Annotated in this window: 700 protein-coding genes, 3 tRNA genes, 3 pseudogenes and 1 riboswitch (2 of these 707 only partly in view); of the genes and pseudogenes, 281 read left to right on the top strand and 425 right to left on the bottom strand. The window is 48.1% G+C overall.

The features are described from left to right. Together D0C16_RS23750 and D0C16_RS23745 are read right to left on the bottom strand one after the other, a co-directional pair. Positions 1-453: the start of a discoidin domain-containing protein gene (locus D0C16_RS23750; protein WP_151034714.1), read on the bottom strand. Its footprint begins 1,812 nt before the window's first position; 453 of the gene's 2,265 nt are visible here — the first part of the coding sequence; the start codon lies at positions 451-453; its stop codon lies beyond the left edge, outside the window. 329 nt (positions 454-782) lie between these two features. After that, the gene (locus D0C16_RS23745) at positions 783-2,564 is read right to left on the bottom strand and encodes a cellulase family glycosylhydrolase (protein ID WP_225318837.1); all 1,782 of its coding nucleotides are present in this window, start codon (positions 2,562-2,564) and stop codon (positions 783-785) included. 396 nt (positions 2,565-2,960) lie between these two features. Here D0C16_RS23745 and D0C16_RS23740 point away from each other — a divergent pair, with 396 nt between their 5' ends. Both D0C16_RS23740 and D0C16_RS23735 read left to right on the top strand, forming a co-directional pair. Continuing rightward, positions 2,961-4,124, top strand: coding sequence for a helix-turn-helix domain-containing protein (locus D0C16_RS23740; RefSeq protein WP_151034713.1), 1,164 nt, complete (start codon positions 2,961-2,963; stop codon positions 4,122-4,124). A gap of 12 nt (positions 4,125-4,136) precedes the next feature. Next, positions 4,137-4,613 carry a hypothetical protein gene (locus D0C16_RS23735; protein ID WP_151034712.1) on the top strand — a complete coding sequence of 159 codons (477 nt, stop codon included), beginning with the start codon at positions 4,137-4,139 and terminating at the stop codon, positions 4,611-4,613. 89 nt (positions 4,614-4,702) lie between these two features. Here D0C16_RS23735 and D0C16_RS23730 read toward each other — a convergent pair whose 3' ends face one another. The 7 genes from D0C16_RS23730 to D0C16_RS23700 form a co-directional block, all read right to left on the bottom strand. Next, positions 4,703-5,824, bottom strand: a complete 1,122-nt coding sequence (locus tag D0C16_RS23730) for an SGNH/GDSL hydrolase family protein (RefSeq protein ID WP_151034711.1) — start codon at positions 5,822-5,824, stop codon at positions 4,703-4,705. A gap of 35 nt (positions 5,825-5,859) precedes the next feature. Then, positions 5,860-6,387 (bottom strand): hypothetical protein, encoded by a 528-nt coding sequence (locus D0C16_RS23725; protein ID WP_151034710.1) that lies wholly within the window; start codon positions 6,385-6,387, stop codon positions 5,860-5,862. 180 nt (positions 6,388-6,567) lie between these two features. Further along, positions 6,568-10,944, bottom strand: coding sequence for a glycosyl hydrolase (locus tag D0C16_RS23720; RefSeq protein ID WP_151034709.1), 4,377 nt, complete (start codon positions 10,942-10,944; stop codon positions 6,568-6,570). Between the two features lie 270 nt (positions 10,945-11,214). Further along, a complete protein-coding gene (locus tag D0C16_RS23715; RefSeq protein WP_151034708.1) occupies positions 11,215-12,159 on the bottom strand; it encodes a hypothetical protein in 945 nt (314 codons plus the stop codon). Further along, positions 12,146-12,490: a PadR family transcriptional regulator gene (locus D0C16_RS23710; protein WP_151034707.1), complete on the bottom strand. Its 345-nt coding sequence runs from the start codon at positions 12,488-12,490 to the stop codon at positions 12,146-12,148. The genes D0C16_RS23715 and D0C16_RS23710 overlap by 14 nt, the downstream gene beginning before the upstream one ends. 175 nt (positions 12,491-12,665) lie before the next feature. Continuing rightward, positions 12,666-14,825, bottom strand: a complete 2,160-nt coding sequence (locus D0C16_RS23705) for a TonB-dependent receptor (protein WP_191968611.1) — start codon at positions 14,823-14,825, stop codon at positions 12,666-12,668. A 60-nt stretch (positions 14,826-14,885) separates the two neighbouring features. Continuing rightward, positions 14,886-15,521, bottom strand: coding sequence for a response regulator (locus tag D0C16_RS23700; RefSeq protein WP_191968610.1), 636 nt, complete (start codon positions 15,519-15,521; stop codon positions 14,886-14,888). A gap of 448 nt (positions 15,522-15,969) precedes the next feature. Here D0C16_RS23700 and D0C16_RS23695 point away from each other — a divergent pair, with 448 nt between their 5' ends. The 3 genes from D0C16_RS23695 (at position 15,970) to D0C16_RS23685 (ending at position 19,823) form a co-directional block, all read left to right on the top strand. After that, on the top strand, positions 15,970-16,590 hold the full coding sequence (locus tag D0C16_RS23695) for a GNAT family N-acetyltransferase (RefSeq protein ID WP_151034704.1): 621 nt from the start codon (positions 15,970-15,972) through the stop codon (positions 16,588-16,590). 3 nt (positions 16,591-16,593) lie between these two features. Then, positions 16,594-18,684 (top strand): sensor histidine kinase, encoded by a 2,091-nt coding sequence (locus D0C16_RS23690; RefSeq protein WP_151034703.1) that lies wholly within the window; start codon positions 16,594-16,596, stop codon positions 18,682-18,684. Positions 18,685-18,845: 161 nt separating this feature from the next. Continuing rightward, positions 18,846-19,823 (top strand): response regulator, encoded by a 978-nt coding sequence (locus D0C16_RS23685; RefSeq protein WP_191968609.1) that lies wholly within the window; start codon positions 18,846-18,848, stop codon positions 19,821-19,823. Between the two features lie 47 nt (positions 19,824-19,870). Here D0C16_RS23685 and D0C16_RS23680 read toward each other — a convergent pair whose 3' ends face one another. Continuing rightward, positions 19,871-20,308: an AraC family transcriptional regulator gene (locus D0C16_RS23680; RefSeq protein ID WP_151034701.1), complete on the bottom strand. Its 438-nt coding sequence runs from the start codon at positions 20,306-20,308 to the stop codon at positions 19,871-19,873. Between the two features lie 437 nt (positions 20,309-20,745). Between D0C16_RS23680 and D0C16_RS23675 the strand changes: the two genes are divergently transcribed. From D0C16_RS23675 to D0C16_RS23665, 3 genes are all read left to right on the top strand, one after another. Next, positions 20,746-23,799, top strand: coding sequence for an FAD-binding and (Fe-S)-binding domain-containing protein (locus D0C16_RS23675; RefSeq protein WP_151034700.1), 3,054 nt, complete (start codon positions 20,746-20,748; stop codon positions 23,797-23,799). Positions 23,800-23,882: 83 nt separating this feature from the next. Beyond that, positions 23,883-26,456 (top strand): DUF349 domain-containing protein, encoded by a 2,574-nt coding sequence (locus D0C16_RS23670; protein WP_151034699.1) that lies wholly within the window; start codon positions 23,883-23,885, stop codon positions 26,454-26,456. A gap of 696 nt (positions 26,457-27,152) precedes the next feature. Next, on the top strand, positions 27,153-27,872 hold the full coding sequence (locus D0C16_RS23665; RefSeq protein ID WP_225318836.1) for a GntR family transcriptional regulator: 720 nt from the start codon (positions 27,153-27,155) through the stop codon (positions 27,870-27,872). Positions 27,873-27,908: 36 nt separating this feature from the next. Here the strand turns inward: D0C16_RS23665 and D0C16_RS23660 are convergent, their stop codons facing one another. Genes D0C16_RS23660 through D0C16_RS23650 form a run of 3 tightly spaced genes read right to left on the bottom strand, consistent with a single transcriptional unit; the run spans position 27,909 to position 29,188 of the window. After that, complete coding sequence (locus tag D0C16_RS23660; RefSeq protein WP_151034698.1) at positions 27,909-28,100, bottom strand: DUF4177 domain-containing protein; 192 nt, start codon at positions 28,098-28,100, stop codon at positions 27,909-27,911. After that, complete coding sequence (locus D0C16_RS23655; RefSeq protein WP_151034697.1) at positions 28,097-28,315, bottom strand: hypothetical protein; 219 nt, start codon at positions 28,313-28,315, stop codon at positions 28,097-28,099. The genes D0C16_RS23660 and D0C16_RS23655 overlap by 4 nt, the downstream gene beginning before the upstream one ends. A 12-nt stretch (positions 28,316-28,327) precedes the next feature. Continuing rightward, the gene (locus D0C16_RS23650; protein ID WP_151034696.1) at positions 28,328-29,188 is read right to left on the bottom strand and encodes an SPFH domain-containing protein; all 861 of its coding nucleotides are present in this window, start codon (positions 29,186-29,188) and stop codon (positions 28,328-28,330) included. A gap of 234 nt (positions 29,189-29,422) precedes the next feature. Between D0C16_RS23650 and D0C16_RS23645 the strand changes: the two genes are divergently transcribed. From D0C16_RS23645 to D0C16_RS23630, 4 genes are all read left to right on the top strand, one after another. After that, the gene (locus D0C16_RS23645) at positions 29,423-30,544 is read left to right on the top strand and encodes a sensor histidine kinase (protein ID WP_225318835.1); all 1,122 of its coding nucleotides are present in this window, start codon (positions 29,423-29,425) and stop codon (positions 30,542-30,544) included. A 5-nt stretch (positions 30,545-30,549) separates the two neighbouring features. After that, positions 30,550-31,146 (top strand): DNA-binding response regulator, encoded by a 597-nt coding sequence (locus D0C16_RS23640; protein WP_151034695.1) that lies wholly within the window; start codon positions 30,550-30,552, stop codon positions 31,144-31,146. Between the two features lie 214 nt (positions 31,147-31,360). Then, positions 31,361-31,669: a DUF485 domain-containing protein gene (locus tag D0C16_RS23635; protein WP_151034694.1), complete on the top strand. Its 309-nt coding sequence runs from the start codon at positions 31,361-31,363 to the stop codon at positions 31,667-31,669. After that, entirely contained in the window at positions 31,669-33,306 is a 1,638-nt protein-coding gene (locus D0C16_RS23630; RefSeq protein WP_151034693.1) for a cation acetate symporter, read from the top strand. The genes D0C16_RS23635 and D0C16_RS23630 overlap by 1 nt, the downstream gene beginning before the upstream one ends. A 112-nt stretch (positions 33,307-33,418) precedes the next feature. On the opposite strand, the gene D0C16_RS23625 is transcribed toward D0C16_RS23630, so the two are convergent. Together D0C16_RS23625 and D0C16_RS23620 are read right to left on the bottom strand one after the other, a co-directional pair. After that, complete coding sequence (locus D0C16_RS23625) at positions 33,419-34,426, bottom strand: glycoside hydrolase family 16 protein (protein ID WP_225318834.1); 1,008 nt, start codon at positions 34,424-34,426, stop codon at positions 33,419-33,421. Positions 34,427-34,571: 145 nt separating this feature from the next. Beyond that, the gene (locus tag D0C16_RS23620) at positions 34,572-35,237 is read right to left on the bottom strand and encodes a pseudouridine synthase (RefSeq protein ID WP_151034692.1); all 666 of its coding nucleotides are present in this window, start codon (positions 35,235-35,237) and stop codon (positions 34,572-34,574) included. A gap of 254 nt (positions 35,238-35,491) precedes the next feature. On the opposite strand from D0C16_RS23620, the gene D0C16_RS23615 reads away from it, so the two are divergent. Both D0C16_RS23615 and D0C16_RS23610 read left to right on the top strand, forming a co-directional pair. Next, positions 35,492-37,156 (top strand): nitrite/sulfite reductase, encoded by a 1,665-nt coding sequence (locus D0C16_RS23615; RefSeq protein WP_151034691.1) that lies wholly within the window; start codon positions 35,492-35,494, stop codon positions 37,154-37,156. After that, complete coding sequence (locus D0C16_RS23610) at positions 37,140-37,643, top strand: DUF934 domain-containing protein (protein WP_151034690.1); 504 nt, start codon at positions 37,140-37,142, stop codon at positions 37,641-37,643. The genes D0C16_RS23615 and D0C16_RS23610 overlap by 17 nt, the downstream gene beginning before the upstream one ends. A 75-nt stretch (positions 37,644-37,718) precedes the next feature. Here D0C16_RS23610 and D0C16_RS23605 read toward each other — a convergent pair whose 3' ends face one another. From D0C16_RS23605 to D0C16_RS23565, 9 genes are all read right to left on the bottom strand, one after another. Continuing rightward, entirely contained in the window at positions 37,719-38,201 is a 483-nt protein-coding gene (locus D0C16_RS23605; protein ID WP_151034689.1) for a hypothetical protein, read from the bottom strand. A gap of 101 nt (positions 38,202-38,302) precedes the next feature. Continuing rightward, positions 38,303-39,292, bottom strand: coding sequence for a porin (locus D0C16_RS23600; RefSeq protein ID WP_151034688.1), 990 nt, complete (start codon positions 39,290-39,292; stop codon positions 38,303-38,305). A 298-nt stretch (positions 39,293-39,590) separates the two neighbouring features. Next, a complete protein-coding gene (locus D0C16_RS23595) occupies positions 39,591-40,331 on the bottom strand; it encodes a DUF2063 domain-containing protein (RefSeq protein WP_151034687.1) in 741 nt (246 codons plus the stop codon). Continuing rightward, positions 40,328-41,167 (bottom strand): DUF692 domain-containing protein, encoded by an 840-nt coding sequence (locus tag D0C16_RS23590; RefSeq protein ID WP_151034686.1) that lies wholly within the window; start codon positions 41,165-41,167, stop codon positions 40,328-40,330. Before D0C16_RS23590 ends, D0C16_RS23595 begins: the two co-directional genes overlap by 4 nt. A gap of 5 nt (positions 41,168-41,172) precedes the next feature. Then, positions 41,173-41,535, bottom strand: coding sequence for a hypothetical protein (locus tag D0C16_RS23585; RefSeq protein WP_151034685.1), 363 nt, complete (start codon positions 41,533-41,535; stop codon positions 41,173-41,175). A 249-nt stretch (positions 41,536-41,784) separates the two neighbouring features. Then, the gene (gene hrpA, locus D0C16_RS23580) at positions 41,785-45,747 is read right to left on the bottom strand and encodes an ATP-dependent RNA helicase HrpA (RefSeq protein ID WP_151034684.1); all 3,963 of its coding nucleotides are present in this window, start codon (positions 45,745-45,747) and stop codon (positions 41,785-41,787) included. Between the two features lie 324 nt (positions 45,748-46,071). Further along, positions 46,072-46,809 carry a hypothetical protein gene (locus D0C16_RS23575; protein WP_151034683.1) on the bottom strand — a complete coding sequence of 246 codons (738 nt, stop codon included), beginning with the start codon at positions 46,807-46,809 and terminating at the stop codon, positions 46,072-46,074. 115 nt (positions 46,810-46,924) lie between these two features. Then, on the bottom strand, positions 46,925-48,784 hold the full coding sequence (locus tag D0C16_RS23570; protein ID WP_151034682.1) for an ATP-binding protein: 1,860 nt from the start codon (positions 48,782-48,784) through the stop codon (positions 46,925-46,927). Positions 48,785-48,973: 189 nt separating this feature from the next. Beyond that, positions 48,974-50,257 carry a hemolysin family protein gene (locus tag D0C16_RS23565; protein WP_151034681.1) on the bottom strand — a complete coding sequence of 428 codons (1,284 nt, stop codon included), beginning with the start codon at positions 50,255-50,257 and terminating at the stop codon, positions 48,974-48,976. A 214-nt stretch (positions 50,258-50,471) separates the two neighbouring features. Between D0C16_RS23565 and D0C16_RS23560 the strand changes: the two genes are divergently transcribed. The 4 genes from D0C16_RS23560 to D0C16_RS23545 all read left to right on the top strand — a co-directional run bounded on the left by D0C16_RS23560 (position 50,472) and on the right by D0C16_RS23545 (position 53,225). Further along, on the top strand, positions 50,472-51,296 hold the full coding sequence (locus tag D0C16_RS23560) for a PEP-CTERM/exosortase system-associated acyltransferase (RefSeq protein ID WP_151034680.1): 825 nt from the start codon (positions 50,472-50,474) through the stop codon (positions 51,294-51,296). Positions 51,297-51,402: 106 nt separating this feature from the next. Beyond that, positions 51,403-52,041, top strand: a complete 639-nt coding sequence (locus D0C16_RS23555; protein WP_151034679.1) for an energy transducer TonB — start codon at positions 51,403-51,405, stop codon at positions 52,039-52,041. Positions 52,042-52,091: 50 nt separating this feature from the next. Continuing rightward, complete coding sequence (locus tag D0C16_RS23550; protein ID WP_151034678.1) at positions 52,092-52,808, top strand: MotA/TolQ/ExbB proton channel family protein; 717 nt, start codon at positions 52,092-52,094, stop codon at positions 52,806-52,808. 3 nt (positions 52,809-52,811) lie between these two features. After that, on the top strand, positions 52,812-53,225 hold the full coding sequence (locus tag D0C16_RS23545; RefSeq protein WP_151034677.1) for a biopolymer transporter ExbD: 414 nt from the start codon (positions 52,812-52,814) through the stop codon (positions 53,223-53,225). Positions 53,226-53,271: 46 nt separating this feature from the next. On the opposite strand, the gene D0C16_RS23540 is transcribed toward D0C16_RS23545, so the two are convergent. Then, positions 53,272-53,937, bottom strand: a complete 666-nt coding sequence (locus tag D0C16_RS23540; protein ID WP_151034676.1) for a glutathione S-transferase family protein — start codon at positions 53,935-53,937, stop codon at positions 53,272-53,274. A 132-nt stretch (positions 53,938-54,069) separates the two neighbouring features. On the opposite strand from D0C16_RS23540, the gene D0C16_RS23535 reads away from it, so the two are divergent. Together D0C16_RS23535 and D0C16_RS23530 are read left to right on the top strand one after the other, a co-directional pair. Then, positions 54,070-54,618 (top strand): TetR/AcrR family transcriptional regulator, encoded by a 549-nt coding sequence (locus tag D0C16_RS23535; protein ID WP_151034675.1) that lies wholly within the window; start codon positions 54,070-54,072, stop codon positions 54,616-54,618. A 50-nt stretch (positions 54,619-54,668) separates the two neighbouring features. Next, positions 54,669-55,955 (top strand): MATE family efflux transporter, encoded by a 1,287-nt coding sequence (locus D0C16_RS23530; protein ID WP_225318833.1) that lies wholly within the window; start codon positions 54,669-54,671, stop codon positions 55,953-55,955. On the opposite strand, the gene D0C16_RS23525 is transcribed toward D0C16_RS23530, so the two are convergent. Further along, on the bottom strand, positions 55,952-56,281 hold the full coding sequence (locus D0C16_RS23525) for a type 1 pili tip component (RefSeq protein WP_151034673.1): 330 nt from the start codon (positions 56,279-56,281) through the stop codon (positions 55,952-55,954). The two genes, D0C16_RS23530 and D0C16_RS23525, sit on opposite strands and share 4 nt — an antisense overlap. A 165-nt stretch (positions 56,282-56,446) precedes the next feature. Beyond that, the gene (locus D0C16_RS23520; RefSeq protein WP_151034672.1) at positions 56,447-57,463 is read right to left on the bottom strand and encodes a transporter; all 1,017 of its coding nucleotides are present in this window, start codon (positions 57,461-57,463) and stop codon (positions 56,447-56,449) included. A 251-nt stretch (positions 57,464-57,714) separates the two neighbouring features. Between D0C16_RS23520 and D0C16_RS24285 the strand changes: the two genes are divergently transcribed. The 4 genes from D0C16_RS24285 to D0C16_RS23505 all read left to right on the top strand — a co-directional run bounded on the left by D0C16_RS24285 (position 57,715) and on the right by D0C16_RS23505 (position 59,775). Then, positions 57,715-57,861 carry a hypothetical protein gene (locus D0C16_RS24285; protein ID WP_191968608.1) on the top strand — a complete coding sequence of 49 codons (147 nt, stop codon included), beginning with the start codon at positions 57,715-57,717 and terminating at the stop codon, positions 57,859-57,861. 47 nt (positions 57,862-57,908) lie between these two features. Then, positions 57,909-58,277: a hypothetical protein gene (locus D0C16_RS23515; RefSeq protein ID WP_151034671.1), complete on the top strand. Its 369-nt coding sequence runs from the start codon at positions 57,909-57,911 to the stop codon at positions 58,275-58,277. 83 nt (positions 58,278-58,360) lie between these two features. Then, positions 58,361-59,170, top strand: coding sequence for a polysaccharide deacetylase family protein (locus D0C16_RS23510; RefSeq protein WP_151034670.1), 810 nt, complete (start codon positions 58,361-58,363; stop codon positions 59,168-59,170). 188 nt (positions 59,171-59,358) lie between these two features. Beyond that, positions 59,359-59,775, top strand: a complete 417-nt coding sequence (locus D0C16_RS23505; RefSeq protein ID WP_151034669.1) for a cupin domain-containing protein — start codon at positions 59,359-59,361, stop codon at positions 59,773-59,775. 4 nt (positions 59,776-59,779) lie between these two features. On the opposite strand, the gene D0C16_RS23500 is transcribed toward D0C16_RS23505, so the two are convergent. Further along, positions 59,780-61,309, bottom strand: a complete 1,530-nt coding sequence (locus D0C16_RS23500) for a hypothetical protein (protein ID WP_151034668.1) — start codon at positions 61,307-61,309, stop codon at positions 59,780-59,782. Between the two features lie 256 nt (positions 61,310-61,565). Between D0C16_RS23500 and D0C16_RS23495 the strand changes: the two genes are divergently transcribed. From D0C16_RS23495 to D0C16_RS23485, 3 genes are all read left to right on the top strand, one after another. Further along, positions 61,566-62,174, top strand: coding sequence for a hypothetical protein (locus D0C16_RS23495; RefSeq protein WP_151034667.1), 609 nt, complete (start codon positions 61,566-61,568; stop codon positions 62,172-62,174). An 83-nt stretch (positions 62,175-62,257) separates the two neighbouring features. Continuing rightward, entirely contained in the window at positions 62,258-63,793 is a 1,536-nt protein-coding gene (locus D0C16_RS23490) for a PepSY domain-containing protein (RefSeq protein ID WP_191968607.1), read from the top strand. Positions 63,794-63,851: 58 nt separating this feature from the next. Further along, entirely contained in the window at positions 63,852-65,948 is a 2,097-nt protein-coding gene (locus tag D0C16_RS23485; RefSeq protein WP_151034665.1) for a TonB-dependent siderophore receptor, read from the top strand. A gap of 22 nt (positions 65,949-65,970) precedes the next feature. On the opposite strand, the gene D0C16_RS23480 is transcribed toward D0C16_RS23485, so the two are convergent. Next, positions 65,971-67,503 (bottom strand): amidohydrolase family protein, encoded by a 1,533-nt coding sequence (locus D0C16_RS23480; protein ID WP_191968606.1) that lies wholly within the window; start codon positions 67,501-67,503, stop codon positions 65,971-65,973. A gap of 146 nt (positions 67,504-67,649) precedes the next feature. Here D0C16_RS23480 and D0C16_RS23475 point away from each other — a divergent pair, with 146 nt between their 5' ends. Further along, positions 67,650-68,702 (top strand): helix-turn-helix domain-containing protein, encoded by a 1,053-nt coding sequence (locus tag D0C16_RS23475; RefSeq protein ID WP_151034663.1) that lies wholly within the window; start codon positions 67,650-67,652, stop codon positions 68,700-68,702. A 14-nt stretch (positions 68,703-68,716) separates the two neighbouring features. On the opposite strand, the gene rlmE is transcribed toward D0C16_RS23475, so the two are convergent. Together rlmE and D0C16_RS23465 are read right to left on the bottom strand one after the other, a co-directional pair. Beyond that, positions 68,717-69,337, bottom strand: a complete 621-nt coding sequence (gene rlmE / locus D0C16_RS23470; protein ID WP_151034662.1) for a 23S rRNA (uridine(2552)-2'-O)-methyltransferase RlmE — start codon at positions 69,335-69,337, stop codon at positions 68,717-68,719. A 151-nt stretch (positions 69,338-69,488) separates the two neighbouring features. Further along, entirely contained in the window at positions 69,489-71,990 is a 2,502-nt protein-coding gene (locus D0C16_RS23465; RefSeq protein ID WP_151034661.1) for an esterase-like activity of phytase family protein, read from the bottom strand. A 180-nt stretch (positions 71,991-72,170) separates the two neighbouring features. Between D0C16_RS23465 and D0C16_RS23460 the strand changes: the two genes are divergently transcribed. The 4 genes from D0C16_RS23460 to D0C16_RS23445 all read left to right on the top strand — a co-directional run bounded on the left by D0C16_RS23460 (position 72,171) and on the right by D0C16_RS23445 (position 78,846). Next, on the top strand, positions 72,171-73,151 hold the full coding sequence (locus tag D0C16_RS23460) for a M28 family peptidase (protein WP_151034660.1): 981 nt from the start codon (positions 72,171-72,173) through the stop codon (positions 73,149-73,151). A gap of 121 nt (positions 73,152-73,272) precedes the next feature. Then, entirely contained in the window at positions 73,273-74,892 is a 1,620-nt protein-coding gene (locus D0C16_RS23455; RefSeq protein WP_151034659.1) for an NAD(P)/FAD-dependent oxidoreductase, read from the top strand. A gap of 217 nt (positions 74,893-75,109) precedes the next feature. After that, on the top strand, positions 75,110-77,989 hold the full coding sequence (locus D0C16_RS23450) for an endo-1,4-beta-xylanase (RefSeq protein WP_151034658.1): 2,880 nt from the start codon (positions 75,110-75,112) through the stop codon (positions 77,987-77,989). 134 nt (positions 77,990-78,123) lie between these two features. Continuing rightward, positions 78,124-78,846 carry an RNA methyltransferase gene (locus tag D0C16_RS23445; protein WP_151034657.1) on the top strand — a complete coding sequence of 241 codons (723 nt, stop codon included), beginning with the start codon at positions 78,124-78,126 and terminating at the stop codon, positions 78,844-78,846. Positions 78,847-78,910: 64 nt separating this feature from the next. Here the strand turns inward: D0C16_RS23445 and D0C16_RS23440 are convergent, their stop codons facing one another. Beyond that, the gene (locus tag D0C16_RS23440) at positions 78,911-79,723 is read right to left on the bottom strand and encodes a hypothetical protein (protein ID WP_151034656.1); all 813 of its coding nucleotides are present in this window, start codon (positions 79,721-79,723) and stop codon (positions 78,911-78,913) included. Between the two features lie 194 nt (positions 79,724-79,917). Here D0C16_RS23440 and D0C16_RS23435 point away from each other — a divergent pair, with 194 nt between their 5' ends. Together D0C16_RS23435 and D0C16_RS23430 are read left to right on the top strand one after the other, a co-directional pair. Then, entirely contained in the window at positions 79,918-80,286 is a 369-nt protein-coding gene (locus tag D0C16_RS23435) for a BlaI/MecI/CopY family transcriptional regulator (protein ID WP_151034655.1), read from the top strand. A 2-nt stretch (positions 80,287-80,288) separates the two neighbouring features. Next, complete coding sequence (locus D0C16_RS23430) at positions 80,289-81,497, top strand: M56 family metallopeptidase (RefSeq protein ID WP_151034654.1); 1,209 nt, start codon at positions 80,289-80,291, stop codon at positions 81,495-81,497. Positions 81,498-81,563: 66 nt separating this feature from the next. Here D0C16_RS23430 and D0C16_RS23425 read toward each other — a convergent pair whose 3' ends face one another. From D0C16_RS23425 to D0C16_RS23405, 5 genes are all read right to left on the bottom strand, one after another. Then, complete coding sequence (locus D0C16_RS23425; protein ID WP_151034653.1) at positions 81,564-82,433, bottom strand: alpha/beta hydrolase; 870 nt, start codon at positions 82,431-82,433, stop codon at positions 81,564-81,566. A gap of 18 nt (positions 82,434-82,451) precedes the next feature. Beyond that, positions 82,452-83,372 carry a polysaccharide deacetylase family protein gene (locus D0C16_RS23420; protein ID WP_225318832.1) on the bottom strand — a complete coding sequence of 307 codons (921 nt, stop codon included), beginning with the start codon at positions 83,370-83,372 and terminating at the stop codon, positions 82,452-82,454. A gap of 124 nt (positions 83,373-83,496) precedes the next feature. After that, positions 83,497-84,993 (bottom strand): SpoVR family protein, encoded by a 1,497-nt coding sequence (locus D0C16_RS23415; RefSeq protein WP_151034652.1) that lies wholly within the window; start codon positions 84,991-84,993, stop codon positions 83,497-83,499. After that, positions 84,990-86,264 (bottom strand): YeaH/YhbH family protein, encoded by a 1,275-nt coding sequence (locus D0C16_RS23410; RefSeq protein ID WP_151034651.1) that lies wholly within the window; start codon positions 86,262-86,264, stop codon positions 84,990-84,992. The genes D0C16_RS23415 and D0C16_RS23410 overlap by 4 nt, the downstream gene beginning before the upstream one ends. Positions 86,265-86,381: 117 nt before the next feature. Then, a complete protein-coding gene (locus D0C16_RS23405) occupies positions 86,382-88,304 on the bottom strand; it encodes a PrkA family serine protein kinase (RefSeq protein WP_151034650.1) in 1,923 nt (640 codons plus the stop codon). A 288-nt stretch (positions 88,305-88,592) separates the two neighbouring features. Between D0C16_RS23405 and aat the strand changes: the two genes are divergently transcribed. The 3 genes from aat (at position 88,593) to infA (ending at position 90,433) form a co-directional block, all read left to right on the top strand. Next, entirely contained in the window at positions 88,593-89,306 is a 714-nt protein-coding gene (gene aat / locus D0C16_RS23400; protein ID WP_151034649.1) for a leucyl/phenylalanyl-tRNA--protein transferase, read from the top strand. 21 nt (positions 89,307-89,327) lie between these two features. Continuing rightward, positions 89,328-90,035, top strand: coding sequence for an arginyltransferase (locus D0C16_RS23395; RefSeq protein ID WP_151034648.1), 708 nt, complete (start codon positions 89,328-89,330; stop codon positions 90,033-90,035). 179 nt (positions 90,036-90,214) lie between these two features. Next, positions 90,215-90,433, top strand: a complete 219-nt coding sequence (gene infA, locus D0C16_RS23390; protein WP_039916411.1) for a translation initiation factor IF-1 — start codon at positions 90,215-90,217, stop codon at positions 90,431-90,433. Between the two features lie 96 nt (positions 90,434-90,529). Here the strand turns inward: infA and clpA are convergent, their stop codons facing one another. Beyond that, positions 90,530-92,827, bottom strand: a complete 2,298-nt coding sequence (clpA, locus tag D0C16_RS23385; RefSeq protein ID WP_151034647.1) for an ATP-dependent Clp protease ATP-binding subunit ClpA — start codon at positions 92,825-92,827, stop codon at positions 90,530-90,532. 44 nt (positions 92,828-92,871) lie between these two features. Further along, the gene (gene clpS / locus D0C16_RS23380; protein ID WP_151034646.1) at positions 92,872-93,243 is read right to left on the bottom strand and encodes an ATP-dependent Clp protease adapter ClpS; all 372 of its coding nucleotides are present in this window, start codon (positions 93,241-93,243) and stop codon (positions 92,872-92,874) included. A 354-nt stretch (positions 93,244-93,597) separates the two neighbouring features. Here clpS and cspD point away from each other — a divergent pair, with 354 nt between their 5' ends. Beyond that, entirely contained in the window at positions 93,598-93,849 is a 252-nt protein-coding gene (gene cspD, locus D0C16_RS23375) for a cold shock domain-containing protein CspD (protein ID WP_151034645.1), read from the top strand. Between the two features lie 95 nt (positions 93,850-93,944). Here the strand turns inward: cspD and D0C16_RS23370 are convergent, their stop codons facing one another. Continuing rightward, a complete protein-coding gene (locus D0C16_RS23370) occupies positions 93,945-96,170 on the bottom strand; it encodes an NADP-dependent isocitrate dehydrogenase (RefSeq protein WP_151034644.1) in 2,226 nt (741 codons plus the stop codon). A gap of 231 nt (positions 96,171-96,401) precedes the next feature. On the opposite strand from D0C16_RS23370, the pseudogene D0C16_RS23365 reads away from it, so the two are divergent. After that, positions 96,402-96,953, top strand: a pseudogene (locus D0C16_RS23365) (pseudouridine synthase); the annotation flags it as partial. Positions 96,954-97,326: 373 nt separating this feature from the next. Here the strand turns inward: D0C16_RS23365 and D0C16_RS23360 are convergent. The 6 genes from D0C16_RS23360 to cysM all read right to left on the bottom strand — a co-directional run bounded on the left by D0C16_RS23360 (position 97,327) and on the right by cysM (position 105,878). Continuing rightward, positions 97,327-98,586 (bottom strand): HD-GYP domain-containing protein, encoded by a 1,260-nt coding sequence (locus tag D0C16_RS23360; RefSeq protein WP_151034643.1) that lies wholly within the window; start codon positions 98,584-98,586, stop codon positions 97,327-97,329. A 225-nt stretch (positions 98,587-98,811) separates the two neighbouring features. After that, on the bottom strand, positions 98,812-99,609 hold the full coding sequence (gene mazG, locus D0C16_RS23355) for a nucleoside triphosphate pyrophosphohydrolase (RefSeq protein WP_151035085.1): 798 nt from the start codon (positions 99,607-99,609) through the stop codon (positions 98,812-98,814). A gap of 22 nt (positions 99,610-99,631) precedes the next feature. Then, a complete protein-coding gene (gene relA, locus D0C16_RS23350; protein WP_151034642.1) occupies positions 99,632-101,872 on the bottom strand; it encodes a GTP diphosphokinase in 2,241 nt (746 codons plus the stop codon). A gap of 90 nt (positions 101,873-101,962) precedes the next feature. Continuing rightward, positions 101,963-103,462 (bottom strand): 23S rRNA (uracil(1939)-C(5))-methyltransferase RlmD, encoded by a 1,500-nt coding sequence (gene rlmD / locus D0C16_RS23345; protein ID WP_151034641.1) that lies wholly within the window; start codon positions 103,460-103,462, stop codon positions 101,963-101,965. Positions 103,463-103,510: 48 nt separating this feature from the next. Continuing rightward, the gene (locus tag D0C16_RS23340) at positions 103,511-104,935 is read right to left on the bottom strand and encodes a CotH kinase family protein (protein WP_151034640.1); all 1,425 of its coding nucleotides are present in this window, start codon (positions 104,933-104,935) and stop codon (positions 103,511-103,513) included. Between the two features lie 52 nt (positions 104,936-104,987). Continuing rightward, complete coding sequence (gene cysM, locus D0C16_RS23335; protein ID WP_151034639.1) at positions 104,988-105,878, bottom strand: cysteine synthase CysM; 891 nt, start codon at positions 105,876-105,878, stop codon at positions 104,988-104,990. A 185-nt stretch (positions 105,879-106,063) separates the two neighbouring features. Between cysM and D0C16_RS23330 the strand changes: the two genes are divergently transcribed. Then, positions 106,064-108,868, top strand: coding sequence for a response regulator (locus D0C16_RS23330; protein ID WP_151034638.1), 2,805 nt, complete (start codon positions 106,064-106,066; stop codon positions 108,866-108,868). A gap of 3 nt (positions 108,869-108,871) precedes the next feature. On the opposite strand, the gene recO is transcribed toward D0C16_RS23330, so the two are convergent. Genes recO through lepA form a run of 6 tightly spaced genes read right to left on the bottom strand, consistent with a single transcriptional unit; the run spans position 108,872 to position 114,439 of the window. Next, complete coding sequence (gene recO / locus D0C16_RS23325; protein ID WP_151034637.1) at positions 108,872-109,579, bottom strand: DNA repair protein RecO; 708 nt, start codon at positions 109,577-109,579, stop codon at positions 108,872-108,874. A 19-nt stretch (positions 109,580-109,598) separates the two neighbouring features. After that, the gene (gene era, locus D0C16_RS23320) at positions 109,599-110,516 is read right to left on the bottom strand and encodes a GTPase Era (protein WP_151034636.1); all 918 of its coding nucleotides are present in this window, start codon (positions 110,514-110,516) and stop codon (positions 109,599-109,601) included. A 59-nt stretch (positions 110,517-110,575) separates the two neighbouring features. Further along, the gene (rnc, locus tag D0C16_RS23315; RefSeq protein WP_151034635.1) at positions 110,576-111,256 is read right to left on the bottom strand and encodes a ribonuclease III; all 681 of its coding nucleotides are present in this window, start codon (positions 111,254-111,256) and stop codon (positions 110,576-110,578) included. A gap of 3 nt (positions 111,257-111,259) precedes the next feature. Further along, positions 111,260-111,694, bottom strand: coding sequence for a DUF4845 domain-containing protein (locus D0C16_RS23310; RefSeq protein ID WP_151034634.1), 435 nt, complete (start codon positions 111,692-111,694; stop codon positions 111,260-111,262). A gap of 53 nt (positions 111,695-111,747) precedes the next feature. Then, positions 111,748-112,596, bottom strand: coding sequence for a signal peptidase I (lepB, locus tag D0C16_RS23305; protein WP_151034633.1), 849 nt, complete (start codon positions 112,594-112,596; stop codon positions 111,748-111,750). A gap of 43 nt (positions 112,597-112,639) precedes the next feature. Then, the gene (lepA, locus tag D0C16_RS23300) at positions 112,640-114,439 is read right to left on the bottom strand and encodes a translation elongation factor 4 (protein ID WP_151034632.1); all 1,800 of its coding nucleotides are present in this window, start codon (positions 114,437-114,439) and stop codon (positions 112,640-112,642) included. 292 nt (positions 114,440-114,731) lie between these two features. On the opposite strand from lepA, the gene D0C16_RS23295 reads away from it, so the two are divergent. From D0C16_RS23295 to D0C16_RS23275, 5 genes are all read left to right on the top strand, one after another. Next, positions 114,732-116,027 carry a hypothetical protein gene (locus D0C16_RS23295; RefSeq protein WP_151034631.1) on the top strand — a complete coding sequence of 432 codons (1,296 nt, stop codon included), beginning with the start codon at positions 114,732-114,734 and terminating at the stop codon, positions 116,025-116,027. A 221-nt stretch (positions 116,028-116,248) separates the two neighbouring features. Then, positions 116,249-116,938 (top strand): hypothetical protein, encoded by a 690-nt coding sequence (locus tag D0C16_RS23290; protein ID WP_151034630.1) that lies wholly within the window; start codon positions 116,249-116,251, stop codon positions 116,936-116,938. A gap of 121 nt (positions 116,939-117,059) precedes the next feature. Next, entirely contained in the window at positions 117,060-117,683 is a 624-nt protein-coding gene (locus D0C16_RS23285; RefSeq protein ID WP_151034629.1) for a DUF4412 domain-containing protein, read from the top strand. A 30-nt stretch (positions 117,684-117,713) separates the two neighbouring features. After that, on the top strand, positions 117,714-118,976 hold the full coding sequence (locus D0C16_RS23280) for a hypothetical protein (RefSeq protein WP_151034628.1): 1,263 nt from the start codon (positions 117,714-117,716) through the stop codon (positions 118,974-118,976). Positions 118,977-118,979: 3 nt separating this feature from the next. After that, on the top strand, positions 118,980-121,274 hold the full coding sequence (locus tag D0C16_RS23275; RefSeq protein ID WP_151034627.1) for a hypothetical protein: 2,295 nt from the start codon (positions 118,980-118,982) through the stop codon (positions 121,272-121,274). Positions 121,275-121,367: 93 nt separating this feature from the next. Here D0C16_RS23275 and D0C16_RS23270 read toward each other — a convergent pair whose 3' ends face one another. Both D0C16_RS23270 and D0C16_RS23265 read right to left on the bottom strand, forming a co-directional pair. Further along, entirely contained in the window at positions 121,368-122,777 is a 1,410-nt protein-coding gene (locus D0C16_RS23270) for a DegQ family serine endoprotease (protein WP_151034626.1), read from the bottom strand. 194 nt (positions 122,778-122,971) lie between these two features. Continuing rightward, positions 122,972-124,006, bottom strand: coding sequence for an OmpA family protein (locus D0C16_RS23265; protein WP_151034625.1), 1,035 nt, complete (start codon positions 124,004-124,006; stop codon positions 122,972-122,974). Positions 124,007-124,190: 184 nt separating this feature from the next. Between D0C16_RS23265 and pyrC the strand changes: the two genes are divergently transcribed. From pyrC to D0C16_RS23250, 3 genes are read left to right on the top strand one after another with little or no spacing between them, the layout of a single operon-like run. Then, positions 124,191-125,228 carry a dihydroorotase gene (pyrC, locus tag D0C16_RS23260; protein WP_151034624.1) on the top strand — a complete coding sequence of 346 codons (1,038 nt, stop codon included), beginning with the start codon at positions 124,191-124,193 and terminating at the stop codon, positions 125,226-125,228. Positions 125,229-125,237: 9 nt separating this feature from the next. Next, complete coding sequence (gene rnt / locus D0C16_RS23255; RefSeq protein WP_151034623.1) at positions 125,238-125,909, top strand: ribonuclease T; 672 nt, start codon at positions 125,238-125,240, stop codon at positions 125,907-125,909. 23 nt (positions 125,910-125,932) lie between these two features. Then, complete coding sequence (locus D0C16_RS23250) at positions 125,933-126,328, top strand: MmcQ/YjbR family DNA-binding protein (RefSeq protein ID WP_151034622.1); 396 nt, start codon at positions 125,933-125,935, stop codon at positions 126,326-126,328. 55 nt (positions 126,329-126,383) lie between these two features. On the opposite strand, the gene D0C16_RS23245 is transcribed toward D0C16_RS23250, so the two are convergent. Continuing rightward, positions 126,384-126,857, bottom strand: coding sequence for a MaoC/PaaZ C-terminal domain-containing protein (locus tag D0C16_RS23245; RefSeq protein WP_151034621.1), 474 nt, complete (start codon positions 126,855-126,857; stop codon positions 126,384-126,386). A 179-nt stretch (positions 126,858-127,036) separates the two neighbouring features. On the opposite strand from D0C16_RS23245, the gene D0C16_RS23240 reads away from it, so the two are divergent. Continuing rightward, positions 127,037-127,861 (top strand): universal stress protein, encoded by an 825-nt coding sequence (locus D0C16_RS23240; RefSeq protein WP_151034620.1) that lies wholly within the window; start codon positions 127,037-127,039, stop codon positions 127,859-127,861. 153 nt (positions 127,862-128,014) lie between these two features. On the opposite strand, the gene D0C16_RS23235 is transcribed toward D0C16_RS23240, so the two are convergent. The 17 genes from D0C16_RS23235 to sbcB form a co-directional block, all read right to left on the bottom strand. Then, the gene (locus D0C16_RS23235) at positions 128,015-129,829 is read right to left on the bottom strand and encodes a glycosyl hydrolase family 18 protein (protein WP_151034619.1); all 1,815 of its coding nucleotides are present in this window, start codon (positions 129,827-129,829) and stop codon (positions 128,015-128,017) included. A 630-nt stretch (positions 129,830-130,459) separates the two neighbouring features. Next, on the bottom strand, positions 130,460-131,263 hold the full coding sequence (gene djlA, locus D0C16_RS23230) for a co-chaperone DjlA (RefSeq protein WP_151034618.1): 804 nt from the start codon (positions 131,261-131,263) through the stop codon (positions 130,460-130,462). Between the two features lie 24 nt (positions 131,264-131,287). After that, complete coding sequence (locus D0C16_RS23225) at positions 131,288-132,907, bottom strand: YdiU family protein (protein ID WP_151034617.1); 1,620 nt, start codon at positions 132,905-132,907, stop codon at positions 131,288-131,290. Then, a complete protein-coding gene (gene gloA, locus D0C16_RS23220; protein WP_151034616.1) occupies positions 132,907-133,290 on the bottom strand; it encodes a lactoylglutathione lyase in 384 nt (127 codons plus the stop codon). The genes D0C16_RS23225 and gloA overlap by 1 nt, the downstream gene beginning before the upstream one ends. A 72-nt stretch (positions 133,291-133,362) precedes the next feature. Then, complete coding sequence (locus D0C16_RS23215; RefSeq protein WP_151034614.1) at positions 133,363-135,081, bottom strand: hypothetical protein; 1,719 nt, start codon at positions 135,079-135,081, stop codon at positions 133,363-133,365. Positions 135,082-135,223: 142 nt separating this feature from the next. After that, positions 135,224-136,114: a sulfite exporter TauE/SafE family protein gene (locus D0C16_RS23210; protein ID WP_151034612.1), complete on the bottom strand. Its 891-nt coding sequence runs from the start codon at positions 136,112-136,114 to the stop codon at positions 135,224-135,226. 2 nt (positions 136,115-136,116) lie between these two features. Beyond that, positions 136,117-136,377 carry a cbb3-type cytochrome oxidase assembly protein CcoS gene (gene ccoS, locus D0C16_RS23205; RefSeq protein ID WP_151034610.1) on the bottom strand — a complete coding sequence of 87 codons (261 nt, stop codon included), beginning with the start codon at positions 136,375-136,377 and terminating at the stop codon, positions 136,117-136,119. A 5-nt stretch (positions 136,378-136,382) separates the two neighbouring features. Next, positions 136,383-138,800, bottom strand: a complete 2,418-nt coding sequence (locus D0C16_RS23200) for a heavy metal translocating P-type ATPase (RefSeq protein ID WP_191968605.1) — start codon at positions 138,798-138,800, stop codon at positions 136,383-136,385. 31 nt (positions 138,801-138,831) lie between these two features. Further along, positions 138,832-139,380 carry a FixH family protein gene (locus tag D0C16_RS23195; RefSeq protein ID WP_151034608.1) on the bottom strand — a complete coding sequence of 183 codons (549 nt, stop codon included), beginning with the start codon at positions 139,378-139,380 and terminating at the stop codon, positions 138,832-138,834. A 53-nt stretch (positions 139,381-139,433) separates the two neighbouring features. Further along, the gene (gene ccoG / locus D0C16_RS23190; RefSeq protein WP_151034606.1) at positions 139,434-140,834 is read right to left on the bottom strand and encodes a cytochrome c oxidase accessory protein CcoG; all 1,401 of its coding nucleotides are present in this window, start codon (positions 140,832-140,834) and stop codon (positions 139,434-139,436) included. 105 nt (positions 140,835-140,939) lie between these two features. Next, positions 140,940-141,842 carry a cytochrome-c oxidase, cbb3-type subunit III gene (gene ccoP / locus D0C16_RS23185; RefSeq protein WP_191968604.1) on the bottom strand — a complete coding sequence of 301 codons (903 nt, stop codon included), beginning with the start codon at positions 141,840-141,842 and terminating at the stop codon, positions 140,940-140,942. A gap of 23 nt (positions 141,843-141,865) precedes the next feature. Next, positions 141,866-142,063 carry a cbb3-type cytochrome c oxidase subunit 3 gene (locus D0C16_RS23180; protein WP_151034604.1) on the bottom strand — a complete coding sequence of 66 codons (198 nt, stop codon included), beginning with the start codon at positions 142,061-142,063 and terminating at the stop codon, positions 141,866-141,868. Further along, positions 142,063-142,635: a cytochrome-c oxidase, cbb3-type subunit II gene (ccoO, locus tag D0C16_RS23175; RefSeq protein ID WP_255482124.1), complete on the bottom strand. Its 573-nt coding sequence runs from the start codon at positions 142,633-142,635 to the stop codon at positions 142,063-142,065. The genes D0C16_RS23180 and ccoO overlap by 1 nt, the downstream gene beginning before the upstream one ends. Positions 142,636-142,684: 49 nt before the next feature. Next, on the bottom strand, positions 142,685-144,139 hold the full coding sequence (ccoN, locus tag D0C16_RS23170) for a cytochrome-c oxidase, cbb3-type subunit I (RefSeq protein ID WP_151034601.1): 1,455 nt from the start codon (positions 144,137-144,139) through the stop codon (positions 142,685-142,687). A 253-nt stretch (positions 144,140-144,392) separates the two neighbouring features. Continuing rightward, positions 144,393-145,610 carry an argininosuccinate synthase gene (locus D0C16_RS23165; RefSeq protein ID WP_151034599.1) on the bottom strand — a complete coding sequence of 406 codons (1,218 nt, stop codon included), beginning with the start codon at positions 145,608-145,610 and terminating at the stop codon, positions 144,393-144,395. A 230-nt stretch (positions 145,611-145,840) separates the two neighbouring features. Continuing rightward, positions 145,841-147,736, bottom strand: coding sequence for a methyl-accepting chemotaxis protein (locus D0C16_RS23160; RefSeq protein WP_191968603.1), 1,896 nt, complete (start codon positions 147,734-147,736; stop codon positions 145,841-145,843). Between the two features lie 141 nt (positions 147,737-147,877). Continuing rightward, a complete protein-coding gene (gene sbcB / locus D0C16_RS23155; RefSeq protein WP_151034595.1) occupies positions 147,878-149,356 on the bottom strand; it encodes an exodeoxyribonuclease I in 1,479 nt (492 codons plus the stop codon). Between the two features lie 189 nt (positions 149,357-149,545). Between sbcB and can the strand changes: the two genes are divergently transcribed. After that, entirely contained in the window at positions 149,546-150,175 is a 630-nt protein-coding gene (gene can, locus D0C16_RS23150; protein WP_151034593.1) for a carbonate dehydratase, read from the top strand. A 21-nt stretch (positions 150,176-150,196) separates the two neighbouring features. Here can and D0C16_RS23145 read toward each other — a convergent pair whose 3' ends face one another. Beyond that, positions 150,197-150,553, bottom strand: a complete 357-nt coding sequence (locus D0C16_RS23145) for a 4a-hydroxytetrahydrobiopterin dehydratase (RefSeq protein WP_151034592.1) — start codon at positions 150,551-150,553, stop codon at positions 150,197-150,199. A gap of 134 nt (positions 150,554-150,687) precedes the next feature. Here D0C16_RS23145 and D0C16_RS23140 point away from each other — a divergent pair, with 134 nt between their 5' ends. Beyond that, the gene (locus D0C16_RS23140; protein ID WP_191968602.1) at positions 150,688-152,574 is read left to right on the top strand and encodes an ATP-binding protein; all 1,887 of its coding nucleotides are present in this window, start codon (positions 150,688-150,690) and stop codon (positions 152,572-152,574) included. A gap of 178 nt (positions 152,575-152,752) precedes the next feature. Beyond that, positions 152,753-155,020, top strand: a complete 2,268-nt coding sequence (locus D0C16_RS23135) for a PAS domain S-box protein (RefSeq protein WP_151034588.1) — start codon at positions 152,753-152,755, stop codon at positions 155,018-155,020. A gap of 26 nt (positions 155,021-155,046) precedes the next feature. On the opposite strand, the gene D0C16_RS23130 is transcribed toward D0C16_RS23135, so the two are convergent. The 18 genes from D0C16_RS23130 to D0C16_RS23045 all read right to left on the bottom strand — a co-directional run bounded on the left by D0C16_RS23130 (position 155,047) and on the right by D0C16_RS23045 (position 175,176). Then, positions 155,047-156,114 (bottom strand): chemotaxis response regulator protein-glutamate methylesterase, encoded by a 1,068-nt coding sequence (locus D0C16_RS23130; RefSeq protein WP_151034586.1) that lies wholly within the window; start codon positions 156,112-156,114, stop codon positions 155,047-155,049. 32 nt (positions 156,115-156,146) lie between these two features. Then, on the bottom strand, positions 156,147-156,758 hold the full coding sequence (cheD, locus tag D0C16_RS23125) for a chemoreceptor glutamine deamidase CheD (protein ID WP_225318831.1): 612 nt from the start codon (positions 156,756-156,758) through the stop codon (positions 156,147-156,149). Continuing rightward, the gene (locus tag D0C16_RS23120; protein WP_225318830.1) at positions 156,748-157,602 is read right to left on the bottom strand and encodes a CheR family methyltransferase; all 855 of its coding nucleotides are present in this window, start codon (positions 157,600-157,602) and stop codon (positions 156,748-156,750) included. The genes cheD and D0C16_RS23120 overlap by 11 nt, the downstream gene beginning before the upstream one ends. Positions 157,603-157,671: 69 nt before the next feature. Further along, positions 157,672-161,148 carry a methyl-accepting chemotaxis protein gene (locus tag D0C16_RS24700; RefSeq protein ID WP_151034584.1) on the bottom strand — a complete coding sequence of 1,159 codons (3,477 nt, stop codon included), beginning with the start codon at positions 161,146-161,148 and terminating at the stop codon, positions 157,672-157,674. Between the two features lie 4 nt (positions 161,149-161,152). Further along, positions 161,153-161,638: a chemotaxis protein CheW gene (locus D0C16_RS23110; protein WP_151034583.1), complete on the bottom strand. Its 486-nt coding sequence runs from the start codon at positions 161,636-161,638 to the stop codon at positions 161,153-161,155. A 33-nt stretch (positions 161,639-161,671) separates the two neighbouring features. Further along, a complete protein-coding gene (locus D0C16_RS23105) occupies positions 161,672-163,732 on the bottom strand; it encodes a chemotaxis protein CheA (protein WP_151034581.1) in 2,061 nt (686 codons plus the stop codon). 56 nt (positions 163,733-163,788) lie between these two features. Then, positions 163,789-164,154 (bottom strand): response regulator, encoded by a 366-nt coding sequence (locus D0C16_RS23100; protein WP_151034579.1) that lies wholly within the window; start codon positions 164,152-164,154, stop codon positions 163,789-163,791. Between the two features lie 24 nt (positions 164,155-164,178). Beyond that, positions 164,179-165,894 carry a fused response regulator/phosphatase gene (locus tag D0C16_RS23095; protein WP_151034577.1) on the bottom strand — a complete coding sequence of 572 codons (1,716 nt, stop codon included), beginning with the start codon at positions 165,892-165,894 and terminating at the stop codon, positions 164,179-164,181. A 12-nt stretch (positions 165,895-165,906) separates the two neighbouring features. Further along, positions 165,907-166,188 carry an STAS domain-containing protein gene (locus tag D0C16_RS23090; RefSeq protein WP_151034575.1) on the bottom strand — a complete coding sequence of 94 codons (282 nt, stop codon included), beginning with the start codon at positions 166,186-166,188 and terminating at the stop codon, positions 165,907-165,909. Between the two features lie 31 nt (positions 166,189-166,219). Beyond that, on the bottom strand, positions 166,220-166,498 hold the full coding sequence (locus tag D0C16_RS23085) for an STAS domain-containing protein (RefSeq protein WP_151034573.1): 279 nt from the start codon (positions 166,496-166,498) through the stop codon (positions 166,220-166,222). 29 nt (positions 166,499-166,527) lie between these two features. Further along, entirely contained in the window at positions 166,528-167,664 is a 1,137-nt protein-coding gene (locus D0C16_RS24585; protein ID WP_225319065.1) for a methyl-accepting chemotaxis protein, read from the bottom strand. 294 nt (positions 167,665-167,958) lie between these two features. Then, the gene (locus D0C16_RS23075; RefSeq protein ID WP_151034571.1) at positions 167,959-169,479 is read right to left on the bottom strand and encodes a fumarate hydratase; all 1,521 of its coding nucleotides are present in this window, start codon (positions 169,477-169,479) and stop codon (positions 167,959-167,961) included. Positions 169,480-169,558: 79 nt separating this feature from the next. Beyond that, the gene (locus tag D0C16_RS23070; protein WP_225318829.1) at positions 169,559-170,341 is read right to left on the bottom strand and encodes a hypothetical protein; all 783 of its coding nucleotides are present in this window, start codon (positions 170,339-170,341) and stop codon (positions 169,559-169,561) included. 164 nt (positions 170,342-170,505) lie between these two features. Next, the gene (locus D0C16_RS23065) at positions 170,506-171,090 is read right to left on the bottom strand and encodes a superoxide dismutase (protein ID WP_151034569.1); all 585 of its coding nucleotides are present in this window, start codon (positions 171,088-171,090) and stop codon (positions 170,506-170,508) included. Between the two features lie 185 nt (positions 171,091-171,275). Further along, complete coding sequence (groL, locus tag D0C16_RS23060; protein WP_151034567.1) at positions 171,276-172,919, bottom strand: chaperonin GroEL; 1,644 nt, start codon at positions 172,917-172,919, stop codon at positions 171,276-171,278. A gap of 92 nt (positions 172,920-173,011) precedes the next feature. Further along, entirely contained in the window at positions 173,012-173,302 is a 291-nt protein-coding gene (locus D0C16_RS23055) for a co-chaperone GroES (RefSeq protein ID WP_039916494.1), read from the bottom strand. 233 nt (positions 173,303-173,535) lie between these two features. Continuing rightward, entirely contained in the window at positions 173,536-174,078 is a 543-nt protein-coding gene (locus tag D0C16_RS23050; protein ID WP_151034566.1) for an FxsA family protein, read from the bottom strand. Positions 174,079-174,114: 36 nt separating this feature from the next. After that, on the bottom strand, positions 174,115-175,176 hold the full coding sequence (locus D0C16_RS23045; RefSeq protein ID WP_151034564.1) for a DUF481 domain-containing protein: 1,062 nt from the start codon (positions 175,174-175,176) through the stop codon (positions 174,115-174,117). Positions 175,177-175,291: 115 nt separating this feature from the next. Here D0C16_RS23045 and D0C16_RS23040 point away from each other — a divergent pair, with 115 nt between their 5' ends. Both D0C16_RS23040 and D0C16_RS23035 read left to right on the top strand, forming a co-directional pair. Next, complete coding sequence (locus D0C16_RS23040) at positions 175,292-175,648, top strand: MGMT family protein (protein ID WP_151034563.1); 357 nt, start codon at positions 175,292-175,294, stop codon at positions 175,646-175,648. 23 nt (positions 175,649-175,671) lie between these two features. Beyond that, on the top strand, positions 175,672-176,976 hold the full coding sequence (locus tag D0C16_RS23035) for an MFS transporter (RefSeq protein ID WP_151034561.1): 1,305 nt from the start codon (positions 175,672-175,674) through the stop codon (positions 176,974-176,976). Positions 176,977-177,155: 179 nt separating this feature from the next. On the opposite strand, the gene D0C16_RS23030 is transcribed toward D0C16_RS23035, so the two are convergent. The 5 genes from D0C16_RS23030 to D0C16_RS23010 all read right to left on the bottom strand — a co-directional run bounded on the left by D0C16_RS23030 (position 177,156) and on the right by D0C16_RS23010 (position 183,634). Continuing rightward, positions 177,156-177,638, bottom strand: a complete 483-nt coding sequence (locus tag D0C16_RS23030) for a YajQ family cyclic di-GMP-binding protein (RefSeq protein WP_151034559.1) — start codon at positions 177,636-177,638, stop codon at positions 177,156-177,158. 61 nt (positions 177,639-177,699) lie between these two features. Further along, positions 177,700-178,680, bottom strand: coding sequence for a regulatory signaling modulator protein AmpE (ampE, locus tag D0C16_RS23025; protein WP_151034557.1), 981 nt, complete (start codon positions 178,678-178,680; stop codon positions 177,700-177,702). Between the two features lie 36 nt (positions 178,681-178,716). Continuing rightward, a complete protein-coding gene (gene ampD / locus D0C16_RS23020) occupies positions 178,717-179,286 on the bottom strand; it encodes a 1,6-anhydro-N-acetylmuramyl-L-alanine amidase AmpD (RefSeq protein WP_151034555.1) in 570 nt (189 codons plus the stop codon). 58 nt (positions 179,287-179,344) lie between these two features. After that, on the bottom strand, positions 179,345-180,826 hold the full coding sequence (locus D0C16_RS23015) for an AAA family ATPase (RefSeq protein ID WP_151034554.1): 1,482 nt from the start codon (positions 180,824-180,826) through the stop codon (positions 179,345-179,347). Positions 180,827-180,925: 99 nt separating this feature from the next. Then, positions 180,926-183,634 carry a glycoside hydrolase family 3 protein gene (locus tag D0C16_RS23010; RefSeq protein WP_151034552.1) on the bottom strand — a complete coding sequence of 903 codons (2,709 nt, stop codon included), beginning with the start codon at positions 183,632-183,634 and terminating at the stop codon, positions 180,926-180,928. Positions 183,635-183,768: 134 nt separating this feature from the next. On the opposite strand from D0C16_RS23010, the gene coq7 reads away from it, so the two are divergent. Next, positions 183,769-184,413 (top strand): 2-polyprenyl-3-methyl-6-methoxy-1,4-benzoquinone monooxygenase, encoded by a 645-nt coding sequence (coq7, locus tag D0C16_RS23005; protein WP_151034550.1) that lies wholly within the window; start codon positions 183,769-183,771, stop codon positions 184,411-184,413. A gap of 59 nt (positions 184,414-184,472) precedes the next feature. Here the strand turns inward: coq7 and D0C16_RS23000 are convergent, their stop codons facing one another. Then, positions 184,473-184,892, bottom strand: coding sequence for an OsmC family protein (locus D0C16_RS23000; RefSeq protein WP_151034549.1), 420 nt, complete (start codon positions 184,890-184,892; stop codon positions 184,473-184,475). 278 nt (positions 184,893-185,170) lie between these two features. Here D0C16_RS23000 and crp point away from each other — a divergent pair, with 278 nt between their 5' ends. Further along, positions 185,171-185,806: a cAMP-activated global transcriptional regulator CRP gene (gene crp / locus D0C16_RS22995; RefSeq protein ID WP_151034547.1), complete on the top strand. Its 636-nt coding sequence runs from the start codon at positions 185,171-185,173 to the stop codon at positions 185,804-185,806. Between the two features lie 76 nt (positions 185,807-185,882). On the opposite strand, the gene trpC is transcribed toward crp, so the two are convergent. The 5 genes from trpC to rpe all read right to left on the bottom strand — a co-directional run bounded on the left by trpC (position 185,883) and on the right by rpe (position 190,945). Further along, positions 185,883-186,680, bottom strand: a complete 798-nt coding sequence (gene trpC, locus D0C16_RS22990) for an indole-3-glycerol phosphate synthase TrpC (RefSeq protein WP_191968601.1) — start codon at positions 186,678-186,680, stop codon at positions 185,883-185,885. A 46-nt stretch (positions 186,681-186,726) separates the two neighbouring features. Further along, positions 186,727-187,758, bottom strand: coding sequence for an anthranilate phosphoribosyltransferase (gene trpD / locus D0C16_RS22985; RefSeq protein ID WP_151034543.1), 1,032 nt, complete (start codon positions 187,756-187,758; stop codon positions 186,727-186,729). A gap of 109 nt (positions 187,759-187,867) precedes the next feature. After that, positions 187,868-188,449: an aminodeoxychorismate/anthranilate synthase component II gene (locus D0C16_RS22980; RefSeq protein WP_151034541.1), complete on the bottom strand. Its 582-nt coding sequence runs from the start codon at positions 188,447-188,449 to the stop codon at positions 187,868-187,870. Further along, a complete protein-coding gene (gene trpE, locus D0C16_RS22975) occupies positions 188,446-189,939 on the bottom strand; it encodes an anthranilate synthase component I (protein ID WP_151034539.1) in 1,494 nt (497 codons plus the stop codon). Before trpE ends, D0C16_RS22980 begins: the two co-directional genes overlap by 4 nt. A gap of 322 nt (positions 189,940-190,261) precedes the next feature. Continuing rightward, positions 190,262-190,945 (bottom strand): ribulose-phosphate 3-epimerase, encoded by a 684-nt coding sequence (gene rpe, locus D0C16_RS22970; RefSeq protein WP_151034537.1) that lies wholly within the window; start codon positions 190,943-190,945, stop codon positions 190,262-190,264. Positions 190,946-191,164: 219 nt separating this feature from the next. Here rpe and D0C16_RS22965 point away from each other — a divergent pair, with 219 nt between their 5' ends. Then, positions 191,165-192,187: a DUF3530 family protein gene (locus tag D0C16_RS22965; protein ID WP_255482122.1), complete on the top strand. Its 1,023-nt coding sequence runs from the start codon at positions 191,165-191,167 to the stop codon at positions 192,185-192,187. 350 nt (positions 192,188-192,537) lie between these two features. Here the strand turns inward: D0C16_RS22965 and D0C16_RS22960 are convergent, their stop codons facing one another. Beyond that, positions 192,538-193,272, bottom strand: coding sequence for a tRNA-uridine aminocarboxypropyltransferase (locus tag D0C16_RS22960; RefSeq protein ID WP_151035079.1), 735 nt, complete (start codon positions 193,270-193,272; stop codon positions 192,538-192,540). A 268-nt stretch (positions 193,273-193,540) separates the two neighbouring features. Here D0C16_RS22960 and D0C16_RS22955 point away from each other — a divergent pair, with 268 nt between their 5' ends. The 7 genes from D0C16_RS22955 (at position 193,541) to dapE (ending at position 206,260) form a co-directional block, all read left to right on the top strand. Continuing rightward, a complete protein-coding gene (locus tag D0C16_RS22955) occupies positions 193,541-196,060 on the top strand; it encodes a hypothetical protein (RefSeq protein ID WP_151034534.1) in 2,520 nt (839 codons plus the stop codon). A 12-nt stretch (positions 196,061-196,072) separates the two neighbouring features. Further along, positions 196,073-197,950: a GMC family oxidoreductase gene (locus D0C16_RS22950; protein ID WP_151034532.1), complete on the top strand. Its 1,878-nt coding sequence runs from the start codon at positions 196,073-196,075 to the stop codon at positions 197,948-197,950. Between the two features lie 67 nt (positions 197,951-198,017). Continuing rightward, on the top strand, positions 198,018-200,564 hold the full coding sequence (locus tag D0C16_RS22945; protein ID WP_151034531.1) for a hypothetical protein: 2,547 nt from the start codon (positions 198,018-198,020) through the stop codon (positions 200,562-200,564). 50 nt (positions 200,565-200,614) lie between these two features. Further along, positions 200,615-202,294 carry a hypothetical protein gene (locus D0C16_RS22940; RefSeq protein ID WP_225318828.1) on the top strand — a complete coding sequence of 560 codons (1,680 nt, stop codon included), beginning with the start codon at positions 200,615-200,617 and terminating at the stop codon, positions 202,292-202,294. A 51-nt stretch (positions 202,295-202,345) separates the two neighbouring features. Then, the gene (locus tag D0C16_RS22935) at positions 202,346-203,611 is read left to right on the top strand and encodes a hypothetical protein (RefSeq protein ID WP_151034529.1); all 1,266 of its coding nucleotides are present in this window, start codon (positions 202,346-202,348) and stop codon (positions 203,609-203,611) included. Between the two features lie 2 nt (positions 203,612-203,613). Further along, positions 203,614-204,969 carry a hypothetical protein gene (locus D0C16_RS22930; RefSeq protein ID WP_191968600.1) on the top strand — a complete coding sequence of 452 codons (1,356 nt, stop codon included), beginning with the start codon at positions 203,614-203,616 and terminating at the stop codon, positions 204,967-204,969. Positions 204,970-205,105: 136 nt separating this feature from the next. Continuing rightward, complete coding sequence (gene dapE, locus D0C16_RS22925; protein WP_151034527.1) at positions 205,106-206,260, top strand: succinyl-diaminopimelate desuccinylase; 1,155 nt, start codon at positions 205,106-205,108, stop codon at positions 206,258-206,260. A gap of 84 nt (positions 206,261-206,344) precedes the next feature. On the opposite strand, the gene D0C16_RS22920 is transcribed toward dapE, so the two are convergent. Beyond that, positions 206,345-207,892 carry a leucine-rich repeat domain-containing protein gene (locus D0C16_RS22920; RefSeq protein ID WP_151034525.1) on the bottom strand — a complete coding sequence of 516 codons (1,548 nt, stop codon included), beginning with the start codon at positions 207,890-207,892 and terminating at the stop codon, positions 206,345-206,347. A gap of 440 nt (positions 207,893-208,332) precedes the next feature. On the opposite strand from D0C16_RS22920, the gene D0C16_RS22915 reads away from it, so the two are divergent. Further along, on the top strand, positions 208,333-210,069 hold the full coding sequence (locus D0C16_RS22915; RefSeq protein WP_191968599.1) for an FAD-binding oxidoreductase: 1,737 nt from the start codon (positions 208,333-208,335) through the stop codon (positions 210,067-210,069). 135 nt (positions 210,070-210,204) lie between these two features. Here D0C16_RS22915 and D0C16_RS22910 read toward each other — a convergent pair whose 3' ends face one another. Continuing rightward, positions 210,205-210,831, bottom strand: coding sequence for a methyltransferase (locus D0C16_RS22910; RefSeq protein WP_151034522.1), 627 nt, complete (start codon positions 210,829-210,831; stop codon positions 210,205-210,207). 744 nt (positions 210,832-211,575) lie between these two features. Here D0C16_RS22910 and D0C16_RS22905 point away from each other — a divergent pair. From D0C16_RS22905 to D0C16_RS22895, 3 genes are read left to right on the top strand one after another with little or no spacing between them, the layout of a single operon-like run. Continuing rightward, entirely contained in the window at positions 211,576-212,784 is a 1,209-nt protein-coding gene (locus D0C16_RS22905; protein WP_151034521.1) for an RtcB family protein, read from the top strand. Positions 212,785-212,794: 10 nt separating this feature from the next. Then, entirely contained in the window at positions 212,795-213,730 is a 936-nt protein-coding gene (locus tag D0C16_RS22900; protein ID WP_151034519.1) for a hypothetical protein, read from the top strand. A gap of 13 nt (positions 213,731-213,743) precedes the next feature. Beyond that, on the top strand, positions 213,744-213,941 hold the full coding sequence (locus tag D0C16_RS22895; RefSeq protein WP_151034518.1) for a hypothetical protein: 198 nt from the start codon (positions 213,744-213,746) through the stop codon (positions 213,939-213,941). Here D0C16_RS22895 and D0C16_RS22890 read toward each other — a convergent pair. Next, the gene (locus D0C16_RS22890; protein ID WP_151034516.1) at positions 213,927-214,511 is read right to left on the bottom strand and encodes a hypothetical protein; all 585 of its coding nucleotides are present in this window, start codon (positions 214,509-214,511) and stop codon (positions 213,927-213,929) included. The two genes, D0C16_RS22895 and D0C16_RS22890, sit on opposite strands and share 15 nt — an antisense overlap. Before the next feature lie 292 nt (positions 214,512-214,803). Between D0C16_RS22890 and D0C16_RS22885 the strand changes: the two genes are divergently transcribed. From D0C16_RS22885 to D0C16_RS22860, 6 genes are all read left to right on the top strand, one after another. After that, a complete protein-coding gene (locus D0C16_RS22885) occupies positions 214,804-215,532 on the top strand; it encodes a DUF1461 domain-containing protein (RefSeq protein WP_151034515.1) in 729 nt (242 codons plus the stop codon). Between the two features lie 176 nt (positions 215,533-215,708). Beyond that, complete coding sequence (locus D0C16_RS22880) at positions 215,709-216,881, top strand: glycoside hydrolase family 5 protein (RefSeq protein WP_225318827.1); 1,173 nt, start codon at positions 215,709-215,711, stop codon at positions 216,879-216,881. Positions 216,882-217,109: 228 nt separating this feature from the next. Continuing rightward, positions 217,110-217,994, top strand: a complete 885-nt coding sequence (locus tag D0C16_RS22875) for a DUF6662 family protein (RefSeq protein WP_151034514.1) — start codon at positions 217,110-217,112, stop codon at positions 217,992-217,994. A gap of 65 nt (positions 217,995-218,059) precedes the next feature. Then, positions 218,060-218,611 (top strand): FMN-binding protein, encoded by a 552-nt coding sequence (locus tag D0C16_RS22870; RefSeq protein ID WP_151034513.1) that lies wholly within the window; start codon positions 218,060-218,062, stop codon positions 218,609-218,611. A 5-nt stretch (positions 218,612-218,616) separates the two neighbouring features. Further along, the gene (locus D0C16_RS22865; RefSeq protein WP_151034511.1) at positions 218,617-219,477 is read left to right on the top strand and encodes an FAD:protein FMN transferase; all 861 of its coding nucleotides are present in this window, start codon (positions 218,617-218,619) and stop codon (positions 219,475-219,477) included. Between the two features lie 33 nt (positions 219,478-219,510). Further along, positions 219,511-219,957: a hypothetical protein gene (locus tag D0C16_RS22860; RefSeq protein ID WP_151034510.1), complete on the top strand. Its 447-nt coding sequence runs from the start codon at positions 219,511-219,513 to the stop codon at positions 219,955-219,957. Positions 219,958-219,961: 4 nt separating this feature from the next. On the opposite strand, the gene D0C16_RS22855 is transcribed toward D0C16_RS22860, so the two are convergent. From D0C16_RS22855 to D0C16_RS22830, 6 genes are all read right to left on the bottom strand, one after another. Then, complete coding sequence (locus D0C16_RS22855; protein ID WP_151034508.1) at positions 219,962-220,462, bottom strand: VOC family protein; 501 nt, start codon at positions 220,460-220,462, stop codon at positions 219,962-219,964. A 77-nt stretch (positions 220,463-220,539) separates the two neighbouring features. Beyond that, positions 220,540-220,803, bottom strand: a complete 264-nt coding sequence (locus tag D0C16_RS22850; protein ID WP_151034507.1) for a hypothetical protein — start codon at positions 220,801-220,803, stop codon at positions 220,540-220,542. Between the two features lie 30 nt (positions 220,804-220,833). Further along, entirely contained in the window at positions 220,834-222,363 is a 1,530-nt protein-coding gene (locus D0C16_RS22845; RefSeq protein WP_151034506.1) for a C25 family cysteine peptidase, read from the bottom strand. Between the two features lie 36 nt (positions 222,364-222,399). After that, complete coding sequence (locus D0C16_RS22840; protein ID WP_151034504.1) at positions 222,400-223,179, bottom strand: alpha/beta fold hydrolase; 780 nt, start codon at positions 223,177-223,179, stop codon at positions 222,400-222,402. Between the two features lie 280 nt (positions 223,180-223,459). Beyond that, positions 223,460-225,121, bottom strand: coding sequence for a cellulose binding domain-containing protein (locus tag D0C16_RS22835; RefSeq protein WP_151034503.1), 1,662 nt, complete (start codon positions 225,119-225,121; stop codon positions 223,460-223,462). A gap of 416 nt (positions 225,122-225,537) precedes the next feature. Then, a complete protein-coding gene (locus D0C16_RS22830; protein ID WP_151034502.1) occupies positions 225,538-226,701 on the bottom strand; it encodes a lytic polysaccharide monooxygenase in 1,164 nt (387 codons plus the stop codon). Positions 226,702-227,121: 420 nt separating this feature from the next. On the opposite strand from D0C16_RS22830, the gene D0C16_RS22825 reads away from it, so the two are divergent. Further along, positions 227,122-227,871, top strand: a complete 750-nt coding sequence (locus D0C16_RS22825; RefSeq protein ID WP_151034500.1) for a hypothetical protein — start codon at positions 227,122-227,124, stop codon at positions 227,869-227,871. Between the two features lie 28 nt (positions 227,872-227,899). On the opposite strand, the gene D0C16_RS22820 is transcribed toward D0C16_RS22825, so the two are convergent. The 6 genes from D0C16_RS22820 to D0C16_RS22795 all read right to left on the bottom strand — a co-directional run bounded on the left by D0C16_RS22820 (position 227,900) and on the right by D0C16_RS22795 (position 233,352). After that, positions 227,900-228,973: a Gfo/Idh/MocA family oxidoreductase gene (locus D0C16_RS22820; RefSeq protein WP_225318826.1), complete on the bottom strand. Its 1,074-nt coding sequence runs from the start codon at positions 228,971-228,973 to the stop codon at positions 227,900-227,902. Continuing rightward, the gene (locus D0C16_RS22815) at positions 228,954-229,463 is read right to left on the bottom strand and encodes a DUF4442 domain-containing protein (protein ID WP_151034499.1); all 510 of its coding nucleotides are present in this window, start codon (positions 229,461-229,463) and stop codon (positions 228,954-228,956) included. The genes D0C16_RS22820 and D0C16_RS22815 overlap by 20 nt, the downstream gene beginning before the upstream one ends. Before the next feature lie 249 nt (positions 229,464-229,712). Beyond that, complete coding sequence (locus D0C16_RS22810; protein ID WP_225318825.1) at positions 229,713-230,510, bottom strand: ABC transporter ATP-binding protein; 798 nt, start codon at positions 230,508-230,510, stop codon at positions 229,713-229,715. Further along, a complete protein-coding gene (locus D0C16_RS22805) occupies positions 230,510-231,511 on the bottom strand; it encodes an iron ABC transporter permease (protein ID WP_225318824.1) in 1,002 nt (333 codons plus the stop codon). Before D0C16_RS22805 ends, D0C16_RS22810 begins: the two co-directional genes overlap by 1 nt. Positions 231,512-231,593: 82 nt before the next feature. Next, on the bottom strand, positions 231,594-232,430 hold the full coding sequence (locus D0C16_RS22800) for an ABC transporter substrate-binding protein (RefSeq protein ID WP_151034498.1): 837 nt from the start codon (positions 232,428-232,430) through the stop codon (positions 231,594-231,596). A 10-nt stretch (positions 232,431-232,440) separates the two neighbouring features. Further along, positions 232,441-233,352 carry an ROK family protein gene (locus D0C16_RS22795; protein ID WP_151034496.1) on the bottom strand — a complete coding sequence of 304 codons (912 nt, stop codon included), beginning with the start codon at positions 233,350-233,352 and terminating at the stop codon, positions 232,441-232,443. Between the two features lie 197 nt (positions 233,353-233,549). Here D0C16_RS22795 and D0C16_RS22790 point away from each other — a divergent pair, with 197 nt between their 5' ends. Genes D0C16_RS22790 through D0C16_RS22780 form a run of 3 tightly spaced genes read left to right on the top strand, consistent with a single transcriptional unit; the run spans position 233,550 to position 235,203 of the window. Beyond that, on the top strand, positions 233,550-233,936 hold the full coding sequence (locus tag D0C16_RS22790; RefSeq protein WP_151034495.1) for a PilZ domain-containing protein: 387 nt from the start codon (positions 233,550-233,552) through the stop codon (positions 233,934-233,936). 45 nt (positions 233,937-233,981) lie between these two features. Then, positions 233,982-234,353, top strand: coding sequence for a PilZ domain-containing protein (locus D0C16_RS22785; protein WP_151034494.1), 372 nt, complete (start codon positions 233,982-233,984; stop codon positions 234,351-234,353). A gap of 13 nt (positions 234,354-234,366) precedes the next feature. Next, complete coding sequence (locus D0C16_RS22780) at positions 234,367-235,203, top strand: ABC transporter substrate-binding protein (protein ID WP_151034492.1); 837 nt, start codon at positions 234,367-234,369, stop codon at positions 235,201-235,203. 19 nt (positions 235,204-235,222) lie between these two features. Here D0C16_RS22780 and radA read toward each other — a convergent pair whose 3' ends face one another. The 3 genes from radA to D0C16_RS22765 all read right to left on the bottom strand — a co-directional run bounded on the left by radA (position 235,223) and on the right by D0C16_RS22765 (position 240,146). Beyond that, on the bottom strand, positions 235,223-236,593 hold the full coding sequence (radA, locus tag D0C16_RS22775) for a DNA repair protein RadA (RefSeq protein ID WP_151034491.1): 1,371 nt from the start codon (positions 236,591-236,593) through the stop codon (positions 235,223-235,225). Positions 236,594-236,689: 96 nt separating this feature from the next. After that, positions 236,690-237,610 (bottom strand): PDC sensor domain-containing protein, encoded by a 921-nt coding sequence (locus D0C16_RS22770; RefSeq protein ID WP_151034490.1) that lies wholly within the window; start codon positions 237,608-237,610, stop codon positions 236,690-236,692. 184 nt (positions 237,611-237,794) lie between these two features. Continuing rightward, complete coding sequence (locus D0C16_RS22765) at positions 237,795-240,146, bottom strand: hypothetical protein (protein ID WP_151034489.1); 2,352 nt, start codon at positions 240,144-240,146, stop codon at positions 237,795-237,797. A 502-nt stretch (positions 240,147-240,648) separates the two neighbouring features. On the opposite strand from D0C16_RS22765, the gene D0C16_RS22760 reads away from it, so the two are divergent. Next, positions 240,649-242,013 carry a sigma 54-interacting transcriptional regulator gene (locus tag D0C16_RS22760; protein ID WP_225318823.1) on the top strand — a complete coding sequence of 455 codons (1,365 nt, stop codon included), beginning with the start codon at positions 240,649-240,651 and terminating at the stop codon, positions 242,011-242,013. On the opposite strand, the gene D0C16_RS22755 is transcribed toward D0C16_RS22760, so the two are convergent. Genes D0C16_RS22755 through D0C16_RS22725 form a run of 7 tightly spaced genes read right to left on the bottom strand, consistent with a single transcriptional unit; the run spans position 242,010 to position 249,958 of the window. Then, the gene (locus D0C16_RS22755; protein WP_225318822.1) at positions 242,010-242,786 is read right to left on the bottom strand and encodes an amidohydrolase family protein; all 777 of its coding nucleotides are present in this window, start codon (positions 242,784-242,786) and stop codon (positions 242,010-242,012) included. The two genes, D0C16_RS22760 and D0C16_RS22755, sit on opposite strands and share 4 nt — an antisense overlap. 2 nt (positions 242,787-242,788) lie before the next feature. Continuing rightward, positions 242,789-244,027: a peptidoglycan-binding protein gene (locus D0C16_RS22750; protein WP_151034486.1), complete on the bottom strand. Its 1,239-nt coding sequence runs from the start codon at positions 244,025-244,027 to the stop codon at positions 242,789-242,791. A gap of 28 nt (positions 244,028-244,055) precedes the next feature. Continuing rightward, positions 244,056-245,150 carry an aminotransferase class I/II-fold pyridoxal phosphate-dependent enzyme gene (locus D0C16_RS22745; protein WP_151034484.1) on the bottom strand — a complete coding sequence of 365 codons (1,095 nt, stop codon included), beginning with the start codon at positions 245,148-245,150 and terminating at the stop codon, positions 244,056-244,058. A 12-nt stretch (positions 245,151-245,162) separates the two neighbouring features. Next, complete coding sequence (locus D0C16_RS22740) at positions 245,163-247,280, bottom strand: hypothetical protein (RefSeq protein WP_151034482.1); 2,118 nt, start codon at positions 247,278-247,280, stop codon at positions 245,163-245,165. A 1-nt stretch (position 247,281) separates the two neighbouring features. Then, complete coding sequence (locus D0C16_RS22735; RefSeq protein WP_225318821.1) at positions 247,282-248,637, bottom strand: hypothetical protein; 1,356 nt, start codon at positions 248,635-248,637, stop codon at positions 247,282-247,284. Between the two features lie 5 nt (positions 248,638-248,642). Next, positions 248,643-249,299: a hypothetical protein gene (locus D0C16_RS22730; protein ID WP_151034481.1), complete on the bottom strand. Its 657-nt coding sequence runs from the start codon at positions 249,297-249,299 to the stop codon at positions 248,643-248,645. Between the two features lie 14 nt (positions 249,300-249,313). Then, on the bottom strand, positions 249,314-249,958 hold the full coding sequence (locus D0C16_RS22725; protein WP_151034479.1) for a hypothetical protein: 645 nt from the start codon (positions 249,956-249,958) through the stop codon (positions 249,314-249,316). 451 nt (positions 249,959-250,409) lie between these two features. Between D0C16_RS22725 and D0C16_RS22720 the strand changes: the two genes are divergently transcribed. Then, positions 250,410-252,077, top strand: coding sequence for a VRR-NUC domain-containing protein (locus D0C16_RS22720; RefSeq protein WP_191968598.1), 1,668 nt, complete (start codon positions 250,410-250,412; stop codon positions 252,075-252,077). Further along, positions 252,061-254,355 carry an ATP-dependent DNA helicase gene (locus D0C16_RS22715; protein ID WP_151034476.1) on the top strand — a complete coding sequence of 765 codons (2,295 nt, stop codon included), beginning with the start codon at positions 252,061-252,063 and terminating at the stop codon, positions 254,353-254,355. The genes D0C16_RS22720 and D0C16_RS22715 overlap by 17 nt, the downstream gene beginning before the upstream one ends. Positions 254,356-254,569: 214 nt before the next feature. Here D0C16_RS22715 and D0C16_RS22710 read toward each other — a convergent pair whose 3' ends face one another. The 25 genes from D0C16_RS22710 to fliQ all read right to left on the bottom strand — a co-directional run bounded on the left by D0C16_RS22710 (position 254,570) and on the right by fliQ (position 275,036). Beyond that, positions 254,570-255,142, bottom strand: coding sequence for a lipopolysaccharide assembly protein LapB (locus D0C16_RS22710; protein ID WP_151034474.1), 573 nt, complete (start codon positions 255,140-255,142; stop codon positions 254,570-254,572). A gap of 16 nt (positions 255,143-255,158) precedes the next feature. Beyond that, positions 255,159-255,899 (bottom strand): flagellar type III secretion system pore protein FliP, encoded by a 741-nt coding sequence (gene fliP, locus D0C16_RS22705; protein WP_151034472.1) that lies wholly within the window; start codon positions 255,897-255,899, stop codon positions 255,159-255,161. 32 nt (positions 255,900-255,931) lie between these two features. Further along, entirely contained in the window at positions 255,932-256,342 is a 411-nt protein-coding gene (locus D0C16_RS22700; RefSeq protein WP_151034470.1) for a hypothetical protein, read from the bottom strand. 4 nt (positions 256,343-256,346) lie between these two features. Further along, positions 256,347-256,655 carry a FliM/FliN family flagellar motor switch protein gene (locus D0C16_RS22695; RefSeq protein WP_225318820.1) on the bottom strand — a complete coding sequence of 103 codons (309 nt, stop codon included), beginning with the start codon at positions 256,653-256,655 and terminating at the stop codon, positions 256,347-256,349. Between the two features lie 18 nt (positions 256,656-256,673). Next, positions 256,674-257,477: a FliM/FliN family flagellar motor C-terminal domain-containing protein gene (locus D0C16_RS22690; protein ID WP_151034467.1), complete on the bottom strand. Its 804-nt coding sequence runs from the start codon at positions 257,475-257,477 to the stop codon at positions 256,674-256,676. 2 nt (positions 257,478-257,479) lie between these two features. Then, the gene (gene flgF, locus D0C16_RS22685) at positions 257,480-259,459 is read right to left on the bottom strand and encodes a flagellar basal-body rod protein FlgF (protein WP_151034465.1); all 1,980 of its coding nucleotides are present in this window, start codon (positions 259,457-259,459) and stop codon (positions 257,480-257,482) included. 32 nt (positions 259,460-259,491) lie between these two features. Continuing rightward, complete coding sequence (locus tag D0C16_RS22680) at positions 259,492-259,914, bottom strand: flagellar hook capping FlgD N-terminal domain-containing protein (RefSeq protein WP_151034464.1); 423 nt, start codon at positions 259,912-259,914, stop codon at positions 259,492-259,494. Between the two features lie 33 nt (positions 259,915-259,947). After that, entirely contained in the window at positions 259,948-260,739 is a 792-nt protein-coding gene (locus D0C16_RS22675) for a hypothetical protein (protein ID WP_151034462.1), read from the bottom strand. A gap of 2 nt (positions 260,740-260,741) precedes the next feature. After that, entirely contained in the window at positions 260,742-261,200 is a 459-nt protein-coding gene (locus D0C16_RS22670; protein WP_151034460.1) for a hypothetical protein, read from the bottom strand. Positions 261,201-261,234: 34 nt separating this feature from the next. Continuing rightward, positions 261,235-262,545, bottom strand: coding sequence for a FliI/YscN family ATPase (locus D0C16_RS22665; RefSeq protein ID WP_151034458.1), 1,311 nt, complete (start codon positions 262,543-262,545; stop codon positions 261,235-261,237). Then, complete coding sequence (locus D0C16_RS22660) at positions 262,542-263,354, bottom strand: FliH/SctL family protein (RefSeq protein ID WP_151034457.1); 813 nt, start codon at positions 263,352-263,354, stop codon at positions 262,542-262,544. Before D0C16_RS22660 ends, D0C16_RS22665 begins: the two co-directional genes overlap by 4 nt. Then, positions 263,354-263,851 (bottom strand): hypothetical protein, encoded by a 498-nt coding sequence (locus D0C16_RS22655; RefSeq protein WP_151034455.1) that lies wholly within the window; start codon positions 263,849-263,851, stop codon positions 263,354-263,356. The genes D0C16_RS22660 and D0C16_RS22655 overlap by 1 nt, the downstream gene beginning before the upstream one ends. A 12-nt stretch (positions 263,852-263,863) precedes the next feature. After that, entirely contained in the window at positions 263,864-265,264 is a 1,401-nt protein-coding gene (gene fliF / locus D0C16_RS22650; RefSeq protein ID WP_151034454.1) for a flagellar basal-body MS-ring/collar protein FliF, read from the bottom strand. Between the two features lie 91 nt (positions 265,265-265,355). Continuing rightward, positions 265,356-265,646: a flagellar hook-basal body complex protein FliE gene (fliE, locus tag D0C16_RS22645; RefSeq protein WP_191968597.1), complete on the bottom strand. Its 291-nt coding sequence runs from the start codon at positions 265,644-265,646 to the stop codon at positions 265,356-265,358. Between the two features lie 5 nt (positions 265,647-265,651). Then, positions 265,652-266,062: a flagellar basal body rod protein FlgC gene (gene flgC / locus D0C16_RS22640; protein ID WP_151034451.1), complete on the bottom strand. Its 411-nt coding sequence runs from the start codon at positions 266,060-266,062 to the stop codon at positions 265,652-265,654. After that, positions 266,062-266,442, bottom strand: a complete 381-nt coding sequence (locus tag D0C16_RS22635; protein WP_151034449.1) for a hypothetical protein — start codon at positions 266,440-266,442, stop codon at positions 266,062-266,064. Before D0C16_RS22635 ends, flgC begins: the two co-directional genes overlap by 1 nt. A 15-nt stretch (positions 266,443-266,457) precedes the next feature. Continuing rightward, positions 266,458-267,612 (bottom strand): flagellar basal body P-ring protein FlgI, encoded by a 1,155-nt coding sequence (locus D0C16_RS22630; protein WP_151034447.1) that lies wholly within the window; start codon positions 267,610-267,612, stop codon positions 266,458-266,460. Continuing rightward, positions 267,593-268,204 (bottom strand): flagellar basal body L-ring protein FlgH, encoded by a 612-nt coding sequence (locus tag D0C16_RS22625; RefSeq protein ID WP_151034445.1) that lies wholly within the window; start codon positions 268,202-268,204, stop codon positions 267,593-267,595. The genes D0C16_RS22630 and D0C16_RS22625 overlap by 20 nt, the downstream gene beginning before the upstream one ends. Positions 268,205-268,222: 18 nt before the next feature. Next, the gene (gene flgA, locus D0C16_RS22620) at positions 268,223-269,245 is read right to left on the bottom strand and encodes a flagellar basal body P-ring formation chaperone FlgA (protein ID WP_151034444.1); all 1,023 of its coding nucleotides are present in this window, start codon (positions 269,243-269,245) and stop codon (positions 268,223-268,225) included. Positions 269,246-269,276: 31 nt separating this feature from the next. Further along, a complete protein-coding gene (flgG, locus tag D0C16_RS22615; RefSeq protein ID WP_151034442.1) occupies positions 269,277-270,047 on the bottom strand; it encodes a flagellar basal-body rod protein FlgG in 771 nt (256 codons plus the stop codon). A gap of 11 nt (positions 270,048-270,058) precedes the next feature. Further along, complete coding sequence (locus D0C16_RS22610) at positions 270,059-270,784, bottom strand: flagellar hook-basal body protein (protein ID WP_151034440.1); 726 nt, start codon at positions 270,782-270,784, stop codon at positions 270,059-270,061. Positions 270,785-270,827: 43 nt separating this feature from the next. After that, positions 270,828-272,879 (bottom strand): flagellar biosynthesis protein FlhA, encoded by a 2,052-nt coding sequence (locus D0C16_RS22605; protein ID WP_151034434.1) that lies wholly within the window; start codon positions 272,877-272,879, stop codon positions 270,828-270,830. 3 nt (positions 272,880-272,882) lie between these two features. After that, complete coding sequence (locus tag D0C16_RS22600) at positions 272,883-273,971, bottom strand: flagellar biosynthesis protein FlhB (RefSeq protein WP_151034433.1); 1,089 nt, start codon at positions 273,969-273,971, stop codon at positions 272,883-272,885. Between the two features lies 1 nt (position 273,972). Beyond that, on the bottom strand, positions 273,973-274,734 hold the full coding sequence (locus D0C16_RS22595; protein ID WP_151034432.1) for a flagellar biosynthetic protein FliR: 762 nt from the start codon (positions 274,732-274,734) through the stop codon (positions 273,973-273,975). 32 nt (positions 274,735-274,766) lie between these two features. Next, positions 274,767-275,036, bottom strand: a complete 270-nt coding sequence (fliQ, locus tag D0C16_RS22590) for a flagellar biosynthesis protein FliQ (RefSeq protein WP_151034431.1) — start codon at positions 275,034-275,036, stop codon at positions 274,767-274,769. 195 nt (positions 275,037-275,231) lie between these two features. On the opposite strand from fliQ, the gene D0C16_RS22585 reads away from it, so the two are divergent. Next, a complete protein-coding gene (locus D0C16_RS22585) occupies positions 275,232-275,765 on the top strand; it encodes a M48 family metallopeptidase (RefSeq protein WP_151034430.1) in 534 nt (177 codons plus the stop codon). A 3-nt stretch (positions 275,766-275,768) separates the two neighbouring features. Further along, positions 275,769-276,932 (top strand): tetratricopeptide repeat protein, encoded by a 1,164-nt coding sequence (locus D0C16_RS22580; protein ID WP_151034429.1) that lies wholly within the window; start codon positions 275,769-275,771, stop codon positions 276,930-276,932. Here D0C16_RS22580 and D0C16_RS22575 read toward each other — a convergent pair. The 9 genes from D0C16_RS22575 to D0C16_RS24580 all read right to left on the bottom strand — a co-directional run bounded on the left by D0C16_RS22575 (position 276,897) and on the right by D0C16_RS24580 (position 358,636). Then, positions 276,897-278,282, bottom strand: a complete 1,386-nt coding sequence (locus tag D0C16_RS22575) for a tetratricopeptide repeat-containing glycosyltransferase family protein (RefSeq protein WP_151034428.1) — start codon at positions 278,280-278,282, stop codon at positions 276,897-276,899. The genes D0C16_RS22580 and D0C16_RS22575 overlap by 36 nt on opposite strands. Positions 278,283-278,367: 85 nt before the next feature. Next, positions 278,368-278,688, bottom strand: coding sequence for a hypothetical protein (locus D0C16_RS22570; protein ID WP_151034427.1), 321 nt, complete (start codon positions 278,686-278,688; stop codon positions 278,368-278,370). A 76-nt stretch (positions 278,689-278,764) separates the two neighbouring features. After that, positions 278,765-279,217 (bottom strand): hypothetical protein, encoded by a 453-nt coding sequence (locus D0C16_RS22565; protein ID WP_151034426.1) that lies wholly within the window; start codon positions 279,215-279,217, stop codon positions 278,765-278,767. 299 nt (positions 279,218-279,516) lie between these two features. Then, a complete protein-coding gene (locus D0C16_RS22560) occupies positions 279,517-279,840 on the bottom strand; it encodes a hypothetical protein (protein WP_151034425.1) in 324 nt (107 codons plus the stop codon). 19 nt (positions 279,841-279,859) lie between these two features. After that, entirely contained in the window at positions 279,860-320,566 is a 40,707-nt protein-coding gene (locus tag D0C16_RS22555) for a calcium-binding protein (protein ID WP_151034424.1), read from the bottom strand. Positions 320,567-320,876: 310 nt separating this feature from the next. Continuing rightward, positions 320,877-321,197 (bottom strand): hypothetical protein, encoded by a 321-nt coding sequence (locus D0C16_RS22550; protein WP_151034423.1) that lies wholly within the window; start codon positions 321,195-321,197, stop codon positions 320,877-320,879. Positions 321,198-321,241: 44 nt separating this feature from the next. Further along, positions 321,242-322,078, bottom strand: a complete 837-nt coding sequence (locus D0C16_RS22545; RefSeq protein WP_151034422.1) for an ADP-ribosylglycohydrolase family protein — start codon at positions 322,076-322,078, stop codon at positions 321,242-321,244. Next, a complete protein-coding gene (locus tag D0C16_RS22540) occupies positions 322,068-322,784 on the bottom strand; it encodes a hypothetical protein (RefSeq protein ID WP_151034421.1) in 717 nt (238 codons plus the stop codon). The genes D0C16_RS22545 and D0C16_RS22540 overlap by 11 nt, the downstream gene beginning before the upstream one ends. Further along, positions 322,784-358,636: a calcium-binding protein gene (locus D0C16_RS24580; protein WP_151034420.1), complete on the bottom strand. Its 35,853-nt coding sequence runs from the start codon at positions 358,634-358,636 to the stop codon at positions 322,784-322,786. The genes D0C16_RS22540 and D0C16_RS24580 overlap by 1 nt, the downstream gene beginning before the upstream one ends. A 310-nt stretch (positions 358,637-358,946) precedes the next feature. Between D0C16_RS24580 and mutS the strand changes: the two genes are divergently transcribed. From mutS to D0C16_RS22520, 3 genes are all read left to right on the top strand, one after another. After that, the gene (gene mutS / locus D0C16_RS22530; protein ID WP_151034419.1) at positions 358,947-361,610 is read left to right on the top strand and encodes a DNA mismatch repair protein MutS; all 2,664 of its coding nucleotides are present in this window, start codon (positions 358,947-358,949) and stop codon (positions 361,608-361,610) included. 229 nt (positions 361,611-361,839) lie between these two features. Continuing rightward, positions 361,840-362,163, top strand: coding sequence for a ferredoxin FdxA (fdxA, locus tag D0C16_RS22525; RefSeq protein WP_151034418.1), 324 nt, complete (start codon positions 361,840-361,842; stop codon positions 362,161-362,163). 228 nt (positions 362,164-362,391) lie between these two features. Continuing rightward, positions 362,392-362,700: a PilZ domain-containing protein gene (locus tag D0C16_RS22520; RefSeq protein ID WP_151034417.1), complete on the top strand. Its 309-nt coding sequence runs from the start codon at positions 362,392-362,394 to the stop codon at positions 362,698-362,700. A 64-nt stretch (positions 362,701-362,764) separates the two neighbouring features. Here the strand turns inward: D0C16_RS22520 and D0C16_RS22515 are convergent, their stop codons facing one another. Continuing rightward, entirely contained in the window at positions 362,765-363,502 is a 738-nt protein-coding gene (locus tag D0C16_RS22515; RefSeq protein WP_151034416.1) for a VacJ family lipoprotein, read from the bottom strand. Between the two features lie 321 nt (positions 363,503-363,823). Here D0C16_RS22515 and D0C16_RS22510 point away from each other — a divergent pair, with 321 nt between their 5' ends. After that, a complete protein-coding gene (locus D0C16_RS22510) occupies positions 363,824-365,497 on the top strand; it encodes a hypothetical protein (protein WP_151034415.1) in 1,674 nt (557 codons plus the stop codon). Positions 365,498-365,601: 104 nt separating this feature from the next. Further along, positions 365,602-368,304, top strand: a complete 2,703-nt coding sequence (locus D0C16_RS22505; RefSeq protein ID WP_151034414.1) for a TonB-dependent receptor domain-containing protein — start codon at positions 365,602-365,604, stop codon at positions 368,302-368,304. 128 nt (positions 368,305-368,432) lie between these two features. Here the strand turns inward: D0C16_RS22505 and parE are convergent, their stop codons facing one another. From parE to D0C16_RS22465, 8 genes are all read right to left on the bottom strand, one after another. Continuing rightward, positions 368,433-370,322: a DNA topoisomerase IV subunit B gene (parE, locus tag D0C16_RS22500; RefSeq protein ID WP_151034413.1), complete on the bottom strand. Its 1,890-nt coding sequence runs from the start codon at positions 370,320-370,322 to the stop codon at positions 368,433-368,435. Positions 370,323-370,390: 68 nt separating this feature from the next. Further along, entirely contained in the window at positions 370,391-370,972 is a 582-nt protein-coding gene (locus D0C16_RS22495) for a YqiA/YcfP family alpha/beta fold hydrolase (protein ID WP_151034412.1), read from the bottom strand. An 8-nt stretch (positions 370,973-370,980) separates the two neighbouring features. Then, the gene (cpdA, locus tag D0C16_RS22490; RefSeq protein ID WP_151034411.1) at positions 370,981-371,763 is read right to left on the bottom strand and encodes a 3',5'-cyclic-AMP phosphodiesterase; all 783 of its coding nucleotides are present in this window, start codon (positions 371,761-371,763) and stop codon (positions 370,981-370,983) included. Between the two features lie 222 nt (positions 371,764-371,985). Then, on the bottom strand, positions 371,986-372,474 hold the full coding sequence (locus D0C16_RS22485; RefSeq protein ID WP_151034410.1) for a DUF1249 domain-containing protein: 489 nt from the start codon (positions 372,472-372,474) through the stop codon (positions 371,986-371,988). A 136-nt stretch (positions 372,475-372,610) separates the two neighbouring features. After that, positions 372,611-373,225: an NUDIX domain-containing protein gene (locus tag D0C16_RS22480; RefSeq protein WP_151034409.1), complete on the bottom strand. Its 615-nt coding sequence runs from the start codon at positions 373,223-373,225 to the stop codon at positions 372,611-372,613. 87 nt (positions 373,226-373,312) lie between these two features. Further along, a complete protein-coding gene (gene thiC / locus D0C16_RS22475; RefSeq protein ID WP_151034408.1) occupies positions 373,313-375,223 on the bottom strand; it encodes a phosphomethylpyrimidine synthase ThiC in 1,911 nt (636 codons plus the stop codon). A gap of 110 nt (positions 375,224-375,333) precedes the next feature. Beyond that, positions 375,334-376,146 carry a bifunctional hydroxymethylpyrimidine kinase/phosphomethylpyrimidine kinase gene (gene thiD / locus D0C16_RS22470; protein WP_151034407.1) on the bottom strand — a complete coding sequence of 271 codons (813 nt, stop codon included), beginning with the start codon at positions 376,144-376,146 and terminating at the stop codon, positions 375,334-375,336. 62 nt (positions 376,147-376,208) lie between these two features. Further along, a riboswitch (TPP riboswitch) is annotated at positions 376,209-376,307 on the bottom strand. Positions 376,308-376,448: 141 nt separating this feature from the next. Beyond that, positions 376,449-377,684, bottom strand: a complete 1,236-nt coding sequence (locus D0C16_RS22465; protein ID WP_151034406.1) for a sodium:proton antiporter — start codon at positions 377,682-377,684, stop codon at positions 376,449-376,451. A 666-nt stretch (positions 377,685-378,350) separates the two neighbouring features. Between D0C16_RS22465 and D0C16_RS22460 the strand changes: the two genes are divergently transcribed. From D0C16_RS22460 to D0C16_RS22450, 3 genes are all read left to right on the top strand, one after another. Beyond that, a complete protein-coding gene (locus D0C16_RS22460) occupies positions 378,351-379,715 on the top strand; it encodes a TolC family outer membrane protein (protein ID WP_151034405.1) in 1,365 nt (454 codons plus the stop codon). 151 nt (positions 379,716-379,866) lie between these two features. Beyond that, on the top strand, positions 379,867-381,042 hold the full coding sequence (locus tag D0C16_RS22455) for a glycoside hydrolase family 26 protein (protein WP_191968596.1): 1,176 nt from the start codon (positions 379,867-379,869) through the stop codon (positions 381,040-381,042). Between the two features lie 275 nt (positions 381,043-381,317). After that, a complete protein-coding gene (locus D0C16_RS22450) occupies positions 381,318-382,271 on the top strand; it encodes a pectate lyase (protein WP_151034403.1) in 954 nt (317 codons plus the stop codon). Between the two features lie 132 nt (positions 382,272-382,403). On the opposite strand, the gene waaA is transcribed toward D0C16_RS22450, so the two are convergent. Next, a complete protein-coding gene (gene waaA / locus D0C16_RS22445; RefSeq protein ID WP_151034402.1) occupies positions 382,404-383,681 on the bottom strand; it encodes a lipid IV(A) 3-deoxy-D-manno-octulosonic acid transferase in 1,278 nt (425 codons plus the stop codon). Positions 383,682-383,861: 180 nt separating this feature from the next. On the opposite strand from waaA, the gene D0C16_RS24815 reads away from it, so the two are divergent. Then, positions 383,862-384,260, top strand: a complete 399-nt coding sequence (locus tag D0C16_RS24815) for an MAPEG family protein (protein WP_151034401.1) — start codon at positions 383,862-383,864, stop codon at positions 384,258-384,260. An 11-nt stretch (positions 384,261-384,271) separates the two neighbouring features. Here D0C16_RS24815 and D0C16_RS22435 read toward each other — a convergent pair whose 3' ends face one another. Beyond that, on the bottom strand, positions 384,272-385,006 hold the full coding sequence (locus tag D0C16_RS22435) for a lipopolysaccharide assembly protein LapB (protein ID WP_151034400.1): 735 nt from the start codon (positions 385,004-385,006) through the stop codon (positions 384,272-384,274). A 244-nt stretch (positions 385,007-385,250) separates the two neighbouring features. Here D0C16_RS22435 and D0C16_RS22430 point away from each other — a divergent pair, with 244 nt between their 5' ends. From D0C16_RS22430 to purD, 12 genes and pseudogenes are all read left to right on the top strand, one after another. Further along, positions 385,251-387,074 carry a protein-disulfide reductase DsbD gene (locus tag D0C16_RS22430; RefSeq protein ID WP_151034399.1) on the top strand — a complete coding sequence of 608 codons (1,824 nt, stop codon included), beginning with the start codon at positions 385,251-385,253 and terminating at the stop codon, positions 387,072-387,074. A gap of 342 nt (positions 387,075-387,416) precedes the next feature. Further along, positions 387,417-387,854: a type II 3-dehydroquinate dehydratase gene (gene aroQ / locus D0C16_RS22425; protein ID WP_151034398.1), complete on the top strand. Its 438-nt coding sequence runs from the start codon at positions 387,417-387,419 to the stop codon at positions 387,852-387,854. Between the two features lie 63 nt (positions 387,855-387,917). Beyond that, positions 387,918-388,388, top strand: coding sequence for an acetyl-CoA carboxylase biotin carboxyl carrier protein (gene accB / locus D0C16_RS22420; RefSeq protein ID WP_151034397.1), 471 nt, complete (start codon positions 387,918-387,920; stop codon positions 388,386-388,388). A 26-nt stretch (positions 388,389-388,414) separates the two neighbouring features. Further along, entirely contained in the window at positions 388,415-389,755 is a 1,341-nt protein-coding gene (gene accC / locus D0C16_RS22415) for an acetyl-CoA carboxylase biotin carboxylase subunit (protein WP_151034396.1), read from the top strand. A gap of 172 nt (positions 389,756-389,927) precedes the next feature. Continuing rightward, positions 389,928-390,812: a 50S ribosomal protein L11 methyltransferase gene (prmA, locus tag D0C16_RS22410; protein ID WP_151034395.1), complete on the top strand. Its 885-nt coding sequence runs from the start codon at positions 389,928-389,930 to the stop codon at positions 390,810-390,812. A gap of 144 nt (positions 390,813-390,956) precedes the next feature. Then, positions 390,957-391,037, top strand: a pseudogene (locus D0C16_RS24810) (MJ0042-type zinc finger domain-containing protein); the annotation flags it as partial. Positions 391,038-391,070: 33 nt separating this feature from the next. Further along, positions 391,071-392,648, top strand: a complete 1,578-nt coding sequence (locus D0C16_RS22405) for a DUF3426 domain-containing protein (protein WP_255481955.1) — start codon at positions 391,071-391,073, stop codon at positions 392,646-392,648. 70 nt (positions 392,649-392,718) lie between these two features. After that, entirely contained in the window at positions 392,719-393,669 is a 951-nt protein-coding gene (locus D0C16_RS22400) for a transporter substrate-binding domain-containing protein (protein ID WP_225318819.1), read from the top strand. Positions 393,670-393,947: 278 nt separating this feature from the next. After that, on the top strand, positions 393,948-394,886 hold the full coding sequence (dusB, locus tag D0C16_RS22395) for a tRNA dihydrouridine synthase DusB (RefSeq protein ID WP_255482118.1): 939 nt from the start codon (positions 393,948-393,950) through the stop codon (positions 394,884-394,886). After that, positions 394,883-395,176, top strand: a complete 294-nt coding sequence (fis, locus tag D0C16_RS22390; protein WP_151034392.1) for a DNA-binding transcriptional regulator Fis — start codon at positions 394,883-394,885, stop codon at positions 395,174-395,176. The genes dusB and fis overlap by 4 nt, the downstream gene beginning before the upstream one ends. A 144-nt stretch (positions 395,177-395,320) precedes the next feature. Further along, positions 395,321-396,898 carry a bifunctional phosphoribosylaminoimidazolecarboxamide formyltransferase/IMP cyclohydrolase gene (purH, locus tag D0C16_RS22385; protein WP_151034391.1) on the top strand — a complete coding sequence of 526 codons (1,578 nt, stop codon included), beginning with the start codon at positions 395,321-395,323 and terminating at the stop codon, positions 396,896-396,898. Positions 396,899-397,059: 161 nt separating this feature from the next. Beyond that, a complete protein-coding gene (gene purD / locus D0C16_RS22380) occupies positions 397,060-398,346 on the top strand; it encodes a phosphoribosylamine--glycine ligase (protein ID WP_151034390.1) in 1,287 nt (428 codons plus the stop codon). 88 nt (positions 398,347-398,434) lie between these two features. Here the strand turns inward: purD and D0C16_RS22375 are convergent, their stop codons facing one another. From D0C16_RS22375 to D0C16_RS22365, 3 genes are all read right to left on the bottom strand, one after another. Further along, positions 398,435-399,970: a beta-N-acetylhexosaminidase gene (locus D0C16_RS22375; RefSeq protein WP_151034389.1), complete on the bottom strand. Its 1,536-nt coding sequence runs from the start codon at positions 399,968-399,970 to the stop codon at positions 398,435-398,437. A 192-nt stretch (positions 399,971-400,162) separates the two neighbouring features. After that, a complete protein-coding gene (locus D0C16_RS22370; RefSeq protein WP_151034388.1) occupies positions 400,163-401,260 on the bottom strand; it encodes a hypothetical protein in 1,098 nt (365 codons plus the stop codon). Between the two features lie 40 nt (positions 401,261-401,300). Continuing rightward, positions 401,301-402,164: a hypothetical protein gene (locus tag D0C16_RS22365; protein ID WP_151034387.1), complete on the bottom strand. Its 864-nt coding sequence runs from the start codon at positions 402,162-402,164 to the stop codon at positions 401,301-401,303. A gap of 170 nt (positions 402,165-402,334) precedes the next feature. Between D0C16_RS22365 and D0C16_RS22360 the strand changes: the two genes are divergently transcribed. Continuing rightward, positions 402,335-403,279: a histone deacetylase family protein gene (locus tag D0C16_RS22360; RefSeq protein ID WP_151034386.1), complete on the top strand. Its 945-nt coding sequence runs from the start codon at positions 402,335-402,337 to the stop codon at positions 403,277-403,279. Between the two features lie 293 nt (positions 403,280-403,572). Next, the gene (locus tag D0C16_RS22355) at positions 403,573-404,424 is read left to right on the top strand and encodes a GTP-binding protein (RefSeq protein WP_151034385.1); all 852 of its coding nucleotides are present in this window, start codon (positions 403,573-403,575) and stop codon (positions 404,422-404,424) included. A gap of 128 nt (positions 404,425-404,552) precedes the next feature. Here D0C16_RS22355 and D0C16_RS22350 read toward each other — a convergent pair whose 3' ends face one another. From D0C16_RS22350 to D0C16_RS22335, 4 genes are all read right to left on the bottom strand, one after another. After that, a complete protein-coding gene (locus tag D0C16_RS22350) occupies positions 404,553-405,401 on the bottom strand; it encodes an ABC transporter substrate-binding protein (RefSeq protein ID WP_151034384.1) in 849 nt (282 codons plus the stop codon). Positions 405,402-405,444: 43 nt separating this feature from the next. Next, on the bottom strand, positions 405,445-407,934 hold the full coding sequence (locus D0C16_RS22345; RefSeq protein WP_151034383.1) for a bifunctional acetate--CoA ligase family protein/GNAT family N-acetyltransferase: 2,490 nt from the start codon (positions 407,932-407,934) through the stop codon (positions 405,445-405,447). A 46-nt stretch (positions 407,935-407,980) separates the two neighbouring features. Further along, a complete protein-coding gene (locus tag D0C16_RS22340) occupies positions 407,981-409,153 on the bottom strand; it encodes a PilT/PilU family type 4a pilus ATPase (RefSeq protein WP_151034382.1) in 1,173 nt (390 codons plus the stop codon). 69 nt (positions 409,154-409,222) lie between these two features. Beyond that, on the bottom strand, positions 409,223-409,573 hold the full coding sequence (locus tag D0C16_RS22335; protein WP_151034381.1) for a RidA family protein: 351 nt from the start codon (positions 409,571-409,573) through the stop codon (positions 409,223-409,225). A gap of 101 nt (positions 409,574-409,674) precedes the next feature. Between D0C16_RS22335 and D0C16_RS22330 the strand changes: the two genes are divergently transcribed. From D0C16_RS22330 to D0C16_RS22320, 3 genes are all read left to right on the top strand, one after another. After that, entirely contained in the window at positions 409,675-410,694 is a 1,020-nt protein-coding gene (locus D0C16_RS22330; protein WP_151034380.1) for a nucleoid-associated protein, read from the top strand. 155 nt (positions 410,695-410,849) lie between these two features. Beyond that, entirely contained in the window at positions 410,850-411,440 is a 591-nt protein-coding gene (locus D0C16_RS22325) for a TetR/AcrR family transcriptional regulator (protein WP_151034379.1), read from the top strand. A gap of 210 nt (positions 411,441-411,650) precedes the next feature. Then, positions 411,651-412,805 carry a lipid A deacylase LpxR family protein gene (locus tag D0C16_RS22320; RefSeq protein ID WP_225318818.1) on the top strand — a complete coding sequence of 385 codons (1,155 nt, stop codon included), beginning with the start codon at positions 411,651-411,653 and terminating at the stop codon, positions 412,803-412,805. A gap of 57 nt (positions 412,806-412,862) precedes the next feature. Here D0C16_RS22320 and D0C16_RS22315 read toward each other — a convergent pair whose 3' ends face one another. The 10 genes from D0C16_RS22315 to ruvA form a co-directional block, all read right to left on the bottom strand. After that, the gene (locus tag D0C16_RS22315; protein ID WP_151034377.1) at positions 412,863-414,107 is read right to left on the bottom strand and encodes a hypothetical protein; all 1,245 of its coding nucleotides are present in this window, start codon (positions 414,105-414,107) and stop codon (positions 412,863-412,865) included. A 542-nt stretch (positions 414,108-414,649) separates the two neighbouring features. After that, positions 414,650-415,378: a YbgF trimerization domain-containing protein gene (locus tag D0C16_RS22310; protein WP_191968595.1), complete on the bottom strand. Its 729-nt coding sequence runs from the start codon at positions 415,376-415,378 to the stop codon at positions 414,650-414,652. A 14-nt stretch (positions 415,379-415,392) separates the two neighbouring features. Further along, positions 415,393-415,857 carry a peptidoglycan-associated lipoprotein Pal gene (pal, locus tag D0C16_RS22305; protein WP_151034376.1) on the bottom strand — a complete coding sequence of 155 codons (465 nt, stop codon included), beginning with the start codon at positions 415,855-415,857 and terminating at the stop codon, positions 415,393-415,395. A 45-nt stretch (positions 415,858-415,902) separates the two neighbouring features. Beyond that, entirely contained in the window at positions 415,903-417,153 is a 1,251-nt protein-coding gene (gene tolB, locus D0C16_RS22300; RefSeq protein WP_225319063.1) for a Tol-Pal system beta propeller repeat protein TolB, read from the bottom strand. A 26-nt stretch (positions 417,154-417,179) separates the two neighbouring features. Continuing rightward, the gene (gene tolA, locus D0C16_RS22295; RefSeq protein ID WP_255481953.1) at positions 417,180-417,800 is read right to left on the bottom strand and encodes a cell envelope integrity protein TolA; all 621 of its coding nucleotides are present in this window, start codon (positions 417,798-417,800) and stop codon (positions 417,180-417,182) included. Positions 417,801-418,027: 227 nt separating this feature from the next. Beyond that, complete coding sequence (gene tolR / locus D0C16_RS22290) at positions 418,028-418,456, bottom strand: protein TolR (RefSeq protein WP_151034373.1); 429 nt, start codon at positions 418,454-418,456, stop codon at positions 418,028-418,030. A gap of 38 nt (positions 418,457-418,494) precedes the next feature. After that, complete coding sequence (tolQ, locus tag D0C16_RS22285) at positions 418,495-419,181, bottom strand: protein TolQ (RefSeq protein ID WP_151034372.1); 687 nt, start codon at positions 419,179-419,181, stop codon at positions 418,495-418,497. Between the two features lie 8 nt (positions 419,182-419,189). Next, on the bottom strand, positions 419,190-419,609 hold the full coding sequence (gene ybgC / locus D0C16_RS22280; RefSeq protein WP_151034371.1) for a tol-pal system-associated acyl-CoA thioesterase: 420 nt from the start codon (positions 419,607-419,609) through the stop codon (positions 419,190-419,192). Positions 419,610-419,636: 27 nt separating this feature from the next. Then, positions 419,637-420,662 (bottom strand): Holliday junction branch migration DNA helicase RuvB, encoded by a 1,026-nt coding sequence (gene ruvB, locus D0C16_RS22275; protein ID WP_151034370.1) that lies wholly within the window; start codon positions 420,660-420,662, stop codon positions 419,637-419,639. A gap of 54 nt (positions 420,663-420,716) precedes the next feature. Beyond that, the gene (gene ruvA / locus D0C16_RS22270) at positions 420,717-421,331 is read right to left on the bottom strand and encodes a Holliday junction branch migration protein RuvA (protein ID WP_151034369.1); all 615 of its coding nucleotides are present in this window, start codon (positions 421,329-421,331) and stop codon (positions 420,717-420,719) included. Between the two features lie 218 nt (positions 421,332-421,549). Here ruvA and putA point away from each other — a divergent pair, with 218 nt between their 5' ends. Next, the gene (gene putA, locus D0C16_RS22265) at positions 421,550-424,714 is read left to right on the top strand and encodes a bifunctional proline dehydrogenase/L-glutamate gamma-semialdehyde dehydrogenase PutA (protein WP_151034368.1); all 3,165 of its coding nucleotides are present in this window, start codon (positions 421,550-421,552) and stop codon (positions 424,712-424,714) included. A gap of 29 nt (positions 424,715-424,743) precedes the next feature. Further along, a complete protein-coding gene (locus D0C16_RS22260) occupies positions 424,744-425,331 on the top strand; it encodes a hypothetical protein (protein WP_151034367.1) in 588 nt (195 codons plus the stop codon). A 13-nt stretch (positions 425,332-425,344) separates the two neighbouring features. Here the strand turns inward: D0C16_RS22260 and ruvC are convergent, their stop codons facing one another. The 8 genes from ruvC to D0C16_RS22220 form a co-directional block, all read right to left on the bottom strand. Next, complete coding sequence (gene ruvC / locus D0C16_RS22255; protein ID WP_151034366.1) at positions 425,345-425,866, bottom strand: crossover junction endodeoxyribonuclease RuvC; 522 nt, start codon at positions 425,864-425,866, stop codon at positions 425,345-425,347. Positions 425,867-425,983: 117 nt separating this feature from the next. Beyond that, entirely contained in the window at positions 425,984-426,586 is a 603-nt protein-coding gene (locus D0C16_RS22250) for a helix-turn-helix transcriptional regulator (RefSeq protein ID WP_151034365.1), read from the bottom strand. A 107-nt stretch (positions 426,587-426,693) separates the two neighbouring features. Beyond that, on the bottom strand, positions 426,694-427,437 hold the full coding sequence (locus tag D0C16_RS22245; RefSeq protein ID WP_151034364.1) for a YebC/PmpR family DNA-binding transcriptional regulator: 744 nt from the start codon (positions 427,435-427,437) through the stop codon (positions 426,694-426,696). Positions 427,438-427,523: 86 nt separating this feature from the next. Continuing rightward, entirely contained in the window at positions 427,524-429,332 is a 1,809-nt protein-coding gene (gene aspS, locus D0C16_RS22240; protein ID WP_151034363.1) for an aspartate--tRNA ligase, read from the bottom strand. Positions 429,333-429,383: 51 nt separating this feature from the next. Continuing rightward, complete coding sequence (locus tag D0C16_RS22235) at positions 429,384-429,638, bottom strand: FmdB family zinc ribbon protein (RefSeq protein WP_151034362.1); 255 nt, start codon at positions 429,636-429,638, stop codon at positions 429,384-429,386. A gap of 141 nt (positions 429,639-429,779) precedes the next feature. Beyond that, on the bottom strand, positions 429,780-430,472 hold the full coding sequence (gene mtgA, locus D0C16_RS22230; RefSeq protein ID WP_151034361.1) for a monofunctional biosynthetic peptidoglycan transglycosylase: 693 nt from the start codon (positions 430,470-430,472) through the stop codon (positions 429,780-429,782). A 9-nt stretch (positions 430,473-430,481) separates the two neighbouring features. Further along, entirely contained in the window at positions 430,482-430,949 is a 468-nt protein-coding gene (locus D0C16_RS22225; protein ID WP_151034360.1) for a DUF4124 domain-containing protein, read from the bottom strand. A 14-nt stretch (positions 430,950-430,963) separates the two neighbouring features. Beyond that, positions 430,964-431,269 carry a Rieske (2Fe-2S) protein gene (locus D0C16_RS22220; RefSeq protein ID WP_151034359.1) on the bottom strand — a complete coding sequence of 102 codons (306 nt, stop codon included), beginning with the start codon at positions 431,267-431,269 and terminating at the stop codon, positions 430,964-430,966. Between the two features lie 289 nt (positions 431,270-431,558). On the opposite strand from D0C16_RS22220, the gene D0C16_RS22215 reads away from it, so the two are divergent. Then, positions 431,559-432,896, top strand: coding sequence for a flavohemoglobin expression-modulating QEGLA motif protein (locus D0C16_RS22215; protein WP_151034358.1), 1,338 nt, complete (start codon positions 431,559-431,561; stop codon positions 432,894-432,896). 9 nt (positions 432,897-432,905) lie between these two features. Next, entirely contained in the window at positions 432,906-433,298 is a 393-nt protein-coding gene (locus D0C16_RS22210) for a hypothetical protein (RefSeq protein ID WP_151034357.1), read from the top strand. Between the two features lie 23 nt (positions 433,299-433,321). Here D0C16_RS22210 and D0C16_RS22205 read toward each other — a convergent pair whose 3' ends face one another. Further along, positions 433,322-433,708, bottom strand: a complete 387-nt coding sequence (locus D0C16_RS22205; RefSeq protein WP_151034356.1) for a hypothetical protein — start codon at positions 433,706-433,708, stop codon at positions 433,322-433,324. A 418-nt stretch (positions 433,709-434,126) separates the two neighbouring features. Between D0C16_RS22205 and D0C16_RS22200 the strand changes: the two genes are divergently transcribed. Next, positions 434,127-436,073, top strand: a complete 1,947-nt coding sequence (locus D0C16_RS22200; protein WP_225318817.1) for a di-heme-cytochrome C peroxidase — start codon at positions 434,127-434,129, stop codon at positions 436,071-436,073. Positions 436,074-436,397: 324 nt separating this feature from the next. Further along, positions 436,398-438,671, top strand: a complete 2,274-nt coding sequence (locus tag D0C16_RS22195; protein WP_151034355.1) for an FG-GAP repeat protein — start codon at positions 436,398-436,400, stop codon at positions 438,669-438,671. Positions 438,672-438,758: 87 nt separating this feature from the next. On the opposite strand, the gene tilS is transcribed toward D0C16_RS22195, so the two are convergent. Next, positions 438,759-440,045 (bottom strand): tRNA lysidine(34) synthetase TilS, encoded by a 1,287-nt coding sequence (gene tilS, locus D0C16_RS22190; RefSeq protein WP_151034354.1) that lies wholly within the window; start codon positions 440,043-440,045, stop codon positions 438,759-438,761. 26 nt (positions 440,046-440,071) lie between these two features. Here tilS and D0C16_RS22185 point away from each other — a divergent pair, with 26 nt between their 5' ends. Both D0C16_RS22185 and greB read left to right on the top strand, forming a co-directional pair. After that, the gene (locus tag D0C16_RS22185; protein WP_225318816.1) at positions 440,072-442,003 is read left to right on the top strand and encodes a S9 family peptidase; all 1,932 of its coding nucleotides are present in this window, start codon (positions 440,072-440,074) and stop codon (positions 442,001-442,003) included. Further along, on the top strand, positions 442,003-442,515 hold the full coding sequence (greB, locus tag D0C16_RS22180) for a transcription elongation factor GreB (RefSeq protein WP_151034353.1): 513 nt from the start codon (positions 442,003-442,005) through the stop codon (positions 442,513-442,515). Before D0C16_RS22185 ends, greB begins: the two co-directional genes overlap by 1 nt. 52 nt (positions 442,516-442,567) lie before the next feature. Here the strand turns inward: greB and D0C16_RS22175 are convergent, their stop codons facing one another. Next, positions 442,568-442,927, bottom strand: coding sequence for a DUF4870 domain-containing protein (locus D0C16_RS22175; RefSeq protein ID WP_151034352.1), 360 nt, complete (start codon positions 442,925-442,927; stop codon positions 442,568-442,570). A 235-nt stretch (positions 442,928-443,162) separates the two neighbouring features. On the opposite strand from D0C16_RS22175, the gene metG reads away from it, so the two are divergent. The 13 genes from metG to D0C16_RS22110 all read left to right on the top strand — a co-directional run bounded on the left by metG (position 443,163) and on the right by D0C16_RS22110 (position 461,313). Further along, positions 443,163-445,187, top strand: a complete 2,025-nt coding sequence (gene metG, locus D0C16_RS22170; RefSeq protein WP_151034351.1) for a methionine--tRNA ligase — start codon at positions 443,163-443,165, stop codon at positions 445,185-445,187. A 287-nt stretch (positions 445,188-445,474) separates the two neighbouring features. Further along, a complete protein-coding gene (rsxA, locus tag D0C16_RS22165; protein WP_151034350.1) occupies positions 445,475-446,065 on the top strand; it encodes an electron transport complex subunit RsxA in 591 nt (196 codons plus the stop codon). Between the two features lie 17 nt (positions 446,066-446,082). Continuing rightward, on the top strand, positions 446,083-446,763 hold the full coding sequence (gene rsxB, locus D0C16_RS22160) for an electron transport complex subunit RsxB (RefSeq protein ID WP_151034349.1): 681 nt from the start codon (positions 446,083-446,085) through the stop codon (positions 446,761-446,763). Next, positions 446,764-449,145 carry an electron transport complex subunit RsxC gene (gene rsxC, locus D0C16_RS22155; protein ID WP_151034348.1) on the top strand — a complete coding sequence of 794 codons (2,382 nt, stop codon included), beginning with the start codon at positions 446,764-446,766 and terminating at the stop codon, positions 449,143-449,145. Next, the gene (gene rsxD, locus D0C16_RS22150; RefSeq protein ID WP_151034347.1) at positions 449,145-450,215 is read left to right on the top strand and encodes an electron transport complex subunit RsxD; all 1,071 of its coding nucleotides are present in this window, start codon (positions 449,145-449,147) and stop codon (positions 450,213-450,215) included. Before rsxC ends, rsxD begins: the two co-directional genes overlap by 1 nt. Before the next feature lie 12 nt (positions 450,216-450,227). Next, positions 450,228-450,893 (top strand): electron transport complex subunit RsxG, encoded by a 666-nt coding sequence (gene rsxG, locus D0C16_RS22145; RefSeq protein ID WP_151034346.1) that lies wholly within the window; start codon positions 450,228-450,230, stop codon positions 450,891-450,893. 13 nt (positions 450,894-450,906) lie between these two features. Next, positions 450,907-451,623, top strand: coding sequence for an electron transport complex subunit E (locus D0C16_RS22140; RefSeq protein ID WP_151034345.1), 717 nt, complete (start codon positions 450,907-450,909; stop codon positions 451,621-451,623). 120 nt (positions 451,624-451,743) lie between these two features. Then, on the top strand, positions 451,744-452,574 hold the full coding sequence (locus D0C16_RS22135) for a mechanosensitive ion channel family protein (RefSeq protein WP_151034344.1): 831 nt from the start codon (positions 451,744-451,746) through the stop codon (positions 452,572-452,574). A 173-nt stretch (positions 452,575-452,747) separates the two neighbouring features. Then, entirely contained in the window at positions 452,748-453,467 is a 720-nt protein-coding gene (locus D0C16_RS22130; protein ID WP_151034343.1) for a peptidase, read from the top strand. A 260-nt stretch (positions 453,468-453,727) separates the two neighbouring features. After that, entirely contained in the window at positions 453,728-457,150 is a 3,423-nt protein-coding gene (locus D0C16_RS22125; RefSeq protein WP_151034342.1) for a DUF2126 domain-containing protein, read from the top strand. Between the two features lie 120 nt (positions 457,151-457,270). After that, positions 457,271-459,820 (top strand): circularly permuted type 2 ATP-grasp protein, encoded by a 2,550-nt coding sequence (locus D0C16_RS22120; protein ID WP_151034341.1) that lies wholly within the window; start codon positions 457,271-457,273, stop codon positions 459,818-459,820. Further along, the gene (locus tag D0C16_RS22115; RefSeq protein ID WP_151034340.1) at positions 459,817-460,719 is read left to right on the top strand and encodes a transglutaminase family protein; all 903 of its coding nucleotides are present in this window, start codon (positions 459,817-459,819) and stop codon (positions 460,717-460,719) included. Before D0C16_RS22120 ends, D0C16_RS22115 begins: the two co-directional genes overlap by 4 nt. Before the next feature lie 21 nt (positions 460,720-460,740). Beyond that, positions 460,741-461,313, top strand: coding sequence for a flavin reductase family protein (locus tag D0C16_RS22110; protein WP_225318815.1), 573 nt, complete (start codon positions 460,741-460,743; stop codon positions 461,311-461,313). Between the two features lie 150 nt (positions 461,314-461,463). On the opposite strand, the gene D0C16_RS22105 is transcribed toward D0C16_RS22110, so the two are convergent. From D0C16_RS22105 to D0C16_RS22080, 6 genes are all read right to left on the bottom strand, one after another. Beyond that, entirely contained in the window at positions 461,464-461,724 is a 261-nt protein-coding gene (locus D0C16_RS22105) for a type II toxin-antitoxin system RelE/ParE family toxin (RefSeq protein ID WP_255481951.1), read from the bottom strand. Positions 461,725-461,731: 7 nt separating this feature from the next. After that, positions 461,732-462,010, bottom strand: coding sequence for a type II toxin-antitoxin system ParD family antitoxin (locus D0C16_RS22100; RefSeq protein ID WP_151034337.1), 279 nt, complete (start codon positions 462,008-462,010; stop codon positions 461,732-461,734). 275 nt (positions 462,011-462,285) lie between these two features. Further along, on the bottom strand, positions 462,286-463,542 hold the full coding sequence (locus tag D0C16_RS22095; RefSeq protein WP_151034336.1) for a PHB depolymerase family esterase: 1,257 nt from the start codon (positions 463,540-463,542) through the stop codon (positions 462,286-462,288). Continuing rightward, positions 463,539-464,156 (bottom strand): hypothetical protein, encoded by a 618-nt coding sequence (locus tag D0C16_RS22090; RefSeq protein WP_151034335.1) that lies wholly within the window; start codon positions 464,154-464,156, stop codon positions 463,539-463,541. Before D0C16_RS22090 ends, D0C16_RS22095 begins: the two co-directional genes overlap by 4 nt. Positions 464,157-464,612: 456 nt before the next feature. Further along, entirely contained in the window at positions 464,613-464,825 is a 213-nt protein-coding gene (locus D0C16_RS22085; protein WP_151034334.1) for a hypothetical protein, read from the bottom strand. Positions 464,826-464,839: 14 nt separating this feature from the next. Next, positions 464,840-465,238 (bottom strand): hypothetical protein, encoded by a 399-nt coding sequence (locus D0C16_RS22080; RefSeq protein WP_151034333.1) that lies wholly within the window; start codon positions 465,236-465,238, stop codon positions 464,840-464,842. 36 nt (positions 465,239-465,274) lie between these two features. On the opposite strand from D0C16_RS22080, the gene D0C16_RS22075 reads away from it, so the two are divergent. Beyond that, positions 465,275-466,434 (top strand): IS3 family transposase gene (locus tag D0C16_RS22075; RefSeq protein WP_225318661.1). Its coding sequence is split into 2 segments (ribosomal slippage): positions 465,275-465,530 and positions 465,530-466,434, totalling 1,161 coding nucleotides; the frame shifts between segments, so codons are not numbered across the junction. Here D0C16_RS22075 and D0C16_RS22070 read toward each other — a convergent pair. The 3 genes from D0C16_RS22070 to D0C16_RS22060 form a co-directional block, all read right to left on the bottom strand. Further along, positions 466,431-470,570, bottom strand: a complete 4,140-nt coding sequence (locus D0C16_RS22070) for a DUF637 domain-containing protein (RefSeq protein WP_151034332.1) — start codon at positions 470,568-470,570, stop codon at positions 466,431-466,433. The genes D0C16_RS22075 and D0C16_RS22070 overlap by 4 nt on opposite strands. A 17-nt stretch (positions 470,571-470,587) precedes the next feature. Further along, positions 470,588-476,404 (bottom strand): Ig-like domain-containing protein, encoded by a 5,817-nt coding sequence (locus tag D0C16_RS22065; protein ID WP_191968594.1) that lies wholly within the window; start codon positions 476,402-476,404, stop codon positions 470,588-470,590. 203 nt (positions 476,405-476,607) lie between these two features. Next, positions 476,608-477,585: a hypothetical protein gene (locus tag D0C16_RS22060; RefSeq protein ID WP_151034330.1), complete on the bottom strand. Its 978-nt coding sequence runs from the start codon at positions 477,583-477,585 to the stop codon at positions 476,608-476,610. A 346-nt stretch (positions 477,586-477,931) separates the two neighbouring features. On the opposite strand from D0C16_RS22060, the gene D0C16_RS22055 reads away from it, so the two are divergent. Beyond that, positions 477,932-479,140 carry an IS256 family transposase gene (locus D0C16_RS22055; RefSeq protein ID WP_151034329.1) on the top strand — a complete coding sequence of 403 codons (1,209 nt, stop codon included), beginning with the start codon at positions 477,932-477,934 and terminating at the stop codon, positions 479,138-479,140. An 83-nt stretch (positions 479,141-479,223) separates the two neighbouring features. Here the strand turns inward: D0C16_RS22055 and miaE are convergent, their stop codons facing one another. The 4 genes from miaE to D0C16_RS22035 form a co-directional block, all read right to left on the bottom strand. Next, positions 479,224-479,475, bottom strand: a complete 252-nt coding sequence (miaE, locus tag D0C16_RS22050) for a tRNA isopentenyl-2-thiomethyl-A-37 hydroxylase MiaE (RefSeq protein ID WP_225318814.1) — start codon at positions 479,473-479,475, stop codon at positions 479,224-479,226. A 129-nt stretch (positions 479,476-479,604) separates the two neighbouring features. Beyond that, the gene (locus tag D0C16_RS22045; protein ID WP_151034328.1) at positions 479,605-480,573 is read right to left on the bottom strand and encodes an alpha-E domain-containing protein; all 969 of its coding nucleotides are present in this window, start codon (positions 480,571-480,573) and stop codon (positions 479,605-479,607) included. A 3-nt stretch (positions 480,574-480,576) separates the two neighbouring features. Beyond that, a complete protein-coding gene (locus D0C16_RS22040; RefSeq protein WP_151035068.1) occupies positions 480,577-482,022 on the bottom strand; it encodes a circularly permuted type 2 ATP-grasp protein in 1,446 nt (481 codons plus the stop codon). 338 nt (positions 482,023-482,360) lie between these two features. Further along, complete coding sequence (locus D0C16_RS22035; RefSeq protein ID WP_151034327.1) at positions 482,361-482,975, bottom strand: 2OG-Fe(II) oxygenase; 615 nt, start codon at positions 482,973-482,975, stop codon at positions 482,361-482,363. A 156-nt stretch (positions 482,976-483,131) separates the two neighbouring features. Here D0C16_RS22035 and hemN point away from each other — a divergent pair, with 156 nt between their 5' ends. Next, positions 483,132-484,532: an oxygen-independent coproporphyrinogen III oxidase gene (gene hemN, locus D0C16_RS22030; protein WP_151034326.1), complete on the top strand. Its 1,401-nt coding sequence runs from the start codon at positions 483,132-483,134 to the stop codon at positions 484,530-484,532. Between the two features lie 25 nt (positions 484,533-484,557). On the opposite strand, the gene D0C16_RS22025 is transcribed toward hemN, so the two are convergent. The 3 genes from D0C16_RS22025 to D0C16_RS22015 all read right to left on the bottom strand — a co-directional run bounded on the left by D0C16_RS22025 (position 484,558) and on the right by D0C16_RS22015 (position 488,183). Continuing rightward, on the bottom strand, positions 484,558-485,478 hold the full coding sequence (locus tag D0C16_RS22025; RefSeq protein WP_151034325.1) for an ROK family protein: 921 nt from the start codon (positions 485,476-485,478) through the stop codon (positions 484,558-484,560). Positions 485,479-485,949: 471 nt separating this feature from the next. Further along, positions 485,950-486,936: a family 43 glycosylhydrolase gene (locus tag D0C16_RS22020; protein WP_191968593.1), complete on the bottom strand. Its 987-nt coding sequence runs from the start codon at positions 486,934-486,936 to the stop codon at positions 485,950-485,952. 47 nt (positions 486,937-486,983) lie between these two features. Continuing rightward, positions 486,984-488,183: an ROK family transcriptional regulator gene (locus D0C16_RS22015; protein ID WP_191968592.1), complete on the bottom strand. Its 1,200-nt coding sequence runs from the start codon at positions 488,181-488,183 to the stop codon at positions 486,984-486,986. 213 nt (positions 488,184-488,396) lie between these two features. Between D0C16_RS22015 and D0C16_RS22010 the strand changes: the two genes are divergently transcribed. Next, positions 488,397-489,545, top strand: coding sequence for a sugar MFS transporter (locus tag D0C16_RS22010; RefSeq protein WP_151035067.1), 1,149 nt, complete (start codon positions 488,397-488,399; stop codon positions 489,543-489,545). On the opposite strand, the gene D0C16_RS22005 is transcribed toward D0C16_RS22010, so the two are convergent. The 5 genes from D0C16_RS22005 to D0C16_RS21985 form a co-directional block, all read right to left on the bottom strand. Beyond that, complete coding sequence (locus D0C16_RS22005) at positions 489,546-490,364, bottom strand: class I SAM-dependent methyltransferase (RefSeq protein WP_225318813.1); 819 nt, start codon at positions 490,362-490,364, stop codon at positions 489,546-489,548. 60 nt (positions 490,365-490,424) lie between these two features. Further along, a complete protein-coding gene (locus D0C16_RS22000; RefSeq protein ID WP_151034321.1) occupies positions 490,425-491,078 on the bottom strand; it encodes an energy transducer TonB in 654 nt (217 codons plus the stop codon). 93 nt (positions 491,079-491,171) lie between these two features. Continuing rightward, entirely contained in the window at positions 491,172-492,731 is a 1,560-nt protein-coding gene (locus D0C16_RS21995; RefSeq protein ID WP_151034320.1) for a M56 family metallopeptidase, read from the bottom strand. A 51-nt stretch (positions 492,732-492,782) separates the two neighbouring features. Further along, positions 492,783-493,202, bottom strand: coding sequence for a BlaI/MecI/CopY family transcriptional regulator (locus D0C16_RS21990; RefSeq protein WP_151034319.1), 420 nt, complete (start codon positions 493,200-493,202; stop codon positions 492,783-492,785). A gap of 211 nt (positions 493,203-493,413) precedes the next feature. Then, positions 493,414-494,070 (bottom strand): OmpA family protein, encoded by a 657-nt coding sequence (locus D0C16_RS21985; RefSeq protein ID WP_151034318.1) that lies wholly within the window; start codon positions 494,068-494,070, stop codon positions 493,414-493,416. A gap of 280 nt (positions 494,071-494,350) precedes the next feature. Between D0C16_RS21985 and D0C16_RS21980 the strand changes: the two genes are divergently transcribed. Beyond that, complete coding sequence (locus D0C16_RS21980) at positions 494,351-494,875, top strand: leucine-rich repeat domain-containing protein (RefSeq protein WP_151034317.1); 525 nt, start codon at positions 494,351-494,353, stop codon at positions 494,873-494,875. A gap of 53 nt (positions 494,876-494,928) precedes the next feature. Here D0C16_RS21980 and D0C16_RS21975 read toward each other — a convergent pair whose 3' ends face one another. The 8 genes from D0C16_RS21975 to D0C16_RS21940 all read right to left on the bottom strand — a co-directional run bounded on the left by D0C16_RS21975 (position 494,929) and on the right by D0C16_RS21940 (position 500,620). Beyond that, complete coding sequence (locus tag D0C16_RS21975) at positions 494,929-495,204, bottom strand: PilZ domain-containing protein (protein ID WP_151034316.1); 276 nt, start codon at positions 495,202-495,204, stop codon at positions 494,929-494,931. Positions 495,205-495,367: 163 nt separating this feature from the next. Next, positions 495,368-496,078: a phosphoribosylaminoimidazolesuccinocarboxamide synthase gene (gene purC / locus D0C16_RS21970; RefSeq protein ID WP_151034315.1), complete on the bottom strand. Its 711-nt coding sequence runs from the start codon at positions 496,076-496,078 to the stop codon at positions 495,368-495,370. A 33-nt stretch (positions 496,079-496,111) separates the two neighbouring features. Further along, complete coding sequence (locus D0C16_RS21965) at positions 496,112-496,882, bottom strand: MBL fold metallo-hydrolase (protein WP_151034314.1); 771 nt, start codon at positions 496,880-496,882, stop codon at positions 496,112-496,114. Next, on the bottom strand, positions 496,882-498,090 hold the full coding sequence (bamC, locus tag D0C16_RS21960) for an outer membrane protein assembly factor BamC (RefSeq protein WP_225318812.1): 1,209 nt from the start codon (positions 498,088-498,090) through the stop codon (positions 496,882-496,884). Before bamC ends, D0C16_RS21965 begins: the two co-directional genes overlap by 1 nt. 33 nt (positions 498,091-498,123) lie before the next feature. After that, on the bottom strand, positions 498,124-498,996 hold the full coding sequence (gene dapA, locus D0C16_RS21955) for a 4-hydroxy-tetrahydrodipicolinate synthase (protein WP_151034313.1): 873 nt from the start codon (positions 498,994-498,996) through the stop codon (positions 498,124-498,126). Between the two features lie 131 nt (positions 498,997-499,127). Next, positions 499,128-500,183, bottom strand: a complete 1,056-nt coding sequence (gene nadA / locus D0C16_RS21950; RefSeq protein WP_151034312.1) for a quinolinate synthase NadA — start codon at positions 500,181-500,183, stop codon at positions 499,128-499,130. A gap of 240 nt (positions 500,184-500,423) precedes the next feature. Continuing rightward, positions 500,424-500,499: transfer RNA gene (locus tag D0C16_RS21945), tRNA-Lys, on the bottom strand. Positions 500,500-500,544: 45 nt separating this feature from the next. Further along, positions 500,545-500,620: transfer RNA gene (locus D0C16_RS21940), tRNA-Lys, on the bottom strand. 379 nt (positions 500,621-500,999) lie between these two features. On the opposite strand from D0C16_RS21940, the gene D0C16_RS21935 reads away from it, so the two are divergent. Continuing rightward, positions 501,000-504,884: an EAL domain-containing protein gene (locus tag D0C16_RS21935; RefSeq protein WP_151034311.1), complete on the top strand. Its 3,885-nt coding sequence runs from the start codon at positions 501,000-501,002 to the stop codon at positions 504,882-504,884. 6 nt (positions 504,885-504,890) lie between these two features. Here the strand turns inward: D0C16_RS21935 and queC are convergent, their stop codons facing one another. Together queC and queE are read right to left on the bottom strand one after the other, a co-directional pair. Further along, a complete protein-coding gene (gene queC, locus D0C16_RS21930; protein WP_151035065.1) occupies positions 504,891-505,568 on the bottom strand; it encodes a 7-cyano-7-deazaguanine synthase QueC in 678 nt (225 codons plus the stop codon). A 93-nt stretch (positions 505,569-505,661) separates the two neighbouring features. Continuing rightward, positions 505,662-506,312 (bottom strand): 7-carboxy-7-deazaguanine synthase QueE, encoded by a 651-nt coding sequence (gene queE, locus D0C16_RS21925; RefSeq protein WP_151034310.1) that lies wholly within the window; start codon positions 506,310-506,312, stop codon positions 505,662-505,664. 154 nt (positions 506,313-506,466) lie between these two features. Between queE and D0C16_RS21920 the strand changes: the two genes are divergently transcribed. Further along, entirely contained in the window at positions 506,467-506,859 is a 393-nt protein-coding gene (locus D0C16_RS21920) for a hypothetical protein (RefSeq protein ID WP_225318811.1), read from the top strand. A gap of 271 nt (positions 506,860-507,130) precedes the next feature. Next, positions 507,131-507,466, top strand: coding sequence for a hypothetical protein (locus D0C16_RS21915; protein ID WP_151034309.1), 336 nt, complete (start codon positions 507,131-507,133; stop codon positions 507,464-507,466). Positions 507,467-507,553: 87 nt separating this feature from the next. On the opposite strand, the gene corA is transcribed toward D0C16_RS21915, so the two are convergent. After that, the gene (corA, locus tag D0C16_RS21910; RefSeq protein WP_151034308.1) at positions 507,554-508,510 is read right to left on the bottom strand and encodes a magnesium/cobalt transporter CorA; all 957 of its coding nucleotides are present in this window, start codon (positions 508,508-508,510) and stop codon (positions 507,554-507,556) included. 198 nt (positions 508,511-508,708) lie between these two features. On the opposite strand from corA, the gene D0C16_RS21905 reads away from it, so the two are divergent. Beyond that, the gene (locus D0C16_RS21905; protein WP_151034307.1) at positions 508,709-509,014 is read left to right on the top strand and encodes a hypothetical protein; all 306 of its coding nucleotides are present in this window, start codon (positions 508,709-508,711) and stop codon (positions 509,012-509,014) included. Positions 509,015-509,101: 87 nt separating this feature from the next. Here the strand turns inward: D0C16_RS21905 and grxD are convergent, their stop codons facing one another. Further along, entirely contained in the window at positions 509,102-509,419 is a 318-nt protein-coding gene (gene grxD, locus D0C16_RS21900) for a Grx4 family monothiol glutaredoxin (protein WP_151034306.1), read from the bottom strand. 52 nt (positions 509,420-509,471) lie between these two features. Continuing rightward, the gene (locus tag D0C16_RS24655) at positions 509,472-509,600 is read right to left on the bottom strand and encodes a hypothetical protein (RefSeq protein WP_255481950.1); all 129 of its coding nucleotides are present in this window, start codon (positions 509,598-509,600) and stop codon (positions 509,472-509,474) included. Positions 509,601-509,653: 53 nt separating this feature from the next. Between D0C16_RS24655 and D0C16_RS21895 the strand changes: the two genes are divergently transcribed. The 3 genes from D0C16_RS21895 to D0C16_RS21885 all read left to right on the top strand — a co-directional run bounded on the left by D0C16_RS21895 (position 509,654) and on the right by D0C16_RS21885 (position 512,939). Further along, positions 509,654-511,180 (top strand): ATP-binding protein, encoded by a 1,527-nt coding sequence (locus D0C16_RS21895; protein WP_151034305.1) that lies wholly within the window; start codon positions 509,654-509,656, stop codon positions 511,178-511,180. Beyond that, positions 511,177-511,839, top strand: coding sequence for a response regulator (locus tag D0C16_RS21890; RefSeq protein ID WP_151034304.1), 663 nt, complete (start codon positions 511,177-511,179; stop codon positions 511,837-511,839). Before D0C16_RS21895 ends, D0C16_RS21890 begins: the two co-directional genes overlap by 4 nt. A 224-nt stretch (positions 511,840-512,063) precedes the next feature. After that, positions 512,064-512,939, top strand: a complete 876-nt coding sequence (locus D0C16_RS21885; protein WP_225318810.1) for a protocatechuate dioxygenase — start codon at positions 512,064-512,066, stop codon at positions 512,937-512,939. Positions 512,940-513,025: 86 nt separating this feature from the next. Here D0C16_RS21885 and D0C16_RS21880 read toward each other — a convergent pair whose 3' ends face one another. From D0C16_RS21880 to D0C16_RS21865, 4 genes are all read right to left on the bottom strand, one after another. After that, positions 513,026-514,624, bottom strand: coding sequence for a methyl-accepting chemotaxis protein (locus D0C16_RS21880; protein ID WP_151034303.1), 1,599 nt, complete (start codon positions 514,622-514,624; stop codon positions 513,026-513,028). 49 nt (positions 514,625-514,673) lie between these two features. Continuing rightward, positions 514,674-515,792 (bottom strand): carbohydrate porin, encoded by a 1,119-nt coding sequence (locus D0C16_RS21875; RefSeq protein WP_151034302.1) that lies wholly within the window; start codon positions 515,790-515,792, stop codon positions 514,674-514,676. A gap of 155 nt (positions 515,793-515,947) precedes the next feature. Next, positions 515,948-518,365, bottom strand: coding sequence for an ATP-dependent helicase HrpB (gene hrpB / locus D0C16_RS21870; RefSeq protein ID WP_151034301.1), 2,418 nt, complete (start codon positions 518,363-518,365; stop codon positions 515,948-515,950). Between the two features lie 36 nt (positions 518,366-518,401). Next, positions 518,402-520,474 (bottom strand): TonB-dependent receptor domain-containing protein, encoded by a 2,073-nt coding sequence (locus D0C16_RS21865; RefSeq protein WP_151034300.1) that lies wholly within the window; start codon positions 520,472-520,474, stop codon positions 518,402-518,404. 160 nt (positions 520,475-520,634) lie between these two features. Between D0C16_RS21865 and D0C16_RS21860 the strand changes: the two genes are divergently transcribed. The 4 genes from D0C16_RS21860 to D0C16_RS21845 all read left to right on the top strand — a co-directional run bounded on the left by D0C16_RS21860 (position 520,635) and on the right by D0C16_RS21845 (position 526,266). Further along, positions 520,635-523,064, top strand: coding sequence for a response regulator (locus D0C16_RS21860; protein WP_191968591.1), 2,430 nt, complete (start codon positions 520,635-520,637; stop codon positions 523,062-523,064). A gap of 207 nt (positions 523,065-523,271) precedes the next feature. After that, the gene (locus D0C16_RS21855) at positions 523,272-524,441 is read left to right on the top strand and encodes an aspartate aminotransferase family protein (RefSeq protein ID WP_225319062.1); all 1,170 of its coding nucleotides are present in this window, start codon (positions 523,272-523,274) and stop codon (positions 524,439-524,441) included. Positions 524,442-524,490: 49 nt separating this feature from the next. Next, positions 524,491-525,408, top strand: a complete 918-nt coding sequence (argF, locus tag D0C16_RS21850) for an ornithine carbamoyltransferase (protein WP_151034297.1) — start codon at positions 524,491-524,493, stop codon at positions 525,406-525,408. Positions 525,409-525,786: 378 nt separating this feature from the next. After that, positions 525,787-526,266, top strand: a complete 480-nt coding sequence (locus tag D0C16_RS21845; protein ID WP_151034296.1) for a hypothetical protein — start codon at positions 525,787-525,789, stop codon at positions 526,264-526,266. A gap of 102 nt (positions 526,267-526,368) precedes the next feature. On the opposite strand, the gene D0C16_RS21840 is transcribed toward D0C16_RS21845, so the two are convergent. From D0C16_RS21840 to D0C16_RS21825, 4 genes are all read right to left on the bottom strand, one after another. Beyond that, positions 526,369-527,427 (bottom strand): hypothetical protein, encoded by a 1,059-nt coding sequence (locus tag D0C16_RS21840; RefSeq protein ID WP_151034295.1) that lies wholly within the window; start codon positions 527,425-527,427, stop codon positions 526,369-526,371. 207 nt (positions 527,428-527,634) lie between these two features. After that, a complete protein-coding gene (locus D0C16_RS21835) occupies positions 527,635-528,420 on the bottom strand; it encodes a lytic transglycosylase domain-containing protein (RefSeq protein ID WP_225318809.1) in 786 nt (261 codons plus the stop codon). Positions 528,421-528,643: 223 nt separating this feature from the next. After that, the gene (locus D0C16_RS21830) at positions 528,644-529,189 is read right to left on the bottom strand and encodes a DUF4114 domain-containing protein (protein ID WP_151034294.1); all 546 of its coding nucleotides are present in this window, start codon (positions 529,187-529,189) and stop codon (positions 528,644-528,646) included. A gap of 150 nt (positions 529,190-529,339) precedes the next feature. Further along, entirely contained in the window at positions 529,340-529,741 is a 402-nt protein-coding gene (locus D0C16_RS21825; protein ID WP_151035061.1) for an SMI1/KNR4 family protein, read from the bottom strand. Positions 529,742-530,147: 406 nt separating this feature from the next. Here D0C16_RS21825 and D0C16_RS21820 point away from each other — a divergent pair, with 406 nt between their 5' ends. Further along, complete coding sequence (locus D0C16_RS21820; protein WP_151034293.1) at positions 530,148-530,336, top strand: hypothetical protein; 189 nt, start codon at positions 530,148-530,150, stop codon at positions 530,334-530,336. A gap of 94 nt (positions 530,337-530,430) precedes the next feature. Then, a complete protein-coding gene (locus tag D0C16_RS21815; protein ID WP_225318807.1) occupies positions 530,431-531,102 on the top strand; it encodes a cellulose binding domain-containing protein in 672 nt (223 codons plus the stop codon). Between the two features lie 89 nt (positions 531,103-531,191). Here the strand turns inward: D0C16_RS21815 and D0C16_RS21810 are convergent, their stop codons facing one another. From D0C16_RS21810 to D0C16_RS21775, 8 genes are all read right to left on the bottom strand, one after another. Then, on the bottom strand, positions 531,192-531,434 hold the full coding sequence (locus D0C16_RS21810; protein ID WP_151034292.1) for a hypothetical protein: 243 nt from the start codon (positions 531,432-531,434) through the stop codon (positions 531,192-531,194). Between the two features lie 101 nt (positions 531,435-531,535). After that, positions 531,536-533,917, bottom strand: a complete 2,382-nt coding sequence (locus D0C16_RS21805; RefSeq protein ID WP_151034291.1) for a DNA polymerase II — start codon at positions 533,915-533,917, stop codon at positions 531,536-531,538. A gap of 73 nt (positions 533,918-533,990) precedes the next feature. Next, positions 533,991-534,377 carry a DUF1801 domain-containing protein gene (locus D0C16_RS21800; RefSeq protein WP_151034290.1) on the bottom strand — a complete coding sequence of 129 codons (387 nt, stop codon included), beginning with the start codon at positions 534,375-534,377 and terminating at the stop codon, positions 533,991-533,993. Positions 534,378-534,441: 64 nt separating this feature from the next. Beyond that, the gene (locus D0C16_RS21795) at positions 534,442-536,190 is read right to left on the bottom strand and encodes a M2 family metallopeptidase (RefSeq protein ID WP_191968590.1); all 1,749 of its coding nucleotides are present in this window, start codon (positions 536,188-536,190) and stop codon (positions 534,442-534,444) included. A 134-nt stretch (positions 536,191-536,324) separates the two neighbouring features. Then, the gene (locus D0C16_RS21790; protein WP_151034288.1) at positions 536,325-538,100 is read right to left on the bottom strand and encodes a peptide MFS transporter; all 1,776 of its coding nucleotides are present in this window, start codon (positions 538,098-538,100) and stop codon (positions 536,325-536,327) included. 188 nt (positions 538,101-538,288) lie between these two features. Beyond that, complete coding sequence (locus D0C16_RS21785; protein ID WP_151034287.1) at positions 538,289-541,180, bottom strand: TonB-dependent receptor domain-containing protein; 2,892 nt, start codon at positions 541,178-541,180, stop codon at positions 538,289-538,291. A 479-nt stretch (positions 541,181-541,659) separates the two neighbouring features. Further along, positions 541,660-542,445, bottom strand: coding sequence for a TIGR01458 family HAD-type hydrolase (locus D0C16_RS21780; protein ID WP_151034286.1), 786 nt, complete (start codon positions 542,443-542,445; stop codon positions 541,660-541,662). Positions 542,446-542,503: 58 nt separating this feature from the next. Then, a complete protein-coding gene (locus tag D0C16_RS21775) occupies positions 542,504-543,070 on the bottom strand; it encodes a TetR/AcrR family transcriptional regulator (RefSeq protein WP_151034285.1) in 567 nt (188 codons plus the stop codon). A 138-nt stretch (positions 543,071-543,208) separates the two neighbouring features. On the opposite strand from D0C16_RS21775, the gene fabF reads away from it, so the two are divergent. Both fabF and hisC read left to right on the top strand, forming a co-directional pair. Further along, positions 543,209-544,483, top strand: coding sequence for a beta-ketoacyl-ACP synthase II (fabF, locus tag D0C16_RS21770; protein WP_151034284.1), 1,275 nt, complete (start codon positions 543,209-543,211; stop codon positions 544,481-544,483). Between the two features lie 60 nt (positions 544,484-544,543). Further along, on the top strand, positions 544,544-545,596 hold the full coding sequence (gene hisC, locus D0C16_RS21765) for a histidinol-phosphate transaminase (RefSeq protein ID WP_151034283.1): 1,053 nt from the start codon (positions 544,544-544,546) through the stop codon (positions 545,594-545,596). 70 nt (positions 545,597-545,666) lie between these two features. Here the strand turns inward: hisC and D0C16_RS21760 are convergent, their stop codons facing one another. After that, positions 545,667-546,347 (bottom strand): STAS domain-containing protein, encoded by a 681-nt coding sequence (locus D0C16_RS21760; protein WP_151034282.1) that lies wholly within the window; start codon positions 546,345-546,347, stop codon positions 545,667-545,669. Positions 546,348-546,731: 384 nt separating this feature from the next. Between D0C16_RS21760 and D0C16_RS21755 the strand changes: the two genes are divergently transcribed. Further along, a complete protein-coding gene (locus tag D0C16_RS21755; protein ID WP_151034281.1) occupies positions 546,732-549,050 on the top strand; it encodes a bifunctional diguanylate cyclase/phosphodiesterase in 2,319 nt (772 codons plus the stop codon). 48 nt (positions 549,051-549,098) lie between these two features. Here the strand turns inward: D0C16_RS21755 and rimK are convergent, their stop codons facing one another. Continuing rightward, complete coding sequence (rimK, locus tag D0C16_RS21750; RefSeq protein WP_151034280.1) at positions 549,099-550,004, bottom strand: 30S ribosomal protein S6--L-glutamate ligase; 906 nt, start codon at positions 550,002-550,004, stop codon at positions 549,099-549,101. A gap of 40 nt (positions 550,005-550,044) precedes the next feature. After that, positions 550,045-550,509: an ATP-dependent zinc protease gene (locus D0C16_RS21745; RefSeq protein ID WP_151034279.1), complete on the bottom strand. Its 465-nt coding sequence runs from the start codon at positions 550,507-550,509 to the stop codon at positions 550,045-550,047. A 233-nt stretch (positions 550,510-550,742) separates the two neighbouring features. On the opposite strand from D0C16_RS21745, the gene D0C16_RS21740 reads away from it, so the two are divergent. Both D0C16_RS21740 and D0C16_RS21735 read left to right on the top strand, forming a co-directional pair. Beyond that, positions 550,743-550,952 (top strand): PA3496 family putative envelope integrity protein, encoded by a 210-nt coding sequence (locus tag D0C16_RS21740; RefSeq protein ID WP_151034278.1) that lies wholly within the window; start codon positions 550,743-550,745, stop codon positions 550,950-550,952. 325 nt (positions 550,953-551,277) lie between these two features. Then, the gene (locus D0C16_RS21735) at positions 551,278-552,588 is read left to right on the top strand and encodes a GGDEF domain-containing protein (protein WP_151034277.1); all 1,311 of its coding nucleotides are present in this window, start codon (positions 551,278-551,280) and stop codon (positions 552,586-552,588) included. 7 nt (positions 552,589-552,595) lie between these two features. Here the strand turns inward: D0C16_RS21735 and D0C16_RS21730 are convergent, their stop codons facing one another. Continuing rightward, positions 552,596-553,519 carry a hypothetical protein gene (locus D0C16_RS21730; protein ID WP_151034276.1) on the bottom strand — a complete coding sequence of 308 codons (924 nt, stop codon included), beginning with the start codon at positions 553,517-553,519 and terminating at the stop codon, positions 552,596-552,598. Positions 553,520-553,763: 244 nt separating this feature from the next. Between D0C16_RS21730 and D0C16_RS21725 the strand changes: the two genes are divergently transcribed. Continuing rightward, positions 553,764-554,558 (top strand): DUF6748 domain-containing protein, encoded by a 795-nt coding sequence (locus tag D0C16_RS21725; RefSeq protein ID WP_151034275.1) that lies wholly within the window; start codon positions 553,764-553,766, stop codon positions 554,556-554,558. Positions 554,559-554,627: 69 nt separating this feature from the next. On the opposite strand, the gene D0C16_RS21720 is transcribed toward D0C16_RS21725, so the two are convergent. Continuing rightward, positions 554,628-555,995 carry a deoxyguanosinetriphosphate triphosphohydrolase gene (locus tag D0C16_RS21720; protein ID WP_191968589.1) on the bottom strand — a complete coding sequence of 456 codons (1,368 nt, stop codon included), beginning with the start codon at positions 555,993-555,995 and terminating at the stop codon, positions 554,628-554,630. 159 nt (positions 555,996-556,154) lie between these two features. Between D0C16_RS21720 and D0C16_RS21715 the strand changes: the two genes are divergently transcribed. The 11 genes from D0C16_RS21715 (at position 556,155) to D0C16_RS21665 (ending at position 572,204) form a co-directional block, all read left to right on the top strand. Then, positions 556,155-556,508, top strand: a complete 354-nt coding sequence (locus D0C16_RS21715) for a RebB family R body protein (protein ID WP_151034274.1) — start codon at positions 556,155-556,157, stop codon at positions 556,506-556,508. Position 556,509: 1 nt separating this feature from the next. Continuing rightward, positions 556,510-556,812 carry a hypothetical protein gene (locus D0C16_RS21710; RefSeq protein WP_151034273.1) on the top strand — a complete coding sequence of 101 codons (303 nt, stop codon included), beginning with the start codon at positions 556,510-556,512 and terminating at the stop codon, positions 556,810-556,812. A gap of 377 nt (positions 556,813-557,189) precedes the next feature. Continuing rightward, entirely contained in the window at positions 557,190-558,998 is a 1,809-nt protein-coding gene (gene atzF, locus D0C16_RS21705) for an allophanate hydrolase (protein WP_151034272.1), read from the top strand. A gap of 187 nt (positions 558,999-559,185) precedes the next feature. Continuing rightward, positions 559,186-562,824: an urea carboxylase gene (uca, locus tag D0C16_RS21700; protein WP_151034271.1), complete on the top strand. Its 3,639-nt coding sequence runs from the start codon at positions 559,186-559,188 to the stop codon at positions 562,822-562,824. Between the two features lie 130 nt (positions 562,825-562,954). Then, positions 562,955-563,668, top strand: a complete 714-nt coding sequence (locus D0C16_RS21695) for a GntR family transcriptional regulator (RefSeq protein WP_151034270.1) — start codon at positions 562,955-562,957, stop codon at positions 563,666-563,668. A gap of 276 nt (positions 563,669-563,944) precedes the next feature. Beyond that, the gene (urtA, locus tag D0C16_RS21690) at positions 563,945-565,240 is read left to right on the top strand and encodes an urea ABC transporter substrate-binding protein (RefSeq protein ID WP_151034269.1); all 1,296 of its coding nucleotides are present in this window, start codon (positions 563,945-563,947) and stop codon (positions 565,238-565,240) included. A gap of 163 nt (positions 565,241-565,403) precedes the next feature. Beyond that, a complete protein-coding gene (gene urtB, locus D0C16_RS21685) occupies positions 565,404-567,083 on the top strand; it encodes an urea ABC transporter permease subunit UrtB (protein WP_225318806.1) in 1,680 nt (559 codons plus the stop codon). 263 nt (positions 567,084-567,346) lie between these two features. Next, positions 567,347-568,552: an urea ABC transporter permease subunit UrtC gene (urtC, locus tag D0C16_RS21680; protein WP_225318805.1), complete on the top strand. Its 1,206-nt coding sequence runs from the start codon at positions 567,347-567,349 to the stop codon at positions 568,550-568,552. Then, entirely contained in the window at positions 568,552-569,364 is an 813-nt protein-coding gene (urtD, locus tag D0C16_RS21675; RefSeq protein ID WP_151034268.1) for an urea ABC transporter ATP-binding protein UrtD, read from the top strand. Before urtC (D0C16_RS21680) ends, urtD (D0C16_RS21675) begins: the two co-directional genes overlap by 1 nt. A gap of 41 nt (positions 569,365-569,405) precedes the next feature. Further along, on the top strand, positions 569,406-570,101 hold the full coding sequence (gene urtE / locus D0C16_RS21670) for an urea ABC transporter ATP-binding subunit UrtE (RefSeq protein WP_151034267.1): 696 nt from the start codon (positions 569,406-569,408) through the stop codon (positions 570,099-570,101). Between the two features lie 333 nt (positions 570,102-570,434). Beyond that, positions 570,435-572,204, top strand: coding sequence for a hypothetical protein (locus D0C16_RS21665; protein ID WP_151034266.1), 1,770 nt, complete (start codon positions 570,435-570,437; stop codon positions 572,202-572,204). 16 nt (positions 572,205-572,220) lie between these two features. Here the strand turns inward: D0C16_RS21665 and D0C16_RS21660 are convergent, their stop codons facing one another. From D0C16_RS21660 to rhlB, 7 genes are all read right to left on the bottom strand, one after another. Next, positions 572,221-573,096 (bottom strand): LysR family transcriptional regulator, encoded by an 876-nt coding sequence (locus D0C16_RS21660; protein ID WP_151034265.1) that lies wholly within the window; start codon positions 573,094-573,096, stop codon positions 572,221-572,223. Positions 573,097-573,139: 43 nt separating this feature from the next. Further along, entirely contained in the window at positions 573,140-573,658 is a 519-nt protein-coding gene (locus D0C16_RS21655) for a DUF2938 family protein (RefSeq protein ID WP_151034264.1), read from the bottom strand. A gap of 43 nt (positions 573,659-573,701) precedes the next feature. Further along, positions 573,702-573,926 carry a DUF2798 domain-containing protein gene (locus D0C16_RS21650; protein WP_151034263.1) on the bottom strand — a complete coding sequence of 75 codons (225 nt, stop codon included), beginning with the start codon at positions 573,924-573,926 and terminating at the stop codon, positions 573,702-573,704. Positions 573,927-574,087: 161 nt separating this feature from the next. Then, entirely contained in the window at positions 574,088-575,344 is a 1,257-nt protein-coding gene (locus tag D0C16_RS21645; protein ID WP_151034262.1) for a response regulator, read from the bottom strand. A gap of 103 nt (positions 575,345-575,447) precedes the next feature. Then, positions 575,448-576,257 carry a class III extradiol ring-cleavage dioxygenase gene (locus D0C16_RS21640; RefSeq protein ID WP_191968588.1) on the bottom strand — a complete coding sequence of 270 codons (810 nt, stop codon included), beginning with the start codon at positions 576,255-576,257 and terminating at the stop codon, positions 575,448-575,450. Positions 576,258-576,325: 68 nt separating this feature from the next. After that, the gene (locus D0C16_RS21635) at positions 576,326-577,204 is read right to left on the bottom strand and encodes a DMT family transporter (RefSeq protein WP_151034261.1); all 879 of its coding nucleotides are present in this window, start codon (positions 577,202-577,204) and stop codon (positions 576,326-576,328) included. Positions 577,205-577,288: 84 nt separating this feature from the next. Then, complete coding sequence (gene rhlB / locus D0C16_RS21630) at positions 577,289-578,878, bottom strand: ATP-dependent RNA helicase RhlB (RefSeq protein ID WP_370458226.1); 1,590 nt, start codon at positions 578,876-578,878, stop codon at positions 577,289-577,291. 193 nt (positions 578,879-579,071) lie between these two features. On the opposite strand from rhlB, the gene D0C16_RS21625 reads away from it, so the two are divergent. Further along, a complete protein-coding gene (locus tag D0C16_RS21625) occupies positions 579,072-579,761 on the top strand; it encodes a type 1 glutamine amidotransferase (protein ID WP_151034259.1) in 690 nt (229 codons plus the stop codon). Between the two features lie 36 nt (positions 579,762-579,797). Here D0C16_RS21625 and D0C16_RS21620 read toward each other — a convergent pair whose 3' ends face one another. Together D0C16_RS21620 and D0C16_RS21615 are read right to left on the bottom strand one after the other, a co-directional pair. Continuing rightward, positions 579,798-580,493, bottom strand: a complete 696-nt coding sequence (locus D0C16_RS21620) for a VIT family protein (RefSeq protein ID WP_151034258.1) — start codon at positions 580,491-580,493, stop codon at positions 579,798-579,800. A gap of 37 nt (positions 580,494-580,530) precedes the next feature. Beyond that, positions 580,531-581,082 carry a cytochrome b gene (locus tag D0C16_RS21615; RefSeq protein WP_151034257.1) on the bottom strand — a complete coding sequence of 184 codons (552 nt, stop codon included), beginning with the start codon at positions 581,080-581,082 and terminating at the stop codon, positions 580,531-580,533. 350 nt (positions 581,083-581,432) lie between these two features. On the opposite strand from D0C16_RS21615, the gene D0C16_RS21610 reads away from it, so the two are divergent. Continuing rightward, a complete protein-coding gene (locus D0C16_RS21610) occupies positions 581,433-582,047 on the top strand; it encodes a TetR/AcrR family transcriptional regulator (RefSeq protein WP_151034256.1) in 615 nt (204 codons plus the stop codon). A 5-nt stretch (positions 582,048-582,052) separates the two neighbouring features. Here D0C16_RS21610 and D0C16_RS21605 read toward each other — a convergent pair whose 3' ends face one another. The 3 genes from D0C16_RS21605 to D0C16_RS21595 all read right to left on the bottom strand — a co-directional run bounded on the left by D0C16_RS21605 (position 582,053) and on the right by D0C16_RS21595 (position 584,125). Further along, the gene (locus D0C16_RS21605; RefSeq protein WP_151034255.1) at positions 582,053-582,421 is read right to left on the bottom strand and encodes a zinc ribbon domain-containing protein; all 369 of its coding nucleotides are present in this window, start codon (positions 582,419-582,421) and stop codon (positions 582,053-582,055) included. Positions 582,422-582,650: 229 nt separating this feature from the next. Next, positions 582,651-583,880, bottom strand: a complete 1,230-nt coding sequence (gene fmdA / locus D0C16_RS21600; protein ID WP_151034254.1) for a formamidase — start codon at positions 583,878-583,880, stop codon at positions 582,651-582,653. Between the two features lie 32 nt (positions 583,881-583,912). Further along, on the bottom strand, positions 583,913-584,125 hold the full coding sequence (locus tag D0C16_RS21595) for a hypothetical protein (protein WP_151034253.1): 213 nt from the start codon (positions 584,123-584,125) through the stop codon (positions 583,913-583,915). Here D0C16_RS21595 and D0C16_RS21590 point away from each other — a divergent pair. Further along, positions 584,119-584,448, top strand: a complete 330-nt coding sequence (locus tag D0C16_RS21590) for a hypothetical protein (RefSeq protein ID WP_151034252.1) — start codon at positions 584,119-584,121, stop codon at positions 584,446-584,448. The genes D0C16_RS21595 and D0C16_RS21590 overlap by 7 nt on opposite strands. Before the next feature lie 132 nt (positions 584,449-584,580). Here D0C16_RS21590 and urtE (D0C16_RS21585) read toward each other — a convergent pair whose 3' ends face one another. The 5 genes from urtE (D0C16_RS21585) to urtA (D0C16_RS21565) all read right to left on the bottom strand — a co-directional run bounded on the left by urtE (D0C16_RS21585) (position 584,581) and on the right by urtA (D0C16_RS21565) (position 589,673). Further along, positions 584,581-585,270, bottom strand: coding sequence for an urea ABC transporter ATP-binding subunit UrtE (gene urtE / locus D0C16_RS21585; RefSeq protein WP_151034251.1), 690 nt, complete (start codon positions 585,268-585,270; stop codon positions 584,581-584,583). Between the two features lie 41 nt (positions 585,271-585,311). Further along, on the bottom strand, positions 585,312-586,058 hold the full coding sequence (urtD, locus tag D0C16_RS21580; RefSeq protein ID WP_151034250.1) for an urea ABC transporter ATP-binding protein UrtD: 747 nt from the start codon (positions 586,056-586,058) through the stop codon (positions 585,312-585,314). Then, complete coding sequence (gene urtC / locus D0C16_RS21575; RefSeq protein ID WP_225318804.1) at positions 586,051-587,265, bottom strand: urea ABC transporter permease subunit UrtC; 1,215 nt, start codon at positions 587,263-587,265, stop codon at positions 586,051-586,053. Before urtC (D0C16_RS21575) ends, urtD (D0C16_RS21580) begins: the two co-directional genes overlap by 8 nt. Positions 587,266-587,280: 15 nt before the next feature. Further along, positions 587,281-588,207: an urea ABC transporter permease subunit UrtB gene (urtB, locus tag D0C16_RS21570; protein ID WP_151034249.1), complete on the bottom strand. Its 927-nt coding sequence runs from the start codon at positions 588,205-588,207 to the stop codon at positions 587,281-587,283. Positions 588,208-588,422: 215 nt separating this feature from the next. Beyond that, complete coding sequence (gene urtA / locus D0C16_RS21565; RefSeq protein WP_225319061.1) at positions 588,423-589,673, bottom strand: urea ABC transporter substrate-binding protein; 1,251 nt, start codon at positions 589,671-589,673, stop codon at positions 588,423-588,425. 421 nt (positions 589,674-590,094) lie between these two features. On the opposite strand from urtA (D0C16_RS21565), the gene D0C16_RS21560 reads away from it, so the two are divergent. The 3 genes from D0C16_RS21560 (at position 590,095) to D0C16_RS21550 (ending at position 595,605) form a co-directional block, all read left to right on the top strand. Continuing rightward, entirely contained in the window at positions 590,095-593,547 is a 3,453-nt protein-coding gene (locus D0C16_RS21560) for an ATP-binding protein (protein ID WP_151034248.1), read from the top strand. A 24-nt stretch (positions 593,548-593,571) separates the two neighbouring features. Next, the gene (locus D0C16_RS21555; protein WP_151034247.1) at positions 593,572-594,483 is read left to right on the top strand and encodes a response regulator; all 912 of its coding nucleotides are present in this window, start codon (positions 593,572-593,574) and stop codon (positions 594,481-594,483) included. 222 nt (positions 594,484-594,705) lie between these two features. After that, positions 594,706-595,605, top strand: coding sequence for an aspartyl/asparaginyl beta-hydroxylase domain-containing protein (locus D0C16_RS21550; RefSeq protein WP_151034246.1), 900 nt, complete (start codon positions 594,706-594,708; stop codon positions 595,603-595,605). 99 nt (positions 595,606-595,704) lie between these two features. On the opposite strand, the gene D0C16_RS21545 is transcribed toward D0C16_RS21550, so the two are convergent. Next, positions 595,705-596,253: a pyridoxamine 5'-phosphate oxidase family protein gene (locus D0C16_RS21545; protein WP_151034245.1), complete on the bottom strand. Its 549-nt coding sequence runs from the start codon at positions 596,251-596,253 to the stop codon at positions 595,705-595,707. 274 nt (positions 596,254-596,527) lie between these two features. On the opposite strand from D0C16_RS21545, the gene D0C16_RS21540 reads away from it, so the two are divergent. Both D0C16_RS21540 and D0C16_RS21535 read left to right on the top strand, forming a co-directional pair. Beyond that, positions 596,528-599,887 carry a glycosyl hydrolase gene (locus D0C16_RS21540; RefSeq protein WP_151034244.1) on the top strand — a complete coding sequence of 1,120 codons (3,360 nt, stop codon included), beginning with the start codon at positions 596,528-596,530 and terminating at the stop codon, positions 599,885-599,887. A 95-nt stretch (positions 599,888-599,982) separates the two neighbouring features. Then, positions 599,983-600,531 carry a PEP-CTERM sorting domain-containing protein gene (locus tag D0C16_RS21535; protein ID WP_151034243.1) on the top strand — a complete coding sequence of 183 codons (549 nt, stop codon included), beginning with the start codon at positions 599,983-599,985 and terminating at the stop codon, positions 600,529-600,531. 48 nt (positions 600,532-600,579) lie between these two features. Here D0C16_RS21535 and D0C16_RS21530 read toward each other — a convergent pair whose 3' ends face one another. The 5 genes from D0C16_RS21530 to D0C16_RS21510 all read right to left on the bottom strand — a co-directional run bounded on the left by D0C16_RS21530 (position 600,580) and on the right by D0C16_RS21510 (position 604,478). After that, positions 600,580-601,098, bottom strand: a complete 519-nt coding sequence (locus D0C16_RS21530; protein ID WP_151034242.1) for a DUF2059 domain-containing protein — start codon at positions 601,096-601,098, stop codon at positions 600,580-600,582. A 43-nt stretch (positions 601,099-601,141) separates the two neighbouring features. Beyond that, positions 601,142-601,606: a CPBP family intramembrane glutamic endopeptidase gene (locus tag D0C16_RS21525; RefSeq protein ID WP_191968587.1), complete on the bottom strand. Its 465-nt coding sequence runs from the start codon at positions 601,604-601,606 to the stop codon at positions 601,142-601,144. Positions 601,607-601,828: 222 nt separating this feature from the next. Further along, entirely contained in the window at positions 601,829-602,974 is a 1,146-nt protein-coding gene (locus D0C16_RS21520) for a retropepsin-like aspartic protease (RefSeq protein WP_151034240.1), read from the bottom strand. A 52-nt stretch (positions 602,975-603,026) separates the two neighbouring features. Beyond that, a complete protein-coding gene (locus D0C16_RS21515) occupies positions 603,027-603,509 on the bottom strand; it encodes a glutathione peroxidase (RefSeq protein WP_151034239.1) in 483 nt (160 codons plus the stop codon). Positions 603,510-603,665: 156 nt separating this feature from the next. Then, positions 603,666-604,478, bottom strand: a complete 813-nt coding sequence (locus D0C16_RS21510) for a DUF1080 domain-containing protein (RefSeq protein ID WP_151034238.1) — start codon at positions 604,476-604,478, stop codon at positions 603,666-603,668. A gap of 52 nt (positions 604,479-604,530) precedes the next feature. Here D0C16_RS21510 and D0C16_RS24115 point away from each other — a divergent pair, with 52 nt between their 5' ends. From D0C16_RS24115 to D0C16_RS21495, 4 genes are all read left to right on the top strand, one after another. Then, entirely contained in the window at positions 604,531-604,701 is a 171-nt protein-coding gene (locus D0C16_RS24115) for a hypothetical protein (RefSeq protein ID WP_191968586.1), read from the top strand. 225 nt (positions 604,702-604,926) lie between these two features. Then, on the top strand, positions 604,927-606,249 hold the full coding sequence (locus D0C16_RS21505) for a CmpA/NrtA family ABC transporter substrate-binding protein (protein WP_151034237.1): 1,323 nt from the start codon (positions 604,927-604,929) through the stop codon (positions 606,247-606,249). Between the two features lie 12 nt (positions 606,250-606,261). Beyond that, positions 606,262-607,122: a nitrate ABC transporter permease gene (gene ntrB, locus D0C16_RS21500; protein ID WP_151034236.1), complete on the top strand. Its 861-nt coding sequence runs from the start codon at positions 606,262-606,264 to the stop codon at positions 607,120-607,122. 159 nt (positions 607,123-607,281) lie between these two features. Continuing rightward, positions 607,282-607,788: a DUF3833 domain-containing protein gene (locus D0C16_RS21495; RefSeq protein WP_151034235.1), complete on the top strand. Its 507-nt coding sequence runs from the start codon at positions 607,282-607,284 to the stop codon at positions 607,786-607,788. Between the two features lie 8 nt (positions 607,789-607,796). Here the strand turns inward: D0C16_RS21495 and D0C16_RS21490 are convergent, their stop codons facing one another. After that, on the bottom strand, positions 607,797-608,957 hold the full coding sequence (locus tag D0C16_RS21490) for a tetratricopeptide repeat protein (RefSeq protein WP_151034234.1): 1,161 nt from the start codon (positions 608,955-608,957) through the stop codon (positions 607,797-607,799). Positions 608,958-609,473: 516 nt separating this feature from the next. Between D0C16_RS21490 and D0C16_RS21485 the strand changes: the two genes are divergently transcribed. The 5 genes from D0C16_RS21485 (at position 609,474) to D0C16_RS21465 (ending at position 617,606) form a co-directional block, all read left to right on the top strand. Then, positions 609,474-610,859: a CmpA/NrtA family ABC transporter substrate-binding protein gene (locus D0C16_RS21485; RefSeq protein ID WP_151035056.1), complete on the top strand. Its 1,386-nt coding sequence runs from the start codon at positions 609,474-609,476 to the stop codon at positions 610,857-610,859. 74 nt (positions 610,860-610,933) lie between these two features. Then, entirely contained in the window at positions 610,934-611,911 is a 978-nt protein-coding gene (locus D0C16_RS21480) for an ABC transporter permease (protein WP_151034233.1), read from the top strand. A gap of 83 nt (positions 611,912-611,994) precedes the next feature. Continuing rightward, on the top strand, positions 611,995-612,855 hold the full coding sequence (locus D0C16_RS21475; protein WP_151034232.1) for an ABC transporter ATP-binding protein: 861 nt from the start codon (positions 611,995-611,997) through the stop codon (positions 612,853-612,855). A gap of 294 nt (positions 612,856-613,149) precedes the next feature. Beyond that, a complete protein-coding gene (locus D0C16_RS21470; RefSeq protein ID WP_151034231.1) occupies positions 613,150-614,964 on the top strand; it encodes a thiamine pyrophosphate-binding protein in 1,815 nt (604 codons plus the stop codon). 116 nt (positions 614,965-615,080) lie between these two features. After that, the gene (locus D0C16_RS21465; RefSeq protein WP_225318801.1) at positions 615,081-617,606 is read left to right on the top strand and encodes an EAL domain-containing protein; all 2,526 of its coding nucleotides are present in this window, start codon (positions 615,081-615,083) and stop codon (positions 617,604-617,606) included. 69 nt (positions 617,607-617,675) lie between these two features. Here the strand turns inward: D0C16_RS21465 and D0C16_RS21460 are convergent, their stop codons facing one another. From D0C16_RS21460 to D0C16_RS21425, 8 genes are all read right to left on the bottom strand, one after another. Further along, positions 617,676-618,398, bottom strand: coding sequence for an SDR family NAD(P)-dependent oxidoreductase (locus tag D0C16_RS21460; RefSeq protein WP_151034230.1), 723 nt, complete (start codon positions 618,396-618,398; stop codon positions 617,676-617,678). Positions 618,399-618,428: 30 nt separating this feature from the next. Beyond that, entirely contained in the window at positions 618,429-619,289 is an 861-nt protein-coding gene (locus tag D0C16_RS21455) for a hypothetical protein (RefSeq protein ID WP_151034229.1), read from the bottom strand. Continuing rightward, positions 619,273-620,091, bottom strand: coding sequence for a citrate/2-methylcitrate synthase (locus tag D0C16_RS21450; RefSeq protein WP_151034228.1), 819 nt, complete (start codon positions 620,089-620,091; stop codon positions 619,273-619,275). The genes D0C16_RS21455 and D0C16_RS21450 overlap by 17 nt, the downstream gene beginning before the upstream one ends. A 15-nt stretch (positions 620,092-620,106) precedes the next feature. Beyond that, entirely contained in the window at positions 620,107-622,263 is a 2,157-nt protein-coding gene (locus D0C16_RS21445) for a TonB-dependent siderophore receptor (RefSeq protein ID WP_151034227.1), read from the bottom strand. A gap of 220 nt (positions 622,264-622,483) precedes the next feature. Beyond that, positions 622,484-624,814, bottom strand: a complete 2,331-nt coding sequence (locus D0C16_RS21440; protein WP_151034226.1) for a YfiR/HmsC family protein — start codon at positions 624,812-624,814, stop codon at positions 622,484-622,486. A 225-nt stretch (positions 624,815-625,039) separates the two neighbouring features. Continuing rightward, the gene (locus D0C16_RS21435; protein WP_225318800.1) at positions 625,040-626,557 is read right to left on the bottom strand and encodes a hypothetical protein; all 1,518 of its coding nucleotides are present in this window, start codon (positions 626,555-626,557) and stop codon (positions 625,040-625,042) included. Positions 626,558-626,631: 74 nt separating this feature from the next. Then, on the bottom strand, positions 626,632-627,567 hold the full coding sequence (locus D0C16_RS21430; RefSeq protein WP_225318799.1) for a hypothetical protein: 936 nt from the start codon (positions 627,565-627,567) through the stop codon (positions 626,632-626,634). Between the two features lie 39 nt (positions 627,568-627,606). Continuing rightward, the gene (locus tag D0C16_RS21425; protein WP_225318798.1) at positions 627,607-628,026 is read right to left on the bottom strand and encodes a VOC family protein; all 420 of its coding nucleotides are present in this window, start codon (positions 628,024-628,026) and stop codon (positions 627,607-627,609) included. Positions 628,027-628,084: 58 nt separating this feature from the next. Between D0C16_RS21425 and D0C16_RS21420 the strand changes: the two genes are divergently transcribed. Then, positions 628,085-628,309 (top strand): hypothetical protein, encoded by a 225-nt coding sequence (locus tag D0C16_RS21420; RefSeq protein ID WP_151034225.1) that lies wholly within the window; start codon positions 628,085-628,087, stop codon positions 628,307-628,309. Here D0C16_RS21420 and D0C16_RS21415 read toward each other — a convergent pair. From D0C16_RS21415 to ppc, 17 genes are all read right to left on the bottom strand, one after another. Then, positions 628,279-629,502, bottom strand: coding sequence for an EAL domain-containing protein (locus D0C16_RS21415; RefSeq protein WP_151034224.1), 1,224 nt, complete (start codon positions 629,500-629,502; stop codon positions 628,279-628,281). The two genes, D0C16_RS21420 and D0C16_RS21415, sit on opposite strands and share 31 nt — an antisense overlap. Next, on the bottom strand, positions 629,499-630,545 hold the full coding sequence (locus D0C16_RS21410; protein WP_151034223.1) for a chemotaxis response regulator protein-glutamate methylesterase: 1,047 nt from the start codon (positions 630,543-630,545) through the stop codon (positions 629,499-629,501). Before D0C16_RS21410 ends, D0C16_RS21415 begins: the two co-directional genes overlap by 4 nt. Positions 630,546-630,622: 77 nt before the next feature. Continuing rightward, entirely contained in the window at positions 630,623-631,120 is a 498-nt protein-coding gene (locus D0C16_RS21405; protein ID WP_151034222.1) for a chemotaxis protein CheD, read from the bottom strand. Positions 631,121-631,123: 3 nt separating this feature from the next. Next, positions 631,124-631,945, bottom strand: a complete 822-nt coding sequence (locus tag D0C16_RS21400; protein ID WP_151034221.1) for a protein-glutamate O-methyltransferase CheR — start codon at positions 631,943-631,945, stop codon at positions 631,124-631,126. Positions 631,946-632,002: 57 nt separating this feature from the next. Next, on the bottom strand, positions 632,003-633,634 hold the full coding sequence (locus tag D0C16_RS21395; RefSeq protein ID WP_225318797.1) for a methyl-accepting chemotaxis protein: 1,632 nt from the start codon (positions 633,632-633,634) through the stop codon (positions 632,003-632,005). Between the two features lie 61 nt (positions 633,635-633,695). After that, positions 633,696-635,363, bottom strand: a complete 1,668-nt coding sequence (locus D0C16_RS21390; RefSeq protein WP_191968585.1) for a methyl-accepting chemotaxis protein — start codon at positions 635,361-635,363, stop codon at positions 633,696-633,698. Between the two features lie 27 nt (positions 635,364-635,390). Then, the gene (locus D0C16_RS21385) at positions 635,391-635,900 is read right to left on the bottom strand and encodes a chemotaxis protein CheW (protein WP_151034219.1); all 510 of its coding nucleotides are present in this window, start codon (positions 635,898-635,900) and stop codon (positions 635,391-635,393) included. Beyond that, a complete protein-coding gene (locus D0C16_RS21380) occupies positions 635,897-638,098 on the bottom strand; it encodes a chemotaxis protein CheA (RefSeq protein ID WP_151034218.1) in 2,202 nt (733 codons plus the stop codon). Before D0C16_RS21380 ends, D0C16_RS21385 begins: the two co-directional genes overlap by 4 nt. A gap of 12 nt (positions 638,099-638,110) precedes the next feature. Beyond that, a complete protein-coding gene (locus tag D0C16_RS21375) occupies positions 638,111-638,410 on the bottom strand; it encodes a lipid asymmetry maintenance protein MlaB (RefSeq protein WP_151034217.1) in 300 nt (99 codons plus the stop codon). A 28-nt stretch (positions 638,411-638,438) separates the two neighbouring features. Then, positions 638,439-638,801, bottom strand: a complete 363-nt coding sequence (locus D0C16_RS21370) for a response regulator (protein ID WP_151034216.1) — start codon at positions 638,799-638,801, stop codon at positions 638,439-638,441. A gap of 9 nt (positions 638,802-638,810) precedes the next feature. Further along, on the bottom strand, positions 638,811-640,037 hold the full coding sequence (locus tag D0C16_RS24695) for a methyl-accepting chemotaxis protein (RefSeq protein ID WP_151034215.1): 1,227 nt from the start codon (positions 640,035-640,037) through the stop codon (positions 638,811-638,813). Positions 640,038-640,302: 265 nt separating this feature from the next. Beyond that, entirely contained in the window at positions 640,303-642,477 is a 2,175-nt protein-coding gene (locus D0C16_RS21360) for a hypothetical protein (protein WP_151034214.1), read from the bottom strand. 18 nt (positions 642,478-642,495) lie between these two features. After that, complete coding sequence (locus D0C16_RS21355) at positions 642,496-643,116, bottom strand: PilW family protein (protein ID WP_151034213.1); 621 nt, start codon at positions 643,114-643,116, stop codon at positions 642,496-642,498. Between the two features lie 28 nt (positions 643,117-643,144). Next, positions 643,145-643,633 (bottom strand): hypothetical protein, encoded by a 489-nt coding sequence (locus tag D0C16_RS21350; RefSeq protein WP_151034212.1) that lies wholly within the window; start codon positions 643,631-643,633, stop codon positions 643,145-643,147. Next, positions 643,611-644,090 (bottom strand): prepilin-type N-terminal cleavage/methylation domain-containing protein, encoded by a 480-nt coding sequence (locus tag D0C16_RS21345; RefSeq protein ID WP_225319060.1) that lies wholly within the window; start codon positions 644,088-644,090, stop codon positions 643,611-643,613. The genes D0C16_RS21350 and D0C16_RS21345 overlap by 23 nt, the downstream gene beginning before the upstream one ends. Then, the gene (locus D0C16_RS21340) at positions 644,087-644,545 is read right to left on the bottom strand and encodes a type IV pilin protein (protein WP_151034210.1); all 459 of its coding nucleotides are present in this window, start codon (positions 644,543-644,545) and stop codon (positions 644,087-644,089) included. The genes D0C16_RS21345 and D0C16_RS21340 overlap by 4 nt, the downstream gene beginning before the upstream one ends. Positions 644,546-645,016: 471 nt before the next feature. Beyond that, positions 645,017-647,632: a phosphoenolpyruvate carboxylase gene (gene ppc, locus D0C16_RS21335; RefSeq protein ID WP_151034209.1), complete on the bottom strand. Its 2,616-nt coding sequence runs from the start codon at positions 647,630-647,632 to the stop codon at positions 645,017-645,019. Between the two features lie 780 nt (positions 647,633-648,412). On the opposite strand from ppc, the gene D0C16_RS21330 reads away from it, so the two are divergent. Then, the gene (locus tag D0C16_RS21330) at positions 648,413-649,591 is read left to right on the top strand and encodes a lytic polysaccharide monooxygenase (RefSeq protein WP_225318796.1); all 1,179 of its coding nucleotides are present in this window, start codon (positions 648,413-648,415) and stop codon (positions 649,589-649,591) included. A gap of 50 nt (positions 649,592-649,641) precedes the next feature. Here D0C16_RS21330 and D0C16_RS21325 read toward each other — a convergent pair whose 3' ends face one another. Beyond that, the gene (locus D0C16_RS21325; RefSeq protein ID WP_151034208.1) at positions 649,642-650,388 is read right to left on the bottom strand and encodes a glutamine amidotransferase; all 747 of its coding nucleotides are present in this window, start codon (positions 650,386-650,388) and stop codon (positions 649,642-649,644) included. A gap of 108 nt (positions 650,389-650,496) precedes the next feature. Between D0C16_RS21325 and creB the strand changes: the two genes are divergently transcribed. From creB to D0C16_RS21300, 5 genes are all read left to right on the top strand, one after another. Next, complete coding sequence (gene creB / locus D0C16_RS21320; protein WP_151034207.1) at positions 650,497-651,237, top strand: two-component system response regulator CreB; 741 nt, start codon at positions 650,497-650,499, stop codon at positions 651,235-651,237. Positions 651,238-651,255: 18 nt separating this feature from the next. After that, positions 651,256-652,689: a two-component system sensor histidine kinase CreC gene (gene creC / locus D0C16_RS21315; RefSeq protein WP_151034206.1), complete on the top strand. Its 1,434-nt coding sequence runs from the start codon at positions 651,256-651,258 to the stop codon at positions 652,687-652,689. Positions 652,690-652,781: 92 nt separating this feature from the next. Further along, positions 652,782-654,125 carry a cell envelope integrity protein CreD gene (creD, locus tag D0C16_RS21310; RefSeq protein WP_151034205.1) on the top strand — a complete coding sequence of 448 codons (1,344 nt, stop codon included), beginning with the start codon at positions 652,782-652,784 and terminating at the stop codon, positions 654,123-654,125. Further along, a complete protein-coding gene (locus tag D0C16_RS21305) occupies positions 654,122-654,520 on the top strand; it encodes a VanZ family protein (RefSeq protein WP_151034204.1) in 399 nt (132 codons plus the stop codon). The genes creD and D0C16_RS21305 overlap by 4 nt, the downstream gene beginning before the upstream one ends. Further along, positions 654,513-654,776: a hypothetical protein gene (locus D0C16_RS21300; protein WP_151034203.1), complete on the top strand. Its 264-nt coding sequence runs from the start codon at positions 654,513-654,515 to the stop codon at positions 654,774-654,776. Before D0C16_RS21305 ends, D0C16_RS21300 begins: the two co-directional genes overlap by 8 nt. Positions 654,777-654,942: 166 nt before the next feature. Here the strand turns inward: D0C16_RS21300 and D0C16_RS24110 are convergent, their stop codons facing one another. The 3 genes from D0C16_RS24110 to D0C16_RS21290 form a co-directional block, all read right to left on the bottom strand. After that, complete coding sequence (locus tag D0C16_RS24110; protein WP_191968584.1) at positions 654,943-655,104, bottom strand: hypothetical protein; 162 nt, start codon at positions 655,102-655,104, stop codon at positions 654,943-654,945. Between the two features lie 45 nt (positions 655,105-655,149). Continuing rightward, on the bottom strand, positions 655,150-655,623 hold the full coding sequence (locus tag D0C16_RS21295; protein WP_151034202.1) for a tetratricopeptide repeat protein: 474 nt from the start codon (positions 655,621-655,623) through the stop codon (positions 655,150-655,152). Positions 655,624-655,684: 61 nt separating this feature from the next. After that, positions 655,685-656,590, bottom strand: a complete 906-nt coding sequence (locus D0C16_RS21290; protein ID WP_151034201.1) for a LysR family transcriptional regulator — start codon at positions 656,588-656,590, stop codon at positions 655,685-655,687. A gap of 164 nt (positions 656,591-656,754) precedes the next feature. On the opposite strand from D0C16_RS21290, the gene D0C16_RS21285 reads away from it, so the two are divergent. Then, entirely contained in the window at positions 656,755-658,008 is a 1,254-nt protein-coding gene (locus D0C16_RS21285; RefSeq protein WP_191968583.1) for an acyltransferase family protein, read from the top strand. 84 nt (positions 658,009-658,092) lie between these two features. Here the strand turns inward: D0C16_RS21285 and D0C16_RS21280 are convergent, their stop codons facing one another. Together D0C16_RS21280 and D0C16_RS21275 are read right to left on the bottom strand one after the other, a co-directional pair. Continuing rightward, entirely contained in the window at positions 658,093-662,268 is a 4,176-nt protein-coding gene (locus D0C16_RS21280; protein WP_151034199.1) for a bifunctional nitrate reductase/sulfite reductase flavoprotein subunit alpha, read from the bottom strand. A 340-nt stretch (positions 662,269-662,608) separates the two neighbouring features. Continuing rightward, positions 662,609-664,294, bottom strand: a complete 1,686-nt coding sequence (locus tag D0C16_RS21275) for a methyl-accepting chemotaxis protein (RefSeq protein WP_225318795.1) — start codon at positions 664,292-664,294, stop codon at positions 662,609-662,611. A gap of 198 nt (positions 664,295-664,492) precedes the next feature. Here D0C16_RS21275 and D0C16_RS21270 point away from each other — a divergent pair, with 198 nt between their 5' ends. Together D0C16_RS21270 and D0C16_RS21265 are read left to right on the top strand one after the other, a co-directional pair. Further along, the gene (locus D0C16_RS21270; RefSeq protein WP_225318794.1) at positions 664,493-666,352 is read left to right on the top strand and encodes a hypothetical protein; all 1,860 of its coding nucleotides are present in this window, start codon (positions 664,493-664,495) and stop codon (positions 666,350-666,352) included. A gap of 304 nt (positions 666,353-666,656) precedes the next feature. Further along, positions 666,657-668,759 carry an EAL domain-containing protein gene (locus D0C16_RS21265; RefSeq protein WP_151034198.1) on the top strand — a complete coding sequence of 701 codons (2,103 nt, stop codon included), beginning with the start codon at positions 666,657-666,659 and terminating at the stop codon, positions 668,757-668,759. Between the two features lie 157 nt (positions 668,760-668,916). On the opposite strand, the gene serB is transcribed toward D0C16_RS21265, so the two are convergent. After that, positions 668,917-670,143 (bottom strand): phosphoserine phosphatase SerB, encoded by a 1,227-nt coding sequence (gene serB, locus D0C16_RS21260; RefSeq protein WP_151034197.1) that lies wholly within the window; start codon positions 670,141-670,143, stop codon positions 668,917-668,919. 279 nt (positions 670,144-670,422) lie between these two features. Here serB and D0C16_RS21255 point away from each other — a divergent pair, with 279 nt between their 5' ends. Next, positions 670,423-671,571 (top strand): hypothetical protein, encoded by a 1,149-nt coding sequence (locus D0C16_RS21255; RefSeq protein WP_151034196.1) that lies wholly within the window; start codon positions 670,423-670,425, stop codon positions 671,569-671,571. Positions 671,572-671,678: 107 nt separating this feature from the next. After that, entirely contained in the window at positions 671,679-673,409 is a 1,731-nt protein-coding gene (locus tag D0C16_RS21250; RefSeq protein WP_151034195.1) for a lysophospholipid acyltransferase family protein, read from the top strand. Between the two features lie 16 nt (positions 673,410-673,425). Here the strand turns inward: D0C16_RS21250 and D0C16_RS21245 are convergent, their stop codons facing one another. Continuing rightward, on the bottom strand, positions 673,426-674,331 hold the full coding sequence (locus tag D0C16_RS21245) for a hypothetical protein (protein WP_225318793.1): 906 nt from the start codon (positions 674,329-674,331) through the stop codon (positions 673,426-673,428). A gap of 105 nt (positions 674,332-674,436) precedes the next feature. Here D0C16_RS21245 and mpl point away from each other — a divergent pair, with 105 nt between their 5' ends. The 11 genes from mpl to D0C16_RS21190 all read left to right on the top strand — a co-directional run bounded on the left by mpl (position 674,437) and on the right by D0C16_RS21190 (position 683,196). After that, the gene (gene mpl, locus D0C16_RS21240; protein WP_151034194.1) at positions 674,437-675,858 is read left to right on the top strand and encodes a UDP-N-acetylmuramate:L-alanyl-gamma-D-glutamyl-meso-diaminopimelate ligase; all 1,422 of its coding nucleotides are present in this window, start codon (positions 674,437-674,439) and stop codon (positions 675,856-675,858) included. A gap of 32 nt (positions 675,859-675,890) precedes the next feature. Next, positions 675,891-676,172, top strand: a complete 282-nt coding sequence (locus tag D0C16_RS21235) for a hypothetical protein (RefSeq protein ID WP_151034193.1) — start codon at positions 675,891-675,893, stop codon at positions 676,170-676,172. A 28-nt stretch (positions 676,173-676,200) separates the two neighbouring features. Continuing rightward, positions 676,201-676,860 (top strand): hypothetical protein, encoded by a 660-nt coding sequence (locus D0C16_RS21230; protein ID WP_151034192.1) that lies wholly within the window; start codon positions 676,201-676,203, stop codon positions 676,858-676,860. A 1-nt stretch (position 676,861) separates the two neighbouring features. Further along, positions 676,862-677,371: a DUF2269 family protein gene (locus D0C16_RS21225; RefSeq protein ID WP_151034191.1), complete on the top strand. Its 510-nt coding sequence runs from the start codon at positions 676,862-676,864 to the stop codon at positions 677,369-677,371. A gap of 52 nt (positions 677,372-677,423) precedes the next feature. Then, positions 677,424-678,041: a flavin prenyltransferase UbiX gene (locus D0C16_RS21220; RefSeq protein WP_151034190.1), complete on the top strand. Its 618-nt coding sequence runs from the start codon at positions 677,424-677,426 to the stop codon at positions 678,039-678,041. 165 nt (positions 678,042-678,206) lie between these two features. Further along, the gene (locus D0C16_RS21215) at positions 678,207-680,570 is read left to right on the top strand and encodes a PAS domain-containing hybrid sensor histidine kinase/response regulator (protein WP_151034189.1); all 2,364 of its coding nucleotides are present in this window, start codon (positions 678,207-678,209) and stop codon (positions 680,568-680,570) included. A 67-nt stretch (positions 680,571-680,637) separates the two neighbouring features. Then, positions 680,638-681,534 carry a hydroxymethylglutaryl-CoA lyase gene (locus D0C16_RS21210; protein WP_151034188.1) on the top strand — a complete coding sequence of 299 codons (897 nt, stop codon included), beginning with the start codon at positions 680,638-680,640 and terminating at the stop codon, positions 681,532-681,534. Positions 681,535-681,644: 110 nt separating this feature from the next. Further along, positions 681,645-681,947 carry a DUF2288 family protein gene (locus tag D0C16_RS21205; protein WP_151034187.1) on the top strand — a complete coding sequence of 101 codons (303 nt, stop codon included), beginning with the start codon at positions 681,645-681,647 and terminating at the stop codon, positions 681,945-681,947. After that, positions 681,908-682,396, top strand: coding sequence for a GNAT family N-acetyltransferase (locus D0C16_RS21200; protein ID WP_225318792.1), 489 nt, complete (start codon positions 681,908-681,910; stop codon positions 682,394-682,396). Before D0C16_RS21205 ends, D0C16_RS21200 begins: the two co-directional genes overlap by 40 nt. Positions 682,397-682,458: 62 nt before the next feature. After that, on the top strand, positions 682,459-682,872 hold the full coding sequence (locus tag D0C16_RS21195) for a DUF6524 family protein (protein ID WP_151034185.1): 414 nt from the start codon (positions 682,459-682,461) through the stop codon (positions 682,870-682,872). A gap of 18 nt (positions 682,873-682,890) precedes the next feature. Continuing rightward, complete coding sequence (locus D0C16_RS21190) at positions 682,891-683,196, top strand: hypothetical protein (protein ID WP_151034184.1); 306 nt, start codon at positions 682,891-682,893, stop codon at positions 683,194-683,196. Between the two features lie 52 nt (positions 683,197-683,248). On the opposite strand, the gene D0C16_RS21185 is transcribed toward D0C16_RS21190, so the two are convergent. From D0C16_RS21185 to rpsF, 21 genes are all read right to left on the bottom strand, one after another. After that, on the bottom strand, positions 683,249-684,145 hold the full coding sequence (locus D0C16_RS21185; RefSeq protein ID WP_151034183.1) for an alpha/beta hydrolase: 897 nt from the start codon (positions 684,143-684,145) through the stop codon (positions 683,249-683,251). Positions 684,146-684,340: 195 nt separating this feature from the next. Further along, positions 684,341-684,580, bottom strand: a complete 240-nt coding sequence (locus D0C16_RS21180; protein ID WP_151034182.1) for a hypothetical protein — start codon at positions 684,578-684,580, stop codon at positions 684,341-684,343. 17 nt (positions 684,581-684,597) lie between these two features. Then, positions 684,598-685,137 (bottom strand): hypothetical protein, encoded by a 540-nt coding sequence (locus D0C16_RS21175; RefSeq protein WP_151034181.1) that lies wholly within the window; start codon positions 685,135-685,137, stop codon positions 684,598-684,600. Between the two features lie 47 nt (positions 685,138-685,184). Beyond that, entirely contained in the window at positions 685,185-685,871 is a 687-nt protein-coding gene (locus tag D0C16_RS21170) for a phospholipase D-like domain-containing protein (RefSeq protein WP_151034180.1), read from the bottom strand. 8 nt (positions 685,872-685,879) lie between these two features. After that, on the bottom strand, positions 685,880-686,437 hold the full coding sequence (locus D0C16_RS21165; RefSeq protein WP_151034179.1) for a rhomboid family intramembrane serine protease: 558 nt from the start codon (positions 686,435-686,437) through the stop codon (positions 685,880-685,882). Between the two features lie 29 nt (positions 686,438-686,466). After that, entirely contained in the window at positions 686,467-691,803 is a 5,337-nt protein-coding gene (locus D0C16_RS21160) for a DNA repair ATPase (protein ID WP_151034178.1), read from the bottom strand. Between the two features lie 207 nt (positions 691,804-692,010). Next, entirely contained in the window at positions 692,011-694,002 is a 1,992-nt protein-coding gene (locus D0C16_RS21155; protein ID WP_151034177.1) for a flotillin family protein, read from the bottom strand. Between the two features lie 32 nt (positions 694,003-694,034). Next, on the bottom strand, positions 694,035-694,709 hold the full coding sequence (locus tag D0C16_RS21150; protein ID WP_151034176.1) for a DUF1449 domain-containing protein: 675 nt from the start codon (positions 694,707-694,709) through the stop codon (positions 694,035-694,037). A 55-nt stretch (positions 694,710-694,764) separates the two neighbouring features. After that, the gene (locus tag D0C16_RS21145; RefSeq protein WP_151034175.1) at positions 694,765-695,460 is read right to left on the bottom strand and encodes a PspA/IM30 family protein; all 696 of its coding nucleotides are present in this window, start codon (positions 695,458-695,460) and stop codon (positions 694,765-694,767) included. A gap of 51 nt (positions 695,461-695,511) precedes the next feature. After that, a complete protein-coding gene (locus tag D0C16_RS21140) occupies positions 695,512-696,141 on the bottom strand; it encodes a YjfI family protein (RefSeq protein ID WP_151034174.1) in 630 nt (209 codons plus the stop codon). A 198-nt stretch (positions 696,142-696,339) separates the two neighbouring features. Continuing rightward, positions 696,340-696,921: a DNA endonuclease SmrA gene (gene smrA, locus D0C16_RS21135; RefSeq protein WP_151034173.1), complete on the bottom strand. Its 582-nt coding sequence runs from the start codon at positions 696,919-696,921 to the stop codon at positions 696,340-696,342. 116 nt (positions 696,922-697,037) lie between these two features. Beyond that, positions 697,038-698,546 (bottom strand): TolB family protein, encoded by a 1,509-nt coding sequence (locus tag D0C16_RS21130; protein ID WP_151034172.1) that lies wholly within the window; start codon positions 698,544-698,546, stop codon positions 697,038-697,040. A 235-nt stretch (positions 698,547-698,781) separates the two neighbouring features. Beyond that, complete coding sequence (gene acs / locus D0C16_RS21125; protein WP_151034171.1) at positions 698,782-700,719, bottom strand: acetate--CoA ligase; 1,938 nt, start codon at positions 700,717-700,719, stop codon at positions 698,782-698,784. 235 nt (positions 700,720-700,954) lie between these two features. Further along, positions 700,955-701,173 carry a hypothetical protein gene (locus tag D0C16_RS21120; RefSeq protein ID WP_151034170.1) on the bottom strand — a complete coding sequence of 73 codons (219 nt, stop codon included), beginning with the start codon at positions 701,171-701,173 and terminating at the stop codon, positions 700,955-700,957. An 84-nt stretch (positions 701,174-701,257) separates the two neighbouring features. Beyond that, complete coding sequence (gene panD / locus D0C16_RS21115; protein ID WP_151034169.1) at positions 701,258-701,638, bottom strand: aspartate 1-decarboxylase; 381 nt, start codon at positions 701,636-701,638, stop codon at positions 701,258-701,260. A gap of 35 nt (positions 701,639-701,673) precedes the next feature. After that, positions 701,674-702,528, bottom strand: coding sequence for a pantoate--beta-alanine ligase (gene panC, locus D0C16_RS21110; RefSeq protein WP_151034168.1), 855 nt, complete (start codon positions 702,526-702,528; stop codon positions 701,674-701,676). Positions 702,529-702,642: 114 nt separating this feature from the next. Continuing rightward, positions 702,643-703,152, bottom strand: coding sequence for an MOSC domain-containing protein (locus D0C16_RS21105; protein WP_151034167.1), 510 nt, complete (start codon positions 703,150-703,152; stop codon positions 702,643-702,645). After that, positions 703,152-704,558 (bottom strand): replicative DNA helicase, encoded by a 1,407-nt coding sequence (gene dnaB / locus D0C16_RS21100; RefSeq protein WP_151034166.1) that lies wholly within the window; start codon positions 704,556-704,558, stop codon positions 703,152-703,154. The genes D0C16_RS21105 and dnaB overlap by 1 nt, the downstream gene beginning before the upstream one ends. Before the next feature lie 139 nt (positions 704,559-704,697). Further along, positions 704,698-705,144: a 50S ribosomal protein L9 gene (gene rplI, locus D0C16_RS21095; protein WP_151034165.1), complete on the bottom strand. Its 447-nt coding sequence runs from the start codon at positions 705,142-705,144 to the stop codon at positions 704,698-704,700. Positions 705,145-705,156: 12 nt separating this feature from the next. Further along, positions 705,157-705,384, bottom strand: a complete 228-nt coding sequence (gene rpsR, locus D0C16_RS21090) for a 30S ribosomal protein S18 (RefSeq protein WP_039917252.1) — start codon at positions 705,382-705,384, stop codon at positions 705,157-705,159. A 2-nt stretch (positions 705,385-705,386) separates the two neighbouring features. Further along, positions 705,387-705,830 carry a 30S ribosomal protein S6 gene (rpsF, locus tag D0C16_RS21085; protein WP_151034164.1) on the bottom strand — a complete coding sequence of 148 codons (444 nt, stop codon included), beginning with the start codon at positions 705,828-705,830 and terminating at the stop codon, positions 705,387-705,389. Between the two features lie 457 nt (positions 705,831-706,287). Here rpsF and D0C16_RS21080 point away from each other — a divergent pair, with 457 nt between their 5' ends. The 3 genes from D0C16_RS21080 to D0C16_RS21070 all read left to right on the top strand — a co-directional run bounded on the left by D0C16_RS21080 (position 706,288) and on the right by D0C16_RS21070 (position 710,464). Beyond that, positions 706,288-707,679 (top strand): cellulase family glycosylhydrolase, encoded by a 1,392-nt coding sequence (locus D0C16_RS21080; RefSeq protein ID WP_151034163.1) that lies wholly within the window; start codon positions 706,288-706,290, stop codon positions 707,677-707,679. Positions 707,680-707,956: 277 nt separating this feature from the next. Next, on the top strand, positions 707,957-709,807 hold the full coding sequence (locus tag D0C16_RS21075) for a carbohydrate-binding protein (protein WP_151034162.1): 1,851 nt from the start codon (positions 707,957-707,959) through the stop codon (positions 709,805-709,807). A gap of 156 nt (positions 709,808-709,963) precedes the next feature. Further along, positions 709,964-710,464 (top strand): hypothetical protein, encoded by a 501-nt coding sequence (locus tag D0C16_RS21070; protein WP_151034161.1) that lies wholly within the window; start codon positions 709,964-709,966, stop codon positions 710,462-710,464. Here the strand turns inward: D0C16_RS21070 and D0C16_RS21065 are convergent. After that, positions 710,457-711,629 (bottom strand): AraC family transcriptional regulator, encoded by a 1,173-nt coding sequence (locus D0C16_RS21065; RefSeq protein WP_151034160.1) that lies wholly within the window; start codon positions 711,627-711,629, stop codon positions 710,457-710,459. The genes D0C16_RS21070 and D0C16_RS21065 overlap by 8 nt on opposite strands. Before the next feature lie 308 nt (positions 711,630-711,937). On the opposite strand from D0C16_RS21065, the gene D0C16_RS21060 reads away from it, so the two are divergent. The 8 genes from D0C16_RS21060 (at position 711,938) to D0C16_RS24550 (ending at position 723,659) form a co-directional block, all read left to right on the top strand. Then, positions 711,938-715,183, top strand: a complete 3,246-nt coding sequence (locus D0C16_RS21060) for a discoidin domain-containing protein (RefSeq protein WP_225318791.1) — start codon at positions 711,938-711,940, stop codon at positions 715,181-715,183. 263 nt (positions 715,184-715,446) lie between these two features. Further along, the gene (locus D0C16_RS21055) at positions 715,447-719,046 is read left to right on the top strand and encodes a discoidin domain-containing protein (RefSeq protein ID WP_151034159.1); all 3,600 of its coding nucleotides are present in this window, start codon (positions 715,447-715,449) and stop codon (positions 719,044-719,046) included. 336 nt (positions 719,047-719,382) lie between these two features. After that, on the top strand, positions 719,383-720,009 hold the full coding sequence (locus D0C16_RS21050) for a PEP-CTERM sorting domain-containing protein (RefSeq protein WP_151034158.1): 627 nt from the start codon (positions 719,383-719,385) through the stop codon (positions 720,007-720,009). Between the two features lie 351 nt (positions 720,010-720,360). After that, complete coding sequence (locus D0C16_RS21045) at positions 720,361-721,470, top strand: AAA family ATPase (protein ID WP_151034157.1); 1,110 nt, start codon at positions 720,361-720,363, stop codon at positions 721,468-721,470. Beyond that, on the top strand, positions 721,464-722,060 hold the full coding sequence (locus tag D0C16_RS21040) for a DUF4276 family protein (protein WP_151034156.1): 597 nt from the start codon (positions 721,464-721,466) through the stop codon (positions 722,058-722,060). The genes D0C16_RS21045 and D0C16_RS21040 overlap by 7 nt, the downstream gene beginning before the upstream one ends. A gap of 159 nt (positions 722,061-722,219) precedes the next feature. Continuing rightward, positions 722,220-722,906, top strand: coding sequence for a hypothetical protein (locus D0C16_RS21035; protein WP_151034155.1), 687 nt, complete (start codon positions 722,220-722,222; stop codon positions 722,904-722,906). Between the two features lie 11 nt (positions 722,907-722,917). After that, positions 722,918-723,295: a GFA family protein gene (locus tag D0C16_RS21030; protein WP_151034154.1), complete on the top strand. Its 378-nt coding sequence runs from the start codon at positions 722,918-722,920 to the stop codon at positions 723,293-723,295. A gap of 103 nt (positions 723,296-723,398) precedes the next feature. After that, positions 723,399-723,659, top strand: coding sequence for a hypothetical protein (locus D0C16_RS24550; protein WP_225318790.1), 261 nt, complete (start codon positions 723,399-723,401; stop codon positions 723,657-723,659). A 305-nt stretch (positions 723,660-723,964) separates the two neighbouring features. On the opposite strand, the gene D0C16_RS21020 is transcribed toward D0C16_RS24550, so the two are convergent. Beyond that, positions 723,965-724,903: a hypothetical protein gene (locus D0C16_RS21020; protein ID WP_151034153.1), complete on the bottom strand. Its 939-nt coding sequence runs from the start codon at positions 724,901-724,903 to the stop codon at positions 723,965-723,967. Positions 724,904-725,221: 318 nt separating this feature from the next. Here D0C16_RS21020 and D0C16_RS21015 point away from each other — a divergent pair, with 318 nt between their 5' ends. Both D0C16_RS21015 and D0C16_RS21010 read left to right on the top strand, forming a co-directional pair. Next, positions 725,222-725,551 carry a hypothetical protein gene (locus tag D0C16_RS21015; protein WP_151034152.1) on the top strand — a complete coding sequence of 110 codons (330 nt, stop codon included), beginning with the start codon at positions 725,222-725,224 and terminating at the stop codon, positions 725,549-725,551. 16 nt (positions 725,552-725,567) lie between these two features. Next, positions 725,568-725,945: a GFA family protein gene (locus D0C16_RS21010; protein ID WP_151034151.1), complete on the top strand. Its 378-nt coding sequence runs from the start codon at positions 725,568-725,570 to the stop codon at positions 725,943-725,945. 128 nt (positions 725,946-726,073) lie between these two features. Here the strand turns inward: D0C16_RS21010 and D0C16_RS21005 are convergent, their stop codons facing one another. From D0C16_RS21005 to D0C16_RS20990, 4 genes are all read right to left on the bottom strand, one after another. After that, positions 726,074-726,268 (bottom strand): hypothetical protein, encoded by a 195-nt coding sequence (locus D0C16_RS21005; protein WP_151034150.1) that lies wholly within the window; start codon positions 726,266-726,268, stop codon positions 726,074-726,076. 105 nt (positions 726,269-726,373) lie between these two features. Then, positions 726,374-727,480 carry a hypothetical protein gene (locus D0C16_RS21000; protein WP_151034149.1) on the bottom strand — a complete coding sequence of 369 codons (1,107 nt, stop codon included), beginning with the start codon at positions 727,478-727,480 and terminating at the stop codon, positions 726,374-726,376. Between the two features lie 2 nt (positions 727,481-727,482). Then, complete coding sequence (locus D0C16_RS20995; RefSeq protein WP_151034148.1) at positions 727,483-728,616, bottom strand: SPFH domain-containing protein; 1,134 nt, start codon at positions 728,614-728,616, stop codon at positions 727,483-727,485. A gap of 155 nt (positions 728,617-728,771) precedes the next feature. Further along, positions 728,772-729,176 carry a thioesterase family protein gene (locus D0C16_RS20990; RefSeq protein WP_151034147.1) on the bottom strand — a complete coding sequence of 135 codons (405 nt, stop codon included), beginning with the start codon at positions 729,174-729,176 and terminating at the stop codon, positions 728,772-728,774. A gap of 202 nt (positions 729,177-729,378) precedes the next feature. On the opposite strand from D0C16_RS20990, the gene D0C16_RS20985 reads away from it, so the two are divergent. Then, positions 729,379-732,312 carry a DUF748 domain-containing protein gene (locus D0C16_RS20985; RefSeq protein WP_151034146.1) on the top strand — a complete coding sequence of 978 codons (2,934 nt, stop codon included), beginning with the start codon at positions 729,379-729,381 and terminating at the stop codon, positions 732,310-732,312. Positions 732,313-732,377: 65 nt separating this feature from the next. On the opposite strand, the gene D0C16_RS20980 is transcribed toward D0C16_RS20985, so the two are convergent. Beyond that, on the bottom strand, positions 732,378-733,400 hold the full coding sequence (locus tag D0C16_RS20980) for a DUF6748 domain-containing protein (RefSeq protein WP_151034145.1): 1,023 nt from the start codon (positions 733,398-733,400) through the stop codon (positions 732,378-732,380). Positions 733,401-733,699: 299 nt separating this feature from the next. On the opposite strand from D0C16_RS20980, the gene D0C16_RS20975 reads away from it, so the two are divergent. Both D0C16_RS20975 and D0C16_RS20970 read left to right on the top strand, forming a co-directional pair. Continuing rightward, positions 733,700-734,185, top strand: a complete 486-nt coding sequence (locus tag D0C16_RS20975; protein ID WP_151034144.1) for an arsinothricin resistance N-acetyltransferase ArsN1 family B — start codon at positions 733,700-733,702, stop codon at positions 734,183-734,185. Between the two features lie 68 nt (positions 734,186-734,253). After that, positions 734,254-734,802, top strand: a complete 549-nt coding sequence (locus tag D0C16_RS20970; RefSeq protein WP_151034143.1) for an META domain-containing protein — start codon at positions 734,254-734,256, stop codon at positions 734,800-734,802. 71 nt (positions 734,803-734,873) lie between these two features. Here D0C16_RS20970 and D0C16_RS20965 read toward each other — a convergent pair whose 3' ends face one another. The 4 genes from D0C16_RS20965 to D0C16_RS20950 form a co-directional block, all read right to left on the bottom strand. Beyond that, positions 734,874-735,998, bottom strand: coding sequence for a helix-turn-helix domain-containing protein (locus D0C16_RS20965; protein WP_151034142.1), 1,125 nt, complete (start codon positions 735,996-735,998; stop codon positions 734,874-734,876). Positions 735,999-736,134: 136 nt separating this feature from the next. Further along, positions 736,135-736,314: a DUF3012 domain-containing protein gene (locus D0C16_RS20960; RefSeq protein WP_151034141.1), complete on the bottom strand. Its 180-nt coding sequence runs from the start codon at positions 736,312-736,314 to the stop codon at positions 736,135-736,137. A gap of 165 nt (positions 736,315-736,479) precedes the next feature. Next, the gene (locus D0C16_RS20955) at positions 736,480-738,147 is read right to left on the bottom strand and encodes a chitinase (protein WP_191968582.1); all 1,668 of its coding nucleotides are present in this window, start codon (positions 738,145-738,147) and stop codon (positions 736,480-736,482) included. A gap of 515 nt (positions 738,148-738,662) precedes the next feature. Then, positions 738,663-739,574, bottom strand: a complete 912-nt coding sequence (locus tag D0C16_RS20950) for a LysR family transcriptional regulator (RefSeq protein WP_191968581.1) — start codon at positions 739,572-739,574, stop codon at positions 738,663-738,665. A 118-nt stretch (positions 739,575-739,692) separates the two neighbouring features. Here D0C16_RS20950 and D0C16_RS20945 point away from each other — a divergent pair, with 118 nt between their 5' ends. Beyond that, entirely contained in the window at positions 739,693-740,298 is a 606-nt protein-coding gene (locus tag D0C16_RS20945; RefSeq protein WP_151034139.1) for a hypothetical protein, read from the top strand. A gap of 72 nt (positions 740,299-740,370) precedes the next feature. Continuing rightward, the gene (locus tag D0C16_RS20940) at positions 740,371-740,796 is read left to right on the top strand and encodes a DUF2141 domain-containing protein (protein WP_151034138.1); all 426 of its coding nucleotides are present in this window, start codon (positions 740,371-740,373) and stop codon (positions 740,794-740,796) included. A gap of 95 nt (positions 740,797-740,891) precedes the next feature. Here D0C16_RS20940 and rlmB read toward each other — a convergent pair whose 3' ends face one another. Beyond that, the gene (gene rlmB, locus D0C16_RS20935; RefSeq protein ID WP_151034137.1) at positions 740,892-741,635 is read right to left on the bottom strand and encodes a 23S rRNA (guanosine(2251)-2'-O)-methyltransferase RlmB; all 744 of its coding nucleotides are present in this window, start codon (positions 741,633-741,635) and stop codon (positions 740,892-740,894) included. Positions 741,636-741,801: 166 nt separating this feature from the next. Beyond that, positions 741,802-745,002 (bottom strand): ribonuclease R, encoded by a 3,201-nt coding sequence (rnr, locus tag D0C16_RS20925; protein ID WP_370458193.1) that lies wholly within the window; start codon positions 745,000-745,002, stop codon positions 741,802-741,804. Positions 745,003-745,163: 161 nt separating this feature from the next. Between rnr and D0C16_RS20920 the strand changes: the two genes are divergently transcribed. The 5 genes from D0C16_RS20920 to D0C16_RS20900 all read left to right on the top strand — a co-directional run bounded on the left by D0C16_RS20920 (position 745,164) and on the right by D0C16_RS20900 (position 748,566). Continuing rightward, positions 745,164-745,249: transfer RNA gene (locus tag D0C16_RS20920), tRNA-Leu, on the top strand. Positions 745,250-745,434: 185 nt separating this feature from the next. After that, on the top strand, positions 745,435-746,712 hold the full coding sequence (locus D0C16_RS20915) for a DUF3696 domain-containing protein (RefSeq protein ID WP_151034136.1): 1,278 nt from the start codon (positions 745,435-745,437) through the stop codon (positions 746,710-746,712). Positions 746,713-746,715: 3 nt separating this feature from the next. After that, positions 746,716-747,234, top strand: coding sequence for a hypothetical protein (locus D0C16_RS20910; RefSeq protein ID WP_151034135.1), 519 nt, complete (start codon positions 746,716-746,718; stop codon positions 747,232-747,234). Next, the gene (locus D0C16_RS20905; RefSeq protein WP_151034134.1) at positions 747,231-747,914 is read left to right on the top strand and encodes an RNA ligase family protein; all 684 of its coding nucleotides are present in this window, start codon (positions 747,231-747,233) and stop codon (positions 747,912-747,914) included. The genes D0C16_RS20910 and D0C16_RS20905 overlap by 4 nt, the downstream gene beginning before the upstream one ends. Positions 747,915-748,248: 334 nt before the next feature. After that, complete coding sequence (locus tag D0C16_RS20900; protein ID WP_151034133.1) at positions 748,249-748,566, top strand: hypothetical protein; 318 nt, start codon at positions 748,249-748,251, stop codon at positions 748,564-748,566. Positions 748,567-748,623: 57 nt separating this feature from the next. Here the strand turns inward: D0C16_RS20900 and D0C16_RS20895 are convergent, their stop codons facing one another. From D0C16_RS20895 to D0C16_RS20865, 7 genes are all read right to left on the bottom strand, one after another. After that, the gene (locus D0C16_RS20895) at positions 748,624-750,687 is read right to left on the bottom strand and encodes a TonB-dependent receptor (protein WP_151034132.1); all 2,064 of its coding nucleotides are present in this window, start codon (positions 750,685-750,687) and stop codon (positions 748,624-748,626) included. A gap of 10 nt (positions 750,688-750,697) precedes the next feature. After that, the gene (locus D0C16_RS20890) at positions 750,698-751,810 is read right to left on the bottom strand and encodes a HupE/UreJ family protein (protein WP_225318789.1); all 1,113 of its coding nucleotides are present in this window, start codon (positions 751,808-751,810) and stop codon (positions 750,698-750,700) included. Beyond that, complete coding sequence (locus D0C16_RS20885) at positions 751,810-752,928, bottom strand: lipopolysaccharide assembly protein LapB (RefSeq protein ID WP_151034131.1); 1,119 nt, start codon at positions 752,926-752,928, stop codon at positions 751,810-751,812. Before D0C16_RS20885 ends, D0C16_RS20890 begins: the two co-directional genes overlap by 1 nt. A gap of 99 nt (positions 752,929-753,027) precedes the next feature. Then, on the bottom strand, positions 753,028-753,528 hold the full coding sequence (locus D0C16_RS20880; protein WP_151034130.1) for an Ig-like domain-containing protein: 501 nt from the start codon (positions 753,526-753,528) through the stop codon (positions 753,028-753,030). A gap of 7 nt (positions 753,529-753,535) precedes the next feature. Further along, positions 753,536-755,125 carry a DUF4331 domain-containing protein gene (locus D0C16_RS20875; RefSeq protein ID WP_151034129.1) on the bottom strand — a complete coding sequence of 530 codons (1,590 nt, stop codon included), beginning with the start codon at positions 755,123-755,125 and terminating at the stop codon, positions 753,536-753,538. A 250-nt stretch (positions 755,126-755,375) separates the two neighbouring features. Beyond that, a complete protein-coding gene (locus D0C16_RS20870) occupies positions 755,376-756,086 on the bottom strand; it encodes an anti-sigma factor domain-containing protein (RefSeq protein ID WP_151034128.1) in 711 nt (236 codons plus the stop codon). Continuing rightward, positions 756,083-756,625 carry a sigma-70 family RNA polymerase sigma factor gene (locus D0C16_RS20865; RefSeq protein ID WP_151034127.1) on the bottom strand — a complete coding sequence of 181 codons (543 nt, stop codon included), beginning with the start codon at positions 756,623-756,625 and terminating at the stop codon, positions 756,083-756,085. The genes D0C16_RS20870 and D0C16_RS20865 overlap by 4 nt, the downstream gene beginning before the upstream one ends. Before the next feature lie 428 nt (positions 756,626-757,053). On the opposite strand from D0C16_RS20865, the gene D0C16_RS20860 reads away from it, so the two are divergent. After that, positions 757,054-758,670, top strand: a complete 1,617-nt coding sequence (locus tag D0C16_RS20860) for a hypothetical protein (protein ID WP_151034126.1) — start codon at positions 757,054-757,056, stop codon at positions 758,668-758,670. A 70-nt stretch (positions 758,671-758,740) separates the two neighbouring features. On the opposite strand, the gene D0C16_RS20855 is transcribed toward D0C16_RS20860, so the two are convergent. The 5 genes from D0C16_RS20855 to D0C16_RS20835 form a co-directional block, all read right to left on the bottom strand. Next, complete coding sequence (locus D0C16_RS20855) at positions 758,741-760,330, bottom strand: right-handed parallel beta-helix repeat-containing protein (RefSeq protein WP_151034125.1); 1,590 nt, start codon at positions 760,328-760,330, stop codon at positions 758,741-758,743. A 307-nt stretch (positions 760,331-760,637) separates the two neighbouring features. Next, positions 760,638-760,979, bottom strand: a complete 342-nt coding sequence (locus D0C16_RS20850) for a hypothetical protein (protein WP_151034124.1) — start codon at positions 760,977-760,979, stop codon at positions 760,638-760,640. A gap of 146 nt (positions 760,980-761,125) precedes the next feature. After that, complete coding sequence (locus D0C16_RS20845; protein WP_191968580.1) at positions 761,126-762,532, bottom strand: P-loop NTPase fold protein; 1,407 nt, start codon at positions 762,530-762,532, stop codon at positions 761,126-761,128. A gap of 162 nt (positions 762,533-762,694) precedes the next feature. Beyond that, positions 762,695-763,438: an NYN domain-containing protein gene (locus D0C16_RS20840; protein ID WP_151034122.1), complete on the bottom strand. Its 744-nt coding sequence runs from the start codon at positions 763,436-763,438 to the stop codon at positions 762,695-762,697. A 108-nt stretch (positions 763,439-763,546) separates the two neighbouring features. Then, the gene (locus D0C16_RS20835) at positions 763,547-765,766 is read right to left on the bottom strand and encodes a hypothetical protein (RefSeq protein WP_151034121.1); all 2,220 of its coding nucleotides are present in this window, start codon (positions 765,764-765,766) and stop codon (positions 763,547-763,549) included. A gap of 409 nt (positions 765,767-766,175) precedes the next feature. Here D0C16_RS20835 and D0C16_RS20830 point away from each other — a divergent pair, with 409 nt between their 5' ends. Then, positions 766,176-766,784 carry a PEP-CTERM sorting domain-containing protein gene (locus D0C16_RS20830; RefSeq protein WP_151034120.1) on the top strand — a complete coding sequence of 203 codons (609 nt, stop codon included), beginning with the start codon at positions 766,176-766,178 and terminating at the stop codon, positions 766,782-766,784. Then, positions 766,781-768,595, top strand: a complete 1,815-nt coding sequence (locus D0C16_RS20825) for a bifunctional UDP-sugar hydrolase/5'-nucleotidase (protein ID WP_151034119.1) — start codon at positions 766,781-766,783, stop codon at positions 768,593-768,595. Before D0C16_RS20830 ends, D0C16_RS20825 begins: the two co-directional genes overlap by 4 nt. 111 nt (positions 768,596-768,706) lie before the next feature. Here D0C16_RS20825 and D0C16_RS20820 read toward each other — a convergent pair whose 3' ends face one another. Further along, complete coding sequence (locus D0C16_RS20820; RefSeq protein ID WP_225318788.1) at positions 768,707-769,594, bottom strand: hypothetical protein; 888 nt, start codon at positions 769,592-769,594, stop codon at positions 768,707-768,709. 166 nt (positions 769,595-769,760) lie between these two features. Between D0C16_RS20820 and djlA (D0C16_RS20815) the strand changes: the two genes are divergently transcribed. Beyond that, on the top strand, positions 769,761-770,540 hold the full coding sequence (djlA, locus tag D0C16_RS20815; protein ID WP_151034118.1) for a co-chaperone DjlA: 780 nt from the start codon (positions 769,761-769,763) through the stop codon (positions 770,538-770,540). 17 nt (positions 770,541-770,557) lie between these two features. Here the strand turns inward: djlA (D0C16_RS20815) and D0C16_RS20810 are convergent, their stop codons facing one another. The 3 genes from D0C16_RS20810 to D0C16_RS20800 all read right to left on the bottom strand — a co-directional run bounded on the left by D0C16_RS20810 (position 770,558) and on the right by D0C16_RS20800 (position 776,071). Next, positions 770,558-771,637, bottom strand: a complete 1,080-nt coding sequence (locus D0C16_RS20810; RefSeq protein ID WP_151034117.1) for an amidohydrolase family protein — start codon at positions 771,635-771,637, stop codon at positions 770,558-770,560. Between the two features lie 66 nt (positions 771,638-771,703). Further along, a complete protein-coding gene (rhlP, locus tag D0C16_RS20805; protein ID WP_225318787.1) occupies positions 771,704-772,576 on the bottom strand; it encodes a rhombotarget lipoprotein in 873 nt (290 codons plus the stop codon). Between the two features lie 12 nt (positions 772,577-772,588). After that, positions 772,589-776,071, bottom strand: a complete 3,483-nt coding sequence (locus D0C16_RS20800) for an acyl-[ACP]--phospholipid O-acyltransferase (protein WP_151034115.1) — start codon at positions 776,069-776,071, stop codon at positions 772,589-772,591. Between the two features lie 260 nt (positions 776,072-776,331). Here D0C16_RS20800 and D0C16_RS20795 point away from each other — a divergent pair, with 260 nt between their 5' ends. Then, positions 776,332-777,066 carry a helix-turn-helix transcriptional regulator gene (locus tag D0C16_RS20795; protein ID WP_151034114.1) on the top strand — a complete coding sequence of 245 codons (735 nt, stop codon included), beginning with the start codon at positions 776,332-776,334 and terminating at the stop codon, positions 777,064-777,066. Positions 777,067-777,313: 247 nt separating this feature from the next. On the opposite strand, the gene D0C16_RS20790 is transcribed toward D0C16_RS20795, so the two are convergent. From D0C16_RS20790 to D0C16_RS24105, 4 genes are all read right to left on the bottom strand, one after another. Further along, a complete protein-coding gene (locus D0C16_RS20790; protein WP_151034113.1) occupies positions 777,314-778,042 on the bottom strand; it encodes a Crp/Fnr family transcriptional regulator in 729 nt (242 codons plus the stop codon). Between the two features lie 338 nt (positions 778,043-778,380). Further along, positions 778,381-778,752: a BON domain-containing protein gene (locus tag D0C16_RS20785; RefSeq protein WP_151034112.1), complete on the bottom strand. Its 372-nt coding sequence runs from the start codon at positions 778,750-778,752 to the stop codon at positions 778,381-778,383. Between the two features lie 80 nt (positions 778,753-778,832). After that, positions 778,833-779,069, bottom strand: a complete 237-nt coding sequence (locus tag D0C16_RS20780; RefSeq protein WP_151034111.1) for a hypothetical protein — start codon at positions 779,067-779,069, stop codon at positions 778,833-778,835. A 252-nt stretch (positions 779,070-779,321) separates the two neighbouring features. Continuing rightward, positions 779,322-779,489 carry a hypothetical protein gene (locus D0C16_RS24105; RefSeq protein WP_191968579.1) on the bottom strand — a complete coding sequence of 56 codons (168 nt, stop codon included), beginning with the start codon at positions 779,487-779,489 and terminating at the stop codon, positions 779,322-779,324. 122 nt (positions 779,490-779,611) lie between these two features. On the opposite strand from D0C16_RS24105, the gene D0C16_RS20775 reads away from it, so the two are divergent. The 3 genes from D0C16_RS20775 to D0C16_RS20765 all read left to right on the top strand — a co-directional run bounded on the left by D0C16_RS20775 (position 779,612) and on the right by D0C16_RS20765 (position 781,726). Further along, entirely contained in the window at positions 779,612-779,995 is a 384-nt protein-coding gene (locus D0C16_RS20775; protein ID WP_151034110.1) for a hypothetical protein, read from the top strand. Between the two features lie 137 nt (positions 779,996-780,132). After that, positions 780,133-781,092 (top strand): DUF692 family multinuclear iron-containing protein, encoded by a 960-nt coding sequence (locus D0C16_RS20770; RefSeq protein ID WP_151034109.1) that lies wholly within the window; start codon positions 780,133-780,135, stop codon positions 781,090-781,092. Then, a complete protein-coding gene (locus tag D0C16_RS20765; RefSeq protein ID WP_151034108.1) occupies positions 781,079-781,726 on the top strand; it encodes a hypothetical protein in 648 nt (215 codons plus the stop codon). Before D0C16_RS20770 ends, D0C16_RS20765 begins: the two co-directional genes overlap by 14 nt. A gap of 53 nt (positions 781,727-781,779) precedes the next feature. Here D0C16_RS20765 and D0C16_RS20760 read toward each other — a convergent pair whose 3' ends face one another. Then, positions 781,780-783,807, bottom strand: coding sequence for an acyltransferase family protein (locus D0C16_RS20760; RefSeq protein WP_191968578.1), 2,028 nt, complete (start codon positions 783,805-783,807; stop codon positions 781,780-781,782). Positions 783,808-784,096: 289 nt separating this feature from the next. After that, a complete protein-coding gene (locus D0C16_RS20755; protein WP_191968577.1) occupies positions 784,097-786,352 on the bottom strand; it encodes a cellulase family glycosylhydrolase in 2,256 nt (751 codons plus the stop codon). A 621-nt stretch (positions 786,353-786,973) separates the two neighbouring features. On the opposite strand from D0C16_RS20755, the gene D0C16_RS20750 reads away from it, so the two are divergent. The 5 genes from D0C16_RS20750 (at position 786,974) to D0C16_RS20730 (ending at position 796,668) form a co-directional block, all read left to right on the top strand. Next, the gene (locus D0C16_RS20750) at positions 786,974-788,149 is read left to right on the top strand and encodes an MdtA/MuxA family multidrug efflux RND transporter periplasmic adaptor subunit (RefSeq protein WP_151034106.1); all 1,176 of its coding nucleotides are present in this window, start codon (positions 786,974-786,976) and stop codon (positions 788,147-788,149) included. Positions 788,150-788,157: 8 nt separating this feature from the next. Continuing rightward, positions 788,158-791,232 carry a multidrug efflux RND transporter permease subunit gene (locus D0C16_RS20745; RefSeq protein ID WP_151034105.1) on the top strand — a complete coding sequence of 1,025 codons (3,075 nt, stop codon included), beginning with the start codon at positions 788,158-788,160 and terminating at the stop codon, positions 791,230-791,232. Next, positions 791,229-794,315, top strand: coding sequence for an efflux RND transporter permease subunit (locus tag D0C16_RS20740; protein ID WP_151034104.1), 3,087 nt, complete (start codon positions 791,229-791,231; stop codon positions 794,313-794,315). Before D0C16_RS20745 ends, D0C16_RS20740 begins: the two co-directional genes overlap by 4 nt. 56 nt (positions 794,316-794,371) lie before the next feature. Continuing rightward, positions 794,372-794,566: an AbrB family transcriptional regulator gene (locus D0C16_RS20735; protein WP_151034103.1), complete on the top strand. Its 195-nt coding sequence runs from the start codon at positions 794,372-794,374 to the stop codon at positions 794,564-794,566. Positions 794,567-794,790: 224 nt separating this feature from the next. Beyond that, positions 794,791-796,668 carry a glycoside hydrolase family 2 protein gene (locus D0C16_RS20730; RefSeq protein WP_151034102.1) on the top strand — a complete coding sequence of 626 codons (1,878 nt, stop codon included), beginning with the start codon at positions 794,791-794,793 and terminating at the stop codon, positions 796,666-796,668. Positions 796,669-796,720: 52 nt separating this feature from the next. On the opposite strand, the gene D0C16_RS24100 is transcribed toward D0C16_RS20730, so the two are convergent. Continuing rightward, a complete protein-coding gene (locus D0C16_RS24100; RefSeq protein ID WP_191968576.1) occupies positions 796,721-796,894 on the bottom strand; it encodes a hypothetical protein in 174 nt (57 codons plus the stop codon). Positions 796,895-797,242: 348 nt separating this feature from the next. Between D0C16_RS24100 and D0C16_RS20725 the strand changes: the two genes are divergently transcribed. Both D0C16_RS20725 and D0C16_RS20720 read left to right on the top strand, forming a co-directional pair. Further along, a complete protein-coding gene (locus D0C16_RS20725) occupies positions 797,243-800,053 on the top strand; it encodes an EAL domain-containing protein (protein ID WP_151034101.1) in 2,811 nt (936 codons plus the stop codon). A 106-nt stretch (positions 800,054-800,159) separates the two neighbouring features. Further along, complete coding sequence (locus D0C16_RS20720; RefSeq protein ID WP_151034100.1) at positions 800,160-800,870, top strand: FadR/GntR family transcriptional regulator; 711 nt, start codon at positions 800,160-800,162, stop codon at positions 800,868-800,870. A gap of 53 nt (positions 800,871-800,923) precedes the next feature. Here D0C16_RS20720 and D0C16_RS20715 read toward each other — a convergent pair whose 3' ends face one another. The 4 genes from D0C16_RS20715 to D0C16_RS20700 form a co-directional block, all read right to left on the bottom strand. Next, the gene (locus tag D0C16_RS20715) at positions 800,924-801,391 is read right to left on the bottom strand and encodes a hypothetical protein (protein WP_151034099.1); all 468 of its coding nucleotides are present in this window, start codon (positions 801,389-801,391) and stop codon (positions 800,924-800,926) included. A gap of 194 nt (positions 801,392-801,585) precedes the next feature. Continuing rightward, positions 801,586-803,529 (bottom strand): family 43 glycosylhydrolase, encoded by a 1,944-nt coding sequence (locus tag D0C16_RS20710; RefSeq protein ID WP_151034098.1) that lies wholly within the window; start codon positions 803,527-803,529, stop codon positions 801,586-801,588. A gap of 32 nt (positions 803,530-803,561) precedes the next feature. Continuing rightward, positions 803,562-805,502 carry a glycoside hydrolase family 97 protein gene (locus D0C16_RS20705; RefSeq protein WP_151034097.1) on the bottom strand — a complete coding sequence of 647 codons (1,941 nt, stop codon included), beginning with the start codon at positions 805,500-805,502 and terminating at the stop codon, positions 803,562-803,564. Positions 805,503-805,629: 127 nt separating this feature from the next. Continuing rightward, positions 805,630-806,994, bottom strand: a complete 1,365-nt coding sequence (locus D0C16_RS20700; RefSeq protein ID WP_151034096.1) for a family 43 glycosylhydrolase — start codon at positions 806,992-806,994, stop codon at positions 805,630-805,632. 209 nt (positions 806,995-807,203) lie between these two features. On the opposite strand from D0C16_RS20700, the gene D0C16_RS20695 reads away from it, so the two are divergent. Beyond that, positions 807,204-807,440 (top strand): type II toxin-antitoxin system Phd/YefM family antitoxin, encoded by a 237-nt coding sequence (locus tag D0C16_RS20695; RefSeq protein ID WP_151034095.1) that lies wholly within the window; start codon positions 807,204-807,206, stop codon positions 807,438-807,440. Further along, on the top strand, positions 807,440-807,826 hold the full coding sequence (locus tag D0C16_RS20690) for a type II toxin-antitoxin system VapC family toxin (RefSeq protein WP_151034094.1): 387 nt from the start codon (positions 807,440-807,442) through the stop codon (positions 807,824-807,826). The genes D0C16_RS20695 and D0C16_RS20690 overlap by 1 nt, the downstream gene beginning before the upstream one ends. A gap of 49 nt (positions 807,827-807,875) precedes the next feature. On the opposite strand, the gene D0C16_RS20685 is transcribed toward D0C16_RS20690, so the two are convergent. Continuing rightward, positions 807,876-808,943 (bottom strand): aldose epimerase family protein, encoded by a 1,068-nt coding sequence (locus D0C16_RS20685; RefSeq protein ID WP_151034093.1) that lies wholly within the window; start codon positions 808,941-808,943, stop codon positions 807,876-807,878. Between the two features lie 109 nt (positions 808,944-809,052). Next, positions 809,053-810,090: a family 43 glycosylhydrolase gene (locus tag D0C16_RS20680; protein WP_225318786.1), complete on the bottom strand. Its 1,038-nt coding sequence runs from the start codon at positions 810,088-810,090 to the stop codon at positions 809,053-809,055. Between the two features lie 138 nt (positions 810,091-810,228). On the opposite strand from D0C16_RS20680, the gene D0C16_RS20675 reads away from it, so the two are divergent. Next, positions 810,229-811,290: an arabinan endo-1,5-alpha-L-arabinosidase gene (locus D0C16_RS20675; protein WP_151034091.1), complete on the top strand. Its 1,062-nt coding sequence runs from the start codon at positions 810,229-810,231 to the stop codon at positions 811,288-811,290. 108 nt (positions 811,291-811,398) lie between these two features. Here the strand turns inward: D0C16_RS20675 and D0C16_RS20670 are convergent, their stop codons facing one another. Beyond that, the gene (locus D0C16_RS20670; protein ID WP_151034090.1) at positions 811,399-811,701 is read right to left on the bottom strand and encodes a hypothetical protein; all 303 of its coding nucleotides are present in this window, start codon (positions 811,699-811,701) and stop codon (positions 811,399-811,401) included. 261 nt (positions 811,702-811,962) lie between these two features. Between D0C16_RS20670 and D0C16_RS20665 the strand changes: the two genes are divergently transcribed. Next, positions 811,963-812,529 carry a TetR/AcrR family transcriptional regulator gene (locus tag D0C16_RS20665; RefSeq protein WP_151034089.1) on the top strand — a complete coding sequence of 189 codons (567 nt, stop codon included), beginning with the start codon at positions 811,963-811,965 and terminating at the stop codon, positions 812,527-812,529. A gap of 149 nt (positions 812,530-812,678) precedes the next feature. Here D0C16_RS20665 and D0C16_RS20660 read toward each other — a convergent pair whose 3' ends face one another. The 17 genes from D0C16_RS20660 to D0C16_RS20580 form a co-directional block, all read right to left on the bottom strand. Next, positions 812,679-813,275 (bottom strand): hypothetical protein, encoded by a 597-nt coding sequence (locus tag D0C16_RS20660; protein ID WP_151034088.1) that lies wholly within the window; start codon positions 813,273-813,275, stop codon positions 812,679-812,681. 77 nt (positions 813,276-813,352) lie between these two features. Next, positions 813,353-815,704 (bottom strand): LamG-like jellyroll fold domain-containing protein, encoded by a 2,352-nt coding sequence (locus tag D0C16_RS24690; protein ID WP_304487099.1) that lies wholly within the window; start codon positions 815,702-815,704, stop codon positions 813,353-813,355. Between the two features lie 209 nt (positions 815,705-815,913). Further along, the gene (locus D0C16_RS20650; protein ID WP_151034087.1) at positions 815,914-818,298 is read right to left on the bottom strand and encodes a glycoside hydrolase family 127 protein; all 2,385 of its coding nucleotides are present in this window, start codon (positions 818,296-818,298) and stop codon (positions 815,914-815,916) included. Positions 818,299-818,327: 29 nt separating this feature from the next. Next, on the bottom strand, positions 818,328-819,794 hold the full coding sequence (locus tag D0C16_RS20645; RefSeq protein ID WP_191968575.1) for a family 43 glycosylhydrolase: 1,467 nt from the start codon (positions 819,792-819,794) through the stop codon (positions 818,328-818,330). Between the two features lie 133 nt (positions 819,795-819,927). Continuing rightward, positions 819,928-822,702 (bottom strand): TonB-dependent receptor, encoded by a 2,775-nt coding sequence (locus tag D0C16_RS20640; protein ID WP_151034085.1) that lies wholly within the window; start codon positions 822,700-822,702, stop codon positions 819,928-819,930. 603 nt (positions 822,703-823,305) lie between these two features. Beyond that, positions 823,306-826,119, bottom strand: coding sequence for a TonB-dependent receptor (locus tag D0C16_RS20635; protein ID WP_151034084.1), 2,814 nt, complete (start codon positions 826,117-826,119; stop codon positions 823,306-823,308). Between the two features lie 101 nt (positions 826,120-826,220). Next, the gene (locus D0C16_RS20630) at positions 826,221-829,619 is read right to left on the bottom strand and encodes a LamG-like jellyroll fold domain-containing protein (protein ID WP_151034083.1); all 3,399 of its coding nucleotides are present in this window, start codon (positions 829,617-829,619) and stop codon (positions 826,221-826,223) included. 264 nt (positions 829,620-829,883) lie between these two features. Further along, positions 829,884-830,489, bottom strand: a complete 606-nt coding sequence (locus D0C16_RS20625; protein ID WP_151034082.1) for a DUF998 domain-containing protein — start codon at positions 830,487-830,489, stop codon at positions 829,884-829,886. A gap of 298 nt (positions 830,490-830,787) precedes the next feature. Further along, positions 830,788-831,387, bottom strand: a complete 600-nt coding sequence (locus D0C16_RS20620; protein WP_151034081.1) for a hypothetical protein — start codon at positions 831,385-831,387, stop codon at positions 830,788-830,790. 134 nt (positions 831,388-831,521) lie between these two features. Beyond that, positions 831,522-832,490 carry a glycoside hydrolase family 43 protein gene (locus D0C16_RS20615; RefSeq protein WP_191968574.1) on the bottom strand — a complete coding sequence of 323 codons (969 nt, stop codon included), beginning with the start codon at positions 832,488-832,490 and terminating at the stop codon, positions 831,522-831,524. Between the two features lie 188 nt (positions 832,491-832,678). Then, positions 832,679-834,043: an MFS transporter gene (locus D0C16_RS20610; RefSeq protein ID WP_151034079.1), complete on the bottom strand. Its 1,365-nt coding sequence runs from the start codon at positions 834,041-834,043 to the stop codon at positions 832,679-832,681. Positions 834,044-834,213: 170 nt separating this feature from the next. Continuing rightward, the gene (locus D0C16_RS20605) at positions 834,214-834,813 is read right to left on the bottom strand and encodes a beta-phosphoglucomutase family hydrolase (protein ID WP_151034078.1); all 600 of its coding nucleotides are present in this window, start codon (positions 834,811-834,813) and stop codon (positions 834,214-834,216) included. 70 nt (positions 834,814-834,883) lie between these two features. Continuing rightward, the gene (locus D0C16_RS20600; RefSeq protein ID WP_191968573.1) at positions 834,884-836,470 is read right to left on the bottom strand and encodes a DUF6351 family protein; all 1,587 of its coding nucleotides are present in this window, start codon (positions 836,468-836,470) and stop codon (positions 834,884-834,886) included. Between the two features lie 241 nt (positions 836,471-836,711). Continuing rightward, positions 836,712-838,214 carry an L-arabinose isomerase gene (araA, locus tag D0C16_RS20595; RefSeq protein ID WP_151034076.1) on the bottom strand — a complete coding sequence of 501 codons (1,503 nt, stop codon included), beginning with the start codon at positions 838,212-838,214 and terminating at the stop codon, positions 836,712-836,714. 207 nt (positions 838,215-838,421) lie between these two features. Further along, positions 838,422-839,114 carry an L-ribulose-5-phosphate 4-epimerase gene (locus D0C16_RS20590; protein WP_151034075.1) on the bottom strand — a complete coding sequence of 231 codons (693 nt, stop codon included), beginning with the start codon at positions 839,112-839,114 and terminating at the stop codon, positions 838,422-838,424. After that, entirely contained in the window at positions 839,111-840,781 is a 1,671-nt protein-coding gene (locus D0C16_RS20585; RefSeq protein ID WP_151034074.1) for a ribulokinase, read from the bottom strand. Before D0C16_RS20585 ends, D0C16_RS20590 begins: the two co-directional genes overlap by 4 nt. Before the next feature lie 190 nt (positions 840,782-840,971). Continuing rightward, a complete protein-coding gene (locus D0C16_RS20580) occupies positions 840,972-841,940 on the bottom strand; it encodes a glycoside hydrolase family 43 protein (RefSeq protein WP_151034073.1) in 969 nt (322 codons plus the stop codon). A 293-nt stretch (positions 841,941-842,233) separates the two neighbouring features. Here D0C16_RS20580 and D0C16_RS20575 point away from each other — a divergent pair, with 293 nt between their 5' ends. The 9 genes from D0C16_RS20575 (at position 842,234) to D0C16_RS20535 (ending at position 853,406) form a co-directional block, all read left to right on the top strand. Then, positions 842,234-843,988 carry an IlvD/Edd family dehydratase gene (locus D0C16_RS20575; protein ID WP_151034072.1) on the top strand — a complete coding sequence of 585 codons (1,755 nt, stop codon included), beginning with the start codon at positions 842,234-842,236 and terminating at the stop codon, positions 843,986-843,988. 11 nt (positions 843,989-843,999) lie between these two features. Continuing rightward, positions 844,000-844,770 carry an SDR family NAD(P)-dependent oxidoreductase gene (locus D0C16_RS20570; RefSeq protein ID WP_151034071.1) on the top strand — a complete coding sequence of 257 codons (771 nt, stop codon included), beginning with the start codon at positions 844,000-844,002 and terminating at the stop codon, positions 844,768-844,770. A 77-nt stretch (positions 844,771-844,847) separates the two neighbouring features. Further along, entirely contained in the window at positions 844,848-845,792 is a 945-nt protein-coding gene (locus tag D0C16_RS20565; protein ID WP_151034070.1) for an ABC transporter substrate-binding protein, read from the top strand. Positions 845,793-845,951: 159 nt separating this feature from the next. Next, positions 845,952-847,448, top strand: a complete 1,497-nt coding sequence (locus D0C16_RS20560; RefSeq protein WP_151034069.1) for a sugar ABC transporter ATP-binding protein — start codon at positions 845,952-845,954, stop codon at positions 847,446-847,448. Positions 847,449-847,463: 15 nt separating this feature from the next. After that, positions 847,464-848,504, top strand: coding sequence for an ABC transporter permease (locus tag D0C16_RS20555; protein ID WP_225318785.1), 1,041 nt, complete (start codon positions 847,464-847,466; stop codon positions 848,502-848,504). Next, entirely contained in the window at positions 848,497-849,453 is a 957-nt protein-coding gene (yjfF, locus tag D0C16_RS20550; protein WP_151034068.1) for a galactofuranose ABC transporter, permease protein YjfF, read from the top strand. Before D0C16_RS20555 ends, yjfF begins: the two co-directional genes overlap by 8 nt. 224 nt (positions 849,454-849,677) lie before the next feature. Beyond that, the gene (locus tag D0C16_RS20545) at positions 849,678-851,549 is read left to right on the top strand and encodes an AAA family ATPase (RefSeq protein ID WP_151034067.1); all 1,872 of its coding nucleotides are present in this window, start codon (positions 849,678-849,680) and stop codon (positions 851,547-851,549) included. Positions 851,550-851,552: 3 nt separating this feature from the next. Further along, complete coding sequence (locus tag D0C16_RS20540; RefSeq protein ID WP_151034066.1) at positions 851,553-852,197, top strand: glutathione S-transferase family protein; 645 nt, start codon at positions 851,553-851,555, stop codon at positions 852,195-852,197. A 309-nt stretch (positions 852,198-852,506) separates the two neighbouring features. Further along, positions 852,507-853,406, top strand: a complete 900-nt coding sequence (locus tag D0C16_RS20535) for a hypothetical protein (RefSeq protein ID WP_151034065.1) — start codon at positions 852,507-852,509, stop codon at positions 853,404-853,406. Here the strand turns inward: D0C16_RS20535 and D0C16_RS20530 are convergent. The 6 genes from D0C16_RS20530 to D0C16_RS20505 all read right to left on the bottom strand — a co-directional run bounded on the left by D0C16_RS20530 (position 853,403) and on the right by D0C16_RS20505 (position 867,224). Beyond that, entirely contained in the window at positions 853,403-854,419 is a 1,017-nt protein-coding gene (locus D0C16_RS20530; protein ID WP_225318784.1) for a LacI family DNA-binding transcriptional regulator, read from the bottom strand. The two genes, D0C16_RS20535 and D0C16_RS20530, sit on opposite strands and share 4 nt — an antisense overlap. Before the next feature lie 127 nt (positions 854,420-854,546). Then, the gene (locus tag D0C16_RS20525; RefSeq protein ID WP_191968572.1) at positions 854,547-858,155 is read right to left on the bottom strand and encodes a sugar-binding protein; all 3,609 of its coding nucleotides are present in this window, start codon (positions 858,153-858,155) and stop codon (positions 854,547-854,549) included. Positions 858,156-858,555: 400 nt separating this feature from the next. Further along, positions 858,556-860,577, bottom strand: coding sequence for a glycoside hydrolase family 97 protein (locus tag D0C16_RS20520; protein WP_151034063.1), 2,022 nt, complete (start codon positions 860,575-860,577; stop codon positions 858,556-858,558). Between the two features lie 298 nt (positions 860,578-860,875). Beyond that, positions 860,876-862,387: a tryptophan halogenase family protein gene (locus D0C16_RS20515; RefSeq protein ID WP_151034062.1), complete on the bottom strand. Its 1,512-nt coding sequence runs from the start codon at positions 862,385-862,387 to the stop codon at positions 860,876-860,878. Between the two features lie 57 nt (positions 862,388-862,444). Beyond that, positions 862,445-863,950 (bottom strand): tryptophan halogenase family protein, encoded by a 1,506-nt coding sequence (locus D0C16_RS20510; protein ID WP_151034061.1) that lies wholly within the window; start codon positions 863,948-863,950, stop codon positions 862,445-862,447. Positions 863,951-864,083: 133 nt separating this feature from the next. Continuing rightward, complete coding sequence (locus D0C16_RS20505; RefSeq protein WP_151034060.1) at positions 864,084-867,224, bottom strand: TonB-dependent receptor; 3,141 nt, start codon at positions 867,222-867,224, stop codon at positions 864,084-864,086. A gap of 497 nt (positions 867,225-867,721) precedes the next feature. Here D0C16_RS20505 and D0C16_RS20500 point away from each other — a divergent pair, with 497 nt between their 5' ends. After that, entirely contained in the window at positions 867,722-869,212 is a 1,491-nt protein-coding gene (locus tag D0C16_RS20500) for an MFS transporter (RefSeq protein ID WP_151034059.1), read from the top strand. 16 nt (positions 869,213-869,228) lie between these two features. After that, on the top strand, positions 869,229-870,473 hold the full coding sequence (locus D0C16_RS20495) for an RNA polymerase sigma factor (protein ID WP_151034058.1): 1,245 nt from the start codon (positions 869,229-869,231) through the stop codon (positions 870,471-870,473). Between the two features lie 27 nt (positions 870,474-870,500). Here the strand turns inward: D0C16_RS20495 and D0C16_RS20490 are convergent, their stop codons facing one another. The 7 genes from D0C16_RS20490 to D0C16_RS20460 all read right to left on the bottom strand — a co-directional run bounded on the left by D0C16_RS20490 (position 870,501) and on the right by D0C16_RS20460 (position 875,437). After that, on the bottom strand, positions 870,501-870,917 hold the full coding sequence (locus D0C16_RS20490; protein WP_151034057.1) for an MAPEG family protein: 417 nt from the start codon (positions 870,915-870,917) through the stop codon (positions 870,501-870,503). A gap of 42 nt (positions 870,918-870,959) precedes the next feature. After that, positions 870,960-871,307: a GFA family protein gene (locus D0C16_RS20485; protein WP_151034056.1), complete on the bottom strand. Its 348-nt coding sequence runs from the start codon at positions 871,305-871,307 to the stop codon at positions 870,960-870,962. 129 nt (positions 871,308-871,436) lie between these two features. Next, positions 871,437-871,853: an NUDIX hydrolase gene (locus tag D0C16_RS20480; protein ID WP_225318783.1), complete on the bottom strand. Its 417-nt coding sequence runs from the start codon at positions 871,851-871,853 to the stop codon at positions 871,437-871,439. Between the two features lie 7 nt (positions 871,854-871,860). Continuing rightward, positions 871,861-872,406 (bottom strand): DUF4256 domain-containing protein, encoded by a 546-nt coding sequence (locus D0C16_RS20475; RefSeq protein WP_151034055.1) that lies wholly within the window; start codon positions 872,404-872,406, stop codon positions 871,861-871,863. Between the two features lie 32 nt (positions 872,407-872,438). Then, positions 872,439-872,855 carry a GNAT family N-acetyltransferase gene (locus D0C16_RS20470; RefSeq protein WP_151034054.1) on the bottom strand — a complete coding sequence of 139 codons (417 nt, stop codon included), beginning with the start codon at positions 872,853-872,855 and terminating at the stop codon, positions 872,439-872,441. A gap of 29 nt (positions 872,856-872,884) precedes the next feature. Next, positions 872,885-873,583: a tetratricopeptide repeat protein gene (locus tag D0C16_RS20465; protein ID WP_151034053.1), complete on the bottom strand. Its 699-nt coding sequence runs from the start codon at positions 873,581-873,583 to the stop codon at positions 872,885-872,887. Between the two features lie 51 nt (positions 873,584-873,634). Then, positions 873,635-875,437, bottom strand: a complete 1,803-nt coding sequence (locus tag D0C16_RS20460) for a cation:proton antiporter (protein WP_151034052.1) — start codon at positions 875,435-875,437, stop codon at positions 873,635-873,637. Positions 875,438-875,668: 231 nt separating this feature from the next. Between D0C16_RS20460 and D0C16_RS20455 the strand changes: the two genes are divergently transcribed. Genes D0C16_RS20455 through D0C16_RS20440 form a run of 4 tightly spaced genes read left to right on the top strand, consistent with a single transcriptional unit; the run spans position 875,669 to position 877,414 of the window. Then, positions 875,669-876,034 carry a DUF1428 domain-containing protein gene (locus D0C16_RS20455; protein ID WP_151034051.1) on the top strand — a complete coding sequence of 122 codons (366 nt, stop codon included), beginning with the start codon at positions 875,669-875,671 and terminating at the stop codon, positions 876,032-876,034. A 40-nt stretch (positions 876,035-876,074) separates the two neighbouring features. After that, positions 876,075-876,485 carry a VOC family protein gene (locus D0C16_RS20450; RefSeq protein ID WP_225318782.1) on the top strand — a complete coding sequence of 137 codons (411 nt, stop codon included), beginning with the start codon at positions 876,075-876,077 and terminating at the stop codon, positions 876,483-876,485. Between the two features lie 34 nt (positions 876,486-876,519). Further along, entirely contained in the window at positions 876,520-876,906 is a 387-nt protein-coding gene (locus D0C16_RS20445) for a YciI family protein (RefSeq protein ID WP_151034050.1), read from the top strand. Further along, the gene (locus tag D0C16_RS20440; RefSeq protein ID WP_151034049.1) at positions 876,878-877,414 is read left to right on the top strand and encodes a GyrI-like domain-containing protein; all 537 of its coding nucleotides are present in this window, start codon (positions 876,878-876,880) and stop codon (positions 877,412-877,414) included. Before D0C16_RS20445 ends, D0C16_RS20440 begins: the two co-directional genes overlap by 29 nt. Here D0C16_RS20440 and D0C16_RS20435 read toward each other — a convergent pair. The 3 genes from D0C16_RS20435 to D0C16_RS20425 all read right to left on the bottom strand — a co-directional run bounded on the left by D0C16_RS20435 (position 877,393) and on the right by D0C16_RS20425 (position 882,208). Further along, positions 877,393-877,794, bottom strand: coding sequence for a VOC family protein (locus tag D0C16_RS20435; RefSeq protein WP_151034048.1), 402 nt, complete (start codon positions 877,792-877,794; stop codon positions 877,393-877,395). The genes D0C16_RS20440 and D0C16_RS20435 overlap by 22 nt on opposite strands. A 93-nt stretch (positions 877,795-877,887) precedes the next feature. Beyond that, positions 877,888-880,089 (bottom strand): hypothetical protein, encoded by a 2,202-nt coding sequence (locus D0C16_RS20430; RefSeq protein ID WP_151034047.1) that lies wholly within the window; start codon positions 880,087-880,089, stop codon positions 877,888-877,890. 181 nt (positions 880,090-880,270) lie between these two features. Then, positions 880,271-882,208 (bottom strand): murein L,D-transpeptidase, encoded by a 1,938-nt coding sequence (locus tag D0C16_RS20425; protein ID WP_225318781.1) that lies wholly within the window; start codon positions 882,206-882,208, stop codon positions 880,271-880,273. 342 nt (positions 882,209-882,550) lie between these two features. On the opposite strand from D0C16_RS20425, the gene D0C16_RS20420 reads away from it, so the two are divergent. The 4 genes from D0C16_RS20420 to D0C16_RS20405 all read left to right on the top strand — a co-directional run bounded on the left by D0C16_RS20420 (position 882,551) and on the right by D0C16_RS20405 (position 889,889). Further along, a complete protein-coding gene (locus tag D0C16_RS20420) occupies positions 882,551-883,324 on the top strand; it encodes a murein L,D-transpeptidase catalytic domain family protein (RefSeq protein ID WP_151034045.1) in 774 nt (257 codons plus the stop codon). Between the two features lie 265 nt (positions 883,325-883,589). Next, positions 883,590-884,384 (top strand): DUF1080 domain-containing protein, encoded by a 795-nt coding sequence (locus D0C16_RS20415; RefSeq protein WP_151034044.1) that lies wholly within the window; start codon positions 883,590-883,592, stop codon positions 884,382-884,384. 110 nt (positions 884,385-884,494) lie between these two features. Next, positions 884,495-887,767: a cytochrome c gene (locus D0C16_RS20410; RefSeq protein ID WP_191968571.1), complete on the top strand. Its 3,273-nt coding sequence runs from the start codon at positions 884,495-884,497 to the stop codon at positions 887,765-887,767. Positions 887,768-888,026: 259 nt separating this feature from the next. Next, positions 888,027-889,889 (top strand): TonB-dependent siderophore receptor, encoded by a 1,863-nt coding sequence (locus tag D0C16_RS20405; RefSeq protein WP_151034043.1) that lies wholly within the window; start codon positions 888,027-888,029, stop codon positions 889,887-889,889. A 155-nt stretch (positions 889,890-890,044) separates the two neighbouring features. On the opposite strand, the gene D0C16_RS20400 is transcribed toward D0C16_RS20405, so the two are convergent. Then, entirely contained in the window at positions 890,045-890,659 is a 615-nt protein-coding gene (locus tag D0C16_RS20400) for a hypothetical protein (protein WP_151034042.1), read from the bottom strand. Between the two features lie 287 nt (positions 890,660-890,946). Between D0C16_RS20400 and D0C16_RS20395 the strand changes: the two genes are divergently transcribed. Further along, positions 890,947-891,678: a hypothetical protein gene (locus D0C16_RS20395; protein ID WP_151034041.1), complete on the top strand. Its 732-nt coding sequence runs from the start codon at positions 890,947-890,949 to the stop codon at positions 891,676-891,678. A gap of 11 nt (positions 891,679-891,689) precedes the next feature. Beyond that, positions 891,690-892,676 carry a hypothetical protein gene (locus D0C16_RS20390; protein WP_151034040.1) on the top strand — a complete coding sequence of 329 codons (987 nt, stop codon included), beginning with the start codon at positions 891,690-891,692 and terminating at the stop codon, positions 892,674-892,676. Positions 892,677-892,736: 60 nt separating this feature from the next. Here D0C16_RS20390 and D0C16_RS20385 read toward each other — a convergent pair whose 3' ends face one another. The 5 genes from D0C16_RS20385 to D0C16_RS20365 form a co-directional block, all read right to left on the bottom strand. Next, positions 892,737-893,501: an arylamine N-acetyltransferase gene (locus D0C16_RS20385; protein WP_151034039.1), complete on the bottom strand. Its 765-nt coding sequence runs from the start codon at positions 893,499-893,501 to the stop codon at positions 892,737-892,739. A gap of 65 nt (positions 893,502-893,566) precedes the next feature. Further along, positions 893,567-895,162 carry a S41 family peptidase gene (locus D0C16_RS20380; RefSeq protein ID WP_151034038.1) on the bottom strand — a complete coding sequence of 532 codons (1,596 nt, stop codon included), beginning with the start codon at positions 895,160-895,162 and terminating at the stop codon, positions 893,567-893,569. Between the two features lie 102 nt (positions 895,163-895,264). After that, complete coding sequence (locus tag D0C16_RS20375; RefSeq protein WP_151034037.1) at positions 895,265-897,724, bottom strand: glycoside hydrolase family 3 N-terminal domain-containing protein; 2,460 nt, start codon at positions 897,722-897,724, stop codon at positions 895,265-895,267. Between the two features lie 257 nt (positions 897,725-897,981). Next, positions 897,982-899,313: a xylose isomerase gene (gene xylA / locus D0C16_RS20370; RefSeq protein WP_151034036.1), complete on the bottom strand. Its 1,332-nt coding sequence runs from the start codon at positions 899,311-899,313 to the stop codon at positions 897,982-897,984. A 74-nt stretch (positions 899,314-899,387) separates the two neighbouring features. After that, positions 899,388-900,872: a xylulokinase gene (locus D0C16_RS20365; protein ID WP_151034035.1), complete on the bottom strand. Its 1,485-nt coding sequence runs from the start codon at positions 900,870-900,872 to the stop codon at positions 899,388-899,390. A gap of 456 nt (positions 900,873-901,328) precedes the next feature. Here D0C16_RS20365 and D0C16_RS20360 point away from each other — a divergent pair, with 456 nt between their 5' ends. The 10 genes from D0C16_RS20360 to D0C16_RS20315 all read left to right on the top strand — a co-directional run bounded on the left by D0C16_RS20360 (position 901,329) and on the right by D0C16_RS20315 (position 914,915). Continuing rightward, positions 901,329-902,060 (top strand): NUDIX domain-containing protein, encoded by a 732-nt coding sequence (locus tag D0C16_RS20360; protein WP_370458192.1) that lies wholly within the window; start codon positions 901,329-901,331, stop codon positions 902,058-902,060. A 244-nt stretch (positions 902,061-902,304) separates the two neighbouring features. Continuing rightward, positions 902,305-903,717, top strand: a complete 1,413-nt coding sequence (locus D0C16_RS20355; RefSeq protein ID WP_151034034.1) for a sugar porter family MFS transporter — start codon at positions 902,305-902,307, stop codon at positions 903,715-903,717. 172 nt (positions 903,718-903,889) lie between these two features. After that, the gene (locus D0C16_RS20350) at positions 903,890-904,969 is read left to right on the top strand and encodes an acyltransferase (RefSeq protein ID WP_151034033.1); all 1,080 of its coding nucleotides are present in this window, start codon (positions 903,890-903,892) and stop codon (positions 904,967-904,969) included. Positions 904,970-905,040: 71 nt separating this feature from the next. Then, positions 905,041-906,849, top strand: a complete 1,809-nt coding sequence (locus D0C16_RS20345; protein ID WP_151034032.1) for an endo-1,4-beta-xylanase — start codon at positions 905,041-905,043, stop codon at positions 906,847-906,849. Between the two features lie 86 nt (positions 906,850-906,935). Next, entirely contained in the window at positions 906,936-908,591 is a 1,656-nt protein-coding gene (locus D0C16_RS20340; RefSeq protein WP_151034031.1) for a glycoside hydrolase family 43 protein, read from the top strand. Continuing rightward, positions 908,591-911,458, top strand: coding sequence for a glycosyl hydrolase 115 family protein (locus D0C16_RS20335; protein ID WP_151034030.1), 2,868 nt, complete (start codon positions 908,591-908,593; stop codon positions 911,456-911,458). Before D0C16_RS20340 ends, D0C16_RS20335 begins: the two co-directional genes overlap by 1 nt. 111 nt (positions 911,459-911,569) lie before the next feature. Continuing rightward, positions 911,570-912,778, top strand: coding sequence for a D-mannonate dehydratase ManD (manD, locus tag D0C16_RS20330; RefSeq protein ID WP_151034029.1), 1,209 nt, complete (start codon positions 911,570-911,572; stop codon positions 912,776-912,778). A gap of 142 nt (positions 912,779-912,920) precedes the next feature. Then, entirely contained in the window at positions 912,921-914,045 is a 1,125-nt protein-coding gene (locus D0C16_RS20325) for a family 43 glycosylhydrolase (RefSeq protein ID WP_151034028.1), read from the top strand. Between the two features lie 373 nt (positions 914,046-914,418). Then, positions 914,419-914,610 carry a hypothetical protein gene (locus tag D0C16_RS20320; RefSeq protein WP_151034027.1) on the top strand — a complete coding sequence of 64 codons (192 nt, stop codon included), beginning with the start codon at positions 914,419-914,421 and terminating at the stop codon, positions 914,608-914,610. Continuing rightward, positions 914,607-914,915 (top strand): type II toxin-antitoxin system RelE/ParE family toxin, encoded by a 309-nt coding sequence (locus D0C16_RS20315; RefSeq protein ID WP_151034026.1) that lies wholly within the window; start codon positions 914,607-914,609, stop codon positions 914,913-914,915. The genes D0C16_RS20320 and D0C16_RS20315 overlap by 4 nt, the downstream gene beginning before the upstream one ends. A 348-nt stretch (positions 914,916-915,263) precedes the next feature. On the opposite strand, the gene D0C16_RS20310 is transcribed toward D0C16_RS20315, so the two are convergent. The 4 genes and pseudogenes from D0C16_RS20310 to D0C16_RS24525 form a co-directional block, all read right to left on the bottom strand. After that, entirely contained in the window at positions 915,264-915,683 is a 420-nt protein-coding gene (locus D0C16_RS20310) for a hypothetical protein (RefSeq protein ID WP_151034025.1), read from the bottom strand. A 2-nt stretch (positions 915,684-915,685) separates the two neighbouring features. Then, a complete protein-coding gene (locus D0C16_RS24535; protein WP_225318780.1) occupies positions 915,686-916,408 on the bottom strand; it encodes a hypothetical protein in 723 nt (240 codons plus the stop codon). A gap of 111 nt (positions 916,409-916,519) precedes the next feature. Beyond that, positions 916,520-916,633 (bottom strand): annotated as a pseudogene (locus D0C16_RS24530) (RHS repeat-associated core domain-containing protein); the annotation flags it as partial. Between the two features lie 69 nt (positions 916,634-916,702). Beyond that, the gene (locus D0C16_RS24525) at positions 916,703-917,152 is read right to left on the bottom strand and encodes a hypothetical protein (protein WP_225318779.1); all 450 of its coding nucleotides are present in this window, start codon (positions 917,150-917,152) and stop codon (positions 916,703-916,705) included. Positions 917,153-917,228: 76 nt separating this feature from the next. Here D0C16_RS24525 and D0C16_RS20300 point away from each other — a divergent pair, with 76 nt between their 5' ends. Further along, on the top strand, positions 917,229-917,414 hold the full coding sequence (locus D0C16_RS20300) for a hypothetical protein (RefSeq protein WP_151034024.1): 186 nt from the start codon (positions 917,229-917,231) through the stop codon (positions 917,412-917,414). A gap of 95 nt (positions 917,415-917,509) precedes the next feature. Further along, complete coding sequence (locus D0C16_RS20295; RefSeq protein ID WP_191968570.1) at positions 917,510-917,707, top strand: type II toxin-antitoxin system RelE/ParE family toxin; 198 nt, start codon at positions 917,510-917,512, stop codon at positions 917,705-917,707. A gap of 85 nt (positions 917,708-917,792) precedes the next feature. Here D0C16_RS20295 and D0C16_RS20290 read toward each other — a convergent pair whose 3' ends face one another. Both D0C16_RS20290 and D0C16_RS20285 read right to left on the bottom strand, forming a co-directional pair. Then, positions 917,793-918,263, bottom strand: a complete 471-nt coding sequence (locus D0C16_RS20290; protein ID WP_151034022.1) for an STY0301 family protein — start codon at positions 918,261-918,263, stop codon at positions 917,793-917,795. Positions 918,264-918,269: 6 nt separating this feature from the next. Then, positions 918,270-918,626, bottom strand: coding sequence for a BPSL0067 family protein (locus D0C16_RS20285; RefSeq protein WP_191968569.1), 357 nt, complete (start codon positions 918,624-918,626; stop codon positions 918,270-918,272). A gap of 472 nt (positions 918,627-919,098) precedes the next feature. Between D0C16_RS20285 and D0C16_RS20275 the strand changes: the two genes are divergently transcribed. Next, positions 919,099-919,740, top strand: coding sequence for a putative glycoside hydrolase (locus D0C16_RS20275; protein WP_225318778.1), 642 nt, complete (start codon positions 919,099-919,101; stop codon positions 919,738-919,740). 95 nt (positions 919,741-919,835) lie between these two features. Here the strand turns inward: D0C16_RS20275 and D0C16_RS20270 are convergent, their stop codons facing one another. The 3 genes in view from D0C16_RS20270 to D0C16_RS20260 are tightly spaced (at most 38 nt apart) and all read right to left on the bottom strand, a layout consistent with a single transcriptional unit that may run on beyond the window. Further along, a complete protein-coding gene (locus tag D0C16_RS20270; RefSeq protein WP_151034020.1) occupies positions 919,836-920,522 on the bottom strand; it encodes a DUF6445 family protein in 687 nt (228 codons plus the stop codon). A 38-nt stretch (positions 920,523-920,560) separates the two neighbouring features. Then, positions 920,561-922,081, bottom strand: coding sequence for a tryptophan halogenase family protein (locus tag D0C16_RS20265; RefSeq protein ID WP_151034019.1), 1,521 nt, complete (start codon positions 922,079-922,081; stop codon positions 920,561-920,563). A 17-nt stretch (positions 922,082-922,098) separates the two neighbouring features. Beyond that, positions 922,099-922,746, bottom strand: the 3' portion of a protein-coding gene (locus tag D0C16_RS20260; protein ID WP_151034018.1) for a tryptophan 7-halogenase. The gene runs 705 nt beyond the window's last position; the window shows 648 of its 1,353 coding nt (coding positions 706-1,353); its start codon lies off the right edge, out of view; the stop codon is at positions 922,099-922,101.

Here is a 922,746-nt window from a genome sequence, read left to right as displayed (position 1 = left end):
AATTTCATTGGGCATCATCCAGAACGCAAATCCTTGCCCTTTGTATTTCACATCCTTTGCCCAAACACGCGCTTCAATTTTGTAACCTGGGCCGAAAGCGACTTTGCCAGCCGTGTTAATGCGGCCGCTGGTGTAATCCTTATCGATATAAAATTCCTTGCGGGTGGTAATAGCCAAGGCACCACCATCGGCACCAGCAATACCTTGTTTAATGCTGATATTTTCCGGGCGTTCAGTAGCGCGGTCCAATTGCCCTGTACCCCAATCACCATTGATGCCAGTGCCAGTTTCAATATTCCAGGCATTCGGGTCTAACTGGGAGCCGTTAAATTCATCACTCCAAATAAGCGTTTGCGCATTCGCGGCACTACTCATTACGAGAGTAACTGCCAATGACAAAAAATGGCGAGAGTATTTTCTAAAGCGGGTCGAGTTGAGCGTGGAATTATTCATATTATGTTCCTGCTGTGGTTATTAAGCTTGCGGGAATCACAGTTCCCGATAAGAAACTGCGCTGCCGTTACGCTTCGATAATCGGTTAACTATCGAATCGAAAAAATTGTGCAAGCAAATCCGTGACAACAGGTTCTACCAAACGCAAAGAACCAAAAAATAGGCGTTCGTTTAATCAACTGCAGGCATACGACCAAAATAATTTGAATTGAATCACGCAATAAATGAGTTGGTGCGCAAAAAATATTTTAGATAAAAAAGGGAGCCATAAGGCTCCCGAGGGGATAGCTAAATCGGAAAACGATTCGCTACAGCACGAGAAAAAAGCATCAAGGGTGTAACACTAACGAATGGAGATTATACGCTCCTGATTTTGAGTAAAACCGTAACCTGTTAGCACCTTGTAACAATTTTACACTCGAAATTGTTACTGATTGATAATTTTGTGATGCAGGTACATTTACGTCTGCATTTAAATTTTGATTGTTCACACTCACACTCATTTTCCCGTCGCCATTTGGCGCTTTAACAACCGCTGCGAGTTCATAAGTGCCAGCTTTATCCACCTGCACCGTATAATCCAACCATTCACCGGCTTCAAAATGAGTTACCACATAGGATTTTTTTGTCGCATCGAATTCAATATCTACACCTTCATTGCGATAAGTCGTGCCACGGTTCCAGAGCGTACGCTCTTTACCAGTCGATACGTGATAATTGGCAGAGTCAACATCCCAGTAGGCAACGCCACTGCGACCCATATCAAAATCCACAGCTAATACTGTGCCGCCGGACTTTTTAATGCGGTGATTTTTAAAGGGCACGCTGGTATAGGAATAAGGTTGACGAAACATGGCATCAATCACTTCCGGGTGGAACTGATTTTTCTCGAACCGAATATCCTCCGCTAATTGCAGCAATGCTTTTTTTGCAACAGCGGCGCTGGGTTTCTCACCCTTACCCGTTAAATAGTCAACCACTTTCCAATAATCTGCATTGGGTTTTATTTCGAGAGGATTATTAAACCCAAGTTTTTTCAACGGCCACCAGGCCCAGCCAATTCCCTGGGACTCCACCAATTGAATTGCATCAGTAAACCAGAGGTTGGAATTTTCGCCTGATTCCCCCAACCAGATGGGCATATTGTATTTTTCGCGCAGCGCCAAATGGCCGCTGATATCGCCAACAGTGTTGTTGTTCCAATATTTATGGAAACTCAGCACCAGGTTTTTGTTTGCCTCGGCGTTATCCGACAAAGGCAGCACCCCGGAATAATTATTGCCCCAGCAATTGCCTTCGATAATGACGATGTGTTTGTTATCCACTTCACGAATAGCCTGGGTCACATCCTGCAATAACTTTTTCAGCGGTGCATTTTTGGTTTCTTTACAACCATTTTTATCCGCTGCATTTTCAAAGCCCCAGTTGGGCTCATTGATAATGTCGTAAGCTCCAACAGTGGGTTCATTGGCATAACGCTGTGCAAGCTTGCGCCAGAGGGCGATCATTTTTTGCTGGTTGGCTTCACTCTGCCAGAGTGAGGGCAGGTTTGGATTGCGATCAGAAATGGCGAAATCATTACCCTGCCCGCCCGGTGCTGCATGCAAATCCAGAATCACATACATATTATTCGCCTTGGCCCAGGCGATTAATTGATCAGTCATGACAAAGCCCTGGTCCAGCCAGGTGTTTTGACCAACCACAGGTTCCTGCTCAATCGGCAAGGTATAAAGATTGAAATGCATTGGCAGGCGCACTGAGTTAAAGCCCCATTGCGCCATTGCATCTATATCCGCCTTGGTAGTGTGGTTGGCAAGCCAGGCGTTATAAAATTCGTCGCTTGCGGCTTTGCCAGCCAACGCTTCAAATTTTGCACGTATTACATGTTGCTGCCCCAGATTCCCCAACTTGAGCATGTAACCTTCTTGCAGCATCCAGCCGCCCAACCCCATTCCGCGCAGTAGGACTTTGTCGCCCTGCTCATTCACAATAAAGTGACCATCTGCACGCAAGAAACTTGGAGCACCGGTATTGCCACTACTTAGGCCGGCAACGAGGCTTGCCGCAACAAACATAAACGTTTGAACAACACGAGACCTAATCGATTTCACGGAAAACCTCTTATCTGATTTATTGTGTTTTCAGATGAACTATCGGAAGCACAGCGATAGATGCACATAGAATTTTATGTGCCCAGTGTAGGTATTTACGGGTGGTTATGCGTTCGAATAACCGCTACGCGAACGCTATTGGCTCCCAGTTTTGTCATACTGCATCTTCAGAAACGGGAACTGAGGCAAAAAATAAATGCATAAACAAGGAGTTAGCAAATTTGCAGGAAAATCATCCAGCCTGTAAAGAATTGTCATAGTCCTATGTGAATGCGCAATAATAGCTTGTTGGTTTGTGCGGCAATTTTTTATGCAGGCGAAGCGATTGCTCTATACTCGGTTACGCCAGTCTTTGAAATCCAACTATAACGATAACTAACCCAATCACCGGTCAACATGAACGAAACAATTTTTAATATCCACGATTTGGTCCTGATGATGACCGCCGTGCAATGCGCCTGCTTTGCAATACTGCTACTGGTCACCAATCCACCTGCCAATAAAAGTAATTATTTCCTGGCCGCCTTTTTATTAGCCCATGCATTTATACCCGTCCATGAGTTAGTGCTCTGGGGCGCTGATTTTAAAATGATTGCACTGGAGCATTATCCGCGTTTGTTTTTGTGGATTGGTTTCGGGTTCTATGTGGATGCAGCGCTACTCTATTTCTATATAAAGTCATTGGTGTATGACGATTTTACCTTGCATAAACGCGATGGATTACATCTATTACCCTTGGGATTGTTCGCCGTTTTTCTGGGGCTGACCTTTTACACTCACAGCCTGGAAGAGCGCGTCATGCTGATTGATGACGATATTTATATGTACAGCCCCGGCTATTTGATCATGGACTTTTTATGCAAAGCCATGCGTATTGGTTATTGCGTGGCCAGCCTGTTTTTGATTGCGAAATATCGCGACCAGTTAAAAACCACGCATTCCAATATTGAACGGGTAGATATTCGCTGGCTGATTGGGTTGGTGATTGGCTTCCTGATTATCGCCACCACTGAGGCTACCCTCGCCTGCACCAAGATTCTGCACTTATTTATTCCTTTTCACCCCCACTGGTTTGAAGTGATTGGGCTGACGGGTTACTACGTTGTCTTCGTTCTGGTATTAGTGCTGGTATTTACCAGCATGCGCTACTTCTCCGGCTTTATTGCCGTAAAACAAAAGGACGACTCCAAAAAGCCGGTGGAAGAAAAGCTGCTTAACACCGGTTTTGCCGAACGTATCGACAGCGCCATGCGCGAACATAAGCCCTATTTGGAACCGGATTTAACCTTGGACATGCTGGCCGAAACCCTGAATATTCCTGCGCGCGATTTATCGCTGGTGTTCAACCGCCACTTCGATAGCAACTTCTATGAATTTGTAAATCGCTACCGCATCGAAGAAGCACAAAAAATGCTCGCCGACCCTAAACACAAATCCAAAACCATAACGCACATCTACCTGGATGCGGGCTTTAACAGCAAATCGGTATTCAATACTTTCTTTAAAAAACACGTGGGCAAAACTCCTTCCGAATACCGACAGGAGCATTTGCCGCAATAGTTCGGGAAAAATATGACAAGAACACACTTACACTATGAAATAACCAATGCCGATATTGGGCACGAATTTGTAAAACTTGGCATAGTTATACCCCTGAGTTTTATGGTGGTGGGCGGAGCTATTATGTATTACGGTAAGGGCTCTATAGACCCTGCAGCCCGCTATTTTGTCCCTGGTATGGTTATTATTGGATTTCTTCTTTTACAAGGTATTGCCTGGTGGCATTTTCGTCACCCCAATTACCACGAATTCACAATTACTGATGAACGAGTCGAACACCGCACCCAAACGGGAGGCTTCAACCTCCTGCTATCCGATATTCAAAAAATAGTAACCTCACGGGTTATCGGCAGTAACAGCTCACGAATTGATTACTTCCTAAAAACCAAGACTGGGGAACGCTTTTCCATCCCAAAACTTCATAAATTACCGGATGGAAAAATTATTAAAATACTCTTGGAAGTGAATCCGTCGATTTTAAAAGAGTAGTAACAACAGGTAATCAATAGCTACTACTCTCATCCAAAAAACGGGTTAGCTCGTCATAGGGCACACATGACCAAGGTTGAGGGAAGCTACTAGTTCCCACTCCAGAGTTCGGGTTTAGAACTTATAAAATCAACCAGCTGCTGGCTCACTGACTGATGATCTTTTGCAGATGGGTGCCATTGGCAAGCAGTTAGTTCCATAGGTTCAAGCTTCAACAAGTGCACGCGGGTTTGGGCATTGGATTTCAACTGTTCCACGACTTTATTATGCTGCTGAAGCATTTCATCCGAAGGAGCATGGGGCACCAACAAGACCAAGCTTGCCTGTGGGTGCTGTTTGCGTAAGCCTAGAATGAATGACGTGTAGCTTTTTACAAAATCTTGCTGTAACTCCTCACGATTTTTCCATTTTTCGCCCGGATTCAAGGGTGTGGCAAAATCATTTCCCCCAAGCTCTAACACAATAATATTCGGTGACCAGACGTTTGCGTATTTAATGGTTTTATTGCCAACAAATGTGTACTGATAAAACCGCCGGAAATTTTCATCGGGAAAGGCGCCATTATAATTACGCACCACACCACTACCAGAAATCGCATTGATTTGATAATCAGCATTAAAGTGTTTTGCCGTCAGTGCACCAAATGCCTGATGAGTGTTGGTTGTACTGAAAATTTCGTCGTATTTACATTGACGACTCACTGACAAATTAGCATAACCAACAGAGAATGAATCACCAATAAATTCTATTTTTCGTTGCCGGGGCTCGGGCTGCAACAGGGCCGCTTTGGCAGGAACATAAAACCCTTCAAATGTCCCGGTTGCCATAGGCGTTTCTGTACGTTTTTCCAAGCGAACTTTGTGTGGCCCCTTGCCTAGATTTTTCAGTGAGTGAGTGATCTTTCCCGGCCTGGTCAATACTACGGGCTCTTTGTCATCAATGATTAGGCTAAGGATATTGTTAGCATCATTCAACCTGACATCCAGTTCTGATCCAGTAAACTCCGCTTCAAAATAAACACCGGGCCAGGAATAGGTGTAACTTGTTAACTGGTTCTTTTTTTCCACTAGCACGCGGCCACTGTAGTGCACAGGCAAGGCGTAAGAATCCGGTTGGGAGGCAGCGACATCGGCAAACACTCCACCTGAAAACACTATTCCTGCTATTATCGCCCGGATGTTAAATACTTTTCTTGTCAATAGACTCTGCACAGCTCCCTCCAACTACTACAGTGATTTAGTTTTTATTACTTGTTAATTTGCACAATTGCATTTTCACCGGCCTTTAGCGAAACCCGCTTCATCAACGCACCGCCATCATCTACCCCAACTTCATTTTTCCAGATAATAAAAAAGATCACGTAATATTCACCTGCGGGTAAATCCTTAAACGAGAACTGGTTTTTCTCATCACACTGGGATTTCCTGACCAGCTCATGGTATTCCTTGGGGTCCGGGGTGAATTTTGGCGGGTTATTTTTCATTAACACTTTCCCTAAAGAATTATTGCCATAGATTTTCAGAATACGCTCATTGGAATAATCAGCCACGGGCAAGAGTTCCACACCAAAACCGGAACAACCTTTTTGTTCCTTTTCATTTAATTGCAGAAATGCTGCACCGCTAATGCTGGAATTTCCGTTGGATTGAATCCATTTTATTTCGTCGGCATTGAATTGGCTTTTTACTGGAACAAGGTCTGCGGCTTGCGTATTAATGGTCAATAATGCAATAAGTGTTGCGGCAACTGTTGCGAGTGCAGTGGGTGATTTCATTATTTTTTCCTTTGGTCGTTGTGATATCTCATAAGCATGTTGGGGTTCGCAAGCGCAGCCTGCGCGGCCCGCCCCAACCTACAAAAGTAATGGGGTAAGGTCAACAAGTGATAATAAAAAGCCGCGTAAAGTTTCCTTTACGCGGCTCAACCAACATCAATACATCGAGGTTAATTCAAATTAATAAACTTCAAAATCCCACAGCGATATTCCGTAACCATTAGCCCGGGTGACGCCGAGGATACGTACATAACGTCCGGTGCCGGAAACAGCTTGATCATCCACATCACCATCGCTGTTAAGCTCTGATTTTATTGTAGTCCAATTAGTTGCATCATTAGAAACCTGGATGTTGTAAGCCTTCGCATAAGCGCCCTCCCATTTTAATTTCACGCGACTAATGGTTTTGCTGCTGCCAAGATCGACGTAAATCCATTGATTATCGATAAATTGACTGCTCCAACGAGTTGCGGAGTTTCCATCCACGGCCTGAGCTGCAGAGTTACCGCCCCACTCGTCTGACGACGCAACTGCAGTGCGGTTCAACGCGAGGTTCACATTGCCGGCTACGCTGCTGGCAACAGAACTGCTCAGTGCACTGCTGGAACTTTTTACCGAAGAAGATGCAGCAGAACTAGAAGTAACAGCGAAATTATTCACCTGGAAATCATAGAGTGAATAACCGTAGCCAGTGCCACGCTCGGTGCCATACACACGCACAAAACGACCAGTACCAGCCACATTCAACACTTCACGACCACCAACACCCGTGGAAGTTTGGTAGACAGTGGTCCAACTGGTGCCACTGGTAGACGTTTGAATGGAATAACTTTTTCCATAAGCGGCTTCCCACTGCAATACGATTTGGTTGAAGCTGCGGTTCGCACCCAAGTCCACCATAATCCATTGCGGATCGGCAGAAATGCTGGCCCAGCGTGTTGTTGCGCTGGCATCAGTCGCGTTCACCGCTGCCCAGGCTTCGCCTTCGGTTGTTGATGCAACGGTTGGGCGATTCAATGCGAGGTTTCCAAATGGAGTTACTACAACGCTGCTGGTTGAACTTGCAACAGACGACGAGGATCTGGAAGAAGTTACTGCAACACTGGATGAACTAACCACTGACGAGCTTCTCAGCGACGAAGTAGTAGCAACACTGCTGGAACTTCTGGGTGAAGACGATGGTGCAACACTGGAACTGCTTGCAGAAGCCGCACTGAACTTCACCCAGTTCAAATTAATTGCCTGATTAAATACCAAACGCAATTTGTGCGCACCAGCAGTTAATGAGAGTTGTGAATTTACCGTTGCCCAGGTTTGCAATCCGCCAGTTGATGAAACATTGATTACTGCTTTTTGCACACCATCCACCAACACATTGATAGTACCCGATGCTTCGCTCGCAATGCGCAAACTCACATCGTAATTCGCAGCAGCCCCAGTCAGGTTATACTCCACCCACTCACCAGCAGCTACATCGCTCAGGTTTAGAAATCCCGACACGTCTTTGGTTTCTTCTACGCGAACTCCATTACGGGTTGCGTAATTTTCTGCTTGCACTAACTTCGGCAAGGTATGAACGCTGGCATCACCATGCACTGGCATATTGACATATATATTGCCGAGTTCAGCCAATACACCGGACTGACGATAATCAAATAGACCGTTAAATGGATGACCATTGCGACGACCGGTAAACCATGCGTATCGTTGCATATCCGCATTGTTTTCAAATGAATCCACCACTTGAATCAGCATGCGTTTTTGATCATCCAATGTTTTTACCGTTTCCCATGCGGAGAATTCGGTCATCCAGATTGGCTTGCCGTATTTTTTAAATTCATTCACGTACCACTCAACGCCATTTACATCGGGCATGTATGCGTGAATGGAAATCGCATCCACTTTACAGGTTGGGCAAAGACGGAAGAAATCATCGAAGTAATCGAACGGACTGTAATAAGTTGTCCCGTTTTCAGTGACGCAGTTGCCGCAATAGTTCATCGCCACACTCACAATTTTTAGCCCAAACTCATTGGCGATAGCTTCCAAACGCGGCCATTGTGCAACGGCTTGCGACGGCGTCATGTTTGCTTGATCGATAAAGTTGGGTTCGTTAAACGCGAGGATATATTTCACATCCGGATGCGCGGCGATGTAAGTGCGCATAGCCTGGTCGTTGAAGTTTCCGTTCCATGCCATGGGCACAAATTCAACACCATATTGTTGGTAAACATCTTTCACTGCCAAATCCGGGCTGTGGCTCCAGTTGTACCACCAGCTAATACCTTTGGAAATTACCGCTAAGTCTTCTACCGAATGAGTGCCGTAACCCAAACCGCGCTTTTTACTTTTGCCAGCTTTGCCGAAATCTTTATCGACAAAAATTACCGTTTTTGCGGTTGAATTTAATTCTCCGTCGCTCACCGTCAGTGTGACATGATAAGAGCCTTCGCTAGTGTAAGTGTGATTTGCAGTTGCACCGGTGCCGGTTGTGCCATCACCAAAATCCCAACTGTAGGTTAATGCATCACCGTTGACGTCAACCGATTTTGTACCATCAAAGGTAACCATTGCAGGTGCTATACCGCCCATGATGGAAGTTTTTACTGCTGCTGATGGAGCGCGATTGACGACAGTACCGTTAGTGCCAGGATCTTTCGCTGCTTGACCGCCAGAAAGATAAACATCATCAATACTGATGCCTGCAGTTTCACCGCCGCCAAGCACTTGCAGCAATTGGCGCACATCAAATAAATCCAGATCCTTCGCAAGTTCACTCACGGGGATTTGAATTTCATGCCATTGCCCATCACGCATAAAGCCGTAAGGGTCATTACCCGCTTTGAAGTTAATCCACTTCTGGCCAATCCCATTCAATGGGCCACTTTTGAAACCGATTTGGAAATCACCCGTGTGGGTAGTTTTCAGCGAGAAATGTAATTTCGCATTGGGGTTATCAAACGCGGTAAGGTTAAATCCATCGCGCGCGGTCAAGCCCATTCCGTACCAGCCTTTGCCAGTAGATTTCAAATGCAACGCAGAATTACCCTCTTTATTGGCACCGCTTTCGAGTGTGAGCGTGTTGTCCCACAGGAATAAATCGCCGCTCACACCAAACGCAAATTCGCCCGCGTTTTTGTGATCGGGTGTTTCAGTATAAATACCGAAATTGCCAAACTCCGGTGCTTGCAATGGGATGCTTTCAGTTAAATAAATATTGTCGAACGCAATTTCCATGGTTGCTGCGGGTGCAGGGCCAAACACACTGAAAAAAGTTTTGATGGTTTCAAAATCCAGGTTGCCAAATTTGCTCAATGGAATTGCTACGTGATGCCAGTTGCCGTCGCGCACCAAACCGTATTGATCGCCACCTTCATTGAAATCCACTTTACCGTCGCCACCGGACGTGCTCGCCATGCCAATGCTGAAACTGCTGGTGGAACTGGTTTTGATATCCAGGTGCAAATAGCCGTGTTTGTAATTGCGCATGTTGTAGTCTTTGTGGACCAACCCCATACCCCACCAGTTGCCCGGTGCAATCGAATAGGCCAATGCGCCGCTGCCTTCAGAAGGTGAGGTGGCGATATTGGTCATATTGTTCCACACGTAAAGGCTGGTGCGATCACCCCAATTCAATTCGTTTAATACCGGAGTAGTTTCTGTACTCACGCCGAAATTGCCGCTGGGCAGATCGTCGCTCGCGACTTTCAACTCAGTGTTAGCATTCGCGTAAAGGCGAACGTAATCCACGTACATTTTGCCGGGGAAAGGTGCGGTGATTTGCGCGGGGTCGGTGATCTCGACAAAGTTAAAGCCACCAACAGCCAGATTCAAAATAATCGACGCCGGATTATCGCGGAATTCCGACATGTTGGGGTCGGTGATGTCCATGGTGAAATACGCGTTACCATCCACACTGATGGTTACTTTGCTCGGCGTCCAATCCAGTTTGTAAGTGTGGTAATCCTCATAAAGATTCACTGGCAATGTTGTTGATGCTGAGCTATCCGCCTGCAGCCAGGTACTCCAGGTTCCCGCTTCATGCCACCAATGCATAGCACCGGAAACGGATTTGTTGACAGTGCCATTGGTTTGCGCGGCTTTATAACCCGCTTCAAGAATGTCCCACTCACCGGACTTTGGCCAACCATCCAAACCAAAGTTGGTGCCGAGCATCCAAAACGCTGGCCAGAGACCATTGTCCATGCGCGGCAATTTAATACGCGCTTCCAGGGTGCCGTATTTAAAAGCCATACGTCCGTTGGTGTGCAAACGCGCGGAGGTAAATTGTTTACCTTCATAGGATTCGCGCTTGGCTTCGATGACGAGTTTGCCATCTTCTATATAAGCGTTTTCACTGCGCGCCGTGTAGTACTGAAGTTCGCCATTGCCGTTGCCATCGCCGCCGACTTTGTATGACCAGATTGAGTTATCGATTCGCGTCCCGTTGAATTCGTCTGCCCAGAGGGGCGTTTGTGCATAGCTATTGCTGGCTGTTGCCAAACCAACACCCAGAGCAAACATGCCCGGTGTTAATAACCGCATGGGAGTTTTCATGGTGATACCTGTTTATGGTTATTGGATTGCTTTTATTAGTGGTTCTCTCTGCTCGACCAGTCTTGCAAACTGATTCGATGCGGTGAGTTTCTCTCCAATTTCCACTACAGGCGTTCGACTAGCGGGATCGTTGAAATTATTTCGCGTTTGGCTGGTTTGCAGTATCCGAACACCGCAAACCAGCGCGCCACAAAGGTTTCGCTTTATTATCTTGCATGTCCCACTTTATGCTTTTGTTACTTCCATCACGTGTTTTTTCATCATCATCTATTAACGCGAAAGCTGCCAGGCACGATATACACTCCAGCCCGCCATAAAGATCAACCATATCCCAACCCAGAACAACCCGGTACTGATGACGCCATTGCCAATTTTTAATACTTCCAAATGCGTTGTTGCACTGGCGGTATCCACCACGATAGGTGTCAAACGGCTTACCAATAATAACGGTATGGCGATGGCGACATTAATCGCGGCCTCTAGCAGCAAGCTCGGAATAGTCCAGTAGCGGTAAATCAGCTTCCATAAACCAAAAACCAGCGAGACGATCAAGATTATCGACAGTATTGGCACCCATTGCTGCACCGGCTCCGCAAAAACGATTGTCAGGTTAGCCAGTTGGCCCGACGGTATCCACAGGGCGTAATTCAGTAACAGCAAGGCAAACAAATCCGAAGCAAAATCGACACTTTGCTCACAGGCGCTGATTCTTTGCCAAGGGCGCGTTACCGGCGGCAATTTTTCCGGGGCCCAACATTGATAGGGATCGAAGTAGGCCTTGCCACCGACCGGATTACTCAGTAGGTAAAAAACACCCGTGACCGAGGCAAACATAATCAACGTCTTGGAGAGCATCTCGTAGAAAAAATTGGCTATCGCCAAATCTCCACTATTCAGCAGATGAATGCCAAATTGAATCAGCGCCAGGATAAATACCAGAATCAACCCGAAATGTAGCGCTTGCTTATACAGCGGAAACAACTCCGCACTGACAAGCTGCTGGCCCGTTAAAAAACTCCCCGCTACTTTTTGCGGGTGGCCAAGTTCTTTCAGCACCGCCGATACCTCAGCTTCAGAGACATCACGCCCCTGCTCTTCCGCAATGGCTTCCAGCTTATCGAGAATATTCGCGCGCAGTTCGCGGGTAATTTCATCGCGACGACTTTCCGGTAATGCTTGCGCGACGGCATTCATATAACGATCAATCAGCTCCATTTCCCGCCTCCAGTATTTTGCTCACGTGATTGTTTAACTGCAGCCACTCGGCACTCAGGCTTTCCAGCAAACCCGCGCCTTCCGGGGACAATTGGTAGTAGCGGCGCTCACGCCCTTCCCCTAATTGCCATTCACTGGTTAATAGCCCCTGGTCTGCCAGCCGACGCACCAATGGGTAAAGCGTGCCTTCATCGATATCCAAACCCTCATCCTGCAGTTGCTTGCGCAGGGAGTAGCCATAGTGCGGCTTGCGCAAAGATCCCAAAACCGCCAGGACTAAAATCCCCCGTCGCAATTCCTGCCTAAGCTTTTCAAATTGTTCATCCGACATACTGTGCTCCACATACTATGCAATACACAGTATTTACTATGCGCCACACAGTAAAAATTTGCAACGAGTTTTTAGGCTATTTTTTATTCTAACGATAAGTGCTTGATATGAAAGAGAAAACCCGGACAGCAAGGCGGCCCGGGCTTCATGAATTGAACATCAGGAAAAGGCGAGATTAGTTAAAGGAATAACGAACTTCCAAACCATAGGTTCGCGGTGACGTGTACACACCGCGCGGAACCCCAAAAAACGAAACCGACTTCTGGCGCAAATCGACTTCATCTGTTAGGTTTTTTACCCACAGTGATATATCCCAATCCACGTCCAGCGTTAATCCCAAACGAGCATTAACAATATCGCGGCTGGGAATTGCATTGGCGTCGGTATTGTTGGGATTTGAGAAATAATCATCGGTATAACTGTAATCCAAGTGAACATAGAGTTCAGCTCGTTTCACAATCGACCGGGAATAATCCAGAGCAACAAAATAGTTATTCTCCGGCGCATAGGGCAAATAGTTATGATCATAATCTATGCCTATACCACCCCCATTTTTAAACTCGTCGAACCTTGCTTTCGTCAGCGCAGTACTAAAGCTCATCGCAAGATGCTTGGTAAGCTGAGCACTCATATCCAACTCAACACCCTGACTCGTTACCTCTCCAGCATTGGTTAACGATAAAATCGTACCACTTCCAGTTTGGGTGGGCACAAATTGGAAGACCTGATAGTCATCGAACCTGGCATGGAATACAGAAGCATTTAGAGTCAAACGCTGATCAAAAAATGCGGATTTCACACCCAACTCATAATTAACAGCATATTCCGGGTCAAACTGGAAATTTTCCAGGGTGGAGAGGAAGTCCGCATTCCACCCCCCGCTTTTATAACCGCGCGCAACGCTGGAATAAAACAATACATCCGACGTATATTGAAAATTAAGGCCTAACTTGGGCAGCCACTCATTAAAAGTTTGCTGATCGCGCAGATGATCAACATTGATCGACAACCCTGTTGTATCAATGCTTGAATAATCGATATCTTTCGTTTCATTAATGTAGCGCGTCCCCGCCGTCAGGCTCCAGCGCGAATTAAAATAATAATTACCATGCAGGTAAAATGAGGCGGACTCTACTCCGGCCGTCGCAGGTGTTTTGGTACTGGTATTGGGTTTTGGACGAAATACCGCACCAGTTATTGCTTGCCGATTCGTGGAAATATTTTGATCAAGCAAATACAACCCAAGAACATAATCGAAGGATTCACTTTTAGGCGAAGTCAAACGAACTTCCTGACTTAACTGATCGTTTTTTTCATCCATCTTGCTGATAGCAACATCCAGCGGGGAATAGTCTTCCTCACTCAGCTCACTAAATGCGTTATCGCGAAGCCCGGTAATCGAGGTCCACTGAAACGAGTCTGACGTCTCATAAACAGCATTAATAGTTGCGCCTTTTAACTCGCGGCGTTCATATTCTTCCGCATTGTGCGCAACACTAAGCGGCTGCGGAGCCAGTGTAAAACCATTGAATAAGCCGTTCCCCAAAGCCTCTGAATTGGTCGCATCCTTATCATCTTTCAGATAATCAAACCCCAAGTCCAAAGTAAGGCGCTCTACCCCTAAATAACGCAGCTTCAGCTTCGCCGTATCGCGGTTAACTCCTTGTATATATTGATCGAGCGTCTGATTGTAGATATAACCGTCCTGCTCGGTGGTAGACAGCAACAGACTGGTAAACAGATTGTCTGTTAAGGGTATATTTACAGAGCCCGTAAGCGAGGAAAAATCGAAATTGCCCGCATTAACATTCAGGCCAGCCTTAAATGTGTCCTCAGGCTGCTGAGTAATAATATTAATGGATCCAGCCAACGCGTTGGTTCCTGCAAGCGTCCCTTGCGGGCCACGCAAAACCTCTACGCGTACGGCGTCCTGCAAGGCCTGGTCAAAACTTCGCGAACGCCCTACCAACACACCATCGATATACACAGCCACACGCGCGTTGGTCCCAATATTCCGCGCATAGTCACCTACGCCACGAATCGTAATTTCTCCACGCGAACTTCGATCACCGCTGCCGAAATTCAATGAAGGAATTGCAGTTTCCAGTGATGTCAGCGAATTTGCCCCAAGCTGTTCGAGCGTCGCTTTGTTATAGATACCGATTGCCAGTGGGGTGTTCTGCACCTGTTCTTCTCGCATTTGTGCAGTAACAACAACTTCTTCCAGTGCCGGGGTTGGCTGAGACCAAACCAAAGTAGATGACAGCGAACCAACCACCACCCCCGTCCAGCCAAGATTTGCGGAGGACAATATTTTTTTAATTGTTATACACATGAACAGTTTAAACCCCCAATTCAACATTCCCTGTCGTTTAAATAAAGAATTGGCGAGATGTTACGCATTAAGTGAATGAGTTCGCAATAGCTTTTGCAAACTCTTTAGTGAAAGCGGTTTTTCTAGAAAATCGGTAAATCCCATCGCCAATAACCCGGACCGGTTCACCCCAATAGGCAAACTGGTCAGACCGAAGATTATGGTTTGATTGCTGATGCGTGGGCGCAATGCAACTGTGGCTTGCTCGCCATTCATTTTAGGCATATGCAAATCCATCAGAATCAGATCGTAATGCTTCTGCTCACACATCGTGATCGCCTCTAAACCATTTTTGGCAAAATCAACCTCATAGACCGGCGAAAGCAAGCGTTCGCCTATATCGCGATGAACAACCTCATCATCTACCAGAAGAATGGTTTTTATTGCCGCAGTCCTACCCGAAGCACCACCGGCACCTGAAGAACCATCTGCTTCCGGATCATTTGTCGAAAAATTATTGGTTTGATGCACCAATGACGCCGATAAAAGGTTTATTTTCTTTTGAACCACCTTCAAGTTCGACAACATAATTTCAGGCGCCGCCAATAACGCTTCGCGCAGCTTTTCTCCAGCAGGTAAGGAATGACATAGATCAGGAGACGACTCCAAGACTTTGATAATCAGAGGTAAATGATCCACCAACAGTTCGGCTTTCATTTTCGCAACTAACAGCGGCGTTGCAATGTCATGAAACAAGGTTTCGACATTATCGATATTTTTCTGCGCATTTTGTATGTCTGACATTGAGTATGAATCCGAAATCCAAGTAATTAAAAAACCTTATAGCGCCTGCCGCACTTTAACAACCGCAACCCGACACATAGAACTCTTTCTCAAACTGTCGATTATGAACTTACACATGATAGTTAGAAATGCATACTCCAAAAATTGACGAAAGTCAGAATCTTAGGCGCCATAGGTGCATCTAAATCAACAGTTACAAAAGTGTTGTTTTAGGTCGCATATTTTTTAAGCATAATGGAGTTTGACGCCAAATCAAAAAACCCGGCGCCACACAAATGTTACTTTGTCGCTTAAGGCATCCACGAATGCTTGTCTATAGCGGCTTTCACGCAATTTAACCCAAACAAAAAAGAGGTGTCCCATGTTAAATACCGCTATCCAAACCCAAGCCACAATTCAACAAAATGATTACTATAGTGTTATTGCAAGAGGCCCCATGCTCGACCGCGTGTACGGGATGCGTTACAGAAGCTATAGTGCCGAAGGATACATTGAAGAAAATTCGTCGCTTAAGTTTATTGACGAATACGATGATAAACCTAACAGTATCTGCTTTCTGGCTTACCAGGGAAGCAAAGCAATAGGCTCGATGCGCGCCTGCGTATACAATCCATCCCAAAAGGATCTGATGATTCCGGTTATGGAAGTGTTCGATAAAGAACTACGGGACAATGTTGGTTATGATAATGTTTTCGTAGAAATGAACAAATTTGTTATAGACCCGACGTTTCAACGTAAAGGGGGGATGCAGGCCAGATTAATGCTCATGGGCTCTGTACTTAACGAATCGCTAGCGAAGCAGGCCACATCCGTGGTTGTCGCTGTTAGACCTGAACATATCCGCTTTTATCAGCTTTTTGGCGCCAAGGTAATCTCGGACATTAAATCTTATCCACACCTGAGTTTCAAAACTGTATTAATGGTGTGCACTGAACTGGATGCCGCTGACAAATTGTTGAGAACCAAGTTAAGAGCTGCCTGATAAATGATTCAATACCTTATTACAGCTATTATCGATATTGTTGTTGGAATGCTAGCAATATCAAAAAAAGATAACCCCGCAGCAAAAGCTCTGGGCTTAACTATTTGCTGCTTGGGTTTTTGGTCGCTGGAACTTTATTTTTTAACATCCATAGGGAGTATGGATGTGCTGCAGCCGCTGTTTCACATAACCAGATGGGGAATGTTTTTAGCCCCATCATTCTTTACGCTTTTAACCTGGCGTTTACTCGGTAGTAGATCTCGCTCATTTAGGAACCTGATTGTCATTCCAAGTTTCATTATGAGCGTCAGCTTATCTCTCGGGAACGCTATTATAGCCCCATCAGAGTTGGCTCCGACTGATGGAGGCTATTTGCCCAAACCGGATCTAATTTATTACGCATTTGGGGGCTATTTTATTTGGTGCTTTTTCAGCTCATTGGTATTTGTTGCCGTCTCCTATAAAACCGCACTAAGCAGAGAGAAGCAGCGACTCAAGTGGGTATTGATTACACTACTAGTGTGTTTCTTTATTGGCATTCTTTTAATTCAGACCATGCCACATAATTATTATTTATCAAAATTTATGGGGCCAATATCAAATATCGTTTTTGTCGCGTTTCTTTTTTACTCGACAATTCAACACAATCTGATGGATTTTCGACTTGCGCTCAGCGTTGGCCTCACTAAGGCCATTTTACTCGGCTTTTTTGTATGGTTGTACTTCGTAGTGACTTCAGTCGTTGGAGACCACACTGAATCCAATGGCGGCATCCTTGTTCTACTGATGTTTGTAGCCTTAATTCTCGAAGCCTATCCGAGGCTGCTGAAGTGGATCCTACCCAGTGCAAAAAAAATATTGGTAAAAAACGGGTACGATTTTGACCAAGTAAAAGCTGAAACTGAAATTGATCTTAAAAATTCCATTAGTTTTTCCATGCTAATAGATGTTCTTGATCATTTGTTTTTGAAAGTTATCAAGACGAACAACTACAAGGTACTAATGATTCAAAAAGAGGGAGAGCAATTCAATAATGAAGGCAATCTTCGTTCACATGAAGCCTCCTTTGGAACCATCAGTCACGATACTGCTCTGGTCACCTATTGCCGGACGCAGACCCAACTGATTCTCGCAGACGAAATGCCGGACACCCTTCAGGAAGAAATGAAAAAGCTAAATGCTTCTCTCTGCATACCAATCGCGTCCGGCAATGAGGCACCCGCCATTTTAATGGTGGGAGACCCCACAAATTTCACTTACTATCGTTATGAAGATCTGAAAATTTTTGAATGGCTCAAATCTGAACTCGGGCAAGTGCTTAGTCGACTAATAAGGCTAAACCACATGCAAGAACAGCTGGGTGAAGCAAAAAAAACCCTTTCAATGCTTAGCTTGATGAACCATTATCATCACGACATCAAAGTCCCCTTCGCGATCATAGACGGGGTATTATCAAACGATATTTATGACCGCGACAAACAACGTGACATAGTGCTTGAGCAGGTTGAGCGAGGCTCAAAACTTATCGCCACCATGGCCAGTATATTGGGTGGCAAGCATAAGCGCAGAATTCATCCGTGCTCTCTGGAATCTCTGATTCAGGATTGTCTCTACCTACTTGAAAAATCATTCGATAACGTCACATATGAGTTTGGCGCAGTCCAGAAAGTGAATGGCGATGCAGAGGACTTAAAGATCCTCTTTATTAATTTGATTAAAAATGCAGCAGAAGCGCGCCGAGATAACACCGACCTAACTCTGACAATTAAATCATGGGAAAACGATGAGAAAGTTTTTTTCTCCATACAAGACAGCGGCATAGGGATGTCCGAGCAACAGCTAGCCAACCTATGGGAGCCTGGGTTTAGCGCCAAAAAGCTGGGTAATGGCATTGGCATGCAGGCAGTAAAACGCATAATCAACGAACATAATGCCCAGATAGAAGTTAGTAGCGAACTAAACGAAGGGTCAAAATTTACGCTTACCTTCCTGAAGTCCCGCCTTGTAGACGAGTCACTGTCCGGAGAACAGACAAAGGATGAGTTAGCAGAAAGACGGGCCAGTTATGCCGCTGAAAAGCGGTTCAATCAATAATCACCGCATTTTAGACAATTCATTCCTGGAGAGAGAGTTATCATTATTGCAGCTGCGACTCCACACGTTGCTGCAATTGGCATACAATGGCAAGACTAACCAGAATTAATCGACCTCATATGTGCAATGAATATGACGTCATAGCTTGTGGGATAACCAGCGTGAAATCAAAAATTCCTCTTTACTATTATCCAACACAGGTTGTATTTGTCGATGATAATCCGGAATTCCTGGACGCATTATCTTTGACGTTTTCGCATGAATTCAATGTTAAAGTCTTCGACAACACTGATTCAGCTCTAACCTATATCAACGAGGCTCAGCGCGAGGCGAAACTCATCGCCGATGAAGACAAACCCAAGCTGCAAGGAGATTCAGATGCCTGGGTGAAGCGCGTCTTGACCCACCAGAATATTAAGCGCTTTGATGAACTTCGTGTTCAGGAAGTATCAGTACTCGTAGTCGACTATTCTATGCCAACAATGAATGGTATCGATTTTTGCGAAAAGATTAAAAACTCAAGTATAAAAAAAATATTGTTAACAGGTTATGCCACTCCTGCCGAGGCCGTGAGAGCCTTTAACAACAATACTATTCATTATTATCTAAAGAAGAATAGTGAGAACATGCAGCAAGAACTAAAGGAAGCTATTCAGCAACTGCAACACGCCTATTTCAACGAACTTTCCAGCAGCCTGAAAGCAGAGGCGATAGATAGCGGCACTCCATTTTTTGCAGACCCTCAACTTGCTTACTATTTTGAACAAGCCTGCACTAAGCTGGAGGTTGTCGAGCATTATTTTTTATCCAACCCATCTCGGTTCGAGCTGCGCGCAAAAGATGGAAGCACTCACTGCTGTGTTATCTATACGGAAGAAGATATGGAGGAGCACACGCAAATACTCGTTGAAGAAGGTGCGCCTGCAGACTTGCATACAGCAATTGCGTCAAGAAAATTTGTTCCTTTATTTCACACCGAAGATGGTTTCTACGAACCTCGCATGCCAAATGCGAAAACGTCGATTCACCCATCCACACTCATCCAAGGTGCTGTGAACTACTATTGCGCAGTGATTGCAGACAAGACAGCTACCACCCCACAAAACATTGATACCCCGACTAAAGGGTTACTGCATTAAACACTAGAAAATCGATAGCCGGAGAGATCCATCTCTCTGGCGTTCAATTAAACGTGATCGCGGAACATTTTGCGGAAAGAACTGGGAGACAACCCGGTCCAACGCTTGAATGCGTTGGTGAAGCTAGTACGATCAGAGAAATCAAGCGCACGCGACACCAGATCCACACTCATGTTATCGTCAATCAAATACTTGATCGCATAATTAAAACGAAGATCGTCGCGCAATTGTGCAAAATTGGTATTTTGGCTTTGTAGACGGCGCTGCAGCGTACGCTTGGTGAGGTGTAAATCAGACGCGACTTGCTCGATAGTCAATTCGGTGCGCCCGACTCGCTGATGCAACGCATCCATTACCCGAGCTGAAACCCCTTCACAGTGGGGAATTCGTGCAAGAACCAAATATTCTTCGTAAGACCCTATTGCTACCTGCCCTGGTTCACCATTAATTAGAGCGTTCCCATAGTTGCGTTGTAATTGAATCATTTAAGCCGCTCCTTACATTACTAGGTAGATGTAAAAATATATCTAGACAATCCCTGCAGCACATACCGAATTTTCAAGTCTCTAAAATGGTGCATACTGCGCTTGCAGCGATCATAACATAATCATTTTGGGCCAGTCTCTAGCTACTTAAACATCCAACGTTAATTACCAACGGCAATAACAGCCCACCCAAACAGTAACCTCCTTGCTAATATTCCTTCACCGCATAATTCAGCCGCAGATATGAAAATATGGTTATAGGCGAGCGCTTTTTTTGGCTAATATTGCACCTAAATCAACAAAAATCAGCACCATTACCAGTTGTCATGCCAGCACCAAAATCGGAGACCAATCACTTTATCCAGAGGGACTTTGACAGCACAACGGAGTAGAATGCGCGCAACTTTTCTTTTGTAATTTACCGGTTATTCAGCCCCATGATTCCACGTATCGACCAGACCTCCCCAGTCCAGGCCTTGTACCTGGATTTTATCAATGCCTTGCGCGATTCAGGCTTTACCGGTGACCTCAACCCGGACTACGCCAACCGCACAGTCCTCGCAACGGATAACTCCATCTATCAGGTATTGCCCCAAGGCGTACTCTACCCGCGCGACACTGCCGACTTGGTGCGTATTGCCCAGCTCAGCCAACAATCGCAATTCCAGTCAGTGGTTCTTAGCCCGCGCGGCGGCGGCACTGGTACCAATGGTCAGTCGCTGACCGACGGGCTGGTGGTAGATACCTCCAAATACATGAACCAAATTCTGGAAATTAATGCCGAAGAGCGTTGGGTGCGAGTGCAATGTGGCGTGGTCAAAGACCAGCTCAATGCCGCCATCAAACCCTACGGACTTTTTTTTGCCCCAGAGCTATCTACCAGTAATCGCGCAACAATTGGGGGCATGATCAATACCGATGCATCAGGCCAAGGCTCCTGCCGCTACGGTAAAACTCGCGACCATGTACTGGAACTTACCAGCGTATTACTGGATGGCAGCATCTGGACGTCGCACGCACTGACTGAAAATGAGCTGGAAAATATTTGGAAGCGCGATGATCGCGTCGGGGAAGTTCACCGTTTAGTAGATGCTATTCAGCGCGAGCATCACGCACTGATTGAACAAAAATTTCCAAAACTAAATCGCTGTCTCACTGGGTATGATTTGGCTCATATCCGCGATGAGCAAGGCCACTTTAACCTCAATAATATTTTGTGTGGCAGCGAGGGAACACTCGGCTTTATTACTGAAGCCAAAATTAATTTATTGCCCATCCCAAAGTTCAGTGCGCTGCTTAACGTTAATTACCGCGATTTCAATGCCGCCTTGCGCGATGCGACAAAACTGATGGAAGCAAACCCCACTTCCATTGAAACCGTGGACTCCAAAGTGCTTAACCTTGCAATGAACGACATTGTCTGGCACAGCGTTGCTGAATTTTTTCCGGCACCAACGAGCGGTGAAAAAATTCAGGGGATTAATTTGGTGGAATATACAGCTGACTCGGATGACGAATTAAAATCCGCGGTAAAAATACTGACCGATTTACTCGACCAGAATTCACTGAATACTACTACTGGCCGCATTAGCTATTCGATAGCATGGGGAAGCGATGCAGTGAATAAAATTTGGGGAATGCGCAAAAAGGCAGTAGGCCTGCTCGGAAACGTGGAAGGAGAAGTTCGCCCGGTTCCATTTGTAGAGGACACGGCAGTACCACCAGAAAATCTTGCGGATTTTATTTTTGAATTCCGTGCAGTATTGGATGAACACAAACTAACGTATGGCATGTTTGGCCACGTGGATGCCGGTGTACTGCACGTGCGCCCAGCGCTGGACATGAAAGATCCAGAACAAGAAAAAATGGTGCGAGTAATCACCGATAAAGTTGTTACGCTCACTCAAAAATACAATGGATTACTTTGGGGCGAGCACGGCAAGGGGGTTCGCTCTGAATACGCACCAGCCTTTTTCGGTGAGCTCTACCCGCAAATCCAGCGTATCAAAGCAGCATTTGATCCGCACAATCAATTAAACCCTGGAAAAATAGCGACTCCAGCTGCAAATATTGCGCTGTCAAAAATTGATGGCGTAGCGACACGCGGCCAGCAGGACCGCAAAATAATTGCACAAGTCTGGGAAGGCTATAGTGAAGGCATGCACTGCAATGGCAATGGCCTTTGTTACAACTGGAACCCCAACGATGCCATGTGCCCAAGTTGGAAAGGAACTCGCGAACGCAAGCACTCGCCCAAAGGACGCGCATCGCTAATGCGCGAATGGCTCAAACAAATGAGTGAGCGCGGGGTAAATGCACTGGATGAGAGCAAAAAATTAAAGCGCGCTAGCTTTATCTTTAATTTGCCTGCGCGTGTAATCAATACCATTGGTAAGCGCAAAGGTGAATACGACTTCTCACACGAAGTACACGAATCCATGAGTGGCTGCCTTGCATGCAAATCTTGTGTGGGTCAGTGCCCAATAAAAGTAGACGTGCCCGAATTTCGCGCAAAATTTTTAGAGCTCTACTACAGCCGCTATTTGCGCCCGCTGAAAGATTACTTCATCGGCGGCTTGGAATTTATGATCCCCACCCTTGCCAAAATGCCATGGGCTTATAATCTGGTGATGAAGCCGCAATTTATGCAACGTTTCATGGCGCGATTCGTGGGCATGGTGGACAGCCCTCTACTCAGCGGCATCAGTTTACACAAAGCGGCAGAAAAATTAGGAGTAAACTACGCAACACTCGAGAATATTGCGCAATTAAGCCCCACCGAAAAAAACAATGCCGTCATTTTGGTTCAGGATGCATTTACCAGCTACTTTGAAACGCCATTGGTAATAGACACACTCAGCTTGTTGAAAAAGCTCGGTTTTGTACCCCTGCTCGCTCCGTTTAAACCAAATGGAAAGCCACTACAAGTGCACGGCTTCTTAAAAGCATTTGCCAAAGCTGCCGACGCTAACGCAACGCAACTAAATGGAATAGCATCGTCAGGCATTCCGCTCGTAGGTATTGAACCGGCGATGACATTGGCATATCGAGCTGAATACAAAAAGGTGTTAGGCGATAACGCACCTAAAGTGCTGTTAATTCAAGAGTGGCTCGCAAAACAAGGGGAGCAACTTAATGAAAAATCGCGCGACTTTAAAACAGCCAACTTCTCTCTGCTGGCCCACTGTACCGAAAAAACCAATGCAGTCAGCTCTGTTAAAGACTGGCAAACAGTTTTCAGCAAACTCGGTCAACAATTAAAAGTTATTGAAACCGGCTGCTGCGGTATGGCAGGCACCTATGGCCATGAAAGCAGCAATGTTGAAACATCTAAAAAAATCTATGCATTATCATGGGCACAAGTCATTAATAACCCAGCTAATGCTGGCCATCTGACGGCAACTGGATACTCTTGTCGCAGCCAGACTAAACGTATTGATAATGTAAAGTTACCTCACCCGGTACAAGTGCTATTACAACAAGCAGTATAGTGATTTAATAATTAGCTTCACTTTCTATGAAAGCCGCTGTAGCCCAGAGGCTTTCCAACTTCAATGAACGACGAGCCACGACGATGAAATTACTACGCAAATTATTTGGTGCAAAACCCAAGGTTGAACCTATCAAGGCAGCCCCCCTGCCCGTCGCCGAAGTAAAACCACCCAAGCCGGTTATTACGCTGGATATAGTGGAACACACCAGTGACGAACAGGAATTGCTGAAATTGGCCCTGGAGGGGGCCACTAGTCAATTGCGTCAAGCTGCAGCAGAAAAATTACACAGTCGTGAACTTTTGGAGCAAGCCGCCAAGGCGGTCAAAACCAAAGACAAAAATGTTTTTAAGATTATTAAGAGCAAGTTGGAAAAGTTCAAAACCGAAGATGCCCAGCAAGCCGAGCTGGAATCAACAGCAATACGCATCTGCGAAAAGCTGGAAAAACATTCCCACCTAGAAGCTGATGCGCTATTCAAAGCAAAACTTACTGTATTGCAAAATGAATGGGCAACGCTCCCGAACACTTCCACATCGACTTATCAGCGCTTCACTCAAGCACTGGCTGCCTGCGAAGCAAAAATTGCTGCGCGTGCACAAGCAATTGCCGACGAAGAAGAAAAGCAAACACTGGATCAACAAGCGCAACAGCTAGCGACGGATGCACTGCACAATCTCAAACAATTGTCCGCGAGCATTTATCGCCACGCAAACATTGATGATTTACTGAACGCTAATTATGAACTGAAAATTCAAGAGCTCAGCAATGCAGTTCGCTTAGCTGCCAATCGTCAATTGCCTTTGGATAAACTCGCCAAAGAGTTTGAACATCGCAAACAGCAAACATTGAATTTGATTGACCAAATCAAAACGTCGGGCACTATTACTGAGCTGAATCAATCATTGGAAAAAATTACCGATGCAGCTCTGGTTAAGCAAGCACAGCATAAATTACACCAATTTATAAAGTCTGCTAACGAACTGAGTGACGATATCCCTGAAGCTTTAGAAGAAGCTAAAAATAAAATAAGCGCATTTCTTTCCGAGAAAAATCAGGCAGAGCAAGTAGCGAAAGATGCGCTACGCGAATTTAGCGAGTTGGCACGAAAAGGTTTATGGGCAGCAGAGCAAGGTTTTGTACGTAAAGCACGCGCCATCCAGAAAGAGCTAAACGAAAAGCGTGAGCAGCTCTCCAATCCACAAGGACTGCCCAAATCGATACAAGCAAAACTGGAAGATTTCGAAGCGCAACTGGTTAAACTTGGCGACTGGCATGAGTTTGCGGTAACCCCTAAAAAGGAAGCACTGATTGAACAAATGCGCACACTCGCGAACACCACTATTAATCCGGAGAACCTCGCCACCAAGATTCACGATTTGCAGGATAGCTGGAAAGAAGTCAGCAAGGGCGCACAGCAGCAAGATGATGATCTCTGGCAACAATTCCAGCAAGCATCTGCCGTCGCCTACGCGCCCTGCAAAGATTTTTTTGAGGCACAAGCTGCCGCACGAGAAGCCAACCTTACCAAGCGACGCGAACTGGTGAACCAACTGCACCAATATCTTGCAGGTTACGATTTTACGAATGCTGTTTGGAAAGATGTTGAGCAGACATTAAAAACGGCGCGCGCCGAATGGCAAAATTATTGGCCAGTACCGCGTAAAGCCGGCAATGACTTACAGAAAGAATTTGAAGGCCTGATGGAACAATTGTTCGGGAAGATTACCCACGAATATGAAACCAACAAAAATGCCAAGCAACAATTAATTGACCAAGCTGCCACTCTATGCAACAGCGAAGAGCCGCGCGCCGCGGCCGAACAAATTAAGCAATTACAAACCCAGTGGAAAAATATTGGCAAAAGCTGGCCGCGCGAAGAACACCAACTGTGGCAAGAATTCCGTACACATTGCGACGCTATCTTTGCCAAACGCAACCAGGTATTTGAAGCCGCTAAAGAGCAACGCCAAGCCGTTGTTACTAACGCCGAAGCAATCATTGAGCGATTACGTCAGTTTGCTGAACAAACACTCGAACACATTAACAGCGCCAAAGACGAAATCGAACAATTGAAAAGTGACTTCAATACGCTAGAACTCCCCAAAGAGTCTAACAGACCACTGCAGCAAAAATTTACTAGCGCGATAAATGCAATTGCTGCACAACGAGATAGCGCCCGCCATCAAGCAGAAGCGCAAAGCTGGACTGACTTGTTCGCAATATTGGATGGCATACGCGACTATGAAATCGCACGTATCAGTGGCAAAACCACCGATTCACTCGCCAGTCAAAAGGAAGCACTGCAACAACGAATTGAGCAGGTAGTGCGTTGGCCCTCTGGCACGCAGCAAGCTGTTCAACAACGCCTTACGAAAGCCGATTCACTCAGTGCAGAAGAACAGCAACGTAATGATAACTTATTGCGTATTCTCACGATTCGCGCTGAAATTTTGGCAGGAATAGAAAGCCCGGAATCAGACAAGTCTGTGCGAATGAATTATCAGGTTCAACAGTTGCAGCAAGGTCTCGGACAAAGGGACTCGCAATTCGAACCCTTGCTGCTTGAGTGGATTGGGTTAGGCGGTGTAGAACAAGCAACCTACACAGCCTTGCTAGCCCGCTTTAACCAAGCTCGCCAGAAAGGCACAAAATAACTTTTCCGGAAGTACAAACAAAAAGCGGGTCCGCCTAATGGGGACCCGCTTTTTTTACCTCAGCAAAACCAGTGGTAATTATTTGAATTCAGGGCGCATAAATATAGGGTGTGGCAACGCCGATCTGGATAAAAAAGCAGCCCAATCGGGCTGCTCAAACGGAGAGGTCAAAAATGTACAGGGAGAACTACAAGCTCAAAAAAACTGGCGGAAAAATCCGCCAGAATAAGGTCAAACACAACCCCTGTTTACTGCCTCATCGGCGACGATTCAGTAAACATTGAAACAATCCTACCTCTTGCATACTAGTGGGTCAAGCTTTTTGTCAAAATGACTTTAAGATTTTTTAGGGCATTTTGCGGATGATTTTAGTTTTATCTATAAGCATAAATTCCCTCGGCCTGGCATATGATTTAACATATAGCTTGCCTGCTTTCCCACCTTCATAAAGCCCTGGCAGTAGCTATGCTGTATATAAATATACTCAGCACATGCTGATAAATAGGGGAGCTGCATAACCCGCTAGCGCTAAGTTAATTGATGACGCTTGATGATTTGCCGCTTTACGAGGCTGATCGTTACTACGGATTATCAACAAATAGCCTTTGAGCCGCTTACAAGGCACAATGAACCTCAAGACGCTAACGGCAACAGCCCAATGACTTTGCAGTCTTCATGTACTGAAGGAGATTTAACGTGGCTAAACAGCCAATTCTTAATATGCGCCCGGAATCCAAGGGTTTATCCTATGATCGCCCAGCGGCAAGCCAGATTTTTGGTTTTGTGCGCGATGCCATCATCAGTATGGAACTGTTACCCGGGCAAATGATTTCCGAGACTGCTCTGGCCCAGCAGTTTGGCGTAAGCCGTACGCCAGTACGCGAAGCCCTCATACAGCTGTCCAATATAGGTTTTGTAGAAGTGCTGCCGCAACGCGGAACCTACGTAACCAAATTCAGCATGGACAAAATTCTGGAAGCTCGTTTTATTCGCGAAGCCCTGGAAGTTGCCGTAGTCACGCAATTAGCAGCAGCGGCTGATGAAGCAACCCGCCTGGAAGCTGTGGATGCGTGCGAAAAAATTATTGAAGCGCAGAAAACAGCAGCAGCAGAAGACAACGCACTGGCATTCCAGAACCTGGATGATGAATTCCATCAAACCCTGGCCAGCTTTACGCTTTACCCACGCGTAGCGACATTCATCGAAGCCGAAAAGGCCCATATGGATAGAGTGCGCAACTTGAGCTTGCATGTGAGCGGACAATATAAGCGCGTACTCAACCAGCACGCAGCGATTATTAAAGCGATAAAAGCTGGCTCAGCAGAAAAATCAGCGGCGGCCATGAGTGTTCATTTGAAGGATGTGTACAACATTCTGGAAGTCATTCCGCAAGAACACCCGGAATATTTTGTGTAGAACACTAAAAGAACAGCAACATTGTTGCTGTTCTTTTTATAAGGCACGTTTAAAAACAGCAATAAACTTACTCGAATGCGTAAAGCCTGGCTTTGAGTTTGTTAAAACCAACTCCCACCCCTCGCGCCCAAGTAAATTCAGTTTTTGATTAAACTTATCCGAGTTAAATCCACCCAAAAAAGTAACACAATCCTCAAAGCTTACCGTTTTATATTCCCAGCGGGTCATGATTCCTCCTGATTGATATCACCATCATCGAGTGCTTGCATTTCTACATCCGTCACGACTTTCTGAATTAATTTTACCCGGCCGCTTTTTACCAGCGCGTCGCGCAATACGAATTCGATTTGAGCATTCAAGCTGCGCAAGTCATCGTCTGCCCAACGCTGCATGGCGGCGATGACTTGTTCGTTAATTCGTAGAGGAAAGGATTTTTTAGTCACAGCAGAAACCTGTTAGGAATAAATGGTGCCAGTATTAATCACCGGCTTTGCCTGCTGATCACCGCAGAGCACAACTAGCAAATTACTAACCATTGCCGCTTTTCGCTCTGCATCGAGTTCAACGACTTCCTGGGCTTTTAATTGCTCCAGCGCATCGCTCACCATACCCACCGCGCCTTGCACGATAATTTTGCGCGCTGCCAATACCGCGCTCGCTTGCTGGCGCTGCAACATTGCCTGCGCTATCTCCGGTGCGTAGGCTAGATGACTCAAGCGCGCTTCGAGCACATCCACACCTGCTTTTTGCAGGCGATCCTGCACTTCATTTTTTAATTTTTGAGCAATCGAGTTGGGATCGCTGCGCAAGGACAAACGCTCATCTTCCGCGTCCTGCTCGTAGGGATAAGTCGTTGCCAGATTGCGTAGCGCCGCCTCACTTTGAATAGTGACATAGTTTTCATAGTCATCCACCTCAAAAACCGCTTCAGCAGTATCCACCACTTTCCATACAACCACGGCCGCAATTTCAATCGGGTTACCATTTGCATCATTTACTTTCAAACGCCCCGATTCAAAATTGCGCACACGCAAACTCACGGAGCGCTTACTGTAGAGAGGGTTGGCCCAACGCAACCCGGTGTTGCGATCAGTTCCCGCATACTGTCCAAATAGTTGCAGCACCTTGCCCTGATTTGGATGAACCATGTAAAAGCCAAACCAGCAAATGAACACCAATATCGCTATCAGTATCGCGGCTATTTTGAGGAAGCCAGGCAACACAAATACTGCAGCTGCACTAAGCACTTGCGACAGCAGCAGGACCGCTAACATCAGGTAACCTGAACCGCTACGCGCTTCAACTTCATGGATCATGGGAAACTCCTTGCATGCGTAATTGATATCATTTAGATATCAATTTATATCACCATTGCCAGTTTGTAAACCGTCCGTTGACATTTGTCACAGCAGACTGATGACTTTATCCGCTAGAAGAAAGCGCTCCTGTCACAGAGACTATCCAGTAAAAGTTAAATGGATAGGGGGACTTACACCCCCAAAAAGCTCATAATTAGCACACCCCTAACACTGGAAAGCGGGTCATCCCCCATGAATAACCGCCATTTCGATGAAACCACCACACTGGGTAATCAGTGCATACAATCGATTAACTCGGTGAAATCCCGTATCTGGCTGGTTTTCAGTCTCTATTATTTTATCCCTCTGATTTACATGCCCTATGACAGGATGAAATTTGGCTTGTTGATTCTGATCTATATCGTCTTTCTCGCGCTTTACGAACTGGCAATAAGAACCAGTGCACACAATGTCTGGCGCCCTATTCTGGGCATAATCCTGTTAAGTGCCATAGCAACGCCTCTAACCCCCGGCAGCGGTACGTTTTTTAGTTACATAGGTTTCTTGCTGGGATTTTTTTGCCGCCCGAAACAATGGCTAGTATGTACCGGACTGTTGATAGGCCTGATCGTCGCCCTGCACTTTTTGAATGACTATGCATTCCACTTTTTTGCTTTCAGCGCAATCACAGGCTTGATCACCATTGGCATAGTGGGGTTCACCGAGCGAGTGCGTTACGACTCACGCCTCAGCCAACAAAAAAGTCGAGAAGAGGTAGAGCAACTGGCGATTATTGCCGAGCGCGAACGCATCGCCCGCGACTTGCACGATATTCTGGGTCACACCTTATCCAGCATTGCGCTAAAAGCCGAACTTGCCGAAAAATTGCTCGCACAGGAAAAGCTTGACGGCGCCAAGCAGCACCTATCTGAATTGCATCAAATTGCGCGCAATAGCTTGAGCCTTGTACGTCAAACTGTATCCGGCTATAAACATCGCGGCCTTTCGGGCGAAGTAATGGAATTGTGCGAGCGCTTGCGCCAAAAAGGTTTCATCGTTGAGCTTAACGGCGAAATTCCGCAATTATCCCCGCGTGCAGAAACCGCAGTCATCCTTGCACTAACCGAACTAACTACCAACATTTTACGTCACAGCAAAGGCGATCACTGTCAAATCGAGTTCAGCAAATATTGCGATAAAATCCAGGTAAAAATGCGTGATAACGGCGCAGTCACTGCCTTAACGCCGGGCAATGGTTTACGCGGAATACAGGAACGGCTACAAACAATTGCCGGTGAAATGCAATCGTCCGTTCACAAAGGTTGCGAATTTATTATTTCCTTGCCTAGTCGCGAACTACAACAAAGGTCCTAGTGTTCATGAAAATTTTACTCGCCGAAGACCAATCTATGGTTCGTGGTGCGCTGGCTGCTTTGCTAGCAATGGAAACCGGTTTTGAAATTACCCAGGCAGAAGATGGCGATCGAGCCTGGTTGCTCATGAAACAAAATAGCTACGATATTTTATTAACCGATATTGAAATGCCGGGCCGCTCCGGCCTGGAATTGGCCCAATGGGTACTGCAACAAAAGTTGCCGACTAAAACCATCATCATTACCACCTTTGGACGCTCTGGGTACATTCGCCGCGCCATCGACATGGGCGTAGCGGGATTCCTGTTAAAAGATGCACCTTCAGATCAATTAATTGAGGCCATCCACAAAGTAATGGATGGCAAACGAGTGATTGATGGTGAATTGGCGATGATGGCACTGGGTGAATCTGACCCACTCAATGACAAAGAACGTCGCGCATTGCGCCTGGCCGCAGAGGGCAAAACCACGGCGGAAATTGCCACCGTGCTCTGTTTATCTGAAGGGACTGTGCGTAATTATTTGTCGGAAGCTATTGCGAAGCTACACGCCGTTAACCGGGTCGATGCTGCACGTATTGCCCGGCAAAAAGGCTGGATCTAATCCAGCCGCAACAAAAGCCGATAAAATCACACCGCTACGTATTCCTGTTGCCTCTGTCCGGCTGCTAGAATCCCCGCACCGCGCTAAGCCGCGGCACCAACAGCGATAACTAAAAATACAAAAAATGCGGAGCTATCCTGCCAACAGACGCGGGCCGCCCGACACACGACCCAATATTACCTGCACTAAAACCCAATAAAGAACAGGGAAACCTATGAACCATACTGAGACTATCCGGCAGTGGCCGGAGTACGCGGCCCTGACCCGCGCACGCAAGAAAATCATGTGGCCGCTCTCTATCATTACGATTGCCGCTTATTTTGTCCTTATCCTCGCTATTGCATTCAACCCTCACTCACTCGGCAATCCAGTCGGTAACGGCGTGACCTCTATAGGTATCATGCTGGGGTTGGGAATTATTCTGCTGTGCTTTGTGGTGACCGGCATTTACGTCTATTACGCCAATCGCGTCCTTGAGCCTCTGAACCAGGCCATCCTTAAAAAAGCGGAGGCGCTGAAGTGATGACTATTTTTGCTCGCCTGTTGGTATTGCTAATTGCAACCACCAGTCTCCCCGCGTTAGCGCAAACTAAGAGCATGGCTCCCGGTTCCGCAATCCTGATGTTTATATTCTTTGTGATGCTGACATTAGGAATTACCATCTGGGCCTCCAAACGCACTAAAACAACTAAAGATTTCTACGCGGCCGGAGGAGGAATCGGCGGCGTCCAAAACGGGTTAGCAATCGCCGGTGACTACATGTCAGCTGCTTCATTTCTTGGCATCGCCGGTTTGGTATATATGTCAGGGTTCGATGGCTTAATTTATGCCATTGGATTTTTAGTCGGCTGGCCAATTGTGCTGTTGCTGATTGCCGAGCCGTTGCGCAATTTAGGTAAATATACCTTTGCCGATGTTGCCTCTTTCCGCTTACAACAAAAACCGATTCGCATATTGGCAGCCAGCGGCTCGCTGGTTACGGTAATTTTTTATTTAATTGCGCAGATGGTAGGCGCAGGAAAATTAATTGAATTGCTGTTTGGCATGCAATATGAAGTAGCTGTCGTGATTGTCGGCGTGCTCATGACCTTTTATGTCACCTTCGGTGGCATGCTCGCCACCACCTGGGTGCAATTGATTAAAGCTATTTTACTACTCTCAGGCGCCACCCTTATGGCGATACTGGTGATGGTGCAATTTGGTTTCAGTTTTGAAAACCTGTTTGCAGAAGCGGTTAAAGTGCATGCGAAAGGCACAGCGATTATGGCCCCTGGCACTTTGGTTGCAGATCCCATATCTGCCATTTCTTTAGGGATGGCACTGATGTTTGGCACCGCCGGTCTACCGCATATTTTGATGCGCTTCTTCACCGTGCGCGATGCCGTGCAAGCGCGCCGCTCAGTATTTTACGCTACCGGTTTTATCGGCTATTTCTATATTCTTACGTTCATCATTGGTTTTGGTGCAATCGTGTTGCTCGCCGCCCATCCGGAATATTTTAGCAACGGCGCATTGATTGGTGGCACCAATATGGCGGCTATTCGCTTGTCGCAAGCTGTGGGTGGCGACATGCTGCTCGGATTTATTTCTGCTGTTGCCTTTGCCACTATTCTCGCCGTGGTTTCCGGTTTAACACTTGCAGGTTCCAGCGCAATTTCTCACGATCTCTACGCAACCTTGATACTGAAAGGCGAACGCAACGAAGAAAAAGAAATGCGTGCATCGCGGATTGCTACTATCGTCCTTGGCGTTATTGCCGTACTGCTCGGAATTGTTTTTGAAAACCAAAACGTCGCCTTTATGGTGGGCTTGGCCTTCTGCGTTGCAGCCAGCGCGAACTTCCCGATTTTGTTACTCAGTATGTATTGGCGCAAACTCACTACTCGTGGGGCTGTGGTCGGCGGCTCATTGGGCCTGCTGACAGCCGTAGTGCTGGTTTTTATCGGCCCTACCGTTTGGGTGGATGCTCTCGGCAATAAAGAAGCAATATTCCCCTTCAAGTACCCGGCAATTTTTTCCATCAGCATCGCCTTTATTGGCATCTGGGTTTTCTCACTGCTGGATAATTCAGCCACAGCCAAAGCGGAGCAAGCTGCCTTTGATGCGCAATTTGTTCGCTCGCAAACTGGCATAGGTGCAGCAGACGCTAGCGAACACTAATCGTTACATTCAAGCGCTCATAAAAAAGCCCCGCGCATTTTCACTACCATGCGCGGGGCTTTTTATTTACTGCTTCTCTTATTTACTACTTCATTTTTTATTTACAAAGTAGTTATAAACCGCAAGGTGATGGTAGCGGTGGATTTTGCTCTTTCACGCCATCCAGGTACGCGACTTTATTACTGCGATAGCCAGCAACCAGCGCTTCAACTTCTGCCGTCGATAAGGCGACGCCCTCGCGGAAAAATACCCAATCAATATCTTCCTGATATTCACGCAGCTCTGGTGAATCTACCGGGCCTTGCGAACCATCTGCGCCTTTCGGCATAAACCACAAATTAAAGTTGATGGACATAAAATCCTCCGGATACACCGCACTGGTATGCTCGGCAAATAATTGTCCATCCACATAATAAATAACCTTGTTGTCCGCCACGGTTAGCACCAGTGTGTGCCAGCCTGCATAGCTGCCCGCTTTGCGAGTATATTCATTGACCTTGGTCCAGGGCTCTAACTGAAAGGTATCCCAGCTGGTGGTCCACAGTGCGGGCACAGTGTTTTCGCCCCAGCCGCCATTAGGAAGATATTCAAAATCCGTTTCGCTGTAGTTTTTATCCATCGGCGCTTTTAGCGGGCTGATCGCATAAAACGTTTGGATAACTTCGTCGCCGTCGGGACCATAACTTGGTTCGTCGCGGAAAAATATGCGCGCGGCATAGGTACCTTCCCGATATTTGCGCGCATGGCAGAACTGGGTGTGGCGAGTGTTTTCCCCAGTACCGCCCGTCACTGAACTCATGCGAATTGCGCCGTTCTCTGCGCCGCTAATATCCTGGTGAAACGACAAGCCCTCGGCCGACCAGGTAGCACCTTTTATGCCCGGGTGACCGGTCTCGGTTCTAACCTTCCAGCCATTGTTATAAAAGCCGACCACATCCGCATAACTGAAATCGTCAAAGAAAACAGGTACCGACGCTACTGGCGCGGGTGCAGCTTGCACTGGCTGCGGATTGGCAGTTTCCGGCTGCGCGCTATCAGATTTTTTCTCACCCGAATCACAGCCGGTAAAACCGATACTTGCTGCAACAACGCTGGTAAGCAGAATTATTTTTGTATTCATTGCCTTTCTCCCTCTTTATCGCTCTGGCGATTGTGTTTGGAGGCGCTATTCTCGCGCATCAGACAACGTTGTCAAACTGATTTTATCTTTCTCATAAAACCTTAACTGGAATTTACATAGTCATCTAAAAATGGTTGGGCTTGAATTAAAAATCAGCTTCAGCAGCGATAAAAACTTGTTCCCCGGTGGTTGGATGAGTGAACTGCAAATCCCGCGCGTGAAGCAACAGTCGCGTTGCCGAGTGCGAATAGGTTCCGCCATAAAACTCACATCCAAGAATCGGGTGCCCAAGTGCCTGCAAATGCAAACGCAATTGATGTGAACGGCCCGTAATTGGATGCAGTAACACCCGCGTAGTATTCGCACTGGTATCGCGTTCTAACACCTTAAATTCTGTTACTGAGGGCTTACCAGTGTCATGGCAGATTTTGTATTTAGGGCCCTCACCTGCCGCGATCGGTAAATCAATAACGCCTTCATCCTGTTCCACCAACCCGGCAACTACCGCCAGATAATGCTTGCTCACCGCGCGCGCCTGGAACTGTTTGCTGATATGCGATAAAGCCGGCTTATTCAACGGAATCACCATAACGCCAGAGGTATCGAAATCCAGACGATGCACTATGGCCGCAGACGGGTAATCCATCTCCAAACGACTAATCACCGAATCGCGATTTTGCGGATGGCGACCGGGCACACTGAGCAAGCGCGTCGGCTTGTTGATAAGAAGAAAATCCACGTCTACCCGCAGGATTTTCAGATCCGCAGTACAAGGAGGAAGTACATATAATTGGTCGATATCGGCATGCATAAGCGAAATAGTTAATAGATAGAAAAAAAATCAATATGGGCATGATACCAGCCCCAAGCCAATAAATTCGCGCATCATAACCTTGCGGAACAAGCTTAGGCCCAAAGGGTTATTCACATCCGCGAAGACGACTGTTATCGTGCCGGCGCAAAACTCGCCGGAGAGCGGCTTTTCCTGTATCCTGCGCGCCTTAATTTCCAGCCTACTGCGCCATTCCGTGATGGCCTTTTTCTTATAGATAGGTATCTAGCTCCATGTATATCTACGACGAGTACGACAATAGCATCCTGCGTCAGCGCGTTGCTCAATTCCGCGGCCAAACCGAGCGCTTTCTGGCCGGGGAATTACCGCCCGAACAATTCCTGCCACTGCGTTTACAGAATGGCCTTTATGTTCAACGCCTGGCCCCCATGCTGCGAATTAACGTGCCCTACGGCATGATTAACTCCACCCAAATCCGTAAGCTGGCCCATATTGCCCGTCACTACGACAAAGGCTATTGCCACGTTAGTACCCGTCAGAACATCCAGTACAACTGGCCAGATCTGACCGAAGTGCCTGATATTCTTTCAGAGCTTGCGGATGTCGGCATGCACGGTACCCAGTCCAGCGGTAACTGTATCCGCAATACTACCTCTGACCAATTTGCCGGCACAGCACCCGATGAAATTGTGGACCCACGCCCCTACTGCGAAATTATTCGCCAGTGGTCCAGCTTCCACCCGGAGTTTGCCTTCCTGCCACGTAAATTCAAAATTGCAGTAACAGGTTCGACACAAGATCGCGCTGCGGTGCAAGTGCATGATATCGGCCTGCAAATATTGCTGAATGAAAAAGGCGAAGTCGGTTTTCAAGTTTATGTCGGTGGCGGCCTGGGCCGCACTCCTTGTATTGGCTCCGCCATTCGCGATTTCTTGCCAGAAGAAGATTTATTGTCTTACCTGGAAGCTATCCTGCGCGTATACAACCTCTACGGTCGCCGCGATAACAAATACAAAGCCCGTATTAAAATTCTGGTGCGCGCACTGACGCCGGAAGTCTTCGCACAAAAAGTTGAAGCTGAATGGCAATACTTGAAAGATGGCTACAACAAATTAACTCGCGATGAAATCGAGCGTGCCAAAGGCTTCTTCACTGCACCCGCCTACGACACTATTGATAATGCTGCGGCACAAGCTGCGGTAAACGCACAAGCGAGTGAGAGCGTTGCGTTCGGCAAGTGGCTACAACGCAACGTGCGCGAGCACAAAGTTCCCGGATATGCTGCGGTGACTTTATCGCTGAAACCAACTGGTGTTGCGCCTGGCGATATTACTGATTCCCAGTTGGAAATCATCGCCAACCTGGCTGATGAATTCAGCTTTGGTGAAGCACGCACTACGCATGAACAAAATATCGTGCTGGCTGACGTGAAGAAAACTGAATTATTTACACTCTGGCAAAAAGCCAAAGCGGCCGGTTTTGCAACGCCCAATATCGGCACCATTACCGATATTATTTGCTGTCCCGGCGGTGACTTCTGCTCACTGGCTAACGCGAAATCCATTCCAATTGCTGAAGCCATTCAACGTCAATTTGAAGACCTGGATTATGTTTATGACCTGGGCGATATCGACCTGAATATTTCCGGTTGTATGAATGCCTGTGGCCATCACCATGTCGGCCACATTGGTATTTTGGGCGTGGATAAAGCGGGTAAAGAGTTTTATCAAGTGCAGTTAGGCGGTAACGCCAGTAACGACGCTTCGCTGGGCGATGTACTTGGCCCATCATTCAGTGCGGAAGATATGCCAACCGTTATCCAGAAATTGGTAGATGTATATCTCGCCAACCGCACCGCTGAAGAATTATTTATCGATACCTACCGCCGTATAGGCGCAGCTCCCTTCAAGGAGAAAGTTTATGCCAAAGCTAATTAAAGACGGCTTGATTGTCGAAAACACCTGGACATTGATCGCTAAACCAGAAGGCGAAGCCGCTGCTGCAGAAGTTCCTGCGGGTCAGGTCATTATTCCCGTTAGTGTTTGGCTCGCCCAAAAGGAAACACTGCAAACACGCACTGATATTGGTGTATGGCTGGACAGCGATGAAAGCGCCGAGTTAATAGGTGCAGAGGCGAATCGCTTCCCGGTGATCGGCGTTAACTTTCCGCTGTTTATGGATGGCCGCGCTTTTTCCAGCGCGCGCCTGCTGCGCGAGCGCTATGGCTTCACTGGCGAACTGCGTGCCGTTGGCAATTTTATCCGCGACCAACTTTGCTACTTGCGCCGCTGCGGTGTTAATGCGTTTGCCTTTGCCAATCCTGAAATAAATCTGGATGAAGCGGCAAAATCATTGCAAGACCTGCAGGAATATTATCAAGCTGCTGTAGATCAACCACTGCCGCTCTTTAGGCGTCGGGCTTGATAGCCAACACAGAAATAAAAAAAAACGCCGCTTTATAGCGGCGTTTTTATTTATACAATTTATTCAGACTAAGGGCTAGTCACAGCGAAAGGTTAATGCCAATTCGATTCGTCCCATCGCCAAACCACGGTAATGCTCACCAATAATCGCAAAACCATTACCACACTTTTCCAACGCCTTTGGTAATAATTGTGCACGCGCCACGGGCAGATTAGCCCACTGATCTACTTCTACGCGCAACATAAAATTCTGTTCAACTTTCTGTTTAGATGTGCGCAAGCCTTGTGCAGAAGCTTCTTGTGTTGCAGGCGCATCTTGTGTGGTTGGAGCGGTAGTATTTTTTTCTGCACCAGTAGTCTCCAGTACAGCACCCTCTTCTCCTTTTTTAAACGCTTTCTGCAAAAACCCGTTCAGTCCTTCGTTGGAATAATCGCAATCTTGCTGGTTCACATTCATCGAGTCGGCTGCATCCACAGCTGCTTCACAGTTTTTTTTAGCTGCTTCACTGGCTTCTACTGAAAATGCTACCAACAACAGGCAAAACGCAAGAGATTTCATGGATCACTCCTGAATATCGTTAACAATAAAATATCATTTCCCAAAATAACAAAGGGTGCTTACGCACCCTTTGCTTACAAATTGCAATTCGCAGTCACGAATTAGAATTTGAAATCCACACCAACACCACCGTAAGTATCATCACGATAGGTGTCAACAGTTGGTTCAGTAGCGTCATTCATGCCATTTTCAACTGAAGTGAAGTAACCGTACAAAGTGGCATTTTTGGTCATTTTGTAATCCACACCAACGCTCGCGGCTTCGCCATCGATCCATCTTACGTCAGAGTCACCAAATTGACCTTTTACGGCCCACTTGTCGGTCAGGTTCCAGAGGATAGAAACCAACGCACCGTCTTCATCGTAGCCGGTATTGTCGTTTTCGTATTGCTCAGCCAACGCACCTAATTGCACAGGGCCCAAAGTCAAACGAGCGACAGCGCGAACCAGGCTAATACCATCAGCTTCTACGTCCTGATCAGTTGCGATAGCCCCGTAGAATACCGGGCTGGTATAGCTGAAAGATACAGACGCGCCATTGGTTGGAGTACCCGCTTGTTTGAAGGTACCGTCGTTTTCTTCAGAGGTGTAGGCAGCAGCAATTGCGAAACCGCCGAAAGTTGGGGTTACGTATTGCACGATGTTGCTTACGCGGTTTTCACCTTTGAAGATGTTGGTAATATCGCCTTCCAGATCATTGAACAGGTCAATTTTTTCCTGAGCAACTTTAGTTGGGGTATCAAAGTGACCGCCCATAATGGTACCAGCTACACCTTGCAGACCCAGAAAAATATTACGTTGGCCGAAAGTTTGTGAACCGTTGGTACCGTCATCCACTTCAGTTTGGTATTCAAACTGGTAAATCACTTTCAACTTCGAATTAACTTCTTCACCACCCTTTACACCGATGCGCGAAGCGTTGCTCAGTAACTCTACTTTGCTGCCATCAGCCTGATTGCCGTTAGCAGTTGAATAACTAGCTTCGTCGGTGCTTTGCAGGGAAACGTTGGCTTTACCGTATACGACTACGTCAGCAACAGCTGCCAGCGGGAACAGAGAAGCGAGGGTCACGGCTAATAATGTTTTTTTCATGGAGTTGTCTCCTTGATTGTGTGTGTGTGATGCATAGAGCATCGGTGAGTCAGGTGTTTCGAATTTAAAGATTACATTTATGTGTCTTTCGGGTTGCCATTGTGTGACTGGATGATTACAGAAATATGACAACCGGAGTGTCTTATTGACGGGGCAAGATTATATAAAGAAATGAATGGCTGTACTGTGATAAATCCTAGCTTTAAATCAAAAATTCACACTTTTTGCACTATTTTTGCGCCTTAAATCGTATTTAAGGCACTTATATCATCCATAAAAGTGCAAATGAGGATACATATTACTCAAAATGACTGATAACGCTATCTTTATAAAGACCTTCCAACAACAAAACTGCCTGTTTTTTAAGCAAATCAAAATCGGAATGCTGTAACTCTCGGGCAATGGTTTGCAGTTGAGCGATTAAAGGTTGATCAACCGATTGCAATAAAAACAACAAGCGCGCTGTCAGTGGATTAGCTGCAACAAAACAAACCTTGTCATTGCGATTACGGTAAACCAACAAATGTGTTACTTCCGGCGTCAAATTGGCGTGGGTCGCAGAGACTTTCTGTACCGGGTTTTGGTAACTGAGGCAGACCGCCACTGGTGAGACTCGCGGGCGAGAGTCATCAAGATCCTTTGGCCAGACACCCGCCTCGGGAATGACCTCAGTACTTACATCCAATGCCAGCTCAATCCATTCGTAATGTACCAACTCCAGTAAATACTCAGGGTCGCCTTCCTGCAGTCCACGCTCCTGCAGCAAATATTGCACAAACTCGTCACTGAGCTGTAAAAAATAGGGAGTCTGGCAATAGTGATGTGCGATAAAGCTGCGGATTAATCTGTGCCATGCATCATCCGTTAGAATTGAGCGAGTAACAGGAAATACATTAGCAATAAAATTCTCAATATTGTTGTAAATCAAATCGCGATAAATATGCAAACGACGTTCTTCCACTTGCATGGGCGCCGGGCTCGCTTCCGGTGATCGCAAATAACGCGCGAGCTCCAGTTGAGTGTGTTGGAAACTTTTCATAAGACACTCTGCTGGCGAATTTTAATTTCATTGAGTTCTGCCAACAATTCAGGCAGCGGCGGGATATTAAAATCGCGCTCCAACAGTGTTGGTTTCACGCCAAATAAGTCGTAGGTTTTTTCCAACAATTGCCACACCGGATGAATCACCGGTGCACCGTGAGTGTCTACGCGCAAATCTTCCGCCTCTTCATAATGCCCGGCGATATGTACGTAAGCCGTGCGCTCACCGGGAAGACTGGCAAGAAACTCATAGGGATCATACTTGTGGTTGATGCTGTTAACGTAAATATTATTTACATCCAGCAAGAGCGCACAATCGGCCTTTTTCACCACGGCATTAATGAATTCGCTTTCACTCATTTCCTGCTGTGGAGCGTAATAGTAGGAAGAGTTTTCGATAGCAATGCGCTGCCCTAAAATGTCCTGCGCCCGCAAAATGCGTTCAGCCACATATTCAACGGCTTCTTCAGTAAAGGGAATAGGCAACAAATCGTATAACTGGCCCTGATCACTGCAATAGCTCAGATGCTCACTGTAATAGCGAATACCGTGCTCACGCATTAATTGTTTGATCGAATGCAAGAGGTCAGTGTTTAAGGGTGCGGGGGAACCGATAGAAAGGGATAATCCATGGCAGACAAAAGGAAAACGCTCTGTGTAGGCCCGCAACTGTTTTGCTAAACGGCCGCCAACCTGAATCCAGTTTTCTGGAGCAACCTCCATAAACTGAATATCGCTAGTGTTCAAATCTGCCAAGGTTTTCATTAGCGTCCGGCGCAAGCCAAGGCCTGCACCGGAAACAGCTGCTGAATAATTGCCAGCTGCATCAGCCATAAAGATTACTCAGCTTTTTTCTCTTCTTTTTTATCGGCGCCGCATTTAGCTTCACCACACTTATGCTCGCCTTCTGCCTTTTTATCAGCGCCGCACTTGTGTTCACCTTCAGCTTTTTTATCAGCGCCGCACTTGGCTTCGCCGCACTTATGCTCACCATCAGCTTTTTTGTCGGAGCCGCATTTTGCTTCACCGCACTTGTGTTCGCCTTCAGTTTTAGTCGCGCTGTTATCAGCCAAGGTGTAACCTGCTTGCAGTTGAGTTGCGCTAAAGGTGGTATCTGCAGCGGACGCTACCGGAGCCAAGGCGGCGGAAGCAACGAACGCAGCACCAATCATTGCGGACAGGTTAGAAATTTTATTATTCATGGAAAAACTCCTTTCGTTCAATAGTTACAGGGTGATAGAAAATGTCATCGGATTTTTGTACCACTAAAGCAAACTGATATTAACCGCATTACCTACTAAATAGCTGGGCCTTGCTCACAAGCTTGCCACACCTACCCTCGCCCAGTTCGCTGTTGGTGACTTATAGACTAGCCTCATTTGACTTTGTTACAACACCAACACATATTTACCCTATTATTTATCTCAGCCTAATTTTTCGCCGGCTATTGGCTACCCTTGGGCTTGTAAAAGAGCTTGCTCCCACTGCTTATCCAAGCGTTTGTCGGATACTGGCACCTGGGTCTTCAAGGTCTGGGCGAATAAGGAGATGCGCAGTTCTTCCACCCACCAACGGTATTCCATCAGCTCCGACAACTGCCCAAGGCGATAATCACCTTCCTTCGCCAGATAATCTGCGAGGCGCTGCCAATGCGGTGCGACCTCTGCCAGCTGCAACTTATCTTTCTGGGAATTTAACGCCGCCTTCTCCAGCCGTTGCTGGATGCCGCGCATATATTTGGGATACTGCTGCAACCATTGCGACGGTGTCTTGTATACCAAACCAGGGTAATAGAGCTGCGCCAGCTGTTGATTGATGTCACCAATGGTATACGCGAGCACCAACATATTTTTTTGTTGTTTAAGCTGCTTTTTAATCTCGACCAACAGTTTCAAACTGGTAATTAATTGATTCGCCAGCTCTTGCGCGTGGGAAATTAATTTATCTTTGATCGTTTGCAATAAAGACTCAAACAACGATTTTTCGCGCGGCAATTGCTGTTGATCGGCAAAAGCTAGTTGTTTGATAGCTGCCATAATTAAATCATCAACCACCTGATCACGGCTGCCAATTCCTGCCAAGGTCAGCGCAACCTCCTGCCCTTTTAATAATTCTTTGTGTAAATATTTAACAGTTTGCCCAAGGGATAAATACGTTAAGCGTGTTAAGCCGCGTTGAGTAAAATCCAAGGCTTGCAAAGGATTATCCAGCACCTGCAAGGCCACACTGGAATTTTTATCCACCAGTGCGGGATAAGCACGAATACTGATTCCACCACGTGGCAACTGTATAGCCTGTGGCAGTTCATCAAAATCCCAGGCAGTAATACCATCGCGTTCAATATCGGTTGCTGCCGACTGGATATTTTGCTGCACTTTTTCACGATACTTTTCGCGTAGCGGATTCAACTCGCGGCCACTCGCAATTACTTTGCCTTTGTCATCTACTACATGGATATTAAAGCGATAGTAATCATCCACATTGGTTTCCAACCAGGCTTCTTTCGGAATATCCACGCCCGTAAGGCGTTTTAATTGTACCCCCATGGCTTCGCTGAGCGGTTTATTGTCAGGCGTAATTACAGCCAACAATTTATCCACCAAATCCGGCACAGGTACAAAATGTTTGCGCAGGTTTTTAGGCAGGGATTTAATCAAGCCGATGCATTTATCGCGCAACATACCCGGTACTAACCATTCGAGCCGCTGCTCGGGCACTTGATGGAGGACGCTCATAGGTACGTGGATACTCACACCATCAAATGCATGCTTGGGTTCAAAATGATAACTCAGCGGAAACACCATGCCACGCCATTCCAGCTCATTGGGGAATTGCGCTTCGGTGATCTCACCCGCACCGTGCCGCATTAATGTTTCTCGCGTGATATACAGCAATTGCGGGTTGGTTTGCTCCGCTTTTTTTCGCCAGGATTCAAACCCGGCGAGATTTACCACATCAGATGGAATTCGATCGTTATAAAAATCAAAAATAACCTGTTCATCCACCACTATATCGCGCCGGCGAGACTTTGCTTCCAACGCTTCCAACTGCAGTAACAATTGCTGTTGATGCGTATAAAAATCCGTGAAGCCTGCTTGCTGCTGCAAATGTTTGCGCTTGGGGTGCTGCGCGTACTGGCCTTCCACCAAGGCTGCGCGAATAAATACTTCTCGCGCTTGCGCTGCATCTATATGGCTGTAGTTAACCGATTTTTTCTCAACAATCGTTAAACCATAAAGCGTAATTTTTTCGTAGGCCATTACCTGGCCTGCGCGCGAGTCATAATGAGGTTCGAAATGTTGCCGCTTGATCAAATGCTCTGCTGCACCAATCACCCACTCAGGTTCAATTTTCGCTACTGTGTGCGCAAATAATTTGGAGGTTTCAATTAACTCTGCCGCCATCATCCACTTGGGCGTTTTCTTCGCTAGCGACGAGCCGGGGAAAATCGCAAATTTGCGATTACGCGCCCCTAAATATTCACGCTCTTCGTGATTGAATCCCAAATTTCCCAACAAGCCGGTCAGAAGCGCTTTATGAATAGATTCGTAATTCGCAGGCTCGCTATTAATGCGAAAACCCAAATCCTTTATCGCCACGCACAACTGGTGGTGCACATCGCGCCATTCGCGCAAACGCAAGTAAGATAGAAATTCTTTTTTGCAGAGTTTGCGCAGCTGATTTTGTGAGAGTTCCTGACGCTGGGTTTCAAAATAATCCCACAGGCTGACATAACCAAGGAAATCCGAATGCTCGGACCAAAAACGGCGATGCATTTGATCAGCGGCCTGTTGCTTTTCCACCGGCCGTTCGCGCGGGTCCTGCACCGACAACGCGCTAACAATGATTAATAGCTCGCGAATACAGGATTGCTCCTGCGCCGCCAACATCATGCGCGCCAGGCGCGGGTCCAACGGCAGTTTGGCCAACTGCTGGCCCACCGGCGTTAACTGGTTTTTGCTGTTAACCGCGTGCAGCTCTTCCAGCAATTTAAACCCATCGCTAATCAGGCGATGATCAGGTGCATCAATAAATGGGAATTTATGAATATCGCCCATGCGCAATTGCAGCATTTGTAAAATTACGGCGGCAAGGTTGGTGCGCAGAATTTCAGCATCGGTAAACTCAGGGCGGGACTTAAAATCGTCCTCGCTGTACAAGCGAATACAAATACCTTCCGCCACACGCCCGCAGCGACCCTTGCGCTGATTCGCGCTCGCCTGCGAAACCGGCTCTATCGGCAAGCGCTGCACTTTAGTGCGATAGGAGTAGCGACTGATACGCGCAAACCCCGGGTCAATGACATAGCGAATACCCGGTACGGTGATCGAGGTTTCGGCTACGTTGGTAGCCAATACAATACGGCGGCCGGTGTGAGGCGCAAACACTTTTTGTTGCTCCGCCAAACTCAGACGCGCGTAAAACGGAATGACTTCCATATGGGCAAATTGGGCTTTGCGCAACGCATCGGCGGCTTCGCGAATTTCGCGCTCACCACTTAAAAACACCAGGATATCGCCACCGCGCACACCCGAACCGGTTTTTTCATGCAGCTCGATTTCGCGCACCGCATCGACAATCGCCGCATATTGATCCGGCTCGGCATCTTCACCCTCACTGTTTTCAAATTCGTAGAGCGGGCGATACCAGACATCCACCGGATAGGTGCGACCGGAGACTTCGATAATCGGCGCATTGTTAAAATGCTGCGAGAAGCGCTCCAGATCGATAGTGGCCGAGGTGATAATTAATTTTAAATCCGGGCGCTTGGCCAACAGCTGCTTTAAATAGCCGAGTAGAAAATCGATATTCAGACTGCGCTCATGGGCTTCGTCGATAATCAGCGTATCGTACTTATTTAAAAACGGATCATGCTGGATTTCTGCCAACAAAATACCATCGGTCATCACCTTGATCAGGGTGTTTTCATTGGATTGATCACTGAACCTGACCTGATAACCCACCTTTTCACCGAGTGTGGTTTTTAATTCTTCGGCGATGCGATTGGCAACAGTATTGGCGGCAATTCGGCGCGGCTGGGTGTGACCGATCAAGCCCTTAACACCGCGACCAATACTTAAACAAATTTTCGGAATCTGGGTCGTTTTACCGGAACCGGTTTCACCGGCGAGCACTACCACCTGATTAGCGGCAATAATTTGCGCAATCTCTTCACGCTTTTCGCACACCGGTAACGCAGGGAATTCAATATCAGCAGGAACAAGCTCTTGACGGCGCATAACTTCGGCTTGCGAATGCGCAAGCTGTTGTTGCCATTTTTCCAGCGCTTGATCAAAAGGCTTCTCGGCACGCGCGAGCTTTTCGATCTCGCTTAATCGGCGAACCAACTTGTGATAATCGCGCCCCATTACCTGGGTAACGGATTGCTTGTAACTTGACCAGGGATTAGACATATCAACTCGACTTGCTGCGCCGATACCAAACATTGATCCAGCGCTATAACAGGGACTCAACTGGCCGTGGATGATAGGTAACACAGCCGGCCCCTGCAAGTCAGTTTTTGTAGCGCGGGCCCCATACGTTTGGACACTCTGGACAGCCTGCACCTCCCCAAGACATTAATAGGATGACGGTGGGTCCGACGCCTGCAATAAAATACCGCGACCAATAAAAAAGCCGTGACTGGTTTTCCAGCCACGGCTGCTTTTGGTATACACAATCACTTACTCCACAAAATTTTCACAAATCCCTTACCAGCCTCGTCCTTATAATGCGGCTTATTGCAACCAGGCCACGCGCACTGAGTCTTGCTGTGAAGTTTCAATACCTTTTTCCCAACAGCTAAACATAGCTTCGAACCCCTGAAAAATATCATCAATCATCTGCTCCATTTGCGAACTACGTATAGTGCCTTCCGCTCGCGCTGCTTTTTTTGTCTTCGGCTCCGCGGAGTCCAGCCAGCTACCCATAGTGTGCTCAGATTCTTTGTCGTAATGATGCTCCCCAAAATACACCAACTGTTGATAGACACCCATACGCTTGGTCAGTACATTCAAGCTTTCAATAAACGCGGCAAATGCGGCTTCCAGGCACTCGATAATTACCAGTTTTTCTTGCGCATTTTTGCAGTTGTTTATCAGCACAATAATGTCGTAGATTTGACGACGAATCGCCGCATTCTGTGGTGCCCATATTAAATGCAAGCTATCAGAAAATTTTTCTCCTCCCCAGGCGCTATCCGGCAATTCCAGAGTCTCCAAATCATGCAAAAACCACAACCAATGGTCGCTATCTTCGGTGCAATGTTCGTTCAGCAGAAATTCGGTTTGATTACTGGGAAAGGGAACGCGCAAATACTCCAACAAATCCCTGAAACCCAACACGAAAAAGCTCATGAGCGGCACAAATGAAAAAATGGATTTATCAGGATATTCGGAGTTGCGTAGATGCTGACAAAAAGAATGCTCAGCCAAATGGTTTTTATGTTGTTCAATAGCAGCAAATACTTTATTCATTGGAATGACTCCTTATTAGTTATTGAAAGTGCGTCAATTTTTTGAACAAAAATCAACCCACAAGTCCCTAACTGCAAGACTCTTTCCAACTTATCGATTAAATTTGTAAAAAAGTTTATGCATTCGCCGCAACCCCCAAATCACCCAATGCATTTTTAAATTCATCAAAGTGATAAGGCTTACGCAAATAGGCATCAGCCCCCACGCGCATCGCTTTGGCTTCATCATCGCCAAAGGTAAATGCACTAATAACCAATACCGGAACCTTGTCGCCGCCCTTGCGAATTTTTTCTACCAACTCGAGACCGTTAGCATCAGGAAGCTGCACATCCATCAGGATACACGTCAGATTATTTTTATAGCGTTGATACAGTGTCATTGCCTGGGCACCATCCTCTGCCATGCAAAAATCAACTCCCAGCTTTTTTAACATCCCGCTAATAACCATGCGATTAACCGGGTTGTCTTCCACGACCAATACCAAGGGTCCGGCACGATTTATCTCATCGTCGATATCTACAACTGCTGGTTGAGGCAAGCTCCCTTTTTTCGACGGATCATCTCGCCGCGCATTTTCTGCAGCAATCGACGGTGTGACATATTTTCCACTAACGATGCCCACCGGAATTTCACATTCAACACGCATTCCCCGACCCGGCGAGGACGCTAAATGAATTTGACCGGACATCAACGTAATCAATTCACTTACAATGCTTAACCCCAAGCCCATACCGCAATGAATGGATTGCGCATCGCGTTTAAAGGATTGCATCAAGGTTTCTAAACAATCAGCGGACATACCCACGCCGTCATCAGTCACTTCGATGCGCAACCGGGATGTCACGGAATCTAGATGCAGGCCAATCGTTACTGAGTGGCCTTCACTGTGCTTTAAGGCATTATCAATAATGTTTAAACAAATTTGGCGCACTTTGAGCGCATCAACGTAAATCCATTGCTGATGACTCTCATGGTACTGATTTATTAGACGCACATTCCCCACACCGGCGGACGCGTAATGATCGAATAAATCGTTAATCAGTTGCTGGATAGAAATCGCTTTGGGGTAGAGCTTTACTTTCCCAGATTCCAATTGGGATATGGTCAACACGTTGTCGACCATATTCAACAGCTCGTTGCTGGAGCTGCGCACATGACGAGCGAGCTCCTCCTGATTGGCAGTAAGCTCCGTCCCCAGTAATAAATCGTTCAACCCCATGATTCCATTAATCGGCGTGCGAAAATGATGGCTGACGTTCGCCAGAAAAACCGTTTTAGCACGCGACGATTGCTCGGTAATCACCAACGCCTGCTCCAGTTCATGGGCTGTTTTTTGATGGCTGGCAACCTCATCACGCAACTGGCGCGTTAATTCATCTGCCAGGAAATTATTGATGATGCACGGCAATAGCACGCCAAATAACATGCTAGTCGCAATAACCAGGGTGTAACCAAATACCGCAGCTTCGGGAATCGGGCGTAAAAATGGATAATCAATAAAATGTAAGCCATTGATTAACAGGACTATGGCAAAAACACGCACCAGTGTATTGGCTTGTTTATTTTTCAGTATTTGCAGCGCATAGCTGATTTGCGGCGCCGCCACTGCAATCGCAGTGGCCAATGCGAGCTGCGCAAAACTTCCCCCGGCAACATAAATTGCAAGCGTGACTATGAGCGCAAGACCAAAAATGAACCAATAGCTACGAAACGAAAAAGGCTGATGAGCAACCAAGGCAAGAATGCGACATAAAAACCAAGTAGTAATAATGTACGAAGAAAAAGCCAGGACGGTACCGAGTGTGGAATTTAACAACGCCCCTTGCGCCGCAATATTCAAAAGCGTACTGCACCAAACCCCTACCAATAGACCAAAAATTGCCTTGCGATAAATAACCCACAAAGCGACGGCCACAAAACCGTTGAGTAGTAGTAACAGCGGGTAAACCCACAATAATGTTTCTAATGGCCCCACGCCTGATTCCCCCGATATAGTTAGGGGAATTCTAGCAGCTGATTCAACAAACCATGGCTAACGAAGAACAAAAAACTCCCGATGAGGGACGAGCTAGAAACTAATATTCAGCGACGTGACCAATATCACAGGTGAATTAAGCGCCAATGCATTTCACAATGACGCTCGCAAGTGAAAAAAGTGATTTTTTTATTCTTCTTCTGAAAGTTGGCTAGCTAGAACTTTATCTACGCGACGACCATCCATATCCACAATTTCGAATTCCCAACCTTTTAATTGGATTTTGTCGCCCGTTGCCGGCACACGCCCCATGATCAACATCATTAAACCATTGAGCGTTTGATAACTACTCTCTTCCGGCAAATCATCAATGTGCAAGCAATCTTTAAAATCGACAATAGAGAGCATACCATCCAGCAGCAGCGAGCCATCATCGCGACGTACGATATAGGCGTCCTCACCTTCCTCGCCAATAAATTCGCCCGTCAACGCCTCCAATAAATCTTGCAACGTCACCAAGCCACGCAACTCGCCATACTCATCGACGACGAAAACCATTTGGGTCCGCGAGCGTCGAAAAAAATCCAGTAGCTCCATGGCGGTGAGGCTCTCAGGCACCGCCTGACATGGCTTGGCAAGTTCAGCGAGATTCACTTTGTCACCACGAATAGCCGCCGCCAATAATTCTTTTGCGTTAATTACGCCGATTAAATTGTCGTTTTGTTTCGTGCACACCGGAAAACGTGAGTGCGGTGATTGCATTACACGTTGATAGTTCTCTTCAACCGTCAGCGCAGTGTCCAGATACACCATATCGGAGCGCGGCACCATCAACGACACTATGTTGCGATCTTCCAGGCGCAACACGTTTTTCACCATAGTGTGTTCTTGCTGCTCCAGAATTCCGGTGCTGGAGCCTTCATCGAGAATCGCGTGGATATCCTCTTCTGTAACCTGCTGGTTTTGATTGTGGTGAAAACCCAATACCCGCATGAGCGCACGCGTCGATCCAGACAATAAACGAACAAACGGTTTAGTCGCGAGCGCAAGCAATTGCATCGGTTTTGCCATAATGCATGCAATACGCTCCGCACTCAGCTGGCCAATTCGCTTAGGGACCAGTTCACCCACCACTATCGACAAATACGTCACTACTACAACAACCAAAACAGTAGCGAAGTTATCGCTAAGATGGGGGGGAACTCCAATACTTTGTAACCAAATAGAGAAAGGTTCAGCGAGAATTTTTTCTCCGTAAATACCATTCAAAAGACTTATTGACGTAATGCCAATTTGTACAGTGGAAAGAAATTGCGTGGGGTCTTCAGCGAGCTTTAGCGCGATTTGCGCCGAGTTGCTGCCTTTATCCGCAAGAATTTGGAGACGGGATTTTTTGGCAGTAACAATGGCGATTTCCGACATGGCAAACAAGCCATTGAGCAGAATCAAACCCAACAATATAAAAATTTCCATGAATTCCTGGGGACTTCATCAACAAGGGACGCCGAGTATAACATCTTGATGTGACAGGCAAAGACCCTGGTGCTCTTAAGCGACAGCCTGAATAAGGCGAACTTTTGATAGAAATAAATGATCCGCCAGCATTGGTAAGCCCCGACTAGACTCTAGAGGTGTGTTTAAAAGACAAATCTTTACCATCCCCAAGGATTAATAGGACGAGGGATTTATGAAAGCACTTCGCACGCCAGACCAACGCCCCCAGTCTGCCAGCAGCGAACCGCTGGCAACCAATACCGCTAGCCGCTTCCAGCTCGCCAGCGACGAAGCACTGCTCATCGCCAATCACTTTGCCCAATATCTGCAGCCGAGCATCGCGACCAACTACCATTTGAAACGTGAGGTCTACGCACTCCGTCATCAGGTCTATTGCGAGGAATTGCACTTTGAAGAGGAAAAACCGGATCAGATAGAAACGGATGAATTCGATGAGCGCGCGATTCACTGCTGTATTCGTCACCTCAGCTCGCAAAACCTGGCGGGGACACTGCGCCTGATTACTAGCAATTCGCTTACCGAGCAGTTACCAATCCAACAATTTTGCGGCCAGGCGCTAACGAACAGCGACCTGCACCCGGATCGGTTCTTACCGCGGGAAATCTGCGAAATCTCCCGTCTGGCAGTACCCGCAAGCTTTCGTAAACGTCAGGTCGACCAATTTGAGGGCGGTGCCACCGGTGCAATCAATGAAGCCAGTTTTTCCGCTCAGGAACTGCGCTTCTTTCCTTATATCGCAATTAGCTTGTACATGTCCGCCATTGCTATGACTTATCGAACACGCCGTTTCCATGTGTTTGTGATGATGGAGCCACGCCTGGCTCGCAGCCTGAGTTTTGTCGGCATCTACTTTCAACCCATAGGGCCGGTAATCGAATACCACGGAAAGCGCGCGCCCTATTACATAGACTCACGTCAGATTAAACCCGGCCTATCACCCGGCTACCGCAAACTGCTGGGGATTATCCAGAACGCGCTTTTTTATCCGCCTGCGTGAAAAGAGCGAATACCAACGGAATCTTGATTGCATTTGATAATGAGAGGAATTACTATTAGAGAAATTTTCAACATTATTTCACACTTCCGGCTTTTCCTTACCCAGCATGCTATCCAAAAACGCGTCTCTCTCCTCACTTCTGCTTGTGATAGGTCTGCATGCCGGCATTCTTGCCGCCGTGGTTATGGCGCGCACCGAGCCAAAACCGATTGAAGTGGTAGTGCCTACTATTCAAGGGGCCATTGTTATGGCCGCACCTGAAGAACCATCACCACCTCCACCGCCTGAGCCTCCGCCACCACCCCCGCCGGAACCAAAGCCGGTGCCGAAGCCTAAACCCTTACCTAAGGCACCGCCATCCGAGCGCGCCGTAAAAGCACCCGAGCCGCCACCGCCGCCGCCCGTTGAAACACCGGCCGAACCACAAAAGCCCGCTGAGCCACGGCCAGCACCGGTATTACCACCGAATGCGGATGCTAGCGAACTCAACAACCCGGCCCCCGGATATCCCGACATATCCCGCCGATTAGGTGAAAAAGGGACTGTGACCCTGGAGATACTGGTAAAAGCCGATGGCAGCGTCGGTGAGGTAAAAATCAAGGAATCAAGCGGCTTCAAGCGATTGGACATGGCTGCCGTTAATGCCATAAAACGCTGGCGATTTATCCCTGCCAGCCAGGCAGGAATCGCCATCGACTACCGGTACGAAATTCCCTTTGAGTTCGGCATTCGCCCGCCCAAATAAATTATCGCTACAACAACTATTTCACTGAACAACAAAACAACGAGGTTGTTATGGATTCACCCTACGGAATTACCGCCCTCTGGGCACAAGGCGATGCCTTAATTAAAGGCGTGGCTGTTATCTTGTTAGCTATGTCCATCGCCAGTTGGTGGGTGATAGTCGTGCGCGCCTGGGGCTTGTTGCGTTTGCGTAAATCTGCACAGGGTTTAAATGATTTCTGGCACGCACAAAGCTTTGCAGAAGGCTTGCGGACACTGGGCGAAGATCGCGCGACACCTTTCCGCCACTTAGCAGAAGAAGGTCAAGCGGCGCTGGATCACCACAGTAATCACAAAACAGATTTGCACGGTCACCTGCCACTGGGCGAATGGTTAACGGCGTGTTTGCGCGGCTCTATCGACGAAAGCGCCGAACGCTTGCAGCGTGGACTCGCTATTCTTGCCTCCGTTGGGTCTACTGCACCCTTCGTCGGTTTGTTCGGTACTGTATGGGGGATTTATCACGCGCTGGTTGGTATTGGCGTAAGCGGCCAAGCCAGTATTGATAAAGTTGCCGGCCCGGTGGGTGAAGCCTTAATCATGACGGCGTTTGGTTTAGCGGTAGCCATTCCCGCCGTGTTGGGTTACAACGCCCTCACGCGTACCAACAAGGGCGTACTCAATAAGTTGAACCGTTTTGCGCATCAATTGCATGCCTACTTTATTACCGGCAGCCCACTGCAAAATAAAAATACCATTACCAAACTCACTCCGCGTAAAGAGGGTTAAGCCATGGCGTTTGGTGGTGGACTCGACGACGATACCGAAGTCATGAATGAAATTAACATGACGCCCCTGGTGGATGTTATGTTGGTATTACTGATTATTTTTATTATTACCGTACCGGTGTTAACCCATTCGGTAAAAGTGGATTTGCCGCGTGAAGACAACACGCCAAATGAAATCAAACCGGAAACCGTAAATTTAGCAGTCAATGCTGAAGGCACTATTTTTTGGAACGACACACAAATCGCTTACGAAGAGTTGGAAGCTCGCCTCAGCGCTGAAGCGGGTAAAAAACCGCAACCGGAAGTGCATATTCGCGGCGATAAAGCGGCTGCCTATGAACACGTGATAAAAACCATGGCTGCGGTCCAGCGAGCCGGAATTTTAAAATTAGGCTTTGTAACAGAACCCGGTAACTAGCCGGGTTGTGTTTTTCAGAACTCGCATATCTGCACTAATGTTCACCTTAACGAACGATTGGGATGAATACATTTTTTGCCGTCGGGCGCGCCAGAATTTGCGCCGCATAATTGCGCAACACACTTCCATTTTTTACCAAATCAGCATTGTTTGGCCCACCAATAAGATACGTCAGGGCCGGTGCCAGCATTATATCGGCCAGGGTAAATTGGCCCCCAACCAAAAATTCTCGCTCACCTAATTGCCGCTCAAGAACGTCAACAAGGTTAAGTACAGCGGGGATTGACGCAGTCACTACATCCATACGCACGCTGTTGTTTTCACCTTTGGGAAATAAAAATTCCAACAAATAATCGCGTACGATGACTTTATCGACATAGGCGGTGATAGCTGCACACCACTGATCCACTTGTGCTTTTTGCCAGGGGTCTGACGTTTGCAAACGCGCCTGATTGTAGGTGTTATCCAAATAGCGACAAATACTTTGGGTTTCGTAAAGCACTCGCCCATCGTCTAACAATACCGGCATTTTCATAAATGGATTCAAGGGTTTTATCGCCTGGCTACCCATTCGGTATTCCTGACCATTTACCACCGGACCCAAGGTGTAATTCAGGCCAATTTCTTCACAACAAAATTGCACTACGCGAGTAAACGCACTGAACTGCACACCAACAATATGCAGTGAATGATTCATCTGTAGCTGATTCATAAATAGCTCCTATTAAGCTCCTTGGTAATTCACGTAAGAATGCCTGGCCAGCCTTGGCAATCATCTGCCCCCGCTATAATATGATCAAGAACATATTTTGATTATTGTTATCGCTCGTGGAGAGGCGACACTATGGCTTGGAAAGAATCCCATAAGCTCGAATCGCGTCAACGCATACTGGCCGCTGCTGCTGAATTATTTACTCGAAAAGGGTTTAATCAAGTTGGAATAGATGAAGTAATGCTCGCTGCCGGCATGACACGCGGCGCTTTCTACGCGCATTTCAATTCAAAAATTGAGTTATATGAAGAAGCTATATTGAGTGCAGGCATAGCCGCTGCACAGCGCTTTAGTGAAGATACCAATCATCTGGATCACATTGTCGATAGCTATTTGAGTGAAGCGCACCTGCATTCTCCCGACATTCGCTGTCCACTCGCGTGTTTGGTCAGTGATGTCGCGCACGACGATGAACGGGTCAAGCAAATCTATACTCGCCTGTTTAAAGGCTTTACACATCACCTGAACAAAAAAGATCGCAGCGACCCCAACACTGTTCTGTTGCAATCCGTGTTAATGATTGGCGGCCTGGCGTTGGCGCGCAGCTTGACAGACCAAACTCTCGCCAAAAAAATTCTGCACCTCAGCGGACGAGCGGCAAAGACAATTCACGCACAATAAACAACTGACAAATCTAATTCATGAACGAGTCGACAATTACACACAGGGGCATGATACGCCTGGCCGTGCCGATAATTCTTGCCAATATGGCGGTGCCGCTGTTGGGGTTAGTAGATACCGCTGTCATCGGCCACACCGGCGATACCAGTAACCTGGGGGCAATTGCATTAGGTTCACTGGTATTTAATTTCGTGTATTGGGCCTTTGGCTTTTTGCGCATGAGCACTACGGGTTTTACCGCACAGGCTGCCGGTGCGGGAAATCACCGGGAGGTTACTGCCGTGTTTGGTCGGGCATTATTGACGGGCGGATGCATCGGCCTGCTACTAATAGCGCTGCAAGTTCCGCTAATTCACACGGCCCTCTGGCTACTGAATGGCAGCGATGCGGTGGAAAGCCAAGTAAAAATCTATTGGGATATTCGCATCTGGGCCGCACCAGCCACACTCGCCACCTATGCCATAATGGGCACCTTGATTGGACTGGGAAAAACCAGACAGTTACTCTGGTTGCAGCTTTTTTTAAACGGCATAAATTTGCTGCTGGATGTTTTGTTTGTAGTAGGTTTTGATTGGGGTGTCCGTGGAATTGCCTGGGGAACACTCGTCGCCGAATGGAGCTGTGCCATTGCCGGTTTATTTATGGTATTTACTCTATTGAGTAAACCCAATGAGCCAGTCTGGAATTGGTCATCAGTATTAAATCGCGCGGCCTTGATGAAAACGCTCAGCACCAATGCCGATATTATGTGGCGTACCCTGTTTTTATTGAGCGGGTTTGCCTATTTTGCCAATCAGGGCGCAGGCTTTGGTGATACCACGCTCGCCGCCAACCATATTCTGCTGCAATTTATCGCTTTCTCTGCATTTTTTCTGGATGGTTTTGCATTCGCACTGGAGTCGCTGGTAGGAAAAGCGATAGGCGCGCGCAATCAACCATTTTTCAATCGCGCGATCACCGTATCCAGTCAAATAGCCGCCTGCACCGCATTATGCTTAATGTTGCTAATTGCATTTGGTGGTACTGCGGCAATCAGCAATTTAACCAGCATTAGCGCGATACACACAACCGCCAGCACTTACCTACCCTATGCAGCTATTTATGTGCTGGTTTCATTTGCGGCGTTTCAACTGGATGGAATTTTTATTGGCGCTATGCGCAGCAGGGAGATGCGTAATGCATCATTTTTCTCATTGCTAATTTTTATTGCGTGCGCTTTGGGGATGAGCCGACTCTGGGGCAATCACGGATTATGGATCGCCTTTATCGTTTACGTCGTCGCACGGGCGGCAACCCTGGCTTATTACTACGCCGGGTTGCGCCGGCAATTAGATTAATTGGTTAATTTATGCTGTGCCAAATACTTTTTAGCCAATGTCAGGTAGCGCGGTGTGGGGCCAACATCTTCATAAATTGCATCGCCCAGCTCATCTGTTGCGACCACTTTAGTGCCCTGGATATAAGGAAAGCTAGCCTCCAATTGACCCAGTGCAGCGGACAATAATTCGCTAATGATTTGTTCTTTGGAACGCTTTGGATACATTTCCGCCAAGGCATCCAATTTTGATGCGTCCTCCACTGTCAAACGGACATGGTAAGTCTCTTTGGTTAAATTACCATGCGCATGGTTTTCCCAATGCTCAACCAATTGTTTTAAATACATAATCACCTCGACATGATTAACTCACCCTTCGGTTTCAGTGTAGCCAAACATTTCCCAACGGCGTGCTAAAAATGGGTTGAGAATTATAAAAATGTGATTCGCAATTGATTTTATATAACGCACAAACTCACGCTGCGTCATTGTTATGAACTTATCAACTACAGCTTAGGAATTGCGCTTTTTAAATACCAACCAGGCGGCAAAACTGGTGCCACTTAATATCAAGCCCGCCACTAGCCAAAACCCGTGTGCCGATTCAGCCAGTGGAATTCCACCCACATTCATTCCCATCAAGCCAGCTGTAATATTGATGGGCAAGGCCAACACAGTCACGATGGTTAACACGTAAAGGCTGCGATTGTTTTGTTCATTTACATGCGCCGCCAATTCTTCCTGCAATAATTTAATTCGCTCTTGTAGTGCGTTCATATCGCGCAACACCACGGTGAATTCCTCCGTAGACTGGCGTAATTCTTGCCGATCCACGTCATCTATCCACGCCGGAGGAAGCTGTAACATACGAAACAAGGATGCAGGTTCCGGAGCAAGAAATCGCTGCAGTCGCACCAGCAAACGCCGCAAACCACCCAGCTCTGCGCGAGTAACACCAAGCTTACCCAAGAGCAAACGGTCCTCGCCCTGATCAACTCGCTGGGTAACACTGCGCAATATATCCACCAGCACACTCTCTTGTTGATGCAACAATCGCACTAATAATTCGATAGGTGAACGGATGATCTGCCCGTGCTTTACCGCTTCACGCAAAGCGTCAATTGAGCGCAGGGGCTTGGCGCGCGCGGAAATAACCAGGCGCGGATGAACACTCAACCAAAGGGTGGCAATTTCGGACGCCTCGAGGGAAAAGTCGTAATGAAAATCGTTGATTACTGCCAGTAGTGATGACTCAACCAATTCAATGCGAGTGGAGTGTGAGTCCTCGTGCAAGGTGTCAAAAAACTCATCCGGCAAATTGCCATGTGCGTGCATCCATTTAAGTGAGCCCGTATGCGCGAGATTGAAATGAAGCCACAAGAAACCTGCACCCCTCTCTACGTCAGTGAGACTTAGCCAATCACGCGCCTGATTACTATCCAATTCTCGCGCCGGCCCGTCCGGTGTTATCAGGAATCCACAAATTACTCCATGCTGATCGGTACCATAATTCGCAAACGGATTGGCCATACTCACTCCATCATCAGTGTCATCATAGACAGAAATAATATGCTCGAATTATTAAGATAGTTAGCAACAATTACTCCACCCATGAATAGCGTTGCCGTTGCCACCAAAAGTCAGGGGAATATCTCACACGTTTTATGTGCGACTGCGTACAGCCTTGCCAAATCTGGATACTTATACTGAATGAACATTCCCCAATCACGCCATCGATGGAAATGGGAGAACAGGTTGTAGTAACCACAAGGAGCGAGACTATGAACGTTTTACAACGCCTTTCCAACCAACTGAGACTCTTGGCAGACTCAGACACCGCATCCTGGATTTTGGTCTACGCAATCACGGCCCTGTCGCTGAGTGTTTCCATCGCACTACTCAATTCTGCAAACTACTTTTCGATCTAACACACAACCGTTATAGTCTCCCGAGTTTTGACTCGGGAAGACCAACTATGAATGACAACTTAGATCTGGGTAATATAGGTATTACTGACCTGGATAACGAAACACGCAAGCTAATCCGTGACACCCATACGGAATCCGACGATAACAGTGAGCGCATCCGCAAGCTGGAAAGCAAACTCACCAACCTATCGCTAGTCACCGAAGCCCTCTGGACACTGCTGAACAAGCGCACCAAGTTGACCAATGAAGACCTGGCAGCCAGCATCCAGGAGGTTATACAAACGCGCCGCACCCGCGAGGAGAGCAAGCTCACCTGCGTAAAGTGCAAGATGCAAAACTCCATCAACCACAAAAAATGTATGTACTGCGGAGGTGAGCTACTGGGCCACACCGAAAAGAGTTTATTTAATTTTTGAAAATACGCTGGCCGGGTGTTATCGGGTTGACTAGTATCCTAGAACCAAAAATCACAATAACCTTAACTGCCGAGTTAACCCCTATGAAGCTAAAAACTCTCTCCCTGGCGATGGGCCTGATGTTTGGACTAAGCACCCAAGTCAATGCGGCCGATACCGCTTTCAAATGGCCCAACGGTGCCAAAGCAGCGGTAAACCTGGCCTATGACGATGCACTGGACAGCCAACTGGATAACGCTATCCCGACGCTGAACAAATACAAGCTCAAAGGTACTTTTTACCTGAACGTGGTCAGCCCCACGCTGAATACCCGCTTGGAAGAATGGCGCAAAGCCGCTAAAGAAGGGCATGAATTGGGCAACCACAGCATTTTCCACCAATGCTCTAAAAGCAGCCCGGGGCGCGACTGGGTAGCAGCAGACCGCGATTTGGATAAAGTCAGCGTCACTCAAATGCAAGATCAGGTAAAAGTGACCAACTCGTTTTTACATGCAATAGACGGCAAAACCGAGCGCACCTATACCCCACCCTGCATAGATTTGAATGCCGGCGGTGCTAACTACGTTGATGGTTTAAAAAGTGAATTTGTTGCTTTTAAAGCCATGGGCGGTGGCGTCACCCCGGATATGAAAACACTGGATCCATATCGCGTAGGCGTAGACTTCCCAAATAACGTTACCGGTGCGCAGTTAATTGCAATAGTTAAGGACGCCGCCGCCAAAGGCACTATGGCGAACTTCACCTTCCACGGCGTTGGCGGAGATCACCTGGTCACTTCCAAAGAAGCGCACGACGAACTGCTGAAATATCTTGCTGACAATAAAGATATCTACTGGACCGACACGTTCGTCAACATCATGAAATATGTAAAAGAGCAACAAGCCAAAAAATAACAGCGCAAAAAACGTTAACCACCAAATAGCCCGGCAGTGACCGGGCTATTTTTTGCGCCGCATATTTTCTGTCATAGCCTTGTGGCTAGATAATCAACAATCACCATCCAATATTTTCATATACATTGACGGTGGTAGTTGATTAACTAACATCAACGATTGAGAACAAACAACCTGAGGGAATAACTATGTCTTCCGAAAATCGCACCCCCGTGGTGTTGGCGCCGGGCGCCGGGCGCGCTTATAACATGGGAAGAATATTCGCATCGTTCAAAGCCGATGGCGATGAAACGGCGGGCGCTTACTCAATTTCAGAGTGGTGGCTGGAAGCTTACACCACTGGCCCCGGCGCACACGCCCATAGCGAGGATGATGTGTTTTATGTGCTGGAAGGAACTATGAGTTTTTTGCTCGGCGATAAATGGGTAGATGCGCCCAAGGGTTCTTTTGTAATTGCCCCCGGAGGAATAACACACGACTTTGAAAATCGAGGCCCGGTACGTGCCGGTGTACTGAATTTTTCAGCGCCCGGAAATTTTGAACAACATATGCCGCAAATTGTTGCCTGGTTTAATGAGCACCCTCCTGGTGATACCGGACGCTAACATCTTAAAATGAAATATTTTTTGTATCCGCCAGCAATTCATTAATCGCAATAAATTGTTTGTTGGCGTTTAACGCCAACAACTCCTCAGTAAAATGCTTTAATTTGTGATCAGAGAATTCGTCAGTGTCCGTATCGACTAACTTATAATTGTGAAACACACTCACTGTTTTGCTCGCCTCCAAATTCTGTTCCAGCAGCAAGTTGTTAACCCTGTCCTCTGTCATGGACAGGGTGCGTGTAACATTTCCAGAGCGATGTTCAGTGATGTAACGATAATCAGGGTTACTGATCTCGCGATTTTCAATGTCAAAGATGCCTTCAAAGCGATTATTTACTAATTCAAAACTGGATTCCTGTTTGATCAAGGTCGTATCAGCATAAGACTCCACACGTGTTTGCTGTTCCAGCGTTAACTTCAGCATAGCGGCTTGCGCGTAGAATTCGTGATTATGAACAACCTTCGAACTAATACTCGCGGTAAAATCAGGCAAGCCTGAATCGAACGAGGCGCGAGTCGCGTCAATCGCAGTATCCGTTTCCAACGTTTTAGGGACGTAAAGGAATTGATCAAACATGGACGAAAATGCATCCAAAATAAAACGCCGCGATTTATTGTCCATATTGGCATCATCCGTTGCCTGGCGAATGATCTCAAGGTAAGGCTCAAGCGCATTGGCATTTGCGTTACTGCTCTCCGCCAATGTATGCAGGTCGGTAGTAATATCCACCTTATAACCACGCACATCACTCGCGCTCAAGGTTTGCGTTTGTGTCTGCTCGTTTACTTTGAATTCGTAGCTATGCTCGACAAAAGTATCCCTGGGTGCCGGGCGCTTCAGTGTAAAGCTAAAACTGCTAATGACGCTGGTATCTATGTCTTTCAAATTGCGCAGTTGCGTGGTATCCGTCCGAAAAAATTCATCGCCCATTTGCCCCAATTTTTCCGCGAGTTCCCCAAGGGCCTTTTGTTCAGCATCTCTCAGTGAACCATCCACCTTAAACGAAAACTCCAATGTACTGCCAATAACGCCAATATTTCTACGCAACAACTCAATGTGAATTTGATCGCCGTCTTTAGTCTTAACACTCAAGCGCACAGACTGATTATCCGATGTTGGCTGTAAGCCAAAATTCGGGGAAGAACTCTTTACTGCCTGTTCTTGCGTTACCTGCAAGCGCCGCGCTTCATTGCGGAATTCTGTTGTTTCACGACTCAGTGCAGCTATCTGACCAAAAACACTACTGATGGATAGCGTGGCCTTTTTCGCACTGGCCGCGTTGAGCGAACTCAGTAGATTGTTTGAAAGAGATAAGGCTGCTTGCCCTTTGGCTTTATTGTCACGCAGCCCACTGATAAATACCGGAGCCTGATCATAAGTGACTGGCATTTCTCGCGCCTGGAAGCTGATCTGATCATTCGCGGCTGGTGTAATGGTAGCAGTAATGCCTGCCTCATTCGCGTCCGCGGGCTTCACAGAGGTCGATTGTGCAGAAGCGGGTGCAACAAAGGTAGGGGTCGCAGTAACTTGCATATCAAATCTCCGTGGCCTATTTCATCCAGCGTTTCACTGCTAATAACTATCGTTTATCGGCCGGGATTAAAAATAGTTGAGCGCCATAGCAAGACTCCACGCAATAACCAAGCTGCCCCCCATCTTTTTTAATATAAGAAATATTCTCATTGGATAGTGTTTTTCATTGACTAGCACAGACATACAAATGATAATTACTATCAAATGATTATTTCACTCGTAAAATGACTTACAACCAACCCGAGAGGATCTGCCCATGAGCTCCTGGTTCTTATCCAACCTCAACCCTTGGCCCTTAATCCTGGGGCTGGCAGTCATGATAATTGGCATCGCATTGCTCTACCGCGCTTGGCAAAAGCCCGCGCGCAACTGGTCATTGATTAGCTTGGGCTGGATTGCCCTGTTACTGGTGCATTGGCCATTGGGCATAGCGCTAAGTCTGGATCGCGGTTGGGCAATAGCTGCCATTTTGCCGGGTTTTATCGCCCTACTCTGGATTGCCATGACTACACCATGGCGTGACTGGAATATTCAGGGGCGCCAAAAGCCGGTACGCACAGCCAATTCACCTGCAGTGCCTGCCAGCACCCGGGTCAATCAAACCGGTCAGGTGCTATTACAGATACTCGTCGTGGGATTGCTGTCATTCGCTGCAGCCATTGGTGTCGCTCTCGCCCTTTTTTCTTTACTCGAAGGCAGTGTGATCAATCGCACTGTGTTTGCAGCCCTGCTGGTAATGGTGCTTTGGCCTGCGTTGATGGTGTGGAGCAAAGCCAACGACTCACTGCTCAAGCCCGCCATGTATTTTGCAGGAATTACCTTGGGTGGATTGTTATTTACACCGGTATTTTTTTTAACCCGCTGATTGGCAGGCAGTGAATCAATTGCCATTAGTAAACAAAAAATTAGCGCACGGCCGGCTAAACAATATTTCGAGAGAAAGCAACTGTGTCAAAGTTATTTAAGTTATCTGCTAACACTGTACGCGCTAGTCTTAACGCACACTCAGGATTGGGATTGTTTATTGCGGCGTTACTTTATTTAGTCTGTATAACCGGCGTTATATCCGTTTTTTATCCCGATTTTGAGCGCTGGGAACAGCCGCAGATTCACGAGACAACACACGCAGATCCAATCGCAATTCAGAAGGGATTGGAGAATTTGCTCGACTGGCATAAACAACATAATCCGGATGCAAAACCCTTTGAAGATATTTGGGTTGGACTCCCCACTGTTGAAATGCCACGTTTTAGTGTCGGCGGCCATATCGACGTGATTGAAGCGCAGTTTTTTGTGAATACCGATGGCACACTCGGTGAAAAAGTAGATCACGAATGGACTCACTTTTTAGTGAAACTCCATTACGCCCTCACCATTCCCGGCATTTGGGGCATGGTAGTGGTTGGTGTAATCGGGATGGTTCTGGTCGGCATGATTATCAGCGGAATTGCTGCGCATCCAACTATTTTCAAGAATGCTTTTTCCTTGCGTATTAATCGTGGCCAGCGCCAACAGCAAGTAGATTTGCATAACCGTATAGGCGTGTGGAGTACACCCTTTATGTTGGCCATCGCCATTACCGGTGCACTGATTGGTTTGTCGCAAATTATTTTATTCGTTTTCGCCAGCAGCTTTTTTAAAGGTGACACGACAAAAATTACCAGCGAACTGTATTTACCTCACCCCGAAGCAACTAATGTTGCCGCGCCGTTTATGAATGTGGCGCCAATTTTGGAAAAATTTACGCGCGAACATCCCGATTTACTGCCCTACTATTTCAGCATTCATTTTCCCGAAACTACCGCCCAAACGGTGGAGCTGGGCGCTTATTTGCCCGACCGCTTAGTTTGGTACGACGCGTTTCAATTTAATCTGCACGGCGAACAAATAAAACACCTCAACTGGCCCGATGGCGATATCGGCATGCAAATTTATGCATCCACCTATCGCCTTCATTTCGGCCATTTCGGCGGCTTACCGGTAAAAATGTTGTACGCCATTCTAGGCCTAGGCATGTGTTTTATGTGTGCGACCGGTATGAATATCTGGTTTCGTCGTCAGCAACAAGCAGGCAATACCTATCCGAAATTGGAACGAAGCTGGCTCGCTGTTGTGTGGGGATTCCCGTTAGCCATTGCGATCAGTTTACTGGTGGACGTCTGGTGGTCAACGCAATTGGTCGCCGTTTTCTGGGGCAGCAGTTTACTCATTTTTATTGCAGCGTTAGCCATCACTAATCGCCAAATACTTTCGATAAGTTTACGCCTTGCGCTTATCGCGAGCATCGTGCTGATCCTGGTTATCCACGTTATTAAATTTGGCAGCAATTCATTCAGTGACGCCAGTTTATTGATCAATATTTTATTTGTTATTGCCGTAGCACTGCTGGGATTGGGGCTAGGACTGGGATCGACGTTAAATCGCCGTTCATTATCAAAGGAACAAGAAAACGCAGTGACTGAAATGCCTTCCGTTGCGGATTAAGCCTCCGATTTATTGTTGCAATTAACCCCCCTTAAAAACCACTGTTTAGAGACTCATTATGCAATTCAAAGCATTTGCCCTGGCACCACTGTGCCTTGCCATTAGTGTGGCAACCCAAGCACAGGATAGCGCCGCAAAAAAGAAACCAGCAGCAAAAAAAGCGGAATACGCCGTTGAAGAAGTATTTATCACCGGTGTGCGCGACAATCGCACCAGCAAGGGCGCCACTGGCTTGGATCTCACACTCAAAGAAACACCGCAGTCCATCAGCGTCATCTCGCGCGAATTAATGAATGATTTCGGTGTTAACAACCTAAATGATGCGTTGAAGCTTGCTACCGGTATTCAGGTGGAAGCCTGGGAAACCAACCGTACCAATTACATGTCGCGCGGTTTTGAAATTAAGAACACTCAGATCGACGGCGTAGGCATGCCCAACAGCTGGGGTATCGTCACTGGCGAAATGGATACCTTCGCCTACGAAAAGCTGGAAGTTATTCGCGGCGCTAACGGTTTATTAACCGGCGTCGGCAATTCATCCGGCACCATCAATTATGTACGCAAGCGCCCCACCAATGAACAGGAAGGCAGCCTTGGCGTGAGTGCAGGTTCATTTGATTTCCGTCGCGTACAAGCGGATTACTCAACACCATTTACCGAATCTGGTGAATGGGCAGGCCGGGTAGTCGTTGCCGCCGAAGATAAAGATTCCTGGTTGCGCGGCTACGAAAATGACCGCGTCTTTTTGTACGGTGTTGTCGATGGGCAGCTCACGGAAAACTCTACCTTGACGACCGGCTTTTCCCATCAGAAAAATGAATCCAAGGGTAATATGTGGGGCGCGTTGGTATTGACCTACACCGATGGCACCCAGGCAGAATTCCCGCGCGACAGTTCAACGGCGCAAAGCTGGACTATGTGGGACACACGCAATGACAGTGCATTTGTAGAGTATGTTTACAATTTCTCCAACAGCTGGAATGCAAAAGCCACTTATAACTACCGCGAATCCGAAAGCATGGACAAATTATTTTATGTGATTGGATCTATCGATAAAGAAACCGGCTTGGGCTTAATGGGTTGGCCAGGTAATTGGCCAGATGAAAATAAAGAAGATCTGGTTGATCTCGCTTTAAATGGTACCTTCGATTTAGGCGGGCGCGAACATCAACTGGTTTTAGGTTATAGCTACAGCGATAGCGAATACTATTCGTCGCAACGCCCCCACGCGGCAACCGAACCCGCTGCCGGGCCATTGCCAGTATTTCCCTATGACTGGGACGCAATCCCGGAACCTCAGTGGGGCGCTAAAATATTGCAAGGCGCAACCTTCCAAAATCTGGAACGTGTTTATGGTTCAGTTAAATTAAGCCTCACTGATTCGCTCACCGGTATATTGGGCTTTAACCAAGCGGAATATTCGCGTGACGGACAAAGCTATGGCGCACCTTTTGATCAAACAGAGCGCGAACTTAGTCCGTATGTTGGGCTGACGTACGACATTACCGACAGTGTATTGGTTTACGCAAGTTACTCGGATATTTACCAGCCACAAGATCAAAAAGATTTTAATGAGCAATATCTGGCCCCTTCGCAAGGCGTTAATTACGAAGTTGGCGTGCGCTGGGAACTGACTGAAAACCTGATGGCAACACTCGCGCGCTTTAAAGCCGATCAAAAAGACCTGGGCACTTACGCTGGGCTCAACGACAAAGGTCAATATTATTACGCGGGTGTAGATGTTTATTCTGAAGGTACCGAGCTGGAATTGATTGGCAGTTTCACCGAATATGACCAGTTAGTTTTAGGTTTAACGTCGCTCGATCTTGAAGGCGAAAGCGGACAAGACATTTATAAATGGGTACCGCGCGAGACGGCGAATATCACTTACTCGTCACAACTACCGAGTTTTCCTGCATGGCGATTAGGTGCCGGTATTCGCTACCAATCCGATATCCAGAAAGACGGCACCCTGCTTAAACAATCCAGTTACACCACTATTAATTTATTCGCCGCGTGGGATGTTACTGATGCATTTGATATCCAGCTTAATGCCAATAACATCACCGATGAAAAATATCTGACCTCGCTGTACAACGTCGGCTACTACAGTGCACCAGCAAATTTTGCCATTGGTGCAAATTACAAGTTCTAACTACCAAACTATGCCAGAGTCTTCACGACTCTGGTGTTGTATGCACCTTGATAAATTTCAAGTTTTGCGCCGACAAGCTTTCGCGCGAAATAGGTTCGCCGCGCAAAATGACCCAGTTAATCGCATCGTAAGCAGTAATATCTTGCAGGGGATTTTTACCAAGCAGTAATAAATCTGCCTGCTTGTGCGTCGCTATGCTGCCAATCTCCCGCTCCAGGCCCAAACGTTTAGCGTTGCCAATAGTCAATGCTTTAAACAAATCCACTAGCGGGATTCCCATTGCTTGCCACCGATCCATTTCCATTCGACCATTCAAACCAGGAAACTGGGTATAAATTGGACCGCTTGGGGTGTCGCTGCCGAATATCAATAACGCATGTTGGTTTAGCGGCTGGCTTACTTGCTGGACACGGGTTAGTAGTGGTTGATAAACCGTTTTTATTTGCTGGTATTTTTGTTCGTCTGTCAGTGACGCGGTTTCACCCAGGTAACTGCCAATCTCATTTTTCATCCACTGCCCCGCTGGCGTTTGATACCAGTCAATTAATTTCCCGGGCATATAATGGCGCAGGCTGGGCTGGTGAAAAAAAGCGGGGTTCAACAACTCCTGCTCCCCGTAAATAACCTGCACTGAAGGCTGCACGGCAATCTTTGCGTCAATCAAGCGCTGTGCAATCCGTTGCAACTCACCCGGCGTTGTCGCTGGTTGCGCATTCCATAAACCATGCACCAACATATCCACGCCGGTTGCCAAAGCAAACTCGTAAGACTCCAGCGAATTGCCGTGCAGAAAAACTGGTAGCTGCTTTTTATGCGCTTCAGCCACCAGCTCACGCACTATGGCTTCACTGGGAACGGGTAAGTTTCTGACCTTGCCAAAGCCTTTTTCATAAAAAATTTTCGCGCAGCGCGCGCCGTCCTTTTGCATGGCTTCGATTAGATGGGCAGGCGTGTGCGCAGCTGGGTCTGCCAACTCCGTCGAAGGATGCGCATGGCGGTCATGTAAAAAATAACGCGCCACATCCACCTTTTGTAACGCCTCTTCAGGAATTACTGCTATAGGATAACCCTTGGGAATGGGCACCGGCGCACAATAATGAGCACGAGGAGCGAGGGGCTGCTGGTTCCAGCTGTCGATAAACGCTTTGGTATTTACTAGATCCAGCAGCGTGGTAAACCCGGCATAAAGGTAACTTTTTGGGATTTGTGCCAACGCCTCCTGATAAAAATCCGAATGCGCTAACTCACCATCAGGAACCCCCGGCACGCCGCGCAAGTGAACATGGCTATCAATCAAGCCGGGAATCAAATACTGCCCGTGCCCATCGATTACCTTATCAGCCGTAAACTCCCGGGTTCCAATCGCTTGAATTTTGCCGTGACGGATCAATACGTTCTGTGGTTTTTTGCTCAGTGTTGCGTCGGCATTCACCAGAGTGACAGCACGAATAACGAGCGATTCAGAATCATGGTTATTGGCTTGCGCCCTCACAGAGAAGAGATTAATCAGACTGCAAACAAGTAAAACGAGGTGACTGCTTTTCAGTTTCGTCATTTCCGGCTCCATCAATTAAACACAATGTTGATGCGGATTTTGGTAATAAACCCTAGGGATAACGACCTGAAACGCGATTGAGGACCCGAAAATAGGTAAAATCGACTCAAATCCACCAAAAAACTACCTTGTGCTTGGGAATCGGCATGCAAGAAAGCCTTATACACATTTATTTATCGGCCGCGATTCTGTGTTTGTTGTTGGCCCTGGGTTTTTTAATTTCACCCAAATTGCAAACCCGGCCCTCCCGTTTGCTGGGTATTAACTACGGACTTTATGCATTGCAGAATTTTTTGGCGGTGCTGATCCTGAGTTTTGGATGGGAGCTGGCGATACTTTTAAGGGCCACCATCGCCATGGCTCTGGGTCCGGCGATTTACTTTTATTACGCGAGCCTGGTGGGCGAAATGCGTTCAGCAAAAATCCGCATCCTGCATTTTTTGCCCGCACTCTTTGTACTTGTGCTCTGGTTATCGAAAGCGCCCCTGCTTTGGACAATTGATTATTTCATTATTGGCAGTTTCACACTCTACCTGGTCGTGGTGATTCGTTTGCTAATAGGTGCCAGGGTTCGCTTGGCCCCACTCGGACAATTGGCCGATTCCGCCTATCGGTGGTTGTTTGTACTTGGGGTATTGATCGCTATTAATCTGGTTGTGGAAGTTAGCGCATATGTGGAAATACGCCATGGTACTAATCCCTCCAACTCTATTTCTGTTTTAATTGGCTCGTCGATTTTTTTACTTTTCCATATCGTCACCCTGTTAATGGTGATTATTCGTGCCCCATTATTGGAATGGATGCACGCATTGCAAGACCTGCGCTCTAGCAAAGTAAAAAATCTGGGGGAGGATGAAGCCAAAGCCATTTTCGAACGTTGGGAGCGTGTCGTTATGGAACGACAACTCTATAAACAGGAAGGTGGTATTACGCTGGATCAGGCGGGTCGAATCCTGGTGATTCCCGCCCGTCAAATATCCCAGGCGATTAACCGCATCTATGGCGGCAGCTTCTCTCAATACCTCAATGATTGCAGAGTGAAAGCGGCGCAGAAATTATTAATCGAAGCGGAACAAATGCCCATCACCACACTTATGCTGGAAGCGGGATTCAGCACCAAATCCAACTTCAACAAAGAGTTTCAGCGGGTCACTGGTGTTTCACCCAGTGAATACCGCAAGCAACAGCAAGAACAATAAATTAGTGTAATTTTTTATTGCTTAAAGCCTTTGCCCACCACATAAACCTCACGCGAGCGCGGGCGTGACGCGGCAGGCTTGCGAATTAATACTTTTTCAAAAGACGTTTTTACCTCTTTGATGTATTCATCGCTGCCTTCACCCTGAAATACCTTGGCAACGAAATCGCCTTTGGGCTTTAACACGCGACGTGCCATGTCGAGGGCGAGTTCAACAAGGTACATAGACGAGGCTTGATCGACCGCATCTACGCCGCTGATATTCGGAGCCATATCAGAGATAACTACATCCGCTTTGCGCTCACCGAGTTTTTCCATAATCTGGTCGAATACAGCTTCTTCGGTGAAATCACCCTGAATAAAATCCACGTGCTCCAACGAATCCATCGGCAGAATATCCGAGGCGACTACCCTGCCCTTTACCCCCACCAAACGCCCGGCAATTTGCGACCAACTGCCCGGCGCCGAACCCAGATCCACGACCAATGCACCGGGGCGAATCAATTTATCCTTATCGTTCAGCTCGATCAGCTTATACGCCGCGCGCGCGCGATAGCCGTCAATCTGCGCTTTTTTAACATAAGGATCATTGACGTGTTCGTCCAACCAACGGTTACTACTTTTGGATCTGGCCATGGAGTAAAACTCAATAGAGAAGCGGAAAACCACAGCATTGTAAGGGGTTGATAGCGATAAAACAAAAAGCATCGCGTTATAACCATATTTTCCGAATCCAATAAAAAAGGGGAGCCGAAGCTCCCCCTAACTCACGCAACACAAACTGTTATTAGAACAACTTACCCAGATTAATCAGCTGGGTTTCACCGCTGTGGTCATTCACGCCGTCGTTGTCGGTCACTATGTAGACATAGCCATTTGCCATAACCGCGGTGCCTTCTACTTTTTCCAACAGCGGACCGGTAGTGCCGCCCAACACTGGTTTAATGTCTTTGATCAGGGTTTTGGTAATGGTTTGACCGTCGGTCACCGCCTGCAAATTAATTTTGTACAGGCGCTTGATGGATGCATCCGGGCCGCCGCGGTTATCGCGCTCCAGCACCATAAATTCACCATTGCCCAATGAAGTGATTTCCGACAGACCTACCCAACCACCCGCATATTGCGAGTTATAGGCATCCAGCGGATAAAACACAAACTTCCAGGTTTTGCTGGCCAGGTCATAAATACCAATGCGCGGATTGGTTTCAGCACCCCAGGCGCGTTGGAAGGCGAGATACAAACTGTTGTTGTATTCGGCAATACCTTCAAAACCATTATTGGTTTGCAACGCATTTACGGTGGTTGGCAACCCAATAACTGATTGAATTACTCCGAACGCATCGGTTTTAAAAATCAGGTTGCTGGATTTTGCGTCCGCCGCCGCGCCAGAGCCTTCCGATGCAATCCAAAAGCCGCCATCACTCGCTTTCGCCAAACCTTCAGGGTCAAGGTTTACCGATTTATCCGCATTGATCATTGCTGCTAATTCCGCATTGGAAAAGCTTGGTAAACCCGCATTAATTCCTGAATTTGCAAAAACGTTGTTGCTATCCCAAATTTTTGTTTCGCCCACAATCAACGCGGGCTTACTGCTAACGTCCAGTGTGAAAATTCGATTCTGACCAAAGAAACTGTCTTCGATGGAATAAAGCGTGTTGGTATTGTAAGCATCCACCGACAACGCCGAGAGCGCGCTCCAGGGAATTGGGTTGCCATCCGGGCGATTAATAGATTGCACCGTTGGATATTTCTGCGCTTGCGTGTTGTACGAATAAATATTAATGCCGGCGCGAATGGCGACGTTGCGCAAATCGCTCTCAGACGCAACCACTAACAAATTGCGCGCAGGAATTGCCAAACCACCTTCTGGTGCTGCAGTAGCTGGTAAGGCTTGCTTAAACACAGGTTTTTTCGGATCAGCCAAGTCGTACACAAAAATCAAGCTGGAACGCTCGGAATTTACAAACAGGAAACGTTCGTTACCAAACACGCCCAACTCAATATTTTCCGGCTCGTTGCCTTTAGCATCGGAACGACGATCTTGATAGTGGCCAAAGCGAATTGCCAGGTCATCCAATTCGGAACCTGAATCCCAAACCACCTCGCCCATTTTGTTAAATACCGTGAACCCACGTGTACCACCATTCAAATCGCCTTCGTTGGCAGTCGCAAAATAATCAGTGTTAATCCAACTCACGCCGTCCGGCTCACGCAAGCGCGCTTTCTGTACTTCCACTGGTTTAATAACTGCCGGGCGATCATCAGTTAAATCCACATTGACGAGGTCGACACTACCGGCACTGAAGTGACGAATGACTTCACCAGTCGCTAGATTGATTAACGCAATGTGATTATTTTCCTGCAGCGTTACCACCGCAATATTGTCAGCGTTGATGTCGACATATTCCGGCTCCGGGTCAGACGGATAAAGTGCAGCAATTCCCGTTAAATTTACGTCGCGCGTGGTCCATGCGCTTGGCGCTGCTGCGGTCAAATCCACGATCACTAATTTGCCCGCTGGCAATTGTGGAGGAACACCGCCATTTAAACTTTCATCGCGTTCGTTTTCGATCACAACCAACGCATATTTCCCATCGGGGCTGACTGCTACAGAATCCGGTTGACCACCAAGATTAATGCTATGAACCAGAGTCTTGGTTGCTATATCAACAATTGCCAATTTGCCAGATACGTTAACGAAATCCGCTGAGGTATTTACGGCAACCAGAGCATTCGCACCTTTCACAGCAATAGACGTTGGCTCGCCACCCATCGCGAGCACACCAGTTGCTTTGGGTTGCGCGGGGTTGGCGATATTAACAAAACCGATTTGGTTTTTAGGGCTATCGGTATACACCAGAGTCATACCATCGGTACTTGCCGCTACAATTTCTGCCGCGGTAACATCATTGGTATTACAAGTTGCATTAATTTGCATACAACTGGGCAGAGTCGCCACGCGATTAAAATTCATCTGCGTATTGATTACACTTTTATCGCACTGGTACGTGGTTTGGGAAACTTCAGTAGATTGCAGAGTATTGTCGTTGTTGGCATCCACACCACTTTCAATTTTCACTCCACCTTTAAAACACTGGGCATTGCCGGCGGCAAGTACCGTTTGACTCAGTAAACTTTTTGCACCGTTAGAACCATTAGCGCCATTGCTGCCATTAGTGCCGTTAGTACCATTGGTGCCATTTTTACCATCGTCACCACCACAGGCGGTCATCAATATTGGCAAGCTCGCCACTAGCATCAGTGGCAATAGTTTTCGTGTAAATTGCATGGGTTTGTCCTTCAAAAAGGTTGATTACGAAGACAGAAGCCCGCAAGGATGGTGACGATTTGTGACGGGAAGATTGCTATTGGATGAAGCTTTGATGACAATCCATGGCCATTTAGCAGCAGGTGGACTTGATGCTTAGTTAAGACCAACAAAATACAGCTTTATTACAACGGAGAAATAATGGTTAGGCTCGCTAAATCTTTGTTACGAATTTTATTAGTTCTCGGGGCAATAATTTTTTTACTTTGGCTGGCAATTGCCCGTCCCGCTTTTACGAAATCCACTACAGATGAAACTCTCTCATTTATAAACCCTGAAGACCTTAAGCGTAGGGTTATTTTTCTTAGCCAAAATGCTATTCCACGGGATAGTGAAAACCCAAACAATTTAAACGCAACGGCTGAGTATATAAAGACCCAACTTGAACAATACTCAACCAGCGTCAACTATCAAACCTATCAGGTAGAGAACACAGACTTCAAAAATGTTATTGCAGAATTTGGCCCTAATACAACGGAAGTAATTGTTATTGGTGCTCACTACGATGCCTACGGCGAACACCCCGCTGCCGATGATAATGCCAGCGGTGTGGCAGGCTTAATTGAACTGGGGAAATTATTGCAAGGAGCAAATCTAACACACAAAGTTCAGTTGGTTGCCTACACACTGGAAGAGCCACCTTATTTTGATTCCGAATTCATGGGTAGTTTTGTGCATGCAGCATCGCTGCGTAAAAATAACCTGAACGTAAAACTAATGATTTCGTTAGAAATGATTGGCTACTTTTCAGAGCAACCAAACTCCCAATCATTTCCCATTCCTCTGCTGAATTTGTTTTATCCCAACAGGGGAAATTTTATTGCCATAGTGGATCAATTATTGGCTAACCAGGCTACTCCGTTAAAAGCGGCTATCAATAAATACACCGATCTGGATGCCTATTCTATTAATGCTCCCAGCCAGGTCACTGGTATAGATTTCTCAGACCATAGGAATTATTGGTTTCATGGCTACCCGGCAGTCATGGTGACCGATACCTCTTTCTATAGAAATAGTCACTATCATCACGCCAGCGACACTTATGAAAAGCTTGATTATGAGCAAATGGCCCGGGTAGTTTATGGTGTTTTCAAGTACATCCAGACATTAGACAACCAATAGTTATGCCCCTCACGATTAAGAATACCTCCCGATAAAACAGAGTGGATCACCTGCGTAATCCCGCGTAAAATGCGCGGGCTTCCAACCCCCTTTGCCGGAAAGTCACCGGCCAGGAGCTAATATGATCCGCATTAACGAACTCCAGCTGCCGCTGGATCACCCCGCTGACGACCTGCGTAAAGCCATAGTCCAGCGCTTGAAAATTAAAGATTCCGATCTGCTCGAATTCACCGTGTTTAAACGCAGCTACGATGCGCGCAAAAAAAACAGTGAAATCACTTTTGTTTATATCATCGACCTGCAAGTAAATAATGAAGAAAAAATTCTGCAGCGTTTTGCCGATGATAAAAATATCCGCCCCGCTCCCGATACTAATTACTACCCGGTTGCTCAGGCACCAGACAATTTAACCGAACGCCCACTAGTAATCGGCTTTGGTCCCTGCGGTTTATTTGCTGCACTGACGCTCGCGCAAATGGGCTTTAAACCCATTGTATTAGAACGCGGTAAAGATGTTCGCCGCCGCACCAAAGATACCTGGGCCTTATGGCGCAACAAAGTATTAACACCGGAATCCAACGTGCAATTTGGGGAAGGTGGTGCGGGTTTATTTTCCGATGGAAAACTTTACAGCCAAATCAAAGACCCGAAATTTTACGGTCGCAAAGTGATGTACGAATTTGTACGCGCTGGTGCGCCGGAAGAAATTATGTATGTGAGCAAACCGCATATTGGTACCTTTCGCTTAACCGGCGTAGTGTCCACCATGCGCGAAGAAATTAAAGCGCTCGGTGGTGAAGTGCGTTTTGAAAACAAGGTCAGTGATTTTATTATCGAGGACGGACGTATTCAGGGCGTTTGCCTCGCTGACGGTAGCGAACTTCGCAGCCGCTATGTCGTGCTGGCACTGGGCCACAGCTCGCGCGATACTTTTCGCAAATTACATGAACGCGGCGTTTTTGTGGAAGCAAAACCCTTCGCGGTGGGCTTTCGCATCGAACACCCGCAATCATTAATTGATCACGCGCGCTTGGGTAAATACGCAGGTCACCCGGAGCTAGGCGCGGCGGATTACAAACTGGTTTATCACGCGAAAAATGGTCGCGCGGTTTATAGTTTTTGTATGTGCCCGGGCGGTACTGTGGTTGCGGCGACATCGGAACCGGAACGCGTAGTCACCAATGGTATGAGCCAATACTCACGCAACGAGCGCAATGCGAACGCGGGCATTGTCGTGGGCATTGATCCAGAAAAAGATTTCCCCGGCGGCCCCCTCGCCGGTGTCGAGCTGCAGGAAAAACTGGAATCGCGCGCGTATGAGTTAGGCGGTAAAGATTACTGCGCACCGGGACAACTTGTCGGCGATTTTATTCGCGGCAAACCTTCCAAGGAATTCGGCGAAGTGGAGCCCTCTTACAAGCCAGGGGTAAAACTCGGCGATCTTGCGCCTTCCCTCCCCGATTACGCAATTGAAGCCATTCGCGAAGCCCTGCCGGAATTCGGCAAACAAATTCGCGGATTCGATCGCAAAGACGCGGTGTTAACCGGTATCGAAACCCGTACCTCATCGCCCGTGCGCATTACGCGCGACTACGAGACACTGCAAAGCCTCAACACTCGCGGCCTCTACCCGGCTGGCGAAGGTGCGGGTTACGCAGGCGGCATTTTGTCAGCGGGTGTAGATGGGATCAAAGTCGCTGAAGCCTTGGCCAAGGCAATGCTGGCGGACTTGGGCGGCTAATTTTCCGCCCTTATAACCTGTCACCTAAATATTTAATCCTACAAGTACTATAAGTGCTATTGATTTCAATAGCACTTGCCTACTAGTATGAATGACCATAAGGTTATTTGTGCTGTCTTTCCCGTGCTACCGCTCCTGGCTTTCTCGCTGCTCCCCCGTACGGTCAAAGGAAATAACCCTGGCTCTACCCAATAATTAATAAAATTCGGAGACTGACATGTCCAACAAATTGCTCCCGCTCGGATACGCGGTGGGCCTGCTCGCTTTTAGCTCAGGCCTCGCTGCACAAACCACTAACCCCGGCAATTGCGGCTACACCGTAAATTCCGGACTTTACGCTACCTGGCCCAACCCAACGTCCTATCAGGGCTGGTCCGCCGTGGCGAACAAAACTGGCGAAGTTGCCAAAAGCTTCCAGATATTACTGGATGTAGGCAACACCAGTATTCGCGATGGCTATCAAGCCGAGTACAGTCCCACTGAGGGCGGTTATCTGGTTAACTCGCCTTCATATCTGCAATACCAAACTATTCGCTCGGGCAAAGAATACAAATTTGGTTACATAGGCACAGGTACCTATACGGGAGCAACCGGTTATGTGATTGCGATCAACGGCAAAGCCTGTGATACCGATGCGCCCACCATCAGTTTGAGTGCAAACAAAAAATTATTTACCAGCAACGCCAACATCACACTCGACGCACAAGCAAACGATAACGTTGCGGTACGCAAAGTCGTGTTTGAAGTCAATGGCAAAGTAATCGGCCAGGTTACCAAAGCGCCCTTCACCCTGAGCATTCCGGTCACGAGCACTGACAATGGGCGCCAGGTTTATACCGCCACGGCCTATGACCCCAGCGGCAACAAAACCGCCTCTAATTCGGTGCGCGTATTTACCGCCATTGGCAACCGCTTCTTGGGCTCCGCCGTGGACAAAGCCGCAGAGTTCGATGACCTCCCGTTCTATTTCGATCAACTTACTCCGGGCAACGCCGGCAAATGGGGCAGCGTAGAAGCCACACGTGATGTAATGAAATGGGAAGAGTTGGACAAGGCCTATAACTTTGCCAAAACCAACGGTATGCGCTTCAAAATGCACACCTTGATTTGGGGCCAACAAGCGCCCGCATGGATTACCAGTTTACCGGCCGAAGAACAACTCGCCGAAATTGACGAGTGGATGGCGGAAGTGGCTGCGCGTTATCCGGACTTGGATATGATCGACGTTGTAAACGAGCCACTCCACGCACCGGCCGGTTATCGCAATGCGCTGGGTGGCGCAGGTGTCACCGGCTGGGATTGGGTCATTAAATCCTTTGAAATGGCCCGCAAGCATTTCCCCAATTCGCAGTTGCTGTTGAACGATTATCAAATCCTGATTATGGAATCTTTCACTCAGGACTATTTGAAAATCATTAAAGTGCTACAAGAGCGCGATCTGATCGACGGCATAGGTTTGCAATCTCACTTCCTTGAGCGCGCTGAAAATAGCGTGGTGAAGAAAAATCTGGAAACACTCGCCGCGACAGGTTTGCCAATTTACATTTCTGAATTCGATTTGAATTTCAAAAATGATGCGCAACACGCAAATCGCGTGCGCGATCTGTTCACCATCTTCTGGGATAACCCATCGGTGGTTGGCGTTACCCACTGGGGCCATTTACAAGGTTACATGTGGCGAGAAAATGCTTATTTGATTCGCACCAATAAAACCCTGCGTCCCGGTTTTGAATGGATGCTCTGCTATGTTGCCGGTGGCACCAATTGCGCCGTGCCTTACTATGTTCCAGCCGGTTGGAGCGGCGATGCGAGCGGCATCACCTTGCAAGCCGAAGAATATGATGAGGGCCAAGGCATAATCGCTTCGGGCGACACAGTTTCCTACACCGATAAAGGCGACTGGATTGCCTTCAAAAAAGTGAATTTCCAAAGCGCTTGGGATCAACTCAGCATCACCTATCTGAAAGGTAACGCAGACGTGGGTTCAGTCTCGTTCCATTTGGATAGTTTGGATGCAGCGCCCTTAGTAGAAAAAGAATTGGAATCCAGCGGCGGATGGGGCACTGCGAAAACCCTGACCATGCCATGGCCAGCAGTGAGTGGCCAACACGACGTTTACATTAAATTTAATAATGTCTACGGCGTAGCCAACCTGGATGCAGTGAAATTCCACGCTCCACTAGCCGGCAATGGTTTTGGCCCGAACCTGATCCCCAACGGCAATTTTGAAAGCGGCAGCGCCAGCGGTTGGTTTAGCTGGAATGGCACCATCACCGCCGATACCGCGCTGGCTCATAACGGCAGCTACGCACTGAAACTGAGTAACCGTAACGGCAACGGTCCAGCCGCTTACAGTTTGACCTCGCTGGTTAGCGCAGGGAATAAATATTCAGTGAAACTCTGGGCCAGTATCGCCGGCGCCGCATCGGCCAATATCAACGTCACCAGCAAAATTGGTTGTGCAGGTACTGACACTTACAGCTGGTTGGTAAGCCCGGTAACTGTCAACAATGGTCAATGGGTCGAGTTGTCCGGCGACTTGAATGTGCCCAACTGTGCGCTGACAGACGTGTTGATTTTTGCCGAAGGCCCTGCCGGTGGCATTGATATTTATCTGGACGATGTATCAGTGCGCCAATATGTGAGCAGCAATTTGGTAAGCAACGGCGGCTTTGAAGCGGGCAATGTGAGCGGATGGTCTTCCTGGAATGGAACCGTCGCGGCAAGCACCGAATTTGTAAAATCCGGCACCTACAGTTTGAAATTGAGTAATCGCAGTGGCAACGGCCCAGCGGCATACAACAATTTGAAACCCTTGCTGGAAGCCGGTAAAACCTATTCAGTCAGCATGGCCGTAAGTATTCAAGGTGCAGCAACTGCACCGGTGAATATCACTCGCAAACTCACTTGCGGTAGCAATACCACGTACAGTTGGGTCGCCAACACGGGTGCAGTTACTGAAGGCGCATGGACAACCCTGACCGGCGATTTGGTGATTCCTGCTGACTGTGTGATCAATGACTTTCTGATTTACGCCGAAGGCCCTGCTGGCGGCATTAATATGTTTATCGACGACGTAGTGGTTACTGCTAAATAGTTGTTCGACACCCGAACAAAAAACCCGGTGGAAGTGAAATTCCACCGGGTTTTTTGTTTATGGGCGCACCGATGCTAGAATACACCACTCAATTTACACACCCGCCGCATTCACCCGCAAGATCCCAGGCCGCCATGAAAATCGACGACATAAAAAAACTTCACCAAAAAAAATACCGTTCAGAGTTCGGGCATTTTCTGGTGGAAGGTGAACATTTAATACTGGAGCTAGAGAAAGCAGCGACGAGCAATCCTCTGTTAGCAAAGAGTGAAATATACGCTACCGAAAACTTTCACAACTTTCCCAGCCCTTTTAAAACACACCTAGTCAGCGAAAAGCAGATGGCGCAGATGTCAGACACAAAAACACCCCAGGGGATAGTTGCTGTCGTTCCGATTTTGCCCAAAGTGCCAACGCAAATCGGCAATCAAAAAACGATTTACCTTTACGAAGTTCAAGACCCAGGCAACCTGGGCACCATTCTGCGCAGCCTCGGATGGTTTGGAAATTTTCGCTGCCTCCTCAGCCCGGGTTCTGTTGACCCTTACAACCCCAAGGTAGTGCGCTCCAGCATGGGTGCGATTTTTCACGTACCTATGGAGTTGGATGTTCCATTAGCGGTATTAGCGCAACAATTTAAAACCATTGGTAGTCTGGATATGAATGGAAAACCACTCAGTGATGCCAGTTTTAAAAATTGTGATTGCTATGTGTTTGGCAACGAAGCGCGCGGTGTTCCGCGCGAAGAACTGCAAAAAATGGAGGCACAAGCCTTTACGATTAGTGGATGCGGAGCCATTGAATCCCTAAACCTGGCTTCCGCAGTGAACATGTGTGTTTACGAATTGATGCGCTAAGCGGATAAAGGCCGAACTCGACATACACCAGCGAATACAACGTTAGTGTATAGATCAAACCAGGTTAGAAATCGTAACCGACCGCAAACCGGTAACCGATATTTTGAACAACCAAATTAGAATTTTTTGTTCCGTCATAAACATAATTGCAACTGGACTCACAAATGCCGCCCTCTCGTACGCGCTGCTCGAAGGAAACCTTGGTGTCATCGCCAAAATCAAAATAGTTGGTTTGCCTACCAATATCTAAATACAAATTTTTAGTCGGGTAGAAACGTAAATACACCATATGACTAGCTGAATCTGTGCTGCCATCATAAAAAGTACGCGCACTACTCGCATTCAAACTTAAACGGCTAAACATAACCCAGCGAAAATTAAAGCTCGCACCCGCACCCAATTTATCAAAATCTATGTCCAATGCTTTATGAGCAGAGCGGTACTCGCTATCCAACTGGATCAATGACAACTCGGGAGAAAAATCAATTTGCATGCGTCCGTTAGCATCCAACTTGAATACATGACGCAATGAAGACCGACGAATATCGTAGGAAGCAGCAACCTCGCCCACACCTATCATTTGATACTCAGGCTTATCAGGAAGCCTAGTGTTTCGAATTCTCGCTTCCCCATTCCCCTGCTCCCCAACTGCCGAGCTGACAAAGAGCTTATCGTCAACATTCACGTGCAGGATTTCCAATTGGGTGGCACTACGCCCTGATTTATGATGATGATTTAGCTGCAGTACTCGAGTGTCGGTTGGATTTTCGTAAATATCCAAATCCTGGACACTGCGAGAATTGCCTCCCCAACTACAACCGCCTGCCACCACTGCAAAACAACCTAAAAATACCAATCTCGACTTTTTTAAATCCATTTCGCCTTCCTAAACCTGATAGTAAATTCCGAAGCGGCAGGATATAGGAAACCGGATTAACTCTTCAACACCCAACTAGAATGCGGCGCACATATGAACTATTTTCACTACCCACTTGAAACTACGAAACACTTCGTATAAGTTATTACGAAGAACTACGTAGTAATGGGTATTACTCTTTTTTGGAAGAAAATATGTCAATAACCCCCACCCCGGCTGAATTGGAAATATTGCAAGTACTTTGGCTATTACAAGAAGCCAAAGTACAGACGGTCAACGATAAACTGAGTGAAATCAAACCTGTTGGTTATACAACCACCCTAAAAACCATGCAGATAATGGAACAGAAAGGTTTATTAGGGCGCGAGAAGGATGGCAAAAGCCACATTTATTTTCCGTTAATAGCACAGGCCGACACACAAAGCTCCATGCTGGAAAAATTGTTGCAAAGTGCATTTGGCGGTTCCAAATCGCAATTGGTAATGCATTTGCTTGGCAATAAAAAGGTATCCAAAAAAGAGCTTAATGAAATAAAAGCATTTCTGGATAATATGGATAAATAGCCATGGAAAACGTTGTGCAATTCATGCAGCAAGATTGGATTAACTCGCTTGGCTGGATGCTATTGCACTCTCTATGGCAACACGCCCTAATCGCTTTATCTTGCGCACTAATACTAGCCTGCTACCGGCACGCGAGTGCAAATACTCGTTATCTGGCTGCATTGGCAAGCCTACTGCTAGCGTTATTTACCAGCGCAACTACTTTTTACAGCTACCAAAAAAACAGCACCAACATTGTAATTCACCCAACCCTGGCCGATGAGCCATTATCTCAAATTGAAAACTCCCTACACTGGGGGTTCGTTGATTTTATTAACACTTACATTAACAACATTGCCTTTATTTGGATGCTGGTTGTTGCTGCCATTGGAATTAAGATACTAGTCGATTATCGCTACAGCCAATACTTAAAAAACGACAACCTGACAACAACACCAGAAAAATGGAACTCAATATTCATGGGGCTTGCAAGAACGATTGGCATCTCACGCTCAATTGAACTTCGCATTTCATTGATTACCATTTCCCCTTGCGTTATCGGCCACATCAAACCTGTGGTACTACTCCCTATGAAACTACTGTTATGCATGAGCCAAGAACAAATAGAAGCGATTTTGTTGCATGAACTTGCCCATATCCGCCGCCAGGATTACCTGCTGGGAATAATACAAACACTGATAAAAACCCTCTTCTTTTTCAATCCCTTTTTACTATGGATTTCTTCTCAAATCGATAAGGAACGTGAACATGCCTGTGACGATATTGCTGTAACCATAAATCAAAACCCCATGTTGTTTGCCAATACACTGAAGGAGCTTGCTGAAATGAATACCAATAAAAAAATTGCAATGAATATCAATCACAAAAATTTACTGCTGCAGCGTGTTACTCGCCTGTTTAAAACACAAAAAAACGAATCCGCCATGAAAGCAGGTTCGACAACTGGTCTCGCCATTTTACTCAGCGGGCTATTAATCGCCATTTGTGCCAATGCAACACCAGACAAAATCGATAATAAAATCATCTCCCTTGATGTTGCCAAAATTTCTGCACATGAGGTGATGAAAGAAGTTAATAAGAAATGCGGCACCGCTGAAGTGCTCGCAAAAGCAGATAACGATGAAATAACACTTGTACTGGAAGATATAAGCTGCAAGGATGCAATTAAGCTATTGAAGGACTTTGCCGCAGGTGCCCCAGAATCGCTGTAAACCACAGGCAAGGCATGTATATGTGATGCATACACATACCTTGCACCTGCGCACAACAAAAACCATCTATTTTTTTAACGGGATCGTAGCCACAAGGCCCTTGGATAATAAACCGGGAAACACGCTGTGGTGATTCTCATTGGCTAAAACCTCAACCTTCAAGTTCAATCCTTTATAGTTACGTAAGCGCAATTGCTTTTCCATATCGTGCAAGTCCTTTACCATAGGGTAATAATCGTTTTCCAGCTCACCGACAAACATGGAGACATTTACCGGTAGTTGCGTATGGAATTTCGCGTACTCCTTTTCCATGCTGAACATCACCCGATTGTCGTACCACAACGAAGGACTACCAATGATGTAATCAGTAAAGAGCTCCGGTTTTGTAAAAAGGATATAGGCACCTAACAAACCACCAAATGAATGCCCTACGAACACTTTCTTTTTAGTATCGATACGATATTTTTGCTGCACCAACGGAATGACCTGAGTCTCAATAAAATCCACATACTCCTTGGCGTGACCAGATGCTAATCGACTAGCACTGGAATATCCGCTTTTTTCTATCGGCGAATAGGTAGGGGTATAGTCACGTGTGCGACTAATGCTGCGATCTTCACCTTTTGCGTAAGATATACCCACTACTACCGCTTCCTGTACTACAGCACCGCCCATTAACGCCATTGCACCAGTTGTGACTGGAAATGCGAAACGCGAATCGTTAACCAAAATTAAGGGGTAATTAGTTTTTGAATCGGCATAAGACTGTGGAACTTGAACATAAAGCTCGTAATCTTTATTGTTACTATTCGCATGAACACTCAGAGTTTCAAATTTGGGATATCCAAATGGAGGAAGCTCTGCTGCGATTACTTGACTCGTAAATCCAACTACGCTCATGAAAAGCGGCAAGACATAATCTATTCTTAAGAACATTTAATTCCCTTATTACGATTATTTATTTTCTATAATTCCGGCAGAGATAAACGCCTGATTGAGATAAGTTTCATTTTCTGAAGGATGGCGCAATTCTGCTTCGGGAACACCTTTACTATTAGCAATTGCCGCTACCCTGCCCTGCTTATGAAAGGCAACCGCAGGAAAGCTTTTCGCAATAGGGTCTTTGTAAGCTTGTTGCGGGGAAATAATCTTCCAGCCTTTGCTGCGCAAATGTTGAATCAAATCGCCAACGAATAGAGCAGCCGCATCATTTTCATGCAGCAGCAATACATGCCGTGGTGATCGTTTTAAGGATTTTTTTGCAATTGCATCGTAAAATTCAATCGATTCATACAGACTTTTTACATAAAAGTCCCGCGCCTTTTCATAATTTATGGTTTTCTTTTCTTCCGCCGCTTTGGTAATTAGCGAGCTGATATACCAATCAAAATTATCGATAGTCACGTAGCCATCTTTGTACCCCAACTCCCTAAGTAAATTTTGCAACTGATTAATCTCAGTAAGATCTTTACCGTAATGAAGAAAGGGAAATCGATGGTAATTCAGGACATTAGCAAAGGGTTTCAAAGCCAGATGCGCTTTATAGGCATCCTGCGCATAGGCATTTACGCCTAGTTGATTGGCAGACTGATGGGTAAAGCTATGGCTCGCCAAATGGAAGCCCGCATCAGTGTACTGCGTTAGACGCCCTGCTGTTTGCGGGTTTATATAATCGGCTTTAACAAAGAATAATGCATCGGGCACATCGGCGAGCTTCAGAGCTGCAATTAACTTCTGTGTACGCTCCGCACCCGTCATTAACACTGAATCAGGCGTCGGAGCATCGTCAAAGGTTAGCGAGATTTCGCGGGCAAAACAAATCGATGAAATAACGGCACTCAGCAAGATTAAAAAACGAACAATTACAATCTTCATACAACTTCCTGATTATTATACGATCCATCCTTCAGGCAATAACCCAAAAGAAAACGGGAGCATGTTACAGCAATAAGCTGACATTACTCCCGTGGTATAGTTCACTATCTTTTAATAGATGCAATCAGGGGTGCTTGGGCGGACAATGGTAGCTTTGTTTAATCTCGTCACCATCCACCGAATGCAAATGAACATCAAAGCCCCATAAACGGTGCAAGTGTTTTAAGACTTCCTCGGTGGATTCACCCAGCGGACGGCGATTGTGCATGTAGTGATGCAGAGTCAACGAGCGATCTCCGCGCACCTCTACTTTGTAGACTTGAATATTGGGTTCGCGATTCCCCAGGTTATATTGACCAGCCAGATTTTCACGCAGTTTGCGAAAGCCGCGTTCATTGTGGATTGCATCGACACGAATTTTTTCCTGCTGATCGTCATCAACTATGCTGAACAGTTTTAAATCGCGCATAACTTTAGGGGACAAAAACTGCAGGATAAAACTTTCATCTTTAAAGTTTTTCATCGCGAACTGCAGCGTTTCTTTCCAATTAGAGCCAGCAATTTCTGGAAACCAGGTACGGTCTTCATCGGTAGGATTTTCACACATCCGACGAATGTCACTCATGATCGAAAAACCCAAGGTGTAAGGGTTAATACCGCTAAAATAAGGGTGATCATAAGCAGGTTGAGCAATGACGCCGGTGTGCGACTGCAAAAACTCCATGATAAAGCCATCCGTCACATAACCGCGCGCATGCAGCTCATTCAGTAGCGTGTAATGCCAAAAAGTTGCCCAACCTTCATTCATCACCTGGGTTTGGCGCTGCGGATAAAAATACTGGGCAATTTTGCGCACAATACGGATTACTTCCCGCTGCCATGGTTCCAAAAGGGGTGAATTTTTTTCCAGGAAATAGAGAATGTTTTCCTGCGGCTCTTGAGGGAAACGGGGTTCATTTTTATGTGCATCGGCGTTGGCCGACTTAGGAATAGTTCGCCACAGATCATTTACATGTTTGCGCAAATACTCCTCTCGCTCACTCTGGCGCCGCTCTTCTTCCTGAGCAGAAATAGGATAAGGACGTTTGTATCTATCCACGCCGTAATTCATTAACGCGTGACAGGAATCCAAAATATCTTCAACCGCGCTAATGCCGTAACGTTCTTCGCATTTACTGATATAGTTTTTCGCGAACACCAGATAATCGATAATCGAACTTGCATCCGTCCAGGTGCGGAATAAATAATTACCTTTAAAAAACGAGTTATGCCCATAGCACGCATGAGCGATGACCAGCGTTTGCATGGTCATGGTATTTTCTTCCATTAAATACGCAATACAGGGGTTGGAGTTGATTACAATTTCATATGCCAACCCCATTTGCCCGCGTTTGTAGGAATGCTCAGTACTCAGCAACTGTTTCCCGTACGACCAATGACTATAACCTATAGGCATTCCCACCGATGAATAGGCATCCATCATTTGCTCGGAACTAATCACTTCAATTTGATTGGGGTAGGTATCCAAACCAAACTCTTCCGCCAAACCAGCAAGAACTTGATCCACTTCGCGAATCAAATCAAAGTTCCATTCAGAGGTGGTAAACAGTGGATTTTTCATGCGACCTTCTTATGGAATAGCTCACGGAATACCGGATAAATATCGCCCACACCGCGAATATGCTGTAGTGCAAAACTCTCGGGAAATTGCTCTTGAATCGTTTCGTAAACGCTCCACAATGCCTGATGCTCATTGTTGGTAATTTCTATATAAGAAAAATACTGGCAACTAGGCAGGAGCTCATCCACTAAAATATCGCGGCACACATCAGAGTCTTCACCCCAGTTATCACCGTCGGAAGCCTGGGCGCCATAGATATTCCATTGCTCTGGCGAATAGCGATCTTTGATAATTTCTTGCATCAAGCGCAACGCACTGGATACCACCGTACCGCCAGTCTCGCGCGAATGGAAAAACTCATCTTCATCCACTTCTTTCGCACTGGTGTGATGACGAATAAATACGATTTCTGTTTTTTCGTAATTGCGTTGCAGGAATAAATAAAGAAGGATGAAAAAGCGTTTGGCGATGTCTTTGGTGGCCTGGTCCATTGAACCGGAAACATCCATAATGCAAAACATGACGGCCTTAGAGCGCGGCACTGGTTGCTTGATCATCAAATTGTATTTGAGATCGAAAGTGTCCAACCATGGCACTTTACTGATGGAACGCTCCAGCTTGGCGATCGCCGCAAGCAATTCGTTGTAACGTGCCGAATCGCGCTTTGCCTCCGGAGATTTTTCCAACTCAGCTAACTCTTCTTGCAAGGCCTGTAATTGTCTACGTTTGCCACCGGTCAACGCCAAGCGCCGCATATTGGCAGAACGTAAGGAGCGCACAATATTAATTCGACCCGGCTGCCCCTCGTTGGCAATACCACCGCGCACGGTTTTAAACTCTTCCAAACCCGACAATTGGCGCTTGATCAAATTGGGTAGTTCAAGCCCATCGAACATAAAGTCCAAAAATTCTTCTTGTGAAAGTGTGAATGAAAAGTCATCCATTCCTTCACCGGAATCACTGGCTTTACCGCCGCCGCCCTGCCCCTCGCCACCTTGTGGCCGCGCTATTTTATCGCCTTCCGAGAAATGCTTGTTACCCGGCAGCACGCGCTCATTAAGCCCCCCCTGACCGTGATGAATAATAGGTTCACTAATATCACGCCCGGGAATACTGACCTTACCACCTTTATCAATGTCGGTAATTGAGCGTTCATTAACCGCATCGGATACCGCTTTCTGAATTTGGTGGCGATAACGCCGCAAAAAGCGCTGGCGGTTTACAGCGCTTTTGTTTTTGGCATTGAGACGTCGATCAATTATGTAACTCATAACCCAACCTTAACTTTTTATAAAGCAATAGTGTTTCAGGTTACCTTTGTACTGCCCTTACCTTTCACTTAAACGTTTTGCGTTTTTTCGCTAAGCCCTCTCAGGTTAATTCATCGTTTACTGGGATTTTCTTACCCTCAAATACCATTCAGAAAGCAAGCGCACTTGCTTTTCAGTGTACCCACGCTCCACCATACGCTGGACAAAATCATGATGCTTTTTCTTGTCTTGTACAGACGCCTTGGCGTTAAACGATATCACTGGCAACAAGTCCTCGGTATTTGAGAACATTTTCTTCTCAATCACTATGCGCAATTTTTCATAGCCGCGCCAATCAGGATTTTTTCCCGCATTGCTCGCCTTGGCACGCAACACAAAGTTGACAATCTCATTGCGAAAATCTTTGGGATTACTAATACCCGCCGGCTTCTCAATTTTCTCCAGTTCATCATTGAGCGAAGAGCGATTGAGTATTTCTCCCGTTTCCGGATCGCGATACTCCTGATCCTGAATCCAGAAATCCGCATAAGTCACGTAGCGATCAAAAATGTTTTGACCATATTCTGCATAGGATTCCAGATACGCGGTTTGGATTTCTTTACCAATAAAGTCCACATATTTAGGCGAAATGAATTCTTTTAAGGCATTCAGGTATTTATCCTGCACCTCTTTGGGGAATTGTTCCTGCTCGATTTGTTGTTCCAGCACATACATCAGGTGTACGGGGTTAGCGGCGATTTCAGTTGGATCAAAGTTAAATACCTTGGATAAAATTTTGAACGAGAATCGCGTTGACAGTCCATTCATTCCTTCATCCACACCAGCCGCATCTTTATATTCTTGCAAGGACTTTGCACGTGGATCCGTATCTTTCAGGTTTTCACCATCATAGATACGCATTTTAGAGTAGATGTTGGAGTTTTCTGGTTCTTTAATACGCGATAACACGGAAAATTGCGCAAGCATTCGCAATGTGTCCGGCGCACAAGGTGCCTTGGACAAGGAAGAGTGTTGCAGCAATTTTTCGTAGATTTTCATTTCCTCGGTAACCCGTAAACAGTAAGGCACCTTGACGATGTAAACACGGTCAATAAATGCTTCATTGTTTTTGTTGTTGCGGAAGTTTTGCCATTCAGACTCGTTAGAGTGCGCAAGAATGATCCCGTCGAACGGAATTGCTCCCAAGCCTTCCGTACTATTGAAATTCCCCTCCTGCGTTGCCGTTAACAACGGGTGCAACACCTTGATGGGAGCCTTGAACATCTCTACGAATTCCATTAACCCCTGGTTAGCGCGACACAGGCCACCACTAAAGCTATAAGCATCTGGGTCGTTTTGTGGAAACTCTTCCAATTGACGAATATCAACCTTACCCACTAGCGAGGAAATATCCTGATTATTTTCATCACCCGGTTCAGTTTTGGTAATCGCTATCTGGTTCAGTATGGAAGGAAAAACCTTTACCACTTTGAACTGGGTAATATCACCCCGAAACTCTTGTAAACGTTTTGCCGCCCAAGGTGACATGATAGATTTAATGTAGCGGGGAGGAATGCCATAGTCTTCCTGCAGGATTTTGCCATCTTCTTCCGGATTAAATAGCCCTAATGGCGATTCAAATACCGGTGAGCCTTTGATGCAATAGATCGGCATTTTTTCCATCAATGTTTTTAGCATCTCCGCCAGTGATGATTTACCGCCACCTACCGGCCCTAAGAGATAAAGAATTTGTTTCTTTTCCTCCAGTCCCTGTGCAGCATGTTTGAAAAACGACACAATTTGCTGGATCGATTCTTCCATACCATAAAACTCGCCAAACGCTTTGTACCGTTTGATGATTTTATTGGAAAAAATTCTACTGAGGCGAGGATCTTGAGAAGTATCAACCAACTCCGGGTCACCAATGGCCATCAACATACGTTCTGCAGCCGAGGCATAAACACTGGGGTCTTTTTTGCAGAGTTCGAGATACTCCTTAATCGTTAACTCTTCCTGCTGGGTAGCTTCAAAACGTTCGCGATAATGACTGAATATACTCATAATCTACCTCGGGTTAGCGATTAAAGCGGTAAGCACAGATCAATAAGACAGCAATTAATTCAAGTTATTCCCACTTTGGAAAATGCGGTAGCTCGTTATCCCTAAGCATAGCCCTAAATTTCTCAAGTATTAAAAGTAATAACAATTAATTGACTGATTTCTCGTTAAGCTTTTACACTCAAAAAACGCGCCAAGTAATGCATCTATTTATGTAAATTTTTGCGCTACACTGGGTAATCATCAAATTCACAGAGGCCAAACGCCTTTAGGCTTACGTTTTATAAATTCATGATTTCTATCCCTTGGCTCAGTACTGACAATCTGCAATTTCCACCTCCCGTGTACGCACTGGAAGACCCCAATGGATTGTTAGCTGTTGGTGGAGATCTTTCCCCGGAACGGATACTTGCGGCTTATCACCAGGGAATTTTTCCGTGGTTCAATCCGGGTGATCCGATTTTGTGGTGGAGCCCCAGCCCGCGCACAGTGATTTATCCAGAACAACTCCATATTTCCAAAAGTCTGCGCAAATTGCTGCGCAAAGAAATTTATCGTGTAACCTTTGATAATTGTTTTGAAAATGTTATGCGCGCTTGCGCGGGACCACGCGACTACGCCGATGGAACCTGGATTAGCGAGGAAATTATCGCTGGCTACACTGCCCTGCATCATCGCGGCTTTGCGCACTCCGTTGAAGTCTGGCAGGAAAATCAATTAGTTGGCGGACTTTATGGGATGGCGTTAGGGCGGGTATTTTTCGGCGAGTCCATGTTTAGTCGTGCGGACAACGCTTCCAAATTCGGTTTTGCTCATTTGGTCAGGCAATTACGCCAGTGGGATTTCCAGCTGATCGATTGTCAAGTCGCCAACGATCACTTATTTAGTTTGGGCGCAGTCGAAATTCCCCGTGAAGAGTTTCAAAAAATACTGGTAAACTTTGTTCATCAGCCGAGTGTGTCTTCCCAACCCTGGTCAACTTTGGCAATTACCCCTTGGGAATAACCGGATTTGCGCGAGGCGGTCATGTCCGACTTATCAACATTAAAATTATTTGCCACTCAGCCACACCCCTGCAGTTATCTGGATGGGCAGGAAGCCACTACGGTTTTTGTCGATCCGGATGCGAAAATAGATCCATCGCTTTACACCCAATTATCACAGTTGGGATTTCGTCGCAGTGGAGCCCACTTGTATCGTCCGCAGTGCTTGCGTTGCCAGGCCTGTGTTTCCTGCCGAATTCCCGTTAAATTATTTAGACCCAATCGCACTCAACGTCGGTGTTTACAGCGCAATAACGATTTAGCGCTACATATCACCTATAACATCAATACCGTTGAGCATTACAACCTCTATGCGCGATACATCGAAGGGCGCCATCAGGATGGCGATATGTATCCTCCATCCGAGGAGCAATATAAAGCGTTTCTCACCAGCGAATGGGGCATTACCCAATACATAGAACTGCGTCACGAAGGCAGGTTGATAGGTCTTTCTGTTTGCGATCAATTGGGGGATGGTTTATCAGCCGTCTATACCTTTTACGATCCCGCCGAAGAGCATCGCAGCCTGGGCAAGTTCGCAATTCTGGCGCAGATAGACAAAGCACGAACCATGGATCTGGATTACCTCTATTTAGGATACTGGATTAAGGATTGTGAGAAGATGAACTATAAAACCCAGTATCGCCCCCTGGAACTGCTCGTAAACCGTCGCTGGATGCGGCTTAACTGAGCAATTAAATCCTCATTTTCACCAATACAGGCCGAAAGCAGCGGCAAAACCCGCTTTTCTACCTTATTCCACTTGGCGGCTCTGGTTAATTAAGGCACAATTCACGCCTATTTTTTTACCCCCCTCTATTACCTTGCCGTGATAGACAAGAACTATTGAAACCCTGAGGAAGCTGCCGCATGGCAAAAGACGATTGCATTGAATTTGACGGTGAAGTGGTTGATACCCTCCCCAACACCACCTTTCGCGTAAAACTGGAAAATGGACATGTGGTAATTGCCCACATCTCTGGCAAGATGCGCAAAAACTACATCCGCATTCTGACAGGAGATAAGGTCAAGGTTGAGATGACTCCCTATGACCTGACCAAAGGCCGAATTACCTATCGCGCCCGCTAATACCCAGAACTTCTCGCTTCCAAAAAAGCAGTTACGCAAAAACAAAAAGCCGCACTCACGTGCGGCTTTTGCGTTCTAACAATGACAACAATTTAATCAGGCTGGCTGCGCAGCCTGCTTGGCTTTGACCTCGATAGTGATTTTATCCTCTATCGGATCAACATCTACATCTACTGTTCCACCACCACTAGATAAGGTTCCGAAAAGGATCTCCTCCGCCAGGGGCTTTTTAAGCTTGTCTTGAATTAAGCGAGCCATTGGGCGGGCTCCCATTTTCACATCATAACCATGAATCGCCAGCCACTCACGAGCTTCATCACTAATTTCCAGAGTGACATGCTTATCATCCAGCTGGGTCTGTAACTCCATCAGGAACTTGTCAACCACAGTTTTAATGGTATTCAACGTCAGAGAAGCAAACTGCACAATCGCATCCAGACGGTTGCGGAATTCAGGCGTAAACATTTTCTTGATAGCTTCCATACCGTCAGTAGCGTGATCCTGATGAGTGAAACCTATCGAGGCACGACTCATCACCTCCGCACCGGCGTTAGTAGTCATAATCAAAATTACGTTGCGGAAATCCGCCTTGCGCCCATTGTTGTCAGTAAGGGTGCCGTGATCCATAACCTGCAACAGCAAGTTGAAAACCTCTGGATGCGCCTTCTCAATCTCATCCAGCAACAAAACGCAGTGCGGTTGCTTGGTGATTGCATCCGTTAACAATCCACCCTGATCAAACCCCACATAACCAGGAGGCGCACCAATCAAGCGCGATACCGTGTGACGCTCCATATATTCAGACATATCAAAGCGTACCAACTCCATCCCCATGCATTTAGCAAGTTGACGACAAACTTCCGTTTTACCTACGCCCGTAGGACCAGCAAACAGGAAGGAGCCAATTGGCTTTTCTGCCGAACCCAGCCCTGCTCGTGACAATTTGATGGCTGTGGCCAAGGTGTCAATTGCCTCATCCTGGCCAAACACAGTCATCTTCAAATTCTGATCAAGTTTGCGCAATTGCTCTTTATCAGAAGAAGACACACTTTTTGGAGGTATGCGCGCAATTTTGGCAACCACATTTTCTACATCAGTAACACCAATCGTTTTCTTACGTTTGCTTGGCGCAAGCAATTGTTGGTACGCCCCTGCTTCATCAATTACATCAATCGCCTTGTCCGGTAAGAAACGGTCATTGATATAGCGCTCGGCCAGTTCCGCGGCTGCACGCAAAGCGGCATCGGTGTAACGCAAGTTGTGATGCTTTTCAAAACGGCTCTTAAGCCCTTTGAGAATCTGATAGGTTTCATCGACTGTTGGCTCATTCACATCCACCTTCTGGAAGCGGCGAGAGAGCGCACGATCTTTATCAAAAATTCCGCGGAATTCCTGATAGGTCGTGGAGCCCATACAGCGAATTTCGCCGGATGATAGCAATGGTTTCAACAAGTTAGAGGCATCCATCACACCGCCCGATGCAGCACCGGCACCAATAATGGTATGAATTTCATCGATAAATAAAATCGAATTTTTTTGCTTCTTCAGTTCATTTAACAAGCTTTTGAAACGCTTTTCGAAGTCGCCACGATACTTGGTCCCAGCTAACAAAGCCCCCATATCCAACGAAAATACAATGCTGTCTGCCAGGGATTCAGGAACATCACCATCAACGATACGTTTGGCCAACCCCTCTGCAATCGCCGTTTTTCCTACACCCGACTCCCCAACCAGCAAAGGGTTGTTTTTACGGCGGCGAGAGAGAATCTGGCAAACGCGCTCCACCTCAAACTCGCGCCCCACTAACGGATCGATCCGCCCTTGCATCGCTGCTTCATTGAGATTGGTAGCAAAATTTTCCAACGGACTTTGTGCGGCGGATTCGCCTGTAGCAGATTCCTCGTCCTGCCCTTCTTGCGAATTATGGTGATGATCACTGCTGTGATCATTATTGCCAGCCACTTTGTGAATACCGTGAGTGATGAAGTTGACCACATCTATTCGGGCAATGCTTTGTTGTTTCAGGTAATAAACGGCCTGGCTTTCTTGCTCACTAAAGATAGCCACCAATACATTTGCACCAGTAACTTCTTGTTTGCCGGAAGATTGAACATGGAATACTGCGCGTTGCAGTACGCGCTGGAACCCGAGTGTTGGCTGGGTTTCACGCTCGCTGTCATTTTCAGGGATAAGTGGAGTGGTGGAATCGACAAACTCGATTAATTCTTTGCGTAAACTAATTAAATCAGCACCGCAAGCGCGTAATACATTTGCCGCCGAATCATTATCGATGAGCGCGAGTAACAAATGCTCAACGGTCATGAATTCGTGTCGCTTGGAGCGCGCACCTTTGAAAGCAAGATTTAAGGTTACTTCCAGATCTTTACTTAACATTGCGCCTACCCTCTTCTAACCAACAAAAATAACTTCTTTACGACTTACTGCTCATCTTCAACCGCTTCAATTTCACATAACAGCGGATGTTGATTCTCTCTTGCATATTGATTCACTTGCGCCGCTTTAGTTTCAGCAATATCACGAGTATAGATACCACAAACTGCTTTGCCGTGAACATGTACCGTTAACATCACATGGGTAGCTTTTTCGCGCGACATGGAAAAAAACACTTCCAAAATTTCCACCACGAAATCCATGGGTGTGTAGTCATCATTCAGTAATACCACCTTGTACATAGGTGGCCGCTTTAACTTGGGTTTTGATGTTACTACAGCAAGACCGCCATCCGATTCATCGGCAGAATTGTCATCATCTTTACCTAAGGTTAGTTGAAGCTTGTGGAGATTGCCCATAGAGATTTAATACAAAATAAAAAATGATTGGATGTTTAAACGTATTGTAACCCATCGGCATAACAAGCCCTAATCCATCCCAATCGACGCAAATACAGGATAAATGCTTGACTTTGGGTCAATTGTTGGATAAAAAAAGAGCGCCGATGCACATTAATACGGCACTTTGCTTAGATTGGGGCACTTATCGCAAATAACAATAAAATACTTGGCCGCTTAAAAGCATAAGTTAAATGCACTAGTCCCTCTAGGTAAATCTCTCGTCCATGACCCCGAGCAATTGCAGTACTTGGGACAATAATAACGACAGTGATGTTTTTCAAGGGCATCACTCGGGCAGAAGGATTCCAAATCATGCCAACAGGCACAGTCAAATGGTTTAATAACGCAAAAGGTTACGGCTTTATTCTTGCGGATGAAGGCGGTGAGGACTTATTTGCACACTATTCAGCCATAACCATGGAGGGTTATAAGACCCTCAAGGCGGGCCAACAGGTAACTTTCGAGATAACTAAAGGGGATAAAGGGCTCCACGCAGTCAATATCTCTGCACCAGCCAATGCCAGCCCGCAATTTAGCGAACGAACAAACCCTATTCCTGCGTGAAATAGCGCCTCAACGTAATTAATATGCAAAAAAAAGCCTCTCGTGTTTCCACCAGAGGCTTTTTGTAGAGCAATCCGACTAAGGCTGAACTTTGCTTAGCTCAAGCTTGCCAATGCGGCGTTAAAGGTTGCACTTGGACGCATGGCCGCCGATGTTTTTGCAAAATCCGGGTGATAGTAACCACCTAACTCCACAGTCTTACCGCCCGCTGCAATCAATTCAGCAACAATCTTGGTTTCATTCTCGGTCAAGGTCTTGGCCAATGGAGCAAATTGCGCCGCTAGCGCAGCATCGTCAGTTTGAGCTGCAAGAGTCTGGGCCCAATAGAGCGCAAGATAGAAATGACTACCGCGGTTATCAAACTCACCTACCGCACGGCCTGGCGACTTATTGTTGTCGAGGAACAAACCATTCGCCTGATCCAGCGCTTTAGCCAGCACTTTAGCTTTGGCATTGCCGGTAATGTTGCCGTAGTGATCCAACGACTCCGCAAGGGCCAGGAACTCACCGAGGGAATCCCAACGCAGGTGACCTTCTTCCACAAACTGCTGTACGTGCTTGGGTGCAGATCCACCAGCGCCAGTCTCAAACAGACCACCACCATTCATCAGTGGAACGATCGAGAGCATTTTTGCAGAGGTTCCCAATTCCATAATCGGGAACAAATCGGTCAAATAATCACGCAGCACGTTGCCGGTCACGGAAATAGTGTCTTTACCTTCACGGATACGATCCAACGAGAATTGGGTCGCCTCTTCCGGGGTTTTGATATGGATTTCCAAACCGCTAGTGTCGTGATTTTTCAGGTAAGTATTTACCTTGGCAATCAACTGCGCATCATGCGCACGCGCGGGGTTCAACCAGAATACTGCAGGAGTGTTAGAGGCGCGAGCACGGTTAACAGCCAGCTTTACCCAATCCTGGATTGGAGCATCTTTTACTTGGCACATACGCCAAATATCGCCCTGCTCCACCGCTTGCTCCAACAAAACTTTACCAGTGGCATCAACTACGCGCACAACGCCATCTGCGGGGATTTGGAAAGTTTTATCGTGTGAGCCGTATTCTTCAGCGGCTTGCGCCATCAAACCTACGTTAGGCACGCTACCCATGGTTTTTGGATCGAAAGCACCGTGCTTTTTACAGTCATCAATAACGACCTGATAAACACCCGCGTAACAACGATCTGGAATACAAGCTTTGGTGTCCTGCAGTTTGCCTTCGGCATTCCACATTTTGCCTGAATCGCGAATCATCGCCGGCATGGAGGCATCAACAATCACGTCACTTGGAACATGGAGGTTAGTAATACCCTTATCGGAATTTACCATTGCTAATTGTGGACGGGTTGCATAAAGCGCTTTAATGTCCGCTTCAATTTCTGCTTGCTTGTCCGCTGGCAAAGATTTGATCTTGGTATAAAGATCACCAATTCCGTTATTTACATCTACAGCCAGCTCGGCCAGAACAGCAGCGTGTTTCTCCAGCACTGGAGCGTAATAAACGGACACGAAATGGCCAAAGATAATTGGGTCGGACACTTTCATCATGGTCGCTTTCAGGTGAATTGAAAGCAACACGCCAGTATTTTTAGCATCTTCAATTTGTGCAGCAATGTATGTACGCAAGGCTTTTTTGCTCAGAACCGAAGCGTCGATAATTTCGCCTGCCTGAACTTTGGTAGTTTCTTTCAGCACTTTGGTGCTGCCATCTTTACCCACCAGTTCGATTTTGACAGTGCCGGCTTCAGCAACAGTGGTAGATTTTTCGCTACCGAAGAAATCGTTGGCATCCATGTGAGCAACATGGGATTTGGAATCTGCAGCCCAAGCACCCATTTTGTGGGGGTTTTTACGCGCGTAATTTTTTACCGACAAAGGCGCACGACGGTCAGAGTTACCTTCACGCAGAACCGGGTTTACCGCTGAACCTTTGATTTTATCGTAGCGGGATTTTGCATCTTTTTCCGCGTCATTCGTTGGGTTTTCCGGGTAATCTGGCAGGTTGTAACCTTGGGATTGCAATTCTTTAATCGCCGCTTTCAACTGCGGAATAGACGCACTGATATTTGGCAGCTTAATAATGTTCGCTTCTGGCGTGGTCGCTAATTGACCTAACTCCGCCAGATGGTCACCGATACGCTGTGCATCGGTTAGGCGCTCAGGGAAGGCGGCAATGATGCGGCCTGACAGAGAAATATCGCGGGTTTCAATCACTACACCGGAAGACTTGGTGTATGCCTGAACAATCGGCAAGAGGGAATAAGTGGCAAGAGCGGGGGCTTCGTCGGTTTGGGTGTAGATAATTTTTGAATCTGTCATTTAAAGATGGCTCCATCAATTCATGCGGCTCGGCCTTGTGAGCTCTACCATTTACGAGTATGAAAATTTAGAAAAAGAGCCCCGCCACAGGGAACAACTACCCCTTGCCAGAGCGTCGGCGATTCTACACCTAAGGCGGCGTTTATGCATGGGTTATGTTGCTTTGGCGATAAGGCCAATCTCGGATAAAATCCCGCTTTTGTTAGCCCCTGATTTTGGTATCTGTGTGTTATGGCCTCACTAATTCTGTTCAATAAACCTTTTGGCGTGCTCTCCCAATTCACCGATGGCGAGGGGCGCCCAACGTTGAAGGACTATATCAAGATTCCCCATGTATACCCGGCGGGGCGCCTGGATCACGATTCAGAGGGATTATTACTTTTAACTGATGACGGTCAGTTGCAACATCACATTGCTCATCCAGCACACAAACTGCCTAAATCTTATTGGGTTCAGGTAGAGGGCGCCCCAAATAGTTATGCACTCACCAAGTTACGCCAAGGCGTGGAACTCAACGATGGAATGACGCAACCCGCCGAGGTGCGTTTGATTCCCCCGCCGAAACTATGGGAGCGGAACCCACCCATTCGTGAACGAGCCAATATACCCACCCAGTGGATGGAAGTTGTGATTACGGAGGGACGTAACCGCCAGGTACGCCGAATGACTGCTGCCGTAGGCCACCCGACCCTGCGTCTTGTAAGGGTAAAAATCGGCAACTGGACACTTGAAGGTATTGAGCAAGGTAAATACAAAGTCGAAACCATTCATTTACCTAAAACATCAGCCACTCAACACGTTCGTCCTAAACAAAGTCAGTCGCAAAAGCAGGCAGATAAAATCAGTAAAGGGGCGTCCACAGGCCGCGGTATCAATGCCTCTCAAAAAATGACTGACAATCAGGGAAGCAAGAAATCAGGAGGGCAAAATCAAGCGGCAACAACTCCTGCGCGCAATAAGGTGGCAACCAAGGACACACAAGCTAAATCGCCAACCAAAACACCTAACACAACAAACCAAACACTAGTGATTCAAAAACCAAAACGAAAAATTACACTCACCCCCAAGTAATTTTTACACCTGCATCTCCTCCCCCCAAAATTAAAGGCGCCAATTGCGCCTCTAATTTTTTCAAATGAACTCCAATTAACGTGAGCTAACCATAAGTAAAGGTCAAGCCTTTCTCCCGGTAATCGCGTAGACGTATCCCATGAGTCCCATCGCACAATGCACGTTTAATTAAGTGGGTTTTATCAAGGGTTTTTTGCTCGACATCCACAAGATTAAGGATCAATTCCTTTTCCAACGGCTTATTCAAATCTTTAACCACAATAATTTTAGGCAAATGACGATAGCGGTAGTTGGTTTCCAGAACGATTCCCACCAATCCATTGATGAGCTCAACAATACTACCGGGAGGATAAAGGCCGACGCATTTAATGAACTCGAGAGCGAGACGCTCATCAAAATGCTTACCGCGTTCATCAAAAATTCGTTTGAGCGCATCGGTTCCTGGAATCGCACGCGAATAACAGCGATCCCCCGTCATTGCATCATAAGCATCAACAATAGCGATAATTCGCGCAAAATCAGAAATACCTGCAGCCTTCAGCTTTCGCGGATAGCCGGAACCATCAACACGTTCATGGTGGCTGTAGGCAACGTCTACCGTTGCATTGGGAATACCCGGTGACGACATCAACAAGTTGCGACCATGCACAGTATGGGCCTTGATGATATTAAATTCTTTATCAGTCAGTTCTTCACGCTTGTTAAGCACATTCGAGGGAACACGCATCTTGCCTACGTCGTGTAATAACCCGCACAAGCCTAATTTTTCCAGCTCCGACTCACTCATGCCTAAGTGACGGCCAAAAGCAATCGAGAGAATGCACACGTTGAGGCAATGCTCGGACGTATATTCATCCTCATTGCGCATACGCGACATCCAGATAAGAGCGTCCGGGTTCCGCAATATACTACCCACACAATCTTTAACCGTTGACTTTGCTTGTTCTGTATTAACCACCCCTCCAAGGCGGGCATCATCTAGCAGGGATTTGGTAAGCTTTTTAGCTTCGCGAAAAACCCCTAAAGCAGCTTGATGCTCCTTTTGGGCGTCGATTTTGTTGATGTAGGATTTAACTTTCGGAATGGGAGGACCAGCGACACCCCGCTCCTCCGGGGGAATCCACTCTTCGCGCACCGCATCTATCCAGACATGTTCAGAGTATTCCGCTACGGCGTCTATATCATCCAGGCTTTCAATCATAAAGCCTTGCATCAGAAACGGTGTTTCCTGCCAGTCGCGATCAAGCCTGGACACAAACATGCCTATTTTCAGCTCTGAGATGTGGATTTTGATAGTACTCAGACGCTTATCCACATAGCCCGGCTTTACTTCTTGCCGATCCAAAGAAACCTCACTTTGCTGTTGTTATTATTACTGCGGAGCGCCGTATATTAAGAAAGAAATGATGCGTAAATCACTCATCGATGGTTGAATCATAGCTGCTTTTGAAAGCGTTAACATTAAACAAAAAGCTATCAAAAAAAAACGTTTTATTACTTTATGCTAACTTAAGCGACAACAATTCAACTAATGAATTGGTGTAAAAATGGGTTTTTACAGGGAAAAACATCAAGAGATTTTAGCCAAATCCCATAGCCGGTTCATTTCATGAATAGAGGTTTCCTCCAGGGGTTGGCCCACACTTTTTTCAATAAAATGAAAGCGATACTCAAACTTCTGATTGGCGAGGCGCAAGGCCTGCTCCGGATCAATTTTCATATAACGCGCTATATTCACCGCCGCAAACAACAGATCACCCAGCTCCTCCTCCAGAGCTTGCCGGTCTCCCGAGTCCAACTCTGCCTCAACTTCCAGTAATTCTTCCCGCACCTTGGCAATGGGACCGTAAACATCATCCCAATCAAAGCCTACACTAGCCGCCCGCTTTTGAAGTTTCGCCGCACGACTTAGCGCTGGCAGGTTCAATGGAATATCGGCCAACAACCCTTGCACCCCTTTGGCTTCACGCTCCTGTTGCTTGATAGCCTCCCAGCGAGCTTTTACATCGCCCGGCAAGGTGTTGCGATTATCGACACGGCTTTGCAAGGTACCCTCAGGAAACACATGAGGATGGCGGCGGATTAGTTTAGCCGCCAGATCCGACACAACTCCCTCAAATTCAAAGCGGTCTTCTTCTTTACCGAGCTGGCTATAAAAGACAACTTGAAACAGTAAATCTCCCAGCTCTTCTTTCAAATGAACGAAGTCCTGCTTTTCTATTGCATCCACAACTTCATAAGCCTCTTCAAGCGTAGAAGGAGCGATGCTAGCGTAATCCTGTTTGATATCCCAAGGACAACCAGATTCCGGATCTCGGAGGCGCGCCATCAAATACAGCAAATCATCCAGGGAATATTGTGCGGTCATAATTAAGGTAAGAGCCAAAAAGTTAATGCTTGCGCCGGGCAGAGGCGATGTTAGGCAGCTGATTGAGTTTGGTGAGTATGCGACTTAGTTCGTCGAAGCTGCGAATCTCGACCGTCACCTGCATGTCTACCGTATTTTTGCGCTTATCCGATAAGGTTTGCAACGCAATAATATTGATGCGCTCCTGATCCAGTAGCGTAGTAATATCCTTCAACAAGCCGTAACGATCATAAGCCTCAATCACTACATCTACCGAATAGAAGCTTTGTGGTGCATCACCCCACTCCACCTTAATAATGCGCTGGGGTTCGTCGGTTTGCAGCTGCAAAATATTGGAACAATCCTGGCGGTGAATGGATACCCCTTTTCCCAGCGTTATATAGCCGGTAATTGCATCACCGGGTACCGGGTTACAACAGTGGGCAATCTGGGTAAGCAAGTTACCCACACCTTCGATATAAAAATCAGAATCTTTTTTCGGGCGCGGTGTTTTGGCCTTGAAGGGAATTAGTGGCTGTTGCGGATCAGCCTCATCCAATTGTTTCTGGGCGGCATTTAATACCTGCCCAACACCGATATCACTAGCCCCCACTGCTGCGTATAAATCATCGAGCGAGTTAAAACGCAGTTTTTTCGCCAGCTCTTCAAAATCCAGATCCAGCAATGCCAAACGTTTGAACTCACGATCCAGCAGCGCTTGACCTTCGGCGATATTTTTATCGCGCGCCTGCTGCTTAAACCAATGTTGGATTTTGGCGCGAGCGCGCGGTGTATTCACATAGCCAAGCGCAGCGTTAAGCCAATCGCGACTGGGCGATTCCAATTTGCCGGTGAGGATTTCCACCTGATCAGCATTTGTCAATTGATAGTTGAGAGGCACTATGCGGTTATTAACCTTGGCGCCGCGGCAGCGATGGCCGACATCTGTATGGATTTTGTAGGCGAAATCGAGTGGCGTTGCAGTACGAGGCAAATCCACTACATGGCCTTCCGGCGTGAATACGTAGATACGATCCTGATTGACGGAGCGCAGATCTTCCTGCAGTTGCGCGCTGTCACCGCCAAGTTCTTCATGCCACTCCAGTACTTGACGCAACCAGGATATTTTTTGCTCGTAGGCATCCTGTGTGGATTTGGTATCTGTGCCCTTATAGCGCCAGTGGGCGCAAACTCCCAGCTCCGACTCCTCATGCATTTCATGGGTGCGAATCTGGATTTCCAAAACCTTGTTTTCCGGGCCCCAAACCGCCGTATGCAGCGAGCGATAGCCATTTTCTTTGGGTGAGGCGATATAGTCATCAAATTCGTGGGGGATGTTGCGCCATAAGCTATGAACAATACCGAGCACGGTATAGCAATCGCGAATACTCGGCACCAGGATGCGCACGGCGCGTATATCGTAGACTTGGGAAAAGGGAATTCCCTTGCGCTGCATCTTCCGCCAAATGCTGTAGATATGCTTCGCGCGGCCGCCAACAGTACCTTCAATATCGGCCTTTTTTAATTCGCCACGCAAGAGATTGAGCAAATTGTCGATATATTCCTGGCGAGCCAGCCGACGCTCATCCAGCAACTTGGCAATACGTTTGTAATCATCCGGTTGCAGATACCGGAAAGACAAGTCTTCCAACTCCCACTTGATATGCCCAATTCCTAATCGATGGGCCAGCGGAGCGTATATATCGGCCACCTCACGCGAGACCTGACGTCGGCGATCGGGCTCTGCATTTTTGACCGAACGAATAGCGCAGGTGCGCTCAGCCAGTTTAATCAGCGCAATACGCACATCATCCACCATGGCCACCAACATCTTGCGGATTTTCTCCGCCTGTTCAGTGGCTTGGGAACCAAGTACCTTTTCCTCTTCATTGCGCTGGTAGCTAATTGCCGCCATACGCAGTACGCCTTTGACCAGTTTACCAACAGTTTCGCCAAACTCTTCCTGAACATCTTTCAGGGTAATTTTGTGCTCGCGTACAGCGCGGTAGAGAATCGCAGCGACCAATGCATCCTGGTCTAACTGCAAATCAGCGAGGATTTCAGCCATTTCCAGGCCGATCCGAAAACAGGAAAACTCCTCCCCCCAGTTATGATCGTCATCTGCATGAATATCGACTAACGACAGGCTTTTTTCCGCCGCGCGACGAAGTTCGGCGCGATTGGTTTCCACCTGCAAGTGGGAGTGGTTGAGCCGGTCGATCCAGGCATCTATATCGACCTTGCCGTCAGCGGCTATGGGGTGATCTGCTCTGACTTTAACCATAACGTCTACTTCAACAATTCGGGGTTGTTTTATTGTTTTGTTGTAAATCGTGTCGCCAAAAATAGCAATTTAGCCGACACAATAAGCCCATCACTTAAGCAAAAACAACGCCATTGACTCTACATGGCTGGTGTGGGGGAACATGTCCAATACTCCGGCGGCATCCAATTGATAGCCAGCTTCGGCCAAAATTGCGGCATCACGCGCCAAGGTCGCCGGGTTGCAACTCACGTAGACAATTCGCTTGGGCGAAAGTTGCTTGGTTGCGACCCACTGCTTGATGGCGGTGACCACCTCTTTTGCACCATCACGGGGCGGATCGAGCAAAATTGCTGCAATTTCATGCTCTTTTCCACCAGCCAGCCGTTGCCACTGAGTATGGGTCATATCAGCGAGGTTCGCGGCAATAAATTTTGCATTGGCGATACCCAGTCGCTCGGCATTTTCACGCCCCCGCACCACCATGGACTCCACCGCTTCAATGCCAATTACCTCATGACAAACCCGCGCCATTGGTAAGGTAAAGTTTCCTATGCCGCAAAACAAATCCAATACTCGCTCATGGGGTTTCAAATTTAAAAGCGCGAGCGCCTGTGCCACCATCTCTTCATTTACACGAGGATTCACCTGCGTAAAGTCTTGTGGATGAAAACTCAGCGGCAAATCACCCAAACGATAATTCATTCGTGGATTACAGCTATTTGCATCCAGGTCGGTAAGCCCAATATTGCCGTTAGGCTCCAGCCACACGTTGCACAAATAGGCTTGCGCAAATTGCGCGAGGCTTTGCAAATCTTGTTCAGTTAATTTTTTGGTGTGACGCACAATAACCGCAGATTCATCGCCGCCGCGCACCAATTCGATATGCGTCACTGCTTTCGCGGAGCGCAATTGCTCCAGCCAATGTTGCAATGGTGTGATCAGTACATTTAATTCCGGAGCCAGCACCAAACAATTCTGAATTGCCGCAATCGTTTTGCTTTGCTGCTGACGAAATCCGAGGCTGACACTATCATCATTTTCATACCAAACACCCAAGCGCGCACGGGTGCGATACCCACTATCCGCAACACGCACCGCAGCGAGAATACGTTTTGGCGTTACCTTGCCCCAATGCTGTAACTGCTGCTCCAGCGCCTGTTGCTTCAAGTTAATTTGCGCTTCAGGTTTAACATGCTGCAACTGACAACCGCCACACTCGTGATAATGCACACAAGGCGGCTCAATACGATCGTTAGATGATTCAATTATCTGGTCGACACGCGCCTCGACAAAACGTGGATGCTCCTCTACCAAACGCGCACTGACACGCTCACCAGGCAAAGCACCTTGAATGAAAAGTGTTTTACCATCCAAATTTGTTAAACCGCGACCATCGTGGCTCCAACGTTCAATGGTGAACTCGCCTAAACGCTTATTAATTTGCGGCAGAATTTTTTCTGCCGCGCGCGGAGCATTCATACGTGGAGTGTCATCGCGCACATAGACAGGCTCGCCAATTTTCTTGGGGCGTGGCTTTTTGCCGAGCAAATTACCACCCTTCCCGCTACCACTTTTACCACTACCACCTTTATTCGAGCGATTTGTCATTGATTTGTCTCAGTGCATCGATTTACAACATTGCGATTCAGTTATGCGCTACTTATTGAACTGCGTATCCATCCATTGATATCTTTCGCGCTGCCAGCGAATCATTTCTTTAACTTCCGCCTCATAGCTGCCCGTACCACCATGACTACCATGCAAAATCCATTGCGCAAAATCAGTCACTGACCAGATCGAATAATTTTTTACCTGTTGCTTCTCTAACCAGGTCGCACGGGCATCCGCATAAACAAACAGCAATTCAAACTTTCCTTCTGCTTTCAGCGCATTCCAACGCGCTTTTACTTTTGCCTCAAATGCTGGATCTTCAAACAAGCGTTTGAACCAAGTACTTTCCCGAATGCGCCAACCGTAGGTTTTATCCACATCGGAATACCCGGCATTGCCAAACGCGAGGTCAAAATCCCATACGGGACCAAAAAACAATTTTCCGCCACGCTTTTTATAAACATAAGCGCTGGCTGTTGCACCGTCCGGATTTTTAAAAAGTTCATTAATGATGTAGTAGTTAATCACGGAATCCACATCGATATAGGCCGCATAACCTTTGTTTACATCTTTAAAGTCACTGCCAAACAAAGCGGATTCAGTATCAGCAAAATAGGTTGAAATATAGTCGCGTTGGGCGGCCCACGCTGGATCAAGTAACGTCTCAGGGCTCTGTAAACAGAAGGGATCCATGCCGTGGTTTGAATCTATACAAAAATCTATTTTTCGATTCAGATTTTCTCCATTCACACAAAACGATTCCCATGTATTCCCAATGCAATAGTTTTTGTGATATCGAAAATCGATTTCCATTAAATAGCCACCGGTAATTTTCTCGGCATCGGTGTCCGTTACCTTCATTTCCGGAATATTCACACGGTCTTTTGCTATACGAATATGCTCCACCAACTGATAGACACCCTGATAAACGCCATTCAGGTTCACCTCCACGTACTGCGCGCGCGGGGTATATTCCATCCCCAGGCTCTTGCTAAACATAAAGGTGATGTCATTTCGCATCAGGGTTTTGTCCGCATAATTTGCCAACAACACCCAGTGTTTACTCGCTGGCATTCCCAACAAAGATGTGGAATTGGCTAGCTTCAATCGATAAGGTTTTTTCGGCCAGCTCCAGGTAGAGTTGCCACGCCCTCGAATTTCAAGCGTACCGGAACTTTGCTCTACCCCTTCACCATTTAGGGTGAACTGACCGGTGAGATAATTCTCTTTAGAAACAATAGGCGCTGCGCCATCCGTCGTTAACGAAAGCGTGGGTAAAGTCTCCGTTGTTCCTTTAGGAAAATCTGCAGGTATCGCAAGGCTGCTGGAGCTGGAAGACATAACAGATTGCGAAGAACTACTCGATTGAGTATTTCCACCTTTATTATCTCCACCGCCAGAACCCGATCCACCACAGGCGCCCAGTGATATTGCTAAAACCATTACCTTAATCCGCGTAACGACCGACATAAAAGCTCCTGCTTGTTTATTGTTAGTTGATTTTTACCGCTGTATATTTAGTTCAAACGTTAAATAACCCGGAAGACAAATAGCGATCCCCGCGATCGCAAATAATCGCCACAATCACCGCGTTCTCTACCTGCTGACTTAACTCCAGCGCCGCTGCAACAGCACCACCAGAAGAAACGCCGCAAAAAATACCCTCCTTGCGCGCCAGCTCGCGCATGGTATCTTCCGCCAGTCGCTGAGGCATACTTACTATGCCATCCACACGATCGCGCTCATAAATTTTGGGAAGATACGCTTCAGGCCAACGGCGAATACCCGGAATTTGCGCACCATCGGAAGGCTGCAAGCCAACAATCTGAATCGCAGGATTTTTTTCCTTTAAAAATCGCGAAGTCCCCATGATGGTGCCGGTGGTACCCATGGAGCTGACAAAATGGGTAATACGGCCTTCAGTTTGCTGCCAAATTTCCGGACCGGTAGTGGTGTAATGCGCAAGCGGATTGTCTGGATTACCAAATTGATCAAGCACCTTGCCCTTCCCGTCTGCTTGCATTTGCAAAGCCAGATCGCGGGCCCCTTCCATTCCCGACTCTTTGGAAACCAAAATTAGCTCTGCACCGTAAGCTGCCATAGACGCCTTGCGCTCGGCTGTGGAATTATCCGGCATGATTAAAATCATGCGGTAGCCTTTAATGGCTGCAACCATCGCCAGTGCAATGCCAGTGTTGCCACTGGTAGCCTCGATTAAGGTGTCACCCGGTTTAATGTCACCGCGCAGTTCAGCGCGAGAAATCATCGATAGCGCCGGGCGATCTTTTACCGACCCGGCCGGATTATTCCCCTCGAGCTTGACCAAAACTTTATTGCTGGTAGTGCCGGGTAAACGCTGCAAGCGCACCAACGGAGTATTACCGACATACGCGTCAATCGTGGGAAAATCCATAAATGCCTCAGTGGGGATATTCGAATGGCTGGCAGGTTGCGCAGGCGCGCTGGAGGCGGCTATTCTACCTGTGATCGCACGCCCTGCGAACACCTGGCACGCATCCGCTTGGGACTTTATTCCTGCCAGTTACTCTATTCATCACACGCAACTAATCAGAAGAACAAGGAACAAGGCCGCTTGCCATGAATAAACGCAACAGTATCAAGTCCGATGTGTGGCGCCTGATTTTTATTCCATCCATCAGCATCATCATTTTTATTGCCATCAGCCTCACGTATTTGTGTATTTCGCAAATCAATAAGTTTATCGATTTGCGCGGCAGCATACTCGCGCAAAAAACTGCACACTTGTTGCACAAACCTATTTCCGACAGCAACCGTGAGTTAACCCAACATATTCTCGACGCCTCCTTGGAAGAGCCCTACATTCGCGCTATCCACGCCTATTACGCGGACAAAGATCAAAGTTTTCACAGCGGTCCGCAATTTATGGAAACCCGTGATTCCGGCGAGCCAAATATGGAACAGCCACTGGAGCGTAAAACCTATCGCACCTTGCGTTTCTCCCACCCACTGGTAAATCTGGAAAATAAAAACCCTATCGGCTGGGTAGAAATTGAATTACTGGCAGCGCCTTATGCAGTCGTCCGCTATGAAGCAATCGTGTTGACCATTGCATTAACAACCTTGTGTTTGATCATCGGTGCCTATTTTGCCATTTCACTCTATTACCGCATCACCGATCCGCTTGATCACATTAAAAATGTGGTGCATGCACTCGCACGAGGCCGCTTGAATGAACGGGTCGTACAACAAAATTCCAATGAGTTTCTCGGACTTGCTGAAGCCATCAATACAATGGCGGATTACATGGAAGCAGCGCAAGCCGATATGCAGGGGCACATTGACCACGCCATTGAAGACTTACGCGAGACGCTGGAGACCATTGAAATCCAAAACGTAGAGTTGGATCTTGCACGTAAAGAAGCCCTTGAGGCGAGCCGGGTCAAATCAGAATTTCTTGCCAACACCAGTCACGAAATTCGCACACCGCTAAATGGCATTCTCGGATTCATTAACCTCGCACTTAAAACAGAATTAAATGAACAGCAGCGCGAATACATGGAAACCATTCGTGACTCAGCGCAAAACCTGTTAACTGTGATTAACGGCATTCTCGATTTTTCCAAGATTGAATCCGGCAAGCTCACACTGGATTATGCCCCCCTACCGATTCGTCAGAGCGTTGATGAAGTGCTGCACATTTTGGCACCCGACGCCCATGAAAAAAATCTTGAATTGGTGAACTACGTTGAAGCAAACATTCCCAAGAATTTATTGGGCGATGCGTTGAGATTCAAACAAGTCCTTTCCAATTTATTAACCAATGCCATCAAATACAGTAATAGCGGCAACATAGTCGTGGATATCAGTATCCTGCAGCGCCAGGAAACCCAAATCACCTTGAAAATTTGTGTTAGTGACGAAGGAATCGGTTTAAGCCGCGAAGAACAGGATCAATTATTTAGCCCGTTTAACCAAGCTGACAGCTCCATTACCCGCGAACACGAAGGCACAGGGTTGGGACTCGCCATCTGTAAAGGCCTAGTGGAGCGTATGCATGGCGAAATTGGCGTAGTCAGTGAGCCGGAAAAAGGCTCTACCTTTTGGTTTACCGCGCGTATGGGTATCGACAAACGGCAACCGTCCCTAAGCCAACTTGCCAACCTGAGTGATTACCGCATTTTATTGTGTGGGGAAAATCCTGCTTCGCTAAAACAGATCGACAACCTTTTGCGCGAATGGAATGGCAACACACAAAACATTCCTGCAATTCACGATTGCTTTCCAATACTACGGAACGCCCGCAACGCCAACAACAATTTTGATTTATTGATTCTGGATATTGCCCCCAACGAACGGAAAATCCCCCCCGTACTGCTGCACAATCTCGCCGAACAGCTGCACATGGAATTTAACTGTACATTGATCGCATGCTGCACGCCTGCGCATCAGCGTTTATTCCGCAATCATTCCGATAAATCACGCGTATTGTTTATTAACAAACCCATTGCCTACGATGCATTGCTGCAAACGCTCGGACGACAACTCGATTTACACATTAAAGATATGCGCGAACAAGATGAAGATTTACTGCAACCGAGCATTTCAGTGCTACTGGTAGATGACAACCCTGCCAACTTACAACTCGCATCAGAATTGTTGCGAGGCTTAAATACCCAAGTCACTCAAGCAAGTAGTGGCCCAATGGCCATAGAGGCCTGCGAGCAACATGAATTCGATGTAATTTTTATGGATATCCAAATGCCAGGCATGGATGGTATGGAAGCAACGCGTCATATTCGCACATTGGAAGAGGGAAAACGGCGCACGCCTATCATTGCGTTAACGGCGCACACGATTACCGAACAGAAAGCCGAATTGCTGATTGCCGGCATGGATGACTGCATCAGCAAACCGGTAAATGAAAATCAGCTTGCCCATATCATCAATCGCTGGAACAGTTTGTCGGGCAAAAAAGAAATTGTGATTCAACCGGAAGAAAAAACCAGCGCACCTGTGCGCGAAACCATTCCCACAGAAGACCTGACCGGCTCGGTCGACATCCAATTGTGTCTCAAACTTGCCAATCACAAACCCGCACTCGCGCGCGATATGCTGAGGATGCTGCTCGCCGGATTGGAATCAGAGAAATCGCAAATTCAACAAGCGTTGGCCGCCGAAGAGTTTGAGGAGCTGGGTGAACTGGTTCATCGACTCTACGGCAGCAGTTGCTATTGTGGAGTACCACGCTTGAAACACATCAGCGGACTGCTGGATAAATTATTCCAAAGCAAACAATTTGAACAGGCGCGCAGTGCTATGCCTGCCCTCAACCACGCGCTGGATGATTTACTCAATTGGGGCAGGGATAAAAATATCGATGCGCTCTTTGGCCTGGAACCCAGTGAGGCACCTACCAGCTAAATACTAACCCGCTGGTTGCCGGAATAATTCGCGGCTATGCAAAGGCTTGCTGCCCAATAGAGGCCTGAGCATGCGTCGCGTTAGTTGCTTCGCAGCCTGGCGCGTCAACGGCGCCGAATAATCACCCTGCGCGATTGCCAGCAACCACTCCCCTTTAATCAACAAGTTTTCAGGAATATCAGGGGCAGCAGCATAAAAGCCTTCTTGAATATGACACTCATAGAAGTCTTGAATTTCAATGGCGCAGCCGCTGCGCACATCGTGAGTAAAATCCAGCGCGTAACCCAATTCCTCCAACAATCGAAACTCAAATCCACGCAATAAAGGTTCTATTTCGACTTCCAATTGTAAGGCATTCAGGCTTTGCTCATAGGCGTAAAATAATCCGTTATGTCTATCCATCTCTGGCAACAAACGCACCAGCAACTCATTCAGATAAAACGCAGAATATAAGTGATTGCCTTTTAGGCTGAGGAAGTGATTGTCTGACTCAAAACTGGTCAGCAATTTCATATCTGTTTTGCCTTGCCAGCACACGAGCAAGCGACTGAACGGATTTAGCAATTGACGCTTGGGGGTTTTCGTTTTACGCACGCCACGCGCCACTGCAGTGACGCGCCCGAAATCCGGCGTGAGCAAATCAACTAATAAACTGGTGTCGCGGTAAGGGCGCGTGTGCAATATGTAGGCTGGCTGCAAATCGACACGCATAATAGGTTACAGACAAGAATTAAAAATCGTTATAGCCAAGACTGCGTAACGCACGCTCATCATCTGACCAGCCAGATTTTACTTTCACCCACAATTTGAGCATGATTTTCATCTCAAACAATTTTTCCATATCGATACGTGCTTCAGTACCAATGAGTTTGATACGTGCACCCTTGTCACCAATCAGGATTTTTTTCTGGCCATCGCGCTCCACCAGAATTAACGCAGAAATATTGAGCAAATTACCTTCTTGCTTAAACTCTTCAATTTCCACCGCCATTTCATAGGGCAATTCATCGCCCAATTGTCGCGTAATTTTTTCACGCACAATCTCTGCTGCCATAAAGCGCGAACTGCGATCGGTAATCTGATCTTCAGGATACATATGTATCCCTTCGGGCAACCGCTCAATAATCAACTGCTCCAGACGCTCCAGGTTGTTATTGCGCAATGCAGAAATTGGAACAATTTCCGCCACCTTTAGTTTTTCTGCCAGCTGCTGTAAATGCGGCAACAGCGTCTCTTTATCTTCTATTTGATCAACTTTATTAACTGCCAGAATTACCGGGCTGTTAATATTTTGCAGCTTCTCCGCTACCGCTTCATCCTCTTCCGTCCAGATAAAACGATCCACCACAAACACCACAACATCAACGTCTTTCATCGCCGTGGTTGCCGCGCGATTCATATAGCGATTAATTGCTTTTTGTTGCCCTAAATGCAAGCCTGGGGTATCGACGAAAATGATTTGCACATCGCCTTCAGTCTTAATCCCAACCACAGCATTGCGAGTAGTTTGGGGCTTGCGCGACGTAATACTGATTTTTTGCCCTAGCATGTGGTTAAGCAGGGTCGATTTACCTACATTAGGGCGGCCAACAATAGCTACATAACCGCAGCGCGTATCGGTGTTGTCAGTATCAGAGTCAAAATTCATAAAAAATTACTACAGAAAATAAAAAGAAAGTGAATCGAAAAAGCGAAACAGGCAGGTATCTAGTCGAGCTTTAACTGCTTAAGCATCAAGAGTGCGCACTGCTTTTCCGCTTCACGGCGGCTAGAGGCTGATGCTTGGGTCGGTTTTTTGGCCAGTACAACCCGGCACTCAATCGTAAATACCTGGGCATGCCCTTCCCCGCCAATATTGATTACAGCATATTCCGGTAAAGGCTGGCGCTGGGCTTGTAAATATTCCTGTAGACGCGACTTGGCATCCTTGGCGCTGGTATCAATGCCAATTGCATCCAGACGCGAGGCAAACCAGCTCAACACCCGCTCACGGCACACATCAAGACCACGCTCGGTATAAATTGCGCCGATTATGGCCTCTACGCTATCGGCAAGAATAGAATCGCGACTTCTGCCTCCCGACTTTTGCTCGCCCTCTCCCAGAATCAGGCAATCGCCCATTTCAAATTCTCGAGCCAGTTCAGCGAGAGTTTCACCTTTTACCAATTGCGACCGCAAGCGGCTCAACTGCCCTTCACGTACGTCCGGAAAACGACTGAACAAGGCATCGCCAATGATAAAATTTAAGATGGAATCGCCCAGGAATTCCAAACGCTCGTTATTGGTTGCGCCATGGCTGCGGTGGGTTAGCGCCAGTTGTAGCTGACGCTGATTTTCAAATTGATAGCCTAGACGTTGCTCCAGGCGTTGATATTTAAGATTTTGCACAAATTACTTGGTAGTTAGTGTGGCTGCTGGTTTGCAACATTGGGCGGGATTAGTGCTGTCCAAATGATTCTTAAAGCCTAAAATTAAATCAATGTTGTACATCAACGTAACACGCGTCTCATAGTCAACGGTGACCATTGCCTTTTCCGCTTCGCGCTCTATTTTAATATTTTTTGTGGGACCTTCACTGCGCACATTGTTAATCATATAGAAGTTATTGAGTTTTTTAATAATTTCAGCATCACTCATCTCTTCCAGCTTTTCTCCGCCAGAGACCAACGAACGCAATGCCGACTCGACGTAACGATTTTCCGCATACAACGGAACTACTTTGAACGCAAAAAGCAAAAAAAACCCGGCGATAGCTGCAACCAAAGCGAACTGCAACATCCCCATACCACGCTGGTGCCTGAATCTCTTAAGCTGAACAGTTTTCATCAATTTGGACTCCACAAGAGAAGATACGACTGCTTTTACGCTAGCACAAAAATCTACTTGATAACGCCAACATGATCAAACGAAGGAACACTGAAGAACTTATCCCAGTGCATCCACACAGCAAACGCTTTACCAACGATCGCATTTTCAGAAACCACACCCCAGTCGCGACTATCCAGACTATTATCGCGATTATCGCCCATCATGAAATAGTGCCCCTCAGGCACTACCCAGGAACCGCGCACGCTTAACGGACCAGGCTGGAAATGTTTGAACGCGGTAAAGGTTTTATCGTCAATGGTTTCTTTCACCATACGCAAATAAGGCGCACCCGCCGGCAACTCAGCAACCAGCTTTTCCTCGATAACCTTACCGTTAATCGTCAACACATGGTTGATGTAAGAGATATGATCGCCGGGAACACCAATCACGCGCTTAATGTAATAAGTGGTAGGCGCATGGGGTGGGAAAAACACCATCACATCACCACGCTGAGGCTTGCTGACCGGGATAAGCTGGGTATTGGTAATAGGTTCGCGAATACCATAAGCAAATTTATTGACCAGAATAAAATCACCCACTTCCAGAGTTGGAATCATGGAGCCAGAGGGGATCTGGAAAGGCTCAACCAAAAAAGAGCGTAAAAAGAAAACGATAAACAGTACCGGGAAAAATGATTTCGCATACTCAACCAATACCGGCTCACGCGCAGCGACACTTTTGGCATCTTCATAGGCCATCTTCTGCTGTTCAGTCTCCAGCGCCATGCCAGTGAACTGTTTATCAACGGCAGCGACTTTTTCCTTGCGGGGACGCGCTAAGACCAACGCATCAAATAGCCACACCAGACCAGTGACCAACACAGCCAAAGTGAGAATCAGCGGGAGATTAATACTGCTCATCAAGTTTCCTTAGGTTGCCAGTTAATTAGGTGCGTAGAACTTTTTAGCTATCTATTTTCAGCACCGCGAAGAAAGCGGCTTGTGGAATCTCCACATTACCGACTTGCTTCATACGTTTTTTACCCGCTTTTTGTTTTTCCAACAGCTTCTTCTTACGGGTTGCATCGCCGCCGTAACATTTTGCCAATACGTCTTTACGCAAAGCTTTAACGGTTGAGCGTGCCACTACCTGGCCACCAATTGCAGCCTGAATCGCCACATCAAACATTTGTCGCGGAATGAGTTCTTTCATTTTTTCAACCAATTGGCGACCCATGTTCTGGGCTTTATCGCGATGCACAATAATCGCCAATGCATCCACCTTATCGCCATTGATCAATACGTCCAAACGCACCAACTTCGCACTTTGGAAACGCACAAAGTTATAATCCAGAGAGGCAAAACCGCGGCTAACTGATTTCAAACGATCGAAGAAATCCGTCACCACTTCGTTCATTGGTAATTCGTACTTTACCGACACCTGAGAACCGGTAAATTGCAGATCCTTTTGTACACCACGCTTTTCAATACACAGTGTGATGACGTTACCCAAGTGCTCCTGTGGTACCAGGATATTGGCCTCCACAATTGGCTCGCGCATATCGCCGATACTGCCGGGATCAGGCAACTTGGACGGGTTGTCCACATAAATAGTTTCACCCTTCGTGGTTTCAATTTCATAAACCACGGTTGGCGCGGTGGTAATCAGATCCAGATCGTATTCACGCTCCAGGCGCTCCTGAATAATCTCCATGTGCAGCATTCCGAGGAAGCCACAACGGAAACCAAAACCCAACGCGTCTGAACTCTCTGGCTCATAGAACAGCGAGGCATCATTCAAGGTAAGCTTGGCCAGGGCTTCGCGGAAATCTTCAAAGTCATCGGAACTAACCGGGAACATACCCGCATAAACTTGCGGCTTGATCTTCTGGAACCCCGCCAAGGCTTCCACATCTGCCGTTTGCGCATGGGTAAGAGTGTCGCCCACCGGGGCACCGTGAATGTCTTTAATACCGGCAACCACAAAGCCTACTTCACCAGCCTTCAGCTCTTTTAATTGCAGAGGCTTGGGCGTGAATACGCCGAGGCCATCGACCAACTGAGGCTTGCCAATGGTTTTGGCGATAATTTTATCTTTGATTTTCAAGGTGCCTTGCATTACCCGCACGAGCGACACTACCCCGAGGTAGTTATCAAACCAGGAGTCGATAATCAGTGCTTGTAAAGGGGCATCTACATCACCCTTGGGTGCAGGTACCAGACGCACCAGCTCTTCCAGTACATCTTCCATACCCAGGCCAGACTTCGCAGAACAACGCACGGCCTCCATTGCATCCAGACCAATAATGTCTTCAATTTCCTGGGCGACACGCTCTGGTTCCGCTTGGGGCAGATCCATTTTGTTCAGAACCGGAATAACCTCCAGCCCTTGCTCAATGGCGGTATAACAGTTGGCGACCGACTGGGCCTCTACCCCTTGGGCAGCATCCACAACCAGCAAGGCACCCTCACAGGCCGCCAAAGAGCGAGACACTTCATACGTGAAGTCCACATGGCCAGGGGTATCAATGAAGTTAAGCTGATAGGTTTTGCCGTCACGTGCCTTGTAGTTCAACGTCACACTGTGGGCTTTAATGGTAATGCCGCGCTCGCGCTCCAAGTCCATGGAATCAAGCACTTGCGCTTCCATTTCACGATCACTCAGGCCACCGCACATCTGAATGAAGCGGTCAGCAATGGTGGATTTACCGTGGTCAATGTGGGCGATAATGGAAAAATTGCGGATATGGCTCAGGTCAGTCACAGGTGCTTAACTACTTTAACGAAGTTGGATTTGGATCCCCGAAACCGGGGGGCGAAAAGATTGGGCGGCATTCTAGCCTATATGCCCCATCGGGTACACATATCCCCCCTCAAGGCACTAAGCAAATCACGCGCATCCGTGCCCATCCTAGAAAAATAACCTTGAAATGTCGCTACCGCGCCTTACACTAGCGGCGGCACGTTAATCTACGGTTAAGACAACTCCAACTACATTAGCGCCCAGACTTCATCCTATATAAAAACCAATCCCCACTGTTACAAGGATTTTCGCCATGCGCAAATACACATTCCCCTCACTGCTACCTATTGCCTTTATTTCTACTCTTGCCTTCAGCACCGCCCAGGTAAACGCTTTCGACCTTTTGGACAAAGCCAATAAACTTGTAGAAGAAAAAAATAAGCTCACCAAAACCGTAAACGACACCCTCAAGGGCGACACCAGTACGCCTGACGATAGCAGTGTTGAAGGAGCTGAAGACAGCGAATTGCTGGATAAATACCCACGCAGCCAGCTCATTGCATACAACCAAAATGATTTGACCCGAACCGTGTTACCCCTGTCTGCCAACTTGCCCAGTGATCGCACCAGCTTCCGCAAACTAAAACTATCAGGCGAACAAAAAGTTTATATCTACTCTGTACCCGCAGCGGTTTCTAACTCATACCTCAAAGTATTCAATACGCTTAAACGCAATGCAGCCGATGCAAATTTTGAAATTCTTTGGCAATGTGATTCTGCCGAGCAAAATTGTGGGCAGTACCTTGCAAAACAAGCCATTTATGAAGAGCGCGGCGAAGACGCGAGCGATATTTATCACGACCTGACTGACTTATACAATCTGGATGACGATACGGATTTTGCCATGCTCACAGCGCGCACCAAAGTCAGAGGTAAACCGTATTTTTTGTTTATGCTGGTGAATAAATACAGCAGCTCAAAGCCAGTCACCTATTCATTTGAACTGGTACAAGCAGATGATCCACTTAAAGGCCAAAACAATACTGCCCATCAGGATGAGGGCGAAAACAACTCCGCCTCCACCACTGCACCAACCAAAGGCAATTTACTGCAAGTAAAGTTTCCCGGGAGCAAGTTAATCGCAAAACACAATAACGACCTAACCAGAGTCGTTCTTCCGCTTTCGGCAAACCTCGCCAACGGAAAACGTAGCGAGTTCAAAAAATTAAAACTTACCGGTGAACAGTACGTCAATATCTATTCCGTCCCTGACAACGTGAGCAAGTCCTATTTAAAAACCTACTCCACACTTAAACAACAACTACAAGCGCAAGGTGTAAAAGTGCTATGGCAATGCGACTCTGCAGAAAAAAACTGTGGGGTGCAGTTAGCCAGACAAGCGATTTATGAAGAGCGGGGTGAAGATGCAAGTGATATTTATCGCCAACTGGCCGATTTATATAACGTTGACCGGGGGGCAGATTTTGCCATGCTGACAGGAACACTCGGCAGCAAAGGAAAAGAAGAATATGTATATGTCAATGTGGTTAAGTTTAAAAATAAAACCGTTAACTATTCTCTGGAACTAATAAAACCGGAAAGCATATAAATTTTTGCCTAAAACAAAAAAATCGACTAAGGGCGCGTAAAGCGCCCTTAGTTTTTGGGGCGTCCAACAGGGAAAATACCCTCTACGCACAATTTTTTACAGACCTCTTCCCGCCGCTTTTGCACAATAGCACCGCTGTTTTGTATTTAAGGATTCAGACTCCCTTTAACCTAGAATCCTACTAACAATTTCAATACCCATTCTCAATGGAACCTGAGACCATGAACCATTCACGCTATAACATCTACACCCTGATTCACAAAGGATTGAGAGCAAGCCTGTGCCAAAACCTCGTTGATTTAGGAAAACTCGACGACACCGATGCAGAGGCAGTTGCACACCAATTGGAGATCACAGGAAGCCTGTTAAATTTTTGTCGCGACCACCTTGAACACGAAAACAATTTTATTCACCCGGTTATTCAATCGCCGGATAAAAACCCGTTGCAAACTATTGATGATCATTACGAACACGAAACAGTGATTGATGAGTTACAGCATAAGATCGCGCTTATTAAGAACTTGCACAGCACAGATAGAACCAAAGCATTAGAATCTTTTTATGGTTCATTCTCTTTATTTGTTGCAGAAAACTTTACCCATATGCGCGTTGAAGAAACCCACAACGTGGAGCTGCTGTGGAAATACTTTAGCGATGAAGAAATTCATTCGATTGAGCAAAAGCTGGTTGCGTCACTCACCCCTGAGGAAAACCTACGCTGCTTATTAATGATTCTACCGAACATTACACACATGGAGCGCACAACTTTTTTACAAGGGTTCCGCCACGCAGCTCCCGCAGATGTATTTAATGGCACGCTCGCCATGCTTAAACCGTTACTCACTGGCAAAGATTGGTTGAAATTGACTACCGGTTTACACCTGGATCTACAAACGCCCACTACCGCCTGATTTTTCGCTTTGCATTTCTTTCTGCTTTTACCTGTGGGGCCATCGATGCCAGATGCCCACAGGCCTTTTTTCGCGGAAATTTGAGCCATAGCTATTCAAACCCCATAAATGGAATTCGATTATGAAAAAACTCACCTATATCCTCACCCTATTTTTCGCCATGATGCCCGGCCTGATTTTTTCCAACCCCAGTTCTGCCGACACCATACCTGCACCGGACACGGAATACTCTGGTGTACGCACTGTTGTTACCGCCGAAGGCAGCTTTACCCAAACAGTGCACCACTCACATGGCAAGGAACGCAATGAAATGCAAATGCAAATGCAAGGCATGAGTATGGCGACCATTTCACGTCCGGATAAAAAAGTGGCCTGGCAATTAATGCCAATGCAAAAAATGTATATGGAAGTGGATTTAAAAAATGCTAACAAGATGTCTGGCAATGCACCTGATGATGTCACTATTGAAAAAGTGGGCAGCGAAGTTTTGGATGGCATTACTACCACCAAATACAAACTGGTAATGAAAGACAAAAGTGCTGGCGGATTTATCTGGTTATCACCGGAAAACATTCCATTAAAAATGGATTTCCTGAGCAAAGAGGGCAACAACAAAAGCCGCGTGACCATGAGTTTGAAAAATTTAAAAGTGGAACCGCAGGACGCCGCGCTCTTTGAATTGCCCCAAGGCTACCAACCCATGCCCAGCATGGGCAATATGATGAAAAACCTGCGCCCGCAATAATCAGCAAATCCATTACACGGAGTTTAAACAATGAAACGTATCGTTAATACCGGTTTGGCATGGCTACTTTTTGCGGCACCACTCGGTTATGCCGATTGCGCAGCTGACCTAAGCGTCGCGGACGCACAAAAAGCCTACAAAGATGGAACCACCCTGGAAGCCCAGGGACAGCTATGGGATGCAATCAACAAATATGAAATTGCGCAGGGCTACGTGTGTGAGGATGGCGGCAACCCGATCGCTAAACAAGCATTAAGCAAAGCCATCGCATTAGGCAGTAAACAAGGTGCATTACAAGAACAAAAAGGAAACTTATTCAAGGATGGAAAGGCGGCAGGAGCTTTTCAATGGTATGAGAAAGGCGCTAAATTTTCCTCAGCCGATAAAGTCTTAATCGCCGCGCTGAAAAAAAATCCTACCGATATACAATTATCTGCTTTCGCGCAGGAACATTTTAAAAATCGCGCCGACGAATCATTTAAAAGCAATCGCCAAACGGCATTGGAATTGGCTGGCGACTACACGCTGGACGCAGCCTTCGACCCTTATGTCGTGAGCTTACCACCGAGCAACATTGCACGGCTGTTGGATAGCTATCAGGCCGTACTACCGGACGCCTACTTGCAATCCCTTGCGAAATTGGAACAACAAAACGATGCGATTAAACCGGGCGATATCGCAGCGGCAATGAACGTGCAGCAAGCCGCCACCCAATTTCAAAAACAATGGAAAACTGATCGCATCGAAGACATTGAAGATCTATTTAGTGATGCGCAGGCCTGGACCCAACAAATCCGCGATTACAAACAAGCTGAAGCTTTGCGCTCAAAGATCGATCAGGCACGCTTGTCGCACGCAGACAGACTGAGCAAATCTTACAACAGCACAGTAAAGCTTTTGGAGAGTGCTTTTTTGTTCTATCGCCAGTTGGATAAAGAAGCGCAACTCAAAGCGCTGGAGCAAAAGGCCAGCGCTTATGCCGATCAAGCAATGGCAGCAGCGCACTATGAACGCGCCGGTAATCTCTACCGATTGATTAACGATTATGAGAAGGAACAACAAGCGCGCGCCAAGCTGGATGAACAAACTGAACAACTAGCCAAAGATGCGCAAATGGGTTCAGCAGCACAAATTGCTGAGATGCAAAAAATGTATAGCGATCCGAAAAAAATTCAGGAACTGCAAAAACAAGCACAAGAAATGCAAAAGCAAATACAAGCACAGCAACACAAAGGCACGTCTACTGAATATCAAAAAGAAACTGACGACCTGGAAGATGAATTAGGGTTGTAATTTATGATCAAAAAATTAGAAGGAAACTTTGGCGCGTTTTTATCGCTCTTGATGAGCGCGCCTTTTTTTGCCCACGCCAACGAAGTACCGGAACCGGTTTACGCCAACGTGAAAATGGAGGGATATCCCTACGAAGGTGAGAACTGCGAAGGGGGGGACTGGACCCTGAACTGGAAAGGTCCGGTTCACGTGGAGCCCGGCCCAATCGCGGATCTCTTAATGAGCTACACCGCATTCGATACCAGTCATCCTGGCCAGCGCCCTATTCCCTCAGTTATTTTTAATAGTAAACAAGTTATTTGCCGCGATAACGACGGCAAGGTTGTGATGACCGCTAAAGTCAATCAAAAAAATTCCAATAAAGTTCAGCTTACCGTGAGTCTTGCACAAAACGCAGCCTACAATTCGCCCGCATTTATTTTTTCCGCCGATGAAATGGGTGTGTGCAAGGTCGATGCGAATGGCGCGAGTTTTGATTACCCCAACGTAATGGCCAGCATTCATACCGGTATGCTCAACGCTATTACGCCAGCACTGGATATCACGCTCGCTGATTTACAAAAGGGTTTCAATAAAACCTATCAGTTTGATGGCACAGTCATTGGAATTCCTCCAATGTGTATGGGCGGGCACCTAAAGCGCGGCAGTGTCAATTTACGCTACAAATCAGGCACCGAAGACCCAACAGTTGCCATGGATGCCTGCCTGCATCTGGCAAAAGATGAAATCAAGGAAATTATTGCGCAGGGCTCGCCCGCCAATGGAACCTATCAATTTACCTCCAATCCCGCCGACACTCTTGCAATTGTCAGCCAGCAAAAAAACACGGCTAAAATTCACGGCAAAACGCCTGGTAAAGGCGAAGTCAGCGTCGAATATAGGTACCAGGGAAAAACCGCTAGCACCACAGTCGCCGGCAGTGTTGTTGAGTTAGTGAGCGTCAATAACGGCGGCAACATTCCCAAATTAGGACTTTATGATGTCAACGGAAAAAAAGTTGGCACTACTTATAACTTCCCACTGAAACTCAACCCGCTCGATGGCTATGTACAAATGACATTGGAAAACGATGTACTTGCCAGTGTGGCTAATACCGCCAGCAATATTCAGATCCAACCGTTTAAGCTGGGCAAAACCCTAATGCAGGCTAAAACCCTGTGCGGTAGTAAAATTGGCAGCCCAATTCCGATTGAAATAGTTCGCTGCGATGACGAAGTGCAAAAGCAATTGCAGACAAAAAAAGAAGAGCACAAACGCCGACTCGACACCTTGGTCTCACGTATCACCAGTATGTTAGCCGACACAGAATTCCAGCGCGCTAGCACTGAAATTCGCGACACAACAAAAGACATGGCCATTAAGACCGGCGAATCCATTATTAACACTCTCACTTTTGGCAGAACCAAACAGGTAGAATTTGCCAAAGCAAAAGGCATCTTGTTGAGCAAAGATATTATCGTAAACGCGCAACGTTTGGATGTTGTGGGAAATGTGTGGGATGCATATAACACGGTCAACGATGCTTACACCACTTACACAGAAACACCAAAAGATGTGAACGCCCATATTAAATATGCGGTAGGTGCCGCTGTGCTGGCGGGGCGAAACTCCGCCATAGCATTGGGGAAAACTTACGGAGAGTCCTATCTGGCAGCCAAAAAATTCGGTACTGACTTGGGAATTATTGCCGGTGTTGCCGATCAACTTGCGGAACTGGAACCCCAGCATGACAAACTCATTAAAGAGTACATTCACATCAGTGATCACCTCGCCTTTTGTGAAAAGTCTCCACCCCCTAAACCGGAAGAGCCAACGCCACCAAAACCTACACCGACTGAAGACGACGAAACAGATATTCCAATAGAAGAGTTACCAGCGGAAGAAATTCCCGTGGAAGAAGAGCCAAAACCCGAAGAACCTAAAGAGCCACCGAAAGTGGAAGATCCGCCCAAAAAAACCTACGGTTTAGCCTGTCGCATTCAGGATTTAAAAGCACCGGGAACCGCGCAGCACTTACGTGAATTGAAACAACTGTATCAAGCGCAACAACAATCGTTGGAAAAAGCACAGGCAACGCTCAAAGTTTGGCAAACGGCTTTGGAAAAAATGGAAAAAGCCGCTGCAGGAACTGAAGCAGAATTTGTGGCTGAACTACCCGTATTCAAACAAGCACAGGATCAATTTTTATTACAAACAGCGCAACATGGCTATAGCAGTTTGGAGTTTATGCAAGAAACAGATGAGTGCCCTGAGCGCTTACAAATAAAACTCGATCAAGTTAGGGCTCGCTACAATTGATCGATTTTCTGTAGCAGCGCAATTAAATGCTATTTCCATTAAAAAAAACGCCGGCATTTCAGCCGGCGTTTTTCATGTGGCTTTACGGTTAACTTACTTAATAACAATCGACCTGAATACCGGACGATTTTGACGGTAGAAACGAACAGCCTGGGGCTCATTTTTAGGTAGACCTTTTACTACCTTATTGTAATCGCCAACGGATTTAACATCGCTAAATGCCAATTGCGTAATTACATCTCCCGGTTGTAGACCAGCGTCGGCGGCCGGACTATCGGGTTTAACATCCTGCACTATCACACCAGTTTCCGCACCACCACGAGTACTTCGATCCAAGGGCGCGACTACCAACCCCAAAACATCCACCGAATTTTCTATAGGCGCATTGGCTGGGCGCTCAACCGCCTCATCGGGCGATACAGGCAAGGTACCTACGGTTACATTGAGTGTCTGCTCTTTACCTTTGCGCACAATCACAACCGGCACTTTGGATTTAGGTGCAGTCCTGCCAACCAAATAGGGCAAGTCGGAAGAAGTGTGCACATCATTGCCATTAAATTTAATAATCAAATCACCATCTTTCAGGCCCGATTTCGCAGCGGGACCGTCCGGATCAGCTTCACTAATTAATGCACCCATGGGTTTATCAATTCCCAACGAGCTAGCCAAATTTTTGTCTACATCCTGAATCATCACTCCCAACCAGCCGCGATCTACACGTCCTTTATCTTTTAACTGGGCAACCACATCAACCGCCAGAGACGATGGAATCGCAAACGACAGCCCCACCGAGCCGCCGCTGGGTGAATAAATTTGCGAGTTAATACCTACGACTTCGCCATCCATATTAAATAGTGGGCCACCAGAATTGCCGGGGTTAATGGCTACGTCTGTTTGAATAAAAGGTACATAGTTACTTTCCGTATGCGCCGATGGAATGCTACGCCCAATCGCGCTCACTATGCCCGCCGTTGCGGAATAATCCAGACCAAAGGGAGAGCCGATTGCTACTACCCACTGCCCTACTTTTAACTTTTCATCGCTCGCTAATGAGAGCGTAGGCAAATTTTTCGCTTCAATTTTTAATAACGCCAAATCCGACCGCTCATCACTACCAATCAGTTTGGCGGTAAACTCGCGCTGGTCATTCAGAATCACGGTAATACTATCCATTTGATCAACTACGTGATCATTGGTTAACACATACCCATCATTGGAAATAATAAAGCCTGAACCGAGTGAGCCGCGATCGCGCGGTGCCTGGCGACGCTCCAATAGCTCGCGGAAAATATCGGGCAACCCTTGCATGTTGGGCGGCAGCTGTTGCTGATCCATCCGTGCCACAGAAGCCTTGGACGTTGCGGTAATTTTCACCACCGCCGGGGAATGCTTTTCAATCAGCTGCGTGAAATCTGGCAGCTCAGCCGCAACACTGGAAATAGACATAAATACCAGACTGAGAACAGCAATAGTGTTCGTCCACTGGCGGGTCAATACTTGCATAGTTAACTCCTTGATCAGTAATTCGCTGGCCGCACCCACCAGGATGCAGCACACACTCGCAACATGAGACTAAACGAAAACTAAAAAATTCCACCCGAATCGTAAAATCCGGGTTAAGAATAATTTGGGAATTGTGGTTAAAAAATGCAAGCCCTAGCGAATAATTCTCACTACGCAGGGATTCTCTGTAAGGGCTATCGGGGCAAGCCTATATCCGGCTGCTTGCCTGATGAAAGGTTTTGTTGCTCAGTTAGCTTTTCCAGTTCCGCGGGGTTGATGCCAGGGTCCGCTTGTTCTGTCGCTGCTTTTGCCGCTTTTTCGGCAGCGGCTTTTTGCTCTGCCTCTTTAATAACAGCGATTTTTTTCTCCATTTCTTTCCGGGTTTGCTCGCTTTCCAACCGCACCGTCACGCGGCGATTTTTCGCTTGCCCCGCTTTGTTCTGGTTGTTGGCGATTGGAAATTTATCGCCATGCCAACGGGTAGTAATCTGATCCGCCGCAATTCCCTTTTCAATCAGATAACTCGTGACAAACTCCGCCTGCCGCTGGGATAAAGCATCGCTCTCTTCCGGTTTGGGTAACTTATCACTGTGAGCATCAATAATTATCCCAAGCACCTTTTGATCCGCTTTCATATAACGGACAATTTTATCCAGTTCAGTTTTTGCCGCTGAACTCAAATCATCGGCCTCCCGGGCATAGCTCAACTGCGTCCGCGATAATTGTTCGAAGGTATAGGGAATAAGATTTTTGACGCAGGTTTTGTAGTTGGCAAAAGCCGCACTGAAATTGCGTGCCGCGAGGCCAACCCGCAGATTGCTGCCACTAAACATCACATTGGTGCCCTGCTCCAAGCTGGCGGTGATGGTCGCGATCTGGGCCCCGCTGACCTTAAGTGATTGACCACTGGCCTGGGCCTGGCCGAGGTTATTGGAGGCGGCATCAGTGCGCCACACCGGGGGCACCGCCTCTACCCGTACAGTACCCTCACCAAAAGCCTGGGCTTTAGCTTTCAACTCCAACACCTCTGCGCTGCCAGCCTTGCGCACCAAACGCGCGCTGCCAAACGCCGCTATCTCATGGGCAAGACTACAGGCAAAAGCACCAGATTGCGCACTCCACTGCGAATCGGCGAACGCGGTGATATAGGTTTGAGCAGTGGCAGAAGCGGCCAGCACACTGGAAACCAGCAGTGTCAGCGGTAAATAAACTCGGGAAACCAAACGCATGTCACCATCCACCTACAAACAATTAGCAAGGCCATTAATCGCCGTGCGTTAGAAAGGATTCTCCGAGTATAGCCACCCTTACCTAAAACGCGCGCATCCGATAAGGCTGCGGAGCCTGCCTGATTTTGGTAGCATGCCGCCACATTCGCCTGTTTTGATTTACTGCTACGGAATCCCTCACCCCATGACCCAGCAATTAACCCTGCTCCGCCCCGATGATTGGCATATCCACCTGCGCGACGGCGCGGTTCTGACTCGCACCGTAGGCGACGCTGCTGCCCAGTTTGCTCGCGCGATAGTGATGCCCAACCTCGTACCGCCGGTAATGAATACCGAACAAGCCCTTGCCTACAAAGCGCGCATCCAGGCAGCTCGCCCGGCCGGTAACCACTTTGAGCCGCTAATGGTGCTCTACCTGACTGACAATACCGACCCGGCCGAAATCGCCAAAGCTAAAGCGGCCGGTATCACTGCCTGCAAACTTTACCCAGCCGGCGCCACCACCAATTCCGCATCGGGCGTAACGGACTTGAAAAAAATCTACCCGGTGTTGGAAGCCATGGAAAAAGTCGGTATGCATTTTTTACTGCACGGCGAAGTGACTGATTCTTCGATCGACATTTTTGATCGTGAAAAAGAATTTCTCGATCGCACCTTTAGTCAGGTGGTTAAAAATTTCCCATCATTGAAAATGGTGCTGGAACACATCACCACTGCAGACGCCGCCGAGTTTGTTGCAGCCGCACCCGCAAACGTTGCCGCAACGATTACCGCACATCACCTGCTGTATAACCGCAACCATATGCTGGCTGGCGGTATCCGCCCGCATTATTACTGCTTGCCAATTTTAAAACGCGGCACCCATCAGCAAGCACTGATCAAGGCGGCCACCAGCGGTAGCCCTAAATTCTTTTTAGGCACAGATTCTGCACCACACGCCAAAGACAAAAAAGAAGCGGCCTGTGGTTGCGCCGGCAGTTACACCGCCTATGCCGCCATTGAGCTTTACGCGGAGGCCTTTGAAGATGCCAATGCACTGGATAAACTCGAAGGGTTTGCGAGCCATTTCGGTGCAGACTTTTATGGTTTACCGCGCAATACCGATACCATTACATTGGTGAAAAAAGAATGGCAGGTGCCTGATACGCTGACCTTTAATGAGCAGCCGTTAGTGCCCTTGCGTGCAGGTGAAACTTTACGTTGGCAGTTGCAAACTGCTTAAGGGATAGCTGTGAATCCACCTGAAAATACCCGCGACCCCAACTCACCTCTGGCACAACGTTTTCGCGGTTTTTTGCCAGTGATTGTCGATGTGGAAACTGGCGGTTTTAATTCGCAAACCGATGCACTGCTGGAAATTGCTGCTGTCACCATTCGCATGGATGAAGATGGCAATGTGCATCGCCATGAAACCTTTGCCTTTCATGTGGAGCCATTTGAGGGCGCCAACATCGAACAGGCCGCGCTGGATTTTACCGGCATAGACCTGGATGATCCCGATCGCTTAGCCGAACCGGAATTAATGGTGATGACCGATTTGCTCACGGCAGTGCGCCGCTCGGTAAAAGAAAACGGCTGCACGCGCGCGGTGATTGTCGGCCATAACGCGCACTTTGATTTGAATTTTGTTAACGCCGTGATTGAGCGCTGTAATATCAAGCGCAGCCCCTTTCATCCGTTCTCAGTATTCGACACCGCAACGCTTTCTGGCCTCGCTTTTGGTCAAACAGTATTGGCCAAAGCCTGTCAGGTAGCGGGAATTGAATTCAGCAATTCTGCCGCCCACTCAGCAGCATACGATGCTGAAAAAACCGCCGATTTATTTTGCCTGATTGTTAACCGCTGGAAAGAATTGGGCGGTTGGTTACCCAGTGAAGATGAAGGTGATGAAGAGGCGGAATAATTCGCCCACTCACATTCCCCGGAATGGATTTCATGGCATTTAACATTAAACAATATCTGCTCAATAAACCCGAGGCCATCGAGGATTTTCCCTTTGGCCCCGAGGTCGCCGTATACAAAGTGCGCGGGAAAATGTTTGCGCTGATGAGCTCGGAAAACCAAACAGCTGACGCAAAAAATAGAGAAACACGCATCAACTTAAAATGCGATCCGATAGAAGCCGAGCAATTACGCATGGTGTTCGATGCCGTTATTCCCGGTTACCACATGAATAAAAAACATTGGAATACCGTGATCATTAACGGTTCAATTCCCGACGGGGAAGTGAAGCGTATGATTGATAACTCCTATAAGCTGGTGGTAAAAGGCTTGGGGAAAACGGTGGCCAATTTGTTATTGGCAATGGAAAAGGACCGCTAACTATTCACTCGCTATAGCTCGCGATCCTGATACGATTTTCATCAACATCGATCGACTAATTAAATCCTATCGATGGCAAACTACCTGGTTCAATGGAAAGCTTTTCTGCCGGCGCAATTACCTCCGCAACACCTTTCGCAATTAACTTTCCATCCTGATTGTGTGCTTCGCAATCCAGAGTTACCAATTTCACACGCTCCTTAATTTCGGCAACCGTTAACGTCACAGTAACTGTATCGCCAATTTTCACCGGATATTTAAAACTCAAACTCTGGCTGCGGTAGACCGAGCCAGGTCCCGGCAAGCGCGTGGCTATCACTGCAGACACCAATGCGCCAGTCCACATACCATGCCCGATAGGCTCACCGAAAGGTGTGGTCGCCGCGTAGGTTTTATCCAGATGCACTGGATTCACGTCACCCGAACAGGCGGCAAACAGGATGACATCCCGCTCGGTTAAGGTCTTGCTGTAACTGGCAGTGTGGCCCACAGCTATCTCGGTAATTGGGCAATTTTCAAGCAAACTCATAGACTTATCCTTTGGGGCTTGTAAAAAAGGCGTACAGTTTAATCCATATCAACTGCTTTTATCCCTTTCCGACCAGCCCGCAAGGGAAACCCGCTGTAAAAACCGACGAGGGGTTGCTATGCTAGGCCCAGCTTGAAAATAACTACCTAAAACTTGTTAGGGAACCTGTAGGAGCCTGTATGTCCAAGTCACAAAAGTTGTTTGTCGTTGTAGACCCCAACGATACCCACCACATCGCCCTTGAGCGTGCGATTATTGTTGCCTCCTTGATGCAAGGTACCAAACCAAAAGTTCACGCCTTTGTGGCGGTGGATGGCGATGCGGTAGATACCCGTTCGGTAAACGACCATTTATTCCGCGACCTAACCTGGTTCGAACAAAATATTAAAAGCCCGCTGGCTAACGCCGGAATCGAATACACTCTGGAAGTTTCCTGGTCATCCGAATGGCAAAAATCCATTATGGAATCCGCCAAGCGTTTCGACGCTGATTTAATTTATTTGCCAGTGCACGCAAGTTCCAATAGCAACAGCCGCTTTTTCTTCACTGAATCCAAATGGGAATTGTTGAAAGGCGCTTACTGCCCGGTAGTGTTAATTCGTCCAGGTGCAAAAGCACAACGCAAAGTAATTTTGGCTGCCGTGAACTTCCAGGCACAACGCGATGTGCAAATTGAATTGAACAAAAAGATTTTGGCTTCCGCAAAATTCTATGCCGAAACCTACGGTGCAGACTTGCATGTTATTAACGGCTACCTGGATTCCATGAGCTATCCAGATCGCGGCAAACTGGTGAGTGAAACCGGCCTGCCCAATGACAAAATTCATGTAGAAAACGGCTATACCTCCGATGTAGTTTCTGCACTGGCTGAAAAAATTGGTGCAGACCTGATTGTGATGGGCACCCTTGGTCAAAATGGTATGACCAAAACCCGTCGCGGTAACACTGCCGAGCGCTTGATCGCTGCGGTTGATACCGATGTGATGGTATTGAACCACGAATAATTTTTTGTAGTGGTTCCTGAAAAAAACGGCGATGATTTCATCGCCGTTTTTTTATGCCAATTGATCCAGGATTACCGTTTTTATAGCCACAAAAAATAAAAATCCGGCAGCGATTCACTGCCGGATTTTTTTACTGCGAAATCTACAACAGTATTAACGCATCGAGTTACCAATCACGCGAATTAATTCCCCGTCTGCGGTATCGCCGCTCAACTCCCAAAAGAAAGTACCCGCCAGACCTTGTTGATGGACGTAGTCCATTTTTCCAACCAGCGTTTGCGGAGTGTCATAACTCCACCAGTTATTACCGCAGAATGCGTAAGCACTTCCACCCACTGTGCCGGTTGCCGGGCATTTTGATTTCAATACTTTGTAATCATCGATACCCGCTTCATAAGTGCCCGCGGCTGCACCGGTTGCAGAACCACCAGGCGCTGCCTGTGTTACACCCGTCCAACCCCGACCATAGAAACCAACACCTAACAGGATTTTGCTGGCGGGAATACCTTTGGATTTCAGTAATTGAATCGCATTGTCAGAGTTGTAGCCGGCAATAGGAATTCCCGCATAGTCGTAAAGTGCAGAGTGCGGCGCGGTTGGTCCGGTTTTATCCCAGGCGCCGAAGAAGTCGTAAGTCATAGGCATATAGAAATCGAGATACTGCGCAGCGCCAGCGTAATCTGCTGCATTAATTTTTGCAGTACCGGCACCAATCGCGGAAGTGATCAAAGCGCTGCTACCGAAACGCGCACGCAGTGCCTGAATCAAATTTTTATAACCGGAGAAGCCGCTGGTAGTATCGCATTTCAAACCGCATTCGTTCGGGTATTCCCAATCAATATCAATACCATCGAACACATCAGCCCAACGCGCATCTTCAACCAATGCATAGCAAGACTCGGCAAATGCCACCGGATTTTGCGCCGCTTGTGGGAACCCCTCAGACCAGGTCCAACCACCGAACGACCAAATGACTTTTAAATTTGGATTCAGTTTTTTCAGTTTACGCAACTGGTTGAAGTTACCACGCAAAGGTTGATCCCAAGCATCAGCAACACCGTCGACGCTGCCCGCCGCATCATACGCTTTATCGTAAGCTGCGTAAGAATCGCCAATTGTACACTTACCGTTTTGCACATTACCGAATGAATAAAGAATGTGTGTCAATTGCGCCGCAGAGCCGCTAGTCGCAATATTTTTCACATGATAGTTTCGGCCATAAATGCCCCACTCGGCAAAATATCCAACCACTTTTTTACCGCCCACGGCGGAGATAGAACTTGAACTGCTCGACATCGGGGTGCTGGATTTTGAACTCGCCAATGAGCTAACCGCTGAGCTGGCAACCGAACTATTCACAGAAGTCGCACCTGAACTTGCAGCAGAACTTTTTATCGAACTTGAACTGACCGCAGCAGAACTGACAACAGCTGAACTCGCAACAGAAGAGCCTGTACCGCAAGCACCTTTGTTGACCCATACATCATAAGCACCGGAATTATTTAGCGGGTCTTGCCCCTGTGTCCACCATTTAGCCTGATAGAGAGAACCGCTGCGGCTGACTTGCGCATTGCCAGAATAGGCAGAAGTAGTGTTCCATTCAGCTACACCATTACACCCCGCCGTTGGCGTTGCGCTGGAAGTTGCCACTGATGACGCAACAGAACTTTTTACTGAACTAACGGCCGCACTACTGGTTGGCGTTGACGACGTGCCAGTACCGGAACACGCGCCCAGGCTGGACCAGGCATTATTCCAGGCCCAACCTACACCCGGTTCATAAGGCCCTCCGACCGAGCACCAACCACCGACGGTACAGGAATAAGCAGTACCGCCATTTTGTACGACGGCGCCGGTTGCGTAAGTACCTTGTTGATAGTTGGCAACACCTGCACAATTGTACGCGTGCGCTTGTGTAGCCATTAATCCCGCAGTTGATAACAGCATTATTAGTTTGAGCGATTTCATTGGATTTTCCTCGGAATCGTTTTAATTTTTCATCTCACTAAACCGACCATACTTTTTAATCGTATGTTTCCGGTTCAGTCTCCCAGTGTTTTAACAGCGCCTTGTACGTCATAGTTGGCAACTGCATCTTCCCGCGTCCATCTGTTGTTATTTGTTCCGCTCCTAACCAGTAACTCCGGTTTTTCGCGCACTTTTCGCAAGCGTGGCTTTTTTCAGGCAATAGCAGCCCCTGAGCGAATACCCTGAAAAAGTGCTAGAAATTTAGAAAAAAACAGTACGCGCCCCGTGCGTGCACAGGGTTGAATCTGATCCTGAATGGAAATTGGAATGGGCGAGCTACAGCCAGTACAGGAGAACCTGCCACAGGATGAAGTCCCCAGCGTCGCTCCTTGGTTGAACGGTTGTTCTTATCGTTAATTTATGTAAAACCAGAAAACGATTTAAAAATACATCCACATGGACAACGTTGTCAATAATTTATCAGAAAAATGTTTTGCGCGTCACACTGATAGTTTAGAGCTGGCTTTTTGACATCGACCAAAGCGAGGACCGCTTATAAATAATTGGCGGAAACTCCAGTAAATTTAACCGGGGTCTCACTTATTATTTATAAGCAGCGGGAAGAACAAATTATTGACGGGATTTTTTTATCAGATCATACGCTGCCTGAATTTCCTGCGAGCGCTCGGTTGCGGCTTTGATCATATCTTCAGGCATCCCCTGCCCGATCAGCTTATCCGGATGATATTCGCTCATGAGCTTGCGATAGGCTTTTTTCAGTTCTGCATCGGTCGCGGTCTTCTCAACACCCAAAGCTTCATAAGCCAGCGTTAATTCGTCAGCGCGAATCGGCTGCTGATACCCGCCAGACTGGTAACCGCTCTGCTCGCGATTAAACGCATTTTGTGCATTCAGCATGCGCAGCAACTGCTCAAAGGCAAAGCGCGAAAAGCCCAAGCGATCGGCAACCTGACGTAACACCTGGGCTTCCTGCTCATCCAGCTCGCCGTCGGCCATTGCCAGATTCACCAAGTTTACCAACAACATATTGTTCAAATTACCGCTGGCACTGCAGATGCGCTTGTAGTCGGCCAGCGCTGAATCCAAATTAAATTCTGTTGTAGCACCCACTTTGAATAAGCGAATGGCTTCGCGGCGATGGTCAGCACTCAGACCCATTTTTGTCATGAGCGATTCAGTTAGCTGAACTTCAGTTTCACTGACCCGACCATCCGCTTTGGCCAAATGACCCGATACGGTAAAGACCGTTGTAAAAAAGCTCTCCTGAATCGCATGCAATTGCGCCGGGGGAATTTTCGGGGCCGTACGACGCGGCTTATCAATAAAATAGTGCCCTAGTATTGCACCAAGTATCGCGGTAAATGGATTAAGCAAAGCCAAACCTATGGCGAAACCAATAATTTTTCCAATCATAATGTGCTACTGCAAAAGAAATTATCAGGAACTACAGGATAACATGGAGCAGCCCGCTTTATGCCGTGCCCACTCCGGGCGTTTGGCGAAATAATGCTGATAGTCAGGCTGCTCAGCGTAAGGGTTACGCAAAATCTGCAGCAACTTTTCTACCTCAGAAAAATCACCTTGCGTCGCTTTATCAATAGCCTGCTGCGCTAAATAGTTGCGCAATACATATTTCGGGTTAACCGCATTCATGCGCTCACATTTTTGCGTATGGGTGTTGCCGCTTAACACATAATCCTGCTGTAAACGGGCGGCATATAAGCGCAACCAATCTGCCCATTGCGTTTCCGCCCGTGCATCGACTACGGAATAAAAGCTGTCGCGCACAATATCAACACATTGACTATTTGCGTAATGAGAAATGTCATCAGCATTGAGTTGCGCAAGCGCGCGATAAAATATAGTCATATCGGTTTCCACTAATTGGAAACAAGCCAATAACTGCTTATTGAGTGCCTGATCCTGCATTGGATCAAATTGGCTCAAGCCAAGTTTGGCCGCCACATCCCGTTGCGCACAGTGCTCGTATTCCGCGCGATAATTTTCCAGCGCAGCTTGCAGTGGCTCCACTTCATCAATCAATGGATAGATGGCATTTGCCAACTGCGCAAGATTCCACAGGGCTACGCGCGGCTGGCTGCCATAGCGATAGCGACGCCCTTGAGCGTCGGTTGTGTTGGGCGTCCAATCTTGATCATAACCTTCCAACCAACCGTAAGGACCGTAATCAATGGTCAATCCAAGGACAGACATGTTGTCGGTATTCATTACGCCGTGCACAAAGCCCACACGCATCCAATGCGCCATTAACTGTGCGGTGCGAATACAAATTTCGTTAAACCAACGCAAGTAGTCAGCTTTGGTGAATTCATGTTGCTCAGCGGGAAATAACGCTGAAAAGTCTGTGCGCAGGGTGAAATCGGTAAATTGCTTTAGCAAGGCAATATCATTGCGTGCGGAAAAAATTTCGAAATTGCCAAAACGGGTAAAGGTTGGCGCAACACGGCATACAACAGCACCCGGCTCCATTTGCGGATTGCCATCGTAAAACATATCGCGCCTTACCAACTCACCGGTGCCAACCAAACTCAATGCGCGGGTAGTAGGAACACCCAAATGAAACATCGCTTCGCTGCATAAAAATTCGCGTACCGATGAGCGCAACACTGCCAGGCCGTCTGCTGTGCGTGAATAAGGTGTAGGCCCTGCACCTTTTAATTGCAGCGTCCAATGCTCACCGCGGGAGTTTTTTACCTCGCCCAAATTAATTGCACGACCATCGCCCAACTGCCCTGCCCAGTTGCCGAATTGATGACCGCCATACACACAAGCATGCGGCTCCATTCCTGACAATAATTCGTTGCCCCCAAATACTTGTGTAAATTGCGGATCGGCAAAGGCCGCGTGTGACAACTGCAACAAATCAGCGACTTCGCTGACAGCGGCGATCAAATGGGGATTCTTTACTGGTGTGGGCGTTACGCGCGAATAAACCGCAGCATATACCTGGCGACGAAAATTCTCGCTTTCATTGTCCGCCGGCATTTCACGCACGAGGCGATTATCGAATACCAGTTCACGCAGCGACAGCGGCATTACTTGATACCCAGCAATTCAATTTTGTAGCCGTCAGGGTCTTCCACAAAAGCGAGAATCGTTGTGCCATGCATCATAGGCCCGGGCTCGCGCGTAATCTTGCCACCGGCGGCACGAATTTTTTCACAGGTTGCGTAAACATCATCGCAACCCAGGGCGATATGACCATACCCCTTGCCTAAATCATAGGACTCAACGCCATAGTTGTAGGTGAGTTCAATAACCGTATGCGTTGATTCCTCACCGTATCCAATAAAGGCCAGAGTAAATTTACCCTCAGAATAATCGTGTTGGCGTAAGAGTTTCATCCCCAACACCTTAGTGTAAAAATCAATTGACTTTTGCAGGTCGCCAACCCGTAGCATGGTGTGAAGAATTCGCATATTAATATCAACCGTTTAATTGCTGATTAACAGAAAGAAGAGAATAGCGAGTAACCAAAAATATTGCTCGCATTAAAATTTTTGCTGGGCACCAATGGTTATCTGGTATTTATCCAAACCATTTTTCGCGGAGGTGGGCGTCGCCAAATCTATATGTACCACGTTACCAATTTTAACTTTACTTGAACTAAAGCGCAGACCTATTCCCACATTACTCAGCGTCGGGCTACTACCATATTGCTCCAATCCCCAAGCCTTACCCATGTCAAAAAATATCACAGCACCAAGACGCAGCAAATTGAAAATATGGATATCGGAAAAATAGCGTCGCTCTATAGTAAACACATAGCGTTGGTCACCGCGTTGATAATCAGAGGGATAACCCCGCAACCCGGTAATATCGCCTACCGTTAACTCTTCGTGTTGCGCCAAATCCTGCCCGACTTCGTATTCAAAACCCACATACCAACGGCGCTTTTCATCTTCGAAATAATGGTAGGCAAGATTAGTCCCCCAAACGCGACTATTCCCCTTTTTTAACTGCGTGTGGTACGCCCCATCAAAGTTAAATCCCGATTCCAATATGTGGCGCGCATCGATATCGCGGGTATAGGTGTAATCCACGAGCAAGCGATAAACATCATCAGGATTATCAAATAAAGTGCCACCATAACCGAAGCGAACCGCAAGATTGCTACCTATAGCGATATCTTCCGGGCGTTGGATTTGATAAATATTTTTAAATACTCCAAAACGGTTGGCGAGATACTGATACTCCACCCAGGAGTAAACTGACTTTCGATTTTCCGGGACGGGCTGCAAAGTTTCCGGCGTTGCAAAAAAATTGTCTTCCTCATTCGCAAAACCAATTAACCAGCGCTGAGTGTGCGTTTCCTGTACATCGGTAGCCTTACCAAAATAAACCTGGTTATACATACTTTGATGACTGAACTCGTTGATCTCTTCGTCCATGTGGCGAATAGGTTGATCCAGAGTTACATCCTGTGTGTAAAAGCCGGCGGACCAAGGCGTCGACAGGGAGTAAAACGGGTGAGCAACATCGACGATCAAATCGCGCCCGTCGCTTGTGTCGGCATAATACAAACGCGTTGCAATTTGCGAATTGAAAACGTGCGGACTGCGGAAATCGTAGCTGACCAAATTGCGCTCGGTGGTCTGCTCATAGCCGATAGTCAAACTGTTCCCAGACCCCAGAATATTCCCGTCTGCAATCGCCAACCCGGAATTAGTACCTTCAGATTCTTTACTTACGGAGAATTGTGGCTCCAGTGCCCAGGAATCCTGCGTAACTACCATGAGATCCACCTGCCCGGTGCATACTTTAACCGGCACTATATAGGCATTGGTGAGATATGCGCGCTTACGCAAAATGCGTTCGCTTTCCTGAACTCGCTTGACGTCAAGGGAATCACCTTCTTTAAACAGCAACTGTGTCGCAATCACATGTGGACGGGTATTAACGTGAAGCTTATTTAAAAACAAATAGAGTGAATTATTTTCTGCTGGATCATCTTCATCAAAAACCGGCCGGGTATTGAACTGAATGTGACGAATGGTTTTTCCCTGAAGATTATCAAAGAGATGAGAATCGATACGGGTGCGCTTAGCATCGGCAATTTTTTCACGGTAACCATAAAAAAATTCGCAGCTAGCGTCATCTTCTGCAGCAGCAAGCTCGGCGGTCTCCGCGACCACAGGCAAGGCAGGACTTAATAAACTTACAACCAGACCAAGCCTGGTACAAAACCCAACCGCCGGGGTTTTACTCATAAACAGGTCTCAAGCACAGATGGATAAGCACTATCGCATTGCCAATCTAGACAAAAAATTAGCTATTCGGTTTCAAGTCTAGCAGGCGGGCAAATTAGCATCTGCGCCCAGCGTCGCATAGCCGTGGCTTGTTAAGAATTTTTTAATGGTGATTGTGTTCATGGCCGGCTGCACTAGAAGCTGCCTCCGAACCGGAAGTCGCTCCCTGCTCCGCTCCGGTTGCACCGTGATGCATATGCTCATGATCCATTTTCGAATGATCCATTTGACCGTGGTTCATTTGGGTGTGGTCCATGCCTGAATGATCATGTGCAGCACCAGGCGAATGGCTGCCTTCGGCTGCATTGCCGTGGTGGCTGTGATCGTGACCGGAATGGCCACCACCCCAGATTGTCCACAAGCCAAACAACACGATAGACAGGGCCAGAGGCCAACGAACCCGGGGGTTACGCAGCAATTTACCCAACTGTTGAGCTGCTACACCTGTCGCCAACACCGAGGGCAACGTCCCAAGGCCAAAGGCCACCATCAGCAGGCCCGAGTTAATACCCTGACCTTTAGCCATGGCAAAAGCCAAGGCTGAGTACACCAGGCCACAGGGAAGCCAGCCCCAAACCAATCCCAGCAAGCTCGCTTTTACGACAGAATCGACCGGCATCAAGCTTTTGCCGAGCGGCTGGATGTAGGCCCACAAATACCGCCCTGCGGTTTCCAGATAGACCAGACCGCGCCACCAGTCCGCCAAATACAACCCCATGGCAATCAACAACAAGCCGGCCAGCCAACGCAGCCAGACACTGGCGCCCCACTGGGCAAGCTCATTTGCCATAGCGCCAGCAAGCAAACCAATCAAACCATAGCTAACAACGCGACCGAGGTTGTAACACAAGAGTATCCACCAACGCCGCGTTTTGGCGTGGTTGGGTATAGCCATACTCAATGCGCCCATAATACCGCCGCACATGCCCACACAATGGGCGCTGCTAAAAAGGCCGAGCAAAAACGCGGCCGCGAGTGAAGACCAATCAAACATACTTAGGGATTCTTACTATCGGGAGCCGGTGACTCGGCATTGGGAAAGGCGCTGTTGGTTTGGTGTGTTTGCGCACCAGGTTTGGCCAGCTCCGCGTTTTTAGATTGTTCAGCGCTTTTGGATTGTTCAGCATCGAACAATATACGATGAGCTTCGGTATCCAGATTATCGTACTGGCCACTGTTGAGCGCCCAAAACAATACCTTGATTGCCAAACCAATAAAGATCAGCGCACAGGGCACCAGAAAATAGAGACTTTCCATCGGGATTAATCCACCAGGCGTAACGCGTTAAAAATCACGATCAGGGAACTGGCCGTCATACCTATCGCTGCCAACCATGGCGGAATCATACCAGCCGCCGCGAGCGGCAAAGCGAGTAAATTGTACATCAACGAAAAACGCAGATTTTGCCGGATGACTGCTCTGGTGCGGCGAGCCACATCGAGCGCTTCGCCAATAACCTCCAACTGGTTGTTCAATAACACCGCATCGGCGCGGGTTTGAGCCAAGTCTGATGCTGACGCCATAGCAACTGACACGTCAGCACCCGCAAGCACCGGCACATCGTTAATGCCATCGCCAATCATCAGCACTTTATCACCTGCAGCCTGACGCGCACTCAAGTGTGACAATTTGTCGCCGGGAGTCGCGCTGGCAATATAGGACTCAATTCCCAATTGTTGAGCCAAATGGCTGACCGCCGCGGGTTGGTCACCGCTCAACAAATCAATAACAATGCCCTGTTGCTTCAGATGTTGAATAAGCGAGTATGCATCGGGGCGAATTTCATCCGCCAAGGCAATCCAGGCCAGCGGCTGGTTTTTATCAGCCAGCAGCAGCCAGGTATGGTGAGACGTTTCGGGAGGAAGCGATGTAAGTTTGGTATCGAGCCACTCGGCAATAAATGCAACAGTGCCTAACCGATACCACGTGTAATCAATGCAGCCTTCAACTCCGGCCGCGGTAATTTGCCTAACATCAGTTGCGTTTAATTTATCGCGCCAAGGATTAAATGCAACCGCCAATGGGTGATTGGAGCCAGTTTCCAGGGCGGCAGCTATAGCAAGTATTTCATCTTGCGAAGTTGTAAAAGCCGGAGCAATAGGAATTATTTTTTCTACGACAAATTGACCACGCGTGAGCGTACCAGTTTTATCAAAAATAACGCGAGTGATGCTATTCAGAGTTTCAATCACATGACCGCGCGCCACCAAAAAACCGCGTTTGCGTAAGTTTGCAGTCGCCGCCGATAAAGCTGCCGGCATCGCCAACGCCAACGCGCAGGGGCAAGTAACGACTAGCACTGATAAAGTAATCCAGAACGCGTGCTGAGGCTGATACCACAACCAAAAAGCAAATACCGCGCTGCACACAATCAACAAACGTGCGATAAAAAAACGCGCCGTGCGATCAGCAGCGAGAACTTGTTGCGGCTTTTCATCGGCGGCGCGAGTAGCCATGCGCTCAATGGCCGACAATTGGGTCTGCCCGGCAACTGAGGTTACTTCCACTTTTAATGGGCTATGCTGATTCATCGTACCGGCAATAACTCTATCGCCAATTGCTTTGGCAACCGGGTTCGACTCACCGGTCAACAAAGCTTCAACCACCGCACTTTGTCCGGATACTACACGACCATCACATGGAAAGGTCTCACCCGGCCTCACTAAAATTAAATCCGTTGGCTTTAACATTTTTAACGGCAGGTTTTGTTCCAGCTCGCAGCCATTTTCTTCACGTAAACAACATGCTGTTAAGGGCATAAGTTGCGCGAGGTTGCCAAACGCCAAACGATTACGATGACGCGCTCGCAATTCTACGTAACGCCCAAGCAGCAGAAAAAAGGTGAACATGGAAACCGATTCAAAATACACTTCGCCGGTACTGGTCACTGTGGCCCACACACTAGCGAGATACGCTAAACCTATCGCCAGTGCAACCGGTACGTCCATCACCAGATGCCGCATTTTTACACTGCGCCAGGCCGCCTGAAAAAATGGCCAGGCAGAAAAAAAGACCACCGGTGTCGCTACCAACATCGACAACCAGCGCAAAAAATCCAGCCAGAAATCGGTCGCGCCGGTATACATACCTACGGCGACCATCATTGCTTGCATCATACCAAAACCGGCAACACCAATGCGGAATAAGGCAATGCGATTTTCCTTTTTGATCAATTGCTGTTGCTGATCATCCGTGGCCGGGCGCGGTACATAACCGATAGCGGCAAGTGAGCGAAAAATTTCGCTGAGTGATTCACGAGAATCCCACACAATCGCGCAGCGATGTGTGCTCACATTCACGGTAACAGACTGGATGGCAGGATTTTTTTTCAGCTGGGTTTCAATCAACCAGGTGCAAGCAGCGCAGGTGATTCCTTCTAGCAGCAAATTGGCCTGCTTAAAATGCTCATCGAAAGGAATAACAAATTCGGATTGAACTTCGTCGAGATCGTAAATATTCCAGCGGGTTTCGCCTTGGGGATTTGCGTCGGGACGCTCATTGGCGGTAGTGCGAAATTGATAAAAATTTTCCAACCCGCCATCAACAATTGCGCTGGCAACTGCCTGACAACCTGGACAACACATCAACCGTTCCTGCCCCTGAATACGTACCGGATAATAGCTGGCTTCAGGAACAGGCAACCCACAGTGATAACATGGGTTAGATGTAGAAATCGACATGGAGTTTGCCGCGCGCGGTTGAGTCATTAACTTAATTTTTTACGCGCGGCGCCAATTGAGTGGTGTCGCCAGATTGAAAATTAATGTCGCCACTCAGGGTCCAGGGCGCCTGGTTGCGGTTGGCGATATCACTAATGGGATACAGTGTTAAATACCAGGAGTATTCCGGCTTTTCCAACAATTCTCCCCGGTAGTATCCCGGCGAAATAGCGTTAAGGCTAATCAGTTGATCCTTTGCCGCCTTTACCGGGTGGCCCATCATGAGCAACAACTGTTGCGGCATTAAGGTTTCATCGTCAGGTGCATTGGTGATATTCAAAATAACATCGCCAGTGGTGAGATCAAAACGCAAATCGCCGCGCAAGCCCAACTCACTCGCATGTTTATCCTGCTCTAACGCCTGATTAATCATGCGCCCTTCTTTGTAGTAATTATCGATGATGACATCATCAGCACCTTTCAAGGCAATGGACACGGTAAAACCGCACATAATGATGATAAAAATAAGCGGGCCAAATACAAACCAGAACCAGAACTGGCGGTACCAGGGTTTTGTACTTTCATCATTCTGATCAGTCATTACTACATCTCTCATTGGCACAACGGATTCCTCACGCACGAATCATTTTTCAGTTAAGGCCCAATAAATGTTGTGGTGTTTGTTGCAGTAATTTCCGGGTTTTCGCGCGCACGCACCCGAAAGTGAATTTCCGATTTGGTCGAGGTTAACTCGGAGGTTTTCACCGCAATACGCACCGGTATGGTTAACACTTCGCCTTCAACCGCAGGCACTGCTTTGTACCCCTGAATAACAAACGGGAAATCACCGTCTACTTCCAGATCGTAGATATGAGTAGCGCGGTCCATATTGCTAATTTTCAGGGTATAAACGTTTTGAATCGTATCTTCTACTTCACGGTACATTCGCACTCCCCGATCGCGCTGCGCTTCCAGGCCGACAGGAACGCGGATCGCGATGGAATATACAAACAGTGAAATCATGATTCCCAGCATCAAGGCATAGCCAATTAACCGCGGGCGAAAGACTTTGGTTTTGCCATTCTGGATTGCATCCTCAGTAGTAAAGCTGATTAGGCCACGAGGATAGCCCATCTTGTCCATTACACTGTTGCAAGCATCAACGCACAGGCCGCAGTCGATACATTCCGCCTGCAAGCCATCGCGAATATCGATGTCTACCGGGCAAACCTGAACACACCAGGAGCAATCGATGCAATCGCCCACACCCTGAGCTTTGTAATCTTCACCAGCTTTGCGCGGGCCACGGTTCTCTCCACGGATATTGTTGTAGGACACGGTTAACGTATCTTTGTCATACATCACCGCTTGGAAACGCGCATACGGGCAGATGTATTTACAAAATTGCTCGCGCATAAACCCGGCATTCATGTAGGTAGCGCCGAGGAATAACAATACCCAGAACAGCGGAACCAGATCCAGATCAACTGTAAAGAAACCACCGACCAAATCGCGGATCGGCATGAAATAGCCAACAAAGGTGAGCGAGGTCACAAGACTGATCGCAATCCAGATCGATTGTTTCGCCGATTTGCGCCAGATTTTTTCAAAATTCCAGGGCTGTGCGTCAAGTTTGATACGCTTGTTGCGATCACCTTCGCAGACATGTTCGGCCCAGATAAACATTTGGGTCCACACAGTCTGCGGGCAGGTAAAGCCACACCAAACCCGCCCAACCAGCACGGTAACCGTAAATAACAGGAAGGCGGAGATCACCAGTAACCAAGCGAGATACATGGCATCTTGCGGCCAGAACGTTAGCCACAGAATGTGAAATTTACGCGCGGGTAAATCAAACAGCATGGCCGGGCGGCCATCAATTACCAGCCAGGGCATTAACAGGAAACCTGCCATCAACGGAATGCCTGTGTAACGGCGCAACCGTTGGTAAAAACCGGTAATGCGGCGGGTGTAAATCTTGTCATCCGCTTCGTATAAGCTTACATAGCGGATGACGTCTTCCGATTTTTGTTCTGATGCGGGTTTTTCACTCACGAACTCACCTCACTGCTCCTACCCAATTGATTAATTTGCGGGCAAGAGCTTATTGGACGCGAAAAAAAAGGCAGGCCGTCGGGCCTGCCTTCCTTGCCAGAAGAATTAGTTAGATCCTTCCAGCGACAGGCTGTAAACGTAAGCCGCCAGTAAGTGAATGCGGTCCTCTTTCAGCAGCTCCTGCTGAGCGGGCATCACTCCATTTCGACCATCGCGAATGGTTTGGCGAATAGTGGCTGGCTTGCCACCATAAAGCCAGGTTTTGTCAGTCAGGTTAGGTGCACCTACTGCCTGATTACCCTTTCCATCTGCACCATGACAGGCTACACAGTTGGCAGCGAAAACTTTCGCACCTTTTTCTGCTTTGGCTGCATCATGCTCACCACCGGAAATCTGTAATACATATTCGGCAACATCTACCACGCTTTCTTCGCCAATTACACCAACCCACGCTGGCATGGCGGCTTTACGGCCATGGGTAATAGTTTCCAGAATTTTTTCCGTAGTTCCACCATAGAGCCAGTCTTTGTCAGTCAGGTTAGGGAATCCAGGGTTACCGCCGCCGTCTGCACCGTGGCAAATTGCACAGTTGTTAGCAAACAAACGAAAACCCATTTTCAAGGCATCCGGGTTTTTGGCAACTTCATCGATTGGCATTTTTGAATAAACACCATAGGTCTCTGCATACACCGCTTCAGCTTCTTGCTGATGGCCGCGCAGCTCGCCTACAGACGTCCAACCACCGACGCCTTTCCACACCCCCATACCCGGGAAAATAATCAGATAGCCGATGGAGAATACGAACGTCAGGATAAACATCCAGAACCACCAACGGGGCAAGGGGTTATCGTATTCCTCAATTCCATCGTATTCATGACCGGTAGTTTGTGCTTCCTTGGTCTCTTCGCCTTTTACCGCACGCTTGCGGTTGGCCATAAGAATCCAGAACAACAACACCAGGTTGGTGCTGGTCAGGATAATGATCCATAAACTCCAAAAAGTACTCATATTAAATCCGCCCTAATCGATGATTACTTGCGATCATCTGTCTGGTTGTTTTCTGGCTGCTTTGCGGTTTGTTTGGCTTCAATTTCATCGTCCGCAAAGGGTAATTTCGCATCTTCCTCGAAACGTTTTTTTAAGCCGGGCGAAAACGCCCAGAAACAAACGCCGAAGAAAGCAATAGTTACCAACACGGTCGAGATGGCACCAACTGTACCTGCGTCCATTAGCGTTTCTCTTTTAACAACACGCCGAGGTTTTGCAGGTAAGCAACTAACGCATCCATTTCAGTTACACCATGCACAGCTCTTTTGGCGCCAGCAAAGTCTTCTTCAGTATAGGGAACACCCACTTTAGCCAAGGCACGCATCTTGTCTGCTGTGTGCTTGCCGTCCAGCTTGTTGTCATACAACCAGGGGTAAGCAGGCATGATGGACTCTGGTACCACAATGCGCGGATTGAACAGATGCACTTTATGCCAATCATCAGAATAACGACCGCCTACGCGAGCGAGATCCGGACCAGTACGCTTGGAGCCCCATAAGAACGGATGCTCGTATACAGATTCACCGGCTACTGAGTAGTGACCATAACGTTCTACTTCAGCACGCAGTGGACGTACCATCTGGGTATGACACACATGGCAACCTTCGCGGATATAAATATCGCGACCTTCCAGTTGCACAGCGTTTAGAGGTTTCAAACCTTCTACAGGGGTAGTGGTTTGCTTGAGAAAGAATTGTGGAACTATCTCTACCAAACCACCGAAGCTAATGGCGACAACCATAAAAATAGTCATCAAACCAATATTCTTTTCTACTATCTCATGACCTTTCACGGCATTCCCCTTACACAGCTGGTGCCTGGACAGGCTGGGTTTCAGTGGCTGCCTGTTGGTTGGCAGCACGCACTGTACGATAGGTGTTGTAAGCCATTACAAGCATACCGGTCAGGAAGAAAGCACCGCCGATAAAGCGCATGATGTAACCGCCTTTGCTGAACACTACAACTTCAATAAAGCTGTAGGTCAAAGAACCATCAGGGTTGAACGCACGCCACATCAAACCTTGGCCAATACCATTGATCCACATAGCTACTACATAGAGAACAGTACCTACAGTAGCCAGCCAGAAGTGCAGGTTGATCAACTTCACACTGAACATTTCTTCGCGGTTAAACAGCTTTGGCAACATGTGATATACAGCACCGATAGAAATCATCGCTACCCAACCCAACGCACCTGAGTGTACGTGACCTACAGTCCAGTCGGTGTTGTGTGATAAGGCGTTTACATTTTTGATTGCCATCATCGGGCCTTCGAAGGTAGACATGCCGTAGAAGGACAAAGCCACGACCAGGAAGCGCAAGGTGGGGTCAGTACGCAATTTGTGCCATGCGCCCGACAAAGTCATGATCCCATTGATCATGCCGCCCCAGCTTGGCGCCAACAGAATCAGCGACATCACCATACCCAAAGATTGGGTCCAATCCGGCAACGCGGAGTAATGCAAGTGGTGTGAACCTGCCCAAATGTACAGAGAGATCAGCGCCCAGAAGTGAACGATGGACAGTTGATAAGAGTAAACAGGACGACCCGCTTGCTTGGGTACGAAGTAATACATCATGCCCAGGAAGCCTGCAGTCAGGAAGAAACCTACCGCGTTGTGGCCATACCACCACTGCACCATAGCATCAGCAGCACCGGCATAAGCAGAGTAAGACTTGGTCAAGGTAACCGGGATAGCTGCGCTATTAACAATATGAAGTGCAGCAACGGTAACGATAAAACCGCCGTAGAACCAGTTTGCAACATAAATGTGCGAGGTTTTGCGCTTAACGATAGTACCGAAGAACACTACCGCATAAGCGATCCATACTAATGCCAACAATATGTCGATTGGCCATTCCAATTCGGCATATTCTTTAGCGGAGGTAATACCCTGTGGCAGGGTAATTGCCGCGAGCACGATAACAGTTTGCCAGCCCCAAAAGGTGAAAGGCACTAACCAACCACCGAACAGGGTCGTCTGACAGGTGCGTTGCACGACGTAATAAGAGGTAGCAAAGAGCGCACAACCACCAAACGCAAAAATTACCGCGTTGGTGTGCAAAGGGCGCAAACGGCCAAACGCGGTATAGGGTTGCAGCAAGTCGTTCAGACCTGGCCACACCAATTCCGCCGCAATGAATACGCCCACTCCCATACCAACTATGCCCCATACAATGGTCATAATGGAGAATTTGCGTACTATGTCTAAGTCGTATACTGGAGGATCCCCAGCTACAGTCGCGTGACTACCCATAGGACTTTCCTGTTACTTAAAAAGAAAAATAAAAACTTTACGTCTCGGCTTAACCGGTATTGCCAGTATCAGGCAGTTATCAAAAGCTATAACCCTACTTTAGGTGCGGCATTTTGCCTCAAGCGCGGCATTTTGTCTCACACTTGCAGTTACAGGATTGATATTTATCAAATTATTTATGCGCTTTTAATCAACCGAATCATCAATTGATCAAACTTCCCGCAGCCGCCATGGCTGCGGGAGCGCCGGACAATTACTTGAGGACACGGCCTTTGTTGGCGGCTATACGCATACGCAGGGCATTGAGCTTGATGAAGCCTTCTGCATCTTTCTGGTTGTACGCGCCCGCATCATCTTCAAATGTAGCTACTTTTTCATCGAAGAGACTGTCTGCTGAGCGACGACCTACAACATGGACCGAGCCTTTGTAGAGTTTGACGCGCACATCACCATTCACGAATTGTTGCGACTCATCGATCATCGCCTGCAACATTTTACGCTCTGGACTCCACCAATAACCGTTATAGATCATCTCGGCGTATTTAGGCATTATGCTGTCTTTCAGATGGGCAACTTCACGGTCCAGAGTGATGGACTCGATCGCGCGATGAGCGCGCAGCATGATGGTGCCGCCGGGAGTTTCATAGCAGCCGCGCGACTTCATACCTACGTAGCGGTTTTCAACGATATCCAGACGACCCACGCCATTCTCGCCACCCACTTTGTTTAGATAAGCCAGGATAGTTGCCGGAGACATGCGCTTGCCATCGATAGCAACCACATCGCCTTTTTCATAAGTTAGTTCAAGGTAGGTAGCTTTGTCTGGAGCGGCTTCCGGGGCAACAGTCCAACGCCACATATCGTCTTCCGCTTCGGTCCATGGGTTTTCCAGGACTTTACCTTCATAGGAAATGTGCAACAGGTTGGCATCCATAGAATAAGGGGATGCCTTTTTCTTGGTGAAATCCACCGGAATATTGTTCTTTTCACAGTAATTCATCAGGGTTTCGCGGGAAGTAAGATCCCACTCGCGCCATGGAGCAATTACCTTAATACCTGGTTTCAGTGCATAAGCACCCAATTCGAAACGTACCTGGTCGTTACCTTTACCAGTCGCACCGTGGGAGATTGCATCGGCACCAACTTCATTTGCGATTTCAATCAGACGTTTGGCGATTAATGGGCGCGCAATCGAAGTACCCAGCAGGTATTCACCTTCATAAATGGTGTTAGCACGGAACATCGGGAATACAAAGTCACGCACAAACTCTTCACGCAAGTCATCAATGTAGATTTGTTTTACACCCAACGCCTGGGCTTTGGCACGCGCCGGTTCAACTTCTTCGCCCTGACCTATGTCAGCGGTAAAGGTGATCACTTCGCAGTTATAGTTTTCTTGCAGCCATTTGACGATCACTGAGGTATCCAGGCCGCCTGAATAGGCCAGAACCACTTTCTTGATAGAAGACATAGGGGGCTCCCACTAAAATTCGTTTACGATCCACTTGGGGCAGGTGCTTATACGGGCGCGGGATTGTACTCGCAAGCTTGCTAAATTCCCACACCTAACAGGGTTAAATGCCGGTTTTTAGCAGTAAATGACAATAGCTCCCAACATCACCATGAAAACAAAAGCAGCCCTCGGGCTGCTTTGTGACGATAAATTTTGTTGCGTTCAATATTAGCCAACCTGAAAGATGGTTACAGCCGAAAGCTGGATACCTTGTCATTAAGCCCCAAGGCAAGATCCTGCAAACTTTTTGCGCGCGCCTCACCCTGATTGGCATCGGCCGCAGCTTCGTCGGCAACGCGCTGAATGCTTGTGATATTGCCCAACACCTCTTTCACGACGTGACTTTGCTCTTCCGCGGCGGTCGCAATCTGCACCGCCATACCGCTAATTGCACCGACTGCGGTGTTGATACGGTTCAAAGACTCAGATGCGTTATCTGCATTCTGCACACTCCCACTCGCCAAGTGACTACCCTCTTCCATAATTGACACCGCGTTTTGCGCCGTGGATTGCAAGCTGGCAATCATCGCCTGAATCTCCTCGGTGCTGGCATGGGTGCGCTGGGATAATACCCGTACTTCATCGGCAACCACCGCAAACCCCCGTCCCTGCTCACCGGCACGTGCTGCCTCAATGGCCGCATTGAGCGCGAGCAAGTTGGTCTGCTCTGCGATACCTTTAATAGTAGCGAGAATCCCGCTAATGTTTTGCGCATTGGCGTTCAGCGTGGAAATAACTGTTCCCGCCTGATCTACTTTTTTTGCCAACACCACAATGGAATCGCGGGTTTTATCAACCTGTTGCTTTCCCGCCTCCGCACTATTTACCGATTCACGTACCGAATCAGCGGTGTGTTCGGCGTGATGGGCAATTTCCTGGGTAGCATTGGTCATTTCATTCATGGCCAGGGCAACCATACCAATTTGCTGTTGCTGCCCATTTAACTCGCGCACCGAGGTCATCGCTGAATCCGCCATCGCGCGCGCATTCTCTTGCAGATCAGTCGCCTGCGCGCGAATGTGCCGCACCAGATCATTCATATGCTCCACAAACGAATTAAAATTCTCTGCCAGTCGCCCTACCTCATCATTGGACGTAACCGACAACCGACGAGAAAGATCGCCACCACCAGATGCGATTTGCGACAGGGACTCCGATACATTATGCAACGGCTGCAACAGCACCCCATTTAGCCAGTTAAGCGCGAGGATAGTCACCACCAGCAACACCAGAATCGCCACCAACTGCCCGAGCAAAGTAGATTGCACTGGCCCCACCAACAAATCCCGTTCAGACACCATCACCAGCGTTAAATCCGTTTTGGGAATAGCGCTGGCAAACACCTGAAATGCTTTATCGTCGATAGTCACCAGATGCAACGCGTCTTTATCTCGCAGAATCTGTTCAAGCGTCGCCGATGTAAGATCGACAGAAATGTCCGACAACGATTTACTCAGCAAATTTTTATCCGCATGCGCAAACACCTTGCCGTTGCGCGCGATAAACATATACCCATTGCCAGGCAAATCGATATCGCGCAGCTGCTGGACAATATCGTCAATCACCACATCCACACCCAAGATGGCTTTGATGGTGCCATCACCGTTAAGTACTGCACGACCGAGTGACACCACATTTTTACCGGTAGCTGAAGCGACCGAGGGGTTATCAATATAGGTAGCGCCCGGATTTTTGGTGGCGGCGATATACCAACCCCACACGCGCGGGTCGTCATTACCGGGCGCCATCACCAGATTGTTGGCGTTGTAGAGCTTGCCATCTGCAAAAGCGAGAAAACTGTTATCCACATCGGCCGACACTTTTACCTGGGTGAGGTGCGCGTTGTAGGCCTCCTCGGTGGCAGCCGCTGGAAAACCTTCCAGTGCCTTGCCTTTCAATGCAAACCAATCGCTCACATATTTGCTGAAAGTAGCGGATATACCCGCTATTTGGCGATTGATGTTCACTTCCATCGCCGTCATAGCCGAAGAATAGGAAAGGTAAGAAACAGCGCAGCCCACCAATAAAAGGGAAACTGCAACCGACGCGCTGATTTTTTTGCGTAGTGACCAACGAGTAGCCATTGTCTGAACTCCGGAGTAGTGATTGACCTGTGCCAGCGGGTTAATGGTTTGGCAAATATTGTTATAACGCTTGAAGCGTACCCGCGGGGTTGATAGCCCATCCATGGATCGCTATGCGGTTGCAATCGCTACTGTTAGGGCTTATTCGATTGCAACTACTTGCTCTTGCAACTTATCGGCATAAGCCCGCAATTGCTTGAGTAAATTTTGCTGTTGTTCACTAAGACTAGCATCGGCCACTAGCTGTGCCAGTCGCACATAAAACTCTGGCAAGGTCAGGCTGGATTGGGAATCTTGATTGGTGAGTCTCCATCGGCAAAAGGCTTTCCAGCGCAGTCGCTCTTCGGGATTAAGACTGGATGGAAAATTACGCGCGCGATAGCGAAATAGCATTTCACCCAAACGAGGATCGCGAAAATCAAATTGTACGCCTGCCAGGGCTTCTGTGTCGGCTTGCCGCACGCGGGCCATTAAGCGCTTGTCATGATCCTCAAAAAAGCCACCGTAAAGCATTTGCTCAGGATCAGTTTTTTCCGCGAAGTTATTTTCACTATAGAGCTGGAACAGCGTGTGTTGCAGACGCTGCTGTTCATCCAACGTCAGATTGCGCAGTTGATTCCAATTGTGTTCGCAGGCCGCTTTATTAATTTGTAAACGTTGCGCCGTTGCGTCATCCAACATGTTCGCCGGCAACAACATCGGCGTTTTATTTAAATGGATTTCCTTCAATGCCAGTCGCTCCACACCCTCAGGCAGATCGTCGGTGCGGGTATACAAACGCAGACGCAACTCATCAACCGACAAGTTTAATAGCGCTTGGGGATCAGCCGATAAATTATATGCAATCACCGAATTTTTATTGGCGGGGTGCATCGCCAATGGCAATACCAATGCAGCATTGCCATTCTCGGCAGGAAAACGCGATGAAATATGCAGCAGTGGTTTATGGCTATCAATTTCAATCATGCCGCTGGCAAAGCGCTTATCGCGCAATTTATAGGCATAATCATAAAGTTTGGGTTGGCGGGTCTTAATCAGTTTAGCCACCGCGATAGTGGCGTAAACATCCGAAAGCGCATCGTGCGCCGCTTCATGAACCAGACCATTGGCCTTAGTCAACATTTCCAGTTTGAAACAAGGGCGGCCATCCTCGTAATTCGGCCACTCAATTCCTTCAGGCCGCAGGGCACGGGTCATACGCACCATATCGATAATATCCCAGCGCGAATTGCCATTACGCCACTCGCGCTCGTAGGGATCATAGAAATTACGATAGAGCGTATAGCGAGTAACTTCATCGTCAAAGCGGATGGAATTAAACCCAACGCCACAGGTTCCCGGACGAGACAACTCGGCGTGAATCCGCGCAATAAATTGATATTCCGGTAACCCCCGCTCCAACGCGACTTGGGGCAGTAAGCCAGTGATCAGGCAGGCTTCCGGTTTGGGTAGGAGATCGACCGCAGGCTGGCAGTAAATCATCAAGGGTTCACCAATAATATTCAGCGCTTCATCCGTGCGCACCCCGGCAAATTGCGAGGGCCGATCTACCGCTGGCACCTCCCCCCAAGTCTCGTAATCATGCCAATAAAGAGTATTTTGCTGCGTGCTCTTCGTCATCGCTACCTACCAACAGAAAAAATAACTGGCTCATATTGCTGAACCCAGAAAATTACCTGAACAAAACCTGCAATGTAACACTCGCAGCCGGCTTTCCCCTATACTGCCGACTGAATTAAGCGACCCCAAGTAAGCGTCTCACGTTAGTTCAAGAGATCACATTTGTTATAAGAGATATTGGAGCCTGCCATGAGCGATTTAGAAAGCCTGTTTGCCGCCAACGTAAAATGGGCAACTGACATCAAAAAAGAAGATCCCGAATTTTTTTCCAACCTGGCCAAACAACAAGCACCGGAATATTTATGGATAGGCTGCTCGGATAGCCGCGTCCCCGCCAATCAAATTCTCAACCTGGCGCCCGGTGAAATCTTCGTGCACCGCAATGTGGCAAACGTAGTTATTCACACCGACCTGAATTGCATGACGGTATTAAACTACGCCGTTGAGTTTTTGAAAGTGAAACACGTGATGGTTACTGGCCACTATGGTTGCGGCGGTGTAAGAGCGGCGTTGGAAAATCAAAAGCTGGGCTTGATTGATTACTGGTTACGCAATATTCGCGATGTGTATTACACCAACAAAGACATTATTGATCGGATGGCTGATCAGGATGAACGTGTGAACCGTTTGTGCGAACTCAATGTAATCCAGCAGGTAGACAATATTTCACGCAGCAATATTGTGCAAAATGCCTGGGCACGCGGCCAGGAACTGACCATTCACGGCTGGATTTACGACATCCACGACGGCATCCTGCACAAACTAACACCACCTATCGATTCGGTTGAGCAAATCCCCGAACAGTATCGGTTGTATTAATTTTCTGCATCACAATCGTTTTTATGATTTATCTGGCGCAAACCGGGCACTAAAAAGCTGCCCGGTTTTTGCAGCCATGATTGCGTCATTTTCATGCAATCCTCTTATCTTGTGGGTCCACCAGCTCACTTTCACCTTTCCCCACTCAGTTAACAGCGCCGGATGATGTCCATACTCTTCCGCCAAGGCACCAACCGCCTGGGTAAACGCCAGGGCCTGCAGAAAGTTCCTAAACTTATAGGTTTGTACGAGCTGGGCAACCCCGTCGACGTACTCCAGACTCCAGCCGGGCAACTCGGCTAAAACATTTGCCAACTCCTGCTGACCCAAGGGCGGCGAATCACCGCGACATGCGCTACAGTTTTTGTCAATCAACATAACTTTTATTCCTTCTCTGGGTTGCAATGATTTTGAACGAACAAGACCCTATTGAAACAAGTACCGGGGGCGCCCATCGTCCGTCCCGACTCAAATTCGCGAGCGTCATCTTACCGTTAGTATTGTTCATTTTAATGGTAAGCGCCCTGGAGCTGGCAGTTCGCAGCAACTTAACCCAGCTGCGCAACCTGCAATTGCAGCAGTTAGGCAAAGATGTAGCCGACGTTGGCCGCTTGTTAGAACAAGAACTCAGCGCATCAATTTATCTGGTCAGTGGTTTGCAAGCTTATGTGGAAGCCAAAGGGGGAGTACTCGTCGGTCAAGAGCTCGCGCCTTGGTTAACCAACTTGCAAAATCGCACCCACCACATCCGCAATATCGGTTTGGCACCTGGTAATCGCATCGCTTACATTTTTCCTCTAGAAGGGAATGAAAAGGCGTTGGGCTTGTATTACCCCGATAATCCCTCTCAATGGCCGGCGGTGGAAAAAGTAATCAAGTCACGTATTGCAACGCTGATTGGCCCAATAGCGCTGCAACAAGGAGGCCAGGGGCTAATATATCGATCACCGGTTTTTCTGGAGGACGACGTTTACTGGGGAATTATTAGTGTCGTTATTAATGCGGATACCCTGTTTAGCCGCTTAACGGTTGACGCCAAGGAACGCAAAATAGCACTGCAAATCGTAGATCAGGACTCAAACACTACAATCGCGGGCCAGAGCATTGCGCCCGGCTATGCCCAAGCTGATCTGACCGTGGATTTGCCCGGCCGCCACTGGAAACTAGTTGCGGCTGCGGAACCTATTCCCATGAGCTCAACCCTAACGAGCTTGCGGATCGGAGGTTGGTTGGTGGCCGTAGCCTGTATGATCCTGCTTGCACGCTTTTTTCAGGAAGTGAAAGCGCGCGCGCAAACATTACTGACGCTACGCGAAAGCCAACAACGTTTTGCACGGATGTTTACCACCTCTCCTCAAGGTCTTGCGTTAGTTGATAACGAAGGCCGCTGGATTGAAGTGAACCCCAGTCTTTACCGGATGCTTGACTATAGCCTGCTTGATTTCGAACAACTTAAGCTCATCGACATTTTTGCCAAGGACTGTCGCGAACCGGTTATCAATCAAATGCAGGACATTCGCAATCGATACACCACGCAAACTGATCACTGCTGTCAATTTGAAGCAAGGTTAGTGCGCAGTGACGGAGAGATGCTGATAAGCCTCATTACGCTCGGAATCTGTTACTGGCACAACAATGAGACGCACTGGCTGCTACAAATTTTGGATATCGGCGAGCGTACCCGGCTAGATCAGTTAAAAAATGAGTTTGTTTCCGTAGTGAGCCATGAATTACGCACCCCGCTTACATCTATCATCGGCTCGCTTAAATTACTCGAGAGCGGCCAACTTCAACAAAATCCCACGACCAACGAAAAAATATTGAATATCGCCGTTCAAAACAGCGAGCGACTGGCGCGCCTGATAAATGACTTACTGGACATGGATAAATTAATTGCAGGGAAAATAGAATTTGAATTAAAAGTATGCCCCTTGCTACCTTTAATTGAAAAAACAATTGAATCCTGCCGTCCTTATGCGTTGCAACATCAAGTAACTTACAAAATGTTAGCTACTGATGAATCGATTTCAGTGAGTGTCGATTCACTAAGATTACAACAGGTCATTACCAATCTCCTATCCAATGCGGCAAAATTTTCGCCGCCTCACAGCGAGATAACGATTGCGGTAACAGCCGACGAGCAGAAAGCAAGAATACAAATTAATGACCAGGGAACAGGCATTGCAAAAGAAGATCAACACAAACTATTCAAAAAATTTTCACAAATTGATTCCACCACCACGCGCCTAAAAGGTGGCAGCGGACTAGGCCTGGCAATCAGCAAGGAATTAATAGAGCGAATGGACGGCCAAATTGGAGTAAGCTCATCAGTAGGAGCCGGTAGTAGCTTTTACGTAACGCTGCCGCTTTATGTTGAAGAACAAGACATCCAACACTAACCGTTCACAAGTAATTTTCCGGGCGCAAATTCATTGTCAGCGCAACCTTTGATCACTGAAAAAACTTGGTTTCCATCCCGCTAGTATCCCAGCCATGCTGTTCTATACTCTAGACAACATGGATATCAGGACACACGGGCACCCACTTCTACTCTAACTTCTATCGCTGGAATACCCGATGCTCGAGTTGCCTTCGCACCAAACACCTCAGGACGTACCCGCCGATGAATGGACACTAACCCAGGAGCAGACCAACTCGCTTTACCACAGCCTGCCCGTGTCACTGCTCTCGTCAATTGTGATTGCTCTCATCCTCAGCCTTTCTCATTGGAAGATCATCGGCCAGGCAGAAATCATCCTGTGGAACTTGCTCTTGGGAAGCACGCTACTGGCACGACTGACCCTATGGATTTTCTGGCAAAACGCGTGGCAACTTTACTCGGCGAATTTTTGGCTGTGGAGTTTTCGCATTGGCGTTTGGCTAACGGGAGCCGCCTGGGGAACAACGGCTATTTTATTATTCGCCCATGACAATGCGATCTATCAAGCACTGCTAGCATTTTCACTGGCGGGTGTTGCAGCCGGCTCTATGACATCACTTACAGCCGACAAATATTCCTCGCTCGGTTTTGTGATATTGGCTATTACGCCATTAAGCCTGTTTATTTTTTTGGAAGATGGCCCCACTGCTGTCGCCATGTCGAGTATGACACTGTTATTTATTTTCTTTGTGATCGCGAGCAGCATACGTACGCGTCGCAACATGGAAGAACAAATTCAAAAGAACCAACACCTACTTCAACTCACCGCAGAGCTAAATCACAAACAACAGCTGGAAAAAATTATCAACAATGCACAATCCACGTTTATCACTGATAACAATATAAAATTGACCTTGCAAAACCTGCTTAACGAAACTCTGATCGCTTGTAACAGCGAACTGGGCTTTATCGGGCAGATCGAAAAAAACTCAGACAACACACCTTTCATGCGCGCCCTAGTCTTCGGCAGCACCCAAAAGGAAAAGGCGGCCATAGATAAATTTCGCGCCACTCACTTGCCGGAAAATGGAGAATATAGAAATTTAGATAATTTGTTTGGACTGGTAATGCAATCCGAGAAACCAGTTATCAGCGCGAACATTAGTCGCGATATGCGCGCTGGAACCATGCCAGATGGCCATCCAAAAATTCACAATTTTATGGGGATACCCATTTTTAATGGGCGGGACCAGATCGCCATTCTAGGCTTGGCCAACTGTACCCAAGGATACCAGCAAGAAGACACCATTAAATTGGAGCCGATATTAAAAACCATCGCCCAATTCGTGCAAACCATGAATCACGAACAGCGTCATGCACAAGACCGAGCCGCGCTGGAAGCAAGCACCCAGCACACGCAAACCATTTTAAATGATATTGCCGACGGCATAATTACCATTGACAAGCGCGGCGTTATTCAATCGTTCAATCATGCAGCAGAAACCATTTTTGGCTACCGTGCGCGCCAAATTATCGGCAAAAACATCAGCGAACTCATGCCGGAACCGTTCAGATCCCAACATGATGATTACATTCGTAACCATTTAAAAACCGGAAAGAAAAATATTTTAGGTATAGGGCGAGAAGTGATTGGACTACGTCGAAATGGCCAACAATTCCCTATGGATTTAATGGTATCGCGAGTGTTCCAGAATGGAGAGCCAATTTTTATTGGAATAGTGCGCGACATCACCGACAAAAAGCAGGCCGACAACCTGCGTAATCAATTTATCAGCAGCGCCAGTAAAGAAATTCTCGGCCCACTAAATTTGATCAGCGAAGCATTACAGCGATTAAAAAATAAAGAGAAAGATAAGTTGCCAGAAAATCTGTTTCATGTGGTGGAGATTGCCCATACCAACAGCCTGCGTTTGCAACAACTCATGCACGACTTAATTGAAGTTCAGAGCCTTTCCAAAGGCGATAGCGACTTAAAAATGGAATCTCAATCGGCACTACCACTTGTTGACGAGGCCTTAAGACGCAACAAGGCCTTTGGCGACATTTATCAAAACAACGCCAAGCTAATTGCGACCAATGAGGAATTCACTATTCAAGTCGATAGCGCGCGCTTTTATCAAGCGCTATCGCTGTTATTGCAGTGTGCATTTAAAAGCTCAACACCCGGCTCGGAGATCGTCATACAAGTTCTTGAAGATCGCAGCCGGATCAACGTAGGTATTTATTTCAATACGCGCAACCTACTGGAAACACAACGCAAGCAACTCGCTGCGCAATTTAACAGCACTCAGGATGCCGCTAACACGCCGCTACACTCAAGCGAACTTGGCCTTGCCATCGCAAAAGAAATTATTGAAAAAATGCACGGTATCATCACATTTAATAGCAAAGCTGATCAGCATTATTTTTTGGTAGAGTTTCCGCGCGCCGTTAAAAAAATTTAAACTAATGCGCAACAATTACTATCACTCTACAAGCGATTACCGCTACCCATCGCTTTTATTTTATCGAGCAATGCCTGCCCCATTTTATCCAGCGCAACAATCTGATCAACGCCACCTACAGCAACCGCTTCTTTGGGCATACCGTAGACAACACAACTGGCCTCGTCCTGAGCGATGGTGTAACCGCCGCGATTGCGAATATCCAACATACCCTTGGCACCATCTTTTCCCATCCCCGTTAACAACACTCCAATCACATTCTTTCCGCCCACTTGAGCAACAGATTCCATCATCACGTCCACCGCGGGCCGGTGGCGATGCACGGGTTCGGCATCAGAAAGTTTTACCCGGTAATCAGCACCGGAACGAACAACCACCAAGTGATAGCCGCCCGGCGCCAAAAACGCATGCCCTGGCAAAATACGCTCTCCGCCCTTCGCTTCTACCACATGTAAACGCGTGGTTTTATTCAAACGCTCAGCATAAGTGCGCGTAAACCCAGGCGGCATGTGCTGCGTCATTACAATCCCCGGCACTGCCGCCGGCAACTGAACCAACAAATCTTTAATTGCCTCGGTGCCACCGGTGGATGCACCAATCGCAATAATTTTCTCCGTACTTTGCAGGCCTACCGGATTCATTATTTTTTGATCTTCTGTAATTTCCGGGCGGTGCTTCTTAATTAATGGCTTAACTTTTACGTCAGCAGCAGCACGAATTTTTTCAATAATAATTTCTGCGTATTCGCGAATACCGCTGCTCACACCCAATTTAGGCTTGGGAATAAAGTCTACCGCTCCCAATTCCAGAGCGCGCAACGTAGCCTCAGCGCCCTCCTCGGTTAAGGTCGATATCATTACCACGGGCGTAGGTCGCGCCGCCATCAGTTTTTCCAGGAACGCCAATCCATCCATGCGCGGCATTTCAATATCCAGTGTGATTACATTTGGCGAGAATTGATTAACCATGTCGCGCGCAACAAAAGCGTCGGGCGCCGCACCAACCAACTGCATATCTGGCGAACCCCGTACTATTTCCGATAAAAGATTTCGAACGAGTGCCGAGTCATCAACGACTAACACTTTTATTGGCATAACTCAGTCTCCCGACGTTCCTGGGCAATTCACTAACTAAACAACTCAATATCACCACTTTTGGGAGTGAATTTGACACGCATACGATACTCACTTTCTCGATCAGATATAGTGCTGTTATGCATCGCTTTAATTTTTTTTACCAACACGCGGCCGGTATCCGGAAAGAAATACACCTTACGTGGAAATTCGCCCAATAAATCTTGAGCTACAACCGGAATTTGTTCCGTTTCTAAATAATCCAGAACAAATTCAGCGTTGCGTTGACCGACGTTATTTACGGTCATCCCTCTAAGCACGTTTCCGCCACCAAATACTTTTGCCTCAAAGCGCCCCCGATTGGCCCCCATTTTTAACAAGTGGTTGATGAGCAATTCCATTGCATAAACACCATAGCGCGCCGATTCAGTTAACAAACCGCTTTCATTCGAGCCGTCATTGGGGAGCAAAAAGTGGTTCATACCCCCTAATCCAGAATATTTATCGCGCAAACACACAGCAACGCAAGAGCCCAATACTGTAACAATTAACTTATCACCGTTGGTCACATAGTATTCGCCCGGCAATATTTTTACGGCTTGCCGATCAAAATGACGATCAAAATACATGTTTGGCGCCAAGTGCACGTTATTCTCATACATCATTGACGTCCTCCTTAACATCAGACGCCGCCAATCGATAGGTCGACTTGCCCACCAATCGGACAAGGTGACTCGCGTGAGAAAAACTTTCCGAATGGCCTGCGATATAAAGGCCATCGGGTACGAGCAGTTGCGTCATACGCTTTAAAATTTGCAACTGCGTGGGCTTGTCAAAATAGATCATCACATTGCGACAAAAGATGACATCAAACTTTTCCTGCAACGGCCATTTTCTATCAAGCAGATTAATTTGCTTAAATTCTATTAATCGCCGCAGCTCATCAATTACTTTTGCCTTACCTGAATTTTTACCTTTGCCGCGCAAAAAAAATTGTTTCTTTTTATCTGCACTCAACGCCTCCAAACGATCCAAGCTATAAACACCCATAGATGCCGTATTTAACACTTGGCTATCTATATCCGAGGCAACTATTTCTACTGGCGGCCGGTAATTTCCGTAGGCTTCCGCAACGGTCATAGCGATTGAATAAGGTTCTTCGCCTGTGCTCGACGCAGAGCACCAGATTCGACAAGGTTTGTTGTACCGATTTTTTTTTATAAAATCTTTTAAAATGGAAAAGTGATGTTCCTCACGAAAAAATGCGGTTAGATTGGTCGTCAGCGCATTAACAAACTCCTGCAACTCTTCCGGCGTCGACTCCAAATAGTCTAGATACTCGCCAAAGCTTGCCAAATTCAACGCGCGTAACCGACGGGCCAGCCGGCTATACACCAACTGTCTTTTCGATTCAGCAAGGTTAATTCCTGCTTTTCGATAAATCGCCGCTCTCACACGATTGAAATCGGAGTCAGCGTACTCAAATTCGCGCCCTGAAGTATCAGCCACACTAATAATTCCTGATTTCACCCATATCAGGGCAACCACAACGGTTGCCCATCGCAGCGGTATTAATCGTTAGAATTGTTCCCATTCATCTTCGGCCGACGAAGCGGGAGGTGTTAGTTTTCCTGCGGATTTGGTTGAAGTCGCTTTGGCTGGATTTCGCACAGGCGATTTAGCAGCCGGTTTATTCGCCGGCTTGGGCGCCGCCAGTCTGGTCGATGGCGTACGCTCCTGTGAATCGCTCAACCGGAACTGCCCTACATTACGATTTAATTCATCCGCTTGCGATTGCAAGCTTTCCGCGGCGGCAGCGGCCTGCTCAACCAGGGCCGCATTTTGTTGCGTCATTTCATCCATTTGCGAAACAGCGGTAGAAATTTCCTCAATACCGGTAGATTGTTCGGCAGATGCAGCCGCAATTTCGGCCATGATGTCATTTACACGTTTAATCGCGCTGACAATTTCTTTCATGGTCTCGCCTGATTTTCCAACCAGACTATTTCCGTTATCAATTTTTTGCACCGAATCCGATATCAGCGCTTTGATATCTTTCGCCGCATTGGCTGAGCGCTGTGCCAAGGTGCGCACCTCCGATGCGACAACCGCAAATCCGCGCCCTTGGTCACCCGCCCGCGCTGCCTCTACCGCCGCATTCAATGCGAGGATATTAGTTTGGAACGCGATACCATCAATCACACCAATAATGTCCGAAATTTTTCGTGCAGACTCATTGATTGCATTCATGGTGGTTACCACTTGTTGAATCAGGCCGCCACCATCGATGGCAACCGTAGATGCTTGCTCAGCGAGGACATTCGCTTGTTTCGCATTATCAGCATTCAATTTAACAGTAGAAGTTAATTCTTCCATCGAAGACGCAGTTTCTTCAAGATTGGCGGCCTGCTGTTCAGTTCTGCTGGAAAGGTCGGCATTGCCTTGCGCGATTTCGCTTGATGCAGTGAAAATCATATCCGCTGCACTGCGAATATCGCTGAGCATTGTTGTCAGATTTTCAGTAGTTTCATTACAGTAATTTTTGAGATCGCCAAAGGTACCTGCATATTCACCGGTAATGCGCTCGGTCAAATCGCCTTTGGCAATGGCACCAAGAACTCGCGCAACGTCAGAAAGTCCCTTGTCTGCCGTGTGCACAAGAATATTCAGCCCCTCCGCCAACTTCAGGAAGAATCCTGATTTTCCATCGGTAGTTAAGCGCTCAGTAAAATTACCTGACGCCGCAGCTTCTACTAACTTATTCACCTCACCTTCAACACCAACCTCTTCAGTTCTATCCAACCACTCCACTACCGATCCCAGGCGCGTACCATCTTTACTAAAGATTGGGTTAGCAACCAAACGGAAATGGCGTTTACCCACCACAATGTTGGTGGTATAGGTGGTTGTAAGATTTTCAAGCAGCTTCATTTGGTGCATTGGATTTTTATGGAACCCGTCCATGTTGCTACCGACTACTTTATCTACCGAGAAATGAGGCAACACTGACTTCAAGTCGGCCTCAGCGACACGCAGCATTTTTTCCACTGACTTATTCATGTAAATGATTTTTCGGTCCACATCAGCAATCATGACATTCGTTGTGGCCGTCTCCAACGCACCAAGGATTCGACTAAGCTCATGCTCTGCTGCGACCTCCTTGGTTCTGTCGATCCATTCCACCACAGTCCCCAGTCGCTCACCGGCTTCGGAAAATATTGGATTAACAATGAGCCTAAAGGTAATTCCCGCGACCGTAATTTGACTGGTATAGGTATCGCGCAAGTTTGCAAGTAGTTGCATTTGATGCGCGGGATTGCGATGAAATATATCGATGTTACTGCCGATTACCTTATCAACCGCAAAACTCGGCAGAGCCTTACGTAAATCCATTTCAACCGCGCGCAACATTTTCTCGACGGACTTATTCATATAAATGATCTTACGATCAGGATCGGCAACCATTACATTTGACGAAGTCGAGTTCAAAGCACCTAAAATGCGGCTCATCTGATGTTCAGCAACCACTTCTTTTGTGCGATCAATCCACTCAACCACAGTCCCTAATCGCTCGCCAGCCTCCGAAAATATCGGGTTAACGATCAACCTAAATGTAATACCAGCAACGGTAATTTGACTGGTATAAGTGTCACGAAGATTAGCCAACAGTTGCATTTGATGTGACGGATTGCGGTGGAAGATATCAATATTGCTGCCTATTACTTTATCGACGGAGAACCCTGGGAGCGCCTTGCGCAAATCAACCTCTACTGCACGCAACATTTTTTCTACAGACTTATTCATGTAGATAATCTGACGATCCGGATCTGCAACCATCACATTGGAAGACGTAGAAGTAAGCGCACCCAAAATGCGGCTCATTTGGTGCTCTATTGCAACCTCTTTGGTGCGATTAATCCATTCAACGACCGATCCAATTCGCTCGCCGTTATCGGAGAAAATCGGGTTTGCAATTAACCGAAAACTTATCCCAGCAACTACAATGTTGCTTACATAGGTATCTCGGAGATTAGCAAGCAAGCTTGATTGATGACTGGGGTTTTTATGAAAAATGTCCATATTACTGCCAATAATGCTGTCAACCTTAAAATGAGGCAGAACTTTTCGCAAATCCCCCTCAACATCCCTTAACATTTTTTCTACCGCCTTATTCATATATACAATGTTTCGATTAACGTCAGCGAGCATCACATTGGAAGACGTTGCATCCAGCGCTTGCCGGATGCGTAAATTATCGACCGCCGCTTTCTGGCCACTTGCGATAACGTGATACATATCCGCAATAGACCCCAAAACGCTACCCGGAACTGCGTCTTCGATAACCACATTGGCTTCACCTGACGTGATAGATCGTGTGATTGATTTTAATTTCTCTGGGTCTGCCCCCAGGCTCGACAAAATTAACCGCGAAAAATAGATCGAGAAAAACGAAACAGCCACCACAGAAAGTAGTGCAACTAAAACTAAAACAGTCCTATAAAAGCTAGCTACAGACTCGCCTTTTTCCGATAATTTTTTATGCTCATCCAGTTCCTTTGTTAAAAGCTGTTCAATGAGAAGTTCATGTTCATCAAACATTTTATTAACATCAACTAGGCTTGCTGCAAGCCTGACGTGGTCTTTAGCCTTGAATGCCGGAACGACTTCCGCTTCCACAAAACTAGCATACACCTCCATTTGAGGAAGTATTTTTGAGCTCAATAGAGATTTTAAATCTGACGACAAATGCGGGCTTGCCTTCCACTTGGTTGCAGAAGTACGATAATCATCCGTGTGCTTTTTAATCTGCGCGAGCGTTTCGCTTCCAGCGCCTTCAATTCCCAGTTGATTCACATGCATGTTGAGTTCAACAAGAAATAGCGGGGGTGGCGCAATTTCAGCAGTGAAATCACTGCTGGATTTTATTTCCTCGTACAAGTCACTACCAATGGAGGATTTGGCAATAATCAGAAACCCAGTAGTAACGAGCAAAATCACAGACACAATGGCAGCTATGGCCATCACATTTAATTTGGCTTTCAAGCTAATATTCATTCTACTATTCCTTATCGGTAACTGAGTTAGATTCACACAACGCCATCTCTTCACTCGATATCAACTTCTCTATATCTACTAAAATAATCATTTGCTCGTTCACTGTCGCCAAACCCAGCAAGTAATTACTATTGAATGCAACTCCAAAATCTGGGGGCGGGCGCAACTGATCCCTACTCAACGTCACCACATCAGAAACGCCGTCGACCACAATGCCAACAATACGGCTGTGAATGTGCAGAACAATCACAATTGTAAATTCATCGTAAGTTACATTCCCTACGTCAAACTTAATACGCAAATCGACTATCGGAACTATGTCACCGCGCAAGTTAATAACGCCCTTTATAAATGGCGGCGCATTTGCGATTTTAGTAACGGATTCGTACCCTCGAATTTCTTTAACAGTCAGAATATCTATTGCGTAATTTTCATTACCCAGTGTGAACGTCAAATATTCTTGTGCAATATTTGTAGCGATTGATTCCATAACTCACTCCGTAACCCACACTGAGGCATTAACTCAAACAGCGGCTGCCAAATGAATATTTTGATTAACGCTAAGCGCGAGTGATTCCACGTCAACAATTAACGCTACGCTTCCATCACCCATAATAGTAGCTCCAGCAATTCCCTGTACCCTTCTGTAGTGCTGTTCCAGGCTTTTAATCACTACCTGCTGCTGCCCAACCAATGCATCGACAAATAATGCAAAGCGATACTTAGTCGTTTCTATTAAAACGACAATACCCTTAGCCGGATCAATATACTGGGAGTCCAATTGCATGACTTTATGCAGAGGTAAAATAGGCCAGTATTCATTGCGCACATGCAATAGCCAATCGTCCGCGGCGAGCGTTTTTATATCATTTGCCGACGGCTGCATTGATTCAACAATATGAACGAGCGGCACAATAAAAGTCTGACTGCCGACTGAAACGCACATGCCATCCACAATCGCCAAAGTCAGCGGCAAATGAATGGTAAATGTAGCGCCCTGCCCTGCGCGGGATTCGATATCAATTCGCCCACCAAGAGTTTGTACATTTCTTTTCACCACATCCATCCCAACGCCACGACCAGATACATCCGTCACTTCAGCAGCTGTAGAAAATCCAGGGGCAAAAATCAATTGCCAAACATCCTCATCTCTTGGATTTTCAGCAATTGCTATATTATTTTCGCGGGCTTTTGCGAGTATCCGTTCGCGATTCAATCCACCGCCATCATCACTAATACTGATAACAATATTGCCACCTTGCTGCGCCGCACGTAGCACCACGGTTCCAGTGGGACTTTTTCCGCGCTCACGTCGTACTTCCGCCGACTCAATGCCGTGATCAATACTATTGCGAACTAAATGCGTAAGTGGATCCACCAGCTTTTCTGTCAACCCTTTATCCAGTTCAGTCTCGCCGCCTTCAATAATTAAATCTATTTGCTTACCGAGTTTAGTAGATAGGTCGCGTACCACCCGTGGAAACCGATTGAAAACAAACGACACTGGTAGCATACGGATAGACATAACCGCTTCTTGAATTTCGCGCGTATTGCGCTCCAACTCATTGGCGACAGTTTGGAACTTTTCACCTAACGCACCTTCAAGGCTTTTACCCAATAGATTCATCATGGACTGTGTAATAACTATTTCGCCCACCAAATTAATTAATTGGTCGACTTTCGCTACATCAACACGAATGGAGGAACTTTCTACAGTGACGTGATCGTTTGATTTTGATTTGGACGCTAGTTGTTTCTGCTCCACCACCCCTTTACCAACCGAAGCGGATTGGACAGGCTCTGGATTTGCGTTGCGTTCCGCGACTATTGGCGGGACAACAGATAAAGTGGCCCCGACAGCGCGAGATTCAGCAGTAGATGGAGACCTAGCGGTAGACGCAACAACTTCAACTGCAGGAGATGCAGTCTCCAATAGGTCCTCAAAAAAACCGGCTACTGCATCACTCGCGGACCGACTCATTTCACTCGCAACTTCCAACACCACATTATCCGGAGCTGGGAGATCCTCGAAAAATCCGAAGCTGTCATCAGCAACGGGCTCATCAAAAAAGCCAAAACTTTCATCAGCAACAGGTTCATTAAAAAAGCCAAACGCTTCTTCCGCTGGAGCAGGCTCAACCTGGGCAAAGAAACCAAAGCCCTGTTGCTCCTCTTTCTCTACTGCCGCTTGGGTTTTGCCAGACGTTTCTATTTCGAGTTTTTGAGTGAGCGATTGCACACTCGCCCAATCAATGGCTCCACCACCACGATACGATTGCAAAATATCTTTTAGCTGATCTACCGAACTTAAAAACAGATCTACCATACTGGCGGAGATCGCCATTTGGCCTTTACGAATTTTATCAAGCAGGCTTTCCATTATGTGGGTGACGCTAGCCAATGCATCAAACCCAAAAATACCGCTACCACCTTTAATGGAATGCGCTGCACGAAAAATGCTATTCAGCATTTCTGGGTCTGGAGCTTTCAAATCCAAAGCTAGAAGGAGCTGCTCCATTTCTTCGAGGTGCTCCTGGCTCTCCTCAAAGAAAACCGCATGAAATTGTTGCATGTCGATGGACATATCCAGATCCTTCGCATTTAGTTGGCCTAGGTCTTATACAGCGTTATCTCACTGCGCTAACCCATGACTTTTTTGGCAATTTCCAATAACTTGGCCGGATCAAATGGCTTCACCATCCAGCCCGTTGCGCCCGCCGCACGCCCCTGCGCCTTCATCGCATCACTCGCTTCAGTGGTAAGCACCACAATCGGCGTACGCATGTGTGTGGGAAGTGCGCGAGTGGATTTAATAAAGGTCAGACCATCCATATTCGGCATATTTTGGTCCGTCAAAATAAAATCAAACGCTCGCGTCTTACAGATATTGAGCGCCTCCTGTCCATCCTTTGCCGCCGTAACGGCGTAGCCAGCAGACTTTAACGTTGCCTCCACCATCTGACGGACGGAAGTAGAATCATCGACAATTAATACTTGCTTGCTCATATATTGCTTCCTGAACCATGAAAATTAGTGCGTACTAATGACTACCTGAATTCGATTTCCCGGCGGAAATATTTCAACGCTCTGCGCAAGGCTTTTTATTAGCTTCAACCCTCGACCCGATAACAAATCATCGCCACCAGACGCTTTACCAAAAAAATCAAAGCCGTCTCCGGTATCTTCTACCGTAACGACCAATTGCGGCCCTCCAGCATTTGATAATTCCAAGCGCAATGACAACTCAATAGCATCCGCGTTCGTTAATTTTGCCAACCGCTCTTCACGTTCCTGAAAATAGCGGGTAAAGCCCTCAGGCTCTTCCTTTAAGCCAGAATCAAGCCGTAATACTCCGTGATCTAACGCGTTACTTACCATTTCGGTCACTACCAAAAAAATTATTTGGCAAGACTTCTGATCCATTCCAACACTTTGGAGGAACTTATTGCAAAGTGGTGATAACTCACAGTGAGCCAGTTTTTTCCCGCTCATTCGGACTTGCCAGGAAAAACTGGAAAATTCTTCCTTTATCGAACCCTCAATCGCATTTAATGACGCAGTATTTGCATAGCACGGAAGCCCATCAGGCCTAATAACACAAAATGAAACATCGTCCCGGTAAGATTCTGTTTGCGCATGCTCAAACAGCGTGGCCCCAAGAACATCCAGTAGATCACTGGGGTCCGAGCGAATCACATTGAGCAGTCGTTCTTGGGAAAAACATTCACCCTCCGCATTTTCCTGCTCTAATAACCCATCGCTGCATGCAAAAAAATAACCGGAATCAGAAATCGCCAGTGTTTCAACATTGGCATCAAAGCTGTTATCTTCCAATATACCCAGCGCCATGTGCTGCGATTTAAATTTGTGAATGACTTCGCCCTTACTTATCCAGTACGCCGGAGGCATACCTCCGTTCCACACATGAATTTTATGTTCATTCTTTTGGATATGAATAACTACCGCTGCAACAAAACGATCATGGGGGGTGTCACGCTCCAACTTTCGATTCATTTCGATAACTATCGGCTGAATATCAAAGCCCTTGGCAACCATAGTGTCGAAAATAGACACTACCGGCATCACCGTGATAGCCGCGGAAAGACCATGGCCGGTGGCGTCCGCTAAAAGAAAATATAGGTCACCACCCGGTGAAACCTTAGCAATCGCAATGTCGCCACTGAACGATGAGGAAGGCTTTAACCATATATTTACACCCTGAATTTTTTGATTGTTCTGCCGCAACAAATACTCATAAGTGAACTTCGCTACCGCCTCTTCTCTTTCAGCATCCTGCTTGAAACGCGCCAATTCAAAATTTTGCAAGCTAATCAAGCGCTGCAACTCGACCGACCGAATAAGCGAACTCACCTTTAATGCAAGCAAAGAAAGATTGACCGGTTTAATGACATAGTCAGCCACCCCTGATGAGAAGCACTTCTCTAAAAAATCAGGATCCTCATGGGTACTCACCATAATAACGGGAGGGACATTTTCAATATTTGCCCGACTAAGGCGTTCCAGAAACTCCAAACCTGTCCCATCGCCAAGTTGATAATCGAGCAATATCAAATCTACAGGTTTCCCACTTTCAATTGAACTTATCGCATCACTCAAGCTTGTTTCACCGCGAGTTAAAAACCCTTTTTCTTGCAAAAACTGACAAAACAATTCGTTGAGCAGCAAATCATCATCAACCACAAGAATGCAGTGATTAAAAGCGATTTGCTCCACTCGAATATTCATTATTTTTTGCTGCTAAATATAATCAAAAATGCGTTTCATATTGGCCATTTCCAGTATTTGCGACGCTGCGCCTTTAGCCCCCTTTATCGACATTTTTTTATTGGATGCTGCAGCTCTACGTTGCCACATCATCATCATTCCCAGTGCTGCACTGTCGATATATTCAACCCGACTGAAATCAAAAATAATGTTTTCAATCGACTGACTTTCGATATGTTCACCACATTGGCGCTGAAACTCTTTGTGATAGCTATAGTCGAAGCGATCGGGTAATACAATGGTGGCAACTGTCATCTCTGCACCTTATAACCTTCACTCAAGGTAATTAATGAATTTCGATTATTTTCTGCAAATTGGCTAACCCAAGAATTTCTTTGGGAGCCGTTTTCAGATTGATCATTACCAATTTTGATTGACGCGATTGCGCCTTCTTTTGCGACATAACCAGCAACCCAATACCGGCACTATCAATATATTCCAGATCGATACAATCCAGCGTAATGGTACCTGACTGTTCCAAAGCAACCGAGATAGCACCATTAAAGTCAGTACTGGATGAATAATCGAAGCGCTTTGGCATTCGTATAACCGCAGAGCTGGACATAAATAACTCCCATTAACATTAAAGCACGCTCAAAACAAATCTACACTTCCACTTTCTACCGATGAATTTGAAACGGGATTGTGTTTCTCTCGCATCGAATCTTCACGGTAATTTTTTACAGCGGAATGAAGTTCATTAAAATCACGCCCCACTTCAACCATCGATTGACTAATTAAAATTAGCTCTTGCAACCTTTGAATTATGTAACGCATATTTTGAGTCGACATATCCTCAAATTGTAGAGCGCGAATGGCGTTGTGCAATTGATTAACCAATTCAACAACCAATGGCTCCATATCCTTGGTAATCTTTTGATCACGTTCAGCTCTTTGAATCAGGCTACCGCTGACCTTTTGCATTTCCGCTTTTACTTGAAGTACGTAGGTCATATCCTGCGCTGCGACCTCACTGACCGTCGTCTTAAGATCTTCAATGCCCAATGCTATATTTCTTAGCTGTGTTTGAATTGCTGAACTAAAACCCGCAGATCGATTGGACAGCGCGCGTACTTCGTCCGCCACAACGGCAAACCCCCTACCGCTCTCGCCGGCACGCGCCGCTTCAATAGCAGCATTTAAGGCCAGCAAATTGGTTTGCGAAGCAATTTGATCTATATCCTGCAAAGCCTTCAATGCTAAGGGCATTTTTTCAGAAATAGATCCCACTTTATCAACCAGCTCCATAAAAGACGCACTCATCTCTACCGTGGTATCGACAAAGCGATTGAGCAAAGCGTAGGTATTGTCGGCAAATAATGTCATTCGCTCGGAGATGCTTTCACCACTCGCCCCGTCGCTAGTGTCGTACAACAATTGATTGATCATTTCTTGCTGGGTTTCAAGAATTGTTTTAATGCGATGAAACGACTCACTCAAAGTAAGTACAGCATCCGACTGAATTCCAATTTGCGCCTGCAAATTTTGTTGGCTCTCTTGCAACACTTGATCAAATAATTGACCGACCTCATCTACGATTTGCACTCCTTCGGAGCTATCGGTTGTGAATAACGATTGTTGCTGGTCGGGTTTTGGCTGTGCCAATAAATGCAAACCCAGTGCGAGTAACACACAAGAGACCAGAGGGCCAATCAAAGGATGGATGAAGTAGGAAGCCAGGCAGCCACTAATTGCTGCCAAGAGAAGATTTGAACCCTGCTTTGCTTGCATTGACAAATTCAACTCCATGACTCCATTGCAACCACAGATGACCGGTTAGCGCTATAGCTATTTCATAGGATAGTTTTAAAAGTAGCAGGTTTATTACTTAATGCAGGATTTACTAAGAGTTAAGTAGGAATTTTTATTTCGCAGCGGAATACAGGAACATTAAAGTATCCGTGCAATACAGATTCCATTCTAAAAATTTTATTTTTATTTCCCGGAATACTAGTTATAACTTTTTTGACATAAAAAAAACGGCAGTTATTAGCTGCCGTTTTTAATAGTAAGACTGTTGAAGATCTATTGAATTTCTAAAACACCTTCTTCAATTTTGGCTTTCCAAATTTTCGGACCGGTGGTGTGCACTGACTCACCGCGCGAATCTACCGCCACAGTTACGGGCATATCTTTCACATCAAACTCATAAATGGCTTCCATACCCAGCTCCGGGAAACCGAGGACTTTGGACGATTTAATCGCTTGCGCCACCAGGTATGCTGCTCCGCCGACTGCCATGAGGTAGACAGACTTATTATCGCGAATGGCTTCAATGGCGATTGGGCCACGCTCTGATTTACCAATCATGCCGAGCAACCCGGTTTGCTCCAGCATGGTGCGCGTGAACTTATCCATACGGGTTGCTGTAGTGGGGCCCGCCGGGCCAACCACTTCGTCGCGCACCGGGTCAACCGGACCGACGTAATAAATAAAACGACCTTTCAAATCCACCGGCAGTGGCTCGCCTTTGGCAAGCAGGTCAGTCATTTTTTTATGGGCCGCATCGCGACCGGTCAGCATCTTGCCGGACAGCAAAATAGTCTCTCCGGTTTTCCACTCAAGGACATCTTCAGGTGTCACTGTATCCAGGTTTACACGGCGCACGCTGTCGCCCACCTCCCAGGTGATGTCCGGATAATCTTCCAGCGCTGGTGGCGTTTGGAACGCAGGACCAGAACCATCTAATACAAAATGCGCATGGCGAGTTGCTGCGCAGTTGGGAATAATCGCAATGGCTTTGTTTGCGGCGTGAGTCGGGTAATCTTTGATTTTGATATCCACAACCGTGGTTAAACCACCCAGACCTTGGGCACCAATACCGAGGCGATTTACTTTGTCATAAAGTTCGATGCGCAATTCTTCATAGCGATCTTTCGCACCGCGCGCTTGCAGCTCTTGAATATCCACAGGATCAAGCAGTGCTTCTTTGGCGAGCAACATCGCTTTTTCTGCTGTACCGCCAATACCGATGCCAAGCATGCCCGGAGGACACCAACCCGCGCCCATTTCCGGAACCACTTTAAGCACCCAATCCACTACCGAGTCCGATGGATTCAACATCGCAAATTTGGTTTTTGCTTCCGAACCACCGCCTTTCGCGGCGACGTGAACATCGACGGTGTTGCCGGGAACAATGTTGTAGTGGATAACGGCCGGTGTGTTATCGCCGGTATTTTTACGCGCTCCATCCGGATCAGCCAAGATAGATGCACGCAGTACGTTATCGGGATTATTGTAGGCGCGACGCACGCCTTCGTTGACCATATCAGTCAGACTCATCTGCGCATCCCACTGCACATCCATACCCACAGTCACGAATACAGTGACGATACCTGTGTCCTGACAAATCGGGCGATGCCCCATTGCACACATACGCGAGTTAATCAGGATTTGCGCCATGGCGTCTTTCGCAGCTTTGTTCTGCTCGCGCTCATAGGCCTTATGAATGGCCTGGATAAAATCCACCGGGTGATAATAGGAAATAAATTGCAGCGCATCGGCGACGCTGTCGATCAAATCTTGTTGGCGAATCACGGTTGGCATAATTAATTCTCGTCTTACTAAAAAACTGATCAACTAAAAAAAACGCTCGCCAATGGGCGAGCGCAGGTTTAACGGAAAATTATTTTGGGGCAGTTCCCATCTGTTGTTTGATCTGCAAGATTTCGCGGTTGGTACTGCGGCGGAAATCATCAATTGCAGAAATAGCATCTTCGTTATTCTTGGTGCGCGACGCCAAGCTATCCAGTGCTGTCATTTCCAGAGCCATTTTATCCAGCTCCTCTTTCATATTTTGTACGCTCTGCCCCTGTTGGCTCACGCTGGTGGTCATACCATCAATTTTCGCGGCGGCAGCTTCTGCAGCAGTTTTGTTGGCAGCCACTTCTTGCTTGAGTGAGGCCAAGCCAGTTTTTGCATCTGTTGCCGCTTTTTGGGCGTTGGCAGTATCGCGCCCTACAGCGGTAATTTTTTCGCTATTAGCAGCAAGACCTTTGCGATTCTCTTCCGTCACACCAGCAATACGACGCACTTCGCCATCCAACTTTTTTAGGTTGGATTGCAAGGTCACCACCGACGCGCTCGACTCTTCCGAGGTAAGGCTCAATTGCTGCTCCAAACCTTTAATACGCTCATCAGCCTGCTTCAACATCGCTTGTGCCTGAAACAATTGCCACCCCAAAAAGCCGGCGCCGGCAACAGCGACTAACGCAACCACCAATGCAATCGCAGGCAAACTACTGGAGGGTGCAGGAGCATAGGCAACAGTAGATTGAGGGGTTGGCTTGCGCGCCGGGCGCGAAACTGGCGTGTCATGCTCATCATCCCGTTCATAGGATTGCTGGCGACGCGGTTCAGGCTGCTCGGAAATTGCGCCAGTGGACAGGGTGGGTTCTCTGCGTTCCATAACAACAATACCTTAAACAATGCAATAAACAGGAGGGAAAAACGGAGTGTGCGCGCATTTTATAGCAGCGGACAGTACAAACATAGGTCAGTACATGTAATTAACCAGAGATTCAGCCCATAAAAAAACGGGCACAAGGCCCGTTTTCTAAACTCGCCGCGAAATTACTTGGCGTAGTTAGCGTTTACGAATTCCCAGTTAACCAATGACCAGAAAGCACCAATGTAGTTAGGACGAGAATTGCGGAAATCAATGTAGTAAGCGTGTTCCCACAGGTCGATGGTCAGAATTGGAGTTACCGAAGCATCAGTCAGCGGAGTTGCCGCGTTACTAGTGTTAACAATAGCGACAGAGCCGTCTGCTTTTTTCACCAACCAAGTCCAGGAAGACGCAAAGTTGTTGATAGCAGAATTGGTGAAATCTTCTTTGAACTTGTCGAAAGAACCAAATGCCTTGGTGATTGCATCAGCAACTGCACCCGTTGGAGCACCGCCGCCATTAGGGCTTAAGCAGTTCCAGTAGAACGTGTGGTTCCAAATTTGCGCGGCATTGTTGAACACAGGGCCGGTAGAAGATTTGATCACTTCTTCCAGGCTTTTGCCTTCGAATTCAGTACCCGGAACCAGTGTGTTCAGTTTATCCACATAGGCTTTGTGATGCTTGCCGTGATGGTAATCCAGAGTTTCAGCAGAAATGTGTGGTGCCAGAGCGTCTTTTGCGTAAGGCAATGCAGGTAATTCAAAAGCCATGATGGTTCTCCTAATTCACGGTTGGAAAAAACGTTGCAGATTGTATCTGCTAAAAATAGATTTGTTATCTAATTACCATTAATTTTCATCAATCGTAGGGGCGCAATTTATTGCGCCCTACTTTTTATTTACCGTACCCTAAAACAGAAAGGGCGCGATAAATCGCGCCCCTACGAGATGCATGATTACATCATGCCGCCCATGCCACCCATGCCGCCCATGTCGTGGCCGCCACCTGCCGCTGGCTTGTCTTCTGGCAGATCAGCAACCATGGCTTCGGTGGTGATCATCAAACCAGCGATAGAACCAGCCGCTTGCAGTGCAGTGCGGGTTACTTTAGCTGGGTCAAGAATACCCATCTCGATCATGTCGCCGTAAACACCAGTAGCAGCGTTGTAGCCGTAGTTGCCAGTGCCTTTCTTCACAGAGTCAGCAACGACTGATGGCTCGTCACCGGCGTTGGCAACGATTTGACGCAAAGGCGCTTCCATTGCACGACGTGCAATAGCGATACCGGCGTTTTGATCTTCGTTGTCGCCTTTCAGGTCAGCGATAGCTGCAACTGCACGAATCAGAGCGGTACCGCCCCCTGGAACCACGCCTTCTTCAACTGCAGCACGGGTAGCGTGCAGGGCGTCTTCAACGCGAGCTTTCTTCTCTTTCATTTCTACTTCAGTGGCTGCGCCCACTTTGATTACCGCAACACCGCCAGCCAGTTTGGCTACGCGCTCTTGCAGTTTTTCGCGGTCGTAATCAGAAGACGTTTCTTCGATTTGTACGCGGATTTGTTGTACGCGCGCTTTGATCTCGTCAGCATTACCAGCACCGTCAACGATGGTGGTGTTGTCTTTGTTCATGGTTACGCGTTTTGCAGTGCCCAAATGCTCCAGGGTTGCGCTTTCCAGATCCAGACCTACTTCTTCAGAGATCACAGTACCGCCAGTCAATACCGCGATGTCTTGTAGCATAGCCTTACGACGATCACCGAAACCTGGCGCCTTAACAGCAGCAACTTTCACAATACCGCGAATGTTGTTCACTACCAGAGTCGCCAGTGCTTCGCCTTCAACGTCTTCAGCAACGATGATCAGCGGCTTGCCAGACTTGGCAACGCCTTCCAGAACTGGCAGCAGTTCACGGATGTTAGAGATTTTCTTGTCAACCAACAGGATGAACGGATGATCGTGCTCAACGCTCATGCTGTCCTGGTTGTTGATGAAGTAAGGAGACAGGTAGCCGCGGTCGAATTGCATACCCTCAACTACGTCCAGTTCGTTTTCCAGGCTGGTACCTTCTTCTACAGTGATAACACCTTCTTTACCGACTTTTTCCATAGCTTCGGCAATCAGCTCACCCACAGAGGTATCGCTGTTAGCAGAGATGCTACCTACTTGAGAGATAGACTTGGTGTCTGCGCAAGGAACGGCGATTGATTGCACATGCTTAACTGCAGCGCCAATCGCTTTGTCGATACCACGCTTCAGATCCATTGGGTTCATACCGGCCGCAACAGATTTCAAACCTTCGTTCACAATGGCTTGTGCCAATACGGTAGCAGTAGTAGTACCGTCACCTGCATCGTCAGAGGCTTTGGACGCAACTTCTTTTACCATTTGCGCGCCCATGTTTTCGAACTTGTCTTTCAGGGAGATTTCTTTAGCAACAGATACACCGTCTTTGGTGATGGTTGGAGCGCCGAAAGACTTTTCCAAAACCACGTTACGGCCTTTTGGGCCCAAGGTTGCTTTAACGGCATCGGCCAGAATGTTTACACCGGCAAGCATGCGTTGACGGGCGCTATCACCAAACTTTACTTCTTTAGCTGACATGATTTGTACCTTTAAAAATTCGTTTTCGTAAGAAATTCAGGGAAATCGAGCGTATTAAATCGCTTTTCATTCAAACCAACTGGGCGATGGAATTATTCCAATACAGCCTTGATGTCTGATTCGCTCAGGATTACCAGCTCTTCGCCGTCGATGGTGATGGTGTCGCTGCCAGCGTATTTGCCGAACACCACTACATCACCCACTTTTACATCCAGTGGACGCAACTCACCGCTGGTCAATACACGGCCATTACCCACAGCTACCACTTCACCTTGATTTGGCTTCTCTTTGGCAGAACCGGACAGAATGATGCCACCGGCAGTTTTGGTTTCTTCTTCTTTGCGGCGAACCACAACGCGATCATGCAATGGACGAATTTTCATGAAGCTATGTCTCCTAACAATCAATTTTTAACTAAACAGGGAGTCCGGCTCAGGCTGGCTGAACGAGGTGACTCCAGCGTGGTGTTTATAAGGATGACTTTGAAAGTTTCAAGGTCATCAGGATGGCCGCCGATACTCCAGGGCTAACCGGAAACCGGAGGCCGAAAGCGGTGACAACCTATCTGGGGTTGGCTTTGGGGATTTCAACAGCGGGAGAGAGAAAAAATCCTGAATTAAGGCTTGTTAGCGTCAGATGGGCTGGAACTGTCCCGCGATTGGGACTTTTCCTGCTCAATTAACACCCCACCACGCTGGCTATCGGCATCAGTGTGCGCAGATCCGTCATGGTCGTACACGTTTCCCGCACCAAATCCCTGATTAAAAGGATCTCGACCAAAAGGGGATTGTTGGCTGGCAAAGCCGGCGGCGCGGACGGTCATTTTGGCCACCCAACGCTTGATCAACAGGCGACGGAACCAGGGGATAAAGCAAATCAACGCCAGCGCATCAGAAATAAATCCGGGAATAATCAACAAGATCGCCCCGATGGCTTTAAATAAGCCTTCAGCGATAGCAACGCCAGGCAACTCACCGGTACGCGCACCTTGCGCGGCTTTCAGCATGCTCGCCGCCCCTAGGTAACGTAGCAGATTTACACCGATAACGATCATCGCCACCAGCCAGAAAATGACTGCCAACGCCCCTACTTCATCACCGACCTCAATCATCAGCCAAAGCTCAATGAAGGGAAACAATAGCAGAGGCAAAATACGCATCAGTTGCTTATCCAAATAACTAAAAGAGCCGCCAGTCTACCACTTGTAACTCACCCCCAGCGACATCCGCGTATCAGCCCCCTTGCGCGCCGGCTGGGGTTCGTTGTCAAGCCAGTAATCGATTTTAAATTCGGAATAGATGCGTTTGAGAATCATGGAACTCAAACCCGTCGTGGTCTTCACTCGCCAATTGGGTTTATCTTCCGCAGATTGCAGCAACTCATTATTGTGGAAAAAGCCTACCCCCCAAGGCATGGTGTAGCGAAAATCCGTTGCCACGCGCATTGCTATAAACTCATCGCCACTAGCAAATTCACCGATCAATTCTTGCGGAAAAATATAATTTTCATCCATATAGGCAGCGCCGGCTTTTAGCGATAGTGCGCTAGTGAGATTCTCAAAAAACTGATAGCCCGCCCCGGAACCCACACTGCGGTAGTTCGCCATACCGCGCTGCGGGTCCGCGCCCGCCAGCAGGCTGTTGTACCAAAACCATTGGTCAGCCACAAACCAATCCAGCGAATAGCGGCCATTCCAACGTTCTTGCGGCGCGGAATAATTCCAGGACGCGCGCGCAAAATCGCCGCCGATAACGTGGCGAAAATCAGCGCGACGCAATTCAATTTCGGTTTGTAAATTCCATTCATCGCGCACTTCGTTGCCGCGCGAATAAGCGCCCCACAAATTCAAACGCCCATGGTGTATCCAGGCCCCCTTTTTGTAATCTTCGTAGGGCATCAGCGTTTTAATGGTTAGCAGCGACGATCGGCGCACGCGAGACGAGTTTTCACATTGATAAACCAGGTCTGCCCCATCCATATTTTGCAACTGGCAGGCCGCTTTACTGCCGTTGATTTTTAGCGGGCGCTCCGATTGGATATTTTTGATTTTGATTTTAGAAATCCACTGCTCACCAAAATTGCTGGATTTCCACACCAAATGGTCAGCTTCTATGCGGACCAATTCACCTTCCAAGCGATCACCATTGTGCAATTCAACTACACCCGCGCTGGCAGTAACCGAAGAAACAATAAAGAGCAGTATCAATATGTATTTCACAGTGACAGAATCCGGTTTTACCTGAGAACAGATATTCATTAAAGTAACCGGCAACTCCCGCTGCAATGTCAGAAATGTTAATAGTGTTAATATTGGTTAGGTTTGGGTTTAGGCAAGTAAATACCGGTCAATTTCCCGCATTTTTGGTATCCCTATGAAAAAAACGGCAGCGACACCGCCAGCATTTCCCACTGAAGATTCCACTTTCGCGCGCAATAAGTCCGCCATTTATCTCGCACTGATGGCTGTTCCGGCCGGCAAAGTAATTGCTTATGGCCAATTGGCCAAGCTCGCAGGTTTACCCGGTGCAGCGCGCCTTGCTGGAAAAGTGCTGTGCGGATTACCTGAACACACCGAACTGCCTTGGCACAGGGTCATTAATTCACAGGGAAAAATTTCGCTGCCGGAAGACTCACCCGGCTACAAAGAACAAAAGCGCCGCCTGCAAGCAGAGGGGGTCGAATTTAAAAACAACAAAATCAATCTGCGCATTTACGGTTACAATAATTAATCCTTTATCAGCTGACCCCACCCATGACCTCATCTGACCAAAACGTAACCCAAACTCCCGACAAAAATAACAATCGCTACCAGGGCTGGGGCGGGATCAAACGCGCATTTGCCACACCGTCAGCACTAACACTATTTTGTTTGGGGATAGGTTCAGGCCTGCCATTTTTATTAGTCGGCGGCATGACGCTCTCCACCTGGCTGCGCGATGCAGGATTCGAATTGAGTGTGATTGGTTTGATCAGTTACGCCGGTTTTTTCTACGTGCTCAAATTTTTATGGGCGCCACTCATCGATAAATACAGCTTACCGTTTCTCGGAAGGCGCAAAGGTTGGCTGGTGGTGTCACAGCTGGTGCTGATTACTGCATTGGTTGCGGTGGCGTTGGTGGGACCGGAATCGTCACTCAGTATTTTTATAGCGCTGGTAGCCGTTGCTGCATTTGCCGGTGCAACGCTTGATACTGTAGTCGATGCCTATCGCATTGAAGTTGCGCCTATCGAATCCCAAGCCGCTTTGGCCGCAACTTATATTCTGGGTTATCGCATCGCGTTGATTGTGTCGGGCGCTATTGCACTCTATCTCGCTGAATTATTTGGTTGGACCAATGCCTATTTGATGATGGCGCTGTTCCTGCTTATCCCGTTAACAGCATCAGTCATTTGCAAAGAACCGACAGGCGAGCGCGCGCTGGCGGTGCGCGATGTGCATATCGTTGACGCGTTTATTAAACCATTTCAGGAATTTTTCTCGCGCAATGGCATATTGCTGGCATTAGCATTATTACTTTTTGTAGGCCTGTTTAAATTACCCGACCAAATGATTGGCGTAATGGCGGGCCCATTCTATCTGGATTCTGGCTATACCAAGGCCGATATAGCAACTGTCTCCAAGCTGTTTGGCGTTTGGGTGGGAATTGGCGGCGCGTTTTTAGGCGGAATTTGTATTGCCGCATTTAGCATGCGCAATATGTTAGTGGTGGCAACCCTTTTGGTTTCGCTCTCCAATATCGCGTATTTGTTGATGGCAAATAACCCCGGGCAGGCGTGGGCATTCTTTGCGACTATCAGCGCCGATAATATTTCGCAAGGCTTTGCGGGTGTGGTGCTAGTCGCGTTTATGTCCGGCCTGACTAACCAGAATTTCACGGCAACACAATATGCACTGCTCGCTTCATTGGCGAACTTACCGGGAAAATTTATTGGTGGCTTATCTGGATATATTGTTGAAGCGACCAGTTATTCCTGGTTTTATATTTTCAGCAGTTTGTCGGTAATTCCCACGCTACTCATTTTGGCCTGGTTGTGGAATCGGCTGCATAGAGACTGATTATTAGGGTAGCCCGTATGGAGCTTGCGTAATACGGGGTGTGATGAAAAATCAGCAGTGCAGAAATTTGATGACAATCCCGTAATACGTTTCACTTCTTACGGGCTACTGAATTTACCGATTAAAACAAAAAAGCCCTGCTCAATGAGCAGGGCTTTTTTCCAAACGCGAATTAACTATTAATCACGAAAGTTTTCAAACTGCATTGGCATGCCCAACTCCGCAGCGCGCAGTGCGGCAATACACTCCTGTAAATCATCGCGTTTCTTGCCGGTCACACGCACCTGCTCGCCTTGAATACTCGCTTGCACTTTCAGCTTTTTATCTTTCACCAGCGCCACAATCTTTTTCGCCAGATCCTTATCAATGCCCGTGCGGACTTTTACTTCACGCTTCACTTGCTTGCCGGCACTTTTAACCTGGCCAATTTCCAGACAACTCACATCAATGCCATTTTTCGCCATGGCAGGTCTGAGTATGTCCAGCATTTGATCCAGTTGCATTTCTGCGTCGGCAGTAATAGTGATTTCGTATTCTTTAAGCTCGAAACTGGCATTCACACCTTTAAAATCAAAACGATTGGTAATCAAACGCTGGGCCTGATCAACCGAATTAGTCAACGCGTGCTTATCAACTTCCGAAACCACATCAAACGATGGCATAACTAACCTCAAACTTTTTCAAATTAACAATTAAACAATCTTCCCGCCAACATTGGTCGGATCAAACGACCAAGGTGGCAAAGGCGATGGCGCAAACCCAGAATAGTAATGAACGGGTATAAAGCGGCAAGCTGGATTTAATTAACGCAAAAGAATAGGCAGGCTCGGAGTGAGTAGTAATCACATCGCCCGTCAAATCCTCAATAATATCCTGGGTTTCCTCTTCCATTTCTTCCTGCATTTCTGCTTTTTGTTCCGGGTTCATAGTCGCCATAGCTTCTGTAGAACACTCGGTGGGTGCGCCCAATGCTCCGCGCAAACACTCATTCAATACATGTTCGGAAGAGCTCTGCACATCCAATAAATTTTTGCGCAACGGGCAAGTTTCAAAATTGCCGACAAATGCCCAGGTCACGCCCATTAACCGCACAGAGGGTAACTCCAGTAACCAGAGCCATTTACTGGCAACCTGTGCCGCCTCACTACCCTGCTCGGAAAAATCGCGATAGAGAACACTCAAGCGATAGAGCAATGCACCAAAAGGACCTGCGATAAAAAACCAGAAAAGCACTGCGAAAGTCCGTTCAAAACCGCGATAAGCAATAATTTTCAGTGCTTCGCCGTGTAATAAACGCCAGTCTGCAGATTCGGCAACCGGCTCAACGGCAGTGTTACCACGCAATTTATCCAGCAGTTGCACAGCCGCGACAGAATCACCGCGCGTGGCTAGTGAAATATATTCCTGAACATCCGCTATCAAATTCCCACGCCCCAAGCTGTAGAGCAACACCAGCGAATACAATAAAAACATGCCGACCCACGGATTATCGAATGCCTGATTAATCACGACAAAAATGAGCACCAGAATCGCGAGCGGAATTAATAGCGCAACTGCCAATGGCACGCCGGCAACAGACGACAGGCCCGGGATTTTTTGCAAACGATTAATTATCCATTTAAACCAACCGTCGAAATGCAAAACACTGGCTGAACCCAACCAGTACACAATGCCAAGTACTACCACCAAACTGAGAAAAATCATGTTGTCTGACTCTTGCTAGACACGTGAAACAGGAACTCAGGTTCCCAGCGATGCAGAATAACGCGACCAACTAAACGCCGGCCCCGGATCTGTCTTGCGCCCAGGCGCAATATGTTCATGGCCAGTGATACGCGCAGGTGTAAGTGTAGGATAAGTCACCAGCAGCTGGCGAGTTACTTTCACCAATACAGCGTATTGCTCATCGGTATAGGGCAGCGTATCTGTGCCCTCTAACTCTATCCCGATGGAATAATCATTACAGTTAGCAACACCCTCAAAACTGGAAGTACCTGCATGCCAGGCACGCTGATCAAATGCAACAAACTGCGTCACTTTACCCGCGCGATCGATGAATAAATGGGCAGAAACCTGCAAGTTGGCAATACTCGCAAAATAAGGGTGCGCACTTGCATCCAATCGATTTTGAAAAAATTGCTGCACATAACCGCCACCAAACTCCCCAGGCGGCAAGCTGATATTGTGAATGACCAGCAAACTCACCGGAATATTTTCCGGGCGCTGGTTGAAATTCGGTGATGGCAATTTATGCGCAATGTTTAACCAATTATCAACAATAGCGATGGGTTGCTCGTCAGCAGCTGTCATTTGTCTGGCTCGCTTTGTGCCCCACAGCTGTGGGGCACATCACTCCGATTAGAAAAGATTATGCAGGAATTGTGCGGTCTTCCGCCCAAATACGCAATTGCGTGATCTGTTCTGCCATAACCACTGACAAGGGGCTAGTCGCCGTAATTTCACGCAACAATATTTCGGTGGTTAAAGGCTTGGCTTCTGCCGCCGCCGAATAGAGAGCCGCAATAATGGCCTGCTCAATTTCAGAACCGGAAAAACCCTGGGTGGCTGCACTTAATTGTTCGAGATCGAAATTCGCCACTGCACAATCGCGTTTGCGCAAATGGATGGAGAAAATATCCTTGCGTACGGCAGGCTCAGGCAAATCGACAAAAAAGATTTCATCCAGACGCCCCTTGCGAATTAATTCGGGCGGCAACCGCGAAATGTCATTACTGGTCGCCACAATAAATACGCGCGTGCGTCGCTCTGCCATCCAGGTCAACAAGGAGCCCAGCAAGCGCTGCGATACGCCATTGTCATTGCCATCCTGCGCCATGCCTTTTTCAATTTCATCCAGCCATAACACGCAGGGCGACATAGCATCGGCCAACTTTAAGGCCTCGCGCAAATTGCGCTCGGTTTCGCCGTGAAATTTATTGTAGAGCGCACCCACATCCATACGCATCAAGGGCAAGCCCCACAATCCGGCAACCGCTTTGGCCGCAAGGCTTTTACCACCACCCTGCACGCCCAACAGCAAAATACCCTTGGGTCTATCCAATTTGGAATCATCATCGTTAAACGCATCACGACGAGTGAGCAGCCAGCGTTTTAAATTATGCAAACCACCGACATTGGAAAAATCTTCCGTCTGTTGTTCAAAACTGACTACACCTTCCATATCCAGCAATGCAAATTTTGCTTTGTTGATGCGCGGTAAATCATCCTCATTGAGCGAGCCATCGTTCCAGATAGCGCCGCGCACCAAACGACGCACATCGCTGGCATTCATACCCTGCAAATTATTGACGAGCTTTTTGAGCGTAATGTTGTCCGTTTTTACGCGCGCACTCGCATGGCGGTCCGACCAATCTTTCGCTTCCTCACGGATAATTTCCATGATTTTGTCATCATCCGGCAAGGTCAACGCGTAGCTGGCGCTGTAGCGCGATAACTCTGGCGGCAAACGCAGTTGATGACTCAGGAACACCAGAGTATGCGGGATCGCAAAATGATTGAGCGCAATATCTTTTAACAAGCGGACGATTTGCGGTTGATCAACAAGGAAGGGGTGAATATCGCAGAGCGCAAACATCGCCGGCTGCGATTGCTGCTTAACATGGCGGAGCATTTCCTCCGCCTCATTGAGTTCAGTCCCCTTGGGTACCAACTGCGGGCCAAAATTCAACCGCGACAAACCATCAGTTAGCGACCAGCGATGCAGATCCTTGCCATGCTTGTTGGCAACTTTCAGCAATACGTCCAGCGCTTTCTTTTCTTCGTAGGTTTCTATCACCAGCAGCGGGATGCGGGAATCCAGCAACAGCTTGATCTCATCAACGTCTTGCACGCTTGTCTCCTTTCAACCGAACCTAATTCTCAGGGAAGTTGTTCTGTGATTTTTGGAAAACAAGCATGCAGTGGCTAGTGCAGCCTTGCAACCAGTTTTTTAGGGTGCGGCCACCTCAATCACCTGCCGCAAACGAATATCACTACTGGATGCACCTATCTGAATTTCGTAACGACCAGGATCAACGGCATAGGTTTTTTTCTGGTCATCATAAATCAGCAAATCCCGGTCGGGCTGCAGGCTGAAGTACAGCGTGCGCGACTCACCCTTGCGCAGGTGCACTCGCTGGAACGCGCGAAGCTCTTTAACAGCGCGACTGCGTTGTGGTTGCACAGGTTTTACATACACCTGCACGACTTCATCGCCCGCGTATTTACCGGAATTTTTTACCTGCACTTGCAGGTTTACTTTCTGATTCGCAGCGATGCGCGACTGATCAAGTTTCAGTGCCGAATAATTGAAACGCGTGTAGGACAAACCGTACCCAAAGGGATAAAGCGCTTCACCGGTAAAATAGCGGTATGTGCGATTGACCATTGAGTAATCATCAAACGCGGGCAAGGTTTCATCGGCTTTATAAAAGGTAATTGGTAGACGGCCAGCGGGATTCGCATCACCAAACAATACGTCCGCCACCGCATTACCGCCGCGCTGGCCGGGATACCAGCTCATCAATATCGCGGGCAAGTTTTTATCTGCCCAGTCAATCGCCATCGCTGAGCCACCAGTCAAGATCATTACAATGGGCTTGCCAGTTTTTTGCAGAGCCTCCAATAATTTTTGCTGAATAGCGGGTAAGCGAATATCGGTGCGATCACCGCCGGCAAAACCCGGATAATTCACCTTCATTTCCTCGCCTTCTACGTCGCCAGTTAATCCGCCGACAAACACCACCACATCCGCTTTTTGTGCGGCGACAATGGCTTCATCAAAAGGCGCTTTAGCGCCCGGCAATCGCCACCCCAGACGCACCTCGGCATCGCGAATATCTTCAAAATATTCCAAGGTGATGTCATAAGCCTTACCGGCTTGCAATTCAATTTGCACACTCTGACTACGCAACCGCTCAGCGAGCTGCCATGAGTCGATCAGTGTTTTGCCATCGATTTTTAACCGCACTCCGTCATTAGCACTTACATTAATTTCATAAGCCCCGGAAACCGGCGGAAGCAGCTGCCCAGTCCAGCGCACGCTGTAGCTATCGCTGGGCAACCCGGCATCGGCCGCAATTTCACCGCGCGCCACCAGTGAATCTGTCGGGGCACCGCGATCCCAGCGAAATGCAATACGCGAATCCACGCGAGTGATTATTGGCGTACCTGCCAGCGCTACGCCTTTGAAATATTCCCCTCGCAACCCCTGTTCAGTAGAGCTTGCCGAAGGACGCAAATACGCTGGATCAATAATCGGTGCTGCGCGCGGATCTTCACGTCCTTCTACTAAATCTACACCGCGCGAGTAAACCACTTCTGTGGTTGGTGAAACGGCAGCGCGAATGCCCTGCAAAATTGTGACTGGCGCAGCGGGTGTACCGTAATAATTACCCAGCAGTGACATTACTTCATCGGCAGTAGGACCAATGACTGCGATATTTTTTAACGATTTTTTGAGCGGCAAAATGCCCCGGTTTTTAAGCAGCACGATTGATTGCTGTGCGACCTTGCGCGCGAGCTGATCGTGCTCAGCAGCTTGGTTTACGGAATAAGGAATTTGTGCCCAAGGTACAGTGGCGGCGGCATCAAACATACCCAAACGTATACGTGTTAAAAATAGCCTGCGCAGTGAATCATCCAATTCTGCTTCTTTAATCAATCCCTGCTTAACGGCATTAACCAGCCCGTGATAAGTTTTGCCACAATTTAATTCGGTGCCTTTTTTAACACCGAGAGCCGCTGCTTCTTCGGCAGTGTTAACAATTTTGTGGTGTAGGAAAATATCTTCAATAGAATCACAATCTGAAACCACATAACCGGTAAACCCCCAGTCCTTGCGCAAAATATCAATCAACAACCGCTGACTGGCCGATGCAGATTCGCCACCAACGCGATTGTAAGCGCCCATCACCGACGCTACTTTTCCCTCTTGCACCAGCGCTTTAAAGGCGGGCAAATAGGTTTCATATAAATCGCGCTCACTGGGAGTTACATCGAAATGATGACGATCCGCCTCCGGGCCCGAATGCACAGCAAAATGTTTGGCAGTGGCATCGGCTTTGCGATATTTCGTTGTTGGTGCACCGGCATAATCGCCCTGCAAACCTTTTACAAATTCCACCCCCATAAGACTGGTGAGATAGGGATCTTCACCGTAGGTTTCCTGACCCCGCCCCCAGCGAGGATCGCGAAAAATATTGATATTAGGCGACCAGAACGTTAGCCCCTGGTAACGTATCCGTTGATCACGGCGGGCAAACTCATGGTGCTTTGCCCTGCCCTCATCGCTAATCACGCGCGCTACTTTACCAATTAATGCAGGATCAAAAGTCGCCGCCATCCCAATCGCCTGGGGAAAAACCGTTGCATCTCCCGCGCGCGCAACACCGTGCAAGGCTTCATTCCACCATTCGTATTTTGGGACACCCAAACGCGGAATTGCTGGAGCATCGTTTAGCATCTGCGCAACCTTCTCTTCCAGCGTCATGCGCGCCACCAAATCCGCTGCACGCATTTCAAAGCTGCGCGAGGAGTCCTGATAAATCGGCGTATCGCTCGCTGGTGAGCGTTGCTGCTGGGCAATAACGGGTAAAGATAAGCTGATCGTCACCAGGGACAACACGAGCTTGCGGTTGGAAAATAAAGAAAAAGACATGGGAAGAAATCTCGAGGGTCAAAATTTTATTATTTTTTGACTATAGTCATGCAGCAGCTTGTATACAAGTAAATTAGGGTTAAGCCGGTACAGGATTTCTGGTTTAATAACACATCTTTTGCGGAGAACCCATCATGTCCCGTCACCTAAGCCTAATCGACAATTTCATTATCAATGCCGACCGCGCCCTGCGCACCTTGGCAGCGGGCAGCGATATGACCTGCGAGCGCCCTTCACCCGCCCGCCCGCTCGATGAAGCTGAATTGAGTGATACTGAGCGCAAGCAAGCCGCCGCGTTGATGCGCGTGAACCACACGGGTGAAGTTTGCGCGCAAGCGCTCTATCAAGGTCAGGCGCTAACCGCGAAATTACCGCAAGTACGCAGCGAAATGGAACACGCAGCCGAAGAAGAAATTGATCATCTGGTCTGGTGCCAGGAAAGAATCGACTCACTTGGCAGTCATACCAGCTATCTTAACCCCGTTTGGTACGGGCTCTCGTTCGCGATAGGCGCAGGTGCTGGCCTGGTTAGCGATAAAGTAAGCTTGGGTTTCGTGGCCGCAACCGAGGATCAGGTATGCAAACACCTGCAAAGTCATCTCGAACAACTGCCTGTTGCAGACTTACGCAGCCGTGCCGTCATTGAAAAAATGTTGGAAGATGAAGCACAGCATGCAGAGATGGCGTTAAATGCGGGAGGCTACAAATTTCCTGCGCCAGTGAAAGGTGTGATGACGCTAGTATCTAAAGTGATGACAACAACCAGTTACCGCATATAAATGAGGCCCCACAAAAATGCCCGCATCAAGCGGGCATTTTAACGTCAAACCCACATTGATCAGGCTTCACGAATTTCGTAAGAATGGGTAATTTCTACGCCACCCGCCTCCAGCATAATTGATGCCGAGCAGTATTTAGTTGCTGACAATTCCACGGCGCGCTTGACCTGAGCTTCCTTCAATTCCTTGCCAGTTACCAAAAACTTCATGTGGATTTTGGTGAACGGCGATGGCACACCATCAGCGCGCTCAGCGTCTAGCTCACAACGACAATCCGTCACTTGCTGGCGAGCTTTGGTCAGAATGCTCATCACATCAAACGAAGAACAGCCGCCCAACCCTAGCAGTAACATCTCCATCGGGCGCACACCGGTGTTGCGACCACCATGGTCCGGCGGGCCATCCATCAACACCGCGTGACCACTACCTGACTCGCCCAGAAATTGGGCCCCATCAACCCACTTCACAACTGCTTGCATAATTCATCCACCCGACATTAACGGCTCTATCAAGAAAGGGGCGTAGACTACCATATTAAAAGCGCAAAGCCGAAATGTCGCATTATTCAACATACACTGTTAAGAATTTCATTTTTTGTAGACAATTCAAATAACTAGGCTTATAACTGCATCACAAATTTTCAGCTTGTCATGGTCGGTGTCTAGCCGCGCGGCGGGCTTGTCGTCATAATAAATTTCATATGTAAATTAATCATATAAAAACCCCCTCAACCATTACAAAAATCAGGAGCCACACCTTGGTCGCTGTCTCGCTAACACCGCACATAAAGAATGTGGAAGAGTTTCTAATTCACTGTCACCGTCGCCGTTATCCCGCCAAAAGTACCATTATTTACGCGGGCGATAAGAGTGATTCTCTGTACTACATCGTCAAAGGTTCTGTAACCGTATTGATTGAAGATGACGAAGGCCACGAGATGATCGTCGCCTATTTGAACGATGGCGACTTCTTTGGCGAGATGGGCTTGTTCGACGAGAAAGATTCCCGCAGCGCTTGGGTAAGAGCTAAATCTGAGTGTGAAGTAGCAGAAATCAGTTACGCCAAGTTTCAGGAAATTTCTGAATCTCACCCCGAATTCCTGTTTGCGTTAGGCAGCCAAATGGCGCGCCGCCTGCGCGCTACCACCCGCAAGGTAGGCGACCTCGCCTTCCTCGATGTGACCGGTCGTGTTGCTCGTACGCTTCTCGAATTGTGCAAAGAGCCAGATGCAATGACTCACCCTGACGGCATGCAGATCAAAATTACCCGCCAGGAAATTGGTCGAATCGTTGGCTGTTCGCGAGAAATGGTGGGCCGTGTACTCAAGACTCTGGAAGATCAGGGCTTGGTATTGGTAAAAGGCAAAACCATGGTGGTCTACGGAACGCGTTAATCATCGATTTAGACAAACGCTTAACCGATAAAAAGAAAGCCCGCTATTGCGGGCTTTCTTTTTATCGACGCATCACTCAGGAGAAAAAATTTGCCAGTGCCTGGCCAGGATCTTCTGCCCGCATGAATGCTTCGCCAACCAAAAACGCATGCACGTTTTTATCGCGCATGGCTTTCACATCGGCAGGCGCGAGAATACCGCTCTCAGTCACAACAATACGATCACCACCGATTTTATCCAGCAACTTATAGGTTGTCTCCAAGGTTACATCGAAGGTATGTAAGTTGCGGTTGTTGATACCGATTAGCTTGTTTGGTAGTTCGAGCGCGATATCTAACTCACGCTCATCGTGAACCTCCACTAACACATCCAGACCCAAGTCGTGAGCTAATGCATTCAACTCTTTTAACTTGGCTGTTTCCAACGCCGAAACAATCAGCAATACACAATCCGCACCCAGTGCACGCGCCTCATAGATGTGGTACTGGTCAACCAGAAAATCCTTACGAATCACAGGCAGATTTACAGCGGCGCGTGCTTGCTGTAAATACGTATCAGCGCCCTGGAAAAAATCTACATCCGTCAATATCGACAAACACGCAGCTCCGCCCTGCTCGTATGAACGCGCAATTTCATCGGGTACAAAATGTTCGCGAATAACGCCCTTGCTTGGCGATGCTTTTTTTATTTCAGCAATTACGCCGGCCTTACCCTGCGCCAACTTATTTTCAATTGCGCTTACAAAGCCGCGCGCAGTTGCCTGTGCTGCTGCACGCTTTTTTAGTTCATCCAGTGAAACACGGGATTTGCGCTCGGCGATTTCTTCCCATTTGCGCGCAATTATTTTGCGCAATACGGTTGGTGTATCAGACATGGAGTTTCCCAAATAACCTAAATTAAGTTCAATGTTTTAACACTAATCATTCTAGATATTGTGTGAATGCCGCAAGCTCGCGAATTTTTTCACCCGCAAGACTACTACCGATTGCATCACGAGCCATTTCAACACCATCGGACAGGCTGGATGCTACACCACTTACGTAGATGGCAGCACCAGCGTTAAGCGCAATAATATCAGCGGCTTTTTCAGCATATTGTCCACGGCGATTACCTAATGCATCTCGTATTAACAACAGCGAATCTTCCGCATTGCTAACACTTAAACCAATGAGACTTTTGGATTGCATACCAAAATCTTCTGGTTTGATAATGTACTCGCGAATTTCACCATGTTTTAACTCAGCAACTTTGGTTTCAGTGGCCAAGCTAATTTCATCCAAGCCATCTTTAGCATGAACAACCATTACATGTTCACTGCCTAAACGACTTAGCACTTCCGCCATAGGCTTGCAGAGTTCCCCATTAAACACACCAATTACCTGGCGTTTTACGTTAGCAGGATTAGTCATAGGACCAAGCATATTAAAAATGGTGCGCATACCCAGCTCTTTACGCGGGCCAATCGCATGACGCATGGCGCTGTGATGCGCCGGTGCAAACATAAAGCCGACACCGATTTCTTTTACACAGCGAGCAACCTGCTCCGCTGTAATATCCAGTTTGATGCCTGCCGCTTCCAACACGTCTGCGCTGCCAGTAGAACTTGAAACCGAACGGTTACCATGCTTGGCCACACGACCACCGGCCGCCGCAACCACAAACGCACTGGCAGTTGATACGTTAAATAAATTGGCGCCATCACCACCGGTTCCGCAAGTATCAACCAAATAGTCAACATCGATAGCTACCGGCGTCGCCAGTTCACGCATTACCATTGCTGCGCCGGTAATTTCATCCAGAGTCTCCCCTTTCATACGCAGCGCCACCAAAAAACCACCAATTTGTGCCGGCGTCGCACCGCCCGTCATCACAACACGCATGACAGAAATCATTTCTTCGGTACTCAAATCAATCCGAGCCACCAGTTTTGTAAGCGCTTGTTTAATGTCCATTGCCTGTTACCTTTTTTGTTAGTTTTGTCCGGTCCAGGAACCGGTCTCTAGAGTTTTATGTCAGGTTGATTCTAAAGTTTATAGGCTGTTTCTTTTTTACAAGATGGAACTAGTAAGCCGTTAAGAAGTTGCGCAACATGTCATGACCGTGTTCAGTCAAAATAGATTCAGGGTGAAACTGCACTCCCTCTACGGCGAGGGTTTTGTGCTTTACGCCCATAATCTCCCCCATGCTGCCATCTTCATTTTGTGTCCAGGCAGTAATTTCCAAACAATCGGGGATGGATTCCTTTTCAATCACCAACGAGTGATAGCGTGTTGCTTGAAACGGATTTTTTAACCCTTTAAAAACACCGGTATTGTTGTGATACACAGGCGATGTTTTGCCATGCATCACAAACGGGGCACGAATAACTTTGCCGCCAAACGCCTGACCAATGCTTTGATGCCCAAGGCACACACCGAGCAAAGGAATTTTACCGGCAAAGGTCTTAAGCGTTTCAATAGATACGCCCGCTTCGTTCGGTGTGCATGGCCCGGGGGAAATTACGATTTTTTCCGGTGCGAGCGCCGCAATTTCCTCAACGGTAATTTCATCGTTGCGCACCACTTTCATGTCCGCGCCCAACTCGCCAAAATATTGCACCAGGTTGTAGGTAAAGGAGTCGTAGTTATCAATCATTAAAATCATTTTGCACCACCTTTAACAGCTGCTTCACCAACCATATCAACTGCTTTAAAAATCGCACGCGCTTTGTTCATGGTTTCTTTCCACTCTAATGCAGGAATAGAGTCTGCGACTACACCAGCACCCGCTTGCACATAAAGCTTGCCGTTTTTGATCACCGCCGTGCGAATGGCAATTGCGGTATCCATATTGCCATTCCAGGAAATGTAGCCCACTGCACCGCCATAAATGCCGCGCTTTTCACTTTCCAATTCGTCGATAATTTCCATGGCGCGAATTTTCGGAGCGCCACTCAAAGTTCCTGCCGGCAATGCAGCTCGCAATACGTCCATTGCCCGCAAGCCATCATTTAATTTTCCCGTAACATTTGAGGTGATATGCATCACGTGAGAGTAGCGCTCTACCACCATTTTATCGGTGAGTTTTACACTGCCCACTTTGGCAACGCGACCTACATCATTGCGCCCCAAGTCAATCAGCATTAAATGCTCGGCAATTTCCTTGGGATCATTCACCAATTCAATTTCCAACGCTTTATCTTCTTCTGGTGTGCGGCCACGGCGACGAGTTCCGGCAATAGGACGTACAGTGACTTCACCATCTTCCAGTCGCGCAAGAATTTCCGGGCTGGAGCCAACCACATGATGATCGTCCAGATCCATAAAATACATATAAGGCGATGGGTTCAAATTGCGCAGCGCGCGATACAGATTAATAGGTTCGCCGCTAAAATCTATCGACATCCGCTGCGCAACGACTACTTGCATAGTATCGCCCGCGAGAATGTACTCTTTGATTTTATCCACATAGCGATGAAAATTTTCTTCACCACAATTGGACGTAAATAAAGGTTCGCTGTTGGCGTTATTGCCCAGGGAAAGACTCGGTGTGGCAGGCGTTTCGCCACGCAGCTTTTTCTCCAGCTCGTCCAGGCGCGCAGTGGCCTTGGCAAAAGCATTTTCAATTTCCGGATTGGCGTGAATCACAAAAATTAATTTTCCGGCAAGATTGTCGAACACCAGTACTTCATCGGAAACACTCAGCAATATGTCCGGTGTGCCAATTACATCTTTGGGTGTACTGGCTTTTAAATGTGGCTCAACATAACGCACGCAATCGTAACCAAAATACCCGACGAGACCACCCGTAAAACGCGGCAATCCGGGCAACTCTGGTGCGCGGTAGCGATCTTTAAACTCCTCGACAAATGCCAAGGCATCAGCACACTGGTGAGTTTCTACCACTTCACCATCGCGCTCGACAGTCACGGTTTCACCAACGGCTTTTAACACCGTGCGCGCTGGTAAACCGATCATGGAGTAACGCCCCCACTTTTCACCTCCTTGCACAGATTCAAACAAATACGAGTAAGGGCCTGCAGCCAGCTTCAAGTAGGAGGATAAAGGAGTATCCAGATCGGCCAACACTTCACGCATGACCGGAATACGGTTGTAGCCTTGTGCGGCTAACTCGACAAATTGTTCGGAATTCATGGCATTACCTTTGAGCTCGCCCGTCATGCTTATGAACGGTGGCAAGCTGTTTCATATTTATTGAAATGGGTTCAGGCTCTCGTTGCTTACACGGCTAACTAAAAATCCATAGCGCAACAGAGAAAGGGCGGACTTTGCACAGCCGCCATGCGGCGCTTGCAAAGCAATAGGAACTAGCGACGCCATCGGGCGACGAGGAGGGTAGCGCACTCTGTAGTGGTGAAAGTTGCGTGTATCACGAGGAGTTTTCCTGTTTGAACTGAGGGCCAGTGTACTGAATTATTCAGCCACTGCCTACCCTCAATTCGGCCTATAACGCGGCTTATTCGACCAGTGCTAATTGCGCTCTCATCTCGGTAATTACTGCCTGATAATCCGGGGCGTTGAAGATAGCAGAGCCCGCCACGAAGGTGTCCGCTCCTGCTTCAGCGACCGCACGAATATTCCCTACACCAACACCACCATCTACCTCCAGTCGAATTGGCAAGCCACTGGTATCAATCAGTGCGCGTGTCTCGCGCAATTTGTCCAGCACATAAGGAATAAACTTTTGCCCGCCGAAGCCCGGATTTACCGACATCAACAGGATCATATCCAGCTTATCCATGACATATTTAATCTGTTCAAGCGACGCGGCCGGATTAAGGACTAGTCCCGCCTTACAGCCTTTATCTTTGATGAGTTGTAGCGATCGATCCAGATGGCGAGTGGCCTCAGGATGGAAGGTAATATAGGTCGCCCCCGCATCGGCAAACTGGACAATCAGGTCATCGACTGGCTCAACCATCAGGTGCACGTCCATAGGAGCAGTAACGCCATAATTGCGCAGCGCCTTGCACACCATAGGCCCGAGCGTTAAATTGGGCACATAGTGGTTGTCCATTACATCGAAGTGGATGATATCCGCCCCCGCCGCCAACACCGCATCAACCTCCGCCCCCAGTCGTGCAAAATCGGCCGAGAGAATGGAGGGTGCAATTTTGTAATCGCGCTTAAATGTCTGCATAGTTAAAGTTCTTTGTGAATGTCCCGATATTTGTAGTAGCTGGCGCTGGTTGATTGTGCTGTAGCGTCATTTATCTGATCATTTTACGTGATACGGCTTATAACCAAAACCCGATAAGATACGAGAATGCACTCAATCCTGCCCCACACACCGACAAAACGCCTTAATGACTGCGCAAGCTATTGCCTTTGCTTGTGCTTGGGTCTTCTATTGCACTCAGTGACAAACGCGCAGCCACCAGAAATTGAAGCTCAATCCAGCACCGCCAGTGCAAGTGCACAATCCAGCGCGGCCTCATCGGAAGCCCCCCTTTACGAATCACGCGCCCTACGCGACAAAAGCCTGATCGCTAAAGCAGCAGGCGAGCAGGCACAGTGGCTAGATACGGAATATGGCAAGTTATTGGTATTCTATCGCCCCACCGAAGCCAAAAGGACACGCGGAGTTTTAGTGCTGTTTCATGCCGCAGAAGACCCTCAACGCTGGCCACCGATACTGGAAAACCTGCGCGCCAACCTACCCCGCTACGGCTGGGAAACACTCGCCGTAACCCTACCTGGTCAGTATCCAGCTTCGGTACCACAACGCCCGAGCTCATCCAGCATCAGTTCAACAGCGGCAACTGTCCCGCCCAACGCCGAAGCTGTCAGCGCCGAGGCGACTTCAGCCTCATCCGTCACAACGAGTGAACCCTCAACACAGTCGTCTTCCACAGCGTCATCCATAGTTCCTCGCGACACATTAATTCAGGCCTATGTCGCGGCAACCTTTGAGTTTCTGCAAAAAAAAGGGCAATTCAATGCGGTATTGCTGGTTGATAACAGCTCGGCCAATCCAGTACTAACTCAATTGCTGTCACAGATAAAAGAAAATACCCGGGACCCTGCTACCATCGATGGTCCAATTCAGGCATTGGTAATCACCAATTTGCAAAGTCAGGAGCCGCTAACAACCAGCGAGTTGGCGGCTATTTTCAGCAATAAACAGTTACCGGTATTGGATGTTTTTTTTAACCCTGATGACCTGGAGCAAATCAAAGCTCGCGATTTACACAAAGCAACTGCGATGCGACTGAAATTGAACAGTTACCTGCAAGCTTCTCTGGATAATCAACCAAAGATAGTAGAAACAGACCCACGTAGCTTTCTCGCCGCGCGGGTGCGCGGATTTATGCAACGACACGCGAGTGGCACCGAAGTAAAAGGTAGCGGTGAGGCCAACGACAATACCGTATCTCCTTGACCCATCTGCCGACGAAACTCCAACCGCAAAAGAAAAACGGGATCAACCTCGCGGTTAATCCCGTTTTATTGATATGCCCTCGGTGCATCCTACACCAACCGGGCAGTCTCCCTCTTGCATGACTTTCAACTCAGAGTGAAGCAAAGAAATTAGGCGCTTCCCTTGACCCTACGTGGTCAACCTACCTTCCCTGACGACCTCCTTGTTAGAAGCCATTTTCTAGGAAAGCCCACTGCGACGATAGTCGCAAAATTCGGTTAATTTTGTAGGAAATTGGCCACTAGCTCCCGCGGTGATCCGCTTATAACTTGCAGACCCAAACCATAATCCTCGAAGCGATTGCTGACACCTTAGAGCAATTGCGCAAGTCGGGCATGAACCTCGCCCTTCTGCGGCGGTAAACAGGCGCGAGTGGCAAGGTAGTGTAAGTTAAACACCTCAAAATAATCCCCAAGCGCCTCAGCAATGATTTGCTCATTAGCTAATTGCAAACACAACGCAGCAGCCTCAGCAGTGGAAAGATAATTATCTTGATGAGACTTGCGCACCGCGTAACCGCGACCATCTGCCTCAGGTAATACCACGCAGGGGAAATCATCTAACCAACGGCTTAGATGAAACATACGGCCACTCTGCTTCCAGGTTCCATCCAGTAAGACAAACGTATTAATTTTGCCATCGTCTGGCAGCTCAACTACCAGCTGGCGTGATTTTGCCGCTGCTTCATTGGCTTCTTCCGGAAAAACAATTAAGCAACGCCGCTGTGGGTCGCTTAACAAACCCAATAGTGCAGGATCCGGTTCAGTACGACTCCAACAAAAAACGTGAGTATGCGCCGGCAAAAGATCGGCAATTAATCGCCCGGTATTAGTAGGCTTTAATACTTCATCGCGATGCATTAGCAAAATAAATTCACTACGTGACTCAAGCGTTGGTCGCCAGGAACAAATACAGGCGTAAGCGGCTAAGGCGCAGTCTTTACACCGAACAACTGATTTACCGCGCGCAAGAAATTCACGCGTCGCTTCCGCCAGACGCTTATCGCGCAAGATTAGGAACTGATTAAGAGGGCGAGCAGGCAACATAAGACGAGGAACTATTTTCACCAAGGAGAAAGCCCAGCATCTTAACACAAGACTTTAAACGACTTTCAGCGCAGAATCCACGCAAACCGAATCGATCAACAAAAATCACCACCCATATGGGTGGGGATATTACAAAATATGATCAAGGATACTGCGATGTCGTCCTTCATTTGACAAATATCGGGTTCAGGAAGAGCCCAAGCATCATTATTAATTTAATAACAACACTCACCCGTGTATCTGTAGCAGTTTTTAAGGAGCGAACCTCATGAAATCAATCGCTATTTGGGCCGTGCCAATTATCAGCGCCCTACTTCTCACCTCCTGTTCTGACCATCCCTGTGGCAAAGGTTCCGGCAACGTGCTCGACGAGGCAAAATGTGTCGGTAGAACACCTGAATCACTTAAAGCTGCCGACGAAGATTATTACGCCGATATGGATTACGGCATCACTAAGAACCCTGCTGAACTTGTCCGCCGCCTGACCCCATATGTACCCGGAATCACCGAAGCCCAGGCAGTTAAAGCCGCCGCTGAAGGGCGCAACAATTGGATAGTGTGGACCGCGGGTAACGATACCTTGTGGGACGAAATCGGTCGCGCCAGCGTCGGCAACTCCGACCTACTCAAGACAGTGTCCAACCACCCCGCACTCGGCTATTCACGCGATAACCGCTGGCAGTATCTTGGCGTGGTCAACGAACCCTGCTTCAAAAAAGGGGACAAGCCCAATCCTGATCGGTTCGGCCTGTATCTGGATACGCGCGACCCGAGTTGCGCCGCAGATCCGTTTGAAAATGAACAAAAGTATCCCGGTATAGAAATCGGTGCGCGAGGTAAAACCGTACCTGTTGGCTCTTATTATGGTTATGCAACTGGCATCGTAGGCCTGCGCCTCTTCCCCAACCCGGATTTCGATGAAGCAGCTAAAGCCAAGTGGGATCCCGAGCGCTACTACACTGACCCGTCTTATTACCAGGATAAAAAACTGATTCGCCCTTATCGCGTAGGTATGTCGTGCGGATTCTGCCACGTTGGACCAAACCCCACTAACCCACCGTTAGATCCAGAGAACCCGACCTGGGCGAACCTTAACTCGAATCCGGGCGCACAGTATTTTTGGGTTGATCGTATTCTGATGTTTGCACCCGATAAAACCAGCTTCCCATCACAACTCTTCCACACTTCCCGACCAGGCGCGCTGGACACTTCGCTTATTTCGAGCGACTACATCAACAACCCGCGCACCATGAATGCTATTTACAATTTGGGAGCGCGTGTTCAGCTGGCGACTAAATTCGGTAAAGAAACGCTCGGTGGTGGAAGCCTGAACAACAAGCAGTTCAACCAACTGCCGGAAGTACCTAAAGAAAGCCCGCTGAATAATTTCTACAAAGAGCCGGACACGGTATTCACTCCGCGCGTACTAAAAGATGGTGCCGATTCAGTAGGCGCTTTAGGTGCGCTTAATCGTGTGTACATCAATATCGGTTTGTTCAGTGATGAATGGGTCACCCATTTCCGCCCACTACTCGGTGGCAAGAAAATTACTCCGTTTGAAATTGAAGTCGCACGCAAAAACTCCAGCTTCTGGGTTGCTAACGAACATCAAACACCCAACCTGGCATTGTTCTTCCTCGCTGCATCGACACCCGATCATCTGAAAGATGCCGCTCAGGGCCAAACTTACCTGACCAGCGACACCGCCGTGCTGCAGAAAGGTAAAGAAGTTTTTGCCAAAACTTGCGCACGCTGCCACTCCAGCAAATTACCGGAGAAAGCCTTTAGCCATTTCCCGGATCAAGGCTGTGTGAATGCTACCGGCGACAAGAATTATCTGACCTGCTGGAACGATTACTGGAAATGGACCAAGACCGACGAGTTTAAAACGGCGATGACTGAAATTGTGTTGAAGGATGACTTCCTCGACAACAATTTCCTCTCCACTGATTTACGCGTACCTGTCACGCTGCTTGAAACTAACGCGTGTAGTCCATTAGCCAGCAACGCAATTCGCGGCAACATTTGGGATAACTTCTCGTCAGAGTCTTACAAAAACTTGCCATCCGTGGGCACCATCAATATTCAAGACCCCTACGATTTTAGCGTTAAACAATTCACAGTCCCCGGTGGTGGTCGCGGCTTCACGCGCCCAGCGTCCTTAACCAGCGTCTGGTCAACCGCCCCCTTCTTTGTGAACAACGCATTGGGCGATTTTTATTGGACAGGCACAGTGGAAGATCGCATGAAGTCGTTTGACGATTCCATTGAAAAATTGCTCTGGCCAGAAAAGCGTAGCGGCAACATGACCGTGGTCACCAAAAATGGCCTAACGCATCCCGGCACCATCGATCGCACTACTGCGCCGAGTTATTTACGCGTACCTTCTGGTTTCCTGCCTGAGTTCTTGCAACCGCTCGAAGGCTGGCTTAGCCGTATTGCGCCCTGGGCATTTGGAGATGATGGTGTACAGATTGGTCCAATCCCCGCAGGTACACCGGTAAACCTCCTGTCCAACATTGATATGGAGCAACACGACAAGGTATTACCACTACTGTTGAAGGTTAAAAAGGCACTGAAAAATATTCCTGAAAACCCCACGAACGAACAAGCAGAAAAAGCTTTCTCTGATGCAAAAGTTGTAGGCCCATTACTGGAAGTCAGCAAATGCCCGGATTTCGTCGTTGATAAAGGTCACTACTTCGGCACGCAGTATTTGCAAGACGATGAAACGCCACTCACGGATGAGGAAAAACGCGCGCTGATTGAATTTGTGAAAACTTTCTAAGGAGCGACGAAGATGCAATCAGCCTTTGAATACATTGTTGTAGGCTCAGGCGCGGGGGGCGGCACGCTTGCCGCCCGTCTCGCCGAAAATGGTAAAAAAGTATTGGTTCTGGAAGCCGGTGGAGATCCCACCCAGCTTAAGGGAAGCGATCCACGAGCACCGGGAGAAAATCGGTTGCCAGAGCAATACCAAGTACCAGTATTTCATGCACTATCCACCGAAAACTCGGCAATGCGCTGGGATTATTTTGTACGTCACTACTCGGACCAAGCGCAACAATTGCGCGATAGCAAATACACCGAAACCTTTGAAGGCGAAAAGGTGGATGGCGTGCTCTATCCCCGCGCGGGCTGTTTGGGTGGCTGTACTGCCCACAATGCGATGATTACTGTGTATCCACATAATGCCGACTGGGACTATATTGCCAACTTAACCGGCGATACTTCCTGGAATGCCGATACCATGCGCGGTCATTTCCAGGCGTTGGAAAACTGCAAGCATCGCCCGATCTATCGCTTCCTAAGCAAATTAGGTTACAACCCAACCCGCCACGGTTTTAATGGCTGGCTAAGCACTGAAGCTGCACTTCCCTTGGGGGATATTGCCCGCGATGAGCAATTAATTAAAACCGTACTCGAATCAACCGAAGAAGCATTTAAGCATCTCGGTGAACCTGCTGAGCGCGTACGCTGGCAAAAATTGGGCTTGGCCGACCCCAATGATTGGCGATTAGTAGAAGACAATGCCTTCGGTTTGCGCTACCCACCACTGGCAACCAACAATCACAGCCGTAACGGTACTCGTGAACGACTGCTGGATGTTGCCACACGTTTTCCTGGCAATCTTTCCATTGAGTTGAATGCGACGGTTACGCGCGTATTGTTTGACGATAATAATCGCGCAATCGGTGTGGAGTATTTAAAAGGTGAGCGTCTTTATAAAGCACACTGCTTACCTCGCAACACCCAGGGTGAAGTCAAAACCGTTTACGCCACCAAAGAAATCATCCTGTCAGGCGGCGCGTTTAACACACCACAATTGCTGATGCTTTCCGGCATCGGCGATTCCGCTGAATTGCAACAACACGGTATACCGGTTCGCGCGCACTTACCCGGCGTCGGTAAAAACCTGCAAGACAGATACGAAGTGGGTGTTGTAAACCGTATGAAATTTAACAACTGGGAAGTACTTGAAGGTGCGCGCTACGAAAAAGGCGACCCGCAATATGAAAAATGGGAGAAAGAACGCAAAGGCGTTTACACCACTAATGGTGCAGTGCTTGCGGTAATTAAACGCTCGGTGAAAGAGCGTCCCTTGCCAGATCTATTCTGCTTTTCATTGCTCGCGCTCTTCAAAGGTTATTTTCCGGGTTACTCCAAGGTCATTACCGAGCACCTGAATTATTTCACCTGGGCAGTGTTAAAAGCCCACACCAATAATTCCGCCGGCTATGTTGCGTTGAAATCCGCAGACCCGCTGGATACCCCACACATCAACTTCCGTTATTTTGACGAAGGTAACGACACCAGCGGCCAAGATTTGCAATCGGTGGTTGAGGGCGTGAAATTTGTGCGCGAACTCACCAAGGATTTAATCGCCTCGGGCTTGATCGCTGAAGAGGAGCTACCCGGCAAGCAAGTACAAAGCGACGCTGAAATTGCGCAATTCGTGAAGGATAACGCTTGGGGCCATCACGCCTCCTGCACCTGTCCCATTGGGCCGGATAACGACCCAATGGCCGTACTGGACAGCAATTTCAAAGTCCGCGGTGTACAGGGTTTGCGCGTGGTGGATGCATCGGTTTTCCCTAAAATTCCAGGCTTCTTTATAGTGAGTGCGGTCTACATGATCGGAGAAAAAGCGGCTGATGCAATACTCAAGGGCAAATAAGCCCACTGGAGAGTGTCCGACAAGGAAATTACATAGTCGCTTCTGAAACTTTCTTGGGAAGGTAACTATGTCATTCCTTGCTCGACTCTTCAGCCAGATTAAAAACTGCTGCTGTAACTATCCAACAATCAATAGTCACACATTGGTTGACCAGGAAAAAAAATCTGTGGAAACTGAGTTTTCCACAGATTTTGATAAAAATTTTAAAGATTATTTAGCCAATTCCTATCGCCCTCATATCGATAGTGATTACAAAAACTACGTCAGTAACTTTTACACCTACATCGATAAAGATAAACACCCGGCCAAAGAACGTCCGAACTATGGGTTAGCGCTATCCGGCGGTGGTATCCGTTCTGCAGCGTTCGGTACCGGTGTTATGCAAGCGCTCCACAATAAAGGCTTCGCCAAAGAAGGTCATCCTACCGTTTTTGAAAAGTTGCAATACCTTTCCAGTGTTTCCGGTGGCGGTTACGCCGGCGCAGCTCTTTCCTGGTTTATGAAACGCTGGGGCGCATTTCCATTTGGCAACCTGGAAAACTTCTGCGGCAGCAAAGCCAACACCGCGGTACTCAATACCCATGAACTAAAAACCTTTGCAGCCAAAGCACAACAACGCGCCCCGGAATCAACCGCAACACAGGAAAAAGAGGCGGCAAAAACAAGCGCTCACACTGATTACCCACAGCAATCAAGTGAAGATGATGCGCATGCCGCCAACAAAGTACTTAGTTATATTCGATTGCATGGCAACTACCTGACTCCGCCACAATTGCCATTGGTCTCGCTAATTGGTTTTTCATTGGGTAGCGCCATACATTCTTTCTTTGCATATCTATTTTTGTTTAGCTTGATATTTATGTCGCTGATCACAGTTGTTTACTCGGAGTTCTTGCAATCACTGGTGCAAGACCTTCCTGCACACGACTACATCTACAACTTATTGGATAGCCTCGTTAATTTCGCCATCAACTATGATCAAAAATACCACTACACCTATACCGATGAGCGGATTAATTTCTTTCTTTACTTCACCGGTTTCGCCGGTTTATTAGGCGTGGCATTTCTGCTACTACAAACGTTTTACGCGCTAAGTAGTATATTCACCCGCCCTTTCTCAAAATTTTACAAATACCGAATCGAAATACAGTCAGCACTGGGGTGGTTGTTAACCATGGGTATCTGTAGTTTGATTCTCGCACTAGTTCCTTTGCAATCGCTGTTTTTTTCGCGGCTTGAAATAGGTAATCCGGCCTTTTGGGGTTCGGGCGGTGCAAGTTTAGTGGCAATTTTTATGGCGATCAGTGAGTTTCGCAAACGCTTGAAGCCCGCGCTGGATTCCAACTCACTTTATGCCGACTTGTTCAGAAACGTTGTCATTATTGGCTTTATATTTATCATTATCAGCGTGGCCTACTGGATGGGCGAAGGCCTCTATCACTTGAGCTTGCAGGCAACCATTAACCGCCCCTTTGAGTTGAGCGTTAATGTTTATATCCTGTTAATGATTATTTTTTTGCTGGTCGTCAACATCAACTACATCTCGCCGCATAAAATGTATCGCGATCGGTTGATGGATACATTCCTGCGCGACCCCAGTGTATCGCCCTATTCAAGCCTCGCGAAGAAAGGTGAGAAAGCCAACGAATTTCGCCTGTCGGAATTGAAAAATAAAAGTATCTGGTCACCCTACCACCTGATCAACACCAATATCATTTTGAACAAATCCAATAACCCACAGTATAAAAGCCGGTTGGGCGATAACTTTATTTTGTCACCCGATTATTGCGGCAGCGATGCCACGGGATATGTGGAAACTCGCCACTTCTCACTTAACTCGATGACCCTGGCTACCGCGACGGCGATTTCCGGCGCTGCCGCAAATCCACACGCCGGCGTAGGTGGTGAGGGCAATTCTACCAGCCCGTTAGTTTCGTTCCTGATGACGTTTTTTGGTTTGCGTCTGGGATTTTGGGCGAACAATCCCACACACTTTCTCACCCGTTTTAAATTTATTTTTAAACCAAACTACGTTTTTCCCGGTGCCAACAGTTTATTTAACCTTGGCCACAAGGAAAATTCACCGCACATAGAATTATCGGACGGCGGTCACTTTGATAACACAGGCATTTATGAGCTGATTCGCCGCCGCCTGCCTTGGATTATTCTCTCCGACGGCTCTGCGGATTTGGCAACCACCTTTGAAGATCTGGGCAATGCCATTTCCAGAATCCGTGTCGATTTTGGTGTGACTATTCGTTTTCGCGATGAACGATTTAACCTGTGTGGGCTTATTCCACGCAGTCAGGACATTACCATTGCCGATAAAAAATTTGAGCTGTCCGAACGCGGCTATGCCATTGGCGACATTGTTTATCCCGACACAGAAACAGAAAAAGGTTTCGTCGGCACCTTTGTTTATATTAAGGCCTGTATAACACGTGACCTGCCAGCGGACATATACGCGTACAAGGCCCTGAATGCTCAATTTCCCAATCAACCCACCGCTGATCAATTTTTTGATGAGCGGCAATTTGAATCTTATCGAGAGCTAGGTTACCAGCTCACCAAACAGCTATTAATCAACAAAGACGCCATGGCACGTTTGCCATAATTTTTTTACGTTGCAGTTATTATTTACTTAAAAACTCTAAGGATTTGATCATGAAAAAACATAAATCAATTAATCGATCTGCGTTGGCTTCAGCGCTTGCGCTTGGGTTGTTGTGGGGCGCACTCCCTACACTGGCCGCCGACCACAATGACCCAAATGCAGTAAACTCTATTTACGATGACGTACCACTAAGCCCCGCCGACCTCTACGATATTTTTGGTTACCCGAGTAGTGATACCAGCAATGGGGAAGCGTTGGTTGCCCAATTAACCTTTTCCCCCCTACCGGCTACCGGAAAATTTGACCCGGACATGATGTACAAAATTCACCTGGCGGGTGCCAAGCGCGCATCGGACTACAAAGGTGAAGAAACTCTGGAAGGCATGTTGACCTATGTGGAAACACTCAAAAAAGGTTTGCTGGATTTTGACAACGGCGAAATAAAAGTAACGTTTAATGGTAAAGATCAAGCGCGCGTGGATTTTCTAAATTTCCCCGAAGGGGATTTCCACCAAATTATCGACACCAACAAAGTGGTGATCATTACCAGTCCCAAGGGCCAAAAAATAAAAGCCTTTATCGGCGGCCGCGATGATGCCTTCTTTAATAACTTGCCGGGCTTTTTCCGCTCTATTAACTATGCGCCACAATTTTATAAAGTCCCAGTCGAAAAATATAAATCCCTGGCGGAATTACCAATTCCAAAAACCCTATTGGAATTAGAGGGCAATGACTTATTTAATTTCAACCCACAAAAACCAGACTTGGGCTGGGGTTTAAAAGAGCAATTACCAGCTGGCCCCTATGAATGGAAAGGCAACGCCTATAAAAAAGATGCAAATGGCAATTATCGTTTTGTCTACGATGGTATCGATGCTCAAGCGGGTCGCAATATCAACACCGTTGGTTTTGAAATTCCGCTCGCCTTTATCAGCAAAGATCCTGCAACAGATCGCATAGTACGTATGTGGGGTGGGAGCTATGTGCGCAAGGCTTCCAGCCTTGTTCCAGCCCATGCGCCCAGTGCCTGGGATAAAACCTGGATCGGCTTTAAAGGCATGTTCAAGAAAGATATGGAGTTCAATACGCGCGATAGCGATTACAATCAAGTCGACCACGACGGCGTCCCCTTCTCTGATGCCGCACTCAGTATGCGTTACGACAGCCACGTGGGTGTTGCCAACCTGAAATACTTGCGCGAGTTTACTACGCGCTTTGCGCATTTAGGCTGGGGCTTTGGCCCCTCGGTTTCCACACTGGGGCTACCCACTTGTTTTGACCACGACAACTCACCAATTCCTGTGCATAAAACTTACAAGTTGGCCACCGAGGCTTTCCCGCGCGTAAAGCACTGTTTCTTCCAAAAATTGCGCATGCCGGATAACAGCTGGAACACATCTGGAAAAGATATTCCTTTGCGCCGCACCTTTGAAATTTTTGTTCCCAACTTAACAGCGGTAGATATGGATACCAACGGTACTTGGCCATTTGGTCGCCGTCCGGAAGATCAGGTAGCCACCCGCTTCCTCGCCACCTTTTTGGATATGGATAAAAACTGCGGCGCCGCGCCTTGCAATGTAGAAACACTCAACCAACCAGCACTTTGGGAAAACGCCCCCATTGAACCCAAAACCGTGCCAAACCCACTCAAAAATGATAAGGAATTTTTAACGGAATTCCCGTATTTAGCCGAGCCATGGCCAGAAAAGCCGCATTACACCAAACACTAAAATTGAAGCGCCCCACACGGGCGCTTTTTAATTTTTACGGAACGAATCAAGATGAACGAATTAACCTATTCCACCTATTCTGAAAGCCCCCCACCCAAGCACCCTCGGCTTTTAGTCGCTGGCGCGCTGCTACTGCTTATGGCGGTGTTGCTGTTGGCGGCAATTAGCTATTGGCGCGGTGCGCAATTACCGCAAGGACCAAACTATCAGCAAGATTTGCAACAACTGGAAGAAAAACATCGCAACCTCACACAGGCAGATCCACAATCTGCATTTGTGTTTTATCAACTCGCGAAGCACACCGGCAATTTCGCAACGGCTCACGACGCAGAACAGGCACTGGAAGTCTTTGCACAGGATCGCGAATTAAACTTGATTCGCGCAAAACTATTACTCTCCATGCACGAGGTTGTACGTGGAAAAGCATTACTGGAAACACTGGGCGATTCTCGTCATGACTCGCGCTTGCAGGACCTGCAGTTGGATTTATACCTGCAGCAAGGCGAGTACCAAAACGCATTGGCAATGCTGGATGAGCGCCTTGCGGAAGCGCCGCAATGGAGCGACATAGCACTCTACGCGCATTTACTGCACAAATTCGGCGACTCTGCACTTGCAGATCAATTTTATCAGGCCGCACAAACTCGCTTGTCAGTCAAACAAATTAAAGATTATGCCTGGCTCGAATTGCAGCGCGGCATCATGGATTTGGAAAATAAACAGTATCCCGCTGCGCGAATTCATTTTTCGCTGGCCAATCAAATTTATCCGGGCCACTGGCTGATTGAAGAGCATTTGGCCGAGACGCTCGCGTTACTGGGCGAAACAGCAGAGGCCATCAAACTCTACGAAGGAGTAATACAAAAATCCGACAACCCGTTGTATTTTTATGCCTTGGGTAGTTTGCTGGAAACAACTGACACCCTACGCGCACGACAGTTAAAACAGGATGCCGAAACGCATTTTTTGCAACGCTACAAGCACTATCCACTGGCGGCAGCAGGCCATTTGCTCGATGTGTGGATTGAACAGCACCACGCTCATCCAACTGCCGAAAATCGCGCGCGCTTGCTGGAATTATCGCAAGCCAATGTTCAGGCTCGTCCCAATGCTGAAGCGCTGATCCAGCGCATCCAGGTATTGCAGTTGGACCAGCAAAATGATGCAGCACAACAGCTCGCCCAACAACTCGCTGCAACACCCTGGCGCACAGCGGATGTGATTCAAATTGCCAAAACCTATGGAATACCACTGGCGCAACCGGATGTTTTAGCCACTGCGCCAACATTGTTACAAGCGTTATCCCTGAGGGATTGATCATGCGCAGCTACAGCCTTCCGAGTCTCGCGTTTTGTGCACTGCTGTTTTGTTTTGGCTGCACGCCCAACACGCTCTACCGTCAACATTTTTCGCTTTGCCATGCAGACAAGGAAGATTGCAGCAATAATTCGGTTATCCAATACGCGCAGGGTTCTGCGCGTGAATTTTATTTGGGCTTTACTGAATTTGATGATCAGGGACAAGTCTACACACGCGATCAATTGGACGGTCTTATTCAAACCTACACCGAGCTTGCCGGTGAAGAAGATATTATTCTCTCCGTGTTTGTTCACGGCTGGCACCACACCGCCAAAGCCGGAGATACCAATATTGAATCCTATCAAAAACTACTCGGCGATATTGCGGCCAATGAAAATGCCATGGCGCCCTTGCTGAACCGAAAACCACGCAAAGTGCTGGGTGTTTATCTCGGTTGGCGTGGAGAATCCCTCACAACACCGGTGATCCACCACCTCACATTTTGGGATAGAAAAAAAGTCGCGCATGAAGTTGGGTTGCAAGGCGTCACCGAAGTACTGGTAAAACTTGAACAAATCGTTAATGTGCAAAACACACGCACACCAATGCACGATAGCCGAATGGTGAGTATTGGTCACAGTTTTGGTGGGGCAGTATTGTTTACCTCATTGCAACAATTAATGGTGGATCGCTTTTTCGATAGCCAACCAGGCAGGAGTTATCAAGGCGATGCACGTGGCTTCGGCGATTTGGTACTGTTAATTAATCCCGCATTTGAGGCCATGCGCTATTCGACATTGTTCGATGTCGCACAAGACCATTGTCGGCGCTATTTTTCCAGCCAGATGCCGCGCTTGCTAATCCTCACCTCCGAAGGGGACGACGCAACTGGAACGGCATTTCCTGTCGGGCGATTTTTTAGCACGCTCTTTGAATCGCACAAATCGTTAGCGCGTCATGAATGCGTAAACGGCAGCCCACGTGTGCGTAACATTCGCGAAAGCAGTGCAGACCGAATTGCTGTTGGCCACTTTACACCGTTTCACTCTCACGTGATGAAACCGCAGGATAAAATCTTCGGCGGTGACACCATGGCTCAGCTACTGAATTTGCAGCTGCAGTGGCAGGCGCAGGAGGATAAAAGCACACTGGATTTTTCCCGCGTAAAATTAACGCATCTCGGTATAACTACACCGTTCAATCCTTACCTGAATGTGTACGTGGATAAAAAAATAATTCCCGATCACAACGACATTTGGGGAGAAGCGCTCACCCGATTTATTCAGGAGATGGTATTGGTCACCACCAACAATGAGGCAACGATGCGCGCCGGGCTTGCGCCCTCCGCGGCACAGCCGGAAGTAACTACGCCGTAGAAAGGCCAGCTTAAGTAACCCACCTACCCCGCAATCACGTCCTCCTTTTTTGCGCGCTTCGAAAAAGGGGGATTTGCTCGCAATAGCAACAAAATCGCGTAGAATTGGCGCCGAATTTTTTGAGCCGGATTACACCATGACTTCTGCGTTAACCCCCACTTTGCAACTTGCTACTGATTTGATTCGCTGCCGTTCGGTGACCCCGGAGGATGATGGCTGCCAGGAACTGATGATCCAACGCCTGGAGGCAATAGGCTTTAAAACCGAGCGCCTGCGCTTTGGTGAGGTCGATAACTTCTGGGCAATCCGTACTGGCGCCGACGGAGAGGCCGGGCCGATTCTCGCATTTGCCGGGCATACCGATGTAGTGCCAACCGGCCCCGAAGCCAACTGGAACAACCCACCGTTTGAACCGCAAATTATCGACGGTATGCTCCATGGGCGCGGTGCTGCTGATATGAAGGGCTCACTCGCCAGTATGGTAATCGCCTGCGAAAATTTTATTGCCCAACACCCGAACCACAAGGGGCGTATCGCCTTTTTGATCACCAGCGATGAAGAAGGCCCATCCGTAAACGGCACTGTAAAAGTGGTGGAGTGGCTGGAAGCGCGCAACACCAAAATGACCTGGTGCATTGTGGGCGAGCCGTCCAGCACCAAGGTAGTTGGTGATGTGATTAAAAATGGCCGCCGCGGCTCACTGGGTGCAGTACTTACCGTCAAAGGCATTCAAGGCCACGTGGCCTACCCCCATTTGGCCGATAACCCCATTCATAAATTAGCACCCGCCTTAGCGGAATTGGCAGCCGAACATTGGGATAATGGTAACGAGTTTTTCCCCGCGACTAGTTTCCAGGTTTCCAATATTAACGGCGGCACCGGAGCAACTAACGTGATTCCCGGCGAGGTTACGGTGGTGTTTAACTTCCGCTTTTCCACCGAGCTGACGGAGCAAATTCTGCGCGAGCGCACCCACGCCATTCTGGATAAACACGGATTGAAATACGATTTGCAATGGACCCTGAGTGGCCAACCCTTTTTAACGCCGCGCGGCGATTTGGTAAATGCGGTAGTTCATGCAATTAAAACTGAAACTGGTTTGGATACTGAATTATCAACATCAGGCGGAACATCCGACGGCCGATTTATTGCACCCACCGGCGCACAAGTGGTTGAGTTGGGCCCCATCAACGCAACCATTCATAAAGTAAATGAATGTATTAGTGCAGAGGATTTAAATAAGCTCACAGCGATTTACGAACGCACACTGGAAGCATTGCTCGCTCCATAAAAAAATAAAAGCGCGCAAAGTCGGCATGCGAAAATTTAAAAAGCCCCAATTGCGGGGCTTTTTATTTTTCGTTGCAAAGCTCGATCAAAACAATAGACCTTCATATCCTTGCTTATCAAACAAATCAAACAAATAGGCTTTTGTAGTCGCATCCAGTGGATTATTGGAAAAATTCAACTCTGCCTCCTTACTGAGCTTATCCACTCCGGTTACGTTGGTTAACCTATTATCGGACATCAACACCCATTTCAATTGGGTGTTTTTGGATAAATCAATACTGGCAATTTGATTATACGTCGCCAATAGGGACTTCAATTCCAATAACTGCGCTATCGCTAAACTGGTGACTTTATTATCGATCAAATTCAATTCAGAGAGTTTGGTATTGTTGAGCAAATCCAGTGCGGACAGTTGATTTTTATATACATCTAAACGAACAAGTTGATTTAACATGGATACATCAAGCAGAGCGATGTTATTTTCCATCACGCGCAGATCCGCCAGCTTTATATTTTTATCCAAATTAATTGTATTCAAACCCAAACCTGCCGCATTCAGGTAGGCCAAATCGGGCAACATGCTGGTATCTACGGCAGTGATTTTGTTCCACCCCAGAGTTAAATCCGTCAGTAAAATATTGTGGCTGTAATCCACCGCGGCAAGCTGATTGCGCGACAGATACAATTGTCGCAGATTTTGCAGATGACTAACCGTTACTTGCGTAAGCAAATTGGACTCAAGATTGACGCTTGCCAAGTGAATATTTGTGAGCAAGCTGATATCAGCAATGCGGTTATCAGAAAGATTCAGTGATTCGAGCTTGGTTAAGTTGCTCAGATCAATTTTTTGCAAATGGTTTTTAGCAATATTCAACTGGGTCAATTGAGTATTGCGCGAAACATCCACTGCATCCAGCTCATTATCGTACAGATTCAAGCTTTCCAACGCCTGAAAAAAACTAAAGTCCCAAGTGCCTTTTAAACGCGTGCTGGTGAGCGCTAACGAGGTCAGGTTCGGAAATAACTTCAGTTCTTCCAGCGACGCAACCGGATCGAACAGGCTGCCGCAATTCAATGAGGTTATCGTTTCAGCAGCCAAGGGGGTTTTGCTATCGTCTTCCAATGCGGTGACGCAACGAATGAGGCCGCGATCCGTCAGCTTTAGTTGATCCGCCAACGAGCCTATACGCACAAAACTCACATTCATAATGCAGCTGGCGCTAATGGGGCCTGCAACCACCTGATTGCCCTCTACTCGACCGTTGCAACCATTTACTCCAGCAAGTTTGTAACCACTTTCTACTTGCACAGAAAAATTTTTTATCGCCCCCTGCGCTATATCGACAAATCCAAACGGACTGATCGTACCGCCTTTATTGTACAGAGCATTAATAAAAAGCTCGGTCGAACTGGATGAGGACGCTTGCGCACTGGATACGGATAAAGAGGAATTCAATTGGCTACTGCTAGCATCACTCGAACTGCTAAGGCTTGCTATCGTACTCTGCACTGAGCTACTTTCACTCGATACTAGCGCACTGGAGCTGGCAGAACTGGCGACAGAGGAGTTCATCGACGTGCTGTTACCTGAACCACCGCCGCAGGCAGCGAGACTCAACATGAGTATCAGCACACAACATTCCCGCGAACTCGATAACATTTTTGCTCCGCTCATTAAAAAATCTCCAACAATTACCTGATTACAATTCACCAAAGTTTATCACCTGGCATCTTCAGTCGGCGCCATTTCATCTGCATTCAATTGTAAAATAATGTTTTCGACGACACACAAAGTCAAATAGCAATTTATTCATTTAACAAGTGGATAAATTTCTAAAACTTATTGCGGGTTTTGCTAAACGCCAAAATCATGGCTTCAATTTTACAATCCCGTTCCCTTTTTCAGTAAAGTCGTTGAAATCATTAGCAAATCCAGACTTGTCATAATTCTTGCTCATGCTTGCTTGACTGCATCAAGTGTCGATTTTTTGGACATTTTTCACGTGCAGTATTAAGCCGACCTTTTGCTCTTCAAGCAATTTTTGTCATTCAGCATTTGAAAGGAAAATGAATATGACCAGCTCTTTTTTCAGCGAAGTATTACGCATCCCCGGAACCAAAGTCTTGAGTCGTGAAGAAGCGGCTTTTCAATATGGAGCAGACACCGGCGCCAGCCAACGTCTACCCGCCGGTGCCATCATCATTAAAGAAGTCGATGCGATTGAAACAGTACTTGCACTCGCCAATGAATTTAAAGTGCCCCTCTGGCCCATTAGCGGTGGACGCAATTTTGGTTACGGCACTTCGCTGCCGGTCGATACGCGCAGTTTTATTCTGGACTTATCCCACCTGCGTCGAGTGCATATTGACGTTCACTCATCAACCGCGTTAATCGAACCGGGCGTGACCCAAAGTGATTTGCATGCAGCGATTAAAAAGTCCGGCGCAAATTTACTGGTACCTACGACCGGCGTTGGACCCAATGGCAATATCCTTGGCAACGCACTCGATGGTGGTTACGGCTTAACACCTATCGCCGATCACTTTAATGCGATTTGTGAACTAGAAGGATATTGGGGCAACGGCACTGAATTTCGTCACACCTATCAAGATATGGGCTGCGCCGAAATGGCTAAGCGCTGGAATGCAGGCACCGGATATTCCTGGGCAGGTTTATTGCGGCAGGGAAATTTCGGCATAGTGACTAAAGCACGTGTTCAACTTGCGCGCGCTCCCGAGGCCACACGCATTTTGGTGTTTGAATGGAAATCCAACGAGGCGTTCATTGCCAGTCAAACCGAATTAAATAAATTAACCGAAGATATTCCAGGCATTGGCGGCATCATTATGATGAATGACTGCCGCATCCTTTCCACCCAGGTTGATACCCCGCTAGCCTCAGCGCTCAAAGGCGACGCGCGAGAAAATTATTTACGCGCTCTGGCAACCCAACGCAAAATTTCCGCCTGGACCGGTTTAGGTACACTCTACGGCTCACGCGCGGCAGTCGCTGGTTCAGTAAAAGATATTCGCCGCCGCTTAAACAATTGCCGGGTGTGGAGCTTTAGCCCGGAACAAATTAAACAGTTACAAAAAATTCAAGATTATTTACCCAAGTGGGGCTTTTCTGCCTTGCGTCGTCACTTTGGTGCACTGGTAAACACATTGGGAACTGTCGAGGGCTACCCGATTGTTGCCTTCCTGAAAATTGCTTACGCGCTAGACCCCACCGCCAAAAAACTCGATGTGAATTCACACCCAGCAAAAGATGGCGCCGGTATTTTATGGTATGCCCCGCTCGTGCCTTTTATGGCCGACGAAGTGGAGCGCTATCGCAAGGTAATGAGTAAATGCTTAATTGATCACGGCTTTGATCCACTACTTGCCGTTACTTCACGCTCATCGCGCACTTTATCCGGCACCATTCCTTTGTTATTTGATCGCAAAAATCCTGTCGATGTGGCGCGCGCAAAAAATTGTTATCGCGCCCTGGTAAAAACCGGGCTGGAAAATGGTTGGCCACCCTATCGTTTGGGTGTGGACTACATGGACCTGATCGCCTGCCCTGCGGACTCACCCAGTGCGCAAGTGCAACAGCTACTGAAAAAAGCCCTGGATGAAAACGAAGTGATTGCGTCCGGCCGCTATGAGCACGCAAAACCGGTCGCGCCGTTTATTCCTGCCGCACAACCTTTACCGGAAGAAGCGGAACACAACCTGCTGAGCAAGGTATTGGAAAGCAGTTTTGACGCCACCAGCTACACCAGAATGTTTGCCAGAAACAACAGTGGAGAATCAGTCGATATTTAATCGCACACTGACCTAGCTTACTCACAATAAATGACGTGAGAAGGATTTTTTATGAAAAAAATAATTGCTGCTTTGCATCAGGGACGATGCCTGGTTTTCTCCGATACTTATGCGATAAAAGCTCACCCACTTGTATTAGCTATTCAACTCTACCAGCAGCAAACTACCGGTAAACCGTTTGGGCTCCAGGCAATACCAGGTCAGCAACTCATTATCCCAGCGCTCACATTTATCCACTAAATCCAAAAAGGGTTGGCGGCCCGGGTCTGCCAATACCAGCTTTTTAACGCCGGCGTTAGCCGCTCGCTTTAATAGCGAAAACCATTCGTCAGTCAGCTCCGGCCAAAAACAAATATCGCCGCCGACTATGACATCGAATTTGGTTAAATCCGTTTTTTTCAGCGAGTCCATCGCCCCCTGACGGGTTTTCACTTCGACATTATTCAGGTCGGCTTGCAACTGCAAAAACCCAAAAACCTGGTCATCAATATCCAGGCCAGTTACCTTGTGCCCCTGGTTGGCCAGGTAAATCGAGGTCGGCCCCCAGCCGCAACCAACATCCAGCACGCGACTTTTTTTCTTGAGCGGATTGTGGGTGAAATAATCCATTAACAAATAACTGGAATCCCAGTGACGATCACCATGAGCGCTGGGTGCCGATTCTTTTTTTACCCGTTTAATGGCGGGACTTTTTTCCTTGTACAACCAGATGCCGTAAGCGGGAAAAGTATTTTTTGCAGGAGGGATAAATAACTCAGGCACAGTGAATCCTCGCTTGTTCCAGTTAGTGTTAACAATCAGTGACCGTTGAAGAACGGTTAGTAATGAAAATAGTTAATGGTAATGAAGAATAGTTGCTGACCGATTCTATGACAGAATTGAGACACTAATGTGACTATCCATCACAAAGATCCTTAGCGATTAGAAAGATCCCGGCACAAATAGGCGCGCGCATTACCAGCACATCGTGCGCTACCGCGAACGCCGCGCACTAAAAGGTAACCAGATTTATCCAGATGCTGATTGGTGTGCACTGTCTTCATGCACACTGGAGAACCAGCAATCAAACCACGAGCCCCGTTTAGCAATCCATTTATAAATTTCGTTGACAGGCGAAAAAATCAGCGTATTATCGCGCCCAATTTTCACGGCCCCGATCTGGTATCGATGACACCGATCAGAGGCTCAGGCCCAACCCGAAAGTTTTTCTCGCATTAACTTTTAATGATAAACAACAGGAGTACTCACAATGACTTACGCAGGTTACACCAACGCATAACACCTTCTGAGTACTCAGACTTGGAAGGTTTTAATTACCTTCCAGGTCAGGCGCAAAAGCCCTGATCGGGAAACTGATCAGGGCTTTTTGTTTTTACCGTTTGTTTGCGTAGCTTTTATCGTAAAAGCAAAGCAACAATCTTGCCTACTGATCAATTCCCCGATCGTTTCATCCGGAAGGTTCACTCGAATTTTTCGCGCCTGAATAAAGGCGTGCAAGGGATTTTTATGCCTGTAAAAATTGAATTGAACAAAAATGCCACCAATGGTTTGAAGCCGGTAAAAATTTACACCAGCGACATTGAAAACCAGGCATTAACGCAATTAAAACAAATTGCACAACTCCCAATTGTCCATTCGCATATTGCGGCAATGCCCGATGTGCATGCGGGAATTGGAGCAACCGTAGGTTCGGTTATTCCCACCCTTAACGCCATTATTCCGGCGGCAGTTGGTGTGGACCTTGGCTGTGGTATGAGTGCCGTGCGCTTGTCGGTGAAGTCATCGCAATTACCCGACAATCTTGCCGCGATGCGCAGCGCTATCGAGCGCGCAGTGCCAGTAGGTTTGGCCGCGCATAAAACGATTAACGTGCGCACCAGCAGCTGCAACAAACTGGCTTACGGTGTGGAGTGGCTGTTTGAAAAGCACCCGGCAGTGATGAAGATGTTAAAGCAACCGCAAACCATCTGGACCAAGCAGTTGGGCACACTGGGAAGCGGCAACCACTTTATCGAAATCTGTGTAGATGACAGCAAGGACGTTTGGGTGATGCTGCATTCGGGCAGCCGCGGGATTGGCAATGCCATCGGCCAATACTTTATCCAGCTGGCAAAAAAAGATATGGGTAAACATATCCATAATTTGCCCGACAAAGACCTTGCCTACTTCACCGAAGGTAGCGAGCACTTTGTGGACTACGTAACGGCAGTCAATTGGGCACAGGAATATGCGCGCATTAATCGCGAAGAAATGATGGGCTTGGTGTTGCGCGCAATCGCTCCCTTTCTGCCCAAATTCCGCGCCGATCGCCACGCGATTAATTGCCACCACAATTACATCAGCCGCGAACAACACTTTGGCGCGGATGTAATCGTGACCCGCAAGGGGGCGATAAGTGCACGCGATGGGGAATTGGGAATTATCCCCGGCAGTATGGGCGCCAAATCCTTCATTGTGCGCGGTAAAGGCAACGCAGATTCGTTCTGCTCCTGTTCCCACGGAGCGGGCAGACGTATGAGCCGCACCGCCGCGCGCAACCTGTTTAGCAAAGAGGATTTAATCGCACAAACCAAAGGCGTGGAATGCCGTAAAGACAAACAGGTGATCGATGAAATTCCTGCTGCCTACAAAGATATTGATGAGGTCATGGAAAACCAATCTGATTTGATCGAGGTGGTTCATACACTCAAACAAGTCGTGTGCATTAAAGGATAAGGAGGAAACGATGGACGCAGCATTAGTGGATGAAGTAGTGGCTTGCTTGCCAAGTAATAGAACAGTATTTCGCTACAGTAAAGATCAATATGCAACCTATTTACTACAACGAATACTGAGTAAAAATGGCCCCTTGAGCAAACAGCAATTAAAGCAATCCTGTTTCCGGCAATTACTGGAAAAACCCTTTGTTCAGGAAATACTACACATTGCCGGAAAACAAAAAATTGAAGCATGGCATTTGGAAACGGCTGTGCGAAATGACTTGAATCACTACGTACTGACCTTGGGAAAGTGGGGTAATCGTCACGGCGGCTTACAGACCTCACGACCGGGGTGCAACCTGGTATTACAGTTAAACCTGCCCGAGAATTTGGATGCAGAATTCAAGCGAATCACCGGGAGCGCGTTAAATGAGTTTACCGCGCACAACCATCCGCAAAGTATTAAGCGGACGGCTACACTAGCATGGGCAAGATTGGATATTGATTTCAATTCCGATGAGGTGTTGATTGAAGAAATCCAGTCAGATTTAATTCGCGTGCTGGAGCGAATCAAAATCCGGGCACTGACGAGCAAAACCGGCGATGCCAATCATTTTATTTACGGCGGCTCTAGCATTAACCGGCAACGACTGGTGGCCTACTGCGATAAATTGATCGCCACGCAAAAGAAAGTCTGGGCTGAAGCCATGCTGACAGCCTGTCTGTGGTTTATCCACAACGAATTAGGAATGAGCAAGGTATTTTACAATCGGTTTGAGACGGGCAACCACATGAAGGAAATTCATTGGGGGTTACCACCGCGCTCGCTTTATACCGACTTGCCGGAAAAATTTTGTTTTAGCCTGACGCAGGAAGCACCGGGGTTTATTCGTACCAATAAAAAAGTCCAAAAACGGCTGAACAAAATTCACAACCCACAATGGTACTTAATGACAATCTAAGAGGAAACTTGCTATGAAAAAAGAAAGTCGCAATGGGCACGCCTTCCACCCGATTATGCGCAAAGGTGGCGTGCATGAGAAAACCCACAAAGCCAAACGCAAAACTGATCGTCAACAAACGGCAAAAAAGGTGAATGATTATTTGGCTAGAGGCAAAAAAGCCGCGGAGGATTCCGCGGCTTTTTACTTTTACACCCTAACCTTTAACTGAGCTGCTACGACGAGCGAAGAAAATCGAGAACAAGCCAATCATAAGTAGCAAACTTACATTAGGTTCAAGCAGTTTTACATCCGGGGTTCCTGAACCAAACAAGAACATATTGGATAACCCACCCCCTTTACCGGCAACACGCTCATAAGAAAAGTAACCCGATGTTTCACCGGGTGTAATCACCCAGGCAAATGCATCAGGATTCCCCCCTCCTTGACCTACATGCATGGTAATAATGGCGCGGCCATAGGTATTCCAAAAAGACTCATCGATACTCCAGGTTCCCGTCACATCGATTCCCCAGGAGTCTGTATCCACCGAGAAAAGGTCATTAAGGCCTTCGGCCGTTAATTCACCTTCCTTCACCCAATCGTAATCAGTGCCAAACAAGGCATTAAGATCATCGGAATCATTGAGGTTGATTGAGTTTTGCGTTCTGCACTCAATCGCATCGCTCAGCGTCGCTACGCGCTGATCATCAGGTTCACAAGTAATTACTCCCGCTTCTACAAAAGAGGCGCAGCAAGCGGCAAAAACACCAACGAGATTGATTTTCCATGAGTTAGTCATGACGTTTCTCCTGCGATTATTTGTGATGTCAATCACACATTTAATACGCATATTTGATGCCGTCGCTGAAATCATCATTAAAAACAATGCAATAGGTGCCACAGAAGATATTTAGGCGTCATGTGGCGCGAAAAATTGTTAAATCTGTCGACTTTTTGACCAACCAAAAACGTCAATTTTTTGCCATCGGTAACACTTTTGAAGCGCGTTTAATGGCTAGCCGGATGCGCGAGCGGCGCCTACGTGGTAATTTGCCGATCAATTTTCCCCGAAATTCAGATTCTTGATAGCTATGAAAACCCTGCTCAACCTTGTGTTTTGGCCAGTATTTTTTGTTTGCCAACTGCTAGCTCTTACCCTCCTCAGTTGGCACATCGCCGCCCAGGTACATTTTGCTTATCCGCTTGGCTATAAACTGCTTGGGCTTGAAGCACATATTGCAGAGTTTGCTCCGCTCAATCGCCACAAAGCGGAATTTGAATTCATTTCAGCCAAAGAGCACTGGCGCCTCTTCGGGGAGATTAGCGACGCAGTACAAGATAGCGGACGCGGTTTGCAGAACATCAGCTATTTATTACGTGATGGCAAAAGCACTGCGCTGATGCACGAGGCAGAAATTATCCATTTGCAGGATGTCGCCCACCTGATTGATGTGTTTTATCGCGTCGGACTCAGCGGATTAGCACTCTGGTTTCTGCTGGCCGCCCTGGCGATTTGGCAGAAGTGGCTACCACCGACTAATAAAAAAATCCTGCTGGGGTTCCTCGCCGGTATCGCCCTGAGCGCGCTGGCTGTGATCGCCGCAGGCTCCACTCGAGTGTTTTATTGGTTACATGAGCAAGTGTTTCCAGATGGTCACCAGTGGTTTTTTTATTATCAGGATTCGTTAATGACCACGCTAATGAAAGCACCCGATATTTTTGCGTTTATCAGCCTCTTTTTATTAGTGATATTGATCGCCTGCTGGTGCCTTGCCGTTGTACTGTTTAAGCTGGTAATTAATCATCGTTTAAAAAAATAATTACTGATTTTTAACTAGTAAAATTAACGCAATTCTTTTGGCCTTCGCAAAAAAAATACCACCGCCGCACAGGTTTCCAGCCCCCCCACTGTTTTGATAGAGTCCTGCCCCAGCGGGATTCTGCCCAAAGAATTTCCTCCTCGCGTTACCCACTTCCTAATAAAAGAGCTAACACCATGAAGATGTACCTGAAACTCTTCGCTGCATTTTTGTTATGCGGCCAATTAATTGCCTGTAGTAGCACTGTGAAAACGGCAACCACGCCGGCCCAAGCGCCCGGTCAAAATCACGGCTTTACTGGCGCACAGCAATCCGCGGATGAGTGGTGGAATATTCCTTACCCACAATCTTTCGATGCAAAAAAACTTGAGCGCCAACAAAGCCTGATTAAGGTACAAGGCAAGGGTTTTGTGACTGAAGACGGCAAAGCCTTTATTTTTCGCGGCGTAAACATTGCGGACCCAGGCAAACTGCAACAGCAGGGCCAATGGAACAAAGCCCTGTTTGAAGAAGTACAACGCTGGGGCGGCAACACCATTCGTATTCCGATCCACCCGCTGTCCTGGCGCAAACACGGTAAAGATTGGTTCTTTGAACGACTGGATGAAGCGGTACTTTGGGCCAACAGCCTGAATATGTATTTAATTATCGATTGGCACTCTATCGGCAACCTTGAAGCTGAAATGTACCAACACGTAATGTACGAGACCACTCAAAAAGAAACTGCTGATTTCTGGCGTAAAATTGCGCTGCGCTATCGCACAGTACCGACCGTGGCGGTGTACGAAATCTTTAACGAGCCCACACATAATTACATCGGCACTGGCGACTTTTCACTGGGCAAAGCGAGCTGGGAAAGCTGGCGCAACTTGTTAGAGGATTACATCGACTTAATTCGCCTCTATAACAAAAATGCGATTCCACTAGTAGCCGGTTACAACTGGGCATACGATTTATCGCCCATCGCCACAGCACCCGTGCGCCGCGACAACATCGCCTACGCAATTCATCCTTATCCCCAAAAAGCGAAGCCACAAGATCCAACCAAGGCGAATTTTTTCGCGATGTGGGATAAAACCTGGGGTTACGTAGCCGATAAATATCCGATGATCGCCACTGAATTGGGTTGGGCGAAAGAGACCGATTACGGCGCCCACGTTCCAGTGATAAATAACGACGGCACCTACGGCCCCAATATTGTTGAATACATGGCGAAAAAAGGTGTGTCTTACACGGTTTGGGTGTTTGACCCGGATTGGTCGCCAGTCATGATTAAAGACTGGAAATTCACGCCTTCAGAACAAGGTGAATTTTTCAAACAAGAAATGCTGAAAGCGAACAAAAAATAAACACGTCTGGCGGGTGCCCGACTGGTACCCGCCCTTTTCCAGTTTAAACCCCGCCTGAATCACGTATTTTCCCCGTTAAATCCGCAACTACCTCCCGCATTTTACGTATCGGCAATTCCCTGTTGCTCAAAAGTTGATAACAATCAATATCAAATGCAATTATAATGCGTAAGATTCAAGCTACTAGCTGCATATTTATTACATTCAAGATTTATTCAAGGATTTACCATGCGTACCAAGTTAATTCCCCTGGCATTGGCCGGATTGTTTGCGATTCCCACCCAGGCAGACGAAAACCTGTTTGGCTACATCAAAGGCTCGGAAGTATTACCGGCTGGCGCCTGGGAGTTTTACCAGGTAGTGACCCAACGCTCCGACAAGAGTGTGGGCGAGTACACCGCCTATAACACCGAAACCGAACTGGAATACGGTGTGACTGACAAGTTCACCGTGAAAGGCGAGATCAAGGGGCAATCGATTGATACTTCCGGCTTGGTTATTGATGGCTATATGCCCGGCGATGAAAAGTACGGATTAAAATTTCAGGGCGGTGAAGTTTCCGGTAAATACAATTTCCTGAGCCCGGCGTTGGATGACTTTGGTTTGTCGATGAGCTTCGGCGTGGACTACCTGGTACTCGACCCACACTCAGGCCGCGACAAAGACACCTTCAGTCTCGATCTTGAGCTGCAGCTGCAAAAATATTTTATGGAAGGTCAACTGATTTGGGCCGCCAACTTTGGTACTGAAGGTACTCGCGCCACGCGCAAGCCTATCGACAATCTGCCTGAAGATTACGAGTGGCCGACCGAAATGGAAGTAGAGATCGAATTCTGGGCAGGCACTGCACTCAGCTACCGTTTTGTTCCCAATTGGTTCATAGGTGTGGAAACCCTGTACGAGACTGAATACGAAACCGAAGTGGCAATGGAGCGCAATTCTGTATTTGCTGGCCCAAGCCTGCACTACGGCGGTCAGGATTACTGGTTCACTCTGACCTACTTTGATCAAGTACGCGGTGGTGGCGAAACCTTTGAAGGACAAAAAGACGGTTTGCATTTAATTGAAAAAACCGAGCAAGAAGTTCGCTTGAAAATTGGTTTGAATTTCTAATCCATTCACGGTCGTTGTTGTAATTGTCGCCCGGTATAACCCGGGCGCGATTAAGAGAAATTTCCATGCGCAATATCCCCGGTTTTATCGCCCTGCCGCTCGCGGTAATCGCTCCTGCAGCGATAGTTAGCCATGCCCAAGCCGAAGACTATTTAACGGTTGCCCAAGCGCAACAGGTGTTATTCCCGGAGGCAAAAGTATTTCTGGAATCGGCGATAAATCTCACTGACGACCAACGCAATCAGATTAAAAAAATCGCCGGTGTGCGCCAGCGCACCCAGGTACAACAAAATTGGCGCGCGGAGCAAGATGGAAAATTGCTGGGTTATTTTTTAGTGGATGAAGTTATCGGCAAGCACGAATTTATTACTTATGCGGCGGCGATTTCTCCCGAGGGAAAAGTACTGGGAATAGAAATACTAAGCTATCGCGAAACTCACGGAGGGCAAATCCGAAAACCAGAATGGCGCACGCACTTCCAGGGCAAAACCCTGAACGATCAATTCAAACTCAATAAAGATATTCCCAATATCAGCGGTGCAACCTTGTCCTGCCGCAACGTCACTGACGGGGTAAAACGCCTGCTCGCCATTCACAAAATTGCGCTCAGCCAGTAATTTCTATGTTGAAACGCTTGCGTCCACTGCTCGGGACTTTTGTAGAAATTGCGATTGCCGAACCAGGGTCGCTAAGTGCGACACAAGCCGAAGCCGCCATTAGTGCGGCTTTTTCTTGCATCGAAAAAATTCAACAGCAACTCAGTTTTCATGACCCCGCAAGTGAATTGTCGCGTTTGAATAGCGCGCCTTATGAATGGCACCCGCTGACCAAATCCAGCATTCAATGTTTGAAACTGGCGCGCGCGCTCACGCGTATCAGCGCTGGAAAATTTAACTGCACACTCGGCAAACAGGTGGTGGATAAAGGCGCGCTGCCGCCACTAAAAACCAACCATCCAACACTGGCTTCCGGCGACTGGCAGGATTTGGAATTAAGTGGCAAGTACGCGCGCTTGCAGCGCCCGGTATGGATCACGCTCGATGGAATCGCCAAAGGCTTTGCCGTCGATAGCGCCATCAAAACACTGCAGCTGTTGGGCGTTGCCTCGGCCTGGGTGAATGCCGGCGGAGATATTCGCGTATATGGATCAGCGATTTTGCCGATTAGCGTTCGCGATCATCGTGGCTTTGATCACGCTATGGGCGGGTTACAAAACGCGGCTATAGCAACCTCCACCAGTACATACACAGAGGAAACACCGGGCATTTTATTAACCGCCGAGGGAAACGCGATAAAGCCAGCGACCTGGACCGTAATCGCTCAGAGCGCCTGGCGCGCGGATGCCTTGACCAAAGTTGCAGCCAACACGCCGCCAGCAATACGCAGCGAATATATTCGCCCGTTAGGTGGCCGCTGGGTTCCACTTCCCGGTGATAGTCACACCAACACGGCTACATTTTCCACGCAACAGCTGTCAGAATAGCGCCCGCTGAAGACTCCCCCAATTAAAACTACCATGAAGAAATCACGCATCAGTTTATGGCTTATCCTGCTCGCAACCGCAGTGACCGGTATCGCGCTCTATTTGCTGGCTCCGGCGAGTGCTGATGATTTCCCTCACCCCTTGAATGGTCTCTTCCGCGAATTGCACGGCCTGAGCGCTATGCTCGGTGTTTTTATATTTGGCTACTTATTTGCCGATCACATCCAAAAAAAACTGCACAAGAAAAAGCACCATTTGGATGGCTATTTACACCTTGGCCTTTGGTGCGCGTTGGTTGTCAGTGGCCTGTTGCTTTACTACCCGCAAGACACATTGGAATTTCTGAATGTCAGCAGTATTCATTGGTACGCTGGCATTTTTCTGTGCGGATTGTTTCCTCTGCATTATTGGCGCAAAGCAATCAGCAGAAAATTTCGCCCCAAGCGCGCTTCAACCGCTGAAATGAATATCCCCGATTAAGGTTTTAACAAGTTCTCTCATGGAGTTCGTCAACGACTAATCTCTCTTGCTCGTCAAAAACCCAAACTTCTTCGTAATCCACTTCAAACAAATATCCATCGGGATCTTTAAAATAACCCGCAATTCCCCAAGGGGTTCGCGTTGCCGGCTTCACCAGTGTTCCCCCCGCTTCCACCGCTTTAGCCAGAATGGCTGGTACCTCTTCCGGTGACTTTGCCAGATACACAAATGCGACTCCGTTAAAACCGGACGGCGAGGCAGGCTCCGCCAAAGCATCCGCCGCGAGCGCCGCGCGGGATATTAAACAAAGCGCGTATCCACCTAAATTAAATTTAACAAATTCATCGTGACCGGTGGGGGATTTCGACCACCCCAGCGCTTCATAAAACGCGCGTGATTTGGCGATGTTTTCGACACCCAGCAATATCAAATGCATACGTTGACTAGGCGCGATTGACTCGATGTTTTGTGAGGAAAATATATGACCGGGATTCTTTGTTAACATTTTTTTCCTTAACTTATTTTATAAATAATTTACTATCAACCAGCCAATCGTTGGCCTACCAGTATTTTTTGGGTTATCTAGTCAACGACCTTAATGGATTCTGCCAATAGGCTATTGCCAACAATAAAGCCATCGCATTGCACCTGTTTGCCCAGGAATTGTAATAACGCGTCATCACCCATGGTGGGGCCGGTTTTGCGCCGCAATAATAGCCGCCCTGCTGCCGTTTGAATAAACAGGGCAGAATGGGCACTCTTGCTGCCACTACCATAATCGTCCTGCACGACATGCCCACTTAAACCAGTGACTTTTTGTGGAGCGGAAGAATTGCTGTAGCTCATAGATAAATTGCGCAACACCAAAAAAATGAATTAACGCTGCTCATAAATACGATAGCCAACAATTCTGCCATTCAATTCTTTGGCTACCACAGCAACCGCCCGGTTAACTTTATCACTCTTTCCAACCTCAGGAACCCCCAAAGCAACATGATATTTACTGGGCGCGGCCGCCACCTTGACGCCGAGGCCTTTTGCCGCCGCAGGGATTTTAACCGCGAAGGAGTCAAACTCCTGTGTCGAATTCAGCCCTGCTAACCGCGCCAGGTTTTGCAGCGATTTTTTTGCATCTGCCGATAATTTACTGACAGACGCTTTTGCGACTACTGGCTTGGTTTTTTCCAGAAATGCGGCTACATCTTGCATTTTGGTGCGCCGTTCCGCACGTGCGAATTGATCGGCATTTTTAGCAAGAACACTGGCAGATTTTTCAGGTTCAGCTTTTAGCACCGGATGAATGCTGGGGTCCCCCAGAAGATAAAATTGTGCGAGTGTTTTTAAGTCGACCGGGTCCATCTGCCCCACTTCGGCAACATATTGTTGCCGAGCCATTAGCGCCGCGCGGCCAAGCGACGCACCACCCATAATATGCAATAGAAAATACTGGCAAATTAAATCCGCCGAGCCATTAATATCCGCTGGTCCATAAGCAATCGTTGTACTACCCAAGTAACCATAGGCTCCCTGGGCCAGATAAGTTTGGCAAATAGGCAGATCTACACCAAGTGTTATTGCCTCATACAGTTCTGCGCCGTAACAGCACTCTACCGCTGCAACAGTGCCTTCTTTAATTTTTCCACTAATCGCTTTTGTGGTTAAAGCAATCGGATACGACTTGCCCTTTTGCCCCTGAAATTCTGGTGATGCCTGGCCTCCATGGCAATTAATAAAATGCATGCGTGATGCCAGTAATCCCGCAGGGTGGCTTGGGCCATCTGTCGGCGATACACGCAATTTGGCGATATTGCCGAAAATATTGCTCAAACTCAGTTGAGTAGATTTTTTCCAACTGAACGTAGACAACCCAAAATAACTTTCATATTCATCCAGAGAACGACTTTGGTAATTGGCCGCCGTTGCCAACAAACCAATTAAATAGGCAGGGTCAGTGGCTGCAGGCAAGTCAGGTAGCCGCCCCACTACCCGAGCAGGCGCAATAAACTTACGCGGATTGCGCGAGTAAGTCGCATTGCAAGCATAAGGCAAATCACTCCAGGCGATAGGATCATCATCCGCCCCGGGCTTAAACATGGTGTTATCCAGGTTTTGCTGCGGCACCACATCGCTCGCCCCTAAAATCATTAAGTAGGATGGCGACAGCATTTTAAAAATGGCATCAATCGCCAGTTTATTTTCCTTAGGGTTGGCGGCACTGGTCACAGCGACGCCTTTCATCTTTTTCAGCGCGACCTTGTCATCCAAAAAAATTACTTGCGTATTAAGTCCGCGTTTTTTATCGGCAGCCTTCAGTTTATCCAGCGCTTTATTGATTTTGAGTAAACCTTTGGAACCGTACTTGGCAACCAATACACTGCGATTGGAAACAATGACTTTACTATCCATACAACCTCCCGGTTTTACTGAACTGGTGTATTACCGTTACAGCTTTGAAGCTATGAGGCGAATATAGTTTTTCATCAGGTGATCTTCGATGTTGTCCGGTAGAATCGTTAAGAACTCATCGAAAGTTCCCTTCACAGTTTCCAAAAATTCTTGCCAATAACTTACATCATCATGCAGATCGCCTTTAGCATCAAAAAACCGTAACGCGCCCACATGGCTGTAAGACATCACGCGAGTAGGAATTCTGGTAACTATATCGCTGTTGTTCACGAACCGGAAAAAACGTCCTTTTAAATCAGCATCGAAATTCCGGCTAAATTCACGATTTCCAACCCGTGGCTGACCAAATGTATAAATTCCTCGCACAGGCTTATCCAACACTAACGCAAAATGCGCAGCGGCGAGCGTTGCCAGAGCACCACCTAAACTGTGCCCGGTTATCCACAGCGCTTGCGCTTTGGTTTGCACACGCGCAAGTATTTGAGTAATGTCATTCCAGACCAAATACAAAGCGTCAGAAAAGCCGCGATGGACCTTCCCTATTCCTCCGGCAAAGCTAGTAAGATCAAACGCCGCATTAGTCATCCAATCTTCAATACTGGATGTCCCACGAAACGATAAAACGATGTCACTGTCGTTGTAAGCAATAAATGCCTGTATGTCGCGTCGCTGGATAAACTCTGCCGCAAACCCCTGTGTAACCATACGCGTTTTTATCGTATCTACAGATTCATAGGCCAAATTCGCACATATCGCGAGCGAATGAGCATTTTTCAGGGAAAATTTAATACTGTTAGATTCAAAATAAATGCTCATATAACTCCTCCACGAAAGACTCACCTGAGCTCAAGCTTTTACACTTGATACTAAAAAGTAAATCCGTTGAAAAATAGGGTTTTATTTCCAAGTACTATCGCAGCGACCGTACGCCAGTGTGGCTGATAACCACAACTTCACAATGATTGGATAGAAAGTCATTTGCAGCATCCCCCAATCGGGGGGCGTTTTTTAAACATCGGCAAAGAGCGGATTGGGGAGGGGAAAAAAGCAATGCAAGCATTACCTGCATTGCTTTTTGTAAGGAAGAAATTATTTTTTAATTACAACTGGTTTTAATATCGTTTAACGGCCCGCGATTCATTCCCGAACGCGAGGTTAATTCCGCAGGACATGCGACCTCTTTGTATTTCAATGCCGGGTTATCCGCTGCTTCAAACCAATTTGCGTACCAATTACAGGCTTGTTGCAACTCGGCTAATCCGCGTGAACCAAATACGCTATTGCAGCGATTGGTTAAACAGGTTTTGTATTGCGAGAGGCTCGCGTTGTAGCCCAACTCCTGTTTACAGGCTGCGAGGAAGCCGCCGTACTGGGCACCCAATTCCGAATTGGAAACGCCCCACTGTGTTGAACAGGCGTTAAACGCCCCCACTCCACCACCAGGAACAAGGATATCGAACTGGCCACCGCTAACGTCATAACCAATGTTAGTGGCTTGCACAATCATCACTTTGCCCGCCAAGGCGGCAGAACCCGGGTCGCCCGGTGAGTTGTGGGATTGGCCGGTAAATTCCAATTGATAACAACGACCACAAACATCGCCACTGGAAGTGGCCGCGTAGCCATAGGCTAATTTATCGCTGACTGTAAAGGGCGCCATCCCCCAACACATGTGCGCACTGCCACCACCATTTCCACAGGCGCTGGCCGCATTAACATCAGACAAGCGTGAATTGTTACTGCCACAGGCAGGTAATGCATTAACCACCGAGGGAACGTTTGCAGTCCAACTGCAATGCGCTTTACAGCAATCCCAATAGCGGGTTGCATATCCATTGCAGTTCGCACCAAGGGTAATGCTGCTCGCCGATGAACTGCTTTGTGCGGGGCGCGATGATGAAGAACGGGAGGAAGACACAGTGATGACACTGGAAGAACTTCGGCTGGTGGTTACAACACTTGAAGAGCTGCGGCTACTGGTCACTGCCGTAGATGAAACCCCAGAATTCACAACACCGTAGGGAGCCGGTTGCGCTGCGCAGGTAGTGCGACTCACGCAACTTTTTCCATTTTCATAACCCCACCCGCTCGTTGTGTTTGCACACAATGGAGTAATAGTTCCATACCAGTTGCAGGCCTGGCCGGTGACGGATATTGAAGTGGACGAAGATGATCGCACAACCGAAGACGGCGTACTCGACGAAGTACGTGGCGCGGAGCTTGCCACGGTTGAAGCGCTGGTTCGCGCTGCACTAGTACTCGCCACCGTTGAAGGGACACTGGACGTCACCACTGAACTGCACACTGCACCGGTGATGACCGGCACTTGCGCCTTGCCCGCGCCGTTGGTTCCCTGAATACCAAACTCAATACTCGAATTTACCGCGATATTACTATTCCAATTTAATGGTGTCGCGGTGTAGGGATTAGCGCCCGACAAGGTTGCATTCCAGTTACTGGTAACGCGCGATCCATCGCTATAATTCCAACTAATATTCCAACCGGAGACTGCGCTGCTGCCGTTGTTGGTAATACGAATAGTCGCGGTAAATCCGTTGCCCCAATCATTGGCAACTATGTATTCACACTTTGCCGCATAGGCCGTTCCCGTTTGCGCGGCGGCGATAATCACAGTGGCACCGAGTGCCAAACGCTTTAAGGGCAGCCTCTTTAACGACGGTCTTTTTAACGACAGTCGCTTTAATGACAGCCGCCTTAACGCGCCGGGCACATTTTCCAAAATCGATTTCAATTTCATTCTTCGTTCCTCCGCGAGCAACAAAAATAATACGCAGTAAAAACCAGCCAGACTAAAAAAGCAGGCAGGTATTTTTTGCAGTGATGTGAATGATCCCCCGGGAAAACTTCCGGACAACTAACACGGATACGACAGGGAAACACTAAAGGCTGATAACAACTGGAGAGATTTTTTTGAGTCTTATATTAGTAGCCGTAAGAGTAGCTTAACGAGGAGATTTTACAAAACGCGAATAGCCAATCTGTGACTGGATTAACCTGAATTCGATATCGCATGAATTATTTAAAAAAAAACGGCAGACAAGGCTGCCGTTTTATTTCATTAATAATTAACACTTTCACTATTTATCGTCGCTCGCTTTCAGTCGTACAAGCGATGTGTGCGACAGTCATTCGATTAATCGGCCGCGATTGCGTTTATTGACAGCTACGCACTAGCGTCCAGGCATTGGTCCACGCCCAACCTACACCCGGCTCGTAAGGCCCACCCACCGTACACCAGCCGCCAACCGTGCAGCGGTATTCATTGCCTACATTGCGCACCAGCGCACCAGTTGCATAGGTGGAACCATTAACATAGGCCGGTGATGTGCAACTGCCGGTGCCAAGAGATGAGCTGGAGCGCGCACTGGTAACTGCCGCAGAACTGCGTGAGGACGTCACTGCTGTCGATGAGCCACCGCCAGATCCATTACAGTCACCCAGATCCAGCCAATAGTTGTATTGCCCGGAAGTCAGCTCAGGGTTATTGCCCTGGGTCCAATAGTTCGCTTGATAACGTTTATTGTTGTATTTCACCTGTTGTGGTTTGTTGTACACAGTTGCAGAGTCCCAGGTAGGTAACGCGGCGCAGGTATCGCTACCGGTACTACTGGCCACTGAAACGGTTGATGACGAGCGCGAACTGGTTGCGGCAACGGAACTGTTGGGTGGCTCATTGCCATAGACCACATCGATACATTGATAAAACCCTTCGGGCGCATCGGCATAATCCCGCTGCCAAATGCTGTAAACCACATGTCGTCCGGTACGCGGCGGCAAATTTACCTGGTGACGCGATACGGCTTCTTGCCCGGTGGGCGATGATTGATGAATTTGTTCCAGATCCGACCACTTCAATGGTTGGTTGGGGTTATAGCCTTGCTTGGTAATGTAATAGCGGAAATACATGCTGCGATGCTGCGCGGTGTTGGTCCACACAAACTCGCGAAACCCCGCTTGGACCTGGGTTGCCGGCCAATCATTGCGCGCCAGATCCAGACCGGCATAACCGCCCACACCGGCACTGCACAATTTACCATCGGGAATAACGGCTTGATGGTTATCCCGCACACCGCCAATCGCAATACTTTGCGGTGAATAAAAACCGACATTGCCCGCTGCCTTGGCAGCAACACACGCGGGTAAACTCGGATTTTCAATGCCGTTCTCCTTGCACACAATCACCCGCGCTTTGGGTGATGAAACATATCCATGCGCACTGGCTTCAACAGTAGCCAGTAAGGCAGCACTGGCAACAACCGCTGAAAATCCGACATGTTTTAGACGGGAAACAACAGATGGATGGTCGATAGCTTTCACTTTCTTTCTCCTTAATCGACAGCGGCAAATACCGGGGTTGGCAGGCGCTGCTATTGTTAGTCGAATAGTTAGTTTCCAGATATAAACCTGACAGCCAGCAATATTGCTCAGGGTTTCAACCGGAAAAATGAGTCTAAAAAGCTAAAAAATAAAAGGCCAGTCCCAGTTTTGTATTTGCGGTTCGACTTTGAGTGGGAAGTGTGAGCTTTGGAAGAAAGTAAGCAGTAAAAAGTGCGGACAAATATTTAAGTGCCAAGCGAGCACAATTACATCAAGAACAGGCATGTAAATTTATCGTTTAAAAACCTTAGGAGAGAATACTCTTTTCATTTTTTTTACAGTCGAAAGCAACAGATCTTCATAACATGAAAACACACGAGGCATTTTTCCGTAATCCCATGTCAATAAAGAGATAACTATATGGACTTACCAACTCATAGCGGATCAATCACTCCCGCTGCAGGTTTTTCTTTTCGTTCGCCCTACAGCCGATTTTCACTGGTATTACTAGTCATTACGTTTGCTGCACTCATTCCCAATTTCTTCACCACACTGATCACTAACCCGCAAAAACTTTCGTTGGAATGGGCCGTTCACGGGTTCTTATTCTTGGGTTGGTATATTCTGTTTTCGCTACAAACAGCATTAATATCCGGTAGAAATACCCCATTACATAAAAAATTAGGCTACGTCAGCATTGCGTTTTTCATCGTATTAACACTATCAGGTATTGGTATGATGCTGGGCACAATGAATAGCTACACACCGGATTGGAGCCCGCAACAGCTAATGGCTCGCACCAGTTTTGTATGGGCAATTTTCCATACGTTAGTATTTTTTAGCGGATTTTATGTGCTCGGAATATTATTCAGAAAGAAAGGCGATGCTCACAAACGCTTCATGCTACTGGCCTCACTCAGCATGATGTCTGCCACATTGACCCGATTTGCTTATTTGCCAGGCTTCCCTATTAATGGCGTAGTTTTTACGTTGTTGGGAACCTATACGCTGTTAATTACGCCACTCGTGATTGACCGCATCTTTTACAAACGTATACATCCAACATTGGTCGTAGGTACATTACTCTATGCAATTACACAGATAGTTGCGATTGGAATTATTCCCGTAACGGAATTTGGGAAGGCATTGGCATTTGATCTGGAAGGATAAAAAATAGGGGCGCACTCGCGCCCCGCAGTTAAAGATTGATTAATCGCTGTTGCCTTGCACTCGCCTCGCCCGCCAACAACAACTCCACACCCAACAAGGACTGCTGCGGCAGAAATGCCAGGGATGCATGGCCGCTGATCGTATCCACAATATTTTTATAATAATGCTCGTAGTAACCGCGCTGGCCGGGAATGGTGCTGCGTGTCGCTTCGCCATTATTGTGTACATGTAAAACACCGTAGTTATCTGCGCCGGGCTGCGCCCATCCTGCCATGCCGGGAATGATGCCACGCATCATTTGACTCTCTTGAACATCTTGCCCGAATTTTAAAAAGGACCCTTTATCGCCGTGAATAGCAACAGTTGCACCCTTTTCACTGACGTAAGTGCTGGAGCGCAGAATTACGCGCACATCATCGTAGTGAAAACAGACATTAAAATAATCAGTCGAACCTTCTGCGCGACGCAAGCTGCGCATATCAGCGTAGACAGCGTTCGGCTTTCCAAATAGGCACAGCATGGAATCCACCATGTGAATTCCCAAATCAAACCAGGTTCCAGAGCCTGGCAAATTATCTTCTTTCCATTTTTTGTGGGTGATGTTGGTACGGTAGCGATCATAATGCCATTCCACTTCCACTATACGCCCTAGCGCACCGGATTGGATAACTTGCTGCGCATCCAGATGATCGCTTTCCAAACGCTTGTTTTGAAATACCGAAAGAATCAGATTTTTTTGCTGTGCCAGTGCAATTAATTCATTGCCTTCACTTAAACTCAACGTAAACGGCTTTTCTACTACCACGTGTTTTCCGGCGAGCAACGCTGCTTTGGTCATGGGGTAATGATGTTCGTTAGGTGTATTAACAACAACCAGTTGAATTTCCGGATTGTTAATTAATTCATCAACCGATTTAACAATTTTTGCTTGCGGGTAATCCACCAATGCAGTGGGTTCATTGCGCTGCAAAATACTGTGCAAATTCAAGCGTGGCTCGGCAGTAATTAGCGGGGCATGGAATACCTTGCCGGACATACCGTAGGAGCAAAGGGCAACATTTAGCATGGTGTTGTAATTTCTCTCACTCATTTTTATTGACATCTTCAAGATCCGGCTCACTGGTTTGCGGATCTTCATTCGTGCGGGCACGCGGTTTTAACTTGATGTACACACGGCGCTTGACTCGCGCCACTAAATGGCCGTTATCATCTTTTATTTCAACAACAAACTCCGGCACATACTTCTCACCATTCACTGTTTTTGCACGAATGTCAGCGAGGATTTCATCGGTAATTTTAAACTGCGCGTGAACGTGAGTTTTACCGGGAGCGATGTAATCTATTTCGGCATGCTTATCCCACACAAAATAATCACGACCCAGATTGGTCATAATCATCAGCATGTACCAGGGGTCAGTCATGGAAATTAAATTGCCGCCGTATTGGGTACCCACATAATTTTTGTTGTACCAACGCAGCTTTAGTGTAACGCGGGTCTCTTTGTAGTCGCCAGAGATATGCGTGACTTTGATGCCGGAGAAGAACATCGGCGGCCAAAAATTGATGATTGCTTTGAATAATCCGGCTTTCATATTGGTATTCCATAAGCAGAATTTCAGGTCGGCTCTTGGTCGGATTAATTAGCTGGGACACGCCGTGAATACATCCATGTAGGCTCGTCGTCGCCATCCCTGGCTCCGACGGTCTCAGCTAATTAATCCGACCAAGAACCTCCGAACGAGTTTTATTGATAATCACACCACCCGCTTGCGCGGGGCTATGTTTAAATCAACCGCTTGCGCGGGACATTTTTTAGAGCACCCGCTTACGCGGGGCTATGCTTAAATCACCCGCTTACGCGGGATTATGACCACACCATCATCGCGGCAATCGACATAAGCGCTAATGCCATAGACCTGTTGCAAATTTTCGGTGGTAAGCACTTGAATTGGTTGCCCATCGGCAATGATTTTGCCGTGGTGGATTAACACCAGGCGCGAACAAAAACGTGCCGCCAAACTTAAATCGTGCAGTGCGGCAAACACTGATCCGCCCTGCTGTGCGTGCTCGGCCAGTAACTCCATCATATGCAACTGGTGATAAGGGTCCAGCGCCGCAATAGGTTCGTCGGCCAGAATAATTTCCGGCTCGCCGGCAAATACACGCGCTAATAAAGAACGCTGCAATTCGCCTCCGGAGAGTGTAGTCACTATGCGGTGACGCAGTTGGGTTAACTCGGTAATTTGTAATGCACGTTCAATAGCTTCAGCATCACGCGTAGATTTGCCACTCATGGGTTTATGCCATGGCGCGCGGCCAAGACCAACCAGATGTTCCACTTGCAGCGGCCAGGCCGGTGTTTCCTGCTGCGGCAAATAGGCAAGCAATTGCGCCCGCGCCCGATCCGGCAATTGCTGCAAGGCGATATCAGCGTGCTGATTATTACTAATACGAACTTGCCCGGCGTCCGCATCGCTCAAACCAGCGAGCACACGCAGCAGTGAACTTTTACCCGCGCCATTGGGGCCAATCAAACCCACGAATTCACCGGGCGCCAATTGCACGTCCACATTATCGATAATGCTTGTGTTATCACGCACAACAGAAATAGATTGCGCTCTTAACCTAGTGGTCATCATCAAGCCCACCGTGAACGGGTTTTTAAAATTAATAACAGAAAAAACGGCGCGCCGACTAATGAGGTAACAACACCCAATTTCAGCTCGCGCGCGCTATCAAACTGGCGCACCAGAATATCGGCTAACACCAGCAACAATGCACCACCCAGCGCGCTGGCAAACATTAACTGCCCTGGGCGATAACCCACAAAAGGGCGCAGCAGATGCGGAATGACCAAGCCGATAAAACCAATTGCACCACTGACTGCTACACAAGCACCGACACCGATAGAAATGCCCAGTAATAAAATCCAGCGTTCGCGTTGATTGTTAAACCCGAGCGAACGCGCACTGTCTTCCCCCAAACTAAGCGCATCGAGAAAACGACTACGACTTAGCATCATCACCCAACTGATAAGTGCAAGCGGCAATGCAATACTGACGTGATCAAAATGGCGATTCGCTAAAGAACCGAGCATCCAGAATACAATTTCCTGCATCGCATACAAACTGGGTGCAAAATTTAATGCGACGGCAATTAAGGACACCATAATTGCACTCATTGCCGTACCCGCCAAAATTAATGCCAGCATACTGCTGTGTAAACCCGCGAGCAGATACACCATAAATAAGGTAAACAGTGCGCCAGCAATTGCGGCGCCCGGCAGCCAGTACCACGCGCTTGCCGCCACGCCAAAATACAAGGTGCAAATTGCACCGAAGGCAGCACCGCTGCTCACCCCCAGTACTCCGGGGTCAGCCAGTGGATTGCGCAATAAACCTTGCATGGCCGCACCGCTCATCCCGAGTGTTGCGCCTATGACAATAGCGAGAATTAAACGCGGCAAACGAATCTGCCCCACCACATTGGCCGCAAGACTTTGTTCGCCGTTAAAAAAATCCTGCAGACCACGAATCACATCAATATCGGCCAGACCGGTGTTAAGTGCGATAACCGACGCGAGTGCGGTAGCAAGCACCAACAGGCCGGTTAACGCGGGAAATGAGACTCGGGTTTGCAAAGGTTTCTACCTGTATTCTAATTAATATCGCTGGTGAACTAGCGCGCGAATGAACTGTGACACGAACGATCACGCGAATAAATTATTCCGCTAACGAATTTTTAAGCTGGGTTGCGACATCACCTATCACTGTCGCCGCACAACCGGATAAGCCCGCCGGCAAAGTCACCACTTTAAAATCGGCATGCTGCAAGGCAGGATGGGAAAGGTACTCCCGCGCAAGCGAATAGGCATCATCACTGCCCTGCTCCACAATTAGAATTTGTGGTTTGGCACTGAGCAATAATTCAAGGTCGAGCTGATTAAAACCAAACATCCCACGCTCTGCAGCCAAATTGCGCAAGCCCGCCAACTGCATAAATTCATGCTCGAGTGTGCCATCGCCAATTACTACCCCATTGGCGGAATACCAAAATGCGGTGAGCGGCGTTTTGCCCTGCTTCGCCGCTTGTAGCTCAGCAATTTGCGCGCTGATGGTTTTCACCATCTGCTCGGCTTTCGCGCGCTCGCCCACCATATCCGCCAATTGTAGAATCTGGTCATTGATATCACGTAGCGTGCGCGGCAAGGGCAAACGCTCCACACGCTTACCTAATTTTTGCAGTAATTCGATGGGACTACGCTGATCAAACTCACCCGCAAAAATAACATCGGGCGCAAGCGGCACAATTTCTTCCGCTAAACCGTGATTTACCGGCATACCTTTTACTTGCTCTGCAATGGGCGACCAAATCGGATTGGCGGTGAGATAGCTAATGGACACCAATTTTTCATGGGGCACCAGTTCCCACAATATCTGATCGATGCAAATATTTAATGACGCGATGCGTGCAGGCGCTGTTTGCGCAAGCGCGCTATTGGCAAGCACAAAAAATAAAAAGCCCATCGAATAAACGATGGGCTTTTTAACATTCAGCACCAAGCGCGCCTTATACAATTGGATTTAACCAGGCGGCGCCGCGCACGCCGCTCGAATCGCCATGCACTGCCGGAACAATCGGCGTATCGCACTCACGTCCAAATACATAATGCGGCAACAGTTTGGGTACTTCAGTGTAAATCGCCGCGATATTGGAAGCACCACCACCCAACACAATCACATCCGGGTCCATCACATTAATAATGGTCGCCAGGCCGCGCGCGAGTTGATCGAAATAATTGGCCAACACTTCTTTAGCAACTGCATCACCTTGTTCTGCCAGCGCAACAATTTCATGGCCTTTGAGTTTTTCTTCCGTGATTAACTGATAGGAAAGACACAAACCGGTGCCGGATAAAAAAGTTTCCTGACAACCAGCCTTACCGCAATAGCAGGGGCGCGCATTCAAATCCGCTTCGGAAGTCCAAGCCAAGGGATTGTGCCCCCACTCACCCGCTACGCCATTGGGGCCAACCACCGGCTGACCTTTATAGGCCACACCGGCGCCACATCCGGTACCGAGAATGCCGGCGAACACCAGATCGTACCCCCGGCCAGCGCCATCGGTCGCCTCCGACACGGCAAGGCAGTTGGCATCATTGGTAACTTTGACATCGCGCTTTAAAAACTCAGACAGATCTTTCTGAAAGGGTTTGCCGTTTAACCAGGTGGAGTTGGCGTTCTTAACAAAACCGGTTTTGCGCGATACCGTCCCGGGGATACCAATGCCTACCGGCAAGTTGCTTTGGCCCGCTGCCGCTTCAGCTTGCTCGACCAAGCCCGCGATATCGCGCAGGGTCGCGCTGTAGTCATCACGCACGGTGGGAATACGGGTGCGGAACAACTCCTGGCTATTACCATTGAGCAGGATAACCTCGGTTTTGGTGCCGCCCAGGTCGATGCCGATACGAAAATCTGTCATAGGATTTGGTCTTTTTAGCTGTAGGATCAATGAGATAAAAAACTACTGAATTATAGGGCTTGGCTGCAACCCGGGCAAACACACGCGCGGCAAAATACAGATCTGTACACTTTGCTACAGTTTTGTGCCATGGCGAAACGGCGGTTGCCAGCTACACTGAAGCTCAGACCTTAGCTAAATTGAACTACGAATCCACAATGACCAGTACAAAAAAAACGCAAAGCGCCCAAGAGCGCCGCAAATTCAGCCGAATTCTTTTTGATGCCCACGTCGAATTGGCACAGGGCGATTGCCACTGGCGCGCCAGTTTGTTAGATATTTCACTCAAGGGTTTACTGATCCAGCAACAACTACCGGCCGAGGTTAAAAAAGACGCGCCGATATTGGTGAAAATTCTGCTATCAGACCAAACCAGCATTGCCATGTCCGTGAGTGTTGCACACCAGCATCACAACCAAACCGGGTTGATGTGTACTACGATTGATATTGATAGCGTTAGCCACTTACGCCGTTTGATCGAGTTAAACCTGGGCGATGCGACTGCAGCAGAGCGCGAGCTGAATGAATTAATGAGCGACTATTAATCCGAGTGTACAACGCTAACCATCACCGCGGAGCTGACAAAACCAATGACCGAGCAAACCACCAGCAATGAGGTACCACCAGAGGACAAACGCCGCCACCCGCGCTTCCCTCTGCGCGCCGTGGCGGAATTACAATATTCCACCAAAAGCTGGGAAGCTCATGTTATTGATCTTTCTGAATCGGGTGCCCGGTTGGTTATTTTAAGTGAACACTTGTTACAAAAAGGCGATCCCCTACGGGTACACGTTAAACTGGATGAGTTAAATCTGGTTACCTCCAATAAGAAGTTGCTCAATCTGCATGGCCGGTTGATCCATGTGCGCGAGCAACACCTGGGCTTTGAATTTCAGCCAGATACTCCCGCCGACAGGACTCTGCTTTACGAGCTGCTTACGCTGATAGAAAACGATCACTAACGCTGTAATCACTATGTGTAGAGTCGTGCGCGTTGTTTGCGCCTTATCGCTATTGGCTGTTGGCCTCTGTTGCCATGCCGACCAACCAATACCACTGGTAATTCCTCCACCCGGCGCTATGGAGCCTGTCGCTACAGGTATCTACTACGAAAAGGTGCTGCAGTTGGCGTTAGACAAAAGTGCCGGCACGGCAGAAACCAACCCGGAAAAATACCAAATTGCACACCACGATCAAGTCGTGGGGCGCGAGCGCTACCGACTGCTAGTGAAACAAGGTGTGGTCGATATTATGTGGAGTAGCAGTAATAAAACGCGCGAAGAAGAATTGATTCCTGTGCGCTTTAATTTACTGCGCGGCATTAACGAATACCGGGTTCTTCTCATTCGTGCCGATGACCAACCCAGATTTGACAGGGTTAAAAACCTGGCAGATTTGCGCCAGTTCAAAGTTGGCTCGGGCACTCATTGGAGCGACAGTCAGGTCTACAGATTCAATGACTTGCCACTCGTCACTTCCTACTCGTTTGAAGCTATGTTCCGCATGTTAGCCGCCAAACGTTTTGACTACATGGCGCGCAGCCTGCAAGAAATTGACTACGAACTGGAGCAATACCGGGATCTGGGGTTAGTAGCAGAAAAAAATTTGATGATTCACTATCCGCAACCGATCTATTTTTTCCTGAACAAGAAACATCCTGAATTAGCCAAACGCATCGAACAGGGCTTACTGCTTGCCCAACAAGACGGTAGTCTGGATGAGCTCTTTCAAAGCATTCCCAACTTTCGCGCGGCGGAAGAAAAAATCCGGCATATAGACCGCCGGATCATTGAATTGCGAAGAGAAAATTAATTTACCGAGTATCAGTTAACTAAAGTGCGTTGAGCGCTTCTTGCAAATTTTTTACAGCCACCACTTCAATTCCTAAATTTTTTTCACGCGGCGCATTGGCAAATGGAACTATCGCGCGTTTAAAGCCGTGCTTGGCCGCTTCACGCAAACGCTCATGACCACTGGGCACCGGGCGAATCTCACCCGATAAGCCGACTTCGCCAAACACAATTAAATCCTGCGGCAAAATGCGATCGCGAAAGCTGGAAACTATCGCCAACAATACCGCGAGGTCAGCACTGGTCTCCATCACTTTTACACCGCCGACCACATTCACAAATACATCCTGATCGCCCACCATAATTCCACCGTGGCGATGCAAAACGGCGAGCAGCATGGCGAGACGGTTTTGATCCATCCCCACGGCCACGCGCCGTGGATTACCAAGATGGCTGTCGTCCACCAGGGCTTGAATTTCAATCAGCAATGGCCGTGTACCTTCCCACATCACCATTACCACTGAACCGGGTGCTGCATCTTCCGCGCGCTGCAAAAAAATTGCAGAGGGATTATTTACCTCGCGCATGCCCTGCTCGGTCATGGCGAACACCCCCAATTCATTCACCGCACCGAACCGGTTTTTATTACCGCGCAAGGTGCGATAGCGCGAATCGTTATCGCCTTCTAATAAAATCGAGCAGTCAATCATGTGCTCCAGCACTTTGGGGCCTGCGAGCGAACCATCTTTGGTGACGTGACCTACCAGCACCAGCACTGTGCCAGTTTGCTTGGCGAAGCGCGTTAAATAGGCCGCGCTCTCGCGTACTTGTGAAACCGACCCAGGGGCGGAAGAAATATCTTCCATATGCATCACCTGAATGGAGTCGATCACCATCACTTTAGGCGCAACCTGCTGCGCTGTTGCGCAAATAGATTCAACGCTGGTTTCACTCAGCATTTGCAATTGGTCCGTGGGCAAACCCAAACGCTGTGCACGCATGGCCACCTGCTGGAGCGACTCTTCGCCGGTGATATAGAGTGCAGGCATGACGCGTGCGAGATTACACAGGGTTTGCAGCAAGAGTGTTGATTTTCCTGCGCCGGGATTACCACCAATCAACACAACCGAGCCGGGTACAAACCCGCCGCCCAGCACGCGATCGAATTCTCCGGCACCACTGCTAAAACGGGGCACATCCGTCAGTGCAATTTCAGCGAGCGTTTGAATTTTATTACCGGTCGCCCCGCCCGCATAACCTTCAAATTTGGCCGAGCGATTGGAAGGCGTTGGCCCAAGGCGCACTTCTGTTACCGAGTTCCAGGCCCCACACTCAGTGCATTGGCCTTGCCATTTTTTATAATCAGCACCGCACTCATTACAGACAAATGCAGTTTTATTTTTTGTGGACATTTAACCCTCCCGGCGTTACCCCCTCCCAACCTCCCCCTTGGCAAGGGGGAGGAGTTTTTATTCCCTCACCTTTTTAAGGGGAGGACCAGGGAGGAGTTATTTTTTCTCACTGGTAAGTTTGAGATAGGCCCCCAAGCCCACCAACAACGCCACAGCAGCAAACAACATTAATACGGCAGAATTCAAATGGGTTGCATCACCAAGTAACGATTTAAACATCAACAATAGCGATTCAATGGAAACCGCAATCACAATCGCCGACATAAAACGCGAAATAGTTCGACGGGTTGAACCTGTGTGATGAATATCTTTGTGAAGTAAAACCTCTTCTTCCAGAATCGTTTTACCCAAATCAAAAATAGCCAAACCGAGCGTTACCAGAATCACTAAATGAAATGCCTGGGTCGCCGTATTGGTATGCTCGTGCACTACTTCAAACAATGAGCTGCCCGCGGAATACAACAACAGCCCCGCCACCAACACCAACATACCGCCAATAATGCCGTAAACCAATTGAAAAAGCGGATGTACAGCGCGACGCAAACTATCGCCGTTTAAAAAAGTAATCAGCTTTTCCAGGTTAAAATTAATTACCAGATAACGTGTGGCGTTATTGCCATCGATAAAGCGTTGCACTGCCGAAATCGCCAACTGATGGGTAGCACTGGAGAGATAGGGCTGCGTGACTGTCGCTGTCGCGGCATTATCGCGCGCCTTGCTGTAATAAACGCGATTGCTGCGATCCGACCCCAAGCCCGGCTCGCGGCGTTTTGGATCAGGTACTGTGGGTGACGCCGCAGACTCGGTGGTTTGAATCCCCTTTTCGTCCAGGCAATAAATTAATTCTACGAAGGGATAAGAATCGTGCAAACGTTTTACCACCTCCTTCAAATGATCATTGGACGTTTCCAATTTATTCGGCGATAACGATGTCACAATGGATTCGAGCAGGCGTTCGATTTGCGCTTGGTACTCATCGTATTTTTTTAGCAGGTACAAATAATTGCGTGGGGTCATAGGTATCAACTCATCAACTAATCAGCTCATTAATACAGCAAGGTGCGAAGCTGCAGGGCTGCAAAAAAGTGGCGGCAGTTTACCTTATTCACAAGCAGTTATTGCGCCAGCTGCGCGTAAATTCTCGCTGTACAAAAAACAAACCCCGGAAGAACCGGGGTTTGTTTCGACCTATGCACAACAGTTAGTTGGCGGGCGCCTCAATATTGTTTGGGGCACCGCCGCCAACGGAAACATTGCCGTTGTTTAATACAAAGGTTACTACTTGTGTTTGCAATTCCGCGGTAACCTGCGGCGCGCCGCCCTCAGGCCGCAACAACGACGAATGACCACCCGCAGTATGCTTGACATAACCACGGCCCAGTTGCGTTGCCCCAAGCCCCAGTTGAGTAGCACCTAACAAACTCGCCATGGCTTTGGTTCCCATCAACGGCGCACCCGCTGCACCATTCGGAATCACCGCATCATTATTAATTTGCTGTACTAACACTGGTACGCCCAGCTTCGCCAATGTCTCCATAAAGTTAACCGGATCACCGGAATCCATCGCGGTTTGCGCGGCATAGAGGAAGCGCTCATAGTTAGTCGTACCAACATTTACACCACTATTTGCCAAACCACCGTTAATCACCGGCGCAAAGCTCATGGAATTAACCAACACCTGAGCCACTTGTGTACCCGCCGCACTGGTTATCAACCCGCGAATTGGCTTCAGTTTAGAGGTGAGCCCCAGCTTGGCTTCATTGGCGATAGCAACCTGATTAACAGTGGCAAACACGCTGCCCAGAATACCGCCCAGCGATACACCCACGACATACACACGATTCAAATCCAGCCCAGTTGCGACTGATTTGCGCATTTCGGTATCCACACTGCCCAAACTCGCATTCAGATTGAGCAAATCCATCACCGCCTGACGATTGTTATCGCGCGTGTTGGCTAAGTAGCCGAGGTTTATAAATTGCGCACCAGAGCCGTCCGTTGTGCCAGGTGTCGTAAAGTTCATAGGTGCGGGAGCGCCGCCGGAACCGGCCACATTGAAATGACGCTCATGGGGTGCGTTGGCACCATAAAGCTGGGCAAACGGAATCGATTTACTTTTTTCCACATTCAGTACATTGACCAAAGCACTATTCGCTGGAACTCCGTGCACCGGCAAGTCGATCGCCACTGTCGCGATGCAGCGGCTCGCCAGAGTGTGACCCAGGGCCAGCACCGAGGCTCGGTCGCTGGTAATACCGTGTACATAAATCACCGTTGGGTAGCCGGTAGCTGCATAGATTTGGCCGCAGTTTGCGGCTCCCGCATACCCTGGCACCCAGTTATCCTGCGGCAGTGTCACTTGCAGGGGCACCGACTCATCGCCAGTCTTTGCCGCAAATGGATAGCGATAAGTCACGTTATAGCTGCCATCAACATCCATAGGTACTGTTACACCCAATGCACCTGCCAGAGTGAGATCCGGCTTCCAGCTGCGCTTCAAATATTCGCCAAAGGCCAAACCCGTTGCCGCCGTTTGGTAATAAGGCAGCTTGATGTAGCCGGTGTAAAGCTTGCCCACACCAGAGGCAAGCGCACTGCTGAACATGTTGAAGTCGATTCCGGTCAGACCGGAAACGCCCAGCTCCCGCGCGGTAGGCGTTGATAAAAGCCCGTAGCCTTCCAACTGCATCGCATTCGCCACCGCTGTTGAAGCAGGAACACCCGCCGCGATTTGAGTACCAGCAATAGCTGCACGGGGCGCAGCCATTGCGACCAAAGGTGCAACCGGATCGGTAGTCGTGAAGGTATAAGTCAGCACCAACTTTTCTTTGGCTGCTGCTTCAGTGAGTTGGCCGCCGCTGGCCGCCGCCAGAAATTTGCTGGCAATAGTTTCCCATCCGACTATTGCATTGCGCACCGAAACTAACGCGGTCAAGGTTTCATAGCCAGGATCGCGCAGAGCGTTGTATGTCCAGGAGCGAGTCAAGGCGGCACCGGTGCCGTCCTTAAGATCGTTAGTCAGCACCACAAGATACTTGGATTTGGGTTTGAGCGGTTTGGTGGGGCGAATACGCAAGGTATTATTGGTGCCGCCATCCAGCGATACCACCTGCACATCAAAGCTGGCCAGCCCAGTGACACCCACGATATTGGCGGGATCGAGCGCATCTTTACCGTTCGCGTTCAGCTCCACGAGGAATACGGTTTTCCCGGCAATGGCGCTCGCCGGAGTCACGCTGCCACTAATCAGCACATCAAAAAACGCTGACGACGAAAACCCATCCATCTGGTTCATGGTTGCACGCACGGGATCAGTTGGGGCACCCAAATCTGCCGTTCCATCGGTATCTTTGGCCTTGGCAAAAATCAAATCGGTGTTAAAAGGAAGATCAGAAACTATAGGGTCAAAGCGGGGATAAGTACCCACTTGATAAATATCCGGGCCAGTAGGCGCTGGCGCTTTCTCAGTATCACCACCTCCGCCGCAGCCAGGCAACGTCAGCAGCGCAAGGGATAAAGAAGACAACAGGAACAAATTAGACTTATTTTTCATGATAATTCCCTGAACATTGGATACAAGACTTCAACAAGTTTAGCCAGAATTCGCGTCAGTGCGACTATTTCCCCCAAGAATTCACGGATACTTCACACAATCCATTGCTCCCCACCCATTAAGGGGATGCGCAGCTGCCAAGAAGTACTTAGCCTTGTTTTCCTCGAAATAGCGCCCAATAAACGCCGCCGCACTAATACTGTAAAGCAAAACCTCTGCAGCGGAAAAATTTTTCCGAGTAAAAATACTGGCATTAAAACACCTAAAAAAATATCTGAGATTAAATTGATTAGTTCCACACAATAAAAAATGCTGGGGAGCTCAGAATGACGGTTGCAAAATAAGGATCTCCAGTTCATTTGCCTCCATGGCACATTACTTTGATCCATTCACCAAGTACTTATGGACATGCCAGCGACAGACAATTATCGGCTTAAACGTAAAAAATTTATTAAAATTGCGAGGCAACACGCCTTTTTGTGACTCACAAAGGGAGGTTAGCGTGGCACTTACGATATGGGTGCGTTTTCTATTAGCGCAGGAAAAGAATATTGCCGCTACAAAAATCGCGGCGGAACTGACGCAACGCGGGATAAAAATTCATAACCCTGAATCAGGGATAACAGATGGTGTTGGGCTGGTGGTTTTTGATCATTTTTCCGATGAGCTAAGCAATTTGATCTCCAGGGAATGCCGCCATTATAAAAATCGCCTGCTGGCGATCCATTGCAACAAACTCATTCCTGAACATGCCCGTACATTGATGCAATCCGGTGCAACAGATATTCTGGGGTTGCTAAACTCGGAATCAATTATCGATGAAATTCTTGCGCGAATTTTGCGTTGGGAAGCGGTTGATAACCTGCTCGAATCGCCATACGTAACATCGAACCTGATTGGTGAAAGTCCAGCTTGGAAAAATGTGTTGCGGCAATTGGTTGAAGTTTCGCACTTTACCGACGCCCCAGTGCTTGTCCAAGGTGAAAGTGGTACGGGAAAGGAGTTGGTTGCGCGGCTCGTACACGAATTGGATCGTCGCAAACCTAAAAAAGAATTAGTAGTGCTGGATTGCAGTACGATTACGCCGGAGCTTTCGGGCAGCGAATTTTTTGGCCATGAGCGAGGGGCATTTACCGGCGCAGTAGCAGCGCGCGATGGTGCCTTTGCATTGGCCGATCAGGGCACATTATTTCTCGATGAAGTGGGCGAGCTACCGCTGCATTTACAAACCCAATTGTTGCGTGTCATCCAGGAGCAAACCTATAAACGAGTTGGCGGCAATGTTTGGCAACGCACATCTTTTCGTCTGGTGTGTGCCACCAACCGTAATCTGTGGGCGCAAGTACAAAAAGGTGAATTCCGTGCAGACCTTTATTTTCGCCTCGCCAGTTTTGTTTGCCAGTTACCGCCATTGCGCGAGCGGCCGGAAGACATTTTGCCACTGGCACGCTATTTTTTACGTGCAGCATCCACGACAGATTGCGCATTTGAAATGGATGACGCCGTCGAAGAATATTTATTAAACCGCACCTACCCAGGCAATATTCGCGACCTTCGCCAGGTGGTGATGCGGCTGATGTGCCGCCATGCCGGAAAAGGCGCTATCACCCTCGGTTGCATTCCGCCGGACGATCGCGAACACTGGTACCACCATCATGCAGTCTGGTATGAAGGCGGTTTCGAATTGGCAATACGCCGTGGCTTGATGCACGGAGCCGGATTGAAGGATCTGAGCAGAATGGCGGAAGAAACCGCCATTCGTATTGCGGTTGAAGAAGCAGAAGGCAACCTTCAGCAAGCGGCATTGCGCCTGGGTGTTACTGATCGCACCTTGCAATTGCGCCGCGCCGCACGTCGCGAAGCCTAGGCAGAGCGTTTTTGTGTTGCTATGCGTAATTGGCGCGGGCCGGGACGCTGTAATCCGGTCAAGCGTAAAAAATTTCCCCCTAACACCATGGCGTGATCAGCAGGTGATAATCCCATCGCTTTGACCTTGGCCAATTCAACACCCGGATGCAACCAGGGACCATCGCTGCCGAACAATAATTTTTGTGGCCCGCAACGTTCCACCACACGCATTAGCAAATCAAAAAAACGTACACCGGATGTATCTGTGTATAAATTGGGGTAAGTTTCCAAACGATCCAAAAACAACGTTTGCGAACGCCATTTTTCCGCAAAGCTGGATAAGTGTGGCACGATGAAATTCAGGTCAGGATAATCGCGCGCCAACCAATCCAGTACAGTCAATTCGGTTTCCACGTCGTAGAGAATGGGCACTTTAAACACTCGTGCGGCTTCGCAAATTTCTGCACTAATGCGCGCGTCATGGCGATGGACTTTAATACCCACAAAACCGTATTCCTCCACCGCCGTTTTCAGCATCGAAAAAATTCGACCTTTATCGCGTTGCGCGTGTAAATAACAGAGTCCCATTAACCGTTCAGGGTATTGTTTGACGAAGTGCGCCACGGTGCGATTTGCCTGCGCGTAATCAGCGTGGAAATTGGCGAACACCACACTGTGGGTGATACCCACTGCTTGCGCACGCTGCAAATAACGCGCAAGCAATGATGCGCCGGTCCAGGGGTCCTCCAAACCGAAACCGGCAACACCGTGGCAATGGGAATCGATAATCATGGCTAGACTCCCAAAACCTGTATTTGATTGCCATAACGCTGCCAGTTTCCACTGGTGTTTCCCCGTACACGTTTTTGTTTACAACGCGCACAGGAACAACCGGGCGAGCAGGTTCCACATTGGCAAGGAGAAGTACCGCAGTTCTGGCAGGATTTAGCGGTACAACGATCACAGGTGCATTTTTTTGTCGTCTGGCAAGAGCAGCGTTTTTTTAAATTAACAGGTGCGTCTACGGGCTGTATTTCCGTCTCCGCACTAAACACGCTTCCTTTTTTCAGCACCAGATTGTCCCCGGAAAAATGCTGGCGTGCATCAACCAATAGTGGCGATGAAGGAGGCAATATGTTGTGAATAGTCACTCCGGAATTAACGCTTTGTTTACCCACAGGCCGGCTACCTGACAGCAAGTATCGACTGTTCTGTTTACCCACTTTTCGCAACAGTTGGTCAAGCGCCCGTTCCACATGGCGGTCAAGATTATAGAAGCCTTTGATCGTTGCCATATACACCCGTAAGTTGTCCCACGAGCATTGGTTAGGCCACTGGTTACTCGGCTTCAGGTAAGCGAAAAAGCGGCTGCGAAATTCTTCGGCAATCCCGACTTTCAAAACACAATCTTTCGTACACGAGCCACAAACCTTCGCCGATTTTTTTGAACCTGATTTGGGATCACCAATCATGATGTATACCCCACCTTGATGTTGGCCGACACGCTTTATCGCTTGGTCAAGTGGATGCAAATAACTGTTTCCGTGTTTGACCCATTCCAGGGTGATATCAAATTTCGCCTGGTCCGGATGACCAATTTCTTCTTGCGTTGGTGCCCGTACAAATTGCGCATCCGCTTGCCGGCAAAATTCGCGCAAGGCCCGTTCAGTATCCGGATCGATTAATCCATTCACACGCACGCCTTGTTTGCGCTGGAAATCACGAATAGCACTGCGCGTCTCGCGCCCGGCGATGCCATTCACGGGTAGTTGCAAGCCCGATTTGTGATTCAGGCATTCCTGTATCCAGCGAATTTTTTCACTGCCACCGGCTTCGATTGCATAAGGTTCTGCACTAAAACCACCGCGCTTAACGTAAGCAATTCCCACTCGCGGACGCGAATACTTTGGTGGGCGCACCGGAGGGCGCCGCGCTCCCGGCGGTCGGCGCTGATTGCGCACTTCATCGGCTTCATCGCTCCACTCGCCCGCTACATATTCCGCTTCAAAATTCGATTGCAACTCATCGCACATGATTCACCTCCGAGTGTATCGGTGTAATTTATTTGTTTAATGGTTTACGCGTTTCCTGCCTGCGTGAATTCAGCGTTAGTACCAGGCATTTCACGCAGGAGTCTATGTCTCTCGCACTGTGCCGGGCATTAATGACAAATCCCAATCGAGCCGGGGAATCGGCGCGCGGCTTCAGCAATAACGACCTGATATTTCGCTGCATCAATGCGCGGTGCAATTCCAGCGCCGATAGTCCAGGTTGTGTTGCCAGTGTTTGCAGCGGAAACAAACCGCCATCGACAGCGATATCCAACTGCTCCATTCCCTGGCGAAAACGCCAGATGTTTTCCGTCAGCTGCGCCCGAAGCTCATCGCCATAACGGCTATTCACAACCAGCGCCCGGGCGGCGGCCTGGATAACCGCAACCGACGGTGGACTACAATGTAAACGGCTCAAACTCTGCGCGTTGAATTGCCGGATCAAACGGCGGCTACCAGACAAAACGGCGACGGGGACACCAAATGCCTTGGCGAGGGATGCTCCCACCAGCAAATCCGGGCCGGTCAATCCCAAGTACCGGAGCACTCCCCCGCCCCCGCTTCCATAGGGAGCCAGCCCATCCGGATTGCACCCGAGTAAACCTAATGCCTGAGTGTCATCTATCATCAGCAAGCCCCCAAAATGGCGCACGATTTCCAGGTACTCACCCAGCGGAACCAACTGGCCTGTTGCCGGGCAAATCCCGTCTGCCACCACCAATGGGCGTAAACCTTCGCGCGCGCCCAGCGTCAGCTGCCGGAGTAAATCACGCGGGTTGTGCCGGGCAAAATGGCGCAACGGAATGCGGCGCAACATCGCCCGCTCTGCTCCCCAACGCGTGATGGGGTAATTGCCGCTATCCAGATAGATGGCGCTTCCAGAAGTGGCAAAACACTCAAACGCATCCATAAACAAATGCAGGGTGGACGGTAATAAAACCGAGGTTTCCGTCCCCTGCAATTGGCTCAGATCTGTCGCTACCTGCTCAGCACCGGGCGGTTCCTCCAGAAGGGCGGGACGCCCCAAGCTAAGCTGATCCCATCCTTTAAGGCTGCGGCTGGTGTGGCCCAATCCGAGATAAAGCGCAGACGTAAAGTCAGGCATAAAAGCCCCCCTTCAACGGGGAGCGTGCTGCATGGCGAGGCGTTTGCGCAGCAACACCGAAGGCATGGTGAAATCCACTCCATCGGCCGCGCTCAGGTCCACTCCGGTTACGGCGCGATAGGCGTGGATGTAGCTTTGAATGTAGGGGCGCATCAAATCCGCCCAACCTTTGGCCTCATCCTCGTTAGTCACTTCGTACCAGTTGTGCCAGCGAATTGTGAGCAGGATCTGTTCTCCCATGACCCCTAAATCACGGAAATGTGTTGCAGGAACATCAGACCAGCCTTGCATATTTTTCATGGTGTCCACTTGCGGCATCCACGCTTCCTTGTGCGGCACCATAATGCGGCTTTGCAGGAAATCGCGAATTTCCGGACGGGAAAGAATCCACTCCTGCATCAACATTTCCACACGGGAAGTCCAGGCCAGATCACCGAACTGGTTGTGCGCACCATGGGCTAAAATCAAATTCAGCTCCTGGATTGCATGCAGCATGGGATAACCATCCGGATCCACAGTAGTGTCCTGTTTGGCGCGAAAATAATCCGCACATTTATTCAACAGATTATGGAATGCCTCCAGGAATTTGGAGCGATTGTCTGCCGGACGTAAATTGGTGACCGCTTTACCGTACAGCTCCAACCCATACTGGTGCTGATACTCATAGGCGCGGCGTTTAATCGACAGGCGATCACGCTCTTCTTCCACATACCCCCAGAGGATATTGTTCATGGGCCGCAGTGGATCAAGTTCCACATGCGCCAACGGATCACGCTCACCGGGCGCGCGTAAATTCTGGAAGCGGCGGCTAATCGCATTAATCGTTTGTACCAGCATTGCTTCCTCATGCCAGTAGTTCCAGATCAATTCCATAAAACAAGGATTATTCACGCGCGAACGAATCAAGATATCGGTACAAAAACGCGGGTCTTTGCCTTTATCCGGTACGGAATAATCAGGCAGCGCAGTATCGACAATATGCTGTATATAAGACTTGCGATTCTCACCCAGGTAATTACCAAACAACGATGCCCATTCACCCTGGGAAACGCGCGAGTAATCGCCCAAATCCAGATTCTTGTGCAACGGCAATTTCAACGCACCGCCTTGCTCAAGGGTGATGCTGCCATTCAACAATAAGAAAATTTCAGTGGCTGTTTTCAGTAATTCATAAGAACCCACACCAAAACTGAATACTTCACTTTTCATGCGCGCGAGTTTGGTTCCGTAAGGACTAACATCTTCTGTTGATGGGTCTGCACACAACACACGATTGATAAAGTTTTGGTATGCACCGAACTCGATTGATTTACTGCTATTCAGTAGCTGCACAAAAAAACTCATCGGCTGCGTAGGTTCAACAACTCGCCGCGCATGGGACACCGTAAAATTACGCGCGGTTACGGGAACAGGTTGTTGCTCCACGATATCTACCGAATTCACAACGTTCATCGCCAGGGGTTTCAGTTTGTCACCGGCTAATGAAATACCTCCCGAAACACCAGTTTCATTATTTGAACCGATGACTCTTAATTCCTCAGTATTTGCAACGGTCAGCGGTTCAAGGCTAATGGACAAATCAATTTGATATTTCCCAGGGGAAGTGAAACGGGATTCATAATCCACCTTACTATCAGGCAGATTCCTCCACTGGGCATCCCGGGAACTAACGGTCAAATCGTCCCAGGCATTTTTGAGCTGCGCGAAAATTCGCTCACCAACCGGATAAAAAGCTATTGAGCTATCTGAAGTATCGAGTCTGATCGATGAGGTGTTATCAAGCTTTGAATTAATTTCAACAAATAATTTTGATGAAATTTCAAAATCAATTTCTTCAGGGCTTTTTTCGGTAGGTTCAATGGAGATCTCGCACCAAGGCACAGCCCATCCGATTCCGCCCGAAAAAAACTCAGCCTGGATCGGGTACGGAAAAAAACATTCGTAGGTGCCGTGACTCAACTGCGGAAATATGCAACGGCCATTTTGAATGTCTGCATATTTGTAGTCATCACTGTCAGAATCCTTCTCACGTAAAACCAGCGTGCCATCCTTAACGCTAATTTTCTGGTTGGAATCTTTTACATAAATGTAGAGATCCACCGCAGCTCCTTTTTTGATTTTTTGCGACATATTATCCTCCCGAGCCAAGGCTCATTAACATTGGTTTGTAGCTAACAGTTTTTTGCAAAACAGTTTGTGAAACCGGGCGCAGCGCGCATACGGCTGAAACATCCAGCGTGCTGCGCAACGCCCAGTGCGTCAGTAATTTTCCCAACACAGTGCTTTCTTCTTCCGGTGTTAATTGGCTATCGGCGCGGGCCTGGCCGATAACGGCAAAAACCAGGGAGGGAGGAGCGCGGTACATCTGCGCCGGATCGCGGCGCCAGGTTTGATAAAGGATTTTCAAGCGCGAAGGTTGACGCTCATCCAGAAGCATCACCTCTTTTAGCGAACGACCGCGCAGGGTTTGTGGGCGATGGTTTGCTAGTAGATTGATAAACGTCGGGATATGCGCATCCAGTTTTCTAAGTAACTCCGCCTTTTTCGATTCCAAGCCTGCCAGCGGATAATAGGAGTTCCATTGCGCTTCCACCCTGTCCCATTGCGGATGCGGATAGAGTGCCCGCCCGATGGCACAACTCAACTTGACGCGAATCCAGGGAGCAGGATGCGGATCCTCCGTATCCACCCGAAACACAAATGGCCGCGGCAACCCAACCACACTCATCAAGCCAAGTGTCGAAGCCACGCCCGCACGGGCAACCGACCAGAAATCTGCCACTATCTCGGAAATCCAGCGCTCCCAGAGTTGCCAAGCAGTTTGTGCCGGCCCCGCCATGCCTTGTTGCTCGCGCAATGCCGGACGCAGCGAGTTCACCAGATCCAGTAACGCAGCAGCCTGATGGCCAACTTCATGAAATAGCGACGACGCTATGCCGTTACCAATCATGCGTTCGCGCGGAACCCGGATCACCGCCACCGGATTCACCCCACCACCCGGCAAGCGCGTACGCGCCCGGCGAATGGCCGCACCAACTCCGCGATCCAGATAACAAATCACTGGCGGGGATTGGTAATAGCCACCGGGAAGATGCAAGGCATCGGCTGAAGCCACGTCCAACCCCGACAGCCAGACCCCGGTTTCGTTTTCACTGCGCTGGGTGATGACATCGTTGAACAGATCAAACTTGTTTAGCACCGCGTTGAACTGCAAGCGCAAGAAGATAAAACGGCGATGCGCATCCTCGGCAGTAACGCCCTTCCCTTCCGGGCTCTTCAACCATTGCAGAAAATCAGCGGCACGCCTGCGCAACTCACTTCGCCCCTGAGCCAATACCCTCTCAATGGCCGTCTGGGATTCCGGTAGTAAGCTGGCCGCAGGCAACATGGTTTCCTGTAATGCGAAGGATTTAACCCTGCCCAGCCGGGTTAGCAGGGCGCGGGTCTCCTGTTCCAGGAACAAAGCGGTGGGTCCGGGGAGTGCCATGGCCGTCACACTCCAAACAGAATGATGCGATTGCCTTTACGCACCCAGCGACCGGATTGCCCAGCGACGGTTCGGGTTATCGCTGGCCCGCTACCACGAATTAATCCGGGTGCAAAGCGTTGCGCCGCCTGGTTAGTCGCCTGCTGCACAATACTGGCGGGGTTGGCACCGGTAGCGGTCGATGCGTTTTTCACTGCATCGGCCGCAAAGCGAACATATTGCTTGGCCAACTCGAAGGATTCGTCCTCATGGCTTAAGCCCTCAGTCTCCAGGCCCAGCATAGTTCCGGCACCGGAGCCAATCCGCTCCCCCCATTTGGCGCCGGTATCACCACCAAAATGGCGTCCCACTGCCCCTCCCACAATCGGCAGTGCCTTCTTGGCCGCATCTTTCAGTACTCCACCCAAGGCTTGACCAACCGGCGACTTAATCGCCGTGCCCACAGCACTGGCAGCCTTGCGGATAAAGCCACCAAGAAAATGATTCAGCTCTGCTTCATTGGTCACTTCCAGGAGTTCGGAGGCCAACTCCAGGATCTCGGCCTCACCAAAAACTTCCGCACTTTCACCACTCCATTCGTGTGCGGAGAACTCAAAGCTTTCACCTTCAAACGCTTCTGTTTCTGGGGAGTATTCCATAAACGTGCGATCTATATCGTGCATGGCAATCTCCTTATCTACACATTCAAAAGAACGATATTGCGGCCACGACGCACCCAGCGACCGCTGGTGCTGTTCGAGCTGCGACGCGGACTGGCACCGGACAACAAACCGGGTGCGAATACGCGAGTGGATTGCATCACCGCATTCTGAGCGGCAATTTGCGGACTGGTATTGCCCGGTGCGGCCAAGGCATTTTTAACGGTATCGCCCGCTATCCGCACAAATTGCTTAGCGCCTTCAAATTCGCGATCCTCCTGATTCAAGAACTCCGCCTCCAACCCCAATGCACTGCCGGCGTAACCCGCGAGGCTGCTGCCAATCTTTGCACCCAAAGGCCCGCCCACAAAACCACCCAAAGCACCACCCGCAATAGGCAACGCCTTTTTGGCGACGGTTTTCAAGACGCCACCTAACGCCTGGCCGATTGGGGAGCGCGCCACTTTGCCGATAGCACCGGCCGCCCTTTTTACTAATTTGCCGAGGAAATAATTGAGCTCCTCCTCATTGTTGATCTCGAGTAATTCAGCGGTTAGCTCCAGCAGCTCACCTTCATTAAAAACCTCGCCACTGCTGGCAAACTCCTCCTCGTATTCGAATTGCTCTCCTTCAAATACATTGGCTTCCGCGTTGAATTCAAAAGCATTTTCTTGCTGGTACATGATGTTTCCTCCAATTGATCAAATAATTTGTTCAGTCGGAATTAGCCTTGCCCAACATCAGCATTGGAAAATCCCTTCAGATAACTGCAAAGGGACTAGAGCAACCGCTATGCCAGCGCCCAAGCCGGCTCAACCAAAATCGCTAAGTCATTGAGGAAAAAGAATTTATTTTTAAAAACCCGATAGATCCGGAAAAATAAAAACAGCGGGAAACGAAAGGGATTTCGTTTAGGGAGAAAAACCGGGGAATGCGCGCGAAACAAATTTCGGGGGAAAAATCAAAACCATCCGCTTCAGGACAATACGGATGCGCAACCTGGTGACGAAATCACTGAGGGGGGAAAACGATCAATATGACGATCAGCCAAAAACAGGTACACTGTATATAACAACAGTAACATTTCATGCAGCAGGATCTGCGCTCACCACCGAATCCGCACAGACATTGCACATGAACAATCCACCTCGTCACCCTATTGACCTCGCGCCCGATTATTACCTGAATAATTTTCGCATTTTGCTCGATTGGGTGTACCAGCGCTACGCGGATTTATTAGACGAGCAAGAACAGCGATTTATAAAAACGTTTTATACGCTGGAACACGGTGCACAGTGCTTGCTGGTGCGCTTGTCCAGCCGCAAAGGACCATTGTTTCGGCGCGACAAACTGGATTACACCGAAATCGCCAACCTGGATTCAAGCGCACAGCAACTGATTGATGCAGGTTTATTACACAGGGATTTTCCGATTAGCCTCGATGCCCTGGCAAACGCACTGACCAAACCGGAATTATTAGCGTTATTCAGCGCCCAGCTTGCCGCTATGAAACAAGCGCGCAAGGAAGTGTTGATTCAGGAACTGCACACTCATTTTTCTGCACCGCAACCTTGGCAATTATGGACGAGTAATCAATTTGGCGACGCTTACTATCTGGATAACCAAGCCATTATCCAAACACTATTGTTGTTATTTTTTGGTAACGCCTATCAGGACCTCACCGAATTTGTGTTGCAGGATTTAGGATTATTTCGCTACGAAAATTATTCAATCGACCATCGCCATCGACTCTTTAAAAGCCGCGACGAATTAATCCAATATCAACAACTGGTGCGGTTACGAGAGCAGCTTGACGCGGATGCCAGTACCGCAATGCTCACCCAAATCGTCGAGCAAATACCTGCCGCAAGTGCAAACGAAAAGTTACAACGCCGACGCGCCAAATTAATTAACCATCTTGCTTATGAATTAGAACGAGCTGGCGAATATTTGCAGGCAGCTCAACTGTACGAGCAAAGTCATTTATCTCCAGCACGCGAGCGACGTATTCGCTTGCTGGAAAAACAAGGTGATTTTTCCGGCGCATGGCAACTGCTCACTGAACTGCTTGCAACCCCACAGGATGAACAGGAACTGCAAGTAGCGCAGCGTATCGCGCCGCGGCTCGCCAAAAAGTTAGGAATCACCTATTCAAAAAAAACTGCGGCAACGATTTACGAACAACACCTGCCCCTTTCGCCCCTGCAAGATGCACAAGGTAATACGTTAAGAGTAGAAGAAGTTGCGCGCTTATCGCTGGACGGCCCCAATGCTCCATGCGTGTATGTCGAAAACGCATTGATCGGCAGCTTATTCGGCTTATGGTTGTGGCCAGAAATGTTTGGCGATATCGAAGGTGCCTTTACTAATCCCTTTCAAGCGGCGCCACTGGATATGTATCAGGAAAACTTTACTCGCAATCGCCCCGGCATTGCGCATTTGCGCGCGCTATTTACCACTAACCAATATCAGGCCCATCTCATCCACTACTGGGAAACAAAAAATGGAATCACCAATTACTTTGTAAATTGGTCCCTGCTCGACCGGGAATTACTAGACCTCGCTTTGCAATGCATTCCTGCCGCGCACCTCAGTGTCATTTTCGAACGATTACTTTTTGACATCAAAAATAATCGCAGCGGCTTTCCCGATTTAATCCAGTTTTTCCCGGATCAACAAACCTATCGCATGATTGAAATCAAAGGACCGGGCGACCGCATTCAGGATAATCAGGCGCGCTGGCTGGAGTATTTTTCACAGCATAATATTCCCGCGGAGGTGTGTTATGTCCGCTGGGCCTAATCCTGTATTGGCTACAGAGAAACAAAAATCAGTTGCTGTTAAAACCCTGGTGGAATTTGCCGCAAAAACCGGCAGTCTGGATCGGCGTTTTACCCCCGCGCCAACAGGCCAAGAAGGTATTGAAGGCCACAAAAAAGTTACCTCCAGGCGCGGGGAAGGTTACCAAACCGAAATGAGTTTAAGCATCAGCTACAACGGCATCACTTTTCGCGGCCGCGCTGATGGTTACGACCCCGCCGCCCACTGCATTGACGAGATAAAAACATTTTATGGCGATGTGGATCGCATTCCCGAGAATCATCGCGCCCTGCATTGGGCGCAAGCCAGATGTTATGGCTGGATGTACTGTGCACTCAATGGTTGCGACCAAGTCAATTTGGCATTGATTTATTTTGAGCTGGCAACAGAAACCGAATTTTTGTTGGAAGAGAACTGGAAAGCCAGTGAACTGCAAAAATACTTCGAACTTCTAGCCGAAAAATACTGCACATGGCAAACGCAATTGAACCAGCGCCGCCATCAATTACAGCAATGGCTGGAACAACTGCAATTTCCATACGGAGAAATGCATGCTTCGCAGCGAGTCATGGCGGAAGCCGTTTATAAAGCGGCCGCCACTGGTCGGGTCGTATTAGCAGAAGCGCCAACCGGTACCGGCAAAACCCTTGCAGCACTTTTTCCTGCTCTTAAATCCATACCGCGCACGCCAGTCGATAAAATTTTTTACCTCACTGCAAAAACAACCGGCAAACAACTAGCACTGGAAAATATCCAACTTATTACCAGTGCTGCAGCAGCACCATTGCGCACATTGGAGCTTACGGCCCAGGAAAAAGCCTGCCTGGAGCCGGATAAAAAATGCCGTGGCGATTCCTGCCCCTACGCACTGGACTTTTACAGCAAACTGGAGGCTGCACGACAGGCCGCTTTTGCTACCCCGATGTTGAACAAACAAGCACTAAATAAACTCGCTGATCAATTTGAAATATGCCCGTTTTATTTGAGCTTGGAGATGAGCCGCTGGGTAGATATAGTGGTGGCCGATGTGAATTACTATTTTGATGGCACACCATTATTATTGGGATTAACCAATCAATTTGAATGGAACCCTTACCTATTAGTGGATGAAAGCCACAATTTGATTGAACGTGGGCGCAGCATGTACAGCGCCGAATTGAATCGCGCCGAGCTGCTCGCCGCCAAAAAAGTTGCACCCGCTGCGCTTAAAAAGCCGCTGGAAAAAATTAACAAAGCCTGGCTATCCCTACTAAAAAAACTAACGCAAGTAACAGATGATTTCGTCCGAATAGAAATATTACCCGAAAAACTCGGGCAAGCTCTGGTAGAGTTTACCAATAGCTATAGCGAATTTTTACAGCAGAATCCAGAGCATTCAATTCAGGAATCTATTGCGCAAGAATTCTTCTTTGCCGCACTTAATTACCAGCGAATTGGAGACATTCTTGATGAAGATTTTTGTATAGACATGCAGGCAATTGGCAGCAAAGCGGAAATAATCACGCTGCGCAATTTAATTCCTGCACAGCAGTTAGCAGTACGGCTCAGCTTTGCACACAGTGCCTGCTTTTTTTCTGCCACCCTGCACCCAAGCCATTATTACCAAACACTACTGGGATTACCGGAGGACACCGTACACATTAAGGTTCCATCACCATTTGGCGCGCATCAACTCAAGGTAAAAATCGCCCATCACTTATCGACACGCTATAAAGATCGCCAGGCAGCAATAGCACCGGTGTGCGAAATCATCCAGCAACAATTACACGAAGAACCGGGTAATGCACTGGTGTTTTTTTCCAGTTATGAATTTCTGCAGCAGGCAGAACAACAACTACGCAAACGTTTGGCTCAGCAAGACATACAACTTATTGTTCAGTCGCGACGCATGAGCGAACAGGAACGGGAAAACTTTATCGAGCAGTTCAATCAACACAATAACCTGTTAGGCCTTGCGGTGTTGGGTGGAGCATTTAGCGAGGGCGTTGATTTGTCCGGCGATGCGCTCAAAGGCGCTTTTATTGCAACTTTGGGCTTGCCGCAAGTAAATCCCATCAACGAATATTTGCGCGGCGTTTTGCAAGAGCAATTTGGCCAAGGTTATGATTTTACTTACACCTACCCCGGCATCCAAAAAGTGATTCAAGCCGCCGGCCGAGTGATTCGCAATCAAACAGACTCCGGTTATTTATGGCTGTTGGATCAACGATTCGGACAATCCCAAATTAAGGCGCTGCTGCCTGATTGGTGGAATGAGTAATATGACTACATTTAAGTTTCACCAAAAAACTCAATCCACTTTTTTCAACCACCAACGATGTATTGAATCTAATTAGCTAAAACCTTTTGAAGATTTTGCACAAAGCCCCCTGATTGGCAGGAACGACAGATCGCAGTTGCGGCGCAATTATATTACGCCCCAGAGTCAGAATATTACATCTGCAAGAAAGAAAAAATGCTCATATAGTCAAGATTTACACATCGTCCTTGTAGTTTGTTAATAGGAATTTATTATTTACTTCCAAAGTTTTAGTTACAGAATTTTTACCAGAACTATCGATTTCGCCCAATTCAAGCCGCGATAACGAAGCTATATAATTTTGCATATCCTGATTGAGAGGCTCATTAACATGATTCAACTTGATGCCTTTAGATAAAGAATCTATTGCTTCCTGATACTTGGCATCAAGACTCAATGATATGCCATGAGCAAACCAATACAGAGGGTTCTCCTCATCAACATTTTGTAAAATTGAACTTAAACAAAGCTTGGCATCATCATTTTCCGCCAAAAAAACATGCAGAAGTCCCTTTTGCAAAATAGCCATCTCACGAACTGACTCCTCGGCAATAGCAGCTTGAAAAAATTGCTTGGCCCGCTCGTACATTCCGATTTCAGCATATTCAGCCCCTAGCAAATATTGGGCTCGACCATGATATTCACCTGAATTAATTTCCTTAAGATGATTAATCGCACGATCATGAGAACCTTTCGATATTGCGTTCAGAGCTAAAAAGAAACTTTCTTCGCTATCAAAGCTACTCATACACACCACCCTGGAATTATATAAAACTATTAACTAACGCCTGAGTCACCAAAACCCAACCGTCGATCAGAATAAACATAAGTATCTTGATAGGTAAAGATATTGTAAGCGGCGGAACCATGATCATACCCATTGCCATCAAAATGCTGGCTGCAATCAAATCTATAAGCAAAAATGGAATAAATAAAACAAAACCAATTTTAAAAGCACTCTGAAGCTCGCTGATCATAAAAGCAGGAATCAATACAGAACTCCTAATATCCGCTAAACTTTCAGGCTTTGGCTGATTTGCCAAATCGAGAATAGTAACCAAATCCTTTTCTCTTGTTTGCCTTATCATAAACTCACGTAGTGGCTCCATGGCGCCTTTAAGCGCATCCTCCGTAGAAATCTGTCCCGCCTGATACGGTGTTAGGGCCTTTGTTTCGATTTGCTCTATTACAGGCATCATCGTAAAAATAGTTAAAAATATTGCCAAAGAAACCAACACAACATTTGGGGGAGTGTTAGGCATGCCAAATGCGTGGCGCAGCATGGCTAACACGATGATAATTCTGGTAAAAGCAGTCAGCATTACCACTAATGCGGGAGCAAGACTTAACACCGACAGCAGCAACAGCACCTGAAAGGCTTTACTGATACTTTGTTGATCATTTTCCTGAAAAGATATATCAACGCCACCCAAACTAAGGTCTGCGGCGCCAGCCCCGACAGAACAACAAATACATAATAAAAAAATAAAAAATTTTAGTCGCATTTCAAAAAGCCATGGCTCTATAAATCAATAAATTAAGTATTTGTTTCACTTATAGAGACGCCTGCACGCCCGACAACAAGTAAATATTTTCTCTCATCCACCGAAATTAAATAAGCGATATTATCGGCATGCAATTTTTGTCTATCCAATATTTTCAAATGCTTACCTTGCTCAAGCGGCAACAGACCAAGCCTTGAAAGCTTGTCTTTATTGCGAGAAAGAAGAAAAAAACCTGCGCATAAAATAAGTAGTGCAAAACCAAAACCACTGAATACGGACGCATAAGATTCCGCTTCTTTTTTATATGGGATACCGGCAAGATCTTTATTTGCTATAAAACTACTAGTAGATGATTCCTGTGCTGGCGCCTGTTCACTATTGTCGGCTTTGGCAAAAGGAGCTGCCAGACAAATCAATAATGACATATAAATAATGAGCTTCACGATATTAATCCAAAATATCTGTAATCTGAATTCCGAAGTTTTCGTCAACAAGAACCAAATTACCACGAGCAATTACCTTTCCGTTCAGCAATAAATCAACGGGAGCATCAGATGGTGCATTAAGCTTTAAAACAGAGTTTTTTCTGAGCTCAAAAAGTTCGGCAACAGTCACATTTGCTGAACCAATGCATACATCCAGAGATACGCTAACATCCTGGATTAATGCAATTTTACTCGAATCAACGATTTTTCCACCAAGAGATAAAGGTTCCAGATTATCCAATTCAATATTGCTGACTTCTTTACTATTCACATTTGTATCCATTATTAATTAACTCACGATTCGCAAAGCCTTATGGCCATTACTAGTACCCAAATTCCCATTACAAATAGACTGCTTCGAAGAAGCGCCTAGAGAAACCAGATCAGAAATAGAAGCATCCAGACGAATAATGTCACCTGGATTAATTTTACTCAAATCACCAATAGATATTTCAACGGTACCAAGAAATGCATTCACACTAGTAGACAGATTGGCGCACACTGACAAGCGGTCATGGATACCCCTACGAGCAACTAACGCGCCCTCCCCATCACTTCCTTTGACGGCTTTAAGGTGCCGACCATCCATTAAAACTTCAACTAATAATCCATACAGATTAACACTATAAAACAAAACCCCGGCCCCTTTTATAGCTGAGTAATGAAGCAACTCAGATTCACTTAACGGCGTCGTAACATTGCTATTTAACGCTGAAATAGCATTAGATAAATCCTGCGCAAGTGCAGCAAGTAAAATATTTGCCTCTTCATTACGAAGGGTAATTTTTTTTTGATCTCTGCTATCCGAAGAAGGCTGTACACCCAAACCAGCTAGCCACAGGTTCGAATCGGCGGTTAATTTTATAAGAGTCGACTTTGTACCAACTCGAGTTTCAAATTGAACATCCAAATCAGAGTTCCCGCAGAAATCATCGATCCGACTTCCTACAAGGCTGGCAACTCTCAGTGAAGAGGTATTCAAAGATACTTCGCCGAAAACTGATTCGCACCAACTGTGTATGCAGGAATCAATTAAATCTTTAACTTGTGCAATATCCTGGTCAGAGAATAATACGTAGGGCATTACAACCATTGTTATCTACCTACAGAATTATATAAATCTTCAATCATTTCATTGGCCACATTCAACACTTGAGAACTAGCCTGATATCCACGCTGGATAATGATGATTTGAGAAAACTCTTGGGATAAGTCCACATTCGACATCTCCAAACTTTGGGAGACCAAACTTCCCATAGAACCATCACCAGGCTTGCTTACGGTGTAATACAAATTACCTGTATTCTCGAACAAAGAACCATTCAATGATGTCAACAGTTCAGGACTATCAAACTTGGCAAGAGCGATGGTTCCAACATCCTTCTTTTCTCCGTTCGAGTATTCAATCTTAACAGTACCCTCACCGGTGAAAGACATGGATACCAAACGACCGGACAGACTTCCATCGTTTTCCTCCACAGTAATTTTTGCATCTGAAGAGTTTGACGCAGAAGATATTTGGCTAAAGTCAATTGCCACACCAGTAATGTTTCTCTCATTTGGAGTAACTGCAGCGAGCTTATGGCTATTCAGCGTTTGTCCATTAGAAAAATGCAACACTGACTGCCCGGTCGCATCAAATGAAATATCTGAAAGTGTTCCCGCACCGTAACTATCGTCTTTCAAAATATTGACGGTATTGCTGGTAGTATTCAGCACCAAACCGGGTTGATCATCGCCACCAGAAAAATCCAGATTAAAGGTCATCTTTTTTCCATCAGGACGATCTATCGTCACACCAACAGAACTATTTAAAAGATTTCCCAAACTATCAAAACCAAGATTGCGATTGGTGGTTGCAGTAATTATTTTTGATGGGTCTGTTTCATCAGTTACAGTCAAACTCCATAGATCGCCATTGGTTGTTTGCTTGGTAAAACGAACTGTTATATCAAAAAGCGCACCATTGCTGTCACGCACAGGGATCTTCATGCCTGCTTGCGATAAAGGGGGATAAATTATTTTATCTACGATTGTTGGCGGTGCAGATGACAAAACATTATAGTTTTTGTTAAGGGAGCCATTTAAAATCACATTAGAAGTTGCTTTACCTGGCATATTCTTAACGGTAGATAAATCAAACTCGATTAAATTACCGTCCGCATCCCTTCCCGCTAAAACACCACCAGACTCTGTGTGTACCAACAAGCCTTTATCATTAATAATAAAGTGTCCAGACTCAAAGAAATTCAGGTCTCCATTTACAGAGGCCACTAGTTTAGCGCCATTAGTTAGGCCTAATGTAAATTGATTCGTTAGAGAAGTCTTAGGAATTGCAACAAATGCCTTGCTAAAATCATCTTTGGAAATAAATTCGAAATCTCGAAAATTTAATATTTCATCAGTGGTATCAGACACCAAACTGCCCAGACTGTTAAAATCCAAACGGTGCGACGCTTGCAACTTGGAACCATTTTTAGAAAGGAAATCCACATCCCAACTATCTCCGGCACGCTTTGTAAAGCGTAAATCAATCTTATGGCTGGCCCCATTTTCATCAATAATTTCCACTTCAATTGCACTTGATCCCTTTGGAGGGAAAACATCACCTTCCGCAGCTCCTTTATTCAGAGCCCCCAGCATTTTTAATAGTGTTGTTTTCTTGAATTCTGCCGCGTTGAAATCATTAATATTGAAGTCAACCAAGTTGCCAGAATCATTTAATGTGGCAACACGATAACCGCTAATTGGATCGACCAGATAGCCTTCTTGATCAAACTGGAATTGGCCTGCCCGAGTAAAATATTGTTTATCCCCATCTCGAAGAATGAACAAACCAGCCCCATCAATAGCCATATCTGTTTGAACACCAGTAGAGCGCACATCGCCCGATGTAAATCTGAGCGCACTACCGCTAACATCCGCGCCTTCATCGGCATTTGAGCGATAATACAGATCGGTTGCTTTAAAACCGGGAGTGTTTATATTCGCAATATTTTTACTAAGATTATCCAACCCTCTTGCTGATACAGATAGACCAGATAGGCTTGTATATATTGAACCAAATAACGACATTTTATTCTCCCAAACTTTAATTTAACGTCCGATTATTTTGTAGTCCGCACCACAGTAACAGCTGATGGGCTAACGCGAATTACATTGTCTGCCGATATACTCACCCCGAGCGTCACATTATTTCCATTCAACTCAATCGCACTAACCGTGCCTACCGCAGAACCACCAGGAATATTGCCGCTATTAACGAGCACTTCTTTGCCAAGCAGTGACACTGACTGGTTAACCGAACTAACATCAAGAAGGCTCTCCATACTCTTACTATTTGAGTTAGCAATTTGCAATGAAGAAAACTCTGCTAGCTGAGTCAAAAACTCGCGGTTATCTACAGGTTCCAATGGGTCTTGGTAATTTAACTGGGTCAAAAATAACTTTAAAAAGTCGTCCGTGTTTACCGCTTGCTGAGGCAGACTCTGGCTTTCATTGGACACCCGTCCGATAGACTCAATCGCCACGCTAGTTACTCCCGAAATTATTAATATTGAAAGTTAGAAAATGGTTTTTCCGTTCATCAGAATTTTCTTTAGCACGCCACCGGCCAGTAATATTGCCTTAAGCGAATCCACCAATTTCTTAGTTAAAAACTTTTCGTTAACCCGATAATCCCTTGCCAAAATCACAAAACCACCTTCAGCATTCGTCAGAGACACCTGACTTGGCTGCGTAACGTTCGTATCATGCTTGATTTTCACGACGGGATTCGTAGAAGAACTGCCTGCAATATTAGTCGCAGCCCCCCTTGCAACCGCCTCACGATAATTGGAAACATTTCCAATTATCATCGGCTCGATTGTTTTAGTGCTCACAGCTTCGTTTAATTGTTGGGTAATATTGCCCTGCACGGCTTTTCTGGCCATCCCAGTGCTAGCATTCAAGAAAACTTGATGCTGCAAAGAAGCATCCGATACAGCAGAAATAGATTTTTCAATTCCTATATCCAAGCCGTTTAAAGTCGTTGGTTGATTTCCTTTTACAAGAGGAGAGTTCACAGTTTCAGCGTAGGTAAAACCAACATCCCCAAACAAGCTTTCCTTTCCTGATATAGTAAAATCACCACCCACCGAAACTTGATTTAATGGTTGTTGATTTGTAAACCCCATCTTAGAGTCGTTGCCCTGATCAAAACCATAGATCAATGCCCCATGGTCAAGATCAATATCCAATACATCAAATACCTGCTGCCAACGCTGCTTTATCGCTAATGCCTTTTCACTTTTTTGTGCTGCCTCTGTCTGGGAGTAGCCAATCTGTTTTCCGCTAAGGGTTTCGAGGATTTCCATGATTATGAGCTCCGTGCCGGGTGCGTAGCATACAAATCAGACAGTATAATTTCCTCTACTTTTATTCGTTCCATAACTATTTCTTTTTTTACAGATAGCATTTTTTGATCAAGCGATTTTTCTTTAGCTGTAAGAATTTCTACTTTTCGCTCAAGAACCTTAATCTCTGCTACTAACAAATTAGCTCTATCAACCAAACCCATTTTTATATCTTGTAATTCTTGCGCGTATTGCATGCGCTCATGCCAAAGCAAAGGGTCTAACACCTGGTTATTTCCCATCGCGTTTGCCGCCAGTTGCATCAGCCCCTGATATTCTTGCACATTAGCATCTATGCGCCTTTCTATTTCAGAGTAACTGGTCTTGAGGTTATGAATAGCCAAAATCAAATCCATTTTCTCAATCTGATTACGACGCATAATCAAATCAATCACCTTACCTTTCCCTTGTAATTTTTTCATATGTACCCTGCCATCTTTAAATACTTATCAGCAATTAGACATAACTAGAGAGCTGGGAAAAAAAGGTTCCAATATTTCGCAGTTCGCCCGGCGTTTGAGCTAATAGCCCATCAATTTTAGGCACCGCTTCCAACGCCTTGTCCAACATGGCATTTCGCCCCGCTTGATAGGCGCCCATGTCGATAAGATCTTTATTTTCCTGCAATAAGCTCATATATAACCTGGCTTTTTTTAATACCGACCTTTGATCAGCAGGTAATAAATCATTTTGTAATCGGCTAATACTTTGCAGAACATTGATTGCAGGAAACTGCCCTTTATGCGCTAAATCCCTGGTTAACATTAAATGCCCGTCCAATATAGCTCGAACATTATCGGATATTGGTTCGTTAAAATCGTCTCCTTCAACTAACACCGTGTAAAACGCGGTAATAGTGCCTCCATTTTTGTAACTACCCGAACGCTCCAGTAATTTCGGTAACGCAGAAAATGTTGATGGAGGGTATCCGCGAGCAGTAGGAACCTCACCTGCGGCCAATCCGATCTCTCTTGTTGCCATTGCAAACCTGGTCACTGAATCCATTGCCAACATCACATCAAGACCAAGATTTGCGTAATACTCAGCAATTGACGTTGCTGCATAGGCAGCCCTCGCCCTAATCAATGCTGGTTGATCTGCCGCTGCAGCTACCACAATTGTTTTACTCAATCCGGCGGTTCCTAAATCGCGCTCTATGAAGTCCAAAACTTCACGACCACGTTCGCCAATTAGTGCAATAACATTTATATCAGCTTTGCTATTGCCGGCGATCATCCCTAACAAGGTACTTTTACCAACACCGCTACCCGCAAAAATCCCCAGTCGCTGTCCCTTACCCATTGTAATGAAGCCATCGATACACGAAACTCCGGTCTCAAATACCTCGTTAATTCTACGCCTGTCCATAGGGTTGGATGGGTTTTGATACAACGGATATTCGATGTAGGTTTCGATAGGAGCTGAATCAATCAAACTGTTGCCAAACGAATCAATCACACACCCTTTTTTCCCAGTAGGCACTTTTATGGAAGCAGATCGGCCCAGTGCAATAATTTCGCTATTTAAATGAACGCCATGCAAATTGCCGTATGGGCTCAATAACACCTTGCCTTCGCGAAACCCTATAACCTCTGCTAATACTGGTTCGGATTGTGATGACGAATGAATTTCACAAAGCTCTCCCAAATAAACATCGGGCCCTTGAGACTCAAGAATTGAACCATAAAACTGGACAACACGCCCTGACCTGGTAACAGTCTCGCAAGTTCTTAACGCGCGAATAAAGGGCGTAACAACTGATGTCATTTGCGAGCTCCATCCTTTGCGATCACCAGCGCGTCTTTGATCCTCTCTAACTGGGAATCAAGCCTTGCATCCCAGATACCGTTTTCGGTTTCTATAATACAACCGCCTTTTTTCACCCTATCATCAGAGACAATATCCGCTACCCCTTGCAACTGGAACAAATTATCAGTAAGCATTTGCTTTACCAAGTCGTAGTCTTCATTGGATAAATGTAACTTTATATTTTTCCTGTCTGCAATTTTTGACACAGCGGACTGAAGAACCGCATTTAAAAATTCCGGGGTCTTGTAATACTCACCGACAATTAAAATCAACGCCTCATATGCCAAAAGAATTGAATCCTTTTGTATGAGCCCTAAATCTTCGCTTAAGCGATAATTAAATATATCCACCGCAGATACGAGTGCAACAGCCCGATCTTTGGCTTCGAGTGCAGCCTGATTAACTCCAGCCCTATAACCAATTTCATATCCTTTGCTTTTATCTCGCTCTTCTATTTCCGTTTGAGCTGCCAATAACGCTGAATATCTTGTTTGCAGCGCTTCAATTTCTCTGGTTAGCCTGGTAATTTCATCATTTAACAACCGATTTTGACCCGCCAGTTGCTCAGTTAAATTAGGGTAGCCCGCTTCATCTTGAGAATGACCCTCTGCATCCGCCCTTGCAGGTTCAATAAAATCAGCAGCAGGCTCACTCTTTGCGTGACCTAACATGGAATTGCCTTGAGCGTCCGAGCCGCCAAATTGGTCTCGTTTATAAGGAATACGCCTTACGCCATTTACCGGCAATGATTTGTATATTTCGACCATTACCGGGACCTTTCAGCTGTTTTGATTAACGCCACCCGCATGTTACTAATAACACTTAAGGAAATTGTTTTCTGCCTTTTTTTCGCTAACCCTAATATCCGTAAATACCTGGCCCTATCCACGAGCTGCGACAAAAATAGATCATCTTCTGTTGTTAAATCGGTCACCAACAGGCTTAAAAAAACATCTGAGTGCCGAGCTACTATCTTACGCAGGTTAATCGTAATGTCAGGTTCAAGTGTTAATTGAGCCGAAGATTGCTCCTGCAATATTTTGGGAGATCCAATTGCATCCGGCACGCATCCTTCAGGCTTCTCATCAAAATCAACTAAAGCATCAAGCTCGAAAATCTGATCAAATGCAATGCCATCTAATTCAGCCAGTACCGGGTCCAACTTATTTCTTTCCTGCACAGACAATTGACTGAGTATCCATTTACGATCCGCAGAGCCAATTCCCTTCAGTTTTATTGCAGCCAGCTTAACCTTGTCAGTCATGATTGATCCTACTTAGTCTGCTAACCACTGACGAATATCCAACAGCAACTTCTCACGCTGTTGCTGTGTAAGACTTGATGAGAGCCGGGTATTTTTATGACGTAGAATTACTACAAACAAAAATATCAATAACAACCCGGCCGCAATCGACAGGTAAACCAACCCATTAATTAACCATCGTGAATTTGTCTTGCCAACAATCGGTTTGGAAGCAATAACAGGATCGGCAGCTGAAGTAACAGGAGCAACAAACAGTTCCGCAGCTATAGGATTAACTTGCGTGGTTTTACTTTTATCACCCTCATGCAACGGCTTCATTGCAAACACTTCAATTCTGTCATTTCTTTCATCGCTAGTTCCAATAGCCGCAGCAACAAGCGATTTAATATGCTTTAACTGATCGCTACTTTCACTTTCCGGCACAACAACACTGACCGTTATACGTTTTATCTGTCCCGCAGTTTGTATAACACGCTCTCTTCGCTTTCCAAACTCGAAGGTTCTATCAATATTGATATCCAAGCCATCATTATCTTGCCCGGCGTGCCCGGCGCCTTGATTTTGCAAGCCCGATGACTTGTCTTTAACCAGAAACCCAATATTTTTATTTCCCGCCGAAGGCAAAAGCTCTTCTATTTCGCTTTGCCTTTCCGCAAGATCAAGGTCAACATCGATCGTAGCTGAAAAATTACCATCGCCATAAATATCAGCAAGTAAGCGCGAGGTTTTTGATAAGAAATATGCTTCCAATTGCTGCTTTTTATTCACTTGGGAAACGGACAAGGAATCATCACTTACGACTGAGAGGACAACACTGCTACTATCACTCACAACAACATCATTCTCTGCGAGACCATCAACTGCAGAGGCCACCAGCTTTTGGATTCCGTTAACCTGCTGCTTAGTCAATGTTACATTTGGCTCAAGAACGAGTGTTACAGATGCCTTGGCAGCTTCCTTTTGACGAAAAACACCTCGCTCACCTAATACAACATGGACCCTGGCCGACACCACACCTGCAGTCAGGGAGATTGTTTTTGCAAGTTCTCCTTGCAATGCACGTTGCAACAAAACGTTTTGGGAAAATTCATTTAAACCATAATCAACGGTATCGAACAATTCAAAACCTTCTTGTGGGTTTAATTCAAAACCAGTTGAGGCCAGCTTGACTTTAACATCCCGCAACTTTTCCTGATCAACCAGAATATTGCCTTGCTCATCCAATTGGTAATCGACCTTTAGCTGATCCAGACTAGCTGCTACCTGACCAATTTCTTTGTCTGTAAGTTGCTCAAATAAAGGGGCTTTACTTTCCTTATCATTAAGAATAAAGGTGGCCAATCCAGCAACTACGATGATCGCTACAAACATAACCAAGAAGAAAGTATTTTTTTTACTAGTCCATGCACTCATATCAATACTTAAGGCACCTTATTTGAAACAGGTACCTTTATACGCCCCCGACAATTGAAATCACTATTTATTAATTTGCGCATCCGCAAGTTTAAATAGACATGCGCAGCAATTCTTGCGTACCTTCTATCACTTTATTCCTAATTTGTACTGCAAGCTCAAAAGAGGTTTGTGCTTTCGATACACTCAACATAACTTGATGAATGTTGTCAGTTTCACCAACAGCAAGTTTTCTCACTTCCACATCAGCTTTTTCAATACTTGCATCTATTTGTTTAATTTCGCTATTCAATAACTTTTCAAAACTTCCCAGCTCTTTATTTGAAACGGAATTTGAAAAAAAACTGCCACTTGGTAGACCTGAAATTGGTTCAATTAACATACCCATTAACTCCCTATTTCCAATGCTTTTAATGCCATTGATTTCGCAGCATTCACCACTTGCACATTAGCTTCGTACATTCTCGTGGCGACCATCAAATCCGTCATTTCATCTATTGAGTTAACATTGGGAACCTCAACAAAACCTTTGGGGTCCGCATCAGGATGAGATGGATCAAATATTAATTTGGTGGCATTTGCCCGTTCAACTATTGCCACACTACCAATAGCGGCATTAAAGTTATCTTGAACCAATGCATTGAACCCCTGGTTCACAACCTCAAGAGGCTTATAAACCACCCCATCGGCCCCTCTGGTCGTATTTGCATTTGCAATATTCATTGCAATTACATCCAAACGTTTTTTTTGATAGTCCAAACCCGCACCGCTAATCGCAAAAATTGATTGAAGATCCATTAACCTCGACCTCCACCTGATATAGCAGACTTCAATATCTCTCCCAGCTCGCTTCTCGCTCGCAATAGGGATTGATACCTCAGGGTGTTTTCCGTCAACTGCATCATTTCTGCTTCTATCGATACACCTTCGGGCGCAGATGAAAAATTGACCATTTCTTTTTCATTAATCCGGTCTAACGCATCTCGGTAGGAAGCGATATCAGCATCGGTGCCAACTAAACCTCGCAACTCCTGCATAATCGCATCAAAGTTTAAACGCCCAGCCGCATACCCTTTCACTCCCGCATTGGCGATATTGTTTGCAATTACTTTATGATTGAAGGCTGCAATATCCAACGCTTTGGTAACTACATCTCCTGTAATACTTTCGATAAACATAAAAGCTCCAAAAATTTATTGGATTATCAAATCAGCGTGCAGAGCACCAGCTGAATTAATAGCCTGCAAAATAGTAATTAATTCTCGGGTTGTTGTTTTAATCTGCCTCAACGCAGCAACTAAGTCCGCAATAGTTGCGCCAGACGATAATTGAATCGAATTTAAATCACCTTCTGTTGTTTCAATATTGGTATCAGGAACAACTACCGTTTGAATCGCATCGCCACTTTGGCGCAAAAAAGAAGAGGGCTGAGAAACGTGATAGTCGGTGGAAATAACAACTCGTAAACTACCGTGAGATATAGTGACATCATCGATCCTAACATCACCGCCAGCCACTACTATCCCTGTACGCTCATTGATAACCACTCGTGCAACACGATCAGGGCTAACTGAAACATTTTCCAATCTGGAAATTGTGTCAATCACGTTCACTCCAGTGGGAATATTTACTTTAATCCTCCCGGCATGAATTGCTTTTGCTGAGGAAGTACCCAACTCTCGATTTAGAGCCATCTCAATACGACGCGCGGTAGTGAAGTCGGGTTGATTCAACAAAACATACAATGAGCCATTTTCGTCAACAAACTCAGGAACAACGCTTTTTTCAATTAACGCCCCGCCCGGAATGATCGCTACTGTCGGGTGGTTTTTTTGTACTGAGTTTCCATTGAGATCAAACGCAAAACCACCTACGCTCAACTGCCCCTGAGACAAGGCATATATTTTATTGTCCACTCCCTTCAAAGAGGTCAGCAATAACGTACCGCCGTTTAGACTACGTGCATCACCAATCGACGATACGCCGACATCTATCCGATCTCCCCGCTCCGCAAATGGCTTGAGCGTCGCAGTAACCATAACAGCCGCAATATTTCTACTTCTAATATCCTGAGCTGAAATATTCACACCAAACTTCGAAAGTGAATTAATTAGTGATTGATTTGCTGCACTACTCTTCGGCGAATCGCCTGTTCCTGCCAGCCCCATTACCAGCCCGTAGCCCGTTAAGGTGTTATCTCTAATTCCATCAAAACGCGCAATTTCTTTTAGCCGAATATCCGAAGCGAACGCTACCCCACTGGAAAACGGAATACCAATCCATAATAAAACCACCCCGACTATTCCTCTAAAAACGAGGGCGCCACGATTACCAAATTTTTGTAACATAAGACCACGTCCTTCGAATCAAACCCTTCTCCGCATTTTTATTACCACTGTATTCAATTTTTGCATCATTAAGCCGAGCTGAGAGTGCCGTGTTATTCTGATCGATATCTTTCATACGCAACCAACCGCTAGCGCGGATAAATTGCTCATTACCATTAATATTAATTTTCTGCTCTCCAGACACATAAAGCTTGTCAGTATCTTTTACTTCCAAGACCTCTACAGTAATTTGAGCCCTAACATTACCCGTACGTTGATTATTCAATGCTTTATCGGAAGCAAATTCGGCCTCTACAGCAACTGATTCACTACGACCATTACGATCCGGCGGATCCAAATCTGTAGCAGTTTTGCCGGCACTGCCACCGAGCCTGACACTACGCCCCTGGGCCTTATCTTCTGTTGTATTTGCTTTTGCAGATTCAACTATCAATAAGGTAACAATATCTCCAACCTTAAATGCCTTCTCATCTGCCACAAGTGCCTGAAATTTATTCTCTTCGTATAAATTCTGAGAAGATGCAAATGGAATCCCACCTACTATTAGCATTAAGGCGCAAAGGCTACGCAAAAAAAATTGTTCCTTTCTCATCAATTCCCCAACCCCACATTATGGATTAGCATCAACAACAACCTGTTTCCGCGCAACAACCTTCCCCGAGAATATTTCCTTACTTTCGGTAGCCATCAATTTCACATAATCGCCGATCTCAGCTGAACCCTGTGCAATCGCTTTGGTTATAATGCTGACACGACCCGATCTTGATACAACCTCTACATCATCACCAAAATTAATTGCTTTAATTTTTTTTATCATCCTATGATCGAGAACCATTTTCTCGGCAACGTTTTCCACATAAACAAAATTACCAAATTGTTCAGCAGGCAACTCGTTTAACCTAACCACTTCTAACGGGAGCCCATTTATCTCTGCCATCTTAATCACGAAATGTTTACGACTAACCAATTCTCCACGTGCAACTGCTGTTTTTAGCACCAGCACCTCCATTTGTGCTTTTACCTCAAACCATACAGGTAGACTTTGAACCAGGCGCTCCCCTTTGTAAGCATCAACCCAAACCGCCATTCTAGTCTTTACTAACCCAACAACATCCCTTGGAACAAACCGCAACTCACCATCGTACTTTAGACTAGGGGCAACTATTAAACTTACATTACTTTTTCCATAATGCTTTTCCAAATATCCTTCAAGCGCCTTCTTAGCCACAGTAACAGCAGCCACTGAAACATCCGCCCCACCCTTAAATTTCACAACCACGCGAGGGGGAACATTTACATTAACCAACTCTCTGTCGCGCTCACCTAAGGAAATCAGAATTGCATTTTTAATCGCAACACCTTTAACATATTGTCTTGCTTCAAAGCCTTCAACAGGCAATACAATAGTCATCGAATTAACTCGAGCAACATCAACCTCTTTCATCCCCTGCTCATTCTTCAATCTCGCAATCTGCTCAATTTTGAATAGGTTCGTCTTTGCTTCTGCAGAAATTACCGGATACACATCCAAATAAGGGGTTTTAGCGAACACTAGTGCACTCAAAAAAAACAACACGCACACATTAAAAAAACGCAAAAACAAACTAGCTGCAACGTGGGAAACACTAAGCATACTGCATTACAGCCCAAATATATAAATCCAATTAAGAGCGCAGATTATTATTGATCTTTAATATCTCATCAGAAGCAACAATGATCTTTGAATTTACTTCATACGCCCTTTGCGCGATTACTAGCTCCAGTAGTTCGGCAACCATATCAACATTCGAGGACTCAAGATAACCCTGAGCCAATTTGCCATTAGTCAACTCCCCAGGGCGTGCGCTAACGGGAGATCCTGAATCTTTAGTTTCCAGATATAGATTTGAACCAGTCGCATCAAGCCCTTCATCACTCAAAAAACTTGCCAGTTCAATTTGCCCAATAGAGATGGGCTCGCTTTCACCAGACACCAGGGCTTCAACTAATCCATTTTCATCGATCTTGATTTCTGTTGTGTCTGGAGGAAGTTGAATTTGTGCCGAAAGCCTATATCCATCGACTGTCTCCAGATAACCATCTGAATCGACTTTTAGGGCGCCATTGCGGGTATAGGCAACCTCTCCATTCTCTAACTCAACTTCAAAAAACCCCCGACCTTTAATAGCGACGTTAAAGGGGTCGTTTGTAAGCTTCAACTCACCAGCAACGAAGTCTTTTCCTATTCGAGCTATCGAGGAACCCATCCCCTGCAGATTATGAATGTTCTCTTCTGCACTCGCCGTATCATTTGGTTTATAAAGCAAATCCGAAAAATCGATTTTGCTCTTTTTAAATGCAGTCGTGTTCACGTTAGCAAGATTGTGCGAAATGGTATCAAGGTGAGATTGCTGAGCATGCATTCCCGTAGCAGCAATATAAAGCGAGTCCAACATATTATTTCCCCTTAAAATTCTGCGAGCTTATTAATCGCTAAATTCATTACATCATCATATGCCTTTAAGACACCATGAACAGATTCGAAATGCCGAGTTGTTTCAATCAACCGAACCATTTCATCCATCGTTTTAACATTGGACGTCTCCAGGAAACCTTGACGTACTTTTGCATTGATTGGTTCAGCACTTGTGGAGGTAAGCGAGTTCAGGTCATAAAACCCATTCCCCAAATATGCCTCCGGGTTCAAATCAGCAGCATTAATCAGCTTAAGCTTGTCTATTGCTTGACCATTTTGCATAACGACACCAGATTCATCGATCTCAAAATTTCCGGGCTCCAATTGAATAGCACCCGTCTGCCCCATGAACAATTCATTGTGTATTCCGACAAGCCGCCCTTCATTGCTAACCCTTAATGTACCAACTCTTGCAGCCCGCGCCACACCGTCCACATCAACAACAAAAAGGGCGTTGCCGTCAATACTGAGGTCTGCAGGGTTAGCCGTGTATTTGAGGGTGCTTTGGCTGAAATCCTTATGTTTAACCTGATGCATTTTCTGTACATTTGCAACATCGGACCGATTGGTGTAGCCAACTGGATCGTACTGACTAAATGTCGGCAGCTCACGTTTGTAGCCAGAAGTAGACACGTTAGCCAAATTTTGACTAATAGAATTCAACTTATACAAATCATTATTTAGTGAAAATCTTAATGCTTCTATTGCATCAACCATATCTATCCAATGCCTTTTGTTTATCCGAGCGAAGAGAAGTTAATCAAACTCTTTGTCTGCCAATCTGAACCACGCCGCAAGAAGCAATACTGATTGTTCCCGGCACTTCGTTTAAGCTTAAAACCGTCATACTTGGCAACACCCTGTCCACCAACTTCCGGATATGCCGACGCAAACTGGGGGAGCACAATAAGATGGGTGGGTGTCCATTAGCCATCATTTTTTCCGCCTCAGAAACCAGTGCAGAAATAAAACCTTCTGTCACCCTAGGCTCAACTAACATCCCGGTTCCTTCACCTCTCAACCCGGATTGAAAAGTTTGCTCGAGGGACGGCTCCATCGTAATTACATTAAGGTTACCTTGCTTGCTTAATAACGGTTCACAAATCGCCCTGCCACAGCGAGAACGAATAACCTCAACCAGATTATCAATATCTTTTGTTGCTCGCCCTGCATCAATCAGCGACTCGACAATTAAACCGAGAGGTCTGATAGTTACTTTTTCCTTCAGCATCTTTTGCAACACTTTTTGTACATCAGAGAGAGCGAGAACCCCAGGCACCAACTCCTCAAATAATCCCTGCTGCTTTGTTTTAATAGTCGCCATCAAATTATCAACCTCTGTTCGGGTTAATAACTCGTGAGCATTGGTACGCACAACTTCACTAAAATGAGTAACCAAAACAGTCATAGGTTCCACAATGGTACACCCAGCCTCTTTAGCCTTTTGCTTCTGTGCAACATCAAGCCACATAGCAGGTAATCCATAACTGGGATCTTTTGTCTCAATGCCATCAAGACCAACCGCTGCGATACCTGAGCTAATTGCGAGGAGCTTACCCGGATATAGAAAGCCGGACGCAACTTTATTTCCATTTAGACGAATTACGTATTCATTTGTGTCGCCAATGGCATCCGTATTGATTTTAACGGCCGGCAACACAAACCCGAGTTCGTGGGCCACTTGCTCACGGAGCGCTTTAATTTTCTCCATAAGTGTGCCGGTATCACCACCAATAAATGACTCCAAGCCCTTGCCAACGCGCAACTCCAGAGGTAGCAAAGAAATTGATTCATAAATATTGCTTTCATTGGCCTCCAATCCTGGCGCGTTTTGATCTCCGATCGAGGGCTTGGAACGAATTGCAAAAAAGGCAAGACTTGCAAAAATAGCGAAAATCACTAGCACCGGAACACTCGGAATGCCCGGGAGCATTAACATCAACAACAATCCAATACTCACCATTACCAGGCTCTTCGGGTAACGCGTTACTTGTGCTGCAATCTCCTCTCCAAATCGAGCATCCGTTGCTGCACGGGTCACAATAATCCCTGTTGCCGTTGCTATCACAAGAGCGGGTATCTGCGTCACAATACCATCCCCAACCGTGAGCAATGTGTATTTATGCAGAGCATCGCCCCATGGTAAGCCCATCTGAGCAATGCCGATAATCAATCCACCAACGATATTAATGAAAATAATTAATATGCCCGCAATTGCATCACCTTTGACAAACTTTGAAGCACCATCCATTGCGCCATAGAAACTAGCTTCTCGTTCTATATCTTTGCGTCGTGTACGGGCTTCAATGTCATCAATCAAGCCCATATTCATGTCGGCATCAATGCTCATTTGTTTGCCAGGCATACTGTCCAACGTAAACCGCGCAGCCACTTCCGCCACCCGCTGTGCGCCGTTAGTTACTACAACATACTGCACAACCACCAGAATAAAAAATACAACTAACCCGATAACGTAATTACCACCGACAACGTGTGTTCCTACTGCATTAATAACATGCCCCGCCTCACCTTCCGATAAAATCAGCCTCGTAGAAGCGATATTCAAAGCCAACCTGAACATTGTTGTAATAAGCAGCAGTGTCGGGAACGTAGAAAATTCCAACGGCTTATCTGTGTACAACGTCATCAACAAAACAAGCAATGCACAGCTAACATTTACGATTAACAAAAAATCCAATAACCATGGGGGAATTGGTGTAAATAGTATGAGCAATATTCCAACTACAGCAGCAACCAGTATCAGCTCATTGCGACTACCTAAGGTGCTGTTAAAAAGACTTTTTTCAACCATGTTTTAATTCTTTCCCAAAGCAGCTTTACGTTTTGCTGCGTACGCCTGGCCGAGCGCTTTAGCGGTAGCAACAAAACAATCCTGAGGAATTGGATGCTCCATTTTTCCTGATTTAAACAGCCGTCGCGCCAAAGGCGGCATATGCACAATAGGAACTCCACAACCGACTGCCCGTTGACGTATAGCTTGCGCCATAGCTCCAGCACCTAACCCGACAATTACAGGCGCCAACATCGTATGTCGGTCATACTTCAATACAACAGCAAAGTGTGTTGGGTTGGTAATTACTACATCTGCACCCTGAACATTAGCTAAGGATGCACTTCTTTTACGCAATTCGGATTCCAATTCTTTCCGTCGAGACTTGATATTTGGATCCCCATCTCGCCGCTTAAACTCATCCTTAAGTTCCTGCTTACTCATCCTCATTTTTCTAAGATATTCACGGCGCGATTGAATAAAATCCAACAACGCAATTAATAGTAAAGCGATTACCAGCTGCCATAACAAACTTGAGCTTTGGCGTAAAAAATCTTTAAAAATGCCTCTGGGTTGCATTGATGAATATTTTAATGCTGATGGTAAAAAATCCAGCAACCAAAAAAAAACGATCGTACTAAGCACCGAAAACTTAAGTACTGTCTTTAAAGACTCCCAAAGCATTTTTTTTGAAAATTTATTTTTAAAGCCAGCAATAGGATCAAGCCGGGAAAACTTTGGCGTTAACGGATGCGCACTAAATATCACCCCAATTTGCAAAAAACTCGCAATAACACCAACCATTAATAATGCAACAACAATTGGGCTTAACTCATGCAGGACAGCATCAATCCAGTGTTTAATAAAAAAAGAAACACCCGAAATGGTAAAGTCCACTTTTCCTATACTTAAAAAAACAGCCCTACATATCTCCAACACTCTCTTGATAAAATCCTCACCGAGAGAAGCAACGAGCAATAGCGCTACAACCATCGCAAAGGCGGTATTAACCTCCAAACTCTTGAAAACATTTCCCTGCTTGCGCGCCTCCTGAAGCTTATAGGGGGTTGCCTCTTCCGTTTTTTCCGCACTGTCGGAGCCTGACTCTGCCATGCTATAAAACCCGCTCCCAATAACGGAAAACCGTTAAAAATAACTGTTCCATTAACGGGCTGAGATACCGCAGAGAAATTGCAACCATCACCAAGGCTACGGCAATTTTTAACGGCAAAAATAAAAAATATACATTCATCTGCGGCATACTTCTCGACATCACACCAATTGCCGTATCAATTAACAACAACATAGCAATTACCGGCGCAGCCAAGGCAAAACCGTAGATGAACATGATGCCAAATTGGGCTACCACATCCCTTAAGGACAAATGGTTCAATGGATTGCCTGGGGGAATTTGCTGAAATGAAAACAGGATTCCGCGCAACAATATCGAAAATGCACCGCTTGAAAAAAACACTATTACCAATAACAGCGTGAGAATAGTACCGAGCAAAGGCTCATAAGTATTTGTCGCAGGATTAAGGACATTGGCCGCCCCAAACCCCGCCTGGAAATCCAGCAACCCCCCCCCCAGCGACATAGCACCAAACGCACAATACAAACCAAAGGCCATTGCCAGACCAACCAACGCCTCATTCAAAAAAGAAAGCGCCAAAAAAAACAGATCCAGTCTATCCGGGTACGCAATAGGTGGAAGCCCGCTAGACAGAACCACCGCCAACCCCAAGCACATGAATAACTTAATATGTGCTGGCAGCCGACCAAACATGTCCAATGGGGTAGCGAAAAACAGAATTGAAAGACGCAGGGTGATTAGTAATATGGAAATTATCCATCCCGTTTGAATTTCAATATCCATAAATCCTGCTACAAAATCACATATATTTTTTATTAATGGATCAACTGAGGAATATTTCTGTAGAGCTCACTGGCATACTCAACAAGGGAGGACAGCATCCATGACCCAAAAATAAACAAGACCCCAACCACGGCAATGATCTTGGGAACGAACGTCAGTGTCATCTCCTGGATCTGGGTAATTACCTGGAAAACACTAATTAAAAGACCAACCACCAAAGTTACCGCCAAGATGGGGCCAGCAATGAGCACGCAAGCCCACAGCATATCTGCCATCAAAGCAATCGCTGCATCACTCGTCACTTGAGCACCTCACCATATTATATAAGAGATAAAATTGACATTCAAAATTGCGATATACTAGACTATGAACCCTTAATCCACAAGAATACCGTTAAAAAAAAACAACTCGGATTTGGCAACACTTCTCTGCAAGTACGCGTCCAGGCCGCAACACCCTATTGAAGATTTATTAGCCTCACCTCAGGAAACCACCTTATGCAAGTAAGCAAGGACTTTGACCGCGAAGAACTAATTGCGCTGGCTGTGAATGATTTATCACGCGAGCAAATTGAACCCGCTTTGGCAAAGCTCAAACTCGCCATCTCTTTGGACAAAAAAATTGATGTAGCACAAACATTGCTCGCCAAGATTTACGCCCAGTTAAAACTGTTTGATCGTGCGATCTATTTTTTCCAGCTTTTCCTCGACCAACACCCAGCAGCAATTCAAGAACGATTCGAACTGGGCATGGTGACGCTGGATAACGGGCAACCCGCGGCAGCACTAGATATTTGGGCACCATTACTAACCGATACCAACCACCCGCCAACGATTTTCTACTCTGCAGTGGCATATGCCGAACTTTCCGAAATTGCCGCCGCACGCCGTCAGCTCGACATTCTGCTGAAGTCTGTTGCAGCCGATAACCTTTACTTCAGCAGAGGCAAAGAATTACTTTCATCATTGGATAATCTCTCTGCTGGAAGTCGCACAAACCCTTCGACCCGCCTCGAAACGAGCCTGAATTAAGCCATGCAGTCATCCGGCATGAGTAATACCTTTAGCGAGAAGTTAAACCGGTTGCTTTCGTATCTCGAAGCAGACCCCGACAATGCGCAATTATTGGGCGATGCATTAGCTGTCGCGCTCGATGAGAAAGCGACGATTTGCGATGAGCTTGCCACCAAAATAGAAGCGCTGGGCACCATTTCTCCGACTGCTAAATTTGCCCTGGCTACATGGCGAATGCACCAGCAAAACTGGCAAGCCGGAGCAGCCCTGCTGCAAGACCTGGCAGCGGAGTATCCGGAAAATGAACCGATTCTTTATAACCTTGCGCAATGCTTTGCGTATTCAGCAAACTTTTTAAAAGCTTTCAAGGCATTAAAACCACTGTTCGGATTAACAGACGCCCCCTCAACCAATACCTGCCTATTGTTTGCCCGCAGCGGAATGCATCTCGCGGAATATGATTCGGCCGAAACCGCACTGCGAATACTCCTGGAAAACAACCCGGATGACGATGCTGGATTGGGCTTACTGGCACTGCTTTATCGGGACAACCTGAATTCAGCCAAAGCAGTGAGCACCGCTCAACGTGCATTGCAACTGAATCCCGCTAATGCTGACGCTAATCTGGTACTTGCTGAGACCTATCTGGATCATCAAGACACAGCCAATGCGGAGAAATACTTTTCCGCAGTGCTGGACACCAGAAAAAGTCATCGTGCGTTGCGCGGCCGGGCGATGATCAACCTTGTACGTGGTGAGGCACAAGCGGCAGAAACGGGGTTCAAAGAACTCTTTGCCATTCAGCAATCAACAATCAGCGATTATCAACTGCTTGCTCTTGCCCAGCTCCTGCAGGGGCTTCACGCAGAGGCGTTAAACACCTTGGCGGATGCGCTGCGCCAGGAACCCAACAACACCGAAAGCAAATTGCTTAAATCGATGATACTGATGCTGGATCAGCAGGCTGAACAAGCCAAGTCCGTAATTCATGACATCAAATCCAGCCCAAATACAGCGGCGCTGGAAACGGCAACCAGCAGCTTGGAACAGGCACTCACCGGCAATGAGGAGCTAGCTAAAACACAACTCCTCAAAGTCCTTGAAAGCCAATCACCTCAGGGTAAAACCTACGGTGAGGTGATCTCCAGATTACTGGGAAATGCGCCCGGCAACACCAGGAACTGATGAGCTCGCCAAGAGCTCTTCTATCTCTTGCACCACAGACAAGAAAACCGAATCCCAATCCCCGGCTTTCGCCTGCCTGATAAAACGCATTGCCGGATACCATTGTGTTGAGCCACCTTTCAAACCATACATCCAATAAGGATTTGAATGGAGCAAATTCCAAACCGGTTTTCCAAGGCTTGCCGTCAAGTGCGCTACCGAACTGTCGCTCATGACTACCAAATCCATCAGCGAAACTGCTGCTGCGGTATCCGCAAAATCCTGAATATGCGGGGCCAAATCAACAATAAAAGGACGTGCGAAATGGCGATCCAACTCCTTTTCCCCAGGTCCTTTCTGCAAGCTAAACAGGCGAACACCCGGAACAGCGGCGAGCTGCAAAAAAGGTTTTAGCCCGGGTGAGCGGCGCGAGTTATCGCCAAATGTCTCGCTGCCTGACCACACAATTCCGATATTCAAACCGGTTGGATTTACGGGAATTATTTGCTTGAATCGCTGAACTTCCAGCGCTGGAGCAGCCACACCAACTGGCGCAGGAACAGGCAAGCCCATGTGCTCAAACCTGCCGGGCAGATCCATTACGTAGGCATAGTAATCACACCCCTGCCCGACCACCTGATCCGGCGAGGGAGAAACCAAAGTAACCGACAAATTGGAGAGCAAACGCTGCAGAGGAGGCTTGCATTCAAACACTATCTCAACGCTCTGCGCAGCAAGCGATTCCAGATAGCGTGCGGCAAAAATTGTATCGCCAAAGCCCTGTTCGGTAACCACCCAAAGCTTCTTGCCCACCAAAGGCTCACCTTGCCATTCCGGGCAGGCAAATTGCCGCGCCGGCAACGCACCTGTTAATAAACGGGAGCGATACGCCGCCCAACCCTCAGCATTCCTACCCAGATACAAATAACAAAGCGCCTTTTCCCATTCGTACTTAGGCGTAGCTACCGGATCGAGCCAAATGCATTTATCCAGCGCCACCAATGCCCGCTCATAGGCTTGGGCCTCACGCAGATTGACCGCCAAATTAAACCAATAACCGGCGTTTTTTGGCTCCAATTTACAGGCTCGCTCACCGCAGCGAACCGATTCATCCAACAGATTCAAATCCTTGTAAATATTGCCCAGGTTGTTCAATACCAAGGCATTTTCCGGTGCTAACGCCAAGGCGCGTAATTGGCAATTGAGGGAGCTTTGGTAATGTTTGAGTTTGCGCAGGGCAACTCCGAGATTGGTCCAGACCTGCAGTATTGAAGGGTCAATATCCAGTGCTTGTTGATAAAAGCTAATGGCACCGACTAAATCCTGCTTGCGGTGCAACTGCATTGCACGGTTGATAAGTTGTTGCGGCATCGATGTGTCTTTACCAATAATTGGACGTAATTAAATACAAAAACCCCGGTATTAGCCGGGGTTTTTGTATTGCGTAGTAACTCGCTTATTGCAGTGCGGCGGCAGCCACAGGCTCAGGCGCTTTCAGGCTCATATTCCAATTCTGACGAATACGCTGCGCCTCGCGCTCACCTAAACCCAACCACACAACAGAGTCCGTTTTGGTGTTGGCAATAATCAACTTGTCACCTTCACCAAACGCACCACCAATACGGCGCAGGGCTTCATCGGCATTGAATTGGGAGTTCACATACCAGTTGTTGGCAACCAAAGGGGTTGAGTTGCCCAATGAACGACACGCTCTTTTCACACGCTCACCGTTGGTTTCCGGGCTGGTGAGTTCGTAGGAGATAAACAGGTTATGCATAACGGGGTCCTTTACATCGTGGTTTTATCAACAAATCGAGTTCGCTAACATACCAGCATCAATCTGATTCCATCAACTAGATGCGCTGGTAAAAGTTAAAATTATACACGTCTCGCTGCAACTTTCCTCGACCATAGATTCCAACCAAAAACTCATCATTAGTGGTTGATGGATCCACAATCAGTTCTTCAGAGGGAAACTTCAATTCATCCAAACGAGCAATAATTTCCGGTTTGCGAGTTTCAAACTCCTGCTGTCCAACAAACACAGCAACCGCCTTATGCAAAGCAACCAGATAACCACCTTCATTTAGCTGCTTAACTCGAAAATCAGTAAGGAATTTTGCTTCTTCCAATGCTTGCTTGGCATTAGCAATATCATCCTCACCTTTGTTAATAAACAGCAGAGTTCCATTACCCAAAATACTTACGCCACCACGCCCCTGCAAATACAAGCTCATGCGCTCAGCGATTTCGTTGAGCGGGGTTAAATTTTCAGGTTCCCAACTAGCTCTAACGCCATTTATCATTAACAACTTCTCCAGTTACCGTTAGCACATCTCGACAATCCAAAGTCACGTCTTCGTCTTGCTGCCTTATAAACATGCATTAAACACATAATAAAAACATTGTTTGTAGCATTAAAATATTCCAGCAACTGCACATAGCGTCCATACTTTCTTAGGCATACTTTACACCGCAAAGGAAGATTCCTAAATTTAAACGAAAAATTTATTTTCCTGTAAATTGGACCTGCTTTGACTAACACATTTGACCGAGTCGATTATATCACTCAAGCTGACCTGACTAGCTCCGCAACTGTCTGGAACTACTGATCATTATGAGAGTAGTACTCAATTCCTTCCAATAACTTTTCAATTACAAATTTTAGCATTTTCTCTGTGCCTTCATCATACAACCAATCCACATTCGTGGTCTTTGCAAGCAATAAAGCAAATTCATTGTTATCGCAACCTAACTCAGCTCGCCGAAGTAAACTAACCAAATCATCAAGATCTACGCCGCCATTACGGTGAAGATTAAACGCAGCAACATAAACTGCACTCTCGAGCTTTTCCTCATTATTCAGTTCAAGCAAGTCTGCATCAAGAGATGCTACCGACTGACTAAAACTGTCTACATCTATGTTCATCTTCTTTATTCATCCGATATCAATTAATTGGATACTGAGTTACCTTCTCCCACCGGCCGGTATTCAGATCATACCCAAATATAACTTTGGCTCTTAGATCTTGCCCCGTAGGTTGAACTGGTCGTCCAGGTAATGGTTTCCCATTCGCATCTCTAACAACTTCTACTCCAGATCCATACCCCCCTTTTCTTCCAGCAACAACAATTGGAACAGTGTTAGGTACAACTTTTCCTTTTGGTGTTGTAATAGTTATAGGGTAAGGTTTAGAGGAGTTATTTTTATTAAATACCGTTTCAGCTCTACGCACGGCATCTAATTCAGCTTGATTGGAATCAAACTTTGTTGCGCGTGATGTGGGAGCTTTTTCTCCATCGGGTGCAACCCCTGTCCTAATACGTGTTTCTTGTTCAGTCAATGTTGTGTGTACTCCGTGTCTAGCATGGCCATGCCCTCCAATTTTTTCAAGCGAGAGTCGCGCTCGCAACTCTGAGTTTAACTCCTTATACTCAGATTGAGTTAACGAACGCTCACTCACTGCCGGTCGATTACCTCTAGTATGGAGCGTAGAATCACGAGCAATAATATTATTTACATCGCTGTTTGTAGCAACGCGGTACTGCCCAACAACATGCTTCGAATCAATTTGTGTATTAAACAAGTACTCTTGTTCTGGCTTGCCAATATTTGGGTTGATATCAAACACATCGCGTCTATTTTCAAAATTACGTTGAGCTAACTTATTAAACTCTTCCGTTTTCATTTTGAAAATAGTGACATGTCCAGCCTGAGTTTGTTGTGGGCCGCGAGCAAAATACTCCGCTACGTCTACATCGCGCGACACACCAATAGTTGGAAGTCCCTGGCTACCGAGGTTCCCATGCCTGTCAAACAAATCATCTAACAAGCCATTTGCTTCGGCATCAAGATAGCTTTGACGTGAAACATCGACACCACGCTCTTCCGCCATGGATGACAAGAATGTATCACGACGGTTGATATCACCTCTCGCAAAATACGTGAACTCGTCATTCGATTGCCCTAATAGCGAGTTAGCCTCACCGCGTGAAAGAGCGGGTATGACGGGAACCCCCTCCAGATGCCTCATATTTTTCGGCAAAGGCTCTGTCGGTAATTCTTCAATGACTACAGGAGCAACATGACGAGTTGCAGTCGCGGGTTGGTCTAGTTGTACATTGGTATTGGCATCTACCTTAGAATTCGCAGTAAATTTAGGAAGGTTTGAAAGCCCGTTTATGCCCTTAATATCACCAATAGCACCTATTTGATTACCAAACCCACCATCCATTGAACCAACCCACAATGGAGGTAAATCAGCATCAAATAACGATTTGTGTAACTGTGACAACTTCGGCCCAAGCTTGCTAAGTTTGCTAGCAAGTGAAGACGTTGCGCTAACACCATTTACTGCCCCCATCTTGGTCGCCGCTGTCCCGCCAAGCGCAGTTACCAAATCGAAAATTGCGCCCCCTTGATCAGCCTTTGACATAGAGGAGACATAGTTCTCCAGGTAGGAATCCAACGCTGCTTTAGAACGAGGATCTGCACTTAATGTATCAAATGCATCTTTTGCATTGGACACAAAACGAATACCACGCTGAGTTAAACCATTCTCGCCACCACGATCATTGATAACTGCGGACGCCATATCAAACAATGCCTTTGGAGCATCAATGAGATTTTGTGCCGCGCGACCTAATTGGATACCAGACTGACCAAACCATCCACTTTCATTATAAATATCATCATCGATAAACTTCTTCTCGAAACGTTTACCTTGTGCTTCATAAAGCGACTGAGTAACTTCCAAAACAGTGCGGTCATACTCCTCAAAATTGCGCCCAGTGTTATAGGTGTCGTACACGAACTTTCTTAATTTATCTACCGCACGCCCAGGCAGATCGACTAAGTTATCAGCGCCATTTAACCCGGCAGCGACCAAAAGCGGATCATCAATAAACTCCGCAGAACGGCCTTTTTCATTGATTGCAAATACACTTTGCGGATTATCTTCTATGGATCTTAAGAGCTCATAGGCCTTTTTGGAGGCAATCAAATTTCGGTTGGCACTCTCAAGAGCAAAACTTAATGCTTCACCTTTTCCCGCTGTATGCAGACGTGGTTCCCCATTTTCACCAAATGGGTTTTGGGTAATGATGCTAAAGGGTTTCCAATCATATTCCCCTACTTTAGGCTCCGGAGTGTCTCGAAGCTTTGTACGTTCACTATCCATCACGATGGGAGTAGGAAACGCTACAGGGAAAGTTAATACACCCGTATCTTCTTCAGTCTGATAATCATCTATACCAAAAACACTAAGGTCAGGTTTAACTGAAGAAGTGAGGGGCATTTCATCCATCATCGATTGAACAGTGAACTTATCAAGACTACGAATTTGTTCAGTGCCAAAAGCCTCCGAAAACCATTTACCAACTTTTGCAAAATCCTGTTTTGCCGTTCCAAAGTGATTACGGAGTGCAGTTAACGGATTAACCCATTTTCCAGTTGCTGGGTCCTTGCCCCATATAACACCTGATTCACCTTCTTTTAGCTCCAGGTTGTTTTGATTATTGGATCTAGGTACAAATTTGTGATCTAGGGCCGAGCGGAATCCAGCCGCAGCCGCACTGCCCCAACTGAATTTGTGCTCATCATCTTTGAAGACAGCTTCTTCAATTTTCATGCTGACTGCACTACGCAATGTCGAGGTCACAAATGTGCTCGCAACGCTACTGAAACTTACTGTTGGTGTCTGTGTAGGCACGCTTCCGTTTACTTTCACGTCGGTAGTTTTACCACCGATCTTGAGCTTATCCATGCCCGCCATTGCAACGGCACTGAGACCTCCGGCAGCTGCACTTTTCGCTACGTTGCCCCAGTTGAATTTCTCACCTTTGGAAACCGCGACTAGCTCCTTGGCGGTAGCGGTAAGGGCTTGCTGTGCCATAGCATTGGTAACGGTGTTGACCATGCCAGTACCGACACCCATGTTACCCATACCAAACGTCAATACCGCCATCACCGCCGCTTCACCCACAGCGCCCCAGTCAAAGCCGTCTTGCAGCCCTGTGGCCATCGCCACTAACTGACCCGCCGCACTTGATACAGTCGCAACAGCTACCGCCGCTGCCATCTGCAACAAAGGTGATGCGGCCCCAGCAGTAATCACCGTCATGATCACCGCGACGATAATAGTCACAATAACTACCAACGCTTGTGCAAGACCAGTCGCCTTCTTCGCTGGTGGATCCTGCAAGGTGGGCGATACATTGCCCAGAGTCTCACTTGGATCAAACGGTTTGAAGGTGGCGCTGGTGTTGCCAATATTGGTGACCGATTGCGGAACCGTCAGGATTTGTCCGGCAGATAATTGATCGGTGGGTGACAAACCGTTTGCATCGGCAATCACGTACCAAAGGTTGCTATCACCAAACAAATTACGCGCAATAGATTTCAGGTCTTCGCCCGTGCGTTGTACGGTGTAAGACTCCGCCGACGAACTGGCTTTGATCGCTGAATAATTGTTATCAAAGTCTGCTGAAGTGACCGCATTAATCATGGCTTTTGCAGACGCATCACCCATTGCTTTGGATTGCTTTTGCAGGTCTTTATTTTCTTTATTTTTTTCAAGGCCCGCTTTAGCGCCGATGAAAGCATCCTTCGCTTGCGTTAAGGATTCTGCATAGTTGTGGCTACTGCTGATGCCCTTACCAAAATCACCAATACCCATGCCATTGAAGTAATAGTAATTATGGAAGTTTTTGAACGAGCCCACTTTATTTGCACCAATTTCCACGCGTTGCAAAATTCGCCCTGAGTGGTCATTGACGTAACTCATTTTGCGTTCGCCGTCGATATCGCGCAGTTCACGCAAATGACCATTGGCGTTGTAAATATATTGGCTGCTACCGTCGAGGTTGTGGTCACCATAGCTAAAATTCCGCACGGTTTTTTGCTTGTAGCTATCCCACAATTCGTATTCGTAAGTGGTTTTGGATTCGGGGTTGCTGTTACCTCCTTCAAACTCCTCTCGGGAAGCGAGAGAACCGTTGGCATTGTATGTTTGCTTGGTTTTCAGGCTAACACCTGTTGCAGTGTCCACGGTTAAAACAACACGACCATGCTCGTCGTAAGAGGTTGTCTCATTACGAGTGATCGTTGGAGTCAGGTAAGCATATTCCATAAAGGTTAAAACATTACCTTCTGCATCGTTGGTGCGTACCATCGCCTGAATATCTGCGCCACTATTAGGTTTACGGACACTGATTGATTTCAAATGACCGTTTTCATCATAAACATAGGTTTCCATTGAGCCATCAGGATTAACGGCTGACAAACGACGCCCCGAGTGAGCGCCTGTTGTACCAGAAGTTACATATGCAATCTGGGTTCCATGCTCACCGCGACTAATAACTCCATCATCACTGATGCTGCCTTTGGTGATCACAAAACGATTCAGTTTGTCGTAGGTGTACCAGTAAGACTGTTTGTTACCATTACCAATTACTTTGCTGTTTTCATCCAGCGTTTTGTATTCCGAAGTCATCGAACGGATATTGCCATTCGCATCGAAGGTATAGCGAATGGTGTAGCGCTCATCGTCCAGGAATTGCAAACGATTTGCTGCATCGTAGGTGGCTTTAGTGTCTTGACGATACAAACGCTGGCCAAATTCATTGATGCTGTAAATTTGCTCGCGGGTTTTGTTGCCACGAATATCGTATTCAAAATTCGTGTAGCTATTTACACCGCGATCATTGGTTTGCATCAAGCGACCATTGGCGTAGTAACGGTAACTAATATCCTGACCGGTGCTGCTGGTTTGATCGCGCAGACTGCCTACATAGTTGTAGGTGTAATTGAAGGTGTGACCACCCTCATCGCGATGCAAATAGTTGCGACCAAAGTAATCAGTATCATCAATAGAATAATTGCTACCTCCGGCATAACTGCGCGTGGTCGTTAAACGATAACCACCAACAGTACCGCCAATACCAGTAGCCCAGGTATAGGAGTAGGTTTTGCTGTTGTTGTGTTGTCCGAAAGCACTTGAAGTATCGTAAGTGGATATCAAGCGTCCCAAGCCATCAAACGCTTGATGGGTTTCTACGTCCGTCGAGGTGTAGCTGGAAGTTGTCACACGCTTTTTGGCATAGACAAGATTACCTGCACCGTCATAAGTACGCGTCAGGGTGCCGTTGATACCGGCTCCGCTAACAACAACGGTTGTTCTGGTATTGGTGTAGTCATACGCGTAAGTGAGATTTTGGGTGTAACCATAATTGATAAGCGTGCGCTCCTCACCCAATGCATCCAACTTCACTTCACGCACACCACCGTCGGCATAAATGGTTTTCACCACTTTACCGGCGGCCCAGACTTGTTTGGTGATATTGCCATTCGCATCGCGCTCGGCAATGGTGTTTCCAAACTGGTCGAAGTAGTAAGTGACTTGCGGTTTCACTTCGGTGGCAACACCGTTTTCGCCCACAGAGGTCACTTGCGGATCCGTTTTGGTTAACAACAAACCGCGTTGATCGTAAGTGAAGCGCGTAATCAACTTGTCGCCATCAGCTGTGCCGGTGGTGAACCAATCAGTTTGATAGGCAATTTTGCCAAAGGCATCATACCCCTGCTCACGGTTGATCCCCGTTGCAGCTAATTGGCCGCCACTGATTTGCGAGCGCAGTGAAGTCAAATAGGTCTGCTCAGACATACTGTTAGCGTGCGTTGCGGTAATAGCCGCATAATTCAGCTGCCCAGTCGCCGCATTGATGACCTTGCCATTCAGGTCATACACCTTATAGCTGTAGTTCACCAGGTTGCCGCCCGCCATTTCACGCACAGCGGCATAATCCACCAACCAAGTGGTGCCAGTATTATCATGCACTTTGCTTGCTTGCAGGGTTTGCTGTCTGCCGATTGAATCAGTGAATGTGAAGTCAACACGTTTTGCATTGGCAGATTGATTGGTTAATTCAATACGCGCGGGCAAATTGTAGTAATGGTGATCGTTACTGGTTTTGGATTTACCTGTACTACCGCTCAGCTTTCCTGCATTCCACGTCACAACTTCGAAGCTTTCATTTAGCAATTCCCATGAACCGTCATTAGTTTGCGCGCTGACTCGCAAATTAAATGTCCATTTACGCACTTTGTTACGCAAGTCATTTCCGCTTGGGCGACTTTCAACACTTGCGTCAAAGTCTTTGATGTATTCCTTGGTCCAGTTTGAATCTGTCAAATTAAAATAAATCGGCGGGTTTTCCAGAGTTTGATCATTCCAGTTCATTCCCCACTCGACCTTGATATTACGACCCAAGGTACGCAATCCTTCCATCCAGAAGGTAAATGGATGAAGATTTAAACGTTTAACACGGGCATTACCGCTACTGCCCACTGAACGCTCACCTTTCATACGCACATTTACGTGATAAGTAAGGCCTGATGATAATTTCACATTACCACCGGTGAACAAACTAGCACCCTGAGTGACTTGGCCATTTGCAGCAACAATTGCGTTGTACAACTCTTCGAAACGCGATTCGGTTTCACCAATCATGCGGTTACTTGCATCGTAATGATTGATGTGAACAAACAGGTTTTCTTCACGTGTTTGCGCACGATCCAGAATTTGTTCGCGCGTTAAATCGCGCAGATTCACGCTCATAGAATTTAATGTGAGAGTTGCATTACCCGCTGCATCATAGAAATAGAACTTATCGACACCACCTTCATTGTTGGATTTGATTTGGTTGCCATGCAGGTCATATACAAAATACTCCTGCCAGCCATCATTTTGACCCTTGGCAATAACCTGGCCGTAAGCATCGTAACGGGTTTGGTAAGTCGCTAATGTGCCAGTGACTAACCCTGCACCATCCACACTGTCTACTATGCGATTAATCTCACGACCGAGATTATCGTAGGCGTAGGTGGTCAGTGTGCCGCGTACCAGATCGCGTTGGGTTTGAATCTGACCGTTCTCATTGAAGGTATTGATTGTGTGTGCATCATTACCACGAGTCTCGCTCACAACACCCGATGCAGCGTAATCTGTATCTTGCTGACGACCAACAGTGCCATTTTTATTCAGGCGCACTTCACGCGTTACATTGTTATCGTAGTTGTAATAATAATGGGTGCGTTGTTGTGTGGTTTCATTTTGATAATCAGTAAAGGCAACACCTTTACTTTCGATCAAACGGCCCAGCTCGTCATAAATACGCTCACTCACTTGCTCCTCACCAATCAGCAGCAGCGTATTTTTATCGCGCGCAAAGGTAATGATTTTCGTGTTGTTACCTTGACGGTCATATTCCATCGCGGTAACTAATTGAACTGCACTTAATTGATCCGGTGTAACGTTCTCAACTGCGTTGGTTGCACTGATATCCACATCGTGCTGGATGGTTTTTACCAAACGATTATTTGCATCGTACTCATAAGTGAAAGTACGGTTGTCTTTGTTCACCACAAACCCTGAACCAGCGAGTAACTGCTGCAAATCAGCCAGCAGCAGATCCGGACTCTCTACATCACCCAGCAAACTGGTATCAATCAGTTGTGCATATTGGATTTGCGACGTGCGATTACCAAAACTGTCGTAACCATAACGACTGACACTGCCCGTTGCACTGATTTCCAGTAACAACTTACCGGTAGCGTCGTAATAGAAACGGGTGACATTACCACGCGCATCGATGGTCGCAATCTTGTTGCCCAACTCATCGTAGACTTGTGAGTTAACACTGCGGCCAATTTCAAAATTGCCCGCACTGGCAGGATTGCTGACAAACAGTAAATCCTCACGCGAGGCGCTGGATAACAATTTGTTATTGGCGTCGTAGCTATAGGTGGTTTCGCGATAATTATTGATATCGGCGGCCACCGGCACAACATTGGTGTTAACAATGTATTGCTCGATAAACGTTTTATCTGTGTGCGTCACTTGCGAGGCTACAGTGCCGTTGGCATTGTACGTGAACAGCTTCAATGAGCCATTGCTGAGTACGGACGCACTTACTTTACCCGTTGCATCCAGATAATTTCGCGCAATATCACCGTAGACTTTTTCGGAAATTAAATTGCCCGCTTTGTCATAGGCAAACATCTGCAAAGCACCATCACCTTTCACGGTGGCAATGCGTTGATTCGCCGTGTTGTAGTAGTGACGCTCAAGCAACTGATTGGTGGCGTTGTAGGTGGCAACAATTTGGCCATTGTTGTTGTACTGATGACGCTCCAGCTTTCCTTCCTTCACAGTCTCCAGAATCTGTCCATCCGCCCGGTAGCTAACTTTCTCCAGTGGACTTCCACCCAGCTCATTGCGCTGCGTCTGGTTACCAAATGCGTCATAACGGTATTCAGTGTACAACTGGGTATTGGTCACACTACCCGCAACAATTTTTTCCACCACCGGTGAGCGCTCACCCATCAGTTGATTGTTGGCGTTGTAGAGATAATCCCAACGAACGGTAGAGGCACCTTGCAATTCGCGGTACAGCAGGTTGCCCTGGTTATCGTAGGCGTATTGTGTGGTTTGGCTTAATGCATCCAGCTCAGTCACCAGTTCACCGCGAGCGTTGTAGGTTTTGCTGGTGACATGATCGGCCGCTGCCGTAGTCGCCATGGCCAGAACCTCGGCAATACTCATGTGGGTTTTCAGGCGTGAGGCATCAAGGGTCGCTGCATATTCACGTGAGCTGGTCATACGGCCAGCCGCATCGTAATTATTTTCTATCAGTTGCCCCAGTGGGCTGACTTGCAGACGCAATTGGTTGCGGCTGTCGTAATAGAAATAGCCCACATTCCCGGCAGCATCGGTGGTTTTGACTATGTTGCCAAACGCATCCAGCTCCGTTGTGGTGGTGTTGCCATTACCATCGGATTCGGCGTAACGATTACCTAACAAATCCACACGGCGTTCGGTGGTGTAGATCCACTGCAAATCCAGGCGGTCATCTTCACTGAGCGATTCCTGTAATACCGAGTAACCCAATTCGGTACGGGCTTGTTTCGCCCAGTCCGAGTTGCTGTAGGCCAGTTCGTAACCGCGACCGTCAGTGACTTCTATGCGGTTGCCGTAATTATCGTAGGCGTATTGCACAACCACTTTGTCAGCCGCTGCTGTACCTTTGGTTTCTTTCAGCAACTGATTACGATTGTCGTATTCATACACAGTCACTGTGCCGTTTTGCGTTTCCTGGCGAACATTGCCAAACGTATCGTAGGTGTAGGTGATTGAGCTGATCAGGCTTGGTTGCGCCACACTATTCACATAGGTGTACGTAGTGGTTGATTCACTGGTTTTGCGATTGTTTTTATCGTAAACCGTGACCACTTCGGTGTAATCACCCACCAAAGCATCAGTCAACGCCAGGTTCGCATGGTAGGTGCGCGCACGCGTGAGATTGCCAAAGGCATCGTACTGATAGGTTTTCACCTGACCGACATCGGCACCTACAGCAGCATACGCCTGACCCAGGAACTGGGTCGCGGTAGTAGTTAGCGTGCGAGGTGTGAACTCTTTTTCTACACGTCCATTTTCATCGTAGTCGTAATAGCTGGTGTAATTATTTTTATTGATGGCCTGGCGACGGTTGCCCAGGCTGTCATACACAAACTCTTCCACCTTGCCCATTTCATCAATGGCATATTTCTGACGACCAGCAGCGTCGTACTCGACCTGTACCTTGCCGTTGTATTGGCCTGCGCTCAGGGTTTGCGCCGTCAGTTGTGCGGCGATGCCTGCCACGGTCAAGGTGCCACTGATCGATACCGGTTGTGCATAAACCGTTTTCGATTTTTGCTGCCCCAAGGCATCGTAGGTGTAGCCAGTTACATAGCCGGCGGTATCCAGCGAGTACACAACACGCCCCAGGCTGTCGTATACCTGACGGTTGTGTTGCGCAGCGAAGCGGTTATTGCCCGCTGTACCCGCATCATTGAGCGATACCTGGAAGGTGTTATCCGCACCCAGAACCAGATTACCCTCAATCACTCTGACGGTATTTTCTGAGTCAATATCTGTGAACACAATTTCAAGATCGTAATTGCCCGCCGCAAAATTCTGTGCACTCACAACCAAACCGCTGGCATTAATTACTGCAGGAATTTCGGTGTAGCTGTTACTTCCCGACAACGCATAACGCAGCTTCGCTGTGGCATTGGGTACTGCGTTCACATCCGGAATTGTGAAGCTGGTGGTTTCAACAGATTGGGTGCCCAAACGATAGCTAATGGTTTCTACGCTGGTCACACCACTCTTACTGACTTTCGTGATGTCGATCTGGTAGTAACCATTCGCCAAACCGCTGCCAATTTTCAGGTTGATATCGCCAGTGAAGGTGCCAATAGCGATACTGCTTGAGTCAATGTAAGTGCGTGCAACGCCACCGTTGATAATAGGGGTACCCGCTTGATTCAAATCACGAACTACTACATCAACATAATCCAGATTCGCCGCTGTGGCCGTATTGAGGTAGCCACGTAAGCTCGCGCCCTCACCCGCCGCCAAATGCGTTGAGGTGATAGCAGACTTGTGCCACTGGGTACTTTGTGTAGCGTCCGCTCCCAGTGCGCCCGTGAAACTGCCACTCATGGTGCGAATGGTTTGCCCTGACGCACTGAGAATGTCGAAGCTAAAGATGTAATCACCTGCAGCAAGTGGACTGCCAAAATCCACTACAAATTCATTATTTTTGTAGTTGGCAGGCAACGTAATCCAGCTGGAACTACCAGTTAATTGGTATTTAAAGACAGCCTGGTCAGTTGTCTTGATATCGTAATCCGGCTTCGGAATAACTAGCTGCTGTTGCTTACGAACACCCTGGTTCACTTCGTAATAGAACGGAGTCTGGGTAACCGGAACTGTTGAGCCGGTATTGTAATAATCCAGCTCAACATAGTATTTACCGGTAGCTCCGCCGGGCATTCCGGACAATGGGGTACCTACACTCAGGTTAATACTACCCCCATATACTGAACCGCTTTGTTCAGCCCAATTGTAGAGCTCAAAAGGTCTGGTCTCTGCCTGGCTAATTAATTGGCTGCGGTTAATTTGCCCAGCACTATTTACTCCGTAAACGCGCGCAACAACCTTATCGAGATTCAAAATGTCGTAAGGATTAATGACACCATCCAGAGAACTACCTGTATTGCTGGACAACGAAAGGTAATCTTGAATATCCGATGCAGTAAAATTACCACCCGCCGATGTTGCGGTGAACGTACCTGCCATCGAACGCACCATTTTTCCTTTCGCATTCGCATACACAACTGCAAATTCGTAAGTGTCACCCTTAACGATATCCTCCAGTGTCACCTGATCCAGAGCACCATTCGTGACCACGGTTGCTGTCGACCAGTCTTCTTCACCCACTTTGCGATAAGTCATTTCCTGGCGAACAACACCCGGCAATGCAGTTGCCGAAGCCCATGATAAATCGCGAGACACACCCACGTTGCTAGAAACTGCTTCAAATCCTTCGGTGTAGGCTACCCAATATGGACTCACTGAAATTGTGCCAGCGCCCGTGGTATTAAACGTACCAGATACACTGCGAATCGCTTGCAACTCACTATCGAGTACAGCAATTTCAAAGCTATAACCACTACTGGCCAGAAGCCCGGTCAGTGTTGGAGTAACTATACCGCTGCCATTCGGGATTATTTCCAGCGTATTAACTTCTTCCGGGTTGGACGTCGGCCAGTAATTGAACTCCACGGTCTTACCTTGATAAGGCAGGCTCGACAAATCTAGCGACAAGTTCGCATTGCGTAAGGTTCCAGCTGTGGTTACCGCAATTGATTGGTTGTAGTTCGGTTGAGAGGCTCTACCTACCGGGATGCGTGAGCCAGCGAAGATTCCAGTTGCGCCAGGAGCGGCTGTAGTACCTGCATTAGGCACACCGGTATCGAGGTTGCCCGCCAAGGCTTCATAGCGTAACTCCACACTAATAATGTGGTGCCCCTCTGGGATAACATTCGCCTCCCATATATGGTCAGGCTCTTTAAACACATTAACGCGACCGTCCCAATTAGTCAGTGGTACCCACACACGACCAGTTGGTGCAATTAAATCGGCTCCGGTGAAATCAAAACCACTAACACTTCCACCTACAGAGTTAAATGACGAATCAGCGTAAAGTGCCTGGGTGATAGTAGTGGTAACACTGCGCAATACCTGGCCATTCTTGATGAACTTAACGGCGCTTCCATCATAGGTGACGCTGAACTGGTCACCAGCTACATAAGTGCCCAATGCTTGCATAAACCCACCGTTCTGGTAGGCCTCCAAGGTACCATCGGCTTTTAGATATAAAGCCCAATCGATAGAAGAATAACCATCATCATAAGTCGGATCAGTATTCAAACCGATCATCAACGATTTATCTGCTCTATCGGCTACAAAACTGACACTGGCTCCATTGGTATAGCCAACACCGCTACGGATACTACTATTCCAGGCATTGGAACCACTTGCCTTGCTAACAACGCTATTAGCTAAAGTCACCCCCTGCATTGTAAAACGAGGTGGATAGACATCAACTGCATGTCCCAACCGGGTAGTAATTTTGGTTTCTACGGGAACGACTTCAGGATCATCGGCTTGACCTACCGGGTAAGTCAAAATGGTGGCAACTGCCGAAGTAGGCATGCCCAAGGTAGCAAGATTCACGTACTTACTAATATCTACATAGAAACCATCGTTTGAATCATTGATTTGTGTGGCAGTTGGCAAGCTGGCATAAGCACCCGCCCCGCCATGAACAGAGGTTGGATAGGAACTACTTAGACGTAGGCTTCCCTCTTTAACCGTCATATGTTCAGCTAAATTGATCGACACACTACTGCTAGAAGAAACCTGACTGGCAGCCACCGAACTGTTCACAAACGTATAAGGCTGTAAGGAACCTATCACACTGTTTACTGTGCGATTGGTGACTCCAACGGTTTTACTCCCCACAGTGGCCTTGCTGTTATTTCTTGCTATCGACTGATACTCGTAGGCTTGGGGAATTGCCATCCCGCTAGTAGTTCGGGTTGCTGTTCCCAGCTTACTAATCGATAAACCGGCAACAGCTGCGCGTACCTGCTGCACGCTCATACCCGCATGTGCCTGAATCGGAGAACCATATTTAATCGAGTCAATGACATTATTCACGGCGTCATAAACTGACTCAGTCACATTACCTTTCGGATCAATCACAAACACTTCGCGATTGAGCGAGTCGTACACAAAATACGACGCTTTTTGCTTGTTAACCGTGGTACCTGCATCGGCCAACGCATTCGTTAACGCAACTTTGAATTGATCGGTGTTTACCGTGTTTATTGCTACACCCAAATCAGCAAGCTGCACATCGCCGTACTGGATGCTGGATACCAGCAACCCACGCTCATTGAAAATGTTTTCACTGATATAACCGGCTGAATCAATATTGAAGACCGCGCGGTTTGCATTGTCGTACAGGGTACGGCTGGCTTGATCATCAGCAGTAGATATCTGACCAACTGCTGATGCTAAAGCGGCCGCAGTAAGTTGAGGGTTTTGCAGGGATTTGGCAGCTACCGGTTCATATACTGGCAGAGTGAAGTTGCTGTTGTAGAGCGCCGCTCCTTTGGTAACACGAACAGAGTCAATGTGCCCTAACCAATCGTATGAAGAGTTACGCTGCGCGTATTGTGCACCTACCGCGATAGCTGAGGTTTGATAATTCAAATTGGCTGTATAGGTTTTGCTACCCGAAAGATTTCCATCAACAAATATTTTTAGCGTTCCTTGAGAGCGTGAAACCGCTATGTGATGCCAATTGCCATCGGTAACAACAGTATCAGATGCAAGCACGGCCTGATTGGTGTAAAACTCAACTTTTCCTGCGGAGTTTATCCACACCTGCCAACCCATTTGGCCGGAAGTAAGAAAGTCTATTGCAACCTTTCCAGTAGTGGAGGTTTTCACCCAAGCGTCAACAGTAAAATCTCCAGTGCCAAATACAAAATCGGAAAGGTTATTTGAAGAGGTTACAAAGTCACCAGATCCGTCAAAATACAATGAGGACCCGCCAAATTTGGATTGCGAAGCACTTATTTTTGCGTTTCCTGAAGCGGTAAAGTTTCTACCAGCCGCAGACTCATCGATGATATTGGTGCTTCCATCAACACCATTAGCGTTTAACAATAAAACCGTATTGAGCGCAACTTCATCAAGCTTTTTCGCGTAGCGTCGCTCGCTCACTGTATTGCCATTCTGATCGTAGCTCAGCTCGGTGAGGTAACCCTCTGCATCAAACTGATACGCCAAACGGTCATCACGATCATAAATATTGCGGATACTCTGGTCTTTGACCGAGGTAGCAAGGCTCAGAGACGCACCCGTCAAATCCAGCGGCAACGCCCCCAATGCCAAAGGTGTTGCGTAGGTTGTGGTTTCAATCACTCGACCTTTGGCATCATAGGTGTATTTCTTGACTACGCCATCCGCTGCGATTTCATGGGTAAGCTGTTGTTCTTTGTTGTAGATGGCGCGCTGCACATTGCCCGTTGCAATACCACCGGTAATTACTGCTACCTGATCACCACGGCTGTTGTAAACAAACTCGGTGACCAACCCCAAGCCTGCCGGATCCACCGTCTCCTTCACCTTGCGGCCTAATACGTCGTACTCAAAGCGCGTGACTCGCAGCGCCGTCGTACCCACCGCTTCGCGTTGCTCTACCACTTGACCCTGTGCGTTGTAGACGTACTCGGTGATCACATTCAACCCACCTGGGTTGGTGCCAGTGATCGGATCGCGAGTGACTTTCACCGCCAGACCTACCGCGTTGTATTCCGTGACTGTCGCGATGCCATCGGCACCAGTCTCTTTGGTGACATGACCTGCGCCGTCGTATTCCCGTACCGTCTGCGCCGCAAGACCACCAACGTCTTTCAATTCACTCAGCAGATTACCTGCCTTGTCGTAACCGAAGCTGCTTTGTACGCCGTTGCGCACTTCGCCCGAACGCTGACCAAACGCGTCATACGTCTGGCTGATAACCTCGCCTTCCGCGTTCGTTTGCAATACCACCGCTCCACGCTTGTCGTACTGGTTCTGCGTGACATTGCCATTGGCATCCGTGGTCGATTTCGCTTCGCCAAACGCGTTGTTCACTTGCGTGCGCGTGATCGCTAATCCACCCGGATCCGATACTGTCGCTACCAGGTTGCCGCTGTCATCGTATTGCTGCTGGTACACCGATACCGTAGACGGATTGCTAGTGAGTACGCTAATCAACTGTTGACGACTGGTCGCATTCGACAGCAATACCGCATCGCGGTAGTGACGGGTCTCTTCAACTTGACCCTGGCTGTTGTAAATCGATTGGGTGACATAGCCATTGCCATCGATCTCATAGACCGCACGACCCGCTTCATCACTGAAACTGCGACGGGTGACATTCTGGCTGTTAGCCGATGCATTAAGGCCCGACAGGGTGGCGGCAATACCACTGGCACTCAGGTCACCGGTTAACGGGATAGCCTGTGCGTACACTGTCGTGTCGATTACATGACCACGACGCGAGGTTTCCGTCACGGTACCTTTCGAATCCACACGGTATTGCTCTTCACCCGCGGCATCGTAGGCAAGGTAGGTGGTACGGTCATCTGCATGCGGGCTGACCAACGCCTCTACCGTGGATTTGCTGACCGCACTACTCCAGCCCGACTTGCTGATCGCGGTCGCGTACTGGATAACACGGGTTGGATTGTTCAGGGCGTCATACACCGTTTGGGTGACGTAGCCACTCGCATCAATACGGTACAACTCACGACCCAATAGGTCGTTAACCAGATGTGTGACCTTGCCGCGCTTGTCGGTGTGAGAGGTGGTGTTCCCATGAGCATCAACGGTGTAGGTGTCTGCAGCTCCATTGCCATCTTCTATCCGGGTCTGGCGACCCAATGTGTCATATTCAACACGCTGACGGATATCATCGCTGCCAAACGCCCCTAACGCGCCCTGGATCGCCGCTGAACTCACCACACCCGATACCATTAATTGCTCGGTATAGCGGATCTCGTCTGTCACACGGTTGGCACCGTCATAACGGGTTTCGGTCACATAGCCATTACCATCAATCATAAATTGCTGGCGATTCAAACCGTCATAGCTGTAACGCTCAGTGCGATCATCCGCATGGACTACCAGTTGCGCAGCTACTGCCGCTTCGCTGGTTGCGGTGTTGTAGTTGATTGCCTGTGCTGAACGCACGACCGCTACGCGATTACCACGCACATCGTACTGCGTAGTAACCACATAACCACGGCCATCAACACGGTAAATCTCACGGTTCACGCCGTCATAGATGATCCGTGTACGCAGGCTGGTCACGTCAGTGTTGCCCGCTGCGGCCACCTGGGCGGCCACATTCGCCACCGTCCAGCTCGCCGGTGACGTAATCACCCGGTCGTAGCTTAATTGTTCAATCACATTGCCGTTCTTGTCGTAACGGTTTTCCGTGACTTCGTTGCGCCCATTGATGCTGTACACTACGCGGCCATCACGATCAAAGACTTCGCGGGTGATACGATCATTACTTGCGGATCCGGATACCGCGGCCAATACCACCGCCGGGTCGCGGCTGTTCAGGGCCGCATGGTTCAGCGCTAGCGCCGTGTTGTAGGTCGTTCTCGACACCACCTGATCCATAGCGTCGTACTGCAGCGCTTCTACCGCACCCACCGCATTCACAATGACTCGCGCACGGTTTTCTGCATCGTAGTAAGTGCGCGTTACGCCGCCATTCGGCGCGGTTTGTTTGATCAGGTTGTTGTTGTGGTCGTACTCGTAGGTGGTGACTAACCCCAAGCCCGCCGGATCCACCGTCTCCTTCACCTTGCGGCCTAATACGTCGTACTCAAAGCGCGTGACTCGCAGCGCCGTCGTACCCACCGCTTCGCGTTGCTCTACCACTTGACCCTGTGCGTTGTAGACGTACTCGGTGATCACATTCAACCCACCTGGGTTGGTGCCAGTGATCGGATCGCGAGTGACTTTCACCGCCAGACCTACCGCGTTGTATTCCGTGACTGTCGCGATGCCATCGGCACCAGTCTCTTTGGTGACATGACCTGCGCCGTCGTATTCCCGTACCGTCTGCGCCGCAAGACCACCAACGTCTTTCAATTCACTCAGCAGATTACCTGCCTTGTCGTAACCGAAGCTGCTTTGTACGCCGTTGCGCACTTCGCCCGAACGCTGACCAAACGCGTCATACGTCTGGCTGATAACCTCGCCTTCCGCGTTCGTTTGCAATACCACCGCTCCACGCTTGTCGTACTGGTTCTGCGTGACATTGCCATTGGCATCCGTGGTCGATTTCGCTTCGCCAAACGCGTTGTTCACTTGCGTGCGCGTGATCGCTAATCCACCCGGATCCGATACTGTCGCTACCAGGTTGCCGCTGTCATCGTATTGCTGCTGGTACACCGATACCGTAGACGGATTGCTAGTGAGTACGCTAATCAACTGTTGACGACTGGTCGCATTCGACAGCAATACCGCATCGCGGTAGTGACGGGTCTCTTCAACTTGACCCTGGCTGTTGTAAATCGATTGGGTGACATAGCCATTGCCATCGATCTCATAGACCGCACGACCCGCTTCATCACTGAAACTGCGACGGGTGACATTCTGGCTGTTAGCCGATGCATTAAGGCCCGACAGGGTGGCGGCAATACCACTGGCACTCAGGTCACCGGTTAACGGGATAGCCTGTGCGTACACTGTCGTGTCGATTACATGACCACGACGCGAGGTTTCCGTCACGGTACCTTTCGAATCCACACGGTATTGCTCTTCACCCGCGGCATCGTAGGCAAGGTAGGTGGTACGGTCATCTGCATGCGGGCTGACCAACGCCTCTACCGTGGATTTGCTGACCGCACTACTCCAGCCCGACTTGCTGATCGCGGTCGCGTACTGGATAACACGGGTTGGATTGTTCAGGGCGTCATACACCGTTTGGGTGACGTAGCCACTCGCATCAATACGGTACAACTCACGACCCAATAGGTCGTTAACCAGATGTGTGACCTTGCCGCGCTTGTCGGTGTGAGAGGTGGTGTTCCCATGAGCATCAACGGTGTAGGTGTCTGCAGCTCCATTGCCATCTTCTATCCGGGTCTGGCGACCCAATGTGTCATATTCAACACGCTGACGGATATCATCGCTGCCAAACGCCCCTAACGCGCCCTGGATCGCCGCTGAACTCACCACACCCGATACCGTTAATTGCTCGGTATAGCGGATCTCGTCTGTCACACGGTTGGCACCGTCATAACGGGTTTCGGTCACATAGCCATTACCATCAATCATAAATTGCTGGCGATTCAAACCGTCATAGCTGTAACGCTCAGTGCGATCATCCGCATGGACTACCAGTTGCGCAGCTACTGCCGCTTCGCTGGTTGCGGTGTTGTAGTTGATTGCCTGTGCTGAACGCACGACCGCTACGCGATTACCCCGTGCATCGTACTGCGTGGTAACCACATAACCACGACCATCAATACGGTAAATCTCACGGTTCACGCCGTCATAGATGATCCGTGTACGCAGGCTGGTCACGTCAGTGTTGCCCGCTGCGGCCACCTGGGCGGCCACATTCGCCACCGTCCAGCTCGCCGGTGACGTAATCACCCGGTCGTAGCTTAATTGTTCAATTACATTGCCGTTCTTGTCGTAACGGTTTTCCGTGACTTCGTTGCGCCCATTGATGCTGTACACTACGCGGCCATCACGATCAAAGACTTCGCGGGTGATACGATCATTACTTGCGGATCCGGATACCGCGGCCAATACCACCGCCGGGTCGCGGCTGTTCAGGGCCGCATGGTTCAGCGCTAGCGCCGTGTTGTAGGTCGTTCTCGACACCACCTGATCCATAGCGTCGTACTGCAGCGCTTCTACCGCACCCACCGCATTCACAATGACTCGCGCACGGTTTTCTGCATCGTAGTAAGTGCGCGTTACGCCGCCATTCGGCGCGGTTTGTTTGATCAGGTTGTTGTTGTGGTCGTACTCGTAGGTGGTGACTAACCCCAAGCCTGCCGGATCCACCGTCTCCTTCACCTTGCGGCCTAATACGTCGTACTCAAAGCGCGTGACTCGCAGCGCCGTCGTACCCACCGCTTCGCGTTGCTCTACCACTTGACCCTGTGCGTTGTAGACGTACTCGGTGATCACATTCAACCCACCTGGGTTGGTGCCAGTGATCGGATCGCGAGTGACTTTCACCGCCAGACCTACCGCGTTGTATTCCGTGACTGTCGCGATGCCATCGGCACCAGTCTCTTTGGTGACATGACCTGCGCCGTCGTATTCCCGTACCGTCTGCGCCGCAAGACCACCAACGTCTTTCAATTCACTCAGCAGATTACCTGCCTTGTCGTAACCGAAGCTGCTTTGTACGCCGTTGCGCACTTCGCCCGAACGCTGACCAAACGCGTCATACGTCTGGCTGATAACCTCGCCTTCCGCGTTCGTTTGCAATACCACCGCTCCACGCTTGTCGTACTGGTTCTGCGTGACATTGCCATTGGCATCCGTGGTCGATTTCGCTTCGCCAAACGCGTTGTTCACTTGCGTGCGCGTGATCGCTAATCCACCCGGATCCGATACTGTCGCTACCAGGTTGCCGCTGTCATCGTATTGCTGCTGGTACACCGATACCGTAGACGGATTGCTAGTGAGTACGCTAATCAACTGTTGACGACTGGTCGCATTCGACAGCAATACCGCATCGCGGTAGTGACGGGTCTCTTCAACTTGACCCTGGCTGTTGTAAATCGATTGGGTGACATAGCCATTGCCATCGATCTCATAGACCGCACGACCCGCTTCATCACTGAAACTGCGACGGGTGACATTCTGGCTGTTAGCCGATGCATTAAGGCCCGACAGGGTGGCGGCAATACCACTGGCACTCAGGTCACCGGTTAACGGGATAGCCTGTGCGTACACTGTCGTGTCGATTACATGACCACGACGCGAGGTTTCCGTCACGGTACCTTTCGAATCCACACGGTATTGCTCTTCACCCGCGGCATCGTAGGCAAGGTAGGTGGTACGGTCATCTGCATGCGGGCTGACCAACGCCTCTACCGTGGATTTGCTGACCGCACTACTCCAGCCCGACTTGCTGATCGCGGTCGCGTACTGGATAACACGGGTTGGATTGTTCAGGGCGTCATACACCGTTTGGGTGACGTAGCCACTCGCATCAATACGGTACAACTCACGACCCAATAGGTCGTTAACCAGATGTGTGACCTTGCCGCGCTTGTCGGTGTGAGAGGTGGTGTTCCCATGAGCATCAACGGTGTAGGTGTCTGCAGCTCCATTGCCATCTTCTATCCGGGTCTGGCGACCCAATGTGTCATATTCAACACGCTGACGGATATCATCGCTGCCAAACGCCCCTAACGCGCCCTGGATCGCCGCTGAACTCACCACACCCGATACCATTAATTGCTCGGTATAGCGGATCTCGTCTGTCACACGGTTGGCACCGTCATAACGGGTTTCGGTCACATAGCCATTACCATCAATCATAAATTGCTGGCGATTCAAACCGTCATAGCTGTAACGCTCAGTGCGATCATCCGCATGGACTACCAGTTGCGCAGCTACTGCCGCTTCGCTGGTTGCGGTGTTGTAGTTGATTGCCTGTGCTGAACGCACGACCGCTACGCGATTACCACGCACATCGTACTGCGTAGTAACCACATAACCACGGCCATCAACACGGTAAATCTCACGGTTCACGCCGTCATAGATGATCCGTGTACGCAGGCTGGTCACGTCAGTGTTGCCCGCTGCGGCCACCTGGGCGGCCACATTCGCCACCGTCCAGCTCGCCGGTGACGTAATCACCCGGTCGTAGCTTAATTGTTCAATCACATTGCCGTTCTTGTCGTAACGGTTTTCCGTGACTTCGTTGCGCCCATTGATGCTGTACACCACGCGGCCATCACGATCAAAGACTTCGCGGGTGATACGATCATTACTTGCGGATCCGGATACCGCGGCCAATACCACCGCCGGGTCGCGGCTGTTCAGGGCCGCATGGTTCAGCGCTAGCGCCGTGTTGTAGGTCGTTCTCGACACCACCTGATCCATAGCGTCGTACTGCAGCGCTTCTACCGCACCCACCGCATTCACAATGACTCGCGCACGGTTTTCTGCATCGTAGTAAGTGCGCGTTACGCCGCCATTCGGCGCGGTTTGTTTGATCAGGTTGTTGTTGTGGTCGTACTCGTAGGTGGTGACTAACCCCAAGCCCGCCGGATCCACCGTCTCCTTCACCTTGCGGCCTAATACGTCGTACTCAAAGCGCGTGACTCGCAGCGCCGCCGTACCCACCGCTTCGCGCTGTTCGGTGATTTTGCCAACACCGTCATAGGTGTATTCAGTGATCAGATTTTTCCCGCTCGGATCCAGAACCACACGGACGACACGACCATTACGGTCATAAAAAGTCCGGGTCACCAGACCTGTAGGATCGGTAGACTCAATCACCTGACCACGCGTGTTATAACGGCTGGTACTAATCAGGTTGGTGCTGGCCGGGTCGCGCGCAATTTGCAGTACCCGTCCCGCTTTGTCATAGGTGCTCTGGACCACGACTCCGTTGCGGGTTTCGGTGGTGACACGGTTGGCCGCATCGTAAACCAGAGTGACAATTTCACCCTCCGCATTGGTTTCCTTCACCAGGTTGCCATTGTCATCGTATTCGTAAGTGGTTGAATGGCCTTCGCCATCAATCAGTTCAATGACATCACCCTGACCGTTGAAGTAAGTACGGGTCTGGATACCTTCGGCTGTCGTGACAGTTAAACGGCGTGCCGTTTTATCGGTGGCATAGGTGGTGATATTGCCCAGTGCGTCCTTACTGGAAATGGTTTCACCGAAGGCATCAACGGTGGTGAAACTGGTAATGCCCAGTTTATTGGTAACAGAGATTTGCTGGTTGCGCTGGTCATAGGCGTAACGAACAACGCCTTCCGGATGACCAGCAATAGCTTTGGTGGCGGCAACCAGGTTTTTGATGTCATCGGCCGATAACACATCCGCATACAAACCGACATCACTGATCAGACCTTTATATATATAACTGCCAGCAGTACTACCAATACCCGTTGTATATAAGCTAGCCGCTCGGTTAATGGTGAATGTGGAAACCTTCTCACCGTCAACATACAAAGATGCACCTTGCGCCACATCTTTATCGAACGTCAGGGCAATGTGATGCCAGTTGTTGTCGTTAAGTTTGATAGCCGGTGACGGTGAGGCACTTTGGCCAGATGCAATATTGTTAACAACAATATTGTTATTTATCAGGCTGATGCGATAACTGTAGTAATCACCAAACAATAAACGCTCACCCGTACCTGCATCTGCTGTCTTCATCCATAAAGACACAGTGCCATGGTCGGCATTTAATTTGGAGTCAGTACCCAATGAGATAGTACGACCACTGCTGGTACCATCAAACGAGAATGACTGCAGCAACGGGTTACCCGTTGGATGCTCATTCGCCACAGTAACACCAGAAGAACTTGAGCCGTTTAACGTTCCACTGGCGCCATCTTTGATGGTATTGCCATTAATGTTATTCGCAGACCAGAACGAGGTAGCCACCGGTAATTCAAACGAGGCCTTCACCCGCCAGTTGGTTTCCTCCACCAGGTTCCCGAACGCATCGTAGGTTTTTTGTACCGAGAGATTATTTCCCTCCGGATCGCGCGTAGTTAAAGTATTCAGACCGCGACGGTCATACGCAAATTCGGTGCTTTGTACTTGCGACGCACTGACCGACTCATCCTGACGAACTACCTCGCCAAACGCATTGCGCACATAACCGGTGGCATTGCCTTCAGCATCTACCTTGCCAATCACCTCGCCCATCTTGTTATAGGCGGTGCTTTGGATACTATCCGCCGCGTTAGCAACCAATTGCGAGGTCAGGGCCGTGGTCAGCTCTCCTTGATGGTTGCCAATGGCCGGGCTAATGCGGGTCGCCACACTACGCTCTGCAATCACCTCAGAGAATGCATTGTATTGCTGTGTAGCAACATCACCTTCAGCATTGATGGTGTGCGTCAGGTTGCCCCGTTGATCATACACATAGCGAGTCACTTCACCCGCTTCATTTTCTTCACTGATCACCTGCCCCAAGGCATCATAGGTGATTGTGCTGCGCACGCCCGCTTGCGCAATGGCATTGCCACTGCGCTCGCCAGACTTACGTCCCGCACGGTCATAGATAAATTGAGTTTCCCGCTCATCCGCCTCACCTACCGCCGAGCGAACACGCACTCGCTCACCAAAGGCGTTATAGTGGTTTTGCGTGACCGCATTATCCGCCGCCTCAACCCCAATTAACTGATTGGCCGCATCGTAGATGTAGTTAGTGTCACGATCCAGGGCGTTGCTAATCGCACCGGATAATGGCAACGCCGCAATTTGTGCCGCGGTATGGGCTGTTGCATAGGCAATCTCTTTCACGCGATTACCCACAGCGTCATAGCGGGTTTCACGCACATAACCTGCGCCATCCACCTGAAAGATCTGACGATCCAGGGTATCGTATACCGAGGTAATCACCTGATCCGCCGCCATTGCCGCGGGACGCAAGGCAACATAGGCCTGGATGGCATTTTTCAATTCCAGTGCACTGGTTTTTTCCGAGAGCGCAAAGCCGAATGCCGCCAGGGTAGCGAGGCTAACCTCGGCATAACGGCGTGTTTCAATTTCATTGCCTTGCGGATCAAATGTGTGCGCGGTGATATAGCCTTCCGCATCAATGCTGTAGGCCTTTTGGCCAAACTGGTCAAGAACAATACGCTCCGTGCGATCAGCGCCGGTGACCGGTTTGAGCGCACTCTTCGCGTGCCGCTGGATATCTGCTGTCGATAGCACCTGGTCATACACCGCAACATCGCGCACCATCCCGGTCAGGCCAAAGTGGCCGTTTGGCTTTTGGCCAACCAGATGATAATCCGTTGCGGTATTTAAATTGACATACCAATGTTCAAGTGCCTGCCCATTGATATACACCACCAGGTCGCGACTGTTGTAAGTCACCGCGATATGCAGTGGCTTGCCAATGTAGGCAATATCCAGACGGTGCATGAACGACTCGCCGCCTGCATCAAAGCGCAAGCCATCGTCATCAAACGCAATAACCAGCGATTCTCCATCGTTGTCATTGCCTGCAAAGTAAATCACTTGTTCACGAGTAGCACGTTCATCCTTCTGCACAACCAGTTCAATAGTACGAGGGTTATTACCCGCTATCGCGGCACTGGAGGGCAATGACGCTGAGCCGTAACGCGCCAGGTTAATGCCTTTACCGGTACCTTCGATCGCGCTATTGGAAGCGCTTACTGCATTGTTATAGGTGCCGTGATAACCATGCGTACCCAGATCTTTTACCTGGGTACCACTGGTTTCATCCAGACTCCAGAAGCCCAGGGGCTGGTCAGCGAGAACAATCTCGTGATGGCGCAAGTGAACTTGTAGTTCCACAAAGCGTTTAACTTGCTCAAAACCGGCCGCACTGAGCGCATCCAGTTCATCCACATCAATACGGTCAAAACGAGTCTCACCAATCGCTTCATTAAAATCGTTATAGAGATATTCCGTGATGTACCCTTCGGCATCCGCACTGAAGACCAGCTTGCCCGTCAGGTCATAGTAATAGCGGTTCACGCGGTCATCCGCTGTACCGGCAACCCCCAGGTCAGTCTCACTAATCAGCTTGCCCTTCGCATCGTAGTGTTTTGCTCGGGTATTCACAGTGTCAGAGGTTGCTACCAACAGGCCGCTCTTGTCATATTGGTTGGTTTGAACCTGGGTATTGAATTGCGCACCGGCCGTGTACCCTGCTGCCTGCAACAGACCATTCACGCTGGTAATCGTCAGGCTATCGAGCGCCTGTCCCGCCAGATTAATGTAACGGTTATAGGACAATGAGCTGGTCACCTGACCGGCCGCATCATAACGCCACTCTTTCACCGCACCCGTAGCGTCAACCTCAAAGCGCAACTGACCGGCATTGTCATAGAGCTTGACGGTAATACGGTCATCACTCGTCACAATCAACTGAGACTCAACACTCAGGCGATCCGCCGTAACCGTTGCTGGATTAATAGCGTTTGCATAGTGCGTTGTTTGTACAACACGGCCGTCAGCATCAAACACCTGCTCACTCACACGACCCAGGGCATCAACCACAAAAATCACATTGCCACGGTTGTCATAAACCTGTTTGGTGGTATGCAGGTTGGCATCGACACGCGCAATCACTTCACCAAACGCATTAATCACCTGTGCTTCGGTTTGCGCCTTGCCATCCGGGTCGCGCACAGTACTGACCAAATCACCGCGCTGGTTGTAATTGAAATGGGTCAGGCGGAAGACCGGATTACCCACCAGGGCCGCACGCAGCGACTCCAGAGTAGTCAGCTGTTTGATATCCACCAGATTGGCGTAAATGAACTCGTCCGCTACCTGACCGGCAGCGGTATAACGGGTTTCATGTACGCGTCCCTGCTCATCAACCCTGAAGCTAGGACGCCCCAGTTGATCATGATAGGTTCTGCTGATCCGGGCCCCTTGCCAGTTAGATTCGTACCAGGTTTTACTGCCGTAACCCAGCACTTCCAGCGCCGTACGGATACCGCCCTGACTCATATCTCCGGTGAGTGGGATGCGTTGCTCGTAACGAATGACATCCACCACATCCTGGCCATACATATCGCCGGAGGTAGTACCGTTTTTCATCATGATGCCGGTGCGGCGCGTTTCGGTAACCGCACCCAGTGCGTCCACACTAAACACCAGTCGGCCCTGGTTGTCGTACGCAAAACGCTCGACGCTGTCATTACCGGAGGGGCTTAAACGCGACAGCAAGGTCGCTTCATCAACGGCGCCACCCCAGCCAGTGGTATCCACGGCCTGTGCATATTTAACCGCTAACACAACATTGCCTTGCGCATCATACAGATGCTCGGTCACTCGCCCTTCAGCATCAATCTCGTAACGCAAACGCCCCAGTGCATCCACAATACGACGGGTCACATGGCCATTTTTATTGGTCTGCGCCAGCACATTGCCATTGGCATCCAGGGTGTAGCTGTCCTGATAGCCCAAACCGTCTTTCGCCCCCACCACACGACCGGCAGTGTCATAGACGGTTTCGCTCACCCGGTTAGCCGCACTGGCCAAACTGGTTAACGCATCATTCAATACCACTTCACTGACCGCTGCCGCGAGACTCACAGGCTGTGCATGGGCAATGGTGTGAGTGAGCAACCCTGCTGCATCATAACGATGCTCGGTAACAAACCCTTCGCCATCCACCACAAAACGCACACGGTTAGCGGCGTCATAGACATAACGGATGGCGCGATCTGTCGCGGTGTGACTCAACGCGGTTTCCAATGCCGCCCGCGTGGTGATCGCGTTGTACGACAGGAACTCCTGATGGGATTTCTTCAGCAGCAAGTTACCGCTGGTGTCGTAGGCCTGTTCCGTCACAGCACCGAGACTGTCCATGCTGTAGATTGCACGGTTGGCCGAATCGTAGAAGGTTTTGGTTCGAACAGCGGTTGCATCGGTATTGCTTGCCGCCACCAATGCATCACGCACGCGCTGTAAGGTCCAATCCTGTGGCTTGGTAACACTGGAGGGAATGACAATCGCGTGGGTATACGCCAGGGATTCAATCGCATTGCCGTTATTGTCGTAACGCACCTCGGCAACACGGTTGGCGCTATCAATGGAATAGACCGCACGACCATCCGCATCAAACACTACATGACTGACGCGGTCCTGGTCAGCATCGGCCACCAAACGCCCGCGAACTTGCTCAACATTTAACGTGCTATTGTCGTTGGCAAAACTCACGGGGCGGTTGTATTCACGAGTACCTACACGCTGCCCCACCGCGTTATAGAATGACTCGGTGACGTAGCCTTCGGCATTCACCGCAAAGATTTCACGGCCAAGATCATCATACGCAAAATAGCTACGCAGCCCTTTGGCATCGACAACCGCACTCACCTTGCCATCAAGGGTGTATTCGTAAGTCTTGGTAATTGCCAATCCTGCCGGATCAACCACCTCACGGGTGCGACGCTGCAACGCATCAAAGTGATAATGGGTGACTGAACGCGCCGCGCTGCTCGCGTAACCGGTTGCCACCGCAACCGCACTGCCCGCGCCGTTATAACGATACTCTGTGACCAAGCCAATACCCGTAGGATCCACGGTGGTTTTAATCACATTGCCAACACGGTCGTAATCCGTTTGCGTGATTCGCCCCGAGGGGTCGGTTACGCGAACACGATTGCCAAAACTGTTGTAGGCATACACGGTTTCCCACGCATGACCATCCGCATCCTGCACACTGGTGAAGGTCCTGTTGGCAGCATCGTAGGTAAAGTGAGTCCGTATACCACGCGCATCAGTGACATCCAGCAACAAACCGACTTGATCGTAAACTCGTGTTTCCAGCAGCACCTCACCAGAGGCGTCTACACGTTTGGTTTGATATAAATTACCGTCAGTGTCATAGCTGTATTGCAAGGACACGCCATTGCCATCCGTCACCTCAATTTGCTGGCCGTGACGGTTGTGGGTAATACGGGACTCGATACCAGTAGGTGTACGCGTAATCACACGGCGACTTGCCGCGTCATAGGCATACAGCGTTTCATTTCCGGCGGCGTCAATTTGTTTGAGTGTGCGACCAAACGCATCAAATTCGGTGCGGCTTTGGCCACCCAATGCATCGGTTACCACAACAATACGACCAGCATCATCGTAACGGGTCGTGGTGGTTTTACCACTGGCGTTGGTTTCACTTACCACGCGCCCGAAGGCGTCATACACCTTCTTGCTACCCAGACTCAGGCCTTCTGTATCCAGCAAGGTACGGGTACGCAAACCACGGGTATCGTATTCATACAAGGTAGTAGTGACTTTATTCGCCAGCAACTGCGGGTTTTTCGCAACCGTTTCCAGAGTGCGGGTTTCACTAATCAGATCACCAAAACCGCTGTACTGGTAGCGAGTCTGGTAGCCCTCGGCATCCACCTTCTGTAACGTTCGGCCAGTGCGGTCATAATCCACTGTTTCAACACGATCCTGCTGGGCATCTGCAATCGCGGCAACACGGCTGCTGACCAGCGCAAGGCCAACACCGCCGGTTAAACCGGCGGTGGAAATAGTGCCAGCATACTGTGTAGTTGAAACCACCTCACCAAAGGTATTGCGCCCGGTAGCAACTACCTCACCCAGATGATTCACCCGGTACACTTCACGACCGGCATAATCGTAGAAATACAGGGTGGTATGACCATTGGCATCGCGCGCACTGGTCAAATGGTTATTGGCATCGTAGCTATATTGCGTACCGTAATCGCGATACAACGCATCCACTTGCGCCGCCGTCAAACCGGCGTGCAGCAATGCACTGCCCTCGGCATTCAAACTGCCTACCAAACGGCCAAAGGCATCGTAACGCTGATGCTGAATACGTACATCCGTAAAATCAGCGGCCCCTTCACCGGAGGTTTTCTTCAACAACTGGCCCAGTTTGTTGTAGAAATAACGCGTAATACTGCCTTCCGCATTGATCTCGGAATCCACCTGACCACGCGCGTTATATACCACCACCGACGTCTGGTCTTTGGTGTTGGTTGCACGGGCACGCACGCTGTCGAGCGTATCGCCAGCGGTAATACCGGTCACCAGATTACCGTAGGCCACCGTCGTGACCCGGCTACCATTTTCACTATAAATCGTTTCAGTCAGGAAACCCTGCGCACTTAACTGGCCAACTTCACGCCCCTGCGCATCATAGAAATAACGGGTGGATTGATCCTGCGCACTGGTGGGAACCACCAGGGAATCCGCATTTACCGCACGGTTAACGCCGGTAAAGGCATCGTAATGACGCTTGATCTGGTCAGAGCTCAGCGCCTCACCATAGATCGCAATATTATCCAGCAAGCCCTTGTAGTTCTGCGCACTGGCACCCGGCAAACCACCGGCATAGATACGGTCTGAATTTGACCAGGACATCAACCCCGCCACACCGGAGAACACCAACTTGCCATCCACATACAATTTGCCAATCGAATCCGAATAAATCGAACCATTGGTAAACGTATTGGACAACACCACCTGGTGCCACTGGTCATCCGCCAGGCTAATACCGGTATTCACCCAACCGCCGGAATAGGTTTTGTATTCCAGAACATTATTTTGCAAACGCAAACCGTAATCGGTATGGCCCAACAGATGACGTGCCCCGGTTCCCGGCGCACTGGTCTTCATCCACAACTCAACTGAACCGGTCGCGTAATTGTGGTAATTAGTAACCCCCAGTGTTGAACTCACACCCAGGTCCGCATAAGTGCCCGAGGTGCCGGCAAAGTTCATCGACTTGCCGCTGCCATACGCACCTGATTGACCGGCGGTAACGCTACCAAAGACTGTGCCGTTAAGGCCGCTACCGCTGGTGTCGGCCAACGTAGTTGTGGTGGCATCATCAAATTGCCACAGCGCCTTCGGATTATCGGATTTCAGCACCTGCAACGGGTTGTTCATGGTCAGGCGCGCCAGATTCGGCACCGATTCTGCATAGGCAGTACCGCTGAGGCGATTACCCAGCGCATCGTACTGGTTGTCCGTCACATAATTGGCTGAATCAATCGTGCGCACCAGGTTGCCGTCCGCATCGTACACATAGCGTGTAGTGCGCGACTGCTCTACATCTGCCAATTTAATAAATTGCGTGGTTTGGTGCTCAACACCAGTGGTGCTCACATGGAATTCACCCGCCCCTTTGTACAAGGGCTCACCCGTGTCCGCGCGGTATTCGATACTGTAGGTGTGGGTGCCCAACGTCAGGTGATTGAACTCAGCATAGAAATAATCCCCTTCCTTCAACACTTTGACGAAGGGTGAATTATTAACACTGATATAAGCCGACAAGGTGTTCTGGCCAGGAATGCTGCCAAAGCTCACTCGCGTTTGTTGATAAGTCACTTCTTCTTGTGCCACCAGCGCAAACACATCCGCCAGTTTCCACACAGTGCCATCCACAAAACGGATTTCGTTGATACGTGCGTTAGTGTTGCCATCACTGACAAAATAATCGGCAATCGTTAACCGGTCTTCGGTGTTCAAGACACTCAGGAACAGATCCGTCGCATTGCGGGTCAAGCGAATATCCGACGGCAAAAAGTCGGCCGAGAATTGCACTACATCTAACTGGGCTGTGACTACGTCGGTATTGTAGTAATTAGCGTTGTAAATAACATCGCGCCCAAAACCACGCTCGAAGCGGTAGGTATCGTTGCCACCTCCGCCATAGAGCGAATCATTACCAGCACCACCCAACAGGGTGTCGTTACCTTTTTCGGTTGAACTGCTATCGCCATACAGACGGTCATTGCCAGCACCGCCTTGCAGGATATCGTGGCCTGCTCCTCCCCAAAGGTCATCGCTACCTAAACCACCATCCAGCCAATCCTCGCCCGCATCTCCTTGCAGGGAATCATTACCCGCACCACCAACGAGCGAATCATGACCCGCACCGCCATACAATGCATCATGGCCCAAATCACCAAACAATGTGTCATTGCCGCCCGCTCCAGAAATCCAGTCATTCCCATTGCCAGCACTAATGACATTACCATCGGAGTAGGTGTAAATATTGTTGGTTTTTTCTGACGTAGCAATTACCAGTGCACGAATATCGTCCACCGTCCAGATAACACCACCTTCCGCGAAGCGAACCTCTTCGATCGCGTAAGACGAAGCGCCTTCAAGATCAAAATAATTATTAATTAAAATACGATTTTGCGAAGGGACGTGCGTTAAATACAGATCATTACTGCTGCGCGTAACTTCAATGTCCGAGGCGAGAATACCTGTGCCGAATTGGACAATGTTAAGTTGATTGACGTATTCCGCAGAGCCAAAATTATGTTCGGTGATGGTGTCGGAACCAAAACCCAAATCGAAGTGGTAGGTGTCGTTACCCAATCCACCACGCAAGGTATCGTTACCGATACCGCCGACTAAATTATCGTTGCCGGCATCACCATCGAGCGTGTCGTTATCAGCACCACCGTAGAGCCAGTCATTATTATTGCCGCCAGATAAAGAGTCTGAGCCTGTTCCGCCGTAGAGCGTGTCATTACCCGCTTCACCGTAGAGGGAGTCGTTATCAATACCACCATCAAGGATATCGTCACCCGCTTGCCCCCAGATAGAGTCCCTACCTTCCAGGCCAGTAATCGAATCATTACGGCTATCACCTACCAGGTAATTTGATTCAATAGTGCCTACTGACACAATGTTTTGAATTGTTGCAGCGTCCCATACCGCAGTATCACCCAACACCACTCTATTTATTTCATTGCGAACCGCTGAGAAATGTGAACTTACACGGACACTGTCACCAGTGCTGATAAGCGTGATATACAAATCATCGCCATAGCGCGTAAAACGAACGTCAGATACCGCAATGGCATCATCCAATCGCAGGATGTCATTTCGTCCTACTGAACTATCATCGTTATAAATAACATCCTGTCCGTCGCCGTAGCTGAAGTAGTAGGTATCGCTACCTTCACCACCTGAAAGGGTATCATTACCCTTTCCACCCACTACATAATCATCGCCGGCCTCACCATAAAGATCATCGCCATGCAGACCACCTAATAACGTGTCTTGACTGGTGCCACCATAAAGCACGTCTGCCCCTAAACCGCCCAATAGCAAATCGTTTCCGGCATAACCAAATAGGGTATCGTTATCAATACCTCCATCTAGTGTATCGTTACTCGCTCCACCATAAAGAATATCCCTTCCAACCAAGCCAGAAAGGGTAGAACCATACAACGTTTGAGAATCATCACTACCGACTGAAAGATTGTTGAAAATTGCTGCAACATTCCAAACTGTTGAGTCACCGAAAATGATTTGGTCAATCGCATAAGTCGCAGAGGCAAAATGATTTTCAACAGCGATATACTCGCCGGTACTGATCAAATTGACGTAGAGATAGTCACCCGAGCGGGTTAACCTAACATCAGAAACAGGAACAGAGTTATGTAGGCGCAAAATATCAATACGCCCGGCTGTTGAATCGCTGTTATCGATACTGTCCAGTCCATCACCGTAACCGAAATAGTAGGTATCATTACCCGCACCACCGGTCAGAGAATCGTTGCCAATACCACCGGTTAAATGGTCATCACCCGCCTCACCCCGGAGGTTATCAGCACCAGCGCCGCCATTGAGCGTGTCATTACCAGCTCCTGCATAAAAAACATCATTGCCCTGCGCACCCGACAAGACATCGTTACCGGTAGTTCCCGTTAACGTTTGGGCTGCAGGAGCAGTAACAATATTGGACGAAATTTGGGAAGCATTCCAGACAGTACCATTACCAAATACGATATTAGTAAGTGCATAGGAAGCGCCGTAAAAATGATAATCAACTGTGATAGTTTCACCAGTGCTGATTAACGTGATTCGCAAATCGTAATTAGAAGAGCCAGTCCTTACCAAACGAACATCAGTGGGTAATATTGCGTCCGCAAGACGGAGAGTCTCTATGCGACCCGCGGTAGTGTCATACGCATAAATAGTGTCGTTGCCATCACCATAACTAAAATAATAAGTATCGTTGCCAGCATCACCACGCTGATAATCATTGCCCAAACCACCAACTAAATAATCATCGCCCTCGTCACCATTCAAGGTATCGTTATCCGCACCTCCATAAAGTGAATCGTTACCTACTCCACCGTATAGCGTGTCGTTACCAGAGCCACCCAATAACAAATCGTTGCCTTCTTCTCCCCAAAGACTATCGGTATCCAAACCACCATCTAACGTATCATTACCAGTTCGCCCGCTTAATCCATCCTTTCCAGCCAAACCGGTTAATACGTCATCTCTGCCATCACCATAAAGATTTTCAGAGTTATTAGTTCCGATGGACACTATATTTTGAATAGTTGCCACATCCCAAATAACACCATTCCCAAATTGGATGTTATTAATTGCATATGATGAACCACCGAAATGATAATGAACTGTGACGCGCTCACCGGTGTTTAACAGTGTAATGATCAAGTCGTTGCTGTAAGTTCCACCTCTGGTCAAACGTACATCAGACGGCAAAATATCATCGGCCAAGCGAACAATGTCATTACGCCCGCTTGAAGAATCATTTTGGTTAAGCCAATCATAACCATCACCATAGCCAAAATAATACGTATCGCTGCCAGTACCACCATTTAACGTATCATTTCCGATTCCCCCAACTAAATAATCATTGCCTTCATCACCGTTTAACACGTCATCGCCAATACCACCATACAATGAATCATTGTCGATTCCACCGTACAAATTGTCGTCACCAGTTCCACCGATTAATACGTCATTTCCTTCTTCGCCCGAGAGATAATCTGAATCTATTCCGCCGTCAAGCGTATCGCTGCCTGTTCGCCCATAGATACTATCTTTTCCCGCCAAGCCGGTAATATTGTCATTCCTTGAATCACCAACTAACAATTCTGACTCAACTGTGCCGGTCGAAACCATATTTTGAATGGCTGCGGAATCCCAAATAACACCATTACCAAATTGGATGCTATTAATCATGTAACCAGGAGAACCAAAGTGATAATTCACCGTAATACGATCACCGGTACTAAGCAACGTAATAACCAAATCGTTGGTATAAGATCCGTCTCGAGTCAATTTAACATCGGATGGTAAAACATCATCAGCTAGACGAATAATGTCGTTGCGACCACTTGAAGAATCATTTTGATTAATCCAATCCAGTCCATCACCATAACCGAAATAATAAGTATCGCTTCCAGTACCACCATCTAATGTATCGTTGCCAATTCCACCAACTAGAAAATCATTACCAGTATCACCATTCAATGTATCGTTGCCTACCCCCCCATTCAGTGAATCGTTATCGGCACCACCGTATAGAACATCAGATCCAGCTCCACCAAATAATAAGTCGTTACCGTCATCCCCCCAGAGAGTATCAACATCCAAGCCACCATCCAGTGTGTCATTGCCTGCACGACCACTTATCGAATCCCGCCCATCCAATCCAAAAATCACGTCATCGCGGCTATCACCGACGGTGTACTCAGACTCATTAGTACCAGCCGCCGCAATATTTTGTATGGTTGCAGCATCCCAAATAACTCCGTTGCCAAATTGGATGGCATTTATCGCGTAAGCTGAAGAACCAAAATGATAATAAACAGTGAGAATATCTCCCGAACGTAATAACGCGATTAACAGGTCACTACCACTCCGTGTAAGTCGAACATCTGAGGGCGGCACATCATCAGCAAGACGAACAACATCATTTCTACCGGAAGTAGAATCATCATTATTAATTCTGTCCAGCCCATCACCATAACCAAAATAATAGGTGTCGCTCCCAGCTCCGCCTTCTAGACTGTCATTACCAAGTCCTCCAGCTAAATAATCATCTCCCGTTAGACCGAGTAGAGTGTCATCACCAACACCACCATACAGCTTGTCATTACCTTCTTCACCATGGAGATAATCGCTTCCCGCTTGACCTTCAAGATAGTCATCACCGACACCACCCCGGAGACTATCATTACCTAAGCCACCAATAAGCCAATCATTACCGCCTTCACCATAAATAGTGTCCGCATCATCACCACCGTCCAGGAAATCATTCCCGGCGCGACCATAAAGGGTGTCAACACCTTGGCCACCCCGCAATACATCATCGGTGGTATCAAAGCCATAAATCACATCAATGCTATCGGTGGAGACAAGCACCTTGGACATCAAATCAGTTTTTTGCCACACAACGCCGTTGGCAAATTCAATAGCGCCTATCGCACTAGTAGAATTGCCATCACTCAGGAAAAAACTGGTGACTGTAACTTTGTTGCCAGAAGGGACGTGAGTAACAATTAAATTATTGCTGCTACGAGTAACGCGAATATCGGAAGAAGAAATGCCATTTCCGAAACGAATGATGTCAAACCGATTGGCCTGGGATTCAGTTACATTCCACGAATTATTAATTGTGTCTGAACCGAAATTCGGTTCAAACACATACACATCGCGGCCATTACCGCCATAAAGCGTATCGTTACCAGCACCACCAACCAGAGTATCGTCACCGTCTTCACCACGAAGATCGTCACTACCCAAACCACCAACTAAGAGATCATGACCAATGCCCCCCCAAATATAATCGTCATTCATCCCTCCATCCAACGTATCATCGCCGGCCATACCATAAAGGGAATCATTGCCTAACAAGCCCACAATGTTATCGTTGCGATTATCCCCCACCAGATAATCTGCATGGCGAGTGCCAGCCGTTACAATATTTTGAATAGCCTCTACATTCCAGACTGTGCCATCACCAAATACAATTGCATTTAGCCGATAATCAATATTCGTGCTGAAATGGCTGCTAATAATAATTCTGTCGCCGGTGCTGACCAAATTAACTTGCAGATCGTCACTTGTGCGAGAAAGAAAAACATCGCTTACACTGACGCTGTTATTAAGGCGCAAAATATCATTACGACCAACTGTGGTGTCGTAGTTATTAATCGAGTCTTGCCCATAACCATAACCAAAATAATAGGTGTCGTTCCCTGCACCACCAGAGAGTTGATCGTTAGCTGTACCTCCATCTAAATGGTCATTACCTGCGCCACCAGAAAGGTTATCCGCATTTGCGCCACCAAAGAGGTAATCATCGCCTTCATCTCCGGTCAAAATATCGTTAGATATTCCACCAGATAACCAATCATTTCCTGTGCCGCCGTAGAGTGAATCATTACCAAAACCACCAATTAATGAATCGTCTCCCGCCTCACCCCATAACTTGTCATTATCCATTCCACCATCAATAGTGTCGTTGCCAGCATCGCCATAAATCTGGTCCGCACCTTCAAAGCCGTTCAAAACATTGTTGGCTGAACTACCATATATATATTCAGAGCTATCTGTACCTGTTGCGATTGCATTTTGTATTTCTGCACTCCCCCAAATAGTGCCATTACCAAATATGATTTGGTTAATCGCGTAGGACGCAGAAGTAAAATGATTTTGAATGTATATGCTATCGCCCGTACTCAATAACGTTAAATATAGATGGCTAGACGTACGACTCAATCGTACATCTGAAACAGGAATTGAGGCGTCAAGATAAATTGTTTCTGTGCGCCCTGCTATTGAGTCATAGGCATTGATAGAGTCTCTGCCATCGCCATACGCAAAATAGTAAGTATCATTGCCAGCTCCACCAGAGAGGGAGTCATCCCCTTTCCCACCAAATATGTGATCATCACCTGCATCACCATTTAGCGAGTCATTACCTAACGCACCAAACAACGAATCATTGCCATTGCCACCATTAATAGAATCATTGCCTACACCACCTAACAGCGTATCGTTACCAGTGGTGCCGTTTGTGGTTGTATTTGCAGGAGCAGTAACGATTGCAGCAGTAATTTGCGCTACCGTGAGAGATGTGTCGTTAAATTGAATGGTATTAATTTGATAAGTTGCAGATGTGAAGTGGTTGTTTACCGTAATACGCTCGCCTGAACTGATTAACGTAGCTATCAAATCATTGCTTGATCGAGTCAAGCGAACGTCTGACGCGTTAGCTGCGATGCGCACAACGTCGTTTCGGCCAGCGGTGCTGTCATTATTATTAACAATATCGACACCATCGCCGTAGCCAAAATAATAGGTATCGTTTCCAGTGCCGCCGTCCAGCCTATCATTGCCCAGCCCACCCGTTAGCTGATCATTACCAGCATCACCATACAGTGAATCATCGCCAAGCCCACCAAACAACTGATCATTTTCAGTTCCTCCGGACAACGAGTCATTACCCGCTCCACCGTATAACAGGTCATCACCTGCCTCACCGTAAATAAAGTCATCATCAATTCCGCCATCGAGCGTATCTTTCCCTGTATTGCCATAAATAGAATCAACACCAAACGAACCATTAATTACATCATCTCGTCCATCGCCGACCAAATATTCGGGACGAAGCCCACCGGTACTAACAATAGACTGAATAGCGGCCTTGTCCCAAACCGTACCATCACCAAAAACAATTTGATCAATTGCATACTGCGAATAATAAAAATGGTAGGAGACCGTGATTTGATCACCGGTACTCAATAAAGTGATATATAAGTGGTGCGTATCGCGAGACAGACGAACATCCGATGCGGTCACTGCGTCGTGTAAACGAATAACATCGTTGCGTCCTGCAGTGGAGTCGCTGCTACTAATCGTGTCTTGTCCATCCCCGTACCCGAAATAGTAGATATCACTCCCTACTCCACCATCCAGGGTATCGTCGCCGGTTCCTCCCCACAGCTGATCATTACCCGCATCACCATTCAGGTTGTCATTACCGACACCGCCGTAGAGCAAATCATTATCTGCCCCACCCGATAAACCATCAGCCCCAATACCACCGATTAATACATCCGCTCCCGTATCACCATACAGGGAATCATCATCAGCTCCACCGTCCAGTGTGTCGTTGCCTGCAACTCCATAAATCCAATCCTTTCCTTCAAGTCCGTTAATAATGTCATTGCGAGCATCACCATAAAGACTTTCAGCATAAGCAGTACCGGTAGAAACCAATTCCTGTATTTTGGTGCTATCCCAAATCGTTCCATCACCGAAAACAATTTGATTAATTGCATACTGCGGATAATAAAAATGGTAGCTAACTGTGATCTGATCACCAGTGCTCAATAAAGTGATGTACAAATGGTACGTATCTCGAGTCAAACGAACATCTGACACAGACACTGCATCACCTAAACGAATAATGTCATTGCGCCCTACCGTGGAATCGCTTGCACTAATAGTGTCTTGTCCATCCCCATACCCGAAATAATAAATATCACTCCCTGCTCCACCATCAAGATTGTCATTCCCTGTGCCACCCCATAACTGGTCATTACCCGCTTCACCATTTAAGTTGTCGTTACCACTCGACCCGTAGAGGAAGTCATCATGATTACCGCCGTACAGGTAATCGTCATCCTCGTTACCAATCAGGGTATCGGTCTGGTCACCACCGTAGAGATAGTCATTGCCCAAGCCACCATCGAGCGTGTCAATACCGGCATAACCGTAGAGCGATTGTGCAATATCACTGCCCAGCAAATTGTCATTGTTCGCCGTACCAAACAGGTTGCCCTGTGCACCGCGTGGCTTGCGCTGTACGTTTTCAATCTTCACATCCAGCAAGGCAAAACTTTCATCATCACCGGTGAATTTCTCGGTACCCGTCAGACGACCTGCACCATCGTATTGATAAAAGGTGATGTTGTTTTCCGCATCCATTGCATACAACAATCGACCGGCAGCGTCATACAAATTTTGGGTAGACCTGTCCCGTTGAGCATCGGCAACCGGTCGGATAAGAGCGATATCAGAGGGAACTACCTTGCCAGCAACCAGCCATGATTGAGTGTTAACACGATTGGCGTATTGGGTGGTTTTGGTTTTTAAACCTCGGCGGTCATAAACATATTCAGTTACCGCACCGGTGGCATCCACGGTGGCAGTTGTACGGCCGGCCGCATCGTAAAAAATGTAACTGCGCGAACCATCCGGCGCCTGTTCACCTCGACGCTGGCCAGCGTCATCATAAAAATACAGGGTTTCCCGTGCGGGAGTTGATGAACCCACAGGCGCTTGCTGGGCAATGCTGACCAAACGTCCGGCAGCGTCATAGGTACTCAACGTGCTGGTACCCTCGGCATTCACCACCTGGATTGCATGGGCCGCATCACTGTAGGTGGTTGTCGACAAGCCACCATCCGGCAGTAATTCGGTCAGGCGACGACCGAGCCCGTCGTAGGTGTAAGTGGTGGTATCACTTTGCGATCCGCGGGTGTTGACCTGCTGCAACAAACGGCCAAACGGGTCGTACACATGGCTGGTAATTTTGGTGGCGGTGTTGAGAACACCCGCACCACTGCTGTTAACCTGGGAATGTTGGGTCGTTTTGCTTAATTGACCACGCAGGTCGTATTCGAAATCCGTACGTTGATTTTTTGCGAGATTCTGGCCAGAAATCCAGGTAGTTAAATCGGCTTCGCTGAGACTATCAGCCGGTGTGAGTGCCGCCAGGTTATAAACCGCACCGCCGTATTTGATCGTGCTGGTTTTTTCCCCGTTTGCATTGTACTGGTGCTCAGTAACACGACCAGCCGCCGAAACTTCAAAGCGCAACAATCCGGCACTGTTATATACATAGCGTGTGGTGAGTGGCTTTTGGGCAGTTTCCGCTCCACCACCATCCGGATCCGGCGTTTGATAGAGGGTTTCGGATAACAACTGGTTGCGGGTGTTGTATACACGCTTGACGGTATTCCCCAGGTCATCCTGCTGGCCGATCGCGTTACCGGCGATGTCATAGGTATAGGTAATACGGTTGTTTTCACCATCAATGGTTGCGGCGATATTGCCTTTGGTATCGTATTCATAGCGAGTCGATAACCGCTGGCCATTCAGGGCTGGCGATTGCTGCTCCAGCAGTTGGCCCTTGGCATCAAACTTATAAATCCACTCCTGACCCAGTGAGTCAAATACACTGGTGGTGTTGGTGCCATAGAAAAACGTAGTCGCAGGGCTACTTCCTTGCGCTACCGTTTTGACTCGCCATTTCAGGCTAACCGAATCCTGCTCATAGGTCAGGCTGGTAACCTGCCCATTGCTTTCCGTGACACTGGCGATACGGGTGGACGTACCGTCGTAGGTATAGGTCACCCGATATACCTTGCCGTCAGCAATAGTATTATCGTCCGGCGTCAAATCAGTGATTACGGATTCCAGTCTACCCGCCGCATCGTATTGGTAGCGTGTAGCGGTTTTCTCCGTCCAGGTCGCACCGTCATAAATACGATTGACCAGCGCCTGTACCTGGCCACTGCCGTTGTACTCGATGCGCACTGCTTGCTCGGGTTGGGTGTGATCCGCCTTGGTAAACACTTCGATCAAACTCACCCGGTTTGATCCATCGTAGGTAATGCGCGTCAAACGGCCTGCAGCATCCGTGAGACTCGCCAGTCTCCAGCTGCCTCCGAATGATTGATAGGTCTCGCTCGTTACACCGCCGTCTTTGGAATACACCCAGGCCGTTCCATTGAACGACAAAGTGTCGTGCGCACCATCACCATCAGCACTCTGGTAATAATCAACACCAGTCTCGGTGCGCACGTAGGTAAATACAGTTGCGGAGCCATCGGCGGCGGTGCGGGTAATTGTGGAGAGCGCAACATAGTTGCTTAGCGTCTGGTTAAAGCTGAACCGGTGTCCATCATTGTTATCACCGTCCAGCTGACCAAGGCTGTTGTAGGTTCGAAGGATCTGATAACCAATGGCATCATTAACCAGGATTTCATCCCTTTGCCTCAGAATCAAATTCCCTGTGGTGGCGTTTACATGGGTTGCTATCTGGCTGTTCCCTGCCCCTCCTACGTCTGATTTAGCGACTTGTACGTTTAATAAACCCAGACCAGATCCAGAGACAATTGCAACCATTTTCCTAGATTCCTATTGCGAATGTTTAATCCTGTCGCCCCTCCGCTATCCAATGGAAATGAGAGGCGATGACGTTATAATTTCTTTATATTAAAACCCGCTGAATATATCAATATTCAGTTGGATTTGGCATAGCCCAGATTTAAAAAATGCGTAGCGCGAGCTGTAGGGAGTCAACATCACCAAGAGAGAAATCACTTGAGATGAAGGGGGGGGGGGACTGAACCGAATGAAATTGATCAAAAAGCAAACCTCAAAAAAAACAAAACCCCGGCAATACCGGGGTTTTGTTTTTTTGCATCAAAATTGTTTATTGAAGTGCAGCGGCCGCAACAGACTCAGGGGCCTTGAGGCTCATATTCCAGTTCTGACGAATACGCTGCGCTTCACGCTCACCCAGCCCTAACCACACTACAGAATCGGTTTTGGTGTTGGCAATAATCAGCCTATCCCCTTCCCCAAACGCACCACCAATACGGCGCAGGGCTTCATCGGCATTGAATTGGGAATTCACATACCAGTTATTGGCAACCAAAGGGGTTGAGTTGCCCAATGAACGGCACGCTCTTTTCACACGCTCACCGTTTGTTTCCGGGCTGGTGAGTTCGTAGGAGATAAACAGGTTATGCATAACGGGGTCCTTTACTTCAATTATTAAACCTTTTAAAGGTACGACTATAAGTACAGTCTTTCTAATTTTTTATCAAGATCAGCTAAAAATGAAATACCGTAGTGAGGCTCATTTAAGCCATCAATTAAGTGAGCTGGCAAGTCATGTATATATTCATCAAAACAAGTAGCTATAGAGATAGCAATAGCTGAAACGCTATCAGTATCACCTCCCAAAGCAGTACAATCTACTAATAGCGCGCTTAGCTTATCATTTCTTCTCACGCAAGTAAGCGCCGCACTAACCGTCTCATAAGCTTCTACTGAAGGTGTACCTCTCCATAAATAATCCCACTCGCCGAAACCTTCTCGCTCTAAAAAACAGTCTAACTCCAGCAGTTTGCCCTCACAATGCAACCCAAAATGAGCACTTAGTGCAACAGCACAACTAGAATTAATAGCGATAGAGGTATTGTGAGTTACCTTTGCTTGAACAGTTGCAGCTGCAACGATTTCCTTTTTACTTTTAAGAAAACCTATCGGGGCTGAGCGGATCGCAGCCCCATTACGTTCACTTTTAGGATTAAGTTTGGAAATAAGATCTTTCCCAGAGTTCGACGATATCAGAAGCTCATAAAAACCTTTTGAATATCCATTCCTAGGGTCACGGCGAAAACTTTGGACCAACTTATCTGCTACGTTGAGCTCAGTCCACTCACACCCATTAACTAACATCTCAGCTATTGCTATAGACATTTGAGTGTCATCCGTATACTTAGCAGTAAAGCCGTATAAATCATGACTTAAATAAGCCATTAAATTATTGCAAGCTTTAATTTTCTGAAAATCAGAAAATTCGAAACCAGATGCATACGCATCAGCTATAGCCAACTCAACAAGCAATTTGCCCACCGTGATGTTTAACTATTTTCTCAAAAACATCATCAATATCACCCCCTGAAAAATGCAGCTCCAGCCTCAGAACCTCGAGCAAAGCAATTCTAAAATCTGCATCTTTATCATATTCAACAAATTCCTCTCTCGATAAAAACATGCATTCAATGGGGATGCCTAGCTCATAACTTTGCTTATGTACATCGTGAAATCTACCGCGAAGGAAAGCTACTTTTTCATTCATAGACATCTTAGTATATTGACTCAAGTCAACCAACAAGCTGCTCCGCTCATTATTTTTTAACGAAAGATATTCACTATATCTTTCCCACAATGAAGGTGTAGCTATACGACTGTACCGCACACGCTCCTCAAAATACATCATCTGACCATTTAGAAATACCTTTTCCTGCAATACCTCACCGCCAAACTCAGGATTAACAACTATCAGCGTATAGAGCTCATACTCGAACTTTCTTTCTATCAACTCTAGGTTATTATATTTTTCATACCTCGACTTAACTGATATTTTTTCGAGAGAAGCTGAATCAAATAAAGATGTATGCACATTGTTTCCGTTTAACTCTTCAACAACAACCAACTTTTCATCTTCCACCCAAAAAACATTACATATAAACGCACCTGGTATCTCAGCGCAAAAATCTGAGGCCTTTAATTCTCTCAAATTCAACTCTTTATTATGCAGCGTAGCCATTACTTAAGTTGCTCCAGAATAATCTTGGACCCATTATTGCTTTTAACTTTCACAACAAATCCAGACGCAATCAGATGTTCAGAACTTGCTTTAACCTGCCCGATCTTATCGGCAAAATTTACATCCATTGCCAATGCTGAAACATCCTTAACGTTTGTGGCATGAATCTCCATAAATCTACCGCCATTATCATACTCTGGACTTAACTTCTTACTAACAGAAGCATAATGATTTTCGGTTATTACATTTCCAGTTGCATATTTTTTATCGAACCAATCAGGAAGAGTTCCTTTACCTAAACCTCTGAAAAATACCCCGGATTCAGACGGCAGTTTTTCCAGAGCATTATTGATACTTTTCACTAAGGTTGTCTGTGCGGCAGATAGTTCTTCCCCTTTTATCATTTTAGGTGCAAGCCGCCCCTTCATGAAAAAATTGGTTGTATATCCCATTATCATATGGGCATCTTTTAAATCAACACCAAACTTATTAGTTTCAACATATTTATCAATGTGGGACCTGTAATCTATTCCGTTAACATTTTCCATATCATCATACAGTTTTTCTATTTCTGCACGGCTTCTATTAGTAGCCGCCGCCACTTCATCTAGGTAATCTGTCGGAATTCCCTGATGATTTACCTGATATCCACCTTTAATCACAACATCTTTGTTTTTGACCTCAATAGACTGTGATTTACCTGTGCCAGATACATCATGTCTTGGAGAATCTAACTGCTTAATATCCACCGAGCCAACGCTGCGCATATCTTTTGGCAACGGTTGCGTTGGTAAATCTTCAATGACAACAGGGCCAGTTTGGCGAGTTGCTGTTGCAGGTTTATCCAACTGCACATTGACGCTATTTGGACCTACTGCATCAGGAACATCAGCTCTACTCAAATCATCGGTGTAGGTACCCAAGGTTGCCGGTGGTAAATTACTCTGATCACCAACAGCACCTCTTTGAGTTGATAAGGGTTTCATTCCTCCTGATGAACCTTTCATAGGCGGCGGGGTAATATCCAATTTACCGAATTTATTAATCACTCCGCCAGCTATAAGCTCGCCTAAAAATGCTCCCGACCGCTCAGCGTCATTCTCATAAGCCAACGGCATTTCCAAATTAAACGCTGTTGTGGTACGGAACCCTTCAAATGTACCACGATCAACGCCTGGTAATTCTTCAGCGATTAAAGTAAGCCCATCCATAGAGGTTTTAGTGAGATTTACGGCACCATTGAATAACGTCGGGCCAAAGTTCAGCGTTACCGCTTTTAATGCTCCCTGACCGCCCTGCACAGGACTTTCAATCAAACTGATAGCACCATTAGCACCAGCGTAGAAAAGATTACTCGCGCCTTTGCCAATCAAGCCACCGAAATACTTCACTGGGCTTGAGCTCGCAGCACCTCGATCCATCACCCCATCGTAATATTGGTTATTTGACTCCTTCATGCCAGCAAGTGTTGCTTTAGCTTCATATGTTACTTCTGCGAATTTTTGTTCGAAAGAAGCAAACACATAATCCAATGGGTTGCGAGATTCCACCGCATTGTCTTTTAACTGTTCGTAGTGAGCACGAATTGATTCACGCGTCGTTACGTTTGTTGTTTGTGGAGCCACCACAGGCTGAGCAACAACTGCCGGTGGAGCTGAAGCGGCGGCGGCGATTTCCTTGGCTTCCGCCGCTGCTTTTGCTGCTGCGGCTTTGCGTTCGGCTTGTTGCGCGAGTCTGGCGTTACTCATATTCAGCGCTTGCTGACCCAACCCTTTGTTGTTACCTAGATCTTGGCCGTTCGGTAACTTGTACTCGCGCCCCTCTTGGATCACATCATTTTTCAAACCATTCAGCAAAATGAAGTCACCAATCGCTTTTGGATCACTCGTTCCGACCAGAGACGAAATGCCTTGACCTTTACGCGCAACAACGGTTGTTGGCTTGGCGACAATTTCTGTCGTTGCTGACTGGGACAATGTTGCGCTCACGTTTTCCACTTGCACAGTCATGTTTCTTTGCGCATCTTGCTCTGACACAGTGGATGGCGACTGGAATTCAATACCTGCGGATTGCAGTAGAGAAACTGCTACAGGTTGCGGTGAAGCAATTGTTGCGGCAGCCAAGGTCGCCACTTGCGGTGTAGCTGTACCGCTCAAGCGCTCCGACACCCATTTTCCAGCTGCTGCAAAATCTTCTTTCGCTAACTGGAATTGTTCTTTCAGCACATCGCCAGTGTTGGCCCAATCAGTAAACTGCGATTTACCATTTTCATCTTTATATACGTCCCTGCCAATAAAGGTGGCTGACTTGCCGGGATTATTTCTTGCAGCCAGAACTTTATCATTGGTATCTACAAACGCATGGTCAAGCGATGAACGTAACCCTGCGGCGGCAGCGCTACCCCAACTGAATTTATGCTCATCATCTTTGAAGACGGCTTCTTCAATTTTCATGCTGACTGCACTACGCAATGTCGAGGTCACAAATGTGCTCGCAACACTACTAAAGCTCACGGTTGGTGCTTGCGCAGGTGCACTTGCTTTCACATCGGCAGTTTTACCACCGGTGTTGAGCTTGCCAATACCAGCCATTACGCCCGCACTTATTCCACCAGCAACAGCACTCTTGGCGACATTGCTCCAATTGAATTTCTCACCTTTGGATACGGCAATTAATTCCTTCGCGGTGGCAGTCAATGCTTGCTGTGCCATAGCATTGGTCACAGTATTGGTAAATGAGCCAGCAGCACCCAAACCGATGTTGCCCATGCCCGCCGTCAGTACACCCATTACGGCAGCTTCACCCACTGCACCCCAATCGAATTTGGCTTGGAGGCCAGTTGCCATAGCAGTGACTTGGCCAGCAACGTTTGCTGCAACTGCAACGATTGCAGCTTGCAACAGCGGTGACGCCATACCAGCAGTGATGATGGTGACAATGACTGCCACGATGATGGTAACAATCATCACCAGTGCTTGTTTCAAACCTGTGCCTTTCGGCGCAGGCGGATCTTGCAAGGTGGGTGATACGTTGCCCAGGGTTTCGCTTGGATCAAACGGCTTGAAGGTTGCACTGGTGTTGCTGATGTTACTGACCGATTGTGGAATCGTCAGAATCTGCCCCGCTGACAATTGCGTATCCGGTGTTAACGCATTCGCATCAGCAATGACATACCACAATTTGCTATCGCCAAACAGGGCGAGCGCAATTGATTTAAGGTCTTCACCCGTGCGACGAACAACATATGTTTCCGCCGATGAGCTGGCCTTGATCGCAGAATAGTTATTATCAAAGTCGGCGGAGGTGACTGCGTTCACCATGGCTTTTGCAGAAGCATCCCCCATCGCTTTGGATTGCTTTTGCAGATCTTTGTTTTCTTTATTTTTTTCTAGACCTGCTTGCGCCCCGATGAAAGCGTCCTTCGCTTGCGTTAAGGATTCTGCATAGTTGTGGCTACTACTAATGCCCTTACCAAAATCACCAATACCCATACCATTGAAGTAATAGTAATTGTGGAAGTTTTTAAAGGACCCCACTTTGTTTGCACCAATTTCCACGCGCTGTAAAATACGCCCAGCATGGTCATTGACGTAACTCATCTTGCGCTCGCCGTCGATATCGCGCAGCTCACGCAAATGGCCATTTACGTTGTAAATATATTGGCTGGTACCATCAAGATCATGATCGCCACTGTAGCTAAAATTCTTCACCGTTTTTTGTTTGTAGCTATCCCACAGCTCATATTCGTAAGTGGTTTTCGAATCAAGTGTTGTGCCTTCATATTCTTCGCGCACAGCCAAAGAACCATCGAAATTATAAATATTTTCCGTTTTCAGACTTACACCAGTCGCGGTATCGACAGTCCGCAATACCTGTCCGGCAGAACTATAAGTCGTCAACTCGTTGCGTGTGAGTTGTGAAGTCAGATAGGCATATTCTTTAAACGCCAGCGCATTACCTTCCACATCATTAGTACGAGACATCGCCAGAATATCGGTACTGGTATTAGGTTTGCGGATTTTGATGGAGGCCAGATGTCCGTGGGTATCATAACCATAGGTCTCCATAGTTCCATCAGGATTAATTGCCGTTAAGCGACGCCCGGAGTATGCCCCTGCACCTGAAGTAACATAAGTAACCTGAGTTCCGTGCTGACCACGACTAATAACGCCATCACGGCTCATAGTTCCCTTGGTAATGACAAAGCGATTTAGCTTGTCGTAGGTGTACCAGTAGGACTGCTTATTACCGATACCTATTACACGGCTGTTTTCATCCAGGGTTTTGTATTCTGACGTCATTGAACGAATATTGCCGTTCGCGTCAAAACTGTAACGAATGGTGTAGCGTTCGTCGTCAAGGAATTGCAGACGATTCGCTGCATCGTAGGTCGCCTTGGTGTCCTGACGATACAACCGCTGACCAAATTCATTGACACTGTAAACTTGTTCGCGGGTTTTATTGCCTCGAATATCGTACTCGAAATTCGTGTAGCTATTTACACCGCGATCATTGGTTTGCATCAGGCGACCATTGGCGTAGTAGCGATAGCTAATATCCTGACCGGTGCTGCTGGTTTGATCGCGCAGGCTGCCTACATAGTTGTAGGTGTAGTTGAAGGTGTGACCACCTTCATCGCGATGCACATAGTTGCGTCCAAAATAATCGGTATCATCTATAGAATATTTGCTACCGCCGGTGTAACTGCGCGTGGTCGTTAAGCGATATCCACCGATGACCCCGCCAATACTCGCAACCCACGAATAGGTGTAGGTCTTGCTATTATCGTGCTGCAGCAGGCCCCCAGCTATTTCATGGCTTGATATCAAACGCCCCAAGCCATCGAATGATTGGAAGCTTTCCACATCGGCTGTCGTAGTTGTGGAAGTCGACATTCGCTTCTTGGCATAAACGAGGTTGCCCGCTCCGTCATATGTACGAGTGAGCGTGCCATTTATTCCTGCGCCCGTTGCGGCAACGGTCTTTTTGGCGGTGTTGTAATCGTAGGTATAAGTCAGGTTTTGGGTGTAGCCGTAATTTTTCGAAATACGCTCATCACCCAGGGCATCCAGACTAACTTCACGCACACCGCCATCGGCATAAATAGTTTTAACGACTTTGCCCGCCGCCCAGACTTGTTTGGTGATATTGCCGTTCGCATCGCGCTCGGCAATGGTGTTGCCAAACTGGTCGTAGTAGTAAGTAATTTGCGGTTTCACTTCGCTAGCGACACCATTTTCGCCCACCGAAGTCACTTGTGGATTGACTTTGGTTAAAAGTAATCCGCGCTGATCATAAGTGAAGCGGGTAATTAGTTTGTCGCCATCGGCTGTTCCTGTAGTGAACCAGTCAGTCTGATAGGCAATTTTTCCAAACGCATCATAACCTTGCTCACGATTAATCGCGGTTGACGCCAATTGCCCGTTGCCAATTTGTGAGCGCAGTGAAGTAAGGTACACCGCCTCAGACATACTGTTAGTATGCGTTGCAGTGGTCGCAGAATAATTCAATTGACCTGTTGCCGCATTGATGACTTTGCCATTCAAGTCGTAGACTTTGTAGGTGTAATTCACCAAATTATTGCCGGCCATTTCACGCACGGCCGTGTAATCCACCAACCAAGTGGTGCCAGTATTATCATGCACTTTGCTGGCCTGCAGCGTTTGCTGTTTGCCGACAGAATCAGTGAACGTGAAATCAACTCGACGTGCATTGACAGATTGATTGGTTAACTCAATACGCGCGGGCAAATTGTAGTAGTGATGGTCATTGCTGGTTCGTTCTTCGCCTCGCCAACTGGGCTTCTTACCATTCCAATAAATATTCTCAAAGGTTTCATTCAGCACTTCCCATGAACCATCTTTCGATTGTGCGCTGATACGCAAATTGAGAGTCCAGAAGCGGCGCTTGCTTTGAATATCATCAGAACTGGGGCGATTCTCCACTCCAGAATCAAAGTCCTGAATATATTCCTTCGTCCAATTGGAATCGCTTAAATTAAAAATAATCTCTGGATTTTCAAGCGTTTGATCGTTCCAATTTACGCCCCACTCGACTTTGATATTGCGCCCCAAGGCGCGCAACGGCTCCATCCAAAACGTAAATGGATGCAACTTTAACCTTTTCAGGCGATCGCGACCTTTATCACCAGTGTGGCGCTCAGCCTTCATACGCACATTCACGTGGTACGTAAGCTCTGAGGATAATTTGACATTACCGCCGGTGAACAAGCTGGCGCCCTGACTGACCTGGCCATTTGCTGCAACGATCGCGTTATACAATTCTTCAAAGCGCGATTCTGTTTCACCAATCATACGATTGCTTGCATCGAAATGATTGATGTGAACAAACAGGTTTTCTTCGCGTGTTTGCGCACGATCCAAAATTTGCTCGCGCGTTAAATCACGCAGGTTCAGGCTAGTAGAATTTAACGTGAGAGTGGCATTACCAGCCGCGTCGTAGAAATAGAATTTATCGACACCGCCTTCATTGTTGGATTTGATCTGGTTGCCGTGCAGGTCATATACAAAATATTCCTGCCAGCCACCATTTTGCCCCTTGGCAATTACTTGACCATAGGCGTCGTAACGGGTTTGGTAAGTTGCCAGAGTGCCAGTAACTACGCCAACGCCATTGACACTTTCTACCTTACGATCTATTTCACGACCGAGATTATCGTAGGTATAGGTCGTTAATGTACCGCGCACTTGATCGCGCTGCGTATAAATCTGCCCATTTAAATTATAGGTATTGATAATATGCGAATCGTTACCATGACTTTCACTTACAACCCCTGCGGCGGTATAGCTGGTATCTTGTTGACGACCAACAGTTCCATTTTTATTTAAATCAGTTTCACGCGTTACATTGTTATCGTAGTTGTAATAATAATGGGTACGTAATTGCGTGGCCTGGCTTTGATAATCAGTAAAGGTTGCGCCCTTACTTTCAATCATTCGACCCAACTTATCAAAAATCTGCTCTGTTACTTGCGCCGTACCGATCAACGCGAGGGTTGTTTTATTGCGAGCGAAAGTTGTGATTTTGGTGTTATTACCGAGACGGTCATAAACTAAATCAGTCACCAACTGAGACGCACTTGCAGACGATGGAGTTGACCCTGCAGTCGAGCTTGATAAAGAAACATCCACATCATGCTGAATAGTTCGTGTCAAACGATTATTCGCATCATACTCATAAGTAAACGTACGGTTATTCTTGTTAACCACATAGCCAGGGCCAGTCAGCAACTGCTGCAAGTCTTCCAACAACAGGCTTGGGCTTTCTACATCGCCCAGCAAGCTGGTATCAATTAATTGCGCATACTGAATTTGCGACGTGCGATTACCAAAACTGTCGTAACCATAACGACTGACACTGCCAGTCGCACTGATTTCCAGTAACAACTTACCGGTCGCATCGTAATAGAAACGACTGACGTTACCGCGTGCATCGATAGTCGCAATCTTGTTGCCCAACTCATCGTAAACCTGTGAGTTAACGCTGCGGCCAATTTCAAAATTGCCCGCACTGGCAGGATTGCTGACAAACAGTAAATCCTCACGCGAGGCGCTGGATAACAATTTGTTATTGGCGTCGTAGCTATAGGTGGTTTCGCGATAATTATTGATATCGGCGGCCACCGGCACAACATTGGTGTTAACAATGTATTGCTCGATAAACGTTTTATCTGTGTGCGTCACTTGCGAGGCTACAGTGCCGTTGGCATTGTACGTGAACAGCTTCAATGAGCCATTGCTGAGTACGGACGCACTTACTTTACCCGTTGCATCCAGATAATTTCGCGCAATATCACCGTAGACTTTTTCGGAAATTAAATTGCCCGCTTTGTCATAGGCAAACATCTGCAAAGCACCATCACCTTTCACGGTGGCAATGCGTTGATTCGCCGTGTTGTAGTAGTGACGCTCAAGCAACTGATTGGTGGCGTTGTAGGTGGCAACAATTTGGCCATTGTTGTTGTACTGATGACGCTCCAGCTTTCCTTCCTTCACAGTCTCCAGAATCTGTCCATCCGCCCGGTAGCTAACTTTCTCCAGTGGACTTCCACCCAGCTCATTGCGCTGCGTCTGGTTACCAAATGCGTCATAACGGTATTCAGTGTACAACTGGGTATTGGTCACACTACCCGCAACAATTTTTTCCACCACCGGTGAGCGCTCACCCATCAGTTGATTGTTGGCGTTGTAGAGATAATCCCAACGAACGGTAGAGGCACCTTGCAATTCGCGGTACAGCAGGTTGCCCTGGTTATCGTAGGCGTATTGTGTGGTTTGGCTTAATGCATCCAGCTCAGTCACCAGTTCACCGCGAGCGTTGTAGGTTTTGCTGGTGACATGATCGGCCGCTGCCGTAGTCGCCATGGCCAGAACCTCGGCAATACTCATGTGGGTTTTCAGGCGTGAGGCATCAAGGGTCGCTGCATATTCACGTGAGCTGGTCATACGGCCAGCCGCATCGTAATTATTTTCTATCAGTTGCCCCAGTGGGCTGACTTGCAGACGCAATTGGTTGCGGCTGTCGTAATAGAAATAGCCCACATTCCCGGCAGCATCGGTGGTTTTGACTATGTTGCCAAACGCATCCAGCTCCGTTGTGGTGGTGTTGCCATTACCATCGGATTCGGCGTAACGATTACCTAACAAATCCACACGGCGTTCGGTGGTGTAGATCCACTGCAAATCCAGGCGGTCATCTTCACTGAGCGATTCCTGTAATACCGAGTAACCCAATTCGGTACGGGCTTGTTTCGCCCAGTCCGAGTTGCTGTAGGCCAGTTCGTAACCGCGACCGTCAGTGACTTCTATGCGGTTGCCGTAATTATCGTAGGCGTATTGCACAACCACTTTGTCAGCCGCTGCTGTACCTTTGGTTTCTTTCAGCAACTGATTACGATTGTCGTATTCATACACAGTCACTGTGCCGTTTTGCGTTTCCTGGCGAACATTGCCAAACGTATCGTAGGTGTAGGTGATTGAGCTGATCAGGCTTGGTTGCGCCACACTATTCACATAGGTGTACGTAGTGGTTGATTCACTGGTTTTGCGATTGTTTTTATCGTAAACCGTGACCACTTCGGTGTAATCACCCACCAAAGCATCAGTCAACGCCAGGTTCGCATGGTAGGTGCGCGCACGCGTGAGATTGCCAAAGGCATCGTACTGATAGGTTTTCACCTGACCGACATCGGCACCTACAGCAGCATACGCCTGACCCAGGAACTGGGTCGCGGTAGTAGTTAGCGTGCGCGGTGTGAACTCTTTTTCTACACGTCCATTTTCATCGTAGTCGTAATAGCTGGTGTAATTATTTTTATTGATGGCCTGGCGACGGTTGCCCAGGCTGTCATACACAAACTCTTCCACCTTGCCCATTTCATCAATGGCATATTTCTGACGACCAGCAGCGTCGTACTCGACCTGTACCTTGCCGTTGTATTGGCCTGCGCTCAGGGTTTGCGCCGTCAGTTGTGCGGCGATGCCTGCCACGGTCAAGGTGCCACTGATCGATACCGGTTGTGCATAAACCGTTTTCGATTTTTGCTGCCCCAAGGCATCGTAGGTGTAGCCAGTTACATAGCCGGCGGTATCCAGCGAGTACACAACACGCCCCAGGCTGTCGTATACCTGACGGTTGTGTTGCGCAGCGAAGCGGTTATTGCCCGCTGTACCCGCATCATTGAGCGATACCTGGAAGGTGTTATCCGCACCCAGAACCAGATTACCCTCAATCACTCTGACGGTATTTTCTGAGTCAATATCTGTGAACACAATTTCAAGATCGTAATTGCCCGCCGCAAAATTCTGTGCACTCACAACCAAACCGCTGGCATTAATTACTGCAGGAATTTCGGTGTAACTGTTACTTCCCGACAACGCATAACGCAGCTTCGCTGTGGCATTGGGTACTGCGTTCACATCCGGAATTGTGAAGCTGGTGGTTTCAACAGATTGGGTGCCCAAACGATAGCTAATGGTTTCTACGCTGGTCACACCACTCTTACTGACTTTCGTGATGTCGATCTGGTAGTAACCATTCGCCAAACCGCTGCCAATTTTCAGGTTGATATCGCCAGTGAAGGTGCCATTAGTGATACTCACAGGGTCTATGTAGGTTAAAACATTAGAACCATTCACAATGGGTTTCGATGCCTGCCCCAAATCACGCACAACTACTTGAACGTGGCTCAAGCTCGCCGCTTCAGCGGCATTCAAATAACCACGCAAACTGACACCGCTAGTACTAGAAGAGAGCGCAAGCTTCTTCCAATTTATATTTTGAGTAACATTTGATGCAGGAGAACCCGCAAAATTCCCAGTAGCGGATCTAATCAGCTCACCGCCAGCACCTTTGATCTCTATTGAAAATTGATAGTCGCCAGCAGCAAGCGCGCTACCAAAATCAGCAACGACCTCATTGTTTTTGTAGTTAGCAGGCAACGTAATCCAAGTGGAACTACTAGTTAATTTATACTTAAAGATAATTTGATCAGTTGCTTTCAGGTCGTAATCCGGTTTGGGAATTACTAATTGCTGTTGCTTGCGCGACGCGTCATTAACCTCAAAATAGAAGGGAGTTTTGGTAATCGGCGTGACGGATCCTGATTGGTAGTAGTCCAACTCAACGTAATACTTACCTGCAGCTCCTCCAGCCAAACTTGTAAGCTGATTACCCATACTAAGGTTTATGCTTCCGGTATAGGCGCTACCATTCTGGGTTGCCCAGTTGTAGGCCTCGAAAGGTCTGGTTTCTGCCTGACTAATTAATTGGCTACGATCGATCTGCCCAGAACTGTTTACACCGTAAACGCGCGCAACTACTTTATCAATCGCCCAAATATCATAAGGATTAATCACTCCATCCAACGAGCTGCCAGCACTGACTTCTTGTACAGAGTAATTCAGAGATTCGGCGACCGAAACAGCGCCACCGTCAATAGTGGCCGTAAAATTACCTTGAAGGCTTCGTAACACTTTACCCTTACCATCGGCGTACACCACCGTGAACTCGTAAGTGTTACCGGCAATAATGTCCTCCAGGCTCACGGAATCCAAAGAGCCTTCTTTATTAACCGATGCAGTCAACCAATCAGTATCACCCACTTTGCGATAACTGATTTCTTGTTTGCTCACGCCAGATAACGGAATAGATGACCAGGAAAGCTGACGCGTTAAGCCAATATTGCTTGAAGCGGCTTCAAAGTTTTCAGGCAACGCAATCCAATATGGATTCACCGAAACGGTACCCGCTCCAGTGGTATTAAATACGCCGGAAACGCTCCTAATCGCCTGCTGTTTGGAGTCAAGAATGGAAATTTCGAAAGAGTATCCCGTACTTGCCAATAGCCCGGTGAGCGCCGGTGTGATGACGCCGCTACCATTGGCAGTTATATCCAGCGTATTGATCTCGTCTGGATTTGAGGTAGGCCAATAACTAAACTCTAATTCCCTGCCTTGGTATGGCAAGCTCGATAAATCTAACGACAAGTTCGCATTGCGTAAGGTTCCAGCTGTGGTTACCGCAATTGATTGGTTGTAAATCGGTTGTGCAACTCTTCCCACAGGTAAACGCGAGCCTGCAAACACGCCAGTGGCGCCAGTGGCTGCCGTAACGCCCGCAGTAATAATGCCGGTATCCAAATTCCCTGCAGCGGCGTCATAGCGTAACTCCACACTAATCAGGTGATGGCCTTCCGGTATCTGACTACCCTCAAAGACATTGACACGACCATCCCAATTACTCAGCGGAACCCAAACCCGACCGGTAGGTGCAGAGGCTAATTGAGTACCGTCGAAACTAAAGCCACTAACACTTCCGCCAACGGTATAGAACGAAGAATCAGCGTAGAGTGGCTGTGTGATGGCAGTAGTAACACTGCGCAATGCCTGACCATTTTTGATGAATTTAACGGCAGTGCCGTCATAGGTGACACTGAATTGGTCTCCGGCAACATAGGTCCCTAACGTTTGGACTAAGGAGCTATTTTGATAGGCCTCCAAAGTGCCGTCAGCTTTCAAATACAAAGCCCAATCCAGCGATGTGTAACTGTCGTTACTGGTTGGGTCGGTATTCAAACCAATCATTATCGCCTTGTTAGCTTGGTCTGCAACAAAGCTGACACTTGCTCCATTGGTATAACCAACACCACTACGGATACTACTATTCCATGTATCAGTACCTGTAGTTTTACTAACAACACCGTTAGTTAAAGTCACACCTTGTGCACTGAACCGAGGTGGATGGACATCCACGGCGTGTCCCAACAAGGTAGTTACCTTCGTTTCTACGGGCACAGCTTCCGGGTTATCCATCTCACTAGCAGGATAAGTCAGAATAGTGGCAACGGCCGAGGTTGGCATTCCCAGAGCAGCAAGATCCATATACTTACTGATATCGACCGAGAAACCACTGCTACTGTTTGTCTGGATAGCCGCAGGCATGTTGGCATAGGCACCTGCTCCAGCATACATCACTGTCGGGTAGGAGGAATTCAAGCCGATGGTGCCTGGCTTGGCAGTGAACTGTTCTGCCAAGGTAATATTTGCAGAGCCGGTAGATACGACCTGAGTGCTCGACAGTACACTGTTCACGAAACTGTAGGGTTGCAAAGATCCTATTACGCTATTTACTGTGCGGTTAGTGACTGTGACAGTCTTGCTAGTAACAGAGGTTCGTGTGTTGTTCCGAACAAACGACTGATACTCATAGGCTTGGGGAATGGCCATCCCGCTAGTAGTTCGGGTTGCTGTTCCCAGCTTACTAATCGATAAACCGGCAACAGCTGCGCGTACCTGCTGCACGCTCATACCCGCATGTGCCTGAATCGGAGAACCATATTTAATCGAGTCAATGACATTATTCACGGCGTCATAAACTGACTCAGTCACATTACCTTTCGGATCAATCACAAACACTTCGCGATTGAGCGAGTCGTACACAAAATACGACGCTTTTTGCTTGTTAACCGTGGTACCTGCATCGGCCAACGCATTCGTTAACGCAACTTTGAATTGATCGGTGTTTACCGTGTTTATTGCTACACCCAAATCAGCAAGCTGCACATCGCCGTACTGGATGCTGGATACCAGCAACCCACGCTCATTGAAAATGTTTTCACTGATATAACCGGCTGAATCAATGCTGAAGATCGCGCGGTTTACGTTGTCATAGAGGGTTCGGATGATCTGATCATTGGCGGTGGAAATGGTTGCCGATAAAGTAGCGATCGCAGCTTTTAAGGTAACGGCGGTATAGCTGGATGGTGCCGCAAATAATGCAGCCGTCATAGCCGCGTAGCGTCGCTCGCTCACTGTATTGCCATTCTGATCGTAGCTCAGCTCGGTGAGGTAACCCTCTGCATCAAACTGATACGCCAAACGGTCATCACGATCATAAATATTGCGGATACTCTGGTCTTTGACCGAGGTAGCAAGGCTCAGAGACGCACCCGTCAAATCCAGCGGCAACGCCCCCAATGCCAAAGGTGTTGCGTAGGTTGTGGTTTCAATCACTCGACCTTTGGCATCATAGGTGTATTTCTTGACTACGCCATCCGCTGCGATTTCATGGGTAAGCTGTTGTTCTTTGTTGTAGATGGCGCGCTGCACATTGCCCGTTGCAATACCACCGGTAATTACTGCTACCTGATCACCACGGCTGTTGTAAACAAACTCTGTGACCAACCCCAAGCCCGCCGGGTCAACCGTCTCCTTCACCTTGCGGCCTAATACGTCGTACTCAAAGCGCGTGACTCGCAGCGCCGTCGTACCCACCGCTTCGCGTTGCTCTACCACTTGACCCTGTGCGTTGTAGACGTACTCGGTGATCACATTCAACCCACCTGGGTTGGTGCCAGTGATCGGATCGCGAGTGACTTTCACCGCCAGACCTACCGCGTTGTATTCCGTGACTGTCGCGATGCCATCGGCACCAGTCTCTTTGGTGACATGACCTGCGCCGTCGTATTCCCGTACCGTCTGCGCCGCAAGACCACCAACGTCTTTCAATTCACTCAGCAGATTACCTGCCTTGTCGTAACCGAAGCTGCTTTGTACGCCGTTGCGCACTTCGCCCGAACGCTGACCAAACGCGTCATACGTCTGGCTGATAACCTCGCCTTCCGCGTTCGTTTGCAATACCACCGCTCCACGCTTGTCGTACTGGTTCTGCGTGACATTGCCATTGGCATCCGTGGTCGATTTCGCTTCGCCAAACGCGTTGTTCACTTGCGTGCGCGTGATCGCTAATCCACCCGGATCCGATACTGTCGCTACCAGGTTGCCGCTGTCATCGTATTGCTGCTGGTACACCGATACCGTAGACGGATTGCTAGTGAGTACGCTAATCAACTGTTGACGACTGGTCGCATTCGACAGCAATACCGCATCGCGGTAGTGACGGGTCTCTTCAACTTGACCCTGGCTGTTGTAAATCGATTGGGTGACATAGCCATTGCCATCGATCTCATAGACCGCACGACCCGCTTCATCACTGAAACTGCGACGGGTGACATTCTGGCTGTTAGCCGATGCATTAAGGCCCGACAGGGTGGCTGCAATACCACTGGCACTCAGGTCACCGGTTAACGGGATAGCCTGTGCGTACACTGTCGTGTCGATTACATGACCACGACGCGAGGTTTCCGTCACGGTACCTTTCGCATCCACACGGTATTGCTCTTCACCCGCGGCATCGTAGGCAAGGTAGGTGGTACGGTCATCTGCATGCGGGCTGACCAACGCCTCTACCGTGGATTTGCTGACCGTACTACTCCAGCCCGACTTGCTGATCGCGGTCGCGTACTGGATAACACGGGTTGGATTGTTCAGGGCGTCATACACCGTTTGGGTGACGTAGCCACTCGCATCAATACGGTACAACTCACGACCCAATAGGTCGTTAACCAGATGTGTGACCTTGCCGCGCTTGTCGGTGTGAGAGGTGGTGTTCCCATGAGCATCAACGGTGTAGGTGTCTGCAGCTCCATTGCCATCTTCTATCCGGGTCTGGCGACCCAATGTGTCATATTCAACACGCTGACGGATGTCGTCACTGCCAAACGAACCCAAAGCACCTTGAATAGCTGAAGAGGTGACTGTGGTACCTGTAATAGTTAGAGCTTCGCTGTAAAACTCTGTTTTGATTATGCGATTCGCAGCATCGTAATAGTTCTTGGTGGCATAACCATTACCATCAATCATAAATTGCTGACGATTCAGACGATCATAGCTGTAGCGCTCCGTGCGATCATCCGCATGGACTACCAACTGTGCTGCCACTGCCGCCTCACTGGTTGCGGTGCTGTAGTTGATTGCCTGAGCATGACGTACAACCGCAATAAGATTGCTTCTATTGCTGTACTTATTGGCAGTCACGTAGCCACGACCATCAATACGGTAAATCTCACGGTTCACGCCGTCATAGATGATCCGCGTACGCAGGCTGGTCACGTCAGTGTTGCCTGCAGCAGCCACCTGGGCGGCAACCTCAGCCTCGGTCCAAGTAGAAAAAGAGATAGGAGTGATCTCAGTCACACCTGTAAAGTCCAGCCCTCTGACACTGCCTCCTACATCATGGAATGCCGAATCAGCATAGAGCGGTTGTTCAATAGTGGTGGTAACACTGCGCAATAGCTGGCCATTCTTACTATATTTAACCGCAGATCCATCAAATGTCACGCTGAAGCGATCACCTGTTGTATAGGTACCAACTCTCTGCGCAAGTGCCCCGCCTTCATAAATCTCCAGTATGCCGTCGTTTCTTAAGTAAAAAGCCCAATCAAGAGAGTTCCAACTATCGTTACTGGCTGGGTCGGTATTTAATCCCACCATCAGGTATTTATTGTTTTGATCAGCGCTAAAACTAACATTAGCACCATTGGTATATGCAACACGGCTGTGGACACTACCCGACCAAGCAGCAGTGCCACTTGTTTTACTGGCAACGCCGTTATTGAAAACTACATCAGCAGTTTCTGTCCAACGCACCGGTGACACTGGAGGGGTAATCGCGTAGTCGTAGCTTAATTGTTCAATTACATTGCCGTTCTTGTCGTAACGGTTTTCCGTGACTTCGTTGCGGCCATTGATGCTGTACACCACGCGGCCATCACGATCAAAGACTTCGCGGGTGATACGATCATTACTTGCGGATCCGGATACCGCGGCCAATACCACCGCCGGGTCGCGGCTGTTCAGGGCCGCATGGTTCAGCGCTAGCGCCGTGTTGTAGGTCGTTCTCGACACCACCTGATCCATAGCGTCGTACTGCAGCGCTTCTACCGCACCCACCGCATTCACAATGACTCGCGCACGGTTTTCTGCATCGTAGTAAGTGCGCGTTACGCCGCCATTCGGCGCGGTTTGTTTGATCAGGTTGTTGTTGTGGTCGTACTCGTAGGTGGTGACTAACCCCAAGCCCGCCGGATCCACCGTCTCCTTCACCTTGCGGCCTAATACGTCGTACTCAAAGCGCGTGACTCGCAGCGCCGCCGTACCCACCGCTTCGCGCTGTTCGGTGATTTTGCCAACACCGTCATAGGTGTATTCAGTGATCAGATTTTTCCCGCTCGGATCCAGAACCACACGGACGACACGACCATTACGGTCATAAAAAGTCCGGGTCACCAGACCTGTAGGATCGGTAGACTCAATCACCTGACCACGCGTGTTATAACGGCTGGTACTAATCAGGTTGGTGCTGGCCGGGTCGCGCGCAATTTGCAGTACCCGTCCCGCTTTGTCATAGGTGCTCTGGACCACGACTCCGTTGCGGGTTTCGGTGGTGACACGGTTGGCCGCATCGTAAACCAGAGTGACAATTTCACCCTCCGCATTGGTTTCCTTCACCAGGTTGCCATTGTCATCGTATTCGTAAGTGGTTGAATGGCCTTCGCCATCAATCAGTTCAATGACATCACCCTGACCGTTGAAGTAAGTACGGGTCTGGATACCTTCGGCTGTCGTGACAGTTAAACGGCGTGCCGTTTTATCGGTGGCATAGGTGGTGATATTGCCCAGTGCGTCCTTACTGGAAATGGTTTCACCGAAGGCATCAACGGTGGTGAAACTGGTAATGCCCAGTTTATTGGTAACAGAGATTTGCTGGTTGCGCTGGTCATAGGCGTAACGAACAACGCCTTCCGGATGACCAGCAATAGCTTTGGTGGCGGCAACCAGGTTTTTGATGTCATCGGCCGATAACACATCCGCATACAAACCGACATCACTGATCAGACCTTTATATATATAACTGCCAGCAGTACTACCAATACCCGTTGTATATAAGCTAGCCGCTCGGTTAATGGTGAATGTGGAAACCTTCTCACCGTCAACATACAAAGATGCACCTTGCGCCACATCTTTATCGAACGTCAGGGCAATGTGATGCCAGTTGTTGTCGTTAAGTTTGATAGCCGGTGACGGTGAGGCACTTTGGCCAGATGCAATATTGTTAACAACAATATTGTTATTTATCAGGCTGATGCGATAACTGTAGTAATCACCAAACAATAAACGCTCACCCGTACCTGCATCTGCTGTCTTCATCCATAAAGACACAGTGCCATGGTCGGCATTTAATTTGGAGTCAGTACCCAATGAGATAGTACGACCACTGCTGGTACCATCAAACGAGAATGACTGCAGCAACGGGTTACCCGTTGGATGCTCATTCGCCACAGTAACACCAGAAGAACTTGAGCCGTTTAACGTTCCACTGGCGCCATCTTTGATGGTATTGCCATTAATGTTATTCGCAGACCAGAACGAGGTAGCCACCGGTAATTCAAACGAGGCCTTCACCCGCCAGTTGGTTTCCTCCACCAGGTTCCCGAACGCATCGTAGGTTTTTTGTACCGAGAGATTATTTCCCTCCGGATCGCGCGTAGTTAAAGTATTCAGACCGCGACGGTCATACGCAAATTCGGTGCTTTGTACTTGCGACGCACTGACCGACTCATCCTGACGAACTACCTCGCCAAACGCATTGCGCACATAACCGGTGGCATTGCCTTCAGCATCTACCTTGCCAATCACCTCGCCCATCTTGTTATAGGCGGTGCTTTGGATACTATCCGCCGCGTTAGCAACCAATTGCGAGGTCAGGGCCGTGGTCAGCTCTCCTTGATGGTTGCCAATGGCCGGGCTAATGCGGGTCGCCACACTACGCTCTGCAATCACCTCAGAGAATGCATTGTATTGCTGTGTAGCAACATCACCTTCAGCATTGATGGTGTGCGTCAGGTTGCCCCGTTGATCATACACATAGCGAGTCACTTCACCCGCTTCATTTTCTTCACTGATCACCTGCCCCAAGGCATCATAGGTGATTGTGCTGCGCACGCCCGCTTGCGCAATGGCATTGCCACTGCGCTCGCCAGACTTACGTCCCGCACGGTCATAGATAAATTGAGTTTCCCGCTCATCCGCCTCACCTACCGCCGAGCGAACACGCACTCGCTCACCAAAGGCGTTATAGTGGTTTTGCGTGACCGCATTATCCGCCGCCTCAACCCCAATTAACTGATTGGCCGCATCGTAGATGTAGTTAGTGTCACGATCCAGGGCGTTGCTAATCGCACCGGATAATGGCAACGCCGCAATTTGTGCCGCGGTATGGGCTGTTGCATAGGCAATCTCTTTCACGCGATTACCCACAGCGTCATAGCGGGTTTCACGCACATAACCTGCGCCATCCACCTGAAAGATCTGACGATCCAGGGTATCGTATACCGAGGTAATCACCTGATCCGCCGCCATTGCCGCGGGACGCAAGGCAACATAGGCCTGGATGGCATTTTTCAATTCCAGTGCACTGGTTTTTTCCGAGAGCGCAAAGCCGAATGCCGCCAGGGTAGCGAGGCTAACCTCGGCATAACGGCGTGTTTCAATTTCATTGCCTTGCGGATCAAATGTGTGCGCGGTGATATAGCCTTCCGCATCAATGCTGTAGGCCTTTTGGCCAAACTGGTCAAGAACAATACGCTCCGTGCGATCAGCGCCGGTGACCGGTTTGAGCGCACTCTTCGCGTGCCGCTGGATATCTGCTGTCGATAGCACCTGGTCATACACCGCAACATCGCGCACCATCCCGGTCAGGCCAAAGTGGCCGTTTGGCTTTTGGCCAACCAGATGATAATCCGTTGCGGTATTTAAATTGACATACCAATGTTCAAGTGCCTGCCCATTGATATACACCACCAGGTCGCGACTGTTGTAAGTCACCGCGATATGCAGTGGCTTGCCAATGTAGGCAATATCCAGACGGTGCATGAACGACTCGCCGCCTGCATCAAAGCGCAAGCCATCGTCATCAAACGCAATAACCAGCGATTCTCCATCGTTGTCATTGCCTGCAAAGTAAATCACTTGTTCACGAGTAGCACGTTCATCCTTCTGCACAACCAGTTCAATAGTACGAGGGTTATTACCCGCTATCGCGGCACTGGAGGGCAATGACGCTGAGCCGTAACGCGCCAGGTTAATGCCTTTACCGGTACCTTCGATCGCGCTATTGGAAGCGCTTACTGCATTGTTATAGGTGCCGTGATAACCATGCGTACCCAGATCTTTTACCTGGGTACCACTGGTTTCATCCAGACTCCAGAAGCCCAGGGGCTGGTCAGCGAGAACAATCTCGTGATGGCGCAAGTGAACTTGTAGTTCCACAAAGCGTTTAACTTGCTCAAAACCGGCCGCACTGAGCGCATCCAGTTCATCCACATCAATACGGTCAAAACGAGTCTCACCAATCGCTTCATTAAAATCGTTATAGAGATATTCCGTGATGTACCCTTCGGCATCCGCACTGAAGACCAGCTTGCCCGTCAGGTCATAGTAATAGCGGTTCACGCGGTCATCCGCTGTACCGGCAACCCCCAGGTCAGTCTCACTAATCAGCTTGCCCTTCGCATCGTAGTGTTTTGCTCGGGTATTCACAGTGTCAGAGGTTGCTACCAACAGGCCGCTCTTGTCATATTGGTTGGTTTGAACCTGGGTATTGAATTGCGCACCGGCCGTGTACCCTGCTGCCTGCAACAGACCATTCACGCTGGTAATCGTCAGGCTATCGAGCGCCTGTCCCGCCAGATTAATGTAACGGTTATAGGACAATGAGCTGGTCACCTGACCGGCCGCATCATAACGCCACTCTTTCACCGCACCCGTAGCGTCAACCTCAAAGCGCAACTGACCGGCATTGTCATAGAGCTTGACGGTAATACGGTCATCACTCGTCACAATCAACTGAGACTCAACACTCAGGCGATCCGCCGTAACCGTTGCTGGATTAATAGCGTTTGCATAGTGCGTTGTTTGTACAACACGGCCGTCAGCATCAAACACCTGCTCACTCACACGACCCAGGGCATCAACCACAAAAATCACATTGCCACGGTTGTCATAAACCTGTTTGGTGGTATGCAGGTTGGCATCGACACGCGCAATCACTTCACCAAACGCATTAATCACCTGTGCTTCGGTTTGCGCCTTGCCATCCGGGTCGCGCACAGTACTGACCAAATCACCGCGCTGGTTGTAATTGAAATGGGTCAGGCGGAAGACCGGATTACCCACCAGGGCCGCACGCAGCGACTCCAGAGTAGTCAGCTGTTTGATATCCACCAGATTGGCGTAAATGAACTCGTCCGCTACCTGACCGGCAGCGGTATAACGGGTTTCATGTACGCGTCCCTGCTCATCAACCCTGAAGCTAGGACGCCCCAGTTGATCATGATAGGTTCTGCTGATCCGGGCCCCTTGCCAGTTAGATTCGTACCAGGTTTTACTGCCGTAACCCAGCACTTCCAGCGCCGTACGGATACCGCCCTGACTCATATCTCCGGTGAGTGGGATGCGTTGCTCGTAACGAATGACATCCACCACATCCTGGCCATACATATCGCCGGAGGTAGTACCGTTTTTCATCATGATGCCGGTGCGGCGCGTTTCGGTAACCGCACCCAGTGCGTCCACACTAAACACCAGTCGGCCCTGGTTGTCGTACGCAAAACGCTCGACGCTGTCATTACCGGAGGGGCTTAAACGCGACAGCAAGGTCGCTTCATCAACGGCGCCACCCCAGCCAGTGGTATCCACGGCCTGTGCATATTTAACCGCTAACACAACATTGCCTTGCGCATCATACAGATGCTCGGTCACTCGCCCTTCAGCATCAATCTCGTAACGCAAACGCCCCAGTGCATCCACAATACGACGGGTCACATGGCCATTTTTATTGGTCTGCGCCAGCACATTGCCATTGGCATCCAGGGTGTAGCTGTCCTGATAGCCCAAACCGTCTTTCGCCCCCACCACACGACCGGCAGTGTCATAGACGGTTTCGCTCACCCGGTTAGCCGCACTGGCCAAACTGGTTAACGCATCATTCAATACCACTTCACTGACCGCTGCCGCGAGACTCACAGGCTGTGCATGGGCAATGGTGTGAGTGAGCAACCCTGCTGCATCATAACGATGCTCGGTAACAAACCCTTCGCCATCCACCACAAAACGCACACGGTTAGCGGCGTCATAGACATAACGGATGGCGCGATCTGTCGCGGTGTGACTCAACGCGGTTTCCAATGCCGCCCGCGTGGTGATCGCGTTGTACGACAGGAACTCCTGATGGGATTTCTTCAGCAGCAAGTTACCGCTGGTGTCGTAGGCCTGTTCCGTCACAGCACCGAGACTGTCCATGCTGTAGATTGCACGGTTGGCCGAATCGTAGAAGGTTTTGGTTCGAACAGCGGTTGCATCGGTATTGCTTGCCGCCACCAATGCATCACGCACGCGCTGTAAGGTCCAATCCTGTGGCTTGGTAACACTGGAGGGAATGACAATCGCGTGGGTATACGCCAGGGATTCAATCGCATTGCCGTTATTGTCGTAACGCACCTCGGCAACACGGTTGGCGCTATCAATGGAATAGACCGCACGACCATCCGCATCAAACACTACATGACTGACGCGGTCCTGGTCAGCATCGGCCACCAAACGCCCGCGAACTTGCTCAACATTTAACGTGCTATTGTCGTTGGCAAAACTCACGGGGCGGTTGTATTCACGAGTACCTACACGCTGCCCCACCGCGTTATAGAATGACTCGGTGACGTAGCCTTCGGCATTCACCGCAAAGATTTCACGGCCAAGATCATCATACGCAAAATAGCTACGCAGCCCTTTGGCATCGACAACCGCACTCACCTTGCCATCAAGGGTGTATTCGTAAGTCTTGGTAATTGCCAATCCTGCCGGATCAACCACCTCACGGGTGCGACGCTGCAACGCATCAAAGTGATAATGGGTGACTGAACGCGCCGCGCTGCTCGCGTAACCGGTTGCCACCGCAACCGCACTGCCCGCGCCGTTATAACGATACTCTGTGACCAAGCCAATACCCGTAGGATCCACGGTGGTTTTAATCACATTGCCAACACGGTCGTAATCCGTTTGCGTGATTCGCCCCGAGGGGTCGGTTACGCGAACACGATTGCCAAAACTGTTGTAGGCATACACGGTTTCCCACGCATGACCATCCGCATCCTGCACACTGGTGAAGGTCCTGTTGGCAGCATCGTAGGTAAAGTGAGTCCGTATACCACGCGCATCAGTGACATCCAGCAACAAACCGACTTGATCGTAAACTCGTGTTTCCAGCAGCACCTCACCAGAGGCGTCTACACGTTTGGTTTGATATAAATTACCGTCAGTGTCATAGCTGTATTGCAAGGACACGCCATTGCCATCCGTCACCTCAATTTGCTGGCCGTGACGGTTGTGGGTAATACGGGACTCGATACCAGTAGGTGTACGCGTAATCACACGGCGACTTGCCGCGTCATAGGCATACAGCGTTTCATTTCCGGCGGCGTCAATTTGTTTGAGTGTGCGACCAAACGCATCAAATTCGGTGCGGCTTTGGCCACCCAATGCATCGGTTACCACAACAATACGACCAGCATCATCGTAACGGGTCGTGGTGGTTTTACCACTGGCGTTGGTTTCACTTACCACGCGCCCGAAGGCGTCATACACCTTCTTGCTACCCAGACTCAGGCCTTCTGTATCCAGCAAGGTACGGGTACGCAAACCACGGGTATCGTATTCATACAAGGTAGTAGTGACTTTATTCGCCAGCAACTGCGGGTTTTTCGCAACCGTTTCCAGAGTGCGGGTTTCACTAATCAGATCACCAAAACCGCTGTACTGGTAGCGAGTCTGGTAGCCCTCGGCATCCACCTTCTGTAACGTTCGGCCAGTGCGGTCATAATCCACTGTTTCAACACGATCCTGCTGGGCATCTGCAATCGCGGCAACACGGCTGCTGACCAGCGCAAGGCCAACACCGCCGGTTAAACCGGCGGTGGAAATAGTGCCAGCATACTGTGTAGTTGAAACCACCTCACCAAAGGTATTGCGCCCGGTAGCAACTACCTCACCCAGATGATTCACCCGGTACACTTCACGACCGGCATAATCGTAGAAATACAGGGTGGTATGACCATTGGCATCGCGCGCACTGGTCAAATGGTTATTGGCATCGTAGCTATATTGCGTACCGTAATCGCGATACAACGCATCCACTTGCGCCGCCGTCAAACCGGCGTGCAGCAATGCACTGCCCTCGGCATTCAAACTGCCTACCAAACGGCCAAAGGCATCGTAACGCTGATGCTGAATACGTACATCCGTAAAATCAGCGGCCCCTTCACCGGAGGTTTTCTTCAACAACTGGCCCAGTTTGTTGTAGAAATAACGCGTAATACTGCCTTCCGCATTGATCTCGGAATCCACCTGACCACGCGCGTTATATACCACCACCGACGTCTGGTCTTTGGTGTTGGTTGCACGGGCACGCACGCTGTCGAGCGTATCGCCAGCGGTAATACCGGTCACCAGATTACCGTAGGCCACCGTCGTGACCCGGCTACCATTTTCACTATAAATCGTTTCAGTCAGGAAACCCTGCGCACTTAACTGGCCAACTTCACGCCCCTGCGCATCATAGAAATAACGGGTGGATTGATCCTGCGCACTGGTGGGAACCACCAGGGAATCCGCATTTACCGCACGGTTAACGCCGGTAAAGGCATCGTAATGACGCTTGATCTGGTCAGAGCTCAGCGCCTCACCATAGATCGCAATATTATCCAGCAAGCCCTTGTAGTTCTGCGCACTGGCACCCGGCAAACCACCGGCATAGATACGGTCTGAATTTGACCAGGACATCAACCCCGCCACACCGGAGAACACCAACTTGCCATCCACATACAATTTGCCAATCGAATCCGAATAAATCGAACCATTGGTAAACGTATTGGACAACACCACCTGGTGCCACTGGTCATCCGCCAGGCTAATACCGGTATTCACCCAACCGCCGGAATAGGTTTTGTATTCCAGAACATTATTTTGCAAACGCAAACCGTAATCGGTATGGCCCAACAGATGACGTGCCCCGGTTCCCGGCGCACTGGTCTTCATCCACAACTCAACTGAACCGGTCGCGTAATTGTGGTAATTAGTAACCCCCAGTGTTGAACTCACACCCAGGTCCGCATAAGTGCCCGAGGTGCCGGCAAAGTTCATCGACTTGCCGCTGCCATACGCACCTGATTGACCGGCGGTAACGCTACCAAAGACTGTGCCGTTAAGGCCGCTACCGCTGGTGTCGGCCAACGTAGTTGTGGTGGCATCATCAAATTGCCACAGCGCCTTCGGATTATCGGATTTCAGCACCTGCAACGGGTTGTTCATGGTCAGGCGCGCCAGATTCGGCACCGATTCTGCATAGGCAGTACCGCTGAGGCGATTACCCAGCGCATCGTACTGGTTGTCCGTCACATAATTGGCTGAATCAATCGTGCGCACCAGGTTGCCGTCCGCATCGTACACATAGCGTGTAGTGCGCGACTGCTCTACATCTGCCAATTTAATAAATTGCGTGGTTTGGTGCTCAACACCAGTGGTGCTCACATGGAATTCACCCGCCCCTTTGTACAAGGGCTCACCCGTGTCCGCGCGGTATTCGATACTGTAGGTGTGGGTGCCCAACGTCAGGTGATTGAACTCAGCATAGAAATAATCCCCTTCCTTCAACACTTTGACGAAGGGTGAATTATTAACACTGATATAAGCCGACAAGGTGTTCTGGCCAGGAATGCTGCCAAAGCTCACTCGCGTTTGTTGATAAGTCACTTCTTCTTGTGCCACCAGCGCAAACACATCCGCCAGTTTCCACACAGTGCCATCCACAAAACGGATTTCGTTGATACGTGCGTTAGTGTTGCCATCACTGACAAAATAATCGGCAATCGTTAACCGGTCTTCGGTGTTCAAGACACTCAGGAACAGATCCGTCGCATTGCGGGTCAAGCGAATATCCGACGGCAAAAAGTCGGCCGAGAATTGCACTACATCTAACTGGGCTGTGACTACGTCGGTATTGTAGTAATTAGCGTTGTAAATAACATCGCGCCCAAAACCACGCTCGAAGCGGTAGGTATCGTTGCCACCTCCGCCATAGAGCGAATCATTACCAGCACCACCCAACAGGGTGTCGTTACCTTTTTCGGTTGAACTGCTATCGCCATACAGACGGTCATTGCCAGCACCGCCTTGCAGGATATCGTGGCCTGCTCCTCCCCAAAGGTCATCGCTACCTAAACCACCATCCAGCCAATCCTCGCCCGCATCTCCTTGCAGGGAATCATTACCCGCACCACCAACGAGCGAATCATGACCCGCACCGCCATACAATGCATCATGGCCCAAATCACCAAACAATGTGTCATTGCCGCCCGCTCCAGAAATCCAGTCATTCCCATTGCCAGCACTAATGACATTACCATCGGAGTAGGTGTAAATATTGTTGGTTTTTTCTGACGTAGCAATTACCAGTGCACGAATATCGTCCACCGTCCAGATAACACCACCTTCCGCGAAGCGAACCTCTTCGATCGCGTAAGACGAAGCGCCTTCAAGATCAAAATAATTATTAATTAAAATACGATTTTGCGAAGGGACGTGCGTTAAATACAGATCATTACTGCTGCGCGTAACTTCAATGTCCAAGGCGAGAATACCTGTGCCGAATTGGACAATGTTAAGTTGATTGACGTATTCCGCAGAGCCAAAATTATGTTCGGTGATGGTGTCGGAACCAAAACCCAAATCGAAGTGGTAGGTGTCGTTACCCAATCCCCCACGCAGGGTATCGTTACCGATACCGCCGACTAAATTATCGTTGCCGGCATCACCATCGAGCGTGTCGTTATCAGCACCACCGTAGAGCCAGTCATTATTATTGCCGCCAGATAAAGAGTCTGAGCCTGTTCCACCATAAAGAATGTCGTTGCCTGCATCACCATATAATGTATCTGCATCTAATCCCCCATCCATCGTGTCGTCGCCTGCGCGACCACCCATCAAATCTTTACCGGCTAACCCCATTAAAGTGTCATTGCGCCAATCACCCGCAATATCGGAATCAGAATACTCAGTGCCAGTGGCTATGATGTTTTGGATCGTTTCTTGACTCCATACGGTGCCATCACCAAAAACAATTTGCGTAATTGAATATTGTGCGTCAACAACATCAAAACCAAAGTGATAATTGATCGTGATCTGATCGCCAGTGCTCTTTAGATTTATGTATAAGTTGTTAGAAATGCGAAACAATCGAACATCAGATACCGACACAGCATCTGCCAGCCGCAGAGTATCAATCCGACCTACAGTTGTGTCATATGATGATATGGTGTCTTGACCATCACCATAACCAAAATAATAGGTGTCGTTTCCAGCACCGCCATCAAGAGTATCGTTACCTTTTCCACCCGTTAAATAATCGTCCCCAGCCTCACCATAAAGAGCATCGGCGCCCAAGCCACCCAGCAGCGAATCATTATTCGCCCCACCATAAAGAGTGTCAGAGCCGGTATTCCCAAACAGCCAATCACTTCCTGCTTCTCCGTACAGGACATCGTTATCGATACCGCCATCAAGAGAATCGTTACTGGTGCCACCAATCAGCGTATCCCTACCAACTAACCCAGATAATGTAGACCCATACAGTACTTGGGACTCATCACTGCCCGTCGAAAGACTGGCTTGAATTGTAGTGGCATCCCACACAGTTGAGTCACCGAAAATAATTTGGTTAATCGCGTAGGAGGATGAGATAAAGTGATTTTCAACAGCGATATATTCGCCAGTGCTGACGAGATTAATATAGAGATAATTACCTGAGCGAGTTAAGCGAACATCAGAGACAGGCACTGAGCTGTGCAAACGCAATGTATCGATACGTCCAGCCGTAGTGTCGTAATTATCGATACTGTCTTGCCCGTCACCGTAACCGAAATAGTAGGTATCATTACCAGCACCACCGGTCAGAGAATCGTTGCCAATACCACCGGTTAAATGGTCATCACCCGCCTCACCCCGGAGGTTATCAGCACCAGCGCCGCCATTGAGCGTGTCATTACCAGCTCCTGCATAAAAAACATCATTGCCCTGCGCACCCGACAAGACATCGTTACCGGTAGTTCCTGTTAACGTTTGGGCTGCAGGAGCAGTAACAATATTGGACGAAATTTGGGAAGCATTCCAGACAGTACCATTACCAAATACGATATTAGTAAGTGCATAGGAAGCGCCGTAAAAATGATAATCAACTGTGATAGTTTCACCAGTGCTGATTAACGTGATTCGCAAATCGTAATTAGAAGAGCCAGTCCTTACCAAACGAACATCAGTGGGTAATATTGCGTCCGCAAGACGGAGAGTCTCTATGCGACCCGCGGTAGTGTCATACGCATAAATAGTGTCGTTGCCATCACCATAACTAAAATAATAAGTATCGTTGCCAGCATCACCACGCTGATAATCATTGCCCAAACCACCAACTAAATAATCATCACCCTCGTCACCATTCAAGGTATCGTTATCCGCACCTCCATAAAGTGAATCGTTACCTACTCCACCGTATAGCGTGTCGTTACCAGAGCCACCCAATAACAAATCGTTGCCTTCTTCTCCCCAAAGACTATCGGTATCCAAACCACCATCCAGAGTGTCATTACCTGCACGGCCCGATAACGCATCCTTTCCTGCCAAACCTCTTAAGATATCGTTACGAACATCGCCCACCAGAGAAGAATCTGAGTCTTCAGTTCCGGTGGAAACAATATTTTGTATATCCTCAAAACTCCAAACAGTGCCATCACCAAAAACAATTTGCGTGATTGAATATTCCGCAGGATTTGAGAAGTGATAATTAACAGCAATCTGATCGCCAGTGCTTTTTAAGGTTAAATACAAATGACGATCGTAACGAGTTAATCGAACATCAGACACTGATATTGCATTATCAAGACGAATGATGTCACTGCGACCAGCACTTGTATCATATGAAGAGATAGTGTCCTGACCATCGCCGTAACCAAAATAATAGGTATCGCTGCCTGCACCACCATCTAAATTATCGTTGCCAATTCCACCAAATAAATGATCATTTCCCGCATCGCCACTCAGACTGTCGTTACCAGCACCACCGTAAAGCGAGTCGCTATCGTTGCCACCGTATAAATAATCGGAGCCACTGCCCCCCAGCAATACATCATTGCCCTCATCGCCCCATAAGCTGTCATCGTCCAATCCACCGTCAATGGTGTCATTGCCCGCACGACCACCCAATGTATCCTTTCCGGCAAGTCCACTTAATGTGTCGTTACGACCATCACCTGCAAGATATGTATCTGACTCTTCTGTCCCGGTGGAAACAATATTTTGTATATCCTCAAAACTCCAAACAGTGCCATCACCAAAAACAATTTGCGTGATTGAATATTCCGCAGGATTTGAGAAGTGATAATTAACAGCAATCTGATCGCCAGTGCTTTTTAAGGTTAAATACAAATGACGATCGTAACGAGTTAATCGAACATCAGACACTGATATTGCATTATCAAGACGAATGATGTCACTGCGACCAGCACTTGTATCATATGAAGAGATAGTGTCCTGACCATCGCCGTAACCAAAATAATAGGTATCGCTGCCTGCACCACCATCTAAATTATCGTTGCCAATTCCACCAAATAAATGATCATTTCCCGCATCGCCACTCAGACTGTCGTTACCAGCACCACCGTAAAGCGAGTCGCTATCGTTGCCACCGTATAAATAATCGGAGCCACTGCCCCCCAGCAATACATCATTGCCCTCATCGCCCCATAAGCTGTCATCGTCCAATCCACCGTCAATGGTGTCATTGCCCGCACGACCACCCAATGTATCCTTTCCGGCAAGTCCACTTAATGTGTCGTTACGACCATCACCTGCAAGATATGTATCTGACTCTTCTGTCCCGGTGGAAACAATATTTTGTATATCCGCAAAATTCCAAACAGTGCCATCACCAAAAATAATTTGCGTGATTGAATATTCCGCAGGATTTGAAAAGTGATAATTAACGGCAATCTGATCGCCAGTGCTTTTTAAGGTTAAATACAAATGACGATCGTAACGAGTTAATCGAACATCAGACACTGATATTGCATCATCAAGACGAATGATGTCACTGCGACCAGCACTTGTATCATATGAAGAGATAGTGTCCTGACCATCGCCATAACCAAAATAATAGGTATCGTTGCCTGCGCCGCCATCAAGTGCATCGTTACCCATTCCCCCGGCTAAATAATCATTTCCTGCATCGCCACTTAAATTGTCATCCCCAGCACCACCATACAACCTATCGTTGTGGTCACCACCATAGATGTAATCATTTCCTACTTGGCCTTCAAGATAGTCATCACCGACACCTCCCCAAAGACTATCATTCCCCAAACCGCCAACGAGCCAATCATTACCGCCTTCACCATAAATAGTGTCCGCATCATCCCCACCATCCAGGAAATCATTTCCGGCACGACCATAAAGGGTGTCAACACCTTGGCCACCCCGCAATACATCATCGGTGGTATCAAAACCGTAAATCACATCAATGCTATCGGTGGAGACAAGCACCTTGGACATCAAATCAGTTTTTTGCCACAAAACGCCGTTGGCAAATTCGATAGCGCCTATCGCATTGGTTGAATTGCCATCACTGAGGAAAAACTCGCTGACTGTGATTTTATTGCCGGAAGGAACGTGCGTAACAACCAAATTATTACTGCTACGAGTAACGCGGATGTCGGAAGAAGAAATACCGTTGCCAAAACGAATAATATCGAAACGGTTTGCCTGAGATTCAGTTACACCATCTGCATTACTGATGATGTCTGAACCAAAATTCGGTTCGAATAAATATACATCGCGCCCATTGCCACCATAGAGTGCATCGTTTCCTGCACCACCATTTAATGTATCGTCTCCATCTTCACCACGAAGATGATCACTTCCTAAACCACCAATAAGGATATCGTGGCCAATACCTCCATAGAGGACATCATTTTCAATACCACCATCGAGAATATCGTCGCCACCCCAACCATAAAGCGTATCATTGCCGCTTAACCCGGAAAGATTATCGTTGCGGGCATCACCAACAAGATAATTAGCAAGCTGGGTTCCAGATGTAACCAGAGTTTGAATTTGCTCCGCATTCCAAACAGTTCCATCACCAAATACAATAGAATTAATCGCATAGTGATTGGAATAAAAGTGGTTTGAAATTACGACGCTTTCACTTGTGCTCTTTAAGGTGAGATAGAGGTGATCGCTTGAGCGGTAGAGAGCGACATCACTTACAGTGACGGCACTATCCAAGCGAAGAATATCTGTACGACCAGCGGTTGTATCATAGTTGCTGATCGTGTCCTGACCTGAGCCATACCCAAAGTAATAGGTATCGTTACCGGCATCACCACTGAGTTGATCATTGCCGGAACCACCCGTCAGATGGTCATTACCAGTTCCACCAGAAATATTATCTGCACCGGAATCACCAATTAAATTATCGTCACCATCACCACCATCAAAGGAATCGTTTCCAGCACCACCGTATAACCAATCATTTCCTGCACCGCTGTAGAGAACATCAGCACCATCTCCACCGATCAGGACGTCATCGCCAGCGTCCCCCCACAGAGTGTCGTTATCTATTCCACCATCAAGCGTATCGTTGCCTGCACCACCAAAAATTTGATCACGACCGGCAAGACCAACAATAGTGTTATTTCCTGAATCTCCATACAGACTCTCAGACTCAGCAGTACCAGTAGAAATAATCAATTGGATCGCCGCTGCATCCCAGACAGTACCATCGCCAAAAACGATGCTATTTATTGCATACCCGGACGAATAAAAGTGAGACTGTACTTGAACGTAGTCGCCCGTACTCAGGAGCGTAACGTATAACTCATCACCAGAACGGGTTAAGCGAACATCTGATACTGATATTGCATTATCCAATCGCAAAATATCGGTACGACCTACAACAGGATCGTAATTATAAATTGCATCACGTCCATCGCCGTAAGCGAAGTAGTAAGTGTCATTCCCTGCACCGCCAACAAGATAATCATCACCTTTACCACCAACTAAATGATCATCACCTGCATCGCCATTTAAAGAGTCATTACCAGCATTACCCAACAGGCTGTCATTACCCAAGGCACCGCTGATAGTATCTTTGCCGGCTCCTCCAGATAAACTATCGTTGTTTGTAGTTCCTGAAATAGTTTGTGCAGTGGGTGCAACACTGGATGCTGCAATATTTTGTATGTCTGTAGCAGACCAAATAGTTCCATTACCAAACACAATCTGTGTCAGTGCATATTCGGGATAATAAAAGTGATAATTCACGGTGATTTGATCACCGGTGCTATTTAAAATTATATAGAGATGGTAAGTATCACGAGCCAAACGAACATCGGATGCCAGCACTGCATTATCCAAACGCAGAGTATCAACTCGACCTACGGTTGTATCAGAGGACATTATTGTGTCCTTGCCATCTCCATAGCCAAAATAATACGTATCGCTTCCGGCACCACCATCTAAATTATCGTTGCCTGATCCGCCGATAAGATGGTCATTGCCTGCATCACCATTTAAACTATCATTACCAGCTCCACCGTAAAGCGAATCGTTATCTGCACCACCGTATAAACTGTCTGCACCAGAGCCACCGATTAGTACATCATTCCCTTCATCGCCCCACAATCCATCATCATCCAAACCACCATCTAATGTGTCGTTACCCAAACGACCACCCATGATGTCTTTCCCAGCCAATCCATTTAAAACGTCATCACGTCCATCACCTACAAGATAAGTATCCGAATTCTCAGTACCAATCGATAAAATATTATGTATTGCTGCCTTATCCCAAACAGTTCCGTCACCAAAAACAATTTGTGTAATTGCATATTCAGCATAATAAAAATGGTAATTCACCGCGATTTGCTCGCCGGTGCTCTTTAAAATCACGTATAGATGGTATGTATCGCGTGTCAAACGAACATCTGATACTGGTACCGCATTATCCAAGCGTATCGTATCAACTCGACCTACAGTTGTATCAGAAGAACTGATAGTGTCTTGCCCGCTGCCATAGCCAAAATAATAAGTATCGCTTCCAGCACCGCCATCCAAGCTATCATTGCCTGACCCGCCGATAAGATGGTCGTTACCGGCATCACCACTCAAATTGTCATTGCCAGCACCACCATAAAGCGAATCATTATCCGCTCCACCGTATAAGCTATCTGCCCCAACACCACCAATTAAGACATCACTGCCTTCGTCACCCCACAAACTATCATCACCCGAACCACCATCTAAGGTATCGTTACCCAAACGACCACCCATAATGTCGTTTCCTGCCAATCCATTCAAAACATCATCACGTCCATCGCCTGCAAGATAAGTATCCGAATTCTCAGTACCAATCGATAAAATATTATGTATTGCTGCCTTGTCCCAAACAGTTCCGTCACCAAAAACAATTTGTGTAATTGCATATTCAGCATAATAAAAATGGTAATTCACCGCGATTTGCTCGCCGGTGCTCTTTAAAATCACATATAGATGGTACCCATCGCGCGCCAGACGTACATCTGAAACTGCAATCGCGTCGTTCAATCGCAATGTATCAACCCGACCTACTGTTGAATCACTACTGCTGATGGTGTCTTGTCCATCCCCATACCCGAAATAATAAATATCACTCCCTGCTCCACCATCAAGATTGTCATTCCCTGTGCCACCCCATAACTGGTCATTACCCGCTTCACCATTTAAGTTGTCGTTACCACTCGACCCGTAGAGGAAGTCATCATGATTACCGCCGTACAGGTAATCGTCATCCTCGTTACCAATCAGGGTATCGGTCTGGTCACCACCGTAGAGATAGTCATTGCCCAAGCCACCATCGAGCGTGTCAATACCGGCATAACCGTAGAGCGATTGTGCAATATCACTGCCCAGCAAATTGTCATTGTTCGCCGTACCAAACAGGTTGCCCTGTGCACCGCGTGGCTTGCGCTGTACGTTTTCAATCTTCACATCCAGCAAGGCAAAACTTTCATCATCACCGGTGAATTTCTCGGTACCCGTCAGACGACCTGCACCATCGTATTGATAAAAGGTGATGTTGTTTTCCGCATCCATTGCATACAACAATCGACCGGCAGCGTCATACAAATTTTGGGTAGACCTGTCCCGTTGAGCATCGGCAACCGGTCGGATAAGAGCGATATCAGAGGGAACTACCTTGCCAGCAACCAGCCATGATTGAGTGTTAACACGATTGGCGTATTGGGTGGTTTTGGTTTTTAAACCTCGGCGGTCATAAACATATTCAGTTACCGCACCGGTGGCATCCACGGTGGCAGTTGTACGGCCGGCCGCATCGTAAAAAATGTAACTGCGCGAACCATCCGGCGCCTGTTCACCTCGACGCTGGCCAGCGTCATCATAAAAATACAGGGTTTCCCGTGCGGGAGTTGATGAACCCACAGGCGCTTGCTGGGCAATGCTGACCAAACGTCCGGCAGCGTCATAGGTACTCAACGTGCTGGTACCCTCGGCATTCACCACCTGGATTGCATGGGCCGCATCACTGTAGGTGGTTGTCGACAAGCCACCATCCGGCAGTAATTCGGTCAGGCGACGACCGAGCCCGTCGTAGGTGTAAGTGGTGGTATCACTTTGCGATCCGCGGGTGTTGACCTGCTGCAACAAACGGCCAAACGGGTCGTACACATGGCTGGTAATTTTGGTGGCGGTGTTGAGAACACCCGCACCACTGCTGTTAACCTGGGAATGTTGGGTCGTTTTGCTTAATTGACCACGCAGGTCGTATTCGAAATCCGTACGTTGATTTTTTGCGAGATTCTGGCCAGAAATCCAGGTAGTTAAATCGGCTTCGCTGAGACTATCAGCCGGTGTGAGTGCCGCCAGGTTATAAACCGCACCGCCGTATTTGATCGTGCTGGTTTTTTCCCCGTTTGCATTGTACTGGTGCTCAGTAACACGACCAGCCGCCGAAACTTCAAAGCGCAACAATCCGGCACTGTTATATACATAGCGTGTGGTGAGTGGCTTTTGGGCAGTTTCCGCTCCACCACCATCCGGATCCGGCGTTTGATAGAGGGTTTCGGATAACAACTGGTTGCGGGTGTTGTATACACGCTTGACGGTATTCCCCAGGTCATCCTGCTGGCCGATCGCGTTACCGGCGATGTCATAGGTATAGGTAATACGGTTGTTTTCACCATCAATGGTTGCGGCGATATTGCCTTTGGTATCGTATTCATAGCGAGTCGATAACCGCTGGCCATTCAGGGCTGGCGATTGCTGCTCCAGCAGTTGGCCCTTGGCATCAAACTTATAAATCCACTCCTGACCCAGTGAGTCAAATACACTGGTGGTGTTGGTGCCATAGAAAAACGTAGTCGCAGGGCTACTTCCTTGCGCTACCGTTTTGACTCGCCATTTCAGGCTAACCGAATCCTGCTCATAGGTCAGGCTGGTAACCTGCCCATTGCTTTCCGTGACACTGGCGATACGGGTGGACGTACCGTCGTAGGTATAGGTCACCCGATATACCTTGCCGTCAGCAATAGTATTATCGTCCGGCGTCAAATCAGTGATTACGGATTCCAGTCTACCCGCCGCATCGTATTGGTAGCGTGTAGCGGTTTTCTCCGTCCAGGTCGCACCGTCATAAATACGATTGACCAGCGCCTGTACCTGGCCACTGCCGTTGTACTCGATGCGCACTGCTTGCTCGGGTTGGGTGTGATCCGCCTTGGTAAACACTTCGATCAAACTCACCCGGTTTGATCCATCGTAGGTAATGCGCGTCAAACGGCCTGCAGCATCCGTGAGACTCGCCAGTCTCCAGCTGCCTCCGAATGATTGATAGGTCTCGCTCGTTACACCGCCGTCTTTGGAATACACCCAGGCCGTTCCATTGAACGACAAAGTGTCGTGCGCACCATCACCATCAGCACTCTGGTAATAATCAACACCAGTCTCGGTGCGCACGTAGGTAAATACAGTTGCGGAGCCATCGGCGGCGGTGCGGGTAATTGTGGAGAGCGCAACATAGTTGCTTAGCGTCTGGTTAAAGCTGAACCGGTGTCCATCATTGTTATCACCGTCCAGCTGACCAAGGCTGTTGTAGGTTCGAAGGATCTGATAACCAATGGCATCATTAACCAGGATTTCATCCCTTTGCCTCAGAATCAAATTCCCTGTGGTGGCGTTTACATGGGTTGCTATCTGGCTGTTCCCTGCCCCTCCTACGTCTGATTTAGCGACTTGTACGTTTAATAAACCCAGACCAGATCCAGAGACAATTGCAACCATTTTCCTAGATTCCTATTGCGAATGTTTAATCCTGTCGCCCCTCCGCTATCCAATCGGAATGAGGAGCCATGACACCATAACTATTTAAAATTACAAACCTTTGAATATACCAATACTTCTTCATAAATGGCAGAGTTATGCCCAAAAAACATAAAAAACTCCAGGTTCTTGTTAGCCCAATTTGTTTCGCCATTGCACCTTTTCACTAATGAATTTGCAGATGTCGATCTAGACGATTACCCACCCTTTACCCACCCTCGATTTCCCGTAAAATGGCCGGCTCATTTCGCTCCAGATCCGGTTACCCCCTATGTCTAGCACCCTCGAAGCCAACGACAGCCACACCCCCATGATGCAGCAGTACCTGCGCATAAAAGCACAGCATAAAGATGAGCTGGTGTTTTACCGCATGGGCGACTTTTACGAGCTGTTTTTTGACGATGCCAAAAAGGCCTCTGAACTGCTGGATGTGACCCTGACCGCACGCGGCAAGTCCAATGGCGAGCCCATCCCCATGGCCGGGATCCCTTTCCATGCAGCCGATGGCTATTTGGCCAAACTGGTAAAGGCCGGCGTTTCGGTCGCCATCTGCGAACAAATTGGCGACCCGGCGACCAGCAAAGGTCCCGTTGAACGCAAGGTAATGCGCATAGTGACGCCAGGAACGGTGAGCGATGAAGCGCTGCTCGATTCGCGCCGCGATAACCTGTTGGTTGCATTACATCAATCGGGCGAAACCTTTGGTATTGCTTCATTAGATATGGCTAGCGGTCGCTTCCTGGTATTGGAAGTGGAGGGACTGGAAACAGCGCTGGGCGAATTGCAGCGTTTGAGCCCCGCCGAATTGCTGATTAGCGATCACGTCACTACACCGGCATTGGCAGAAAATCGCAAAGGCTTGCGCCGTCGCGGCCCCTGGGAATTTGATCTGGAAACCGCCGAGCGTTTGCTGATCCAGCAATTTGCCACCAAAGACCTCGCCGGTTTTGGTTGCGATCATTTAAAAACGGCGATTTGCGCGGCTGGCTGTCTATTAAGTTACGCGCGCGAAACCCAGCGCACCGCGCTGCCCCATGTGCGCAGCCTGGCACATGAAAATCGCGATGAAGCGGTGATTATGGACGCTGCAACGCGCCGCAATCTGGAGCTGGATATCAATTTAACCGGTGGTGATGAACATACATTGTTTTCTGTATTGAATCGCGCCGCCACCAGCATGGGCAGCCGGTTACTGCGTCGCTGGCTGAACCGTCCACTGCGTGATTTGGACTTATTGATTAACCGCCAGGACGCTATTGCAGAGTTACAGCAAAATTATGCGTTTGAAATTTTTCACGGAATTTTAAAACGTGTTGGCGATATGGAGCGTATTTTGGGTCGTCTGGCATTGCGCTCGGCGCGCCCGCGCGACTTGTCTCGACTACTGATGTCGATTGCAACCTACCCTGAATTACAAAATGAATTAGCCACCAAAAAATCAGCGCAGTTAAAAAATCTGGCAAAGCAGATTTCTACCTTTCCCGAAATGGTCGATTTACTCTCACGTGCGATTATTGAAAATCCGCCAGTGGTAATTCGCGACGGCGGAGTAATTGCAGAGGGCTACGACGCCGAGCTGGATGATCTGCGCAACATCAGCACCAATGCAGGACAATATTTATTGGATCTGGAAACACGCGAGCGCGAGCGCACCGGCATTCCAACGCTAAAAGTGGGTTACAACCGCGTGCATGGATATTTTATTGAGCTGACCTCGGCTCAATCGGAAAAAGCACCCGCCGATTATATTCGTCGCCAGACACTCAAAAATGCCGAGCGCTACATCACGCCGGAATTGAAAGAATTTGAAGATAAAGCGCTCTCCGCGCAAAGCCGCGCACTTGCGCGCGAGAAAGCCCTTTACGAAGAACTGATTGATATTTTAAATGCGCAATTAATTCCTCTGCAGGATTCCGCGGCGGCAGTTTCAGAATTGGATGTAATAGGCACACTGGCAGAGCGCGCGGATGCGCTGGGCTTTTGCAAACCCAAGTTATCGCTCGCCGCCGGTATTCATATCACCGGCGGTCGTCACCCGGTGGTAGAGCAAGTGACTAGCGCTCCCTTTGTACCCAATGACCTGGAATTTAATCCGCAACGCCATATGCTAATCATTACCGGCCCGAACATGGGCGGTAAATCGACTTATATGCGGCAAGCGGCATTAATCACTCTGCTGGCCCACATTGGCAGCTTTGTTCCCGCACAGGCCGCCGACATTGGAATTGTGGATCGTATTTTCACGCGTATTGGTTCAGCGGATGATCTGGCCGGTGGTCGCTCGACCTTTATGGTGGAAATGACCGAGACAGCAAACATTTTGCACAACGCCACCGCACGCAGTTTGGTGTTAATGGACGAGATTGGTCGGGGCACCAGTACCTTCGATGGTTTGTCACTCGCCTGGGCCTGCGCAAAACATCTCGCTGAAAAAGTGCGCGCCTTTACATTGTTTGCAACACATTATTTTGAAATTACCACGCTGCCTGAAACAGTTCCCGGCATTGTGAATGTGCATTTGAATGCGACCGAACACAAAGACAATATTGTGTTCCTGCATAAAGTACAGGAAGGTCCGGCCAGTAAAAGTTATGGTTTGCAAGTTGCAAAACTGGCGGGTATACCTGCGGCGGTATTAGCAGAGGCACACCAGCAATTACAGCTATTGGAAAATGGTGAGCATCCGCACTCCATTAAATCTTCAGCGGTGCTACCGCAAGCACAATTCGTAGAGGAACTTGCCGCGCCAGCAGCACCGCTAAATACGCAAGCACCGGCAACTCCGTTAGAGTCGCCGGCGCAATCCGGTTTATTTGATACTTTACCGAATCCGGCTTTGGCCGCATTACATAAAATCAATCCAGACAACTTATCGCCACGCGAAGCGCTGGAACAACTGTATCGCTTGAAAGATCTTTATGCGCGCGGCAAGTAACAGGAAAAATGCATCGGTAAATTGAATATGGTTTATCGATTAAATTTCTATTTAAAAAGAACCATTCTCAATTGCGCTTTTTCAAACGCAATTGAGCGATTTTCAGCGCTGATTCCCGGCAAAAAGCCTACCCAAATCGGGCTTGGCTGTTTAGAATGCGCGCTTCTTGCGTAACGCCAGGCGGCGACGCACACCGATTACTGAATTCTGTTACCTGTGGGAGTCTCCTATGACGTTTGTAGTTGGGGAAAATTGCATCAAATGTAAACACACTGACTGTGTGGAAGTTTGCCCCGTAGATTGCTTTTACGAAGGCCCCAATTTTCTGGTGATTCACCCGGATGAATGTATTGATTGCGCCCTGTGCGAACCTGAATGCCCGGTAGGTGCCATTTTCTCTGAAGACGAGTTGCCGGATGATCAAGCGGTATTCCTGGAGTTAAACGCGGAATTAGCGCAGGTTTGGCCGAACATTACCGAGATCAAAGATGCCCCTGCCGATCACGCTGAGTGGGATGGTGTTCCGGGCAAGCTGCAATATCTGGAGCGTTAATCGCCCCCCATGTGGGATATCAGGAAAACCGCGCACTGCGCGGTTTTTTTTCACCTTTCGTCTGCAACAACGGACTCTGTCGAAGGCTTGACCATAAACATTTGTTCTATTGAAAGCAGCACCACCACAATGACGGCTCAACCCCCTGTGCTACACTCAGAACAGTTTTAAACCGGTCAGGCATCATCAAATAACGATCACAACAACCAATAAATTGAGGAACAAGCTATGGGGACTAACGATAAGCCTTACAGCGAAAAGCGCGATTTTATCCGGATGAAAATCGGCGCTCCTTTGAATGCCAGGTTGGCAGTTGCATCCGAGACCCTTGAAGGCCTATGTGTTGATCTTAGTGGAGGCGGGCTGCAAGTTGAAACCAACCAACCCCTGCCGATTGGGACTGAAACCGAGGTAGAAGTTTCATCCGGCCATGGCCATAGCCCTACCCTGAGAGCCAAGGCCAAGGTAGTGCGCGCGCTGGTAGGCGATTCAGGAGAGCATGTATTAGGACTGGAAATTATCCAGATTCTCGCCTGATTAATTTGCCCCAAATAAAAACGGCTACCCTGGGTAGCCGTTCGCAGATAAGTCGCCCCCAAAATTACTCGAAATCATCTTCGCTAAAATCCTCAGTACCAAAATCATCCTCAACGGCACCATTGTTAATCAAGTAAGCGCGGCGCTGCAGGTAGACATCGCGAATAAACACATACTTGTCACCCGTCAGGTTTTTCTCCAACGACAACAACTGCGCGCGGGTGTTAAGCAGAGATATCCCCTTTACCGTATTCTCCGTAGGTACATGGTCGATATAGTTGGTAGGGTCGGTATACCAATCGATCGGTTTACCCAGACCATCTCGCACCGTACTTGGCCCAAGCAATGGCAACACCAGATAAGGGCCCTGCCCTACTCCCCATACCGCCAGGGTCTGGCCAAAATCTTCGCGTTCGTCCGCTGGCAAATTCATATATTGAGCAACATCCAACAAGCCGCCCAACCCCAGGGTCGTATTCACCAGCAAGCGCCCAGTGTCATGACCAGCGCCTTTCAAGTCCCCCTGCAGCACCCCGTTAATCACATTGGGCACTTCCAGCACATTGGAAAAAATATTGGACACGCCCGTTTCCAGTGGATCGGGCATTACGGCTTTATAGCCCTTGGCGAGTGGTTTTAAAAACCAGCGATCCAACGTGTCGTTAAAACTGAACATGGCGCGGTTAAAGCCTTGCCAAGGGTCAGGATTTACAGATGCCTGCTCATCCTCTGCCAGCACAGAAACCGGCGCAGCAAGACCAACGATAAGACAAAACGAAAAGGGTTTAAGGAAAGGTTTCATAGAATCCCTGTAATCACGACAGCGCTTGAACAGCGGCAAAAGATAGGTGTCACCTTCGGTAACGGGTGTGCCACTTTAACGAAAGGATCGAGCAGCGACAACCATCTTTACGCCGCTAAACCCGCTTGGTTACAAATTGCAACAACCCCATTTCTGACACATTCCTGCCATTTTTTAGCAATAAAACTTTCACAAATCTGTCGTCCAAATTTCACATTTGTCATCAAATATAGCGCCACCAACGCGAAAGCAGAGCTAAATCACAAAAAGCCGCGCGTTCACACATTTCCTTTACCCCTGTGAAATTGAGAGAGTGACCTCATGAAACTGAAAAATATTTTTGCGCTGAATGTAATGGCTGCTGCACTGGCGGCGTGCGGCGGTGGCGATGTAAACCTGAATCCAAGTAACTCCGTCACCGACTCCAACAACACCACCATCAACAACCCGGCCAACCCGACTCCAGCAGTCAATCCTTGCGCTAAGTACGAGCAAGATGGTCAGACTTTCCAAGGTGCACAAGACGGCAAAAACTGTGTGTACAACACTAGCTTCGCCTCCAGTGCCAAACAGTTAAAAGTGAGCCTGTCTATTCCTGAACTGGCTGACAATGGCGTGCATATTTTCCAAGGCGCACTGTTTATTGGTGAAGATGTGGATAGCAACGTTGCCGCTGCTGGTAAGCGCATTCCACAAGAAGGTGAAGGTGCAACGTTGAACGTTGCCGCTGGTGCAAAAATCGCATTTGAACGCGGTGAAGATTACGTGCGTATTGCGCGCGGCTCAAAAATCATCGCTGAAGGCACCAAAGCCAAACCGATCATTTTCTCTGGCGTAAAAGATTTGCGCGATAAGACCGCCACTATTTCTGATCGCGGCCTGTGGGGCGGTATTCAAATTAACGGTAACGGAAAAACCAACAAGTGTACCGACGCACAGCGTCAACCTACCCCAACCAACGTGCACGGCTGCCACATTACTTCTGAAGGCTTACCAGGTACTTATGGTGGCAATAACAACACTGAAAGTTCTGGTACCTTGAAATACGTTATCGTTAAACACGCTGGCTACAAGGTAGTAGAAGGTAATGAGCTGAATGCGATTACCCTGAATGCGGTTGGCTCCAAAACCATTATTGATTACGTTCAATCCTACGCTGCTCAAGATGACGCTTTCGAATGGTTTGGTGGCGCAGTTAATGCAAAACACATCGTCGCCGTAGGCACCTCTGATGATGGTTTTGACTTTACCGATGGCTACACCGGCAACATCCAATTTGCATTGTCAGTTCACCCAACCGGCGTAGGTGGTAACAACTGTGTTGAAGCAGATAACACTGGCGTGGGCCGCGCTGACGACATTGCGCCGCTGACCAAAGTGCGCATCTCCAACCTGACTTGCGTTACCAACAACGTGGTGAAAAATCAGGGAACTACTCCGTCACCCGATGGCGACTCTCTGGGTCTGCTGATTCGCGAAGGTTTCTTCGTGGAACTCTACAACAGCGTAGTAACCTCTAACGCTAGCGGCATGGCTTCCAAAGCGCTGTTTACCTTCAATGACACCGAAGGCCCACAAACCATCAAAGGTGCTAACGACGGTTGGTCCGTTGCCAAGAGTAACCTGTTTGCTGGTACTGCAGGTGTAGCACAATCAAAAGTTGACCCATCTAACGCTGGTTTTACCACCGCAGCCTGGTTAGCCAACACCACTAACAGCAACAACACCGTGATCACCGCCGCAAACCAGTTGCCAGTGAACGTGTTGAAAGGCTCCGCAACCAACGATAAAGCCTACTTGACCCTGGCTGCGCTCACCGATGCCACCACTGCTCCGGTGACCATTGCCCTGTTAGACGTAAGCAAGTTGGCTGACAGCTTCCAAGCCGGTGCAGTACCCGCAACCGGAACCAGCACTTTCTTTGTAAACCCCACCCACATTGGCGCTGCATCTGAAGCGAATGACTGGGTAGCCGGCTGGACTTTTGGCCTCTAATTGAGATCACACACTTTCACGTTGTGATCCCCCGACAGAGGCGCCTCCGGGCGCCTCTTTCTTAAGAAGCCATCCCTATTGCCTGTTTAAACAAGGTTTTTACCATGCAAAGATTAAATACCAAGCGACGCCAGCTTTTTCTGGCCATCACCGCCGCTTCATTGGGTATTTGCAATATCGCCACAGCCCAGGAAGCTGAAACTCAGGAAGCTCCCGATTCTGGTTTAGCAATAGAGGCACCGGTAATTGAAGAGATGCTCGTTACGGGGCGTCAACAAAGTGCGGCACAATCGGTCGTCACCGAGCGGCTCGAAGAAGCCTTCGCCGCTGACCTGATGAGTTCCGACCAAATCTCCCGTACCGGAGACTCCAACGTTGCCGTGGCCCTGACCCGTGTCACTGGCGTAACCCTACTCGATGGTAAATACGTTTACGTACGCAGCCTCGGTGAGCGTTACTCCAGCACCACATTAAATGGCGCCGCAGTTCCATCGCCTGAATTGACGCGCAACGTACTGCCTCTCGATTTGATTCCCTCATCAATTGTTGAATCATTAAAAGTTCAAAAAGCCTATTCACCAGAATTAGCGGCGAACTTTGGTGGTGGTGCAGTTGATATTCGCACTAAAGGCGTACCCGACGAGTTCGTGTTTAGCATCGCGATGGGTTCAGGCATGAACTCAGAAAGTGATGACGGATTAACGCACGCCAGTCACGGCGAAAAACACAACATGCCAGCACAAATGCGCGAAGCATTAAATACCTATCAAGGCAACTTGAGCGAACAACGCATTGGTGATTTTTACAAACGTGCAAACCCGACTGTCACCAACGCTGAACGCGATGCCTTCGCGACGCAAACCAATCGCGATTTATTATTATCATTAAATCGCGATGTAGAAATTTACAAAAAGTCCTTACCTGTAGATTTTTCCGGAAGCTTGGCGTTAGGAAATAGCTGGGATTTAAATGATGACATTTCCCTGGGTGCCGTGGTCAACTTCGGTCAGGACACCAAATGGCGCAACAAAGACCAGGAACGTCGCGACATCGGCTCTCCAGAAGATCGCTATTCCAAAACCGAACGCACCAGTGAAGAAACCCGTCAGGTAATTTCTACCAATCTGGGCCTTGATTACCAGGATATGCACAAGCTGCAAGCCAGCGTGTATCACATCGAAAACATTCACGATGAAGCGCGTATTAAAACCGGATTCAATGGCAGCAACTACACACTCGCCGAAGGCAGTGAATACGTGTTCTACGATACGCGCATGGAAAACCGCGAATTGGAAGTGGGCCAACTTACCGGTGAACACAAACTTGATCAATTGAATAACGACTGGCTGGACACACTGGTGTTTGATTGGTTTTATTCTGATTCTACGGTTAAAACTGACGTACCCAACCACACCACCGTTGCCGGGGACAACACCGTCGATCCAACCAGTGGTGCATTTATCAGTACACAATTATCGCCGCGCGCGGCTATGGCCAGCTTTGAATTTCTCAATCTCGAAGACAGTGTAATTAGCAATGGCTGGAATGCGAAAGTGCCACTGATGTTTGATCGGTTGGAATTAACACTCTCCGGTGGATTCAATTACAACGAAAAGTCGCGTGAGTATTACGGCTATACCGCCAATATTGATGCCGGCGGCAACCAAAGTAGCGTGCTCAGTGGCAATGTAAATGACGTGCTCAACAGCAATCGCACCACCGATCTCAATAATAATTTTGACTTGAGTGTCGGCGGTGGGTTCGGCACCGAAAGCTATGTTGCGGGACAAATTATTGAGGGTGCTTACGGGATGTTCGATGCGAACTGGGACGAGACCTGGCGCATTACCGGCGGTGCACGCAAAGAAACGTTCAAGCAAGGTTTATTACCCGTAGATCTGTTGGATTATACCGGCAATAGCTTGGTAAAAATCATTGATGATATTGCCAACAACCCGGATCAACGCTACGGTTTCGCGCAAGAAGATTGGTATCCATCACTTGCCATCACTTACATGAACGAAGGCTTTATGAATACCGAAGCCTTTCAGGTTCGGCTGAGCGCCAGTGAAACTGTCGTGCGCCCTGACCTGCGTGAAATGTCGGACGTAGTTTATATCGACACTGAATTGGGTATGAAAGTAAAAGGAAATTCGCGCTTGGAATTTTCTGAATTAACGCATTACGATCTGCGCGCGGAATGGTTCTTTGATAGCGGCAATAACTTTACTGCCACGTTATTTTACAAAGACATTGCCAATCCCATCGAAAGTACTCGCTTGCCTGGTTCGGATGACGATGTAATTCTCACCTTCGAAAATTCTCTGAGTGGTGAAATCTACGGTTTGGAAATGGAAATATTGCGCGATCTCGGCGCAGGTTTCTTCGCCTCATCCAACCTGACGCTGAGTGAATCAGAAATTGTTTCACCCGAAGGCCAGGGTTACACCAACAGCACCCGCCCAATGACTGGTCAATCCGAATATGTACTTAACGCGCAATTGGGTTTTGACTCGGAAGATGGACAACATAGTGCATCGCTGGTGTATAACCTGTTTGGTGAGCGTCTGTTCTTTGCCGCGCGCAACATAGGCACCCATCAAGATGCCTACGAGCAACCGTTTAACTCGCTGGATTTAACCTACTCCTGGTATGCGACGGATAACGTCACCACCAAAATAAAACTCGGCAATATCCTCAACGAGGAGCGCGTGTTTGAACAGGTTAATTCTAACGGCGAGAGCGTCGACATTTTAAAACAACAGGTAGGAACCAGCTTTAGCTTGGATGTGAAATACACCTACTAGGATGTAAGTGTTACTCAGGGACGAACGCATTGGTTAGTCCATCCAATATGAGCCACTCCGGTGGCTCTTTTTATTTTCAGTGGCCATCAGGTAGCATTACTCACCGCTACCCAATAGCGCTTGAGCATTTACACCGCAATTTCCGCTAAATTACCTTTTTCTTCCAACCAATTTTTGCGATCACTCGCCCTTTTCTTGGCGAGCATCATATCCATCACTTGCAGAGTTTCATCGCCTTCTTCAATGGTAAGCTGTACCAGACGACGTGTGTCGCGCGCCATGGTGGTTTCGCGCAATTGTAAAGGGTTCATTTCACCCAAACCTTTAAAGCGCTGCACATTGGGTTTGCCTTTTTTATTTTCCGCTGCAATGCGATTTAGCACACCGTTTTTCTCACCTTCATCAAGGGCGTAATAAACTTCTTTGCCGATGTCGATACGATAGAGTGGCGGCATAGCAACAAAAACATGGCCATTGCGCACCAGCACAGGAAAATGTTTTACAAAGAGCGCACACAATAAAGTTGCGATGTGCAAACCATCCGAGTCGGCGTCGGCGAGAATGCAAATCTTGTGGTAGCGCAATTCACTCAGATCCTCACTGCCCGGGTCCATACCGATAGCAACCGAAATATCGTGAACTTCCTGGCTCGCCAGAATTTCCGACGAGTCGACCTCCCAGGTATTCAGGATTTTTCCGCGCAGCGGCATAATCGCCTGGAATTCGCGATCGCGTGCTTGCTTTGCCGAACCACCTGCGGAATCCCCTTCCACCAAAAACAGTTCACTGCGCGCCGGATCACCACTGGAACAGTCGGCCAATTTACCGGGTAATGCAGGCCCCTGGGTAACCCGTTTACGTTCAATTTTTTTACTCGCGCGCACGCGTTTCTGCGCGTTGCTAATACAAAATTCAGCGAGTTTGTCACCGTCTTCAGTGTGTTGGTTTAGCCAGAGCGCAAACGCATCTTTGGTGATGCCGGAGACAAACGCGGCGGCTTCACGCGAGGTTAACCGCTCTTTGGTCTGACCAGAAAATTGTGGGTCAGCGTGTTTGTAGGAGAGCACATAACAACACGCATTCCACAAATCTTCCGGTGCGAGTTTAATGCCGCGCGGAATTAAATTGCGGAATTCACAATAATCGCGCAGCGCATCCAGCAAGCCAGTGCGCAAGCCATTCACATGAGTTCCACCCTGCGCGGTGGGAATCAGGTTTACGTAACTTTCCTGAATTAATTCACCGCCTTCCGGCAACCATTGCACCGCCCAACTAACGGCTTCTGTTTGACCGCTAAAATCGCCCACAAAAGGTTGTTCTGGCAAGGTAAGCCATTCTTTGGTAGCACCGGCAAGATAATCTTTTAAACCGTCTTCGTAATACCAAACATCCTTCTCACCCGTTTGCTCATCCACAAAGGTAACGGTCAGGCCAGGGCACAAGACTGCTTTTGCGCGCAGCACATGGCGCAAACGGCTGACCGAAAATTTGTTGGAATCAAAATATTGCGGGTTTGGTAAAAAATGAACGCTGGTCCCCGTTTGGCGTTTGGGGCAAGTATCAATAATTTCCAAATCGCTGGCTTTATCGCCGTTGGAAAAACCCATCTGGTAAACATTGCCATCGCGCTTAACAGTCACAATTAATTTTTCTGACAACGCGTTTACGACGGACACACCTACACCGTGTAAACCACCGGAAAATTGGTAATTTTTGTTGGAGAATTTTCCACCCGCATGGAGCGTACACAAAATAACTTCCACACCGGGTTTGCCCTGCTCGGGGTGAATATCCACCGGCATACCACGGCCATCGTCAATCACCGTGATGGAATGGTCTTTGTGCAAAATGACGTCGATAGATTTCGCATGGCCGGCCAGCGCTTCATCCACCGAGTTATCGATAATTTCCTGAGCCAGGTGATTGGGGCGTGTGGTTTCGGTATACATGCCCGGGCGCTTTTTAACGGGGTCTAATCCCGTGAGTACTTCAATATCTTCTGCGGAATAATTAGCCATTTTTTAATTGCTTTCTTTGTTAGATAAAGAACGGTGAAATAAATAATCGTGAATTTACAAACTGCGCATCAACAATCTGTGCGTTGAAAAAAATCGATGCAACTCGGCAGGTAACGCTCAAATCCCTGAAAGGCGTGATCACCACCCTCTTCAACCGTTTGTTTGCAACCGGCGTATTTTTGTACGGCCAGACGGTAGTCCAGGGTTTCATCGCCTGTTTGCACGAGCAGCCAATAATTGGCGGTGCGGGTCGGCGGTACATCAACGGCAATTATTTCGTCGATGTGACCTGCGCTTAAACGGTAGCTATCATCCGTGTGATAACTTTTCAGGTCAACCTCTAAATAACCCGGCATAAAATTCTGAGGGCTCACCGCGGGGTTAATCAACACGGCACGCAGATTATATTTTTCCGCCAACCAGGTTGCCCAAAAGCCACCCAGCGAACTCCCCATCAGGTAAACCGGTTGGGGCAACAAGCGTTCAACCAACGACTCAAGAATGGCTTGGGTCTGCGCGGGATATGGGGGGAGCTGAGGGCAGTAAAAGTCGATCCCGGGGTAAGTTGTGATTAGCCACTCGCCGGTTTGGCGGGCTTTAAACGAGAAGGGAGAACTGAGGAAACCGTGGATATACAGCAATGCGGCCATGGGTCGATTTAATAACCAGCCGATTTGTAATCAATTACGTAGTTTTTTCCGGTGACCCGTGCAACACCTGTAGCAAAACTGCCGTCATCATTCAGCTCAAACCAACGGTATCCTGGCATCAGGGTATCTACCGTAAAATCTTCACACAATGGTTTGAATTGCACACAGGTTGACGGTGTAGCTAACAGCTCTACCCCGTTACGCAGAGCACGAAATTCCTGATGAACATGACCCCAGGTAATAATTTTTACGTTGGGATGCGCGTCAGTAAGCTGGAAAAAAGCATCCGCATTGCGCACTACATATTGATCAATCCATACGCTGCCAACCGGGACTGGTTGATGATGCAGGGAGACAATAATGTTTTTATCAGGATGTGCCGTCAGAATATGTTCCAAATAATCCAGTTCGCTGGCCGCCAATTGACCGTAGACCTGGCCTGGAACACTGGAATCCAGCAATACTACCAACCACTTTCCCAGCTCCACCAACCGCCCTTGAATCTTCAGTGCATCCTGGCTGGATTCCATAATATCGGCATCATCATGATTACCAGCCAGCCAACTAAGTGGCTGGGAAAAATAGCGCCGAACAATTCGCTCGTAGCGGGTATAGCAATCGATGTGACCGGCACTGGCAACGTCACCCGTACAAAGTAAATGATCAAAGGAAGCTTCCGCCTGTTGGATCAGCTGAAGCACATCCTCAAGGCTTTGGTCGGTGTTTAGTCCCAGCAGGGTCTCACTTTGCTGTGGTCCCAGATGGCAATCGGTGATCTGAATCAGACGCACTGGTAGTTCTCATTCCCGGTTTGTTTAAGTCTGGTTGATATATTTTAGTTATTAATGGCGGGCTTCCATCCTGACTCATGTGGACTGTGATGTCAGAATGGATAAATATCATTCGCAAGATATACGCTAACCCGGGTTTTCGCCAGCCTGAGCCCAGCGAAAACATAGGTTTCTACGTTAAAAGATGTAAATTTTGTGAAGGAGATAGAACTACCAGCAATATCAGAATTGAAAACTGGTGTCGGGAGTAAACGCCTGCTCAAGGCACAGATTTAACCACTCCCCCAAAAAGCGGTTGAGTTGGTATTTTTCGTCGCTCTGGTACATAGATTGGTTGGGGTACTCATAACGGGGCCGCAATCGCTTATGCCCCTCCCATGCCAAAACTTCAGCCAGTTTGGCGTCGTGATACATCCGCAGGGTTAATTTCGGCATCGCCAACCACTCTGAGCTGATACCCACACAGGTACGACTCAACTCCAGGGTAGTGGTGTAAGGCGAGCGCTCTAGAACACGCAATAAATGCAGCCATTGGTGATCGCCACGAGCCACGATAAAACGAAATTCATTCCGGGATTTATCAGCAACCAGCTTGGTCAAACGCATGTAATTCGCCTCACACTCCGCCATTTGCAACGGCAAATCCACCTTATAACGCTCTTTATAAGTCACGTAATCAGGTTGAGGTTTCTTAACACGCAATGTAAACATAGATACCCATAAGGCTGGCTAAAAAAATCGGGCTCGTAATAGTAATGTAACGCCCTAAATATACACAGCGAATAATTAGTGCTTGAGCAAGAGTGTCAGCCAGACTCATCCCCAAGTCAATGGGTGAAAAAAATTATTACAAAGTAGCGCGTAAGCGGCTACGATTTAACTGTAGCCATTGCAAACAAATGAGCGCTGCGGCGTTATTAAATTTTCCTTGTAATAACTCGGCGAACACTTCGTCCGCCATAAATACGTGCACACGAATATCTTCGCCCTCTTCCGGCAATCCGTAAACACCACCAGCTTGACTTAAATCGCACAATCCGCAATAAAGATGCAATTTTTCGTCACAACCGCCGGGGCTAGATAAATAATTGCAAATGTACTCCAACGCATAGGGCTCAATATTTGCTTCTTCTTTTAGCTCGCGCCTCGCCACATCCTCCGGTGATTCCCCTTCCTCCAGCATACCCGCGACCACTTCGTAGCACCAGGGTCCATTAGGCTCGTCCAATGCTCCCACACGAAATTGTTCGACCAGACCGATTGAATCGCGCGCTGGATCATAAAGCACCACGGCGACCGCTTCACCACGCACAAATAATTCGCGCCCAATTTCTTTACCCCAATCACCGTTAAATAATTTGTGGCGAAGAAAAATTTTTTCAACACGAAAAAAACGCTTATACATTTCTTCACGACGAATAATTTCTACATCGGCGCGCGTGAATTCAGGTTTTTTGATCATGATAAGTCCTGTTAAACACCCCCCCATTTTGTGGAAAACGGGGGAGTAAGAAAACGAAAGCTATTGGAAAGACACTGCCATCTGGAATTAAACCTTGTGGTACAGCTCCGCCCCCTGCGCCATAAACTCTTTGGATTTTTGCTGCATCTCAGCTTCCACATCAATCATACGCACCAATTGATCCTCATTAATGCCCTCCACATTTACACCCTGTTGAGCGGCGTAATCACGCACTTCCTGAGTAATTTTCATGGAACAAAATTTAGGGCCGCACATAGAGCAGAAGTGTGCAACTTTGGCAGACTCTTTCGGCAAGGTTTCGTCGTGGTAGGAGCGCGCAGTGTCCGGGTCCAGACCTAAATTAAATTGATCCTCCCAACGGAATTCAAACCGCGCTTTGGATAACGCGTTATCGCGCAATTGTGCACCCGGATGGCCTTTCGCCAAATCGGCAGCATGTGCAGCAATTTTGTACGTGATGATACCTTCTTTCACATCATCTTTATTAGGCAAACCCAAATGCTCTTTTGGTGTTACGTAGCAAAGCATGGCGCAGCCGTACCAGCCGATCATGGCGGCACCTATTCCAGAAGTAATGTGATCGTAACCCGGGGCAATATCAGTGGTTAATGGGCCAAGCGTATAGAAAGGTGCTTCATCGCACACTTCCAATTGCTTTTCCATGTTTTCCTTAATCATATGCATAGGCACATGACCAGGACCTTCAATCATCGTTTGCACATCGTGCTTCCAGGCAATTTTCGTCAACTCACCCAGGGTTTCCAATTCGCCAAATTGCGCTTCATCGTTCGCGTCCGCAATCGAACCGGGACGCAAGCCATCACCCAACGAAAAACTTACATCGTAAGCTTTCATGATTTCGCAAATTTCTTCAAAGTGGGTGTAAAGGAAATTTTCTTTGTGATGTGCGAGACACCACTTCGCCATAATGGAACCACCGCGCGACACAATACCTGTCACACGCTTGGCGGTGAGGGGAACATAACGCAACAATACGCCCGCGTGAATAGTAAAATAATCCACGCCCTGCTCTGCTTGTTCAATTAAAGTATCACGGAAAATTTCCCAGGTCAGATCTTCTGCAACACCATTTACTTTTTCCAGCGCCTGATAGATTGGCACAGTACCGATAGGCACGTGGGAATTGCGAATAATCCATTCACGCGTTTCATGGATATTTTTGCCGGTGGACAAATCCATTACCGTGTCTGCACCCCAGCGTGCACCCCAGGTGAGCTTTTCCACTTCTTCTTCAATGGAAGAACCCAATGCCGAATTACCGATATTGCCATTAATTTTCACCAAAAAATTGCGCCCGATAATCATCGGTTCAACTTCCGGGTGATTGATGTTAGCAGGAATAATTGCACGACCACGCGCCACTTCGCTGCGCACAAATTCCGGGGTAATTTCATCCGGAATACTTGCACCGAAACTCATGCCGGCGTGCTGTTGCTTGAGCACACCCAGTTCACGTGCTTGCGCCAGCGCCATATTTTCACGAATGGCGATGTATTCCATTTCCGGAGTGATGATGCCTTTTTTAGCATAGTGCATTTGCGACACGTTCATACCGGCTTTGGCGCGACGCGGCTGGCGAGTCAGGTTAAACCGCAGATGATCGAGCGTGTCGTCACTCAAGCGCTGCTTGGTGAATTCAGAGTGACTATCTTGCAACACTTCAGTGTCATTGCGCTCTTCGATCCAGCGCGTGCGCACTTCTGGCAAGCCGGTGCGCAAATCAATTTTTACTGTTGGGTCAGTGTATGGGCCGGAGGTATCGTATACACGGACAGGTGCGTTTTTCTCGCCACCAAACGCGGTCGGGGTATCGTCCAGCGTAATTTCACGCATGGGCACTTGAATATCTTCGCGTGAGCCTTGCACATAGATTTTTTGTGAACCGGTAAAAGGTTGAATAGAGGCTTGATCCACCTCGGCGGTTTGGCTCAGGATTTTATCGACGCTGGTATTCATAGTGTCCTCGGCTTTTTTGTTAATTCGCTGATTTAATTAATATCAATATGTTGGTTTGATTTATCAAACCCAATTCATGGAGCAAGATCAGGGAGCAATAAATTGCGCCCCTACGGATGAAATTTATAAAAGTGGTGAACTGGGCCAGAGCCCTGCCCTATGTGTAATTTTTCTGAGTGCAGCAAGGCATTGTGCAAATAATCTTTGGCTTGTTTAACCGCATCCTGCAGCGACAAGTGTTTAGCCAGGCCGGCGGCAATGGCCGATGCCAACGTACAGCCTGTGCCGTGGGTGTTTTTGGTTTGCAGGCGCGGCGCAGAAAAAATCTCAACCCCGGATGTGGTCACCAACACATCACTCGCCTTGGCGCCGTCCGTATGACCACCTTTCATCAACACTGCTTTTGCACCCAGTGCCAATAATTTTTCCCCCTGTTTTTGCATTCCTGATAAATCAGTCGCGACAGTTTCATTCAATAACGCCGCAGCTTCGTGCAGGTTGGGGGTGATTAAAGAGGCAAGCGGAATTAATTGTTTGATCAAGGTATCGATCGCATCTTCCGCCAGCAATCGGTCGCCACTGGTCGCCACCATAACCGGATCAAGTACAAACGGGATCTGTGCATGAGGTCGCAAGGATTCTGCCACTGCCGCAATGATTTCAGCGGTCGCCAACATGCCGGTTTTGATCGCTCCTACGTGAATATCGCTCAACACCGACTGGATTTGCTGTTGCACAAATGCCGGCGGAATGGGCAACACCCCTTGAACTCCGAAGGTATTTTGCGCGGTGAGCGATGAAATAACGCTGCAGCCAAACACCCCCAAAGCAGAAAAGGCTTTGAGATCGGCTTGAATACCCGCACCGCCGCCGCTATCGCTACCGGCTATGGTTAAGGCAATGGGAGTGAATTCTTTGGTCATTGATTTCCGCAACAAAAAGTGGGCGCGGAAACAGAGAAAAACGCCAGACAGGCCAGATGCTTTGCTTGGAGGCTCTCGTTCCCTACGCCGGTACTAACCGGATCAGGTCGGCGGGTATATCTCAGCTAATAGCGTGACCATTAGCACCCCGACAAGAAAGTGGGCAGTCTATTGGAGTTGGTAGGTAGAGTAAAGCAAGAACCCCTCTCGCCTATTAAAGGAAGAGGGGTTCAAATCCCGGGAAAAAAGAGCTTTCGGCACTGCCCCCCTTTGATAAGGAAGGGGGGGGCAATAATCGAGGGTTATTTTTCCTGAGTTTTTAACAAGCCTAGCTTACCCGCCAACAACGCGGTAGTTGGAGCCTGAATCAGAATGGTACCCAGGATGAAGATAAAGGTAATCGCACCCACCACGTCAATACCAGGCACTTTCATACCAGCCAAAATACCTACCAGCGCTGCGGGAATTACCCCGGTTTCGCGTGTCCAGCTCATAAATACCAGCTCTTTCCAGGTCCACTTGGCGCGACGATCAGGTCCAGCGCAGAGGAATACCGTGACCGGGCGCGCGATGAAAATAAAGATAAACAGCAGCGCAATACCAACGCCCAAGTACTCTTTCAACAAATGGAAATCAACTTGCGAACCCAACAGGATAAAGATGAACATCCGCATCAGCAGCGCTGTGTTGCCCACATAGTCTTCCAGGTACTCGTGCTCATGATGGTCCATGGGTAAGCTGAATGACTCTTTGTTGCCAATCATCACACCGCAAGTAAATACCGCCATAAACCCGGACGCACCAATTTTGTCAGCCAGCAAATACACTGTGATTACCGCCAAAATGATCACAAACGGCGTTACCTCACGGAAAATACCCAAAGAGTTATGAGCCATCAGGAATGCCGCGGTGTACCCCACTATCGCCCCCAGCACCAAGCCCATACCTGCTTCATAAGCCAACTCACCCAGAGAATGCGTAAGGCTAAAGCTTTCGCCGCCGCCCATCACATAGGCTACCACCGCGAAGGTAGCAATCGCACCCATAGCGTCATTCAACGCAGACTCGCTCATTACCGTTTGCGATACGCGATCTTTAATCGGTACTTGTTTAAAGATGGGTACCAGGGTCGCCGGGTCGGTAGATGCCGTAAGTGCGGCGAGTACCAGTGCGATGGCAATCGGAATCCCCATCCACACGCTGGCCACCGTCATAATGGCGCCGGTAATTAACACCCCTGCAGTGGCAATAACCAACAAGGTGATCCAGATTTCCTTTAATACGGCGAAGCGCAAGGTCGCTCCGCCTTCAAACAGCAAATAACAAGCACCAATGGTCAGGATCAACTGGTTCATCGTGGAGTCTGCCGGCACGTGAAGCACCCCCCCGATGGTCGGCCCCAAACCGATCCCTATAAGAAGAAACAAGACGATATCGGGCACTTTGATTTTTTTGGCGATCACACCACCTAGCAACCCCGTAAAAATAATTATCCCGACATACATCAAGTCGAGCTTGGCGATATCCAGTGAAGACATGGCAACTCCGTTATAAAGGTTAAAAGTAAAAAATGAGCAAAACGAAAAGGGACATATCTTGCCGGGAGCGGAATGGGTTATCAGTCAATACTTCGCTCGGAAAATACGGCAATAGTGCTGGGCAGACGAAATCGTCAAATTAAATGCACAAAATGGGCGCGCATGATAAGAGCTGCCACCGGTGTGACGCAATCAAACATTTATAGACCAATGCGAAAAATTCGCAATTTGGCAATAACTCGAACTTTTTCTACCGAAAATCGAACCAAAGAATTCCTTAGAGGTAGCTAAAGGTAAGGATGACCCTGTTCAGTTGTTACAACCCCTGACATTTTTTGGGCGGGTGAATCTATATGCTGTGCAGTTACATCTAACCCTGTGTGGCAAGCATTGCACGTGCGTAGGCAATCGGTATAGAAAGGTAAAGTAAGGTTGAGACTTACATTTGTAACTTCACCCTGAGGCATTAGGACTTTACTCTTGCTACCACTGAACTTACGTTCACCGCTCGACCCGACACTGGCAAGCGGCTACACTCCACGCAACCGGATAACCTGTTCCTTAATAGTATTTTTAACAGTTAATCGAAAACGCGATTAACAATTAGCCAGGCAGTACCCTGGTGCCGAACTGGAATTCTTAAACTCTGGACTTTGGAACCCTCTTATGAAAAAGACCAAGCTTTACCTGCTCGTCAGCCTCTTCTCCCTGACCCCTTTTACCGTGAGCGCCAACAGTCTGTTTGATGTCTATGACCTGGCGTTACAAAACGATGCCCAATTAAAAGCTGATAAAGCCAAATACGAAGCCGGATTACAAAACAAAACTATCGCTCGCGCCGGCCTCCTGCCGCAGATTAACGCAGGCTACACCATTGGCAACACTGATACCGAATCCACCAACAACCTGAGCAATAGCACCACCAAGACTGATCTTGATAGCAAAGGCTGGGACATTTCCCTCACTCAACCTTTGTTCAATATGGCTCTCTGGTACAACTACAAACAGGGCGCCAAGTTGAGCGAGCAAGCTGAAGCCGTATTTGGTGCAGACCAACAAAGCCTGATCGTTCGCGTTGCTGAAGCCTACTTCAACGTATTGCGCTCAATTGAAACTCTCGAAGCAACCATCGCTGAGGAAAAAGCACTGGCTAAACAGCTGGAGCAGACAAAACAGCGTTTTGAAGTGGGCTTGACGGCGATTACTGAAGTACACGAAGCACAAGCAGCGTTCGATAGTGCTCGCGCCTCTACTCTTGAAGCGCGCGGCAACCTGGGCATAAGCTATGAAGCACTGGAAGTACTGACCGGCAAACCGGAAGACAAGGTAGCACCGCTGTCAGCGAAATTCCCGGTGGTAAATCCAACCCCGGCTTCACGTGCTGATTGGGTGGAGTTCTCCTTGAAAAACAACTACAACCTGAAAGCGTCCAGACTGCAGGCTGATGCCTCGTTACAAAACGCCAAAGCCTACAAAGCGGGTCACTTGCCCAAGGTTGGAGCGAGTCTCGGATATTCTGACAACGATACTGACGGCACCTCTGACGGCAACCCAATGGATGTCTCCAAAGATGGTAGCTCGGTAAATATTGCACTCGAAGTACCTATTTATAGCGGTGGCGCAACTTCAGGTCGCAGCCGTCAGGCTTATGCGCAATACACCCAGGCACAAGAGTTGTTTAACAGCACCCAACGCAACGTAATTCAAAACACACGGGCACTACACTTATCGGTAGAGACTGACGTTGCCGCCGTTCAAGCACGCAAACAAGCAATTGTGTCTAACCAATCAGCATTGGAAGCCACCCAATCAGGCTATGAAGTGGGCACCCGCAATTTGGTAGAAGTACTGCTTGCACAACGCAACCTGTATCAAGCGCGTCGTGATTACTCCAATGCATTGTATGACTACGTGATCGACACTATCAAACTGCGCGAAGTGGCAGGTATGCTAACACCGGCCGATGTGCAGGAAATTGATAAATGGTTGTTGGATGATTCGCTCGTAAGCCGTAGCAAATACGAAAACTAACCGAGCAATTATTCTCCGAACCATTATCGATTTACCAATAAAAATGCCGGGCTAGTTCCCGGCATTTTTATTGGTATCAATTGCTGTAATTTAACTCAACAGTTTTACCCGTTCGCGCACTAATAATAAATTTAGCTGAATGGAGTTACCCATGTATAAGCAGTTATTGTGGCAATTCGTATTAACACTCGCGGCCGTTTTTTTAAATTGTTCGGCGCATGCGCGTGCCACTGACAAAGCCAGCAACGCTAGCGCCAACCAATCGACACGCGCGGTGCAAGCCTATCTGGCTGCACTCAGTAACAATTCGATTCCCGGCGTAATTGCCGGGCAAAACGCGGGTCATAGCAGCGATTTACTCAGCACGGAAGGATTAACAGGGTATGCCCCGCTCATTCTTGATCTGCAAAAAGCAACGGGCGAAGCACCGGGCATGATTGGAGTGGATTACGAGCACGATAAAATCGCCACGCCCGCACAATTATCGGCGGTGAATAAAATTTTAATCAACTACTGGAACGCTGGCGGATTAGTCAGCATTAACTGGGCGCCACACAATCCCTGGTGGAACGACGAAACAGACATCGCACATAACGCCGGAATCTGGAGCGACACGCGCACCAAAGGTGGCGATATGAGCAAGGTAGAGTTAACGCAGCTTACTAATCCAAATTCCGCCCTGCATGATGTCTGGCACCGCAAACTGGACCGTATTGCCACTGCATTAAATGAATTGCAACAAGCCGGTGTGGTGGTGTTGTGGCGACCACTACAAGAAATGAATGGCGACTGGTTTTGGTGGGGAATAAGCAGTGCACCGAAAGATCCGCAACCCTATATTGATTTATGGATCGACATGTATCACTACCTCACCGTAGAAAAAAAATTAAATAATTTATTGTGGGTCTATTCACCCAATCAAGGCCCAACGTTGATGGAGCGGCTTTTTATCAAGCCAATTGATTGGCGTTATCCCGGTGAAAACTATGTGGACATTGTTGCCGGCACAGCCTATAACGATGACTTAACCATCCGCGATTACCAAGCCTATCAGCAATTTAATAAACCTATCGCTATAGCGGAATTTGGCCCCGTCGCCGGCGGCCCCCTCAGCCGTAGAGGGGAGCTGGACACTCAGCGTTACGGCCAGCAACTACAACAAAAATACCCTGCCATGGCTTATTGGATGAGTTGGTCAAGCTGGGATAACGGCGACGGTACTCAGGAATACCAGTCACTGATTCACAATAAAAATGCACAATTACTTCTAAAAAATTCTGCGGTTATCACACAATCACGTATTAATTGGAAACAATTTTTAAACTAAAAAAATTGAAAATGCCAATCTACTGTAGTGACACTCAAATCATTGCAGTAGCGTACACTCGTTCACAAAAACGATATCTGTCTGGTAAAGAAATTCCATTCCAGTAAAAAATACGTATAGTGATTTTGCTTTTCGCCGTACCAAGAGCACTAATAACTATAAAAAAGTCTGTACCTGTATTTCTGGAAAGCGGTAATTCCCCTGAAGATTCAGACTTACTTTGTTTCGGTCAATCCGTCTTTTTATCTTTCCTATAACTTGACGAGATTGTAATCATGCTAAAAAATTTATTTATCACCACCGCATTGCTCGGCTGCGCTGCCAGCGCATTTTCTGCATCCAATCGCCCAGAGGGCTACGTTACCATTTGCAAAATTGGCGAAACCTGCTCCGTGAGCAGCGCAACCAATGTTGCCTTTGGCGCTGCCGACAAATTTGTTTATAAAATTTTAAGCGGCAGTTTTAGTTGTAGCGTTGCCACTTTTGGTTCTGACCCAAACCCGTCCAAATCGGTAAAAGAATGCTCTATTCCGACATCGGGTTCCGGCGGCACTACATCTTCTACACCATCATCTTCCGGAAGTAACAGTAGTAGCGGTGGCTCGACTGGCAGCATTACCGGCGCAACCTGCGGCTCAGGTGGCAGTACCGTTAATGTAAGCGCAACGATAGTTGTTTCAAGCGGCACGTACGATGGCGGTTGCAAAGTATTTAACGCAACCAGTGCATTGGGTGACGGCAGCCAAAGCGAAAGTCAAAAGCCGGTATTTCGTGTCGAGAACGGCGCAACGCTCAAAAATGTAGTGCTTGGCAATAACGCAGCCGACGGCATTCATTTTTACAATGGCGGCACCATCGATAATATTCGCTGGACCAATGTGGGAGAGGATGCAATGACCATTAAATCCTCAGGCACTGTAAATGTGAAAAATATATCTGGATACGCGGGTTCAGATAAATTTATCCAGGTGAATGCGGCATCTACGCTGAATGTTTCCAATTGCGTGGTAGACAGTATGGGTAAATTCCTTCGGCAAAACGGTGGCACCACCTTCAAAATTGCCGTCAGTGTAGACCGCTGCCAAATCTCCAACATGGGCGAAGGTATTTTCCGTACCGATAGCTCCACCAGCACCGCAAAAATTACCAATAGCCGTTTGCGCAACGCCGGTTCTATTTGCATAGGCAAGTGGGCTAGCTGCACTAGTTCGGGAATTACGAATTATTAATGAGTAGATTTTTAAAATCGGAAATTTTTATTAATTTGTAGTTTCTGCGCAGATTAATTAAAAGTAGCAATAAAAACGCCGGGGAAATTCAGGCCCCCGGCGTTTTTTATTTTTCCTTTTGGCCGCGCCAGGTTACTTCAATACCGTATTGATGTGTGCGAAGGTTTTATCCAATGCACCGCGATTCTCCACCGCAACCCGCAACGCATTTTCGCCTTTGCACTTACGCAATTTAGCATCAACGACCAACTCGTACACACTGGCCGCCAGCTCATCGCTACTATGAACAATCGCCAACCCATCAGCTGCATGTAAGAGCGCTGATACCTCCGCAAAATTAAACAGATGCTCGCCACTTAATAAAGGTAACCCCCAAGCCGCTGGCTCAATAAAATTATGCCCACCATTGGGCACCAGGCTACCGCCCACGAACGCAATATCACTGGCACCAAACAGCAGCATTAACTCACCCATTGTATCACCCAGCAGAATATCCATATCCGCCGAAATCTCAGCGCGACTGCGACGCATGGTGCTAAAACCGCGCGATTCGCACAACTGCCCTACTCGTTCAAATCGCTCCGGGTGACGCGGAACCAAAATCAATAATAACGAATGCGCGTTATCACCCAATTTATTGCGCACTGCAGAAAAAGCATCGAGGATAATTTCATCTTCACCCTGATGAGTGCTGGCAGCAATCCATACGAGTCGTTCACTTGCTACATTGAATTTTGCTTTCAAATCAGCGGCGCGCGCACGCAGCTCATCGGTAAGTGTTAAATCAAATTTGATATTCCCCGTCACACGCAGTTTGGCCTCAGGCAAGCCGAGCTGGGTAAACCTTGCCGCGTCAGTCGTATTCTGGATCAAGGCTAACGTCAAATTATTTAACATCGGCGCAGTCAGCGCAGAAAAACGCGCATAACCGCGGGCTGATCGCTCAGACAAACGTCCGTTAATTAATAGCGCGGGAATTTTTCGGCGCGCGCAAGTAGCCAGGGTATTCGGCCACAACTCGGTTTCCATCACCAGATAAATGGCAGGGTTGATACGGGCAAAAAACCGGGCCAGTACATCGGGCACATCATAAGGCGCATATACATGAAAGACTGCATCTCCCAAAGTCGCCCTCACCCGTTCGGAGCCTGTGGGGGTGGTAGTGGTAATTACCAACTGCAGGGACTCATCAGCCAGCAACCGGCGAATCATCGGCAGTGCCGCTAAAAACTCACCGACCGACACCGTATGCAACCAAATCACCTTTTTAGTTGTGCGCAGATGCGGAAAAAAGCCAAACCGCTCAGCCCAACGGCGCGCATAAGCGGGTGCCGCAAAAGAGCGCCAAACAAGGCGCAATAAAATAAACGGCAACAACAAATAGAAAACACAGGAATAGAGAATACGCATAAGCTGGCCAACCCCAAAAACAGGCGCAAAGGATAACAAAAAAAGCTGGGGGATTCAGGTACCAATAACCCCGCAAACCTAGACCTACACTAATTTCAAGTCATGGGATCATATGGCAAGCAGGCAGCTATAGATTTATAGTGCGCAGCCTCAGTTTAAAAAAGCAAGAGAGCAATAAGAATGAAGGAACCACTAGCATTACTACTTATTTTAATGACATCAATGTTCGTTGTGGCGTTTGCATGTCGCATGTGGGCGGTTAAATGTGGTGAGGTAAAGCTGTCTCATTATGAAACGTTTCACATCAGTAAAGAGCCAGCGTACGTTACCAAAACAACGAATAACCTGAACAATTTATTCCAGCTCCCACCTATTTTTATTGCGGCCTGGGTCCTTGCTTTTAGCTTAGGTTATACGAGTGACGCGCTCGTGTTTAATGTCTGGGGCTTTGTTATTTCCAGATACATTCACACACTCGTGCATTTAACTATCAACCAGGTATTGGTGCGGTCACTCGTCTTTAGTGTTGGCTTATATTTTTTGGCGGCAATATGGATTGAATTGCTTTCGAAAATCTAATGCTAAAAAAATTATTGCGCAACTGGCTCCAGAATAATGCGCACAGGGCTACCGAGTTTTATGTCACCACGCACACGATAACCGGGTGCCGCTTCGCGCATTTTCTGGTAGATCCAACGGCCCTCAACATCGGTGCGCGCAATGATCATCGCCAGACTATTTGTCTCTTTCACTTTGTTAGTCACTTCGGCAATTCGCGCAAGAATTTTGGGATCATCTTTCCCTACCAGACTCGCATCCAGTAGAAATTCATGAGCACCGCCGCGATAAGGTTCTACCGGAGGCGCTGATTTAATTTGTTCGCTGAGCCCATCTGACACTTCTTTAATGAGCAAATTGGTTGGATCAACACTACGTGCATTATTCAGCATGGTGGTCGCCTGCGAATAATTACCGCGCGCCGCCGCCTGCCGAGCAAGATCTACATAGCGCATTACAATCCCCTGCAAGCCACCTTTTGCACGCTGGTTATTCGGGTCCAACTTGAGTGCCGCGCGAAAATAATCGTATGCATTGTCGTTTTTCGGCGTCAGCAACATGTTTTGTGACAATGTGTATTCGCCATTAAGAATCAGCATTTTAACCACCTGCTGCTCTTTGGTGAGCGGCGCTGGCGCTTGCACGACGGGTGCAGGCGGTGGGGGGGGCGGAGTTTTTTTCTTATTCATCCAGAAAGGTGTTTGGCAACCCTCCAACCCCAATCCAACAACAATTAACAACGCGCAACGAAAAACAATGCTCGACATAGGAAAACATCTCTTGGGAAACCTGTCCAAAAAATACCGACTTGCTGATAAACAACACTTGCTGTAGCAACACCGGCAATTGTTGATGACTTTACAGCAGCACAGAACAGGCAAATAAAATTTTCACGAAATCGCGACATCCAGGGAATGATAGCCATTGCCCAGTGTCCATAGGGTCGCGTATGTTACTGTAACTCTGCCTCGCAGACACCCGGAAACCATCATTACTCTAAAGAAACTGACTATGCTTTCACGCCTGATTTCCCTCTCACTGCAATCCTGGCTGCTGGTTACATGCCTTTGCGCCAATGCCGCTGATGACCCTTTCGCACCCAAAAGCCAGAGCTTTAACCAATCCCCGGTCTCGCTGGACAATAAAATCGCCGCGCAAGATGAGTTTCTGCCCGTAGCTCAGGCATTTGTTCCCACCTTTTCCATAGAGCAGGGAAAGCTATTGCTACATTGGAAGATCGCCGATCGCTATTACCTCTATGAAGAGCGATTCAAATTCAAAGCCGACGAAGGCATTAGCCTCAACCCCGTTTATACAGCGGGTAAAATGAAGTACGACGAGTTGTTCGAGCGCGAGACCATGGTGCACTACCATGAGGTGAGCGCCAGCTTTGACCTTAACGGAATCGCTAAACCATTTGTACTCAAGCTAGAATATCAAGGCTGCGCCGATGCGGGGCTTTGCTACCCACCACAAAAGAAAACCCTGGCTATTGACCCCGCCAATGCCTTGGTGGTTGAGCAATCTACTGCGGCAGCCATGCCAATCTCCAGTGAAGCCACCAATGCTGCCGCGGCAAGTGATTTAGCAACACCACCACCCCCGTCCGCAACTAACTCCCCCACAGAATCTATCTGGCTGTTACAAGCAGTGATTTTTGCTTTGCTGGGCGGCGTCATCCTGAACCTGATGCCCTGCGTTTTCCCGGTGCTCTCTATCAAGGTAATGAGCCTGGCAGCCGCTGATCGGTCGCGCCTGGCCATGCACGGCTGGGTGTACACCTTGGGGATAGTGGCTTGCTTTGTCGGATTCGCGATAGCGCTATTACTGGCACGCAAAGGCGGCGAAGCAATTGGCTGGGGCTTCCAGCTGCAATCGCCCGGCTTGATAGCTGCGCTGACCTATCTGTTTTTCGTGATGGGACTAAGCATGTCTGGAGTGATTCATTTCGGCGGCGGACTGATGGGTATCGGGCAAAATTTGACGCAAAAATCCGGGTTGAGCGGCTCTTTCTTTACCGGCGTGCTGGCGGCGGTTGTCGCCAGCCCCTGCACCGCCCCCTTTATGGGGGCGGCATTGGGTTTCGCTTTGACCCAACCCGCGTATGTTTGCATCACCATCTTTGCCGCACTGGGCTTTGGGATGGCTCTACCACTGTTACTGCTCTGCTATCTACCAGCACTCGCCAACCGACTGCCGAAGCCCGGCGCATGGATGGACAATATCAAACAACTACTGGCCTTCCCGCTTTACCTTAGTGCCATCTGGCTTTTGTGGGTCTATGGTCGTCAAACCAGCGTTACCGGAATGGCGACGCTGACCACTGGCGCTGTACTTATTGCCTTTGGCTGCTGGCTCTGGGGCAAACAAACTACCGGGCTCTGGCAGATTATTCGCCGCCTGTTAATGACAGCCAGCTGGTTAATTGCGCTCAGCTTCTTGTGGCAAACATCCGTCACAACAGAGAAAACCCAACAAACTGCCGGCCGTTGGCAGCCCTACAGCCCCGAGTTATTAGGCGAATTGCGCGCCCAAGGACGCCCGGTATTTATCAACTTAACCGCCGACTGGTGCCTGACTTGTCTTGCTAACGAACGCGTAGCACTGCATACCGAATCGGTAGAGAAGGTATTTGATGAATTGAATGTGGCAACATTAAAAGGCGACTGGACCAATACCGACCCGAAAATTACCGTACTTTTACAGGAATATGGCCGCAGTGGCGTGCCTTTATACCTCTGGTTCCCGGCGGATCGGGCAGGAAAGGCCGATGTATTACCGCAACTTTTAACGCCAGACCTAATCACTCGCCAATTAAAAGGGCAAAAAAACTGACATTTCGCCGATGATTAGCGAAAATAAATACAGATAGCAACTTTTTATAACAACTTCCCTAATCTTGCCGCTAACGGGGCGGCAAGATGCAGGGATAATCTGCTAAAACAGCTATTTGAAGCCAAATTTTTACCGCGCCCGAGACTAACTTCTGCAATCTTGCAGCGATTTTCGTCCATCTGAATAAAATTTCGCTGTCATCGTGGACATATCCTTTTTTTTGCGGCAAACTCCCCCTCACTTTGAATTTCCGGATGGGCGATTTAATCAAATTGCAACAATTCGCTGCCAATTGACCAAAATCGCCGCATAAAGCAGAAAATCACCCTAGGAACATTGCCAATGGCAACCATTTTGGTATTACACGGCCCCAACCTGAACCTGTTAGGGCTGCGCGAACCAGGAATCTATGGTGCGACCACTCTTGACGATATCAATCGCCACCTGACGCAGATTGCTCAAAACGCTGGCCACCATTTGCAAACCCTGCAAAGCAATGCCGAATACGAGCTAATTGACCGCATTCACGATGCCCGTAAAGAGGGCGTGGATTTCATCATTATCAATCCCGCTGCTTTCACCCACACCAGTGTCGCCCTGCGTGATGCCTTGCTGGGTGTAGATATTCCGTTTATTGAAGTGCACTTATCCAACGTGCACAAGCGCGAAGCGTTTCGTCAGCATTCGTATTTTTCTGATGTCGCCCAAGGCGTCATCTGCGGCTTTGGCGCCACCAGTTATGAACTGGCGCTGCAAGCCGCACTCAAACTTGTGAAATAGTTTTTCTTTAACCTTTTGGTCTGACCAAACCAACTACAACAACCTGTTGCCAGAGAGGACACCATGGATATTCGCAAAATTAAAAAACTGATCGAGCTACTGGAGGAATCCAACATCGGTGAGTTAGAAATCAAAGAAGGCGAAGAATCTGTACGTATCGCCCGCAATAGCGGCACCACTCAATATTTCAGCGCACCCGCGCCTGCTTTTGCTGCACCAGCTGCTGCCCCCATGGCAGCTGCACCTGTCGCAGCCGCTGCTGCACCGGCCGCCGCACCAGCAGCTGCCACTGCCAGTTCAGGACACGTAGTTCGATCGCCGATGGTAGGCACCTTCTATCGCTCACCAAGCCCAGGCTCACCGGCATTTGTCGAAGTTGGCAAGTCAGTAAAAGTGGGCGATGTTATTTGCATCATTGAAGCCATGAAGATGATGAACCAAATCGAAGCTGATAAATCCGGCGTGATTGAGGCTATCCTGGTAGAAGAAGGCAACCCCGTTGAATTCGACCAACCTCTGGTAACGATTGTTTAACCGCTACCCAACAGAGGATTCGGTCCATGTTTGAAAAAATTCTGATCGCCAACCGCGGCGAAATCGCACTGCGAGTCTTGCGAGCCTGCAAGGAGATGGGCATTAAAACTGTTGCTGTCCACTCGCAAATCGACCGCGATTTAAAACACGTACGCCTGGCGGATGAGTCGGTATGCATCGGCCCCAACCCGTCACCCAAAAGTTATTTGAATGTGCCGGCAATTATTGCTGCGATGGAAATTACCGACGCCCAGGCAGTTCACCCCGGCTACGGTTTCCTTGCAGAAAATGCTGATTTCGCCGAGCGAGTGCAGAAAAGTGGCTTCACCTTTATCGGCCCGGACCCAGATGTAATCCGTATGATGGGCGACAAAGTAGAAGCCATTAAAGCGATGAAAAAAGCGGGCGTGCCCACAGTCCCAGGCTCAGACGGTCCACTACCGGATGATGCCGAAGAGTGCATGAAGATCGCCAAACGCATCGGCTACCCGATCATCATCAAAGCGGCTGCCGGTGGTGGCGGGCGCGGCATGCGCGTAGTACACACCGAAGCCGCACTGATTAACTCCATCCACGTTACCCAGGGTGAAGCTAAAGCAGCATTTGGCGATGGCACTGTGTACATGGAAAAATTCCTGCAGAACCCGCGTCACGTGGAAGTACAGATCCTGTCTGACGGCCAGGGCAGCGCCATCCATTTGGGTGACCGTGACTGTTCACTGCAACGCCGCCATCAAAAAGTATTGGAGGAGGCACCTGCACCGGGAATTCCGCAAGAAGTGCGCGAAGCTACTTACGCTGCCTGTGTAAAAGCCTGTATCGACATCAAGTACAAGGGCGCTGGTACGTTTGAGTTTTTGTACGAAGATGGCCGCTTCTACTTTATCGAGATGAACACCCGCATTCAGGTGGAACATCCGGTATCAGAAATGGTCACCGGCATCGATTTGATCAAAGAGCAAATTCGCGTTTGCTCAGGCTTGCCATTGTCAATCAAGCAGTCTGACATAGTAATTAAAGGCCACTCTTTTGAGTGCCGTATCAACGCTGAAGATCCAAAAACCTTTATGCCTTGCCCTGGCTTGGTAAAAGGTTTCCATGCACCCGGCGGCTTAGGTGTTCGCGTTGACTCACATCTCTACAACGGTTATACAGTTCCGCCGAATTACGATTCAATGATTGCCAAAATTATCACCTACGGTGATACACGTGAAATCGCCCTGAACCGTATGCGTAATGCGCTGGACGAAACTATCGTGGACGGCATTCGTACCAACATTCCACTGCAACAAATGCTGGTGCGCGATGAAGCCTTCCGTAAAGGTGGTGTGAACATCCATTACCTGGAAAAGAAACTCGCCGAATAAGATTGGTGATTTCCGATCTGTAGGGGCGCGATTTATCGCGCCCTTTTACATTTCAGGGCACTAGTAAATGGTGAAATACAAATTTGCGCAGAATCTTTATGATGGGCGCAAGATTTTTGGGGTGCAATAAATTGCACCCCTACAACCAAATCATTATCAAGAAATACATTTTATGCCTTGGCTGCAACTGAAAATTATCACTCCGCGCCGTTACGTTGAGTCACTGGAAGACTCATTGCTGGCTTGTGGTGCCGCATCGGTTACCCTGCAAGATAACGCCGACCAACCTATTCTCGAGCCCGGACTGGGCGAAACCCCGCTCTGGGATAGCGTGAAAATAACCGGCCTGTTTGATGCCGAAATCGACACCGCGAAAACCATTAAACTTGCAGAGCGTCGTTTCGGCAATCCACTACCCGAACATTATTGGGAGCAATTGGAAGACAAGGATTGGGAGCGGGAGTGGATGGCAAACTACCATGCGATTCGTTGCGGCGAGCGCCTGTGGATTTGCCCCAGTTGGCAGCAGCCGCCGGAACCCGATAAGGTAAACCTGATGCTTGACCCGGGGTTGGCATTCGGCACCGGCACCCACCCCACCACATTCTTGTGCATGCAGTGGATTGACCAACAGGACTTCAGTGGGCTTGAGGTGGTCGATTACGGGTGCGGTTCAGGCATTCTAGGTATAGCCACATTGCTACTCGGCGCCAAGAAAGTTATTGGGGTAGATATAGACCCTCAGGCGCTGCTCGCAACCACTGAAAACGCTAAACGCAACAATTTACCTGCTGATGTAATGCCGGTTTATTTACCTCCGGATTGCCCCGCTGAGCCAGTTGATGTAATGCTCGCCAACATTCTCGCCGGTCCGCTGGCTGAATTGGCGCCTACACTAAATGCAATGACCAAAGTTGGTGGTAAATTGTGTCTGTCAGGGATTCTCGCCATTCAGGCAAAAACAGTTATGGCCGCCTACGAACCCTGGTTTGAATTTGACCCAATCGCAGAACAGGAAGAATGGGTGCGCCTGACCGCCACCAAAACTCGCGCCTAAAGCGCCAGATAACAGTGAGACAGTTGGCATTGCTGACGGAGACACGCCCGACCAACTGTCGCCGGAATTTACCGCACGTCTCACGCTGGTTACACTGGCAAGTATCAATAATAAGTTGACGTGGTTTTTTAAGGGCCTTGATGTATGACCTCTGCCAGCAACCAACAGATCACCCGTTGCCCAAAGTGTGGAACGGCTTTTCGCATTACGCAGACTCAACTCCAGTCCGCGAAGGGCGCGGTGCGGTGCGGCTCTTGTTTGAATGTTTTTAAAGCAATGGATTATCTGGTTGCTCCGGTTGCCACCTCATCAACGCCAACTCAACCAGACACCCAACAATCAAAACCGCAAGCTGTACAACCGGCAAAGAGTCCGGTAACGCCTGAACATCAGGCCACCAAACCCAAAAGCGATGCGACCAACAACCCCCCTCAGGCAACCGCCTCCAAGCCTGTTACGCCACCAGCATCACCCAAACCAGCACCAGCAGCAACCACACCCACCAACAAACCCGAGCAACTCGCTATTTTGAGCAGTATCAAGCCATTGCCAATTACCCCACCGGCACCCAACATTGCGTCGCCAAAAACAAGCACGAAGCCTGAGCCACAAAAACCCGTGGTGCGCGTTCTGGATAAATCCTCACTGACGCAGGGGGATGACATACTCATCAGCGATGATATGGAAGAGTCAAAGTCTGAAACCAAGAGCTACGAATTTGATGGCTTTATGGAGATAGACGCGACCCCCAAGACCGAAGTTTCATTGTTCGAACGCAAGATACGCGATTCACATAACATCGGGGAAACACAGCAGGGTACTGACGAATCCTGGGCAGAAATGCTAATTGAAGACGAAGACGAGGACACCCCCAAATTCGCAACCCAACGCAACTCTGCGATTCAGCCAGAGGAAGACCCATACGACCCGTATGCGTCCGAGCGAAACCCGGAAGCGCCCTCAACCCACGTGGAGCAGCCAGCTAAATCCACCAACCCACCCGGCCTGGTGTTTAGTCTGATTGCCGACACCGATACCTCGCCCCAGGCAATTGACCCCGAGTCGAGCCATTCCGCTGCGCCCGCAGGCCACAAGCAGGAAGAAGATGAGTTTATCCTCAGCGATGAGCTGGCCAATATCCCCAACAACTCAGGCTTCAAGCAACCATTAGTGACAGCAACCGAAACCCCACTTGACCCCAGTATCTTTGAAACACCGGACAATACTGCAAGTGACGATTCCGGCAAACGCCAAGTCAAAACACAACCCAAAATTCGCGCTTATGATGGCTCACGCACTGCGTTGTTAATGAACATCATGCCTGCACCCATTGAGTTTACCGCTAAACGCATGCGCCGTTGGTACCAGCGTAAGCTCTGGCCCACCTTGAGCCTCTTGGCACTGATTGGCTTGATCGTACAACTTGGCTGGTTCAAGTTTGAATATTTCAGCCGCGTGGAACCCTATAGAACTGCCTATACATTCCTGTGCCCCTACTTCAAGTGTCAGGTTCCGCCATTGGTAGACACCCGCCAGATCAGCGCATTTAATCTGGTAGTGCGCGAGCACCCGGAAACCCAAAGTGCGCTAGCTGTTGATGTAATGATTATGAACAACGCACCCTTTGATCAACCCTACCCTGATCTGGTGCTGGTATTTACAGATATCGACGACAATGAAGTCGCTTCTCGCCGCTTTCCCCCCAAGGAATATCTAGGTGGAGAAGCCGCTGGCAGCAGCTATATGCCGCAGAAACAGCCCGTGCACCTGACACTGGATTTAGTTGACCCGGGTGAGAAGGCAGTGAACTACCATATCTATATTCCACGCCAATAGACACAATCGGCCATACTCGCATCTAGACGACTAGCGCAACAATTGGCAATGGGCACAAGAGCATTTGGTCATGGACAAGGGCGTTAACGGCGAACGAATCAACCACACACTTCCCCATTATTCGGTTTCCCGCCGCGTGGGGCTGTTGCTATGTTTTGCGTTTTCTATGCCCGCCCTTGCAGAAAACACATCTGCTGCGCCCTCCCCTTCAGCGCTGATCGTTACCCACAAGCTACCCGAGATTACCAGTAATGAACGAGTGCTCTACGAAGTAGAGGCACTACAATTGGCACTGGAAAAAACCCGGGCGGAATATGGCCCTTATGAGCTACGGGGAATACCACCTATGAACCGCGCTCGCACCATCGCCGCCTTGCATAACAACATTTACCCCAATTTGATTTTGCAAATGAGTTACGAGGACGATCTGGCCGAACAGGAAAAGCTCGCGCACATCCCCTTCCCACTCGACCGCGGTGCACTTAGTTTTCGGATCTGTTTTATGCGCGATGAGCTGAAAACCAAAGTCAGCAACATCACGCGCAGCGAGCAACTTAAACAGTACACCTTTGGCACTGGTATAGGCTGGGCAGATACCAAAATCCTGCGTTACAACCACCTGCAAGTTATAGAAGCCAATAGCGTGGTCAATCTGTTTCGCATGACCAAAGCTGGTCGCGTGGACTTTTTTTGTCGCGGCCCATCGGAATACCACTACGAACACCAGCATGAGAGCAGCCTGGGTCTAACGAGCGACAGCCAAATGGCGCTCTATTACCCACTACCCAAATTCTTTTTTACCCACAAAGATAATCAGGCCGTGCTGGCGCGAATTAAACGCGGCCTGGAACTCGCCTACAAAGACGGGTCATTCAACAAGCTCTGGTACAAACGCCATCATCAGGGACTCACGGAAGCCCAACTGCAAAAACGCAATCTGGTGAAAATGGAAAATCCACTGATTAAACGCTTGTCGCGCGATTACGAAACCTATCTTTACGACCCCCTCACCGAACAGTAATAGTCACTGCCCCAAATCACTATTTTTTGCAACCCGAAATCACTAAAAAAGCCCGTTTTTATCGCTCAAAAAAACGGCGGTTTTTACGTTTTTTACGTTCCCAACCCCCGTCCAAACGGGTATCATGGCGCCCCTTTAATGCAGGGGCTCCGCTCAGTTTTTAAGCGGAGTGATTCCGATAAAACCAGCCTTTACGGCACAACGGCAAAAAAGCGTAATCACAACACGTGTTTAACATCGGCCCCTATTGCATAGATTCCAAAGTCATACTCGCACCTATGGCGGGGGTGACTGACCGGCCCTTTCGCCAATTGTGTCGCTCGCTGGGTGCAGGGCTGGTGGTATCGGAAATGTTAACAGCGGACTCCGCACTCTGGAGTAGCCGCAAAAGCAGTCTGCGTATGGATCACACAGGCGAAGCAGAACCGATTGCCGTGCAAATTGCCGGTGGCGATCCGGAAATGATGGCGGAAGCAGCGCGCCTTAACGCTGCTAACGGAGCCCAGATTATCGATATCAACATGGGCTGTCCGGCAAAAAAAGTATGCAAAAAAGCCGCGGGATCGGCCCTGCTCAAAGATGAGCAACTCGTAACAGATATTCTGCACGCCGTAGTGAGCTCAGTGGACATTCCTGTCACACTGAAATTTCGCACTGGCTGGAGCGATGAACAACGCAACGCTGTGCGTATTGCACAGATTGCCGAAGCCGCAGGTATACAAGCGCTTGCGCTTCATGGTCGCACCCGCGCTGACGCCTTTTTAGGTGACGCCGAGTACGACACTATCGCCAGTGTCGTTAATGCCGTGAAAATTCCGGTGTTTGCCAATGGCGATATAGATTCACCGCAAAAAGCCAAAGCTGTGTTGGATCACACAGGGGCTGCGGCGGTGATGATTGGGCGAGCCGCTCAAGGCCGTCCCTGGATCTTCCGGGAAATTGCGCATTACCTGCGTACCGGTGAGCAATTACCCGAACCATCCCTGATGGAAGTCAGGGATATTTTATGTACCCATCTGTGTGAGCTGTACCGTTTTTATGGTGAGTTTATGGGGCCGCGTATCGCGCGCAAACATGCGAGCTGGTATTTGCACACCGTCCCTGGCAGCGAAGTATTTCGCAAAACCTTTAACGCGATAGAGACCGCAGAAGAACAACAAACCAGCATTCAAAATTTCTTTGAACAGCTGCTTACGAAAGAGGAAAAAGCCGCATGAATACCGCAACTTTCTTTGCTGAATCAACTCCAGCACAAGCTGCCAACCAACAACCCGTTCAAGCTCAATCACTGCGCGGCTGTGTAGAGCAAGCCATGGATAATTATTTCAAGCATTTGGATGGTCAAGACGTTAGTAACGTATACGAAATGGTACTCGCTGAAGTAGAAGCCCCCATGTTGGAAATCGTATTGAAGTACACTCGTCACAACCAAACCCGCGCTGCTCAAGTATTGGGTTTAAACCGTGGCACTCTGCGTAAAAAATTGAAGCAATACGGTCTGCTGTAATTTTTCCAGCGCCGCATGGCAACTAAAAAAAGGGGTGGTGATTCGTTTCCACCCCTTTTGCTTTTTAGCGACTCTTATTTTTTGTACACCCGTTTTCCGCTTTAACTTTCTCATCTACTACTTTTACATCTACAGGAATTGTGTATGTCTACTTCTGATCTTGTTGCCGTAAAACGCGCCCTTATCAGTGTCTCGGATAAAACCGGTATTGTTGAATTCGCCCAAGCCCTGCACACCCAAGGCGTGGAAATTCTATCTACCGGTGGCACCTTTAAATTACTCACCGATAACAAGATCCCTGCGATTGAAGTTTCCGACTACACCGGCTTCCCGGAAATGATGGATGGCCGTGTAAAAACCCTGCACCCGAAAGTGCACGGCGGCATTTTGGGCCGTCGCGGTATTGATGAAGGCGTAATGGCACAACACGGTATCAACGCGATTGATATGGTCGTTGTCAATTTGTACCCGTTTGAAAAAACCGTTGCCAACAAAGATTGCTCACTGGAAGACGCGGTAGAAAATATTGATATCGGCGGCCCGACCATGGTCCGCGCCGCGGCAAAAAATCACGCCCACGTAAACATCGTTGTGAATGCATCTGACTACGCCACTATTCTGGCGGAAATGAAAGCGAACAATGGCAGCACCTCGTTAAAAACCCGCTTCAACCTCGCAATCAAAGCCTACGAACACACTGCGGCATACGACGGTGCTATCGCTAATTACTTTGGTCGTTTGGTAGAAGGTGGTAGCGCTGATTTCCCGCGTACCTTCAACACCCAATTTATCAAAGCACAAGAAATGCGTTACGGTGAAAACCCGCATCAAAAAGCGGCTTTCTACGTGGAAAAAAATCCACAGGAAGCAAGCATTGCCACTGCAAAACAATTACAAGGTAAAGAGCTGTCGTACAACAACGTAGCCGATACCGACGCTGCATTGGAAACCGTTAAGTGTTTCACCGAACCAGCCTGTGTGATCGTGAAACACGCCAACCCTTGCGGTGTTGCTGTAGCCGCCAATATTAAAGATGCTTATGACCTCGCCTACGCTACCGATACCGAATCGGCGTTTGGTGGCATTATCGCTTTCAACCGCGAATTGGATGCAGAAACCGCCAAGGCAATTGTAGAGCGTCAATTTGTGGAAGTCATTATTGCGCCGAGTGTTTCTGCTGAAGCCGTTGAAGTCGTTAAAGCGAAACAAAACGTGCGCCTGCTCGCCTGTGGCGAATGGGGAACTGAGCGCATCGGCGGCTTGGATTACAAACGCGTAAACGGTGGTTTGTTGGTGCAAGATCGCGATAACGGCATGATCACCGCTGCAGATCTAAAAGTTGTGAGCAAACGCGTTCCCACTGAAGCAGAACTGCGCGATTTATTATTCGCCTGGAAAGTGGCGAAATTTGTTAAATCCAACGCAATCGTCTACGCCAAAAATTCACAAACCATCGGCGTTGGCGCCGGCCAAATGAGCCGTGTAAATTCCGCGCGCATCGCAGCGATTAAAGCAGAACACGCTGGACTGCAAGTTGCTGGGTCGGTAATGGCTTCCGACGCTTTCTTCCCATTTCGCGATGGTATCGACAATGCTGCCAAAGTGGGTATTGCGGCTGTGATCCAACCCGGCGGCTCTATGCGCGATGCAGAAGTAATTGCCGCTGCTGACGAACACGGCATGGCAATGGTGTTCACCGGAATGCGTCACTTTAGACATTAATAGATCGCATCACGAATAATTTGCGACATTGCTTTTGTAGGTTGGTGGTGAGCTTGCGAACCCCAACAATGGTTGCGGTTAGATGGTCATGTTGGGGTTCGTTCCTTAGCCTACGCGGCTCGCCCCAACCTACATGAACAACTTAAAAAGAAATTCAATTTATGAACATATTAATTATTGGCAGCGGCGGCCGCGAACATGCCCTCGCGTGGAAAGCAGCGCAGAGCGCACAAGTAGAAAAAGTATTTGTTGCTCCAGGTAATGCAGGCACCGCACTGGAAGCAAAATTGGAAAACGTTGCGATCGACGTTTTGAATTTTGAAGCCCTGGCAAATTTTGCTGAACAAAATAACGTTGGTTTAACCATCGTTGGCCCTGAAGTTCCGCTGGTCGCCGGTGTGGTGGATTATTTCCAAGCGCGTAAATTATTGTGCTTTGGCCCCAGCAAAGGTGCCGCGCAATTAGAAGGCTCAAAAGCCTTCACCAAAGATTTTCTTGCGCGTCACAAAATCCCTACTGCCGACTACCAAAACTTTATTGAAGTGGAGCCTGCCCTCGCTTACCTGCGCGAGAACGGTGCTCCGATTGTTATCAAAGCGGATGGCCTTGCGGCAGGTAAAGGTGTAATCGTTGCTGAAACATTACAACAAGCTGAAGACGCCGTGCGCGATATGCTCTCGGGCAACGCGTTTGGCGATGCCGGATGCCGCGTCGTTATTGAAGAGTTTTTAGCAGGCGAAGAAGCCAGTTTTATTGTGATGGTCGACGGCAAAAACGTATTGCCAATGGCCACCAGCCAGGACCATAAACGCGTTGGCGATGGCGACACTGGCCCCAACACCGGCGGCATGGGCGCCTACTCACCTGCCCCTGTTGTAACGCAATCCGTGCATGATCGTGTGATGAAAGAAATCATTTATCCAACCGTGAATGGTATGGCGGCCGAAGGCAATACCTACGTCGGCTTCCTCTACGCGGGCTTGATGATTGATGCTTCTGGCGCACCTAAAGTTATCGAATACAACTGCCGTTTTGGCGACCCGGAAACCCAGCCAATTATGCTGCGTTTGCAATCCGATTTGGTTGAACTGTGTTTGGCTGCACTCAAAGGCGATTTGGATAAAACCACCGCCGATTGGGATGCGCGCGCTTCGGTTGGTATTGTATTGGCTGCAGGCGGCTATCCGGATAGCTACAACAAAGGCGACGTAATTTCCGGTTTACCAACAACTGAAGTTGCCGGCGAAAAAGTTTTCCACGCGGGTACCGCACAAAAAGATGGCAACACAGTCACGAATGGCGGCCGCGTACTTTGCGCCACGGCATTGGGCAACAGTGTTTCGGATGCACAACAACGCGCCTACAAACTCGCTGAAAAAATCAGCTGGAATGGAATGTTTTATCGTAATGATATTGCGTACCGCGCTATCGCACGCGAGAAAAACTAAGTCATCCGACCCCAGGCGCTGAAGCCAAGTTCTTCAAAAAAAACGCAGCATTAAACAGTGCTGCGTTTTTTTCGCTTATTAAACCGCCCTACCAACCCAATTGCGGCTCAATGTAGTAGTGAATTCCCGCATTATCAAAATAGGGTTTTAGTGATTTCATCCGCTGGGTAAATTCCTGATAATTGCGTGCAGATTGATTCGTCCAGGCAATTTCCGCTACCGCTGCAAGGCGCGGCCACATACGATTATCCATTGCTGCTTCTGATGAGACGAGCTCGCTCCAAACCGGCGCTTCTATGCCAGTGACCAGTGAATATTTTTGTGGGTTAAAACTGTAAACTCGTTCCAGCGGAACACCCTGCTTGCGACACCATGTATAGGTTTCAGGTTGACCATTGACGTTGCCGTGATCCAGATACAAATAGCTACAGGGAGACAGGATCAAGTGGATATTGCGATCAGTCGCCGATTTAATGTCGTAATCGTCATTCCACAATTGCAGCAATGTATTTGGTGCAAGATTTTTTCCCGCCGATGCTTCTTCCCAGCCAACCATCGTGCGATTTAATTCTTTAATAATCTGACCAGCCTTATCAATAAACTCACCATACAATGCGTGCTTAATTTCATCCCCACCGATATGAATATATTGCGATGGAAATACATTCACCACTTCGGTCAAAACATCCTGTACAAATGGATAAATGACCTCAGGCTTGGTAAGACACAACGCACTGAAACCGACATTAAGGCCGATGTATAAATCCAGATTACTTACATTATCGCACGCTAACTCGTTGTATGACGCAATTGCAGCTTGCACATGTCCGGGCATATCCAGCTCGGGAATAATCTCTACATTGTAGTTCGCCGCATAGGCAACCAGATCTTTCAGTTCTTCTTGAGTATAAAAGCCACCAGGGCCGCCACCGGCTTGTGTGGATCCACCCACACTGGTTAGCTTCGGATATTTTTTTATCTCCATCCGCCAACCCTGATCATCCGATAAATGCAGATGCAATTTATTCAGCTTGAATGCAGCCATTCGCTCAATATGTTTTTTTAAATATTCAATACCGAAAAAATGGCGCGCGACATCCACCATACTGCCGCGCCAGGCATACTGGGGCACATCCGTAATACTTACTCTGGGCAATTTATACGACGCTTGCCTGCCAACCGGAAGTAATTGCTGTAGAGTTTGTAACGCATAAAACAACCCTGCATCTGTTTGTGCGCGGATACTGATATCGTCTGCAATAATTAAACTGTATCCCTCATCACCCAAGTCCGCTTGATTAACCAATGACAAGCGAATTTTAGCGGCTGCGGAATTCACGGAGTTAATCCCCAGGGAGTTCAGCAAACGCATCACGGCCTGATTGGCAGTGGGTGCATTAGCATCCGTACTCAAAACAACTTCTGCGCCCAGATCAAACACGCCATTATGCTCAATCACTTCCGCGGGTAATGGGACCAGGGCTAACTGTGTGGCAGCGCTTGAAAACGTTTGGCTACTGGCTAGCGCAGCTGATGAGTTTGCGGATGTACTCTTTGACGTCCCCGAAGATCCACCGCACGCAACTAGCGAAAAACAAAACATTAATAAGATATATCTATACATGGTTGACTCTCACTACTTATTTTTTTAATGGGTTTTGTTGACTACCAGCAACGGTCAAATTGCCTCAACCAATACTAACCAGAGCAAAAATACTCTGAAGGATGTTTATCAATTCTTTACCCGTTCGTGAAAGATGCGATGCAAATAAAAAGCCCGCATTTGCGGGCTTTTTGGTTACCAATCCGCTAAAACTTAATTGACACGAATCGGCAGATAAGATGCGTTGTTGGTAGAAACAGTTTCAGTCAGCGCATTGTCGTAATCCACAATTGCACCCACCCAGTAATTGGTCCCCGACGTCAGATCGGCAGGAATTACCAGATTGCTTTTGAACGTGGCCGGTTGATTACGACTTAAGGTTACCGTGCCAGTACCAATCAAACGATCTGCCGTGCTAATCAAATTATTGGTAGAAACATAGTAAGCAATTTTAACTGTTTGGCTGGTTTTGCCATTGTTCTCGCCGGTTAATTCGAGCTGTACTGACTGGCCTTTATTGACGCGATAACGGCGCTCACCAGCATCGTTAAACCAGCTCAATACCGAGCCACCGGAAGTAAACATTTGCGTAGGTTGATGCGTGGAGTACTCGCCATCCTTACCCAAATATTTAAAATTAGTCAGCGACAAATCTTCCATAGCACCAGCTTGCGCACCATAAAGGATAACTGAACCCTCTGCACCATCTTCACCTAAATAGGAGCGTGCGGTGTCACCGTTAGCATGGATGTGGGTCCAATCTTGACCCATGATGCTGTACCAGCGATTTTCGTGCAGCAAACCCATCGCGTGTGAAAATTCATGTACAGCGGTTGTTTCAAAGGGACGGAACATGCCACCAAAAGCCCACAGATTGGTTTTGCTCATTGATGTGGTGTAAGACTCGGCAGTGTTAAACACTACATCGACTTCATCAATACCATAGTGCCAACCGAAAGCCCAATAGCAGTGATACCAGGTTAATGCACGTGCTGGCGCGCCGCCGTGTACATCCGGATCGCTGGTAAACCAGGTTTCATTTTGTCCGTTATCGCGACCGATAGACGTATCGCCAAACACCAACGAAAAATTAAAATTACTGGGGTTGTCGTTTACACGGTTAATAGAAGTTTGTAACGAGTTACCAAATGCGGAACCTGATGGAAAACTCACATTGCTCGCACGCATCGTTACCGAATTGCTGCCCCATTTAATTTTGTTGCCATCGCAGGTGCGCCAACCAACCGCGCTCGCGCTCATTGCGCTCAGGGTCATTACCAAACCAAGTGACGTTAAGAGTAATTTTTTCATGATAGTTTCCTTGTCATTAGACATTTAAAAAAGTGAGTAATTAAAGAACCGGGTTGCCGCTATTTTTGCGAATCGCTTCCTCTTCCCAACGATCGAAATCGCTTGGAGTCGTCGCACGACGCAACAAACCTGGCGCGCTCTCAACAGGCGCGGCTTCGGGAGCCATGGCCGCAGATTTAAACTCGTCTTTAATCGATGCAGAAATAAATACCGGTGTATCCGCACGTGCGCTGGCGACTTCCTGCGCTTGCTCACGTAACTCGGCAATAAATTGCTCTGCTTTTACTGCAGTCGCGGGTACAGCAGGAGAGACAGGTTCACGCGCAACACTGGCCAAGGCGTTGGCACCGTGCCCAACTTCACCCTTACCGTCGGCTTCAGTAGCGATCACAGCAGAGGATATCGCGTAGCTGCTATCCGTTTTTTCGATAATCGCACGACCATCATCACTCGCCAACACACCATCCAGATTGCGGAAGCGACCGGATGTGCATTTCGCTAACGGGCAGATGCTGCTGTTATTTTTGCTGGCGAATAAAATATCGGTATCGCCTAATTGAAATTCCGGGGTTTCAGATACTTCCAGATAACGAATCACTTCGCCTTTTTGTTGGCGGCCACCCAGAAAACGCAAGGTAACTTGTGAGCCATCCGGACGACCGGAGATCACTTGATCAACGTCGTAGGTCACAAAGGTATGTGGGAGACCATCGGCAGAGTCTTTGTATTCCACGCCCACAACCTTGCCAGAAAACACCAAATCCGATTGCGCCAACAAATCGCGCGTTGCGATACTGGTGGTTTTTTCCGGGGTTGCTACAGCAGCAGAAACAGACGATGCAGTTAGAGCAGATTGAACGGCCAGAGCAGATAAAACTGCGAGCCACAGCGGTGACTTTTTCATAAAAATTTCCTTTTAGGTTAGTGATGCGCCGACATCATCAGTCGACGGTGATCAGTATAGGCGGCGGCAAAATCATTCCCCGTTAATTAATCCCCACCGCCTTGTGAAATATTCACAAGGCCTTGCACAAGCGTTTATAGTGGCGACTATTGCGCAGGATAAATAAGACTATGCTGACCACATTAATTAGCCACCCTAGTTGTCATGAACACCAGATGCCCGACGGCCACCCGGAATGCCCCGGGCGAATTGATGCGATATCTAACCAACTATTAGCGAGCGGCATTGATGCGCTGCTGTATCAGCGCGAAGCACCAGCGATTACCGATGAACAATTATTGCGCGTTCATAGTATTGAACATATCCAGAAAGTTACGCGCGCGGTGCCGCAATCCGGTATTCATTTTTTTGCCGATGACGTTTATCTATCACCCCACACATTGACGGCCGCACGTCACGCCGCCGGCGCCGGTATTTTGGGTGTGGACATGGTAATGCGCGGCGAAACAGATTCGGTGTTTTGCAACGTACGCCCACCGGGCCACCACGCTGAACAAGCACGCGCCATGGGATTCTGCATTTTTAACAATATCGCCATAGCCGCAAAACACGCTTTGGAAACCTATGGATTGGAGCGCGTCGCCATAGTGGATTTTGATGTGCACCACGGCAACGGCACTCAAGATATTTTTTTAAACGAGCCACGCGTGCTTTTTTGTTCCAGCTTCCAGTACCCGTTTTACCCAAATACTGAAATTGACGATGTACCCGCAAATATCATCAATACTCCCCTCCCCGCCACCTGCCGCAGCCAAGGCTTTCGCGATGCCATTAGCAGCCAGTGGCTACCAGCGCTGGAAAGCTTCAAACCGCAGCTTATTTTTATTTCCGCCGGCTTTGATGCCTATATCGATGATGACATGTCGTCTATCAGTTTGGTGGAACAGGATTACACCTGGATCACCCAAAAAATGCGTCAGTTGATGGATAGCAGCAAGCTTTATCCCACCGAAGAGCAATGCAAAGGCATAGTGTCTATGTTGGAGGGTGGTTACGATTTATTGGGCTTGGGCCGCTGCGCGGTTGCACATATCAAAGCCCTGGCAAAACTTTAACGCCCGCGGAATAACCCTGAGGTTCGCAATCCCTCACCATCGGCTTCGAATTAGCCTACATTCGCCATACCTTTTACATACCAAAAAAAATCTCTTTTTTTTCAAAAACTTAGACACCCCTTATTAACACCCGCCAACTTTGTAATGACGCGCAATCACTGCACAATGATTTCGCGTTAACAAGAATTTCAAACCAGTAAGACCCAACACCAGCGCTGTAGCAATATCCCTGTGGCAGCAATAACGCCCTTGGAATAGCAGCGTAAATCCCGTTCACTTAATGAGAGGTTTATATGCAATTCATTCTGAAAACTGCTCTGCTTTTTAGCTTGCTAATAGGTGCTACCGAAGTGATGGCTGCCAAAACATCTGAGCCTTCACTAAGCCTTGTATGGCAAGTAACCGGGCTGGACATCCCCGAATCAGTGTTGGAAGTTCACCAGGGAGGGCAAGACTTTTTCTTGGTGTCGGTACTCAAAGGCGATTACTACAGCAAAGACGGCAATGGGGATATTGCGAAGATCAGCAAAAATGGACAGTTGCTGGATAGCGCTTGGGCCAGCGGTTTAAATGCCCCCAAAGGCATGGCAATTTCCGGCAAGTTTCTTTACGTTTCCGATATCGATGAAGTTGCTGTTATCGACCTGAAAAGCGGCGCGATTGTTAATCTAATTCCAATACCGGGCTCTGCTTTCTTAAACGATGTGGTCGCCAATAAACACGGCGATATTTTCGTTTCAGACACGGGCGCAGGAAAAATTTACAGAATTCGCAACGGAGTTCCTGAGATTTATATCGACAACGTACCCAGTGCTAACGGCTTGGCAATCGAAAAGGATGTTTTACTCGTAGGATCAGGCTCCCAACTGGTTCGCTACAACACCGCAAGCGAAGCAACATTGATTACCCAAATGCCCTTCGGACTCATTGACGGCATTGCGGAGGTAAAATGTGATAGCTATCTGGTGTCTGTGTGGGAGGGACAAATTTATTGGGTGAATAGCGATGGAACCAAAACACTATTGCTGGACTCCAGCACTACCGGAATTTTTACCGCCGATTTTGCCTACAGCAAAAAGCGCAAACTCTTGGTCGTTCCGAATTTCTTTAGCAATACTGTCAGCGCCTATCGCGTAACATACTGATGCGCTACCCTCAGCCATAGGCGCGAAGGGCTAACCTGAGTGTATGGCTGAGGGATAAGTGGCAACAAATCCATGGACAATAAATCCATTAACAATAAATCCATTGACAATAAAAAAGGTAAGCAGTGCTATTGCAACGCGGCGCTGTTATCGATCTCGATAATTCGCGGTTTTTTTTGCAACAGGTTACGCCCGAGATTAAACAATTCGGTTCGCTCCAGTAGCTCCACCAAAGAACCATCGTCGTTGGCGATTGCTACCCCCTTTTCCAAACGCTGCGCCAAGTGCTCATCTTCCTTGCGCACAAAAAAGCCGTAACTAACAGGTTCCGAGTACTTCAAGAGCAGATTCGGTACAACCGCAATATCCTGCGCGGAAAACATAGCCAAATCCATTCCCACTTCATGTAATCCTCGGGTAATGAAATCAAACCGCTTCGCGGTTAACATTTTCATCAACAAACCAAAATCGACCGCGGTCACCACTTTAAAACCATTTGATTGCATCACACGAGTATCGGTCCAATTACTACCATTCCCCGCACTCCACCTATGCAAATCTTCGAGAGTTTCTATTTTTTTAAATTTATTAAGGTCAGATCTTCGGATAAGTAATGCACGATAATTATTCAAGTCATGTAATAAATTTACATCGATATAGCGCATTTTTTGCAGGCGCTCAGGTGTTGCCGATGCCCAAATAACATCTACGCCAGATGCACTTTGCAGCATGGCCCTTACGCGATCAACACTCGCCTCAAAAGGGCGCTGCCGGATAATAAAGTCACCATGGCTTGTACGCGTTTTTTCCAGTGCTAATCGCAGTACATCTTCATAATAACTGGTAATGTCGCTGCCATCACTGCTGGAGCGCCCGATGACACCGACCGTTAATGGCTGTGAACTGGCGCATACTGCAACAATAAACAGCCAACAGCCGATAAAATATTTAATGAAGGAATCAGATTTCAACCGCATAATCTTCTCATCGTTGTTACATTAGTAAATTGCACTAATCAGTTCACGCATTCTGTAAATCCAGCTTCATATCAACCAGACCTTCATCCCGATTAAACTTCACATTAAAACCCAGCTTGCGGGCCAGGTTTGCCATGCCTGCATTTTCCAGCATGGTCACGCCAATTAATTCTTTGGTACCTTGACTGCGACAATAAACAATCATTTTTTGCAACAGGCGCGCGCCCAACCCAATGCCTTTTAATTCACTGCGCACCGCCATGGCAAACTCAGCTTGGAGATTATCCGGATCAGTTTGCACCCGTACTACGGCAAGGATTTTTTCCACCAAAACATTTTTCACCACAACATTGTCATGCGCAACAGCGACAAAGGCCATATCACGCGCGTAATCAATTTGCGCCAAACGTGCCATCTGCTCGTGAGAAAATTGGGGTAAATCGGCAAAATAACGTTTGTATCTATCTTCTTTGGTTTGTGAATTATCAAATTCTTGCAAACTCAATTCGTCTTCCGGTTTAATTGGACGCACAATAATTTCCTGGCCGTCACGCAATACACAGGTCTCCTCCAATTCTTTGGGGTAGGGGCGAATTGCCAATGCAGCGAGACGATTGTCCAAGCGCAGTTTTACGCCCGCATCCACCACCTGCACTTGGGCACCCGCTATCAATACCGGGTTAAGCACTAATGAATCTACACGCGGATGATCAATCACAATTTGACTAATTTGCGTTAACAACAAACAAAGCGCCGGTAAATCAAACGCCGCATAACTTTCGCGTTCACGAATTTTTCCTTCCGCCAATGCCTGAATCACCATGTAACGAGCAAGCGCCATATTTAAAGGCGGCAAGGCCACTACTGCACTTTTACGAATAGACCAATGACTTGCCGCTTCACCTAACAAAATCACCGGTCCAAATACCGGATCTGTTTGTACTTGCACGCGTAACTTATGGGGCGTACCACTAACGTTCGTGCTATTTTTTTCTACATCCGCACCGGCAATGCCGTAGGCAGATAATAATTCCAGGGCTTCACCGGAACTTAACTGTACGCGATCTTCGCTCAGCGCCAATTCAATGAGTTGGTGCGCGTAAACAGGCTGATAAGGAACTTTATCGCTGATGGATTCCGGCGTTTCCGATAATAACTTCTGGTTGCGGCGATATTGCACCATGTGCATGAATGCCCCCACAGCACCTTCAGGTGTGCGGAAGGATGCAATGCCTGCGGCAGCAAAACGCAAGCGCGCTTCCTGGGCTGCATCCTCTCCCATCCAGTTAGCAAATAGGTTCGGTTTTTTACCGGGGTGATTGCGGTATACATCAATCACCGCTTCCGCAAAAATTTCACCCGGCGTAAGCGCCGACGGAGCTTGCATAATTAATACATTATCGATGCTGTTACTTTGCAATAACACATCTAATACTTTGCGATAGGTGTCAGGCGATGCATCACCCAGCACATTAATTGGGTTACTGGGGCGGCCACCGGTGTGAATAATTTTTTGCAATTGTTGCACGACAGCATCATCCAACTTCGCCAGGCGCCCGCCACGTTCCAATAGCGCATCCACAGCCATCGCGCAGGGGCCATTGCCATTGGCTAAAATAACCAATTGCTCACTGAAAATCGGTTTGCCATTGGCGAGGGTTTCTACCGCCGCCAGCAACTCGCGCAAATCGCCTACACGCAGCATACCGGCGCGACGAAATGCAGCATCGTAAACCGCATCCTCACCAATTTGCTCCGCTTGCAAGCGCGAAGTTACTAACGCCGACTCCGACCAGGTTCCCGCTTTAATGACCAGAATAGGTTTATTGAAGGATGCGGCGCGCGCAGAGGACATAAATGCACGGCCATCAAAAATGGCATCGATATACAACAAAATGGCAGAAGTATTTGGATCACGCCCGAGGAAATCGATCATCTCATCAAAGTCGATATCAACACCTTCGCCGAGCGAAATAAAATAGGAAAAACCAATGCGCCGGCGCTTGGACCAATCCAGCAAAGTGACGCACACGGCACTGGATTGTGATACCACAGCAATTTTCCCCGGTAGCGCGTTGGTGTGCGCATAGCTCGCATTTAATCCCAGAGAGGGCACAATAATACCGAGCGAATCCGGCCCCAATATGCGCACACCCCATTCTTTGGCAATAGCGAGCATTTGCTCCTGCAAGTTGGTGCCCTGCGCGGTGTATAAATTATCCAGCCCGGACGCAATCACAATGGCATTGCGTGTGCCTTTGCGTCCCAATTGCAAAATAATTGCCGGAACTCGCGTTGCCCGGGTACAAATAATGGCAAGGTCTGGAACCAGCGGTAATTCATCAATCGAGCGATAGGCGAGCACACCATTAACGGATTTGTAATGCGGTGTCACCGGCATAATCGGACCATCGTACTGACCCTGCAATAAATTGCGCATCACCGCATTGCCCGGGCGATTGGGTTGGTTGGACGCACCAATCACGGCAATGGAATGAGGCTTTAATAATTGCTCGATGGTTTTTACAGTCATAAATCAGGCTTTACCGCTCTAACTATTTTTACGGAATATTTCAGGATTAAGGCTCTTCATCTTCATCCATTTTTTGCAAACTCAATTCACCAAAACTGGTTGGCGGTGCTTTAGGTTCTGCAACAACAGGTTCTGCTTTGGGAACAACCACACCATCAGTCGCCAGTTTGATTCGCAAACGCAAATTATTGGGGGAGTCGGCATTGGCGATAGCATCATCAAAACTGACTTTACCAGCCATGTATAATTTAAAAATCGCACCGTCGAAAGTTTGCATGCCGAGATTTTCAGATTTCTCCATAATTTCTTTAATTTCAGTGAGGCGACTTTTTAAAATCAATTCCTGAATTGTTTTAGTGCCGAGCAATACTTCTACCGCCGCGCAGCGCTTTCCATCTACCGTGGGCAATAACCGCTGCGACACAAATGCACGCAAGTTTTGCGAGAGCCCCATCAATAATTGCGGGCGGCGCTCTTCCGGAAACAAATTGATGATCCGCTCCAATGCCTGATTGGAATTATTGGCGTGCAGGGTTGAGATCGCTAAATGCCCGGTTTCAGCAAACTCCAACGCATGCTCCATGGTTTCGCGATCGCGAATTTCACCAATCAGAATGACATCCGGAGCCTGGCGCAAAGTGTTTTTCAATGCCGCTTTATAACTGCGCGTATCCACGCCCACTTCACGTTGGTTAATTACACTGCGCTTATGCTTATGTACGAACTCCACTGGATCTTCGATGGTGATGATGTGACCACCGCTGGAAGAATTGCGATGATCAATCAACGCTGCCAGGGAGGTAGACTTACCCGAGCCGGTGCCACCGACAAACAACACCAAACCACGTTTGGTCATGATCACATCTTTCAACACTTCCGGCAGGCCCAGCGCATCGAATTGTGGAATATCCGTTTTGATATTGCGCGCAACAATCGCCACTTCATTGCGCTGCTTGAAAATATTAATGCGAAAACGACCTACACCATGAATAGAGATAGCGAGGTTCATTTCCAGTTCGTGGGTAAAGGCTGCACGCTGCTCATCATCCATGATGGCATTGGCAATACTCTCAATTTCTCCAGGTTTAAAGGGTTCACTGGTGAGCGGTTTTAATACGCCTTGAAATTTTGCACAGGGCGGCGCGCCCGTACTCAAGTACAAATCCGAACCATCTTTTTTGGCGAGGATATTTAAATATTGATCTATAGGTGTTGCCATGACTAGCTCCTGTCCGGGCGATATAACAGGAGAAGTATAGGCAAGAATCCCCAGGCAACAGGGAAAAGACTAGCGGCTAACCGCTGCAACAAATGCAATCTCCACCAACATAGCCGGGTCGAGCAATTCTACTTTTACACAAGCGCGTGAGGGTGCACAACCGGCCGGCAACCAATCCGCCCAAGCGGTATTGAGCGCTGTCACATTCTCTTTATCGGTAATGTAGATAGTGGCAGACAGCAGCTGTGACTTATCGCTGCCAATCGCAGCCAACGTAGTTTCTGCCTGCGCCAAAATCTGCGCGATCTGGTCCTCCATGGGCGCCTGAGTGTTATTAGGCACTTCAACAAAATGGGCTATCCCATTAAATACAGTAGCGTCCGACCAGCGCGGCGTGGGGTTTAAACGTTGGATAGTCATAGAGGGCCCAAATCAAGTCTGTGCAAAATTGCTTTGGCGCCTATAATAGCCGGCTTTTTCCCCTTTGCTCTCATTAATCCTGAAATAGACCTGATTCCGCTATGGCCATTACCGCTCTTGTTGCTCATCGAATTTATCGCCACTCTCCCGGCACGGCTTTTGAACTGCAATTGCGCGGTGAGCCATTCACCACTAATGGCAAATTGGAAGAACTCGCCTATGAATTGAAGGCGCAATTTATTCGCAAGGGCGGCAAAAGCTACGGGCGTTTTTCCGACGAACTCGGAGAGTTTCCCCTGCCCTCCTGGCTAAAAGATTCACGTGAAGAGCGCTTGAGCTTCCTGAGTTTTACCCACAAAGCCATGCAGCAATTCCAGCACGCGTTAGAGAGTGCAGAATCATTGCTGGATGCCTACGTATTCTTTGTGGAGGAAAAACTCGAAGTTGGCGATACCCTGCAGGTGTATTTGCTGGAACACTTGAGCGGTATTTATCTGGATGGTGAACTGGCAATCGATGAATCACTCCATCTGGATACCAGTGGCTTTAATTTGGCAGCCAAAGTTCAGCTGCAAGATTGGGCGGATGCCAATTCCAGCACCTACCTCACGCTCATCCGCTCACGTACCGATAAAGACATCGCCGATGCATTTACCCAATTCATCGCCTTTACCGACAAGCAAGACATCAAACAGGAAACCGCCGAATTTCTGAAAGTAGTTGATGATTTCAGCCAAACACTGGACGACACGGCTGCAAAACTGACACGCACCAAGGTGGTAAATTACTGCCTGGAGCAAAACAAAGCTGGCAAGGCCGTTACCATCGCTGACTTGTCGCAAAACCTCGCGGAAGAAGTAAAAAGTTACGAGCCAGATCGCTTTGTGCGTTATGTAGAAACCAGCAAGCCTGAAATCAAGCCAGAGTTCATCCCGCATGCCGGGCAAATACGCAGTTATGTGCGTATTAGCGGGCGCAATGACAACCTGAGCATGAGTTTCGCATCGGACTGTCTGGGACGGGAAATTGAATATGATGCAGATCAGGATGTACTGACGATCCGGAACTTACCGCCAGCACTCAAAGCTAGATTGATTAAGCACCTGAAAGAACTACACTAATCGCCAGTGGGTTTTGTAATCCCGGCCAACGTACAACAATAATGAGCATGAATATGCGGGATTTTCACTTTCTCATAACAAAATCGCTAACTCCTATAACAACTTAACCTAAGCAGTCGCTTGAATTAACAGACGACTGGTCATATATTTACACCATGAGCAAACGCGAACTGAAAAAAGATCATCTCCTGGATGCCGGCTTAAAAGTAATGGCCACGCGCGGCTATAACGGCACCAGTATTCAGGACATTGTCAACGCCGCCAACGTACCCAAGGGGTCTTTCTATACCTACTTCAAAAGCAAAGAAGACTTCGCCATTGAAGCGCTAGAGAAAGTCACCGAAGAACGTATGGAGCAGAATCGTCACTTGCTTAACAACCGCAGTATTTGCCCTCAAGAGCGGCTTACCCGCTTCTTCGTGGAAAATATCGGTGGCTGTGAAGAGAACCTCAATGGCGGTTGCTTCATCGGGAATATGTGTCAGGAAATGTCGGAGTCCAGCGAAGCAATTCGCATTAAAGTCCGCCAGATGCTGCGCAATAGCACCCAAGCTATAGAGGATGTATTGGAAGAAGCGCGACTTAAAAATGGTTTAAAAAGTCATTTGCCCTCCCCGATTTTGGCTGAGTTCCTATTTAATGCCTGGGAAGGGACCCTGATGCGAATGAAAGCATCCAAGTGTCGTGAGCCTTTGAACGCGTTTTTGACTGTTCTTCCCGAGTTGTTCAACAAGCCATCAGCTTGATCTAATTACCGCACCTGAAAAATGCCCAAAGGGCATTTTTTACCGGGCACTATAAAGACGACTGGTCGCTTATTTATAAAGCAAAAAATTTTGAGATACGGATTACTATCTCAAAAATTTTTCGCAGAGAAAACAAGACGACTGGTCACTTTATTTATCAAAGGTGCACTTTAAAACGTTTAGGTAACCATTAAAGAAGGAGTTACCACTGTGAACTCGCTAAGACATAGATCCAGATTTTTTGTCATAAAACATTTAATCGCGTTTGGATTTTTAGTTATTAACTCTATACCCGCCTTCGCCGAGCTACCTTTGCAGGGTAACGACGAGACTGAATGGATAAAAGTTGCCGCCTTGGTTGAAGAGGAAAAACGTCCGCTGTTGCATCTGGGTCATCAAACATCCAAGCCAGCGCAAAGCTGGGCGTTTGCGTTTGACAATGACGTACTGGTGCCAGGTAGTCGCGATCAGGATTACACCTATGGAATTAACTTTACCCAAACTGGTAGTAAGGCTCACGCTGCTTCAGTCTCTCTAAATAAACCGCTATTAGTGTTGGATGAATGGCTGGGAAATGAACGCAACTCACTGAGCATGCAAGAAACTTTTAGCCGGGAAATCGGGTTGTTCGGTTTTACGCCTGAAGATATAAGTACCAGTCAGGCGAACCCTAGTGATCGCCCTTATGCAAGTTTGATTTATATTTCCAGTTCGCGGGAACAAATTGATTTGGTTGATAACGTCGCCTGGAAAAGTACCCTGACCTTGGGTGCACTTGGACTGAACGTGGTTGGCGAACTGCAGAATGTAGTGCACGAAGTCACGTCTAGTGAGAGACCCCAGGGGTGGGATAACCAAATTAGTGATGGCGGGGAACTGACAGGTCGCTATGTGATTGCGCGCCAGAAATTCCTGGAGGGCTTTTCGGATAATCTTGAAGTAAAGAGCACCATTCAGGCTTCTGCTGGCTATTTAACCGAAGCGAGCTGGAGCTTAAGTTTTCGCAAAGGCAGAATCCACAGCCCGTGGTCATCATTTAATCCGGAACTGGCCAGCTATGGAGAAAAATCCTCTTACTCCAGTAACGCCAAAGCGGTAAATGAACGGTATTTTTGGGCTGGTGTCGCATTAAAAGCGCGAGCTTACAATGCCTTCCTGCAGGGACAATTTCGCGATAGTGCAGTTACCTATGACCACGACCAACTTAATCCATTACTGGTTGAAGCATGGGCTGGTTATACATTCGCCTTTAAGCAGGGCTATAGAATCAGCTATGTATTACGTGGGCACAGCTCAGAGATAGAGGAAGGTGCAGGAGATAGAAATCTACTTTGGGGTGGAATTATCGTAGCAAGGAGTTTGTAATTACTTAGAAAAAGCCCGACCTTCGGTTTAATTTAATGCTCAGGTCGGGCTTTAAGATTATTTTAGCAAAGCCGAATTTAACGCTTCCAATTTCGAACCGGCAAATTTTTCACTCGCGCGAGTCAAATCTTCTAGCGATACTTTTCGCACCGCCATTAATTCGCGCACCACATCATCGATACTGTATTTATTTTTACTTCGCTTGCGAATTTCCTGATCCAGATCATTTAATAACACAACAGCCCGAGCGGTAACTGGCCCGGTGGATTTACTCTTGCGCAGATGCTTTACCTCACTACCCCATTTTGACAAACTGCGAATAATTTTAGCGCGCCGCGACTTTGTCATTCCATCTGCACGATACAGTAGCTCAAATGAATAGAACTCAGCCAACCCTTCTGCTATCCAGTCATCATTTGTTGTCCCAGTAACCTTGCCACTAATACGCGTGACCATGTGGGTTAATTCGTGCAGTAAAGGGCTAGTTCCGTTTTCACTAACCAGAGGGCGATCTGAATGCAGAAATAGCGAGTTTGATGCAGAAAGTCCACCGCGCCACATGGGATCACCGGCACCCACCACCAATAATTTGTGCGGTGTGTTTTTGAAAGCTCTATGTAATTCCGGCCACACAAAATTAAAAAATGTAAGGGCATCCATACGACGCATATGCTGACCCGCAGGAGCACTAATTGCTATCTTTGTTTTTTTAACAGTTGCTCTGCGCGTCCCCACATTTCCAGCAACCATCCAACCGGTTGGGCGATCAAAACGACGCTCCGGATTATCAACCGTAAATGTGTTACCCGCTGTACGCTCCCAACCTGTTTCTACACTTTTCCATGTTTTAGGTAGGACAAATGATAACGTCGCCACCGAGTATGCATTTAGAACTTCATAGGTGTGCACTGCTGGAATTAAATCATCGCCGCGAAAGAGCGCCCAGTCGCTAGTCATTCTTGAGTCAAACTTTCCCGGAGAGCGCTCATTAGTTAACGCCACGAAATACGAAAGTGTTGCCTCGCCTTGCGGAAGCTCCCATTCAACTTTTTCTTCTTTAATGGTGAGCTTACCGTTCGCACGAATCTCAGAATAAATATTTCGCTCGTTACTAAAGCTGATCTTATGTAACAACTGGCCTTTATCAACATGAACTTTAACCAAGGCCCCGGCCTTTTCCGGAAGTAACGTCACAGAATAATTTAACTGATAAGGAGGACCATCAGCGGCACTTAACGAGCCGCTTAGGGAGCAAACAGCCGCCACGAGCAAATAGGATAAGATTTTTCCCAAATAATGCATTCTGCTAACCCCAGCGATAATTCATCAAAAGCAAAAGTTGAAGGTACTTTAAATTGCCAAATTCCTAATTCTTTAGCAATTATACCCCGTTAAGTATAACCGCTACTGAATGTAGTCAATTTCCTACAAACTAATGCGAAATTGGCGACTATCTACCAATGCACAATACCTAGATAATGATCACATCAAGGACGGAATAGAGCTGAAGGAAATGGCAGCAAGGAAGATCAAGGATTGTCAGAAGGATGCTGATATCGCCAGGATGCTATGAAAAAGGAATTAGGGACAACACCTGTGAGTTATGGAAAGCGCAAGGATGGAAAATCGGCAAGAAGCCGGACATCAAGGATTAGATATTAAGGATGCGACAAGAGGACGCGGAGCCAAATAGGGATATTGCAGGAGCGAAGAACGATAAGGAGAATCAAAAGGAAGTCACTGGGCTTCAGCAGGAAGCACATGTTAAAAGGACAGAGCATGTATCCAACAATGGATTCGCTGCGGGGCTTACAGTAAAGCCCCTTTCTTTTTTCTTGCAGCGATTAAAAGTTATCGCTTAAAAATTTCTGCGCTAAACGCGATGCATCCGTATTACCAGACGCCAATTCCGTTAATAACGATTTAGCCTTGGCTTTCTCACCCATCAAGAAATAGACCTTACCCAGATCCAATTGAGCATCAGGCACTTTGGCTGCAGCGGGGAAATTTGCAATTAGTTCGGTAAACCAGGTTTTTGCCTGAGGATAATCCTTTTTTAGCATTGCAACCTTACCCAACCAATAATGACTATTACTGGCAAAGTTACCGCCAGGGAAACGAGTTAAGTGATCTTTAAACGCTGCAACTGCACCATCAAAATCTTTCAGATTTAATAAGTCGTAGGCAGCTTTATACACATCCGCCTCACTGGCAGAGTCAGCAATAACATGCGTTTCAGTAGTCGGCAATGGCTTAGTTGACTCGACACGAGCAGGAGCTGTCGATGTGGCGCCTCCAGATAGGCGGCGATCTATATCCATATAGTTATCCAGCTGTAATTGTTTCAGCTGTTTTAACTGGTATTGTTGTTCTTCTAACAGACCGCGCAGAATTGCAACTTCTTCTTGCAATGCGCGTATTTGGGAATAAACATCAGATTCAGCAGAGGCAGGCAAATCAGGCTGAGCCACCCCAGAGCCGAAGCCCTGAGGTGAAGACTCAACAACCCGTACTTGTGCCTGTAAGACTGGCGCCGCAGCAATTAAAGCAACAGCAATCAGATTTTTCAGCATACGGGTTTAGACTCTTAGTACTTAACTTCTACGCGACGGTTTTGAGCCCAAGAAGCTTCATCACTACCGGTAGCAGCTGGTTGCTCTTCACCGAAGCTAACAACTTCCAAAGAAGAACCGTTAACGCCTTGAGTTACGAGGAAATCGCGAACAGCGTTTGCACGCTTCTCGCCCAGAGCCATGTTGTACTCGCGTGAACCGCGCTCGTCCGCGTGACCTTCCAGACGCACAGCTACAGAAGCACCTTTCAGCTTGTCAGCGTGAGCCAACAAAACAGCACGGCTCTCAGCAGTCAAAGCGTATTGGTCGAAGTCGAAGTAAACAACGTTTGACAAGGTAGCTTCTGAAGAAGCTGCGCCAGTTGAAGCGCTACCAGAGGTAGTACCTTCAGTGCCTTTGTTGTCGCTGCTTGAACAGCCAACCAGGAAAGACATAACAACAGCCAAAGTAAGACCTTGCTTAAGTGCCTTGGTGATCATGTGTGTGTAACTCCAATGAAGTTTAGATCTAGTTTGAACGGGGATTTAGTTAAAAAATGGCGACCATGCGGGTTCCCGCACATCACCTTGTTTTGGGGGCTGGAGGATTTTGACACGCGCATCGAGGGACACCGCCGCCAATACTCCTTTACCACCAGAACGAGTCGCATACATAAGCATAGCGCCATTGGGCGCTATAGTAGGCGATTCATCCAGATTTGTCTCGGACAAAATGCGTAAATTGCCAGATTTTATATCTTGCGCTGCGATATGATAGCTAGTTCCAGGGCGCTTGTTCAACATCACAAGACTTTTACCATCCGGAGATACGCGCGGACGCGCATTGTAATCGCCATCAAACGTTACGCGCTCTTGCTGCATAGTCGCAACATTCACCTGATAAATTTGTGGCTTGCCACCGCGATCAGACGTGAAGAATATTGAAGAGCCGTCAGCCGACCAAGTTGGCTCATGATCAATTGCAAAATGATTGGTCACACGAGTCAATTGGCGTGTCAAAACATTCATCACATAAATTTCGGGATTTCCATCTTTTGACAATGCCATGGCCAATTTTTGACCATCCGGAGACCAGGCTGGAGCACCATTCAGACCACGGAAATTAGTCATTTGCTGGCGACGACCAGTAGCAATATCCTGAACATAAATTGCAGGTTTGTTATCAGCCTCAAAAGACACGTAAACCACGCGCTGACCGTTGGGCGACCAAACTGGTGACAGCAAAGGATAGCGAGACTCTAGCAACATACGCGGACGGAAGCCGTCTATATCAGACAACATCAAGCGGTATTTTTGTGGTTTTTTAAACGCTTCGACATAAATTAACTTGGTCGAGAAGATGCCGCGAATACCAGTGATAGTTTCGTACACCTTGTCGCTAATATGGTGTGCCATATCGCGCAACTGCGCCTCTGTGCCATCGACAGTTAATTTCGCAAATACACGCTTTTGTTGCACAACATCAAACAACTCATAGCTCGCATAATAGCGACCAGCCTGTTGGCTGATGGAACCAAGCAACAAATACTCTGACCCCAAGGCCTTCCAGTCACGATAATGGACCTCGGCTTCAGAGCGAGGAAATGACAGCATACGTTCAGGATCGGTTGCTTCAAATTGCCCTGAAAACTCAAGATCGTTACCAACAATTTTCGCCAAGTCTTCTGGCAAACGTCCGCCAGCCCAAGCAAATGGGACTACGGCAATCTTGGTTGGATTGTCCACCCCTTTGGTAACGAACACGATGTTTTGCGCATTGGCAGTAACCGCCAGCATCAATAAAAGTGCACTAAGTAAATATCTCACTGACGCAAATCCTCTGGATTAAATGAAAACTGAAAATGACGAAAGTTTTTTTCAAACACGTCTATTGGAACATCTTTAATCTCAACAAAACGTTCCACCTTGCGAATTGCCTGCTCTGCCGCATTATCGAACGCAAAATTACCACTACTTTTCGCCAGATTAACATCTACTACCTGTCCGTTAGGTAACATGTCTATATTAAAAACAGCAACCATTCCGGCGCGCGCAGATGGAGGCCTACTCCAATTTTGAGCTACGCGTTCAGCCAAAAGTTCGTTGTAGCTTTTTACGTTTGCGTCATCATTGCTTTCGCTGAGGTGCTTTTCCTCTTTTTGCAACGCAGCTTGAATTCGGCGCTGTTCCTCCTGAGCCTCCCTTTCTCGCTGGGTTTTCTTGGCTGCTTCTGCTTTACGCTTCTCTTCTTCAGCCTTGCGTTTTTTTTCAGCCGCCTCTTTTTCTGCTTTTGCCTTGGCTACTTTTGCCTGCTCCTCTTTGATTTTTTTCTGCTTTTCCGCTTCTGCGGCCGCAGCCTCTTTTGCCTGCTGATCTTTTTGTTTTTGCACAAGCGCTTCAGCCTCTACTTTGCGCTGTTCTTCCTGCTTTTTGTTGTTTTTCAAATCCTCATAGGCCTTGGAATCCAACACTTGTTCTTTATTTTGCTGCGGCTGAGCTTTTGCTTTTGGCTTCAAATCGACCAGTGTTGCCGTTACAAAATGCGGCTTGTAAGGTTCCTCCTCTTTTTTAAAGAAGTCCCAATTTCCCAAAAACAACACCAACAACAATACATGTAGAAAAATACTGAGGAATAAGGGAAGCGATAAAGATCTTTCTAACTTCATAATCGTTAGCGCGCTGGCTCCGTTATCAAGCCGACTGAGGGAGCCCCTGCTTGTTTAAGCTCACCCATTAGATTCACCACCGCACCATAATCAACTTTCTTGTCGCCTTGCACAAATACCGGCGTGTTGGGCTTCTCTTTAAGCACTTTACTAACGATTGATTTAATTTCTGCAATAGGGCGCGGCGCTTCGGGATTACCCGCCAAATCTATGTAATAAGTGCCATCCGCCTTAATCGATACGGTAATTGGCTCATCGTCTTTACTTTCTACCGGGTCTGACGCCGCCTTGGGTAATTCGACTTTGATACCTTGGGTCATCATGGGTGCTGCGATCATAAAAACGATCAATAACACCAACATAACATCGATCAAGGGAACAACATTAATCTCAGCTTTGAGTTTCTTTTTAATGGGTGGACCAAATCCAGACATAGCTATTAACCTGTTTTTTCAATGACTGTAAAACAGCGTTACTTGCTGTGAACCTGACGATGCAGAATCGCGGAAAACTCTTCGGCAAACGTTTGATAATTAGCCAGCAAACTTTCAGCACGCGCAGAAAACTTGTTGTAGGCCAATACCGCCGGGATGGCCGCAAACAAACCCATAGCCGTTGCGATCAATGCCTCTGCAATACCAGGCGCAACAGTGGCAAGACTTGGCTGGCCCGCGTTAGCGATATTGAGGAAGGAGACCATGATGCCCCACACAGTTCCAAACAAACCAATGTAAGGACTGACTGATGCCACACTCGCCAAAAATGGCAAGTTCTCTTCCAACTTTTCCTGTTCACGCGCAAGTGCTACACGCATTGCACGCTGGGAACCTTCCATCACCGCATCCGAATCTGCACCTGCGGTCTGACGTAGACGAGTAAATTCTTTAAAACCAGCGCGGAAAATACTTTCAATACCTTCCACCATTTCATTACGGCCGTTGCTCTGGCGATACAACTGGTTGAGATCAATCCCCGACCAAAATTGCTTTTCGAAATAGTTAAATGCACCTGATGCTTTACGTTGATAACGTTCACGCTGAAAGATCATGGCCCAGGAAATGACTGACGCCAATACCAGAATCAGCATTACCACTTGCACCAGAAAACTGGCATTAAGAATAAGATGTGCAATTGACAGACTGTTATCCGTAGCAGGCATAAGCTTGATTAACTCTCAGTATTAAGACGAAACGATTGATCCAATTGCTGGTACATACTGGCAGGAAGCGCGCTGGGTTTCATAGTTTCCGCATCGACACAGGCGATACGAATTAACCCTTCACACACTAATTCTTCGCCACGCAGCACCTGCTGCTGAAATTCGATATAGGTTCGCGCAAGCTTGTGGATTTGCGCAGTTACGCTGAGCAAATTATCCAAACGTGCGGGACGGCGATAATAGATTTGTGCGGTATGCACGACCAATAACAGACCACCGTCTAAAATTGCGGGCTTATCATAGCCGAAACCGCGCAAAAATTCTGTACGACTGCGCTCCATGTACTTCAGATAATTCACGTAGTACACAATACCGCCGGCATCTGTATCTTCTATGTACACCCTTACCGGAATACTAAAAGGCTGCATAACTGCAATAAATCCTTATTCATTGGTTCATTCATTCGAATCTTGCAATCGCTTGGGAACCGGGACGCCAAAATACAAATAGGCATTATTGGTTAAAATTCGACCGCGCGGTGTGCGTGCCATAAAACCCTGCTGGATCAAATAGGGTTCTATAACATCTTCAATAGTTCCGCGATCCTCGCTAATTGCCGCCGCCAAACTTTCTACGCCTACTGGACCGCCATCAAAATTATGCAACATAGCCATTAATAAACGACGATCCATATGATCAAAGCCGCGCTCGTCGACGTTCAGCATATTTAACGCACTATCGGCCATCGCCGCAGTAACAGTGCCATCTCCTTTCATCTCGGCATAATCCCGTACACGACGCAACAGACGGTTGGCGATACGTGGAGTGCCGCGAGAGCGTTTTGCAACCTCACCGGCGCCGTCATAATCCATTTTCACTCCCAGTAAAGCCGCTGAACGCGCGACGATATGGGTGAGATCGGCGACATTATAAAACTCCAGACGCTGAACAATACCAAAACGATCACGTAATGGTGATGTCAACAATCCCGCACGAGTTGTCGCACCAACCAGAGTGAATTGTGGCAAATCCAGTTTAATTGAACGGGCAGCAGGCCCTTCGCCAATCATGATATCCAGTTGAAAATCTTCCATTGCCGGATAAAGGATCTCCTCCACGACCGGGCTCAGGCGATGGATCTCATCGATAAATAACACATCACCTGGTTCGAGGTTGGTCAGTAACGCGGCTAAATCACCTGCCTTCTCCAACACCGGGCCAGAGGTACTTTTAAGCGAAACATTCATTTCGTTGGCGATAATATTGGCTAATGTGGTTTTACCCAGACCGGGAGGGCCAAACACCAGGGTATGATCCAGCGCTTCGTTGCGCTTTTTGGCAGCGCCAATAAAAATTTCCATCTGCTCACGAACAGCGGGCTGACCGACGTAATCCGCAAGATATTTGGGGCGCACTGTGCGATCGAGGTGATCCTCTCGGTCTTTGGCGGTGGGGGCGATCAGGCGATCAGTTTCAATCATATGGCATTAACCCTGTAAGTTTGCCGCTTGTGGCTTTAACTCCGCGGACAAAAACTAGCCTGCAATACTGCGCAAAGCGATACGAATCAACTCTTCACTTTTCGCATCCGGTTTCTGCTTGCTGGCCAATGAGACCATCTTCGCCGCCTCGACCGGTTTGTATCCCAGGGCAATAAGCGCACTTTCTGCCTCGGCAAACACATCGTTATCCGTAGCGATACTCTGAATTTCACTGTGCGCCAACATATCACCTTGTGGCATATCCCAGTTTTTCAAGCGATCGCGTAATTCAATGACCAAACGCTCGGCCGTTTTTTTGCCAATACCCGGGACTTTTGTTAGCGCATTGATATTGTCGTCACGCACACAGCGCGCAATATCGTCCGCTTCCATACCCGACAAAATCGCAATCGCTAATTTGGGGCCAACACCGTTTACTTTGATTAAGGTACGAAACAGCGAGCGGTCGCGCTGTTCACTAAAGCCAAATAATTGGTGCAGGTTTTCAGTAATCGATAGATGGGTATGCAGCACCACCTCCTGCCCCAGACCTGGTAGACGATAAAAAGTGGTCATAGGTGCCTGGAGTTCGTAACCCACGCCGTTTACATCCAGCAGCAAATAAGGAGGCTGCTTTTCCAGAAGAGCTCCACGCAAACGTCCGATCATAGCACTGGTTTTCCATCATGGCCGATGCGGCCTAACAAGGACCAACTGTTTTTATAAACAGTATATTGGTTTGCATTGTAAAGGAGTTTAGACACAAGAGTCATCCACGCCAGTAGCGCTGATCGGAAATATTCCTGTTGTGGTGCCATACTTGCTTTAGTTTGCAGACAAAGACAGTTACGAGAAGACGTTATTGAACCCAAAAGGTGGACATAGCTATGTTTTCTTCTCGCGATTTTGCCGCTCCTCACACCCTGAGTGACTGGCGTCGCACCATCAGCGCTCACTACCTAATCGATGAGGCGAGTTATCTCATCGAATTGATTCGTGGACTGGGCCAGACTGAAGCACAAATCCAGCTGGTGAACCAACAATCACTGGCCTTCCTCACCCGCTGGAAACACAACTCAACCGACCACAGCGACTGGCCACAGGAGTTCCTGCAAGCTTACGGGCTTAACACCCGCGAAGGTGTGGTGCTGATGTGCCTGGCTGAATCTTTGGTGCGTATTCCCGACAAAACTTCTGCCCGCGCTTTTATCGCCGACAAGCTGGCATCCGCCCACTGGCAAGATCGACTCGGGGAACAGCAGCCCTGGATGATTAATGCCGCCACCTGGGGATTAGTCTGGGGTGAACGCTTACTGGAACCCGTAGATAGCGCTGGCATTTTGCAAAATCTGCTGCGCCGACTGGGTGAGCCGGTGATTCACGCCGCGCTGGAAAAAGCGTTGTTCTGGCTCGCTGATACCTTTGTGTTTGCCGCCGATATGGATTCAGCACTTGAGCGGGCCCACAGCATCAACCGCAAAGAGTCAGAACTGCGCTGGCACTATTCATTTGATTTGCTGGGCGAAGCCGCTATTACCCATCCTGTTGCCAACCAATATCAACGCAATTATTTTTCTGCGCTGGCACAGCTGACCAACACCGATCAGAAAAATCGCTACAACTTGTCGATTAAATTGAGCGCCTTGCATCCACGCTATGAAGCGCTGCAACAATCACAAGTATTTGCTGATTTAATTGGAACTGGTAACACCCCGGGCATTTTAGTGCGACTGGCGCAACACGCGCGCGCTGGAAATATTCCGCTGACGATAGATGCCGAAGAATCCGAACGGCTTGAACTTTCGCTCGAGCTTATCGAAGCCTGTTTACGTCATCCATCGCTACAAAGTTGGAACGGATTGGGATTAGCCGTGCAAGCATATTCAAAACGCGCTTTGCCTGTGCTTGGGTTTCTCGACCAGCTCGCTGACGAACTGCAAATCAAAATAAATGTTCGTTTAGTGAAAGGCGCCTACTGGGATAGCGAAATCCACTGGGCACAACGCGCAGGCCTTAGCGGCTACCCGGTGTTTACTGCAAAAGCCGCAACCGATATTTCCTACTTGGCCTGCGCGAAATACTTATTGCACAGTCGACATTTGCAACCACAGTTTGCAACGCATAACGCAGTGACTATGTGCAGCTTGCTGGCCATGGTAAACGGTAAACCATTGGAGTTTCAGCGCTTGCAAGGTATGGGTGAATCGCTTTATCGGCAACTGTTGATTGAGCATCCGCAGGTGCATTGTCGGATTTATTCCCCCGTCGGCCAATACGCTGAATTATTGCCCTATTTAGTAAGGCGCTTATTGGAAAACGGCGCAAACAGTTCTTTTATCAATCAACTTAACCGCAAAGATTGTTCGTTAACCGAATTAGCACAGCACCCGCTGCAAAAACTTCAAGAATACTCGCAAGAATTAAAACTACCCGGCGAATTATTTTTCCATGCCGATCAAAAAAAATCCCGCCCTAACTCACAGGGGTTTAATACGCAAATTACCGAACAACGGGAGCAACTCATGGAGGCCATCACGCCCTGGTTGAATCACCAATGGAGTGCCTACCCTCTTATTGGTGGGCATTATTTAAAGACGGGTTCAGCTACAAAAGTCGTGAACCCTGCAAACAATGCCGAGTTGGTTGGCAGTTGCTTGCAGGCCACAGCAGACAATGCGATCACGGCGATCAATCAAGCCGCAGAATATTCAGTGCACTGGCGGATATATCCAGTTAACGAAAAAGCGGCACTCATGGACAAAGTGGGCAATCTATTTGAAGAACACCGGGCAGAACTTATTGCGTTGCTCATGCGCGAGGCAGGCAAAACACTCAATGATGCGATTGATGAGGTGCGCGAAGCCGTCGATTTTTGCCATTACTACGCCCAGCAAGCGCGCGAACAACTTGCCAACCCCCTCCCCTTGCCTGGTCCCACCGGCGAACACAATCAATTGCTATTGGAAGGCCGTGGGATCTTTGTTTGCATCTCGCCGTGGAATTTCCCGTTGGCGATTTTTACCGGCCAGATAATTGCGGCATTGGTTGCAGGTAATACAGTAGTCGCTAAACCCGCGCGCCAAACCTGCCTGATTGCATTTCGCGCTATTGAGTTAATGCTCGCTGCGGGAATTCCGCCCGTGGCTTTGTATTTTTTACCGGGTCCCAGCGGTGAACTTAGCCCTATTTTGACCGGCGATGCACGCATTGAGGGCATTGCTTTTACCGGTTCGACCCAAAGTGCCTGGACAATCAATCGCGCATTAGCAGCACGCAATTCCAGCATCGCCACATTAATTGCCGAAACCGGTGGTCAAAATGCGCTAATTGCCGATTCAACCTGCCTACCCGAACAATTGGTAAAAGATGTTATCCGCTCAGCCTTCGGCAGTGCAGGCCAACGCTGCTCTGCACTGCGAGTTTTGTTTGTTCAGGAAGAAATTGCCGAGCGAGTCATTGAATTACTTCAAGGCGCTATGGACTGTTTGATACTGGGCGACCCGCGCGAAACCCGCACCGATATTGGCCCGGTCATCGACAACTACGAGCAGCAAAAATTGCTCGCTCATATTGAGCAAGCCAAAACAGAAGGGCGATTAATTGCCCAAACACCCTTGCCTTCGACAATTGCGCAAGGCAGTTTTGTTGCACCCACGTTATTACAAATTCATAGCATTGACGAATTACAGGAAGAACATTTCGGACCGATTTGCCATTTAATTCGTTTCCGCATTCAAGATCTGGATAAGGTTATTGCAAGTATTAATAGCACCGGTTTTGGTTTAACACTGGGCGTTCATACGCGCAACGAAACAATCGGCCAGAAAATTGCTCATGAAGTGAATGTGGGCAATGTGTATATCAATCGCAATATGGTTGGTGCAGTAGTGGGCGTCCAACCTTTTGGTGGTTGCGGCCTGTCCGGCACCGGCCCCAAAGCGGGCGGCCCTCACTACCTGTTGCGCTTTGTGCGTGAAAAAACTATTAGCAACTATTTGGCTGCTGTCGGCGGCAATATCCAGCTGCTAACACAAAAGCCCTCACACGACTAACTTCAGTAAAACACGTTAGCGAGGGGTTTATGGCTACAGATATTAAGTGGTACGAATGGAACCCGGGCTTGCATAATGGCGATTTAACATTGCAGGAGGTAATTGCGACCTTACCCGCGGCCAACCCGGAAGATATTCCCTGGCTGGTGCGTTTATTCGAAAACCCCGCCAGCCCCATTGCTTTTCCAGGCGCCATTAATCTCACTCGTCACGATGCATTACACGCATTGCTAGGGCGCGGCCTGCGAAATCAGGATGAAGCCTTTGTAATCGGCTTTACTATGGGCTCCAGTGATCACATCCATCGTTGGCAAATTCATTTTTTTCGCTGGATTATCACCCACCTCTACCCAGCGCCTTATCAATTTTGTCGGCAAGATTTAATTGCGTTTGATTTGGGATTTAATTTCGGCCAAGCCATTCCAGTACGGGATCTTGGCCATTATCCTTTTGAAAAATATTCCGCTGTAACGCTGGATGAGTTGCGTCATCGATTAGGCATCAACGCGGCAAAACTACACGCGATTTATCGCTTTGAATCGCTATTAATCGCCAACAGCCGCGCAAGCCACCGATTGGATATTGATGATAAACCCCAGGCAACGCGCTGGAATTAATGAAAGATTTACATTAAACAATCCGCCCGCGACGGAAGCTGGATGAACCCGCCATACGGATTAAATGATCGCGTGTATTGGCGTGGCAAAGTGCCACGGCCAGCGCATCGGCAGCATCTTCTTGTGGCGATGCAGGTAGACACAATAATGTCTTCACCATATGCTGTACTTGTAGTTTATCGGCAGCACCATTGCCCACTACCGATTGTTTTACCTTGCGCGCTTCGTATTCCGATACTGGAACATTTTGCGCCGTCGCCGCCACAATTGCCGCACCGCGCGCCTGCCCCAGCTTTAACGCCGAGGCTGCATTCTTGGCCATAAACACCTGTTCAATCGCCATTTCCTGAGGGCAATATTGCTCGATGATTTGAGTGAGCGAATCAAAAATTACTTTTAAACGCGCTGGCAACTCATCCACATCTTTCATCCGGATCACACCGCTGGTGACATATTCCGATTTACTGCCAATGACATTGATAATGCCAAAACCAGTTTTGCGAGAGCCGGGGTCAATACCGAGGATAAGCGCCATAGGTTGTATCTTTATACAGTGGTTATGACGCAGTGTTGCATGGGAATTAAGTGGACGCAAGCGAGATTGTTAATTTAATACCGACAAAGTTCAGCTTTCACACGCGTTTTTCGAGGGTCAGAAATCGGCTTTTAGTTGGAGGTTTACACGTTGATCATCAGGGAAAGTAACAATCAAGGAAGCAGGCTCTCGGTCCGCGACCAGCATTCCGGGGCTCGAAAACAAGCGGTATTCGTTTTCAATAAAATTATAAATTTTGGTTGTGATGAGTAAATGCTCCCCTTGGCGTTGGGTGGTGAAAATCATGCGAAATTGGTGGTCTAGTTCAATTTCACTTTCTTTGCCGACCTCATTCAATAACATCATGTCGGAATACACTTTGTCCGGTGTTTCGATGGATAGACTAACCATCACTTGTTCAGCAACCGCGCTGGACCACCAACCCAAGGCAATAATTGCTGAACCCAGTAAACCAATTGCTCCCCATAATTTAAAGCGAATCGATTTAACAGCCACAACCGGGGTTTCTATCAACACGGCCAATTCCAAATTTAACGCCGATGCTAATGCACTGGCGGACTCCATAGACGCATCACCAGTACGTTCAATCCGCTGTACTGTACGCATACTTAAATTAGCCACTTCCGCCAGATGGCTTTGGGTCCAGGCGCGCTGCTCGCGCTCGCGGCGCAATTGGCTTTTATTGATTTTCATATCCATGACATTCACCTCGCTCAATGTAAAAGCCGCCAGAGTTCATTATTTCAATCGTTTTGTATACGACAGCAATATGACATGGCGGCTTTTTTATACCAGCGACGTAAAAATTAACCCAATTGCTCCATGATTTCTTCCGCAATATCGGCATTGGTATAGACGTTTTGCACATCATCCAGATCTTCAAGCGCATCAATTAACGCGAGGATTTTTTCGGCGGCATCTTTATCAAGGCTCACGGTAAGCGATGGAATTTGCGTGATTTCGGATTCAGATTCTTTTAAACCCGCGCTGGCAAGTGCATCTTTTACACGGAAGAAATCTTCAAAGGCAGTCATTACATCAGCCGAGCCATCATCATGAATAACCACGTCATCAGCACCCGCCTCAAGCGCGGCTTCCATTAATGCATCTTCATTAACACCCGGCGCAAAACTGATTTGGCCTTTGCGTGCAAACAAATAGGAAACCGAACCGCTGGTACCGAGGTTGCCGCCTTTTTTATCGAATGCGTGGCGCACATCACCGGCAGTGCGGTTGCGATTGTCAGTCATACACTCAACAATAAATGCCACACCGTTTACGCCGTAACCTTCATAGGTCAACTCTTCATAAGCCTCAGATTCACCGGTACCGGCACCGCGCGCAATTGCACGCTCCACTACATCTTTTTTGAGGTTATTTAAATAAGCCTTTTCCACCGCTGCACGCAAACGCGGGTTATCCGCTGGATTAGGACCGCCTTTCGCGGCGACAGTTAATTCACGAATAATTTTGGTGAAAATTTTCGTCCGCTTGGCATCCTGACGCGCCTTGCGATGTTTCATGTTAGCCCATTTGGAATGTCCGGCCATTAGTAGCTCCCATTCAGATATCAAACATCAGAAATAAAAAAGGTGGGCATTGCCCACCCTTTTTCTATGGATTAGAAATCCATTAATTACATACCGTACTCTGGCGATTCTGCTGCAGCATCAGCCACTTTTTTCTGGTTGCGCAAGCGGATGTGCAGTTCACGCAATTGCAGTTCGTCGACGGTGCCAGGTGCATCGGTCATTACACAGGCAGCACTTTGGGTTTTCGGGAAGGCGATCACATCGCGGATTGAGCTTGCGCCCACCATCAACATAATCAAACGATCCAAACCAAACGCCAGACCACCGTGTGGCGGAGCGCCGTAACTCAACGCGTCCAACAGGAAGCCGAATTTTTCGCGTTGCTCTTCCGGGCTAATACCGAGAATCTGGAATACTGCTTGCTGCATTTCCGGTGAATGAATACGCACGGAACCACCGCCCAATTCAGTACCGTTCAACACCAGGTCGTAAGCGCGCGACAAGGCGTCACCCGGGCTGGCAACCAATTGTGCCGGTGTGCAGCTTGGTGAAGTGAATGGGTGGTGGATTGAAGTCCAGCCGCCTTTGTCATCGTCTTCAAACATTGGGAAATCAACAACCCACAATGGCGCCCACTCGGTGGTGTAGAGGTTTAAATCTGCACCCAGTTTGCAGCGCAATGCGCCCAAGGCTTCAGTAACTACTTTGTGCTTGTCCGCACCGAAGAAAATCAAATCGCCGTTTTCTGCACCAACACGCTCAAGGATCGCTGCACGCACGGGCACCGGCAAGTTTTTCACAATGGGCGACTGTAGGCCTTCTTCCAGATCTGACTTGTCATTAACTTTGATGTACGCCAAACCTTTTGCACCGTAAATGCCAACGAATTTGGTGTAATCGTCGATTTGCTTACGAGTTAATTTCTCATTGCCACCGGGCACTTTCAACGCAGTAACGCGTGATTTCGGATCGTTCGCCGGGCCGGCAAATACTTTAAACTCAACGTCAGTGACGAGATCTTTGATATCGACCAATTGCAGCGGGATACGCATATCCGGCTTGTCTGAACCGTATTTGGCAATAGCTTCAGAGAAAGGCATATGTTGGATTTCGGCGAATTCGATGTTCAATAAATCTTTGAACAATTCGCGGAACATACCTTCGGTCACGGCCATAATTTGGTCTTGGCTCATGAACGATGTTTCGATATCAATCTGGGTAAATTCCGGTTGACGGTCTGCGCGCAGGTCTTCGTCGCGGAAGCACTTGGCGATTTGGTAGTAACGGTCGTAACCGGCAACCATCAGCAATTGTTTAAACAATTGGGGTGATTGTGGCAGCGCAAAAAATTTGCCGTCGTGGGTGCGTGAAGGCACCAGATAATCGCGCGCACCTTCGGGGGTCGCACGAGTCAAAATCGGGGTTTCTACGTCGAGGAAGCCATTGCGATCCAAGTAGTTGCGGATAGCACTGGTCACTTTGCTGCGGAAGCGCAAGTTTTTTTGCATTTCGGCGCGACGCAGATCCAGGAAGCGATACTTCAAGCGGGTTTCTTCACCCACGTTGGTATAGCCATCCAATGGAAATGGAATAGTTTTCGCCTCGTTGAGGATGGTCAACGCAGTTCCGTAAACTTCGATTTCGCCGGTAGGCATATTCGGGTTAACCGTTGCTGCAGCGCGCGCACGGACTTTACCAGTCACTTGCAATACATACTCACCGCGTACTTTATCCGCCAAGGCAAAGTTCTCTTTACCATCCGGATCAAACACTACTTGCACCACACCTTCGCGGTCACGCAGGTCGATAAAGATCACACCACCGTGATCGCGACGGCCGTCCACCCATCCGCAGAGGGTGACTTCCTGGTTGATATGAGAGGCATTTAAAGCGCCACAATATTGGCTGCGCATAGGTTTTTCCCGTTATTTATCGACAGTAAATGGATAGCTCACGGCGCCTGATTAGGAGGCAGTTCCTGAGCTGGATGCAGACGAAGAGCCGGAGCTGCCCTCACCCGCGAGATTCTTTTTCTTGCCCGATTTGAAATCGGTCTCGTACCAGCCGCCGCCCGACAAGCGAAAACCGGCTGCGGAGATTTGCTTTTTCAAACTTGCCTTGCCACATGCAGGGCAATCCACCAAGGGTGCATCGCTCAGTTTTTGCAGAGCTTCCAGTTCATGGTTGCAGGATTCGCATTGGTATTCGTAGATAGGCACGTCTATCACCTCAGTTCAAAAAATCATCAGCCACGGAATGCAAAGACCCAAAAAGGGTCGCGATTGTAACGTAAAAGGTTGGCGGCGAGAACCGCACAACGCAGGCATAAATAGGGGCTGGCACCGGAATTTCAAAGACAATCAGGGAATTTGTGAATAGTGCATGCGTCTCTGCACGGCAGATGCATGGCGCACCACCCAGGAGGGCATGGATTTTTCGTATTTGCGCGGATTGGGCAACATGACCGCCATACGCGCCGCTGCCGATGCCCCAAGCTGTGCCGCCGGAACCCGATAATAATGGCGCGCGGCGGCTTCTGCCCCGAACACACCATTGCCCCATTCCACCACGTTCAGGTAAACCTCCAGAATGCGGCGCTTGTCCCATAGCAATTCAATCATCAAGGTGATTACGGCCTCTTCTGCTTTGCGGAAATAGGAACGCGAGGGCGATAAAAATAAATTTTTGGCCAACTGCTGGGTGATGGACGAGCCACCTGCCACCGATTTTCCGCGCCGCTCATTTTTTTTCAGTGCTTGTTCAATGCCGCGCAAATCAAAACCATTGTGATCCATAAACCTATCGTCCTCAGCCGCGACAACCGCGCGCTTTAAATGATTGGAGATTTTCGCGTATTCCACCCACTGGTGCTTAAGTTCAGCCTTGGCATTTTTTTGTTGTAACTCATCCAGACGAATTGCCATAAAGCTTGTTTCGCCCGGATTTACCCATTTCCACACAACAACATGAGCGAAAATCCACAGCTGATACGCCACCAGCAGTAGCAACAACCATTTCAGAATTCGCCCGGAAAACCGCCAGATTTTTTTCATGGCTAAAAATTATTGAGATTCTTGCTCTTGCACCCGCGCCTTCATAGATTCAGCGGCGGCACGGGCCTTTTCCAATGGAGTTTGCTGCTGTGCCCGCGCAGGCTCTTCTGCCGCAGCCTCCGCTGTTTGGTCATCGGGTGGGGAAATCGCATTCTGGATTTTTACCTCTACCTGCTCAGCATCAGCGCTTCTGGGTTTATCACCATAGTGAACCTGTCCATTGGCGTCGGTCCATTTATACACTTTGGTTGGTACAGGCTGAACAGGCTCTTCACCGGTCAGGTCTGAAACGGATTTTTTCGCTTCAGCAGCAAACTTATTAAACGTAATCGATTCTTTAACGGCAGCCAACCAATCACCATTGTAATTTTCGCGCACACTATTGATAGGAAACTGACCCGTTTTTAGGTAAATCAGGTAATTGCCTACACCCACAGCCAATAACACCACAACCAATGCCTTAAACAATAAACGCATAAAAATATCCTTAACTACCCATCAATACCAATCTGGTTACCTTGATAAATTAACGGCAAAAATACCAGTTCATTTGCACATACCGGGCTGCGCGAACGACCAGAGTTCAAATCGAATTCAATACCGTGCATAGGGCACCGCAGGCAGCCGTCATTAACAGTAGCATGGGTGAGCGGCGCGTCTGCATGAGGACAGGCGTTTTTTAACAAAACGACCCGTCCATTTTCCTGCAGCAACAAAAAAGGCTTGCCCCCAACCGTTACCGCTTTGCGATAGCCGTCATACAGTAAATGCAGTTTTTCCAGCGCAACAAAAGGCATTGATTAACCTCACTTGAAAACGACCTAACGATAGCACTGATCGGAAGAGAGAAACGATCGAAAGAAAGATCCGATCTAACGACCAACAGAGTCTCGATACCGGCAGCGCTATTCTGGCGATTAGTACGTAAAAGTACCACCCAACGCAATCACGACACCGCAAACTTCGATAAACAACAACGAACCCCACGACAAATTCTAGCCACAAACGCCCCAGTTAACGATAGAATGGCTGTGCCTGAGTTTCCGCAACCGGCGCATTCTTGCACTCAAATGTGGCAGCCTTGATATGACCGATCCCGCCTACCTGGAGCGACTGAAGCAACTCTCAACGCGCCTGGTATCCCTGCAAAAACCGATTCGCATTCTCGATGCTATTAAATGGCCGGCGGGAATCGAGCAGCGTTTTCGCGAACAACAAGGACGGGAATTGCCTGCACTGGATAAGGATTTTTACCAGCGCCAGAGATTGGCCTTCGAGCCGGATAGTATCCAACAGTTATTCAAAGAATTGAAAAATGATGTGCGTCGCCAGTTGGGGCGCGATGATGCACTGGGAAAAATACTGCAAGCCACTATCGAACAATACCAGATAGTAATCGAGCTGTTGCGTCATCGCGGCACAGATAAGTTTGGCCACTTCAGCAAACAGCTATATGGTTCAGCGAGCGACAACTTGCGCGGGGATCGCAAAAGCTTGCGACAAATGGGTGAGAAGCTGTGCCATATTTTTTCGTTGCCTGCAGTTGAACATTTGAATCGCCCTTACACTAATCATATTAGTGCTGAAGAGTCAGTAAAAATTCTGCGCGAGCGTATGAATGATTACTTTGGCGCGGGTGAAGTGCGAGTACAAATTAGTGACGATATCGTGTCCGACGCCTCTGCCGGAGGCGACTGTATTAAAGTCAATCGCCGCTCGTTTTTTTCTGAGCTCGATTTGCAAGTACTGGAAGTGCATGAAGGTTGGGTACACATAGGTACAACCCTGAACGGCCGCGAGCAGCCTTGGGCCACTTGGCTGAGTGTTGGCTCACCGCGTATTACCGCTATTCAGGAAGGCATGGCAGTACTGTTGGAAACACTGACTTTCAGCTCGTTTCCACAGCGCGCACGCCGTATTAGTGACCGTGTCGTTGCTGTAGACCTTGCAGAACAAGGTGCTGACTTCTGCGAAGTTTATAAATATTTTATCGAACGAGGCGTGAGTGAGCACGACAGCTATCGCGTTACCCAACGCGTATTTCGCGGCGGCACTTTGACTGGCGGCTCGGTATTTACCAAGGATATTTCCTACGTAAAAGGCTTTGTTGAAAATGTAAACTTTATTCGCAGTGCAATTAATTCCGGCGTACCTGAAATTATTCCCATGTTATTTGTAGGCAAGGTAACGCTGGATGATTTACCACTGTTGTACGAACGTTATTTGGAAGGGGTTATTACTGGCCCCAAATATTTACCACCAATGTTTAAAAACCTGAACGGTCTCTATGTGTGGTTTGGATTTTCCAGCGGTATGTCTTCGGTAATGAATATTGCACGCGTGCAACAACACTTCAGCAAATTATTTGAAAAACTGCCCATGCCAGAACATTTATATGGCACGAGCGACGCAGAAATTGATTGATTGTAAATTATGACGTATTACAAAGTTGTACTCTCTGGTGAGAATATTTTTTTTGAAAATTACAGCGATGCGCCAGAACCCGTTATTGGTTTTATCGCATGCAAGCTTATTAAGACGGATACCGAGGACCTAGCAATAGCGACAGCCAAACGGGACTTACTAGTGCATTGGAACCACAGTTTTAACTCAGATCGCAAACTGGGCATGCCTAAATTGACTATCGAATTCATCGAACCGGTGAAGGGCTGGTTTAAACCGAAATCCAGTAATGATTACTATTGGTTTACCGACGCCTCACACAAACAAGAGCAACTGGAAAAATTTACCCAGGCTCCCAGTCGCTGGTTTTGGCGCAAGAATAAAAAGACTGAGATCGCTAACGAGAATTCACTCGAGCAGTAACAACTCGAACACGCCAACTGCAATCAGGCGCTAGCGGCCGCCGCAGGCTGCCCCACATTAATCAAACTCAACAGGGTGCCCCGTAGACCAGGAGAGGTAATTTCTTCACTACGCGCCGACAAGGGTGAATTACCCACCCACTCAAAACGCCAGCGAAACAAGTGCACACCGTCGTTGGTTGTGCGCACCTCAATCAATTCCATCCGGCGCGCATCCAGCGCTAATTTTTCACGCAATTGGAATGCGAAAGGTTCAGCATTTTTGCCGACAAAACTGGAAGCTTGTTGCGTGGGTGCGGCGACGAACACGTAATCGCGCCCTTGATGTTGCAGATGGTAAACCCCGAGGTGTACCGCTTGGCCCAAACGATTGTTTAAAGAAACATCCACAAACATAGGAGTCAATAACATAGAACTTTCCGCTGCGCTTCTTTTTTGAGCGACCTCTACCCGAAGGCATATTTCGCTGGTTGATTATTCGCCACTTGGTTCCGTAAAAAGTCCCTTTTGCGGCGAGGCGGCAGTCTACGCACTATTTATTACAGTTCAAGCAAAAGCTGCCAATACCGCAAAATCCTCTCAAACGATCCTTTAGGTGTTACTTTCTTACCAATTTCATGACAGCAAGGTGACATTTATCGGCCAAACACCGCTGTTTTACTGATGCCTTGTATCATTCAATCTGCTAATGTCATTACTTAAGGCCGACAGGAGTCTGAATAGTTCCTTAAAAGAAGGACCCTTTATCGGTTTTTTATTTGATCCTCTCTCATAAGTATTTGAAGTTAGCCCTGTAACCACCTTCGTTTTTACCCATAAAGGAATGATTATGGACTCATGCACCTCATCTCGTTTTATGCCATCCCTCTGGTTAAGCGCACGCCTGACAGCAGCAGTTGCTCTAGCTGGATTATCGGGTTGTACCTATATGTCTCAGGGGGTTGTGGTCGATAGTGATCGCAATGCAAAAACCAGCCAGCAAGATAGTTTTGGTGATAGCACTAGCCGTGTCGTTTACCCGGAACAAAACTGGAGCGCCGCCGACAGCCTGTGGTTTTACAACATAACCCAAGGCTCCAATCTGATTCCCTACGACATATTTCTGCATCTGGAAATGCCTGATTCAGAACAGCTGTTCCGCAGCGATGAGCACATGAACCTACTGCGCTATCTACCCCAGAAAGCGTCCTTCGCCAACCCTGATGGTTTGCCCGTGGGCTGGGTAAAAGATGAATACCAAGGGAAGGAATATATCGGCTACACCTGTGCTGCCTGCCACACGAGTCAGGTTAACTACCAGGGCGCAGCCATTCGCATCGATGGCGGAGCAACCCTCGCCGATATGGTGTTAATGCTTAAAACACTTGCAAGCTCTTTGGAATCCAGCGCGACTCAGCCAGAGAAGTTCGACCGTCTGGCGCAAAAGGTTCTGAAATCCAAATACCCCGCCGAAAAAGATAAATTCCGCCAAGAGTTGGTGGCAGCAGCAGAACAAATTCGCCTTTACAACCAAATCAATGAGCCAACCCATGGCGATAAAGTGGTCGATTACGGCTATGCACGCCTGGACGCATTCGGACGGATCTTTAACCGCATACTGACGCACCTCACGCCCAAGGATCCAAGCAACGCTAACCCCGCCAACGCGCCAGTCAGCTATCCCTATTTATGGGATACCCCACAACACGACTTTGTGCAGTGGAATGGCGCGGGTGACAACGCCCTCACCGGCCCGCTGGGACGCAATACCGGTGAGGTCTTGGGGGTTTACGCCACCATGGATCTGCACAAGAAGAAGGGCGATATCGGCTATCGCTCTTCAACTGCTGTGCGCAACCTCAACCGTATTGAGCGGCAACTAAAAAGCCTCTGGTCTCCAAGCTGGACCGAGTTGGCAGAGCAAAAGGTTCTGCCACCTATTAACCAATCACTGGCTGATAAAGGGCGTGAAGTTTTTGTGGAGTACCAATGCCATAGCTGCCACGAAGCTATAGATCGCACCGACCCCAAGCGTCGCATTACCGCCCAGTTCTCGCGCCTGGAAACTATTGGGACCGACCCATTCATGGCGGGCAACGCGCTCAAATACCAAGGTAAAAGTGGGTATTTTGAGGGTGAAAAAATCATGCCATGGAAGAAGGATTCCCCCCGGTTTGAAGCGACCACGCCAGTCGTGGCTGCAGTGAATACGGCGATTGAAGGAGTCATCCTCGAACCTGACCACGATAAATCCGCTCTTCGTCGTACCACAGAGAAGGCCTATGACCTGATAGCAGCCATCGGTGATAACCCAATTAAAAAGACCGAGCGCCATCTGGATTTTGAGGTGGTTGATAAAGCTGATTTAACAACCCTTATCGCCTATAAAGCGCGGCCGTTAAACGGCATATGGGCAACCGCGCCCTATTTGCACAACGGCTCAGTACCTAATTTATATGAGCTGTTTATGCCTAGCTGCAGCGACGCGGAAATCGCCTCCGGCAAGACCTGCCGCCCCAACCGTTTCACGGTAGGAACGCGTGAACTGGATCCGGTAAAGGTTGGCTTTGTCCAGCGCGATCCGGCCCAATACCCAGGTCTGTTTGTGTTTGATACCAGCTTGCCAAGCAATTCCAACAAAGGCCATGAGTATGCCGCCGGCGTTACTCCTGTGTTTGTATTGGGCCAAGATGGCCGTCCGGTTAAAGGGGCAGACGGCAAACCACAAATGCGCAAACTGCAGCCCATCAATAACGAGCAGCGCCTGGCGCTAGTGGAATACCTGAAGACGCTTTGATCTCATCCACGCATAGGAACCGCCAGCAATTGCTCGCGGTTCCTCCTGTTTATTTACCCCATCCCATTGCGTACCGCATTTAGCGTTAAAGAAGCTCTAGCCCAACCAATTTTCACAATTGCTCACAACTTCATGCGACGCATTCAAGGTAGATTGAGCAGATATAAACAACAAACTGAACCATTCCCGTTATTTGACGGTCTTTAGGCACGCTATTTTTGCGTCTGGACACAATCAATTGCACCTCTACCGGCTATTTGATTGACACCAAGCGTCGCGACACACAGAATCACCGACCAGTTTTAACCCTCAGGAACCTGCTGAATGAATATTGATCGCTTTTCACCGCTGTTTCAGCGCACTACCCTGCTTGTCTCGCTGCTGGCAAGCTCAATTTTGCTAACTGCATGCGGCGGCGGCGGCGGCAAATCCTCATCCAGCTCCTCATCTTCCAGTATTTCCTCATCTTCACGCAGCAGTTTTAGCGCGGCTTCCGTACCTGCAAATGGTTCAGGCATTTGGCCTAGCGTGAAAGTTGAATCGCAAAATCCAAAGCAGCTAAATTTCCAATGGAGCCCGGTTGAAGGCGCAACCTACTACAAACTTTTCAAACGTGATGCTGCTAGCGGAGGCGTTACTCAAGTAGGTGGTGACTTAGCTGTCACCCAAGCCAGCGATGAAATTGGCGTTCACGTCCATGATTGGGTTAACAGCTACTACTACGTTGAAGCCTGTAACGCTGGCGGCTGTCAGAAATCCAACCTGACCTTTACCGCAACAGAAATGATCAAAGCGATTGGTTATGTAAAAGCGCCTAATGGTGAGGCATTCGACAACTTCGGCTGGAGCTTCGCACTTTCGGCAGATGGTAAAACGCTGGCCATAGGCGCCCCCGCAGAAGATAGTAAGGCGATTGGGGTAAATGGGGATACCGCGAATAATGACAGCGTAAACGCAGGCGCTGCATACGTGTTTATCAAAGAAAATGGAGTCTGGGTCCAAGAAGCCTACTTGAAGGCATCCAACACCGAACAACCTAACCTGAACAGCAGTCGATTCCTTCCAAATGACCGCTTTGGTTACAAAGTTTCCATCTCTGACGACGGCAACACCCTTGCCGTGTCCGCCTTGCTCGAAGACGCACGATCTACTGGGATTAATTGCAACCAAGACAACTATGAATTGCGAACCACTAACAGCTCCAACAGCTCAGGCGACCCGTCGGGCAATACATATTCTGCAGTTGACTACAACAATGGCGCTGTGTACGTGTTTACTCGTAGCAATAAAGTTTGGACGCAAGAGGCTTTTGTAAAATCAAGCTATGTCGCGCAGGAGCTACGCTTTGGCGAAACTCTGGCACTATCTGGCGATGGCAAGACGCTCGCCGTTGGCGCTACCAGCGATAGCCTGGCGATAAGCGGCATCCTTATGTACCAGGCATCGTCCATGCCCGAATGTCTCGAGTACTACCCATCAAGCTCCAGCTCATCGACTTCGTCCAGCAGTTCTTCAAGTTCCAATAGCTCTGCTAGCAGCACCAGTAGCTCGTCCAGCTCCAACAGCGCAGCCAGCGCTTATACGGGCGGCTCAGGTTCAGGGTCAGTCCATATTTTTATCCGCCGCGAAGATGGCTGGATGCAACAGGCTTATTTGAAAAATTCAAATGCCCAGCAGGGAGACGCCTTCGGTGCCAGCATCGCGTTTTCAACGGATGGCAACACACTAGTAATAGGTGCTATCGGTGAAGATAGTCAGGCCAAAGGTGTAAATGGCAACCAGGCAGATAACTCCTGTTACTACCAAGGGAACGATGGCTTGTATGTGCTGGACCTGGGTTGCGAAGACGCGTTCTATCAAACTTACGGTATTAACAATGGCGCCGCGTATGTATTTACGCGCAGCAATGCTATCTGGACACAAGAGGCCTATCTAAAGCCCGCATCAACTTTCTTTACCACCCTGTTCGGCTCAAGTGTGGATATTTCCGGTGATGGTAACACCCTGGTGGTAGGCGCCAAAGGCGATACCACCGACACGGTAAATACCAGCGACCCGAAAAATATCGATAAAGCCAAAGTACAAGAAGTGGTCAAGCAATTGGGTTCTGGTTCAGCGTATGTGTTTGCACGCAGTGGCACCACTTGGGCACAAGAAGCCTATCTCAAGCCATCTACCATCACTATTGCTGGTGAATTTGGTGGCGATGTGAGCTTATCCCAAGATGGCAACACACTTGCGGTGGGTTCATTCCGTGAAGCCAGTAACGCTAAAGGAGTTAATGGCGACGAAGGTGATACCAGTGCAGATCGCGCAGGTGCCGTGTTTGTATTCACCCGCGCCAACACAGTGTGGACCCAGAAGAGCTATGTCAAAGCCAGTAACACCGATAAAGATGATCGCTTTGGTTTGAATGTGGATATTTCCGGCGATGGAAAAACCCTGGCAGTCGGAGCGCATCGTGAAGCAGGTCGCGGCTATGCCTCTGCAACATCAGTATCCAGTCAGGCATCCAGCAGTACATCGAGCTTACCGGAAGGAGCATTGGATCAAAACGACAACAGTGCAGAAGCTTCAGGAGCGGTATACCTGTTCTAATCACTGACGAGTTCGCCTATAAAAAATGGGAGGCCACAAGCCTCCCATTTTTTATAGCAGTGTTTTTTACCAAGTAGTGATTTACGACTAACTACACCAGACCGGTTTTACGGCCGCGACCCCGCCAGGTGCAACGTACCCCTCACAAATCCATAAATCACCCACAGCCACTAACTGATCCCCGCTATATAACAATGGCACCGAGTTGCGCAACCAAGGCTCCAGGTGATACTCCTGCAATAATTTTTTTAGCGTTTGTGAGTGCGCGCGACCAGCCGGTTTGCAACGCTCGCCGCCGCTGCGAAAACGAATATGCAAATTCGGGATATCAGCACGCAAATAGCTTGCAGAATTATTTTCTGGCGCGCTCAGCTGAACCAAATCCAATATCATTGGTGGCAACACAGCCGGCAATAGAAACAAACGTGTTTGATAAGGTCGCAATGAATATTCGCCCCATGCGATCTCCACTGACGCGTCCTCGCGAGCATTAAACAATTGAATTTCCAATTGCTGTAAATGAACAACCTCTGGCAGGTCACATCCGGATTGACGCAACCAGTAGCGCAATAAATTTTGCCGTCGGGCACTGGACAAGGACTTCAACCAAAGTAAGTCAATACTCCGTCCCATTCGTTCTGAACGAGGATTTGCTTGCTCCAAATCCTGTTTCGCAAACTCGTCCAATAAATTTTCTTGCTGCGCACACAAATCGGCCGTCTGTTGGCACTTGCGGATCAGCGCAGGCCAACGATGTTGCAACAAGGGCATTACCTGATTGCGCAGGAAATTGCGGTCATAGTGATCGTCCTGATTACTCTCGTCTTCCACCCAGGGTAATTTCTGCTCACGCGCATAAGCCTCAAGCCCAGCGCGAGAAAACTGCAGCAGCGGGCGTATTAATTTTCCACCCGACGATAATTGTCGCGCACTGCCAATTGCAGCCAAACCGCGCGGGCCTGCACCTCGCAGCAAGCGCAGTAAGATAGTTTCAGCCTGATCATTACCGTGATGCGCGGTCAACAAACAATCACCCGAATCTACATACCGCTCAAATACCTGATAACGCGCCGCTCGCGCCGCATCTTCTATACCTTTACCGGAATTGATTACCTGCACTTTTTCCGCAAAAAAAGACACTCCTAATTGCTGACAAAATTGTTCACACTGGCGTTGCCATGAGTTGGCGTGAGGAGAAATCTGGTGGTTGATGTGCAAGGCCCTTACGCTGACCGGCAGATTCAATTGCACAAGTGCGTGCAGCAATACCGTGGAATCCAATCCACCGCTAAAACCGACCCACCACACGCCAAGGGTTGATTTATCAATAAGCGGCAAGCAGGCGCGCAGTTGTTCAGGAATAAAATCCGGCATAATTCGGCTTTGCATTGTGGGATTAAATGCGTAGATTAATGCGGAATTGCCAACAAGACAAAATTCGTTTTATGAATAACCATCAATACGGCCACTGGCCATCCCCTATTACACCGGAATTACTCACCGCTCAGGGTGTTCGAAACAGCGACCCACAAGCAGTGGGCGAGCGGCTCTACTGGTTGGAAACTCGCCCGCAGGAAAAAGGCCGCAATGTACTGGTTTGCGAACAAGCCGGAAAACGGTCTGAGTTATTTGCGGCGCCGTTAAGTGTGCGCACGCGCGCGCAGGAATATGGCGGCTCCTCGTACCTGGCAACAACGGCATTTATTTTTTATGTGCAAGACAGCGACCAGCGGGTTTATCAATTTGATTTGGCCAGCCAGCAAACGAAAGCCTTAACACCGGAAGGGGCATTTAGATACGCTGATTTTTATCACGACCAAATCCACCAGCGATTGCTCGCTATATGCGAGGACTACACACAAAATTCGCATCACCCAAGCGCCAGAATTATCGCCATAGATTTATCAACCGGAGTGATCAATACCCTCGCCGAAGGTGCCGATTTTTATTCCAATCCACGCCTTTCGCCTGATGCACAACAACTGAGTTATGTACGCTGGTTTCATCCGCAAATGCCATGGGATGGCAGCGAATGTGTTGTTGTGCAATTGGATGGAAATGGCGATTGTGTAAGCGAACAAGTAATCGCCGGCGGCACAACTGAATCCATTTTCCAACCACAGTGGTCGCCCGACAACCAACTGTATTTCGTTTCAGATCGCAATAACTGGTGGAATATCTATCGCTGGGACGGTACAAGTACCCAAGCAATTTACGAATATGCTGCTGAGTTTGCAACGCCACAATGGGTATTCGGCATGAGTACCTATGGCTTTTTAAGCACACAGGAAATTTTCTGCTGTTACAGTCAACACGGTTACTGGCAAATTGGAATCATCGATATTGCCAAAAAAAATCTTCGCAAGATTCCCAGCGAATTTCGCGATATCTCTGCCGTACATTGCAACAACAATTGCGCCTGGTTTATCGCCGCCAGCGCCACGCAAGGCTCGCAACTCTATCGTTACAGCGACCAGAAAATATTACCCATCACCCACGGCGATACGCGGGTTGAGCAGGAATATATAGCGCAAGCTGAAGCCGTTGCATTTCCTACGCGTGACGGCGAAGTTTCCCACGGCTTTTTTTATCGCCCGACTCACGTGCAATTTTCAGTACAACCCGATTCGCCACCACCGCTAGTAGTGATGTGCCATGGCGGCCCCACAGGCGCTACCGAAACAGGGTTGAATTTAAAAATCCAGTTTTGGACCAGCCGCGGTTTTGCCGTGTTAGATGTAAATTATCGCGGCAGTACCGGTTATGGACGCCAGTATCGTGACCGCTTAAAACAAAACTGGGGCATTACGGATGTGATTGACGCTTGCAGCGGCGTGGATTACTTAATTGCGCAGAAGTTGGTTGATGACAATAAAATCGCCATTCGCGGTTCCAGCGCCGGTGGCTATACCGTATTGGCAGCCTTAACCTTCAGTCATCATTTTAAAGCAGGCGCAAGCCTTTACGGAATTGGCGACCTTGAAGCCTTGGCCAAAGACACCCATAAATTTGAAACGCATTATCTTGATTCATTGGTAGGTGCCTACCCCCAAGAGCAAGCCATTTATCATGCCCGCTCCCCGATCCATCACATTGAGCAATTAAATTGCCCGGTGATTTTCCTGCAGGGATTACAAGACAAAGTTGTTCCACCAGCGCAAGCAGAAGCCATGGTCAATGCGTTAACCGCAAAAGGAATTTACACTGAGTATGTTACTTTTGCGGAAGAAGCACATGGTTTCCGCCAAGCACAAACAATTCAACATGCGCTCGAATCCGAACTGGCATTTTATTTAAAAGTATTTGATCAAAAAAATTCCGGAGATAACTAATGGGACGCTGGCGACCCCCCTCAGCCAAAGGTTCAACCTACATTACCGCAGCTGGTTTTAAACGCATGAAAGATGAAGTGACGCAACTCTGGAAGGTGGAGCGCCCGCAAGTCACGCAAGTGGTACACGAAGCGGCCAAAAATGGGGATCGCAGTGAAAACGGCGATTACATTTATGGCAAACGTCGTCTGCGCGAAATTGATTCGCGCGTGCGCTTTTTATCCAAGCGCATGGAGGTGCTGACGGTAGTGGATCGACTGCCTGATGATCACACCAAAGTCTTCTTTGGCGCCTGGGTGACATTGGAAGACGACGACGGCAATGAAAAGACGTACCAAATCGTCGGACCAGATGAGTTCGATGTGGCGCGGCAAAAATTAAGTATGGATTCACCACTCGCCAAGGCGATGCTCGGTAAGCGACTCGATGATGAAATCGTACTGAAGAAGCCTGACGGTGAAGAAATGTTTTATATCGCTGCTATCGAATACAAGCCATATGATCAAGATTAAAAGTTGGCTAATCTAAAAGGGCAGTATCACTGCCCTTGTGTAACGCAAAAAATTACTTGATTAAACGCAACGCAAAAGGAACACGGAAAGGTTTACCGCTAGTCGCCGCAATAATTCCCATAATACAAAACACCAAATGGCAAATGCCTACCGCCGCCATTACCAACACACCAATTAAAATAATCGTCAGTATCATTCCTGCCACATAACCAATCAGGGCAGTGATGGACCAGTTAAGTGCCTCTTTGCTTTGATCCAACACATAGGCGTCATCTTTCTTCACCAGATACAACACCAACCCGGGAATAAAACCAAAAAAGATACTACCCAACCACAACAACAAGGCCAGATTTTTGGCATCTTGCGACACGTTGGTTGCCACTTCGGTACTTGGAGTTTCATTGTTTTCCATAGGCTTCCCCTTTAATTGATCATAATTTGATGGTTGCAGACGCTCATTATGTTTGGAAATCGACTCGCCGGTGATAACGGTCGGCTGGCTATTAATAGCAGCCGACCGGCGATTAAACAACCAGCGATCATTGCAACCTGAAAGGCGCGACGAAAAATGCTATAGTTCGCCACCTTTTTTGCGCCCCGGCCTTGACCGGATCTACCGCCAAATGAATTTGACAGGTTCTATACCCATGACCCAATCACCCCGCAAAATTCTCGTTACCAGCGCCCTGCCCTACGCCAACGGCTCGATTCACCTTGGCCATTTGGTTGAATATATCCAGACCGACATTTGGGTGCGCTTCCAGAAAATGCGTGGAGTAGATTGTACTTATGTGTGTGCAGACGATGCCCACGGAACAGCGATCATGCTCAAAGCCGAGCAGCTCGGTCATTCAGCAGAACAGCAAATTGCCAATGTTAAAGCGGAACACGAGGCTGACTTTGCCGCATTTAATATCGGTTTCGATAACTATCATTCGACCCACTCAGACGAAAACCGCGAGTTGTCGAGCATGATTTACGGCCGCTTGAAAGCCAACGGCCATATCGCCACCCGCGCGATTACCCAGGCTTATGACCCGGAAAAACAATTGTTCCTTGCGGATCGCTACATCAAAGGCACCTGTCCGAAATGTAAAACCGAAGACCAATATGGCGATAACTGCGAGAAGTGCGGCGCGACTTATTCGCCGATGGATTTGATTAACCCTAAATCGGCGATCTCCGGCGCAACACCGGTCGCCAAAGATTCGGAGCACTTCTTCTTCACTCTGCCCGCATTTAGCGATTTCCTGAAAACCTGGACTCGCGCCGGCCACCTGCAAGATGAAGTGGCCAACAAAATGGCCGAGTGGCTGGATGCAGGTCTGCAGGAGTGGGATATTTCCCGCGATGCGCCCTACTTTGGTTTTGAAATTCCGGGGGAGCCCGGCAAATATTTTTATGTATGGCTGGATGCCCCAATCGGCTACATCGCGAGCTTAAAAAATCTGCTCGATAAACAAGGCAAAGATTGGGAAGAATATTGGAAGCCGGATTCCACGGCCGAGGTATATCACTTTATCGGTAAGGACATCGTCAATTTCCACGCGCTCTTCTGGCCGGCCATGCTGCACTCTGCCAATTTGCGCACGCCGAGCAAAATTTGCGTCCACGGTTTCTTGACCGTTAACGGCACTAAGATGAGTAAATCGCGCGGCACTTTCATAAATGCACGCACTTACCTCGATCATTTGAATCCGGAATATTTGCGTTATTACTTTGCGGCGAAACTCACCAGCAATGTGGATGACATCGATTTAAATCTGGAAGATTTTATCCAGCGGGTGAATTCGGATCTGGTTGGGAAAGTGGTAAACATCGCCAGCCGCACCGCCAAATTTATCAACAATGCAGGCGGCAGCCTATCCAGTGAAATTGCGGACAAAGCCTTGTGGCAACAATTTATTGATGCAGGCGAAACCATTGCCGACTACTACGAAAGCCGCGATTACAGCAAAGCCATGCGCGAAATTATGGCGCTAGCGGACGCCGCCAACGAATACATTGCGACGCAAGAGCCCTGGAAACTGGCCAAGCAAGCCGGTGCAGAAGCACAGACGCAAGCGGTGTGTACACTCGGCATCAATATGTTCCGCGCGCTGCTAACTTATTTAAAGCCAGTGTTGCCTGCCTTGACTCTGGATGCGGAACAATTCCTCGGGGAAACCTTAAACTGGAACGCCCCAATCAGTTTCCGCTCGGGTGAAAAAATCAACGAATTCAAGCCGCTATTAACACGCGTAGAAAAAGACAAAGTCGACGCGATGATTGAAGCAGGCAAGGAATCATTGGCCGCTGCGGCGCCAGCAAAAGCGCCGACAGAAAAGACCGGTGAACCTATCGCCGCTGAGATCGAATTTGATGACTTCGCCAAAGTGGATTTGCGCATCGCACTGATTGCGAATGCGGAGCATGTGGAGGGTTCAGATAAATTGCTGCGCCTGACGCTCGATTTGGGTGGCGAAACACGCACTGTATTTTCCGGCATCAAAAGTGCGTACAAGCCTGAAGAGTTAGTGGGTAAATTGACCGTTGTGGTTGCCAACCTTAAACCACGCAAAATGAAATTCGGGATGAGCGAAGGCATGGTCCTGGCTGCAGGCCCAGGTGGTAACGAGCTGTATTTATTGGAACCACACAGCGGCGCCAAACCAGGACAACGGGTGATGTAAATCCCTCCGAGCCTCCCCTTTAAAAAGCCCCCCTCCCCAGCCCTCCCCTTGAAAAGAGGAGGAAGTAAAAGCTCCTCCCCTTGATACGGGGGAGGTTGGGAGGGGGTCTAGTTCTGCTCACCAAGGGGAAGGCAGAGAAGCGGTATAAATCAGCAGAATTTATAAGGATATAAATAAAGCCCATAAGGCTTTATGTCATTTTTATTGAGAATCAGCGCCCGCTTGTCGATAATACGCAGCCCTAATTCATCCCCTTTCCCAGCGACCTTCCTTATCGGACACACATCATGAGTTTCAGCGAATTAGCCATTATTCTGCTCAGTACCGTGCTGGTGAATAATTTTGTGCTAGCCCAATTCCTCGGCCTGTGTCCCTTTATGGGGGTGTCCAACAAGCTGGAAAGTGCGATTGGGATGGCCGGCGCAACCACCTTCGTTATGACCCTAGCATCTATTTGTACCTATTTGGTTGATACCTGGGTCCTCGCTCCTATGGGATTGCAATACCTTCGTACCATTGCCTTCATTCTGGTGATTGCTGCAGTGGTTCAATTCGTAAAAATGTTTATGGAAAAAACCAGTCCCTTGCTCTATCGCGTACTGGGTGTTTTCTTGCCACTGATCACCGTTAACTGCGCGGTCCTTGGGGTAGCGATTTTGAACACTCAGAAAGTCCACAACTTTTTTGAATCCACCATGTACGGCTTTGGCGGCGCCCTGGGTTTTGCCATGGTATTAGTACTTTTCTCGGCCATGCGTGAGCGCCTCGCGGTAGCTGACGTTCCTGCACCTTTCAAAGGGGCTTCAATTGGCATGATCACCGCCGGCCTGATGGCACTAGCCTTTCTAGGCTTTGGCGGCCTGGTAAGCCTGCAATAAACGGAGCCTGCGCAATAATGATCGAGTTTATCCTGCAAAATCCGGTAACCAGTGCCTTATTTGCTCTGGGTGGTTTGTCTGCACTCTTCGGTGCAGTGCTGGGCTTTGCTGCCGTGAAATTCAAAGTGGAAGGCGATCCGATTGTGGATCAGATCGATGCCCTTTTACCCCAAACCCAATGCGGTCAATGCGGTCACCCCGGCTGCCGCCCCTACGCCCAGGCAATTGCCGATGGCGAGGCTATCAATAGATGCCCGCCCGGCGGCCAAGCCACAATTAACGCCCTTGCCGACCTGCTGGATGTAGAAGCACCTTCACTGGATGCCGAGCATGGTGAACACTCCGATGTAAAAAAAGTGGCGTTCATTCGCGAAGACGAATGTATTGGTTGCACCAAGTGTATCCAGGCTTGTCCGATGGACGCCATCCTCGGTGCCGCCAAACACATGCACACGGTCATTGCCGATGAGTGCACCGGCTGCGACCTGTGTGTGGAACCCTGTCCGGTCGATTGTATCGACATGATTCCGGTGCAAACGGACCTCAAAACCTGGAAATGGGATTTACCGGCCACCAACCAAAAACCGGTTTTCCATGTGATCGCGAGCGAAGTGAATTTGATCGCCTCTGACCAGGGGCGCGGTGCGGCGTTTGACCAAACACGCAAAGACACCGATGAGACAGGTAAAGCTGCCTAAATGACGAGCCTAATAAAAGTCTGGGAACTACCCGGCGGTATCCACCCACCAGAAAATAAACACCAATCCCTGCAATTGCCGCTGGGTGATATTCCCTTGCCGCCGGTATTGGTCATTCCCTTGAACCAGCATATGGGCACCCCGGCACAGCCAGTGGTGCAAGTGGGCGAACGTGTACTAACCGGCCAACTCATTGGCGCGGCTGACGGCACCTTCAGTGCCAATACCCACGCATCTACTTCAGGGACAGTGATCGCAATAGAAGCGCGCGCCATCCCACACCCCTCGGGAATGACTGCGGAATCCATAGTGATTCAGCCCGACGGCAAACATGAGTGGATTTTGTTAGATGAGTGCGCAGACTACCGCGCACTGGATCGCCTGGAGCTGCTTAAGAAAATCCGCGCGGCGGGTATTGCCGGCCTCGGTGGAGCGGGTTTCCCTACCGCAGTCAAGCTCGCCCCCAAGTCTACCCAAGTGATAGATACCCTGATCCTGAATGGCGCCGAATGCGAGCCTTACATCACGGCCGATGACATTCTGATGCAGGTGCGCGCCGATCAACTGGTAGCGGGCACACTGCTGCTGAGCCACATCCTCCATCACCCTAAAAACCTGCTAATTGGCGTTGAGGACAATAAACCCAAAGCCATTGCCGCATTGAAAGCCGCCGTCGCTGGCGCGGCGGTGAATGATCCGGAAGCAGCGAACATTAAAGTGGTTGCCTTTCCGACCAAATACCCTTCGGGCGGCGCCAAGCAACTGATCCAAATCCTTACCGGGCGTGAAATCCCAAGCGGCCACCACTCGGCCGATATCGGCGTTATCTGCGTTAACGTAGGTACTGCCGTAGCTGCCTGGCGGGCTATCCGCTATGGCGAGCCGCTAATTTCGCGGGTTACCACGGTGGTAGGTGATGCACTGCAAACCCAGCGGAATATCGACGCGCTAATTGGCACCCCAATCAGCTATCTACTGGAGCAACACGGGTTTGATGCCAGCCGCGCCTCCCGCGTAGTGATGGGCGGCCCGATGATGGGCTTTAGCCTGCTCGATATGGATTCCCCGGTAATCAAAACCACCAACTGCATACTCGCACCCAGCAAGCAGGAGTTGCCGCCACCGGAACCCGCCCAGGCGTGTATCCGCTGCGGTATGTGCGCGGAAGCTTGTCCGGTTAGCCTACTGCCACAACAATTGTTCTGGTACGCACAGGCAGAAGATTTTGAGCGACTGGAATCGCACAACCTTTTTGATTGCATCGAGTGTGGTGCCTGCTCTTACGTTTGTCCCAGCAGTATTCCGCTGGTGCAATACTATCGCGCCGCCAAAGGCAGCATCCGCCTGCATGAGATAGAAAAAGAAAAAGCCGACCGCTCGCGTCAGCGTTTCGAATTCCGCAAGTTGCGTATCGCCAAAGAAGAGGCGGAAAAAGAAGCGAAACGCTTTGCGCGCCAGAAAGCGGCCGAAGAAGCCAAGAAAAAACTGGCGGAAAAAGCTGCCGCTGAGCCTACAACTACAGCAGCCGGATCGGCAACGGATGTCGTCAGCGCTGCCGTCGCCAAAGCCGGCACAGTACAAGTGTCGCCCGACGAACAAAAAGCCAAGCTCGAGCGCCTGCTGGCTGCCGCCAAAAACGGTTTGGACTTTGCGCGAAAACCGTTGGTGCCCAATGAGACCGGTGTTGCGATTACTGAAGAACAGCTTGAAAAGCAAAAAGCCCGCATCAAGCAGGCTGAACTAAAAGTTACAGAAGCAGAGAAAAAATTGGCCGAGTTTACGGCGAGCCAAGCTAACGCTGCCCCTGGACTCGCTACTCCGGCAGCTGCTGCACCGATAGCGGATCCAAACGATCCTGTTGCCGCTGCGATCGCCCGCGCTCAAGCCAAGCTAACCATGTCCCCGGAGGACAAGGCGCGCGCAAATCTGGAATCGCTCCGCTCGCGGTTGGCCAAAGCGGAAGAAAAAGTCGCTGCCGCCAAAGCCGAAGGCAGCGCCAACCTGGATGCTCTAGAGCAAGGTGCAGGCAAGTTGCGCGATAAAATTGCCGAAGCCGAAGCTGAGCTTAAAACACTGGGCATCACCGAGACAGCAGCGGTTACAGCACCGCAACCCGCCGCTGCAGCAGAAACGCCGGCAGCGCCGGAAACAGCCGAACAAAATGCAGCCCAGGCCGCAATCGAAAAAGCCAAAGCAAAGGCAGCTGCTATGGCCAGTATGAGCGACGATGAAAAGCGTGCAGAGCAGATTCAATCCCTGCAAAACCGTTTGCAAAAAGCACGCGAACGTTTGGCCAAAGCCGAAGCAGAAAATGATCCCAATATCGAAGCCTTCCGCGCCGGTGTAACCAAGCTGGAAGAAAAACTGAGCGAGATGGCCTGATGGCGTTACTAAATATCACCTCCCCCCACACCCAGGGGGCTAATCGTACCGGGCGCGTAATGCGTCTGGTGGTTTATGCGACCTTTCCGGGGATTGCCGCGTTAACCCATTTCTTCGGCGTTGGTGTGCTGATCAATGTATTTTTGGCAAGCCTGATGTGCATTGCATTTGAAGCAGCAGTATTGAAGTTGCGTCAGCGGCCAATCCTGTTTTATCTGCGCGATTGCAGCGCACTGGTGACTGGCGTATTGATCGGGGTTTCCCTGCCCGCTTATTGCCCCTGGTGGCTGGTGGTAAGTGCCAGCTTTATCGCGATTGTGTTGGCCAAACAGCTTTACGGCGGCATGGGCTTCAACCCTTTTAACCCGGCCATGGTCGCCTATGCGCTGCTGCTGGTGTCTTTCCCATTACAGATGACAAGTTGGCCAACACCGCTGCCACTGCTGGCAGATGGTCAGACCACTCCGAGTATTGTCACCGCCCTGAACAAGGTCTTTTTCAGCACACCGATTGATGGCTACAGCTCGGCGACGGTGCTGGACATCATGAAACAAAACTCAGGATTAACCCTGTCCGACCTCTATCAACAAGAGCCGGTGTTTGATGGTCGCTGGGCCGGTGCTGGTTGGGAATGGGTAAATATTGCATTTTTGATCGGCGGTATTTACCTGCTCTACAAAAAGGTTTTCACCTGGCATGCGCCTGTTTCCATGTTGACCGCCCTGGCCCTGATGGCAGCGCTGTTTTATGACAGTGGCAGCTCCAACTCCAGTGGCTCGCCCATTTTTCATCTGCTCTCTGGTGCCACTATGTTGGGAGCATTCTTTATAGTGACCGACCCGGTTAGCTCCGCCGTAAGTACGCGCGGTCGTATTGTCTACGGTGCATTGATTGGCGTACTGGTGTATGTCATCCGCAGTTGGGGAACCAGCTACCCTGATGGCGTTGCGTTCGCCGTGTTGTTGATGAATTTTGCTGCACCATTTATCGATTACTACACTACGCCACGCACTTATGGCCACAAAAAACCGCGCCGTGCGACTGACAACAGTCCACGCGACGGCCATTGATGGAGAACAACTATGCTCGGTAAATCCATCAGCAAAAACACCTTGATTCTCACCGCCTTCGCCGTAGTCACCGCAGGCGCTTTGGCGCTGACTAACCTTGGCACGCAAGAGCGTATCGCCAATGCCGAGCGCGCGACTCAGCAGCGTGCGCTCTATGAAATTGTACCGCTCAGCCAACACGACAACGATTTGCTGACCGACACCATTCCCGTTCCCAAAGAGGCATGGGAGCCATTGGGTGCAACGGCCGACAGCAAAATTCACCGCGCGCGCCATAACGGCGAGATTTCCGCGCTGATCATTCCTGCAGTAGCGCACGATGGTTACTCGGGCGATATCAGTATGATCGTGGGAGTGAATCGCGATGGCACAGTTGCTGGCGTGCGTATTTTATTGCATAAAGAAACACCCGGACTGGGCGATAAAATCGAGCTGAAAAAAAATCAATGGATCTTGAATTTCAACGGCAAGAGTTTGCAAGTTCCGGTGATTGAGGAATGGAAAGTCAAAAAAGATGGTGGGGCATTCGATCAATTTGCGGGCGCAACCATTACACCCCGCGCGGTCGTTGGCCAAATTAAACGTGTACTGGAATTTATTGCTACTAATCAGCAAACTTTGTTCGCTGAAACCCAAACCAGCACTGCTGTAACTTCAGCATCTGCCACACAACCTTGATGAGGTGGTCACCATGAGCGATGTGAATTACAAAGAAATTGTCGAAAAAGGTTTATGGAGCAATAACCCGGCACTGGTTCAGTTGCTCGGTTTATGCCCATTGTTGGCAGTCAGCTCCAGCGTTGTAAATGCATTGGGACTGGGATTTGCGACCCTATTGGTATTAACCACCACCAACTCGGTAGTTTCTTTAATCCGTTCTTATGTTAGCGATGCAGTGCGTTTACCGGCGTTCGTGATGATTATTGCCTCTGCAGTAACCTGTATTGAATTGCTGATGAAAGCATTCACCTTCGAGCTGTACCAAATTCTTGGATTATTTATACCGCTAATCGTTACTAACTGCGCTGTGCTCGGTCGTGCCGACGCCTTTGCCAGTAAGAATAAAGTTCTTCCTGCCGCGATCGATGGTTTCATGATGGGCTTGGGCTTCTTGCTTGTACTGATCTGTGTGGGCGCCGTGCGAGAATTGTTGGGTACCGGGCACTTGTTCGCCGACATGCAATTAATTTTTGGCGAATCAGCACGCAGCTGGCAACTCAATATATTCGGGGCAAATTATCCGAATATGATTTTTGCACTCCTTCCTCCCGGCGCGTTTATTGTGGCGGGCTTTCTCATCGCCATTAAAAATGTCGTGGACGAAAAGCGCAAACAGCGCGCCGCCGCACAAAAAACAGAAGCAACCAAAGGCAGTAAGCGCGTCCGCACCACAGGCACCGTTGCCTGATTCATTTCTGTAATGCTAAGGTCACACTCTGGCCTTAGCATTTTTCTGCTGTTAATGCCCTACCTGAATCACATCCCACTCGCGTTAACACGTTGCTGTTTCTGCCACTCGAGGTCCACCATGTTTCATATTGAAGAAGCCAAACTCATCGCCTTCTACGACAAATTCGTAGCCCCCTGGAGCATGAAGATTTTCATCGCGCTATTAATTTTCTTGATCGGGCAAATGGTGGCAAAAATTATCGCGCGCATACTCGGTAAAGTATTGAGCCACACCAAGCTGGATAAAATTCTGGTGGACTTTATCCAATCATTGGTCAATGCCCTATTACTGGTGTTTGTGATTGTGGCTGCGCTGGATCAACTGGGCGTTAACACCAACTCAGTGATTGCAGTGTTAGGTGCAGCAGGTTTGGCAATTGGTTTGGCACTGCAAGGCTCACTGCAAAATTTCGCGGCCGGTTTCATGTTATTAATTTTTCGCCCGTTTAAAGATGGCGACTTTGTCGAAGCGGCTGGCACCTCCGGCATAGTAGAAAAAATTGGCATTTTTTCTACTACCTTGCGCACCGGCGATAACAAAGAAGTGATTATCCCCAACGGCTCCATCTACAGCAGCAATATCATTAACTATTCCAAGCGCCCCACCCGCCGCATCGATATGATTTTCAGTATCGGATACCACGACGATATTCGTCTCGCGCGCGATGTCATCGCCGGCATCATCAAAACCGAACCGCGCATCTTATTTGAGCCAGAACCCCAAATCGTGGTCGGCGAGCTGGGTGCGAGTAGCGTTAACTTCTACGTACGTCCCTGGGTAAAGACCGATGACTATTGGGATGTCCGTTTTTCCCTTAACGAAAAAATCAAACTGGCCTTTGATGAACACGGCATTACTATCCCGTTTCCCCAGATGGATGTTCATTGGAACAAACAAGCCCCAAAATAGCTCACCGGTTTCCCCTAAAACTACCCGATAAGTCTTTGATTCCAGCAGCTTAGTTTTAGGGCATAAACAAAAGATCTTTTTTGGTGCATATCAGCCCGTCGTCAAAAATTGCCTTGACGGTGGTTTAACCTGCTCTTAACCTAACCGCCCTTTTTTTAGTACCGGTTCAAACTATGACCTACTGCGTCGCGATAAAAGTTAATGCGGGTTTAGTCTTCTGTTCAGACTCCCGCACCAATGCCGGTGTCGATCAGGTCAGCACCTATAGCAAGCTGTACCATTTCAGTATTCAAGGCGACCGCCAGTTGGTGATTAACTCTGCCGGAAACCTGGCCACCACCCAATCGGTGATCGCCAAAATCCGTAAAGACATCAAAGATGGTGCGGATATTAGCCTCGCCACCGTAGCTAGTATCCACGATGCCGCCGATTACGTCGGTGAAATAAGCGTCGCAATTCAGGAAAAACACGCCCAACACAATAGCAATGTCAGCTTTGAAGCCAGCTTTTTGCTGGGCGGTCAAATCGGTCTGGAGACGCCGGCAGTGATGCTGATTTACCCACAGGGCAACCACATCACCACTTCGGACCAAACGCCCTACCTGCAAATTGGCGAGAGCAAGTACGGCAAACCGATTCTGGATCGTATCCTTAAGCCCGAAACCGCACTGGATACTGCCTCCCTCTGCGCGCTGGTGTCCATGGATTCCACGATGCGTTCCAACCTCACCGTCGGCCCGCCAATTGAGCTGATGACCTACGCCACGGACAGCGGCGTTATGAAACACAGCGCCTTCGCGGCCGACAACGAGTACCTGCGCAACCTGACCAAATCCTGGGATCACCAGATCGTTCAGGCTTTTTTGCAGTTACCGCCACCGCCGCAGAACTAAAGGCCCGCACGTTCAAACGCCGCAACCTCTGCGGCGTTTTTATTTGCGCGTTCTCCTTCTGGCGAACGAACAGGTGTGCATATGGTGCAGATATTGCCTTAATAACCCCAACCCATGAAAAGGCGAGCCCATCTGCAATAAAAGTGATTGTCACAGCATCACAACGATTGGGGATGATAATAACTTGCCCATTTCCCACTCTGGTGCACACTTGAATGCACCAGTTTGGCTCACTCTCCGGTTATTGGAAGGAATTTTTTATGGCTATTCGCGTTGCCATTCATCATAAGACTGAATACCGTTTTGACCGTCTTACCACTCTGTTCCCCCATGTATTGCGTTTGCGCCCGGCGCCGCATAGTCGCACCAAAATTCACAGTTACTCGCTCAAGATAGAACCAGAGCACTTTATTAACTGGCAACAGGACCCTTTTGGTAATTTCCAGGCACGTCTGGTGTTTCCGGAACAGTGCAGCCATTTAAAATTTGAAGTGGAAGTGGTCGCGGAGATGACGTCGATAAATCCCTTCGACTTTTTTGTCGAGGAATATGCCGAGCATGTGCCCTTTGAATATGACCCACAATTAAAGCGCGAATTAATTCCCTATCTGGAGATTGCTGAAGCTGGTCCCCTACTCAGCAAATTGGTCAATAAAATTAAAGCGGAAATTCGCCATCGTCAGGTCACCGAAAATCCCTGGCACATTAACGATTTTATGGTGAGCATCAATCAGCAAATCCAACAGGACATTGGTTATGGCGTGCGTCTTGAACCGGGCATACAAACCTGTGAAGAAACATTAACACTCGCCAAGGGATCTTGCCGCGACAGCGCCTGGTTATTAGTACAAGTTTTCCGTCACTTGGGTTATGCCGCACGTTTTGCATCCGGCTATTTGGTGCAACTCACTGCCGATGTAAAAGCACTCGATGGCCCCAGCGGCCCGGAGAAAGATTTCACCGATTTGCATGCCTGGACCGAAATTTTTATTCCCGGTGCCGGCTGGGTTGGGCTCGATCCCACGTCCGGCTTATTGGCCACCGAGGGTCACATTCCGCTCGCGTGTACGCCAGATCCTATTTCTGCCGCACCTATCACTGGTGCCACTAGTAAATGCGAAGTGGAATTCAGTTACAGCAACGAAGTGTTTCGCGTACTCGAAGACCCACGCGTAACCAAACCTTACACCGAAGAGCAATGGGCGACGATTAATGCACTGGGCGCGGCCATCGATAAAGAATTAATTGAGCAGGATGTTCGCTTGACGACTGGCGGTGAACCAACGTTCGTTTCCATCGACGACATGGAATCAGAACAATGGAACACAGGCGCATTAGGTGCCGATAAATTGCGCCTCGCCAAAGATTTATTACTGCGCATGCGCACTACGTTTGCCCCGAATGGTTTGCTGCACTATGGCCAGGGAAAATGGTATCCGGGCGAAGAAGTGCCACGCTGGGCTCTCGGCTGTTTCTGGCGTACTGATGGCCAAGCTTTGTGGCGCAACCCTGCGCTACTCGCGCGTGTCGATAAGGATTACGGCTTAACGCATCTGGATGCAAAAAAATTCGCGGACGCCTTGTGCGATAAAATTCACGTCAACAGCGAACATATTATTCCCGCCTATGAAGACACCCTTTATTACTTGTGGGCCGAGCAAAAGTTACCCGCTGATATTGACCCGTTAAAAGCGGATTTAAAAGATGACTTGGAACGGCGTCGTATCGCCCAGATTTTATCGCGCGGGTTAAATACCGAATCCGGTTATGTATTACCGATTGAGTGGAATTACATCCATCACAATTGGCTCACTGGCCGTTGGAAAATGCGCGCCGATAATTTGTTATTAATCCCCGGCGACTCCCCCATGGGATTACGCTTGCCGCTAAACTCGCTCGACTTTCCGGCACATGAGTACGAGCGTTACCAACCAGAAAATGATCCACTGGAAACGCGCGAACCTCTGGCGCCCAGTGGCCAGCAATACAACCAGTTAACCCTGGAAAAATCCGGCCCGGGTAAAACCGGTCCGCACTCGCAAACCTTACAACTCCGTCCCGCGCAGACACAATCCAAACAAAAACCACCGAACAAATCCTATATTGAAGCGGGCTATGTCATTCGCACTGCACTCTGTTTTGAAGTGCGTGAAGGCCGCATGCATTTATTTATGCCGCCACTCACTTATTTGGAACACTATGTAGCGCTCATCGAAGCCATTGAGGACACCGCGTCGGCATTAGGCATTCCAGTCGTCATTGAAGGTTATGAACCGCCGAAAGATTATCGCCTGAAGAAGTTTTTAATTACGCCAGACCCAGGTGTAATAGAAGTTAATATTCATCCGGTTGAAACTTGGAAAGATTTGGTCAACAACACCGAAGCGCTGTATGAAGATGCGCGGCAATGCCGATTGGGCACTGAAAAATTTATGCTCGACGGCCGTCACTCCGGCACCGGCGGTGGCAACCACGTCACGTTTGGCGGATGGTCTCCCGCTAACAGTCCATTTTTACGCCGGCCCGATTTATTGCGCAGTCTGGTAACTTATTGGCAACATCACCCGGGGCTCTCCTATTTATTTTCCGGTTTATTTATCGGACCAACCAGTCAATCGCCGCGCGTGGATGAAGGCCGCGATGAAATGCTTTACGAATTAGAGATTGCGTTCAAACAAATGCCCGAAGGCATTGTGGAGCAGCCGTGGCTAGTTGATAGACTAATGCGCAATCTACTAATCGACATTACTGGCAACACTCACCGCTCGGAATTTTGCATCGATAAATTATATTCACCGGGTAGTGCCAGCGGTCGCCAAGGCATTTTGGAGTTTCGCGGTTTTGAAATGCCTCCGCACGCGCGCATGTCACTGGTGCAAATTTTATTGCTGCGTTGCTTGATCAGCCGCTTCTGGAAAAATCCCTATAAGCAACCACTGGTACGCTGGGGAACATTGCTGCACGATAAATTTATGCTACCGCATTATGTGTGGGAAGATTTACGCAATGTCGTTAATGATTTGAATGAAAATGGCTATCCCTTCCAGCTCGAATGGCTCGCCGCTTTTGAAGAATTTCGCTTCCCGCATTATGGCCGCGTGCAGTTGGATGATATCCAAATCGAATTGCGCTGGGCCATTGAGCCCTGGCATGTTCTGGGCGAAGAGGTGAGTAGCTTTGGTACCTCGCGCTATGTAGATTCATCAGTCGAGCGCTTGCAAGTAAAAGTCACCGGCTTAACACCGGGCCGCTATGTGCTTGCGTGTAATGGTCGTCGCGTGTGTTTGAGCCCAACCGGTAAACATGGAGAGTATGTCGGCGGTGTGCGCTATCGCGCCTGGCAGCCGCCTTCGGCCCTTCATCCCACCATTGGCATCCATTCACCGCTGGTGTTTGACTTGATCGATACCTGGAATGGTAAGAGTATCGGGGGTTGTAGTTATCACGTCAGCCACCCTGGCGGGCGCAGTTATGATCGCTTCCCGGTCAATGCCAACGAGGCGGAGTCACGTCGCGGCAACCGTTTCTTCGACTTCAACCACACGCCAGGCGCTTTGCCTATAACACCCGCCGGCAAAATCCTGCGCGAGTTTTTCGAGCACAAACATCCGCCGCGCCCCATGGCACCTCCGATGGAAGAACCAGCCGATGAGTACCCCCACACGCTGGATCTACGGCGCTAAACGTCTGAACCACTCAACCCTGTGCGCGCAGGGTTGAGGGAACTACGCAGAAACCGGGTCGCCAATGAGGAAATGGGGTTAAAATGAATGGCATACACATAACTACAATGAATCAACGCAATGAATTCCAAGTCTATGGAAACAAGGGTCAATACCAATAACCGTGCATTCAGCTATCCATCACCCACGGATGGAGCTGATGAAGCCTACGACAAAGACGGGCGCATCCGCCCCTATTGGCGCTACCTGCTGCACAGCCTGGAAACATTGGGGCAAGACACCATCGAAGAACGCCAAAAGAAAGCGCGGAGGATTCTGCGCGACGATGGCGCCACTTATAAAATTTATGATGAGCCTGACGCTAACCAAAGTTGGCAACTGAATCCCATTCCACTCCTTATTAACAGCGATGAATGGAGCCAAATTGAGTCTGGTTTGATTGAGCGTGCCGAGCTGTTTAATTTTTTACTGCAAGACATTTACGGCGATCGCAAATTAATTCGCCAAGGCATTATTCCGCCGGAACTGCTGTTTTCTCACCAAGGTTTTTTACGCCCCTGCCACGCGGTAAAACTTCCCGGCACCCATCAATTAATTTTGCACGGCGTCGATTTGGTACGTGCACCCAACGGCACCATGCATGTCATGGGCGACCGCACCCAGGCACCGTCCGGCGCAGGTTATGCACTTGAAAATCGCACGGTAATGAATCGGGTTTTCCCGAGCTTATTTCGCGACAGCCATGTACACCGCTTGTCGTTATTTTTTTCGCGCATGCGCCAGCGCCTACAAGAATTAAATCCCAACGGTGGAATAGCCCGTATTGTTGTTCTCACTCCGGGTATTTATAACGAGGCCTATTTCGAACACGCCTACCTCGCCAACTATTTGGGTTTCCAATTAGTGCAAGGCAGCGATTTAAGCGTGCGCAACGGCTATGTGTGGATGAAAGCACTGGATGGATTAAAACGCGTGGATGTCATTTTGCGCCGCGTAGACGACATTTATTGCGACCCGGTTGAATTGAAGGGTGACTCGCGCTTGGGCGTACCCGGCTTATTGGAAGTCGCGCGCACGGGGCGAGTGGCGATTGCCAATCCGCTTGGTTCCAGTGTTCTAGAAAACCCCGCGCTATTGCGCTATTTGCCTGCTATTGCCAAAGCACTGCTGGGGCGAGAATTGCAATTACCGTCAGTACGAACCTGGTGGTGCGGAAACCCGGATGATTTGGAATACGTGTGCGCAAATTTAAAAAATCTGATGATTAAACCAACCTACCGACGCCCGGGAATCTATGAGGTCTATGGCGGCGATATGGATGATACCAAGTTGCTCGCCTGGCAAAATCGTATCCGTAAAAACCCTTATCAATTTGCGGCCAAAGAATTTATTCCCGGCGCCAGTACGCCCACCTGGTTTCAGGGCGAAGTGCAACCACGCCCTGCGGTATTACGGACATTTTCAGTGGCAAGCGAAGGTTCTTACGCGGTAATGCCGGGCGGACTCACACGCGTTAATTTAGATCCGAACAAAAAAATTATTTCAAACCAGCGCGGCTCAGTATCCAAAGATACTTGGATACTGGCGTCTGAACCGGAAAAGCAAATCAGTTTGCGCCCCCTGGAAGTTCAACCCACAGTAGAGAGCAGCTCAGAAGTTCCCAGTCGTGTTGTGGAAAATTTATTTTGGATGGGTCGCTACGCCGAGCGCGCAGAATCTGCGCTGCGTTTATTGCGTACGGTGTTCATTCAAATTAACAAAACCGAAAAATTGCCCGATGCGGTTCAACGTACGCTGCTCAGCGCAGTCACACACGTTACCTCCACCTACCCAGGCTTTACCAGTTTGCAGCCGGCACTGCTAAAAAATCCCGAGCCGGAAATGATTGCCATTATTGTGGAGCAGCAACGACTAGGCAGCGTTGCTAATAATATTCTCGCGATGATCAATTCTGCCGAGCAAGTAAAGGAGCAACTTTCCAGTGACACCCAACGTGTTATCAACGATATCGGCGACGAATTGGAGCAACTGAAAACCACGCTCGAACCCTCGTCACTTTCAGCTCTGGAAGATGCGCTTGCCCCAATGATCACCACCTTGCTTGCCTTCGCCGGCCTTATCCACGAAAGCATGACACGCGGAAATGGCTGGCACTTTATGGAAATGGGCCGCAAGCTTGAGCGTGCACTGCAAATTATTTCCAGTTTACGTTCAATGTTATGTGCCCGTTTTGATGAGACCGAACAGGAAATTTTAATCGAGTCCTGCCTGATGTGCGGCGAGGCGCTAATTCCGTATCGTCGCCGCTATCAAAACGGTATCCGCATTGATCAAGGTTTGGAGATGATGATGCTCAACTCCAAAAACCCACGCTCATTAATTTATCAATTGGATCGTCTCGATCAACACTTTGCTGAACTACCTAACGACGGCGAAGCACTTTTGGCTGAGCACAAATTTTTATTGGAAGCGACTACTGCATTAAAACTCAGCGATGTAAAACTGTTAGCGAAAACCGAAAGTGGGATTCGAACCGAGCTGGACCAGTTACTGTCACGCTTGCAATATCTTATTACCAACACCGCGAAAGCGATTGGCCAACGCTATTTCGATCACGCCGAAGGCCCGCAACTGCTAGTAAAAAATACTAACTGGCAAGATCAGCTATGAAATACCGTATTCATCACAGCACCTGTTACAAATATGCGCTACCCGTAAGCCACTGCTACAACCTGGCCTACGTACTACCGCGCTCGACAGAACGTCAGCGCGTAGAAAATATTGAGATTAAATTGTCGCCGGCGATTTCCAGCCAGTCCCAGCATCTAGATTATTTTGGCAATCGTTTTCTACAATTTGCGATCGAAAAAGATCATCAGGAACTGAAAGTCAGCATAACCAGTGAATTAACCATTCAGGAAAACACCAGCAACATCAATTTAGACTTTGGGACACCTTGTGCCTACGTCAAATACCTGCTCAAAAATAGTAAGGATTGGGAAACACTGTGCGCACGCGAATTTTTATTGGATTCTCCCATGGTGCAACAGCACCCGGATTTAGCCGAATACGCGACCGCGAGTTTTGCTGATGACCGCCCGTTTCTCTCGGCAGTCATGGATTTGACCCAACGCATATTTAACGATTTTACCTACGATCCAAATTTCTCGGATGTCGCCACGCCACTGGCCGAAGTGCTCAAACATAAACGCGGCGTCTGCCAGGATTTTGCGCACCTGGCTATTGGGTGTTTGCGTTCGCTGGGATATCCAGCGCGTTATGTCAGCGGCTATCTGGAAACATTACCTCCACCCGGCAAAGAAAAATTGGTAGGTGCAGATGCCAGTCACGCCTGGTTTGCGGTTTATTCGCCGGGCGAAGGTTGGTACGAGTTCGACCCCACCAACAACACCCTTACCAGTGCACAACACGTTACCACCGCGTGGGGACGTGACTATTCCGATGTCACGCCGCTCAAAGGCGTCATTTTTGGCGGCGGGATCTCGCCCCAGCTGATGGTATCGGTAGACGTACAGAGGGTCACCGAGGATATAATTCAGGGCCTCTAATCCCCAGGAATTATCCGCTCCATGACCCAGCCTATATCAATACCGCTGAAAGACAGTTACAAGCTGTTCAACCATGGCCCGGTCAGCATTATCACCAGCGCCCATGGAGAGAAACGCAATATCATGGCTGCCGCCTGGACTATGCCGCTGGATTTTTCGCCCGCCAAAGTTGCAGTCGTGATTGATAAAAACACCTACACGCGCGAATTGGTCAACGCCAGCGGCGAATTTGGTTTGCAATTTCCCATGCGCAAAATTGCGCAGCTCACATTGGATGTTGGTGATGTGAGCGGCCGCGAGCTGGATAAATTTTCCCGCTTCAATATCAACACATTCCCCGCCGCTAAAATCGCTGCACCCTTTATTGAAGATTGCATTGGCTGGCTGGAGTGCAAAGTAATCAAGCAAGGCGCAGAAGACATTGATCTCATCGTCGGCGAAGTTGTCGCTGCCTATGCCGATGCCGAACAATTTCTTAATGGTCGCTGGCATTTCTCTGACGATCCACAAAAACGCAGCATCCACTATATGGCTGCCGGGGAGTTTTATACCACCGGCGAAGCATTTAAAACTGACAGCAGTTATTCGAAATAATCGCCAAGCATTGCCCCAACAAAAAAAAGGGCGCAATAAATTGCGCCCCTACGGAATATAAAACTGTTATACAAGGATTAGATCTGCAACGATAAAAATGAAAGTGTAATTTTATTCACAACCATTCGACGTCAGCCAAGAAATAGCAAATTACAGATTATCGAAAGCATCTTGCCGACCAAGCACCCTCATTATTTCAACATAATTGTCTTGGGCGTTCACGCGATAATAAATACTATCAACACCGCAAACACTGCGCCGATAACCTTCGCGGATATCATCAACAGCCGGATAAACCAGAGGGGCACGACTTATTTTTTCGAATCGCGCGATCAGTGCATGATAGTAACGTTCCGCTTGATGCTCGCCGAATTCCGTTACGCCGTGCCAGTAAATTCTGGCCAGATCCATCCTTGCTTCATGACTTAGTCGATACCGCATTACGCCCCAATCCCTTCTTAATTTCCTTTAACAGGTCTTCCGTGCTTTGTTCACTAAACCCGCTTTGTTCCGCCTGAATCAATTTTCCACGGATCAGCTCAATTCCCATTGCGGCTTCCTGCTCTCGCAATTGGCGTTCACGTATGAGCTCCCTGACCACCTCACTTTCGTTGCCGTAATGGCCCATCTCAATCTGGGCCTTAATCCAGCTATCTTGCTGGTCGGTTACCGTAATACTCTTTTTTACCATACCCATACTAATGCCTCAGATTCGCCATACACATACTACTCAGTAGCATAATATACTACCACCATAACTGAAGTCATTCTTAACCTGCAGGTGAATCAAAACTTGTCTAACGAGAAAAATCCTTAAAACAGAAAACGAATAAGCAAAATGTTCGAGAAATATCAGGGCGCAATAAATTGCGCCCCTACGGTCAGCATTTGATAATTCACCCCGTAGGGGTTCAATTTATTGAACCCCTATTTCCCCCAGCACAATTTTAACTATTGGTCGCGATTAAAAGGCTATGGATCAACAGTAAAAGTCACAAACTTGAGCGTGCGATTACCGCTGGTGTCCACGGCAACTATTCCAACGCCCTTAACACCAACAGAAACGCCGGTCGCAGGTAGTGTGTAAGTTAATTTATAGGTTTTACTCACACTGTCATAAATCATTGGTTGAACATTGGAGCCACCCAGCGCTTTTAAATCAGCCGAGACACTTGCTACCGGAATTCCACCCAAGGAAATTTTTGCGCTAACCACCAGCGTTGCTGCAGAGCTAATACTTGCATTAACCGGCGTGATCGTTTGCGAACTTATTTTTAATGTCGGCGCTGGCTCGCGTTGTTGTGCATACAACCATTGCCACATTGCTTGTGAACTATAAGTTGTCGACCAACCGCTATGTCCACTGGCAGCATAAATAGTCATGAGTGTTTTTGCCGAACTATCCAACGGAGCACGGCCATCATTCCAATTCCATTGGGTTGGTAACAAATCACCGGGCAATATTTTCCCCAAGGCTGCCGTTCTATCCGTCGCTGCTTGTGTAGCACCGCCATTGGCGGAATAATTTTGCATTACTTTTGCAGTTGCAAATGGAATCATGCGATCAATATGCTCCACTGTACATTCGCGATGCGTATAACTCTTGCAACGGAATAAATCCGTCACTGGCCCCAAGCCCGGCCCGACATTAGTATCGTTATAATTATGAAATGCCCAGGTAGGAACATGGCTCGCCGCGTTAATAGAACTCAATGCAGATTCAGTACCCGCAACAGGAACAATCGCTGCGACTTTGGTGTATTTGCTCGCAGCGTAAGCCCAGGTACCACCACCTAACGACAAACCAGTTACATAAATCCGCTCATCATCCACGCGCACCTGGGTTTTAACATATTCGATCATTGCATCAATATTCGATGCGTTCCAACTACTGCATGTCTGTGGTTGTAAAATAATTCCGTTTAAAAATGGGCGCTGGTTGCTATAAGCAGTTCCCTGCAAAATTTGATAACCCGGTGAATTCAGGCTGGATTTATTCAATATATCCAATGAGCCCTTGCTACAGGTTTCACCAAGCCCATGCAACCAAACCAATAGCGGATATTTCTTACAAGGCGCATAGGAATAACCCGCCGGACGATACAACCAATGCCCCATGGTGTAAGGCGATACACCATCGATATAAGTGTATTTTGTTAATTTATCATCAAGTGCTGTATCACTCGCTTCGCAAGTATCAGGAACAATGATGCGGCTGACAATTTTCATCGCACCAATATAATAGAATTTGGTGGAATTGGTATTTGCTGCCCCGGCGCTAAATCAATAACAATACTGCCGTCGGCAGCGGGTTGAATATCAATGATGGTTGCAACATTTGCCGTGTTTCCGGAAGCATCCAGATACGCAGCTGCCGAGTTAGCACCGGTGATTTTATATTCGGTTTCACGGTTATCAGTCACACCCATACGCGATGCGAAAATCGAAAAATCATACCGCTGCGCCGGGTCCAGCCCAGTCAAACGCATTTGCGCATTGGGCGCAGAAATTCCTTGAAATACAGCAACATTTCCAAAAAAACTATCGCGCGTTGCACTACTCAAAAACCCGGTTTCCGGCGCCGGTGTTGTAGTGCCATTCGGATTAGTGCCATCGGTATTAAATGGAATACTGATGGTTAACGAAACCCCAGTCGTCAAACCATCCGCATTAATCAACCCGGTATGGGTTTGAATCCCCGGATGATTAATATTGTTATAACCCGGTGTAGTATTTTGCGTAGCAGGCCCGAAATCAAAAAACCATGTTTCCGCGTGAGAGAAAGCGGACAGAAAAACCAATAACAAGAACGTGTAGCTGGGTATGTGTTTAATAAATTTCACGTTTATCTCCACAATAATCAGGTTGATAAATTACCTTCGCCCCGCAACCACGAACCGGGAAGGAGTTAATAAATCTAGACTGGGATTTAAAATAAGCGGGAATAATATGGGAGATATGAATCACAGATTTGTGATTCATTGGGTGGAATGGCACTGAAAGTATTTATTTATATGTGTCAATCAACGGTCACTCACCAGCGTAACCGAACGCAGCTGTATATCAAAATTCAGGGTATGTTTTTTATTATAGGAAACCTAAAAACCACCGGGGCATAATTGCCTGGCGGTGGTATTCCAGTAGGTTTTGGTGCTTCACGTGCTTGAGGTAATACTCGATGCAATCGTGATTTTCGCCTGCGGGAACTACCGCATATCCCTAGGCGTTTTTTAAGGAACATCGAGCGAACAACAATATACATTGCCCCCATAAAAAATAACCAACATTTAAGAAGTCAACTATCTTTTATGTTTATTAAAAAACCCCTTATCCTTAAGCATTTTCATTATAACATCTGGGCCTGGCTTGTTACTAAGCAGATAATCTTTCATCTCATTGTCAATTTCAATTTTTATTTCCGCACCACAATGGCCGGGATCAATAAAGCTGAAAAACACTCCCTCATCTTCCTGTAACAATCTCCATCCATCTTGAGAAAAATATATTACCATTTTTTATACCTCAACTAAAAAGGAATTTCAGTAGGTTTTACATTACTTGGGACCTTAAAAAGCGCTTCAGTTACACCATTTATTGTTTTAATGCCTGGAACCCAAAGCTGGTTTGCTCCATACGATGGATTGTCTGGAATTTCATTTCCAGTAGGAATTCTTAAGCTCGAAACATCACTTCTATTAAACTTAAGTATCACCATTTTTTCCGGATCAATAGTAGTAACAAATCCAAGTCGTTTAGAAATAATCGCATAGTCACCGTTAGCTTCTGTTTTTATCCTTTGCCATTCTGAATATGGCATAGCAAAACCTTCATCACCAAAGTAATATTTTCCTTCTTGAGCAAAAGAGCGAGATGCAATACGAACAACACCAGTATCAAATTGATCCCCTCCGCGAATATCGGACACCTTAGAAACTGAGTAAACTTACTCCAGAGGTGATCCATGAGCAAGAAACCAACCCCAAAAGAGAATAAGAAGTATACAGCCGAGTTCAAAAGTGAGGCCATTAAACTGGCCGAACGATTGAGCGTAGCGGAAGCCGCCGAAAAACTGGGCATATATGCCAGTCAAATTTACAGTTGGCGTAGCGCACTCAACAATAGCCGTACTGATGTTGAAAGAGAATCGCTCCTCGCCGCTGAAAATGCACGCCTCAAGCGTCAGCTCGCCGAGCAAGCAGAGGAGCTTGAAATCCTAAAAAAGGCGGCTACCTACTTCGCGAAGCATCAAAAATAAAACGCTACGAATTTATGCTGACAAATAGCGCGCTATATTCAATCGCGATGATGGCGCGCGTTCTGTTGGTTTCGCGAAGTGGGTATTACAGCTGGCTTGATAATCGTGAAATGGTTAGTTGGCGCATGCAGCAAAGAGAAGCGATTGATGCGTTGGTAAAGGCAGCATTTGAGGCTGGAAAAGGCCGGTATGGCGCGGATCGGATTTTTTATGATTTGGCGGAGCAAGATAATCCGCTCGACATAAAAACCATTCGGAAAAGCCTGAAACGGCAGGGGTTAATTGCAAAAGCGGCCAAGCTGTTCAAGGTGACTACGGACAGCAATCATACACTACCTGTTGCGCCCAACCTGTTGGCTAGAGATTTTTCTGCGCAACAACCTAATGAAAAATGGGTGACCGATATTACTTATATTCAAACTACAGAAGGTTGGTTGTATCTGGCCGTGATGATTGATTTATATTCTCGAAAAGTTGTTGGTTGGTCGATGAGCAAACATATTGATGCGCAATTGGTTTGTGATTCATTGATGATGGCGTTGTGGCGACGAAAATTCCCAAAAAGCGTTATTGTTCACAGTGACCGTGGCAGCCAATATGTATCGCATGCGTTTAGGGATTTACTGGAAAAATATTCGCTAATACAGAGTATGAGTCGCAAGGGTGATTGCTGGGACAATGCGTGTGCGGAAAGCTTCTTTCATTCACTTAAGGTTGAGCTGGTTCACGGCGAGCCATTGCTAGATGGAAAGCACACGCGCGAGTCTATTTTTGAATATATCGAAGTGGATTACAATCGCTACCGCCGTCACAGCGCTATTGGCTTTGTTAGCCCCGAGCGCTTTGAGGCAAAAAATGTATGTTAGTTAACTGTCCGAAGTTGGCGGTAGGGATCAAATTGACTAAGTTGCGATGCGATATAATTGGCAGGCAAATACTCTTCTGGCAATGGTCGCTGACCTTTAGGCTTGGATAACACCTCGTTGTACAGCCGTTCAACAGTCCACCCATTTTTTAATGGAATATCATATTCAGAAATAAACTCCTGAAGCTTTGTTTTTGAAGTAAATATGTGTGAAGGAATAATATCATCCACACCATAAAATTCACCATCCACCCTCCCTCCATTGGCTTTAATGTTTTCATCCAATTCATCTGCAAAATCCCCAAAATCAACATGAGATCCATTTTTAGCAACCGCTCGCCCAACAGATTTAATTACTGCTCCAACACCAATAGCTAACGAAACCACCGTTAACCCAGCAGCTGCTCGAATTTTTCCAGCCTCAATATAATTCCCATTTTGCTCTTCAACTTCCGCTTTTTTGATTTCTTCCTTATAACTATTTATTATGTTTTCTGGAACATCGTCCAGACTACTGAGCACATTTTGCAGTTGACCGAAGGCCTCCATAAAGTTAACGGCACCGTCGTGATATACGGGATCACCAGTCACATAGAAAAGGATCATTTCTGTCGCAGCCACAGGTGTTCCAGCAACAAAATCAGCAGTGCTAGCAAGATCACCACCAGTGTCCACCAAAAACTTATTAACCCCCAAAGCCATACCAACTACGTACTTGATTGCCCTTCTATCCTCAGCAGGAGCAAGTTCAATGAGTCTATTTAATGTTTTTACAAATTCATTATCGTTGGGGTCAAACCCAGCAGCGGCCATTAAGCCTAACAGCTTTTCAGACTCAACATGGACTCTAGGATCATATAACCCACTATTTTTAGCTCGCAACAGTGAGTCCTGTAAACTACTAATTTGATCATTAGTGCCATCCCGATACGGCGCAGCAAATAACTTAATCCGACCCGAAGGAAAGGAATCCATTACAGATCTCAATACATCAACTAACTTTAGGGAGTCGCCATTTAATTTCACATACTTAATCAATGCATCAAGAGCCTCTACAACTGACAACCCACGCAGAAACTCAAACTTACCTGTTGCTATAAATTTTTTGATTATCACATCGATTTTCGATTCATCCCCCATAACCAACTGGAGTTCGGCCACCATTTTTGAAACATCTTCCAGCTTCATAAAATGATCAATTGCAGCAACCGCCTCCATTGCCGCATCAAAATTATAAAATGCTGAGTACCGTGAAGCACGTTCGCCTGCATCTGCTGCAACATTCACATCAGCACCAGCAACAAACGCAGTAAGAGCGGCTGATAGTTTAGCTAGATCAACCCCTATTAGCTTCATGTTGAAAATTTCTTCATGAGTAAACTTAGGGCGTTGGGCTACTAATTGCCCATATGCCATGGGATCTAAATTATAAAAATCTGTTGTATTTGCTATTCCCTTTTCGAGCAGGTACTTCTCAATAAGAGCTTGCTGCTCACGTTGCTTACTCTCACTATACAGTTCACCTACATATTCACCGATTACAGCGCCACCAGCCCCCGAATAACAAACAGAGCTATTCGACGAGCTAGAACTTGCAGATGAGGAAGCTAATCCGATTATGCAACCGGTACCCGCTAATGCGATATATTTCATCGCTTCATTAATCTGAGGATTTTGTCCACTAGCGAAGCCACCAATTTTTTCGGTCATCACATCGCCAATTGTATTTACCGCCTGCAGTGCCAAGCTTTGTTTGAATGCATCTTTATATGCATCAGAGTTTCCGCCATTAATAGTTACTGAAACTGCAGAATTAATTGTTGCACCAACAACAGCGTTGTATGCTTGATTCCCAAATGATGCAAAGTTGTATTCAGTACCTGGCGGAACATCAAACAACTCTAACTTTCCAACACCTGTATAATTCATCGCACCCGCTGTAGCCATAGATATAGCCAGCGACCGGAGGTTTTCATCACTATCAAAGCTGCTTATGGTTTCTCGCAAATTATTTCCAGCCGCTAAACTTTGTGCAGCTTGAGTAGCAAGGGTTAACATAGCAGCTTGAGCAATTGCCCCTGAAAGAGAAATCGTTGTAGTTACAGTCGTAACCCCTGCAAGAGAGGTAGCAGTTACCGTTGCACCTCCGATACCACCGGCACCAATCAAACCAGCTCCAGCTGGTCCCATAGCAATGCATACAGCAATAGCAATAATTGCCATTGCTGCCGGGCTCAGAGTAGATTTTGATTTTCGAATTTCCTTATGTACTTCTTCTATTTGCTTCCAACTGACCTTAGGCCCATCACAATTGGTTGCATTAGCAGGATCAGTCGCACTTATTGCCCCTAAAGTAATACCCTCATCTTCTTTTTCTACCCAGCATTTATTGTATAACTTCGCCATCCAAGCCATTTCTGGCATCTTGGCATATTCATCTAATTGCTGACGCAGTGAGGCATCTTCTTTTCCTGTGTACTCAACATTGATTCCATATTTAGCTTGAACCTCCAACCCACCAATAATCGCATTCTGGATATTGTTTTCGTGGATCACATCTTCTGTGCGAGTCTTGATTGTCCATGAGCCTTTCTTCACTGTTTGCAGATGGAACTCTTCCAGTTCTTTTGTCATTAACAAATGAACTTTTCCATTTTTAGCATTGACCTGAGCACCCTCGGTACTGGTAATTTCTGTTGCCCTGAGAGTTACATCGCCAAAATCGGAATCCAGTAATACACCTTTACCGGCTTTTAAAATTGCACGAACTGCTTCAGTGCGAAACTCCGACGAAGTGCCCGTGGTTTTCCCTTTGCGGTCTTCTTTTTGGATAGTAGTTTGTTCAAGCTCATCGAGAATATGAATGCCGTTTTTGGCCAGCAGCTCAATCCCACCACGCGTACTAATCAATTCGGATGCAGTGATATTAATTACGCCACCGGCAATTAAACTCAGCGTGTCTTCTGCTACGAGGCGGGACATTAATAAATCTGTAGTGGATTTATTGATTTCCCAGTGGCCACTTTGGGATTGACCGGAGCTACCAGTTTGTACGGGTAGTATGTTGATATCGTTCTCAGCACTGAGAGTTAGCGTTCCCTCAGTAGAAACAGCAGATGCCCCTTCAAAGGTAATTCCATCTGCAGCAACAACTTCTATGCTGGAACCAGTAATTTGGGCTACACGACCAATTTTGGTTCCTTCACCATTTTTATCTTTGTAGGGAACAACGAGGGTTTTGTTGTAAAAATTATCTGCAACGATTTTTAAATTGCCCGTTGCACTAAATACACCTCCCAGGTTGGCAATGGTTCCCGAGCTTGACAGCGTAATATTACCCAGCGCCTGAATATTGCCACCATTATTGATAATCCCATTCACACCAGTAATGGTGTTGTTGCCGCCGGTCAATAAAACATCTTCACTTAATGTAAGGCCAGCAAATTTAGTGTCACCGAATAAATTGATGTCATGACCATCAACTTTACTTTCCATAGTTGCTTGCGAAAGGTGCACCACTGGAACCCACACATTCACATCACCCGTACTAGTAGTAATAGTACGTACTTCAGGCCAAATCATATCGGTAGCAACAGACGCATTAGCTGCCAATAGCGTACCCATTGGTATCCTATTGTCCTTTGGACCGCCGTAACCTATTCCCGCCGCATACAGTTTATTAATTTGCTCAGCCTCAGCGGCGTACACTGTTAACGGCGCAATGGATTTTGGTATCAAGAAGCGCCCAAGCAACGCCTTGATCTGGCTGCGAATCAAACGGGTTTGTACAAAAGTGTCACCCACCATTTTAATAACTGGCGAATCACTTATCTGGTTGTAGTCACGGTAAAAATCCAGCAGGTTTGTGGTGGGTTGAGGTTCTTGATAGATGTAATACGCGCCTTTGTAGGCATCATCTGCCGCTGTGTTTTCTACCCGACTAAACAACCCACTTTCCAATTGCAGTTGCAATTGGCGATTGAACTCTGCCTGTGTACCCCAAGCAGTAGCAGCAAGCGCAACAGTGGGAACGCAAATTTGCAGCAACATTACCGCCACCATAAATGCGGCAGTAATGCGTTGTTTCAGCGAAATATAGGATTTAAATTTTTTACGTTTCATTTTATTCAGTATCATTTTGTGATCCTCCGTGATTATTGTGCAACCCTGGATTTCCAGCTGTTGTAGCGGGAAATCATGGAGTTTAGTTCGTAAGGCAGGTTGCTCACTCTGGCGGCAACCAACTCAGATACTGCTTTCTTTAGCGCGTAACTATTACCAGGACAGCTTACAGGTGCTTTAGATATGAAATAGGCTCGGGTAACAACAGACAGACCATCCGGCGATAAATTCACATCGACTTTTTCCTCGCAATAATCTGGCACTTGGTGCAAATATTTACGAGCTCGCTGCTCAGCCATGTAATCATTAATGACTTGCTCACGAATATTTTTAAGCACTTCGTGGTTGCTAGCATTAAAGAAAACCCCTGGTGCATCCAGTCGACCAGCAACAGCAAACAAGGTGTTATCCAGAACAGGGTCGAAATATTGCCCCTCAGGCTTATTTTCCCGGTTATAACTGCCGTACTCACAAATCACCTCCGGTTCATAGTCATAACCATTCCAGTAGGATGTTTCAACACATTCATCCAACACAGTACGCGTGGTGCTAGTTGTCTCATAAGCCAACTTGTCGAGCTTGACCCCAAGAGTGGTGATTTTTCCAATACCAAAAAGGTTGACTGTGCTGTAAATATCCACAAATCCAGCGTTATTTAATAAGCCTGCATTTGGGTTATTGGTATCGGTACCAAATTGCATATGCACTGGTGCGAAGGAATAAATAAGCCCTGGAGGAGAGTAGAAACCATAGCGCGCTTTAACTCCCTTAATACTTGATGTTGTGGTCGTGGTTGCACCTGAGTTTTGCTCTTCCACTTGTTTGGTTTCATCCACAGACTCCAAAACGGTATACGAATAGTAACGTTCGTTGCGCACCTGCGGCGATTGGATAATTAATGAGGGCAACAAAGAAAACTCGCTGACACCCAAGTTCGCCGAACTATTCAGCACATACTTCGGTGCAACCAATATAAGTTTCTTGAGCGCTTGAATTTGAACATCATCCGCATGCGCTTGCGCATCGCGCGAAACACGGGCATGAACTTCTTCATCCGAACCTAATTTGATTGGCTCCATATAGGGGTTTATGTTTTCAATCGAGGTATTGGCCTCGAGCTTTATTTCCATACCCTGAATAACTGCTGCAGGAGCCAGGTAAGGCTTGACATCAGATACCGGTAATACAGTCAAAGTACTAATCGTCTGCGTATCATGCCCTACAGGAAGGATGGGTTCTTGTTCCCTGGCAGGATCATCAAATGCGTAAAGAGAACCGTTGCGGATACGTCCTGTTTGAGCGGCAACAGTTATTAATTTTGCTTTAATAAACCCACCAAAACGGTTTAACACATCCGTTTTTGATGTTATTGCAAGAGTTCCACTTACTTTGGGAGTACCCCACGAGTTTTCGCTGATTATTTCTTGCTCTGTAACATCAATATTGCCGCGGTTTTCAACCAAGTTAGCACCCAGTTGAATTGAGGGTTCATCCGTGTTTAATCCAATCAACTTAAATTTTCGGCTCGCCCTAAGATTACCCAGACTTTTGAAATCACCTACTGCGTTGATTGCAAGTGTGTGACCGCTAATGCTGGCTTGTGCCGACGAGAGATTAATATTTCCCTGACTAATCAACTCAGCTTTTCCGTCTGTAATCACAGCAGAATTAAGCACAATAGAATTCTTTGACACCTCATCAGCCGCCAAGGATTTAATCATTATTAATTCAGGCTGCGCATAGACTTTGCCCTGGTATTTAGTGATGGCTTTAAAATCCGATGCCGTACTCAAATTACCACTAAGATTTATAGGTGCAGCAGCAATGAGGTTAATCGCCCCTGAGCTAATATTTGCATCTACCTTAAGTTCAGCCGCACCAGTACGAATTTGATTCACCTTTAATGTCGTGTAATCAACATCCATACGGCCGTGCAGCAGGCTAACACCACCTGAAGCAACTACTTTGCTAACCCCCGGAATAATTGCATCACCAAAATTTTTACCGTTAACATCGGTGGTGTATTGCTGCGTGTTGATAATACCGCTGGTGTGAACAACTTCAGCTAAAAACTCTACCGATACCACATCACTTGCACGTAAGTGATCGACGAAAACCTCACCACCCACCTGCGAGGTTAGCGCATCTATGTTGCTGGTAGCTGCTGTTAAAGGTGTCGAAGGTATAGCCACGGCAAACGTCACACGTCCTGCATTTTTAAATGCACATTTGGAACATGTGATACGTTTGGAAGCAGCAGAATTAATCAAAAGAATATCGGCGGGCTCACCTATAATTTCGATACTGCTATTTAGGGCAATGTCTGCAGCATCAACAATTATCAGCTTAGCGGCTTGCAAACCATTCGTATAAGCATCACTAGTGTTAAGAATTTTCAATGGACGATTGACGGTAAACTTCGTCAATTTGTTGTAACTGATTTTTGATGGATTTGGCGTTTTAGCTACCAACATATCCGCATGATTTAACGGAGTCCATTTCAAACCCTGCAATAGAGCATCACCCAAATCAGAAACACCGTGCACATCATCAAAGTCAGGTAATATTGCTGGAGTAGCTTGAATCACTTTAGGTGTTGATTTAATGACATTTCCCCATTTATCGCTCACCTCGGCACTAACGGTGTAACTACCAGGCAGGACGGGAACCCAACTTCCCTGACTTTCCGGACTTATACTAGTAGGGCTAATCAACTGCCCATCTATATAAAAACTCACTGACTTAAATTGTTGATCTGGATCGGTAATCCTGGCCTTTATTTGCACTAAAGAACCTGCCTCAACCCGAGCACCATTTACGAAATCAAGTTCAACTTTTGGCTTCAAAGCAACCGCTTTGATTTTTGCCAACAAGTCACCACTAACATCGCCTGCGCGTAATTCCAGAAACCCAGACAGCTCATAATCAATATCAATTACTGCGTATCCTTTTCCGGAATTACCTGAACAAAATACACTTTCCCCACCATAAATACAGGTATTGGGTAGGTCTGATTGCCAAGTTAACTCTACGCTGCACCGCGTATTAGTTTTCCGTTTACACTCTCCCACCTCTAGACTCTTTAAACCTACAATTGAAGTAAGCCTAATATTAGCTTTAACATCTTGGGGCGATGTTTGGATCATCCTAACCGATACCGGCTCCATACCAACAGCAATTTGATACTCACCTTTCCAACTTCCAACAACCAAATCAGTAGGCTTACATACTTGTTGAATCACCTCTGATGAAACTTCATTTACAAGTTGAATACATAACGAGTTGCTTCTTAAATCATTTGTCGACCAGCCTACAGTTAACGAACAACTTGAAGCATCGTTATTTCTGTAACAAAAAGTCTTTGATGGCTTAAGCAAATATTCATAGGGGGTCTCCTTAACTGCCCTTAATGTCACCTGATCCAAAAGATATTCATTAGCACTAACTGGTGTTTCGTAACTATCACGCCATGTCAATTTGAACTCAGACGGACTTTCACTAATCGCGGGCAAATCCAATACAAAAAGATCTGAGACAGGCCGACTAAAGTAATTGACCCACACTCCATTTACTTTACGCCACAAGGTGGCATAACCATTTTTAGGTGCGCGCTGAAAAATACCCTGCACACGAATAGTACAAGTTTGTGTCCCGGCTTGAAGTACACAGACATCACTTCCGGAAACCCCATTTACAGGAGCTCCGCTTTGATCTGTAGAATAAGGAAAGGATATTTTGCCCCATGGCAGGGTAATAACATTGACTGCTTGCGTGACGATAGCCTTATTAACGCCCCCTTGCGGCCCTCGCAACTCAAGCTTGTAAACTCCTTGCGAAAGAGGCAAATCCAACGTACCAGTGTTACCACAGGAAAGAAGCTTATCGTTTGAATAAATACACACTGGATCAATAGAGTTTACCGCCCAGGCTACATGTAAATCACATTTCTCTTTAGGATAAGAAATATTACAAACTGAAGCGGATACATCTAACACTCCATTGAGTGCTTTTACAGTTACAGACTCTAACTCTTGCGAAGACAGATAGTCCGCACCAACACGCATAGCGATTTTTGAATCACTCGCGCTTGATAGCTGCACTTGCATTGAACCAGAAATCGAACACGATAGTAGTTTACTATCTAGATAAATGCATGCACCTGCAGGAGCTGCACTCCAATTTACGACTGTAGCACATGATCCATCCTGCCCAGCTAGACAGGACTTGGCGGCGAGCTTCCGACTGCTCGTTAGCTTAGGACTTAAACGCAGATCAGCAAAAATGTTTGTTGAAATATTTCCCACTCTGAGCTGCAAATTCATAGGACGATCTGTAACAACCGCCATCTGGCTGCCTGATGTGCACCCGAGCAATATATTTCCGTTCATTAAACACTGTTCTGTGCCCTCACCCCCGACACTTGCCTTATTCCAGCGAACATCATAATGACACTTGTCACCCAACGAATCCCTTTCACAGAGCTGAGCTGTTAACGCAGGTGTACTTTGTTGGCCAGATTTCCACAACACATAACTCGATAGAAGTTCGCCTTGTAAATCATTGGCTCCAACTCGCAGTTCAAATAAATGACCGGTGCTTAAGGAGGCATAGACCGTCAAATCAGTTGCACCTTGGTATACGACCTTCCAGCTTTTCCACACACCATCTACAAGACGCCATAAAGTCGCCGCTTCAGAATATTTGCCGGCAATTGTTGATGGCTGGTATCTTATTGACACAGACTTTGCACAAGGATCCACCCCCTCACATGGCCCCATAACTGAGGGGACGATCTCACCAAAGGCAAGCAATTGCTTTTTAACAACCAAACTCGAAAGAGTTCCTGTTCCTAAGGTCGGAGTATTCCAAATCTGCAATTCTTTACTGGAGTTATCAACAGGAACTTCGATGAAACCTTCTTTTCCACATGCCAAAACCGCATTAGGTAACAACATTAAACATGCGGACTGGTAATTTTTAATCCGCCAATAAACCTTCGCATAACAAACCTCATCAATGAGACAAGGAAGTGATTCCATTTTAAATTCTTCAACAATTTGCAGCAATGGATGAGATGACGCACTATTAGGTAAAGTCCCTACATAAAACTCGTAAAGGTTATTAGCCCCATCCAAATCAGTATCCAGCGCCGCATCATTTGCATTTAACGGATTTAATCCAGAATTAATTTCGTACTTATCAGGTAATCCGTCCGCGTCCGTATCAGCACTTTTAGGATTGGTGTTCGCTTCATATTCTGCAAGATTTGTTAACCCATCTGCATCGAGATCCAACAGTGCATCATTCGAGGTTTGATTTAGCTGATGCAGCATCTCCCAATAATCAGGAACTCCATCACCGTCGGAGTCAGGCTGTACTACTACAACAATCACTGTTTGCGAAGCACTACCCCATTGCCCGGTTGCGGTTAACTTATAGGTAGTGGTTTGGGCGGGCGTTACCGTTACCGAAGTGGCATTTGCAGCAATAACAACGCCGTTATCCATGCTGTAGCTGGTAGCATCAGTTGCAGACCAGGAAAGCGTGGCTGTTTGACCGCGATTGATTGATAAGGAATTTGAATTGAAAGCAGTAATTTTTGGCAAGGGCGGAGTGCCGTTAACCGTTAGCGTGGCATTACGGATAATTACACCTTTACTACTGTAGCAACGAACACTCGTTGTTTTCGTATATCCCTCAATAACAGGATTTCCTTTTCCACTACCATTCGTATCGAGAGGCAATAAGGTACCGTCAAGCAATTCACAGCGACTAATGTTCGCAGTCGACCAATAGAGTCGAGAATTTTTACCGACATCAACAACCGCAGGTGAATAATACACGTTCATAATAGGCTGCAAATTGGGGGCGAGAACTGCCGCATCCACCCCTGCACATGCAATTACTAATAATCCCATGACTTGTCGAAGCAATAACGCGACAACTCTACTACCCTTTGTATGCTTGGCCACTTTGATCATCCATTTACATTAAATACGCATAAAAAAGCCAGCAATTTACGCTGGCCTCATACTGATGCAAGTTTGAAAAGCTATTGAACTCGCTCTACCTTAATCCCATCAACAACATAGAATGCAGTAGGATCAACAGCGATAGTTACGTTATGGCTTCCAACCGTGAACGTCTTACTAGCACCTAACTTCACCCAAATACCGGAACTGATATTTTGATCCAGATTTGCGGAGGTGGCTGGTTGACCATCAAATGCGTAAGAAATATTACTAACGGTATTTTTATTGGCGACCCAGTGAGCGTAAACCTCATAGGCTCCCGCCGTGGTAATTTCAAAACCCCAATTCGTACTAACAGGGTTAGCCGGCGCACTACCACCACTGTTAACAACGACACCATTTATCCAGGAAGACTGATTGGAATCAGAATTACCGATCAAATAAAAATCATCATAATTCAACACACAACGAACTGTTCGGTAAGACGGATACGAAGTAAATTCACCGGTGTAATCGTTTCTATTATCAAGAACGTTCTGGGCCATGATAACTCTATTAATAAATATTTTTTGCCCGGAGTTATAAGCATAAAGTGCTTTACTTATTGCCTGCTCAACTTTTGTCGGATTGTGGTAAACAGCGGCATCATTCCAACTAGCGCTTCGTTGATGAAACCCCATCAGAGTCACTTTATCTGTAGAGAAAAAAACATCTCCCGCCATATAGATTGCACCTGTATCAGGATTTACCCGGCAAGCAATAGGTTGATCCAACGTTAGCGTCACAATTGTTGAAGGCTTTGCACCTCCATAAGGAGTGGCAAAGCTCAACTGCAAATTGCCATAACCAATTTTTGGCCCATATGCGCCATCGGGCGAATTACTCGCATCAAGATAAATCAGATCAGAAGACGTGTTGTTCCATTGATAATAATTAACATCAATAACTTTCACCGGCTTATTAATTTTTTTAAAAGCCAGCTTCATTTGAGCAGAGGCCACCTGGGATGCGGAAGCTAAAAGAACACCTAAAAATACAGCGCAACCATAACGAATCATATTTATATTCCATGTGTAAGTTTTAACGATAAAAATATGCGGAACAAGCGAACTAATGAATAGTTGCACTTGAAATACCAATGACAACAGAAGAGAGACTAAAGACAAATTTTTGGTTACAAGATTTATTTTTTGTAAAAACCGGGGGAAAGAGATAGGTATTATCTGGAATTAAAGCTCCATATGACATGCAATCCCTAAACATAAACGATTAACTGCACGCCAGAATACAATACTGTAATTAGCAAAGCAACTTCTCAGAACCCATATATAAAATTGATATAGAGACTGTAAATAAATCTGTGTAACTGTTTATCATTAACCTCATATAGGCAGGATAAACAGTATGAACAAAAAAGACCTTGAAGCCTTTGCGCGCGAAGCAGCAAAGCACATGAAGACTGAGAAAGACCTGAGCGACTTCAGTCAAATGCTCACCAAAATCACCGTTGAGGCAGCTCTCAACGGTGAACTTGATGCTCATCTTGGCTACGAGAAACACCAAAAATCAGGTGCTGCCAATAGCCGTAACGGCTACACCACTAAAACCCTGAAAACGGAAGACGGTGAGATGGAGCTCAAAACGCCGCGTGATCGCGAAGGCAGCTTTGAGCCGCAGTTGGTGAAGAAACACCAAACCCGCTTTACGTCGATGGATGACAAAATACTAAGCCTCTACGCCAAGGGCATGACCACCCGCGAAATCGTAGCCACTTTCAAGGACATGTATGGTGCAGACGTCTCTGCTACTCATATTTCCAAAGTGACAGATGCTGTTATTGAGCAGGTCGTCGAATGGCAATCGCGCCCGCTGGATTCGGTTTATCCTATTGTTTATCTCGACTGCATCGTGGTAAAGATTCGCCAGGATAAGCAGGTTATCAACAAATCCATTTACCTTGCATTGGGCGTTACCATGGAGGGCCAGAAAGAATTATTAGGCATGTGGCTCTCGGAAAATGAAGGCTCAAAATTTTGGCTGGGCGTGCTGACGGAGCTACAGAATCGCGGTGTTCGAGACATTTTGATCGCATGCGTTGACGGGCTAAAAGGGTTTCCGGAGGCGATTAACGCGGCCTTTCCCGAAACGCAGATTCAACTGTGCATCGTACACATGGTACGCAACTCAGTGAAATACGTGCCGTGGAGGGACTACAAAGCCGTTACGGCAGACCTGAAGCGAATTTACCAATCCATCACTGAAGAAGAGGCACTGCTGGCGCTCGCGCAGCTCGGTGCGCGCTGGGATGAAAAGTACCCGCAAATTAGTCGCTGCTGGCATACCCATTGGCAAAATATACGCACCTTGTTTGCTTACCCCGAAGACATTCGTCGCGCAATTTACACCACCAACGCGATTGAATCGCTGAATAGCGTAATCCGTCAGGCAATCAAAAAGCGCAAATTATTTCCAACGGATGAATCAGCCAAGAAAGTGATTTTCCTGGCGATCCAAGATGCCTCCAAAAAATGGACTATGCCCATTCGCAATTGGAGAGCAGCGCTCAATCATTTTATGATTGTGTTTGATGAGCGATTGATGGATTATCGTTGAGCTGGCAGTTACACAGAATTTTTTAAAGGCTCTTGATATATCGATTGTAGCGCCATGAAAAAAAGCATTTATCGCCTTAACAGCTAACAAGCATCCTTTTTGTAAATTACAATTAATTCAATCCCCCCCGAATGAAACCGAAATTGCTCATCGCCTCCTTCAATCAAGGCTTTCTTCAACACCAAAAACTCCCGCACTCGCGCAGAAATATCGGCGACTTCGGCGGCACGTTTGGCGAGGGTTAAATAATCTTCGTAGTGACGGGCTTCAGACTTCAATAGACGCAGATTATTTATATTGAATGACATTACTTGCAATAAAACATCCAGCTCCATAGGAGGTGGTTTTGGGATGAGAATAAAAAAGGCCCGAACAACGGGCCAGGTCTCAGAGAGACAACACGCAAGATGGTAGTGCTGGATATTGTGTAGTTCACGTCCAGCACATTAAAACAAGCAGATCAATCAGGCGGTCTTTTGTTCCTGTGCCATCACCACGGGCAGGAACCAAGTTTCTGCAATTCTGAAATGCACATTGCCGATTTCCAATTGCAACTCATCAATGTATTCATGTAATCCACTTTGCAATAACTGATCCAGATTTGCTTCATCGAGTTTGTGTTGGATATTTACGATAGCAGCCAACACATTCTCGCTGTTCGGCAAGGCCCATAAACACTGCTCTAACTGCTTTAAGCAGTGAGCCACAGCGCGGGGAAAATCTTCATTTTGCAACAAAAACGAAACCACCGCATTGGCATTAACACGGTCACGAATGTGCTGGCGATACATTTGATATGCACTTAAAGAGCGCAGCACGCTCATCCAGAGGATATTGTCGTACGGTTCAAGCACTTCGGTGCCGCCGATGGATAAATGCGGCAATAAATTTACCAGCCCCACATCCACAATGCGCGTACTCATATCCGCACGCTCGATGTTGCGACCAATGCGAATTAAATCGTACGCATTGTTGTGGCTCATACAACCCGCCAACAAACCGGTAAATTGCTGCACACTGCTAATAACGTGTAATAAAATAATATTGCGATCACGGCGCGATGTAACTCTGTCTGCACGATCGCGAATGTAGTGATACAAATCGTTAATTAATTCCCAAGCCTCCATAGGCATGATTTCGCGAGTGATACGCGAATTCTCACGCGCAAAACTGAGTGAGTTAATTAACGATGCAGGATTGTCTTTGTCTGCCAGAATAAAATGCACGACGGTTTTCTCGTCGGCACTCAGCGTATCTTTTTTGAAGTAGCTGCCAGTACCGCTAATATCAATTAACGAACCCCAGCCAACACGCACTCCACTGGGCAAATCCAATAACAAGTTGGAATTCACATTCACCAGACGTGCGGTATTTTCGCAGCGCTCCATGTAGCGCCCTAACCAATAAATTCGCTCAGCAACACGGGACAACATAATTTAGTCCTCCACCACAATCCAGGTATCTTTACTACCGCCACCTTGCGACGAGTTCACAACATAAGAACCTTTGCGCATAGCAACGCGCGTCAAGCCGCCGGGCGTTACGCAATGATCCTTACCTTGTAGTACAAAGGGACGCAAATCGATATGGCGCGGCTCGGCATTGCCATTGGTGAGAATGGGCGCAGTGGACAATGAAATTAACGGTTGTGCCATGTAATTGCGCGGATTGGCTTTAATACGCAACGCAAACTCTTCCAATTCTTTTTTGCTCGCTTGCGGGCCGATAATCATGCCGTAGCCGCCGGATTCATTCGCAGGTTTCACAACCAACTTGTCCAAATTGGCGAGTACGTAATCGCATTGCTTTTTATCGACACACAAATAGCTGGGTACATTAGGCAGAATGGGCTCTTCACCCAAATAATATTTAATCATGTCAGGCACAAAGGTGTAGATCACCTTATCATCCGCTACGCCGGCACCCGGGGCATTCGCCAGTGCTACATTGCCCTTTAACCAGGCGCGCATTAAACCGCGCACACCCAACACAGAATCCGGGTTAAACATTTCCGGATCCAAAAATAAGTCATCAATTCGGCGATAAATAACATCTACACGCTTTAAGCCGTCGATACTGCGCATATAAACGCAATCATCGGTGTCTACCACCAAATCATTTCCTTCCACCAGTTCCACACCCATTTGTTGCGCAAGATAGGAATGTTCGAAATAGGCGGAGTTATAAATACCAGGCGTGAGCACCACAATTTCCGGACGATCGGATTTGCGGGGCGACAGCGACGCAAGCGTGTCGAACAATTGGTTGGGATAATCCGTAACCGGAACAATGTTGTGATTTTCAAATAACTCTGGAAATACGCGTTTGGTCACTTTGCGGTTTTCCAACATGTAAGATACGCCGGAGGGAACACGTAAGTTATCTTCCAGTACAAAAAATTCACCCTTGTCATCGCGAATTAAATCGCTCCCACAGATGTGTGACCAAACACCGTAAGCGGGCTTCATGCCCATACACTCTTTGCGGAAATTCACCGAATCCTCAAATAAATAGGAAGGCACGACTTTATCTTTGATAATTTTTTGATCGTTGTAGATGTCGTTAATAAATAAATTCAGGGCAGTTAAACGCTGGATTAATCCGCGCTCGGTTTTTTGCCATTCACGCTGCGGAATAATGCGTGGAATAATATCGAAGGGCCACTCGCGATCGATGTTGCCAGCATCGCTATACACCGTGAACGATATACCCATGGTTTTAATGGCGAGTTCAGCGGAGAGTTTACGTTCCTGCAGTTCTTCGCCAGAAAGTGACGAGAGGTATTGAGCAAGGTGTTTGGTTTCAGGGCGGGGTTTACCGGGAGCACTAATTAATTCGTCGTAGAAATGGCCGGAGTCATAACCCTGCCAATCTATCTTCATTTCACTCATGGTGAGTTCCTTAAGCATGCGCGGCCTCGTTTTGCGGTTCTCTGAGTATTTTTTAGTTCTTTTTTTGTTTGTATATAGTTGTGGTTGTTGCCCGCCAAACACGCATCCCTGGTTTCCATTTCTTCCATCCCGGAAGAGTTTTAGCGGGCTACATGCAGTCACTTGCAAAAGCATTGCCAACTAACAACATCCATTGCTCTACCTGACAAAGCCAGAGCGCCTATACCCGTTTCAAGCAGGCTGTTTGACCGCATTTATAAATAACCAAAGGATTCATTTCCTAAAAATAATCAGACATTAGGCTAATGACCCTTCAATCTTCAAAATTGTTAGGGGCTGATACGAAACCATCCCGCGATACTCTGGCGCGGGTTTCTCGCTGGCAGGACTTCATGCGGGAAGTCCTCGCTAAGAAACAACACCAGCCTGCCGCATTCTGGTGCAACACGAACCAACTCCTGTTCTCCTGCTTCATCATAGAGCACTAATTCACCACCTGCCGCCAAGTCCCAAGCCGGGTTCAAATAAAAGACACTGGAGACTTTGCGCCCAGGCTGACCGCGGAAGGCATCGCGGTGCTTTTTATAGAAGGCGCCCGGCGCATAGCTGGCAAAATGCGCTTCATAGTCGGCAAGACCGAGAAACAAGCGCTCGTTCAAAGCCCGCCGCAGTTTATCCATCGCAGATAAAAATTCTGTGACAGCACCATCGCCCGGCTCCAACCATTGAATCGCGTCGCCACGCACCGAATCATTGACTTGATAATCCCCCTCGCGACCTATACCCGCACGTGTAAGCAGGCCTTCGCGGGCGGCAATCAGGTCAACCAGGCCATCCGTTATTTCCGGAGGAAAAACACCATCGAGAATAATGAATCCGGGGCCCACCAGGGCATCGGCAATTTCATCATAATTATCTTGTAGCAAAGGGCGGGAACGAGACATAAGAACTCAAACCAGAAAAAACAACGGCAAGCGACGCCAATTAACACGCCGCATTAAGAGGTTTACGGCGAAGAGCCATTATAGGCTTGATCCACATCAATTCGGGAATAGACGTAAGTTTTACCATGGCATCAAGCAGACTACCGGTGAGCCGCCATGTCCATTTTTACGCAGCCCATTGAATGGGATCAATCAATTATCCAACGCTATGACCTGGCAGGGCCGCGCTATACCTCCTACCCAACGGCACCACAATTTCAGGAAAGTTTTAGCCAGTCCGCACTCTTTAGGGCGATCGTCCGCAGCAACCTTGCACATCGTCCGCTTTCTTTATACTTCCACATACCATTTTGTGAAAGCCTTTGTTACTACTGCGGATGCAACAAAATTGTTACCAACAACAAAAGCCGTTCCCTACCCTACATTCACCGCATGATCCAAGAGCTTGCGCTCTATGCAGAAATGTTTGAACCTGGTAAGGAAGTTCAACAACTTCATTGGGGTGGTGGAACACCAACATTTATCAGCGATGAAGAAATGTCGCTCCTCATGAATGCCAGCAGGCGCTTGTTCAAATTTGCGGATGATGAAACCGGCGAGTTCTCAATTGAAATACACCCTGGCACCGTAAGTACAAGCACCATGGCGCATCTACGCCAGCTGGGATTCAATCGCGTGAGCATGGGCGTGCAAGATTTTGACGAAAATGTGCAGCGCGCCGTAAATCGTTTTAACTCTGTTGCACAGGTTGCGGACATGGTGCATGCCTTGCGCAAACAAGATTATCAATCTATTAGCATGGATTTAATCTATGGTTTGCCGCTGCAAAATCAACAGTCATTGCAACAAACGCTACAGCAAGTGATTGAATTGGAACCTGATCGATTATCCCTGTTTAACTATGCACACATGCCGCATTTATTTAAAAGCCAAAAATTAATTCGTGCCGAAGAACTTCCTGGCGCCGGTGAAAAACTGGAGATGCTGCATCACGCCATTGAAACGCTGCAGCGTGCCGGTTATGTGTATATCGGTATGGATCATTTTGCCAAACCGGGGGATGAACTGGTTAACGCTCAACAAAGCGGAAAATTACAGCGAAATTTTCAAGGCTATTCGACTCACAGTAACTGTGACTTGCTGGCGCTGGGAGTTTCTTCCATCAGTATGATCGACAATGTCTACGTACAAAACGAAAAAGATTTAAACAGCTATCAACAGAAAATGGATATGGGACTTTTACCCATTGCTAAAGGTTTTACCTTGAATCAAGAGGATTTATTGCGCCGCTTCGTCATCAACCGGTTGATTTGCTATTGCGAATTATCCTTCCATGAACTCACGCGCCTATTTGATATCACCGCGCAACAACACTTCCGTTCCGAATTGGCACAATTACAACCAATGGCTGAAGATGGGCTCATACAAATCGACGACAATGGGATAAAAGTATTAAACAAGGGCCGCTTGCTCATTCGCCGTATCTGCATGGTGTTTGATGAGTATTTACAACAAACGGATAACAACAAAACTATTCGTTACTCAAAAATTATTTGATTGAAAATGCGCAAACCAAAATTCATCAGGCTAAGCGGCGCTGCAATTCCTGCAACGCGAGATCTGAAATACCTAAAATTGCGGCAGTGCCATTAAGGGGCGTTCTAACAATATAGTCTTTCAGGTTGTTCAGTACTGCATTGGGGGCGTAACCGTTGACGTAGGCGGAAAAGTACTCCCGCACCAGAGGTAGTAGCTGTGGCTGCTCCATGACGCCGCCACCAAAAATAATTTTCTCCGGTGCAAGTATTTGCGTGAGGTTAACGCACATGAGTGCCAGATACTGCGCTTGCAATAACCACGCGGGGTGATCCGCCGGTAAATATTTTCCAGCAACACCCCAGCGCGACTCAATGGCCTTACCCGATGCCAACCCCTCCAAACAGCCCAGATGATAAGGGCAGCAACCCGCGTAATTATCGGATACCTGGTCGCGCGGCATCAGCATATGCCCGACTTCCGGATGACGAATGCCATGCACCAGCGCATTATTAACGACAATACCAGCGCCTATACCCGTACCAACGGTGACATACACAAAATCATTCAGAAATTGTCCAGCACCCGCTACTTTTTCGCCCCAGGCTGCACCGTTAACATCTGTTTCAAACACTATTGGTACCTGAAATTCACGCGCGAAAAAACCGCAAATATCCACATTGGACCAATGGGGTTTGGGCGTGTTGGTAATGTAGCCATACAACTCAGACTCAATGAATAAATCTACTGGCCCAAAGCTGGCGATTCCCATCGCAATAATTTCACCATGGTGCGCACGCGCCGCGTGCTTAAAAAAATCGCGCACCGCTGGCAAGGTTTCCTCGGGGTGGGTCGTTGGGAATGCGCCCTGCACCACCAAGTTGAAATGTAAATCCACCAGCGCACAATTAAATTTTGTACCGCCCGCTTCAACGGCCGCGATGTAACGAGCTTTCTGAACACTCATAATATGCCACTGCTATAAATAAAAAAGCCGGGGATTACTCCCCGGCAACATGGTTTGCTTACAAGGTATAACGCAAACCGACAGACATGGAGCGACCACTGACAGGGCGACCACGAGAAAAACTTCTTGCGCAACGTTCATAAATGGGAAGTCTTGCAATCGCTACCTCCGAGCCGTTAGAAAAAATCCGTTGCACTTACTCTGACCTATGGCGAGGCATTTCTAATGCTAGTAGCGAATCGACTCTGTTATTGATCACCTGCCATTAATTAAATCACTGTGATTTAATATTATCAAGAAAAGCCTTTGATCTTTTTTTTATTGTTTTTAGCTTCTTTATATCAATTGCTCTTAAGCGATTTTTTGAACGTAAAAAAGGGCGAAATAATCGCCCGGAGTATCAACGTAAAATAGTTTTGATAGCGACAAACGCGCTACGCGCGATGCACATGCCCTACCCGAGAAAGTAGACTAGGTGGCCGCGCTAGCTAGCGATAAGGTGCCATCGGCCGCGATTGCTATTGGAATTGGGTCGATGATAACACCTTGAAATTCTCCGCCAGAATCATTGCCGAGAAATGCCATAAAATACCATTTGCCATCCGGCCCCTGAATTACTCGCCCCGCATAAAGCCCGTTTTGTTCGGGCCGAGTAAGAAAACTGTTTCCGAGTGTTTCGTAAGGCCCCAACAACTGCTCAGACACAAAATATTTAATACCCGTTTGCGGAATTACATCCAGGTGTTCATTGTGTAACGTCGAATGAAAGCGAGTAGAAACCGAACAAAATAAATAATAGCGTCCGTCGATATACTGCACCTGCGGAACTTCCATTTCACCGTACCAACCGGGCGCCAAGAACGCATCACCGACATGCCAATCGACAAGGTTGCTCGAACTTGCGTAGCCAATTGCGCCGCGGCCATCGGGCGCACCGCGATTAACTCTACAGGTAATCAGCATATGAAATAAATCATTTCCATTTTGGTCTTTATCAAACAAAATCCAAGGATCGCGCCAGGACGCATCGTGCCAATACGCGAGCTTTAATCCGTCGTACCAGCGCTCATCTAACTGCACAATAGGATTCTGCTTTTCCTTGACCCAATGAATTAAATCTGTTGAACGCGCCAGACATACGCGTTGTATCAAACCTTTTTCGGCGCGCATGGTGCCGGTATAAAACATTAACCACTCATTTTGATAGCGCACCACACTACCCGTCCAGGTTGTAAATGAGTCGGGAGCTTCATCATTATTTGCTGTGGGTGCGAGTGCATCCGGAAGAATATCCCAATGAATTAAATCACATGATACCGCGTGACCAACAGAAACATTCCAGTGGCGCAAATCCGGATTACCCAATGACTTGTCCGCCTGTAAATAGAAAATGTGGTAGTCGCTTCCATCCACCGCAAACCAAAAATCCCAAACCCATTTATCGCGCAACTGCAACATAGTCATCTCCCCTTTCTATTCACAGGATTGGATAGAAACCCCAATCACTAATTATTGGTCAACATCACGCTTTTATCCGGCGAAAAATGCGCATATAGCGGTAATATAGCTCCGCCCATAGCGCGCGCATCCGGCCCAATACTGCCGACAATTACCTCCGGTTTATGAACGCCTACCGGGGTAAACTGATTTATTTTTTCAGTTAATTTTTCAACTAATGTTTGCACCAGATCACGCGGCAGATTACCGTCAAGAACAATTGCCTCCAAATCCAAAATGCCCGTTGCTGATAATGCTACAAACGCAAACGCATCAACTGCATCGTCAATCCATTCATCCAATGCAGCTTGCGCCGCTGGTAGCAAGCTTGGTAATTGTGAAATATTAGTGATCGAAAACCCGCGCGCATTTAGATGACGACGTAATGCATAGATAGAAACGCGGTTAGCGAGGGTTTCAAAGGGACCACTAACGGGTGGTACTGTTTCCAACCGCGACTGGGTAACAGGCATTGATGCGAGCGCCCCCGCATTGCCGTGCACCCCCGATTCAAGCTCGCCATGCAACACAACACCGCCGCCAATAAAAGTGCCGATAAACATGTACAAAAAATTATCCACTCGGGCACCACAACCCAATTTCAACTCAGCGACAGCGGCGGCCGAACAATCATTTTCAACATAAATGGGTAACTCAATTTTTGTTGCCAAGGTTTCACGCGGATTGAAATTATTCCAGCGCTGCGACAACTCATCACTCATATTTAATTCTTGTTGCCAGGCGCCCATAAACCAAGGAATGGCCAAACCCACGCCTACAATGCGTGGTTGATACTCCGGTGAAAGACTCGAACGTAAATAACTCACTCCCTGTACTACTTTTTCCACCAAAAAATCCGGATCTGGCAAGGTGAATTCGTGCGCGACTTTGCTCAACACGGTCCCGCAAAAATCCATCAACAGAATTTGAATGTCATTGCGCCCGGCATTAACGCCTATTGAATAGGCGCCTTTGGGATTCAGCGCGTACATAGTTGATGGCTGCCCCAATCCCCGTTGGATCTTTCCTCGTTGCTCCACCAGGCCCGCTTGTTCAAGATCGTCGATGATGCGGGTTACCGCTTGGGGCGTGAGATTGGCTAACTTCGCCAACTCGAATTTGGATGCCATCCCCAATCCTCGAAGACTGCTAATCAATACCCGTTCGTTGTACCGGCGTAATCCGCTGGAATTGCTACCTTTACTCATGAGAAACCCCAAATCTGCCATCTGCGCGTTAAGGCAGCAGTTTTCATTTGACTTAATTAAACCACTGTGAATAATTAAGTCAACCAATATTAATAATCCTAACCGCTTTGGCGCTCAAATCCCATAAGCGCCGGGCGATCTCACGAGGGCAATAACGTGTCCGCACTGCACGAGCAACACAACCTGCGCCTGATCCGCTGGCTAACCTTCCTGATGTTCACTATGTTCGCCATGACTACCGACGCCGTTGGCGTCATTATTCCGGTGATCATCAAGGAATTCGGACTCAGCCTCACACAAGCCAGCGCATTCCATTACGCCCCCATGATCGCCATCGCCCTGAGCGGGATTGCCTTGGGTTTTTTGGCGGACAGGATTGGACGCAAATACACCATCCTGCTTGGCCTTAGTCTGTTTGCCCTCGCCTGCTTCTTGTTCGCCTTGGGTAAACAATTTGAATTTTTCGTCACGCTACTGCTGGTGTCCGGGTGTGCTATAGGTATTTTTAAAACCGGAGCATTGGCACTGATCGGCGACATAAGCCATTCCACGCAGGAACACACCCGCACTATGAATACCGTGGAGGGTTTTTTTGGTGTAGGCGCGATTATTGGGCCCGCGCTGGTAGCCTACTTGCTGGCAGAAGGCATATCCTGGACCTACTTGTATTTAGTAGCGGGAGGAATTTGCGTACTACTGATGCTAATCGCCAGCCGCGTGCGCTACCCCCACACGCGCCCGCCGAGTGATGCGGAAAAAATTGATTTGTCACGCACACTAACAATGTTGCGTAACCCATTCGCGCTGGGTTTCTCTGCACTAATCGCACTTTATGTGGCAAGCGAGGTCGCCATCTATGTATGGATGCCTACATTTCTACAAGACTATCAAGGCGATTGGACAGGACTAGCGGCTTACGCACTCACCATCTTTTTTGTACTGCGAGCCAGCGGGCGCTTTTTGGGGGCCTGGATTTTGTTGCGGTTTGAATGGAGTACAATAATGGTCCTATTTAGCAGCTGCATTTTTCTGTGTTTTTTGGGAAGCGCAATCGGCGGCCCAACCATCGCGGTTTTTTTATTGCCCTTGTCCGGCATTTTTATGTCGATGATTTACCCCACGCTAAATTCCAAAGGTATTAGTTGCTTCGACAAGCATGAACACGGCGCCGTTGCCGGTGTGATTTTATTTTTTACGGCAGTAGCTGCTGCACTAGGGCCATTGCTGATGGGCCTTATTGGCGATTTACTCGGTCATGTAAAGTACGGTTTTTATCTCGCCACCGGATTCTCGGGTTGCCTTTGTCTTGCACTCATTTATAACTGGCGGAAAAAGCCGGCCGAATTGCAACTCAATCGATAATCAGGCACGCAATTGATCCGGTAATTTTTTGATGGTGTAGATATCGTAACGACTGGATTTTCCTTCCAATTGATAGGAAGGTGTCTGGCCATTCAAAAATGGCGCTTTGCGCGGGCGTTTGACTACGACGCGATAATTAACGCGTGTTAATGCGAGCGGCAAGAGGGCGTCTGCGTCCTCATCCACACCAACTATCGAATGAAATGCTGCCATCTCCTTTTTTACATCGGCACTTTTTTGTCGCTCGGGGAACATGGGATCGAGATAAATTACATCGGGAAAATTTTCTTCCGTAAGCCCAGTTAAATATTCACGACTGTCTTGCGTTACTAGCGTCATTTTTTGCAGCAGTGCATATAATTCTGTATCTTGATCTTGTGCAAAATGTGCTGCGCGTTTTAAACCATCACCCAACAACGCTTGCACAATTGGCGAACGCTCCAACATGGTCACCACACAACCAAGGCTAGCCAACACAAAACTATCTTTACCCAAACCTGCTGTTGCGTCTAACACGTTTGGAAAACAACCCGCTTTAACGCCCACCGCTTTCGCGATCATTTGCCCCTTGCCGCCACCAAATTTACGCCGGTGGTCTACGGCCCCTTCGGTAAACTCTGCCAATATCGGCCCTGGCGCCTTGCGTCCGGTTTGCTGCAACACAATATTCGCTGTATCAAATAGCACTACGAAATTATACTCAGTAATAATTTCAGGCGACTGATCGCGCAATAACGGCACTTGCAGGAGCTGCGCAAGTGCCTCGGCTTGGGCTGATGTGGAAGCGTTGTTAGATAAAATAGCAATTGCGTCGTTCATAACCGGGACTGAAAACTGAAAGAATAAACCCATTATCCCTTCTGCGTCCTGGAGAGGCAATCACTGCTTATCCATATTAAAGCGCACGCGATCACGCACATCCGGCGTCCTCACCGGAACACCATCCACCACATTGGGTTTGTATTTCCAATTTTTAATTGCTTTGAGCACAGCATTATTAAAAACACTGGAAGGCTCATAGGCAATAATACGAATGTTATCGGTGGTGCCCAGTTCAGTTACATCAAACATTACATCCACATAACCTTCAATGCCCTTGCTCAATGCCGTTTGTGGATATTGCGGCGGAATCCTTATAAAAGGAGTCATTTGACCTACTGCGGCAATGCCTTTTATAGGGGTTTTTTCAGTAGCAATTGGCCCACCCATACCCGGCATGCCCGGGTCGATTTCCACATCGATTGGCGGGATCACCGATACCTTGGGAGGCTGTTCAATAACGACCGGACGAATTGGTGGCTCCTCATGACGCACACTAATTTCTGTTGGTATATTCATATTAATTGGGGGAATTTTTTGTATTGGTTTCTCCTCAACCGTAGGTGCATCCATATGAATTAGCTGTTGCATTGCGTAGAGCAACAGCAAGGTAACCACTATCGCTAATGGGGATACGCCAAGCGCACGTAAGAGCGGGTTTGAATGCGGGTAGTAACTATTTTCAAAAGGTGGGTGAGCAATAGATTTAGTCATGATTATGCCTCTGGTTTTTTCGGGCAATAACTGGCCCTGCCCGGGATGGGCCTTAGAAAAATAAGTGTTAGCAGGAAAAAACGAGGAGCGACTTTATCGTCGGCGCATGCCGGGGTTGGCGGGTGTGAGTTGAAAACGGAAAGTTTCAGTTACGCCATGCACAATAACTGGCTGACCATCTAATAATTGAGGGCGATAACGAGATTTTTTTAATGCGCTTAACACCGCACGATCGAAAATCGCAGAAGGTTCGTGCTCGACAATCTGTGGATCAACAATGCCCCCCTGTGAATCAATTGAAAATTCAACTCTGACCCAACCTTCCAGCCCTTTTTGCAAAGCACTGGCAGGATATTCAGGGGTGGCTAACTCCAGCGGCAAATATCCCTGCACCTGAATCGAGGGAATTTGAATGGCAGTGGATTGCTCACTCGCATTGGGTATGACGACATCCTCTTGTAGATCTTGCTTATTCGGTTTCGCAACACTGACCAGGGTTTCCTCCATAAAATCCCGCGGCAAGGGGTGTGGCTCGATCGGTTTCAATCGTTGCAATAACTCCCAGCTAAATTCCTCTTCGACAACTGCGCTATTTTCCGATGCAACAATTTCAGATTCTTCATCGGGCCACTGAATCGATAGTAAATAATTCGCCTGTTTACGCAATTGCTCCTGCAACGGAATTAATTGCACACTGGCAAAAAATGCTAGCAATAATACGGCGCAAATTACCCAGTACTGCGCATCCTCCATAGGTACTGACTGATGTGGGCGCTGCTTATCCAAAAGCGCCATAATGCGTTGATATACCGGCGAATGACCACGCATACGCAAGCTTTCCGTGTGCGGCACCGGCTTTTCAGTGCCGGCAATCGCCAACAGATTTTGTGCGTATACCAAGTGCTTATCGCGCAACTTAAAAATGTAATCATCGCACGCGATTTCGGCTTGTTGATAAATTTGACGCGCGATCCACCAGACCGGCAACAAAAACCAAAAACACGCGCAGGTGATTTTTACCAACAGAGTCGTCAGCCAATCCCAGCGAGCAATATGCCCCAACTCATGAATCAATACGCTAAGCTGTTTGTCTTCATCCCATAACAACACCTCGCGTGGCAACATAATCACTGGGCGAAACAATCCCCAGGTCTGCGGTGAATCCACATCACGCGATACCACTAATTGAATGGTACGCTGGATGTCTATCAACTGGCGCAAGGCATCCAACTGGTTAATTAATTGTGGAGACTGAACGGATTCAGACTTGCGAGTCTGCAACCACAACCCGAAAATTCCCGCCAACAAATAGAACAATAAAAATGTGGCTGGTAATAAATAGATTCCCGCCATCAGTAGAAAATGGCGAAGAGATGAATAATCAACAAGCCACTGATTCAGAGCAATCAGCCATGCCTCTGGTATTTGAAACAACTGCGCCAAGGATGGAAATACAGCAAACCTAACCTCTGCCAAACCAATGGCAAGCGAGCTTAGAATAAATAAACTGATAACGCCAAGACTAAGCACAAAGTGTTGCAAGGAAGCAGATTTTTTTCGTACAAACCAACCCAGCACTGCAATTAACAAGAGCAACGCGATGGGTTTGATTACTCCGGAAACAATGATGCTGGCAACAAATTGGGTATTCATAAAGCACCTGCTTGTTGTTATAAAAATGCTGCAACACGTTGGCTAGAAAACTTAATTCCCCGCGCTGGATTTTTCGTCGCGCGCAGCAGCATCAATCGCCTCTTGCAACTGACGCACCTCATCTGCGTTTAACTTTTCGCGCTGCATACCCAACAAAGCGTTAACCGCTGCAGTCGTAGAACCGCCAAAAAATGTTTTGAGCAACTTATGCAGCGCCGAAGCACGTGCTTCCTCCTGCGCAACAACCGGGAAATAAATGTAGCGAGGACCGTCCTCGCGAAAGTCGACGATTTTTTTCTCTACCAGTTTTGCCAGAAGCGCACGCACAGCGGAATAGCTTGGGGCATCGTGAATAGCGGCGCGCACATCCTGGGCTGATAGCTCCCCCGCCTCAAACAACGCATCCATTATTTGCCGCTCGCGACGACTCAGTTGAGCGGCAGCGGTTTTATCCAAGTCATCGAATGTCATAGTAATAACCTTGTTAAGTAATCTTTTGAGCAAGGTGCTGCACCTATCAGACATGCTGCTTTTTTAGCATCATGCTAATAAATTAGCACCTATAAATATCCAGTCAAGCAAATCCTGCTAAAAAATTAGCACACAATTCTAACTTGTTGATTTTTAAAAATAAAAAAGCCGCCCGGTTTCCCAAGGCGGCTTTGTACCTACAGATAAGAGATTATTGTTCGTTCGGAACCAACTCCAACTCTACGCGGCGGTTTTGCTCACGACCTGTTGTTGTATCGTTACTCGCTACCGGGTAGCGAGAACCATAGCCATAGGACTGGATACGGGCACTGCTCACCTTCTGGCTACGTAGATACATTGCAACACTGTCTGCACGACGCTCACTAAGCGGCAGATTGATCTTGTCACCACCGGTCGAGTCGGTATGACCGGTCACACGGATGGAAGTTTTGTTGAATTCAGCCAGTACTTTTGCCACTGAGTTCAACACATCAAAAAAGTCTGAGCGAATATCAGCGCTGTTAGTGGCGAAAGTGATGTTGCCCGGCATAACCAATGTCAGGTTATCGCCATCGCGTTGTACCTGTACGCCAGTGCCTTGCAGCTCTTTGCGTAATTTGGCCTCTTGGCGATCCATATAATTACCCACCCCTCCGCCAACCGCGCCACCCAATACTGCGCCCTTTAACGCGCGCTCACGGCGATCCTTGGCGTTATCGCCAGTAGCAGCGCCCAATACAGCGCCAGCAATTGCACCTATACCCGCCCCTTTGGCCGTTTTACTGGTTTTTTGCTCACCGGTATAAGGATCAGTTGTGGTACAACCAATCAGGCCAACAGAAAGGATCAAAGCGATCAGGTATTTCATGGTAAACCTCCAATAGAACATGCATGTTGTTTTTGTCAGACCGGCAATTCGCGTAAATGTTTTACAGAACCCAGAACATTGCCGCTTACAGATTGTCGATGTGAAATCTTGACCTCTACAGGTGAATTTTCGATGTCTTCAACTGAACCAATACTGAATTGCAAATTCTAGCATTGCCGCCATTCAGCTATCTGTTTAAAGTGAACACCATTTCACACTTCTAGAAATCGTCGTCGCCGTTACCTGAAAATAACGGGCTAACAACAACAGGATTCTCACTATGAAAATTCAATTTCCTTTACTCGCGTTAACGCTTTTGTGCAGCACTTTATTCCAGGGTTGTAAAAATTATTCTGTAAGCCTAAACGATAAAACGGTGTATACCCCAGCACCTTTATTTACCAACTACCAGATTGCCGATGTAAAATTACACGCGTGTGTTGAGCAAACGATTTACGATTTAAAAATTACCAAAGCCGAGGAGTTAACACGACTAAATTGCAGTAACGCCGGGATTATCTCGCTGACAGGATTGGATAAATTTTTTGCGCTGACGGAGCTTAATCTGGCCAACAACCAGATAAGCGATATAAATACGTTGGGGAAATTAGGGCGATTAGACGTATTGCTGATCAATAACAATTCAATTAAAAACCCGGCTCCGCTGTTGAATCTACTACATCTGCAACAGCTCGATACCACGTACAATCCGGGCATGAGCTGCAAAGATCTGTATCAATTAGCAGCAAATTTGCAGCACCAAAAACCGGACTTAAAATTTCCCGAGCAATGTAGCAAATCTTGATACAACGGAATGAATTCCGGGAGGGAATGCGCCCCTATTAGGGGCGCTAAAACTTATACGGCACCGCGCACAAACATCAGACCAATAGTATTGCGCAATTGATGTACTACGCGCATGCGCACCGGCTCCGCATTGATTGCACCAACAGCCTTCTTAAACTTCACCATCACTTCGGTACCAACCGGTGGGCACACCTGGTTTTCAATTTGCACCTGTGCACCGCCATCAGAAATATCTCTGGCAAAACCAACAATAGTCCCAAAGCTCGGATGAGACATTTCTACGCGTACCGAGGTTGATGTACGTTCAAATAAGCGGCGTTCGTTCACTATAGTTCTCCACAAGTGGTAGGCCCAATGCCTGGACCAAATTATTGTTTGATTATAGGCAGGATTCGTCAAAAATCACTGCGGCGACTTTTCGACGAAACAATCACACAAAATAACCTTATAAAAAAAGGGGCCAAAGCCCCTTTTTTTCATCCAGCTGAAATCAGAAGGTTAAGCCCAAGCGCTGGCCAACCAACTCGTAAGACTCAACTACATTACCCAGGTTTTGACGGAAACGATCCTTATCCAGCTTTTCGCGGGTGTCTTTATCCCACAAACGACAACCGTCTGGTGAGAACTCGTCGCCAAGAATCACTTCGCCTTTGTGAACCCCAAATTCCACTTTGAAATCCACCAACAGCATATTTCCCGCTGCAAATAGATCTTTTAAAACCGCGTTGATCTTGAAGGTCAGCTCTTTCATGCGTGCCATTTGCTCGGGAGTTGCCCAACCAAAAGACTGCACATGGTATTCGTTGACCATTGGGTCGCCCAACGCATCGTTTTTCAGAAACAGCTCGAAGGTAGGTGGATTTAATTCCAAGCCTTCCTGTACACCCAAACGACGCACCAATGAACCGGCAGCCAGATTGCGCACCACGCACTCGACCGGGATCATCTTCATGGTTTTTACCAGGGATTCAGTATCAGAGAGCTGCTTAACGAAATGAGTAGGAATGCCCGCCTCTTGCAACTTGGTCATAATGAACGCATTGAACTTATTGTTCACCATACCCTTGCGGTCAAGCTGCTCTACGCGCTTACCATCAAACGCAGAGGTATCATTGCGAAACAGCATGATCACCTGATCAGGATCGTCAGTTCTGTAGATGGATTTGGCTTTGCCAGCGTAAAGTTGTTCGCGCTTTTCCATTGAATGGCCTGCTATGTCTGTAAAAAGTAAAATTTAAAAAACTGATAACCAGTCGAAACCCTGATTCTGACAGGCATAGGTTATGTGTTTAACCTCAGCCGTGACAGGTGCCAGAGCGGCCTGAGCCAGCTCCAGCGAATTATTTTGTTGGCTGATATGCGCCACAACCAAGTGCTGCAAACGCGAACACTCCAGGCGCTGCAAAAAACCCGCTGCTTGTTGGTTGCTAAGGTGCCCCCACAAGCCGCCAACCCGCTGCTTGAGCGAAGGGGGATAAGGCCCTGAAGCCAACATAAATGGATCATGGTTAGCTTCCAGCACCATGGCATCGAGACCCTGATAGTGCTCTTCCACATGGGCGGTAATGCTACCCAGATCCGTCAATATCCCCAACCGGATTCCCGCGTATTCAAAAATAAACTGCGCAGGCTCCCTCGCATCATGGGGAACCGCTACAGGCGTAATACCAAGCTGATCCAGTTCAAAGGGCGCGTATCCTTCGATCAAACGCAGATCCGGCAATTCGCCGAGATCGCGACTTTGAAATGTACCCGGGGTCATGTAGACCGGTAGATCATAGCGTCGCGCCAGCGGAGCAACACCCTTTATATGATCGGCATGCTCATGGGTAACCAGTATCGCAGTCAAATCTTCCGCACGCTTGCCCAATCGCTCAAGTCGCTGATTGGTTTCTTTAACGCTAAACCCACAATCAATTAACAGGGTTCCTGCGCCCCACTCCACCAGTGTCGAGTTGCCACGACTACCACTTCCCAGTGAAGCAAAGCGCAGTGATACGGTCATTAAATCAGGTTTTTACGCAATACGGTTAACAACTCGCGGGCTTCGTGGGGAGTCAAACGCTTGCCATAGGGGTCGCGCACGCGCACCACGAAATTCCCTTCAGTACCAGTTACCACAATCAAATAGCCAGGCGCATCCGGATTTGCTTTTTCTTCGTCACGATCGGAACGAGGGGCCTTTTCAAACGCATCGCCCGTTGGCAGTTTGCTTTGCAGCTGCTCAAGCGAATATGGGCTTGTTGGAGGTTTTGGATTCAAGCCGATGTGCAACACCCGCTTAAACCAACCCGGCTTATTTTCTTCCGGATCGAGATACTCAACATAATAGAGCCCTGCATCACCATCCACATCAAAGGTAGTAAAGCCGTCTTTTTTGGCTGCATAGCTAAGCGTTGCCAAAGTACGCACACGATCCAGTTTGATCGTCATCAAAGGTTCGCCCGCGAGCATACTCAAATTGGCCTTCACTGAACCGCCAATATCCTGTGCAAGCAAGGATGTACCAACACCATCAGCTTCGCTGGCAAGAGTGGCAGCAAGTTCATCTAGCAACCATTTCTCGCGCTCTGCATTGACCGAGCGACGCGGCCAGGACATATCGGCCGTCGGCTTTTCCGAAGTGGGAACACTCATGTGAGTGATGTGGATTTCGGTGGTTTCCGGTTGTACACCTTGATCGATTTGCATGCGATAGCGATCGTAAGTTGTCAAATCAGTTTTGAACTGCAGCCAACTGGTTTCAATAATACCTTTCCCGATATCCGCCTTGCTCACCGCAAGGGTGTTTGTATTGAGAAAATTACGGATACGCGGCCAAACCTCTCCCGGAGCAGCGTTAATCAGAATCCAACTCTCGCCACCAACACGCTGGATTTTTACATTTTCCTGTTCCAGATTGGCAGACAAAGGCATAGGGCGCGGCACTTCATAATCCGCATCCGGGTCATAACCAAAATCTGCCGCCGTGATGGGAGGAATTGGATACAACTCCCCCATAGTTTCCGATTTTTTACCCGCCGGTAGAACCAACGGTGGAATATTGTCGGCCTTTTGGTAATCCGCTTCACGACTGCGAAAAACCCCATCTTTACCAAAAAACATTCCGCAACCCGAGAGTGAAAAACCCAACCCTAAGACACATAGCAACAGCAAAGGGCGCGATACACGAAAAGTATTGGTTGTTTTAGGCATTGTTTTAATAGGACTCATGAATCATCTCATCGACAGCAGCAGTGACGCCGCTTAAACCCCGGCTACCTGCATAGCTGCTTTAACCTGTTGGTGATACTGCTCTGACAAACGCGTCAACGGCAGGCGAATTCCCGACTGGATCAGGCCTAATTGTTCAACAGCCCACTTCACTGGAATCGGGTTTGACTCCACAAACATGGCGGTGTGCAAAGGTAGCAAACGCTCATTGATAGCGCGTGCTTCTTCAGCCTTACCCGCCAGCGCCAATTCACACATACGTGCAATGGCCGCAGGTACGACATTCGCGGTGACAGAAATATCCCCTTTGCCACCTAAAAGAATTAAATCAACTGCTGTAGCGTCATCACCAGAGATAATTGCGAAGTCATTTGGTGCCTGATCTATCAATGTTTTGGCGCGATCCAGATCGCCGGTAGCCTCTTTAATGCCAATAATATTGGGTACCGAAGCAAGGCGCAGGGCCGTTTCCGGCTTCATATCAACGCCCGTGCGACCGGGTACGTTATAGAGGATTTGAGGAATAGCCACCGCGCGCGCGATGTGAGTGTGGTGCAACACCAATCCCTCTTGTGTCGGTTTGTTGTAATAAGGCGTCACTAACAAGCACGCATCAGCCCCCACATCTTTAGCTGCCTGGGTTAATTCGACTGCTTCGGAGGTGGAGTTAGCGCCAGTTCCTGCGATTACAGGAATCCGCCCATTGACCTGATCAACCACTTTCTTAATGACCGCCAAATGTTCATCAACATTCAGGGTTGCAGACTCTCCCGTGGTACCCACAGCAACAATCGCATGAGTACCCTGCTCCAGATGCCAGTCCACCAATTTATGCAGCGCTGCCCAATCAAGACTGTTATCTGCATTCATCGGGGTAACCAGGGCAACCATACTGCCTTGAATCATCGGAGCGCTCCATTAGCTAACAACATGGGCTAGCAATACAAAAAAGTTGGGGTAATCAATTAATAAGACGCGCAATGGTACTGAGTGGGCTTGTACGAAACAAGCAAAACCCAGCCAGAAAGCACGAATAGTTATTTTTTGAAATCAAGCATACGCTGCAAGGGGATCATCGCCTGCTTACCCAGCGCCGGATCCACGTGAATTTCGTTATCTGCCCGATCAAATACCGACGCCAGATTATCCAATACATTCATGGCCATCCAAGGACAATTAGCACAGGATCGACAAGTAGCACCACTGCCAGCAGTCGGGGCAATGTGGAATATTTTATCAGGGTTCACCTGCTGCATTTTGTAGAAGATCCCTTGATCAGTCGCCACGATAAACTCGCGGTTTGGCAAGGTACCCGCCGCCTTGATCAACTGAGAGGTGGAACCCACCACATCAGCCAACTCAACCACAGCCTTGGGTGATTCAGGATGAACCAGCACGGCTGCATCGGGATAGAGGAGCTTCAGATCCTCAACCCCCTTAGCCTTGAACTCTTCATGAACGATGCAGGCGCCATCCCACAGCAACACATCAGCACCGGTTTTCTGCTGAACGTAGGCACCCAGGTGCTTATCCGGCGCCCACAAAATTTTCTTACCCTGACGATCCAGATAATCCACTACATCCAGCGCGATACTGGAGGTTACCACCCAATCAGCACGAGCCTTAACGGCGGCCGAGGTGTTGGCATACACCACGACGGTACGGTCGGGGTGCAGGTCACAGAAAGCAGAGAACTCATCGATAGGGCACCCCAAATCCAGCGAGCAGGTCGCCTCAAGGGTGGGCATAAGCACGCGCTTCTCGGGAGTGAGGATCTTTGCAGTCTCGCCCATAAACTTTACGCCGGCAACAATCAGCGTATCTGCAGCATGGTTTTTACCGAAACGGGCCATTTCCAGAGAGTCAGAAACACAACCACCAGTTTCTTCAGCCAATGCCTGAATCAGGGGGTCAGTGTAATAGTGAGCAACCAGCACCGCGTTGTGTTGGTTGAGCAGAGCCTTGATACGGCTTTTGTATTCTGCTTCCTGTTCAGGTGTGTACTGGGGAGCACTCCAGGCGCGAGCAAGATGCTGCTTAACCAGATCCTGCGCCGCAGAATCGCGCGCAGCCAAATTAATAAATTCAGACATGAAATCGCCTCAGAGAAAGACGCATCTACACTGGACTCTTACCCGAAGTGCCGATGAGTTAATTTGTGCGCAATTTTATCACACCCAATTCGCCGGCATGACAGCTTGTAACAACATCTCAAACACACTTACTAGCGAGCGGCCGCATTAACAGCCATTATCAATATCCAATAAAAAAGGGCACTTGATAAAGTGCCCTTTTTTATTGGATTGCAACTAGAAGACTGCAATACCGGAATATGGTGGGTCGTGCTGGATTCGAACCAGCGACCAATTGGTTAAAAGCCAACTGCTCTACCGACTGAGCTAACGACCCTGAATCAGGTTCGCAAATACACTTTTAAAGCACGCTTTGTTTAAGTGGTGGGTCGTGCTGGATTCGAACCAGCGACCAATTGGTTAAAAGCCAACTGCTCTACCGACTGAGCTAACGACCCTAAATGCGAGGCGCGTATAATAATGTTTTGGATTGAAAAAACAAGCATTTTTTCAATATTCATGCACAATAGCGGTTCGAACAAGAGCAATTGATTATTAATGAATCTTTTTGCTAGCTTTATCGACAGTCACTGCTCAATAAGGGTGGCTCATGCAGGCGCAGGGAATGAATAAAGGATGAGCACCGAGAGGAAATCTGCGTAGGGAAAAACTTTCACGACACAGGCACCAAACTAACCTATTCTTTAAAACAGCCGTTAAATCGTCTAAAGATATTTCTGAGGGCGATAGAAATGATCTAAAGGCAACCCCGGATTTTTTAGGTCACAGGCATAAACAAAGAAATAACCAAGTCCTGGTCGACAACGAGACAGATGCATGCTTTCTGCTTCATCCGCTGAAGGAGTTTCGCAAGCCAAGCGCTCCTGGCTTGCGCGGTTAACACTGGTATTTCTCGCCTACAGCCTTACAGGCTGGCTCGGGCTTTGCGTCCCGTTTGAAAACGATAAGGTGACCCTGTTCTGGTTGCCGAGTGGCATTGCTGTTGCGGCGCTTTATCGCTGGTCACTAAGCCTGTGGCCCGGAATATTCTTCGCTGCACTCACGCTAAACCTGTTCACTGGTTCTTCACTACTGACCAACCTATCAATTGCCACCACCAGTACCCTCGCGCCTATTGCTAGCGTCCTGCTGTTACGCTGGGCCAAATGCAACATAACCCACCTACATCGCACCAACACCCTCTGCTTTTTAACGCTTGGCTCCTTAGGGATGCTGATATCAGCAGTCGGGGGAGGATTGGCTTTAAGTACGCACTTGCACCAACCTCTGGAAACAGCATTACTGATGATTTTGGTGTGGTGGATGGGAGACACTCTCGGAGTGTTTCTTGCCACTCCCCTGCTTGCCAATATCAACCAAATCCATATCGACAAAATTCGCTCGCGCTCGCTCGATTTTATTATCGTCTTTGCAATTAGTCTGATCGTTGGGGTGCTATGTTTTCCGTTAAATAACTACGGTGACAATATTCATCTACCGATTGTTTTCTCCAGTTTTGTTTGCGTGGCCTGGGCCGCGCTTAGCTTTGGATTGCCAGGCTCCGCGCTGACCGCTATGGGATTTAGCTTTATTGCCATTTGGTCGAGCGTTCACCACTTAGGGCCATTTGCACTTCCAGACTGGCAACTTAGCTACTGGGTGATCTGGATTTATACCGCCAGCATGACGCTGCTTGGACTCATGATTACTGCCGCTCACACCGAGATCGCATCAACCACTTCCCAGTTAGGTGAGTCCAATCAGGAGCAGGAGCAACAAAAGCACTATCTGGAAGCGGTGCTCCATGCTATTCCGGATCTACTATTTGAAATTGATCGCGAGGGGCAGGTAATTTCGTTTAACGGCGGCAATGAACATCACGCCTTATCAGCACCAACGGTCCTTGGCAAAAACCTGTCTGAAACCCTGTCATCCAGCTCGGTTTCAGTGTGGATAAGCGCCCTGGGTGAAGCCGACAGCTGGGGCATATCCCAAGGCAAAAGCATCATGATTGAGCAGGGCGACCAGGTTTTTTGGTACGAACTGTCAATCGCCAAACGTGCCGGCACGCACCGGGACGACGACCGATTTATTTGCCTTGCACGCGACATCACCAAGCGTGTTCACACGCATCAAACCGACCTCGCCAACGAACAGCGCTTTCGCAATATTTTTGAAACCACACGCAATATTGCTGTGCAAGGTTACAACCGATTCCATGAAGTGATCTTCTGGAACAAAGCGAGCGAAGATCTCTATGGTTTTACCGCCGCCGAGGCGATGGGCAGAAAACTCGAAGACTTAATCATTCCAGAATTTATGCGCGATATGGTGTATCAAGGCATAGAAAACTGGCACGAGAAAGATGAGGCTATTCCGTCCGGCGAATTAGCTCTGCTTGGAAAAGATAGAAAAGAAGTCTGGGTCTACTCCAACCATGTACTCATTGATACACCCGACTATAAAGAAATGTACTGTCTGGATATAGACTTGGGTCCACAACGCCAAGCGCTCTTGCGAGTTGAACAAGAGCTGGCCGAACGCAAACAAATAGAAGCTGCTTTGCGCCATAGCGAACAACGTTTGGCAAGCGCACAACTTATGGCTCGGATTGCACACTGGAGTTGGAATCCGGCAACCGATACTTACAGTTTAAGCCCTTCCATGCAGGAGCTATTCGCGTTCCCGCCCGAAAAACTGCAGGGCAATATGGGCGATTTCATTGCGGAGTTTATTCACCCCAATGAGCGCGAAAGCCTGCAAAATGTATTACATGAAAGTGAAAACCAACAAAAAACAATTGCCCTGGAGTTGCGCCTGGAAATTGCCAATCAGAAGTTCTGGCTTCAGTTACAAGGCGACAACATTATTGTGGGTGACGCCAGCCTGATTCAAGGCACAATGCAGGATATTACCGAACGCAAAGGGCTGGATCTGGCATTAGCAGCCGCGGCGGCAGACGCCGCTTCAGCGCCGGATTTTTTTGTCACCATTTTAAAAGCACTGGCCGACGCTATAGGCGCAGAACACGTACTTATCAGCTTAATCAGCCCGAGCTCACCTGCTCAAGCAACGACTCACACTTATCTAAAACAAGGTGTACTGCAGGATAATTTTACCTACTCACTGCGCAATACTCCTTGCGCCGATGTAGTAGATGAAAATCTGTGCTTTGTTACTTCAGGAGCGCGTGAACGTTATCCGCAGGACGACCTGTTTCAGCAGCACAATATCGAAAGCTACATGGGCGTAGGCATTCGCAACGCCGAGGGCAACCCCGTGGGCATTTTAATCGCGATGGCGGAAACCCCCCTACCAGTTTCACCCCAAATTAATTCACTGCTATTAATTTTTGCCGATCGCATCGGCGGTGAATTACGTCGCGCCCAGGACCAGGAAAAAATTTATAGCTTGGCATTTTTTGATCCGCTGACACGGCTGCCCAATCGCCGCATGCTGCAAGACCGCTTAAAGCTACTCACCGCGCAAAGTGCACGAGTCAATCAGCATGGCGCTTTGTTGTTTATCGATATAGATCACTTCAAATTGCTCAATGATACGCGCGGCCACCACATCGGAGACCAACTGCTGGTACAGGTAGCCGAGCGCATCAGCAGCGTGATTCGCTCTACCGATTTGGCTGCACGCCTTGGCGGCGATGAATTTGTGGTAGTGTTCGATAACTTGGGAGAAGAAGCAGAGACAGCCGCATTGGAAGCCAAAAAGCGCGCAGAAGAACTGCATGATTTAATCAACCTTCCCTACCCACTGATGCAGTCGGTTTATCATTGTACTATTAGTATCGGCGTTAATTTATTTAAAGGGCAGACGCGCAGTATTGACGACCTGTTGCGTCACGCTGACGTTGCTATGTATCAAGCCAAAGACAGTGGTCGCAATGCGATTCGCTTCTTTGATCCGAATATGCAATCACGGTTGGAAAAACGGGCCGCGATTGAAGCAGATTTGCGCACAGCATACGAATCTAACCAGCAATTAATTCCCTACTACCAGGTGCAAATCGATAACCACCATAAAGCGATTGGCGCTGAATTATTATTACGCTGGATACACCCACACAATGGCATGATCTCACCTGCTGATTTCATTCCGGTTGCTGAACAAACCGGATTGATTGTAAATATCGGCCGCCAGGTAATACGTCAGGCATGCGAGCAATTGCAGCAATGGAGCCATCACCCAGCCTTTGCCAACCTGAGCATAGCGGTCAATGTGAGCCCCATTCAATTTAACCAGCTCTACTTTGTCGAAGATGTATTACAGATTGTAAAAACCACCGGCATCAATCCGCGTTTATTAAAACTCGAATTAACGGAAAGCTCGCTTCTTAAGAACGTTGATCAGAGTATCGAGAAGATGCAGCAACTACAAAATGAGGGAATAGGATTCTCCATGGACGATTTCGGAATAGGTTACTCATCGCTCTCCTATTTGAAACGCTTGCCGTTGGGGCAATTAAAGATTGATCAGACTTTTGTGCGCGATATTGCCATTGACCCCAATGATGCAGTGATCGCATGCACCATTATTGCAATGGCGCAAAATATGAATTTGCAGGTAATTGCAGAGGGCGTAGAAACGGACGAGCAGAAGAAATTCCTGGAACAAAATGGTTGCATCATGTTCCAGGGGTATTTCTTTGGTAAGCCTTTACCAATTGCAGAATTTGAACAGCAACTGATTGCAAAAAATTATTGTTGATACGCGTCAAACGCGATAGCGAGTTGGATCTGCCACGCCGGCTTGGACAAAACCAATTTTACGCAGGCGGCAGCTATCGCACTTGCCACAAGCCTCACCTAGATCATTTGCTTGATAGCAGGACACCGTCAAACTGTAATCAACTCCCAACGCAATACCCTGCTGAATAATTTCTGCCTTGGTTAGTTTAATCAACGGCGTGCGAATGTGCAGCTTATTGCCTTCAGCGCCCGCGCGCGTGGCGAGGTTCGCCATGGTCTCATAAGCGGCGATATATTCCGGGCGACAATCGGGGTAGCCAGAAAAATCCACCGCATTAACGCCAATAAAAATATCGTCACATCCCAAGACTTCGGCCCAACCCAGCGCGATAGACAAAAAAATGGTGTTGCGTGCCGGCACATAGGTAATAGGAATGCCACCCGTTTCTTCTTCCGGCACTGCGATAGATTCATCGGTTAGCGCAGAACCACCGATTGAACGCAAATCCAGTTTAATCACTTTGTAGTCAACGCTTCCGAGAACCTTCGCTGTGCGCTCAGCCGCTAACAATTCCGAGCGATGGCGTTGACCATAATCAAAACTCATGGAATAGCATTCATAGCCCTGGCTGCGCGCTATCGCGAGCACGGTAGTTGAATCCAAACCGCCCGAGACAAGCACGACGGCTTTTTTTTGCGACATCACTTTTTGTTGCGACATGACTTTTTGTTGTGACATAGAAAGCACCTGCAGAAAAACCAGCCCCTATACGCACCAGGAAGCCCAAAAAAATACTTAATGACCCGGAGTGTCATTCCACAATATTTTGTGTAATTGCAACTGAAAACGCACCGGTAAATTATCGGCGAGAATCCACTCTGCCAATTCCAGCGGAGTAATTTGACCAAAGCTGGGCGAGAACAATACTTCTGCCACCCTGGTCTTTAACTGATGCTCATCCAGTTTAAAACGTGCCCATTCGTAATCCGCCCGATCACAAATGACAAATTTGATCTGATCCCGCCCACTGAGCAACGGAATGTTTTCCCAACGGTTGCGCCCTACCTCACCCGACCCCGGTGTTTTTAAGTCCATGACTTTCACCACACGAGGATCAACATCATCAACCGGTAAAGCGCCGCTCGTTTCCAGTGATACTGAGTAACCGGCATCACACAGCAAGGAGAGCAGCGTCAAGCATTCGCGCTGCGCCAGTGGCTCACCACCCGTCACACAGATATATTTAGGATTGTAGGCCGCTACGCGCGCGAGTATTTCATCCAATGCCAGGCGCTCGCCGCCATAGAAAGCGTATTCAGAATCACAGTAGCCGCAACGCAAAGGGCATCCCGTCAAGCGCACAAATACAGTCGGCAGGCCCACAGTATTGGATTCACCTTGCAGCGAATAGAAAATTTCAGTGATTTTAAGGCTGGCTTGGGTCATATCTACAACGCGGAAAAACGACGGGCGATTAAAGGAGCGCAGTTTACCTAAAGGTGGCGCGCGATGCGAGGCGCGCCATTTTATTAATCTATACCGGCCTTATAACCGCCGACATGCACAGGCGGGAATTTGATCTGACCTTCGCCCGACTGTTATGCTGGCAGGCCGCGCCGCTAGTGGCGCGTCCGATTTACCCATCGTTTCTGGCTTAACAGGTCATTTGGGCACCATGATCAAACCCACAAAAACCCGCCGTCAGCTGCATCAGGAACTGGAGGAGCAAATCCGCCAGTACCTGGACAATGGTGGCCAGGTTAGTGAAGTACCCCGCGGCTTGAGCGGGCGTATGGATGCGAGTGGTCCTTTGGTGGCGCTCTTTGAAGGTTCCAGTCATGAAGATCGCACCCCCTTGCCAGACGTAGTTGCCGCTATTGAAGCGCGTAAAAAGCCTACCCTCCTGTTGAAACCTAAAAAGCCTAAACCACGTAAAAAAGTAATTCTCGACGATTTCGGTCAACCGCTGCGCTGGGAATGGGTTGAGGATTAGCCCGTTTTTGCACGTTTATTTTGAACCTAAAACGACTGGCTGTTTCCGAAAGGGCCGCTTTTTATAACAAAACACGCACAAAAAGCCAAAAACTCTCCATTAACAAAAAAATAACTTATAAAAATTATCAATTGTCTCTTTTCAATACTAAAAAAATCTAAAAAGTGTTTCTTTTTGTATCACCGCCAGCCTGCTCAATCTATATACTGCGCCCCGTTCAAAAAACAAACAAATCTCCCTCTTTCAGTATCCACACGAGTTCAAGAAATTAATGAAACACCTGCTGATCGCAAGCGTTTTAACATTCTTTTTTAGCCTGCCCGCCGTGGCGGATGATTTAGCCTATGAAGATTTGCTTTCCCCAGAGAGCGAGTATTTGCAGACCGAACTACTCACACTTCCTCAAGGTGAGTTATTGCCAAACGACGGCGAGCAAAACAGCGAGAAGTCATTGGAACTGGTCTACGTAGATCAGTATGAGCGCTCGCTCTTTAGCCTGGGAGAAGTAGATGTGGAGCGAAAAATCACCCTCAATGGCGGCGGCAAAACCCTGCGCGCTGATGCGTTTGAACTGGGCTTTCATATAGCAGTGAACTACACCCCCTGATTCCCCTGCATGCCCGAATGCCTCCATCAAAAACGCCACCAGGTTGCCCGAGTGGCGTTTTTACTTTAGCTGCACGGCAGACGAAGGTTACAACCAATCTTTCCGCTTGAAATACCAGTAGGGCAAAACGGCAGATAGCAGCATTAGCAATACGGCAACTACGAACCCGTATTTCCAGTCTGAATGGGGGATGTATTCAAAATTCATCCCGTAGGCACTGGCTACTACAGTTGGTGGCAGGAATACCATGGCGGCAATGGAGAAGATCTTGATAATCTGGTTTTGTTCGATATTGATAAAGCCTTGGGTGGAATCCATCAGGAAGTTGATTTTGTCGAACAGGAATGCGGTATGCGACATCAGGGTGTCTACGTCGCGCTTGATCTCCCGCGCGGTTTCCTGCAGCTCAAAAGATTCACGCAGATGACGCTGCAAAAAGGAAATTGAGCGCTGGGTATCCATCAAGCAGAGCCGAATTTTTCCGTTGCTATCCTCCAGTTTGGCCAACTGGTCAATTGCATCTTCCAGCTCTGCCTCTTCATCCTCCAGCACCATGTGGCTGACTTCTTCGAGCTTGCGATGGATGTCTTCCAATACGTCGGCGAGGTTCTCCACCTTTTGCTCAAACATGGTCACCAGCAAATCCTGCGGTGAGGTAACATTCACCTGTCCCGCGCGCACGCGCATCCGTAACAGGCGAAAATCAGCTAGGTCGCCGTCACGCACGGTAATTAAACGTTTGTCTTGCAGAATAAACGCAACAGTTGCGGTGCTGTGACGACCAGAATCGCCGGGGGCAAGAAACAGGGAGTGAACGTGTATACCGACACTGTCCTGAAAGTAACGCGCCGAGAATTCGATTTCCTCAACGTCTTCAGATTCCGGGAGTTCGGCACGCAGGAAGGTATTTAACTCCTCACGCTCTTCATCAGAGGGTTCGCGGGCATCAATCCAGAGAGCGTTATTCAGCGCAAGGCGGGTGTTTTCGTCTGGCTGCTTATCTTCCCGCAGCGCATTGCCTTGTACTTTAAACATTCTCAACATGGGTGCCCTTCTCCTCTGGTAACAAGCCAACTCGTGAGGAACAAGCTAGCTGTGAAAGCTGGCAGGTTTATAGCACAAGCTGTTAAAACTTAAAGTATTTTATTAGGTTTTCACCCTAAAACGATATGTTGATTATGAAGCCAGACAAAAAAACTCGCTTCTGCTAAGGTTGGTGCAGTCATCTCCAGAGCATTGATTATGCAAATTCATCAAGTATCCGCCGCGCTGGATAGCAAGCTCGCGCAACTGGATAAAAAGCTCAAACAACTTGAGCAAGAACAGACAGACACCCCGCGTGACGGGCTGGAACAGGACATAGCAGCTCTGCAAAAGATTAGAGCTAAACTGGTGAAATCCAAAGCGATTGCCTGGCGCGCCCATGAATTGCAAGACCAAAACAATGAAGCCAAACGCGCGCGTCAGCGGCTAATGGGCCTCACTCTCTGTGCAATCAGCCTGGTTGGCGCCGCCATACTGGTATTTTTGGTAGTAACCAATGGTTAACGAGAACTAAGAATAGAAGGAGAACAGTGAGAGAGTAATATCGCAGAAGCGACTTCCAGCCCTCATAGGTTGGAAGTCGCACCAGGATTAACCGGCAACAGCGGCGTCAATCAGGGGCTTGAGCTCACCCTTTTCGTGCATTTCAGTCACTATGTCGCAACCGCCGATCAGCTCGCCTTTTACCCACAACTGAGGGAAGGTCGGCCAGTTGGCAAACTTTGGCAGCTCGGTACGAATATCCGGGTTGGTTAAAATATCCACATACGCAAAACGCTGGCCACAAGCCATCAGGGCCTGGGAGGCGCGCATAGAGAACCCACATTGCGGAGCGCTGGGTGAACCTTTCATATAAAGGATTACCGCGTTTTCACTGATTTGTTGCTTGATCGTTTCTAACGTGTCCATTTATCTACCTCGATAATTTGCGGGGGACTGAATTCGCTGGAGCAGCCTGAGATCAGGCCAGACGGGTTAACAAGCGATAAACGAGGTTATAACCCAGTAATTTGCTCAAGTATTGCCATTTTACCCCAGTCTCCGGGGTGCGGCCAATCTCTCCGGGTTTGCCAAATGGACGATTTTGCATATTCTGTTCACAGGACTAGTCATTTCCCGCCGATAAGAAGGTTGTTTGCCCCTGTGAAATTTAATCTACGCGTACAAGTATTTTTAGTGTTTGCCCTGTTTGCCGTGCTGCTAACCGGCGGATTATTTTTGTATTCCCGCCTGAGTTTTGAGCTGGGCTTTAATCGCTACATCGAGCAAAAAGAAACCTCGCGCAACGCCAATTTAATTAATGCACTGGAACGTCAATATCGCATGGCGGGCAACTGGGATGCGTTTAAAAAAAATCGCAACTACTGGGAGTTGTTTGTGTGGCAATACAGCGCCAATTTGCGCGAGCGCGGTGAGCGTCCCATTCCCTTCCCCTTACCGCCTGAATTAAATAACAGCCCCCCGGACGATGGTGAACCCAATCGCTTTTTTTTCCACCGCGACACCAAAGGCAAGCGCGAAGGTGATCGCGACCGAGACCCCAAAGATCCCGAAGACTTCCTACGGCATCAGCCCTATAAACGTTTTATCCTGCTCAATGAAAAGGAAAAAGTTATCGCAGGAAAAAAATGGCGCAACGAAACCTATTTGTATAGTGATTTAATTATCAACATAGATGGCAAAGAGCAATGTGTTGGCTATTTGGGAGTTCCCATGAACCCGGCGCTGCGCGACTTACGCGACAACGAATTTGCCAAACGCCAACAGACACATTTTTTAATTACAGCGATGGTTGCACTGATCATTGCACTAGGCTGCGCAATTCCCTTGTCATACCTGCTCACCCAACGAGTAAAACGCTTGGCCACTCATGTGCAACGTCTGAGTAGTGGCGATTATCAACAGCGCCTCGCCGCAAAAGGTCAGGATGAAATTTCAACGTTGGCAGAACATCTCAACCACCTCGCCCACACTCTGGAACAAACCGAGCAAGCGCGCAAACGTTGGGTAGCGGACATTTCGCACGAGTTGCGGACACCGCTCGCCGTATTAAAGGCCGATTTGGAAGCGCTGGAAGATGGTGTCCGCAAGTTTGATGCAAAAGCCATCACCCGCTTGCAAAAGCACGCGGCACGCCTTGCCAGTCTGATCAATGATTTGTACCAACTGTCGCTCACCGACATAGGTGCTATGAGCTATCGCAAGCAAGAGTGCGATTTTAGCGAAATACTCGAAGAAACAAGCAATTCCATGCAGGATAAGCTTACCCAGGCTGGCTTGACACTTACACAGCATGTCTGCAAAGAACCGCTGCTGATTTTTGCCGATGCGGAGCGTTTGCAACAATTATTGTTGAATTTATTTAACAACAGCATTAACTACACAGAGTCCCCGGGCAACATCAAGGTATCGCTCTACAAAGAAATGCATTCCGCCGTATTTACCATTGAAGATTCAACACCCGGGGTAGATCCGGAATTGCATGAAAAATTATTCGAGCGGCTCTATCGCGCCGAATCCTCGCGCAGCCGTGAAACTGGCGGCGCCGGTTTAGGTCTGAGTATTTGCCGCAATATCGTAGAAGCTCATGCAGGCAAAATTAGCATCAGCAGCAGCGAACTCGGTGGTTTAAAAGTGACAGTGACATTGCCATTACAGGTATCAGCATGAATATTTTAATTGTGGAAGATGAAATTGATCTGGGCGAAATTTTGCAGGACTACCTGACCAGTGAAAATTTTTCAGCAACACTGGTGAGCGACGGCGAACTGGCACTGCAAAGAATCCTCACTGAAAAATGGGATTTGGTGTTATTGGATTTAATGCTTCCAAAACGCGATGGCTTGAGCATTTGCCAGGAAGTGCGCAAAGTTTCGCAGGTACCCATAATTATGACTACCGCCAAGGTGGAAGAAATTGATCGCTTGCTCGGCCTTGAACTGGGTGCGGATGATTATATTTGCAAACCGTTTAGCCCACGCGAAGTAATCGCGCGCGTTAAAGCCGTATTACGCCGCACTAGCAAAACCGAAACCAGCGAAGACGAGGGCTTGCGCCTGGATAAAGAGCGTCAGTACGCCTGTGTAGGTGATCAATGTATTGAATTAACCAGTATTGAATTTCGTATTTTGGAAACGTTATTGCTCAATAAACAGCGTGTCATTTCGCGTGATACTTTATTAAAAAACGCTTACACAGATCATCGGGTAGTGAGCGACCGAACCATGGATTCGCACATCACCAAATTGCGTAAAAAACTGCAGCCGATTTGCAATGAAGACATTATTCATTCGGTGTACGGTGTCGGTTATCGCCTGCAAACATCTTGACCTACCACGGACAAATGGCCAGCCATGGATGGCCTTGCTCATACCGCTTTTTGTTCAAAAAACTGTCTTTTTCGAAGTCACTCAAGGCTTTCACAGTTTTTCCATAGTTGCTCACCAATCCTTTCACAATTGCTTGCGCATTCTTTTTCCATACTTGGGTCAGACCTATATCAACACCGTTATACGCAGGTGCTGATACCGATAACCATTACGGAGAGAAACCCATGCCACCTTCAACAACTGAATTAAAATCCGCATCACCTGCAACCACAACCACTGCGGGAACCAGAGTCACACCCAACATAGATCTTAAACGTCGACAAACACTAGGCGCATTAGGCGCACTGAGCGTAATAGGTGCCGGAAGTCTGATTGGTTGCGGCGGCGGGTCATCTGGTGGCAACTCCACCGGCACGAGCAGTGCAACAGCGGCAACCAGTTCCACAACAGTTACTAGCAGTACTACCGCCGTATCCAGTACAACTGCCACCAGTTCTTCTGGTGTATGCACGTTAATCCCCACCGAAACCATTGGTCCCTTTCCGCTTTCGACCCTGCTCGATAATTCCGCCGTACTGCGCGAAAATATCGCTGAAGACAAAACGGGTGTGGCGCTGCAAGTAAAAATAAAATTGGTCAATGTCAATGACAGTTGTAAGCCGGTTTCGGGTTATGTGTACATATGGCATTGCGACAAAGATGGTTTGTATTCCGGTTATTCACAAAACAATAACGCCGGCCAGGCGGGTAAAACTTATTGTCGGGGGGTGCAATATACCGACACAAACGGTGTCGCTCTCTTCACCACCATTTACCCCGGCTGGTACGCAGGGCGTATCACCCATATTCACTTCCAGATTTTTTTAACCAATTACGGTAGCAGCGCACGTTCCACCGCGATATCGCAAATGGCATTTCCCGCAGCCACTACCAAAGCCGTGTATGAAACGTCGCTCTACACCAAAGGCCAGAACACCTCGGTTACCAGCTTCGCCGCTGACAATGTATTTAGCGATGGAGTGGAATATCAATTAGCGACCATTAGCGGAAATGTAACGGATGGCTTAATTGCAGAGCTGGAAGTGGGAATAGCAGTGTAGGTTCAAACTGGGATTAACTATCTAAAAATATAAAACGCCGCGCGGGGGTAAGTTGAGCGCGGCGCGCCAATAGAATTCAGAAAAAATCAGGTACGGAACCCACGAAGCAAACCATCAAGTCTGCGCGACTCTTTTTCCAAATGTTCGCGCGAGCGGCTTACCTGTTCACCGGCATCGTGATTGCGTCGCGCTTGCTGCAGAATTGTATTCATGCTGCCAGTAATTTGTTGCATAGATGTTTTTTCTTCCTCAGTAGCGCGCGCAATTTCGGTGTTCATTTTTTGGATTTGATCTACCGCTACCACAATATTAGAAAAAGCGTGAGAAGTATCTGAAATTCGCTCCTTGATAACTAACGCTTTTTGCTGCGCATCGCCCATTACATCGACCGCCTTGCTGGAACCAGAAGTTAGATTAGCAATAATAACTTCAATTGCCTTGGTTGACTCCTGAGTACGCGATGCCAAACTCCTTACCTCATCGGCCACCACCGCAAAACCGCGACCGCTTTCGCCAGCGCGCGCCGCTTCTATTGCCGCATTAAGCGCTAGTAGATTAGTTTGCTCGGCGATGCTGCGAATCACTTCCAGCATTGAACCTATATTGCGGCTGTCCGCTACCAATTCGGAAATAACATGCGAAGCCTTATCCACTTCTTTAACTACCTCATCCACCCCCTGCTGGGCAGACGCAACCACATCATTACCCGCTCCGGTTGTGGTCGTTGCCTGCACAGAAGCATCGCTAGCTTGCACTGCTGCATCTACAACTTTATTCAACATGGAAGAGATTTGATCCACAGCACTGGCAACATGGGATATTTCTGCAAACTGCACATCAATACCTTTAGCCGCTTGATCGATAGAGGTGGTAATTTGCACGCTGGCATCGGTCAGCGATTGGTTACTTTGCTGCGCTTGACCAATCAAATTTTGTAATTTCTCGACAAACCGATTAAACGCGAATGACAGGCGCCCCACTTCGGTATGCTGATTTTCACCGCTCAATCGCGCTGTTAAATCACCCGTCCCCGAGGCCAACTCACTCAGGTTTTCAGTCACACGCGAAATGGGCTGCATAATTACTTTATTGGCAAACAGAAAAATAATGACAGATAAGATAATGCTTACCGAAAACGCACTGAGCAATTTTATTTTTGCCGCAGACTGCAACGCGGCAACATTACCGGTTTCGCTTTCCACTTTACCATCCGCCTCTTCCTCCATCTCACCAATAAATGACAACAACTGATCCATCAAGTTGTTCAATTGTTCATATTCCGCAGCGGCTTCGCCGCCTGCTTGCAACTTACCGAGCAAGGCGTCACGGGTTCGGTGAAATTCAGCTAACAGTTGATTCAGCTTGGTTACCGTTGCGTTACCCATTAAACCGGACTCTTTCATACGCCCCAGGGCATCTTCCTCCATCGCGAGTGCGTCATCAAATTGAGGTTTGATCTCCGTAAAAGTTTTTTCGCGATAATACAATTTTTGCAAAACAATGATCTGTGCCTCCAACCCAATTTGGCCTTCCATTGCTCCATCAGCAGCATTCCAGGCTGGACCAGAAATGTAATTCAACAACCCGCCCAGTTTTTGGCTGACGTTTAAGCCGACAAACGTATTAATTCCAATCAAGGCAACGAAACCAACAATCACCCAGATAATTGATCGCTTGATACTCATTGCGTCCTCGTCTATTTATCAATTAATTAGTGTTTAAAAAAACCATCACCTAAAATTCAATATACACACGTGCACCCAGTGCTATTGCATCATCCAATGTTTTATCCATCGACGGATTCTGGATGTAATACAGACTGGCCTGCGCACTTAAATGATCGACAACAGGCGCAAAATAACTTAACTCCCAAGCGGTTTCGGCGCGATCGATATCGGAGTGTGTAGCAAGGTAGGGATCGCCATTGCGTGCGTGGGCTACCGCCAAACCAAAATTGTCATCCTCAATCCAAAAGCCATTAAAAGTAATGCCAGTGCCGACGTAATATTCAAGTTGATTGTATAGGTCGTCGGCGCGCCCTAATTGCAAAAACACACCCGCCACATCGTTAATATTTTTCTCGGCAATAATGTAAACCCCGGTGTTGTCATTATTCATTTCACCATCCACCGGATTTTCAACTTTAGCAGTGTGTTGCCAGGCGCCTATCGCAATTTTGTCCTGACTTTCGTTGGCCCAGCCCCACTCCACTGCACTGAATAAACCATCGCCGTCATTAAATTGAATATGCGTGCCGCGCGGATTATCCGGATCACCCGGTACACCGTCATAGATGGCAGCTAATAAATATTGGTTTTCACCTTGATAGGTAATGTGCAGCGCCGTCGCGGTAGTAGAAAAAATAGACGGCCCAACTTGAGACGTGTCTGGCCCTATACCAAACGACGGGTGGCTGTATAAACCAGCATATTCCAGTGAATAAAAAGTAGAGTTGTAATCATGCAGACCAAACAACACTTTGATGCTGTCATCGGCAAAATAGTGTTGGTACCAAAATTCGTAAACTTTGAGCGACTCATCGGTCGCGATATTGGAAACACCCTGCACGTCGCCAGTGTATTCCGCCGGGTCTTTGCCGGTATCACCCAACACATAGATAAACCATTCACCACCCCCCCACCAATTGGCAGCTTCCGTATCTATGGCAAGGGTAATATCCAGATTGGCCAGCTCGCGAGTTCCCTCTTTTACACCGCCATCCAAATTGGTAACAGATTCCAATGTGAGCGCCCCGCCCCAAGCAAAAGCGGGAGCGGAATCGACATTTTCTTGAGCTAAAGCAACGCCTGAGGACGCAACAGAGAACAAGACTGCAATTACGACGTTGTGCATAGTACTAATTCCCTCTGTTCTATTTCGGCAAAAAATTGCCGAACTAAGTCACAAGTATAGACAGAGAAAATTAATGCCACTCGCCAGATGGCAGGCAATTACTTTTTATATCCAATAGAAATTTAAATAATTTTTGTTAGCTATTTTATCAATTTCTAGGTGTTTTTATCCTGCAATGACGCAAGTTTGCGTTTGGTCAAGGCCGTTGCTTCGTGTTCGAGGGGATTATCCGGCCAGGGGTGACGAGGATAGCGACCACGCATTTCTTTGCGCACCTCGGGATACGCCTGCTGCCAAAACGTTTGCAAATTGGTGGTAATCGCTAACGGGCTGCCATTGGGTGAGAGCAAATGAATTTGCAGTGGAATTTTTCCGTTTGCTAACTGCAACTGCTCGCAGCCAAAAAATTCCTGCAATTTGGCAGCTACTTGAGCTCCGCCATCACTGTTAAATTCCACCGTTATATCGCGCCCACTGGGTAACTCAATTTTTTCAGGCAATAATTTGGCTATTGCCTGACACTGTTCATAACCGAAATAAAACTCCAGTGCCTGCAACCAGGGTAAATTATCCAACCGCGTAGCCTCAGTTAAAAAAGGCATTAGCCATTTATCCAACTCAGCACACAATGATTCATCATCCAGTGCCGATAAGTCACAGAGATTGAGGTCAGTTAACAAACGTGCACGTTGCAAAAATCGCTCTGCGCTATCGCTCCAGTGAAAATGCAAGCGCCCTTTTTCTTGCCACAACCTCTGGATGTGATTGTGCAATTGTAGTGGTGCTTGCGAAGCATCTAACGGGGTGAATTGTTCATCAATCAATACCCCGCCCATGTGCCACTGGCGATGCAATTGCCAGCGTTGCTGTTTGAATTCCATCGCCCTGTGCTCCTGACTCAATTGCCGCTGCAGTTCAGCACTCGGCTGCACGGCAATTCCAACACCGCTATGGCTTTTAGGGCGAGTATTAATAATAGGCAGCACGGCCCATTGACTGGTGAGCGACGATTCAACGCTAATGCCGGAGTTCAACCGGTATTTACCTGAATCCTGGCGATAACCAATGCGATCACTAAATGCGCGAGCTAATAGTTGTGCATTTATATCGCTAGCGTTGACCGATACATCAAGTACTTTTAACCAACGTTTTTGCTGTTGTTGCCATTGGCGATTGCGCGCAAGCTCTCGCGCCGCATCAGCCAACAGCGCATCTATATCTTGCTCAGCCGCTAATTCGAAATGCAAAGCCAACGCCAGTAACAAGGATGCATTGCCAAGCATTTGCTCATGCAATAATAAAAACGCGGCAATGCGCGGGTGGGTACCCAGCTCACTGACTCGCTGGCCGCGCTCAGTCACAGCGCCATGTGCATCCAGCAATTGCATTTGCTGTAATTGTTGCTGCGCAAATTGCAACGCGAGCACATTGGGTTTTTCCAACCACGGCAGGGATTGCGCCGGACTTCCCCAATGCGCGATACGCAATGCCAGCGGCACATAATCGGTTGCGCGAATCTCGGGTAAGTCAGCCGCGGCAAGTGCCTGATCCTGGGACCAGAGGCGAATACAATGCCCGGCTTGCACACGTCCCGCGCGACCGCGTCGCTGTTCGGCACTGGCCATACTGATACGCGCGGTGCGCAGGCGCGATATTCCGGTGCGTTGCTCATAGTCCACACGCCGCGCCAAACCCGAATCAATAACCAGGGTTACATCGGCAATCGTTAAGGATGTTTCTGCGATATTAGTGGATAAAATAATGCGCGGCCCCTGCGCCGGATCTAACGCGTGATGCTGCTCCTGCGCGGCAACACGGCTGTGCAAGCGAAATATTTTTTGCGCGGGAAATGCGCGCGCGATGGCTTGTGCGCAGTCTTCAATCTCGCGCCAGCCGGGCAAAAACACCAAGGCAGTGTGCTTTTGCCAATCCGTATGACTGCGCAACACGCGCACTAAATGCTCGTCGATTTTTTCCGGATACTGATTGGGCATTTGTTTGACGGGCTGATATTCAACACCAACGGGAAAACAGCGACCGGGCGCAAATAAACGATTGACGATTTTTTGCTGCAATGCAGGATCTGGCGTTGCACTCATTAAAATTAATTGCAGATCATCGCGCAGAATTTGCACTTCCTGCAAAAATACCCAGGCGAGATCCTGATTGACGCTGCGCTCGTGAATTTCATCGAGCATTACGCACGCAACTCCATCCAGAGTTGGATTGTGCAATAAGTGCTGCAAGAGCACACCTGGCGTCATTAGCACCAGACGCGTTTGCTTTCCCATGCGCGAATCATAAGGAACTTGATAGCCAACAGTCTCCCCCACTTTTTCCTGCAGCAATTCTGCTAACCGCTCTGCAAGGGCTTGCGTCGCCAGAACGCGCGGCTGAATTAACCAGACCTGCTGCTCTTCCGCAATACGCGCCAATACCCAGAGTGGCGCCAGAGTGGATTTACCTGCACCTGGCTCTGCTTCCAGTAGCAATGGAGTTTGCTGTAACGCCGCAAAAAAATCGTCGCGCAGCTGAGTTAAAGGCAATGTGGGCAATAAATCCAAGTCAATCACAAAACATACTCAGTTTAAAAATTATTTCGCCTTACACTAGAAAGCATAAGCGAGCTTAAGTCCGCCCGAAACATTGCGCCCCAACGCTGGCTCAAATGCGCGGCCATTTGCTTGGTTCACCACGACGGAACCAACATAACGTTCATCATTGAGGTTAGCGAGCTTTAACCACCAATTAAACGCCCAAGTCTGGATTGACAAATCACCGCCCACACTCAGGTCGACCGTGTAAAAACCGGGAGCCGCTATTTGATTATTGTCGGCGGTAAAAATGCGTGAACGCTGCTGTGCCAGCAAATTCACTTGCAGCAACTCGTTGCGCAGGGGCCGCCATTCTACGCCAAGTTGATACTGGTCGCGCGCTACGCCGGGCAATTGTTTGCCCGACCATTGACCGGTAGAATAATCAGCACTCATGGATTGCGCGCTCGCCTGCCAGCGCCAGGCTTCATTCAAAACCCAGCGCGCAAAAAGCTCTACGCCGCTGCGTTCAGTTTCGGCCGCGTTGCGAAAGCTGGTACGCCCGCCAACGGATTGATCCACCACCAACTCATTATCAGTCTCGATCATAAAGTGCGTTAGCGACAGCGCTAATACTTCATTAACGTGATAACCCAAACCCCATTGCTGCTGATGATTAATCGCCGCATCCAATTGCGTATTTAAGCCTGAACCATTTGCTTGATACGCCATTTCCGTCAGCGTGGGCGTTTCATAACCGCGCCCACTGCTGGCAAATAACTCCCACCAATCTGCGAATGCGTAGCTGCCGCCCACCACCCAGGATTGCTCGCGATAATTGCGCATCCCCGAATCATCCGGATTACCCGGCACAATAAAATAATCATCGACATCAACATCGAGCCAAGTGCGCCTTGCACCTGTATACATACGGAATTGCCCGCTCGGCGCAAGTTGAATTAATGAATAGATATCGCGACTGTTAACCTCACCTAACTCGTTGCGCCGCAAGTCCCCGGCAACTCCCTGATTGTTCACATAACCGCGCCGCCGATCTTTCATTTGCGCGGCTTCCAATCCCACGCTGACATCCAGCGGCAAGGTCCATAGCTGAGCTGATTGGGATAGGGTGGTGCTGGCGCCGGCGAACTCACGCGCTAAATCCACGACACCGCCACTACCGGAGATGGCATCGCCCGAAAAACCCAAGTATTGGGTGATCTCGCGCCCACCTTGCCAGGCCGCAGCTTGCCAGCGATTCGCGCCCTGCTGCTCGCGCGCGCTAATCGATGTTTGCTGGTGGTTAACGCGCTTGCGCGTGTTAAATGTTTCGGCCAGTGGATTTTTTTGCCAGGGATCTGTTTGCCATTGCACCTGCGTTAATCCCAGCGGATCTTGCAATAAGGGATCGTCGCTTTGTTCATGCTTAATCGTCAGATCGATATTATTCGCGGTGGAATAATAAGCCTGTACCGCCGCTTGTTGGCGTTCAGCGCGCGAATGTGGGCGATCACCGGCAATCCGGGTATCCGCATATTGACCGCGCACTGCAAAATCGCCCTGCCGATAATCACCCTGCAAATGATAGCGCTCCAAGCCTTGATTGCCGCCTACGCTGGCCGCACTAAGCTGACTCCGCTCAGGCGCTGAGGTGTGCAAGCTGATCACACCCCCGGAACCATTGCCATAAAGTGATGCCAGTGGTCCGCGCAATACTTGAACGCTCGCTAATCCATCCAGCATCACACTCGACAACTGCCCTTGCCCGTCGGGTGTAGACACGGGAATTCCATCGACGAGCAAATCAATACCGCGCACACCAAATGCAGAGCGCGCACCAAAGCCACGCAAACTTATGCGCGTGTCTTGCGCATAATTAGTCCGGGAATCTACCTGAACGCCGGGAATCGCTGCCAATAACTCAGCGGGATCCAAGCGCGCACCGACCATAAAATCCGCAGGTTTATTGCGCATCAATTGGTGAGTTAATTGATCCCCATCCGTCCGAGTGCCGGAAACGACCAGAGTTTCGATAGTTTCCAGACTTCTTGTGAAGGATTTTTCGGTGGGATTTGTTGTTTCTGCAGCAATAAAAGTCGAAGCAGGCGCCAGTACAACACCGATGAGCAAAACTGCGAATGAATTCATAGCCAATGCAAGTCCAGAGCGCGATTATTCAAGTGGCGTGCATTTTGCGACATACCCTTACAAGTCGCATCTATTAAAACGATTTTTTACAGCGTTTGTTTTTGAACTCTTAATTGGCAAACAGCTTCTATACTAAAGACGAATGTATCAGGACGATTTTATGCCGCAAGAATTTCATAGCCAGCTTGAAAAATTACGCGAACAGTTCTCGGCCAGCCTGCCTGAGCAGGCTCGTCGCCTGGAAAACATCTGGAGCCACTTGCGCCACCTTAACTGGAGCGAACAAGGAATAGCCGCGCTCGAACAATTTGCCCACAAAATGGCGGAAACTTCCACCAGCTTTGCATTTACCGAGCTGCGTCAGAAATCAGCGCAGCTAGAGAGCTTTATTCACGATATGAAATCGCTCGGTCGCCATTTTGGCGGACCAGAATACGCGCAAGTTGAAGAGTTGGTTAATCAGTTGATTGATGTACTTAATGCCCAGCAACCCCATAGCCACGCCGCAATTACCGTCCCTGATCATCACCCGGAAGCCCGGGAAAAAACGATATTCCTAATCGACCCGGATCGCACACTCGCCGCACTCTGCTCCGCCTATTTGCGCAGAGCCGGATTTACTATCGAATACTTCGACAACCCGCACAGCTGCATGCAACAGCTTTACCTTGATTCGCCCGACATTATTTTAATGGACCCTGATTTTGAGGGCGTCGGGCTACAAGCCTTGAGCAACCTGCATAAAATCAAAGCGTTGCTGCTGCAAAATACGCCCATCGTGCTAATGTCAGGCAGAACCGATTTAAATGCAAAATTGCGTGCGCTGCGAGCAGGTAGCACCGACTACCTGGTCAAGCCAATTGATTTCAATTTTTTAATTGACAAGTTATTACAACTGATCAGCTTAAATAACAAAACCTATCGCATAATGGCAGTGGACGACGATGAATCCATTACCAGTTTGCAAGCAGAAATCCTCCGCTATGCAGGCATGGAAGTGCTCTGCGTTAATCAACCACTTCACAGCTTGCAACGTGCAGCCCAATTTAAACCCGACCTGGTTATTCTGGATATGCACATGCCCGATATAAACGGCATGGAGCTGGCCGTGTTGTTGCGGCAAGATCCTGATTTTTTGCTGTTGCCGATTATTTTTGTAACCGCAGATACTGATAGTAACTTGCACCGCAGTATTCGTGCACTCGGCGTGAATGCATTACTCACCAAACCATTTGAAGCCAACGATTTGATCGAGTGTTGCCGCCAGGCATTAAGTGATACCAGCCTGCTAAAAACGCGCGTAGCGCGCATAACCCGTCACTCACAAAAACCGCTACAAATTAATCGCAGTTATTTTTTCAATGCACTGGAAGAAGAGTTGCACAGCAATCGTTTAAGCGGACAAACCAGTGCGCTCTATTATGTCAGCGTGGATAAATTGCCCGAACTAAATCAGCAATTGGGCCAGATAGAACTGATTAATCTACACGAACATTTTTGCGGACATCTGGATGACACATTGGGTAGTGATGAACAATGGGCAGACTTATCCAATCTGGTCGCCTGCGTTCTGGCGGGAACACGCAGCGCGGAATTTCATCGCCAGCGCGCTGAGCAAATCGCCAAATACCTGAGCAACCACGTTTATAAGCTAAAAGGAACGCAAATTTCACTCGACGTAAAAATCGGTGTAGTTTTATTGGAGCCTGCACTGGCAACAGCCAACAATGCATTGCTGCGCGCCGAGCAGGTCTTTGAACAGCAATTGGAAAATGCAACACACACAGAAATAGCTGCCGTTGCTACCACCAAAAGCTTACCGGATTTTTCCCAAATAGTGTTTAGCCGCGACTTATCACTGGCCTTCCAACCCATCATTAGCCTGGAGGACGCACAGATTGAACATTTCTCGGTACTCACCCGCTTACGCAACGAAGGTGGGGAACCCATTCCTGCAGGGCAATTCCTCAGCCGCATTAACCAACCCGGCAAACGCGTGCAACTGGATCGCTGGGTATTGCAGCAAGCGGTAACAGCAATTGCGGGAAATAGCGGTACACGCGAATCTGCCACACTTTTTATTCATCTCGCTGAAGAAACTTTACAACAAAACGCTTTCTTCTCCTTTGCAGCCAATGTATTGCGGTCATCACGTTTGCGCGGAGAGGATCGTCTGGTATTTATGCTGGAGGAAAATTGGATCATCGAGCATTTCCATTTGGCTCGTGAGATTGCCAAAGCGTTGCGCGATATTCACTGCAGTATTTGCATGACTCGCGCCGGTGAAAATGAACAGGCACTCAAAATAATGGAAGACTTACCTCTTAGTTTTTTACGCCTGTCACCCAAACTAACCAACGAAGCAAACAATCCCAAGTTATTGGAGCGTTTTGCGCAAGCTGCTAACCGGCGCGGGATTCAGGTAATCGCCACGCAAATTGAAAATTCGCACAATCTATCCAGCCTGTGGATGCAGGGTGTGCGCTTATTTGAAGGCTTTTTTATCCAACCGCCCGATGAAGGTTTTCACCTGAAAAACGATATTATTTTTGCCAAGGAGTTTGTGCAGGGCACCAATTACAATCTGTAAAAAAACGGGGCGCAAAACCGTAAATTTGCCAATAATCGCAAGAACTTATATATTTGGAGCTTATTTTTTGCCGCACGCACTGTAAGTTCTGCGATTTTTAGTCAGTACTCCTGTCCTGACCAGCAAAAAATCCCTCTATTTATTCATGAATACTAATCGCCTGATGGCCCTTCCCCGATTGGCCTGCGGCTTTGTTTTTTTACGGAGATTGCCATGACCAGCCTAATGAACACTTACGGCACCAGAACCCTCACCCTTGTTAAGGGCGAAGGCAGCCGAGTGTGGGATGATCAGGGCAAGTCCTATCTGGATGCGATTAGTGGTATTGCCGTATGCGCCCTGGGTTACAGTCACCCCGCAGTTACCAAGGCAATCGCAGAGCAAGCTGGAACCCTGATCCACACATCCAACCTCTATAACATTCCCCAACAACAACGCTTGGGAGATCTGTTAATTAAGGTTTCAGGGATGGGCAAGGCATTCTTCTCCAACTCCGGCGCGGAAGCGAATGAAGCAGCAATCAAGATTGCGCGGAAATACGGCAACGACAAAGGCGTGAAAAGCCCTACCGTTATAGTAATGAACAACAGCTTCCACGGCAGAACTATGGCAACCCTGACTGCGACCGGCAATACCAAAGTGCAAATTGGCTTTGAGCCTTTGGTAGAGGGGTTTGTGCGGGTTCCATATGACGATGTACCTGCCGTAAAAGCCGCTATCGCCGAACACAAAAACATAGTGGCGATTCTGGTTGAGCCAGTTCAAGGGGAAGGTGGTGTACGCGTTCCCGCCAAGAACTACTTGAACGAATTACGCGCGCTTGCCGATCAGCACGGCCTGCTGTTGATGCTGGACGAGATCCAGACTGGCAATGGCCGTACCGGCACCTACTTCGCCTATCAGCATAACGGCATACTGCCAGATGTAGTCACCACCGCCAAAGGCTTGGGTAATGGCATGCCAATTGGCGCCTGCCTTGCGCGCGGTAAAGCGGCAGACGTTCTGCAAGCCGGCAACCATGGCACCACCTTTGGTGGTAATCCACTGGCATGTAGCGCCGGTATCGCCGTAGTCGAAACACTGCAGGGTTCAGGCTTGATTGAGCGTGCAAAAACGCTGGGTGACAAGTTACTAAACGATTTCAAAACTGCTTTGGCAAACAATGACAAGGTGGTTGATATTCGCGGCAAAGGATTGATGATTGGCATAGAACTGAATGCTCCCTGTGGCGATCTGGTACAGAAAGGTCGTGATTCAGGTGTACTCATTAACGTGACTGCCATGAACACCATCCGCTTGCTGCCCACTTTTATCCTTACCGACGCAGAAGCCGACGAGCTGGTTGCCAAGGTGGTAAAACTGGTCACAGAGTTTTAAAAACAAGTGCGCGCAATAACGCGCGCGCTGCAATGAAAGAGCAACGATTATGGTTCCCTCAAAGGCGCCGAGACATTTCCTAACCCTGAATGACGTTAGCCGCGACGAGCTCCAACACATCATCGCGCGCGCCATCGAACTCAAAGCCCTGCTGCGCCAGGGCAAAGCCCCAGCCTTATTTGACAACAAAGTGCTGGCAATGATCTTCGAAAAAAACTCTACCCGCACCCGAGTATCCTTCGAATCCGGCGTCGCCAAGTTGGGTGGTCATGCCATTTTCCTGTCTACCAAAGATTCTCAACTCGGCCGCGGCGAGCCGATCGAAGATGCGGCGCGCTGTATCGCCAGCATGGTCGATATGGTGATGATCCGTACCTATGCACACGACACGGTCGAGCGCTTCGCTGAGTATTCCCGCGTGCCCGTCATTAACGGGCTGACCGACGAATTCCATCCTTGCCAACTGTTGGCGGACATCCAGACGTATGTGGAGCAACGCGGCTCACTGGCCGGAAAAACTGTTGCCTGGGTAGGCGATGGCAATAACATGTGTAACTCCTATATCCAGGCCGCGGAGCTGTGTGATTTTGAATTGCGCATTGCGACACCAAAAGGTTTCGAGCCGGAAGATGAATTTGTCACGCCTTACCAACACCGTGTAGCGCTAGGCAATGACCCGCGTGCGGCAGTTGCCGGGGCGGACCTTGTCGTCACTGATACCTGGGCCTCAATGGGCCAGGAGGATGAAAAGAAACAGCGCGAAAAAATCTTTATCGGCTATCAGGTTAATAAAGAGTTGATGAGCCATGCCAACCGCAATGCAGTCTTTATGCACTGCCTACCCGCCTATCGCGGTAAAGAGGTCAGCGCGGAAATTCTGGATGCCCCCGATTCGGTGGTGTGGGAAGAAGCAGAAAACCGTATGCACGCCCAAAATGCCCTGATGGAATTCCTGTTCAATCAATAATTACCTCCTTAACAGTAACACCCCAAAAAACCCGCCTCCGTGCGGGTTTTTTATTGCGCACCAAAATTACACAGCCAATAGACAACGTTGTCCATTGGCGCACAATAATCTTTCACATCAAAACACCAACAAATTACATTCGGTAACACCTTCTCAAAAATATGCCCTCAATCTGTGCTTTTAATAACTTTAAAAATTAAAAAAACCTTTTTATATTTCATATATGAATAAAAATAATAATTTTTTTAGTTTTAGTGAAAAAACGGTTTAAGTAATCGTCACAAAAAGTAACAAATAATGATTACGCTTCCCTATAATCAATTTTGTCTACTACTGACAACGTTGTTTCAAATCCAATCATCTAAGAGGTTTTTAATCATGTCTAAGGTTCCATTTGTTAAGACTGTGGCGTTGGTTTCTCTGGTAAGTCTTTCTTCTTTTGCCAGCGCCTACTCGTTTGTTTCCTATAAAGAGGTTCCCGGTACTGTAAAAAGCGTGAGCGAAGCTGAAAGCTCTATCACGATCAAAACTGAGTCGGGTGAAACCAAAACGTTCAACGTAGTGCAAGGTGCAAAAGTGGCGACCACCAAAGGCCGCTTAATGAAATTAGCTGCGCTGCGCGAAGGAGATACTGTGATTTTAAAAAACCGTATGTCCACTCCAGTAGCCGCTGAAATCAAGGGCAAAATCATCGCAGTAAATTCAAAAGATCTCACCGTAAAATTGCGCGAGCACAACACCAAAAATGTTCTGCACGTTAAATTTAATGATGAAGTTCTCTCGAGTGGTATTGGCAGTGAATCTTTCGCCAGTCTGCGCAGCGGAAATGAGTTGGTAGTTCGTACGGATGCCAAATAAACCAACAGCACTCGATATTATTAAAATGACTGTTGTTCAGACCACTGCAACGAGCCCCGCCTCAGGGGCTTGTTGTTTTAGGGCTCGGCAAACCAATTAGCTTTATACGCTGAGGTTAATTTCCTGAATGACTCCCGCTTTGCCATCTTCAGTTAGGTAAATGCCCGAATTAGCCACTTCGCCTAGCAATTTGTTATTCGCATCTTTTAACTGGAAGGGCGATGTCACATGCCCAAGAAAAATTGCCCCGATATTTTTATCCCCTAATGCAGCCAATTGACTACTGCCATCTTCATTGGTTATCCAGATGCGCAATTGATGGTAAACACTATCGGCCTCATCGATAAAATTATTGCCGTCCTCATCATACACGGCGAGTTCAGCAAAACCGCGCCCACTGCTGGGGCCAAATAGTTCACTGCCATTATTAATAATGGCATCGCTATTTCTGTCCAACGCCAAATAACCACTGCCCGGGCGCAAACTGGCGATTTGTTCAGCCGTGCCATTGTTATCCAAATCGAATTCAAAGCGTGTTTGTGAAAGTTGTGCTCCCAAACCATCAAAATTTATTACCAGCGGGTCAATTTTTTGCGCAGATCCCTGACGAATTTCCAGATTGGATTCCTGCACAAAATCGCGACTCATCGAAAGTGCAGCGGAAAAATTTAGCTCGCGACCATCGGCGGTTTTAACTACCCCCGCTGCCGCAAAGCTCAGTGTTTCAGTTTCCTGATAGCGTTCACGTCGCTGATAGACCAAGCCCGGCCCGCTATTGACCGGCGCCGTTCGCGCTGGCACCGGAGTATCAATTGAAAGCATGGGATTTTCATGCGCAGTTGCTAACTCAGAGGGATCAACGATACTCAAGTCTTTCCCCGTGATTGATTTATACATAGCCTCAATAATCATCAGATTTAAGCGCGAGCGCGCATCCATCTGTGTTTCAAAATTTACTGTCTGTTGCTGGCGATAACGGGCCAGCAGAGAGCCAGCCTGGGAGATATCCACATCAACAGATGGCTTTGCAGGCTCTTCCTCCACAACCCTGGTATCTGGCTGCCGACCATTTGCCCAAAACTCCAGACTTTCACTGACTTTACGCTCTTCCCGGTACGCTTGCCGGGCCCCCATATAAATCTGCGCATTGGAAACAATCATGCTGACACCTTCACTGGATTAATGGTTGTTATCCCTATAGCGGCAAAAGCGTCTGTTTTTTGAGCGAAATACGACGCTGAATTTAGATCGTTTTGTTATGGAAACTAAGTGACGAATCACTACTTTGAAAAGACGGCTAACACCCAAAAAGGGCGAAAGAGAGAAAGAGAGAAAGAGAGAAAGAGAGAAAGAGAGAAAGAGAGAAAACTAGTTTTGCGCGAGCGAAGCCAATTGGGTCTTGTAGCGTTGATGCAGAATATTTACACGGAATACATAAGTTTTAGTTTCTTCATAAGGCGGGACACCACGATATTTATCCACCGCCCCCGGACCCGCATTATAAGCTGCAGTTGCCTTGGTGATATCGCCATTAAAGCGTTTGAGTAGCCAAGCCAGATATTTCACCCCACCCTCAATATTTTGCGCCGCGTTGCTAGCATCGCCAACGCCCATATCGCGCGCTGTGCCTGGCATTAATTGCATTAGCCCCATCGCCCCTTTCCGCGAGCGAGCAAGTGGGTTGAAGTTGGATTCAGCATGGATAACGGCTCTTACCAACGCTGGATCCACCCCGTATTTACGGGCAGTGCGACTAATGGAATAGGTAAACTCGGTGAGGTGTAAACGTGTACCGCGCCAATCAATACGTGACAGTGGGTTACAAGCGTAACAGGAGTTGTAGACAATAACCTCAAAGTCGGTTTTATGCGGCTGGCGATCGGAATAGGCTACCGCGCCGTCTTTACGATACTTAAAAAATTTGAACTCCTGCTTTTTTGCAGCTGCTTCATACTCTTTACGCTCCTGCTCCGCACGCGCCTTTTCAGCGGCGGCAGTTTGTTCAGCGACACGACGCACCTGATCTTCAAAGTCAGCGAGGCTGGATTCCTGCGCATGGCCCTGCAACTCACCGCGTACCTCTTGCGCAGCCAAGGCCGACCCGCTGGCAATTGCCAGTAGCAAGCTCAAAGCAAACACAGAACGTAAGTGCACGGTAAATTCTCTGTACAGGTGAAAGCAAACACTAGAGTGTCGCCGGGAGGTTGAGTGTAGCCCAGGACGTCGCTGTTATGTGGCACAAGAATCTATTTTCGTGATCAATCTCGCCTAAAGCAACCATGCACCTGTAGCTGAATCCCCTTCGATTGGTGGGGGCAAAGAAAAAAGCCCGACTGTGTCGGGCTTTTTTTACAACTACAGTAAAACTGTCGTTGGACTAGCTGTGTTTACGACGGGCCAAACCAAGCCCCAACAATCCCAATGCAAACAATGCCAAAGGAGCTGGCTCTGGAACTTCGGTGGTTCCAATATTGGTAAAGCTGAACTTCACGTCATCATAGTCGCGATCGCCGCCACCAAATAAATCCTCAAAACCAACATAAGCTGCATCCGCTGAATACTCAGTATCTACCACAGCGTGGGCAATACCATCAGCATTGCGAGAGGCATCACCAGAATAGAATGTCTCGTCAGTGTTCAACACATGAATGGCGAATACCAGTTCAGTGCCTGCAGTGAATGAACCCAGATCAAAAGTGGTACCCACTGGTGTCGTGTGGTTATTGAAAATAATGCCCAAACCATTAGATGGCAGGTAGAGGTACAACTCATTGGTATAGCCAGCAGTGTGTCCCAAGTAAGTCGCGGTAACATTACCGGTTTCAGTAACAAAAATGTTGCCGCCAAGAATTGGAACCGCATTGGCAAGTGGAGATAACGCGAGAGTTAAACCCAGTGCTGCAAGAATTTTACGAAAAGTCATAATCTTATCCTTATAAGAGAAGTTAGTGGTTTTATCCGTCAAGCACACTTTATTCCAGTTATTAGTTTTTATTGAAAATCAATGAAATAGAAAAATTATCTGATAAAAAACATCAATTCGCTTGTTCAATTTCCCGACACTAGCTAAATACTAGGATTCCAGCCACACATCGCGAATCCAGTGCCATACGGAAGGCCAGGATTCATCAGTCAGGTCGCCATCGCGCCAAAACACCACCTCGCCCTCGGGTTCTACGCAGTAGTAGTTACCGTTCACTTCACACAAGGGCATCAGGTAGCGCGGCACCCCCTGGGACCAAGCGACTGCCGTTACTTCTGGCAAATAGGTGTGGGAGTTAGGATCAGCAGCAGTTACTGGTTCTATTCCTCCATAAACCACGTCACTGGCTTCCAATAAAAAGGTGCGCATATCGCGTGGGATAGGCAACAGAATCTCTTCTTCTATTTCTACCAGACGATCTTCATCGGGCAATTCCAAAGGTACTGGCACAGATTCATTATGTTCGCGCAGCAAATCCAGAATTTCATCGATATCGGCCATGGTTTTACCTGTAAATGACTAAGGGGCGAGGACTATAGCCCGAACCACGACTCTCTCACAATACCCCAGTTCTAACTCGCTTGAACTCAAAGCCGAACTGTCATTTCTGTTCCGCAAACCTAGAGTGAGAGGTATTTGCGAATGATGCCTGCGAATAATTTATCTACCGCGATTTGCATTCACTCATAACAATAATTTTTTCAGATCACTCTTTAAATCACAGCGCGAGATTTATCCATGAAAATCTACCAAACAGGATTTCTGATAATGCTGGCTTTAATAGCAGGATTATTTTTTTCCTGGCAACACAAAAACGCCAGGACATAAATTCTACATCCCCGGAAATAGCGGATATTGCGTCAGAAAAAGCAGGCAGCTAAAAAATATTGATGGGCCGATGCTCGTCAGCCTCACCCAAGGTAATGGTATTAGCCTGGGCAGATTCGATACCCCCAACGGCCACTATGTTATTCAAGTCAATGACTCACAAGGCTGGATTGCTTCCAGCTCAACATTGTTTAAACCGAATCCCGATCACCCAACCGACATAGTGATTCCGCCAACCGATGGAATGAACCGCCAATAATTTATTTCCGGAAAATATAACAGCAAGGTAGCTACATACGTCCAGTACACACGGCAACTAATAACAATGAACTTATTGAGTAGGTCAAATTATCATGAAGAAAATAGTTTCAAACATTTATAATCTGAGCGCAGGCTTGGCCCTGGTGTTATTTATCTTTTCAACAGGTGCACGTGCAGCCACCGTTGATTTATTGGTACTTTACGATCAGTACAGTAAAAATTATTTTAATAATAATGTCGCTACCGCCATGCAAAGTTGGTCAACACAAATCAACAATGCCTATAGCGCAAGCCGCGTAGATATCCAATTGCGTATTGTGGGAGTCGTAGAGAATTCGATTGGCGGAGACACCATGGACCAGTTGTTAGGAAATTTACGTGTGCAGCAACGCGCTATTCAATTGCGCGATCAATACGGTGCGGATTTCGTAACGCAGCTGCATATAACCGGCAAATGCGGTATAGGCTACATGACGCTGGATGGCAACTGGACCTGGACAGTCGTCGGTCCCCATTGCGGCCCGTTGGTTTTAGCGCACGAACTGGGTCACAATATGGGACTTGCTCATTCGCGCTGCCAGGGTGATACCGGCGGTACAGGTAAGGGTTGGAACGCCAATTTTTCCGGCAGCTATAGCGCCAGCAATCTGGATTGGAATCGGGTTATCCAACCGGGACAATCCGTTGAGTTTGGCTTTCAGGGTAGCAAGCCGGTAAATAGCCCGACTGAACTGGTAAAAATCACCGGTAGTATTTGCAATTAATTTTTTGCGACATTAAAAGCGATCGCCAGTATCCATAATATACTGGCGATCAACAATATACTGAAGATCGATAGTATACTGCTGATCAATTACTCTTGAGCTTCACCGTCTTTTTCCGCTTTCGATTTTTCCTGTTTGTCGTCCATCAATAATTCTTGTCGCTGCCGCTCATAAGTTTGATAGTCCGGGCCGAGCTGCCGAAAACATTCGTCGCGCTGAGAACCGGCCAATTGCTGGCAATGATTGCGGTTACTGGTTTGAATAGATTCGTAATAACCGCGCTCGCTGCAAGCGCTGATGAATAAAACAAAAACAATGTTCAACCATTTCATCGCTCAAACTCCCATTAGTAAACTCAAATCCATTATCAACTTATAACGCCCGCCAAAGGGAAAATAGATACGCTTTGTTACAAGTCGTTTCAATCAGAAACTTAATTACCAAATAGGGATAACTGCTGATCTACCAATTGTATTAAGGATTCATTTAAAAAATGCAAAATACTATCGGCAACGGGGGTTAATTGTTTATCGATATAATGCTGGTAATCAATCGGGCTTTGGCGCAACGCCATATCCACTTCATATTGGCCTACCGGCTCAGGCCCATTAATAGTAAGTAGGTAGCTAATCCAATCACCGCGTCGCAGCGATTCCCCGGTTAATTGCACATACTTGCGCGCCGCCTGCACGTGGGGTGGAACGTTCTTTTGGTACTCGTGTAAATGTCGCCGCAAACGTTTGCGATAAATTAATTCCATATCGCGTTTGCCGGCCAACACTTCATCGTTGGTTGTGCGCACAAAATCCAGATAGTCTTCACCAGCAAAAATCTTGCGGTAAAGCTCACTCTGAAATTCCTTGGCCAGTTGGGTCCAATCAGTGCGGACATTTTCCAATCCTTTAAACACCATCTCCCGTTCACCATCTACCTCTATCAAACCCGCATAACGTTTTTTCGTACCCAGATCTGAGCCACGAATTGTCGGCATGAGGAAGCGTAAATAATGGGTCTCATACTGAATTTCCAATGCACTTTTGATTGCAAATTCGGTCTGCAAGGTTTGTTGCCACCAGAGGTTTAACTCTTTGGCGAGGCGCTTGCCAATAGCATCGCATTGGCTGGTATTTTTCGGAGCCTTACCAACACAATTATTTTCCAGCCACACAAACAGTGAATCGGTATCACCATAGATAACTGCATAACCCTGTTGCTCAATCCAGTCGCGACTGCGTTGAATAATCTCATGGCCACGCAAAGTAATTGAACTGCATACGCGTGGATCAAAGAACCGGCATCCCATTGAACCCAATACACCGTAAAAGGAATTCATAATAATTTTTATGGCGTGGGATAAAGGCGCATCTTTATGTTGCTTGGCGCGGTCGCGTGCGGCCGACAACTGCTCAATCACTTGCGGTAAAATATGTCCTTCACGTGCAAAATACGCCCCGTTAAATCCGGGCACCGTTTGTGTGTCATCCAGCTGTTGATGTTGTGCAATCCAGAACGCGCATGGGTCAATTAAAAACGTGCGAATGATGCTTGGATACAGGCTTTTAAAATCCAGAACCAACACATTATCGTAAATGCCAGGCTGCGAATTCATAACATAGCCGCCGGGACTATAAATATCAGATTCCAATTCGCCCAAATTGGGAGCTACATAACCACGCCTGTGCAAACGGGGTAAATATAAATATTCAAACGCAGCAACTGAGCCACCAATACGATCCAGCAATAAACCCGTTAACTGGCTGCGCTCCATGGCAAAATCCAGTAATTGCTGTTGCTGGAAAATTTTCCACACCAGCTCACAATCACGCAGGTTGTATTCCGCCAATGCGAGCTTGTCATGTTTGAACAGATGGGTAATGTCGCCGCCGCGGTCATCGCCAGTTAATAACTTTCCTTCACCCAACAGTTCCTCGGAAACATTTTGCAGTGAATAACTGTCGTAGCGATAATTTGCAGCTTTTAACAACTCGATTCCATCCAGCGCCACCCGCCCCGGAATGACCACGTAGCTGCGACCGGCATCTGCATCGTCATGACGCCAATGAATCGCTTGCCCGGCGCGCCCCAGCTGCAACTCCATATGCAAACTTTTGCAAATATTTTCCAGGGTTAGTAAATCGAATTGGACAACACTCCACCCGATTAAAATATCCGGGTCAGCCCTGTGCAGAAATTCAAAAAAAGCCAGCAGGCATTGTTTGGCATCTGCACAGAAAATCACCCGCTCAGTATCGGTACCCTCACCCACCATAAATACTTTTTGCCCAACATCACACCAAACACCAATTGAATAAAGCTGCTTCGCATCCATGGAGGTTTCAATATCCAGCGACAGCATTTTTAACGCAGGGCGCCAGTGTGCATCTGGCACAGGTGCAAGTTTGGGATTAATAACTGGAAATTTATTAGCTGTAGTATCTATCTGCGCTGCAGCAGTGATAAACCTTTCCATCAAATAGCGTTCTGGTGGACGTATATCGCCCTCCCAAAAACTAATATCCTGCTGCTGAAAAATATCTTGCGCATCGCGCGCCACGCGGTGTTGTTTGAAATAAAGTGCATTAACAGATTGGTTATGAAAAGTACGTAACTCTACCTCGGTCATGCGCCACAACCGAAAGGGTTTCAGCAGCTGTCTAACCTGCTCCGCCTGCTCACGCAATACAAACAACACCACTTCCTGCCCCGCGATCTGGGTCCAACAACTTCCTGTTTCTGTCGCCCACCATAAATCCAACACAACACCCTCACGGGTATCGCGCCATTGGCGGGTTAACAGGAAAGCATTGGTAAGCATGGGCGGCAAAACAGTTGCTGGTTGGACAACCAGTATACCCTGTTTTCCATTAGATATGTTGCAGACGTGGCAGCTATAACTTTTCCAACAGGCCTTTGCGTCGAACTATATTTTTATAATCCCACTGTATGTCTTTTGCGTTGTTTAGCCATCGCGTTAAATCAGACAGTGTTACCTCGGATATATCATTATAAAAAATCGATGCGTCTTTAAACTTTTTACCTATTACATTCAGTGCAGGCTCTTCAAAATCTACCCCACTCCAAAACATCAAGCGTATCCCCGGCTTTTGTTTGCTGTATCCAACAATGGGGTTGCCATCCAAAAACCAAACTGGATGGGAATGCCATATTTTACTCTCAGCACCAGGCAAGTGTTTATCAATTTGCAATGCAAGAAAATCACACAGCGTCCGGTGATTTTCTTGCTTTCCATTGTACGTTTGAATATCTGAATGCATTTGATTTCACTTCACATCTGCTTACCGAATCGCCGCACAGGGAAAGTTTACAATTCAGGGAAAGCTACCACCCGCAAGACTGCCCTTTGTTTTGTTCATCAAGCCAGGTTTTTAATGGAGCGAAATAATCCAAAATGGCTGAGGCATCCATCTCGCGGGTGCCTATGGCGTCTTCGAGGACATCTTGCCAGGGTTTACTGGAGCCAGCAGCAAGGAGCGCTTGCAATTTCTTGCCGGCTTCTTTGTTGTTGTAAATGGAACATTCATGCAAAGGACCTTTAAATCCAGCGGCGTCACACAGAGCCTTATGAAATTGAAATTGCAATATATGTGCGATGAAGTAGCGGGTGTAAGGGACGTTGGCTGCGACATGGTATTTGGCACCCGCATCGAAATCATTTTCGCTACGCGGTACAGCAGAGCGAACACCTTGATATTGATTTACCAATTGCCACCAGGTTTTATTGTAATCTTCCGGTTTAATTTTTCCGGAGAACACCTGCCAACGCCATTGATCGATAATTTTTCCGAAGGGTAAAAACGCAACCTTATCCAGCGCCAGTTTCATTTGCTGGTTGATAACAGCTTTCTGATTATTTTCCACTTTGTCGATAAGACCAATCGTTTTTAAATAGCCCGGTGTCATCGAGAGAACAATGGTATCGCCAATGGCCTCGTGGAAACCATCGTTAGCACCGTTTTGAAAGAGGTAAGGCTGATGTTTGTATTCCAGAAAATAGTAAACGTGCCCTAATTCATGGTGGATAGTTTCAAATTCTATTTCAGTTGGCTCTATACACTCCTTAATACGCACATCGTCTTTAGCATCCATTGTCCATGCACTCGCGTGACATACCACCTCGCGATCACGCGGCTTAGTGAGCATGGATTTTTCCCAGAAACTTTGCGGCAATGACTGTAAACCTAAAGAGGTAAAAAAGTTTTCTGCCGTTTTGGTTATTGCCACCGCATCTTTTTTACTTTTTACCAATGCCGCCGTCACATCCAGATCGCCCACACCGGGATAAGGAGTGACCAAATCATAAATGCTACCCCATTGCTGACTCCACATATTGCCGAGCAAATGCGCAGGAATCGCTTGATCCAGCGGCACCTTGTCGGCTCCATAATATTTCGCCAGATCTGTGCGCACCTTGCAGTGAAGGGACTTATACAAGGGCTCTACTTGCGTCCAAAGGCGCTCGACCTCAGCATCAAAATTGGGAGACGGCATGTCATAACCCGATTTCCATGAAGCACCCAAATCACTAAAGCCGTATGCACGCGCACCGGCATTTGCGATCTCTACGTAACGCACATAATCTTTTTTGTAGCCGGGCGCAACGCTGCGCCAACCGGTCCATGCATCCAATAATTCGTCGTAATTGCGGCTTTTTACCAAGACTTCCGACAACTGATCCAAATCGCGACAATCCTTTTCGCTCGCATTGCTTTTTGCAGGTTTGCAATATTTCCCGGCACCATAAACACCTTCCATATTGGTACCCAGTTGCGCGAGTTCCGCGCGCTCGGCTGCTGAATCTGGTGGCAACAAGGTTTTACCAAGGGTCAAATTGGTATATGCCTTTGCCGTTGCGGGAGACATGGGTTTATCTTTATATCTACGCGCATCGGCTAATACGCCTTTTTCAAACTCCATTAATCGCTCGTTCGCTTTGGCTGAAAGCAGTGCAGTATCCTCGTTGAGATATGTCACATACGCCCATTGTGCGGCGTTGACTTCACGCGCAATCCCCAAATAACGAAGATTAATATCAGCAATAAATTCATCCGCTGACTTTTTATCAACCATAGCGTCTTTTTTTGTTGGAGCAGAAGGCTGGCACGATGCCAGAAAAAAACAAGCTGCTAACAGTGCGCTGGCCCGCCGAGTAAAATGTTGCTGTATATTTTTCATCACTATAACGATTCCATTTCAGCCAATGATTAACGAAGCCCTGCCATACCGCGCTTAAGCAGAGGTGAAATAATTAATAAAAACACGCCGAATCCCACCCCCACCAGGGTGAGATATTCAAACAATCCGGTGTAGGTGATGAGCATTGCCGATATATCGGTTTTTGCAGAAGTATCAATGGAAGCCAATTTTGACAAACGCGTTGCAAGGGTTTCTGACAGGGCCGTCGCCACAAACCAGGTACCCATACTTACGCCTACGACACGCGGAATGGATAATTTGGTAACCGCCGATAATCCAATAGGCGACAAACACAACTCACCTGTGCTGTGACAAAAGTAAGCAAGCACAAACCAGAGCGTAGCTACCTTGCCAAGATCATTAGGAAATTGCGCGCCCAATACCAGAGCACCAAAACCCAAACCGGCCAGGATAGTACCTATTGCAAATTTAACCGGAGTGGATGGGTTGAGTCCGCGCGAATCCAGCCAGGGCCATAGCAACGCAAAGGGAACAGCGAGCAGCATAATAAAGGCTGGGTTAAGCGCAGCAAATTGACTAGCGCCAATAGTGCTACCCAACACTTCACGATCCAGCACTCGATCAGCAAACAAGGTCATGGAAGCAGCCGATTGTTCGAACAGAGACCAAAACACAATAGTAGAAACAATTAGCACCATTAATACCAGCGTGCGCGAGAACTCCACACTGCGGTGCTTCACAAAACCATAAGCAATAAAGACCAACAAACCAAGTAATGCTGCGTAGAGCCAATATTCAGTGGCGGCGTCAGAAACCTGGAAGACGTGGTTCTGGGTGAGCACGCTGCCAATACCAATAAAAATCACCACGGCTGCTAATACCAGCAATGATTTTTTGGATTGCCAAGGGTTGGAGTGAATCATCGCGTAAGCGAGAATGCCGACTATGCCGAGTAGCAAGAAGATATTTTGCGTGATATGAACGACTGGCTCACTTTGCACCAACCACCAAACTAACGGCAGCGCCCCAATGCTGGCGATGTAAATCCACCACTCGTGCTTGATGCCAACGAGTTTTGTTGTCAACCATTCAGGATTCGGCGATTCTGCGTAACCCTGTAAATAACGCTGGCCGAACAAAAACGTAATCAGGCCCAGAATCATTCCCGCGCCCGCCAGGCCGAAACCGTATTTCCAACCGTAGGTTTCTCCCAGCCACCCACACACTAGGGTGGCGACCAACGCACCCACATTAATTCCCATATAAAACAGTGTAAAACCCGAATCGCGCCGCGGATCATTTTCGGGATAAAGCTTGCCAACAATTACCGAAATATTCGGTTTTAAAAAACCCACACCGATGACGATAAAAGCAATTGCGGAATAGAACACATTTAGCGCGGCGGTATCTTGTTTAGTGACTGCATCAGCGAGCACGGTGCCCGCGGCCAGAACCTCACCAGTGGCGAGGGTTAATGATTCGGTAAGCACGCTACCGGCGGGATAATGCACTGCCTGCTGCCCCTCTACCGCCATCAGGAAATGCCCAATCACCAAGAGAATTCCGCCAAATAAAACAGCTCGGCGTGTGCCCAGGTAGCGGTCTGCAATCAAACCGCCAATTACGGGCAATGCATACACCAACCCCGCATAAGCACCAAGAATATCCAAGCCATGGTTATCGGAAAATAAATGATATTTGGTGAGATATAGCAGCAAGATAAATTTCATGCCGTAGAACGAAAATCGCTCCCACATTTCGGTCGCGAAGCAGACATAGAGGCCCTTGGGGTGGCCGAGAAAATCATCACTGGTCTTTAGCATAAAATGAATTCTTGATTGTTTTTTTGATTGCACGTTAATCCATTGGGGGAGCAACCAGCGCCTGGCCGGTTGCTATTTAATCAATCCTTGTAATTTATCTTTATGGACTACCTTTTAAGCAGAAAACCCGCCAATTACTTCCTCTATCTGCCTGGAGGGTTTTCCGCATCAGGATTGGTATCAGTTAATTAAAATTTCAAATTAACCCCCACAAAACCGGACCGTCCGATCGGATCATAAGTAGCCGGGAAAGTATTGCCACTATTTTCCGCCGTACCACCGTATTCATTACCCACCACCGGAGGCTCTTTATCCATCAGATTGTAGATACCTGCACGCAGTTCCACTACGTCATTCAACGCGTAACTGGCAAACAGATCGAAATAATTGTAATCAGGAATAGTGACCACCGCATAGTCACTGGCATCTGCCTTACCTAAGGCCACAGCATCCTGGGTTATCTCATCAATGTATTGCCAGCGCAACGTCACCGTCCAGGCGTCCAGGCTCCAGCGGGTGGTTTGCGTAAAACGCAATTCCGGGTCAGGGCGCAAACAGGCTTTACCCACCAAGCCAACACAATCGACCGTAGGGAATAACGCGGCATCCTGCTGTTTGTTTTCCAACACTTTTACTGCGTTAAAACCTACATCCAGTGAACCCAGTGTATTTAAATCAAAATTGTAATTGGCGACAAAATCGATCCCCTTGGTTCTTTTGCGACCTGCGTTCACAACCGACGCGTCCACACCGGTATCGGTGCCGGACAACAGGGTGCCACTCATAGGGCTGCGATGGATACGCGAGCAGAAAAATCCATCAGGCTCTTTATCCAGCAAATAACAGGCGTCCACAATATTTTGCTCGGATAACGCCAATATCACGTTGTCGATATCGATATCGTAGTAATCCAGTGAGAGCGTAAGTGGCATAGCATCGGGTGTCACTACAAAACCCAGGGTGAGCGTGTCTGCTTCTTCAGGAGTCAGATTAGGGTTGCCGCCGACATAATTATTGGTTTGCCCCGCCTGAATACTATTAAATGCACCCACTTTGCCGGCCGGCACACCCGTTTGTTCGCAGAGCGTTACTAACGCCGGATCGGACAGCGCTTCGTCTTCAGCGCAATAGTCGATATTTAAATCACCGGTCGCCGGTGTTTTTGGTAAGCCTATCTCCGCCAAATTGGGCGCACGCACGGCGTGCTGAAATAAAGCGCGCAAGCGTAGCGCATCATTAAATGCCCATTCACCGCCAAATTTATAACTGGTGTTATCAAATTGATTGGTCGTGGTATCGCCAATTACCACTTTGTTGTCGTAGTCCGCTTGACGTACCGCGGCCTCAAGAACAATGGCTTTGGCAAACGGAGCATCCTCCACCACGGGAACACGCACCTCCGCGAAAAACTCCTGCACTTTCAAACTGGCATCTACCGGTGAGCTACCACCATAGCCAACCGAGTTAGCGTTGGCGTAATTTTGATCCGGCATATTTTGCGCATCCTCTTCGCGATGCTCTACACCGATTGCAAATTGCGCCGCATTGCTCGCCGTTGGCAAGGTAAAGCCCAGCGACCCAGTGAGCGTTCCACCAACGACTAACTGATTGGTGCGATTATTTTCATTGAGATTAAAACGAATAAACTTTGCCATTTCCGGAGTGATGGTATTCGGCCCGAAATAATTCACCGGCACACAACCACCGCTATCATCAGCGCAAACAATATCGCCAGTATCCGGGTCGCGCACTGCGAGCATTGCCTGCTGGGATTTTGCGTAGTCCACATCGTTAATAAAATTTTGCGCGCGTGCGGTATGGCCCTTTTGCGCAAATACTTCCCACTCATAATCCTCAAAAATCACACCGCGCAAGCCAGCTACAAATTGCAGCGTGGTATTTTCATAAAGCGAATCGCGCGTACCCAACTCGGTGAGGCGACGACCAAAGGCAATATCGACCAAACCATCATTTTGTGCACTGCCCTCTTCCACTGAATCCAGTTCCGCAAAAATGGCTTGATCCTGCGCTGATAAATAGGGGTTATCGACATTGAGCGAATACGGGAAAAAGAAAGTACCGGTGGGCGCCTGAATGGTATCTACACGATTATTGGCAAATGACAAACGTGCAAAAAATTCAGTGTCATCGGTAATTTTGTAATTGCCAATCACAGTACCGATATACTTTTCTTGCGGCGTTATTAACAGATTGTAGGGGTTAAAATTGAACGATTGGGCATCATCAGTTAGCTTGCCGGAATCATCAAACTGTACCGGGTCATCCAACCCAATACCAAACGCGGGAATATCCACCGAGGTATACACAGTGCCATTAGGATGAGTTCCGCTCCCACCTGGCTCCAGCATATTATCGAGTGAGAACTCCGAATAACTGCGGTCACCTTGATAGAGTGCATCCTGTTTGCTGTAAGTTAAACTCGCAACTATATTGCCTTTACCATCATCAATATTACCGCCCACTGTAATACTGAAATCATCGCGTTTTGCATCACTTTCAAAACTGGAGGACGTGGAATAATCGAACTCCACGCCACTGAAATCCTTCTTCATTACAAAGTTAACTACACCGCCAATGGCGTCAGAACCATAAACCGCCGATGCACCGCCAGTTACAACTTCAACGCGCTCAATTAATGCGGTGGGAATCATCGCCAAATCAACATAACCTTGATAATCGTATGGTGTAAAACGCTTGCCATCCACCAGTACGAGAGTGCGTTCCTCACCGAGGTTACGCAAATTGATGGTCGCCCCGCCATCATTTCCGTTATTGGTGTTGCTTCCAAGCGCTGCAACAAAACGCGGGTCATCACGCAAAAATTCTTCCGGGTTAATTGTGTTGGTCATTTTGAGTTCAGCCGCGTCGACTATAGCGATGGGACTGTTAGACGTGAGATCTGGCCGCTTTATTCGCGAGCCAGTAACCAGTGTTTCTTCTATTGCCTCCTCCGCACCTGACTGCTGAGCTACAACGGGGAGAGACATATATAAGAGCCCACTCGATACCCCCAAGGTGACACATTTAACGATTGACGCCAATTGATTGATATTGCGCATAGACTCACCCCTTTTTGCTGGTTAACTGACTTAACGTCCACTAGTAAATAAATTATCAATGCTTCGTCAGATACAGATCGTCGAACCACTATTTTTTTTGAGGAAGGCATAACAGTCTTTATCGCTCAAAAAAAATGCGACCACCACTTCTGTTAGCTGCTTTATGCAGTTGGCTTTTTCCAGCTCTGTTTATATTTTTTCTGGGAGAGCGGCTTTCATGCCAACTTGATTTGATAGTTTTCAACCAGTTATCAATTGGAAACGTTAAAACGAAACCTTAATTATTTTGCGAATATAATCTCATCGCACCAGCAAACTGGTACAAATTCAGGAAGAGACTCAGGGTTCCCACTACTTATATAACCCATCCAAAGTTAATTGCAGTTTAGTATATTATTTTGATTGCACCAGAAAGAAACAGAATAATGCACCAGAATGCATATGCCTGTTTCAAAAATGGGCGAGAGTTTGCGGGCCCGCTAATCCCACATATGCGCAAGATCTGCCACCGAGGCAATCACATAGGCGGGTTTAACGCTGGAATGATCAAGATAGGCGTCGCGATACTTTCCAGTTTTTACCAGGCAACCACGCACCCCCATTTGCTGGGCACCGCCGATATCACTATCCAGATCATCACCCACCATAAGTGCGTTTGCAGCATCCACGCCCACAGAATCCAGCACGCGCTGGAAAAATGCGCGATTGGGTTTACCCATTACCCGCGCGTTTTTGCTGCACACATATTCGAGCCCGGCGACGAAGAAACCTATATCGGCTTTAAGCCCTTCGTGGGTTTGCCAAAAGCGATTTTTATGCAACGCAATTAATTCCGCGCCTGCGTGCATAGCGTTAAATAAATTATTAATTAAGGTGATATCCCAAGCGTCGCCTATATCTCCCAACACAATGTAGTCTGGTCGCTGTTCATCCCAAAAAAATTCCGAGAAATCCTGCTTGATACCGTCGGCGACCACCGGCCAAATACGTAGCGGTCGACGCAGGTTTTGCTGAATGCTCAACAACTCCAGCTTTGCCCCCACCGGGGCGCTAATTAACTCTTCATCGTCCAGGGTAAAACCCATCACGCGTAGTTGCGCAATTAATTCATCAAGGGACTTGGTGGTAGTATTGGTTAGAAAGCGCAATTGAATACCGCGTTTGCGTAGCAATTGAAGTGCGCTAATGGCTCCAGGAATGGGCTGTTTGCCTACATACAGGGTTCCATCCAGATCCAGCATTATCAGTTCTGGTATACGTTTCATCGATCTGCTCCGCAATGAAAAATATCAAATTGAACTATAGCGCCCGGCCGATGATCGGTTAGTGTAAATTTTTATGGACCACCCGCAATATTTCTTCCGATAGCTTTTTATCATCTACTGCGCGCGCGATCACTTGCGCCCCCACCAGCGTTGCCAGTGTTAACAATGCCTGCTCACGTTTTACCGCTTCCGTTTTATTGGCGGGCAACAAGCTCATTAACGCATTTAACAAGCGATTAAACCCCTCAGTAAATGCGTGTTTGATGACCGGTGATTGCCGTGCAGCATCCACCCCCAAAGCGGCCATCAAACAACCGCTGCCGGGGTTGTCGCGGTGCTCGACAGACAAATAGCGTCCGATAAACGCCTTGTATTTATTCCCTCTAACTAAAGCAGGGGAATCCTGCCCCTGCGCTAATATTTCATCCACCGCGTAGGTACAGGTCTGCGCCATTAAATCTTCTTTTGAGGAGAAATGGCCGTAAAACCCGCCGTGAGTTAACCCGACTTTTTTCATCAAATCAGCGATACCGATACCATCAAAACCTTTCTCTCGAAATAATTGCGCTGCCACCTGCAGAATTTTTCCGCGATTTTCCGCCGCTTGCTCTCTACTAACTCTCATGATCAACCCCCCGTGCACGAATCCCGCTTCAACATAACCATCATATCGCTATAACGAAATAGTGTTTGACAGTATACATGATGATCATCATATAATTTTATACATTATGATCATCATGTATAAATTCGGAGCACACCCATGAACACCCCCGCGCGCATTGTTATTACCGGCATGGGCATAGCATCCCCGCTAGGCTGTGGCGTGGAGCACGTATGGCAGCAACTGTTGGCGGGAAAATCCGGGTTACGTCGGCTGGATGATGAAATTGTTGGAGAACTACCGGTCAAGGTGGGCGGCCTGGTGCCTTCATTCGTGGAAGATCCAACTGGCGGACTAAACCCTAACGCCATTGTTTCCCCCAAAGACCAGCGCAAAATGGATCGCTTTATTTTATTGGCATTGATCGCCGCCGATGAAGCTATCAAACAGGCGCATTGGGCACCGCAAACAAATGCGCAATGTGAGCGCACCGCAACCATTATCGCCTCTGGTGTAGGCGGTTTTCCGGCGATTGCCGACGCCGTGCGCACTATGGATGCGCGCGGCGCACGCAAGTTATCGCCATTTACCATTCCTTCATTCCTGGTCAACCTGGCCGCGGGGCATATTTCTATTAATTACGGATTCAAAGGTCCACTGGGCGCTCCGGTGACTGCGTGTGCCGCCGGTGTGCAGGCCATTGGTGACGCCGCGCGGTTGATTCGAAGTGGCGAAGCGGATGTGGCAATTTGCGGCGGTGCCGAAGCCACAGTACATGCGGTTAGCCTGGGTGGATTTGCCGCGGCGCGTGCATTGTCGACCGGATTCAATGAGGAGCCGACCAAAGCATCGCGCCCTTTTGATCGTGATCGCGATGGCTTTGTGATGGGAGAAGGCGCGGGAATCCTGGTGATTGAATCACTCGAACACGCTCTGGCACGCGGCGCACAACCAATCGCTGAGATAATCGGCTACGGCACCAGCGCCGATGCATATCACCTTACGTCAGGCCCGGACGACGGCGATGGCGCTAAACGGGCCATGGAGATTGCCATCAAGCAAGCTGGCATCAGCCCCGCACAGATCCAGCATTTGAACGCTCATGCGACCTCCACACCGGTCGGTGATAAAGGCGAATTAGCGGCGATCAAGCGCGTATTTGGTACAGACAACAAAATCGCAGTGACCTCTACCAAATCCGCTACGGGGCATTTGCTGGGCGCCGCCGGCGGGATTGAAACGATTTTTACTGCCTTGGCGCTGCGCGACCAAATCATCCCCCCCACCCTGAACCTGGATAATCCGGATGAAGATGCGATCGGTGTGGACATAGTTCACGGGCAAGCACGCCCTGCCGTGATCGAACACGCCATTTCCAACGGTTTTGGATTTGGCGGGGTTAACGCCAGCATTTTGTTAAAGCGCTGGGTGTGAGGCACACGTGGCAACGCGTATACTGCTCGCTCTTTTTACCGCACGCGCTGAGGAGCGATCATGTCGAAGTTCTGGAGTCCTGTGGTGCGCGAGCTGGAGCCCTATGTTCCCGGCGAGCAACCGCAAATTGATGGGTTAATCAAACTAAACACTAACGAGAGCCCTTACCCGCCCTCACCCAAAGTGATTGATTTGATCACCCATGACGCCATCGAACGTCTACGCCTCTACCCTGACCCCAATTCCAAAAAACTGAAAAATACCATCGCCGCCTATTACAGCGTTAAGGCTGAGCAAGTGTTTGTCGGCAACGGCTCCGATGAAGTACTCGCGCTGTTATTTATGGCTTTTTTCCAACAGGGTAAACCATTGCTATTTCCGGATATCAGCTACAGCTTTTATCCGGTGTATTGCAAATTATTTGGCATCGAAGAAAAAACCATTCCGCTACGCGAAGATTACACGATTGATTTCGCCGATTACCCCACCGACAACGGCGGCATTATTTTCCCCAACCCTAATGCACCCACCGCGATTGGAAAGCCACTCGCTGCGATTGAAGCACTGCTGCAAAAAAATACCGAGTCTGTCGTCGTTGTGGATGAAGCCTATGTGGATTTTGGTGCGGAAACAGCTATCACCCTGGTGGATAAATATCCGAATTTGCTGGTGGTACAAACACTGTCCAAATCCCGCTCGCTGGCCGGCATGCGCGTTGGGTTAGCCGTGGGGCACAAGGATTTAATTGATGCGTTGGATAGAGTAAAAAACTCATTTAATTCCTATCCGTTGGATCGTATTGCCGAGGCTGCCACTATAGTGGCGTTTGAAGATGATGTTTATTTTAAAACCTGCCGCGATAAAATTATCGCTACGCGTGAGTGGACTATTAACGAGCTGGAAAAATTGGGCTTCAAGGTGTTGCCATCGCAAGCGAATTTTGTATTTGCAGAACCGGTAGGAAAAAATGCGGCTGAGGTAGCGCAGCACTTGCGCGATAACAAAATTCTCGTGCGCTATTTTAACAAGCCGCGCATCAATCAATTCTTGCGCATCACCATTGGCACCAACGAACAAATGCAGGCAATGATCAACGCCTTAAAAAATATCTAGGCGATAAAAAAATGACCCGCACTATGCGGGTCATTTTTTATCGAATCTATTTTCTATCTACCACACCGGTTTAAGCACCCGATATTTGCGTAGTTTGAATTAAAAAATATTTATCCATTCCAGTCCACTCCAATAACTGCGCTACTTCTTTATTACAGTTACATAATTTTATTTCATCGCGTGTTGAGCCCTTGCGCTCTTTAAACAGAAGCAGCATGCCCAAGCCCGTTAAACTCAGCGCGGGAGTCTCCGTTAAATTAAATTCAAATTCCCGCATTCCAGCTGCTTCTGTATCGTTTAACAATCGACTCCACTCCTTGCGCAAGTCGTGATCAATAGAGCCGTGAATGTTAACGCGCAAACCACGGCCGCTATTGATAGGAATCCAGTCAAGGCTGGCAGAATCTGAAAAGGTAATAGCGCCAGAATAGGAGCCGCCACTTTTAGAAGCCGCAGGAGTTTTCGTCGCTGTCTGCTGCTTGGAGCCAACACCAGTTGCAAGGGATTTCCCGCCGGAACGCAACGGAACCTGGGGTTTGGGCATAGACACAGAAGCACGAGGGGCTTCAGGCTTTTTAGGTTGGGATTTGTCATCCCAACCGGCAGGGACTACATCTTCCCAGCTGCTATCAACAACACCATTACCAACCACTTCATCGATGACTCGCCCACTGGTGCGCTTGGCGCGCGCCTGATCATCTTCAGCACGAACAACTTTACGCTCACCCACGAAGGGAACCTGATGGCGCATAGCAGCTCCGACGAATGCAATAGTTAAGTTAATTTTAGTGCACCCCCTTACAAATGCGAGCAGCAACAAGGCCACACCAAAAAGCACATTGGTAAAGGAGTCTTATGAAAACATATTATTGGCACATTTTTCATTCATTTTGCAAAAATGCGCGCCGCTTGGGAATTTTCGAAACACAATATTGTGCGCCACCACAGCGTGATTGCTCATGTTTTATTCCAGACACAGATTTCTACTTTTTTTCTCATAAAAAAAAGCTCTATCATTATTTTTTCAGGTAAAGTGCGGAGCGATTGAAAAATTTGGGATGTACCCGGCCCCGGATGAGAGGCCACAGTAAGTATTCAATACCTCTGGCGAGACGATGACCCAAATTGAGAGACTATGCAAAGCAATGAGACAGTGCAGTCAAAGAACACTGCCATAGAACTAATTAAAAAGTTTCAGCAACTTTTTACTGATTTAAATCATAAGCAGATTGCAGAACGACTGGTTAAATTGGTGATAGCCAAAGAGACCATTAGCCGCGCCGTATTGATTGTCGAGCGCGATAGTCATTTATACGTAGAAGCAATTGCATCCGCAGGCACTCGGCAACCAACGGTGAGCGGGATTGCCACATCCCTAAGCCGGCTGAATTATCTTCCGCACCAATATATTCATCAGGTATTCGATTCGGGGCAACCCTGCGCGCTGGATCAACACGCAATCAACCAACTCGGCGCCTTGTTTATCCAAAAAGGCACCCATGCCTGCTTCCTGCATCCCATTCAGGAAAAAGATAAAACCATTGCCGTCTTTTATATGGAGTCCACTCAGGATCTGCAGCATCTGCAAAAAGCAGTTGCTGATTTGGACACTGTGTGGACCTTCAGTTCATTGCTCGTTCGTCAGGTGATCGATATGTGGCACCACGAAGAGCAAGCCGAACGCTTTCGCGTTGCTGAACAGGCGCTCTGGGCGAGCGAGACTTACCTCAATGCCATTTTGCGCTACTCACCGGCGCTGATCTCCGTTAAAGATTTGGATGGCAATGTGGTTCTGGCGAGCGAACATTACAAGCACATGGCCAATGTCGATGAATCAGGCTTCGTAGGCAAAAATGTGTTTGATGTCTACCCGAAAGACGTTGCCCAATCCATGTGGGAAATTGATGCGGCCACCAAAACCAAGCAGCAAACCTACGAAGTAGAACTGGATTTGATGCACAAAGACGGCAGCCAACACACCTATTTAATGGTTAAGTTTCCACTGCGAAGTAAAGAGAACAACGTGTTTGGTGTTTGCACCATTGGTACTGACATCTCCGAGCGCAAGCTGGCAGAAAATGCACTGCGCGAACAACAATCGCGCCTGAATTATATGGCCTTCCACGATTCGCTAACTTCCCTACCCAACCGCTCGTTGTTTTACGATCGTATCTATCACGGTTTGGCACGTGCACGCCGCAGTGAATCCAGAGTGGCGTTGATGCTACTGGACATAGATCGATTCAAGATTATCAACGACAGCCTGGGCCACGATGCTGGGGATATTCTGCTGAAAGCTATCGCCATGCGCCTGAATGAAGGGGTGCGCGATATGGATACCGTTGCGCGTCTTGGTGGCGATGAATTTGTGGTGGTACTGGAAGGTATTCACGATACTGAAGACGTAGTGTTTGTTGCGAACAAACTGCTGAGCACCCTGTCGCGCCCGCTGGAAATTAGCGGCCACACCATTTCAACAACGGTGAGTATCGGTGTCAGTATGTATCCCGAAGACGGCACCGACACCGACGAGCTACTGAAAAACGCCGACATCGCCATGTACAAAGCGAAAGAGGCAGGCAAAAACAACTGTCAGTTCTACACCAAAGGCATGAACGCCACTGCCGTTAATTATTTGCTGCTGGAAAATGATTTGCGGCGCGCCGTAGAACAACAGCAGCTCACGCTTTACTACCAACCACAAGTGGATTTGCAAACTGGCGAGATGATGGGTGTAGAAGCGCTGGTGCGCTGGCAACACCCGGAGCGAGGACTTGTCTCTCCGGCACACTTTATTCCTTTGGCAGAGGAAACCGGCCTAATTGTTCCCATCGGCGAATGGGTCTTGCGCGAAGCCTGTCGCCAACAAAAAGCCTGGTTGGACGCGGGAAAAAAAGTGGGCAAAGTAGCCGTTAACCTTTCGCCGCGCCAATTTCGCCAGAAAAATTTCCCCGGTAAAGTAGAGACCATATTGCGCGAAACCGGTTTGGATGCAAAACACCTGGAGCTGGAGATTACTGAAAGCTGTGCCATGGAGCACGCGGGAGAAACCATCAATCAGCTTAACCAGCTGAACCAGATGGGGATGTACCTGGCGATCGACGACTTCGGTACTGGCTATTCGTCACTCGCCTATTTACAACGTTTCCCCATACAGAAACTGAAAATCGACCGCAGCTTTATTAACGATTTACACGATGATCACAATGATATGGCGATCGCCAAGTCGATTATCGGGCTGGCTCATAACATGCAAATGCGCGTTGTCGCCGAAGGCGTTGAAACAGAGCAGCAAGCCGAGTGGTTGCGCGAGATGGGCTGCAACCAGGCGCAAGGATTCCTCTACTCCAAACCCATGACGGCCAAGCAACTGGAAAATCACTTCCGCAACGGGCGCTTCTTTTTTGACGGCACAGTGGTAGCGCTCGACGCCCACATAAAAATGGGAGCCTAAGGCTCCCATTTATTATCCTTCGCTCCTCATCAGAAGAAGTTTGCCCTATCAGCCTTTTCCCCGCGTTTTATTTGCATTGGGACGCGCGTTTTCTTCAACAAATGCAACTATGGCATCAGCGATATTTTTGTGCGTTGCGCCTTCGATGCCCTCCAGTCCTGGTGATGAGTTCACTTCCATCACTAGCGGGCCGCGCGCCGAACGCAGCAAATCCACCCCCGCCACGTGCAAGCCCATTGTCTGCGCCGCCTTGATGGCCGTGCGACGCTCGGTAGGGCTAAGCTTCGCAACCTTGGCTGTACCCCCTCGATGCAGATTGGAACGGAACTCTCCCTCCTGGGCTGTGCGCTCCATCGCGGCGACAACTTTATCGCCAATAACAAAGCAACGAATGTCACTACCATTGGCTTCCTTGATGAACTCCTGCACCAGAAACTCAGCGCGCAGTTCGCGAAATGCCTCAATGACACTTTCTGCAGCCTTCTGGGTTTCTGCCAGCACGATACCGCGACCCTGAGTGCCTTCACACAGCTTTAACACCAACGGAGTGCCGCCAACCAGCTTGATCAGCTCTTTGGCGTCATGCACGTTGTAGGCAAAACTGGTTTTGGGCAAGCCAATCCCCTTGCGCGACAATAGCTGCAACGCACGCAGCTTGTCGCGCGAACGCCCGAGCGCAATGGATTCCGTCAGGCAGTAAACACCCATCATTTCAAACTGGCGAATTACCGCCAGGCCATAGTGGGTCACCGAGGCTCCGATCCGCGGGATAACTGCATCAAAACCCTCCAGCTTTTCGCCCATGTACCAAATAGACGGACTGGCGGATGCAATATCGATATAACACTTGAGTATGTCGAGCACCCGCACCTCGTGACCGCGCTCGGTACAGGCCTCCACGAGACGACGAGTGGAATAAAGGCGGCGGTTGCGCGACAAAATAGCGATTTTCATAGATGTTCGAGACCGAAAATATTTTATGTAGACGAACTACTTACATGGATGGCATTAGCGGCTGATCTTTATTGCCGCCCAGCAAAAAGGATTTACTGCTATCCACTAAAAACCCCTTGCGCAGTGCGCTGCGCCCCAGAAGCATCCGAAAGCGCATGTTTTCGCGATCAGTCAGGGTCACTTCGATAGGCATTTCCACACCGTTGATTAACAGCCGGGTTTCGATCACCACGCGCTCCTCGCAATGGCCACCGGAATCAGTTACCGGGCGAACATCCTTGACGGGATACTCGCACTCAATGCAGGTCAAGCTATCTTTTTGCAGCGGATGCAGTCCAAAACGCACCCAGGGCTTGCCATCCTTTTCAAAAGGCGTAACGTAGTAAGCATGTAATGCGCTGGTTTTCGCGCCGGTATCCACCTTGGCTTTAATGTGGGGAATCCCCAAATCAGGCAAGGCAACCCACTCGCGCCAGCCGATTAGTTCTGATTGTTTTTTTGCCACAAGCAAGACTCCTGCAAAGGACGCAACAATAGGCCAAACACCTGAATACAAGCAAAGCACCAAATGCGCGCTTTGTACTCCAGTTAAGGCTAAAGGTAAAAAGAAAAATCTTATGGGCCTGGGAAGATTTTTCTTTTGTTTTTTAATGGGCTATGGTAAATAGCGCGGGTCAAAATCCCCCCTTTGCGGGAACCGACGCCAAACTTTCTCTCTGTCAATGTTGGAGTAGTCTTATGTCAGTTGATGTAGAGTCGCAAGACGCTGATCTGATGGGTGATGTTAGCATCGAAGCCGATGATGACGAGGCAGCCACACCAAAGCTCACCGGAAAAGAAGCCAGCCAGCACACTCTGGAAATGCGTCGCAAAATCGAAGATCGTCTGGAACGCCGCCGCATTAAAGACCAATTAGGTTACGACGATATTTCTGATCTGGATTTCTAAACCGGATTACACAACAAGCCTGATTAACAGGTATTCGGTCAATACTAAAAAAGCTGGAGCCGCCCAAGAGGCGGCTTGTTTTTGTCTCCCCCTTGTAAAGCGTTTCATATCTTTACCATTAACCCTTGGCTACACTATTGCTGCGCCAGCGGTAAGCTTCTATGATCACCCATGCAGCCAGCCCGGACGCTACCTTGGCGATCTCTATCCTCATGGACGCAGGCCCTGAAGGACAAGCGGGAGCCAGATATTAATAACCAAAAAGCAGCCAAAATAATAAGAGTTAACCACTGCGTTAACCAAGCGACCGCTGGAGCTCCGTTGTATGCAGCATTCCCCCCGACATAGATTGTATTTTGACATCATCCTTGGTTTTCTGGTGATCATTACCGTCTTTGCCGTAACCGGACAGGAACAAATCCTGGAGCAACGCCTGGAGATAGATAACCACTCAGGCCTCAGCCTGAACGTCTATGACGATAAAGAGAGTGGTGGCGACTCCAGTATTTATCTGGACAATCCAGGCACTATGGAGTGGCACTGCATACTGCGCGATAGCTATGACTTCCCATTCTGTGGTTTTGAAATTCTTTTCGACCCGGGGCGCACTAAAGGCATTGACCTCACCCACTACGACAAGCTACGAGTCTGGTTAGACTACTCCGGCCCCAGCCAAACCCTGCGGGTTTATCTGCGTAACTTTGATGCGAAATACAGCAAGAAAGAAGTTAAGCAGTCCACCAAATACAATCAGGTTGAATTCAATGTAAACATGCTGAACGGTGTGGCAGAGTTTTCCCTACGCGATTTTTTTGTCGCCAACTGGTGGGTATTCGACAACAACATTCCACCGCATTTAAGCCGTCCGCAATTCGACAACATCACTATTTTTGAAGTACAAACCGGCTCCGGGCGCCCCCTGGGTGAACACCATTTCCGGTTGCGTAAAGTGGAATTTATCGGACAGGCCCTGAGTGCCGCCGACTGGTATCTCACCATCATGGTGGTGTGGTTATTTATTATTTTGGGTTTCCTTGGCTATCGTATTATCTCGCTAAAAGATGAAGTCGTTGTGCAGCGCAAACGCGAATCAGAACTCATGGAAATTAACGAACTGCTGGATACCCGAAGTAAAGCGCTGGAGCTGAAAGCCAAGAAAGACCCGCTCACCGGCGCTTTCAACCGGTTGGGACTGGAAGAAGCATTCAGCGTAGGGCTCTACGATTGGCGCAACAACAAAAAGCCGCTGTCGCTGGTGATGATGGATATCGATCACTTCAAAAAAATTAATGACACCTATGGTCACGACATTGGGGATTTGATCCTGAGTAAATTGTCCGACCTTATCCACCAGCACATTCGCTCACAAGACTTGCTCGCACGCTGGGGTGGCGAAGAATTTGTGATTGTCTGTCGCGACACCGACATAGATAACGCCACGGCGCTAGCGGAAAAGTTGCGCGGTTTAATAGCAGCACACGAATTCCATAAAAATATCCAGGTCACCGCCAGTTTTGGCGTAGCCACGCTCAACACCAATGAAAACCTGGAGCAACTATTCAAAGCGGCCGACACCGCACTTTACGAAGCCAAAGCGAGCGGACGCAACCGGGTTATTGCTGCCAGCGCCGGTTAACCGCTCACTATTCAAGCCGTAAATTATCCACGTAAATCAATTGCGGCTTAGGCAAGCTCACCGCAAAAAGCTCCAGACAATTCACCTCCTCGATACGCATCTGCCGCTTGGCAGGTGCATTGCGAATATCGTCCATCGCGATACGCAGATTGTTCCAACCGGGACTCAAACTAATACGACGATTAAAGCGATCATCCAGCGCATTAGTACCGCGATCATGCTGCAAATCTGCAATTTTTAGCACCACTTGCAACGCCTCTGAGGAAGGATTGTAAATGTCTAGCGCAAAAAATCGGTATTGACTCCAATCCCCAAAACGGCCGACCCATTTGATACCCGAGTAAGTATCCATCGCCAAGGTTACCGCCAAAGCGAATTGCCCATTGGTGATGTAATTACCAACTTGCTGCTTGGAAACATGCTCGCCAATATTTGCCAACTGGTGCAACTCGTAACTTGTTTCAAAGCTGTTAATCAGCGGAAACTGCTTGCGCATTTGCCAATCGACATAAACCAACTGCGTACTCACCCACAGCATTGGCAACATGAAAACAACACTCAGCACGCGCAACACAATCACCAGGTAGCGTCGATTTGTTGCGCGCTGCCCCCAACAAAGCGCAATAAATGCACCTAGAACGTTGTGGGCCACATCGCTCCAACTGGCATCGCGCCCAACAAAATTCTGCACAAACTCTATAACCAAACCCAGAATGAAAATAGCGAGCACTACCCAAAGCCATGCGCGACCAAAAGGAATAGGACGAACCAGCTGCGCAAACAGTAGCGCTGTAGCAAAAAAAATAACGTGCCCGTAATTCCACAGATTGTTAAACAACGCCGAAGAATAAACGTCGGGCCCACCAACAAAGAATAATGGGCAGATAAGAACCAACATGACCAGCAAGAACCAACGCCTGAAACTCTTCAAACCCCGCACCTCAAATCACCGGATAAACGTACACAATTTACTAGAGATGTAACAAATTATTACAACGCTGTGCCGCTTCATTTGGCAAGCTCTGATAACGGAAGCTTTGCAAGGTTTAGCATGGAGTGACATTCAGCGGCAGCCGAATGCGAACCTGATTTTTGGCACAAATGCGTACCCATCTACGCCACAACATTTCCCGACAACACGCACAATAACATGCACAGATAACAGGAATTTCCCCATGAGCTATCTACAATCGCTACTCAAACTAACCCGCACCGGTAGCATCAAACTGATTGCGGTTCTGGGTGCTGGCGTCGCAGTGATCGCACCTTTTAGCCAAGCGCAGACAATTATTAAGCCAGAGCCAATCGGCGTCACTTACTCCGTTAAACCCGACTACCGCAAATGCGCGTTCCCCTTATGCGGTGGCTGGTATTTAACACCGGTAAACCAATATTCCCTGGCGCTGCAAACTGAAGATGAAGCTTATGAATCATCCGCGCTTTTGCCAAACACCATCTATGTAGCCTATATCAATTACAAACGATTGGGTTTAACAACCAAGCAAATTGCGGAACTGGAAAGCGCCATGCGCAGTGAGCAAGCGCTCCTGCGCGGCAACATCCTCAACACGCCAAAAACCACTAAACAACTCGTCCGCAAGGCAGTCGCTCAAACGCAAACACTGACGGTAAACGGAGCCTGGGTTGGTGCCAATAAAAACACTCCGGTTGGTTCCTACCTGAACATTAGCAGTACCGGAATAATGTGTATTACAACCCCCTGCCCTTACTTCAAAGCCAATATTCTCAACAGCGATTCCAGTAGCGAATTTCATGACCTTTCATTGGAAAAAGCCAATCTGGATCGTGAGCAGGAAGCCTTGGCATGGCAGGCACTTTCCACCAACGGCTTAATCATCACTGGAACCAAGTATGAAACTACCGGTTTTGATCCAACCGGCAACGAACCAGGTAAAGGCGTTGGCGTCGCGGCGACTAAAATATTCTTTTCATTTCCACCCAAGAAATAACTTCGCCAATTGTTGACCTGTTTCTTAAGTGATAAAAAAATCCCGGCATTCAAACGGGATTTTTTATCTTTAATATTGCGAATAACCCATACCATTAAATTGTTTGGCGAGGTTGGTCGCATAGTTATCTGTCATACCACTGATGTAATCAATCACCGCCATTAATGCCAGATACTTATAATTTTGCTCGCGCTTACTCACCTGGGGATGGAAGTTGTTTTCGCCAATCAGTGCCATTACGCGATTGTCTTTATAAGTCATCTGCGCTTGCTCACCAAGCGATGCATAAACTGCAGAGCAAATGGTATTGAGCAGCGTACCTATTACGGTATAGGCACCAATTTCCAATTCGACACGACGTGAATGATTAAAGATTTTGCGCTTGGCCAAATCTTTCGCCGCCTGTACCGCATCGCGCACGCGCGGATCACACAGAGAAATTAAATCGCCTTCCACTTCACCACGCAAAAACGCATCTTGATGTTTAACAAAAGCAGCAGTGCCGGAATTGATAAACGCATCAATGACTTTACCGCGGACCAACGCCGGCTTGCGACCGTCGTTGACTTTTTTCAACAGCCGCTCGAGTTCCGCCAGCTGCGCAGAATCCGCAATGACCGGGTGCAATAATTCATAGATTTCCGTCCAGTTTAGAATCCCCATTTCCAAACCATCTTCCAGATCAATAATGCCGTAACAAAAATCGTCGGCCGCCTCCATTAAATACACCAATGGATGCCGGCAATACCAATCACTGCCGCGTTCAATCAATCCGGTTTTTTGTGCAATCTCGTGAAAATAATTAACTTCTGATTGAAAAATACCGTACTTGGCATTTTTCGGCCGCTGCCCCAATACCGTAGGCGACGAGGTCCAGGGATATTTAATCGATGAAGCGAGCGTCGCGTAAGTTAAACGCATTCCATCGTGATACTGGTGATACTCGGATGTCGTGAGTACGCGCAACCCTTGAGCATTACCTTCAAACACTCGTATATCGTCCTGCTCAGAGGGCGATAAATCGCGCAAGAACTCCGCACCTTCTTTTTGGAACCAGTTGCGAATGGCGTCTTCACCGGTATGGCCAAACGGTGGATTGCCGATATCGTGAGCGAGGCAAGTTGCCTGCACAATATCGCCGATATCCGTTGGTAAAAATTGCGCGGGCAAATCACCTTTATCTTTTAACGCTTGACCGACGCGAATTCCCAAAGTGCGCCCCACACAAGCAACCTCCAGACTATGGGTCATACGATTATGAATGTGATCATTGGTCGCAAGCGGATGCACTTGCGTTTTGCGTGCAAGGCGACGAAACGCACCGGAAAAAATAATTTTGTCGTGATCTGAGTGAAAAGGCGATCGCCCCTCCTCGTGTTTGGCAATGCGATTCCCCAAGCGGTCGGCGCAGAGCAGTTGACTCCAGTTCATTGGCATAGATGTATCCCTGACTTTCATTGTTGGGTTACCGACTATTTTAGGGTAATCCGGCGTAAAAACACTCGTTAGCCATCTCGAAATACCTTGTAATTGGCGATACCCCGAGCACACAACTAAACTCCCAGCTCCCGCAAACCCTTCTAAAAGGAGAATTATATGCCTGAATCAACTCAACCCACTGCAGTGAATAGCGCAGTTATCGATGCCGTTACAATAACCAACACCAAAGTACTTGCTGAAGCTCCTGCAATGGCGATGGGCAGCCTATATCAAACAATTGGCAATTCCGTCGCAATGGCCGCGGCCAATGCCGTTTACGCGCAACAGCAAGCGAACGTCACCTACCAGGCCGCCACAACATTGGGGGTTACCAAGTTGTTTAACAATGGAGGAGTAGGTGCAACTGAGGGCGCACCGGCAGATCCAACCCAATATGCACAACTAAAAGCGCAAATTGATGCATTAACCGCGCAATTGGAGCAATTAAAATCTGAATCTCACGGAGCTTAAGATGGAGCAGGGTAACGAGTCAGATGGAGATACCCATCAGAAAAACTGCAAAGAATCTATGGCGTACCTTGCGGCGTTAAATGCGGTCAACCTGATCCTGCTGGACGCCGTAACTTTCCAGCGCAACAACAATATTGTCTACACCGCTGGTTTGACACTGGCAGTGATGAAGTTAGCGGAAGGTGATAGCCAAGGCGCGCAATTGTTAGACACAATCCAAAAAAACCTGTCAGAGAATCAACAGCACTTGCTAAAAACAAGTCAGGATTGTGCTGAAATCCTGACGAGGTTTAAAAGTATTTAACCGGGCAATTTCCGTTATCGATCACCGACTTTAAAAAGTTGCGCCTTGTCAGGCGCAACCTTCTTCACTTGAGCCCCCCAATATTTACGGCAATCTTGAGCCCTCAATTGGAATCGCCATTAATCGCCGCCGCTCTTCGCACCAATTTGGCTCGCAAGAAAAATTTAACCGCACAACTTCAGCGCATAGGTTTTTGTTAAAAACACCCGGTGCCAGCCGCCTTCACAGGCGCACCTACGTCATTTAACTCATTGAATATAAAGATTTTTGTGCTCTTTACAGCGGGAACCGGTAAAGCTGATTTTTACTTGGCACAGTTTCTGCTGAATACAAACTTGTATCCAAGATTGTATTTAAGATTTTTAGCGGGAACTTTAATGACGCAGTTACCAAGTCAAACAACCACTGGCTGGACTATTTCTGAATGGCTGGCGGCCTACCACCAGGGGCTGGATGCGCGCGCGGCTTTACACAGCCTGCGCAATCAATTGAGTAGCTCCGATACTGCCTGGATTTATATTGTCTCCGCTGCTGAGTTGGATGCCCAACTGGATGCGCTACTACTGAATAAAACTACCGATGCAAAAAATCTACCGCTTTTCGCTGTGCCTTTCGCGGTAAAAGACAATATTGATGTGGCAGGCATTCCTACTACTGCCGCTTGCCCCGCATTTACCTATATTCCTGAAACAGATGCGACCAGCGTTGCGCGTCTGAAAGCGGCGGGTGCCATCGTGTTGGGCAAAACCAACCTCGACCAATTTGCCACAGGGTTAGTGGGAACACGCTCCCCTTACGGCGCAGTACCCAATTCCTTTAAAGCGGAATATGTTTCTGGCGGCTCCAGCTCCGGCTCAGCCACAACTGTCGCCAATGGAATTGTGCCCTTTAGTTTAGGTACCGATACCGCCGGCTCCGGCCGCGTGCCCGCCGGCTTCAATAATATTGTTGGCTTGAAGCCGACCAAGGGTCGCTTTAGTACCCAAGGCGTTGTGCCCGCTTGTCGCAGTCTGGATTGTGTTTCGATTTTTTCATTAACGCTTGATGATGCAGAACTGGTTGCTTCGTTAATCGAGGGTTTTGATACAGCCGATGGCTATTCGCGCAAAGCGCCTGCCGCTGCGACGTATTTTTCGGCAACCCCCCGCTTTGCAATTCCCGCCGCACCCAACTGGTTTGGTGATATTCAGGCACAAGCGGCGTGGGAATTATCGCTTGAGAAAATACGCGCACTTGGTGCGGAATTAACTGCCATTGATTTCACGCCCATGTTTAACCTCGCGCAATTGCTCTACGGCGGCCCTTGGGTGGCTGAGCGTCACGCGGCGATCAGCGAATTTATGCAAGATCACGCGAGCGACATGAATGAGGTGGTGCGTTCGATTGTAGAAAAAGCGGTAAATTTTTCAGCGACTGATTGTTTCCGCGCAGAATATCAACGCGCTAATCTCGCGCGATTAATTCAAACATTAATGAGCAGCTTTGATGCGTTATTAGTTCCTACATCACCGCGTCATCCAACAATTGCAGAGGTCGCTGCGGATCCCGTCGGCGTTAACAGCCAACTGGGAACCTATACCAATTTTGTCAATCTCGCTGATTGTTGCGCACTCGCTTTACCTGCCGCAATGCGCACTGATGGTTTGCCCTTTGGCGTAACGCTAATTGCGCCCGCCTGGCAAGATGCCGCACTGCTCGCTTTTGGAAAAAAATGGCATGCGGCAACCCAATTAACTTTGGGGGCTATCGACAAACAACAAGCGGTACCAGTTACTACTACCGAATCACCAAAAGGTTATGTGCGGCTCGCCGTTGTGGGTGCTCATCTGACCGGCATGCCGCTGAATGTGCAATTGCAAGAGCGCAACGCATTGTTTGTTGAAAGTACATTCACCGCAAAAAATTATCGCCTGTATGCGTTACCCAATACCACGCCACCCAAACCCGGTTTAATTCGTACAGAAACCGAAGGCGCAGAAATTATCGTGGAATTATGGGATGTGCCCGTTCAACACTTCGGCAGTTTTGTCGCACTGATTCCTGCTCCGCTGGGCATAGGAACATTGACGTTAATTGATGAGCGCGAAGTAAAAGGATTTATTTGCGAAGGTGCAGCAGTGACAGGGGCGAAGGACATTACCCATTTGGGCGGTTGGCGCGCGTATATCAAATCACTACAGAAATAAAAATCCCTCCCGGCCCTCCCTTTTCAAAGGGAGGGAGTTGGACTCTCACTTTGTAGCAAGTGAGAAACAGCGAAAATATTGCTTCAACGATATGAAGGTGAAGCGACACAAAATCTCGCTGGAGACTTCCTCCCCTTTGAAAAAGGGGAGGCAAGGAGGGGATTAAAATTACAGTCGGAGAAGAAGTGTGTTAAGAACCGTACTAATCGCCAACCGCGGGGAAATCGCGGTACGCATCGCCAAGACCCTGAAAAAAATGGGTATTGAATCCGTTGCTGTTTATTCAGATGCAGATCGAAACTCAGCGCATGTGGCAGCCTGCGATAAAGCAATCTGTTTGGGCGGAAATACGGCAGCAGAAAGTTATTTGAAAGCAGATTTAATTCTCGCTGCCGCGAAGGAAACAGGTGCGCAAGCAATTATTCCGGGCTACGGCTTTCTTTCTGAAAACGCCAAATTTTGTGAGCAGTGCGAAGCTGAAGGTATCGCCTTTTGCGGCCCAACGCCGGCACAAATTCGTCAATTCGGTTTGAAACACACCTCACGCGAACTCGCCGAACAAGCTGGTGTACCGCTCACGCCCGGCACGGGCTTATTGGATTGCGTTGAAGAAGCTATCGCATCAGCGGCAACCCTTGGCTACCCCGTTATGTTAAAAAGCACGGCAGGCGGTGGCGGTATCGGCCTAACCCGTTGTAACAATGAAGCCGAATTAATTAATGCTTACGACAGCGTAAAACGTTTAGGCCAAAACTTTTTTAGCGACTCAGGCGTATTCCTCGAACGCTTTGTGGATAACGCCCGCCACGTAGAAGTGCAACTATTTGGCGATGGCAACGGCAATGTGTTGGCCTTGGGTGAACGCGATTGCTCACTGCAACGTCGCAACCAAAAAGTCGTTGAAGAAACGCCAGCGCCAAACTTACCAGCCGCAACACGCGATAAATTACTCGCCGCATCGGTAAGCTTGGGCAAAATGGTAAACTACCGTTCCGCCGGTACCATTGAATATATTTACGACCCAGCGCGCGATGAATTTTATTTCCTCGAAGTAAATACCCGCTTGCAAGTAGAACATCCCATCACCGAAGCCTGCACAGGTGTGGATTTAGTTGAGTGGATGATTCTCACTGCAGCGGGTACTCCGCCAAAACTGGATATCGACATCAATCCCACAGGCGCCGCCATTGAAGTGCGTTTGTACGCGGAAGATCCGGTGCGCGAATTCCAACCTTCGCCCGGCGTATTAACCGATGTAGTATTTTCGAATTCAGCGCGTATTGATACCTGGGTATCTACCGGTACTGAAGTATCACCCTACTACGACCCGATGATTGCCAAAATTATTGTGCATGGCAAAGACCGCGCCGATGCAATCGCAAAAATGGGCGCTGTATTGAATGAAACACGCGCAGCCGGAATCGCGACCAATCTGGATTATTTGCGTCAAATTATTGCGTCAGATTTTTTTGCATCAGGTAATGTAGCTACCAATAAACTCGCCAGTTTTAAATATTTGCCACCGGTCGTGGAAGTTGTGCAGCCAGGCACCTACACCAGCGTACAGGATTATCCAGGCCGTGTAGGCCTGTGGAGCATAGGTGTTCCGCCATCTGGCCCAATGGATGATTACGCATTTCGTTTGGCCAATCGCATTGTCGGCAACCATGAAAGTGCCGCTGCGCTCGAATACACCATTATTGGTCCAAAATTAAAATTCCACAGCGATGCTGTTATCGCACTCACCGGTGCAAATTCACCGGCAAAAATTGATGGAAAAATAATTCCCTTCTGGCAACCGGTAGCCATTAAAGCCGGACAAATTCTTGATATTGGCAAAGCCGAACAAGGTTGTCGCGGCTATATCGCCGTGCGTAATGGTTTCGACGTGCCCGTTTATCTCGGCAGCCGCTCCACCTTTGCCCTTGGCCAATTTGGCGGTCACGCCGGTCGCACCCTGCGCGCAACCGATATGTTGCCCATCAGCAACCCGGCGATTGCCGCCTGTACAACGCCAGCACCCGTTTATGAAGCAGCTCCAGCGCCGGTAAGTTTAATTCCGCCGTACTTTCTGAAAACCGAAGGCACCAATGAATGGGAAATTGGTGTGCTCTATGGCCCGCACGGCGCGCCGGATTTTTTCACCACCGATGCGATTGACATGTTTTTCTCCACCGCTTGGGAAGTGCACTACAACTCCAACCGTTTGGGCATCCGCTTGAATGGACCCAAGCCAACCTGGACGCGCAGTGATGGCGGCGAAGCCGGTTTACATCCCTCCAATATTCACGACACTGAATACGCAATCGGTTCAATTAATTTCACTGGCGACATGCCGGTCATCCTCACCAAAGATGGCCCAAGTCTGGGTGGATTTGTTTGCCCGGTCACTATTGTTAAAGCCGAGTTGTGGAAAGTCGGCCAGGTAAAACCCGGCGATAAAATTCGCTTCAAGCGGTTGAGTTTTGATACTGCGCTGGCGATGGAATTATCGATTGATCGCACCATTGAAAATCTGGGCGTGCAACCGGCGGTATTGCCCGCCCCAATTGTTGTTCCGGAAAATACCCTCTCTGAATGTGTCGTTGCTTCGTTGCCACCACTCGGCAGCCGTCCGCTGGTGAGCTATCGCCAAGCCGGCGACAAATATATTTTGCTTGAATACGGTGACAACATCCTTGAATTAAGTTTTCGCTTGCGTGTGCACGCGTTAATGGAAGCACTAAAAGCAGCCCCCATTGACGGCGTGATTGAATTGTCCCCCGGTGTGCGCTCGCTGCAAATTAATTACGATAGCCGTGTCATTCACCAGCGCGAATTGATTAATCGCTTATTGATAATTGAAGAAACCCTGGGCGATGCGCGCGATATTAAAGTGCCCAGTCGTATCGTTCACTTGCCAATGGCCTTCGAAGATTCCGCAACACTGGATGCAGTATCTCGCTATCGCCAATCTGTGCGCGACACAGCGCCCTGGTTACCGAGCAACACTGAGTTTATGCGACGCATTAACGGCCTCGATTCCATCGGCCAAGTTAAACAAATTCTGTTTGAAACCAGCTATATGGTATTGGGTTTGGGTGATGTGTATCTGGGTGCACCTTGCGCAGTTCCGGTTGATCCGCGCCATCGTTTACTTACTTCAAAATACAACCCCGCCCGCACCTACACCGCCGAAGGCACTGTGGGTATTGGTGGTGTGTACATGTGTATTTACGGTATGGATTCACCCGGCGGCTATCAATTGGTTGGCCGCACCCTGCCCATCTGGAATAAATTTTTGAAAAACCCCGTATTCAAAGATGGTGAACCCTGGTTACTGAAATTTTTTGACCGGGTGCGCTATTACGAAGTCAGCGAAGAAGAGCTTACCGCACAACGTGAAGCGTTCCGCGAAGGCCGTTTGAGCCTGCGCATAGAAGAGGATTTTTTCAGTCTCGCCGAGCATGAAAAATTCTTACAAGAAAACGCCGCGAGCATTGCGGAATTTAAAACAAAACAACAAGCCGCCTTCACCCGTGAAGTTGCGCTTTGGCAAGCCGATGAGGCCGCCAACGTGGATGCAGCACTACAAGCCAAAATTAACACTGGCCCCATCGAAGTCGACGGTCATGCGATCACGGCAGACATCAGCGGCAATATCTGGAAGCTACTGGTGGAGCCGGGCCAACAGGTTGAATCGGATCAACCCTTGTTAATTGTGGAAGCAATGAAAATGGAATTTTCTGTCTACGCGGATCGCAGTGCAAAAGTCAGTGCGATTCACGTAGCACCCGGCAAACAGGTGAATGCAGGAGATTTGTTGGTGGTGTTGGAGGCGGATTAACTTAACGCACTTTGTAGGTTGGCGGTGAGGAACGAACCCCAACACAAGCAACGCGAAAATGATGAGCAATGTCATGTTGCGGTTCGCTTCGCTCAGCTTGCGTGGCCCGCCAAAACCTACGGTAAACGATATGAAAATGGTCAAACACGACAAGACAAAAAAGAAAGCCGAAGAGCCGCGCACCAATTTAACCGAGCGGATTTATCAAACCATTAAAGACGATATTTTTTCGTTCCGTTTATTGCCGGGCGATCGTTTTAGTGAAAATGAAATAGCCGATCGAGTGGCAGCGAGTAGAACACCGGTGCGAGAAGCCTTGGCCCGTTTACAACGCGAAGGTTTTGTGGATGTATCCTTTCGTAGCGGCTGGCAAGTAAAGCCGTTTGATTTCAAACAATTTGAACAACTTTATGATGTGCGCATTATTTTAGAACTGGCCGCCGTAAAAAAACTGTGTGAAATGGAACCAGCACCGGATTTGGAAGTGTTAAAAAATACCTGGCTGGTAAAACCGGAGGAGCGACTGGAAGATGGCCCTACAGTCTGCGCACTGGATGAACGCTTTCACGAACAATTAATTGAAGCAACTGGCAATAGGGAAATGGCCCGTATCCACCATGAAATTACCGAGCGCTTGCGCATTATTCGAAGGATCGATTTTACCCAGCGCAACCGCATCGAAGCGACTTACGACGAGCACGCAAAAATTTTGCGTACCATTATGGAACGGCGTGCGGACGATGTTAAAAGCTATTTGAAAACGCACATTGAAGCGAGCAAGGCCGAAGTACGGAAAATTACGCTGCATATGCTTTATGAGGCGCAGCAGCAAAACCCCCATTAATCAGTAAGGTAAAGAGTTAAGAAGCAAGCAGTAAACAAGTCGAAGAAGTTAGTACAACTATAAAGCAACATCAAAAGCAACAAACTAGAAAAATCGCAATAAAGAAAATGAGAGTGACAACACGATTGACGAGCAAAGTCGTTAAAAAGTGATTAGGGAAGAAACACAGTCACCCACTATTCGCGTTAAGGCGTTACCGGAAACGTGAGCACTCAATATTTTGAGCATCACTAACTACAACCACTGAGTCATTAAAACCATCTAGGAGCAAGACCCATGAAGCTGAAGAAAATAGCAAAACACGTCGGGGCACTCGGTATCGCTGCCGGCTTAACCATAGCCTCATTCAGTGCGGCAGCCGCAGACACTATTAAAGTGGGCATTCTGCACTCGCTTTCCGGGACTATGGCAATTTCCGAGACAACCCTGAAAGACACCATGTTGATGTTGATTGAAGAGCAAAACAAAAAAGGCGGTTTGCTCGGCAAAAAACTCGAACCCGTGGTAGTAGACCCAGCGTCCAACTGGCCACTGTTCGCGGAAAAAACCCGTGAACTGTTAACCAAAGACAAAGTAGCCGCTATTTTCGGTTGCTGGACTTCCGTATCGCGCAAATCCGTTCTGCCCGTAATTGAAGAATTGAACGGCGTACTTTTCTATCCGGTGCAATACGAGGGTGAAGAATCGTCACGCAACGTGTTCTACACAGGCGCAGCACCAAACCAACAAGCGATTCCGGCAGTTGATTACCTCATGAAGGAAATGAAAGTGAAGCGCTGGGTACTGGCCGGTACCGACTATGTATACCCACGTACCACCAACAAAATTCTGGAAGCCTACTTGATGGCGAAAGGCGTTGCCAAAGAAGACATCATGATTAACTACACCCCTTTCGGTCATTCCGATTGGCAAAACATTGTGTCTGATATCAAACGTTTTGGTTCTGCTGGCAAGAAAACTGCCGTGGTATCAACCATCAACGGCGATGCTAACGTGCCTTTCTACCGCGAACTGGGTAACCAAAAAGTAACGGCAGAAGATATCCCGGTAGTTGCCTTCTCTGTGGGTGAAGAAGAACTCTCTGGTATCGACACCAAGCCACTGGTTGGTCACTTGGCTGCATGGAACTACTTCATGAGTGAAGACAATGCCGCTAACGCCGCTTTCATTAAACAATGGAAAGCCTTTATCAAAAATCCAAAGCGCGTAACCAACGACCCAATGGAAGCTCACTACATTGGTTTCAACATGTGGGTTAAAGCGGTTGAGAAAGCCGGCACTACCGATACCGATAAAGTGGTTGATGCGATCATCGGTGTAGAAGCGCCTAACCTGACTGGCGGCGTAAGCAAAATGTTGCCAAACCATCACATCACCAAACCCGTATTGATTGGCGAAATTCAGGAAGATGGTCAATTCCTCACCGTATCCAAAACCGATTCTCTGGTTCCAGGCGATGCATGGTCTGACTTCCTCGAAGGTTCAAAAGATCTGGAATCTGATTGGATCAAATTGAAGTGCGGTAACTACAACACCAAAACCAAAAAATGTTTAGGTGCTGCAGCGCAATAATACTTCGCTAAAACGCTTCGCAATACATTTCCTCCCGGGCCCCTCACTCGGGAGGAAATTAAAAAAATACTCTGGCGGACGAAAAGAATCGCACCTGAAACTAGCCACTATTCTTTTCCAACCACAAAGACGCCAAAAATATTGGATTTAACGAGACGAAACTATGCGAAATTTAATTAAGCCGTTGGGTCAATGGCAAATGCAATTGATATTGCTGGTATCAATTTGCGTTTCAGCCTCGGTATTTTCGCAAGACGCTGAACAATCAGTCGCCGAGGCTTCGGCAAATAGCGTTATCAGTGATTCAAGCCCTGACGTAGAACCAGAATTTAACAAACTGGTTAAAGCACTGACTCAAGGCAGTTTGCCCGCGCGCGCGCAAACCGCAAAAAAATTAGCGGCGCTGGATGACCCGCGCACCGCACAGATTATAGAAGCCCTGCAAACCGGCAACCTCTACGCCAGCAAAGGCGACAACCCCAGCGTTGCCATCGCCAACGGCGACAGCTATACCGATGCCATTAGCGGCGAAAAATTCACGGGGGATTCGGATTCAATAAAACGGGTCCCGATCAACAACAGCATGCGCACCCAATTGCGTACACTCCTCGCGCTGCTCAATTTAAATCACAAGGATTCCGCCATTCGTTTGGATGCGGTCAAGCGGATGATTGCCGATGGTGTCGATGAAGACTCAATCGCGCTTTTACAAGAGCGTCAAAAAACTGAGCCGGATGCCGATGTGCGCGATGCCATTGCCAGCGCCGTTGCCCTACTCAACCTGCAAAGCACGGAACAGCAAGTTCGTCTGGATGCCATACAAATTCTGCGCGGCAGCTTACAGCAAGAAGTACGCACCGCATTAAGTGAAATCGCGAGCAACGATGCTGACGAAAAAGTAAAACTCCAGGCGCAATTGGCGCTGAGTGCGATTGATGATCGCGTTGCCGCCTTTCGCCTCGCGGAAAACATTTTCTTTGGTCTGAGTTTGGGGTCAGTGCTACTGCTCTCCGCCATTGGCCTTTCCATCACCTTTGGTGTGATGGGCGTAATTAATATGGCACACGGCGAGTTGATGATGATCGGCGCCTATGTAACCTGGGTAGTGCAACAAATGTTTCCCAATCAAATTGCTTACAGTTTGATGATTGCCATTCCCGCCGCATTTATCGTCGCCGGTTTGGTAGGGATTGCGATTGAGCGCGGAGTGATTCGCTTTTTATACGGCCGCCCATTGGAAACCCTGCTGGCGACATTTGGTATCAGCCTGATTTTGCAGCAAGCAGCCCGCAGCATTTTCTCTCCGCTCAATCGCGCGGTGGAATTGCCAGCATGGATGAGTGGCTCCATGGAGATCAACCCGGTGCTCTCCATTACCTACAACCGCTTGTATATTTTCATTTTCGGTTTGCTGGTGTTTTTTGCATTGTTGGTCATTCTGAAAAAAACTTCGCTCGGCTTAAAAGTCCGCGCCGTCTCCCAAAACCGCGCCATGGCGCGTGCAGTCGGTGTGCGTGCCAACTGGGTAGATGCCATGACCTTTGGCTTGGGCTCTGGCATTGCTGGCATCGCCGGCGTTGCTCTTTCGCAATTAACTAACGTCGGCCCAAACCTCGGCCAGGCCTACATTATCGACTCCTTTATGGTGGTGGTATTCGGCGGCGTGGGTAATCTGTGGGGCACACTAGTCGGCGCTATGGGCCTCGGCATTATCAATAAATTTTTGGAGCCTTACGCCGGCGCGGTACTCGCAAAAGTGTTGGTACTGGTGTTGTTGATTCTGTTTATCCAAAAGCGACCGAAAGGAATATTTCCGCAGAAAGGCAGAGCTGCTGCGGATTAATTAATCCCTCCCGGCCTCCCCTTTTTAAAAAGGGAGGAGATGCAACCCCACCTAACCTCCCCTTAAAAAGGGGAGGAACCGGAGCGCTCATGTAGGTTGGTGGTGAGGAACGAACCCCAACATTCGCAATTGCAAAACGCACATTGCTGGAATAAAAAAATACAACGCACATTATTCATTTTGGTTTATTTGGAAACATGGTCATGTTGGGGTTCGCAAGCTCACCACCAACCTACAGTAAGATTTAATAAAGAGAGAAAAAAATGTTAACCCAACGTTTATTACTCAGTGATCGCGGTGGCATGATTGTGCTGGGGCTGGTACTCCTGGCAATGATAGTTGTGCCTATTTGTAATTTATTAGTGCCGGAAACGTCTGCACTGCATGTTTCCACATTTACGGTGACATTGCTGGGTAAATTTTTATGCTACGCATTGCTCGCGCTCTCAGTGGATTTAATCTGGGGCTATTGCGGCATTTTATCGCTCGGCCACGGCGCTTTTTTTGCGCTGGGGGGTTATGCGATGGGCATGTATCTTATGCGGCAAATTGGCCCGCGCGGCCAATATGGTGACCCAATACTGCCGGATTTTATGGTGTTCCTGAACTGGAAAGAATTGCCTTGGTACTGGCAAGGTTTCGACATGTTCTGGTTTGCGTTACTGATGATTATTGTAATTCCGGGTGTTCTCGCGTTTGTATTTGGTTGGCTGGCGTTTCGCTCGCGGGTTACCGGTGTTTACTTGTCGATTATCACCCAGGCATTAACCTACGCATTAATGCTTGCCTTTTTCCGCAACGAAATGGGTTTCGGTGGCAACAACGGACTCACCGATTTTAAAGATATTCTCGGTTTCCCTATCGCCGCTAACGGCACACGCATTTCATTGTTTCTCGCATCAGGATTTATGCTAATGCTTGCCTACCTCGCCTGTCGCTATATTGTGACTTCGCGCATGGGAAAAATTATTGTCTCCATTCGCGATGCAGAAAGTCGCACACGTTTTTGCGGCTATCAGGTTGAATCTTATAAATTATGGTTGTTTGTATTTTCCGCCATTCTCGCCGGAATTGCCGGTGCACTCTACGTACCGCAAGTCGGCATTATCAACCCCGGTGAATTTTCCCCACTCAATTCCATTGAGTTAGTCGTGTGGGTTGCCACCGGCGGGCGCGGCACTTTATTCGGTGCCATCGTGGGTGCATTTACGGTGAACTACGGTAAAACCTTGTTCACGTCCTATTCACCGGAAACCTGGCTATTTGCATTAGGCGCGCTCTTTGTGGTTGTAACACTGGTGCTGCCAAAAGGTTTGGTGGGCTTATTTAACCGCGGTAAAAAGGCATCCGCCGACAACCTAAACGCAAAAGGAAATAGCGCTACCCCTACCGCTGCCGTGGAAACCACGCCAAAAGCGCAGGAAGAGAATAGTTCGCCGTTAGACTCTGCCGCCAAGGAGCCAGTGTAATGAATATATTTTCTCGCGATCAACGCACCATCGGAATGAAAGACCCGAATTTCGGTGCACCACTGGATACTAGCCATAGAACGATATTGTACGTTGAGGGCGTCACGGTCAGTTTTGATGGTTTTCGCGCACTCAATAATTTGAACCTCTATATTGATGAAGGTGAATTGCGCTGCATTATTGGCCCAAACGGTGCCGGTAAAACCACCATGATGGATGTGATTACCGGGAAAACCAAACCCGATGCTGGCAGCGTTTTTTTTGGTCAGCAAATTAATTTACTCGAACTATCTGAACATCAAATCGCACGCGGTGGTATAGGCCGTAAGTTTCAAAAACCGACGATTTTCGAAGCGCTGACGGTTTACGAAAATCTGGAGCTGGCGACAGCGGCCGACAAGCGCGTTTGGTGGACGCTGAGCCAACAATTGAATAGTGCGCAGAAATATCGCATCGACGAAGTACTGGTACAAATCGGATTGGCGGAGCATCGCTACAAAAATGCCGGGTCCCTTTCTCACGGGCAAAAGCAATGGCTGGAAATCGGCATGCTACTGATGCAAAGCCCGCGCGTGTTGTTGGTGGACGAACCGGTTGCCGGTATGACGGGCGAAGAAACCGAAAAAACTGCTGAGCTGTTGTTGTCACTCGCGGGGAAGCATTCGGTGATTGTGGTGGAACACGATATGAAATTTGTTCGCTCCATTGCACGCAAGGTCACGGTACTGCATCAAGGCTCGGTCTTAACCGAAGGCACTATGGACCAGGTGCAAAATGATCCCAAAGTCATTGAAGTTTATTTGGGCGAGTAATTATCCGGAAAAAGCGGCAACACGCCGAAGAGTGAATCAAGATGCTGGAAATTAAAAATATCAATCAATACTACGGCCAAAGCCATATCCTGTGGGATTTATCGCTTAACCTGAAGAAAGGCACCTGCGGGTGTTTGATTGGTCGCAACGGCGTTGGCAAGACCACCCTGCTTAAATGCATTACCGGTTTATTGCCCGTGCGCGACGGTTCCATCCAACTAAACGGTTACGACATCAACAAACTGTCTACCGAAAACCGCGCACGCGGTGGCATTGGTTTTGTACCTCAGGGCCGCGAAATATTTCCACTGCTAACCGTGGAAGAAAATTTAAAGATATCGCTCGGGGCGCGCAAAGATAAATCGCGTTTTATTCCCGGGTTGATCTATGAATTATTCCCCGTGCTAAAAGAAATGAAGCACAGACGCGGTGGTGATTTATCCGGTGGCCAGCAACAACAACTCGCCATTGGCCGCGCACTGGTACTGGACCCGCAACTGCTAATATTGGATGAACCCACCGAAGGAATTCAGCCAAATGTTGTGCGGGACATCGGCGAAGTCATTCGCAAACTGAATCGCGAATTAGGTTTAACTGTATTACTGGTTGAGCAAAAACTTCCTTTCGCCCGCCGTGTTGCCGACGACTTTTTCATTATGGAAAAAGGCAGCGTAGTGGCCACTGGGCCGATTGCTGATTTGAATGATGGATTGGTGCAGCGGTATTTGAGTGTTTAACATTTCTTGCCCACCGCGCCCAAGCGGTGGGCATATTTCTGCGCCATACCCGACCTACCGCCTTTCGCTCGAATAAGGCTATACGCAGCGAATTACATATCTCGTTTAATTATTTGACTTAGTTTCCATAATTTTAAATCCTTAGCAGCAATTTAAATTTCATCGAATTGTCACGGGCCTATGAAATCTTAATCAGGCACGCCGTTTTTGTTGCTTTTACTGACACCAGGTTTTGACACCAAACCTTACAACAACGCCTTCGTAATATTACCAGCACTTCCTTCGTTACGCGATTTACCGACATTCAGGGTTTCACTATTGGAGGGATTTTCCATGTCAATTTCAAATTTCTGCGTTTCTGTTTTACGCTCACTTGCACCTAATTATCAACGCCATTTTTCGCCACAAAAAATTATCCTTTACATTACCGTTCTGCTGTTAACCCCTTTTTCCACATTTAGCAACGCCGATTCGTTAGTGAATGGTGGAGTAGTATCCAGCGCAATTATTCTTCCACAGCAACAGCACTCTTACACCTTTGCAGCCAACGCAAATGAACGCATTAACATTAATGTCACTGATGTCGATAACACGAACTTTATACCCTGGGTAACTATTTACAAACCGGATGGTACTTACTTGGCACAAAGCTGGAGTCAGAATGTGGCGGTAGTCGATAGCATCGTTGCGACACAAACCGGAACTTACACAGTGATTGTTCGCGATGCTAGCACCGGCAATGCCAGTATTGGCGCCTATAAAATTTATTTTTCCAAGGCACCTAATGCCGTGGAATTAGGAAGCTTAATTAACGGAGGAATACAAGCCGAGTTTATCGACAAAGGCGATATCGATACCTATCAAATTTCCGCAAACGCCAACGAGCGAATCAACATTAATGTCACTGATGTCGATAACACGAACTTTATACCCTGGGTAACTATTTACAAACCGGATGGTACTTACCTGACGCAAAGCTGGAGCCAGTATGTAGCGGTGGTTGATAGCGTCGTTGCGACGCAAACCGGAACTTACACAGTGATTGTTCGCGATGCCAGTACTGGCAACGCCAGCACCGGCAATTACAACCTCTATTATTCCAAAGCCCCTAATGCCTTTGAATTAGGCGATTTAATTAACGGGGGAATACGTGCCGAGTTTATCGACAAAGGCGATATCGATACCTATCAAATTTCCGCAAACGCCAACGAGCGAATCAACATTAATGTCACTGATGTCGATAACACGAACTTAATACCCTGGGTAACTATTTACAAACCGGATGGTACTTACCTGACACAAAGCTGGAGCCAGAATGTGGCGGTAGTCGATAGCGTCGTTGCGACGCAAACCGGAACTTACACAGTGATTGTTCGCGATGCCAGTACCGGTAACGCCAGCACCGGCAATTACAACCTCTATTATTCCAAAGCCCCTAATGCCTTTGAATTGGGCGATTTAATTAACGGGGGAATACGTGCCGAGTTTATCGACAAAGGCGATATCGATACCTATCAAATTTCCGCAAATGCCAACGAGCGAATCAACATTAATGTCACTGATGTCGATAACACGAACTTAATACCCTGGGTAACTATTTACAAACCGGATGGTACTTACCTGACACAAAGCTGGAGCCAGAATGTGGCGGTAGTCGATAGCGTCGTTGCGACGCAAACCGGAACTTACACAGTGATTGTTCGCGATGCCAGTACCGGCAACGCCAGCACGGGCAATTACCATTTGTATTACGCCAAGGCACCTCAAGCCATTGAGCTGGGAGAGTTATTCAACGGCGGAGCGCTGCTCGGATTTATCGACAAAGGAGATATAGACACATTCCACTTTTCAGTGTCGCTGAGTGAAAAAATCAGCATCACTATTACCGACCTTGATAACAATAGTTTCATTCCAAGGATTACTCTCTACTATCCGGATGGTACCTATTTCACGCAAAGTTGGAATCAAAACACGGCGACACTTCTCAATCTGTCTCCAACTCAGGCAGGAAAGATTACGGTGCTAATTCGTGACGCGAGTACGGGGAATGCAAGTACGGGAAATTACAGAGTTGTATTATCCAAAACACTCAACACTAACTAACACAGCGCAATTTGCATTAAATTGAAGTGTTGAGGTAATTAAGTAGTGCGGCAATCAGGGGCTCCTGTTGCCGCACTGATCTCACGGCAAAATATACCGGCACTTTTCGCTGCTCCTCGCCAACCAATACCAGTTCGCCTTTCGCACTCGCATCCAGCGCAGTATCAGCATGCAACAGCCCCAAGCCTACGCCACCGGCAATTAAACTGCGCGTTACTTTTTCGTGATCTACATTAATTTGTTTGGCCGGGCGAAATTGGTGCTGCTGAAATAATTGCTCGGCAACATTTCCGCAACAGCTTTGCGGCGCCGGGCAAATCCAGGGCATTTTGGCCAAGGTGTCCCAATCCGGTTCAGCCGGATTAATTACCCATCCACTCGGGGCAGCAAGGTAAACACCAAAACTGTCTACCGGGTATTTCAACAACTCACTGTTGTGCGATCCGGAATCTGAAAAAAAGCCCGCATCCAATTCGCCATTTATTATCGCCTGTTCGATTTCCATTGAACTGCCGTACTGCACATGCACATCGACATCCGGAACATTTTCAGCAATATGGCTGAGTAATTTCCCTAATAGCAAGGCGCTGGGCGCGCGGTTTGAGCCCAGACGAATTTGCCCGCCCAGCCCCTGACGGATACGCTTGGCCTGCTCTACCATCTCCCGGTGCAATGCCAACAAACGTTCAGCGCTCGACAACAATGTGGCGCCCTGGGGGGTGAGGCTCATGCCGCGCGCATTGCGCTCGAACAAATGAAATCCCACCTCCTCTTCCAACGCCTTGATATGAGAACTCACCGCCGGTTGACTTAAACACAGGCTATCAGAAGCGCGCGTGATGCTGCCCTCTCGCGCAATAGTGACAAAGGTTTTTAGCTGATAAATTTCCATTTGAATTCCACTATTTTGAAAATTACTTCAACAACACGCTCAGCTAAGGTTGTAACCATTGGTAGATGAACCCTGCCGCAAAAAGTCCCACACCGAAAACACTGTGAGTCACCAAGGTTTTCAGGCGTGCTTGCACGGGATTAGGATTGTTACCAGCTGCTATACCAAACCCCAATGCCGGTTGCATAATAAAAAATGGAAAGACAACGGTGGTCAATCCAAATAGCAGAGCGATCGAGAATGCCGACAGTGGTGCCTGATCAAGCCAGCTCAACCACACACCTTGCATCGGCACTAACAATATTGCGGCATAAGCAATTCCGATTAAATAGTGGACTACCCACCCCAGCGCACATTCACCCGCGCGCACATCGGCATTACTAATTTTAGTGTGCCAGAAAACACCCGTCGCCATATGGCTAACCCACCGTCCTACCAGACAATAGCTCAACGAAGGGACTGCCAGCACGCGTTTTAAAAACAGCGCCCACAAATCCATTACCAGCGTCGCTCCAACACCTACAACGAGTATGGCAAACATTAATTCACTTGGGTTGTACATAGGATTCTCCGCGTTGGCCTAGCCAAATCGTCCGGTTCGATGACTAGTCGCGAACGACTTTTGCCACTAACTGACGCACCAACGGTGTCACCGCAATAATGGTTGGCAACGCCACTGAAAAAGCAAAGACCCACGCATGTAACCAGCGCTGCGCAATGCCATCAACCAAACCCAAATTAAACAGGCTAATTACCAGGGACATAATCCCGGACATCAACAACGCCATAAAAAAAGAAAATACAAAAGAGGTATATTTTTTAGCAATCATTGGAAACTCCTCGAATCAACGACCAGATATTTTGGCGGAACTCATAGTGCCGCCTTTCACCCGATCACTATGACTCTGACGCAACGAGAGATCCAATTGATTGTTTGAGGGGGAGACCTCAGAAAAACGGAGGTCAAGGAAGAGCAGAGCAAGAAGCTGGCTTATTCGTCACCATCATCCACTATCATATTGCCACCCGCTTCTTTCGCCCTGTGCATATAGATATTTGCCTGGGCCAATTGTTGATCAAGGCTGTGATGGAGCTGATCACAAATACCAGCGCTAAAATAGAAATGGGTGTCTACACCATTAATGCTGCAGGTTTCTGCGGATAATAATTGCTTCACCTTCGCTAAAAAAGCGGCTGCTTTCTCATGATCCAAACCCGGCATGAGCACAAAAAAGTCATCGCTATCGGCGCGCGCCAGTAAAAATCGGCCGAGCATATTGTGCAAACTACTGGCAATATGTTTGAGTGCAACATCCCCCCAGGCGTTTCCATGTTGCTCGTTCACCTGGCTGAAATGATCAATATTGATAACCGCCAATGACAAGGGCGATGCTTTTTCCGTTGCCTGGCGATAAAGTTCACGCGCAGCATTAAAGAAATAAGAGCGATGGAAAAGCCCGGTTAAATGGTCGCGCTGCGCGTTGTAGGTAATCTGCTCAATCAATTCAAGCGATTCAATATTGTGGATAATACGGCAGTAAAATTCTTCCGGGTGAAAGGGCTTGCGCAGAAAATCATTGGCGCCGTGCTTGATAAATTTCGCAGAGAGTGCCTCACTACTCTCGCCGGAAACACCTATCATAATCAAATCGGTTTTGTCGTATTTGTAGCGCAGGTTGCGCACTAATTCAAAACCATCCATTTTCGGCATATTGTAATCGGTAAACACTAATTTAATATCCGGGTTTTCCAGCAGTACTTTAATGGCATCAACACCATCAACTGCCTCCAACACCTGAAACAAATGCCGACGAAACAAATTGCTCACGTGCTTGCGCGACATATCCGAATCGTCCACCACCAACACTTTGATATGTTGATTTTTCTCCAGGCGGTTGATCATCCCAATAGCCTTGCTATAAGCGTAGCGTCCCTCTTTAGTCACATAATCCACTATGCCTTTATTGAACAATTGCTCGCGTCGTTTCTCGTCATAACTGCCGGTTAAGACAATGGTGGGAATTTTTTTGCTGAGCGTAAAATCAACGACTTCGCCGTTAGGTGCATCCGGTAAATTTAAATCCACGAGCGCCGCAAAAAAATCTTGCGGGCTTTGCTCGTACAAACTGGTGGCCTGAACCAAACTAGTGGCATAGACAGCCTCATACGCCAAAGCGGATGACTGCACCAAATGACGCAGCACCTTCATTACCATTTCACTGTCTTCAACGACGAGAATTTTTTTCATTAGAAGAGACTCTCAATAATTTTTTCACAGCTAATTAAGTGTGAATAATTATTGAGTGTAGTCAAGAATCAATAAAATGCGCCAAAATCGCACGGACGCCAAATTATTGCCAGAGGAACCCACTGACCTTCGTGCCCAGCAGATAACCGCCAAAATTACGTTGCGCACAGGGCGATGCTTTTGCTGCACCAACGCATACATGCAAGGGCAGCAAATGTTCTTCACGCGGGTGACAAAAACGCGCTTCGGGTGCATGCACCCAATTAACCAATTGTTCCGCTCGTTGTGCATACTCTAACGAAGGACTGGTCAGGGTGTTATTCAACCATTGATCAAATCCGTCGCTTTTGCTTTTTACGGTTGGGCTGGGCGAAAAAAAGGCGCGCATATTATGAAAAGACATACCCGAGCCAAGAATCAATACGCCCTGTTCGCGCAATGGCGCAATGGCTTCGCCCATTGCAATATGGGCTGCCGGGTCGAGCGATTGCAGTAACGACAGCTGCACCACTGGAATGTCCGCACGCGGATAACTCAAGAGGAGCGGCACAAAAGTACCATGGTCATAACCGCGCTGGTTATCCAGCTTTAGCGGAATATCTTTTGCGCGTAATAACTGCGCAACCGTTTCAGCCAATGCGGGGCTGCCAGGTGCCGGGTAGCGAAACTCATAGCTTTCGGTGGGGAATCCGTAGTAATCAAATATCATTGCCGGTTGCGCACCACTGGAGATACTCGCTTGCGCTTCTTCCCAGTGAGCACTAACCACCAAAATTGCAGCGGGAGCCGGTAAATCCTGTGCAAGATTTTGCATAAAGACAGTGAGCTCGCGATGACTCGCATCACCCAACAAGGGCATAGGGCCGCCACCGTGGGGAACAAATACAACCGGCATTAAGGATTTGCTATTCATAAAAACCTCCAGAGACAAACAGAAGTTTAGTTGAATTCTAATAGCGGAGACTTATCCAATATATGAAGTTAAGTCGAGTGGGTTTTATGGTGCTCATGGACCGATTCATAAATCGCCGCCGCCATAATAATGGCCCCGCCAATTAAAGTGCCGCTGTCGGGAATTTCGTGAAGTAAAAATATTTCATATACCACCGCGTAGACCGGTTGCAAACAAGCGACTAACCCGACAGTTTTAGCTTTCAAATAGCGCAGCGAAAACCCCAAGAGGGTATGAGTAACGGCGGTAAAAATAATGCCCAAACAAATTAACAACCACCAATCTTTTTCGCTGGGTTGATGATTCGACAGAAACAGCACCGGGGTCATTAGTAATGCGACGATCAACACCTGGTAACTCATGGAGCGCGCGGCGGATTGGTTACTAAACCAATAGCTCAATAATAAATTGCGCACTGCAAAGGTCACCGCTGAAACCACTCCCCAAATCACACCCTGGGTCGTGTTGTTATCCACATCAAATTCCGGCACCAAACAATAAATACCGCAGAGCACTAACATTCCGCTCAGCACATCGCGCCAATCGAGTTTGGTACGCTTGATCCAGGGTTCGAGGAAAACGGTCACTACCGGATAGGCGTAGAGTGAAATCATTCCTACCGCGATGTTCGCGACTTGCATCGAGTAAAAAAACGTAACCCAATGCAGCGCAAGTAAGGCACCCAACACCAGCATGCGTCCGTAATCGCGCGGGGCTTTTAACGCAATATTGCGCTCGCGCCACCACACCCAAATAAACAAAACCGCTGCCGCAATCCAGGTGCGGTAACCGGTAATATCCCACGCGGGGAGTTGAATAAGTTTGGAAAACAATCCGGTAGCGCCCATCATAAAGGCGCCGAAGTGCAAGGTTAGCAATGCAGATTTAGCCGGTGATGCAGCAGACATAAACCATCCGGTAAAAATAATTTGCCCGGCATTGGCCGGGCAATTCATTCATATGTTAACGCGCGTGTTCGCTACTACGAAAAGTCAGTGACGCGGACGACGATTACGGTTTCCGCCAGGGCGATTGCCCACTGAGCGATTGGTGTAGCGTTCATTGCTACGTGCACGCGGAGGCGCGGGCGACAATGCTGGCGGCTCAAGCAATAACGGCTCCGGTGGTTGCTCGCACTTAATCGGTTTACCCAGCAACAACGCAATCGGCTCCAGTCGCAGCGCATCATCTTCACACGCGAAGCTGATTGAGGTTCCGGTTTTACCCGCACGGCCGGTTCGACCGATGCGATGCACGTAATCTTCCGGCTCTTCCGGCAAGGTAAAATTCACGACGTGGCTGATGCCACTGATGTGAATCCCACGGCCAGCCACATCCGTAGCTACCAACACTTTGATCTCGCCGTTTTTAAACGCATCCAACGTAGAGACACGTTTGTTCTGGGTAATTTCACCCGACAACAATCCGGCTTTAATACCATGACGCAACAATTTTTCATGAAGATCGCGACACTCATCGCGACGGTTTGCAAATACAATCATGCTCTCCGCGTGCTCCTGTTGAATCAGGTTGTAGAGCAGCGTGTATTTTTCTTCGGTGGATACCAGATACACATGTTGATCAACACGGGCATTGGCCACTGACTCAGGCTCAATTTCAACGGTTACGGGTTTGTAAGTCCATTGTTGTACCAGGTTGTGCACGTCGTCAGTAAAAGTTGCAGAGAAGAATAAGGTTTGGCGCTCTTCCCGCTTGGGAGTCTGGCGAACAATTTGGCGCACTTGCGGAATAAAACCCATATCCAACATGCGATCTGCTTCATCAATAACCAATACTTCGAGTTGATCCAGATACACATCTTTATTGCCGCAAAAATCCAGCAAGCGACCGGGAGTCGCCACGAGAATATCCACCAGATCTTCGTGCAGATGGCGCTGTTGCTTGGCGTAATCCATTCCACCTACCAGCGTATGAATTTTTAAATCCGTATACTTGCACAGTGCCTTGGCGTCTTCCGCTATTTGCATTACCAGTTCGCGCGTAGGTGCAATTACCAATGCGCGCGCTTCACCGGCATAACGTTTTTCAGTAATGGGGTTTTTTAACAGGTCATCGATAATTGCGGTAAGGAACGCGGCCGTTTTTCCAGTACCGGTTTGGGCTTTGCCCACCACATCTTTGCCTTTCAGTGCATGGGGTAAGGATTGCGCCTGTATAGGAGAACAATATTTGAAACCCAGCGCCGCAATGCCGCGCAGCAAAGGCAATTCCAAATCAAAATCATGGAAGCGGGTTTTACCGTCGATTGCTTCCACCTGAAATTCAGAAATATCCCAAGGCCCGTGATCAACTTTTACAGGGCGCTTAGTGTGGTGTTGCTTTTCGGGTTTGGCCTGACGCGGTTTTTCGAACCGGGGCGCGTTTTCGGTTTGTTCTGCCTTTGCATGATCGGATTTGCCATGATCGGATTTGGCGTGCTGATTGCGCGCATTGCGTTGGCGCTGATCCTGATGGCGGTCACGAGGGTGCTTACGTGGACCGGAACCTTTATCACCACCCGACTTCTCCGGGGTCTTTACCGCAGTTTCTTGCTTGGAGGGCTTATCAGTCCCGGAGCCCATTAATTTTTTAAAAAAGCCTATCAATCTCATCACCACAGGTTATAACGCACAAATAATGGCCTGAGTATACACCAATCGCCTGACAATCCGTCGCCTAAGGGCCGTAACTTAGGGAATTAAACAGCGAAATTGGCCAGATTTCTGCATAATCTGTGCCCGCTTATACCCACTTGCCCGCTTAACGGAGTTTTTTATGCGCATTCATAGTCTGCAACACGTTCCCTTTGAAGATATTGGCAGCATGGCCAGCGACTTTGCAGCGCGCAACTATTCCCTTACCTGTACTCACTGGTACCGCGGCGATACAACACCGGACCTGCACAGTTTTGATGCGTTAATTGTGATGGGTGGCCCGATGGGAATTTACGATGAAGCGATTTACCCCTGGTTGGCGGATGAAAAAACTCTCATCAAAGCGGCGATTGATGCGGGCAAAATTGTGATTGGAATCTGCCTGGGCGCGCAGTTAATCGCCGATGTGCTGGGCGGCAAAGTCACACGTAATGCGTTTAAGGAAATCGGCTGGTTGCCACTGCAGATTTTACCGGAGGCTGGCGCTCACCCCATTGCCCTAACCCTGGCAAAATTCCCCGAGGTTTTCCACTGGCATGGCGATACCTTTGCAATTCCCGCAGGTGCGCTACACATAGCGCGCAGTGATGGCTGTGCAAATCAGGCGTTTGTCGTTAACGACAAGGTTTTTGGTTTTCAATTCCATTTGGAAACCACACCGGCATCCGCCGCCGCATTAATCGCACATTGTGCTGAAGATATTGATGGTTCGCGCTACACACAGAGTGCCGAAACCATAATGGCTGACGCGGATAAATTCGCCCGGATTAATCGCGCTATGAGCGAAGTCATCGCCTATATTTTTGATTGAACCTGAGCGCTTTTGACGCAGGCCAGAATTGAGTAACTAGATCACTGCGCCAAAAAAATGTCCAACAGCCGCTGTCATTGCCATAGCGGCAGCGCCCCAGAACCCGACGCGAGCAGCGCCAATAATACCATTGGCCCCACCCACTTTTGCGGCAAGGCCACCGAGCACAATTAACGCAATTAATGAAACCGACGTAATTGCAAACGCAAGATATTGTGGCGGATGCAGCAATATAACCAACAACGGAATTGCAGCACCGACCGAAAAAGTTAATGCGGAAGTCACTGCCGCTTCTAACGGGCGCGCCGAAAAAATCTCGGTAATTCCCAACTCATCACGAGCATGGGCACCCAGCGCATCATGGGCCATGAGTTGGGTCGCCACTTCACGTGCAAGCTCGCGCTGCAAGCCGCGCGCGACGTAAATCTCTTCCAGCTCGCGATGTTCGCCTTCAATATTGGTTTCCAATTCGAGCGTTTCGCGCGCGATATCCGCCGCTTCGGTATCCGCCTGCGAGCGGACCGACACATATTCGCCCGCCGCCATACTCATAGCGCCCGCGACCAAACCTGCAACACCGCTTAACAAAATGGTCGAGGATGAAACGCCCGCAGTAACCATCCCCATCATCAAACTCGCGGTAGAAATAATGCCATCATTCGCGCCCAATACGGCGGCGCGCAGCCAACCGGAATGGTGGGATCTATGACGTTCATGATGGCGATGGGGCATAACTATTTCTCGCAAAAAAGTAATCGGTAAACTGGAGTTATTCTTTTTTAATTAACGACATGCGCAGCATCGTATTGTCGCGTTTTACGTAGTGATGAAACAAGCCAGCCAGAACGTGCAATCCAATCAGGTAGTAACCTATTTCACCAACCAGACCGTGCCAATGCTCAACGTTCTCTGCGAGATCATGATTCTTTTCAGTCAAAGGCGGTAACTCCAAACCAAAAAAAGGCACCCCATGACCTTCTGCGCTCAAAATAATCCACCCGGCAATTGGCATAAACAGCATAAAAGCATACAGCGATAAATGCATAATCTTCGCAAGAACATTTTCTAATGGTTTGGGTGCAGGCACTATCGGCGGAATTGGGCTGGAAAAGCGCACAGCTATACGCACTACCACTAAAATTAACACTGAAATCCCCAACATAAAATGCAGGGCTTTCATCAGCTCGCGCGGCTCACTGCCTTTGGGGAAAATTCCGCGAAATTCCATCGCGACATAAACGGCAACCAGCAACACAAACATCAGCCAGTGAAGACCAATCATCAGCGATGTATAACGGGTAATCGGAGAAGGTGCGTTCATATTAATCCTCTTTATCTATTCAGTTATTATCATTTGTTAACCGTCACCGTTTCGTCAGGACGACGTCAGGCGTGATGGGTGTACAAGCTTATATGAGTTAAATCAGCCTGTTAACGTCACTTAACCTAGCATTACTCACTTAAATCAAGCTTAAGAAAAGGTTAGATGCGCCAACCTGTTTAACCAATTAATACCGGGGAATTGACAAGCTAGCCGGGCTTCAATTAATGTTTACCGACCAGTTGGTCGGTTTAACTTTAACTTAATACCTACGTGTATTGGCAAGGCATCTACACCAACCACCTACTCATAATAAGCATTACCAATCGCCCATTTTTACGAGCCGCATCATGGTTACTGAGCGCAATGCCGAGCAAACTCGCACCCGGATTCTAGAAGCCGCACATGAAGAAATTTATGAAAATGGTTATCAGGGCATGCGTATTGAGGCAATTCTACAGAAAACCAATTTAGCCAAGGGCGCGCTCTACCATCATTTCCCCAACAAGTTAGCGCTTGGCTATGCCGTTGTCGACGAAATTCTCATGGAGCACTTCCATGCGACATGGAATGAATTTGCGCAAAAACACCCCGATTCACTGACCGCAATGCAGCAGCTTTTTTTATGGAAAGCAGACTGTTATAAAAATGAACAACGCTTCAACGGATGCCCGCTTAATAATTTGAATCAGGAAATGGCGGCGATTGACGAAGGCTTTCACCAACGGCTTGAGGCAGTAATGGCTGCAATTTATCAAGCGATAGTCTCGGCGCTGGAAATTGGCCAAACCCAGGGCTATGTGCGCAGCGATATTAATCCTACCAAAATTGCCATGTTCCTCATGGCGAGTTACCAAGGCATCATGGGTGCGGCAAAGTGCATGCAAGAACCGGAAATTCTCGGTGATTTGTTCGGCACACTTAATGAATACATCGATACCTTACGTGCGCCGAAACACAATTAGAAAGCTTAGTGACTGATCATCCAGGGCCGCATGGACGGAAACATTTTATTGCCCTCGGCAGTAAACAGCAGATTGGACTTGCGAATTGGCTTATCTCCGCATCCACAACCTTTACCGTGTTTATGTTCGCGACGGGCTTTTTGTTCCGCGCGATACTCAGGCGTAGAAAGTACCGGGGCGTGCACTGCCGTCTCATTGCGCTGATGCGCAAACCGGTTTTCTTTTTTCATATCCAAAAATTCGGGCGCGAGCATAATTACACGCGCGCACAATGTCGCACAGGTCGGGCACGCCATAGGCTTGCTGGAATCTTCCATTGCGGCCAATTCGTAAAACAAACCATGGTCAGCGCATTTGTAGTCGTAAACAGGCATGACTAACTCCGATTTTTATGTAGCTGTTAGGTGTTGATTCGAGCGAGCTTGGTTAACTCAAGGCTAACCCCACTCTAGCTCTCTCCTAATTTAAGCGGAGGGAACTTTTAGCTCCGCTCCTTCATAAAGGGATGGAAAACCTTACCCCATCCTAGCCCTCCCCTTCATAAGGGAAGGGAACTCTTAGCTCCTCCCCCTTTTCAAGGGGGAGGCTGGGAGGGGTCAAGGCTTATTTATCTTTCGACAAAGGTATATCCACTCCCGAGGTAACCTTTTTAGTCGGACCTTCAGCGGTAGGATTTACATCGAAATCAAAAATATCCGTCGGTAACCACAAGGTCGCACAGGCGTTAGGAATATCCACCACTCCGGAGATATGCCCCTGCACCGGCGCACAACCCAATATGGCGTAGGCCTGAGCCTTGCTGTAACCAAACTTGGTTAAATAATTAATCGCATTCAAACACGCCTGACGATACGCCACGTGAACATCCAGATAATGTTGCTCGCCGTATTCGTCAACGGAAATACCTTCAAAGATCAAATAGTCATCATACTTGGGAGCAATGGGGCTTGGTTTGAAAATGGGGTTTTTGATTCCGTATTTAGACATGCCATCTTTAATCAGATTCACGCGTAAATGAATCCAACCCGCCATTTCAATTGCACCGCAGAAAGTAATTTCACCGTCGCCCTGACTGAAGTGCAAATCACCGACTGACAAACCACCGCCCTTCACATACACCGGAAAATAAATTTTGGAGCCGCGCGACAAATCTTTAATGTCGCAGTTACCACCGTGTTCACGTGGTGGCACTGTACGCGCGCCCTCAGCAGCGGCAACCTTGGCGGCGTCCGGAGTCATTTTGCCCATGTGAGCAGTGTCCGCGTAAGGCAGAGTCGCTAACGCAGGGACGCGATCCGGTTCAGTGTCGTACAATTCTTTTTCGCGCTTGTTCCACTCCAGCAGCATTTCTTTGGAAGGCAAACAACCAATCAAACCCGGGTGAATCAAACCGGCAAATTCCACATTGGGGACATGGCGAGATTTGGTGAACATCCCATTAATATCCCAAATGGATTTTTGCGCTTCGGGGAAATGTTCTGTTAAGAAACCACCGCCGTTATTTTTGGAGAAGAATCCATTAAAACCCCAGAGACTTTCCTGAAAGGCGCCGATATCCAAAATATCAACCACCAACAAATCGCCTGGCTCGGCCCCTTCCACACCCACAGGGCCAGAAAGGAAATGCACTTGCGACAAATCCACATCGCGCACGTCATCGGCGCAATCGTCATTTTTAATTTGCCCGCCTGTCCAGTCGTAACACTCAATAATAAAGTCCGCACCGGGTTTTACTGTCGCAACCATTGGAATGTCCGGATGCCAACGGTTGTGGATCATTTCATTTTCGTAGGGAGATTTTTTTAAATCTATTTTGATAATCGTTTCAGCCATGGTCTGACTCCTGGTGTGGGTTGGACAATTCGTCACAGAACGGGGTCAGTATCTACGCCAGTCGCTGGCGCCACCATACGACAAATAGCTCGCGCAACTACGTCATTTAACCCATAGACAAAGACCAACCCGCACAATTGTGCAAAGACTGTGATAGCGCCAAACACCACCGAACCAACCGGTGAAATATTTATCTCAGAAATAGTTGTTAACGAATCACTAACACCATGAGGTACCGATGACATCAACTCGACTACTTAAAATCGCTGGCATAGCAGGTATTTTTTTGAATGTATTTTTGCAGCCGGTCTACGCCGCCGAAAATCAGCGCCCGGAACGCAATGGCAAACAGTTTGGTCCACCGGAAGAGGCGCTACTGGCCTGCAAGGGTTTGGTGGAAAATGACCCCTGCAGCTTCGCCGGGCGCAATGATGAATTGATGAGCGGCACTTGCAGCTCGCCACCAAACGCCGACGCAACCGCCAGCCTGGCCTGCCGCCCCGACAATATGCCAGAACCACAAGGAGGGCCCGATGGGCGCGAACCGCCACCCGATAGAAATGATTAACCCAGGTAGCGATTGACTCAAATTACGTTGAATTAATTGAAGAAACACGGAGATAAAAAAGGCCAGCAATCGCCCGAGACTTAGCGAAAGCTGGCTGAAGCTGAAGTACTACCGGAGAATACTGTTAACGATTTACACCGACAAATAAGAAGCCACCTTGGCTTCGTTGACCGACTCGCGCAACTCTTCATGCACGATTTGGCCTTTCTCGATCACCAGGATGCGATCAGCTATATCCAGCGCAAAACTTAGCACCTGCTCAGACACCACAATCGACAGCCCACGTTGGTCGCGAATGGCTTTTAACGTGCGGCCCATTTCGCGAATAATTGATGGCTGAATCCCTTCGGTGGGCTCATCCAGAAACAGTAATTTCGGATCGCTTGCCAACGCGCGAGCAATTGCCAATTGTTGCTGTTGCCCGCCCGATAAGTTGCCGCCGCGGCGATTGCGCATTTCCAACAACACCGGAAACATATCGTAAAGTTCTTTCGGTACAGATCGCTTTTTGGTGGTGGTTAAACCCGTTTCGATGTTTTCTTTCACGGTCATGCTGGAAAAAATCATGCGCCCCTGAGGCACAAACCCGAAACCATTGGCGACCCGTTGAAAACTTTTTAGCTGGCTCACTTCCTGACCTTCCAGTTTTACGCTGCCGCCAGAGCTGGGAATAACGCCCATCAAGGATTTCATGAGCGTGGTTTTACCCATGCCGTTGCGCCCCATTACCGCAACAATTTCGCGCGGTTTCACTTCAAAATTCAAGCCGTGCAAGACTTCACTTTGGCCATAACTTACGCGGTAATCTGATACAGCTAACATAATCAATTCCTCTTCCAAGCCGTTTGAGTGAACTCACGGAATTAATGGCCTAAATAGACTTCAATCACTTTGGGATCATTCTTGACTTTGTCCACCGAACCTTCGGCGAGAATTTTCCCCTGGTGCAATACCGTTACTTTGTCGGCGATTTGCGCCACGAATTGCATATCGTGCTCGATCACAATTACCGATCTGTCTTTGATTATGCTGCGCAACAATTCCGCTGTCTGCTGCCGCTCACCGACTGACATACCCGCGACAGGTTCGTCGAGCATCAGCAAGTCCGGGTCTTGCATCAGCAACATACCAATTTCCAACCACTGCTTTTGCCCGTGGCTGAGCAACTCAGCCTGGCGATCCAATTGGTCGCCGAGGAAAATCATATTGGCCACTTCATGCACTTTGTTAATCACTTCCTCATCGCGTTTAAACGCCAGCGCACCAAACACCGAACGGCCGCGCGGAAACGAAATTTCCAAATTTTCAAATACGGTGAGGTCACCGTAAATAGATGGATTCTGGAATTTACGCCCCACACCGGCTTTCACAATTTCATGCTCGCGCAATTTGGTTAATTCGCGATTACGAAATTTGATCGAGCCATCAGTTGCTTTGGTGCGACCACAAATTAAATCCAGCACCGTGGTTTTACCCGCACCATTGGGGCCGATAATTACGCGGATCTCATGTTCATCGACATAAAACGTTAAATCATTCACGGCTTTAAAACCGTCAAACGAAACTGTCAGGCCCTCAACGGCAAGCACAAAATCAGTATTACTACTCATGGACGGCTCCTTGCGGCATAACCGACGTTTCAGTTTTGGTTGCAACAGGTTTGCTTGATACAGCCGGGGTTGCCGATGCAGGTGCTTCAACTATGGCCGGCGGCTTTCGGGTAAACAGCTTCGCGAGAAAGGCATCCACTTTGGGTGCCGCGTAGGTGTTGTATAAACCAGCTAAACCGTTGGGGAACGCCATGACCACGGCAATAAACAAACCGCCCATCGCAAACAGCCAGAGTTCAGGGAAGCTTTCAGAGAAAGACGTTTTCGCGGCGTTAACAATCAACGCACCGTAAACCGCACCGATAATCGAGAGACGCCCGCCCACCGCGCAGAAAATTACCATTTCAATGGAAGGTACAATTCCGACCAGCGTTGGCGACATAAAACCCACTTGCAAGGTAAACATGGCGCCGCCGATAGCAGCGAACACACCGCCCAAGCAAAACACGAAGATCTTGAAGTTGGCCACGTCGTAACCGGAGAAACGCACGCGGTCTTCTTTATCGCGCATGGCCACCAACAAACGCCCCAATTTACTTTTGCGCACAAATTGCGCCACGAACAAACACAAGAACAACATGCCGACGCAGAGGAAGTAAAAGAAATATTTGGCGCTGTCGGTGCGAATATCAAAGCCGTGCAAGGTACGCAGGTCGGTCATACCATTTACACCGCCGGTATAACCTTGCTGACCAATAATCAGGATGGTGAGAATGGCAGCCAATGCCTGCGTAATAATCGCAAAGTAAACGCCACCTACACGACGCTTGAACATGGCAACGCCGATGATATAGCCGAAGATGCAGGGCAATAAAATAATCGCGGCCAGCGTAAATCCAAAGCTGTGGAAGGGTTCCCAGAAAAGTGGCAACTCAGTGAGTTGGTTCCAGTCCATAAAATCCGGAATGCCGGGCGTGGATTGAATTTTGGTGCTCTCGGGATCTGATGCTTCCAATTTCAAAAACATTGCCATGGCGTAACCGCCCAAGCCAAAAAACACGCCCTGACCCAAACTTAAAATACCGCCATAGCCCCAGCAAAGTACCAAGCCCACAGCAACGAATGCGTAGGTTAAATATTTGCCCACCAGATTAAGACGAAAAATATCGAGAGACAGTGGCAATACCACCACCAGAATTAACGCGAGAACCAAAAATCCAAGCGTATCTTTTTTGGGAAAGAGTGATGCAAAACCTTGATAAGACATAATCATCTACTCCTCTTAACGACGCACTTTCAAGGTAAACAAACCTTGCGGGCGCAACATCAGAATGAACACAACAAACAGGAGCGTAAGCACTTTGGACATAGAGCCGCTCATGAAAAATTCCATGGTGGATTGCGCTTGCGAAATACTGAAGGCCGAGGCGATTGTGCCGAGCAAACTCGATGCACCGCCGAATACCACCACCAGGAAAGTGTCTACTATGTACAACTGTCCCGAGGTTGGTCCGGTTGAACCGATCATGGTGAAGGCGCTACCGGCCACACCGGCAATACCGCAACCCAATGCGAACGTAATTCGGTCTACTTTGGCGGTATTAATGCCTACTGCACCAGCCATTGCGCGGTTTTGCACTACCGCACGTACTTGTGTGCCCCAGCGCGAGCGATACATTAAAATCGCCACCGCGAGTGAAATACCTATGGCGAGACTCATGACGAATAAGCCGTTAATTGGTAATTCGATACTGTCAGTCAATTGGTAGGAGCCCATTAACCAATCTGGCAATGTCACCCCTACTTCGCGCGCACCAAATACAGTGCGATACAGTTGTTGCAGGATCAAACTCAAGCCCCAGGTCGCGAGCAAGGTGTCCAGCGGTCGATTATAAAGATGGCGAATCATGGCCCATTCGACAAACGCGCCCAGGGCGCCGGCGACAATGAAGGCGAGCACCATCGCGAGAATAAAGTAGATGCTGAAAAAATCCGGGAGGTAAGTCGAAAACACATTGGAGGTTAAATAAGTTACGTAAGCGCCGAGAATCATAAATTCCCCGTGCGCCATATTGATTACACCCATTTGGCCGAAAATAATTGCCAGCCCCAGGGCCATAAGTACAAACACTGAAAATAATATCAATCCCGCCACGCCTTGCATCGCAAAGATCGATAACAACTCCGAGGTACTGTATTCAGCAAACATGGCTGTATCCTCATCTCGATTTAAAAAATTCTTTACTGGATTTGCACGTCGGTGCGAAGAGGATTATTTGTTTTAAAACGCGCGGTAAACACTTCTTTGTGGGTTCAAATCAGCGTCCATGCCGCACAGGGTTTTAACACAAATAATCCTCCTCACTCCCCAGCATTGCGGTTTTAAACTAACAACCAGCCCGAAGGCTGGTTGTGCTTTTGTTGTTATTGATAACCTTTCGGGAATGGATCCGGTTCGATCAAATCTTTGGTTTCGAACACTACGTCATATTGACCGTCTGTACGTGCGTGGCCGATACGGGTTTTGGACCAGAGGTGATGGTTCGGGTGAATCTTCACATAACCTTCAGGTGCAGTCGTCAGCTCGATACCCGGTGATGCAGCACGCACTTTATCGATATCAAATGAGCCGGCTTTTTCCACCGCGGCTTTCCACAACCATGGGCCAAGGTAAGCTGCTTGGGTTACGTCACCGATTACTATGTCTTTACCGTATTTAGCTTTGAAGTCAGCAACAAATTTCTTGTTGTTGTCGTTTGGCAAGCTTTGGAAGTATTTCATCGACGCGTAAGCACCTACCATGTTTTCACCACCAATACCGAGGATTTCGTCTTCCGTTACCGAGATGGTCAACACCAGTGGTTTCTCTTTGGTCATATCAATACCAGCGGCTTTTAATTGTTTGTAGAAAGCCACGTTAGAACCACCTACTACAATCGCGTAAATCACGTCCGGTTTTTTCAGTTTGATTTTGTTGATCACTGAGTTGAATTGGGTGTGGCCCAGTGGGTAGTACTCTTCACCCACAACACTCAAGCCCAACTTCTCAATGTGCTTGCGCGCAATCTTGTTGGAGGTACGCGGCCAAATGTAATCTGAACCCAGCAGGTAGAAAGATTTAGCACCTTTGGTTTTGGTTACCCAGTCAATACCCGCAATAATTTGTTGGGTAGCTTCTTGGCCGGTGTAAATGACGTTAGGCGATTGCTCCAGGCCTTCGTAGAAAGTTGGGTAATAGAGCATGCCGTTGTATTGTTCAAAAATTGGCAACACGGCTTTACGTGATGCAGAAGTCCAGCAACCGAACACCGCCGCCACTTTGTCGTTCACCAATAATTTTTTTGATTTCTCCGCGAAGGTCGGCCAATCGGACGCACCGTCTTCCTGGATGTATTCAATTTTGCGCCCGAGCACTCCGCCCATCGCGTTGATTTGATCAATCGCTAATTTTTCTGCTTGTACCGATCCGGTTTCACTGATCGCCATGGTGCCGGTAACCGAGTGCAAGATACCGACTTTTACACTGGTATCCGTCACCGCCAAGCCGGTTGAATTCACATCGGCAGCCTGAGTGCTGCCTATCGCTAATGAGGCGGCGAGCGTAAGCAGGCATTTCTTCCAAGTGCTGACGGCTTTCGCAGGCCGTCCAGAATGCAGGGTATTGCGCATGGTCATATTCATGGTCTTTCCTCTAGTCATTAGCAAGTGATTACGATTGGCGAATCCAGAAGCGATTTCACGCTTCCCAATCTAGAGGGATGGGACAGGGCAAACCATTCGATAAATAACTCACCGCACTACGTCATTTAACGCATAGTGAGCGAGTGTGGATTTGCGTATTTTCCAAAAGAATTAAAGAAGAAAGTGCTAGCCGAACAAGGCTACCAGGCAAAGTTGGTACGACGCTTGACTAGAGAAACGCATGAAACTTTAAACGTCAGCGCTTGCGCCATTGCGGCTATTTAAATTTCCGCAAGGCGCACCAAAACAAAACTCGCAAGAAATGTGTTGCACACAAAAAGCGCACCTATTTTTATTTGACCACTTATTCACTAACGAGACGTTCCCGGATGAACAGCTGTTTAACGGGGAAACCATGACCGCCAAGCAACATATTTTTCGCGTGCGGCGAAATTATAACCAGTGGGTTGCCAATCAAACACTGGAAGACTATGCATTGCGCTTCACCGCCAAAAGTGCGCGACGCTGGTCCGCGGCACGGGTGGCTACTACTGCATTGGGCGCAATTTCATTTCTCGCACTGGAAGCAATTGGCGGCGCGATTACTCTGCATTACGGATTCAATAACGCCGTTGCCGCTATTTGTGCCGTTAGCCTGATTATTTTTCTCACGGCCATTCCCATTAGTTACTACGCCGCTAAATACGGCGTCGATATTGATTTGCTTACCCGTGGCGCTGGCTTCGGTTATATCGGCTCTACCATCACGTCGCTGATCTACGCCTCCTTCACCTTTATATTTTTCGCGTTGGAAGCGGCGATCATGGCGATGGCCCTGGATTTATTATTTCGCATTCCACTGGTCTGGGGTTATCTGATCAGTTCACTGGTCATTATTCCGCTCGTCACGCACGGCATTACCTTTATCAGTCGCTTTCAATTGTGGAGCCAACCGCTGTGGATTGTGCTGCAGCTGCTACCCTTCGTTTTTATTATTTATGCCGACGCCAGTGCAGTAGAAAGCTGGACCGAATTTTCGGGCAGTTTGCAAAATTCGGACGGCTCACAAGGGGTGAGTATTTTATTATTTGGTGCGGCCTCCGCGGTGGTGTTTTCACTGATTGCACAAATCGGTGAGCAAGTCGATTTTTTGCGGTTTATGCCTGCACCACAAGCAGACAAAAAATGGCGCTGGTGGGCAGCGCTTATTGCGGGTGGGCCCGGCTGGATTATTATCGGCACCATTAAAATTCTGGCCGGTTCATTTTTGGCGGTGCTCGCGTTGAATCACGGCATTGGTATCGTCGAAGCGGCTGATCCAACCCGTATGTATATGGTGGCGTTTAGTTATATCGCCAATTCACCGGAAGTGGCGCTTTCTGTGGCGGGTATTTTTGTCATTATCAGTCAACTAAAAATTAACGTCACCAACGCTTACGCCGGCTCCATTGCCTGGTCAAATTTTTTCTCGCGCTTGACGCATAGCCACCCGGGTCGCGTGGTATGGCTGGTATTTAATGTGGCAATCGCGTTGCTGTTAATGGAACTGGGGGTTTATCGCGCGCTTGAACAAACGCTGGGTTACTACGGCATAGTTGCGGTTGCATGGTTAGGTTCATTGGTAGCGGATTTAGTCATCAACAAACCCTTAGGATTTAGTCCGCCGCATATCGAATTTAAACGCGCGCACCTGTACGACATTAACCCGGTTGGTGTTGGTTCAATGCTGATTGCTTCAATAACCGGCATCGCCTGTCACAGCGGTTTGCTTGGCGATATTTCGCAGGCACTTTCTCATTTTATTGCACTCGGTGTGGCTCTGGTGTGCGCGCCCTTAATTGCCTGGACAACGAAAGGACGTTATTACCTCGCACGCCCGACGATCAATCTCGTTGCTGAAAAAAATCTGGCGGATACGAAACACGCTTGCCTCTCCTGTTGTATATGCGAACACAAATTTGAACTTGAGGATATGACCTATTGCCCTGCCTATGCAGGCCATATCTGTTCACTTTGCTGTTCGTTGGATGCGCGCTGCAACGATCACTGTAAACCCGGAGCGAATTACACCGAGCAAGTGGGTGAATTTATTAAACGTTTTTTACCTGCGGCAATTACCGACAATATTAATTCGCGCCTCGGCCATTTCTTAATTCTGGTAGCCGTTATTAACGGCCTATCTGCCATATTACTCTCGTTAATTTATTTCCAAACACCGATCGATGCACCCGAAACCGCAGCATTGCTGGAAGCAACACTGTGGAAAGTATTTTTCCTGCTCGTTATAGTCACCGGTGTGGTCAGCTGGTTATTTGTGCTCGCTCACGAAAGCCGCTTGGTCGCGCAGGAAGAAACACAACGTCAGACGCGTTTGTTGATGGAAGAGATCGAGGCGCACGAACGCACCGACCGTGCACTGCAAGCAGCCAAAGAAGAGGCCGAGGCTGCCAATCAAGCCAAGAGCCGCTACCTCACGGGTATCAGCCATGAATTGCGCTCGCCACTCAATGCTGTACTTGGGTACGCGCAACTATTGGAAAAAGACCCAAGCATGCCAGCGCACCGACGCGATGCGCTGAGCGTCATTCGTCGCAGCGGGGAGCACCTTGCCGATTTAATTGAAGGCCTATTGGATATTTCCAAAATTGAAGCTGGCCGACTGGATCTACACCGCGATCAAGTGCGGATTGCTATTTTGCTGGAACAATTAGTACAAATGTTTCGCCTGCAAGCGGAAGCCAAAGGCTTGCAATTTATTTACGAGTGCAAAGATCGCCTTCCCGAGTTGGTGCGCACCGATGAAAAACGCTTGCGCCAAATTTTAATTAATCTCTTATCCAACGCTATTAAATATACGCACAGCGGCAGCGTCACTTTCAAAATTCGTTATCGCAGTCAGGTTGCAGAATTTACTGTGTCAGATACGGGTGAAGGCATAGCCGCTGAAAATATTGAACGAATTTTTCGCCCCTTTGAGCGAGTGCGCAACCCCGGCTCTACCGCAACTGGCACCGGCCTGGGGTTAACCATCTCGCGCCTGCTCGCCGATATTATGGGCGGCGATATTTCCGTCTCCAGCACTCCCGGCAAAGGCAGTATTTTTAAAGCCAGTTTAATGCTTGCCAGCATCAACAATCCCGCTGGCGATTCGCTCAATATTCCTGTCCAAACTATTTATGGCTACAAAGGACCGGTGCGCCGCTTACTATTGGTGGACGATGATATTTCCCATCGCCAGTTAATGCGCGCGCTACTCGCACCGCTCGGGTTTGATATTGCAGAGTTAGACAATCCGCTTCTGGCGATGGAATGGTTAGCACAGCAGCAGGATAACGAAACCGCACCGGATTTAATTATGCTGGACGTATCCATGCCCGGCTTGAACGGCTGGCAGCTGCTGCAATTGCTGCGAGAAAGCCATTTCCAACAACCCGTTATTATGGTGTCTGCCGATGCCAGCGAAGGGAAGGATTCCGATTTTTCTGATTCAGATGCAGCACCTTTGCATAATGCTTACGTCATTAAACCCGTGCGTGTACCTCTGCTGTTGGATCACATTGGCCGCTTGTTAAATCTCACGTGGTGCTATGAGCAAACAATCGCAGCCGCGCAGACAGAATCCAACTTAATCGCCAGCGACAAGACCTGCACGCTAAGCGATGCGGATTTGGATGAATTAGCGCGGCTCGCCGCCATCGGTCACAAAAAAGGTTTAATCGAAAAAATTCAACAACTACAAAACAGCGGCATCTACCCTGCTGCCGCTACCGAACTATTACAACAACTCGCCAGCTACAGCGCTAATTTTCAATTCGAAAAATTGCTCGAATTGATTGATAACTACAGCGCCGCCACTGAGCCTTATTGACCATTGGAATTTCCGGAGACGATTATGATGAGTAGCAGTAATGTTGTGTTGGTTGTCGATGACTCGCTCGACAGCATCCACATGCTGAATGATGTGTTGGAGGACGCAAAATTTACCGTGCTAGTGGCACTGGAAGGCAGCCAAGCCCTTACCATCACTCAGAATATTCGCCCCGATATTATTTTGCTGGATGCCATCATGCCCAATATGGATGGCTTTGAAACCTGTAAACGTTTGAAACAAAACCCTCAACTTGCCGATGTGCCTATTATTTTTATGACCGGCCTGAGCGATACCGAACACATTGTGATGGGGCTGGGCGCCGGTGGCGTTGATTACATAACCAAACCCATTAAAGCCGATGAATTAGTTGCGCGTATGCGCGTTCATCTGGCGAATGCTCGTATCACCCAAAGTGCGCGCGCCGCACTGGATTCCGCCGGCCAATATTTATTAACGCTGGATACCAGCGGCCAATTATTGTGGGCCACACCCCAAGTTTATGAATTACTAAAAACGGGTGGCGCAATTAGCGAATCCACGCAATTGCTGAACACTACCAGCAACCAACTGCGCGATTGGCTCAGCCATAAACCGGACGCTGGTCGCCAACTAACGCTCACCGGCCTATTGCAGACCTTCACTCTGGAAATTCTCAGCTTAATGGATGGCAAGGAATACTTGCTTCGGCTCAATAAAGGCCATGAGCCCGAGCAGGACACCCAGGCGTTGAAACAGCAGTTTGCGGTTACCGGCCGCGAAGCAGACGTATTACTGTGGATTGCCAATGGCAAAACCAACCGCGAAATTGGCCAGATTCTGGAAATGAGCCCGCGAACGGTTAACAAGCATCTGGAGCAAATATTCAAAAAGTTAGGGGTAGAGAACCGCACATCGGCCGCCGCTGCGGCACTCAAATGCCTGAGCAAAGTATAGACAGATCGGTATGGGCTGAACCACACATAACCCAAAGACATTAAATTTATTGAGGAAATTCTTATAAGTTATTGTCAAAAATGTTACTTGTCACCTAAATATACATTCGAATTCGCTATACATTGTTACAAGCTGCTACAAAAGGTGACATTAATCAGCTTGTAATTTTACATACCAATCGGTATTGTTCCGGCTTGTCCAAGACCACCGGGAGTTTTACCTATGGGATTAATCGTTCTCGCCGTGTTTGTCCTCGCCGCCCTGTATGTGCAGAACCGGGGAGTTGTCCAACATGATAAGTTCACCCGCAAGCTGACCGACCACTCCAACTTTCTGGCGCCGATCAACTGCCTGTTTTATTTCTTCTCCAAAGACACCCAGTCGGCCTATATCGATGTAGACAAGTTTCCCGAACTGAAAATACTGCAAGACAACTGGGAAGTAATTCGCGATGAAGCAGTCAATCTGAACAAGGAAGCACACATCAAAGCGTCGGCCGACCTGGATGACTTGGGCTTTAACTCCTTCTTCCGCACCGGTTGGAAACGCTTTTACCTGAAATGGTACGGCGCCAATTTGAAGTCAGCGGAGCAACTCTGCCCCAAGACCGTCGAGTTGATTAACAGCTTGCCTAATGTAAAAGGCGCAATGTTTACCATGCTGCCACCCGGTGCCCGCTTGGGTAAACACCGCGACCCTTACGCGGGTTCGCTGCGCTACCACCTGGGGCTAATCACTCCCAACTCCGATGATTGCTATATCTCGGTAGACGGTCAGAAATACTCCTGGCGCGATGGTGAAGCGGTGATGTTTGATGAAACCTTTATTCATCATGCGGAAAACAAAACGGATCACAATCGCATCATCCTCTTCTTGGATGTTAAGCGTCCGGTGGATTTCAAATGGGTAGATTGGATTAACGAAGGGTTCTCGCGTCTGGTAGTAGCCGGTGCGGCCACCAAAAATGTGAAGGGCGATAAAGTCGGATTTTTAAATCGCGCGTTTGCTTACCTGTATCAAATCCGCATTCTGGGTAAGAAAATCAAAGCCTTTAACAAGCCGCTTTATTATGTATTGCAGTACGGCTTGTACATCGCGTTGATTTATTGGATTTTCTTTTAAGCGTTCGGTAACACACAAAAACAAGGGCCGCATTTAGCGGCCCTTTTTTTTGAATAGATGCATGTTATTGAATAGATGCATGCGACCACTCAGAATTGATTAAAGCTTATCCGCCATTCCCGTCGATACGCCATCCAGACTTACCTGATTTCTATCACGCCAATACTCGCGGATCCCTTCATCGCCCTTCTTGACGGCCCACTGATTTAATTGTTCGCGCTCTTCCACATAATCAAAGAAGGGAACCGCCATGCCACAGGAGGTTTGTACCAGGTCCACCTGCAACTCGAAAATTTGCCGCGCCCCCGGGTTCGGCGGGAAATTTCCATACAACTCTCTCCACTGCACATCACTCTGATGAATGGCTTTGGCGCTACCGTATAAACGCAAGATCATGGGGGCGCCCTCGAAGGCGGCAAACATGACCGTCATACGCGGATGCGTTTGCAAGTGCGCTGCCGTTTCGTTGCCACTGCCGGTCACGTTCAACCAGATCACGCGATTCGCATCCAAAACTCGCAGTGAATCCATACCTTTAGGCGATATATTGACTCGACTGGAATCAGTCGCCGTGCCGACAAAGAAGATTTTCTGACGCGCTATAAACTCTTTAAGCGGTTCGGTGATTTCCGTGTACTGCTTTCCCATTGCTTTTCCTCCAAAGACATTGCGATTTGGCCAAAAACCGGTGCTATTTATACTCGATTCCCGCTTTGCCAGCAGCAAAGTGAACCCTCCCACCTTGAAATTACTTTCAACTTGGGACGATTTAATCTACCGGGCACCTTAGTCTGCTCAGGGTTTGTGTGACTTGCACAACCACTACTAACAATAACGCTCAATCAAGAGGCCGGTTTCCAGGACCCAGCCTCAAAACGCCAGATCCAACAACCCATCTACTCAATAATAAAAGGACGCTTCCATGAAATTACTACGACATGCCCTATTGCTAGGGGTAGTTGCGCTCGCACCTGCCTGTTCGGCCGCAATAACAAATTATGGTGCGGGCAATATCAGCGATAGCCCCAACCCCGCTGGTTACAAATGCGCCGTCGATCACGGCAACTGGATTTACAACGCCGGCATAGTAAAGCCCGGGGTTAGCAGCTGCAGCCCCATAGGCGCACCTACGCCAATCTTCCCACAAAAAGTCGCGCCGGCTAGCAGCAAACCCACCATGACTCATCGCTGGTGGGGATCAATTTCCTTTATGGGTGAAATGAAAGTCGGTGATCCTAACGGAGCCGGCTACATCACCCCCGACCCTATGACTGCGCGAATTACCGACCGCGGCGTACGCATTTTGGGCATTCCCGGCGGTTTGCGCACCGGGCCGACGGCGACACAATATTCCATTCCGGATCCCTTTAATGAAGTTTTCGATGGAATTGCAATTGGCAATAGCGACTACAACAACCTTGAAGCCTATTTAAAAGATTACAGCGATGGCTCAGTAACCGTGCAATGGAACAGTGGCAGCACACCGGTAATGGAAGCCACTTTTGTACACGGCTCTGCGTACGCCTACTTCACGGTATTAAAAGGCAATTTGCAATTGCGTACCAAAGCCGCTGACAGCGGGGAAAAAGGAGTTTTCTATCAACAAGGAAATACGCTCGGCGTGTGGACCAACGTTGCCGGCAACGGCAATTACTTTTTGGTGACCGGTCATGACGCCACCACCTTTAATAATGCCAATACCAACACGGTCGGCATTACCAATAGCAGTAAACGCGTAACCGTCACACTCTTACCCACAGCGACGACACCATCAACTGCAATGATTCAGGATTTTATCCAATACGCGACTCAGCCAGTGGATAAGGTCACCATCAACTACAGCGTGAACCGCAGCAATAATAAAGTCACTGTGACTCATCAGTACTTTTTTAACAATGTTGCTGTAAATACCATGGCCGGGATGCTGCCCATGGCATGGAAAAATTCCACCCAGGCAACCAGTGGCTATAAAGTTCGCAGCGCGCGCGGCATTACCAAATTTGCAGCTACGAAAAATTACAGCTACACGCTTCCGTTTGTGGGTGTATTGCCTTATTTGCCGGAAAATATCGGCGACTACGATAACAATCAGTTAAAAACACTGGTGACTGAATTTGTTAATCAAGGTGCAGCAAGCTGGAACAGTGCAACTGATACCTACTGGGCGGGAAAAAATTATGGCAAGGTTGCCGAGCTGGCCGCTATCGCCCGCTCAATTGGTATGACCGCAGAAGCCGATCAATTAATTAATTGGCTCAAAGCCGAACTGCAGGATTGGTTTCGCGCAAATACCAATGGCGGATTAGACACTACCAAATATTTTTCCTACGACAGCAACTGGAATACCTTACTCGGTTACGACGAATCATTTGGTGCTCAACAACAATTAAACGACCACCATTTCCACTACGGCTACTTTGTCCGCGCTGCCGCAGAAATTTGCCGCGTAGATGCAACCTGGTGTAACACTGCTAACTACGGCCCTATGGTGGAATTATTAATTCGCGATTACGCCGCTGCGCGTGACGACGCCATGTTCCCCTACCTGCGCAATTTTGATCCCGCCAATGGTTTTTCCTGGGCGTCCGGCCATGCAAATTTTGTGTTGGGCAACAATAACGAATCCACATCTGAAGCCGCCAACGCTTACGGCGCAATGATTTTGTACGGACAAATCACGCGTAATAAAGCCATTACTGATCGCGGCATTTATTTACATGCCTCATCTACTGCCGCTTATTGGGAGTACTGGAATAACATCGACCGTTTCCGTGGTTTAACCGGCGATTACGACAACTTTGATGCGGCTTATCCAAAAATGACCACATCCATTATTTGGGGCAACGGCCATGTTTTCTCCACCTGGTTCAGTGGTGCCTACGCGCATATTTTAGGAATTCAGGGCCTTCCGTTGAGTCCATTAGTGTTTCATATCGGTCAACATGCAGATTATCTCGACAAGTATGTTGATCTGGGTATGACCCAATCCAGCAATGGAAAACCATCCGGCTTGCCCAACGATCAATGGCGCGATGTCTGGTGGAATATTTGGGCGATGAGCGATGGTCAAGCGGCCGTCGACGATTTACTCGGTTACGGATTTAATTATGTTCCGGAGGCGGGTGAAACCAAAGCGCACACCTATCAGTGGATTTATACCTTAAAACAATTAGGCCAACTCTCCACGGGTACCGGCGCTTTAACTGCAAGCAGCCCAACGGCCGTTGCGTTTAATAAAAATGGCAGCATGACTTACATCGCCTACAACTTTGGTTGCAGCGCACAATATGTTTTGTTTTCTGATGGCATGACGCTGAATGTTCCTGCCAACAGCTTCCGTATTAAACGCACAGGGGAAACACCGGACGCATTGCCGACCAATACCAGCTGTACGCCTTCCAGTAATTCCAGCGTCGCCACCAGCTTGAGTTCATCGAGCAAGAGCAGTGTTGGATCATCAAAATCCACTAGTTCTGCTGCAACCAGTTCAATGGCTTCCAGCATTGCTGTGAGTAGCTCATCAATTATGAGTAGCTCAAAATCTAGCTCATCTGTTGCTAACGAAAATTATGGTCACAGCATTGCAAACGGAAACACAGTGACGTTTTTTGCAAACAATGCTGCCTGGGCTGATATTCACTTCACTGTGAATGGCGGCGGCCAACAAAATATTCGTATGGCACACAATGCAGATAATTCCAACAGTTATGAATTAACCGGTATTCCTGCAGGGGCGATTGTGCGTTACTTCTTTACCATCGCACAAACCATTGGCGCCATGGACACTCCCTGGGTTGAATTTGCAATGAGTGGATCAACCGCTTCATCAAGTTCGGCTGCCAGCAGTGTTGCAATTAGCTCAACCAATGCCAGCTCATCCAGCACCAGTTCTGGAACAGCATTCAGTCAAAAAATTGAAGCTGAATCCTACGCATTTATGGCCGGAGTTCAAACCGAGACAACACAGGATATTGGCGGCGGACAAGACGTTGGCTGGATAGATGCGGGCGATTGGATGGCATTCACCAACATCAATTTCCCGGCCAGCGGCACCTATTTGGTTGAATACCGTGTAGCCAGCCCGACCGGCTCAATGCTATCCCTGGATTTAAATGGCGGTTCTATTTTGCTGGGTAATGTCACCATTCCTGCAACCGGCGATTGGCAAAACTGGACCACCGTAAGCCACACGGTCACGCTCAGCGCAGGTACATTTAATGTAGGCATTTACGCTCAGCAAGGTGGATGGAACATTAACTGGTTCCGCATTACCAAACTGTAACTAGCACTTACATCAACCCGCTTACAAAGAGCCGCTAAAAAATAGCGGCTCACAAAATAATTCAGACACGGTAGGAAAAATTTATGGAGCACTCTATGAAAAAATTAATTGCAACCATCGCACTCAGCGTTGGCACACTCGTTAGCCTGAATAGCCAGGCAGTAATTATCGACGCATCAACAATTATTCCTGACGAAAACATCCTGCTCAACTTCAACGGCCTGGATTGGGTTTATGCAGGTCCTATAGCTACTGGCGAATGGGGGCCTGGCAATATTGAAGCGCCGGAATATCGAGCGAGCGAAGGCTGGCGTTATGCAACCGCCGAGGAATGGGCACTGCGCCCGGACTGGACAGATTTCATTATTGGCAGCGCCAGCGTAATCCCTGAATCGGGTTTTAGCGATCACTCAGTTTATCGTTTTGCCGCTGAATACTGGAGCAACTTTAATCACATCGATTTAAGCGATGCTGCGAATGGAAATATTACGAATGGTTTTGATATTGGTTCATTGGAAGATGTGTACGACACCTGGTACGTGCGCACCGCTGTTTCCCGGGTACCTGAGCCATCCTCACTGATCTTATTGGGCTTGGGAATAATTGGATTAAACTTAACACGCCGAAAAATGATACCCGCATAAAAAGCTAAAAAGCCGCACTAAGTTGCGGCTTTTTTCTTCTCCAGAAAATTATTTCTTATTTTTCTCCCTAGAGGCTTTTATCTCCGCACCCAACTCATCTGAAAGCTCTTTTATTTTTGGAAATACACTTTGCATCATTTGCTGCCCCAGCAACATAGAATCCTGCATAACCAGAGGCATTTTTTTGATAGTAGAGCGTCCCACCTCGGAATTATAAAATGTAATCAATCCCTGAATTTCACTTTCAGTGAAATGTTTGGCATAGATTTCTATTGTAGGCGCCTTCATTTTCTCCCACGACATTTCGGTCGACATTAATTGCATTAGCTTTTTCATATATTTGTCGAAAGTGGGCTTATCTTTTTCGGTAACTCCCAACTGAGTCGCCATGTTTGAAAACACCACTTCTATTTGGGCATACATGGAGTCAACCATTTTACCTGCATCTGTGATAACCAGAAGCTTTTCAATGGACTCTTTTGAAGCCTTATCGGAATCCACATCTTTTGCATGAACATTAAAAGCTAATAAAGCACCAACCACTAACAAAACAATACTTCGCAACATTTATGATTTCCTTCATTGATTTACATTAGACTTCACTCAACCACTACTTATTTGCACTTATCAAGGAAGGATACTTAACCATCACAACCAACGCAATTAAATCGTAAAAACCATGCCAGACTATAACCATCAACAAGCTACCTGACAGGTAATACCCCAATCCGAACGCAATGCTCATTAGAAATGCACTGACGAAGTAAGCAAAAGACAGATAGTGCAAAACACCAAACACAATGGATGCGACTAGAATTGCCCAACCAACACCCCAGTAGTTCGTCAACCAACCTTGTAGAAATGCCCGAAAAAGTAATTCCTCCCCAACACCGGCCAGGCAAGACACGACCAAAAGTTGCCACCACGAGTAACCAATAAAGAGGCCGGTCACCCGACGAATATCAATGAGTAACTGAGCGGAAAAGTTTCCGCCTAATCGATACACAGCAACAAAAATGATCAGGGTTACAATCGCCAGAACAACTCCATAGCCGATAGCAATTGATTCGTCCAATGTGGGCTCTGAGTGTATTGGACTTAGCCAGTAGGTCAGCACCAGCCCCAAAAATAATATTGCGCACTGACTAAGTAAAATAAGAGTAAAAGCGGACGTTTTATGACTATTCGCCATACAGCACCAAAGGCAAGCATCTAGTGGTTACAATAATATGAAGATGCCGTGTGCCTGTCAGCTACGAAGAGGTTATTAGACAACGGATTGGTATTCCAGAGCAGATCATTGCCGTTTGCGCAAGCGCAGCTCAGCCTTTTCCTGGTCGATCACAAAATCAAAACGGCCCAATATATCCACCCCCAATAAGCCATCAAAGTGATCGAAATTTTCCATGGGCAAACGCGCGAGCATATGTTTACTGAAGGTTAAATCTGCAATCTGCAAGGTATCCACCACAAATAAAAAACTTTCCACAGTACCGCTGGCGGTATTAAGTTGAATGGGCTTGGGGGATTTTACCAAGTTGTAATTGCGATTAATAAAGCTGGAGGTTAACCCACTAATTGACGCACCTGTGTCCAACAACAGTTTTACACTTCTTCCTTCCACTGTGACCGGCACCAAAAACTGAGTACCAAAACGCACCAACGAAATTTTGTGTTCCAGCTCATCGGTTTGCGCTGCAATGGCATTATTGGTTAATTGCGCAAGAAACGCTTCGGCACGCGTGCGCGTTTCATCCTGGTTTGCCGCCATTAACGCATGGTATTGCGCCTGTTCCTGATCATCTGCTTTTGCATGCATATCTGCGAGCTGCAAGTGCAATTCACCATTGTCCGGCGTGAGCTTGATCAAATCATTTAATTGCGCCATCAGCCATTCGCGGCTCGCACCAAAAATGCCGGGGTTATTCACCAGACGAAGTAAATATTTGGATAAATAGGCCAATGCATCTTCAGTTTTCTTTGCATCCACTTCACTATCCAGATAGCGAAACCAGATAGTCACTGCTTCTTCATGCTTCCCCTGCTTTTCCAGTACTCGCGCGAGCAGCAACAGTGCTTCACTATCGGCGGGATCCCGCTGCAAAATTTCATTCAGTACGACTACCGCCGCTGGAAATGCGCTATTAGCGACTAGCTGGCGTGCGCGCTCGATAGGCGATAGTTCCACAGCGGCTTGCGCCGAGGACACTGCGTTATTCGTGGGTGATACGTGCACGGGAATTTCCGGTGCAGGTGATTGTGCTACGGGCGATCGCTGCACCAGAGTTTGTTGCAGGTTCTGTACCGGTGAATCGCTAACTAATGGATCATCAAATGTATCACCAACAACAGAGATAGCATCTGTCGCATGCCGATACTCATTGGCGTAGTAACCCAAGCCAAATGCGATTACCGCAATCACAATCGTATTTTTTACACTCATCGTTATTCTAATAAACAGTGGAGGCGATTAATTTTTTTAAAAATCCAAGCAATTATTTTTTAAGCTGTTGCTGGATAAAATGAGCCATCTGCTCTGGCTTGGTAATGGTGGCAAAGCGTTTTATCGGTTTGCCATCGCGACCAATTAAAAACTTGGTGAAATTCCACTTGATGGATTTACCCAACCAACCCGGTAATTCACTCGTCAGCCATTGAAATAACGGATGTGCACTTGCCCCATTCACATCCACCTTGGCATACATGGGAAAACTGACACCGTAATTAATCTGACAGGTCTCGGCAATTTGCTCTGCGCCACCGGGCTCCTGATTGCCAAATTGATTGCAAGGAAAACCGAGAATCACTAACCCCTGATCCTTAAATTGCTGATAGAGGGCTTCCAGACCGGCGTATTGCGGGGTGAATCCACATTTACTGGCGGTGTTTACCACTAACACCAATTGGCCTGCATAGTCCGACAAATTTTGCGGCTGGCCGTTCAATCGCTCGGCCATGAAAGAATAGAAAGGGCTCATACACAACTCCGTTGAAATAAACTGGGAGGGTGAAACATGAGCCCAGACTGCCCGCGCAAACGGGCGAACGCAACTTGTTTTTACCGCCATTGACGGTTTGTGATGATTCCGTCTGCCAGCACGCATTGTTAGCGCGCCCGGCAGTTGGGCTTGGCATTAATACTGGGCCGCCGGCTTATCCAGCGATTTGATCTTGATGTTGCGATAGAAAACTTCCGCCCCTTCCGACTGTATCTGCAATTTACCGCGTGTCAGCGGAACATATTTACCATCGACCTTTTCACGCGAGTTAAAGCCGCGAAATACTTCGTGACCATTCACTTTGTGGATCAGGGTTTTACCATCGCTAATGACTTCCATGGTATCCCATTCACCGTAGGGCTTTTCGTAAAGGCCCAGTTTGAGTACCCGCGCCGCTATATCTTTGCGCAAAGGCCCTTTTGGGTCGTAGGCGTAGAACTTCCAATCACCTTCGTTGGCATCACCGGCATGCACATCGATAATGACTCCATCCAGGCTGTGGTAATCGCCGCTATCGCCTTCCTGGACCTGGAATTCATGGCTGCGCATCCAGTGATTGCTCTGCGCCCCCTGAGGACCAACGGCAAAGTACAAAACACCGCTATCGCGGCGCACATCCAAACGCGGCGACCATTTTTTCTCGCCCCATTTAACATCGAATTTCAAATGAAAATTTTCGAACTCTGCCAGTGTAGTTATACCACCCCACTCCTCGCCCGAAACACGCAGCTGACCATCCACCACCGAAAATACTTTCTTCGGGTCATTATTAACACCGCGCGGTTTGTGTTTGGAAACCAGATTGTATTCATTGGTTTCCGGCTGGTAGCTCACATAGGTTTCCCAGCCAGTTAAGTCTTTACCATTAAACAGGCTCTGCCATTCACCTGCCCATGCGTGGGTAGCCAAAAGGCCACCCAAAGAAATGCCCAGTAGTAGTTGTTTCATATCGAATCCTCGTGGTTCTCGTTGTGGAGCGCAGCCTAGGACGAGAAACCGAATGAGTCCATATCTCGCTCCAAACAATTACAGACCTTTACTTGCACTCTATTTGAACATGGTCGAAGAGCTTGCACCATCTCCCCTCGCCATTTTGGATAACTTCCGCAGCAATGCCAATGCACGCACAATTTTGCGCACCATTAAAAACGGCATTTTTGCATCATCATAGTGAAAATTTGATCTCTATAAATGCGCTTAAATACATCACAAATTAACAGCCATTTCAAAACCAGCACCACACCAATGCAAAACCATTAAATTCAACATGAATTTCACTTGTTTTTAAAAAAAGCAATTCGATTGGCATTTTTTATGCCTTTACCCCAATGAATTTCAAAATAGAACCACCACTCAAGACCCTACTGACCACACTAACGAGCACGAGGTTGATTTCATGGATACCCCTAAATTTCCAGACGATAAAATTGATAACAAGCGCCGCAAACTCATTAAAACCGGCTTAACAACCATTGGCGGTGTAGCGGCACTGGGCATGTTGCCAGGAAGTTTGCGCAGCGTTGTTTATGCTGCAACGGGCGGTGTAGAAACCACTAAAGCAAAACTAGGTTTTATTGCTCTGACAGACGCCGCCCCACTATTTGTAGCGCTGGAAAAAGGCATTTTTGCGAAATACGGAATGACTGACGTTGAAGTTTTAAAACAGTCCTCGTGGGGCACTACACGCGACAACCTCGTTTTAGGATCGGCTGCCAACGGTATCGACGGCGCGCACATTCTCTCACCTATGCCTTATTTAATTACAACCGGAAAAATGACTGCAAATAATCAACCAGTACCCATGTCGATACTGGCGAGATTGAATTTAGGCGGCCAATGTATTTCCGTAGGCAATGAATACGCGAATTTAAAACTCGACGTAAGTGCAAAGGGCTTTAAAGAAGCGATTGCTACCAAAAAAGCTAGCGGTAAACCTGTGAACGCTGCGGTAACTTTCCCCGGTGGTACACACGATTTGTGGATGCGTTATTGGCTCTCGGCAGCGGGCATAGACCCCAACAAAGATATTTCAACCATTGTTGTGCCGCCCGCCCAAATGGTTGCCAATATGAAAGTTGGCAGTATGGATACCTTCTGCGTTTGTGAACCCTGGAATCGCCAGCTCATTAATCAAAAAATTGGCTACACCGCGTTAACCACCAGCGAACTTTGGCACAACCATCCGGAAAAAGCCTTTGCAATGCGCAGCGATTGGGTTGAGAAAAATCCCAATGCAACCCAGGCCCTGTTGATGGCCGTAATGGAAGCGCAAATGTATTGCGAGAAAAAAGAAAATCGCGAAGAAGTTGCGAAAATTTGTTCCGATCGCAAATGGATAGGAGCGCCATTTAATGACGTGGTTGATCGTTTGAAAGGTAACTTTGACTACGGTACTGGCCGTGTAGTGCAGGATAGCCCGGAACAAATGCGCTACTGGAAAGACTTCGCGTCCTACCCATTCAAAAGTCATGACCTTTGGTTCCTGACGGAAGATATTCGCTGGGGCTATCTACCGGCGGCTACTGATACCAAAGCCCTGATCGACAAAGTAAACCGTGAGGATTTGTGGCGCAAAGCAGCAACCGCACTCAATGTTCCCGCCGCTGAAATCCCCGCTAGCACTTCACGTGGGGTTGAGAAGTTCTTTGACGGAAAAGTATTTGATCCGGAAAACCCCAAAGCCTATCTCGACAGCTTAACCATCAAATACATGGCATAGAGGAGTTAAACTATGGCAGACGCAAGCATCGCCGATGGCAGCATAAGTGAATCAGCAGAAAAAGGGTTTTCACTGTTTCAACCGTTGAAAAAACTTTTTCAATATTTGTTGGTTCGGGTCGTGCCCGCACTGGTCGTCCTGAGCGTATTAGTTGGAATTTGGGAAATTTCCTGCTCAAGACCCGGTTCAAGCTTGCCGTCTGCCAGCACTGTCGTTGAAGAGACCATATACCTTATCCAAAACCCTTTTTACGACAACGGCGGCACCGATGTGGGTATGGGCTGGCAGCTTTTGGCAAGCCTCAAGCGGGTCGCTATTGGCTACACCCTCGCCGCAATTGCGGGTATAGCGCTGGGAATTTTGGTGGGGCAATCCCTATGGGCCATGCGCGGGCTGGACCCCTTGTTTCAAGTATTGCGTACCGTCCCCCCGCTGGCATGGTTACCGTTATCACTCGCGGGCTTTCAAGACAGCCAACCCTCAGCCTTGTTCGTCATTTTTATTACATCCATTTGGCCAATAATCATTAATACTTCCGTGGGAGTGCGCAATATTCCGCTGGACTATCGCAACGTCGCACGCGTCGTGAGGCTTAATGGCTGGCAGTATTTTTACAAAATTATGCTGCCCGCAGCGGCCCCCTACATATTTTCCGGCTTGCGTATCGGTGTAGGGCTTTCCTGGTTGGCAATTGTCGCCGCGGAAATGCTGGTGGGTGGTGTAGGCATAGGCTTTTTCATCTGGGATGCATGGAACTCGTCGCGCATTAGCGACATCATTCTTGCACTTATTTACGTTGGCTTGGTCGGATTTGCGCTCGACAGACTCGTAGCTCTGCTTGGCTATGTGGTTACTCGCGGCACGTCCAAATAACGAAGCCATGCGTTTTCAACCGCCCGCACATCAGTGCGGGCATCCTTTTTCTCTTGATCCAAATTTAATTCCCCAACGTAGATTACTGCAAACGGCCAATCCGAGTTTATCGTCATGATTACCCTTCGCTGTAACTGGTTATTAGTGGGAATTATTTTTATGCTGACTGCATGCTCCACCACCTCTCTGGATGAATATGCATCCAACAAACCCCTACTGATACCGGAACAATTTTTTAACGGTTCGTTAACGGCACAGGGGGTCGTTAAAAATCGTAGCGGAAAAGTTACCCGCTACTTTACAGCGCGTATAAATGCTTACTGGCGAGATTCCAGCGGGGCGAAAATTGGCACATTAGAGGAGGTATTTCAGTTTAATGACGGAGAACTTCAATACCGCACTTGGACGCTCACACCCACCGCTGCTGGGTACACCGCAACGGCTGGTGATGTAATTGGCCCTGGTAGTGCACAGACTCGCGGCAATGCGATGCAGCTACACTATACGTTGGAAGTGAAGTACCAAGGCTCCACCTTACAATTACAGGTGGAGGATTGGATGTGGTTGGTGGACGACAACACGTTGCTGAACGAATCCACACTACGCAAATGGGGGTTTAAAGTCGGCAGCGTGCAGTTGGTGATACAGAAAGATAAACCACATTAAACGCCAGGTTAAAACCTGATGGTACTGAGTTGATATATTTTATCGCGCATCAGCTCGGCATTATGGGTATCACCCTGACGCTCATATATTTCAGCGGCCAAACGAAAAAAGCGCTGTTCGCCTTTTTCTTTCTTGAGTGCTTTTTTTAGCAAATTTAGCGCCTTTTCATCATCACCCAGGGCAACCAACTCCTCGGCGCGCTTAAACATATAGTAGGGGTTGGCATTGCGGTGCTGACGAACACGTTGCTTATATTCCTGATGTTTCGCGTCGTTCCCCAACTCCTGATACATTCCCGCCAAGTTGTGCATGATGGTGTAATCGCGCGGGTTAATAGCCAATCCGTGCAAATAGATTGCCTCAGCTTGTGCGTAAAATTTGTGCCGGCGATAAAAACTGCCGAAATTACTCCAGATATAGCTCGGCTCCTCACTCATTAATAACGCCTTGCGCAAATACAAAAATGCCTCGGTAGTTTTTCCTTCTGCCGCTAACTCCATACCGCGATTGGAATAAAACTGTGCGGCCACTAAATCCTTACCAATCACCTTTTGCTTGTAATGCGCCTTGAAGCGACGCATTTCCAAATCCACCACAATATCGCCCACATCAGCGGTTTCCATCACCCGCACCCAGGGCAAACTGCGTTTACGTGGCATAAATACCTTGGCGTTGACATGCCGCATAAACAAGTAGGTATCGCCAGCGCGCATGTCCCACGTGGGCGGTAGCATCACCTCATTCACCTCGGCGTTAAGCCCCAAATGTCGCGCCATAGCCACATACATCAGGGTATAACTCAAACAATTCGCCTGCCGCTGCTCGAATGCTTCTACACCAGTATTCGTGTAATAAGCGCTGTAGGTGACTCCTCGTCCGCCAGCATCGGTAGAGCTCATCAGCGCCAGATGCAGCGCCTCGGCTTTGGAATCCTGCAGGCGGACGGCGGCAGTGGCAGACTCGGCAAAGGCCTCCATTTCAGGACTTAACCCAAACAAATCCCTATTTGGCAGCTCTTCGGCCTTGTAGTTGCGCCCCAGAATCAATTCCCCCGACAAGGCTTGGGCCAAAGGGCCCTTATCCGCCAAAAAGGGTGTTTTTTGCACCACAGAAGAACAGGCGCTCAGCAGCAAAACCACCAAAACCGAGGGAACCACGGATATTTTCATGGGATTTATCCAAATAATGGAACTGAATCTGCCTTCAAGTATAGGTGCACTCACGTCAGTTGGCGCGTCACAAATGTCACGCTAAACCACAGATCTATAAGACTATTTATTCTATTCACCCGATTAATTCGATCGGCTCGCCCCCACTGGGTGGTCTGGTTTTCTGGCAGAAAAAAATCACTTGCGCGAAAAAAGTGCGCGTTTTACCTGAGTAGCCAAGGTTCAGCGCACGCACACACCGCAAATAGCGGCACCAAAAAAACGCAGCTGCATTTTCGGTGTATCAGCAAAGTGCAAACCCCCACAAAAACGAATTAATCCCCCAAAAAACCCTGCGCCATAAAAGTGCGTCACTTAACTTGGCATAGTGTTTGAATAAGACCTATCGTCGACTCAAATAAATTTTCAAAAACTGGAAATTTTTTCGCAGCGAAAAAATCTCCAAATATTTTTCAGAAAACTTTTTCAAGCACCACCAAAAGCCAGGAGCCAGAAATGAAAGTTTCCACCACAAAAATGAAAAAAATTTCCACACTGTTGCGACCACTCGCCAAATTTACAAGTGCGTTAACACTAAGCTTTTCATTTGTCGCAGCAACACAAGCGGCGACCGGTCCAGCTGAAAAAACTGATTTGAAATTCGGGTTTATCAAATTAACTGACATGGTCCCGCTCGCAGTTGCGTATGAAAATGGTTACTTCGACGATGAAGGCCTGAGCGTGGAACTCGAAGCCCAAGCCAACTGGAAAGTGGTTTTAGATCGCGTCATTACTGGCGAACTGGATGGCTCCCATATGCTTGCCGGTCAACCAATTGGTTCTACCATCGGTTTTGGTACCAACGCCCACATAGTCACCGCATTCGTGATGGACTTAAATGGCAACGGACTTACTGTGGCCAATGATGTCTGGAAGAAAATGAAGAAAAATGTTCCAGTCGATGCAGAAGGAAAATTAGTTCATCCAATTAAAGCCGATGCGTTAAAGCCGGTCATTAAGGCTAGCAAGGATGCAGGCCAACCATTTCCAATGGGAATGGTATTTCCCGTATCTACACACAACTATGAAATTCGCTACTGGTTAGCGGCAGCGGGAATTAACCCAGGTTTTTACGCCCCACATAAAGGTGATATTACCGGTCAAATAAATGCAGAAGTTTTGCTATCGGTGACCCCTCCACCACAAATGCCGGCAACATTAGAAGCGGGCACAATTAAAGGCTACATGGTTGGTGAACCCTGGAACCAACAAGCTGTTTTTCGCGGCATTGGCGTACCTGTAGTTACCAACAATGATATTCACAGTAACTTCACTGAAAAAGTATTTGGCGTAACCAAAGATTGGGCCGACAAAAACCCAAATACCCATATTCATGTCGTTAAAGCGCTTATTCGCGCCGCCAAATGGCTGGATGACAACAACAACGCCAACCGCACTGCAGCAGCAAAAATGATTTCCGCATCTCACTATGTAGGTGCTGATTATAAAGTTATCGCTAACTCCATGACCGGGGTATTTGAATATGATCGTGGCGATGTGCGCAAACAACCCGACTTCAACGTATTCTTCCGCTACAACGCCAACTTCCCTTATTACTCTGACGCAATTTGGTATCTCACTCAAATGCGTCGCTGGGGTCAAATTCCAGAAGCCAAGCCTGACAACTGGTATAGCGAAACAGCGAAAAAAGTGTTCCTCCCAGAAATCTATCGCACCGCAGTGAAAGACTTGATCGAGGAAGGAAAAATGAAGGCGACCGATTTCCCCGGGATCGAGCAAGTTACTGGTTATCGCAAACCTGAGGACACCAAATTTATCGACGGCAAGTCTTTCGACGCAACCAAACCCAACGACTACATAAAGCAATTTGAAATCGGTTTAAAAGGCGAAGAAAAAATTTAATCACGTTAGCGAGTGCAAGTAAAAAATAAGCTTGCCGGGTTACGACCTGGCAAGCACTAGCAGAGGATTTCGTTATGAGCAATAAACTTTCCACATTGAAGTTAGAACAACTAAAAGCCATTAAATGGCGCGATGTGATTATCAACGTTACCATGCCAACCTTGGGCTTATTAATATTCCTAGCCGTTTGGCACACCTTGGCCCCGAACATCAAAACGTCGCTCGGAAACTTTCCGCAACCAAAACAAGTTTTTGAACAGTGGGGCAACTTGGTAGACGAATATCAATCCGAGCAGGCACGCGCCGAACAATTTTATGAACGTCAGGAAAAACGCAATGCCGAGTTGCTGGCAAAAGATCCCAATGCCAAATTGGATGAGCGCGCATTCAGCGGTCGCCCGACTTTTTTTGATAAAATTAATACCAGCTTACTAACCGTACTGTCGGGATTTTTTGTAGCATCGATAATCGCGATACCAGTAGGAATAGTTATCGGTTTAAGCCAAACGCTCTATGGCGCAATCAACCCGCTGATTCAATTATTCAAACCCGTGTCACCACTTGCATGGTTGCCGCTGGTAACCCTGGTTGTTAGCGCAGTATACGTATCCGAATCACCGACCTTCTCCAAGTCTTACATCATTTCCCTATTCACGGTCAGCCTCTGCTCGCTCTGGCCGACAATGATCAACACGGCAGTTGGTGTTGCTGGCGTCAGTAAGGATTTGATCAATGTGAGCCGCGTATTGCGCTTGGGCTGGTTCACTCACGTCATCAAAATTGTATTGCCTTCCGCTATTCCGATGATGTTTACCGGCTTGCGTATTTCGCTGGGTATTGCCTGGATGGTGTTGATCGCCGCAGAAATGCTGTCGCAAAACCCAGGCCTGGGAAAATTTGTGTGGGATGAATTCCAGAATGGTTCATCCGATTCGTTGAGTCGTATTTGTCTCGCCATTTTGGTGATTGGTTTGATCGGCTTTTTGCTCGACCGCGCCATTTTAATGATTCAAACCTATGTGAATTGGGATAAGAGCGCCGTAGTCCGTTAATCACTTACAAAACGGTACGCAAATTGCGTTATCTACATTGACCAACAAATTATTTCACTACAGATTTAGACAGAGGAAATACCATGAGCCAGATTCATTTGGAATTAACAAAAGTTGGAATTGAGTTCCCCACGCCCAAAGGTCCTTTTTGCGCACTGCGCGATGTGGATTTGAAAATTAAAAAAGGCGAATTTGTATCGCTGATTGGTCACTCGGGTTGTGGTAAATCCACCGTGTTGAACATTGTTGCCGGTCTGTACCAAGCCACCACCGGCGGAGTGGTATTGAATGGCCGCGAAGTCAATGAACCTGGCCCTGAGCGCGCCGTCGTATTCCAGAACCACTCTCTGTTGCCGTGGTTAACCGCCTACGAAAACGTAGAGCTGGGTGTTAAGCGCGTATTCAAAGGCAAGAAAACCAAAGCAGAAATGCGCGAATGGATTGAACACAACCTGGAGCTGGTGCATATGACCCACGCTATGCACAAGCGCCCGGATGAAATCTCTGGCGGTATGAAGCAGCGCGTGGGTATTGCCCGCGCCCTGGCAATGGAACCGCAAGTGCTGCTGATGGACGAACCGTTCGGCGCACTGGATGCACTGACCCGCGCGCACCTGCAAGATTCCCTGATGGAAATTCAGAACGAGTTGGGCAACACCGTAATTATGATCACCCACGACGTGGATGAAGCGGTTCTCTTGTCTGATCGTATTGTAATGATGACCAATGGCCCGGCCGCCACCGTTGGGGAAATTCTGGATGTGAAATTGCCGCGCCCACGCAATCGCCTGGAACTGGCAGATAACGCCGAATACAACGGCTATCGCTCGGCGGTATTGCGCTTCCTCTACGAAAAGCAAAAAAAAATTGAACCTATCTCCGCCAAGCGCGCGGAGAAACAAGCTGAACAAGGCGCGCCTGCACAGGCCAAAAGCGTCGCATGATTTCGTAGCCAGTTGCAGCCTCCTTGCTCTCCGGCGGTGCCTCATCGGCATCGCGAAGCTGGAATTGGTGCGAAAATATCCTCTGTTTGCCCCGGCTCGCCGGGGCTTTTTTATGCCTGTTTAAATACCCTTTGCAGTTCTTTAGCACCTTAAGGCCTTGAAAAGATCAGGTTTTATACAGTTTGCTCATTAAATGATTGGCACATTTTTCATCATTGGTATATATTGTGCAGCATACTAAAAACCTATCAACTGTGACGGACCACTCACTTTTGGAAACAAGGTGCGAAGTCCATGCTACAGCTCGTCAATATCCCCTATTTGGCGCCCGAACTGCCCGAAGCGGTTTCAGAGTTGCCCCCCCAAGCAGAATTACCCACAACCTACGCCGACTTGCTGGTCGACTACCTGCATCAAATGGGCATTGACACAGTGTTTGGTGTGCCAGGTGGTGCAATTGAACCCCTGCTCAATTCGCTCGCTCGCAGCGAACGCAAAGGCGGGCCGCGGTTGGTAGTTGCCCGTCACGAATGTGGCGCCGCGTTTATGGCCGATGGCTATACCCGTGAAACCGGCAAGATGGGTGTGGTCTGCGCCACTACTGGCCCCGGCGCTACTAACCTGATTACCGGTGTTGCGTCTGCCTTGGCCGACGAAGTTCCTATGCTGGTCATTACCGCCCAGACACCCTTGCCCAAATTTGGCAAACGCGCCCTGCAGGAATCCAGTTGCACGGCGATAGATACGGTCGGCATGTTCCGCTATGTCACCCAGTTTAATACGCTGATTTCGCACCATGAACAATTGGAGAGCAAACTGGTGTCCGCCATTATGGCCGCTCATCGCAAACCCAATGGCCCGGTCCATATCAGTATTCCAGCGGATATTTTGCGTTCGCCGGCGACGATCAACGCCCATATTCACAGCGATCTGTTGGTCCACGACTTCGCTCTTGCCGACGATTCTGCAATCGCCCGCTTGTGTGAAAAGCTGGGCAAGGTCGACAACCTGGTGATGTATATCGGCAATGGCGTGGGCAAGGCCAGTCAGCAAATTATGGAGTTTATCGAGTTAACGGGTGCCGCCTTCGTCACAGGCCCTATGGGTAAAACCTGGGTGGACGAGCACCACCCACAATATCGCGGTGTTTATGGCTTTGCCGGACACGAAAGCGCACGTGAACTCCTGCAAAACAAAGACGTAGACCTGATCCTGGCAGTGGGTACCGAGCTGGGTGAATTGGGTACTAGCGGCTGGAAAGATGACCTGCTCAATACCAAGTTAGTGCACATAGATTCCTCCATCGAACACTTCACTCGCTCACCCATGGCCAACCTGCATGTGTTTGGCAATATCGATGTGATTTTCACGCGGCTGGTGGAGAAGGTGCGCGAGATCCGCAAATGGGGCCGCACCTGGGCCACCCTACCCGGCAACACATCAACCCCTAATGCGAATGGCGGCTTCTTCCGCCTGACCGACGAGCACAAATGCCTTTCCAACGCACGCCCGGTCAAACCCCAGCGCCTAATGAGTCATCTCTCACGTGCACTGCCACAAGACACACGCATATTTATTGATGCCGGCAATGGCTGGTCGTGGGCTACCCATTATTTGAGTCGCAGTAATAGCAATGGCCTTTATCGCATTGCCATGGGTTATGGCTCCATGGCCTGGTCAATTGGAGCCGCAATAGGCTCGGCCATTGGCAATCGCGCGGCACCGACCCTGTGTATTGTTGGCGATGGTTCTTACTTGATGAGTGCGCAGGAAATTACCGTCGCTGCGCAACAACAATTGCCTGTCGTATTTCTGGTATTAAACGATGCTGCGATGGGCATGGTGATGCATGGCCAGCGCCTCGGCCAGCAGGAATCCATCGGCTGGGAACTTAACAATGTGAACTACGCGCAACTGGCACAAGCCATGGGTGTAGATGGCATAGTGATTGACTGCCCAACCCAGCTTGAACAATTGGATTATGCTGCGCTTTTTAATAAAAAAGGGCCTACACTTTTGGATATACGCATAGACCGCGAAGAGGTACCGCCCATGGGCGACCGCATTAAAGGTCTGGCAGTCAATGGCTCTGCAACACCGGGTGGTTAAACGCCCGGTATAACCGTTTGCGAATACAGGGAAGATTTACATGAAAAACTTTTTCAAATGAAAAGGTTTTAGCGGTTTATGCTAGGCTAAAAGGATATTAATTCGGAGACTCATGAGTGTTAATCGATAACACCAATCAACCTGACTCACCTATTAACATTCTCATCGTTAATAACGACCCCGACGCACTGGCCATGATCAACGCCAGCGTGCAAACACTCGCGCATGCCAACACCAGCTGCGTAGACTCTGCACAAAAAGCCCTGCGGGTGTTACGCCAGCAAACCATCGATCTATTAATTGTAGATGTAAACATTCCCGATATGGATGGCTGGCGGCTATCGCGCTTGGTACGCAGCGGTATTTTGCTCTGCCGTGTTGATTTGCCCATCGTGATTACCGCGCAAACCTGGTGTGAACGTATCGCCGAAGTGACCGCGCGCGAATACGGTATCAATCAGTTACTCCCTCTGGAACATCTGCAGCAACTACCGGCCGTCGTTAAAAATCTTACCCGCCAAAAAGAAACGATCACACCCAAGCCGCGTCTGCTGGTAGTAGAAGATGAACCCGACACCGCCGATTTAATTCGACGCATTCTGTCTGGTGCCTTTGATATTGAATTTGCGAATGAAGGCGACGCCGGCCTGCGTGCCTGGGTGCAAGGCCGTCAGGACCTGGTACTGCTGGACGTGATGCTACCCAAGTTATCTGGGCGCGATATTTTGATGGAGATTCACAGTATCGACGCCAACCAGCCAGTCGTGATCATGACGGCACACACCACGATTGACCAAGCAGAAGAGCTGATGCTTATGGGCGCGGTAGATTTCCTGCCCAAACCATTTCGCGCAGAACAATTGCGCAAGGTGTGCGATATCGCCATTCACCGCGACGACTATTTAGTTAGCAATGCGCAATTCGCCGCGCGAGTTAACGACGTACAAGAACGAGAGCGCGAATACCGCGCACTCTATGAAAGCCATCACCAATTGCTCAACGATTTGCAATCAGTAGTCATGGAACTGGATGCCGATTTTAAAATCCAATATTTAAACCATGCCTGGGAAACCATGATGGGTTTTCCGGTGAGTGAATGTATTGGGCAATCACTGGAAGCGTTTATTGCCATTGATGATTTTAACCAGTATTCGCTGTTCAAAAATAAAATTCGCAAAACCCTGCAAAGCAATAAACCCTGCCCTGAATTTGAGCTATGCCTAAGCAACTATCGCGGACAAAAACTCTGGGCGCAGTTAAAAGTCAGCCGATCCACCAGGTTGCAGGATTCAGAAAATCTCACCATCTGCTTGGACAACATCACCGAGCGACGCGAATCCCAGGAGCAGCTAAAATATTTGGCGATGCACGATTCCTTAACCGGCCTGTACAACCGCCATTTTTTTGAATCGACACTCGCACAACTCACGGCGGATTCCGTGCGCAATAATCGTCAACACGCACTGGTGTATCTTGACCTCGATCACTTCAAAGTAATCAACGACACTTTTGGCCATCAAAAAGGCGATGAAGTGTTGCGCGAGATGTCGCACCTGCTTAGCAAGCGCATTCGCGGTACTGATATTTTATGTCGCTTGGGTGGCGATGAATTTGCGATCCTGCTGCGCGATATTAAGGCGCATGAAGTCTATGAGTTTGCACGCAACATTCAACAAATCGTTGCGGAATTCACCTTTCAATTGCAGGAACAACGCATCAGCCTGGGCAGCAGTATTGGGCTCACCCTGATTGATGGCAGCACCAACAACGCCGAAGAGCATTTAATGCGCGCTGACATTGCGCTTTATGTCGCCAAAGGGCGTGGCCGCAATTTGATTCACCAATACGATCCGCTCGACAGCGAAAGTGACGAGTTGCGTCATTCCATCAATACCTCGCAAAAAATTCGCAAGGCCATTATGGAAGATCGCATGGTGCTCTACTTCCAACCCATCTTCGATATTAAAAACAACCGCGTTTCCTATTACGAAGCGTTGGTGAGGTTGCGTGAGCCCGACGGGCGTATTTTAGGGCCGGACACCTTTATTCCTGCATTGGAATCTGCGGGTGAAATGCATTTGCTGGATCGCTGGATTATCAAACTGGCAATCCACACCCTGCATAATCATCCTGAGCTAAATCACATTGCTATTAATTTATCGGCACAGGCCTTTAAAGATGAAAATCTGGTGCCGACCATTTTGGAAAATCTCACCGCGACCGGTGTGAACCCTAAACGCATCACGTTTGAATTAACAGAAAGCGCCAGCTTGTTTAATCTACACATCACTCAAAAAGTCATTGCTGATTTGCATAAACTTGGTTGCAGCTTTTCAGTCGACGATTTTGGTTCCGGCTTTAGCAGTTTTGCTTATCTAAAAGATTTACCGGCGGATTACATCAAACTGGATGGTTCTTTTATCCAGAACTTGCATCGCGATCAAGTTGACCAGACTCTGGTGAAATCCATGATTCAGGTAATCCAGGCACTCGGCAAAAAAGCCGTCGCGGAATATGTGGAGAACGAAGCCATTCTGGAAATATTGAAAAGTATGAACGTAGATTTTGTACAGGGTTATCACATAGGGCATCCGTTACCCGTTGAGCGCTTGCTACTCAAGCAAGAAATTGCATCGTCATAAAAAAATTAAGGGGCTCATTAGCCCCTGCTCATTATCCCCTTAACTGTTTGGCGCCGACACAACTACATATTAAGTTACATTAACACCACCATCCACCGCCCAGATTGCGCCGGTGGTATAGCTAGACTCCAACTGCGCCACAATGACTTCTGCTACTTCTTCCGGGCGACCAAAACGTTTTAATGGAATAGTCGTTTCCATATGGGCCTTAATCGCTGCCTGAGTAGGCTCATCAAAACCCAGCTTACCAATAATCGGGGTGTCTATCGCGCCGGGTGAAACGGCGTTAATGCGAATGCCGACGGGCGCTAATTCAATAGCGAGGCTTTTAGTCACTGCCTCCAAAGCTCCCTTAGTCGCCGCATAGAGCGCCGCATTCGCTAAGCCATTATTTACAACTGCCGATGAAACATTCGTAATACTTCCGCCGACTTGTTGCAGCGAAGGTAACAACCCTTTAATTAATTCCAATGGCGCGCGCAAATTGACATTCATAAACTGGTCAAAATCAGCGCTGGTAATTAACGGCAAAGGAATAAAATGCGCAACAGCCGCATTATTTACCAGAGCACTCAACGGTTTATCGGAAAAATAATTTACCAGCCGCAACACATCGCCTGCATTGCCAACATCAGCAAGAATTGCCGTTACCCCAAGTTCCTGCGCTGCTTTATCGATTCGCGCCTGATCACGACCACAAATAAACACTGAATAACCCTTGGCCTTTAATAGCTTCGCTGTCGCATAACCTATGCCTGAGTTTCCACCTGTCACCAACGCATTTTTTTGCATAACTATTCCTACATAAATTAGAAGGGAAATTTATTCAGGGACTCTGCGCGCCGCTGGCCCCTGGTAATCAATATCCTCACAGCGCAAGGGTAAAAAAGTATCCGCTGGACGCTGATAAGTATCCAGATAACAGGCCGTTACACCGCTGGCCACCATGACGGCGAACATTTGATAAACTTCTTCGGGAGTAAAGCCCTGATCTGAAAGAAACGCTGACATATAGCCATTAATATTCATCCCTTCATCAAACTCACGCATTAATACTTTTTCAATCTCGTAGGCGAGAGAAAGGTGCGAGCCTGTATGAAATCCCAATTTTTTTGCAAAGCGCTCCATGGCTTCAAGGCGCTCATCACCTTTAGCAATCGGGCGAATATAACCAACAATATAAGGTTTACCGCGATTGGCGGTCGTAATACGTTGAACGATTTCCTGCGCGTTGGCGCCAGCAAGAAATTGTGCGTGCGCTCGCTGAATAAAACGCAACCCTTCCAGCAAGGTGTAGGGACCATAAGACCGAGAATCCGCCGCGAGAGACCCAATGGTAGTGGCTGCTACCACGGATGTGCGCGCGGCGCCGGCAAGCGCGCCAATTTGATTGCACCATATACGCGGGTCTGGCCAGCTTAAACAGCCATAAATTGCTTCAACCCAATCGGCTAGCTCTTTAGTTACTAATTTTCCTGTTGCATTTAAGATTAAAATTTGAAAATAGGATTTTTCACCCACCAGTTCTTCCAGCATGGAATAGCCGTGGGAAAAGACACCTTTACCAGGAAACCAGCCACCGGTTTTACTAAAAATTTTTCCCCGTTGCTGGTCAAGAAAGTGAATTACATCCGGGTTACTGTTGGAAGTATTGTGTAGCGAATCTTCATCGTTCAATAACATAATTATCATCACTCACAAACGGCATGGCAGTAATAGGCTTATTTGCCAACTCAAGACCATGGGCAACGAGTCCCGGTGCGCCCAACAATTGAAACAAACAACCGCCCGCGCGCGGATGAAATCCCAAATCGGCAAATACGGCGGCCGCAACGCCTGTACTTGACCAACCAATTCCCAAAGGATGTAAGTAGCGCGCGAAATCCTGCCCCCAACGCAAACAATCGCCAGCTCCCGGCATTTCTGATAACTGATTTGCAATAGATTGCGTTAAGAAGTCCACACCGCCATATTTTTGAGTAAATCCATATATTCCATGGGCAGCAAGGGTATCGGGAGAAGTGCTCTGATCAGCCCATTCGTTAAATAAATCCCGTGCGGAATTAGCGTGTTGTTTGCGTAAAAAACGCATCGCATTTTCAATTTCACCACCCCCGAGATAATCACCACCCAGTACCGCGCTGGCGATTGGTAAAATATGCAAGGGGTTAGTTTTGCCAACACCCACGTTCATAGCGGCACGTGTGGCGGGGTGGCGAGGGCCGGGGTTAATCAAGCTAATCATCAATGCTTCAAAAATGTTCGCCTGTTCTGGCGTGGGTAACTCACCGCGAAATAACAAATAAAAAACATCAGAAAATGATCGTCTGCTCATCAACTCCAGCAGATCATAACCATAGCAGTAAGCCGCGCGCGCAAGGTAGGGGTTATCTGCATCAGGAATTTCTTGCCAAATGCGCGTTGCCGTTTTCGCCACAAAGGGTTCGTTGCGGCTGCGCACCTGATCGTGTTTAGGATCTTGCATCTACTGCCCCAAAAATTAATCGAACTGATAACTTAATTGCAACCAGACGCTACGCGACTCCAACGGGTAATCATCAGCAATTTCGCCACTGCTGGGTTCGCGCGCGTCGGCATCGCCGAGATTTCTCACCGCGAACGATGCATCAACTTGTGGAATTATATTTTTTCGCGTTAGCACCAAATCCACCCAGGTATAATCATCAATTGCGGGGCGTATATCCCCCGCACGGCGCTCGCGATCAGCAACATAAATCCACTGATTATTCAGAGACCAATCAGGCGCAAACTCCCAATTCATATTTACTTTAATCTGTTGCCCCGGTGCATCCGCAATTGGCTGATTGGTGCTTACATCTTTTGCATCCTGATAGGAATAGCTGCTAGAAAAATGCAATGAAGAAAGCGGTTTCCAATTCATCTCCAGTTCAAAGCCGTCACCGTCCTGATCGCGTGCGTTTTGCGCCATTTTTATCGTAGCAACATTGGCGGAGACAAACTCAATCATATCGCGCGCCTGATAGCGAAATAGCGTTAGGGAGGTCTGGAAATCTTTGGTCGCTAAATAATTGAACGATAGCTCGACAGTGTCTATTTGCTCTGGATCCAAATCAGAATTACCAAGAGATACCGGATTATTTTTGGACCCCTGCTCAGTAAATGAAGGAGCACGAAAGGCACTGCCATACATTAATTTAGTAGTGAGCTGTTCTGTTCCAGCCCACACCAGCGCAATACGTGGATTGGTTGTTCCACCAAAATCGGAGTAATCGTCGTAGCGTACACCAGACGTTAGCTCCAGGGACGAGGTAATCTGCCATTCATCTTGTAATGAAAAATAAGCGATAGTTCGCGAACTATCGGGCAAAAAAACATATTCTGAATCACTAACATCGGTGAGTTTTCCCGACACCACAGGAACAATGGTGGTTATCACGCCCGGGCCAAAATTTTTGTATTCACGCGCTTCCAAGGTTTGATGCTTTGAACCCACAGCAAACCTTATTCGATGCGATTCCCAGCCCGAATAAATTGAAATCAAATCCAGTTGAGTGTCGACAGATTCCTGCCCTGGCTGCCCGATTAAACCATCGGGAAAAGACACCAAACCAGCAGGCTCGACGGCATTAACATTGCCATCAACTCCAATAGGTATCAGACTATTTGCGGGCAAGAGCGTAAAACGGGTTTGCAGGTCGTAATAGAGGTAGCTAAAACGGGCACTATTATCCCAGTCGCCACCCGCATCATCAAAATGGTAGGTTGCATCCATTAACAGCAGATTACTTTCATCGCTGCCATTAATATCCAACGCCTGCGCACCACCCGCACCTACGCCGGCATCATTGGAAATCCAACTCCATAAATTAAATTGCGTTTTCTCACTGGTGAGAGTCAGGTGCGTATCCACAATTTGGTAACGTGTCGACAGTGCTCCTGGAGCGTTAGACGCGGTAGTTCCCAAACCCCTATCCAGTAAGGATTGCAAATCGGTATTGACTACACGATCACTGTCGCCATTGCTCTCCTGATAAGCCATGCTCAGAGATACGCCCCAGTCCCGCCATTGATTAGCGGTTTGTAACCACAAATCACGACTTCCAAAAGCTCCTGCACCACCACCTATTTTGGTAGAGTCTATGACTGAAGCATCTTTCGTAATTACGTTGATTACACCAGCATAAGCATCCGCACCGTAAACGGCAGAACCTGGCCCGCGAATAACTTCAACACGGTCAATTCCAGAGGCCGGAATTTTCAGCAAAGATGGCCGCCCACCCTGCAAGCTTGATTGCACTGCAACGCCATTAATCATTAACAGGACTTGGGAATTAAAGCCGGTATGGATACCGCGAATGGAATAAACAGAATCAAGGCGACTCAAACTAGAGAGCCCCACATGGAGCCCGGGTACGGATTCCAGAACCTCGTTGAGACTCCGCGCACCCAAGGCTTCGATTTCACTGGCAGTAATCACCGTGGCTGCAGCCGGAGCGCGATCCAATGGAGTGCTATTGCCCGTAGCAATTGAAATTTCAACCTGCCCCAATTCAGCAAGGCTGAGATTATAAAAATCTTCCGGGGCGGACGAGGGTTCCGATGCTGCCCGTGCAGCAGCGGCAATAACGAAAGGAAGAAGTGCAAGCGAAAATTTTGCCACAGGAGACAAGCGCATAATGACAACCTAATTAAAAAGGGTTTACCGTCATTCCGCTGACTGAACCACTCAATGCTATAGACCCAACTGCATTAATAAGCCTTGAAGTTTCCTACTGATGCGTGAGTATCTCGACCAGTAAGCACTTTTTGCACTAAGAAAGTGGTAAGACTAGTTTAACTTTGCATTAATGCAAAGCCCATTGACTTAGCTTTTACTTCAATGAACCGAAGATCTCCTATTCAGTACGAGGTGCGAGCTTTTGAATAGCGTGTTTTAGTGTTTCGCGTCTAACCGGTTTAGTGAGGTATTCTTCCGCTGGCCGACGATTAAATCGTTTTCGCTCCTCGATCATGGAGACCACAATTACCGGTATATCGCACACATCCGGATCTTCCTTGATACGCTCAAATAAAATCCAGCCGTGCTGGTCTGGCAGCAATAAATCGAGCGTAATTACCTGGGGTTTAATGGACTGAATCAATCGCCAGCCACTTTCCGCATCACTCGCCGTATGTACCTGATAACCCTCGGCGCGAATGGTGCGCGCCATTACATCCAAAAATGCCGGATCATCATCAATCATTACGACATGTTCACCTATAGCGTCCGGATTGGATAATGGCGCTGAGGGGAATGACTCTTCTGCATCATTTTTTTGTATCGCCACCGGGGTGGGATTCATTGGTAGTGGCAGCTCCACAATAAATTTGGCGCCTGCGCCCAATTCACTTTCGACATGAATACTGCCGCCCATTAATTCGCAAAGCTGGCGCGTAATAGACAAGCCCAAACCGCTACCCTGGAATTTACGCGTTGTACCGGAATCCGCCTGCTTGAATGGATCAAAAATGCCCGCCTGCTGCTCCGCCGATATACCAATGCCACTGTCAGCCACGCTGATAAAAATACGTTTTGGTTGATGATAGGCTTTGATGCGTACCTGTCCATTGGGCGCAAACTTGATCGCATTACCTAATAAATTAATGAGTATATGCAGTAATTTTTCTGGATCTGCTTTTGGCAGGGTTTCACCATCATCGACATCCAACACCAACCGAATAGCGTTCTTCTCAATCAGCGGTGCTACTGTCCCAACAGCTTCGTCAACCAGGCTGGAGAGTTTTACTTCTGCCAGATCAAGATCCATACGACCAGATTCAATCTTGGCCAAATCCAGCACGCTATTAATTAATTTCAACAGGCGCTCACTATTGGCAATTACGCGCGTTAAGTCTTTTACGTGATGCTCATCGTCAGCCAATTTTAATTCTTCGATGACCACCTCCGTATACCCGATAATGGCCTGCAACGGGGTACGCAACTCGTGACTCATCAACGACAGGAATTCGCTCTTCGCCTGGCTTGCATCTTCCGCTTTGCGTTTGGCAATGGCCAGCCGATCACGTGCCATTTGCAAATCCTGGCTGTGCGCGGCAAGGCGCTGGTTATCGCGCCGTTTTACCGTGTATGCGATCAATACGGTTACAATCAAGAGTGCGCCCAGGATGACCGAGCCCCACAAATAACGCAGGGCAACTTTTTGTGAATCGACCAACTCGTCCAAATTCACAATGGCATCTTTTTGTTTGAGGATGATATCTTCCTGGGATTTAATGGTGCTATTGAGGAAGGTCAAGCGCTTTTCTCGCGTATCAATTTCCTTGCGGATGTTATCCAGGTGTCGCTGCTGTTCATCCAGCTCCCGAGTACGCTGGGCCACTTCATTGAGCAAGCTTTCGCGCTCCAACTTACTCGCTTCAATTTGTATCTGTTGTTTTTCAAGTTGCTTTTTTTGCTCCGCAATTAACGCGTCGCTTTTTTGGATGTTTTGGCTAAGCGATGCCATTTGCACTTGCAGTTGATCGTTAGTCGCCTGCTGCTTTTGAATCGATACGCTTAACTCATTCAGCGCTTTTTCTCGGCCGTGCAATTGCTTTTGCAATGCAACGAGTGATGCTTGTCCCTCGCGATAGAGCTTTGCCACATCAATTTCAGTACCGCCATTTAATATTAACTCGGGCAAAGGAGTTAAGCCGTGGTTGATGATGTTGGACTTATTAACTTCGAACTTCAGGCGATCGTCATTGGTGGGCGTCAGATTTATCATCACCAGTTGCTTATTGTCATAAGCGTGTGTCACCAACAATACCGGCTTACCTTCCAATACATCGTAAATATCACTAATTGTTTTAGCGCTTGCCTGCTCTACATACACAAGATGGAATTTCGCCAATGAATCGACCCGGTTTACCTGAGTCACGCTAATCGGTAAGTCACGCAATTTAACGCGCTGTTTTAATACTGTTAATTCATCCATCAGCGCCGGGTTATAGGTGCCGTAAATACCAATATCAAAAGACGTCATGGTCGCCTGATTAGGCCACTCAATATTTTTCGCAAAGTTATACAGGTAAGAGACGGTTATTTTTTGTTTATCCAATGCACTAGCGGTGGCACTGACAAATGTCACCCATGTCGCACAAAGCAACATAAAAACTGCACGGCGTAAGGTTTCTGACGCGAAGCGCCAGTTAATACCCAAAGGTAAAAAGGCTGATGTCAGCATTATTGCTTGTCTTATTCGGGAAGTAAGTTGATTACTACTGCACGCCGCTCGATATTTTACAGCGGCGCGGAAATTATCACTTGAAGAAGCATAGCCGGTTAAATTGGATTTGGATATACGTCTTCTCTATCACAAACCCGTGCGGGCAATGACGCCTGAGTTCGTTGAATAAAAAAACACCCCGACAATGCGGGGTGTTTTTGCGGCGTGCAATGAGCGCTTGATTTACATATAAGCCTTGGCAAACGCGGCTTTGGACTCCTGAATGTACTCGCGCACTTTGACCGCATGAGATTCCCAGAGATTGCGATCCTTTTCGTCCGAGAAGGGGTTTTGGTCTTTGGCAACAGAGCGATCGAATTTGTCATAAAATGTAATCACCGATGAGGCAATCTGGTTAAAGCGCTCTTTAAACACCTGCGTCTCTTCCATGGTGCCAGTGGCTTTCATCATAAATTGTACAAACTCGGTATTGGAGCTGGAATGATTTTGATAGCTCTCTGCCTGCAAAATAAAATAATTGTTAATCTCCTGTAGGGCCGCGTTACGCGTAGGCTCGTCCTTACTCATTACGCGGTTGTAATTTTCCTGGCCGCGGCCCATACCGCCTGCTATCAGCGACTCTTTTAAATGCTTATCCAGATCCTTGCGGAACTTGTCCACTTCGCGCTGGATATCCATCAGGTCTTTATCCAAGGCAACGACGGTATTTAATTCTTTTTCCACCTCACCTAAAAAGCCTTCGGCCTTGGCAAAGGTTTTTAACCCATTCTCTTCCGCAAATTTGCGTGCTTTGCGATCCACACCGGCGTTTTCATAAGACACGCGATCAAAGGTGGTAGCCACTATGGTTTTAAAGGGTTCAGCAAAGGCCTGATAAGCCCCTTGTGTCATTACGTTCAGGGTTGCAGTTGCAATATCACCCAGAGGTTTCAGCAGCGATTCCATGCGCGATTTCTGAATCGGTGATGCAACGCGCTTAACATCGCTCACAATCCCTTTGAATGTCTGGTAGCCAAGTGGATTGGCCATTTTTCCGCGCTCGGACGTTGCCAATACCAGAGTCACACTGGAATAAATACCGTTGGCGTATTCCAGATACTGGCGTTGCACGTCAATTTGTGCGGCGTAATTTTTACCTAAAGTGCGCAGCGCATCGGCCTGCACCTGATAATTCTTGTCATCGCGCAATTTACCCAACACTTCGGCGATCACTTTTTCCTGGTTTTTTTGCAGCGCCGTGTCCAGCAGAATTTTTTCTACACTGACGTCGTCCAACCAGGCTTGTCCATTCGTGACTTCAAAGTCCAGACGCAAGAATTTTTTACCTGGATCATCGATGGAGATACGTTTGGCGTGATATTCCGTGGAGTCATTACTGCCCAGTATTTGCCCCACTTGCACCCAGCCTGTGTCGGCATTCTGTGTGCTGGCGACGAGCACATTAATTTTATATTGGGTAGCGGGCGTGGAAGTTTTTATCCAAAATTCCAGTGTGCCCTGCTCGCTCAAGTTAACGCGCGAGCGCACAGATGCCTCGCCTTCATCGACTTGCAAAGCACCAGTACCGTTGCGCGCTTGCTCCGCAACCAGTTTAGCGCCATAGATTAGCGACCACTTTTTTGCGTCGGATTCAGAATCAAAACTATTCTTAAAAATTACCGATTTTTGTTGCGCCATAGTGCCCATAGTCATTGCACTGGCAACACAAAATGCAATTAAACGGAGGGAATTTTTCAGCATACTTGCCTCTTTCACCACATCACCTTAAATGTAAAAAATTATCCTGACGCAACCAACTCTACAGCGGTTGCTCGCTATTCAATAAAGCCAGGCACCAATTGTTGTAAAACGCGATCCACGCCGGCCTGACGCGCACCTATCAAGCGCGGATAGGCTACTGGTAATTCCGGCAAGCCAGTCAATCCGTGCAGATAGCCATTGGCGCCCCAGCCACCCAAGGCCACAGGATTAACGAGTGGATCATTCAACGCTTTTTCGGCGGCAACCATCGTCCAGCCACGCGCATTTAATTCATCCACCAGCGCCACAATAAAATAGGCAGCCAAATCATTTTCTTGAATAACCAACACCTGCCTCGGCGAATAGCCAAGCATATTAAATAAATACTCGTCCTGTTGACGCAGAGGCTCCAACATTAACTGAATGTAAGCCTTTTCCAGCGCGGCCATATCTACCCGGCGATTATTACGTACCTTTTTTTGGTACAACTGATCAATATAATTATCAATTCCCCGCGCCGGATTAAATCCGGTAAATGCCGGTTGGTAACCACGCTCTTGCAGAAATTCAATCAGACCGCGTTGGATGCTCGCATCACCCGACTCATGTAAATAGGAAAAATGGATGTGTTTTTTGTAGCCTTGAAAAGGTGCCAATAAGCGATTGGCCTTTAGCAAGCCAATTTCATAGGCATAGAGATCACTTTTACTCACCAAACTATGATCGTGTCCGGCATTAACCAACAAATGGCCATTATCGCTATAGAGCGCAACGCGCTCGCGATTTTTACTATCCAAATTTTCCGTTTTAATTAAAAACATTGCCTGGGGTACGGCAACTGTTTTTAAGTTGCGCACCAACATTTGCGAGCGCGCTTTACCATCCAAAGAGCTGGAATCCTGCAGCGTATTTTCAAACGCAATGACCAATTCACGCGCCTGAACGGACGCAGTCATCAACACGGCAACGGCCATAACGATTAACTGATAAGCTTGTTTAAACACCAACACATCTCACTCTGTTAATAGCAACCTTGATAGTCTTTTCCGCTAATGCTGCGGCAAGGCAGGTAACTCGTAAAGCTCCAGTGGCAATCCATCCGGATCTTTAAAAAATGTAAACCGTTTGTGCGTATATTCATCCACCCGGACCGACTCTACCTCAATATGATTGGCAAGCAACCAATCCACAACCACATCCAGTTCGCGCACCACAAATGCCAGATGACGCAAACCGCAAGCTTCAGGTTGGGACGGCCGCGCCGGCGGTTTGGGAAAGGAAAAAAGCTCCACCTGGGTACCATTAGGCAATGCCAAATCAAGCTTCCAGGAGTCGCGCGCTGCACGATAATTTTCCGCCAGGATTTCCAACCCCAGAATATTTACATAAAAGTGTTTGGATTTTTCATAATCCGAACAAATCAGCGCAACATGATGCACCGCATGTAGCTTGGGTTGCATTCTGTTCATGGCTCAAGCCCTGTAGTTACAGCGTGATTCTTCACGGCAAAATGAGTAATTCGTGCTTATGCTGCGACCCTCAAGCTGTACCCATGATGAATACCACCCCAAACCGCTGGGTGACAGCGATTACGAGTATCTTAACCTGAATTGGCAAGTGTATACCGATTTACCTGGCAAGGAAGCCGAATGGAGTCGAGAAAAAGTAGTTGAAGGAACTACCTGTGATGAACAACGCAAACAGCGCTGGAATCAGGCAAATTATTTGTGTTCTTGCTGTTTGCGCAATTGACTCAAGCCTGTTTTTACCCAGGCCAATAAATCATCGGGAAACATTGGTTTGGCGAAATAATAGCCCTGAACCAGATCCACCCCTAAATCTAACAGGATTTTATAATCCTCTTCGGTTTCTACGCCTTCCGCCACGGTAGTGAGCTTGAGGTTTTTAGCCAAATCAACAGTACTGGCCAGGATGGTTTTTTGTTGCGGTCGCACAGCGGCGCTATGGACCAGCGAGCGGTCAATTTTTAATTCCGTTGCGGGCACTCGTGATAACTGCTGCGCGTTGGCAAATCCCGTACCGTAATCATCTATCGCGATGTGGAAGCCTTTCAGCCGCAAACGTGCGAGCGTGCGAATAGCGCTGGCCAATTCACCCAGAAGGGCATTTTCAGTTACCTCAAAGGTAACTTCCGCCGGCGCAATACCATAGTCATTCGCCATCTTGCAAAGCCAGTCCACCAAATCCGCATCCGCCAGTGACAATGGCGATAGGTTAAAAGCAAGATGGAAACGCAAACCATACTGCTGCCAACTGCGTTTGTGCTTGAAAGCCTCCTCCAACAAATAATGGGTAAGAGCGTCAATCATGCCGTGACGCTCCGCCAATTCGATAAATACCGCCGGTGAAATCATCCCCTTGGTTGGATGGCGCCACCGCGCTAATGCTTCCACACCGCGCAGCAACAAACCCTGGGTCGTCAACTTGGGTTGGAACGCCAGGGTTAAATCTCGATTTGCCAATGCCTCGCTTAACTCGAGGGCAGTAACTTCATTGTCGTTGGCCTTTTTGGGTTCAGCAGATACTTTGCTGTCTTGAATAAAGCGCAACAAACTGCATTGAAGTACATCCGCTAAAAGGGGTTTTTGAAAAGTGCCAATCACGTGCAACCCATCAGCCTCTGCCATAGTCCCCACACTGGCAATCAGTATCGGATCTTTTGCGCTGAGAATAATCACACTGGAATTCAATTTTTTTTGCGCGATAGAGCGAATTAACTCGACGCCGTCCATGATCGGCATTTCCAAATCAATCAGGATCACATCGACACTATTTGCATCCAGAACTTCCAAAGCATCAACACCGTTCGCCGCATCATAGAGCGAGCTAACCCCCAAATCCTGACACAGCTCTTTGGCGTACTGACGCTGGGTCAGGCTGTCGTCCGTAACCAGTACACTTAAGTCGGAAATCGCAGATTTCATAGCCTGGCCCCCAGGACCGTTGGAATTTGCGATAAAGGCATAATTTCTTTTGCAGCCCCCATATTGATGGCCTCCTTGGGCATACCAAATACCACACAGGACTGCTCATCCTGCGCAATAGTTCTGCAACCTACCTGACGCATTTCCAATAATCCCCTGGCACCATCATCCCCCATACCCGTCATAATAATTCCCATTGCATTGCGCCCCGCCGAGCGAGCCGCCGAGCGAAATAATACATCCACCGAAGGGCAGTGCCGATTAACACTCGGCCCGCGAAATACCTTGGCAATGTATTGCGCACCGGAGCGCTGCACTTCCAGATGATGCCCGCCCGGCGCAATCAATACCCGCCCGGGAATCAAGCGATCCCCCGACTCAGCTTCTTTTACATCTACCTCGCACAACCCGTCCAAACGCTTGGCAAAGGCGGCGGTGAACTTTTCAGGCATATGCTGTACAACGGCAATTCCCGGGCAGGTGCGAGGAATTTTGCTCAACACCTCTTCCAGCGCCTGGGTGCCGCCCGTGGAAGTACCTATCACAATAATTGTGTCGGTAGTCGCGGTCATGGTCACCAAATCAGATACTGGAACAACCGGTGTAACCTGTTTTGTTTCTATCGTATGGCTGCGCCGCGACACATGGGCACCGGCTGCGCCGCGCACGGTTTGCCAGAGCAGGTGCTTGGCTTCCAATAAAAAATCTTTCACGCCCAATTGCGGCTTGGTAATTATATCTATCGCCCCGGCTGCCAGCGCTTGCAGGGTTAGTTCAGCACCCTTCTCTGCCAATGACGAGCAAATGATTACCGGAGTTGGTCGCTCTTGCATCAAGTGACGCAAAAAGGTCAGGCCATCCATCCGCGGCATTTCAATATCCAGCAAAACAACATCCGGCCATTTTTTTTGCATCTGCTGCTGCGCAAAAATAGGGTCAGATGCCGTGGCATAAACTGTTATGTCCGGTGCTTCATTCAGTACACCGCTAAGCACTTGGCGCACCACCGCTGAATCATCTACTACCAACACATTAATAGTCATAGCATCTCAACTTTTACCAAGGGCTGGCGCTATTGCGCTTCACCAAGTATTGTCGATAAGCGTTGCTTTTCAACAGTTCATTCGGGATTCATTTGATAATGTTTTACCTGCACTTCACCAGTAGGTATTACCAGCGTCAAAGATCGCGATATGGTACCCCCCACATCCACATGTCGCGCCTGCAATTTCTCGCGCGCAAGCCATTGCTGCGCATAGCGAATATTGTCCGTACCGATTGAGGTAGGCGTAGAAAAAGCAAACATATCGCCACCACCAAATAGTCCCAATTCGAATTCATCAGGATTAGCAAACGACTGCATGGCCATTTTCATTTGCTCCAGAGCAAAAACCGCGTAGCGGCAATCGCGCTCCACCGGTTTGTGTTCCGCTGTTTTGTGTTCCGCTGATTTGGCAAGCAGATAATGGCATAGCCCCCCAATTTTCAAACGGGGATGCCAGGCTGTTAATGCCACGCAAGACCCCAACACGGTATGCAAGCGTTCGAACTCCACACCAAAGTACCACTCACCCGGGTGGATGCTGTGAAGTGGTTTTAGCTCGGGAACAGCGATCATTTATTAACGCCCGGTCAAACGATAAATAGCCGGCTTGACTGGTACAAAGCGAGAACTAATACCGTGCAAACTTTCTGAATGCCCGACAAACAAGGTACCGCCCGGTAGCATCTTGTCAGCAATGCGATCCAAAATTTTAGTCTTGTTGTCGTTTTCAAAATAAATTAATACATTGCGCAAAAACACCAAATCAAACTTGCCAATGTCGGGAAAATCTTCGTGCAGGTTGAGTGTAAAAAATTGCACTGCCTGACGCAGCTCTGCATTTACCCGTACATTGCCCGCTTGGGGCCCCACGCCCTTACGACAAAAACGGCGCAAATACTGCGGCGGAATATTGCGCACACGAGTTTCCGGATAAATCCCGATTTTGGCCTGCTCGACAACCGTGCGATTTACATCAGAACAGAGTAATTCCCAGTCACAGTTACAGCGATCTTGTAACACCATCGCAATGCTATAAGGTTCTTCGCCTGTTGATGAAGCGGCGCTCCACACCCGAAAATTTTGCCCAAGCCGATAATTGGGCAACACCTCTTCTTGCAAATAATCGAAATGTTTTTGCTCGCGGAAAAAATACGTTTCGTTAGTAGTGATTAATTCCAACGCCGTGCTTAGCTCGCTTCTGCCCTGCGGGCTTTGAATAAAGCGATAATATTCACCAAAACCTTTTGCATCGCACGCCTGCAGTCGTTTCCACAAACGGTTGCTGAGCAAAGCCTTTTTTTGCGCCGGCAGAAAAATCCCCAGCTTGTCCTGAATCAGTTGCTGGAACAGCTGAAACTCTTTGTCCGACGGAATGGGTGTTGCATTTTCAGTAGTCATAAACGCCTGATTTCCGGGTAATCATCTCGTCCAATGCTAACGTACCTACTGTGCAAATCAGGTATAGCGCACAAAGTCCTTATCCAAATCATCATCGCTGGCGGCGGAATGCTGCGTAGTTTTGCGCGCGCGCGCCGGCGCAGGTGAAGCACTGGATTGTCGGAAATTACGTGTAGTGGAATTGCGATTGTCGTCAACCGACAAGGTGAAATAGCTCACCGCCTCTTGAAGTCGCATCGCCTGGGAACTTAACTCTTCGGAAGTAGAACTTAATTCTTCCGCCGCCGCCGCATTTTGCTGCATGGTCTGACTGACCTGACCGATAGCTGCATTAATTTGATTAACCCCTGCGGTTTGCTCGGAAGACGCCGCCGAAATCTCCTGCACCAGATCGGCAGTTTTGCGAATACTCGGAACCATTTCCTGTAAGAGCTTACCGGCGTTATCCGCCTTGCTCACCGTTTCTCCGGCGAGTGAGCCAATCTCCTGTGCAGCAACCTGACTGCGCTCCGCTAGCTTGCGCACTTCAGATGCTACAACGGCGAAACCACGCCCATGCTCACCCGCACGCCCTGCTTCAATGGCAGCATTAAGCGCAAGTAAATTGGTTTGGTAAGCAATGTCATCAATCACACTGATACGATCGGCAATTTTTTGCATCGCCTCCACGGTGCTTGCTACGGCGCTGCCACCTGTTGCTGCATCGGCCGCCGCTCGCTGCGCCATACCATCGGTGATGCTCGCGTTCTCATTATTTTGCATAATAGATGCAGACATTTGCTCCATGGATGCAGAAGTTTCTTCCACACTAGCCGCCTGCACAGAAGCGCCTTTTGCCAAGGATTGCGCCGTTGCATTTACCTCTTCCGATGCCGACGCCAAGGCATCCGCTGAACTTCTTACCTCGCCTAGCACTTGCGACAAACTAGTCGACATCTCACGAATCGCCGCCAGCATGCTGGTTGAATCACCAACTTTTGTGTTGACCTGTTGTGTTAAATCCCCTGCCGCGATTTTCGCAACTACCGCAGCCGCGTAGTCCGGCTCCCCGCCAAGTTGACGAAGCAAGTTTCGGGTAATGAGAAAGCCTATTAACGCAATAGCAAGCAAAGTCACAGCAGCGATAACTATCGACAAAACCGCTGCATTATATTTGGTCGCCAACGCGGTTTTTTTTGCACTTTCCGCAATTTCAGTATTGTAAGCCGAATGGGTTTCCAACGCCGTTGCCAGTGATCTTGCATCATCCCCTGACTTTTCCATCAAAGACAGGGCAACATCTGTTTGGCCTTTCTTGGTTGCCGCCAAAATCGCCGGCATTTGCCCCATAAAGCTATCAAAATATTTTTTATTTTCCGCTAACAATTCTTTATCGCGAGCATCCGCCAACATCGACTCGTATTTTTTTAATCCTACATTCGCATCATTCATCGCCTTGTTTAAATCTGACTCCAGCTTCTCTGTTTGCGCAGTGTCTGTATTTAATACAAAGCGACTCAAACGAATCCGGTAACGATAGATATTGCTTTGAATATCCGCCAACAACTGCATACTCGGAATCACGTTTTCATTGCTGTAATTGGTTTGTTCAAATACGGTATTAATCTGAACCTGGGCCGCCCCTGCGAGAATAATAATGCCCAATAATGCAGTAGATACCAGCAACAACATTTTTTTGGCGACTGTCATGTTTAACTCCATATATATCCATTAATCTAATATGCTCGAAACCCCATGAAACTATCGAGCATTAACTGTAACGCACAAAATTTTTATCCAGATCATCATCCGTTGATGGCTTTGTATCTTTCCTCTTGCTGCCGGTATTTGATGGTTTGGTGGAAATTTTTGCTGCCGGCTTTTTAAATGAACTGTTGGCCGCTTCAGATTGCAACTTGAAATAGGTCATAGACTCCTGCAAGCGAATTGCCTGGGTGCTCATCTCCTCAGAAGTAGAACTCAATTCTTCAGAGGCCGCTGCATTTTGCTGCATCGTTTGACTCACCTGCCCAATTGCACCGTTAATTTGCGCCACACCAGAATTTTGCTCCGCTGACGCCGCCGAAATTTCCTGCACCAAATCCGCTGTTTTGCGAATTGCCGGGACCATTTCATTGAGCATGGTGCCAGCCATTTCTGCGCGCTTAACGGTATCCAGGGCAAGAGTTCCTATTTCTTGCGCCGCGACCTGGCTTCGCTCAGCAAGCTTGCGCACTTCCGACGCTACTACCGCAAAACCGCGCCCGTGTTCACCTGCACGCCCCGCTTCAATAGCGGCATTTAAAGCAAGCAAATTGGTTTGATAGGCAATGTCGTCAATCACGCTAATACGCTCGGCAATTTTTTGCATGGCTTCCACAGTACCCATTACCGCTTCGCCACCGCTCGCCGCCTCGCGCGCGGCTTTCTGAGCCATGCCATCGGTTATTTTTGCGTTTTCGGTGTTTTGTGAAATAGACGCAGACATTTGCTCCATCGAGGCAGAGGTTTCTTCAACACTCGCCGCCTGAACGGACGCACCTTTCGCCAGTGATTGCGCCGTAGCGTTCACTTCTTCAGAGGCGGACGACAAGGCATCCGCAGAACTACAGACTTCGCCAATGATTTCCGCCAGCTGTTTACGCATATTTTCTACACTGGCAAGCAATGAGGTCTGATCGCCTTGTTTAAGCTGAATCTCGATATTGAGAAATCCATTGGCCACCTGTGATACCACATCGGCGGTGTAGGCTGGCTCGCCACCCAGGGTTTTAAACATATCGCGAAAAATAAATGCCATAGCACCAACAATTACTGCAGACGCGGCAACGCAAATAACAACAAGAATACTGACTGTTGTTTTGTAGACCGACTGATTTTTTTTATCAGACTCCAGCAGATAATTTTCAAAGCCAGCGGAAGTTGCTGCAGCCAACTCTTCCATTTGGGACGCAGTGGCGCGATCCATACCACTCACCGATCTATCCACTACCATCCCCGTGCCCGGGTCTTTTTGATCGAATCGCTTTAACGCCTCGCGATAATTCCTGCCTAATTTTTCATGCTCAGCTTTTAGTTTCTCTGTAATATCAGAAGAAACTCCTTCTTCCTTTTGTAATGTGATCGCGTTAGAAAGGTGCTCTTGCACAATCTTTTCCGCCTGGCTAAAGCCATCCACATGCTTTGTAAACCGATCGGGATCATTACCACGAATCAGAATATTTCTCCATTCCTGTACCTGGGTTTTAAAACTAATTGCCGACTCCTGAATTTCAACCAGAATATCCGAGCGACGCTGCACATGCAGATTGGTTTCAGCAACAATGGCATTGAACTGACGGATTTGAAAATAAGCCGAACCACCTAGCAAACACAAACCTAGAATCACCAGGGCGCTCAACAAGAGAATTTTAAACTTTAATGTCAAATTGGATAACACAATAAATCCCTCACAATTGGAGTCAGGTTATTGCAACTGGGCTTCCACTAAATGAGCCAGCTCACGAATGGACAAGGCATTATTTGCATCCAGCAACACCACAAACTCGTCATCGCGCTTGGCAATACCTTGAATAAACTCGGCGCGGATATTGGCTCCAAAGGAAGGGGCATCTTCAATGTTTTCGTCATCCATTTCGATTACTTCACTCACTGCATCGGCAAGCAAACCCAACACATGGTTTTGCTCATTGTTTTGCAACTCAACCACAATAATGCAGGTACGTTTTTGCACTTCAATCGGCTTGCGCCCTAGTCTCACCGCCAGATCAATTACCGGCACCACTTCGCCGCGCAGGTTAATGACGCCGCGTAAAAAGTTGGGCATTAACGGCACTTCGGTGATACCGCTGTATTCAATTATTTCACGCGTCTGCGACAGCTCCAGTCCATAGTGTTCATTGCCAATACGAAAAGTCAGGTATTGTTTAATCACTTCCGGCAGTCCGGACTTCTTGTGTTTACTAGCCTGGTTCATTGTTCCTGCTCCTGAATATTCACCGCAAAGGCGTTATTGCGTATGTGTTCGCGACTAATGGCAAAGCCAATTAGCTGCTGGATATCCAGAATCAACGCAACTGCCCCTGTGCCTAAAAGACTTGACCCGCCGATGCCTTTGAGTGCCTGGAAGATTGGCCCCATTGGTTTTACCACTGTTTGAATTTCACCATGCAACTCATCCACTACTATGCCCGCGCGCTTTTCACCGAATTGCACCACGACAATTTTTTCACGGCTGTGATCTTTAGGTTGCAGCGAAAATATTTCCCGCAAACGAATGTAGGGAACTTGATCACCGCGCAAATTTACACAGTTTTGCCCTTGCACATGAATGAGTGAATTTAAATCCACGCATTCCAGAATTGTGTTTTGTGGCACGATAAAATCGATATGGCCTGCAGTGACATGGAAGCCATCAATAATTGCCAAGGTAAGCGGAAGGCGAATACTTAAACTGGTGCCCACGCCCATTTCACTTTCGATTTCAATACCACCTTGCAACTCTTCAATATTGCGCTTAACCACATCCATACCAACACCGCGTCCAGAGAGATTAGTAACCTGCTCCGCGGTAGATAAACCGGGATGGAAAATCAACTGAAATAGTTCCTGGCGACTCAGGTGAACACCTTCTTCAAGCAAGCCATTGGCAACGGCTTTCTTGCGAATTTTTTCGACATCCAAGCCACCGCCGTCATCGTGAATACCAATCACGATATTGCCGGCGTCATGGCGCGCCGTGAGTTTTATGGTGCCGGTGTCCGGCTTGTTCCGCGATTGACGCACAGCAATCGCCTCAATGCCGTGATCCATCGCATTGCGCACAATATGCATGAGCGGATCATTCAACTTTTCCACCATGGATCTATCCAGTTCGGTTTCCGCACCTTCAATTTCCAACTCAATTTCTTTATTAAGCGATTTTGCGGTATCGCGCACTACGCGTTTGAATTTTTGGAAAGTATCTCCGATAGGAACCATGCGTAACGTTAGAGCAGCATCGCGAATCGCTTCGGTAAAATTCCCCATCGAAGTAACCGCCTCTATTAAAGTGGGGTTACCCATTTTGGAAGCGAGCAAATCAACCCGCTGGCGATTAATGACCAGCTCGCCAATGAGATTAATTAATTTATCCAGGCGTTCGGCATCGACACGTATAAAGCGATTTTCAGCGCTGGATTTTTTCTCACTATTTTTTTTCTGCTTATCAAGTGCCGCACTCACTATTTCAGGCGCTATCGCCTGATCTTCAATTAATATATCGCCGAGCATTTCTACCTTACCTAGCGCCTTAGCCTGGCTTTTTTGGGTAGCTAATGCGGCTTCCAGCTCTTGATAACTAATCGCGTGACTTTTCACTAACATTTCCCCAAGCCTCTGGGAATTTTCTGGCAAGGAGTTAATTAAATTAACGAAGGCTTCAATATTGCTGCGCGGCGGAATAATTCTGATGTCAGAATCTTCACGCACGAACATAAATGCATCTTCAATTTGTTGCTGGCTTGCAGCACTACTCAAGGTGATTTCAAAGCCCAGATACAGTTGTTCAGGATCGAAATCATTAAATTCAGGCAGATGGTCGGTAATCGTGGTGATATGCGTGATGTCACCGAGCGTGCGCAAAAAACGCAAAATTGAAAACGGATCCATGCCATTGCGCAGCAAATCCGGACCAAAACGCACAGAGATATGCCAGGAATCTCTATCAGTAATTGGCTCATTGCCACTGGGTGCTTGTGCGATAGATTTAGACGATGCTGTAGCCGTTGCATTGGACGCAGTAGACTCTTCCAACCAGGGGTTGAGTGCGGCCAACAGGGTTTTACCTTGCGCCAAACAGGCTTCATCATTGGCTTGTTCATGCATGGCATTTTCTACCAGTACCGCAATATGGTCGCGGCACGGAAGCAAAATGCTGAGCAGATCGCCGGTGATGACAATTTTTTCATCACGCGCGCGATCCAGCACATTTTCTACAATGTGCGTGAAGCTAACTATGTCATTTAGCCCAAACAAACCCGCGGAGCCTTTAATGGTATGGGCCGCACGAAAAATTTCGTTAATGGTTTCCATATCCTTTTCGCCCTCATCCAAACGCAATAAGGCGGCCTCCATTGAGTTCAATAGATCCTCCGCCTCGGCGAAGAATGTCTGCAAGGCACCATCAAGATTCATAGCGGGCTTCCTTTAAAGGGCGAATTGAGTATTTACATCCAGAGCAATCAAAACACTTTCTACGGACTCATTGCTCTTGGTGATAAATACTGACTTATGAATGGTGGTGAAGAACTTTTTCGCGAACAACAACAGCTGGACACCAGCAGTATCAATTTCAGTGACGGCATGCAAATCCAACGCAATTTTGTCGGCAAGCTTGTCATAATCAGCAAACAACTCATCTTTCAACTGACTGACGTTATAGATAGTCAACTCGCCTTCAAATATGAGTGTCGAGGTATCCTTGCTTTTTTTGCGTTCGATCTTCATAGCGTTGACCTTTGTAAAATGATTCCTGTTAAATCAGCATAGAAACAGCTTGCAACATCTGTTCGGGACGGAAAGGCTTTACAATCCAGGCCTTGGCACCAGCTGCCTGGCCTTCGCGTTTTTTCTCCTCGGCACCTTCAGTTGTGAGCATAATTACCGGCGTAAATTTGTAATTAGCTTTTTGTTTCATCTCTTTCACAAAACTAATGCCATCCATATTCGGCATATTCACATCCGAAATTACCAGATTAATCTTTTGCCCATCCAATTTAGCTAACGCATCTTTTCCATCACTGGCTTCTACTACTGTGTACCCGGCCCCGCGCAACGCAATACCAACCACTTGTCGCACACTGGCCGAATCATCGACAACCAAAATAACTTTAGACATTCAATGCTCCTAGAAGAACGTAATTTCAGAATTGCTGGGCGTTTGGGAGTGGGCCGAGCCGCGATGCACGTCCACTTGCTCAAGCGTGGTATAGGTTTTTTGGATGGCGCGCAGCCATTCCTGAATATCAATAAGTGTGACTGACTCACCGTGACGCAAACGTGTTTCCTGATCAGCCAATGCGCCCACCAGTTTTTCCATGTCATCGGTAACGTGGCTTAAAATCTGACTGACACGATCCTGAAACTGCAAGTTCACCAATACCTCTTCAACACTGGATTGCACCGCCGCACTTTCCTGCTCAAGGATGTGCGCGGATTGCAAAATGTTTTCGCTGGAGTTTTGGAATTGATCAAGCACTTGAGCGATGGCGCCTTCAGATTTACTTAATCGATCACTATCTTGTGCGGCATATTCTGTGGTTCTGTCGAGCGTGGTTTGCAGCGCAGAATTGACTTGCTCAATGCGTTTTCCAATACGCGCACCCGTCTCACCCGAGCGAGTGGAAAGCGTGCGCACCTCATCTGCCACTACCGCAAAACCACGCCCATACTCGCCTGCTCGTGCCGCTTCAATTGCTGCATTCAAAGCAAGTAAATTCGTTTGCGATGCGATACCCGCTACTTCGGCACTCATACCGCTGAGTTCGACGGTAATTTTTGACAACCCGGAGATTTCGGTGAGGAGTTCGTCGCGCTGCTCCATGGCGGCACGCAGCGTGCGCGTAATATGGCCAAGCTCAGTGTTGGCGAATTGAATAACACCACCCAAACCGGTATCACCTTTCATGCTGCTGGCAGTTGTCGCAGAACTAGCCACCGCAGCTTGCAAACGCTGGTGAATATCCGAGAAACGCCCCACCAGTTCTGTAATACTATTTTCCAGCTGGTGGCGAGCCAATTCGGTTTGGCGCTGCCAAATCGGCAACAAATCCTTCAGCAGGTGCTGATAATTTTCCAAGAGCGCTTTATAGGTTTGCGATAACTGTTGCGCCGTTTGGGCGCGCTCGACTTCCTGTTGCAACTCGGCAACACGTTTTAATGCGGAGGAGACTTGCAGCGCGGCGTAAATAGCTGCCACCAGCACAATCAATACTAGTAGCAATTTCCAAATAACGGAAAGACTGGCACTGGCAATTAACCCCAAGGTAATTAGCCCGAGCACACCTACAGCTCCAGACGCAATCAAGGGGGAGCCCGCACTCGTCGCTGGCGATGAATAGTTGTAATTACTCATTGGTTTAGTCCGTCAATATCAAACGCAAAAACACAGGCTCGTTGTGTAAGAATCCCTGCGCCTTTTGCTCTCAGGAGGGTTCTCTAGGTATAGACGGGGTTTATGGAGGTGTCAAAAGCCCCCCGCTGAGTGAAAATACTCAGCGCAACTCGCTGTAAACACGAGTTTTTAGGGCGACTACCGAAAGAGGAAACTTAAATAAAAAAGCGCAATTTGATCCATTATCAAATTGCGCTTTTGGACAAGCAGCGAGAATCAGGAAAGATTAGAGGTAGCGACTCCAGAGTACTTTTGCCTCTGGCAAAGTACCCGCACCGCCCGCCGCCGGATCAGTCTGCGGAATTTTTTCAGGGGTATAGTTTTTGGGGAGATTTGTAAGATCAACCGTTAACGATGCAGTTAAATCATTGGTCTCGTCTGTTCTCTGCTTTAAACCTGAGGCACTGATGTAACCATAGACAGTGGTAGCACCCGACGTATCCAAAATATTTCCAGCAACCACTGTTCCGTAGATAGACGTTTTTGCAGTCAAGGTGATGTTGCCACCAACGTATACAGGCGGAGTAGCAGTGTTATAACTACCCGCAATCAACCCGATATTACCAATCGGCTGAGGGCTAAAAACGCCGCTGCTAGAGCAAAAGTTCGTCGGGAATCTTGCTGTGTACTGAGAAAAGGTGGATGCACCGCGCTCATTCTTACAAATCGCGTCCGTACTTACGCTTTTGGCGTGGGAGTAATCAGAACCATAGTTGACCGAATAAACCTCCAAATCACCATAAGTATCTATATTTTCGGTGGCAATAAACGTATTGAAAAAGGGCTTACCGGCAAGCTTGAGGGTGCCATCAAACCAGATCACACCCGCTGGCATGGCAGCGGGTGTTGAATCCGCTTTTATTCCAAGCACCTTATTCGTGAAGTCTGCACTAATACATGTGGTATTTTCATCGTGGTTTATGCAAAAAGGCATGGCTTCGGCCTTGGTCATGGCACCTGTACCGCTGGTATTGCATTTTGGGTTACCCGATGCATCGATCGTCACTGCCTTACAAAGATGCATTTGCACTTTATCGAAAGTTCCAAGGTAATACTCGCCATCTGCAATTCCATTAACATTCTTGACGGTAACCCTGATCTTTTTGTCGGCAGTAAATTCAATGGCGTAATTCGCCGCCGCTTTCAGTGGCCGAGTATCTACTACCGGCGCCTTCAATTTCACTTCTGCAACCTTGTCCACGGTGGGAGCGGCTAATGCCGTGTCAGCGGTTCCGGTGCAGTTTGCGTTCTTTTTAGAGGCATCTTTAATCTTCAACACTTGGCTCTTTGTGGTGTCAATAGCGGAGGGGCAATCCGCTTTGCCCAGCACCGAGAAAGACGCCCCATTGTTTCCAACACCCGCAGACTTTGTAAAATCACCTCCGACGATCATGGTGCCAACCGAGTCAGTCCAAGCGCTGATGGACGCGTTACCCATGGCAGTGGCCGAAACCACACCCTTTCCGGACACAGTTACATCGCGACGAGAGAGAATTGTAGTTACCTTGCCGGCTGTAGAGGTCACATCGCCGTTCGCATGTGCTGTGCCGACCACGGGAGCCGTCGAATCGACACCCCAAGTAGCCAACACTATATTCCCACAACAGGTGTAGCCTTTACCTTCAGTCGCAGCTCCATCTCCTACGCTTCCCGTCTCACCCTTGGGAATACCCCAGGCCTCAGCCCGCGCAACGTTCGCGCTTTGAATCAGCTTTACATTTCGACCACGAACAACATCGGCCGCGACCTGCGAGTCGAGCAAAATGTTCCCCGTTACATTGATATTTCCAAAACCGGTTCCAGCAACACCCGCGCTGGTGACACTAAAATTACCATCAACATTAAAATCCATACCCTTTCTATCAGGGGCATTCAACGTGATGCCGCCTGTGGCCTTGAGGTCATTATAGAAATCCAGCACGCCAGACAGATTCATGGAGCCGTCACCGGCATTAGGTGTAATCGCGTATACCACTTCAACCGTGGAAGACGCTTGGCCCGCAGCAGCCAGAGCGCTTACCTCGGCGGTGATCTTGAATGCGGCTTCGGTACCCGTAGGCGCCTCAATGGTTTTAATCAGCGCCGCTTGGGTCAACCCATCTACTCCAGCAAGCGTCCAATTGGTATTACCCTCTAACGCTGCAAGTTGGGCCTTCTCTAGGGTACCCAAGTACTTGCGCACAGCTTCTACGGCAGACCAGGCACCAGCCTGAGCATTAATTTGTGATTGCGCGACCAATTGCCGCTCTTGCGTGTTTCGCATCGTGTGCATTGTCCCGACGGAAACAGCTACCACACCAACACCAATCATCAGAATGACCAGTATGGTTGCTATGCCCTGCTGCCGCTCGCGAAGTCCACGACGGATGCTCAAACCAACCCGATGCTTAAGTGATCTCATAGCCTGCTCGATAGTTTGTTAAATGTTTGAAAGACAAAAACTGTAAACAAACGGCGTATTGGGAGGAGCGGTTCCTGCCTTTTTTGCCGCACTGATTGCCGCATTGTCCGCTGTAACAGTCACCACTGGGTGTGGCGCTACGGTTCCCATGCTATAAGGGAAACATTCTGCGTTGGCTAGATTCATAGCAATCGCGGGCAAATCAGCGTCAGCAGCCTCTGAATCCCGGAATGCAGCCAAGACCGAATCCACATCCCACCTAAACGAAGTGAGCGCATCTGTTAAGTTACACGCAGAACCTTCCGTAATTTTTAGTAGCTGTAGCTCGCGCCGGGTATTTTCTTCAAGGTCCTGTACGCGAAACCCCTTGCATTTTGTGACACCGCCCTGCGCATATCTCCAATATATTGCAGTGCCGGATTGTACGATGTGAGCCACTGCGCCTCCCGGAGGAATTCCGAACCCGGCGTTTTGCAACTCCAGTTGCAGCGTCAGCATCGCTGAAGCAATTTGCCCGTCTTGCAAGGTGTCGTTGCGAGTCTGTATGGAGGTGTGGACTATATTTTTATATAGCGTCATGCCCGCGAGAATACCAATCATGGCGAGCAGTAACCCCACCATCAGACTGATTAATGACATTCCTCGCGCTTGCCGTGAAGAGCCAGGATTAAAGGGCCGGCGCATCGACTACCTCTGCACCACCAACGCGCACCTTTTGGGCATCAGCTCCAACTTCAATAACTACAGGTCTTGCGCTGGCCACTGTCTGATTATTCAGGACGGCGCCGCCAATTTTGACGTTACTGATTTTAAAATTCACTGGAGCACAGCCTTTTACGGTGAGCGGAGCGGGTTCTGCCGCGCCTGGGACATTGATCACATGATCATCGCCAATACAAATATTAGCGCCGGCGGTGCCCTTGCGCGTCGTCGCCATCTCACGCATCTGGTTCACTGAGATATTGTGCATCGCTTGTAATTGCTGAGTGTTTGCCATTCGCGCGGTCGCGTGCATGACACCACCACCAACTAAACTGAGCAATAAGAGTCCGATCAACGATTCGATCATAACGCCACCACGCTGCGCACTAACCTTTTCCAAGCCGGGGTTTGCGCTACGCGCGGCATTCGCCTCAGGGATAGCTGTGTTCTTCACGCTTTTCTCCAGTGTGAAAAAATTGAAAGGTCGATTTACTGCTGCAAGTGTTGCAAGCGGCTGGCTTGATAATCAGCCCCTTGTTGTTGAAGCAACTGCAACTCCAGTCAAGATCATCTACTTTGACGGTCACAATCTTCGATATATCACCGGTCCAGATCGGTGCCGTATCACAGGAAATGGCAGCAGTTGCAGATGTAGGCGCGACCAAACGTATTTTTGTTTTGTCCGAGGACAGACAAAGCATACTTGCCGGGTTGTCACCGGTCACACGCACCGAGTTGCGCATCGCAACGGCTTTAGCACGACCCACGGCCTCTTCCAACACCGATGCACCTTCTGCGAGACGGGCATCATTGATCCAGCCTGAGGTAAACGGTGAAGCTGCGATTGCAAGCAACCCCAGAATCAACAGGACAATCATCAGCTCTACCAGTGTTAGCCCGCGCTGTGTCATAGCCACTTATCACCAGCAACGTACTTGCAGTTTGAGGTTTTTTTCTCGTTTTTATTGCTAATGCTAATCTTGCAATTCGCTTGGCGGCTCCCGGTATTACCCACAGCATTAATGGTGTAGCTCGACGTCGAAACCGCCTCTACTTTGAAATAAAAATTAGTGGCGCTTGGACTCCAATTGGCAATCACTTCCCGGATCCCATCAGTGTTAGCTTTTTGAGCGTCAGTGAATGTGGGATACGAAAGTGTACGCTGATAGCGGTTCTCCAATCCCAGGCTGAGCGCAAGCAAGTCTGACTGCGCCGCGCGTATCTCGCTTTTAATGACGTAGCTGTTGTAAGCCGGCAAGGCTATAGCAGCAAGAATCGCAACAATCGCAACCGTAATCATCAATTCGATGAGAGTAAAACCACCTCTTGGCGAGCCCGCAAAGAGCCTGGAGGTAACCGATTTCATCGTAAAACAAACCCCACTAGATAAAATTTTTAGATATAAAAAATTTAAATTTTGACTTTTTTGCTATTAAAAACAAAAGAGCTAACCAAGTACTGCTGCGATGACAACTGAGCAGTGCTATCCATAACGACCGTGTAATCCAATGATTTAGTTTTGTGTTGCTTCTGAGCTTGAAGCTATATGCGTGGTATTAATTATTGTTTTTTTATAAATGACTGCGCTGTCAGATGCGCGCTTAAACAAACTTTAACGACAAAAAAACCAAATGCCAAGCAAATTTGCGATAAACAGTTCAAATAATATACCGAATGGATTTCTAAGAAGATTTGCCAAGTTGAACCGGGTGAAACCTCATTGGCATATAAAAATCGGTGATAAGGCCATTTTTATGTGTGAAAAAAAGAAACACGAGGGTAACAAGGGGGAAATACGAGAGCGGCAGACAAAACTGCTGCCGCCCTCGCAATATGATCAGCCGGTATTGCGCATACCCGCGGCGATACCCGCCATAGTGACCTTGAGCGCACGCTCCAGATCCGGGCTGATAGTCTCGCTGCTACGGTAACGCTTTAACAGCTCTGCTTGCAGGTAGTTAAGCGGATCAACGTAGGGCTTACGCACCTCCAACGACTGGCGCAGCATTGGGTCGTCGGCCAGCAGGGTATCCTGCTTTTTCATCTGATTAATCAACCCTTCCAACGCAGCCAGGTCGCCGCGCAACTGTTGACCCAAACCACGATATTCCACAGGAACCAATTGCTGCTCGTAGTAGGTGCAGATAGGGCCATCCGCTTTCCCGATAACCATTTCCAACAGATCCAGGAAGCTGGAAAAGAACGGCCAGTTGCTGACCATATCGTCCAACAGCGCCGGATCGTTTTCCAGTGCGTACTCGAATGCCTGGCGTGTACCCAGCCATGCAGGAAGATTCAAACGGACTTGAGTCCAGGCGAAAACCCAGGGGATAGCGCGCAGACTCTCTACGCCACCAGTAGATTTACGCTTGGCAGGGCGGCTACCCAACGCCAGCAAACTCAGCTCCTGCTCGGGAGTCAAATTGCGGAAGTAAGGTACGAAATCTTTATGGCCACGCACAATGCTGCGATAGGCTTCAAGGCTGGCTTTACCCATTCGCTCAATGAGATCGCGCCATTCATCTTTTGGTGATGCATTAGGCGACATGGTCGCGCGCATGGTTGCGACAACATAGGAAGACAGGCTGCTAAAGGCTACGCGCGGAAGACCGAATTTATAGCGGATCATCTCGCCCTGTTCGGTCACACGAATACGGCCTTTGACCGACCCCGGAGGCTGGGACGCCATCGCTTTTTCTACCGGACCACCGCCACGACCAACGGTACCGCCACGGCCATGGAACAACACCAGGGAAACGTCAAATTTATCTGCCAAGGCGACCAGCTTTTCCTGGGCTTTGTATTGCGCCCAGGTAGCAGCGATTTTGCCCGCATCTTTAGCAGAGTCGGAATAACCGATCATTACCGTTTGCTGCTGGGCAGAATAATGTTGGTACCACTCCAAATCCCATAAACGCTCCATAACGATAGGGGCGCGATCCAGGTCATCCAGAGTTTCAAACAAAGGAACAATAGGCATATTCCAGGTCATGCCGCTTTCTTTCAGCAACAGAGCAACGGCCAGCACATCTGACGGTTGCTGAGCCATGGAAATAATGTAATGAGAGAGAATCTCGCGCGGCTCCTGCGCCACTATGCGACAGGTCGCCAATACTTCCGCCGTTTCATCGCTCATCGGCCAGACTGACGGCAGTAAAGGGCGCTTGCTGGTCAGGGATTCCAGCAGGAAAGCCTGACGTTCTTCCTCAGACCAGGCGCGATAATCACCTAAGCCCAGATATTGGACCAGCTCATCAATGGCCTGCACGTGACGATCGCCATCCTGGCGGATGTCCAGCGGCACCAGGTTGATGCCAAAGCAGTGGATACGACGGATAGTGTCCACCAGCGGACCATTAGCAATGTGCGGCAAGCCAACTGCATTCAGCGAGCGGAAACACATCATCAACGGAGATAACAAATCTTCACGGCTGGTGATCAGATCAGCCGGGACTTCAACCGCACGACCCTGAAGACGCGCTTCCGCCCACTCCAGAGTGGACTGGATGCGGCGGCGCAAGTCATACATCGCATCGCGATAAGGCGTCACACTATCTGGATAAATTGCGCGCAGCTCGTCACTCGCCTCGCTCATACTCAGGTCGCCGCCCAAGCTGTATATGTCGCGCGAGTAAAGCTCTGCAGCCATCCAACGACCCAGCAACAGGACTTCACGGGTGATCTTGTGGGTAACGTTCGGGTTGCCGTCACGGTCACCGCCCATCCACGAATAGAATTTGATGGGGCGTATATCTACGGGCAAGGACTCACCCAAATGGCGAGTACACATACGATCCAAGTGGCGAATAAAATCTGGAACCGCTTGCCAGAGACTGTTTTCGATAACCGCAAAACCCCACTTGGCTTCGTCAACCGCCGTTGGGCGCGTAGTGCGGATTTCATCGGTAGCCCAAATCTCTTCCACCAAACGATGCAAGCGGCCGCGCAACTTGTCTTGTTCGAAAGTCAGCAAGCTGCCGTTTTGGCGATCTGCGAGGGTATCAACGATTTGATCATATTTGCGGATCAGGGTACGGCGAGTCACTTCGGTTGGGTGCGCCGTCAACACCAATTCAATACGCAACTTATTAATAACTTCAGTCAGTGCGTCTTTGCCATGCGCCTCTGCAAACTCCAGAATCATGGATTGCAAACTGTCTTCGCGTTCGGCTTCCGCACTGGAGAAGTACTCCTGATCGGCAATATTGGCCAGGTTCAGGAATTGGTTAAAGGCGCGCACAATCGGCAGAATGTCCTGGTCATTCAAGCTGCTTAACATCGCAACCAGGGAGGCAGAATCGCCGTTTTCGGCTTTGGTAATCGCCTTACCCAGTTTGCGGATCCCCTCCACCTTGGAAAACAACTCTTCGCCTTCGTGGGCGTGAATTGTTTCACCCAGAAGTTCCCCCAGCAGGCGGACGTTTTCGCGCAGGGTTTCAGGCAGCTTTAACATTGGGCATCTCCAACAAATCGAGGGATTAAAAAACGCACAAGCGAATCACCAAAAGAGGGCGGCATTCTACGCCATCAGTCAGGGCAAGGGTAGAAAATGGCGATTGGATCACCATCAATATGCCGCAGCTTCCCATTCAGACGTTCACTTCATTAGGATTATTCGGGCTTCCGGGCGGGCGCGCAGATTACAAAGGTGCACGAGCCTATGCAAGCGCACAGAAAGGATGCAAGCAAAAAACATTGGTAAAAAATGTAAATTTAACGCCATTTGCACCCTTTTAAACCTGCTTTTACCTGCCAAAGCCAGATTTCCGACACAAAATCACAGGTGACGATAACACGGCAAACGGCCCGCCCCAATTGCTGGAGCAAATACTATGCCCGTCTCTTAACGCTGAAACTATCCACAGAAGCTGTGAATAACTCTGTGGATGCCATTTTGGTAAATACCCACAGGCCAGAACTGACCTACGCTAACAAAGACTGGTCAAATCATGCGCGCCTTTACGCGACAACCATCTACACCTTCCAACCATCGCAAATGACGCCTAAATATTCACAAAACCGGGTTCGTTATTTTTCTCCCTAAAGTCGAACGCAAAAACGCCAGTTTGGCGAAAAGTCAGACTGGTGTTTTATTTCAAGCTCCATAGACTCAGTCCCCGAATAAAAATTTCGTGTTTCACGCACAGCCATTTTTATTCTCGCAAAAACATCCAGTCGTTTTTTTTGCCTATTCCAAATAAACAATCAACTTTGATTACAGTGGAGTGTGAAAGTGACAACAATCAATAATCAATCCGCAGTTTCCCGTTTCAAATCATTAAATATTTTTGGCCTTTCCGCGTTGATGGGTGCTGCTGCTTTATTTAGCGCAGTTGAAGTGAGTGCGCACGGTTATGTTTCCAGCCCTAAAAGCCGCGCATTTCTGTGTACCTCTGCGCAAGGTGGTGGAAGCTCTCCAGCCTGCGTTGCCGCTGCTGCCGCTGGCAACGCAAGCCAATATGAACCACAGTCCATTGGCATTGGCGGCGCGAATGATAACCACCAGGCACTGATTCCCGATGGCAAGTTATGTAGCGCAAACCACGCAAGCATGGCGGGCTTGGATTTGGCGAGAAATGATTGGGGTGCAACGACAGTAAGCGCAGGCCCCACTGCGTTTATTTGGACCAACCCTGCCGCACACAAAACCAAGTACTTCCGTTACTACATTACCAAGCAAGGATTCAACCCAGGTGCAGCGCCACTGAAATGGTCTGATCTGGAACAAATCCACCAATCTGCACCGGCCGATCGCGAATCTACTTCAACCCATATCGTAAATTTGCCACAACGTACTGGCCGCCACATTGTGTACAGCATTTGGCAGCGCGACCCGGTTGCAGATGCGCCGGAAGCGTTTTATCAATGTATCGACGTAGTTTTTGGTAACCCAACGTCGAGCAGTCCATCGTCAATCGCTACTTCGTCTCGCTCCTCATCAATCAGCACGTCAAGTATCTCTGGTAATACTTGTGCTGGTTTACCAACCTGGAATGCCGCCACTGTGTACAACAAGCCGCAACAGGTTCAACACAACAATAAACGCTACCAAGCCAACTACTGGACGCAAGGCAATGACCCTGCGCTCACCTCAGGCGAATACAACTACTGGTTGGATTTGGGTGCTTGTAGCGAAGGCGGGTCAAGTGTTGCGTCGTCGGCAACAACTAGCACACCCAGAAGCTCAGTAAGCAGCGTACGCTCTTCTACAGCTTCATCCGTTGCAACCGGCAGCTGTACTTCACCCGCTTACGTTAACGGCGCCAGTTACGCCAACAACGCACTGGTACAGAACGTCGGTAATGAGTATCGCTGTACAGTAAGTGGTTGGTGTTCACAAGGTGGCGCCTACGCGCCGGGTACTGGCTGGGCCTGGACTAACGCCTGGACCCAGGTTCGTAGCTGCCAATAATGGCAACCAAAAAAAAGGAATTGAATAGGCGGCAACTTCGGTTGCCGTTTTTATTTATGGTGATTACAAATTTCCGCAAACCTGCGCAGCAATTTTGCAGAGTCTGGAGTATCGACGACCGCTAAACTCAGCGCTTTCGCATCACAATTTTCGCTGCTCAGCTTTTGCTCCAATTGCTGAATATATTTTTTCATTGCCGGCGCGGAAAACTCAGGATGAAACTGCACACCCCATGCACACTGGCCGACCCGATATGCCTGATGGGATTCGTGCTCACCACGCGCAAGCAATACTGCACCGTTAGGAAGTTCGCGCACTGATTGTGAGTGAACCAATTGCGCAGGAAATGCGTCAGGCATATTTGCGAACAATAAATCCTGCCGGGCAGATTCAGTTAACTGAATAGTTCGAGTGCCTATTTCGATACCTTCTGGATGATAATCCACAAAACCACCGCACCCATGGGCTAATAGTTGATGCCCATAACAAATACCCAACACGGGTACACTTTCATCCACGCAGGATTTCAACCACTGCGCCAAACGCTCACTCCACGGCAAACGCTCACTCACCATCGCGTGGGAACCACTCACTACCACACCGGCGATTCCTGAGAGTTCAGGTAAGTCTTCCGCTTCACGCGCATCCATCCGCATCACTAAACACTGCTCACCCAGTCCGTGTGCAATCCAATCATCAAAATCACCATCAGCTTGACTGATCTCGGGAAAAGTTCTGCCCGCAAGTAAAACAAGAATGGGCTTGGGATATGAAGAACTAACAGGATTTGAACTCATAGAGATTACCTCCAACAGCTGATTGGCCCGCATTGTAACAGTCGCAGACAACTTGCCCAGCCCAAGAACAAAGCCTTAACATGCGTTAAAAAGCAGGAACCTTGTGTTATGCCCCACATATTAATTTTGGAAGACGAGCCCTCCATTGCGGAAAGCCTGGTGTTTGTTCTGCAAGCCGAGAGTTTCACCACCCACTGGGAAACACTCGCGGGTAAGGCGCTGGCCTATTTGCAAACCACACCGGTGGATTTGGTGGTGATGGATGTGGGCCTGCCGGATATGACCGGGTTTGAGGCGTGCAAACAGCTGCGCAAATTTTCCGAAGTGCCGGTGATTTTTTTAACCGCGCGCGGCGCCGAACTGGATCGTGTTGTAGGGCTGGAAATCGGTGCGGACGATTATGTGGTAAAACCATTTAGTCCACGCGAGCTAGCTGCACGCGTTAAGGCAATTCTAAAACGCACTCGCGTAGTTACAGTACCTGAAACTGTTTCAACTCCCAGTGCTGGCGCTGCGGACCAAACCGCTACTGTGAATACACTTATTAATACACGCGAATTTATTATCGACAACGACCGCAAATTAATCAGCTACCAGCAACAGCCGCTAACACTCACTCGCCTGGAATTTTCCCTGCTGCAAACGCTGGTTGCACAACCCGGCCGGGTGTTTAGTCGCGATCAATTATTGGATGCGTTGGGCATTAATCCCGACGCGGGTTATGACCGAAATATCGACGGGCATATCAAAACCCTGCGCGCTAAATTGCGTGCAATCGCCCCCGACGCTGAGCCAATAAAAACCCAGCGCGGCTTTGGATATGCTTACCAACCAGATACGCGCCAATAACGCATGCAGTGAAAAAATATGAGCCTTAGTCTGCGGATATTTATTGTTTACCTGCTTTTTGTTGCGCTCTGCAGCTATTTTGTTTTGCGCACTGTGATGGATGAAATTCGCCCCGGCGTACGTCAATCCACAGAAGAAACCTTAGTAGACACTGCCAACTTGCTGGCCGAGTTTTTGCGCGAGCCACTGCTCACTAATCAGTTACAATCGCCGCGAATTAACGAAATATTGCAGGCTTACGGTCAGCGCCAACCCAATGCGACTATTTGGGGAGTCAGTAAGCAGCAAGTGAATCACCGTATTTATGTCACCGATGACAAAGGCATAGTGCTGCTGGATTCCAGCAATATTGCGGTGGGGCAAGACTATTCGCGCTGGAACGATGTGCTGCTCACCTTGCAGGGAAAATACGGTGCACGCTCCACACTGGAAACACAGGGCGATGAAAATTCCAGCATTATGTATGTGGCAGCGCCTATTACTCACGCAGGAAAAATTATTGGTGTGGTATCCGTTGCCAAACCCAATCGCAGTTTGCAACCCTACATAGATCGCACCCAACGCCGGCTTGGATTATTGGGTGCAGGGCTAATTTTATTGGGGCTAATTTCCGGAGCGATTTTCTCCTGGTGGTTTAGCCGCGAACTGCGCCGCTTGCGCGAATACGCGCTCAACGTCAGTCAGGGCCAGCGCGCGGTGTTAACGCCGGGTTTGATCCACAGTGGCGAACTGGGACAATTGGCACATGCATTAGAATCTATGCGCAACCAATTGGACGGCAAGGCCTACATTGAACAGTACGTACAAACCCTGACCCACGAATTAAAAAGTCCGCTCGCCGGAATTCGCGCAGCGAGTGAATTATTGCAATCCCCCATGAGCGAAGCGCAACAGCAAAAATTTCTGGCCAATATTGAATCTGAAAGCCTGCGTTTGCAGCAGTTGATAGAACGCTTATTAAACCTCGCGTTAGTTGAACAACAGCAAAGTTTACACTCGCCTGTCATCATCTCGCTCAAACACTTGATTGAATCACTGTTAAATACGCGTGCAGCGCGCATTGCACAGCAAAAAATTCAACTGCAATTATCGCTGGATGAACACGCCGAAATTTACGGCGAAAAATTTTTAATCGAGCAGGCATTATTAAACCTGCTCGATAACGCGCTGGATTTTACACCAGTCGCAGGCCAAATCCTGATTACCGTAGAGCGACAGGATCAGCACTGGGTAATGCGTATCACCAATCAGGGCGAGCCCATTCCCGACTACGCAATGCCGCGTCTGACCGAGCGCTTCTTCTCGCTGCCCCGCCCCACTACTGGCCGCAAAAGCACCGGGCTCGGCCTGAGCTTCGTGCAGGAAGTAATGAATCTGCACCAGGGCCAACTGCAACTGCTCAATACATCCAGCGGGGTTTGTGCACGACTGGAGTTTCCCAAACAAGGCTAATTGGCCAACTCCACATAAACACCACATTACTCCCATATAACCCCCACAGAGAGCTGCGACCATAGGTTCACCAAATCCACAGGGAGAACCTTATGAAAAAGCCACTACTCTTTAAATTAATGACCATTGGGGTATTGATACTCCTGTTGCTGATTCCCGTCGGGATGATTGGTAACTCCATCGATGAACGTCAGCGCTACAGTGAGCAAGTAGTGCAAGAGATCGCCAAAAACTCCAGCTACAGCCAAACCCTCACCGGCCCGGTATTAGTAGTGCCCTACATAAAAACCGAACGTTACGCGCACCTGAATGAAAACAAGGAGCGCATCATGGAGGAGCGGCAAGTAAAGGGAGAGTTGTACTTTTTACCCGAACTGTTACGGGTAGATTCCGACATGTCCACGGAGATGCGCAAGCTGGGCATTTATGGCGCGCACCTTTATCACACGAAAAATAAAATTGATGGGAAATTTTCGATACCGGAAAATTTTGGCTTAGGCGATGCGATTGTTGATTACCAATTACAGCCCGCTTATGTCGCGCTGGGGATAAGCGATATTCGCGGTATAGACAACTCACTGACCTTGCAATGGAATCAAGCCAGCTTCAACGCCGAGCCCGGCAGCCAACTATCGCTGTTGGGCAATGGTGTACATGTAAAACTCGCCAATATTGACGCGGGAAAAAATTATACCTTCTCGCTTCCCTTGCAATTAAAAGGCACCAGCCAATTTAACCTGGTACCGCTGGGTAAAGAAACACACGTGAGTATGCGATCCGATTGGCCACACCCCAGCTTTATTGGCAACTATTTACCAATTGAACACAGCATCCACCAAACCGGATTTACCGCACGCTGGCAAACCAGCTATTTCTCCACCAATATGGCCGAACAGTTCTTTCGCTGTGTCAGCAATCGTGAATGCAATAGCTTTGAACAAAGTCAGTTCGGTGTGAATTTAATTGACCCGATTAATCACTACGTAAAAAGTGACCGTGCGATTAAATACGCGCTGCTTTTTATAGCACTCACCTTCGCGGGATTTTTCCTGTTTGAAATTTTAAAGCGTCTGCAAGTACACCCCATCCAATACGCATTGGTTGGCTTGGCGCTGGCATTTTTCTATTTGCTATTAATTTCCTTATCGGAACATATGGGTTTTTCGCTCGCCTATATTATTTCTGCCAGCGCCTGTATCGGTTTGATCGGCTTCTACGTCAGTTATGTATTGCAAAACATCGTGCGTGCATTGGGCTTTACCAGTGCCCTGGCGCTGCTTTATGGCTTGCTATACGGTTTGCTCAGTGCAGAAGACTATGCACTGTTGATGGGATCAATACTCCTGTTCTTTGTACTTGGCGCCTTTATGACACTCACCCGTAAAGTGGATTGGTACAACCTGAATAATCCCGGCAAAGCTGTGAGCCAATCATGAAAGTAACGACACAAGTGTATTGGTTGGCGTTTGCAGCACTCGCGAGTTTTATCGGCTGGATTATTTATCAAGCAGATACAGGTGCAAAAAACACCGTGTTTTTGCTAGTTGAAAGTCTACCGTTGGGCGATAAGCTCGGGCATATCTGGCTTTACGGTGCACTCGCCTTTTTACTTAATTTGAGCCTGGCATTGCGCCAGGTTCGTGCGAAAAGTTACTCAATTTATTGGGGCAGTCTTATCGTTTTACTTTTTGCACTACTGGAAGAATTGAGCCAACAATTTTTTGCAACGCGCACTCTGGATGCGATGGATTTAGTGGCCGATATCATTGGCGTAGGCCTCGCCGAATTTTTATTGCGCCGCAAAAAAAGTCGGAGCACAAGCCATGATTAATTTTATTGCATCACTGGTTATTTTGTTGGTGCCAGTTTTTATTGGTTACAGACTGGCCAAATTTTGTTGGCAGCAAGGCTGGCTTGCGCGGCTCGCGTTTATTATTTGCACCAGCCTGGTCAGTTTGCACACGCATGCCTATTACTTTCCAGCACAGCCATTAAAAGAACGCTACGCGCTCATGTTGTTGGAAATACACACAACAGAATATTCACAGCTATCCACAAAAGCTGTGAATAACGTTGTGCATGAGTGATTGGTAACAGCCGCAAACCGTGATGACCATTGGGCTGCACTGGATTGATCAATATCGCCCCATAGGCACAAATAGCACGCAGTCGCGCTGTGCATTAAATAAACCCGGCGGGCTGATCCCGACGGGTTATCCCCTAAACTGGAGACCATTAATTAATCAGAATTTGCTAGGTAGTACTGGCAGGCAGTGCGTTTTGCGCGATAACAATCTCCAGCACCTCGATCTTCATGCCAGCGATTATGTAGTTTTGGTCGGCATCATCAGGTAGCGCCAAAACTTGGGCAACCGGATGCGAAAGCCCTCCCAAAAAAACAAAAGTGAACGGCATTTGCATCTGTTTAATTTTACTACTCCGTCAATTGCGGGTAGAAACCTATTTCGAATATATAAGCTTCAACTCTTCTGCAGCCGATACTATGCCTTCTGCTGCAGCCTCTTCCATTAAGTGCAAACCGCGCGCCTTGTCTTGCTTTACATCACCAAACCCGTAATACAAATTAAAGCCATAGGTAAATTTCGAATGCGCATGCCCCTGAGTGATGGCGCGTTCAAAATATTCACTGGAACTTTTGGTAGCACTTTCAACAAAATCGCCGTACAGGTAAATAACGCCCAGACGATAGGATGCCTCCGCAACTCCACCTGCAGACGCCAGCTCCAATAACTTCATACTGCGCACTTCAAATTCTTCTTCAGTTTCGCCAGAGCTTTCCAAACTAAAACTGGAATACAAAAATTGTGCATAAGGATCGTCTTTTTCAAGATAAGGTGATAACAATTTATACAATGCTTCAACTTCACCATTTTCTAAAAGTTCTTCTGCATGTTGTTTGATTGAATTTTCCATAAACAGCCTCAGGGCTCAGTGCCCTATAACATAATAATTGTATAAAACCGCTCAACTCATTTTAAGCCGACATCAGCGGAATTTCTTTGCTGAAGGTTTCGCGCATAAACTCGGTGAATAGGCGTATCTTGGAGGAAAGATGGCGGCGATGTTGGTAAATGGCAACGAGGTTACGATCAGCTGATTGCCAATCGTTCATGACTTTAACCAGCTTTCCCTGTTCCAGGTCTTCTTTCAAATAATAATCGGGCAAATAGGCGAGCCCCAAGCCCTGCTTTGCGCCGGCACGTAAACCGTGCCCGCTGTTGCAGCGCCAACTGCATTTTGGGGTAACACTTATAATCCCGTCGGGTCCGCTAAAACGCCAGGGCTTGATATGACCGTAGTCTGAAAATAACAAACAGTGATGATGTTTTAAATCATCCGGATGTGTCGGCGCCGCACAGTGTTGTAAATACTCGGGGCTTGCCACTACATGAAAGCGGGTGGGAGCTAACACACGATTAACCACATTGATATCCTTGCGCTCACCTACCTCAACAGCAATATCATAACGACTTGCAATCAAATCCACCTTATGGCTATTCAAATCAATATCAATTTCCAATTTTGGATGGAGTGTTAAAAAATTTGCTATCGCGGGGATGAGTAATAACTCGCCCAACAGATGTGGAGCACTTATCCGCAGTAATCCTTGCGCATCATTCTGCAATGTATTGACTGACTGCTCCGCATTTTCCAGATCCTCGATAATTTGCTGACATTGTTCGTAATAGATTTGTCCGGTTTCCGAAAGGGAAATTTTTCGAGTGGTACGATGTAAAAGACGCGTACCTAATCGTTCCTCCAATTTACTGATTTGCTGACTCACATGCGCTTTGGACACCCCCAGCGTCGTTGCTGCCGCAGAAAAACTGCTGCACCTAACCACTTCGACAAATTCCTCAAATCCATCCCAGCGACTCATCTATCCGCTCCTGATTATGCCTCGGGCCAATTTTATTGTTCGCATTGGTGAACAGTATTATCACAAAATACATGATTATCACCTGACTGTGAATTATCTACGCTAGGACGGCTTGAAAAAAGCACATACCGGCCACCATGACTTATATTAATCAGGAGAGTGTTATGAGTCGCACGCAAGAAGAGGTAACAGGTAGTTCAATCGTGTCCACACCTACACAAACATCGTCAAATATATTCCTTCATCCCGAAAGCGCTCGATTTCACTATCTCGATAACCTACGCGCAATGGCGATGTTAGTGGGCATTTTATTTCATGCATCTATTGCCTATATGCCAATAAACCATGAGACCTGGGTAGTATCCAACACGACACATTCAACGAGCCTGGAAGCCATCGCGTATTTCACCCATTTGTTTCGCATGCCCTTGTTTATGTTTATCGCAGGCTTTTTTGGTCATTATTTATTGATGAAGCATGGCGTGAACGGTTTAATAAAAAACCGCAGCCAGCGCGTACTCGCCCCTTTTGTTATATTTCTCCCTATACTGCTTGCGGCGATGATCGGTGTCGTTATTTACGCCGCGTACAACGCACAACATCGCCCGCCGGCCTTGATGTTTATCGTAAATAATTACCCAAACCCGCAGGTGATGAATACACAATTTAGCACGATGCATTTATGGTTTTTGTATAATCTGCTTATTTTTTATGTGTCCGCATTACTCTGGATAAAGTTGGCACCATTCAACCTTAATAAGTGGCTTTCGCGCCGCTCATCAATTGCACTCAAAGTTACCCTATTGTTCGGCCTGCCCTTAATGCTTGTCCCTGCGCTCTATGCGCAAATAACACCACCAGCACTAACGCCAGATAAAATATATCCGCAGCTCTGGTCATTCGGTTATTACGGTATCTATTTCGTTCTAGGTTGGTTATTTTTTTCCAACAAACATTTACTGGATGGGCTCGAACCTCATTGGGCAGTGTTGTTGGCTTTAAGTATTGCGCTATTTGCAGTCGCCTTTTCACTTTATCCGGATACAGTTTCGTTCGAGCAAGCACTTCATCCGGACAGATTTTCAGTAGAGCCAGTCAGGCAGCTAACACTGGCACTGCTTCATGGGTTTGTATCCGCTTATATGGTTTTTGTGTGTCTGATAATCGGCAAGAAATTTTTCACTCTGCACAACCGTTTTTTTCGCTATCTTGCTGACGCCGCTTACTGGATATATCTGATTCATCCGCCGATTATTGTCTTTATTCAGGTTTTATTACTGGATAAGAATTGGAATGTGTGGCTAGAGTTTTTACTGACTTCAGTTACAACTTTTTCCATAGGATTATTAAGTTATCAATTGTTGGTGCGCCACACCCCCATAGGGTGGATGCTTAACGGCAGAAGAAAGAAGTCGTGACCTGCAGAACCCAATTAAAAAATCCCCCGCCAACTGCGGTTGGCCGGGGGATTCCGGATGGCGACTTAACTGTTGGTTAAATAGTTAATACACATCGCGCAGGTAGCGCTTATCCATATTCAGTTTGCGGATGTAGTTGACGGTATCAGCGTCATCGAACTTGCCGTATTGCTGAATGATATCGCGCAGCGCTTGATCCACATCTTTAGCCATTCGGCTGGCATCGCCGCACACGCAGAAGTAAGCCCCCTCTTCGAGCCAATTCCAAATCTCCTGGCCGCGTTCGCGCATGCGATCTTGCACGTAGATTTTTTGTGCTTGGTCACGCGAGAACGCAAGGCTCAATTCGTTAAGCACGCCGTCTTTCTGGAATTGTTGCAATTCATCCTGATAATAAAAATCCGTTGCCGCATGTTGCTCGCCAAAGAACAGCCAGTTTTTGCCAGCGTCGCCGCGCGCTTGTCGCTCTTGCAAGAAACCGCGGAAAGGCGCAACGCCGGTACCCGGACCAACCATGATTAATGGCGTAGCGCCGTTTTCCGGCACATGGAAATGCTTGCTGGGTTGCACAAAGATGGGCACATCCACATTGCCGGCACGATCTGCGAGAAAGGTAGAAGCAACGCCTTTACGAATCTTTTTACTGTCGCGGAAGCGCGTGTAACGCACTGCGGAAACGGTTAGATCAATGCGACTGGGCTGTGCCTTGGGGCTTGATGCAATGGAGTACAAACGCGGTTGGATGCGTTTTAATACGCCGATAAATTCTTCTACACTCGCACGAATGGGGAACTCGTGCAGAATATCCACTAACTGCCGGCCATAGAGCCACTCTTGCAGCTCTTGTTTGTGTTCGGCATCAAGTAATTTTTTCAGTTCGGCACTTTTGGATCGCTCAGCAATAAACTGCAAGGCTTCCAAACTGGGGCGACAAATTTCGTAATTTTCGAGTAGCGCGTTGTGCAGCGGCTTTTCATGGGTATCTACCACTACCGGTGCGTCGGAATTTAAATTGAGCGATTGCTCGATTTCATACACATACTCGGGGCAATTTTTTGGCCACACCCCCAAGGCATCACCCGCTTCATATGTGATGCCCGATTCGCCCAGATCAAAACCAAACTGGCGAACATCTTTCCCAGAACCTTCGCCGCTCAAGCGGTTATTTACCGTCAAACGCGATGCGTAGGGGTTGGCTTTGTTAAAACCGGTGGTAGTAGACGCAGTGGACATAGTTGGAGAAGCACTCGTAACAGTATTCGCCGCTCCAGATGCGGAGACATGCGGCGCTAATTGCTCCTTCAGCTTAGCAAACCATTCGCCGGCCGGGGCTTCAAAATCGGTATCGCAATCCACGCGCTCAACCAGCGCCGTCGCGCCCAGCGCCTGCATGCGTGCAAATAATTTTTTGCCGTGACCACAGAACTGGTCATAGTTGGAATCGCCCAAGGCCAATAACCCAAATTGCAATTCACTCAGTGACGCCATGGCATCGCTGTTTAATTGACTCCAGAAGTCACCGCCGTTATCAGGTGCATCACCATCACCAAAAGTGCTGGTAACAAAAACCACAAATTTATCAGCGGCCAGTTTTTCTACCGAATAATCATTCATGGATTGAAAATTTACGGCCCAGCCTTGCGCAGATAACTCCTGCGCAAATTTTTGCGCGAGAGTTTCTGCATTACCAGTTTGCGAAGCCCACAAAAAAGTTAATGCTGGTTTAGCATGTGCCGGAACCACGCTAACACCCAATGGCAACACGCGGCTGAACATCCCCGCTAATAAACCATTAACCCAGGCGCGATACTCAGCGCTAATCGGCGCATCTTCGGGCAACGCGGGAACCGCCTGAATCAATTTGGCGCTGGCTTGCAAGCCGCCAACAAACCCGGCAAGGTAATTTTTTTCATCGAGGGAAAACGGCGGTGCAACCACGTCAGCAACCCCCACTTTTTCAGCAAACATTTTTATTAAACTCGCCGCTGTTGCCTCAGCCACAGGTGCAAAGGCCATGGTCATTGGCAACTCATAATCTGAATTGTGAGCGCTTGATTGCTTGGCATCCGCCGCGGAATCCGGCGTGCTCGCTTCTGCAAACACTTCCACGCGCTTGAGCGCAACGGCTGCCACTTTCAATTCGGGCTGTTGGGAAATTGCATCGATTTTATCGCTGGTGACGGCATTGATGCACAGGTTATCGCCATAGACATCATTCCAATGAATCGGCGCGAAACAACAGCCAGGCAATACACGATCAGTCACCACGGCGGGCAAAATTGCGTAGCCGCGACGCGAGCGAATCTCTACTTTGTCTTTGTTCTTAATACCCAACTCCACTGCATCTTGCGGATTAATTTCCACAAAGGTGCCGGGATTCAATTTATTCAGTGTGGGAATTTTTCCGGTTTTGGTGAGCGTATGCCACTGGTGTTGTACGCGACCAGTGTTGAGCACCATGGGAAATTCTGCATCGGGCATTTCCGCCGGGTTTACATGCGGGCGCGCATGAAAAATACCTTTGCCGGATTCAGTGGCAAATTGCAGTTGTGGTTTACTGCCGTCGTCGTTGATTTTTAATGGTTGACTAACACCATTATTTAAATAGCGAATCGGATTGCGGCTGGAGCTTTCATCGGCACAGGGCCATTGCAAGGGATCAACACGCAACCGCTCGTAACTGACGCCGCGTAAATCGTATCCGGTTTTGGGGTTGTAACTTTGTTTAATTTCTTCAAACACCTCTGCAGCGGAGGAAAAATTAAACCCTTCACTAAAACCCATTTCGCGCGCAACACGAGCAACAATTTCCCAATCCGCCATAGCCTCGCCCGGCGGGCTTACTGCTTCTTGCATCAGGGTGATATTGCGCTCTGAGTTAATCATCACACCTTCCGCTTCGGCCCATAAAGCGCCAGGCAATAACACATCGGCGTAGCGATTGGTTTCGGTGTCGAGGAATGCATCTTGCGCAATCACCAACTCCGCTTTTTGCAAACCCTCAATCACAATTTTGCGATTGGGAATAGACGCAACCGGATTGGTGCAAATCACCCAACAGGCTTTAATTTCACCGCGCGCCATGCGCTCGAACATATCCACCGTACCCTTACCCAGTTTGGTACTAATGGAGCCCTGGGGAATGCCCCACAGGTTTTCAATAAATTCGCGATCCTTTTCTACTACTAATGCGCGCTGCCCAGGCAAGCCCGGCCCCATATAACCCATCTCGCGGCCACCCATGGCATTGGGTTGACCGGTGAGCGAAAAAGGCCCGCTGCCCGTACGGCAAATTTTCCCGGTGGCCAGATGCAAATTACAAATGGCGTTGGTATTCCAGGTGCCGTGGGTACTTTGATTCAAGCCCATCGTCCAGCAGGTCATAAATTCTGGCGCGGCGCCAATCAAATCCGCCGCTTTAATAATTGACTCAACCGATAGCCCGGTAATCTCGCTGACTTTTTCCGGGGTGTAATCGGCGAGGAATTCCGGAAAGTTTTCCCAGCCTTGGGTGTACTGAGCGATAAATGCGGAATCGGTTTTGCCGTTTTTGTGCAGCAAAAATAACAAACCATTGAGCAACGCCAGATCAGTACCGGGTTTGATCGGCAAAAATAAGTCAGCTTTTTCTGCCGTAGTCGTGCGGCGCGGATCAGCAACGATTAATTTCGCCCCGGCCTTCACGCGATCCATCATCCGCAAATACAAAATTGGATGGCAGTCCGCCATGTTGGCGCCAATCACAAAAAACAAATCGCTGTGATCAAAATCCTGGTAGGAACCGGGCGGCGCATCGGAGCCGAGCGAAAGTTTGTAGCCCATACCTGCACTCGCCATACACAACCGCGAGTTTGATTCGATATTGTTGGTGCGCACAAAGCCTTTGCAGAGTTTGTTCACCAGATATTGCGATTCAATCGACATCTGCCCGGACACATAAAAACTGAGTGCGTCAGGGCCATACTGATCGAGGATTTCACGCAGGCGTTTAGCGGTATAGCTAATCGCCTGAGACATCGGGGTTTGAACCGGGTCGCGCAGGCGCTCCGTACGCACAAACGCCGACTCCATGCGGCCGGAATTAACCAGCGCCTGGGCACTGGTTTGGCCTTTGGTACACAAACGACCGAAGTTAGACGGGTGGTTTTTATCGCCGGAAACCTTGATGACTTTTTGTCCATCGGTTTCCAGCACCATGCCACAGCCCACACCACAGTAGGGGCACACGGAACGAATAGATTTCAAAGCAGTAGTAGACATAGGGTTGCAACTCCTCATTGCGAGGGGTTTAGCAAGCGCTATGCCAGTGACCAACTAGAGAGGCATTTTTGTCACCCGGGCAGATACCCAATCATTAAAACCATCTAACAACCTGATTTTATTGGATTTTTTTGCAGCAACAAAAGAGTAGGAATATACTAAACCCGTAAATTGCAGCAACCCGCAAAAATTTATGCCCTAGATAAACGCAATTTTTAAGATAACGGGCACTAATTTGGTTTTTCATGGTGCAACCCTGAAGCGACAGGACAAAATAAAATTTACTTGGCCCAACAAAAATGCACCAAAACATTGCAAAAAAGCACCTCGTTACCTGCAGTCAAGTGCGGAATTGACCAACCAGTTGCTGCAATTCTGCACCCACCTTCGCCAGGCTTTCACCCGACTCGTTGGAGCGCGCCGCATACTTGCTCGCCGATTCAGTGGCGTCGGCAATGGCGTGCATATTTTGGTTGATCGATTCGATCACTTGCGTCTGCTCCTCCGCCGCCGTCGCAATTTGCAAGCCACGCTGATTAATAGTGCTGACCTGACTATCGATCGCATTTAGCGCTGCCGAGGTTTCGGTCACCATCTGCACCGACACATCACCTTTAACCAAGCTGCGCTTGATGGAGTCGCTCGCCGCTGTTGTGCTGCTTTGCAGACGCTGAATCATGCTTTGAATTTCCTGCGTGGACGCTTGTGTACGAGCGGCCAACGCGCGCACTTCATCCGCCACTACGGCAAAACCGCGCCCCATTTCTCCGGCACGCGCCGCTTCGATGGATGCATTGAGCGCGAGCAAGTTAGTCTGGTCGGCAATACCGCGAATTACATCGGATACAGCACCAATACCATTTACATCCTGCTGCAACTGCTGCAAACCATCGGTATTCAAACGCACTTCATCAGAGAGTTGATGGATATTCTCGATCGAACGAGTCGCGGTTTTTTGCGCATCCTTGGTAGTTTGCTCAGTCACATTGGCCGCATGAGCAGCTTCTTGCGTACTGCGTGCAACCTCTACTGCCGAAGCGGCCATCTCATTCATCGCACTGGCAACTTGCAGAGTTTGCTCGCGCTGGTGATCCAACGTTTGAAAAGTAGAGGTGGTGTCGCGCGATACCTGCTGACCAATCTCGGCCACTTGTTTGGTGAGCTGCTGGATGCGCTGGATCATACCGTGGATGGAATCCACAAACGTATTGAACGCCGAAATCACAGCGCCGATTTCATCGTCGCTGGTGCGCTTCAGCCGGCGGGTTAAATCACCACCGCCGCGAGCTATATCTTCCAGGCTACGCACCAGGCCATTCAAGGGTTCCAGGGTTTTATTGGCGATGTACACTGCCAACAGGGAAATCCCCACTAACAACACCAACGCTACCGCAAAGACAATCATCAACGTAGTGCGGATGTAGGCCTCACTGAGCGCCCGTGCCTCCGCGACTGACGCGTCAATATTGTCGATATAAAAACCGGTACCGACCATCAGATCCCACTTCTCCAGCCAAATGGCATAGCTGAGCTTGGGGTAGGCAGTCTCGCCCTGCCCTTGTCGTGGAAAGTGATAGGTAACAAAACCGCCGCCCGCTTTGCCTTGCTTGACCAGCTCGCTAATGAGGAACACCCCATTTACGTCTTTATATCCTTGAAAGCTTTCGCCAATTTTGGCGCTATCGCTGCCAGAAAACACTCGCACTGAATTGCCGTTGTAGCCAAAGTAATAACCGTCCTTGCCATATTTCAGCCGCTTGAGCAGCTCAATCGCTTGGGATTTTTCAGGCGCGTCATTAGCGCTGGAGGAGTCGTACAGCGGCTTGATAAGGGACGCAGCCACATCCAACGAATGACGCAGCTCGGCTTTGTGAGCCTCCAGCAGCGTGTCGCGCAGCACCTCCATGTCCTTATCAACGATCTTGTTCATGCGCGAGCTCACCAGCAGGAGCAACACCAGCAGAATGACGATACCAGGAACCAATCCCAACAGGATCAGCTTGTACTTCATGGACAGGGAACGCATTGGATAAAACTCCGGTTCTTGTTATTGGTCGAAACTGTAATTAAGCAGCAGTGGTGGCATTAAAAATAGTACAAACATGCTAGATCACAACGCGCTTATCCCTGCTTTACACCTATTAGTGTTGGGCAACGCAAGCGAAGCGGTAAAAATTGTCTATATTCAAAGAGATAGTTATAACTGCAATTTAGCTGATGGCGGATGATGACCACGGATATTGATTTACAACCATTACTGAGCAAGCTCATAGTGCCGGCGCAAAACCTGGCACAGCTCAGCTTTTGCGCCGGTAATAAAGAACCGCAGCTGAAGCAGTGGTTACAACAGTTACCACTAACCCAAGCGCAACAGGTAAGCGCACCTTTATATACAGCGGTACACGAAATAAGCCGGTTGCAGACGAGCTGGGATAATCGGCTTGGCCTGCTGGAGCTATTGCGTATTCCCGTGCACCAAACCCTGAACGGCCTGGCCCAAAAATACCTCAACCAACCATTGATACTGCCGGAAGCTGCGTTGAAAACGGCTACCGTTGCCCAGGCAATCCAAAAGCACTTTTTGAATGGGTACCTCGCTGTTGTGCGCGAGCTGTGCCTCAAAACCGGCAACACCCTGGGCAAATCACCCGCCCCCTCGGAACTACCCCTGACTATCCAACGCGCCATGACGGCATTGGGGTTGTTGCTACTGCGCTCCTACCAACTCTATTTGCCCATATCCAGTCAGGTTTGGGCGGAGGTACACGCACTTTACCGTTTGGCCAGATTGCTATCGTTGGAATACGAACTGATTGAAGACAAGCAACCGCACCACCACGGACTAAAAAACATCCATCAAACCTATGTGCGAATTTTGTTGCTGGCCACTGCGCGTCCAAACCAGCTGCGTCAGGATGAAATTGAAAACACCTATAAGTTACTGGATTTGTTGGCGGGCATGGCCGATTTGGAGAGCTACACACCTGCCGGTAAAGAAAATCTGTTTGTAGTGCTTCTGGATAGCAACCGTCCTCCATTTTACAAATCCAATTGGCGACCAACCTCCGAGCAAACCGACCAAACATTGCTGGAGTTGCGCACCACTCGCCTGGTTCAGCAACTGCATGAGCTGTCCAAAGCAACCCTGGCAGAACCGGAAAAAAACCCGTTGCCGACCGGCGTTAATTTAACTGCCGCTCTGACAAAACACCTGGAGCAAGCCTGGAGTCATATCGCCATGCGCAGCTTCGAGCGCCAGGAGGTCAACACTGATATCGAGGTTACCGTCGGCCTGACCAACATTCATTTCCATCTGGCCGGCGAGCAGCCATTTAATCTGTTTTTAAACCAATCCAGTGCCATTAGTGGCGCCCCGGAAAAAGGGGCGATCTATCAAAAACGCGGCATACAGTTAAAGGCGGATACCAGTAAAAAAGCCAACGATCCCTGGGGTGACGCCTTTGATATAAAGGGTACGATGCTGGATGGAAAAGCACTGCCGACCATCAATATTGACAAGCAGCTTAAATCCCAAGAGAAAGACAGTTACCAAGGCAGCCATCCCATCTATAACGTGCCACTGATCGACCGCAGTCTTGGTGGGTATGGCTTGGAATGGCGCGAGGAGATCCCCGTGCAAGTGCGGGCGGGCGAGCTGCTGGGCTTGCGCGAGTACGGTCGCAACAAATGGGCGATAGGTGTGGTGCGCTGGGCACATCAAACCAAAGGGGCAACGCAACTGGGCATTCAGATATTGGCGCCCCATGCGATTCCGGTCGGCCTGGCGGCAGTTCATAAAACGGGCGGGTTTGCCGAATATCTACGCGCACTCCAAATCCCCGAGCTTAAAGCCATCAACCAACCGGCGAGCTTGATCGCCAACGCCATCAGTTTCCACGAGTTCAGTAAAGCGCGGCTGTACCTGCAACCCCAACCCGGCGTCAGTGCGCAGGATCTATCCGTCCAACTCACGAGCCGCCTGTTTGCAACTGGCGCGTTTAGCCAATTCGGCTATCGCGAATTGGCCACAAGCAAACCACAATCGGAGGAAAAGAAAGACGATTTTGATTCAGTCTGGCAATAAACTGCCCAGGCATTACCCAGACAACTGCGAACCAGAGCACAAAAGGTACGACCAGATCGCATAAATCGCATGTGAAGTTGAGCGGGCAATCGTTTCCAGTAATATAGCCCCATCAATAGCTCACCCGGCATGGCAAGCGCGCGGCGACACAAGGCAGAGTTTTCCGGCTTATCGGCAGGAAGTGGTCAGCAAAATCAACAAAAACAAACTAACGACTCCAGGAATTGCAGCGACGCACGGCTCGCGCGCAAAAAAACGCGCTATAGTCACAATGAGCCGGGAGCCCCTGATATACAGAAGACTTATGACAACAACAGAAACCATCCGCTTACTTATCCTGAACAATTCACGCACTGAAGCCGAACGGCTAATCAGCATGCTCCATGCATCCGGTCACCCCTGCCGCGCGCAACATGTGGAAAGTGAAGAAGCGCTGGTGAAATTGCTTCAGGAGCAAAGTTGGGATCTGTTGATAGGTAACGACAAAACCACCAATCCCAACCCGCAAACTGCAATCAAACAAATTCGCCGTCTCAACAAAGATGTTCCCGTCATTCTGCTCAGCGAACTGGATGAAGACGAAAACCCCTTCGCCGTGGTTGAAGGTTTGCGCGTGGGCGCAGCGGATGTCGTTAACCTCGACGATGACCAACATTTATTGCTAGTCATCGATCGCGAGTTAAATAATCGCGAACAGCGCCAGGCACGCCGCAATGCCGACCGTCGCTTTCGCGAAGCGGAGCGCCGCAGCCAGCAACTGCTGGATAGCTCGCGCGATGCCATTGCGTTCGTGCAGGATGGTTTGTATCTCTACGCCAACGAATCATTTGCAGAGCTATTTGCTTACGAAAATCGTGACGACATCGAAGCTATGCCGATTATGGATATGGTCGCCGATGCCGATCAAATCCGCCTGAAAAACTTCTTAAAAGATTTCACCATCAAAGGCGAAGAAGCGGAATCCAGTTCACTGGCCTTCAGCGGCATCACCCAGGCAGGCGAAACCAAACACATTGACCTGGAAGTTTCACTGGTTACTTACGATGAAGAGCCTTGCATCCAGTTTTTAGCGCGTGCAGCATCAGCCGTTGTGCACAGCAACAACGAAGCATTGGAAGCACAACTGAAGCAAATTAAATGGCAGGATCTGGCGACCGGTGTTTACAATCGCCAATACCTGCTCAACCAGTTGGATCACATCATTGATACCGTCGATGACAAACAAATTTTCTGTTTGTTTTATATCGAACTGGATAACTTCAGCGAACGTATCAAAAACACCTTTGGCGTCGCAGGCTCGGATTTAGCGCTGGTAGATATCGCCACTTTACTGCGCGCCAAGGCCAACACCAGCGATACGATTGCACGACTGAGCGACTCCACCTTCGCCATTATTGCACCTAACGTCAAGGCCGATGCTGCGGTCAATCGCGCTAACCAACTGTGCAAAGATATTGAAGCGCACATTATCGATATCGATCACAAAACACTGCAGATTACATGCAGTATCGGCATATCGCTAATTAATGAGACCACTACCAGCACTAACACCGTCATTGAACAGGCGCGCATGGCAATGGAAAAAGTGCGCAGCGAAAATGGTAACAGCGCGCTCTTGTTTGAACCGGAAATTTCCAAAGAAGAAATCAAGATCGACGTAGCCGCCGTTATCCAACACGCACTCGCGAATGACCGTTTCCGTTTGTTGTTCCAACCTATTATCAGCTTGCGTGGCTCTGACGAAGAGTACTACGAAGTCTATTTGCGCATGCTGGATGATAAGGGCGAAGAAATTACGCCCAATCATTTCCTGGAAGCGGCGGCCAACATCAGCGTTGCCACTAAAATTGATCGCTGGGTCATTCTCGAATCAATCAAGATGCTGTCCCAGCATCGCGCCAAGGGCAATAAAACCAAACTGATTGTGAATATCGGACGTCAGTCACTGTGTGATGAAACCCTGATTCCCTGGCTGGGCGTTGCGTTTAAGGCGGCAAAATTATCGCCTGATTCAATTGTGTTCCAAGCGCAAGAAATTGATGTCACCAACCACCTGAATGCAGCGAAAGGGTTTTCCGAAGGTCTAACCAAACTTAGAACCCAATTCTCGATCAGCAATTTTGGTTGCTCATTGAATCCGTTTAATACCCTGAGCCATGTACCTGCCGAAATGATTAAGGTGGATGGGTCTTTCACGACTGACATTCAGAACAATAATGAAAGCCCGGAAACATTGATCCAATTAATTGAAAAGCTAAACAGCGAAAACAAAATAACCCTGGTGCCCTTTGTAGAAAACGCCAGCGTACTTTCCACCCTGTGGCAAGCCGGCGCCCACTATATTCAGGGTCACTACTTGCAAGAGCCAAGCACCGGCATGACTTACGATTTCAATATGGAATCCTAATCGCGCGAGTGTCCTTATACGAAGTGGAAGCTGAGCGTCGCACTAATCAGACGCTGCTAAATATAAGCCTTAGCAACCACAGATTGGCGACTAAAATACAGACATAAAAAAACCGGAGCCAGCTCCGGTTTTTTTATGTCTTCGTGTTCAATCTTTCCTACAATTTATCCCGCTCGCGAAATCCAAGCAGATACAAAATTGCATCCAACCCGAGATTGGAAATATTGTGCTCCGCGGAGGCTTTTACTAACGGCTTCGCACGGAAAGCGACACCGAGACCAGCAACACTCAGCATAGGTAAGTCATTTGCACCATCGCCAACGGCTATAACCTGCTCCAACGCAATACCTTCTTGTTTGGCAAGCATCTCCAACAATTCCGCTTTACGTTTGCCGTCGACGACAATACCTTTCACTTCGCCGGTAACCTTGCCATCCACAATATCCAGCTCGTTGGCATAGACATAATCAATGCCGAGTTTATTTTGCAGAAAATTGCCAAAATAATTAAAACCGCCCGAGAGAATGGCCGTTTTGTAACCGAGTTTTTTCAGCGTGGAAATTAATTTCTCTGCACCCTCATTTAATCGCAGCTGCGCAGCAATGCCTGCCAGCACTGATTCATCCAGACCTTTTAACAGCGCCATACGCCGTGCAAAACTCTGCTTGAAATCCAGCTCGCCACGCATGGCCGCTTCAGTAATTTCAGCAACTTGTTCACCCACACCAGCCGCTTTTGCCAATTCGTCGATGACTTCCGCGTCGATCAAGGTGGAATCCATGTCGAAACACACCAGACGGCGATTGCGGCGGTAAACCGTATCGCGCTGGAACGCGACATCAATATTGAGCTGTGCAGACAACTCCATAAAGTCCGCACGCAATGCGGTTAAATCGGCAGGCGTGCCGCGCACCGAAAACTCTACACATGCGCTGGATTGAGCAGCCTCTTCAGCCGTTAACTCCGCCAGCGACACGCGCCCCGAGAGACGATTAATAGAATCAATATTCAAACCGTGTTTAGAGGTCACTGCGGTCAGCTCCGCAATCATGGCTGCATCTACCTGCCGCGCCAACAGCGTCACAATATGGCGAGTCTTACCCTGCTGCTCAGCCCATTGGTCATAACTTTCCGCGCTGATGGTTTGGAAGCGGACCTGAATACCTAATGGCTCAGTCGCCTGCTGGATCTGTTCCAGCAACTGCGCGCGCGCTTCAGCGGCAATACGCAGCTCCACTAAAATCCCCAGCGCCAGGGTATCGTGAATGACCGCCTGGCCAATATCCAGCACGCGGGCATTAACATTGGCCAGTACACGGGTAATCGCGCGAGTGACGCCGGGCTTGTCCACGCCCGAGGCGTTAATCAGTAAAATTTCGTTCACAGAGCCTCTCTTGATGAGCTATTTTTTAGCTACTTTAGTGAGCCAGACCATGATGCGCTGGCGTAGGGCTTGGCCCCTGGGGGCGAAAGCGCGCATTCTAGCGGAATTTAACGCAGCCCCACAGCAGCTTGTGACGCGAACTAGCGCTTAGCAGCCGACAACAACTTAAGCTAGAATGCAATTCCAGACGACATGGCGCAGGCCGCCGTCTTTCACGACCCAGGCAGGAACCGGGGTTACAACAGAAACGCATGCAGTTGCGCACGGACTTCACTAGAAATGACCATTATCAACACCTATCGCAGTTACCCACAACTTTCCCTTTGCAGCCTGCTGCTCATCGCGCTGGGCATTTTTGGCGGTTGGGCTTACAGCTATAACAGCGAACTCAATCAACGCGAACAAATTAATCATTATGGCCAAGTACTCGCCAATAGTGCCGCGCGCCAGGCCGTAAACGCCACCTTGCAGCAAGACCTGGTAAGCCTGCAGGCCATTCTGTTGGAAGTCAGCCAGTACCCTCACGTGATTGGTTCCACTATTCACTCGGTAGAAAACCAATTATTGGTGCAAAGCGGCTTTAAACCCAATCAGGAAATTAAAGGCAAGCGCTACACCTTTTCTGCCGCTATTGCATTGCATAACAACGTTGCCGGTTATCTGGAAGTTTCTCTGGATGTTCCCTTGCACAGCGAGCGCGACTATCGCTTTTTTATGATGTGGATGGGTGCGGTATTTGTATCGCTATTAGCAATCTGGTGGACTATCCAGCGCCAGTGGTGGGCAGAACTCAAGGATAAATTGCCCAGCACCAGCGAGATAGTAACTGCGGTGGTGGAAAAAATGCCTACCATCGAAGACATCCCCGAGCCGGAACCAGAAGCGCCCAAGCACGTTTCCGTTCGTTTGAGTTTGCAAATCGTCAATATGAGCAAGCTCTACCAGCAATTAAACAGTGAAAGTTTTGCCGCAGTGTTACGCCGTTTTGAAAAACAATTGCAGGGTGTGTTGAATTTGTATTCCGGCGAGCGGCAAATGTTATCGGGTGAAACACTGATTATCGATTTCACCGGAGAAGCGTTTTACGAGTGCAGTTTTCGCGCCGTCTGTGCCGCGCAGTTACTGAGCAACCTCGCGGCGAAAAACCCCAGCCCGCGCTTGCACCTTGCCGCCGCCGTGCATGAATTATCAGCACCGGTCAGCGCCAACAAATCGCTGCTGAAAGATTTTGTGGTACAGCACAATAATTACCTGAAGCCGGACAAAGGCGAAATATTAATTAGCCAGCGTTTGATTGATGCAGACTTGCAAGAGCATCTGGATATCGTCAACGACAGCGGTAAATTTATCGCCCTCAAAGCACCTTACGCTGCGCTGCTATCCAAGCAAGAAGAGCAGTTAACCGGGACGACGACTCCGGCAACGTAGCACTCACTCTCAGTACTGAATGTCACACAACTGCAATCGGTTTATCACACAAACGTCACACCACAGTCATAACCTCAGGGAAAACATCCTGCAAGGTTATGACTGCCATGCTCAATATCGAACAATCCCTCGTCGACAAATTCCCCGGCTTTAATCAGCAAGCACCCATTGTACGCAATTCTACCCTGAGCATTCTGCGCAAACTCACCCATGAAAAAGAAATCAATGCCTTCCTGCGCGAGCATGAAGGGAACCAAGGCATCGATTTTATCGACCGGATTTTTGAGTATTTCAATTTCAGTTACAGCGTCTCCCAGCGCGAGCGCAATAATATTCCCGCACAGGGGCGAGTAATCATTATCGCCAACCACCCCATTGGTTCGCTGGATGGCTTGGCACTGGTGCGTTTGGTAAGCGAAGTGCGCAAAGATGTAAAAATTATTGCTAATGATATGCTCATGGCCTTTGAACCGCTGCACGAGTTGCTCTTGCCGTTAGACAATATGACACGCGGAGCCTATAAGCAGAGCTATAAGAATATTTTACAAGCGCTAAATAACGACGAAGCCATTATTATTTTCCCGGCGGGCGAAGTCTCGCGCGCCAGCCCCAAAGGCATTCGCGATGGAAAGTGGCAGGCGGGATTTTTACATTTTGCACGCAAAACCAAAGCGCCGATTTTGCCGATTTTTGTCTCTGCCAAAAATTCACTGCTGTTTTACAGCGCATCGATGATATTCAAACCCTTAGCCACCGCCCTGCTCGCCCACGAAATGTTTAATAAACATTCGGCTGAAATTAAATTCCGAATTGGCGAAGTGATTCCCCACCACGCATTGGAAACCGACAAGCTGGCGGACAAGGCGCTAATTAAACGCCTGAAAAAACACCTTTATAAAATCGGCAAAAATCGCAGTGCAAAGGGTCAACGCCCGGCGATTTTTATCACCGAAAAAACCATCGCCCACCCGGAAGATCGGGCCGCTTTAATCAAGGAGTTTAAATCGGCAGAACTGATTGGCCAAACGCGCGATAACCACGGCATTTATTTGTGCGATTACAACCATCACCCCACCGTGCTGCGCGAAATTGGTCGACTACGTGAGCAAACATTTCGTTTAGTAGGTGAAGGCACCGGTAGCCGCCGCGACTTGGATAAGTACGATCACTATTATCGTCATCTGGTATTGTGGGATGAGGAAAAGCTGTGTATCGCCGGCGCCTATCGTTTAGGTGAGGCGCAAAAAATTCTCCATAGAAAAGGTATTAGCGGGCTGTACACCGCCGATTTATTTGAGTTTCAGCCCGGCATTAAACCCTATCTCGAACAAGGATTGGAATTGGGCCGCAGTTTTGTGCATCCGGATTATTGGGGCAAAGCCAGCCTGGATTATTTATGGCAGGGTTTGGGCGCCTACATCAAACACAACCCGGACATTCGCTACGTATTTGGCCCGGTGAGTATGAGCGCGCAATACCCGAAAGCACTGCGCGATTTGTTGGTGTTTTATTACGAGCGCTATTACAAAGACAGCGAGAGCCTTGCGGAAGGCAAACACCCGCATGAAATTGATGAAGATGCGTTAATTGCGTTGCAACACAAATTCAGCAAGCTGGATCGCGATCAGGGTTTTGAAATTCTGCAAACGGAATTTTCCACTGCCGGTCACAAAATCCCTGTGCTGTTTAAGCAATATGCTGCACTCTATGAAGAAGGGGGTTATGAACTACTCGCCTTTAGCGTGGATTCAGAATTCGGCAATTGTGTAGACGGATTATTTATGGGTGACATCACCCAAATGAAAGCCGCCAAGCGCGCGCGTTATCTTGGCGGCTAATGGGAGAGCGCTAAGCCTATTTAAAATCACTGGGCTGAAACCAGTAACGCGGATTTCTATAATCCGTTCCCGCCGGCATGTTGGGGTTTTCAATATGAATCCAGCGCAGGTTCTTCACCTTGTTGAGCGGAAACGCGATTTTGGTTAAGGGGTGCAGCTCCATGTGCTTAACAAATGAGCCATCATCAATCATTTTTTCCAGGCCCATTTCTATCCAGCGCGCCAGCTCTTCATCTTTTGGGTTTACAAAAAAATACAGCGCAAAGGGATATTCCAGAATCAGGTTTTCGTAAAACATTAAATCGGGATAGGTTGCTTTGCGCTGCTCTACTTCTGAATAGCCCTCAAAATAGCCGCGCGGAAAATATTCGCAACGCAAACTAGCCACTTCCTGAAAGATGCGATCAAAGCTGGAGATCTCACGCACTTTTAAACCTGCCATGCGCAACACTTTGGTATCAGGCCACTCCACACCCTGGCAAGCGGAATAGCCACTCAGCACTTTTAAATCGCTCACTCCATCAAACGCCCCTTTCATGCGCTTCTGGATAATAAAACGGCGATGGCCGATTAAACCGCGATCCAACGGGATGCGAACGGGGCGCAGCTTGCGCTCGCGCTCTGCGTCTGTGCCCATCCAATAGACGTCCACTTTTTTGCCGCGAATCATTTCCTGCACACCCAAACCTTGTTCCATCAACTCGGTTTCATGAATTACGGGCACCGGCCGCCCACCCGCGCCAGCCTCCAGGGCCTTGCGCAAGAGTTGTACAAAATAATCCTGGGCAACCGCAAATTCTGACTTGGCCGCCGCAACTTTAACCACACGGGAATTTGGATTAATAGAAGCCTGTGCCGATGCCTCGACAACCATCAAGCTCAACGCTATTACCGCACTAACAATAATTGACCCATATCGCACGGGTTGATACTCCTGCCAGACTCAATCAGGTTGCAATCCACTGAAAAGTATAGGTTAATCCCTTTATACCAATCACACAAAACACTATTCAATAATGAGTTAAATATGCACATTCATATACTCGGAATTTGTGGCACTTTCATGGGTAGCCTCGCCCAACTCGCCAAACAACTCGGCCACCGCGTTACCGGCAGCGACGCCAATGTCTACCCGCCCATGAGCACCCAACTTGAACAAGCAGGCATTGAGCTAATTCAAGGTTTTGACCCCATCCATCTGCAACCGCCCCATATGCCCACCCCGCCTGACCTGGTAGTGGTTGGCAACGCCATGAGCCGCGGCAACCCCAGTGTTGAATATGTACTCAATCAAGGCATTCCTTATACCTCCGGCCCACAATGGCTGCGCGACCACGTGTTGCAAGGCAAATGGGTATTGGCGGTCGCTGGCACCCACGGAAAAACCACTACATCCTCGATGCTCGCCTGGATTCTGGAATACGCCGGTATGGAACCGGGTTATTTGATTGGCGGCGTCACCAAAAATTTCCCCACGTCTGCGCGCCTTGGCAATACGCCATTTTTTGTGGTGGAAGCGGACGAATACGACAGCGCCTTTTTTGATAAGCGCTCCAAGTTTGTTCACTACAACGCGCGTACAGTGATTTTAAATAACCTCGAATTTGATCACGCCGATATTTTCCCCGACCTCGCGGCGATTCAAAAACAATTCCATCATTTGGTGCGCACAGTCCCCAATAACGGTTTATTAATTTCCCCGACTAACGACAAAGCCCTTGCAGAAGTGATTCAACAAGGTTGCTGGACACCGCAACAACAATTTACGGTGATTAGCGAAGAAAACTCTGCACAGGAACCTACTACCGAACAGAAAGCACCAGAATGGCAAGCCAAGCTGTTAGCGACCGACGGCTCCGCTTTCGCGGTAATTCACAATGGTGAAGAAGTTGCGAAAATTCACTGGGCACAAACCGGCATTCATAATGTGAATAATGGATTAGCCGCAATTATCGCCGCACGCCATGTGGGCGTAACACCAGAGCACGCCGCTAAAGCACTCGAACAATTTGCCGGTGTAAAACGCCGTATGGAAATTTTAGCTGACGTCCATAGCATCAAAGTCTACGATGATTTCGCCCATCACCCCACCGCGATTAAAACCACACTCGCCGGTTTGCGCGCAAAAGTGGGTGACGAAAAAATTATCGCCATCATCGAACCCCGCTCCAACACCATGCGCATGGGCGTCCACAAAAGCTCACTCAACAAAAGCGTCACCGACGCGGACGACGTTTTGTGGTACCAACCCCCGAATGTCGATTGGGCCATGGACGAGATCGTCAACAAAAGCCCGGTACCCGCAAAATTGGTAAGAGACCTGGATGAACTCATCCACTGCGCCATCTCCATCAGCGAACCCAACACGCATATTGTGATTATGAGCAATGGCGGGTTTGGCGGTGTGCATCAGAAGTTGGTGGATCAACTGACTAAGCATGCGCTGTAAGCTACCCATAAACTTAGCTAGGGATGACCACTATGGATTTTGGCAGTTGGTTTTTTGCTACTGGGTTAATATGGCTCCTATATTCAACGCTCACAATATATGGTGCGTGTAGGTTTCCGCTTTACTCTGGCTTTGACAAAGTCAAAGCCACCATGTTGACAATTTTTATCCCGTTTGCCGGGGCCTATCTTGTAAATTATGACATGGGATATCGTTTAAACAATGAAGGGAAAGAAACGCTATTGATTGAATTACCCTGGTGGGCATCCATCGGAGTCAATTCGAAACGTCTGCCGAAAGACATTGATGACTAAACAATGTAACGGAGATGGCGATCGATCTATGCAGAAAAATTCAACCCTTGGTTTTCTGATTGTTTTAATCCTAACCCTCGCCTGCCTCCAAATGGCTTTCGTTATTACCGATGGGTTAGTTGCCTCCGGCAATAGCATTACTGAGCGCAATGCATTTATTCAAAACAATTTAGCACTCTGGCAATTGGGGTGGTTTAACTGGATGCTGGCGGCGCTGGGGTTGTTGACCTTTTGTATTATGTTATTGCCGTTTATTCCGGAATCTGAATGGCGATTATTGGGTGTGTTGTTGGTGGGGTTAGGAATAGTGCCGGATATTGGGGCGGAGGTGATTTTTGCGTTTGTGATTCCGCATAGTCACAGTATTGACCCGACGCTTGCCAGTATGCAAACGCTGGAAATGATTGCCATGCAATTAACCGGAACACTCGGCAATGGGCTTTATAATATCGGTGGGTTGTTGCTGAATATTTTGTTGCTGCGGAACAAAGCCTTACCGCGAAAAATAATTTTCGCCGGCATTCCCGGTTGGTTCTTTGGTTTTGGGCTGAGTATTTGCTGTGCATTTTATGCATTGGATGCAGCGAAATTTTTTACCGCCGCCGGTATGGTGTGGAGCACGGCGTGGATGCTGGCGATTGCCGTGTTTGTATTTCCTCATCAACAGACTATGAAAGTCACCCATTAAAATGAATAGTGTTGATTGGTTTATCGGCCTGAAAATACTGCATATAGGTGCGTTGATTTTTTGGTTGGGGCCAAGCCTGGGCGCCTGGTGCATGTTGATGGCACTGCGGCAGCGCGAGGGCGAATTTACATCGGCAACTCATCTGGGTTACAAAGTATTTATCCAGATGCTGATACTCGAACATATCGCCTTTGTGTGCCTGGTCGCTTCGGGTATCGCGATGGCAGCGCTGCTATTTGGCTTTGCACAGCCCTGGCTGCAATGGAAATTGCTTATTATTCTGCTGGTAATTATTCCATTAGAAATTGCCGATATCTGGTACGGCAATATCAAACTGCCGCAGATTTTCGCGCAATTAAATACCCAGCGGTACGATCAACAATCATCCGCGCGGCTGCATATTTACCATGTGTACGTAACTCGCGCAGCGATAGTCGCCATTCCAGTAAGCGTTTTGGCAATTATGTGGCTTGTCATCGCCAAACCCCATATCATAAGCCTATGGGAATAGCAGCGCGCGAAGCTGCGCATCTGACACTGTTACAAAACTTGAGGCACCACCTATGACTCAATCAAAACAACGCACCATCACACTCGCAATAACGGGCGCTTCCGGTGCCCAGTACGGGTTGCGACTGTTGCAGTGTTTGTTGGCGGCGGATTGCAAAGTGTATTTGATGATTTCCAGTGCAGCGGAAGTAGTTATTCGCACTGAGACAGATTTGGATTTGCCGCGCGATATTGATGAACAGCAGGCGTTTTTCAGTTCTCTGTTTGAAGCGGATGAAGACCAACTGCAAGTGCTGGCAAAAGACGATTGGTTTGCCGCTGTGGCTTCCGGTTCCAGTTCGCCGAGCTCGATGGTGATTTGCCCCGCGAGCGGCGGAACCTTATCGGCTATTGCGCATGGCGCCAGCAATAATTTAATTGAACGCGCCGCCGATGTTGCGCTAAAAGAGCGGCGCAAATTAATTGTAGTTCCTCGCGAGACGCCCTACTCGGAAATCCATTTGGAAAATATGCTCAAGCTCACTCAAATGGGCGTGGTGGTACTACCCGCAAGCCCCGGTTTTTATATGCAGCCACAAACTGTAGAAGAGTTAATTGATTTTATTGTTGCCCGTATTCTGGATCAGCTGGGCGTTACGCAGGAGTTAATGCCACGCTGGGGTGAGGATTAACAAAAAGCGACGGTGCAAAACCCGGCCATACAAACGGGGAATTTGTGACAAAACCTGTGCCATCAGCTAGGCTAAGGGAATTGGAGTTAATCACTGCACTCATGTTGGTAACACGGAAACTTACGCGCCAACCCAAGGAAGCGCAGCTAATACAGGGGACTCCTTATGCTGGAGCACAATAATAATTTCCCGTTTGTATTATTCGTTTATAAAACCTCAGCCACGGGCGGCAAATTTGAATTTTGCAGCCCAACCATCAGCCGTTTTTTTAATATCTCCCCCGCCAGCGTTCTGGCCAGTGCCAGTGTGTTTTTCGATGTATTTCCTGAACCGGAAAAATCCCTGTTACAGCAGCGTTTCGCCGAAGCTAGCAATAGCCACAGCAATAATGAAAACGCAGACCCGCTGATCAACTTTGAATTTACCTACAAATCCCCAGCCGGTGACAAGTGCCGTTTTTTGCTCCAGGCAACTTACGATCCATCGGAAAGTAGTAGTGCTGAGGGCAGTTGGTCGGGCGCCATTTTTTCGATCGAAATCAGCTACCGCAAACAGGAAGCCGCCATTAAATCGGCCAATTATTTTTTGTTCCTGCAAGACCAATTGCCGGATTTGTTTTACTACAAAGACCCTCAGTCGCGCTTTTTAGGCGGTAACAAAGCCTGGAAGGAGTTTCACGGCTTTAAGTCGACCGATCAATGGCTGGGTAAAACTGATAAGGATTCACCCAAGTTTTCACCCGAAGAAGGCATTCGTATTTTTGAAGAAGAACAAGACATGTTGCGCTCCGGAAAAATGCGTCGTCAGCGCGAGCACATTCTTAATAGTGCCGGACAGGAAAAATACATTGATTCCATAAAGGTTCCTATTTTTGATGATCGTCAAAAACTCTTGGGCATGGTGGGATTATCGCGAGACATCACCGAACAAGTGCACACAGAAAATGCATTGGATTACGCAAAAACAGCGGCCGAGCAAGCCGCGGTAGCCAAGAGCTCATTTCTCGCTGTAATGAGCCATGAAATTCGCACACCCATGAATGGTGTTATTGGCTGTGCGTCACTGCTGGGTGAAACAAGGCTGGACGATGAACAACGACAATTGGTGCGCACCATTCAAAGTTGCGGCGAAGGCCTGTTGGTTATCATCAATGACATTCTCGATTATTCCAAAATTGAAGCCGGCCAGATCATTCTGGATATACATTCATTCCATTTGCGAGAATTAATTGAGGATACCCTCGAGTTATTTTCCAAAAGCGCGGCCGACAAAAAGCTGGAATTAAACTATTACATAGAACCAGAAGTACCACTGCACTTGGAGGGGGATTCTTCACGTATTCGCCAGGTGCTGATTAATTTAATTGGCAATGCCATTAAATTTACCGAGCGCGGCGAAGTCATACTGCGCATTGAGTTGCAGCATAAAAATAGTGATGAAAGCAGCTGCAAAATTTTATTTGCCGTTCACGATACTGGTATAGGCATACCCGACGAGCACCAAGGCAATTTGTTTCAGGTTTTTACCCAAGCGGATAACTCGATCACCCGCAAATACGGCGGCACTGGGTTAGGGCTGGCGATTTCCAAAAAAATTGTGCAGCAAATGGGCGGAGAAATCTGCTTTAACAGCAAAGTTCACAAGGGCACCAGTTTTTACTTTACCACCCAGGTGATGTATGAAGACAAAGCGCACGAACAACAAGCGTTGGACACCCATCAATTTAATAATTTGCACGCGCTAATTGTGGATGACAATGCCACCAATCGAAAAATTCTCGCGGCCACCTTAATGCAATGGGGTATGCGTGCTACTGCGTATGCATCACCAGAAAATGCCCTGGAAAACGCAGGGCTAGGACATCATTTTGATGTGGCCATTCTCGATCAATGTATGCCGGGGATGCATGGCAGCGAACTGGCCGAACGACTGAATGATCTCCGCCCTACCGCCCCCATTCCCACTATCATACTCAGCAGCGCCTCTGATCGCTCCAGCGGGCGCATCAGCACGTTTATTAGTTTGCAAAAGCCTACGCGCAATAATGATTTGATTCGCGCTTTACTGCGCGCATTGAAACTCGGCAGTCATCACCCGGATGCGCAGACCAAAAGCGTGCCGGTAGCCACCAAAAAAACACGCATCCTGGTCGTGGAAGATAACAGCGTGAATCAGATGGTTGTGATTAAAATGCTCGCCAAACTCGGCTACACCAATGTCACCGCCGTTGCCGATGGCAGAGAGGCAGTGGATATCTGCAAAGAAATTCCTGTCGAAATTATTTTAATGGATATTCAAATGCGCATTATGGATGGCTACACCGCCACTGAAATTATTCGCGCGCAACAGAATGCCGGCCCTCAACCCTGGATTATTGCGTTAACGGCGGGTGTTCAACAAGCAGAAACTGATCGCGCCTTTGCGTGCGGGATGAACGCATTTGCCACCAAACCAATCCAGCTTGAACAACTGCATCAAGTCCTGAGCGACGCCGAGCAAACCCTACCGGGCGCCAGCCTTTCTGCTTAAATCGGGTTCAAGCACCCACACCTATCTGGTAAACTTTCGCTCACATCCATTAGCGATAATTTTCCCTATGAGTCTTCCCAAACAAGTTCGTATTGTTGAAGTTGGCCCACGCGATGGTTTGCAAAATGAAAAGCAAGCTATTCCCACCAGCGCCAAAATCCAACTGATTGAAAATCTGGTCGATGCCGGATTGCATTACATTGAAGCCGGCAGTTTTGTAAACCCGAAATGGGTACCGCAAATGGCCGACAGCGGTGAGGTATTTTCCGGCATTGCACGAAAGCAAGGCGTTACCTATGCAGCACTCACGCCTAATCTGCAAGGTTATGAGCGCGCTATCGCTGTTGGCGCCAATGAAGTCGCCATTTTCGCAGCGGCATCCGAAGCTTTTAGTCAAAAAAATATTAATTGCTCCATCGCAGAAAGTATCGCACGTTTTGAAACCTTGATTAGCGCTGCAAAAAAACAACAGATTCCAGTGCGTGGTTATATTTCCTGTGTTGCCGGCTGCCCTTATGCCGGCAAAGTTGATCCCAACATTGTCGCTGGCATTGCCAATGATTTGCTCGCGCTTGGGTGCTACGAAATTTCATTGGGCGATACCATTGGGGTGGGCACCGCCGGGCAAATTAAACAGCTAGTGGAAATACTTGCGCGCACTATCCCTATCGAAAAAATTGCAGTGCACATGCATGATACTTACGGCCAGGCACTAGCCAATATTTATGCCGCGCTGGAAACGGGTGTAAGCGTGATAGATTCCTCTGTCGCCGGGTTAGGCGGCTGCCCCTATGCCGTAGGTGCGACCGGAAATGTCGCCACGGAAGATGTAGTGTATTTGTTAAATGGTTTAGGTATTGAACACGGCATAGACTTGGAAAAGTTAATTTATGCCGGTAATACCATCAGTAATGTTTTAGGAAAACCAACCAATTCTCGCGTCGCGCGCGCACTGAGTAAATAATCAATACCCCCTCCCAGCCTTCCCCTTGCCAGGGGGAGGAGCTTTATTCCCCTCCTCGTCTCAAGGGCAGGGCAAGGGTGGGGTTAAAGAGTTTTGCACTAGAGGTAAACATGACCAACGAACTCGAACAACAACTTAATTTGGAAACCGCGCAAATTCACTGGCGGGAACTGCAACGCTTTTTTGCCAGCGGCAATGCTATCGCGGTAGATCCAAGCCTTGACCTCACGCATGTCGCTGCAGAAATCGCCGCAGACAATGCAGCGCAATTAAAAGAATGGATGGAAGCAGGCCTGGTCGATGCCGTAAAAGATGCCCAAGCATTGCAATGGTATGAAGCAGATTCATTGGTGTGGGCTGTGGTAATTAAGCCATGGGTGTTGGTACAGCCGATTATCGAGCGGGCACACTAAATATGCGCAGCATTCGCCGCGCACAGGCTAACGATGTCGAAGCCATTGGCAAGCTTTATAGCGAATTAACCACACTGTCTACGCCGTCCGTATCCGCTGAACGTATCGCAGCGATTGCTAGTAGCGCGCTGACCCATCTGCTGGTGTGCGAAAATGACGGCGAGGTAATTGCCACGGCGCTGGTCTGTTTGTGTGAAGATGTTATGTTTCAAGACCAACCGTTTGCCGTGGTGGAAAATGTAATTGTCGGCACCCAGTATCAACGAGAAGGTATTGGCAAATACCTGATGGATTACATAGAGGACTTTTGTTTGCAGCAGAACTGCAGCAAGATTATGCTAATGACCGGTAGCGTGAACCGAAACGCTCGGGATTTTTATACCGCCATGGGTTATGACCCCGATGCAAAAATTGGCTTGATTAAATATCGTCGTAATTTTGGTCACTAGAATCGCGACTTTTGCACACTGGCAAAGATATTTTGTTAACTTCTTAACAACAGGACCTCACTATGAACCTCACTGGCACTGGCATAGCGTTACGATTTTTATTTGCACTGCTATTGGTGTTGCTGAGCTATAACCCCAGCGGCTACTCCTACTTCCATTGGGTCTACCAGAGTATCAGTCATATCACCCCCTATATTGTTATCGCCGGTTTGATACTGCTGATTGGCTGGGGTATTTATATTAAAGCTACGCTGAATTCACTCGGCGTGGTCGGGATTGTTATTTTAGCGGCGTTATTCGCAAGCTTGATATGGTTGTTTGTCTATTGGGGTTTTTTAAGTGTAACCAATATTTCGGCCATGGCCTGGGTGATAGAAGTATTACTTGCCGCCCTACTCGCAGTAGGAATGTGTTGGTCGCATTTAACACGCCGTATGAGCGGGCAAGTAGACGTTGATGAGATTGAAGAGAAATAATTTAATAAGGAGAGCGCCATGCTGGACAAAATGAAAGATATTGGTAACCAGGCACTGGTACTGACGGGTGACGCCATAGGCGCTGTTACCAATACGGTGAGCAGTGGCGTTGACTCGCTGAATGAGAAAGCCGTGCGCGCATCGACAGCGCAAATGTACCGGATTTTGGAAATAGCATTGGAAGAATTAAAGGGGCGGCCACTGGCACAGCAGCCACTCTCTTTGACATCGTCGATTAATGTCGGTGTCGCGTCCTTGGAACTACAAATTCACCTCAATAATGAAGCGGGCCCAGCGCAAGAAACAACGAGCGAGCAAATATAATTTGAGCGCAATAAAAAAGGGGAAATATTCAGGTATTTCCCCTTTTTTATTGCTATTTTTTGGGTTGTTCCAAATAGGCTTTTTCCAATCCGCTCGGGCCAGCGGGCTTTTTCGGTTTCCATACCCACTTAAGGCCTCTTACATAACCATCACCTTTCACGGCGGTGTGATCCAGATCTTCCATCACATAATTTTGCAAAGCCAAACCCTGGTACTTACGCTCTGCCAAGGTCGTTTGGAATTGCGCGATAGGTTCGCGAAATACTGAATATTCTTTCGCGCCGTAAGAAATAAACACACGACCGGGCAGAGATTGATGATCTTTTGCATAAGACTGATCAAATTTAATCAACGCTTTATTGTCCCACTCTACCGCCGGGCTGATGGCGATAAATCCTGAGAAGAACTCAGGCGCCTTATACGCTGCCGTTAACGTAAAAAGTCCACCCAGGGAGTTGCCCGATAAAACTCTGTCCGTACTCAGACCGCGATATTGTTTTTCAATTAAGGGCGCAACTTCAGTTTTGATAAACGCTAAAAACTGATCGGACTTTCCTGAACCCTCATCCACCGGAGTAAAGGTGTAATCCAAGCGGCGCTCTTTACCATAGTCTTTTCCCTCGGGATAGGAAAGACCAACCATAATAAATTCAGGGACTTCATTATCGTAAATCAGGTTGCCGTAGGTGGATGCGAGCAAGGGAGTATCCCAATAAGCATCCAGATAATAGAGCACCGGGTATTTTTTTGTGGGCTGACTCTGGTAGCTGGAGGGCAAAATAATAACCAATTCGTGTTGCCGCCCGGTATTTCGGGATTCAATGGGAATTATATGCGAGTTACCAATCACGAAGGATCTGTCACTTTCCTGTTGTGCACCGACAACACCGCTTACCAATAACAACACCATGGCAAGCATTGAATTTCTAATTAAAACACTATTCTTCATTGAAACCTCTTTTCGTAATTAATCGGGTCTCTGTACACTTTTGACTGGATTTTATTGTTATAGTCGAACGATTAGCTCGCTCGGTATTTCAGACTGATTTTCGTTGAAGTTCAATAATCTTTAAACAACATTACCTTAACTGGCATAAGCCACCCACGGGAGCCGCAATTACCGGCGGCCCCCCGGTGCCTAAAACTAACTAGAAATTTTTTCGCTTATCTCCTGCATCTTTGTGCGCATAGCAGAATCTATTTCATAGGGTTTGACCCTGTCGATGATCCCCTTTAGTACACGCATTTCATTGCTATCTATAACACCATCTCGCTCAGCAATTGCGAGTATTTTACCCAACTCATTAGCGTCCAAACGCCCATCATTGCTAAAGCATTGAATTGAACGAAACGACATTTCTAAATAGTCACGCGACTCAGCCATGAGTTTCTCCTGATTTACTAGTCTTGATGTGAAATTAAATATTGTTTTATTGCATCTTTATTGGGTTGCTCTAGCAACCAATCGCGAAACTCCTTAACCCTGCTAAAGCTCTCGCTGCCCAGCAATTTCTCATAGCGCTCATTAAGTGCAATTTCCTGACGCTGTTTGCGGATATTACGCTGCCAGGCGTCGGTAAAAATTTTCGGTAGCTTATCCTGCAGATCCAACTGCTTCAGCAATTGCCATTCGCCCTTATCCAACCAGGCCTCATCGCAAGCACTGCATAAATCCAGTTTATGGTTAGTCTGCGGACCAATTTGATATTTCATCATCAAGCGGCTGCACTTAGGGCAAGAATGAACAGATTCAGACTCACTTACCTCTGCATCATTCGCCGAAGCTTCAGCAACACTGGTGGAAGCATAGCGATCCGCCCAGAAGCGATAATTCATCAAAGATACCAAAGCGCCGCTGCAAGACGGACAGCTTGCTGCTACCAAACCTGGTTCCAGCTCTTGTGGTTCTAATTGGGTATTTTTACAGCTACTGCAATGCATGATCTCTCCTTTTTAAATTATTAAGACGGCTTTTACGCAAAACCGTCCTACTTGAATTCAAGCCACAAACTTTCAAACTCTTCCAAATACGCACTGACTAATTTCGGCTCATCGGTTACCAGAATATTTTCCTGGTTGTAATCCGTTGCCGAGCGAGTCCAGTTGAAACTGCCGTTGACGAGGATTTTTTTGTCGATCACCGCGAACTTGTGGTGCATGTGGTTTTCACTAGCATCCATCCGCACAGGTAGCCCAAGGTCAATCAAATAATAAATATCGCTGCCCTGATCGCGCGCCTTGTCATTGTCAGTGATTAACCGCACATTCACGCCGCGCTTATGGGCGGCGAGAATTGCATCGGAGAGGCGATCGTCAGAAATGGTAAAAACGCTGATATCGATTGACTCGCGGGCACTAACCAATAAATCGAGCAACTGGCGGCGGCAATCTTCGCCGGGGCTGAAATGGGCTTCCGCGATAGATGAAGTTTCCGACTGACGAAAATTATCAATCGTTTTACTGAGCTTCTCCAACCACAGCAATGTTGCGACCGCATTATCGCCACCCGTGTGGATTGGCTCGCGCGCCAACTGAAACGCCTTATTGCGCGCAAATGCAATATCGTCATTCGCCAGGCGCGGCAGTATTTCTCGCAACGCCAACGCTTCTGATTGGCTTAATTTAAAATCTTCCAGACTGGCGACCAACCATTGCTCTAATTCTTGTTGCCGCATATGACTCCCTAACGTCTATTTTTATAAAATTTGTTTTGCATGAATGCACAGACCACACCCGCAAAAGCGCCAAATAAATGCGATTCAAAGGACACTCCGGGATCAGTAGGAAGTACGCCCCAGAGCATACCACCGTAGAAAAATATCACTGCCACCGCAATTAGAATATTGATAAAACGACGATCATACCAGGCGGTGGCAATGGTTAAACTCCACAGACCAAATATCCAGCCACTTGCACCTATATGCAATGCACTGCGCCCGAAACACCAGACCAGTATTCCGGTCAGGGTGACAATAAAAAAGCTGCTCCATAAATAGCGCTGCAATGAGTGCACGAACAACAAGCTGCTGAAAATAAAAAAGCCAAATAGATTGTTGATCAAATGCACCAGACTGCCGTGCAAAAAGGGCGCGATATAAATGCCCGGCAGTGAACCCACCTGCCGAGGCACCAGACCAAATTGATACAACCAGCCGTTAAACACCCAATTGAATACCTGTGCCGCAACCATGATTCCAGCAAACAAAAACAGCCAGCGGAATTTGGAAGATAGGCGCCGCATAGACTTTTCCCCCAGGCTTCGACCTATAATTATTTTATTTCTGGTACGGCTGGTGGAGCCTTGGGCTTTTTAGTAATTGCCAGCTCCTGCTGCAAGGTTTTAATTTGCAACGATACCTCTTCAATTTTTTCGTGGTTGCGCAAATCTATATCCAGCTTTTTATCCATATTGCGTACCAAGGGTAAAATCGCGCCTTCCAAAGTTTGCGCCAGCACACTCAACACTTTATCCAACCCGGGCAATGGCTGGTTTACCACTTCCACTTTGGGCGCGGCCGGTTGGGCTAGTTTTTCCAAGCGTTGCAGGGACTGGTTGAGCAGTTGCGCCACTGCGACATCCTGTAACGCCTTTTCCTGCGCTACTTTATCTTGCTCGGGTGTTGTCGCAACAGGTTCAGGTTTATGCCCGGCGAAGCTGGCAATTTTCTGCACACCCTCCGCAACATCCGCCAATTGCACCACCAGTTTTTGGCCGGTATCCGCCGAATCACCACCCATGGCTTTATTGCGCAGAAAATCTTTTTTGATTTGCTCCCAACGCGTCTTTTGCTCATCGGTAATATTACCGCGCAATTCCGCCAACTTGAGCAAGTTACTCTCCGCGCCCGTGGTCAGCATTTGCGCCTCACCGAGGTAGTGATCAGCAATCATTTGCATCAACTCGGTTTCATTCATCACCGCCGACACTTTTTCGGTCATCTTGTTCATATTGCGGTAACTACCTTGCAATTTGAACGAGGGCTCAACGCGGAATTTATCGTCTTGCGCGGCGGAGGCAATGTATTGTTGGTTGATTTTCAAAATCACTTTTTGGATTTCAAACAGCTTTTTCAACACACCAACAATTTCATTAACTTCCGCACCTGAGTAAGCGTGGCTTAAATCGGTCGTCGCTACCTGCTCACCTTTGGCCATAGCGATAAATTTATAGACATCTTGCATATCGCGCAGCGCCAGAGGTGAAAGCACTGCATTAGAGGTTAGGGCATTTTCGATATAGCTAAGTGCGAATTGCTCTTCCATGCCGCCGAGAATATCACCGAGGTTATAGATATCAGCACGGTTGGCAAGCATATCCGGGACTTTGAACGCTTCACCCGATTCGGTGTAGGGGTTGCCCGCCATGCACACGCAGAATTTTTTGCCACGCATATCATAGGTCTTGGTTTTCCCTTGCCATACGCCTTCTATGCGACGCGTACCATCGCACAGTGAAATAAATTTCTGTAAAAACTCCGGATTAGTGTGCTGAATATCATCCAGATAGAGCATCACGTTGTTGCCCATTTCCAACGCGAGATTCAGCTTCACCAATTCTTGCCGGGCAGTAGCGTTGGGCGCTTGTTCGGGGTCGAGCGATAACACATCGTGACCGAGCGACGGGCAATTGATTTTCATAAAAATCAATCCCAACCGATTCGCGACGTATTCCATCAAGGTCGTTTTACCGTAACCAGGTGGTGAGATCATCATCAGCATACCCATTAAATCAGTACGCTTGTTGGCCCCCAGCGCCCCCATTTGCTTGGCGAGGTTATCGCCAATAATTGGCAGGTAAGATTCATTAATCAAGCGATTGCGCACAAACGAGCTAAGCGGTTTTGCTTTGAACTCGTTCAGTCGCAACGCATAACGCTCTTGCTCGATAATTTGCTGGCGTACTTGCAAATAACGTTGATAACTCGGCACCACCTGATAGCGATGGTGAGCCAAACGTTGAACAAACTCATCCACTGCAAACGCCAGTGTTCGATTCTGGATACGCGGATGCTCGCCCAGCAAACCGGAAACGCTTAACTCCAGCTCGACTTCGGTATAGCGGCGATCCAGTCGCTGATCCGTTTTTAATACCGCCACAGCTTCAGGAATATAACGCTGTAAATGCTCAAGTTGCTTATCTTTAATCAGGGCCTGTAACCACGCCGCCGTTAAATTCCAGCGCTCTGCGGGCCAGCCTTGCATTTTAACCAACACATCCTGATAGTGACGCCAGCTTTTATCATCAAGCGATTGTTTAAATGCATTAACCAGCGCAACCGCATATTTGCTGGTTATAAACTCCGTGCGCTCACGCGCGAGTTCTTCCACCAAATATTCTGCAGCGCGACGCAGATCCAGCGCACTGACTACCAATGGATGAAACTCGATAAACTCACTCAAAGTTTCTGCAATTTCTTCCACCAACAAATTAATTGCATCAAGACTGCCAAAAAGAAGATGCATTTGTTTGGCGGAAATGGCGCGATCGGTCCAGGTTTCAAATGAAAGATTGGATTTTTGATTTTTGGATTTCAGTGAAAATTCGTTGATGTTAGCCCAGAAAACCTGCGCCAGAGCACGCGCCAAAGGATCAAACCTGAGTAAGTCTACCGAATCGAGCGCTGGCACCAGCGCTTTTAGCAAGAGAACCGCATCCTGATCATGAATTCCTTTCTGATAGCCTTCTTTATAGCGCGCCGCGCTGAAGTCGCGCACCAGCTTACCGAGCTTTTCGTCAGCAACCAAAGCTTCGTGTAAAAGGCCGTGAGTAATTCCATCAGTCTGTTGCTGTGCGGCGTCAATAATTAACGCGGCTAGATACTCTGCGCGATATACCTGGGCCGTCTCTGACTCCAGACTGATTGACCAGTAGTCCTTCAACGCCAAAAGTTCAGCTTGCGCAACAGGCGCGTAATAATCAGTACCTGCGAGGTGAAAATTCAACTCGCCTTCGCGAGGAATAATGGTTAAATCCAGCTCCTGGGTATTTACGCTGAATTTGTGCTTACCCAGTTTGATGACGTTACCGCCCTCTTCAAAAATATCGCTTTTATCGCGCAGGGCACGGAGCGCTTGCCCTTTAATCGCCTTAAAGCGCGCATCCACATCGTCAGCTTTTACGGCGCTGTCCAGTGCTTTTAATTGCGCAATTAAATCGGCAACTTTCAACACCAATGCATCAGACGCAAAGTAAGTATTGAGCTCATCTGCCGCGCTGATCGACAGCGAACGTTTTTCTATGCTGGCAAGAATACGAGTGGCAGCATCAGTAATGCTTTGCGCTTTTTTCTGCCGTTCATCCAGCAAGCGCTGCTTGTGCTCCTGGAAACTCTCATACAACTCTTCGCGTTTGGCCATAATATCCGCGAGGAACTGATCGTATTCGCTAAATTGGCCTTCAAGTTCTTCCAGGCGCACCAGCGATTTGGAAAGCTGTTCATCACATTTTTCGGGCGTAGTCGCCAGACCCAACGCATGAGCGATACTTTGAGAGAAAAGTTTAAATTGCGCACCAAACTGCGCAACAGCTTCGGTTGAACCGAAGTTCTTTTGTTTATGCTTGGCATTCGCTCGGCTTTGGTTGAGCTTGGCATAGACTTCAGAAATCGAATCCACAATGCGGGTGCGCAGAGTAGCATCGTCTACTTTCAAAGTGGCCATCAACTCCGACAGCAAATCCAAACCGGCGGCAGTTTTTTCGATTGTCTCAATAACCGGAGCAATAGCCGCGGACGTTTCTACTTTTTCGATCTGTAGATTTAATTCATCCAGTTTGGACAGATAGGGAGTAAGCGACTTTTCATCCGCCAGAAATGCAACCGTTTGTTCACTTAAACTCGTATTGGAATCCAGCAATTGCTGATCAAGTTGCTCAATGCGCACTTGATCGATATAGCGATATTCTTTTATCGTCGCTAGTTGGCCGCGCTGTTTGCGCAAGCGACTTAAGGCATCCACATATTCTTCTGCCGAAACCCAATTCTCTGGCTGCAGTGAGCGCAGAATTTCCGCTTGTGCTTGCTCGGCCTCTTGCATGGCTTTGCCTGATTGCTGGCGAATGGATTCGACTTTTTCAAATTCGTCGATCACCAACTCAGCAGTAGCCGAAATATCTTTCAGCACACTGGCAATGGCTTGAACGTCGGTTTCACCAAGCCAATAAAAGGTATCAAATACTTTGCGCGCGGCCAGACTCAGTTCTTCGTAGAGCCTTACCGACACTGCCTGATTGTTAATAATGCGGCCGATGCTGTAAAAATCGGAAATGCCGCGCACCAATTCATTGTTACCAATACGGCCGTAAAAATTCTGCTTCGCTGGCACTTTACTGGCAAACTCCGCGCTCACATAGGGCGTTTCCCAAATCTGCATGGGGTGCACACGGGTCGGCTCAGCCTCAGCGGAAAAAATCACTATCTCGCCGTTATCGGCGAGCGCATAACCATTACCAAAAATCGGATTCTGTAATTTTTTCTCAATGATATTGTAGGCAAGCAGTGAAACCACACCCAAGACCGGCTCATAAAACACATAGAGCACATCTTCGCCGTTGGGCGAGCGAATCATACGTTTGAAACGGAACGCACTGTTATCCTCTTCAAACGTTTTGTATTCTCCGGTATTCAAATAGTAGCCGCCCGGAAAAATGATGCCGTGATTCTCCGGCAACTGCACGCAGCTTTGGCCAATTGTATCGATGCGCAACACACTTTGCGTAAGCGTGTTATAAATTAAATAGCGGAATTGCTCTTCGCGATAAGGTCGAATTTTCAGCAGCACCAAATTGCCTACCGCCGCATAAAAGACACTGGCATCATCGAGCGATTGCGTTTTATCGTCTACCGTTTCGCGATAGATACCCAGACCATCTTCAGTATTATTTTCAATTTTAATGGTAAGGTCGCCGCCTACCGTCTCGACAAAAACTTTGTCGAGAATATTTAAATGCGGGTGGCGCCCATGTACCGCGTTTTCACGGGTTGCAGAAACCCATTCAAAATCAAATGCAGGGGGCAATTGAATATCGCGTTCACCCCGGTTATCAATGTATTTTACGGTTTTGCCGTCGGGTGATAGCGACCAACTAAATACACGAATATCATCGAGGCGTTCGCCAATTTGAAAGCCAGCCAACAATTTCCCGTTGTTTGTGGTTAACTCAACGATACGGGTATCCTTGTAGTAGCGATAAAGTTCTTCAAAATCGTTAACGAAACTTTGTTCTGCCAAAAAAGTGCCGGCAAACGGCACCTGTTCCAGCTCAACACCGGACTCGTTATCTTTTTTAATAAACAGGGAAAATACGTCTTCCACTTTGGTTTCTTTCTTCAAACCCAAAAAGACGTTGTAACCGAACAACAGGTAATCACCTACCTGCACTATGTCGCGGGGAATACAATTATTTTCGGTGCGCACTCGCACACGCGCCGTCGCAACCATCGCCGAACTACCAAATTCAGCAAGACGTGCGTCATTCAGCTCTCGGACTTTTTGCGTCAGCTGTTGGCCTTGATCCAACAAACGCTTACGAATAATTTCATAGGCACCGCCTTCAGCAACAGCCTTATCAACAATACTTTCTGCAGCGGTGTCGGTATTTTGCGACATGGATTTTTCCTTTTTTACCTTCAACCAAGACGACCCCTAGCTAGCCACTCCTTTAAAAAGTGGGTGGGGTTTGACTACCTGCTAAATATAAAATGAAGCTTGTCCCAACAGGGAAAATACAACTCCACTCTTAATGCAGAGCACGTACAATTCCCTCCCCTGACAAGGGGAGGGTTAGGGAGGGGTTAAAAATGCCAGGTAGGTTACTTAACCAACAACCTCTACATCTTCCGCTTTTTCTTTCGCCGCCGGCGCTGCTACCGCGGGTTTATTGATAAAGCGATCCAGCACTGCCTGAATCACCCCACTCTTGCCCGCGAGACCATCAATGGCTTTGCCAATCGATAAGGACTTGGCAAAGTTATCAAAGAATTGTGCTTCACCACCCACAATATCGATATGGGCTTTCTGCAGGGCAATCGCGAGAATTTCCGCATTTTCTTTCGCGATTTCTTTACCGGCAGCAATACTGGCCAAGGTTTCTTTGAGTGACGTTTCCAGGCCCATACGGAATTCTTCGTGTGAGCGCGCGTTTTCACTCATGGCATTCATCGCCTCGAACTTCTCGGTCAAACCGTCCGCTTCTGCTTTGAATTGTTCACGAGTCACTTCTGCACCCGCCAAACCAACTTCTTTTTTCGCGGTCGCTTCAGAAGTACCCTTAGTCGCAATTACATCTGCTTCGGCGTGACCTTTCGCGGCAATCACTTCCGCTTCTGCTTTGCCAGCTTCAGCATTGGCGGTGCCTTTTGCACGAATCACGCTCGCCTCAGCCACACCTTCTTTTTCCAGTGCGGTTGCTTTGGCTTCCTGGACCTTGGCATCCGCCAAACCGGGCGCTGCACGCTCTGCCTGAATACCTTCGGCCAACTTTTTCATGGCTTCCGCTTCTTTGGAAGAAGCTTCCAGCTTGGCTTGCGCCATAGTCATAATTTCGCTGGCTTTGTGTTTGGCCGAAAGTTCTTCCGCTTCTGCCGCTTTCACTTGTTTCACTTTTTCTTCTTCTGCCGCCGCCTCAGCCGCTAAAACTTGAACTTGCTTCTTGCGATCCGCATCAGAAACTTCGCGTACCTCTTTAATACGCTCTTCTTCGATGGCTACGGTTTTATCGACAACAACACGCTCACGAATCACATTGGCGATTTCTTTCTTTTGCAGCTCAATGGCTTTTTCCGCCTCAATAGTTTGCAGCTCTACTTCGCGTTTGCGTGCAACCACTTCGAGATCACGTGCGCGAGTGACTTTCTCTTGTTCGATAGCAACGGCACGGAGGCGATTTTGTTCGGCGACTTCAATTTCGCGCTTCTGGTTTTCAGTTTGCACTGACAAATCCTGCGCTACCTGAATCGCAGTTTGCTCGTATTTGCGGCGCTCTTCTTCCTGTACCTTTTTGGTTTCGGCTTCTTCACGCGCTTGAATGGAGGCAATCTCACGTTTTTGACGCGCTTCGGCATCCGCCTGTTGACGCTCCAGCGCCAGCATGGCCTCAGTGGTTTCTACATTCTTTTTCTTGATCGCCAGCTCTTCGTCACGCTCAAGAATGTTAGTGCGCACGTTTTGAGCCGCTGTCAATTCTGTGATTTTCTTGATACCTTCTGCATCCAGAATATTATTTGGATCTAATGACGCCTTAGGAGTTTGTTCGATATAATCAATTGCTACATCTTCCAATACGTAACCATTCAGATCATCGCCGATCACCTGAATAATTTTTTCACGAAACTCCATGCGATTCTCAAACAACTGAATAAATTCAATTTGCTTGCCTACAGTCTTCAACGCTTCTGAAAATTTTGCTGCGAACAGCAACTCCACTGCCTCACGGTCCGATGCCCGTTCTGCACCTATAGCTTTCGCCACACGCAATACGTCCTGAGGTGTTTCATTAACACGCAGGTAAAACGCAACAGAAATATCCGCTCGTAAGTTATCTTTACAGATCAATCCATCACGGCCGCGGCGGTCTACTTCCAGAGTAATCAAGGAAATATTCATAAGCTCTTTTTTATGAATAATTGGCCAAACTAAAGCGCCCGTGAAATGTACTTTAGGCGTTGATGTGGTGTCGTTCACGATTAACGCCGTACCCTGGGCGACCTTGTAATAGAAAGCATTAAGTATTCCGGCGAAACCAAATAACACCAGAACAACAAAAAAACCGATCGTTAACGCCGGTGCAGCCATCGCAGCATCAAACATTGCCCTACTCCTTTTATCTCGTTACGTGTTTATTAATCGTTGATTACAGATTTACCCAAAAACTCTTCTTCCGAAATTACCCGGTAAAAATGCTCATCTGCATTGTACTCCAACAAAACCACTCTATCCCCTCGTCCGAATACCTCCGGACCATGGGATCTCGCCTTCAATATCAAACCTGCACCGCCGTCATCAAAATTTACCTCTCCTGAAACACTATCGATTTTCGATGAACGCACAATTGCCGTTTGACCCAATATTTTTTTCTCTGTGTTCTGCTCCACTTTTGCAAACAACTTACGTAGAGGTTTGATAACTTGCGCAGTTCCTAAAATTGCCAGGTAAAACGAAAATATGAGAATTGGCACACCGACAATAAATCTTACCCAGCCATACCCCAAAAGAACCAATTCCATATAGCTGAGGTAGTAGCTTATAAGCCAACCAACGACCGCAATTATTGAAACCACCAGAGTCACCGGAACACCATTGAGACCCAATCGCAATAGAATTCCAGCGAAGGTCTCCGCAAAGGTGTGCTCAGCGTGCGCATGCAACTGCCCCTCTAAACCTGAGGCATCCACATCTAACAATTCCAGGTCCACTAATCCAAATGCGGCGCACAACCAGTAGATTGCCGCCACCATTAAAATGATGGTGTATAGCACCGTTGGAAAGCTAAAAATGGTTAGCAAGAAATCGTTCATTGGTTATTGCCTTGTATTTTCTGCCCGTAACTTACCAATTTCAAAAGCACCCGAATTATTCAGGTGCCTTTTTATTTTTAATGCGCGCAAGGATATCTTCGGCCGACGGACCATTAGTGGTGATTCCCGCAGCTTCCAATTTCGCTTTAAGCGAATCATCACCACTGGTTTTAGCCATTTCATCCGCCGCTTTAAATTGCGCATCTTTTAATGCTTGCCGCTCTTTAATGCGCTCAAGCGACTCCATTGCGGTACGCATTTTAGAATCAGAACCACTATGACGTTCAGCAACGGCGGCTTGCGCACGCTGAACATTTTCAGTGGCCTTTACTGTGTCAACCTGCTGCTTCAAGCGCTTGATATTCTTCTCAGCCTGATCAATCGCCGCGCGCAACTTGGTGACACTTTGCGCAAAACCTTCGGAAGCTTCTTGTTCCGAAGCAAGGCCATTTTCAAATTCAGCGATGCGTGACGCCACTTCTAATGCGAGCTTTTCGTCACCTTTTTCGAGTGCTTTCGCGGCGTAGCCTTCATGCTCTTCAATATTTTTCTGCAGCTGCTTGCATTTTTCTTCCGCAAGTTTTTGGCGCGCCATAATTTCCGCAAGACTATCCTTGGAACGCTTCAGTTCCTCGCCAGCATCGCGCACTTCTTGATCCAAAATACGCAATGCCTGACTGTCAACAATCGCTTCACCCGCTTCATTCACACCACCGCGCAAGGCGGTAATCATTTTCGACCAGATATTCATAGGGTTTACCTCGTTAATATCTCCAATTTAAAAACCGTTAAAGAAAAGCGTTTATTTCAAAAGAAAGTCCCCATAGGCTTCGGTTGCCTGAATCACGTTGGAAGCCAGAATTTCAATTTCAAACACAACGTCCTGCAAACTCGATGCAGAACTCAATGCACCAAACATGTGGTAGCTGTCATCGCCATCAATCTTGTCCAAACTGATTGTCGATAACGGAAAATATTTGTGCGTGCGCAACACGGTTTCGTTAAATAGCGCCGGGTCGGTCACTTCCGACAACGACCAAAGCGTCGCCTCCACTACAATCTGCTCACCTGATACAGTGACAAACAAAGGCAGATCTCCGTATTCATACATAGTGATATGCAGCGCAGGCGCCACCCCTTCAATCAACTCAATTTCCGCCCGCTTGCTGGCAAACAACTCCGCCTTGCTCAGCGCATCGTAAAGACTTGGGGTGGTCCAACGGGTAACAACATCGGTCATTCGACTTTCTCCTTTCACTGGCATAAACCCACGGGAAACAAGCTGTTTAGCAGACACCCGCAACTCCATCTCATAAAGGGCAAGACGACGCGCATTCTCCGGGAGAATCCACACCTCTTTTTTCACGAACCCTTGCTCCCTGAGCCGGTTGCGGTATTCGCGCTGGTAATGTGCTGATGATTTTTTCTGCATGAGGCTTACATTAAGACATCACATGTAACAAATCAATATTACATGTAATAAATATTGGTTGGACCGAAGGATTGAAAAGTGTCGATTAAACAAAGAGTTATCGATACCTAAAATAAAAAACCCGCCTTTTGATAATCAAAAGACGGGTTTTTACGAATAAGTAATTAGAAATTAATCTAAGAGGTAACCTGAAGTGCTTTACCGCTTGTTGTGCAACTCCCAGGTCTCCAGCTTTTTCTTATCGCTCTTGCGCAGGAGCACATAGGTAGCCCCCACCCAACCGTGCTGCTTTTGAGCGGAGTGGAAGGCGAGAATATCGGCAAATTGCGGCAACCAATGCGCAACACAGCTCTTGATCTGGGCCGGCAGGCTGCGCCCTTCCCCTTTGCCGTGAGTGATTAATGCACAGCGGATGTCATTGGTCATGCAGTCTTTGATGAATTGGAATACCGCATTGCGCGCCTGATCGATAGTCATATGATGCAAATCCAGGCGCGCATCGATTTGGTATTTACCCAGGCGCAGATTGCGGTACACGCCGTTCTGCACCCCATCGCGCTTGAATTCGATGATCGCCAGCGGATCCACCGGCTCAATGTACTCGCCGGAAAGAAAATTCTTATCTTTCGCCAACTCGGCGGTTGCGGCTTTGCGGCGGGCTTCAATGCTGGCTTTATCCTGCTGGGGATTAGCAAGCACCACCTTTTCTTCCACCTTGATGGGCTTTACCCCTTTCATTTGCTGGAGGAAGAAATCGGAATCGGAAGGTTTGTCAGTCATGGCAACAACAGAAAGCAACTAATCAGAAACGCAAATTGTGCAGGATTTGGCGCCGATCCGATAGTCTTGGGCAGCGAGAGCCACAAAACCCTCCCATACCCAAGCACCCCCAATCGCTAAAGCCGGGTATTACTAACAAAGGCAATCTGTGATCCATCTGGCGACCAGCTGGGCACATTGATGGTGCCCTGCCCACCATAGACATAGGCGATAACTTCAGGCTCCCCGCCGTCGAACGGCATTTCCCGCAAGTACACATGGCGATAGAAAGGATGCTGACCGGAATCTATATCGTTCATGTAGCTAAGAAAGACAATTTTCTTGCCGTCGGGCGATACATGGGGAAACCAATTGTTGTAGCTATCAAACGTGAGCTGCTGTTGATGGCTGCCATCGGCGTGCATCCGCCAGAGTTGCATCATGCCGGTGCGATCGGAGTTGAAATAAATATATTTACCATCGGGACTAAACTCCGAACCATCATCGAGCGCCTCCGTGTGCGTTAATTGAGTTTCTTTTCCGGTGGCAATATCCACGCTGAAAATATCGTAAAAACCATTGCGCTCGCCGGTAAAAATCATGGACTTATCATCGGGCGAAAAGCCGTGCAAATAAGAGTGGCCTGCATTGATCGCCGTAATGCGTGTTGGCTCTTTTGACCCACTGATGGGCAGCGTATAAATCGTCGAGTGATTTTTTTCTTCGGCTACGTGATGGCTAATACCAATTAACTTTCCACTCCAGGAAAGCACATGGTCGTTGTTGTTATTATTGGCAAAGCCTGTTTCTAATTCCGTACTTTTTCCACTGGTAATATCAAAATTAAACAGCAAGCCTTTTGAGTTATAGATCAGGGTTTTGCCGTCTTGAGTCCAATTGGGCGCTTGAATTGAGTCGGGTGAGCGAAACACGATGCGGCGGTTTTTAGTGACCATATCCATGATTTCCAGATTGCTGCCGATGTAATCTTTGTAGGGGAGGAAATCTTTCGCTGCCGGAAGAATAATGCGCACATTGGAAAAAATGCCGGTTTCGATTTGATCACCAGACGACCCACTCACACTGAGGCCAGCGTAAATTTTTTCCCCTAGCCTGATATGGGATACAGAGGTCACTTGAAACGGCTGCCCCATTTTTGCCGCACTCATAATATAAGTATCGCCGCGACGCTCCAGCTGGATTACATCCGCCGCTTTTATCGCCATGGGATAAGCTTCGGTAGCGACGCCAGCAGTTGCGCGAAATTGCAACGATGTTAAACCATCGCTGCGCACCAGCGCATGTACGCTCGCGGAACTTGCATCCAGGCTGGTGCGTAAATTCCAACCAAGAATTGTTTGAGCGTTAACGTTTTTTCCGGTAAACGCCAGATGCGCGCGCACAATAAAATCGCCAGTTAATTGGGTGTAGGCAAAATGAAATACATCACCATTAGTGCGCACTTCGCCTGCTGTTCCCGTTATTTTGTACTGCTGCAAACCGGCGTCGTAAACCAACGCACCCGCCTTGCTCGGCTTGCCGATATCCTGACTTGCAGAAAATTGACCCGTGGCTTCCGCGTGTGCCAATAAACCAGAAAATGTTGCCGACATAATCATCACCCATTGCGCTGCTATTTTTATCATCTTGCGTTTCCCGATCGAAATCATCGAATTTCAGTCGGCAGATACTGCGCCAAATTTCCTGAACCATGGCAGGTTTTTACGGATTTTTACCCTGTAATCAACAGCACAATGAAAGCAATTTTATGTTTTCGAATTTCATTTACAGATAAAAAAATGCAATAAAAAAAGGATGCATTTCTGCATCCTTTTTGAAAGCTAGTCATCAGTGCAATGACTTGACCATAAAACTGAGCGATTACTTATTCGCACGATTCTCAATCAACTCATTGACCACTGCTGGATCAGCGAGGGTCGAAGTATCGCCAAGGGAATCCAGTTCATTGGCCGCAATCTTACGCAGAATACGGCGCATAATTTTTCCCGAGCGGGTTTTTGGCAAACCGGGAGCCCACTGGATAACATCGGGGCGAGCAATTGCGCCGATTTCTTTAACCACCAGCGCCAGCAATTCTTTTTTCAGTTCATCGCTGGGTTGCTCGCCAGTCATCAAGGTTACATAAGCGTAGATGCCCTGACCTTTGATATCGTGCGGGTAACCCACTACCGCGGCTTCGGCCACCTTGTCGTGCAGCACCAAAGCGCTTTCCACTTCTGCCGTGCCCATACGGTGACCGGAGACGTTGATTACATCGTCGACGCGACCGGTAATCCAGTAGTAACCATCGGCATCGCGACGCGCGCCGTCACCGGTGAAGTAGTAGCCTGGATAGGTGCTGTAATAGGTATCAATGCAGCGTTGATGATCGCCAAACACGGTGCGAATTTGGCTTGGCCATGCAGATTTGATGCACAGGTTACCTTCGCCCGCACCGATAATCTCTTTGCCTTCCGCATCCAGCAATACCGGTTGAACGCCAAAGAAAGGCACAGTGGCAGAGCCTGGCTTTAAGCCAATCGCGCCGGGCAATGGTGTCAGCATGTGCGCACCGGTTTCGGTTTGCCACCAGGTATCCATAATCGGGCAGCGGCTGTCGCCGATCACGCGGTAATACCATTCCCACGCTTCGGGGTTGATCGGCTCGCCGACGCTACCCAGAAGCTTCAAACTGGCGCGCGAGGTTTTGGTCACGAAGTCGTTACCAGCGCCCATGAGCGCGCGAATAGCGGTAGGCGCTGTGTAGAAGCTGTTTACACCGTGCTTGTCGATAACTTGCCAGCAGCGGGACGCATCCGGGTAAGTCGGCACACCTTCAAACATCAGGGTGGTCGCACCGTTAGTCAGCGGACCGTAAACGATATAGCTGTGGCCAGTTACCCAACCCACATCAGCGGTACACCAGTAAACATCGCCTTCCTGATAATCAAACACGTACTTGTGGGTCATCGCGGCTTGCAGCAAGTAACCACCGGTGGTGTGCAATACACCCTTTGGTTTACCGGTAGAGCCGGATGTATAGAGGATAAACAGCGGATCTTCCGAATCCATCACTTCCGGTTCAGCATTATTCAACTGACGTTCAACCAGTTCCTCGTACCAGAAATCGCGCTGCTCGTTCCAGGCAATATCGCCACCAGTGCGCTTCACGACTATGCAAGTGTGAACCTTCGGGCAGTGCGCCAGGGCCACATCGGCATTCTTTTTCAGGGGAACGCGCTTGCCGCCGCGCAGGCCTTCGTCCGAGGTAATTACTACCTGGCAATCCGCATCGAGAATACGGTCTTTTAACGCTTCAGGAGAGAAACCACCAAATACGATTGAATGGATTGCGCCTATGCGCGTACAGGCGAGCATGGCATAAGCCGCTTCCGGAATCATCGGCATATAGATACAGACGCGATCGCCTTTTTTCACCCCACGCTCACGCAGGGCATTGGCCAAGCGACACACCTGATCATGCAATTCCTGATAAGTAATAAATTGATCTTCGGAAGGATCATCACCTTCCCAGATAATGGCAGTTTGATTGGCTCGCGCTGGCAAATGACGGTCGATACAGTTCACGCTAACGTTCAGCTTCCCCCCCACAAACCAGGAAACCTCACCTTTTTTCAAATCACTTTTGGTGACCTGCGACCAGGGTTGCTGCCAGGTCAGAAAAGCCGTGGCCTGCTCTGCCCAGAAAGTATCGGGCGAATTGATCGATTGCTCGTACATGGACTTGTAACGGGCCAGATCAATGGCGGCGTTCTTTTTGAAACTTTCTGGAACTGGATACAGGTGTACTTCTGACATGCTTATCTCTCTTTGCCGTTATCTTGTTATTACATCAGGAGGGCAGTGACGGATGAAAACTGCGACAGCTCAAACCCGCACCTTCAATAGCCAACAAGCTTAGCAGGATTGAGGTTAAAAGCTCAATGACAACGTTGTCCAAATGGTGCAAAAAATTGGCTGATTTTAATCCAACGCACCAAAGTGCATCACTTTTGATAATCAGCAAGCCGCTATTGATCGCTTTGAGTTACTACTATTTTTTAACGCCAGGACCTTCGCGATCCAGACGCGCCAGCTCGCGCTTGTAAGCCTCCATTTCTTCCCAATCAAATGCAGTGCCAGCATTGATATGCAATGGATCTTTTGCGCGCTCCTGCGCCTGCTCGCGCAAGCTGTGCTCTTTTTGCTCTTCGCTAGATTCGCCCTGCAGCAGATCGAATTGCTTGAGGATATCGTCAGCTTTCTTACTCATAATAATATCTCGAACCTCAACCCATGGGCCCCAATAAAAAAGGGCCGCATGCGACCCTTTTACATTACTTATTCGTACAGATAATCACGCAACCTGCATTGGGATGGTATTACTGGTGCGATTCACCGTGTTGTCTTCGTTTAGGTAAACCAGCTTAGGCTTGTGGTTTAACAACTCTGCTTCGGTAAAATGGCCGTAGGTGGCGATAATCACGCGATCACCCACTGCCACTTTGCGCGCGGCGGCACCATTCATAGAAAAGGTGCCTGAACCCGGCTCAGCCAAAATAATGTAGGTGTGGAAACGCTCACCGTTGTTGACGTTGTAGATATCGATTTGTTCGAATTCACGCATACCGGCAAGCGCTACCAGATTCGCATCGATTGCACAGGAACCGTCGTACCACAGTTCAGCCTGAGTAACCTTGGCCATGTGCAACTTGGCTTTAAGCATATGAGACAGCATAAAATCCTCCAGGGAGATACTGATACGGTGGGCTTTTAACGGCCAAGCACCACGGAAACATTGTCAATTAAACGTGCGCCTTGGGTAAACATGGCGCCGAGTATCGTGATCTCCCGATCATCATGTGCCGCCATTTCTAAAGTGCGGCTGTTACAAATATTGATGTAGTCTACCCGAAAACCCGCCGCCTCAATTTGGCTGCGCGCTTCGTCGATCAACACAATAAAATCGCGGCGCCCCTGCTCGATATGTTGTTTGATTCCATTCAGCGTGCGATTGAGCACCGCCACGCGGGGGCGCTCATCCGCGGTAATAAAACCGTTGCGCGAACTCATGGCCAAGCCATCGGTTTCGCGGAAAATTTCGCCGGCGGTAATTTTGATGGGGATACACAAGTCTTCCACCATGCGACGAATCACTGCCAACTGCTGGAAATCCTTAACCCCGAAGACCGCTTCATCCGGCTGCACAATATTAAACAGCTTGGTGACTACAGTTGTCACGCCCTCAAAGTGGCCGGGACGACTAGCACCGCACAACACATCGGTCATGGTCGGCACTATCACACGAGTCTGTTCAGCCATACCATTAGGGTAAATTTCTTTTTCATCCGGACAAAACAGATAATCGCAATTAACCGATTCAAGCTTGACCGTATCAGCTGCCAGAGTGCGCGGGTACTTATCCCAATCTTCATTCAACCCAAATTGCAGCGGGTTTACGAAAATACTGGTCACCACAACATCACAATTCTTTTGAGCGATTTTCACAAGTTCAAGATGGGCATTATGAAGGTTGCCCATAGTAGGCACAAAACCGATACGTTTTCCGGCGCGTCGCTCCGCTGCCAGGGCTTCACGTAAAGAGCTGATATGATGGAAAACCTGCATTAACACGCCTCAAACTAGGTCAAAAGCCCATTAGGGATTGGGCGCGCGATAATACACGGTCACCGAAAGGATGTACATTTTTCGAACAAAATTTAACCAGTAATTTAACGCAAACTACTCACGTTCGACTGCCGGCAAACGAATTACCGAATCACCCACACTCAAGGAGCCGCCTTGAATAATTTTGGCGCAGAGCCCGCCGTAACCAAACATCGCTGCCGTACCGCCTTTACCCAAAGCCTCATCCACTCGTGAACAAGGATGACAAAGCGCATTGGTTTCCAGAATGACATCACCAATTTGTAAGCGTTGATAGCGCAATAGATTCATATTCATGCCGGAAATTACCAGGTTGCGGCGCAGCAGGCGCGGGTCTATAGCGCTGTGACCAGTATGCAGGCAGATTTGCTGGATATATTCACTGCTGATAAGCGTGACCTGACGAGCGGAGCCCGGGGTCTTTTTCATGCGGTGATCGCCCGCCAATCCCAAATCGACAATTGCATTCGCTGACTCAACCACCACCACTGCGCTGCGCCGTTCCGAGCGCAAACCAATCCATTCAAGTTTGCCGGGGGCAATATTGGCGCAAAGCTTATCGAGCAAGCGGGCTTGGCTGTTCATTAATCATAACCACCCTGCTGGAAGTACTCGGGAGCCAGGTTATCGAAACGGGTGTATTTGCCCACGAAGGCGGCTCGGCTGGTACCAATTTCACCGTTACGCTGCTTACCGATAATCAGTTCGGCAATACCTTTGTCAGGGCTGTCTTCGTGGTAGTACTCGTCGCGGTAGATAAACAGGATCACATCCGCGTCCTGCTCAATCGCGCCCGATTCACGCAAGTCGGAGTTCATGGGGCGCTTGTTGGGACGCTGTTCCACACCGCGGTTTAACTGGGAAAGCGCAATCATCGGACATTCAAATTCCTTGGCCATACCTTTCAAGGAGCGCGAAATTTCAGAAATTTCCTGGGTGCGACCTTCACCACCACCAGCCACCGTCATCAACTGCAGGTAGTCGACCATAATCATGCCGGGGTTGCCATGTTCGCGGGCGATTCTGCGAATACGCGCGCGCATTTCCTGCGGGTTCAAGCCGCCGGTATCGTCGATAAACAACAGTTTGTCTTTCAGTTTTGCTACGGCCGATGAGAGTTTTGGCCAATCCTCTTCAGTCAGTTTGCCGTTACGCATCTTGCCCTGATCAATACGACCAATGGACGACATCATCCGCATAATCAGTGCCGAGGACGGCATTTCCATACTGAAGATCACCACAGGTCTTGGCTGGTTAAACAAGGCGCCTTCTACAAAGTTCAGAGCCAATGCGGTTTTACCCATAGACGGACGCGCCGCAAGAATAATTAATTCACCCGGCTGCCATCCCGACGTACGCTGATCGAGATCATTAATACCGGACGGAACACCAGTGATATCGCTACCGGAACGAAACAGCTCGTCGATACGCTTGACCGTCTCTTTAAGCAGTTCATTTACACCGACCAAACCGCCCTCTTTCGGGCGATCCTCCGCAATTTCGGCCACGCGTTTTTCAGCGAGTTGCAGCAGATCATCCGAGTCCAATCCCGCCGGATTCATACTGGATTTGCTGATGTCTTGTGCGGCGGCAATCAGTTGGCGCAGCGTGGAACGTTCGCGCACGATTTTGGCGTAGGCTGCAATGTTGGCCGCGCTCGGTGTGTTATTGGCCATTTCAACCAGATAACCCAAACCACCAACACGCTCCAACTCATCGTGTTTATGCAGTTCTTCCGACAGGGTAATAACATCAAGCGGCTGACTGGCTTCCTGCAAGTTCAGCATCATGCGGAAAATGATGCGATGGTCTTCGCGGAAAAAATCGTTTTCCGTGACGACTTCCAATACTGCATCAAGGCGGCCATTTTCTAACATCAAGCCACCCAATACCGATTGCTCCGCCTCTACCGAATGTGGCAGCGCCGATCTGGACAATTCATCGGCCAGGCGGCTTTCAAAGCTGGAGGTTTCGTAGGCAGTATTGGACATAAATTCGGGTACTTATTTATTAATCGAAAGGCAAAAAAAACGGGCACATCTATAACCCCGAAGGGTTGTCGATAGTGCCCGATTTCGTCGTGCTTGTCAGCTAATGCCAACTCGCACAGCAATCGTGATGAGTAACAAATTACTCAGCTACAACTGCCAATTTAACAGCTTGAATTACTTCAGCGTGTAACTGAACATCGATCTCGTATTGACCGATTTCACGGATCACGCCTTGTGGCAAGCGAACTTCAGACTTGGCAACAGCAACGCCAGCCGCAGTGATAGCGTCAGCGATGTCGCGAGTACCGATAGAACCGAACAGACGACCTTCGTCGCCAGCGTTAGCAGCGATGGTCACGCTCAGTGCAGCCAGCTTCTCAGCACGTGCAGTTGCATCAGCAATTTTGCCAGCAGCAGCAGCTTCCAACTCAGCGCGACGCGCTTCGAAGTCAGCGATGTTTTTAGCAGTAGCAGCAACAGCCTTGCCTTGTGGCAACAGGTAGTTACGGCCGTAACCAGACTTAACGGTAACCTTGTCACCAATCGCGCCTAATTTACCTACTTTATCGAGCAGAATAACTTCCATCTCTATTACCCCTTACTCGTGGCTGTCAGTGTATGGAATCAAAGCCAGGTAACGAGCACGTTTAATAGCAGATGCCAACTGACGTTGGTATTTTGCTTTGGTGCCAGTGATGCGGCTTGGAACGATTTTGCCAGTTTCGGTGATGTAGGCTTTCAGGGTTTCAACATCTTTATAATCGATGCGCTTGGTGCCTTCAGCGGTAAAACGGCAGAACTTACGACGACGGAAAAAACGTGCCATGGTTATACCCCCTGCTCTTCTTCAAAGTCTTCAGCATCAACGCCGTCTTCATCAGACAGGTCTTCTGCATCGGCATCATCACGACGTTCAGCGCGTGGTGGACGTGCTTTACGCTCACGGCCTTCTTTCTCGGCTTTGAGGATGAAAGACTCTTCGGTGATAGCAGCATCTTCACGCAGAACCAGGCTACGCAGAACAGCATCGTTATAACGGAAGTTAGTAGTCAACTCTTCCAACACAGCGTCAGAACACTCTACGTTCATCAGAACATAGTGAGCCTTGTGCACTTTGTTGATTGAGTAGGCCAATTGACGACGGCCCCAGTCTTCCAAACGGTGAACTTGACCACCGTCAGCTTTGATAGCAGAGGTGTAACGCTCTACCATTGCAGGTACTTGTTCGCTTTGGTCCGGATGAACCAGGAACACGATTTCGTAATGACGCATTATTAGCTCCTTACGGGTTAAAGTCTCCCGTTAGCCCCGTTATTAACGTGGGTAGCAGTGAGACAAGGAGTAGCCGGTTTTAGATTTGCACGAGCAAACCATTACCCCCGGCCGGTTTGGGGTGCGAAATTGTACGGATTTCGCGCCAACCTTGCAAGGCGATAATTATCCCGCACCTTCTCCCTCATCGCTATCGGTCATTGTTCATCTGTCCACCTGAACTTCTAAAACTAAAACTGCTTTTTACCGGCAGTCAGAGAAACCATCGCTCCCGAGTTCGAATTGCGCAAAACCCTAAACTCGAATTACCACTCCCTGAAAGTGGGAGGTTGCCGTTCGCTAAAACAATTGACACTGAGCCCACTTCCAGCGCCGCGCAGTTTGACTGGAAGCGGCGGCCAAATCTGGCCAGACACAAGCTCTACACAACTCTCTACAGAATCCAGGGTTCATAATAATGAATAAGACATTGGCAAAAAACCTGTTACACACAGTGCTATTACCCTTGCTGGGCGGATTGCTCTGCTCCCAATTGGCCGTTGCAGATGTTGCGCCCTTATCGGTTAGCGGCAACAAAATCCTCGCCGGCGATAAACCTGCCAGCTTCGCGGGCAACAGCTTGTTTTGGAGTAACAACGGCTGGGGCGGCGAAAAGTATTACAACGCTGACGTAGTGCGCTGGCTGAAAAACGATTGGGGTTCAACCCTGGTGCGTGCAGCTATGGGTGTGGATGAAGGCGGCGGTTATATCCAGGACCCGGTCGGCAACAAGAATAAAGTGAAGGCAGTGGTGGATGCCGCTATCGCCAACGATATGTACGTGATCATCGACTGGCATTCCCACAAAGCAGAAAACTATCGCAACCAGTCCATCGCCTTCTTCCAGGAAATGGCGCGCACTTACGGCGGCCGCAACCATGTGATCTATGAGATTTATAACGAACCATTGCAGGTTTCCTGGAGCGGCGTGATCAAACCCTATGCGCAGGCCGTTATTAATGCAATTCGCGCGATTGACCCGGACAACCTGATTATCGTTGGCACCCCCACCTGGTCGCAGGATGTGGATATTGCCTCACGCGATAAACTCGCGGGCAACAACATCGCCTACACATTGCACTTCTACGCCGGCACCCACGGCCAATACCTGCGTGATAAAGCACAAACTGCACTTAATAATGGCGCCGCCCTGTTTGTGACCGAGTGGGGCTCTGTGAATGCCGATGGCAATGGCGGAGTCGCCAACAGCGAAACCAATGCCTGGGTTGAGTTTATGAAAACCCGCGGTATCAGTCACGCCAACTGGGCAATTAACGATAAAGCCGAAGGCGCCTCCGCCTTAACACCCGGCGCCAATGCGCGTGGTGGTTGGGCGAATAATCAATTGACCGCCTCGGGCTCGCTGAGCAAATACATCATCCAAAACTGGCCGAAGCAGAACAATAACAACAATGGCTTCAGCGCAACCCTGCAGGCGGAAAACACCAGCGCCCAAAGTGGCACCGAAACCCAGGCCACAACGGACGCCGGTGGCGGTTTGAATGTGGGCTGGATCGACAACGGTGATTGGCTCTCCTACGCCGGCACACCGCTCAACCTACCCCAAACCGGCAACTACCGCATCGAGTATCGCATCGCCAGCTTGAATGGGGGCGGCAACCTGAACTTTGAAGAGGCCGGCGGCACCCCTGCTTGGGCCAACCTGAATGTGCCTTCAACCGGCGGCTGGCAGAACTGGACCACTATCAACCACGTTGTGCATTCAAATGCAGGCACTCATCGGTTTGGGATCAAGGCCAATCGCGGTGGCTGGAACCTCAACTGGATCCGTATCACCAAAGTGAATTAATTTCCAAGCTACCGATTTCCAGAGACTGGACTTGGCCGCCCCCCTCACCCCATCTTCTTTTAAAGGAGTGGGAAAGGATGGCGGCCTTTTTTAGACGGCTTTTTTATAAAAAGCTTGCTGTTTCAAGATGAAGCACGAAGTGGGAGTTATCACTTTAGGCCACAACCTAAAGTAGGTGGTTTGATCGAGCATGGTTGAATGAAATGACAACACCTTGCGCAAGCAAGGCCCCCCGCACGCAAGGGGCATATCTACCAACACAACTCGGTGAACAATAATGAACAATAATCTTCCCGGTCGCATTGCCAAGAGCACGCGCCCTATTCGTCCACGCAAAACCCTGCTTAACAGCCTCATTGGGATACTTGCGGGTAGCATGCTATCCAGCATTGCCTTGGCTGATGTAGCACCGCTGTCGGTCAGCGGAAACAAGATTCTCGCCGGTGGCCAGCAAGCGAGCTTCGCCGGTAATAGTTTATTTTGGAGCAATAACGGCTGGGGCGGCGAAAAATACTATAACGCCGACGCGGTTCGTTGGCTGAAAACCGATTGGGGCTCAAACCTGATTCGTGCCGCTATGGGTGTTGATGAGGGCGGCGGTTATTTGCAAGACCCGGTAGCTAACAAAAACAAAGTCAAAGCGGTTGTTGATGCTGCCATAGCCAACGACATGTACGTAATTATTGACTGGCACACCCACCACGCCGAGCAATTTACATCACAGTCCATCGCATTCTTCCAGGAGATGGCACGCACCTACGGCAATACCAATAACGTGATTTACGAGGTGTACAACGAGCCGCTCGATTCAGCCTCCTGGAGTGGTGTAATCAAGCCTTATGCCCAACAAGTGGTCAACGCGATTCGCGCGATCGACCCGGACAACCTGATCATTGTCGGTACCCGCACTTGGTCCCAGCGCGTGGACGAAGCCTCGCGCGATCCTATTGCAGGTCGCAACATTGCCTACACCCTGCACTTCTATGCCGGCTCCCACGGTCAGGGCGTGCGCGATTTTGCCCAGACTGCGTTGAATAACAACGCGGCTATTTTTGTGACCGAATGGGGCTCAGTGAACGCCAATGGTGACGGCGGAGTTAACTACGGCGAAACCAACGCCTGGGTTGATTTCATGAAGCGCAATCAAATTAGCCATGCAAACTGGGCATTGAATGATAAAGCGGAAGGTTCCTCCGCTCTGGTTCCCGGTGCGAGCGGTAGCGGCGGATGGGCAAGCTCACAACTCACGGCATCAGGCGCTTTCGCCAAAGACATCATCCGCAACTGGGGCGGCGGCCCAACCCCACCAACGCCAACCTGCAGCACAATTAATGTTGGCGACAATATCCAAGCGGAAAGCTGGTGCCAAGCCAGTGGCGTGAAAACTGAAAATACCAGCGACGCTGGTGGTGGCCAAAATGTGGGCTACATCGACAGCGGCGATTGGATGACCTATTCAATCAACGTACCTGCAGCAGGCACCTACAAAGTTAGTTACCGCGTCGCCGCTCAGGCGGGCGGCGGGCAGATTCAGTTGGAAAAAGCCGGTGGCAGCCCGGTGTACAGCAATATCAACGTACCCGCGACTGGCGATTGGCAAAACTGGCAAACCATTAACCACAACGTGGCGTTGCCAGCGGGCGAACAGCTCATCGCGATATCAGCAGTTACCGGTGGTTTTAACATCAACTGGCTCAAAGTAGAAACGCTAGATAATACTGTTCCACCAGGCCCGGTAACTACCACCATCCAGGCCGAAGATCACAGCCAGCAACAGGGCACCCAGCAAGAAACCACCACCGATACTGGTGGCGGTAAAAACGTGGGCTATATCGATGCAGGTGATTGGCTGTCCTACGCTGGTACACCGGTCACTATTCCCAGCAGCGGCAGCTATGTGATTGAGTATCGCGTTGCCAGCCAAAACGGCGGTGGCAGCCTGACCTTTGAAGAAGCGGGCGGATCTCCTGCCTACGGTACCCTCGCTGTACCGAGCACCGGCGGCTGGCAAACCTGGACTACCATCAAACACACAGTAACCCTGAGTGCAGGTAGCCACAAGTTTGGCCTGAAAGCCAATGCCGGCGGCTGGAACATCAACTGGATACGCATCAGCAAAGCCAACTAAAAAAGCACATCGCATTTTCCAAGTGAGTAAAGCTATTGCCGCCTTCGGGCGGCTTTTTTATACCCAGCGAGTCCGCTTCACCCGAGTAGGTTTACCTAAGTTTTCTCCCGCCTCGTTAAACCCCTGTTAGAATTTCAACGGTAGAGGGGAAATTATATGAACGCAGAATTCTGGGAAATTGGTAGCTATGTCGTAACTACCCTGGGTTTGCCCATGGCGATTTTTGTCTTCCTGTATGAGCAACGCAAAGAGCGTGAAAACGAGGAAGAGGAGGTTTATCAATTACTGTCGGATAACTATCAGGACTTTTTGAAAGTCGCATTGGAGCATCCGGACTTACGCCTTTTTTCCACCACCGGCACCACCAATCTCAACGAAGAACAGGAAGAGCGCTTGCTGATTATCCTCAGCATGCTGACCTCACTGTTTGAACGTGCCTACCTGCTGCTGTACGAAGAGGACATGGAATCCAAGCAGGCGCGGCGCTGGAATTCCTGGGAGGACTACATTATGGAGTGGTGCAACAAGCCGCACTTCCGCGCCCTGTTGCCCAAGCTGCTGACCGGTGAAGACCCGAGCTTCGCCAGTTACATTGAGAAGATGGCCGAGCAGGCAAGTAAAAGCGCCCCACCTGCCATCATTCAACAAGTTAATTAACATTGGCCGCCGCAAGCGCGCGTTGCGCCTGCTTGCGGTATTCCGAAGGTGTCATCCCCACCATGCGTTTGAAAAACCGGTGAAAGGCCGACTGGCTGTTAAAGCCGGATTTGTAGAGGATATCCAGCACTGTATCGCCCATACATTCGGAGGAGGCCAACAGCCGTTTGGCTTCTTCCACTCGCTGGCTGTTAATGAACTCGAAAAAATTCTGCTGGTAATGGTCGTTAATAATGGTGGATAGCTCGCGCGGCTTTACCCCGATCTGTTCCGCAAACCGCTCCAGGTTGATTTGACTTTCCAGGTGCAAGCGCTGCTGGCGAATACCGTTTTCCACGGCTTGCAGCTTTTCATCCATTTGGGGCATTTCCTGCAATCTGTCTTTACCCGGCTCTTCAACCACGACCAGTTCCGGCAACAACTGCCGGCCGTTGCGCCAGCCGAACAAAAAGAGGCCATTCACGAGCAGGACCGTCAGGTAAACATTGATCGTACCTAACAAGTCATTGGTTTCAGCGCTGACGTATTCACCCAGGAAATAGGTGACGAAAGACCAAATCCAGGATAGGAAAAAGCCACCTAGCACCAAATCGGCCAGGCGCAATTCAAATTCCGCCAGGTTGGCATAGATTTGTCGCAGCTGACGGCGCAATCGAATTTCAGTCACCAGACAAGCCACCACATAACCCAATGGTGAACACTTGACCAACGCCCACACAAATGCGAGGGCGGCGCGATCATCTGGCGCCAACTGCGACCAATGCCAAGGCATCCAGTCGTAAATACTCAGGTCATAAATAACGACCACCGCCGCCGCCACCAAGGCCGGAACCAGGTGAACCGCCTGCGACCACCGGCGCAAATTAACCGGGTGAGCCAAAGAGCGCAGGTAAAAATAAAGTACCGGCCCCTGCAACATCAGGCAGGCAGAGAGCAATGCGGGCACCCAGGGATATTTGGCGATGGACATAGCCTGAAAGCTGACGTTCCAGGTCACGAGCGTGGTGGAGAGGGCACCCACTACGAGCAGGAAAAACACCTGCAGTAGTTGCCGCGGCTGACGACGCCCGCCCGGCAGTATCCCCAGCACAACACAGAGGATAAGGGTTTCCAGAATGGTCAGAGCTATGACCACTTCATGCAGGTTGAGTAGTAGACTTTTCATTATTTTTATACACCTGGCCCGACAGGTCGGTGATCCGACTAATCGGTAATCCGGATTATTTTGTTTTAAGGACGAAACCGAATCGGGTAATTAGACTGGAGAGACCCGACTAGTCACTAAATTACCACCGAAACTGGCAGCTCCCAATGTCCCACTTTGCTATTTCAGTAAGTGGGCCTTCTCAGTTTTCTACATTCTGCAAAAAACAGGAGGCACGTCGCTAGCCTTCGATGAAATAGTGCACAGCATGCGGCGCATGACCGCATCCACTAACAACTACAAATCTAACAATAAAGATGAGAGGCAATATGAAAAAACTAGCCAGCATTGGCCTGATTCCGTATACCTTGCTTTCAGCAGGAGCCCTATTAATCAGTCAAATCAGCGCCGCCCAAACCTGTGGTTGGAACCAGGTGTGGCGCGATGACTTTAACGGTACCGCGCTCGATCGCAACAACTGGTCGCAAGAAGTAAATGGTGACGGCGGCGGCAACGGCGAACTCCAGTACTACACCGACCGTCCACAGAATATGTGGGTTAGCGGCGGTCTGCTAAATATCAAGGCGATTCGCGAAGCCTACGAAGGCAAGAGCTGGACCTCTGCCCGTTTGCGGACCAAAAACGCACAAGATTGGACTTACGGCAAAATCGAAGCCCGCATCAAAACGCCTAGCGCTTCCGGCACCTGGCCCGCATTCTGGATGCTGACCAGCGAACAACAGCGCGATTCCCACGGCTGGCCACAAGGTGGCGAGATCGACATCCTCGAAACCGTGAATACCAGCGAAGATATCCTCGGCACTCTTCACTACGGTGCCTACTGGCCCTACAACGGCAACACCGGCTGGCCGAACCCCGACAACCTGATCACCCCGGAAGCCGGCCGCACCAAAACCGACTTCCATACCTACGCCGTTGAGTGGTACGAGGACCGCATGGTTTGGTCGATTGACGGTGTGCCCAAAATCTCCAGCTCACGCAGCAAACTGGATGGCCCATCCCCCGTTCGTTCCAACTGGAACTCGTTCTACAACCGGCCTTTCCACGTGATTTTGAATCTGGCGATGGGTGGCTCTTTGGCCGGCAACCCCAACGGCAGCGAAGGCCCTGAGCAGTTAATGCAAGTGGATTACGTGGCGGTATTCAAGAACGACGCTAGCTGGTCGGTGGAAGGCGATACCTATGTCTACCGCGGTGATACCTACAAAAAATACCGCATCGATGGCCCCGCCTCTGCCAGTTACAACTGGTCAGTTCCGGCCGGCGTAACCATTGTTTCTGGCCAGGGCACTCGTGAAATCGTAGCGTCTATTGGTAATTCGGCGCGCTCCGGCAATTTCAACGTGACCTTTAATAGCGGTTGCAGCCTGAAGACGGTTAGCAAGCCAGTCACCATTGAACAAGGGCGCACCCAATTGCTCGCCGGTTACGAGAGTGGGTTAGGGCTCGCTCACGTGCAAAATGGCGTAGCGCTTGGTGCTGGTGCAATTGTTAACAACCCAGCGCCCGGTGCGGTTAATACCTCCAGCAAGGTTCTGCACTATGTGCGCGACGCCAGCCAGACCTGGGATAACCTGAAGTTGACCGGCTTTGGCAAACTGAATGCGGGCGAGCTGCGTTCCGGTCGCGCCAAGATTTTTGCCGATGTTTACTACCCTGGTTCCGCAACCAACCTGCTGGGTAAAGAGATCGGCGGCGGACTGGAAAATAGTGCGGTGGTGAGCGTGACCCCAAGTTGGGACGGCAACACCGGTCGCCTGGCGCGCTTTAACGGCACCATCGGTAAAGCCGGCGAGTGGCACACCGTTGAGCTGGGCTTTACCGGCACACCCGATTCCGCGATCGCCGCTAGCCAAGCCGATAATCTGGTATTGATGGTAGAGGCCGGCTCCAATCGCCCGGCGGATTTCTACATGGATAACATCCGCATCGTTTGGCCGGACAACGGTTACAGCGTGAAGCAAACCATCGCCAACTTTGACGGCACCAGCAATGGCGCGATCAAGGCTGCTCCTTACACCAGCGGTGTACGCACTACTGTCGCCAACCCGGCGCCTAATGCGGTGAATAACTCAGCGAATGTGCTGCGCTATGTCCGCGATGCCGGTGCAACCTACGACACCCTCGCCTTCAACGGTATCACCGGTATTCCCGATGCACTGGATGCACAACATGGGATGGTGCGCGTGGCAGTGGATGTTTACACCACTGCACCGGTGGGCACCATCATTTCCCTGAACCTGGAAAACGAGTTGCAAGTCAGCGCCGTGACTCCGGCAGATTGGCAAGTGGGCCGCCACAGCTTCTACCAAACCGAGACCACCAAAACCGGACAATGGGAAACCCTGGAATTCAACTTTAACTTCCGTGCGGCATTGGGCGATTGGGCGAATAACAAAGCCTCTGCGCCTTTCACCGGTATCGACCAGTTGATATTCCTGATCACCCCCGGCGTGGCCAGTACCGGCACCTACTACTTCGATAACTTCCGCGTGATGGAATACAACAAGGATGCGCCGGCAACCTCCGGTAACTCTTCATCACAAACCTCAAGTAGCTCATCGCAAGTGGTTATCCCAAGCAGCAGCGCAAGTTCGGTGGCAGTTATCAGCAGCTCACGCATTTCCAGCTCAGTTGCAATCACCAGCAGCTCGCGCTCATCAAACCCTGTTGCTACCAGCAGCAGTTCCAGCGTGGCCGGTTGTAGCAACTGCCCATCCGTATTGGTTTCGCAGGGTCGTCCGGCAACTGCAAGTACCTCGCTCACCCCAGCCACCAACGCGGTTGATGGCAACCCGGGTACTCGCTGGGAATCCAACCATGCCATTGACCCAAGTTGGATCATGGTCGACCTGGGCAGCCAGAAAGCGCTGACACAAGTCGTGATCGATTGGGAGGCAGCTAACGCCGCTAACTATGAGATCCAAGGCAGCAACAACGGCACCAGCTGGACCACACTGAAAGCCGTCACTGGTGGCGCATTTGGCACACGTACCGATACACAATCCGTATCCGGCAGCTATCGCTATGTACGTATTTACGGCACCGCGCGCAGTGCAGGTAATACCTGGGGTTACTCGATCTGGGAATTGAAAGTCTATGCCCAGAGCGCGGCCTCCAGCAGCTCATCGTCTAGCAGCTCCTCAACAAGCTCTCAAGGTCCGGCTAGTCAGCTGAATATTGTGAGCGCCAGCGCCAGCACGGCGTTAACACCTGCGGCGAATGCGATTGATAAAAACAGCGGCACCCGCTGGGAATCCGCCCATGCCCTTGACCCCAGCTGGTTAGTGCTGGATCTGGGCAGCGCCAAAACCCTGAGCAGTATTGCCATCGATTGGGAAGCAGCAAACGCGGCGGATTACCTGGTACAGGGATCGAACGACAACGCCAACTGGACCAACCTCGCCAGCAAAGCCGGCGGCGCCTTCGGCAATCGTACCGACACCCTGACGATCTCCGGCAGCTATCGCTACCTGCGTATTTACGGCACCAAGCGCAGCGCCACCAACCAATGGGGATACTCCATTTGGGAAGCCCGTGTGCTGGGTTGGTAAAGCGGCACGAGTGTCGGGTTGGTAATCCACGGCTCCCTCTATCCAAACCTCCGCCCTGGGGGTATGGATGAAGCTTTTCACCCGGCATCGGTAATGCCGACGCCGGGTGATTTTTTTACCACCCGCCTGTAGAAACCCAATAAAACGCAAGACCACAGCTACATCCAGGGAAGCCAAGCGGCAGGCATCGGGAGATCGCCAGCCAGCGTCATCAAGACGGTTTTAACCACTCCTGTGAAAACAATAATTCCTCTGGAGGAACTATGAACTACAAGATCAACTCGCTCACACTGGCACTGTTAAGCCTGGGTGCTTTGGGAGCGCAAGCCCAAACCGCCTATAACGATGCCTGGTGGGCAACCCCCAACGCCAATGCTGACTTCATTGACCAGTTCAACGGCAATAGCATTGACCGCAGCAAATGGCTGGTCGAAAAGAACATTTTTGTGAATGGTGAAGATCAGGATTATCAGGACGTTGAGTACCCAGCGGCCGATTGGACGGTTCGCAGCGGGCAAGACGATGCCGGCGCTAGCGACGGCAAAGCCCTCAACCTCAAAGCCCGTTATATGGATGGCCAAATCCAGGATTACTACGGCGGAAACGCCGGCCAGGGCAAACCCCTGTTTATTCGCGCAGGCCGAATTGAATCGCAGATAACCGACGCCGCCACCTTCACCTATGGCAAGTTTGAAGCGCGCATCAAAATGCCACCAGCGCGCAATGGCGAATTCCCGGCCTGGTGGTTGTTAGGAAACTTCCCGGATGTGGGTTGGACTGCCTGTCAGGAACTGGACATTATCGAGTTCACCGGCGCCAATGCCAGCAAAGCACCGCAAACCCACTGGTCGGCGCCCTACCCGGCTTACGGCGGCAATCCCAACAACACGACTTACGCACAATTGGGCGTTAACCCCAGTAACCAATACGTCACCTACGGTGTGATCAAAACCCCGGAATATATTGAGTACTACGTCAATGGGGTAAAAACCTATACCTGGACCAAAGCCGAGCGCGGAGACCAGCCCTGGCCCTACCTCACGCCTATGCGCATGATCCTCAACCACGCCATCACCCATGTGGAGTGGCCAGATGTGGGTAACTACAACAAGTTCAGCACCGATGCCAACGTCGCCAACAAAACCGGCTACACCCGTGTGACCGGCGGCGTAACCGAGTATGAGTACATAGACACCGCGAGCATGAACACCAACATCGGCCGCGCCGGTACTGACTTCCTGGTCGACTATGTGGCCCACTGGCCGCTGCCGACGACTGACAGTTGGCAGAAGTACACCGACGAGAATAAATACAGTTTCTTCCGCCCCACCAATAACACCAAGGGTTTCTATTCACTGAAAGGCTGGATGGCGCCGGTGTCGGTAACGGCTGATGCTTATTTGCAGGAAGGCGATAACGCCTATCGCGATAACAGCGCTAAAAACGCTGCTGACGGTTATGTCGGTTCCAAGTGGGCGACCCCGCGCGACGACAATAACCACTCGGTGACCATCGATTACGGTATGGACAAGCCGATTAAATATTTCTGGATCGAGTGGGCCTGGAACCTGCCCAAGTCTTACGACATCTACGGCAAAACCTCGTCTGGCAACTGGGAATACCTACTCAGCTCGGATCAGCAAGCCGTGGGCTGGGCAACTCATACCTTTGATGTAAACAAGACTTACCGCTACATCAAACTCGTCACCAAAGGCCGTATCGATAAAGCCGAGCCAATCTGGCTGTTGGAGTTCAAAGCCTTTGAAGATGTGGCTAATGTCTATCCAAAACCGGCGGGCACCGCGCAGTTGGATCGCTCTATCAATGTGTTAGGCAACGGCAACTTCGCCGGAGGTTTGGCCGGCTGGACGGGTGAGAACTATGACGGCTCGGGCGCTGCCTATGCCGTGGTAAACGGTGAAGCCCGCGTCACAGCGGCCGCGCAAGGTACTGGCTCAGGTTCTTACCAACTGCACACCGAGGGCTTTGGCTTGAAGCGTAATTATCGCTACCAGGTGAGCTTCCGCGCTCGCGCGGCATCGCCACGTAACATCCAATTGCGCTTATCCGAAAACCAGTTGAACCCGTCCGGCGCCGGTACTTATCTGCTGCAAACGGTCGCGCTGGGAACCACTAACGCCAACTACAGCTTCAATATTGACTTCACCGGTGGCGATAACCCCGGCCGTCTGGCGTTCCTGTTCGGCGGCATGGGCAATGCGACCACTTACATCGACGATGTTGTCATCCGTGAAATCGCCTATATCGGCTCAGGTGATCCATTGGTTCCGGCGATTAGCGCTACCAACTTCACCGGCGCAAGCTCTGGTTGGGAAACTGAATGGTGGGGCGCAGCGGCACGTGCAGTTGACGGTTCAACCGGCAACAAAGCCAGTGGTAAACCCGGTGTGGCGGATGGTCAGGACTTGTGGGTCAACGTAGTGATCGACCCTAACTACGAAGTGAAAGAAGTATTGGTAGCAGGCGATAAATCATCGCCACGCAGCCTTGCCCAGTTCAAAGCAGAGTACGGCACGGCCAACAACACCCTGATTAACTGGACCAACAGCAATACCGATGGCACCTACGAAAGTTTCACCAACTTCGCGGCTTTCCCACCGGCCAACGAGCGCAACTTCCGTTTCTGGTTCCGCCCACCGGCGGGTGAAGTGGTTGAAGTGGCCGATGTGCAATTGATGGCGGTAGATTTAAAACCGCACCGCATTTACACCATCAACCTGGATGGCGTAGGCAGCATCACTCCGGCCGGCACTATTCGCTACAGCAAAAACAACACCGACTCGGCGACTTACACCTTCACGCCGCCAACCGGCCAGCAAGTAGCCAATGTGATTGTGGATGGTGTTTCACTCGGCGCATTGAACAGCTACAGCTTCAACGCGATTTCCGCGAGCCACACCATTGCCGTGTCCTTCACCGGTTCAGGCAACCCGCAGTCATCTGCAGCCAGCTCCAGCGCGCCTTCATCAACACCATCCAGTGTTGCCAGCTCAAGCGCACCGGCTTCGGTATTGGTATCACAAGGTCGCCCGGTAACCGGCAGCACCAATATGTTGCCAGCAACTAATGCGGTCGATGGCAATGCGGCAACTCGTTGGGAATCCAACCACGGCGTAAGCCCGAGCTGGTTGATGGTGGACCTCGGTTCCAATCGCAATCTCACGCAAGTGGTGATCGATTGGGAAGCAGCCAACGCGGCTAACTATGAAGTGCAAGGCTCTACCAACGGCACCAGTTGGGCCACGTTAAAAACCGTTACCGGCGCGGCCTTCGGCAATCGCACTGATACGCACACTGTGAGCGGCAGCTATCGCTATGTACGCATTTATGCCACTGCACGCAGTGCAGGCAATACCTGGGGCTATTCGATTTTCGAATTGAAAGTTTACGCACAAGGTACCGCCGCTAGCAGCAGCTCGGCATCCAGTGTTGCTACGGCGGGACCATTAACTCCTGTTAGCGCAACGGCAAGCACCGCATTAACTGCCGCAGCAAATGCGATTGATAAAAACGCGGTCACTCGTTGGGAATCGGCACACGCGGTTGATCCAAGCTGGTTAACGTTGGATCTGGGCAGCGCAAAAACACTGACCAGTATTGCAATCGATTGGGAAGCAGCCAACGCGGGCGTTTACAAAGTGCAAGGCTCCAATTCACCTAACTTCGCGGACAACGCCAACTGGACAGATATTGCGAGCAAATCCGATGGCACCTTTGGCAATCGCACCGACACCCTTTCATTAAATGGCAACTATCGCTACGTGCGTATTTACGGCACTGCACGCAGTGCGGGCAACCAATGGGGTTATTCAATCTGGGAGGTACGACTGACAGGACTGTAATACCTGGGTCGGAATTTAAAGAACAGTCCGGGTGTTAATGAGACGCCCGGACTTCAATTAAAAAACGATTCCAGTTTAAAAATTAATTTATTCGGTCATTACTTTAAACTAAAACCGCCTGTGATTTTTACGGGCGGTTTTTTCGCGTTACCTGCTTCGAACACGTTTGACGTTGCTGTGAGTGTTTTGAAAACGCATAAATACATCCATGTAGCTCCGTCTCGTCATCCCTGACTCTACGGTTTCAAAACACTCACAGCAACGCCAAACTCACATCGGAGTGAATTCGAAAATTAAAAAAACTGTACTCACTATCAACTAACGGAAGACACAATCATGCACAAGACCAAATCACTCGCGTTATCGGTTTTACTTTCACTTGGGTTCGGATTCAGCATCAATTCACAAGCAACCGTCATCACCTTCGATGACTTGCCAGCTACCGAAGTCGATACAATCCAATCCGGTTATCAAGGTCTCAACTGGGGCAATGAATTCTGGACCAGTGTTGCCTACATCAATAAAAACACATTGCCCGGCACCGGTTTTGCAAACGGCGTTGTCTCCGGCAGCTACGCCGCATTTAATAATTTCGCCACCACATCAACAATTACTGGCGATATTTTTAATTTCAACGGTACTTATTTAACCGCTGCCTGGAACGATGGATTGCAACTGGAAGTTAACGGATTTTTAAATAACGTTTTACTCTTCACCCAAACCGTCATCCTCAACACCAGCAGCGCGCAATGGTTTGACTTCAATTACACCGGCATCAACAAACTCAGCTTCCGCTCCTGGGGCGGCACGCCTACAAATCCCGGTGAAGGCGGTGAACACTTCGTCATGGATAACTTCACCATCAACGAAACTGCCGCAGTGCCGGAATCATCCCCACTCGCCCTATTACTCCTCGGCCTCGCCGCTATCGCTATTGGGCGCAGAACCCAACGCAACCACTAATTCTCGTTAGTAATAGCGTCCCGCTTGCCGCTACAGAGCAATCTGTAGCGGCGTTTTTGTTTTTGGGGTAAAGCCCCAGCTCAAGCGTAGGTTGGTGCTGAGCGCAGCGATGCCCAACATGACCATCCTTCAGCAAGCACGAAACGTGAAAAGCGGTCGTTACCGAGCCGAGTTTGGGACCAAGAAAGGCATTCCCTCTAGAAGTCACCCTCGAGGGTGCTAAGATAAGGAAAAGAGTGAAGAAACTTGCCCAGCCTTCAACTCGGCAGATACAATCATTCCACCTAAGAACTGGTCAGCAACCTGAAACGGCGTACTCCAGTTAAATCACAAAGCAATTTTGGCTGAATCATGACAGATCAACAAAATACTCATCTACACCGAGTCAAAATACAGGGCTTTAAATCAATAAAGCAGCTCGACTTGACTATGAGCGCCATCAACATTTTGATAGGAGCAAATGGAGCGGGAAAATCAAATTTTATTTCTCTCTTTACATTTCTACGAAATTTATCAGAGGGAAAGTTGCAGTCCTATGTGGAAAAAAATGGATTTGCTAACACTTTTTTCCATTTTGGAGCAAAGAAAACACCAAAAATCGTTATTCATATTGATGTCGGTCAAAATGGGTATCATGTCGAATTTGTACACGGGGAAGCTAATGATGCCCTCGTTTTTGAGAATGAATACTGCACATACAACGAATCATCTAGAAATTTTTATGTAAAAGGAAAGCTAGGAGAAAGTGGCCTTCGCCCAGACGCGGAAGCTGAAAGTACATTAGTGAAAAAATACACTCGCGAATACATGCAAAAATGTAGGGTTTATCACTTTCACGACACAAGTTCTACAGCAGGATTCAAGCAAGCGCAAAAATTAAGTGCGAGCTTCATGTTACAACCTGACGCGAGCAATTTAGCACCATTTTTAAGATACTTAAAAACCAGCTTTTATAAAAACTACGAAGAAATAATTACTGCCATTCAAACAGTAACGCCTTTTTTCCATGATTTTTATTTGGAACCTCAAGGCGAAAAAGGTGACGAATCAATTTTATTAAGATGGATTCATCGCGATCATGAAACCCCATTTTCTGCCAACCAGCTTTCAGATGGAACAGCTAGATTTATCTGCATGGCAACTTTATTTCTTCAGCCAGACGGGAGCAAACCCAGCACAATTGTTTTAGATGAACCGGAATTAGGTTTACATCCAGCAGCTTTAGATGTACTGGCAGAAATAATAAAATCCGTATCAAAAAAAACGCAAGTAATCTGTTCAACCCAATCTGTCGCATTTGCAAACCGCTTCGAGCCTGAAGAATTCATTGTGGTTGATCAAAAAGACGGGGCATCCACTTTTAAAAAATTAGAAAGACAAGCACTTGAACACTGGCTAGAAGATTATGGCATGGGCGACATTTGGACTAAAAACCTCATAGGAGGAAGGCCAGAATGGTAAGAATAGGGATTTCCGTAGAGGGACCAACTGAAGAGCGTTTCGTTAAAGTGGTTCTGGAACCACATTTATCAGCTAGAGGAATATATGTTACCCCCGTCTCCCTTAGCGGCAACATAAGCGTGGATAGGGTCAAACATGAACTCAAGCATTTAGTGCATAGTTTTGATTATACAAGCACCTTCTATGATTTCTATGGCTTTAAGCATAAAGAGGCTTTAGAAACAAAAGTAACTTTGGAACAGAAAATTCATAGTGCAGTTGACGAAAAACAAAAACACAAGCTTATCCCTTATATACAAATGTATGAGTTTGAGGGTCTTTTGTTTTCCTCACCTGAAGCCATTGCCTCCCAATTACAAGACGAAAATTTGCATGAATGGGCCAGCACCATATTACTGGAATTTAATAACAACCCCGAATCAGTCAACAACTCAAAAGAAACAGCACCATCAAAACGACTAGAAGCCAATACAATTTACAGAAAAACTACTCATGGCCCTAATATCGCTAAAGAAATCGGCCTCGATAGAATGAGAGCAATGTGCGCTGGATTTAATGAATGGTTATCCAAGATCGAATCTCTAAACTAGTTAGCGTCCAAGATTATTTGGATTGCAACGCAAAACTAAAAACCTAATTCCACATTAGTAATAGCACCCAAATTTTCCGCTACCAAGCGATTGGTAGCGGCGCTTTTATTTTTGGGATTAGAATACGCCCGCCTGCCATCACCTTAAGGAAACCAAAGAATGTGGAAGTTTCTAATAATTATGTTTGTACTATTCATTGCTGCCTGTAGCACCACACATCTCCATGTTTATACCTCCGGGATTGACCAACCTACCCAGCAGCAATTACTGCACTCCTTAACCACTGTTGGCTTTAAAACTCATCAACCGCAAATTCCACTGCCGCCGCTTAACGAAGGTACTTATATCATCTACACCCCGAGCCCGCGCTCAGCCCAACTCAACCAGAAAATCGAACAGGTTTTAGCGTCCCTTAATTTACCCGCTCCGGAATCACGCTTGTTTAGCCTGGGAGAAGGAATTAGCTCGCACAGATACACCAAAGGAAATATTGGCCTTTATGTAATCGCCAACCCGGAAAAATCAGCAGACAATTTAGAAAACATGCTGCGAAAAAGCAGTATTCTGGATTGGGAGCTTGGCTCTATCGGCTGCACCAAAAATCACATTCTGGATATCATGGGCGACGGCAAAATTTACATAAGCAAACTGGAAGACGGAACCGAAATATCGGCGCTTAATTGGAAAATTCACAACAAGCAATTGGTATTGACCACATTATTCAAACGCTACGTTTATGACATATCTGAAACAGATAAAACCATAACGCCAAGCCAGCAATATCCCGAACCCTACGGCTGCCAATATCGCAGTAATTTCGAAACCACCGTCCATGTCAAAAAGTAACGGGGGCACATATGATCTACCAAGGCAGCTGCCATTGCGGCGCAATACAATTTGAAGTGGAAGCGCCGGAATCAGTCGAGGTGGAGAATTGCAATTGCTCCATTTGTGCGATGACAGGATTTTTGCATTTGATTGTACCGGCGCGACATTTCCGTTTACTCAGCGGTGAGGAAAGCCTTACCACTTACACATTCAACACCGGCGTCGCCAGGCATAAATTCTGCAAAATTTGTGGTGTAAAACCGTTTTATATCCCACGGTCAAACCCCGATGGTGTTGATATCAATTTGCGCTGCTTAAGTACGCAACCAAAGCAGGTAAAGGTTATCGATTTTGACGGACAGAATTGGGAACAAAACGCGCATACGGTTGCGCATAAGAGTCAGTAGGTTGAGCCGGGCTGCGTAAGCTGAGCGCAGCGATGCCCAACATGTCCCTATCGCAACGCACTCCCAACCCGAACAGACCAACACAAAACTTACCGAGCTGAAAATGGAATTACCCAAAAACACCGCACTAATTATTATCGACCAACAACAAGGCATTGATCATCCGAAAATTGGCGCACGCAATAATCCAGATGCAGAAATAGTTTCCAAGAGAGTATCCACGGGAAAATGCACAAAAAAACAGAGCAGGATGAAAATCCAAGTTTGCGCTCTCACCAACTTTCTTTTATTAAATGGCAACTTTCGTTCAGCACACATCCCTGCGCCACACCGGCGCGCTCCAATTATTGCTCCGCTCACCTAGGATATGAGAATGACATATACCAATGCATGGGTCAGTGTTTTAAAACTTGCTTGAACGCAAATAAAAGATTCTAACGATAATCAAAAATCTATCCAGAAAATAAATCTATTCGGCAATGACTTTAAAAAAAACGCCTGTAATTATTACAGGCGTTTTCTATAAAAAGCGGAACAAAGATATTAAGATAAAACCGACCTCTTTTAATACTGCCCGCACCATCATAAATTAATAATAAATAAGTGCCATCAAAAGCACAAATATGGCAAATTTGTTATCTTGCCCTATTAAGCCTAACCTAATCGTCATCACCAAACTTTGTATTCACAGGCAGCATTGTTTCGCTGACATTCTGCTCTGGCAGAAGAGTCCAGATTTCCACCGCAAGCCATTAGGCAGTACATTGGTGGCTCAACATTAGAGGGAGGGCTCGAGTTAGTCACAGCTCCGAGGTAAATTTTTGTTGAATATGTTCCGTCATTGACTTCTGCTGAGAGCGTTACTCGCTCTCCGTAACGCAAATTAATAAATGAGAAGGGATAGCTGACTACAGTTCCTCGCTGACCGTTTGATGTATTGGTGATTGTATAAGACACACCATTTAGAACAGCAAAAACCTTGATAGTTACCGGTAAGTTTTCCCTGACAGCTTTAGAGTTGTAATCGACTTCGTAATAAAAGGTCAAACTGGACGGCGCGCTATAAAGATTAAATGGAATACTGTATCCATTAACTTGAATATGCGGCGCATACTGGAAACTAACATCCATTTTCGAACAGATATTATAATACGCTGTATTAACTGCCCAAATTTGTCCGCTGCCACTATAAGCACCATAGGGTATATAATCAAAATAGGCATTACCTTCAAAGTTGGTAGATTGCACACCCCGGTAGCCCCCCATGGAATCATGGAATGAAATTCTCTCGTTATGCCCATTTCCATTTCCCAGAAAATCTCCGTCCCCTTTAATAGTATTCTTACCGTTAATCAATAAATATCTACCAATCCCACCTAGAGTTCCTATTTTTAAATAACCATTGGATAACGTTGAATTCGATATCCCGGTGGACGATTTACACAGACCTAGTGATATATATTGATTTTTAATAATAGGGTCAGAAGATAAGCACTCTGGAGGCTCTGGATAACTACTACTAACCTTACCGTAAACACAATACGGCGGCGGCGTAACAGCAAAAACGGTGCATGAAAATAAACCCAAGAACAAAACTAAATATTTCATATATGATCCCTAATCTATTAGCAAATAAAAATTATCCTGCAAATTTTCACACCATTCAAAACCTTACAGCTGTTGGTCTACGATGAAGCAAAATCACTAGATATTTGATTGTCCGAAAACCTTAAAGTCAACATGAATAAACCGTAAAAATTTCAAAAAATTGACATTTTTCTCATTAATTAAATTATGTCGTTTAAAACCCATAACGATTACGTGAAATTCAAAAGAAACTATCCACTCCTTGCAGCTATAGAACAATCTATGGCGTTTTTTTGTTTTTAGGATAGATTCAGCGCTTTTTCAACACCTACATTCGCCATGAACAATCCACTTGTATCAGCATATCTAGCAGGCTGTATTATCACTGCCGGATTACTGGGTTCCTATTTAATCCAACGCAAGCGTTTCGAATTAAGCGTTTGGCTCAGCGCTACTCTACTTGAAATTGGCATAGGCGCCATCTTAACCATATTTCTCTGTTCGGGTCCCCCTGTTTTTTCTACCGTAGTGGCATTAGGTTTTGCAGTGATTATTTATCTTTCACCACAAGCAAAACAAAATGAAAACATAGAACGGCTATTAGCTTCTACGACAGGTGGGATTATAATTGGCATGGTGAGCATGGTCGGTTTTGTAATGTGCTGTTAAATAATTGAGAAAAGATATGTTCTATCACGGCAGCTGCCATTGCGGCGCAATAAAATTTGAAGTGGAAGCGCCGGAATCAGTCGAGGTGGAGAATTGCAATTGCTCCATTTGTGCGATGACGGGCTTTTTGCATTTGATTGTACCGGCGCGCAATTTTCGTTTGTTAAGCGGTGAGGAAAGCCTTACCACTTACACATTCAACACCGGCGTCGCCAAGCATAAATTCTGCAAAATTTGTGGTGTAAAACCGTTTTATATCCCACGGTCAAACCCCGATGGCGTGGATATCAATTTGCGCTGCTTAAGTACGCAACCAAAGCAGGTAAAGGTTATCGATTTTGACGGACAGAATTGGGAACAAAACGCGCATACGGTTGCGCATAAGAGTCAGTAGGTTGCGCTGGGCTGCGTAAGCGCGTAGCCCGTATGGAGCCTAGCGGAATACGGGGTATAGTTAGGTTGTTTCCAAATTCAAAATCCCCGTATTCCGTTACACCCCATACGGGCTACGTAGGAATATAATCAGGATCTCCCACCCAAAATGCGCGAAGGTAAAAATAACAGCGCGCGCAAAAACGCGAAGACGGCATCGAAGGCGATACCGAGGATGCGGAAGGGAATGGAGATGAGCCATACGATTGGCCAGAGCACTAACGCCAACAGCGCCAAGGGCCAACAAATGGCCCATAAAAGTAACCAGCAAATAAACGTCAACATTTCCATCCCCTGCGCTAAACAACATTGTTACCAGTTTGGATGCAACTTAAGCCACTTTGGATTCACCTTTACGCAGAAAATCCTAAGTAGATTTATTACCGCAACCTAGGGATTCAGTGGAGCCGATCCACCACCATGCCCGGCCAGGAAAATCCCCAGTGCAATAGCACCACAAATCCCCACCACCAGGCTTGCGATTTTCACCCAACTCCAGGGACGCTTGCCCTGCACGGCGCCGGTACGCGCGTTGACAATCAGTTGGTAGGACTGATCGCCAAAACGATACGCCGATACCCACACCGGCAACAAAATATGCTTGAAACTCGCATTCAGGTAATGGGTATCAATCGATGAAATGCGCTGCTCGTCGCCGCCAATCCGCTGCCTGACTTCCGCACGCAAACGATCATCGATAATTCCCTGTGCCTGCTGGTAGCCCGTTTTTAAATCCACCTGATAAGACTCGGTAATATAACCGGCAAGGTAATTATCCTGGTAATCCACCAAGGCGCTCAGATCCCAGGGTTCGAGTGAAGAGAGCAAATCTTCCGGCAGAGATTTGCTTGCGGGAATCAGTACATCGTCAAAATCACTTTCAAATACGCCCGACGCAGAATGCCAACGTATTTTTGAAACGGCGCGCGCAACCGGATTACCCTGCGCATCTTTTTCCATCACCGTTTCGCTGTAGCGTTCGCCCCGCTCACCGCGGTAGCGAGTTGCCGTGGCGCAATCGTAGGTCCAGAAAGGCAAATAAATACCGCGCATTTTATCCAGCTGTGTTGCTTGCCGTTTCAATTTGCTCGGCGCAAACCACAAACCGCGCAGCCACACCTGCACACTGGCCGCGGCCTGTTGCTGGGTAATGTGAAAGGGCAACAAGCCTTGCGGCTTAATCAATCGCGTCGATTCCGCTTGTGAAAACACATAAGCAGTCGCACAAAATGGGCAATTGCCCGCTTGCTGATGCTCCGCCAATTCCGTTTGCGCGCCGCAACTTTTACAACGGATTACGCGCCTTTCTACGGGTGGATTTTGCTGGGCATAATTTTGCAAATATTCTTCAAGATTGAGTTCCCGATTGGCTTCGTTGGCCGCGTCGGCATCGGCAATCTTGAGTTGGTGATTGCAATAACTGCACACCAGATTTTTGGTCCCCGATTGATAGGTTAAATCTGTTCCGCAGCCATCGCACTTAATGGAAAGCTGCATAATCACGCTCCCGGAAGCGGAGGCGGCAGTGATTCAAACAGCGCTTGCAACAACGCGACTTCGCCGGCTTTTTCCCAGGTGGCCATGCCCTGTGCCCACACCAGTGAAGTGCGGTCCAGCTGGCCCGCGCGCGCCATATTGGTTAACTCCGCCAGCGGAAAAGGCCCGGCCTGGCGACCATTAAGCGCGACAAAAAAATTAATTTCGCCCGGCAATGGTGGTGGAGCAACAGAAGCCGCTTGTGCATTGCTCGTCGGCTGCATACTGTTTGCCGATTGTGAGTTGCCCATCGCTTGCGAAATTTGGTTAGCCGCTGCGAAGCCCAAACCAATTCCCATGGCTGAACTGGCCTCGCCACCGGGATTTTTTGCTGCCGCTTCCAGCGCATTGGCCATTTGGTACTGGGTGTATTTATTTAAATCGCCGAGCAGGCCCATGGAGGAACGCTTATCCAACGCTTCTTCCACATTAGGCGGCAGTGAAATATTTTCCACCACAAATTTAATAATTGATAAACCATACGCGCCAAAGTCTGCACCTAGTCGCTCACACACCTGATTCGATACTTCGGTGTAATTGGCAGCCATATCCAGGATAGGAATGCGGCTCTCGGCAATGGCATCGGAAAAGCCGGATACCACCAGCGCCTTAAATTGCGTATCCAATTCGGCGAGGGTGAAATGGCCATCAGTGCCAACAATTTCGTTAAGCAGCAAACGTGGATCAATGACTTTAAATGTGAAGTTGCCAAACGCGCGAATACGCACCGGGCCAAATTCGGCATCGCGTAACATTACCGGATTTTGCGTTCCCCATTTATTATCAGTAAAGGTGCGCAAGCTAATAAAATACACTTCCGCTTTAAAGGGCGAATGGAAACCGTATTTCCAGCCTTCAAGGGTGGTAAGGATCGGCAGGTTCTGCGTAGTCAGCTCGTAGGTGCCGGAACTGAACACATCTGCAATTTGTCCTTCGTTAACGAAGATCGCCACTTGCTGCTGGCGAACAATTAATTTGGCCCCATTTTTTATTTCGTTCTCGTAGCGCTCAAAGCGCCACACCAGGGTGTCGTTGCTATCGTCGGTCCACTCGATGATATCAATCAACTCACCAGTAAGTTTATTCCACAAATCCATCTCGTTCTCCTTTCATGGCATTTAGCGGTAGTAGTGTTTAACGTTTTGATTATTAGCTTTATTGAAGAAAACCGTACAACAACACAGGTAGAGACAACCCCTGTCAAATCCAATACCTCATTCCCCCGGAACACAGGGGGGAATGAGCGATTAATTTACGCCTCACAGAGCGCCAAAATCAATGGCTCCAGTTCCGCCGGCATTCTGGGGCGACCTTCGGCATTAATAGGCACACCGGTGATTACTGCTTTGACCATCACCTGCTCGTCGGGCAGGCGATAAATGGTTTGATGAAATTCATAGCGCAGTTTGGATTGCCGCTTGACGAGGGTGCGCACCACAAACTGATCTCCACTCATCAGCGAACGGGTAAAATCCACTTCTGCACGCGCAATCACCAGGCCAATTTTCTGGCGCGCCAGGGCCGCAAAATCAATACCACCCCGCTTCAACAGACTGTGGCGCGCATGCTCTAGATAATTCATATACACCGAATTATTGACCCCATCGGCCAGGTCGCACTCGTAGTCCCTGACTTCCATTACACACTCAAACACCATGGTTAATTTCCTTGCTGGATAACTATTGATAAGTAACTGTTAGTAAAAGCCGCGCAGTATAGGCTAAACCAAACCCCGATTTGCGAGTCTTAATTAGCAACAAAAAGCAGCACTTAACAGTTCAGCCTCGTTAATCCGGCTAGACTGGGTGGATGACATCTGGCCATAGGCCTGTAGTAATCAAACAGATTCGGTTTTATTCATGATGAAAGAAACAGTAATCCAGTATTTCAGCTGGCTGTCCTGGCGTCGCCCCTGGGTTTGGTTAGTCGCGTTATTCCTGATGTACCACCTGACGCTGGCCGTTGTTGCACCAATGCTTATCAAGAGCAAGCTGAACGAGCTGGTAGTCGAGCGCTTGCAGCTCAATCTGGATGTTGATGGAATTTCCATCAATCCCTATGAGTTCACCCTGACGATCAACCAACTAAAAATTTCCGGCAATGACCTGGGGCAACCGCTGGGATTCGACAAACTTTTTATTAACCTGCAGCCGTGGGATTCGTTTGGCGATAGCTGGAGCATCAAAGAAGCCTACCTGACTGGCCTGTATGGCGAATTCAAGCGCATAGATGCGAAGACTAATAATTTCACCCGCATTCTGAATAACTGGATGGCCAGCGCAACGGCAACCGACGAATCGGCATCATCCACCAGCAGCACGCTGCCGTTACGCATTGAAGACATTAAACTGCAAATTGCCCAACTGAAAATTGTTGATCAGCTGCCCAAAAGTCGCTTTGAAACAGACTTGGGTCCGATTGAATTTCAAGCACATCAATTTAACACCCTGCCCAATGCCACAGGCAACCAATCACTGCTACTAAAAACCAATACCGGTGTTGAATTAAGTTGGCAGGGTAACTTTCGCCTCGCGCCATTTTCCAGCGAAGGCGATGTAAACCTGGTAGGACCGGCGTTGACTACGCTGGCCGATTATTTAAAAGATGATTTCAAAGTTGCGGTCGCAACCAGCAAACTGCAAGTGCAATTTCATTATGCACTCAATAAACCGGAACAATCTGATCTGACTGTATTGCTCTCCGGGATTGAAGCAAATCTGCAGGATTTGAAAGTAAATCAACTTGCGGGCAATTCCCCATTGCTCGCATTAAAACAAGTGAACCTCGCTGGTGGTGAAATAAAATGGCCTGAAGCCAGTGTGCAGCTACCCAAAATCCAGCTGCGCGATGGCGAGGCCTGGGCAACAATATCACCGCAAGGACAACTCAACTTCGAGCAAGTGATTGCTGAACGCGGCAGTGCCAACAGCGAGCCATCACCCTGGCAAGTGGTTAATGAACTGCTATCCATTAATGGGTTAAACCTTCACTACCGGGATGAATCCATTGGCACCAACTCGCAGGTGGAAATCGAAAATATTGCCATGGAGTTGAAAAACCTGAGCACTCGCGCGCAGCAAAATTCCGAGGCAAGCGCAAGCTTCAGTCTGCAAGGCGGCAAATTTGAATCCACCGCAAAATTCCAGTTAAATCCGTTCGCAAATGCCGAAGGGACCTACAAAATCACGCAATTGCCCGCCAAAGCCGCGCAAAGTTTTGTGGAAGCGTATGCGCGGGTAGATATTACCGAGGGTGAACTGGCGGCGGAAGGAAAAATTACTTCAGCAGAAGAGGCAATAAAAATTCAGGGCAACGCACAGCTCAATAATATAAAAGTGCAGGAAAAAGCCAGCGGGAAAACTCTGTTGAGCTGGTCAACGCTAAAACTCAATCGCATTATTGCCGATGTAGAAGCAAAAAAAATTAATATTGGGCGCATGGGATTTAACGAGGCATTTGCCGATTTCAATATTTTTTCCGATGGTACTCATACACTCACGCGAGTTTTAACAACGCCAGCCGCTACCGCGCAGGAATCAACCACTGCAGACACATCCAGCAATTTCACCTATTTAATTGGTCGCATCGATGTTGAAAATGCCAGCGGCAAATTTACTGACTCTTCACTTCCGCTGCCTTTTTCTGCCGACATCGCGCATATCAACGGCACTATTTCCACGCTCGACTCCACCAGTCACTCACCCGCGAACGTCAAACTCGAGGGGCAAGTGAGTGACTATGGCGAAATGGTGATGACTGGGGAAATTTTCCCACTTGAGCCAACACAAAAAACGCGAATGAACCTTAGCTTTAACAATATCGATATTTCCGAGCTATCACCTTACGCGATTAAATTTGCCGGGCGCGAAATCGCCAAGGGAAAAATGGATCTCGATCTGAAGTACGATATTAATCAAGATCAAATGCTCGGCCAAAACAACGTCGTGCTACACGAATTTGCGCTAGGCAAGAAGGTCGCTCAACCGGGTGCCGCCGATTTACCGCTCGACCTTGCCGTGGCCTTGCTCAAAGATAAAGACGGTATCATCCGCGCCGACCTGCCAGTGCAGGGCAATATCAATGACCCCAAATTTGACTATGGGAAAACCCTACGCAAAGCCATTCGCAAATTAATCACCAATGTCGCGGCAGCGCCCTTTCGCTTTTTGGCGGGCTTGGTGGGTGTAGGTAAAAACAAGGACCTGGGTTACATCAGTTTTTTCGCGGGCCGCACCGATTTATCGCCCGCACAGACAGAAAAAGTAAATCAGATTGGTGAGGCATTGATTAAGCGCCCCGATTTACAAATAGATATTCCAGGTGTTTATTCCGTGAGCTTTGACACTCACGCATTGCAGGAACAAAAATTTGAAACCCGCTTGCGCGAACAACTTTCGCAAAGCCAAAGCGATGCCAATATCGGCTCGCGTAAATATATTTCCACACTGGAAAACCTCTACACCGAAGCGCATTTATCCCCCAGCCTGGATGCATTGAAAAATGCAGCTCAAGCAACAACGGGCAATGAGGACAATGCTGACCAATTAAGCTATGCGAGAACTATTAAAGAAAAACTCGTCGCTATCGAGGCTGTGAGTCAGGCAGATTTACTACAACTCGCCAATCAGCGTGCGCAGGTGGTATACGGCCAACTCGCAAAAATTTCCGGCATAAAAGCTACGCAAATAAAATTGGCAGTAGCGCGCGAAGGCGGAATCAATAAAGACAACAAATTGAAACTCGAGTTGGGGGCAAACTTGAAGAAAACTAAAAAGAAGAAAATAAATATTTAAAATCCATCCCGTACAAAAAAAGCACCACTTTCATGGTGCTTTTTTATTTCTTAACAAACGGACAACTATTTTTCCGCAGTAGTTGGTTTAATCGGCAAATAGAATTGCTGCGCAACCAAACGAACACCTACACCAGCAAAACCCTGATATTTTTGATTGACACCTGCTGCGTACAAAGGTGCGCCATTTGCCAATAATTGATACGCCCAAGTTACGTCATCCGGTGATGCGCCGGACATCTCCAAATTGACATCCGACAGCTTGGTCACGCGATTGGTAGTGTTAAGCAATTGCTCATCGAAACTGAAGCAAGGGGTGGTAATGCACATAATTCCGTTATTGGTTGCGCTATAAAATTTACCCACCGCAGTATTTTGCGTTGCGGAGCGATAAGCATCTTTTGCCAGGAATACACCCAACACACCAGCCGTTGTATCCGTCTTGGGCAATATGGCGCCGATCAGTAACAGCGGCGTTCTATTTGCGAATGAAATAGTGCCCGCATCTATGGGACCGCTGCCATACACAACAGAAGCCACGTAGCATTCTTCTTGCAAACTGCCGTCGGCGCACTGGGTTAATTTTTGATTAACCAGCTTCACAAAATATCCACCGCACAAAGGCGCTGCACACTTGCGATAGTCAGGGCGCGCCGTAAATATTTGCGAACGCGCTGTTCTGGCGACAAATTGATATTCCACTAACGGGCCATCAAACGCGCGCGAATCCACGACACCTTTCGCTTTAATCGCATCGCCCTCAAACGTAAAGGCGATATCGCGTACTACACCATAGCTATCCTCATTGGGATCGGTCGGCAGTTGGAAGCTGACGTCCGGAGTACTGACGAGACTGGATGACGGGAATAGGATATGATCGCCGGCAGCAGAAATTTGCGCGACAAAACTGCCGGTAAAGGTCGCTACACTTGGCAAGCATGGGTTGATCCTGCACCATGCAGGGGTGACGACCACTGAACCCTCACTAACGTTAAAGGCATAACTATTACTGGCTTGTGCAAACCCCTGGTTAGTGAAGAACGATATTAGTAATACAACACTGAATGCGAAATGTTTCACCATTTTCATTTTACGGCTCCTGGTAAATAAGTAAGTTGAAGTTATTGTCATACATCCCTGACAACAAAATGGAAATGGCAGCAGCGGTGAGAACAATCGATACAACAACAATGGCATGGCACCTGTATTATTATTTCCACTCGCCACATACCATGTAAAACTCTACCACCGGTTGGTTTTACAAATTGTTAAAGAATGTTCCGGGTTTTATGAATTTTTTTGCAAAAAAAAATTTAAGCGACACTAAAATTTCTTTTGCGTGTATTTTCATACCAAATTTTTCTCATTCCGTTTAAATGGAAACTTCAATGCCAATTCGCTCTTGCAACCTTCATGATATTCCCGCTATTTGCAATATTTATAACCACTACATTGCACATACCGTTATCACATTTGAAGAAGCACCGGTCAGTGTTATCGATATGCAAAAACGGGTGGAGACCAACACACAACAATTTCCCTGGCTGGTATTTGAAGAGAATGGGGCGATTCTGGGCTATGCCTATGCCAGTAAATGGAAAGATCGCAGCGCCTACAAACACACCGCCGAGGTGACTGTGTACTTGCATCCGGATCATCGCAGTAAAGGTGTCGGCAGCCAGCTGTATAATGCGCTATTCGAACAACTCAAAGCGCTCAACATCCATGTACTACTGGCCTGTATCGCCATCCCTAATGCCGCGAGCGAACGTATTCATGAGCAGTTTGGTTTTCGCCAGGTGGCGCACTTTCGCGAAGTCGGCTTTAAATTCGGGCGCTGGCTGGACGTTGGCTATTGGCAAAAAAATATTTAATTGGTCTGGGATTTCTGTCTCCAATTTTCTACCAATTTTTCCACTGCACTTTATTAAGGATTGGCATTATGAATATAAAAATGTTTGTCGCACTAACGAGCCTTGCTTTATTAAATTCAGCTTGTTCGCCCTCACCGGAAAATTCAAAAGCGGCCAGCAGTGAGCCCGCTGTTACAGCGAGCACCGAGTTTACAACAAGCTCCACCGCAACAAACGCCACCGCAGCGGCAACCAGTGCAACGCCATCAAGCAACGACGCGAACACCCCGCTTGCCAGTGACTTGATTGGCACCCATTGGAAATTAATACTGTTACAAGACACGGAAGTAGCGGATACAGCGCAGGCTCCCTATCTGGTGTTAGGTGCTGATGCGCGCCTCTCCGGCTCTGACGGCTGCAATAAAATGATGGGCAGCTACAAGCTCGCCCACGACACGCTCAGCTTTGGTGAACTTGCATCTACCCGAATGGCCTGCCCGGACGACGCGAACCTGTCAGGCGGATTCAATCAGGCACTGCAAAATACCCGCAAATATTCCGTGCACGCCGACCAACTCGTACTGCAAGACGACAGCGGTTTGCAACTGGCACGCTTCCAGGCGGTTGCAGCACAATAAATCAGGCGCTTAAAAAAAGGGGGAAGCTCAGCCTCCCCCTCGATGCATTGCGGAGTAATCCGCCTGAACAATCAACCGCGCTGGCGAAATTCCGTCGGTGTAATTCCCACCATACGTTTAAAAAAGCGATGAAACGCAGAAGGGCTGTTAAATCCGGACTTGTAAATTATTTCCAAAATTGTTTCATCTTTATAATCTGGAGAAATGAGCAAGCGCTTTGCTTCTTCCACGCGATAGCGGTTGATAAATTCAAAGAAATTGCTCTGGTAATGCATTTTTAAAATGGCAGATACATCGCGCGGCTTCAAGCCAATCTGCTCCGCAAACCGCTCCAGATTGATATTGTTTTCCAGATACAGTTTATCTTCATGGATCGCCTTTTCTATTACTTCCACCTTGTGATCCATTTTGCTCGGTTGAACCGGCTTGGCAACCGGGATCGCCTGCACATTTAATAATTGGCGCGTGTTGATCAGACCAAATACAAATAGTCCATTCACCAGAATCACTGTCAGGTAATTATCAATAATCCCCAAACTATCGCTAACAGCGGCACTGACCATCCCCTCTAACATATAGGCTAGCAGCGACCAGAGCCAGTGAATACAAAAACCGGCGAGCACAGCATCGGCCAGCTTTAATTCCGACATAGAAATATCGGCATAGAGGTCGCGCAGGTTTTCGCGCAATTTATATTCGGCAATCACACAGGCGATGATGTAACCCAGTGGCGACAGCTTTACCAACGCCCATAAAAACGCCACTACCGCGTTTTCGGCGCCGCTCAAATTTGTGGTAGGTTGCCACTCCAGGCTATCTATACCGAAGACGACCAATAAAATCGCAGCAAGCACGGTAGGTATCGCATGAACAAGGTTGCGCCAGCGCAGCAGCTTTATCTCTTGCGAGAGCGAGCGCAAATAAAAATACAGCACCGGCCCTTGCAGTAATAAACAGGCCGCCAGGATGGCAACGACCAGAGGTGTGTGATTGATCGCAGCGGCTTTTAAATCGCCATTCCACACGATTAAAGTGGTGGTGAGTACCAGCGCAATCAATACAAAGAAGCCAGCCAGAATCCGTCGTGGTTGTATATGTTTTGCTGGCAATAAATTCAACAATACCGCCAGCACACCGCACTCCAGCGCGGTGAGCACCAATACCAGGTCGTGGATATTTAGAAAGTTTGTTTTCATTAGGCCTTTCTCTGCAGCAACACAGCGTTACTAACGCCGTCTCAGCGACTTTATTAACGCTGTCTTATATGGCAACGCCATTTTGCGCCCCGTGGCCAGGCGCAAAATGGCGTGGAGTCGTTGTACTCGGTCGCGCTTACTTGAATACGCAATGCTTGGCGTAATCCTTGGCCTCATTCATGGTGAGATCGCCCTTGGGCTTCTCCTCAATCGATTTACACCATTCCGGGCTACCCACTTCAGGTGCACAGGCAGTGAGCGTTAACACGCTGGTAACGATCAGCAATGAACTAAGGATTCGCAAGGTGATGGTCATAAGTAATTCCTGGATATTTTGTTATGTAAGACAAATGCACCGCATTTGCAGGTGATAAGCTGAGGCAAGGATAGCAGAGGCTATCGGCAATAAAAAACGCCCACTGGAACCCAGTGGGCGTTTTTGGTTAACCGCTGGAGGAAATCCGCCAGAGATTAAGTTTACTTACGGCAAAGTTTTCAGATGATTCCCCACTGGCACCGAGAAAATACGGCCATCTTTTACATCCCAATTGATTGACCAGGTCATTACGCCGCGGAAATCGCTGTAGGCAGTTAAGGGCGCAACGCTGGCGCAATTAGTACGCAATGCCAAACAGCTTACTGCGCGATTAATGTCTGCAGTGGTTGCCTGACCGGAACCTGCTGCACGTGGGCCGGATGGCAAGCCAAGCGCAACCTGATCCGGACGCAGGCCTTTGAACTGGCCCGCAGTACCATTCGCCAATGGGAAACCTTCAATCAACATACGCGCCGATGCCACCATCATATCCACAGTGCCCGCTTGGTACGCTTGCGCCGCATATGGCGTTGCCAATCCGCCGTTGTTGTACAACTGCACATGCAACAAATCCAATTCATTGCGCAGTTGATCAATCATCGGCAAGTAAGCGCCCCAAATGCCAGAGTAGGCGACATAGCCACCTTGCACATAGGGATGCTCGGGGGCCATAGAGACATACAAATCCGGATACATGGCATTGAGTTGTTTGATCGCCGAAACCATGTTGGAAATGACTGGTGCACCGTGAATGACACCCGCGCCGGATTCCAAATCAATGTCCACACCATCAAAACCATATTCGTTAATGATCGCCGCCGTGCTGTTAACAAAGTTGGCGAGGTTGGTGGAGTTGTTCAACGTCACAGTGCCTTTTTCACCACCGTAGGAGAGCACAATGTTTTTGCCCTGCGCGCGTTTTGCAGCAACATCAGCAATAAATTGCGCTTTGTTTAAAGCGGGGTCCAAACGGAAATCCACACTGCCATTGCCGGCGTCATCCACGAAGGCGATAACAATGACATCCCACGCCGGATCAACATCACCCAAACGAATTACGCCGGAGCCGTTATCGAAGTTGTGCCAATAGCCAACCAATGCGTGTTTCGGTAATGCTGCTGCATCGCCGGGAACACGGCCATTGCCACTCACACTGGAAGAAGAACGACTGCTACTAACTACAGCAACGGAAGAACTGCTGGAAGATTTGGAAGTAGCTAACGATGAAGACGAAGCAATAACGCTGCTCGCTATACTGCTGGAGACAGCGCCGCACGAACGCACTAATTCCCACGCCTGTTGCCAATGCGCCCCTGTGCCGGGAGCGTACGCCCAGCTCGCGGTAGAACCACACCAGCCCGCAACAGTACAGCGATATTCACTGCCAACATTTTGCGCAAGTGAACCAGCGGTGTAATTGGTTCCTGCAACATATTGTGGTGATGCGCAGTTACCGCTTGCTACTGAGGATGCAGCCACGCTTGAAGGCGCCACTGAACTGGATGATTTTGAACTGCTCACCACAACGGATGAAGCTACCGAACTTTTTGATGACGTTGCTGTTGATGAATTGCCTGCACCATCGCACGCACCAAGCAAAGTCCACTCCTGCCACTGGCCGGAATAATTCACCGGGTTATGGCCCTGCGACCACCAATTGGCTTTATAGGCATTGCCCTGCTCTTTCACCTGACTGCCACCGCCATAAGCGGCCGTTACATTCCACGCGGGAATGCTGGAGCAATCGATTGCCATGGCGCTGGTTGATAAGCCGCTGATACAGAATGCGGCTAGCGCCAGAGTTGTTGGTTTTATCAAGGTTGCTGGTTTCATTTTATTTTCCCCCACTCTCGTTTGTAGTTTTTAGACAAAAGAACGCCGTAAAGAAATTTGAAAAATTTCTTTAGAATCTGCGCGTCTATTTTCAATAAATCATTGAGATTGTTGTTGGGGTGTCCCGTGGAGCAGTACTTATCTATTGCTTGCGTAAAAAAACAAAATAGATTGGCCGTACTTGGGAAACACACCGGTCCTGGTCACTCGTAGCGAGTTCCCTCTGGTCGGTTATCACAGGCATTTCCCAGCCTGCTTTGTTATAGGTGTAACGTTATTGTGGACATTAAAGTCTTAATGACAACGTTGCCATATATATCACCGGCAAGTACCTATAGCAATCAGGAAATGACAAAATAATGACAGCTACATAACATTTTCTTTTCATTAGAAGAAAATTTTATGTAGCCAACTCAAATATACGGGAAATAGATGATTGGGTAATAACGGGTTACACAAGGATTGCTACGGGACTACTCACCAACAACTATCCGTGATGGAAAATACTGCTGCGATCAATTTTTCTGGTTATTGATGAGCGCAATGAGATGCTCGGCCAAATGATCGTACACAACCCTAATGCGCGGATTTGAGCGAAGCTCCAGCGGAGCTGTTAACCAAACCGGCGAATCCTTGATCCAATTTTCAGGTAGTACGCGCACCAATTGCGGATATTGTTTTGCTAACAATTCAAATGCAAAACCAATCCCCATTCCATTCAACATAGCTTGCCAACACACCATTTGGTCATCGCTACGCACCGCAAAGGATTCGCGCGTTAGCTCAATTCCCAAAGCACGACAACTGTTTACTATGGCCGGGTTTTTGTCGTACCCAATCCAGTCAAAGTCGCCCATAGTGGCAGGCGAGAAAGGAACATTTTTTTGGTCCAGATACGCCTTACTCGCAAAGCCGCCCATTTTTAATCCGCCTAAATGGCGCGCCACCAGAGAGTCTTGCTCGGGCTTGGCCATGCGGACCGCAATATCCGCCTCACGCTCCAATAAATTATCCTGGGCATTATTCGCCACAATTTCTAATTGGATATCCGGATACTTCCAGCGCAAGCTCGCCAGGATGGGTGGAAGTAAAAAAGCGCTGGTCATTTCACTCGCGGTGATGCGTACGGTTCCCTTGAGCGATTGACTCTGCCCCGAAGCAGCCAACTGCAGTGCGTGTGCAGCCTGCTGCATTTGCTTGGCCGGGTAGACCAGTGCTTCACCGGCTGCCGTCAAGACACTGCCGCGTGCACCACGAGTAAAGAGCGCCGCGCCTATCTCCGCTTCCAACGCCGCAATCTGGCGACTTAACGTCGGCTGGGTTGCGCCTATTGCCTCCGCCGCACGGGCCACAGCACCGTGCTCAACCACGGCCAAAAATGCCTGAATCAGGCTCCAGTCAAAATTTAATCGATTTGCGTTATCCAATTTTGCATAGCTCCTATACCGATATCGATCTTGTCGCGCATAGCCTCGCCACTGAAAATGACCCCATCGCATTGCCAGCACCGAAATGCGCAACCGACCAGCCAAAAGGATTCTCGTAATGAAAACATTCTACCGCTACTTTCTCGACAGCCCTAAAACCCTGACGCTATTTGTACTGACCTTGTTGGCCTTTGCATTTAATTATTGGGCGTCAAGCACATTAACCGCGAGTTATGTCGAATCCAAGTTTCCAGTACCCTATCATGTTGCGCAGCTTTCATTCAGCGCAGAAAAATTAAAAGGCTGGTACGCCACGCTGCAAGAACTGGGAACCTTTGACGTCTACCTGCTAACGCAGCATATAGACTCCCTGTTTATTTTATCGGTGTTGCTGCTGCATTGCTTTGCGCTGGTGTTGATCTCGCGTTTATTTACCGCGAATAGCAGAGGCCGAAAAATTATGGTGGTATGCGCTTTGATTTCTGCAATAGCGCCGATCAGCGATCAACTGGAAAATCTGGTGTCTTATGTGATGCTCGCCAACCCTGCTGATTTTGCCGATGCACTTGCCTACATTTATTCCAGCTTTGCGGCTACCAAGTTTGCATTCTTTGTTTTTGCCTATATTGTGGCACCACTGGGATTAATCGTCGGTGTGATAAGCCGGATCATAAATCGCTCCAAACAAGCTCTACAAACCCAACCGCTGATCGCCGAACGCTAAACCAGCAAAAAATACCGCATAAAAGCAGCTTACTACCGCTCACGTTATTAACGAATTGAATAGGGAACCATCATGAAAAAATACCTACAGCTCCTTACCTGTACCGCCTTGGTATTCACTGTTACCAGCCCCAATCTTGTTGCGGCGGAGCTAACGGTGGAAGTCAATAAAATCCAACATCTGCAAGGCAGCCTGTACATCTCGCTCTACAAAGATGCGCAATGCTTCGACAGCAACAACAACGCGGTGAAGCGCGAAAAAATCAGCGTGGATAAAACAAGCCAGCAGATAAAACTGGGCGACGTGCCAGCGGGCGATTACGCGCTAAGGGTTTATCAGGATGTCAACGATAACGGCAAGATGGATTTTAATGGCATGCTGCCGGCAGAACCTTTTGGCTCCAGCAGCAAAAGCACCGAGCTTGCACCACCCAGCTTTAACGATGCGAAATTTACCCTGGATAAAAGCCAGAAAGTTCAGATTCAATTATTAAAATAATTTTTATTCTCCCCAGCCCCTCTTGGCTACGCGCCCCGTTCCAAAGAGGGGAGCAACAACTCCTCCCTTTGAAAAGGGAGGTTGGGAGGGATTTATTATTTCGCACGGCGCTGACGCACCGCTTCAAACAAACAAATACCCGTAGCGACCGACACGTTCAAACTACTCACCGTGCCCGCCATAGGAATATTCATCAGGTGATCGCAAGTATCCTGTGTGAGACGACGCAATCCATCCCCCTCGGCACCCATTAAAATACCAATGGGGCCGGTGAGGTTGGATTGGTAAATAGATTGCTCCGCTTCACCCGCCGCACCAAATAACCAGATTCCCTGCTCCTGTAATTTTTTCAGCGTGCGCGCCAGGTTGGTGACAGGTACAAACGGCAACACTTCTGCTGCACCGCACGCCACTTTGCGTGCAACGGGCGTAAGGCCGGTCGATTTATCTTTAGGGGCGATTACCGCATGCACGCCCGCCGCTTCTGCCGAGCGCATACAAGCGCCCAGGTTATGCGGATCAGTAACGCCATCCAGAATTAATAAAAACGCGGGCTCGCGCAGGTTTTCCAGAAATTGGAACAGCCAGGTTTCATCGTAGGTTTCGCCGGGCGTGCAAATCGCAATCACGCCCTGATGATTTTCATCGCTCACCATATCGTCGAGTTTATTGCGGCCTACTTGCTGGCAGTGAATACCATTGATTTCGGCAGCGTTCACAATTTTTTGCAAACGTTGATCATTGCGCCCTTGCAGCAAGTAAATTTCAATTACTCGCTGGGGCGCACTTTTTAACAATGCCTGCACCGCGTGCAAGCCATAAATAATTTCGCGTTTCAAAACACTTTCCTGCAGAAGAATCTAAACATTAGCCTGAACACCAAGCTGAAAAACCTAGCGCTCGGAAATACGCGTATCACGCTCGCGCACTTCCCGGTCTCTCACTATAAAAATTTCGCGATTAAGGCTGTCATCATAGATAAAGCCTTCGCCTTGCAACCAGCGATTAATCCTTCTTCTTAGCCTTAGCCACCGGTCTTTTAGCAGCTGCCGACGCAGGTTTAGCGCTAGTGCTGCTTTTTGTCGCCTTTGGCGCTGGCGATTTAACTGGTGCTGACGCTGCTGCGCCTGGAATCTTCGCATTCTTACGGCCATGACCAACCTCACTCGTCACTGTGGATGATTTCCCTGCTGCCGCTTTCCCACGTGCGGCTTTCGCCGGGGATTGTTGGGCAGCAATTTTTTTCACGGCTGTGGTTTTAGTCGTTTCAGCTTTTTTCGCGCCGCTCGTTACCGGCGCCGCTTTTTTAGCGGTTGTTTTTATTGCAGATTTTGGAGCGGGCGCCAGGTCCACAGCCGATGCTCGCTTGCCAGCATCTACTGTTTTAGTGACGGTTTTTTTACTTTCGGTTTTTTTACTTTCGGTTTTTTTACTTTCGGTTTTCTTAGTTGCCGTTTTCCCAGTCACCGCTTTTTTACTGGCAGGCGGTTTGGGTGCTGCCTTGGTTACGGCCGGTTTTTTCGCGGCCGGTTTTTTTCCAGCCGTTTTACCACTGCTGGCGCGGCCATCGACGAAATCATCCAGCGCAAATTCATCCAATTCAAAATTCCCGGCGGATGATTTCGCGTTGGATTTTTTAACAGCCGCTTTTTTGCTCACGGCTTTTGGTTTGGGCTTGGCAACGGGTGTTTCTTTGCCCGTCGGGGCCTTACTGGTTACCGTTTTTCCGGTTGCTTTTTTAGCGGCCGGTTTTGCTTCAACCTGTTTTGCAGCCGCTTTCTTAGGCGATGAAGCGGCGGGCTTACCCGCAAACTTTTCCACCACATCGACTACCGCTTTCTTCGCGGAAGCCGCCAACTGCTCAACTGCCGTCAGTGATTTTTCTAACAAGGTATCCGCTGATTTCTTCGCTTTGAATGAATCGCGCTTCGCGACCTTGGGTTTTACCGTTGATTTGGGGCGGCGAATCGCATTGGCCGATTCCAATTCAAAATCGATTTTGCGATTATCCAGATCCACGCGTACCACGCGCACGACCAACTCATCACCCAAACCAAATACTTTGCGCGTGCGCTCGCCGACCAGACGCTGTTGCGCCGCATCAAAGCGATAATAATCGTGCGGCAAGGAGGTGATATGAATAAGACCTTCGATATACAACTCATTCAATTCCACGAACAAACCAAAGCCGGTGACTGCGCTGACGTGGCCATCATAAACCGCACCGACTTGATCGCGCAGGTATTCACACTTCAACCAGCTCACCACATCGCGCGTGGCTTCATCTGCACGGCGCTCAGTGCGCGAACATTGCTCGCCGAATACCAGCATATCGCTCGGAGTATAGGGGTAAATTTTGCGCTTGGCGATGGGCTTGGCCGTTTCTACGCGACGCACATGAGTGGATGGCAATTCACTGCGAATAATTGAGCGAATCGCGCGATGTACTAACAAATCCGGATAGCGACGAATGGGCGAGGTGAAGTGCGTATAGGCCTCATAACCCAAACCAAAGTGGCCGTGATTCTCCACCTGATACATCGCCTGGCGCAAACTGCGCAGCATAACGGTTTGAATTAAATGGCCGTCACTGCGGCCCTGAATCATTTGCAACAATTGTTGATAATCGCCCGGTGTTGGGCGATCACCACCGGCGAGCCCTAAACCTAATTCGGAAAGATACGCACGCAAATTGGTGAGTTTGGCTTCCGTCGGGCCTTCATGCACGCGGTACAGACCGATAAGATCGTGCTTCTCGATAAATTTCGCTGCACATACGTTTGCGCACAACATGCACTCTTCAATCAATTTGTGTGCATCATTACGCTTAATCGGAACAATGCGTTCGATCTTACGATCTTCATTGAATTGAATGCGCGTTTCCACAGTTTCAAAGTCAATTGCACCGCGCTCATCACGCGCCACACGCAAGCATTGATACAACTTGTGCAGCAATTCCAGTTGCGGAACTACTGCTTTATATTCTTTGCGCAACGCCTCGCGCGCCTCACCTTCGCCGGTAAGAATCTCACCCACTTTGGTGTAGGTTAACCGCGCATGCGAATGCATTACCGCTTCATAAAATTGATAACCGGTAATGCGGCCAGCATCGCTGATGTTCATCTCACATACCATGCACAGGCGATCCACCGCCGGGTTGAGCGAACACAACCCGTTGGACAATGCCTCTGGCAGCATGGGCACCACATAATCGGGGAAGTACACCGAATTGCCGCGTGCGCGCGCTTCTACATCCAGTGGCGATTCCACTTGTACATAGTGGGACACATCCGCAATCGCCACATACAAACGCCAACCGCCTTTGCGACGCTCGCAAAGTACCGCATCGTCAAAGTCGCGCGCATCTTCACCGTCGATAGTCACGAACGGCAACTGGCGAACATCGACACGATGCTGTTTATCTTTTTCTTCCACTTGTGGAGAAAGTTGCGCAGCTTCGGCCAGAACATCCGCCGGCCAAACGCTGGGAATACCATGGGCCTGAATCGCCAATTCGATTTCCATACCCGGCGCCATATGGTCGCCCAGCACTTGAATCACGCGGCCGGTCGGCAGGCGGTTTTTATCCGGCTGCTGGGTGATCTCGGTCACCACAATTTGCCCGTGCTTGGCGCCACCGTAGGCACCGAAGGGGATCATAATGTCGTGGGTGATTTTGGGGTTTTCCGGGCGCACAAACTGCACGCCTTCTTCATTAAAGAACCGCCCGGCTAATTGGGTAGTATTGCGCACCAACACTTCAATAATCGCGCCCTCTTCCTTACCGCGATACTGCTCACCGGACAGGCGCACCAGCACCTCGTCGCCATCAAACACTTTGCGCATCTGGCGGTTATGAAGGTAGATGTCCTCCTCGCCATCGGCGCGAATCACAAACCCGTAACCATCGCGATGCCCCTGCACCCGCCCACGCACCACGTCGATCTTGTCCGAGCGCACATAGGCATCGCGGCGGTTGCTGATCAACTGCCCATCGCGCGCCATGGCAATCAATCGACGGCGCAAGGCCTCCACCTGGTCTTCACCAGTGAGCTTGAGCATTGCGCACATTTGTTCATGGGTAACTGGCTGGTCGGCGCTGTCGAGTAAATCGAGGATGTATTCGCGGCTGGGGATGGGGTTTTCGTACTTTTCCGCTTCGCGGGCAGCAAAGGGGTCACGGTTGGGGTTCTTACGTTTAGTCAATTGGGCATCCTGTGAGCAAAATTGGTAGTTTTCAAACTATCCTGGCATTCATAAGGGGATTATAGGGCAGCAATGATGACAAACCTACAAATAAAACCGAAAACCCTGTTGACAGTCACAGGCGCCATATTTATAGTGCGCGGCCTCAGCTTGCTGAGAATGCCCAGGTGGTGAAATTGGTAGACACGCTAGCTTCAGGTGTTAGTGGCCCCCGGCCGTGAAGGTTCAAGTCCTTTCCTGGGCACCAAACAGTAAAGCCCCGTTACGAAAGTAACGGGGCTTTTTGTTTTCCGGGTTTTAATCAATACACCACTGCTATATCCTCTAGCCAATATCTATTCTTAGTAAACTCTCAAAACATATAAATGATGCAGAGTATTACACTCGATGCAAAATGCTGCTCAAGCCTAATGATTAAATAGGAGCCTGCTGATGTTCACCAAGCTACACCTTAAAAATTTTAAAGCATGGCGAGACACAGGAGAGATAAAACTTGCTCCCGTGAATTTGTTACTTGGCACAAACTCATCAGGTAAATCCAGCCTTATTCAAAGCTTGTTACTCTTAAAACAAACAGCAAAGTCATTAGACAGAACTATTCATCTGAATTTAGGCGGAGATGACAATGATTATTTTAACTTCGGCGGATTTGATGATGTTTTAACTCAGGGAGTCACGGGACTAAGACAGTTCACTATTGATTTTAACTACAGCCATAAATCAAATAAAAATCAAAAAACAGGTAATTTTAAGAGTAGCTACGGCGCGACAACAAGCGGCGCCGTGGTAATTCATGACTTGGAAATATCCGAAGGAAATAGTCGATTTCGAGCAACAAGAGCATCAAGAGGGGCTTACTCAATTCGAGTTAATGAAGAAAGTAAACCACGCATCACAGGCAAACAGTATGCTCCCTCAAGATCAATTGCGTTACCAGCAGAAGCCATAAATGCTATGGGAGTTGATGGGATGATATCTGAAGATGTCAGCTATGCTATCTGGCAAGAGCTTAACTCAATTTCCTACCTAGGCCCATTACGCAGAAAACCTGAACGCGACTACACATGGAATAAAAGCAGTCCCGGCATAATTGAGAGTGATGGGAATAAATCTATCGACGCATTGTTCGCTAGCGAATTTCTGAAGGATGCAAGCAAGAGTGTATTGCAAGGAGTATCTAAATGGCTAAAGAAAATGGGGATTGCTGATCGAATAGCTGTACGTCAAGTAGCTAGATCAACCAGATACGAAATTGTCGTCATCAAAAAGAAGATTGTTTCTAACTTGCGAGACGTCGGAATAGGTGTGTCACAAGTTCTTCCCGTATTAACTCTGGCTCACTTCGCGCCAAAAGGTTCAACCATTTTACTAGAAGAGCCTGAAATTCATTTACATCCATTGGCCCAATCTGTACTAGCAGAGCTTTTCGTATCAGTTAGCAAAGAACGCAATATTCAATTTATTGTTGAGACCCATTCCGAGCATTTGTTCCGGCGTATGCAAACCCTGATTGCTAGAAGAGAAACCTCGCCAGATGACTGTCTAATGTATTTTGTGGAAAATGACGGTGATCAAGCTCAACTGAACAAATTAAATGCTGATGAATTTGGACGAATTCATAATTGGCCTCAGAATTTTTTTGGTGATTCACTAGCTGAAACAGAAGAACAAGCAAGACTGATGTTTGAACATCTTACACAAGGAAAGTAGACAATGAAGGATCGTTATGTTGTGGACACAAACGTTATAATCGCTGCAAGCACAATAGATGACATAAGCATTAATGCTACTCCGGAAGATGCGCAGCTGAGAATACAGGTTTGGAATTGGCTCAAAGAATTCAAATCGTCAGAATCACATTTGGTGCTTGATGGCCAAGGTTGCATTCAAAAGGAATATAGAGCAAAGCTTGGGCATAATGCTTATGGTCTTCAAGTTGTTAGACACAAATGGGACACAATTGCATACGATTTGGTGAACATTGAGTACGATTCAGATGGACACGCCATATTAAATGAACCATTGCAAACTGTTGTTGACGACAGAGCTGATAGAAAAATGGTTGCCGCAGCTTTAGCCGCACTTACAGATTATGGTAATAGCTGTATTGCCTTTGCCGCAGACTCAGATTGGCACAGATGGGAAGATGAAATTAAAAAAACTGGAGTGAAACTAGAACCAATCATCGAACAATGGTCTCGTGCAAAATACGACGAGAAAAAAGCCAAATGAATCAATTTTTTAGGTTTCCACACACTCCTCATGTAGCTTGGCTTGGCAAAGAAAACCCTCGCGACGATAAAGTTTTATCGCCTGAAGAAAATAAAGAACTACTCTCAGGCAGAGTTATAATTGAAGAAAAGCTTGATGGCGCAAATCTGGGCATATCTCTCGATTCCAATGGAGAGATTCAGGTTCAAAACCGCGGGCGGTATCTAGCCAAACCATTCAGTGGTCAATTTTCCAGACTCAATGCCTGGCTAACTCAACATCAAAATGCATTATCAAAAGCCCTTGATGAACAGTTAATAATTTTTGGCGAGTGGTGTGCAGCTAAACATTCCCTTGATTACCAAAATCTTCCCGATTGGTTTATCGTTTTCGATATTTATGACAAGGCTAATGAAAAGTTTTGGAGCATTTGCCGTCGAAACGAGCTAGCGCAAGAATTAAATTTATCTACCCCCAAATGCTTGTTTCATGGAACCACCACCATTCCACAATTGCTCGAAACGTTGAATTCTTCAAGCGAATACCGTGATGGCAACATGGAAGGAATCATAATTAGAAAAGATTCATCTCAATGGAATGAACTTAGAGCAAAACTCGTTCGTCCCGATTTTACTCAAAATATTGACTCCCACTGGAGTAAAAATCACTTGATCTGGAATAAGTTGAGTTCTGGTTATTAATCATTTTGTCAACCAAACATTTTTTAAAAAAGCGCATTTGAATTACACCCCATTACCCCCTCACATTGACAACCCCAGCCTCATCCCCTAACCTGCCCGCGCTGCGGTAAATCCCGCAGTCGGGATTACGACCCCCGACAATAGATCGGCACTGAATACGTGAGTATTTTGTGTCCTCGCACAGCTTTGCCTGTTTGTTATGGCGGGCTGGGTGGGGCCACCTTCGGGTGGGCCGGTGTGATCTGTTGCCGGTGGTCGTAACCCTGCTCAGTTCGCCCCCATGAATTACGACCTCATGCGGCGATTACACAAACAGATCAAAGAGAATGTTGTTATGGATAATATAGTTTTCCCTCCCCCGTTCCCCACGTCCCTTGTTATTAAACTCGATCAACTCCAATACACGTTTTACCAAAAATCCTGCCTTGAAATTCGTTCGCCCAGCGGGCAAGTACTTACGGTAATTTGCAAACCCCTGCCAGCCAAAACCGATGAAGATGCGGCGTACCAATTGTGGGCGCAGGCGTGTTTGTTGGAGGTGTTGTTTGATCAGGTGAATGAGCGAATAAAATTACCGCCGCGGGCGATTAATAGTATTGCGTATGTGATTGAGCGGATTGATGGGCATTTGAAGAGGCAAGCTGTCAGTTAAAACAAAGGCGGCAACTGCCGCCTTTGTTGAATCCAACCAATGAAGATTAAAAAAAAATCAAAACGAATATTCAAGACGCACACGCAGGCTGCGGGGTTCAACCGGGTGGAAGTGTAGATCTTCCTCGCCGCCTTCAGGTTCGCCGGCCAAACGCGAGGTATAAAAATAGTCGATATTGTGATCGCGGCTGTCCAATAGGTTGAACACATCCAGGCCCAGGCTTAACTGTTGCCAGCGGTAGCCTACGCCGATGTTGACGAGACTTGTTTTTTTGCCTTTGTGTAAACCGAATGAATCCAGTTGGCGCGCGCCGAAATGGCGTAAGCGCAGGCTGCCATGAAATCCCGTTTGGGCCGGGGCGTAAGTGATGCCTGCACTGGCAACAAAAGGCACTGAACCATCCACGTATTTTCCTTCTTCGGATTGCGCTTCGGTAAAGCGTGAACGCGTCCAGGCCAATTCAGTGTCCAGACTCCACCCGTCTGCAAACCAAAAATAACCGGCGAGTTCAATACCTGAGCGCGCAGAGGCGCGGCTCGCTTCGGTGTTGCCCGCATCCCCCACAAACAATAATTCTGAATCGAGTTGCAAATGCCACAGGGACGCGGAAATGTTGTAGCTATCCTGATCAAATAGTTTCAGCCCAAGCTCTGCGCCGTCTGAACGCGATAATAAATCGACAGGCTCGGCGATGGCGCCGGTGATTGGATCACGCGTAATCGTTGCGCCGCGTGCGTCGTTGGAATGAAAACCCTGGCCGATGTTCACATAGGTTTCAATCGAATCTGTTAATTGATAACTAACACCCGCTTTAACATTCGTCATACCGTCGCTGGCATCACCGGAGTTTTGCACCAGATCACTGTGTACATCCACTGCCAAATAATCGTGGCGCACACCCAAGTGCCCGCGAAATTTTTCGGTGAATTGCAAATCGCTTTGCGCAAACAAAGCTATTGAGGTTTCATCAATCGCATCAGTGCGGGTTGTGCTTATACGTTCACGCGCACGGGTTTTGTACAAGCCCACTTCATCAATCGCATCGTGCCGAACTTGTACACCAAGTGTGTGCGTGAGCGGTTTTCCGGCAATATCAGTGGCGAGGTTCCGTTTAATCTCTCCACCCATTATCTGGCGATTATCTACTTGCTCAAATTCATCACCGTTGATGGGATCATCCAAAAAATAGGTGAAGTTGGAAAATAAATTCAAGTCAGAATCGATAATATAAGCATTGATTTTCCAATCGGGGTTTTGCCACTGACCAGAGACACTGTAGCGGCTCGACTCACCGCCAACATCCTTATCCAGCGAGCCAAGTCGATGGATGACTTGCTGCTCAACAGCGCGCGCGGGAATTTGATCGGCTGCGACCCATTGATTGTCATAACCCATCAGAGTTAGTGAGAAGGTACCGTCTGCCAATGTCGTTGAATAACGAACCAACAGATTGGTTTTTTCCACTGCTTCGTTGATGTCTGCCCAAGGGCCGTCATAGGTTTGCGCTTCCACACCGAATAACAATTGCCCGGACGCGAGTGAAGTTTGATGGGCAGCGTACAGGCGTCGATAATCAAACTCGCCGCCTGTTAGTGAAAGCTGGCCAGCAGCTAACAAATTTTTTACCGAAAATTCGGCCGCGCCCGCGCCGGAAAAATCCCCAACTTCCGCGTAATAAGGTCCTTTGCGATAGCGAATATTCTCAATTAATTCCGGGATAATAAAATTCAAATCCGTATAGCCCTGCCCGTGCCCGTGGCTGCGCATGTTTACTGGCATACCATCAATAGCGGTGGAAAAATCTGTGCCGTGATCAAGGTTAAAACCGCGCAAAAAATATTGGTTGGCTTTACCCGACCCACTGTGTTGGGTGACTACCATGCCCGGTACAAACTCCAATATTTCGCCGGTGCGCAATACCGGGCGCTGTTCAATTTCACCGCTGCCGATTACACCTTCTGCCGCCGCGATACTGGTGCCCAATAAATTTAACTGTGTGCCATACACCATGAGGTTTTCAACCTGAGCCAGGTCGCTCTGGTTAATCGCCGCGTTAGCTAATGCCAAATTACTGCTGACGAATAACGATTCGACAACAGCTCCAATAAAAATGCGCTTCATTATTTGCTCCTTAACCAAGCCAGCGTTCGATTACCCATTGTAAAGCGATGAATGCAATGATTATCGAAATACCGGTCAACGCGTACCGAGCGTACCACAATTGATTTCGGAGAAAAATAAACAGCGGTAACAGCAACAACACAATCGCCATTTGCCCCAGCTCCACGCCCACATTAAATGCCAGCACCGTAAGAATTTGTTGATCCGCCGGCAAACCCAATTCACCCAACACGCCGGCAAACCCCATTCCGTGCAATAAACCAAACGCAAAAGTGAGCCACCCCAAACGCACGACTAATGGATAAATATTATTGAGCGCAACCAGCATGACCGACAGCGCAATACCCACTTCCACCCAGCGGCTTGAAAAATGAATAAGGCCCAAAGCCGTTGCAGACAACGTAATGGAATGCGCAAGCGTAAATGCAGTGACGATCCAGGCGGTGTTAACGAGGATATTTCGCGAATCATGATTGGCAACCCAGCGCCCGTTGCGACGAATTAATACGCTCACCAGCAGTAGCGATAATAAAAATAAAATGTGATCTATACCGATCCAGATATGTACCATGCCTTGATACACAAATTCATAAAAGGTCTGCCAAGGATCACCCGCCGACACATTCCAGATAATTTCTGGCTGTGCCTCGCTCAACACGCGGCTGCTTTGCGCGGTATCGCTGTTCAAGGTCAGCAATAATTTGTGCTCGGTATTCTCGTTAAAGAAAGCGCTATAGTGAATAGCAACGGCACCAGCCAGCGCACACTGTGCACGCACAGGTACTTGCAAATAGGATTCATTGAAATGGGAATCAATTTTCCATTCATCGGTGATGATTAACGAACAGCGCGAGTTACCACGGCTAATTTGCACTTGATTGGACAAATAGTGCTGAACGACTTCCGCGCGCACTTGCAATTCCCCCCAACGCAAATTGCCATCGCCATTAACATCGACACCAACCGCCTGCTCCAGGTCGTACAGGCGAAGTTGCCACTCGCCGCTGACGAGCCCCTGCGAATTGATTTGTAACCTTGCATAGGCAGTACTCAGTTGGTGTGCACAGACCGGCAGCACGGTAACGCATGTCATGAAAAAAATGATCAATGAAGGCCAGCGCATTATTTTGCCTCCATCGGGGGGATATTTTTTTCTGACAGGTTTTCTGTAACACCCGCCAACTGCTGTGCGCGGACTAATAATTTTTTATCGCCAGGCTCGCGCGCATCCTGCCAATTGCGTTCCGCCCAATAGAGCGCTTTTTTTGCATCACGGGATACATCCAGGTAATAAATCGCCAAGTCAGCGGCATGGGCCTGGTCATCGCGCTGTTCACGCAATGCGAAGCGCTCTTGCAATTGCATTTGCCATTGGCTTTCGCCGGTTAATTTTTTTTCCGCCATCACCAGGCGGATCAGCAAGGCGTCATCGAGCTGACTAGTCTGTTTAATTACATCGGTTATTTTTTCTGCAACCAAGGGGTTGTTATTCAGGGCAAGTTGGATATCGGCCCATTGCACCCAAGCGCTCAGGCTTTTTGGCTGGGACATTTTTGCCAGCAAATCCTGCGCTTGGGTATACAGCTGCAAACGCACTGCCATGTCAGCCAACATTTGCAAAACCCACAACTGGCGCTCGTCATCCGGCAAACCTTGGGAGGCTAACAGTTGTTGTAATTGTGCGTAGCTTTCGGCGAGTGCTTTTTCGCCCTGGTAACTGCGCGCCTCCAGGGAACAGGCGCTGAACGTGAGCAGATCCGCATGGCCTAACAGTTTTAAACAATAAGCCTGAGCCGCCGTGGGATTCCCCTGAATTAATTGCAAACGCGCCGCGAGTAAATTAGCGGCGATGTGGTTTGGCTCACGGGTGAAAATTTTTTTCAGAATTTCTTGTGCGAGCAGAAATTTATGTTGGTGTTGTTGCACTTGCGCCCAGGCCACCAGGAGTGCGGTGTCCTGAACGTTATTTTTAATGGCAGGCTTTAGCAGTGCTTCAGTCACGCCGTACAAATAGGCGAACCCCGGTTGCGCCGCTTGGTCTAAATATTGATTCGCCAATTGCGTCAGCGCGGCGATATCCTCAGGCGGCAAATTATTTTTTGTGGGTAAGCCGTGTATTTGCCGGGACGCAGCCATATCCCACACCGCAATCACCTCGTCCGGCGAGGCAGGAATGTAGGGCTTCGCCTGGGCGCTCGCTATCAAACAGTAAAATACTGTCATTGCCATTTGGTATTTCATCGTTACCACCCGCTGCAAGGCAGCAATAAAAACTATTTGTAATCTGTCATTTTTTTAAAAAGCCCACTGTCCATAGCGGGCGCAATCGTTGTCGATTTTTTACGGCATTAACAAATCATCGAACGCTGTTTCTTCGGTGGCATCCTGAGTGATCGCTCGGCTATCCAGCGACAGGGGTGTATCTGTTTCAGTTTGTGCAAAGGCTTTACGGGTGTAAGCGCCCATATTCACAGCCAATAAATCGATTGTGATATTTACCATGGCACTGGTTGAGGTCGCCTTGCCATCGAAAACGGTAAACGCAAATTGATCAGTGCCGGTAAAATCCACATTGGGCAAATACCGAAAAGAGCCATCTGTTTCCAGCATTAACGTGCCGTTCACAGGCGGCGTTGACACTGCAAAACTTAACCGGTCTTTGTCTGCATCACTGGCCATTAATTTACCGGTCGCTGGCGTGTCTGCCTGTGTGGTAACACTCGCGGCCATCGCAATGGGTGACGTATTGGCTTTGGGTGGTTTCTTTTTATTGTCACCACCGCACGCACTCAGTAGGAGTGCAATACTTAACGGAATTAGAAGCGATAAAGTTTTCATCATTCACCTCCTACTTGGAACCAGGCAGTGGATCAGCGAGGTAAGGGAACGTATTTTTCATCATGCTGGCGCTGACTGGCGCACCATCGGTGAAAGGTACATTGCCCACGTTGGCATCGGCGGGTTTACATAAACCCAAATCAGTATCGACACCGCCAACAGGAATGGGGTAACACAAACGCCCCATGACTACGCGCAATGCAATATCCACCACGTCATCGCCGGGGCGACGGCCATTGGGGAAACCGGCAAGGTCATTGCCCGCTACACCAAATGCGGACTGTTGCATTTGCGCTGTAGCTGCAATGCCGGTGTTCAAGCGCAACATTTCCGAAGGCGTTACGGTTTTTAATTGGTTAACGCCGGGGAAACCGGTCAGGAACGCAGTGACCAAATCCATACGCGGAAAATTGGTCGGCGCCAGGGTGGGCAGGTTTGCGCCTAATGTGGTGTTCACCGCATCTTTAAATAAAATATTTAGTAATTCCGGTAATGATGGGTGAGTGACGTAATCCGCAAACTGGCCATCGTTTTTAGGTTCAGCAACCGAAAAGCGATCTTTATCTTTTAGGCCGATCACCAATTCATTTACCAATGGATTGCCCAAGCGCGAGATTTGCGTGAGCGCACCGCCGTTCACTTCAGTTTTATTAAACGATGCTTGCGGATTTAAAATTCGCGCTTGCGGCAAACTCGCGGTGGTCCAGGTGCCGATAACACCATTGCCACTACCCACTAAACAAGCCTTGGGAATTTCCAGCGAAATGGCGGTGACATTTTTATCCAGCAGATCGTCATTCGCCGACGATTGGGTAATTCCACCCGGGAAGCCGCCTGCATCGCCAGCACCGGGCGCACTATCACCCTCAACGGGAACAATATTGACCAAGTCAAATATTTTCCCCAGGTTTACCACAAAGGGATCTTTGCGCTGGCCAACAAACACTTTGCCGTTGGTGTTACAGCCGGGAATACTAATCTCGTAAATAAAGCTGTTCGCGTAGGTCGCATAACCCGCCGCTGAGCTAAAGGTTTTATTGCCGATGTAATCGAGCGGTTTTTTGAAACTAGTGCCCATGCCGGTTGCCATTTGCACATCGGCGCGCGTACCGGATTTGCGATCGCCGGTGCGCAATTTTACCGAGTAACTCTCGCTAAAATTCACTGCCGACATATCGCTCGCTGAAACACCGCCCACATTTTTTAAGGGTACAGCAACCGAACGGCTGCTTCCTTCCGGCCCCACCATTAATTTCACACCTTCGCCGCCCGCCAATGCCTGGCTAAAACGAAACTCAAAGGTGAGGTCTTCAACGGCATCGCCCGTGTTGTCCACATGGATGCTGTACACCGCGTAAGGGTCCATCGCAAAATAATTCGGGCCGCCGTAAGCGTCTTGCAGTGGGATGTAATTCGCGATTAGCGTTACATAATCACCGCGCCCCGGCTCATAACTGTTAAAGGCGTAAAAGTCGGTTGAATCCAATGCGGGGGCGCGGGTGATATTGGGCGCTTCGCGGTGGCTGGATGCAAAACTGTGAGTGGCAAGCAAGCTTGCGCAGAGGGTGCCGATAACGGCAGATAGATATTTGTGTTTCATCGTTGACTCCTGGGTTAAGTGACTGACATAACACTTAACGGCTCAACGTGATTTTTGGATTCACTTTTTTTAATTATTTTTTAATTATTTTTAAGTTAATTATCGGCAGCACGCGATGGCATAAAAAAAGACCCGCGCGTGGCATTACGCCAAGGGCGGGTTTATGTGACGTTTCATCGTCGTTATTACGTTTACTCGTCAGTTAAAAATGTAGCTGCCGGTATAAAGGTTAAAAACAGATAACGCTAGATTACATAGCTACTAACTCGGCGGTGTAAAGCACGGTGGTCGGTTGGCCCGTTGGCGATCCACCCAGCGGTTCCAGGCTCACCGCCAGTGCAGCGACTTGTAACTGATCAAACAATACCGAACGCGGCAGGCTCAACTTGCCCTGTTTGGGTAAGATCCCCAAGGAAATCGGCGCGCGACCATCGGCAGCAACCATCCACAATTCGTAATCCTGATTATCCAGCGGTTTGAATTTATCCGTAGCAGTTACCAGTAATTGATCGTCACGCAATTCAATCAGCCAGAGCGCTTGCGCTTGTTCACTTTGTACCACCGCAATTTGCCCCGGCAGCAAGGATTCGCTCGGTTGCAGATTAATAAGCAATACCGCCAGCAAAATGGCTGCGGCCGCCGACAGACCCGCAAACCATTGCAATGCGCGCGGCTTGCGTTGCGGCAAACGCGTAACAACATTGGCCGAATCACCCTTAGCCGGCAGGCTATTGAAACCCAAGCGGGTTTGAATGCGCTCCCACACTTCGGGCGGAGGTTGCACAGCAGGTAGCGCACCACCCAATTCATTCAGCCGGCTTTCCCACCGCCAGAGGTGATGGCGAAGGCTGTTGTGTTGCATGAGCAAGCGTTGGTAACGAATGCGTGCCGGGCCTTGCAAACTTCCCAACACATACTCGGAAGACAATGCACTTTGACGTTCTTCGGTAAGGTAATTCATGATTCAAGGCACCTTTTTAAACGTTCCAGACCACGCCGAATCCAGGTTTTGATGGTTCCTAAGGGCGTTTCCATTTGCTCGCACACTTCCATATGGGTAAGCCCGCGAAAATAAGCCAGCTCTATCGCACTGCGCTGCGCGTCTTCCAAGCGATCCATACATCGATCAATACGCACCCGATCGCGCTGTTCATACAACTCGCGCTCGGGCGTGTGATCGTCTTCCGCCTCCTCCAATAATTCGTCACCGGTTTCACGCCGGCTTTTTGCCGCGCGCAACATATCCAATGCGCGATAGCGAACAATACTGATCATCCAGGTCAACACAGTGCCTTTTTCCTGCTGATAATCGCCCGCGTTGTGCCAAATACGGACATAAGCCTCTTGAACGGCCTCTTCAGCCAGGTCGCGCCGACGCAGCATTTGCAGGCTGATTGCGTACAACTGCCCCGCCGTTTGGCGATACAAGTTCGCAAACGCCTGCCTATCGCCCTGCGCCGTGGCGCTGAGCAGATGCAAAAAATCGTAATTCGTATCCATGATGCTGTGCTCTAGTTATTAATGCGGTTGTTATGAACCCCCCTGTACTCCGACAGAATTGGGCCGATTCGATGGTTATACGGCCCAGGGTGATATTTGGATTCAACTTTTTTTGCTAACTGAGCCTAGCAGCTGTTTGGGGTAAGCGGGCGGGTGCGTCCATTCGGGCGCCGGGGATGGCGGAGTACCTTTTACCGACAATTCATTGTTAAAGAACATTTTTTCTTTTTATATTCCCAATATTTATAATCTTTCAGAGTCTCTAATGCCCGCTGACTTGGCAGTTGCGTGATTATTAAATACTGTACTGAACATCCTGAGAAACGTAATGCTGTAACGAAAATTAATGCGGTAAAACTAATTTTAATATTTGGACACTATTTTTTTGATGAGCGTGACAACGGCACCAACAACTATGAGGAACCAACATGCAAGCAACGAAGAGGGAGTTGGCGTTAGATTCCTGTGAGAAAATTTTTTCATCAACCCTGTGCCATGACGTTATCACCAGTGTAATGGCTCACGTTGACCTATTGATTGACAGCTTTATCAGCGACCCAGGTCTGTGGTGGACGGGAATCGGGACGATAGCGGGAGTGATTGCGTTAATCATCACGGTCAAAAAGAAAGACACGGTGGTTGTGGTGCAGCAAATCCCCGAGGCTGTAACCAGGTTGCTCGATGAGTCAAAGGCAGGCGCTTTTGCGGCTGAAACTGTTATTGTGAAATTCCCATCGGCTGACGAACTCTCCTCATTAAAAGCCGCCTTTACCTATCTCAAACCACCGCCCAAAAGGCCGCGTGCATCCTGGATGCCCTGCTTTCCACTTCAAGTAAACGCCATTGCCCGAAAAAATGCCGAACGTCACTTTTATGCCAGAGGCAGTGAGCGAAGTATTCTTGAAACGCACGGCGTGCGCCAAGTGAAGAATGGATTATTCATTTCTGAATATGCCGCTGCCCCCATTTTCCAAAGCTGGTCCGACGACGGCAAGGAAATTTTGATAGCCTGCGATCAACATGGCGTCCGGCGGTATCGCGTATCATCGCAAGGCTTGGCGCTTGATTCCGATCATTATTCACAACGTCCGACGTTACTCTGGCGACAGCCGCCCAAATGGTGTCGTTGGTGCGTGCATCCAAGCAGGGGGTTGCTGCCTTGCTACTACATAGATCTCGCCTCATATAACGCAGCAAGTAAACCAACACTCTATATTCACGTTGGGCACTTCGAACCGATTCGCATCGATTTGACGCCCACGCGATTGCGCCCGGGTGGACTCGACGCTATCGGTCGGCCCAACGATACGCCCAACCCATGGCGCCCCGGGCACGCCCAATTGCTGATGATGGACGGAGCAGGAATTTCATCGCCCGATGGTGGCGCGCGCGCACTAAGCCTCTTTCAGGTATCGGATGCGATTCGTGACAATGGCATTGCTGAAAATCACCTGCGGCGCTTCGAGCTGGACCATGTCATTCCTCCCGGGTATTACGTGCGCGATTATTCATGGAGCGCCGAAGGACATTTTTTTGCGCTCCAAATAGGAAATCAGTTCGGCACTTCTGCGGGCCGGGTATTAGTGATTGACTCACTCAAAGGCCAGGTGCTCGCCATTTCCGATTGGAATCGGGAGATGATTGGTTGGCATCCCGATTCGGGTGATATGTTGCTAGCGCGACCTGACGAAGAAAAAGCAGAGGCGCTTGTTGAAATTCTCACTTGGGAAGTTTGCGGCGACCAGGAGCGGCCGGTAGATATGGACACTGCCGACGAAGATAGTCGACGCATGGCACTATCGTTTATCGAACGGCGCTCACAACACTCACCGCGCCAATTAAATGCCAATGGCACGCTGTGGTTAACCGCCAATGGGCAGGATTTGGTAATTACATCGACCAACAAGAATCAGGAACTTTATCTTCGTATTGCCCATAAAGGTTCAGCGATATGGTCCCCAACCGATCCATCGCTCTTTGCCACCATCGGGGATGCAGACTCGAACGACTCCCTGTGCCTATGGCAAATTGCGGGAGAAAGCTGACCGCCTGCTTACAACGACCATCGCACACTACAAGGGCGCGCGATAATCGCGCGCCCTTGTGGCATGGCCGTTATTTTTTCTCAAACGCCCCCAAATCCGGTGCAACACCGGCGTAAGGCAAACCCACATTGACACCTTTATCAATCAGCGCACTGTTCGCATTCAAGCGGAACAAATTATTGTTCGGCAAAGAACCATCAGGATTGCGCGCGGCAGTAGCGAGGGATAAATCCAGGCTGGCGAAATCCGCTGCAATTGCCGAGGGGCCGGTATCCCAGGAATTATTTTTACTATCCGCATTGGATACACTCACAGTTCCCGACAAGGAAATGTTATTTCTTAAATAATGTTTTTCGCCGGAATTGACCGGATTACCCAACCCGTAATTAATGCCGTTGCGATAGGCAGTGTTATTCAACACCGTTAGACCGCCAGCATTATTATTTTGATCAAAACCTTTGAGCGGATTATCAAAGGCCACGGAGTTGGTGATGCGGTTGCGCGCTACGATTTTATTGCCGCCCAATTTAAAACCGTTGCCGTTACCCGCGAAGCTGCCGTAATTCCATACATCCACACCGTTGCGAAATGCCCAGCTATTTTCCACGGTTACGATCTCGGGGCTGTCGAACATATCGAAACCGTCATCAGAGTTTTCCCAGGCGCGGCAGCCCACAAATTTATTGCCCGGCCCTTGTGTTTGCTTGGGCCCAAAGCCATCGGCCATGCTGCCGTTTTTCTTGGGGTCATAATTTCGATAGGCATCGGAATTAATCACGGTGGTATAGGCGCCGCCTTTATTAATTTCCAAGCCGGTGTTGCGATTATTGTGGAAGGCACAATTTTCAAAGGTATTGTATTTGCCCGTGACGTAAACGCCTTGATAACCCGCGCGCGTAATTTCAATGCCTTTGAAATACCAGTAGCTGCCCGTTAGATAAATGCCATAAGAATCTTGCACCCACGCCAATTCCGGAAAGGAAAAATCAATGACGGCGCGCCCGCAATTGGCGGCCACCACGCGAATAGGTGCAGATGCAGTGCCCGACTTGGACAAAGTAATGGTATTCGCTTTACCGGCGGTGTAAGGCACAGAATAAGTGCCTGGCTCCAGCAACAACATTTCACCGGCCTTCACTTGCGCAAGGGCAGTGGTTAAATCCAGCGGCGAACTAAAACTGGTGCCATTGGCATTGGCCGAACCATTTTTGGAAACATAATAAATTTTGCTCGCGCTGATATTGCCCAAACAATTGTTATTTGCCACCGAACTTGAAGCAACAACGCTGCTGGATTTTGCTGAACTGCTGGTTTGCGCAACCGATGAAGCAATGCTGGATTTACTGGAAGAAACTGCAGAACTAACCACCGGCTTACTCGAAGCAACAGAGCTGGCAGCAGCAGGAATAGAGCACTCATTTACACCACCCGCCACTTTGGTGCCCGCGCCAAATGTGGCCTCACTGCACACAAAGGTTCCCGTTAATACTTTATAGGTAAACGTATCATTGCGGCCAAATGCCACATTGGTCGCCGAGGCAACAGAACAGGTTTGATCGCTTTTACAAATGGTGGTGTAACCCGAGGGGCGATTGGCCGCCAGCACCTGACTGGCGATTGAAGCCGCCAATAAAGAAAAAATAATAGAGGAATAGCGCATACTGATCTCCGCGAATTGTTATTGGTATTCACGCAACTAACCTTTGCAAAAAAGGCGAGCCATGAAAACTGCTTGGTACATTTATAATTATTGTGATGGGCGCTTGATGACCCATTCTTGGTAGACCGATGCAAACCAAAACAACCGGGGATGCTTTTGCCGGCGACAATCATACGGGAAATGCCCCGCAAGTTCCATTGATTGGGGATAATGAGGGATTCTTTGCAGTGAGCAGCTGGGGGAATTGAGCCGATAGCTTCGGTTTTGTCGATTCTCCAATTGTAATTGGGGCGCAAATAGATATTGCTTATGACCACAACCGGACATTGGCATTTGTGTGGGTTGGGCAGCAATGCCCAACATGTTGAATTATTGAATAGATTTGTTGGGCATAACTGCCCAACCTACGAGCTGTTTGCGCTATTGATTGCGTGCGACTATCGAACCCGGTGCCCGCGCGCTCGGCGCCTACCCCGAGATCCATCTTGGTTTGGATCAACTCCGATTCGCCTTCAACCCCTTCCACTTGCTCGGCCTGCACTGGCTCGTTGACGATTGAATTAACCGGAGAATCGGTTCGCGCCGCGCGAGCCTGTGGCGCCGCACTATGTGATTCAGCAGCAGTAGATTTAGAAGCATAATCGGCCATGTCAGATTCCTTACCAAAGTCATTTACAATACCGAAGCGAGCAATCAAAAATTTTTTCTAGTTTAGCCATATTTCAAACATCCTATTCAATGTCGCATACCGACCAAGAAGGGAAGTTGGCTAGTGTTCTGCGGACCCAATTTTTCTTATTCTGAAGCACTTGAAATTTCAAATCTGCTGAGCCAGTTGATACGGTCTTTTAGTCTCTTTAGATCCATTCCACCCCTAGCTGAGGGTCTGCTAACAACATTACAAACTATCTCAGAGTAGTTCCTTTCGTTGAAATCTAACTGTTCATTTTTAAGAATTTCTTTGTGTTTCAACAATCTCGGTGATTCACTCTTTTTAAATTGATTATTCTTCGCAGCTATCAGAAGGCCTTCAACTAAGGCACATTCAAAATTATCAATTCTCTTCTTGGCAGACACTATTTTATAGAGATAGTCGATTAGTTCAAATTCCTCTCCCTCGTCCGCGATATATCGTTCATATGCATCAAAATTGAAATGCTTTGAAATTACCAAGAAGACCAACAATGCAGGAAAAATATACTCATTTTCTTTAGCGGTTCTAATTGCAATATTAATACTCGCAAGAAGTTGCTCAATTTCTCTCAATGAAAGCTGAAGACCAGTTGCAAGCATTACGAATACATTTTTTAGATGTTCTTGATCGTACTGAAGCTCAGAGTACTGTTTCCTTGGTGCAAAAAATTTATCCAGCTCTAATGAAGAAAATAGCGAATTGATATAGTTAGCCTTGTCTGGCTCCTTAAGCTGATACTCAAAGTCGATGAACCGACGAAGATACCCATTTGAATCTATTCCATTACCATAGACAGCCTGAATTGAATGTCCTAACTGTTTCTTATCAAGAGCTAACACAAAAACCAAACCTTTTGTGCTGAAGAGATGCTTAATTCTTTCCAGTAATTCTATTGCATAGTTTGGTCGACAGCGATCCAGCTCATCAACAAATATTACTAATGGCCTACCATCCGCTGATTGATTAATAAATTTCGTCAACGCTTCATGAAACTCGAATATTGCTTTTTTTTGCTGAAGGTAATTATCGAGTGCATCACCAGCCAATGAGCCAGTCACTTTCATAATCTCATCTTCTATTATTTTATCAGCATCAATAATTCCCGCAGTTCCAATTTTCACCAATGCAGGAATTCCTCGCTTTGCAATTTGTTTTCCAGCGGCTTTGGCCTTTTCCCATGCGTCGCTTGCCTGTTGATTGACGCCGATGAGACTTTTTAGACCTTCATTCATTTCACCTAGAAAAGAGACTAATGGCTCGTCAGAGAAATCAGTTTCCCAAGCATTAAAGTAAAGAGAAGGCAATTTTTCTGTTTTGAGATGCTGCTCCCACAATCGGATAAAAGTTGTCTTACCTGTACCCCATCGAGAATCAATTGCTATCACTGCTGGAGAGTTTACGTTAGCAGCGAGCAATGACAGATTGAGCACTTCTTCTTTTCTGCCCAAAAGGTCATTTTTGAAAGGGTCATTTGGTTCAATTTTGAGTGGATTGAGCTTTAAATTCAAAATATCCATCCCATGCTTAAGGTAAAATTGATTAGAGGTTTTTTTCAATTTATGTTTAAATTGCTTCAGTGTTCGCTTTGGGCACGCAAGTGACTTTCACGCTATCTTCGACCAAATGCCAAGTCGATTCCGACGCATAACGGCCAAGAGCGGAATTTCTAGCTAAGTTTGCTTGCGGGCATCTTTAATATACATTGCCGAACCATTGCTTCTCATATCAATCTCAAATAATTCGCTTGCTTTTATTAAGTCACTTAGTTTTGCGTAGCCATAATTCAAAGGTGAAAATGAACTATTATTAGATATATATTTAGCAACTTGTCCCATGTAAGACCAACCGTCATCCCCGGAGCTCTGTTCGGCTGCAAGCCTTAGCTGCTTCACCAGATGAGTATCTTTTCTTAGATCACTTCTACCTTTCTTAGCGGGTGGCAGTTGGTCTTCTAGTTTTTCGGATTTGTTTTCAGGTTCAGGTATTAAATTTTCAATATAGATAAAGGGCGAGCAGGAATCGACAAATGGCTTGGGTGTTTTCTTTTGGCCAAAACCATAAACCGGTAATCCACTTTCAAGAATTCTGAGAACTAAAGGAGTGAAGTCGCTATCGCTAGTCATTAATGCAAAAGCATCGACGTTTTTGCTATAGAGCAAATCCATTGCATCGATAATCATTGCTGAGTCAGTTGCATTTTTTCCTTTTGTATAAGCAAATTGTTGCATGGGCCTAATGGCATTTGGATGAAGTTTCTCTATCCAACCGATTAAAGAAGGATTATTCCAGTCACCATGTGCGTGCCTTACATTCACGGCTCCATATTTAGCTAATTCGGCTAACACTCCTTCGATTGAATTATGACTAACATTATCGCAATCAATTAAAAGAGCAATTCTTTTGGGGTCCGACATTGTAACTTCCTTAATTTTTTCTAACGTAGTGATATCAAATCATATTGCACATTATTCGGGCACAGAACAAATCGGCCAAAATCGGGCATCCTTATATTGATGATAACTTCAACTAACCGAATCCGATATCAAATTAGATTTAACATCCTGATATAGCCGCTTCAATTCGTCAAAACCCATATCCAAAATCGGCTCGTACATAAATGAATTGATATGAATATTGGAAGGAGTAATTAGGTTAACCCTTTTCATTATGTCAATATCCTCTGCGCGCTCACTAAACTGGGCTTTATATTTTCCAATTAATTGCCCAGCTTGCTTTTTTGCAGGATCATAAGATGAATCAATTTTGCAAATTTCCTGAATTATATATCTTTCAGTCCAGATACGAATCGACATCGAAAGAACTATCTTTTGCTCTAGATTTATTCCGTCACTTGCATCTAGACATTGATCTGCCGTAGCGAATATATGCGATAAGATCGTAATATTTTCATCCACATCTGGGAACTCAACATTTAACAGTGTTCTTTCGAAAATTTTTTTATAGTCAGCCAGTTTAAGTTGTTCAGTCTGATGTTTATAATGAAGCATATATGTGAGAGCTAAATAATCAGCAGTGTCATTTCCATTTTTGTCTTTCGCGCCTTGGGTGTACTCAACCAAGTTCCTTATAAATGGAATATAGGCAACTTGAATCACGCTTTCTGCCAGCCTGCTTTGCCATCTATGAAATGGATTTTGAATATCAGATTGCTTGAAATCACTTAGTTTGATTCCTTCCTCATTTTTGAAGGCCATTCGGCATTGATCTGCCGGACAAATCATCCGGCTTTCAATAGTTCTTAAAAAGTCAAAGTTATGTGTGAGAATGATAGTTAAGAAATCCGAATCATCGTAATTCACTACATCTTGAAGGTAATTTACAATGGCAAATTTGTTCTTATAATCAAATGACTCTGCTATGTCATCAAAAACAAATAATGTTTTTTTATTAAGCTTCCTTCGAACATAGACTTCAAACATGACATTAAGAATGTACAACGCGCGGGCTTCCCCCGTGCTGAGCACACGAAGCAAGTCATTTTTCTGCTTTTCAGCATAAACTCGCTCTTCCTCACCGCAAACAAATTTAAACCCTAGCGAAGGAGCAATTCCTTTGAGAATTACGTCCGACTTGTTTACAACTACGAGTTGAAATGGCAGGTGTATAAATCGAAGATTAAACTCCTTTATGACAGAGTCCCAGTCATTTGGATTAGAGCGAGCTTCTTTTACTATGACCGCAAGCTCTTCTTTTCCGATCTGGTACATACTGATAAGTCGATCAAAATCTTCTCTTGCCTTGTAAATATATTGCACCCAAAGCTTTCGCTTAAATTCATTAGGATTTCGCAATTCTTTGAGTATATGCTGGTTTTCAGCAATATGATCACGAAAAAATTGCAGCTCTTTATTCTTGAGCTTGGCATTGAAGGTATTAAATTTCTTGACAAGAGAAGAATCATTAATAACCCTTTCTTTCTCGGCCTCAATTTTTTCCAAAAGCGATTTATCTGTATCAATATCTGTTTTTCCTGACCCATTCCTATCATTCAAACGTAAACTATGCCCGGCATTGAAAAAATTATTGGTTTCCAGATTTTGCTGAATTTGAAGGATATTTTGGTACTGAAAATTCCTTCTTAAAATCGGTGATTTCTCAGTAAGCTCGTCATATTTTTTTGCATACTCTTCAATATCGGAAGTGACTGACGTATCTGATATGAATTCAGCAACTTTAGGATCAAATATAATTTTGTAATTTGCATTCCAAAAGGACTCCTCCACAGCGGAGTCAATCTCTGCCTTTAACTTAAATAGTGCATCATAATATTCATCACCAAAAACGCTCTCGATAATAGGATCGAGATTTTCCTTTGATCTTTCTCCAAAGCCAGCCAAGATGCGCAATTTTATTTCAAGTGCTTTCTTTGCTTCACCAATCTCCCTATGAACCGCTTCATATCTACTTTTTAATTCTGAATCTGCCAATAGCGTGGATACCTCATTGGATGAATAATTTTCATCATAAGATTTAACAACGAATATCTCATCACTTTTTAACTGCTGCCCATTGAGTTTAACTTCAAAAACGCTTTTTCGCAGAGGGAAAGCTAAGTCACATGGTTGTTTACCGCCAGCCAAATCAGTCATTGTTTTCGCAAATGATGTTTTCATCACGCCATTTGGTGAGTAAATGGCGAAACCTTTTCGCTTGAATTCAAGCTCAGCTTTCAGTTTTCTTATTCCGTAACAATTCACAAAATTCAGACTTAATCTGTTCACAATTTTATTTCCATTTCCTGTAAATTATTTTGAATTTGGTTGGTGTATTTTTGACAACTAGCTTCTTTATAGAAACATATACAGCTGCATGAACTTGCGTTTTGAGAACATAACGATCACGTGCCCAAAGTCCGTTTTGGGCACATAGGCACCCTCAAAAAGATAGCAGTTCGTAAGCCCGACCTACGACCATAACCAATTTCGGGCCTGGCATATATTACAGCCTATTACCGGTATGCGTTGGCACCCTTAAGCTCAGCACTGCGGTAAACCCGAGGTTGGGTTTACGAAGGCCCTACAATATAAAAACTGTCATTAATTCATCAAGCAATTTTCATATCCCTCGTTCAACATCTTGCCGGAGCGCGCCATAGGGGTGCGATATTGGTATTTATTAACGGAGAAGGATATGCGTCGTTTTCTTGTGCTGGTTTCCAGCGTTTTATTCAGTGCTATTGCCGCTCATGCGAGCGCGACAGAAATTATTCCGGGTACCGGTAATTGGTATTTATTTGATGTTGATCCGCTCATCGCGCAATCGGGAAATACCGAGTGGGTTGATGCGCAAAGTGATGCGCCGCTGGGTTATGTGGGCGATGGCTCGGCATTGGTATTTTCGTTTTCGCTGTTGAAGAGCAGCTATTTAAATATTGTCGATGCAGGTATTGCAGGCGATATGTTTTCTGTGGTGATTAACGGTAAAAAATTCGCTACCTCCAGTGTTGCCGCTGACTCTAGCAATTTTGCGGGTATAGATGCGGATTACGCCTGGTCGCTCGCGGAGTTTAGTCGCTTGCGCCTGCAGCTTGAACCCGGCACTTACACGGTGAGCGGATTTTTACAGCAATCCGCACAGGATGAAATGGGGCTGCCATACATGGCCACTGTCGGCGCATTGCAAATCGTTGAGGCCGATGAGCCAGGTGCAATTCTGTTAATAGGGTTTGGTTTATTGGCATTCGGACTGCGTCGTCAATATGCGTTGCGCGCAACTAACAATCCGGGAGTTTCACTATGAAACTGATCAATCAATTACTCGCACTGCTGTGCATCCCCGCTAGCTCTTGCGCTGTATTCGCCACTGAAGTTCCAGTGAAAATTATCGCGTTTAATGATTTTCATGGGCAGCTGGAAGCACCCGGTAATTTGCGCGCAAATGCGGCCACGGCATCGCCCACCATTCCGGTGGGCGGCGTTGAGTGGATGGCAGGTTATGTGGATTTCCTGAAGGCGCAGAACCCCAACAATGTCGTTGTTTCTGCGGGCGATTTAATTGGCGCGACGCCGTTAATTTCTGCCTTGTTTCACGATGAGCCAACCATTGAAGCGATGAATCGCTTGGGGTTGGAATTTAATGCCGTGGGCAACCACGAATTTGATGAAGGCCGCGCGGAGTTATTGCGCATGCAAAACGGCGGCTGCCACCCGGTGGATGCCAATTCTTGCCAGGGCGCGGTAGTAGGAACACCGGTTCCCTTTGAAGGTGCAGACTTTTCATTTCTCGCGGCGAATGTGTTGGATACCAGTAATCGCAACACCCTGTTCGCGCCCTACGCGATAAAAACCTTTGGCAAAGTTCGCGTTGCGTTTATTGGAATGACCTTGAAAGAAACTCCGACCATCGTTTCTCCCAGCGGCGTTGCCGGCCTGGAATTTACCGATGAAGCCACAGCAGTGAATGCGCTCATCCCCAAATTGCGCGCACGCGGCGTGAAAGCTGTGGTGGTACTTATTCATCAAGGCGGAACACAGCCAGTTACGCAAGCAGCAGATACCATCAATTCCTGTGTGGGCGGATTATCCGGCACACCGGTCGAATCCATTGTGAATCGTTTGCATGACGAAGTGGATCTGGTGATTTCTGGTCACACCCATCAAGCCTATAACTGCCGGGTAAAAAATAGCGCAGGTCGTTCCATTTCGGTGACCAGTGCCAACAGCATTGGCCGGGTACTCACCGACATCAACCTGACCATCAACGACAGATCCGGAGACATCACCGCGATTAATGCGCAAAATAAACTTGTGGATCGCTCTGCGACTGGCGTAGTACCCAATGCGGAAATCGCCGCGCTGGTCAGCAAATACCGCACGCTTGCCATGCCTATTGCCAACCGGGTGATCGGCGATATTACCGCCGCCATGCCGGACTCCGGCATTAACAGCGCGGGCGAATCTGCATTGGGTGATGTAATTGCCGATGCACAATTGCAAGCCACCGCCAGTGCAGAAAAAGGCAATGCGCGCGTTGCATTTATGAACCCCGGCGGTATTCGTTCGCCCGGTTTGTTGTATACCTCAAGCGCCGCAGGGGAAGGTGATGGCAAGGTGACTTACGGCGAAGTATTTACCGTACAACCCTTTGGCAATAGCCTCACAACACTGACCTTAACCGGCGAACAAATGCATATTTTATTGGAGCAGCAATTCACCGGTTGCCACGCGGGCAATGCGCCAGCGGAATGGAATTACCCGGCAACGGATACCACCGGCCAAGCGTTTAACCGCATTCTGCAAATTTCAGCGGGATTTACTTACAGCTGGTCTGCCGCCGGCGCCGCATGCGATAAAGTTGCGCGCGAATCTATTCAACTCAATGGAATTGAAATTAACCCATTGCAGAGCTATCGCATTACTGTGAATAATTTTCTGGCAGACGGCGGCGACAAATTTTACGTACTCGCTAAAGGCACCCAACGCCTGGGCGGCGCGCAAGATGTCGATGCGTTGGAAGCGTATTTTAAAAACACAGCGAACGACGCGGATTCCTCCCAACCCGGAGTGCAAATTGCGCCCGGCCCGCAAAACCGAATCAATCGTTTGAATTAATGCCCAACACAACAGGCCGCAATGCGCGGCCTGTTGTTTATGTTTTCAGGTTTATTAAAAATAAGTCCAGGATCGCAAGCGCTTTTCTATTGAACCCTTTCTATCGGACCCTTAATTACAAAAAGCCGGGTTGTAGCTATACACAAACTGGGTCTTGGTTACTGAACTTGTGGAGTTCCAGCTGCTTAATGTTTGCATAGCATCAAACGACTGCTTGGCTCTGTTAACCACCGCCTTGGTGTAATCTGCTGCAGAATCTTCGTACTTAAACGAAACCTCAACCACCACCGGTTTTTGTGAGGGTGTAGGTGTACTGGAGTACCACAAGGTCAAACTCACTTCCGCGTCGATAGAACCAAGATCAATCATTCCACCATCATACACGCGCTCATGAATAGCGAGATTACCAACCAATGCCAGGGCCGTTGAATCGGCGATGCCATAATTGGTATAAAACCCGGGGAAGTGCACATTAATATCTTCAAAATTATTAATCGTGCGGGTATTGGGCGAGGTGGTTGAATGACCATATACAATCACAAACGCATTATCCGCTTTTGCGCCTATATCCGCTTCCAACTTTGTATCCGCTTGATTGCTGGACGCGGAAAGGTCTTCAAAATCTGCAATGTAGGGATCAGCACTGCGAAACTTTAACGTCACCTCAGATTGCCCACCTTCAATACGATCGCGAAAAATGTACCCGGAATTATTCAACAAGCAACTACCGGCCGTATCATAAAACTTCACAGTGCGCACCTTATCCAGCGAAAGGCTGCCAGACACATCGCGCGCAATTTTCGCCTCAACAGCATTAGTAAACGCCGAAAAGTAGCTATTAACCTGAGAGGATTCTGTGGTGTAAGTAAATAGCGCCGGATTGAGCAGCAATTTATATTCGCGCGCGGTTACATCCGGGTTGGCGGCTACCGGACCAGAGGCCATAACACAGCAAAGACCGGAAGCGATCAATTTGAAACGAAACGATAACATTTTCATCGGAAATTCCTTTGGTAGGTGGAAAAGCAGCCCTTCCAGCCTATGCGGTTATCGTTACACTTTTTGGATTAAATCGTTTCAGCAAACTCGGTTTTGGCGGCTACACTGATAGTTCAACCGGATTATCACCCCTCGGGTCCCGGCAGAATCAGGAACTACTATTTCCATGTCCGACAAGAGCCAAATAATTCGCACAGCATTCCTAAAGGCAGTATTTAGCCTTTTGGGATATGTGGCCCATAGCGATGGGCAGATTAATCGCCACGAAATAAAGCGCGTTAAAATTCATATGAAAAAAATGAATTTATCGGAACTGGAACAACGCAAGGCACTTTATTTATTCAAATCCGGCACGCGGCCAGACTTCAACGCCAGCCAGACGATAAAAGAATTTCGGCTGACGACAACGCCAAAACTGGTGCAGATATTGTTGGTGCATTTAATTACCATGGCGCGTGCCGATGGCGGTTTAGTAAAAAAAGAGTTGCATGCAATACTGTGGCTAGCGCGGGAGCTGGGCTACAAAAGTGTGGTGTTTAATCATTTGCTGCGCATGATTTACACACAGGATCAAATAACCCGAATCAACACACCCGGTGCCAACGAACCGCATCAACACACTTACACGGCGCCGCCCAAATCACAGACCACCAGCGACCAAACCTACAGCCACTCAGGAAAAAATAGCACCCACAATCAGCCGGGCCACCAAAGCGCCGATTTACAAGCGGCTTACCATACACTCGGCGTAAATGCAGGAATGACTGAAGAAGAAATTCGCAAAGCGTTTAAAAAGCTGGCTAGCCAATACCACCCGGATAAATTGGCCAGCCAGGGCTTAACCCAGGAGCAATTGCAAAGCACAACTGAACAATTTAAAAAATTTCTCGCTGCCTACGAGTTTATTAAACGTTACAGATCTATGTATGCGGCGCCGGCCAATTAACAGAACACTTAACACAACTACATTAGTACGCGCGTCCCATCTGCAAATACTTCATCCTGAATACCCATCGCTTTTTTCAAGGCGACATCCCTATCCCACTGGTTACGAATGCGCGAAATCGCGAGAGCCTGTTTAAGATTAATATCGCCCAGGTGATACCAGGCCGACACCAGAGGGAAAAATTGCAGAGGCCAATCGGTGCCGTAAATCAAACGCCCCTGCAATTCCGGCGCAGTAACCACCTTGCGCATAAAGCCCAGTTTATTCACTTGCGTTAAACTGGAGATATCACCGTAGAGCGTCGGATACTGCTTAAACATTGGTAAGATACGCTCAAAATTATCCTCACCGTGGGATTTACCCGTTGTTGCAATATGCGCGGCGATTACGGTTACGCCCATGGATAACGGCAGCGTCAATTTTTGTGGATCGGCCAATTCATCGCGCGCACTGCTGAAGGATTTTTCCATGCCAGTGTGCGTTAACAGCGGCATATCCAGTTCAATCATTTTTTGATAAAACGGAATCAACGTTGGGTCAGCAGGGTCGATATACATAATCGATGGCAACCATTTAATTAACACCGCGCCCTTCGCCTTGGCCTGCTCCAGACGCTGGATAGCATCTTTACGGTAGGGATTAATGCTCGCCGCGTAGAGCAGATTGGGATACTTCTGTGTTTGCTCATACACATAATCGTTAGGTACATAAATCTGGGTTAATTGTTTATCCAGATTACCTTCAGCATCAATCACTCCGTCCATCGCCAAAATAACGGTTTTATTCACACTGGAGGAATTAGCAACAGCGTCGCTAATTTTTTTAAACACAATCGCATCACCCTGCTCGCGCAGCTCTTTATGGCTTACGCCCATAGCCATTAAATAAAACGGGAAGCGAAAATTGTTGCGCATTTTTTCGTTAACAAAACAGCCAGAATTACCATACCCCAAGCCTGCAATGTGGGCATGGAAATCGATAATGGTTTTTCCAGCAGGTTTAACATCGCGGTCATGAGCGAAAATCACCGGACTAATGAACACAACAACCAACTGAAAAATAAAAGCCCGTACCAATTTATGAATTGAACCTAACATAAAATGCCTCCTGCATAGCATTCAAGATGTGCGTACATCCTTGATTCGTAGGCTGTACGCAGCTTACTATTTGCCCACAATCGATTTATTACGACGGCGGGTGAACAACAGCGAGCCGAGCAACAGTATTAACACCCACTCCATAGCTCCGCCGCCGCCAGAATAACCCGATGAGCGAACCACTTTAATTTCTTCCGGGCGTTGTTTGGCTTTTTCACGAAATGCAGCCAACTGCATATCCAGGTTTTTAATCATTTCATTGGTTGATAGCTCAAACCCCTTAACACTGTCATCGCGCAATTCTTCAGTAAGATTAACCGGGGTCGAGCGACCTTTTACGATACTGGTACCGGGAGCACGGAATAACATCTTGCGACTTTCAATGTCATAAACCACCGTATCGATCAGTGTATTGGTATCATTTTTTTGCCCGGAGATCAGATACGCACCTACGATGGTCCAATAACTCAGGGACAACATGCCCTCATCCGTAAATTGCACCTGATCATAGGAAACCAGAGCAATCACATCAACGCCGTACATAGTTTTGATTTGATCAAGATTGGTAAAGCTGCCACCTGGTGTCAGGTACGCGGATGGAATTGTCTGGATCTCGCCGATAAATTTTTGCGCTTTAAAATGGCTGGCTATTTTTTCAAGAATGTCCATTTTTTTGGCTTCTGTTAATCCTTCCGAGCCAATGCTACGCCCGGTCCAGAAATTGGTTCCGCCGCCAAGACTTGCTTGCTCCGGCACAAAGGCGACACCCAATTTAATTGGCAGTTTAAGCACAGGAATAGACGGCTGGATAACCGGAGCATCTTCTTTCGGATACAGATATTCCACCACACTACTTTTGCTGCCGATCTGCTGACTGGCGCAGCCGCCCAATCCTAATAACAGCAAACAACTTAAACTCAGAACGCGTAATTTATTCACGATCAAATCCTTTTATTCAGAAGTTACGGACTGGAGCTGGGCGAGACTTAATGCCAATTGTTTCGCTGCACTAAAATCTGTTTTGCCGCTACCTAACTTGGGAATAACATCACAATGATGTACCTGAGCAGGAATCATCATGGGGTTACTATTGATCGCCAATAAACGCTGGCGTAATTCACTCGCGTCTATTGCCAGCGTAGTCAGCAATACAATTTGCTCGCCTTTTTTCTCGTCAGGAATATTAACGGCCACCAGTTCTACATCCGGCTCGGAAACTACCTTTTTAATTTCTTGCTCAACAGCGCCCAGGCTAATCATCTCGCCACCTAGTTTTGCAAAGCGCGAATAGCGATCGACAATGGTTAAGAAACCATCGGCATCAAGGTGGCCTTTATCACCGGTTTTATACCAACGGCGCCCATCCAGCTCGACAATGACTGATTGCGTTTTCTCTGGGTCATTTAGATAGCCAAGCATTACTTGGGTGCCGGAAATTAATATCAAACCATCCTCACCTACCGGCAGGGTTTGCATACTCACTGGATCAACTACGCGGAAGGAACAACCCGGTAACGGTAAGCCAACCGTACCCAACTTGGTACCCAGCTGCACATGCCAATCGTTAGAATCGAGTTGATCAGGAATATTGACGCTGGCTACGGGTGTCGTTTCAGTTGCACCATAACCTTCGTAAATAATTTTATTAAAGCGTTGCTGGAATTCCTCACGTACTTCCGGTGCCAATTTTTCTGCACCCGCCACTACCACACGCAACGACTCCAACATGAGTGACTGCACTTTTTTATTTTTGCTGTACAGGCGTAAGAAGGTTGCGGTTGCGCACATGACGGTAACTTTGTTACGAGAGATGGCTTTAGCAATATTCACAACATCCGTCGGGTCTGGATGACACACAACCGGGATACCTTCAATTAACGGCAGGAATGTCGTTACGGTTAAACCGAAGGAGTGGAACGGTGGGAGGCTGCCCATAACCACATCATCATCGCGGGTTTTTAGTACATCGCTAATTTGTTTGATATTGGCCATAAAGTTGCGATGACTGAGCACAATACCTTTGGGTGTTCCTTCACTACCGCTGGAAAATAATATGGCTGCGGGATCATTCACGTTAACTTTTTTACCAAAGACGCGATAGAACCCATAAGCAGGTAAAATATGCGCTGCGATAAATCCGGCAATAAAACGGAATTTGGATAACTGCTCTTTCAATTGTTCCAGATAAACAACATTCATACCTTGCAACATTGCTGTGGTATCTATTCCGCGACCATTTAATTTATCGATAAATTTTTCCGAGGTATAAACGGTTTTAATCGCCGCATTTTTCACCCCGGCCTGAATCGCCGCGATACTGGTGGTGAAATTCACATTGACGGCGGTTTGGCCATTCAGCAGCACGGCCATATTAGCGATTACCGCCGCGCTGCTGGCGGGCAATAGAATTGCTACATTTTGTTCACGATCCAATTTACGCATTTGCTGCGCGAATGCCACGGTTGCGGCGAGCATTTTGGCATTGGTTAATTCAGTGCCGTTGGTATCGATCACGCATGTTGCGCCCAAATGCTCTTTGGCAGAACGAATATAGGCCAAGGGAATGGGGTCAAATTCCTGGCTCTGGTGCTCCCAGGCATCAAACGAAAGCTCGAATACTTTTTGTTTTAACTGTTCGGCTTTGGTGTCCATCGGCAGCGACTTGCCAAAGGTTACTACCACTTCACGACGCAGACCGCGCGCGGTATTTCTGCGCAATTTTTCACTGCGTGCGCGTGACAAACGGCTACCCCACAAGCCATGCAAATAAAAGGGAACGATAACGCCTTCGACCCCTTCTACAACGCGTTCATAGCCGGTGCGAAATAAACCCAGTGAACCTGTACGACTAATGGCACCTTCCGGGAACAAACACACCACTTCACCGGCGATCAATAACTCGTTAATTTTTTCCAGTGATTCCTTGCTTTGGCCAGCACTGATCGGAATCACGCCGAAGAATTTAAAGATAGGTTTTAAGTACCACTGTTCGTAAATGGAGCGAAGCATCACAAAGCGAACCGGACGCGGGCAAGCAATTTGCACCATGGCCCAATCGATCCAGCTGATGTGATTACCCAACAGCAACACGCCGCCGGTTTTGGGTAAATTATCAAACCCCACGACGCTTACTTTATATTTACCTTGCACCAAAAACGCAGCGCCGATACGGGTTAATGAATGTGGCAATTCGTAAACGGTAAAGACAGCGCCCGCCAACGCCACCAGCATTAACACGATAAAAAGCTGCGCGGAGGAAAGCCCGATACTGGCGAGCAGCATGGTTAAGCCAAGGAAGGCAATCATGCCGATATTTTGGACCCAGTTATTACCGGCCAACACAGTGCCTGCCTCATCGGCGTTGGCGTGATATTGAATCAAGGAGTTCAGCGGAATAATAAATAACCCACCGAGCACACCTAAGCCCATAAATGTCATGGCCATGCCGAAACGTGAATCGAGCGCAGGCAATAGGCCAAGCAGTAAAGCAAAACCCAGCGCGCCGATTGGAATCAAACCCAACTCAATATAATTTTTCGATAACTTACCAGCCACTAAGGAACCAATGACAATACCGATACCGGTACAGGCGAGAATACCTTGAATCACCAGGGTGTTATTTTCATGGAGAACATCTTTGGCGAACGCCGGGAAGGAAGCCAACACCGCTTGGGAAATCGCCCAGAACATGGTAAGGCCAACGATGGACAACCAGATGGCACGTTTGGCACCAAGGGTTTTTAAATTCTGACCAAGGTACCCACCACTTAAATATTTACCCACCTTGAAGGTTTGAGTATGTTTTTGAGTTTCACCCTGGCGATTGGGCAATTGGTAAGCCATCCATAACTCAATTAGAGTGAACGCCACCAGCGCCCAACTTAACGGGGCAATGTGCGCAATGATGGAATTAGCATCGGTGATCACGACATCTTTCAAGAAAATTTCAAACAGCGCCGAGAACACGAAGGTACTGCCGAGGATGGAAATAATAGTTAGCGCTTGCACCAAGCCATTGGCACTGGCGAGATTATTATCGCCAACTAATTCGCGGATATAGCCATATTTTGCCGGCGAATAAATTGCGGCTTGAATACCAAGAATAAGCGTCATCGCAAACGCGAGCCAAAACCAACCCTGGTAATAGGCCAACACAATAATTAGCACCGCCGCTAACTCAGCCCAGGCGCTGTACTGCATGACTTTGTGCTTGGCGTATTTATCGGAAATAAATCCGGCGGGGGAAAATAATAAAATAAACGGAATTAAAATCAGCGCGTTGACCAACGCCGTTAAAATAACCTGGGTATTGCCGTCGTATATTTTAAATACCGTATTTTGAATCACAATTTTGTGACCCAAATCGATAAAGGCATTTACAAACAACACCAGCAGGTAAGGCATAAAACCTTTAATGCGGAACAATGGCAGCACGGTAGCAATCTCCTTAAAAAAGCCTTTAAAACACAGCCCTGAAGTTAAATCCCTCCCAACCTCCCTTTACCAAAGGAAGGAGCTTGAATCCCCCCTCTTTTATGAAGAGGGGCCGGGGGAGATTAAAACGCCCGGCCAGCATGCCCAAGCCTGCAAAGACTTTCTACCTTTTTCTGTAAAGTTGAATTTTTCTAGCCAAAAGGTAGCGTATTTTGCTACCTTTCGTACAACACCCTCCGACAAAGTAATAAAAGCACCCTATGCCGCAGATCAATAGCCTGCTAGTTACCCTGAAAAAGACCCTAAAAAGCCACGGCCTGACCTATGCTCAGGTCGCGACACACCTGGACCTAACCGAGGCCAGCGTGAAGCGATTGTTTTCCGAACAGCAAATTTCCCTGCAGCGACTGGAGCAGATTTGCCAGCTAATGCAAATGGAGATTTCGGATTTGGTGCAGCTGATGAATGACCAGCAGCCGCAATTGCAGCAGCTCACTCAAGAGCAGGAAGAGGAGATCACCCGGGATATAACACTGCTGCTAATTACCGTATGTGTGCTCAACCGCTGGACCCTGGAAGAAATTCTGGAGTGGTACAAACTCAGCGAAAGCGAATGCCTGAAAAAACTTATCCGCTTGGATAAATTAAATATCATCGAGCTGCTGCCCAAAAATAAAATCAAACTGCGTGTGGCCAACAATTTTGGTTGGCGCGAAGGCGGGCCAATCCAGCGTTTCTTTCAGGATAAATTAGCGCAAGAGTTTTTTAACTCACGCTTTGAAGGAAATGATGAATGCCTGTTGGTATTGAATGGCATGCTCTCGCCCGCCAGCAATTTGGAGTTCCAACGAAAACTAAAACGATTTGCACGTGAGTTTGAAGAATTAAATCAGCAAGACAGCAGTTTGCCGCTGGAAAAACGCAACGGTGTCAGCGTCGTATTTGCGATTCGCAATTGGCGCTACGGATTATTTAAACCCTTGCTAAAGAGATAATGACGACCCACTGCATGTATGTGTGCTTACGCACCGACAATCAATAGCCAACTCCATAAACTTGTCAAGCTAACTGCTCGCTCAAATTCACTGTGGTAGTACTGTTGGGATGACAGTCGCAGACGCTCATTGTCGCAGCGCGGAGCATTGGTAGAGTTGAATCATGGAAGTTGCGCAATGGCACGAGATATATGTTTCACTGCGTGCAAGGAAGTATTTTAATGATGCGGGTTGTAACCACTGAGCACTAGGAAAGGGGCCCTGGGATCAGGTAAGGCATTAAGCGATCAGTTTCTTTTTTGACTACGGCATAACATTCACAGCAAAGCTCTTCCAGGTGCCGGCGATCAACAACAGTGATATTCCCGCGAGAATACTGTATAACACCCAGGCGCTGTAATTTACCTGCAGCCTCAGTAACACCTTCACGACGAACCCCCAACATATTGGCAATAAGTTCTTGTGTCATAGTAATGCGATTGGCAGGTAAGCGATCCAGGGATAAGAGCAGCCAACGACACAACTGCTGATCAATTGAATGATGGCGATTACACACTGCCGTTTGTGCCATTTGTGTTATCAAGGCCTGGGTATAGCGCAACAACAACGTGAGCATTTCCACGTGCTGATTAAATGCATCCTTGAATTTTTGTGCAGCGAGTCGATAGGCATAACCGCCACTCTGGACAATGGCGCGACTAGGTGTGCTTTCCCCACCCATGAAGAGGGCCACGCCGACAATGCCGTCGTTGCCGACAATAGATATTTCTGCTGATGCTCCTGATTCCAGGACATTAAGCAGTGAAACAATACAATCCGCTGGAAAATAGACGTAGCGCATCACCTCGCCCGACTCATAGAGCACCATGCCCAAGGGCAAAGGTACCAATTCAAGGTCAGGTAACAGTTGGTCCTGTACTTTGAGCGGCAAGGCCGAGATTAATCGATTCTGGCGGGGATTGATTGGCGCAGGCATTGGGTTTACTCCGACAACATAGGTGTAGCAATTTGCCTCGCCGATACTACGCCAGGTGCAAACAGGTTAAGGTAGGTTTGCACACAGACTACGCCTGATTCGACCAAATAGCTTCAATAGATTTTTTACTAACCGAAGATTTTTAACTAAAAGAGGATAAAGAGAGATGAAGGGAATACTGGGCTTTGTTTTTATAGTATTGGGAGCTATATCCATGTCATCGGCTTTTGGCCCTGGAGGACTAGTGATTTTTTTGCTGATAATGGCTGCCGGTTTTATCCTGTGGCGTGCACACCTTTTGTGGCGCACCAGAGTTTAAACCGAGCGGAAAGTCCTGCTCAATTATTTATACCTGCGAACAGCATAGGTGGATTTTTTATATGAATGTCATTAACAATTCCCGCCACACCAACAATAAATAAAACCCTGGAAATAATGGCGCGGCGTTGATATTCCCAATCGACCTCACCTTGTAATGTAATCCACCCATCATTTATTGAAAATTTCAACACATCTGCACGCACGGGCTCCAAATCAATCAGGGCCTGTCTTACATCGATAAATATGTCATTGTCATTGCGACGGGATATCTCATCCTGTCGCAACTTTTTTTCCAGCCCCAGCGCTGAAGCCTGACGCTTGAGCACAATCAAGCGATTAGTGTTGAACCTGTCAATAAGTTCTGGTGGCCAAGGATCGTTGAATTCCATAAATATGCTCACTACACCGAAGCAGGTTCGCCAATCAGGGCAGCTCCCTGCTTTATCAAACCTCACTTGGCTGTAATTACTCAATGAGGTTGCTCACGCAACTTGTCTAACCACGATTTATGTTGTTGCTGACGCTCACGTTTGAGTCCTTCATCTGTCGCAGATTGCTGCAAATTCTCAATCGGCTTGCGATATTTCAATGGCTGGTAATCTCTACGAATTGCAACATTCAGAGGCAATTGTTCCTCTGAATCTGTATCTAATGGAACAGCTGTTAATACACTAAACAGCTGAGAGTTTAGGTTCAATTTTTTCATACTATTCTCCTATGCGATTAACCGCCAACCTAATTGCCGACGATTTATATTAACCACCTTCAGAAGATACACCTTTTGGGGATATAAATCCGTACGTTGCACCACACACATTCATCGCTGCCCAAAAACAAAAAAACCGGATGCCGATTAGCATCCGGTACAAGGCTCCAAACAACGGAGAACCACACACAAAACGTTTACAACTTACGCAGGCTCAAGAAAAAGCTGCCAAGCCCGATACATCCAGATGCGTTAAACGCGAATAGCCATTAGTTGCCAGCGCATAAACATGTAGATGTACGGCTGTGGATTTAATTCGGCCAGACTGATAATAGCCTCACCTTTTTTATCGCTCGCAGGGGCCAACAGTACAGGATACAAACGGGGGTTAATGATCCCTTCGCGGAGTGAATATTTCACAAAAATCCAGATTCATTTTTCGCTGGCTAAATTTCCCCACAGGCAGATGATGGATAACAAGAACACCCAAGGAGCCTCCGGTAAGTGTTCTTTCACCCCATCAATCGTTAAGGAGAAGGATCATGTCAGACGAAAAAATCTCAACTTCCGCAGCAACAGACAACACCGAAAATAGTAACACCAAAGATCGTCGCGATTTCCTGCGCAATTCCATGCTCGCTGCCGGTGCAGTAGCAACCCTGGTTGCCGCTGAAGGGGCAAATGCGCAAACCTGTTACGACGCCTATGGCAATGTCATTAAAGCCACAACACCAGCCAAAGTCATTGATGTCGCGCTTAACAGCGCCGATGTCACCTTGGATGACATGTACAGCATTCTGAAACAGTTGGGAGGCATTACCGGCTGCCTGGCATGTGGATTTAATGGCTTCGATTTGCGCTTCCGTATTAACCCGGTCGTTAAGTTAAGCGCTCGAATTCCAGTAGCAGCAACCATTATGGGCTAAATCAGACCAATGCCGATGCAATTTTGTATCGGCATTTTTATTTCAACCGTCCAAGTTTTTTGTCTGTTTCCATTTTTGGCGGCGTAAGAATTTCTACCCAAAAAAAGTAACGGAATTTTCACTGATAAGGAGGATTTATGTTACCCGGATCTCAGCTGCCGAAATTAGGTGTAGGGATTAATTATCACTGGGATTTTGCGCCGCTAATCACCAGCAACCCACAGCTGATTCAATTTATTGAAGTCAGCCCGGATATGTTATGCGAAGAAATTTTAGCAGATGGCCGCCGAAGCCTGCGTTTCGAAGCGCGTAAACTTGCCGACCTCAAACGCCTGGCGCAGCAATTTCCGGTGATAGTACACGGACTGGGTTTATCCATAGGTTCAGCGCGCGGCTGGAATCAGGATTATGTAAATATGCTTGATCAATATGCGCAGCAGCAACAATTTTACTGGCACAGCGAGCACTTGGGATTCACGTTGGTGCAGGGTGACAGCGCGGGCGAAGACCATGCGGGACTACTATTACCCCTTCCATTTACGCGCGAAGCACTCGCGTTGCTTGAACCAAGAATTCAACATCTATGCAAGCGTTATGGCGTTCCCTTTCTCATTGAAAACACGACCTACTATCTACCGGATTTCTCAGGCAATGATTGGAGTGAAATTGAATTTCTCAATCAATTGCTGACGAACACCGATTGTGGTTTATTGCTCGACCTCTACAATTTTTATTGCAATGCGTTGAATTTTGGTTTTGACCCTGCCTATGCGTTAATGCAATTGCAATTGGATCGGGTTGTGGAAATTCACATCGCCGGCGGCATAACCCATGAAGGGTTTCAATTGGATGTACACAGCGATTTGGTTCCGGACGCTGTGTGGGGCCTACTGGACTTAATCCTACCCCACACCCCCAACCTCTGTGCAATTACTTATGAACTGCTGGAATTTTCACTGCCGATGCTGGGCGAAGAAAAAATTCTGTCGCAACTAACACTCGCTCAAACTGCATGGAAAAAATATTGCGCCATCCACGGCACCCATCTACACACCAATCAGGTTAGCACCAGGGAGCCGGGGTATGCCTCTTGCTGAATTACAGGATTGTATGGTCAGACTGGCCCGCGGCGACTATCGCCCAATCGCCAATGAAATTCCCCTTACCACAGTGGAAAGAGATTGGTTGAATAGTTTGAAATCCGCTGCCGGGCTGTCGGTAACCGCCGACATTCAAAGCTGGTGGCGACTGAGCCGACTAGCTATTGCCGTTCCGTTGACAGTGGAGTTGCTTAAACGAACCCGGCAGGAGCATCTCATTATTGATTACATTACCAATGCACCTGTACGCACATTGTTTTTCGCCGCCGAAGCTGAACAATTCAAGCAATTCTTAAGTGAGCAAGACAAACTGGATTTATTTATCAAGACTACTGCCGCTTATGAATGCGCAATGAAAAATGCCAGCCTACTCAGTGCAGGGTTCAGCAACAAAAAAACAACACTGACGCCAAGCTTCATGGAAATAACCAACCGGTCAGCGCCAATGTCCGCCGCAACTCCTTTATTTTTTGATCGTAACCCACTAAAAATTTTTCATGCACTGCTAACAGCCCAACCGCTACCCGAGTTTGAGAAGGAGGATTTTTTCCTCCTGGTTGCGCCACAATTGCCCAATTTTTGGTGCAAAATTTCCGCAGCGGAATATCTCACACTAACAAAAACAGACTAGCAAAAGCTGCAATGGGTTAAGCCACCCAAAAGGCACCATACGTTTTGGAAAGATCAATTATGTAGTGCGAGAGAAGAGATTAGCGTGCCATCAATAGCGCCCCCCAAAACGTCTGCCAATTTCTCACTAAATTCAACCGTAATGTGGTGTCGATCTCGATAAATAAGGACATTGCCAACGATCAGGCCACAGGTAGAATCTGTACACAAATAGCGGTTCATATCAATGTAATGCTGGTGGTGATCGCGCGCGACCTTTTCTTCCATATCGGCGAGTTGCAAATCCACAACATTCCCTCTTGGCTCTGCACACTTATCCGTATCTGACAGATTTTTTGATAAACATAGCGCTGGTGTGCGTGTAAAACTGGGGGTATCGCCAATGATAACCACCTGTGTTTTCTCAGGAAAACTGGTAAACATTCGCACCAATCCTTGCATCCATTCTTTGGACGAATCCTCCATATCCAAAGATGCTCTCGCCCCATAATAACTGGAAACTATTACCACATCAGGATTGAGCTGATTAATTTTTTTCAGTACTTTTTTGCGCCAATTAACACAGCTGGTATATTCGCCACCCCGCCATATCACATCTATATCAGTCGCAGGACATGAGCTTTTCGTAAACGTAACTAATCTAACTCCATTTTTTTCTGAATATTTCTGCAAGGCTGGAAACCATTGCGCCGCATGAGAATCTCCATAAAGCACGTAGGTTTTGCGTGCATTGGTATCGCCAAATACACAACCAGCTGCAACCTCTGCAATCAAGTCATCATGGCAACCATCGTTATAGATCTTCGGCACCGACTTGCTTACTTGGCGCAAGTCAGGCGCTAGATTTCTGGGCACATAGCCGGTGAACTCGGGGCTTGTATCTGGTACATACTCCTGCGCAAGCTGATCAGAAAACAGCTGCCAGGACTTAACTTGCCAACCATAGCCTCCAGCAATAAGCACAAGAAATATCGAAGCAGCACCACAGCTAATCAATGCAGACTTAGCCGGCAGATAGAATTTTCCAGATACATTGCGAAAAGGTTGTTCGATAAAGCGGTACGTTAATTCCGCCAATACCGCTGAGACAATGAATAAACTCACTATGGCGTAGATGCCGGTAAATTCCGGCCACAACTCCTGCGCGAAAACGATAACTGGCCAATGCCACAGATAGAGCGAATAGGAAATTAACCCCATATATTGCAGCGGTTTAATCCCCATGACTTTGTTCAGATACACCGTGTTCTTGCCAATAGCCCCTGCCAGCAAAATCAGGGCTGCACCCAATACCGGCAACGCCGCCGCAAAGCCGGGAAAGTGGGTATGTTTGTTATAGAAAATTGCACAACTGCCGACCAGTACTAGCCCTGACCAACCGATTATTGAAGAAAAGGGGGCTAGAGGATTATGAGCGGTATATTTTTTTTCAATCAACCAAAAGGCCAGGAGCCCTCCAAAACCCAATTCCCACGCGCGGGTAAACACCAGAAAGAATGCCCAGGGCTGACTTGACTGAGTCAGAAGAATACACGCCATCAACGACAGCCCCAGCAGTATTATCAGAATACCGGCCAGGTATTTTTTTTGGCTCCCGAATAAACGCCAGCAACAAAATAACAACAAGGGCCAGATAAAATAAAACTGTTCTTCAACGCCGAGAGACCAATAGTGCAACAGGGGCGAGGGCGCAGTCTCCGCCAAATAATCAGTCTGTTGGTAAGCGTAAAAAATATTGGGCAAATAAAGTGCAGTGGAAATAGTTTCTTTCATTACCTTTGGCAGGAGCAAAGGTGGTAACAAAAACCAGGAAACCAACATGGTGCAGAACAACACAAATATTGATGCGGGAATAATCCTGCGCACACGACGTGCATAAAACTCACTAAAACTAAAACGATTGTTATCCAACGCTTCAGCCAAATGGCCAGTAATCAAATACCCGGAAATGACAAAAAATATATCGACCCCAATATAGCCGCCGGTTAGCCAGGGCAGATCCAAGTGATACAGCACCACTAGCAGTACTGCTATTCCTCTGAGACCTTGAATATCAAGACGAAAATTATTTGACCCTTGCAATTTATGGCTCCAAGTTTCAAGTAAACACCGATTACATCCGCATATCTATAACCTTTTTTAATAGGCCGTTTTCCAGGCAAAAAATAACAAACAATATCTGTGCCATCATCCTTTTAAATAACCTGCACCGCACTGTTTCAACCGGGCAATGTTCCAGTATGCGATCCACTGCGCAAAGCCTTGCAGCTTACGACCTGTAACAACACAAATAGCTTAGCTGAAACAAAAACGCCCGGATTCAAGCATTCGAATCCGGGCGTTTTATGGCAATTAATTCAATCGAGTTGAATTAACGGCCCCACAGACTGTTCAACAGCGTGGTCTTGCGTGGATCAAGCGTGGTCCATTGACCCCACTTGTCGTTTGCACTGACTGGATCCCATGGAGTCAGGTACCAGCCGAAGGTATCGGCAGATTCCGGGTTCATAGACCAGTAACAGGCATTGATGCCTTTCTTCTTGAAGTAGGCCGCCGCCGCGGTTTGCCATTGTTGATCTACGTTGGTGGTGATATGACTCCAGGTGGTGCGATCCGCCTGGCTGGTTTTGTTGGGCCAATCCATATTGCCACCAAATTCACCAATCAAAATACCGTAGCCTTGTTCGCGCAGGTAACCGAAGTGCTCTTCCCAGCCAGCTTCCAACACGGTTGGGTTAATCACTACACGGCACTTGTGCATTGCTGCTTCATCGCCTTCCAGACCAGCACACTCGGTTTGTGCGGGGTCCATAAAGTGTTTTTGTACAAACACAGATGGACCGTAGGTGTGCGGTGAGAATACCAAGCGATCTTTCGGAATATTGATTGGATCGGTCCCGGCTTCAAACAGGTTTTCACCCCAGTTAGGATTGGTATCTTCGCTGCCATGTGGCACTGGGACTTTGGTGTCCGGTGTGCCGTCTTGTGAGTTGGCGTTGCCAGAAATACCTTCCACGATAATCAGCATATTCGGGTTTACCGAGTTCATCGCCGCGTAAGCTTCTTCGGAGAGAGATTTCCACTCAGCCCAGGTGTAATCCCATGGCTCGTTGAAAATATCGATACCGATCAGGTTATCCACGCCCAACTTGGCCGACAGACCAGCAACTTCTTTGATGGTCGCCAACCACTTGGTTTTGTCGTAGGCGTGAATCTTGGTCACTGAACTTGGATTACCGGTAGTCGCACAAGAATATTCTTCACGCTTGTAGTCGTAACCCACGCGGTCTTTATCCACATAAGGTGGACGAGCGTCGATACGACCTGCACGCCAACCTACGTAGTTAGAGCAAGAGTGGATATCGACAAAAATCTGGATGTCATTGGCATCGGCAATCTTGATGAAATCTTCCATCCCCTGACGCGCATTGGTCTGGCGAACGGATTGATGGTTCTTCAAGTTTGGCTCTTTGCCTTGGGGATCATTGGCATCCAGCGTTTGGGGAGAAATTGGCATACGCAGCATGGTTATACCCGCCGCTTTCAATTCTTTCATGGTTTGGTCGATAGTGCGGCCAGAGCCTTTACTGTCGTTCACCCACCACATATTGCCGACATACAACTCCATGGGCGCACCACTTGGGTTGGCGGAATCGTTCGATGGTTCATGGCGCCCCTCCAAACCAAACCAGTTACCACAACGCGCTGGCAACAACTGTCCATCTTTGGTCAGGTTACCTTGAGCGTTTACGCGGAACACGCCTGCGCTGGTATTAGTGCCCGACGAGCTGGACGAGCGAATTGAACTTGAACTGGTAGTGGGCGCTGAACTGGACGAGCGAATCGAGCTTGAACTGGTAGCCGGCGCAGAACTGGAAGACCGGATGGAACTTGAACTGGTCGCGGGCGCAGAACTGGACGAGCGAATCGAACTCGAGCTGGTTGCTGGCGTAGACGAACTGGAGCGACTGGTTGTAATGATTACGCTTGATGAGCTGCCGCAGTTAGTCAGTCCGTAAGGCGCTGGTTGACTGGTGCAAGTAGCGCGCGACACGCAGCTCTTGCCGTTTTCATAACCCCATCCGCTGGCGGTGGTCACGCAAACCGGTTGCAAGCTGCCGTACCAATTACATTGCTGCAAGCAAGCCTGCAAACTTGATGAACTCGATGAACTCAACACCGGAGCCGATGAAGATGATCTCGGTGGTGCAGATGACGAGGTAGACGGAGCCGATGAGGTCGGTGTTCCGCTACACACGGCGCCGTTAATCGTTGGAATCTCTGCCGCCGCGCCATTCTTATTCATTTGAAAGCCAAAGGTCGCTGTTCCACCTGGCTGCAAAGTGCCGTTCCAGCTTAGGTTAGTGGCTGTGTAGGGGTTAGTGCCGGATACGGTGGCATTCCAGGAGCCGGACAAACGGTTGGCTGAGGCGTACTGCCAATTCACGGACCAACCGTTAATCGCTGCCGATGTGGAGTTGGTAATACGGATTTCACCGGTTGCACCGGTATTCCACTCGTTGGTAATTACGTAGCTGCACGCTGCCGACGCAGAACTTCCATAGCTAGCTGCAAGCACTGCCAACCCCATCAGGGTCAAGCGCATGCTTTTGTGCGGAGTAGTCATTATGTTATCTCCTTGGATGAGACTTGGATGAAAAGGACGAACACTCATTATTAGCGAGCCCTGAAGAGAGCTCTTTTAGTACATCCACTCCTGTCGATTGCAATGCAAACAGCCAAACGGCAAAGACTAGAAAGCCGCACCGCAAGGTGGTCCATTTACTACGAATGGCGCATACATCGACGCCAGAAAATTAAATCGCCCCGACTACGACTGGGACACGGATGATTTGGTTGGAGAGTTGTATTTGTCGCTTAAATTTCTATTTTTCTTATATTTATTATTTGTCTTACCTGAAAAGACAGCGCTGTCATTTTTGTGCTTTCGCAGTTGGATTACTGAGAACCAGTTAACACTTGATAATAATTTTTCCAAATGAAAATGAATATTACTATTCAAAATTGAAATTAGTCTGGATTCAGCCCTTGGGCAGGTTTTACGGTCGCCGATACGCTGGGAATCTATCGCAGACTTGTAATCAATCGTCCAGAAATGTAAATGCCGTTGCAGGCTTATTCCTTGCATACTAGCCTGCCTGATTAATGCGCCAGATCCGAATTTGTTTTGTTATAACCAGCGCGCCTCCTCGATTGCCCCGAATTAACCAACTGATTGGATGTATTCATGTCTGCTTCTGTAAATCGCTTGTCACGCGGCAAGCGCTGGCTGCTCGCCGTGAGCGCCGTTGTGGTTTTGTTTTTAGTGTGGTTTTTCGCGATTCGCGCGCCCGAAGCCAAACGCCCGCCTCCGCCAAACCCCTGGATGGGCCCAACACCGGTACACGTAGTTAGCGTTAGCAAAAGCGATTTAAAAGTACATATCAAAGCCATTGGGAGCGTCAGTCCGTTAAACACGGTAACCGTGCGCCCGCGCGTTGGTGGACCGATCCTGAGCGTGAAATTTAGTGAAGGTCAGTCGGTTAAAGCCGGTGACCTGTTAGCGGAGATTGACCCGGCGCCCTACCTAGTAAAACTCCATCAGGCCGAAGGCGCGTTACAGGAAACTAAAGCGCAGCTGAAGAATGCAGAAGATGATTTGGCGCTGTACGAGCAACTATTGACCAAAAACTCCATCGCCAAACAGCAATTCGATAAGCAAAAAGCCCTGGTAGAACAATTTCGCGGGACATTAAAAAGTCACAGCGCCCAGTTGGAGGACGCGCGTCTGCAACTGTCCTACACTCGTATTACCGCACCTATTTCCGGCCGTACCGGTCTGCGTAAAGTCGATGTGGGCAACCTGGTCAACGCCAATGACAGCACCGGGCTGGTCACCATTACCCAAACCCAGCCTATTTCCGTGGTATTTACCATTCCGGAAAACCAGTTGATCGCCGTGCGTCAGGCTCATTCTGCTGCGCTATCGGCACAACAATCACTGGCGGTGGAGGCATGGGATCGTAGCGAGCACAACCTTTTATCCGTTGGCAAACTGACCACGCTGGATAACCAAATCGATTCCACCACCGGCACTCTGCGCCTGAAGGCGGAGTTTGATAACACCGATGACAGCCTCTTCCCCAATCAATTTATTAACGCGCGCTTACACCTGCAGACGCTGGACGGCGCGGTGACGATTCCCGCCGATGCCGTGCAGTACGGCAGCAAAGGCACTTATGTTTACTTGATAAAAGACAACAAAGCAGAGATGCGTCGAATCAAACTAGGCGCATTGGAAGGCGAAAATATTGCGGTACTCGACGGGTTGGCTGAAGGTGATCAGGTTGTATTGGAGGGCGTTGATCGCCTTTGGCCGGGCAAAGACGTAAAGGTGATTGAACAGCCTTCGGCGAAAAATTGAGATAACCCATGAGCATTTCCCGCCCCTTTATCCTTCGCCCGGTTGCCACCTCGCTGGTGATGTTGGCGTTTTTACTGGCCGGAATTCTGGGTTATCGACTGTTGCCTGTGGCTGCTTTGCCACAGGTGGATTATCCGATTATCCAGATTTTCACCTTTAACCCGGGTGCCAGCCCGGATGTCATGGCGCGCACCGTCACCGCACCCCTGGAGCGCAGCCTGGGGCAGATCCCTGGCGTCAAACAACTCTCCTCCACCAGCTCTACTGGCGCATCGATTATCACCCTGCAATTTTTGCTGGAAATGGACCTTGGCGTGGCCGAGCAGGAAGTGCAAGCCGCACTGAATACGGCCAGCAATTTGCTGCCAAATGATCTTCCAACTCCGCCGGTATATCGCAAAGTAAATCCGGCGGACGCGCCGATTATGACTCTCGCCGTCACTTCCGAAAGCCTGCCGCTGCCGGAGGTGTACGATCTGGTGAACACGCGCATGGCGCAGAAGATCGCCCAGCTGCCCGGTGTCGGCATGGTGACCCTGGCGGGCGGCCAGCGCCCTGCGATCCGAATCAAAGTAAACCCCAACGCCCTTGCCAATACGCAACTGAGTCTGGAGCAAGTGCGCAACGCCGTCGTTGCTGCCAACACCAACCAACCCAAGGGCAGCTTTGACGGCGAATACCGCTCCACCATGTTGGATGCCAATGACCAGATCCGCTCGGTGCAGGAGTATCGCGATTTAATCGTCAGCTATCGCGGGGGCTCGCCGCTGCGCTTAGGGGATGTCGCTACCGTGGAAGATGGCGCCGAAGACCGATTCCTCGCCGCCTGGGCCAACGAGCAACCGGCAGTGCTGATCAACATCCAGCGCCAGCCTGGTGCCAATGTGATTGATGTGGCGGATAGCATTGAATCCCTGCTGCCCAAGTTAATGGTCACTATGCCAACGGCCGCAAAAATTGAAGTATTAAGCGACCGCACGCACAGCATCCGCGCCTCCATTCGCGATGTACAAAAAGAGCTGATATTTGCGATTTTCCTGGTCGTTGCGGTAACCCTCGTTTTCTTGCGTTCGATTCCCGCCACCATCATTCCCAGTCTGGCGGTGCCACTGTCCTTGATCGGCACCTTCGCCGCCATGTACTTCCTCGATTTTTCCATCAACAACCTGACACTCATGGCACTCACCATCGCCACCGGTTTTGTGGTGGACGATGCAATCGTGATGCTGGAAAACATCGCCCGCCACCGCGAACAGGGCGAAACGCCGATGAATGCCGCACTTAAAGGTGCCGGGGAAATTGGTTTTACATTGGTATCCCTGACAATTTCGCTAATTGCAGTATTAATTCCACTGCTGTTTATGGGCGATCTGGTTGGCCGCTTGTTTCAGGAATTCGCGATTACGCTCGCAGTCGCTATCGGCATCTCGCTGGTAGTTTCCCTCACGCTCACCCCCATGATGTGCGCGCGCATGCTTAAACATGCGCCGGCGCACACCAGCGAAAAACCGGATTTTCTGGACAAGGTCATCCGCCGCTACGGCGAACTGCTGGATAAAGTGCTGCAACGCGAAACCGCTGCCATGGCGGTGATGCTGGGTACGGTCGCGCTCACGGCCGGCTTGTATCTGGTAGTCCCGAAAGGCTTTTTCCCGATTCAGGATAGCGGCGCTATCCAGGCGATTACCGAAGCGCCACAAGATACCTCTTTCGCCGCTATGACCGAGCGCCAACAGCAGATCGCCGAGCTGATTCTGCAAGACCCGGATGTGGCGAGCATCTCATCGTTTATCGGCGTCGATGGCAACAACATCACCCTCAACTCAGGCCGCTTGCTGATCAACCTGAAAGCCCACGGCGAGCGCGATGACCACGCCAGCGACATCATTCGCCGCTTGCAGGAGCGAATTGTCGGTATCAGCGGCATTACCGCCTGGTTCCAGCCATTGCAGGAATTGAGTATTGAGGATCGTGTCAGCCGCACCCAGTACCAATTTACCCTGACCGCGCCGGAAATCGCGTTGCTCGATGAAACTCTGCCACAGGTATTGGAGCGTTTGCGCATGGAGCCGGCGCTCGCCGATGTCGCCGCCGACCTGCAAACACGCGGCCTGCAAGCCTATGTGGAGATCGACCGGGATGCGGCGGCACGTTTGGGCGTAAACGTGAGCAATATTGCCAGCAGCTTGCAAACGGCCTACGCGCAACGCCAAATCGCCACCCTGTTTACCCAAGCCAATCAATACCGCGTGGTGCTGGAGGTAGATCCGGATTACGCCCAGGGCCTGAAAGCGTTGGAAAATACCTACGTGAACTCCAACAGCGGCAAGCCGGTACTGCTCTCCACCCTCGCAAAAATCAGCCAGCGGCCAACGCCCTTGCTGATTAATCATCAAAGCCAATTTCCATCGACCACGATTTCTTTCAACCTTGCGGAGGATGCCTCTTTAGGGGAAGCGATAGCGGCGATTGAAACGGCCAGCGCCGAACTGGATTTGCCTGCCGCCGTAGAGTTGCGTTTTCAGGGCGCGGCGGAAGCCTTCCGTGCCTCGCTCAGCAACACCCTCTGGCTGGTGCTGGCCGCGGTGGTAACTATGTACATAGTGCTGGGAGTGCTCTACGAGAGCTTTATCCACCCGGTGACCATTCTCTCCACTCTGCCCTCCGCCACCGTGGGGGCACTGCTCGCGCTGTTGTTAACCGGGCAGCCACTGGATTTGATTGCAGTGATTGGAGTGGTCCTGTTAATCGGGCTGGTAAAAAAGAATGGCATTATGATGGTGGATTTTGCGCTCGATGCTCAACGCACGCTGGGCATGGGCCCGCGCGAGGCGATTCATCGCGCCGCCTTGATGCGCTTCCGCCCTATATTGATGACCACCCTTGCCGCCCTGTTTGGCGCCATTCCCTTAATGCTCGCCAGCGGCTCCGGCGCCGAGTTGCGCCAGCCCTTGGGTTTGGTAATGGTAGGCGGCTTGCTGGTAAGCCAGATACTCACCCTGTTTACCACCCCGGTGGTGTATTTGTTTTTTGATCGCTGGGTCAATAAACCCGCCTCCGCGCCCGACGAGGCGAATGCATGACAATTGCAGAACCATTCATTAAGCGGCCCGTTGCCTCATCCCTGGTGGCGCTAGGGATTGTATTGCTCGGGCTTTTATCCTGGCGGATGTTGCCCGTGGCACCACTGCCGCAGGTGGATTTCCCGGCCGTGCAGATCTTCGCCCAACTCCCCGGTGCCAGCCCGGAGAGTATGGCGTCTACGGTAGCCACCCCGCTTGAGCGCGCGCTCGGCAGTATTCCCGGGGTGACCGCGATTAACTCCAACTCCACCCAGGGCAGCACCTTTATCTGGGTGGAGTTCACCCTGGACCGCGACCTGGATTCCGCCGCCCGCGATGTACAAGCAGCGCTGAATGCCGCACGCGGCCAACTTCCCGCCGGTATGCCAGGCAACCCGAGTTACCGCAAAATCAGCCCCTCACAAGCGCCGGTGATGGCACTGGCACTCAGCTCACCCAACCTGTCGCCGAGTGCGCTTTATGACGCTGCCTCCACCATACTCGCGCAAAAATTGGCGCAGATTAAAGGTGTGGGGCAAGTGGGTATCGATGGCGCCTCACTACCGGCAGTGCGTATCCAGCTCAACCCCAATGCCCTGTCCAGCTACGGCATCGCATTAGATGAAGTGCGCAACGCCATTAGCAGTGCCAATGTGCAGCGCCCTATGGGTGTACTCGAACAAGACGATACGCGCTGGCAGGTGTATACCAGCGAAACCCTGCGCACAGCGGCGGATTACCAAAACCTGGTGGTGCGCTATGGCGATGCCGGCCCGGTGCGTTTGCGCGACGTCGCTACCGTGAGCGACTCGGTAGAAAACCGCTATACCGATGGCTTCCACAACCACAGCTCCGCCGTGACGCTGACGGTTAGTCGTCAGACGGGGGCCAATATTGTCGAAACCATCGACGCCATCAACGCACAGTTGCCAACGCTTCGCGCATTAATGCCCGGCGATACCCAGTTGAAAGTAGTGATGGATAGATCCCCCGGTATCCGCGCCACCTTAAAGGAAGCGGAAATCACCCTTGCCGTTGCCGTTATGCTGGTAGTCGGCGTGGTGTTTGTATTCCTACGCAGTGCCCAAAGCGCTCTGATCCCGACCCTGGCGATTCCCGTGGCGATCATCGGCGCCTTCTCGGTCATGTACCTTTGGGGCTTCTCACTCAACAACTTGTCGCTGATGGCACTGATAGTCGCGGCCGGGTTGGTGGTGGATGATGCGATAGTGGTACTGGAAAATATCAAACGCCATATCGAAAAAGGTATGCCGCCCTTTGAAGCCGCGCTGCAGGGTGCACGAGAAGTGGGCTTTACGCTGTTGGCGATGAACCTGACGCTGGTGGTGATTTTCGTTTCCATATTGTTGATGGGTGGAGTGGTGGAAAAGCTGTTCCGTGAATTCTCCATCACTCTCGCTGCTGCCATGCTCATTTCGCTAGTGATTTCCCTGAGCCTCACGCCTGCGCTCTGCGGCCAATTGCTTAAAGCCGAATCCACCAAAGAAGAAAAGCCGGGCATTTTTGATGATTTGAAAAAAGGCTATGCCGTCGCACTTGACTGGGCGTTGCGCCACAGCCGTATCGTTATACTGATTCTGGCTGCGGTTATCGGCATCAATATTTACCTCTATATCGCCATCCCCAAAACCATGTTACCCGAGCAGGATACCGGCCAAATGACCGGTTGGATTCGCGGCGATGACGGCTTTTCGTTCCAGTTAATGCAGCCGAAAATCCAGGAGTTCCGCCGGGTACTCCTCAACGACCCGGCTATTGAAGATGTGTTTGGAGCCAGCGGCGGCGGCAATGGTGTCAGCAATGCGTGGATGCGTATCAGCCTGAAACCGCTGTCTGAGCGCGGGGTTTCAGTGGTAGAAGTGACCGACCGCATTCGCCGCCAACTGCCCAGCATTCCCGGCGCCATGCTAATGATCGGCCCGGACCAGGATATTCGCCTCAGCTCGCCCTTCAGTCGCAGTCAGCACGAAGTCATGTTGCTTTCCGACGACATGAAATTACTGCACAAATGGGCCGCCAAGCTGACTACCGCGATGGAGGGCATGAAAGCAGTCACCGAGATTGATGGCGTGCGCGAAGAAGGTACTCAGCAGATCCAGCTCACTATTGATCGTGAAGCCGCCCAGCGTTTGGGGATCGACATGAGCACTGTCGCCAGCCTGCTCAACAATTCTTTCTCACAGCGACAAGTTTCCACTATGTACGAGGAGATGAACCAATACCGCGTGGTGATGGAGCTGGAGCCGGGCTATACCGCAACACCGGAGGTTCTCAATCAACTGCAAGTGATTACACGCGACGGCAAGCGCGTGCCACTATCCACCTTCTCCAGTTTTGATTATGGTTTGGCGGAAGATCGTATTCGCCGCAGCAATCAGTTTGTTTCAGAAAGTATTGGCTACGGCCTCGCCGAAGGCATCACTGCCGAACAGGCGCGTGCAGAAATCGAAGCCAAGGTCGCCGAGTTGATGATGCCGAAAGAAGTCTACCTCGCCCCTGCCGGTAGCTCGCGGCCGGGTTGGGGGCCAAGCGTCCCCGGCATGGCACAGAATCCGGCAGTGCTGATTGCCTGCGTGTTGCTCGCGGTGTATTTAATTTTGGGGATTTTGTACGAGAGCACCATCCACCCACTCACTATTCTTTCCACACTCCCTTCTGCAGGTATTGGCGCGCTGCTCGCGCTTTGGATTACCGATACACCCTTCAGTTTGATCGCTATGCTCGGTTTATTTTTATTGATCGGTATAGTGATGAAAAATGCAATTTTGATGATCGACTTTGCGCTGGAGCTGGAACGCCACCAAGGCTTGTCATCGCGCGACTCCATTTACCAAGCTGCACTGATTCGCTTGCGCCCGATTTTAATGACCAACCTCGCGGGTCTGCTTGGTGCCGTGCCATTAATCCTCGGCTTTCATGAAGGCTCTGAATTGCGTACACCGCTAGGCATTACGATTATCGGTGGCTTGGCGGTAAGTCAATTGCTCACATTGTTCACGACACCGGTGGTGTATTTGTATATGGAGAAAGTGCGCAATTGGGGGTTAACGCAACGCGTATCACCAAAGAGTCAAGTACTATAACTCGTGTATTCATCAAAGCACTTCAATCCAAAAGCAATTGCTACCCGGGGTTATTTATGCGAACTATAACTATCGAAACAGATGGCAAGGATCAAATAATTTGCTTACCAAAGGATATGGAATATAAAGATATTCACGAATTGGAAATCTTCAAAGATGGCGATACATTAATACTACGTCCAGCGCGACCAAGCTGGACTTCATTAGCTGACCAGCCAAAAGCTGATCCAAACTGGTTAATAGAACGTTAGCCAGCGAAGAAATGGCGATTAACAATTATTTACCCCACCCCGCTTAAACTCTCCGCTCAATCCAGACTAGAATCTTCTTCGCGCTGTATATGAGCATGCTGAGTCAACCGCATATCAGCAATGCACATTTTAAAACGCGTATTTTTCTACTGACCCTGACACCAGCTTACACAGACAAGCACGCACACATAAACCATAAGACCATCAGTCAACAGAGAAAAACCATGAAAGTATTTTTACTCGGCGCCCTATGGGGCTGTGCCTTGTTCACGCAATTTATATGCGCAACAGAAGCACCACTGCAAAACACGTCACTACAAGCCCTCTCAATACAAACTTATAGCCGCGATTCCGTTTCATTAAACGGCGAATGGAAAATAATTGTCGACCCCTACGAAAACGGGTATTACAACTATCGCTACGAGCCGTTTGATCAACAGGCAACACCTTCGCAAAACGCTTACTTTACTGATTCAAAACAAAAATCCCCCGGCGATTTACTGGAATATGATTTTGATAAATCGGCCAGTCTGCAAGTGCCCGGCGACAGGAATACCCAAACCGATAAACTTTATTACTACGAAGGTACCGTCTGGTATCGCAAAACATTTGATGCACCACCTGCAAAAAAAGGCGAGCGTACCTTTTTATACTTCGGGGCAGTAAATTATCGCGCGGACGTTTATTTGAATGGTAAAAAGCTCGGCGTCCATGTCGGCGGCTTCACGCCCTTTCACTATGAAATTACCGGCAAGCTAAAAGATAAAAATAATTCGCTCGTGGTAAAGGTGGACAATAAACGTCACGCCGATGCAGTCCCTACGTTAAACACTGACTGGTGGAACTACGGCGGCATTACGCGTGAAGTAAAACTTATCACAGTGCCGCAAACCTTTATTCGCGATTATAAAATTGAATTAACCTCGCTCGCGGATAAAACTGTCTCCGGCAGAGTGTTGCTGGATGGAGCCAAGGGCGGGGAAAAAATTTCGCTAAAACTACCGGAATTGAATATTCAACAGACGCTGACGACCAACAGCAGTGGCGCCGCGCATTTTTCCTTCAAAGCGACTAACGCGCATCTCTGGTCGCCGGAAAACCCAAAACTTTATTCACTGCAAATCAATGCAGGCAAAGATAAATTTACCGATACCGTGGGGTTGCGCAGCATCAGCACTCAAGGCAAACAATTATTACTTAACGGCAAGCCGGTATTTTTGCGCGGCGTATCTGTGCATGAGGAGTATTCAGCGACAGGCGGAGGTCGAGTAAAAAATGCGGCCGAAGCAAAACAGTTGCTCGATTGGGCAAAAGGCTTCAATGCCAATTTTGTGCGCCTGGCCCATTACCCTCACAACGAAGATATGGTGCGCCTTGCCGATCAAATGGGATTATTGGTGTGGTCGGAAATTCCCGTTTACTGGACGATTAATTGGAGTAACGAAGCCACCTACCAAAATGCCGAAGCACAGTTAACGGCAATGATCGAGCGCGATAAAAACCGTGCGGCAGTTATTATTTGGTCGCTCGCCAACGAAACACCAGTATCCGATGCTCGCAATAAATTTCTCACGCGTCTCGCCACCAAAGCGCGCAGCCTGGATAACTCGCGCTTATTAAGTGCCGCCATGGAAAAACATTATCGCACAGATAACGCGAATGTCGCGGTGGTACAAGATCCACTGGCAGAACACCTGGATCTGGTAAGTTTCAACCAATACATTGGCTGGTACGATGGCGCACCGGAAAAAATTGATCGTATTACCTGGGAAATCAACTACAACAAACCGGTATTTATCAGCGAATTTGGCGGCGATGCACGCGCCGGGAATCATGGTGATATCGATACAATTTTTACCGAAGAATTCCAGGAAAATTTATATATTAAAACCTTGAAAATGCTCGATGGTATTGACGGCTTTGTCGGCACTTCGCCCTGGATTCTCACCGATTTCCGCTCACCGCGTCGCCACTTACCGGGAATTCAGGATGAGTTCAATCGCAAGGGCGTTTATTCAAATACCGGCGAGAAAAAGAAAGCATTTTTTGTGTTGAAAAATTATTACGACAATAAAGCGGAACAAAACGCAACGAACAACTAATCGATAACTCAACTACCCTAAAGGTAATCGTCAAGGTGCTTTGGCGGTTACCCTATTCTTCGCGATCATTCACTCGCAAAATCCCACCCAGAAAGCAAAATTCAAACACCAGGACAACAGCCAGAAAAGTCCCCGTCGCCGCTTTCATTTCCAACTTAAAACAGATTCCCGCTCCCAGCAGCAGCAAGAGCACGATAGACCATTTGGCACTTTTACTAATTTGCATCTCTGGATTCCAGATCAAAAATCACGACGGGCAATAAAAACAGGATAATCAATTACACAGGATTACACCAACAATGATACAGACGCCAACACCACAAGAGAATTACCACCAAAACAAAAAAACGCTACAAAAAAAGTACTGCACAAGTAGGTAAAAACCCTTAAATCCATAGCAATAAATTCATAATTATTTCGCTCACCTTTATTTTGGTTCTATCGATGTGACTACTGATTAAAATTACAAACTTACACTTCGACACCACTATCTGCCGCTGCTATATTTCATCAACACGTACAACGCCTCAGGGCATATTGCCCAAGGGAGCTTTAACCGAAGGATTAACACCACATGTCCCCGGATTCCCCCCTCGATGCAGCAGAGCTCTATGCGCGTGCGCAGGCTGAATGGCGGCGGAGCTTGCCGCGCTCAGCCAAAAATCAGGCTGATTTATCGCCTCAGCAGCTACTGGAGCAAGAGCTGCAAATTCACAAATTGGCACTGGAGATACAACGCCAGGAATTGCACCTACTCGAACAGAAACTGGCTAACCAGGTAGCCGTAGAGCGCACGCAATTGGAAGAGTTGCGCACCAGCGCACGCATTTTGGATGCATCCCAGAATATTGCCAAAGTAGGTGGCGTAGAATTACATGTGCCCTCGCGGCAGATTTACTGGACCGCTGAAACCTACCACATTCACGATACCACTCCCGAGGAATACACGCCTAGCCTGGATGAAGGTTTCTCCATGTATCCGCCCGGCTCGCGCGAACGCATAGCAACCGCGTTAAAAAGAGCTATGGACACTGGCGAGGTGTTTGATATTGAGGTGGAGAAATACACCTTTAAGGGGCGTAAGATAGATCTACGCACCACCTGCATGGCGCACTATGAAAATGGTGAATTAATACGCCTGACCGGCATTTACCAGGATATTAGCGAGCGCAAACAAGCCGAGCGTCGCCACCAACACCACAATCGCATTTTGGAAATGCTGATCGCCAAAATGCCACTGACCAACATCCTTCCCGCTATCGCCAAAGACATGGCCGGCCTGCTACCCGGTAGCTTTTGCAGCATTATGCTGCTGGACAACGACGGCCAACATTTGCGTAACGGTGCCACCTACGGCTTGCCCGATTTTTTTGTCAAAGCCATTGATGGCTTACCCGTGGGGGAAGGCATGGGCGTGTGCGGCAGTGCAGTATTTTTTGGTCATCGGGTGATTATTCCCGACGTCCACACTCACCCCTGGACCACAGCCTTTAGCGATTTAGCAGAGCGAGCGCATATTGCCTCTTGCTGGTCGCAACCCATTTACTCTGCCCAGGGTCAGGTGCTCGGCACCTTTGCGCTTTATAACAACGAAGCGCGCAATCCCACCGATTACGAATTAGGTTTAATTGACAGCGAAACGCGGCTCACGTCACTTGCCATTGAACAGTCGCATGCTGAATCGCGCCTGCAAATGGCCGCCAGCGTTTTCACCCACGCGCGCGAAGGTATTTTGATTACCGATTGCCAAGGAAACATTATTGAGGCGAATCAAGTTTTCGCTGATATCACCGGCTACAGCCGGGAAGAAGCGCTCGGTAAGAACCCGCGCTTCTTGCAATCCGGTTTGCACGATAAAGATTTTTACAGCGCACTTTGGCAAAGCTTGTTGCAAACAGGGAACTGGTACGGAGAGGTCTGGAATCGTCGCAAGAATGGTGAGCTTTATGCGGCCATGATGACCATCAGCGCGGTGCAGGATATTCACGGGATCACGCAAAATTATGTAAATTTATTCACCGACATAACACCGCTTAAAGAACACCAGCGCCAACTGGAATATATTGCCCATTACGATGCACTCACGGGCTTACCCAATCGCGTTTTACTCGCGGACCGGTTGAAACAGGCCATGGCACGCAGCCATCGGAGTGCTCGCTCACTCGCTGTGCTTTATCTGGATCTGGATGGATTTAAAGCCGTGAACGATCAACACGGCCACGATACCGGCGATCAACTGTTGGTAAATATTTCCCATCGTTTAAAAGAAGTATTGCGCGAAGGCGATACGCTCGCGCGCATCGGTGGTGATGAATTTGTCGTTGTTATGGTAGATCTCGAACGCCCCCAGGATTATGAGGCGGTTTTAAATCGCCTGTTAAGTGTTGCCGCTGAACCCGTAACCTTGAATCAGCATCTGTTGCTGGTATCCGCCAGTATTGGCGCCACGCTTTATCCACAAGATGACGCTGACGCAGACCAATTGTTGCGTCACGCGGATCAAGCTATGTATTTGGCCAAGCAAGCGGGAAAAAATTGTTATCATTTATTTGATATTGCCAAAGATATTGCCGTGAAAACCCAGCGCGAATCCCTCGAACACATTCGCATTGCGTTGGATCGCAAGGAATTTGTGCTTCACTATCAACCCCAGGTCAATATGCGCACTGGTGAAATTGTTGGTGCCGAAGCACTGGTACGCTGGCAACACCCAGAGCGCGGCTTATTATCGCCGGCGCATTTTTTGCCAGTTATTGAGGATCATCCGCTCAGCATCGAGCTGGGTGATTGGGTCATTAACGACGCACTGCAACAAATCGCGCACTGGCAACGCCTTGGTTTATTGATTCCAGTGAGCGTCAATATAGGTGCACTGCAATTACAACGCAGTGAGTTTGTCACGCAGCTCGCGGCGCAATTAGCGGCGCACCCACAAGTGCCGCCCGCCTATCTGCAATTGGAAATTGTAGAGACAAGCGCATTGGAAGATATTGCTGAAGTTGCCGATATCATGCGTCGTTGCCGTGACTTGGGTGTCAGTTTTGCAGTGGACGATTTCGGGACTGGCTATTCATCGCTCACGTATTTAAAACGGCTGCCCGCCGAATTATTAAAAATTGACCAGACATTTGTGCGCGACATGTTGGATGATGCGGACGATCTCGCCATTGTAAAAGGCGTTATCGGCCTCGCTAACGCCTTTCATCGCCAGGTGATTGCGGAAGGTGTTGAAACCGTTGCCCACGGCGAATTACTGATTCCACTCGGCTGCGAATTGGCCCAGGGTTACGGCATTGCGCGCCCCATGCCTGCCGCTGACCTGCCTGCCTGGGCCGCCAATTGGAAGCCTGCCCTAGCTTGGACAATGTTACATCGTCTGATTTAAAAACAAACCTAACGCGGCCAGTATTTGTCCACTTCTCAGATTGTATTATTAACAATAAATCGTTAATCTGCTGCCATAATTTCGGTCAATCAGAGCAATGACAACGATGGCAATTCTCGATCGCAACTTCAATCTTTCACAGCGTATGGTACAGGAACTGGGGCGCACGATTATCTGCGGTGAATTCGTTGATGACAGCCTGCCCACCGAAGCAGAACTGTGTGAAAAATTCGGCGTGAGCCGCAGTGCCGTCCGCGAAGCGGTAAAAATGTTATCTGCGAAAGGGTTAATCACCAGCAAGCCGCGTCAGGGCATTCGCATTCAACCTGAAGACCAATGGAATATTTTTGATCCGGATTTATTGCGCTGGGTATTGGAAAGCAAACCCTCATTGCACGTGCTGAAAGAATTTTTACAAGTGCGCATCGCGATTGAACCGGAAGCAGCGGCCCTTGCCGCACGCTATGCAGATGAGAGCAAGCTCGCAGCGATTGAAAAAGCATTAGAAGGAATGCGCCAGGCCGAAGGCAATAGCAAAGAAGACCTGGAAGCCGATATCGCCTTTCACGTCAGCATCCTTTACGCCAGCAACAATCGTTTTTACATTCGCCTGCGCGATTTTATTTCCACGGCTTTGCGCGTGAGCATCAGCCACACCAACCCCATCAAAGGCAACCATGAAGGCGTAGTTGAAGACCACTCCAAAGTGTTCAACGCCATTAAAAACCGCAACCCTGAACGCGCACGCCAGGCAATGTTGGCCTTGATTGACGAAGCATTGAATTTTATTGAAGATTCAATTGCCAATCAAAAATAACTCGGGCCGCAATGTAATTCCGCAAGCAACTCCATATCCCTTTTCACATCCGCTTAATTCCTGGCAACAGGATTTTGAGGCGGCTTTGCTTGCTCACTAGCACTATCCTGTGCAGCACCCAAGGTTAGCTTGGTTGCAGCTGGCGTATTTTTTATACGCGGTACATCTTCCAATTTAAGCTCATCTATTTTTTTATCGTGATCAGAGATAAGTCCGGCTTTCACCAAAAATTTTAAAGCGGATATCCGCTGCTCTGCATCGCTTGAATCTATCGCCTTTAAAATTAGCGACGACTCCATTTTATCGCGCTCCAGTTGTCGGCTCGCATTCAATTGCTCCTTATTGGTAATCAACCCAAATGAAGCCGTACACACTGCCCCCAAAATCGCTAAAATCGCCGGATTTGTCCAAAAGTGAGGTTTCGCCGGAGGTGCTTTTTGCCGACCCAATTCAGCCTCCAAACTTTGCACCCGCAACTCGAGCAACTTTTCCTCGTGCTCTTTTATAACTTTCTGGTTCATAGCAGTCTCCTTAAATCATCCTGGATTCATATCGTGATCAACTGTCACCGAATAGCCTCTCGTCAAGCACAAAGCATTTCGGACCAATGATTATGCTAATCACGCAGACAAGCTGCCTCACCCCCCAATTGGGGGGATGAAGCTGGTGAAAATTTCACAAGCGCCGCTGAATTAAACCGATAGTTGATTAACGCCTATTGAATAGGCTTAATCTGAAAGCGTTGGCAATTGGAATTCAGCCATTGGCCCTGCGCTATATTGGTGTGGTTAGCGACTCCACAATGGGCCAGGTCAACAACCAGATTACTTTTACGATTAACAAGTTTCACAGTCCCATCGACAAGAAAATCAACCTGCCATTGCGCGTGCTTATCACCGCAAGCGGCCAGCTCAATGTTAGCGCCAGGCACGATGGAAGTATTCACCACACTCATACAGAGTTTATCGTTCGCTACCGACTGAAGGTAATAAAACCCCTGTTCCGTGTGCACAAAGATCCAGCGTTGATTAGCGATATTTTTCCACTCATCCTGTTCGATATTAGCGCCCGATTTGGTAGCGCCCGCAACACTAATCGCCTTCCCGCTTTGCACACTGGTGATCGCAACTTCTTGCAGGGGTTGGACTCGCCATAAACTGCACGCGGGCTTTTGTGCGATAAATTGCGGCACATCCTCTACTGATTTTTTCCCAGCTACCGGAGCAGGCTCCGAGCAATTAGCGAATTGAATAGGTTGTTTGGTTTGCGCGTTGACCAAACTTACCCAACCCTGTTCATGTGGAACCAATTGCCATTGCTGGCAGAGCTGGTTTTGCCAGGGGGCAATAGTTAACTCATCGGCCTGCCCAACCGAGCACTGCCCATGGCTGTTGTTAGCTCCACGTTGATGACCATCGCCTTGAGCTAAAAATTTTCCATCCTTATTCACCAACCGATAATTACCGTTGGTGGTGTAATCCAGTACCCAGTTGCTCGCCGATTCATTATTGCAATCTGCAGAGGCAATTATTCCATCCGTATCAAAGGCAATACACTGGTGATTGGCTTTGTTTACCAACTGCACCTGCGCGCCCTGCACCTGGGTAACCAAGGGGCCATTTTCACCAGCCGGGGAAGCTATCGGTTTGCCGGCTTCGACCGGCTCGCCGAAATTCGGTGTACCATCCGTATTCCAGGTAAATTTCTGCGCACGTAAAGAACGGGTTGAACTGCATCCTTCTTTTTCGCTCGCGTTGCCATGGTAAATTAACCAATCTTCTTTACCGTCTGGCGATTTAAAAAAGCCATTGTGACCGGGGCCATAAACACCATTGGCCTTGCTAAACACCGGCTCAGCGAATTTTTTCCATGACTCAGGTTTTAATGGATCACCCGTTAATTCGATGAGGCCTAATTTATAATCCGGCGTATTACAAAAACTCGCCGAGTAAATCATAAAGGTGCGGCCATTGTGTTTTAAAATTTCCGGACCTTCATTCACTTTCATACCGGATTTTTCCCAGGCGTATTCAGGCTTGGAAATTAATACTTTCTCACCGGTAATCGTCCAGGGATTTATCATTTTGGCGATAAAAATAGATTGTTCGTCCTTCATCCATTCAGACCACAATAAATAAAGCTGCCCGTTGTGCTCCAGATAATTGCCGTCAATATTCCAGGAATCCGGCATAGGCGAGCCCTTATAAGTGTAAGGGCCAAGTGGATCGTCACCCTGACTTTCGATGACACTCAAATGCTGGTGATCATAATTTTCAGCAATGCCGGAGGTGTACATTACATACCAGCGATAGCCCTTTTCCGTTTTCAAGCGATGAAATTCAAATGCCCAGAAATTACAGCAACGCTCCAATTCACTTTCCGACCAGATATGAATTGGCGTCGCCGTTGCCAAGCCGGCAAGCGTTGGCGATTTGCGCATCACCAACTGGGAAGTCCAGGTAGTGGTAGTTAAATAATAATTACCCGCAAAATATTCCAACCAGGGATCAGCGCCGTTAGGGTAGATGGGGTTGGTAAAGCTGTTGGCATTCGTCTGGGTTGGTGGTGCGTTAGTAGCCGCACTCGTCTTATCAGAATCTTTTGTTGCACAACTTAACAAGAAGATCGGCAATAAAAGACTCGTTAAAAATTTCTTCATTGTGTTTTCTCTCTCACTGGTTACATCTACTTTTATTTCAACACCATAACAAACCCGGCATTGGGTCGCAGGCTAATCGCCGCAGGCGTTTTGCTATTAATTTCCCGCTGCACAAAACTGCGTTGGTTTTCTCCGCTGGTAATTACATAGCCTTTTTTATCCCCAACAAAACTTACGTCCAGCGTCAAATTCTTCACTTCTTGTTCTGCATTAATACACGCGATATACCATACATCACCTGCTTTGCGTGCAAGCACGGCATATTTTCCCGGATATCCATCAACGAATTTCACATCATCCCATTCACGCGGCAATTCACGCAGAAAAGCTTTCACATAATCCGGTGCAGTCGCCATACCTTCGGGAATTTCCGCAAAATGCTGAACGCCGGAAATCATCAACACCGATTCCGCCAATTCAAAAGAGTTTTCAGTCACACGTTTGATGTTGGGAATATCGCCAAACACCATAGGCGTAAAATCCATAGGGTCAAAGATATTGCGCGTAAAGAGCGCGGTTGCTACATGCTGTGCAACCGGGTCTTGATCCGCTTGGGAGAAGGTTGTGAATTCAAAACCTTTGATGGACTCCATCGTCATTAAATTGGGATAGGTACGCTGCCAACCGCGTGGCAGCGTTGCGCCGTGAAAGTTCACCAGCAACTGATGTGCGGCAGCATCGGTTAAAATATCGATGTAATACTGCATAAAAGATTGTCCATCGCCGCCAAAGAAATCAATTTTCACTCCCTTAACTCCTATTGCTTGCAAACGAGAAAATTCTGCAGCGCGCAATTTTCGGGTAATTAATTTACTCTTGGGGCTATAGGGCGTTTGATTCCAGTCGCCAGACGAGTTATACCAAACCAGAATGCCGACATTTCTCTTCGCCGCATAATCCACCAGCTCCTTTAATTTTTCATAACCGATTTTTTTATCCCAATCGGCATCGATTAGCGTGTAATCCCAATGCATATCCGCCGCGTAATCGATAAATTTTTTCTGCACATCAAAGGTGGTGAAATCATCTTTTAAAATTGCCCAGCTCCAGGAACTATGGCCTGGTTTAATGAAACCATTTTCAACGTTAATGGCGGGTGCAGCCAGGTCAGTTCCCAGAGTAGATTCCATAACCTGTGCAAGCGAACCTACCGCAACAATTCGCCAGGGCGATACCAATGTCTTTTTTGCGCTGGCAAGCAGAGCGCCCTTCTTACCCGCTTCGTCAATAAATACTTCAGGCGCTTGCGGCTGGGCCAAAACATACTCACCGGTGCCAGCACCTAACTGCAAATGCGAGCCATGCCAGGAGCCATCCATTCCCGTTTCAGAAATAACCAGCCAGTTATCTCCCGAGTTAAACAGCGCCGGAAAAACCCAACCCTGTTTCAAAGTGGATTCCGTACCCACAGGCACATTGATTTGATAATGTTCTTCATAGGAGGGATTGGTGTTGCTCCAGCCGGTTTGCGCCACCGCCATGGGCTGCAGCCATGCCCTAGCCCTAGGTGCTACGCGAAAGCCGGTCACGTCCTTAATAAATTGTTTATTGGCAACTGCCGAATCATTTACTAAATAACGAAACGCAACGCCATCATTGGAAACACGAAAAGTGAGTGCTAGTTTTTGCTGACGAGCATTAGTGATAAAAAAAACCTGCTCATTGGCGGTATAGCGAATTTCACTTTTCTTGCCGACACGCATTTTGTAGGTATCTGTCACCTTGGCAACAGCCGATTGCGTATCGATTTTTACCTGTTGGGTAAAATCAGCATCGGCCAGTTGCAGACCTAAGGGCGACGCCAGGATGACAGTTTGCGCAGCACGATCAACACTGTAGGCCAGAGTATTTTGTTCAGTGATGAACACTTTCACGGATATTTGTTTGTCGGGGCTGGAGAGGGTTTCTGGTAGTTTCTGTTGACTACATCCAACACACAACATGATGAACAAAACACTGGCAATTTTTTTCATAAAAAATCTCATCGTGAGTTTAATTTTTTTGTAGGTTGGAAAATACCAAGGTTCCTTCCGACATTTAATTTTGTACAAAAACACTGATTAATGTCGGAAGGCGCTGTGCTTTTCCAACCTACATTTTTTATTTCAAACGCGTCAAACTAAACTGCTGATTAGTGGCGCCCGTAGCAGTCCATTGGATAGCTTGCGCACCATTAGCCGTGCTCAAATTTAAAATATCCACCGGCAAATTACTCAATTGCGATTTAACGGTGTAATAGCCACTACTACTGGTAAGGCTCCACTTCTGCCCTGCTCCGCCCCAGTAATCCCACTGCGCTATATTTGCTCCTGCAGCAGTGGAGTTGTTATACACATCCAGACTTTTCAAGCTCGCTGCGTTAATCAAACTGTAATAGCCAGTGCCCTGATTAATGACATACCACTGCTGCGCGCGATAGGAGTTCCAGGTTTCTTGCTGGATCAGAGCACCATTCGCGCTGGATTTTGCGGCGGGCATTAAATCTTTACCGCTGTGGCGCGCGGTAATGCGATACAAGCCATCACTCACACCGCCACAACTTGCCACCGAGAAACTGCGTGTTAATGTCGGCCAGCCATCACTGTAAGTCATTTTTAAAATATCGAGTTTGGCATTGCCGCTATCATTTAAATCGTAATAGTGGGTAGAGACGTAATTACAGCCGTCTTGTTTCAATACACCAATATGACCGGGGCCTTTGTATTTCCCGTCGGTGTTGGGCAATAGGGTGCGCACATCAGTGTAGGGGCCATAAATCGATGTTGACCGTGCAACCTGCACGTAATAGGTACTGCTCGAACCTTTACAGCAGGCACCGCGATTGATAAACAAATAATAGTAATCGCCATTGCGTGCGATATAAGGCGCTTCAATATCCGCGTGATTACCGCCGTAAACTTTGGTCACACTGCCATTTAATTTGCCGGTGGATTGATTGATCTCCGCCATACCGATTCCGCCAAAAAAGGAACCGTAGCTCATATAAACTTTGCCGTCATGATCGCGATACAGCGCCGGATCTATTGCATTAATTTCCGCACTGCCACCAAACGACTCCACCACAATCCCCAAATCCTCCCAACTGGGCGAAGTGAGCGATACCGATCGCGCTACACCAATTGCCGATACCGAAGTACCGAACGTGGATACCGAGTAATAAAGATAGAAATAGCCATTCATATGAATGACATCTGGTGCCCAAAAAGAGCCGCTGAAGCCGGAAATTTTATTAGCAATCCACGAAGGGTAAGTGGTAAACACCGGGCTTGGTCCACCAGTCCAAGTGGTCAGGTTGGTAGACGTTGAATACCAGATCCCGGTTCCAGTGGTGAAATGGAAATAGGTGCTGCCATCTTTGGTAATAGTGCCAGGGTCATGGGAGTTGATAAGGCCGGAAAGGGTAATCGCCGAGGCGGTAAAACTGCAGAGCAAAAGGCCAATACCGGCCAGTAAATGCTTATACATAGTGGTACCTGTTCATTATTGTTAGCAGGGGTTGATTATTATTGTCTTAATATTATAAGACAATTAGAGTTTACCCAGAAAGGGCTGGAATGCCAAGGCGGGAAAGGGTCTCTACATTGATCCAGCAGAGATTCTCTGGATATTGATTGCGGTTAGCATTGTAACTGGACTAACATTAGTCCATCAGTTCAAACAATGAGCACCCAGGTATGCAAACCGTCAACATTCACGACGCCAAAACTCACTTCTCCAAATTAATCGAGGCTGTCACTCAAGGTGAGAGAGTCATTATTGCCAAAGCAGGAAAACCGGTAGTCGAACTAGTTGCCATTGAGTCAACACCCGCCGTACGTACACCCGGCTCGTTGAAGGGAAAAATTAAAATCGCCGATGATTTTGATGCACCATTACCTGACGAGATTCTCAACGCCTTCGAGGGAAATTGATGCGTATTTTATTGGATACCCATATTTACTTATGGTGGCTAACGGACAGCCCAAGACTTTCCCAAGCAGCAAAACAAACCATCGCTACCGCCACTGAGGCATACATCAGCAGCGCCTCCATATGGGAAGCGGGAATTAAAATTACTGCAGGAAAACTTGAAGCTGATATAGACGATTTAATCGAAGGCATTCAGGCAAACGGGTTTACCGAATTACCTATAACCGCCAAACATTCAAAGCAGGCTGCACGATTACCGGATATTCATCGCGACCCCTTTGACCGAATGCTAGTTGCTCAAACCCTTTGTGAGCCGTTGCGATTATTAACGGCGGATGAGCAAATTTTGAAATATTCCGAACTTGTTGACTTGGTTGAAATCAACTAAAAAAGCCCTGCGCGTGAGCAGGGCTTTTTATTGGAACAAATATCAAATACTACCTTACAGATAATTTAAAAATAGTCCGCGTTTTATATTCCTCACCCGGCCGTAGCACAATCGACGGAAACTGCGGTTGATTAATTGAATCAGGGGCGTGTTGCGGCTCCAAACAAAAACCGGTGCGTTTTTGGTAGGTAACACCTTTGCCGGTTAAGCTGCCATCTAAAAAGTTACCGGAATAAAATTGTACACCGGGTTCTTCGGTGAACACTTCCAAGACTCGGCCCGACCTTGCTTCTTCAACGCGCGCCGCCAGCGTCAGCTCTTTATAGTTAGTTTGATTGATTAGGAAGTTGTGGTCGTAGCCAAAACCGTTTTTGATTTGTTCGTGCGCAGCATTAATACGGCTGCCGATTAATTGTGGCGAGCGAAAATCAAATGGCGTGTCAGCAACCGGCATAGGCTCACCCACGGGGATTTGGGCATCGTTTACCGCGTTAATATGATCAGCAAAGATTTGCATTTGGTGACTGAGAATATCGCCACCCTTAGTAATTCCAGCGAGATTGAAATAGCTGTGCTGGGTTAGATTTACCGGAGTGGCTTTATCGGTAGTAGCAAAATAATCCACGACTATTGCATCATCGTGGGTGAATTGATAAGTCACAGCGACATTTAAATTACCTGGAAAACCCTGGTCACCATCTTCGCTCAGTAATTTCAAAACCAGGCCTGGGCCCTGAGCATTTTCAAAAGTTTCAGCAGCCCAGACTTTTTTATCGAAACCAACAGGGCCGCCGTGCAAATTATTACTGCCATTGTTTGCAGTTAGCGAATAACGCTCGCCGTCCAACATGAAGGTGGCGTTAGCGATGCGATTACCTACGCGACCAATTAGCGCCCCAAAATAAGGGCCAAGGTCCAAATAGGGTTCAAGCGAGTCGAAACCCAATACCACATCATCCAAGTGACCGTTTTTATCACGCACATGCAATTCAGTGATGATGCCACCAAGATTAATTATTTTGGCGATGCTGCCATTGTTATTGGTCAGGGTAAATTCAGTAACCGTTTCGCCTGCGGGCGTGGTGCCGAATACACGTTGGGTAATTGCCGAAGTCATTGGCTGTTTGCTCTCACAAATAATGGTTTTAGGTTGATTGTGTTTGATCTTTTTTCGATTCTATTTCAGGCGATTCTAGCTCAGGGTTTCGGTCTTACGCGATTCTGTTCTAGTCAGTTTTCGCCTGCCCGAAATCCGGAAATCCCTCGCTCGTCCATTCCAGGCGGCGAATATAAGTATGGCGATTGGGGTCGGTCAGCGGGGTGCCCTGCAGGGCGAAATAATCGCGCGCATGATATACCATAATGTCAGTTTGACCATCATCCGCCAGGGTAAAACTGTTATGGCCGGGACCATAGCGATTCAGCGTTTCGTTAGTACTAAATACCGGCTGGGGCAGCTTGTGCCAGGAAGCTGGATTAAGTAAATCTGCATCGGCGTCCGCCCAGAGTAAGCCCATCGCGTAGCGGTGATCGGTCGCACTGGCGGAATAACTGATAAAGATTTTGTTGTTGCGGATAATCACCGCCGCGCCTTCATTGACCTTATACCCTTGAATTTCCCAGTCTAATTCCGGGCGGGAAATTTCCACTTCAATCTTATCCACCTGCGTAGGCGAAATTAATTTGGCGAGATAAAGCGCCGAGTTTAATTTCTCTTCCGGATCTTTTTGCGCCCACACCAGATACCGCTGACCTTTATGCGCAAAACTGGTGGCATCCAACGCAAAGGAATCGCGTGCGGTATTCACTCGCCCTAACTCTTCCCACCGGCCTTGCAGTGGGTCCGTATTGCGATTCGCCAGCACATACATTCGAATTAGCCAGGGCTTTTCTGCATCGCCCGCCGCAAAATAGATGTACCAGGTATTATCAAAATAATGCAGCTCCGGCGCCCAAATATTAGCGCCCATAGCGCCGCTGCTGTGTTTGCGCCAAACTGTTTTAGCCTCAGCGTTGGCTAGTTCCGGCAATGAATTGGCAGTGCGCAACTCGATTCGATCAAACTCGGGCGCGGTAGCAATAAAATAATAATGGCCATCAGGCGTGCGATGAATAAAAGGATCGGCGCGCTGTGGAATAAAAGACTCTGGAATCGCGGGCTCAGGTTTACGCAAAGATTCAACCGGCATATTTTCACAGGTCGGCACACAGGCCGATAACACCAACGAAACAACCAACAATGACAAAGCTGCACCATACTTCATAAATTCCCCCATTCCTGTCCAGTCTCCAGCCAGCGTAAGCGCACTATCGCAACGGGCCACTTAACAGGGGTTAACTGTTATTATTTAAAGTTTAATATTATATTACATATTCAGAGAATTAGACCAAGAGAGATAAAAATGCCGTCAATCAACCCTGCCCGCGCCGAGAGTGGGCGCAAAATCATTACCAAAGCACTGAAACTGCTGGGCACCAGTGCCCTGCTCTGCCTTGCCGGACTGGTTAATGCCAAACAAGTGGATGTACACGACCCGGTAATGACGCGCGAAGGCGATACCTGGTACCTCTTCAGTACCGGCCCGGGCATTACCATTTACAGCTCCAAAGATCAGGTGAACTGGCGATTGTCGGATCGCGCCTTTGCCACTGAGCCAGTTTGGGCCAAATCAGTCGCACCAGGTTTTAATGGGCACCTGTGGGCGCCGGATATCATCCAGCACAACAACCTGTTTTATTTGTATTACTCCGTCTCTGCCTTTGGCAAAAACACCTCGGCAATTGGAGTCACCGTTAACAAAACACTCGATCCAACATCGCCCGACTACCGCTGGGAAGACAAAGGCATAGTGCTGCAATCAGTACCCAATCGCGATGCATGGAATGCCATTGACCCGGCGGTAATTGTGGATGAAAAAGGCCAAGCCTGGATGAGTTTCGGCTCCTTTTGGAGTGGATTAAAAGTTTTCAAATTAAACGCGGATTGGACGCGGCCTGCTGAACCACAAGAGTGGCATAGCATTGCCAAACGCGACCAGGTGCCCGCAAGTGCAAACAGCAACGCTGGCCCCGGTGAAATTGAAGCCCCGTTTATTCTGAAAAAGGGCGAATACTATTATTTGTTCGCCTCCTGGGGATTGTGCTGCAAAGGTGCCAACTCGACTTATCATCTGGTAGTTGGTCGCTCCAAAAGCGTAACCGGCCCCTATGTTGATCGCGCCGGAAAAGATATGAATGACGGCGGCGGCAGCTTATTAATTAGAGGCAATAAAAACTGGGTCGGACTTGGCCACAACAGCGCGTACACGTGGGACGGCAAAGATTATTTAGTGTTGCACGCTTACGAAACGGCCGATAACTATTTACAAAAACTAAAAATATTAAACATTCACTGGGATAAAGAAGGTTGGCCGCTGGTGAATGAAAAGGAATTGGATTCTTATCAAAGTAATCGTTTGAAATAACGGGAATCTAGTTTTCTCATAGCTATTTCTTCGCGAAATAAACGCCCACACAAAGCAATTAGCGCCCTGGTTGCAAGACCACGAAATACGGTAACCAGAGCGCATTTATTAACCCGCGGCAGAAATTTCCTCCAATAGCTGATCATTCGAATAAGCCTTTCCGCCAATTCCCCAGAGCCCATCAACTGCAAAAACGGCATTAACCCACACCTGCTCTGCCGCCAGTCGCCCTTCCGCCGCCGCGATCACTAACCGGGTCGCCTGAGCGACAAATTCATTTTTAATTTGCTGATCTGGAAACGCAAAGGACGGAACTCGTAACTCCACAACCACAATTTTGGCAGACGCTTTATTCGCAAAGCTCAGATCGGGATCAACAAAAACAACCTCGCCTATTACATTCGGCTGCATAAACCTATTTCCGCTAAGCCCATGCAAAGACAAAAACAGCTCGACTATCTCACAATGTAACTCAGCTGTACGATGGCGAGCGATAACTCCTTCAGTTGCAATAATTTGAACAGGCATTTTATAAATATCCTTTAAATAAATTGTTGGGGCAGCGATCATCGAAATTATAAATATTGATCACTATCCATAAATATAAATAGTGATCGCTATTTTTGTCAATCTAAATATAATGATCATTATTTATTAGCCAAGGTAAGTAATATGCGCGCTTCACAGGACCATATGAATAAAGTGAAGGACACCATTGTTAAGGCAGCGAGTGAAGGCTTTAAGGAGCAGGGGTATGGCGGGCTGGGAATCAACGCGCTGGCGGAACGCGCGGGGCTTACATCCGGGGCATTTTACGGTCACTTTGCATCAAAAGATCAAGCATTTCAGGCGGTTGTTAGTAAAGGAATGCACGACTACGCCGCGACAATCAACAGCATTATTGAAAACAATGGCGAGGACTGGGCACAGGAATTAATTAATTTTTACCTGGGTGGGGCCCATGTGGAAGACGTTGCCTGCGGGTGCGCAGTTCCGGCCCTGTCGGTTGATGTGGCTCGCGCCAGCGATGATACGAAGGCCATCTATACAGAACAAATAAGGGAAATTGCAACGGCGATCAGCCGAACAAAAAATCAGAAAAGCTCACAGGACGCGCTCGCACTAATGAGCCTGTTAGCTGGTAGTGTCATGATTGCCCGAAGCTTAAATGACCCCAAACTTTCCAAAGAGCTGCTGGCCGGTGCGCACCGATGGGCAATTCAAATATCAGAGCGGTAACAATAATAGGTATCTTACTATTATCGCACCAATCGGCCGGGAGAAATACCAACGCGAAACAATGCGGAGAAAATCATCGGCAGGAATAAAAACAACTAATCGCTCGCGCAAATGTTAATTCCGCTGAGCGATTAGTTTCTTACGGACTTCTATTGAAGGTTGACCCTAGCACGCGCAAAAAACAGACTTAACACCCCCATCAGCAACAATACTAACGATGATGACTCAGGCACACTCACTGCGTGAATATCCACTGTGAAATCGTCCATCACCCATTGATCCCAACCGGCAAGGTTACTATAAATATTCAGCTGGTCTATTCCCGCCCAATCGAGTTGAATCCAACTGGCGGTAGTATCGGTTATCGCGAACGCGGAGCTTGTTGAATAGAGCAAGGCACCATCCAGATAACCTTCAAAACTTAATTCATGAAAATAATCACCGATCCAGGCAGCGGTAAAAAACGCGCCGATAAAATCAAAGGTGCCGCCAGCGGCAAGGGCAATACTTGCATCCATGCCAAATTGATTGAATGCCGCCTTATCACCCGAAACAACACCCTGTTCAAAACCACTACCGGGAAATTCGACATTGCTAACGCTCGCCATTAAACCCCAATTAAAGCCCTCGTAAGCATCACCGATGGTATCGGCCGGGTTGCCCGATAAATCATCAAACGAAATAACAGCGGCAGAGGAAAAGCTGGCACACAAGGATAAACACAAACCCACAATTATTTTTTTCATTACTGACTCCATTAATCAGCCAAATCAATGTGGGCACCACATTAAGTAGCACCCGTTAAGGAGATATTTTTTGCCGATTACTGGGCCAGGGTTTGCACCTGGGCATCGGTCAATGCGGTTTCGTAGATGCGCAACTCATCCATCAAACCTTTGTAAGGTGTGTCCCACCAGTTAACCCCCAGCGAGAAAACTCCGCTATTGGTGGTAAATACATTCGGGAAATTCACGCCGCTGAATTTTTTGCTTCCATTCACATACACATTGACCGTGCCATTATTAACGGTAAATGCCATATGCGTCCATTGCCCCACGGGAATATTCATACCCAAACCGGCGTCATACCAGGCAGTACCTGACCAGAGCATGGAATTGCCACTCACCCAGCCATGCCCCATAGGCAATAAACTCACCCAGGCGTTGCCGTCGCGCGCGCCGAAAAAAGTCGTGCTGAAGGCGGTAAGTTGATCCGGGTTCAACCAGAGCGATACTGTGTAGGTATTTTTTGTGATAATGCCATTGGGCAATCGCACGCCGCTGCTGCCGTTAAATAACGCCGCCGCGCCAGCCACACCGGGAACATAACTGATACTACCGCCAGCAGCGCCGATTAAATTGCCGCTAACTGTGCCTGCCGCTAACACACCGGTTGAATCATTTAAATTATTATTGAATGCATAGTGTGCAATTAAACCGCCCGCCGACTCTTCACGCACCACCAGCGTAAAACTTTTTGTCGTTGTCGCAGCGCCTTTCTTGATCGTTGCCGTCAAGGTAATTAACGCGTCACCTGCGCCATTGAGCGGGCGCTTTACCACACCGGAGTGACTAACAATTGCCGTGTTCGACGAAACCCAGCTAATGGTTGCGTTGCGCGTTGCTTCAACCGGCAACGACAAATCAGACGTTATCGCGGAAGTATCCCCAAGACTTAATTCAGTTTTTATCGCCGCAACAATTTGCGCATCGGTTTTCTTCGCCAACTTGCTGCCGAAAATTGCCACACCCTGATTCGACAATGCCGTGAATGTCAATACATAGGCTTTGGCTGTTTCGTCCCATTGATTAAGCAATACACCTTTAAAAGTCGGTACACCATCAATATTGATTTCAATCTGGTTGTCGCCCACCAGAATCCAACTACCAGTAACGGCACCCGTAATAGTGCCCGTAGTATTCAAGCTGATTAGTTGCGATTTTTTAATTGCGGAGGAAATGTCCTTACCGTGATTAACCAATAAGAAATCGCCCGCAATAAATTCACGCCGCACCGTTGCCAAAGATTCATTGGCATAGCGATAAGGCGTAATCAAAGGCCAACCATCCGCATTGATCAATAATTGATGTGCCCGGATTTCATGTGCCTCACCGCGTGCCGGGAAACGTGAGTGGAAAATAATAAAATGCTTTCCACTCGCTGCATCGTAGTACGCCGAATTATGCCCGGGCGATACATAGCCTGTACCTATACCTGTGCCGCTCTCGCCCAGTTTGCGTTCAAATAAAAAGTTGCCCATAAGCTTCACGCCAAAAGGCGCAATAGACGCATCATCAAAAATAGGTAAAGACGCATTGGCTTTTACGTTCACCATATCGTTGCCTTGCGCATCCAGATAAGGGCCGTCCGGATTTAATGAGCGCGCTACACGAATATTGTAACCACCCGCTGCATCCAGGCCGCCGAAGGACATAAACAGGTAGTAGTAATTTGATTGCGGGCTATAGAGCACATAAGCGCCTTCAATGCGGCTGTGATTCCCGCCAATTAAACGCTTGCCGTAACCCTGGCCTGGTAGCGGTTTTCCGGTTGCAGCATCCAATTGCAATATAAAAATGCCACCGGAGTAGGAGCCGTAAACCATCCACAACTTGCCCGATGCATCATAAAAAGTATCCGGGTCTACTGCGTTGGGGTGCTTGCGCGCGTCGTATACGGTTCCATCTTCACTCGCCAAACCCCACATACCAGATTTCAAAATAATGCCTTGATTTAGATAAGGGCCGTCTACTTTATCAGCCACGGCAATGCCCAAGGCCGAGCGCGGTGAATCGCCTTTGCAGGCGTTGTAGTACATATAAAATTTACCGTCACCGAGTTGGATTACATCCGCCGCCCAGAGTGTATTACTTTGCGCCCAGGTAAACGTTTCTGCCAATTCCGTCAGTACATTATTGAACAGCGGGTTAGTTGCACTCACGCCGTCGGCAATGGAATACCACTTGAGTAAATCCGGCGATTTAGCGGCGGCTAAATGCGAACCAAATACATAGTATTCGCTACCCACTTTAATGACCGATGGGTCATGTACCGATGTATTGATAAAATCTGGTGTCGTAGGCGCTAGAATCTGTGCCTGGGTCGATAGCGTCAACATCGCCAGGGATGCCGCTAACCTACGCAAGCCGGTCAACCTTGTTTTCTTCGTTCTCATCTCTCCACTCCTATTTATGATTATCGAGCTGTTATGTCTCGCAATTAAAAATCAAGCGCAAAAAGATCCCCTCCCAATGGAAATACACCAGGAAAAATATCGCGCTTTTTAGTTAAAACTGCAGGAAGACTAGTAAAATCTTTTTTCCAAGGCTAACAGGTCCTGATCCAGCGAGCGCTTAACGGCAACGGGACGCTCGCCCTGTAAACCTACTTTCGCATTAACCTCACTCCATATATCCCGCCTGCAATGGAACCGCGAGTTGCCACAAATTTTACACGCAGTTTGCCGTGGGATTTTCTTACCAGCTGCGCAGGAATTGCGTAGGATTCGGTGAAAAATTCTTCTGCTTTACCCGTTGATTTTATTTCTGCAATCAACTCATCATTGAGATAAATAGCAAAGCTCCGGCCTGAATCCACACCGGCGTAGGTGATGTGCAAAAATTTTGCTTCCTGGTTTTTATCGGTTAATTCGTAGCTAAACCAGGCGCGGGTATGGCGCCAATGACGGCCGTTGTATAACCCGGTTTCACTTTGCTCGCCTTTATAAAAATGATCCGATTCCGGTTGTTGTTCACCGGGCGCTACCTGATCGATGGTATTGGCCTGTAATTGCAAACGTGTGTTTTCGTCTGCCGCTGCTTTAGCGCGCGCTTTTTCCACTTCAGCAGCGGTGGTGTAAGGCCAGTAAATGGTGTAGCGGGATTCATGCAAACGAAAAAATGGAATCAGTTCCACATGCGCCATTTGCACGCCGTTAATTAAGCCCGATGCATCGAATGTCAGCGGCTTGCCGACAACAGGTTTTAATTTTTGGATAAACTCCTGCGTATTACCCAACAAAAAAGGTGCAGCTTCCATCGGGCACATTTTCCCCTGCGCGATATGCCCCATGCGCGAATCATCGGAAAAATAATTCAATGACTCATTCGCAAAGGGCTGGGTTTTGGCTGCCAGAACTATCGGGCCGTGCAACACTGCATAATAGTTCGCACCGCCGGGCATTTGCTCCAATCGGGTCTGCATGGGCAAATTAAACTCCACAGTGTCACCTTTTTTCCAACGACGCTCCAGCGTGATATAGGCGCTCGAATCCTGTTGCAGGTCTTGCAACACTCCATTGATGCGGACTTTCAGAGCACCCGCTTTTACCCAGGAGGGGTAGCGCAGGTTTAAGGTGAAATGCGCAGATTTTTCAATCTGGATATGCACAGCCTCCTCATCAGGAAATTGTGTGCGCTGCGTAAGGGCGATGCCCTTTTTTTTCCACTCCATAGTAGATGGGATAAACAAGTTTACATAGACAGCGGGCACTTTATTGCTGGCATCGCGCGCGTAAATAAATTCCGCGTACTTGGATTGACTCTCCAAACCGGAACCGACACAACACCACATACCTTTATCCACTTGCGAATACACCCGGTAGTGATTGGGGCGCATAGGGGTGAAATAGACAAAGCCGCCAGTGGTCGGATTTTGTGACGATAAAATATGGTTGTAGAGTGCGCGCTCGTAGTAATCCGTGTATTGCGTTTGGTTTTTTTGGTTAGCGGCGGCGGACAAATACAACAATTCCGTTAGCTTCAGCATATTGTAGGTATTACAAGTTTCCGGCCCTTCCACTTCATTCACCATGGAGGAGAAATCTTGCTGGTCGTGAAAGTGCTCTTTTACGCTATTACCACCTATGGCGACCGAGCGTTTATCCACGACTGTCCGCCAAAAAAATTCAGCCGCCCTATTCCACTCGGGGTTTTTAGTCGCATCGGCATAGCGTTTAAAGCCAATAACTTTGGGAATCTGGGTGTTGGCATGCAGACCAGTTAATTGATCATGCTGCTTTTCAAGCGGTTGCAAAATCGCTTGATGTGAAAATGCCTCCGCCAACTGCAGGTATTTTTTATCACCTGTGATTTGCGCCACATCGACAAATATTTCATTCATCCCACCATGCTCGGTGCGCAACATTGCGTGCATTTGCTCGGGCGATAGATTTTTGGTTAATGTCATCGTCCAATCCGACAATTTAACCAGCATTATTTTTGCGTCTTTGCTGCCTGCATAAAGATAGGCATCGCGCAAACCAGCGTAGATCTTATGCAGGTTATACCAGGGGACCCAGCGTTCGTTAGTGGAGAAGTTATCCGCGCGAATATTGCCCGCTGCAATTTCATCCCACATTTTTTTGCTGTCAGGAATTCCACCAATATAACCCGTCGCTAATTTGTCCTGGCATTTTTTTAATTCGGCAATGACATACTGCAATCGTTTTAATACGGCTTTGTCGCGCGTGGACGCATAGGTTAGCGCAAGCGCTGACACATAGTGGCCGCCCATATGGCCATCCAACCCGGTAGATTCCCAGTTGCCGTAGGTTTCCTTAAAGGGCAACCCTGCTTCGCGGCGAAACGGAGCCAATAATTTGTCAGCATCCAATGCCATTAAATATTCTTTGTTGGTTGTTTGTGCGTGTAAAAACGGACCATCCAATAACTGCACTTCGCGCAGTGGCACCAGTTCCAATGCGAACACTGGTGTGATTGCAAGACTGAACCCCATGGCCAATACGCGAAGTGAGTTAACGATTTTCATAAGGACCCCTAAAAAATTCTACTGCCGTGTTATTGCGCCTGTAAGCTAAACATTTGGTTTGTCGCATTGGCCAGGCATTGCCATTGATTTACGTTGGCCCCGTCCGCGGTTGAATTCCCGGCGACATCCAAACACTTTTCGCTATTGCGATTGATAATGCGATAGCGCCCCGAGCCTGCGGATTGAAAGCGGAACATTTGGTTGTGCGTGTTAGTGCTATTCCACAACATCAGGTTGGCGCCATCCGCCGTTGAATAGGAATCCACATCAAACGCCAAGCCAGAAGCACTCACCGGAGAAATGCGATGCCATACGTCATCCACGCGAGTAATTATAAATTTCTGACAATTGTTATTAATCCAACTCCATTGGCGTAAATTGGTGCCTGCCGCCACACCACAATTTTCTACATCCAACGATTTTCCCGAGTGTGCAGGCGTAATGCGATAAGTACCGTTGACGCGCGCATTGCTATCGGACTTCACAGAAAAATTGCGACTCAATACTGGCCAACCACCAGAAAATGTCATTTGCAAAAGATCCAGCCGTGCAGGCCAACCCGTTGATGTAGTGCCGTCGTAATAATGGATGGATGCGAGATGCTGGCCATTGTTATAGAAATAACCAAAGTGGCCTGGGCCGATGTAATTGCCATCAGAAATCAAAATTGCACTGCCGCCATAATTCCACAGGCTTTTGCCATTTTTATCCAGAAATGGCCCGGTTGGACTTGTAGAGCGACCAGTCACTATGTAGTAATTACTTTGGTTGCCCAGGCAACATTCCCCCAGGTTCACAAACATATAGTAATAACCGTTGATATATTTTACCTGTGCTGCTTCATACTCATGCCATGCATAATTATTTCCTACTACCGGATAGCGCGTGCTGTTCATCAGCTTGCCGGTAGATGGATTTATTTGGCGAACAAAAATTCCTGCGTAATGTGAGCCGTACACCATCCATACATTATTTTGCGCATCGCGATAAAGGCCAGCATCAATAGTGTTTACCGGCTGCCCGCTAAGCGTGCCTTCATCCGCCGTGGAAACCACCATACCCAAATCTTGCCAGCTGGGATTATTCAATGAGCTGCTCACCATTACGCCGATGGCTGAACGCATTCCGGATGTGGAAGAAAATGCGGAGTAATACAAATAGAATTTCCCATTCATTTCAATCACATCGGGCGCCCAGAAATTACCATCGAAACCGGGAACCTTGTTGCTAATCCATGAGGGATAGGTATTTGCCGGAATTGGCGACGGGCCGCGCTTCCAGTTAATTAAATCAGTGGAGTAAAGCGCATTGATGGGAAAATTGCTCGCGCCGCCTCCGGTACCAAAGGTCCAATAGGTGTTGCCATCTTTAATGATGGTCGACGGATCGTGAATATCGGTAGTGCCCGACAAACTGATTGCGAGCGCATTGGCCGCGCTAAAAAATGTTATGAGTAGCGCAAAAAATGTCTTACAGAAATGAACTATCGGATACATAAGAAAGCCCTTCATTATTAATTATCGTATTGGGACAATGTGAGCTAAATCGTGGAAACTTACATACTGCATCCCGGCCAAGAAATAAATCCGGAACCACCCAGGTAATTCCGGATTTCTGTACTGCTGTTACTTAGAAATTGAAGCGCGCACCCAACGCAATAGTGCGACTGTAAAGCGCTGAACCGAAATTACCGGTGGTGGAATTATCACCATAGTAACTTTGATAAATTTCTTCGGTCAGGTTGGTACCATCCAGAGTCAACGAAATGTTGTCGGTGACATCATAGGTGATTTGCAGATCCAAACTTGACTCAGGCTTTCTCCAGACCTCCAAAGGGTTGGCAAACAGCGCTGCTTCATAGTTGTTCAGGAATTTACTACGCCATGCATAAGACAGGCGCGCGCCGATATTTTCTTTTTCATAGGCCAACACCACACTGTAGGACTCATCAGATACCCCAAACAGCGACGTATTTTTTGAGCCAGTGATATTGCCGGCGCTGTCAGTTATTGGCGTAGTTTGCTCAGACTCAAGGCTGGTATAACTCGCCTGAATACCGAAACCATCGAGATACCAAGGCAGATTTTGCGGGAACCAAACTGCACCAACTTCAGCGCCTTTCAATTGACCATTTGACGCGTTGAAAGGCTGGGCCAGAACATAGGTACCCATAGATCCATCCGGTTTTGGCGCCTGTACCTGACGACGGAAATCAATCACAAAGCCTTCGATATCACGTTGAAACAGCGTTCCATAGAGCGAGCTGCCCTCAGCGAAATACCACTCCAATGACAAATCATAGTTTTGCGATTCAGTCGGTTTCAAATCCGGATTGCCGCCACCCGCAGTGCCATAACCAATGTTGGTTACATCTTCGTTATAAATAATATTGGAGTTGAGTTGCGCAAAATTAGGGCGACGCAGAGTTTCGGTGTATGCGAAACGCGAAATTAAATCGTCAGTCCAGTGATAACGCACCATCACGCTTGGCAATACTTTTGAAGTATCCGAGGATGCTTCGCTCACGCGTGCAAATTCCATATCGGTTTCGGAACCGGTATAGCGGAAGCCAACCTCACCATCAATCGTGCGGCCAGCCAATTCAGATTCAAACTTGCCCGTAACATAGGCCGAGGTGGTCAGCTCATCGATATTGAAGCTTTCTACCAATGCTTGTTTGCTCAAACCATAAATACGTCTGAATTCTTCTGCATTGGAACGAATATAGTAGCCATTGGCCGCGGCCCAGGTGCTTGGCACATTAGACTCGCCGTCAAAGAAGCCGCTGTTGATATACGCAAGCCCGTCCATATCTTCAATGGCGATGCTGTTGTTGTAACCGTTTTGGTTAACAAAGGCTTCTGCTGCGGTGCGCTGGTCAATACGCACGCCAAAATCAAAGGATTTGAAAATGCCAAGGTCGGTAGACAAGGTTGCATCAGTAGTGAATGTGGTAGCGTCGCCATCATTGTTATTGGCATTGTCGTACAGTTGCGCGGTATTCCAGGCAACAGTATCAGTGAGATCACTTTCATTCACATCAGCAGTGGCCGGGTTATCCTGGAAACCGAACGCTGGCAAACCGCCGCCTGAGTTGAAATCTACATCGATTTGATAACCGACTTTATCAAAACGCATCGCGAAGAAATCAGATTTGTAACGACTATCTTGATAAACCAGTTCCGATTTCACTTCCAGATTCTCACCTATATCCCAGCTGCCGCCCAAGGCATAAACATAGCTGTCAGTTTGGCCGGTAGTCAGGTCACCGCTGGTAAACATATAAGGGAAAAGTACACTGCGCGATTTAACGATGTTAGTGCCTTCGTGCAGTTTAATATTGGCTGCGCTTGCATTGCTGGCATACTCGCCCCACCAGTCAGCGAAGGAGAATAACAATGAGTTGAAGGACTCGTTGCGATAACCGTTGTAAAAAGCTTCAAATAAATATTCTGATGAATCGTTAGGTGCATACTGGAATGAAACATTCGCCGCCGTGCGCTCGCGCTCACCGGTGAAATCGCTGGCAAAAATTGCATCGCGACCGAGGATATATTCCATCGGCTTGCCATTTACATTTAACGTAGAGCCAGGCGCATCTGGCAAACCATCCAATAAACCGGGTGTCCAGATTGGATTTTCCGCTACGCCGCCCTTATCCAAAAAAATACGCTCGTAGTTGGTAAATGGTGCCACCGGGTTATTGGTTGCAAAGGGAACCATCGCACCGGCAGTAACACTTTGATCGCGATAATTGGTGCGCGCGTAAGACAGGTTAACCAAAGCACCGAATTCGCCCGCGTCAGTTTCCCACCGATTGCTCGCCAAGCCGCTGATGTTTGGATCAGTTTTATCGGCCTGCTCCTGATTAATCGCACGTGCAGCAACTACAAATTTTTGGCCTTCAAAATCGAATGGGCGTTGGGTTTTAATATCGACAGAGCCGGCAATACCATTTTCGATTTGCGAAGCAGAACGAGTTTTATAAACATCGACTTGTTTGATCAAGCTTGCAGGAACATCTTGCAGAGCTACCGACAAACCCGACGCGGTAAAAATATTGCGCCCATTCACGGTGGTGTTGATGTCAGTTAAACCGCGAATCGAAATACCAGAGGTTTCGCCTGAGCCGCGATTGGTTACTTGCACACCGGTAACACGCTGCAGCGCTTCAATGACGTTGTTATCGGGAAACTTACCAATATCTTCAGCCACAATCGCGTCCACGATTTGGGTCTTTTCACGCTTTACATCCAATGCTTCTTGTAAGGATCCGCGAATACCGGTTACGACTACCTCTTCAACCTGATCCTCTTTCGCCGCTTGCTGAGCCAAGGCTGGCAATACCGCGCCAAATGCGGCAACCATAGCTACCGCCATACTGAGTGTTTTTTTCTGGAACATGTGTACCTCCCGTGTGCGATGACACCTTGTGGCTGGCCGCAGGCGCCTATCGTTATTATCAATTTCGTGCGTTTTATTTGTCTTATTAAATAACCGGTTACGAAGGGGTAACACCCTTACCGGCGCAGCTCCAAATGCTCAACGGAAGACTTATTTTATATCCAATTGAGCATATTGTAAGACAATAAGATCCTAGACGGATTGACGCTCAACGTCAACTGATAAACAACAGCTCATATATAAAAATATAAACTCGTGGCGATGACCGGCCTGATTGGCGTTTCCGGCGATTTCCGGGAAATAAAAAAGCCGCTACAGAAGACTGTAGCGGCTGAAAAATTGGTGTTAACAAACAGCGTTACACCATCCAACGACAAAGGGAAAACTCCTGACAAAACATGCGGCTCTGACCACAAAACCAGGACCGCAGAGGTTAAATACTTGGGGGGATTCAACACTCTATTTGTAATATAATATATTAATAATTTTTGCTGTCCAGCTTTTTTGCAACTTTTCTCTGCCGGCGCTTTTTATTTCACATCCCTTCTCCCAAAAAAAGCCCTGCAATGAGTGCAGGGCTTTGGGGACGACAACGCAAAACCATTAAAAGGAGTAGCGCACACCCACGGCGTAGGTCTTGGAGTAAATCGCGTTGCCGAAGTTAAACAGGTTTTGGTTGCCCTCACCGTAATAGCTTTGGTAAACATCGTCCAATAAGTTGGTCGCGTCGAAGGTAACCATTAAATTATCAGTAACATCGTAGCTCACTTGTAAATCCAAACTCTGTTCCGGACGACTCCAGAATTGAATCGGGTTGGCGAAAATGGCGGCCTCGTTGCCCGTGTAAAATTTCTCACGCCATACATACGACAGACGCGCATCCACCGTCTCGCGGTCATAGGCCAACACTATGCTGTAGGAAGAGTCAGATACACCTGACATTTTCGAATCCACATAACCGCTGATCTCGCCGTCCAAACTGTATTCCGGGGTTTTTTGCTCGGAATCCAGGGCGGTAAAGCTCGCCTGTACCCCCAAGCCATCCAGCGCTTGCGGCAAATTATCCGGGAAGTACACCAAACCAATTTCCAAACCGGACAACTCACCATCAGCCGCGTTAACCGCTGTCGTTAAAACGTAATCGCGAGTCACGCCGTCATTACCCGTGCGATTAATAGTTTTCTTTCCGCCGATAACCAAACCATCGATTTCACGTTTAAAGAGCGCGCCGTACAAAGATGCGCCTTCGGCGAAATACCATTCGAGCGACAAATCGTAGTTAGTGGATTCCGTTGGTTTCAAATCCGGGTTACCGCCACTACCGGTTCCGTATGGAATAGAGGTGAGTGGGTCCTGGAAATATTGCAGTGGATTCAAGTCGCCGAAGTTGGGCATACGCAGGGTTTGCGTGTATGCAAAACGGCCCACCAGGTCATCAGTAATATTCCAATTCAACACCAGACTTGGCAGCAGCTTATCGGCTTTACTGTTGCCGGTATTGCTGTTGTATATGTCTGTGTTGGTGCCGGTTTCCGCCCAGAATTGCATATCCTGTTCGTAATTAACGTAGCGCACCCCCAACTCGCCGCTCAGGTTATCGGTTAACGTAAAATTGCCCGTCGCGTAGAGCGCTGACGATGCCTCATCAACATCAAATACTTTCACCAGTTCTTCGCGTTCAATGTCGTAAACGCTGCGCACTGCATCGGCATTCGCCATCATGTATTTGCCATCAGCCGTAATAAAACTGTCGAAGATTGTTGCGCGGCCATCAAAATAATTATCAACTTTATACACCAGACCCGAGCCATCGCCTTCGGCTCCCGCTGCTGCCAGGGCCGACATCAGCTGAGTTAATGTTCTGCCGCCGGTATTCCAGGAATCCTGACCACGGCCATAGTTAAGCGCGCCGCGCTCTTCCACGCGCGCGCCCACTTTAACTTTTTGCAAATAGTTGCCATCCAATTCCCAATCGACATCGGTCGTAAAACTGAGCGAGTCACCGGAGTTGGAGCCACCGTTATCCCACATTCCGGAGGCCTTCCAGTTTTCCACTGCTGCCATATCAGATTCATCCACCGCGCTGGTGGCGGGGTTATCCATGAATACCACCGAAGGCACGCCATCACGATCGTTGTAATCGACATCCAACCCATAGGCAACGCGCTCGAAACGCATCGCAAAAAAATTGCTGGTGAATTTGCTGTCCTGATAAACCAACTCGGAATTCACAGTGACATTGTCACTCGGGGTCCACTTGGCACCCAGCGCATACAAATAGCTGTCAGTTTTTCCGGTCGAGTAATCGCCACTTTGGAAACCACCGTTGCTATAGCCCTGATGTTCTTTAACAACATTGGTACCCTCGTAAACCATGGGAATATCGATGTTGCCATTTTGATGTTCCAATGTGTTGGTAAACCACATAGCGTTTTGCGCTTCATTGCGGTAACCGGTATAGAAACCTTCAGCGGTTAATTCCAAATCTTCGTTGGGCGCCCATTGCAGTGAAACACTTGCCGCCGGGCGCTCACGTAAACCGGTGAAAGAAGTTCCAAATACCGCATCGCGCATCAGTAGATATTCGTAGTCAGCACCGCCAATATTCAGTGTTGAGCCTGCAGCAGAAGGCAGGCCTTGCTCCAGGCCCGCTTGCCACACCGGGGTGTTGTTATGCGAGTTGGGAATCATTTGGTAGGGCGCGTAATCCGCATGTGGCTCTGCACCAAAATACGGAAAGACCGCACCGGCCGTCATAGTGTCATCGCGATAATTGGTTTCCGCGTAGGAGATATTGAACAACGCCCCCCAATCGCCGCCGCCTTCAAATTCTCCGCGCGTACTAAACAATGCACTCAGGTTGGGATCAATTTCTTCGGGCTGATCTGCGTAAATTCCGCGGCCGGCCAACACAATTTTGGTATCGCTAAAATCAAATGGTCGATGGGTTTTTACATCGATCGAACCGGCGATACCGCGCTCTACTTGTGCGGCTGAACGGGTTTTATAAACCACCACATTAGAGAGCAAACTGGCAGGAATATCCTGCAAGGCTACTGAGCGACCCGCGCCAGTAAATACGTCGCGACCATTGACTGTGGTGTGCACGTCCGTCAAACCGCGAATCGAAATGCCGGATACTTCACCAGTACCGCGCCCGGTAGTTTGTACACCAGTCACGCGTTGCAGCGCTTCGACGACGTTGTTATCCGGAAACTTACCAATATCTTCTGCAACAATTGAATCGACAATTTGCGTGTTTTCGCGCTTGATATCCAAGGCTTTGGTCAAACTACCGCGAATCCCCTGCACAATAACTTCTTCAACTTGCTCGCTTTGTTGCGGCTGTTGGGCACTCGCAATCTGCGCCATAAATGCCGCGAACACCGCCGTGGCTAATGCAGTTTTCTTATACATTTTTAAACTCCAAATTTTTATAAATTTGAGTTAATCCTGTATTGATTAACTCAATTTCAAAGATAGGGTTAGAAGGGGCCAAAGCCCCTCACGCTGCTTGATTAGTTAGCAGGTACGCCTTCTTTAAACAGTGAGTTAATTTTTTCCGCGCTAATGGTGCCGGTGAATACTTTCAATTCATCGATTGCGCCGTTGTAAGGCGTATCCCAATAGTTAACGCCCAGCGCAAACTCATTGGTATCACCCGCGACTGTCATCACGCGCCGGAAATCGGCCGCTTCCAACTGCAGGGCACCATTCACAAAGAGTTTGATCGTATTGTTATTTTCACCATCGACCATAATCACTAGATGAGTCCACTGACCGGCGGGAATGCGATTTGCTAATTCCGCGGTATCGTAAAATGAAGGACCATTTGCCCACACGCGCGTTTTCGCAGTGCCCGCCATGGAGGGAACCAGGCTCAACCAGTAATTAGCGTTAGCACCACCAAAGAAGGCGGTTGTGTAATCGGTAAATGCCGTTGGTTTTAACCAGAGTGAAATGGTGTAGCTGTTGGTAGTAATTAAATTATCGGGCAAACGAATACCGGATTTACCATCCAGATTTACCGCCATACCTTTCACACCCTGAACGTAGCTGACAGCACCGCCAGTGTTGTGAATGAAATTACCGGTAACCTTACCTTCTGCGGCAACATCGTTGAGCGACGCCAAACCATTTTCAAAACTGTATTCCGCCGGCGCCAACGACTTAATGGTTACCTGGAAATCTTTGGTATCGGTGAAACCTTGATAAGTAATGTGCGCGGTCAAGGTAACGGTTTTATCACCTTCATCAGCAGTGGGCTGATTCACTACCGCAACACCGTTCGTCGGCTTCAAATATTTCTCATTGCTGGAAGTCCAGCGAATACCGGAAACAAAAGGACCGACGCGAATCAAATCAAAATTTTCGCGCACGGCTGACATATCGCCCAATTCCAGCGCATTTTTTACAAAGCTGGCAAACTTGGTGGGATCCGTCAGGTTATTGATAGCAGCACCATTGATATCCAGATTGCTCAGGGCGTAGTCGTACACAATTAATTCATCAATTTGGCCAACGAAGGGCGAATCCCATCCGAAGTTAACACCCAACGCATACTGGCCACCATTTTTGAAAATATCATCGCGCGGCATCGAGCCAGTTAATACACCGTTGATGTACAAACTCATCGTGGTATTCGAGTAAGTAATTGCCACGTGCTCCCACTGATTTAAAGGAGCAGTTGCCGAGTGAACCACTTGATTCCAGTTGCCGAGATAATTACTCCAGATCAAGGTATTCGGCGTAAACCAGGCGCTGCCGGGAATAAAGCTGTACCAGTGATCAACATCGGTTGCCGCAAAAAACGCAGGTGTGTGAGTCGTGAGCGATTCTGGTTTCATCCAGAAAGACACAGTGTACTCGCTGGATTTAATCAGGTTATCCGGCAGGCGCACACCATTAGCACCATTGAAATCGTAAGCCTGCCCTGCTTTGCCCGGGGCAAATGTTGCCGGCGTTGCATCAACATTGAACAAGTTATTGTCAGTAGTTTTTGCCGCGGCAAAATTGGCGAGCGAATCCGTCAATGCATTTTCAAAATTGTAATGAGCAACCGCATTTTTAAATGCAGGGCGCGCTTTAATTTTGATCGTGAATGATTTGCTCGTGGTTTGGCCATTGAGCGAAAGGTTCGCCGTCAGGGTTACCGTTTGGTCGCCCAGATCCGGAGTAGGAATAAATACATTGCCGTCGGAATCGATAAAGTAATCATTACTGCTCACCCAATTAATAACGGTGCCGCTCTTACCTAACCTGGGCAGTGAGTAGCCTTCATCTGCAATCGTTAATTCGGTTTTGATATTCAGCGCTGCTGCTACGGCACTCAAGGCAGTAGAGGTTCCCTCGATAGTGTCCGTGCGCATTGCAAATACGGAAGAGCCATCGCGTGACATGGCGGTGAAGACAGGTACCAGCGCTTTTTGGCCATTATCCCATTGCCACTTCACTACACCGAAATAGGTACCAGAATCCAATACCAGTTTGATGGAATCATCGCCTTGCGACATCCAGCTGCCTTTTTCACTGCCGGTGACAGTGCGGTCTGCATGCAACGTGATGTAGGAAGATTTAATCGCCGTTTTATTGATGCCTTTGCCTTGATTCACAAACTTGTAGTGCCCGGCTACCTGATCCGGATCCATCAGGTTATTGCCTGTGAGCGGAACATAACGCTCCGGCGATACCACCAGCCAACCTTCTTTGTTGACGAACATTTCATGGGTGCGCACCGCATGAGCTTCGGCATTGCCAGGGTAGGCAGTCGCCGATGCAGGAAAGCGCGTGTGAGTTACCAGCAAATGGCGGCCACTAGCGGCGTCGTAATAGGCTGAGTTGTGACCCGGTGATTGATAACCCCAGGAAGGGCCAGCTTCGCCTAAGGCTTGGGTAAACTCGAATCCGCCCAGTAACTTACCGCCCAATTCCAGAGTACCTGAAATTTTGGAGATATCGTTCCCAGCCGGGTCCAGGTAGGGGCCTTTAGGGGTTTTGGAGCGGGCAATACGTATGTTATAGCCATCGTTCGCCGCAAAACCCGCTACCGAATAAAACAAATAATAGTAATCGGCCACCGGGCTGTAGGTTACAAACGCCCCTTCAATCGCGCGGAAATCTCCACCGACCAAGCGAGTCCCATAACCCTGACCTGCCACAGGTTTGCCCGTGCTCTCATCCAGATCGAGGATAAAAATACCGCCCGAGTAGGAGCCGTAAACCATCCACAATTTGTTGTCTTTATCGTAGAAGGCGGCCGGGTCAATCACATTGGGATCAACCGCGCCGTTCCAGCTGGTTTGACCATTATCCAGGGGATAAGAAGTGAATTCGCCCGCATTGCGATAGCCGCTGCGCAGGAACACTCCCTTGTTGACGTAAGGGCCTTGCACTGAATCCGCTTCAGCCAGACCGAGGTAGGAACGGTTCCAGCAGCCGCCATTGTCCGCTTCTACCTGAGCGCAGTGGTTGTAGTAGAACCAATACTTGCCATTAGGCGCTTTGACAACATCTGCCGCCCAATTGCCTTTAAAACCATCGCTCCAGGCAATACCCTCCGCGGCTTGGGTTGAATAGGTGTTAAACAGCGGGCTTTCATCCACCGCGCCATTGTTGGAGAGCACAGAAATGTATTCCCAGTTAATCAAATCGGTTGACTTGGCGGCGGCCAAATGGGAGCCAAAGATGTAATAGCTATTGCCGTCTTTCACTAGAGATGGATCGTGAACGCCAATATCCGCCCAGGCAACAGTGCCGTCACTGTTCAGCGGCGTGGTAGAAGACATTGAGGGTTTGCTGTAGGTCGGCGCCACTGAGGCCGGTACCGTATCGTAGGATTTATTTCCACCACTGCCGCCACCGCAGCCGCCCAATAGCAGCAAACTGCCCATGACTAGTGTCAGGCTTGAAAGCTTCATGTACATACCTTCTCTCGTGTTGTTATTACTTATTTATAGTCTCCCTGCGGATGCTCCCGAGGGCATATCGCGAAGGAAAAGTAATTATCGTAGATTAATTTTTTGTCATACAATATTACTATCAATAGATATTGTCATACAAATGAATAGGTGTAAAGCGGGAATACGGCACGAACCATAGAATAAAAAAACCCGCTAAATGCGGGTTTTTATGCCAGAGTCAGGTGTCTGGCCAATAACTCGACCGGTGTGGTCATAGCCGGTTTACATACGGGTTAAAAACACCCACCAGGATAAACAAGAAAGCCATAGCAACTGCGCCCCATAACTTAGCCGTTGATATAGCCCCACCGCGCCGCGAGCCGTAAACGCTTTAGCCAGAAGAATTGAAGTTGCCAGCGAAAGCGCGATACAAACGGCGGTGAAGATTTTGAAATCCCATCCAAACAAAGGGCTACATAAACTGGCCGCTGGCGCAATCACCAGAGATATAAACATCACCACTCCTGCCGCCCCATGAATTTTCCCTGATAGGGACGGTGTTTGAGTGTAGGGATCTGCATCCATCGACCAAATGCCCGCAATCAAAGTCGCCAAGCCGTGGGCAATCACACTGCCACCCATTACTTTGACGCTCAGCGACTCGGGCAATCGGGAATAGAGAAACCAACCAAACACCATAAAAAGAAATGCGAGCGGGAAATTATTCACCAGCGGAGAAAATTTTTGCGTGGGAGAACCAGTTGCGCCCAATTCACTTAAAAATTGGGTTCGGTGGTTGTAGCCGGGATAGCGACTCGCGGCGGCTTTTACTCCAACAATTATCCACACAGATGCAACACATCCCATCACGGATAAAATAGCTGTCATACGCAATCCTTTTCAAAATACACATAACAAAAGTGCTTTAATGCAGCTTCAAGTTCACTCAATAATTTATGGAAGCATCACTGGATGAAACGATAGCAGCACCTTCAAGTACACCTATTTCCGATAGCTATACACGTGGAATTTTCGTTTAATAGCGACTCTGACTGTATCAATGCCATTACTCCCCCTCCCTTGCACTAAGGAAGCTAACCATCTACCTAAAACACTGTTGGAAAAACTATCCCAATACAGAATAGAACCCAATCATATATATCCAACCATGAAACGCAGGATGGCTTTACGCTAACTTGATACCTTGCAGCTCAAGAACAATCAGTACCACTCCAAAAATAACAGTTAATACAAAGAGGCCACCAAGTAGAATCCAGATCCAATTTAACCAGGTGAATTGGTTATTGCTGATACCCAATGGATCTTCACAGCAGATATTAATAGCCGCTTGTGCTTTCGCCAGTAACCAACCATGAAGTATCAATAAGGGCAAGACGAGAATACTAATCCATTCATATGAGCTATATGAGGACACTCGATCGAGAATGTTGCTAAGTATCACCACGGTAACGACAAGGGTTGCATAGAGACTGTGATTCCAGACAAACTCCTTGTTTAAGTCCTTTATTCGCATATCCACCACAGAAAACAGTGCGTGAGTAAAGAAAACACTAAAAATGGCTCGCATTACCGGCATCATATTTTCGTTGTAATAGCTCTTGTATAGCTTCCAGTTTTTAAAATGCCAATAAATGGAAAACAAACCAAAGGTGCAAAAAAACAGAACCAAAAATTTGGTTTTGGACACCACATAAAACATTTGCCGGACGGGGATCTGTAAGGTATCTATATTTGATTCTGGAATAGCGTACACATTCTCTTGCATTTAATAGCTCCATGTTTTAGATGATCAATATTTAACGGCTAAGCGCCACGCATTCTAATTCTGTTCGCTACAAATGCAAAAAAACCCGCTGTTTCCAGCGGGCTTTTTTGTTCAGCTGTTACGCGCAGTAACGCTTAATCAATCATCGAAGGTTTGCCAAATACCGGCATACCTTGATCATTCCAGCGCAGGGGTTTAACGAAAGTGTGACGATCCGGGTTCCAGAGTGGGTCGCCTTCAATCTCCGTGTAGGTGCGCGCATGGTATACCAGCATCACGGTATTGCCATCTTCCGCGTAGGTGAAACTGTTGTGGCCCGGGCCGAAAATTTTGTTGGGGATATCCGAGCAGAGCACTGGCTCTTGGGATTTAGTCCAATTGTCCGGATTCAACAGGTCGGCATTTTCATCCACCCAGAGCAAACCCATCGCATAATTTTCGTCGGTGGCGCTGGCAGAATAACTCAAAAATATTTTGCCATTGCGCTTCACAATCGACGGGCCTTCATTAACCCAGAAGCCGCGAATTTCCCACTCGAATTCCGGTTTGGTCAGCATCACCGGCGCACTTGCCAATTCCCAGGGGGTTTTCATTGGCGCGATATAAATATTGGAGTTGCCGGTAATCTCCACATCTTTTTGTGCCCAGACATAATAAAGCACATCATTGTGAGTAAAGGTGGTGGCATCCAAACAGAAGGTATCTATGCCTGAATCCACCTGCCCCATAAATTCCCACTCACCGTCGAGCGGATTTGCATTTTTATTGCGAATTGCATACATGCGGTGTTGAAACAGGTTGAATTTAATTTCGCGACTGGGCGCAGCGGCAAAATACACATACCAGGCGTATTCACCCGATTGTGGATCTTTATTGAAATGAATTTCTGGTGCCCAGACCAATTCACTGTATGGGCCAGTGTCCGGCTTGTGCCATACATCTACGGTTTGTGCAGTGGCCAACTCCGCAATGGTTTTTGCGCGGCGCAATTCAATGCGATCGTATTTCGGTACAGACGCCGTAAAGTAGTAGTAACCATCGGTGTGTTTGTACACAAATGGATCTGCACGCTGAGGGATTAAAGGTTTTAATAATTCACTCACAATTTCTCTCCAAACTTTCTATTTAATTCTTAATGTAGGTTGTGGCGGGGCACGTAGCCTGAGGAACTAACCCCAACATGACAATGTACCTGCACAAACCAAAACCCGATTAAATATATATTCCGGCTTGCGGCAGTCGTTGCAAGATGGACGTGTTGGGGTTCGCAAGCTCACCACCAACCTACAAATCAATGCTCTGCAATATAACCTTTAGCACGCATTGTATTTTTAAGGCCTGCGTAATACCCGTCGTTGATGCGATACAAAAACATCAACAGTCCCATTAGCGCATGGAAAAATCCGGGAATAATCGACAGCATGAGCGCGATTCCCATTAATGAAACATCTGACTGTTCCTGATTGGGAACATATTGGAAATAGGTCAGCAGCCAACCCACCATTAAGCCGGCGACACCCATACCCGCCTTCTGCCCCACTGAAATTCCACCGTAAGCAAATCCGGAAACGCGCTTGCCGTTTTTCACCTGACCATAGTCAATGGTTTCGGAAATAATCGACCAGAACACAGGCGCATGCAGATCCACCACAAACGACAAAAGGAAATAAAGTACAAACGCCAGCACCAGATCATCGCGACCCACCAAGAAATAAATCGCAAGGCTTAATGCCGCCACCAGCAACTGGGTATAGCGAAACAAATTAATCTTGCAGAAAAATTTGGTAATCCAGGTGGAGGCAATCATCGCCAAAATTGCTGCGACAACACCGGTAGAAATAAATGCGGACACAGTGGCATCGTCGCCACCTAAATAGTATTTTGCGTAATAGATAGCTACAGAACCGCGAATCACATAACCAATGGTACCGGTGATGCACACAGCGAACAAAATTAACCACTGATCATTTTTTAGTAATTGCAAAAACTGGGTGAGCAGCGGTTGATGCTCCACCACATGCGCCACTCGCTCGGTAGTGTTGAAATAGCAGAACAAGAACATGGCCGCGCCCACCGCCGCCATAATGGCCATAGCCACTTGATAGCCGACGGATTTATCGTCCCACAGGCCCGCCACCACTGGCACCACCGCCGCCACCATAAAGGCACCAATTTTGGCGAGGAACAAGCGATAGCCATTGGCCGATAATTTCTCTTTGGGGTCGCTGGTTAAAGCGCTGGGTAACGAAATATAGGGAATGCCAACGCCGGAGGTAATCAGCGTCATCATAATGTAGGTGGAATAGGCCCAAATTAATTTAGCGTCGTATTCCCAGTTGGGCGTGGTGAAAACAAAAAACACGCTCACCGCATAGGGAATTGCCAACCAGAATAACCAAGGGCGATAGCGACCTTGCAAAAAGGTAAAGCGATCGGTCAACTGGCCCATCACCAAATCGGAGATGGCGCCCACCACTTTCACGGTAAAAAATAAAATACCCATATCAATGGGGGACAAGCCAAAAATATCAGTGTAATAAAAAGTGATGATCAACATCATTGAGGAGATAACTACGTTCAGCGCCATATCGCCGGCACCAAAACCGATTTTTTCGCGCAGGCTAAGTGCGCTAGCAGAAGCGGGTTGAGTTTGCATTTATTATGTAGACCTCGTGTAACTATTATAATTTGCCTTTCAGATGAAGGCTTTGGGGTTAAAAAAAGCGGCACTACCTAAGGTAAATGCCGCTTCCTTTATCTCTCACCACTGCAGCCATTTACCTGACTGACAGAGCGCTCTCTCTTGCTTTTTTCAAGTGAATCTTTTTACAAAAAATAATCGTTTTCTACCGCGTGAACCAGGAGCACATCGATTCCCGCCATGCCGGCACTCGCCGCCGCTTGCAAACCTAATTTTGAATCTTCAAACACCACGCACTGGGTAGCATCAACCCCTAGCAGCTCCGCACAGCGCAAAAAAGTATCCGGCGCTGGCTTGGGGTTTTGTACCTGATCGGCACCTACCACCACTTGAATGTATTTATCCAAACCGCACAAACCCAGAATCGTATTGGCTTCTTGCGTGTAAGCACCAGTGCCAATCGCCATTGGCTTTTTGCCGTGGTAGCGCTGGGCCACTTCAATCAAGGCCGTTGGCTTGACGTACTTGTGCATGTTGTCGTGCACAACCTGCTCTTTGAAATCATTCATTTCATCAAGGCTGGCTTCCACTTTGAGATTGAATTTTTCCAGCAGTATTTCAATGGTGCCCTTGGTGGGCACGCCCGCCAGTGAACGCATTAATGGGCGGTCGATAGGAATGCCGTATTTATTGAGCATTGCCGTCCAGGCGAATTCGTGCAATTGCCCGCTGTCCACCAGGGTGCCATCCATATCAAAAATCAGTGCTGCGTATTGGTCGTACATCGTTTGTTCTCTTGATTACTGAAGTCGCTAAAATTAGAGCACAAACCGGTAAGCAACCGATACCCAAAATTTACTCTGGCACTTTACACACAAAATTGTCGGCTTTTTCCGTATCCCCTTTTCCCGTGTAGTGCGCGAAGGCCGGATAAGGGCAGAGTGGACGGCTGCGATTGGGGAAGGCCGCGCCGGTGACCATCACTTGCTCAGGCGCTTTACCCTGTTCTACCCAATCCACAATCGGATCGATCATGTCAAAATAATCCAGCGCCGCTGAGCCGCCACCGCAGTGGCCCATGCCCGGCACCAGAAACAAGCGGCTCCATTGGCTGACTTTTGCAGCGCCACCATTGTCCTTCACCAGCTGATCGTAATAGCGCGCAGTCTCTTGCGCTGAAAACCAGGGATCACTTACGCCGTGATAAAAAATTAATTTTCCACCATTGTTGGAGAAGGTGTTAAGCAGTGTCCAATAGGCAGAATCACCCACAAATGCGGCGGGAGTCGAGGCAGCTAGCGCTTCTTGATCCACATTCATTTCGGTGCTGGTAATTTTCCCTACGACCGGGTGAAAACCGGGATTTAATAATCCGGGCAGGCCCTGGGTTTCAGTGATGCCGGTATCAAACCAAAAACCGGGATACACCTGCACACCGAGCGAATTTTTCGGCCCGGCAAAACCCACTTGAATTGCCTTGGCTTTTTCCGGACTAATGCACGCTTGGGATTTATTTGCACTGCAGGCGACGGACATAGGATCAAAATTACAGCCGCGCACATTAGAAATCATTTTGTCGGCAACGCCATCCAATGCATCGCATTGTTTTAATAATGCATCCATCACGATGGTTTTATCCTGTTCGCTCAAGGCTTGCGCAACAATCGGATGCCCCTGCTCATCTTTGGGCGCTACTTTCGCGAGCGAAACCATTACCCATTTATCGGCGAGGTTGGAAAAACTGGTGCGCATGGCCGGAGCGCCAGCCACTATGCCGTCAAACAAACGCGGATAGCGCTGCGACATAATCATGGCTTCGCGTCCACCGGTGGAGCAGCCCATGTAATAAGAATGTTCGATAGCGCTTTGGTAATGCTGAGCGACGATTTTTTTCGCCGCCATCGCCACCTTGCCAGTGGATTGATATAAAAAATTCAGTACCGCTTCCTGATCGCTAAAAAAACTCGCATCAAATCCCTGGGAACTTTGATGCCCGGAATCGGTTGTCACTACTGCAAAACCACGCTGCAATGCCGTCATATTGCCAGCAGCACTGCTACCTAATGGCTCGGCGACGACACCGTTAAGCCCACCGCCACCTTGCATCATCAAGCGACCATTCCACTGTTTGGGCATGGCGATAGCAAAACCTATTGCGTAATTTTTTCCGCCCTCACCAATGCGCTCATCCATCACTCCATCGATGCGGCAATAAGGTTCCAGAGTCCCCGCATAGGGACGCTGATAAGGCACTTGTGGTACCGGGCCTGCGGGCACCAGCTTTGCACTCTTGATAACGAGTGCATGATCTTCGCCGGCAAACTTTATCAAGGTGGCGCAGGCTTTTTCGGCGGCCACCAGGGGCTTTTTTTCACCGGCAACACTGAATGAAGACAGTACAACCACTGAACACACCAAAACTGTTTTTATTATATTTTGCATTGAATTTCTCCGAGGGATGCATGCCCGAAAATCAGGCTGCGACTGGGACCTTGCTTTTTTATTGCCGGGATATTTTGAAATCAGAGGGTAGCTCATCTCTTCCCTGTGACGAGCTAGCGAGCGTGTAAAAAATAAAACGCGGCAAGTTATTTATTACCCGCTTACGTTAAATTTCTTACACGCGTTCCGTGATAAGTTTACGCTCTCTCCTTCAGGTGCTTACACACCCTCTTTCAAATGCTTACACACCGTCTTTCAAATGATAGAAAGCGGCATTGTGACGCAACTCGGTTTTGAAATTGCGCACAGTGGTATCTGCACCAATCACAACCGCTTCTACGCCCGCCATTTCGGCGTAATCAACTATCTCATCCGCAGTCACACCTTGAGTGTAGGCGCTGTGGTGGGCACCACCGGCTTGAATCCAGGCCGCCGCCGAAATTTCCAGATTTGGACGCGGTTCCCACAGGGCTTTAGCCACCGGCAACTTCGGCAATTCTTGTGGTGGATTTACGGTGTCCACTTCGTTGATGATGAAGCGGAAACGCGTGCCTATATCGATCAGGGAAATACACAGCGCAGGGCCGGCCTTGCCGGTGAAAATCAAACGCGCAATGTCGTTGCGGCAACCGATGGTGTGCAGGTGTACTTCCAATTTTGGTTTGGCAGCAGCAATAGAAGGACAAACTTCCAGCATGTGCGCACCCAGCACTTGATCGACCGCACCAAAGTGATAGGTGTAGTCTTCCATAAATGATGAACCACCTACGCGGCCTTTCGACATGACTTTGCAAATGTGAACCATAGCGGCAGTTTTCCAATCGCCTTCGCCGCCATAACCAAAACCAGCTGCCATCAATCGTTGGGTTGCAAGACCCGGCAGGTTGGTTAAACCAGTCAGGTTTTCAAAGCAGTTGGTGAATGCACCAAACTCACCTTCGGTTAAAAACTTCAACATACCCAGTTCCAAACGCGCTTCGTTTTTCAGCATTTGGTATTGATGTTCATCATCAAAAATGCCTGGGTTTACATCGTATTCTTTTTTGTAGATTTCGATCTGCGCCGCAACTTCTGCATCAGTCACTGCATCAACTACTTTTTGCAGATCGCCCAAGCCGTAGGCGTGAACTTCGTAACCAAATTTAATTTGCGCAGATACTTTATCGCCATCAGTTACTGCTACCTGACGCATGTTGTCGCCAAAGCGCGCCACTTTCAGGGTTTGGCTTGCATGCCAGCCCATAGCCACGCGGCACCAGCTGTCGATTTGCTTTTGAACTGATTCAGTCGCCCAGTGACCTACTACCACTTTGCGCTCTTGACGCAAGCGGGTGCTCACGTGACCAAATTCGCGGTCGCCGTGTGCAGATTGATTGAGGTTCATAAAGTGCATATTGATTTCAGCAAACGGCAACTCAGCGTTGAACTGAGTGTGCAGGTGCATGTAGGGCTTGCTCAGTGCGCTCAAACCAGCGATCCACATTTTGGCGGGCGAGAAGGTGTGCATCCACAGAATTAAACCCACGCAGTTGGGGTTGCTGTTGGCCGCTTGTGCAACTGCCAGAATTTCTTTCGGTGATTTAACGGTAGGTTGCGCAACAATCTTGATAGAGATGTTGGCAGACTCAGTCAGACCCGCAGCAATTTTTTGACTGTTCTCGGCGACCTGCTTTAATACGCCTGGACCATACAAATCTTGTGAGCCGGTAACCAACCAGACTTCTTTATCGCCGTAGACTTTCATTTTGTTTTCCTCAGAAAAATTTCTTTCAATTTTTTTGTTGCGCATCGCTTCGCTCAGCACAACCTACATTCGGTTTGAGCAAGGATTACTTGGTTTATTTTGCGACCGTTTGGCGACACGGATGTCGACAACGAGCCTACATGGATGTATTTACGGCGTGTCGCAAAATAAACCAAACAATCCTTGCGAATTACACAATCAAATAAATTACTTCTGCCCGTAATAGGCATTTTTTCCGTGCTTGCGCAAATAGTGCTTATCCACAATCCCCTGCTTTAACGCGGCCGTATTCGGCTGCAGGGTTTTTGTCAGATAAGCCATGCGCGCAATTTCTTCCAGAATCACAGCGTGGTAAACCGCATCAGCACCGTTTTTACCCCAGGTAAAAGGCGCGTGACCGGCAACAATCACCATAGGTACTTCTTTCGGGCTGCGATCCTTAAAGCAATCGGTGATTTGCACACCGGTTTCCTCTTCGTAATCGCGCTCGATTTGTTCGTCGGTCATCACCGCAGTGCAGGGAATTTCGCCATACGCATAATCTGCGTGAGTGGTGCCGTAACAGGGAATCGCCTGCTGGGTTTGCGCCCAGGCAGTGGCATAAGTCGAGTGAGTGTGAGTCACACCACCTATAGTTTCAAAATGACGATACAAATGGGTGTGGGTTTTGGTATCGGAAGAAGGACGCATCTTCCCCTCTACAATTTGGTTTTCCAAATCCACAATCACAATATCGTCCGGTGTCATGACTTCATAGGCAACGCCGCTCGGCTTGATCGCAATCACGCCTTTGGCGCGATCAATTTGCGACACATTGCCCCAGGTATAAACCACCAGATTGCGGCGGTTTAATTCCATATTGGCTTCGAAAACTTCGCGTTTTAATTCGGTGTAGCTCATGCGCGAGCACCTCCGTCGACAAACTTACCGAGTGCTTGATACTGCTGATAGCGTTTGTCGTAAATTGCTGCCGCTTGCGCGTTGGGCGTGTAGGTTTTGCAAGTGCGTGAAGCCATGACTTTTTGCGCCGCCGCAACATTGGGATATACACCACCGCATACCGCCGCAAAAATCGCCGCACCCAAAGCACAACTCTGTTCGCTTTCCAACACTTCGATTGGGCAATTCCAGGCATCAGCACAGGTTTGCATGACGAAATCAGATTTTTTTGAGATACCGCCAATCGCCACAACTGAAGAGACCGCAACGCCTTCGCTTTTAAAACGCTCGATAATCGCGCGCGCACCGAATGCAGTGGCTTCAACCAAAGCGCGGAATATTTGCGGAGCATCGCTGCCCATTTTCAATCCGGCAATTGCCATAGCAACGGTTTGGTCGGCATCAGGAGTGCGGCGACCATTTACCCAATCGAGTGCAGTAATATTTGCATCGGCCAAGGGCAACGCGCTGGCGGCCTTGCTCAATGCAACTATGGTGTTGTCTTCAATTTCTTGAGCCAACTTTTGTTTGGTGGCCTCATCCAACAATTCCGATGACGCGAGCAAATTAGCCACCGGCCAATTCACCAAATTTTTAAACCATGCGTACAAATCGCCAAAGGCAGATTGGCCTGCTTCCAAGCCGACAAATCCAGGCAATACCGAACCATCTACCTGACCGCAAATACCGGCAATGCATTTCTCGCCAATATCGGCATAACTGGCGACAGTAATGTCGCAAGTAGAAGTGCCCATAATTTTGGTGAGTACACCGGGTTTTACTTGTGCGGCTACGGCGCCCATATGGCAGTCGAAGGCGCTGAAACCGACTGGTGTATTGATTGGCAGACCGAGCTTATCGGCCCACTTGGCCGTCAGTGCGCCGCATACCTGATCGGAAGTAAAAGTCTCTGCTGGCAAACGATCGCGCAGGCCGTTTAGCAATGGATCTATGCCTGCGAAAAATTCATTGGGTGGATAACCGCCCCAGCTCTCGTGCCACATGAGTTTGTGGCCGGTAGCGCAGCGCCCCATACGCAATTTGCTTGGATGAGTGGTATCGGTCAGTACTGCCGACATCCAATCGCAATGCTCTACCCAGAGGTAGGCGGCTTTAGCGACGGCCGCATCTTCACGCAATACGTGCAGAGTTTTGGCCCAGAACCACTCAGACGAATAGATTCCGCCTTCGTACTTGAGGTAGTTCTCTGATGCCTTGTTGGCAGCAGCGGTAATTTCTTGCGCTTCTTTGATGGCGGTATGGTCTTTCCAGAGCACAAACATGGCATTGGGGTTTTCGGCAAACTCCGGCTTGAGCGCCAGAGCCACGCCGTCTGCGTCTACCGCAATGGGGGTAGAGCCGGTGGTGTCAAAACTGATACCTACCACTGCCTGAGCGGCACCCGCCGGTGCCAGCTTCCACAAGCCCTGCACTACCTGTTCCAGACTTTCCAGATAATCCAGCGGGTGCTGACGGAACTGATCTTTCGCAGGCACGCAGTACAGGCCTTTCTTCCAGCGCGGGTAGTAAACCACGTTGCTTGCCACTTCCTGGCCGGTAAGGGCATCTACTAACAGGGCTCTGACGGAATCAGAACCATAATCCAGCCCCAAGGCATAAGAGGTCATCAAACTCACCTTTTTTCACTGTCTCGACAGAAACGGTTAACTATTATTTTATTAATATTGCCTCACCAGAGGATATTAATATTGTATGACAATATATTCTCAACAAGCCTATCCCCTGTCAATTGGTTTTGGCCTCAACGGGGGATAGATTTTCGTTAATTTACAGGGCTGGCACTCACGCCCCGCCCACTCACTGCTTCTCCGCTCCAGCCCTATTGGCAGAGACGCCTTCGCTGGTCATGACGATGCGTTTGATGGTGCCATCCGGGCTATAGAACAGCTCGTCGATGCTCACCGAGCGGCGGAACTGACCACCGTCCGGGCGCCCGGCGCCGGTGTGGTAAATAAAGTAATGCTTGTTATTAAATTCAATAATCGCCTGATGGTTAGTCGCACTATTGCCCGCCACCTCATTCAGGATTCCCTGGTATTCCCAAGGGCCGGTGATGCTCTTGCTCATGGCGTAACCGATCTTTTCCGGAAAACCCATAGCGAAGGACAAATAGTAGTTGCCCTGATGTTTGTGCACCCACATCGCCTCGGTAAATTCCGGTAAGCCGGTGATGGCGTGTATAGGGCCATCCAGCTCAATCATGTTCGCGTTAAGCTTGGCGTAACGCGGCTTGGTATTCCCCCAGAACAGATAGCTTTGACCGTCATCGTCAGTAATGACCGAAGGGTCAATATCATCCCAATCCTGCTTGGTATCAGTGGTCATATCGTTGGTGATCAAAGCCGTGCCGCGCGCATCCTTAAACGGACCGAGCGGACTGTCGCCCACTGCCACACCTATGGCGTAGCCAGGTTTGGTTTCGTCGTGACGGGCGGTGACATACCAGTAGAACTTGCCGTTTTTCTCAATGACCTGACTGGCCCAGGCATCGCGCTGGGCCCATTTGAAATCCTTCGCTTTCAGCAGCGGGCCATGGGCCTGCCAGTTGACCATGTCAGCGGATGACCAGACCAGCCAGTCGTGCATTTCAAAGAATTTGGTGTTGTCTTTGGCCTCGTCATGCCCCGCATAGAGGTAGACCTTACCCTTATGGACTAACGCCGCCGGGTCAGCAGTAAACACATCGGTAAAAATCGGGTTGGCCGCTTGAGCCGCCGCACAGGCAGCACCCAGGGCAAGTATCAGGGGCTTGATTAATGACTGCATCTGTACCTCGTGGCTCTCTTATTGTTGCTCTCGACTGATCCGGCATCTGGCGGGTCACTTGGCGCGCAACGATGACGCAGATACCAACTCGTCGAGGGGGTTGATTTATATTGATATTATAATACAATTAAATCAAGTACAGACGATAAAAAGTTTTCCCAACGGCAAGTTAATCACGCAAATATACGTAAAAGCAGGCGCTTATTGATTGCCCGAGAGATCATCATACCTATATTGTATGACTTTAATAACAATCACTTTAATAACAATGGCCAATTTAGATGTAGCCAGTCATGAGCCAGGATAATAAGACAAAAAACTCGACCAACAAGCCCCTGCGCAGCAGCCAATGGTTTGGCAGCCAGGATAAAAACGGCTTTATGTATCGCAGCTGGATGAAGAATCAGGGTATTCCTGAGCATCACTTCCAGGGCAAACCTATTATCGGTATCTGTAATACCTGGTCAGAGCTGACTCCCTGTAACAGTCATTTTCGTGAACTCGCGGAGAGCGTACGTCGCGGCATTCTGGAAGCTGGCGGCGTTCCGGTAGAGTTTCCGGTGTTTTCCAATGGCGAATCCAATCTGCGCCCTACCGCCATGCTCACGCGCAATCTGGCGGCCATGGACGTGGAAGAATCCATTCGCGGCAATCCTATTGATGGCGTAGTACTGCTGGTGGGCTGCGATAAAACCACCCCCGCCCTGGTAATGGGTGCCGCCAGCTGCGATATCCCCACCATCGTTGTCACCGGCGGCCCAATGCTCAATGGCAAACACAAGGGCAAAGATGTGGGCTCGGGGACGCTGGTGTGGCGCATGAGTGAGGATTACAAAGCCGGCAAGATTAGCCTGCAGGAATTTATGGATGCCGAGGCGGATATGTCCCGCTCTACCGGCACCTGCAATACCATGGGCACCGCCTCCACTATGGCCTGTGTGGTGGAATCGCTCGGTTTATCGCTGCCGCAAAATGCAGCGATTCCGGCGGTAGACGCGCGCCGCAAAACTCTCGCTTATATTTCCGGTATGCGTATTGTGGATATGGTGAAAGAAGATTTGCGCATCTCGCAATTGCTCACACACGACAGTTTAATTAATGCGATTCGCACTACCGCTGCCATCGGTGGCTCCACCAACGCCGTTATTCATCTCAAGGCCATGGCCGCGCGCCTGGAAATCCCGTTAACGCTGGATGATTGGCAGACCTATGGCCAACAAATTCCCACGTTGGTGAATCTGCAGCCCTCTGGCCAATACCTGATGGAAGATTTCTACTACGCTGGCGGTTTACCTGCAGTTATAAAACGACTGGGCGATGCCAATTTATTAAATAAAAATTGTTTGACTGCGAATGGAAAAACCCTGTGGGAAAACAATTCACAAGCACCCTGCTATAACGATGATGTAATTCGCCCACTGGAAAATCCCCTCTGCGCCAACGGCGGCATTTGTATTTTGCGCGGCAACCTCGCTCCGCGTGGCGCGGTACTAAAACCCAGCGCCGCTTCGCCGCACTTGATGCAGCATCGCGGCCGCGCGCTGGTGTTTGAAAATTTTGACCACTACAAAGAACGCATTATGGACGATGCACTCGACGTTGATGCAAATAGCGTTTTAGTGCTCAAGAATTGTGGCCCCAAGGGTTACCCGGGCATGCCCGAAGTGGGCAACATGGGGTTACCACCGAAACTATTAAAACAAGGCGTAACCGATATGCTGCGCATTTCCGATGCGCGCATGAGCGGCACCGCCTTCGGTACCGTCGTTCTTCACGTTGCCCCGGAAGCCATGGAATTAGGCCCGCTCGCCGCCGTGCAAGACGGCGACTGGATTTCATTGGACAGCGATGCAGGTGCATTGCAGTTGGAAGTCAGCGATGCAGAGCTGCAAGCGCGCCTTGATCAATTGCGCGCACAAAAAATTTACAAAAAAACCGGCGGCTATTTGCAACTTTATATAGAGCATGTGATGCAAGCGGATGAAGGCTGCGATTTTGATTTTCTGGTGGGGTGTCGCGGCGCGGCAGTTCCCGGCCATTCGCACTAGTAGTGATACCGATGACACTCACCAATCAATATCCTAGTTTGAAATACAAAATAGTGCTGATCACCGGAGGCGCCTCGGGCATTGGCGCGAATTTGGTGGAAGCCTTTTGCCACCAGGGCGCGCAGGTATGTTTTATTGATATTCGTGATGAAGATGCACATAAACTGGTGGAAAAATTAAGTCATCGCGCGGACAACATTCCACCGCGCTATTTTCGTTGCAATCTGTTAAATATTCCGCGCTTGCAGGCGACGATCAAACAAATTTACAACGAGGTGGGGCCGATCAATATATTGGTTAATAACGCCGCCAACGATACCCGTCACGATTTTCGCACGGTAACAGTTGATTATTGGAACGAGCGACTCGCGGTAAATTTGCGCCATCACTTTTTTGCGGCACAAGCGGTTTATGAGCATATGCTTGAACTCGGTGGTGGTTCGATAATTAATTTAGGCTCCATGAGCTGGTACGCCACGCAAGGGGGCATGCCAGGTTACACCAGTTCCAAAGCGGCAATAGAAGGCATGACGCGCGGACTGGCGCGCGATATGGGCGGTGACAATATTCGCGTGAATACGCTGGTGCCCGGCTGGGTAATGACTGATCGGCAAGTGGCTATGCTGACCCAGGAAAAATCGGCCAAAAGTATTTTGGAAAACCAATGCTTGAAGAAATCCGTTATGCCGGAAGACATCAGTGCGATGGCGCTATTTCTTGCGTCGGATGACAGCCGTTTGTGCACCGCACAGCATTTTATTGTGGACGGCGGTTGGGTGTGATGAACTCCACGCAAGGGCGGCAAATCGATTAACGTTTTAATAATTTAATAAATACACTTTTAATCACGAGGTTCACCATGAAAAGCCTATTTACCACCCTCACGCTAGCGGCCGCTATCGGCATCAGCGCTACCGCCAATGCACTCACTGTCGGTTTCGCCCAAGTGGGTTCCGAATCCGGCTGGCGCACCAGCTTTTCAGAATCAGTGAAGGCGGAAGCGGAAAAACGCGGTATCACCCTGAAATTTTCCGATGCGCAACAAAAGCAGGAAAACCAAATCAAAGCGGTGCGCAGTTTTATTGCGCAGCGTGTGGATGCGATTTTAATTGCGCCGGTAGTAGAAACCGGTTGGCAGCCCGTATTGATGGAAGCCAAGCGCGCGCGCATTCCGGTAGTGATTCTGGATCGCAATGTATCGGTAACGGATCCATCACTTTATCTCACCCGCATTGCACCGGACTTTGAAGTAGAAGGTCAACGCGCAGCAACCTGGCTCACTGAAAAAACGGCGGGCAAGTGCGGCATTCTGGAATTGCAAGGCACTGTCGGTTCCAGCGCGGCGCTGGGTCGTATGAAAGGCTTCAACGAGACCATTGCGAAATTTCCTGAAACCAAAATTGTGCGCAGCCAAACCGCAGAATTTACCCGCGCCAAGGGTAAAGAAGTGATGGAGACCATGCTCAAAGCGGAAAATGGCGGCAAGGGTATTTGTGCGATTTGGGCGCACAACGATGAAATGGCCTTGGGTGCAATTCAAGCGGTGAAAGAAGCAGGCTTGCAACCCGGCAAAGATATTTTGATCGTATCGGTGGATGCGGTGGATGATGCATTGAAGGCGATTGTTGCTGGCGAGATTAACGTGTCTGTTGAATTGAGTCCGCACCTGGGCGGTCCAGCGTTTGATGTGATCAATGAATACATTGGCGGTAAAAAAGAATTTGATAAATGGATCAAAATGGGCGGCGCTGTTTATACCGCTGAAAATGCAGCAGCGGAATTGACCAAGCGCGGAAGCAAATAATTCATCCGTACAAGATGCTGGCGAATAAGCTTGTGAGACTCGCCGTGAATACCTCCATGTAGGCTCATCGTCGACATCCATGTCTCCGATGGTCTCCCAAGCTTATTCGCCAGCATCCCGAGAGTCTGTGCTACACCAAAAATCAAAAGCGGTTTCATAATGACTTCTACCCCTGTATTACAACTCAAGGGAATTCATAAAATATTCCCCAGTGTTCACGCTTTAAAAAACGTGAACTTCACTCTGCGCGCGGGCGAAATCCACGCCCTGCTCGGCGAAAATGGTGCAGGTAAATCCACGCTGATTAAAGTGATGACCGGCGTCTACCAGCGCGACGGTGGCGATATATTGCTGGAAGGCCAGCCAATACATCCCAACAACACCGGCGATGCCCAGGCAATGGGAATCAGCACTGTGTATCAGGAAGTAAACCTGCTGCCCAATCTGACCGTTGCGCAAAATATTTATCTCGGTCGCGAGCCGCGTCGCTTTGGTTTAATTAACTGGGGCAAGGTGAATCGTGATGCACAGGCATTATTGAAAGGTTACGATCTGGATATAGATGTAACCCAACCGCTATCCAGCTATTCCATCGCCGTGCAGCAATTAATTGCGATTGCACGCGGCGTCGATATGTCCGCGAAAGTATTGATTCTCGATGAACCTACCGCGAGTCTGGACGCCGAAGAAGTGCAATCGCTGTTTCGCATCATGCGCGATTTGCGCGCGCGGGGAATCGGTATTGTATTCGTCACTCACTTTCTCGATCAGGTTTACGCCGTCTGCGATCGCATCACTGTATTGCGCAGCGCGCAATTAGTCGGCGAATTCGAAACAGCTACTCTGACGCGCGCGGAATTAATCGGCCATATGCTCGGCAAAGAATTGGCCGAATTAGGTGAACACAAACCGCAAGCGAGCAGCAACGGCAGCGAAGCCTTATTAAGTGCGCAAGCCATTGGGCGCAACGCCACGCTCTCACCGATGGATATTCAAGTCGGTAAAGGTGAAGTGGTTGGCCTCGCCGGTTTGCTCGGCTCTGGCCGTACTGAATTGTGCCGTTTGATTTTCGGCGTCGATAAAAAACATTCCGGCACAATGATGTTTAATGGCAAAGCCGTGAACTTCAGTTCGCCGCGCGATGCCATCACCGCCGGTATGGGACTCTGCCCGGAAGATCGCAAACACGACGGCATTCTCGGCCAGCTGTCTATTCGCGAAAATATGATTCTCGCGCGCCAGATCAAACAGGGCTGGTGGAAATATATTTCGCGTAAAGAGCAGGAAGAAATTGCCAATCAATATGTAAAAGAATTGAGCATCGCCACCTCGGATATTGAAAAACCTATCGAGCAGTTGAGCGGTGGCAATCAGCAGAAAGTTATTCTGGCGCGCTGGCTGGCCGCCAATCCCTCGCTGTTAATTCTCGACGAACCAACACGCGGTATTGATATAGGTGCACACGCGGAAATTATTCGTTTGATTCGCAAACTCTGCGATCAAGGGCTGGCCTTAATCGTCGCCTCATCGGAATTGGAAGAGCTGGTGGCGTTTAGCAATCGCGTAGTAGTACTGCGCGATCGCCAAAAAGTGGCCGAACTGGACGCCGCCGATATTAATCCGCAACGCATTATGCAAGCCATTGCTGCCAATTAATGAGAGCACAACACCATGAACATGCTTAACAACCCAAACCTGCGCCGCTACTTGTGGCCCTGCGCCGGTTTACTGGTGCTGTTGATTATCAACGCGATAATCTCACCGGAATTTTTTCAGATTGAATTTAAAGATGGCCGCTTTTACGGCAGCTTGATTGACGTACTTAACCGCGCAGCTCCAGTAGCACTACTCGCTATCGGCATGTCGCTGGTGATCGCCACCGCCGGTGTAGATTTGTCGGTCGGTTCGATTATGGCTATCGCCGGTGCGGTAAGCGCTTATTACATTACCAAGGGCGTGGATAATCTCGCACTGATTATCGGCGCCGGTTTGGTTGCCGGTTTAATTGCCGGAATCGTTAATGGTTTTCTCGTTGGTTACATGAGCATCCAGCCGATTGTTGCCACCTTAATTTTAATGGTTGCCGGTCGCGGTATTGCGCAATTAATTAACGAAGGCCAAATCGTCACCTTTGATCACACCGGTTTTGCTTTTTTAGGCACCGGTCATTTTCTCGGCCTGCCCTTCCCTGTAGTGCTGGTGATTATTACCTTTGCGATTGTGCAATTGCTTACTCGCCGCACCGCTTTGGGTTTGTATATTGAAGCCGTAGGCGCAAATCCTTCTGCGAGTCACTACATGGGCTTGAATGCCAAAGCGATCAAGATGAGTGTGTACTGCGTTGCCGCATTGTGCGCGGCGCTCGCCGGTATGATTGCGGCGGCGGACATTCGCGGCTCCGATGCTAACAACGCCGGTTTGTGGTTGGAGCTGGATGCAATTCTCGCGGTGGTGATTGGCGGTGCGTCACTCATGGGTGGCCGCTTTTCTATTCTGCTGGCAATCATAGGTGCGCTGATTATTCAGACGTTAACAGTCACTATTATCCTCAGTGGCATTCCACCTAAGTTCAATTTATTGATTAAAGCCAGCGCCATTATTTTGGTACTGCTACTGCAATCGCCGCTGTTCCAAAAACAATTGGCGCAATTGAAATTCCGTAAATCGCCTACTCCTGGTACTGCTAATGCCAAGGAGGTAAAAAATGCTTAATCGTAAATTTATTCCCCTCGCCGTTACCTGCAGCCTGTTCTTTTTGTTGTTCGGCATAGGCGCCATTCAATTTGAAGGTTTTGGCAGCGCGCGCGTATTTTTTAATTTGCTCAGCGATAACGCCTTTTTGATTATCGCCGCCGTCGGCATGACCTTTGTGATTCTCTCTGGCGGCATAGATTTGTCAGTGGGTGCAGTGATCGCACTGACGGGCGTCGTTTGCAGTGTGCTGATCAGCAAATACCAATGGCATCCGCTGGTGGTATTTCCGGTGGTATTGATTGGCGGCACCGCCTTCGGCGCCATTATGGGCGCGATTATTCACTACTACAAAATGCAGCCGTTTATTGTCACCCTCGCCGGAATGTTTTTCGCGCGCGGCTTGGCGAGTGTGATCAGTGAAGAATCCATTCCTATCGAACACGAGTTTTACAATTCAGTATCCGCCTTTGGTTTTGAAATCCTTGGCGATGCCTGGATCGGCAGCTCCACGATTATTTGTTTGCTGGTATTGGTTGTAGCGATTATCGCCGCCCACTACACCCGCTTCGGCGGCCGCGTCTACGCCATTGGTGGCGATAGCAACTCAGCCGCACTCATGGGTATTCCACTGGCAGCCACCACCATCCGCATCTACGCCATCAGCGCCTTCCTCGCCACCCTCGCGGGCATTGTCTACTCCTTCTACACCTTCTCCGGCTACTCACTCGCCGCCGTCGGTGTAGAGCTGGATGCGATCGCCGCCGTAGTTATCGGCGGAACCTTATTAACCGGCGGCTACGGCTATATGTTCGGCACGCTGATCGGCGTATTGATTATGGGCGTAGTGCAAACCTACATCTCCTTCGACGGCACTCTGAGCAGCTGGTGGACGAAGATAGTAATCGGTGGATTGCTGTTCTGCTTTATCGCTTTGCAGCAATTGTTGGTAAGAACCAACCCGCGTTAATTATTTTTAGAGGGGGGGGGAATCTCCTCCCTTCGAGTACATTCAAATCCAAACACCCAGCAATATTGCCTCCATATCAAATCCCACCTATAGTACCTCACTACTTGTTTGGCATCGGTTAGAATTCAGGTCAGAAAAAATTACATAGCAGTGAAGAAAACCTGCGTAATAATTTTTCCCACTAAAAAATTTTCCAACAATTTTACTAAGGGAATTGTGCATCCATGAGAATTACAAAAGTTTCAATCCCAGAGTCACCAGAGGTTGGGTTAAAGTCAATTTCTATGTCAAAGCTTGATAAGCTAGTATTGATAGCCGGTAAAAATGGAGCTGGAAAATCCCGAATATTAGAAAAAATAAAACTCACGATTAGTAAAATACCGACAACAGATGAAATCACTCAGCTCACTCATAACAAAGGAATCTATCAGGAAAGTAGAGAACAATTAACGGCTCAAGAAATTCAGCTAACACGTAGAGGAGAGAAACTATCCGAAAGACAACAGTCCAATCTAGAGGATAGTGAGCTACAACTTAGAACTATATTAGCGAGACTTAAGTGGTCGCAACTAGAAACTTCAAAAACCAGTAAGTCTTATAAATATATTGACTTCGTACCAAAAAACCTAAATTTAAAAGACTGCAATGCCCTAAATAAAAGGGAGCTTATCAACCATGCAAACTCCATGGATGAAGCTGGTATAGAAAATGCTGCCGGATCAGCTTTCGCCAAAATCCAACACATTCAGGATCAATGGTTTAATGCCACCCATCAGCACTCAACGCTTGCAAAAGCCGAGACAGAAGAGATTATTAAAAAATATCACAACCTTCAAAGCTATATAGACTTGTTTCTCAAGACAACTCTTGAACGTGATATTAATGGTGATGCCACGCTATTCAATCTTCCTCTTGGAAAAACACAGCTCTCTGACGGCCAAAAAGTTATTTTACAACTATGTATCGCATTATATTCGCAGAAAGAGAAGTTGAACGAACTTATCATTTTCATGGACGAACCTGAAAACCATTTACACCCCCAAGCGCTACTCGAAGTAATCGACAATTTACTTTCTGTATTAACAGACGGACAGCTATGGATTGCAACTCACTCTATTAATCTTTTAGCACACCATGACCCACAATTTATTTGGTATGTAGAAGACGGCGAAATAAAATACAGCGGGAACCTTCCTGAACGAGTTTTAGAGGGGTTACTTGGAAATGAAGAAGAAATACTTAAGCTATCTAATTTTCTATCTTTACCAGCTCAAATGGCAACAGAACGTTTTTCATTTGAAAGCTTGTTCGCACCTTTAACACTTACCACAGGACCCAACGACCCTCAAACAAACCAGATAATTCAAAAAATTCAGTTATTAAGAAACGATGGAAAGAAATTGGGGGTTTTAGATTTTGGGGCAGGAAAATGCAGACTACTATCTACTATACGGGAACTAACGATCGAAACAACCACCTCAATTCCAGACTGGCTTGAATACTTTGCATTTGATATGCCGTCCGATGATGAAAGCCAGTGTAAAGCACTAATTAATTCCATATATTCAGACGCAAGATTTCGATATTTCAATTCCGAAAAAGATTTACTGGAATCTATACCTCAAAAGTCCCTAGACATTATTGTTTTGTGCAATGTATTTCATGAAATAGATCCAAAGGATTGGCTTACCCTATTCAGCAAAAATAATATTATTAGGTCCTGCCTTAGAGATGATGGAACCCTGTTAATAGTTGAAGATCAACTCATACCTGTAGGGGAAAAAGCATATCCCAATGGATTTCTAGTACTAGACAAAATTCAGTTCAAAAAGTTATTTAAGCTAACGAACGATTATCCGATGCAGGATGCTCGGAATGATGGTCGATTGAGAGCTCACTCTATACCAGCGAATGCAGTAGGGAATGTAGATAGCGCCTCAAGAATAGAGGCTATAACAGACTTAGCTGAAACAGCAAAACGGGAAGTTCGTAGAATCAGGGGCGAAGCTGCTTCATATAAAAATGGAAAGCTTCATGGATTTTGGGTGCAGCAGCTTGCCAACGCGCAGCTAGCGTTAAGCGAGTTATCAAACTAGCTCATGTACAAACTCTTCTACTACCCCCGCAATGCCAGTTGGGCGCCGCATATGTTGTTGGCGGAGATGCGATTGGATTATGAATTGGTGTTGGTGGATCGCAAAACCGAGGCGCAGAAAAATCCCGAGTATTTGAAGCTGAATCCTACCGGCAGAATTCCTACGTTGGTTGTAGATGGTGAAGCGATTTTCGAGAGCGCGGCGATTTGTTTATGGCTGTGTGAACGCCACCCGGATAAAAATTTAATGCCAGCGGAACGAACGCTCGCGCGGGCGAAATTTTATCAATGGTTGTTTTATTTGAATGCGACTTTGCAGCCTGAGCTGATGATGTATTTCTACCCGCAAAAGCACAGCGCTGATCCGCTCACTCACGCGGCAATCAAACAAACGCAACAAGCGCGCGTTGGCGATATCTTGAGTCTTATCGACGGCGAACTCACCGACAAGGAGTTCTTGCTCGGTAATCAAATTAGCGCCTGCGATTTTTTACTTTTCATGTTACTGCACTGGGCCAGTGGATTTGATAAGCCGCCACTCGCCTATACCAACCTAAGCCGTTTTATGCGCAGTTTTTCGCAGCGAGAGACTGTTAAAAAGGTGTGTGAAATTGAAGGCACCCTTCTGGGAATCTATGAAATAGAGTGAGGTCTCAAAAGCAGCAGGAAATCTGTATTCGCTTAGAGCTAGCCACTAGCTCGCCCCCTCCCCTCAGCCACCGCTCAGCAATACTTCAGGCATTAATCTACTAAACTGGGTTACGGCATATTGATTATTTGATATACAGCGATATGTCGTGTAAAACAGTTAAATAAACCTGACCAAACAGGTATGCTTGTCACTAAATAATTTTAAAAACAATGATTTATATAACCGCCCGCCACAGCGGTTCGCGCTACAGCACAGTAAATTGGAAGTAATTTGCACGGAGCAAGAACTTCATCCCCAAGGAGATGCTTGTTGAAACCTTTAGTGCAGGCATGGCTGCTTGTTTGCGGCCTGCTACTAACCCTACTTAGCCACGCCGGCAACACCATTACCGCCGCCGTGGATGAGGATATTATTGCGGATTACCAATTATTTATTGGTGAGCGCGACCCTATTGCTATCGATTATTTTGGTGGCCCGGGGGCGCGGCGCGATGTGATTGAAATCGTATTGTTACAGCAGGCTCTGCATTTGGGGGGCTTCAACGGGAAAGTAGTACTGCGCCCGGAAAATAGTTACCTGCGTATTTTAAAATTGCTGACCGATGGTCAGGTTCCTATTTCCGCCGCACTTATGTGGCGCGAGGACATCAAGCCCTATTCCGAACATTTATTCAAAACCAAGGCGCTGGTAAAAGAAGGGGAATTTATCGCCGGGGTTTACACCCGCGCTAACAATCAACTTGCACTCAATGCAACTACGCGCGAAAAAATGAGCAAACTGACCGCCGCATCTAACGATCACTGGAAACCGGACGTCGCTGCATTAAAATCGCTGGGAATTGAGCGCATCCATTATTCCACCTATTGGGTACAAATAGTGCGCATGGTCGTTGCGGGTCGTGCTGATGTAACCCTCGCCCCATTCCAAAGCAATCCGGCGATGAAAGTACAAGTGGACAATCTGGAGCTGGTGCCTATACCCGGCGTGAAAGTCGCATTACCCGGCAGCCGTCACTGGCCCGTCAGCAAAAAACATCCACAAGGCCAGGAAATTTTTACTGCGCTGGAAAAAGGCATCGCCATATTGGAACAAAAAAACATTATTCAGCGCGCCTATGAGCAATGCGGTTTTTTTCATGAGGCGGTAAAAAGTTGGAAGCTGTTAAATCCCCCCGCCAACAAGACTCCTCCCACTGCAAAAAACTAAATAAGCTGCGGCGCTAGCCCGGTGCTTTCGCGCACTATTAATTGATGCGGTAAAATTCTTTTAATCGGCTGCATAGGCTCGCCATTTAATTGCGGCAATAATAACTCCATGCAGGCCACACCAATTTCCGTCATCGGCTGGGCGATGGTTGTTAACGACGGGCTGCAATATTCTGCATAGCGAATATTATCGAAACCCAGCACAGAAAAATCCTGCGGAATTTTAAAACCCATTTTATGCAGGGTGGACATACAGCTCATGGCCATTTCATCGCTAAAGGCAAAAATCGCTGTGGGGCGATTGGTAAGGCTAGCTAATTTGCGCGTGGCTTCTGCCGCGTCCTTTAACGCGTAGTTGCCAATTTGCAGAAGCTGTTCATCAAACTCGATACCCGCCTTGGCGAGCGCGCGCCGGTAACCTGCAAAGCGTTGCAAGCTGCTGGGCGTAATCATATTGCCGGCAATAACGCCGATGCGTTTATGGCCCAGACTAATTAAATAATCTACGCCCTCTTCGGCGGCCGCGGCGTTATCAATGTTCACACTGGGAATACCCTCTATATCCGCCAATTCGCAGGCATTCACCAGCGGTGGCAGCTGCTCCGCCACTGTTCGCTCAGGGTCAAGATCAAAGGGTAAGCGCGGACAAAATAACAAAATGCCGTCGGCTTGGCGCGAGCGAACCATGTTGGCGAAAGATCGCTCGCGGGTTTCTTTTTCCTGGGTATCGCCTAACAACAATGAATAACCATTTTCCAACGCAATCCCTTCAATGGCGCGAATCACTGGATAATTAAATACGCTAATTGCGTCTGGAATTATCGCAACCAGATTATAGGTTTTGGACATCCGCAAGCTTACGCCCAAGCTATTGGGGGTATAGCCGGTGCGCTTGACGACTTCGAGAACTCGATTGCGTTTTGCTTCGGTAACCAATTCGGGGTTGCGCAGTACACGCGACACTGTGGCGGGAGAGACTTTCGCCTCTTTGGCGATTTCCTTTATTCCTATCATCGTGATGGCCTGTTTTTTTGTAATTATGAATATCTGTGTCTTGAATGGGGTAAGGCTAGCACTTTTTACCGAATTAAAAAAAGAAAACGGGCGCAAAGCGCGCCCGCTGTTCTTTACCTGCTCATGTTTACTGTGCCGGCTCCAGTTTCCACTGGGCACTCCACCAACTCGGATAGATAGCCCCATGCTGGGCATTGCCGTTCAAATTTTCCTCGTGGATATACTGGCTGGACTGCCAGCGGTTACGCAAGCGCACAAAACCTGAATCCACCGTTTCCATTGCCCACTTGGAGCTATCCCAAGCAGTATTGCGCGCACTGGCTTGAATGCGCCCGGTCTGGTTTTCGATGTGCATATAATCCCCTGTGGCTAAATTGCGCAATTCAATAAAGCCATTGCCCAGATCCTCCACTACCCACTTGTAAGCATTGCTGTTAGCCGTCGCGCCATAGGCCACATAATCACCGGCATCATAGAGATAATTATTTTGCCAGCGATTCACAATGCGATAGCTGGTAACACCAACAGCAGAACTACTACTGGAACCCAGTGCAACACTCGATGAACTGCGCGAGCTGGATGAGGGCGCAATTGACGATGAAGTAACGGACGAAGGCGCGACAGATGATGGAGCAACGGATGAGGTTGCTGCCGATGACGATGAACGCGAGCTGCTGGAAGGCACAACTGACGAAGAGCTACTAAAATTACCACCGCACTGGGTGATATACACAGCGCCAAACAGTGACGGATCACTCCAACCCATCGCGGTAGTTGCAAATGAAGTCAGTTGTGAATCGCGCGCACCGCCGTTGTCATCATCATCGACTGAAACATCCAAACCAATGCGATCACCCACCGCCGGCGTTACACCAATAGTGGCCCAGGGAATAGAAACTTCCAATGTATGGCCACTCGCGGTTGCGTAATGGGATTTCACAATTCCATTGGTGCGATTCACAGAATTGCCACCCACTTGAATCGCCGCATCATTCCAACGGAAACCCAATTGGAAATCGTTGATGCCATCGTAGCTGGTGCCTTTGCTGTTATTGCCATCGATAAAAATTTCAATCACATCATCTTCCCACCAGCTTGCACCCGAATCGTTGGTTTTGGTTACATCATTTACTTCTACTAACAAAAACAAACGATCCGCCGTGGCGATTGCACGCCATTTGCCAGCGTAATCTGCAGGGCGACCACCCAGGGTTACATTATCGATGTTACGTGCAGGCACCGAATTCCAGAGTGAGTCAACACTGGTGTCCACCACCGGCGCACTACCGCTAAAGCCAATTGCCGGTGAGGTGCAGACTGGCAATTCGTTATCCAGAATATTTACCGTGGCCGATACGGCCGTGCTCAATTGATAACCGCTGCCGGGTTGCAAGGTAATGAAAAGCGATTCCTTTCCTTCAAATATTGCGTCGTCATTTGCAGCGATAGTAATAATTTGCTCGGTTTTGCTCGGCGATAATGCCACCACACCCGTTAACGCGGGAGTCGCGCTATAGTCTCCGCTACTGGCAGAGCCGGAAATGGTGTAAGCCACATTAATCGCACTGGCAATTTGTGGTGCACTAATGCGCACACTGGCAACCACGCCGGCTTCACTGGCGGTGTCATTAATGGCGGCAATGCTAACTGCAGGCGTTACACTGGCCGTCATAGTCGCCGTAAAATTACCATCCTGCGAACGCGCAGTAATAGTAACGCTACCGACTTTCAACGCATTGAGTGTCGCCGACCCCGAACTGGCGCCAGTAATGGAAATCACTGCATTATCTGACGATGTCCAGGTTAGATTTTTATTGGTCGCTTGCGGCGGATTAAAAATAACATCCACTGTGCGGGTGCTGCCGTTGCCCATAGTAATCTGGTTATTGGCGAAAGAAATTCCCTGCAAAGGTACAGGTGCAGTCGTCACTACCAAATTGAAATTGTTATTTTGATTAACAATTGCCGCATCTTCAAAATTGCTGATGGCAACATTATTAAATGTCACACTACCGGAATTTGCTTCAGTCCAAATCCCCACTCCACCATAAGAATTCATCATCACGTCGCGCACTGATGCATCCAGACCAGTGCCATTAAGCGTGACATTATTAAAGGTGATGTTATTAAAACCATTGCCAACCAGTTGCACACCGTGACGCTGCGAGTTGGTAATTTTAATATTGTCGAACTGCATATTGCTCACGCCGTTCGGAGTATAGAATTCTACCGAACCGCGCGGTCTGTGCCACAAATCGTAACTGGTACCGCAATTGTTAATATCGATATCGTAAATACGATAAAGTCCTTGCTGGCTAAAGGTATAGCCGGGGAAATCCGTCGTAAACCGAATGCCGCTGCCGCCAAAACAATCGCGAATTAATAAATTGTGAACCTTGTGATCCTTGCCACCAAAAATAGCAACGCCACCGGCGCGGAACACATGCTCCACCGTATTAAAACGGAAAGTGTTGTTGATTTCTTCCGGTACGGCCGGGCTATTGGATGGCCACATCGCCAAACCATCATCGCCGCTGTTGCGAATATTGCTGTGTTCTACCACCGAGTTGGAAGTACCCTGCGAGAAGTTAATTCCATCCGCATAGTTGTTGCGGAAACGCGCTTGTGAAATCACTAAATTATTGGTGACTTCTACCGGGTAAGGTGCGTCATATCCACCCAACCAGGCGCCCACTTCAAAGTGCTCGGCCCACACACGGGTGAATTTGGAGTTATTGCCCCAGGTGCCCATAAAAGCTTTGTAGATCATGTAATCACCGGGGTTGGCGAAACGGCGATTATTAATGGTGTTGAAATAAATATCGGCAACTTCCACATTATTCACGCGCGCAATCATGCCGCCGCTAAATTTTGCGGGATTGGAATAATAAACTTCGGTGTGCCACATACCGGCACCTTTAATACCGATGTTGCTGGTATTTAGTACTACTTTATTATTGAAATCCCACTTTCCCGGCGGCAAATACACACCGGTTCCCAACGCTCCCGCTTGTGCAACAGCGGAATTAAATGCCGCCAGATCCGAAATATTATCGTTAGGTGTTGCGCCATAATCGGCAATTGACACATAACCGGTTGGTTTCGCAATAGGTGCCGCTACGGGTTCCAGCTCGATAAAATCGATTCCGTATGCCACCGTATCGTTAGTGGATTTCTGGATACGAATTTTATCGCCGACGTTCACTGTGCGATTTAATTTGAAATGCGTTTCATCAAAACGCATGGCAATATAATCCGTGCCAGAAAATGCATGGGGTGTATTTTCCGGTTCTTTGTTAATAAAATATTGCCATGCCCAGTAAGAGGTAATAGGCACAGTTTGATCAAGTTGGCCGTTAATATAAATATCCACGCTACCATTCAATCCGGTACCTGTCGCTGAATCCGGCATGGTGTATCTCATAGTCACGCCGCTACCCGAAGTAGTCGCCGTCCATTCCACATAGGCATTTTGCGCCGGCAGCGCAATATATTTCTGTTGCGATGCTTCAGACGCGGTGGATTGAATATCGAAATTTGTCGTTTGAATTATTTGCGCATTGCTGCTGCGCGCCGCCACATCTGCTTCATAGCGGGTATAGGGCATTTGGTATGCGCCGCGTTCAGCGGTTTGAGCCTGTGTACTGGTTGATACTGTGAGCAGCGGTGTGAATAACCCCATGACCGCACACACGCTGGCGATGCGCGCATTGCCGGAAAAACAATACTTTGACATTGCAAAGTCCTCATTATTTTTTACTGTGGTTGTGCTAATGGCTTGCCTGAAAAAGACAAACCGGCGTTCCTTGTATTTTTTTATCATTCCATCGCGGATCCAGGTGCGTTTAGGTAACGCACTACAGATTCGCCTTTGTGCCTAACAATTCGGTTTTTATTGCCTTCCTGTGTGAGCTGTGGATGTAAAAAAGGAGCAGCCTGATACAGCGTCTACAGCAGAAAGACACGTTCCACTGCACACATTCAGCACTGCCCCAAGCAAGGGAGAGACTACGGATAAAACACTCGCCGTCCTGGCGAAATAGCTCCAGTCATGCACAAACTCAAAACACACTACAAGCAAACAACACTAACCCTAAAACGATTAACCAAATGAAATCACATCAATAAAAACCGCACTACTGAACGATCAAGCTGATAGCGCAGCCACCGCCGGGCGCCAGCTTCACTGTGATTTCATCACCCAGGTTGACTACACGCTCTTCGATCTCATAGCTACCCGGATTGGTTTTGAAGCTCGCTGTTGCACCATCTTTATAAATACGCGCAAGGTATTTTTTTCCCGCGTCAAGAAAATCCAGTTTGACAGTCACAGAGCGCGCCTGCTCATTGGTGAGTGCACCTACAAACCAGTTGTCACTCTTGCGAGCCTTTCGCGCGACTGCAATGTATTCACCAATTTCACCCGCGAGCGGCTTGGTTGTTTCCCAATCCACCGCTACATCTTTAATAAACTGAAAGGCATCGGGATGTGCTTCATAGTGCTCAGGTAAATCCGAGGCCATTTGCACCGGGGAATAGATCACCACATACAATGCAAGCTGTTTGGCCAGCGTGGTATTCACTTGATTATTGGGACGCGAAGGCAAAGTCAACTCGAATGCACCGGGGGTAAAATCCATCGGGCCGGAGAGCAAACGGGTAAAGGGAAGAATTGCCGTATGATTAGGCGGGTTGCCGCCATCTACCGACCAGGCATCGTATTCCTGGCCTCGCGCCACTTCGCGCGAAATAATATTCGGGTAGGTGCGACGCTCACCGGTGTCCTTCACGGTTTCGTGCGCAACCACCGCAATTCTGTGTTGTGCCGCTTTATCAATCACACGCTGTGCGTGCTGCACATAAAATTGGCCGTGATGGTACAGACCATTAACCAACTCCTCACCGGTTTCTACATAGCCGGTTTTCACCGCTCGCATGCCGTGCGCACTAAGAAACTTAAATGCGTCATCCAGCTGGCTTTCATAATTTTCAATCGCCGCACCGGTTTCGTGGTGACCAATAATGTACACGCCTTTCTCTTTGGCATAACGAGCCAATTCTTTTACATCGTAATCCGGCGTGGGGGTATAGAAATTAAAAGCGTTGCCGCCGCCGGGCTTCCACCATTCACCATCCCAACCTTTGTTCCAGCCTTCAACTAACACACCGGCAAAACCATTCTGAGCGGCAAAGTCGATATATTTTTTGGTGTTGGCGGTGGTTGCGCCGTGGGTAGGGCCAGATTTCCAACTGGCTTTTTCCAGATGCAACTCCCACCAAATGCCAACATATTTTGCCGGCTTGATCCAGGAAACATCACCCAACTTATTGGGCTCGTTCAAATTCAAGGTTAAATAATTGGTGATTAACGCCGTTGCCGAATTTTCAATTTGCAATGTACGCCAAGGCGTTCCTGCGGGTGCCTGCAGGGTTACCGCCAGCGGTTGGTTTTTAGAGCTGGGCACGAGGGTCGCGCTGATTTTCCCGTCGGCAGCACCGGTCACATTCATGGTGGAATAATTGTGCAGGGCTGCTTCATGCAAGGCGACATAAACACCTTCCGCCGTTTTTAATGTAACCGGCGTATGCACTAAACCCATTTTGCTGATTGGCGTCTGCTGATAAAGGTATTCGTATTGATTCCCCGCCTGCCCCGGCGTCCACCAGGCATTGTGATCGGCAGTGAAATTAAATTCGGTCAGCTCGCGCAGAATTTCAATGTGTGTGAGCGCATCCTGTTTGGGAAATTCATAGCGAAATCCCACGCCCTGATCATAAACACGAAACACTACATCCAGTTTGCGTCTACTGCCGGTTTCCTCGCGCAGAGCTACACGCAATTGATTGTAGTGGTTGCGAATTAAACGCTCCTCCCCCCAGGGTTGCTCCCAGGTTTCATCAAACTTGCTGGTTTTGGCTGATACCATCGCAAAACCTTGCGCGAGGGCTGGCTGATTTTTCAAATCAAATCCCAGAGCCGAATCGGCGATCAGCGCTTTGCCTTGATAGCTTACCTGGTAACTCGGTTCACCCTGAGCGCTCAGGTAAACATCCACCCGCAGGGTCTTTGCGGGTGAGCTGATACTGGCCACCGGTGTCTGAGCGGTAGCTAAGGCCGAAGCCAAGGAAGTAATCAAAGTCATGATTAATTTTTTCATTCGTATTTTCATTGATATTTTAATCGCTAATAATTTTTTGTGATTCACAAGGCTGCGCAAAGAGCCCCTTCCGCATTGCACAAACTTAATTTAATCGCGAGTTTTTCTGCTGTCCAGCGCTAAAACCCTGATTTAAAAAAAGAAATCGTTTTCAAAAATCTGAAATCGATTTCTTTTTTTAACACTGGGATAAAGCGCAATATTCACTAAAAATAACAACCTGGAAAAATAAAAAAGCGGCGCATAAACGCCGCTAAAGCTGGAGGGATATAACAGGTAAAACGCGGAAATTAATTCATTAAAAGGCTGAGCAATTGTCGCGAATAAACTGGTCGTGTGTCGGCAGTTTTTTCACAAAAGTTTCCAGGGCTATAGCATAACGGTGCATACCGCCGTACAAATCCGCATAATTCATTTCCTCAATCACCGGCGAATATTTTTGCGGACGCAGCCCCATGCCCTCGCACACCGAGCGCCAGCTCACGGGATGAAATAACGCATCAATCATTTCCGGCAGGCCGCCATGCACCTTGAAGTAATCGATAAAGTCCTGCAGCGACTGGGGCAACTCCATGGTTTTGCAATAGCGCCAGAAAGGCGTGTCCTCGCGTTCAGTGAGGCAATAGTGCAACACAATAAAATCGCGAATCTCTTCGTATTCGCGTGTCATGCCGCGGTTGTAATTGCGGATCAATGCGGCATCACAATCCTGGTCGGGAAAGTTGCGCACAAAATGAATGATGCCACGCACCACCAAATGAATTGCGGTGGACTCCAGTGGCTCAATAAATCCGGACGCCAAACCAATTGCCAGGCAATTCTTTTTCCAGATTTCATTGCGTACACCGGTTTTAAACGGAATGACGCGCGGTTCTATCAAGGCTTTGCCGTCAACGGCGCCCATCAAGGTATTTATCGCTTCATCGTCGCTGCAATAGCGACTGGAATAAACATAACCATTACCGGTACGTTTTTGCAACGGGATACGCCATGTCCAGCCATGATCGCGCGCCGTGGCGCGAGTGTAAGGCGTGGTATCACCCACGTTTTCGGTTTGTACAGCGACGGCGCGATCACACGGTAAGTATTGAGTCCAATCGCAATAGCTGGCGCCCAGTGCTTTTTCAATCAAAAGCGCGTGAAAGCCCGAGCAATCAATAAAAAAATCTGCGCTAATTTCTTCACCAGTGCACAACACAACGCTCGCAATACCTCCATCATCGCGCTGCACTACCTGCATAATTTTTCCTTCGGTGCGCTGCACACCTTTTGCTTCGGCGTAATTACGCAAATACTGGGCAACGAGTTTTGCATCCAGATGCAAGGCATAGCGTGCTTCACCGATGGCGGTTTTATCGGCCAGCTGCGGCAAATAAAAACGGCCGTGTTGTGCCATGAGGTTGCAGGGTGAAAAATCTTGCAGCCCCAGGGTTTCTCCCTGCTGCAAACTCTTTAACCACAGCTGGTAGAAGGTAAATTCCTTCATGCCGGCACTAATGGTGCCGAAGGGATGAAAATAGGATTCGCCTTTTACCCGCCAATCCACAAACTGAATACCTAATTTAAAACTGGCTTGCGTATACTTGATAAATTCTTGCTCATTAATTTCCAGATTATTGAGCATCTCCAGAAATGGCGGAATCGTAGATTCGCCGACACCAATGGTACCTATCTCCTCCGACTCCACCAATTGGATTTGTACCGACGACGCTGCGCCATTGGCTTTTTCAAGTTGCTTACTGAGAATCGACGCGGCAATCCAGCCCGCCGTGCCGCCGCCAACGATAAGAATTTTCTTTAAGGGTTTCATGGTGTCTTGCCCTATTTTTTTAAATTTTTCAGTTTTATTTGCAGTTTTTAAGTGGTTTCAAGCCACTTCGGGGACGGCACAATGTTGCGCAATAAAATCGCCATGATCGGGCGTATCCGCCACTGTAGCGCGTAAGGATTCGCGCATACGCTCCAAATTCGCGGCAAGCATATTTTCATCCAATTGATCCACCTGCATATCATAGGCATGGGGCAAATAATCAAAGCCTTCAAAAATTGCCAGCCAACTAGGCAACCCAAACATTTCCCAACGGTAATTCACCACATGACCGGAGGATTTAAATAATTCCATCTTGTGCTGCAGTGAGTCGGGAATGTCCATCGCGCGACAGTGGCGCCAGAACTCTGTGTCGTCACGCGCATTTAGTTTGTAGTGTAGGATAATAAAGTCGCGTACTCGCTCGTACTCCAGCGCGGTGGTTTCATTAAATTCGCGCACTATGCTGTCGTTGTACTTCCCCACCGCCAGTAAATGCCGAATTTTCTCTATTCCCGTTTGAATTAGCGCAATACTGGTACTTTCCAATGGTTCCAGAAATCCTGCTGCCAAACCAATGGCGATACAGTTGTTATTCCAGGCGCGTTTACGTCGCCCCGGCATAAACATAATTTTACGCGGCTCATGCAACAATTCACCGGCAACATTTTTTATCAGCAGATCGCGCGCCAGCTCATCGCGAATAAACTGGCTGGCATACACATGGCCATTGCCGTCGCGATGTTGCAGCGGAATTTGCCACTGCCAACCCGCGGGCCGCGCAACGACATTGGTATAAGAATTGGGCGCCGCAACCGATTTGCTTTGCACCGCAAACGCGCGATCACACAACAGCCAGTGATGCCAATGCTCATAACCTGTATTTAAGCTCTCTTCGATTAATATGCCTTTAAAACCGGAGCAATCGATAAATAAATCCGCACTGAAACTTGCGCCATAACCCAGCTGCAGCGACTCAATAAAACCATCGTCTGCGCGGCGATTCACCTTGGTAATTTTTGCATCTATGCGCCTTACCCCATTTGCTTCGGCATGTTTGCGCATTAGCCCCGCGAAAAGGGCTGCATCAAAATGCAGTGCCCAATCAAATACGGACAATTCCGAAGGCGGCTTTTGCGCGGGAAAAGTAAATTTATTGTGCTGCGCGAGTACCGCGCCCAGCGAATAATCCCCCAAGCGCCCAACGCGTTTTTTTTGTTGGAGTTTCAACCAGTAGTGATGGAAATCTGTTCCGCGCAACGATTGACCGTATCCGCCAAACGGATGAATAAATTGCGAACCTGGTTTATGCCAATCGCTAAATTGAATACCCAATTTACAGGTAGCCCCTGTAGCGCGAATAACATCCAGATCGCTCAGCCCCAATTGTTGATAAAACTGGCGAATGGTCGGAATAGTCGCCTCGCCCACGCCGATAGTGCCAATTTCAGAAGATTCGATAAGTGTGATATCTATTCGCTGTTTAAAATGCTGCTTAAGGCTTGCCGCCGTCATCCAGCCCGCAGTACCACCACCAACGATAATGATGCTATTTACTTCACGCATAGTGATTACACTTTGTTGTGATTATCCATTGTTATTTTTTCCGTATGGCTTTTATGGTAAACCAGGCGGCAGATACTGCCGGAGAACCGTGTTGTTTTCCGGCAGTATTGTTAACGCATTACTCACTCAGGGATTAGAACTTCGCACGCACTCCCAGGGAGTATCGCGCTTCGTTGTCATACACAAATGAACCCTGCTCTACACCATCTGCCAAGCGATAGACTTGTTTCTCGTCTTCGCTGGTAAGGTTGGCAACCTGACCGTAAACAGTTACGTTATCCAACACATCATAGCTGACATTGAGATCGACGTAGGTTGCCCCCTTGGCGAAGGTTGCAAAATTAAGACTGCCATAATCCTGCACAAAGCGATCATCGCGACTGTTAATGGCAACACGTGCCTGCAACTTGTCTTGTTGGTACCACACAATCAAGTTGTAGGTGTTTTCCGAGTTGTTGGCGAACGGATATTTTTCGCCGGTCACATCGGACGCAAGACCCGGACGCTCACTCGGTGAATAGGTGTAGTTGGCTTCAACACCAAAGTTGCTGAGGAAGCCATCGGTAATATCACTGAGCGCAAGCTTGCCGCCTAATTCCAATCCTTTTACTTCACCACCTTTGCCTACGACCGGGCCATCCCCACGAATGTTGTAGGTTTTTCCGCGTGAGACCACATCGATATAACTTTCCTTTTGCTCAACAAAGGACTCAATCTCGACCAGGTACGCACCTATGTTCAACATACTCGCTTCACCGAAATAATATTCGGCAGAAATATCGTAGTTGTTGGTTAACCAGGGTTTCAAATTAATATCCGCTTGCGAGTTCCAACCGCTCGGAATACGTTGAGTTGAATCGTCCGGATCGGGACCGGTGAAAATATTCAGGCTGGAACCATAGCGGAACAAATCCAGCTCCTGTTTATTTTTTGCTGCACTCATGCGCAGTTTTACGTCTTCAGTCACGTTCCAGGCCAGGTTCAACGATGGCAATACATCGGTGCGTTTTTTGGTGTTGGTTTCGCGCCCGGTGTAGTAGTGCGAGCCGCCGTAAGCGCGCTGAATACCGGTACTTTGATAAACATTTGCCGCAATTTCAGCTTCGATAACTTTCACACCCAAGGTGCCCGACACGGGACCCGCTTCAAAATTACCCACGAAATAGCTGCTCAACTCTTCCAAAGTGACCGTGTAGCTGTTTGCCGGCGCAACGATTTTTTTAATATCGTTAAACGCTTTGCGGTTAAACGCTTCAGGATCATCGAAGGTAGTTGGGTCAACGGCCCAAAATCCAGGGATGCCTTTGGCGTACTTGCCCAAATCGGTAACGAAGGTTAACTTCTCACCAAAGTGATCGAGTGGTTGTGGTGGTAAAACGAAATAAGGTGTGAACGATGAAGGATCGTTCGCCACTAAACGCTCACCCGCCGCACATTCTGCACCGCTGCCGCCGCCATCAAACTTCTGATCGATTGAACGCCACATGGCATAACAACCGGTAATGTTATTGGCGTTCGGAAAATCCGGGCCGGTCAGGCGATTGTTTGAGCCGACATAAAATTGTGCCCAGTAGTCGTAAGCTTCTACATCAACTGAACGCTCTGCCATCCGCAAGCCGACTTCTACATCAGTGATGAACGAATCTTCAAATTTGTAGTTAGCGTGCGCGCTGATCGCATTCATTGTTGCGTTGGTGTCGTTATCCTGCTCCAGTTGCTCACCTTCCATAATCCAACTGTCTTTGTTGGCCATGTAGGTGGCGAGGGATTTTTCACCTGACGAATCAGTTAAACCGCCCGCGATCGGTTGATCAACACCGCTCCAGCGCGCGGTGAAGTTGCGATAATTCAGACCGAGCAGAGGATCTTCGTTATAACCTTTGGGGTTGGGCAATACGAAGCGGCCGCCATTTACACCCACCTCACCCAAATGGGCCGGGTCCAGGGTTAAACCGTACTGGTCCACCACATCTTTTGGATAGAAGTGGCCGTAGAGACGCTGCACAGTATCGCCGCGGAAACTATTGATGCCGCCTTGTGCTGTCGCAAACAATACGTTGTTATTTGCCTCTGCACTGATACCCCGCACACCACCGGTAAGCGGGCCACCATTATCAAAATTCAATTCTACGTTGAAATTTTTGGAGCCAGTATCGATTACGCGGTTACCACCGATAGATTGCAACCAAAGCGGCTCCACACTGAACTCGTCCGCGATAATCCACTCACGGCCGTCTTTACCGGTAATGGATTTAGTACTGCTGGTCGGAGCCGCAATTTGCGCCCCGGTCCAACCATTTTGGTATTGGTCATCCCACAGCGCTTTGCGATTGTCTTTTAACGCCCCCATTCCCTGCCAACGGTTGGAAATGTTTAAGCCCACTTCGCGCTGGTACTCTTTGGCCTTGGTATAAAAACCTTCGACAATAAGCTCTAACCCTTCGCCGAGATTCGCTTGCAGCGCACCATTCAAACCTTCGCGCTCACGCTCGTTGGAGGAGTGAGAGAAACGATAGCCATGGTTATGGTTAACCATCCACTTACCATCAAACTCCGAAGCCGATCCCATTTGTAAACCGATTGGGTCGCCCGCGCGCCCTGCGTAATCATTTGCAAGATTTTTAGTTCCGGTAACACCGGACAACATCACACCCAAATCGTCGTTACGCCAATTAATCAGTGCGTTGAACGTGCTATCCATTTCATCACTGATTTCGCCATTCGATAAATCGTAACCACCGGCAGCACTAAAGCCCTCCTGGAAATCCATTGGGCGGAACGTTTTAATATCAATGGTACCGGTAATACCCGACACCGAATTACTCACATCCAAACTCTTATACACATCGGCCGCACGCAGCAATTGTGCCGGTACATCGCCAAAGTCAGGTTGCGCGCCGGCGAGATTGCCCGCCGCCAGAAATTGTTCTCCATTCAGCATTACCGCTACTTGATCCATACCGCGCACGCTCAGGCGACCCCCTTCACCCGCACTGCGCTGAATTTGCACACCGGTAATACGTTGCAATGAGTCGGTAATCGTAGAGTCAGGTAGTTTTCCGATGTCTTCTGCCGAAATACCGTCAACAATCGATTTTGCTTCGCGCTTGGTATTGATCGCATTTTGTTGTGCGCCCTTTACGCCCAGCACTACAACTTCTTCAACCGCGTCGTTACTTTCTTGCGCCACCGCCGATGCGCCCAACCCCAATGCCGCATAGGAAGCAATAGCGCTGGCAATCAGCTTTTTCTTAAAGCCTCGCTTAGTGTTCATGGACTTCTCCGTTTATCGATTTATGGATTTATTTTTTACTCGTGATTCAATAAATCTTCAGGCTGCCAAACGGACACCGTTATTTATCAGTATCCAAACACCCCGCCTGAAAAAGGGGGAATTTTGCAAATTATTATTTGGAGCAAATCGGTAGATTGCATTGCCAATATCGTCAAGAAAAAAAGCCATTATTTTGAATTTTTGCGCGATCACGCAGATTCGCTTTAAGCCGCATGACAACGAAATACTTTTTACTTTTCATCATCTTAATAACGGCTATTGGGGGGTGTCTATGGCGCAAAAAAAAAGAAATCGTTTTCAAAATTTTGAAATCGATTTCTTTTTCACAAAAATTCAAAAACATCCAATTATCGGACAATTAAACTTTCTGAAAACGTTTTCAAAATTTTCAATCTGCGCGATAATCCGATTCGCTATAATCCGGCCCATAACAACAAAGCGCTCCGCGCAACAACAACCGATAACCAAACACCACCATGAACAGCAAACCGCAACTCAGCTTCTGGCAAATATGGAACCTCTGCTTTGGCTTCTTCGGAATCCAATTTGGTTTTGCGTTGCAGAACGCCAATGTCAGTCGCATCTTCCAGATTCTGGGCGCACCTATTGAGGAAATTCCTATTCTCTGGGTAGCCGCCCCCCTCACCGGATTGTTAATTCAACCCGTGATTGGTTACATGAGCGATAAAACCTGGAGCCGTGTTGGACGCCGCCGCCCCTACGTACTTTGTGGCGCTATAGCAGCGACACTCGCATTACTCGTCATGCCAAATTCGCCCGAACTGTGGATTGCCGCGGGAATGCTGTGGGTGCTGGATGCATCCCTCAATATCGCACTGGCTCCGAGTATCGCCATGCTTGGCGATACCCTGCCCAAGGAACAGCGCGCGCAGGGTTTTTCCATGCAAAGTTTTTTTATCGGGGTGAGCGCAGTAGTAGCCTCGGCCTTGCCCTGGATTTTAAATAACTGGCTGGGCGTGGCGAATACCGCTCCCGTTGGTGAGGTGCCGCCTTCAGTGACCTATGCGTTTTACGCAGGTGCAACGATTTTATTGTTAAGCCTTTGCTGGTCCGCCTGGAAGACAACGGAATATAGCCCGGCGCAATTGGCCCGGTTTGAACAATGGCGTAATGCACAGCAAACTGATGAGGAAGAGAAAAATTACCCCGGCTTTCATCGCAATGGCTGCTGGTTTTTCGTTGCCGGCATAGTGTTGACAGCATTAATCCTGAGTGCTGGTTTTGATTACAAATTATTAATTCTCGCGTTGGGTATCGCGCTTTTTGGTGTATTGCAAATCATTGCCGGTGCACTTCAGTTGCGCAACCTGCACCACAACCCGGTGTACCAAATTACGCGCGATATAGTGTTAATGCCGCGAGTCATGCGTCAACTCGCGCTGGTGCAATGCCTCTCCTGGTTTGCACTGTTTTCCATGTGGATTTACACCACTGCCGCCGTCACTTCACACCATTATCACAGCACCGACCCCACCTCGCCTACGTATAATGAAGGGGCCGATTGGGTGGGTGTTTTATTTGCCGCGTACAATGGCTTTGCCGCATTGGCAGCGCTGGCGATTCCACAAATCGTACGCAGAACCAATCGCAAAATTACGCACATGATTAATTTGTGTTTAGGTGCGCTGGGTTTTATTTCCTTCTTGTGGATTCGAGACCCACATTGGCTATTACTCGCGATGTTGGGCGTCGGCTTTGCCTGGGCTTCTATTCTCGCGCTCCCCTTGGCGATATTAACCAGTGCGTTGCCGCCGACAAAAATGGGCGTGTATGCCGGGATCTACAATTTTTTTATTGTCATTCCGCAAATACTCGCCTCGAGCATTTTAGCCTTGGTGGTCAGCCATTGGTTTGACGGCCAACCGGTATATGCGCTGGTATGCGCAGGCGCATTTTTGTTACTTGCCGCGATTGCCACCGCATTTGTTGATGATCATCACGCATAAGGGTTAACGAATTAGTATGCCGGCCAGTATAGAAGCGCTAATCAACAGCATTTACCGCAGCGAATCACGCCGGGTGCTCGCAACCTTGATTCGCTTGTTGAAAGATTTCGATATTGCCGAAGAAGCCCTGCAAGATGCTTTCACAGCTGCCCTGCACCAATGGCCCAGTGAGGGCGTGCCGCAAAACCCGCGCGCCTGGCTAGTGTCTACCGGGCGCTTTAAAGCCATTGATCAAATTCGCAAGCGTGCGCGCATGAATACCTCTTGGGAAGACATCGCCGAAAAGCTGGAGGAAGAGTTACTCACCGACGGAGATGAATATACAGATACACACAACATTGAAGACGACCAGTTACGTTTAATTTTTACCTGCTGCCACCCCAGCCTCGCGCCGGAAGCGCAAATGGCGCTTACGCTGCGCGAAGTGTGCGGCTTAACCACTGAAGCGATTGCGCGTGCCTTTCTCACCACACCCAGCACACTGGCCCAACGTATAGTGCGCGCCAAAAATAAAATTCGGGATGCAAAAATTCCCTACGAAATTCCCGCACGCAACGAATTACCTGCACGGCTTGATGCAGTGTTGCATGTCATTTATCTGGTATTTAATGAAGGCTACTCCGCATCGTCTGGCAGTGAATTAATTCGTCAGGAATTAGCCCAGGAAGCCATACGGCTCGGGCGTCTGCTTGCCAATTTACTACCCGATGCTGAAGTGCTGGGGTTGCTGGCGCTAATGCTGATTCAGGATTCTCGTCGCCACGCGCGTATTGATAACAAAGGAGATTTAATTCGCCTTGAGGATCAGGATCGTAGGCTATGGGACAAAACACAAATCGCCGAAGGCTCCACCTTAATCCAGCGCGCACTGGGAACCGGCAGTGCTGATATTTATTGTTTGCAAGCCGCCATAGCCGCCTTGCATGCAGATGCAACGAGTTTTGCAGAAACCGATTGGGGAGAAATTTGCGGCTTTTACGATTTGCTTTTACTGCGTCACCCATCACCGATTATCGAACTTAACCGCGCGGTTGCGATCGCGCATCGCGATGGGCCAGCACAAGGCTTGGCATTGTTGGATGATTTGGTCGCACGCAACCAACTTAAAGATTATCACTTGCTGCACGCCGCGCGCGCCGAATTTTTAGTGCAGCTGCAGCAATACGCGGAAGCAAAAATCGCTTACGAAAAAGCGATTGCACTCACTATGCAAGAGCCGGAACAACGTTTCCTGCGCGGCAAGTTGCAATCGCTTTCTTAAAAAAACGACGAAAATATTACGCGGAAGTTAAAGGGAGCTTTGAAAAACACGCCAGGCAATAGTAAATACACACCCCAAAGAAAAGAAAAAGAGTAAGGTGCGGATGGACAAAAACGTAATCCCCAAGCCATAAATCACGATATAAACAAGTCGCGCAGCGACAAATAACCATGCAGCTAACACCGTTAGCTGATCGTGCACTCCTGCTACATGAGCAATTAAAACCACACCAACAAAAGTGGGCAGATTCTCTAGCAAATTAAGGTGGGCGCGCGACAGCCTGTCCACCCAGGCGGGAAAATCCGGAGAGGTATCGCGATTACCGCTACCCCAAGCGAGCCCCGCTAAACGTCCTTTAATGGTTGCCACGACCACCGCGTGGATGGGTGCCAATACACAAATAAAAAGTGCAGCGCACAATTCAGGTGTCATTAGAGTTTGCATAGAAATTACCTCATAAATATCTGGCAAAAATTGTTACGGCAATCACACATCCTTGCCGTTATAGCGATGTATTGGAATTGAATCCAGATCTATTCCTTCAATACAGCGAATGTTAATCGCGGCAATTTTATTACCTGCCGGATCAACACCTTCGGCATAAGGCGCCACGCCGCACACCTGGCAAAATTTATGCTGGATAACATGTTTGTTAAAGGTGTAGGTGCCTACATTTTCGCCAGCACCCAATAAATTAAACGCGCTGAACGGCGCAAACCACAAAAGCGTGCCTTTGCGTTGGCAAATAGAACAATTACAGGCCAGGCCGGAATCTATCTCACCTTCAACTTCAAAACGAATGTTTCCGCAATGGCAGCTGCCGAGATTTTTCATGATTTGGTTCCTTTCATAATTTTGAAAACGAGGGAAACTAATTGCCAGTCCCTGAATGAGAACGGCATTTATTGTCGAATGACGCGATATCTTTTCGACAGCGAAAAATTATTTTACTCACAGTAAATGTTAACTTTTCGCGTGCAGAAGCCTTAGTAATCGAACCTTCAGGACTAGCATAGCATCAGGATCATGCAAAAATGTTGCAGTATCCATCAATTGCCAATACTGCCCCTCATTACCAAAGTGAATAGCATTTAGTTCATCCTCATTGCCTAGCGCAACAAAAAACCACGACAAACCGTTTTGTAAATGGTTCACCACCTGCTGACGATAGACCAATCGCGCAGAAGGTAATTCAATTCCGAATTCCTCCTGCAACTCCCTCAACACACAATCTTCCGGCGACTCATCCCCCTCCCTGCCTCCACCGGGAAAATCCCACTGATTGGAAAAAGGAATAGCAGGATTGTTATCGCGCCGATACACCAGCAATTTGCCATTGTAAAAATAAGCGAGCTTGCAGCCTGTGAAAGAACTCATCATCTTACAGCTACACTCTTAATGAGCCGCGAAAGCCCCTTACCGCATAATAAGATTGCGCACCATTGTGATAAACAAACACATGATCATAGCGGCGATCCATAAACAATGCGCCGTCGAGCATTCTGATTTCAACCGGGGTCTTTATCCAGCTGGATGTTTTCACATCAAATTCACCAAGCCGTTGCAGCGCGCGATATTCTTCTTCACTGAGTATTTCAATGCCCATTGCTTCCGCCATCGCCAACGCACTACCGGCAGGTTTATGCTCTTTGCGTGCAGACAAGGCCGCATCGTCATAGCACAAGCTTCTGCGCCCCTTGGGTGTTTCAATAGCGCAATCAACAAAAATATACTCGCTCGTATTCTGGTCAAACCCTATAACATCAGGCTCACCACCCGTATTTTCCATGTCGAGTAAGGATTTTAATTTCGCAGGCGATGCTTCCAACTTGTTTTGCACATCCGCCCATTTCAGGTGTAGATGGCGATTCATGTTTTTATCAAATCGCACTTTTAAAATAGTTAACAGCTCGTCATACGGTTTATTAGCCACAACTCCCTCCTAATAAATAAAATAACCAAAACTCAGGTATTATTTTTTTCCTGCTGCGCAGAACGAGGCCAAATATAACCGGTAGTTTGTTTTTTCCAGCCCTGCTGCTCGTAAAATGAACCTTTGCCGACTGCGGTGGTTAGCGTGGTAAAGATATAACCGTCAAGCGCATCTTTAAGGTAAGCAAGGATGGAAGAACCTATTCCCTTTCCCTGAAATTCGGGGTGTACAATTAAATCCACTATAGATGCGTAATATTTTCCATCATCTACTGTTCGCCCAAACCCAACCAAAACACCATCGCTATAGGCAAAACGCACAAAGCTACTTTTGCCAAAGGAGGCTTCAATGTCGGAGGGAAACCTGTAACCCCATCCGACAAGCGCAAATATATCCGATAACCTTCGCCAATCTACCCTGGCTAAATCGCTGTCGTACTTCAGGCTCATAGATTGCAACTCCCACTTGGTTTTGAAATTTACTTGTAGAACCAGTCAGGATGGCCTCTATACGCTAAGCCACCAAGAAACTTGCCTCGCTCCTCCCAATATTTCTTTTTCTCCAAATCCAATAGTTCTTTGTATGGTTCACCGGAATAAATGCCCGCAAGCGCTTCCGCAGCTTCCTGTGCATAAGGCACATTACAGTCCTTGCTTGCTGATTGCGTATACCAATACAGAGCCTTTTCTACGTCAAACCTTCCACCAATACCGTGCAAAAGCATGAGAGCTAAATCATTTTGAGATTCCGCCAAGCCTTGTTTAGCTGCCCTTTCATCCCAATACATAGTTTTTACATCATCTTGCTCAACCAAAATTCCGTGAGCATAAATACAGGCCATACTTCTTTGCGCTTCCGCTGAGCCTTTTTTTGCAGCATTCAAAGTAATCAAGAAATACTTTCTCGAATCTGCAATAGTATTCCAGCGACCTGATCTAAAGCTTGCGGATGCTAACAAAGCAAGGGCTTCTGCATTGCCATTTTTAGCGCTACGTTTAAGCCAATATTTAGACTCTTCTGGTGAAGTATTAATATCTCCGCCAAAATACAAATACCCCAAAATAAGCTGAGCTTCAGCATCATTTTGTTTCGCAAGCAAATTAAGTAACAGTTTAGCGCTTTTAAATTTTTTCCTGATGATGAGTCTTTTTGCAATATTTATTCTGTTGAATTTCACCGGTAATTTCCTGAAAAATATCTTCTAGAAAATTTAGAAACTAAATTCTAATTACAACTGCACATCTTTACTAAACAAATCCTTCAACTCTTTGCGGCTTTGTTTTACCAGCTGCGCCAATTCTTTTGGGTCTTTGCTAATGGCGATGGATTGATGCAACAGGGTTTGGTCGTGTTCGCGGAAAATATCGATGGCGCGTTGGGATTGACCATCGGTGTAGCCGATTTCCGTGAGGGTTTGCATGGCGGCACTCAGGCTGGATTCGTAGATTTCGCGAATGGGATTTTCCACACCCAATTCCGCCAGTTGGTAGGCATGTGCGCGATCGCGTGCGCGCACAATTAGTGTAATGTGCGGAAAATGGGTTTTCACCAGTTTGGTGATGGTGAGTGACGCTTCGATATTTACCAGTGCAATTACCAGCACTTTCGCATCGCGAATGCCAGCAGCTTCCAATAATTCAATGCGCGTCGCATCGCCGTAATAGCTCTGCACGCCGTAATTTTTCAAAAATTCAATATGCTCGGGATTCTTGTCCAACGCATTAAACGGAATATTACCCGCTGTTAGAATACGGCCAATTATTTGCCCGAAGCGGCCAAAGCCAGCAATGATCACTTCCGCTTTATGAGCATCTGGCTGCTCCAGTTCTTGTAAGGAATTCGCCGCTTGTGCTGCTTCTTCTGTGGCTTTTTCTTGCATAGTGCGTTTGCGCGTAATCAATTCGTGCAAGATAACCAGCGGACTGGTGAGCGCCATGGAGATACCCACAACCAACACAACATAGCTGGTAATATCCTTGGGCAGGAATTGGGTTTGTTCGGCGGTGGACATCACCACAAAGGCAAATTCTCCACCCTGCGCTAACATTACCCCCATCAATAAACCTTCTTTCACGGGAAATTTGCGCACGCGTAAAACAACAGTCACCACCAGAATTTTTATCAGCATCAGCGCCAAGGCCAGCGCCAAAATGACGAGTGGCTCCGCAAACAATAATCTCAGATTTAATGACATACCCACGGCGATAAAAAACAAACCTAGCAGCAACCCTTTGAAAGGTTCAATATCTGCCGCCAATTGATGGCGAAATGAGGATTGCGCGAGCAACATACCCGCAAGAAATGCACCCATACTCATGGAGAAACCTACCAGTTGCATGAGATAGGCAACGCTTAATACGATTAACAAACCCGCAGCAGTTAGAATTTCGCGACTGCCGTATTTAGCAACTATCTGCAATAGCGGATTAAAAATTCGCGCCCCGGCCAACAATAAAAATGCGACAGTACACAAACCTATCCACCAGGGCACATGCGCTTCCGCACTGGCAATGGGCGACCAGGTGGCAAGCAATAATAAAATCGGAATGACCGCCAGATCTTGCAGCAACAGAATTGAAAAACCTTTGCGCCCAATCGGCAAACCCATGATTTTATGCTCTTCCATCAAGGGCACCGCAAATGCGGTTGACGAAAGCGCAAGCGCGAGGCCAATCATAAAACCCTGCTGCCAGGATAAATTTAACGCCGCTGCTAGCACTGCAGTAATCGCCAACGCCGTTAATAACATTTGCGAACCGCCGAGCAAGCCAATATCCAACCGCATCTTCCATAATTGCTGCGGATTTAATTCCAGGCCAATCACAAACAACAGCAATACCACGCCTAATTCAGAAAATTGAAACGTGGCTTCCGGTTGATAAATCAGTCCCAACTCATAGGGGCCAATAATGGCGCCTGCGACCAAATAGCCAAGAATTGCCCCCAACCCCAAACGGCGAAAAAGAGGCACAGCAATAGTCGCAGCCAGCAAATAATAAATCGCGTGCAGAAGTGTTTCGTGGTGTTCCATAAGCATGCTCTTTAATACTGTGAATGGTCAGCTCATCACCGGGAGACGCAGATTCCGCCCCCACCGTCGACCAGATTTCGATTAAGTAATTGACTATAAAGCAGTTTTAGCAATTTCCAAAGAAATCAAAAATATTTTCCAGTCGCTGTCGATTTTCGTTAACGCCCCACGACTATGAAATGTCAGACAACGCACAGGGCTTAAAACCTATTCAATTTAAGGAGCTACACCATGCCCCACTACATAGATGGCTTTTTATTACCGCTCGCACCCGAAAAGCTGGCGGAGTATCAGAAAATGGCCGCCACCGCCGGTGCGGTATGGAAAGAGCATGGCGCTATAGCCTACTGGGAATGTGTCGGCGATGACCTGGACGTTCAGGACATGACCTCCTTCCGGACGGCGGCAGGCTGCAAAGATGGTGAAACTGTTGTGATCGCCTGGATTATTTATCCTTCACGCGAAGAGCGCGATCGCATTAATGCATTGGTGATGGCAGACCCACGGCTGAATGACATGTGCGATAAAGTAAATCCGCCCTTTGATTTTAAACGCATGGCGTATGGTGGTTTTAAATCAATCGTCCGCTACGAATGAACACATATCAACACTGTTATTAACTCAATAAAGGAACTCGATGATGCCAACACAAGTATTTGTAAACTTTCCGGTGAAAGACCTGGAAAAATCCAAGGCTTTTTTTTCGCACTTAGGTTACACATTTAATCCGCAATTCACCGACGAAAAAGCGGCGTGCATGGTGATCAGCGATACTATTTATTCCATGTTGGTCACTGAGCCCATGTTTAAATCCTTCACCCCCAAAACAGTTGCTGACGGACACGCCACCAAAGAAGTGATTGTTTGCCTCTCATGTGACAGCAGGGAAAAAGTTGATGAAACTATTCAAAAAGCGGTAGCGGCCGGTGGCACCGCCTGGCCTGCTGAACCCCTTGACCACGGCTTTATGTATTACCACGGATTCCATGATCTTGACGGCCACCATTGGGAGATTATGTTTATGGAACCCTCGCACGTTCAGGCATAATCGCCATCGTTTAACATTCATAGTGGAGCAGCCAATGAAATATTTATGCCTGGTTTTTTACGATGAGAATATCATCAACAATATGACCTCCACTGAGTGGAAAGCGCTGAACAGCGAATGCGAAGCCTGCGGTCAGGGCCTGCGCGATAGTGGCAAGATGATTGGTGGCAATGCATTGCATCCATCAACCACCGCAACCAGTTTGCGCATTCGAGAAGGCAAACCGTTAATTACCGACGGCCCGTTTGCCGAAACCAAGGAACAGTTGGCCGGATTTTATATGCTGGATGCCCGCGATTTAAATGAAGCCATTCAACTCGCCAGCAAAATTCCACCAGCGCGTTTTGGCACTATAGAAATTCGCCCCGTGCGCGAACTGGACTCAACCAAAGATGAACGATTCCAACAACATTTCGGCTGATATGAAACAGGCATTGATTGAACCGCGTATCGAACAGGCCGGCCCGCTTCTGGTGGCCGGTTTGCGTGAACCACTTGATCAAAACGCCGCGCAAAGAATTCCAAAGCTCTGGCAGCAACTCACCAGCGGCTGGGACCTAATCACGCAGCGCGTGGATAATGTGGGTTATGGGGTATGTATTCATTTGCGCGACCATGAATACTATTACATGGCCGCCTGTACAGTGTGGGATTTTACCGGGCTGGACGCTAGCCTCAGTCCGTTTATTATTCCCTCACAAACCTATGCAGTGTTTAGTCACAGCGGCTCTGTGCAGACCATTCGCACCACCATTGATATTGCATTTGACCAATGGCTACCCACATCTGGGTATAGGCACGCCGCCGGGCAAGAGAATTCACTACATTTTTTTGAGCGCTATGGTGAAACCTTTGATCCGCACTCAGGCACAGGCGATATTGAAATCTGGTTGCCGGTTAAGGCCAATCACGCATCCCACTCCATATAGCCGTGTACTTCGGCATAGTCATAGGTAGTTACTTCAAAAGGGTTGCCGTCGGGGTCGCGAAAATAAATTGACCAGGAGAGATCGTGATCGATAATGTTGGTCGCGATTCCCTTATCCTTTAAATGCTCGATCCAGGCAAAGAAATTTTCCGCCGTCACACTAAAGGCAATAACGGTATTTTGAATGTTTGCCGACTCAAACAGCGCCAAATGAATATTGCCCTGGGCGTTACCCAGGGTTAAAGGGCCTTTGTCCTTAGCCCAGGAATCGAATTCGGCAACGCGTTCAAAACCCAGCACATCTTTGTACCACAACTCCGCCTGATCACGGTTTTTTACCGAGATATGAACATGATCAATCATCAACAATGCGGGTACCATAACAGCCTCCAGAGGAAATTATGGCCCAGTGTACAATAAAAAACGGAGAGGCATAGCTCTCCGTTTTTACTACTGCGCCAACCGCATTCGCGTTTACTTTTTGGGTTTATCGAGCGACAGCGACGTCGAGTTGAGCGAGACAATGCGTGTCTTACTGATTTTGTGACGATAAATTTCACGCAGATATTTAATCGCTTTTTTCACGCTATCGCGCGACAGGCGAATATCATTGATTGAACAGAACTTGTCTGAATCGTTGATCAACTCGCGATATTTTTTCTCGTACATAGGTTTAATGGCATACCAGTTAGTGTCGAGAATTTTTGCCGGATTTTCATGCTCGTTCAGCATTTTATCCACCAGTTTCTCATCAAACTCTTCTGCGCGGATGAAGTCGAGCATGGCCGTATCCAACTGCTCATCAAAACGGTAAGGGTCTTTGGCGAAACAGCGCTTGATAAAGGCGACGATTAAGGTGAGGAAGTCATCACTCAGACACGGGCTTTTTACTATCAGGGTTGTCAACGAAATATTGGCCGAGGCACCAATGACCAGCGCATAACGTTTCAAGGTGGTATTGGGGAACAAACCATTCAAATGGGATTTGAGTTTATTCAAATCCATATAGGAGAGTTTGTAATCTTTCGGCAGGGAAATAATCGACACAATCGACGAACAGTTTTTGAAGAAATGCAGGTTCTTCAGTTCTTCCGGGTCATAACCCTTTTGCAAATAATTTTCCAACGCCTTACGGTAATGCTCGGACTCAATTGGCAAAAGGCTGATACCTTCAATTGCCTGAGTCACCTTGTTGAAGTGCGGCAGATCAATTGAACGATAGAACAAATCATCGATATTCAACTCGCTGCTTTTTTTAGTTTCCAATCCGCGTAGTTTATCTACGCCCTGGACCGGCAACGCCGTAGGAATAACCGATTCCGCATAAGCCACCGCGACCGGGCCGGCAAGGCTCATGAACAAGTCGTTGGCGTCCAGTCGAATTGTTTCGCCAATATCGATACCGGCGCGGCGGAAATAGTTTTCATCGTAATCGGTGGTCACCGCTTGCGCAGTGAGAATATTAAAAATTTGCTGGGAAATGTATTGGTTGGCGTACTTCTCCATGGCATTGACATCAATATGCTGGATCGCACCTTCATCCGTTTCTTCGGCGTAACGCATAATGTCATTGGAAATCAGCATCATGGCATTCCAGGGGCGAATGCGATGCATAACGCTGGCTTCACTGGAGTCTTCATTGTCGAAGTTGTAGGAGAAATCCCACTCTTCCGACAAGTACTTACATAACAAGCGCCCGGCATTGATATGCAGCGCCTCAGACATTTCTACGCCGTGATCAGAAATATTCGGCAATATGCAGATACCGCTGGTAAATATTGGCTCAAATACAAATGAATGGCCGCGATTTTCGGCGTTATCGGCTTGCGAGTGGGAATCAAAAGTTTTGCTCATGTAAGCATACTGTTGGGCAAGACCAAACTCGCTGGCCATGCCTGACCCGGTCCCGCCGCCCGCACTGAAAATATAAAAATACAACCGCGACTGGTTGGCTTTAATGCCGCAAGAATCAATTAAATAGGAATGCACGTGCTTCCAATCGGGATTGGAAAAACGCTGGGTATCTTTATTCAAAATAATTTTGGCAAGGTACTGGCCAAGAATTGGCGCATTACCGGAACCACCGGCATGGACTTCGGACAAGTCCATGATTTTCATTTTGGTGTAATCCTTCAGAAAACCGGAGCGCTCACCCTTGTGGGAAAAACGAATGCGGCCATCGATATCTTTATCCAGATCGCCGAGCATCACCAACGGCTCAATTAAAAACACTGGCTTTAACCGATGCGAACCTTTCAAATGTAAACCGCGCTTAATCCAGCGCATGGGCTTATGGTCCTGCTCGCGAACTTCTTTTTCTTCGGTGGTGAAATCGTTGAGGTAATAATTGCGCGCGTTGTAAACCAGTGAGGCCACATCCAACGCGATATTGGAACCGCAGCGCCCCAAGCCAATTAAACACACCGACGGGAATTGCGGCGGCTTGGCATCTTCATTCTGATCATTGCCGACCTGGGGATAAACACTGGAACGCAAGGTATCCAGGTTGTAGAGGATTTTATTCAAATCCCGCTCGGTAAAATACATGTAACCGCTGTTTGACCCCGAAATAGATTGCCCTTCGGACTCTGCCATTTCTTCGGGTGAAGCATCCAACGTGATCAGATCATCTTGCTCTTGGGTTTCATTGGCGCGCGAGGATTTTTTGGTGGCCATGATGGATGGTGTCCTTAGTGAACCTTAGCTATTAATTTAGGAGTAAGTGCCAGATACGGCTTATGGTCTTAACACCTATTAACGCTAGACGCGACTTGCCATAAATACAAATTTGCATGCCGCGCCTGTACAAAAAGTCACCGAATTCGACTCATTTAGCGCCGTTTGGGGAGTTTTCCACTCAATTGTTTCGGTTTAACGCCTCCAACACCTGTGCGTCGCGCGCGTAAATATCGGGCTTGAACGCGATCCTGTCTTCGCTCACCGCGTCGACCGTCCAATAAGCCAGCAATATAGGCACGCGCTTGGCAAGATTCACGTTGCGGGTCTTGCCAGTTTCCAGGGACTTATCAATAGCTGCCTTGTCCCATCCAGGCGTTTCTGTCAGGAGTAACTCCACCAATTCCAGCGCGCGCTCTACACGAATACAACCGGAACTAAATGCACGCTGGCTTTTGTTAAACAATTTTTGGTGTGGAGTATCGTGCAGATAGACCGAGTGAGAGTTGGGAAAACGAATTACCGCCTTCCCCAACGCGGCGTGGGGGCCGGCGTCCTGACGCAGGGTCACATTGCCAGGCTTAAACCAATCGATCTTGGCCGCATCCAATTCCTTGCCACTGCTATCCAATACACGAATTTTGTTGTCGCGCAGGTAACTTAAGTCCTTGCGCAATTTGGGCAGTACATCTTTACGCAAAATAGTGGGCGGAATTGTCCAGGTTGGATTGAGCGTTATGTAATTTACTTCCGATTTAAAAATCGGACTGGTGCGATAAGACATTCCCACCTGCACGCGCGAGCGCCAGATTGGTTGATTGGCTTTGAAGTAGGTAATTTTAAATCCGGCCACATCCACCAATAACATTTCCGGCGGGATGTTGTGCAACAGCCAACGCGCGCGATCCAGATTCACGCGGATTTGATCAACGCGCGCTTGCGCAGAAACATTCAGCGCAGCGCGTGTTGCCGGACCAATAGCACCGTCCGTTTCCAGGTATTGATCGCGCTGAAACTTTTTGACCGCTTCCACCAAGTAATTATCAAACACCTCGGCCGGATTAACGGGCGCCGCGCTGGATGAAGCCGCAGATTCAACGCTCGACGCCGTATCGCTGGATGATACCTCTGAGGATGAAGGTCCACCGGCAAGGGCATCGTCACTTGCCAAGTTTTCGCTCGCTAGCATATCCGCAGCAACTGCTGCCGACGAACTCGCCGCTGCAGCGCTGGAAGCCGCTGCCGCCAAGGCGTTCTGACGCTGACACTCAGCGATGATCGCCCGACTCTCTTCCTCATCCACGTCAGGGGCCTGGTACTCACCTGTTACTTGTAAACGCTGACGCAACACTGCCACTTGGGGATCAATCGCGCAGGGTTTGAGCGTCGGTCCGGCGGCCAGCGCAGGCCAGCCACCAGCAGCATTTAACTCGCGATAGTGTTTCAAGCCCGCCACCAGACTAAGGTAAGTTGGGTGCTGCGGGCGGGTTTTAGTAAACAACTCGGCAATACCGCCCTCATCAACCGCCGTTAGCAATTGCGACGCAAGATTGGTTTGAGTCAGGTCCTCCAGCTCAAAATTCCACTGCGGGTCGAGCCCAGTGGGATCCACCTTGCCATTGAAGAGATGATAAATCGCGCGCAGGTAGGCGGTCGTTGCGCGCAACTCGTCGTCAACACGCATACCCAGTGATTCGGGTGAGTCATCTCCAATCAACGGTAACGCGTTGCGTAATTGGTTAATTTGGTAATCATCCGGGTTGAGTCCATCCGCCGCCATGGCATCGATGGACTCAATCAGTTCACTCAAACGCGCCTTATTGTTCCACGCAGGCCGATACTGGCGCTGATGATAGAAACTACTAACCGCCTGGTTCAGGAAATGGGCGCTCTTGGGATTTGCGCCTTCAAAGGCCAGTTGCAAGGCCACAATGCGCACCTCTATTTCTTGCGCCATCAGTGCCGAAAAATCCGGTTTGGCGGCCTGCTTTTTATCGCTCGCCGCCGCCGCGCCCGGGCCAAACCACAACAAACTCCAGATCCCTAGAGTGACAACCGCTAAACAAACCCGACCAGATAACCGCATAAACCAGCGCTCCCGCACGCCTGAATCTTTCACATACATCCTGTTAAGCCATTGCTACCAAATCGACATTGTTATTACCTTTCGATAACGCGAATGACGAAAATACGCGCAGTCCATAGCCAAAAAGCCTATAGAAAAGTTTTTTTTGTGGAACTTTTGTTATTTGCTGCACCCAAACCAGAGTGCTAGCATTCTAAAAACATTGAGTTTTAATTAATAAAAATCTTTCGGGTTGGCCCGAATGACCAGATAACCATCCAGCAAGGTAGCTGCATCAACAATTTTACCCTGACAATATTCGCACTGCTGCTAACAAACTGCTGTTAACAAATAGTATCGATAAATAAAAGGGTACCCGGCGTCTTGGGGATTTACATGCGGTACCAGATTATCAAGGCCTTCTTCTTGTCGGCCTGTTTAAGCGTTTCCTTAGCGACTATTTCGCCAGCTCATGCTGCCTCGACAGACAATAGCAAGCTTACCAACCCTTTTAAACCAGTGGTTTATAAACAACTTTCCCCCCATCAGCAGTTGCTGAATAAAATGCTGCGCGCAGCGCCTACTGCCAACCCTAAAGTCATCGCTATGGCCCTGTCGGCGATGGACTGTGCCCTGAGCGATGGCATGGCTCCCGCGCGCAACCTCACCCTGATTGATTACTCGCTAGTTTCTACCAAACCACGCCTGTGGGTATTTGATTTGGTGAGCGGCAAGCTACTGTTCCACGAATTGGTAGCCCACGGCATGAAAACAGGCAAAAACTTCGCGCGTAACTTTTCCAATACTTTGGGCAGCCACCAGACCAGTCTCGGTCTATTCCGCACCAAAGACACCTATGTGGGCGGCAATGGCTATTCCCTGCGCATGGAAGGATTGGAAAACGGTTTTAACGATTTAGCCATGGAACGCAAAATTGTGTTTCACGGGGCCGATTATGTGGATTTAAAGTTGGCTCAAAAATTAGGCCATTTGGGGCGCAGTCACGGCTGCCCTGCGGTGCGTAAGGGTGTGGCACAAAAAGTGATCGACACTATCAAAGGCGATCAGTTTTTGTTTTCCTACTACCCGGACAAACACTGGCTGAGCACCTCCAAATATTTAAATTGCCCGCATAACCAACACTTGGCACAGAACACTTTTACGCAATAATTTTCCGTTTCTATCAGTCATTGACCGGAAATCCATTCAGAAGGGCTGCATATATGCAGCCCCGAACCGCACCTGATTAGATCCCCTCAAAAAAATCGCCCCTTCTGTAAAGCAATGTTAAAGAGTGGCAGTCACTCACAGTCTCTGTATCAAGCTGTGTAAAAGCATTCGCTGGATAGTCAAATAGTCGCTATAACTAAAACAGTTTTTACAGATAACAATTACAGCAACATCTAGAGCAACAAGCCCCGGGAAAACACACTCCATGATTAACGTCAATTTCAGACACGGTGCATTGCCCGTGTGCATTGGTTTATTAGCCATCGCCAGCGCAAACCTTCACGCAGCGGATACTGCATCGGAAAAAAAAGAACCCTGGCAGCTAGCCCAGGAAACTGAAGTCTGGGAGCCAGTGCCTGCGGTTATCCAAGCTCCCGCAAACGCAGCACCTTCCGATGCCATAGTGTTGTTTGATGGAAAAAATTTAGCCCAGTGGCAAGCCGCCGAAGGTGGTGAAGCCAAATGGACTGTCGCAAACAACGCGGTAACTGTTACACCGAAAGCCGGCGATATCAAAACCAAAGAATCGTTTTGCGATGTGCAATTGCACATTGAGTGGATGACGCCGACAAAAATTACCGGTGATGATGGCAAAGTGTTGGAGAGCCAGGGCCGCAATAACAGCGGTGTGTTTTTACAAGAGCGCTATGAAGTGCAAGTGCTGGATTCCTACAACAACAAGACTTATCCCAATGGCCAGGCCGGCTCTGTGTACAAACAATCCATTCCACTCGTGAACGCCACGCGCGCACCGGGCGAATGGCAGAGCTACGATATTATTTTTACCGCACCCAAATTTGATAGCGCACAAAAACTCAGCGCACCCGGTTATGTAACTGTGCTGCACAACGGTGTACTGGTGCAAAACCATTTTGCAATTCAGGGCGCGACCGAATGGATTGGCAAACCTTCTTACAAACCGCATGACTGTGCACCCATTCGCTTGCAAGATCACGGCAACCCTGTGAGCTTCCGCAATATCTGGGTGCGTAAACTCTAATTCCCGTTTCTGTCCGCTGACGGTTTGCTTTATTGAACTGTCACTGTTTCGCGCCGCCACTTGCAAAAGCGGCGGCGCTTTTTTCTTAAAGAAAGAACAGGTAATCAATCATGCCTTTTGCTCATCAGCTGCGTGCTTCAGTCATCGCACTCGCGTATTTTTCGTTCCCTGCAATGGTATTCGCCGATACCAATAGCCCTGCACTCGCGTTCAAAGACACTGCAGAATGGACAACAGCAGCGGCAGTGAGCGCGGTCGGCAACAAATTACAAATTAACGCCGCGGCAAACGGCGATATTCTGGTACTGAGCCGGGCCGGCAACAATTCATCTGGCAACAGTTCAGCAAATAACGCGCACTTGGTTACCAAAGCCTATTTAAGCGATGCGTTAATCCACTTGGAATATTTGGTACCTGAAGGCAGTAAAGCCAGATTGTTTTTACACGGTCGCTACGCCATCGATTTGCCCAACAAAAATAATGAGTGGTCACAACTCAGCGTGCAATTTCGCGCACCGAGGTTTGACGAAGCGCGCAATAAAACGCAAAACAGTTTACTGCTGGAAGCGCGCATTAATGGCGACCCCGTTGCCATTAACCAAATCATGGACAGCGTTAGCCCCGGCGCCAGCATGAGCTGGGAAGATCAAGGCGGCCCCACCACTATTCTGGTTGAACAGGGGCAACTAGCGCTGCGCAATTTCACTATTTTGCCCGCGGATTTTGGTCAAATTATTTTGCCGGAAAAATCCGGGGGTGAAACCAATCAAAAAGATCTGGTGGATTTTGTTGCGTTAGGCAAAGAAACGTTTGAATCGGTCGGGTGCAATGCTTGCCACCTGATCAGTAAAAACGATGCGGGTGTCAGTACTGGCCCTAACCTCTACGCATTATTTAAACGCGAAGTGCGCGATCGCGCCGTGGTGGAAGGTGGTGAAGGCCATCGCTTTACCATTAAAGCCAATCGAGAATATTTGCACCGCAGCCTGCGCGACCCAAGCTCGCAATTAGCGATTGCCGAATCGGGTGCAAAAAAAGGTGAAGCGTTTTTGCCCATCATGCCGGCGTTCTCCGCTCAAACATTAAGTGATGTGCAAATTGATGCGATAGGCGCTTACCTCTCCACACTCAATGAACCTTTTGAGCAAGGCCCCGCAGTAAAACTGCTCGCGCAAAGCGGCGCGGCAGAATACGACCCGATTGCAGATCGTTTGCAATTATTGGTGGATGATGAAGTGCGCATTCAGCGCGGCCCTATGGCTGGTGTTTCCGGTCGTGCGATTCACGTGGGTACTCCCTGGGGAATTAACTATTCGTTTGATCCGCGTCTGCTGGCCATTACCAAAATCTGGCAGGGCGGATTCCTGGACATGAGTGGCGAATTTTTAAATCGCGGCGGAAAAGGTTTAAAGATGGGTTACGAAAGCCGCGAAATTAATTTCGGCAACAATGAATTTTTATTAGCGCCTTTAAACGCACAAGGCAAGGTGATTGATTTTTCATTTAAAGATGCAAAATTTGGCGATCCGGAAACGGCGAAAGCATCGCTCTACAGCAAAGAAGATCACCTGCCGCGCGTTGCCGCTATGGACGCACAATTTTTAGGCTACACACGCAACTCCAAACAAAAACAGGAACTGCCAACCTTTAATTATCGCGTGGGTAAAAACACACTAAAAGTCCAGACGCGCATCAATGCAAACGGTGAAGTGGCTATTCATCTGAGTGGCGAGATAAAAGTCGCCCAGCAATTTTCACTTAACCCGCAGCTGCTACAAAACGCCGCCGTAGATAAAGGTGAAATTGCCAACAACCAATGGATCTTACCCGCCGGCAGTAAACAGGCAACACTCACCGCCAGGATGCAAGTTGCAGCCAACGCATGGCACGCGAAAAAATCGACGTTTAATTATCGCAAGCAACCGATAAAAATTACCGAATCCAAGGCAGATTTACCGGCAGGTTACCGCATCGAAAGCTATTACCCACCCAAAGATAATTACGGCCGCGAACAATTATTTGAAGCCTTGGGCCTCGCACTCACGCCAAACAACACCACCGTGATTGCAACGCGTACCGCCGGTATCTGGCGTATGGTAAAAGGGGAATGGCAATTATTCGCCGAAGGCACTTTCGATAGTCTGGGACTGTTGGTAGAAGATAAAAAGGGCCTGCAAGTCATCGCTGGACAAAAGGCCGAATTAACCCGCATTAAAGACACTAACGGCGATGGTATCGCCGATACTTATGAAACACTGTTTGATGCCCACTCCTACCACGGCAATTACCACTCTTACATGCACGGCCCGGTGCGCGGCGGTGATGGCGCCTATTACATCAGCATCAACCTCGCCGATGGTAACGACGGCTCCACGTACAAAGCGGATGGCAAATACATGGGCAGTGCCGGTGGCTTGGCGGGATGGAATATTCGCGTTAAACCCAACGGAAAATTTACGCCCTGGGCGAATGGTTTACGCAGCCCTGCTGGTTTGGGTACTGCGCCCGATGGTCGCATCTGGTACTCGGATAACCAGGGCGAGTTTATGGGCACCTCGAAAATATTTGTGATTGAACAAAATAAATTCTACGGCCATCCATCGAGCCTGGTGGATTTGCCAGGCATGACACCGGACTCGCCCGAGATTGCCTGGAGCAAGGTGCAAAACACGCGCACCCAGCCAATTATTTTGTTGCCGCACAATCGCGTCGCCAACTCACCCGGCAATCCCGCGTGGGATACGACCAAAGGAAAATTTGGCCCCTTCACCCACCAAATGCTAATGGGCGATCAAACCCAATCCAATTTGCTGCGCATTGCGGTGCAAAATGTGGATGGCGTTGAGCAAGGCAGCGTAATGCCCTTTATTGATGGTTTGGAATCCGGCGTTATGCGTCCGCTGTTTTTGAAAGATGGCAGCTTGCTGCTCGGTCAAACCGGGCGCGGCTGGCAAGCAAAAGGCGGCCATGTGGCCAGTTTGCAACGCATTATCTGGGATGGAAAAAACATTGCCCCGGCAATCATTGAATTGCAGGCAACAACGACCGGCTTTGCAATCGAATTCACTCAGCCAATTGACAGCAAAATAACAGCAGATGAACTAAGATCGCTGCTGACGTTGGAGTCCTGGGTGTACCGCGACGCGCCGGATTATGGTTCGGATGAGTTGGATGTAAAACCGGAAGCGGTTAAAAATATCAGCATCGCGGCAGATCGTAAAAGTATCCGTATTGATTTGGCAACATTGGAACAAGCCAAGATACACCCACAACAGACGGCGCGGATTTACCATGCGCAGATAAAAACAACAACATTATTTGAAAAAAATGCCGTGGAAAAAATGGATGCGTATTACACGCTCTATAAATTCCCTAAAGAATAAAATCCACACAATTATCCAAGTGAGATAAAAATGGAGTTCGGTGTTTACTCCGGGACTGTCGGAGACATGGGCGAAGCAAGCGTTTGCAAAACATGTTTTGCGCGCAGCTGAACGACAACAGGTTTACCTGTTGACAGGCCCGCCTGGCGGTCGACGACAAGCCTACATGGACGTATTCACGGCGTGCCCCGGAGTAAATAGCGGAGTCCATTGCTCTCGCAGCACACTAGATCTTGCAAATTATGAATTAAGGTTCGCAATGAAAAATTTCCGTTTCACTCCATTATTTCTCGCATTAATCGCAACTCCCGGTTTTTCCGCTACTGAAGAGTTAATCGTCACTGGCAGCTACAACCCGGTAACCAATGAACAGCTTTCTTCTTCCGTCTCCGTTATCAACCAGCAAGAATTATTACAGCTCAGCAACAACAGCGTGATTGATGCACTGCGTCAAATCCCCAGCTTGTGGGTAGAAGAACAAGGCGGCCCCGGCGGTATTACCTCCATCGCCCTGCGCGGTGCAGAAGCCAACCACACACTGGTATTGCTTGATGGTGTACAACTCAATGACCCCACCAATACCCGCGGTGGTGCCTTTGATTTAAACAGTATCAACATTGAATCCATTGAACGCATCGAAATTATTCGCGGCGCACAATCGGCCGTGTACGGTTCTGATGCGCTAGCCGGTGTAATTCACATCATCACCAAAACACCCGGCAAAGCCACCACGACACTCAATGCCAGCGTGGGCAGCGATGACTATGCCAGCACCGGCCTCAGCACTTCAGGCAAACTCAACAACCTCGGCTATGCATTCTCATTGCAAACCAAAGATGCCGGTGAACCAGTACCGGGCAGCACTGCAAAAAATACGGAATTCTCCAGCCGCTTAAATTGGCAACAAGAAAATCACACGCTCAATTTTAACTACCGTTACTTTGATGGCGAGCGCACCAGCTTCCCCGAGCAAAGTGGTGGGCCGGAGTTTGCACTGAGTCGCGATCTGGATGAGAGTAATTACAAAGATCAAAGCGCAGCATTTAGCTGGATAGCCCAAGCGAATAATGTTTGGCAAAGCAAAGTTAGCGCAAGCTGGTATCAACGCGATGAAGATTTAACATCACCCGGTATTCTGCCATTTGATGCAGTTCCACCCAACGGATCGGTCATTGACTTTAATCGCACAGCGTTTAGCTGGATTAACACACTGGGCAATCAACAAAAATTCTGGGCCAATATTGGTGTAGAAACCAAAAAAGAAGATGGCTCCAGTGAGGGCTATTTATTTTCACCCGACGTATATCCAATTAACTTTGCATTGAATCGTCAAATCGACAGCGCCTTCATCAACCTGAATGGCTACGTCACTGATGCGCTCTTGATTCAAGCCAGTGTTCGTCGCGATGATGCCGACGGCTTTGAAGCCAACGATAGCGGCCAGGTGGGCGCACGCCTTGAAGTCAATAATAATTGGACCCTGTTTGCCAACTGGGGCGAAGGCTTTAAATTGCCGAGCTTCTTTGCCATCGGTCACCCACTCGTAGGCAATGACCAACTGGTACCCGAAACGGTTCGCACGAAAGATATAGGCGTGGAGTTTCAACAAGATGACTACTCAGCACGCGCTAGTTATTTCACTCATGCCTATCGCAATCTCATCGATTTTGATGCCGTGGAATTTAAAAACGTCAACCGTGCTCGCGTGGAAACCAGCGGATTGGAAACTGAAGTAAATTGGCAAATCCAGCAAAACCTGAGCTGGCGCCTGCATGGCACTTATACTGATATAGATATGCAATCGTCCGACAATCATTTACTCGGAAGACCGCAAGCGACTTATGGAACTTCTATTCATTACGCGGTGAATGATAACTGGAAATTTAACTTGAATTATTTACGAGTCGATAAACGCTTTGCGGTAACTCGCTATAGCGGTGCCGATGATGAGCAAATATTAGGGGCCTATAATCGCTTCGACGCGAACGCGCAATGGCAAATTAACAAACTCACACAAGTGGGCTTGTCACTGGAAAACCTGACCGATGAAAACTATCACACAGATATCGGCTTCCCGGCAGCGGGAACCAGTGCGAAGCTGAATTTGAAACTTAGTTTTTAGTTCAGATTAATTACATCGGAGAAAACAAAAAAGCCTGATCATCCGTAACGATGATCAGGCTTTTTCTTGCCGGTTCTAGCTGATAAGAATATTACTTGCGCCTGAAAATAAAAAATAACGCTAACAATAGCGAGATAATTGCTGCAATTAACTTTTCAGTATTCAACGAGCTCAAAAATGAATTGCGGTACTGCTCCGGAATATCGCCCTGCCCTATAATCACATTCAGTACCACCGGTTGTACTCCGCGCGCGCTCCACACTGGTGAGTAAATTCAATCCCTCCGGTTCACCCACCTTATAAGTTTTGGTGATATTACCGATCACATAAGAGCCTTCTTTTTTGCTCAACGCGAGATAAGCCCCATACATTTCTTCACCCAACATTTCGCGCATTTCTTCCGGACTACGCTCACCAATTATGGCTTTTACTCGCTCATCCAATGCACCAGCCGACTTTTCTATTTTCATATTTGACGCTTTAAAAATCAGAACTGAATCAGGAATCGGAATTGGAACCATCTCAAATGATGCATTTACTACCACCTCACCCTCAGGATCAGATTCGGCAGAGATACCCACTAACTGGTAAACCACCCACACCGGTTGGTGCGGATCATGGGCCACCGCAACAGGAACGGACATATGCCTGCTGGCATCGGGGATCAAGGGTGTTAGTAATTGTTTGGTGGCTAAAACCTCGGCATGGACAGGAGTAATCAACAACAGGGGTAAAACCATAACGGCCAAAAACCGGAGGCGTCGACTCATAAATATCCCAAGGTGCGATGTATTTTTATTGGTAGCTTTAAGGTGGTGGTTTATAGCATATCTTTTTCGTTAAACCGAGAGATGCCATTCTTGACTAGCCCATAATTCTCGCGCAAGATTCGCCACCAATAATAAGTCAGCTGCGCCCACAAGCTAACACCAGAATTTTTCGATTTCCCCCTACGCAGATTCGCTCTAGACAACTCTAAAACTGCTCACCCACTCGCGCCCAACAACGCCTGTGCGGTAAAACATTTTTTAGCGTTTTCAAAACCCCAGAGGGAAATATGAATAACAAAGTCGCATTAATCTTACTTTCATCCGGTATTCTCGCCTCCTGTGGTGGTGGTGGAGGCGGAGGAGAAAAAACTTCCACCACATCAACCCCGGCTTCTACCAAGAGCTCAAGTTCTTCGAGCTCAAGCTCTTCAATTTCGAGCAAGGCCGCTAGTTCAGCGGCAACATCAGTTGCCGTATTACAGGGGCAATTTAAAGATACCAATATCAGCGGTTTGAAATTTGTTTCTGGTGCCCAGTCCGGAGTTACCAATAACACCGGAACCTTCAGCTACGAACAAGGTAAAACCGTTAGTTTCTCCATTGGCGGCGTCGTATTAGGCAGCACTCAGGGGAAAGCGTTAATTACCCCCATAGACCTGATTGAAAATGGCAGCTCCAATCATCAGGCCATACAGAATATGGTGCGCTTTTTACTGATGTTGGATACTGATGGCTATGCAGACAATGGCATTCAGCTTTCATCCGCGCTACAAACTGCAGCAACAAGCTGGACACAAATTGATTTTACCTCCGCAAACTTTGCACAAAACCTGACAACCATAATGAGTGCCGCTTCGGCTGCAGATGGTGGTTCTCATCAGCTTCCTGATGTGGCGAGTGCACAACAACATTTGGAAGCAACCCATCTATGCAATTACTCAGGTGTTTATAAAGGTAATTTTAGTGGCGACAATAAAGACAAACTTGCTTTTTTGTCAGCGCACTTGATGGCAATGTGATCGGATTTTCATTGGCTGAAAATGCAACCGAAGCAACTACACTCTCCAATACAACCGCTATTCAGCACAAACAAAAAGTTGTTTTTGAGAGTGGCAACACTATCGATAAAAGCAGCTATAACGGCGAATTCACATCGATTAACGATATTAGTGGTATCTGGAAAAAAGATACCAATAGCGAAAACTTTTCTGCCAGTCGCGTAGGTGGTGCAGCAAATAGTGTTCATCGCTTTAGTGCTACATTCAACGGTAATGACGCGGGCATATTGAGCATTGATATTGATGCAAGCAATAAAGTCTCCGGCACGCTTTATGAAATTGAAACCAACGAAAGCCAATCGATCAGCGGCCAATTAAAAGGCCCCTGGCTGACTGCAACAACTACCGATAACAATAAACTGCAAGGACTGTTGAATCACGATGCTGGCACTGTGAGCGGAACCTGGGTGAACAGCACCAAAGGGACATCAGGTAACTTTTCAGGCAGTGGTTGTCAATTAAATCCAGCGCCCATCACCATTAATGGTTTCGATGACTGGAAAATTGGCTTCAACACGGGCAGCCAACAACTTATCCCTGCATCGGGAACCAATCCGCTCGTGGTGATGGATGGCGCAGCCGTTGCACATGTGCGCCTCAAGGTTTCGCCTTGGGGAGAGATGTCATTTCCCATTGCAGGATTTGATAAAACTGGCGAAGCAGAAGCTATCGATTTGAGTAGCTCAAGCTTTATTGAAATCACGTATAAATCAAATCAAAGTGTTAATTTGCAATTGCGCCAGTACGCCATCCACGGTGGCACACACAATCAAATTACATTGCCCGCAGCCCCTGAATTGACTACTGTAAAAATTCCATTTAGCGATTTTAAAGGCGGACTCACACCACTCGACTTAACCAAGGTCGCGAAATTTAATTTTGCGCTGCTGAGCAATAACACCAATGATGGTTATGCAGAACTGATTGTGAAGGGGTTTAAAATCGATAAGTTTAATTAACCGCATTAATACAGATGAATAATCACTCTTGTCTGCGCAAATACAGGCAAGAGTGATTACCTAACGGCGCAATGCGAATTCACGCCAAAGAACATCATCCAATTGATCAGGAGAAACTTCAGTAACCACCTCGCCATCCAGCCCTATACGTTTTAAGTGATTTCCTGATAAAAGCGTTCGCCCCTGAGCATGTTGTTGCATGACCAAATACTGCTTCACAAATACCGCATCCGGATGGGTAGAGTTGTAGTAATTTGCCAGCGAGAAATCTATCCACTCCATAGGTTGCAGATCAAATCCGAATTGATTTGCCCACTCGCCTTTTACCAATGCTTTCAATACAAATTCGTTACGTTCATTTTTATCCAGCATAAAGGTTTCATTATCCTGCTGGATTACCTGACCAAGCTGATGCAAACCAATAGGGGCACGCAACCCGAAACTGCCAAAGCCGGTATCGCACAGCCACCGCTCAGCGCCGCTTTTAACCAACAAAACCACATGGGTTTTAGGCCGGCGCTGCGGATAAAACATGGGGCGCGCACCGATGATGTCGAACTCAAAACCCAATGCGGTTAAGGCCATGGAAAAAAGCCCATTGACCTCGTAACAATAACCACCGCGCTTGCGATGGACAATTTTATCGACAATATCTTCCGGCACCATGGAAACTATCTTGCCGGCCTGCACATCCAGATTCTCAAAGGGAACTGAATGTAATTGTGCGCGCATTATTCGAGTTAGATCGGCGTCCCCCCTACCATCCACATAAGCAATGTCAATTCGCTGAAAGTAATCGTCGATCGAGAAATTAATGGCATGCACCACTGATACCCCTTATAAATCATTAACCACCTAAAAACAAAAGCCCTCCGAAGAGGGCCTTACCTTTAGTTCCGAATCATTATCTCTCGCACTTCGGGCCGCACAAGTTCTCCAGAGAACGCTTCCTCAGACATTTTTTGCTGACGACTGCTGGTAGACGACGGACAACTCCCGGTCGCACGTAAATGCAACGCGGCAGCTAATAATGCCTCATTCGGATCACCTAACTCGTGGGATAAATCGTCCTTCACTTTACAACCTTTGATTTTATCCAAGCCGTTATCAGTGGTAGATGGAATAAATCCATCACTGTATTCACCAAAGCCCTTAGCGTTAACCGTTTTAAACTGAATTGTATAGTAGGTGGTACCGCAATTAGGCTGAGGAAAGAAACCGTAGGGTTTCCCGCAAGTAGTATCACCAATTAAATACACGCTTACACCAATACCGCGTAAACTGTTAATCACCAACTCACTCGCCGAACATGTACCACTCGTAGACAATACATAGACCCGTTGTAAATTGAGCGTGGGCAATGGAAGCGATTTATTTAAACCGTAGAAGCCCGTATCAGCAAATCCCCAAGGATCTTCTTTTGGACTTTTTGAGTTGGCTACGTCCTGATAAAAAACTTTATTTGTCGTATTGCTTCCGGCAATCATATATCCCACTTGCGCAGCAACTGAAATATAACCTCCACCGTTGTAGCGCATATCCACAACCAAATCGCTCACGCCGGCATTTTTAAGGTTATTGATTGCGGCAACCCATTGATCCTGCGCATCAGGAATAAAGGTGTTGAATTGTATATAACCAACACTGCTTCCGTTTTGCTGAATCGTTTTTGCAACCGATACCGAGTCCGTTGGCAAAGATGCAGATTCCAAAGTCACTTTTCGAGAAGTGCTCGCACCGACATCCATTATTTCAAACTCATGCACGGCGTTAACCTGGGATGGATATAACGCGTCGACCAGTGTATCAATGTTGACCGTGGCAACACTTAGACCATCAATCGCAATAATTTTGGCTCCACGTTTAATGCCTTTGATTGCTGCAGGAGACCCGGTATCCGAATAGGTTACATTAATAGTGCGCGGAATACCCCAATTCGCCTTGAGATTAAGCCCGTATCCATAAGTAATCCCCGCCGTCCAAGCTTCTTGATTTTCAGTGGGTTCGTAAAAATGAAAATTATCTTTTGCACTGCCTGACGAAGTAAGTTTGGTTGATTTTAATCTTTCAAAATAGCGCTGCGGAGTGTCTACAGCAGCTGTTGGATTTGGGTCTATTAAATCTTCAAACCACAAATAGGTTTCGAAACTCCAGGAACGCAAAAAATGTCTTTCATGTACAAGGCTGCCGCTTCTGTCAGGATACGGAAGCCCGGTAATTTTACTATTCCCCCGACGAGGAACCTCGCAATAGTTAGCAAAATTATCAGAGGTCTTATATACAAACGGGGTCCAGCCTAAAACATCTCCACTACTGGAGGAAGGACTACCGCCACCTCCTCCACCACCTCCGCCGCACGCAGCAAGCAAGAGTGCGGTTACAGACAGAGCTAGCAAAGGGGATTTACCAATAAGAGGGAGTTTTTTGAGTGCAGATGATTCGTTCACGAGAGATTTCCTTAGATGTCCTATCGCCAGCGGCGGCATGCCCGGCCGGGGGACCTAAGGATAAAAGAAATGCGGGTGAAAAACCACGCCATAATGCTCAACTGGCGTGGTCGTTTTGATCAATCAATCAGCAGAAAATGACTACCGTTGTGTAACGGTTACCGGTGTTAAATAAACCTTGTTAGCCCCAACATCAGCCACTTTACCCACCAATTCCAGCTCGCCACTAAGACGGATATCAGCGGATGAGGAGCCGAGCATCACATTGATTTTTCCAGGCTCTACTACGAATTTCATCTGGCGGTCATAAAACCCTAATTGATTAGCGGATAAGGTAAATGTTACTCGCGCCGATTTTCCGGGAGCCAAGCTAACGCGCTTGAATCCGCGCAACAACTTAACCGGTTGGGTCACACTGGCCACGGGATCGTTGATATACAGCTGCACCACTTCATCACCTGCGCGCTTACCAGAATTGGTGAGCGTTACACTGATATCAACCGTCTCATTGGCTGCCAGTTTAGTTTTGCTCCAATGCATGTCCGAGTAGGCAAATTGCGTGTAGCTCAAACCAAATCCGAATGGGAAAAGTGCGTCGGTTTTTTCAAGTGCATAACCGCGTTTTGCAGCGGGCTTGTGATTGTAATACACAGGTAAATGCCCCACTGAACGCGCAACGCTCACTGGCAATTTACCGCCAGGATTTACCTCGCCAAATATTACGCGCGCAACCGCATGCCCTGTTTCCTGGCCCAAATACCAGCCTTGCAAAATAGCCGGCGCGGTTTGCGCCAACTTGGTAATGGCGAGTGGGCGACCACCGATTAATAACACCACCGTCGGTTTACCGGTTGCAAGCACGGCATCCACCAATTCTTGTTGCTCGCCTAGCAATTCAAGACTGGTGCGATCCCCCAGATGATTATCGCTCCAGGCCTCGCGTGACGTTGCTTCGTTATCACCCACCACCACAATTGCCACATCACTTTTCTTCGCTGCTGCAACCGCTTTTTCAATCATACCTTTGGTATCAGCTTTGGTTGCCAGTACCACTTCGTCAGTGTGCCAACGTTGCTTGGAGCGAGTATTGGCTGCCGCGGAATCCGGATGCGACACCCCTTTTTCAACGGTCAGCAAGGTGCCTTTTTCATAATTCACGACAATACCACCGCCCAAATATTCTTTTAACCCCTGTAAAATACTAACGGTTTTTTTCGGTACATCGCTGTAACCACCGATTAAGGTTTCGTCTACATGAGGGCCAATCAACGCAACTGACTTCACGGTTGATTTATCGAGCGGCAAAATATTTTTATCGTTTTTGAGCAACACCATGGATTTTTCAGCCGCTTGCAACGCAACGGCGACATGCTGGCCATTGCCCACAAAGGCATCAACATCAGCAGTATTGGTGTAGGGATTATCAAACAATCCCAGTGCAAACTTCTCATGCAGCACCCGCGCAACTGCCTGATCAATTTGTTTGATGCCAAGTTTTTTATCCTTAACCAGTTGCAGCAGATTTTTATAAGCATCGCCATCCGGAGTCTCTAAATCAACACCCGCTGTCATTGCCATTAATGCCGCTTCCGATTTATCGGTGGCCAAATGATGACGGTTAATCAATTCGGCGATAGCAAAATAATCACTCACAACAACGCCATTAAAACCCCATTCGCCGCGCAGAATATTTTGTAGAAGATCCACATTAGAATGCGATGGAATACCGTCGATTTCATTGTAAGAAGCCATAACGCTGCGGGCGTGCGCCACCTTTACTGCCGCTTCAAATGGCGGTAAAAAATTTTCGCGCAAACTGCGCTCACCGATGGGGGCTGGTGCGGTATTTAATCCGCCGGTTGGTTCACCGTGGCCAGCCAAATGCTTTAAGGTGGCTATCACTCGATCGTTACCAATTCCATCACCACTTCCCTGAAACCCTTTAACCGCTGACACGCCCAATTCTGAAACTAAATAAGGATCTTCCCCCAGCGTTTCTTCAATGCGTCCCCAGCGCGGGTCGCGCGCAACATCCAATACAGGAGCTAGTGCTTGGTGTGTGCCTATTGCGCGCATCTCTTGCGCGGCGATGGTGTATACCTGCTCAATTAATTGCGGATCCCAACTGCTCGCCAAACCAATGGCTTGCGGAAAACTGGTGGCATTACGACCTGCATGACCATGCAATGCCTCTTCATGGAAAATAGCAGGAATCCCCAGCCGCGTATTTTCTACCAGATATTTTTGTACCGCATTGGTAAACGCTAATGTTTGCGCCGGGGTTTTATTCGGCGTAAGGGTGGCTTTATTCTCTGCCGGGCGCGCCACTTGCCCAATTCCTAAACCTAAAATTTCTTTAGCCTGTTCAGGGGTAAATTCACCCGCGTCAGTTTCCAGCTGTTGCCGTGCGGCCCACACCGTTTGCAACTGTGCAACCTTTTCCTCGAGCGTCATCCGCTTGAGCAAATCCTTTACACGTGCATCTACAGGCTTATCTGCGTTTTTATATAACGGTTCAGCTGCTTGCACACTAGCGAAACCTAACAATAAAACTGTACCGGCTGCCAATACTTTTAGCCGATGAAAATATGGGGGTTGCATACTATTGCCCTCTAGATGTCGATATTTTTTAATAGTTATTAAACGTATTGCGGGGAAGCTTTTGAATTCAACGATCGCGCCCAAGCGACTGACCGCGCCCATAACTCTAGCGCATGCCTTACAGTGCCGGTCGAAATTTACTGTTTTTAATTCCTTAAATCGCGCCCACAAAAAAGCCGCTAAACATCACCCCACTGCTGGGGTGATTATTAGCGGCCAGAGGCTTTGCTAGAAAAAACTGAACGAAAACGTCTGTATTAACGAATGTAACGGTTGATAATGTTTTCGTACAACTCTTGACGACCACTTTGCAGAGTGACTTCACCGCCTTTATTGCCGATATCGGCCAGTTGTTGCAGAGTCAATTTACCTTGTTCGTACGCGGCACCGTTACCCGCATCGAAGCTGCTGTAACGATCTTTACGCAAGCCTTCCAATGGAGATTGTTGGATCAGGCTATCAGCGATAATCAACGCACGCGCGAACGTATCCATACCACCGATATGGCCATAGAACATATCTACTGGATCTGGTGAGTTACGACGTACTTTCGCATCAAAGTTCACACCACCGCCCTGCAGGCCGCCAGCGCGCAAGAATACCAACATCATCTCAACAGTTTCGTTGATGTTGTACGGGAACTGGTCAGTATCCCACGCATTTTGGTAATCACCGCGGTTAGCATCCAAAGAACCCAACATGCCTGCGTTAGCGGCTGCTTGCATATCGTGGCACATGGTGTGACCAGCCAAAGTAGCGTGATTGGTTTCCAGATTTAATTTAAAATCTTTATCCAAACCGTGGTGACGCAAGAAACCAATTACCGTTTCAGCATCGAAATCGTATTGGTGTTTTGATGGCTCCATTGGCTTTGGTTCAATGAAGAACACACCTTTAAAGCCTTGTGCACGCGCGTAATCGCGAGCCATAGTCAGGAAGCGCGCCATATGTTCTTGCTCACGCTTCATGTCAGTGTTGAGCAGGCTCATATAACCTTCGCGACCGCCCCAGAACACATAGTTTTCGCCATTCAGGGCGATGGTTGCATCCAGCGCGTCTTTCAATTGCGCACCGGCATAAGCCACCACGTTGAAATCCGGGTTGGTTGAAGCTCCATTCATGTAACGTGGGTTAGAGAACAGGTTTGCAGTACCCCACAATAATTTCACACCAGAAGCCGCTTGCTTTTGCTTAGCGTATTCAACGATGGTTTGCAGACGCTTGGACGTTTCTGCACGTGATGGACCTTCGTCAATCAGGTCAACATCATGAAAGCAATAATACGGAGTGCCGAGCTTGGTAATAAATTCAAACGCTGCGTCCATTTTTTCATGCGCGCGCGCAATTGGATCTTGCGTTGCTGCCCATGGGAAAATTTTGGTGCCTGGACCGAATGGATCATGACCAGCGCCGCAGAAACTGTGCCAGTAGCAAGTGGCAAATCTGAAATGCTCTTTCAAGGTTTTGCCGGCAACTACGCGATTTTCATCGTAGTATTTAAATGCTAATGGATTGTCAGAATCCGGACCTTCGTAACCAATCTTGCCAATACCGGGGAAGTATTCTTTGCTACCGAGAACAATACTCATAATTTTCACCTTGAGGATTTTTTACTAACACTATTCAAATAACTTGTTTATCAAAACCGGGCCTTGCTTGCCGATTACTTCGGTAACAGCGCAACCCAATTTTGATAAGCATCCTGATACTGGGCAAACTGTGCTGCTTGTGGTTCTACCACACTCAAACGCGTCAACCCGGTAAACGCTTCAGTCGCTGAAGCGTAATAACCACTGCCCAATGCTGCTGCGCGCGCTGCACCCTCAGCACCATCGGTTTCAAACATTTCCACAGCCGCTTGCGTGGTATTGGCAAAAGTTTGCGCGAAGACTTCGCTCAAAAACATATTGCCTTTACCGGCGCGAACCACTTCACAACTGCCACCCAGTGATTTCAATACATCGAAACCCTGATTGAGCGAAAACACGATTCCCTCTTGCGCGGCGCGTACCATATGACCCAATCCATGGCGATTGAAGTCCAGATTACGCAATTGCGCGCCGAGATTTTTATTTTGGAAAATACGTTCGGCGCCATTGCCGAACGGATGGAACAACAAACCTTCACTACCTACCGGCACCGCTTGCGCCAACGCATTCAATTGCGGATACGTCGGAGTGGCGCCCGCTGCACTGATGGTTTGGCGCAACCACGAATACAAACGACCACAACCGTTTACACATACAAGAACGCCGTTGCGTTTTTTCTCTTCAGTGCTGGTCACGTGCAAGAAGGTATTTACCCGCGATGCAGTGTCCGCTGCAGGCTGATCAGTCACACCGTAAATAACACCGGAAGTTCCCGCCGTTGCAGCAACTTCACCGGGTTCCAATACATTCAAACTAAATGCGTTGTTCGGTTGATCTCCAGCGCGATAACAAATTTTTACCCCGGAACGCAAACCCAACTCCGCCGCGATAGCATCGCTAACAATGGATTGCACCCCAAAGCTGGGAACAATTTCCGGAATTACATTGACATCGATACCCCAATGCGCAAGCAACTCAGAGGCAACGCGGTTTTCTTTAAAGTCCCACAGCGTGCCTTCCGACAATCCGGATGCTGTAGTAGTAATCACGCCCGATAATTTCATCGCGATGAAATCGCCCGGCAGCATAATTTTGTGGATACGTGCAAACAGCTCAGGCTGATTTTCTTGCACCCAACGCAATTTCGCGGCAGTGAAGTTGCCCGGTGAATTTAATAAATGACCAAAACAATAATCGTGCCCCAAATCAGTAAGCGCTTTGTTGCCTAAGGGCACTGCGCGGCTGTCACACCAGATTATGGAAGGACGCAATACTTGCTGATTTTTATCGACGACAACCAATCCATGCATTTGGTAAGAGATACCAATCGCATCGATGTGCTGCGCATTGAAGGTGCCGCGCGCCACTAAACGCGCGAAACCCTGGCGCACACAATCCCACCAGGTATCCGGGTTCTGTTCAGCAAAACCCGGCTGCGGGCTTTCGATGGCCAACTCAGAATCGGGATAAGACAAAGCCCCCAGGCTTTTGCCAGTTTGTCCATCCAGCACAGATAACTTGACCGAGGAACTACCAACATCAATACCAAGAAACAGCATAAAGACTCACTAATTAGCGATGGTTGTTGTCCGGATACAAAACACCGGCACCAAATTGAAGACACTGCGCTCTTATGATTAGCAATCCCGCAATGCGCTTATTACGATGCCTATAGCATAGCTTATTGTCCATCTGACAACAAGATAAAAAGCAGTAAATCTCCGTTAACCGCAAAAAAAATGTGGATTAAGTAACAGAGGCGCCAAAAAATATGGCACCGATTACATTTTGCCGGCTATAACCATTAGCGATTGGCATTCGGGAGCAAACAACCTGGAAGCCAACGGTTCGCCCGCCAGGCCCGCACCCCGCCTATCGAGCGCCGGCTCTCGACCAATATCGAATCGGCTTATACAATGCGCCATTGGCTCGACCTATCAGGCATCTCGACAATAGGTGCCTATAACAATCAACTAACAACAACTTAACCAAAGCAAGCCTCCAAGGAGATTGCAGTGCCCAACACCCACATTCCAGGTGGCCAAACCAATATAGGCTCCCCTAATCTCCCGGCTGACGTCATTAAAGCGCTATCTATCGACAACCTGGTTTTCGGTTTGGATAACGACGAACTGAAAATCCTGTTAGTGAAGCAAACCGACCCTTTGCACCAAGGCAAGTGGGCGCTTCCCGGCGGCTGGATTCGCCACGACGAAAACCTTCGCGATGCCGCCTATCGCCTACTTGAAGAGTTGACCGGCGTACGCGAGCTCTACCTGGAACAATTGAAAACCTTTGGCCGGGTTGATCGCTTCCCCAATGAACGTGTTGTAACCATCGCCTACTACGCGCTGGTAAGCGCAGATAAATTTTCGCTGGTGGCAGGTCAGAGCGCCGCGGATGTTAACTGGCAAAGCGTAAATAACTTGCCGGATCTGGTTTACGACCATGCTGAAATTGTAGCTCACGGTTTAAAGGTTCTCCGCCATCAAGTTTGCCACCAGCCTATTGGCTTCAACCTGTTGCCCGAGAAATTCACTCTGCTGCAATTGCAGGCATTGTATGAGGCGATCCTCAATACCAAACTGGATAAACCCAACTTCCGCCGTAAGATCATGAAGATGAACCTTCTGACGCCTTGCAACGAAAAACAACAGGGCGTGCCACATCGCGCTGCAAGCCTTTACCGGTTTGATGCCGAGGCCTACAAGGATTTATCCGAATCAGGTTTTGCGTTTGAAATTTGATTTATGGGCGAATTAACGTTTGTTTGATGCACACCATATAGTCAGCAAAACCATATTGATTTAGTATCTCCTCCCACTGCGATTCGCCAGTTCACAAGACTGGCGATTCCATTTTCAGACCATACCTCCGCGCACACTGCCCGCAACCCGGCTTCTGTGTTAAGGTCGCGCCGTCGAACCAGCGGCAATTAAAAGCCAGCCTCCGGGCGGGCATATAAAGATAAATCAAATAACAGGTATAACCATGAACGAGACTTCCAGCTCAACCCAGGCAAATATGGGATTTGTAATCCTTATTAGCCTAATCGCCACTATTGGCGGATTCCTTTTCGGCTACGATAGCGGCGTAATCAACGGCACCGTTGATGGACTGCAAAAAGCCTTTAATTCCAACTCTATGGGTACCGGCTTTAGCGTTTCGTCGATGCTGCTAGGCTGTGCAGTCGGTGCATTTTTTGCGGGCCAATGGGCGGACAAATACGGTCGTTGGTGGGTGCTGATGGTTTCATCGGTGCTATTTATTATTTCTGCGTGGGGCTCGGGTATTGCAACCGGCTCGGTTGAGTTCATTATCTACCGCGTTATTGGCGGCTTAGCGGTAGGGGCAGCGAGTATTATTTGCCCTGCTTATATCTCCGAAGTCGCGCCGGCGCAGTATCGTGGCAAACTCAGCTCTATTCAGCAAATTGCTATTATCTCCGGTCTGTTTTTTTCCTTCTTAAGCAACTACTTCCTGGCTGATTCGGCTGGTGGCTCCACCGCCATTTTCTGGGGCGGATATGAAACCTGGCGCTGGATGTTCTGGATGGAATTAATTCCCGCCGGTCTGTTCTTCCTCGCACTATTCCTTATCCCGGAAAGTCCGCGCTTTCTGGTCGCAAGTGGAAAAAACGACAAAGCCAAAGCTGTCCTTGCAAAGCTTTACGGCAATAAAGCTGATGACAAAGTGAAAGAAATTTACGACACCCTGGCCCACGACCACAAACCCAGCTTCCGCGATCTGGTAAACAAGGCCACTGGCAAAATCCGCCCCATCGTTTGGATCGGTTTTGGCTTGGCGGTACTGCAGCAATTCGTCGGGATCAACGTTGTATTCTACTATGGTGCGGTACTTTGGCAGGCCGCAGGATTCTCTGAAAGCGATGCACTTTTAACCAACGTCCTCTCTGGTGCCGTCAGCATCGGCGCCTGTTTCATTACATTCTTCCTGGTAGATAAAGTAGGCCGCAAGCCACTGTTGTGGGTTGGCTCTATTGGCATGACGATCACTTTGGCACTCGTTGCGTTCGCATTCGCGGGTGCACCAGTGGATGAAGCAGGCAAGCTGCAATTGTCGTCCGGCAACGGCCTGCTGGCGCTGATTGCGGCTAACGTGTACGTGGTGTTCTTTAATATGTCATGGGGCCCGGTAGTGTGGATTATGCTTGGCGAAATGTTCCCCAACCAAATGCGCGGCTCTGCGCTAGCAATTGCTGGCCTTGCACAATGGGGGGCAAACTTCCTGATTACCTGGACCTTCCCAATGCTGCTCGCTTCAGCAATCGGTTTGGCGGGTGCTTACAGTATCTATACCTTCTTCTCGCTCTTCTCCGTGTTCTTTGTGATGTGGTACATCAAAGAAACCAAGGGTAAAGAGTTGGAGCAAATGGAAGGCTAATTACTTACAAGCCTCCCTTAAAAGGCGATTCACGTGAGTGAATCGCCTTTTTTATTGCCCTCCAATAACTAAATTGCGACACGATTAACAAATGGATCAAATTTTGCTCGCATAACGACGATACCTGTTTAGTCAGCCCCGACGCATTGGAAGGGGTACAGAGGCGGAGCCAATGGCAACTTATACCCACGCTGAAAAACACAACCCCACGATGGAAAAAATGCCCAATCTGGACGGCCTGCGCGCGCTTGCTTGCCTGTTTGTGGTGGTATCTCACATTCCGAAAGAGGGCTATATTGGGTTGATTGGTTCGGTGGGGGTTGGTGTATTTTTTACGCTGAGCGGCTTCCTGATGGGCTATCTTTACGCACACCAAACCTGCAACAGCGACACCTTGCGCCATTACATGATCGCCCGCTTCACCCGCATAGTGCCGATCTATTGGTTGGTGATTAGCCTGTGCATTTTGCTATCACTGTTGGAAGGCGCGGATTTTCCACTTCGAATTGACAGCTTTACCAGCATAATCCGCCACTATGGCCTTGCCGGGAATGTCGGCCCCTTCTGGTCGATTCCACTGGAAATCCAGTATTACCTGTTTTTTGTGGTTATCTGGTACAGCCTCAGCCTGCGCCAAAAAATGCCATGGGCGTTCCCCCTTGCCGGTTTTCTGTGCGCTGTGTTGATTGTCACCAATGACCTTTGGCCCAACCTTAGCCTGCCCAACAAATTGCACTTTTTCCTAGCCGGCACACTGGCCGCACTAATGCCGCGCAATTACTGGAAAACACATCGAGGGGCACGGCAGTTAATTCCTCTACAGCTGCTAGCGCTCGCCGCCATACTCTTCCCGCTTACCCAGGATTACAGCGAACGCAGCTTTTATGACTCTGTGGGCCTTAGTATCGCGTTCGCTTCGGCGATTTATATTTTGTCATTTAACAGCAAACCAACGGGCTGGCTACTCGCGTCCAGGCCACTGCGCAAAATTGGCCAAGCCAGCTTTTCGATCTACCTGATCCACGTATTAGTGCTCTACTACGGTGCCCATGTGTTGCAGCTTGACCATCATCATTTCCAGCCACTCTGGCTGCTCGTTGCCGCACTGGCAACCGCCCTGCCCATGCTGGTTTCACAAATGATTGAAATGCCGTTACAACGCAAAAGCCGCGCCCTGCTAGAACGCATTTTTAGCCGAAAGTTATCCTCTGACACCCCCGCCAATAATCGAAATTACCAATCCTTACACTAACTGGTATACAGGGTTTTGCGACTTATGGTGTAATTGACCACAACAATAAACCATAAGACAGAGATCCAACCATGCAAAATTACCAAAAGCTTATTTATATACCTTTAATCAGTCTTGGCTTGACGGCCTGCGGTGGCGGCGGAGGTGGAAGCAGCAAACCAGCATCCAGCGCGCCCCCCATCAGTTCTTCGTCAACACCTTCCTCAGAAGCTCCATCATCGGCCCTGTCGTCCGCTGTACCCTCTTCAGTCGCACCATCATCAGCTACACCGTCTTCTGCTGCCCCTTCATCGGTTACGGCCAGCAGCAGCTCATCCGCAGCCACTACTGTTATTACCCTGAATATGGCAAGTGGTTGGCGCGGCAATGGCGAGGGTAACGCAGGGGTGAACGTCAACAGCGATGGAGTCAGCTTTACCGCCAGTGGCGATAACATCGGCGCCGTTACGGATTTGGCAAAACCAGTACAACTGGAAGATGCGATTGTAGATATGGTCGTCAACGTCAGCCCGGAATTCAAAACCTCGGGCGCCAACTTGCAAATTATTGCGCAGATCAAAGGCGGGGCTTGGGCAGGTGAGTGGAACTGTTGGTCAGGCAATGAAGTGCTCGCAGCAAGTACAGATGCCGCAATCAGCTGCACCATTAGCGAAGCCGATAAAAAATTTAATCAAACCGAATTCGATGTCCAAATTGGCGTTCAAGCCAAGGGCACGCCCGCTGGCACCGTCACCATTAAAAGCGCAAAAGTAACGCTCAAACAACCTGCGAATTCCAGCTCCAGTACCGGTAGCGTTTATTCCGCGAATGTAACCAGTTTGCGCGAGCTAGCTGATTTCCCAATCGGGGCGGCTGTATCCAATAACGACTCGCCAACTTACAACATTTTGACCAATTCCAAAGAGCAAGCGGTAGTTGAAAAGCATTTTGATCAAATGACCGCCGGCAACATTATGAAAATGAGCTACCTGCAACCTACGCAAGGTAATTTCACTTTCACCAACGCCGATGCATTTGTGGATTATGCAAAATCCAAAAATATCCAGGTTCACGGCCACGCATTAGTTTGGCATTCTGATTATCAAGTGCCCGGCTTTATGAAAAACTGGACAGGAACTTCGGCCGATTTTATCACGGCACTGCAAACCCACATCACCACAGTTGTGGATCATTTTGAAGCCAAGGGCAACGTGAACAGCTGGGATGTAGTGAACGAGGCGATCAATGATGGTAACCCCGTCGCCAACTTCCGCACCAATGATTCCACCTTTTACGTAAAAAGCGGCAATAGCTCGCTCTATATCGAAAAGGCCTTTGAAGCCGCACGCGCCGCAGCACCAGCAGCAACGCTTTATTACAACGACTACAACATTGATCAAAACAATGCCAAGACCACCAAGTTGGTTGAAATGCTGACCGATTTCAAAGCGCGCGGTGTTCCAATCGACGGTGTTGGTTTCCAGATGCATGTCTTTATGGATTATCCGTCCATTGCCAACATCAGCGCCGCAATGAAAAAGGTGGTTGATAAAGGACTCAAAGTAAAAATTACCGAACTGGATGTGGCTGTAAATAACCCCTACAACGGCGGATGGCCAGGCAATAAGATCACCAGCTTCACACAATCCGTTGCGCTCACGCAAAAACAGCGCTACTGCGAAATTATTAAAGCCTATATGGACACAGTGCCAGCCAACCAACGCGGCGGAATTACCGTATGGGGTACAACGGATGCAAGTACCTGGCTAACCACAGCAACCTCCGCCTATAACGGCGAAGCCATCGCCTGGCCGCTGTTATTTGACAATAATTACAACGATAAACCCTCACTACGTGGTTTCGCCGACGGACTGCAAGGTATTAATTGCACGAATTTGTAATAACCTAATTCAATTAGTGATAGAAAAAAGCTTCATGGGCAGCTCGACAATAAGCTGCCCATTTTTATTTTAAGTACGAGGAAAATATGAAACTTATTCATCATTTATCGTTTGTTGCTGCACTGGCCACTTCTGCGTCGAGTATCGCTGCCAGCGTTAATTTTCATCAATTTTCCTATGAAGGAAATGATCAGGTTTTTGCTACACCACTGAAAGCCAAAGAATATCGTAACCCCATTCTGGCGGGTTTTTATCCCGACCCCAGCATCACTCGCGCGGGTGACGATTATTATTTAGTGAACTCGTCTTTCTCTTATCAACCGGGCGTACCGATATTTCACAGCAAGGATCTGGTCACTTGGAAATCCCTCGGTCATGTTCTGACTACACCCGCACAGCTGCCCTTAAAAAATCAACAAACCTCGCGCGGCATTTACGCCCCCACTATTCGTCACCACAAGGGCGTGTTTTACATGATCACCACGCTAGTCGACGTGCGCGGCAATTTTTTAGTCACCGCGACTAATCCCGCTGGACCTTGGTCTGAACCGATATTACTGCCTGACATTGGCGGCATTGATCCAGATATTTTCTTTGATGACGATGGCAAGGCTTATATCGCACACAATGATGGCCCCATCGGTGAACCACTGTACAACGGCCATCGCGCAATTTGGCTGTGGGAATTTGATCCCAACACCAAATCAGTCGTAAAAAACTCCGGGCGCGTTATCGTCAATGGCGGCACCGACCTGAGCAAAAAGCCCATCTGGATTGAAGGCCCGCACATTTACAAAATCAACGGCTGGTATTATCTGCTGTGCGCCGAGGGCGGCACGGGAATGGATCATTCCGCGGTAATCTTCCGCAGCAAAAGCTTGAGTGAACCGTTTGTCCCCTACGAAAACAATCCAATCCTGACCCAGCGCGATTTGCCTGCAGAGCGCAGCAATCCAATTACCACTGCAGGCCATGCAGACTTAGTGCAAACCAAAGAAGGCGATTGGTGGGCGGTATTTTTAGCCACGCGCGCCTACGATAAAAAATACTACAACACCGGGCGTGAAACATTTTTATTACCTGTCACATGGAAAGACGGCTGGCCGGTAATTTTGGAACGCGGCAAAGATATTCCTTATCAGCTAAAAGCACCGGCCATCAATGCAACTACGCCCGCCCCCGATAAACTCAGCGGCAATTTCAGCTGGCAAGATAATTTTTCCAAAAAGGCATTAGGCTTTGAGTGGGTCAGCTTGCGCTCTGGCGATTCGCCTTTTTACCAACTGACACAAGCAGGCATTGAATTGCAGGCGCTCACTATAAAACTTGATAGCCTTGCCCAGCCGGCTTTTTTGGGGCGTCGCCAACAACACACCCACTTTAATGCCAGCACCGAATTTGAAATGCCCGCGCAGCAAACCTCTGCCGGTATTGTTGCCCTGCAAAGCGAAACAGCCCACTACTATTTTGGCGTTAAACCAGGAGCAAAAGGCCTGGAGATTTTTATCGAGCAAGCCAATAAAAAATCACCCAAGGTGATTTATCACAAACGCGTGAAGGATCTCGCCCAACCTATTAATTTACGCATTGAGGGCAATGCGGGAAAAATACACTTCTCCTATAAAAACTCCCAGGGCAAGTATAAATATGTGCTGAAAAACGCCGATGCCAAAATGCTCAGCACAGAAGTTGCCGGCGGCTTTGTGGGAACCTTATTAGGCATTCATGCAAGGGCTGAATAATGCGCAAGATATTATTAATCGTTTTAGGCTTATTGATCGCGCCCACAAGCTTTGCGCTGGGCGAAAAATCCTGGTTGGTAGCCTCTACCAATAAAGCGTTTGTGGTAGCGGATAAAAACGAAGTAACGCCAATCCTCGTCGACAACAAGGATTTTCCCGGCGTACTGCGCGCAACGCGTAATTTGCAAACTGACATTGAAAAAGTTACCGGTAAAAAACCGGTGATTGGCAATGAAACCAGCGATGACATTCACTACGCGGTAATTGTGGGCACGCTTGGCAAAAGCCGGTTAATCGACCAATTGATTGCCAATAACAAAATCAAGGTCGAGCAGATTCGCGACCAGTGGGATGGATTTTCAGTGCAGGTAGTCGACAAGCCGCTGCCCAACATGAAACGCGCACTGGTGATTGTAGGTGCGGACAAACGCGGCACCAGCTACGGCATTTATAGCTTGAGCGAACAGATTGGTGTTTCGCCCTGGTATTGGTGGGCCGATGTGCCGGTGAAACAGAAAACCGAAATCCTGATCGACAAAACCCTGCAGATCACTGAAATTCCCAAGGTGAAATATCGCGGCATTTTTTTAAATGATGAAGCCCCGGCACTGACCGGTTGGGTAACGGAAAAATTTGGCAACTACAACCACCAATTTTACGAAAAGGTGTTTGAATTGTTACTGCGCTTGAAAGCCAACTTCCTCTGGCCGGCCATGTGGAATAACGCCTTCGCTGATGACGACCCACAGAATATGATTCTCACCGATGAGTACGGCATAGTTATGAGCACCTCGCACCATGAGCCGATGATGCGCGCCGATAAAGAATGGAATCGTCATGGCAAAGGCCCGTGGGAATACTCCAAGAATCCGCAAAATTTATACAAGTTTTGGGAAGATGGGGTGAAACGCAATAAGCCCTACGAAAGTATTTACACCCTCGGCATGCGCGGACAACAGGACGAACCCATGAGTGAAGGGGAAAACATTCAACTGCTGGAAAAAATTGTTCACGACCAACGCGAAATTCTCGCCAATCAATTCGGCAAAGAGCAGCTCAGCAAAGTCCCGCAAGTATGGGCACTTTACAAAGAAGTACAGGGATTTTACGAGCGCGGCATGCGTGTACCCGATGATGTAATTTTGCTCTGGTGCGATGACAACTGGGGCAACATTCGCCGCTTGCCAACACCGGATGAACGCAAGCGCGCGGGCGGTGCCGGCGTTTATTATCATTTTGATTATGTGGGCGGACCGCGCTCCTATCGCTGGATCAATACGGTTTCCATCGCCAAGATTTGGGAGCAGATGAATTTGGCCTATGCCTATGAGGCCAATCAAATTTGGATTGTAAATGTGGGCGATTTAAAACCCATGGAATATCCGATTGAATTTTTCCTGAACATGGCTTGGAATCCGGACGCTTGGCCGAAAGAACGCATCCCGGAATTTGCAACCCTCTGGGCCGAGCGCGAATTTGGCAAAGAACACGCGCAAGAAATTGCAGCGATTATGACGGGTTACACCCGCCACAACCTGCGCCGCAAACCGGAACTGCAGGATGCCAGCGTCTACAGTCAATTGCATTACGATGAAAGCAATCGCGTAACGGCTGAAATTAAACACTACGCGACGCGCGCCCAAGCCCTGTATAAAAAAATCCCTGACACGCAGCGCGACGCGTTTTATCAGTTGGTGCTTTTCCCCGCGCAAGCGAGCGCAAATATCACCGAGCTGTACGACGCCCAAGCCAAAAATCATTGGTACGCCCAGCAGGGGCGCGCCAGCACCAACGACTACGCCAATAAAGTGCGCACGCTCTTTGCGGCAGACGCCGCATTGGAGTTGGAGTACCACCAGTTAAATGGCGGCAAATGGAATCACTTTATGAGCCAGCCACACATTGGTTACAGCAACTGGAACAACCCACCGGAAGATACCCTGCCCGTAGTACAAATCTACGAACCGCACAATGAAGCCGAAATGGGTGTATCTGTGGAAGGCATAGCCCCTGCCTGGCCTGCTACCGGCACTTATCAGCTGCCGCGCTTTGACCCTTTCGGCAAGCAGGCGCGAACGCTAAGCATCTTCAATAAAGGTAAAAAATCCTTTGTCGCCACTGCCCAAACCAGTGCCCCCTGGATTATACTGAGTCACACTGGTATACAAGTAAACAACCAAGCCCAACTCGAGGTCAGCATCGACTGGAGCAAGGCCCCCAAAGGCGAAAGCTCAGGGCGTATCCAAATTAACGGAACCGGTTGGGGTGGAGCGAGTATCACTGTTAACGCCTTTAACCCAGGCCTTAAACCGTCAGCGCTTAAGGGCAAAGGTTTTATCGAGGCGGATGGCGTGATCGCGATAGAAGCCGCCCACTTCCAACGGCAAACCACCGGCGTGTCGGCCAAGGGTAAAACACTGCGCTGGGAAACCATTCCCGAGCACGGCCGCAGCCTCTCGTCGATTGCAGTTTTCCCGATTGGCGATGAACATTTTGCCGATGTAAGTGCAGCGCCTTATGTGGAATATGATTTTTTCACCCTCGGTACCAGCGACCTGACGATTCAGGGTTACTTTGCCCCTAGCTGGCCAATGTTGCCCGAACACGGCCTTCGCTACGCCATAGCGGTGGATGGTGAAGCACCGCAGGTGATGAATTTAACGGCGGACATGAGCAACGCCACCTGGGAAGAAACTGCGCGTGCCGATGTGCGTATTAGCACCAGCACCCACAAGGCGATAGCGGCAGGTGCCCACAAGCTGCGAGTTTATAGTTTGGATTCCGGAGTGACGCTGCAAAAGCTGGTAATCGATACCGGCGGTTTGAAGCCAAGTTATTTAGGGCCGCAGGAAAACCCACGGTTTTAAGCATTGAACACAAAAAAATTAGATCGAACCTATCAACACAGACATAAGCAACACAGACATAACCAACACAAACACAACCCTATAACCTCCAAGTAGTAGAGACACTGTTGAATGAAAATTGTTGATGCGAAAGTGATTGTCACCTGCCCCGGCAGAAATTTTGTAACGCTGAAAATTACCACCGACCAAGGCATTTACGGCATAGGCGACGCGACCCTGAATGGCCGCGAAAAAAGTGTGGTGTCCTATCTGGAAGATTATTTAATCCCTTCACTGATTGGCCGCGACCCACAGCAAATTGAGGACATCTGGCAATTCTTTTATCGCGGTGCCTATTGGCGTCGCGGCCCTATCGGCATGACCGCGCTGGCGGCCATCGATGTGGCGCTTTGGGATATCAAAGCCAAGGCCGCCAATATGCCGCTCTACCAATTGCTTGGAGGCAAGAGCCGCGAGCGCATCCTCACCTATACCCATGCCAATGGTAAGGATCTGGATTCCACCCTGGAAGCCGTGCGTAAAGCGCGCGAAAAAGGCTATCAAGCCATTCGCATCCAGTGCGGTATTCCCGGCATCGAAAAAACCTACGGCGTAGCCAAGGGCGATAAAAGTTACGAGCCGGCCGATGCGGATTTGCCCTCCGTAGAAGTCTGGTCCACCGAAAAATATTTGAATTTCATTCCGGAAGTTTTTGCGGCGGTGCGCAAAGAATTCGGCCGCGATATTCATTTGCTGCACGACGTGCATCACCGCTTAACGCCAATTGAAGCCGCGCGTTTAGGTAAAGAGCTGGAGCCATTCCATTTGTTTTGGATGGAAGATGCAGTGCCGGCGGAAAATCAGGAAGCCTTTAAACTGATTCGCCAACACACCACCACGCCATTGGCAGTCGGCGAAGTGTTTAACTCGATTCACGATTGCCGCGAGCTGATTCAAAACCAGCTGATCGACTATATCCGCTCCACCATAGTTCACGCCGGCGGTATTACCCATGTGCGCCGCATTGCAGATTTCGCCAGCCTGTTCAATGTGCGCACCGGCTTCCACGGCGCCACCGACCTGTCTCCGGTGTGTATGGGCGCGGCGCTGCATTTTGACTACTGGGTGCCCAACTTCGGTATTCAAGAGCACATGGCCCACAGCGCGCAGATGGAAGAAGTCTTCCCGCACGCCTATGTGTTTGATAAAGGCTACTTCACGCCCGGTGAAGCGCCCGGTCACGGTGTGGATATCGATGAGAAGCTCGCTGCAAAATATCCTTACAAACGCGCCTGCCTGCCCGTAAATCGCCTGGAAGATGGTACCCTATGGCACTGGTAAGCCTTGGGTTCCTCTGGTAAGTCAATTACACACGAGTAAACTTGTGCCTGCCGGATGGCTTCGCCCTGAAGCCATCCATGCTTTATTTCAAGCCAACAAACAACAACGGCAATTCATAACCCCGCAAGAGAGAGCAAGCGCAATGACATTACAAAAAAAACTCCTTGCTGCCAGCATCATCAGCAGCGCCGCCTTTATTCTCGGCTGTCAGGATAAGTCCGCCCCCGAGGCCGCCAACACCCCGGCATCAGTAACCACTACCGCGGTAGTGGCAGACCCATCCATCGACCCGGCCAAATTCCTTAACCAGCCGCTGGTAAAAGACATCTACACCGCCGACCCATCAGCCCATGTGTTTAATGGCAAGTTATATATTTATCCCTCGCACGATTTGGATACCGGCGTGACCACCACCGGCGAAGGCGATAAATTCGATATGAAAGACTATCGCGTTTTTTCCTATGACCCAGCGACCAATGCCACTACCGATCACGGCGAAGCGCTCAATTTGAAAGATGTGCCCTGGGCCAAAAGCCAACTCTGGGCACCGGATGCCGCCGAAAAAGACGGTAAATTCTTTTTGTATTTCCCCGCGAAAAACAAAGACGGTATTTTCCAAATCGGCGTAGCCACCAGCGATTCCCCGACCGGCCCATTTAAAGCCGAGCCAGAGCCAATTAAAGGCAGCTTCAGTATCGACCCCGCCGTATTCAAAGACGACGATGGTTCACACTACATGTATTTCGGTGGCATCTGGGGCGGGCAATTACAGCGCTGGGCCAGCGGCAGCTACGTAGCGGAAGATAAATACCCGGCGAGCAACGAACCCGCCTACAGCCCGAAAATTGCCAAGCTCAGCGATGACATGCTGCAATTTGCCGAAGCGCCAAAAGATGTACAAATCCTCGATGGCGGCGGCGTACCTATGCTCGGCACCGATACCAATCGCCGCTTCTTTGAGGCTGCCTGGCTACACAAATACAACGGCAAATATTATTTCTCCTACTCCACCGGCGACACCCACTTCATCGCCTACGCCATTGGTGACACACCCTACGGCCCATTCACCTACAAAGGCATGGTGTTAACCCCAGTGTTCGGCTGGACCAACCACCACTCCATCGCGCAACACAATGGCAAATGGTATTTGTTCTACCACGACTCACAATTGTCCGGCGGCAAAACCCATTTGCGCAATATTAAAGTGACTGAATTAGTTCACGCCGATGACGGCAGCATTCAAACGGTGGATGCCTATTTGGATTGATTTGTTTTCTGCGGCAATAAAAAGCCCGATCAGATTTTTCTGATTGGGCTTTTTATTTATTGGTATAGGTAATTATTGTTGCGATTGCTGGCTTTCCATATAACGGCGCAATATCCATAATTGATGTTGCCATAACCGCTCCCTTAAAGCAGTTTTTTTGGCCGCTTTAGTAGCCGATTGTGTATTTACCATCCCATTGATAACAAAGCACTTTTTTCCACCTAACGATTGCCTGCAAGGGGCATTTGGCCAGTTTGCTGGCCGGTTCCCATAATCAGTTATCCAGCAGGAATTTATGGGTTGTAGCGACACTCAACCCCCATGCTATGATGCAAAGGCAACAATCAAGGCGGGCAATCTATCGGGGCACAATATGAACGCGAAAGAATCTGCACAGCACCTCATTAACCAGCTACCCGAGCAAGCCTCGTGGAGTGACATCATGTACGAGCTGTATGTAAAACAAAAAATTGAAGCTGGCTTGAGAGCAGTTGAGGAGGGGCGCACTATCCCACACGACCAAGTCAAAGCACGGATACTCGCAAGACAACAAAAAACCTCATGAAAATTGAATGGACTGAACCGGCCGAACTGGATTTAGGCGATATCTATACCTATATAGCCCGTGATGTACCCTTTTATGCAGAGCAGTTTGTTGACCGGATTGTCGAAACGGTAGATCTGCTGCGTGAGCAACCATTAATGGGGCGCGAAGTGCCCGAAGCTGAACGCACCGATGTGCGGGAAATGATATTTCAAAACTACCGCATTATGTATTTAGCGAAGACCGACTACCTGTATATCCTGGCGGTAATTCATGGCAGCCGGGATTTAACGAGAATGGATCATAAACCTTGGGAAGTGTTGTAGTAACACTCAAATTCTTGATGCCTATTTGGATTGACTAATTTTTCGTGCAAATAAAAAAGCCCGATCAGTTTTGCTGATCGGGCTTTTTATTTGTATAGGTTGGTGCGCGCCACGCAGACTGAGGAACGACAAAAATGCAGGGGCGTATTTTTACACGACTGAAGGTTGTCCGCAGGGTGAGCACCATGGATGGTGCGAATGAACCCCAACATGTCCATATATCCGCAACTACCGAAATAAATCATGCAAACCAGTAATTGGTTTTTCGTAATCGCAAACAGGAGTGTTGTTTTCGATTACGAATGTTGCGGCTCGCAAGTTCACCACAACCTACGAGCTTCATGATCTTCATGAAGGCTGCCAGCTATTGATTGTTTTTTTAGCAGACGGGGCCGCAAGAACCAAACACCTAACAACCGCCGCATATACGATTATTGGCAACTGTAGTGTGATACTGCCACCCTTGAAGCTTACGATAAGCGGAAGTAAGAATTGCTGACTATCTTTTTTACTCGAATAAGATATTGCAGCAGCACTTAATCTATTCGTTATTTCGTCAATATTCGAATACAAAACATCAATATCGCTTTCTTGAGACTCGACATGCATTCCAGCCTCGCACAGCGTTACTTGTTGCAAACCATGCTTTTCTAGCCGAAAAACTGAAGCCCCAAGGATACTCGTATAAAGCTTTTCGTCAGAAACTATTTCTCCGTAACCACTGCCGAGAATTTTATCGAATAAAGCCTGAATTTCGTTCTTTTCCATTATTACCTAAGCCCACTTAAAAAGTTACGTAAACCCGAGGTTGTAGCAGAGAACGAATAAGAGAAAGAACCACCAACCTGTCCTCCACCGAGCATTGCCCCTTCGGCAGACTCGAAGCGCCCCTTAATAATGATGTTTCTGGCTCCCATTGACTCAGCATAACCAACCAAGCTTCTCATTGGGCCTACAAGCTCTTGTGCTCCTCCGCCAACTTTCCCCCAAGCCCCCCGAGAAGTAACCACCGAAAAGTTTTCAAATGTAATCGTGCGCCCCCTAAGTGAGGTGGTTAAGGAGCCTACCTGTCCCCCGCTTTTTGAATGGAACCATACTGCGCCAAAATCTTTAACCTTAAATAACCGATTACCCCATGAAGCTACAGCTACACCTAATGATCCGAGAGCTTCGACAGCTAAAGGTGAAAGCGCTATCGAGCCAGCAACCATTCTAAGCTTTTCTGTACTTTTTTCGGTTGCCCAAACCGCTCCATCCCATGAATTAATAGTCATGAAGTGCTGTTGAGAAAACCAATTTTCGTAACTAAAACTACTTACATTGCTGGTTGTTTCATTCGTCTTACCATCTCCTCCCGCCGCCAAATCAAACGCAACTTTGCCCCAGAAATTCTCGATGTTATAGCCCACACCATTCAAATAAGCCCACTGCTGATTGGACGAGTCAGCTGCATACCAACTTTGGGCCCATTGATAACCAGCATCACCAGTCATGCAAGTAGCGCCTGGAGGGCAGCTTGAGGGGGTACCGATTGTCGGCGCAGTTTCCTCAACATCATCATCACACTCAGAATAACCACAAGAAGCTGTATACCCACTCGGATCCGTAAAACTCAGCGGGTTGTTGAACACATAGGCGTAACGGTTGTAGCTCTGGGTATTGTAGGGCGCTTGTACAAAGGGGTCGGCGCTGAGGAAGCGGCCTAGCTCGGGGTCGTAGACTCTTCCTCTACTCGCCTCATCCCTGAGACTCGCCCTGCGGGCCGCCTTCGGCGTTCAAAAATGTTCCTACATTTTTGTCATGTGGATTAAGCCCACTGAAGCCAGATGCTCGTGGTCGGTGAAGCCGCGCGCGGTGGAGCTGGGGATTAATAAATTATCCAGCGGGCCGTTCCATTGCTGGTAACGGCGTTCGCCCCAGGCGCCATTGGCTTGCCAATCGACATCCAGCGCGGAATTCACCGTGCCTTTAGAGCGCGCCACAATACTGCCGATATGATCGTGGTGCAGGTATTCGTAACCGTAGGTTGCGCTGGTGTTATTGCCCTTGCTGATAAACAAGGCCATATCACCCACGTAGTGGATCTTTTGTGTTTCCCCGTTCTGCGTGACTTCTTCATAAATGCCACCCACATAGTTAGTCACACGCCCATTGCTGTCGCTGGCCAGCGACGTTGCCGCCGCTAGTGCCGTAACCCAAAGTACCTGTGAGGCCTTGTTTGGTGGTGAGGTTGCCACTGAGGGACAGGCGCACCTGTCACCAACCAGAAATAAGTGCTAGCGTATCGAAATTACCGCCGCACGAGGAATTGACATGCTCGCACACACACTCAAACAAGACGTGCTAGAAACCCTACAGAACCTTCCAGACAATGCCGATATTGAAGAGATAATGTATCGTCTTTATGTACTGGAAAATATTCGTCGTGGCCAACAAGATGCCGAACAGGGCAAAACCACCGACGCAGACCAATTACTACGCGATATTCAAACATGGTGAAGTGGACTGACCACGCGAGGGTTCAACTTCGCCACATTCACGATTAAATAGCACAAGATTCTGCCATCTACGCCAAGCGCGTAACACAAGCATTAGTGAGTAAATCACTACAAACGGACGAGTTTCCTCTCACAGGAAAAGTCGTCGCGGAATTAAAGGACGAGTCTGTACGCGAAGTATCCCTTTATTCTTATCGTATTTTGTATGAAGTAAAACCTGATGGCCTTGAGGTACTGGCCGTTATTCACAAACGCCGCAATTTACAACCCGACGAAATTTTCCATGAGCAATAGATAAGTTTCGACAGGAAATCCCGATCAGATTTTTCTGATCGGGCTTTTTGTTTTGGTGGCGATAAAATCTGCAAACCACCTGAGCCTATTTTACACACTCGAATTTCACAAAACCCGCCTGACTTAAAGCAGGATCTTTTTCCTTAACAGACATAACACATTCTTTTACGTTTAATGGTATCAGAACACTTAACGTGACTGATGTGTCTTCATATATACAAAAGAATCTCGCTTTTCTTTCACCAAAAAACTCTTTATCGATTAGGTATCGCTGTGCACTTAAAGAATGACTTTCATTAACCTCATCCGCCGAGATGCCAGCGACTCTATAAATTAGAGAAGATTTATCTCCTTTTTTTGTGTCACTTGTATAGTAGCCTACATACCCGCTTATTAACTCATGCCGCCCATTGGTATTACTTACCTCAAATTGAGAGGCAGCCGCGCCCTGATGCTCTTGAACAACAACAATATCATGCGGGCACTCATACTCCATACCATTTGCACAAGCATAAGACGATACAAACATAAACGTTAGAAAAGTTAAATTTTTCATTAAAAATCACCACAAAACGATACGATAGTTACTTGCGTCATTGCTTATATAATTGTTAGGCGAATCCGGTTTATTTGTGTATGTATACTCGTGAACAGCACCATTCCTTTTTGGTCCGGACTTGTTATGTTGGTCAACCATACTTATATTCCCCTTGGAATCCATGCTGACAAATGAACCAACGTGCCCTTTAAATTTTCCATTTACAAATGTAGCAATCCATGTACCTTCGGGGGTGTTTTTTGTTGGAACACCGCCAGCGTTCCCGTTTGAAGTATGTCCAGAACTACTACCTTGCTGAGGGAAAAATACACACTCATGGTAACCCTCACTATTTGTAAATTTAGTAAGCCCAGTTTTCATAGCGACTCTGGCTTGCGTACCATGCATTATTAGAATTAGTAAACGCTTCCTGTTTCTTCCGCTGCTTCTCGATACACGCGCTATCGCAAGTGGTTGTAGTCCCCTCACACTTATCTTCATAACCACAAGAAGCGGTATACGCACTCGGATCCGTAAGACTCAGCCGGTTGTTGAACACGTAGGAATAACGGTTGTAGCTCTGGGTGTTATACGGCGCTTGCACAAAGAAGGCGGCGCGGTGTTGGGTACGATCCTGATTCGGGCCATAGACGATGGTGGACGAGCTGGCGCTCTACACGATGCGTAACAACAATTTCCCTATTGACCAACAATAACAACCGCCCGACTAGCGGGAAACTTTCACCCCCGAATTGACTTTTGTCATGCCAGGGTGAATATTATCCACGCGCCAAAAAATCATATTAATTGGCCAATTCCCCACCCAATAATAATGTCAAACGAGAATATCCCTATGGGCACATCCGTAAAATCCCTTATTTCCTTCGCCAGCCTTGGAGTGTTACTGGCCTCAACGGTTCATGCACAAAACTTAAACCCCAACCACTTTTATATGGTTAAAGGGGAATTGATCAGCCGCAACATTTCGCTCGGCGACCCGTCTAATTGGAGTACCGCCCTGCAAGGGCGTGAAGGTAAATCAGCCGGAGGCAAAGTTGAGGTCATGCCGATTGATTTCAAAGGCAAAGGCGATGCCATTCAAATTAAATGGTCGCCGCGCAAGAGCGTACAAGGGAACTTTGCACTTTATGGCAACCCAATTGACCTGTCCAAATACAAGAATTCAGCATCGCTTACTATTGATATGCGCGTAGACGTAAAACCGGACAAAAACGTCAATATCGGCTTGGATTGTGGCTACCCTTGTCGGGCCGACTTGAGCATCAACCGCATGATCAAGTTAATGCCAAAGGGCGAATGGTTTTCTTTACCTCTGCCACTCAACTGCTTTAAGGGCGACAATTTTGACCTGAGTAAAATCAATGGTCCGTTTAGTATATCTACTGATGGGAAATTTACCGTAAGCATTACCAACATTCGCTTGGAGAAATTACCGGCAGGTGATAACGGATGCACAGAGGATAAAAAGGAATAATTTGGCTGTGGTAAAAGGCCGCGTTGCGGCCTTTTGTATTTTCGAAATCAAAAGCTAATGGGGGCGCTTATTCCGCACCCCACTTGGGCCAGCACTCAAACACCGATAAATGTATTTAGGGTAAGTCGACCTTTGCGAGGATTTTTTTCAAACGCAAAATCAGAAGAAATATTACCCGAGTGCAAACATTTGCAAGGATAAACAATAATTCGGTTGTATTCGGCTTCGTATGATTTCACCCGCTCAAAAAAATCATTGTCGCCATTCATATAGGCTTTAGGATACTCACCTACCGATAACTCCTCCTTCAATATCGCCGAATAGCGGGGCAGTCGAGCGTCGGTCACTGATTCATACCCGGTCGCTCGATGGCGGTACAGTGAGGTTCCGCCAAACGCCGAACCACACAAATAATGTACCGCCGCCAAGTCATGTTCGTTAACGGAATCAAAGTGTGGCACACGCTGATTAATACTTAACTGAAACGGATCGCTGACAACCATTGAGAAGTCAGACTTCACGGTCTTTACCATACCCTCTTTCAGGCTAAATATGTCATAGATTATTTTATGCAAGTGGTGATAAAGAATTTGCACATAGAGATTGGGCGCAGGCGACCTTACGCCGGGATAAAACTTATCGAGACTATTGAACTGGCTATTCTCAACACAGTAATCAATAAGGCTATCTGGCTCACTTAAGAAATGGTCAACAATAAGCACTGGCGATTGCTCATTACCAACATAATCCACCTGGTAGCTGAAATTCGGATGCAAATTCATTAGCACTCACGGAAATAGTTTTTTAAATTAAGGATCAATTAAATTGGAGCCTTACAATGCTGCGAAATAAAGGACTCATGCGCTGGCAAATAATCCACTGCAGTCTCAAGTACGCGTTTTATATGAGCCAGACGTCTGGCAAACTCTTCCTGCGGTACTACATCCACCAACGGATGATAGCCCTTCGGATATAAGCCTTGCCCCAACATCACCTCTACCCAGCTAATTTCATTAAACAATTCCGAATTAAAGCGATGCACATGTGCGTTTTGTTTAAACACTTCAATTTTTTGTACCAGGCTATCAGGCACCGGCATTTGCCTGCAGTAATTCCAAAATTCGGAATCATTTCTGTTAGTGACCTTGTAGTGCAAAATCAAAAAATCACGAATACGTTCATACTCAAAACCAACTTGCTCATTATAAATGTCGATTTCTACCTGACTTATGTGCTTGCGTGGAAATACCGACATTATTCTAGCTATGGCACTTTGCACCAAATGAATACTGGTAGACTCCAGCGGCTCCATAAAGCCTGATGAAAGACCGACTGCCACACAGTTTTTATGCCAAAACTGTTTGCGCCTTCCGGTAAGAAACTTAATTAATCTGGGTTCAGCCAGGATTTCACCTTGAATATTTTCCAGAAGCGTTTTTTTAGCCGTATCGACATCCGTAAAACGACGAGAAAAAACGTGTCCGTTCCCGGTTCTATGTTGCAAAGGAATACGCCACTGCCAACCAGCAGTATGCGCCGTTGCACGAGTGTAGGATGGCAATGGGTCCAGCTTTTCACTCGGCACAGCCCACGCAGTATCACATGGCAACCAATGGGACCAATCTTCATATTCAACGCCGAGCGCTTTGCCGATTAACAACGCATGGAGCCCCGAACAATCAACAAAAAACTCCCCGTCAATTTCCTGTCCACTCTCCAGACTGAGCGATTTTATATATCCAGTATCGCTATCAAGATTTACATTGGAAATTTTTCCTTCAATGCGCTTTACACCGAGCTTTTCTGAATATTCGCGCAAGTACCTTGCGTAAAGGCCCGCATCAAAGTGATATGCATAAGCGATGTTAGACAACGGGGAATTACCCGCATCAATTGACCTCATAAACTTGTTTTTTCGGGATGCCAAAGAATTAAAACAGTATTCTCCAATATCAGCAGACCCACCCTGCTTATTCAGTTTCAACCAATAGTGATAGAAGGGAATTGAGTCCATATCATTACCCACGCCCCCGAAAGCGTGAATATAACTCTCACCGATCCCACCCCAATTAACAAATTCAATCCCTAACTTGAATGACCCTTGTGTTCTTCGAATAAAATCATCTTCATCGATATTCAATGATTTATTGAACACCTGAATTTGAGGAATAGTTGCCTCGCCCACACCTATAGTGCCGATATCATCCGACTCAATTAATACAACTTCACAAAATTGATTTTTAAAAAATTTTGAAAATGCTGCCGCCGCCATCCAACCAGCAGTGCCACCACCGACGATGACCATTTTTTTAATATTATCTAAAGCATCATTTTTATTCATAATCATCTCTTTTTAAGCTAATTTAACTTAGGCATGGCAGACAAACTTCTCATCACGGAATTTTCGACCTTGCTTATATGCTCGCGAATAGCATCATCTTTAATTGATGACACCATAGGCTCAACGCCGCCATATTCAAACCCTAGCCCTAACAACAGCCACACTTGCCACTCCGTCTTGAAAAATTCGCTTTCTAAAAACGGATACCTACCGCGTGCCTTAAACAAATTGGACTTGTACTCAGCCTGAGGGGAGAGCGGAATCTTCGCCTCCTCGTGGCATTCCCGCAAAAATAGTTGATTCACACAAAGCTGGGTAAGATCTCGCAGATTTTCAAATGCTGACCTTAGCACCGCATTAAATTCACCCACCACTGCCGTACCGTCAGTCGGTGCAGGAAAATATCTCAGCAAAAGCGTTGAGGCTATCGAGTTCAGATCTATTGCCGAAAATAGCGGGGAGCAGAGATTGGCCATTGCCGGCCCAAAATTCAAACACTTGGGCGATCTGGGGCTTTTATGAACATAATTACTGCCCATGTCTTGCTTTTCAAACTGATAAACATTCAACACCGCGAGATTTCGATGAGTTATCTCACATAACCAAGTGGCGCTATCAATTACTTTTACCTTATTAACGAGCGGCGAAAGTGTATTTTTGGTTTT

Origin of the sequence: Cellvibrio sp. KY-GH-1, from assembly GCF_008806975.1 — a bacterium.
In the GTDB taxonomy this organism is placed as follows: domain Bacteria; phylum Pseudomonadota; class Gammaproteobacteria; order Pseudomonadales; family Cellvibrionaceae; genus Cellvibrio.
The sequence above is the reverse complement of the archived record's forward strand: the minus strand, read 5'-3'. Positions and strand labels throughout refer to the sequence as shown.

Bases quoted from the DNA above. Each gene is read 5' to 3' on its own strand.
- D0C16_RS23740 (WP_151034713.1), top strand. From the start codon at position 2,961: ATGAACGAAACAATTTTTAATATCCACGATTTGGTCCTGATGATGACC.
- D0C16_RS23735 (WP_151034712.1), top strand. From the start codon at position 4,137: ATGACAAGAACACACTTACACTATGAAATAACCAATGCCGATATTGGG.
- D0C16_RS23725 (WP_151034710.1), bottom strand. From the start codon at position 6,387: ATGAAATCACCCACTGCACTCGCAACAGTTGCCGCAACACTTATTGCA.
- D0C16_RS23720 (WP_151034709.1), bottom strand. From the start codon at position 10,944: ATGAAAACTCCCATGCGGTTATTAACACCGGGCATGTTTGCTCTGGGT.
- D0C16_RS23715 (WP_151034708.1), bottom strand. From the start codon at position 12,159: ATGGAGCTGATTGATCGTTATATGAATGCCGTCGCGCAAGCATTACCG.
- D0C16_RS23710 (WP_151034707.1), bottom strand. From the start codon at position 12,490: ATGTCGGATGAACAATTTGAAAAGCTTAGGCAGGAATTGCGACGGGGG.
- D0C16_RS23705 (WP_191968611.1), bottom strand. From the start codon at position 14,825: ATGTGTATAACAATTAAAAAAATATTGTCCTCCGCAAATCTTGGCTGG.
- D0C16_RS23700 (WP_191968610.1), bottom strand. From the start codon at position 15,521: ATGAAAGCCGAACTGTTGGTGGATCATTTACCTCTGATTATCAAAGTC.
- D0C16_RS23695 (WP_151034704.1), top strand. From the start codon at position 15,970: ATGTTAAATACCGCTATCCAAACCCAAGCCACAATTCAACAAAATGAT.
- D0C16_RS23690 (WP_151034703.1), top strand. From the start codon at position 16,594: ATGATTCAATACCTTATTACAGCTATTATCGATATTGTTGTTGGAATG.
- D0C16_RS23680 (WP_151034701.1), bottom strand. From the start codon at position 20,308: ATGATTCAATTACAACGCAACTATGGGAACGCTCTAATTAATGGTGAA.
- D0C16_RS23675 (WP_151034700.1), top strand. From the start codon at position 20,746: ATGATTCCACGTATCGACCAGACCTCCCCAGTCCAGGCCTTGTACCTG.
- D0C16_RS23670 (WP_151034699.1), top strand. From the start codon at position 23,883: ATGAAATTACTACGCAAATTATTTGGTGCAAAACCCAAGGTTGAACCT.
- D0C16_RS23660 (WP_151034698.1), bottom strand. From the start codon at position 28,100: ATGACCCGCTGGGAATATAAAACGGTAAGCTTTGAGGATTGTGTTACT.
- D0C16_RS23650 (WP_151034696.1), bottom strand. From the start codon at position 29,188: ATGATCCATGAAGTTGAAGCGCGTAGCGGTTCAGGTTACCTGATGTTA.
- D0C16_RS23645 (WP_225318835.1), top strand. From the start codon at position 29,423: ATGAATAACCGCCATTTCGATGAAACCACCACACTGGGTAATCAGTGC.
- D0C16_RS23640 (WP_151034695.1), top strand. From the start codon at position 30,550: ATGAAAATTTTACTCGCCGAAGACCAATCTATGGTTCGTGGTGCGCTG.
- D0C16_RS23635 (WP_151034694.1), top strand. From the start codon at position 31,361: ATGAACCATACTGAGACTATCCGGCAGTGGCCGGAGTACGCGGCCCTG.
- D0C16_RS23630 (WP_151034693.1), top strand. From the start codon at position 31,669: ATGACTATTTTTGCTCGCCTGTTGGTATTGCTAATTGCAACCACCAGT.
- D0C16_RS23625 (WP_225318834.1), bottom strand. From the start codon at position 34,426: ATGAATACAAAAATAATTCTGCTTACCAGCGTTGTTGCAGCAAGTATC.
- D0C16_RS23620 (WP_151034692.1), bottom strand. From the start codon at position 35,237: ATGCATGCCGATATCGACCAATTATATGTACTTCCTCCTTGTACTGCG.
- D0C16_RS23615 (WP_151034691.1), top strand. From the start codon at position 35,492: ATGTATATCTACGACGAGTACGACAATAGCATCCTGCGTCAGCGCGTT.
- D0C16_RS23610 (WP_151034690.1), top strand. From the start codon at position 37,140: ATGCCAAAGCTAATTAAAGACGGCTTGATTGTCGAAAACACCTGGACA.
- D0C16_RS23605 (WP_151034689.1), bottom strand. From the start codon at position 38,201: ATGAAATCTCTTGCGTTTTGCCTGTTGTTGGTAGCATTTTCAGTAGAA.
- D0C16_RS23600 (WP_151034688.1), bottom strand. From the start codon at position 39,292: ATGAAAAAAACATTATTAGCCGTGACCCTCGCTTCTCTGTTCCCGCTG.
- D0C16_RS23595 (WP_151034687.1), bottom strand. From the start codon at position 40,331: ATGAAAAGTTTCCAACACACTCAACTGGAGCTCGCGCGTTATTTGCGA.
- D0C16_RS23590 (WP_151034686.1), bottom strand. From the start codon at position 41,167: ATGGCTGATGCAGCTGGCAATTATTCAGCAGCTGTTTCCGGTGCAGGC.
- D0C16_RS23585 (WP_151034685.1), bottom strand. From the start codon at position 41,535: ATGAATAATAAAATTTCTAACCTGTCCGCAATGATTGGTGCTGCGTTC.
- hrpA (WP_151034684.1), bottom strand. From the start codon at position 45,747: ATGTCTAATCCCTGGTCAAGTTACAAGCAATCCGTTACCCAGGTAATG.
- D0C16_RS23575 (WP_151034683.1), bottom strand. From the start codon at position 46,809: ATGAATAAAGTATTTGCTGCTATTGAACAACATAAAAACCATTTGGCT.
- D0C16_RS23565 (WP_151034681.1), bottom strand. From the start codon at position 50,257: ATGGAAATTTTTATATTGTTGGGTTTGATTCTGCTCAATGGCTTGTTT.
- D0C16_RS23560 (WP_151034680.1), top strand. From the start codon at position 50,472: ATGAAAGCACTTCGCACGCCAGACCAACGCCCCCAGTCTGCCAGCAGC.
- D0C16_RS23555 (WP_151034679.1), top strand. From the start codon at position 51,403: ATGCTATCCAAAAACGCGTCTCTCTCCTCACTTCTGCTTGTGATAGGT.
- D0C16_RS23550 (WP_151034678.1), top strand. From the start codon at position 52,092: ATGGATTCACCCTACGGAATTACCGCCCTCTGGGCACAAGGCGATGCC.
- D0C16_RS23545 (WP_151034677.1), top strand. From the start codon at position 52,812: ATGGCGTTTGGTGGTGGACTCGACGACGATACCGAAGTCATGAATGAA.
- D0C16_RS23540 (WP_151034676.1), bottom strand. From the start codon at position 53,937: ATGAATCAGCTACAGATGAATCATTCACTGCATATTGTTGGTGTGCAG.
- D0C16_RS23535 (WP_151034675.1), top strand. From the start codon at position 54,070: ATGGCTTGGAAAGAATCCCATAAGCTCGAATCGCGTCAACGCATACTG.
- D0C16_RS23530 (WP_225318833.1), top strand. From the start codon at position 54,669: ATGATACGCCTGGCCGTGCCGATAATTCTTGCCAATATGGCGGTGCCG.
- D0C16_RS23525 (WP_151034673.1), bottom strand. From the start codon at position 56,281: ATGTATTTAAAACAATTGGTTGAGCATTGGGAAAACCATGCGCATGGT.
- D0C16_RS23520 (WP_151034672.1), bottom strand. From the start codon at position 57,463: ATGGCCAATCCGTTTGCGAATTATGGTACCGATCAGCATGGAGTAATT.
- D0C16_RS24285 (WP_191968608.1), top strand. From the start codon at position 57,715: ATGAACGTTTTACAACGCCTTTCCAACCAACTGAGACTCTTGGCAGAC.
- D0C16_RS23515 (WP_151034671.1), top strand. From the start codon at position 57,909: ATGAATGACAACTTAGATCTGGGTAATATAGGTATTACTGACCTGGAT.
- D0C16_RS23510 (WP_151034670.1), top strand. From the start codon at position 58,361: ATGAAGCTAAAAACTCTCTCCCTGGCGATGGGCCTGATGTTTGGACTA.
- D0C16_RS23505 (WP_151034669.1), top strand. From the start codon at position 59,359: ATGTCTTCCGAAAATCGCACCCCCGTGGTGTTGGCGCCGGGCGCCGGG.
- D0C16_RS23500 (WP_151034668.1), bottom strand. From the start codon at position 61,309: ATGCAAGTTACTGCGACCCCTACCTTTGTTGCACCCGCTTCTGCACAA.
- D0C16_RS23495 (WP_151034667.1), top strand. From the start codon at position 61,566: ATGAGCTCCTGGTTCTTATCCAACCTCAACCCTTGGCCCTTAATCCTG.
- D0C16_RS23485 (WP_151034665.1), top strand. From the start codon at position 63,852: ATGCAATTCAAAGCATTTGCCCTGGCACCACTGTGCCTTGCCATTAGT.
- D0C16_RS23480 (WP_191968606.1), bottom strand. From the start codon at position 67,503: ATGACGAAACTGAAAAGCAGTCACCTCGTTTTACTTGTTTGCAGTCTG.
- D0C16_RS23475 (WP_151034663.1), top strand. From the start codon at position 67,650: ATGCAAGAAAGCCTTATACACATTTATTTATCGGCCGCGATTCTGTGT.
- rlmE (WP_151034662.1), bottom strand. From the start codon at position 69,337: ATGGCCAGATCCAAAAGTAGTAACCGTTGGTTGGACGAACACGTCAAT.
- D0C16_RS23465 (WP_151034661.1), bottom strand. From the start codon at position 71,990: ATGCAATTTACACGAAAACTATTGCCACTGATGCTAGTGGCGAGCTTG.
- D0C16_RS23460 (WP_151034660.1), top strand. From the start codon at position 72,171: ATGGTTAGGCTCGCTAAATCTTTGTTACGAATTTTATTAGTTCTCGGG.
- D0C16_RS23455 (WP_151034659.1), top strand. From the start codon at position 73,273: ATGATCCGCATTAACGAACTCCAGCTGCCGCTGGATCACCCCGCTGAC.
- D0C16_RS23450 (WP_151034658.1), top strand. From the start codon at position 75,110: ATGTCCAACAAATTGCTCCCGCTCGGATACGCGGTGGGCCTGCTCGCT.
- D0C16_RS23445 (WP_151034657.1), top strand. From the start codon at position 78,124: ATGAAAATCGACGACATAAAAAAACTTCACCAAAAAAAATACCGTTCA.
- D0C16_RS23440 (WP_151034656.1), bottom strand. From the start codon at position 79,723: ATGGATTTAAAAAAGTCGAGATTGGTATTTTTAGGTTGTTTTGCAGTG.
- D0C16_RS23435 (WP_151034655.1), top strand. From the start codon at position 79,918: ATGTCAATAACCCCCACCCCGGCTGAATTGGAAATATTGCAAGTACTT.
- D0C16_RS23430 (WP_151034654.1), top strand. From the start codon at position 80,289: ATGGAAAACGTTGTGCAATTCATGCAGCAAGATTGGATTAACTCGCTT.
- D0C16_RS23425 (WP_151034653.1), bottom strand. From the start codon at position 82,433: ATGTTCTTAAGAATAGATTATGTCTTGCCGCTTTTCATGAGCGTAGTT.
- D0C16_RS23420 (WP_225318832.1), bottom strand. From the start codon at position 83,372: ATGAAGATTGTAATTGTTCGTTTTTTAATCTTGCTGAGTGCCGTTATT.
- D0C16_RS23415 (WP_151034652.1), bottom strand. From the start codon at position 84,993: ATGAAAAATCCACTGTTTACCACCTCTGAATGGAACTTTGATTTGATT.
- D0C16_RS23410 (WP_151034651.1), bottom strand. From the start codon at position 86,264: ATGAGTTACATAATTGATCGACGTCTCAATGCCAAAAACAAAAGCGCT.
- D0C16_RS23405 (WP_151034650.1), bottom strand. From the start codon at position 88,304: ATGAGTATATTCAGTCATTATCGCGAACGTTTTGAAGCTACCCAGCAG.
- aat (WP_151034649.1), top strand. From the start codon at position 88,593: ATGATTTCTATCCCTTGGCTCAGTACTGACAATCTGCAATTTCCACCT.
- D0C16_RS23395 (WP_151034648.1), top strand. From the start codon at position 89,328: ATGTCCGACTTATCAACATTAAAATTATTTGCCACTCAGCCACACCCC.
- infA (WP_039916411.1), top strand. From the start codon at position 90,215: ATGGCAAAAGACGATTGCATTGAATTTGACGGTGAAGTGGTTGATACC.
- clpA (WP_151034647.1), bottom strand. From the start codon at position 92,827: ATGTTAAGTAAAGATCTGGAAGTAACCTTAAATCTTGCTTTCAAAGGT.
- clpS (WP_151034646.1), bottom strand. From the start codon at position 93,243: ATGGGCAATCTCCACAAGCTTCAACTAACCTTAGGTAAAGATGATGAC.
- cspD (WP_151034645.1), top strand. From the start codon at position 93,598: ATGCCAACAGGCACAGTCAAATGGTTTAATAACGCAAAAGGTTACGGC.
- D0C16_RS23370 (WP_151034644.1), bottom strand. From the start codon at position 96,170: ATGACAGATTCAAAAATTATCTACACCCAAACCGACGAAGCCCCCGCT.
- mazG (WP_151035085.1), bottom strand. From the start codon at position 99,609: ATGACCGCACAATATTCCCTGGATGATTTGCTGTATTTGATGGCGCGC.
- relA (WP_151034642.1), bottom strand. From the start codon at position 101,872: ATGGTTAAAGTCAGAGCAGATCACCCCATAGCCGCTGACGGCAAGGTC.
- rlmD (WP_151034641.1), bottom strand. From the start codon at position 103,462: ATGACAAATCGCTCGAATAAAGGTGGTAGTGGTAAAAGTGGTAGCGGG.
- D0C16_RS23340 (WP_151034640.1), bottom strand. From the start codon at position 104,935: ATGTCGGTCGTTACGCGGATTAAGGTAATGGTTTTAGCAATATCACTG.
- cysM (WP_151034639.1), bottom strand. From the start codon at position 105,878: ATGGATTTTCCCACGATTGACGCGTATGTCGGTAATACTCCGTTGGTG.
- D0C16_RS23330 (WP_151034638.1), top strand. From the start codon at position 106,064: ATGAATAAACGCAACAGTATCAAGTCCGATGTGTGGCGCCTGATTTTT.
- recO (WP_151034637.1), bottom strand. From the start codon at position 109,579: ATGCGTGTCGATTTGCAGCCAGCCTACATATTGCACACGCGCCCTTAC.
- era (WP_151034636.1), bottom strand. From the start codon at position 110,516: ATGAATTTTGACTCTGATACTGACAACACCGATACGCGCTGCGGTTAT.
- D0C16_RS23310 (WP_151034634.1), bottom strand. From the start codon at position 111,694: ATGAAAACTGTTCAGCTTAAGAGATTCAGGCACCAGCGTGGTATGGGG.
- lepB (WP_151034633.1), bottom strand. From the start codon at position 112,596: ATGAGCAGTATTAATCTCCCGCTGATTCTCACTTTGGCTGTGTTGGTC.
- D0C16_RS23295 (WP_151034631.1), top strand. From the start codon at position 114,732: ATGCGCAAATACACATTCCCCTCACTGCTACCTATTGCCTTTATTTCT.
- D0C16_RS23290 (WP_151034630.1), top strand. From the start codon at position 116,249: ATGAACCATTCACGCTATAACATCTACACCCTGATTCACAAAGGATTG.
- D0C16_RS23285 (WP_151034629.1), top strand. From the start codon at position 117,060: ATGAAAAAACTCACCTATATCCTCACCCTATTTTTCGCCATGATGCCC.
- D0C16_RS23280 (WP_151034628.1), top strand. From the start codon at position 117,714: ATGAAACGTATCGTTAATACCGGTTTGGCATGGCTACTTTTTGCGGCA.
- D0C16_RS23275 (WP_151034627.1), top strand. From the start codon at position 118,980: ATGATCAAAAAATTAGAAGGAAACTTTGGCGCGTTTTTATCGCTCTTG.
- D0C16_RS23270 (WP_151034626.1), bottom strand. From the start codon at position 122,777: ATGCAAGTATTGACCCGCCAGTGGACGAACACTATTGCTGTTCTCAGT.
- D0C16_RS23265 (WP_151034625.1), bottom strand. From the start codon at position 124,006: ATGCGTTTGGTTTCCCGAGTTTATTTACCGCTGACACTGCTGGTTTCC.
- pyrC (WP_151034624.1), top strand. From the start codon at position 124,191: ATGACCCAGCAATTAACCCTGCTCCGCCCCGATGATTGGCATATCCAC.
- D0C16_RS23250 (WP_151034622.1), top strand. From the start codon at position 125,933: ATGGATTTCATGGCATTTAACATTAAACAATATCTGCTCAATAAACCC.
- D0C16_RS23245 (WP_151034621.1), bottom strand. From the start codon at position 126,857: ATGAGTTTGCTTGAAAATTGCCCAATTACCGAGATAGCTGTGGGCCAC.
- D0C16_RS23240 (WP_151034620.1), top strand. From the start codon at position 127,037: ATGTCCAAGTCACAAAAGTTGTTTGTCGTTGTAGACCCCAACGATACC.
- D0C16_RS23235 (WP_151034619.1), bottom strand. From the start codon at position 129,829: ATGAAATCGCTCAAACTAATAATGCTGTTATCAACTGCGGGATTAATG.
- djlA (WP_151034618.1), bottom strand. From the start codon at position 131,263: ATGATTGGAAAAATTATTGGTTTCGCCATAGGTTTGGCTTTGCTTAAT.
- D0C16_RS23225 (WP_151034617.1), bottom strand. From the start codon at position 132,907: ATGCCGCTGTCGCTGCGTGAACTGGTATTCGATAATCGCCTCGTGCGT.
- gloA (WP_151034616.1), bottom strand. From the start codon at position 133,290: ATGCGAATTCTTCACACCATGCTACGGGTTGGCGACCTGCAAAAGTCA.
- D0C16_RS23215 (WP_151034614.1), bottom strand. From the start codon at position 135,081: ATGAGTAAAACCCCGGCGGTTGGGTTTTGTACCAGGCTTGGTCTGGTT.
- D0C16_RS23210 (WP_151034612.1), bottom strand. From the start codon at position 136,114: ATGTTTGATTGGTCTTCACTCGCGGCCGCGTTTTTGCTCGGCCTTTTT.
- ccoS (WP_151034610.1), bottom strand. From the start codon at position 136,377: ATGGAAAGTCTCTATTTTCTGGTGCCCTGTGCGCTGATCTTTATTGGT.
- D0C16_RS23200 (WP_191968605.1), bottom strand. From the start codon at position 138,800: ATGTCGATTTCTACATCTAACCCATGTTATCACTGTGGGTTGCCTGTT.
- D0C16_RS23195 (WP_151034608.1), bottom strand. From the start codon at position 139,380: ATGACTGATCAGAATGATGAAAGTACAAAACCCTGGTACCGCCAGTTC.
- ccoP (WP_191968604.1), bottom strand. From the start codon at position 141,842: ATGAGTACTTTTTGGAGTTTATGGATCATTATCCTGACCAGCACCAAC.
- D0C16_RS23180 (WP_151034604.1), bottom strand. From the start codon at position 142,063: ATGGACGCAGGTACAGTTGGTGCCATCTCGACCGTGTTGGTAACTATT.
- ccoO (WP_255482124.1), bottom strand. From the start codon at position 142,635: ATGACTATTTTTATGGTTGTCGCCATTAGCTTCGGTGGTTTGGTAGAG.
- ccoN (WP_151034601.1), bottom strand. From the start codon at position 144,139: ATGGGTAGTCACGCGACTGTAGCTGGGGATCCTCCAGTATACGACTTA.
- D0C16_RS23165 (WP_151034599.1), bottom strand. From the start codon at position 145,610: ATGTCTTCTATCAAGAAAGTGGTTCTGGCCTATTCAGGCGGCCTGGAT.
- D0C16_RS23160 (WP_191968603.1), bottom strand. From the start codon at position 147,736: ATGGCTACTCGTTGGTCACTACGCAAAAAAATCAGCGCGTCGGTTGCA.
- sbcB (WP_151034595.1), bottom strand. From the start codon at position 149,356: ATGACGAAGAGCACGCAGCAAAATACTCTTTATTGGCATGATTACGAG.
- can (WP_151034593.1), top strand. From the start codon at position 149,546: ATGAGCGATTTAGAAAGCCTGTTTGCCGCCAACGTAAAATGGGCAACT.
- D0C16_RS23145 (WP_151034592.1), bottom strand. From the start codon at position 150,553: ATGTTGATTGACAAAAACTGTAGCGCATGTCGCGGTGATTCGCCGCCC.
- D0C16_RS23140 (WP_191968602.1), top strand. From the start codon at position 150,688: ATGGTAAGCGCCCTGGAGCTGGCAGTTCGCAGCAACTTAACCCAGCTG.
- D0C16_RS23135 (WP_151034588.1), top strand. From the start codon at position 152,753: ATGCTCGAGTTGCCTTCGCACCAAACACCTCAGGACGTACCCGCCGAT.
- D0C16_RS23130 (WP_151034586.1), bottom strand. From the start codon at position 156,114: ATGCCAATAAAAGTGTTAGTCGTTGATGACTCGGCACTCGTTCGAAAT.
- cheD (WP_225318831.1), bottom strand. From the start codon at position 156,758: ATGATGTATGAGAATAACGTGCACTTGGCGCCAAACATGTATTTTGAT.
- D0C16_RS24700 (WP_151034584.1), bottom strand. From the start codon at position 161,148: ATGAATATTAGCTTGAAAGCCAAATTAAATGTGATGGCCATAGCTGCC.
- D0C16_RS23110 (WP_151034583.1), bottom strand. From the start codon at position 161,638: ATGGAATCAATCGCTACAAATATTGCACAAGAATATTTGACGTTCACA.
- D0C16_RS23105 (WP_151034581.1), bottom strand. From the start codon at position 163,732: ATGTCCATCGACATGCAACAATTTCATGCGGTTTTCTTTGAGGAGAGC.
- D0C16_RS23100 (WP_151034579.1), bottom strand. From the start codon at position 164,154: ATGAGCAAGCAAGTATTAATTGTCGATGATTCTACTTCCGTCCGTCAG.
- D0C16_RS23095 (WP_151034577.1), bottom strand. From the start codon at position 165,894: ATGAATATTCGAGTGGAGCAAATCGCTTTTAATCACTGCATTCTTGTG.
- D0C16_RS23090 (WP_151034575.1), bottom strand. From the start codon at position 166,188: ATGACAGTTGCCACCATTGTATTACCCGATCGCTTCGACTATAGCTAT.
- D0C16_RS23085 (WP_151034573.1), bottom strand. From the start codon at position 166,498: ATGTCCAGCTCTGCGGTTATACGAATGCCAAAGCGCTTCGATTATTCA.
- D0C16_RS24585 (WP_225319065.1), bottom strand. From the start codon at position 167,664: ATGCAAGCAAAGCAGGGTTCAAATCTTCTCTTGGCAGCAATTAGTGGC.
- D0C16_RS23075 (WP_151034571.1), bottom strand. From the start codon at position 169,479: ATGCCAACCGTGATTCGCCAACAAGATTTGATCGACAGCGTCGCCGAT.
- D0C16_RS23070 (WP_225318829.1), bottom strand. From the start codon at position 170,341: ATGGAACGCAGAGAACCCACCCTGTCCACTGGCGCAATTTCCGAGCAG.
- D0C16_RS23065 (WP_151034569.1), bottom strand. From the start codon at position 171,090: ATGGCTTTTGAATTACCTGCATTGCCTTACGCAAAAGACGCTCTGGCA.
- groL (WP_151034567.1), bottom strand. From the start codon at position 172,919: ATGTCAGCTAAAGAAGTAAAGTTTGGTGATAGCGCCCGTCAACGCATG.
- D0C16_RS23055 (WP_039916494.1), bottom strand. From the start codon at position 173,302: ATGAAAATTCGTCCATTGCATGATCGCGTTGTGGTTCGCCGCAAAGAA.
- D0C16_RS23050 (WP_151034566.1), bottom strand. From the start codon at position 174,078: ATGCGTATTTTGCCTCTGCTATTGTTTCCCTTCATTGAGCTTTGGCTG.
- D0C16_RS23045 (WP_151034564.1), bottom strand. From the start codon at position 175,176: ATGAATATCTGTTCTCAGGTAAAACCGGATTCTGTCACTGTGAAATAC.
- D0C16_RS23040 (WP_151034563.1), top strand. From the start codon at position 175,292: ATGAAAAAAACGGCAGCGACACCGCCAGCATTTCCCACTGAAGATTCC.
- D0C16_RS23035 (WP_151034561.1), top strand. From the start codon at position 175,672: ATGACCTCATCTGACCAAAACGTAACCCAAACTCCCGACAAAAATAAC.
- D0C16_RS23030 (WP_151034559.1), bottom strand. From the start codon at position 177,638: ATGCCATCGTTTGATGTGGTTTCGGAAGTTGATAAGCACGCGTTGACT.
- ampE (WP_151034557.1), bottom strand. From the start codon at position 178,680: ATGATTTTTCTCAGTTTGGTGGTAGTACTTGGCATTGTGTACTGGTTG.
- ampD (WP_151034555.1), bottom strand. From the start codon at position 179,286: ATGACAGCTGCTGACGAGCAACCCATCGCTATTGTTGATAATTGGTTA.
- D0C16_RS23010 (WP_151034552.1), bottom strand. From the start codon at position 183,634: ATGTCTTTTTCTTTATTTTCCAACCGCAAGCTCGTGTTGTCCCTGGTG.
- coq7 (WP_151034550.1), top strand. From the start codon at position 183,769: ATGTCCCGTCACCTAAGCCTAATCGACAATTTCATTATCAATGCCGAC.
- D0C16_RS23000 (WP_151034549.1), bottom strand. From the start codon at position 184,892: ATGCAAGCAGTTGTGAAGTGGGTTGATGGGGCCCAATTTCTGGGCGAG.
- trpC (WP_191968601.1), bottom strand. From the start codon at position 186,680: ATGTCTGATACACCAACCGTATTGCGCAAAATAATTGCGCGCAAATGG.
- trpD (WP_151034543.1), bottom strand. From the start codon at position 187,758: ATGGACATTAAACAAGCGCTTACAAAACTGGTGGCTCGGATTGATTTG.
- D0C16_RS22980 (WP_151034541.1), bottom strand. From the start codon at position 188,449: ATGATTTTAATGATTGATAACTACGACTCCTTTACCTACAACCTGGTG.
- trpE (WP_151034539.1), bottom strand. From the start codon at position 189,939: ATGAATTCCGAACAATTTGTCGAGTTAGCCGCACAAGGCTACAACCGT.
- rpe (WP_151034537.1), bottom strand. From the start codon at position 190,945: ATGCAGACATTTAAGCGCGATTACAAAATTGCACCCTCCATTCTCTCG.
- D0C16_RS22960 (WP_151035079.1), bottom strand. From the start codon at position 193,272: ATGTTGCCTGCTCGCCCTCTTAATCAGTTCCTAATCTTGCGCGATAAG.
- D0C16_RS22955 (WP_151034534.1), top strand. From the start codon at position 193,541: ATGAAATCAATCGCTATTTGGGCCGTGCCAATTATCAGCGCCCTACTT.
- D0C16_RS22950 (WP_151034532.1), top strand. From the start codon at position 196,073: ATGCAATCAGCCTTTGAATACATTGTTGTAGGCTCAGGCGCGGGGGGC.
- D0C16_RS22945 (WP_151034531.1), top strand. From the start codon at position 198,018: ATGTCATTCCTTGCTCGACTCTTCAGCCAGATTAAAAACTGCTGCTGT.
- D0C16_RS22940 (WP_225318828.1), top strand. From the start codon at position 200,615: ATGAAAAAACATAAATCAATTAATCGATCTGCGTTGGCTTCAGCGCTT.
- D0C16_RS22935 (WP_151034529.1), top strand. From the start codon at position 202,346: ATGAACGAATTAACCTATTCCACCTATTCTGAAAGCCCCCCACCCAAG.
- D0C16_RS22930 (WP_191968600.1), top strand. From the start codon at position 203,614: ATGCGCAGCTACAGCCTTCCGAGTCTCGCGTTTTGTGCACTGCTGTTT.
- dapE (WP_151034527.1), top strand. From the start codon at position 205,106: ATGACTTCTGCGTTAACCCCCACTTTGCAACTTGCTACTGATTTGATT.
- D0C16_RS22915 (WP_191968599.1), top strand. From the start codon at position 208,333: ATGACCAGCTCTTTTTTCAGCGAAGTATTACGCATCCCCGGAACCAAA.
- D0C16_RS22905 (WP_151034521.1), top strand. From the start codon at position 211,576: ATGCCTGTAAAAATTGAATTGAACAAAAATGCCACCAATGGTTTGAAG.
- D0C16_RS22900 (WP_151034519.1), top strand. From the start codon at position 212,795: ATGGACGCAGCATTAGTGGATGAAGTAGTGGCTTGCTTGCCAAGTAAT.
- D0C16_RS22895 (WP_151034518.1), top strand. From the start codon at position 213,744: ATGAAAAAAGAAAGTCGCAATGGGCACGCCTTCCACCCGATTATGCGC.
- D0C16_RS22890 (WP_151034516.1), bottom strand. From the start codon at position 214,511: ATGACTAACTCATGGAAAATCAATCTCGTTGGTGTTTTTGCCGCTTGC.
- D0C16_RS22885 (WP_151034515.1), top strand. From the start codon at position 214,804: ATGAAAACCCTGCTCAACCTTGTGTTTTGGCCAGTATTTTTTGTTTGC.
- D0C16_RS22880 (WP_225318827.1), top strand. From the start codon at position 215,709: ATGAAGATGTACCTGAAACTCTTCGCTGCATTTTTGTTATGCGGCCAA.
- D0C16_RS22875 (WP_151034514.1), top strand. From the start codon at position 217,110: ATGCGTACCAAGTTAATTCCCCTGGCATTGGCCGGATTGTTTGCGATT.
- D0C16_RS22870 (WP_151034513.1), top strand. From the start codon at position 218,060: ATGCGCAATATCCCCGGTTTTATCGCCCTGCCGCTCGCGGTAATCGCT.
- D0C16_RS22865 (WP_151034511.1), top strand. From the start codon at position 218,617: ATGTTGAAACGCTTGCGTCCACTGCTCGGGACTTTTGTAGAAATTGCG.
- D0C16_RS22860 (WP_151034510.1), top strand. From the start codon at position 219,511: ATGAAGAAATCACGCATCAGTTTATGGCTTATCCTGCTCGCAACCGCA.
- D0C16_RS22855 (WP_151034508.1), bottom strand. From the start codon at position 220,462: ATGTTAACAAAGAATCCCGGTCATATATTTTCCTCACAAAACATCGAG.
- D0C16_RS22850 (WP_151034507.1), bottom strand. From the start codon at position 220,803: ATGAGCTACAGCAATTCTTCCGCTCCACAAAAAGTCACTGGTTTAAGT.
- D0C16_RS22845 (WP_151034506.1), bottom strand. From the start codon at position 222,363: ATGGATAGTAAAGTCATTGTTTCCAATCGCAGTGTATTGGTTGCCAAG.
- D0C16_RS22840 (WP_151034504.1), bottom strand. From the start codon at position 223,179: ATGAGCATTTATTTTGAATCTAACAGTATTAAATTTTCCCTGAAAAAT.
- D0C16_RS22835 (WP_151034503.1), bottom strand. From the start codon at position 225,121: ATGAAATTGAAATCGATTTTGGAAAATGTGCCCGGCGCGTTAAGGCGG.
- D0C16_RS22825 (WP_151034500.1), top strand. From the start codon at position 227,122: ATGGACTTACCAACTCATAGCGGATCAATCACTCCCGCTGCAGGTTTT.
- D0C16_RS22820 (WP_225318826.1), bottom strand. From the start codon at position 228,973: ATGTCAATAAAAATGAGTGAGAGAAATTACAACACCATGCTAAATGTT.
- D0C16_RS22815 (WP_151034499.1), bottom strand. From the start codon at position 229,463: ATGAAAGCCGGATTATTCAAAGCAATCATCAATTTTTGGCCGCCGATG.
- D0C16_RS22810 (WP_225318825.1), bottom strand. From the start codon at position 230,510: ATGATGACCACTAGGTTAAGAGCGCAATCTATTTCTGTTGTGCGTGAT.
- D0C16_RS22795 (WP_151034496.1), bottom strand. From the start codon at position 233,352: ATGACAGATTTTCGTATCGGCATCGACCTGGGCGGCACCAAAACCGAG.
- D0C16_RS22790 (WP_151034495.1), top strand. From the start codon at position 233,550: ATGACCAGTACAAAAAAAACGCAAAGCGCCCAAGAGCGCCGCAAATTC.
- D0C16_RS22785 (WP_151034494.1), top strand. From the start codon at position 233,982: ATGACCGAGCAAACCACCAGCAATGAGGTACCACCAGAGGACAAACGC.
- D0C16_RS22780 (WP_151034492.1), top strand. From the start codon at position 234,367: ATGTGTAGAGTCGTGCGCGTTGTTTGCGCCTTATCGCTATTGGCTGTT.
- radA (WP_151034491.1), bottom strand. From the start codon at position 236,593: ATGTCCACAAAAAATAAAACTGCATTTGTCTGTAATGAGTGCGGTGCT.
- D0C16_RS22770 (WP_151034490.1), bottom strand. From the start codon at position 237,610: ATGACCCCACGCAATTATTTGTACCTGCTAAAAAAATACGATGAGTAC.
- D0C16_RS22765 (WP_151034489.1), bottom strand. From the start codon at position 240,146: ATGAAAAATAAGTCTAATTTGTTCCTGTTGTCTTCTTTATCCCTTGCG.
- D0C16_RS22755 (WP_225318822.1), bottom strand. From the start codon at position 242,786: ATGATTATCGATTCCCATTGCCACGGTGTTGCCGGTTTCGGTTTGGAG.
- D0C16_RS22750 (WP_151034486.1), bottom strand. From the start codon at position 244,027: ATGTGCGATGAGTTGCAATCGAATTTTGAAGCGGAATATGTAGCGGGC.
- D0C16_RS22745 (WP_151034484.1), bottom strand. From the start codon at position 245,150: ATGCCTGACTTTACGTCTGCGCTTTATCTCGGATTGGGCCACACCAGC.
- D0C16_RS22740 (WP_151034482.1), bottom strand. From the start codon at position 247,280: ATGTCGCAAAAAATCAAAAAAGGAGCTGCGGTGGATCTCTACATTTAT.
- D0C16_RS22735 (WP_225318821.1), bottom strand. From the start codon at position 248,637: ATGGCACTCCCCGGACCCACCGCTTTGTTCCTGGAACAGGAGACCCGC.
- D0C16_RS22730 (WP_151034481.1), bottom strand. From the start codon at position 249,299: ATGCACGATATAGATCGCACGTTTATGGAATACTCCCCAGAAACAGAA.
- D0C16_RS22725 (WP_151034479.1), bottom strand. From the start codon at position 249,958: ATGTACCAGCAAGAAAATGCTTTTGAATTCAACGCGGAAGCCAATGTA.
- D0C16_RS22720 (WP_191968598.1), top strand. From the start codon at position 250,410: ATGAACAATCCACCTCGTCACCCTATTGACCTCGCGCCCGATTATTAC.
- D0C16_RS22715 (WP_151034476.1), top strand. From the start codon at position 252,061: ATGTCCGCTGGGCCTAATCCTGTATTGGCTACAGAGAAACAAAAATCA.
- D0C16_RS22710 (WP_151034474.1), bottom strand. From the start codon at position 255,142: ATGAGTAGCTTTGATAGCGAAGAAAGTTTCTTTTTAGCTCTGAACGCA.
- fliP (WP_151034472.1), bottom strand. From the start codon at position 255,899: ATGCGACTAAAATTTTTTATTTTTTTATTATGTATTTGTTGTTCTGTC.
- D0C16_RS22690 (WP_151034467.1), bottom strand. From the start codon at position 257,477: ATGGTTGTAATGCCCTACGTATTATTCTCTGACCAGGATATTGCACAA.
- flgF (WP_151034465.1), bottom strand. From the start codon at position 259,459: ATGTCGTTATTTGGTTCAATATATACAAGCCTATCTGGTCTATCTGTA.
- D0C16_RS22675 (WP_151034462.1), bottom strand. From the start codon at position 260,739: ATGGAAATCCTCGAAACCCTTAGCGGAAAACAGATTGGCTACTCCCAG.
- D0C16_RS22670 (WP_151034460.1), bottom strand. From the start codon at position 261,200: ATGAAAAAATTACAAGGGAAAGGTAAGGTGATTGATTTGATTATGCGT.
- D0C16_RS22665 (WP_151034458.1), bottom strand. From the start codon at position 262,545: ATGACATCAGTTGTTACGCCCTTTATTCGCGCGTTAAGAACTTGCGAG.
- D0C16_RS22660 (WP_151034457.1), bottom strand. From the start codon at position 263,354: ATGGTCGAAATATACAAATCATTGCCGGTAAATGGCGTAAGGCGTATT.
- D0C16_RS22655 (WP_151034455.1), bottom strand. From the start codon at position 263,851: ATGACTGACAAGGTTAAGCTGGCTGCAATAAAACTGAAGGGAATTGGC.
- fliF (WP_151034454.1), bottom strand. From the start codon at position 265,264: ATGAGTGCATGGACTAGTAAAAAAAATACTTTCTTCTTGGTTATGTTT.
- fliE (WP_191968597.1), bottom strand. From the start codon at position 265,646: ATGTTAATTGAACCAATTTCAGGTCTACCAAGTGGCAGTTTTTTTTCA.
- flgC (WP_151034451.1), bottom strand. From the start codon at position 266,062: ATGGATCTTCAATCAATTTTTGCGATTAGCGGTGCGGGTTTGGACTAT.
- D0C16_RS22635 (WP_151034449.1), bottom strand. From the start codon at position 266,442: ATGTTTATCGAAAGTATTACAGGAGATGTAGTTACCAAAGCGTTGGAT.
- D0C16_RS22630 (WP_151034447.1), bottom strand. From the start codon at position 267,612: ATGTTACAAAAATTTGGTAATCGTGGCGCCCTCGTTTTTAGAGGAATA.
- D0C16_RS22625 (WP_151034445.1), bottom strand. From the start codon at position 268,204: ATGAGAAAGGAACAATTTTTTTTGCGTAGCCTTTGCGCCTTAATGCTA.
- flgA (WP_151034444.1), bottom strand. From the start codon at position 269,245: ATGCTTAGTGTTTCCCACGTTGCAGCTAGTTTGTTTTTGCGTTTTTTT.
- flgG (WP_151034442.1), bottom strand. From the start codon at position 270,047: ATGTTGGACTCGCTTTATATTGCTGCTACGGGAATGCATGCTCAGCAA.
- D0C16_RS22610 (WP_151034440.1), bottom strand. From the start codon at position 270,784: ATGGTTGATGCAATAGAAGCATTAAGATTTTCACTAAATAATGATTTG.
- D0C16_RS22605 (WP_151034434.1), bottom strand. From the start codon at position 272,879: ATGGTTGAAAAAAGTCTTTTTAACAGCACCTTAGGTAGTCGCAATGAG.
- D0C16_RS22600 (WP_151034433.1), bottom strand. From the start codon at position 273,971: ATGGCAGAGTCAGGCTCCGACAGTGCGGAAAAAACGGAAGAGGCAACC.
- D0C16_RS22595 (WP_151034432.1), bottom strand. From the start codon at position 274,734: ATGGATATTGAAATTCAAACGGGATGGATAATTTCCATATTACTAATC.
- D0C16_RS22585 (WP_151034430.1), top strand. From the start codon at position 275,232: ATGCAAGTAAGCAAGGACTTTGACCGCGAAGAACTAATTGCGCTGGCT.
- D0C16_RS22580 (WP_151034429.1), top strand. From the start codon at position 275,769: ATGCAGTCATCCGGCATGAGTAATACCTTTAGCGAGAAGTTAAACCGG.
- D0C16_RS22575 (WP_151034428.1), bottom strand. From the start codon at position 278,282: ATGCCGCAACAACTTATCAACCGTGCAATGCAGTTGCACCGCAAGCAG.
- D0C16_RS22570 (WP_151034427.1), bottom strand. From the start codon at position 278,688: ATGCATAACCTGTTTATCTCCTACGAACTCACCAGCCCGGAAACCAAC.
- D0C16_RS22565 (WP_151034426.1), bottom strand. From the start codon at position 279,217: ATGATAAATGGCGTTAGAGCTAGTTGGGAACCTGAAAATTTAACCCCG.
- D0C16_RS22560 (WP_151034425.1), bottom strand. From the start codon at position 279,840: ATGAACATAGATGTAGACAGTTTTAGTCAGTCGGTAGCATCTCTTGAT.
- D0C16_RS22555 (WP_151034424.1), bottom strand. From the start codon at position 320,566: ATGGTTGCAATTGTCTCTGGATCTGGTCTGGGTTTATTAAACGTACAA.
- D0C16_RS22550 (WP_151034423.1), bottom strand. From the start codon at position 321,197: ATGCATAACCTGTTTATCTCCTACGAACTCACCAGCCCGGAAACAAAC.
- D0C16_RS22540 (WP_151034421.1), bottom strand. From the start codon at position 322,784: ATGGCTACGCTGCATAATAAAGAGTTGAATTTGAGAGAATTAAAGGCC.
- D0C16_RS24580 (WP_151034420.1), bottom strand. From the start codon at position 358,636: ATGGTTGCAATTGTCTCTGGATCTGGTCTGGGTTTATTAAACGTACAA.
- mutS (WP_151034419.1), top strand. From the start codon at position 358,947: ATGTCTAGCACCCTCGAAGCCAACGACAGCCACACCCCCATGATGCAG.
- fdxA (WP_151034418.1), top strand. From the start codon at position 361,840: ATGACGTTTGTAGTTGGGGAAAATTGCATCAAATGTAAACACACTGAC.
- D0C16_RS22520 (WP_151034417.1), top strand. From the start codon at position 362,392: ATGGGGACTAACGATAAGCCTTACAGCGAAAAGCGCGATTTTATCCGG.
- D0C16_RS22515 (WP_151034416.1), bottom strand. From the start codon at position 363,502: ATGAAACCTTTCCTTAAACCCTTTTCGTTTTGTCTTATCGTTGGTCTT.
- D0C16_RS22510 (WP_151034415.1), top strand. From the start codon at position 363,824: ATGAAACTGAAAAATATTTTTGCGCTGAATGTAATGGCTGCTGCACTG.
- D0C16_RS22505 (WP_151034414.1), top strand. From the start codon at position 365,602: ATGCAAAGATTAAATACCAAGCGACGCCAGCTTTTTCTGGCCATCACC.
- parE (WP_151034413.1), bottom strand. From the start codon at position 370,322: ATGGCTAATTATTCCGCAGAAGATATTGAAGTACTCACGGGATTAGAC.
- D0C16_RS22495 (WP_151034412.1), bottom strand. From the start codon at position 370,972: ATGGCCGCATTGCTGTATATCCACGGTTTCCTCAGTTCTCCCTTCTCG.
- D0C16_RS22485 (WP_151034410.1), bottom strand. From the start codon at position 372,474: ATGTTTACATTGCGTGTTAAGAAACCTCAACCTGATTACGTGACTTAT.
- D0C16_RS22480 (WP_151034409.1), bottom strand. From the start codon at position 373,225: ATGATCAAAAAACCTGAATTCACGCGCGCCGATGTAGAAATTATTCGT.
- thiC (WP_151034408.1), bottom strand. From the start codon at position 375,223: ATGAATACCAGCGTCGATAAAATCCTGAGCCAAACCGCCGAGGTGGAT.
- thiD (WP_151034407.1), bottom strand. From the start codon at position 376,146: ATGACCAAAGAATTCACTCCCATTGCCTTAACCATAGCCGGTAGCGAT.
- D0C16_RS22465 (WP_151034406.1), bottom strand. From the start codon at position 377,684: ATGTCTTCACTGGATATCGCCAAGCTCGACTTGATGTATGTCGGGATA.
- D0C16_RS22460 (WP_151034405.1), top strand. From the start codon at position 378,351: ATGAAAAAGACCAAGCTTTACCTGCTCGTCAGCCTCTTCTCCCTGACC.
- D0C16_RS22455 (WP_191968596.1), top strand. From the start codon at position 379,867: ATGTATAAGCAGTTATTGTGGCAATTCGTATTAACACTCGCGGCCGTT.
- D0C16_RS22450 (WP_151034403.1), top strand. From the start codon at position 381,318: ATGCTAAAAAATTTATTTATCACCACCGCATTGCTCGGCTGCGCTGCC.
- waaA (WP_151034402.1), bottom strand. From the start codon at position 383,681: ATGCGTATTCTCTATTCCTGTGTTTTCTATTTGTTGTTGCCGTTTATT.
- D0C16_RS24815 (WP_151034401.1), top strand. From the start codon at position 383,862: ATGAAGGAACCACTAGCATTACTACTTATTTTAATGACATCAATGTTC.
- D0C16_RS22435 (WP_151034400.1), bottom strand. From the start codon at position 385,006: ATGTCGAGCATTGTTTTTCGTTGCGCGTTGTTAATTGTTGTTGGATTG.
- D0C16_RS22430 (WP_151034399.1), top strand. From the start codon at position 385,251: ATGCTTTCACGCCTGATTTCCCTCTCACTGCAATCCTGGCTGCTGGTT.
- aroQ (WP_151034398.1), top strand. From the start codon at position 387,417: ATGGCAACCATTTTGGTATTACACGGCCCCAACCTGAACCTGTTAGGG.
- accB (WP_151034397.1), top strand. From the start codon at position 387,918: ATGGATATTCGCAAAATTAAAAAACTGATCGAGCTACTGGAGGAATCC.
- accC (WP_151034396.1), top strand. From the start codon at position 388,415: ATGTTTGAAAAAATTCTGATCGCCAACCGCGGCGAAATCGCACTGCGA.
- prmA (WP_151034395.1), top strand. From the start codon at position 389,928: ATGCCTTGGCTGCAACTGAAAATTATCACTCCGCGCCGTTACGTTGAG.
- D0C16_RS22400 (WP_225318819.1), top strand. From the start codon at position 392,719: ATGGACAAGGGCGTTAACGGCGAACGAATCAACCACACACTTCCCCAT.
- dusB (WP_255482118.1), top strand. From the start codon at position 393,948: ATGGCGGGGGTGACTGACCGGCCCTTTCGCCAATTGTGTCGCTCGCTG.
- fis (WP_151034392.1), top strand. From the start codon at position 394,883: ATGAATACCGCAACTTTCTTTGCTGAATCAACTCCAGCACAAGCTGCC.
- purH (WP_151034391.1), top strand. From the start codon at position 395,321: ATGTCTACTTCTGATCTTGTTGCCGTAAAACGCGCCCTTATCAGTGTC.
- purD (WP_151034390.1), top strand. From the start codon at position 397,060: ATGAACATATTAATTATTGGCAGCGGCGGCCGCGAACATGCCCTCGCG.
- D0C16_RS22375 (WP_151034389.1), bottom strand. From the start codon at position 399,970: ATGTATAGATATATCTTATTAATGTTTTGTTTTTCGCTAGTTGCGTGC.
- D0C16_RS22370 (WP_151034388.1), bottom strand. From the start codon at position 401,260: ATGAAAAAATTACTCTTAACGTCACTTGGTTTGGTAATGACCCTGAGC.
- D0C16_RS22365 (WP_151034387.1), bottom strand. From the start codon at position 402,164: ATGAAAAAGTCACCGCTGTGGCTCGCAGTTTTATCTGCTCTGGCCGTT.
- D0C16_RS22360 (WP_151034386.1), top strand. From the start codon at position 402,335: ATGCTGACCACATTAATTAGCCACCCTAGTTGTCATGAACACCAGATG.
- D0C16_RS22355 (WP_151034385.1), top strand. From the start codon at position 403,573: ATGCAATTCATTCTGAAAACTGCTCTGCTTTTTAGCTTGCTAATAGGT.
- D0C16_RS22350 (WP_151034384.1), bottom strand. From the start codon at position 405,401: ATGCGGTTGAAATCTGATTCCTTCATTAAATATTTTATCGGCTGTTGG.
- D0C16_RS22345 (WP_151034383.1), bottom strand. From the start codon at position 407,934: ATGACTGTAAAAACCATCGAGCAATTATTAAAGCCTCATTCCATTGCC.
- D0C16_RS22340 (WP_151034382.1), bottom strand. From the start codon at position 409,153: ATGGCAACACCTATAGATCAATATTTAAATATCCTCGCCAAAAAAGAT.
- D0C16_RS22335 (WP_151034381.1), bottom strand. From the start codon at position 409,573: ATGACTATCCAACGTTTAAACCCCACGCCGCGCTGGTCGGACGCTACT.
- D0C16_RS22330 (WP_151034380.1), top strand. From the start codon at position 409,675: ATGGCCATTACCGCTCTTGTTGCTCATCGAATTTATCGCCACTCTCCC.
- D0C16_RS22325 (WP_151034379.1), top strand. From the start codon at position 410,850: ATGAGCAAACGCGAACTGAAAAAAGATCATCTCCTGGATGCCGGCTTA.
- D0C16_RS22315 (WP_151034377.1), bottom strand. From the start codon at position 414,107: ATGCATTATTTGGGAAAAATCTTATCCTATTTGCTCGTGGCGGCTGTT.
- D0C16_RS22310 (WP_191968595.1), bottom strand. From the start codon at position 415,378: ATGCTGAAAAATCTGATTGCTGTTGCTTTAATTGCTGCGGCGCCAGTC.
- pal (WP_151034376.1), bottom strand. From the start codon at position 415,857: ATGATCACCAAGGCACTTAAGCAAGGTCTTACTTTGGCTGTTGTTATG.
- tolB (WP_225319063.1), bottom strand. From the start codon at position 417,153: ATGCTGGCGGTTACTGCCAATGCGCAAAACATCGTGTTCGTTACCAAA.
- tolR (WP_151034373.1), bottom strand. From the start codon at position 418,456: ATGTCTGGATTTGGTCCACCCATTAAAAAGAAACTCAAAGCTGAGATT.
- tolQ (WP_151034372.1), bottom strand. From the start codon at position 419,181: ATGCCTGCTACGGATAACAGTCTGTCAATTGCACATCTTATTCTTAAT.
- ybgC (WP_151034371.1), bottom strand. From the start codon at position 419,609: ATGCAGCCTTTTAGTATTCCGGTAAGGGTGTACATAGAAGATACAGAT.
- ruvB (WP_151034370.1), bottom strand. From the start codon at position 420,662: ATGATTGAAACTGATCGCCTGATCGCCCCCACCGCCAAAGACCGAGAG.
- ruvA (WP_151034369.1), bottom strand. From the start codon at position 421,331: ATGATCGGACGTTTGCGTGGAGCTCTTCTGGAAAAGCAGCCTCCTTAT.
- putA (WP_151034368.1), top strand. From the start codon at position 421,550: ATGTTTTCTTCTCGCGATTTTGCCGCTCCTCACACCCTGAGTGACTGG.
- D0C16_RS22260 (WP_151034367.1), top strand. From the start codon at position 424,744: ATGGCTACAGATATTAAGTGGTACGAATGGAACCCGGGCTTGCATAAT.
- ruvC (WP_151034366.1), bottom strand. From the start codon at position 425,866: ATGGCGCTTATCCTCGGTATTGACCCCGGCTCTCGCAAAACTGGTTTT.
- D0C16_RS22250 (WP_151034365.1), bottom strand. From the start codon at position 426,586: ATGGATATGAAAATCAATAAAAGCCAATTGCGCCGCGAGCGCGAGCAG.
- D0C16_RS22245 (WP_151034364.1), bottom strand. From the start codon at position 427,437: ATGGCCGGACATTCCAAATGGGCTAACATGAAACATCGCAAGGCGCGT.
- aspS (WP_151034363.1), bottom strand. From the start codon at position 429,332: ATGCGCAGCCAATATTGTGGCGCTTTAAATGCCTCTCATATCAACCAG.
- mtgA (WP_151034361.1), bottom strand. From the start codon at position 430,472: ATGAAAAAAATCTGGCGGTTTTCCGGGCGAATTCTGAAATGGTTGTTG.
- D0C16_RS22225 (WP_151034360.1), bottom strand. From the start codon at position 430,949: ATGCGTTTATTGTTTAAGGCATTGGTTGTGGTGTTATTGGCTGTGGGT.
- D0C16_RS22220 (WP_151034359.1), bottom strand. From the start codon at position 431,269: ATGCCTTTTGTTGCGCTGGAAAAACTGCATTTACTGTATGACGGCTAT.
- D0C16_RS22215 (WP_151034358.1), top strand. From the start codon at position 431,559: ATGACCGATCCCGCCTACCTGGAGCGACTGAAGCAACTCTCAACGCGC.
- D0C16_RS22210 (WP_151034357.1), top strand. From the start codon at position 432,906: ATGACGTATTACAAAGTTGTACTCTCTGGTGAGAATATTTTTTTTGAA.
- D0C16_RS22205 (WP_151034356.1), bottom strand. From the start codon at position 433,708: ATGTTATTGACTCCTATGTTTGTGGATGTTTCTTTAAACAATCGTTTG.
- D0C16_RS22200 (WP_225318817.1), top strand. From the start codon at position 434,127: ATGGACTCATGCACCTCATCTCGTTTTATGCCATCCCTCTGGTTAAGC.
- D0C16_RS22195 (WP_151034355.1), top strand. From the start codon at position 436,398: ATGAATATTGATCGCTTTTCACCGCTGTTTCAGCGCACTACCCTGCTT.
- tilS (WP_151034354.1), bottom strand. From the start codon at position 440,045: ATGCCGGATTTTATTCCTGAACAACTGCGCGCCTGCTTGCCGCTTATT.
- D0C16_RS22185 (WP_225318816.1), top strand. From the start codon at position 440,072: ATGCGTAGATTAATGCGGAATTGCCAACAAGACAAAATTCGTTTTATG.
- greB (WP_151034353.1), top strand. From the start codon at position 442,003: ATGGGACGCTGGCGACCCCCCTCAGCCAAAGGTTCAACCTACATTACC.
- D0C16_RS22175 (WP_151034352.1), bottom strand. From the start codon at position 442,927: ATGGAAAACAATGAAACTCCAAGTACCGAAGTGGCAACCAACGTGTCG.
- metG (WP_151034351.1), top strand. From the start codon at position 443,163: ATGACCCAATCACCCCGCAAAATTCTCGTTACCAGCGCCCTGCCCTAC.
- rsxA (WP_151034350.1), top strand. From the start codon at position 445,475: ATGAGTTTCAGCGAATTAGCCATTATTCTGCTCAGTACCGTGCTGGTG.
- rsxB (WP_151034349.1), top strand. From the start codon at position 446,083: ATGATCGAGTTTATCCTGCAAAATCCGGTAACCAGTGCCTTATTTGCT.
- rsxC (WP_151034348.1), top strand. From the start codon at position 446,764: ATGACGAGCCTAATAAAAGTCTGGGAACTACCCGGCGGTATCCACCCA.
- rsxD (WP_151034347.1), top strand. From the start codon at position 449,145: ATGGCGTTACTAAATATCACCTCCCCCCACACCCAGGGGGCTAATCGT.
- rsxG (WP_151034346.1), top strand. From the start codon at position 450,228: ATGCTCGGTAAATCCATCAGCAAAAACACCTTGATTCTCACCGCCTTC.
- D0C16_RS22140 (WP_151034345.1), top strand. From the start codon at position 450,907: ATGAGCGATGTGAATTACAAAGAAATTGTCGAAAAAGGTTTATGGAGC.
- D0C16_RS22135 (WP_151034344.1), top strand. From the start codon at position 451,744: ATGTTTCATATTGAAGAAGCCAAACTCATCGCCTTCTACGACAAATTC.
- D0C16_RS22130 (WP_151034343.1), top strand. From the start codon at position 452,748: ATGACCTACTGCGTCGCGATAAAAGTTAATGCGGGTTTAGTCTTCTGT.
- D0C16_RS22125 (WP_151034342.1), top strand. From the start codon at position 453,728: ATGGCTATTCGCGTTGCCATTCATCATAAGACTGAATACCGTTTTGAC.
- D0C16_RS22120 (WP_151034341.1), top strand. From the start codon at position 457,271: ATGAATTCCAAGTCTATGGAAACAAGGGTCAATACCAATAACCGTGCA.
- D0C16_RS22115 (WP_151034340.1), top strand. From the start codon at position 459,817: ATGAAATACCGTATTCATCACAGCACCTGTTACAAATATGCGCTACCC.
- D0C16_RS22110 (WP_225318815.1), top strand. From the start codon at position 460,741: ATGACCCAGCCTATATCAATACCGCTGAAAGACAGTTACAAGCTGTTC.
- D0C16_RS22105 (WP_255481951.1), bottom strand. From the start codon at position 461,724: ATGGATCTGGCCAGAATTTACTGGCACGGCGTAACGGAATTCGGCGAG.
- D0C16_RS22100 (WP_151034337.1), bottom strand. From the start codon at position 462,010: ATGGGTATGGTAAAAAAGAGTATTACGGTAACCGACCAGCAAGATAGC.
- D0C16_RS22095 (WP_151034336.1), bottom strand. From the start codon at position 463,542: ATGAAAATTGTCAGCCGCATCATTGTTCCTGATACTTGCGAAGCGAGT.
- D0C16_RS22085 (WP_151034334.1), bottom strand. From the start codon at position 464,825: ATGGTAATATATTTTTCTCAAGATGGATGGAGATTGTTACAGGAAGAT.
- D0C16_RS22070 (WP_151034332.1), bottom strand. From the start codon at position 470,570: ATGATACTGAATAAAATGAAACGTAAAAAATTTAAATCCTATATTTCG.
- D0C16_RS22065 (WP_191968594.1), bottom strand. From the start codon at position 476,404: ATGAACGTGTATTATTCACCTGCGGTTGTTGATGTCGGTAAAAATTCT.
- D0C16_RS22060 (WP_151034330.1), bottom strand. From the start codon at position 477,585: ATGATTCGTTATGGTTGCGCTGTATTTTTAGGTGTTCTTTTAGCTTCC.
- D0C16_RS22055 (WP_151034329.1), top strand. From the start codon at position 477,932: ATGAACAAAAAAGACCTTGAAGCCTTTGCGCGCGAAGCAGCAAAGCAC.
- miaE (WP_225318814.1), bottom strand. From the start codon at position 479,475: ATGGAGCTGGATGTTTTATTGCAAGTAATGTCATTCAATATAAATAAT.
- D0C16_RS22045 (WP_151034328.1), bottom strand. From the start codon at position 480,573: ATGTTGTCCCGTGTTGCTGAGCGAATTTATTGGTTAGGGCGCTACATG.
- D0C16_RS22040 (WP_151035068.1), bottom strand. From the start codon at position 482,022: ATGAAGATAGATTGGCAGGGTTATGACTCCGGCCATTTCTACGACGAA.
- D0C16_RS22035 (WP_151034327.1), bottom strand. From the start codon at position 482,975: ATGTCTCGTTCCCGCCCTTTGCTACAAGATAATTATGATGAAATTGCC.
- hemN (WP_151034326.1), top strand. From the start codon at position 483,132: ATGTCCATTTTTACGCAGCCCATTGAATGGGATCAATCAATTATCCAA.
- D0C16_RS22025 (WP_151034325.1), bottom strand. From the start codon at position 485,478: ATGAGTGTTCAGAAAGCTCGTTACATCGCGGCCGTTGAAGCGGGCGGT.
- D0C16_RS22020 (WP_191968593.1), bottom strand. From the start codon at position 486,936: ATGTTGCAGTTGCGCGATAAATGGGTTTGGGATTTTTGGTTTGCGGTG.
- D0C16_RS22015 (WP_191968592.1), bottom strand. From the start codon at position 488,183: ATGAGTAAAGGTAGCAATTCCAGCGGATTACGCCGGTACAACGAACGG.
- D0C16_RS22010 (WP_151035067.1), top strand. From the start codon at position 488,397: ATGTTCACTATGTTCGCCATGACTACCGACGCCGTTGGCGTCATTATT.
- D0C16_RS22005 (WP_225318813.1), bottom strand. From the start codon at position 490,364: ATGAACGACGCAATTGCTATTTTATCTAACAACGCTTCCACATCAGCC.
- D0C16_RS22000 (WP_151034321.1), bottom strand. From the start codon at position 491,078: ATGACTAAATCTATTGCTCACCCACCTTTTGAAAATAGTTACTACCCG.
- D0C16_RS21995 (WP_151034320.1), bottom strand. From the start codon at position 492,731: ATGAATACCCAATTTGTTGCCAGCATCATTGTTTCCGGAGTAATCAAA.
- D0C16_RS21990 (WP_151034319.1), bottom strand. From the start codon at position 493,202: ATGACATTCGATGACTTGGATAAAACCGCTGCCGCTCAACTGAGTCGT.
- D0C16_RS21985 (WP_151034318.1), bottom strand. From the start codon at position 494,070: ATGAAATACCTGATCGCTTTGATCCTTTCTGTTGGCCTGATTGGTTGT.
- D0C16_RS21980 (WP_151034317.1), top strand. From the start codon at position 494,351: ATGAAAATTCAATTTCCTTTACTCGCGTTAACGCTTTTGTGCAGCACT.
- purC (WP_151034315.1), bottom strand. From the start codon at position 496,078: ATGGAAAAGCGCGAACAACTTTACGCTGGCAAAGCCAAATCCATCTAC.
- D0C16_RS21965 (WP_151034314.1), bottom strand. From the start codon at position 496,882: ATGACCGTATCACTGCGCTTTGCTTCACTGGGAAGTGGTAGTCGTGGC.
- bamC (WP_225318812.1), bottom strand. From the start codon at position 498,090: ATGAGTCCTATTAAAACAATGCCTAAAACAACCAATACTTTTCGTGTA.
- dapA (WP_151034313.1), bottom strand. From the start codon at position 498,996: ATGATTCAAGGCAGTATGGTTGCCCTGGTTACCCCGATGAATGCAGAT.
- nadA (WP_151034312.1), bottom strand. From the start codon at position 500,183: ATGTCTGAATTTATTAATTTGGCTGCGCGCGATTCTGCGGCGCAGGAT.
- D0C16_RS21935 (WP_151034311.1), top strand. From the start codon at position 501,000: ATGCTTTCTGCTTCATCCGCTGAAGGAGTTTCGCAAGCCAAGCGCTCC.
- queC (WP_151035065.1), bottom strand. From the start codon at position 505,568: ATGTCGCAAAAAAAAGCCGTCGTGCTTGTCTCGGGCGGTTTGGATTCA.
- queE (WP_151034310.1), bottom strand. From the start codon at position 506,312: ATGACCCAAGCCAGCCTTAAAATCACTGAAATTTTCTATTCGCTGCAA.
- D0C16_RS21920 (WP_225318811.1), top strand. From the start codon at position 506,467: ATGCTGGCAGGCCGCGCCGCTAGTGGCGCGTCCGATTTACCCATCGTT.
- D0C16_RS21915 (WP_151034309.1), top strand. From the start codon at position 507,131: ATGAAACACCTGCTGATCGCAAGCGTTTTAACATTCTTTTTTAGCCTG.
- corA (WP_151034308.1), bottom strand. From the start codon at position 508,510: ATGTTGAGAATGTTTAAAGTACAAGGCAATGCGCTGCGGGAAGATAAG.
- D0C16_RS21905 (WP_151034307.1), top strand. From the start codon at position 508,709: ATGCAAATTCATCAAGTATCCGCCGCGCTGGATAGCAAGCTCGCGCAA.
- grxD (WP_151034306.1), bottom strand. From the start codon at position 509,419: ATGGACACGTTAGAAACGATCAAGCAACAAATCAGTGAAAACGCGGTA.
- D0C16_RS24655 (WP_255481950.1), bottom strand. From the start codon at position 509,600: ATGCAAAATCGTCCATTTGGCAAACCCGGAGAGATTGGCCGCACCCCG.
- D0C16_RS21890 (WP_151034304.1), top strand. From the start codon at position 511,177: ATGAATATTTTAATTGTGGAAGATGAAATTGATCTGGGCGAAATTTTG.
- D0C16_RS21885 (WP_225318810.1), top strand. From the start codon at position 512,064: ATGCCACCTTCAACAACTGAATTAAAATCCGCATCACCTGCAACCACA.
- D0C16_RS21880 (WP_151034303.1), bottom strand. From the start codon at position 514,624: ATGAGTATCAAGCGATCAATTATCTGGGTGATTGTTGGTTTCGTTGCC.
- D0C16_RS21875 (WP_151034302.1), bottom strand. From the start codon at position 515,792: ATGCACAACGTCGTAATTGCAGTCTTGTTCTCTGTTGCGTCCTCAGGC.
- D0C16_RS21865 (WP_151034300.1), bottom strand. From the start codon at position 520,474: ATGAATTCATTCGCAGTTTTGCTCATCGGTGTTGTACTGGCGCCTGCT.
- D0C16_RS21860 (WP_191968591.1), top strand. From the start codon at position 520,635: ATGCCGCAAGAATTTCATAGCCAGCTTGAAAAATTACGCGAACAGTTC.
- argF (WP_151034297.1), top strand. From the start codon at position 524,491: ATGGTTCCCTCAAAGGCGCCGAGACATTTCCTAACCCTGAATGACGTT.
- D0C16_RS21845 (WP_151034296.1), top strand. From the start codon at position 525,787: ATGTCTAAGGTTCCATTTGTTAAGACTGTGGCGTTGGTTTCTCTGGTA.
- D0C16_RS21840 (WP_151034295.1), bottom strand. From the start codon at position 527,427: ATGATTGTTTCCAATGCGCAGATTTATATGGGGGCCCGGCAAGCGTAC.
- D0C16_RS21830 (WP_151034294.1), bottom strand. From the start codon at position 529,189: ATGACTTTTCGTAAAATTCTTGCAGCACTGGGTTTAACTCTCGCGTTA.
- D0C16_RS21820 (WP_151034293.1), top strand. From the start codon at position 530,148: ATGCTCGTCAGCCTCACCCAAGGTAATGGTATTAGCCTGGGCAGATTC.
- D0C16_RS21815 (WP_225318807.1), top strand. From the start codon at position 530,431: ATGAAGAAAATAGTTTCAAACATTTATAATCTGAGCGCAGGCTTGGCC.
- D0C16_RS21810 (WP_151034292.1), bottom strand. From the start codon at position 531,434: ATGAAATGGTTGAACATTGTTTTTGTTTTATTCATCAGCGCTTGCAGC.
- D0C16_RS21805 (WP_151034291.1), bottom strand. From the start codon at position 533,917: ATGCTTACCAATGCTTTCCTGTTAACCCGCCAATGGCGCGATACCCGT.
- D0C16_RS21800 (WP_151034290.1), bottom strand. From the start codon at position 534,377: ATGCATTCAGATATTCAAACGTACAATGGAAAGCAAGAAAATCACCGG.
- D0C16_RS21795 (WP_191968590.1), bottom strand. From the start codon at position 536,190: ATGGTTGATAAAAAGTCAGCGGATGAATTTATTGCTGATATTAATCTT.
- D0C16_RS21790 (WP_151034288.1), bottom strand. From the start codon at position 538,100: ATGCTAAAGACCAGTGATGATTTTCTCGGCCACCCCAAGGGCCTCTAT.
- D0C16_RS21785 (WP_151034287.1), bottom strand. From the start codon at position 541,180: ATGCGCAATATCAATCAATTGGCGTCAATCGTTAAATGTGTCACCTTG.
- D0C16_RS21780 (WP_151034286.1), bottom strand. From the start codon at position 542,445: ATGAAACGTATACCAGAACTGATAATGCTGGATCTGGATGGAACCCTG.
- D0C16_RS21775 (WP_151034285.1), bottom strand. From the start codon at position 543,070: ATGAGAGTTAGTAGAGAGCAAGCGGCGGAAAATCGCGGAAAAATTCTG.
- fabF (WP_151034284.1), top strand. From the start codon at position 543,209: ATGAACACCCCCGCGCGCATTGTTATTACCGGCATGGGCATAGCATCC.
- hisC (WP_151034283.1), top strand. From the start codon at position 544,544: ATGTCGAAGTTCTGGAGTCCTGTGGTGCGCGAGCTGGAGCCCTATGTT.
- D0C16_RS21760 (WP_151034282.1), bottom strand. From the start codon at position 546,347: ATGCGCCATCAGGTTCCCTTCGTGGGTGAGCGTAAAGTTGTTCGTGCT.
- D0C16_RS21755 (WP_151034281.1), top strand. From the start codon at position 546,732: ATGCAAAGCAATGAGACAGTGCAGTCAAAGAACACTGCCATAGAACTA.
- rimK (WP_151034280.1), bottom strand. From the start codon at position 550,004: ATGAAAATCGCTATTTTGTCGCGCAACCGCCGCCTTTATTCCACTCGT.
- D0C16_RS21740 (WP_151034278.1), top strand. From the start codon at position 550,743: ATGTCAGTTGATGTAGAGTCGCAAGACGCTGATCTGATGGGTGATGTT.
- D0C16_RS21735 (WP_151034277.1), top strand. From the start codon at position 551,278: ATGCAGCATTCCCCCCGACATAGATTGTATTTTGACATCATCCTTGGT.
- D0C16_RS21725 (WP_151034275.1), top strand. From the start codon at position 553,764: ATGAGCTATCTACAATCGCTACTCAAACTAACCCGCACCGGTAGCATC.
- D0C16_RS21720 (WP_191968589.1), bottom strand. From the start codon at position 555,995: ATGCCAATGAACTGGAGTCAACTGCTCTGCGCCGACCGCTTGGGGAAT.
- D0C16_RS21715 (WP_151034274.1), top strand. From the start codon at position 556,155: ATGCCTGAATCAACTCAACCCACTGCAGTGAATAGCGCAGTTATCGAT.
- D0C16_RS21710 (WP_151034273.1), top strand. From the start codon at position 556,510: ATGGAGCAGGGTAACGAGTCAGATGGAGATACCCATCAGAAAAACTGC.
- atzF (WP_151034272.1), top strand. From the start codon at position 557,190: ATGACGCAGTTACCAAGTCAAACAACCACTGGCTGGACTATTTCTGAA.
- D0C16_RS21695 (WP_151034270.1), top strand. From the start codon at position 562,955: ATGAAAATGGTCAAACACGACAAGACAAAAAAGAAAGCCGAAGAGCCG.
- urtA (WP_151034269.1), top strand. From the start codon at position 563,945: ATGAAGCTGAAGAAAATAGCAAAACACGTCGGGGCACTCGGTATCGCT.
- urtB (WP_225318806.1), top strand. From the start codon at position 565,404: ATGCGAAATTTAATTAAGCCGTTGGGTCAATGGCAAATGCAATTGATA.
- urtC (WP_225318805.1), top strand. From the start codon at position 567,347: ATGTTAACCCAACGTTTATTACTCAGTGATCGCGGTGGCATGATTGTG.
- urtD (WP_151034268.1), top strand. From the start codon at position 568,552: ATGAATATATTTTCTCGCGATCAACGCACCATCGGAATGAAAGACCCG.
- urtE (WP_151034267.1), top strand. From the start codon at position 569,406: ATGCTGGAAATTAAAAATATCAATCAATACTACGGCCAAAGCCATATC.
- D0C16_RS21665 (WP_151034266.1), top strand. From the start codon at position 570,435: ATGTCAATTTCAAATTTCTGCGTTTCTGTTTTACGCTCACTTGCACCT.
- D0C16_RS21660 (WP_151034265.1), bottom strand. From the start codon at position 573,096: ATGGAAATTTATCAGCTAAAAACCTTTGTCACTATTGCGCGAGAGGGC.
- D0C16_RS21655 (WP_151034264.1), bottom strand. From the start codon at position 573,658: ATGTACAACCCAAGTGAATTAATGTTTGCCATACTCGTTGTAGGTGTT.
- D0C16_RS21650 (WP_151034263.1), bottom strand. From the start codon at position 573,926: ATGATTGCTAAAAAATATACCTCTTTTGTATTTTCTTTTTTTATGGCG.
- D0C16_RS21645 (WP_151034262.1), bottom strand. From the start codon at position 575,344: ATGAAAAAAATTCTCGTCGTTGAAGACAGTGAAATGGTAATGAAGGTG.
- D0C16_RS21640 (WP_191968588.1), bottom strand. From the start codon at position 576,257: ATGAATAGCAAATCCTTAATGCCGGTTGTATTTGTTCCCCACGGTGGC.
- D0C16_RS21635 (WP_151034261.1), bottom strand. From the start codon at position 577,204: ATGTCTGCTGCATCACCGGCTAAATCTGCATTGCTAACCTTGCACTTC.
- rhlB (WP_370458226.1), bottom strand. From the start codon at position 578,878: ATGGGCTCCGGGACTGATAAGCCCTCCAAGCAAGAAACTGCGGTAAAG.
- D0C16_RS21625 (WP_151034259.1), top strand. From the start codon at position 579,072: ATGCGCATTCATAGTCTGCAACACGTTCCCTTTGAAGATATTGGCAGC.
- D0C16_RS21620 (WP_151034258.1), bottom strand. From the start codon at position 580,493: ATGCCCCATCGCCATCATGAACGTCATAGATCCCACCATTCCGGTTGG.
- D0C16_RS21615 (WP_151034257.1), bottom strand. From the start codon at position 581,082: ATGAACGCACCTTCTCCGATTACCCGTTATACATCGCTGATGATTGGT.
- D0C16_RS21610 (WP_151034256.1), top strand. From the start codon at position 581,433: ATGGTTACTGAGCGCAATGCCGAGCAAACTCGCACCCGGATTCTAGAA.
- D0C16_RS21605 (WP_151034255.1), bottom strand. From the start codon at position 582,421: ATGCCTGTTTACGACTACAAATGCGCTGACCATGGTTTGTTTTACGAA.
- fmdA (WP_151034254.1), bottom strand. From the start codon at position 583,880: ATGGCTGAAACGATTATCAAAATAGATTTAAAAAAATCTCCCTACGAA.
- D0C16_RS21590 (WP_151034252.1), top strand. From the start codon at position 584,119: ATGACATCAACTCGACTACTTAAAATCGCTGGCATAGCAGGTATTTTT.
- D0C16_RS21595 (WP_151034253.1), bottom strand. From the start codon at position 584,125: ATGTCATCGGTACCTCATGGTGTTAGTGATTCGTTAACAACTATTTCT.
- urtE (WP_151034251.1), bottom strand. From the start codon at position 585,270: ATGTTAGCTGTATCAGATTACCGCGTAAGTTATGGCCAAAGTGAAGTC.
- urtD (WP_151034250.1), bottom strand. From the start codon at position 586,058: ATGAGTAGTAATACTGATTTTGTGCTTGCCGTTGAGGGCCTGACAGTT.
- urtC (WP_225318804.1), bottom strand. From the start codon at position 587,265: ATGTCTTATCAAGGTTTTGCATCACTCTTTCCCAAAAAAGATACGCTT.
- urtB (WP_151034249.1), bottom strand. From the start codon at position 588,207: ATGTTTGCTGAATACAGTACCTCGGAGTTGTTATCGATCTTTGCGATG.
- urtA (WP_225319061.1), bottom strand. From the start codon at position 589,673: ATGACCATGCGCAATACCCTGCATTCTGGACGGCCTGCGAAAGCCGTC.
- D0C16_RS21560 (WP_151034248.1), top strand. From the start codon at position 590,095: ATGACCGCCAAGCAACATATTTTTCGCGTGCGGCGAAATTATAACCAG.
- D0C16_RS21555 (WP_151034247.1), top strand. From the start codon at position 593,572: ATGATGAGTAGCAGTAATGTTGTGTTGGTTGTCGATGACTCGCTCGAC.
- D0C16_RS21550 (WP_151034246.1), top strand. From the start codon at position 594,706: ATGGGATTAATCGTTCTCGCCGTGTTTGTCCTCGCCGCCCTGTATGTG.
- D0C16_RS21545 (WP_151034245.1), bottom strand. From the start codon at position 596,253: ATGGGAAAGCAGTACACGGAAATCACCGAACCGCTTAAAGAGTTTATA.
- D0C16_RS21540 (WP_151034244.1), top strand. From the start codon at position 596,528: ATGAAATTACTACGACATGCCCTATTGCTAGGGGTAGTTGCGCTCGCA.
- D0C16_RS21535 (WP_151034243.1), top strand. From the start codon at position 599,983: ATGAAAAAATTAATTGCAACCATCGCACTCAGCGTTGGCACACTCGTT.
- D0C16_RS21530 (WP_151034242.1), bottom strand. From the start codon at position 601,098: ATGTTGCGAAGTATTGTTTTGTTAGTGGTTGGTGCTTTATTAGCTTTT.
- D0C16_RS21520 (WP_151034240.1), bottom strand. From the start codon at position 602,974: ATGAGTGTAAAAAATACGATTGTGATTGCGGTAATCGCATTTGGCTTG.
- D0C16_RS21515 (WP_151034239.1), bottom strand. From the start codon at position 603,509: ATGAGCCCTTTCTATTCTTTCATGGCCGAGCGATTGAACGGCCAGCCG.
- D0C16_RS21510 (WP_151034238.1), bottom strand. From the start codon at position 604,478: ATGAAACAACTACTACTGGGCATTTCTTTGGGTGGCCTTTTGGCTACC.
- D0C16_RS24115 (WP_191968586.1), top strand. From the start codon at position 604,531: ATGAGTCCATATCTCGCTCCAAACAATTACAGACCTTTACTTGCACTC.
- D0C16_RS21505 (WP_151034237.1), top strand. From the start codon at position 604,927: ATGGATACCCCTAAATTTCCAGACGATAAAATTGATAACAAGCGCCGC.
- ntrB (WP_151034236.1), top strand. From the start codon at position 606,262: ATGGCAGACGCAAGCATCGCCGATGGCAGCATAAGTGAATCAGCAGAA.
- D0C16_RS21495 (WP_151034235.1), top strand. From the start codon at position 607,282: ATGCTGACTGCATGCTCCACCACCTCTCTGGATGAATATGCATCCAAC.
- D0C16_RS21490 (WP_151034234.1), bottom strand. From the start codon at position 608,957: ATGAAAATATCCGTGGTTCCCTCGGTTTTGGTGGTTTTGCTGCTGAGC.
- D0C16_RS21485 (WP_151035056.1), top strand. From the start codon at position 609,474: ATGAAAAAAATTTCCACACTGTTGCGACCACTCGCCAAATTTACAAGT.
- D0C16_RS21480 (WP_151034233.1), top strand. From the start codon at position 610,934: ATGAGCAATAAACTTTCCACATTGAAGTTAGAACAACTAAAAGCCATT.
- D0C16_RS21475 (WP_151034232.1), top strand. From the start codon at position 611,995: ATGAGCCAGATTCATTTGGAATTAACAAAAGTTGGAATTGAGTTCCCC.
- D0C16_RS21470 (WP_151034231.1), top strand. From the start codon at position 613,150: ATGCTACAGCTCGTCAATATCCCCTATTTGGCGCCCGAACTGCCCGAA.
- D0C16_RS21460 (WP_151034230.1), bottom strand. From the start codon at position 618,398: ATGCAAAAAAATGCGTTGGTGACAGGTGGAAACTCAGGCATAGGTTAT.
- D0C16_RS21455 (WP_151034229.1), bottom strand. From the start codon at position 619,289: ATGTTATTGAACGATGAAGATTCGCTACACAATACTTCCAACAGTAAC.
- D0C16_RS21450 (WP_151034228.1), bottom strand. From the start codon at position 620,091: ATGCAAGATCCTAAACACGATCAGGTGCGCAGCCGCAACGAACCCTTT.
- D0C16_RS21445 (WP_151034227.1), bottom strand. From the start codon at position 622,263: ATGCGCTTGTCTCCTGTGGCAAAATTTTCGCTTGCACTTCTTCCTTTC.
- D0C16_RS21440 (WP_151034226.1), bottom strand. From the start codon at position 624,814: ATGCTGACATCAGCCTTTTTACCTTTGGGTATTAACTGGCGCTTCGCG.
- D0C16_RS21435 (WP_225318800.1), bottom strand. From the start codon at position 626,557: ATGCTGAAAAATTCCCTCCGTTTAATTGCATTTTGTGTTGCCAGTGCA.
- D0C16_RS21425 (WP_225318798.1), bottom strand. From the start codon at position 628,026: ATGAACAGAATGCAACCCAAGCTACATGCGGTGCATCATGTTGCGCTG.
- D0C16_RS21420 (WP_151034225.1), top strand. From the start codon at position 628,085: ATGCTGCGACCCTCAAGCTGTACCCATGATGAATACCACCCCAAACCG.
- D0C16_RS21415 (WP_151034224.1), bottom strand. From the start codon at position 629,502: ATGAAATCTGCGATTTCCGACTTAAGTGTACTGGTTACGGACGACAGC.
- D0C16_RS21410 (WP_151034223.1), bottom strand. From the start codon at position 630,545: ATGACTATTAATGTGTTGGTAGTAGATGATTCAGCGGTGGTGCGCCAA.
- D0C16_RS21405 (WP_151034222.1), bottom strand. From the start codon at position 631,120: ATGATCGCTGTTCCCGAGCTAAAACCACTTCACAGCATCCACCCGGGT.
- D0C16_RS21400 (WP_151034221.1), bottom strand. From the start codon at position 631,945: ATGACTACTGAAAATGCAACACCCATTCCGTCGGACAAAGAGTTTCAG.
- D0C16_RS21395 (WP_225318797.1), bottom strand. From the start codon at position 633,634: ATGACAGTCGCCAAAAAAATGTTGTTGCTGGTATCTACTGCATTATTG.
- D0C16_RS21385 (WP_151034219.1), bottom strand. From the start codon at position 635,900: ATGAACCAGGCTAGTAAACACAAGAAGTCCGGACTGCCGGAAGTGATT.
- D0C16_RS21380 (WP_151034218.1), bottom strand. From the start codon at position 638,098: ATGAATCTTGATGGTGCCTTGCAGACATTCTTCGCCGAGGCGGAGGAT.
- D0C16_RS21375 (WP_151034217.1), bottom strand. From the start codon at position 638,410: ATGAAGATCGAACGCAAAAAAAGCAAGGATACCTCGACACTCATATTT.
- D0C16_RS21370 (WP_151034216.1), bottom strand. From the start codon at position 638,801: ATGTCTAAAGTTATTTTGGTTGTCGATGATTCGGCCAGTGTGCGACAA.
- D0C16_RS24695 (WP_151034215.1), bottom strand. From the start codon at position 640,037: ATGAGTAATTACAACTATTCATCGCCAGCGACGAGTGCGGGCTCCCCC.
- D0C16_RS21360 (WP_151034214.1), bottom strand. From the start codon at position 642,477: ATGAGATCACTTAAGCATCGGGTTGGTTTGAGCATCCGTCGTGGACTT.
- D0C16_RS21355 (WP_151034213.1), bottom strand. From the start codon at position 643,116: ATGTCATTAATCAGTCTGATGGTGGGGTTACTGCTCGCCATGATTGGT.
- D0C16_RS21345 (WP_225319060.1), bottom strand. From the start codon at position 644,090: ATGACACAGCGCGGGCTAACACTGGTAGAGCTGATGATTGTCCTGTTG.
- D0C16_RS21340 (WP_151034210.1), bottom strand. From the start codon at position 644,545: ATGAAATCGGTTACCTCCAGGCTCTTTGCGGGCTCGCCAAGAGGTGGT.
- ppc (WP_151034209.1), bottom strand. From the start codon at position 647,632: ATGTTAAAGCTGCCTGAAACCCTGCGCGAAAACGTCCGCCTGCTGGGG.
- D0C16_RS21325 (WP_151034208.1), bottom strand. From the start codon at position 650,388: ATGAGTTCAAATCCTGTTAGTTCTTCATATCCCAAGCCCATTCTTGTT.
- creB (WP_151034207.1), top strand. From the start codon at position 650,497: ATGCCCCACATATTAATTTTGGAAGACGAGCCCTCCATTGCGGAAAGC.
- creC (WP_151034206.1), top strand. From the start codon at position 651,256: ATGAGCCTTAGTCTGCGGATATTTATTGTTTACCTGCTTTTTGTTGCG.
- creD (WP_151034205.1), top strand. From the start codon at position 652,782: ATGAAAAAGCCACTACTCTTTAAATTAATGACCATTGGGGTATTGATA.
- D0C16_RS21305 (WP_151034204.1), top strand. From the start codon at position 654,122: ATGAAAGTAACGACACAAGTGTATTGGTTGGCGTTTGCAGCACTCGCG.
- D0C16_RS21300 (WP_151034203.1), top strand. From the start codon at position 654,513: ATGATTAATTTTATTGCATCACTGGTTATTTTGTTGGTGCCAGTTTTT.
- D0C16_RS24110 (WP_191968584.1), bottom strand. From the start codon at position 655,104: ATGCCGTTCACTTTTGTTTTTTTGGGAGGGCTTTCGCATCCGGTTGCC.
- D0C16_RS21295 (WP_151034202.1), bottom strand. From the start codon at position 655,623: ATGGAAAATTCAATCAAACAACATGCAGAAGAACTTTTAGAAAATGGT.
- D0C16_RS21290 (WP_151034201.1), bottom strand. From the start codon at position 656,590: ATGAGTCGCTGGGATGGATTTGAGGAATTTGTCGAAGTGGTTAGGTGC.
- D0C16_RS21285 (WP_191968583.1), top strand. From the start codon at position 656,755: ATGAGTCGCACGCAAGAAGAGGTAACAGGTAGTTCAATCGTGTCCACA.
- D0C16_RS21280 (WP_151034199.1), bottom strand. From the start codon at position 662,268: ATGTCTACTACTGCTTTGAAATCTATTCGTTCCGTGTGCCCCTACTGT.
- D0C16_RS21275 (WP_225318795.1), bottom strand. From the start codon at position 664,294: ATGCGTTCCCTGTCCATGAAGTACAAGCTGATCCTGTTGGGATTGGTT.
- D0C16_RS21270 (WP_225318794.1), top strand. From the start codon at position 664,493: ATGATGACCACGGATATTGATTTACAACCATTACTGAGCAAGCTCATA.
- D0C16_RS21265 (WP_151034198.1), top strand. From the start codon at position 666,657: ATGACAACAACAGAAACCATCCGCTTACTTATCCTGAACAATTCACGC.
- D0C16_RS21255 (WP_151034196.1), top strand. From the start codon at position 670,423: ATGACCATTATCAACACCTATCGCAGTTACCCACAACTTTCCCTTTGC.
- D0C16_RS21250 (WP_151034195.1), top strand. From the start codon at position 671,679: ATGCTCAATATCGAACAATCCCTCGTCGACAAATTCCCCGGCTTTAAT.
- mpl (WP_151034194.1), top strand. From the start codon at position 674,437: ATGCACATTCATATACTCGGAATTTGTGGCACTTTCATGGGTAGCCTC.
- D0C16_RS21235 (WP_151034193.1), top strand. From the start codon at position 675,891: ATGGATTTTGGCAGTTGGTTTTTTGCTACTGGGTTAATATGGCTCCTA.
- D0C16_RS21230 (WP_151034192.1), top strand. From the start codon at position 676,201: ATGCAGAAAAATTCAACCCTTGGTTTTCTGATTGTTTTAATCCTAACC.
- D0C16_RS21225 (WP_151034191.1), top strand. From the start codon at position 676,862: ATGAATAGTGTTGATTGGTTTATCGGCCTGAAAATACTGCATATAGGT.
- D0C16_RS21220 (WP_151034190.1), top strand. From the start codon at position 677,424: ATGACTCAATCAAAACAACGCACCATCACACTCGCAATAACGGGCGCT.
- D0C16_RS21215 (WP_151034189.1), top strand. From the start codon at position 678,207: ATGCTGGAGCACAATAATAATTTCCCGTTTGTATTATTCGTTTATAAA.
- D0C16_RS21210 (WP_151034188.1), top strand. From the start codon at position 680,638: ATGAGTCTTCCCAAACAAGTTCGTATTGTTGAAGTTGGCCCACGCGAT.
- D0C16_RS21205 (WP_151034187.1), top strand. From the start codon at position 681,645: ATGACCAACGAACTCGAACAACAACTTAATTTGGAAACCGCGCAAATT.
- D0C16_RS21200 (WP_225318792.1), top strand. From the start codon at position 681,908: ATGGGTGTTGGTACAGCCGATTATCGAGCGGGCACACTAAATATGCGC.
- D0C16_RS21195 (WP_151034185.1), top strand. From the start codon at position 682,459: ATGAACCTCACTGGCACTGGCATAGCGTTACGATTTTTATTTGCACTG.
- D0C16_RS21190 (WP_151034184.1), top strand. From the start codon at position 682,891: ATGCTGGACAAAATGAAAGATATTGGTAACCAGGCACTGGTACTGACG.
- D0C16_RS21185 (WP_151034183.1), bottom strand. From the start codon at position 684,145: ATGAAGAATAGTGTTTTAATTAGAAATTCAATGCTTGCCATGGTGTTG.
- D0C16_RS21180 (WP_151034182.1), bottom strand. From the start codon at position 684,580: ATGGCTGAGTCGCGTGACTATTTAGAAATGTCGTTTCGTTCAATTCAA.
- D0C16_RS21175 (WP_151034181.1), bottom strand. From the start codon at position 685,137: ATGCATTGCAGTAGCTGTAAAAATACCCAATTAGAACCACAAGAGCTG.
- D0C16_RS21170 (WP_151034180.1), bottom strand. From the start codon at position 685,871: ATGCGGCAACAAGAATTAGAGCAATGGTTGGTCGCCAGTCTGGAAGAT.
- D0C16_RS21165 (WP_151034179.1), bottom strand. From the start codon at position 686,437: ATGCGGCGCCTATCTTCCAAATTCCGCTGGCTGTTTTTGTTTGCTGGA.
- D0C16_RS21160 (WP_151034178.1), bottom strand. From the start codon at position 691,803: ATGTCGCAAAATACCGACACCGCTGCAGAAAGTATTGTTGATAAGGCT.
- D0C16_RS21155 (WP_151034177.1), bottom strand. From the start codon at position 694,002: ATGTTTGATGCTGCGATGGCTGCACCGGCGTTAACGATCGGTTTTTTT.
- D0C16_RS21150 (WP_151034176.1), bottom strand. From the start codon at position 694,709: ATGAACGATTTCTTGCTAACCATTTTTAGCTTTCCAACGGTGCTATAC.
- D0C16_RS21145 (WP_151034175.1), bottom strand. From the start codon at position 695,460: ATGAATATCTGGTCGAAAATGATTACCGCCTTGCGCGGTGGTGTGAAT.
- D0C16_RS21140 (WP_151034174.1), bottom strand. From the start codon at position 696,141: ATGCAGAAAAAATCATCAGCACATTACCAGCGCGAATACCGCAACCGG.
- smrA (WP_151034173.1), bottom strand. From the start codon at position 696,921: ATGACTGACAAACCTTCCGATTCCGATTTCTTCCTCCAGCAAATGAAA.
- D0C16_RS21130 (WP_151034172.1), bottom strand. From the start codon at position 698,546: ATGATAAAAATAGCAGCGCAATGGGTGATGATTATGTCGGCAACATTT.
- acs (WP_151034171.1), bottom strand. From the start codon at position 700,719: ATGTCAGAAGTACACCTGTATCCAGTTCCAGAAAGTTTCAAAAAGAAC.
- D0C16_RS21120 (WP_151034170.1), bottom strand. From the start codon at position 701,173: ATGAGTAAGAAAGCTGACGATATCCTCAAGCAATTCGATCTGCTGCAG.
- panD (WP_151034169.1), bottom strand. From the start codon at position 701,638: ATGCTGTCTCATATGCTTAAAGCCAAGTTGCACATGGCCAAGGTTACT.
- panC (WP_151034168.1), bottom strand. From the start codon at position 702,528: ATGCAGGTTTTCCATCATATCAGCTCTTTACGTGAAGCCCTGGCAGCG.
- D0C16_RS21105 (WP_151034167.1), bottom strand. From the start codon at position 703,152: ATGAACAGCCAAGCCCGCTTGCTCGATAAGCTTTGCGCCAATATTGCC.
- dnaB (WP_151034166.1), bottom strand. From the start codon at position 704,558: ATGTCCAATACTGCCTACGAAACCTCCAGCTTTGAAAGCCGCCTGGCC.
- rplI (WP_151034165.1), bottom strand. From the start codon at position 705,144: ATGGAAGTTATTCTGCTCGATAAAGTAGGTAAATTAGGCGCGATTGGT.
- rpsR (WP_039917252.1), bottom strand. From the start codon at position 705,384: ATGGCACGTTTTTTCCGTCGTCGTAAGTTCTGCCGTTTTACCGCTGAA.
- rpsF (WP_151034164.1), bottom strand. From the start codon at position 705,830: ATGCGTCATTACGAAATCGTGTTCCTGGTTCATCCGGACCAAAGCGAA.
- D0C16_RS21080 (WP_151034163.1), top strand. From the start codon at position 706,288: ATGAATAAGACATTGGCAAAAAACCTGTTACACACAGTGCTATTACCC.
- D0C16_RS21075 (WP_151034162.1), top strand. From the start codon at position 707,957: ATGAACAATAATCTTCCCGGTCGCATTGCCAAGAGCACGCGCCCTATT.
- D0C16_RS21070 (WP_151034161.1), top strand. From the start codon at position 709,964: ATGAACGCAGAATTCTGGGAAATTGGTAGCTATGTCGTAACTACCCTG.
- D0C16_RS21065 (WP_151034160.1), bottom strand. From the start codon at position 711,629: ATGAAAAGTCTACTACTCAACCTGCATGAAGTGGTCATAGCTCTGACC.
- D0C16_RS21060 (WP_225318791.1), top strand. From the start codon at position 711,938: ATGAAAAAACTAGCCAGCATTGGCCTGATTCCGTATACCTTGCTTTCA.
- D0C16_RS21055 (WP_151034159.1), top strand. From the start codon at position 715,447: ATGAACTACAAGATCAACTCGCTCACACTGGCACTGTTAAGCCTGGGT.
- D0C16_RS21050 (WP_151034158.1), top strand. From the start codon at position 719,383: ATGCACAAGACCAAATCACTCGCGTTATCGGTTTTACTTTCACTTGGG.
- D0C16_RS21045 (WP_151034157.1), top strand. From the start codon at position 720,361: ATGACAGATCAACAAAATACTCATCTACACCGAGTCAAAATACAGGGC.
- D0C16_RS21040 (WP_151034156.1), top strand. From the start codon at position 721,464: ATGGTAAGAATAGGGATTTCCGTAGAGGGACCAACTGAAGAGCGTTTC.
- D0C16_RS21035 (WP_151034155.1), top strand. From the start codon at position 722,220: ATGTGGAAGTTTCTAATAATTATGTTTGTACTATTCATTGCTGCCTGT.
- D0C16_RS21030 (WP_151034154.1), top strand. From the start codon at position 722,918: ATGATCTACCAAGGCAGCTGCCATTGCGGCGCAATACAATTTGAAGTG.
- D0C16_RS24550 (WP_225318790.1), top strand. From the start codon at position 723,399: ATGGAATTACCCAAAAACACCGCACTAATTATTATCGACCAACAACAA.
- D0C16_RS21020 (WP_151034153.1), bottom strand. From the start codon at position 724,903: ATGAAATATTTAGTTTTGTTCTTGGGTTTATTTTCATGCACCGTTTTT.
- D0C16_RS21015 (WP_151034152.1), top strand. From the start codon at position 725,222: ATGAACAATCCACTTGTATCAGCATATCTAGCAGGCTGTATTATCACT.
- D0C16_RS21010 (WP_151034151.1), top strand. From the start codon at position 725,568: ATGTTCTATCACGGCAGCTGCCATTGCGGCGCAATAAAATTTGAAGTG.
- D0C16_RS21005 (WP_151034150.1), bottom strand. From the start codon at position 726,268: ATGTTGACGTTTATTTGCTGGTTACTTTTATGGGCCATTTGTTGGCCC.
- D0C16_RS21000 (WP_151034149.1), bottom strand. From the start codon at position 727,480: ATGCAGCTTTCCATTAAGTGCGATGGCTGCGGAACAGATTTAACCTAT.
- D0C16_RS20995 (WP_151034148.1), bottom strand. From the start codon at position 728,616: ATGGATTTGTGGAATAAACTTACTGGTGAGTTGATTGATATCATCGAG.
- D0C16_RS20990 (WP_151034147.1), bottom strand. From the start codon at position 729,176: ATGGTGTTTGAGTGTGTAATGGAAGTCAGGGACTACGAGTGCGACCTG.
- D0C16_RS20985 (WP_151034146.1), top strand. From the start codon at position 729,379: ATGATGAAAGAAACAGTAATCCAGTATTTCAGCTGGCTGTCCTGGCGT.
- D0C16_RS20980 (WP_151034145.1), bottom strand. From the start codon at position 733,400: ATGAAAATGGTGAAACATTTCGCATTCAGTGTTGTATTACTAATATCG.
- D0C16_RS20975 (WP_151034144.1), top strand. From the start codon at position 733,700: ATGCCAATTCGCTCTTGCAACCTTCATGATATTCCCGCTATTTGCAAT.
- D0C16_RS20970 (WP_151034143.1), top strand. From the start codon at position 734,254: ATGAATATAAAAATGTTTGTCGCACTAACGAGCCTTGCTTTATTAAAT.
- D0C16_RS20965 (WP_151034142.1), bottom strand. From the start codon at position 735,998: ATGAAAACAAACTTTCTAAATATCCACGACCTGGTATTGGTGCTCACC.
- D0C16_RS20960 (WP_151034141.1), bottom strand. From the start codon at position 736,314: ATGACCATCACCTTGCGAATCCTTAGTTCATTGCTGATCGTTACCAGC.
- D0C16_RS20955 (WP_191968582.1), bottom strand. From the start codon at position 738,147: ATGAAACCAGCAACCTTGATAAAACCAACAACTCTGGCGCTAGCCGCA.
- D0C16_RS20945 (WP_151034139.1), top strand. From the start codon at position 739,693: ATGAAAACATTCTACCGCTACTTTCTCGACAGCCCTAAAACCCTGACG.
- D0C16_RS20940 (WP_151034138.1), top strand. From the start codon at position 740,371: ATGAAAAAATACCTACAGCTCCTTACCTGTACCGCCTTGGTATTCACT.
- D0C16_RS20915 (WP_151034136.1), top strand. From the start codon at position 745,435: ATGTTCACCAAGCTACACCTTAAAAATTTTAAAGCATGGCGAGACACA.
- D0C16_RS20910 (WP_151034135.1), top strand. From the start codon at position 746,716: ATGAAGGATCGTTATGTTGTGGACACAAACGTTATAATCGCTGCAAGC.
- D0C16_RS20905 (WP_151034134.1), top strand. From the start codon at position 747,231: ATGAATCAATTTTTTAGGTTTCCACACACTCCTCATGTAGCTTGGCTT.
- D0C16_RS20900 (WP_151034133.1), top strand. From the start codon at position 748,249: ATGGATAATATAGTTTTCCCTCCCCCGTTCCCCACGTCCCTTGTTATT.
- D0C16_RS20895 (WP_151034132.1), bottom strand. From the start codon at position 750,687: ATGAAGCGCATTTTTATTGGAGCTGTTGTCGAATCGTTATTCGTCAGC.
- D0C16_RS20890 (WP_225318789.1), bottom strand. From the start codon at position 751,810: ATGCGCTGGCCTTCATTGATCATTTTTTTCATGACATGCGTTACCGTG.
- D0C16_RS20885 (WP_151034131.1), bottom strand. From the start codon at position 752,928: ATGAAATACCAAATGGCAATGACAGTATTTTACTGTTTGATAGCGAGC.
- D0C16_RS20880 (WP_151034130.1), bottom strand. From the start codon at position 753,528: ATGATGAAAACTTTATCGCTTCTAATTCCGTTAAGTATTGCACTCCTA.
- D0C16_RS20875 (WP_151034129.1), bottom strand. From the start codon at position 755,125: ATGAAACACAAATATCTATCTGCCGTTATCGGCACCCTCTGCGCAAGC.
- D0C16_RS20870 (WP_151034128.1), bottom strand. From the start codon at position 756,086: ATGAATTACCTTACCGAAGAACGTCAAAGTGCATTGTCTTCCGAGTAT.
- D0C16_RS20865 (WP_151034127.1), bottom strand. From the start codon at position 756,625: ATGGATACGAATTACGATTTTTTGCATCTGCTCAGCGCCACGGCGCAG.
- D0C16_RS20860 (WP_151034126.1), top strand. From the start codon at position 757,054: ATGCAAGCAACGAAGAGGGAGTTGGCGTTAGATTCCTGTGAGAAAATT.
- D0C16_RS20855 (WP_151034125.1), bottom strand. From the start codon at position 760,330: ATGCGCTATTCCTCTATTATTTTTTCTTTATTGGCGGCTTCAATCGCC.
- D0C16_RS20850 (WP_151034124.1), bottom strand. From the start codon at position 760,979: ATGGCCGATTATGCTTCTAAATCTACTGCTGCTGAATCACATAGTGCG.
- D0C16_RS20840 (WP_151034122.1), bottom strand. From the start codon at position 763,438: ATGTCGGACCCCAAAAGAATTGCTCTTTTAATTGATTGCGATAATGTT.
- D0C16_RS20830 (WP_151034120.1), top strand. From the start codon at position 766,176: ATGCGTCGTTTTCTTGTGCTGGTTTCCAGCGTTTTATTCAGTGCTATT.
- D0C16_RS20825 (WP_151034119.1), top strand. From the start codon at position 766,781: ATGAAACTGATCAATCAATTACTCGCACTGCTGTGCATCCCCGCTAGC.
- D0C16_RS20820 (WP_225318788.1), bottom strand. From the start codon at position 769,594: ATGAAAATGTTATCGTTTCGTTTCAAATTGATCGCTTCCGGTCTTTGC.
- djlA (WP_151034118.1), top strand. From the start codon at position 769,761: ATGTCCGACAAGAGCCAAATAATTCGCACAGCATTCCTAAAGGCAGTA.
- D0C16_RS20810 (WP_151034117.1), bottom strand. From the start codon at position 771,637: ATGTTAGGTTCAATTCATAAATTGGTACGGGCTTTTATTTTTCAGTTG.
- D0C16_RS20795 (WP_151034114.1), top strand. From the start codon at position 776,332: ATGCCGCAGATCAATAGCCTGCTAGTTACCCTGAAAAAGACCCTAAAA.
- D0C16_RS20790 (WP_151034113.1), bottom strand. From the start codon at position 778,042: ATGCCTGCGCCAATCAATCCCCGCCAGAATCGATTAATCTCGGCCTTG.
- D0C16_RS20785 (WP_151034112.1), bottom strand. From the start codon at position 778,752: ATGGAATTCAACGATCCTTGGCCACCAGAACTTATTGACAGGTTCAAC.
- D0C16_RS20780 (WP_151034111.1), bottom strand. From the start codon at position 779,069: ATGAAAAAATTGAACCTAAACTCTCAGCTGTTTAGTGTATTAACAGCT.
- D0C16_RS20775 (WP_151034110.1), top strand. From the start codon at position 779,612: ATGTCAGACGAAAAAATCTCAACTTCCGCAGCAACAGACAACACCGAA.
- D0C16_RS20770 (WP_151034109.1), top strand. From the start codon at position 780,133: ATGTTACCCGGATCTCAGCTGCCGAAATTAGGTGTAGGGATTAATTAT.
- D0C16_RS20765 (WP_151034108.1), top strand. From the start codon at position 781,079: ATGCCTCTTGCTGAATTACAGGATTGTATGGTCAGACTGGCCCGCGGC.
- D0C16_RS20755 (WP_191968577.1), bottom strand. From the start codon at position 786,352: ATGACTACTCCGCACAAAAGCATGCGCTTGACCCTGATGGGGTTGGCA.
- D0C16_RS20750 (WP_151034106.1), top strand. From the start codon at position 786,974: ATGTCTGCTTCTGTAAATCGCTTGTCACGCGGCAAGCGCTGGCTGCTC.
- D0C16_RS20745 (WP_151034105.1), top strand. From the start codon at position 788,158: ATGAGCATTTCCCGCCCCTTTATCCTTCGCCCGGTTGCCACCTCGCTG.
- D0C16_RS20740 (WP_151034104.1), top strand. From the start codon at position 791,229: ATGACAATTGCAGAACCATTCATTAAGCGGCCCGTTGCCTCATCCCTG.
- D0C16_RS20735 (WP_151034103.1), top strand. From the start codon at position 794,372: ATGCGAACTATAACTATCGAAACAGATGGCAAGGATCAAATAATTTGC.
- D0C16_RS20730 (WP_151034102.1), top strand. From the start codon at position 794,791: ATGAAAGTATTTTTACTCGGCGCCCTATGGGGCTGTGCCTTGTTCACG.
- D0C16_RS24100 (WP_191968576.1), bottom strand. From the start codon at position 796,894: ATGCAAATTAGTAAAAGTGCCAAATGGTCTATCGTGCTCTTGCTGCTG.
- D0C16_RS20725 (WP_151034101.1), top strand. From the start codon at position 797,243: ATGTCCCCGGATTCCCCCCTCGATGCAGCAGAGCTCTATGCGCGTGCG.
- D0C16_RS20720 (WP_151034100.1), top strand. From the start codon at position 800,160: ATGGCAATTCTCGATCGCAACTTCAATCTTTCACAGCGTATGGTACAG.
- D0C16_RS20715 (WP_151034099.1), bottom strand. From the start codon at position 801,391: ATGAACCAGAAAGTTATAAAAGAGCACGAGGAAAAGTTGCTCGAGTTG.
- D0C16_RS20710 (WP_151034098.1), bottom strand. From the start codon at position 803,529: ATGAAGAAATTTTTAACGAGTCTTTTATTGCCGATCTTCTTGTTAAGT.
- D0C16_RS20705 (WP_151034097.1), bottom strand. From the start codon at position 805,502: ATGAAAAAAATTGCCAGTGTTTTGTTCATCATGTTGTGTGTTGGATGT.
- D0C16_RS20700 (WP_151034096.1), bottom strand. From the start codon at position 806,994: ATGTATAAGCATTTACTGGCCGGTATTGGCCTTTTGCTCTGCAGTTTT.
- D0C16_RS20695 (WP_151034095.1), top strand. From the start codon at position 807,204: ATGCAAACCGTCAACATTCACGACGCCAAAACTCACTTCTCCAAATTA.
- D0C16_RS20690 (WP_151034094.1), top strand. From the start codon at position 807,440: ATGCGTATTTTATTGGATACCCATATTTACTTATGGTGGCTAACGGAC.
- D0C16_RS20685 (WP_151034093.1), bottom strand. From the start codon at position 808,943: ATGACTTCGGCAATTACCCAACGTGTATTCGGCACCACGCCCGCAGGC.
- D0C16_RS20680 (WP_225318786.1), bottom strand. From the start codon at position 810,090: ATGAAGTATGGTGCAGCTTTGTCATTGTTGGTTGTTTCGTTGGTGTTA.
- D0C16_RS20675 (WP_151034091.1), top strand. From the start codon at position 810,229: ATGCCGTCAATCAACCCTGCCCGCGCCGAGAGTGGGCGCAAAATCATT.
- D0C16_RS20670 (WP_151034090.1), bottom strand. From the start codon at position 811,701: ATGCAGCCGAATGTAATAGGCGAGGTTGTTTTTGTTGATCCCGATCTG.
- D0C16_RS20665 (WP_151034089.1), top strand. From the start codon at position 811,963: ATGCGCGCTTCACAGGACCATATGAATAAAGTGAAGGACACCATTGTT.
- D0C16_RS20660 (WP_151034088.1), bottom strand. From the start codon at position 813,275: ATGAAAAAAATAATTGTGGGTTTGTGTTTATCCTTGTGTGCCAGCTTT.
- D0C16_RS24690 (WP_304487099.1), bottom strand. From the start codon at position 815,704: ATGAGAACGAAGAAAACAAGGTTGACCGGCTTGCGTAGGTTAGCGGCA.
- D0C16_RS20650 (WP_151034087.1), bottom strand. From the start codon at position 818,298: ATGAAAATCGTTAACTCACTTCGCGTATTGGCCATGGGGTTCAGTCTT.
- D0C16_RS20645 (WP_191968575.1), bottom strand. From the start codon at position 819,794: ATGTATCCGATAGTTCATTTCTGTAAGACATTTTTTGCGCTACTCATA.
- D0C16_RS20640 (WP_151034085.1), bottom strand. From the start codon at position 822,702: ATGTTCCAGAAAAAAACACTCAGTATGGCGGTAGCTATGGTTGCCGCA.
- D0C16_RS20635 (WP_151034084.1), bottom strand. From the start codon at position 826,119: ATGTATAAGAAAACTGCATTAGCCACGGCGGTGTTCGCGGCATTTATG.
- D0C16_RS20630 (WP_151034083.1), bottom strand. From the start codon at position 829,619: ATGAAGCTTTCAAGCCTGACACTAGTCATGGGCAGTTTGCTGCTATTG.
- D0C16_RS20625 (WP_151034082.1), bottom strand. From the start codon at position 830,489: ATGACAGCTATTTTATCCGTGATGGGATGTGTTGCATCTGTGTGGATA.
- D0C16_RS20620 (WP_151034081.1), bottom strand. From the start codon at position 831,387: ATGCAAGAGAATGTGTACGCTATTCCAGAATCAAATATAGATACCTTA.
- D0C16_RS20610 (WP_151034079.1), bottom strand. From the start codon at position 834,043: ATGCAAACTCAACCCGCTTCTGCTAGCGCACTTAGCCTGCGCGAAAAA.
- D0C16_RS20605 (WP_151034078.1), bottom strand. From the start codon at position 834,813: ATGTACGACCAATACGCAGCACTGATTTTTGATATGGATGGCACCCTG.
- D0C16_RS20600 (WP_191968573.1), bottom strand. From the start codon at position 836,470: ATGCAAAATATAATAAAAACAGTTTTGGTGTGTTCAGTGGTTGTACTG.
- araA (WP_151034076.1), bottom strand. From the start codon at position 838,214: ATGAAAGTCTACGGCGATAAAGAAGTCTGGTTGGTTACCGGCTCACAA.
- D0C16_RS20590 (WP_151034075.1), bottom strand. From the start codon at position 839,114: ATGAGCTACACCGAATTAAAACGCGAAGTTTTCGAAGCCAATATGGAA.
- D0C16_RS20585 (WP_151034074.1), bottom strand. From the start codon at position 840,781: ATGACCTCTTATGCCTTGGGGCTGGATTATGGTTCTGATTCCGTCAGA.
- D0C16_RS20580 (WP_151034073.1), bottom strand. From the start codon at position 841,940: ATGCAGTCATTAATCAAGCCCCTGATACTTGCCCTGGGTGCTGCCTGT.
- D0C16_RS20575 (WP_151034072.1), top strand. From the start codon at position 842,234: ATGAGCCAGGATAATAAGACAAAAAACTCGACCAACAAGCCCCTGCGC.
- D0C16_RS20570 (WP_151034071.1), top strand. From the start codon at position 844,000: ATGACACTCACCAATCAATATCCTAGTTTGAAATACAAAATAGTGCTG.
- D0C16_RS20565 (WP_151034070.1), top strand. From the start codon at position 844,848: ATGAAAAGCCTATTTACCACCCTCACGCTAGCGGCCGCTATCGGCATC.
- D0C16_RS20560 (WP_151034069.1), top strand. From the start codon at position 845,952: ATGACTTCTACCCCTGTATTACAACTCAAGGGAATTCATAAAATATTC.
- D0C16_RS20555 (WP_225318785.1), top strand. From the start codon at position 847,464: ATGAACATGCTTAACAACCCAAACCTGCGCCGCTACTTGTGGCCCTGC.
- yjfF (WP_151034068.1), top strand. From the start codon at position 848,497: ATGCTTAATCGTAAATTTATTCCCCTCGCCGTTACCTGCAGCCTGTTC.
- D0C16_RS20545 (WP_151034067.1), top strand. From the start codon at position 849,678: ATGAGAATTACAAAAGTTTCAATCCCAGAGTCACCAGAGGTTGGGTTA.
- D0C16_RS20540 (WP_151034066.1), top strand. From the start codon at position 851,553: ATGTACAAACTCTTCTACTACCCCCGCAATGCCAGTTGGGCGCCGCAT.
- D0C16_RS20530 (WP_225318784.1), bottom strand. From the start codon at position 854,419: ATGATAGGAATAAAGGAAATCGCCAAAGAGGCGAAAGTCTCTCCCGCC.
- D0C16_RS20525 (WP_191968572.1), bottom strand. From the start codon at position 858,155: ATGTCAAAGTATTGTTTTTCCGGCAATGCGCGCATCGCCAGCGTGTGT.
- D0C16_RS20520 (WP_151034063.1), bottom strand. From the start codon at position 860,577: ATGAAAAAATTAATCATGACTTTGATTACTTCCTTGGCTTCGGCCTTA.
- D0C16_RS20515 (WP_151034062.1), bottom strand. From the start codon at position 862,387: ATGAAACCCTTAAAGAAAATTCTTATCGTTGGCGGCGGCACGGCGGGC.
- D0C16_RS20510 (WP_151034061.1), bottom strand. From the start codon at position 863,950: ATGCGTGAAGTAAATAGCATCATTATCGTTGGTGGTGGTACTGCGGGC.
- D0C16_RS20505 (WP_151034060.1), bottom strand. From the start codon at position 867,224: ATGAACACTAAGCGAGGCTTTAAGAAAAAGCTGATTGCCAGCGCTATT.
- D0C16_RS20500 (WP_151034059.1), top strand. From the start codon at position 867,722: ATGAACAGCAAACCGCAACTCAGCTTCTGGCAAATATGGAACCTCTGC.
- D0C16_RS20495 (WP_151034058.1), top strand. From the start codon at position 869,229: ATGCCGGCCAGTATAGAAGCGCTAATCAACAGCATTTACCGCAGCGAA.
- D0C16_RS20490 (WP_151034057.1), bottom strand. From the start codon at position 870,917: ATGCAAACTCTAATGACACCTGAATTGTGCGCTGCACTTTTTATTTGT.
- D0C16_RS20485 (WP_151034056.1), bottom strand. From the start codon at position 871,307: ATGAAAAATCTCGGCAGCTGCCATTGCGGAAACATTCGTTTTGAAGTT.
- D0C16_RS20480 (WP_225318783.1), bottom strand. From the start codon at position 871,853: ATGATGAGTTCTTTCACAGGCTGCAAGCTCGCTTATTTTTACAATGGC.
- D0C16_RS20470 (WP_151034054.1), bottom strand. From the start codon at position 872,855: ATGAGCCTGAAGTACGACAGCGATTTAGCCAGGGTAGATTGGCGAAGG.
- D0C16_RS20460 (WP_151034052.1), bottom strand. From the start codon at position 875,437: ATGGAACACCACGAAACACTTCTGCACGCGATTTATTATTTGCTGGCT.
- D0C16_RS20455 (WP_151034051.1), top strand. From the start codon at position 875,669: ATGCCCCACTACATAGATGGCTTTTTATTACCGCTCGCACCCGAAAAG.
- D0C16_RS20450 (WP_225318782.1), top strand. From the start codon at position 876,075: ATGATGCCAACACAAGTATTTGTAAACTTTCCGGTGAAAGACCTGGAA.
- D0C16_RS20445 (WP_151034050.1), top strand. From the start codon at position 876,520: ATGAAATATTTATGCCTGGTTTTTTACGATGAGAATATCATCAACAAT.
- D0C16_RS20440 (WP_151034049.1), top strand. From the start codon at position 876,878: ATGAACGATTCCAACAACATTTCGGCTGATATGAAACAGGCATTGATT.
- D0C16_RS20435 (WP_151034048.1), bottom strand. From the start codon at position 877,794: ATGGTACCCGCATTGTTGATGATTGATCATGTTCATATCTCGGTAAAA.
- D0C16_RS20430 (WP_151034047.1), bottom strand. From the start codon at position 880,089: ATGGCCACCAAAAAATCCTCGCGCGCCAATGAAACCCAAGAGCAAGAT.
- D0C16_RS20420 (WP_151034045.1), top strand. From the start codon at position 882,551: ATGCGGTACCAGATTATCAAGGCCTTCTTCTTGTCGGCCTGTTTAAGC.
- D0C16_RS20415 (WP_151034044.1), top strand. From the start codon at position 883,590: ATGATTAACGTCAATTTCAGACACGGTGCATTGCCCGTGTGCATTGGT.
- D0C16_RS20410 (WP_191968571.1), top strand. From the start codon at position 884,495: ATGCCTTTTGCTCATCAGCTGCGTGCTTCAGTCATCGCACTCGCGTAT.
- D0C16_RS20405 (WP_151034043.1), top strand. From the start codon at position 888,027: ATGAAAAATTTCCGTTTCACTCCATTATTTCTCGCATTAATCGCAACT.
- D0C16_RS20400 (WP_151034042.1), bottom strand. From the start codon at position 890,659: ATGAGTCGACGCCTCCGGTTTTTGGCCGTTATGGTTTTACCCCTGTTG.
- D0C16_RS20395 (WP_151034041.1), top strand. From the start codon at position 890,947: ATGAATAACAAAGTCGCATTAATCTTACTTTCATCCGGTATTCTCGCC.
- D0C16_RS20380 (WP_151034038.1), bottom strand. From the start codon at position 895,162: ATGCCGCCGCTGGCGATAGGACATCTAAGGAAATCTCTCGTGAACGAA.
- D0C16_RS20375 (WP_151034037.1), bottom strand. From the start codon at position 897,724: ATGCAACCCCCATATTTTCATCGGCTAAAAGTATTGGCAGCCGGTACA.
- xylA (WP_151034036.1), bottom strand. From the start codon at position 899,313: ATGAGTATTGTTCTCGGTAGCAAAGAATACTTCCCCGGTATTGGCAAG.
- D0C16_RS20365 (WP_151034035.1), bottom strand. From the start codon at position 900,872: ATGCTGTTTCTTGGTATTGATGTTGGTAGTTCCTCGGTCAAGTTATCT.
- D0C16_RS20355 (WP_151034034.1), top strand. From the start codon at position 902,305: ATGAACGAGACTTCCAGCTCAACCCAGGCAAATATGGGATTTGTAATC.
- D0C16_RS20350 (WP_151034033.1), top strand. From the start codon at position 903,890: ATGGCAACTTATACCCACGCTGAAAAACACAACCCCACGATGGAAAAA.
- D0C16_RS20345 (WP_151034032.1), top strand. From the start codon at position 905,041: ATGCAAAATTACCAAAAGCTTATTTATATACCTTTAATCAGTCTTGGC.
- D0C16_RS20340 (WP_151034031.1), top strand. From the start codon at position 906,936: ATGAAACTTATTCATCATTTATCGTTTGTTGCTGCACTGGCCACTTCT.
- D0C16_RS20335 (WP_151034030.1), top strand. From the start codon at position 908,591: ATGCGCAAGATATTATTAATCGTTTTAGGCTTATTGATCGCGCCCACA.
- manD (WP_151034029.1), top strand. From the start codon at position 911,570: ATGAAAATTGTTGATGCGAAAGTGATTGTCACCTGCCCCGGCAGAAAT.
- D0C16_RS20325 (WP_151034028.1), top strand. From the start codon at position 912,921: ATGACATTACAAAAAAAACTCCTTGCTGCCAGCATCATCAGCAGCGCC.
- D0C16_RS20320 (WP_151034027.1), top strand. From the start codon at position 914,419: ATGAACGCGAAAGAATCTGCACAGCACCTCATTAACCAGCTACCCGAG.
- D0C16_RS20315 (WP_151034026.1), top strand. From the start codon at position 914,607: ATGAAAATTGAATGGACTGAACCGGCCGAACTGGATTTAGGCGATATC.
- D0C16_RS20310 (WP_151034025.1), bottom strand. From the start codon at position 915,683: ATGGAAAAGAACGAAATTCAGGCTTTATTCGATAAAATTCTCGGCAGT.
- D0C16_RS24535 (WP_225318780.1), bottom strand. From the start codon at position 916,408: ATGACTGGTGATGCTGGTTATCAATGGGCCCAAAGTTGGTATGCAGCT.
- D0C16_RS20300 (WP_151034024.1), top strand. From the start codon at position 917,229: ATGCTCGCACACACACTCAAACAAGACGTGCTAGAAACCCTACAGAAC.
- D0C16_RS20290 (WP_151034022.1), bottom strand. From the start codon at position 918,263: ATGAAAAATTTAACTTTTCTAACGTTTATGTTTGTATCGTCTTATGCT.
- D0C16_RS20285 (WP_191968569.1), bottom strand. From the start codon at position 918,626: ATGAAAACTGGGCTTACTAAATTTACAAATAGTGAGGGTTACCATGAG.
- D0C16_RS20275 (WP_225318778.1), top strand. From the start codon at position 919,099: ATGGGCACATCCGTAAAATCCCTTATTTCCTTCGCCAGCCTTGGAGTG.
- D0C16_RS20270 (WP_151034020.1), bottom strand. From the start codon at position 920,522: ATGAATTTGCATCCGAATTTCAGCTACCAGGTGGATTATGTTGGTAAT.
- D0C16_RS20265 (WP_151034019.1), bottom strand. From the start codon at position 922,081: ATGAATAAAAATGATGCTTTAGATAATATTAAAAAAATGGTCATCGTC.